Annotated in this window: 1039 protein-coding genes, 2 tRNA genes, 21 pseudogenes and 2 riboswitches (2 of these 1064 running past the window's edge); of the genes and pseudogenes, 904 read left to right on the top strand and 158 right to left on the bottom strand. The window is 47.7% G+C overall.

Going from position 1 to position 922,746, the window contains the following annotated elements; genetic code table 11:
* From B9T62_RS18795 to B9T62_RS18620, 36 genes are all read left to right on the top strand, one after another.
* Positions 1-139, top strand: the end of a protein-coding gene (locus tag B9T62_RS18795) for an HNH endonuclease signature motif containing protein (RefSeq protein WP_087916677.1). It extends 557 nt beyond the left edge of the window; 139 of the gene's 696 nt are visible here — the last part of the coding sequence; its start codon lies beyond the left edge, outside the window; the stop codon is at positions 137-139.
* Positions 140-463, top strand: a complete 324-nt coding sequence (locus B9T62_RS18790; protein ID WP_087916676.1) for a hypothetical protein — start codon at positions 140-142, stop codon at positions 461-463.
* Positions 464-703: a hypothetical protein gene (locus B9T62_RS18785; protein ID WP_087916675.1), complete on the top strand. Its 240-nt coding sequence runs from the start codon at positions 464-466 to the stop codon at positions 701-703. It abuts the gene before it with no gap.
* 39 nt (positions 704-742) lie between these two features.
* Positions 743-928, top strand: coding sequence for a hypothetical protein (locus tag B9T62_RS18780; RefSeq protein ID WP_087916674.1), 186 nt, complete (start codon positions 743-745; stop codon positions 926-928).
* Positions 929-1,165 (top strand): hypothetical protein, encoded by a 237-nt coding sequence (locus B9T62_RS18775; protein ID WP_157793905.1) that lies wholly within the window; start codon positions 929-931, stop codon positions 1,163-1,165. It abuts the gene before it with no gap.
* A 41-nt stretch (positions 1,166-1,206) separates the two neighbouring features.
* On the top strand, positions 1,207-1,500 hold the full coding sequence (locus B9T62_RS18770) for a hypothetical protein (protein ID WP_087916672.1): 294 nt from the start codon (positions 1,207-1,209) through the stop codon (positions 1,498-1,500).
* Between the two features lies 1 nt (position 1,501).
* Positions 1,502-1,870, top strand: coding sequence for a hypothetical protein (locus B9T62_RS18765; protein ID WP_087916671.1), 369 nt, complete (start codon positions 1,502-1,504; stop codon positions 1,868-1,870).
* A 19-nt stretch (positions 1,871-1,889) separates the two neighbouring features.
* On the top strand, positions 1,890-2,360 hold the full coding sequence (locus B9T62_RS18760) for a hypothetical protein (protein WP_087916670.1): 471 nt from the start codon (positions 1,890-1,892) through the stop codon (positions 2,358-2,360).
* A 37-nt stretch (positions 2,361-2,397) separates the two neighbouring features.
* Entirely contained in the window at positions 2,398-3,105 is a 708-nt protein-coding gene (locus B9T62_RS18755) for a Gabija anti-defense Gad2 family protein (RefSeq protein ID WP_245864495.1), read from the top strand.
* Positions 3,106-3,120: 15 nt separating this feature from the next.
* Positions 3,121-3,246, top strand: coding sequence for a hypothetical protein (locus tag B9T62_RS41305; protein ID WP_281257744.1), 126 nt, complete (start codon positions 3,121-3,123; stop codon positions 3,244-3,246).
* A 32-nt stretch (positions 3,247-3,278) separates the two neighbouring features.
* Positions 3,279-3,824 (top strand): 3'-5' exoribonuclease domain-containing protein, encoded by a 546-nt coding sequence (locus B9T62_RS18750; RefSeq protein ID WP_087916669.1) that lies wholly within the window; start codon positions 3,279-3,281, stop codon positions 3,822-3,824.
* Positions 3,825-4,063: 239 nt separating this feature from the next.
* Complete coding sequence (locus tag B9T62_RS39245) at positions 4,064-4,336, top strand: hypothetical protein (protein ID WP_157793904.1); 273 nt, start codon at positions 4,064-4,066, stop codon at positions 4,334-4,336.
* Positions 4,337-4,610: 274 nt separating this feature from the next.
* A complete protein-coding gene (locus B9T62_RS18740) occupies positions 4,611-4,997 on the top strand; it encodes a hypothetical protein (protein WP_087916667.1) in 387 nt (128 codons plus the stop codon).
* Positions 4,998-5,027: 30 nt separating this feature from the next.
* Positions 5,028-5,783 carry a hypothetical protein gene (locus B9T62_RS18735; RefSeq protein WP_087916666.1) on the top strand — a complete coding sequence of 252 codons (756 nt, stop codon included), beginning with the start codon at positions 5,028-5,030 and terminating at the stop codon, positions 5,781-5,783.
* A 96-nt stretch (positions 5,784-5,879) separates the two neighbouring features.
* Positions 5,880-6,155, top strand: coding sequence for a hypothetical protein (locus B9T62_RS18730; protein WP_087916665.1), 276 nt, complete (start codon positions 5,880-5,882; stop codon positions 6,153-6,155).
* A gap of 27 nt (positions 6,156-6,182) precedes the next feature.
* On the top strand, positions 6,183-6,395 hold the full coding sequence (locus B9T62_RS18725) for a hypothetical protein (protein WP_087916664.1): 213 nt from the start codon (positions 6,183-6,185) through the stop codon (positions 6,393-6,395).
* Positions 6,396-6,436: 41 nt separating this feature from the next.
* The gene (locus tag B9T62_RS18720) at positions 6,437-6,700 is read left to right on the top strand and encodes a hypothetical protein (RefSeq protein ID WP_087916663.1); all 264 of its coding nucleotides are present in this window, start codon (positions 6,437-6,439) and stop codon (positions 6,698-6,700) included.
* A 16-nt stretch (positions 6,701-6,716) separates the two neighbouring features.
* Positions 6,717-6,902: a hypothetical protein gene (locus tag B9T62_RS18715; RefSeq protein ID WP_087916662.1), complete on the top strand. Its 186-nt coding sequence runs from the start codon at positions 6,717-6,719 to the stop codon at positions 6,900-6,902.
* Positions 6,903-6,924: 22 nt separating this feature from the next.
* Positions 6,925-7,617 carry a metallophosphoesterase family protein gene (locus B9T62_RS18710; protein WP_087916661.1) on the top strand — a complete coding sequence of 231 codons (693 nt, stop codon included), beginning with the start codon at positions 6,925-6,927 and terminating at the stop codon, positions 7,615-7,617.
* Between the two features lie 28 nt (positions 7,618-7,645).
* On the top strand, positions 7,646-7,819 hold the full coding sequence (locus B9T62_RS18705) for an AbrB/MazE/SpoVT family DNA-binding domain-containing protein (protein WP_157793903.1): 174 nt from the start codon (positions 7,646-7,648) through the stop codon (positions 7,817-7,819).
* Positions 7,812-8,261, top strand: coding sequence for a macro domain-containing protein (locus B9T62_RS18700; RefSeq protein WP_087916659.1), 450 nt, complete (start codon positions 7,812-7,814; stop codon positions 8,259-8,261). The genes B9T62_RS18705 and B9T62_RS18700 overlap by 8 nt, the downstream gene beginning before the upstream one ends.
* Before the next feature lie 217 nt (positions 8,262-8,478).
* Positions 8,479-8,754 carry a hypothetical protein gene (locus B9T62_RS18695; protein WP_087916658.1) on the top strand — a complete coding sequence of 92 codons (276 nt, stop codon included), beginning with the start codon at positions 8,479-8,481 and terminating at the stop codon, positions 8,752-8,754.
* Between the two features lie 181 nt (positions 8,755-8,935).
* Positions 8,936-9,124: a hypothetical protein gene (locus tag B9T62_RS18690; RefSeq protein WP_087916657.1), complete on the top strand. Its 189-nt coding sequence runs from the start codon at positions 8,936-8,938 to the stop codon at positions 9,122-9,124.
* Positions 9,124-9,399, top strand: coding sequence for a hypothetical protein (locus B9T62_RS18685; RefSeq protein ID WP_087916656.1), 276 nt, complete (start codon positions 9,124-9,126; stop codon positions 9,397-9,399). Before B9T62_RS18690 ends, B9T62_RS18685 begins: the two co-directional genes overlap by 1 nt.
* A gap of 32 nt (positions 9,400-9,431) precedes the next feature.
* Positions 9,432-9,794 carry a hypothetical protein gene (locus B9T62_RS18680; RefSeq protein ID WP_087916655.1) on the top strand — a complete coding sequence of 121 codons (363 nt, stop codon included), beginning with the start codon at positions 9,432-9,434 and terminating at the stop codon, positions 9,792-9,794.
* A gap of 78 nt (positions 9,795-9,872) precedes the next feature.
* The gene (locus B9T62_RS18675) at positions 9,873-10,067 is read left to right on the top strand and encodes a hypothetical protein (protein WP_087916654.1); all 195 of its coding nucleotides are present in this window, start codon (positions 9,873-9,875) and stop codon (positions 10,065-10,067) included.
* A gap of 75 nt (positions 10,068-10,142) precedes the next feature.
* Positions 10,143-10,334 carry a hypothetical protein gene (locus B9T62_RS18670; protein WP_157793901.1) on the top strand — a complete coding sequence of 64 codons (192 nt, stop codon included), beginning with the start codon at positions 10,143-10,145 and terminating at the stop codon, positions 10,332-10,334.
* Positions 10,328-10,759 carry a hypothetical protein gene (locus B9T62_RS18665; RefSeq protein WP_087916652.1) on the top strand — a complete coding sequence of 144 codons (432 nt, stop codon included), beginning with the start codon at positions 10,328-10,330 and terminating at the stop codon, positions 10,757-10,759. Before B9T62_RS18670 ends, B9T62_RS18665 begins: the two co-directional genes overlap by 7 nt.
* Positions 10,760-10,797: 38 nt before the next feature.
* A complete protein-coding gene (locus tag B9T62_RS18660; RefSeq protein ID WP_157793900.1) occupies positions 10,798-11,031 on the top strand; it encodes a hypothetical protein in 234 nt (77 codons plus the stop codon).
* A 12-nt stretch (positions 11,032-11,043) separates the two neighbouring features.
* Positions 11,044-11,268 carry a hypothetical protein gene (locus B9T62_RS18655; protein WP_087916650.1) on the top strand — a complete coding sequence of 75 codons (225 nt, stop codon included), beginning with the start codon at positions 11,044-11,046 and terminating at the stop codon, positions 11,266-11,268.
* Positions 11,265-11,534, top strand: a complete 270-nt coding sequence (locus tag B9T62_RS18650) for a hypothetical protein (RefSeq protein ID WP_087916649.1) — start codon at positions 11,265-11,267, stop codon at positions 11,532-11,534. The genes B9T62_RS18655 and B9T62_RS18650 overlap by 4 nt, the downstream gene beginning before the upstream one ends.
* A 2-nt stretch (positions 11,535-11,536) precedes the next feature.
* Positions 11,537-11,905 (top strand): hypothetical protein, encoded by a 369-nt coding sequence (locus B9T62_RS18645; RefSeq protein WP_087916648.1) that lies wholly within the window; start codon positions 11,537-11,539, stop codon positions 11,903-11,905.
* Between the two features lie 44 nt (positions 11,906-11,949).
* Positions 11,950-12,309 carry a hypothetical protein gene (locus B9T62_RS18640; protein WP_087916647.1) on the top strand — a complete coding sequence of 120 codons (360 nt, stop codon included), beginning with the start codon at positions 11,950-11,952 and terminating at the stop codon, positions 12,307-12,309.
* 34 nt (positions 12,310-12,343) lie between these two features.
* Complete coding sequence (locus B9T62_RS18635) at positions 12,344-12,598, top strand: hypothetical protein (RefSeq protein WP_087916646.1); 255 nt, start codon at positions 12,344-12,346, stop codon at positions 12,596-12,598.
* A gap of 37 nt (positions 12,599-12,635) precedes the next feature.
* Positions 12,636-12,902 carry a hypothetical protein gene (locus tag B9T62_RS18630; protein ID WP_087916645.1) on the top strand — a complete coding sequence of 89 codons (267 nt, stop codon included), beginning with the start codon at positions 12,636-12,638 and terminating at the stop codon, positions 12,900-12,902.
* Between the two features lie 234 nt (positions 12,903-13,136).
* Complete coding sequence (locus B9T62_RS18620) at positions 13,137-13,322, top strand: hypothetical protein (RefSeq protein ID WP_087916643.1); 186 nt, start codon at positions 13,137-13,139, stop codon at positions 13,320-13,322.
* Positions 13,323-13,406: 84 nt separating this feature from the next.
* Here B9T62_RS18620 and B9T62_RS18615 read toward each other — a convergent pair whose 3' ends face one another.
* Positions 13,407-14,165 (bottom strand): hypothetical protein, encoded by a 759-nt coding sequence (locus B9T62_RS18615; RefSeq protein WP_157793898.1) that lies wholly within the window; start codon positions 14,163-14,165, stop codon positions 13,407-13,409.
* Positions 14,166-14,321: 156 nt separating this feature from the next.
* Here B9T62_RS18615 and B9T62_RS18610 point away from each other — a divergent pair, with 156 nt between their 5' ends.
* From B9T62_RS18610 to B9T62_RS18525, 20 genes are all read left to right on the top strand, one after another.
* A complete protein-coding gene (locus B9T62_RS18610; protein ID WP_087916641.1) occupies positions 14,322-14,624 on the top strand; it encodes a hypothetical protein in 303 nt (100 codons plus the stop codon).
* A 117-nt stretch (positions 14,625-14,741) separates the two neighbouring features.
* Positions 14,742-15,119: a YhjD family protein gene (locus B9T62_RS18605; protein WP_087916640.1), complete on the top strand. Its 378-nt coding sequence runs from the start codon at positions 14,742-14,744 to the stop codon at positions 15,117-15,119.
* A 102-nt stretch (positions 15,120-15,221) separates the two neighbouring features.
* Positions 15,222-15,659, top strand: coding sequence for a hypothetical protein (locus B9T62_RS18600; RefSeq protein WP_157793897.1), 438 nt, complete (start codon positions 15,222-15,224; stop codon positions 15,657-15,659).
* Between the two features lie 52 nt (positions 15,660-15,711).
* Positions 15,712-16,368 (top strand): hypothetical protein, encoded by a 657-nt coding sequence (locus B9T62_RS18595; protein ID WP_087916638.1) that lies wholly within the window; start codon positions 15,712-15,714, stop codon positions 16,366-16,368.
* A 23-nt stretch (positions 16,369-16,391) separates the two neighbouring features.
* Positions 16,392-16,649: a hypothetical protein gene (locus B9T62_RS18590; protein WP_087916637.1), complete on the top strand. Its 258-nt coding sequence runs from the start codon at positions 16,392-16,394 to the stop codon at positions 16,647-16,649.
* Positions 16,650-16,679: 30 nt separating this feature from the next.
* A complete protein-coding gene (locus B9T62_RS18585) occupies positions 16,680-17,498 on the top strand; it encodes a hypothetical protein (RefSeq protein WP_087916636.1) in 819 nt (272 codons plus the stop codon).
* Between the two features lie 34 nt (positions 17,499-17,532).
* The gene (locus B9T62_RS18580) at positions 17,533-18,093 is read left to right on the top strand and encodes a hypothetical protein (protein ID WP_087916635.1); all 561 of its coding nucleotides are present in this window, start codon (positions 17,533-17,535) and stop codon (positions 18,091-18,093) included.
* Positions 18,094-18,111: 18 nt separating this feature from the next.
* Positions 18,112-18,435 carry a hypothetical protein gene (locus tag B9T62_RS18575; protein ID WP_087916634.1) on the top strand — a complete coding sequence of 108 codons (324 nt, stop codon included), beginning with the start codon at positions 18,112-18,114 and terminating at the stop codon, positions 18,433-18,435.
* Positions 18,436-18,474: 39 nt separating this feature from the next.
* Positions 18,475-18,636, top strand: coding sequence for a hypothetical protein (locus B9T62_RS39240; RefSeq protein ID WP_157793895.1), 162 nt, complete (start codon positions 18,475-18,477; stop codon positions 18,634-18,636).
* A gap of 36 nt (positions 18,637-18,672) precedes the next feature.
* Positions 18,673-18,894: a hypothetical protein gene (locus B9T62_RS18570; protein WP_087916633.1), complete on the top strand. Its 222-nt coding sequence runs from the start codon at positions 18,673-18,675 to the stop codon at positions 18,892-18,894.
* A 38-nt stretch (positions 18,895-18,932) separates the two neighbouring features.
* Entirely contained in the window at positions 18,933-19,103 is a 171-nt protein-coding gene (locus tag B9T62_RS39235) for a hypothetical protein (protein ID WP_157793894.1), read from the top strand.
* Positions 19,100-19,330 carry a hypothetical protein gene (locus B9T62_RS18565; protein WP_087916632.1) on the top strand — a complete coding sequence of 77 codons (231 nt, stop codon included), beginning with the start codon at positions 19,100-19,102 and terminating at the stop codon, positions 19,328-19,330. The genes B9T62_RS39235 and B9T62_RS18565 overlap by 4 nt, the downstream gene beginning before the upstream one ends.
* A gap of 32 nt (positions 19,331-19,362) precedes the next feature.
* Positions 19,363-19,593, top strand: coding sequence for a hypothetical protein (locus B9T62_RS18560; protein ID WP_087916631.1), 231 nt, complete (start codon positions 19,363-19,365; stop codon positions 19,591-19,593).
* 19 nt (positions 19,594-19,612) lie between these two features.
* Positions 19,613-19,768, top strand: coding sequence for a hypothetical protein (locus B9T62_RS39230; RefSeq protein WP_157793893.1), 156 nt, complete (start codon positions 19,613-19,615; stop codon positions 19,766-19,768).
* A 52-nt stretch (positions 19,769-19,820) separates the two neighbouring features.
* The gene (locus tag B9T62_RS18555; RefSeq protein ID WP_087916630.1) at positions 19,821-20,051 is read left to right on the top strand and encodes a hypothetical protein; all 231 of its coding nucleotides are present in this window, start codon (positions 19,821-19,823) and stop codon (positions 20,049-20,051) included.
* Positions 20,052-20,082: 31 nt separating this feature from the next.
* Entirely contained in the window at positions 20,083-20,364 is a 282-nt protein-coding gene (locus tag B9T62_RS18550; RefSeq protein ID WP_087916629.1) for a hypothetical protein, read from the top strand.
* 55 nt (positions 20,365-20,419) lie between these two features.
* Positions 20,420-20,761: a hypothetical protein gene (locus tag B9T62_RS18545; RefSeq protein WP_087916628.1), complete on the top strand. Its 342-nt coding sequence runs from the start codon at positions 20,420-20,422 to the stop codon at positions 20,759-20,761.
* 46 nt (positions 20,762-20,807) lie between these two features.
* Positions 20,808-20,987 carry a hypothetical protein gene (locus B9T62_RS18540; RefSeq protein ID WP_087916627.1) on the top strand — a complete coding sequence of 60 codons (180 nt, stop codon included), beginning with the start codon at positions 20,808-20,810 and terminating at the stop codon, positions 20,985-20,987.
* Positions 20,988-21,719: a DNA polymerase beta superfamily protein gene (locus B9T62_RS18535; RefSeq protein WP_087916626.1), complete on the top strand. Its 732-nt coding sequence runs from the start codon at positions 20,988-20,990 to the stop codon at positions 21,717-21,719.
* 353 nt (positions 21,720-22,072) lie between these two features.
* The gene (locus tag B9T62_RS18525) at positions 22,073-22,303 is read left to right on the top strand and encodes a hypothetical protein (protein ID WP_087916624.1); all 231 of its coding nucleotides are present in this window, start codon (positions 22,073-22,075) and stop codon (positions 22,301-22,303) included.
* A 135-nt stretch (positions 22,304-22,438) separates the two neighbouring features.
* On the opposite strand, the gene B9T62_RS18520 is transcribed toward B9T62_RS18525, so the two are convergent.
* Entirely contained in the window at positions 22,439-22,726 is a 288-nt protein-coding gene (locus B9T62_RS18520) for a hypothetical protein (protein WP_087916623.1), read from the bottom strand.
* Positions 22,727-22,960: 234 nt separating this feature from the next.
* Here B9T62_RS18520 and B9T62_RS18515 point away from each other — a divergent pair, with 234 nt between their 5' ends.
* The 83 genes and pseudogenes from B9T62_RS18515 (at position 22,961) to B9T62_RS18145 (ending at position 73,117) form a co-directional block, all read left to right on the top strand.
* The gene (locus B9T62_RS18515) at positions 22,961-23,152 is read left to right on the top strand and encodes a hypothetical protein (protein WP_087916622.1); all 192 of its coding nucleotides are present in this window, start codon (positions 22,961-22,963) and stop codon (positions 23,150-23,152) included.
* Positions 23,153-23,310: 158 nt separating this feature from the next.
* Positions 23,311-23,529 carry a hypothetical protein gene (locus tag B9T62_RS18510; RefSeq protein ID WP_087916621.1) on the top strand — a complete coding sequence of 73 codons (219 nt, stop codon included), beginning with the start codon at positions 23,311-23,313 and terminating at the stop codon, positions 23,527-23,529.
* A gap of 10 nt (positions 23,530-23,539) precedes the next feature.
* A complete protein-coding gene (locus B9T62_RS18505; RefSeq protein ID WP_087916620.1) occupies positions 23,540-23,815 on the top strand; it encodes a hypothetical protein in 276 nt (91 codons plus the stop codon).
* 75 nt (positions 23,816-23,890) lie between these two features.
* Entirely contained in the window at positions 23,891-24,742 is an 852-nt protein-coding gene (locus B9T62_RS18500) for a Gabija anti-defense Gad2 family protein (protein ID WP_087916619.1), read from the top strand.
* Between the two features lie 43 nt (positions 24,743-24,785).
* A complete protein-coding gene (locus B9T62_RS18495) occupies positions 24,786-25,415 on the top strand; it encodes a hypothetical protein (protein WP_087916618.1) in 630 nt (209 codons plus the stop codon).
* Positions 25,393-25,611, top strand: a complete 219-nt coding sequence (locus tag B9T62_RS18490; RefSeq protein ID WP_087916617.1) for a hypothetical protein — start codon at positions 25,393-25,395, stop codon at positions 25,609-25,611. The genes B9T62_RS18495 and B9T62_RS18490 overlap by 23 nt, the downstream gene beginning before the upstream one ends.
* A gap of 12 nt (positions 25,612-25,623) precedes the next feature.
* Positions 25,624-25,884, top strand: coding sequence for a hypothetical protein (locus B9T62_RS18485; protein WP_087916616.1), 261 nt, complete (start codon positions 25,624-25,626; stop codon positions 25,882-25,884).
* A gap of 68 nt (positions 25,885-25,952) precedes the next feature.
* Positions 25,953-26,588 (top strand): hypothetical protein, encoded by a 636-nt coding sequence (locus B9T62_RS18480; protein ID WP_087916615.1) that lies wholly within the window; start codon positions 25,953-25,955, stop codon positions 26,586-26,588.
* A 41-nt stretch (positions 26,589-26,629) separates the two neighbouring features.
* Positions 26,630-26,824: a hypothetical protein gene (locus B9T62_RS18475; RefSeq protein ID WP_087916614.1), complete on the top strand. Its 195-nt coding sequence runs from the start codon at positions 26,630-26,632 to the stop codon at positions 26,822-26,824.
* Between the two features lie 215 nt (positions 26,825-27,039).
* Complete coding sequence (locus B9T62_RS18470; protein WP_087916613.1) at positions 27,040-27,450, top strand: hypothetical protein; 411 nt, start codon at positions 27,040-27,042, stop codon at positions 27,448-27,450.
* Positions 27,451-27,533: 83 nt separating this feature from the next.
* Positions 27,534-27,758, top strand: coding sequence for a hypothetical protein (locus B9T62_RS18465; protein ID WP_157793892.1), 225 nt, complete (start codon positions 27,534-27,536; stop codon positions 27,756-27,758).
* Between the two features lie 32 nt (positions 27,759-27,790).
* On the top strand, positions 27,791-28,360 hold the full coding sequence (locus B9T62_RS18460) for a hypothetical protein (protein WP_087916611.1): 570 nt from the start codon (positions 27,791-27,793) through the stop codon (positions 28,358-28,360).
* A 304-nt stretch (positions 28,361-28,664) separates the two neighbouring features.
* Positions 28,665-29,876 (top strand): replication protein, encoded by a 1,212-nt coding sequence (locus B9T62_RS18455; RefSeq protein WP_245864494.1) that lies wholly within the window; start codon positions 28,665-28,667, stop codon positions 29,874-29,876.
* A 35-nt stretch (positions 29,877-29,911) separates the two neighbouring features.
* Entirely contained in the window at positions 29,912-30,988 is a 1,077-nt protein-coding gene (locus tag B9T62_RS18450; RefSeq protein WP_087916609.1) for a DNA primase, read from the top strand.
* Between the two features lie 12 nt (positions 30,989-31,000).
* On the top strand, positions 31,001-31,189 hold the full coding sequence (locus B9T62_RS18445; protein WP_087916608.1) for a hypothetical protein: 189 nt from the start codon (positions 31,001-31,003) through the stop codon (positions 31,187-31,189).
* A 67-nt stretch (positions 31,190-31,256) separates the two neighbouring features.
* Positions 31,257-31,676 carry a hypothetical protein gene (locus B9T62_RS18440; protein ID WP_087916607.1) on the top strand — a complete coding sequence of 140 codons (420 nt, stop codon included), beginning with the start codon at positions 31,257-31,259 and terminating at the stop codon, positions 31,674-31,676.
* 3 nt (positions 31,677-31,679) lie between these two features.
* On the top strand, positions 31,680-32,006 hold the full coding sequence (locus B9T62_RS18435) for a hypothetical protein (RefSeq protein ID WP_087916606.1): 327 nt from the start codon (positions 31,680-31,682) through the stop codon (positions 32,004-32,006).
* Between the two features lie 127 nt (positions 32,007-32,133).
* Entirely contained in the window at positions 32,134-32,400 is a 267-nt protein-coding gene (locus tag B9T62_RS18430; protein WP_087916605.1) for a hypothetical protein, read from the top strand.
* A gap of 105 nt (positions 32,401-32,505) precedes the next feature.
* Positions 32,506-32,685, top strand: a complete 180-nt coding sequence (locus B9T62_RS18425) for a hypothetical protein (protein ID WP_087916604.1) — start codon at positions 32,506-32,508, stop codon at positions 32,683-32,685.
* Between the two features lie 51 nt (positions 32,686-32,736).
* Positions 32,737-32,883, top strand: a complete 147-nt coding sequence (locus B9T62_RS39225; RefSeq protein ID WP_157793891.1) for a hypothetical protein — start codon at positions 32,737-32,739, stop codon at positions 32,881-32,883.
* Between the two features lie 238 nt (positions 32,884-33,121).
* A complete protein-coding gene (locus B9T62_RS18420; RefSeq protein WP_087916603.1) occupies positions 33,122-33,496 on the top strand; it encodes a hypothetical protein in 375 nt (124 codons plus the stop codon).
* A gap of 40 nt (positions 33,497-33,536) precedes the next feature.
* Entirely contained in the window at positions 33,537-34,082 is a 546-nt protein-coding gene (locus B9T62_RS18415; protein WP_087916602.1) for a hypothetical protein, read from the top strand.
* A gap of 62 nt (positions 34,083-34,144) precedes the next feature.
* Complete coding sequence (locus B9T62_RS18410; RefSeq protein WP_087916601.1) at positions 34,145-34,471, top strand: nucleoside triphosphate pyrophosphohydrolase family protein; 327 nt, start codon at positions 34,145-34,147, stop codon at positions 34,469-34,471.
* A gap of 32 nt (positions 34,472-34,503) precedes the next feature.
* Positions 34,504-34,806, top strand: a complete 303-nt coding sequence (locus B9T62_RS18405) for a hypothetical protein (protein WP_087916600.1) — start codon at positions 34,504-34,506, stop codon at positions 34,804-34,806.
* A gap of 28 nt (positions 34,807-34,834) precedes the next feature.
* Positions 34,835-35,116 carry a hypothetical protein gene (locus tag B9T62_RS18400; protein ID WP_087916599.1) on the top strand — a complete coding sequence of 94 codons (282 nt, stop codon included), beginning with the start codon at positions 34,835-34,837 and terminating at the stop codon, positions 35,114-35,116.
* A 45-nt stretch (positions 35,117-35,161) separates the two neighbouring features.
* On the top strand, positions 35,162-35,365 hold the full coding sequence (locus B9T62_RS18395; RefSeq protein WP_087916598.1) for a hypothetical protein: 204 nt from the start codon (positions 35,162-35,164) through the stop codon (positions 35,363-35,365).
* Positions 35,365-35,586 (top strand): hypothetical protein, encoded by a 222-nt coding sequence (locus B9T62_RS18390; RefSeq protein ID WP_087916597.1) that lies wholly within the window; start codon positions 35,365-35,367, stop codon positions 35,584-35,586. Before B9T62_RS18395 ends, B9T62_RS18390 begins: the two co-directional genes overlap by 1 nt.
* Positions 35,587-35,809: 223 nt before the next feature.
* Positions 35,810-35,989: a hypothetical protein gene (locus B9T62_RS18385; protein ID WP_087916596.1), complete on the top strand. Its 180-nt coding sequence runs from the start codon at positions 35,810-35,812 to the stop codon at positions 35,987-35,989.
* 201 nt (positions 35,990-36,190) lie between these two features.
* Positions 36,191-36,418: a hypothetical protein gene (locus B9T62_RS39220; protein WP_157793890.1), complete on the top strand. Its 228-nt coding sequence runs from the start codon at positions 36,191-36,193 to the stop codon at positions 36,416-36,418.
* Positions 36,419-36,434: 16 nt separating this feature from the next.
* Positions 36,435-36,770, top strand: a pseudogene (locus B9T62_RS41300) (DHH family phosphoesterase); the annotation flags it as partial.
* Positions 36,771-36,782: 12 nt separating this feature from the next.
* On the top strand, positions 36,783-37,838 hold the full coding sequence (locus tag B9T62_RS41295; RefSeq protein ID WP_342746194.1) for a DHHA1 domain-containing protein: 1,056 nt from the start codon (positions 36,783-36,785) through the stop codon (positions 37,836-37,838).
* A gap of 75 nt (positions 37,839-37,913) precedes the next feature.
* Positions 37,914-38,141, top strand: coding sequence for a hypothetical protein (locus tag B9T62_RS18375; RefSeq protein WP_087916594.1), 228 nt, complete (start codon positions 37,914-37,916; stop codon positions 38,139-38,141).
* A gap of 268 nt (positions 38,142-38,409) precedes the next feature.
* Positions 38,410-38,571 (top strand): hypothetical protein, encoded by a 162-nt coding sequence (locus B9T62_RS39215; protein WP_157793889.1) that lies wholly within the window; start codon positions 38,410-38,412, stop codon positions 38,569-38,571.
* An 86-nt stretch (positions 38,572-38,657) separates the two neighbouring features.
* Positions 38,658-39,074 carry a hypothetical protein gene (locus B9T62_RS18370; RefSeq protein ID WP_087916593.1) on the top strand — a complete coding sequence of 139 codons (417 nt, stop codon included), beginning with the start codon at positions 38,658-38,660 and terminating at the stop codon, positions 39,072-39,074.
* A gap of 39 nt (positions 39,075-39,113) precedes the next feature.
* Complete coding sequence (locus B9T62_RS18365) at positions 39,114-39,452, top strand: hypothetical protein (RefSeq protein ID WP_087916592.1); 339 nt, start codon at positions 39,114-39,116, stop codon at positions 39,450-39,452.
* Between the two features lie 35 nt (positions 39,453-39,487).
* Positions 39,488-39,649, top strand: a complete 162-nt coding sequence (locus B9T62_RS39210; protein WP_157793888.1) for a hypothetical protein — start codon at positions 39,488-39,490, stop codon at positions 39,647-39,649.
* 53 nt (positions 39,650-39,702) lie between these two features.
* Entirely contained in the window at positions 39,703-39,861 is a 159-nt protein-coding gene (locus B9T62_RS39205) for a hypothetical protein (protein ID WP_157793887.1), read from the top strand.
* A gap of 256 nt (positions 39,862-40,117) precedes the next feature.
* A complete protein-coding gene (locus B9T62_RS39200; protein WP_157793886.1) occupies positions 40,118-40,291 on the top strand; it encodes a hypothetical protein in 174 nt (57 codons plus the stop codon).
* Positions 40,291-40,473: a hypothetical protein gene (locus B9T62_RS40020; protein WP_087916590.1), complete on the top strand. Its 183-nt coding sequence runs from the start codon at positions 40,291-40,293 to the stop codon at positions 40,471-40,473. Before B9T62_RS39200 ends, B9T62_RS40020 begins: the two co-directional genes overlap by 1 nt.
* A gap of 97 nt (positions 40,474-40,570) precedes the next feature.
* A complete protein-coding gene (locus tag B9T62_RS39190; protein WP_157793884.1) occupies positions 40,571-40,744 on the top strand; it encodes a hypothetical protein in 174 nt (57 codons plus the stop codon).
* Between the two features lie 311 nt (positions 40,745-41,055).
* The gene (locus B9T62_RS18350) at positions 41,056-41,382 is read left to right on the top strand and encodes a hypothetical protein (protein ID WP_087916589.1); all 327 of its coding nucleotides are present in this window, start codon (positions 41,056-41,058) and stop codon (positions 41,380-41,382) included.
* A complete protein-coding gene (locus B9T62_RS18345; protein WP_087916588.1) occupies positions 41,337-41,723 on the top strand; it encodes a hypothetical protein in 387 nt (128 codons plus the stop codon). The genes B9T62_RS18350 and B9T62_RS18345 overlap by 46 nt, the downstream gene beginning before the upstream one ends.
* Positions 41,710-42,117: a hypothetical protein gene (locus tag B9T62_RS18340; protein WP_087916587.1), complete on the top strand. Its 408-nt coding sequence runs from the start codon at positions 41,710-41,712 to the stop codon at positions 42,115-42,117. Before B9T62_RS18345 ends, B9T62_RS18340 begins: the two co-directional genes overlap by 14 nt.
* Before the next feature lie 26 nt (positions 42,118-42,143).
* Positions 42,144-42,578, top strand: coding sequence for a hypothetical protein (locus B9T62_RS18335; RefSeq protein ID WP_087916586.1), 435 nt, complete (start codon positions 42,144-42,146; stop codon positions 42,576-42,578).
* The gene (locus tag B9T62_RS18330; protein WP_087916585.1) at positions 42,575-43,705 is read left to right on the top strand and encodes a hypothetical protein; all 1,131 of its coding nucleotides are present in this window, start codon (positions 42,575-42,577) and stop codon (positions 43,703-43,705) included. The genes B9T62_RS18335 and B9T62_RS18330 overlap by 4 nt, the downstream gene beginning before the upstream one ends.
* Positions 43,705-44,115, top strand: a complete 411-nt coding sequence (locus B9T62_RS18325; RefSeq protein WP_087916584.1) for a hypothetical protein — start codon at positions 43,705-43,707, stop codon at positions 44,113-44,115. Before B9T62_RS18330 ends, B9T62_RS18325 begins: the two co-directional genes overlap by 1 nt.
* Positions 44,116-44,196: 81 nt before the next feature.
* The gene (locus B9T62_RS39185; protein WP_157793882.1) at positions 44,197-44,373 is read left to right on the top strand and encodes a hypothetical protein; all 177 of its coding nucleotides are present in this window, start codon (positions 44,197-44,199) and stop codon (positions 44,371-44,373) included.
* Between the two features lie 57 nt (positions 44,374-44,430).
* A complete protein-coding gene (locus B9T62_RS18320) occupies positions 44,431-44,757 on the top strand; it encodes a hypothetical protein (RefSeq protein WP_087916583.1) in 327 nt (108 codons plus the stop codon).
* Between the two features lie 252 nt (positions 44,758-45,009).
* Complete coding sequence (locus B9T62_RS18315) at positions 45,010-45,225, top strand: hypothetical protein (protein ID WP_087916582.1); 216 nt, start codon at positions 45,010-45,012, stop codon at positions 45,223-45,225.
* Positions 45,222-45,452, top strand: a complete 231-nt coding sequence (locus B9T62_RS18310; RefSeq protein WP_087916581.1) for a hypothetical protein — start codon at positions 45,222-45,224, stop codon at positions 45,450-45,452. Before B9T62_RS18315 ends, B9T62_RS18310 begins: the two co-directional genes overlap by 4 nt.
* Positions 45,453-45,499: 47 nt before the next feature.
* A complete protein-coding gene (locus B9T62_RS18305; RefSeq protein WP_087916580.1) occupies positions 45,500-45,976 on the top strand; it encodes a hypothetical protein in 477 nt (158 codons plus the stop codon).
* 42 nt (positions 45,977-46,018) lie between these two features.
* Positions 46,019-46,378: an Acb2/Tad1 domain-containing protein gene (locus B9T62_RS18300; RefSeq protein WP_245864493.1), complete on the top strand. Its 360-nt coding sequence runs from the start codon at positions 46,019-46,021 to the stop codon at positions 46,376-46,378.
* A 3-nt stretch (positions 46,379-46,381) separates the two neighbouring features.
* Positions 46,382-48,616 carry an anaerobic ribonucleoside triphosphate reductase gene (locus B9T62_RS18295; protein WP_342746179.1) on the top strand — a complete coding sequence of 745 codons (2,235 nt, stop codon included), beginning with the start codon at positions 46,382-46,384 and terminating at the stop codon, positions 48,614-48,616.
* Positions 48,613-49,122: an anaerobic ribonucleoside-triphosphate reductase activating protein gene (gene nrdG / locus B9T62_RS18290; RefSeq protein WP_087916579.1), complete on the top strand. Its 510-nt coding sequence runs from the start codon at positions 48,613-48,615 to the stop codon at positions 49,120-49,122. Before B9T62_RS18295 ends, nrdG begins: the two co-directional genes overlap by 4 nt.
* 5 nt (positions 49,123-49,127) lie before the next feature.
* Complete coding sequence (nrdI, locus tag B9T62_RS18285; protein WP_087916578.1) at positions 49,128-49,490, top strand: class Ib ribonucleoside-diphosphate reductase assembly flavoprotein NrdI; 363 nt, start codon at positions 49,128-49,130, stop codon at positions 49,488-49,490.
* Positions 49,480-51,579: a class 1b ribonucleoside-diphosphate reductase subunit alpha gene (gene nrdE / locus B9T62_RS18280; protein ID WP_425436695.1), complete on the top strand. Its 2,100-nt coding sequence runs from the start codon at positions 49,480-49,482 to the stop codon at positions 51,577-51,579. The genes nrdI and nrdE overlap by 11 nt, the downstream gene beginning before the upstream one ends.
* A 19-nt stretch (positions 51,580-51,598) precedes the next feature.
* Positions 51,599-52,576, top strand: a complete 978-nt coding sequence (gene nrdF, locus B9T62_RS18275; protein ID WP_281257743.1) for a class 1b ribonucleoside-diphosphate reductase subunit beta — start codon at positions 51,599-51,601, stop codon at positions 52,574-52,576.
* 37 nt (positions 52,577-52,613) lie between these two features.
* Positions 52,614-53,159: a pyrophosphohydrolase domain-containing protein gene (locus B9T62_RS18270; protein ID WP_211296477.1), complete on the top strand. Its 546-nt coding sequence runs from the start codon at positions 52,614-52,616 to the stop codon at positions 53,157-53,159.
* Between the two features lie 66 nt (positions 53,160-53,225).
* On the top strand, positions 53,226-53,942 hold the full coding sequence (thyX, locus tag B9T62_RS18265; RefSeq protein ID WP_087916575.1) for an FAD-dependent thymidylate synthase: 717 nt from the start codon (positions 53,226-53,228) through the stop codon (positions 53,940-53,942).
* 393 nt (positions 53,943-54,335) lie between these two features.
* Positions 54,336-54,887 carry a spore protease YyaC gene (yyaC, locus tag B9T62_RS18260; RefSeq protein WP_087916574.1) on the top strand — a complete coding sequence of 184 codons (552 nt, stop codon included), beginning with the start codon at positions 54,336-54,338 and terminating at the stop codon, positions 54,885-54,887.
* Between the two features lie 170 nt (positions 54,888-55,057).
* On the top strand, positions 55,058-55,339 hold the full coding sequence (locus B9T62_RS18255; RefSeq protein WP_087916573.1) for a hypothetical protein: 282 nt from the start codon (positions 55,058-55,060) through the stop codon (positions 55,337-55,339).
* Between the two features lie 45 nt (positions 55,340-55,384).
* A complete protein-coding gene (locus B9T62_RS18250) occupies positions 55,385-56,230 on the top strand; it encodes a hypothetical protein (protein WP_087916572.1) in 846 nt (281 codons plus the stop codon).
* 42 nt (positions 56,231-56,272) lie between these two features.
* On the top strand, positions 56,273-56,467 hold the full coding sequence (locus B9T62_RS18245) for a hypothetical protein (RefSeq protein ID WP_157793881.1): 195 nt from the start codon (positions 56,273-56,275) through the stop codon (positions 56,465-56,467).
* A complete protein-coding gene (locus B9T62_RS18240) occupies positions 56,464-56,847 on the top strand; it encodes a hypothetical protein (protein WP_087916570.1) in 384 nt (127 codons plus the stop codon). The genes B9T62_RS18245 and B9T62_RS18240 overlap by 4 nt, the downstream gene beginning before the upstream one ends.
* Positions 56,848-56,893: 46 nt before the next feature.
* Complete coding sequence (locus B9T62_RS18235; protein ID WP_087916569.1) at positions 56,894-57,193, top strand: hypothetical protein; 300 nt, start codon at positions 56,894-56,896, stop codon at positions 57,191-57,193.
* Between the two features lie 40 nt (positions 57,194-57,233).
* The gene (locus B9T62_RS18230; RefSeq protein WP_087916568.1) at positions 57,234-57,422 is read left to right on the top strand and encodes a hypothetical protein; all 189 of its coding nucleotides are present in this window, start codon (positions 57,234-57,236) and stop codon (positions 57,420-57,422) included.
* 179 nt (positions 57,423-57,601) lie between these two features.
* Positions 57,602-59,434, top strand: coding sequence for a hypothetical protein (locus tag B9T62_RS18225; protein ID WP_087916567.1), 1,833 nt, complete (start codon positions 57,602-57,604; stop codon positions 59,432-59,434).
* Between the two features lie 304 nt (positions 59,435-59,738).
* Positions 59,739-60,254, top strand: a complete 516-nt coding sequence (locus B9T62_RS18215) for a hypothetical protein (RefSeq protein WP_087916565.1) — start codon at positions 59,739-59,741, stop codon at positions 60,252-60,254.
* A 50-nt stretch (positions 60,255-60,304) separates the two neighbouring features.
* Positions 60,305-60,904, top strand: coding sequence for a GIY-YIG nuclease family protein (locus tag B9T62_RS18210; protein ID WP_087916564.1), 600 nt, complete (start codon positions 60,305-60,307; stop codon positions 60,902-60,904).
* A 119-nt stretch (positions 60,905-61,023) separates the two neighbouring features.
* The gene (locus B9T62_RS18205; protein WP_087916563.1) at positions 61,024-61,203 is read left to right on the top strand and encodes a hypothetical protein; all 180 of its coding nucleotides are present in this window, start codon (positions 61,024-61,026) and stop codon (positions 61,201-61,203) included.
* 28 nt (positions 61,204-61,231) lie between these two features.
* The gene (locus tag B9T62_RS18200) at positions 61,232-61,618 is read left to right on the top strand and encodes a hypothetical protein (protein ID WP_211296476.1); all 387 of its coding nucleotides are present in this window, start codon (positions 61,232-61,234) and stop codon (positions 61,616-61,618) included.
* A 177-nt stretch (positions 61,619-61,795) separates the two neighbouring features.
* Complete coding sequence (locus B9T62_RS18195; protein ID WP_087916562.1) at positions 61,796-62,740, top strand: ParM/StbA family protein; 945 nt, start codon at positions 61,796-61,798, stop codon at positions 62,738-62,740.
* Positions 62,731-62,988: a hypothetical protein gene (locus tag B9T62_RS18190; RefSeq protein ID WP_087916561.1), complete on the top strand. Its 258-nt coding sequence runs from the start codon at positions 62,731-62,733 to the stop codon at positions 62,986-62,988. Before B9T62_RS18195 ends, B9T62_RS18190 begins: the two co-directional genes overlap by 10 nt.
* Positions 62,989-63,244: 256 nt before the next feature.
* Positions 63,245-64,465 (top strand): PHP domain-containing protein, encoded by a 1,221-nt coding sequence (locus tag B9T62_RS18185; RefSeq protein ID WP_087916560.1) that lies wholly within the window; start codon positions 63,245-63,247, stop codon positions 64,463-64,465.
* 69 nt (positions 64,466-64,534) lie between these two features.
* Positions 64,535-65,479, top strand: a complete 945-nt coding sequence (locus B9T62_RS18180; RefSeq protein WP_087916559.1) for a GIY-YIG nuclease family protein — start codon at positions 64,535-64,537, stop codon at positions 65,477-65,479.
* A gap of 272 nt (positions 65,480-65,751) precedes the next feature.
* Positions 65,752-67,779, top strand: a complete 2,028-nt coding sequence (locus B9T62_RS18175; protein ID WP_087916558.1) for a DNA polymerase III subunit alpha — start codon at positions 65,752-65,754, stop codon at positions 67,777-67,779.
* Positions 67,780-68,171: 392 nt separating this feature from the next.
* Complete coding sequence (locus B9T62_RS39175) at positions 68,172-68,321, top strand: hypothetical protein (protein WP_157793878.1); 150 nt, start codon at positions 68,172-68,174, stop codon at positions 68,319-68,321.
* Positions 68,312-68,878: a Holliday junction resolvase RecU gene (locus B9T62_RS18170; RefSeq protein ID WP_087916557.1), complete on the top strand. Its 567-nt coding sequence runs from the start codon at positions 68,312-68,314 to the stop codon at positions 68,876-68,878. The genes B9T62_RS39175 and B9T62_RS18170 overlap by 10 nt, the downstream gene beginning before the upstream one ends.
* A gap of 378 nt (positions 68,879-69,256) precedes the next feature.
* Positions 69,257-69,871, top strand: a complete 615-nt coding sequence (locus B9T62_RS18165; protein ID WP_342746178.1) for an acyl-CoA-like ligand-binding transcription factor — start codon at positions 69,257-69,259, stop codon at positions 69,869-69,871.
* A 185-nt stretch (positions 69,872-70,056) separates the two neighbouring features.
* Positions 70,057-70,509 carry a MarR family winged helix-turn-helix transcriptional regulator gene (locus B9T62_RS18160; protein ID WP_087916556.1) on the top strand — a complete coding sequence of 151 codons (453 nt, stop codon included), beginning with the start codon at positions 70,057-70,059 and terminating at the stop codon, positions 70,507-70,509.
* Positions 70,510-70,547: 38 nt separating this feature from the next.
* Positions 70,548-71,930, top strand: a complete 1,383-nt coding sequence (locus B9T62_RS18155; protein WP_087916555.1) for an MFS transporter — start codon at positions 70,548-70,550, stop codon at positions 71,928-71,930.
* 191 nt (positions 71,931-72,121) lie between these two features.
* Positions 72,122-72,757, top strand: a complete 636-nt coding sequence (locus B9T62_RS18150; protein WP_087916554.1) for an SdpI family protein — start codon at positions 72,122-72,124, stop codon at positions 72,755-72,757.
* A 51-nt stretch (positions 72,758-72,808) separates the two neighbouring features.
* Positions 72,809-73,117 carry a DUF3889 domain-containing protein gene (locus tag B9T62_RS18145; RefSeq protein ID WP_087916553.1) on the top strand — a complete coding sequence of 103 codons (309 nt, stop codon included), beginning with the start codon at positions 72,809-72,811 and terminating at the stop codon, positions 73,115-73,117.
* 542 nt (positions 73,118-73,659) lie between these two features.
* Here B9T62_RS18145 and B9T62_RS18140 read toward each other — a convergent pair.
* From B9T62_RS18140 to B9T62_RS18130, 3 genes are read right to left on the bottom strand one after another with little or no spacing between them, the layout of a single operon-like run.
* Positions 73,660-74,394 carry an ABC transporter permease gene (locus B9T62_RS18140; protein ID WP_157793877.1) on the bottom strand — a complete coding sequence of 245 codons (735 nt, stop codon included), beginning with the start codon at positions 74,392-74,394 and terminating at the stop codon, positions 73,660-73,662.
* A gap of 32 nt (positions 74,395-74,426) precedes the next feature.
* Complete coding sequence (locus tag B9T62_RS18135) at positions 74,427-75,191, bottom strand: ABC transporter permease (RefSeq protein ID WP_087916551.1); 765 nt, start codon at positions 75,189-75,191, stop codon at positions 74,427-74,429.
* On the bottom strand, positions 75,188-76,102 hold the full coding sequence (locus B9T62_RS18130; protein WP_087916550.1) for an ABC transporter ATP-binding protein: 915 nt from the start codon (positions 76,100-76,102) through the stop codon (positions 75,188-75,190). Before B9T62_RS18130 ends, B9T62_RS18135 begins: the two co-directional genes overlap by 4 nt.
* Before the next feature lie 139 nt (positions 76,103-76,241).
* Here B9T62_RS18130 and B9T62_RS18125 point away from each other — a divergent pair, with 139 nt between their 5' ends.
* From B9T62_RS18125 to B9T62_RS18080, 11 genes are all read left to right on the top strand, one after another.
* Positions 76,242-76,979, top strand: a complete 738-nt coding sequence (locus tag B9T62_RS18125; protein WP_087916549.1) for a response regulator transcription factor — start codon at positions 76,242-76,244, stop codon at positions 76,977-76,979.
* A complete protein-coding gene (locus B9T62_RS18120; protein WP_087916548.1) occupies positions 76,976-78,418 on the top strand; it encodes a sensor histidine kinase in 1,443 nt (480 codons plus the stop codon). Before B9T62_RS18125 ends, B9T62_RS18120 begins: the two co-directional genes overlap by 4 nt.
* An 86-nt stretch (positions 78,419-78,504) precedes the next feature.
* Positions 78,505-78,813 carry a DUF3889 domain-containing protein gene (locus B9T62_RS18115; RefSeq protein ID WP_087916547.1) on the top strand — a complete coding sequence of 103 codons (309 nt, stop codon included), beginning with the start codon at positions 78,505-78,507 and terminating at the stop codon, positions 78,811-78,813.
* Between the two features lie 436 nt (positions 78,814-79,249).
* Positions 79,250-80,077: a GNAT family N-acetyltransferase gene (locus B9T62_RS18110; protein WP_087916546.1), complete on the top strand. Its 828-nt coding sequence runs from the start codon at positions 79,250-79,252 to the stop codon at positions 80,075-80,077.
* 48 nt (positions 80,078-80,125) lie between these two features.
* The gene (locus B9T62_RS39170) at positions 80,126-80,290 is read left to right on the top strand and encodes a hypothetical protein (RefSeq protein WP_157793876.1); all 165 of its coding nucleotides are present in this window, start codon (positions 80,126-80,128) and stop codon (positions 80,288-80,290) included.
* Positions 80,291-80,352: 62 nt separating this feature from the next.
* Positions 80,353-80,763 (top strand): YvaD family protein, encoded by a 411-nt coding sequence (locus B9T62_RS18105; RefSeq protein ID WP_087916545.1) that lies wholly within the window; start codon positions 80,353-80,355, stop codon positions 80,761-80,763.
* Positions 80,764-81,057: 294 nt separating this feature from the next.
* Complete coding sequence (locus tag B9T62_RS18100) at positions 81,058-82,647, top strand: methyl-accepting chemotaxis protein (protein WP_087916544.1); 1,590 nt, start codon at positions 81,058-81,060, stop codon at positions 82,645-82,647.
* A 24-nt stretch (positions 82,648-82,671) separates the two neighbouring features.
* On the top strand, positions 82,672-83,097 hold the full coding sequence (locus B9T62_RS18095) for a chemotaxis protein CheW (protein ID WP_087916543.1): 426 nt from the start codon (positions 82,672-82,674) through the stop codon (positions 83,095-83,097).
* A 17-nt stretch (positions 83,098-83,114) separates the two neighbouring features.
* Complete coding sequence (locus B9T62_RS18090) at positions 83,115-85,124, top strand: chemotaxis protein CheA (RefSeq protein ID WP_087916542.1); 2,010 nt, start codon at positions 83,115-83,117, stop codon at positions 85,122-85,124.
* Between the two features lie 241 nt (positions 85,125-85,365).
* Positions 85,366-86,142 carry an RNA ligase family protein gene (locus B9T62_RS18085; RefSeq protein ID WP_087916541.1) on the top strand — a complete coding sequence of 259 codons (777 nt, stop codon included), beginning with the start codon at positions 85,366-85,368 and terminating at the stop codon, positions 86,140-86,142.
* Between the two features lie 216 nt (positions 86,143-86,358).
* On the top strand, positions 86,359-87,156 hold the full coding sequence (locus tag B9T62_RS18080) for a hypothetical protein (RefSeq protein ID WP_087920321.1): 798 nt from the start codon (positions 86,359-86,361) through the stop codon (positions 87,154-87,156).
* 149 nt (positions 87,157-87,305) lie between these two features.
* On the opposite strand, the gene B9T62_RS18075 is transcribed toward B9T62_RS18080, so the two are convergent.
* Positions 87,306-87,641 carry a hypothetical protein gene (locus B9T62_RS18075; protein ID WP_087916540.1) on the bottom strand — a complete coding sequence of 112 codons (336 nt, stop codon included), beginning with the start codon at positions 87,639-87,641 and terminating at the stop codon, positions 87,306-87,308.
* Positions 87,642-88,031: 390 nt separating this feature from the next.
* Here B9T62_RS18075 and B9T62_RS18065 point away from each other — a divergent pair, with 390 nt between their 5' ends.
* A complete protein-coding gene (locus tag B9T62_RS18065) occupies positions 88,032-91,388 on the top strand; it encodes a X2-like carbohydrate binding domain-containing protein (protein WP_087916538.1) in 3,357 nt (1,118 codons plus the stop codon).
* 83 nt (positions 91,389-91,471) lie between these two features.
* On the opposite strand, the gene B9T62_RS18060 is transcribed toward B9T62_RS18065, so the two are convergent.
* Positions 91,472-91,795 (bottom strand): hypothetical protein, encoded by a 324-nt coding sequence (locus tag B9T62_RS18060; RefSeq protein WP_087916537.1) that lies wholly within the window; start codon positions 91,793-91,795, stop codon positions 91,472-91,474.
* Positions 91,796-91,987: 192 nt separating this feature from the next.
* Here B9T62_RS18060 and B9T62_RS18055 point away from each other — a divergent pair, with 192 nt between their 5' ends.
* From B9T62_RS18055 to B9T62_RS18015, 9 genes are all read left to right on the top strand, one after another.
* Entirely contained in the window at positions 91,988-92,977 is a 990-nt protein-coding gene (locus tag B9T62_RS18055) for a copper amine oxidase N-terminal domain-containing protein (protein WP_087916536.1), read from the top strand.
* A 94-nt stretch (positions 92,978-93,071) separates the two neighbouring features.
* Positions 93,072-93,263: a hypothetical protein gene (locus B9T62_RS18050; RefSeq protein ID WP_087916535.1), complete on the top strand. Its 192-nt coding sequence runs from the start codon at positions 93,072-93,074 to the stop codon at positions 93,261-93,263.
* 595 nt (positions 93,264-93,858) lie between these two features.
* Positions 93,859-94,359 (top strand): GGDEF domain-containing protein, encoded by a 501-nt coding sequence (locus B9T62_RS18045; protein WP_087916534.1) that lies wholly within the window; start codon positions 93,859-93,861, stop codon positions 94,357-94,359.
* A 178-nt stretch (positions 94,360-94,537) separates the two neighbouring features.
* The gene (locus B9T62_RS18040; protein WP_087916533.1) at positions 94,538-95,446 is read left to right on the top strand and encodes an ABC transporter ATP-binding protein; all 909 of its coding nucleotides are present in this window, start codon (positions 94,538-94,540) and stop codon (positions 95,444-95,446) included.
* On the top strand, positions 95,436-96,254 hold the full coding sequence (locus B9T62_RS18035) for an ABC transporter permease subunit (RefSeq protein WP_087916532.1): 819 nt from the start codon (positions 95,436-95,438) through the stop codon (positions 96,252-96,254). The genes B9T62_RS18040 and B9T62_RS18035 overlap by 11 nt, the downstream gene beginning before the upstream one ends.
* Before the next feature lie 571 nt (positions 96,255-96,825).
* Positions 96,826-97,011, top strand: coding sequence for a hypothetical protein (locus B9T62_RS18030; RefSeq protein ID WP_087916531.1), 186 nt, complete (start codon positions 96,826-96,828; stop codon positions 97,009-97,011).
* Complete coding sequence (locus B9T62_RS18025; RefSeq protein WP_087916530.1) at positions 96,981-97,400, top strand: GNAT family N-acetyltransferase; 420 nt, start codon at positions 96,981-96,983, stop codon at positions 97,398-97,400. The genes B9T62_RS18030 and B9T62_RS18025 overlap by 31 nt, the downstream gene beginning before the upstream one ends.
* A 741-nt stretch (positions 97,401-98,141) precedes the next feature.
* Positions 98,142-98,432, top strand: a complete 291-nt coding sequence (locus tag B9T62_RS18020) for a hypothetical protein (RefSeq protein ID WP_087916529.1) — start codon at positions 98,142-98,144, stop codon at positions 98,430-98,432.
* 281 nt (positions 98,433-98,713) lie between these two features.
* On the top strand, positions 98,714-98,956 hold the full coding sequence (locus tag B9T62_RS18015) for a hypothetical protein (RefSeq protein ID WP_087916528.1): 243 nt from the start codon (positions 98,714-98,716) through the stop codon (positions 98,954-98,956).
* Between the two features lie 217 nt (positions 98,957-99,173).
* Here B9T62_RS18015 and B9T62_RS18010 read toward each other — a convergent pair whose 3' ends face one another.
* Both B9T62_RS18010 and B9T62_RS18000 read right to left on the bottom strand, forming a co-directional pair.
* Positions 99,174-100,142 (bottom strand): serine hydrolase domain-containing protein, encoded by a 969-nt coding sequence (locus B9T62_RS18010; RefSeq protein ID WP_087916527.1) that lies wholly within the window; start codon positions 100,140-100,142, stop codon positions 99,174-99,176.
* 835 nt (positions 100,143-100,977) lie between these two features.
* Positions 100,978-101,670, bottom strand: a complete 693-nt coding sequence (locus tag B9T62_RS18000) for an N-acetylmannosamine-6-phosphate 2-epimerase (protein ID WP_087916525.1) — start codon at positions 101,668-101,670, stop codon at positions 100,978-100,980.
* Between the two features lie 215 nt (positions 101,671-101,885).
* On the opposite strand from B9T62_RS18000, the gene B9T62_RS17995 reads away from it, so the two are divergent.
* The 7 genes from B9T62_RS17995 to B9T62_RS17965 all read left to right on the top strand — a co-directional run bounded on the left by B9T62_RS17995 (position 101,886) and on the right by B9T62_RS17965 (position 110,262).
* The gene (locus tag B9T62_RS17995) at positions 101,886-103,235 is read left to right on the top strand and encodes an FAD-dependent oxidoreductase (RefSeq protein ID WP_245864491.1); all 1,350 of its coding nucleotides are present in this window, start codon (positions 101,886-101,888) and stop codon (positions 103,233-103,235) included.
* Positions 103,236-103,268: 33 nt separating this feature from the next.
* The gene (locus B9T62_RS17990; RefSeq protein WP_211296475.1) at positions 103,269-104,567 is read left to right on the top strand and encodes a TRAP transporter large permease subunit; all 1,299 of its coding nucleotides are present in this window, start codon (positions 103,269-103,271) and stop codon (positions 104,565-104,567) included.
* A gap of 48 nt (positions 104,568-104,615) precedes the next feature.
* Positions 104,616-106,760 carry a hydantoinase/oxoprolinase family protein gene (locus tag B9T62_RS17985; protein ID WP_245864490.1) on the top strand — a complete coding sequence of 715 codons (2,145 nt, stop codon included), beginning with the start codon at positions 104,616-104,618 and terminating at the stop codon, positions 106,758-106,760.
* A gap of 32 nt (positions 106,761-106,792) precedes the next feature.
* Positions 106,793-107,479, top strand: a complete 687-nt coding sequence (locus tag B9T62_RS17980) for a hypothetical protein (protein ID WP_087916522.1) — start codon at positions 106,793-106,795, stop codon at positions 107,477-107,479.
* An 87-nt stretch (positions 107,480-107,566) separates the two neighbouring features.
* Positions 107,567-108,424: a MurR/RpiR family transcriptional regulator gene (locus tag B9T62_RS17975; RefSeq protein WP_087916521.1), complete on the top strand. Its 858-nt coding sequence runs from the start codon at positions 107,567-107,569 to the stop codon at positions 108,422-108,424.
* A gap of 363 nt (positions 108,425-108,787) precedes the next feature.
* Positions 108,788-109,354: a polymer-forming cytoskeletal protein gene (locus B9T62_RS17970; protein WP_087916520.1), complete on the top strand. Its 567-nt coding sequence runs from the start codon at positions 108,788-108,790 to the stop codon at positions 109,352-109,354.
* 155 nt (positions 109,355-109,509) lie between these two features.
* Positions 109,510-110,262 carry a hypothetical protein gene (locus B9T62_RS17965; RefSeq protein ID WP_342746177.1) on the top strand — a complete coding sequence of 251 codons (753 nt, stop codon included), beginning with the start codon at positions 109,510-109,512 and terminating at the stop codon, positions 110,260-110,262.
* Here the strand turns inward: B9T62_RS17965 and B9T62_RS39165 are convergent.
* Positions 110,212-110,484 (bottom strand): hypothetical protein, encoded by a 273-nt coding sequence (locus B9T62_RS39165; protein ID WP_157793875.1) that lies wholly within the window; start codon positions 110,482-110,484, stop codon positions 110,212-110,214. The genes B9T62_RS17965 and B9T62_RS39165 overlap by 51 nt on opposite strands.
* Before the next feature lie 156 nt (positions 110,485-110,640).
* Here B9T62_RS39165 and B9T62_RS17960 point away from each other — a divergent pair, with 156 nt between their 5' ends.
* The 6 genes from B9T62_RS17960 (at position 110,641) to B9T62_RS17935 (ending at position 118,169) form a co-directional block, all read left to right on the top strand.
* Positions 110,641-111,315 carry an HAD family hydrolase gene (locus tag B9T62_RS17960; protein WP_087916519.1) on the top strand — a complete coding sequence of 225 codons (675 nt, stop codon included), beginning with the start codon at positions 110,641-110,643 and terminating at the stop codon, positions 111,313-111,315.
* A gap of 63 nt (positions 111,316-111,378) precedes the next feature.
* Positions 111,379-112,584: a mannitol-1-phosphate 5-dehydrogenase gene (locus B9T62_RS17955; RefSeq protein WP_087916518.1), complete on the top strand. Its 1,206-nt coding sequence runs from the start codon at positions 111,379-111,381 to the stop codon at positions 112,582-112,584.
* A gap of 534 nt (positions 112,585-113,118) precedes the next feature.
* Positions 113,119-113,748: a TetR/AcrR family transcriptional regulator gene (locus B9T62_RS17950; protein WP_087920318.1), complete on the top strand. Its 630-nt coding sequence runs from the start codon at positions 113,119-113,121 to the stop codon at positions 113,746-113,748.
* Positions 113,745-115,019, top strand: coding sequence for an MFS transporter (locus B9T62_RS17945; protein ID WP_087916517.1), 1,275 nt, complete (start codon positions 113,745-113,747; stop codon positions 115,017-115,019). The genes B9T62_RS17950 and B9T62_RS17945 overlap by 4 nt, the downstream gene beginning before the upstream one ends.
* Positions 115,020-115,051: 32 nt before the next feature.
* Positions 115,052-117,391, top strand: coding sequence for an ABC transporter permease (locus B9T62_RS17940; RefSeq protein ID WP_245864489.1), 2,340 nt, complete (start codon positions 115,052-115,054; stop codon positions 117,389-117,391).
* Positions 117,392-117,404: 13 nt separating this feature from the next.
* Positions 117,405-118,169 (top strand): ABC transporter ATP-binding protein, encoded by a 765-nt coding sequence (locus B9T62_RS17935; RefSeq protein ID WP_087916516.1) that lies wholly within the window; start codon positions 117,405-117,407, stop codon positions 118,167-118,169.
* Positions 118,170-118,268: 99 nt separating this feature from the next.
* Here the strand turns inward: B9T62_RS17935 and B9T62_RS17930 are convergent, their stop codons facing one another.
* Both B9T62_RS17930 and B9T62_RS40745 read right to left on the bottom strand, forming a co-directional pair.
* The gene (locus tag B9T62_RS17930; RefSeq protein WP_169834404.1) at positions 118,269-118,607 is read right to left on the bottom strand and encodes an aminoglycoside phosphotransferase/kinase family protein; all 339 of its coding nucleotides are present in this window, start codon (positions 118,605-118,607) and stop codon (positions 118,269-118,271) included.
* A gap of 2 nt (positions 118,608-118,609) precedes the next feature.
* A complete protein-coding gene (locus tag B9T62_RS40745; RefSeq protein WP_087916514.1) occupies positions 118,610-118,825 on the bottom strand; it encodes an aminoglycoside phosphotransferase/kinase family protein in 216 nt (71 codons plus the stop codon).
* 423 nt (positions 118,826-119,248) lie between these two features.
* Between B9T62_RS40745 and B9T62_RS17920 the strand changes: the two genes are divergently transcribed.
* On the top strand, positions 119,249-120,109 hold the full coding sequence (locus tag B9T62_RS17920) for a phosphotransferase family protein (protein ID WP_087916513.1): 861 nt from the start codon (positions 119,249-119,251) through the stop codon (positions 120,107-120,109).
* The gene (locus B9T62_RS17915; protein WP_087916512.1) at positions 120,076-120,456 is read left to right on the top strand and encodes a hypothetical protein; all 381 of its coding nucleotides are present in this window, start codon (positions 120,076-120,078) and stop codon (positions 120,454-120,456) included. Before B9T62_RS17920 ends, B9T62_RS17915 begins: the two co-directional genes overlap by 34 nt.
* A gap of 242 nt (positions 120,457-120,698) precedes the next feature.
* Here B9T62_RS17915 and B9T62_RS17910 read toward each other — a convergent pair whose 3' ends face one another.
* Complete coding sequence (locus B9T62_RS17910; protein WP_087916511.1) at positions 120,699-121,307, bottom strand: methyltransferase family protein; 609 nt, start codon at positions 121,305-121,307, stop codon at positions 120,699-120,701.
* 211 nt (positions 121,308-121,518) lie between these two features.
* Here B9T62_RS17910 and B9T62_RS17905 point away from each other — a divergent pair, with 211 nt between their 5' ends.
* The 4 genes from B9T62_RS17905 to B9T62_RS17890 all read left to right on the top strand — a co-directional run bounded on the left by B9T62_RS17905 (position 121,519) and on the right by B9T62_RS17890 (position 123,284).
* Positions 121,519-121,953, top strand: coding sequence for a hypothetical protein (locus B9T62_RS17905; RefSeq protein ID WP_087916510.1), 435 nt, complete (start codon positions 121,519-121,521; stop codon positions 121,951-121,953).
* 148 nt (positions 121,954-122,101) lie between these two features.
* Positions 122,102-122,422, top strand: a complete 321-nt coding sequence (locus B9T62_RS17900) for a hypothetical protein (RefSeq protein ID WP_087916509.1) — start codon at positions 122,102-122,104, stop codon at positions 122,420-122,422.
* Positions 122,423-122,436: 14 nt separating this feature from the next.
* Entirely contained in the window at positions 122,437-122,826 is a 390-nt protein-coding gene (locus B9T62_RS17895) for an iron chaperone (protein ID WP_087916508.1), read from the top strand.
* 38 nt (positions 122,827-122,864) lie between these two features.
* On the top strand, positions 122,865-123,284 hold the full coding sequence (locus tag B9T62_RS17890; RefSeq protein ID WP_087916507.1) for a hypothetical protein: 420 nt from the start codon (positions 122,865-122,867) through the stop codon (positions 123,282-123,284).
* 541 nt (positions 123,285-123,825) lie between these two features.
* Here B9T62_RS17890 and B9T62_RS17880 read toward each other — a convergent pair.
* Positions 123,826-124,047, bottom strand: coding sequence for a hypothetical protein (locus B9T62_RS17880; protein WP_087916506.1), 222 nt, complete (start codon positions 124,045-124,047; stop codon positions 123,826-123,828).
* Positions 124,048-124,196: 149 nt separating this feature from the next.
* Between B9T62_RS17880 and B9T62_RS17875 the strand changes: the two genes are divergently transcribed.
* The 6 genes from B9T62_RS17875 to B9T62_RS17855 all read left to right on the top strand — a co-directional run bounded on the left by B9T62_RS17875 (position 124,197) and on the right by B9T62_RS17855 (position 128,266).
* Positions 124,197-124,418, top strand: coding sequence for a hypothetical protein (locus B9T62_RS17875; protein WP_087916505.1), 222 nt, complete (start codon positions 124,197-124,199; stop codon positions 124,416-124,418).
* Between the two features lie 57 nt (positions 124,419-124,475).
* Positions 124,476-124,841, top strand: a complete 366-nt coding sequence (locus tag B9T62_RS17870) for a hypothetical protein (protein ID WP_087916504.1) — start codon at positions 124,476-124,478, stop codon at positions 124,839-124,841.
* A gap of 11 nt (positions 124,842-124,852) precedes the next feature.
* On the top strand, positions 124,853-125,023 hold the full coding sequence (locus tag B9T62_RS40015; RefSeq protein WP_169834403.1) for a hypothetical protein: 171 nt from the start codon (positions 124,853-124,855) through the stop codon (positions 125,021-125,023).
* Between the two features lie 902 nt (positions 125,024-125,925).
* A complete protein-coding gene (locus B9T62_RS17865) occupies positions 125,926-127,107 on the top strand; it encodes a pectin acetylesterase-family hydrolase (RefSeq protein ID WP_087916503.1) in 1,182 nt (393 codons plus the stop codon).
* Positions 127,108-127,109: 2 nt separating this feature from the next.
* Positions 127,110-127,733 (top strand): TetR/AcrR family transcriptional regulator, encoded by a 624-nt coding sequence (locus tag B9T62_RS17860; RefSeq protein ID WP_087916502.1) that lies wholly within the window; start codon positions 127,110-127,112, stop codon positions 127,731-127,733.
* Positions 127,727-128,266, top strand: coding sequence for a hypothetical protein (locus B9T62_RS17855; protein WP_087916501.1), 540 nt, complete (start codon positions 127,727-127,729; stop codon positions 128,264-128,266). Before B9T62_RS17860 ends, B9T62_RS17855 begins: the two co-directional genes overlap by 7 nt.
* Before the next feature lie 440 nt (positions 128,267-128,706).
* Here the strand turns inward: B9T62_RS17855 and B9T62_RS17850 are convergent, their stop codons facing one another.
* Both B9T62_RS17850 and B9T62_RS17845 read right to left on the bottom strand, forming a co-directional pair.
* The gene (locus B9T62_RS17850; RefSeq protein ID WP_087916500.1) at positions 128,707-129,972 is read right to left on the bottom strand and encodes an MFS transporter; all 1,266 of its coding nucleotides are present in this window, start codon (positions 129,970-129,972) and stop codon (positions 128,707-128,709) included.
* A gap of 50 nt (positions 129,973-130,022) precedes the next feature.
* On the bottom strand, positions 130,023-130,937 hold the full coding sequence (locus B9T62_RS17845) for a LacI family DNA-binding transcriptional regulator (protein ID WP_087916499.1): 915 nt from the start codon (positions 130,935-130,937) through the stop codon (positions 130,023-130,025).
* Positions 130,938-131,388: 451 nt separating this feature from the next.
* Here B9T62_RS17845 and B9T62_RS17835 point away from each other — a divergent pair, with 451 nt between their 5' ends.
* From B9T62_RS17835 to B9T62_RS17820, 4 genes are all read left to right on the top strand, one after another.
* The gene (locus B9T62_RS17835; RefSeq protein ID WP_087916497.1) at positions 131,389-131,757 is read left to right on the top strand and encodes an SMI1/KNR4 family protein; all 369 of its coding nucleotides are present in this window, start codon (positions 131,389-131,391) and stop codon (positions 131,755-131,757) included.
* Positions 131,754-132,686 carry a helix-turn-helix transcriptional regulator gene (locus B9T62_RS17830; protein WP_087916496.1) on the top strand — a complete coding sequence of 311 codons (933 nt, stop codon included), beginning with the start codon at positions 131,754-131,756 and terminating at the stop codon, positions 132,684-132,686. The genes B9T62_RS17835 and B9T62_RS17830 overlap by 4 nt, the downstream gene beginning before the upstream one ends.
* Positions 132,687-132,751: 65 nt before the next feature.
* Entirely contained in the window at positions 132,752-133,294 is a 543-nt protein-coding gene (locus tag B9T62_RS17825; RefSeq protein ID WP_087916495.1) for a GNAT family N-acetyltransferase, read from the top strand.
* Positions 133,295-133,342: 48 nt separating this feature from the next.
* Entirely contained in the window at positions 133,343-133,981 is a 639-nt protein-coding gene (locus tag B9T62_RS17820) for a DJ-1/PfpI family protein (RefSeq protein WP_087916494.1), read from the top strand.
* A 123-nt stretch (positions 133,982-134,104) separates the two neighbouring features.
* Here the strand turns inward: B9T62_RS17820 and B9T62_RS17815 are convergent, their stop codons facing one another.
* Positions 134,105-134,653, bottom strand: coding sequence for a pyridoxamine 5'-phosphate oxidase family protein (locus B9T62_RS17815; protein ID WP_087916493.1), 549 nt, complete (start codon positions 134,651-134,653; stop codon positions 134,105-134,107).
* A 217-nt stretch (positions 134,654-134,870) separates the two neighbouring features.
* Between B9T62_RS17815 and pdxR the strand changes: the two genes are divergently transcribed.
* Positions 134,871-136,301, top strand: coding sequence for a MocR-like pyridoxine biosynthesis transcription factor PdxR (gene pdxR / locus B9T62_RS17810; RefSeq protein WP_087916492.1), 1,431 nt, complete (start codon positions 134,871-134,873; stop codon positions 136,299-136,301).
* Between the two features lie 102 nt (positions 136,302-136,403).
* Positions 136,404-137,501, top strand: coding sequence for a glycosyltransferase family 4 protein (locus tag B9T62_RS17805; RefSeq protein ID WP_087916491.1), 1,098 nt, complete (start codon positions 136,404-136,406; stop codon positions 137,499-137,501).
* A 94-nt stretch (positions 137,502-137,595) separates the two neighbouring features.
* Here B9T62_RS17805 and B9T62_RS17800 read toward each other — a convergent pair whose 3' ends face one another.
* Together B9T62_RS17800 and B9T62_RS17795 are read right to left on the bottom strand one after the other, a co-directional pair.
* Positions 137,596-138,468 carry a M23 family metallopeptidase gene (locus B9T62_RS17800; RefSeq protein WP_245864488.1) on the bottom strand — a complete coding sequence of 291 codons (873 nt, stop codon included), beginning with the start codon at positions 138,466-138,468 and terminating at the stop codon, positions 137,596-137,598.
* Between the two features lie 207 nt (positions 138,469-138,675).
* Positions 138,676-139,008, bottom strand: coding sequence for a stalk domain-containing protein (locus tag B9T62_RS17795; protein ID WP_157793874.1), 333 nt, complete (start codon positions 139,006-139,008; stop codon positions 138,676-138,678).
* Positions 139,009-139,325: 317 nt separating this feature from the next.
* Here B9T62_RS17795 and hcp point away from each other — a divergent pair, with 317 nt between their 5' ends.
* The 18 genes from hcp (at position 139,326) to B9T62_RS17700 (ending at position 156,370) form a co-directional block, all read left to right on the top strand.
* Positions 139,326-140,618: a hydroxylamine reductase gene (gene hcp / locus B9T62_RS17790; RefSeq protein ID WP_087916489.1), complete on the top strand. Its 1,293-nt coding sequence runs from the start codon at positions 139,326-139,328 to the stop codon at positions 140,616-140,618.
* 619 nt (positions 140,619-141,237) lie between these two features.
* On the top strand, positions 141,238-142,008 hold the full coding sequence (locus tag B9T62_RS17780) for a flavodoxin family protein (protein ID WP_087916488.1): 771 nt from the start codon (positions 141,238-141,240) through the stop codon (positions 142,006-142,008).
* A 209-nt stretch (positions 142,009-142,217) separates the two neighbouring features.
* Positions 142,218-142,841 carry a TetR/AcrR family transcriptional regulator gene (locus tag B9T62_RS17775; RefSeq protein ID WP_087916487.1) on the top strand — a complete coding sequence of 208 codons (624 nt, stop codon included), beginning with the start codon at positions 142,218-142,220 and terminating at the stop codon, positions 142,839-142,841.
* A 17-nt stretch (positions 142,842-142,858) separates the two neighbouring features.
* Positions 142,859-143,584: an ABC transporter ATP-binding protein gene (locus B9T62_RS17770; RefSeq protein WP_087916486.1), complete on the top strand. Its 726-nt coding sequence runs from the start codon at positions 142,859-142,861 to the stop codon at positions 143,582-143,584.
* Positions 143,577-144,290, top strand: a complete 714-nt coding sequence (locus B9T62_RS17765; RefSeq protein WP_087916485.1) for an ABC transporter permease — start codon at positions 143,577-143,579, stop codon at positions 144,288-144,290. The genes B9T62_RS17770 and B9T62_RS17765 overlap by 8 nt, the downstream gene beginning before the upstream one ends.
* 4 nt (positions 144,291-144,294) lie before the next feature.
* A complete protein-coding gene (locus B9T62_RS17760; protein ID WP_087916484.1) occupies positions 144,295-145,026 on the top strand; it encodes an ABC transporter permease in 732 nt (243 codons plus the stop codon).
* A 204-nt stretch (positions 145,027-145,230) separates the two neighbouring features.
* Positions 145,231-145,764 carry a DinB family protein gene (locus B9T62_RS17755; RefSeq protein ID WP_087916483.1) on the top strand — a complete coding sequence of 178 codons (534 nt, stop codon included), beginning with the start codon at positions 145,231-145,233 and terminating at the stop codon, positions 145,762-145,764.
* 51 nt (positions 145,765-145,815) lie between these two features.
* The gene (locus tag B9T62_RS17750; protein ID WP_087916482.1) at positions 145,816-146,496 is read left to right on the top strand and encodes a response regulator transcription factor; all 681 of its coding nucleotides are present in this window, start codon (positions 145,816-145,818) and stop codon (positions 146,494-146,496) included.
* Between the two features lie 96 nt (positions 146,497-146,592).
* Complete coding sequence (locus B9T62_RS17745) at positions 146,593-147,516, top strand: ABC transporter ATP-binding protein (RefSeq protein WP_087916481.1); 924 nt, start codon at positions 146,593-146,595, stop codon at positions 147,514-147,516.
* Positions 147,509-148,306: an ABC transporter permease gene (locus B9T62_RS17740; RefSeq protein WP_087916480.1), complete on the top strand. Its 798-nt coding sequence runs from the start codon at positions 147,509-147,511 to the stop codon at positions 148,304-148,306. The genes B9T62_RS17745 and B9T62_RS17740 overlap by 8 nt, the downstream gene beginning before the upstream one ends.
* Before the next feature lie 231 nt (positions 148,307-148,537).
* Positions 148,538-149,260, top strand: coding sequence for a GntR family transcriptional regulator (locus tag B9T62_RS17735; RefSeq protein ID WP_245864487.1), 723 nt, complete (start codon positions 148,538-148,540; stop codon positions 149,258-149,260).
* Between the two features lie 162 nt (positions 149,261-149,422).
* Positions 149,423-150,247 (top strand): ABC transporter permease, encoded by an 825-nt coding sequence (locus tag B9T62_RS17730; protein WP_087916479.1) that lies wholly within the window; start codon positions 149,423-149,425, stop codon positions 150,245-150,247.
* A gap of 12 nt (positions 150,248-150,259) precedes the next feature.
* Complete coding sequence (locus B9T62_RS17725; RefSeq protein WP_087916478.1) at positions 150,260-151,297, top strand: ABC transporter ATP-binding protein; 1,038 nt, start codon at positions 150,260-150,262, stop codon at positions 151,295-151,297.
* Positions 151,298-151,316: 19 nt separating this feature from the next.
* The gene (locus B9T62_RS17720) at positions 151,317-152,492 is read left to right on the top strand and encodes an extracellular solute-binding protein (protein WP_087916477.1); all 1,176 of its coding nucleotides are present in this window, start codon (positions 151,317-151,319) and stop codon (positions 152,490-152,492) included.
* Positions 152,493-152,494: 2 nt separating this feature from the next.
* Positions 152,495-153,388 (top strand): ABC transporter permease, encoded by an 894-nt coding sequence (locus tag B9T62_RS17715; RefSeq protein WP_425436694.1) that lies wholly within the window; start codon positions 152,495-152,497, stop codon positions 153,386-153,388.
* A gap of 39 nt (positions 153,389-153,427) precedes the next feature.
* The gene (locus B9T62_RS17710) at positions 153,428-154,795 is read left to right on the top strand and encodes a hypothetical protein (protein WP_087916476.1); all 1,368 of its coding nucleotides are present in this window, start codon (positions 153,428-153,430) and stop codon (positions 154,793-154,795) included.
* Positions 154,788-155,264 (top strand): hypothetical protein, encoded by a 477-nt coding sequence (locus B9T62_RS17705; protein WP_087916475.1) that lies wholly within the window; start codon positions 154,788-154,790, stop codon positions 155,262-155,264. Before B9T62_RS17710 ends, B9T62_RS17705 begins: the two co-directional genes overlap by 8 nt.
* Entirely contained in the window at positions 155,261-156,370 is a 1,110-nt protein-coding gene (locus B9T62_RS17700; protein WP_087916474.1) for a CehA/McbA family metallohydrolase, read from the top strand. Before B9T62_RS17705 ends, B9T62_RS17700 begins: the two co-directional genes overlap by 4 nt.
* A 106-nt stretch (positions 156,371-156,476) precedes the next feature.
* Here B9T62_RS17700 and B9T62_RS17695 read toward each other — a convergent pair whose 3' ends face one another.
* Positions 156,477-156,605, bottom strand: a complete 129-nt coding sequence (locus tag B9T62_RS17695; RefSeq protein ID WP_087916473.1) for a DUF4023 domain-containing protein — start codon at positions 156,603-156,605, stop codon at positions 156,477-156,479.
* A 247-nt stretch (positions 156,606-156,852) separates the two neighbouring features.
* Here B9T62_RS17695 and B9T62_RS17690 point away from each other — a divergent pair, with 247 nt between their 5' ends.
* The 14 genes from B9T62_RS17690 to mraY all read left to right on the top strand — a co-directional run bounded on the left by B9T62_RS17690 (position 156,853) and on the right by mraY (position 168,748).
* Positions 156,853-157,773, top strand: a complete 921-nt coding sequence (locus B9T62_RS17690) for a sensor histidine kinase (protein WP_245864485.1) — start codon at positions 156,853-156,855, stop codon at positions 157,771-157,773.
* Between the two features lie 5 nt (positions 157,774-157,778).
* Positions 157,779-158,264, top strand: a complete 486-nt coding sequence (locus B9T62_RS17685; protein ID WP_087916472.1) for a GNAT family N-acetyltransferase — start codon at positions 157,779-157,781, stop codon at positions 158,262-158,264.
* Entirely contained in the window at positions 158,236-158,436 is a 201-nt protein-coding gene (locus tag B9T62_RS41820) for a DUF952 domain-containing protein (RefSeq protein WP_087916471.1), read from the top strand. The genes B9T62_RS17685 and B9T62_RS41820 overlap by 29 nt, the downstream gene beginning before the upstream one ends.
* Positions 158,437-158,710: 274 nt before the next feature.
* A complete protein-coding gene (locus B9T62_RS17675; protein ID WP_245864484.1) occupies positions 158,711-159,391 on the top strand; it encodes a GntR family transcriptional regulator in 681 nt (226 codons plus the stop codon).
* Positions 159,392-159,398: 7 nt separating this feature from the next.
* Positions 159,399-160,613: a trans-sulfuration enzyme family protein gene (locus B9T62_RS17670; RefSeq protein WP_087916470.1), complete on the top strand. Its 1,215-nt coding sequence runs from the start codon at positions 159,399-159,401 to the stop codon at positions 160,611-160,613.
* On the top strand, positions 160,591-161,763 hold the full coding sequence (locus B9T62_RS17665) for an amidohydrolase (RefSeq protein WP_087916469.1): 1,173 nt from the start codon (positions 160,591-160,593) through the stop codon (positions 161,761-161,763). Before B9T62_RS17670 ends, B9T62_RS17665 begins: the two co-directional genes overlap by 23 nt.
* Positions 161,760-162,803, top strand: coding sequence for a methionine ABC transporter ATP-binding protein (locus B9T62_RS17660; protein ID WP_087916468.1), 1,044 nt, complete (start codon positions 161,760-161,762; stop codon positions 162,801-162,803). Before B9T62_RS17665 ends, B9T62_RS17660 begins: the two co-directional genes overlap by 4 nt.
* A complete protein-coding gene (locus B9T62_RS17655) occupies positions 162,778-163,437 on the top strand; it encodes a methionine ABC transporter permease (protein WP_087916467.1) in 660 nt (219 codons plus the stop codon). Before B9T62_RS17660 ends, B9T62_RS17655 begins: the two co-directional genes overlap by 26 nt.
* Positions 163,438-163,464: 27 nt before the next feature.
* Positions 163,465-164,493, top strand: coding sequence for a uroporphyrinogen decarboxylase family protein (locus B9T62_RS17650; RefSeq protein WP_087916466.1), 1,029 nt, complete (start codon positions 163,465-163,467; stop codon positions 164,491-164,493).
* A 3-nt stretch (positions 164,494-164,496) separates the two neighbouring features.
* On the top strand, positions 164,497-165,327 hold the full coding sequence (locus tag B9T62_RS17645) for a MetQ/NlpA family ABC transporter substrate-binding protein (protein WP_087916465.1): 831 nt from the start codon (positions 164,497-164,499) through the stop codon (positions 165,325-165,327).
* Positions 165,328-165,335: 8 nt separating this feature from the next.
* Positions 165,336-166,151, top strand: coding sequence for a pyrroline-5-carboxylate reductase (gene proC / locus B9T62_RS17640; RefSeq protein WP_425436661.1), 816 nt, complete (start codon positions 165,336-165,338; stop codon positions 166,149-166,151).
* A 2-nt stretch (positions 166,152-166,153) separates the two neighbouring features.
* On the top strand, positions 166,154-166,918 hold the full coding sequence (locus tag B9T62_RS17635; protein ID WP_087916463.1) for a VOC family protein: 765 nt from the start codon (positions 166,154-166,156) through the stop codon (positions 166,916-166,918).
* 678 nt (positions 166,919-167,596) lie between these two features.
* Positions 167,597-167,713, top strand: a complete 117-nt coding sequence (locus B9T62_RS17630; protein WP_425436693.1) for a lipid II flippase family protein — start codon at positions 167,597-167,599, stop codon at positions 167,711-167,713.
* Positions 167,714-167,794: 81 nt separating this feature from the next.
* The gene (mraY, locus tag B9T62_RS17625) at positions 167,795-168,748 is read left to right on the top strand and encodes a phospho-N-acetylmuramoyl-pentapeptide-transferase (RefSeq protein WP_087916462.1); all 954 of its coding nucleotides are present in this window, start codon (positions 167,795-167,797) and stop codon (positions 168,746-168,748) included.
* Between the two features lie 298 nt (positions 168,749-169,046).
* Here mraY and B9T62_RS17620 read toward each other — a convergent pair whose 3' ends face one another.
* Positions 169,047-169,712, bottom strand: coding sequence for a helix-turn-helix transcriptional regulator (locus B9T62_RS17620; protein ID WP_087916461.1), 666 nt, complete (start codon positions 169,710-169,712; stop codon positions 169,047-169,049).
* Positions 169,713-169,879: 167 nt separating this feature from the next.
* Between B9T62_RS17620 and B9T62_RS17615 the strand changes: the two genes are divergently transcribed.
* The 3 genes from B9T62_RS17615 to B9T62_RS41290 are packed head-to-tail and all read left to right on the top strand — an operon-like array spanning position 169,880 to position 171,551.
* The gene (locus B9T62_RS17615) at positions 169,880-171,241 is read left to right on the top strand and encodes an MFS transporter (protein ID WP_087916460.1); all 1,362 of its coding nucleotides are present in this window, start codon (positions 169,880-169,882) and stop codon (positions 171,239-171,241) included.
* A gap of 4 nt (positions 171,242-171,245) precedes the next feature.
* The gene (locus tag B9T62_RS41815) at positions 171,246-171,377 is read left to right on the top strand and encodes a winged helix-turn-helix transcriptional regulator (RefSeq protein WP_087916459.1); all 132 of its coding nucleotides are present in this window, start codon (positions 171,246-171,248) and stop codon (positions 171,375-171,377) included.
* A 45-nt stretch (positions 171,378-171,422) separates the two neighbouring features.
* Positions 171,423-171,551, top strand: a complete 129-nt coding sequence (locus B9T62_RS41290; protein WP_281257740.1) for a hypothetical protein — start codon at positions 171,423-171,425, stop codon at positions 171,549-171,551.
* A 231-nt stretch (positions 171,552-171,782) separates the two neighbouring features.
* On the opposite strand, the gene B9T62_RS17600 is transcribed toward B9T62_RS41290, so the two are convergent.
* The 5 genes and pseudogenes from B9T62_RS17600 to gap form a co-directional block, all read right to left on the bottom strand.
* Positions 171,783-172,025: a helix-turn-helix domain-containing protein gene (locus tag B9T62_RS17600; protein WP_211296473.1), complete on the bottom strand. Its 243-nt coding sequence runs from the start codon at positions 172,023-172,025 to the stop codon at positions 171,783-171,785.
* Positions 172,026-172,596: 571 nt separating this feature from the next.
* A complete protein-coding gene (locus B9T62_RS17595) occupies positions 172,597-172,794 on the bottom strand; it encodes a helix-turn-helix domain-containing protein (RefSeq protein ID WP_087916458.1) in 198 nt (65 codons plus the stop codon).
* 31 nt (positions 172,795-172,825) lie between these two features.
* Positions 172,826-173,050 carry a hypothetical protein gene (locus B9T62_RS17590; protein WP_087916457.1) on the bottom strand — a complete coding sequence of 75 codons (225 nt, stop codon included), beginning with the start codon at positions 173,048-173,050 and terminating at the stop codon, positions 172,826-172,828.
* A gap of 601 nt (positions 173,051-173,651) precedes the next feature.
* Positions 173,652-173,890: pseudogene (locus tag B9T62_RS17585) on the bottom strand (NifU family protein).
* Between the two features lie 220 nt (positions 173,891-174,110).
* Complete coding sequence (gap, locus tag B9T62_RS17580) at positions 174,111-175,121, bottom strand: type I glyceraldehyde-3-phosphate dehydrogenase (RefSeq protein WP_087916456.1); 1,011 nt, start codon at positions 175,119-175,121, stop codon at positions 174,111-174,113.
* Positions 175,122-175,351: 230 nt separating this feature from the next.
* Here gap and B9T62_RS17575 point away from each other — a divergent pair, with 230 nt between their 5' ends.
* Both B9T62_RS17575 and B9T62_RS39155 read left to right on the top strand, forming a co-directional pair.
* Positions 175,352-175,951, top strand: coding sequence for a TetR/AcrR family transcriptional regulator (locus B9T62_RS17575; RefSeq protein WP_014278020.1), 600 nt, complete (start codon positions 175,352-175,354; stop codon positions 175,949-175,951).
* Positions 175,952-176,215: 264 nt separating this feature from the next.
* On the top strand, positions 176,216-176,365 hold the full coding sequence (locus tag B9T62_RS39155; protein WP_157793872.1) for a hypothetical protein: 150 nt from the start codon (positions 176,216-176,218) through the stop codon (positions 176,363-176,365).
* Between the two features lie 441 nt (positions 176,366-176,806).
* Here the strand turns inward: B9T62_RS39155 and rarD are convergent, their stop codons facing one another.
* Positions 176,807-177,709, bottom strand: coding sequence for an EamA family transporter RarD (rarD, locus tag B9T62_RS17570; protein WP_087920310.1), 903 nt, complete (start codon positions 177,707-177,709; stop codon positions 176,807-176,809).
* Between the two features lie 794 nt (positions 177,710-178,503).
* Between rarD and B9T62_RS17560 the strand changes: the two are divergent.
* Positions 178,504-178,839: pseudogene (locus B9T62_RS17560) on the top strand (MFS transporter); the annotation flags it as partial.
* Positions 178,840-179,604: 765 nt separating this feature from the next.
* Here the strand turns inward: B9T62_RS17560 and B9T62_RS17545 are convergent.
* From B9T62_RS17545 to B9T62_RS17535, 3 genes are all read right to left on the bottom strand, one after another.
* Positions 179,605-179,889 (bottom strand): DinB family protein, encoded by a 285-nt coding sequence (locus tag B9T62_RS17545; protein WP_087916454.1) that lies wholly within the window; start codon positions 179,887-179,889, stop codon positions 179,605-179,607.
* A 146-nt stretch (positions 179,890-180,035) separates the two neighbouring features.
* On the bottom strand, positions 180,036-181,286 hold the full coding sequence (locus B9T62_RS17540; protein ID WP_169834402.1) for an ABC transporter permease: 1,251 nt from the start codon (positions 181,284-181,286) through the stop codon (positions 180,036-180,038).
* Positions 181,287-181,810: 524 nt separating this feature from the next.
* The gene (locus B9T62_RS17535) at positions 181,811-182,680 is read right to left on the bottom strand and encodes a hypothetical protein (protein ID WP_087916452.1); all 870 of its coding nucleotides are present in this window, start codon (positions 182,678-182,680) and stop codon (positions 181,811-181,813) included.
* A gap of 165 nt (positions 182,681-182,845) precedes the next feature.
* On the opposite strand from B9T62_RS17535, the gene B9T62_RS17530 reads away from it, so the two are divergent.
* The 6 genes from B9T62_RS17530 to B9T62_RS17500 all read left to right on the top strand — a co-directional run bounded on the left by B9T62_RS17530 (position 182,846) and on the right by B9T62_RS17500 (position 188,606).
* Positions 182,846-183,193: a hypothetical protein gene (locus tag B9T62_RS17530; protein ID WP_087916451.1), complete on the top strand. Its 348-nt coding sequence runs from the start codon at positions 182,846-182,848 to the stop codon at positions 183,191-183,193.
* Positions 183,194-183,216: 23 nt separating this feature from the next.
* Positions 183,217-183,777: a DNA topology modulation protein gene (locus tag B9T62_RS17525; protein WP_087916450.1), complete on the top strand. Its 561-nt coding sequence runs from the start codon at positions 183,217-183,219 to the stop codon at positions 183,775-183,777.
* Positions 183,749-184,471: an MOSC domain-containing protein gene (locus B9T62_RS17520; RefSeq protein ID WP_087916449.1), complete on the top strand. Its 723-nt coding sequence runs from the start codon at positions 183,749-183,751 to the stop codon at positions 184,469-184,471. The genes B9T62_RS17525 and B9T62_RS17520 overlap by 29 nt, the downstream gene beginning before the upstream one ends.
* A gap of 76 nt (positions 184,472-184,547) precedes the next feature.
* A complete protein-coding gene (locus tag B9T62_RS17515) occupies positions 184,548-185,054 on the top strand; it encodes an SRPBCC family protein (RefSeq protein ID WP_087916448.1) in 507 nt (168 codons plus the stop codon).
* Between the two features lie 484 nt (positions 185,055-185,538).
* A complete protein-coding gene (locus B9T62_RS17510) occupies positions 185,539-186,888 on the top strand; it encodes a serine hydrolase domain-containing protein (RefSeq protein ID WP_245864483.1) in 1,350 nt (449 codons plus the stop codon).
* Between the two features lie 746 nt (positions 186,889-187,634).
* Positions 187,635-188,606 (top strand): alpha/beta hydrolase, encoded by a 972-nt coding sequence (locus B9T62_RS17500; protein ID WP_087916446.1) that lies wholly within the window; start codon positions 187,635-187,637, stop codon positions 188,604-188,606.
* A gap of 70 nt (positions 188,607-188,676) precedes the next feature.
* Here B9T62_RS17500 and B9T62_RS17495 read toward each other — a convergent pair whose 3' ends face one another.
* The 6 genes from B9T62_RS17495 to B9T62_RS17470 all read right to left on the bottom strand — a co-directional run bounded on the left by B9T62_RS17495 (position 188,677) and on the right by B9T62_RS17470 (position 195,349).
* Positions 188,677-189,654, bottom strand: a complete 978-nt coding sequence (locus tag B9T62_RS17495) for an alpha/beta hydrolase (protein WP_087916445.1) — start codon at positions 189,652-189,654, stop codon at positions 188,677-188,679.
* Positions 189,655-189,836: 182 nt separating this feature from the next.
* A complete protein-coding gene (locus B9T62_RS17490) occupies positions 189,837-191,204 on the bottom strand; it encodes a sensor histidine kinase (RefSeq protein WP_087916444.1) in 1,368 nt (455 codons plus the stop codon).
* Positions 191,201-191,875, bottom strand: coding sequence for a response regulator transcription factor (locus B9T62_RS17485; protein WP_087916443.1), 675 nt, complete (start codon positions 191,873-191,875; stop codon positions 191,201-191,203). The genes B9T62_RS17490 and B9T62_RS17485 overlap by 4 nt, the downstream gene beginning before the upstream one ends.
* A gap of 85 nt (positions 191,876-191,960) precedes the next feature.
* Positions 191,961-192,602 carry an ABC transporter ATP-binding protein gene (locus B9T62_RS17480; protein WP_087916442.1) on the bottom strand — a complete coding sequence of 214 codons (642 nt, stop codon included), beginning with the start codon at positions 192,600-192,602 and terminating at the stop codon, positions 191,961-191,963.
* Positions 192,599-194,248 carry an ABC transporter permease gene (locus B9T62_RS17475; protein WP_087916441.1) on the bottom strand — a complete coding sequence of 550 codons (1,650 nt, stop codon included), beginning with the start codon at positions 194,246-194,248 and terminating at the stop codon, positions 192,599-192,601. Before B9T62_RS17475 ends, B9T62_RS17480 begins: the two co-directional genes overlap by 4 nt.
* A gap of 3 nt (positions 194,249-194,251) precedes the next feature.
* Positions 194,252-195,349 carry a Fe(3+) ABC transporter substrate-binding protein gene (locus B9T62_RS17470; protein WP_087916440.1) on the bottom strand — a complete coding sequence of 366 codons (1,098 nt, stop codon included), beginning with the start codon at positions 195,347-195,349 and terminating at the stop codon, positions 194,252-194,254.
* 257 nt (positions 195,350-195,606) lie between these two features.
* Here B9T62_RS17470 and B9T62_RS17465 point away from each other — a divergent pair, with 257 nt between their 5' ends.
* Together B9T62_RS17465 and B9T62_RS17460 are read left to right on the top strand one after the other, a co-directional pair.
* Positions 195,607-198,777 carry a GNAT family N-acetyltransferase gene (locus tag B9T62_RS17465; RefSeq protein ID WP_087916439.1) on the top strand — a complete coding sequence of 1,057 codons (3,171 nt, stop codon included), beginning with the start codon at positions 195,607-195,609 and terminating at the stop codon, positions 198,775-198,777.
* The gene (locus B9T62_RS17460) at positions 198,764-199,648 is read left to right on the top strand and encodes an amidohydrolase family protein (protein WP_087916438.1); all 885 of its coding nucleotides are present in this window, start codon (positions 198,764-198,766) and stop codon (positions 199,646-199,648) included. Before B9T62_RS17465 ends, B9T62_RS17460 begins: the two co-directional genes overlap by 14 nt.
* A gap of 247 nt (positions 199,649-199,895) precedes the next feature.
* Here B9T62_RS17460 and B9T62_RS17455 read toward each other — a convergent pair whose 3' ends face one another.
* Positions 199,896-200,336 carry a DUF6376 family protein gene (locus B9T62_RS17455; protein ID WP_087916437.1) on the bottom strand — a complete coding sequence of 147 codons (441 nt, stop codon included), beginning with the start codon at positions 200,334-200,336 and terminating at the stop codon, positions 199,896-199,898.
* Between the two features lie 114 nt (positions 200,337-200,450).
* Here B9T62_RS17455 and B9T62_RS17450 point away from each other — a divergent pair, with 114 nt between their 5' ends.
* Both B9T62_RS17450 and B9T62_RS17445 read left to right on the top strand, forming a co-directional pair.
* Positions 200,451-201,332, top strand: coding sequence for a helix-turn-helix transcriptional regulator (locus tag B9T62_RS17450; protein WP_087916436.1), 882 nt, complete (start codon positions 200,451-200,453; stop codon positions 201,330-201,332).
* Positions 201,333-201,478: 146 nt separating this feature from the next.
* The gene (locus B9T62_RS17445) at positions 201,479-202,759 is read left to right on the top strand and encodes a glycoside hydrolase family 27 protein (protein ID WP_087916435.1); all 1,281 of its coding nucleotides are present in this window, start codon (positions 201,479-201,481) and stop codon (positions 202,757-202,759) included.
* A 118-nt stretch (positions 202,760-202,877) separates the two neighbouring features.
* On the opposite strand, the gene B9T62_RS17440 is transcribed toward B9T62_RS17445, so the two are convergent.
* Positions 202,878-203,768, bottom strand: coding sequence for a helix-turn-helix transcriptional regulator (locus B9T62_RS17440; RefSeq protein ID WP_087916434.1), 891 nt, complete (start codon positions 203,766-203,768; stop codon positions 202,878-202,880).
* 184 nt (positions 203,769-203,952) lie between these two features.
* Between B9T62_RS17440 and B9T62_RS17435 the strand changes: the two genes are divergently transcribed.
* The 11 genes from B9T62_RS17435 (at position 203,953) to B9T62_RS17385 (ending at position 222,448) form a co-directional block, all read left to right on the top strand.
* Positions 203,953-205,305, top strand: a complete 1,353-nt coding sequence (locus B9T62_RS17435; RefSeq protein ID WP_087916433.1) for an ABC transporter substrate-binding protein — start codon at positions 203,953-203,955, stop codon at positions 205,303-205,305.
* Positions 205,306-205,441: 136 nt separating this feature from the next.
* The gene (locus tag B9T62_RS17430) at positions 205,442-206,365 is read left to right on the top strand and encodes a carbohydrate ABC transporter permease (protein WP_087916432.1); all 924 of its coding nucleotides are present in this window, start codon (positions 205,442-205,444) and stop codon (positions 206,363-206,365) included.
* A gap of 4 nt (positions 206,366-206,369) precedes the next feature.
* Positions 206,370-207,227 (top strand): carbohydrate ABC transporter permease, encoded by an 858-nt coding sequence (locus B9T62_RS17425; RefSeq protein ID WP_087916431.1) that lies wholly within the window; start codon positions 206,370-206,372, stop codon positions 207,225-207,227.
* A gap of 51 nt (positions 207,228-207,278) precedes the next feature.
* Positions 207,279-209,240, top strand: a complete 1,962-nt coding sequence (locus B9T62_RS17420; protein WP_087916430.1) for a glycoside hydrolase family 127 protein — start codon at positions 207,279-207,281, stop codon at positions 209,238-209,240.
* Positions 209,241-209,908: 668 nt separating this feature from the next.
* The gene (locus B9T62_RS17415; protein WP_087916429.1) at positions 209,909-211,333 is read left to right on the top strand and encodes an ABC transporter substrate-binding protein; all 1,425 of its coding nucleotides are present in this window, start codon (positions 209,909-209,911) and stop codon (positions 211,331-211,333) included.
* A 36-nt stretch (positions 211,334-211,369) separates the two neighbouring features.
* A complete protein-coding gene (locus B9T62_RS17410) occupies positions 211,370-212,323 on the top strand; it encodes a carbohydrate ABC transporter permease (protein WP_087916428.1) in 954 nt (317 codons plus the stop codon).
* Complete coding sequence (locus B9T62_RS17405) at positions 212,320-213,153, top strand: carbohydrate ABC transporter permease (protein WP_169834401.1); 834 nt, start codon at positions 212,320-212,322, stop codon at positions 213,151-213,153. The genes B9T62_RS17410 and B9T62_RS17405 overlap by 4 nt, the downstream gene beginning before the upstream one ends.
* 18 nt (positions 213,154-213,171) lie before the next feature.
* On the top strand, positions 213,172-214,710 hold the full coding sequence (locus B9T62_RS17400; RefSeq protein WP_087916427.1) for a response regulator transcription factor: 1,539 nt from the start codon (positions 213,172-213,174) through the stop codon (positions 214,708-214,710).
* A 45-nt stretch (positions 214,711-214,755) separates the two neighbouring features.
* Entirely contained in the window at positions 214,756-216,615 is a 1,860-nt protein-coding gene (locus B9T62_RS17395) for a sensor histidine kinase (protein WP_087916426.1), read from the top strand.
* Between the two features lie 285 nt (positions 216,616-216,900).
* Complete coding sequence (locus B9T62_RS17390) at positions 216,901-220,461, top strand: DUF5695 domain-containing protein (protein ID WP_087916425.1); 3,561 nt, start codon at positions 216,901-216,903, stop codon at positions 220,459-220,461.
* A gap of 73 nt (positions 220,462-220,534) precedes the next feature.
* On the top strand, positions 220,535-222,448 hold the full coding sequence (locus B9T62_RS17385) for a putative Ig domain-containing protein (protein ID WP_087916424.1): 1,914 nt from the start codon (positions 220,535-220,537) through the stop codon (positions 222,446-222,448).
* A gap of 210 nt (positions 222,449-222,658) precedes the next feature.
* Here the strand turns inward: B9T62_RS17385 and B9T62_RS17380 are convergent, their stop codons facing one another.
* Complete coding sequence (locus B9T62_RS17380; protein ID WP_087916423.1) at positions 222,659-223,075, bottom strand: pyridoxamine 5'-phosphate oxidase family protein; 417 nt, start codon at positions 223,073-223,075, stop codon at positions 222,659-222,661.
* 100 nt (positions 223,076-223,175) lie between these two features.
* Positions 223,176-223,504, bottom strand: a pseudogene (locus B9T62_RS17375) (winged helix-turn-helix transcriptional regulator).
* 319 nt (positions 223,505-223,823) lie between these two features.
* Between B9T62_RS17375 and B9T62_RS17370 the strand changes: the two are divergent.
* Together B9T62_RS17370 and B9T62_RS17365 are read left to right on the top strand one after the other, a co-directional pair.
* Positions 223,824-224,183, top strand: a complete 360-nt coding sequence (locus B9T62_RS17370) for a BlaI/MecI/CopY family transcriptional regulator (RefSeq protein ID WP_087916422.1) — start codon at positions 223,824-223,826, stop codon at positions 224,181-224,183.
* Positions 224,184-224,209: 26 nt separating this feature from the next.
* Complete coding sequence (locus tag B9T62_RS17365; RefSeq protein ID WP_157793871.1) at positions 224,210-225,604, top strand: M56 family metallopeptidase; 1,395 nt, start codon at positions 224,210-224,212, stop codon at positions 225,602-225,604.
* An 82-nt stretch (positions 225,605-225,686) separates the two neighbouring features.
* Here B9T62_RS17365 and B9T62_RS17360 read toward each other — a convergent pair whose 3' ends face one another.
* A complete protein-coding gene (locus B9T62_RS17360) occupies positions 225,687-227,552 on the bottom strand; it encodes an LTA synthase family protein (protein WP_087916420.1) in 1,866 nt (621 codons plus the stop codon).
* A gap of 394 nt (positions 227,553-227,946) precedes the next feature.
* On the opposite strand from B9T62_RS17360, the gene B9T62_RS17355 reads away from it, so the two are divergent.
* Positions 227,947-228,192: a hypothetical protein gene (locus B9T62_RS17355; RefSeq protein ID WP_087916419.1), complete on the top strand. Its 246-nt coding sequence runs from the start codon at positions 227,947-227,949 to the stop codon at positions 228,190-228,192.
* 162 nt (positions 228,193-228,354) lie between these two features.
* Here the strand turns inward: B9T62_RS17355 and B9T62_RS17350 are convergent, their stop codons facing one another.
* Together B9T62_RS17350 and B9T62_RS17345 are read right to left on the bottom strand one after the other, a co-directional pair.
* Positions 228,355-229,329 carry a hypothetical protein gene (locus B9T62_RS17350; RefSeq protein WP_087916418.1) on the bottom strand — a complete coding sequence of 325 codons (975 nt, stop codon included), beginning with the start codon at positions 229,327-229,329 and terminating at the stop codon, positions 228,355-228,357.
* Complete coding sequence (locus B9T62_RS17345) at positions 229,307-230,236, bottom strand: AraC family transcriptional regulator (protein ID WP_087916417.1); 930 nt, start codon at positions 230,234-230,236, stop codon at positions 229,307-229,309. The genes B9T62_RS17350 and B9T62_RS17345 overlap by 23 nt, the downstream gene beginning before the upstream one ends.
* A gap of 168 nt (positions 230,237-230,404) precedes the next feature.
* On the opposite strand from B9T62_RS17345, the gene B9T62_RS17340 reads away from it, so the two are divergent.
* The 5 genes from B9T62_RS17340 to B9T62_RS17320 are packed head-to-tail and all read left to right on the top strand — an operon-like array spanning position 230,405 to position 235,313.
* Positions 230,405-230,644, top strand: coding sequence for an acyl carrier protein (locus B9T62_RS17340; protein WP_087916416.1), 240 nt, complete (start codon positions 230,405-230,407; stop codon positions 230,642-230,644).
* Positions 230,644-231,978, top strand: a complete 1,335-nt coding sequence (locus B9T62_RS17335) for an ATP-grasp domain-containing protein (RefSeq protein ID WP_087916415.1) — start codon at positions 230,644-230,646, stop codon at positions 231,976-231,978. The genes B9T62_RS17340 and B9T62_RS17335 overlap by 1 nt, the downstream gene beginning before the upstream one ends.
* Positions 231,979-231,991: 13 nt before the next feature.
* Complete coding sequence (locus tag B9T62_RS17330; protein ID WP_087916414.1) at positions 231,992-233,110, top strand: UDP-glucuronosyltransferase; 1,119 nt, start codon at positions 231,992-231,994, stop codon at positions 233,108-233,110.
* A complete protein-coding gene (locus B9T62_RS17325; RefSeq protein ID WP_087916413.1) occupies positions 233,110-234,303 on the top strand; it encodes a radical SAM/SPASM domain-containing protein in 1,194 nt (397 codons plus the stop codon). Before B9T62_RS17330 ends, B9T62_RS17325 begins: the two co-directional genes overlap by 1 nt.
* Positions 234,255-235,313 (top strand): Gfo/Idh/MocA family protein, encoded by a 1,059-nt coding sequence (locus tag B9T62_RS17320; RefSeq protein ID WP_342746176.1) that lies wholly within the window; start codon positions 234,255-234,257, stop codon positions 235,311-235,313. Before B9T62_RS17325 ends, B9T62_RS17320 begins: the two co-directional genes overlap by 49 nt.
* Before the next feature lie 205 nt (positions 235,314-235,518).
* On the opposite strand, the gene B9T62_RS17315 is transcribed toward B9T62_RS17320, so the two are convergent.
* On the bottom strand, positions 235,519-236,271 hold the full coding sequence (locus B9T62_RS17315) for a hypothetical protein (RefSeq protein ID WP_169834400.1): 753 nt from the start codon (positions 236,269-236,271) through the stop codon (positions 235,519-235,521).
* Between the two features lie 348 nt (positions 236,272-236,619).
* Here B9T62_RS17315 and B9T62_RS17310 point away from each other — a divergent pair, with 348 nt between their 5' ends.
* The 9 genes and pseudogenes from B9T62_RS17310 (at position 236,620) to B9T62_RS41810 (ending at position 248,236) form a co-directional block, all read left to right on the top strand.
* On the top strand, positions 236,620-237,216 hold the full coding sequence (locus B9T62_RS17310; RefSeq protein ID WP_157793868.1) for a methyltransferase domain-containing protein: 597 nt from the start codon (positions 236,620-236,622) through the stop codon (positions 237,214-237,216).
* Positions 237,217-237,359: 143 nt separating this feature from the next.
* Complete coding sequence (locus tag B9T62_RS17305; RefSeq protein ID WP_087916409.1) at positions 237,360-238,916, top strand: ABC-F family ATP-binding cassette domain-containing protein; 1,557 nt, start codon at positions 237,360-237,362, stop codon at positions 238,914-238,916.
* Positions 238,917-239,954: 1,038 nt separating this feature from the next.
* Positions 239,955-242,270, top strand: coding sequence for an AraC family transcriptional regulator (locus B9T62_RS17300; RefSeq protein WP_087916408.1), 2,316 nt, complete (start codon positions 239,955-239,957; stop codon positions 242,268-242,270).
* Complete coding sequence (locus B9T62_RS17295) at positions 242,267-243,745, top strand: extracellular solute-binding protein (RefSeq protein ID WP_087916407.1); 1,479 nt, start codon at positions 242,267-242,269, stop codon at positions 243,743-243,745. The genes B9T62_RS17300 and B9T62_RS17295 overlap by 4 nt, the downstream gene beginning before the upstream one ends.
* 244 nt (positions 243,746-243,989) lie before the next feature.
* Positions 243,990-244,943, top strand: coding sequence for an ABC transporter permease (locus B9T62_RS17290; RefSeq protein WP_245864619.1), 954 nt, complete (start codon positions 243,990-243,992; stop codon positions 244,941-244,943).
* A 37-nt stretch (positions 244,944-244,980) separates the two neighbouring features.
* Entirely contained in the window at positions 244,981-245,853 is an 873-nt protein-coding gene (locus B9T62_RS17285; RefSeq protein ID WP_087916405.1) for a carbohydrate ABC transporter permease, read from the top strand.
* Between the two features lie 110 nt (positions 245,854-245,963).
* Positions 245,964-247,487: an extracellular solute-binding protein gene (locus B9T62_RS17280; RefSeq protein ID WP_087916404.1), complete on the top strand. Its 1,524-nt coding sequence runs from the start codon at positions 245,964-245,966 to the stop codon at positions 247,485-247,487.
* Between the two features lie 249 nt (positions 247,488-247,736).
* Positions 247,737-248,038 (top strand): annotated as a pseudogene (tnpA, locus tag B9T62_RS17275) (IS200/IS605 family transposase); the annotation flags it as partial.
* 78 nt (positions 248,039-248,116) lie between these two features.
* Positions 248,117-248,236, top strand: a complete 120-nt coding sequence (locus B9T62_RS41810) for an S-layer homology domain-containing protein (RefSeq protein WP_245864617.1) — start codon at positions 248,117-248,119, stop codon at positions 248,234-248,236.
* Positions 248,237-248,537: 301 nt separating this feature from the next.
* On the opposite strand, the gene B9T62_RS17270 is transcribed toward B9T62_RS41810, so the two are convergent.
* On the bottom strand, positions 248,538-248,756 hold the full coding sequence (locus B9T62_RS17270; RefSeq protein WP_087916403.1) for a helix-turn-helix domain-containing protein: 219 nt from the start codon (positions 248,754-248,756) through the stop codon (positions 248,538-248,540).
* A gap of 110 nt (positions 248,757-248,866) precedes the next feature.
* Here B9T62_RS17270 and B9T62_RS17265 point away from each other — a divergent pair, with 110 nt between their 5' ends.
* The 5 genes from B9T62_RS17265 (at position 248,867) to B9T62_RS17245 (ending at position 254,112) form a co-directional block, all read left to right on the top strand.
* Entirely contained in the window at positions 248,867-249,139 is a 273-nt protein-coding gene (locus B9T62_RS17265) for a DUF6809 family protein (RefSeq protein ID WP_087916402.1), read from the top strand.
* 174 nt (positions 249,140-249,313) lie between these two features.
* The gene (locus B9T62_RS17260) at positions 249,314-250,939 is read left to right on the top strand and encodes an RNA polymerase sigma factor (protein ID WP_087916401.1); all 1,626 of its coding nucleotides are present in this window, start codon (positions 249,314-249,316) and stop codon (positions 250,937-250,939) included.
* Between the two features lie 415 nt (positions 250,940-251,354).
* The gene (locus tag B9T62_RS17255) at positions 251,355-252,572 is read left to right on the top strand and encodes a glycoside hydrolase family 5 protein (RefSeq protein WP_087916400.1); all 1,218 of its coding nucleotides are present in this window, start codon (positions 251,355-251,357) and stop codon (positions 252,570-252,572) included.
* Positions 252,573-252,869: 297 nt separating this feature from the next.
* Positions 252,870-253,253, top strand: coding sequence for a hypothetical protein (locus tag B9T62_RS17250; RefSeq protein ID WP_087920307.1), 384 nt, complete (start codon positions 252,870-252,872; stop codon positions 253,251-253,253).
* Complete coding sequence (locus B9T62_RS17245; protein WP_087916399.1) at positions 253,246-254,112, top strand: DUF4240 domain-containing protein; 867 nt, start codon at positions 253,246-253,248, stop codon at positions 254,110-254,112. The genes B9T62_RS17250 and B9T62_RS17245 overlap by 8 nt, the downstream gene beginning before the upstream one ends.
* 266 nt (positions 254,113-254,378) lie before the next feature.
* Here B9T62_RS17245 and B9T62_RS17240 read toward each other — a convergent pair whose 3' ends face one another.
* Positions 254,379-254,603, bottom strand: coding sequence for a helix-turn-helix domain-containing protein (locus tag B9T62_RS17240; RefSeq protein WP_245864482.1), 225 nt, complete (start codon positions 254,601-254,603; stop codon positions 254,379-254,381).
* 676 nt (positions 254,604-255,279) lie between these two features.
* On the opposite strand from B9T62_RS17240, the gene B9T62_RS17235 reads away from it, so the two are divergent.
* The 30 genes and pseudogenes from B9T62_RS17235 to B9T62_RS17085 all read left to right on the top strand — a co-directional run bounded on the left by B9T62_RS17235 (position 255,280) and on the right by B9T62_RS17085 (position 289,181).
* Positions 255,280-255,657 carry a GntR family transcriptional regulator gene (locus B9T62_RS17235; RefSeq protein ID WP_087916397.1) on the top strand — a complete coding sequence of 126 codons (378 nt, stop codon included), beginning with the start codon at positions 255,280-255,282 and terminating at the stop codon, positions 255,655-255,657.
* Entirely contained in the window at positions 255,654-256,532 is an 879-nt protein-coding gene (locus tag B9T62_RS17230; protein ID WP_087916396.1) for an ATP-binding cassette domain-containing protein, read from the top strand. Before B9T62_RS17235 ends, B9T62_RS17230 begins: the two co-directional genes overlap by 4 nt.
* Positions 256,525-257,211, top strand: coding sequence for a hypothetical protein (locus B9T62_RS17225; RefSeq protein ID WP_087916395.1), 687 nt, complete (start codon positions 256,525-256,527; stop codon positions 257,209-257,211). The genes B9T62_RS17230 and B9T62_RS17225 overlap by 8 nt, the downstream gene beginning before the upstream one ends.
* 270 nt (positions 257,212-257,481) lie before the next feature.
* Positions 257,482-259,527 (top strand): serine hydrolase domain-containing protein, encoded by a 2,046-nt coding sequence (locus B9T62_RS17220; protein WP_087916394.1) that lies wholly within the window; start codon positions 257,482-257,484, stop codon positions 259,525-259,527.
* A gap of 745 nt (positions 259,528-260,272) precedes the next feature.
* Positions 260,273-260,647 (top strand): hypothetical protein, encoded by a 375-nt coding sequence (locus B9T62_RS41490; protein ID WP_087916392.1) that lies wholly within the window; start codon positions 260,273-260,275, stop codon positions 260,645-260,647.
* Between the two features lie 314 nt (positions 260,648-260,961).
* On the top strand, positions 260,962-262,344 hold the full coding sequence (locus tag B9T62_RS17205; RefSeq protein WP_157793867.1) for an MATE family efflux transporter: 1,383 nt from the start codon (positions 260,962-260,964) through the stop codon (positions 262,342-262,344).
* Between the two features lie 31 nt (positions 262,345-262,375).
* Positions 262,376-263,170: a DeoR/GlpR family DNA-binding transcription regulator gene (locus B9T62_RS17200; RefSeq protein ID WP_087916390.1), complete on the top strand. Its 795-nt coding sequence runs from the start codon at positions 262,376-262,378 to the stop codon at positions 263,168-263,170.
* A gap of 330 nt (positions 263,171-263,500) precedes the next feature.
* Positions 263,501-264,475: a CehA/McbA family metallohydrolase gene (locus B9T62_RS17195; protein ID WP_087916389.1), complete on the top strand. Its 975-nt coding sequence runs from the start codon at positions 263,501-263,503 to the stop codon at positions 264,473-264,475.
* Between the two features lie 2 nt (positions 264,476-264,477).
* Complete coding sequence (locus B9T62_RS17190; protein ID WP_087916388.1) at positions 264,478-265,452, top strand: CehA/McbA family metallohydrolase; 975 nt, start codon at positions 264,478-264,480, stop codon at positions 265,450-265,452.
* On the top strand, positions 265,449-266,558 hold the full coding sequence (phnW, locus tag B9T62_RS17185; protein WP_087916387.1) for a 2-aminoethylphosphonate--pyruvate transaminase: 1,110 nt from the start codon (positions 265,449-265,451) through the stop codon (positions 266,556-266,558). Before B9T62_RS17190 ends, phnW begins: the two co-directional genes overlap by 4 nt.
* Positions 266,548-267,375, top strand: coding sequence for a phosphonoacetaldehyde hydrolase (phnX, locus tag B9T62_RS17180; RefSeq protein WP_087916386.1), 828 nt, complete (start codon positions 266,548-266,550; stop codon positions 267,373-267,375). The genes phnW and phnX overlap by 11 nt, the downstream gene beginning before the upstream one ends.
* Entirely contained in the window at positions 267,348-268,706 is a 1,359-nt protein-coding gene (locus B9T62_RS17175; protein ID WP_087916385.1) for an aspartate aminotransferase family protein, read from the top strand. The genes phnX and B9T62_RS17175 overlap by 28 nt, the downstream gene beginning before the upstream one ends.
* Before the next feature lie 267 nt (positions 268,707-268,973).
* Positions 268,974-270,224, top strand: coding sequence for an extracellular solute-binding protein (locus B9T62_RS17170; protein ID WP_087916384.1), 1,251 nt, complete (start codon positions 268,974-268,976; stop codon positions 270,222-270,224).
* An 81-nt stretch (positions 270,225-270,305) separates the two neighbouring features.
* Positions 270,306-271,244: a carbohydrate ABC transporter permease gene (locus B9T62_RS17165; protein WP_087916383.1), complete on the top strand. Its 939-nt coding sequence runs from the start codon at positions 270,306-270,308 to the stop codon at positions 271,242-271,244.
* A 9-nt stretch (positions 271,245-271,253) separates the two neighbouring features.
* Complete coding sequence (locus B9T62_RS17160) at positions 271,254-272,084, top strand: carbohydrate ABC transporter permease (RefSeq protein ID WP_087916382.1); 831 nt, start codon at positions 271,254-271,256, stop codon at positions 272,082-272,084.
* Positions 272,081-273,196 carry an ABC transporter ATP-binding protein gene (locus B9T62_RS17155; RefSeq protein WP_087916381.1) on the top strand — a complete coding sequence of 372 codons (1,116 nt, stop codon included), beginning with the start codon at positions 272,081-272,083 and terminating at the stop codon, positions 273,194-273,196. Before B9T62_RS17160 ends, B9T62_RS17155 begins: the two co-directional genes overlap by 4 nt.
* A gap of 21 nt (positions 273,197-273,217) precedes the next feature.
* A complete protein-coding gene (locus B9T62_RS17150) occupies positions 273,218-274,024 on the top strand; it encodes a histidinol-phosphatase HisJ family protein (RefSeq protein WP_087916380.1) in 807 nt (268 codons plus the stop codon).
* Between the two features lie 190 nt (positions 274,025-274,214).
* The gene (locus tag B9T62_RS17145; protein ID WP_087916379.1) at positions 274,215-275,540 is read left to right on the top strand and encodes a sensor histidine kinase; all 1,326 of its coding nucleotides are present in this window, start codon (positions 274,215-274,217) and stop codon (positions 275,538-275,540) included.
* Positions 275,537-276,274 carry a response regulator transcription factor gene (locus tag B9T62_RS17140; protein WP_087916378.1) on the top strand — a complete coding sequence of 246 codons (738 nt, stop codon included), beginning with the start codon at positions 275,537-275,539 and terminating at the stop codon, positions 276,272-276,274. Before B9T62_RS17145 ends, B9T62_RS17140 begins: the two co-directional genes overlap by 4 nt.
* Positions 276,275-276,485: 211 nt before the next feature.
* Positions 276,486-277,400, top strand: a complete 915-nt coding sequence (locus tag B9T62_RS17135) for an ABC transporter ATP-binding protein (RefSeq protein ID WP_087916377.1) — start codon at positions 276,486-276,488, stop codon at positions 277,398-277,400.
* Position 277,401: 1 nt separating this feature from the next.
* A complete protein-coding gene (locus B9T62_RS17130) occupies positions 277,402-278,106 on the top strand; it encodes an ABC transporter permease (protein WP_087916376.1) in 705 nt (234 codons plus the stop codon).
* Between the two features lie 3 nt (positions 278,107-278,109).
* Complete coding sequence (locus tag B9T62_RS17125; protein WP_087916375.1) at positions 278,110-278,982, top strand: DUF4097 family beta strand repeat-containing protein; 873 nt, start codon at positions 278,110-278,112, stop codon at positions 278,980-278,982.
* A 177-nt stretch (positions 278,983-279,159) separates the two neighbouring features.
* Positions 279,160-279,936: a GNAT family N-acetyltransferase gene (locus tag B9T62_RS17120; RefSeq protein WP_087916374.1), complete on the top strand. Its 777-nt coding sequence runs from the start codon at positions 279,160-279,162 to the stop codon at positions 279,934-279,936.
* 93 nt (positions 279,937-280,029) lie between these two features.
* Positions 280,030-281,342 (top strand): annotated as a pseudogene (locus B9T62_RS17115) (IS4 family transposase).
* Between the two features lie 155 nt (positions 281,343-281,497).
* Entirely contained in the window at positions 281,498-282,904 is a 1,407-nt protein-coding gene (locus B9T62_RS17110; RefSeq protein ID WP_087916373.1) for a Wadjet anti-phage system protein JetA family protein, read from the top strand.
* A complete protein-coding gene (locus B9T62_RS17105; RefSeq protein ID WP_087916372.1) occupies positions 282,894-283,535 on the top strand; it encodes a DUF4194 domain-containing protein in 642 nt (213 codons plus the stop codon). Before B9T62_RS17110 ends, B9T62_RS17105 begins: the two co-directional genes overlap by 11 nt.
* Before the next feature lie 2 nt (positions 283,536-283,537).
* On the top strand, positions 283,538-284,113 hold the full coding sequence (locus B9T62_RS17100; protein ID WP_087916371.1) for an ATP-binding protein: 576 nt from the start codon (positions 283,538-283,540) through the stop codon (positions 284,111-284,113).
* A 92-nt stretch (positions 284,114-284,205) separates the two neighbouring features.
* Positions 284,206-286,938, top strand: a complete 2,733-nt coding sequence (locus tag B9T62_RS17095) for an SbcC/MukB-like Walker B domain-containing protein (protein WP_169834399.1) — start codon at positions 284,206-284,208, stop codon at positions 286,936-286,938.
* Positions 286,931-288,202, top strand: coding sequence for a Wadjet anti-phage system protein JetD domain-containing protein (locus B9T62_RS17090; RefSeq protein WP_087916369.1), 1,272 nt, complete (start codon positions 286,931-286,933; stop codon positions 288,200-288,202). Before B9T62_RS17095 ends, B9T62_RS17090 begins: the two co-directional genes overlap by 8 nt.
* 206 nt (positions 288,203-288,408) lie before the next feature.
* Positions 288,409-289,181, top strand: a protein-coding gene (locus tag B9T62_RS17085) for an IS5 family transposase (protein WP_211296472.1) whose coding sequence is annotated in 2 segments (ribosomal slippage) — positions 288,409-288,739 and positions 288,739-289,181 — 774 coding nt in all. Because the reading frame shifts where the segments join, the coding sequence is not laid out codon by codon here.
* A 744-nt stretch (positions 289,182-289,925) separates the two neighbouring features.
* Here the strand turns inward: B9T62_RS17085 and B9T62_RS17080 are convergent.
* Positions 289,926-291,143, bottom strand: coding sequence for an IS4 family transposase (locus B9T62_RS17080; RefSeq protein WP_087916368.1), 1,218 nt, complete (start codon positions 291,141-291,143; stop codon positions 289,926-289,928).
* A gap of 1,123 nt (positions 291,144-292,266) precedes the next feature.
* Between B9T62_RS17080 and B9T62_RS17075 the strand changes: the two genes are divergently transcribed.
* From B9T62_RS17075 to secA2, 9 genes and pseudogenes are all read left to right on the top strand, one after another.
* Positions 292,267-293,169 carry a macro domain-containing protein gene (locus B9T62_RS17075; RefSeq protein WP_087916367.1) on the top strand — a complete coding sequence of 301 codons (903 nt, stop codon included), beginning with the start codon at positions 292,267-292,269 and terminating at the stop codon, positions 293,167-293,169.
* On the top strand, positions 293,159-294,148 hold the full coding sequence (locus tag B9T62_RS17070) for a DUF4433 domain-containing protein (protein WP_087916366.1): 990 nt from the start codon (positions 293,159-293,161) through the stop codon (positions 294,146-294,148). Before B9T62_RS17075 ends, B9T62_RS17070 begins: the two co-directional genes overlap by 11 nt.
* Before the next feature lie 239 nt (positions 294,149-294,387).
* Positions 294,388-296,511, top strand: a pseudogene (locus tag B9T62_RS17060) (thioredoxin domain-containing protein).
* Positions 296,512-296,672: 161 nt separating this feature from the next.
* Positions 296,673-297,371, top strand: coding sequence for a response regulator transcription factor (locus tag B9T62_RS17055; protein WP_087916363.1), 699 nt, complete (start codon positions 296,673-296,675; stop codon positions 297,369-297,371).
* Positions 297,341-298,609 (top strand): sensor histidine kinase, encoded by a 1,269-nt coding sequence (locus tag B9T62_RS17050; protein WP_087916362.1) that lies wholly within the window; start codon positions 297,341-297,343, stop codon positions 298,607-298,609. Before B9T62_RS17055 ends, B9T62_RS17050 begins: the two co-directional genes overlap by 31 nt.
* A 63-nt stretch (positions 298,610-298,672) precedes the next feature.
* Positions 298,673-299,356 (top strand): ABC transporter ATP-binding protein, encoded by a 684-nt coding sequence (locus B9T62_RS17045; protein ID WP_087916361.1) that lies wholly within the window; start codon positions 298,673-298,675, stop codon positions 299,354-299,356.
* The gene (locus B9T62_RS17040) at positions 299,353-301,683 is read left to right on the top strand and encodes an ABC transporter permease (RefSeq protein WP_087916360.1); all 2,331 of its coding nucleotides are present in this window, start codon (positions 299,353-299,355) and stop codon (positions 301,681-301,683) included. The genes B9T62_RS17045 and B9T62_RS17040 overlap by 4 nt, the downstream gene beginning before the upstream one ends.
* A 156-nt stretch (positions 301,684-301,839) precedes the next feature.
* Positions 301,840-302,136, top strand: coding sequence for a hypothetical protein (locus B9T62_RS17035; RefSeq protein ID WP_087916359.1), 297 nt, complete (start codon positions 301,840-301,842; stop codon positions 302,134-302,136).
* A gap of 26 nt (positions 302,137-302,162) precedes the next feature.
* Positions 302,163-304,460 carry an accessory Sec system translocase SecA2 gene (secA2, locus tag B9T62_RS17030; RefSeq protein ID WP_245864481.1) on the top strand — a complete coding sequence of 766 codons (2,298 nt, stop codon included), beginning with the start codon at positions 302,163-302,165 and terminating at the stop codon, positions 304,458-304,460.
* A gap of 585 nt (positions 304,461-305,045) precedes the next feature.
* Here the strand turns inward: secA2 and B9T62_RS17025 are convergent.
* On the bottom strand, positions 305,046-305,264 hold the full coding sequence (locus B9T62_RS17025) for a hypothetical protein (RefSeq protein WP_087916357.1): 219 nt from the start codon (positions 305,262-305,264) through the stop codon (positions 305,046-305,048).
* Between the two features lie 248 nt (positions 305,265-305,512).
* On the opposite strand from B9T62_RS17025, the gene B9T62_RS17020 reads away from it, so the two are divergent.
* The 3 genes from B9T62_RS17020 to B9T62_RS17010 all read left to right on the top strand — a co-directional run bounded on the left by B9T62_RS17020 (position 305,513) and on the right by B9T62_RS17010 (position 307,221).
* Positions 305,513-306,352, top strand: coding sequence for a DegV family protein (locus tag B9T62_RS17020; protein WP_087916356.1), 840 nt, complete (start codon positions 305,513-305,515; stop codon positions 306,350-306,352).
* Positions 306,353-306,419: 67 nt separating this feature from the next.
* Positions 306,420-306,767 (top strand): Asp23/Gls24 family envelope stress response protein, encoded by a 348-nt coding sequence (locus tag B9T62_RS17015; protein WP_087916355.1) that lies wholly within the window; start codon positions 306,420-306,422, stop codon positions 306,765-306,767.
* A gap of 88 nt (positions 306,768-306,855) precedes the next feature.
* The gene (locus tag B9T62_RS17010; RefSeq protein WP_087916354.1) at positions 306,856-307,221 is read left to right on the top strand and encodes a hypothetical protein; all 366 of its coding nucleotides are present in this window, start codon (positions 306,856-306,858) and stop codon (positions 307,219-307,221) included.
* 108 nt (positions 307,222-307,329) lie between these two features.
* Here the strand turns inward: B9T62_RS17010 and B9T62_RS17005 are convergent, their stop codons facing one another.
* The 7 genes from B9T62_RS17005 to B9T62_RS16975 form a co-directional block, all read right to left on the bottom strand.
* A complete protein-coding gene (locus B9T62_RS17005) occupies positions 307,330-307,620 on the bottom strand; it encodes a YxcD family protein (protein WP_087916353.1) in 291 nt (96 codons plus the stop codon).
* On the bottom strand, positions 307,620-308,042 hold the full coding sequence (locus B9T62_RS17000; protein WP_087920306.1) for a hypothetical protein: 423 nt from the start codon (positions 308,040-308,042) through the stop codon (positions 307,620-307,622). The genes B9T62_RS17005 and B9T62_RS17000 overlap by 1 nt, the downstream gene beginning before the upstream one ends.
* A gap of 155 nt (positions 308,043-308,197) precedes the next feature.
* Positions 308,198-308,764: a beta-class carbonic anhydrase gene (locus tag B9T62_RS16995; RefSeq protein WP_087916352.1), complete on the bottom strand. Its 567-nt coding sequence runs from the start codon at positions 308,762-308,764 to the stop codon at positions 308,198-308,200.
* Positions 308,765-308,786: 22 nt separating this feature from the next.
* Entirely contained in the window at positions 308,787-309,161 is a 375-nt protein-coding gene (locus B9T62_RS16990) for an iron-sulfur cluster biosynthesis family protein (RefSeq protein ID WP_087916351.1), read from the bottom strand.
* 188 nt (positions 309,162-309,349) lie between these two features.
* Positions 309,350-310,564, bottom strand: coding sequence for a tyrosine-type recombinase/integrase (locus tag B9T62_RS16985; RefSeq protein ID WP_087916350.1), 1,215 nt, complete (start codon positions 310,562-310,564; stop codon positions 309,350-309,352).
* A 78-nt stretch (positions 310,565-310,642) separates the two neighbouring features.
* Positions 310,643-311,053, bottom strand: coding sequence for an ImmA/IrrE family metallo-endopeptidase (locus B9T62_RS16980; RefSeq protein WP_087916349.1), 411 nt, complete (start codon positions 311,051-311,053; stop codon positions 310,643-310,645).
* Positions 311,054-311,070: 17 nt separating this feature from the next.
* Positions 311,071-311,505 carry a helix-turn-helix domain-containing protein gene (locus tag B9T62_RS16975; protein WP_087916348.1) on the bottom strand — a complete coding sequence of 145 codons (435 nt, stop codon included), beginning with the start codon at positions 311,503-311,505 and terminating at the stop codon, positions 311,071-311,073.
* A 222-nt stretch (positions 311,506-311,727) separates the two neighbouring features.
* Between B9T62_RS16975 and B9T62_RS16970 the strand changes: the two genes are divergently transcribed.
* The 47 genes from B9T62_RS16970 to B9T62_RS16755 all read left to right on the top strand — a co-directional run bounded on the left by B9T62_RS16970 (position 311,728) and on the right by B9T62_RS16755 (position 343,418).
* Positions 311,728-311,949: a helix-turn-helix domain-containing protein gene (locus B9T62_RS16970; protein WP_087916347.1), complete on the top strand. Its 222-nt coding sequence runs from the start codon at positions 311,728-311,730 to the stop codon at positions 311,947-311,949.
* Complete coding sequence (locus tag B9T62_RS41805) at positions 311,946-312,146, top strand: helix-turn-helix domain-containing protein (protein WP_087916346.1); 201 nt, start codon at positions 311,946-311,948, stop codon at positions 312,144-312,146. Before B9T62_RS16970 ends, B9T62_RS41805 begins: the two co-directional genes overlap by 4 nt.
* Positions 312,143-312,415 (top strand): hypothetical protein, encoded by a 273-nt coding sequence (locus B9T62_RS16960; RefSeq protein ID WP_087916345.1) that lies wholly within the window; start codon positions 312,143-312,145, stop codon positions 312,413-312,415. Before B9T62_RS41805 ends, B9T62_RS16960 begins: the two co-directional genes overlap by 4 nt.
* The gene (locus B9T62_RS39150; RefSeq protein WP_157793866.1) at positions 312,412-312,576 is read left to right on the top strand and encodes a hypothetical protein; all 165 of its coding nucleotides are present in this window, start codon (positions 312,412-312,414) and stop codon (positions 312,574-312,576) included. Before B9T62_RS16960 ends, B9T62_RS39150 begins: the two co-directional genes overlap by 4 nt.
* Positions 312,573-313,109 (top strand): spore protease YyaC, encoded by a 537-nt coding sequence (yyaC, locus tag B9T62_RS16955; RefSeq protein WP_425436657.1) that lies wholly within the window; start codon positions 312,573-312,575, stop codon positions 313,107-313,109. Before B9T62_RS39150 ends, yyaC (B9T62_RS16955) begins: the two co-directional genes overlap by 4 nt.
* Before the next feature lie 9 nt (positions 313,110-313,118).
* Complete coding sequence (locus B9T62_RS16950) at positions 313,119-313,301, top strand: hypothetical protein (RefSeq protein ID WP_087916343.1); 183 nt, start codon at positions 313,119-313,121, stop codon at positions 313,299-313,301.
* A gap of 88 nt (positions 313,302-313,389) precedes the next feature.
* Positions 313,390-314,088, top strand: a complete 699-nt coding sequence (locus tag B9T62_RS16945) for a hypothetical protein (RefSeq protein WP_087916342.1) — start codon at positions 313,390-313,392, stop codon at positions 314,086-314,088.
* A gap of 15 nt (positions 314,089-314,103) precedes the next feature.
* The gene (locus B9T62_RS16940; protein ID WP_087916341.1) at positions 314,104-314,364 is read left to right on the top strand and encodes an AbrB/MazE/SpoVT family DNA-binding domain-containing protein; all 261 of its coding nucleotides are present in this window, start codon (positions 314,104-314,106) and stop codon (positions 314,362-314,364) included.
* A 3-nt stretch (positions 314,365-314,367) separates the two neighbouring features.
* Complete coding sequence (locus B9T62_RS16935) at positions 314,368-315,261, top strand: hypothetical protein (RefSeq protein WP_087916340.1); 894 nt, start codon at positions 314,368-314,370, stop codon at positions 315,259-315,261.
* A gap of 214 nt (positions 315,262-315,475) precedes the next feature.
* A complete protein-coding gene (locus tag B9T62_RS16930; RefSeq protein WP_245864480.1) occupies positions 315,476-315,847 on the top strand; it encodes a replication terminator protein in 372 nt (123 codons plus the stop codon).
* Between the two features lie 38 nt (positions 315,848-315,885).
* Entirely contained in the window at positions 315,886-316,596 is a 711-nt protein-coding gene (locus tag B9T62_RS16925; protein ID WP_087916339.1) for a hypothetical protein, read from the top strand.
* 59 nt (positions 316,597-316,655) lie between these two features.
* Entirely contained in the window at positions 316,656-317,990 is a 1,335-nt protein-coding gene (locus B9T62_RS16920) for an AAA family ATPase (RefSeq protein WP_211296470.1), read from the top strand.
* Between the two features lies 1 nt (position 317,991).
* A complete protein-coding gene (locus B9T62_RS16915) occupies positions 317,992-319,077 on the top strand; it encodes an ATP-binding protein (protein WP_087916337.1) in 1,086 nt (361 codons plus the stop codon).
* 26 nt (positions 319,078-319,103) lie between these two features.
* On the top strand, positions 319,104-319,673 hold the full coding sequence (locus B9T62_RS16910) for a hypothetical protein (RefSeq protein ID WP_087916336.1): 570 nt from the start codon (positions 319,104-319,106) through the stop codon (positions 319,671-319,673).
* 12 nt (positions 319,674-319,685) lie between these two features.
* Entirely contained in the window at positions 319,686-321,272 is a 1,587-nt protein-coding gene (locus B9T62_RS16905; protein WP_245864479.1) for a DEAD/DEAH box helicase, read from the top strand.
* Between the two features lie 4 nt (positions 321,273-321,276).
* Positions 321,277-321,549 (top strand): hypothetical protein, encoded by a 273-nt coding sequence (locus tag B9T62_RS16900; protein ID WP_087916335.1) that lies wholly within the window; start codon positions 321,277-321,279, stop codon positions 321,547-321,549.
* A gap of 3 nt (positions 321,550-321,552) precedes the next feature.
* Positions 321,553-321,756, top strand: a complete 204-nt coding sequence (locus B9T62_RS16895; RefSeq protein WP_087916334.1) for a hypothetical protein — start codon at positions 321,553-321,555, stop codon at positions 321,754-321,756.
* 9 nt (positions 321,757-321,765) lie between these two features.
* The gene (locus tag B9T62_RS16890) at positions 321,766-324,027 is read left to right on the top strand and encodes an AAA family ATPase (protein ID WP_245864478.1); all 2,262 of its coding nucleotides are present in this window, start codon (positions 321,766-321,768) and stop codon (positions 324,025-324,027) included.
* A gap of 223 nt (positions 324,028-324,250) precedes the next feature.
* Positions 324,251-324,667, top strand: coding sequence for a RusA family crossover junction endodeoxyribonuclease (locus tag B9T62_RS16885; RefSeq protein WP_245864477.1), 417 nt, complete (start codon positions 324,251-324,253; stop codon positions 324,665-324,667).
* Positions 324,668-324,670: 3 nt separating this feature from the next.
* On the top strand, positions 324,671-324,895 hold the full coding sequence (locus B9T62_RS16880) for a hypothetical protein (protein WP_087916332.1): 225 nt from the start codon (positions 324,671-324,673) through the stop codon (positions 324,893-324,895).
* A 3-nt stretch (positions 324,896-324,898) separates the two neighbouring features.
* On the top strand, positions 324,899-325,120 hold the full coding sequence (locus tag B9T62_RS40010) for a hypothetical protein (protein ID WP_169834397.1): 222 nt from the start codon (positions 324,899-324,901) through the stop codon (positions 325,118-325,120).
* Positions 325,069-325,353, top strand: coding sequence for a nucleoside triphosphate pyrophosphohydrolase family protein (locus tag B9T62_RS16875; RefSeq protein WP_087916331.1), 285 nt, complete (start codon positions 325,069-325,071; stop codon positions 325,351-325,353). Before B9T62_RS40010 ends, B9T62_RS16875 begins: the two co-directional genes overlap by 52 nt.
* Entirely contained in the window at positions 325,343-325,501 is a 159-nt protein-coding gene (locus tag B9T62_RS39145; protein WP_169834396.1) for a hypothetical protein, read from the top strand. Before B9T62_RS16875 ends, B9T62_RS39145 begins: the two co-directional genes overlap by 11 nt.
* A complete protein-coding gene (locus tag B9T62_RS16870) occupies positions 325,502-326,470 on the top strand; it encodes a helix-turn-helix domain-containing protein (RefSeq protein ID WP_087916330.1) in 969 nt (322 codons plus the stop codon).
* 21 nt (positions 326,471-326,491) lie between these two features.
* Complete coding sequence (locus B9T62_RS16865) at positions 326,492-327,094, top strand: DUF1492 domain-containing protein (protein ID WP_087916329.1); 603 nt, start codon at positions 326,492-326,494, stop codon at positions 327,092-327,094.
* A gap of 96 nt (positions 327,095-327,190) precedes the next feature.
* Positions 327,191-327,266 (top strand) — tRNA-Pro (locus B9T62_RS16860).
* A 61-nt stretch (positions 327,267-327,327) separates the two neighbouring features.
* On the top strand, positions 327,328-327,540 hold the full coding sequence (locus tag B9T62_RS40730; RefSeq protein WP_087916328.1) for a Thoeris anti-defense Tad2 family protein: 213 nt from the start codon (positions 327,328-327,330) through the stop codon (positions 327,538-327,540).
* Entirely contained in the window at positions 327,537-327,743 is a 207-nt protein-coding gene (locus B9T62_RS16850) for an Acb2/Tad1 domain-containing protein (protein ID WP_087916327.1), read from the top strand. Before B9T62_RS40730 ends, B9T62_RS16850 begins: the two co-directional genes overlap by 4 nt.
* Before the next feature lie 21 nt (positions 327,744-327,764).
* A complete protein-coding gene (locus B9T62_RS16845) occupies positions 327,765-328,511 on the top strand; it encodes a terminase small subunit (RefSeq protein WP_087916326.1) in 747 nt (248 codons plus the stop codon).
* Positions 328,504-329,898, top strand: coding sequence for a phage terminase large subunit (terL, locus tag B9T62_RS16840; protein WP_087916325.1), 1,395 nt, complete (start codon positions 328,504-328,506; stop codon positions 329,896-329,898). Before B9T62_RS16845 ends, terL begins: the two co-directional genes overlap by 8 nt.
* 4 nt (positions 329,899-329,902) lie before the next feature.
* Positions 329,903-331,387, top strand: coding sequence for a capsid protein (locus tag B9T62_RS16835; RefSeq protein ID WP_087916324.1), 1,485 nt, complete (start codon positions 329,903-329,905; stop codon positions 331,385-331,387).
* A complete protein-coding gene (locus B9T62_RS16830) occupies positions 331,384-332,514 on the top strand; it encodes a phage minor capsid protein (protein WP_087916323.1) in 1,131 nt (376 codons plus the stop codon). Before B9T62_RS16835 ends, B9T62_RS16830 begins: the two co-directional genes overlap by 4 nt.
* Before the next feature lie 103 nt (positions 332,515-332,617).
* Positions 332,618-333,211 (top strand): phage scaffolding protein, encoded by a 594-nt coding sequence (locus B9T62_RS16825; protein ID WP_087916322.1) that lies wholly within the window; start codon positions 332,618-332,620, stop codon positions 333,209-333,211.
* 12 nt (positions 333,212-333,223) lie between these two features.
* Positions 333,224-334,099 (top strand): capsid protein, encoded by an 876-nt coding sequence (locus B9T62_RS16820; RefSeq protein ID WP_087916321.1) that lies wholly within the window; start codon positions 333,224-333,226, stop codon positions 334,097-334,099.
* A gap of 12 nt (positions 334,100-334,111) precedes the next feature.
* Positions 334,112-334,345 (top strand): hypothetical protein, encoded by a 234-nt coding sequence (locus B9T62_RS16815; protein ID WP_087916320.1) that lies wholly within the window; start codon positions 334,112-334,114, stop codon positions 334,343-334,345.
* Positions 334,346-334,353: 8 nt separating this feature from the next.
* On the top strand, positions 334,354-334,719 hold the full coding sequence (locus tag B9T62_RS16810; RefSeq protein ID WP_087916319.1) for a head-tail connector protein: 366 nt from the start codon (positions 334,354-334,356) through the stop codon (positions 334,717-334,719).
* Complete coding sequence (locus B9T62_RS16805) at positions 334,719-335,045, top strand: hypothetical protein (protein WP_087916318.1); 327 nt, start codon at positions 334,719-334,721, stop codon at positions 335,043-335,045. The genes B9T62_RS16810 and B9T62_RS16805 overlap by 1 nt, the downstream gene beginning before the upstream one ends.
* Positions 335,046-335,438 (top strand): hypothetical protein, encoded by a 393-nt coding sequence (locus B9T62_RS16800; protein WP_087916317.1) that lies wholly within the window; start codon positions 335,046-335,048, stop codon positions 335,436-335,438.
* Positions 335,435-335,824, top strand: coding sequence for a minor capsid protein (locus B9T62_RS16795; protein WP_211296468.1), 390 nt, complete (start codon positions 335,435-335,437; stop codon positions 335,822-335,824). The genes B9T62_RS16800 and B9T62_RS16795 overlap by 4 nt, the downstream gene beginning before the upstream one ends.
* An 8-nt stretch (positions 335,825-335,832) precedes the next feature.
* Positions 335,833-336,285 (top strand): phage tail tube protein, encoded by a 453-nt coding sequence (locus tag B9T62_RS16790; RefSeq protein WP_087916316.1) that lies wholly within the window; start codon positions 335,833-335,835, stop codon positions 336,283-336,285.
* Between the two features lie 3 nt (positions 336,286-336,288).
* Positions 336,289-336,594 carry a hypothetical protein gene (locus tag B9T62_RS16785; protein WP_087916315.1) on the top strand — a complete coding sequence of 102 codons (306 nt, stop codon included), beginning with the start codon at positions 336,289-336,291 and terminating at the stop codon, positions 336,592-336,594.
* Positions 336,563-336,946 carry a Gp15 family bacteriophage protein gene (locus B9T62_RS16780; protein WP_211296467.1) on the top strand — a complete coding sequence of 128 codons (384 nt, stop codon included), beginning with the start codon at positions 336,563-336,565 and terminating at the stop codon, positions 336,944-336,946. The genes B9T62_RS16785 and B9T62_RS16780 overlap by 32 nt, the downstream gene beginning before the upstream one ends.
* A complete protein-coding gene (locus tag B9T62_RS16775; RefSeq protein WP_087916314.1) occupies positions 336,947-339,970 on the top strand; it encodes a phage tail family protein in 3,024 nt (1,007 codons plus the stop codon).
* A gap of 11 nt (positions 339,971-339,981) precedes the next feature.
* Positions 339,982-340,338, top strand: a complete 357-nt coding sequence (locus B9T62_RS16770; protein WP_087916313.1) for a DUF6711 family protein — start codon at positions 339,982-339,984, stop codon at positions 340,336-340,338.
* 4 nt (positions 340,339-340,342) lie between these two features.
* A complete protein-coding gene (locus B9T62_RS16765; RefSeq protein ID WP_087916312.1) occupies positions 340,343-342,577 on the top strand; it encodes a translocation/assembly module TamB domain-containing protein in 2,235 nt (744 codons plus the stop codon).
* A gap of 66 nt (positions 342,578-342,643) precedes the next feature.
* Positions 342,644-343,171 (top strand): hypothetical protein, encoded by a 528-nt coding sequence (locus B9T62_RS16760; RefSeq protein ID WP_087916311.1) that lies wholly within the window; start codon positions 342,644-342,646, stop codon positions 343,169-343,171.
* Between the two features lie 22 nt (positions 343,172-343,193).
* Positions 343,194-343,418 (top strand): hypothetical protein, encoded by a 225-nt coding sequence (locus tag B9T62_RS16755; RefSeq protein ID WP_087916310.1) that lies wholly within the window; start codon positions 343,194-343,196, stop codon positions 343,416-343,418.
* Between the two features lie 209 nt (positions 343,419-343,627).
* Here B9T62_RS16755 and B9T62_RS16750 read toward each other — a convergent pair whose 3' ends face one another.
* A complete protein-coding gene (locus B9T62_RS16750; protein WP_087916309.1) occupies positions 343,628-343,828 on the bottom strand; it encodes a hypothetical protein in 201 nt (66 codons plus the stop codon).
* Positions 343,829-343,927: 99 nt separating this feature from the next.
* On the opposite strand from B9T62_RS16750, the gene B9T62_RS16745 reads away from it, so the two are divergent.
* From B9T62_RS16745 to B9T62_RS16710, 9 genes are all read left to right on the top strand, one after another.
* Positions 343,928-344,155, top strand: a complete 228-nt coding sequence (locus B9T62_RS16745; RefSeq protein ID WP_087916308.1) for a hypothetical protein — start codon at positions 343,928-343,930, stop codon at positions 344,153-344,155.
* On the top strand, positions 344,109-344,882 hold the full coding sequence (locus B9T62_RS16740; protein ID WP_087916307.1) for a hypothetical protein: 774 nt from the start codon (positions 344,109-344,111) through the stop codon (positions 344,880-344,882). Before B9T62_RS16745 ends, B9T62_RS16740 begins: the two co-directional genes overlap by 47 nt.
* A gap of 14 nt (positions 344,883-344,896) precedes the next feature.
* Positions 344,897-345,763, top strand: a complete 867-nt coding sequence (locus tag B9T62_RS16735; RefSeq protein WP_087916306.1) for a hyaluronate lyase N-terminal domain-containing protein — start codon at positions 344,897-344,899, stop codon at positions 345,761-345,763.
* Between the two features lie 15 nt (positions 345,764-345,778).
* Positions 345,779-346,972: a hyaluronate lyase N-terminal domain-containing protein gene (locus B9T62_RS16730; RefSeq protein ID WP_087916305.1), complete on the top strand. Its 1,194-nt coding sequence runs from the start codon at positions 345,779-345,781 to the stop codon at positions 346,970-346,972.
* Between the two features lie 11 nt (positions 346,973-346,983).
* Positions 346,984-347,394 (top strand): hypothetical protein, encoded by a 411-nt coding sequence (locus B9T62_RS16725; RefSeq protein ID WP_087916304.1) that lies wholly within the window; start codon positions 346,984-346,986, stop codon positions 347,392-347,394.
* Complete coding sequence (locus tag B9T62_RS40270) at positions 347,394-347,498, top strand: CD1375 family protein (protein WP_211296466.1); 105 nt, start codon at positions 347,394-347,396, stop codon at positions 347,496-347,498. Before B9T62_RS16725 ends, B9T62_RS40270 begins: the two co-directional genes overlap by 1 nt.
* Positions 347,499-347,584: 86 nt before the next feature.
* Positions 347,585-347,863 (top strand): hypothetical protein, encoded by a 279-nt coding sequence (locus B9T62_RS16720; protein ID WP_087916303.1) that lies wholly within the window; start codon positions 347,585-347,587, stop codon positions 347,861-347,863.
* 15 nt (positions 347,864-347,878) lie between these two features.
* A complete protein-coding gene (locus B9T62_RS16715; protein ID WP_087920300.1) occupies positions 347,879-348,157 on the top strand; it encodes a phage holin family protein in 279 nt (92 codons plus the stop codon).
* Positions 348,158-348,206: 49 nt separating this feature from the next.
* Positions 348,207-348,809, top strand: coding sequence for an N-acetylmuramoyl-L-alanine amidase (locus B9T62_RS16710; RefSeq protein WP_245864476.1), 603 nt, complete (start codon positions 348,207-348,209; stop codon positions 348,807-348,809).
* Between the two features lie 62 nt (positions 348,810-348,871).
* Here B9T62_RS16710 and B9T62_RS16705 read toward each other — a convergent pair whose 3' ends face one another.
* The 3 genes from B9T62_RS16705 to B9T62_RS39140 all read right to left on the bottom strand — a co-directional run bounded on the left by B9T62_RS16705 (position 348,872) and on the right by B9T62_RS39140 (position 349,602).
* Positions 348,872-349,105 carry a hypothetical protein gene (locus B9T62_RS16705; protein ID WP_087916301.1) on the bottom strand — a complete coding sequence of 78 codons (234 nt, stop codon included), beginning with the start codon at positions 349,103-349,105 and terminating at the stop codon, positions 348,872-348,874.
* Positions 349,102-349,344, bottom strand: coding sequence for a DUF7667 family protein (locus tag B9T62_RS16700; RefSeq protein WP_087916300.1), 243 nt, complete (start codon positions 349,342-349,344; stop codon positions 349,102-349,104). The genes B9T62_RS16705 and B9T62_RS16700 overlap by 4 nt, the downstream gene beginning before the upstream one ends.
* A 99-nt stretch (positions 349,345-349,443) precedes the next feature.
* Complete coding sequence (locus B9T62_RS39140; protein WP_157793863.1) at positions 349,444-349,602, bottom strand: hypothetical protein; 159 nt, start codon at positions 349,600-349,602, stop codon at positions 349,444-349,446.
* A 363-nt stretch (positions 349,603-349,965) separates the two neighbouring features.
* Here B9T62_RS39140 and B9T62_RS16695 point away from each other — a divergent pair, with 363 nt between their 5' ends.
* The 15 genes from B9T62_RS16695 to B9T62_RS16625 all read left to right on the top strand — a co-directional run bounded on the left by B9T62_RS16695 (position 349,966) and on the right by B9T62_RS16625 (position 363,256).
* Complete coding sequence (locus tag B9T62_RS16695; RefSeq protein WP_087916299.1) at positions 349,966-350,187, top strand: helix-turn-helix domain-containing protein; 222 nt, start codon at positions 349,966-349,968, stop codon at positions 350,185-350,187.
* Between the two features lie 232 nt (positions 350,188-350,419).
* A complete protein-coding gene (locus B9T62_RS16690) occupies positions 350,420-351,937 on the top strand; it encodes a carboxypeptidase M32 (RefSeq protein WP_087916298.1) in 1,518 nt (505 codons plus the stop codon).
* 91 nt (positions 351,938-352,028) lie between these two features.
* Complete coding sequence (gene trhA, locus B9T62_RS16685) at positions 352,029-352,673, top strand: PAQR family membrane homeostasis protein TrhA (RefSeq protein WP_087916297.1); 645 nt, start codon at positions 352,029-352,031, stop codon at positions 352,671-352,673.
* A gap of 152 nt (positions 352,674-352,825) precedes the next feature.
* The gene (gene ylxM / locus B9T62_RS16680) at positions 352,826-353,182 is read left to right on the top strand and encodes a YlxM family DNA-binding protein (protein ID WP_087916296.1); all 357 of its coding nucleotides are present in this window, start codon (positions 352,826-352,828) and stop codon (positions 353,180-353,182) included.
* 21 nt (positions 353,183-353,203) lie between these two features.
* Complete coding sequence (gene ffh / locus B9T62_RS16675; RefSeq protein WP_087916295.1) at positions 353,204-354,592, top strand: signal recognition particle protein; 1,389 nt, start codon at positions 353,204-353,206, stop codon at positions 354,590-354,592.
* Positions 354,593-354,926: 334 nt separating this feature from the next.
* Complete coding sequence (rpsP, locus tag B9T62_RS16670) at positions 354,927-355,199, top strand: 30S ribosomal protein S16 (protein ID WP_087916294.1); 273 nt, start codon at positions 354,927-354,929, stop codon at positions 355,197-355,199.
* A 22-nt stretch (positions 355,200-355,221) separates the two neighbouring features.
* Positions 355,222-355,452, top strand: coding sequence for a KH domain-containing protein (locus B9T62_RS16665; protein ID WP_087916293.1), 231 nt, complete (start codon positions 355,222-355,224; stop codon positions 355,450-355,452).
* Positions 355,453-355,544: 92 nt separating this feature from the next.
* Positions 355,545-356,069, top strand: a complete 525-nt coding sequence (rimM, locus tag B9T62_RS16660) for a ribosome maturation factor RimM (protein ID WP_087920299.1) — start codon at positions 355,545-355,547, stop codon at positions 356,067-356,069.
* Positions 356,069-356,836, top strand: a complete 768-nt coding sequence (gene trmD / locus B9T62_RS16655; RefSeq protein WP_087920298.1) for a tRNA (guanosine(37)-N1)-methyltransferase TrmD — start codon at positions 356,069-356,071, stop codon at positions 356,834-356,836. Before rimM ends, trmD begins: the two co-directional genes overlap by 1 nt.
* Positions 356,837-357,738: 902 nt before the next feature.
* Positions 357,739-358,518 carry a CPBP family intramembrane glutamic endopeptidase gene (locus B9T62_RS16650; RefSeq protein ID WP_087916292.1) on the top strand — a complete coding sequence of 260 codons (780 nt, stop codon included), beginning with the start codon at positions 357,739-357,741 and terminating at the stop codon, positions 358,516-358,518.
* A gap of 31 nt (positions 358,519-358,549) precedes the next feature.
* The gene (locus tag B9T62_RS16645) at positions 358,550-359,710 is read left to right on the top strand and encodes a sensor histidine kinase (protein WP_169834395.1); all 1,161 of its coding nucleotides are present in this window, start codon (positions 358,550-358,552) and stop codon (positions 359,708-359,710) included.
* The gene (locus tag B9T62_RS16640) at positions 359,710-360,366 is read left to right on the top strand and encodes a response regulator transcription factor (protein ID WP_087916290.1); all 657 of its coding nucleotides are present in this window, start codon (positions 359,710-359,712) and stop codon (positions 360,364-360,366) included. Before B9T62_RS16645 ends, B9T62_RS16640 begins: the two co-directional genes overlap by 1 nt.
* A 364-nt stretch (positions 360,367-360,730) precedes the next feature.
* Positions 360,731-361,723: a YiiG family protein gene (locus B9T62_RS16635; protein ID WP_087916289.1), complete on the top strand. Its 993-nt coding sequence runs from the start codon at positions 360,731-360,733 to the stop codon at positions 361,721-361,723.
* A gap of 471 nt (positions 361,724-362,194) precedes the next feature.
* Positions 362,195-362,268 (top strand) — tRNA-Pro (locus tag B9T62_RS16630).
* 139 nt (positions 362,269-362,407) lie between these two features.
* On the top strand, positions 362,408-363,256 hold the full coding sequence (locus B9T62_RS16625; protein ID WP_087916288.1) for a P-loop NTPase family protein: 849 nt from the start codon (positions 362,408-362,410) through the stop codon (positions 363,254-363,256).
* A 104-nt stretch (positions 363,257-363,360) separates the two neighbouring features.
* Here B9T62_RS16625 and B9T62_RS39135 read toward each other — a convergent pair whose 3' ends face one another.
* The gene (locus B9T62_RS39135) at positions 363,361-363,537 is read right to left on the bottom strand and encodes a hypothetical protein (RefSeq protein ID WP_157793862.1); all 177 of its coding nucleotides are present in this window, start codon (positions 363,535-363,537) and stop codon (positions 363,361-363,363) included.
* A 215-nt stretch (positions 363,538-363,752) separates the two neighbouring features.
* On the opposite strand from B9T62_RS39135, the gene B9T62_RS16620 reads away from it, so the two are divergent.
* Positions 363,753-363,986, top strand: a complete 234-nt coding sequence (locus B9T62_RS16620) for a hypothetical protein (RefSeq protein WP_087920297.1) — start codon at positions 363,753-363,755, stop codon at positions 363,984-363,986.
* Between the two features lie 95 nt (positions 363,987-364,081).
* On the opposite strand, the gene B9T62_RS16615 is transcribed toward B9T62_RS16620, so the two are convergent.
* Positions 364,082-365,041, bottom strand: a complete 960-nt coding sequence (locus B9T62_RS16615) for a DUF4097 family beta strand repeat-containing protein (RefSeq protein ID WP_087916287.1) — start codon at positions 365,039-365,041, stop codon at positions 364,082-364,084.
* A 336-nt stretch (positions 365,042-365,377) separates the two neighbouring features.
* Here B9T62_RS16615 and B9T62_RS16610 point away from each other — a divergent pair, with 336 nt between their 5' ends.
* The 11 genes and pseudogenes from B9T62_RS16610 to B9T62_RS16560 all read left to right on the top strand — a co-directional run bounded on the left by B9T62_RS16610 (position 365,378) and on the right by B9T62_RS16560 (position 374,968).
* Positions 365,378-365,662 carry a hypothetical protein gene (locus B9T62_RS16610; protein WP_087916286.1) on the top strand — a complete coding sequence of 95 codons (285 nt, stop codon included), beginning with the start codon at positions 365,378-365,380 and terminating at the stop codon, positions 365,660-365,662.
* 146 nt (positions 365,663-365,808) lie between these two features.
* Positions 365,809-366,153 carry a 50S ribosomal protein L19 gene (rplS, locus tag B9T62_RS16605; RefSeq protein WP_087916285.1) on the top strand — a complete coding sequence of 115 codons (345 nt, stop codon included), beginning with the start codon at positions 365,809-365,811 and terminating at the stop codon, positions 366,151-366,153.
* Between the two features lie 228 nt (positions 366,154-366,381).
* A complete protein-coding gene (gene lepB, locus B9T62_RS16600; protein ID WP_087916284.1) occupies positions 366,382-367,002 on the top strand; it encodes a signal peptidase I in 621 nt (206 codons plus the stop codon).
* 38 nt (positions 367,003-367,040) lie between these two features.
* Positions 367,041-367,901, top strand: coding sequence for a ribosome biogenesis GTPase YlqF (ylqF, locus tag B9T62_RS16595; RefSeq protein WP_087916283.1), 861 nt, complete (start codon positions 367,041-367,043; stop codon positions 367,899-367,901).
* A 487-nt stretch (positions 367,902-368,388) separates the two neighbouring features.
* The gene (locus tag B9T62_RS16590) at positions 368,389-369,015 is read left to right on the top strand and encodes a ribonuclease HII (RefSeq protein WP_425436655.1); all 627 of its coding nucleotides are present in this window, start codon (positions 368,389-368,391) and stop codon (positions 369,013-369,015) included.
* A gap of 75 nt (positions 369,016-369,090) precedes the next feature.
* Entirely contained in the window at positions 369,091-371,292 is a 2,202-nt protein-coding gene (locus B9T62_RS16585) for a hypothetical protein (protein ID WP_087916281.1), read from the top strand.
* Positions 371,289-371,587: pseudogene (locus tag B9T62_RS16580) on the top strand (EscU/YscU/HrcU family type III secretion system export apparatus switch protein). The gene B9T62_RS16585 and the pseudogene B9T62_RS16580 overlap by 4 nt, the downstream one beginning before the upstream one ends.
* Positions 371,584-371,970, top strand: a complete 387-nt coding sequence (locus tag B9T62_RS16575) for a YraN family protein (RefSeq protein ID WP_087916280.1) — start codon at positions 371,584-371,586, stop codon at positions 371,968-371,970. The pseudogene B9T62_RS16580 and the gene B9T62_RS16575 overlap by 4 nt, the downstream one beginning before the upstream one ends.
* A gap of 123 nt (positions 371,971-372,093) precedes the next feature.
* The gene (locus tag B9T62_RS16570) at positions 372,094-372,507 is read left to right on the top strand and encodes a hypothetical protein (protein WP_087916279.1); all 414 of its coding nucleotides are present in this window, start codon (positions 372,094-372,096) and stop codon (positions 372,505-372,507) included.
* A 100-nt stretch (positions 372,508-372,607) separates the two neighbouring features.
* Positions 372,608-373,123 carry a metallophosphoesterase gene (locus tag B9T62_RS16565; protein ID WP_087916278.1) on the top strand — a complete coding sequence of 172 codons (516 nt, stop codon included), beginning with the start codon at positions 372,608-372,610 and terminating at the stop codon, positions 373,121-373,123.
* A gap of 147 nt (positions 373,124-373,270) precedes the next feature.
* Positions 373,271-374,968: a YifB family Mg chelatase-like AAA ATPase gene (locus tag B9T62_RS16560; protein WP_087916277.1), complete on the top strand. Its 1,698-nt coding sequence runs from the start codon at positions 373,271-373,273 to the stop codon at positions 374,966-374,968.
* Between the two features lie 1,151 nt (positions 374,969-376,119).
* On the opposite strand, the gene B9T62_RS16555 is transcribed toward B9T62_RS16560, so the two are convergent.
* Positions 376,120-376,548 carry an organic hydroperoxide resistance protein gene (locus B9T62_RS16555; RefSeq protein WP_087916276.1) on the bottom strand — a complete coding sequence of 143 codons (429 nt, stop codon included), beginning with the start codon at positions 376,546-376,548 and terminating at the stop codon, positions 376,120-376,122.
* Between the two features lie 148 nt (positions 376,549-376,696).
* Here B9T62_RS16555 and B9T62_RS16550 point away from each other — a divergent pair, with 148 nt between their 5' ends.
* From B9T62_RS16550 to B9T62_RS16165, 79 genes and pseudogenes are all read left to right on the top strand, one after another.
* On the top strand, positions 376,697-377,164 hold the full coding sequence (locus B9T62_RS16550) for a MarR family winged helix-turn-helix transcriptional regulator (protein ID WP_087916275.1): 468 nt from the start codon (positions 376,697-376,699) through the stop codon (positions 377,162-377,164).
* Between the two features lie 318 nt (positions 377,165-377,482).
* Positions 377,483-378,643 (top strand): ADP-forming succinate--CoA ligase subunit beta, encoded by a 1,161-nt coding sequence (sucC, locus tag B9T62_RS16545; RefSeq protein ID WP_087916274.1) that lies wholly within the window; start codon positions 377,483-377,485, stop codon positions 378,641-378,643.
* Between the two features lie 65 nt (positions 378,644-378,708).
* Complete coding sequence (gene sucD / locus B9T62_RS16540) at positions 378,709-379,638, top strand: succinate--CoA ligase subunit alpha (RefSeq protein ID WP_087916273.1); 930 nt, start codon at positions 378,709-378,711, stop codon at positions 379,636-379,638.
* A gap of 218 nt (positions 379,639-379,856) precedes the next feature.
* On the top strand, positions 379,857-380,975 hold the full coding sequence (gene dprA, locus B9T62_RS16535) for a DNA-processing protein DprA (protein WP_087916272.1): 1,119 nt from the start codon (positions 379,857-379,859) through the stop codon (positions 380,973-380,975).
* A 36-nt stretch (positions 380,976-381,011) separates the two neighbouring features.
* On the top strand, positions 381,012-383,111 hold the full coding sequence (gene topA, locus B9T62_RS16530; RefSeq protein WP_087916271.1) for a type I DNA topoisomerase: 2,100 nt from the start codon (positions 381,012-381,014) through the stop codon (positions 383,109-383,111).
* A 25-nt stretch (positions 383,112-383,136) separates the two neighbouring features.
* Positions 383,137-384,495 carry an FADH(2)-oxidizing methylenetetrahydrofolate--tRNA-(uracil(54)-C(5))-methyltransferase TrmFO gene (gene trmFO, locus B9T62_RS16525; protein WP_087916270.1) on the top strand — a complete coding sequence of 453 codons (1,359 nt, stop codon included), beginning with the start codon at positions 383,137-383,139 and terminating at the stop codon, positions 384,493-384,495.
* A 323-nt stretch (positions 384,496-384,818) separates the two neighbouring features.
* Positions 384,819-385,361: an ATP-dependent protease subunit HslV gene (hslV, locus tag B9T62_RS16520; RefSeq protein ID WP_087916269.1), complete on the top strand. Its 543-nt coding sequence runs from the start codon at positions 384,819-384,821 to the stop codon at positions 385,359-385,361.
* Between the two features lie 33 nt (positions 385,362-385,394).
* The gene (hslU, locus tag B9T62_RS16515; RefSeq protein WP_087916268.1) at positions 385,395-386,795 is read left to right on the top strand and encodes an ATP-dependent protease ATPase subunit HslU; all 1,401 of its coding nucleotides are present in this window, start codon (positions 385,395-385,397) and stop codon (positions 386,793-386,795) included.
* 355 nt (positions 386,796-387,150) lie between these two features.
* On the top strand, positions 387,151-387,558 hold the full coding sequence (flgB, locus tag B9T62_RS16510) for a flagellar basal body rod protein FlgB (RefSeq protein WP_087916267.1): 408 nt from the start codon (positions 387,151-387,153) through the stop codon (positions 387,556-387,558).
* A 5-nt stretch (positions 387,559-387,563) separates the two neighbouring features.
* Entirely contained in the window at positions 387,564-388,010 is a 447-nt protein-coding gene (gene flgC, locus B9T62_RS16505) for a flagellar basal body rod protein FlgC (protein ID WP_087916266.1), read from the top strand.
* Between the two features lie 28 nt (positions 388,011-388,038).
* Entirely contained in the window at positions 388,039-388,350 is a 312-nt protein-coding gene (gene fliE, locus B9T62_RS16500) for a flagellar hook-basal body complex protein FliE (protein WP_087916265.1), read from the top strand.
* 34 nt (positions 388,351-388,384) lie between these two features.
* Positions 388,385-389,971, top strand: a complete 1,587-nt coding sequence (fliF, locus tag B9T62_RS16495) for a flagellar basal-body MS-ring/collar protein FliF (RefSeq protein ID WP_087916264.1) — start codon at positions 388,385-388,387, stop codon at positions 389,969-389,971.
* A gap of 8 nt (positions 389,972-389,979) precedes the next feature.
* The gene (gene fliG / locus B9T62_RS16490; protein WP_087916263.1) at positions 389,980-390,996 is read left to right on the top strand and encodes a flagellar motor switch protein FliG; all 1,017 of its coding nucleotides are present in this window, start codon (positions 389,980-389,982) and stop codon (positions 390,994-390,996) included.
* Positions 390,989-391,837 (top strand): FliH/SctL family protein, encoded by an 849-nt coding sequence (locus B9T62_RS16485; protein ID WP_087916262.1) that lies wholly within the window; start codon positions 390,989-390,991, stop codon positions 391,835-391,837. The genes fliG and B9T62_RS16485 overlap by 8 nt, the downstream gene beginning before the upstream one ends.
* On the top strand, positions 391,830-393,143 hold the full coding sequence (gene fliI, locus B9T62_RS16480; protein ID WP_425436692.1) for a flagellar protein export ATPase FliI: 1,314 nt from the start codon (positions 391,830-391,832) through the stop codon (positions 393,141-393,143). The genes B9T62_RS16485 and fliI overlap by 8 nt, the downstream gene beginning before the upstream one ends.
* Positions 393,144-393,152: 9 nt before the next feature.
* Entirely contained in the window at positions 393,153-393,596 is a 444-nt protein-coding gene (gene fliJ / locus B9T62_RS16475) for a flagellar export protein FliJ (protein ID WP_087916260.1), read from the top strand.
* Positions 393,597-393,614: 18 nt separating this feature from the next.
* On the top strand, positions 393,615-394,553 hold the full coding sequence (locus B9T62_RS16470) for a MotE family protein (RefSeq protein WP_087916259.1): 939 nt from the start codon (positions 393,615-393,617) through the stop codon (positions 394,551-394,553).
* A 44-nt stretch (positions 394,554-394,597) separates the two neighbouring features.
* Entirely contained in the window at positions 394,598-396,109 is a 1,512-nt protein-coding gene (locus tag B9T62_RS16465; protein ID WP_157793861.1) for a flagellar hook-length control protein FliK, read from the top strand.
* 25 nt (positions 396,110-396,134) lie between these two features.
* Positions 396,135-396,620: a flagellar hook capping FlgD N-terminal domain-containing protein gene (locus B9T62_RS16460; protein ID WP_087920296.1), complete on the top strand. Its 486-nt coding sequence runs from the start codon at positions 396,135-396,137 to the stop codon at positions 396,618-396,620.
* The gene (locus B9T62_RS16455) at positions 396,617-397,003 is read left to right on the top strand and encodes a TIGR02530 family flagellar biosynthesis protein (protein ID WP_087916257.1); all 387 of its coding nucleotides are present in this window, start codon (positions 396,617-396,619) and stop codon (positions 397,001-397,003) included. Before B9T62_RS16460 ends, B9T62_RS16455 begins: the two co-directional genes overlap by 4 nt.
* A 116-nt stretch (positions 397,004-397,119) precedes the next feature.
* Positions 397,120-397,938 carry a flagellar basal body rod protein FlgG gene (gene flgG, locus B9T62_RS16450; protein ID WP_087916256.1) on the top strand — a complete coding sequence of 273 codons (819 nt, stop codon included), beginning with the start codon at positions 397,120-397,122 and terminating at the stop codon, positions 397,936-397,938.
* 76 nt (positions 397,939-398,014) lie between these two features.
* Entirely contained in the window at positions 398,015-398,239 is a 225-nt protein-coding gene (locus tag B9T62_RS16445) for a flagellar FlbD family protein (protein ID WP_087916255.1), read from the top strand.
* Complete coding sequence (locus B9T62_RS16440) at positions 398,236-398,703, top strand: flagellar basal body-associated FliL family protein (protein ID WP_087916254.1); 468 nt, start codon at positions 398,236-398,238, stop codon at positions 398,701-398,703. The genes B9T62_RS16445 and B9T62_RS16440 overlap by 4 nt, the downstream gene beginning before the upstream one ends.
* Before the next feature lie 39 nt (positions 398,704-398,742).
* Entirely contained in the window at positions 398,743-399,741 is a 999-nt protein-coding gene (fliM, locus tag B9T62_RS16435; RefSeq protein ID WP_087916253.1) for a flagellar motor switch protein FliM, read from the top strand.
* Entirely contained in the window at positions 399,731-401,044 is a 1,314-nt protein-coding gene (fliY, locus tag B9T62_RS16430) for a flagellar motor switch phosphatase FliY (protein WP_087916252.1), read from the top strand. Before fliM ends, fliY begins: the two co-directional genes overlap by 11 nt.
* Before the next feature lie 26 nt (positions 401,045-401,070).
* Positions 401,071-401,436 carry a response regulator gene (locus B9T62_RS16425; protein ID WP_019910416.1) on the top strand — a complete coding sequence of 122 codons (366 nt, stop codon included), beginning with the start codon at positions 401,071-401,073 and terminating at the stop codon, positions 401,434-401,436.
* Positions 401,437-401,445: 9 nt separating this feature from the next.
* Positions 401,446-401,979, top strand: a complete 534-nt coding sequence (locus B9T62_RS16420; RefSeq protein ID WP_087916251.1) for a flagellar biosynthetic protein FliO — start codon at positions 401,446-401,448, stop codon at positions 401,977-401,979.
* On the top strand, positions 401,976-402,740 hold the full coding sequence (fliP, locus tag B9T62_RS16415) for a flagellar type III secretion system pore protein FliP (RefSeq protein ID WP_087916250.1): 765 nt from the start codon (positions 401,976-401,978) through the stop codon (positions 402,738-402,740). Before B9T62_RS16420 ends, fliP begins: the two co-directional genes overlap by 4 nt.
* A gap of 20 nt (positions 402,741-402,760) precedes the next feature.
* Positions 402,761-403,030: a flagellar biosynthesis protein FliQ gene (gene fliQ / locus B9T62_RS16410; RefSeq protein WP_087916249.1), complete on the top strand. Its 270-nt coding sequence runs from the start codon at positions 402,761-402,763 to the stop codon at positions 403,028-403,030.
* Between the two features lie 9 nt (positions 403,031-403,039).
* Complete coding sequence (gene fliR / locus B9T62_RS16405) at positions 403,040-403,825, top strand: flagellar biosynthetic protein FliR (protein ID WP_087916248.1); 786 nt, start codon at positions 403,040-403,042, stop codon at positions 403,823-403,825.
* Positions 403,826-403,846: 21 nt separating this feature from the next.
* A complete protein-coding gene (gene flhB / locus B9T62_RS16400; RefSeq protein ID WP_087916247.1) occupies positions 403,847-404,941 on the top strand; it encodes a flagellar biosynthesis protein FlhB in 1,095 nt (364 codons plus the stop codon).
* 20 nt (positions 404,942-404,961) lie between these two features.
* The gene (gene flhA / locus B9T62_RS16395) at positions 404,962-406,995 is read left to right on the top strand and encodes a flagellar biosynthesis protein FlhA (protein WP_087916246.1); all 2,034 of its coding nucleotides are present in this window, start codon (positions 404,962-404,964) and stop codon (positions 406,993-406,995) included.
* Positions 406,992-408,383 (top strand): flagellar biosynthesis GTPase FlhF, encoded by a 1,392-nt coding sequence (flhF, locus tag B9T62_RS16390; RefSeq protein WP_087916245.1) that lies wholly within the window; start codon positions 406,992-406,994, stop codon positions 408,381-408,383. Before flhA ends, flhF begins: the two co-directional genes overlap by 4 nt.
* Entirely contained in the window at positions 408,380-409,261 is an 882-nt protein-coding gene (locus B9T62_RS16385) for a MinD/ParA family protein (protein WP_087916244.1), read from the top strand. The genes flhF and B9T62_RS16385 overlap by 4 nt, the downstream gene beginning before the upstream one ends.
* A 37-nt stretch (positions 409,262-409,298) precedes the next feature.
* On the top strand, positions 409,299-410,645 hold the full coding sequence (locus tag B9T62_RS16380) for a protein-glutamate methylesterase/protein-glutamine glutaminase (protein ID WP_087916243.1): 1,347 nt from the start codon (positions 409,299-409,301) through the stop codon (positions 410,643-410,645).
* A gap of 34 nt (positions 410,646-410,679) precedes the next feature.
* On the top strand, positions 410,680-412,752 hold the full coding sequence (locus B9T62_RS16375) for a chemotaxis protein CheA (protein WP_087916242.1): 2,073 nt from the start codon (positions 410,680-410,682) through the stop codon (positions 412,750-412,752).
* A gap of 27 nt (positions 412,753-412,779) precedes the next feature.
* The gene (locus B9T62_RS16370; RefSeq protein ID WP_087916241.1) at positions 412,780-413,241 is read left to right on the top strand and encodes a chemotaxis protein CheW; all 462 of its coding nucleotides are present in this window, start codon (positions 412,780-412,782) and stop codon (positions 413,239-413,241) included.
* A gap of 36 nt (positions 413,242-413,277) precedes the next feature.
* The gene (locus tag B9T62_RS16365; RefSeq protein WP_425436691.1) at positions 413,278-413,871 is read left to right on the top strand and encodes a chemotaxis protein CheC; all 594 of its coding nucleotides are present in this window, start codon (positions 413,278-413,280) and stop codon (positions 413,869-413,871) included.
* Complete coding sequence (locus tag B9T62_RS16360) at positions 413,864-414,361, top strand: chemotaxis protein CheD (protein ID WP_087916239.1); 498 nt, start codon at positions 413,864-413,866, stop codon at positions 414,359-414,361. Before B9T62_RS16365 ends, B9T62_RS16360 begins: the two co-directional genes overlap by 8 nt.
* A 2-nt stretch (positions 414,362-414,363) precedes the next feature.
* Complete coding sequence (locus tag B9T62_RS16355; RefSeq protein WP_245864475.1) at positions 414,364-414,780, top strand: hypothetical protein; 417 nt, start codon at positions 414,364-414,366, stop codon at positions 414,778-414,780.
* A gap of 101 nt (positions 414,781-414,881) precedes the next feature.
* Positions 414,882-415,670, top strand: coding sequence for a FliA/WhiG family RNA polymerase sigma factor (locus B9T62_RS16350; protein WP_087916237.1), 789 nt, complete (start codon positions 414,882-414,884; stop codon positions 415,668-415,670).
* 30 nt (positions 415,671-415,700) lie between these two features.
* Entirely contained in the window at positions 415,701-417,104 is a 1,404-nt protein-coding gene (locus tag B9T62_RS16345; RefSeq protein WP_087916236.1) for a flagellar assembly protein A, read from the top strand.
* Between the two features lie 51 nt (positions 417,105-417,155).
* A complete protein-coding gene (locus tag B9T62_RS16340) occupies positions 417,156-417,467 on the top strand; it encodes a hypothetical protein (RefSeq protein WP_087916235.1) in 312 nt (103 codons plus the stop codon).
* Positions 417,468-417,511: 44 nt separating this feature from the next.
* Positions 417,512-418,090, top strand: a complete 579-nt coding sequence (locus B9T62_RS16335; RefSeq protein ID WP_087916234.1) for a hypothetical protein — start codon at positions 417,512-417,514, stop codon at positions 418,088-418,090.
* Positions 418,087-418,719 (top strand): endolytic transglycosylase MltG, encoded by a 633-nt coding sequence (locus B9T62_RS16330; protein ID WP_087916233.1) that lies wholly within the window; start codon positions 418,087-418,089, stop codon positions 418,717-418,719. The genes B9T62_RS16335 and B9T62_RS16330 overlap by 4 nt, the downstream gene beginning before the upstream one ends.
* Before the next feature lie 162 nt (positions 418,720-418,881).
* The gene (gene rpsB / locus B9T62_RS16325; protein WP_087916232.1) at positions 418,882-419,583 is read left to right on the top strand and encodes a 30S ribosomal protein S2; all 702 of its coding nucleotides are present in this window, start codon (positions 418,882-418,884) and stop codon (positions 419,581-419,583) included.
* Positions 419,584-419,858: 275 nt separating this feature from the next.
* Entirely contained in the window at positions 419,859-420,509 is a 651-nt protein-coding gene (gene tsf, locus B9T62_RS16320) for a translation elongation factor Ts (protein WP_087916231.1), read from the top strand.
* A 111-nt stretch (positions 420,510-420,620) separates the two neighbouring features.
* Entirely contained in the window at positions 420,621-421,349 is a 729-nt protein-coding gene (gene pyrH / locus B9T62_RS16315; protein WP_087916230.1) for a UMP kinase, read from the top strand.
* Positions 421,349-421,903, top strand: a complete 555-nt coding sequence (frr, locus tag B9T62_RS16310) for a ribosome recycling factor (RefSeq protein ID WP_087916229.1) — start codon at positions 421,349-421,351, stop codon at positions 421,901-421,903. The genes pyrH and frr overlap by 1 nt, the downstream gene beginning before the upstream one ends.
* A gap of 79 nt (positions 421,904-421,982) precedes the next feature.
* Positions 421,983-422,750, top strand: coding sequence for an undecaprenyl pyrophosphate synthase (locus tag B9T62_RS16305; RefSeq protein ID WP_087916228.1), 768 nt, complete (start codon positions 421,983-421,985; stop codon positions 422,748-422,750).
* A gap of 20 nt (positions 422,751-422,770) precedes the next feature.
* A complete protein-coding gene (locus tag B9T62_RS16300; RefSeq protein WP_087916227.1) occupies positions 422,771-423,574 on the top strand; it encodes a phosphatidate cytidylyltransferase in 804 nt (267 codons plus the stop codon).
* A 21-nt stretch (positions 423,575-423,595) separates the two neighbouring features.
* A complete protein-coding gene (locus tag B9T62_RS16295; RefSeq protein WP_087916226.1) occupies positions 423,596-424,735 on the top strand; it encodes a 1-deoxy-D-xylulose-5-phosphate reductoisomerase in 1,140 nt (379 codons plus the stop codon).
* A 126-nt stretch (positions 424,736-424,861) separates the two neighbouring features.
* Positions 424,862-426,136, top strand: coding sequence for an RIP metalloprotease RseP (gene rseP, locus B9T62_RS16290; RefSeq protein ID WP_087916225.1), 1,275 nt, complete (start codon positions 424,862-424,864; stop codon positions 426,134-426,136).
* A gap of 90 nt (positions 426,137-426,226) precedes the next feature.
* Positions 426,227-427,675 (top strand): proline--tRNA ligase, encoded by a 1,449-nt coding sequence (gene proS, locus B9T62_RS16285; protein WP_087916224.1) that lies wholly within the window; start codon positions 426,227-426,229, stop codon positions 427,673-427,675.
* Positions 427,676-427,865: 190 nt separating this feature from the next.
* A complete protein-coding gene (locus B9T62_RS16280; RefSeq protein WP_087916223.1) occupies positions 427,866-432,188 on the top strand; it encodes a PolC-type DNA polymerase III in 4,323 nt (1,440 codons plus the stop codon).
* Between the two features lie 177 nt (positions 432,189-432,365).
* Positions 432,366-432,833 (top strand): ribosome maturation factor RimP, encoded by a 468-nt coding sequence (gene rimP, locus B9T62_RS16275; RefSeq protein ID WP_087916222.1) that lies wholly within the window; start codon positions 432,366-432,368, stop codon positions 432,831-432,833.
* A gap of 26 nt (positions 432,834-432,859) precedes the next feature.
* On the top strand, positions 432,860-433,957 hold the full coding sequence (gene nusA / locus B9T62_RS16270) for a transcription termination factor NusA (RefSeq protein ID WP_087916221.1): 1,098 nt from the start codon (positions 432,860-432,862) through the stop codon (positions 433,955-433,957).
* 27 nt (positions 433,958-433,984) lie between these two features.
* Positions 433,985-434,293: an RNase P modulator RnpM gene (gene rnpM, locus B9T62_RS16265; protein ID WP_087916220.1), complete on the top strand. Its 309-nt coding sequence runs from the start codon at positions 433,985-433,987 to the stop codon at positions 434,291-434,293.
* A pseudogene (locus B9T62_RS40005) lies at positions 434,286-434,604 on the top strand (YlxQ family RNA-binding protein); the annotation flags it as partial. The gene rnpM and the pseudogene B9T62_RS40005, both read left to right, overlap by 8 nt.
* A 57-nt stretch (positions 434,605-434,661) precedes the next feature.
* Entirely contained in the window at positions 434,662-437,364 is a 2,703-nt protein-coding gene (gene infB, locus B9T62_RS16260) for a translation initiation factor IF-2 (protein ID WP_425436690.1), read from the top strand.
* An 18-nt stretch (positions 437,365-437,382) separates the two neighbouring features.
* The gene (gene rbfA, locus B9T62_RS16255) at positions 437,383-437,736 is read left to right on the top strand and encodes a 30S ribosome-binding factor RbfA (RefSeq protein ID WP_087916219.1); all 354 of its coding nucleotides are present in this window, start codon (positions 437,383-437,385) and stop codon (positions 437,734-437,736) included.
* Positions 437,737-437,775: 39 nt separating this feature from the next.
* On the top strand, positions 437,776-438,753 hold the full coding sequence (locus tag B9T62_RS16250; protein ID WP_087916218.1) for a DHH family phosphoesterase: 978 nt from the start codon (positions 437,776-437,778) through the stop codon (positions 438,751-438,753).
* A complete protein-coding gene (gene truB, locus B9T62_RS16245; protein WP_087916217.1) occupies positions 438,750-439,664 on the top strand; it encodes a tRNA pseudouridine(55) synthase TruB in 915 nt (304 codons plus the stop codon). The genes B9T62_RS16250 and truB overlap by 4 nt, the downstream gene beginning before the upstream one ends.
* A gap of 43 nt (positions 439,665-439,707) precedes the next feature.
* Positions 439,708-440,655, top strand: a complete 948-nt coding sequence (locus B9T62_RS16240; RefSeq protein WP_087916216.1) for a bifunctional riboflavin kinase/FAD synthetase — start codon at positions 439,708-439,710, stop codon at positions 440,653-440,655.
* A gap of 150 nt (positions 440,656-440,805) precedes the next feature.
* Positions 440,806-441,075 carry a 30S ribosomal protein S15 gene (rpsO, locus tag B9T62_RS16235; RefSeq protein WP_036656390.1) on the top strand — a complete coding sequence of 90 codons (270 nt, stop codon included), beginning with the start codon at positions 440,806-440,808 and terminating at the stop codon, positions 441,073-441,075.
* Between the two features lie 228 nt (positions 441,076-441,303).
* Positions 441,304-443,403 (top strand): polyribonucleotide nucleotidyltransferase, encoded by a 2,100-nt coding sequence (gene pnp / locus B9T62_RS16230; RefSeq protein WP_087916215.1) that lies wholly within the window; start codon positions 441,304-441,306, stop codon positions 443,401-443,403.
* A gap of 298 nt (positions 443,404-443,701) precedes the next feature.
* On the top strand, positions 443,702-444,682 hold the full coding sequence (locus tag B9T62_RS16225; RefSeq protein WP_087916214.1) for a polysaccharide deacetylase family protein: 981 nt from the start codon (positions 443,702-443,704) through the stop codon (positions 444,680-444,682).
* 118 nt (positions 444,683-444,800) lie between these two features.
* Positions 444,801-446,027 (top strand): M16 family metallopeptidase, encoded by a 1,227-nt coding sequence (locus B9T62_RS16220; RefSeq protein WP_425436689.1) that lies wholly within the window; start codon positions 444,801-444,803, stop codon positions 446,025-446,027.
* Positions 446,005-446,451, top strand: a complete 447-nt coding sequence (gene dut, locus B9T62_RS16215; RefSeq protein ID WP_211296465.1) for a dUTP diphosphatase — start codon at positions 446,005-446,007, stop codon at positions 446,449-446,451. Before B9T62_RS16220 ends, dut begins: the two co-directional genes overlap by 23 nt.
* 192 nt (positions 446,452-446,643) lie before the next feature.
* A complete protein-coding gene (gene dpsA, locus B9T62_RS16210; protein WP_087916211.1) occupies positions 446,644-447,540 on the top strand; it encodes a dipicolinate synthase subunit DpsA in 897 nt (298 codons plus the stop codon).
* A gap of 2 nt (positions 447,541-447,542) precedes the next feature.
* Positions 447,543-448,139, top strand: a complete 597-nt coding sequence (locus tag B9T62_RS16205; protein ID WP_087916210.1) for a dipicolinate synthase subunit B — start codon at positions 447,543-447,545, stop codon at positions 448,137-448,139.
* A gap of 156 nt (positions 448,140-448,295) precedes the next feature.
* A complete protein-coding gene (gene dapG / locus B9T62_RS16200) occupies positions 448,296-449,516 on the top strand; it encodes an aspartate kinase (protein ID WP_087916209.1) in 1,221 nt (406 codons plus the stop codon).
* A 16-nt stretch (positions 449,517-449,532) separates the two neighbouring features.
* Positions 449,533-450,408 carry a 4-hydroxy-tetrahydrodipicolinate synthase gene (gene dapA / locus B9T62_RS16195; protein ID WP_087916208.1) on the top strand — a complete coding sequence of 292 codons (876 nt, stop codon included), beginning with the start codon at positions 449,533-449,535 and terminating at the stop codon, positions 450,406-450,408.
* Between the two features lie 1,157 nt (positions 450,409-451,565).
* Positions 451,566-453,248, top strand: a complete 1,683-nt coding sequence (locus tag B9T62_RS16190; protein ID WP_087916207.1) for a ribonuclease J — start codon at positions 451,566-451,568, stop codon at positions 453,246-453,248.
* 185 nt (positions 453,249-453,433) lie between these two features.
* On the top strand, positions 453,434-453,931 hold the full coding sequence (locus tag B9T62_RS16185) for an RNA polymerase sigma factor (protein WP_087916206.1): 498 nt from the start codon (positions 453,434-453,436) through the stop codon (positions 453,929-453,931).
* The gene (locus B9T62_RS16180) at positions 453,928-454,944 is read left to right on the top strand and encodes an anti sigma factor C-terminal domain-containing protein (RefSeq protein ID WP_087916205.1); all 1,017 of its coding nucleotides are present in this window, start codon (positions 453,928-453,930) and stop codon (positions 454,942-454,944) included. The genes B9T62_RS16185 and B9T62_RS16180 overlap by 4 nt, the downstream gene beginning before the upstream one ends.
* A gap of 123 nt (positions 454,945-455,067) precedes the next feature.
* Positions 455,068-455,844, top strand: a complete 777-nt coding sequence (locus B9T62_RS16175; protein WP_087916204.1) for a ClpP family protease — start codon at positions 455,068-455,070, stop codon at positions 455,842-455,844.
* Complete coding sequence (locus B9T62_RS16170) at positions 455,841-456,056, top strand: YlzJ-like family protein (protein ID WP_087916203.1); 216 nt, start codon at positions 455,841-455,843, stop codon at positions 456,054-456,056. The genes B9T62_RS16175 and B9T62_RS16170 overlap by 4 nt, the downstream gene beginning before the upstream one ends.
* A 77-nt stretch (positions 456,057-456,133) precedes the next feature.
* Positions 456,134-458,776: an FtsK/SpoIIIE family DNA translocase gene (locus B9T62_RS16165; RefSeq protein ID WP_087916202.1), complete on the top strand. Its 2,643-nt coding sequence runs from the start codon at positions 456,134-456,136 to the stop codon at positions 458,774-458,776.
* Positions 458,777-458,877: 101 nt separating this feature from the next.
* On the opposite strand, the gene B9T62_RS16160 is transcribed toward B9T62_RS16165, so the two are convergent.
* Entirely contained in the window at positions 458,878-460,845 is a 1,968-nt protein-coding gene (locus B9T62_RS16160) for an AraC family transcriptional regulator (RefSeq protein WP_087916201.1), read from the bottom strand.
* A gap of 169 nt (positions 460,846-461,014) precedes the next feature.
* Here B9T62_RS16160 and sleB point away from each other — a divergent pair, with 169 nt between their 5' ends.
* The 19 genes and pseudogenes from sleB to B9T62_RS16070 all read left to right on the top strand — a co-directional run bounded on the left by sleB (position 461,015) and on the right by B9T62_RS16070 (position 479,581).
* Positions 461,015-461,875 (top strand): spore cortex-lytic enzyme, encoded by an 861-nt coding sequence (gene sleB / locus B9T62_RS16155; protein WP_087916200.1) that lies wholly within the window; start codon positions 461,015-461,017, stop codon positions 461,873-461,875.
* A 170-nt stretch (positions 461,876-462,045) separates the two neighbouring features.
* Positions 462,046-463,287, top strand: a complete 1,242-nt coding sequence (gene yfmF, locus B9T62_RS16150) for an EF-P 5-aminopentanol modification-associated protein YfmF (RefSeq protein ID WP_425436688.1) — start codon at positions 462,046-462,048, stop codon at positions 463,285-463,287.
* A gap of 2 nt (positions 463,288-463,289) precedes the next feature.
* Positions 463,290-464,570 carry an EF-P 5-aminopentanol modification-associated protein YfmH gene (yfmH, locus tag B9T62_RS16145; protein WP_087916198.1) on the top strand — a complete coding sequence of 427 codons (1,281 nt, stop codon included), beginning with the start codon at positions 463,290-463,292 and terminating at the stop codon, positions 464,568-464,570.
* Positions 464,571-465,338: an elongation factor P 5-aminopentanone reductase gene (gene ymfI / locus B9T62_RS16140; protein ID WP_087916197.1), complete on the top strand. Its 768-nt coding sequence runs from the start codon at positions 464,571-464,573 to the stop codon at positions 465,336-465,338.
* A gap of 141 nt (positions 465,339-465,479) precedes the next feature.
* On the top strand, positions 465,480-465,740 hold the full coding sequence (locus tag B9T62_RS16135; protein WP_087916196.1) for a DUF3243 domain-containing protein: 261 nt from the start codon (positions 465,480-465,482) through the stop codon (positions 465,738-465,740).
* 214 nt (positions 465,741-465,954) lie between these two features.
* The gene (locus B9T62_RS16130; RefSeq protein WP_087916195.1) at positions 465,955-466,722 is read left to right on the top strand and encodes a DUF3388 domain-containing protein; all 768 of its coding nucleotides are present in this window, start codon (positions 465,955-465,957) and stop codon (positions 466,720-466,722) included.
* 27 nt (positions 466,723-466,749) lie between these two features.
* A complete protein-coding gene (locus tag B9T62_RS16125) occupies positions 466,750-467,712 on the top strand; it encodes a helix-turn-helix domain-containing protein (RefSeq protein ID WP_087916194.1) in 963 nt (320 codons plus the stop codon).
* An 84-nt stretch (positions 467,713-467,796) separates the two neighbouring features.
* Entirely contained in the window at positions 467,797-467,958 is a 162-nt protein-coding gene (locus B9T62_RS40000; RefSeq protein ID WP_169834394.1) for a hypothetical protein, read from the top strand.
* Between the two features lie 224 nt (positions 467,959-468,182).
* On the top strand, positions 468,183-468,674 hold the full coding sequence (locus B9T62_RS16120; RefSeq protein WP_087916193.1) for a YajQ family cyclic di-GMP-binding protein: 492 nt from the start codon (positions 468,183-468,185) through the stop codon (positions 468,672-468,674).
* Between the two features lie 110 nt (positions 468,675-468,784).
* Positions 468,785-469,372, top strand: a complete 588-nt coding sequence (gene pgsA / locus B9T62_RS16115) for a CDP-diacylglycerol--glycerol-3-phosphate 3-phosphatidyltransferase (protein ID WP_087916192.1) — start codon at positions 468,785-468,787, stop codon at positions 469,370-469,372.
* Positions 469,373-469,425: 53 nt separating this feature from the next.
* On the top strand, positions 469,426-470,712 hold the full coding sequence (locus tag B9T62_RS16110; protein WP_087916191.1) for a competence/damage-inducible protein A: 1,287 nt from the start codon (positions 469,426-469,428) through the stop codon (positions 470,710-470,712).
* A 323-nt stretch (positions 470,713-471,035) separates the two neighbouring features.
* Entirely contained in the window at positions 471,036-472,097 is a 1,062-nt protein-coding gene (gene recA, locus B9T62_RS16105; protein WP_087916190.1) for a recombinase RecA, read from the top strand.
* Between the two features lie 109 nt (positions 472,098-472,206).
* A complete protein-coding gene (locus B9T62_RS16100; protein WP_087916189.1) occupies positions 472,207-472,944 on the top strand; it encodes a regulatory protein RecX in 738 nt (245 codons plus the stop codon).
* A gap of 280 nt (positions 472,945-473,224) precedes the next feature.
* Entirely contained in the window at positions 473,225-474,766 is a 1,542-nt protein-coding gene (gene rny / locus B9T62_RS16095) for a ribonuclease Y (protein WP_087916188.1), read from the top strand.
* Between the two features lie 137 nt (positions 474,767-474,903).
* A complete protein-coding gene (locus tag B9T62_RS16090) occupies positions 474,904-475,698 on the top strand; it encodes a TIGR00282 family metallophosphoesterase (RefSeq protein WP_087916187.1) in 795 nt (264 codons plus the stop codon).
* A gap of 202 nt (positions 475,699-475,900) precedes the next feature.
* Positions 475,901-476,161 carry a stage V sporulation protein S gene (locus B9T62_RS16085; RefSeq protein WP_036656334.1) on the top strand — a complete coding sequence of 87 codons (261 nt, stop codon included), beginning with the start codon at positions 475,901-475,903 and terminating at the stop codon, positions 476,159-476,161.
* A gap of 88 nt (positions 476,162-476,249) precedes the next feature.
* Positions 476,250-477,214: pseudogene (locus B9T62_RS16080) on the top strand (dipeptidase).
* A 139-nt stretch (positions 477,215-477,353) separates the two neighbouring features.
* Entirely contained in the window at positions 477,354-477,926 is a 573-nt protein-coding gene (pduL, locus tag B9T62_RS16075) for a phosphate propanoyltransferase (RefSeq protein ID WP_087916186.1), read from the top strand.
* A gap of 221 nt (positions 477,927-478,147) precedes the next feature.
* Positions 478,148-479,581, top strand: coding sequence for a DEAD/DEAH box helicase (locus B9T62_RS16070; protein WP_087916185.1), 1,434 nt, complete (start codon positions 478,148-478,150; stop codon positions 479,579-479,581).
* A gap of 380 nt (positions 479,582-479,961) precedes the next feature.
* On the opposite strand, the gene dapA (B9T62_RS16065) is transcribed toward B9T62_RS16070, so the two are convergent.
* Complete coding sequence (gene dapA / locus B9T62_RS16065) at positions 479,962-480,861, bottom strand: 4-hydroxy-tetrahydrodipicolinate synthase (protein ID WP_087916184.1); 900 nt, start codon at positions 480,859-480,861, stop codon at positions 479,962-479,964.
* Between the two features lie 120 nt (positions 480,862-480,981).
* On the opposite strand from dapA (B9T62_RS16065), the gene B9T62_RS16060 reads away from it, so the two are divergent.
* From B9T62_RS16060 to B9T62_RS16045, 4 genes are all read left to right on the top strand, one after another.
* On the top strand, positions 480,982-481,896 hold the full coding sequence (locus B9T62_RS16060; RefSeq protein WP_087916183.1) for a LysR family transcriptional regulator: 915 nt from the start codon (positions 480,982-480,984) through the stop codon (positions 481,894-481,896).
* A gap of 120 nt (positions 481,897-482,016) precedes the next feature.
* On the top strand, positions 482,017-483,900 hold the full coding sequence (gene htpG / locus B9T62_RS16055) for a molecular chaperone HtpG (RefSeq protein WP_087916182.1): 1,884 nt from the start codon (positions 482,017-482,019) through the stop codon (positions 483,898-483,900).
* Positions 483,901-484,103: 203 nt separating this feature from the next.
* Positions 484,104-485,879: an ABC transporter ATP-binding protein gene (locus B9T62_RS16050; RefSeq protein ID WP_087916181.1), complete on the top strand. Its 1,776-nt coding sequence runs from the start codon at positions 484,104-484,106 to the stop codon at positions 485,877-485,879.
* Entirely contained in the window at positions 485,872-487,602 is a 1,731-nt protein-coding gene (locus B9T62_RS16045) for an ABC transporter ATP-binding protein (protein ID WP_087916180.1), read from the top strand. Before B9T62_RS16050 ends, B9T62_RS16045 begins: the two co-directional genes overlap by 8 nt.
* A 627-nt stretch (positions 487,603-488,229) precedes the next feature.
* Here B9T62_RS16045 and B9T62_RS16040 read toward each other — a convergent pair.
* From B9T62_RS16040 to B9T62_RS16020, 5 genes are all read right to left on the bottom strand, one after another.
* The gene (locus B9T62_RS16040; protein ID WP_087916179.1) at positions 488,230-489,258 is read right to left on the bottom strand and encodes a DUF4179 domain-containing protein; all 1,029 of its coding nucleotides are present in this window, start codon (positions 489,256-489,258) and stop codon (positions 488,230-488,232) included.
* Entirely contained in the window at positions 489,251-489,754 is a 504-nt protein-coding gene (locus tag B9T62_RS16035) for an RNA polymerase sigma factor (RefSeq protein ID WP_087916178.1), read from the bottom strand. The genes B9T62_RS16040 and B9T62_RS16035 overlap by 8 nt, the downstream gene beginning before the upstream one ends.
* Before the next feature lie 653 nt (positions 489,755-490,407).
* Positions 490,408-490,704, bottom strand: coding sequence for a hypothetical protein (locus B9T62_RS16030; protein WP_087916177.1), 297 nt, complete (start codon positions 490,702-490,704; stop codon positions 490,408-490,410).
* 334 nt (positions 490,705-491,038) lie between these two features.
* Positions 491,039-491,914 (bottom strand): glycoside hydrolase family 43 protein, encoded by an 876-nt coding sequence (locus tag B9T62_RS16025; protein WP_087916176.1) that lies wholly within the window; start codon positions 491,912-491,914, stop codon positions 491,039-491,041.
* A gap of 135 nt (positions 491,915-492,049) precedes the next feature.
* Positions 492,050-492,925 carry an AraC family transcriptional regulator gene (locus tag B9T62_RS16020; protein WP_087916175.1) on the bottom strand — a complete coding sequence of 292 codons (876 nt, stop codon included), beginning with the start codon at positions 492,923-492,925 and terminating at the stop codon, positions 492,050-492,052.
* Positions 492,926-493,111: 186 nt separating this feature from the next.
* Here B9T62_RS16020 and B9T62_RS16015 point away from each other — a divergent pair, with 186 nt between their 5' ends.
* Positions 493,112-495,184 carry a beta-galactosidase gene (locus B9T62_RS16015; protein WP_087916174.1) on the top strand — a complete coding sequence of 691 codons (2,073 nt, stop codon included), beginning with the start codon at positions 493,112-493,114 and terminating at the stop codon, positions 495,182-495,184.
* Positions 495,185-495,414: 230 nt separating this feature from the next.
* Here B9T62_RS16015 and kduD read toward each other — a convergent pair whose 3' ends face one another.
* The 3 genes from kduD to kduI all read right to left on the bottom strand — a co-directional run bounded on the left by kduD (position 495,415) and on the right by kduI (position 497,927).
* Complete coding sequence (gene kduD, locus B9T62_RS16010) at positions 495,415-496,170, bottom strand: 2-dehydro-3-deoxy-D-gluconate 5-dehydrogenase KduD (protein ID WP_087916173.1); 756 nt, start codon at positions 496,168-496,170, stop codon at positions 495,415-495,417.
* Positions 496,171-496,304: 134 nt separating this feature from the next.
* Positions 496,305-497,060, bottom strand: a complete 756-nt coding sequence (locus tag B9T62_RS16005) for a DeoR/GlpR family DNA-binding transcription regulator (RefSeq protein WP_087916172.1) — start codon at positions 497,058-497,060, stop codon at positions 496,305-496,307.
* Between the two features lie 33 nt (positions 497,061-497,093).
* Positions 497,094-497,927 (bottom strand): 5-dehydro-4-deoxy-D-glucuronate isomerase, encoded by an 834-nt coding sequence (gene kduI, locus B9T62_RS16000; protein WP_087916171.1) that lies wholly within the window; start codon positions 497,925-497,927, stop codon positions 497,094-497,096.
* Positions 497,928-498,179: 252 nt separating this feature from the next.
* On the opposite strand from kduI, the gene B9T62_RS15995 reads away from it, so the two are divergent.
* The 3 genes from B9T62_RS15995 (at position 498,180) to ybaK (ending at position 500,855) form a co-directional block, all read left to right on the top strand.
* Positions 498,180-499,847 (top strand): hypothetical protein, encoded by a 1,668-nt coding sequence (locus tag B9T62_RS15995; protein ID WP_087916170.1) that lies wholly within the window; start codon positions 498,180-498,182, stop codon positions 499,845-499,847.
* Positions 499,848-500,025: 178 nt separating this feature from the next.
* Entirely contained in the window at positions 500,026-500,277 is a 252-nt protein-coding gene (locus B9T62_RS15990) for a YolD-like family protein (protein WP_087916169.1), read from the top strand.
* Positions 500,278-500,378: 101 nt separating this feature from the next.
* Complete coding sequence (ybaK, locus tag B9T62_RS15985; RefSeq protein ID WP_087916168.1) at positions 500,379-500,855, top strand: Cys-tRNA(Pro) deacylase; 477 nt, start codon at positions 500,379-500,381, stop codon at positions 500,853-500,855.
* Positions 500,856-500,860: 5 nt separating this feature from the next.
* Here the strand turns inward: ybaK and B9T62_RS15980 are convergent, their stop codons facing one another.
* Entirely contained in the window at positions 500,861-501,613 is a 753-nt protein-coding gene (locus tag B9T62_RS15980; protein WP_087916167.1) for a YdcF family protein, read from the bottom strand.
* Positions 501,614-501,826: 213 nt separating this feature from the next.
* On the opposite strand from B9T62_RS15980, the gene B9T62_RS15975 reads away from it, so the two are divergent.
* The 6 genes from B9T62_RS15975 to B9T62_RS15950 all read left to right on the top strand — a co-directional run bounded on the left by B9T62_RS15975 (position 501,827) and on the right by B9T62_RS15950 (position 510,083).
* Positions 501,827-503,422 (top strand): response regulator, encoded by a 1,596-nt coding sequence (locus B9T62_RS15975; RefSeq protein ID WP_087916166.1) that lies wholly within the window; start codon positions 501,827-501,829, stop codon positions 503,420-503,422.
* Positions 503,423-503,465: 43 nt separating this feature from the next.
* The gene (locus tag B9T62_RS15970) at positions 503,466-505,217 is read left to right on the top strand and encodes a cache domain-containing sensor histidine kinase (RefSeq protein WP_087916165.1); all 1,752 of its coding nucleotides are present in this window, start codon (positions 503,466-503,468) and stop codon (positions 505,215-505,217) included.
* Positions 505,218-505,231: 14 nt separating this feature from the next.
* Positions 505,232-506,497, top strand: coding sequence for an ABC transporter substrate-binding protein (locus B9T62_RS15965; RefSeq protein WP_245864474.1), 1,266 nt, complete (start codon positions 505,232-505,234; stop codon positions 506,495-506,497).
* A 370-nt stretch (positions 506,498-506,867) separates the two neighbouring features.
* Positions 506,868-508,226 carry an ABC transporter substrate-binding protein gene (locus B9T62_RS15960; protein WP_087920294.1) on the top strand — a complete coding sequence of 453 codons (1,359 nt, stop codon included), beginning with the start codon at positions 506,868-506,870 and terminating at the stop codon, positions 508,224-508,226.
* An 80-nt stretch (positions 508,227-508,306) separates the two neighbouring features.
* A complete protein-coding gene (locus B9T62_RS15955) occupies positions 508,307-509,245 on the top strand; it encodes a carbohydrate ABC transporter permease (protein WP_087916164.1) in 939 nt (312 codons plus the stop codon).
* 1 nt (position 509,246) lies between these two features.
* On the top strand, positions 509,247-510,083 hold the full coding sequence (locus B9T62_RS15950; protein WP_211296464.1) for a carbohydrate ABC transporter permease: 837 nt from the start codon (positions 509,247-509,249) through the stop codon (positions 510,081-510,083).
* Between the two features lie 124 nt (positions 510,084-510,207).
* On the opposite strand, the gene B9T62_RS39130 is transcribed toward B9T62_RS15950, so the two are convergent.
* On the bottom strand, positions 510,208-511,131 hold the full coding sequence (locus tag B9T62_RS39130; RefSeq protein ID WP_169834393.1) for an AraC family transcriptional regulator: 924 nt from the start codon (positions 511,129-511,131) through the stop codon (positions 510,208-510,210).
* Positions 511,132-511,308: 177 nt separating this feature from the next.
* Between B9T62_RS39130 and B9T62_RS15935 the strand changes: the two genes are divergently transcribed.
* A complete protein-coding gene (locus B9T62_RS15935) occupies positions 511,309-513,417 on the top strand; it encodes a glycoside hydrolase family 52 protein (RefSeq protein ID WP_087916162.1) in 2,109 nt (702 codons plus the stop codon).
* A 95-nt stretch (positions 513,418-513,512) separates the two neighbouring features.
* On the opposite strand, the gene B9T62_RS15930 is transcribed toward B9T62_RS15935, so the two are convergent.
* On the bottom strand, positions 513,513-514,619 hold the full coding sequence (locus tag B9T62_RS15930; protein WP_211296463.1) for a glycoside hydrolase family 88 protein: 1,107 nt from the start codon (positions 514,617-514,619) through the stop codon (positions 513,513-513,515).
* Between the two features lie 329 nt (positions 514,620-514,948).
* Here B9T62_RS15930 and B9T62_RS15925 point away from each other — a divergent pair, with 329 nt between their 5' ends.
* The gene (locus B9T62_RS15925; protein WP_087916160.1) at positions 514,949-516,391 is read left to right on the top strand and encodes a glycosyl hydrolase family 28 protein; all 1,443 of its coding nucleotides are present in this window, start codon (positions 514,949-514,951) and stop codon (positions 516,389-516,391) included.
* Positions 516,392-516,428: 37 nt separating this feature from the next.
* Here B9T62_RS15925 and B9T62_RS15920 read toward each other — a convergent pair whose 3' ends face one another.
* Positions 516,429-517,283, bottom strand: coding sequence for an AraC family transcriptional regulator (locus B9T62_RS15920; RefSeq protein ID WP_169834392.1), 855 nt, complete (start codon positions 517,281-517,283; stop codon positions 516,429-516,431).
* A 126-nt stretch (positions 517,284-517,409) separates the two neighbouring features.
* Here B9T62_RS15920 and B9T62_RS15915 point away from each other — a divergent pair, with 126 nt between their 5' ends.
* Positions 517,410-518,954 (top strand): glycoside hydrolase family 43 protein, encoded by a 1,545-nt coding sequence (locus B9T62_RS15915; RefSeq protein WP_211296505.1) that lies wholly within the window; start codon positions 517,410-517,412, stop codon positions 518,952-518,954.
* A 444-nt stretch (positions 518,955-519,398) separates the two neighbouring features.
* Here the strand turns inward: B9T62_RS15915 and B9T62_RS15910 are convergent, their stop codons facing one another.
* On the bottom strand, positions 519,399-520,154 hold the full coding sequence (locus B9T62_RS15910) for a DeoR/GlpR family DNA-binding transcription regulator (protein WP_087916157.1): 756 nt from the start codon (positions 520,152-520,154) through the stop codon (positions 519,399-519,401).
* Between the two features lie 333 nt (positions 520,155-520,487).
* Here B9T62_RS15910 and B9T62_RS15905 point away from each other — a divergent pair, with 333 nt between their 5' ends.
* From B9T62_RS15905 to B9T62_RS15885, 5 genes are all read left to right on the top strand, one after another.
* Entirely contained in the window at positions 520,488-521,639 is a 1,152-nt protein-coding gene (locus tag B9T62_RS15905; protein WP_087916156.1) for an iron-containing alcohol dehydrogenase, read from the top strand.
* A gap of 24 nt (positions 521,640-521,663) precedes the next feature.
* A complete protein-coding gene (rhaB, locus tag B9T62_RS15900; protein ID WP_087916155.1) occupies positions 521,664-523,112 on the top strand; it encodes a rhamnulokinase in 1,449 nt (482 codons plus the stop codon).
* A 31-nt stretch (positions 523,113-523,143) separates the two neighbouring features.
* Positions 523,144-524,400, top strand: coding sequence for an L-rhamnose isomerase (gene rhaA, locus B9T62_RS15895; protein ID WP_087916154.1), 1,257 nt, complete (start codon positions 523,144-523,146; stop codon positions 524,398-524,400).
* Positions 524,401-524,461: 61 nt separating this feature from the next.
* A complete protein-coding gene (gene rhaD, locus B9T62_RS15890) occupies positions 524,462-525,310 on the top strand; it encodes a rhamnulose-1-phosphate aldolase (RefSeq protein ID WP_087916153.1) in 849 nt (282 codons plus the stop codon).
* A gap of 681 nt (positions 525,311-525,991) precedes the next feature.
* On the top strand, positions 525,992-527,086 hold the full coding sequence (locus B9T62_RS15885) for an NADH:flavin oxidoreductase (RefSeq protein ID WP_087916152.1): 1,095 nt from the start codon (positions 525,992-525,994) through the stop codon (positions 527,084-527,086).
* A gap of 295 nt (positions 527,087-527,381) precedes the next feature.
* Here the strand turns inward: B9T62_RS15885 and B9T62_RS15880 are convergent, their stop codons facing one another.
* Positions 527,382-528,971 (bottom strand): alpha/beta hydrolase, encoded by a 1,590-nt coding sequence (locus tag B9T62_RS15880; protein ID WP_087916151.1) that lies wholly within the window; start codon positions 528,969-528,971, stop codon positions 527,382-527,384.
* 419 nt (positions 528,972-529,390) lie between these two features.
* Here B9T62_RS15880 and B9T62_RS15875 point away from each other — a divergent pair, with 419 nt between their 5' ends.
* The 7 genes from B9T62_RS15875 (at position 529,391) to B9T62_RS15840 (ending at position 536,447) form a co-directional block, all read left to right on the top strand.
* On the top strand, positions 529,391-530,668 hold the full coding sequence (locus B9T62_RS15875) for an IS91 family transposase (protein ID WP_169834369.1): 1,278 nt from the start codon (positions 529,391-529,393) through the stop codon (positions 530,666-530,668).
* Positions 530,631-530,885 carry a hypothetical protein gene (locus tag B9T62_RS15870; RefSeq protein ID WP_087914532.1) on the top strand — a complete coding sequence of 85 codons (255 nt, stop codon included), beginning with the start codon at positions 530,631-530,633 and terminating at the stop codon, positions 530,883-530,885. Before B9T62_RS15875 ends, B9T62_RS15870 begins: the two co-directional genes overlap by 38 nt.
* A 491-nt stretch (positions 530,886-531,376) precedes the next feature.
* Positions 531,377-532,963: a tRNA (N6-isopentenyl adenosine(37)-C2)-methylthiotransferase MiaB gene (gene miaB, locus B9T62_RS15860; protein WP_087916149.1), complete on the top strand. Its 1,587-nt coding sequence runs from the start codon at positions 531,377-531,379 to the stop codon at positions 532,961-532,963.
* 61 nt (positions 532,964-533,024) lie between these two features.
* Positions 533,025-533,441 (top strand): YlbF/YmcA family competence regulator, encoded by a 417-nt coding sequence (locus B9T62_RS15855; RefSeq protein ID WP_245864609.1) that lies wholly within the window; start codon positions 533,025-533,027, stop codon positions 533,439-533,441.
* Positions 533,442-533,528: 87 nt separating this feature from the next.
* On the top strand, positions 533,529-534,299 hold the full coding sequence (locus B9T62_RS15850) for an NUDIX domain-containing protein (RefSeq protein WP_087916148.1): 771 nt from the start codon (positions 533,529-533,531) through the stop codon (positions 534,297-534,299).
* A gap of 64 nt (positions 534,300-534,363) precedes the next feature.
* Positions 534,364-534,903, top strand: coding sequence for a cysteine hydrolase family protein (locus tag B9T62_RS15845; RefSeq protein ID WP_087916147.1), 540 nt, complete (start codon positions 534,364-534,366; stop codon positions 534,901-534,903).
* Between the two features lie 92 nt (positions 534,904-534,995).
* Positions 534,996-536,447 (top strand): nicotinate phosphoribosyltransferase, encoded by a 1,452-nt coding sequence (locus B9T62_RS15840; RefSeq protein WP_281257737.1) that lies wholly within the window; start codon positions 534,996-534,998, stop codon positions 536,445-536,447.
* 589 nt (positions 536,448-537,036) lie between these two features.
* Here the strand turns inward: B9T62_RS15840 and B9T62_RS41280 are convergent.
* Positions 537,037-537,162 (bottom strand): hypothetical protein, encoded by a 126-nt coding sequence (locus tag B9T62_RS41280; RefSeq protein ID WP_281257736.1) that lies wholly within the window; start codon positions 537,160-537,162, stop codon positions 537,037-537,039.
* A 526-nt stretch (positions 537,163-537,688) separates the two neighbouring features.
* Here B9T62_RS41280 and B9T62_RS15835 point away from each other — a divergent pair.
* The 6 genes from B9T62_RS15835 (at position 537,689) to B9T62_RS15810 (ending at position 546,740) form a co-directional block, all read left to right on the top strand.
* Complete coding sequence (locus tag B9T62_RS15835; RefSeq protein ID WP_087920291.1) at positions 537,689-538,699, top strand: 2-oxoacid:acceptor oxidoreductase family protein; 1,011 nt, start codon at positions 537,689-537,691, stop codon at positions 538,697-538,699.
* Positions 538,700-538,725: 26 nt separating this feature from the next.
* A complete protein-coding gene (locus tag B9T62_RS15830) occupies positions 538,726-541,032 on the top strand; it encodes a thiamine pyrophosphate-dependent enzyme (RefSeq protein ID WP_087916145.1) in 2,307 nt (768 codons plus the stop codon).
* Between the two features lie 344 nt (positions 541,033-541,376).
* Entirely contained in the window at positions 541,377-543,083 is a 1,707-nt protein-coding gene (treC, locus tag B9T62_RS15825; RefSeq protein ID WP_087916144.1) for an alpha,alpha-phosphotrehalase, read from the top strand.
* Between the two features lie 30 nt (positions 543,084-543,113).
* Positions 543,114-545,138 carry a PTS system trehalose-specific EIIBC component gene (treP, locus tag B9T62_RS15820; protein ID WP_087916143.1) on the top strand — a complete coding sequence of 675 codons (2,025 nt, stop codon included), beginning with the start codon at positions 543,114-543,116 and terminating at the stop codon, positions 545,136-545,138.
* Positions 545,139-545,304: 166 nt separating this feature from the next.
* A complete protein-coding gene (gene treR, locus B9T62_RS15815; protein WP_087916142.1) occupies positions 545,305-546,030 on the top strand; it encodes a trehalose operon repressor in 726 nt (241 codons plus the stop codon).
* Positions 546,031-546,128: 98 nt separating this feature from the next.
* Positions 546,129-546,740 (top strand): DUF1349 domain-containing protein, encoded by a 612-nt coding sequence (locus tag B9T62_RS15810; protein WP_087916141.1) that lies wholly within the window; start codon positions 546,129-546,131, stop codon positions 546,738-546,740.
* Positions 546,741-547,264: 524 nt separating this feature from the next.
* On the opposite strand, the gene B9T62_RS15800 is transcribed toward B9T62_RS15810, so the two are convergent.
* The gene (locus B9T62_RS15800) at positions 547,265-547,777 is read right to left on the bottom strand and encodes a MogA/MoaB family molybdenum cofactor biosynthesis protein (RefSeq protein WP_245864605.1); all 513 of its coding nucleotides are present in this window, start codon (positions 547,775-547,777) and stop codon (positions 547,265-547,267) included.
* A 174-nt stretch (positions 547,778-547,951) separates the two neighbouring features.
* Between B9T62_RS15800 and B9T62_RS15795 the strand changes: the two genes are divergently transcribed.
* From B9T62_RS15795 to B9T62_RS15775, 5 genes are all read left to right on the top strand, one after another.
* A complete protein-coding gene (locus tag B9T62_RS15795; protein ID WP_087916138.1) occupies positions 547,952-548,977 on the top strand; it encodes a CobW family GTP-binding protein in 1,026 nt (341 codons plus the stop codon).
* A 93-nt stretch (positions 548,978-549,070) separates the two neighbouring features.
* Positions 549,071-549,418: a four-helix bundle copper-binding protein gene (locus B9T62_RS15790; protein WP_211296462.1), complete on the top strand. Its 348-nt coding sequence runs from the start codon at positions 549,071-549,073 to the stop codon at positions 549,416-549,418.
* Positions 549,419-549,594: 176 nt separating this feature from the next.
* Positions 549,595-550,548, top strand: coding sequence for an ATP-binding cassette domain-containing protein (locus tag B9T62_RS15785; protein WP_087916137.1), 954 nt, complete (start codon positions 549,595-549,597; stop codon positions 550,546-550,548).
* Positions 550,545-551,258, top strand: a complete 714-nt coding sequence (locus B9T62_RS15780) for a hypothetical protein (RefSeq protein WP_087916136.1) — start codon at positions 550,545-550,547, stop codon at positions 551,256-551,258. The genes B9T62_RS15785 and B9T62_RS15780 overlap by 4 nt, the downstream gene beginning before the upstream one ends.
* Positions 551,259-551,304: 46 nt before the next feature.
* Positions 551,305-551,769: a hypothetical protein gene (locus tag B9T62_RS15775; RefSeq protein WP_087916135.1), complete on the top strand. Its 465-nt coding sequence runs from the start codon at positions 551,305-551,307 to the stop codon at positions 551,767-551,769.
* A 661-nt stretch (positions 551,770-552,430) separates the two neighbouring features.
* Here the strand turns inward: B9T62_RS15775 and B9T62_RS15770 are convergent.
* A complete protein-coding gene (locus B9T62_RS15770) occupies positions 552,431-553,705 on the bottom strand; it encodes a DNA glycosylase AlkZ-like family protein (protein WP_087916134.1) in 1,275 nt (424 codons plus the stop codon).
* Positions 553,706-554,118: 413 nt separating this feature from the next.
* On the opposite strand from B9T62_RS15770, the gene B9T62_RS15765 reads away from it, so the two are divergent.
* Positions 554,119-554,508, top strand: coding sequence for a hypothetical protein (locus B9T62_RS15765; protein WP_087916133.1), 390 nt, complete (start codon positions 554,119-554,121; stop codon positions 554,506-554,508).
* A 54-nt stretch (positions 554,509-554,562) separates the two neighbouring features.
* Here B9T62_RS15765 and B9T62_RS15760 read toward each other — a convergent pair whose 3' ends face one another.
* Genes B9T62_RS15760 through B9T62_RS15750 form a run of 3 tightly spaced genes read right to left on the bottom strand, consistent with a single transcriptional unit; the run spans position 554,563 to position 558,637 of the window.
* The gene (locus tag B9T62_RS15760; RefSeq protein ID WP_087916132.1) at positions 554,563-556,629 is read right to left on the bottom strand and encodes an ABC transporter ATP-binding protein; all 2,067 of its coding nucleotides are present in this window, start codon (positions 556,627-556,629) and stop codon (positions 554,563-554,565) included.
* Between the two features lie 11 nt (positions 556,630-556,640).
* Positions 556,641-556,880, bottom strand: a complete 240-nt coding sequence (locus tag B9T62_RS15755) for a hypothetical protein (RefSeq protein ID WP_087916131.1) — start codon at positions 556,878-556,880, stop codon at positions 556,641-556,643.
* 11 nt (positions 556,881-556,891) lie between these two features.
* The gene (locus tag B9T62_RS15750; protein WP_087916130.1) at positions 556,892-558,637 is read right to left on the bottom strand and encodes an ABC transporter ATP-binding protein; all 1,746 of its coding nucleotides are present in this window, start codon (positions 558,635-558,637) and stop codon (positions 556,892-556,894) included.
* Between the two features lie 505 nt (positions 558,638-559,142).
* Here B9T62_RS15750 and B9T62_RS15745 point away from each other — a divergent pair.
* Entirely contained in the window at positions 559,143-559,463 is a 321-nt protein-coding gene (locus tag B9T62_RS15745) for a HesB/YadR/YfhF family protein (RefSeq protein ID WP_087916129.1), read from the top strand.
* A gap of 61 nt (positions 559,464-559,524) precedes the next feature.
* Here B9T62_RS15745 and B9T62_RS15740 read toward each other — a convergent pair whose 3' ends face one another.
* The gene (locus B9T62_RS15740; RefSeq protein ID WP_087916128.1) at positions 559,525-560,037 is read right to left on the bottom strand and encodes an ADP-heptose synthase; all 513 of its coding nucleotides are present in this window, start codon (positions 560,035-560,037) and stop codon (positions 559,525-559,527) included.
* Positions 560,038-560,162: 125 nt separating this feature from the next.
* Here B9T62_RS15740 and B9T62_RS15735 point away from each other — a divergent pair, with 125 nt between their 5' ends.
* The gene (locus B9T62_RS15735; RefSeq protein ID WP_087916127.1) at positions 560,163-561,911 is read left to right on the top strand and encodes an ABC transporter ATP-binding protein; all 1,749 of its coding nucleotides are present in this window, start codon (positions 560,163-560,165) and stop codon (positions 561,909-561,911) included.
* Between the two features lie 83 nt (positions 561,912-561,994).
* Here the strand turns inward: B9T62_RS15735 and B9T62_RS15730 are convergent, their stop codons facing one another.
* Both B9T62_RS15730 and B9T62_RS15725 read right to left on the bottom strand, forming a co-directional pair.
* The gene (locus tag B9T62_RS15730; protein ID WP_087916126.1) at positions 561,995-562,438 is read right to left on the bottom strand and encodes a DUF441 domain-containing protein; all 444 of its coding nucleotides are present in this window, start codon (positions 562,436-562,438) and stop codon (positions 561,995-561,997) included.
* A gap of 2 nt (positions 562,439-562,440) precedes the next feature.
* Entirely contained in the window at positions 562,441-563,442 is a 1,002-nt protein-coding gene (locus B9T62_RS15725; RefSeq protein WP_087916125.1) for a YpdA family putative bacillithiol disulfide reductase, read from the bottom strand.
* 240 nt (positions 563,443-563,682) lie between these two features.
* Between B9T62_RS15725 and B9T62_RS15720 the strand changes: the two genes are divergently transcribed.
* The 4 genes from B9T62_RS15720 (at position 563,683) to rsgA (ending at position 567,260) form a co-directional block, all read left to right on the top strand.
* Positions 563,683-564,279: a DUF2087 domain-containing protein gene (locus B9T62_RS15720; RefSeq protein WP_087916124.1), complete on the top strand. Its 597-nt coding sequence runs from the start codon at positions 563,683-563,685 to the stop codon at positions 564,277-564,279.
* 123 nt (positions 564,280-564,402) lie between these two features.
* Positions 564,403-564,858 (top strand): DUF3939 domain-containing protein, encoded by a 456-nt coding sequence (locus tag B9T62_RS15715; protein WP_087916123.1) that lies wholly within the window; start codon positions 564,403-564,405, stop codon positions 564,856-564,858.
* Positions 564,859-565,079: 221 nt separating this feature from the next.
* Positions 565,080-565,751 carry an HAD family hydrolase gene (locus B9T62_RS15710; protein WP_087916122.1) on the top strand — a complete coding sequence of 224 codons (672 nt, stop codon included), beginning with the start codon at positions 565,080-565,082 and terminating at the stop codon, positions 565,749-565,751.
* A 399-nt stretch (positions 565,752-566,150) separates the two neighbouring features.
* Entirely contained in the window at positions 566,151-567,260 is a 1,110-nt protein-coding gene (rsgA, locus tag B9T62_RS15705) for a ribosome small subunit-dependent GTPase A (RefSeq protein ID WP_087916121.1), read from the top strand.
* A gap of 117 nt (positions 567,261-567,377) precedes the next feature.
* Here rsgA and B9T62_RS15700 read toward each other — a convergent pair whose 3' ends face one another.
* Positions 567,378-568,004, bottom strand: a complete 627-nt coding sequence (locus tag B9T62_RS15700) for an FMN-dependent NADH-azoreductase (protein WP_087916120.1) — start codon at positions 568,002-568,004, stop codon at positions 567,378-567,380.
* A 328-nt stretch (positions 568,005-568,332) separates the two neighbouring features.
* Here B9T62_RS15700 and B9T62_RS39990 point away from each other — a divergent pair, with 328 nt between their 5' ends.
* On the top strand, positions 568,333-568,470 hold the full coding sequence (locus B9T62_RS39990) for a hypothetical protein (RefSeq protein WP_169834391.1): 138 nt from the start codon (positions 568,333-568,335) through the stop codon (positions 568,468-568,470).
* Positions 568,471-568,578: 108 nt separating this feature from the next.
* Here B9T62_RS39990 and B9T62_RS15695 read toward each other — a convergent pair whose 3' ends face one another.
* On the bottom strand, positions 568,579-568,818 hold the full coding sequence (locus tag B9T62_RS15695; RefSeq protein WP_087916119.1) for a hypothetical protein: 240 nt from the start codon (positions 568,816-568,818) through the stop codon (positions 568,579-568,581).
* Positions 568,819-568,957: 139 nt separating this feature from the next.
* Here B9T62_RS15695 and B9T62_RS15690 point away from each other — a divergent pair, with 139 nt between their 5' ends.
* Together B9T62_RS15690 and B9T62_RS15685 are read left to right on the top strand one after the other, a co-directional pair.
* Positions 568,958-569,656, top strand: a complete 699-nt coding sequence (locus tag B9T62_RS15690) for a hypothetical protein (RefSeq protein ID WP_157793857.1) — start codon at positions 568,958-568,960, stop codon at positions 569,654-569,656.
* Between the two features lie 207 nt (positions 569,657-569,863).
* Positions 569,864-570,292: pseudogene (locus B9T62_RS15685) on the top strand (ABC transporter substrate-binding protein); the annotation flags it as partial.
* 31 nt (positions 570,293-570,323) lie between these two features.
* Here B9T62_RS15685 and B9T62_RS15680 read toward each other — a convergent pair.
* Both B9T62_RS15680 and B9T62_RS15675 read right to left on the bottom strand, forming a co-directional pair.
* Positions 570,324-571,769, bottom strand: a complete 1,446-nt coding sequence (locus B9T62_RS15680; RefSeq protein ID WP_169834390.1) for a recombinase family protein — start codon at positions 571,767-571,769, stop codon at positions 570,324-570,326.
* On the bottom strand, positions 571,766-571,987 hold the full coding sequence (locus B9T62_RS15675; RefSeq protein ID WP_087916116.1) for a helix-turn-helix domain-containing protein: 222 nt from the start codon (positions 571,985-571,987) through the stop codon (positions 571,766-571,768). The genes B9T62_RS15680 and B9T62_RS15675 overlap by 4 nt, the downstream gene beginning before the upstream one ends.
* Before the next feature lie 172 nt (positions 571,988-572,159).
* Here B9T62_RS15675 and B9T62_RS15670 point away from each other — a divergent pair, with 172 nt between their 5' ends.
* The 44 genes from B9T62_RS15670 to B9T62_RS15450 all read left to right on the top strand — a co-directional run bounded on the left by B9T62_RS15670 (position 572,160) and on the right by B9T62_RS15450 (position 600,821).
* Positions 572,160-572,417: a hypothetical protein gene (locus B9T62_RS15670; RefSeq protein ID WP_087916115.1), complete on the top strand. Its 258-nt coding sequence runs from the start codon at positions 572,160-572,162 to the stop codon at positions 572,415-572,417.
* Between the two features lie 40 nt (positions 572,418-572,457).
* A complete protein-coding gene (locus B9T62_RS15665) occupies positions 572,458-572,727 on the top strand; it encodes a hypothetical protein (RefSeq protein WP_087916114.1) in 270 nt (89 codons plus the stop codon).
* Positions 572,728-572,771: 44 nt separating this feature from the next.
* A complete protein-coding gene (locus B9T62_RS15660) occupies positions 572,772-573,044 on the top strand; it encodes a hypothetical protein (RefSeq protein WP_087916113.1) in 273 nt (90 codons plus the stop codon).
* The gene (locus tag B9T62_RS15655; RefSeq protein ID WP_087916112.1) at positions 573,041-573,583 is read left to right on the top strand and encodes a hypothetical protein; all 543 of its coding nucleotides are present in this window, start codon (positions 573,041-573,043) and stop codon (positions 573,581-573,583) included. The genes B9T62_RS15660 and B9T62_RS15655 overlap by 4 nt, the downstream gene beginning before the upstream one ends.
* A 373-nt stretch (positions 573,584-573,956) precedes the next feature.
* A complete protein-coding gene (locus tag B9T62_RS15650; protein ID WP_087916111.1) occupies positions 573,957-574,289 on the top strand; it encodes a hypothetical protein in 333 nt (110 codons plus the stop codon).
* Between the two features lie 209 nt (positions 574,290-574,498).
* Positions 574,499-574,741 carry a hypothetical protein gene (locus B9T62_RS15640; RefSeq protein ID WP_087916109.1) on the top strand — a complete coding sequence of 81 codons (243 nt, stop codon included), beginning with the start codon at positions 574,499-574,501 and terminating at the stop codon, positions 574,739-574,741.
* 54 nt (positions 574,742-574,795) lie between these two features.
* Entirely contained in the window at positions 574,796-575,068 is a 273-nt protein-coding gene (locus tag B9T62_RS15635) for a hypothetical protein (protein ID WP_087916108.1), read from the top strand.
* Positions 575,069-575,472: 404 nt separating this feature from the next.
* Positions 575,473-575,703 (top strand): hypothetical protein, encoded by a 231-nt coding sequence (locus tag B9T62_RS15625; RefSeq protein ID WP_157685649.1) that lies wholly within the window; start codon positions 575,473-575,475, stop codon positions 575,701-575,703.
* Positions 575,704-575,705: 2 nt separating this feature from the next.
* Complete coding sequence (locus B9T62_RS15620) at positions 575,706-576,047, top strand: hypothetical protein (protein ID WP_087916105.1); 342 nt, start codon at positions 575,706-575,708, stop codon at positions 576,045-576,047.
* 33 nt (positions 576,048-576,080) lie between these two features.
* Complete coding sequence (locus B9T62_RS15615; RefSeq protein WP_087916104.1) at positions 576,081-576,497, top strand: hypothetical protein; 417 nt, start codon at positions 576,081-576,083, stop codon at positions 576,495-576,497.
* 83 nt (positions 576,498-576,580) lie between these two features.
* Entirely contained in the window at positions 576,581-576,913 is a 333-nt protein-coding gene (locus B9T62_RS15610; protein ID WP_087916103.1) for a hypothetical protein, read from the top strand.
* Positions 576,914-577,141: 228 nt separating this feature from the next.
* Positions 577,142-577,480, top strand: coding sequence for a hypothetical protein (locus B9T62_RS15600; protein WP_087916101.1), 339 nt, complete (start codon positions 577,142-577,144; stop codon positions 577,478-577,480).
* Positions 577,473-577,673: a hypothetical protein gene (locus B9T62_RS15595; RefSeq protein WP_087916100.1), complete on the top strand. Its 201-nt coding sequence runs from the start codon at positions 577,473-577,475 to the stop codon at positions 577,671-577,673. Before B9T62_RS15600 ends, B9T62_RS15595 begins: the two co-directional genes overlap by 8 nt.
* A 22-nt stretch (positions 577,674-577,695) precedes the next feature.
* Entirely contained in the window at positions 577,696-578,388 is a 693-nt protein-coding gene (locus tag B9T62_RS15590) for a hypothetical protein (protein ID WP_157685645.1), read from the top strand.
* Positions 578,363-578,728, top strand: a complete 366-nt coding sequence (locus B9T62_RS15585) for an HNH endonuclease (protein WP_425436651.1) — start codon at positions 578,363-578,365, stop codon at positions 578,726-578,728. The genes B9T62_RS15590 and B9T62_RS15585 overlap by 26 nt, the downstream gene beginning before the upstream one ends.
* Before the next feature lie 341 nt (positions 578,729-579,069).
* Complete coding sequence (locus B9T62_RS15580) at positions 579,070-579,444, top strand: P27 family phage terminase small subunit (protein WP_087916097.1); 375 nt, start codon at positions 579,070-579,072, stop codon at positions 579,442-579,444.
* The gene (locus tag B9T62_RS15575) at positions 579,422-581,128 is read left to right on the top strand and encodes a terminase large subunit (RefSeq protein WP_245864472.1); all 1,707 of its coding nucleotides are present in this window, start codon (positions 579,422-579,424) and stop codon (positions 581,126-581,128) included. Before B9T62_RS15580 ends, B9T62_RS15575 begins: the two co-directional genes overlap by 23 nt.
* A 9-nt stretch (positions 581,129-581,137) precedes the next feature.
* On the top strand, positions 581,138-582,355 hold the full coding sequence (locus B9T62_RS15570) for a phage portal protein (RefSeq protein WP_087916095.1): 1,218 nt from the start codon (positions 581,138-581,140) through the stop codon (positions 582,353-582,355).
* Positions 582,348-583,127 carry a head maturation protease, ClpP-related gene (locus B9T62_RS15565; RefSeq protein ID WP_087916094.1) on the top strand — a complete coding sequence of 260 codons (780 nt, stop codon included), beginning with the start codon at positions 582,348-582,350 and terminating at the stop codon, positions 583,125-583,127. Before B9T62_RS15570 ends, B9T62_RS15565 begins: the two co-directional genes overlap by 8 nt.
* Complete coding sequence (locus B9T62_RS15560; protein WP_087916093.1) at positions 583,120-584,259, top strand: phage major capsid protein; 1,140 nt, start codon at positions 583,120-583,122, stop codon at positions 584,257-584,259. Before B9T62_RS15565 ends, B9T62_RS15560 begins: the two co-directional genes overlap by 8 nt.
* A 53-nt stretch (positions 584,260-584,312) precedes the next feature.
* On the top strand, positions 584,313-584,537 hold the full coding sequence (locus tag B9T62_RS15555) for a hypothetical protein (protein WP_087916092.1): 225 nt from the start codon (positions 584,313-584,315) through the stop codon (positions 584,535-584,537).
* 18 nt (positions 584,538-584,555) lie between these two features.
* Positions 584,556-584,822, top strand: coding sequence for a head-tail connector protein (locus tag B9T62_RS15550; RefSeq protein WP_087916091.1), 267 nt, complete (start codon positions 584,556-584,558; stop codon positions 584,820-584,822).
* A gap of 5 nt (positions 584,823-584,827) precedes the next feature.
* Positions 584,828-585,085: a hypothetical protein gene (locus B9T62_RS15545; RefSeq protein ID WP_087916090.1), complete on the top strand. Its 258-nt coding sequence runs from the start codon at positions 584,828-584,830 to the stop codon at positions 585,083-585,085.
* Entirely contained in the window at positions 585,082-585,411 is a 330-nt protein-coding gene (locus B9T62_RS15540; RefSeq protein ID WP_087916089.1) for a phage head closure protein, read from the top strand. Before B9T62_RS15545 ends, B9T62_RS15540 begins: the two co-directional genes overlap by 4 nt.
* Entirely contained in the window at positions 585,411-585,836 is a 426-nt protein-coding gene (locus B9T62_RS15535) for an HK97-gp10 family putative phage morphogenesis protein (protein ID WP_087916088.1), read from the top strand. The genes B9T62_RS15540 and B9T62_RS15535 overlap by 1 nt, the downstream gene beginning before the upstream one ends.
* Positions 585,836-586,216, top strand: a complete 381-nt coding sequence (locus tag B9T62_RS15530; protein ID WP_087916087.1) for a DUF3168 domain-containing protein — start codon at positions 585,836-585,838, stop codon at positions 586,214-586,216. Before B9T62_RS15535 ends, B9T62_RS15530 begins: the two co-directional genes overlap by 1 nt.
* Before the next feature lie 2 nt (positions 586,217-586,218).
* Positions 586,219-586,365, top strand: coding sequence for a hypothetical protein (locus tag B9T62_RS39125; RefSeq protein ID WP_157685641.1), 147 nt, complete (start codon positions 586,219-586,221; stop codon positions 586,363-586,365).
* A gap of 17 nt (positions 586,366-586,382) precedes the next feature.
* The gene (locus B9T62_RS15525) at positions 586,383-587,165 is read left to right on the top strand and encodes a hypothetical protein (RefSeq protein WP_157685639.1); all 783 of its coding nucleotides are present in this window, start codon (positions 586,383-586,385) and stop codon (positions 587,163-587,165) included.
* Positions 587,166-587,171: 6 nt separating this feature from the next.
* Positions 587,172-587,519, top strand: coding sequence for a hypothetical protein (locus B9T62_RS15520; protein ID WP_087916085.1), 348 nt, complete (start codon positions 587,172-587,174; stop codon positions 587,517-587,519).
* A 23-nt stretch (positions 587,520-587,542) separates the two neighbouring features.
* Complete coding sequence (locus tag B9T62_RS15515; RefSeq protein ID WP_087916084.1) at positions 587,543-587,815, top strand: hypothetical protein; 273 nt, start codon at positions 587,543-587,545, stop codon at positions 587,813-587,815.
* Positions 587,812-592,296, top strand: a complete 4,485-nt coding sequence (locus B9T62_RS15510; RefSeq protein ID WP_087916083.1) for a phage tail tape measure protein — start codon at positions 587,812-587,814, stop codon at positions 592,294-592,296. The genes B9T62_RS15515 and B9T62_RS15510 overlap by 4 nt, the downstream gene beginning before the upstream one ends.
* Positions 592,293-592,886 (top strand): phage tail domain-containing protein, encoded by a 594-nt coding sequence (locus B9T62_RS15505; RefSeq protein ID WP_087916082.1) that lies wholly within the window; start codon positions 592,293-592,295, stop codon positions 592,884-592,886. Before B9T62_RS15510 ends, B9T62_RS15505 begins: the two co-directional genes overlap by 4 nt.
* A gap of 12 nt (positions 592,887-592,898) precedes the next feature.
* A complete protein-coding gene (locus tag B9T62_RS15500; RefSeq protein WP_087916081.1) occupies positions 592,899-593,294 on the top strand; it encodes a phage tail fiber protein in 396 nt (131 codons plus the stop codon).
* A 13-nt stretch (positions 593,295-593,307) separates the two neighbouring features.
* Positions 593,308-593,712, top strand: a complete 405-nt coding sequence (locus B9T62_RS15495) for a hypothetical protein (protein ID WP_087916080.1) — start codon at positions 593,308-593,310, stop codon at positions 593,710-593,712.
* A gap of 14 nt (positions 593,713-593,726) precedes the next feature.
* Complete coding sequence (locus B9T62_RS15490; protein ID WP_087916079.1) at positions 593,727-593,924, top strand: hypothetical protein; 198 nt, start codon at positions 593,727-593,729, stop codon at positions 593,922-593,924.
* Positions 593,911-594,762 (top strand): hyaluronate lyase N-terminal domain-containing protein, encoded by an 852-nt coding sequence (locus B9T62_RS39985; RefSeq protein WP_169834389.1) that lies wholly within the window; start codon positions 593,911-593,913, stop codon positions 594,760-594,762. Before B9T62_RS15490 ends, B9T62_RS39985 begins: the two co-directional genes overlap by 14 nt.
* A 15-nt stretch (positions 594,763-594,777) precedes the next feature.
* A complete protein-coding gene (locus B9T62_RS15480) occupies positions 594,778-595,971 on the top strand; it encodes a hyaluronate lyase N-terminal domain-containing protein (RefSeq protein WP_087914967.1) in 1,194 nt (397 codons plus the stop codon).
* Between the two features lie 11 nt (positions 595,972-595,982).
* Positions 595,983-596,351, top strand: coding sequence for a hypothetical protein (locus tag B9T62_RS15475; protein ID WP_087914968.1), 369 nt, complete (start codon positions 595,983-595,985; stop codon positions 596,349-596,351).
* Positions 596,352-596,400: 49 nt separating this feature from the next.
* Positions 596,401-596,532, top strand: a complete 132-nt coding sequence (locus B9T62_RS41275) for a hypothetical protein (RefSeq protein WP_281257734.1) — start codon at positions 596,401-596,403, stop codon at positions 596,530-596,532.
* Positions 596,533-596,660: 128 nt separating this feature from the next.
* Entirely contained in the window at positions 596,661-596,924 is a 264-nt protein-coding gene (locus B9T62_RS15470; protein WP_245864471.1) for a hemolysin XhlA family protein, read from the top strand.
* A complete protein-coding gene (locus B9T62_RS15465) occupies positions 596,924-597,841 on the top strand; it encodes a peptidoglycan recognition protein family protein (RefSeq protein ID WP_087916077.1) in 918 nt (305 codons plus the stop codon). Before B9T62_RS15470 ends, B9T62_RS15465 begins: the two co-directional genes overlap by 1 nt.
* Positions 597,842-597,854: 13 nt before the next feature.
* Positions 597,855-598,133 carry a holin gene (locus B9T62_RS15460; protein ID WP_087916076.1) on the top strand — a complete coding sequence of 93 codons (279 nt, stop codon included), beginning with the start codon at positions 597,855-597,857 and terminating at the stop codon, positions 598,131-598,133.
* 87 nt (positions 598,134-598,220) lie between these two features.
* On the top strand, positions 598,221-598,739 hold the full coding sequence (locus B9T62_RS15455; protein WP_087916075.1) for a phage distal tail protein: 519 nt from the start codon (positions 598,221-598,223) through the stop codon (positions 598,737-598,739).
* 9 nt (positions 598,740-598,748) lie between these two features.
* Positions 598,749-600,821 (top strand): phage tail spike protein, encoded by a 2,073-nt coding sequence (locus B9T62_RS15450; protein WP_087916074.1) that lies wholly within the window; start codon positions 598,749-598,751, stop codon positions 600,819-600,821.
* Here the strand turns inward: B9T62_RS15450 and B9T62_RS15445 are convergent.
* On the bottom strand, positions 600,818-601,357 hold the full coding sequence (locus tag B9T62_RS15445) for a stalk domain-containing protein (RefSeq protein WP_157685635.1): 540 nt from the start codon (positions 601,355-601,357) through the stop codon (positions 600,818-600,820). The two genes, B9T62_RS15450 and B9T62_RS15445, sit on opposite strands and share 4 nt — an antisense overlap.
* Before the next feature lie 284 nt (positions 601,358-601,641).
* Here B9T62_RS15445 and B9T62_RS15440 point away from each other — a divergent pair, with 284 nt between their 5' ends.
* Genes B9T62_RS15440 through B9T62_RS15420 form a run of 5 tightly spaced genes read left to right on the top strand, consistent with a single transcriptional unit; the run spans position 601,642 to position 603,598 of the window.
* Complete coding sequence (locus tag B9T62_RS15440) at positions 601,642-602,385, top strand: RES family NAD+ phosphorylase (RefSeq protein ID WP_087916072.1); 744 nt, start codon at positions 601,642-601,644, stop codon at positions 602,383-602,385.
* Positions 602,382-602,600: a hypothetical protein gene (locus B9T62_RS15435; RefSeq protein ID WP_087916071.1), complete on the top strand. Its 219-nt coding sequence runs from the start codon at positions 602,382-602,384 to the stop codon at positions 602,598-602,600. Before B9T62_RS15440 ends, B9T62_RS15435 begins: the two co-directional genes overlap by 4 nt.
* A 13-nt stretch (positions 602,601-602,613) precedes the next feature.
* Positions 602,614-602,832, top strand: a complete 219-nt coding sequence (locus B9T62_RS15430; RefSeq protein WP_087916070.1) for a hypothetical protein — start codon at positions 602,614-602,616, stop codon at positions 602,830-602,832.
* Positions 602,829-603,152, top strand: a complete 324-nt coding sequence (locus B9T62_RS15425) for a hypothetical protein (protein ID WP_087916069.1) — start codon at positions 602,829-602,831, stop codon at positions 603,150-603,152. Before B9T62_RS15430 ends, B9T62_RS15425 begins: the two co-directional genes overlap by 4 nt.
* 8 nt (positions 603,153-603,160) lie before the next feature.
* Positions 603,161-603,598 carry a hypothetical protein gene (locus B9T62_RS15420; RefSeq protein WP_087916068.1) on the top strand — a complete coding sequence of 146 codons (438 nt, stop codon included), beginning with the start codon at positions 603,161-603,163 and terminating at the stop codon, positions 603,596-603,598.
* A gap of 80 nt (positions 603,599-603,678) precedes the next feature.
* Here B9T62_RS15420 and B9T62_RS15415 read toward each other — a convergent pair whose 3' ends face one another.
* From B9T62_RS15415 to B9T62_RS15405, 3 genes are all read right to left on the bottom strand, one after another.
* Positions 603,679-604,542, bottom strand: a complete 864-nt coding sequence (locus tag B9T62_RS15415) for an ATP-dependent DNA ligase (protein ID WP_087916067.1) — start codon at positions 604,540-604,542, stop codon at positions 603,679-603,681.
* 260 nt (positions 604,543-604,802) lie between these two features.
* Positions 604,803-605,630: a hypothetical protein gene (locus tag B9T62_RS15410; RefSeq protein WP_087916066.1), complete on the bottom strand. Its 828-nt coding sequence runs from the start codon at positions 605,628-605,630 to the stop codon at positions 604,803-604,805.
* Between the two features lie 77 nt (positions 605,631-605,707).
* Positions 605,708-606,112: a hypothetical protein gene (locus B9T62_RS15405; protein ID WP_087916065.1), complete on the bottom strand. Its 405-nt coding sequence runs from the start codon at positions 606,110-606,112 to the stop codon at positions 605,708-605,710.
* Between the two features lie 162 nt (positions 606,113-606,274).
* Between B9T62_RS15405 and B9T62_RS15400 the strand changes: the two genes are divergently transcribed.
* On the top strand, positions 606,275-606,484 hold the full coding sequence (locus B9T62_RS15400) for a helix-turn-helix domain-containing protein (protein WP_087916064.1): 210 nt from the start codon (positions 606,275-606,277) through the stop codon (positions 606,482-606,484).
* A gap of 3 nt (positions 606,485-606,487) precedes the next feature.
* Positions 606,488-607,843, top strand: coding sequence for a DUF2325 domain-containing protein (locus tag B9T62_RS15395; protein WP_245864470.1), 1,356 nt, complete (start codon positions 606,488-606,490; stop codon positions 607,841-607,843).
* 75 nt (positions 607,844-607,918) lie between these two features.
* Here the strand turns inward: B9T62_RS15395 and B9T62_RS15390 are convergent, their stop codons facing one another.
* From B9T62_RS15390 to B9T62_RS15380, 3 genes are all read right to left on the bottom strand, one after another.
* Complete coding sequence (locus B9T62_RS15390) at positions 607,919-608,227, bottom strand: hypothetical protein (protein WP_087916063.1); 309 nt, start codon at positions 608,225-608,227, stop codon at positions 607,919-607,921.
* Positions 608,228-608,414: 187 nt separating this feature from the next.
* Positions 608,415-609,110 (bottom strand): hypothetical protein, encoded by a 696-nt coding sequence (locus B9T62_RS15385; protein WP_087916062.1) that lies wholly within the window; start codon positions 609,108-609,110, stop codon positions 608,415-608,417.
* Between the two features lie 151 nt (positions 609,111-609,261).
* Entirely contained in the window at positions 609,262-609,624 is a 363-nt protein-coding gene (locus tag B9T62_RS15380; protein WP_245864469.1) for a hypothetical protein, read from the bottom strand.
* Between the two features lie 201 nt (positions 609,625-609,825).
* On the opposite strand from B9T62_RS15380, the gene B9T62_RS15375 reads away from it, so the two are divergent.
* Genes B9T62_RS15375 through B9T62_RS15365 form a run of 3 tightly spaced genes read left to right on the top strand, consistent with a single transcriptional unit; the run spans position 609,826 to position 610,593 of the window.
* Complete coding sequence (locus B9T62_RS15375; protein WP_087916061.1) at positions 609,826-610,023, top strand: hypothetical protein; 198 nt, start codon at positions 609,826-609,828, stop codon at positions 610,021-610,023.
* Positions 610,020-610,274, top strand: a complete 255-nt coding sequence (locus B9T62_RS15370) for a LexA family protein (protein WP_087916060.1) — start codon at positions 610,020-610,022, stop codon at positions 610,272-610,274. Before B9T62_RS15375 ends, B9T62_RS15370 begins: the two co-directional genes overlap by 4 nt.
* Positions 610,240-610,593, top strand: a complete 354-nt coding sequence (locus B9T62_RS15365) for a YolD-like family protein (protein ID WP_087916059.1) — start codon at positions 610,240-610,242, stop codon at positions 610,591-610,593. Before B9T62_RS15370 ends, B9T62_RS15365 begins: the two co-directional genes overlap by 35 nt.
* 51 nt (positions 610,594-610,644) lie before the next feature.
* Here B9T62_RS15365 and B9T62_RS15360 read toward each other — a convergent pair whose 3' ends face one another.
* Positions 610,645-611,250, bottom strand: coding sequence for an Ltp family lipoprotein (locus B9T62_RS15360; protein WP_245864467.1), 606 nt, complete (start codon positions 611,248-611,250; stop codon positions 610,645-610,647).
* A 134-nt stretch (positions 611,251-611,384) separates the two neighbouring features.
* On the opposite strand from B9T62_RS15360, the gene B9T62_RS15355 reads away from it, so the two are divergent.
* Positions 611,385-611,699 (top strand): LytTR family DNA-binding domain-containing protein, encoded by a 315-nt coding sequence (locus tag B9T62_RS15355; protein ID WP_087916057.1) that lies wholly within the window; start codon positions 611,385-611,387, stop codon positions 611,697-611,699.
* A gap of 129 nt (positions 611,700-611,828) precedes the next feature.
* Here the strand turns inward: B9T62_RS15355 and B9T62_RS41800 are convergent, their stop codons facing one another.
* Positions 611,829-612,065 (bottom strand): helix-turn-helix transcriptional regulator, encoded by a 237-nt coding sequence (locus B9T62_RS41800; protein ID WP_087916056.1) that lies wholly within the window; start codon positions 612,063-612,065, stop codon positions 611,829-611,831.
* Positions 612,066-612,124: 59 nt separating this feature from the next.
* Between B9T62_RS41800 and B9T62_RS15345 the strand changes: the two genes are divergently transcribed.
* Positions 612,125-612,400 carry a LexA family protein gene (locus tag B9T62_RS15345; protein ID WP_087916055.1) on the top strand — a complete coding sequence of 92 codons (276 nt, stop codon included), beginning with the start codon at positions 612,125-612,127 and terminating at the stop codon, positions 612,398-612,400.
* 46 nt (positions 612,401-612,446) lie between these two features.
* On the opposite strand, the gene B9T62_RS15340 is transcribed toward B9T62_RS15345, so the two are convergent.
* Positions 612,447-613,094, bottom strand: coding sequence for a LexA family protein (locus tag B9T62_RS15340; RefSeq protein ID WP_087916054.1), 648 nt, complete (start codon positions 613,092-613,094; stop codon positions 612,447-612,449).
* A 167-nt stretch (positions 613,095-613,261) separates the two neighbouring features.
* On the opposite strand from B9T62_RS15340, the gene B9T62_RS15335 reads away from it, so the two are divergent.
* The 24 genes from B9T62_RS15335 to B9T62_RS15210 all read left to right on the top strand — a co-directional run bounded on the left by B9T62_RS15335 (position 613,262) and on the right by B9T62_RS15210 (position 628,502).
* A complete protein-coding gene (locus B9T62_RS15335) occupies positions 613,262-613,501 on the top strand; it encodes a helix-turn-helix transcriptional regulator (protein ID WP_087916053.1) in 240 nt (79 codons plus the stop codon).
* An 86-nt stretch (positions 613,502-613,587) separates the two neighbouring features.
* Positions 613,588-614,541, top strand: a complete 954-nt coding sequence (locus B9T62_RS15330; RefSeq protein WP_087916052.1) for a ParB N-terminal domain-containing protein — start codon at positions 613,588-613,590, stop codon at positions 614,539-614,541.
* Positions 614,534-614,977, top strand: a complete 444-nt coding sequence (locus B9T62_RS15325; protein WP_087916051.1) for a hypothetical protein — start codon at positions 614,534-614,536, stop codon at positions 614,975-614,977. The genes B9T62_RS15330 and B9T62_RS15325 overlap by 8 nt, the downstream gene beginning before the upstream one ends.
* Positions 614,974-615,594: a DUF7667 family protein gene (locus B9T62_RS15320; protein WP_087916050.1), complete on the top strand. Its 621-nt coding sequence runs from the start codon at positions 614,974-614,976 to the stop codon at positions 615,592-615,594. Before B9T62_RS15325 ends, B9T62_RS15320 begins: the two co-directional genes overlap by 4 nt.
* The gene (locus B9T62_RS15315) at positions 615,572-615,850 is read left to right on the top strand and encodes a helix-turn-helix domain-containing protein (protein WP_157685630.1); all 279 of its coding nucleotides are present in this window, start codon (positions 615,572-615,574) and stop codon (positions 615,848-615,850) included. Before B9T62_RS15320 ends, B9T62_RS15315 begins: the two co-directional genes overlap by 23 nt.
* A 282-nt stretch (positions 615,851-616,132) precedes the next feature.
* A complete protein-coding gene (locus B9T62_RS15305) occupies positions 616,133-616,324 on the top strand; it encodes a hypothetical protein (RefSeq protein WP_087916047.1) in 192 nt (63 codons plus the stop codon).
* 74 nt (positions 616,325-616,398) lie between these two features.
* Complete coding sequence (locus B9T62_RS15300; protein WP_087916046.1) at positions 616,399-616,683, top strand: hypothetical protein; 285 nt, start codon at positions 616,399-616,401, stop codon at positions 616,681-616,683.
* Positions 616,684-616,697: 14 nt separating this feature from the next.
* The gene (locus tag B9T62_RS15295; protein WP_087916045.1) at positions 616,698-616,910 is read left to right on the top strand and encodes a hypothetical protein; all 213 of its coding nucleotides are present in this window, start codon (positions 616,698-616,700) and stop codon (positions 616,908-616,910) included.
* A 21-nt stretch (positions 616,911-616,931) separates the two neighbouring features.
* Complete coding sequence (locus B9T62_RS15290) at positions 616,932-617,204, top strand: hypothetical protein (protein ID WP_087916044.1); 273 nt, start codon at positions 616,932-616,934, stop codon at positions 617,202-617,204.
* 14 nt (positions 617,205-617,218) lie between these two features.
* Positions 617,219-617,410, top strand: a complete 192-nt coding sequence (locus B9T62_RS15285; RefSeq protein WP_087916043.1) for a hypothetical protein — start codon at positions 617,219-617,221, stop codon at positions 617,408-617,410.
* A 56-nt stretch (positions 617,411-617,466) separates the two neighbouring features.
* Entirely contained in the window at positions 617,467-619,098 is a 1,632-nt protein-coding gene (locus B9T62_RS15280) for an AAA family ATPase (RefSeq protein WP_087916042.1), read from the top strand.
* A 3-nt stretch (positions 619,099-619,101) separates the two neighbouring features.
* Positions 619,102-619,890: a RecT family recombinase gene (locus B9T62_RS15275; RefSeq protein WP_087916041.1), complete on the top strand. Its 789-nt coding sequence runs from the start codon at positions 619,102-619,104 to the stop codon at positions 619,888-619,890.
* Positions 619,877-620,695: a PD-(D/E)XK nuclease-like domain-containing protein gene (locus B9T62_RS15270; protein WP_087916040.1), complete on the top strand. Its 819-nt coding sequence runs from the start codon at positions 619,877-619,879 to the stop codon at positions 620,693-620,695. The genes B9T62_RS15275 and B9T62_RS15270 overlap by 14 nt, the downstream gene beginning before the upstream one ends.
* Positions 620,695-621,033 carry an HNH endonuclease gene (locus B9T62_RS15265; RefSeq protein ID WP_087916039.1) on the top strand — a complete coding sequence of 113 codons (339 nt, stop codon included), beginning with the start codon at positions 620,695-620,697 and terminating at the stop codon, positions 621,031-621,033. Before B9T62_RS15270 ends, B9T62_RS15265 begins: the two co-directional genes overlap by 1 nt.
* A gap of 182 nt (positions 621,034-621,215) precedes the next feature.
* Positions 621,216-622,028 (top strand): hypothetical protein, encoded by an 813-nt coding sequence (locus tag B9T62_RS15255; RefSeq protein WP_087916037.1) that lies wholly within the window; start codon positions 621,216-621,218, stop codon positions 622,026-622,028.
* Positions 622,029-622,046: 18 nt separating this feature from the next.
* On the top strand, positions 622,047-622,961 hold the full coding sequence (locus B9T62_RS15250; protein WP_087916036.1) for a replication protein: 915 nt from the start codon (positions 622,047-622,049) through the stop codon (positions 622,959-622,961).
* On the top strand, positions 622,894-623,280 hold the full coding sequence (locus tag B9T62_RS15245) for a replicative helicase loader/inhibitor (protein WP_245864466.1): 387 nt from the start codon (positions 622,894-622,896) through the stop codon (positions 623,278-623,280). The genes B9T62_RS15250 and B9T62_RS15245 overlap by 68 nt, the downstream gene beginning before the upstream one ends.
* Positions 623,270-624,622 carry a replicative DNA helicase gene (locus B9T62_RS15240; protein WP_087916034.1) on the top strand — a complete coding sequence of 451 codons (1,353 nt, stop codon included), beginning with the start codon at positions 623,270-623,272 and terminating at the stop codon, positions 624,620-624,622. Before B9T62_RS15245 ends, B9T62_RS15240 begins: the two co-directional genes overlap by 11 nt.
* Positions 624,594-624,848 carry a hypothetical protein gene (locus B9T62_RS15235; RefSeq protein ID WP_087916033.1) on the top strand — a complete coding sequence of 85 codons (255 nt, stop codon included), beginning with the start codon at positions 624,594-624,596 and terminating at the stop codon, positions 624,846-624,848. The genes B9T62_RS15240 and B9T62_RS15235 overlap by 29 nt, the downstream gene beginning before the upstream one ends.
* 24 nt (positions 624,849-624,872) lie before the next feature.
* On the top strand, positions 624,873-625,241 hold the full coding sequence (locus tag B9T62_RS40725) for a hypothetical protein (RefSeq protein ID WP_245864465.1): 369 nt from the start codon (positions 624,873-624,875) through the stop codon (positions 625,239-625,241).
* Positions 625,238-625,927: a hypothetical protein gene (locus B9T62_RS15225; RefSeq protein ID WP_087916032.1), complete on the top strand. Its 690-nt coding sequence runs from the start codon at positions 625,238-625,240 to the stop codon at positions 625,925-625,927. Before B9T62_RS40725 ends, B9T62_RS15225 begins: the two co-directional genes overlap by 4 nt.
* A 12-nt stretch (positions 625,928-625,939) precedes the next feature.
* Positions 625,940-626,212, top strand: a complete 273-nt coding sequence (locus tag B9T62_RS15220; protein ID WP_087916031.1) for a hypothetical protein — start codon at positions 625,940-625,942, stop codon at positions 626,210-626,212.
* Entirely contained in the window at positions 626,212-626,592 is a 381-nt protein-coding gene (locus B9T62_RS15215) for a zinc-finger-containing protein (protein WP_087916030.1), read from the top strand. The genes B9T62_RS15220 and B9T62_RS15215 overlap by 1 nt, the downstream gene beginning before the upstream one ends.
* Positions 626,589-628,502 carry a DNA cytosine methyltransferase gene (locus B9T62_RS15210; RefSeq protein ID WP_087916029.1) on the top strand — a complete coding sequence of 638 codons (1,914 nt, stop codon included), beginning with the start codon at positions 626,589-626,591 and terminating at the stop codon, positions 628,500-628,502. Before B9T62_RS15215 ends, B9T62_RS15210 begins: the two co-directional genes overlap by 4 nt.
* On the opposite strand, the gene B9T62_RS39120 is transcribed toward B9T62_RS15210, so the two are convergent.
* A complete protein-coding gene (locus B9T62_RS39120) occupies positions 628,503-628,676 on the bottom strand; it encodes a hypothetical protein (RefSeq protein ID WP_157685628.1) in 174 nt (57 codons plus the stop codon).
* A gap of 159 nt (positions 628,677-628,835) precedes the next feature.
* Here B9T62_RS39120 and B9T62_RS15205 point away from each other — a divergent pair, with 159 nt between their 5' ends.
* The 19 genes and pseudogenes from B9T62_RS15205 (at position 628,836) to B9T62_RS15120 (ending at position 642,258) form a co-directional block, all read left to right on the top strand.
* Entirely contained in the window at positions 628,836-629,927 is a 1,092-nt protein-coding gene (locus B9T62_RS15205; protein WP_087916028.1) for a DNA-methyltransferase, read from the top strand.
* A gap of 267 nt (positions 629,928-630,194) precedes the next feature.
* Entirely contained in the window at positions 630,195-630,590 is a 396-nt protein-coding gene (locus B9T62_RS15195) for a hypothetical protein (RefSeq protein WP_245864464.1), read from the top strand.
* A gap of 32 nt (positions 630,591-630,622) precedes the next feature.
* Positions 630,623-631,081: a hypothetical protein gene (locus B9T62_RS15190; RefSeq protein ID WP_087916026.1), complete on the top strand. Its 459-nt coding sequence runs from the start codon at positions 630,623-630,625 to the stop codon at positions 631,079-631,081.
* 5 nt (positions 631,082-631,086) lie between these two features.
* The gene (locus B9T62_RS15185; RefSeq protein WP_087916025.1) at positions 631,087-631,536 is read left to right on the top strand and encodes a YopX family protein; all 450 of its coding nucleotides are present in this window, start codon (positions 631,087-631,089) and stop codon (positions 631,534-631,536) included.
* A complete protein-coding gene (locus tag B9T62_RS39115; RefSeq protein ID WP_157685627.1) occupies positions 631,533-631,706 on the top strand; it encodes a DUF3850 domain-containing protein in 174 nt (57 codons plus the stop codon). Before B9T62_RS15185 ends, B9T62_RS39115 begins: the two co-directional genes overlap by 4 nt.
* A gap of 97 nt (positions 631,707-631,803) precedes the next feature.
* On the top strand, positions 631,804-632,313 hold the full coding sequence (locus B9T62_RS15180) for a hypothetical protein (protein ID WP_087916024.1): 510 nt from the start codon (positions 631,804-631,806) through the stop codon (positions 632,311-632,313).
* A complete protein-coding gene (locus B9T62_RS15175; RefSeq protein ID WP_087916023.1) occupies positions 632,310-632,498 on the top strand; it encodes a hypothetical protein in 189 nt (62 codons plus the stop codon). The genes B9T62_RS15180 and B9T62_RS15175 overlap by 4 nt, the downstream gene beginning before the upstream one ends.
* Positions 632,495-632,887 carry a hypothetical protein gene (locus B9T62_RS15170; protein WP_087916022.1) on the top strand — a complete coding sequence of 131 codons (393 nt, stop codon included), beginning with the start codon at positions 632,495-632,497 and terminating at the stop codon, positions 632,885-632,887. Before B9T62_RS15175 ends, B9T62_RS15170 begins: the two co-directional genes overlap by 4 nt.
* Complete coding sequence (locus B9T62_RS39110) at positions 632,877-633,029, top strand: hypothetical protein (RefSeq protein WP_157685626.1); 153 nt, start codon at positions 632,877-632,879, stop codon at positions 633,027-633,029. The genes B9T62_RS15170 and B9T62_RS39110 overlap by 11 nt, the downstream gene beginning before the upstream one ends.
* A gap of 28 nt (positions 633,030-633,057) precedes the next feature.
* Positions 633,058-633,753, top strand: coding sequence for a putative metallopeptidase (locus tag B9T62_RS15165; protein ID WP_087916021.1), 696 nt, complete (start codon positions 633,058-633,060; stop codon positions 633,751-633,753).
* 57 nt (positions 633,754-633,810) lie between these two features.
* Positions 633,811-634,281: an ArpU family phage packaging/lysis transcriptional regulator gene (locus B9T62_RS15160; protein WP_087916020.1), complete on the top strand. Its 471-nt coding sequence runs from the start codon at positions 633,811-633,813 to the stop codon at positions 634,279-634,281.
* A gap of 6 nt (positions 634,282-634,287) precedes the next feature.
* Positions 634,288-634,542, top strand: a complete 255-nt coding sequence (locus B9T62_RS15155) for a hypothetical protein (RefSeq protein ID WP_087916019.1) — start codon at positions 634,288-634,290, stop codon at positions 634,540-634,542.
* A gap of 66 nt (positions 634,543-634,608) precedes the next feature.
* Positions 634,609-635,211 (top strand): annotated as a pseudogene (locus tag B9T62_RS15150) (ABC transporter substrate-binding protein); the annotation flags it as partial.
* Between the two features lie 54 nt (positions 635,212-635,265).
* Positions 635,266-636,042 (top strand): ABC transporter ATP-binding protein, encoded by a 777-nt coding sequence (locus B9T62_RS15145; protein WP_087916018.1) that lies wholly within the window; start codon positions 635,266-635,268, stop codon positions 636,040-636,042.
* Positions 636,042-636,878 (top strand): ABC transporter permease, encoded by an 837-nt coding sequence (locus tag B9T62_RS15140; RefSeq protein WP_245864463.1) that lies wholly within the window; start codon positions 636,042-636,044, stop codon positions 636,876-636,878. Before B9T62_RS15145 ends, B9T62_RS15140 begins: the two co-directional genes overlap by 1 nt.
* Positions 636,879-637,022: 144 nt before the next feature.
* Positions 637,023-638,003: an aromatic acid exporter family protein gene (locus B9T62_RS15135; RefSeq protein ID WP_087916016.1), complete on the top strand. Its 981-nt coding sequence runs from the start codon at positions 637,023-637,025 to the stop codon at positions 638,001-638,003.
* A gap of 147 nt (positions 638,004-638,150) precedes the next feature.
* Positions 638,151-639,206 carry an HD-GYP domain-containing protein gene (locus B9T62_RS15130; RefSeq protein WP_245864462.1) on the top strand — a complete coding sequence of 352 codons (1,056 nt, stop codon included), beginning with the start codon at positions 638,151-638,153 and terminating at the stop codon, positions 639,204-639,206.
* A gap of 799 nt (positions 639,207-640,005) precedes the next feature.
* Positions 640,006-640,563, top strand: a complete 558-nt coding sequence (locus B9T62_RS15125) for an outer spore coat protein CotE (protein ID WP_087916015.1) — start codon at positions 640,006-640,008, stop codon at positions 640,561-640,563.
* A gap of 204 nt (positions 640,564-640,767) precedes the next feature.
* On the top strand, positions 640,768-642,258 hold the full coding sequence (locus B9T62_RS15120; RefSeq protein ID WP_087916014.1) for a putative amidoligase domain-containing protein: 1,491 nt from the start codon (positions 640,768-640,770) through the stop codon (positions 642,256-642,258).
* Here B9T62_RS15120 and B9T62_RS15115 read toward each other — a convergent pair.
* Positions 642,185-643,153: a sensor histidine kinase gene (locus B9T62_RS15115; RefSeq protein ID WP_087916013.1), complete on the bottom strand. Its 969-nt coding sequence runs from the start codon at positions 643,151-643,153 to the stop codon at positions 642,185-642,187. The genes B9T62_RS15120 and B9T62_RS15115 overlap by 74 nt on opposite strands.
* 724 nt (positions 643,154-643,877) lie before the next feature.
* Here B9T62_RS15115 and mutS point away from each other — a divergent pair.
* The 4 genes from mutS (at position 643,878) to miaA (ending at position 651,052) form a co-directional block, all read left to right on the top strand.
* Positions 643,878-646,610, top strand: coding sequence for a DNA mismatch repair protein MutS (mutS, locus tag B9T62_RS15105; RefSeq protein ID WP_087916011.1), 2,733 nt, complete (start codon positions 643,878-643,880; stop codon positions 646,608-646,610).
* 653 nt (positions 646,611-647,263) lie between these two features.
* The gene (gene mutL / locus B9T62_RS15100) at positions 647,264-649,297 is read left to right on the top strand and encodes a DNA mismatch repair endonuclease MutL (RefSeq protein WP_087920285.1); all 2,034 of its coding nucleotides are present in this window, start codon (positions 647,264-647,266) and stop codon (positions 649,295-649,297) included.
* Positions 649,298-649,325: 28 nt separating this feature from the next.
* Complete coding sequence (locus B9T62_RS15095) at positions 649,326-650,099, top strand: class I SAM-dependent methyltransferase (protein WP_087916010.1); 774 nt, start codon at positions 649,326-649,328, stop codon at positions 650,097-650,099.
* The gene (gene miaA, locus B9T62_RS15090; protein ID WP_087916009.1) at positions 650,096-651,052 is read left to right on the top strand and encodes a tRNA (adenosine(37)-N6)-dimethylallyltransferase MiaA; all 957 of its coding nucleotides are present in this window, start codon (positions 650,096-650,098) and stop codon (positions 651,050-651,052) included. Before B9T62_RS15095 ends, miaA begins: the two co-directional genes overlap by 4 nt.
* Positions 651,053-651,108: 56 nt before the next feature.
* Here the strand turns inward: miaA and B9T62_RS15085 are convergent, their stop codons facing one another.
* From B9T62_RS15085 to B9T62_RS15070, 4 genes are all read right to left on the bottom strand, one after another.
* Positions 651,109-652,353, bottom strand: coding sequence for a tyrosine-type recombinase/integrase (locus tag B9T62_RS15085; RefSeq protein WP_087916008.1), 1,245 nt, complete (start codon positions 652,351-652,353; stop codon positions 651,109-651,111).
* An 82-nt stretch (positions 652,354-652,435) separates the two neighbouring features.
* A complete protein-coding gene (locus B9T62_RS15080; RefSeq protein WP_087916007.1) occupies positions 652,436-653,209 on the bottom strand; it encodes an ImmA/IrrE family metallo-endopeptidase in 774 nt (257 codons plus the stop codon).
* Positions 653,210-653,408: 199 nt separating this feature from the next.
* On the bottom strand, positions 653,409-653,699 hold the full coding sequence (locus B9T62_RS15075) for a hypothetical protein (protein WP_087916006.1): 291 nt from the start codon (positions 653,697-653,699) through the stop codon (positions 653,409-653,411).
* Positions 653,700-653,762: 63 nt separating this feature from the next.
* The gene (locus B9T62_RS15070; protein ID WP_087916005.1) at positions 653,763-654,155 is read right to left on the bottom strand and encodes a hypothetical protein; all 393 of its coding nucleotides are present in this window, start codon (positions 654,153-654,155) and stop codon (positions 653,763-653,765) included.
* A gap of 126 nt (positions 654,156-654,281) precedes the next feature.
* Here B9T62_RS15070 and B9T62_RS15065 point away from each other — a divergent pair, with 126 nt between their 5' ends.
* The 21 genes and pseudogenes from B9T62_RS15065 to B9T62_RS14970 all read left to right on the top strand — a co-directional run bounded on the left by B9T62_RS15065 (position 654,282) and on the right by B9T62_RS14970 (position 666,253).
* Positions 654,282-654,605, top strand: coding sequence for a hypothetical protein (locus B9T62_RS15065; protein ID WP_087916004.1), 324 nt, complete (start codon positions 654,282-654,284; stop codon positions 654,603-654,605).
* A 134-nt stretch (positions 654,606-654,739) separates the two neighbouring features.
* Positions 654,740-655,255 (top strand): transcriptional regulator, encoded by a 516-nt coding sequence (locus tag B9T62_RS15060; RefSeq protein WP_087916003.1) that lies wholly within the window; start codon positions 654,740-654,742, stop codon positions 655,253-655,255.
* A gap of 9 nt (positions 655,256-655,264) precedes the next feature.
* On the top strand, positions 655,265-655,543 hold the full coding sequence (locus tag B9T62_RS15055; protein WP_087916002.1) for a hypothetical protein: 279 nt from the start codon (positions 655,265-655,267) through the stop codon (positions 655,541-655,543).
* On the top strand, positions 655,540-655,857 hold the full coding sequence (locus B9T62_RS15050; protein WP_087916001.1) for a hypothetical protein: 318 nt from the start codon (positions 655,540-655,542) through the stop codon (positions 655,855-655,857). The genes B9T62_RS15055 and B9T62_RS15050 overlap by 4 nt, the downstream gene beginning before the upstream one ends.
* Positions 655,858-656,106: 249 nt before the next feature.
* Positions 656,107-656,343: a hypothetical protein gene (locus B9T62_RS15045; protein ID WP_087916000.1), complete on the top strand. Its 237-nt coding sequence runs from the start codon at positions 656,107-656,109 to the stop codon at positions 656,341-656,343.
* Positions 656,344-656,440: 97 nt separating this feature from the next.
* Positions 656,441-656,701 carry a hypothetical protein gene (locus B9T62_RS15040; RefSeq protein ID WP_087915999.1) on the top strand — a complete coding sequence of 87 codons (261 nt, stop codon included), beginning with the start codon at positions 656,441-656,443 and terminating at the stop codon, positions 656,699-656,701.
* Positions 656,698-658,686: an AAA family ATPase gene (locus tag B9T62_RS15035; RefSeq protein ID WP_169834388.1), complete on the top strand. Its 1,989-nt coding sequence runs from the start codon at positions 656,698-656,700 to the stop codon at positions 658,684-658,686. Before B9T62_RS15040 ends, B9T62_RS15035 begins: the two co-directional genes overlap by 4 nt.
* Positions 658,686-659,600 carry a recombinase RecT gene (locus tag B9T62_RS15030; RefSeq protein ID WP_245864461.1) on the top strand — a complete coding sequence of 305 codons (915 nt, stop codon included), beginning with the start codon at positions 658,686-658,688 and terminating at the stop codon, positions 659,598-659,600. Before B9T62_RS15035 ends, B9T62_RS15030 begins: the two co-directional genes overlap by 1 nt.
* Positions 659,601-659,748: 148 nt before the next feature.
* Positions 659,749-660,456: an MBL fold metallo-hydrolase gene (locus tag B9T62_RS15025; RefSeq protein WP_087915998.1), complete on the top strand. Its 708-nt coding sequence runs from the start codon at positions 659,749-659,751 to the stop codon at positions 660,454-660,456.
* A 187-nt stretch (positions 660,457-660,643) separates the two neighbouring features.
* Positions 660,644-660,940, top strand: a complete 297-nt coding sequence (locus B9T62_RS15015; RefSeq protein WP_087915997.1) for a hypothetical protein — start codon at positions 660,644-660,646, stop codon at positions 660,938-660,940.
* A 33-nt stretch (positions 660,941-660,973) separates the two neighbouring features.
* A complete protein-coding gene (locus B9T62_RS15010; RefSeq protein WP_087915996.1) occupies positions 660,974-661,876 on the top strand; it encodes a DnaD domain protein in 903 nt (300 codons plus the stop codon).
* The gene (locus B9T62_RS15005) at positions 661,836-662,174 is read left to right on the top strand and encodes a hypothetical protein (RefSeq protein WP_087915995.1); all 339 of its coding nucleotides are present in this window, start codon (positions 661,836-661,838) and stop codon (positions 662,172-662,174) included. Before B9T62_RS15010 ends, B9T62_RS15005 begins: the two co-directional genes overlap by 41 nt.
* A pseudogene (gene dnaB, locus B9T62_RS15000) lies at positions 662,149-663,554 on the top strand (replicative DNA helicase). Before B9T62_RS15005 ends, dnaB begins: the two are co-directional and overlap by 26 nt.
* A gap of 11 nt (positions 663,555-663,565) precedes the next feature.
* Positions 663,566-663,862 (top strand): hypothetical protein, encoded by a 297-nt coding sequence (locus tag B9T62_RS14995; protein WP_087915994.1) that lies wholly within the window; start codon positions 663,566-663,568, stop codon positions 663,860-663,862.
* Complete coding sequence (locus B9T62_RS39980; protein WP_169834387.1) at positions 663,801-663,968, top strand: DUF6906 family protein; 168 nt, start codon at positions 663,801-663,803, stop codon at positions 663,966-663,968. The genes B9T62_RS14995 and B9T62_RS39980 overlap by 62 nt, the downstream gene beginning before the upstream one ends.
* Positions 663,968-664,180: a hypothetical protein gene (locus B9T62_RS14990; RefSeq protein WP_087915993.1), complete on the top strand. Its 213-nt coding sequence runs from the start codon at positions 663,968-663,970 to the stop codon at positions 664,178-664,180. Before B9T62_RS39980 ends, B9T62_RS14990 begins: the two co-directional genes overlap by 1 nt.
* Positions 664,152-664,343, top strand: a complete 192-nt coding sequence (locus tag B9T62_RS39105) for a hypothetical protein (protein ID WP_157685624.1) — start codon at positions 664,152-664,154, stop codon at positions 664,341-664,343. The genes B9T62_RS14990 and B9T62_RS39105 overlap by 29 nt, the downstream gene beginning before the upstream one ends.
* Positions 664,300-664,721 (top strand): annotated as a pseudogene (locus B9T62_RS14985) (RusA family crossover junction endodeoxyribonuclease). Before B9T62_RS39105 ends, B9T62_RS14985 begins: the two are co-directional and overlap by 44 nt.
* 22 nt (positions 664,722-664,743) lie before the next feature.
* Entirely contained in the window at positions 664,744-665,583 is an 840-nt protein-coding gene (locus B9T62_RS14980; protein ID WP_087915992.1) for a putative sodium/potassium/calcium exchanger, read from the top strand.
* A gap of 34 nt (positions 665,584-665,617) precedes the next feature.
* The gene (locus B9T62_RS14975; RefSeq protein ID WP_087915991.1) at positions 665,618-665,812 is read left to right on the top strand and encodes an IDEAL domain-containing protein; all 195 of its coding nucleotides are present in this window, start codon (positions 665,618-665,620) and stop codon (positions 665,810-665,812) included.
* A complete protein-coding gene (locus B9T62_RS14970; RefSeq protein ID WP_087915990.1) occupies positions 665,813-666,253 on the top strand; it encodes a DUF5348 domain-containing protein in 441 nt (146 codons plus the stop codon).
* Positions 666,254-666,288: 35 nt separating this feature from the next.
* On the opposite strand, the gene B9T62_RS14965 is transcribed toward B9T62_RS14970, so the two are convergent.
* Positions 666,289-666,591, bottom strand: coding sequence for a hypothetical protein (locus B9T62_RS14965; RefSeq protein WP_087915989.1), 303 nt, complete (start codon positions 666,589-666,591; stop codon positions 666,289-666,291).
* Between the two features lie 68 nt (positions 666,592-666,659).
* Between B9T62_RS14965 and B9T62_RS14960 the strand changes: the two genes are divergently transcribed.
* The 56 genes and pseudogenes from B9T62_RS14960 to B9T62_RS14700 all read left to right on the top strand — a co-directional run bounded on the left by B9T62_RS14960 (position 666,660) and on the right by B9T62_RS14700 (position 708,772).
* Positions 666,660-666,926, top strand: coding sequence for a hypothetical protein (locus tag B9T62_RS14960; protein WP_087915988.1), 267 nt, complete (start codon positions 666,660-666,662; stop codon positions 666,924-666,926).
* Positions 666,927-666,928: 2 nt separating this feature from the next.
* Positions 666,929-667,159 carry a hypothetical protein gene (locus tag B9T62_RS14955; RefSeq protein WP_087915987.1) on the top strand — a complete coding sequence of 77 codons (231 nt, stop codon included), beginning with the start codon at positions 666,929-666,931 and terminating at the stop codon, positions 667,157-667,159.
* A gap of 3 nt (positions 667,160-667,162) precedes the next feature.
* Positions 667,163-667,636, top strand: coding sequence for an HNH endonuclease signature motif containing protein (locus B9T62_RS14950; RefSeq protein WP_245864460.1), 474 nt, complete (start codon positions 667,163-667,165; stop codon positions 667,634-667,636).
* Positions 667,637-667,645: 9 nt separating this feature from the next.
* Positions 667,646-667,771: a hypothetical protein gene (locus tag B9T62_RS41270; protein WP_281257733.1), complete on the top strand. Its 126-nt coding sequence runs from the start codon at positions 667,646-667,648 to the stop codon at positions 667,769-667,771.
* Between the two features lie 4 nt (positions 667,772-667,775).
* Entirely contained in the window at positions 667,776-668,216 is a 441-nt protein-coding gene (locus B9T62_RS14945; protein ID WP_087915986.1) for a hypothetical protein, read from the top strand.
* An 18-nt stretch (positions 668,217-668,234) separates the two neighbouring features.
* Positions 668,235-669,035, top strand: coding sequence for a DNA adenine methylase (locus tag B9T62_RS14940; RefSeq protein WP_087915985.1), 801 nt, complete (start codon positions 668,235-668,237; stop codon positions 669,033-669,035).
* A gap of 422 nt (positions 669,036-669,457) precedes the next feature.
* Complete coding sequence (locus B9T62_RS39100; RefSeq protein WP_157685623.1) at positions 669,458-669,622, top strand: hypothetical protein; 165 nt, start codon at positions 669,458-669,460, stop codon at positions 669,620-669,622.
* A 132-nt stretch (positions 669,623-669,754) separates the two neighbouring features.
* The gene (locus tag B9T62_RS14935) at positions 669,755-670,081 is read left to right on the top strand and encodes a LexA family protein (protein ID WP_157685622.1); all 327 of its coding nucleotides are present in this window, start codon (positions 669,755-669,757) and stop codon (positions 670,079-670,081) included.
* A gap of 86 nt (positions 670,082-670,167) precedes the next feature.
* Positions 670,168-670,644 carry an ArpU family phage packaging/lysis transcriptional regulator gene (locus B9T62_RS14930; RefSeq protein WP_087915983.1) on the top strand — a complete coding sequence of 159 codons (477 nt, stop codon included), beginning with the start codon at positions 670,168-670,170 and terminating at the stop codon, positions 670,642-670,644.
* A gap of 76 nt (positions 670,645-670,720) precedes the next feature.
* A complete protein-coding gene (locus B9T62_RS14925) occupies positions 670,721-671,689 on the top strand; it encodes a HipA domain-containing protein (protein ID WP_087915982.1) in 969 nt (322 codons plus the stop codon).
* Positions 671,676-672,428: an HIRAN domain-containing protein gene (locus B9T62_RS14920; RefSeq protein ID WP_087915981.1), complete on the top strand. Its 753-nt coding sequence runs from the start codon at positions 671,676-671,678 to the stop codon at positions 672,426-672,428. The genes B9T62_RS14925 and B9T62_RS14920 overlap by 14 nt, the downstream gene beginning before the upstream one ends.
* An 874-nt stretch (positions 672,429-673,302) precedes the next feature.
* Positions 673,303-674,598: pseudogene (locus tag B9T62_RS14915) on the top strand (IS110 family RNA-guided transposase).
* A gap of 402 nt (positions 674,599-675,000) precedes the next feature.
* A complete protein-coding gene (locus B9T62_RS14910; RefSeq protein WP_087915980.1) occupies positions 675,001-675,624 on the top strand; it encodes a hypothetical protein in 624 nt (207 codons plus the stop codon).
* A 283-nt stretch (positions 675,625-675,907) separates the two neighbouring features.
* Positions 675,908-676,306: a YmaF family protein gene (locus B9T62_RS14905; RefSeq protein WP_087915979.1), complete on the top strand. Its 399-nt coding sequence runs from the start codon at positions 675,908-675,910 to the stop codon at positions 676,304-676,306.
* A gap of 264 nt (positions 676,307-676,570) precedes the next feature.
* Positions 676,571-677,830: a site-specific DNA-methyltransferase gene (locus B9T62_RS14900; protein WP_087915978.1), complete on the top strand. Its 1,260-nt coding sequence runs from the start codon at positions 676,571-676,573 to the stop codon at positions 677,828-677,830.
* A 135-nt stretch (positions 677,831-677,965) separates the two neighbouring features.
* Complete coding sequence (locus B9T62_RS14895; RefSeq protein WP_087915977.1) at positions 677,966-678,175, top strand: hypothetical protein; 210 nt, start codon at positions 677,966-677,968, stop codon at positions 678,173-678,175.
* A gap of 284 nt (positions 678,176-678,459) precedes the next feature.
* Entirely contained in the window at positions 678,460-679,338 is an 879-nt protein-coding gene (terS, locus tag B9T62_RS14890; RefSeq protein ID WP_087915976.1) for a phage terminase small subunit, read from the top strand.
* Positions 679,325-680,641, top strand: a complete 1,317-nt coding sequence (locus B9T62_RS14885) for a PBSX family phage terminase large subunit (protein WP_087915975.1) — start codon at positions 679,325-679,327, stop codon at positions 680,639-680,641. Before terS ends, B9T62_RS14885 begins: the two co-directional genes overlap by 14 nt.
* 3 nt (positions 680,642-680,644) lie before the next feature.
* Positions 680,645-682,123, top strand: a complete 1,479-nt coding sequence (locus B9T62_RS14880; protein ID WP_087915974.1) for a phage portal protein — start codon at positions 680,645-680,647, stop codon at positions 682,121-682,123.
* The gene (locus B9T62_RS14875; protein ID WP_087915973.1) at positions 682,116-682,946 is read left to right on the top strand and encodes a phage minor head protein; all 831 of its coding nucleotides are present in this window, start codon (positions 682,116-682,118) and stop codon (positions 682,944-682,946) included. The genes B9T62_RS14880 and B9T62_RS14875 overlap by 8 nt, the downstream gene beginning before the upstream one ends.
* A gap of 180 nt (positions 682,947-683,126) precedes the next feature.
* Positions 683,127-683,915, top strand: a complete 789-nt coding sequence (locus B9T62_RS14870; RefSeq protein WP_157685621.1) for a class I SAM-dependent methyltransferase — start codon at positions 683,127-683,129, stop codon at positions 683,913-683,915.
* Positions 683,916-684,120: 205 nt separating this feature from the next.
* Positions 684,121-685,359, top strand: a complete 1,239-nt coding sequence (locus B9T62_RS14865) for an XkdF-like putative serine protease domain-containing protein (RefSeq protein WP_087915971.1) — start codon at positions 684,121-684,123, stop codon at positions 685,357-685,359.
* A gap of 21 nt (positions 685,360-685,380) precedes the next feature.
* On the top strand, positions 685,381-686,328 hold the full coding sequence (locus B9T62_RS14860; RefSeq protein ID WP_087915970.1) for a major capsid protein: 948 nt from the start codon (positions 685,381-685,383) through the stop codon (positions 686,326-686,328).
* Positions 686,328-686,633 (top strand): Rho termination factor N-terminal domain-containing protein, encoded by a 306-nt coding sequence (locus B9T62_RS14855; RefSeq protein WP_087915969.1) that lies wholly within the window; start codon positions 686,328-686,330, stop codon positions 686,631-686,633. Before B9T62_RS14860 ends, B9T62_RS14855 begins: the two co-directional genes overlap by 1 nt.
* On the top strand, positions 686,611-686,997 hold the full coding sequence (locus B9T62_RS14850) for a head-tail connector protein (RefSeq protein WP_087915968.1): 387 nt from the start codon (positions 686,611-686,613) through the stop codon (positions 686,995-686,997). The genes B9T62_RS14855 and B9T62_RS14850 overlap by 23 nt, the downstream gene beginning before the upstream one ends.
* On the top strand, positions 686,994-687,320 hold the full coding sequence (locus B9T62_RS14845) for a hypothetical protein (protein ID WP_087915967.1): 327 nt from the start codon (positions 686,994-686,996) through the stop codon (positions 687,318-687,320). The genes B9T62_RS14850 and B9T62_RS14845 overlap by 4 nt, the downstream gene beginning before the upstream one ends.
* Positions 687,307-687,831, top strand: a complete 525-nt coding sequence (locus tag B9T62_RS14840; protein ID WP_087915966.1) for an HK97 gp10 family phage protein — start codon at positions 687,307-687,309, stop codon at positions 687,829-687,831. The genes B9T62_RS14845 and B9T62_RS14840 overlap by 14 nt, the downstream gene beginning before the upstream one ends.
* Positions 687,828-688,295 carry a hypothetical protein gene (locus B9T62_RS14835; RefSeq protein ID WP_087915965.1) on the top strand — a complete coding sequence of 156 codons (468 nt, stop codon included), beginning with the start codon at positions 687,828-687,830 and terminating at the stop codon, positions 688,293-688,295. Before B9T62_RS14840 ends, B9T62_RS14835 begins: the two co-directional genes overlap by 4 nt.
* A gap of 3 nt (positions 688,296-688,298) precedes the next feature.
* Positions 688,299-688,559: a hypothetical protein gene (locus B9T62_RS14830; RefSeq protein WP_087915964.1), complete on the top strand. Its 261-nt coding sequence runs from the start codon at positions 688,299-688,301 to the stop codon at positions 688,557-688,559.
* A complete protein-coding gene (locus B9T62_RS14825) occupies positions 688,540-689,892 on the top strand; it encodes a phage tail sheath subtilisin-like domain-containing protein (RefSeq protein ID WP_087915963.1) in 1,353 nt (450 codons plus the stop codon). The genes B9T62_RS14830 and B9T62_RS14825 overlap by 20 nt, the downstream gene beginning before the upstream one ends.
* Before the next feature lie 3 nt (positions 689,893-689,895).
* Positions 689,896-690,339 carry a phage tail tube protein gene (locus tag B9T62_RS14820; protein WP_087915962.1) on the top strand — a complete coding sequence of 148 codons (444 nt, stop codon included), beginning with the start codon at positions 689,896-689,898 and terminating at the stop codon, positions 690,337-690,339.
* Between the two features lie 70 nt (positions 690,340-690,409).
* Positions 690,410-690,820: a hypothetical protein gene (locus B9T62_RS14815; protein WP_087915961.1), complete on the top strand. Its 411-nt coding sequence runs from the start codon at positions 690,410-690,412 to the stop codon at positions 690,818-690,820.
* 488 nt (positions 690,821-691,308) lie between these two features.
* Entirely contained in the window at positions 691,309-692,694 is a 1,386-nt protein-coding gene (locus tag B9T62_RS14810; protein ID WP_157685620.1) for a phage tail tape measure protein, read from the top strand.
* 177 nt (positions 692,695-692,871) lie between these two features.
* Positions 692,872-694,848: a lysozyme family protein gene (locus tag B9T62_RS14805; protein ID WP_169834295.1), complete on the top strand. Its 1,977-nt coding sequence runs from the start codon at positions 692,872-692,874 to the stop codon at positions 694,846-694,848.
* A 4-nt stretch (positions 694,849-694,852) separates the two neighbouring features.
* Positions 694,853-695,512, top strand: a complete 660-nt coding sequence (locus tag B9T62_RS14800) for a hypothetical protein (protein WP_087915958.1) — start codon at positions 694,853-694,855, stop codon at positions 695,510-695,512.
* A 1-nt stretch (position 695,513) separates the two neighbouring features.
* Positions 695,514-696,494 (top strand): XkdQ/YqbQ family protein, encoded by a 981-nt coding sequence (locus B9T62_RS14795; RefSeq protein WP_087915957.1) that lies wholly within the window; start codon positions 695,514-695,516, stop codon positions 696,492-696,494.
* Between the two features lie 2 nt (positions 696,495-696,496).
* Positions 696,497-696,838: a DUF2577 family protein gene (locus tag B9T62_RS14790; protein WP_087915956.1), complete on the top strand. Its 342-nt coding sequence runs from the start codon at positions 696,497-696,499 to the stop codon at positions 696,836-696,838.
* Positions 696,828-697,268, top strand: coding sequence for a DUF2634 domain-containing protein (locus tag B9T62_RS14785; RefSeq protein WP_245864459.1), 441 nt, complete (start codon positions 696,828-696,830; stop codon positions 697,266-697,268). The genes B9T62_RS14790 and B9T62_RS14785 overlap by 11 nt, the downstream gene beginning before the upstream one ends.
* On the top strand, positions 697,265-698,095 hold the full coding sequence (locus B9T62_RS14780; RefSeq protein ID WP_087915955.1) for a baseplate J/gp47 family protein: 831 nt from the start codon (positions 697,265-697,267) through the stop codon (positions 698,093-698,095). Before B9T62_RS14785 ends, B9T62_RS14780 begins: the two co-directional genes overlap by 4 nt.
* On the top strand, positions 698,092-698,634 hold the full coding sequence (locus B9T62_RS14775; protein ID WP_087915954.1) for a DUF2313 domain-containing protein: 543 nt from the start codon (positions 698,092-698,094) through the stop codon (positions 698,632-698,634). Before B9T62_RS14780 ends, B9T62_RS14775 begins: the two co-directional genes overlap by 4 nt.
* A 2-nt stretch (positions 698,635-698,636) precedes the next feature.
* The gene (locus tag B9T62_RS14770; protein WP_087915953.1) at positions 698,637-698,960 is read left to right on the top strand and encodes a hypothetical protein; all 324 of its coding nucleotides are present in this window, start codon (positions 698,637-698,639) and stop codon (positions 698,958-698,960) included.
* Positions 698,950-700,143, top strand: a complete 1,194-nt coding sequence (locus B9T62_RS14765; RefSeq protein ID WP_087915952.1) for a hypothetical protein — start codon at positions 698,950-698,952, stop codon at positions 700,141-700,143. The genes B9T62_RS14770 and B9T62_RS14765 overlap by 11 nt, the downstream gene beginning before the upstream one ends.
* Positions 700,144-700,157: 14 nt before the next feature.
* Positions 700,158-701,024, top strand: coding sequence for a hyaluronate lyase N-terminal domain-containing protein (locus B9T62_RS14760; protein WP_087915951.1), 867 nt, complete (start codon positions 700,158-700,160; stop codon positions 701,022-701,024).
* A 15-nt stretch (positions 701,025-701,039) separates the two neighbouring features.
* Positions 701,040-701,546 (top strand): hyaluronate lyase N-terminal domain-containing protein, encoded by a 507-nt coding sequence (locus B9T62_RS14755; RefSeq protein ID WP_087915950.1) that lies wholly within the window; start codon positions 701,040-701,042, stop codon positions 701,544-701,546.
* Between the two features lie 11 nt (positions 701,547-701,557).
* The gene (locus B9T62_RS14750) at positions 701,558-701,956 is read left to right on the top strand and encodes a hypothetical protein (RefSeq protein ID WP_087915949.1); all 399 of its coding nucleotides are present in this window, start codon (positions 701,558-701,560) and stop codon (positions 701,954-701,956) included.
* Positions 701,953-702,099 (top strand): CD1375 family protein, encoded by a 147-nt coding sequence (locus tag B9T62_RS39095; RefSeq protein WP_157685618.1) that lies wholly within the window; start codon positions 701,953-701,955, stop codon positions 702,097-702,099. Before B9T62_RS14750 ends, B9T62_RS39095 begins: the two co-directional genes overlap by 4 nt.
* Positions 702,100-702,190: 91 nt before the next feature.
* Entirely contained in the window at positions 702,191-703,216 is a 1,026-nt protein-coding gene (locus B9T62_RS14745) for an acyltransferase family protein (protein ID WP_087915948.1), read from the top strand.
* 149 nt (positions 703,217-703,365) lie between these two features.
* Positions 703,366-703,770: a hypothetical protein gene (locus B9T62_RS14740; RefSeq protein WP_087915947.1), complete on the top strand. Its 405-nt coding sequence runs from the start codon at positions 703,366-703,368 to the stop codon at positions 703,768-703,770.
* Between the two features lie 98 nt (positions 703,771-703,868).
* Entirely contained in the window at positions 703,869-704,114 is a 246-nt protein-coding gene (locus tag B9T62_RS14735) for a hemolysin XhlA family protein (RefSeq protein WP_087915946.1), read from the top strand.
* A 6-nt stretch (positions 704,115-704,120) separates the two neighbouring features.
* On the top strand, positions 704,121-704,387 hold the full coding sequence (locus tag B9T62_RS14730; protein ID WP_087915945.1) for a phage holin family protein: 267 nt from the start codon (positions 704,121-704,123) through the stop codon (positions 704,385-704,387).
* Positions 704,387-705,070, top strand: coding sequence for a M15 family metallopeptidase (locus B9T62_RS14725; RefSeq protein WP_087915944.1), 684 nt, complete (start codon positions 704,387-704,389; stop codon positions 705,068-705,070). Before B9T62_RS14730 ends, B9T62_RS14725 begins: the two co-directional genes overlap by 1 nt.
* 114 nt (positions 705,071-705,184) lie before the next feature.
* A pseudogene (locus B9T62_RS14720) lies at positions 705,185-705,428 on the top strand (phage holin family protein).
* 184 nt (positions 705,429-705,612) lie between these two features.
* A complete protein-coding gene (locus tag B9T62_RS14715) occupies positions 705,613-705,837 on the top strand; it encodes a hypothetical protein (RefSeq protein ID WP_087915943.1) in 225 nt (74 codons plus the stop codon).
* Between the two features lie 48 nt (positions 705,838-705,885).
* Positions 705,886-707,037: an AAA family ATPase gene (locus tag B9T62_RS14710; protein ID WP_087915942.1), complete on the top strand. Its 1,152-nt coding sequence runs from the start codon at positions 705,886-705,888 to the stop codon at positions 707,035-707,037.
* Complete coding sequence (locus tag B9T62_RS14705) at positions 707,009-707,806, top strand: HNH endonuclease (protein WP_245864458.1); 798 nt, start codon at positions 707,009-707,011, stop codon at positions 707,804-707,806. The genes B9T62_RS14710 and B9T62_RS14705 overlap by 29 nt, the downstream gene beginning before the upstream one ends.
* 261 nt (positions 707,807-708,067) lie before the next feature.
* Positions 708,068-708,772, top strand: a complete 705-nt coding sequence (locus tag B9T62_RS14700; protein ID WP_157685616.1) for a hypothetical protein — start codon at positions 708,068-708,070, stop codon at positions 708,770-708,772.
* A 374-nt stretch (positions 708,773-709,146) separates the two neighbouring features.
* Here the strand turns inward: B9T62_RS14700 and B9T62_RS39090 are convergent.
* Positions 709,147-709,321: pseudogene (locus tag B9T62_RS39090) on the bottom strand (glutamine amidotransferase); the annotation flags it as partial.
* Positions 709,322-709,507: 186 nt separating this feature from the next.
* Here B9T62_RS39090 and B9T62_RS14695 point away from each other — a divergent pair.
* Both B9T62_RS14695 and B9T62_RS14690 read left to right on the top strand, forming a co-directional pair.
* Positions 709,508-710,167, top strand: a complete 660-nt coding sequence (locus tag B9T62_RS14695; protein WP_087915940.1) for a TetR/AcrR family transcriptional regulator — start codon at positions 709,508-709,510, stop codon at positions 710,165-710,167.
* A gap of 112 nt (positions 710,168-710,279) precedes the next feature.
* Positions 710,280-711,425 carry an alpha/beta hydrolase gene (locus B9T62_RS14690; RefSeq protein WP_087915939.1) on the top strand — a complete coding sequence of 382 codons (1,146 nt, stop codon included), beginning with the start codon at positions 710,280-710,282 and terminating at the stop codon, positions 711,423-711,425.
* A 124-nt stretch (positions 711,426-711,549) separates the two neighbouring features.
* On the opposite strand, the gene B9T62_RS14685 is transcribed toward B9T62_RS14690, so the two are convergent.
* A complete protein-coding gene (locus tag B9T62_RS14685) occupies positions 711,550-712,824 on the bottom strand; it encodes a hypothetical protein (RefSeq protein ID WP_087915938.1) in 1,275 nt (424 codons plus the stop codon).
* 248 nt (positions 712,825-713,072) lie between these two features.
* Here B9T62_RS14685 and B9T62_RS39975 point away from each other — a divergent pair, with 248 nt between their 5' ends.
* A complete protein-coding gene (locus tag B9T62_RS39975; RefSeq protein ID WP_169834386.1) occupies positions 713,073-713,240 on the top strand; it encodes a hypothetical protein in 168 nt (55 codons plus the stop codon).
* Positions 713,241-713,255: 15 nt separating this feature from the next.
* On the opposite strand, the gene B9T62_RS14680 is transcribed toward B9T62_RS39975, so the two are convergent.
* Positions 713,256-713,477: a helix-turn-helix domain-containing protein gene (locus B9T62_RS14680; protein WP_087915937.1), complete on the bottom strand. Its 222-nt coding sequence runs from the start codon at positions 713,475-713,477 to the stop codon at positions 713,256-713,258.
* 133 nt (positions 713,478-713,610) lie between these two features.
* Here B9T62_RS14680 and B9T62_RS14675 point away from each other — a divergent pair, with 133 nt between their 5' ends.
* From B9T62_RS14675 to B9T62_RS41790, 14 genes are all read left to right on the top strand, one after another.
* Positions 713,611-713,853, top strand: a complete 243-nt coding sequence (locus B9T62_RS14675) for a DUF7667 family protein (protein WP_087915936.1) — start codon at positions 713,611-713,613, stop codon at positions 713,851-713,853.
* Positions 713,854-714,128: 275 nt separating this feature from the next.
* Positions 714,129-714,371, top strand: a complete 243-nt coding sequence (hfq, locus tag B9T62_RS14670; RefSeq protein ID WP_087915935.1) for an RNA chaperone Hfq — start codon at positions 714,129-714,131, stop codon at positions 714,369-714,371.
* A 138-nt stretch (positions 714,372-714,509) separates the two neighbouring features.
* Positions 714,510-717,122: a PBP1A family penicillin-binding protein gene (locus B9T62_RS14665; RefSeq protein WP_087915934.1), complete on the top strand. Its 2,613-nt coding sequence runs from the start codon at positions 714,510-714,512 to the stop codon at positions 717,120-717,122.
* A gap of 216 nt (positions 717,123-717,338) precedes the next feature.
* Entirely contained in the window at positions 717,339-717,893 is a 555-nt protein-coding gene (locus tag B9T62_RS14660; protein ID WP_087915933.1) for a ribonuclease FAU-1 family protein, read from the top strand.
* Positions 717,894-717,895: 2 nt separating this feature from the next.
* Positions 717,896-718,555 (top strand): YdcF family protein, encoded by a 660-nt coding sequence (locus B9T62_RS14655; RefSeq protein ID WP_087915932.1) that lies wholly within the window; start codon positions 717,896-717,898, stop codon positions 718,553-718,555.
* 95 nt (positions 718,556-718,650) lie between these two features.
* The gene (locus B9T62_RS14650; RefSeq protein ID WP_087915931.1) at positions 718,651-719,616 is read left to right on the top strand and encodes an AAA family ATPase; all 966 of its coding nucleotides are present in this window, start codon (positions 718,651-718,653) and stop codon (positions 719,614-719,616) included.
* A 48-nt stretch (positions 719,617-719,664) separates the two neighbouring features.
* The gene (gene hflX, locus B9T62_RS14645) at positions 719,665-720,954 is read left to right on the top strand and encodes a GTPase HflX (protein ID WP_087915930.1); all 1,290 of its coding nucleotides are present in this window, start codon (positions 719,665-719,667) and stop codon (positions 720,952-720,954) included.
* A gap of 125 nt (positions 720,955-721,079) precedes the next feature.
* Complete coding sequence (locus tag B9T62_RS14640; RefSeq protein WP_087915929.1) at positions 721,080-722,333, top strand: methionine gamma-lyase family protein; 1,254 nt, start codon at positions 721,080-721,082, stop codon at positions 722,331-722,333.
* Between the two features lie 587 nt (positions 722,334-722,920).
* A complete protein-coding gene (locus B9T62_RS14635; RefSeq protein WP_087915928.1) occupies positions 722,921-723,331 on the top strand; it encodes a MerR family transcriptional regulator in 411 nt (136 codons plus the stop codon).
* Positions 723,332-723,360: 29 nt separating this feature from the next.
* Positions 723,361-724,689, top strand: coding sequence for a type I glutamate--ammonia ligase (gene glnA, locus B9T62_RS14630; protein WP_087915927.1), 1,329 nt, complete (start codon positions 723,361-723,363; stop codon positions 724,687-724,689).
* A 104-nt stretch (positions 724,690-724,793) separates the two neighbouring features.
* Positions 724,794-726,077: an IS91 family transposase gene (locus B9T62_RS14625; RefSeq protein ID WP_169834340.1), complete on the top strand. Its 1,284-nt coding sequence runs from the start codon at positions 724,794-724,796 to the stop codon at positions 726,075-726,077.
* Complete coding sequence (locus tag B9T62_RS14620; RefSeq protein ID WP_087914887.1) at positions 726,040-726,294, top strand: hypothetical protein; 255 nt, start codon at positions 726,040-726,042, stop codon at positions 726,292-726,294. The genes B9T62_RS14625 and B9T62_RS14620 overlap by 38 nt, the downstream gene beginning before the upstream one ends.
* Before the next feature lie 60 nt (positions 726,295-726,354).
* Entirely contained in the window at positions 726,355-726,519 is a 165-nt protein-coding gene (locus tag B9T62_RS41795; RefSeq protein ID WP_425436650.1) for a hypothetical protein, read from the top strand.
* 37 nt (positions 726,520-726,556) lie between these two features.
* Positions 726,557-726,766, top strand: a complete 210-nt coding sequence (locus tag B9T62_RS41790) for an endonuclease (protein WP_425436649.1) — start codon at positions 726,557-726,559, stop codon at positions 726,764-726,766.
* 68 nt (positions 726,767-726,834) lie between these two features.
* Here the strand turns inward: B9T62_RS41790 and B9T62_RS14610 are convergent, their stop codons facing one another.
* Both B9T62_RS14610 and B9T62_RS14605 read right to left on the bottom strand, forming a co-directional pair.
* Positions 726,835-727,527 (bottom strand): YukJ family protein, encoded by a 693-nt coding sequence (locus tag B9T62_RS14610; RefSeq protein ID WP_087915926.1) that lies wholly within the window; start codon positions 727,525-727,527, stop codon positions 726,835-726,837.
* Positions 727,528-727,790: 263 nt separating this feature from the next.
* Positions 727,791-729,009: pseudogene (locus B9T62_RS14605) on the bottom strand (IS110 family RNA-guided transposase).
* A 472-nt stretch (positions 729,010-729,481) separates the two neighbouring features.
* On the opposite strand from B9T62_RS14605, the gene B9T62_RS14600 reads away from it, so the two are divergent.
* The 6 genes from B9T62_RS14600 (at position 729,482) to B9T62_RS14575 (ending at position 735,417) form a co-directional block, all read left to right on the top strand.
* Positions 729,482-729,751: a hypothetical protein gene (locus B9T62_RS14600; RefSeq protein ID WP_087915925.1), complete on the top strand. Its 270-nt coding sequence runs from the start codon at positions 729,482-729,484 to the stop codon at positions 729,749-729,751.
* A gap of 34 nt (positions 729,752-729,785) precedes the next feature.
* Complete coding sequence (locus B9T62_RS14595) at positions 729,786-730,187, top strand: GntR family transcriptional regulator (protein ID WP_087915924.1); 402 nt, start codon at positions 729,786-729,788, stop codon at positions 730,185-730,187.
* Entirely contained in the window at positions 730,184-731,260 is a 1,077-nt protein-coding gene (locus B9T62_RS14590; protein WP_087915923.1) for a DUF5808 domain-containing protein, read from the top strand. The genes B9T62_RS14595 and B9T62_RS14590 overlap by 4 nt, the downstream gene beginning before the upstream one ends.
* Positions 731,261-731,372: 112 nt before the next feature.
* Complete coding sequence (locus B9T62_RS14585; RefSeq protein WP_087920280.1) at positions 731,373-733,457, top strand: serine hydrolase domain-containing protein; 2,085 nt, start codon at positions 731,373-731,375, stop codon at positions 733,455-733,457.
* A 457-nt stretch (positions 733,458-733,914) separates the two neighbouring features.
* Complete coding sequence (locus B9T62_RS14580; protein ID WP_087915922.1) at positions 733,915-734,790, top strand: DMT family transporter; 876 nt, start codon at positions 733,915-733,917, stop codon at positions 734,788-734,790.
* 357 nt (positions 734,791-735,147) lie between these two features.
* Positions 735,148-735,417 carry a hypothetical protein gene (locus B9T62_RS14575; RefSeq protein ID WP_087915921.1) on the top strand — a complete coding sequence of 90 codons (270 nt, stop codon included), beginning with the start codon at positions 735,148-735,150 and terminating at the stop codon, positions 735,415-735,417.
* A gap of 244 nt (positions 735,418-735,661) precedes the next feature.
* On the opposite strand, the gene B9T62_RS14570 is transcribed toward B9T62_RS14575, so the two are convergent.
* Positions 735,662-736,477, bottom strand: coding sequence for a DUF2935 domain-containing protein (locus tag B9T62_RS14570; RefSeq protein WP_087915920.1), 816 nt, complete (start codon positions 736,475-736,477; stop codon positions 735,662-735,664).
* A 159-nt stretch (positions 736,478-736,636) separates the two neighbouring features.
* Here B9T62_RS14570 and B9T62_RS14565 point away from each other — a divergent pair, with 159 nt between their 5' ends.
* From B9T62_RS14565 to B9T62_RS14550, 4 genes are all read left to right on the top strand, one after another.
* Complete coding sequence (locus B9T62_RS14565; protein ID WP_087915919.1) at positions 736,637-736,858, top strand: hypothetical protein; 222 nt, start codon at positions 736,637-736,639, stop codon at positions 736,856-736,858.
* 145 nt (positions 736,859-737,003) lie between these two features.
* The gene (locus B9T62_RS14560) at positions 737,004-737,213 is read left to right on the top strand and encodes a hypothetical protein (protein ID WP_245864456.1); all 210 of its coding nucleotides are present in this window, start codon (positions 737,004-737,006) and stop codon (positions 737,211-737,213) included.
* Between the two features lie 133 nt (positions 737,214-737,346).
* A complete protein-coding gene (locus tag B9T62_RS14555) occupies positions 737,347-737,865 on the top strand; it encodes a stalk domain-containing protein (protein ID WP_087915918.1) in 519 nt (172 codons plus the stop codon).
* A 136-nt stretch (positions 737,866-738,001) separates the two neighbouring features.
* Entirely contained in the window at positions 738,002-738,559 is a 558-nt protein-coding gene (locus tag B9T62_RS14550) for a hypothetical protein (protein ID WP_087915917.1), read from the top strand.
* A 200-nt stretch (positions 738,560-738,759) separates the two neighbouring features.
* On the opposite strand, the gene B9T62_RS39085 is transcribed toward B9T62_RS14550, so the two are convergent.
* From B9T62_RS39085 to lexA, 3 genes are all read right to left on the bottom strand, one after another.
* Positions 738,760-738,915: a hypothetical protein gene (locus B9T62_RS39085; protein ID WP_157685615.1), complete on the bottom strand. Its 156-nt coding sequence runs from the start codon at positions 738,913-738,915 to the stop codon at positions 738,760-738,762.
* 153 nt (positions 738,916-739,068) lie between these two features.
* On the bottom strand, positions 739,069-739,407 hold the full coding sequence (locus tag B9T62_RS14545; RefSeq protein WP_087915916.1) for a L,D-transpeptidase: 339 nt from the start codon (positions 739,405-739,407) through the stop codon (positions 739,069-739,071).
* A gap of 202 nt (positions 739,408-739,609) precedes the next feature.
* Positions 739,610-740,236 (bottom strand): transcriptional repressor LexA, encoded by a 627-nt coding sequence (gene lexA, locus B9T62_RS14540; protein ID WP_087915915.1) that lies wholly within the window; start codon positions 740,234-740,236, stop codon positions 739,610-739,612.
* A 196-nt stretch (positions 740,237-740,432) separates the two neighbouring features.
* Here lexA and B9T62_RS14535 point away from each other — a divergent pair, with 196 nt between their 5' ends.
* The 7 genes from B9T62_RS14535 to B9T62_RS14505 all read left to right on the top strand — a co-directional run bounded on the left by B9T62_RS14535 (position 740,433) and on the right by B9T62_RS14505 (position 743,969).
* Positions 740,433-740,846, top strand: coding sequence for a LysM peptidoglycan-binding domain-containing protein (locus tag B9T62_RS14535; protein ID WP_087915914.1), 414 nt, complete (start codon positions 740,433-740,435; stop codon positions 740,844-740,846).
* Between the two features lie 111 nt (positions 740,847-740,957).
* Positions 740,958-741,167, top strand: coding sequence for a DUF896 domain-containing protein (locus tag B9T62_RS14530; protein WP_087915913.1), 210 nt, complete (start codon positions 740,958-740,960; stop codon positions 741,165-741,167).
* Positions 741,168-741,215: 48 nt separating this feature from the next.
* Positions 741,216-741,740, top strand: a complete 525-nt coding sequence (locus tag B9T62_RS14525) for a hypothetical protein (protein WP_087915912.1) — start codon at positions 741,216-741,218, stop codon at positions 741,738-741,740.
* A gap of 71 nt (positions 741,741-741,811) precedes the next feature.
* Positions 741,812-742,597, top strand: coding sequence for an HAD family hydrolase (locus B9T62_RS14520; protein ID WP_087915911.1), 786 nt, complete (start codon positions 741,812-741,814; stop codon positions 742,595-742,597).
* Positions 742,598-742,608: 11 nt separating this feature from the next.
* A complete protein-coding gene (locus tag B9T62_RS41785; RefSeq protein WP_157685614.1) occupies positions 742,609-742,842 on the top strand; it encodes a YjcQ family protein in 234 nt (77 codons plus the stop codon).
* 318 nt (positions 742,843-743,160) lie between these two features.
* On the top strand, positions 743,161-743,664 hold the full coding sequence (locus B9T62_RS14510; RefSeq protein ID WP_087915909.1) for a hypothetical protein: 504 nt from the start codon (positions 743,161-743,163) through the stop codon (positions 743,662-743,664).
* Between the two features lie 59 nt (positions 743,665-743,723).
* On the top strand, positions 743,724-743,969 hold the full coding sequence (locus B9T62_RS14505) for a hypothetical protein (RefSeq protein ID WP_087915908.1): 246 nt from the start codon (positions 743,724-743,726) through the stop codon (positions 743,967-743,969).
* Here the strand turns inward: B9T62_RS14505 and B9T62_RS14500 are convergent.
* The gene (locus B9T62_RS14500; protein WP_087915907.1) at positions 743,959-744,474 is read right to left on the bottom strand and encodes a stalk domain-containing protein; all 516 of its coding nucleotides are present in this window, start codon (positions 744,472-744,474) and stop codon (positions 743,959-743,961) included. The two genes, B9T62_RS14505 and B9T62_RS14500, sit on opposite strands and share 11 nt — an antisense overlap.
* A gap of 161 nt (positions 744,475-744,635) precedes the next feature.
* Positions 744,636-744,941 (bottom strand): hypothetical protein, encoded by a 306-nt coding sequence (locus tag B9T62_RS14495; RefSeq protein ID WP_087915906.1) that lies wholly within the window; start codon positions 744,939-744,941, stop codon positions 744,636-744,638.
* Between the two features lie 136 nt (positions 744,942-745,077).
* Here B9T62_RS14495 and B9T62_RS41780 point away from each other — a divergent pair, with 136 nt between their 5' ends.
* The 14 genes from B9T62_RS41780 (at position 745,078) to B9T62_RS14430 (ending at position 761,803) form a co-directional block, all read left to right on the top strand.
* Complete coding sequence (locus B9T62_RS41780) at positions 745,078-745,245, top strand: DUF7667 family protein (RefSeq protein WP_425436648.1); 168 nt, start codon at positions 745,078-745,080, stop codon at positions 745,243-745,245.
* A gap of 287 nt (positions 745,246-745,532) precedes the next feature.
* Positions 745,533-745,949 carry a FixH family protein gene (locus B9T62_RS14490; protein WP_157685613.1) on the top strand — a complete coding sequence of 139 codons (417 nt, stop codon included), beginning with the start codon at positions 745,533-745,535 and terminating at the stop codon, positions 745,947-745,949.
* A gap of 178 nt (positions 745,950-746,127) precedes the next feature.
* On the top strand, positions 746,128-749,505 hold the full coding sequence (gene metH / locus B9T62_RS14485) for a methionine synthase (protein ID WP_425436687.1): 3,378 nt from the start codon (positions 746,128-746,130) through the stop codon (positions 749,503-749,505).
* A 119-nt stretch (positions 749,506-749,624) separates the two neighbouring features.
* Entirely contained in the window at positions 749,625-750,563 is a 939-nt protein-coding gene (gene rnz, locus B9T62_RS14480; protein ID WP_087915903.1) for a ribonuclease Z, read from the top strand.
* Positions 750,564-750,855: 292 nt separating this feature from the next.
* Positions 750,856-751,644 (top strand): HAD-IIA family hydrolase, encoded by a 789-nt coding sequence (locus B9T62_RS14475; RefSeq protein ID WP_087915902.1) that lies wholly within the window; start codon positions 750,856-750,858, stop codon positions 751,642-751,644.
* Between the two features lie 43 nt (positions 751,645-751,687).
* Positions 751,688-752,503, top strand: a complete 816-nt coding sequence (locus B9T62_RS14470; RefSeq protein WP_087915901.1) for an Fpg/Nei family DNA glycosylase — start codon at positions 751,688-751,690, stop codon at positions 752,501-752,503.
* On the top strand, positions 752,493-753,338 hold the full coding sequence (locus B9T62_RS14465; protein WP_087915900.1) for a deoxyribonuclease IV: 846 nt from the start codon (positions 752,493-752,495) through the stop codon (positions 753,336-753,338). Before B9T62_RS14470 ends, B9T62_RS14465 begins: the two co-directional genes overlap by 11 nt.
* Before the next feature lies 1 nt (position 753,339).
* The gene (locus tag B9T62_RS14460) at positions 753,340-753,663 is read left to right on the top strand and encodes a thioredoxin family protein (protein WP_087915899.1); all 324 of its coding nucleotides are present in this window, start codon (positions 753,340-753,342) and stop codon (positions 753,661-753,663) included.
* Positions 753,664-754,446, top strand: coding sequence for an ABC transporter ATP-binding protein (locus tag B9T62_RS14455; RefSeq protein ID WP_087915898.1), 783 nt, complete (start codon positions 753,664-753,666; stop codon positions 754,444-754,446).
* Positions 754,447-754,493: 47 nt separating this feature from the next.
* A complete protein-coding gene (locus B9T62_RS14450) occupies positions 754,494-755,510 on the top strand; it encodes an SAM-dependent methyltransferase (protein WP_087920278.1) in 1,017 nt (338 codons plus the stop codon).
* A 544-nt stretch (positions 755,511-756,054) separates the two neighbouring features.
* A complete protein-coding gene (locus tag B9T62_RS14445; protein ID WP_087915897.1) occupies positions 756,055-757,560 on the top strand; it encodes a serine/threonine-protein kinase in 1,506 nt (501 codons plus the stop codon).
* Positions 757,561-757,823: 263 nt separating this feature from the next.
* A complete protein-coding gene (locus tag B9T62_RS14440; protein WP_087915896.1) occupies positions 757,824-759,377 on the top strand; it encodes an ABC-F family ATP-binding cassette domain-containing protein in 1,554 nt (517 codons plus the stop codon).
* A 206-nt stretch (positions 759,378-759,583) separates the two neighbouring features.
* A complete protein-coding gene (locus B9T62_RS14435) occupies positions 759,584-760,648 on the top strand; it encodes a ThiF family adenylyltransferase (RefSeq protein WP_087915895.1) in 1,065 nt (354 codons plus the stop codon).
* A gap of 372 nt (positions 760,649-761,020) precedes the next feature.
* Positions 761,021-761,803, top strand: coding sequence for a winged helix-turn-helix domain-containing protein (locus B9T62_RS14430; protein WP_087915894.1), 783 nt, complete (start codon positions 761,021-761,023; stop codon positions 761,801-761,803).
* Between the two features lie 11 nt (positions 761,804-761,814).
* On the opposite strand, the gene B9T62_RS14425 is transcribed toward B9T62_RS14430, so the two are convergent.
* Entirely contained in the window at positions 761,815-762,318 is a 504-nt protein-coding gene (locus B9T62_RS14425; protein ID WP_087915893.1) for a C40 family peptidase, read from the bottom strand.
* 407 nt (positions 762,319-762,725) lie between these two features.
* Positions 762,726-763,367: a thiamine diphosphokinase gene (locus tag B9T62_RS14420; protein WP_087915892.1), complete on the bottom strand. Its 642-nt coding sequence runs from the start codon at positions 763,365-763,367 to the stop codon at positions 762,726-762,728.
* Positions 763,368-763,652: 285 nt separating this feature from the next.
* On the opposite strand from B9T62_RS14420, the gene B9T62_RS14415 reads away from it, so the two are divergent.
* Complete coding sequence (locus tag B9T62_RS14415; protein ID WP_087920277.1) at positions 763,653-764,117, top strand: low molecular weight protein-tyrosine-phosphatase; 465 nt, start codon at positions 763,653-763,655, stop codon at positions 764,115-764,117.
* 130 nt (positions 764,118-764,247) lie between these two features.
* Here the strand turns inward: B9T62_RS14415 and B9T62_RS14410 are convergent, their stop codons facing one another.
* Positions 764,248-764,979, bottom strand: coding sequence for an alpha/beta hydrolase (locus B9T62_RS14410; RefSeq protein WP_087915891.1), 732 nt, complete (start codon positions 764,977-764,979; stop codon positions 764,248-764,250).
* Positions 764,980-765,246: 267 nt separating this feature from the next.
* On the opposite strand from B9T62_RS14410, the gene pdhA reads away from it, so the two are divergent.
* From pdhA to B9T62_RS14365, 9 genes are all read left to right on the top strand, one after another.
* Positions 765,247-766,314 (top strand): pyruvate dehydrogenase (acetyl-transferring) E1 component subunit alpha, encoded by a 1,068-nt coding sequence (pdhA, locus tag B9T62_RS14405; RefSeq protein WP_087915890.1) that lies wholly within the window; start codon positions 765,247-765,249, stop codon positions 766,312-766,314.
* Between the two features lie 15 nt (positions 766,315-766,329).
* Positions 766,330-767,307: an alpha-ketoacid dehydrogenase subunit beta gene (locus B9T62_RS14400; protein WP_087915889.1), complete on the top strand. Its 978-nt coding sequence runs from the start codon at positions 766,330-766,332 to the stop codon at positions 767,305-767,307.
* A gap of 96 nt (positions 767,308-767,403) precedes the next feature.
* Positions 767,404-768,735, top strand: coding sequence for a dihydrolipoamide acetyltransferase family protein (locus tag B9T62_RS14395; protein WP_087915888.1), 1,332 nt, complete (start codon positions 767,404-767,406; stop codon positions 768,733-768,735).
* 3 nt (positions 768,736-768,738) lie between these two features.
* Positions 768,739-770,151 carry a dihydrolipoyl dehydrogenase gene (gene lpdA / locus B9T62_RS14390; RefSeq protein ID WP_087915887.1) on the top strand — a complete coding sequence of 471 codons (1,413 nt, stop codon included), beginning with the start codon at positions 768,739-768,741 and terminating at the stop codon, positions 770,149-770,151.
* A gap of 122 nt (positions 770,152-770,273) precedes the next feature.
* Complete coding sequence (locus tag B9T62_RS14385; RefSeq protein ID WP_087915886.1) at positions 770,274-770,837, top strand: nucleoside/nucleotide kinase family protein; 564 nt, start codon at positions 770,274-770,276, stop codon at positions 770,835-770,837.
* Entirely contained in the window at positions 770,837-771,829 is a 993-nt protein-coding gene (locus B9T62_RS14380; RefSeq protein ID WP_087915885.1) for a S66 family peptidase, read from the top strand. Before B9T62_RS14385 ends, B9T62_RS14380 begins: the two co-directional genes overlap by 1 nt.
* A 112-nt stretch (positions 771,830-771,941) precedes the next feature.
* The gene (thyA, locus tag B9T62_RS14375; protein ID WP_087920276.1) at positions 771,942-772,736 is read left to right on the top strand and encodes a thymidylate synthase; all 795 of its coding nucleotides are present in this window, start codon (positions 771,942-771,944) and stop codon (positions 772,734-772,736) included.
* 42 nt (positions 772,737-772,778) lie between these two features.
* Positions 772,779-773,270 (top strand): dihydrofolate reductase, encoded by a 492-nt coding sequence (locus B9T62_RS14370; protein ID WP_087915884.1) that lies wholly within the window; start codon positions 772,779-772,781, stop codon positions 773,268-773,270.
* A gap of 225 nt (positions 773,271-773,495) precedes the next feature.
* Positions 773,496-774,983: a glutamate synthase subunit beta gene (locus B9T62_RS14365; protein ID WP_087915883.1), complete on the top strand. Its 1,488-nt coding sequence runs from the start codon at positions 773,496-773,498 to the stop codon at positions 774,981-774,983.
* A 72-nt stretch (positions 774,984-775,055) separates the two neighbouring features.
* Here B9T62_RS14365 and B9T62_RS14360 read toward each other — a convergent pair whose 3' ends face one another.
* Entirely contained in the window at positions 775,056-777,056 is a 2,001-nt protein-coding gene (locus tag B9T62_RS14360) for a methyl-accepting chemotaxis protein (RefSeq protein ID WP_087915882.1), read from the bottom strand.
* A 369-nt stretch (positions 777,057-777,425) separates the two neighbouring features.
* Between B9T62_RS14360 and B9T62_RS14355 the strand changes: the two genes are divergently transcribed.
* Entirely contained in the window at positions 777,426-779,711 is a 2,286-nt protein-coding gene (locus tag B9T62_RS14355) for a type IA DNA topoisomerase (RefSeq protein WP_087915881.1), read from the top strand.
* A 456-nt stretch (positions 779,712-780,167) separates the two neighbouring features.
* On the opposite strand, the gene B9T62_RS14350 is transcribed toward B9T62_RS14355, so the two are convergent.
* The 3 genes from B9T62_RS14350 to B9T62_RS14340 all read right to left on the bottom strand — a co-directional run bounded on the left by B9T62_RS14350 (position 780,168) and on the right by B9T62_RS14340 (position 782,692).
* Positions 780,168-780,887, bottom strand: coding sequence for a DsbA family protein (locus tag B9T62_RS14350; RefSeq protein WP_087915880.1), 720 nt, complete (start codon positions 780,885-780,887; stop codon positions 780,168-780,170).
* A gap of 99 nt (positions 780,888-780,986) precedes the next feature.
* The gene (locus tag B9T62_RS14345) at positions 780,987-781,739 is read right to left on the bottom strand and encodes an HAD family hydrolase (RefSeq protein WP_087915879.1); all 753 of its coding nucleotides are present in this window, start codon (positions 781,737-781,739) and stop codon (positions 780,987-780,989) included.
* Positions 781,740-781,774: 35 nt separating this feature from the next.
* Positions 781,775-782,692, bottom strand: a complete 918-nt coding sequence (locus B9T62_RS14340) for an ArsR/SmtB family transcription factor (protein WP_087915878.1) — start codon at positions 782,690-782,692, stop codon at positions 781,775-781,777.
* A gap of 136 nt (positions 782,693-782,828) precedes the next feature.
* Here B9T62_RS14340 and B9T62_RS40720 point away from each other — a divergent pair.
* The 6 genes and pseudogenes from B9T62_RS40720 to B9T62_RS14310 form a co-directional block, all read left to right on the top strand.
* A pseudogene (locus B9T62_RS40720) lies at positions 782,829-783,207 on the top strand (MFS transporter); the annotation flags it as partial.
* Positions 783,208-783,299: 92 nt separating this feature from the next.
* Positions 783,300-784,028, top strand: coding sequence for a phosphonate ABC transporter ATP-binding protein (locus tag B9T62_RS14330; RefSeq protein WP_087915877.1), 729 nt, complete (start codon positions 783,300-783,302; stop codon positions 784,026-784,028).
* A 42-nt stretch (positions 784,029-784,070) separates the two neighbouring features.
* The gene (locus tag B9T62_RS14325) at positions 784,071-785,345 is read left to right on the top strand and encodes a hypothetical protein (RefSeq protein ID WP_211296460.1); all 1,275 of its coding nucleotides are present in this window, start codon (positions 784,071-784,073) and stop codon (positions 785,343-785,345) included.
* Positions 785,338-786,036, top strand: coding sequence for a response regulator transcription factor (locus B9T62_RS14320; RefSeq protein WP_087915876.1), 699 nt, complete (start codon positions 785,338-785,340; stop codon positions 786,034-786,036). The genes B9T62_RS14325 and B9T62_RS14320 overlap by 8 nt, the downstream gene beginning before the upstream one ends.
* Positions 786,033-787,484 (top strand): sensor histidine kinase, encoded by a 1,452-nt coding sequence (locus tag B9T62_RS14315; protein WP_087915875.1) that lies wholly within the window; start codon positions 786,033-786,035, stop codon positions 787,482-787,484. Before B9T62_RS14320 ends, B9T62_RS14315 begins: the two co-directional genes overlap by 4 nt.
* A gap of 25 nt (positions 787,485-787,509) precedes the next feature.
* Positions 787,510-788,592: a GNAT family N-acetyltransferase gene (locus B9T62_RS14310; RefSeq protein WP_169834383.1), complete on the top strand. Its 1,083-nt coding sequence runs from the start codon at positions 787,510-787,512 to the stop codon at positions 788,590-788,592.
* Between the two features lie 109 nt (positions 788,593-788,701).
* On the opposite strand, the gene B9T62_RS14305 is transcribed toward B9T62_RS14310, so the two are convergent.
* On the bottom strand, positions 788,702-789,925 hold the full coding sequence (locus B9T62_RS14305; RefSeq protein WP_087915873.1) for a glucose-1-phosphate adenylyltransferase: 1,224 nt from the start codon (positions 789,923-789,925) through the stop codon (positions 788,702-788,704).
* A 304-nt stretch (positions 789,926-790,229) separates the two neighbouring features.
* Here B9T62_RS14305 and glgB point away from each other — a divergent pair, with 304 nt between their 5' ends.
* Positions 790,230-792,086, top strand: a complete 1,857-nt coding sequence (gene glgB / locus B9T62_RS14300) for a 1,4-alpha-glucan branching protein GlgB (RefSeq protein WP_245864598.1) — start codon at positions 790,230-790,232, stop codon at positions 792,084-792,086.
* Between the two features lie 2 nt (positions 792,087-792,088).
* Positions 792,089-793,513, top strand: coding sequence for a glycogen synthase GlgA (gene glgA / locus B9T62_RS14295; protein ID WP_087915871.1), 1,425 nt, complete (start codon positions 792,089-792,091; stop codon positions 793,511-793,513).
* A gap of 126 nt (positions 793,514-793,639) precedes the next feature.
* Here glgA and B9T62_RS14290 read toward each other — a convergent pair whose 3' ends face one another.
* Entirely contained in the window at positions 793,640-795,385 is a 1,746-nt protein-coding gene (locus tag B9T62_RS14290; RefSeq protein ID WP_087915870.1) for an alpha-glycosidase, read from the bottom strand.
* Positions 795,386-795,705: 320 nt separating this feature from the next.
* Here B9T62_RS14290 and B9T62_RS14285 point away from each other — a divergent pair, with 320 nt between their 5' ends.
* The 4 genes from B9T62_RS14285 to B9T62_RS14270 all read left to right on the top strand — a co-directional run bounded on the left by B9T62_RS14285 (position 795,706) and on the right by B9T62_RS14270 (position 799,676).
* Complete coding sequence (locus B9T62_RS14285) at positions 795,706-796,533, top strand: transporter substrate-binding domain-containing protein (RefSeq protein WP_087915869.1); 828 nt, start codon at positions 795,706-795,708, stop codon at positions 796,531-796,533.
* A gap of 124 nt (positions 796,534-796,657) precedes the next feature.
* Entirely contained in the window at positions 796,658-797,320 is a 663-nt protein-coding gene (locus B9T62_RS14280) for an amino acid ABC transporter permease (RefSeq protein ID WP_087915868.1), read from the top strand.
* Entirely contained in the window at positions 797,307-798,029 is a 723-nt protein-coding gene (locus B9T62_RS14275) for an amino acid ABC transporter ATP-binding protein (protein ID WP_169834518.1), read from the top strand. The genes B9T62_RS14280 and B9T62_RS14275 overlap by 14 nt, the downstream gene beginning before the upstream one ends.
* 117 nt (positions 798,030-798,146) lie before the next feature.
* Entirely contained in the window at positions 798,147-799,676 is a 1,530-nt protein-coding gene (locus tag B9T62_RS14270) for a Ppx/GppA phosphatase family protein (RefSeq protein WP_087915866.1), read from the top strand.
* Here B9T62_RS14270 and ppk1 read toward each other — a convergent pair.
* Positions 799,624-801,738, bottom strand: a complete 2,115-nt coding sequence (gene ppk1, locus B9T62_RS14265) for a polyphosphate kinase 1 (RefSeq protein WP_087915865.1) — start codon at positions 801,736-801,738, stop codon at positions 799,624-799,626. The two genes, B9T62_RS14270 and ppk1, sit on opposite strands and share 53 nt — an antisense overlap.
* A 288-nt stretch (positions 801,739-802,026) precedes the next feature.
* Between ppk1 and B9T62_RS14260 the strand changes: the two genes are divergently transcribed.
* On the top strand, positions 802,027-802,671 hold the full coding sequence (locus B9T62_RS14260) for a 3D domain-containing protein (RefSeq protein ID WP_087915864.1): 645 nt from the start codon (positions 802,027-802,029) through the stop codon (positions 802,669-802,671).
* A gap of 135 nt (positions 802,672-802,806) precedes the next feature.
* Here the strand turns inward: B9T62_RS14260 and B9T62_RS14255 are convergent, their stop codons facing one another.
* Both B9T62_RS14255 and B9T62_RS41485 read right to left on the bottom strand, forming a co-directional pair.
* On the bottom strand, positions 802,807-803,757 hold the full coding sequence (locus B9T62_RS14255) for a polysaccharide deacetylase family protein (RefSeq protein ID WP_087915863.1): 951 nt from the start codon (positions 803,755-803,757) through the stop codon (positions 802,807-802,809).
* Positions 803,758-804,089: 332 nt separating this feature from the next.
* The gene (locus B9T62_RS41485; RefSeq protein WP_342746173.1) at positions 804,090-804,413 is read right to left on the bottom strand and encodes a hypothetical protein; all 324 of its coding nucleotides are present in this window, start codon (positions 804,411-804,413) and stop codon (positions 804,090-804,092) included.
* On the opposite strand from B9T62_RS41485, the gene B9T62_RS14250 reads away from it, so the two are divergent.
* The 9 genes from B9T62_RS14250 (at position 804,390) to B9T62_RS14210 (ending at position 812,052) form a co-directional block, all read left to right on the top strand.
* Entirely contained in the window at positions 804,390-805,505 is a 1,116-nt protein-coding gene (locus B9T62_RS14250) for a transposase (protein ID WP_342746172.1), read from the top strand. The genes B9T62_RS41485 and B9T62_RS14250 overlap by 24 nt on opposite strands.
* Positions 805,506-805,580: 75 nt before the next feature.
* A complete protein-coding gene (locus tag B9T62_RS14245; protein WP_087915862.1) occupies positions 805,581-806,615 on the top strand; it encodes an NADH:flavin oxidoreductase/NADH oxidase in 1,035 nt (344 codons plus the stop codon).
* A 91-nt stretch (positions 806,616-806,706) separates the two neighbouring features.
* Positions 806,707-807,411, top strand: a complete 705-nt coding sequence (locus B9T62_RS14240; RefSeq protein WP_087915861.1) for a dihydroorotate dehydrogenase electron transfer subunit — start codon at positions 806,707-806,709, stop codon at positions 807,409-807,411.
* Positions 807,404-808,339, top strand: coding sequence for a dihydroorotate dehydrogenase (locus B9T62_RS14235; RefSeq protein ID WP_087915860.1), 936 nt, complete (start codon positions 807,404-807,406; stop codon positions 808,337-808,339). The genes B9T62_RS14240 and B9T62_RS14235 overlap by 8 nt, the downstream gene beginning before the upstream one ends.
* Before the next feature lie 56 nt (positions 808,340-808,395).
* Positions 808,396-808,734 (top strand): prenylated flavin chaperone LpdD, encoded by a 339-nt coding sequence (gene lpdD / locus B9T62_RS14230; RefSeq protein ID WP_245864455.1) that lies wholly within the window; start codon positions 808,396-808,398, stop codon positions 808,732-808,734.
* Between the two features lie 77 nt (positions 808,735-808,811).
* Positions 808,812-809,480: a PspA/IM30 family protein gene (locus tag B9T62_RS14225; protein ID WP_087915859.1), complete on the top strand. Its 669-nt coding sequence runs from the start codon at positions 808,812-808,814 to the stop codon at positions 809,478-809,480.
* Positions 809,481-809,608: 128 nt separating this feature from the next.
* The gene (locus B9T62_RS14220) at positions 809,609-810,013 is read left to right on the top strand and encodes a DUF350 domain-containing protein (RefSeq protein WP_087915858.1); all 405 of its coding nucleotides are present in this window, start codon (positions 809,609-809,611) and stop codon (positions 810,011-810,013) included.
* A gap of 48 nt (positions 810,014-810,061) precedes the next feature.
* The gene (locus B9T62_RS14215; protein WP_087915857.1) at positions 810,062-810,568 is read left to right on the top strand and encodes a DUF4178 domain-containing protein; all 507 of its coding nucleotides are present in this window, start codon (positions 810,062-810,064) and stop codon (positions 810,566-810,568) included.
* Positions 810,569-810,771: 203 nt separating this feature from the next.
* Positions 810,772-812,052, top strand: coding sequence for a molybdopterin molybdotransferase MoeA (locus B9T62_RS14210; RefSeq protein ID WP_087915856.1), 1,281 nt, complete (start codon positions 810,772-810,774; stop codon positions 812,050-812,052).
* Positions 812,053-812,776: 724 nt separating this feature from the next.
* Here the strand turns inward: B9T62_RS14210 and xerS are convergent.
* Positions 812,777-813,859 carry a tyrosine recombinase XerS gene (gene xerS, locus B9T62_RS14205; protein ID WP_087915855.1) on the bottom strand — a complete coding sequence of 361 codons (1,083 nt, stop codon included), beginning with the start codon at positions 813,857-813,859 and terminating at the stop codon, positions 812,777-812,779.
* A gap of 260 nt (positions 813,860-814,119) precedes the next feature.
* Between xerS and B9T62_RS14200 the strand changes: the two genes are divergently transcribed.
* The 3 genes from B9T62_RS14200 (at position 814,120) to B9T62_RS14190 (ending at position 817,126) form a co-directional block, all read left to right on the top strand.
* On the top strand, positions 814,120-814,752 hold the full coding sequence (locus tag B9T62_RS14200; RefSeq protein ID WP_087915854.1) for a spore coat protein: 633 nt from the start codon (positions 814,120-814,122) through the stop codon (positions 814,750-814,752).
* Between the two features lie 243 nt (positions 814,753-814,995).
* Positions 814,996-816,132, top strand: a complete 1,137-nt coding sequence (locus B9T62_RS14195; protein WP_087915853.1) for a TolB-like translocation protein — start codon at positions 814,996-814,998, stop codon at positions 816,130-816,132.
* Positions 816,133-816,739: 607 nt separating this feature from the next.
* The gene (locus tag B9T62_RS14190; RefSeq protein WP_087915852.1) at positions 816,740-817,126 is read left to right on the top strand and encodes a hypothetical protein; all 387 of its coding nucleotides are present in this window, start codon (positions 816,740-816,742) and stop codon (positions 817,124-817,126) included.
* A 141-nt stretch (positions 817,127-817,267) separates the two neighbouring features.
* Here the strand turns inward: B9T62_RS14190 and B9T62_RS14185 are convergent, their stop codons facing one another.
* Both B9T62_RS14185 and B9T62_RS14180 read right to left on the bottom strand, forming a co-directional pair.
* A complete protein-coding gene (locus B9T62_RS14185; protein ID WP_157685610.1) occupies positions 817,268-817,789 on the bottom strand; it encodes a helix-turn-helix domain-containing protein in 522 nt (173 codons plus the stop codon).
* A gap of 178 nt (positions 817,790-817,967) precedes the next feature.
* On the bottom strand, positions 817,968-818,555 hold the full coding sequence (locus B9T62_RS14180) for a helix-turn-helix domain-containing protein (RefSeq protein ID WP_087915850.1): 588 nt from the start codon (positions 818,553-818,555) through the stop codon (positions 817,968-817,970).
* Between the two features lie 577 nt (positions 818,556-819,132).
* On the opposite strand from B9T62_RS14180, the gene B9T62_RS14175 reads away from it, so the two are divergent.
* The gene (locus B9T62_RS14175; RefSeq protein WP_087915849.1) at positions 819,133-819,699 is read left to right on the top strand and encodes a hypothetical protein; all 567 of its coding nucleotides are present in this window, start codon (positions 819,133-819,135) and stop codon (positions 819,697-819,699) included.
* Positions 819,700-819,956: 257 nt separating this feature from the next.
* Positions 819,957-820,775 carry an SHOCT domain-containing protein gene (locus B9T62_RS14170; RefSeq protein WP_087915848.1) on the top strand — a complete coding sequence of 273 codons (819 nt, stop codon included), beginning with the start codon at positions 819,957-819,959 and terminating at the stop codon, positions 820,773-820,775.
* Positions 820,776-820,915: 140 nt separating this feature from the next.
* On the opposite strand, the gene B9T62_RS14165 is transcribed toward B9T62_RS14170, so the two are convergent.
* Complete coding sequence (locus B9T62_RS14165; RefSeq protein WP_087915847.1) at positions 820,916-821,152, bottom strand: helix-turn-helix domain-containing protein; 237 nt, start codon at positions 821,150-821,152, stop codon at positions 820,916-820,918.
* 1 nt (position 821,153) lies between these two features.
* Positions 821,154-821,390, bottom strand: a complete 237-nt coding sequence (locus B9T62_RS14160; RefSeq protein WP_087915846.1) for a helix-turn-helix transcriptional regulator — start codon at positions 821,388-821,390, stop codon at positions 821,154-821,156.
* A 145-nt stretch (positions 821,391-821,535) separates the two neighbouring features.
* On the opposite strand from B9T62_RS14160, the gene B9T62_RS14155 reads away from it, so the two are divergent.
* Positions 821,536-821,985, top strand: a complete 450-nt coding sequence (locus B9T62_RS14155; RefSeq protein WP_087915845.1) for a hypothetical protein — start codon at positions 821,536-821,538, stop codon at positions 821,983-821,985.
* Between the two features lie 370 nt (positions 821,986-822,355).
* Here the strand turns inward: B9T62_RS14155 and B9T62_RS39075 are convergent, their stop codons facing one another.
* Positions 822,356-822,508, bottom strand: coding sequence for a hypothetical protein (locus tag B9T62_RS39075; RefSeq protein WP_157685609.1), 153 nt, complete (start codon positions 822,506-822,508; stop codon positions 822,356-822,358).
* An 88-nt stretch (positions 822,509-822,596) separates the two neighbouring features.
* Positions 822,597-823,079: a hypothetical protein gene (locus B9T62_RS14150; protein WP_087915844.1), complete on the bottom strand. Its 483-nt coding sequence runs from the start codon at positions 823,077-823,079 to the stop codon at positions 822,597-822,599.
* 1,448 nt (positions 823,080-824,527) lie between these two features.
* Between B9T62_RS14150 and B9T62_RS14145 the strand changes: the two genes are divergently transcribed.
* Positions 824,528-824,845: a hypothetical protein gene (locus B9T62_RS14145; protein WP_087915843.1), complete on the top strand. Its 318-nt coding sequence runs from the start codon at positions 824,528-824,530 to the stop codon at positions 824,843-824,845.
* Positions 824,846-825,013: 168 nt separating this feature from the next.
* On the opposite strand, the gene B9T62_RS14140 is transcribed toward B9T62_RS14145, so the two are convergent.
* Complete coding sequence (locus tag B9T62_RS14140) at positions 825,014-826,063, bottom strand: tyrosine-type recombinase/integrase (RefSeq protein WP_087915842.1); 1,050 nt, start codon at positions 826,061-826,063, stop codon at positions 825,014-825,016.
* A gap of 407 nt (positions 826,064-826,470) precedes the next feature.
* Here B9T62_RS14140 and B9T62_RS14135 point away from each other — a divergent pair, with 407 nt between their 5' ends.
* From B9T62_RS14135 to B9T62_RS13990, 31 genes are all read left to right on the top strand, one after another.
* Complete coding sequence (locus B9T62_RS14135) at positions 826,471-827,481, top strand: hypothetical protein (protein WP_087915841.1); 1,011 nt, start codon at positions 826,471-826,473, stop codon at positions 827,479-827,481.
* A gap of 694 nt (positions 827,482-828,175) precedes the next feature.
* Complete coding sequence (locus B9T62_RS14130; protein WP_087915840.1) at positions 828,176-830,962, top strand: hypothetical protein; 2,787 nt, start codon at positions 828,176-828,178, stop codon at positions 830,960-830,962.
* Positions 830,963-831,745, top strand: a complete 783-nt coding sequence (locus tag B9T62_RS14125; protein WP_087915839.1) for a hypothetical protein — start codon at positions 830,963-830,965, stop codon at positions 831,743-831,745.
* Positions 831,746-832,240: 495 nt separating this feature from the next.
* On the top strand, positions 832,241-833,050 hold the full coding sequence (locus B9T62_RS14120) for a hypothetical protein (protein WP_087915838.1): 810 nt from the start codon (positions 832,241-832,243) through the stop codon (positions 833,048-833,050).
* Positions 833,047-834,750 (top strand): terminase large subunit domain-containing protein, encoded by a 1,704-nt coding sequence (locus B9T62_RS14115; protein WP_087915837.1) that lies wholly within the window; start codon positions 833,047-833,049, stop codon positions 834,748-834,750. Before B9T62_RS14120 ends, B9T62_RS14115 begins: the two co-directional genes overlap by 4 nt.
* 21 nt (positions 834,751-834,771) lie before the next feature.
* On the top strand, positions 834,772-836,301 hold the full coding sequence (locus B9T62_RS14110) for a phage portal family protein (RefSeq protein ID WP_087915836.1): 1,530 nt from the start codon (positions 834,772-834,774) through the stop codon (positions 836,299-836,301).
* The gene (locus B9T62_RS14105; RefSeq protein ID WP_087915835.1) at positions 836,301-837,308 is read left to right on the top strand and encodes a hypothetical protein; all 1,008 of its coding nucleotides are present in this window, start codon (positions 836,301-836,303) and stop codon (positions 837,306-837,308) included. Before B9T62_RS14110 ends, B9T62_RS14105 begins: the two co-directional genes overlap by 1 nt.
* Before the next feature lie 20 nt (positions 837,309-837,328).
* A complete protein-coding gene (locus B9T62_RS14100; protein ID WP_087915834.1) occupies positions 837,329-837,811 on the top strand; it encodes a hypothetical protein in 483 nt (160 codons plus the stop codon).
* A 29-nt stretch (positions 837,812-837,840) separates the two neighbouring features.
* Entirely contained in the window at positions 837,841-838,962 is a 1,122-nt protein-coding gene (locus tag B9T62_RS14095) for a hypothetical protein (RefSeq protein WP_087915833.1), read from the top strand.
* Positions 838,963-839,016: 54 nt separating this feature from the next.
* Positions 839,017-839,484, top strand: a complete 468-nt coding sequence (locus tag B9T62_RS14090; RefSeq protein WP_087915832.1) for a hypothetical protein — start codon at positions 839,017-839,019, stop codon at positions 839,482-839,484.
* Between the two features lie 14 nt (positions 839,485-839,498).
* Entirely contained in the window at positions 839,499-839,897 is a 399-nt protein-coding gene (locus B9T62_RS14085) for a hypothetical protein (RefSeq protein WP_087915831.1), read from the top strand.
* Positions 839,894-841,102, top strand: a complete 1,209-nt coding sequence (locus B9T62_RS14080; RefSeq protein ID WP_169834381.1) for an Ig-like domain-containing protein — start codon at positions 839,894-839,896, stop codon at positions 841,100-841,102. The genes B9T62_RS14085 and B9T62_RS14080 overlap by 4 nt, the downstream gene beginning before the upstream one ends.
* 13 nt (positions 841,103-841,115) lie before the next feature.
* On the top strand, positions 841,116-841,589 hold the full coding sequence (locus B9T62_RS14075; RefSeq protein ID WP_087915829.1) for a hypothetical protein: 474 nt from the start codon (positions 841,116-841,118) through the stop codon (positions 841,587-841,589).
* Entirely contained in the window at positions 841,589-842,311 is a 723-nt protein-coding gene (locus B9T62_RS14070) for a hypothetical protein (RefSeq protein WP_087915828.1), read from the top strand. The genes B9T62_RS14075 and B9T62_RS14070 overlap by 1 nt, the downstream gene beginning before the upstream one ends.
* Before the next feature lie 32 nt (positions 842,312-842,343).
* A complete protein-coding gene (locus B9T62_RS14065) occupies positions 842,344-843,129 on the top strand; it encodes a hypothetical protein (RefSeq protein WP_087915827.1) in 786 nt (261 codons plus the stop codon).
* A 228-nt stretch (positions 843,130-843,357) separates the two neighbouring features.
* Entirely contained in the window at positions 843,358-843,879 is a 522-nt protein-coding gene (locus B9T62_RS14060) for a hypothetical protein (RefSeq protein WP_087915826.1), read from the top strand.
* 17 nt (positions 843,880-843,896) lie between these two features.
* Complete coding sequence (locus B9T62_RS14055) at positions 843,897-844,184, top strand: hypothetical protein (RefSeq protein WP_087915825.1); 288 nt, start codon at positions 843,897-843,899, stop codon at positions 844,182-844,184.
* An 82-nt stretch (positions 844,185-844,266) separates the two neighbouring features.
* On the top strand, positions 844,267-851,145 hold the full coding sequence (locus B9T62_RS14050; protein WP_087915824.1) for a phage tail tape measure protein: 6,879 nt from the start codon (positions 844,267-844,269) through the stop codon (positions 851,143-851,145).
* A 342-nt stretch (positions 851,146-851,487) separates the two neighbouring features.
* Complete coding sequence (locus tag B9T62_RS41265) at positions 851,488-851,619, top strand: hypothetical protein (RefSeq protein ID WP_281257730.1); 132 nt, start codon at positions 851,488-851,490, stop codon at positions 851,617-851,619.
* Positions 851,620-851,813: 194 nt separating this feature from the next.
* Positions 851,814-852,056, top strand: coding sequence for a hypothetical protein (locus tag B9T62_RS14045; protein ID WP_087915823.1), 243 nt, complete (start codon positions 851,814-851,816; stop codon positions 852,054-852,056).
* Complete coding sequence (locus B9T62_RS14040; protein ID WP_087915822.1) at positions 852,057-853,559, top strand: hypothetical protein; 1,503 nt, start codon at positions 852,057-852,059, stop codon at positions 853,557-853,559.
* A 25-nt stretch (positions 853,560-853,584) separates the two neighbouring features.
* Positions 853,585-853,770 carry a hypothetical protein gene (locus B9T62_RS14035; RefSeq protein ID WP_087915821.1) on the top strand — a complete coding sequence of 62 codons (186 nt, stop codon included), beginning with the start codon at positions 853,585-853,587 and terminating at the stop codon, positions 853,768-853,770.
* A gap of 78 nt (positions 853,771-853,848) precedes the next feature.
* The gene (locus B9T62_RS14030) at positions 853,849-854,565 is read left to right on the top strand and encodes an ankyrin repeat domain-containing protein (protein ID WP_087915820.1); all 717 of its coding nucleotides are present in this window, start codon (positions 853,849-853,851) and stop codon (positions 854,563-854,565) included.
* A gap of 126 nt (positions 854,566-854,691) precedes the next feature.
* Positions 854,692-855,039, top strand: a complete 348-nt coding sequence (locus B9T62_RS14025) for an SHOCT domain-containing protein (protein WP_087915819.1) — start codon at positions 854,692-854,694, stop codon at positions 855,037-855,039.
* Between the two features lie 332 nt (positions 855,040-855,371).
* Entirely contained in the window at positions 855,372-855,758 is a 387-nt protein-coding gene (locus B9T62_RS14020) for a type II toxin-antitoxin system PemK/MazF family toxin (protein WP_157685607.1), read from the top strand.
* A gap of 24 nt (positions 855,759-855,782) precedes the next feature.
* Positions 855,783-856,106 (top strand): hypothetical protein, encoded by a 324-nt coding sequence (locus tag B9T62_RS14015; protein WP_087915817.1) that lies wholly within the window; start codon positions 855,783-855,785, stop codon positions 856,104-856,106.
* A gap of 74 nt (positions 856,107-856,180) precedes the next feature.
* Entirely contained in the window at positions 856,181-856,594 is a 414-nt protein-coding gene (locus B9T62_RS14010) for a YkyB family protein (RefSeq protein ID WP_087915816.1), read from the top strand.
* 553 nt (positions 856,595-857,147) lie between these two features.
* Positions 857,148-857,321 carry a hypothetical protein gene (locus B9T62_RS39065; protein WP_157685606.1) on the top strand — a complete coding sequence of 58 codons (174 nt, stop codon included), beginning with the start codon at positions 857,148-857,150 and terminating at the stop codon, positions 857,319-857,321.
* A 131-nt stretch (positions 857,322-857,452) separates the two neighbouring features.
* Positions 857,453-857,779, top strand: a complete 327-nt coding sequence (locus tag B9T62_RS14000) for a hypothetical protein (RefSeq protein ID WP_087915814.1) — start codon at positions 857,453-857,455, stop codon at positions 857,777-857,779.
* Between the two features lie 195 nt (positions 857,780-857,974).
* Complete coding sequence (locus B9T62_RS13995) at positions 857,975-858,436, top strand: hypothetical protein (RefSeq protein WP_087915813.1); 462 nt, start codon at positions 857,975-857,977, stop codon at positions 858,434-858,436.
* Between the two features lie 15 nt (positions 858,437-858,451).
* Positions 858,452-858,994, top strand: coding sequence for a hypothetical protein (locus tag B9T62_RS13990; protein WP_087915812.1), 543 nt, complete (start codon positions 858,452-858,454; stop codon positions 858,992-858,994).
* Positions 858,995-858,999: 5 nt separating this feature from the next.
* Here the strand turns inward: B9T62_RS13990 and B9T62_RS13985 are convergent, their stop codons facing one another.
* Entirely contained in the window at positions 859,000-859,710 is a 711-nt protein-coding gene (locus tag B9T62_RS13985; protein ID WP_087915811.1) for a SprT-like domain-containing protein, read from the bottom strand.
* Between the two features lie 151 nt (positions 859,711-859,861).
* On the opposite strand from B9T62_RS13985, the gene B9T62_RS13980 reads away from it, so the two are divergent.
* The 9 genes from B9T62_RS13980 to B9T62_RS13950 all read left to right on the top strand — a co-directional run bounded on the left by B9T62_RS13980 (position 859,862) and on the right by B9T62_RS13950 (position 863,364).
* Complete coding sequence (locus B9T62_RS13980; protein ID WP_157685605.1) at positions 859,862-860,383, top strand: enolase-like domain-containing protein; 522 nt, start codon at positions 859,862-859,864, stop codon at positions 860,381-860,383.
* Positions 860,370-860,894, top strand: a complete 525-nt coding sequence (locus tag B9T62_RS13975; RefSeq protein ID WP_087915809.1) for a hypothetical protein — start codon at positions 860,370-860,372, stop codon at positions 860,892-860,894. The genes B9T62_RS13980 and B9T62_RS13975 overlap by 14 nt, the downstream gene beginning before the upstream one ends.
* 70 nt (positions 860,895-860,964) lie before the next feature.
* Positions 860,965-861,141 (top strand): hypothetical protein, encoded by a 177-nt coding sequence (locus tag B9T62_RS39060; protein WP_157685603.1) that lies wholly within the window; start codon positions 860,965-860,967, stop codon positions 861,139-861,141.
* 29 nt (positions 861,142-861,170) lie between these two features.
* Complete coding sequence (locus B9T62_RS13970; protein WP_087915808.1) at positions 861,171-861,422, top strand: hypothetical protein; 252 nt, start codon at positions 861,171-861,173, stop codon at positions 861,420-861,422.
* 212 nt (positions 861,423-861,634) lie between these two features.
* The gene (locus B9T62_RS13965) at positions 861,635-861,856 is read left to right on the top strand and encodes a hypothetical protein (protein ID WP_087915807.1); all 222 of its coding nucleotides are present in this window, start codon (positions 861,635-861,637) and stop codon (positions 861,854-861,856) included.
* A gap of 89 nt (positions 861,857-861,945) precedes the next feature.
* The gene (locus B9T62_RS13960; protein WP_087915806.1) at positions 861,946-862,170 is read left to right on the top strand and encodes a hypothetical protein; all 225 of its coding nucleotides are present in this window, start codon (positions 861,946-861,948) and stop codon (positions 862,168-862,170) included.
* 65 nt (positions 862,171-862,235) lie between these two features.
* Positions 862,236-862,691, top strand: a complete 456-nt coding sequence (locus B9T62_RS13955) for a hypothetical protein (protein WP_087915805.1) — start codon at positions 862,236-862,238, stop codon at positions 862,689-862,691.
* Between the two features lie 32 nt (positions 862,692-862,723).
* Entirely contained in the window at positions 862,724-862,864 is a 141-nt protein-coding gene (locus B9T62_RS39055) for a hypothetical protein (protein ID WP_157685602.1), read from the top strand.
* 197 nt (positions 862,865-863,061) lie between these two features.
* Positions 863,062-863,364 carry a P-loop NTPase family protein gene (locus tag B9T62_RS13950; protein ID WP_087915804.1) on the top strand — a complete coding sequence of 101 codons (303 nt, stop codon included), beginning with the start codon at positions 863,062-863,064 and terminating at the stop codon, positions 863,362-863,364.
* A gap of 115 nt (positions 863,365-863,479) precedes the next feature.
* On the opposite strand, the gene B9T62_RS13945 is transcribed toward B9T62_RS13950, so the two are convergent.
* Entirely contained in the window at positions 863,480-863,821 is a 342-nt protein-coding gene (locus B9T62_RS13945) for a hypothetical protein (RefSeq protein ID WP_087915803.1), read from the bottom strand.
* Positions 863,822-864,428: 607 nt separating this feature from the next.
* Between B9T62_RS13945 and B9T62_RS13940 the strand changes: the two genes are divergently transcribed.
* The 8 genes from B9T62_RS13940 (at position 864,429) to B9T62_RS13905 (ending at position 869,637) form a co-directional block, all read left to right on the top strand.
* Positions 864,429-864,890, top strand: coding sequence for a hypothetical protein (locus tag B9T62_RS13940; RefSeq protein ID WP_087915802.1), 462 nt, complete (start codon positions 864,429-864,431; stop codon positions 864,888-864,890).
* A 126-nt stretch (positions 864,891-865,016) separates the two neighbouring features.
* The gene (locus B9T62_RS13935) at positions 865,017-865,505 is read left to right on the top strand and encodes a hypothetical protein (protein ID WP_087915801.1); all 489 of its coding nucleotides are present in this window, start codon (positions 865,017-865,019) and stop codon (positions 865,503-865,505) included.
* Between the two features lie 107 nt (positions 865,506-865,612).
* Positions 865,613-866,008: a hypothetical protein gene (locus tag B9T62_RS13930; protein WP_087915800.1), complete on the top strand. Its 396-nt coding sequence runs from the start codon at positions 865,613-865,615 to the stop codon at positions 866,006-866,008.
* A gap of 40 nt (positions 866,009-866,048) precedes the next feature.
* On the top strand, positions 866,049-866,498 hold the full coding sequence (locus B9T62_RS13925; RefSeq protein ID WP_087915799.1) for a hypothetical protein: 450 nt from the start codon (positions 866,049-866,051) through the stop codon (positions 866,496-866,498).
* Entirely contained in the window at positions 866,498-866,689 is a 192-nt protein-coding gene (locus tag B9T62_RS13920) for a helix-turn-helix domain-containing protein (RefSeq protein ID WP_245864454.1), read from the top strand. The genes B9T62_RS13925 and B9T62_RS13920 overlap by 1 nt, the downstream gene beginning before the upstream one ends.
* Positions 866,690-866,819: 130 nt before the next feature.
* Positions 866,820-867,935, top strand: a complete 1,116-nt coding sequence (locus B9T62_RS13915) for a site-specific integrase (protein WP_087915798.1) — start codon at positions 866,820-866,822, stop codon at positions 867,933-867,935.
* A gap of 125 nt (positions 867,936-868,060) precedes the next feature.
* A complete protein-coding gene (locus B9T62_RS13910) occupies positions 868,061-868,561 on the top strand; it encodes a GNAT family N-acetyltransferase (protein ID WP_342746171.1) in 501 nt (166 codons plus the stop codon).
* A gap of 56 nt (positions 868,562-868,617) precedes the next feature.
* Positions 868,618-869,637, top strand: coding sequence for a hypothetical protein (locus B9T62_RS13905; RefSeq protein WP_169834380.1), 1,020 nt, complete (start codon positions 868,618-868,620; stop codon positions 869,635-869,637).
* 445 nt (positions 869,638-870,082) lie between these two features.
* On the opposite strand, the gene B9T62_RS13900 is transcribed toward B9T62_RS13905, so the two are convergent.
* Complete coding sequence (locus B9T62_RS13900; protein ID WP_087915795.1) at positions 870,083-871,033, bottom strand: Gfo/Idh/MocA family protein; 951 nt, start codon at positions 871,031-871,033, stop codon at positions 870,083-870,085.
* A gap of 109 nt (positions 871,034-871,142) precedes the next feature.
* On the opposite strand from B9T62_RS13900, the gene B9T62_RS13895 reads away from it, so the two are divergent.
* Positions 871,143-872,099 carry a helix-turn-helix transcriptional regulator gene (locus B9T62_RS13895; RefSeq protein ID WP_087915794.1) on the top strand — a complete coding sequence of 319 codons (957 nt, stop codon included), beginning with the start codon at positions 871,143-871,145 and terminating at the stop codon, positions 872,097-872,099.
* 616 nt (positions 872,100-872,715) lie between these two features.
* Here the strand turns inward: B9T62_RS13895 and B9T62_RS13890 are convergent.
* Positions 872,716-873,936 carry an MDR family MFS transporter gene (locus B9T62_RS13890; protein WP_087915793.1) on the bottom strand — a complete coding sequence of 407 codons (1,221 nt, stop codon included), beginning with the start codon at positions 873,934-873,936 and terminating at the stop codon, positions 872,716-872,718.
* Between the two features lie 146 nt (positions 873,937-874,082).
* On the opposite strand from B9T62_RS13890, the gene B9T62_RS13885 reads away from it, so the two are divergent.
* The 4 genes from B9T62_RS13885 (at position 874,083) to B9T62_RS13870 (ending at position 878,392) form a co-directional block, all read left to right on the top strand.
* On the top strand, positions 874,083-875,876 hold the full coding sequence (locus B9T62_RS13885) for an ABC transporter substrate-binding protein (RefSeq protein ID WP_087915792.1): 1,794 nt from the start codon (positions 874,083-874,085) through the stop codon (positions 875,874-875,876).
* Positions 875,877-875,974: 98 nt separating this feature from the next.
* The gene (locus B9T62_RS13880; RefSeq protein ID WP_087915791.1) at positions 875,975-876,304 is read left to right on the top strand and encodes a PadR family transcriptional regulator; all 330 of its coding nucleotides are present in this window, start codon (positions 875,975-875,977) and stop codon (positions 876,302-876,304) included.
* Position 876,305: 1 nt separating this feature from the next.
* Entirely contained in the window at positions 876,306-877,031 is a 726-nt protein-coding gene (locus B9T62_RS13875) for a DUF1129 domain-containing protein (RefSeq protein WP_087915790.1), read from the top strand.
* Positions 877,032-877,036: 5 nt separating this feature from the next.
* Positions 877,037-878,392 carry a hypothetical protein gene (locus B9T62_RS13870; protein ID WP_087915789.1) on the top strand — a complete coding sequence of 452 codons (1,356 nt, stop codon included), beginning with the start codon at positions 877,037-877,039 and terminating at the stop codon, positions 878,390-878,392.
* Positions 878,393-878,627: 235 nt separating this feature from the next.
* Here the strand turns inward: B9T62_RS13870 and B9T62_RS39965 are convergent, their stop codons facing one another.
* The gene (locus B9T62_RS39965) at positions 878,628-878,798 is read right to left on the bottom strand and encodes a hypothetical protein (RefSeq protein ID WP_169834379.1); all 171 of its coding nucleotides are present in this window, start codon (positions 878,796-878,798) and stop codon (positions 878,628-878,630) included.
* Positions 878,799-878,985: 187 nt separating this feature from the next.
* On the opposite strand from B9T62_RS39965, the gene B9T62_RS13865 reads away from it, so the two are divergent.
* Positions 878,986-879,903: a pectinesterase family protein gene (locus tag B9T62_RS13865; protein WP_087915788.1), complete on the top strand. Its 918-nt coding sequence runs from the start codon at positions 878,986-878,988 to the stop codon at positions 879,901-879,903.
* Here B9T62_RS13865 and B9T62_RS13860 read toward each other — a convergent pair.
* Entirely contained in the window at positions 879,900-880,595 is a 696-nt protein-coding gene (locus B9T62_RS13860; RefSeq protein WP_087915787.1) for an MBL fold metallo-hydrolase, read from the bottom strand. The genes B9T62_RS13865 and B9T62_RS13860 overlap by 4 nt on opposite strands.
* Positions 880,596-880,785: 190 nt before the next feature.
* Positions 880,786-881,235 (bottom strand): Hsp20/alpha crystallin family protein, encoded by a 450-nt coding sequence (locus tag B9T62_RS13855; protein WP_087915786.1) that lies wholly within the window; start codon positions 881,233-881,235, stop codon positions 880,786-880,788.
* Between the two features lie 83 nt (positions 881,236-881,318).
* Between B9T62_RS13855 and B9T62_RS13850 the strand changes: the two genes are divergently transcribed.
* From B9T62_RS13850 to B9T62_RS13830, 5 genes are read left to right on the top strand one after another with little or no spacing between them, the layout of a single operon-like run.
* Entirely contained in the window at positions 881,319-881,567 is a 249-nt protein-coding gene (locus tag B9T62_RS13850) for a spore germination protein (protein ID WP_245864453.1), read from the top strand.
* A gap of 21 nt (positions 881,568-881,588) precedes the next feature.
* A complete protein-coding gene (locus B9T62_RS13845; protein ID WP_087915785.1) occupies positions 881,589-881,813 on the top strand; it encodes a spore germination protein GerPB in 225 nt (74 codons plus the stop codon).
* Between the two features lie 42 nt (positions 881,814-881,855).
* The gene (gerPC, locus tag B9T62_RS13840; protein WP_087915784.1) at positions 881,856-882,437 is read left to right on the top strand and encodes a spore germination protein GerPC; all 582 of its coding nucleotides are present in this window, start codon (positions 881,856-881,858) and stop codon (positions 882,435-882,437) included.
* A gap of 35 nt (positions 882,438-882,472) precedes the next feature.
* Positions 882,473-882,679 carry a hypothetical protein gene (locus tag B9T62_RS40265; RefSeq protein WP_087915783.1) on the top strand — a complete coding sequence of 69 codons (207 nt, stop codon included), beginning with the start codon at positions 882,473-882,475 and terminating at the stop codon, positions 882,677-882,679.
* A gap of 3 nt (positions 882,680-882,682) precedes the next feature.
* Complete coding sequence (locus B9T62_RS13830; RefSeq protein ID WP_087915782.1) at positions 882,683-883,087, top strand: hypothetical protein; 405 nt, start codon at positions 882,683-882,685, stop codon at positions 883,085-883,087.
* On the opposite strand, the gene B9T62_RS13825 is transcribed toward B9T62_RS13830, so the two are convergent.
* A complete protein-coding gene (locus tag B9T62_RS13825; protein WP_087915781.1) occupies positions 883,084-884,424 on the bottom strand; it encodes an outer membrane protein assembly factor BamB family protein in 1,341 nt (446 codons plus the stop codon). The genes B9T62_RS13830 and B9T62_RS13825 overlap by 4 nt on opposite strands.
* A 209-nt stretch (positions 884,425-884,633) precedes the next feature.
* Positions 884,634-885,827, bottom strand: coding sequence for an MFS transporter (locus B9T62_RS13820; protein ID WP_087915780.1), 1,194 nt, complete (start codon positions 885,825-885,827; stop codon positions 884,634-884,636).
* A gap of 150 nt (positions 885,828-885,977) precedes the next feature.
* Here B9T62_RS13820 and B9T62_RS13815 point away from each other — a divergent pair, with 150 nt between their 5' ends.
* Entirely contained in the window at positions 885,978-886,556 is a 579-nt protein-coding gene (locus B9T62_RS13815) for a TetR/AcrR family transcriptional regulator (RefSeq protein WP_087915779.1), read from the top strand.
* Between the two features lie 352 nt (positions 886,557-886,908).
* Here B9T62_RS13815 and B9T62_RS13810 read toward each other — a convergent pair whose 3' ends face one another.
* On the bottom strand, positions 886,909-887,859 hold the full coding sequence (locus B9T62_RS13810) for an alpha/beta hydrolase (protein ID WP_087915778.1): 951 nt from the start codon (positions 887,857-887,859) through the stop codon (positions 886,909-886,911).
* Between the two features lie 170 nt (positions 887,860-888,029).
* On the opposite strand from B9T62_RS13810, the gene B9T62_RS13805 reads away from it, so the two are divergent.
* The gene (locus B9T62_RS13805) at positions 888,030-889,349 is read left to right on the top strand and encodes a PQQ-binding-like beta-propeller repeat protein (RefSeq protein WP_157685601.1); all 1,320 of its coding nucleotides are present in this window, start codon (positions 888,030-888,032) and stop codon (positions 889,347-889,349) included.
* 228 nt (positions 889,350-889,577) lie between these two features.
* Here the strand turns inward: B9T62_RS13805 and B9T62_RS13800 are convergent.
* A pseudogene (locus tag B9T62_RS13800) lies at positions 889,578-890,873 on the bottom strand (APC family permease).
* A 125-nt stretch (positions 890,874-890,998) separates the two neighbouring features.
* On the opposite strand from B9T62_RS13800, the gene B9T62_RS13795 reads away from it, so the two are divergent.
* Both B9T62_RS13795 and B9T62_RS13790 read left to right on the top strand, forming a co-directional pair.
* Positions 890,999-891,919, top strand: a complete 921-nt coding sequence (locus B9T62_RS13795) for a LysR family transcriptional regulator (protein WP_087915775.1) — start codon at positions 890,999-891,001, stop codon at positions 891,917-891,919.
* A 125-nt stretch (positions 891,920-892,044) separates the two neighbouring features.
* Positions 892,045-892,905, top strand: coding sequence for a tyrosine-type recombinase/integrase (locus tag B9T62_RS13790; RefSeq protein WP_245864596.1), 861 nt, complete (start codon positions 892,045-892,047; stop codon positions 892,903-892,905).
* Between the two features lie 258 nt (positions 892,906-893,163).
* Here the strand turns inward: B9T62_RS13790 and B9T62_RS13785 are convergent, their stop codons facing one another.
* Positions 893,164-894,090, bottom strand: a complete 927-nt coding sequence (locus tag B9T62_RS13785) for an L-lactate dehydrogenase (protein WP_087915773.1) — start codon at positions 894,088-894,090, stop codon at positions 893,164-893,166.
* 150 nt (positions 894,091-894,240) lie between these two features.
* Between B9T62_RS13785 and B9T62_RS13780 the strand changes: the two genes are divergently transcribed.
* From B9T62_RS13780 to B9T62_RS39960, 4 genes are all read left to right on the top strand, one after another.
* Positions 894,241-894,867, top strand: a complete 627-nt coding sequence (locus B9T62_RS13780; RefSeq protein WP_087915772.1) for a LysE family translocator — start codon at positions 894,241-894,243, stop codon at positions 894,865-894,867.
* A 37-nt stretch (positions 894,868-894,904) separates the two neighbouring features.
* Positions 894,905-896,287, top strand: coding sequence for a branched-chain amino acid transporter BcaP (gene bcaP, locus B9T62_RS13775; RefSeq protein ID WP_087915771.1), 1,383 nt, complete (start codon positions 894,905-894,907; stop codon positions 896,285-896,287).
* Between the two features lie 26 nt (positions 896,288-896,313).
* Positions 896,314-897,606, top strand: coding sequence for a WD40/YVTN/BNR-like repeat-containing protein (locus B9T62_RS13770; RefSeq protein ID WP_087915770.1), 1,293 nt, complete (start codon positions 896,314-896,316; stop codon positions 897,604-897,606).
* A 280-nt stretch (positions 897,607-897,886) separates the two neighbouring features.
* Positions 897,887-898,063, top strand: a complete 177-nt coding sequence (locus tag B9T62_RS39960; RefSeq protein WP_169834378.1) for a hypothetical protein — start codon at positions 897,887-897,889, stop codon at positions 898,061-898,063.
* A gap of 178 nt (positions 898,064-898,241) precedes the next feature.
* Here the strand turns inward: B9T62_RS39960 and B9T62_RS13765 are convergent, their stop codons facing one another.
* From B9T62_RS13765 to B9T62_RS13755, 3 genes are read right to left on the bottom strand one after another with little or no spacing between them, the layout of a single operon-like run.
* Entirely contained in the window at positions 898,242-898,739 is a 498-nt protein-coding gene (locus B9T62_RS13765) for a hypothetical protein (protein WP_087915769.1), read from the bottom strand.
* 51 nt (positions 898,740-898,790) lie between these two features.
* A complete protein-coding gene (locus B9T62_RS13760) occupies positions 898,791-899,111 on the bottom strand; it encodes an ATP-binding cassette domain-containing protein (protein ID WP_087915768.1) in 321 nt (106 codons plus the stop codon).
* Positions 899,108-899,485 (bottom strand): GntR family transcriptional regulator, encoded by a 378-nt coding sequence (locus B9T62_RS13755; protein WP_087915767.1) that lies wholly within the window; start codon positions 899,483-899,485, stop codon positions 899,108-899,110. The genes B9T62_RS13760 and B9T62_RS13755 overlap by 4 nt, the downstream gene beginning before the upstream one ends.
* A 231-nt stretch (positions 899,486-899,716) precedes the next feature.
* Here B9T62_RS13755 and B9T62_RS13750 point away from each other — a divergent pair, with 231 nt between their 5' ends.
* The 15 genes and pseudogenes from B9T62_RS13750 (at position 899,717) to murB (ending at position 913,131) form a co-directional block, all read left to right on the top strand.
* Positions 899,717-900,112, top strand: a complete 396-nt coding sequence (locus tag B9T62_RS13750) for a DUF2500 domain-containing protein (protein WP_087915766.1) — start codon at positions 899,717-899,719, stop codon at positions 900,110-900,112.
* Positions 900,113-900,271: 159 nt separating this feature from the next.
* Positions 900,272-900,352: pseudogene (locus B9T62_RS40715) on the top strand (3-ketoacyl-ACP reductase); the annotation flags it as partial.
* Between the two features lie 133 nt (positions 900,353-900,485).
* Complete coding sequence (locus B9T62_RS13745) at positions 900,486-900,908, top strand: cell wall hydrolase (RefSeq protein WP_087915765.1); 423 nt, start codon at positions 900,486-900,488, stop codon at positions 900,906-900,908.
* A gap of 130 nt (positions 900,909-901,038) precedes the next feature.
* Positions 901,039-901,545 carry a spore coat protein GerQ gene (gerQ, locus tag B9T62_RS13740; RefSeq protein ID WP_087915764.1) on the top strand — a complete coding sequence of 169 codons (507 nt, stop codon included), beginning with the start codon at positions 901,039-901,041 and terminating at the stop codon, positions 901,543-901,545.
* A 147-nt stretch (positions 901,546-901,692) separates the two neighbouring features.
* The gene (locus B9T62_RS13735; protein WP_087915763.1) at positions 901,693-901,914 is read left to right on the top strand and encodes a hypothetical protein; all 222 of its coding nucleotides are present in this window, start codon (positions 901,693-901,695) and stop codon (positions 901,912-901,914) included.
* A gap of 299 nt (positions 901,915-902,213) precedes the next feature.
* Positions 902,214-903,530: a hemolysin family protein gene (locus tag B9T62_RS13730; protein ID WP_087915762.1), complete on the top strand. Its 1,317-nt coding sequence runs from the start codon at positions 902,214-902,216 to the stop codon at positions 903,528-903,530.
* 210 nt (positions 903,531-903,740) lie between these two features.
* The gene (locus B9T62_RS13725; RefSeq protein ID WP_087915761.1) at positions 903,741-904,472 is read left to right on the top strand and encodes a DsbA family protein; all 732 of its coding nucleotides are present in this window, start codon (positions 903,741-903,743) and stop codon (positions 904,470-904,472) included.
* Positions 904,469-904,936 carry a disulfide oxidoreductase gene (locus B9T62_RS13720; RefSeq protein ID WP_087915760.1) on the top strand — a complete coding sequence of 156 codons (468 nt, stop codon included), beginning with the start codon at positions 904,469-904,471 and terminating at the stop codon, positions 904,934-904,936. The genes B9T62_RS13725 and B9T62_RS13720 overlap by 4 nt, the downstream gene beginning before the upstream one ends.
* A 203-nt stretch (positions 904,937-905,139) precedes the next feature.
* A riboswitch (cyclic di-AMP (ydaO/yuaA leader) is annotated at positions 905,140-905,297 on the top strand.
* 125 nt (positions 905,298-905,422) lie between these two features.
* Entirely contained in the window at positions 905,423-907,240 is a 1,818-nt protein-coding gene (locus tag B9T62_RS13715) for an APC family permease (protein ID WP_087915759.1), read from the top strand.
* 330 nt (positions 907,241-907,570) lie between these two features.
* Positions 907,571-908,596: an iron-hydroxamate ABC transporter substrate-binding protein gene (locus B9T62_RS13710; protein WP_087915758.1), complete on the top strand. Its 1,026-nt coding sequence runs from the start codon at positions 907,571-907,573 to the stop codon at positions 908,594-908,596.
* 179 nt (positions 908,597-908,775) lie between these two features.
* The gene (locus tag B9T62_RS13705; protein WP_425436686.1) at positions 908,776-909,837 is read left to right on the top strand and encodes a FecCD family ABC transporter permease; all 1,062 of its coding nucleotides are present in this window, start codon (positions 908,776-908,778) and stop codon (positions 909,835-909,837) included.
* Positions 909,834-910,868 carry a FecCD family ABC transporter permease gene (locus B9T62_RS13700; protein ID WP_087915757.1) on the top strand — a complete coding sequence of 345 codons (1,035 nt, stop codon included), beginning with the start codon at positions 909,834-909,836 and terminating at the stop codon, positions 910,866-910,868. Before B9T62_RS13705 ends, B9T62_RS13700 begins: the two co-directional genes overlap by 4 nt.
* A gap of 77 nt (positions 910,869-910,945) precedes the next feature.
* Positions 910,946-911,752 carry an ABC transporter ATP-binding protein gene (locus B9T62_RS13695; RefSeq protein ID WP_087915756.1) on the top strand — a complete coding sequence of 269 codons (807 nt, stop codon included), beginning with the start codon at positions 910,946-910,948 and terminating at the stop codon, positions 911,750-911,752.
* 88 nt (positions 911,753-911,840) lie between these two features.
* Entirely contained in the window at positions 911,841-912,074 is a 234-nt protein-coding gene (locus B9T62_RS13690) for a (2Fe-2S)-binding protein (protein ID WP_087915755.1), read from the top strand.
* Between the two features lie 145 nt (positions 912,075-912,219).
* On the top strand, positions 912,220-913,131 hold the full coding sequence (gene murB, locus B9T62_RS13685) for a UDP-N-acetylmuramate dehydrogenase (RefSeq protein WP_087915754.1): 912 nt from the start codon (positions 912,220-912,222) through the stop codon (positions 913,129-913,131).
* Positions 913,132-913,827: 696 nt separating this feature from the next.
* Here murB and B9T62_RS40260 read toward each other — a convergent pair.
* The 3 genes from B9T62_RS40260 to ymzB form a co-directional block, all read right to left on the bottom strand.
* Positions 913,828-914,256 carry a transposase gene (locus tag B9T62_RS40260; RefSeq protein ID WP_211296459.1) on the bottom strand — a complete coding sequence of 143 codons (429 nt, stop codon included), beginning with the start codon at positions 914,254-914,256 and terminating at the stop codon, positions 913,828-913,830.
* Positions 914,253-914,969 carry an IS110 family RNA-guided transposase gene (locus B9T62_RS40255; protein WP_211296458.1) on the bottom strand — a complete coding sequence of 239 codons (717 nt, stop codon included), beginning with the start codon at positions 914,967-914,969 and terminating at the stop codon, positions 914,253-914,255. Before B9T62_RS40255 ends, B9T62_RS40260 begins: the two co-directional genes overlap by 4 nt.
* A gap of 507 nt (positions 914,970-915,476) precedes the next feature.
* A complete protein-coding gene (gene ymzB / locus B9T62_RS13675; protein WP_087915753.1) occupies positions 915,477-915,821 on the bottom strand; it encodes a protein YmzB in 345 nt (114 codons plus the stop codon).
* A 140-nt stretch (positions 915,822-915,961) separates the two neighbouring features.
* On the opposite strand from ymzB, the gene B9T62_RS13670 reads away from it, so the two are divergent.
* From B9T62_RS13670 to queE, 5 genes are all read left to right on the top strand, one after another.
* A complete protein-coding gene (locus B9T62_RS13670; RefSeq protein WP_087915752.1) occupies positions 915,962-916,699 on the top strand; it encodes a ZIP family metal transporter in 738 nt (245 codons plus the stop codon).
* A gap of 78 nt (positions 916,700-916,777) precedes the next feature.
* A riboswitch (PreQ1 riboswitch) is annotated at positions 916,778-916,821 on the top strand.
* Between the two features lie 135 nt (positions 916,822-916,956).
* Positions 916,957-917,460 carry a preQ(1) synthase gene (queF, locus tag B9T62_RS13665; protein WP_087915751.1) on the top strand — a complete coding sequence of 168 codons (504 nt, stop codon included), beginning with the start codon at positions 916,957-916,959 and terminating at the stop codon, positions 917,458-917,460.
* 30 nt (positions 917,461-917,490) lie between these two features.
* Entirely contained in the window at positions 917,491-918,156 is a 666-nt protein-coding gene (gene queC, locus B9T62_RS13660) for a 7-cyano-7-deazaguanine synthase QueC (RefSeq protein WP_087915750.1), read from the top strand.
* Positions 918,149-918,631 (top strand): 6-pyruvoyl trahydropterin synthase family protein, encoded by a 483-nt coding sequence (locus B9T62_RS13655; RefSeq protein ID WP_087915749.1) that lies wholly within the window; start codon positions 918,149-918,151, stop codon positions 918,629-918,631. Before queC ends, B9T62_RS13655 begins: the two co-directional genes overlap by 8 nt.
* Positions 918,624-919,346: a 7-carboxy-7-deazaguanine synthase QueE gene (queE, locus tag B9T62_RS13650; protein ID WP_087915748.1), complete on the top strand. Its 723-nt coding sequence runs from the start codon at positions 918,624-918,626 to the stop codon at positions 919,344-919,346. Before B9T62_RS13655 ends, queE begins: the two co-directional genes overlap by 8 nt.
* 486 nt (positions 919,347-919,832) lie before the next feature.
* On the opposite strand, the gene B9T62_RS39955 is transcribed toward queE, so the two are convergent.
* Entirely contained in the window at positions 919,833-920,036 is a 204-nt protein-coding gene (locus tag B9T62_RS39955) for a hypothetical protein (RefSeq protein WP_087915747.1), read from the bottom strand.
* Positions 920,037-920,475: 439 nt separating this feature from the next.
* On the opposite strand from B9T62_RS39955, the gene B9T62_RS13640 reads away from it, so the two are divergent.
* The 4 genes in view from B9T62_RS13640 to B9T62_RS13625 are tightly spaced (at most 45 nt apart) and all read left to right on the top strand, a layout consistent with a single transcriptional unit that may run on beyond the window.
* Positions 920,476-921,012 carry an RNA polymerase sigma factor gene (locus B9T62_RS13640; RefSeq protein ID WP_245864452.1) on the top strand — a complete coding sequence of 179 codons (537 nt, stop codon included), beginning with the start codon at positions 920,476-920,478 and terminating at the stop codon, positions 921,010-921,012.
* On the top strand, positions 921,009-922,121 hold the full coding sequence (locus B9T62_RS13635; RefSeq protein ID WP_087915746.1) for a hypothetical protein: 1,113 nt from the start codon (positions 921,009-921,011) through the stop codon (positions 922,119-922,121). Before B9T62_RS13640 ends, B9T62_RS13635 begins: the two co-directional genes overlap by 4 nt.
* Before the next feature lie 23 nt (positions 922,122-922,144).
* On the top strand, positions 922,145-922,462 hold the full coding sequence (locus B9T62_RS13630; RefSeq protein ID WP_087915745.1) for a hypothetical protein: 318 nt from the start codon (positions 922,145-922,147) through the stop codon (positions 922,460-922,462).
* Positions 922,463-922,507: 45 nt separating this feature from the next.
* Positions 922,508-922,746: the 5' end (the start) of a VanW family protein gene (locus B9T62_RS13625; RefSeq protein WP_087915744.1), read on the top strand. The gene runs 580 nt beyond the window's last position; only the first 239 of its 819 coding nucleotides appear in the window; the start codon lies at positions 922,508-922,510; the stop codon falls past the right edge of the window.

Here is a 922,746-nt window from a genome sequence, read left to right as displayed (position 1 = left end):
TGAGAAAAATATCAGCGACTATACTGAATGGTACAACGAAAATAATTGCTATTATGATGTAAATAGATATCAGCGGATAACAAAGTGGCTAGAGACAGATTTCAAAAAATACATCAGCGAGAAGAGAAAGGATTTATAAATGAAATATTTTAAATGTGAAGTAGTGACAACCAATACATATATAGTTGAAATAGACGAAGATATTATTAATGAAGAGTGGATGGATAATTTCAGTGACTGCTTTTTTGACTGTAAAACAATTGAGGGCCACGCAGAAAATCTAGCCATTCAACGAGCAGGGCTTGTAAGTAGAAATGATACATTTATTGAAGGCTATGGAAAGGTACGAGTTAAATCTAGAGGATTCGACTCTAAGGAGTGGGAGAAGGTTACGAACGGTATAACAATTAAAGTTGTGAATGAAGATGAAGAAATTGAAGCTGAAGTAAAGGAGATTAAATAGTTGATAAAACATATTCTAAATCATTTGTTCGTTTATTTGTTAGCTGTTCCGTTCCTGGTGTTTGCTATTTTCTTTCCAGATACGTCAATTGAAATGACTGGAGGATTTGCTTATGCATATATGTACTGCACCTCTTGTGTTGGTTTCGCATTAGTATGGATTGGATTATTCGGGGGTGAGATTTCTTATTCCTCAAAAGGACTAAAAGGATGGATTAAGGAATGGAGAAAAAATGAATAGGCAGAATAGAATTGATAATTCATCAGGGAAGGAGACAATATGCAATATGTTACTTTAGTATATTACCAAACAGACACAACTCACAGCGAAGTTAAAGGTGTCTTCACCCTAGAAAAACTCGCACAACAATATATTGAAAAGGAATTGGAAAAGTTTGGTGAGGACAAAGAAATGATGAGAGAGTATTTTTTTAGTGAGCTTAGACAAGTTGATTATTATATTTGAGTGTATGAAATCATCATTTTACAAGAAGAAGGTGAAGCATTGCTTGGATTTAAATTTGTTGAAAATATACATATGGTTGATAAGAAACAGGCAAAAACGCATAAATCGAAACGCATAAACAAAAAATGGATGAAACGGTATGGATATATTCATATTCCTAAAAAGGACGTTTTTATAATGGGTGACATGGTAGTTGGACATCCACAAACTATAAGAATGCTAAAAGATTTGAATTAAAACTATTACGAAAAAAATATATATGAAAGTGGGAAATAACAATGGCATTAGCAGAAGAGCGTGAAACGGTGATTAGAATTTCGGATGCAGATGATCAGTGGGATATCTACTCTGCCTCAAGCAAGGTTATGAATAAGATGTCTAAGGCTGGCTTCGAGCCTTATAAGACAGATTCTGAAGGGAATTCATACTATAAAGTTGGATATGAACAAGTGTCCTTCCGTAAGAAAAGTGACAGTAAACGTGTTATGAGCGATGAACGCAGAGCTGCATTGGCTGCCAACTTAGCTAAAGGTCGAGCAAATAAGAAAAAGAAAAATCAAGAGGAGGTATAATATGAAATCTGAAACTAAAGTTAGAACTGAATCACAACGACTAAAGATTCTCAATCTGCTTCGGTCTGCCGGGAATAGTGGTGTAACCAATGTGGATTTGGTCAAGGTTGCTCTGCGATACAGTGCCAGAATCCAGGAGATGTATGTTGCTGGTTACGAAATCAATGTTGAAGAATTGGCTGGCGGTTTGACGAAGTATATATTGGTAAGTGAGCCTGAAACAAAGAAAAGCAAGCCCGATAAGGCATTGAATGTTTTGATTGATGAGATAAAAAATAAATATAATGGAATTGTGAGTGTTGAACAGTTGATTGAAGAATTGGATAATAACAATTTTACGGTGAGACGGAATATTGGGACATTCTGCTAGACAAAGGGGAGGAGATTAATTGAAGAAAATAACTTCGGTTGAGTTTGGATTAGAAAATTGTGAAGTATTGATCATTGAGGGCAAACACATAGGCAATTTTCAAGTAAGAGATTTGAAAAATCATATTACAAAACATTATCAAAGTATTACGCATATGACTACTTGTGATCTATTTTCAATTGCGATTAGCAAACACGCTAATAAAGATTATTTTGCGTTTGATATCGAAGAATATAAACACAACGCCTTCGAACGACTATCGAACGGAGATATTTGTTCAGTGAATTTGATTTATGACGATGAAACAAAAGATGAATTCTATGTAGACTGGGTAGGGGATTCTGAATATGTTAATGAAGCACAAGACTCTTATCTCAGTAAGTTGGGCGATTTATACATAGTTGTTTCAAAAGATCAAACAGTTAAATCTCAATTTGAACATTGGGGAATTAATGAAGAAAAAGGTTTTAGTCATATGATGTTTGAATGAAAGGAGAATTTGATTAAGAAATTGAGAGGAGAACAGAGTGAAACTAATTAAACAACTGCTGTTGAAGATAGGAATTTTAAAAAATACATATAAGACATCAGAGCAAATACATAATGAAAAGATCAATAAGATCAACAATGAACTTCTGTATGTTAAAGATAATCTCATTAAACTATTACCTGAAGAATTGCAAAAAGAATTCTTTGATAAATCGTACATATCTGGAGGCTGCATTTACAGTCTCTATCATGGCAAGGAACCAAAGGATTATGATTTTTTTGTGGAGTCAAACTATTTAGTTGAAAGACTTAGAGATTATTTTCTTAAACAGGCAACTTATACAGGTGAAGTGCGAAGCGGTGGATTGTACAATGGCATCAATATGACTATTACTCAAAATGCAATTACTTTGGGCAAATACCAGATCATTACTCAATGGGTTGGCAAGCCTGAGGAAGTGATTAATCAATTTGATTTTTTACACAATATGACCTATTGGAGAGATGGCAAAGTCGTCTGTCTGAGTGATTGGAAGTTTGTTAGTGGAAGTAAGATTTACTACAACAAAGGCAGAGCCAGAGATATTGTAGGAACCATTGTAAGACTTCCTCGATTCGTGGAGAGAGGAATGACAGTGAGCAATAAAGAGATCAGTAAGATGCTTCTGAGGCTTAATGATGTTGGATTTAGTGAGCGAGAGATTGAGATTCTGGAGAATAATCAATTAGAACATTTTGGATCATAGGAAGGAGATATAAACATGCAAGAATTTATCAATAGTATTGATTGGAACAGTTTCTTTGTAGGTGTTGCTGCCACTCTTTTGCTTGGTGGCGGTGGAGCTTTCTTATTTGCTTTGATCTTTGGCGATGGTGACATAATCTAATCAAAACGTGATTTCATAAAAAGGAGAGTATTATGAAAGTGTTTTTTGACACTGAGTTCACCGGATTACACCAGAATACTACACTAATCAGCATCGGATTGATTACAGAGGATGGAAAAACGTTTTATGCGGAATTTACAGATTATGATCAAAATCAAGCGAAGGGTGACACATGGCTATTAGAAAACGTCATTGATAATCTTCTGATGAATGATAAAGCATATGCTATTGAAGTCCATGACCGTGAACACTTGCAATACAAAGGAGACACATTCTTCATACAGACAAAGCTTCATCACTGGTTAGACTCACTTGTTGGTTCTACTCAGAAGGTGGAAATGTGGTCCGATTGTTTATCCTATGATTGGGTTCTGTTTAACCAATTATGGGGACATGCATTTAGAATACCATCAAAGGTGTATTACATTCCCTTTGACATCTGTACATTGATGAAGATTAAAGGTATTGATCCAGATATAAATCGTGAAATGTTTGCAGGAATGAATGGTGTAAAACATAATGCATTACATGACGCAAAAGTAATCAAAGCTTGTTATGAAAGGTTAATCAAATTGTAATTTGATAAAAAAGAGGTGAAAGTTCTGAGTTGTGAACATAAATTTATTCATTTAGATACTAAAAAAACAAGACAATCAAACGGCTGGACTGATTACTTTAAAAGAGTCGATACATATTTCTGTGAAAAATGTTTAGAAGAAAAAGTAAAGATAAAAGAGGCAAGTGAACGATATGCTCCAGATTGGTACTAATAGTATGGTGAAATATAACTTTTAAAAGGATATGAGAGGTGTAGTTAATGGTATCAGGAGAACTATTTAAGAAATATCACAACCAGCCAGAACCAATTAGATTGATGTGTAATTGTGGATGGAAGGGAAACAAACCAAGGGTTGTGAAGTTTAAAAAGACTAATCCAAAGAGATGTTGCCCTAATTGTGGCAACGGTGTTTATCCAACTGCCGATATAATTTTCTGGAGAACTGCTAATGGATATGCTTCCAGTGCAATGCTAGACGATTTGGCGGCAGGAAGGCACGGACGTAGAAAGGTGGAGAATGATGAAGTGTAACAATACACACTGTCTGTGGAATGCGTTTGAGTCGTGTTGCCATGAAAGCCAAGAAGGTCATGAGGCAGCAGCTCCAAATGAATTGGATTGTCCGTCATCTCTACGGAAAGACTTCCAGGAGTCCATGTATCAGATGATGGATGAGATTGATGAAATGATGAACAAGAGGAAATTTAGGGAGTTGGTTGATATACATAAATATGTGAGAGATCAAAGGAATTAGATAAATGATAGGTTTCACGGTAATAACAATACATATTAAGGGAGAAAAACGATGGAAAAGTACTTACAAGAAGATTATGACGTATACGAGTCGAAATATCTAACTGATAAAAGTGAAATTGTAGAATATTTCGAAGATTGCGGGCGCGAATTCTTCAATTGTGGTCAAGGATACTACGAGGACGAAGTGAGTTTGATTTGTAAGATCGGAGACAAGTTCTATGATGTTGAAATTCAAGCAGAAATAGGAAGTGCCAAACAAGATATCGGAGACAGACTATATTGGGTCGATGGGATTAATACTGTTGAATACAATGAAATCAACAAACCATTGCCAAAAGATAGAACGATTTATACATATGAATTGGAATTAACAAATGATCAAAGAACAATTCTAGAGGACTTCATGCAAGAAAATAATATTAAGTTTAATAAGTAAAAATACATATATTAAGGGAGAAATTTAATAATGACAGCATACAATTATCAGAATGAAGCAGAAGAGTTAATTGAGGATCAGGACGAAACGGTACATTACATGCAAGATGAATCATGGAGTGTGAAAGATTTATCTGGAGCTGTATGGGCCGATGGAATGATTCACGAAAAAGAAGTTAAAATTTCCAGTATTGAGGCCATTGCAGATAATAATATTGCTGCTTTGGAAGCTAAGATTGAAAAGTTGAAAGTGTGGAAAGAAAACTCAACAAGAAATGATGTTAATGGAATTACATTTTTTAAAACACATCTTCATTTGTGGCATGAAAAATTGGTTCGATCTGAAAAAGAAGAAAATAAAGAATTGGTTGCAAAAGGTAAGAAAGAAAAGAAACTTAGCCAGACCATTAAATTACCATACCGAAATCTTACTTGTCGTACTCAGCAGCCCGAGATTACCAAAGATGAGGAACAATTAGTTCAATGGGTGAATACTAACTACTCTGAAGACATTCCTGTTTCAGATCTTGAAGACCTTATAGATAATATTAAAGCGAGTGATAAGTCTGGAATCAAACTATCTGATTTATTTACTTTATACGGTGAATACGAGTCAAAATTCATCAAGCGAGACATTAAGGTTGCCTGGGGAGAACTTAAAAAGAATCTGTTCATTTCGGAAGATAAAAATGGTAAAGTGGTTTATAAAGATGATCAAGAAAGAGAAGTTACTGCAATTCAATTGAGCAAACAGGGAGAGAAATACGATTGGAAAATCACAGAGTAATCTTATAAAGTAAACATATACATATTAATTTATGGGTGGTATAATGACTGTAGTGGTTATATACCACCTATGAGTTTATAGAGGGGGATAATACGCATGGATAAAGCAGAAAAAGAAATGAGTAGAGAATATTGGAGTAAGCGAATTTATGATGAAATACTAGCAGAGAATAATACACATGAGACGTTTGGCTTTGATTATAAAAAGATTGACATTGGAAACGACAAAATGGTAATTGATGTTCAGTTATCGATTACATTTAATGAAGAAAACAGAAAAGACAATATTAAAAACACTTTACAAAAAATTCAGAAGACATTGGAGATTCTACTTAGAACGGATAAAGATAATCATTGTGATAACTTGAAATAGTTCTTTCATTTAGAAGGGAGATATGCAATGGAGATTTGGCACGTTCATGAATATGATGAGTGGAGTAAAGCAGAAAAAAGTCATGGACATTACATGGAAGAAAGAACTGCGAAAACGGTGTTCGATAAAGCAATGGCAGATTTAAAAAAAGATGAAGTGTTTTTAGACTCAGAATCTGAACAAAACTTTGAATTACTCTGTGGACTGTATATGAGCAGAATTGAAGTGCATGAAGGCTAGAACATAAAAGGTCTATTTTATGATGCGAAAGGAGAATTTATATGGCAGACTGTTCATGTGAATGGTGCGACAAATCAGAAGTATGCAAGTACAGTTACCAAGAACTTGATTGTATACCAACAAAGCAGATTGAATTATCAACCAAAATTACTCGCTGTGAAGTGGATGGATATTTGAAATTAGTTGAAGAACTGAAGAAGAAAGATGAAGATATATTTCATGAGTTGATTTGGGGATATCAAAATATAATAAATGATTATCCAACAGAAGATGAACTTATCTATGCAAGAGAAATAACAATCTAAGAGGAGTGATGATAAGTTGAGAAAGATATCTGAGACACAATACAAGAAAATCATTGACATGTTTGATAAGCAGGTAGATAAAGAGATAAGTGCTATGACAACCGTATTATCATCATGGGGAAGGAATTCTGAAATTGCAAAGTTGACCATTGATGCAACGTCAAAGAAAGACGAGTTTATGAAGTTATTCGACAAAGTTTAATGGTGAAGGGGAGACCTAAAGTATGATCTACATAACAGGAGACATTCACGGTTCAGTAAGTGTAGGTAGTCGATTTAACACAAAGAACTTCCCTCAAGGCAAGACTCTAACCAAACAGGATTATATCATTATTGTTGGTGACTTTGGCTTGCTATGGGCTGATGACGCTGAAGATCGTTTCTGGCTGAAGTGGCTCACAAATAAACCTTGGACTACGCTTTTTATTGATGGGAATCATGAGAATTTTAATCTCCTGGAATCTTATCCTGTATCAGAATGGAATGGTGGTAACGTCCATCATATTACGCCGAGTATAATCCATTTAATGCGAGGTCAAGTATTCGAAATCGAAGGAAAGAAATTCTTCACATTTGGTGGGTCTGCTTCACATGACAAAGAGTATCGCAAGGTTGATGTATCTTGGTGGGAACGTGAAATGCCTAGCTCTGAGGAATATCAAGAAGGTATTAGAAACTTGGATAAGAATCATTGGGTTGTCGATTATGTCTTGACTCACACATGTTCTCATGATGCTCTGACGTGGATTATACAGCGATACAACACCAACGTTGAACTTGACCAGATGCATAAATACTTTAACGTGATTAAGTCCAAATTGGAATATGAAAAATGGTTCTTTGGACATTTTCATCATGATGATGAACTGCCAGATAATCAAAGGTTGTTGTACAACGATAAGATCAAAATTCTGTAAAAGGCACGTTTCATGAGGAGGGATAATTGTGATAAGTAGCAAAGCAGTAAGAAGATTAGATGATTTAGGTAGAGTCGTGATACCAAAAGAATTAAGAAAACTTCTGGATGTTGGTGGGGGAGACGTACTTGATATTTGGTATGACTATGAAGAAGATGTGGTGAAAATAAGAAAACATAGGGTGGATGAATTGGATGATTAAGATTATAGAAGGCAATCTGCTTGATGCAACTGAAGACATTATAGGCCACCAAGTAAATTGTAAGGGCATGATGGGATCAGGTTTGGCTCTCCAAATCAAGAATAGATATCCTCATGTATTTGCTGGATATGGTCTTAGGTGTCTAGAAGGTAAATATGCTACAGGCTTACTTGGTGAGTGTCAAATCATATCCTGTGACATGAAGAGTGTTGCTAATCTTTTTGGACAACATGGATTCGGAAGAGATAAACAACATACGAATTTATTAGCATTAGAGGTTGCACTATACAAGTTAAGGGATTATTCAAAATCGAAAAAACTTACAGTAGCGCTACCTTTTAAAATGGGTTCAGATCGTGGTGGGGCTGATTGGAACGAAGTTTATAAGATGATTGATGAAGTATTTGAGGATTATGAAGTCACATTGTATAAATTTAATTAGAGGTGATCAGAATACAGTTAACAAATCAACAGTGTCAAAAGTTGCCTAAAAGATTGAGAAAGTGCTGCAAGTTAAGTTATAAAAAAGAGCAGCAGCTAATTTACTTGATGTTTAAGACTAAAAATAATCGTATGAGAAATAAGATAGATCGAAGACTTTGTGAGCATTGGGCCATTAATTACGATAATGTAAGAACAGACAAGAGGGGGAAGTGGGATTGAATTATGATTATGGAAAAATTCAGGTGAGTTATCCTGAAGTTTTACATCCATCACACTTAAAGTATCCGAATGACTATAAATATAGGGTTCATTTCACAGAAAAAGATTTTGGTGCAAAATACATAAATGTATTAATTGAGGCCGGAGATTTTGTGTGTATGAGTGAAGGATCATATGGGGAGCCTCCCGTGTATGATGTTGATATCAAAGAGATGATCATTGTGAATCCAGTAATGAGGTGTTGGGGAAGAGGGTTGAAATGGGCTACATAGTGACTTGTAATTGTTATGATTTAGAAACGGATATTTAAGATTGGCGACATGTTCGTTTATACAAAAGAGTTACACATTTGAGTTGCCCAAAATGCAATGTTACACATGGTGCAATTATAATGCACGGTGACAGTTCTATGTTTTATCGAGTAGGGTTGTTCAGGAAGGATGGGTTAAACAAATGATTACATATCGGGAAATGAAAGAAGACAAACGCTATTTCGCACAAGAGAAGTATGGTCGCTATTGCAATCATGCACGATCACAAGGATTTGATCCAGTTACATACACAGAGTTTAAAAGTGCTGGAGAGTATTTTGGTACTGGAACTAAGAAGCTGACTAACGTTATTCATGGAGGTGTGAAATAATGAAACAACCTAATCCATATGAATTAGAGAAGATCATTTTAATGATGAAGATGAGAACTCTCAATGGAGATGGGTCCTATCTTAACAAATTTACTATCCGAAGCAGGACTACTATCGAGGATGTTGAGAATGCTGCAAATAGACTGAGTAATATTAATAAAGATATTCAAAAATGGGACGCGATACATAAGGTTAAGGAATTAAAGGAATACTATAACATTGCGGATGATGAAACTAAAAATATAATCAAGTTAGAGTTGATTGGATTACTTTAATGAATTTAGAAAAGAAAGGAGAGGAATGAAGAGTGAAGATTATTAATGTAGGTAATTATGATAGAGAGTCTGTTGACGACAAGTTGGTTTGTGAGAACGTGAACGAATATTATGGAGAGGCTATCGTTGATTTTTTGAATGAACGATTCTCAGGAGATCACAGTTCGGATTTATATAAAATGGTGGGTGACGGTCATGGGTTGTATGTGTGGGAACCATGGCAGGAGGATACTATGAATTCACCATATGAAAGAGCTGAAAAAATTTTAAATAATATAACTGAAGATGAATTAACAGAATTATTTGAAGAGGCAGGTTTTAAAATCACTGACGGGGAAGGACGAATTATTGATGGTAATGGAATGGATGTTAAAGATGGCCTATTGGTACGATGAAATGCGTGTTTCATCGGGTTCCCTGGTAAGTAAAACCGACAATATGGTAGAAAACAGGAGAATGAGAGAGGTGTTTAAATGACAAAAATGAAGTTTGAAATTAGAGTGTTTGAATATGAGTCATTCGAAGATTATTTAGTCCATGCTGCAACGATGAATGAACTGGGATGGAAGTTCCAAAATCAAAGCAATAGCCATAAAGAAGTTACTTGGACAAGAGATGGAGATTATAAAGAAAAACAGGATGAGAATTTATGCAATGTTTACACCTGATCAGGTTCATGTGGTTAACGAATGAGTAAGATGAGTTAAAAGGAAGAATAATAAAGAATGAGAGAGGTGCCGAGAATGGAAATAGAAGTGCTGAAAAATCAGGAGTGGTATAAGATAGAACCTGAAAATATTAAGAAAGACGATGTTTTTAGATATGGAGGACAAGATTACATTTATAAAGCCGATGAAGATGCTTATGTTAATAGAATGGGTACTGTCAACTTTGGGTTTAGTGTTGTTTCGGAAGAAGAGGTTGAAAAATGGTAAATGGTAAAATAATTATAAGTGGAATCATTGAGAAAGACCACCATGGTATTAGCATCAATGGAACAAATTTGGGTGAATACATAGCAAACCAACTAACTGATATTGAATTCCCAGACTATGAAGGTGATTATCACCGAAAAGAAATTGGTGGTGATGGGATTTTCAAACACTTTTCATCACCTCTAGTCTTTATTCAAATTTACCTAAATGAAAAAGAATTTACGCTTAATGAGGCAATTAACTTTCAGATTTTAAGTTCAATGGGAGAGTTAGATGTTCAGGTAGATTGGATTGGATATTCAGAATTGACGATATCCTATCTTAGTACAGAGAACCTGACTATTGGAGGACATAATATTGAAAACATGTTAGCTCAGTACATCGGGAAATTTGTACTCATTTCTGTAGAAGTTAAAGAGTGCTAATGCAACAGCAAATTCATGAGAGAGAGGATGAAAGGTTAATGATAACTGTAGAGAAGTATAAATTATTTTTAGATAAACTAAATCAATTGTCAGAGGAAACTGGTGTTTATATTGAAGTATACGATGACTGTTATTATAATCCAAAGCTAACGATTGAACCGGAAATTTATCAGACTGACAAAAAGCATCCATTTGCTTATATGGAGTATGATCTAGAAAAGAAAGTCTACATTGCCAAAATGGATAATCCATATGACGGAGAAGTAATCTAAGGAGAGATGAATTTGTTTAGCAATGAGATTATCGTAAAAGGAAACTTTGTATCTGGAACAATTAAGAAAAACGAAGGTAACAAAGATTCGTCAAATCATTCATACATATTACATAGTGGATTGAATTTTGGTGGTCGTGGAGGAACAGCTAGGACTGCCGACAAATTGAGAGAGATTTCTAAAGAGATGTTGGACGTGGCTGCTGAAATTGATAAACATAATGGAGGAGAGCAATGATAGAATTAGGAAAATGGGGAATTAAAAATGTAAGAATTATCGATAAGTGCAATTCCGTCATTGAATTATACATACCAGGAGTAAACCAACAGGACAGAGTAGATATTAAATTGACCCTTATTGATGCGATGCGTGGAATAAGTATCGAAGACAAGACGAAGAAAGAGTTACAGAAATGGAGAGCAAAGTGCCAGAAAGAAAACGAAAGATTAGATTGGGGTATTCAAGCAACTAAAAAATTGATCAAATCATATGGAGAGGAGTGAGAATGATTGAAGAATTAATAGCCTGGGCGAACGATTATAAGAAACGTGCAAGAGAGGTGGTCGATATTTTAAACTATCATCAAATCATGTCTGAAGATGCATTTAGGAGCGAAGGAAGAATCCAAGCAATGGACGATATGTTAAGCTTTATTGAAGAAGGTAAAACCAAGGAAATATGTTATTATTGCACTGAAAAACCCCTGATAGATAGAAAGTGCCTAATGAGTAGCGGTAAGGGAGACTATTCAGTATTTATAAATAGTTGCAATTACCTGGAGGACAGTGAAATTGGAGATTGGAATGCTAAGTTCTCATTACATGGTGTTAAGATAAATTACTGTCCTATGTGCGGAAGAGTGCTAAATGAATAAGTTTGAATGAAGTACATACTTTACGGAGAAATGAGGAAGATTTTATGGGAGATACATATTCATTGGCGGTTCCATCAGATAAAAAAACGTATTATTTGGGCACTATATCATCTGCAATACGTTGTTTGCCGTTGCTGTTGGAAGATAAATGTATAGACAAAGAAGTGATACTCTTTTATGATGGTGGATTTAGGTCGGACAAATATGATGGAGCAGATGAGTTTGGTCCCGCAGGAACCGCAGGATTTTTCGGAGAGATGTATGATTCCTATCCAATCTCAAAAGGTGAGTGGGTTGAAAAAAATATGTTAGACGGGGATGAATTCTTCAATTTAATGCATCAATGCACTTCTGTTACTTCCCTTATTTATTTGGGTGAAAAGAAATTTGAAATGAACGTATAAATTACATTTTTTAAAGAGAAAGGATGAGTTAAAAGTGGAAACAGTCTGGAGATTTATAGGTGAAAACGCAAAGGCAAAACTTGAGCCATTTGAAGAAGTTTATCGCTTAATACATACAGGGACAGGGAGAAAAGGTGAACCAGTTTATGATATGTATCTTGAAGAATATGAGCAATATGAAGACCTTGAAAAATTGGCAAATTCACTAAACTTGGACTTGAGAATACGAATTGGTGCAGAGTGGTTAGCGTGTCTTTATACTGACAAATTTGGCTTTTCTATTTCTTAATAAAATGAACATTTGATCGAGAAAAGGAGATTTGAAATTGAATAGATATATACTTTTTGGTTTTGACGCATATTATCCATCGGGCGGATTAAATGATATCGTCACTGCGTTTAATACAATTGAAGACGTAAAGAGAGTTGTGAATGATTGTGATTATCAATATTATCAAATTTTAGACATGAAAAATGGAGCACAATATAGTTCTTATAATGATGATGAAAATGAAGAATGTGATGAAATAAAGAATCAGACCTTGAATGAATTGAACCGTTGGATTGAAAAAGTAATATATAATTTTGAGTAGAGAGAAAGGAAGGAAGTTATTTGCTGCACAACTATTTACAAATAGCCATGGGCTTGCTATTTTCAATGTTAATTCTGTTCTACCATATCAAGTGGCTATATAAATTAAATAAGATGACTATCTCTCTGAAGCAATACTATTTGGGTTCATTGGTCATCTTCTTAATAATCGCGGTAATGAATAGACACTCTTTAATTTAAATGCTAATAGAATTAATGGATAAGGAGAATTAAGATGAAGGTTTACACTGATAGTATTTGTTTAAATTGCAAACATTTCGAACATGAGTGCAATGTGGATATTGGAGATGGCGATTATATCTGTATAGAATTTTGCAATTCAAGCAATATCGAAGTTAGAAGAGATTTTGATAATACAAATGAAATTAAAGAGTGTAAAGATTTTATAACAGAAGACTAAAAGTAATCGGATGAAATTGGGCTTTTAATAATCCATAAGAAAGAAAAGAGGCGAGTAATTCCTATTCTTTCATATGGATTTGGTTTAATTACCCAAAGATCCGCCCAACATTTCTTCTAATTCTGCCTGAATTTCTTCTTGTGTCATTTCATCAACAGGTTTATACTCGCCATCAAAATTATAATCTTCCGGTTCATCACTAATCCCATTCTCAGGAACAAATTGTCCATCGCTATCATAATCTTCTGGATTTGTTGAAGGGGCCTTTGAATCACTTTGAAGTTCTTCTTTTGTATACACAGAACTTGTTGAGCCAACAGTAATATTTTTAGTGACTGATACAGTATTTCCCCATACAGCATCTGACTTAACAGTGGCCCCTTTGAGGTTTGAACCGTTATCACCAATTAATTCTTTAACATTGGGTGGTTGAACATTTGCTGTTGGAGAGGTTGCTTCCAAAGTGTATTCTCCAGACTCTAGACCATTACCATTGTTAGAAAATGAACCGCTTATAAATGATCCATCTTTAACACTAACGTTATCTTGCGCAGAATAAAAACTCGAATCACTCTTTAGACTGAGCATTAATTCCATTCCATCTGGAAGATTGGTCGCACCATTAAACGTTACAGTGTTGTCTGCTCCAACATCTTCACTAATACTTAATTCAACATCAATTGAAGAGTTTTTTGAAGCGCGCACAGAATTTTCGTTTGAGAAAGATTCACTACTACTATCGTTGTCCATTATCACTTCATTTGTTGCTTGTTTTGTGTTGGAGCATCCTATCAATAAAGCAAACATTAAAAAAGATGTCGCAATTAGTTTATTTTTTCCCATTACCAAATTCCCCCATATATTTAATGTAGTTATTTTATCACTTATTAAAAAAATAGTATATAAAATGAATAATAATTGAAATATGCCCAACTCTAGAAACTGATTCTCAAACGACATAAAAGTATCGCTTTACGATCAATATAAAGGAGAATGTAGATGAAAAAGATCAGCAAAAGCAAGAGACAAAGTAAAGATAATAAGTATGAGTTTCCAGTGAAGACTGATTTTGTTTTTCGCATACATATGAAGACAACGGAACGCGAGACAAAAATTATCACATGTTTTGAATTGCCCAGCGGAGAGCAGCACGTTAGAAACTATGGCAACATTCCCGCCCACATCCTCTTGGTGCCATATTTAGGGCAAGAGTTTGAAATGTATCTAGACGGAGAGCTAGAGGGGATAATGCTGCTCACAAAGGCAACTAGAAGCATGTTTGAATACGAAAAAAGTGGATAACATTTCTAATGAACTAAGAGTCGATTTCTGATAAATAAGGATCGATTCTTTTCGCCTTTACCTGTGGGGTTGAATGTTATATAATGTGAGAACGAATGTTCTTATGAGGTGAAGTTAATGCAACAACATCCGACCGGAGATGAGCTTGAATTTATTAAACAGTATTTAGAGATACCATTCTTGCTGGATATATTGGAGGACAATATAACCAAGATGAAAGGTGCAGAGTTTAGATTGGGTGACATCTTTTTGTTTCACTTGGTTAAATTGCAGGATAAATTAACGTTGGAACTAGCAGAAATTAGAAAACAAATGAGAAATAAGGGAATGAAGGTAATTGATACGAAAAGAACGAAAGTAGAGATCAGAACTAAATATTTGTGCAGAGGATATACAGGAAGCATGGTGCTACTGCTGGATAGGGTGAAAGCAGATTTGAGTATGAAGCTATGCGAGTTGTTGAGTATAGATATTAATGAGATGAGAAGTCTATGAGGCAAAGATAATGATTGCTTTTATAAAGTAAATATAGTAATATAATAAGTGAAGAGAAGATGATTCGGCAGCAGGAAAATACATAGTAATTGTGGAATAGTTATGATAAAAAGAATAGATTCTATTGAAGAAATTGGAGGGGCAAAACAACCAATGAAACTAATTGAAAACTGGGAACAAATTAATAAAAATATCTATTCATTAGAGGTGTATAAAAGATTAGACACTCACAGAAAAGAATACAATGATTATATTGTACAGGGGATTTGTTTTGTAGTAACTCTCGATAATAATGGTGATCATATTTTTTCTCCAAGTCGATTTATTGGATATGAGAAAAATTCTTTTGTCAGACATAAAGACAATGAGAATAAACATGGACGCGAAACAAACGATATAATCAATAAGACATTAGGAAAAGAACCAGTGGAAAACGAACGACTATTACAGATATACAAAGAATTTTGCGAGCGAAATGAAATTGAATACAGAGAAAAAGGTGCATTTGGATCTACTCGTAAGTTTTGGGTTTATAACTGAATGAATTAAATAAAATAAAACAACAATTTTCATAGGGAAAGAAGTTGAATATATGACAGTTGTGATTGGTTACATTGGTAGGGACTTTTCTATTCTAGTTACCGACACCAGAATGTTTGTGAATGGACGGAAAGAAAATGGAGTAATGGATGATTATCAAAAATTAAGGAATCTACCGTACCCCTTGGGATGGTTAACTGGAGCAGGATTTACACGTATTCTGAATAACTTCGAAGTTATTATTAACAATAATCCTGCAATAATCGGAATCAGTAATTTTGAAGACATTGCCAAGGATCTATACTCTGAAACTTCAGTTCAAAATCCGGAATTCTTAGAGTTTATTAATTCAAGTAATATATATACGTCCTTTTTTTATAGAGATCTAGGCTCTGGAAAACTCAAACCTACTGTTTTGTACATAACAAAAGACAGAACTATTAACGTTAAAGAATTTATGTATTTCATAGATTATCCCTATGATTTCAGAGACGAAATGATCACAGAGTTAGTAGAAAAATACAAACTTAACGATATTCATACAGACACCGTAGAAACAGCATTGAATAATATATTTCATATTTTTGATGAGATATCAGGGAATTCAGATGGTGTGAGTAAAATTTGTGATGTGGGGATACACATTGATACATCTACAGAATTAGTAAAAAAACAAATTAGAAGCAATATAAATGAGCTGTTGAAATAATACTTTCATAAGGAGATGTTTGTGTGGAATGGAAGGATTTAAGCATTGAGGCAAAATCGGTTGTAGAACGTTGTTGGTCAATTCATCATAATCGTCCACTGACTTTTGATTTTGTTATTGGTACTGAGTTTAAAGCCGGTGGTGTTTCGATTATTCCAACTGAGGATACTTATAACGAGGTTCTTAAATACCAGAAAGAGAATCCCCAATTTGATGTCCATCGTATTGACGAAAGGGTAGTTGTAAAAGGAAATTGTGAGTATGGAAGCTGGCTAAAATAAAACAATTCTTTTATGAAAAGAGGAAAGATCGTGAGTAGTTCCTTTGACTGGTATGGAACAGGAATAAGTGCATTAATCAGTTTGGGATTGAGTTTAGTGACTTTTTCTCTAGGGGTTCGATCCGGGAAAGAAAGAACTGAGAGACTAAAGTTGAGAGAGAAATATAGAGAGTTATTTGCTCATTTCAATAAGTTCAAAGAAGGAATTGAAAATTATAAACCGATTAACTGGGATAAGTTCTATGATTCGAAGACTCGGGAGTCAAAGCCGTACTGTCGAGAACTCGTAAAGAACGGTGAAAGTTTAGAGTTATCAAGATCTCTATTTTCAAAAGTCGTAGACTTGGAAGAAAGAACATTAAGATTCGGATGGAAGTTTACTAAATTGTCAGAAAGCGCTGGCGATATTGTAATTGATGTATTGGAGAGGAGGGGAGTTGCTCTTAAAAAAGAACAATACAGAACCATAGTAGATTTTGAAGAGAACAATAATGAAAGAGCCTCATACTATGAATTAAATCCAGTATTGTTAATGTCGGAAGAAAAACGTAACGAATGGAACCAAACGCTAGAAACGAGTGAAGCGGGTATCAACTTTACGTATTTGTATGAATCTAAAATCAAGTATTCAATTTATTTAAAAAAGAGCGACTTAATTAGGATTGGCTTACCTGATCTAATAAATCAAATCGGAGAACGAATTTATAATGAAAATTTAGAACTAATTGAAGAGCAGAAGACACTAATTGCAGAATTGAAGTCCGTGCTTAAGAAAGTATCTAAATTAGCAAAGGAGCCGCACTCTTTTTGGGGAACGATAGGAAACACATTTAGAGATTTTTTTAGATGAAGTGAGTCTTTTACACAGAAAGGAGTGAAATTGTTTGCTGAGTGGATGGCTAGTTGTTGAAGAAAAACGTCCGAAAAATTCAGAAAGACAGTTACTTGTTGTAGCTAATAATGAAGATGAGGCGCGCGCTGTTTCGGAATTTGATCTGGATAAAATAGCCCATGTTATAAAATGGGATGGCAGAAGAAAGTTTTGGTATGGCGAAGGAGATTTTTCAATTGGGGAGTATCTTTCAAGATTCAATAATAAGCCACATATTATAGATTCTGATATGTATTGCGATGTTGATCACTTATTGAGATCAAAGAAGAACAAGAAAACAAGTATTACTCTTGATGAAGCAATCAAGGAAATAAAAGGAATCATATATGATACAGACGAAGGCGCCAAGGTTCCTAACGAAATTAAAGATGCAATTAGAAAAGCAGCAGAATATCGAGCAAAAGCCTCAGCATATGAGGTCATAATTGAAAGATGGTTTGATGCTATAGGCGTTAGTGAGAACGAAGGATTTAGAGATACTTACATAGATTGCATTCAACAAAGTTATAATCCGGAAGAAGCAATTAGACATTTCGAAAATATGATCGATTAAGGAGAGACAACGAACATTATGTTGGATACTAAACATCTGGAGTATCAAAATTGCACAATTAAAAGTGTAACGCAAGATAAATTCCCCGATGATATTATAATTATGGTTGGCCTTGAAGATGGTAACAAAGAAAAGGTTAAGATTATGAGCAAGGGCATGTATATCGATCAGTTGAAAGAAATGAAGGCCGGAGAAAGAGAAAGATGTGTTTGGGCCTATGGCAATTCTGATATAGATTTATATAAAAGAGACGATGGTTATCTATTATATCACAGTCCACACGAAGGACTGTATATTAAATATTGGCTTGCAGAAGGTGAATTTGAAAATATGTTCGTTTAATTCTAAGATGAAATTAGCCTTTCATAGGGTGGTGGAAAGATGGCTGGTAAACAAATTTATTTTACTGAGAAAGAGTTGGAAATGATTAGACACGCTTTTGCAAGTGAGAACTACAGTTTTGAGGGTGACTACTCGGACGAAGAAATAGAAGAAAACTATCTTTTAGCTGTGAGCATACGCAATAAGGCAAGGAGATATTAATAAAACCAATCTTTCACTTAGAAAGGATGACGAGAAATGAAAGTGATTTTAGAGATTCCAAAGTACGGAGATGGAGATTTGGTAGCGTTTGAGAATAAACCTTTTGTACACAAAGAACAAGCAATTGGTGTTGTGAAAGAGGTTAGAGAGGTTGGCGATAAATTAGAGCTGACAATACTGGTGTGGGATAAGTTCTTGAGTGTTATACCAAGTTTTATTGATAACAAGTTTGACTCGGTATCACTGGATTTTAAGTAAAAACGAATCTTTGATCAAAAAATCAGGAGGTGAAATTGATGGGCAAGATAACTTGGAAGAAGGGTATTGATCAGATAATCAATCAAGGTGCTACAAGGGTTTATAAAGAAGAATTGCTTAATTCTATTAGCAAAGAACTAAATAATAGGAAAGTAATTCACAAAGTCTTTAGAGCTTCTACAGAAGAATGGATAGTTACAATCGGATGAAATGTGAAGTTTATCAAAAAAATGGAGATGAATGGGAAATGGACAAAATTACTGGAGAGGTTATTTACATAGAAGAAACTGATGAGTGGGAGTTCCAAATTAACGATGGATCATATAGTCAAGAAATGTTTCTTGAAGAAGTAGACAGAATATTAACATCTAAGGGATTTGGACATTTGAAAGATGGGGATAAAATCACCTTGTCGGTTGAGAGAATGACTAAATAAAAGTGGCATTTCATAAGGGGAGAAAATTAGAGATGAGCATTGAAGAGAAGCTTAAAGAACTATTAAAAGAATCTGGGGATATTGAAATTACTGAAATCAACCTACAAGAAGAGTGTGTATATGTACTTTTGCCTTATGAAACGAGCGCAATACTAATTGATCTTGAAGGAGACACAGATGAAGTTATCATTGAATCATTCAAAGAAAATGTTAATCATCGGTTGGATGACATGGTGAATCATTTGAATGATTGCAAATTTTAATAAAAGATGAGGTGACAGAATGAACGAACAAGAGTTGACCGAATATTTAAAGAACAATCTCTCAATTGAAATAGAAGAAGATTACATATCTTATAGCGGGTCTGGTATTAGAGTGAATTTGCTCTTGAATGGCGAAAGGATTTCTACGGACTATGTCGTTACCAAACAAGATTAGATTAATCTTGGTAAAACAAATATTTCATAATGAAATGGAGAGAGAGTAGAAAATGAATATCGAAAAGCAACTAAAGGAACTGTGCAAGGAAGTTGGAGATTTACAAATTACTGAAGTGAGTTTAGAAGAAAAGGCCGTATCTATGCTTTTCCCATATGAAACCTCTGAAATTACAATCGATCTTGAGGGTGATACCGATGAAGAAATTATTGAATCGTTCAAAGAGAATGTAAATCATCGTTTAGACGATATGGTAAATCATTTGAATGATTGTAAGTTTTGATGAGTGTTTCAATGAAAGGAGAGTAGGTATATTGAACTTTAAAAATATGATAGCAGACATTGGCAATGATGAAATTGAAACGGCAGCGGAGCTTGATTTTATAATGTGGAATGATCAATTGCAGGAGTATCCACAGGCTCTGTACGATATGTTAATCCTAGATGCAGTAGACTTACCCAATGAAGAGAAACTGAAGAGAAAAGCAATTTTAGACGCAGCATATGTCGCTCTTCAATCAACCATGGAAGAGATTACAAGGGAATTGCAAAGCAAGTATCCGAATGAGTCAAAGCGACGATTGGGGCATGGTTAACAGTTATTAAAAATGATGAATCAATACATTTTATAGCGAATAGGAGATAGAAAACATGGATATCAAAAACACTTTTAAGGTTGCTCAAGAAATTGCCGCACTCTCTACTAAATACGAAAATGAAGACATCGGTAACAATGAACAGGCAGAGATTCAGAATAAGAAATTTATAGACGATTTAGATATGCTGCACAGTAAACTCTTGCAATTAAGTATGTATGCCACAGATAAACTACTCAATCAAACAGCGGTTAACACTAATGCCTATGAGCAACTGTCCTCATATTCTAACTTGAGTGTTTATTACATCTATGAAAACGAAGGACTTGCTCTTGTTGAAGATACGGGGATGGGCTTACATCTTGTTCCTTTGGACATTTTAAGGTTTGAAGAATAGTTTCTTGATCAATTTTTCCTTTTACGTAGAAATGGAGCGATGTGAAATGATTGACAAAGATTATTTTGCAGTTTACAAAAATAAAGTGAGAGACCGATATCGGTTTCTTAAATGCAATAGATCAATTTTAACAGCAGAACAGATTCGAAAAAGTATGGATAAGTTAGGTGAGTCTGTTTTATTGTCTGAAGAAATTATCAAAGAGAGAGAGGAGAGAAGATTTTAATTGAAGATACACAATAGAGAAGCAGTTTTTAAGGCTGTATCGGGCAGCAGAAATAGAAACTTAGATGATGAAAATTCAGACAGAGATGTAAAGTTCTTTGTGTTACCAACGTTTGATGATTTGTATTCAGGATCTCTTTATAAGAACTTTCAAACTTCAGATGCAGAAGATATTGAAATTCATGATGTGAGAAAATTAGAAAAATTGCTTACCAATTCAAATCTAACTTTTTTAGAATTGCTTTACTCAGTAGAGGTTGATACATTTGGCTATCTTGAGACTAAACAACTACTCGAAATCAGAGATAGAATTGCTACTATCAATCTCAGAAGCCTGTTCAATAGTTGTTATGGTATGTATAGAGGTCAAATGAAAGACCTTACGAATCCAAACTCTGAATTGCAGAGGAATTTGATTGCTAAATATGGATATAACACAAAGAAGGCTATGATGTCGCTTCACTTCTTATCATTCTTAATCAAATTTTATGTATCGGAATTTAAGGATTTTAAGGGTGCAATTACATATGAAGGGGCCAGCAGAGATCACATGTTTCGTATAAAACGTGGCGAGTGTTCTCTAGAGGAGTTTAGAGAAATTGCCGACTTTAATGAGAAGATCGCTTTAGACTTGGAGGGGAAGTATTATGAAGTTCCCTTTAATGAGGAAACAAACTATCAACTAAAAACAATCTTACATAAACTTGTTAAGAATCATTTGAAAACATTTTAGATCAAAGTTTACTTTCACAAAGAAATGGAAGTGTGAAATTTGAGAAAATCTAAAGCACCTATAACTCAATGTCCTCATTGCAATTCTAGCGAGGGATATTATATTAAAGAACAGGTGTCTGGAACAGTACACTACAGAACTAATTTTGATGGAAGCGAGGCTGATAACACCGAGGTGTATGATTATTTAAAGCATAGATCAGGGAAATTGGCATTTTGCATAAACTGCAACAAGAAGATATTTAAAGTTGAGGAATTAACATAGAGTTTTTATGTGAAAGGACAATGACTGATGAAAGCTTGATTTGATCAAGTGTAGTAAACACAAATTGAGAAAAGAAAGGTGGATAGGATATGCTTAATGGTAAAGTAACAGATTCAAAATATGCTTACCAAAGAATCGCATACGTAAAACCGGTTGAAAATCATTATGAAAACAAAGGTGAGCAACCATACATTAAATACGAATGTCCTGTATGCGAGCTGCTTAATAATAAACATCAGGTAGCTTTTGGGACTGATAATTGCCCTTTGTGTAATGTTAATTTGTTGTGGGAAGAGCCGATTAATGATACTGAGCAGTAGACGCATATAGCGCATTAGAAGGAAATGGCTGACACAAAAAAAACAGTACAACAACTATATAGCCCTACTTAAGCATCAGGTTCAATTGATGTTTATAAATTAATAATGCTTATAAAGGAGAAGTATAATTGTATTTTATGGAGCACGAATAATCCACATGATGAATAAAGGAAACAAAAAGTCTGCTAAACTGATTCCTATCCCCAAAAGAGCGACATATCTATTTTTTTTATTCATAAGACCCATTAATCCAAAAACAAATCCTATAGGACTAATATAAAAGAGAGAAACAATGCCGATACCTTCTCCAAACTGATCAGCTTTTATAGCATAGTAATCCAAAAGAAAAATTAAGGCTACAGAAACGCCAATTATAACAGAATAAATTGAATATGGTCGATTTACTCTTCTTTTTTTACTCATTTCATTATCGCCCTCCACACATTTATAAATAATACATATAATACATATAACACATTTATGTACTATATGTAAAATTGGACCAGATAAAGCGAATTTCCTTTTTGGCGTTCCATTAACGTCTACAATTTTTCCATCTAATGTTTTTTTCTTGATAGAAATGTTTCCGATAAGTAATGCACAGTGCGAAGATACTGAACAATAGACACAAATTACAAAGTAAGAGGAGGGTGTTAAATGAAAAGAGTAGCTATAAAAGTAACTTTAGAAAGAGAAATTTGGATTAGCAAAGAGGTTTGGGAAGAAAGTTTTGGAGAGCAATTGCCTTGTGATATTGAAGACTTGGAGATGTTAGAAGACGAATCTCTTAGGTCAAACACAGAATTGAAAGATGTGAAAGTTGTTGGCGAATTTGAATTAACCGATTGATGCACAGACCAAGATTCGATGAAAAATAAAGCACATGAAAGCCCGATTTCACGAAGAGAGGAGAATATTAACTGTGAAAAGAACCATACTTGTCCCAGTACAAAGTGACGGATCAATAGAACTTTTAGATATACTTCGCGCATTTACGTTTTATCAACTTGAAATATTTAATTACTCTATTAGAAAAAGATCCTCTGTTTGATAAGAAAGACGAAAATTCACAATTAATAGAGGATATTAGAGACATTATTGCTGATAAGAAGCTTGAAAGTCAAATTGATAAAGTGAAAACAATGACTCCAGAGTTTAAGGCTATGATTGTTGGAGTGTTGGAACAGATATTGGGGTACAGTTCTAACAGTAAAATGAAAAAGTAAGAGGTGAATAATGGGTGTCTGGGGAGAAATGTTATACCTTGTTAGCACAAAAACACTAAAGACAAAAGCGCTTGAACTCCGAGATGAGATTGCAATTAAGTCAAAACGGAAACTTGAAAAAGAACTAAAGGAAATTCTTGAAGAAATAGAATATCAAGAAGGAAGATTACAATATGCGAATAGGCCATATAGTTTTCCTTCAGCTAGATTGCCAGTACCAAACATGAAAAAGATTGAACATAATCTAAACTGTGATTGTGGATGCTGGTTAAAAATATTTATATAGTAAACATATATACTATAATTAAATAATGTGATATGATTGATTTGTAGGACAAATACATATTAGTGGAGGTTCATATTGAATATTAAAAGCATTAAAAGACGATTACAAGAAGCGCATCGAAACTTCATTGCATCCATTGATAATGAAGAAATATCTAAAATCATTAATACTAAAACATTTATTACTGGTGGAGCAATAGTATCATTGCTACAGGATGAAGAACCTAATGATTATGATTATTATTTTACAGATAAAGAATCGTGTTTGAAGGTAGCTGAATATTATGTTGGGCAATTTAACAAGGCAAACCGAAACGCTTTTGAAGTTGAAGTAAAAGAATCTGAAAACGGTAGGATTAGTATCTATGTCCCAAGCAGCGGTATGGCTAAGAATAAATACATAAAAGGGTTTAAGCCAGTGTTCTTATCTAGCAATGCAATCACATTATCAGATAATGTTCAATTAATTACAAGATTCTACGGTGAACCCGATAAGATTCATGAGAACTATGATTTTGTACATTGCACTTGTTATTACCAACCAAAAGAAAATGAGCTTGTTTTGCCACAGAAAGCGTTAGAGTCGCTAATCACAAAGGAATTGAAATATGTTGGTTCTAAATATCCTCTAGCTTCTATTATTCGTGCGAGAAAGTTTATCGAACGTGGATGGAAGATTAACGCTGGACAGTATCTCAAAATGATTCTACAGTGTGGAAAACTCGACCTGAGTGATGCTTCAGTATTAGAAGATCAGTTAACCGGAGTGGACTTAACTCTATTCAGAATGGTGATTGAAGCAATTAATCAGAAGAAAGAATCTGAGCCTAGCTTTGATTTTCCGATGGATTGGATTACCGATGTTATTGACAAAGTTTTTGATGAAGAAGATATGAGTGAATATATACATAGCGAAGAAGAAGAATGAAGTGAGTTTGTAAAAGTTCTGTTTTATCAAGAAAGGAGAAAATATGAAAAATATTGAAATTGAGCTAACAGATCCCCAAGAACAGTTTTTAAAACTGTTTGCTGAAAAGCAATATCCAGGGGCAAAGGATAATGTATGCACCAGTAATGCTATTCACGCAGTACAAACATATCGACCAGAATATATTCCATATCATCAAGATCAAGTTGAATATTATGATGGGTTACCTCTGAAATTTACAACGGATTATGACTATGAGCATTGGTATGATTCTGAAGAAGAATTGGTTCAAGAATGGTTTGAACGAAGAGAAGAGAATCCACCATTTGAAATCAAGCCCTATAGAGAGATGGAGTATGAGACATTTGAAGCAAATGATGATGAAATATTTGTTATGAACTATGATGATTATTTTAAAGTGTATGGTATTGAGTGGTATGCTGCTACATGGATTAAGGATGATTATGAACCAGTTGCATTCTTCTTTATTCTAGATGAAGCTAAGAGATACATAGAATATCAAAGACATAATCTAACTAAGCCAAGAACTTATACATATTCAAGTGGATATTCAAACTATGGAGATTTTAATCATTTTAGAGACTTGCTGTTGAGCATGGGGCAGAAATTGAATAAGGAGGAGAGTATCGTTGTACAAAGTAAAAGTGTCTAAGGAAATTGCAGATGCACTAGATAAAATGCCAATAGACAATTGGAATAAGCAATTCAACTTAATATCTCATTGCAAAGGATTTTCTGGTAATGGTATTTGCATGAGTACAAATTACAAAGACGAATTTAAGATCCTTAATGAATTGCAGCCATTGGACTTTGCTAGATGTCTGATTGTTGGTTATGAAGTTACGTAAAGGAGGGATTTAATGGACGTAGGTCATGGATGTTACATATCTGATAAGTGGATACCAATAGGATTACCAACAGGTATTTATGATGTTGAAGGGAATCACCTGGAGACATCTAATAAGGTGAGATTGAACGGTTGTGGATCTAAATACGCTTTTGTTGGCAAAAGTATGCAAGATAAATTTGGACTGTATTTTGGAAGTGAACACGGTTCAGTTCTATGGTATTTGGACGAAGAGACGATTCAGAAACATAAGGTAAGATTGTGTGAAGAATGAAACCGTTTAAAACCCTCATTTTATTTAGAAATATAAAATAAAAATACATATTATTGAAGGGGATTTATATGAAGATTGTTGGATTGAGAATTGAAAAGTATATTGGAGAGTCCGTATCGGGACATAATTGTGATTTTGAATATGTTGATACAGAATTTGAAAGACATGTATTATTTGGAATCCTAGAAGATAAAAGAAAAGTTAAAATCACTTTATGGGAAGAGCAAGGGGAATGTGGTTCTGGATGGTGCTCCGCTTCGTGGGGAAAGGTTGAAGTAGAAGAAATTGAAAAATTTGAAGGCTATACATACACAACTAAAGAGCAAATATACATCGATGACATTTTACCAGAGTCTTACAACAGTGAATATATCAATAATAAAGTTTTCGAGGTTTCGTATGATGGTGGAGATAGTTACTATCCGTGTGGCGACTATACCGTTAATATGGATTTATTTACTCAGACAATCAGACATAAAGAAAAGAGACCAGTTTGGGTGTTCAAGGGTAGTTCAAACAGAGGAAAAAGCTTCATTGCTTCGCATCTTGTGGGGTTGACAGTATATGAAACGGATAGCAACGCGAACATTCCTTTTATTACAGAAGATATTGTTGTCTTGGGAAATAAATACACTCACCAATTACAAGATATCGAGGCTAACATATTCGGAGATTATGAATTGCATGTTGTTGATTTTTATTAATACATAGGAATATAAAACGATACTAAAGGAGATGGGCGAAAATGGAAAAGATCGAAAAGGGATATCTCGGGTTTTCAGAAGGTATGTTTCAAGGTATGGGCAGAGACCATTCAAATATCGAGAAGTATAAAGAGGTTGACTGGGAAACAGTTAAAGATTATATCGAAAAAAATAAAGAAAATATTAAATCTGTCGTAGTTGGCCTTTGCAGAAGACTGGGCGTATACATCCGGTGAAGTATGGAACATGAAGAATGGATACATTAAACAGGATAATGTAGACGTTTGTTCTAGCAGCAGTTGGGCAACACCATCGATGGAAATTACATATTTAAATGATGAAGACGAGATGTTTGAATCTTGGAAATACGGAAGCAATTCTAGTAGTTATTTTGAGTTTTAACAATAGGTTCAATGTAAAAGTAAAAATACATAATAAGAGGAGAAATCAAATGAAAACATTCGAAGAAATTATCAATCAACAACCAATATTCCTACATGATTGGAGCAATATGGAAGAAGTGTTTGGTAGTTTTGAGTCATGGGAAACACAAGATCATGCACTAAGCAATCACAAAGAGGAAGCCGTACTATTTGCCTCGTATGGAAACGACAATTATTCTGGTGCTGCTTGGGTTCTATTCTTAAAAGATGGGAAACTATATGAAGTAAATGGGTCACATTGCTCTTGCTACGGATTAGAAGACCAATGGAGTCCAGAAGAGGTCATGTTGGAAGAACTGGAACATCGACTCGTAAATGGTGAATTTGGCGAAGATGATTATTCTGATAATAATTTTAAGAAGGAAGTATGCGAATTTCTAGGAGTTGAGTTCAAAAAGAACAAAGAAGAGTATTATTGAGGATTTTAAAAATACATAGTTAAAAACCCTTATAGAATAAGGCTTTTTTAGACCATATTTCCTCACGAAAGAGGTATTTCATCGTGTCGTCAAAATTGAAGTATAAATATAAAATTGGAGGAATTTTAATGGATTTAAATAGGATTTCAAAATTTATAAAAGAATTAGACAAACTGTCAGACGAACACGGTATCTATATTGATCTTAATTATGACAGCGTTGTTGGTCTCAGAGACGAGGATGGAAAAGTTGTTGCCGAACAATTTCAATATTTAAACGGCTTGGGTTATGAGTGCTTTGAAGTGTGATACATAATATCAAATCTTAAGGAGGTGAGAATTTGGCACTAGTAAAATGTCCTATTTGTAGTCAGCGTGAACACAAAGAAAATATGATCCAAGAAGACAAACGATATTACCATGTTGAATATTGTCACGAACGATGGAAACGTGACAAGGAAGCGACTCGAATCGAGAATCAACAATGGGATGATCTATACCAATACATAATCAAACTACACGATATCATAGTTTTACCAACGGGAAATATTACACGGTTGAAGGATTTAAGAGCTGGGTTCGAATTTAAGGATGGGCAGAGAGTTAGAAAGTGGAATACGGGGCCAACGTTTGAACTGATGTTGGAGGCTTATTTGCTGGCAGAAGATAGTATTCGATGGTGCATTGCCAACAAACTGGATGGTTCTAGAGATACGAGAGCAATCAATTATGGAGTTTCTATCATGATCGATAAGTTGAATGAGGCTTTTGCGAGAAAGAAGAGACGTGAGCAGCATACTGAACAGTTTGAGAGAACTAAAATTAGTAGTGAAGATAAGAATATATCCAATGAAATTTTAAAGAATAAACATAATAAGATAGATGAGATGGATATATCAAGTTTTCTATAGGGGGCATTAAATTATTAATTACATAGATGAATTTGTAGCACCATCAAAAATACACGAGTCTCTATTTATTGGCTATCTCTGGAGTACGCCGTCACTATATGAAAAATATAGGAATCATGAGATATCAGAGGATACATTCACTGAACCTATTTGGTGGTATTTCTACTTCATAGGGAATGAGATGTATGCGAATAGTATTAGAAAGTTTGATGATAAGACAGTATATTCGTTTTTAACTTCACGACCCAAAGAAGTAAATCGAAAGTCATATTTCGATTGTTACAATGAATATGGTGGTTATAATTTGATAGATGAGTTATTAGAAGAGTGCGAGAAAGACAAAGGTAATGATGATTACCATTTTTCAGAAATACAAAAGTATGAAAGTTTGAGAAAATTTCAAAGCGAAAGCTTAATTGATACAACAAACAAAGACTTAATTGGAAAATTAACAAGAATGACTCTGAAACAAATGCAATCATTTTTTCAGTTTAAGACTAGTTCAATATTTTCTCACATTAACTGCGGAGAAGTTGTTGAATATGACCTTGGAGATGACCTTGATATTGCAATAGACAAAATGAATCAAGGTGAAGCAATGGGGATTCCATTGCACGATTCGCCAAGACTGAGTAAGAAGATTAAGGGATGGCGCAAAGGCGAACTTATGTATCTTATTTTGAGTTCTGGAGTTGGAAAGTCATCTATAAGTATGGAAAAATTCGTGCTATCGCTCTACGAAAACGAACAAAAAGGAATGATGTTCGTAAATGAAGAGAATATCTGGAAAACAAGAAACCTTGTTTTGGCAACAGTTTCATCTAAAATTTTACATAAGCCGATTAATCGTGAGAAGTTGATTGAGGGAAGTTTTGAACAAAAAACACTTGATAAATTAGATGCAGCGAAAAAATGGATTCAAAAATTTCCGAAAAATCATATCAAGTTTTATGATTTAAAGAAGTATAGAGTCGAGGATGTTATTAGCCGCATTACAATGATGAAACCATTAAATTACAATTATGCCTTGCTTGATACTTTTAAACCTAGCGCCTCTGCTCAAGAATCCGCTAGGTGGGAATCATTTAGCAATGCGGCTCAAAATATTTTTGACTGCATTAAACCCGAAGCAAACAACGTGGGACTGCTTGCAACGGTTCAGTTGAAGATTGGTAAAGAGTATCGCTATCTTGATCTGAGTGCCATAGGGAAGTCCCTAGAGATTGCTGAGGTTGCATCCGTGATACTTATGGGAAGATTACTTTTTGCAGATGAGATGCCAGGGAAAAAAGAAGCTCTCGCTGCATATAACTGGGTCAAGAATGCTCTCAATGGGGTGTGGGAGAAAGAAAAATACGAATTAGATCCAGAAAAAACTTATATGATAATCTTCATCTCTAAGAATCGTTCTGGAGATCTATCAGAGCAAATTATTTATGAAGTGGACTACAGTATCAACAGTTTCAAAGAAGTCGCATACGCACAAATGGGCAAGAAATCTAATTCGATGTTTTAATACATAGCAGTAAATACTCCTATGGGGGAGCTTAAATGAGCAATAATGATTTAAAGTTGATCAAAGAGAAAATATTAACAGATGAAAAAGTTGGAGAATTACTTGAACTGATGGATTGTGAACATGTAGAGAAGAAAAATAATCGCTACGAGGCACAACTTCCCAATAAGTTTGAGTCTCCAAATAAAAGGTCTGTTCAGGTCTACCTAAATGAGAGCATGTCTAGCAGAATCAGAACGCTTGGAGAATCAGATATTGATATATATGGATTGGTCTCATACATAGTATTTGATAAATTTCTTGAAGAAGAAAGACGAAGCAATTTACCTAAGTCTAAGCGGTGGATATGTGAAAAACTGGGGTATACAGAGTTCTTAAATGAATCGTATACCCCATTGCCCACATCAGATCATCTTAAATGGCTTAGAGAGGTCAAAAAACAGAGAAAAAAGAAACGGAATCTTGACCACATAGAGAATCAAATATATGGCGATGATATTTTGAGTCAATTCATCATGGTTCCACATTTACTATACATTAACGAAGGTATTAATTATTTGACACAAATAGAATTCCAAGTTGGATACGATATTAAAAGTCAAAGAATCATTTATCCTATTCACAATAGTTACGGGGATATTGTGTCTATCAAAGGTAGAACAATTTTTGATGATTACGAGGAACGAGATATTTATAAGTTCCTCTATCTTATTAACTTTAACAAGATGGTTGAATTGTATAATTGGCATCGTGCTTTATTTTATATTATTGAGAATAAGGAGGTGCTGATATACGAAGGTGAAAAGAGTACATGGCTGAGTAGTCAATATGGTTTTCGGAATTGTGTAGCTATAAGTGGGGATGATTTAAGTGACTGGCAAGTTAGTATGATTAAAGGTCTTGGAATTGAGATCGATATAATTATAGCTTTAGATAAAGATAAATCAATTGAAGCTGTAAAAAAGCAGGGGGCTAAGTTTGGTAAGACCAGAAATGTATATGCTCTTTGGGATAGGGATGGAATGTTTAGCAATAAAGATAGTCCTACTGATTTAGGGGAAGTGGTGTTTAAGAGGCTATATAGCGAGTACAAATTCAAAATACATAATTAGTGAGGGTATGTAATGGAAAATAAGAGATATACCGAGGAGCAACTTGATGCATTTAACAATCTTTCATGGTGGGACTTATCACATCCCACTCTTAAGTTATTTTTTGACGACTGGAAATCCAGGAATGGACTCACAGATGAGATCTTGGACGAAATGATGGATGAATTATCAAAACGAGATCGAGAAAACGTTGATTTATAAGGGTTTTTTAGAACTAAAAACATTGTAAAATATAGGTTTTATCAAAACATTAAAAGGGAGTGAAATAATGATAATCATTAATGCTTATGGAGAACATGCATTTGGTGGCAGGACACAAGATACATATGTCATTTATCAAGTTGACAGCATTGAAGAATTACAAAAACACATTGATAATAAAGAAATTATTGTCTGTCATGAACCAACAAGATACCACAGATTCAATATTATCGAAGGGGAAAGTTTACAGAAGCGCCTTGTCAACTTAAGTGAATATATGAAGATAAAAGAAGTCGGACTAGATTTATTGAATCTGGCTGAAATAAAAATACTGGAATCTTTCGCCTGTAAGGGTTGCAGAAACAACAATGGAACATTGACTGCTACATTGCGTTGTAGATATGATCCAGGAAGCGATGACAGATGTCTAAATTATGATGAAGAGTTTTCTTTTAAGACGTTGTTCTCAAGAAAAAAGGAGGCATAGATTATGGAACCAGGAAAAGAGTTAGACGGAAAATTTGCCAATTTAATTAACTACATATCGCTCACAACTTGTCTTAATATAGATGGTTCATTTGGTCACATTCCACAATATTCATCAACTTGGGAAGGAATGAGACTTGTTGTGGATGAGATGATTAGTCGTGATTGGTGGCCTCGAATTGAGATGTCGGGTAGAGTCTGGTATTTGGCAAACTTCTGGAATTGTAAAAACAATAAGGAATCAAAAGTTGAAGTACAAGAGACAATGCCATTTGCTATAATTATGGCCGCAATTGATATTTTAGAGAAAGAAAAAACCTTGAATAAATAAGGGTTTTTTGACCAAGATATTATCATTAATAAATATCTCACAAACTAAATTTATAAAGTAAACATATAAATATTAGTTGCAAATTAATAACTAAGAGAATATAATAAGAACAGGACATGAGAAGGGAATGATCGTATTGTCTAAAGCATGTGCAATATCGAAAGAAGGAAAGAAACTTTCTGAAACGGAGGATATGGATGGTGCCACTCACATATTGATAGTGTCTAATCAATATAAGAAGCTAAGAGGATGTAATTTCAACGAAGGTGAACTATATGAGATTGGTCGAAGGTATGGAAACGATATTTTTTCGAACGGTGACATATACATTATGGATGAAGACGGTATTGAGTTTAGTGGATGGGGAGTTATCGACACAGCCTTTTACAAGTAAACATATAAATACATAAACAAAATTATAATAAGGACTGATAACGCGGAGTCAGTGAGAGTTGGCTCCGAAATACACATTAAGGGAGAATGGAAGAGGTGGCTGAATATGCAAATACCAATGGGAGACAATCGCAGAGTTGATTTTTATGGAAATGCAAAAGATGGTGTTTACGTTGAACTGGTAGACGATAATGGGATTACTTTTGTATCAAGAGAAATTGATGAAGACGAGCGTTTGCTTTTGATTGAAACTTTAACACGAGTAGACAATGGAAGGTCAGTTTAAATCTATAAGACTTAGTCAAATTAGAATTTCATAAGGAAGGGGGGGATTATTGTGAGTAAAGAAAAATTCATTGAAGAGCTTGATGAAGCGATTTGGAAAGAGATTATAAAACACACACAAACGAATGAAAAGTATAAGGTTCATACTGACTCAGATTACGAAAAAGGAACAATTAGAATTAAAGTCAGTTCAAAGTGAAATAAAAGTTTTATGGGGTTACAAGTAGACGTGTACTGCACATAGGAGTGAGGGTTGCTATTATGTTGAGACTTTACTACGAAAAACTAAAAACACAATGCTTGAAAATCAGACTTCTATATGAAAAAATCAAAACGTTTGTCAAAGAGTTTCAACTAAAAAGGCTTGTAAAAAAGTTAGAAAAATAAAAAAATGCGTAATGTAGAGATTCTAAATAACGTGAAAGGAGTTGATGAGCTTGATACATGAGAACATAACAAAAGAAATTCTGGATACTGTAAGTATCGGTAATCTCATTAGGGTTAACGATTGGAAGAAGCCGATGCGAGTAATGGGTGTATCGGATAACTACTTCGTGATGATCCGCAACAATTTTGGTAAACTGCGGTACTCAGTGTGTGAAAAGAAGCCTTGGGGTGGCATACGGTACAATCAAATGGTTGGAGGAAAGTTTCATTGCGGTGTAGACAACATGATTTTTGGATGGATTGGGTTTGACTACAAATTTGATGATCAAGAGCAGATTGATAAGTATCTCCAGGCATTTGAAACGGGAGAAATTGAGCTGTCTGTTAGGGGAACCATTCCTGTTTTAAGTTTGCAGATTAAATAGCAATTCGATCCATAACTAACTACTTGAGGAGGACAATATTTTGGAAAATCAATATTTGAAGATCGAATTTTCTTGGGAAAACACAATTGAGAGTGCTGTTCACAAATTATTAGAATATAAGGATAAAGGCATCTTAGCATGTGGTGAATTTAATGGAACCACCCTATATTCAGACACTGTTACGATGGACGGAGCATATAAAGAAATCATCGGTAAGACGAAAGATGAATTTGACGAATCGCAACGAAAATGGAGAGAGGATTCTGAGAAGAGAGAAGCTGAATTCAAAGAAAGTATCCCTTCTCTTATTGGAGAGTGGAAAGTAAGAGGTAGACAAGTGCTAGACCAAGATAAATGGGATTATTGGGATAAGATTGTCCCTGTTAGACTTAACGATCTATACCATGGCATGGAATTGGGATGCTGCTTGGACATTGTCAGAATTTTAAATGAAGATGGTAGCCTCGAAGATGCAAAAAAAGAAATTGAGCGCCAAGGTCACTCAGGTATGTCATTTGGATTGGTGAGGGTGATGGTTAAAGAGTTTTGCGATAGAGGCAATGAGTTTGCTAATTATGTTGGTTAGTAGAGAGTGTTGATGAAAGAATAGTTTCATGAGTTGAAAATACATATGAAAGAGTTGATGGAATGAATATTAATAATTTGGTGAGTGATGCTCATCAGAATGCTATTGATCATGGCTGGTGGGAAAATCCTAAGAGTTTTGGTGAACTAATTTCACTTATGCACAGTGAGCTTTCTGAAGCAATTGAGGATCATCGAAATGGTAAAGAATACGATAATGTATTTTATGTAGATGAAAAACCTTGTGGCATTCCCATCGAGTTTGCTGATGTAATTATTAGGATTTTTGATGCTTGTGGCTATTATAAGATTGATTTAGAATCAGCAATCGAGGAAAAAATGAAGTACAACCTAAGCAGACCGTATAAACATGGAAACAAAAAAATGTAAATATATATCCCAGAAGAAGGGTGAGTTCATTAATGAAAATTGAAGATAAGAACATTACAGGTTTTACAGTAAGATCAACAAATGAAAAAGTAATTATTGAGATGCCTATCAGCAATCTTGTAAGAGGTTTTAATGCAAGCCCAAATAATTGGAACGAAGCAAAAATTCGACGTGGTAAACGGAAAGAGTTTGCTAAGTGGTTAATTGAAAATCTGCTCGATGAGGCAGACACTGAATCAGGTGACAATTTTATCGTGACAATGCTTGACAGTGTATACGAGAGAGCATTTGAAGGTGCTGAAGATGAATTTGTTAAATACAATGACGAATACTAAAGCTCTAAACAAATGATGAGGTGAAATAATGAAGAAAGAAATTTTCTCAAGCTGCTGTGCAATTGGTGGTGGAACTGAAGAGGTTCATGTATTGAAATCAGAGTGTCCAGTTCAAAGAGAATATGGTAGCAGAGAAGTGGAATCGTTGTTTGGTAAAAACAAAGGAGAAAAGAGAGAGGAATGTACTTGTATCTATTCTAGTGAATTCCCTGGAGGAGTAAGAGCTTGCCAAAATTACAAGGGGATCAAAAAGGTTCAAAGAAATAAGAAGACAGAATGGAAAGTGTTCTGCGATGCCATCCAAGAATAGGCGATGAAAACATACTTTGATCAAATTTTAAGGGGGAAAAATGAAATGGCAAAAATCAATACAGATCAGAATTTCTTCAACAGGTTTAGAGCGTTTCAAATTGATATCCAACATCTATCATCCACCTTTCAGAATAGCGATATTGAAATTACTCCAGAAGGTATTCGTTCATGGAATCAGCAAGCCAAAAATCTTCAGAGCATTTTTGACGAAATAATCGATGAAGCCAATGAAAGAATGGGAAGCTAATGGATGAGTTAATGAAAAACTTCATCGACAATGATCTAAGTGGTAGTGCTAGAGAAGCACTAAATGCTGCAATAAGCGCAATTTATTTTGCTGATAATTCAGATTACAAAACCGCACTATATGAAGTCGTAGTAAGTTTGATGGAAGGATTGACACCGGAATACATAAACGATAAATATGTGAGTGAACTGGCTCATTATTTAAATCCTGATTGGACGTAGAGAGGAGATAAACATAAGATGTTTGAAAAATTATATTGTGCTAAGTGCGGAGATGATTTCCTTGTTAGACCGGGAGATGAAGAATGGTTTAAACACGCTTGTTCTCAATGTCTGGACGAAGAATCGCTTAGTCAATGCGAAGAGTGCGGAAGATGTGGAAGGTCGTCCAATATAGATAATTAAGTAAAACTTATCTTTGATCAAATCATGGAGGTGGTAAACAATGAGTGAAATTGATATTTGGTCTTCTGAGTCATTATTACAAAAGAGGATTAGAAAATATAAATTAATCTATTTTTTTAGTAGATCAAAAAAGATAAAAGAAAAAATTACTGACGCCATTAGTCAGATTGAGCGAATGAAAAACGCTGAATTTACAATAAGAGTGAAGTATAGGTACTAAGTAATTAAATATTTGATCTGGAGAGTGATAGATATGAACAGAAAGGTAAATATCAGAATCATCGACAAATTCACTGGACGCGAAAGCAAGAAGCTTACGTATAAATTCATGGCTGCAATGAACAACTACCACAATATTACAATGCCTGAAAAATTCAAAATAACAATTAGATAAAATTTGTATTAAGGAGTGATCGAACCATTGAAATGGAAGCAACGCAAACCTGTTACACCGTTTGATTCATATGATAATACATATTCTAAACTTGCAAAACTAAATGGAATCACTAATATTGATCAATTTCTGAATCCACTCTCTAATGTGATTTGTGATTCATATTTACTTAAAAATATTGATGCATTGGCAAGCCGAATCATTCTGGCTATTCGCAACCGTGAGCCTATTACGATTACTGGCGACCCCGATTAGTTAGGATTACGATGGAGTAACTTCGTTAGTGACTATGTATAAGTATTTATTGAATTTCACTGACGAAGTATATTATGTCTGTAATGAAAGATCTGAAGGTCATTCAATTGAGGGATTGATTGAGCAGATACCCAAACAAACTAAACTTTTGATTGCAGTAGACAGCTCATCAAATGATGTAGAGACTATGAAATTGCTAACATCTAAAGGGATTGACTGTTTAATTATTGATCACCACAGTGTCACTGTTGAAAATCCATATGCGATTTTGGTGAATCCGCAGCAAAATGGTTGCGAGTATCCCAATAAAAATGCTTGTGGTGGACTCTTGGTTTTTAAAGTTTGCCAAGTAATAGACGATTACATGGATACATACTATGCAAATAAACTCGATGACTTGCCAGGATTCTCACTAATGGCTGATATGATGTCGATGATGGAACTAGAAAACAGATATTATGCCAAGCTGTCTCTTAAAAGCCTACGTCATGCAGGACTTAGAACGTTATTTGAGGCTATGAATTTTGACCTCAATAATCTATCTGCAACTGATTTTCTGTACGGTGTAAGCCCTGCTGTAACGGCTGCTACAAGATTTGATAATATTAAGTTAGCAATTGACTTTTTGATGTGCGATACGGATAGTCCTGAGATTAAAGGACTAGCAAAAGAACTTGTCAAGGCAAATGAAAGACGCAAGGAAGTCCAGACAGAAGCGTTAAGAGCGTTGAAGCCATTTGTCGACGAGAATGATAAAGTCGTAATTGTATTTGATCCAACGCTTGGTAAAGGGATGAATGGATTAGTGGGACAGAAATTGTCCAAATCATTTAATAGGCCAGCAATCGTACTTGGCGAAGGTGACAATGAAGATACATACGCAGGAAGTTTTCGGGGACTAGAAGATTTCTCAATGTTAGATTTACTTGATAGCTGTGACAATGTATTTTACACTGGAGGCCATCCCGCAGCAGGAGGACTACAGATCTACAAAACAAATCTCGAATTATTGCGTCAAGAGCTGAATGAGAAGTTAGATAATTTTGAAGCAGACAATTCCATGTATTATGATTTAGAATTTGATGTTGACCAGATTGATGAAAAACTAATTAATTACCTGTCTGAGTTCTATCGTGTCACAGGAAATCATTTTAAAGAGGGCAAATTTCTCATTAAGGGATTATTCATCTCAGACAAGAAACTAATGGGCAAGTCCCTCAACACCGTTAAAATTGACTGTGATACTCTGCAACTTATGAAGTTTAAGACTGATTCAGAGTACTTCGACAGCGTTCCAGTATTCACTGAGATTGAAGCGATTGGAACACTGAATATGAATTATTGGAAGCAATATAAGCCAAAGTTTAAAATCACAAAGACAATGCAGTTATTTATTGAGGATTACAGAGAAAAGATTTAATATTTATAAAATAAACATATATACAAAATAAATAATATAAACTATAATAAAGAGACCAAGGGAGATCAAATACATATGACTAAATTCTACGGAATCGCAACAACTCAAAGTGGAACTAGTAAGGTAATCAAGGACTTTGTATCTACAGATCGACTCGGAGCCGAGAATGAAGCCAAAGTACATTGTAAAAAAGAAGGATTGATTTTCGGTTATATTCTACCTGACAAATCTATGGCAAAGGGAGGCAGCCCTCTCACCAAAAATAAAAAGCAACGAGATTTGAAAGCTGCTAAGAAACGGTGAAACTTATGAATACCTCACAAATTAAGTTTAGTAAGCACTCTTTACAACGCTGCATCGAAAGTGGAGTTAATTGGAGATCTCTCGCAAGAGAGGTTTCCGGTTTAAACTTTACGGGCAAGATTCGTTGGATGACAAAGTATGGAACATTGGTTTTAGAAAAGATTGCCAACGGAACAGTACTCGTAAAAACTTTTATTGCTAAATATAAGTACAAAGGAAAACAGTATCGCAAGGGCTGTTATACATATTAGGTTGAGTGGGTGGAAATATGAAAGACAAAACAATTTACGTTGGTCCAGAAGTTGGATCAGACAGAGATGTAGAATACATTAAAAGGTTGAGTGGTAAGGTTAATCACAAAAAGCCGAGTTTTGCTTCAAGTGATGAGATTGCCGATACTTTGAGGGAATTTGATTTGAGAAAGCATTGATTCTATTGGGCTTTAAGAGGTACATTCCATCGTAAAAGAACTGTTTCATCAGTAACTAAAAATACATATAAAAAAGGATGATTTATTTGAAAGATGGAAAGTATGGTGCTTGGCCTACAACGGAAGAAGAATTAATTAGTTATTTACATGAGCAAGAAAATCAAAGTCATGACTACAATACAATTGCTGAATCACTTGCCAATGTAACGGTTGCAATGTTCAATTATTTTGCTTCAAAGCAAGGTATGACTGGATTTCAATGCGGTTGGTCTGGGATGGAATTTATAAGAAAAACAAAAGGAATTGAAGGACCTTTTGGAATCGTTGATGGCAGCAAACTTCTTTATCCCCAGTATGATTTAATTAATCAGGTGCGTGAATGGATAGAAGATTGGAAACCTGAGGTGGGGAAAGTAGCGAAAGAGAAACTAGAAAATGATGATGGAATGACTAGTCCAAATGTGAGAAAACGATGGGAAGAACTTGCTGCATTAGCAAAATAAAAACCTGATAGAATACAAGTTTGATTTAGAAAGGAGGAATTGAATATTTACGATACAGTGGATTGCCCCTATTGTGGATACGAAAATGACATGTCTCATGCCTTAACTGATGGTTTATCAGACGACAATAAGTTGGATTGGGAATGTCAGAAATGTGACGAAGAGTTTGAAGTGACTGTTGAATTTGAACCTAGTTACAGTGCAGATAAGATTGTTTATCATGAATGCGATAAATGTGGAACAAAAACAAGAAATATATATAAAAGAGGCATGGTGTTTCCTTTTCCAGAATCACTAGAAGGAAAATCATTCTGTAAAAGTTGTTGGGCTGAAGCATATCTTAAAGAATGTGAGAAAGGGTCAAATATAAAGTTATAATCAGATTAATAATGTATAAGAAAGGAAAATATAAAATGAAAAATATTAGAGTGATTAAAAGAGAAGATTACAATTGGTACGAAGTTGGGGAACAATTCCTCGTAAGAGATGAAAATATATACTCATTTATAGGTATCCAAGTTTGGGCTGATGGTCCTGATGTCGTCCAGCATGGGCATTATGAATTTATAGATTAGTCGTGTGACTAATGAAATAATGCTTTTATCTCAAATAAAAGGAGGAATGAACAGTGATCAAAACCAAGAACATTAACAAGGAGCAAAAAGATATTTTGTATCGAGCTTATAATCAGATTGAAGGTGTGTATCAACAACTAAGCGTTGAATATAAAGAGGATGGATATATTGCTGAAGCGCTTGATTGTTTGCTAGAAGCAATCAAACAATAATATATAAAGGGTGTATGAAATGATCAACCTAAATCCAACATTGGAACAGATATATGAACAACTAGATAAGCTATATAAACAACGCAGAGACATTTCAGAAAAAATTGACATGCTTGAAGCCCAGAAAAATCTTAAGTTGTCTGACAAGTATAGAGGTAAATATGTTCTTGATAGGAAAAGAGATTGGAAAGATAGACCTGTGATAAGGTATTAATACTGATGAAAGATATATTTGATACTGAAAGGAATGGGCGGCATGAATGATTATGACTTATTGATTGATGAATTAGGCTCCAAAATCGAAACGAGAACAAGGTTACAACTTCAAATAAATCTATTGATGGCAAATGTTGCGGAATTAGATGATGACATTGAATTGTTGAGAACAAAAATTGATGAAATCGAAGAGTCGGGAGATGATGAGTATTAATGGCTGAAAGAATTGAAGGATACAATGATACAAAAGATTACACTGGATTTGTTTGTAGGCTTGCCTCAACGGAAAATGAGGTATTTCAGAAACTCAATAGGTGGGAGCACCCTTTCCTAACGGCTGGAAATTGCACCCTGAAGGCTTTGTCGTTAAAGAAGATCATCGGAATGAAATGTTGATTCAATTTTATGATGTTGAGACTGATACGGAGATGAATGAAACATTCTGGATTGATTTTGAAGATGCAGTTGAATATTGGGCTTAGGAGAATGATTGATGGGTATAGTTGATCAGATGAAAGAAATACTAAATCTGCTTGAAAAAGCAAGGTTTGATTTGAGCGAATGGATTGCTGTAGATTATCTTAAAAATGAGTATCCAGAATATATCGAAGAAACAACGAAACTGATTTCAGATATTGAGTCGATTCAACATGAGGTTGGTGCTTAGATGAACATAGATGTTATTGAGGCAATAAATTATTTAGAGTTTGCGTAAAAGAGAGATTTCATAGAGAAGGAAAGGAGTGGGGTAGTGTGCTATCAGGACAAAGAGGGACGACGATTCTTAAAGTAAATAATGGATCGGTAAGAATTTGTACAGATACAGTAACAGACTCGTTTAGCATTGGCATTAGAACAGATAAAGACATGGAATGGAAGAGTATTAGTAGAGAGTTGCATGATTTGCTAATTAAAGAGCTTGTAGATCAACGAGGAAGTCGGTAAAAGGCGTATTTTATAATAAGGAGGATCAAAGTTATGTACTCAAAACTAAGATTGAACTATATTGACACCGCACAAGAGTTATATGATCAATGGACTAAGCTGTCGCATAAAGAGAAAAACATTGAATATGCAAAATGGGTGGAGGGGGAGATAACAAATGGACATTATATTATTGAACTTGGTCAATATGGGGTACAAGATACGTACAAAATTCCAGACTATCTATTATTAAAGGGATCAGATGAATGTTGGAATGCCATTTTAAAAGATTGGGACAAGAGGAACAGAAAGCAAGACATAAATGGAGGTACTAAGTGTCTAACTATAAATATAAATGTCCAACCGAATATGGGTACATAAAATTCCAATTAACAAAGGAGCAGCATAATTCATTATTCAAATATCGTCAAATCAAGTGGAATGATAAATATGAATATTATTATAGTGATCAAGGGGTTATTCTTCACAGCTTCACAAATAATATTGCCATTGCTCTAACAACTATTCTTTTCCCAGTTCTAGTGTTGTTTGCAGGGCTTTCAAACTTTAAAAAGTGTACTAAAGAACTTAAGGAATTATATAACCAAAAAGAATATGGCTCATTTATTAGGAACAGTATTCATTTTGATAGCAATAAATATAATGAAATAATTAAGATCGTTAATATGAAGGAAGGGCGTATTAAAAATGAATCTATATAAAATTATGTTTGAGCATTTTGCTCCAAAAGACAGTAAAGCCGGAATAGTAACCTATCTGCAAGCTAAATCAGATGAAGAAGTGTATGAATGGCTAAAATCTGATCCAGTAGCTGGAAATGAAGGTAAGATAATTACATCATATAAATACAAAGAAGAAGACGATGAAATATATGATGTTTACGATAAAGAATACAATTGCATTGGACAAGAAAATTTTAAAGAAAGAATGATTCGACTTCGAGGAGATATGTTTGATGAAGATGCTGAAGTAGAAGGTGCATATTATGGTGTTACTCTGTATGGATGGGAATGTGTAAGAGAAAACATACCAAATATGTTGTTGGATATTATGAGGCTAAGTGGTGTGGCTATTGAAGAAATCAATAGAAGTTAGGAATAAATAATTGGGAGGGCTTATAATTGAATCACACTGAGTATAACAAAGTAGTCAAGATTGGAGAAGAAGTCTGGATATGCGATTATCGATTTAACGATATTGATAATCAACCAATCCGTCATGTTAAGCCCACCAAAGTTATGGTCGTAAGCAATGAAGAATTGCCAAGTAATAAAACTGTATATTATTCGGAATTTCACTTTAGGCCATTTGGGAAGAATGGCAAACCGTTAGCACAAGTGATTGCTCCATATGATAACACTGGATATCGATCACTAACTGGAACATCACTCAATATCTTCTACGATGAAAAAGAATGTGTAAAGCATTATAAGAAACAATGTAAAACAATAATTATAGATTTTGAATCTGCCAAAGAATCCAAAATGAAATATTATGACAAGAAGATTGCTGAGATTCAAAATGAAATGGAATCCTTAAAAGGAGTGCTAAATTGAAAACAAATATATTCATTCCAACTAAAATTAAAGTTGGATTTCAGAATCGCGATAATACATATACCAAGAAATTGGCTTACGTAATTTATGAAGATCACAAAGGAGTATTGAGAAAGAAAGCTTCCTGGGAAAGCTGGAGAGACAATAATATCGATCCGGTAGACTATGAGAATGAACCAACATCAGGCTTTGTGTTGAATAAGAAGGTTGGAGACTATGTGTCTGACTGGAATCATCGACAGGCATACGTGAGAGTATATGACCCAAGAGGATTTGAGTTTGAAATTACTATTGAGAATTTACTTTACATCCTAGAAAATGCTAACTCAATCAAAGGGAAGGGACTAGAAGGAGAATTTGTATATGCTTGGGAAGGGAAGGAGTTAGTGCTGATACCTGTAGAATCTCCAGACTATCAAGAAATAAGTTCATTCAATAAGATTCTGCACAACAAAGAGTATATTAAGTCAAAAGAATTGATTATTGGAGCTACATATAAAACAAAAGATAATCAAGAACTGGTGTACATGGGGAGGTTTGATTATTGGGATAGAAAGTGGATTCGAGGGGAACAGGGAGAAGAAAGTAGATACAAAGTGGTTAACAAAGGCAAACATTATATCTTTGCTAGTGAGACCACAAATTATCGTAAAAAACCGGACTTGTATGCTATTCAACTTAAATCATTAGGCGATAGAGTTATAGGCTGTTTGTCTGAGGAATGTACTGAACGATATGCTTATATGTTCGACTTACTTGAGCACAAATCATATTATTCTCCACAAGATGAGTCAAAAGATGAATTCGTCTATTACACGAAAGATAGATTCTGTGAAAAGATCAGGACTAAAATTGGAAATTATGCATGGCATTACAGCACAAGTATTTATATCGGAAATGATATAGATAGTGCTGCTGAAGTGATTGGTGATGCAAAAGATAATAATTCTTTTAACTTAAGAATTAGAAAAAAAGTAACTTCAAAATGGAATTACGGTGGATATTCTATGGAAAATGTGACTATATTCAGCGGATCGCTTGAAGATTTGTGGGAGCAATACAAACCTAGATACAGAGATCAATATCTTGTAAATGGAAAACTATTTCAGAGTGGAGATGAAGAATAATGGCAAACCCAAATGATCAAAAGATTCTTGAACTGAAGAAACAAATTGAAGTTAAGAAAGAGAAACTAAGTAAGTCTCAAAAGTTTACACCAATTACTAACTGCTCAATTGAAATTGATGGAGTACGACATAATATTCAAGTACTACAGAAAGAACAAATTCTTAACCTTCTTATTAAGTTAAACGCTTATGTACTGTCTGCTAAAGATTTAGGAGTGCTGGAATCATATAATGTTAGCGGCTATCATGTCCAGGATTGGATTACAGACTTGAAATTGAAATTTGAAATTCTGAATAGAAAAGACGAAGAACAGAAGCTAAAGGCAATGGAATCAAAACTTGATAAGTTACTCTCCGATGATAAAAAAGTTGAACTTGAACTCGATGAGATTGCGAACCTATTGAAATAAAAAACCTTGTTTTATAAGGGATTTCTAACACTGAAAAGCACACGAAAGTCAAATTTTATTAAGAGTATGAAGGAGACAATAATGAAAAAAAGCGAATTACGAACAAAGGCTGGCAAGATTTTTAAGGGAGTAGAATTAGAATTCTTTAATGACCTAATTGATACTATGTCGACAAATGAAGAAGTGAAGAAAACACTAGAAGATAGTGATGGAATCAAAAAAATGATGGAAAGACGTTTTAGAACTGGGAAAATGTGAAGTAAATAAAATGTATCTTTGATCAGAACATAAATAAAATAAAAAGGATGATTAATAATGGAAAATAAAAACCTGTCAGTTGATAGTATTGAAGATGCAAAAAAGAAAGTTTCAGATATCAAAGTTGTTGGAGATGGAGATACTTTCGCTCTACTTTGTAAGGCAAGTTCTGAATCTCAAGGCTGGATGAAATCAACAAAAGTGTGCAATTTGCCCAATGGTTGCTTGGTTCAAGTATCAACACAACAAGCAAACAGAGATGGTAGTTATTCTGTAGCTGAAGCATTAACTTTCGTTCCTGATGTGAATATGACCTCGGATAAAATTATGATGAATATTAAAGAAATTGTAACTGAAGAAAACGATTTTTTATTTCAGAATTAATGAGAACATTCCAGAAACTAGTTAATGATGAGTGGGTTCCAACTATGCTCTACAAGCTTCAGTACAATGATTACTTCAGAATGTTTGACAACATTACTCCGGTCTCAGACAATGGTAAATACATATTCCGTGCTACGAGTTGCCCATATTTTACTGATGATTATGAGCAGCAAAGAATCGATTGTGAAACTTGTTGACAGACTTATAAAGTAAACATATAATTAAAATATGAGTATAAAAGGTGGTGATTAATTGGAAATCCTGAAACATAAGAAAGATGGAAGATTTGGAACACTAGAATATTCAATGTTTGGTGGATCAGTACATTGGTATGACGAGAATAATGTTTTCTGTAAAAGTTTAGGGGATAGGAAAGAGAATATATTAAGTCGATGGGATATTATCGATGAGCTTCCCGAAGGATATGAAATTGGAGAATGGGGAGGTGTTAAAAAGATTAAACAATGACAAATAAAACATACATAAGTTTGGGAGATGCGCTGTATGATTGTTTCAAGAATGATATGGGAAGCGAGAATGAGGTGAATTTGCATGAGGATGCTTATGTGAAGAAGAAGTTAAAGGAATTCATCGGAGTGAAGGAATTTAAGAAAATGGATACTCTGGATGAGAAGTTTTGGAAGGAAGCTTGGAGAGAGTTTGATCAGAGAGTTTGGTATGATCGGCTTAAGTAAGAAATAAGTTTTATAAAGTGAAAATACATATTAAAAGGAGAAATAAAATGAATTATGGAACACGCGAAGTAATTGAACTGCTGGTATTTGACGAAAATGGAAATAAAGTTGCTCACTTAGATAGTCTTAAACAAAGTTATCTCAAGACATCTCAAGGATACTCTCCATATCTGTACATTAAAGATGCCTTATTGAATTATGATCTTCTCGAATTTTCTCATGCTGAAGTTAAAAATAATAGAAGCGACTATGAAAAAGAATTAAATAATGAGAAGGATTTTAAAGAAATATCCTATAATCCAAAACTAGTAAAGAAATGCAAACTCATTGCTAAAACACTTTATCGTACTGATGATACAAAGGAAGATAAGGAAGTGTACTTTAATATTCCAAATGCCAAAACAAACGGAGCGATTGACTTTACATCTTGTAATGAAGGCGAACCAAGTACATTTGATTCAGTATTCAGTATTCATTCCTATAATGAGAATGGCGATATTTTTAAGATTCGGATTGAGCAATAATATCGTAAAAATAATAATTTATCAACTAAAGGGAGAGATCAAATGATTAGGTGTGTTGAATTATATACAGGAAAGTATATCGGAGAAGTAGAAAAGTCTGAAATTAGCGGGAATATGGAATACATTTATGATGATTATACCTATATTTTTAAGCACATGATCATCGACGAGGTAGCATTTTTTGTGAAGAATCGTTTCAGACCGACAATTGAAAATAACTTTTCTTACCACTCTCCAAAAGAGGGTCAGCCAGAAAAATATCAGTCTATTAGAGATATGGCAAAAGAACTCGCCTATCTAATCGAAGAAATGGTTCCAAATGGTCGTGAAAAATCATTGGCTATGACGAACCTTGAGCAGAGCGTGTTCTGGGCTAATGCAGGAATTAGTAGAAGCGAATAGAGATTGAATAATAGACAGGGGATGGCAGATACGCAGGTTACTAAAAGAGATGGAATCCTTAGTGAATATAATCCAAATAAAATCACAGAAGCAATTGTTAAGGCAATGAGAATGACTGAGGTAGGAATTGATAAAGAACTAGCAGAGAAAATCACTTTGAAAGTTACCCAACAAGTAGAAAAGAGTAAAAATACATATTCAGTGGAACAGATTCAAGACCTAATCGAGAAAGACTTAATGATGAGTAGCAGAAAAGATGTTGCAAAAGAATACATAACATACCGCCAAAAAAGAACAGAAGAGCGCTTAAAACAAAGTGAATTGTTTAAGATCGGGGAAGGGATTATTTCTGGAGATAATGAGGAAGTCACTAAAGAAAACGCTAATCTAAATGGCGAATCATACAGTGGAAAAATGAATCGTTTTGGATCAGAGTATAGTAAGATGTATGCGAGAAACGTAATGCTTCCAAAACGATTAGTTAAGGCTATAGATGAAGGATATATTCATGTTCATGACCTAGATCATTATGCAGTTGGAACACATAACTGCATCTTCATTCCATTTGATAAATTATTGGCAGATGGATTCCAGGTTAGTGATAAAGGTTCTGTACGCACTCCAAACTCTATCATGACAGCTATGGCTCAGGTAGCTATTATCTTCCAGTGCCAACAAAACAGTCAGTATGGAGGCTGTGGAGCATCTAAATTCGATTGGGATTTGGCCCCATATGTAACAAAGTCATTCGTGAAGCACTTCAAGAAAGGTCAAATGTATTTCGGTGAAACATTTGTAACAGTGGACATTGAAGAGTTGAACGTTGATAATACTGATCTTCTGAAAGTTTTTCCTAAGTCTTATACATATGCATTAGAAGAAACAAGACTGGAAACGAAACAAGCAGCAGAGAGTATGATTCATAATCTAAATACAATGGCCTCACGTGCTGGCGGTCAAGTTCCTTTCACAAGTATTACATTTGGATTGTGTACTAGTACAGAAGGAAGAATGATATCTGAAGCTATTCTAAATGCATCTATGAATGGACTTGGGCATTCAGAAACAGCAATCTTCCCTCAGCTAATCTTTCAATGTAAACAAGGAGTAAATCAAAATTTAGGCGAACCAAACTATGATATTTTTATAAAGGCAATTGAATGCTCCAGTAAAAGACTTTTTCCAAACTTCGTAAATGTCGATGCGGACTTTAACCTTCAATATTATGATCCTACTAAACCAGATACTTCAATAGCAACGATGGGGTGCAGAACCCGAGTTATTTCAAATCGATTCGGTGAAGTATATCAATCTGGTCGTGGAAATATTTCGTTTAATTCAATTAATCTAACTAAACTTGGCATTGAAAACGGAGTAGTAAATGGAAGAACTGAAGTTGACGTTAATGGTTTCTGGAGCAAACTAGATGAGATTCTTGATATTACACTTGATGGATTACTTCATCGTTTTGATATTCAAGGTAATCAACCAGCAAAAGCAAGTGATTTTATGATGCAAAATGGATCATGGATTGACGGAGAAAAACTCCATCCAAATCAGAAAATTAAAGATTTGCTTCGCATGGGTTCGGTCAGCATTGGATTCGTTGGATTAGCAGAATGCTTGAAAGCGTTGTTTGGAAAACATCACGGAGAAGATCAAAATGTTTGGTATTTTGGTCAAGAACTAATCGGATATATTCGTGATTATTGTGATAAGAAGTCAGATGAATATGATATGAATGTAACTTGTTTTGCATCTCCAGCGGAATCATTAGCAGGAAAGTTTGTTAGAATGCTTCAGAAACAGTATGGAAAAATTGAAGGGGTAACAGATAGAGAATATCTTACCAACTCTTTTCATATTCCTGTATACTATGAAATTGCTGCTCATAAGAAGATTGATCTAGAGGCACCATTTCATAAACTAACAAATGCTGGTCACATTTCCTATGTAGAACTTGATGGTAATGCTAGAAATAATCTAGAAGCATTTAAAAATATTGTGCAATATGCTCTGAGTAAAAATATTGGATATTTTAGCATTAATCATCCAGTTGACAAGTGTATGTCTTGTTATTATGACGGAGTGATTAATAAAGAATGTCCTGCCTGTGGTGAAAACAGTGAAGAAAAAATATCTAAAATTCGTAGGGTGACAGGGTATTTGACAGGAAATGTAAATAATTTCAACTCAGCAAAACGGGCTGAGGAACGTGATAGGGTTCGTCACACTTGAATATCTCTGGATACATAAAGGAAAGTATTGTTGATGGTCAGGGGTTGAGAGCAGTCGTGTTTTTTAGCGGCTGCTATCACAACTGTTTTGGATGCCATTCACCTCAAACGCATGATAAGAATTATGGAGAAGAATTTACAGAAAGTAAGCAACAAGAAATTATCGAGGACATTAAGTCAAATCCACTACTATCTGGATTAACTCTTTCTGGAGGTGATTGTTTTTTCTCAGCAAAAGAAGTGATTAAATTTGTAATAAAGTTAAAAAATGAAATACCAGATATTAATATATGGGTATATACGGGGTTCACGATTGAACAATTGATGGGCAAGAAAGATAACAAATATAAATTATTGGAAATGTGCGATGTTTTGGTTGATGGGAAGTTTGAAATTGGACTGAGGGACACTACAATTAAATTTGCTGGAAGTCGGAATCAGAGAATATTGGACGTTAAAGAAAGTTTAGAATGTGGAAAGGCAATTCTTCTATCTTTAGATAAATAGAGGAGGTGGTTAAATTACTCACTGTTTATGATTCGTTGACAGGAAATGTCCAAAGGTTTGTTGACAAGTTAGACATGAAAAGTATCAAAATTACTCCTGATTTAATAGTCCACGAACCATTTGTATTAATTACATACACAACTGGATTTGGAGAAGTTCCAAAATCTGTTGATCGTTTTCTATCTCTAAATAACAAAAACATTAAAGGTGTAATCGGAAGTGGCAACATGAATTGGGGAAAATTCTTCTGCGGTGCAGCAGAAACAATTTCAAAACAATACGAAGTACCTCTGTTACATAAGTTTGAACTATCGGGAAATAAAAAAGACGTAGAAAAGATAAAACAGGAGGCATTAAATATTGTCTAACACAAATAAATATATCAATCTTAACAATGAGATTATGATTCAGCAAAATGGTCAGTATCAATTTAATAAAGACAAAGAAGCAGTAAAGAGTTATTTTATTGATTACATTAATCAAAACACAGTTTTCTTCCATAACCTCAAGGAGAAACTTAATTATCTGATTGAAAGCGAATATTACGAAGAAGAATTTTTGAGCAAGTATACATATGAACAGATTAAAAATATCTTTGAGATCGCATATTCTAAGAAATTTAGATTCTCATCTTTCATGAGTGCATTTAAATTCTACAATGACTATGCATTAAAGACTAATGACAAGAAGAAAATTCTTGAACGATATGAAGATAGGGTTTCAATTGTTGCACTTTATTTAGCAGATGGAGACTACATTAAAGCACAGAAATTAGTCAAAGCACTGATCAATCAAGAGATACAGCCGAGCACACCTTCATTTCTTAATGCTGGTCGTAAGCGTAGAGGAGAGTTGGTTAGTTGCTTCTTGATGGAGGTAAATGATTCACTCAATGACATCTCAAAAGCAGTTGATATGTCGATGCAACTTAGTAAGGTGGGTGGTGGTGTTTCGATCAATCTTTCTAAAATTAGAGCAAAAGGAGAGGCCATTAAAGGGATTGAGAATGCCACTAAGGGTGTAGTAGGGGTAATGAAACTACTGGATAACGCATTTCGCTATGCAGATCAGATGGGACAGAGACAAGGAAGTGGAGCGACATATTTAAATGTATTTCATGCTGATATTAACGACTTTCTTGACACCAAAAAAATAAGCGCCGATGAAGATGTTCGTGTGAAAACTTTATCCATTGGAGTAGTCATTCCAGACAAATTTATCGAACTAGCCAGAGAAGATAAGGATGCGTATATATTCTATCCATATACAGTTTATAAAGAATATGGTCAACATCTTGATGATATGGATCTGAACAAAATGTATGATAAATTAGCCGAAAATCCCAATGTAAGAAAAGATAAAGTTAATCCACGTAAACTGTTGGAGAAGATGGCTGCATTGAGATTTGAATCTGGATATCCATACATCATGTTTGAGGATAATGTAAATGCTGTTCATGCACTTAAAGAGATCGGCAAAGTTAAGTTTTCTAATTTATGCGTGGAAATTCTCCAACTGACAGATGTGTCTAGTTATCATGACTACAAAGAAGAGGATGAGCTTGGTCTTGATGTGTCTTGTAATCTGAGTTCAATCAATATTGTTAATGTAATGGAAAATAAGTCAATAGCAGAGACAGTTGGAATTGGTGTTGATGCATTAACTGTTGTTTCTGAGAAGACAGATATTAAGAATGCTCCAGCAGTTAGTAAAGCCAACAAATTAATGACTTCAATTGGTCTAGGCGCGATGAATCTTCATGGTTATTTGGCAAAAAATAAAGTCTCTTATGAAAGTGAACAGGGAAGAGATTTTGCAAATACATTCTTTATGATGGTCAATTACTACTCCATTAAGCGTTCGATGGAGATTGCTAAGGGGACGGGTAAGAAGTTTTATAGATTCGAAGACAGTGAGTATGCTTCGGGAAATTATTTTAATAAGTATTTGGAAAATGATTATTCTCCGAAGTTTGATAAGATCAAATCTCTATTTGAAGGCATGACTATTCCATCAGTTACAGACTGGGAACAACTTAAGATCCAAGTAATGAAGCACGGCCTACGTCATTCTTATCGTCTAGCTATTGCACCCACAGGAAGCATCTCATATGTTCAATCATCTACAGCCTCCGTAATGCCTATTATGGAACGTATTGAGGAACGTACTTATGGAAACTCCAAGACATACTATCCAATGCCTTATCTGTCTCCTGAGACTTGGTTTTTCTATAAAGAAGCTTATGATATGGATATGTTTAAAGTTGTAGATATGATTGCTACGATTCAGCAGCACGTTGACCAGGGCATTAGTTTCACACTATTTCTAAAAGATACTCATACAACTAGAGATTTAAATCGAATCGACCTATACGCCCACCACAAAGGAATTAAAACACTTTATTACATGCGAACAAAAGATACTACTAGAGATGATTGTTTATCTTGCTCAGTCTAATATAAAGGAGATTAATCTATTGAATAAGAAAATATATGATGCTGCTGATTGGTCTTCAGAAGAAGACTCATTTACACAGATGTTTTACAATCAAAATGTAAGACAGTTTTGGCTACCGGAAGAAATCAGCCTCAACTCTGACTTGTTGATTTGGAAGTCTTTGAACCTACAAGAAAAAGAAACATATAAAAAAGCCTTAGCAGGGCTAACATTACTTGATACTGAACAAGGGAACACTGGTATGCCATTAATCGCAGGACAAGTAGAAGGACATCAACGAAAAGCAGTTCTAAACTTTATGGCAATGATGGAGAATGCTGTTCATGCTAAATCATATTCAAATATCTTTATGACTCTTTCCCCAAGTGAAGAAATTAAAGATTTGTTCCAGTGGGTTAAGGATAACAAATACCTTCAGAGGAAGGCCAACATCATTGTAGATATTTATAACGATGTTAAATCTGAAGATGAAATTTCTCTCTACAAGGCAATGGTGGCATCTGTTTATCTCGAAAGTTTTTTATTTTACAGCGGGTTCTACTATCCATTACTCTGTTATGGTCAAGGAAGAATGATGCAAAGTGGAGAAATTATTAATCTGATAATTCGAGACGAGGCAATCCACGGAGTGTACATCGGATTACTCGCACAGGAAATCTACAATAAACAATCAGATGTAGTTAAGATTGAGTTGAATGATTTTTCTATCGAATTGCTAAAACAACTTTATAATAATGAGTTGGGATATACCGAGGATTTATATGATGGACTTGGATTGACCCACGATGTTAAAAAGTTCTTGAGATACAATGCGAATAAGGCATTACAAAACCTTGGCTTCGATAATTACTTTGATGAAGAAGAAGTTAATCAGATTGTAATTAATGGACTAGATACAAAAACAAAGTCTATGGACTTCTTCTCGTTAAAAGGAAATTCATATCAAAAAGCGGTTACAGAAGCACTGAAGGATGAGGATTTTTACTTCTCGAATTAATTAAAATAAACATAAAAAAGGGAGAAAAATAACAAATATGACAGACATGATAAAACAACCATTTCAAGCAGAAAAAACTCAATTCGAACAAGTCCGTGAGTTTCACCAAGCATTCAATTGTCCTGCCCCAGAAGTCCCAACTGAACTTTCTGATAAGCTTTCAATGAATCGAGCTTCATTTATTCTTGAGGAAGTAATCGAGCTGCTATACGCAACAGCGGGAGACAAGGAGCGTTTCGATAGATTCTTTGCAGAACTAATCCTCAATGCAGAGAAAACATATGATAAGCAACTCAAGAAACCATTCCCTGACAACAAACTAATTGGTCAAATTGATGCATTTACTGATATTTTATATTTCGCAAATGGCGGTTTTGTTGAGACAGGCATCATCCCGGATAAGATTTTTAATCTGGTGCATAAGGCCAATATGGGAAAAATATTTCCCGATGGGGAGCCACATTATAATGAAGTTGGTAAAGTTGTTAAGCCCGATAACTGGGAAAATGATCATGCTCCAGAACCAAAGATTCTAATTGAGGCAAACAATCAAATTGAGCTTGGAGCAAAGAGATTCGAGTAAGCATTATATCTGGCGGTGGATAATCCATCGCCTTTTTATCTAAACTAAATTTAAGGGAGTTAATAAATGATTATTAAACTTATCGCACATACTCAACTTTCAGAGTCATTTAAAGAGGAAATTAAATATAATATTGACTTTGAATATAATGAACGAGCGGCAATTGCTCTTAGCGCTATTCGATGTTGCTATAGCCCTAATAAACCGTCTGAAATTATTTCTCTAGAAGGTAAAAAATACTTTGGGAACAAAGCTACTGACGGTCAAGGTGGAACTGAAGCAGACCGTCTATTTCGCCATATAACTGGTTCAGGGCACACCAGTACGCTTGAGCATTTAACATATACATTTGCGTTAGAAGGAGTTAGCCGTGCTCTACTTGCTCAATTGACTCGTCATAGACATTTATCGTTTAGTGTCCAAAGTCAACGTTATGTTAGATTGGGCAGTAATGATAAAAGTGGAGGTTTTGAACACGTAGTACCACGATCTATTGATGACAATGCGGATGCATACAGAATCTACGAAGTGGCTCTGAATGATTTGCAGGGTGTTTACGATGAGTTGCGTGAATGTGGAGTGCCAGCAGAAGATGCTCGAATGGTTCTCCCTAACGCAGCCACAACAAACATCGTAATGACGGGTAATCTACGCACTCTTCTAGACTTTTATTCTAAACGTAAGCCGGGAAAAGGTGCTCAATATGAAATTACTCAACTAGCAGAAGGAATCAAATCAGCAATCCTTGAAGTTGATCCTTGGATAGAAAAATATTTCTCATAATTAATAAAGTAAACATATATACAAATAACATAATAAGTGTTACACTAAGTACAGGTTAAAGAAACAAAAAGCCTGTACTTTTATTTTATAGGAGGAGATAAATATTAAAAGTAAAAATAGTAAAGAAGAATCAATTGTTTCGACAAACAGCACCAATTCAGAACTAAGCCATGAAGCCAGAACAATACTATCTCAATGTTGGGTTGAAGATGAGCGAAGAGCAATCAGTTTCATAATTGATAGCAAACATGATTATATCACCAAGAATGGCGATAAATTTAAACCAACCGAAGATACATATGAAGAGCTGCTGAAGTATGAAGCAACAACGGACAGACCTTTTAAAATGTCTAGAGTGAATAATGATGTTTGTATAACAGGAGGGAAAATTAAATGAAGAAGAACAGAACCAGACTCAGAAGAGTGGAGTTAGGTAAAACAGGATTGTTTGAAGCGATTAGACACGTTATTGATAAAGATATTTATAATGAAGACATCGTGTTTGTCTGCATTGGAACGGACAGATCAACAGGAGATTCACTTGGACCAATGGTTGGAACAATGCTGGAGCAGTTAGGATTCGACAACGTGCTTGGTACAATACATAATCCAGTTCATGCAGTTAATCTGAAAGAAAAAGTTGATTCTATCCCTTTAGATAAAACCATAATCGCAATTGATGCTTGCCTGGGAAACTCATCCTCTGTTGGAGTAATCGAAGTATTTAAGGGCGGTATATCTCCTGGTGCTGGAGTCGGAAAGGATCTAGGCAGGGTGGGTGATTATAGTATTAGCGGAATTGTAAATGTTGGAGGATATATGGAATACTTTGTTCTACAAAATACAAGACTTAGTTTGGTCATGGATATGGCAAATCAAATTGCAAATGCGTTAGCTCAAATGTTTGGAGAAACAAATCTGATGGAGGTGGCTATTGCGCAATGAAAAAGATTATCGATAATTTAGTTGTTCGTATATTTGGTCCAGTCGATTTGATGTAATCAGAAGACACCATTATCAAATGGCATATAATCAAGGGAAGTTTGACCAAAATATAGAGTCTACCTTCAGTGAATACGACAAAGAAAAATTCATTCGAATGGAGGAATTGATCAATGAAGATTAAACAATTGGTTCGAGAACAATATCAGGAACTTTGTCCATATAGTGCTCATAAATGTGATACATATGATCAAATTGATTTCAAAATTAAACGTGCAGTTGAAACTGGAAGAGTAACTAATACATATCCTTACAGAATCGTTCAATATCATAATTTACAGTTTGTTGTTTCAGGAGATACGGTTGTCAATATGAGTAAAAATAGTGATTACGCTTATGTTTCTGAGGATCGCAAACAGTCATATGAACGGAAGTTTTATAAAATTGTAGTCTGAAAATACATAAAAACATAATTTGATGAACAAAAAGGAGAAAACTAAATGATACCGGAAGAATTCAAAAAGTACAAAGAATACACATTGGAAAGAAAATGGGATTTTAGCGACGTTGAACACTATGAATTAACAGTAAAACTGCTGGCTGCTTTAGAAGAGGCGGAGCAACAACTAACGAAACGCGAATGGATGCTTAAAGAGTCTCTAGACATTGGAACAAGGCTTGAAGGTAGATTGACAGAGGCAAAACAAGCCCTTGACCAGCCTAAACGCAGATTGCTTGATGCCTACCACAATGAGCGTGCCCATAATCAACATCTCCGTGAGATAAACGCACGGCTGAAACGAGAGGTGGAAGAGGCACAACAACAGCGAAACATTGCTGCGATCAATTATAAAAACTACTACAACGAGACGTTAGAACTAGCTCAACGATTGGCAGAGGCACAGCAGACCATAGCCCATTTACAGGACGAGGGATGTGAGTTTGAAAAAATGCACTTCGATCAGTACGAAAGGGCTATGAGGTTAGAAGAGTCTTTAATGTGGTATGCGAATTCTCTCAACTGGGAACAGGGCGAATATGAAGGTGGAATATTCTTCTCTCTGATGGATCGTGATATAGGAAAACGAGCTAGAGTAGCATTAGGAAATAAGGAAGGGAGCGACATGAGTCAGGTGGAAAACTTCGATATCACAGATATTGATGGATGTGAGTTTGTTTATAGTCGTATTGTTGGTAAGATGCTGATTTCGTGGGATCGTGATTTCGATGGATATGAGACAGGAAAGGTTCGTTGTATCTATGCGGATGGATCGGGTAGACCAGTAGCAGAAGAAGAAGCACAACAGAAGATTGATTGTGGCGAATGGATTGTGTATCGAAAGTAGAGTTAATCAAAGACAAGTTTTATTAAAACACTAAAGGAGAAAATGATGAGCAGATTTAAAGAAACTTTTGAGTATGAGACCATCGCAAACAATGGTAGTACTTATAAATATGTTGATGATGGAAATTGGGTAACGCTATTGGTGAATGGCAAGGAATGGGGAGCATCTGACGGAGATAGATTTATCAGAGTGTTACTTAGGGACATTAAGAAGCTGAAGGAGGAGAAAGAATCTTGAATTGTTCAACTTGCATTTACGCTAACAAAAGTGGTAATGACGATTATGTATTTTGCACATATTGGCAAAATAAGTGTAATGAGTCTAAACAAGACGCAGACGTGTTTGTGAAAAAAGAAATTTTCAAAAAGACGCTGGTATGTGATGTAGGTATTGGATGGGGCTATCCAAGCAAACATTATTCAGCAGAATCACATTGGAGTCATAAAGGAACTGCATCAGAAGGATTAATGTGGAACAATCAGATATGCATACATAAAGATGAGTCCTGTCAGTATCATCGAGAATTGGGAAGTAATGTAGCAGAGAGAAAGGTTAGTGATTATACGAAAATAAACGTTAATTACAATGCTTTTTCAGAAGAAGAGGAATGGTATTAATATTCTAATGAAAGTCTAGATTTATCAAAAGATGGGGGAGCGCATAATGACTAAGCGAAATAATAAAACGAGTGCAGATATCACTGATTGGAGCAATGCAATCAATAAAATTGCGGAAGAGCAACAAATAGAAAATGTTATGTTGTCACCATCAAAATCAGAGATGAAGTACCTTACTGGCTGTGCAAAGAACATTTATGACTATGCTCACCTAATGAACAACGTTTCAGAAATGGCTCATCAAAAATTAATCAGTTTTGAATTGGCACAGCAGATCATGAATGTTCAGAGTAAGAATATTAAAAAGGATGTAAAGTATCTACTAACTTATATTGAAGAAGAGTAAAATTCTTGATCAAATACCTGATTCATAAGGAGGAGAACATATGTCAAAAGTATGCAAGACACATCAAGATAACCCAGCATACATTTATGGACAATGTATTGGATGTGAAATTGAGTATTATCAGAAGAAACTAAAGGAGAAGGATGAAGAGATTGTTCGGTTAAATAATAACTTAAAGGAGATAAAACAAAACTATGAGAATAGCAAAATGAAAATGACTCGTTGGTAGAGGATGTTGATCTTCATGAAATAAGAATGAATGAGATCATTCTTAAAAAAAGCAATGAAGATTTAATAAGTATGTTGTCATATATGAGTGGATATGCAGGAAACAATGAGTTTTTTGATGAGATTTTCCGGTCGGCGGTAGATTATATAGACTAAAAATATTAATAAGAGGAGAACTAAATGACAAATCCAGTAGAAGTTAAGGTAAATGTAATCAATCAGTTAAAACTCTTGCGCCAAAGTACGTTCAAAGACAAACTTTCATTTCTAGATGAAGATATTCAAAATGCTCAACGTGCAAAAGCCACCGAGGTAAAGGTTAGTGTCGATTATTACAACGACAAAGTTACCATTGAAAATAACGGCAAGATTCTTCTTAATCCACAAGCACTATTCTCAATCGCTGAATCGGAATGGGATGAAGACATTCAAAAATCAGAATCACCTTTCGGAATGGGATTCTTTAGCAATATTACGGTGAGCGACTATATTGAAGTGTTTACAGGTAACAAGCATATCATCTTTAACGTTTCCGATATGATCCAGAATAATAAGACTGAGATTGAAGTAAATGATATTGGTGATACATACGATGGTTTTAAACTAATCTTAAATAACTTTGATTTTAGTCAAGTAAGTTCATCAAGCATTCGAGAACGAGTGGAGATGCTTGGTAAATATATTCATGAGTTGGATATTTATTGCGATGGTAAACTCCAAGAAAAGAAGGATTTAACCGAAGGTGATGGAAGTGTGTTTAATAGTAAAATAAACGATGAAACGCTTAAAGGTTGGATTGCTCTACATACCGGATTTTGTCAAGATTTGAATGTATTTTATAAGGGGCGTTTCGTAACTAAACTTGAAAATCTCTACTATGTAAAAGGCGACTTACACATCACAGATAAAACGCTTAATCTAACCTCTCCTGATCGCAAAGATATTATCAGAGATAATAAATATTATGATTTCTTGAAAAGTGTTAAAACATATATTCAAGAACTAGCAAATAACAGTTTCCTAACCGGAGAACAAAAATACATAGATAATCATATTGACTCAATTTCTTACTATGCAGACAAAGAAAAATTGAAGAATGAAATGACATTCTTGATTTTTAACACCGAAGATGAAAAGGACTCAAAATACCTGAGTGGTATTGCACTGGCTAAACGCGACAATGTAGAAATGAAAACAATCAACCAGTATGAAGTATTTCTTAACTCTAAGGCAGCAAAACAATCAGAGTCTAATTACGACGAAATTGAGATAGAATCAGATGTAAAAAGTAAAGCCCCACAAGCAGAAGGCGTTCGGTCTTGGAGAGGGGACGAAGGTAGCTCTGGTGGACGAAGCGAACCTGAAATTGATGGAGATAAACTAGAAGAGAAGAAGGGTAAACAAATTGATTTTGACTCCGAGCCAGTGTTTTGGTTAGGGTTTGATCAAGTAATTGAACAAGAGGACAAATTTAAGATTGCTGAATATTATAAACTAAAAATCATCGTATCGAGAAATAAGTTTGAAAGCAGTGTTCTTGAACTTTTAGGAAAAGAACAAAGCATTGTCCATATCTCACAACTTACTGAAAAAACTAAAATTAGAGCATCTTTATCAAACACAGAATTACAAAGCACCGAAGGAAGAGCCATGATGCTACTTGATATGATTAGTCGTATGGTTGGATTCAATAGAAATGTTTTTGCCATTGGTGATTTGATGGTTCTCAAAGAAACATCTGTAGAGGTATTAAACCATACTATTGAAGCAATTGAAGATAAATTCACTGCCATTCATGATGCTAAAAATAATAAGATTTATATCGATAGAACGGTTATTGACAAGACTAACTTGAGAAATGACTTGGATGATAATTTAGATATCGAGGATTACAAGTTCATTTTGTTTAATTTGAAAGAAATTGTTCGAGAACTGCACTTGATTAACTTTGAGAACAATAAAAAACCAGATGATCTATACGAACGGATTATTAATACACTGGCTATTGCTTGACCTCACCAAATCTATGTTTCGTAAACCAGTAGGGAAAGGAGATAAAAAAGAGTGTGAGAAGAACTAAATTTGATAAATTTTTTGATATTGGAGACTTGGTATTAATTTTATTGGTTACTGTAATAAGTGTTTCATGTTTTGTTCTGAGTGTAGTGAAACCCAATACCACAACTCCTTGGTTTTGGGGCGTTATGAGTGTAATCATGATAATTATCAGTGTTAAAAATATAAATAAGTACAAAAGAATGTAATATGTATGAGTGATGAAAGATGATTTCATACGAAAGAAGAGGAGAAGAGTAAAATGGAATATTGGAACACAATTAAGATTGTAGATATAGCGTCAGTAAGGGGAGTGGGAGGAAGGTTTAGCGATCAAGGCGATCACACCTATTTTACCGTTGCGATGAAAGATGGACAGCTACACACTTTTCACTATGCTAATAGAGACGCTTATGCATTTAGAAGAGAGCTTAAAGGCTTATATAATGAAGTTAATAAAATTGGTGAGTATTACTTGCTGGAGAATAATACATATATAGAAGTCAATGGAGAGTCAATTTTATATGGTTGTCGTGTTGAAAACAACTTGAATGATTACGAATACAAAACTTTACTGGAAATAGAGACGCTAAGAAGAGAAGGAAAGATAGTAGATGAAGGATGGAGACATCTATGTTACATCAGTCTGATTAAAATACAACACGGAAAAGTTGTAAGAGGGGTAATTGATGATGCTGCAATAGCACAGATAAAGTCTCTTGGATTAGATCTGAAGATTGAAAAAGGCAAATATATTAATGGAGAATTAAAGGTATAACTTTCGTTTTAAAAGGCTGCTTTTATAAAGAAAAATAGGAGGATTAATGATTGGATTTGAATTTCGATGTACCTAAATTCACTATGCTGAATAATTCAGCGATTTTCAGACATACTCTCCCTAAGAAAAGAGGGCTTTATTTCTTCTTTGATGACGAAATTAATTTAATATATATAGGCAAAACAAAAAACCTTTTCAAAAGAATTAATGATCACATTAATGGAAAGACACATACACATTTATTTAGTGGAGAGATAAAATACTACAGAACCTGCAATGTTGAATCTGATTTCTCGCTTGATTTATATGAATCACATTACATTAATAGTATGAAACCTAAATACAACAAACTAAAAGTGGATAAGATTTATCAAGAAAAATTAAATTATATCGAGTCTTTTGATATTAGCACTAAGGAGCAAAAACTTATAGAATATCAAAAGGATATTATCATTAAAACCGAATCATTTTGCGAAAAAGTTTTACGGTTATTGAATAATGAGAGAGAGCGGTTAATTACATTTACCTTTATTTTCACTGCTTTTACAGAAGCGAAATTAGATTGGTTCAATCCTAGTGAGGCATATATAAAATATGAATTAAACAAAAGAGGTATTGCTGTTACTAAAATCGGTTTGAAATTAAAGTAAATATAAAATTAAGAGAGGTGTGCTAGTGGATGTAGCTCATTCATTTATCGAATACGAAATATCCGAAGAATATTTAAGCCATGTCTTAAAAATAATTAACAAAAAAAGGAGTTTAGCAAATGAGACTTATTGACCAAATCGAAGATGTTGTTAGATTGTTGAATAATGCAAAAAATGACTTGGAGGAGTGGATTGATGTAATGGAAGAAGATGGATGGACTAGGTATGATAATTCAATGAAAGAAACCAGAGATTTGATTGGCGAAATTGAATCTGTGCTACACAATATTGGAGCATAAAGTAATAAATAAGAGGAGAATGCAGATTATGTTTAAAGAAGGACAGTGGATGTATAACAAATGTGAAGATGGTGCTTGGGGGACATCTGATTATTTAGATACTAAAGAAAAGGCAATCAAACTCGGCGTTGATTATTATGAAGGAGAATCATTTTGGGTAGGACAGATTGAACCTAATAATTGCGGAGTCGGAGTCAATGTTGATAATATCTTAGAGGACATCCATGAAAATGTAAGTTCTGAAATTGGTTCTGAAATTGCTGAAGATTATTTATGCGATGTGAAATCCGAACATTCAGAAATCTTGGAAGAGAGATTGAATGAGGTTTTAGTAAAATGGATGGAAGAATTCAGTTACACTCCTTCATTTTTCAAAATGACTAATGTTGAGAAGATAGAAACCATTGATTTATAAGGGTTTTATGACCACTAAAATGTCGTAAAATACAGATTTTATCAAGAGTGAATAATCAATAAAGTAAACATATACATATTAAATAATGCGTGGTATAATTCTCTTATGGGCTTAAGGCTACATGTATACCCATCTATACAAGATGAGCCAAATCTATACACATGGGAGGATTATACCTTGATCGATAATTGTGAAATTGATTTAGGATTTAGTTGGACTAAGGGTAGAAACGGTAAGAGATCGTATTTGCAGCCATCAATTATTGGAGAATCAAAACCGATGTTCGACATGAACATTAAAGCAGATGATTATGTCTTTGATGATGAGATGTTCGTAGGGAAATTGGCATTACGTCATAGCGACATCAAGTATTTTTCAATGAACAATAATAAGGCTGAAGCTAAAACAAGCGATATCATTCTTAAGACAGCAATTGGAGCTATCAGCAGATCGAATCCTATTAATTTATTAACCGGATTACCATTAAATTTTTATTTTAAACAGAAGAGCGAATTTGAAAATAAGATAATTAGTTTGAATGAAGTCGGTACATATAATATTCGTAAAGGTAAAAATAGTAACAATCAAATCAAACTTATCATAAACAGATGTAAAGTTGTTCCTCAAGGATATGGTATTGCTATGGATTATATATTAAATCAAGATGGAAGCATAGAAAAACATAGGGTAGCCAAATCAAAAATATTGGCTGTGGATTTGGGGTTTTATACTCTTGGATTACTTGGCTTAGACAAGATGGAGATTATGAAAGAATCGGCTGGCTTGCTATTGGGTGTAGAAAATGCATACAAGTTATTGCAGAGTTATTTACATGCTTCTATAGGAAAGTCTCCGGCAAAGTATGAAATGGATCAACACGTTGTATCCGGTGTATATGAAGGAATGGATATTAAACCACTGATAAACAAAGCATTCAAAGCGTTGGCACAGCAAATACAAAATGAAATTGAGAGTTTGAATATTCGATTTGATCATTATTTAATTGGCGGAGGTGCTGCACGGTTCATATACAACTATTTAAACCTACCCAATAAAATCCTTTTTGATCAATTGTCCCAGATTAGAGGATACGGAAAGATAGGTGCTCGTATATGGAAATAGTAGCGAGAGCAAGGTTGAGACCGGATAAAGATGAAGATTTAATAAAGGCGTTTGAACAATTACCCAAGCACAAGGATAGAAGTGATGTAGTTAGAGAGGCATTGAGATTGATGTTTTCTGGTGGAGACAGGATTAGGAGTAAAGGTGTAGTTGTTGATAGTGAAGTGTTTGAATTAAATACAGCCACTGAATCAATACCAGATGAAGTTTTAGACAACAGTATAGATGAGTTTTTATTGGGAATATGAGAACGGGGTAACGCCTGTTCTATACATAGATTAATAAATATAATGATGAATAGAGAGGGTGAATTTAATCAAAAATTTATACTTCTGGATTGTTGCTTCATTTTCAATTTTATTAGTTCTTCTCAGTCGTTCCGATTTGAGTATTGTGTTGATTTTATTAGCTATTTTGCAAATGCAATTAGCAAAGATCAATAACTAAAGATTTGATCAAATCAATATTTCGTAAAGATATATAAGAAAGGAGTCGTTAACTAACTTGTGCATCTACTGTAATTATCATAATCATCGAGACTACTCAAACATCTTCGTACCAGACAGTTCAGTTAAAATTGATGATTATGTAAAACGATCTAAAGAACTTGATCATAAGATATTATGTAGCATGGAACATGGATTTCAAGGTAGATATTTTGATACATATGATGTAGCCAAGAGAGAAAATCTTAAATTCATATTTGGAACTGAGGCATATTGGGTTAAGGATAGACTTGAGAAAGATAAAACGAACGGCCATATCTGTATATTTGCAAAATCGGAAAAGGGAAGACGTGACATTAACCGTATTCTCTCAGAGGCAAATGAGACAGGATACTATTACAGACCACGGATTGATTTAAACTTATTATCTACCGTTGACCCAAATGAAGTTTTCGTAACGTCTGCATGCATCGCTTTTTGGCAATATGAGGACATTGATAAAATTGTAAGTGACCTTCATTCATATTTTGGCAAAAACTTTATGATGGAAGTTCAAGCCCATCATACAGAACCTCAGAAGGAACTACATGGACGGATATTAGACTTGGCTGCTAAACACAATATTGAATTGATTGCTGGATGCGATAGTCATTTTATCTATCCAGAACAGGCAATAGATAGAGATAATGTGCTTGAGTCAAAGGGTATTATTTATGAAAATGAAGAAGGATGGTTCATGGACTATCCAGATGGAGAAACATTAAAAAGAAGATTTATGGAACAAGGTATCTTATCTGAAGAACAGATTGATAGGGCTATTAATAACACTTTATTGTTTATGGATTTTGATGATTATGACTCAAACATAATTAAAGTTTTTAGTAAAGATATTAAACTTCCCACACTTTATCCTGAACTAACTCAAGATGAGCGAGATTATAAGTACAAGATGCTTATTAATGACAGTTGGAGAGAGGCAAAGAAGCTAATCCTGCCAGAGAAACATGCATATTATGTAGACGAGATTAGAAAAGAAGGAACGGTAGTTGTTAACACTGGAATGTCCGATTATTTTCTAATTGATCATGAGATCATAAAGGAAGCAGTTAATATGGGTGGGATCATTACATCTACTGGTCGTGGATCTGGAGTATCCTTCTATACTAATACGCTTCTGGGCTTCTCTAAGGTGGATAGAATATCTGCTCCAGTACACTTATACCCTGAAAGATTTATGAGTGAGAGTCGTATTTTAGAGACGAAATCGCTACCCGATTGACGCGAATCAATTATGATCTTTGATAACCTAATATTCTTCGCCAAAAGATAGGAGTATCGATAAGCGTAATTGATAGTTGAAAATAATTATTTTGTTTATGAGTATTATATAGAAAATACTCAAGAAGTGTTTTATGTTGGTAAAGGAAAGGGAAATCGGGCAGTCACAGGTAAAAGGAATCAATTTTGTGAAGATATGAAGACTACCCATGATTGGAGTCATCGAATAATTTATGATAGTCTTTCTGAAAAAGATGCCTTCAGCAAAGAAAAAGAACTTATAAAATTTTATCGAGATAATTCGGATTTTAGAATTACGAATCAAACAGATGGAGGAGACGGTGTATCTGGATTACATCATTCCGAAGCAAGTAAAAATAATATAAGCGAAAAGTCAATAAATAGATGGAACGATGAATCATATCGTAGTCGTCAAACACAATACAGAAATGATCCTAATGGTGCTTATCAAAGCAAAGAGTTTCGGTTGAAATTATCAGAGAAGACCAGCGGTAAGAATAACGGAAATTTTAATAATAGATGGACAAAAGAACAAAAAAATCATCTGAGCATGTTAAGAAAACAAAATGAACTATCAAAGGGTAAGAACAATCCTAAAGCAAAAAAAGTCATGTGCATTGAAACTGGAGAAATATTTGATTACATAGGATTAGCCAAAGAAAAATATAGCGTAAAGCATGAGGCCAGTTTTACCGTAGCCATCGACTGCAAAACTAGAACATGTGCAGGTCTTCATTGGGTATCAATAAAATACGAAAATCTTGAATTTTTTAGTAATGAATCGAATAGAGAAAAATATTATATAGAATGCTTGATAGAAACACCAAATATGATTCCAATTATTAGATTAGAAGATGGCATTATTTATGAAACTAAAAAACAATTAAGAGATATCCTTTCTATTGGACAAAAAATGTTAAATAAGATACTAAAAACTGGCGAAGAATATATGGGTTATCATTATTCTATAATTGATAAAAATAGTCGCACATAGCAGTGATGTTATGTGAAAATCCTGAATATGCGGGAAGTTCCTGAGAGCCTTAATTACTAAATCATAAGAGAAATTTTATGATGGCAAGGGGTAATGCCCAAGGTATAGTAATAAGATTAAGGATTGGATAATCCGCAGACATAGCCCTTAAAAGGGAAGGTCTCAACGACTACCAAGGGACATCTCATATTTAAAGAGATGATGGTATAGTCTACTCCGTGAACATTTTTATATGTTCAAATAAAAATATCCCGAAAGGGACGGTATAAAGGTTGGATTTGAATCTAGGAAACCCAGAAGTATTCATTGCAGCTCAAGATAAAGTATTGGGTGAAGGTCATGCATTTCCCATGATTGCGTACGGAACATTTAAAATTAAGTCTGGATTTAAAATGTATGCAAAGTCTCAAAATCTACCGTTTGAAATTGCCAATGAAATATCAAAGCAACTCGATAAGTATGAGGGCGAATTGAAGTATGCAGAAGATGATGAAAAAGATTTAATTGATGTTTATGATTTTGTTGAAGAAAAATATCATCCACTCATCAAGGAGAGTGAAAAATACACTGGTATTATATCCGACAAAAAGCCTCATCCTTGTGCGCATTTATTATATCAAGGAAATATCAGAGAAGAGATAGGTCTTATTCGTATAAAGAGTGAATCAACTAAGAAAGAAGTCATTGCTGTTCTCATTGATGGAGAAATTGCAGAAAGAAATAAATTCCTAAAAAACGACTTGCTTAAAGTGGACGTTGTAAAGACGACTCATGATACATATAAAAGAATCGGGATTCCAATCCATACAGAAACAGAATTGCTTAATGTTATCAGAGACAATAATAAAGTATGGGATATTTATGCAAATGGCTTAACCGTAGGAGTTAATCAGGTTGAGAAATATTCTACTACTCAAAAAGTAAAGAAGTATCATCCTGTTAACATATCAGAATTAACAGCATTTATTGCGGCGATTCGTCCTTCATTTAAATCAATGTATCACACTTTTGAATCTAGAAAACCATTCTCATATGGAATCAGTAGTTTTGATGATCTTATACAAACAGAAGAAATGAAAAACTCTTTTGTACTATACCAAGAACAAACGATGGCTACTCTTGCCTATGCAGGATTCCCGTCAGATGAAACATATGGAATTATAAAAGCGATTAGTAAAAAGAAGCCAGCAGTTGTTAGACCTCTCAAGGATAGATTCATTAAAGGGTTTAGTGACAAAATTATGGAAAGAGAATCTGTGACGATAGAAGAAGCCTTAGAGATGAGTAGTAAAGTATGGAAAATTATAGAAGATTCGTCAGGATATGGATTTAATGCGTCGCATGCCTATAGCTATGCATTAGATTCAGTCTATTGTGCATATCTCAAAAGTCATTATCCGGTTTATTTTTATGAATCTTCTCTACGTCATTTTGCTGAAAAGAAGAATAAAGAAAAAGTTGGATTATTGAAAGATGAGATGCAAAAAGGATTTGGCATTATTGATGGTGGTGTAAAATTTGGAACCGATAATAGAAGTTTTGTTGCCGATGAGAAGAAGAATACAATTTATGCTGATTTATCAGGAATAAAATTCATGAGTACAAAAATAGCAAATGAACTATTTGAATCTAGTGAAAATACATATGACACATTTATCGAACTACTAATTCATCTTACAAAAAATACGTCTGTAAACACAAGACAAATAAAGATATTAATAAAATTAAATTATTTTGATATGTTCGGACATAGTGGACTACTGTTGAAGATTTATGATGAATTTATAAATGGCGAGTTTAAATATAAAACAACTTATGTAGAAAAAACACTAGCCATAAGAATTGAGAAGTTATTGGAAATTGAGCTTAAGTTAAGAAAGAATGATATTCCCGAACTCCTTCCACACGATGTCGTTATGACCCAAATAGAGCATATGGGATATGCAGATGTAAAATATCCAAAAATCGAATCTTCATGGTGTGTTGTTACAGATATTGATATCAAGTATAGTCCAAAACTTTCACTGTATAATGTTCAAAAAGGTAATACATATATTTTCAAAATGGATAAGAAAACGTTTAATTGCAAAGATAAGAAACTGAAAATAGAAAAGGGTAATTTAATAGAAATCACTGAACATAAGAAGAAGTTAAAATCTGTTCCTGATGGAAATGGACAGTTTATTGAAACAGATCAGATGGAGGTATGGATTACTGGTTACACAAAATATATTGATAGTAATAAAAATATAAAAGAAGAGGAGACCAACAACAATGACTCAAAATCAATCACTCAATAACATCAACAAAATGTCTAAGCCCAACATTGAAAAACTGCTAAAACGTCCGCTCACAGACGATTACTACGCCCAAGTGGTCACTGAAGTTTTATCTGATCTCTTAGAAACGAACAAATATGAATAAATATAATGATAATTCAAACAACTTAGACAGGTTTGAGTCAGATTTACACAAACACGCGTTCCCTGATCCACAAGAAAAGGAGGTGACTAATTATTCAACTTGTGCGGGATGTGGTGTGGACATAACACCCAATGAAGTGTCCGAAGGAGAAATCTTAGACATCTATGGAATGTGCGTACACGATGAAATATTTTGCATTAAAAAAGCTGTTCAAGCGAGAACAGTTACTTTGGATGACATTGTTAATGAGGAATAGGAGAGTGATTTAATGAATTTAGTGGGACACAATATGGCCCTAGTTGAAGAATTGAAAATATATATGATTAAAAAATTGAACGAATATAATAGTGGTGGATTTATTGTTGAGGGTAGATTTGATGAATTGCTACGGTTGAAGGTAATGTCTGAATGGTTGTGAAGAAAAAGGAAGGAAAGGTATTTGAAGATAACTTGCAAGAGTCAGTGAAGCAATGTGAGGAAAAGATATTTTTTAGTAGAATCAAGGACACCTTTATACCACCCGATTTAAGGCAACGCGTGAAGGTTACGAAGAACGATTACGACTGTATGATGTTTGCTAGATCTCACTTGTTTACGTTAGAACTTAAATCAACTAAAGAGAATAGATTTAGTTTCGATGAAAGTATCATTAAACAACATCAGATTGATAAATTGCTAGAAGCAAGTACATATGAAAATGTTATATCTGGATTTCTAATGAATTTTAGAGAGCCGATTAATCGAGTGTTTTTTATACATATTAATGATTTCGTTGATTATCAAAAGGTTGCTCAAAATCAAATTAAAGAACATAAATACAAAAGCAAAATCAACAGGAGTAGTATTCCCATCAGAATTTGTGAAGAGGTTGGAATTGAAATCAAAGGAATTATAAAGAAAGTTAATTACCACTATCATATGAAAGAATTTATAACGGAGGCTATTAATACATATACTAACAGAGGTGTAAGATGAATCAGACTATTAAAGAGTTATGGGAAGATTATAAGAGGGCAGTCAGAGATCATGGATACGGAACAGAGTCGAAAAAAATATTGATTAAAGTTTATAGTCTTGCTCCTAGAGAGTGAGACTTTTTTCTTATAAATTGGACTTATATAATATTGTTTGCTGGAGCAAGATGTACGGCAGTCTGGTCGACAAATTCGGTATCCACTGGCAATTTAATCTCGGAATGAACGAAATGTAGCAGGCTGCTCATTCCTTCGTAAAGAACTGGCGGTCCCGGTAATCCGGGGCCGCTTTTTGCTGGTGATGTATCTGTTTGACACAAAAGTTTAAATGGAATAAAGTATCAACAATACAGGGGGACTTTGTTAAGGAGTGAACAGAATGATGTCTACTGAGGGCAAACGTAACAGTGGATTAAGGGAACGCAAAAAAGCTAAAACGATGGCTAGTGTGCAGATGCATGCGCTGCGCCTATTTCGAGAGCAGGGCTACAGCGCAACAACTGTGGAGCAAATTGCCGAGGCGGCAGAAATATCACCCAGCACTTTCTTTCGCTATTTCTCCACCAAAGAGGATGTGATGATCAACGATAACTATGATCCGCTGCTGATCGCCGCTTTTGAGGACCAGCCTGCAGGGCTCAGCCCGATTCAAGCCGTGCGGGCAGCGATCAACGCAGGAATCTCGGAGATGTCAACCGATGAGCTGGATGTGATGCGGCAGCGGGATGAGCTGATTGGCCGGGTCCCGGAGCTGCGGGCGGCTAATCTGAAGAATATGATCCAGACGATTGAGCTAATGGCGGGCATGCTCGCCAAGCGGACCGGACGGAGCTCGGATGATTTGGAGATCCGCACTCTGGCAGGGGCGATTGTGGGGGTGAATACTTCGATTATGCTGTATTGTGCAGAGCATCGGGAGTTTGATTTTGCCGAAAGGATGGACAAGGCATTAAGCTTTCTGGAGGCAGGCTTGCCGCTTCAGAACATAGAATAACAGCTTCTGAAGCGTAACCTTTGCATAGGAACCTGCGTCTAAACTGGATTGGGTTTCAACTTCTAATCGCGGCTTGTGATAGAAAGAATGTGTGTACTAAGGCGGCAGTATTGAAAGTTCAAACTGCAGTCTATATTATTGGTTGGAATTCAAACTAAATTTATCTGAAGGGAGAGAAGCACCGGATGGAAGATCAGGATAAGGTTATCTATCTGCCTTGGGAACAGGAGGAGAGCATCCCTGTACTGATTAACCGTACTTCTGCCGCCATACGCAGAGATATAGAATATGTCCTCCGGCCTTACGGAGTGACCTCCCAGCAGTCCAAGACGCTGCATGTCCTGAAGGCCTCTCCTGGACTCACCAATATGGAGCTGGAGCGTCTGTTACATATTGATAAATCCAGCGTCACCAGCCTGATTAACGGGATGGTAAAGAGAGGATGGGTAGAGCGCCGGGAGCATCCGCAGGATGCCCGGATGAAGACCATTTCACTGACCGCTGCCGGTGAAGAGATGCAGCAGATTACCCACGTGAAGGTCCATGAAGCCAAACACCACTCGAAGCAGCTGCTTACACCGGAGGAGCAAGGCCAGCTGCTGGTGCTGCTGCGCAAGATACTGGACGCATATGAATAGTTCAACATTAATAACCGGAGAAAGGATGGATGTCACCCATGGACAACGGAACTGCTCGGCCTAGTGCCGAGAATGTAAACAAATTAATGATTGTATTGGCATTCACTCTTGTATTCTCTGTCATGAACGCTTCGGTCTTCAATGTCGTCATGCCGATTATCAGGAAGGAATTCGCCATTACTTCCTCACAGGTCAGCTGGCTGCTCAGCGGGTATATGATTGTGTATGCAGTGGGGTCTGTTACTTACGGCAAGCTGGCCGATAAATACCGCCTGAAGGACCTGCTGACATTCGGCATTATATTCTTCTCCATGGGGTCGGTTGTCGGATTTGTCGCCAGCGAATATTGGGGCATTATTCTTGGCCGGATTCTGCAGGCCAGTGGGGCGGCCGTCATCCCGGCCACGGCGATGATCGTGCCGGTCCGTTATTTCTCGCCGGAACGCAGAGGCCGTGCGCTCGGCATCACCGCTACCGGCATTTCGCTGGGAACTGCGCTGGCTCCGATTGTATCGGGCCTGATTACCGGCTTCGCTAGCTGGAGGTTCCTGTTCGTGCTGTCACTGGTTCCGCTGCTGGCGCTGCCGTTCTTCCGCAGATACCTTAACGATGACCGGGGTAGCGCCAAGCGGATTGACTTCCTGGGCGCGGCCTTGCTGGGCGGAACGGTGGCGCTGCTGCTGCTCTCCATCTCCCAGGGCAGGCTGCTGCTTGCCTTGGCAGGAGTAGTGCTGCTGGCGTTGTTTATCGTGCGGATTCTGACTGCCGCCGAGCCGTTTGTGCAGCCGCAACTGTTCAAGAACCGCAAATATTCGGCTGGGCTGGCGATTGCCTTCATGGCCTCGGCGCTCAGCTTCAGCCTGCCCTTTCTGACGCCGCAATATCTGACCGCGCTGAATGGACTTAAGCCGGCTGTAATCGGGCTGATCATGTTCCCGGCTGCCATCCTGTCCGCATTCCTGGGCCGCAAGGGCGGCTTGATTGCCGACCGCAAAGGGAACAGCTATCTTGTATTTACTGCAGCCTTGCTCAGCTTCATTTGTTTCGTAACGCTGTCGGTATTCGTCGGCGGTTCACCGTACCTGATCATGTTCCTGCTGATCTTTGGCAACGTGGGGGTGACCTTTATGGGCATCGCCATGTCCAATACAGTTTCGCGTACGATGGCTGTGGATCAGATCGGCGTGGGCATGGGTATGCTGTCACTGTTGAACTTCATCTCTGGGGCGATGGCCACCAGCCTGATCGGCAAGCAGCTGGATCGGGCTGGAGGGGCGTTTCACCTCAATCCGCTTGCCTGGTACAAGGAAGGGTATGTGTATAGCAATATTTTTGTGACGCTGACGGTGTTTACGGTTCTGCTTGCCGGAGTTTATTATCTTGCATTTGGGATGGAACCTTCCCGCCGTATCAAGGGTTAACGGGGAGAGTGTGTGACGGAGGCACTTTGTGCCTCCGCATTTTGATTGAGAATAGCGGTTTGTTCTCGAATTAGTCACAGCAGCTTCATTTACAATTAGTGGGAGGCGGCCTATAATTGAATTATATTTAGTCATTTAACTAAATAACTAAATTATATCGACCCACTCATACATATAGGAGCGTGACAACGTTGAAGGACAAACCGTTTTCGCTGATCTTAATTACACTTTCATTGCTGGCCGGTATCATTGCTTATCCTTTTCTGCCTGACATTCTGGCTATTCAGTGGCAGTCCGGCAACATCGTCTCCAATCAGGCGCCGAAATATATCGCGCTGGCGTTTAGCCCGCTGGCGATGGTTGTTCTCCATGTCACACGCAGCAGTGCCTGGAAGTTTGTTCAAGATGCCAACCGGATGGAGTCGAAACTGATTTTCTACATCGTTCAGGTGATTCTGCTCGGAGGACAGCTGGTAATTATCGGCTTCGGATTGGATTATGAGTTCAACCTGGTTGCCACAACGTCGGTAGTATTGGGTGTGCTGCTGATCGTTGCCGGAAATTTCCTGCACCGAGCTAAGAGAAGTTATGCTTACGGCATCAAGAACCGCTGGACCTTGTCCAGCAAACGGGTGTGGAACAAGACCCATCAGTTCAGCGCCTACATCTTTATTCTGGCCGGACTGCTGCTCATCATTATTCCGCTGCTGGGTCATATCAACAATTCAATGTACACCGGTGCCATTCCGGTGGTTGGTCTCGCGCTCTGTTATGGTGCTTCCTGCTACTACTATCACAAGTACAAGGAGCAGGGAATGAAGGAATAAATCTACCGCTACGGGGCAACTTAAGCTAAACTGCTGCGGATGGTGATGTGAATGAGAAAAATACTGCTTTCCATACTGATCCTGTTCTTCGCCGCCGGCGCTACCGTCCAGGCGGAGGTTCCCGATTATGCCAAATGGGGCCTGATCGCCGTAAAAGAAACGCAGAAGAAATACCAAGCAGAGATTACCGACTATAAGCATATCGGCAGGAAGAATCTCAGCCCGCACCGGGCCGAGGAGAAGTTCAAGCTGATCGTCAAGCCCAAGAACGGCAGGCTGTTTGGGGTCTATGTGGTGATCCGCTTTGATCCCACCACAGACAAGCTGCAGAGCATCCGTTTTTTGGAGACATCAAGATAGCATCAATGCTCATAAGACACAGGAAGCGATATCGCTTTCTGTGTTTTTTTTGAAGTGTGCCCACCAGCACGCAGATTCGAATGAATACTGGGACAAGAGAGTTGAAGCCGGAGTGGAATTCCTGCAAAAGTACATGTTTTCTCAGAGGGACCCAAGTAGATTGGCGCCATGGAAGTAGAAAAACATAGGTGGCTATGGTTGCCTAAGGGGAAAAAAACTACCGTTAAATCCGGGCTAATGATCGATAATTATGGCATATAGGGAAAAGTTACTACTAAATCGTATTATCGAGGGCATTTCGGAGCAGATAGGATGTCATTAGTGGTAGAAACCCCCTATCCTCTCACCAGATTGGCCAACATTTGTCCAATTAGCGGTAGAATTCCCTATAGATCCTCACTAGCCTTAAGCTGTATCCAGTTTCCTGGGCCATGGCGACCAGCCTGATCGGCAAGCAGCTGGACCGGACAGGAGGGAACATTTCATCTGAATCCGCTAGCTTGGTATAAGGAAGGGGATGTTAACAGCTGGGGACATCCACATCAGCCTACGGAATCTTTATGCTCGAAGCTCCGTACCCCTATAAGAACTGAAATCAGCAGAACGCCAATAACTATAGCATAGAACAGCGGGTAGGATTGAATCGGCGATTCATCCTCAGGGGACATGGCGAGTGCAGGAAGTGCCCATGGATAGTATTGGCCAGCCGTTGAATTGACAACAATGACTACCGGCAAGGTACAAGCGATATTGATAGCCAAGGGTAATCCAAAGCTTATAAACCGGACGGAAACGATCATCTGCATCGCACTAAGCGGCAGTGCTGCCAGCCAGCCCAGTATGATGAACCGTAACATTTGCTGTATCGGCAGGGTAGAGTGGAAGAGCATCGAGCCCACAGCAATATAAGCTGACAGGAGCATGACCTGCATCAGAGCGATCAGAACGGCAACGACCATCAGCTTGGTCAAATATACAGAGGACCGTGAAACCGGCAGTGCCAGCAATTGCTTCCATCCCCCGCTGATATGCTCACTCCGGCATACGATGGCACTCATTATACTCACCAGCACCGGAAAGATAATCGAGGCATAGAACAGTTGAACTTGAGTCCAGGCCTCCAGCCACTCGTTGCTATCCGGGCCTTTGATAAAAACCTCCTGATTTGCCAGGAAATTAGAAATTCCTATGAGTATTCCGGCCACCGGCCCGATGATTAGCAGAAAAGGCAGCCAGGAACGCCGTATCTTCATCCATTCCGTAATCCACAATTGCATGAACATCATTCATCTCCCTAATGATAACCTTCTTATTTGAATTCTTTATGGGAAAAATGTGTAACTGCTAAAATGAGGCCAGCCAGTCCTGCTAATACAGAACGGACGAGCAGGTCTCTGAAGTCTCTGTTAGGAAGGGGTCCATTGGAAACAGCATCCCAAATCACCGGAGAAGCATTGACTACATACGTCCAAGGCAGCCAACCTCCTGAACCGCCCATGCCAAGAAATAATCCTGCCATTGCTCCGACCGTACCTACTGAAAGGGCAACGGCCTGGTTGCTTACCGTCACGGATATCCATAATTGCAGAACCAGTATCGGAAATACAGCTAGATAAGGACCAAAGCTCTCCGCAGCAAGGAGACGCCAAGGAACAGCTTCCTCTATTCCAAGCAGCAAGCCTGATGCCAGCAACGCTCCGCCAAGGACAACGCCTGCCAGCACATGAGTTACAGCCAGCAGCGCGAACTTGACAAGCCACACGCTTGCTTTTGAGTATGGCATAGCCAGCGTCTGCTTCCAGGAGTGCTCACGATGCTCTAACCCGGCCATGATGGACGCGCTGACGGTTGCCCCCAGTGGAATGGCAAAGATCAGAATCCAATGGATACTGAATACATATTTAGCCCACAGACCTGGCACGGATTCAGAAATGGGGCTAACCCGAAATCCATTGCTCAGCAGACCGAAAGCGACAATGAAGAGAACAGCCAGCACCGGAACTGTCAGGACAACAGCTTGAGTGGCTGTCCGTTTTAGCTTTAAATATTCTGCTGACCATAAGCCGGAATTCATAAACTGCTCCCCTTTCCAGTAATTTCAAGAAAGATGTCCTCCAGTGATCGTTTCACCTCCTCCAGACGAAACACATGATGCCCTGCCTCGTGTAGGAGCCGATTAATTCCTGCTGCTGCCTCGTGATTCGTTTCCTCTGAATACAGGAACTCACCATCTACCCGGATATTACACCCCGACTGACGGAGGATAGCGGCGGCATAATCGGGTCGCTCTACTCCGATTCTCAAGTAGGGGCTGCTTCGCTTGCGTAAGGATTCAATAGCCCCTTGAAAAATGAGCTGTCCTTCCACAAGAATCCCTACTTCAGATGCCATCTGGTCGATCTCGTTCAGAAGATGGCTGGAGACGAGCACACTCATGCCATAACGCCGGGGAAGCTCTTTGATCAGCTCGCGGATCTCCTGTATTCCTGCCGGATCAAGACCATTGGTCGGTTCATCAAGAATCAGTAGTTTCGGTAGTCCAAGCAATGCTGTGGCGATCCCGAGACGTTGCTTCATGCCGAGTGAATATTCCCGTACAAAACGGTTCGATGCCTTGTCCAGGCGGACCGTACGCAAGGCATCCTCCACTGCGGAAGCAGGGACAGCTGTGATCCGGCGGACAATTTCCAGATTCTCACGTGCAGTTAAATGGCCGTAGAAAGAGGGCGATTCCACAAGGGAACCGATATTCTTCAAGATGGAGATACGGTGGCTTGCGAGCAATTTGCCGAAGATATAAATGTCACCGGATGTAGGACGGGTAAGCCCTAGCAGCATGCGGATGGTGGTCGTTTTTCCGGCTCCATTCGGTCCCAGGAAACCATAGATGCCTCCTTCCTTGACGAACAGATTTACTTGATCGACGGTTGTTTTGCCGCTGATGCGGCGCGTTAAATCTTGGGTCTGAATAACAGATTTTGTCATTTATCTGATCACCTCAACCCTATTGTACAGAGCGGTGTATAACTTGGCCTAAACCCAAGTTCAACGGCAGTTAAACTTTTTTGGCAGAACAGCAGCTATGGTATACTGGTCATAAATATTTCCAGACAGGAGGAACACGATGAATAATGCCCGGCTGCTTCTAATTGATGATGAAGAAGCGATTCTGAAGCTCCTGGAAGCAGCGCTGAACAAAGAAGGGCTTCATAATATTCACACAGCGACCACTGCAGCGGAAGGGCGCCGGTTGTGCCGGCAAGTGTCCCCCGATCTGATCGTAATTGATGTTATGCTGCCTGATGGAGACGGACTAGAGCTATGCCGCGATATTCGGCAACTTACAGCGGCCCCCATCTTCTTCTTGACCGCGCGTTCGGGAGATTTGGACAAGCTCTCAGGCTTCACGCTTGGTGCGGATGATTATATTACCAAACCGTTTATGACCCTGGAAGTGGTGGCACGGATTAAAGCGCATTTGCGCAGGCATTTCCGGGTAATGGAGGAGATCCAGGAAGAGCCGGTATATGATTTTGGCCATTTTCAGGTACAGAGTGATTCCGGCACACTTATCGTTGCGGGGATTCCGGTTGTCTGCCCGGCAAAAGAGTTCCATCTGCTGCTGTTTCTGTGCAGGAACACCAATCATATATTCAGCAAGAATCAATTATATGAACATGTCTGGGGAGAAGAAAGTATGGGAGACGACCATACAGTGATGGTACATATCCGGCGTTTACGAGAGAAAATTGAACCTGAGCCTGGCAGTCCACGTTATCTGGTGACCCATCGCGGGCTCGGATATAAACTAATACAGCCAGTCGGTCTTATTAATCAAGCAGGACGGACGCACGGTTTATGAAGCTCAAACAACGGTTGACATGGCAATTCCTGCTATGGCTGCTGCTGTTGATAGTCATGTGTCTGGCTCTGCTGCTGGGGGTGCAGCGCTTTCTGATCCTTAAGCTGGAACGTGGGGATTCATATGATGTGGTGCAAGCTATGAGTTCTATTGCCAAGAGAATTACGGCTGAAGGAGACGGGACGCTCAGGATCGACGGGGCAGACCTTAAGGAGCTCAATCAGCATGGCTATTGGCTGCAAGTCCTCAATGATAATGGGATGGAAGCCTTCTCTTATCAGCGGCCAGCCGATATGCCAGAACATTATGCCCCCGGAGAGCTTGTTCACTATCTATCCCCCGGCGCTCCGAGCGGCTATCTGCTGCAGACCTGGTTCAACCCACACTCTGAAGGCAGCAAATGGACCTGGATCGCTGGCAAAAAAGCCGGAGCCGGTGTGTACTTCTCTCTGATGGACGGGCGGCAGCTTGCATTATTTGGCTTCATTGTTGCTGGCGGGTTCGCAGCAATGCTGCTTAGTGCTTATTGGTTTGGCCGCAGGCTGGGCAGCCCGCTGCTGCATATGATGAACTGGATTCAGGCCTTGGCCGGAGGTGTGTATGCTGAACCCGCCGGACGTTCCGGCAGACCGGCCAGTTTGCGAGCGGACGGGAGTATTCATTCTTCCTTCCGTCTGTACCATGAGGTTACAGCTGCACTAAGCGTGTTAACGAGGACGCTTGACCGGAACCAAGCGGAGCTTATCCAGCTCCAGCGCAATCAGGAAGAGTGGATGGCTGCAGTCTCACATGATTTAATGACCCCTCTGGCGTCTATTCAAGGTTATTCGGAGTTGCTCGCTTCCAGTCGTTATGAATGGGAGCTGGGGGAGGTTCGTACATATGCACAGACCATTTTTGATAAATCAGAGTATCTGAAAGAGTTAATCGAGGACTTCAATCTGACGTTCCGGCTGAAGAGCGATGGATTGCCATTGAAGCGGCGAAGCTGTGATCTGGTGGAACTGGTAAGGCGGGCAGCGATTGATGCCGCCAATGATCCGCGTAATGAAGCCTACCTCATTTCTTTTGACACGGACCGTGGTTCGTATTACTGTGAATTGGACACTCGCTGGTTCAGACGGGCACTGGATAATCTGTTGGCGAATGCGCTCAAGCACAACCCTAAGGGGACTCATATTCATGTTGAAGTGCTGGGCCCGGTAATTATGATAAGAGATGATGGTGACGGGATGGACCCGGAGACCTTGTCCAGATTGTTTCAACGGTATTATCGCGGGACAGGCACGCAGGAGAAGACGGAAGGGACCGGTCTGGGCATGGTCATTGCCCATCAGCTGATTGTGGCGCACGGGGGCAGCATTGCAGTCTCCAGTGCGCTTGGAGAAGGTACGACCATTACAGTAGCACTGCATAAGCAGCTCTTCGATGAGACATAAGCGTCGATGGCCAGCCAGGCAGAATGAAGGAATAAATCTACCGCTACGGGGCAACTTAAGCTAAACTGCTGCGGATGGTGATGTGAATGAGAAAAATACTGCTTTCCATACTGATCCTGTTCTTCGCCGCCGGCGCTACCATCCAGGCGGAGGTTCCCGATTATGCCAAATGGGGCCTGATCGCCGTAAAAGAAACGCAGAAGAAATACCAAGCGGAGATTACCGACTATAAGCCATATCGGCAGGAAGAATCTCAGCCCGCCCCGGGCCGAGGAGAAGTTCAAGCTGATCGTCAAGCCCAAGAACGGCAGCTGTTTGGGGTCTATGTGGTGATCCGCTTTGATCCCACCACAGACAAGCAGCAGAGCATCCGTTTTTTGGAGACATCAAGATAGCATCAATGCTCATAAGACACAGGAAGCGATATCGCTTTCTGTGTTTTTTTTGAAGTGTGCCCACCAGCACGCAGATTCGAATGAATACTGGGACAAGAGAGTTGAAGCCGGAGTGGAATTCCTGCAAAAGTACATGTTTTTAGTGAGCAATTGTTCATGATAAGTGAATGCCTGTAAAAATACATCTTTTAGCGTAGATAATCTCCGTTTAGGTTGGCTAACGCTGAAATACCTGTATTTTTGCAGGCATTTCTTGTTATAGGTCTGAATTCTCGAAAATACCTGCACATTTGCAGGTTTACAGGCTTGCTTCCTAAAAAGGCGGCGAAATGTTTCATTTTGTCATTATTTCACTCTTTTTGTTCAAGGAATTATATGTAATAATTTCCTAGAGAGATAGAATTAATATATTCATACAAAAGGAGAGAAAGACAGTATGCTACTATTGGAACCACAGGATTATTACAAGGTGCTCCTGCCGTTAAGTCAGGTGAAGATCAACACCTTATTTGCCGAAGCCGTGCTGCGCCGTCCAATTTCCGGTAAAGTTTATGTAGACAGCCTGGAAGATCCCCGGACGTTTTATATTGCGCATCCATACGGAATGTCCCTGCTGTTCGGCCGCAGTGACAATGAAGCCTTCAACCGGCAGCTCCATTCCTATATTGCCAATCATACCGGAACCCGGCAAGCTCATGAGTGGCTGCAGGCTGACCCTGAGAGACAATGGACGGACCGGATTGAGATTATGATAACCGAGCATAACGGTACAGCTGCCGGTCAGCTCAAACCTGTGATCCGGCATGAACGAGTGAATTTCGACTTCAAGCCTGCAGCGTATCAAGCTGCCAGAGACAAGCATGCGGCAAGGTTCGGAGCGCGGAAGGATGAAATCGTACGAACGACGGAAGAACTGTATGCTGCTCAGCGCGGAAGTGTCACCCCGCAATTCTTCTGGAACAGTGGAGGTGAATTCGTGGCTGAAGGTATTGGGTATACGCTGCTCAGCGGCGCAGAGCCTGCTGCCACGGCTTTCTCGGCTTTTATCAATGAGCACCAGCTGGAGCTGGGAATCGAGACAGCCGAGGAACACCGCGGCCAAGGGTATGCCTTTGCAGTAAGCTCCGCACTGATCGATTATTGCCTGCAGCAGCAGCTGAAGCCGGTCTGGGCTTGCCGCCGCAGCAATGAAGGCTCCTACAATCTGGCCACCCGGCTTGGCTTCGAGCCTTCATTAATTATTCCTTATTATCAGCTTACTTAGTCCTAGGTCGATACATACGTTATATATCTAAGAGGAGACCCATAACCCATGTTAATCGAACTGATGCGATATGATTTCTATAAGGTGCAGCTCCTGGCAGACCTATGTCCGAATCTCGAAGTGAAAGCTATCGTGAGCGGCAATAACCCAGGGGCGGTCTACGTAGATGACGCAGCTGAACCAATGGCCGCATTGATCTGGGTAACTGTTTGATTATCGGATCGCCTGCTTTGAGATTTAGCTTATAGGGCGATGAAACGAAGAGGAGAACACTGATGAGCAAGAAACTGAGATTTTTGCTTTTGTTGACGGATATATCCTTTATAGTCTATTGGCTGGTTACCTATTTCCATCTGATTCCGCCTGAATATGCTTATCAGGATTATACGAACGAACTGCTCGTAGCATGGAACTGGTCGTTTTTTCCCCTGGATCTGCTGATTTCTCTGACTGGGCTATTAAGCTTGTACCACTACCGCAAGTCAAGTGCCCTATGGCGGCCGCTGGTGCTGATCTCCCTGGTGCTGACTTCGGTCTCGGGACTGCAAGCGATCTCTTTCTGGGTCTACAAGGGAGACTATGATCTTACCTGGTGGATTCCGAATCTATTCCTGCTAATCTACCCGATGTTCTTTATCCCTAGACTGGTGAGTAGATTGTCCAGCTACGGCAACAATGGCAGATAGGTCTGATGAAATTTAATAACATGCAGAATAAACCATAACTCCGGTTTGCCGCTTACGGTGAGCCGTTTTTTTGCATTTATAACAGCAGATTCTTACGTGTTTACGCATTATCAGTTCTTAAGACCTAATATTTTTTTAGTAAATACCATAATTTATTGAATTTTTAAAAATACCTATTCAGATTTTAAGGAATGATGTCGAAATAGATCGTATGATGTCCGGTGGCATGTGGGGGAGAGCTTTACAAAACATCGTCAACCGGATATTAAGAACGCATCCTCAGGGGGAGTTTCCATGAAATGGTACGCTAATATGAAAACAGCAACAAAGATTATCTCCGCATTTCTGCTAGTCTCTTTGATTCTGGTTGTCCTCGGGTTCTATTCGATCTCAACGCTGCGGAGCGCAAACGTCAATATGAAATCAATGTACAGCAACAACCTGATTTCTGTAAGAGAGCTTTCGGCCGTGCAGATTGGATATCAGAAGGTTAGAGTGCTTCTGCGCGATATGAGCAGCTCGACTGTGGATGCGGATATGGCACAGCTTAAAGAAGATATCCTGACTACTCGTCAGGCCATTGACGAGAATATTAATACCTACAGACCCCTGGCTGCAACGGCGGAGGAGCAGGAACTGCTGCGGACCTTTGATACCGAATATGCCAAATATTCCAATATGTTTGAGCAGGCCCTGATTCTGGCCCAGGATGACAATACCCAGGCGTTCTACAAGTTTCTGAACGAGCAAATGAACATTCAGGGCAATGAAGTCATCAAAAATATGAATGACCTTATCTCGGTAAATGTCCGGCTGGCCGAAGAAGCCAATACTCACTCGCAGGAAACCTACTCCAGCTCGCTGGCGATTACGATCGCCGTAATAGCAGGAGCCGTTCTGCTCAGCATTCTAATCGGGTATTTGATTGCCCGCTCGATCTCCAGACCGCTGCTGCAGATGCTGGGATTGGCTTCCGAAGTGGCCAATGGCAATCTGACACAACAAGCGAATATTTCGACTAAAGATGAAATCGGCCAGCTGGCCCAGGCGCTGAACCTGATGGTAGACAACCTGAAGGAGCTGATCAACGGCATTGTCAGCAGCTCTCAGAATGTTGCCGCCTCTTCGCAGCAGATCTCGGCCAGCACCCAGGAGATTGCCAGCACCAGCAGTAGCCAATCCTCGGCTGCTGCCAATATTTCCGAGCTGTTCAAGGAACTGTCACTGGCGATTAACTCTGTCGCCGAGAGTGCAGAAGAAGCCGCCGAGCTGTCCAATGACACGGTCAAAACCGCGCGTGAAGGCGGCCACGTGGTCGAAACCTCACTGCAGGGCATGCAGGCGGTCAATCAGAAGATGTCGCAGCTGGAAGATGATTCGCGCAAGATTGGCGACATCATCGAGGTTATTGACGACATCGCCGAGCAGACCAATCTGCTGGCGCTGAACGCGGCCATCGAAGCAGCCCGTGCCGGCGAGCAAGGCCGCGGCTTCGCGGTAGTGGCCGATGAGGTCCGCAAGCTGGCGGAGCGCAGCAGTGAGGCGACCAAGGAGATCACGGTGATTATCAAGGCGATGCAGGAAAATACGAAGCAAAGCGTGCGTGCGGTAGCTGAAAGTGTGGAGCAGTCAACAATGACAGGGCAAGCCTTCGACCAGATCATAGAGATGGTGAACAACTCCTCGCTGAAGGTGAACGAGATTGCCGCAGCCTGTGAAGAAGAAGCGGCTCAGGCAGCAGAGGTAATGTCTTCGGTAGAATCCATTTCGGCTTCTAGCGAAGAATCCGCCTCCGCTTCCGAAGAGACGGCAACGACCTGCCAGGCTCTGGCCCAGCTGTCTGAAGAGCTGGCCCAGTCCGCTTCTGCATTTAGAACCCATTAATCATAAGAGACTGAAGGTGAAGGTATGTCCTCCTTGCAGAAAGATCAATATATTGAACTTGCCGTAGGTGCCGAGACCTGCGCCATCCGGATTGAAGAAATTCATGAGATTATCAAAATGCTCAGCATTACCGACATCCCCTTCAGCAGAAATGAAGTGAAGGGTGTAATCAATCTGCGCGGCAAGGTAGTCAGCGTGGTGAGCCTGCGTAATCTGTTAGGCATGGCGGATGAGCCCTACACGAAGGCTACCCGGATTATTGTGGTCCGTTACCGCGAAGAATTCGTGGGGCTGATTGTAGACAAGGTGAATAAAGTGACAACGTATGAGGAGATCCACCCCCCGTCAGGCGGACAAGGCCGTGGCCGTGAAGGCGTGTTCCTCGGAATTGGGCAACGCGGAGACCAACTGGTCGGTATTCTGAAGCTAGAGGAAATTCTCGGCGGGTAGGAGGGGGACAATAACGTATGATGGACTTATCGGCCTACCGTGATATTTTTATCGAGGAGCTTAACGACCAGCTGGAGCGGATGGACCAGTCGCTGCTCAGCTTGGAACGCGCGCCTTCTCCTGAACTGATTCAGATTCTGTTCCGTGCGGCCCATACCATTAAAGGCTCGTCCTCGACAATGGCTTTCCGGGAGATGAGCGATCTCACCCATGAGCTGGAATACGCGCTGGAATGGGTGCGGGAGAAGAAACCGGAGATTACTTCGTCCCTGATCGATACCCTGTTTGGAGCGCTGGATGACATGAAGCTGTTGCGGGACCAGTATATCAGCGGGGAAGCTTACGCAGACTGCAGTGCTTCCGTAGCACAGATCAAGGCGACGATCGGCAAGCCATCCGGCAACGCTGAAGAGCCGCCGCCCGTGCCTGTGCTGGATACGCTGCAGGCGCTCCAGGCGGAGGAGGCTGCCGAGGCAGGCTATCAATTGATGACTATCCTTGTAGGCTTAAAGGATGACTGCCAGATGAAGGCGGCCAGGTACCACATTCTGCTGCAGCGGATAGAGGATCTCTGTGGAACAGTCATCTCAGCTTCATTAAGCGGAGCACTGACAGCGGGCGATGAAGATGAGCTGTACCAGAGCTTTACAGTGGTGGCCGCAACCCTGAAGGAGCTGCAGTGGATACAGGATCAGCTGGAAGGGGATTCGGATGTACAGACCTTGCAGATTCATCCGTTTGTGCCGGCGATGTCCAGGGGTTCTCAGCAGTCCGCTGCTGCGCTGGAGCTTTCACCAGGAGCTTCTACAGAAGCTGTGCCCCCAGCCCCGCCTTCTGAAGAACGGGCCAAAGGCAGCCAACCTACGGTGCGGGTCAGTGTGGAGCGCCTTGACCACCTGATGAATCTGGTGGGGGAGCTGCTGATTGACCAGACCTCACTGGCAGATCTGAATGCTTCCGGCTTGCGGAAGGACCCGATCAAGGCGATGCAGAGCATCAGCGGGGTATCCGACCATATGGGCCGGGTGATCAAGGAGCTGCAGGAAGGGGTCATGAAGACACGGATGCTGCCGATCGACCAGTTGTTCAGCCGTTTCCCGCGCCTGGTCCGAGACCTGTCGCAGAAGCTTGGCAAGGATCTTGAGCTGGTGGTACAAGGCGGGGAAACCGAGCTGGACCGGATGATTATCGAGGAACTGAGTGATCCGCTGATTCATCTGATCCGCAACAGTGCCGATCACGGGATCGAGAACCCGGAGGAGCGGGCCGCTTGCGGCAAGCCGGAGAAAGGGCGGATAACCCTAACCTCGTACCATGAGGAGAACCACGTGGTGATCCGTTTCGAGGATGACGGCCAAGGCATTCATGCCGACCGGATCCTGGCTTCAGCTCTGGGCAAAGGCATCATCACAGAGGAGCAGGCGCAGCGCATGACGCCGCAGGAAGCCGTACATTTGATCTTTGAGCCGGGGTTTTCGACCGCTTCTAGTGTAAGTGACGTCTCCGGACGCGGCGTGGGGATGGATATCGTCCGCAGCCAGATCGGGCGGCTGAACGGGATTATCGATATCGACACTGAACCCGGCGTTGGCACACGATTCACCATCCGCTTGCCGCTGACCCTGGCGATTATTAAGGGTCTGCTGGTTCGCGTGTCAGGCCGGGTACTGATTATTCCGATGTACAACGTGGCCGAGATTGTACGGATCGCTCCCGAGGATGTGCAGAATATCCAGGGAGAGCAGGCCATCTTCAACCATGGCAGAATTGTGCCGTTCACCTGGCTGCGCGACAAGCTGCATTACCCGCGGGTTGAGCGCAGCAGCAGAACCATTCCGCTGGTGATTGTCCGCTCCGTGGATCGGACGGCCGCTTTTGCGGTAGATGAAATCATCGGCAATCAGGAGGTAGTGATCAAGACACTTGGCAGTTACCTGGGCGCGATGAACCAGCTATCAGGGGCAACCATTCTCGGAAATGGGCGGGTCGCAGTCATTCTGGATGCGTCTTATCTGGTCGGACATTAAGCAAAAAGGCCTCTGAAAGCTGCCGGATGCTGGCGCAATTCCCGCCCAATCCTTCTCCTCACTAGCAACACCTCACAAGTTAAGCTCGATAAGGCCAAGTTTGGGCCGGAGCTTGGTGTGGGGTGTTTTTCGCGCGCAAAGACGGTTTGCTTATTACAACTCTGATGCTTGCAGACTGGTCCCTCAGCTGGAATCAGGGTCTGCCAGTATAGTATGATATTTACAAAGGGAGTGGAAGAGGATGGAATTCAAGAAGCTGAACTCATTGACGAAATATCCCAGTATTCTAACCTACCATCGGCTGGGGGAACGGGGCCGTTTAATGGAAGAGTTGGCGGAGTCGCAAGGATTCGCTGATGCTGCAGCGGTGTATCTATATGAGAAGGTGGATGGTGAGAACGCGCGGATGGTATTTTTTCGGAATGATGCCGGCGAAGTGGATTATGTGATCGGTTCCCGTGAGGAGCTGCTGTACGCCAAAGGCGACCGGATCGGCAACCCGTATGGATTCATCGCTGAATTTCTGAAGCCACTCGCCGAGCGGCTCTGCGATACGATTGCCACTGAGGGAGACTGGGCGTTAACCGTAATCTACCAGGAATCCTATGGCGGCAAAACCAAAGCGGCCAAGAACTATACCGCCACTAAAACTCAAGGATACGCTGTATTTGATATGTTCTCTCTGAATAAGCTTGAGTGGGAACAACTCATGGCCATGCCGCAGGAGCAAATCGCGGAGTGGCGCGAACAAGGCAATCAGCCTTTTGAGGCAGAGGAAGAGAAGCAGGCCACGCTCAAACGGCTTGAGCTGGAAGCCGCACCTTTGCTGGGTCAGCTTCCGGGCAATGAATTTCCGCTGACCCTGCATGAGGCATATGCTCTGCTGGAGTCTTATACCCAGACCCGTGCAGGCCTCGACGCTTCCGGCAGAGCAGAAGGTATAATTGCCCGCACCGCTGACCGTAAGCTCATCCGCAAGCTGCGGATTGAGGATTATGAGCGGACATTTAGAAAGTGAGAGGGGCTATGGAGAGCCAAGGTTTCGAACATGTTTAGGCTGATTCTGTGCGATATCCTGTCCTAGCCTGCAGACCGGTTTTGCTGAGTTCATTAGCCAGCACTGCCGTGACCTTGGATGGAAGCTGGTGAGAGCAGACGGATCACAGTCGTTGGAAGAGAACATTGAGCTAACTGTAGTAAATTTCAGATGATATCAGGAGAGAGGATAGTGGGAATGGACAAAAAAGCCCAAACCATACTGCAAAAAGCCTTCTGGACCGCAAGCGGATGGAAGGGGACTTTCGGACCTTTTTCCGGTGACGAATTCGACTATGCCAAGAGCAAAGGTCTGATGTTCGATCCCTTAACCATTACGCACGACGAGATTGTGGACAAGCTGCAGGTGCTGCACAGCCGCAGCATCACCAAGGAAAAAGTGGTGACGGCCTTTCTGCACAGTCTTTCGACCAGAAAGGTTCATCTGCGGAGCGCCTTGTCCAGCTGGGCCTTGACCTCGCAGCTGCCTGCGCATGCCTACGCGCAGCCTGCGGCAGAACAGCCGATGTACAGCAGCTGCGCCCCCTGTGATGGCAGACGGCTGATGTCCGATCAACAGTACATAAACGAGGACCTTAATGTGTTGAATTTCGAGCGGATCAGATGGGGCGGGATACGCCTGAACAACCTGCTCTATTGCTGGCTCGACCTGGAGCTGCTCAGCCGGGAAGGGGAGCTGGAGGTTACCCCGCAGGATCTGGAGATTCTGGAGCATATGGTTGAAGCCATCAAGCTATGCGGCAGCAAGGATGGGGCGCGGCAGCTGGAGAAACGCTGGAAAGATATATTCCCTTCCAATAAATACGAACGTGATGTGGTCATGGAAATTTGGGGATATGCCGGTCTGCTGGTACCGCAGGACGAGCCCCGTCAGGGACGCGGTGGTAATAGTGATTTCAACTCCGTAGCCAATTGGCGGGGGGAAGACGGTTATTCAGAGGAACGGCTGCAGTTTTTGTTCAAGTCTAATCAATAGAGTTGCTGGTCATTCCATAGTTTTCATGTTGCTCTGTACAGCTAGTGTACAGAGCAACATGAAAACTTTTTTTGTTAGAAACTATGATTTCTTGTTGTTGTGGAAAAGGTGGTCTTGCGCATTCCGCAGGAACAGCCGGCCCTTTGCCCTTAGGCTCTTGCGCATTCCGCAGGAACAGCCCGCCCTTGCCGTCGAGGTCTTGCGCATTCCGCAGGAACAGCCGGCCCTTTGCTCTTAGGCTCTTGCGCATTCCGTAGGAACAGCCGGCCCTTTGCCCTTAGGCTCTTGCGCATTCCGCAGGAACAGCCGTCTTTGCCGTTAAGGTCTTGCGCATTCCGCAGGAACAGCCCGCCCTTGCCGTCGAGGTCTTGCGCATTCCGTAGGAACAGCCCGCCTTTGACCTTAGCCCCGGCGCGCGCATCCCGGCAGGGATAGCGGGCCAGCCCGGCGACGTCCAAGCGGTCCCGTAGGGATAAGCGGTCCACCCGCCCAGCCTCCTAATCACCGTACCGCCAGACTCATTCGCCAAACTTGCCGGTGTCCAGAGGGTGCAACCCTTTGGGGCCCTCCCTTGGAAGGGAGGGTTTGGGAGGGATCGAACAGTTTTTGGTTTACTTTTATTGGAATTATTGTTATTCTGTAATAGGGATATATTTCCATAGTTTCATATTTTACCGGTTTACTGTAAGCGTATTCAAGGGGCTGAAGCATCCTGAGACTCCTTATGCTTTTTTATAGACGGCCTCACGAGTGCCAGTATTGCACCACATGGAGAAGAGGTGAGTTATGTAGTTTACTCATTACCTGAGCTGAGGTGAAGCCGCTAGAGGCCGGACTGGAAGTACACGAGAACCCAAATTGAAGGAGGTTTTCTAATGTTCAGGAAAGCGAAGAGTAAATGGTGTTTTATGCTGCTGGCAGCAGCCCTTATTGTGCCCTCATCGATGATCACTGCGCCCCATACCGCTGACGCGGCAGCCAGTGAAGCTTATCAGTGGAAAAGTGTGGTTACCGGCGGTGGGGGCGGCTTTGTGCCGGGGATTATTTTTAATGAGACGGAACCGGATCTGATCTATGCCCGTACGGATATCGGCGGTGCTTACCGCTGGAATCCCGCTGACAGCAGCTGGATTCCGCTGACAGATTCGGTCGGCTACGAGGACTGGAACAAGAACGGGGTGGATGCGCTCGCCACTGATCCCGTAGATCCGAACCGTGTATATATGGCTACCGGAACGTACACCAATGACTGGGACCCCCACAACGGACAGATTATGCGTTCTGCCGATAGAGGAGATACGTGGCAGGTGACTCCGCTTCCGTTCAAGGTGGGCGGAAATATGCCCGGCCGCTCCATGGGCGAACGTCTGGCGATTGATCCGAACCGCAATAATATTCTCTATTTTGGTGCCCGCAGCGGCAATGGGTTATGGAAGAGCAGTGACTATGGTGCCACGTGGGCCAAGGTAACCAGCTTTCCGAATCCCGGAACCTATGCTGAAGTACCTGGAGATTCATATCAGGGTGATATCCTGGGCTTATCCTGGATTACCTTCGATAAGTCAACCGGTACAGCGGGTCAGGCAACGCAGACGATTTATGCCGGTGTAGGAGACAAGAGTAATAATCTGTTCAAAAGCACCAACGGCGGGGCGACCTGGACGGCCATTCCCGGACAGCCAAGCGGGTACATCCCGCATCACGGGGTATTATCCGCGAACGGCAATCTGTACATCAGCTATATTGACGGCTCCGGTCCCTATAGAGGGGAGGAGGGTGAGGTCTGGAAGCTGAATACTTCTACCGGAGTATGGACGAATGTCAGTCCGATTCCGGTCTCCAGTCCGGACAACCATTTCGGCTACGGCGGTCTGGCCGTCGATGCGCAGCATCCCGATACGCTTGTAGTGGCCACGCTCAATGCCTGGTGGCCGGACGAGCAGCTCTTCCGCAGCACTGATGGCGGGGCGACCTGGAGCCGGATATGGGATTTCGATGGTTACCCTACACGCAAGCTGCGTTATACGCTGGATATCAGCGCTGCACCTTGGCTGGATTTTGAAGCCCAGCCTGTAGCTCCGGAGATGACACCGAAGCTCGGCTGGATGATCGGCGATTTGGAGATCGATCCCTTCAACTCTGACCGGATGATGTACGGCACAGGCGCCACGATCTATGGAACCAACAATCTTACAGACTGGGATACGGCCAGCGGCAAGGTGAATCTGTCGGTTATGGCCAAAGGGCTGGAAGAGACGGCTGTGCTCGATCTCATCAGTCCGCCTGCCGGTCCTCCGCTGATCAGTGCGCTCGCCGATGTCAGCGGCTTCCGGCATACCAATCTCGACGTACCTCCGGCCAAAATGCATAATAATCCGATCAGCTCTGCCAGCATGGACTATGCGGAGCTGGACCCAGGCTTTATTGTACGGGCGGGGTTTGTGGATAAAAACAACCCTACTGCCAAGTTCTTCAGCCTGTCGCATGACAGTGCGGCCAACTGGTATACCGCTAACGGCAGCCCGTCTACGGTTAATGGCGGCGGAACGGTAGCACTCGCAGCCGATGGCAGCTCGATAGTGTGGAGTCTGCCGGACTCGGGTGTCTATTATTCGAAGACAGGCGGCAATTCCTGGACGGCCAGCACGGGTCTGCCGCTGCAAGCGGAGGTGGCTTCCGACCGGGCGAACAAGAACAAATTCTATGGGTTCTCCGCAGGAACGTTCTATTTAAGTACCGATGGAGGCGCGACCTTTGCGGCTACCGCTGCGACAGGACTTCCGCTTAAGGGCTCGGTAAACTTCAAAGCGATGCCTGGCCGGGAAGGGGATATCTGGCTTGCCGGCGGCTCCGATGAGGCGGGTCAGCTGTACGGCATGTGGCATTCCACGGATTCTGGTGCCAGCTTCACCAAGCTGTCCAATGTGGAGCAGGCCAATGTTGTCGGCTTCGGCAAGGCGGCGCCCGGCAAGAGCTACATGGCTATCTATACTACGGCACGCATCGACGGTGTGCGCGGGGTGTTCCGCTCGAATGATGCCGGCGCAAGCTGGCTGCGGATCAACGATGACCAGCATCAATATGCGTCGATTAATTCAGCGATTACCGGTGATCCCAAGGTGTATGGGCGTGTCTATCTGGGCACCAACGGGCGCGGCATTATGTATGGTGACTCCCTGGGCACACCGCCAGAATCCAACGACTCCACGATCATCCCATCAAGTGCCAGCTTCGACAAAAAAACAGCCAACCAGGCAGATATAGCAGTGACGCTCACCTTAAACGGCAATACGCTGGCCGGGATCAAGAATGGTGCCGATACCCTGGTTGAAGGTACGGATTATACCGTATCCGGCTCCACCGTGACGCTGCTAAGCAGTTATCTGGCAGCAAGACCGGTAGGCACCACGAATCTGAGCTTCACCTTCAGTGCCGGTGCGGCGGCAAGCCTGGTGATTGGAATTGTCGACACGACCTCATCCGCCAACGACTCCACGATCACCCCATCAAGCGCCAGCTTCGACAAAAAAACAGTCAACCAGGCGGATATAGCAGTGACGCTCACCTTAAACGGCAATACGCTGGCCGGCATCAAGAATGGTGCCGATACCCTGGTTGAAGGTACGGATTATACCGTATCCGGCTCCACCGTGACGCTGCTAAGCAGTTATCTGGCAGCAAGACCGGTAGGTACCACGAATCTGAGCTTCACCTTCAGTGCCGGTGCGGCGGCAAGCCTGGTGATTGGGATTGTGGATACAACTGCCGCTGTGCCGGGAAGCATCAAGGTTCAGATGTACAATGGAGCGATAGCAGCGACAGCCAATACATTGAACCCGCGCATCAAGCTGACGAACACCGGCAGCACAGCAGTGAACCTGGCCGATGTCACCATTCGCTACTATTACACCATCAACGGCGAGAAGGCTCAAACCGTCTTTTTTGACTGGTCCACGGTGGGTAGTGCGAATGTTACGGGCACCTTCGTGAAGCTGGATACGCCCACATCAACGGCAGATACGTACGCCAGCATTGGCTTCACAAGTGCGGCAGGTAGCCTTGCGGCCGGTCAAAGTATTGAGATCCAGACCCGCATCGCCAAAACGGATTGGAGCAATTACACGCAAACGGATGATTATTCCTTCAACTCCACGGCCACCCAGTATACAGACCGTCCCGAAGCCCCTGCTTATGTATCTGGCAGTCTGCAATGGGGAGTGGAGCCTCAATAACGGTAGCGAGTGATTTCGTTATAAAATGCTTGTGTAAATCCCTGTAGCCTTGTTCATCAAGGCTGCGGGGATTTATTTGATATTTAGAAAATTATGGATAAGGTATGTATAAAGATAGGGTCTCGCGCATTCCGCAGGAACAGCCCGCTATTGACCTTAAGGTCTCGCGCATTCCGCAGGAACAGCCTGCTTTTGACCTTAAGGTCTCGCGCATTCCGCAGGAACAGCCTGCTTTTGACCTTAAGGTCTTGCGCATTCCGCAGGAACAGCCTGCCCTTGCGGTTAAGCACTTGCGCATTCCGCAGGAACAGCCCGCCCTTGACCTTACTCTCCGGCCTGCATCCCGTCAGGGATAGCAGGCCGTCCACTGCAGCGTTCAAGCGGTCCCGCAGGGATAAGCGGTCCACCCTCCCAGCCGCCTAAACACAGTACCGCCTTACTCATTCGCCAAATTTGCGGGAGTCCAGAGGGCAGAGCCCTCTGGGGCCCTCCCTTGGAAGGGAGGGTTTGGGAGGGATCGAATTTGCAACTTTTGGCAATAGTCTGCGTCATTATCTAAGCAAGCCATCATATTACCGCATAGAGGAGAGCTGTTTATTATGAATGCTAAACATCACATGATCGCTGGATTTACCGCCGCTGCTATCTTATCCTTCGGCTTCATCGGTGCCGGTAGCACCTCGGCTGCCCCGGCGGACATCCGGATCTCAATCAACAATCAGATGATCCAACCATCAGCCACCCCTTATATTAAGGGAGGAACAACGCTTGTTCCTCTGAATATGGTCACCAGTCTGCCGGGTACGGCTGTGGAATGGAACAATAAGACCAAGACTGTTACAGTGAAGAAAGGAACGATTACTGTGTTATTGCGTGCCGGCAGCAGCACGGCTTCGGTGCAGGCCACCGCTTCAAGTGCGGTCGTCTCTCTGACGCTGCCGGTCCAGGCTGAGCTGAAGCAGGGGCGGATCATGGTGCCGCTCCGTTTCATCGCCGCCGCTGCCGGTGCGGAGGTCCGCTGGAATGCTGCGGCGCGTACAGTTGAGGTAACATCTTCTGCCTTCCCGGCTTCCACGCCCACTCCTTCTAGTGGAGCGGGGAACGGCACAGCCGCGAGTCCTGCCGCCGGGTCTGCGCTGACCCAGGCGCGCAATGCAGCGCTCGCCTTGAAGACGAGCAGCCAACTGCCGGAGATTGCTTCCAAGGTGCCGAATGAAGGGATGAATGTTACCTACTATTTTCCGCAGAACCGATCAGATGCCTTCTTCATCAGTGCTTCCGACAAGCTGGAATATTATGTAGTCGAGAACCAGACAGCCAAGCTGACTTGGCAAGCCCGGCTGAAGCTGGGCGGCACCGCTGCTTCCACGGACAAGACGCTGCCTATGCTGCAGTATCCTGTGGATAAGCAGAATGGAAGCAAGCCTTCGCTGTCAGGCCCATTAGTCTATTTCAAACTGATGCCGCATATCGGGGAAGCCGCCTTCGGGCTGCTGCATCCGGATGGTACGACGGAGCAACTTGGACAGCAGGAAGTGAAGTTTGACGCAGTGGTTGTAGATGTGCCGGGCGAGGGGACACAGCGCTAATTATCGTTTCATCTATAGAATAGTTTCATAACGCTTCGATCAACCAGCAGCCCTTTGTGGGATGCTGGTTGTTGCATCGGTTGCTTAGGATGTAATGCTGCTTGTGGATGTAATGCTGCTTGTGGATGTAATGCTGCTTGTGGATGTAATGCTGCTTGTGGATGTAATGCTGCTTGTGGATGTAATGTTGCTTGTGGATGTAATGTTGCTTGTGGATGTAATGTTGCTTGTGGATGTAATGTTGCTTGTGGATGTAATGTTGCTTGATGGATGTAATGTTGCTTGATGGATGTAATATTACTTGTGGATATAATGCTGCTAATGGATGTACTGCTGCTTGTCCGGAAGTAACGGCTGTTTCTGAGCACAGTCTGTTCGTTAAAGTAACTGAGCTCTTCAGCTAACTGTATTTCGTACACTTATTTCAAGCAAAAGTGCGGGAAAAATGACTTTAGTTGTATTTGATACAGTTATTTTTGCTAAAAAGGCTGCTGAATGGGTAAATGGGAATTTTTAGTTGTATGAAATGCAGTTATATCCCATTTACCCGCCAAATTGGCAATTATAAATGTAAGAAATACAGTTAAACTTCTGCGACCGCCCGCCTATTAATCTGCGTTCAACCGCGTCAATACGAATAAACATCTCAGCTTCATTAACTTGTTACTTACACCAACCCATATCATCTACTTTCGAACGCTAAGCTCAGTTAAACCAAAAGAACGGATGTCTTCCTCATGCATTTATGTCAGAATGTTGAGTTCCTTGCCAAGAAGCAGCCCTGTAATCCGGGGCTGCTTCTATTTGTGCAGATGCACACGACGTCCAACATAGGGCAGCGAAGCCGTGTGCTCTTATTTCTGTTCCTTTAGTTCCGTTTTATTACCATCTTCCGAAATGAGGTAGCCGCTGCTGGCAGAGACGGCCAGGATCTGACATACATTATGATCGATATAGATCATTACAAGAAATACAATGATACGTATGGCCATTATGAAGGCGACCGCGTGCTGCAGCAGATTGGAGCATCAATCAAGTGGTTTGCCGCTGACAGCGGGGGTATGGTGTTTCGTTTGGGCGGAGAAGAATTCGGTATTATTCTGTCCGGTGTGGATGCGGAGGAAGCCTGCGCCTATGCCGAGCATATCCGCAGCAGTGTGGAGAAGCTGGGCATTGAGCATGCGGCCAGCCCGCCTTATGGCGTGGTGACCGTCTCGGTGGGCGTTGCTGCCGTCAAAGTAGAGGGGCTGCGCGAGGAGGATATATATAAGCTGGCCGACAATGCCCTTTACCAGTCCAAGGCTGCCGGCAGAAATCGGGTAACGTTACTGGAGAACCGGACAGGAGTGCTCGAACAGGAGCCGGGAAGTACAGAGTCCTAACCTCATATTGGATACCCCCCGTCCCCGTTAGCCTTAGCGATTAAGGCTAACGGGGGTTTTGGTGTATACAGAACTTTCGTCAGACCAATGAACGATTCGCCATGGCTAAGCGTATTACAGCTGTGAAGGATTCGGCCGTATCCTTAAGGACAGGATTCAGGAATGGGAGGGCTGCAACATGATTAAGGTAGAGCAGGTTAGCAAAAGCCTGGGCGGCAGGCGGATTGTAGAAGATGTCTCCTTGTGGATCAAGGACGGTGAGGTGGCCGGGCTGCTGGGTCCGAACGGAGCAGGCAAAACAACCATGATCCGGCTGATGAACGGCGTGATTACGCCCGACCACGGGAGTATTCATATCAACGGATATTCTGCCTCGAAGCACGGGAAGCAGATCCGCCAGCTTGCCGGTGTAATGACCGAAAGCGCGGGATTGTATCCCGATATGACGGCACGCGAGAATCTTGATTTTTTTGCTAGGCTGTATGGGGTGGAGATTCCGCGAGTGCGGATAGGGCAGCTGCTGGAGCAATTCCGGCTGGAGAGCTATGGGAATAAGCTGGTCGGTGAGTACAGTACAGGTATGAAGAAACGGCTGGCTATCGCCAAGGCGCTGCTGCATCAACCCAAGCTGCTCTATCTGGATGAGCCGACGAACGGACTGGACCCGGACGGCATCCGCGAGATGATGCTTTATTTACGGCAGCTCAACCGGCAGGAAGGTACGACGATTATCATCTGCTCCCATGTGCTGTATCAGCTGGAGGAAGTTTGCGGTTCTTTTCTGTTCCTGGACCAGGGGCGGATTGTGGAGAGCGGTACGCTTGGCGAACTGGAGCAGAGGTATGCGGGTGAAGTGGTACTGCGGGTTGAAACCGGCCTTGCTGCGTCCTCTTCCTTGCTTCCGGCCATGTATCAGCCAAGAGAGACGCGAGTTGGAGAGATCGAGTTCACCTTGCCCGGCAAAGAGGAGATTTCAGATCTGCTGCGGCTGCTGCTGCTGCATTCTTGGGTGCACCATGTTCAGATCGCCAACCGGAGCCTGGAATCGATCTATTTTGAAGTGAGGAGGCGGGTTCATGAACAATAAGCTGGTCTGGGCCATTGCCCTGAAGGACATGCGTTCCATTCGGAGAACAAGCAAGGTGTGGATCGGGCTGGTGGTGCTGCCGCTGATCCTGGGTGTGATTATTCCGGCGGCAGTGGTCAGCTTGGGCCGCTGGGGAGATATCTCTGCGCTGGGCGGCGATCAAATGACCATCCTGCTGGAACGGCTGCCGGCAGCAGATGCGACGGATTTACCCGATATTCAGCACCGTTTCGTGCATTACATGATCAACTTTATGTTTGTGCCGCTGTTTATCCTGATCCCTGTTACTAACGCGGTTATGATTGCCGTGAACAGCTTTGTTGGTGAAAAAGAACGCCGGACGCTAGAAAGCCTACTGTTCGCACCCGTAGAGATCAGGGAATTATTCGCCGGCAAGCTGCTGGCTTCCTTCATTCCGGCGTACGCCTCTGCCTTAGCCAGCTTCCTGCTGAGCGGTGTCATCATCAATGTGCTGGCTTATCCGATGTTCGGCGGGCTGATTTTTCCCAGCATGCGCTGGCTGATCATTATGCTGTGGGTCATTCCAATGTTTACGGTCAGTGCGATCCTGTTCAGTGTGCTCGTATCGGCCCGGTCCTCCAGTTTTCAGGAAGCGCAGCAGGTGGCGGGCATCATTGTGCTGCCGATTGTCGGATTGTTGATTGGCCAGTCTACCGGAGCGGTGATGCTGAATCCGCTGCTGCTGCTATTGATCGGTAGCGTGCTGCTCCTGCTTAATGGCCTTCTATTGATGTGGGTAGCCCGTCTCAATGAGCGGGACCTGCTGTTTGAGCGTCAGGTCCATTAGATTGTCAAATCCTGTGAGGCCTGCTATACTGGCAATAATTACGAAGAAAAGGTGGTGTCTGTTTGTCGATTGTTCTGTAAGGAGTGTATACAAGGAGCCGCAAAAAATCAGATAGCGAAGCTGTTCGTTATTTGTTATGGACTCGTTGTGCCTTATGGAAATCTTCAAGCAGAGCATTTTCTTCGGGTCAGCTCCAGGAGACCACTCAGAAGAGGCTTACGTTTACTGCATTCCTGAAGGCATAGTTGTCATACTATGTCTTTTTGGCGTTCCTGTGCAGCATGACTGCTTCCGTCAAGGCACACGGATAAATCAGCCCGGTACAGGGCGGGAAGAAGTGTGAACTTATGGATTATAACAAAAGCGCTCAATATGACTTTAACTATGTGCAGGAGCATATGATGGGGCCGAACTCGCAGGTGGTGCTTGAGGAGCTGACTGCAGGCCTCAGCTCCAGCTTGTGACAATGATTCTGCACGCGGGGACCGTCAGATGCTGCAGGCGGATGATGGAAGATATCTGAATCTGATCTCGATTATTGCCGAGAAGAAAGTTTAAGGGAGGATATTCAATGAAAATAGCAGATGAAATTCAATATAGATGGCTGGCGCTCAGCGATCTGGAGCCCGGTTTGCTGCGCGGCTTCACGCGTACCCAGCAGGTTAACGAGGTCTGGCGTACCCTTGACGGGGAACGGAAACTAGTGCTGCAGCCGTTCATTGACGATTGGGAAAGGCGGTCAAGGAAGAGATTGTAGCAGAGGACTTCCATAACTGTATCCGCAGTGGCGGCTGTGTTATTGCAGCTGAGCTGAACGGCAAGATTATCGCTTTTGCCGCGCTTCCGCGGGAGCTGTTCGGCAGTAAGAGTCTATATGCTGATCTGATGCAGCTTCATGTCTCCTCTGAGCACCGCAAGTACGGGCTGGGCAGGAAGCTGTTCGCCATGAGTGCTGCACAAGCTGCACGCTGGGGCGCAGATAAGCTATATATTTCCGCGCATTCCGCCAAAGAAACGCAGGCATTCTACCGTTCCGTGGGCTGCGTAGATGCCGTGGAGATCAACAAACATCATGTGGAGCTGGAGCCGTATGATGTTCAGCTGGAGTATGTCATCGCCAATAGTAAGATGAACAAAAGAAACTAACAAAAGTTGAATAGAAACGGAGGGGAATCTTGGAATTGTTGGAGCGATAGTGACCGCCTTCGTCTACGGATTTCAATCGCAAACAGCGGCCGGAAGTCCAACGATTCGTCTCAGTGACGACTACAACCTTTAGTGTGAATTTTAAGTTCATTTGTTACTACTTAGGTCTCAGCGAGGATTTAGAAAGTTACTTCGGAACGTTCAACGCAAATAGATGCGCAAGTGCAACTAATTTCAGCTGAAACCTCTATCAGGAGGCGTTTAAGTGCGATATTGCAACTAATCTTGAGCAGATCAAGTCTTCTACGCTCAAACGCTCGAATTAAGTGCCTTTTTGGTTACTACTTAGGACCCCTAGCCCTCTTCGCTCGTAACCCTCGCTTCGATTTCAGACGGTTGCGGACTCAGGAGCCTCTATTTGCTGTACATAGGCCGTTTTGCAGGATTAACGGACCCAGGAGCCTCTATATCACAGAAAACCCTCGCTTTTGAGCCTGTTTTGACGACTTAGGGGCTATACGGTCCGTAAGACGTCAAAAGATCGCAGATAGGAGGAAATAGGGGCTATACGGTCCGCTAGAATGCAGGTTACCTAGTTCAAGTGCTTGGAGTCTCGCGGGGGCCTAAGTAGCTGCCTTTTTGCAAGTAATTCAGTGGCTTCTATCTTCTCATCATACGGTGGTCTAAGCAGTAACGTTCATTGTAACTATGGCTGGTTAATGTGATTGTAGGGGGATGGTCATGATCAGGATGATCGAAGAAATCAGGGCTGGGGCGGTTGTTGAGGCCGAGGAACAGGAGGTAAGCACATTGGACGCTTGTCTTGAGGCGGTAGGCAGCCTGGATGGCAGCGCGCGGAGTCTCATCAGCTTCAGCCGAGACGGTCTGACCCTGTTGGTTGGCGGTGGCGGGGGAGGTTATGTGATTACTGTGGAAACAAGCCGTGAGATCAGGAATCTGCTGAATGGCGGAGAGTCCGGACAGGATGAGAGTGAGCTTACAGTAGGCGGGCAAGCATGCGAATATCCCTGAGAGTATGTTGTAGATCGGGAAACCGTTATAGCTGCTGTGGGTGAGCTGTATTTTCAGGCGTCGGCCGACCTGAGCTGGGAGATCATTTCCAAGTAACTAATAGTATAGTAGCAACCAGCAGTTGGATCAGTCCAGGTGGCAGCAGCAATTTCGGAGGTTACCCAGTAATAGAACGCATTTAAAAAATGTAACTTTAGGATTTAGCAGAAACCCTAAACACTAGGATTTTTGCCGACTTCAGCTCTTCATTCTTAAGTTCATCATCTAGGGGGTTATGCAGGATGATTGAGATCAGCCAGGTTCCGGTAATCATGGGACCGCCAGGCCGGAATTATCTGTATATAGAGGATCGGGCCGGGGTATTGTTTCAGGATATGTTCTACCGCCTCAGTAATGCGGTTGTAGCACCGACTGCCCAGAGTGGAAGGGGGGTGACGAGCGGTTCCAGATTGTCACTCTTGGGTCAGGCAGCTTCAATGGGATCTCCTATAAAGGTGATCTGGACGGCTGAAGGCAGGATCTGATGGCTAGGGCGGTGTTGCTCTCGCTGGCCACCGCAACGGTGGATCGGCAGACCGGGAGTCTGCAGATTGTGGGCGGAGCAGTGATTCTGCTACAGGATTGTGAGTTCAGACAGACTTGACCGGCTTTAACGTATCGCTAATGCAGGCAAAGTAACTTTACAAAAATGGCTGAGACTCCTGATTTACAGGGGCTTCAGCCTTTTTGCTATAGGATTCTCTAGTTTATCTTAGAGGAGTATCGATCCAGCAGTGCCGGAGCAACGCAGTCACGGAAGACATCCAGCGGGGGCTGCTGTTTCTGCTTCTGATCCTTGGTCAGCACCACAACGGTCTCTTGCGCAGGAAGCACATACACAAATTGCTCTCCATATCCACGGGCATAATAATATTCCAGTATCGGAGCAGATTCTGTGCTGCTGGAGTCAGGGTCCGGGAAGACATCGGTCCACCAATGCCAGGCATACCCGCCGCGGCGGGGAGGGTCGGCGTCAATCGCAGGCTGAACGGAACGGATTACCCGTTCCGGGGTGATTAACTGGCGGTCTCCCCATTTCCCCTGCTGCAGATAGAGCTGTCCGAACTTCAGCAGATCAGCCGGACGTAGGGACATGCCGAATCCCCCGGTAGCGATGCCCTGAGGGTCACTCTCCCAGCTGTAGGCTGTGATGCCAAGCGGACCGAATAAATATTGTTCGGCAAACGCCGTTACCGGCCTCTCTACCGCCTGCATTAGAATGGCGGATAATAGCTGCGAGACGCCGGAGTTATACTCCATCACCTGTCCCGGGGGATGAGCTAAGGGTTGTCCCAGCACAAACTCCACCCAGTTCGGCGATCTTGTCATCTTCGGGAAGGAGTTCTGCCCGCCGAACTCGGTCCAATTGAACCCGGCAGACATCGTAAGCAGATGCGACAGTGTCAGCTGCGCTTTGCGTGTATCCTTGTCTGCGGCAAGCTGTGGATAGAACCTGGACACAGCAGTCTCAGGCGGCGGCAGCAGGCCTTGGTCCATCGCGATGCAGATCAGGGCGGAGAGGATGCTTTTGGTGCAGGAGTTGATTCGGGCGATTTCGGTTTCGGCAGCTGGCTTCTGGTAATATTGGAGCAGTGGCTCTCCCCGGCGGTTGATCAGGCAGCTGCGCAGCTGGAGCGAGGGGAGGTCTGCTGCTAAAAGAGACAGATTCATTAAAGGTTCCTTTCTGGTGCTGTGATTCCACTAGTATAACCTTACCCAATCTGCTGATTCGGTGCACCTCTGGTTATGTACGTGCGAGTGTAACTCTAAGCTATATAAGATGAACTTGAGAATGGAGTAGTGGAGTTGCCAGAAAGCCTGATGCATAGGGCTTCCCGGCAACTCCGTATGTAACAATCTTAAGTTCACATTCTATAGTCTTCGATTAAAAAACCATACTGAAGGCTTGGGCAGCAGTAACTGCGGTTGGATTATGCGGTTGGATTAAGAATACCTGCAATACCTGCAACACCTGCAAAAGTGCAGGTATTCTTGATATTATGAGCGTCTGAGAGGAAATACCTGCAAAAGTGCAGGTATTAACGGATTTAACAGGATGGAAAGCGAGTTTTACCCTGAAAAGATGTATTATCGCAGGAATTTGTCGGGGAGTCCTTCAATTGGGGACAAAAAGATGTATAAACGCAGGAATATATTAAGTGTTCGGATGATGTCCGCGTGCAGACTGTGAAGCTGGATGTGACTGTGGGGATACTCGCAGCCTGTTGAGGATAGTGTAATGAGCGCACCAAAAGGCTGCTTCAACGTCGGGGATGACTGGAGCAGCCTTTTAATCTATTGGATGGTACTCGTGCTTTCGGCGGACGTGCGGTCCCAGCATGCGGCCAAGCTCTGCCGCTCAGGCCGAGCCGCCCAAGCCAAGCCGCCGGAGCCGCCCGAGTCAAGCCGTGCGGCCGAAGCAGCCGCCCAGGCCGAGCCGCCCAAGCTGCGCGGCCAAGCCTGCGGTGCAGGTCGCCGCCGCCGCCGCTAGAAGCGCTGCGCAGCTTCATCGGACAACGCTGCGGCGCATCTCCTGCACGAACTGCTCTGTGATCGTATGCGGCCTCGTAATGGTGGTGCCCACCACTACCGCATACGCCCCGGCCGCAAGCGCCGCTGCGGCCAGCTGCGGGGAGTGAATCCGGCCTTCGGCGATCACCGGAATCGAGACGGCAGCCGACAGCCTCGCCAGCAGGTCAAGGTCCGGCTCCTCACTCTGCCTGCTGTAGGGCGTATAGCCCGAGAGAGTAGTAGACAGCAGATCGAAGCCAAGCGCTTGCGCGGCCAGCCCCTCCTCCAGCGTGGAGATATCAGCCATCAGCAGGCGGCCCGGTCTGCTATGGATGGCTTGTACCACACCGGCCAGCGTTTCAGCCCGCGGCCGCGGCCGGGAGGTGGCATCGACGGCGACAATATCGGCGCCGGCAGCGAATAGCAGCTCGGCGTCCGCCAGACAGGGTGTGATGTATACGTCTGAATCCGGATAGTTTTTTTTCCAGATGCCGATGACGGGCAGCCCGCAGCCTTCCTTGATTGCTGCCACATCCTGGGGTGAATTGGCCCGAATGGCCGCAGCGCCGCCGTCTCTGGCCGCATTGGCCATAGCCGTCATCAGGTGGCTTCCGTAGAGCGCCTCCCCCGGGTACGCCTGGCAGGATACAATGAGTTGCCCTCTTAATTGTTCTATTACATGGGTCATCAAGACTGACTCCTCCTAAACAACATGAATTATGAAGCGTATACATAGCTATATTTAAAAGTATAGAATCGCAAACCTCACATGTAAAGAAAATTATTTTCTAAAAAACCGGATTTATTGAAAAAAATAAACATAATCATTTACAAGATGCCGGAATTCTGCTAGTTTAATACACAAGATACACCCAGATTGTCAGGACAAGGAGGAATAAGCAGGTGAAATCATTTGATGTAATTGTAATGGGCGGCGGTGTTTCCGGGACGATGGCAGCGGTAGCGGCCGCCAAATCGGGAGCGAAGACGCTGATTGTGGAGTCGCAAGGGTACCTGGGCGGTACGCTCACAGCCAACGGCGTGGGGCCGATGATGACCTTTCATGCCGGCGAGAAGCAGGCGGTTCAGGGACTGACCGACGAGCTGATTGAGCGGCTGAAGCGGATTGGCAAGTCGCCGGGGCATATTTTTGATACCGTCGGCTTCACGTATTCGGTCACTCCGTTTGATGCGGAAGCAATGAAGGTCGAGCTGGAATCGATGGTGCTGGAGAATGGCGGAGACATCCTATACCATACTATGCTGGCCGAAGTGAAGACTGAAGAAGATCGAATCACAGAAATTACGGTCTGTAACAAATCGGGATTAAGCAGTCTGTCCGCCAAGGTGTTTATCGATGCCACCGGCGATGCGGATCTGTCCGTTCGGGCAGGTGCTGCGTATACCAAAGGACGCGAGAGTGACGGAGCAGCGCAGCCCATGACGCTGAAGATGAAGATGATCAATGTGGACATTCCACGGGTAAAAGAGTACATCCACGCCCACCCTGAGGATTTCCCGCTGTATAATGGCGACACCTCGATCATTGAGCAGGCGCCCCGGCTGTCCACCGCCGGTTTTGTAAGCCTATTCAAAGAGGCGAAGGCCAAGGGGGAAATCTCCATCCCCCGTGAGGATATTCTGTTCTTTGAGACCAATACGCCCGGGGAAGTGATTATGAATACCACCCGGATTCTGGGCCATGACGGAACCGATGCGTGGAGCCTCAGCCGAGCCGAGACGATAGGACGCAAGCAATGCCGCGAACTGGAGCTGTTCGTGAAGAAATACATTCCCGGCTTCGAGGAAGCCCATGTGGAATTTACGGGCCCATCCATCGGGGTGCGCGGCTCCCGGCAGATCGTGGGTGTGTATACGCTTACGGCAGAGGATATTCTGGCCCAGAAGCCTTTTGACGATGTGATTGCCCATTCCGGTTATCCGATTGATATCCATAGTCCGGACGGAGAGGGGACGAAACATGAGAAGCTGGTATGGGGTGGAATGTACAGCATCCCATATCGCACGCTGATTACGCCGAATCTGAAGAATGTGATTGTGATCGGACGATGTCTGTCGGCCACCTTTGAAGCGCAGGCTGCGGTAAGAACGACACCAACTACGGGTGCGATCGGCCATGCCGGAGGTGTCGCTGCCGCCGAGGCGGCGCAGCAGGGCATCGATGTGCAGCATGTCGATATCACCAAGGTCCAGGCCATTCTGAAGCAGCAAGGCGCCTACCTGGAAGTTTAGCTGTTCAATTTAAATGACAAAGGGGACTTATACGTGAGTTCATTAATGTGGGTGCAGGCTATTGGGGTTTTGCTCGTTTTTCTGATTTTTGCGGCACTGATGATGACCCGGAAGCTGCCGACGATTCTGGCGCTGCCCAGCATGGCTATTCTGTTCGCACTGATTGCGGGGGTGCCATGGATCTCCTCCTCGCCGGACACCGCTACCTTAAGCGGCACGATCCTCGCCCAAGGTTCTATGCGGCTGTCAACGGCGATTGCCGGATTGATCTTCGGGGCCTGGTTCGGCCAGATTCTCAATAAAGTCGGGATCACCAAATCGATCATCCGCAAGGCCGCCGAGTTGGCCGGAGACAAGCCGGTGCTGATCGCCATTCTCTTTTTCATTACGGCTTCCATTATCTTCTCCGCAGCAAGCGGACTCGGGATGGTCATTCTCGTAGGTACGATTGTCATTCCAATTATGCTAACTGCCGGAATATCACAGTTTGTAGCATCGCTGGTGCTGCTCTGTTCAGTCGGCGTAGGTGTGTTGTTTAATGTCTCGAACTGGGCCGTCTATGTGGATGTGATGGGTCTGCCGGTATCGACAGTGGCCGATTACACGCTGATCGCAGCCGTTCCGCTGTTTATTATCAGCCTGCTGATGATTGTGTTCTACATCAAGCGTGACGGACGCGGGCGCAAGGCCTGGGCCATGCCTGCGGCAGCAAGCAGCGGCGGAGAAGGCAGGAAAGTGCCGGCCATCGCGCTGATCAGCCCGCTCGTTCCCGTCATTATGGTGTTTGCGTTCAAAATGGACATCGTGCCCGCCGTGATCATCGGTGCGCTTGCCACCCTGCTGCTGTCCTGGCCGAAACGGCCCATTCATATCCTCTCCAGCTCGCTGGTGGAAGGGATTCAGGATGTGGCTGGCGCATTGGCGCTGATGATCGGCATCGGGATGCTGGTCAATTCAGTTATGGCACCGCAGGTGACTGCCATTATCTCACCGCTGATTGAATCGGTGCTGCCAAACAGTCCGCTGATGTATATTCTCTTCTTCACCTTGCTGTCGCCGCTGGCCATTTACCGGGGACCGCTGAATGTATGGGGCCTTGGCAGCGGGATTGCCGCGTTGTTCGTCGGGGCGGGTATGACACCGGTCGCCGCCATGCTGGCGCTTCGTGTGGTCAGCAATGTGCAGTCGATCGCCGATCCGACCAATTCGCACAATGTCTGGGTAGCCGATTTCACCAAAAGTGATATCAACGAAATTCTGAAGAAAACCCTGCCTTGGCTGGTGGCGGCTGTGCTGATCTCGATGGTATGGGGAGCGTTTGTCGTCTTTTAACAGCAGCTGCAGTGTGAGCTTAAATAGAGAGACAGGAGGGAAACCATTATGGGTCAGAAGGTAAGAGTCGGCATCGATGTCGGCGGGACCTTTACAGATGCTGTTGTGCTGGACAATGAAACGTTTGAGATTATTGAGAAAATGAAAATACCAACCACCCATCATGATGAGGACGGTGTAGCCAAAGGGATTGTGCAGATTCTGCAGACGATCCTGGAGAGCAAGGGCATAGATCCTGAGGATGTGGCCTTCATCGCACATGGAACCACACAAGCCACGAATGCGCTTTTGGAGGGAGACGTCGCCCGGGTCGGCATTATCGGGATGGGGTCTGGAATGGATGGATTAGGTGCCCGCAGTGAATCGAATCCCGGCCATATTGAACTGGCTCCGGGCAAGCGGCTGCAGACGTATCATACGTATCTGGACTCCAAGAACCTTAAGGAAGAGCAGATTGAAGAAGCGCTCGATCTGCTGATCGGCCAAGGCGCAGAGGTTATTGTAGCTTCCGAGGCCTACAGTGTGGATGATCCGGCCAATGAACTGCGTGTGGTGGAAGCGGCGAACCGCCGCGGTGTGTTCGCTACAGGCGGACATGAAATTTCGCAGCTGTACGGCTTGCGGACCCGCACGCGGACCGCTGTTATTAACGCCAGCTTAATTCCTAAAATGATGGAAACGGCCAACATGACCGAGAAATCGGTCAAGAATGCCAACATTACCTCCCAACTGATGATTATGCGCTGCGACGGCGGGGTGATGAGCATTGACGAGGTGCGCAAGCGCCCGATTCTGACGATGCTGTCAGGGCTTGCCGCCGGGGTGGCCGGTGCGCTGATGTATGAGAAGATTTCGGACGGGATCTTTTTTGAAGTCGGCGGAACGAGTGTCGATATCTCCGTAATCAAAAACGGCAAGGTTATGATCCAGAACGCACAGGTCGGCGGGCACCGCACGTATCTACAATCGCTGGATGTACGGACGCTCGGCATAGCCGGCGGCAGTATGATCCGGGTACAGGGCAGTAAGATCGTGGATGTCGGCCCCCGCAGCGCCCATATTGCGGGCAAGGCCTATGAATGTTTCGCGGCGCCTGCGGACCTGGCAGGCCTGCAGTTGATATTCATCAGCCCAAGGGAAGGTGATTCGCCGGAATATGCAATTGCCCGGGCGGCGAACGGGGAGGAATATTCCTATACGCTGGCAGGCGCAGCCAATCTGCTGGGGTATGTGCCGGAGGGAGATTATGCCTTCGCCGGAGTAGAGAGCGCCCGGCTGGCCTGGGAGGCACTGGGCGCACATCTGGGCCTCTCGGCAGAAGCGGCTGCCCGCCAGGTGTTGGATTTGGCCATCGACAAAACGATGAAGACGGTTAACGAAATGATTGCCGATTATGAGCTTGACCGATCCTTCGTGACGCTGGTGGGCGGCGGGGGCAGCGGCGCGGTGCTGGTGCCAGCGATGGCGGAGAAGGAACAGATGAAATACCAGATTGCCCATAATGCGCCTTATGTCTCCACGATCGGGGTTGCCTTGGCGATGGTGAAGGAACAGCTGGAGCGGACGGTAATCAGCCCGACAGAGGCTGATATCAAGAAGATTCGCAGCGATATCCTGGATAAGATTGTACAGTCGGGGGCCAGTGAAGAGACGGTTGAAATTACGATTGAAATCGACAACCAGAAGAATATTCTGCGTGCGATTGCCACCGGCTCGACAGAGCTGCGCTCCAAGGACCTGGCGCAGGCGGCCTTGTCGGAAGAGGAGATGCGCAGTGTAGCCGCCCGTTCGGTTGACGTGTCTCCCGATTCGATGCAGCTTGCGGCGCAGACCGGCAGGTGGCAGCTGTTCGCCAGCGAGGAGATCCGCAAGTCCTTCTTCGGCCTGTTCAAGAAGAAACGGACCACCGTCAGCGTGGTTGACCGGGAAGGTGTGGTCAGATTCAAGCAAGCCAATGTCCATTACAGTTCGTTTGCCAGAAAGCAGCGGCATGACGCTTTTACTGCTTTTCTTGACGAGAATACGATCTACTCGGATGCCAACGCCACGATTCCGAAGGTATTTCTGTTCTTCCGTGAGAAGATGCTCGATTTGACCGGCATGCAGACCAAGGAACAGCTGATGTCGATTGTGGAGCTGGAGACCGAAATGCTGGACGAGGATGAAATGTGGCTGGCCGTGGCTTATCAGTAACTGTAGCACAGCAGAGGAAGGGGGAGTGGCAGGTGGCAGGGACAACGGTTAACAGCTTCAGAATCAGCGAGCTGGGACTCAGCGACGAGGTGCTGGCATTCGCCGAGCTGGAGAAGGACCCGCTATTTCACAAGATAGCACCCGGCAAATACAGCTATTATATTGCCCGGTCGCTGGAGATGGGCAGAGCAGCCGCTGTGCCTCTGCAAGGCCAGCCGGTTCGTTGTCTGCTGGAGCAGGCGGGCGTGGCCTTCGAGATTAAGCCAGCTTCAGGCTCAAGTGCGCTGCGTCTCGCCCTGCGCGCCCAGCTGGACTTCAGCGGACGCACGCCTTGGATCAACGTATACCAGGATTCCATGGAACAGCTGAGGGAGGCGGCTCTGGCTGGCGGCGGAGCTTACGGAGCCTTGTCGCTGGATGAAGTGATGGACATCCACCTGGCTCATGAATATTATCATCTGCTGGAGTACCGGGCGGATCAATTTACCAGTGATGTGCTGGAGCCAGTAGAGTGCATGCGGATCGGGCCCTTCCGCAGACAGGCGGCGATTCTGCAGGCGAGTGAAATTGCCGCTCATGCCTTCTGCAAAGAGCTGCTGAACCTGCCGTACTTGCCCAGCCTGCTGGACAACATCTATGTGTGGCAGACCAGCAAGCTGGAAAGGGTACAAATTCAGGAGATTGTGGGGCGCTGGAAAGCGATTGTAGGTGAGAGGTGACTGCATATGTTATAATGAGTAAATCGTTTACAGCGGCAGAACGTTTCCACCGGAAACGGTTCTGCCGCATATGCAGGAGGATAAATCATGGCTTCACAAGTACCCGCAGTTATCGCCAAAATCGTTTCCCTGAAACAGAAATTTACTTATGGCGAGAATCAAATCGCCAATTTCGTGATTCATAACGCTGAATTTATTACCCAGCATACCATTACAGGCATTGCCAACGAAATCGGTGTCTCGGAGACCAGCATCAACCGCTTCTGCAAAAAAATAGGCTTCAAGGGCTTCAATGATTTCAAAATTGCCGTTGCCCAGGACAGCTTCTACCGTGAAATGCAGACCCGCAAAAAAGAACGCCGCGAGATCAATACGATTGACGGGCTGGCCCTGGATTACAATGAGCTGGTAGTAAGCACTTCGGCTATGGTGGCAGAGGACGATCTGCGCAAGGTGACTGACATGCTCAAGGATGCGCGCCGGATCCATATCTTCGGCATCTTTGATTCCTTCCTGCCTGCAATGGCGCTGAAGAACCGTCTGTCGCTGATCGGGATCTATGCGGAAGCCATCAGTGACAGCCGGGCCATGCGGATTGCCGCTTCCCAGTGTACGGCGGAGGATACGGTCATAGTCTTCACCCGTTCCGGTTCGACGCCGGAGATTATCGATGCGGTATCTACCGCCCAGACGAACCAGGCCCGGACAGCGGCCATTACCTGCTATGATTCATCTCCGGTCACGGAGGCGGCAGGAATCAATATCATTGTGCCGGACAAGATGTCGGTCAGCAACAGTGCGATGATGTCCAATCATATTACATTCCTGTTCGTGGTGGATGCGGTGATGAGCCTGCTGATCTCTTCGGATAAGGCCTATCTTAAGAAGAAGCTGGACAGCGAAGGCATTATCTCCAGCCGCCCGCCCGTTAACGACTACTATTAATAAGGATGCAGGGCAGCCGGGGAACCGGCTGTTTTTTATTTCAATATAGGGTTACCACTGAAGGCCACACCCAGTAACCATCATTTACCTTTCAGACCTATTGCGGACTCAGACGTCCCTGAGTGATTACCTGAAGTTCGGGAGAGTGTGGGAAGAATTTTCTGGTTGTCAGAGATGTTTAATGATGGAAAATATTAAAATCAAAATATTAATATCGTAAATAGACACAAATTTGTGAAAGATATCACTTACTTTTAATTAATTTTTAATATATAATAAATTTATGTATAGATGGACTTAAGAATAAATGAAAATTACATTCTTAAGTTCACATTCTATAAAAAGTAATTAGGGGGATTCATTGTGAAACTATTTAGAAGTTTGCTAGTTGCAGGTGTGTCAGTTGCTTTACTATCAGGTTGCGGTGCGAATAACGAGAATAATGCGGCTCCAACAACAGCTCCTGCTGCAGAATCAGCTGCTACGGCTACACCGGCACCAGACGCGCTTAGTGCGGCTTCCATTGTAGACAAAGCAGAAGGATTCACAACAGCTGTCAGCGAAAAAGGAACCTGGATTGTTGCTATTCTTAATGATCTTACTGTAGATACTGATGTTGTAGTAGCTGGCGAGTTCCATGATAAAGGCGCGGCAGACGGCGACATTTACCGCAAGCTGGCTCTTTATACCCAGGATGCTGACCACAAGATTACAGCTTCGTTCACACTTACTGCACCTAAGGTAACTGTACAGAGCGAGAACTTCAAGGTTCAGGGCGGAACAATCAAAGGTGACGTATATGTAGAAGCAAACGGCTTCTCCTTGGACAAAACAGCAACTATTGATGGCAACCTGTACTTCAAATCCGAAGATCTGAAAGCTACAGCTGTGCTGGACGGTAAAGTTACCGGAGCAACAGAAATTAAATAATCAACTTTTACTAAGTTGTACCCAAAGGCAGCCCTTTTCTAAAGGGTTGCCTTTTTGCTGCATCTGGAGCAGAAGTGACAGCAGGACGCCGGCAGGGATGGCATCTCTTGTCCGGGAATGGTATGATTAGGGGGTGGAAAGAGAAGCTGAGAAGTATGAATGATTCCCCCCTGAAAGGTGAGACCGATATGAATATTCCGTTTGCGATTGCTCCGCTCCAGCAGCAGGAGTTCAGCAGTGAAGATGAGCTGATTGAGAAATGTAAGGTGTGGAACCTGTTGTCCAGCACAGCGACCAGACCCAAAACCTATACCTATAAAGGACATGGGGTGACCCTGCCTTGTGAGATTGTTGGCTACGTCGATGAGATGACCGTGGTGGTGCAGTTTGAGAACAAGCAGCAGCACTGCATTCATCCTTCTTATCTGAAGGAAATGCAGACGGCTAGCTTTGGGCAAAGAGGCAGCTTCGCAGCTGAAGCAGAGGAGAGCGGTTCAGCTGAATCGCAGGAAGCTACGGATGCGGCGGAGGTGCAGGCTTCCGAACAACCGGCTGCAGTCGTCGTAAAGCCGATCCCGAAGAAAGCGGCCAGAGCGCCTAAGAAGCCCGCCGTGGAGCTACCCGAAGAGAAGCTGCAGATGATAGCTAGAGTCAAAGAGCTGACGACAGTCCCGAATCATTTCTCCGATAACGACGATGAGGTGATTATTTATGAGGTGCTGTCGATAGAGGGCCATGAGCTGGCGATTGAAGAGGTATGGTCCAGCCACAGCGCCACGCTGAAGAAGCTGGAGCTGGGTGTGGGCGACAGTGTATCTTTTGAAGCCAAGGTTGTAGCCAAGAAGCTTAGCCAGCATTCAGCGAAATACAAGATCAACAACCCCTCCAAGATGAAGAAAATTAACTAGATAGGCTGTTTTTTTGCCTAAAAATGCCACTCCCAAAAATAATTTTAAAAAAGTTTTTAAGTAGCCATTTGCCGTTTCTGCTGACAGGCTGGCTGGTTTTCTTGTAATAAGGCTGTAATCCCTTGCGAGCCAAGGGGTTGCAGCTTGTTTGCTTTCGGGCTGAAAACGGTTCATTGCTGCTGCATGCAGCAGTTGATCGGGAGTATTTGTAACCGCAAACATTGGATGGAATATAATCTGCCACGCTTGACGGGGTTGAAGGCCATTTGTTATGGTTTTTATAGACAGATGCAAACAACGTTAGAAAAAGACGAATATTTTACTGGTTTTATGTCACATATTCTAACTAAAAACCAAACACGTAGGGGATGATTGATTGTGATCAAAGGAATCATTTTTGATTTTGACGGAACGATTATTGATACTGAAACGGCTTGGTACACTGCATTTAATGAAGCTTACGGAGCACATGGCGTAGATCTGACCTTGGAGCAATATTCGACCTGTATCGGCACGAGTCTGCACAGCTTCAATCCTTATGAATATCTAATGACTGACCTTAACCTGCCCATCGACAAACAGGAATTTAGAACAGCCGTGCAGTTGAGACACAGCAAGCTGATGGAGCTGGAGACGATGCGGTCTGGCATTCAGTATTATCTGGATTCGGCCCGGACGGCAGGACTAAAGATAGGTTTGGCTACAAGCTCATCGACGGAGTGGGTGGAGAAATACCTCGACCAGCTGGGCATTCGTGAATATTTTGATTGTATCCGCACCTCGGACCATGTGGTGAACGTTAAGCCGGACCCTGAATTATACATCCAAGCTTTGTCTTGTCTGGGCCTTAAGCCGGAAGAGGCAGTAGCTATAGAGGATTCACCCAACGGTTCCAAAGCGGCAGCAGCCGCAGGAATGCACTGTGTTGTAATTCCGAATGAAATCACCAGCTTCCTCGAATTCGATGCCCCGCATCTGAAGACGGATGATCTCAGCCACCTGGATTTCGAGCAGGTCCTTTCGCGTCGCTGCTTCGAGGAGGCCGTGGTTTAATTTCTATACTTAAATTCAAATATAAATACAAAATATTAGACCAAATATAAGGGGGAAACCACATTGAGAGCCGTACATTTTGGTGCTGGCAATATTGGCCGTGGATTCATTGGCCCGATGTTGTCACGCTCCGGTTATGAGGTATGTTTTGTAGGCAGAAATAAGAATAAAATGGCCCGTCTACAGGAACGGGGGCAATATAAGGTGACACTGGCCAATGAGAACCGAGACAGCTACATGGTCAAGAATATCACCGCCATCGATTTGAATAATGCAGAGCAGGTGGCCGAGGCCATTGCGGATGCGCAAATCGTAACGACAGCGGTGGGAATATCGGCCTTGAAGGACATTGCAGGTGCGATTGCCCAAGGGATTGAGCTGCGGCTCAGCCGGAATGCCGAGTCAGCCCCACTGCACATTATTGCCTGTGAGAATGGAATAGCGAGCGGCCAACAGTTAAAAAGATCAGTCTACCGCCACATGAGCGCCTCGCTGGTGGAAGAAGCGAACCGGAAGATCGCTTTTCCGAATGTGATGGTCGACCGGATCGTACCTGTGCAGAAGAACAAAGAGTCGTTCGAAATCCTCGTTGAACCCTTCAGTGAGTGGGTGATTCCCCGCGGGGGCATGATTGGCGAGTACCCGGAAATCAAGGGGGTGCATTACGTGGAGGCTCTGGAACCTTATCTGGAGCGTAAGCTGTTCACCTTAAATACCGGACATTGCAGCGCAGCCTATTTCGGCTACCTGGAAGGATACACTACGATTCAGGAGGCGATGTCAGACCCCGTCATAGAGTCGCATGTCCGCGGTGTTCTGGAAGAGACCGGAGCGCTGCTGGCTCACCGCCACGGCTTCGATTCCGAGGTTCACTCCCGCTATATCGAGAAAACCATCCAACGCTTCAACAACTCTAACTTTAGCGATAAAATCACACGCGTAGCCCGTTCCCCGCTTCGCAAGCTCGCTCCCAAAGACCGGCTTGTACAGCCTGCCCTGCAGGCCTGTGAGCTTGGCTTGGAGACGAATCATCTTGTCTCGGCGATAACATCCGCGCTGTTCTTCGATCACCCTGGTGATCCGGAAGCGTTAGACCTGCAGCGCGCGATTCGTGATACCGGACTGTCCGGCATAATAACCGCCATAATGGGTATCCCCATCGAACATCCGCTGCACCGCCGCATTATCATCGAGTACAACAACATTTGCATGAAATACCCTCCTATGGCAAGCACCGGTTTCGAAGCCATGGTTCGCACGATCGGTTAATTCAACTGAATATGGAGATTATGATCTTCCCAAACCAAACGGATGCTGACCTTAGAGGGCGGCATCCGTTTGTGCGTGGATAAGTGTTGAACGGACAACTATGCAATGGAGCTTCGACCTAAACATAAGGATGTCTTAGCTGGCTATGATTATAAATGCTAGAGGTAGGCTGATGCTGATCATGGTGGTGCTCCCTATCTTTTACAAGTAACTAGCGCTCTTACGCTAACTGTATTCTGTGCAGCTATTCCAGCTGAATTCAGGATAAAAACGACTTTAGCTGCATTCTGTACAGTTAATTTAGGCCCAAATGGCTCTACAGAGCCAAATGGGGAATTATAGCTGCACGAAATGCAGTTATTCGTCTTTTTACCGGATCAGCGGCTGATATAGTTGTACGAAATACACTTATCCTTCCGCGTGGGAGGGTTTACTAGCTATAATTTCACATCCGAGGGTTGACATCATCCAGGATTTCCCTATAATCATTAATAGACCGACGGTCAGTCTATAAAACGGAGGCACCAGATGATGATGAGGAGAATTTCCAAAGACCCGGAAGAACGCAGGAATGAAATTTTGGATGTGGCGGAGCGGCTTTTTTTCAGCAAGGGGTATGCCAAAACAACAGTCAATGATGTGCTGCAGGCCATTGGCATAGCCAAAGGTACGTTCTACTACTATTTCAAATCGAAGGAAGAAGTGATGGAGGCCGTAGTGATGCGCTACATTGGCGCAGGAGTGGCCGCGGCACGGGCGATTGCTGCAAGCCCAGAGCTTACGGTCCATCAGAAGCTGCTGCAGATCATTATGGCACAGAAGCCGGATACGGAAGGCAAACAGCAGTTGATTGAACAGTTCCACCAGCCGGACAACGCGCAGATTCATCAGAAAAGTCTATCGGAATCCATCCTGCAGCTGACCCCTGTCTTGACGGATGTGATCCGGCAGGGGATTGACGAAGGGCTGTTCCGCACGCCTTTTCCGCAAGAAACGGTTGAATTTCTGCTGATCGGCTCGCAATTTCTGCTGGACGAAGGGCTGTTCCAATGGACGCCGGAGGAGGTCGCGCGCAAGATTCAGGCTTTCATCCATATCATGGAGACGATGCTGGGGGCTGAGGCGGGTAGCTTCGCTTATGTGCTGCAGATGTTTGAGCCATGAGCTCTGCAGGCTTCGGAAGGTTCCTCTGCATCTGGGCCGGAGAATGGATATCCAGCATTGGCAGCGGACTGACAGCTTTTGCCCTGGGGGTATATGTGTTCCAACTGACGCAGACGGCTACAAGTGTCGCGCTGGTCACCTTGTGCGCCTTCGTGCCTTCCATCCTGTTAAGTCCGCTGGGCGGCGTATTCGCAGACCGCTACGACCGGCGGCTGATGATGATCGCGGGCGACCTGCTGTCGGTGCTGGGGTTGATGTTTATTCTCGTGCTGATGCTGCAGGGTGATCCGTCACTCTGGCAGATCTGTCTGGGAGTTACGGCTAGCTCGGTGTTTGTTTCTCTGCTGGAACCTGCGTACAAGGCCACGATTACCGATCTGCTGAGTCCCGAGCAATATGCCAGAGCCAGCGGACTGGTGCAGCTTGCAGGGGCTTCGAAATATCTGCTCTCGCCGGTGCTGGCCGGACTCTTGCTTCGTTTCATGGATATCAAAAGCATTCTGCTGATTGATATCTCCACCTTTCTGGTCACGGTGCTGACGGTGATGGCGGTCCGTAAACAGCTGCCTGCTGAGCGAAGCGCCATCACGAATCAGTCGTGGATCAAGGAGCTAATACAGGGCTGGGAGACGCTGGTATCGGCGCGCGGCGTACTGCTGCTGACAGTGCTGCTCTCGTTGGTTACTTTTTACATCGGATTTATTCAAACCCTATTTACCCCGCTGTTGCTGTCGTTCACAGATTCGCAAACGCTGGGCAACGTGATCTCTGTCAGCGCTTGCGGGATGCTGGCCGGGAGCCTGCTGATCGGGCTGTTCAGCTTGACCCGCCACTACGTTCGGTGGCTGGCCTTGGGGCTTGCGGCAGCCGGAATATTCATGACGCTCGTGGGAGTGACCCCTAATCTGTATGTGATCGCCGGCAGCGGATTTATGTTTTTTGCCGCACTGCCCTGGATCAATACCAGTGCCGACGTGCTGATCCGCAGCCATATCGCAAGCAGCTATCAGGGGCGTGTCTGGGGGCTGATCGGCATTATCTCGCAGCTGGGTTATGTGGCCGCTTATGGCTGCGCCGGAGTCTTGGCAGATCACGTGTTCAACCCGCTGCTCATCGAGGGCGGAAGGCTGGCTTCTACCGTAGGGCAGGTGATCGGTACAGGTGAAGGCAGGGGAATTGGACTGATGCTGGTTATCTCTGGTGTTCTGCTTGTACTGGCAGCCTGCATTCTCCCGGCGCTGAAATCGGTCCGCAGCCTGGAGCAGCATTAGACATTTGCAGTTGAGAACAGGAGGCTGGCCGTGTGCGCTGGAGAATAACGAGGCAAGAGTTCAGGCGAAACAGAACCATTCATTTCAGTTTATTTGTATTTATTATGCTGGCGGCCTTGCTGGCAGCCGGTGCTTCGAACATTATGATGGAGTTGTCCGGGGCTCTGAACAACCTGCTGGTGCAGTCGCGTGCGCCGCATTTCGTACAGATGCACGCCGGTCCGGTAGACGAAGCGGCCATAAAGAACTTCGCTGCGGGAAGCGGACTTGTTGATGAACAGCAGACAGTGGAGATGCTTACCGTAGACGGCTCAAATGTGGTGCTGGGCCAAGCGCAGGAGACAGAAGCGGGCAGTGTGATGGATATGGGCTTCGTCACCCAGAATCCACAATTCGATTATCTGCTGGGTCTGGACAATCGGATCATTCAGGTGGCGGAAGGAGAGGTGGCTGTTCCCCTCTATTATAAGCAGTGGAAGCAGCTGGAGATTGGCGATCAGGTGAATCTGAGCAGCGGGGATTTCAGCAAGACCTTGACTATCGCCGGTTACGTACGTGATGTGCAGATGAATCCCGCCATTGTCAGCTCCAAAAGGTTCGTGGTGCATCCCGCAGACTTCACAGCTCTGAAAGCGCATCTGGGCGAAATCGAATCGCTGATCGAATTCCGGCTGAAGGACCTCGGCAAGCTGAATGAATTCCGTAATAGCTATGAGTCCTCCGGCCTTCCGAATCAAGGGCCTTCGATTGACTACTCTTTATTTAAGACACTGAACGCTCTGACGGACGGACTGGTTGCCATGGTTATTATTCTGGTCAGTCTGCTGCTGGTGCTGATCTCACTCCTCTGTCTGAGGTTTACGATCCTGGCTACCCTGGAGGAGGATTACCGGGAGATTGGGGTAATGAAAGCAATCGGCCTCCCGGAGCGGGAGATCAGAGGGTTATACTTGTCCAAATACGGGCTGCTTGCAGGGTGTGCATCAGTCGCCGGGTTTACAGTATCCCTCGGACTAAACCGGCTGTTCACGGCCAACATCAGCCTCTACCTGGGGGCTGCGCCTGGCGGCTTGCTCCGGCAGCTGGTTCCGCTGCTGGCAGCGGGCGTGATTGGCGGAATGGTGGTGTTCTTTTGCCGGTTAATGCTCAGGAAATTTAAACGGATCAGTGCGGTGGAGGCGCTGCGAACCGGTGTGGCTCCAAGTGCGGGCGGCCGCAGGCACGGGTTTACGCTGAAGGAACGCGGGTATGGGAATGCGAATGTTTTTCTCGGAATAAAAGATATCTATAAACGTCTGCCCCAGTTCGGACTGTTGTTCTCTGTGGTCGTCATCTGTGTATTTATCGTGATCGTGCCGCTGAAATTGCTGTATACGCTTCAGGCCCCCGGCTTCATCTCCTACATGGGCGTCGGACCAAGCGATATCCGCATAGACCTGCAGCAGAGCAGTGATACGGCCGGACGATTCGAGCAGCTGCTTACCCGGCTCAAACAGGATCAGGAGGTGCAGCAATTCTCGCCGCTGGTCACGTCGAGGTTCAAAGTGCTTGGAAGTGACGGGGTATGGGAGAATATCAATGTGGAGACTGGGGATTTCTCGATTTTTCCGCTGTCCTATCTGGAGGGAGGGGCGCCGGGGAACCCGAATGAACTGGCTCTATCTGACCTGAATGCCAAGGAGCTGAGGGCGGGGATTGGGGAGTCGCTGCGCCTTGTCGTTGACGGCAAGGAAAGGGAACTGACAGTCAGCGGAATCTATCAGGATATAACGAACGGTGGCCGGACCGCTAAAGCCTGGCTCCCTTACAATGCCGACGCCGTGCTGTGGTATGTGGTTGCGCTGGATGTGAAGCCGGGAATCTCTGTGGAGGAGAAGGTAGAAGAGTATGGCAAACTATTTTATCCCGCCAAAATCACATCTCTAAACAGCTATCTTGCCCAGACTCTGGGTCAGACCATTGCTCAGCTGAAGCTGGTCACGTTCTTGGCAGTGGGGATCTCGCTTTCGATTCTGGCGCTCATGACCTCATTGTTCCTCCGCATGCTGCTGGCCAAGGATGCCTCACAGGTGACGGTGCTGAGAAGTATCGGCTTCGCGCTGAAGGATATCAGGCAGCAGTATCTGGTGAGAACGCTGCTTGTATCGGGGCTTGGCATGCTCATGGGAACGGTGATATCCGGACTACTCGGCCAGAGTCTTATGGAGCTGGCAGGCTCCATGCTGGGAGCATCACGGATTGAGCTGCTCACCGATCCGCTGATGGCATACCTGCTGCTGCCGCTGCTTTTCCTGCTGGTAGTCGCCATAGCTACATGGATAAGCTTGAGAGCGCTGAGTCAATCGGCAATTACGCAGCGGCTGGCCGCTTAAGGAGGATGACAGAATGTTTATCTTGGAGACCAAAAGGCTGGGCCAAGCCTATCAGGCAGGGACGGAACAGCGGCAATACGTTCTGAAGGATATCGACTTGCAGATTAGGAAGGGAGAATTCGTAGCGGTGATGGGGCCATCCGGCTCGGGCAAATCCACCCTGCTCTATGCCCTTAGCGGTATGGAGCAGGCGACGGAGGGGCAAGTGTGGTTTGGCGGCCGCGAGCTGAGCGGGTTGTCCGAGCAGGAGCTGGCGGGTCTGCGGCTGAGGCAGATGGGCTTTATTTTTCAGCAGATGTTTCTGCTGAAGAATCTGAATATCGAGGATAATATCCTGCTCCCCGCCTATTATGCGAAGCAGAGCAGCCGCAGGAAGATCCATAAACAAGCGGAGGAGTTAATGAAGCGCACCGGGATCGCCGCGCTTGCAGAGCGAGAGATTACCGAGGTATCGGGCGGACAGCTGCAGCGGGCGGCGATCTGCCGAGCGCTGATCAATCAGCCGGAGCTGCTGTTCGGCGACGAGCCGACAGGTGCGCTGAACTCCAGCTCAGCCGCTGAGATCATGGAGATCCTTGCGGATATCCATGCCTCAGGGACTACGCTGCTGCTGGTTACCCACGATGCGAAGGTGGCGGCCAGGGCAGAGCGTGTGCTTTATATGCTGGACGGCAGTATCGCTGCCGAGCATAGGCTGGGCCGCTGCGGCGAAAGTAGCGGTGAACGGAAAGCGCGTGAGGAGCAGCTGTCATTGTGGCTGAAGGAGCTGGGCTTCTAATTCTGATTCTGCTGGGCTGCTGCATGTGGACTTACGAATAGACGCAAGTCTGTATGCGGGCTGGTGAGCAGAGTAAGGGTATACGAGAGCCAGTGAGCTTCATGAAAGTGAGCATCCTAGGAATGACGATCCGTCAAGCACGGATTGCCGCATGTCCTGCAGATAGCTGAGCTGTCCGCTGCTTAATTGACTCGGGTCCGAGAACACACTGTGGTAAGCGTAGGAGAATAGATGCCTGTAATTAATGAAATCATCGATTTGAGCTATAAAAGTAATCTCGGGGTTGCCTCTGGCATACCCGTCTATGAAACTGCTGAAGAATTGCTGTATACCTGTTATCCTTTCCGGGCCTGGCTTCATCGTTTGGGCAGTATGGTAGATAGCGATCGCCAGATCGTAAGCAAACCAATGATATTCACAGTCCCCGAAATCCAGCACGGTCAACTGCCGGTTGCCGTATAGCAGGTTCCCTCCACTTTCTCAAAAGCAACTGCCAAATAGTCTCCATTCAGCTCCAGCCAATCGCTTGTCTCGGATAAACGCAACGGCTTCACTACGGAAACCTGGTACCCATGGAGGTAGCGCAGCCATTCAAATTCGGAAAGGATGGAATCTGTGGTGTCCCCAGACTGCTCGAGAAGCTTGACGATCATCACATGTTGTCCCTGCTGGATCTCAAAAACATTGCTGCTGTAGCCGCCAAGCAGCTCGACCGATTCCGGCGGGCAGCCGACTTCAGCGCATACCTGGTGAATCAGATCCGATGTGTTCAGTAGAATCCCGCCTGTCGTATAATTAGTATATTATATATAAGAATGAAGAGGTGGAGTTGCCAGATAGGCTAGTGAATAGGGCTACCCGGACAACTCCGAATATAACATTCTTAAGTTCACGTTCTATAAAGGATTTATTTCTATTAATAAAATAGAAACGGCTTCGCCGCCCTCTAAAAAGCGTATGCTTCCGAAGCAGCGATACTACGTATCGCTTTCAGGCATCTGTTTCTGCGAGAAATAGAAGGATAAATTAGGGTGTGAATTCTTATATTCTAAAATAAACAACCCTGGAGGAACACTGGCATGACTGCTGTACATGATATCCCAGCTACTATAAATGCTCTCTGTACGATGGGCATAATCGAAACCAATACTGATGCAGGCGACGAGCTGAGCGGAACTACAGATGGGGTGGTGTGCCTGCTCAAAGTAGAAGATGAACCCAAATATGTGTTGAAGTACGATGATCCCCGGAGTATTGCTGCTGTCCAATCCTTGCACAAGGCCTATCAGAACAGCCAACTACTGCCCAAGCTGTATTATACGGCGCCTGATCAGAGCTTCATGTTGTACGCTTACGTTCCGGGAACCACCCATACTAACCGTGGGCCCAAAAAAGACTGGCTGGCGCTGCTGGTAAAGGAGCTTCTGAATCATTATGCGATCGATCCGCATGCGGAGCATTGGGGTAGGGTGGAATTGCCGGCGCGCCATTGGCGTGATTTCAATGAAGAAAGTCTGCGTTATGCGCGGATGGATGTGAAAGGCATTCTGCCTGATGAGGATTATGAGGTAGTCCGGGCCATTATGGATCCTATTTCGCAAGCGGATGGGCGTTATTTATTACATGGGGATGCCGGCGTACATAACTTTGTTTATCGGGAGTCCACGCTTGCCGGGGTCATTGACCCATCGCCCATGTTCGGACCGGTGACCTATGATTTCACGTATGCGTTCTGTTCGTCCCCGGATGATCTGAATGTAGAGACCCTATTCGCTGCCTACGAGCTGCTGAGTTTCCAACCAATCACCAGAACACAGCTAATCTATGAGGTTCTGCTTCAGCTGTATTGCCGGATCGGGATCTGTTCGAGATTCCATCCGCATGAGTTAGAGGAGTATCTGCAGGCTTGGGCGTATTGGAAGGCGCAGGTAAGCCTCTGAATGTGGCGAACGCGGCCGCACGCGGGGAATCAGAGGCAAAAAGGCCTCTGAATGTGGCGAACGCGGCCGCGCGCGGTGAATCAGAGGCAAAAAGGCCTCTGAATGCGGCGAACGCGGCCGCACGCGGGGAATCAGAGGCAAAAAGGCCTCTGAATGTGGCGAACGCGGCCGCGCGCGGGGAATCAGAGGCAAAAAGGCCTCTGAATGTGGCGAACGCGGCCACGCGCGGTGAATCAGAGGCAAAAAGGCCTCTGAATGTGGCGAAAGCGGCCGCGCGCGGGGAATCAGAGGCAAAAAGGCCTCTGATCTACCCGGCCCAAGCCGGAATGTCCAGAAATAAGGGATAAATCCCTTATTTTTTAGGACATCAGCTGGTTTTAGCTGAAAATAGGGGATAAATCCCCTATTTTTAGTGAACCAGCCACATTCAGGAAAAAAGTAAGGGATATATCCCTTACTTTCTTTTTAGCAGCCGCATCAGGCTGAAAATAAGGGAATAATCCCTTATTTTATCCAATCAGCTTCTTTCCACCAACTGTCCTCCACCACCAACCGTCCTCCCCCCTCACAACGCCCCTATCCACGCCCCTCACCACCACAACAAATATCGGGGTGTACGCTCGCTGTACCTGATGTACTCTGCTCCGAACGCATTCCGCAGATGAACCTCCTCCTGCAGAATCAACAGATGGATGGCCGCCATATTCACAACACAGATTCCCAGGGTGAGCAGGTTCGGATAGGTTAGCAGCAGACCAAGAAACATTAGATCGAAGCCGACAAAAGCGGCGTTTCTGCTATACTTGTACACTCCCCGGGTGACTAGTGTGGTGGAGGAGGATTTGTCGATGCCGACCCGCCAGGAGGTGCGCATGGCAACCATCGCCTGGATAAATAGCAGACAGCCCACGAAGTTGACGCCAATTCCGGCTACATACAGAGGAGGGTAATCCAGGCTTGGAGCCAGATAAGGTGTGATCCAGGACTCGGCCACTGCGTATCCAAACCATGTGGCTCCCCATACCAACGTTGTGAATTGAACAAACCTCTCAGTGTGTTGTGTCTTCTGCAACTTCTGCCCGTTAGCCAGCACGTTGGCGTTAATATGATTTTTTGTATACATCATTACGAGTTTGGAGAGATACGCAATCAGAAAAATACAGAACAGTATTAGCGACAACACATTCTTCAGACTCATTTAACACCCACTCCTTCAAAAAACATATGAATAATAACTCATGTATTCATATGTATTGTAGTTTGGCAATCATCCCCATGTCAATTCATTTATATAGAACGTGAACTTAAGAATGAAGCAACGAGTTGGCAGAAAGCCAGGGGTATAAGACTTTCTGCCAACTCCTGATGAAACATTCTTAAGTTCATCTTATATAGTATGATTAAAGTGCATGCCAGTATCATCTTACATATGGGAGAAAAGCGAAACGCTCAGCGGCGCCAGAGCCAACGGCCTTTACCTGTATCAGGACAACACTCTGATCGTCACAGACACGAAGGATACTTTGGATACAGCCCCCTACAAGGACAGCGCAGTGGTGTCCAAATATACAACCAGCGGAGAGCTGCTGTGGGAGAATGACTATCCGGCTATAGAGCTGCAGCTCATGTTAGGCAATATGGTGGTGGATGCCGATGGTTTCATCGCGTTTACAGCTATCACTACTTCGCAGATAAGCGGTACTGCCAACTATCAGGAGAATGTCAAGCTAATCGGAGTGAATGCGGACAGTGAGACCAAGATCAACAAGAAGCTCGTTTCCTCTACGGATACCGTTCCGGTTAGTTATTCCACACCGATTTTGACTAAAGGTCATATTTACTAGTCCACCTCCAAAGGCTTCTACAGGAAGTACAGCGCAAGAGCGCAGAAAGCCGAAGTTCAATGATGCCGTATTTCTTAAATTTGACAAGCAGGGCAAGCAACTGTTCAGTACGAAATATCAGGGGGTTACACACTCAGCACCGGTATATGTGAACAATCACTTTTATGTAAACGGCGAGCCTTATGATCAGGACAACAACTTGTATATCTTCGATGCGAATGGTAAACTATCCACAAAAATCAGTTTGAACCGCGGTTATATCGGCAGTGATCTTCCGGCATTCATCAGCAAAGAGGGCTATATTGTGTTTGGGCAGCGGGTCTACAGGCCCAGCGGCAAGCTGATCTGGAGCTTCCTGCCACCCTCTTTGCCTGTCAGCTTGAAGCTCAGCAGCCAAGTGATCATCGGCAAGGATGGAACTCTGTATGTCTGGGGACAGAAGCTGTTCGCTTTTGGATCGCAAGGGTAAGAGAGGAGAATACAATGGAATCGAACAAAAAGGGTTACTCCAGCGTAGATGAATATATCTCAGCCTGTGCGCCCGAGGTACAGGAGGAGCTGCAAAGAATGCGGGCATGGATCAGAGCAGCCGCTCCCGAAGCAGAGGAGAAGATTAGCTACCAAATGCCTACTTTTGCGCAGAACGGCAATCTGGTGCATTTCGCCGCTTTTGCCAAGCATATCGGATTCTATCCGGCAGCAAGCGGGATTGAGAATTTCCAGGCAGAACTTGCTGGTTACAAAAGCTCCAAAGGAGCTGTGCAGTTCCCGCTGGGCCAGCCGTTGCCGGAAGCCCTGATCCGCCGGATCGTTGAGTTTCGGGTAGCCGAGAATAAGGAGCTGGGTGAGAAGAAGTTACAGTCGAAGAAATAATAAACGGAAGGAGTGAACCACCATGCAGCGTTTCGTGGATGAATATGCGTTTCGCTATTCTTTTCTATCACCAGAGTGAGCTTCCAACGTACAGATACTCTTCCCAAGGGGTATGCAAAGACTGTCAGCGCTGGTTCAATGTCAAGCTTACCGATCCCAAGGTGGTTACTCATAGCCATATTCATATGGCTTGTCCCCATTGCTCCGTCTCCAATCAGGTAAAGGTGGATCGTACGCCTGAATGTGTCTTCACTTGGGAGGAAATTCGGAACGGCCGAGATCCGGTATTTGGCCTGGAGCTATATTATCTGGAAACGGTCAGTGGTAAGCCGGTGTGGGCACTGAATCGGGAGCATCTGGATTACCTGATTTCCTATATAGCTGCCGATTTGCGGGAAGGGCCCCTATATGCCGAGAAGACGGCTTCTTATTCGGTGCCGAAAAATAAAGGGATATAGTGGAGAGGACGCCGTGTTCCTTGTAATGAGGTTACATTCTTCTCGTTTTGCCCCCAAAATCGAGCGCAGCACTTAATGACTTTGCAATTTCCTTATAGGATGCCTCCCCATTTTCAGCCAAAAAATAAGAAGCGGACGGAGGCATTTCAAGATAGGGTGAACTACTGAAATAAGAAATAGTAAGTTATACTATAGAACGTGAACTTAAGAATGTTACATACGGAGTTGCCAAGATGCCTTATGAATCAGGCTTTCTGACAACTCCACTACTCCATTCTTAAGTTCATCTTATCCTTAGAAAAGTCTCATTTTAACATTGTAAGTTGGTCGAAGTATCACGCAGCTCATTCAAATTCTGGACTAGGATCATCCTTGCAGTGAAATAGATCTGTAAATGTTTTTTTAATTATATCTTGATACGTTGTATTACGGAATATAATTGTGTATACTTTTTTATGAATTATAAAAATAAGCCATTAGAATTTACTCTTCATGCTCCAAATTAATTAGCATAAAAGAGAATAGTGCGTGATCTTTTTGCTTAAACATCAACTTTTTTTTCTTGTCGGGTTTGTATTTTTGAATCGCTTTGATGAAAGGCCTTTACCAAAACATTCATGGTTTTATCAAGCTGAGCCAGCCTCTTTTCCAATCCATCCATTTGTTTATTGAATTTGATAAGGATAGTTTGAAGAAGTATAAGTGACATGGCAATTGGAAAGCCAACATTGCCAATCAACTGAACAATGACTTGTAAGTCCATAGAAATAACCTCCTTTCATGTAGTAGAATATCTATATTTTACAATAATACGTAACGCAACGCTATATATTTTTTGTGACATAAAATATATGTTATCTAAACTTATTTGTTATGTTATAATAAATAAAAAAGGAAATAGAGGATTGGGATATGCCATTAAAAGAGAAGCCACCTAGACTTACCGTATACCTTCCAGATACCGAAAAAAAAGAACTGGAGAAAATGTCCAAAAATACAGGTTTCTCACAAACACAGCTTGTAGTCATGGCTACCCACAGTTTGTTAGCCAACTATAAAGCTAAGGGGAATATCATTTTTACAGAATTGATAGGTCTAAATTTAAATGAGAAATCGAGTCAAAACGAGTCATGAATATTGCGTAACGTAACAAATCACTATATAATACCAAAGATGATAAGGAGGATTTGTATGAAATATCCGATTAATTTGTTTGGCTATACAGTGGAATGTGAGATTAACATCGAAGGTGAAAAGTTCGAGGTTGATATTCCAGAAGAAGGTCAACGAGCTTTGAAGCAATATCTTGTTCGAGTGTTACCTAAGTATGGAAGAGAGTCATCTAGTGGATCTTCGTTACAATCTTTAGTGGAACTTGCCATAGATGCTGAAAAAACACTAGATGGTAAGATGGTAGAACCTAAGCTTAAATTGCCTTATGAATTTCAACCGGAAATTAAAGAAAAGCTGATTGAAGCTGCATCATTACAAGATATATCCGCTACACAGCTGCTGATACGAATCATAGAAAACAAATACCAAGAAGTTATTGGATAGGGGGATCTACATTGGCATACGGTAATAAGGTGAAATTTCATTATGATGTGCCGGCTTATATTAAAAAACAACTGGCAGAAGCAGCAAAAAAGCTTAATATAACAGCAACTGAATTGCTATCCCGAACGATAGAGGAAGAATATGAACGGGTTAAAAACAATAAGGATACACCTAAAAAATAATAGAAGACTTAGAAGCAAAATCTTCAAAAGCTTTTATTTGTTTTAAAGGGTATTCCGAACATACGTTCTATAAGGGTTTAAATTCCATAGTTGTATATATTTTAAGCGATAACTGACGAGAATGTTGCGGCTTTTTACTAGTATCAGAGGTTACAATTGTGAAACTTATTACATACTAATTTCACCAAGTTCATATACAATATATAACAATACGCAACGACACGCAATATAAAAAGACAACATGCTTTGTCACAGCATGTTGTCTTTTATTTGTTTTATGAGAATAGCTTAAGCCCAACAAGATGGATTTGCTGAAACCATGTTGTATACAGGTTCACTAGCTCCTCTGTTAATAGGTTGGTTGCTGCCTGCCTGCATGCTTACCCTTAATCTGTGAAGATGATCCAGAATCAAGCATAACCCCGGCACTCAAAAGATTTGGGTAAAGGATGATGCCGGGTTTGAACGATTAAAGAACGACGGGAACACCATTTCAGTGAAAAAACTATAAACTGGGAGCTACGACCCCTCTAAGGAAGAACGAATCATACTGAACGTAATCACTTGGATTGTAATCGGGGCTGAGCTGATCGTATCGGTGGCCGGGCTTATCAAAGACCGGGGACGAGGGGGTGAGTGACCAGTTAGAGGATTATCCAGGTGGCACCCAAATACAAATTTGTGTTCAAGTAAGAGAAGCCCGGGCAGCAATTGAGATCTTTACGGCGACTCGCTCATAACGCCCTTCAAGGTTAAAGCCCTTCGGCTGTAATTTGGTGGGGTCGTAGCCCCGTGTTATTTGCGTAGACCTTCCAGTTTATGAAGTGTGATTTGGCTTTGAGTTTGGTATACACATTGTGTAATGAGTTCACTTTGTGTAGAATGAATTCGAGGTGAGCGGTATGAAAAAAATAAGCAAATGGATTAAAGTGACCCTGCTTGGAACAGCGGTTGTCGTTATCTTAGGTTCGCTCGCGGTTTATGGACTGGTAAACAAACGGCCGACTCCGCCTTCGGTTGCAGCGGATAGCAGACCCTACCAATGGAATAAGGTAGAGCTTGGAGAGCAGGTCCGTTCCAGTGACGGGTCTAAGTATCATCTCCTAACCCGGACAGGAGAGAACCGCAACTGGATCATTTTCTTCTCCGGGGGCGGAGTCAGCTGGGATGCGCAGAGTGCCGCCCACCCGATCAAGATCATGAACTTCCTGACAGGTAAGGATGCAGGCAATTATTTCGCCAATATTCCCTTTTACTTACTGAATTTGCTAGGTGGAATGACCGATACGGAACACGCAGATAATCCGTTTAAAGAATGGAATGTGGTCTATATTCCGTATTCAACCGGAGATTTCCATATCGGCAGCCGCAAGGCTGAGTATACGAAGGAGGACGGCAGCCCTTTTACGATGAACTACAACGGCAGGAGTAATGTGGAGAGCAGCCTGGAGTGGATCTATGCTCATGTGGACAACCCGGAGAAGCTGCTGATTGCCGGTGAAAGTGCGGGTGGCTTCGGCTCATCCTTCTGGGCGGGAGCGATTGCCGAACATTATAAGGAGGCGCAGATTTATCAATATTCGGACAGCTCTTTTCTATACAGCGATAAGTGGCCGGATATTATAGACAAGGAATGGCAGGCGGATTTCGCTGAGAATTTCGGTTATCCGGCACAAGCCGATTTAATTGGAGCGGCCTTTCAGGGCAACCGCCGCAAGCTACCTGAGAATGCAGTCTTGCTTCAATCTTATTCCTTGTATGATGAAGTGCTGATCAGCTTCCAGAACCGGATTAACGGAGAGGATGGGCCGCTTGATCTACAGATGATCAACACATGGTCGCAGCAAATGCGGGAATCCGTAAGACAGCTGGACAGCTCGCTGCCTAATTATTATTACTATCTGACGGACGATGGCCGGAATCCGCAGACAGGCACGACCTCACATACATTTGCTACGCGGGATGTCTTCTATACAACCAAGCAGGATGGTATTCGATTGGTCGACTGGCTGGATGATATCGTGAACAAACAGAGCATGTATTCGGTAGGCCATGAATTTATAGAACAGACAGGAGAGGAGTAGTCTTGAAATTACGCGAGAAGCAGACCCTGATGACCAGGGGGATAATCAAACAAACGGCGCTCGGCTTATTCTGCGCTGGTGGGATTGAGCTTACCGATATGTCGCAAATAGCCGAGCAGGCGGGGGTGTCCCGCCGGACCTTGTATCATCACTTCAAAGATAAGGAAGAGCTGGCCGCAGAGATCTACCTGGAGAATCTGCAGAAAATGTTTGGGCAGCTGGTGCCGGACTTTGATTACCGCCAGCCGGTGTCCTCCATCCTCTCCATTCTGGACAAGTATTTGCTGCTGAAGCAGCAGTCGGAAGCGCTGTTGTATTACGACGCCATTTTTAACGTCTATTACAGCACACTTGCGAAGAATCCGGCTGACCTACCCGATTACGGGAGCATGATGGCGCAAGGCTACGAACGGCTGATGCGGCTTGAAGCAGATGGCATGTCTGCCGAAGAGCAGGCACAGTGGCGTGAGAAGCTGTTCATGTCAACGCATCTGTGGTTCAGCTACCTGCAGAAGTCCGTTGTTGCGGCGCATCAGCGGGGCGGGGAGGTCACCGAAGCGGATGTGGCTGAGGATCTGAGGTACAAGGAGTTTATCATAAAGGCTGTAGGGAAGGGAAGATGTTGAAAAAGAACATAATTGATCCTGTCTGGGCGCGGGTAGGCTTCACCTCTCCGCCTGCTGTGAATGCAGGCAGCAATATCGGGATAGTGATCATTGACACGATACGATCCCATCCTGCGATTAGACATTTAGGCTCAAGACTTAAATATATAGAGGTGGATTTTGATTTATCCGTCACCTGCCGTGATATTGCCTTGGAACAACCGGATGATACCCTAGGTGACTACGGTGAGCATGGGCTGATGGCAGTTCTGACCCTGAGCCATCAGCCTTTTGAAGCATATGGAGTCCAATATAACAGTTTAATTCCTGCAGCACAGTTTATTGTGCTTAACCATCAAGCCTTTCAGGAAGGAGAGGGTGAACGACTTCAGGTTGGAATGGATTATATACTGGAACGACATCCAGTGAACCCAGATTCTACTCCAGCTGCCGGGAAGTACTTGCTGCCACTAGCGGAACGATTGCCGGAGTGCTCTGGAGCATCCAGGCCAGCACGACCTGATTCAAGTAGCTTCGGTCTCGGCAGCAATTAAGTTCCGGCGAGGAATTGGAAATTGCCCTGGAACCTCCGGTGTAAATAGATGTGAAACTGGTTACTACTTAGGACTCCGTATGATAAGAACACTTCCGAATTAGTTGCGAAACTGCATCTATTTAGCCGTTTTTTTCTGTTTTGGAGGAAATAAATGCGAAAACGCACCTAATTTAGGATTTTGAGCGTAATAAGCTTGCTCTACTCGAATTTAGTTGCAGATATGCACTTATTATCCTAATAATGGGCGTTTCGGCTGAAATTAGTTGCAGTTTCGCATCTAATTACTCTGAAGGTTCCAGGGCAACACTCTAAATCCTGGCTGGAGCCTAAGCAGTAAGAAATGTGAGAACAAGGCTCTCTTCCTATAGCGGAAAAGAGGCTTGTTTGGTGAGGTATATGTTACTTGTCGCTGGACCTAAGTAGTAACATAGAATCCATTTAACGATACTCCCGGATCACCTTTAATTTAAAAGTGGCTATTAGTCCAAACAGCAGTAGCAACCCGCCTATGCAGCCCATCACGGGTCCGGGACTGATCAGGTCGGACAGGTAAGAGACAGCAGTAAGGCCAATGGGCGGCGCAACGCTCATGATGGACGCAAGCACACCGAAGACTCTGCCCTGCAAGGCTTCGGACACCTCCAGCCGCAGGATGATATGGATCAGCAGTGTGCTGAAGGAGAACATGAAGCCGATCAGCAGAATAAGCGGGATGGCGGCGGCTGCCGAGGTTACCCCTGACAAGAGAATGTAGAGCGGACCAAGAGCAAGCAGCCCTGCTGTAATCAGACGGCCCCGCTTCTTAAGTCTGGCCCCCCAGAGCATAATCGACCCCGAACCCAGCATGTAGCCGAGCGGAATGCAGGCCTCCATCAGACCGAACTGGAATGGACTTGCGTTCCAGACCTTGACGGCCATCACTTGGGTCAGCAGCAGGGAAGGCATAAAGAACAGCGTAAGGGAAGGAAGCATGACAATGACGGCGCGGGCAAACGGAAATTCCCAAATATAACGCACGCCCTCGGCCAGCTCACGGGTGAAGTTTCGTTCCTCCCTTGGTGCATCATCCAGACGGACCGGCAGCGGAAGGGTGCGAACGGCAAGCACAAGCAGAAAGGAGAGGATAAACGTCACGCCATCGAACAGAATGGCATCAGCTGCCCCGAACGCGGCCACGAAGATTCCGCCAGCCGAGAATCCGAGTGTACGGCAGAGGTTCTCGGACAGATTGAGCAGTCCGACGGCCTGCTGAACATGTTCTTTGCCGACCACGGTGACAATGGAAGCCTGGTAAGCCGGAGATTGGAACAGGGACGAAGCCGTCGTCAGACCTGTCAGCACCGCCACCAGTGCGAAGGGGGCAGAAGGCAGGCCTACCGTCAGAGCCAGCGCCAGCACCAGCCCGCAGCTGATCAGATCCGTGACCAGCATTATGCTTCTGCGGTTGAACCGGTCGGCTACCGTGCCTCCGACAGCGCCCAGCAGCGTGCTGAGCACCAAGTTGATGATCGTAAGCAGCGCAACCTTCGTGGCGCTTCCTGTCGTCTGCAGCACCCACAGATTCAGCGCGATGCTGTGAAAGGTATTGCCGAACAGCGAAATGGAGAAGGAGCCAAGCAGCAGCAGGAACCTGCGGTTTCTCCAGATGGAGGGGGGAAGCGGAAGGGGGGCAGGGTTTTTTGGGGCCGGAATCGGTTCAGACATTCTTACAAGCTCCTTTCGACTTAAGCGCTTAAGTTATACTACAAAAAAAATTAATTGATGAATATGCGATTATTCTCTTGGGTGCTGTAGTCAGGCTGGTGCAATAGCTTCTTCATGAGTTCAAAAGCGGCGGCAGCTTTATCACCTGCAAATACAAATCGTCTGGTTTGTTTGCGCAGAATCTCCGGACAATTGCAGGTGCAGAGGACGTTTAGCTGTTCGAATACTCCTGCCTTCTCAACAGAATTGCCGATCCATTCGTTGATCACGATGGCCTGTGTGAAGCGTTGACTCCTCTGCAGCACACTGTCCAGCTCGGCCTGGTCAGAGACCTGAAATACCGCCTCATCAGCCAGCGGCAGACTGTCGCGGATATAGCGGGTCAGGAGGATGTTATTGAAGTTCTCCATGATTAAACATACCTGCGAATACTCCTCAGGCAACAACTGCTGCAGCGCTGTACGGTAGTTATACAGCACCTGCTTGAACAGCAGATCTTCAATCATACTGTCGATCAGAATCAGCGGCGTGCCCTCTCCGAAGTTTCTGGAGATCGAATAGAAGGTCTCTTCGCGGGCATCGATCAGGAACACAGCCTCCAGCTTACGTTCCACAATAATATCAAGCGAAGGGTGCCCCGCATCCAGGGTATGCAGCACGGTATGGTAACCCGCCTGTGTAAGCCGCAGCTCCAAATCACGGATGAAGGAGAACTGTGCCTGTTGCTTCCAGTAGGGTAGAACTGCTGAAGCATGGAGCAGTATGCCAACCAGACCTGTCTTCTGTTTGGCGAGCGAACGGGCTGCCAGATTAGGAATGTATTGCAGTTCTTCGGCAATCTGCAGAATCTGCTGCCGCGTCTTCACCGGTATGGTTTGGTTGCCGACACGGTTCAGCACATAACTGACGGTTGCAACGGAGACTTGGGCGCGCTGGGCGATGTCCTTCATGGTTGTCTTTTTCAAGCGGCGGCCTCCTCCCTTGCCATGGGTATATTCCAAAGATTAACATTGATGACTCCAGCTAGTCAACGGTAAGATTGCCTGACAGAAAATGTTTCAAATAAGGGAGGAGTGCCGTATATTCTTTAATCAACGCTCAGGAGGCCATGACAATCTCTGATCATATATAATAATGACAGCATACCTTCCCGAAAGTTCCCCCGGACATTTATCGGAAAAGGAGAAGATAATGAACAAGAAACGCTATCTTAGAGTTAATCTGGTATTTGGGGGCAACAGACTGCTTAGTGTAGTGGCTGGCCCATATGGTCTGCAAGGCCAGAGGTATGGCACCTCAACCCGCCAGCTGATTGAGCAAGTCCTTTACGTTCCGATATACATAAGTAACTCGTCGCCGCTTATCAGCAGGATAAGCTGGTGGCGGCAACTAACTATATGCTGAGGAGGATGACGTATGTATCGTTCATTGCAAGAGAAATTGGAGCACACAGCAGTCCTGAAATGGCATCGTGGACACGGAGTGAAGGAAGAATGGATTACAGCAGCTGAACAAGAGCTGGGTTACTCGCTGCCGGAATCATACAAATGGTGGCTGCGGGAATATGGCAATGCGAGGCTCGACGGAGCGGAGATTCTTACCTTGGCTCCGCCCGAATTTCGTGAATATGCGGACAGCGATCTGCTCTATAACGATCGGCTGGACAGACAGAACAGCTGGTTCCCTGAAGGACGCTTGTCCCTATTAATGAATGGAATCACGGAAATATATGCGGATACATTTGCCGGATTTCTCGAGAAACTTATAGATGAGCGTGAACTGTGAGGATCGACCGGCTGCTGGGCATCACAGTGTATTTGTTGAACCGGGGCAGAGTCAGCGCAAGTGCGCTGGCTGAACGGTTTGAGGTATCGCGCCGGACGATCCAGCGCGACATGGAGACGCTGGATCAGGCAGGAATCCCCATTGTGGCTACGTTTGGCTCAAGCGGAGGATATGAGATTCTAGACAGCTTCCGCATGGAGAAGCAGCCCGCCAGCAGCAGTGATTATTCACTGATTGTGGCGGCTCTTCAGGGCTTGTTCACGGCCTATCCCCATCCAAGGCTGGATACTGTGTTGGACAAAATGATTGCTGCGGCAGGTATTCACGCCGCTAAGCCGCAGCTGGTGCTGGACTTCGGTGTGCTGCGGGAGGGAATCGATGTGCCGCAGCGGCTGTCTCTTCTGGAGCGGGCCGTAACCGAGCGGGAGCAGGTCGATTTCACATACTGCAATTCCGAAGGAAGAATAAGCCAGCGTACAGTAGAGCCAGTAACTCTGCTCTATAAATGGTATGCCTGGTATATATACGGATTCTGTCTGGAGAAGCAGGCTTACCGTTATTTCAAGCTGCTGCGGATGAGTGGACTACGGGCCACAGGAAGGACATTCACACACACACATGAGGAGGCGGGACTGCTGCTGGATCAGCAGGAGGCTAATGATTCCCGTACCTACATCGATTTCAGACTGTTCTGTAAAGCTGAGGTTAAGACGAAAGCCATGGAATATCTGAACGGAGTGATTGAGCAGGAAGATGAGAATGGCGATTTCATACTGGCAGTACATGTGCCTGAGTCAGAGCATCTCTGGTTCGGCACGCTGCTGGCGCTTGGCAACCGGATCAAGGTGCTGGAGCCGCCAAGTCTGAAGCGACGGTTATGTGAACAAGCCAGGGAAATTATGCAGGCCTATTGTAATGGCGACATATAGCTGTCACTATTCCCTCCGTACAATACAAGGGTAAGAGCTAAACATCCTGTACTGGAGGAATTAGAATGATCAAGTTAACGAGTCCTTACGAGCAATGTCCAAGTTATGAGACGGAGCGTCTGCTGCTCCGATTGGTAAAGGAAAGTGACGCGAAGGAACTGCTCGAGTGTTATGCAGATCCTGACGCTGCAGCGCTGTTCAACGCAGACAACTGTCCGCATAATTTCATCTGCCACACGGTAGAAGAGATGACGAACTACATTACCTATTGGCTGGAGGAATACGCGGGCCGGGGGTTTGTGCGCTTTAGTGTGATTGACAAGCAGACGCAGACTGCCGTTGGAACGGTAGAGATGTTCTCCCACGCGCAGCTGCAGAAGACAGGGGTCATGCGGATCGATCTGAAATCGGAGGCGGAGAAGGCAGAGCTGCTGACAGAACTGCTCAAACTGGCGAGCAGCCATTTCTTTACTGCCTTTGATGTGAAACATATCCTGACCAAGGCTGTGCCCAAGGCCACGGTAAGGATAGATGCGCTGCTACGTAGCGGCTATACCGCTGTTCAGGATAACGCTGTTCTTCCGTTTGCCGATTATTACATGAAATAGCGACATCCTGTTCAAGTGGTGGAATAGTAAATAAGCAAGGAGGAACTTATGAAATACGCTTATGTTTATGTACTGGATACGATGGCGGACTGGGAGCTAGGCTTTGTCATTGCGGAGCTCAACTCGGGTCAATATTTCAAAAGACGAGGGAGTCGACTTCCCGTCCGAACGGTCGGGGCTTCCACCCGTCCTATCATAACAAAGGGTGGAATGACGATCGTGCCGGACCTGACGGTAGACGAGATCGCGCTCGAAGCATCTGCGGTATTGCTCCTGCCGGGCGCAGACACCTGGAAAGACCCTGCGCATGGGCCAATCGTCGAAAAAACAAAACAATTGCTGGACGTTGGCGGCAATGTTGCGGCCATATGCGGAGCGACTATGGCGCTTGCGGATGCCGGGTTGTTGGATTATCGTCAGCATACGAGCAACAGTTTGGAGTATTTGACCTTATTTAGCCCCGCATACAAAGGCGCTGCCCGATATAAAGACGAGAAGATCGTGACCGAAGACAACCTGATCACAACCGGTTCGGCCGGCGCACTACTATTAGCGCGCGAGGTTATTGCGCTGCTGGACCTGTTTGCGGAAGAAACGTTAGAAGCGTGGTATAACTACTTCACTACAGGAAACCCCAAATATTTCCAAGTGATGATGGAGACGCTGCAAGATAGTAATTCAGTGTAACTAATAACCTTCAAGGGTGACTATGACGTTGGTCTGTAGTCACCCTGTTTCAAATTATAACGTTCGGTATTCTCCTAAGAAGAGCGGAACCAGCGTAGTGCGGGTCGTAACGGTATGTTGTCGTTAAATTTCTCGGTTGACATTCATACCCACTCTATACATTTTTTCTGCTTCAATAGGACTTTCTTTTGCCGTTATGTGGTTCGGAATTACCCGATAAACTTGAACCGGCCCACCGAATACAGCCGACCTATACTTTTCCACATGCTGCTTGGGCAAGGGGCGGTTATAATAGCCAGGTACATATTTATTGATCATTTCCTGAAGTACATGGGTGGCTTCATCCAAATCTGTGATCGGCTCCGCTTGTCCAAATATCATTACGCTCATATAAGCCGTATCCGTTTTGGCAGGTACCGGATCCGCAATGGTTCCGTATTCCTCACATACCGTAAAACATACCTCTGGATTTTCACTCATGACCTGATTACGTCTTCCATCTCCAGCCCCGTGAAAATAGAGCTTCCCCTTAGTCCATACATAATTAAGCGGTACAACATAAGGCAGGTTCCCATCAACCAACCCAAGATACCCAATTCTCGCTTGGTGAAGGAAACTTTCAATTTTCTCTTGATTCTGGCATTCCCTGATCTTGTAACGAACTGAATCCATTTCCTAATCTCTCCTTTCACTCATAAGATATTCATCCCACTCCAACTGTCTTAACTTCGCTACTCTTCTAGAGTGCAGCAACGACCAGCTTGCAAATACCAGCGTTATTCCGGTAGTATATCAGTGAATGGAGTGTGTTGAAATATCCAAACATCACAGTTATGAGCAATCCATAATTAATATGATAGGGTAGAGCTTCTATTTGGAGGTGTGCACGATGATGAAAGTAATTCGTAATGATAACAGACCAATCTGGCAGCAATTGCTTGATCAAGCGATTCATAATATTACAAGCGGAATCTGGCCCCCAGGAGAATTGCTGATTCCTTCCCGCGAACTTGCTCATCAGGTAGGTGTCTCTCGCTCAACTATACAGATCGTCTATGAGGAATTGCTAAGTCGAGGCTACACCGTTACATCTGGCCGAGGAGGAACGCGAGTTAGTAAATGGAATCAAGTCACTGAGTCAACGAAGGAAATCATAACAGATGGTCCCATCCCGCCCTCACTTCCCTTGTTGAACTCGGCGGTCGATCAATTACATGACTGGTTCAGAGGCAAAGAACATCGAGAAGTGGATATTGATTTTAGTCCCCATGAACCTTATTTAGATGGACAATTTCAAAAAAACTGGCGACAATCGCTTCTCCACGCATCCGCTGCAATGGATTTATCAAGCTGGGCTTACGGTAATCCCTATGGATTCACACCATTACGTGAACAAATTCAGCGTTATTTATCACTTGAACGAGGCATCCATATCCAAACCAATCAGATTCTGTTGACCTCAGGAGCTCAGCATAGCATTGACTTAATCGCACAATCGCTTTTATCTGATGGGGACACTGTCTCTGTAGAAGATCCCGGTTTTCCAGCTGCCTGGATGGCGATGAACTATCGGCGTATGAATGTGGCGCCCGTTCCCGTCGATGAGTATGGTCTTGTGGTTGAGCGTATTCACCCCCAATCCAAACTGATCTTTGTGACCCCTTCGCACCAGTGCGCGGTTGGGGTCGTTATGTCGGAGCCGCGTAGGCAACAATTGCTACATAAGGCCGCTCAAGAACAATTTTGGATCATTGAGGACGATTATGATAGTGAATTTCGATATCGTGGGGAGCCGCTGCCAACGCTGATTAGCCAGGAACCTAATAATACCTTGTACCTCATGAGTTTTTCTAAAATGATTGCTCCAGGCATTCGTATTTCGGCTATCGTTGGATCTGTAGAGGCAATTGCTCAACTAGCCAGGTTACAGGAGTTGACTTACCGTCATCTTCCGATTATGGATCAGCTAACCCTGACTCACTTCATCAAGAATGGACATTTTATGCGCCATATGAGAAGAGTCAGAAATGTGTACCGACGAAGACACGAAGTCATGAGAAAGGCTATTATGGCTAGTGGCTTAGGGGAGCGATTCACACTAAGTGGAGTAGAAACGGGATTACATATGTTACTTGAAGCTGAAGAGTCATACGACGAAGAAACCGTGACTAAGTTAGCTCTCCAACAGGGAATACGGGTGTACCCTCTTGGACCCTATTGTCTGGAAAGCAAACGCAAGGGATGGGTGTTGGGGTTTGCAAAAGTAGATGAAGCATCGATTGAGCAGGGGATTCATCGTCTTGCAGAGTTGATCTTATAGGATCATCTCTGCGAGCAATTTTCGCTGGAAATAAGGCACCAATCCCCTTCCTGCCGGCATATCTTAATTAAAGTTTCAAGCAGGAAAAGGAGTGATTAGCCGATGACCTCCTCCTATCGGGTCGTATGGAAAGGGCCTGTCCACAGGTCCTCGGGTCTTGGAATTGCCAGCAGAGAATATGTGAAGGCGTTAAGACGCCAGGGAGTTCCCACCTCTACAACCCCCGCAGCCTCCGGTGGGTCTGGTTCACGCAAGGTGCTGGTCTACCATCACGCGCCTCATACGCTTAACGTGAAGAAGGAACGTAAGCTGTACAACAGGATTGTGATTAATACGGTCTGGGAGACGACAAGAATTCCGCGGCGGTGGATCGCAAAGATCAACCAGGCGGATGCCGTCTGTGTGCCTTCTCGGCAGAACAAGCAGGCGTTGCGCAACAGCGGCATCCGCATTCCCATCTTCATTGTTCCGCATGGTGTCAATATTCGGGAGTACAGAGCCAAGAAGAAACGTGCTGCCAGCAGGCCAAAGGGGAAATTCACGTTCATCTCGGTATTCGGATTTCAGCACCGCAAGAATCCTGAAGCACTGCTAAGAGCGTATTGGGAGGAATTCTCCGCCAGTGATCATGTGGAGCTAATCATCAAAACCAATGGCTATGCAGCCTATGAGAATCAGCAGTGGATACACAATCGGATCAAAGCTTATAAAGCCAGACTCCATGTCCGCAAATCCACAGCACCCATTCGGCTCGTCTCAACCCATCTGAGCAAGGCTGCCCTCAAAGCCGTTTATGCGAAGGGGGACGCCTTTGTACTTCCTACCCGGGGGGAAGGGGTAGGCTTGCCCTTCATGGAGTCGATGGCCAGCGGCGTTCCTGTAATTACCACCGGCTGGGGTGGGCAGTTGGATTTTGTGACCGCCCATAATTCCTTCCTTGTCCGATACCGGCTGCAGCCGCCCGTGGCGAGCATGAATCGTCACTCTTCAATCGCGCGCCAATTCTGCCAGCTGTTCGCAGAGCCGGGCCAGCTGTGGGCAGAGCCGGACATCACCAGCTTGCGGAAGCAGATGAGATTAGCCTATGAGCATCCACAGCTCTGTGCAGCCAAAGGCGCTCAGGCCAGGAAGGATATACAGAAGCAGTCCTGGGGCCGCTCGGGTGCGCTTTTGAAGCAGGCGATTGAGAGAATATTATAGATGCCGGAAGCAGATTTCATTCTTGGATCAGACGTTAGAAAAGGCCGGAAAAGCTGCTGTATAAGCAGTCTTCACGGCCTTTTCTCTGTTCATTCTATGGTTGCGGTGTAATCAGATCGTCTTTTACAGGCATGGGGTCCCCATTCGTACCCTCGAAGTAGAGCGGCAGCCCCTCAGCTAGGATAGGCATCCGGGTCTGGGTGGGATCCTGGCGCTGATGGTGGATATGCAGATGAGGCTCGGAGGTTGAGCCGCTGTTGCCCACAAGCCCCAGCAAATCGCCTGCTTGTACCTTGTCTCCAACGGCTACGGTAACACTGTGCTGCTTCAGGTGGTTCAGCAGCAGGAAGGTTCCCATCTCGGCAACCTTCAGGTAGACATGATTGCCTTCCATAGACAGAACGTCCTCCGAGCCGGGCGTGATGTCAGCCTCTTCGTCATAGGCGGCAATGACCACGGCATCCAGCGGTGCGTATACCTCCTGATTCCAGATCCCATAATCCTTCGCACGGCTGCTCCCGGTGTTATAGGGTTCCATCACCAAATCGTAAGCCCAGCGTTCGGAGGACCACACCGCATGCGGTGCATTGTCTTCGACGGAATCTCCACCCCAGCCGACGACCGCAGCTGTATGCAGCGGCCACTTCACGGTAAGCCCTGGTTTGGTATTGGCAATGGCAGCAGGGTATGCCAGTGGAATAACATTGATCGTCAGCAGAAAATGGCAGATCAGCACGGCAGACAAGCCCAGATTCAGCAGTAGCCTGTTCAGGCGTGCTCGCTTCACCAGCTTCACGGTCAGCCAGATCAGATTCACCACAGCCCACACGGCTCCGGCAGCCGGCAGAATGAATTTCAGTGCCAGCCAGGCATACACGCCGGTCATACCATGAACCCACAGCGTGCCGGCCCAGCAGACTAACGTCAGCAGCAATAACAACATCGACAAATAATTAGACTTTTTCATGATAGGTGCAGCTTCAGCTCCTAGGAAATAATGGATGTTACTAGTGAGGTTTAATCCATTAGACGACACCCATAGGAGAATCACTGCAATCTGAGGCTTGTGCATGCAGCGCTCGCTTCAGCCGCAAGTTTAAAGGCTCATACAGGGGACTTTAATATAAGTACGGGTATGAAAGAGGAGGCTATCGGACTCGGCGCTTAATGCTAACTAGTGATACACATTCCCGCTTTTCTCCAATTCCTCAAGGAAGTCCTTGAACGAATCATCGGAAGGGGCAGAAACGTCTGAACTTGCAGCAGGTGCACTGACAATTTCGACTTGTTTCAGTCCGGCATTCCATTTGTAATTCACTCCGGTTAATTCGCCTATCTTAGCCAACGGGATATAAGTGCTGCCTTCATAATTAAGGATGGGGTTCTTGGCATCGGTATATTTCTTGCCGTTGACAACTACAGGATAAGCCACCTCGGTTAGCAGATAATGATCAGGCCCTTGCTGCAATTTTTTAATGGCATCTATTTCGGCATTTTCGGTTAACATTTTGTTGTTTTCCTCTGCTTCAAGCTCATCAATCAGGGATTGAATGGCATCCGAGGTCAAAGATATTCCAAAACAAGAGGTAATACTAAAGATAATCGGTTTAGTTTCATCTATTATGAATATGGAACGTGAACTGAAGAATGTTACACACGAAGTGGACAGAAAGCTCTATGCATCAGGATTTCTGGCCACTACACTATTCCATTCTTAAGTTCATCTTATATAGCGAGATAAATGTGTGTGCAATCACACCTCGAAGAGCATTGCTCTGTTAGGCTGAGAATAATTTTAGTTATTTAAGGTCTGGAGGAGAAAATATGTTTTGTTACCAATGTGAGCAGACGCCGAGCGGCGGATGTACGGTGGTTGGGGTATGCGGCAAGGATGAGACAGTGGCCAGCCTGCAGGATACGATGATTTTTGCGCTTAAAGGCATTGCTGCTTATGCAACCCACGCCCGTCAGCTGGGGTATACCGACCCCGAAGTGGACCGGATTACCCACGAAGCCTTGTATATGACCCTGACCAATTCCAATTTCAATGTGCAAGAGCATCTGGACATGGCGATGCAGGTGGGAAATGCGGCAGTGCGGATCATGGATCTGCTGGACCGTGCGCATACTGACCGTTTCGGAATTCCGCAGCCGGTTACGGTCAGCCAGAATGCGATTGAAGGCCAATGTATCGTAGTCACCGGACATAATCTGTATGCGCTGGAGGAGTTGCTGCGGCAGACGGAAGGCAAAGGCATTAACATCTACACCCATTCGGAGATGCTGCCAGCCCACGGGTATCCGGCACTGAAGAAGTATCCGCATCTGAAGGGCAATATCGGCAAGGCCTGGTATGATCAGCGCAGGCTGTTTGAACAGTTCCCTGGAGCGATCCTCGCGACTACGAACTGTGTGATGCCGATCAAGGGAACGTATGCCGACCGCTTTTTCTCTTATGAAGTAGCAGGGCTTGAAGGTGTCCGCAAAATCACCCATGACGATTTCTCCCCATTGATCGAGCGCGCGCTTTCACTGCCGGCGGCCGATGTCACCTCTGAGCAGGTGCTGACCACCGGTTACCATCATGAGACTGTGATCGGCCTGGCCCCGGAGATTATTCAGGCCATTAAGGATGGACATATCCGCAGGTTCTTCGTGATTGCAGGCTGTGACGCCCCTGGCAAAGCGGGCGAATATTACCGCGAGCTGGCCACGTCGCTGCCTAATGATACGGTCATTCTGACCACCTCCTGCGGGAAATTCCGCTTCAATGATGTAGACTATGGTACGGTTGGAGATACGGGAATTCCGCGTTATATTGACCTGGGCCAATGTAATAATTCCGGTTCTACGGTCAAAATTGCGCTTGCGCTCGCCGAAGCCTTCGACTGCAGCGTCAATGAACTGCCGATCAGTATCGTATTGTCATGGTTTGAGCAAAAAGCGGTCGCTATTCTGCTGGGCTTGTTCAGCCTGGGTATTCAGGATATCCGCATTGGTCCGAAGCCGCCGGAATTTATCTCAACCGGAGTGCTCGATGTGCTTGTCGAGCTATTCGGGCTGAAGCTGATTACCACCGCCGAAGCGGATATGAACGCTATGCTGGCGCTTTCCTAAAAGAAGACAGCTTAACTAAGAGACACTGGCCCCCGGCTAGTGTCTTTTTGCTGCGTAACACAGGATATGGCAGGAAAGGAAGAAGAATTAAATCCCCCAACCATAATAGGGTACAATCAACTTACTTTGGCTTTTACGAATGGAGGTTATTTTTAATTAATCTAGCCAACATCCGTTCAGCTGGTTTACGAGTATGCCGATGGACCTGATCCTGATGTATATGGCATTAACATTATCTGTGTATTCGGGGTGATTCCTGCGGGTGCATCTGGAGGATGGAAGTTCGTTCCAAATGGTCTATTATCCGAAAGGCAATGCTTTTACTGCAGGAGCATTCGGGACCGAAACCTTGAAAGAGCTTATCGTGACACAGAGACAGCAGATTAAAGCGGTAGCTGGATTATAGGCGTCTGGAGGGACCCGTTAAACTGGGGCATCAACTGTCGGATCACGGTGAAGGCGGTCTGTTAACAGATATCAGGCGGTCTGTTAACAGATATCCGGTTGTTATTTATCTTATCTATGCTACAATATGAATGAACGAAATATTATTCATTCATATTTGATTGATGACTGAACAATGAATCGTCAATCCAAGCTGAGTATGGAGGTTTCACTAATGACCAAAGTCACCGCGTTTATCGGAACACAGCAAAAGCAGGCCACCTACCGGGCCGTACGCGAAATGGAGCAGCAGCTGAAGACCTATGCTGATATCGAGTTCGAATATGTTTTCCTGAAGGATTACGAGCTGAAGCATTGCCGGGGCTGCAAACTGTGCTTTAATAAAGGGGAGCAATATTGCCCCTTGAAGGATGATCGTGATCTGCTACTGGAGAAGCTGAACGAAGCAGACGGGGTTATTTGGGCGACGCCTAATTATGCCTTTCATGTATCGGCTTCGATGAAGAACTTGCTGGATCGGCTGGCTTATATGTTCCACAGACCGCAGTTCTTCGACAAAGCCTTCACCTCTGTAGTGACCCAAGGCATCTATGGAGGAAACGCCATTGTGAAATATCTCGATAACATGGGCGTAAACTTCGGTTTCCAGGTCTCGAAAGGCTGTGTGCTGCAAACGCTGGAACCGGCAACCGCGGCGGCGAAGGCTAAGAACTCACGGGAAATCGAGCAATGCTCGAAGCGATTCTACAAGCAGCTGATGCGCTCTGCACCGAAGACGCCTTCCTTGTTCAGACTGATGATGTTCCGTATGTCACGCACCCACATCAAGTCTATGCTCAATGACAAATATCGGGATTACCCGTACTACCGGGAGCAAGGCTGGTTTGAGTCTGACTACTATTATCCCGTTCGTTTAGGAGTCGTTAAGAGAATGGCAGGCCGAATGTTTGATGGTATGGCAGCGCGGAGGGTGAAGCGGCGTTAATGAGCTGTTGAACTGCAAGTAAGCCTCTCTGCAGCGATCTGTGCTTAAGATTAGGAGAGTTGTCCTCGGGGGTGTCTCTACAGTCCATGAACAACGGCTGGAGGGGCACTTTTTTCGTGCTGTCTACAATACCCGTTGACAATCTAACAACTGTTAGATAGTATTGATCTAACGACTGTTAGACAAATGCTGAAAGGTGATTACATACGATGAACAACAACAAACAAGACACCAAAAACCGGATACTGGAGGTTTCGTTAGACCTCTTTTCCAGAAGAGGGTACAGCTCTGTATCGATCCGCGATATCTGCGGTGAAGTGGGAATCAAGGAAAGCACGGTGTATTACCACTTTAAGAACAAGCAGGATATCTTCGATGTGCTGTGCGAATCGTTTACAGCGGTAACTTATGCCATGCCGGAGGAATTTGCTGTTCAGATGGCCCAGGTGACAAGCGTGCAGGCTGAGGAATTCATCTTTGTCTGTCAATCCTTTCTGAACGATTATCTGATGGACCCCAAGGTGAACCGCTTTATCCGGATGTTAATTCTGGAGCAGGGCACCAATCCTGAAGCGGCGGCGCTGTACCACAGGGTATTATTCGATGAGGCGCTTGCGGGTCAGAAGCTGATTTTCGAGTGGCTGGTGGGGATTGGATTTCTGAAGGCGGGAGACCTTACGGGAATGGTAATGGATTATTATGCGCCGGTCGTGTATTTATTTCACCGTTACCTGGTGGCAGATGAACTGACTGAAGTCATTCGGGCGGAGGCCAATCAGAAGTTAATCGAGCATGTGCAGCACTTTCTGGCCCAGTATCGAGCGGTGGAGTAACTAAAGGGGGAGAACAGATGACGTATATTGTGCAGACCTCAGATTTATCCAAAAGCTTCAAAAAAGTGCCGGTAGTAGATAAAGTAAATCTGCAGGTGAAGCCAGGCGAAATTTACGGTTTCATCGGACCCAACGGGGCCGGCAAAACAACCACCATCCGCATGATCCTGAATCTAATTCAACCGCTCAGCGGTAGTGTGGAGCTGTTCGGTGAGAAAGTAACGGACCAGAGTATGGCCCGCCATCTGCGCAGAATTGGTGCGATTATTGAAACGCCGGGGTTCTATCTTAATCTTACCGGACAAGAGAACCTGGACATTCACCGGCTAATGATGGGTGTGGAGCATAAATCCAGCATAGACCGGGCGCTGAGCCTGGTGGGTTTATCTGATCACAGGCATAAAAAAACGCGCCAGTATTCACTCGGCATGAAGCAGCGGCTGGGTCTGGCCAGAGCCTTGCTGCATGACCCGCAGCTGCTGATCCTGGATGAGCCGACCAATGGACTTGATCCACATGGGGTGGTGGAGATCCGTGATCTATTAATCCGGCTGGCAGCGCAGGGCAAAACGGTGTTCGTATCATCGCATAATCTGGCTGAGGTCGAGAAGATGGTCAGCCGAATTGGCATTCTGCATCAAGGCAAGCTGCTGGAGGAGATCACCCGGGATGAATTGAAGCAGAAGAGTGCTTCGCTTGAGGATTATTTCATGCAACTGACAGGAGGTGCCGCTCATGTCTAGCTTGCTGCAGCTGGAGTTTATGAAGCTGAGAAGGACCTTTCTGGTTCTGCTGCTTCCCTTAGCGCTGTTCGTGCCCCTTGCGCTGGTACTGATTCAATACGGATTTCATCCGCAGCAGTCCTTCTCCGCAGTCATAACGAAGAATAGTGTGTTTATGCAGATGATTTCTTTTGCCAGTGTGGTCATCACGGGTTGTTACATCGTGGCCAGAGAATATCGGCAGCAGCTGATTTCCTATTTAGCGATCACCCCGAAGTCACTCACACGTATTCTGCTCAGCAAATACATTCTATTGTTTCTGGAAATCGCTGTTTTGCAAGGGCTTACTTTTGGCCTGCTGATTGTTATCCATTCGCTAGTTTCCGGGTTTGACCCGCAGCTGGCTGCTGATTATGTGACTGCTGGTGTGCTAAGTACTCTCTGCCTGATGGCGCTGACCCCAGCGGTTGTATGTGTTGCCTTGTGGAAGCGGAATGCTTCAGCTGCGGCGTTGCTGTTTCTTGTGGTGTTTATGCTGACGTACCCGTTTGCCTTCAAGGACTTTGGCGCTTTCCTGCCTCATCTGCTGCCGATTATCCTGGTCTCCAAACTCCTTGGGTATGAGCAATATGCACATCTCAGCTATGCGCGGGGAGGCCTGATTCTGCTGGCTGTCTTCGCTGGCTTCCTGTACCTGTCGATACATTTAATCAACTCGAAGGAGTGAGCGTATGCGGACGTTGCTTAAGGTTGAAATGCTGAAGCTCCGCTCGGCCAGGATATGGTGGATCATCGCCGCGGGCGCTGTACTGCCGGGAGTGATTACCTGCTTGTCATTCTGGGAAGAGAGCACTTTGGTCTGGCGGGAGTACCTCCATGTGGCGATGCTGATCTTCAATGTGCAGTCCTTGCTGACCTTCTCCGCCTTCGCGGCAGTGATGAGCGCCAGGGAATATGAGGAGAATACGATGGAAATGACGCTCTGTTATCCGTATCCGCGACATCATTTCCTGATTGCCAAGCTAATGATTATGGTTGTCGTAATCGCCGTTACCGTAGCTATATTCGCGTTGTTTACGATTGGCTTCGGACTGGGACTGGTCGCAGAGCCGCTGCCTTCCGCTATACTGTGGCTGTTTATCCGTGTGTTGCTTCAGCTCATCTTCATGCATGTACTGATTATTCCCGCGGCCTTCCTGGCAGCGATGTTGTCGCGAATGGCTCTGCCCAGTGTCATGCTTGGCATTGTGAGTATGTGCATCTGCATGATGCTGTACAACACCACATTTATTCAATTCATCCCGCCAGCTATCCCCTTCGTATTGTCGGACCATTTGCTGGGTATGGATGTGATGAGTCTCTTGCCTAATTACACGATTCATTGGAGCATCCTGGCGGCTTATTTCGTGCTGTTGTTATTTGCTGGTGTGCGGATGCCGCTGGCTTTGCAGGGAAAAGAGTAGGTACGGTGGGTGCGGAAGGTAATTGTGGATGTGCTGCACGAAAAGCCTATAAATAAGCCGAATAGAGGCTCCTGAGTCCGCAAGGTTCGCTAGATCGTCTACTAACTCTATCCTTGGATTTCCATAAATCGTATAATGAGTAACGATAGAGACTTTTTCATATAACCACAAATTCCAATCAATCAAGCAAGGAGGCACTTTAAAATGATAGACTTGAACCGCATTTATCTCATTTCTGATATGCCGGGGTATCCTGCACAAATCAGCCGTTTGTTGTCGATGATGAATTATGTGAGATGTACCACTATTGAAACCGTCCAGGATCTGACGATCGAGCAGCTCGATTACCTGATGGACCCGCAGTGCAATTCAATTGGAGCGCTTTTATCCCATTTTGCAGCTGTAGAGTATCTGTATCAGGCGTTTACCTTCGAGGGCAGGGACTTGACGGAGAAAGAGGATGAGCGCTGGGGACCTGCTCTGAATTTAGGCGATGAAGGGCGGATGCATATCAAGGGCAAGGATCTGAATTATTACATAGACCAAATGAACGAGGTAAGAGCTGTAACCCTGGAGCTGTTCAAAACGGTGGGTGATGACTGGCTGTCTATTGAAGAGCCGTTCTGGCATGACAAGCCGGCCAATCATTATTTCAAGTGGTTCCATGTCTTTGAGGATGAAATCAACCACAGAGGCCAGATTAGAATGATCGGCAAAAGAGCAAGAGCAAGCGTATAGCAGCAGAACAATCAACAGCAGAGTAATCAACAGTAAAGGACTGGGTCATAAGTGAACAGCATACTGATTATTGAAGATCATGAGGATGTCAACCTGATGCTGGCAGAAGCCTTGAGTGATGCCGGTTATGAAGTGAAATCGCTCTATAACGGCGCAGAGGGTGTAGAGGAGATCCGCGAAGGTACATATGATTTGGTGATTCTGGACATCATGCTTCCCTTTAAAAATGGTGATGAACTGCTCAAAGAGCTGCGGGAGTTCTCCAACGTCCCGGTGATTGTCATTTCCGCCAAAGGCCTGATCGGCACCAAAATTGAGCTGCTGAAGCTCGGTGCGGATGATTATATGACCAAGCCGTTTGACCTGGGTGAGGTGGCGGCGCGGGTAGAATCCAATCTGCGGCGCTTTGCTATCCAGCACAAGGAACAACACAACATCCGCTATAAAGATCTGCTGCTGAACGACAGCACCCAGAGCGTGACGGTGAACCAGGCCAGCCTGGAGCTGACGGCCAAGGAATACCGGATTCTGGAGCTGCTTATGAAGCATGACGGCAAAGTATTTACGAAATCCAACCTCTACGAATCCGTCTGGCAGGATGAATATGTAGGGGATGATAATGCGGTCAAGACCCATATCAGCAACCTGCGCAATAAGCTGAGACAAGCCAATCCGCAGGAGGATTATATCGAGACAGTATGGGGGCTGGGCTACAGGCTATCTTCCAAGTGATGCATGCGTTGCTGTGCGGATTTTCTTTTGTGCTGCGCTTAACCTTTTCTAAACCTTTCGCTTCTAAACTTCTACTTAGAGAGGATAGGTGGAATCATGAAAGAATATGTGCTGAGAACAGACCGGTTGAGCAAGAGCTACCGGGGCAGCTATGCGCTGCAGGAGGTATCTGTGGGGCTTGCGCCCGGCAGAATCTATGGATTAATCGGACAGAACGGTGCCGGCAAAACAACGCTGATGCGGCTGGCTGCAGGCCTGAGCTTCCCGACAAGCGGAAGCTTGGAGCTGTTCGGACACTCCGGCGAGAAAGCTCTGCAGGCTGAACGTAAAAGGTTGGGCTGTATGATCGAGAGTCCCAGTATTACACCGAGCATGACGGCAAGGGATAATCTGCGTCACCACCGGATTCTGCGGGGAATTCCCAATGTGGAGGTCGAAGAGGAACTGCTGGCATTTGTAGGTCTTTCGAATACAGGCCGCAAAAAAGCGCAGAATTTCTCGCAGGGCATGAAGCAGCGTCTGGGGATTGCCATTGCACTGCTTGGTCATCCTGAACTGCTCATTCTGGATGAGCCGATTAACGGTCTGGATCCCATCGGCGTGGTGGAGATCCGCAATCTGCTCAAGAGGTTGTGCGAGGAGCGGCAGATGACGATTCTGATCTCCAGCCACAATCTGCCAGAGCTGTATCAGACGGCGACGGATTATATCATCATTCACCAAGGCAAGGTCAAGCAGACACTTACGCTGGCAGAGCTGGAAGAACGCTGCAAGCACCATATTCTAATCAGCTGTGCTCATCCTGAACAATTGGTGACTGTCCTGGAGACGAAGCTGCAGACCACGAATTACAAGGTGATGCCGGATCAGACAGTCAGGCTCTATGATTATCTGAATGAGAAGGAGCGCGTAGCCGAAGTTCTATATGAGAATGGGATTGTCGTGACCCAGCTGGCAAGTGGGGGAGATACGCTTGAGGATTATTTCCTTGCAGTCATTGGAGGTGGCAGCCATGATTAATCTGATTCGCGCGGACTTGTTCAAATTACGCCGTACGCTGACCGTGAAGATTCTGCTCGGCATTGGGACTGCAAGTGCACTGACCATGGCCATAATTGCGTACTTGATCCCTCAGGGCAAACTGAGTGAGAGCATGACCGGTATCGGGTTTATGTTCTCGGATATCAACGTGATCAGTATTCTCGGCGCGGTGCTGGCAAGTGTGCTGATCTGCGGCGATCTGGAGCATAAAACGATTCATGATGCCATTGCCAGCGGACGAAACCGAAGCGGAATCATTATTGGCAAGGCTATCGTGCTGAGTGGTGTTCTGGCATTAATCCTGCTTCCGTATGCTCTTCTGACCGCCATTGCCCTGGTTGCTGGGTTAGAATTCAGTATGGGTTCAGTAGCTTTGGGTTTCCTGCATGTGTTGACTACAGAAACGGCTGCCGGATTTGCTGCAGCGGATACAGGGAAACTGCTTGCAGTTATGCTTACCTTGATGATTGTGTATATTGCCCAGCTTAGCATCACCATCCCTTTGGCTTTTATGCTGAAGAAGCCCGTGCTTATCATCGCCATTTATTACGGCTTCTCGATTCTCAGCGGGCAGCTATCGGGGATGGGAGACAGCTCGCAGCTGATGTATCGGATATATACTTGTACTCCGTTTGCGGCCAGCTATACCTTGGTTAACCTGGACACTGCTCCGGGATATCTTTTTCAGTCGATCCTGGTCAGTCTGGGATTTATGATTCTTATGATTGCCGCTGCTTATGGGGCGTTTAGAAGATCAGAATTGAAGTGAGGGGCTAAAGAAACCTGTTCCTCTCCGATTATGTGAAAAAAGTATTCGACCTGTACCCGAAGGTGATGGGGACCTATTCCAGTGTGCAGGGGGACGAGGAATTACGGGAAACGCTGAGCCAGCACCTCCGGGTGCAGCAGCCCTGAAAAATCAGTTGACACCAAACAAGTTACGATTCAAAATATATGTAAGTTGTCTAGAGGAGTATGCTGTGAGGAGTATGAAGAACAGATGAATATGATGTCAAAAACGGCAATCATTAAACTGCAGTTGAAGAAGTTGATCAGCGAAGGGACCTACAAGGTCGGAGAACGGCTGCCGTCGGAGCTGGAAATGTCCAAAAGCCTGGGCGTCAGCCGGGAAACGTTCCGTGATGCCGTCAAGCAAATGGAAACGGAGGGGCGTCTGCTGGTGAAGCACGGGGTAGGCACCTTTGTCATTCATCCGCTGCCTGCCATCCCCAGCAGCCTGGACCGATTGTCCAGCACCGGTGAGATGATTCGTTCGGCGGGGCTGGAGGAAGGCGAAAGCCGGATCTCACTGCGCAAGCTGGATGGTTCCCAAGAGATTGCGGCGCAGCTGGGAATTAAGGCAGGGGAGCAGGTTATGGTTTTGGAACGAATCCGTACAGCCAATGGCGAGCCGGTCGCGGTGACCGTGAACTATTTCCACCCGCAGCGGGTGGGAGACCTGTTTGAGCGGTATGATTTCTCCGGCTCGCTGCTCGAATTTCTGGAGCTGCATCTGTCGATCAGAATTGTGAAGGCGGACACCGGGATCTCAGTTCCGCTTCATAATGACCGTAATTGCCAGAAGCTGTTGGTGCATCCGACTACAACGGTGCTATTATTCAAGCAGCTGCATTATGACGAGGAGCATCGTGCCATTTTTTATTCGTTGGACTACATGCGCGACGATGTCTTCTCCTTCCAAATCCGTCGGACCCGCGATTGATTTGACGAAACGAATACGCCTTGAAGAACAAGCCTCACCCTTGTGGGGCTTTTTTTGTTGCAGCTTTTACAAACTTCTTGATCGCTTTTTAAAGAACTGCATTATTCTATTCCTAGGAGATGTCTATACATCTATAGTGAATAAGGAGGAAGAAGAACATTCATGGGGTGGTATGTAAGATCGCTTGGCAAACGGAAAATTATCGAGTTTGTTGTGCTGTTGGTATTCGTATTCTTTTTTCTGGGCCCGCTGCTTAATCTGGTACTGTTGGCTTTCTCGGGCAAATGGCAATATCCGGCCATGCTTCCTCAGGTATGGTCACTTGAATGGTGGTCCTTCGTAATGACCAAGGAGGAGGTGCTGTCCTCGATCTCACTTTCATTTGGAATTGCAACCATCGTTACAATGGCTTCCATTCTAATTTGTATTCCGGCGGCTTATGCCTTTGCCCGTATCCGCTTTCCGCTCAGCCGCTGGTTTTTGTTTTCTTTTCTGCTGACGAATGCTTTTCCGAAAATGGGCTTGTATGTCTCTATTGCGGTGCTGTTCTACCAGGTTGGGCTGATGAACACCTTACTTGGTATTGTACTTATTCACATCGTCAACACGCTGATGTTCATGACCTGGATTCCGGCAGCAGCTTTCAAAAGTGTGCATCAGGCTCAAGAGGAATCGGCACGGGATGCCGGAGCCGGACCGTTTCGCGTCTTCTGGCATATCACGCTGCCGATGGCATTGCCGGGAATTCTGGTCGCTTCCATCTTCACATTCCTGTCTTCACTGGATGAGGCGCAAGGAACATTTATGGTTGGAATTCCCGATTTCAAGACGATGCCGCTGGTGATGTATTCCATCGTAGAAGATTATCCCAGCACGGCTGGCGCTGTATTTTCGATTATTATGACGCTCCCGACGATTATTCTGCTGCTGGCCGCGAGAAGGTTCGTCAATGCCGATGTGATGTCGAGCGGATTTCAGATGAAGTGAGGAGTGAAGGCGATGGAACAAGACATTCAATTATCGATCAGCGGTTTGCAAAAAACGTACAAGACCGGCGACGGTGTGCGTGACATTAATCTGGATATCCGCAAAGGGGAGCTTATTACCCTGCTCGGCCCGTCCGGCTGCGGGAAAACCACGGTACTGCGCACGATCGGCGGCTTCCTGTCCCCGGATGCAGGTGAGGTGAAGATTGAGAATCAGAGCATCCTCCACCTGCCGCCGGAAAAGCGGCCGACCGCCATGGTGTTCCAGAGCTATAACCTGTGGCCGCATATGACAGTATATGACAACCTCGCCTTTGGGCTGAAGCTGAGGAAGACGGGCAAACAGCAGATTCGCGAAAAGGTGGAGTCGGCGCTGAAGCTGGTTCGGCTGCCGGGTATGGAGAATAAATATCCCTCCCAGCTGTCCGGGGGCCAGCAGCAGCGTGTCGCGGTTGCCCGGGCGTTGTTGCTGGAGCCGAAGGTGCTGCTGCTGGACGAGCCCTTCTCCGCGCTGGATGCCAAGCTGAGAATGGAGATGCGTGAGGAGCTGCGTGAAATTCAGGCGGCGGGTAATCTGACGATGGTTTTCGTCACGCATGATCAGGAGGAGGCGTTGTCTATCTCCGACCGTATCGTCGTAATGAACAGCGGCAGAATTGAACAGGTGGCTTCTCCGCAGGATATTTATGATCAGCCGAGTACCTTGTTCGTGGCCCAGTTTATCGGACGTATGAACTTTCTGAAGGGACAGGCTGCCGGAGACGGGATCCGGGTACATTCCTTCCGGTTCGGCAATGAGAAGGGGCTTGCTGGTGAAGTGACGGTTGCGGTCAGGCCGGAAGATATCGTCATGCATGACGGATTGGCAGAAGGAATGTCCGGAACAATCAAACAGGTCATGGTGCTGGGGCATTACGCCGAGGTATCCATCGAAACTCCGGCCGGAATGACCAAGGTGTTCCTGCCGCGTGAAGAAGCGCGCGGATTAACTTCCGGAGGAGCCGTCACCATCGGTATTACGCGGGCAACCGCTTATCCACAATCATCTTAATCCAAGGGGGATTTATGAAATGGCCAGAAAAAATTTAGGTTTGCTCCTGTTAATGCTTATGCTGGTGTTGTCTGCTTGTGGAAATAAGGCAGGAAACGGCAGCGCGGGCAGCAGCAATGCGGCGGCAGCGGGCGATAACTCGGGATCGACGAAGACGGCGGAGAAAACAGAGCTGAATTTTTATTTTACAGGTTCATTGAATGTGAAGGATATGTGGGAAAAGATTGTGCCGATGTTCGAAGCGCAGAACGATAACATTACCGTTAAGCTTACACATATTCCGTCGGGACAAGGTGGACAATCCACGATGGATCGGTTGCTCGCAGCCAAAAAAGCGGGTGAGTCCAAAGTAGATATCGACTTATTTGAAGCCTCCGGCAGCGATGTGCTGCTCGGCGAGAAAGAGGGTATCTTCGAAACTGTAGGAACTGACACGATCCCTAATATCAGCAAAATCGAACCAAGCTATATAACTGATCTGAACAATCTGGCCGTACCTTATCGTGCCTCCTCTGTCGTATTGGCCTACAACAGTGACACTGTGGCTAACCCTCCGCAGACCGCTGATGAATTGTACGAATGGATTCGCAGCAACCCCGGCCGCTTTGCCTATAACGACCCGGCGACTGGCGGCGCGGGCAATTCTTTTGTGGTAACCGCGCTGTACAATTTCCTGCCGGACGAAGCCATGCACAGCCAGGACCCGGCGATCATGGAGCAGTGGAAGCCAGGCTTTGACCTGTTGAAGGAGCTGCATCCATTCATGTACCAAAAGGGTGTGTATCCGAAGAAAAACCAGGGAACGCTCGATATCCTCGCTACTGGCGAAGTGGACATGGTTCCGGCTTGGTCGGATATGGCGCTGGAGCAGCTGAACAAAGGTCTGCTGCCAGAGAATATCAAATTGACACAAATTGAACCGGCTTTTACGGGAGGACCTGCAATGGTGGCCATCCCCGCAATGTCAGTGAAAAAGGAAGCAGCGCAGAAGTTCATTGATTATGTGTTATCCCAGGAGGCACAGGAAACGATAGTCAACGTGATGTTCGGATACCCGGGAATCAAATGGTCGGAAATGCCGGCTGAACTGCAAACGAAGTTCGAGAGCGTCGCGAAGGGATACCGTCAGTTCCAGGGTGGCGAGCTGGGCAATGAAATTACGCAACGCTGGCAAGCAGAAGTGGCCACGCAATGAATATGGACAAAGCCAGCTTGTTACAAATGAAGAGCCGTACGGGGCGACCCGGCATCAGCAGCCAAACGAAGGCTTCCATTACAGGCTTGATTATGGTCATTCCTTCATTTTTACTGCTGGTCTTTACCGTCATTATCCCGATTACGCTGGCGGTTAAGGAAAGCTTTCTTAATCCTGACGGAGCTTTCTCGCTGGCGAACTATACGTACCTCTTTACGGATAAAGCTATGAGAAGCAACATACTCTTCACCTTGAATCTGACGATTGTCAGCACGGTCCTTACGCTCATTGTCGGGTATTTGCTGGCCATCTATCTAAGGTTCAATCAGGGCTGGATTACGGACTGGATACGGAAATTGTATTATATCCCGATGTTTATCCCTGGGGTTATCGCGACTTACGGCATAATTAATATGTACGGAAACCATGGTTGGCTGGCGAGAATAGGGCTGGCGCTCGGCTCGGAGAGCTTCCCGCGTTTTATTTATGATTATAACGGACTTCTGTTAGCCAATCTGTGGTTTAATATTCCGTTTACGGCCATGCTGCTCAGCTCTGCGCTGGCGGGCATACCGAATTCTATCATTGAGAGTGCGCGTGATGTTGGCGCGGGGAAATTAAGCATTTTTGCCAGATTTATTGTTCCGATGACGTACAAGACGGTTCTGGTCGCAGCTACCTTCACTTTTATGGGGATTATCGGCGCCTTCACGGCCCCGTTCCTGATCGGACCCAATGCTCCGCAGGTGCTCGGCATCGCGATGCAGCAGTCCTTCTCCATCTATCATGATGTTGGAGTCGCGAGCGCCATGGCCGTGTTCATGTTCCTGCTCTGTTCAGGGATGGGCTACTTCTACATTCGCAGTATGGTTAAGGAAGAACCGGCCGGAAGGTGACCGGCTGGTTGAACAGTATGCTTGTGAGGGAGGCTTACAGTGGAGAAGACGCTAGGGAATACGATGGGACAGAGGATGGAAAAAACGATAATTGTAGACAGGCAGCTTGCCCATTCTGAACAGCTTGCTGGAGACAGCGATTGGTTCGATACGTTCCTTATGGGGGAGCCGGGTTATGTGGAGATCACGCTGCTGGCGTACTCCGAGAGTCATTGGAGACTGCCGGATAAGGAGTCGTCATTAATTACGCTTGAAGTAGATGGAACATATAATCAGACACTTGTGCTTTTTTATGGAGAGGAGCCGTTTCCTTATACACGGCTGCTTGGCTGGCTGGAGGCCGGGGAGCATCAGCTCAAGCTGGACTTCAGCAGCGATTCCTCACCGCTGGTCCGGCGTGCCTGGCTGAAGGAAGTGCAGATCACCGTAATTCCCAGGGAATCTCCGCTCGCTCTGATTTACCTTCACACACCGGTGCTGTATGGGCGCCATTTGCAGCATCCGTTCGAGAGCCGTTATACGGATACGCCGCTGCTGATGCTGTATCGGGTAGAGAACTCTCCAGCCGGAACGGTGCTGGAATATCATATGCTGTACAGCCATGAGGATGCCGGAACTCCGGCGCCGCTGCTGATGAGCAAGTGGGGACGGCTGACCGATATCGAGTGGACCTACCGCGTGACGCTTGATCAGGCTGGAGAGGTATTGAAGGCGGAATATCAGGCTCCGCATCATGAAACAAAGTCTTTTGCGGGTCGATATGCGCTCGGTGGGCATCCGGTACTGCAGGCGGCCACGGACAACGGAAATGTGACAGATGCTGCTACTTCGTCCTACCGTTTTCTGCTTCCCCCAGCCTATCACTGGCAGCCGGATCGTGAACCGCGCGAGCGTGCCATGGACGAACACCCCTTTACTTACCAGATGATGGCCTGGGAGCTGCAGAGACAGGAGCCGTGGGAGAATCCTTGTAATCCGGATACCATGAAGTTTACCGATCCGCGGCATTACCTGTACATCCAGACCTCAAGTCATGAGGCAGAGCATGGAGCGGACAGCCGGACCTCCATCGATCTCCGGGTCAAACGGTTTGGGGAGGAACGCTGGTATTCCAGTTGTTTCGATGATTTTCGTGTAGCGGGACACCGGGCTGCTTATGACGGTCCCTATAATTATTTTGCTACCAGCGTCAAAATGCCGGAAGGGTGCACTGTAGAGCAGCTGGAGGAGATCCGCGCAGTTCTTCTTCCCGGCGGAGCGGACAACGTTGCGGTCAAGGGGCTGAAGTTTTTTTACCTGGATGAGCAATATAGGCCCGGAGCTGCTGTCGAGACTGAGCCTACCCTCATACTGACGGGTCAAGAGCCTGCTGCAGTCCTCTGGAAAGCCGCTGGACCCTATGAATAAAACGCTGCTGGATATTAGCTCGCGGGTGACGCCTGCGAATAGGCATGTTCATCTCGTGCACCGGTTTGTGGTCCCGCAGAAGGTCGGGCAGCTGCTGATCACCTTTAACTATGCCCCAAAAACATTGGAAGACGAGACGAGAATCGATGAGCTGATCTTAAGCGCTGTGGACCGGTATTTGGAGCCGGAAGACCGCACAGCGGGGTATGCCGATCCGAATTACCGTGTGCTGCACAATCTGCTCACAGTCTCGCTGGATGATCCGGCAGGCTTTCGCGGGGCGGCCCATCGGGGGAATCCGGAGCAGACGATTCTCTTGTCGGAGACGGAAGCCACACCGGGATTTCTGGCCGGTCCGCTGGCTTCCGGACTCTGGGAGCTGACGATCAGTCTGCATGAGATTGTCACGGATATCTGCCAATTCAGCCTGCGGATTCAGGCAACTGCAGAAGGAGGGGACGGCTCATGACGCTCCGTTGGCTGGCCTGCGAGCTGCATACGCACACCATACACAGCGACGCAGCGCATACACTTGAGGAAATGGCAGGAGTGGCCCGTGAGCTGGAGCTTGACTGGATTGCCCTGACCGATCACAATACCGTCAGCGGCTGGGCCGGGAAGGAGAGGGTGGAGCGGGAGCAGGGCATCCGCATTCTCCCAGGCCTGGAATGGACCACCTTCTATGGACATATGCTGACTCTGGGCGCGAATGTGCTTCACAAGGCTGATTGGCGCTTGACCGGCCCGGACGATATCGATGAAGGGATATCTGGGATTCATCAATCCGGCGGTCTGGCAGGTATAGCCCACCCGTTCCGGATGGGCAGTCCGATCTGCACCGGCTGCTTCTGGGAGTTCGCGATCGGAAAGTGGAGAGCGCTCGACTACATCGAGGTGTGGAACGGGACCTCGCCCAACACGAAAGCTTTTAATGAGCGGGCTTACCGGTTCTGGACGGAGCTGCTTAATCTGGGTATCCGCCTTCCGGCGGTGAGCGGAAGAGACTGGCATCACTCGCAGGTGTCCAAGGAGACGACGATTGCGGTTACCTATCTGGGCATCGGCGGAGAGGGGGCGCTTGCTGGACAGAGCCAACATGCCGAGCATGCCGAGCTGTCCCCACATGTCCCGGCAGCAGATTGGGGTGAACAGCAGCTGCTGGAGGCGATCCGGCAGGGTTCGGCTTCGGTTACGCTGGGACCGCTTCTAACCCTGCAAGTCCGGGATAGCGGCTCGGCTGAAAGCAGCACAGCAGAAATCGGCCGGATCTATCAGACCGGCGAAGTTGTGGGCATGCAGTCCAACGGGAGCAGCCGATGGTCCGTCACTATCGAAGCCGACTTCGAGGTGCGGAAGCGGCAGTGGATGATAGCGGAGCAGGAGCTGCGGTTGCGTCTGGTCGGCAGCAAGGGAACCGTGGCTGAGTGGGGGATACCGGCGGCATCGGTTACCGTTGAAGCTTGTCCCGATCTGAGCGGGGAGCTCTGGCTGCGTGCGGAGCTGTACGGCTCGATGAACGGACAGACAGGCTTGCTCGCCTTCACGAATTGCATCTATGTGGAAGAGCAGGCCTGAACCATTTGAAGAATAATGCTGTCCAATAACAATAAGAGCAGCCCGCTATTATTATGAATAGGGGCTTGTTCTTTGTATATATGAAGAAAGTGTTGTTTACAGAGCGTTATTTGTTAGTTCCATGCTGCTTGGTGGGTAGCTTCTCATTGGGAGTTCCTTTGCCCTGATGTTGTTGGTTCTTCTTCGCTTTCTTTTGGGTTTCATGCAATTTTTCTACAAACTCATGGGTGTCCATTTGTGTACCCTCCTAAGGTTTATAATCTGTGTAGTTACTTTAACCATTTCTTTGTAAAATCATGTGTGTTATCCTTTACCGAATCATCACACATCTTTTGGGAATAAGAATGGATACTCTTTTTTTATGTGAACATCCTGCAGCTCCGCGAGCTTTCGGGGATCGGCAAGGGTGGCCTTATCTGGAAAGTAATGCTCGGCGGGGTCCTAAGTAGTAACGATATTATCCAAAAGGCTGGTGAGCGAAGTTGAACATTACGGTTGGCGTATTGGTAATTCTGGTTCTAATGCTGACAACGTACATTGCCTTGCTTCAGCAGCAGTTACGCCATATGAACCGGCAGATGGATAAGCGGCTGCAAGAACGGACACGGCAGCCCCTGACTCTGGAGTTAATCAATTCCGAGCTGAGCCGGCTGACCGCCAATATCAACAGATGTTTCCAGGCGGAGGAGAACCTCCGTCTGGAGGTCCTTAGGGAAGAGAAACGCTTCAAGGAGCTGATCGCCAACATCTCCCATGACCTGCGCACACCCTTGACGGCAATTAAGGGTTACCAGCAGCTAATGGAGCGCAGAGAGCTGACGGATGAGCAGCGGCAGAAGCTGCAGACAGCACAGAAGCATGCCGATACTCTGGGGACTCTGATTGATCATTTCTTCGAATATTCGTATCGTGTAAACGCGGAGCCGAAGCTGCGGCTGCAGCGGATCAATCTGACGAACCTTGTTATGGAGTGTCTTGCAGAAGACGTTGCGCTCTTGGAAGCCAACAAGCTGGCAGTACATATGGAAGATACATCCCCGGTATATGCTATGGTAGATCATGCACTGACGGTTCGTATCATTCAGAACCTGATCCGCAACGGTGCTACGCATGCTGCCGGAGATATTGAGGTGGAGGTAAGGGGAGCGGCAGAGCATGCCGTGATTCTCTTTAGCAATCCAGTGGCGAATGTCGCTGAACTTGAAACCGGGCGGCTGTTTGAGCGGTTCTATACAGGGAATCAGGCCCGGAACGGGAGTACCGGTCTGGGTCTCTCGATTGTTAAGCTGCTGGCTGAACAGCTGGACGGCAGCGCCAGCGCATCTTTACAGGACGGGAGACTGGAGATCAGGGTGGAACTTCCTGTAGCGTCACCTAGTTCAAACAAGGAGGTGGTCTTCTGAAAACTATGAAGATCAGACAACTTCAAGCCAATGAGCCATATCCGATGAAGCTCCTGCTGCTGGCAGATCCATCGCAAGAACTCGTGGAGAACTATGTCCGTCAAGGAGATTGTTATGTTGCAGAAGAGCATCATGAGATCATTGGTGTATATGTGCTGTTATGCCTGAAGCCTGAAACGGTTGAATTGGTTAATGTGGCAGTAGCGGAAGAGAAGCAGGGGAGAGGGCTGGGAAAGCGGCTAGTCCAGCACGCCCTGGAAGCCGCCAAGGCACTCGGTTATAGAACTATAGAAGTAGGCACAGGGAACTCAAGCATCGGACAATTGGCTCTGTACCAGAAATGCGGCTTTCGAATCACTGGGTTTGAGCCGGATTTCTTCGTCAGGAATTACGCCGAAGAAATTTATGAGAATGGAATCCGCTGCCGGGATATGATTCGATTGACACAAGAAATTTTAGGGAGTGAAGGGCTTAATTCTGCTCTGTATTGAGCAGTCCAGGGTGAACTCCGAGGTCAGATGGGAAGATTTATATCATGAAGGCAAAGCGTACCCTCCTATTTACGGTGTGTTAAATCTGGGCGCGGTGGTTGGAATTGTTGAGTTTGAGCCAAATGCGGACGGTTTATTTTCGTTGCCAGCTGCTCTGCAAGCGATGAACTGACATCAAATATATAGGTAAGTGTAAGATGTATGTAATTTTATATGACGTTCCCAGAGTATATTTTCATGATATACTCTTTTTTTTCTGAAAAATGTGTCATAATGTGATTGAAAATGACATTTTAGTATTTACAAGCTCGAAATATGTATGTAAAATAGGTCTAAATCAAAGAAAAGAAAGCTATGTTGTCGGATTTAAATAATTGTATACAATTATACAGTTAGGGTATGAGAGGCAGAATCCCGTTGGATTATCGATTAGGAGCTGATACAGTATGAACACTTCTATGATGCGCACCCGAAGGTTGTCCAAGGATAACACTTATTACGCCCTGAAACAGAAAATCATCGACAGTGAGCTGGAGCCGGATCAAGTGGTACATGAAGAGAATCTGGCAGCCTTGCTAGGAGTCAGCCGGACGCCATTAAGAGAGGCGATTCAGCGGCTGGAGAATGAGGAATTTCTTGTCCGTCAACCGAATGGCAGATTGAAGGTAGCTTCCGTAACCCTTAAAGAGGTCGAAGAAATCTTCCTGATCCGCAGTATGCTGGAAGGTTATATCGCCAAGAATGCGGCCAGACATGCCACCGAGCAGGATATTCATCAGCTGAAAGCGATGATTGAGAAGATCAAATATTCTTTTCAGCTGGGTGCCAGTCAGGATTTCGTATCGTATGGCTTCGAATTCCATGATTATTTGTCCCAGATCAGTCAACTGAAGACGTTCGAGAAGATCCTTAATCAGCTAAGAGATCATGCGCTTCGTTATTGCCGGTATGTCACGATGCACGGGAACTGGAACACACAGGCAGATGAGGAGCATAACTATATTCTGCAAATGATTGCCGACCGTAATGAAGAAGGCGCAGAGAGAGCGATGCAGGATCATATTCTAAGCAGCCTGACTACCGCAGTGGAGAGAATCAGAGGCATTCAAACAGCCAGAGAGGATTGAGGTTCAGATGAACACAGAGTGGAGAATCGATACCCGCATTATTCATGGGAATCAAGGTCCGGACCCGCAGACAGGAGCCATTTCACAGAGTATAATTCCCGCTGTCGCTTATGCCTTCCCGGATACTGAAACGGCAGCAGCTGTGGTATGCGGTGAAGCGGAAGGGGTGTATTACGGAAGATACGGCAACCCTACCTCCCGTACACTGGAACTGAAGATTGCCGCTCTGGAAGGCGGAGAGGATGCACTTGGTGTTTCCAGCGGGATGGCGGCGATTTCGATTGCTCTGCTAGGATTTCTCCAGCAGGGTGACCATGTACTGGTGACCAAGGATGTCTATGGTGGAACCTACAGCTTCCTGACTTCATTGGCGCCGCGGTTCGGGATTACGTTTGATTTTGTCGATTGTACGGATGTTCAGTGTCTCATTGAAGCCATCAAGCCCAATACCAAAGCTGTATATATAGAAACACCTTCGAATCCCAAATTAACCATTCTTGATATTGAAGCGATAACAGAAGCCTGCCAAGCCCGCCAGCTACCAGTGATCGTCGACAATACCTTTATGAGTCCTTGCCTGCAGAATCCGCTGGCGCTTGGGGCGGATGTGGTGGTGCATAGCGCAACCAAATACATTAATGGACATGGCGATGTGCTGGCCGGCTTCATCATCGGGAAGAAAGACATGATCCAGTTCATGCGCAAGAAACTGATGGGTGATCTCGGTCAGCAGCTGAATGCCTGGGATGCCTTCCTCATCCTGAGAGGCATGAAGACGATGGGTCTGCGGGTGGAACGACATTGCGCCAACGCGCAGAAAGTTGCTGAATTTCTGGAGTCTCATCCCAGTATCGAACAAGTCTTCTATCCGGGACTGGAGTCCCACCCGCAGTACCAGCTGGCGCAGCGGCAGATGAAGGGAATGGGCGGAATTGTTTCTTTTGAAGTGAAGGGTGGCCTGCAGCAGGGGAAGAAATTAATCAATTCCTTGCAGCTGGCGATGATCTCCTTCAGTCTGGGCGATCCGGAAACACTGGTCCAGCACCCCGCCTCCATGACTCATGCTTCGATTCCCCAGGAAGAGCGATTGAAGTTTGGCATTACGGACGGTTTGATTCGAATCTCGGTCGGGCTGGAGGATGCGGAGGATATTATCGCGGATTTCGCTCAGGCACTGTTGAATATAAGGGAGGATGCACATGTTGAATCAAACATCGGATGAACAGGAAGAGACGCTCAGCAGTCAATTAATCGCAGTCCGCAGAAATCTGCACCGGGAACCGGAATTGTCCTATGAAGAGTTCAAGACGACAGCGAAGCTGCGGAAGTGGCTGACAGATGCCAATATTTCCATCCTGGATATCCCTTTGGAAACCGGGCTGATTGCGGAAATCGGACAGGGCAGCGGCCCGGTCGTTGCGATCCGCTGTGATATCGATGCACTTCCGATTGAAGAACAGACTGGGCTGCCTTTCGCTTCAGAGATACCTGGCAAGATGCATGCCTGCGGACATGATTTCCACACCGCTGTCATTCTTGGTGCGGCTTATATATTGAAGGAACGTGAGCAAGAGCTGCCAGGCAAGGTGCGGGTATTGTTCCAGCCGGCAGAAGAGACTGGCCACGGTGCCGCAAGTGTAATCGCTTCGGGCGGGCTGGCAGGAGTGGAAGCCATCTTCGGCTTGCACAATTCGCCGGAATTGCCTACCGGAACCTTTGGCACCCGCAGCGGCGCGTTGACCGCAGGCGTAGACCGGTTTGAGATTACCGTCAAAGGGGTTGGTGCTCATGCCGCAATGCCGGAGAATGGGGTGGATACGATTGTTACAGCCTCCCAGATTGTAACTGCACTACAGACCGTGGTCAGCCGCCAGACCGGAGCTCAAGAGCCGGTTGTACTGAGTGTGACCCGCATTAATGGAGGTTTCACCTGGAATGTACTGCCGGAGCTAGTCGAGCTGGAAGGGACGGTACGTACTTATAATGAAGAGATCCGCAGCCGGATACCGCAGCAGATGACACAGATCATCAATGGCATTTCGGCCGCCGCCGGAGCGGAAGCCGAGCTTCACTGGTATCCTGGTCCCTCGGCAACGATCAACGATGCGAAGTGGGCCGACTTCACCAAGGAGGTTGCCGCGCAGACCGGATACGTGGTGCATGATATTCCGCCGCAGATGGGCGGGGAGGATTTCTCGTTGTATTTGCAGAGCATCCCCGGCGCTTTTGTGAACATTGGCTCAGGTCCGGCTTATGCCCTGCATCATCCGAAATTCGACGTTGATGAAGCCGCAATCCTGCCCGCGGCCCGCTATTTCGCCGTACTGGCAGAGCAGGCTCTGCAGAAACTGAGTAAAGAGGGATGTATATGATTGAACTAAAGAATATCTACAAAACATACACCCGCAAAGGCATCTCCATAGAGGCACTGAAGGGTATCAGCCTAAAGGTGGAGAAGGGCGATATCTTCGGGGTTATCGGATACAGCGGTGCGGGCAAGAGTACATTGATCCGGCTGGTTAACTATCTGGAGCGCCCTACGGAGGGTCAAGTCCTGGTAGAGGGCAAGGATCTGGGTGAGTACAACGTCAAGGAGCTGCGGGCTGCCAAGAAAAACATCGGCATGATCTTTCAGCATTTCAATCTGCTGGAATCCAAAAAGGTGTTCGACAATGTGGCGATTCCGCTTGTGCTGCTGAAGAAGGACAAGAACGAAATCCGTAAGCGTGTGCTGGAGCTGCTGGATTTCGTTGGTCTTAGCGACAAAGCGAACAGCTATCCGAGTGAATTGTCCGGTGGACAGAAGCAGCGGGTCGGAATTGCCAGAGCGCTGGCCTCGAACCCCTCCATTCTGCTCTGTGATGAAGCGACTTCGGCGCTGGACCCGCAGACGACCCGTTCCATTCTGCAGCTGCTGAAGAAGATCAACGCGGAATACAACATTACCGTGATGATCATCACCCATGAAATGTCGGTTATTCAGGAGATCTGCAACAAGGTGGCGGTGATGGAGGAAGGCAGAATCATCGAGCAGGGCAGTGTGCTGGAAGTCTTTGGGCATCCGCAGCATCTGACAACGCAGAATTTCGTGAAGACGGTGATTCAGAACAGCATTACAGACAGCGTGTATAAGTCACTGAAGCCAGAGCCGGGAAGCCGGGTGTACAAGCTTGAATATATGGGATCAAGTGCCTCGGAGCCGACACTGTATGAGATGATTCGCGCTTACGATGTGAAGGTGAATATTCTGTTTGCCAATACTACGGAAATTCAGGAGACAACCTTGGCGACAATCATTATTCAGCTAAAAGGTGAGTCGTCAGTAGTGGATCAGGCTTTGTCTTTCCTGAGAAACAATGGAGTTGGTGTGGAGGAGGTGGAGTCAAATGTTGTCAACTACAGTTACAACTGAGCAGTTTCTGAAGGCTATCATCGAAACGATCCAGATGGTCGGGATTTCCTTGTTTATGGGTTCCCTGATTGGGATTCCCTTCGGCATCCTGCTGGTAGTCACCCGTCCAGGCGGGGTATTGGAGAGCAAAACGCTGTACGCGGTCTTGAACCCGATTATCAACATTGTCCGTTCTCTGCCCTTCATTATTCTGCTTGTTGCAATTATTCCGTTCACTCGACTGATCGTGCATACTTCGATCGGGACAAGCGCAGCGATTGTGCCGCTGATCATCTATATTGCTCCTTATATCGGACGTCTGGTAGAGAACTCTCTGCTGGAGGTGAACCCGGGTATTCTGGAGGCAGCTGAAGCCATGGGGGCTACTCCGTTTCAGGTGATCTGGTATTTCCTGTTGCCAGAGGCAGTTGGATCGCTAATTCTGTCACTGACCACCGCGACCATTGGTTTGATCGGGGCGACGGCGATGGCGGGAACCGTTGGCGGCGGCGGCGTAGGGGATTTGGCCATTGTTTATGGCTACCAGCGGTTTGACACCGTTGTAGTGGTTGCAACTGTAGTTATCCTGGTTATTCTGGTGCAGGGAATTCAGTCTTTGGGAAATACACTGGCGAGAAGAATCCGCCGCTACTAGTTATTCATATACAGGAGGGATCGGCAAGTGAGTGAATGGACGAAGCAAGACCGGTTTAACGCCATTCTGTCCGGTGAGCGGGCAGACCGTGCCATTATCAGCGGCTGGCGTCATTTCATCGACAAGGAACAGAATGCAGAGGATTTAGCGAACACCACCATTGAGTTTACCCGCAAATATGATTGGGACTGGGTCAAAATCAACCCGAGAGCCACCTACCTGGCTGAAGCGTGGGGCAACGAATATGATTTCTCCGACTATAGGGCGGTTTTCCCGAGACAGCAGACGACGGCCATCCCGACGGCTGCAAGCCTGTGGGATCTGGAAGTGAAGAAGGCGGCTGAGTCCGCTCCATTGCTGGAGCATCTGGACGCGGTGCGCCGGATTCGCCAGGGTCTGCCGGATACTCCGTTGATCCAGACGGTCTTCTCTCCGTTAACCGTGCTGCTGTTTATTGTGGGACGTTCCGCTTATGTCACCCAAACCGTATTTGGCATCGAACATCCGGTTACCCTGGAGTCGCTGTTCCGGGAACACAGAGCTGCAGCCCATCATGCGCTGCATGCCATTTCCATGACTTTGGCCGATTATGTACAGGAGCTGGAGCAGGCGGGTTCGAATGGACTCTTTTACGCAGTGACAGGCACGGCTAATCCGGGCTTGTTTAATGAAGCGATGTTCGATGAGTTCTCCAGACCCTATGATTCCATTGTGCTGGAGGCTGCAAGTTATGGCAAAAACGTACTGCACACCTGCGGTACCTATGCCCAACCCGAGAAATTCAATGACTACCGGATCGACGGCATTAGCTGGGATACCCAGGCTGAAGGCAATCCAGGTCTGGCGGCGGCACTCTCAGCCACCAAGGTAGGCGGCGTGGATCACGCTTTGTTCGCCACCAATGACATCACGCAAATCAAGCAGCAGGCTGAAGAAGCTCTGAGCTTAATGAAGGATCAGCCGTTTATCCTCTCACCCAATTGTGCGATTCCGCTTAGTGTAACCGATGAGGCCTTGGCTGAGTTCAAACAAACTATTCATGAAAAGAGGTCGTAATCAATGAAGAAACTATGGCTGGTTCTTGTAGTAGCAAGTGTAGTGCTGCTGGCAGCGTGTGGTCAGAACAATAATTCAGGAGCATCCGGAGATAAGAAAGAGCTTGTGGTCGGCTTCGGGGTAGGCACCTATGAAGAGCAGTTCCGCCAGTCGATTATGCCGATTCTGGAGAAAGAAGGCTACAAGATCGAGATCAAAACCTTCTCGCAGAACATGCAGGTTAATCCGGCCATGAAGGAAGGCTCGATCGATGCAAGCATCTTCCAGAGTACAGCTTACATGAACGCAATCAACGATGAAATCGATGCAGATATGACGGGAATTGCTTACGTGCCGGGTGCGCCGCAGGGTCTGTACTCTGTGAATCACACCACGCTGGATGATGTGAAAGACGGCACCACCGTGGCGGTTCCGAATGATCCGGTCAACCAGGAGCGCGCACTGCGTATTCTAGAAGATCTGGGCTGGATTAAGATCAAGGATGGAGCGGGCGTAGCCGATTTCAACATCAACAGCATGGAGCCGGATAAGTATAATATTGATATCAAAATTCTGGACCCTGCACAGATTCTGGTTTCGCTGCAGGATGTGGATTATGGTGTGGTCAACGGCAATTACATTGCGAACTCGGACCGGAAGATTACCGACGCGCTCAAAATCGAAAATACGCCGATGGAGCACAGAATCATTGTGTCGGTGAACAAAAAAGATGAGAACACCCAGTGGGCCAAGGACCTGAAGGCAGCTTACGAGTCGCCGGAGTTCGAAGAATACATTAAGGGTATCGAGAAATACGACGGGTTCATTCTGCCTGAGGCTTGGGACAATAACTAACTGAGGATGTGGAGAGATTGACGAAGAAGCGGATTCACTTCATCGGCGGCGGACAAATGGCCGAGGCCATGATTCGTGCCTGCATCGCGAATAAGAGCGTTGCTGCAGAGCAGTTTACTGTGACGGATATCCACGAAGCGCGGCTCCAGTATCTTAACGAGACTTATGGCGTAATCACGGACAGCTCGCAAGGCAAGCTGCTTGCAGCAGCCGATTTGATTGTGATCGCCGTGCGGCCCCAGGATAATCTGGCTGCACTCGGTGAAGCGGTAAAGCAGTCCGCGCAGCCGGCAGCCGCCATTGTTTCTATTGTGGCCGGAGTAACGATTGAGAAGCTGGCCGGATTCTTCGGTGCCGAGCGCCCGATTATTAGGGTGATCCCTAATACACTTACCGATACGGGTTATGGTTATAGCGGCGTAGCCTTAAATGACCATGCGGCTGTGGATCAGGTGGATGACTTCCTGCATGGCTTCGGTAAGGTGCAGGTTCTGGAGGAGCGCTTGATCGATATTTTCACCGGATATGGCGTATGCGGCCCCAATTATATCTATTATTTCATTGAATCCCTTGCAGACGCTGGTGTACTGGCCGGACTCCCGCGGGAGCAAGCCTGGAATGTGGCGTTGGAGAACCTGGTTGGCTCAGTAGCGATGCTTCGCCAGACCGGATTGCATCCAAGACAGCTGCTGGACATCAACAATTCCCCCGGCGGCGTAGGCATTCATGGCTTATATGAGCTGAACAACAGCGATTTCGCGGCAGGCCTGCAGAGAAGTGTGCTGGCAGCCGTGAAGCGGACCACCGAGTTAGGAGCGAAATAACGATGGCAACCAAACAATGGGACCACCTCGTGCATTATGTGAATGACTTGGATCAAGCCGTGCAAGTGTTTGGAGAGCACGGCCTGGTAGCTTTTCGCGGAGGTTCTCATAAGGCCTGGGGTACCTTCAATACATTAAGTTATTTCGGCTTGACCTACATCGAGTTTCTGGGCATAGAGAATCTGGAGCTCGCAACGTCAACGGAGCATAACCGGGTAGTGAAGGATGCCGTAGACCTGCTGCCGGAGCGTGAGATCCTGAGCCGAGTGGTGATCCGCACGGACGATATCGAAGAGATGGCCGCTTCGCTGGGCGCGGCAGGTTTAAGCCTGTCCCCGATCATTGACGGCAACCGTCTGGATAACACCGGCAGGTTAATCGAGTGGCGCATGATGACCATCGATGGTGATTTCGAAGGTCTGGTCTACCCGTTCGTTATTCAATGGAAAGGCAGCGATGAAGAGCGGCTGGAGAGCATGACAAATAGTGGCATCATCCAGCCTCATCCTGCCGGATATGTCGAAATGACCAGAGCTGTCTTCCGTGTCTCCCACCCCGCTGCGGCTGCAGCCCATTGGGCAGAGCTGTTTGGACTCGAAGTGGTTTCCGCTGACGCTTCCAAGGTCACGCTTGAGATTGGCGGCAAGTTCTATGATTTCGTCCACGGGGACGAGAACCTCTTTAAGCAGGTCATTCTGCAGACTGATTCTGTCCAGCTGAAAGGTTCGACGATTGCGATCGGCGAAGGCGAGTATGTGTTTGTGTAAATAGCAGGAGTAAGAATAAGCCGGAGCATGTGAGGATCACGCGCTCCGGCTTGTTTATGTGTGCTTAGCCAAAATATAGTACCAGGATTGCTCAATGAGGATCGAAAATAGGAAATAAAAACAGAATAAGTTCTCTTTTTCAAAAGGGTTTTTACCTTTATCATTTTATTAGAGAGAAAAGTAAGAGGGGTGACAAGTGAGATCAAACTACATGTTACTGAGAAGATTCTTCGATAAGTAATTTGATGTCTTTTTTCCATGTGTTACTCGTCCGAGCCAGTCATACCACACCGCGCAACAAGGAGACTAAAAATAACAAATGAAGGCCGTCGCCAGTAACTAGCGCTTAACTTTCAGACGATTGCGGACTCAGGAGCCCCTATTTGCTGTAAACAGGCTATTTTGCAGGTCTAACGGACTCAGGAGCTCTTAATGAGGCGAAAACCTACTATTTAGGGTCTGTTTTTCCGATATAGCGGCTATGCGGTCCGTTACATTCCAAACCATCGCAGGAATGAGGAGATAGGAGCTATACGGTCCGCTAGGACGTGGGTTACCTGAAGTTCGGGTGGGGGGAGTGTTTGGGTTAAGGTAGGGCGATCCCATAAGATTCTCGAGTAACCTGCTTTATCCTCGCAGGGTTCTAAGTAGTAACTTGACGTTTATCTAAAATATTTTATCAGAAAATGCGGTACAGTAACTCTTACATATTCTCTTCGTTTAACAGGTGTGCGTTTAGGGAAATTGACGGTTGCCATGTCCTTATCGGGGATTATACTGTTCATTTCTAGATAATCTAATTGATCAGTTTGGGATTATTATTGGTGCTGTCGCAAATGATTGGAGGCATACCAAAAAAAGAGAGGAGTTCGTCATATGTACGGAATTATGGCTATTTCCGGCCTGTCTTTCCTTCTGGTGGCGGTATTTACGCCGCTGTTGATCTGGACGCTGCGCAGGCTGAGGCTAACGCAGCCGATTCGCGCCGAGCTTCCAGCGGATCATCAGGCCAAACAAGGTACACCGCTTATGGCAGGGCTGACCCTGCTTATCGGGATAGCGATTTCGCTGCAGTTTCATCTCGTGCCTCTAATGTTGCTCTTATGCGCTACGTTTCTGTTGTTCAGCTTGGTCGGATTTCTGGATGATTTCAAAAAGGCTTTCTGGCAAAACCCGTCCGGGATCTCCGGCCGCACGAAGCTGGTGCTTCAATTTATTTTTACTGGAACCATCTTGTATGTGTTGCTCCATTCGTTCGGCCTGACGAGCGATATTGCGTTATTTCAGGGGTACCACCTGCACTTGCCTGTATACGTGTATGTGGCAGTCATGCTGCTGTTTGTGGTCGGCTCCGCGAATGCCATCAATTTTACGGACGGTCTTGATGGGTTGCTGATCAATGTGGCCATTCCGACGTATTTTTTCTTTTTTTTGATTTCGGACAAACCTGAAGTGCAGACATTTTCACTCGTCATGATCGGCTGTCTGCTTGGGCTTTTCCTTTACAACATCTATCCGGCAAGAGCGTTTATGGGCGATACGGGGTCACTGGCAATTGGAGGCTCCCTATCCGTTTTGGCCGTCATTGAGAAGGTCGAGGTTTTGATTCCGATTCTGTTTTTCGTCTATTTGGCGGAGCAGCTGTCGGTCATTTTGCAGGTGTGGTACTACAAACGGACGAAGCTGCGGCTGTTCCGGATGGCCCCGATCCATTACCATTTCAGCCTGAAATACGGATGGAGCGAAAACAAAATCGTGATGATTTTCGGTTTCATTTCGTGGGCATCCGTACTGATCTGCTGGTTGATCTGGAAATATCTCATGCACTAAGCGCATAATTCTGCGGTGAAGCTCGCGAAGATCATGAGGAGTGCATTATTTCTATTTTGACTTGAACGGGCCTGTCTTTTTTCTTCCTGTTTTATCTTTCTGACTTTTTAGCGTTGACGAGAGAATCAGAAAGAACCTATAGCGGGCTAAGGCTCGCCATAGGTTCTTTCTGATGGTGCCGCTATTCGCTCAACCGACTGACAGCTCCAACGAAGTTGCGGAATTCTCCTGACGGGAAAGGAAAGAGTTCCAGTTAGTGATGGATCGGCACAATTACGCCGCCATGTGCCTGCCAGCATCAATGCGCTTGTTCGCCTTCCCTAACCCTATATACACAGTTTCTTCCCCCCGCCAAAATATACTCTACCCGTTCGATATGAACATTATCTCCCAGAATGGTTGCAAATAAATGTAACTCATTCTTACATAATCCGGTACAAGTAGCAGCAGCTTCACAGATCGGACAATGCTTCTCAATAAACAAGAGACTGCCATCGTCTTGATCCTTGATCTCAGCCATATAGCCTTCGTTTGTTCGAATATCGGCTAGTTTCTCCAGCTTCTCTCTTACGCCAGATGCGTCACCAAGGTGTTGGAGATATTGCTCTTGCATATTCTTATTCCGGACAGCCAGCAGCTTGTCCAGCCCCTCGTTTCCGAAAGCCTCTTTCATCGAATGGATCAGACTGACTGATAACTCAGAATATCCGCTTGGAAAAAACCGATTAGCCTCGGGAGTTAATCTCCATAGCTTTGTTGGTCGACCCATGGGACGGGCCTCTTCTTCGTAAGTAACTAACCCTTCTTCTTTCAGAGCATTTAAATGTTGACGAATAGCCATTCCAGATAGCGAAAATTTGGAGGATAGTGCCACAACATCCATTCCCCCTTGCTGCTTTAGCAGGTCAATGATCGCTCTCCGGGTACTAGTTGAGGCATCCTTATTCGTTTGATTTCGGCTCATGGTGAACCTCCTTTTTAAGCAACTGGCTCTACATCATTGTCTACATTTTAAACAAAAATGTTGACAAAGTCAAAGTTGAACTGTAGCTTAGACTTTATAAACAATAATGTTTACTAAGTATCCGGATATGGTGTATACATAAAAAAATTTCTTGGAGGTCACATTTCATGTCGTCTAATTCTCAAAGCATTTTCAGCCCACATTATTTTGCATTGTCCATAGGAATTATACTGTCGGTGATGGCAGTTGGATTCGAAGGCCTATCGGTAACGACTATTGCCCCTTCCATTGCTGGCGACTTGAACGGCCTTGACCTATTTGGTTGGATATTCAGTACTTATCTGCTTGCGCAGATTATCGGTACCTTGGTCGTCGGTCGAATCATTGATAGACAAGGACTTGCAGCACCATTCACTATCGCACTTCTTTTGTTTATCGTCGGGCTGATTGCTGCCGCAACAGCAGGGGATATGTATACCATGATAGGGTCACGGGCCATGCAGGGTTTAGGTGCCGGCGCTATAATGACTTGCGTGTACACTGCAATATCCTTAAGTTATCCCGATGAATTACGTGCCAAAATACTCGGAGCATTCGGTACTGCCTACGTTCTTCCGTCTATGCTCGGTCCATACGTTGCAGGTCTGATCGCAGATCAGTGGTCCTGGCGGTTTGTTTTCTGGGGAATCTTACCGGTCCTGATTGTTTCAGCACTGCTTAGTTTACCTGCGTTTAGGAAATTAAAAACAGAGGAGATACAAGAGGACAACGGGGCTGCATCTATATGGATGGCGTTACTATTAACGATAGGTACGGGGATTTTCTTAGTTGGTCTTAGCATGCTGCCGATAATTACAGGGTTTGTTTTAGTCATTATTGGTTTAGTGCTAATGGTGTATCCGCTGCGCAAACTGCTACCCAAGGGAACTCTTGCTTTCCGAAAAGGTATGCCAGCAATTCTGGCAACACGTGGGCTGTTCTTCGCTGCCTATACCAGCACACAGAATTTCTTGGTATTGGCTTTAATAGATGTGAAAGGTATTACTCCTTCACAGGCTGGATTAATTGTAGCGAGTGCTGCACTGAGTTGGTGCATCATTGCTTATCTGCAAGGACGTTGGGACTCAGCAGACCAGGGGCGTGGACGTCATACAAGAATTATCCTGGGTGTGCTACTGCTTGCCATTGGGATTGCCTTCGTATTTTGGATACCCGTTGTAACAGTTACCGTTGCGGTTATTGGTCAAATCATAGCTGGAATCGGAATCGGATTGGCGCATCCTATTAGCGGCGTTGTGGCATTTTCTCAAACAGGGGAAGGAGGGGTTGGCAAAACTTCGGCAAATCTACAATTTGCGGATTCTTTTACACCGGGTGTAGTTATCGGAATAGGCGGTTCGATTCTTGTTGTTTGTCAAGCTGCAGGGATGTCACTGCAATCAGGATTAATTGTAACGATGGGTTTTCATCTCTTGTTAATCGTAATGAGTTTATTGGCTAGCACTCGGATTACACCAGCTCCAAAATGATAATTTGGTTAAAAGAACTGTAAGTTTGACACGCCCCATACAAACCATTTATGAATTAACACCAAAAGGATCTGCTCTTGTTACATTCATACCCTGTTTAATGGACTGGGTTAGAATGCTGCAATTCAGCATATAAGGTTATGGCTAACTAAAAATGACGTTCCAAGGAGGAATTACTACGATGATACAGGTCAGTGAAGCAGCATCAGAAAAAATCGTCGAAATCTTATCAAGTGCTAATGCCCGGAATTCTTTCCTTAGAGTAGGCGTTGATGAGGGGGCTGCAGTGGTTTATCCTATACTCTTATAGTGGATGAGCAGAACACAGAAGGTGATATCTTATTAAATAAAGGTGAATTTAGTATATTAGTTGATACTAAAAAAATAAAAAAGGCCCTTTTTTTCTTGTAGGTGACCTGCTATCATACCCGATCCTCCTCATAGTTAGCAGCCCACATCTCTACCATTGACACTATAATTATATCATAGTAAAAATATTGGTTCAATGCGTTAAAGTGTTAAAGTTATCTGTTGGATGTAATTATTGTGACTGCATCAATGATTGGAGGTAGGTAATAACTTGAATTTTGGGTATCTTGTATGCTCGTCCGATTTTAAAATGAGGAACTCTATTTGCTTGTAAAAGTTTATAGACACTTTTGGGACTAATTCCGCCAAGCATTTCGCATAGTTGGGGAACATTCACAACATCAGGATATTGTTCAAACATGGATGCAAGAAGATACTTTGTGTCCGAAGGTAATGGCACAGATTGTTCTGGCATATAACAAAGTCTCCTTTTCAAAAGGATATGTAGTTGTGCAGTCGTGGGCTACGCACATAATAAGAAGACATCACAATGCACTCATCTCCATAGGGTAAAGGATAAATTATTTCAAGCTGCTGCTGGTAAGTCAGCATCATAGCTCCAACGTTATGATGAAGCTCCCCCTCATCCGAGCGAGCTGCCCCCAATACCGTGACGTTGGCCGGGCAGAAGTATCATAATCCCTTACTCTGGTTATGGCGATTCATCCCACCACAGGATGATTACAGCCGGAGAGGTGGTCGCTCAAGCCCTAATAGAGAGCTATCATGGCGCTTCCACTTCGTCGCTTCTGTTTTCACAGCAGAGAAAGGAACGTACTTGAAACAAGCAATATGAAGTTTTCAAGGAGCAAGAATCAATCAAGGTAGATATGATTATCTACTTGATCGCTTCCTGTAATATAAATGGGGACTTGAAACGAAAAAAGCAACTTGCTCCATGAAAATGTTCTCAATACACTAATACAAAATTAGCTAAAAACACGGGCAAGGCCATGTGAAGAAAATCCACATGGCCTTGCCCGTGATTATTTATAACGATTGAGATCAAAGCGACGAACTGCCAGGATAAAGGCAATTGTCAAATGTTGTTTGCAATCTGCATCAATGGTTCCATTTCGTTTAGCGTATTTATTTATAACAGGCTCATAACGGATAATCAATTTGGCTTCAGCTTCTTTGTCACCTTGTTGTGCTAAATGAAGCAGATTAGATACGCTATTCATATTTATCCTTAATACGAAATGAAAAATAGCTTTAATACGAAAGAAAAAAAGCAGCGATGCCGCCAATAGCCAGAAAAGGAGCCAGTGGCAATGCTGTTTGTTTAGCAACTTGAAAGCCGAAACGGAAACTGCTGGCAACAGCAATCAGCAGCACCAGCGTCAACCCGCCGATAATGCTTTGCAGTGTGCCATAGAGTGGACCTAGTATAACGCCGCAAGCAGCCATCAGCTTGTTGTGTGTGTTTTCAAACTGCACTTTTGTTGACAACTCCAGAGCATGATCCGGAAAATAAACCTGTAATGAAAAGGGATGAACAAGGAGTAGAGTGTAAAGGCTCAGTAGAGCGCAAGCCCATGCATGGGCTGTAGATAGAATAGAATAAGCGGGGACTGTTGTCCCCGCCCCCTATATTGAAAGTAAATTATCCGAGCAAAATGGCTTCGATCCGTTCCAGTTCTTCCGGCTAAGCTCCGGTACATTTAACGATACCGCATCCTCAACTTGACTAACTTAGCTAGCGCCGATCAATGCTGAGGTCACTCTACTGCCACGAAGCACCCCGGAGAGGGCCAATTAGGACATCTTCTGCTCGCGAGACCATGGAGCTGCCTTTCAAAGTTATGCTGCAGACCTAGCGATATGGCTGGCAGAGGCAGAGTGCTGCGGCCAATTTGAAGCGCGATCACTTCATGCACTTGGAAAAGCCAATCTTTTCAGAAGCACATACTTTCGTTGGATATAGAGCAATCTTCGTCATGAAGCAGTATGTTTTTCAAGTTAGTTTACGCTCTTATTGTAGCGAAAAGGCATCCAAACATATATCAGCAAGGAAGTAGTTTGTGTGGTCACCCTTTCTCTAGAAGACTTGAACGACTTCATGAATGCCATCCACTTCTTCAAAAATGGCACGTTCAATTCCAGCCTTCAATGTGATCGTTGCACTAGGACAGCCGTTGCACGCTCCCAAGAATTTTAGTTTAACCACTCCGTCCTTAACTTGAACCAATTCGGCATCTCCGCCATCGCGGTTTAAAAAGGACGCAGTCTTCTCAATACATCATCTACTTCTTCGAACAATTCCTCAGAATCTCCCACTTCATGACCCCTTTCATAAAGGCTGTGCTATCAGCTTCATCGTTCGCATTTTCTTTATTTCATCAATCATGTCTTGATAAAACTTAACTCTTCACCTGGCGTAACTTTCTAGAAATCGGAAGTGCCGATCTTGCTCCTGCTTATGCAGCTTTCCGTACAGTACATATAAACCCTGCTCTTTTGATGCTTGCAGCTAGGGTGAAGAAGAATTGCAATGATGTTACTTGGCGATTTTTGCGAAGTATTCTAATGTTCTAACCAGTTGCGCGGTGTAAGACATTTCATTATCGTACCAGGCTACAGTTTTCACCAGTTGCTGGTCGCCAACTGTTAGAACTTTTGTTTGAGTTGCATCAAAAAGAGACCCCAATGTCATTCCTCTAACATCGGAAGATACGATCTCGTCCTCAGTATATCCGTATGTTTCTGGATCTGATGCTTTTCTCATAACGGCATTAACTTCTTCAACCGTAACCTTCGTGTTCAAAACAGCTACGAGTTCTGTTACGGAGCCTGTTGCTACAGGTACACGCTGAGATGCACCATCAAGTTTACCCTTCAATTCAGGAAGAACGAGGCCAATGGCTTTAGCAGCACCAGTGGAGTAAGGAACAATGTTCTCTGCTGCAGCCCGTGCTGCGCGGAAGTTTCCTTTTGAATCTGGCGCATCAAGAGTATTCTGGTTGCCTGTATAGGCGTGAACGGTGGTCATCAACCCGGACTGAATTCCAAATTTATCGTTCAAAGCTTTAGCCATGGGAGCGAGACAGTTCGTTGTGCAAGAAGCACCGGAAATGACGGTTTCCGTTCCGTCCAGTGTTTCATGGTTTACGTTATATACGATGGTCTTCATGTCGCCTGTTGCCGGAGCGGAAATAACGACCTTCTTTGCTCCGCCTTTCAGGTGAAGCTCTGCCTTCTCTTTGGTGGTGAAGAAACCAGTACATTCGAGTACGATAGCTACGCCAAGCTCGCCCCAAGGGATTTCTTCAGGGTTGCGGTTAGCCAGCACTTTAATTTCTTGGCCGTTAACAGTAAGAGCTCCATCATGAACTTCAATGTCACCATGGAAAGTGCCTTGTGTAGTATCATATTTGAGCAGATGCGCCAGCATTTTTGCGTCAGTTAAATCGTTTATCGCTACAACTTCGATATTTTCCATTTCCTGAATACGACGGAAAGCGAGTCTTCCAATTCGCCCAAAACCATTAATGCCTACTTTTATTCTCATTGAATAGTCCTCCTGTTTCGTTCTAAATCCATTCCACATAAGTTTGTCCATAGAACTTAAAGGTAAACAATGGGCCGAAGCCAAACAAGTTTGCCTTTGGAATGGGTTTGTTTTATAATAAAAAATACCGATCGGTATCTTTTATTATATCAGAATTTAAAACTTTGGCAAGGTTTCGGCCGTAAATTTGATATAATGTTAGTTTAGAATAAGATCATTTGGAGGAAACTATGAAAAAAGGAGATCGAACAAGAGAGCACATTATTATGAAATCGGCAGCAATCTTTAATCAAAGAGGTTATGCTGGTACATCGTTAAACGATATTATTGCCGACACCGGGATTAAGAAGGGGGGCATCTACCGACATTTTACAAATAAAGATGAGATTGCGCTTGAAGCCTACAACTACGCTGCCAGTATAGTTATCAGCAAATTTGCTGAGGCGGTCGATCGGGAGCAGTCTGCGTCAGGGAGGTTACTTGCTTTTTTTCGTGTTTATGAAGATGTTGTTGGTAATCCACCATTTGTTGGCGGATGTCCTATGCAGAATACAGCAGTAGAAAGTGACGATACTCATACGGAGCTTCGAGATCGGGCAAGACAAGGGCTGCATAACCATTTGGATATGATAAAGAGTATAATTCTTAACGGGATAAATAGTGGGGAGTTTAAGGAGGATTTGAATGCGGATGCACTTGCTTCATTTGCCTTTTCCTTGCTCGAAGGAGGCATTTTACTCAGCAAGTTAGATGGGGATAATAAGCATATGCAAATGAATACAGCATGCTTTGCATTCTATTTACAGAATTGTTGTTTGAAAAATAGTTAATCAGTTGTGCTTGGAAGCGTAGAGAGAATAAGATGCTTATATAATCTCTCTCATCATTTTGGAGGTATATTATCGACATAAAAGTATTTGTTGCGACCAGGATGTTACCCCAGGTCCAGCAAATGAGGGTAGCGTTTTAAATCGGGCTTATATCCTGTTGTTTCGGAACGTTGTAGAGTTCTCCACGGTCGCCAAGAAGTCCGACATGTAGCTATACCCCTGTTTTTGCCCCTTATGGGGAGCCCAAGGTAGGAGGCCGTTTTTTTGATTGTAGAGTCTGATCATGAGAGTAGGCAAACGCTTGAAGAAATGGTGGAGTGGTCAACCTTGCATGCCCGCTACGCGTCATCCGCTGCTCCCCATCCTCGAAATCCCTTCCATTGCTGGAAGGAAGCTTCCGCCAAAAACAAATAACTTATATACGGTGAATTTCCGCGCAACATCGACGTAGTGCATCTCGCTTAGTAGGGAAGGATGGTTTCTTCCGAAATCAGTATATTGAAGAATGCTGGATATTGAAGTAGGTTTTTTCATGAGGCCGCCTCGTTTCGGGAGATTGCAGGGGTACAAACACTTTACCGAATGAGGCGGCTTTTTTACCTTTTTTGGTTAACTAACAGGCTTGGCCCAAAACATCCATCTTTCCGCGGCCCAGACATAGATGATATCGCTGCCCCATTTCTCCTCGAGCTTCGTCGCTTGGAACCCGCGGTTTAACACATTGTCTTGAACGGGCAGCTTATTATTAGAGAACCATACACTGTGTCATGGTTAATCTTCAGTTCTCGGGTGACATCTGTCATCGTTTGAACGCTTTCATTAATATGTTGTACTGTCTGACACCTGAAGGCCTCGTCATACATAGGTTTTATCATGGTGCACATTCACCTTCGTGACTTTTGTGCCACGAACTGATGCCACAGCGTATATAACAAGCGCTGTCCAAATGAGTGCAAAACCGACGAGAAGAGTAGAAGAAACCGATTCCTTGAACACAAATACGCTCAATAACAGCATGATTGTCGGCCCGATGTATTGTACGAATCCGAGTGTGGAAAACGCCATGCGGGCGGCTGCTCGTGCAAAGAAGAACAGCGGCAGTGCCGTTACTACGCCCGAAAGGAGTAGTTCGATGAACATGGACGGAGGCAGTGTCCATGCCATCGCCTTGCCCACGGAGGCCAAATAGACCCAGTAGCCGAGCGCAATGGGTAGAACTACAACTGTCTCCGACAACAAGCCTACAGAAGCGTTTAGCACAATCTTCTTTTTCGCAAGGCCGTATAAGCCAAACGACGCAGCCAGCGAGATTGCGACCCACGGAAATCTCCCATAGTCGATTGCGATGATGAGCACCGCCGCGCCAGCGACGGCAATCGCGAGCCACTGGCCACGATTCGGCTTCTCACGAAGGAAGACGATCGCTAGTAACACGTTCAGCAGCGGGTTTAAATAATAGCCGAGGCTTGTCTCAACGACATGGTTGTTGTTGACAGCCCAGATGAAGATGAGCCAATTAGCAGCGATCAATAGTCCGCTGGCGGTGAGCGATAGCAGGAGCGAACGGCTAGTCACAATCCGCTTCATATCACCCCAGCGGCGCTGGACGGTGACGAGAATACCCATGAAGACAAACGACCAGACAACCCGATGTGATAAAATCTCGCCTGCAGGCACATCATTAAACAACTTCCAATAAAGCGGGAGAACTCCCCACATGATATAGGCGATAATAGCGTTGATCAACCCATTATTCATAATCAATTTCCTTCTTCCTGCTCCGGTGTCTGTTTCTGCTGCTTCACTCATCTTACTTCAGCTCCCCTGGTTGTTGTGGATTATCCAATAGCTTTCTTTTTTGAATTTCATTTCTTGATCTTAGAACAAAGAGTAATTTCATCCTGATAAGGAGTTGCTGCATCCAATGTAACGGGACTATAGTCGAACTGTCGTATTTTAAGAAATGATGATTTATCATCATGCGCTTGATCGACCATGCAGTCTTGCTTCTCAAGATTTGATTTGAGAAGCATTTGAATGCGTCTATCCCGAGCAACAATGAGAATTTCAGTTCCGTATTTAAGAAATATATAATCACTTCCTTGTCCTTGCATGCACTACATATTCATTATGTGACAACTCTTTAATTCGGCGAAAAATAAGGTCAGATCAGCCCAAGGCCTTTAAAATCTACTTTTCAGTCATTCTCAAGTCCTCCTATAAGTTTTAGTTATTCCAAAAAGAATACCTCTCATGAAATCAAAATGGCTCGGCGCTATTTTATTCTAGAACAGCTTGTTGTACAATAAAAGATACCGATCGGTAGCTTTTATTGTATCATGATTCTAGTGAAAGGCAAGACCGGAATCGTATATTCGATTATTTCGTGACGGGATTAAGGTTGGGGAGTTTGGTGACCTATATCGAAGGAGTAGCAAAAAGAGCTTGTCGAATGGGGCTTATGAATAATGCAGGAATCACCCGAGTCTGGTGCTAAAGCTACTGGCTTTCGAGTGCTTTCTTTTTGAAAAAACGGATAGGTGGTTATTTATTTGGTTGCAGTGAATATAGAAAATAAACCAGAAAGTAAAAGCCCGACTTTGGCGCTATTAGCGCTGACAATAGGGGCATTTGCGATTGGAATGACTGAATTTATTATTATGGGGTTACTTCCTGAAGTGGCCAAAAGCTTGCAGGTGTCCATCCCCTCAGCAGGGTTACTCATTACCGGATATGCACTGGGTGTGGCTATAGGAGCTCCTATCATCACAGTCGCCACTCATCGAATGAAGCGAAAGCAGTTGCTTCTTTTTCTTATGATTCTGTTCATATCAGGTAATGCATTGGCTGCTCTTGCACCGAACTATGGAGTATTAATGGTAGCTCGATGATACGCATGATCGGGCGTGAGTTCACAGTCAACGATGCCGCTGCACGTCGAGAGTTGGGCTATGTCGGAAGAACTTTGCGCGACGCGGACTTGCAAAGCTATGAGGAACCATCTGCTCGACGATAGTGCTTTGGAGGGCGAACGCCGGCAATCGCCGGTTAGTCGTTCTCTGGACTTGTCCCCTTTTGGCGATATGGCAGACAGCAGAGAAAAGAACGTACTTGAAACAATTAATATGAAGTTCCTAAAGATCGAGGGGCAATCAAGGTAACATTAAGATCTGATGATTGCTTCCTGTTATATAAATGGGGAGGAAGAGAGAAAAGAGCAACTGCTTCCTCGAATATTTCTCTATAAATAATTTAGAATACAGTATGTGAATACAAGGACAAGCCATGTGAAGCAAACTCCACATGGCTTGTCCTTGTATTATTTGTAACGACTAAGATCAAAGCGACGAACTGCCAGGATAAAGGCAATTGTCAACTGTTGTTTGCAATCTTCATCCACTAATAGTATTAAATATATTGAAGGTCTTCAAATTGACTATGAAGAAGGCGGTATGATAGGCGGGTTCACCTTGAATAACCCTAATGCAAAAGCTTCATGTGGATGTGGAGCTAGTTTCAGAATGGCAAATTATCGTGGCGAAGTTAAAAAATGTGATTAAAATTTGGGAAGGGGAGTAGAAGAATTTGTCATTTGTGGTATCACTTTTGATACTATTGATAATTTCAAGTAACTGGTTACGTGTATGTATAAACTAATCAATTAAGGCAACGACATTCTCAATGCTACTGATATGCTGAATCGCTTCATTATTGTGGAAGTCGTGGTCTGGAAATGCAATTAGATTTGCCCCTTGAGCTATTGAAGGGACATGCTGTTCTAAGATGAATTTATCCCAATAGTATAGGTGTCCAACTATCTCCCTAATTGACCATTTCCCTTCCTTAATGGGGTCGAGTAATTTATGTTCATCAATCTCTTTTAACATCGATATTTCTTCAATTGTATTCCTAAAGTCTATAATTGCTTGTATGCCCATCTGAGTCTCCACCTGCCATATTAAATTTAGATTCTGAAGTTATTATACTAAAATTGATTGAATTTCCCAAGAACATACTCATAGAGTAGATAGGAAGATTGCCTATGGGACAACAAACCCTGTACATAATTTGATTCGTTCGTCCCTTAAACTACCTGATGATGTTTAAAGCTGTGATAGGTAAATGGAAGGAAAGCCAATGTGAAGGTGAGGGCTACTGCTCCTATAACCCAAGGTTCTGCGATTATACGATTAAATACATGGTAACTTTCATAGCGCGCGAAAACTGAATATCCATCTAACATTTTGCTAGGTAGCAAATTTAGAAGATTATTAAACAATCGACTGCTTTTACTATCCGGAATAAACAAAGGAGCCAGGAGGAGAACTACAGAGCAAAGGATCACTGAGAATGGTGACTTCATTCTGGCAGAAAAAAGGAGAGTAATAGACATGATCAGTAAACATGCAATATATCCAATTAGGACAGATGCGAGATAAGTCTGGAATATAGTTAATGGGTAGGGGGACTGAAATAAAATGATTTGTATGTTGGAACCCGACCCATATTGTCCATACACACTCAACATGATTACGGTGAGAAATAGGATGCTTCCGAAATACAAACCCGTCGAAAATAGAAAACTGGCTCTTAGCTTTGCACTGATCAGTTTGCTACGCCCGTACCGTGAAGAGAGGATAATTGAATCTGCCCCAGACTGGTACTCACCGGCAAAAACCCTGGATACGCTTAGACTAATGACAAAGGCGGTAACTAAAATAACGAGGTCAAGATCGCGCATTAAGTTCATCCAGCCGCTGGAATAATCAAATTTGAAAGGAACGTTAATTTTACCATTCATTGCTTTGAAGTAATCCTTCTCATCAGTAGAATAATTGCCGTATGAAAACTCCATGTTGAGATACTTATTGATCTTATCCATTCTTTTTTGGTAGAAAGCAGAAGCATCATGAGTAGAAAGTTTGTCCATAATATAGTAATCATATTTATCTGAAGAGGAGTAGGCTATACGAATTAAATTATTGATCTCAACGTCTTTCTGTTCATATTTCCCATAAGCCTTATTTGAAAGGGATATTCCCTCTTCTGTGGTCTTATTTAAATTTTCCGTTTTTTTTGTCGCTAAAAGGTGCCGATCTATAGCTGCTGCAATACTCTCAGTGTTTAATTCACCTGCAAGTCTATGTGCATTCTGTCTGGATAAGCTGATCGCAGACAGGCCGGAGATATCATTACCATCTTCGCCTACAACATTTTCTCCCGAAACGGACATGAATTCTAGAAAGACAGCGACAGCCAATATAATAATAATTCCCACTAAAGTGGATTTTCTTCTCAGTATTTTACGCAGTTCAAATCGAGTTAAAAGATTCAATAATCTCATTCCTTTCCTGTGGATAACTGACAGTCCTCCGTTCTCAATTTGTTTAACATGTTTTCATTGGAATTTAGGAAGAATGGATGTGGATATTTTGCGAACAAACTTTAAATGATTGGATATTTAATAAGCTCCGTTAACGACAAGTTCCTTTCTATCATAAGAGTCGGCTTGTATACGATAAAGCTCTGCCTAAACTCTACCTAGACCTATCAATTTAGCGTGAGTACCTTGTTCAACTAACTGTCCAGACTGCAGTACGAGGATATCATCCGCTACACGGGTATTAACGAATCGGTGAGTGACCATAAGCGAGAGTTTATTAAGTATTATTTATTCATGTGCGGATTCAGGCGGATATTATGCGAGAAGAGTCGCTGCTTTTGAGAAAAAAATCGACGCATGCATCCTGTTTGACGTCTTCACCGATGTATGGGAGGAGGGAATCCATTTGTTGGATTCCTTTTTGGGTTGTCAGGTAACTAAATATAAATGCACGAATTGCAGTTGCGTCCTGTGAGTTAATTCAAATATTCCCCAAAAAGCTGCTGAGCCTTGTCGCGGTCGACACCCAGGCTGCCGATCCAGCCGGCCCAAGGCATCTGCATATCGGAGCGGCCTTTGGTATTGTTCAGCTGCGGCTCGCCTTCCAATATATCCTCCATATAAGTCCAGTGGCCGGGATCAAGCGCCAGCACCCGGTTCGGCAGTACACCGACCATGGCAAGGGATTGTAGAATACCCCGGCGGATGCCGGCACCACTCTTAAGCAGCTTCTCTGTGGTGAGGCGTTTCTCGAATTGCCCCGGCGACTCGTCCTCGGCAGCCTCTTCAAGAAGCCGCAGCAGGCTCTTGAACTGCTGGATGTCCTCCGCTGTAGGGAGGATTCTCTGTTCCCCGGCCAGCTTGGCGAATTCACTCAGGTCAGCATAAGCGCCCACACTGCTGCTGCCATAAATATGGCCTTGATGAAGAGCGTATTGTATATAGGAGAGGTGCTCCCAGCCGTCTCTATGATGGGCACAATAGCGGCAGCAGATGAAATGTTTGGCCTGGTCATAGGGATGCTCCTGCATATGAATCATCATATGATAGCTCATAAGTGCAGAGATTCCCCGGGGGAAGCTGCCACCGACACCGGCGATGAAGGCTCCGGCAATGACAGGCCAGGACAGACGTTCATCTGCTTGCAAGTCTACCAGCTTCCGGTTCACTCCATCATGTGTCAGGTGTTCCATGGCATTCAGCTCCCAGCCATGCTGCTGCAGTAGTTCAGTTTCCTGAGGACTTAACGTGTCGGTGCGGTAGGTGCTGACCGCGCGCTCGGCATCATAGACGGAATTCGCATGAAGATACAGCTTTTTTAGAAGCTTCATCAGTTTTTTATCCATAGGGGGATTCCTCCTGGCTGCAATTTACGATACAATTTAGGTCTGAATGTTTAGAACAGGTTCTTTTTATAAATGTAGCTTGCAGATAGTGCTGTGTCAAAAAAAGCCTTATATTTGCCCATAGAAACGACGGAATCCAATAGAATCAGGAAAGAGGGTGTTCCTGTGGCTTGTGTTGCCCAGTTCGGCATAGTAGAGATATTCGAAGAGGATAAGGATTACTCTGACTATGAACCTGAGAAATATAACTGTGTTGCGATAGATGATGATTATCTGAACGAGTGGTGGGAGGAGCTGACGTTACTCCAAACGTATTCCCATAGTTACAGCAGACCCGAGTTTGCGCTGGCTAGATGGGGAGTTACCCTGATTCCGCCCGCTTCTCTAGCAGCTTTTTATGATATTGTAGCGAAGGATCATAGAGCAAGAACCTCACAGGAACTGCTTGATCTAATGACACTGTTAAGACAAGCTATTTCTGAAAATAAATACGTTATTCATTATGGAGTCTAGGCAGTTATGAAATAGGAGGAAATATGAAGCGAATACTGGTTATTGGATCAGGCGGAACAGGCAAATCCACGCTGTCCGGCAAGCTTGGTACTATAGTTGAGCTTCCGGTGGTCCATTTGGATAGCTATTTCTGGAAGGCTAATTGGGTCCCTACCCCCAATGAAGAGTGGGATCAGAGGATTGAACAATGGACTAACGAAGACCGCTGGATCATAGATGGTAACTATTCAAGGACGATGGATGCGCGAATCAAAAGGGCGGATGTTATTATATTCCTGGACCTGCCACGACTGCTATGTATGTACCGGATTATCAAACGGCGGGTGATATATCATAAGAAGAGCAGACCGGATATGAATGGTGAATGTGCAGAGAAATTAGATTGGGAATTTATAAAATGGGTCTGGAATTATAGAAAAAGAAGCAGAATGAACACCTTAAGGAAACTTGATCAGGCTAAAGATCATCAGCAAGTCATTATTTTAAGAACAAGAAAACAGGTCGCCGAATTCGTGCAAAGCCTTGTCAGCAGCCAGAGAATGGAGGAGTATGATCGTGCAAGAAACGGTGGGAACCATCCGTGAAATAAATCGCTATCCGGTCAAGTCATTTGCGGGTGAAGGATTGGAAGTCTGTGAGGTAGAAGCTTATGGAATGCTGGGTGACCGCTTCTGCGCTTTCTATGATGAGAGCAAAACAGGCTGGAAGCGTTATGTTACAGCCAGAAACATTCCCAATATGCTCTCTTATCAGGCGCAATTTAGAGATGGAGAGATCCGGGTCACCTCAGCAGACGGGCGGACATTCGGCTGGGACAAGGAGCTGCTGGCAGAAATTCAGAGTCAGACCTCAACGGATGTGTCCATGTCTGGAATCAAAGCAACCCACCCCGAGCATCCGCAGCTGTTATCCGTAGATGGAGCCAGTATTCTGTTGATTACCGATGCTAGCTTAGCCAAGCTGCAAGACATGTGGGGCAAATCTTTGGATCAGCGCCGGTTCCGCGGCAACTTTGTGGTGGCTCTGAACGACGAATCCCTGGATGAGGGGAATTGGATCGGGAAGCAGCTCTGTATCGGAGATGTGCAGCTCCGGGTGGACAGCTATTGTAACCGGTGCACTGTGATTACGATGGACCCTGACACACTTGAACGAGACCCTTCCTTGTTGAAAAAAGTAAATACCGAGTTTGGCCTGCACTTCGGTGTGTATGCTTCAGTTGTCACAACAGGGAAGATAAGCGTTGGGGACAAGGTGGAATTAGTGGAATCGGAATGAAAATTCCGCTTATTTGGAAGAATATGTGTACAATCAAAAGATGTATTAAAAAATTCAGCTTAGGAGGACATCCGGCATGTCAACGAAAGAGGAGAGCAATGAATTGGTAATTACCAGAGAGCTCGCGGCACCGCGCGATCTGGTGTTCAAGGTATGGTCTGAGGCTGAGCATCTGAAGAACTGGTGGGGGCCTACAGGCTTCAAGTTTAGCGTTGTGAAGCTGGATTTCCGTCCAAGGGGTGTATTCCACTACAGAATGCAAACCCCAGACGGTGACGAGACGATGTGGGGCAAGTTCGTCTATGTTGAGATGGAGCAGCCGGAGAAGATCGTATTCGTCAACTCCTTTGCCGATGCGGAGGGCAACACGATCCGCGCGCCGTTTAGCGCCGTTTTTCCGCTCGAAATACGCAACGAGGTTACGTTTACAGAAGCAAACGGTACAACAACGATGACTCTGCGCGGCGGGCCGATTCATGCTACAGATGAAGAGCAGCAATTCTACGTGGGCATGTTTGAATCCATGAAGCAAGGCTTCGGAGGAACGTTCGACCAGCTAGAAGCCTATTTGGCCAAAATATAACCGCTGCAGCGTCATCTTCCGCTGACGGTTCCCACATAACGAAATGTAGAAGGCAGCCCTGGGACCTATAAAGTCCTAGACTGCCTTTTTTGGTGCACATTTGTGCTGCGGATGATGGACGGCCACGGCATGTATGATATGCCAGGATAAAGTTGACATCAGGTTAATATTTCCATACGCTTGGTGAATGGAGCTCAGCACAACATCGCTGATATTTACAATCAGGTTGGAGGCCAAGAAATGGTACCAAAGAAAAATATATGGAAGAACAACGGATTAGCTTGACGGAGGAAGGTCTATGGAATGAACACTTCTCGGCGTTCTATGAGAATAGCCTGCAGCAGCTGGATAACGGAAATATCAGTAAGTATGATGTGTGAGGATGTGAGTTGAACAAGTGAATTACGACTGTGGTTATCCTGAGCATAAGGGGATTCCTTCCCGGGCATTACTCGAGTTTTTTCAGGGATTGGAGAAATCGAGCGTGGAACTTAACAGCTTCATTCTAATGCGGAACAACCAAAGGGTGGTTGAGTTCTATAGAGAACCTTTTGAGAAAGACGGGATACAAGCATTATACTCTTTAAGTAAGACGTTTACAGCTATCGCAACAGGTATTGCCATCGATGAGGGGGTGCTGGAACTGAGTGATCCGGTGGTTTCTTTGTTCCCAGAGCAATTACCTGAGGTCGTTTCCGAGCATCTATCCAAGATGACTGTCCATCACTTATTGTCAATGAATACAGGCCATCATATGAACACTTACCCTGATATTGTCAGCCAGCAGGATTGGGTTCGGGCCTTCTTATCCTTAGAGGTAGCGCATGAGCCAGGAACCTATTATCTGTATAACACTCACGCGACATATATGCTCTCGGCCATTATAGAGAAGGTTACAGGTCAGAATTTGGTTGATTATTTAATGCCGAGGTTATTCGAACCGCTTGACATAGAAAGACCTGTCTGGGAAAAATGTCCGTTGGGCATTACAGCCGGGGGAATGGGCCTCAATATATCCACAAGCTCGGTAGCCAAATTCGGCCAAATGCTGCTTCAGCAAGGAATGTACAATGGGAAACGAATCGTGTCTGCGACATTTATTCAGCAGGCGATCTCCAAACAAAGCGATAACAGCAGGGATGAAGGCCGGATTGACTTCGCCCAGGGGTATGGCTATCAGATCTTCCGTTGCCGGGAAGGGTGTTATATGGGGAATGGGGCATTTGGGCAACTGTGCCTGGTAGCGCCCCGCCAGAACCTCGTTATTGCTGCAACCGCAAGCTTCGCAAGTATGAAGAGGTTACAAGTGTTGCTGGATCATTTCTATGAAACGATATTCTACTCCGTGTCAAAAGAATGTAGTGATTTCGATTTAACAGATTACCATGAACTTGAGTCCAAGCTGTCTACCCTGAGCAGCCCGTTTGTAGAGATGAAATCAACGGCTAGACCTTTCTATGATAGGTTTGAGAAATCTTACCACATGGAGCCAAATAACATAGAGATAGAGCGAGTACAGTTAACCATAGATCCGGAAATCCTTCTGGAGATTCAGCAAGCAGGAACCCTTAGATCTATAACAGCACAGGTGGAAAGGGTGACAAGGTATAACACTTTTTTCAAAAAAGATTTGGAGCTGCATCTCCAGCCCGTATTCACTAATGCAAGTTGGATGGGTCCACAGACTCTAAAGATCATGTTGAAGTACATAGAAACTCCTTACGAAGAAGTCTATATCATCAACTTGGAGGAAGAATCGATAAGGTTAGAGTATTCGATTAATGTTTCGTTTACTGCGGATCATTATCTGGTTGAAGGCAGAGCGTTGATTTGAAACAGCTGGAAGGTGGCGAACCCAATGAATATTAAGGATACGATAGTTTTAGATTTGCGCAGCTGCAAATAAGTTAACCACTACACCCATTCCTCGCCATCCAATCTCCGGTTGAAATATGAGATGATCTGCTCCGCAATAACTGCGGGGTATTCGATGCCTTGTGTGGCACAAATCTCTGCTGTATCCTGCTGGAATAGAAGCATGCTTTGTTACTACTTAGGTTCCCTAGCCCTCTTCGCTCGTAACCCTCGCTTCGATTTCAGACGGTTGCGGACTCAGGAGCCTCTATTTGCTGTACATAGGCCGTTTTGCAGGATTAACGGACCCATGAGCCTCTATATCACAGAAAACCCTCGCTTTAGAGCCTGTTTTGACGACTTAGGGGCTATACGGTCCGTAAGACGTCAAAAGATCGCAGATAGGAGGAAATAGGGGCTATACGGTCCGCTAGAAGCAGGTTACCTAGTTCAAGGGCTTGGAGTCTCGCGGGGGCCTGAGTAGTAACCATGCTTTGCTTCATTGCCGTCTCCATCTCGTTGAGGTCAGCCCTTGTGAAATAGGTTAACAGATGCTGCTGTTTGTCGGCAGGCACACAATGTTTCACTTTGCTCTCCCACGCTCCCCAGTCCAGGGTATCATAGTGGCTTAACAATACGACAATGAATTAAGCTGGAATTAAGATACTGTTGTCGCTTAGTTAAGATTGATTATGTACAATATGAGGCATAGAAGGAGTGAGTGGAATGAAAAAATGGCGTAAAAGATTAAAAAGGACCCTTCTATTCGGGGGTCTGGCGATTGTACTTCTACTGGTTTCAAGCTTGGTAGTTGAACAGGTGAATACCCGTAAGGATCTGAAATCGTATACTCCCAGCGGCAAGCTGTACAATGTGAATGGGAAAAACATGCACCTATATACCGGCGGTCAAGGTGATGTGACGGTTGTGCTCGCTTCCGGGTGGGGCACGGCCAATCCGTATATTGATTTCTATCCGCTGTATGACAAGCTTGCTCCACATGTTAAATTCGCCGTGTACGACCGATTCGGCTATGGGTATAGCGATACGACAGACAAGAAGCGTGATGTCGACACCATATCCAGTGAAATACATCAATTGCTGCAGGAATCTGGCCAAAAGCCGCCTTACGTGTTAGTATCACATTCACTGGGTTCTTTGGAAACGATCCGGTTCGCACAGAAATACCCTGATGAGGTACAAGCCATGGTGATGCTGGATAGCGGAAGCCCGGAATTTTATTATGATGGGGTGGATGTTCCAGCCAGTGGAGGGTTTGGCAAACAGCTGCTGATACATACTGGAGTGCTGCGGATGCTACTCACCTCTGATAGTATTCTAGAGAACTCACGTGCAACTCGCAACGGCTTAAAGTTTGTTCCAGATGAGCTGAAGGCGATGGACATTAAGGCCACATTGCTTAAGCTCTCTAATGCTAATATCGATGACGAACTGGCTCAACACCAAGCTAATGCGAAGATTGTATTGGATCATAAACAGACTTTCACTTTCCCATTCACCGTGCTGACCTCCGATTACTTCGGAAAGAGTGAAGAGGACTGGACTCAATCCCAAGCAAAATTTCCATCCTGGTCCGTACAAGGCAAGCAGGTGATGATTAAGGACAGCGAGCATTATATTCATCAATTTCACCCTGATCTGGTGGCAGATGAGATTTTGGCTGCGGCGAAGCGTTAGGTTATGAGTGAACTGACAAAAAGGCCCGTGTGATTAGTCACACGGGCTTATTTTCCGTTTTATTTTGAGTTTATTTGATTTCTTCCATAAATCCCCTGAAGCCCTGAGCGATTTCTTTTGATAGAGTATGGTGTAAATAATGTTCTCCATCCATGGTTACCACTTTTCCGTGTACAGAATCTTTGACCTGCTCTTCATGCAGGGGTATCCATCCTTTAACGCCTGTGTTATTCGCTTGTATAAAGAAAATAACAGGAAGATTTTGAGGGAATGTTAAATGTTGAGCCCCTTTAAAATTAGAAGAAATATGTTTCATTTCATTTAAGGTAGTGGCATTATTCCCGTTTTTATTCGATATCATTCTCATTTGTTCTTTGGTTTGATCATCAAATGATAAGGAAGCATAGGGGTCTCCGCTTACTTTCTTGATCATTCTTAAGAGACCTGATTTTTTGAGGAAATCAAACGTTTTTAATGGGAATTTAACATCCATACCCGGTTGTGTTGGAACACTGCTATCGATTCCGACAAATGCACTCACTTCGTTAGGATATTTGTTCACATAATCCAGTCCATAAATGCCCGCAATGGAATGACCCATGAGCGTGTAACGATCAATATTAAGCTGCTGCAGAGCTTCATGAACTTCACTTACAATATTCTCCGTGCTTCGCTCCTTGTCGGTTTCATCACTTAATCCATAACCGAAAGGCTCAACCACGACAACTTTGTAAAATGGCGATAGCTCGTCCACTAGCAGCTTGAAATCAAGAGCTGGTGCCGCTGTGCCATAACCAGGTAAGAGCACGACGGTTTCTTCGCCTTTTCCTTGAATCATCACATTCATATTTTTCCCATCTACAGGGACTAACTGACCATAGGATTGAATTTTACCTTGCTCTGATTTGTTGCTGATCATATTAACGATAAAAACAATGGCTAGAAAAAGTACCATTAGTGCAGCTATAGCTCCTATGGATTTCAGTATAATGCGAAGCGGTTTACCCATTCTCTTTTTCATTACTTCTTCTTGTAGTTCCACATTCATCTTCTCCTGTCTCCATCTCTTTATTGGGCTACCTTAGGCGGGCCGTTACAGCAAAGCTTACACGACAAAGATGTACTCCCTGTGACGACAATATGAACGGAGTATGAACAAGCAAAAAAATGCTACGGAGTCATTAGGCGAGATAGCTTGCACATGAATCGTAGCATGAGGAATGAATCTAACTAATCTGTTGGCGTTGTGGTGGGCAAGGTGACAATAACGCTCGTTCCTCGACCCGGTTCGCTTTCCACTCGGATTTCACCTTGATGAAGCAATACGATCTGTTTAACAATGGCAAGTCCCATACCGCTGCCTTCAAATTTACGACTGTGGGAACGATCAGCCTTAAAGAACCGTTCGAATATACGCTTCTGATCCTCTAGGGAAATCCCAATGCCAGTGTCGGATATACGGACGGTCACGTTTCTGATGTCTTGTGTGATGCTGACATCAATAACGCCTCCATCCTTGGAGAATTTGATGCTATTGCCGAGTATATTGGTCCATACCTGATTTAACAGGTCATGGTCAGCCGTTAGGCTAACTGCTTTCAAATTGAGCTCGAAACGGATGTTGCGAGCTGACCATTGTGGCTGGATTGCCACGATGACCCGTCTGATCTGTTCATCAAGGCCGAACTTGACCAGCCGTAGCTGCTGTGACTGAGATTCAAGCAAACTTAGCTTGAGCAGGCTATCGCTCATCTTGGACATCCGAGCCGCTTCAGCGATGATAATATCGAGATAACGGTTTCGTTCGTTCTCTGCGATGTCTACTTGTTTGAGCGCTATAGCATAACCGGATATCGAGGTGAGCGGCGACTGGACTTCATGCGACACATTGGTTACGAATTCCCTGCGCATCTGCTCAAGCTGCTGTAGATCATACATCATCTGTTCGAAACTGCGGGCCAACGTACCCAGCTCACCCTTTTGTTTAATATTCAGCTTGACGTTGAAATCTCCGGCTGCAATACGTCGGGTCGCTTGTGTCAGCTGTTTAATCGGTCTGATCAGGAACATGGCGGCAACCAGAATCAATAAGCATCCTGCTATCAACGAATAGGCCAAGAAAGTATAAATCCACTTGACCAGAAAAGATGCGGAAGAGGGGGTGCTCTGTTCTACAAACATCGCTTTCATCCCCATTTCCGTCTTCATCGGCAGCCCTAAGAGGATAGGATTAAGACCATTCGTCCTGACTTGAAAAATTTGTCCATCCAGGACTTGCTTTACTTGTTCCTTCGTTATAGTGGAAGCAGGGTGTTCCCTAGGCTCTCCGTAAGGTTGAAACTGACCCGTTTGTTCGTAAATTCGAATGTAATAGGAATTGAGCTGCTTCATTTCACTGATGAACGAGTCCGCTTCACGTAACGGTAATGTCTCGTAGATCCGGACGATGTCCTGGCCGAAGTCAAGTAAGGTGATTTGCAAGTTTTCGTTCAATTTATCTTCATATCCCCAAGTGGCCACCAATAAAGCAATGAGTGTGCCCCCGATCACGGACACCAGATATGTCAGCACAACACGTATATATAAGGATCTGATCATTCGTACACCTCAAGCCGGTAGCCAAGCCCACGCACCGTCTCGATACGAAAATCGGGTGTAGCCGCGAACCGTTCGCGCAGGCGTTTAATATGTACGTCTATCGTTCGATCATCTCCAGCGTAATCAATCCCCCAAATTTGATCGATCAACTGCTCGCGCGTATAGACTTGTCCGGGTGTTCCAGCGAGCTTATACAGCAATTCGAACTCTTTGAGCGGCAACGTGAGCGACTCCGACCCTTTCATCACCTTATAGGTCTGCCGATCCAGGATGATGTTGCCGAACTGGATCGTCTGCGTGGAGCCAACCCGGTATCGCTTCAGTAGTGCTTTCACACGAGCTGTCAACTCCAACGGATCAAATGGTTTCGTCAAATAATCATCTGTCCCAAGCTCGAAACCCTTCACTTTCTCCCATGTTTCGCCTCTTGCAGTCAGCATAAGTAAAGGAAGATCAGGATTGGCTCTTCGCAGCTCCTTGCATAACGTCCAACCATCCATAATCGGCATCATAATATCGAGTACGACAAGATCGACACGCGTCGAGGCGTAGACGCTCAATGCTTCCTTGCCGTCGGCCGCTTCGGCTGTTTGAAATCCGTCATTGCGTAGAAACAAACAAACAAGTTCGCGAATGTTCGCATCGTCGTCAGCAACCAATATAGTAGGCATTCGTTTCCTCTTTTCCTGTTGTCCATCCTAACCATTATACTAAAAAGGTGCAACAAGGTGAAAGAGGGAGACATATTCAATGTGTTTAAGATTGTAAATGTATGGACCGGTCACTGATTGCTTCGACATCCTCCCAGTCATGCGTAACGAACAAGCAGGTCATTTCCGCTTTCTTTAGTATCGTCAGCAGCTCGGAACGGATCGAGTCTTTCAGCCCCGCATCAAGGTTGCTGAATGGTTCGTCCATCAGTAGAATTGCCGGCTTCTGCGCCAGTGCCCGGGCAAGGGCCACCCTCTGCTGCTGGCCGCCGCTGAGCTCATGGGGATAGCGTTCTTTATAATCGGTGAGATGCACAAGCTCCAGCATTTCCTCCAGATGTTTGGCTCGCTCTTTTCGCGGAAGCTGGTGAAGGGCAAACTCAATATTTTTACGGACACACATATGAGGAAACAGCGCGTAATCCTGGAACACCATACCTACTCCGCGGCGCTCCGGCTGGACAAAGGTGCTTTCATTGACTACAGGCAGTCCGTTAATCCGGATTTCTCCTCCTGCTGGAATTTCCAGGCCCGCGATCAGCCTCAACAGCGTGCTTTTTCCGTTACCACTGGCCCCGACGATGCCGACCGTTTCCCCTTTTTCAATGGAGCAGGAGAACTGATCAATAACCGGGGCGTTTCCCCGTCCGTAAGAAAACGAAAGATTGCTGATTTCTACTAGACTCATTTGTCCCACTTCCTGTCCAAGTGATGCATAATATAAACCGAGATGAAGCTGATGCAGATAATCAGCAGCGATGGGATGGATGCTTTGAAAATCTGTTCGTCGTTAGCATATCGGTAAGCTTTTGTAGCCAGAGTCTCGAAATTGAAAGGTCTTAATATTAAAGCAAGCGGCAGTTCCTTGCAGATTTCCACAAAGGTTAAGATGCAGCCGCTCATTACAGCCCCCTTGATTAACGGCAAATCAACGCTGAAAAATGTTCGCGTCAGGCCATGGCCCAGCATCCTCGATGCTTCCGTGAACTTCCGCCCTGTTTTCTCAAAGCCTACTTCCACGGCATTGTAACCAGTAGCCATAAAGCGGATCACATAACCCATCACCAGCATGGCCAGGGTCAAGCTGAGCACCAGTGGGGTTCCGTTTAAAGCAAACCGGTGATGAATGACAGCCCAGCCTTTATCCATCTGAAGGAACACGACCAACACACCGATGGCGATAATGGCTCCGGGCATGGAGTATCCGGCTGTTACAGCTCTGGAGAGAAACAATGAAGCAGCAGAACGCGAACGGTTCGCCGCCGCGACAATGAGTGCGAACACCATGATGATGAGGGTGGAAACCGCAGCTACGGATAAGGTCTGGTAGAAGAGGTAGATAAAGTCTGCGTTCCACACGGCATCGAAGGTCCAGACGGCCCATACAATCAGCTGCAGAAGAGGAAAGAGGAATGATGCACAAAAGACCAGCATACAGAAACCGGCTGCAGTCATTCCTTGCATTCCTGTAAGGCGTCTTGGCGTCAACGGCTTGGTTGTGCTCGTCGTTGAGCTGTAGGCCCGCCGTTTGCGAAGCAGCATTTCCACAAAGAACAGGCCTATCACAATAACCATCAGCCAGGCAGCAAGGCGCATGGCCGAATCGACATCATACATTCCGAACCAGGTCTGAAAAATCGCCGTAGACACCGTCTGGATTCCAAAGTAACTCGTAACCCCGTAATCGCTCAGCACCTCGAATATGACCAGGCTGACGCCGCCTACAATGGCCGGACGGGACAGCGGAATCGCGATCCGGATAAAGATGGACCAACCGTTTCTCCCAAGCAGCCGGGCATTTTCAATATAGGAAGCGCTCTGTCTTTCCAGGAAAGATTTAGTGATCAGATAGACATAGGGAAACAGAAACAAGGTGAACACAATGACCGCACCCCGCATGAAGGAGAACGTGATCAGTTCCTGATTGGGTACGATCCCCAATTGATTCCGCAGGGTGGTCTGAACCACACCGGTGTAGCTGAACATTGTGCTGTACGTAAAGGCCGCTATATAAGGAGGAACCGCCAAAGGCAGCACAAGTGCCCATCTGAAGAATCGTTTACCCGGAAAATCAAACACGGCTACCAACCAGGCTAGCGTCACCCCAAGTATTGCCGTCAGCACGGCAACAGTCAGTGTCAGTTGAATCGTTTGGCTGAAATAATCCTTGATCAGATACTTTCTGATTTGTACCCAGTTTTGGTTCGGCGCATCAAAAATCGAAAGGAATACGAAAAAAATAGGCAGCAAAATGACTGCTGCCCCCGCCAAGCTCACGATCCGCCACACGCTAAAACGTCTTTTCATTTGTAGCTTGACAGTGTTTAAGTTCATATATTATTTCCAGCCTGTTTTGTTCATGATTTCAATAGCTTTGGCATTGTAAACGCCCAGTTTGTTAAAGTCGATTTGCTGCGCTTTGAAGGTTCCCCACGATTTGAGCAGTTCAGGCAGTTCTGCCTCAGCATTTACCGGGAACTCGTAGTTCTCATTGGTAATCATGGTCTGAGCTTCGGCACCGGTCAGGAATTCGATCAGCTTCACAGCATTTTTCGTATTTTTGCTGTTCTTAATTAAGCCAACGCCGCTGATGTTTACATGAGTTCCTGTTGTGTCCTGGTTTGGGAAAAATATACCGATGCTTTGACCGACTTTCACTTCTTCGGGATCATCCGAATTCAGCATCAGGCCTACATAGTAAGTGTTCATAATTGCAAGATCACCTACGCCGGCGGCGATAGCCTTGGCCTGGTCACGATCGTTTCCTTCTGGAGTGCGAGCCAGGTTGGCGACCAGACCTTTAGACCATTCCTCAGCCTTCGCTTCACCGTTCAGTTCAATGAAGGAAGACAGCAAAGACTGGTTGTACAAGCTTGAAGAGGGTCTGACCAGCACTTTGCCTTTCCAAGCCGGGCTAGTCAGGTCCTCATAGGTGGACAACTGCTCCGGTTTTACGCGATCCTTGGAATAGACGATGACACGGGCGCGTGTGGAAAGACCTATCCATTGATTGTCAGGATCGCGGAGTTCCTTCGGCACGTTGTGGTCAATGATTTCGGAAGCTGCAGGCTGGAGTAAACCAGCCTGCTTGGCGTTGTTCAATACGCCTCCGTCAACGGTAAGGAACAAATCTGCCGGTGTGCTTTCTCCTTCACGCTTCAGACGTTCAATCAATTCCTCGGCCTTGCCGTCAATTACGTTTACTTTAATTCCGGTTTCCGTAGTGAATTTCTCATACAGAAGAGCGTCTACGTCATAACTGCGGGCGGAATATACATTCACTTCCTGCTCAGCAGCCTGTGCAGTCGCGGTCGGCTGGCTCTCTCCCGAATTCGTAGAGCTGGCATCTTTTGCATTGTTTGCGCCGCAGCCTGCCAGCAGGCCGACAGCCATGATCCCTGTAAGTAATGGAGCCAGAAACTTCCGATTCATCATCTCAAAATATCCCCCAAATAATTAATGATTATCATTCTCATTGAAGGCTATCATAACTTTAAATATTTTATCGTGTCAATACAATAATTTTGACATATTAAATTAAAGGTATTGCAAGCACCACCTTGGTTAAGGATAAAAAAAGTGCCTGATTCGTAGATTACTGAAACACATCCATAGTATAGTATGATAAGACTATGACTCTAGGCAATATTTGTAAGAGCTGCACTAATAGATGAAGATAAGGGGATAAGAGTATGACAACAAATACCTCAACTGAACAAATCCGTATTATTGAATATGATCCTTCTTATGCTGGAGCGCTCGCTGACATGTGGAATCGCAGCAACGAAAGTTGGGGTGGCGGCACCAACCAGAGAACAGAGGACAGCGTGCGCCGACAAATGGAGATCTCGTCTAGTCTTCATGCGTTTCTTGCTGTCGATGGCAAGGAGGTTGTCGGCTTCTGCAGCTTCGCCCACTACCAACATGACGAAGGGGCCTTGTATGTACCGCTGCTGAATGTGCGACCCGATTATCATGGCTGTAAGGTCGGCCGCAATCTGATATTGAACGCCGTCCGCAAGACAGTTGAAGCGGGTTGGCCGCGACTTGATCTGTTCACCTGGGCGGGCAACACCAAGGCTGTACCGATGTACAAGAAATGTGGGTTCTTCTGGGAGAGAAATGATGATTCTGTCCACCTGATGAACTTCATTCCAACGATATTACAAACCGAAGCGCTAGCCCCTTATTTCGAGGAGCTCGATTGGTATGCAGACAGCACTCGTGAACTCGTCATTGAGCCGGATGGCCGCCATGAGCGCGGCTTCGATTTCCTGGATTACACCTGGCATAAGGGAGAGCTTGCCTTGCGGGCGGAATTTGAGAAGACTGGTCGCGGGCTGACTGCTCTCGACACGCCGGAATATGCGATCTCCACAGAGATCGAGAACCATGATCTTGTGTTCGGTTCCGCCTATAGGGTTCGCTACCGTATTGAGAACCGCTCGGCAACCGAACTTTCGATAGAGATCAAGGGTCAGAACGATAAGAGTATCCGGTTTGCTCTGGATGCCGCGCGAACGATCGCTCCGGGAGAAACTGTAATTGTGGAGGGTGAATTCGAGTTAGACCCGATCCTGGAGGAGCAGAACAACAAGAAGACCCATCCCGTTGTCATGAGTACATGGGTCATCGGTGGCAAGAGGGCCGAGTTCCGTATGGGCATCGCTCCGAAATTCCCGGTTCAGATGAAGATGGTGCTGCCAACCAGAGAACTGCATCCGGGCATTCCGTCCGAGCTGTATCTGAATGTGGAGAACAATTTCGACTCGGAGGCGGAGTTCTCTTTGGACCTGCCGGAAGATGAATTTGTGGAATGGGCCGAACGTTCGGTACGCTTCACGGTTTCGGCTAAGGGCAAAGCATCAGTACCGATACCCTTCACCTTGCGGTCCTACGGACTCTACTCGCGCGAGATTGTAGTTACGGCTGTTTCGGCTGACAAGAAGGCAGTTTCCTTCACAAGCAAGCTGTCCGTTCTGATGAAGGGAACGCAAGGCCGTTATGGAGGGGAGAACGGGGATCAATGGGTCGCCGTGAATGGTGCAGTTTCCCTTCACCTTAACAGGCTGGATAATAACCTCTGGATCGAGTATCCAGGCTCCCACCACAGCTTCTGGTGGAACTATCCCAAGCTGGGTAAGCCGTTCGCAGAAGAATTCTCCAAGAAGCAGGCCACAGAAGTGAAGATCTATCCGGAAGGGGAGAGTCAGATTCTGGAAGCTCTCTACGAATCGGAGAACTACCCCGGCCTGCAGCTGAAGCTGGTGACCAAGCTGTTCGCAAGCGGTATCGCCGAATTTCATTACGAAATCTGCAACCTCAGCAGCAAAGAGCTGGAAGAGAACGTGTATCTGCTGACGAACTTCGGTTTCTTCGGCAACCGGCTCATCCTGCCGTACCAGGGCCGTTATGTCGATATGGGCGAGGCTTACTCCGGCGATCCGGATCATTGGGACAGCGCCCAGATCACTGAGAACTGGCTGTTCTGCAAGGAAGAGAACTTCGCTTGCGGGATCTGCTGGGACCCTTCCTTGAAGCTGCTTCGCTCGGAATATCCGCTCGGACTGGAGCATGATCTTGGCCGAATCGCTCCCGGAGCCGTAGTGAAGACGATGCCAACCGTATTTGCTCTGAACACCTTCGCCAAGTGGTCGGATTTCCGCTCCTTCGCCCGGAAATTGCCGACTCCGGTTGTTCCGGTGCTGGACAATCATCTCGAACTGGCGCTTGGCGGCGGCAATCCGTTCGTGGCGGGGTCGCTGAGCGCGGAGCTAATCGAACGAAAGATGGTTCCGCTCGCCGGGAGCCTCGAACTGTATGTGCAACATGGCGGGGAGCCGGAGCGGAAGGTCGCCGACATGGAGTTAGACCGAGAGCAGGACCTGCATTCCGCTCAGGTGGAGTTCTCTCCTGAGGAAGAGAATAGCCAGGGGGACGTCGAATCCGGTTGGAAGGTCCGTGCCGTCTATCGCGGTGAGGATCGGATTCAGGAGCGGTCGGCTCTGTGGTTCCCCAAGGCCGAAGCAAGCGTCACTTGTGAGATACAGGAAGGTGGGGCTGGTCCCGTGTATACGGTGAACAACGGAGTTCTCTCCATAGCCGCTGCCCCCGGATTCGGCAGTGTAGTGCATTCCCTGAAGTACCAGGGCGAAGAATGGCTGGACAGCTCGTATCCGGAACCGGTCCCCCGTTCCTGGTGGAATCCCTGGTATGGCGGACTCGGCGTAAGTATCCCTGGTATAAGTGGCTTCAGTCGGCAGCAGGAGCCGAGAGAAGCGGTTTGGGCGGAACGGAAGGATGAGCACGGCAACGTCTGGAAGGGAATCTGCATGACCACTCACATCAAGAAGCACGAAGCGAATCGAGGAATCACGATCAACCAGCATTACCTTATGCTGCCTGGTGTCCCTGTTCTCTGTGTACTGCATTCGGTGACCAACGGGAGTGGCGTGATGCTGTCGCATTTTTCACTAAACGATGACAATTTCTTTCGACCTTCGCCTGTCTTCTCTGAAGGAGTGGTGGAAATCCCAGGGGAAGGACAATTCCTTCTTGGGAAGCTGGAAGCCCAGCTTGACTCCAAGGGACTGTTACGAATCGGCGCGCTTTCCCGTAAGGACATGCTGCATGTGGTGAATAGTTATCCTAATCAGAGCTCATCGGCCTATGTAAACAACAAGGTATTTAGTCACGGTGTAGGGCACCAGCTCTCACTTCGGAATGGGGAAACCGTCTGGACACAGCCGACATTTCTGATCTTGGGACGAATCGCTGTGAACTCAGAGGATGTCCGAAGTTTTCTTAAGCTGACTTTTGCCAGTCCTGCTGAAGAGAAGGAGACCTTACATGCCGATCATTGATATTCATATCCATCTGTCAGATATCGAGAGCTTCCATCAAACAGCGACGGATCTGTCCAAAGTTGATTACACTGCCGCAGGCCTTAAGGCGGAGTTTGACAAGAACGACGTTATTCTTGGCATTGGAATGGGCGTCACGGAGCAGACCAAGGGTGCTTTTCCCGATTCCCATTCCCCCAATCCGATGGGCCTTGACCTGGAAGACAGTGTTCCGTCGTTCCTGATGGAATGCGTGGGCATCAATCCCAATCTGCTCACCGGGAAGCAAGCCCAGAAGGAGCTTGACCGGATCGAAGCGCGCTTGCAGGCTCCCGAGGTGGCGGGAATCAAACTGTATGCCGGGTACTACCATCATTACGTCCATGACACAATCTACACACCGGTCTATGAGCTGGCTGCCAAGTACAGCATGCCTGTGGTGATTCATACCGGCGATACCTACTCGATGAACGGCTTGCTCAAGTATTCGCATCCGCTCACCGTAGATGAATTGGCCTACCAGCAGCGCGGAGTGAACTTCATGATCTGTCATCTGGGTGATCCCTGGGTGATGGACGCAGCCGAAGTGGTGGCCAAGAACCCGAATGTATATGCCGACTTGTCCGGTCTCGTTGTTGGTGACCGGCCTCATTTTGAACGGTTCATGAATGAACCGCTGTTCATGGACCATTTCCGCCGGGCACTGGTGTATTCCGATCATTACGAGAAAATGCTGTTCGGAACCGACTGGCCGCTTGCGCCAATCGACCTGTATGCAGAATTCGTTCGCCGGCTGGTACCGGAGCAGCATCACGAGAAGGTGTTTTACCAGAATGCCATGGGGCTGTTTCCGCGCATCCAGCAGCGGATCGCGGAGCTTGGAGAGGAATAGTGAAATTCTTGGTTGCTACTTAGGTGCAGTGAGGAATGATAGGGAAATTCTACCGCTAGTTGGACGAAGGTTGGGTGTTCTGGTGAGCGCCACCTCTGTTGTACTACTCCGAAGGCGCAAACCCACTTGGGGATATGGCTGGGGTCCTAAGTAGTAACAATTCTTTCAGCTAAATTGGAATAATCATTAACAATCGCCCACAGGATGCTTGAGCTCCTGTGGGCGATTGTTGGTAATGCAAACAATGTTACTGCGGACTTAGCTGTGCAATCTGATTCAATAGTTCGTTCAGTTTGTTCAACGTATCCGGAATTCCGGTCGATTCAAAAGCCGCTTTACCTTGCTCCACATTAGTAAGGGCCTGATCGATGCCCTGCTGGAGTGTCTCGTTATATCCGACGATGGACTGGTGCAGATTCGCGGCATATTCCGGCACTTCCAAATTGGCGTAAGAAACGATTTGCTCCTTAAGTGCAGTTAACTTGGCCGTCAATTCTTCTCTGGTCTGCACGTCAGTCAACGCATTGCTGGCCAGGGTGTCCATCTCTTGCCCGAAATCCGTCAACGCCTGCATATACGACGCCGTATCGGTAGCAAAGCTGACGCTGTCTCCCACCTTCTCAGCAATCCCGCAGCCCGGTACGATCAGCAACACAAGCAGCAGCAGACTTAATCCATATCTCTTCATAGGCTTCACTCCTCTGGGATAGCGTAGTTGTTCCAAGTGTTGTAGTTCATACGTCTTAGAAAGAGAAAGGTTACGTATCATGCTATAATCGTTAAAAAAGAGAGGGGGGCGGCGATGAATTCCAAATTCGGTACATTTGGGTTCCGGTTCTCCGAAGATCAGGAACTTCCATTGTGCGGTTTATTCGCAGTCGGGCATGAGATGGTGGACACCCCTTCCTATATCTGGGACGGAAATTTGCGGAATGACGGGCCTTTGCTGTTGTTCCAATATACGGTGGCGGGTGAAGGAACTTTTGAACTCGGGAACCACAGGCATCAAATCGGACCGGAGCAGGCTTTTTTGGCTGAAATTCCTGGAAACCATAGATACTATTATTCCGCGGCTGCCAGTCAGCCCTGGGAGTTCTATTTCCTGTTATTCCGGCCCGCGTTAGTGCTCCAGCACTGGAAGCTCTTCATTAAAGAATGTGGCGAAACCCCGCAATTGTCCAGTAGAAGTCTGCCTATCCGTCTGCTGTATTTCATATTTGCCGAAGCCTTTGCTGGTCGGATCACCGACCCCTTGTTGTCCTCATCCTATGTCTATCAGTTTGTCACCGAGTTGTGCCGGTTCCCTACTTCCAATCTTCGCAACAGAGCGGAATGGCCAACAAACGTGAGGCAGGCTTCCGAATATATTGAGCAATATTATGCCAGCATGATCAGTATGGAGCAGCTGTCAGAGCAGGTGTCATTATCCAAATATCATCTGATTCGGCGATTTGCCGAGATTACGGGAATGACACCCAACAGCTATTTGAACCGTGTCAGAACAGAAAAAGCAATGGAGCTACTCCGCCATACCGACTCCAGCATACAGGCGATTGCCGGTCAGGTTGGTTATTCGAGCGGCAGCTACTTTATAAAAGCTTTTCGCAACCTTACCGGACTCACTCCCGGAGAATTCCGCAGTGGTCAGGATAACCTGCTGTACCAGCGTCTATTTTTCGACTAAGGAGCCAGTCCATCCCATAAATAAAACCCTAGGCGCAATTTTGTGCTATCCGTCGCTTTAAATCACTATAGATTCAAGTCATTATTCGGATTATCATTAAGTGAAGGTAAGCAACTTATTACTACTTAATGATAAGGAGAATGACAATGAGCCATAGAAATGTTGCGCCCTATCCACCACTCGGCTGGAACAGCTGGGATTGTTATGGAGCGGCGGTTACAGAAACGGAAATTCGGGGCAATGCCGATTATATGGCAGAGCACCTTAAAGCTTACGGGTGGGAATATGTAGTTGTCGATATTCAGTGGTACGAGCCTCAGGCCTACTCCTCCCAATACCGGCCGTTTGTGCCCTTGGAAATGGATGTCTTCTCCCGCTTGATCCCTGCGGTTAACAGATTCCCTTCAGCCGCTGGCGGCCAAGGTTTCGCACCGCTTGCCGAATACGTTCACAGTCTCGGCTTGAAGTTCGGTATCCATATCATGCGCGGCATTCCGCGTCAGGTTGTGCATAATAATACGCCGATCAAGGGCAGCGATAGCACAGCCCGGGATATCGCCCATACCAATTCCATTTGTCCGTGGAATACGGACATGTATGGGGTAGATGCCTCCAAGGATGGAGCGCAGGCCTATTACGATTCATTATTCGAGCTGTACGCAGAATGGGGTGTTGATTTCATCAAAGTTGATGATATCGCAGCCTCCAGGCTGTATGATACCCACCGGGACGAAATCCGCATGATCCGGGAAGCCATCGACCGCTGCGGGCGGCCTATGATATTAAGCCTTTCTCCGGGGCCTGCTCCGGTGGAATATGCTGATTTTTTCGAAGAGAATGCTAATATGTGGCGTGTTACTGATGATTTCTGGGATCTGTGGCCGCTGCTTCTGGATATGTTCGACCGCTGCTCCAAATGGGAGGGAAGACCGGGGCCAGGCTGCTGGCCGGATTGTGATATGCTCCCGCTTGGGCATATTGGTATCCATTCTGTAGACGGCGGAGGGACCGACCGGTATACCCGGTTTACACCCGATGAGCAACTCACCATGATGACATTGTGGTCTATTTTCCGCTCACCACTTATGTTTGGCGGAGAACTGAGGGATAACGATGAATGGACCTTATCGCTGCTGACCAACCGTGAAGTGCTACATATGCACCGCAACAGCTCCGGGGCGAGACAGATTAGCCGGGAGGACCAAAGCATCGTATGGAGCGCAGTGGGGGAAGAGGGCGTCCAGTATGCGGCCTTATTTAATGTTGGCGATGTTCCTTGTGAGTTATCTCTAGATTTAGAAGAGCTTGGAGTGGGTGAAGCGGCAGAAGCTTTGGAATTGTGGAGCCACCAGTCGGCAACGATACAGCATCGGAAGATCACGGCTCTGGTACCTGCACATGGAGTACAGCTCTACCGTCTGAAATAATCTACAACTTATGCTCACTTAAATTCATTCATTAACAGCAGAAACAGCAGAAGGATAGGCCAAGGATTGAGGCCTGTTCCTCTGCTGTTTCTTTGTTCTGCTGACGATTGCGGTATGTCTAGCGTTCCCGGATGAATTTGCTGCGGAAGCCTGATGGTGAGAGACCCTCCTTCTTGGAGAAACGGGAGGAATAATGGGAGACGTGATGAAATCCGACCTCCTCGGCGATGCGGGCCACAGACCAGGCAGTCTGCAGCAGCAGGCGTTTGGACTGCTCCAGACGGTAGTTCTGCAAATAAGCCATCGGCGTCATTCCATAGACCTTAAGCATGCTTTTGGCCAGATAATTCGGATGATAATTCAGCTCCTTTTGCAGGATGGAGTTGGTAATATCACGGGTATAATTGCAGCGGATAAACAACTCTACCCTCTCTGCAAGCTGAATGGCGGTTGCATCGGAAGGGAAGGCCAGATCGCGGTCGAGATGCTGCAGTAAGAGCTGAAAGGAGGCTTGGCGTTTCCAGTTGCGCAGGGACTGGGGTTCATGCTCCTGTTCAAAAAACAGCTCCAGCACTTCCTTTGCCTTGGCGGTAATCTTCATATGCTTAGGGATAAAAATGGAGCAAACATCGGCATGGTTCAGATAGGCCTTCTGCTTATGGCTTTCGATCAGCTGGGTCTGATTGTCCAGGCATTCATCCATATCCGTACATTCCTTCCAACTGCCAAACGTCTGGAAATGAATCCAGATGATCTTGGTATCCTCGGTGCAGGGAGCAGAGCCGTAATGATGCCCGTCGGGATGGAGAATCAGGATCTCTCCTTCCTGCAGATTCCAGTTTCTGCCGTCTTCACCGATAGGAAGGGTTCCTTTCAGCACGACGATCAGATCAAACACACCGATGCAGTTGCGGTTGATGTGGTAATCGCCGGCAGCATAGGTGGCGTGCCCACAGTCTACAAAATAGGGAATGGGCGGCGAAATGAAATGGAGAATGGGTGAGTTCATTTTAATTCCTCCAAGTAGGTTGAACTGATTAAAAATAAGGTTGGAATTCCGCGTTTTTTTCCATGATACAACATGTATTATTATAAATAAAGCGCTTACTAAAATGTTGATCAGGTGAAAAGCTTAAGACCGGCTTATCCCCTTAACAGGGCTGAGTATATATATCATTCAAGGAGGTAACTGAATGAAAAAAGCATTTTTGTGCACGACGGCTTTATTGTTGATTCTGGTCATGGGGCTCAGCGGGTGCGGTGGGAACGGGAATACAGAGACATCCCCGTCCAATCCGCCGGCATCAAACGGCGGTACTAAGGCTGAGGGTGGAGAAACAGAACCTGCCGGAGGCGAAGCACAAAAGGTGGTGTTCTGGACCTTCGTCGATGCCCATCAAAAGTTCTATGAGAGCATGGCGGCCAGCTGGAACGAAAGCCATCCGGACAAGGCGATTGAGCTTGAAGCGACTACCATTCCTTATGATGACATGCACACCAAGCTGCTGGTTGCCTTGCAGTCAGGCGTGGGAGCGCCGGATCTGGTCGATATTGAACAGAGCAAATTCCCGAATTTCATGAAGGGAACACCGCAGCTAGTATCGCTGAACGATATGCTGGAGCCGGAACTAGGCAATATCGTGAAGTCCAGAGTGGAGATCTACAGCAAGGACAACACGTATTACGGCATTGACTACCATGTAGGCGCAACCGTCATGTACTACAACAAGGAGATGCTTGATCAGGCGGGCATTAATCCGGATGACATCAAGACATGGGCTGACTTCGAAACGGCAGGCAAGCAGATGCTTGAGAAAACCGGCAAGCCGATGATTACATTTGAAGGCAACGGCAACTGGTCCTGGTGGCCGGCGATCAGCCAGCAGGGGTCCGACCAGGTGGATACTGATGGCAAGGTTACTGTAGATACGCCAGTCAACGTGAAGACGATGGAGTTCTTCCAGAAGCTGGTCAAAGAAGGTGTGGCGGCTGTCGCCCCTGGCGCAGGCCATGATACGGAGGAATACTTCGGGTATATGGATTCAGGAAGTGCGGCCTCCGTCTTTATGCCATTCTGGTTTATGAATCGCTTCACGGATCATATCCCCGATCTTAAGGGAAAGGTGATTATCCGGCCGATGCCAGCCTGGGAAGAAGGCGGCAACCGTTCAGCAGGTATGGGTGGAACCGCCACCTCCATAACGAACCAGGCAAAGAATCCGGAAGATATTAAGGAATTCCTGGCTTATGCCAAGTTATCCAAGGAAGGCAATCTGCAGATCTGGAAGCAGCTTGGGTTTGACCCGATCCGTACGGATGTGTGGAGTGATCCGGCGATGAAGGAATCCAATAAATTCACCGACTATTTCGGCACGGATATTTTTGACACCCTCATTAGCATTAAAGATGAAATTGCTCCGGTCCATATCCGAGAGAAATCGCCGGAAGTGTTCGATGCCATCCGGAACAAAGCGATACCGGAAATCTTCATTGACATGAAGGAACCGGCAAAGGTACTGAAAGATGTGCAAGCCAGCCTGAAATAATCAGGCGGCAGATTCAGAAAGGACGGCCGTGAAGGAGAGAGATTCTCCCTCACGGTCTCCGGTCTGCCAGGAATTTCGGCTGATTGTGGAGACGCAGCAATGCTGTTTCATATGAACTTAAGTGGAGGCATGGATTATGCAGATAGAAAGAGAGCTTAGGCATAACGCCAAAAGAGGGTACCGGCTGGGAAATTCGCAAAAAATAGCACCTTATGTATTTGTCCTGCCATTTCTCCTGTCCTTTGCCGTTTTCTTTGCCTATCCCCTGGTCAATGCCGGAGTGATGAGCTTTCAGGAAGTGCTGCCGGGGGAGGTTTCGTTTGTTGGACTAGATCATTACCGTGGCCTGTGGAATGAGGATTTTGGGGCGGCACTCTACAACAGCAGCCGTTATACCCTCTTGACGCTGTTCCTTCTGATTCCCGTCCCCATGGTGCTGGCCGTATTCCTGAATGCCAAGACAATGATGTTCAGCAATTTTTTCAGATCGGCTTTGTTCATCCCTGCGCTGACTTCGGTGGTGGTGGCAGGTGTGGTTTTTCGGCTGATCTTCGGCGAGTTGGACGGGGCATTAATGAATACCATCCTGCATCTGTTCGGCATTCCCAGCCAGCGCTGGCTGTACAGCTCAAGTCTTGGGATGTTCGCACTTCTGGTGCTGGCCGGCTGGCGCTGGATTGGGATCAATATTTTGTATTTCCTGTCCGCACTGCAGAGCATTCCCAGGGAGCTGTATGAGGCTGCCGAGATGGACGGGGCAGGCACGATGCGGAGATTTATGAGAATCACGGTTCCGCTGCTGAAGCCGATCACGATCTATGTCGTGACGATCACGATCTATGGCGGTTACGCCATGTTTACGGAGAGTTATATGTTGTGGGCAGGGAAACCTTCCCCGCAAAATATCGGGCTGACCATCGTTGGATACATCTACCAGCAGGGCTTCCAATATTTCAATCTCGGCTTCGGCTCAGCCATCGGCATTACTTTGCTCGGGATCACTCTGCTCGTAAGTGTGCTGCAATTGACGCTGAGCGGCATGTTCAAAAGGGAGGACTAAACGGATGCAGCCTAAACCGAAATTCAAGTTCACCCCTTCTTCCCTGTTGTTGCTGGTGATGTTTGTGATCCTTGCCGCGCTGATGCTCTTTCCATTGTATGCGCTGTTCATGGCTTCGCTTAAACCGGCCACCGAATTGTTCCGGTACGGCCTGAATGTGCGGGTGGATTTCGATATGATGAGCCTGAACAATTACAAGAGCATTTTCTCAGGAGAAGGGGCGGCCGGAAACTATTTTGGCTGGTACAAGAACAGTCTCGTCATTTCGGCGCTGTTCACGCTGCTGAGTCTGCTCTTCTCGTCTATGGTGGGATACGGTCTTGGGATGTACCGCTTCAAGGGGCGAAATCTGATCTTTACTCTGGTGCTTGTGGTGATGATGATTCCAGTAGAAATTATTCTGCTGCCACTCTATAAATTAATGATTTCTCTGAAGCTGATCAATACGATCTGGGGCGTGATTCTCCCGTTTATCGTCGCGCCGCTGCCCATCTTCTTCTTTCGTCAGTTTGCACTCGGCCTGCCGAGAGACTTCATGGATGCAGGCAGAATGGACGGGTGCTCGGAATACGGAATATTCTTCAAGATCATGGTGCCGCTAATGGCTCCTGCCTTCGGAGCGATTACCATTCTGCAAGCCATGAACAGCTGGAATAATTTCTTGTGGCCGCTGATTGTGCTCCGCACGACAGAGCAGTTTACCTTGCCCATTGGGCTGGCTTCGTTTGTCTCGCCGCTGGGGAACAATTATGAAGCGCTGATCGCCGGAGCTGTATTGGCTATTCTGCCGATTCTGCTCGTGTTTTTGTTCTTCCAGCGCTACTTTATGGAGGGCTTAACTGTTGGCGGAGTCAAAGGATAAGCTGTACCGGCAGGATGAGATCCTGCCATAGAGAAGAGAGGAGAGTTTCCTATGACAAAAACAGACAGTACAAGAGCTGGCCATATTCAAATCCGCGATCCTTTCTGGTCTGAATATATCCGTCTGGTGCGCGAGGTGATGGTTCCGTACCAGTGGAAAGCGATCAATGACCTCGTGGAAGGGGCAGAGCCGAGTCATGCGATCCGAAATTTCAAGATTGCCGCCGGACGGGAGGAAGGCGAGTTCTATGGGATGGTCTTTCAAGACAGCGATGTGGCCAAATGGCTGGAAGCGGTAGCTTATCTGCTCGAAACAAAAGGGGATCCAGAGCTGGAGGGCATCGCTGATGATGTGATTGATCTTGTCGTCCAGGCACAGCGGGAAGACGGCTACATGAACACCTATTTCATGCTTAAGGAGCCGGGCAAGGAATGGAGTGATCTTGCAGAATGCCATGAGCTATACTGCGCAGGTCATATGATTGAAGCGGCAACAGCCTATTACCGGGCTACGGGCAAAAGAAAGCTGCTGGATGCGGTCTGCCGGTTTGCGGATTATATAGACCTTGTATTCGGAACTGAACCCGGCAAATTACATGGATATGATGGGCATCAGGAAATCGAATTGGCACTGGTCAAGCTGTATCACGCGACTGGTAATGAGAAGTATCTAGAGCTGAGCAGATACTTCTTGGAGCAACGGGGCCAACAGCCGCATTTTTTTGAGCAGGAATGGGAGAAACGTGGACGTACACTGCATTTTCCACAGCTGTCTATGGTTCACGATCATGAATATAGTCAATCACATCTGCCGGTAAGAGAGCAGACTTCAGCGGAAGGGCATGCGGTCCGTCTGGTCTACATGTGCACAGCTATGGCTGATATCGCCGCCGAAACGAAGGATGCCGGAATGCTGGCCGCGTGCCGGAAGCTATGGGATAACATCGTAAACAAACGGATGTATATTACAGGCGGGATTGGGTCCATGGAGCAGGGAGAATCTTTCACGGCAGATTATGATTTGCCGGCAGATTTGGCCTATGCCGAGACCTGCGCCTCTGTCGGGCTGATCTTTTTTGCCCGCCGGATGCTGCAGCTTCACCGGAATAGCGAATACGCCGACGTGATGGAGCGGGCGCTCTACAACACCGTAATCAGCGGTATGTCCTTAGATGGAACTCGTTTCTTCTATGTCAATCCGCTGGAGGTCTATCCTGAGGTGCTCGGCAAGAACAAAAATTATAATCATGTCAAAGCGGAACGGCAAGGATGGTTCAGCTGTGCCTGCTGCCCGCCGAATGTCGCCCGTCTACTGGCCTCGCTTGGTGATTATATGTATTCGGCAGAGGCAGACACCCTCTACGCCGAGCTCTACATCGGTGGGCGTGTGGAAACTGTGGTGGCCGGCATGGGGGTAGTGATTGAGCAGCATTCCGATTATGTCTCGGAAGGCCGGGTGCGCTTTGAAGTTACACCGGAGCAATCTGCAGAATTCACGTTGGCGCTGCGTATGCCGGGATGGTGCGACACCGCCCGGCTTACCGTAGACGGCAAACACCGTCAGCTCTCTTCTGGGGATAGTGACGGTTATATCCGGCTGACGCGCATGTGGCAGCCGGGTGATACGGTGGAGTTGTGCTTTGACATGCCGGTCAAACGAATGAAGGGGCATCCGCTGATCCGCCAAACCTTCTCCAAGGTTGCGCTGCAGCGGGGACCCTTCGTGTACTGCCTGGAGGAGGCGGATAATAGTGCAAGACTGTATCAGCTGCGCTTGCCTGAGGAGAGCGAATTTATCCTGACAGAGGCGGAAGGTGTTCTTCATGGAATCCCAATGATTACAGTTTCCGGCAAACGGCTGAAGTCCGCTGCTGCTTGGGTCGAAGGATTGTACAGCAGTGATGCCGCACTTGCCAGTGAGCAAGCTGAACTTAAATTCATTCCTTACTTCGCTTGGGCCAACCGCGGGGTGGGAGAAATGTCGGTCTGGATTGAAGAAGAAGCTAAGAGATAAGTGCATATAACAACGAATATTCGAACTGCGGCTAAGGCGGAATGCTCCGAACCAAAAGACAAGTCTCCTGTGTGGATACTTGTCTTTTGGCAAATATAAGAAAGTAAAAGTCCCTTCCCCGTTCCCCCGATTCCCAGACCAACGCTTATAAACGAAGAGTCAGTATGCTCACCCGGAGAGGGAATTCCTGCAAATGTACAGGAATTTCCTCTCTAGTTCTCCTTGTTTGCTGAATTCCTGCAATAGTGCAGGTTTTCCGGCAGTTGAGTCTGTGAACCAGCGCTGGAGGGTCGAATTCCTGTACTTTTGCAGGCATTGGGTCCCCGAAGGCCGATTTACACGAAAATAACTGTAGAATTGCAGGCATTTTGGCAGTAGGTGATTAGATATGCCCGCTGAGCTTGAAGCTGGCGGTGCTGAGCTGCCCTGCGTTGCTCTGCCCTGCGTTGCCCTGCCCTGCCCCAGTGTCGTCCTTCCTTATTGAAGCTTCCAACGTTACACTATACCCGGCTTTACAGATCAGGAGTATGCCGGGTAAGAACTTCTGAAACGCTATATTAGATATAAAAATAATCCACCATTACAAAAATATTGTAATTTCAAATTGAAAGCGCATTCTCTATGATGAGAACAGAACCAAATCACACTATAGCAATGGGAGGGTTAATATGAACCGTAAAACAAAAGAACGGGGCAAGACGTTAAGGCTGCTGCTCGCAGCGGTGCTGCTGGTTGGTGTACTATCGGGCTGTTCTAACAATGGCGGCAGCACAGAGGGCAACACAGGGGGAAAAGTGGCTGACCAGGGAAGTGGCGGCAAATCGGCAGAGTCCGTTAAGCTGAAATTCACATTCTGGGGCAGCCCGCAGGAGAAAGCGGCGATTGAGAAGGCCACCCAGGCTTTTACGGTTAAATACCCTGATATTAAAGTGGAGGCTATTCATATTCCAGAAGCGGATTATGATGCCAAAATCACGGCAATGGTAGCCGGCAACGAAGCACCGGATCTTGGGTATATGCATGGTGAGCTGGCCGACCCGTGGCAAAAAGACGGCAAATTTGTAAATATGTTCGAGCTGCTGGATAAAGACGATGAACTGAAACGCAGCGATTTCCTGGACTATATCTGGTTCAAGTCCTCAGAGGATTTTGCTTACGGCATCAGCACGGCTGGTGAAACGTTTGGTTTGTTCTACAACAAGGATTTGTTTGATGCAGCAAGCGTGGATTATCCTCCGGCCAAGCCGGAATCCGCCTGGAGCTGGGATGAATTCATTAAGGTGGCCCAGAAGCTGACTCTTGACAAAAATGGAAAAAATGCCGCTGATCCCGGATTTGACCCGCAAAATATCAAACAGTTCGGTGTCTCCTTTGAGACCTGGCATGGACCCATACATGCGACAGTGATCAATAACGAAGGCGAATGGGTGACGAAAGACGGCAAGTTCGGATTCAGCCAACCGGAAGCGGCGGAAGCCATCCAGCGGCTGGCGGATTTGATTAATGTGTATCATGTGGCACCTTCACCGGTGCAAATGAAATCCATCCCCTCCCAAGCGGTTGCGTTGCAGTCGAAGCTGGCCGCCATGTCGATGCATGGCCAGTGGATTAATCTGGATCTCGGTGCAGCCAAGGTCAATTATGACATCGGTGTGCTGCCCAAAATGAAACGCAGCGTTCCCATGGGCATCAGCGGAGCCTCTGTCATCTATAAATCAAGCAAACATCAGGAAGAAGCCTGGCTGCTGACGAAATTCCTGGAGAATCCGGAAGGTGCCATTGATCTGTACAAAGGCGGATTGTGGATGCCTACGATGACCAAGTGGTATACCGATCCCGAACTTGTCGCACGTTGGGCCGAGAATAATCCGGCACACCCCTCCGGGTTCAAGGATGCGATGATGAACAATCTGCTGAACAACGGGGTCCCCAATGGCTCCTATTACATTAAGAACTTCTCCAAAGTCAATGCCATTACGTTCTCTGGCATGGATGAGGTGTGGCTCGGCCGCAAAACCGCGCTGGAGGCGATGAAGGAAATTGAAGCCAAGGTTCAACCGGAAATCAAAGGACGATACGATGTAACGCCTTGATAACGGCCAACTCTATTCGATTGGGAGACGACTGCCATGAATGTAACAACGGATCTGGCCAATAGCCGTGAAACCGTCAGGCGATCCGGCAGCAGACAACGTGCTGCCAAGGAACTGTGCTACGGGCTGCTGTTTGCTTCACCTGTGCTGGCGGGATATCTGCTGCTCGTGCTTGTTCCGATTGCGGCCAGCATTTATCTCAGCTTCACCAGCTATAGCGTGGGTACGGTGCCGGAATGGCTTGGCATCGCTAATTACAAGAATCTTTTTTCAGGCGCGGATCCGTTTTTCTATCCGGCTGTCCGAGCAACGTTTTATTATGTTTTTGTCAGCGTGCCGCTGGGGATCATCCTGTCTTTTTTTGCGGCATTACTGCTTAACCAGAAGATTGTCGGCAGATCTTTTTTCCGCGGAATATTCTATCTGCCTGTTATTATTCCGCTGGCGGCCTCTTCCATGGTCTGGATGTGGCTGCTGCAGCCGGACTTCGGGATTGTCAACTATCTGCTGGAGCTGCTTCATTTGCCCACTTCACAGTGGCTGGGAGATACAACCTCAGTAGTACCGACTTTGATTCTGTTCAGCTTCTGGACGCTCGGCAACACGATTGTTATCTTTCTGGCCGGGCTTCAGGGAATCCCGCGTCACTTATATGAAGCCATCGAGATAGACGGTGGGAGCGGGTTCCATAAGCTGATTTATATCACGATTCCTATGAGTTCCTCCATCATCTTTTTCAATACGGTGATTGCGTTTATCAACGGATTTCAGGTCTTTGTCCAGCCTTCGGTGATGACTCAGGGCGGGCCAAACAATCGAAGCCTGTTCTACGTGCTTTATCTCTTTAATGAAGGCTTCAAGTCCTCCCGAATGGGCAGCGCCAGTGCGATCGCCGTGCTGCTGTTCCTGGTGATCGCCCTGTTTACGGCCATGATCTTCTTTTTCTCCAAATCGCTGGTTTATTACGAAGGCAAGGGGGAGCAGAGGTGAGACGAAACTTATGGATAACCAAATCACTGGTTTACCTGCTGCTTGTGCTGGGCAGCCTGTTCTGCCTGTTTCCAATTGTATGGATGGTCCGCACTTCGCTGATTGATATCGGAGCACTGTATCAGATTCCGCCCAGGATTATTCCCGAAATTCTCCATTGGGATAATTTCCGAATGGCCTTGGATGCTTACCCGTTTGGGCGTTTCTTTGCGAACAGTCTGCTTATCACGACGTTGTCGATCCTAGGGGTGCTGCTCTCCAGCTCCCTGTGCGCTTACAGCTTCTCACGTATGGAGTGGAAGGGCCGGGACAAGATCTTCGGAATTATTCTGACCGGACTGATGATTCCCTTCTTTGTCGTGATGATTCCGCAATATGTATTCTGGAACGCGCTGGGTTTGACGGATACCTTCGTTCCGCTGGTAGCCCCTGCCTGGTTTGGCGGAGGCGTGTTCAATATCTTTCTGCTGCGGCAATTCTTCCTTGGCATCCCGCGTGAGCTGGATGAAGCGGCCAAGGTGGATGGAGCCGGACATCTTCGGATTTACGGGCAGATTATTGTGCCGCTTGCCAAACAGGCGATGATTGTAATTGGTTTGCTGACCTTTCTGGCGAGCTGGAATGATTATCTGGGTCCGCTTGCTTTTATTACTTCCGAGAGAAACTATACGTTAATGCAGGGGCTGACCCTGTTTCAAGGCTCTTATTCGGCCCAGTGGAATCTGATGATGGCTGCGACGGCGGTTATTGTGATTCCGTCCCTGCTGGTTTTTCTGATTGCCCAGCGCCATTTTATTGAAGGGATTGCGATGACGGGTATCAAAGGCTGAAGGTAAAGGGGGAGCATCATGTACGATATTTTGCTGGTGGATGATGAGCCGGGGCATCTGACCGGACTGTCCAATATGCTGCACCGGCTGCGTCCGGAATATGGAATCTGCACAGCGAGAAATGGCCGGGAGGCGCTTGATCAATGCAGCATTCACAGCTTCCAGATTATCATTTCTGATATTAGGATGCCATTGATGGATGGCCTGCACTTTCTGGAGCAGCTTCCCCCTTCGCAAACTCCGCGCCGGGTAATTTATCTGAGCGGATACAATCATTTCGAGTATGCGCAGCAAGCGATGAGTCTGGGATCGTTTGAATATATGCTGAAGCCGCTGGATACAGGCAAATTCATCTCGGTGCTGGAGAGAATGGAGAAAAGCCTGGAACAGGAGTTCAACGCGCTGCAGGAATATGAGCGGCTTGCAGTCAGGCTGGATGCCGCAGAGCCGGCATTTCAACACCGGCTCCTGAATGAGTGGATTGAAGGTACGCTTGCTGCAGCGGAAGATCACGAAGAATTAATCCGGATTCTCGGCTTCCGCGGCAGTGGCTGCCTGCTGGTTATCTGCACGAAAGAGGTCAGGACACCGGAATCTGTGATGGCGCTGCTGCAGCCTTATGGCCTGCGCACCGGATTTGCTTGCCGCCGGGAGCCGCACCTGCTGATTGTGGCAAGCCAATTGCCGCTGGATTCGGATTTGACTCAGGCGCTTGTTCGGCTGGAGATGAACGTGGGCATCAGCGATTATACAGACCCTTTAAATGGCAATGTAACTGAAGCTTACGACGAAGCCCGGATTGCTGCGATGTGCGGCTTCTATGCACAGGCAGGTGAATCCACAGTCTATTTGGCCAAGGAATGCCGGCTGGATATCAGCCGGGTGCTCATTTCCGACTCCAGGCTGGCGGGACTGCTGGGGGAGGCAGTCGCTGGCTGGGACGGCCACCATAGCTTGGAAGTCACTGTAGAGAAGGTGATCTGCCGCATGCTTGGAGAAGAGGCGCCGCCGCTGCCCGAAGTGCTGATAAGGGAAGTAACGCAGCTTCTGTTTCAAGTGATTTATGATCTGGAGATCTTGCGGGCGAATACGCAAGCAGCGCTGCTCCGGCGCGCTTCCGGTCTTAAGGACGGGATTGGCGGGTATCAGGAATTGATAGCCTCTTCCACAGATCTTCTGGAGGATATTGCCCGAACTGTGGCGGAAGCGAAGCGGGACCCCAAGGACAAGGTGATGACACAGTGCCTCACTTATATAGACAATCATTACATGGAAGACTTGTCGCAGGAAACAGTCGCCGCCAGGTTTCATTTCAACCCCAGTTATTTCTGCCAGTTATTTAAGAGCCGGGTGAACGTGACGTTCAATCAATATGTAACCGGACTCCGGCTGAACAAGGCCAAAGAACTGCTGACGCATTCGAATGCGAAGGTGTACCGGATCGCTGAACAGCTAGGGTATCATGATGTGAAGTATTTCAATCGGGTGTTCAAAAAAGAAACAGCGCTCACACCGGAGGAATATCGTTCCCTGATACGCAGCCTGACTGAAATTTAAACTAAATGACCGGCAGCCCGGGCTCGGGAACCGTTTGGAGGAAGCATGCTCAGAACCCGATTAAGACATGGAATGTTCGAGAATATGTGGAAAACCATGAAGTTAAGAACCAAGCTGATCCTCTGCTTTGTGCTGCTGATTTCCATCCCTTCCATCACTAACGCCATCATTCATTATAAGACCAGCTCAGACATTATTGTCAGCAACGCCGAAGACAGCATACTGGAGATCGTGAAAAAGAAAACCGAGATCAGCGATTTGCTGTTGAATACGATCGAGTCCAGAACCATCGACCTCATTTCAGATCCGGATTTGTTCCGTCTGTTTGATCGGGAGAAACCGCAGACTGACATGGAGCTGCTGCAAATGGACCGGCAGGCTTCCGCTATTCTGGACAAATATTTCAGAAACGAGCAGGATTTCTATACAGTCCAGCTTGTTACCAGTTACTACAGCTTCAGCGGGGGAGGCACAACTTACACCAGCACATCCCCGTTTGTTTCTGTAGCGCCGCGTGGTTTCGTGAATTCTTATATTTACGACAAGATTGCCGTGGCGGATGGTAGTCTGCAATGGTTCCCGACTTACGATTTGACCCGAATATTCGGACAGCCGGAATTGAGCGGAATGGACGCCAAATTCAGGATGGTATTCTCCACTGGACGTCTGCTCAACATTTCTCCCATTATTGACGGAGTGAGCCGCAGCTGGCCTGCGGAAGTGGAGCGGCCTGTCCTGCTGATTAATTTCAATGAAGAGTATTACCGGCAGAATATGGTGCAGACACCCACTATTCAAGGGTCATATTTCTACGTGGTGTCAAGCGAGGGGCAGATTGTAACTCATCCGGACAGTTCACGTCTTGGCATGACCGATGAGAACGGGTGGTACAAACAATTCAAGACTGTCTCCGGCACCTCACTGGTCCGGGAGGGAGAAGAAGATGTGCTGATTGGTTATGCTGCTTCCGGCATCACAGGGTGGGTAACTGTATACGTCGTGCCCTATCGTCAGCTGCTGCGTAATTTGCCCACGGTAAGCTATACCGACTTGTTCGTTACCCTGGTACTGATCATTCTTTCGATCGCCATCTCCTATTTTATTTCAGATCGACTGACCCAACCTATCAAAAAGATGATGGCGGCCATTCAGCAAACGGGAGCCGGGGATTTCACCACCCAAATTCAGGACCCGTCACAGTTGGAGTTTCGCATTCTGATCAAGAAATACAACCAGATGAACGAGAAGATAGCGGAATTAATTGAAGAGAACTATAAGAGCACACGGCGTGAGAAAGAAGCGGAGATGCTGGCGCTTAATCTTCAACTAAATCCCCATTTTCTCTATAACACACTGAATATCATCAATTGGATGGCTCTGGACCGGGAGGAAGCGGAGATCAGCCAGATGATTGTAAGCTTGTCTACCATGCTGCAGTATACGGTGAACAATGGGCAGGAGGATGTTCTGCTGGAGAAGGACCTGAACTGGTTGAAGAGTTACACACATATTATGGAGAAACGTTATGCCGGGATTTTTGAGGTGGAATACCAGTTGGGAGATTTGCCTTCATCGGCGGTTGTGCCCAAGCTTTTTCTTCAGCCTATTGTTGAGAACGCAATCATTCATAATATGCAGACGCTCGAAAAGGACGGTCGGATCATCATATCCGGCCAAAGATGCGGAGAAGAGCTGCATTTTGCCGTCTGTGACAATGGAAAAGGAATGACCAAGGAGCAGATCAATGACCTGATCATCCGGGATAGCGGGGGGATTGGGATCAGGAATGTCAAGAAGCGGCTGAATCTGATGTATGGAGAACAAGCAAAAATTCAGATTCAATCAGAAGTGGGTCGGGGAACGGTGGTAACTATAATGATTCCTTTAATAAGCAGGTTGAAATAATTAAAAATATAGTTGAAATTGTTTGTTTTTTTTCATAATTAAAGCTGTATGATTAGAAATAAAGAGACTATCAAAAAATGGTATTAAAGAAATAAAAAGTAAAACTATCACTGTGTACTATATTTAGCAATCCCTATCCGGTTGTCTCTTTTCAGGCGGCAGCAGGATATATAAATAGGGACAAGTCAAAGGAAAGGGGCGAGAATACACACATTGGCCAAAGAGTTTAAGAGAGTTAGAGAGAAGAAATCATACTGAATAATCGTTTCACAAGGAGGCTAATCCATGTCGCGAAATATTCAAGTTTTCTTCAAAAAAAGAACCCTATTAAGCACGGCGTTTATAGCCACTGCCTTAAGCTTCTTATGGTTTGCTCAGCCAGTGTCCGCCTACACCTTGTCAAACAGCACATTTAATATCAGTACCGGAACCCATGGTGATATTTCCAGTCTGAAACTGACCGGCGACAATTTCCCCACGAATTATGTCATGAACAGCAGCAATGCCCCTAACCAGAATACGAGCGATCATCAATGGCTGGGTGAATTAATGTTTACGTACCGCCTGAACAATGGGGCCTGGACTAAAGCCTGGACAAGCAAATCCGCCGATGCCCGCACCCAAAGCCAGTCCGGCAATACCGTCAATATAACCTACCAGAATTCCGCCAACAGTGAGGGCATCCGCAATTTCCGGGTAAATGAATCGTATTCTCTTGTAAGCGATTACTTGCATTGGAATATCCAGCTGACGAACACAAGCAATCAGACGCTGGAGATTGGCGACCTCGGGCTTCCGCTTCCGTTCAATGAATTCTGGACTGGCGGAAGTGATGAACAGATTTACGAAACGCGTGTGGTTACCCAATCCTTCATTGGGAATAACAGCTCTTATGTAACCGCCCAGAGGCCAAGCGGGATTGGGCCTTCCCTGCTGCTGATGCCGGATGCTTCGACTGGAGCCGGGTTCGAATATATGGACAACTGGCGTATTCAAGATCATCCCGGAAGCAAATGGGCGGGGGATCAGGGCGGTTGGGTGGAAGGACTGTCCGTCTATTACATTCACTCTAACGTAATCAAAAGCACGGGCAGAGGTTATCTCCCCAGCACCAGCCTGACGCTGGCACCGGGAGCAAGCAAGACGTATGCGTTCAAGTTCTTCAAGGCACCCACTGAACAATCCATTCAGGACAAGCTGTACGCTGAAGGATTGGTAGATGTGGCTGTCGTGCCGGGCATGATTGTTCCCACGGACCAGACGGCCAAATTCGACCTGCGCACCACCAAAACGATCACTTCTGTAACCGCGCAATATCCTGGTGAAACGACGCTTACCTCGCTTGGAAGCTCAGCCGGGAATCACAACCTCTATTCTCTAAGAATGAACCGCATGGGTCCGAATAACATCACCGTAAATTATGGCAACAACGAGAAGACCGTACTCCAGTTCTATGCGATTGAACCCGTAGCTGCCTCACTTCAGCGTCATGCCACATTTATGGTAGATAAACAGCAATGGAATGTACCCGGGGATATCCGTGACAAGGTGTTCGATGACTGGATGATGCAGAGCAACTCCAAACGCAATAATTTCGCCGGCTATTGGGGCTGGGGGGATGACTGGGGCTATACACATGGTCAGTTCCTGGCCGAAAAAAATGTGCAGAATCCGGTAGCTACAGAAGTCACGGCTGTTGACAAGTATCTGGAAACCGCGATTTGGGGCAATTTGATGGCTGACCATCATACCGATTATCTGGTCCCCGATTTCCTTATGGCCCCACCCAATACAACTCCGACCTACCGGGGCTATGCCTACCCGCATATTTACAACACGTATTTCAGCATGTACAAGATTTCCAAGCTCTATCCCGGTCTGGTAACCTACAGCCAGCCTAGCTCAACCTATCTGCTGCGGGCCTACAATATCATGAAGGCACTGTACGACGGACCGGTGGCTTATAACTGGAACACAGGCCTGATGGGCGAAGTGACCACGCCAGAGATTATCAAAGCCCTGCAAGATGAAGGCTTCACCACTCAGGCGAATGACATTATTGCCAAGATGAACACCAAATACAATAATTTCGCCAACACAACCTATCCTTACGGCTCGGAATACAACTATGACAACACCGGTGAGGAAGCCGTATACATGCTCGCCAAGATGAAAAACAATACAACCATCAAGAACAAAATCAACACCAAGACCCGGGCCGTCCGGGGAAAAATGCCAGTCTGGTATTATCACTCCGACCCGGTTACCATCAACGGGGAGCCTTGGTGGCAGTTCCAGTACACGGCTTCACTGGCCGGAACGGCAATGGATGATTGGGTGCGCAACCACTCCACGTCACCGGAATACGAGCAGCGTCTGACTTATGCTGCGAAGCTTGCGAACCTGAGCGCCATCAATTCGGGACAGATCAGCTCGGACCCTGCTGATATCGGCGCGGTGTCCTGGACCTACCAGGCTATGAAGGGCAATAATGGAGCTCTGGGTCTGGATAACGGTCCCCTGTTCAATGGCTGGAGAGGCATGTCTGGAGAAGCGGATTTAGGGTTGTTCGGAGCCATTAAACTGCTTAGCTCAGATGTGGCTGTAGACCCTATCTTCGGCGTATATGGATATGGCTGTGAAGTTACGGACAATGGCACCAGCTATGTGGTCACTCCTAAGGACGGTGTATTCCAGCGCCTGAACCTGATTACGGAGAAATGGGGCATGGAGCTGGGGCGTGACAGATACACCTCGGCAACGGTAGCCAAAGCGAAGAACAGTGCCAGCTTCACACTCACCAATGCTACACCGGGTACAGCTCATTCGACGAAGGTGACCTTCAGCGGAATGGCTCCCGGCACGTATAACGTAACTGTCAACAATGCGGCTTCTGGAAGCTTCACAGCGGTCAGTGGACAACCTGCAACGGCCAGTCTGAACATTGGCACAGCCGCGAGCTATGAAATCAAAGTACAGCAAGGCACGGTTATTCCCTCGCCCAGCATCATTGTGAAATATAACATGAATCAGTCTTCCGGAGTCACAGTGTCTGACTCTTCCGGCAGCAACAACCATGCAACGCTGACAGGGACCACTTCCTGGGGGAGCGGACGCTCCGGAGCCAACAATGCGCTGAATCTGAGCGGTACCAGTGCTTATGCTTCTCTTCCGTCCGGTGTAGTCAGCCAGCTTAACGATTTTACGGTTTCCGCCTGGGTGAAGATTACCGCCAACAGCGACTGGTCCCGGATCTTTGATTTTGGAACGGGAACGGACAGCTATATGTTCCTGGCCCCACAGAGCGGCGAAGGCGGGGGAATGAGGTTTGCCATTACGAGTGAGGGTAATGGCAGTGAACAGCAGCTTACATCATCCTCACCGCTGGCAACAGGACAATGGAAGCATGTGGCTGTGACACTTTCCGGCACGACTGGACGGCTCTATGTTGACGGGGTGCAAGTAGCGGTCAATACAGGGATGACCCTGAAGCCCTCCAGCCTGGGGTCTACCAGCCAGAATTATATCGGCAAATCCCAGTTCGATGATCCGAATCTGAATGGAGCCGTGGATGATTTCAACATCTACAGCCGTGCGCTCAGCGCTTCCGAGATTACCGCTCTGTTCGGAGGGACACAGCCGTCGGGTATTTCTTCAGAGGAAGACTCGTTGATTCAGCCTGAAGCCTCCGAGAAGCCGCTTGAAGAGCTGGAGGGTCAGCAGCCAACTGATAAGGATGAGCCGGTTGTTCCTGAAGATGAATCTGCTTCCGGCAGCGAAACTCCCGAGTCTGCTGAAACTCCAGAAGCTCCAGAAGCTCCAGAAGTACCTGTTGCCAATCCATAACTAGGGGAAGCTGCAGGAAATCAGTGCAAGTCAGTGCAAGTTCAGATCTGTTCAAGAAATGGAGGCAATCTGTATGCGAAGAGGAATCAGCTTGCTGTTGTGCTCCACCATGGTATTGGGTTTGACATTTGTGAATGGAGCGGCAGGAAGCAAGGTCAGCGCCGCTGCTGCCAACGAGCTGTCAGTGATAGATATATTCGAACGAGAGGTGAACGGATATGGGATTGATCTGGTAGACTGGCAGGGTTATCTGGCGAATCCCTATATCAAACTCACGGTTAAGCCCCCGGCGAACGCTGTATATCCCGTTACGGTAACCCTGCAGGCCGAAGGCTCTTCCCGGCTGATGATGGATTTGCCCAGTACCCTGTCCGCGGGTGGGGCGACCAAGACGCTGAAGTTCACCAACGCAGCCGAGTCCAAGAACTTTCTGCTCGAAATTGCTCCTGACCGGGTGGGAGCTGCAGGAAGTATAGAGAACTATACGCTTTCTATGCAAATCCGTGATAACAATGGCAGTACGAGAACCCAGACGATGCCGATCCGGGTCCTTGATCAGGACGATAATACAGACAGCTCGTTTCCGCTCGTGTTTGATTACCGTTATGACACCGTCAATCATTATTTTGACGATCCCGGAACCCGGGCTGCCGCAGAGCGGGCGATCAAGGATTATTTCTACTTTTTGGATATTTCGCCCTTTGATACGGTTCCCGCCGGAGACGAGGTCAATATTGTGCCAAACGATAATTTTAACGGCAACACAACGGTAAGTAACAATGCTCCTTTTAAGGGCGAGTGGATCTTCCTGCGGGGCATCAATGATCCTTACTCCACGGGCTGGTCCTCCAACAACGGCAAATATCACAAAATCAATGGAGTCAATGCGCCTGGGAATCTGCACCGTTCCTTGGGGACAGCCCTTGATTTCTACGCGAATGCGAACGTCTTTACTTCGATCAACGACGACGATTGGTATAAGACAGACCTCAGCCAGGTGACCGATGTCTACGGCCTGATCATGCATGAATTTGGCCACGGTTTCGCTTACAGCGACAGTTGGCCCGGAATGGTTGCATATTACAACAGCAACGGGACCAATGATCCGGAAGTGATAGCTTACCAGGGCCATGCCGTGAAACTGGATAACAGCTATCACATTCCCGGCGATCAGGCCAGCTGGGATCGGATCAGCGGGCAGAGCGGGGGCTGGAACCATCTTTTTCCTACCCGAAGATGGCTGCCGACCAAGCTCTCCCTGCTGATCGCGGAGAATGCAGGCTGGAAGCTGAATAAGAATCTGACTCCGTTCCTGGCGCCTTCGATTACGACGAGTACGATCCCGAACGGAACTCTAGGGCAGAGTTATACTGCACAGCTTGCGGCCAAGGGTGGGGTGCCGTTCTATGATTGGACGCTGGAGAGCGGAAGCCTGCCGCCCGGTCTTTCATTAAACCGCTTTACCGGGGTGATCAGCGGGACTGTGGCATCTGGGTTGCCACAGTCCACCTATAACTTTACGGTCAAGCTGAGAGACTATGATGAGGCGAGTGCGCCTGTTCTGAAGTCCTTCGTGCTCAATCTCGGAGGAGGTACGACTCCAGCTGCCTTATACGAAGCAGAAAGCGCGACAGTGAATAATGCCAACGTTAATGAAGCGGCTGGAGCTTCGGCTGGCAAATATGTAGGGCAGATTGATTATACGGACAGCTACGTTCAATTCGCTGTTCAGGCAGCGGGCGCAGGTCCTTATAACCTGGAGATCCGTTATGCCAACGGGACGGGAACGCTGTCGACCCAGAGCTTGAACATTAATAATGGCGCGGTGCAGACCCTCAGCTATCCGGCCACTGCGGGATGGGGACAATTCGGCACGGTGACAACCACAGTCCATTTGAACAACGGTGCCAATGCCATCCGCCTGTCCAAAGGAACAACAGGTTATGCTGAACTGGATTACATCCGCCTCACTCCGGTTTCACAGTAAAAGAAAGGCGGACTTTCAGGCTGAAGGAACTGTTTGCCACTGAAAACAGGTGATAGATTAAGGAAGGAGTTATATACAAACATCTCGTCAGTATTTACTGGCGGGATATTTGTGTTTGGATGGAGCTGAAAGAATACGAAAATTTAACTTTGTAGAGGTTTCCTAAGTCAGAACGTTTATTTAGTTGTTTGAGGCATGGGATGATGCTGGTTAAATGTCGAAATAGATTGAACTGAAGTTGCGATACAACCTGCCCGATTGGCTGGTGAATTGTAGCACGCAGTAATCTGGATCTGTTACCCCAAGCGGATAATACATCGTATCTCCCTTACGCCATATCATTTCTTTGGAGTGTGAATCTTCAAGGACTTCCATCGTTCCAGTCAGCATAACGCCCAAGAAATTAGTTTGGTCACAGAAATATAAGCAGGCCTTATTATTCTCTTTGAATTGCTTCACTCTCATGGAAGATGTATTAGTCGTAAAATATAAGCGATGCAGATTCTCCCGTTGGCGGGGAGCAAGCATTGCTTTTAAGTTCGGGAACCCATCACTGCTCACAGAGCCGACAAAGACGGTACTTTGACTATCTATAAGATTATTGACCATTTCATATACATTTTCCACTATTGACCACTCCTTCGTTTAAGTTACACAGGAGCAGTATACAAATTTTTGAAGCAATATAACAGTACCCACTTTTTTGTGAGTATGGTCTGCTGCCGAATTAGTTGATGAAATCATTGGCTCTAAGAAAATCTTCCATTCCGTTCTCCTGCATCAACTGGATACCCACACTCTGCATGATCACAATCGCTTCCATCAGTTTTTTGCCGCTTTCGGTCAAATAATACTCCACCTTTAAAGGGTAACCTTCATAAGTAGTCTTACCAATGATCTTGAAATCGGCAGCTCCTTCAAATGCTCAAGCAGCATCTTCTGAGTGATGCCTTCTATTTGATGTTCCAGCTCAGCAAGAGAAGCGTTATGTTTGTCCAGCTGCCATAGAATAATCGGTTTCCATTTCCCGCGTGTAATATCATGTGTCAGTTCCAATGGGCAGGTATATGAATCTCTTATTTTCAATATGATCTTCCTTCCATACAGTAATTTTAATTGGGTAGCGATAAGGATGATATTATTGATATTTTATCGTATTAGGGCGTGTGTATAAAATATAAAAATGACTGAATACGTGTTTGAATTGCGACTTTGCCCGACTCTAAGGAAATTACCTATCAGTTAGCTGTCAAATATTTTTTGAAATTCATGAAGGTGAGTGGCGGAATCAACAGGGAATTATTGACAACACATGACTACTGCAGTAGTATTAGCTCATGACTACTTCAGTAGTCAATGCGAGGGAGGCGGGTGGATGGAGATCAAATTGTTTGACTCCGAGTTAAGAGTGATGGAAATTTTATGGAGAGAAGGGATGCTGGCAGCAGGTGATCTGGCGGCGATTTTAAACCGGGAAACGGGCTGGAACAGGAACACGACCTACACGGTAATCAAAAAGCTGATCGGCAAAGGGGCAATTCGGCGAGCCGATCCGGGCTTTATATGCACAGCTCTTATTCCCAAAGAGCAGGTGCAGACGTATGAAACCAAGGAATTGATCAACAAAATGTTTGACGGCTCAGCGGAGATGTTTTTTTCGGCGTTCCTCAATGAGAAGAACCTAAGCAAAGATGACATCGACAAACTGAAAAAAATTGTGGAAAGCTTAAGCTGAGGCGGCGAAAAGTGGATATCCTCCGGATGAGTATTTCGGCGAGTGTGCTGATCGTTGTTGTTGTCCTGCTGCGGTCTGTGGCCGTCCATAAATTACCCAGGTTGTTATTCCTCGTTCTTTGGGGGATCGTGCTTGCCAGACTGTTGGTTCCAGTTTCTTTTCCCATCCTTCCGCAGTTATCCGCGCCGGCTGAAATCGTTGATTCCGCCCACAACTTGAATGCACATCCAGCGGCAGTATACCCGCTCTCAGATAAAACCGCTGTGCACACCGGGATACTGACAAATGATATTGAAGTTCCGGCAGATTCAGGCGGGTGGCTGGAGCTGGAGCCGAAGCTTCTGATAACCCTTTGGCTGGCTGGCGCTGTGCTGCTGCTTATGGCGTTATTGGTGATTTATTATAGAAGCAAAAGAGAGCTGCGGACAGCGTTGCCTTTGCAGGGGAGCCATCCCGTTATCGAAGCCTGGTTAACAAGGCATCCATTGCGGCGGACCCTCTCGATATTGACCTATGACCGGATTGATACACCGCTCACCTGCGGAGTATTGCACCCGAAGATTATTTTGCCCAAATCACTGGATACGGACAACGAGTCTGCGATGGATTATATTCTCACCCATGAATATATGCACATCAGACACTTTGATGCGGTGTGGAAATTGGCTGCGGCGGCCGCACTTTGCCTGCACTGGTTCAATCCGCTGGTTTGGCTGATGTATGTCTATCTGAACCGGGATATGGAAATGGTGTGCGATGCAAGAGTGATCAACAAAATCGGAGCCGAGCACAAGGCTGACTACGCGTTATGCCTCTTGGCAGTAGCAGAGCAGAAAGGGAGATTCACTCTCCTGTATAATGGGTTCAGCAAAAATGCGACCCGGGAAAGGATCATGTCAATCATGAAATTGAAAAAAATGACGGTATTGACGGCAGCCATTTCGCTCATTTTGGTGTTGGGAGCAGTGTCTGCATTTGCAGAGCAATCAAACGGAGAAGAAAGCAGCGTTTCCGCAGAAAGCTCTGTTGAAATGAACGCTGTGGAAAGCGATGTCAACGCGGGGCTTCATTCTGGGGCTTCGTCGGCCTCATCGGAACAAGGCGGAGCAGTGAGCGATTTTAATTATGATGCGCTTAAGGATTACATGGCCTATGGACTGACTTATGATAAAGCCAAAGACAGATTTCTGTACAATGGCAAGCATGTCCGGCTGTTCATGGATCAGGATTTTAAAAATGAAGGGAATTTCAACAAATTTTATTATGATGGGAACGGTGCGGCCGATTACAAAGTCGTCAGGGAGAAAGACAACAAGATAAGCATAATTGCAGAAGTGAATGAAAGTGAACTACAGGCTTTGGGCAAAACGTATGGATTTGCACTTAAAGACGGCGGGCTGCAATTCGAGGATATAGAATAAAGAAGTCTCTATCAGCTTGATTATACAGCCCCCTCACCTCATAGTTACGAAGTGGGGGGGCTGTGCCTATACATTGTCTGCCTTATTCATTGACTTCTCTATCCGGTAATTGTGACACATAACTGTCGGACAGGTGGAGGAGCTTCAGCGCACGATTGAATTCATCTTCTGTGGATTGAAGCGGTTTGTTGCCGTCACCGGATATTGTATAATGCTGGCCATCCTCGAACCCGCTGCCGGATAAGAACAGCTCTTCGTTATTAACGAATGATCCAGTCGGCAAATAATAACGTTGTGGCAGCAAATTGTAGGCTGTCTGATTCAATAAATCCTGCCCAAAATGAATATGGTTATCCAGAGAAACTCCTAATAAATTCGCTACAGTAGGTAGAATATCAACCTGTCCGCCTAATTGATTCTTTATGCTTGGAGACGTAATCCCCTCAGAGGCAATGATTAATGGAATATTGATCAGTTCGCGTTCCGTATATTCATGATCCAAAATTCCCTCCATCAAGGCTTTATCCTCATCTTTCAGCGAGAAAATAGGTAGTCCGCGATGATCGCCGTACAGTACGACTAAGCTGTCATCCCATACGCCGCTCTGCTTGAGTTCTTCGATAAACTGGCCAAGCGCGTAATCAGCGTAATTCTGGGCACGGATGTAATCACCAATGAACGTTCCCTCGAATCGTTCCGGTAGTAGCATTTGGTATTTGTTTTCCGGTATCGAGAACGGATTATGCGCTGACATGGAGATGACCTGTGAATAGAAAGGCTTACGGCTGTCATTCATTCGGGCCAGTTCAGCGGCTGTCTTCGAATACAGAACTTCATCGGACGCTCCATAAAATACAGTGTCGTCTTCGCCAAAAAAGGACTTGTCATAGTATTGGTTAAATCCCAGTGCCCTGTACAGCTCGCCACGGTTCCAGAAGTCAACTTCATTTGTATGGAAAGTGGCGGTGTCGTAACCTTGCCCCTGTAGCAGTTTGGGTAAGCTTGGAAGCTCTTTGGGAGCGTACATCTCCGTAGCCGGACCATTCGGCGGAACATAAAAAGAAGTGTTCACGATAAATTCGGCATCGGAGGTGTTGCCTTGCCCGACCTGCTGGAAAAAACGGGGGAAATAGGCACTGCTGTCCGCAAGCTTATTCATATTCGGTGTAATTTCATGTCCATCAATCGACAAATGAATTAAGAAGTTCTGAAAGGACTCGATTTGAATGATGATCAGATTCTTACCTTTGGCGGCTCCAAATAAAGCCGGTTCGGGCTGAGATTGAATACCTTTGGTTTGGTCAATGACGGATTGTGTAATTTCAGAGAACTCGATTTGCTCTTCCTCTTGATCCGCAAGCAGGGCGTAAGCTTCGTAATTCAGAATGCCCATTTGCTCGGCCTGGATGGTTTCATTCATACTGGCTTGGTTCGGGAAAATATTCATCATACATATTACCAACGATATACAGAACAAGGAAGCGACCAGCTTCCGGTTGCCAGGGCGTGACATGGATTTCTTCCAGGCCTGCGCTTTCTTCCGGTTGAGCATAACCAGGCTAATGATAATAATATCCAGAAAAAAAAGTATATATTGAGGGTGTATGACTGCAAAAATACTCTTTTTGACAGCTCCCACTTGCTTTGCCTGGCCAATCACCTGAGAAGTAGCAATAATGCCAAAGTGATTATGGTAGACGATCAAGGAGAAGAACAATAGGGTAATTAGTAGATTGACAAGCATGTAGATGGCAATCTTCCGTTTCGTGGCGAACCATTCAATCAGGCAGAAGATTAATAGCACAAAAGGAAGTTCTTTGAACAAGGTACTCCAGGTTGGCCCGTTATCGAACAAGTAATACCAGGCAAAATAGCTTTTCGCAAGCATAATAATAGAGAAAAACAGTATGGATCTTTTGCTGAGTGTGCGTGGAGCGTTTAACCGCATGGCTTATGCGCATCCTTTTCTTTTAATTAATTCCTTCTACTATATAAAAGGTTTCATAATCAACTATAACAGATTAACTGAAAACACTACAAAATGTCTATGTGATGTGACTGGAAAGTCATTTGGCTTTTGCTTTTAGCAATGAAAGTATAACAGATTAACCGTAAATACTACAAAAATGTCCATTCGACTGCTATTGCGATAAACAATTGCTCACTCAATTAGAAGCCGTTCCGTTAGGAGCGGCTTTGTGTTTCTACGTCCTGGGACCGAGACATAAATGGTTTCTTTGTTGTTGTTTCCAATTATCGAAGATAGATTGATAGATACACAGGGTTGCATTAACATAGGTATAGTAAAGGTTAAGAAAAGGAACATCTCAGGAGGAATATCGATGCCAAAAGAATATTCGCGTATGTATATTGAGAATGTAAAGCATGAGTTGTTAAACAGGCTCGGACTGAAGAAGGTGTATTACAAAGGACAAGCGGGTGATGATTTACTGTATGAGGCATTAGGCTTTGACCGGGGCACGGAGCATAAATTTTGCGTCAGAACCAGAACGGGAACGATTGATGAGTGGGTTGCAGGGAAATGGATGAAAGTCCGTGGCTTCACTATTAAAAGCAAAGAGCTGTAGAATCCAATTATTAAGCGTGCTGTGTATATTTATACCGGATTCCAGATAAGTAACTATATTATACAGCCTTCATGATAAAAATAAGGAGCAGACTTTACAACGTAACCTGCTCCTTATTTTACTATTTTTGAGATATCCATTACACATTTCTGCCTTAAAGGCTTAAACCTTATTCACCAATTGCACCAACTCAAGCAGCAGTTGTTCTTCCGAATGGATGATTTCAAGCATTTTCTTATGGATTTTGCCACGTTGTGCCGGTTTGCTCCCCCGACTCATCACCTTTATCATAAATTGATTCACTATATTCCACATCTCTCCGGCAATCCGGTAGCCCTCGGCAATCCGGGTAAGCTCAGGCACTTCTTGATCAGCGGAAATGGCATGCAGGAAGAGGCTGTACCTTATCCGGGTGATCGGAAGGGTGTTAGCTGCCAGCAGGAAATAGGTACTATATTCCACGGGATTCTCTGCGACTATTCCTGTCTGGAGATAGGCATCGGCATAGGCTCTGAGATGCTCCGCAACCTGGAGCGGCTGCACTTCATGATCTTGATTCAGCAGCGTATGCTCAAGGGCAAGGCGCCATTGACCAAGGGGACGCGACGGCTCACACTGGCTGAACTCTGCGAAGAAATGGCAAGCAGACTCCCATTCATCGAAATTCACCGCTTCCAGGGGTCTGCCGTAGTAGCCATCCATTAAATAAATCTTTCGGCTTAAACGATCGACTCCTACAGCCAGACAGGCGTGTGAAGTATGCAGCTTACGGTAGGCCAGACACCAGGGACAGCTATAAGAATCGAACCCCACCAGAACAGGCATGCCGCCAGCAAGCCGTTTCTCCAGCATATCCAGCAGAAAAGACTTGTCCATGGCCGGCTCTTCCCGGTTCACATATGTGAAATTTATCCCATGATAAGCCGCAAGATACTCCTTGCTGATTCGCGGAGTAGATACCCGGTCGATGATTGGCTGGTCTGGAGGCTGTTGTTCCTTGAAGGAGAACTGCCAGGCATTGCCGTACATGCACTTGCTGTCTGTGCCGAGCCATTCGGCCACTGATTGGATACAATCATCAATACAGCTGCGGAGCGTAGGGTAAGGAGTGCTTTTAACGGGCAGGATGTTCAGCATAACTTATCATCTCCCTGACAGTTGTGGAGTGGCTGTGCCCCCAATTGCGGTAATTCCCCGGCGTCATCCCGCTGTATTCGCGGAACAATCGGTAGAAGTATTTCATATCTCCAATCCCGACCTCAAGCGCAATCTTCTGAATGCCAAGGTCCGTAAACATCAGCAGGGCACAGCTGTATTTCATACGGATTTCCTGAAACACCTGGATATAGGACTTGCCGGTCTTCAGCTTGAACAGTCTTTGAAATTGGCGCGAGCTCATGGAAATATAGCGGCTGATCTCCTTCAACGAGATTCTCCGCTTGAAATTGCTGACCATATATAGAATTACATCATGCAGCGGATCATCTGCCTGCTGTAACTGGTCTGTGAAAGGAACTCCCGCACAAGGCTCCACAATCCTTAGAAGCTCCAATAATAAGGGATACAGCCGCAGTGGGTCTGCCGATGTGTTGTTATGTAGATCCTGCATGCGGCGGAACAAGACCGCCAGTTCCATTCCCTGCTCGCGGTATCCGAACCAGGACTTCTGTTCTTCCAGCAGCCGCAACCGGCGTTGCTGTTCTTCATTGAACGGTCCCGTGAAGTGCGCCAGCAATGCGGAGGGAAGTTTGAACACCTCGGGACTCAGCATACAGTTCAGGATTCGCAGTGGCTGTGTTCCACTCAGATCCAGGGGCTGAAACACATGGGACACCCCGGGCGGGATGACAAACAGATCGCCCTTCGCAACCCGTATTTTGTCCCCGTCAATAAGCTGGATGCCTTCTCCCTTAAGCACATAAGCAATCTCCATGAAATCATGCTGGTGGAGAACAGATGTGAGCGATTCTTCGGTCAGCAGTACTTGAACCGGTGAATTTGTGTCAAATAGATATTCCCCAGCAACTACCGGAAAAACTTCCATAGACGAACCTCCGTTTCAGCCAGAAATAGAAGAATAAGTAAGATCATAGCCTGGAATCCACCCTAGTATAACTGAATATTTTGGCGTATTCAACCATATATTAACAAGTTAAAATTTGGTATATTCTATTCAATCATTCCGAGTAAGCACACAGAAAGGGGTATACACATGAAGCAAAAAGTTATTGAAATCATAGCGGAAATCAAGGAGGACCCCGCGCTGTTGCAAACGCTGGACGGCACCTCCGATTTGACGATTGACGCTGCCCTGGATTCACTCCAGATTATTAATTTTATTCTAAGGATCGAAGATGAGTTTAATGTCGAAGTTGATTTCGATACCTTTGACCTGGAACATTTGAAATCGGTGGACAGTTTCACAGGTTATGTTGCCGGACTTGCCGGATAATGAAGACTACGGTGCATTGCGGCAGCTTTGAGTCGGAACGGTACTGGCGGGAGAAAGACCTCGCCGCGCTGCCTTCCATCCCCGATCTGAGCGGGATGTCCATTGTACAGGCTATGGATGAAATGCTGTTTGTATTCTGCGGCAGCGGCGATGTTCTGCTGACCCGTTACGGCATGAACAGAGCGCAGGTCGATTATTTGCATTCTCTCGGATACGCATTCACTACCAATTTCGATCCGATGACATTGAAAGAAGAAGGCGCTGCGCAGGAGAGCCTGAATGTATTTGAGCTACTGGACAGACTGGACCCGGAAGGCCCATCAGCCCGGCTGATTCCCGGGGGAGCGTCGCTTTCCCCTTTTGCCGTACTTCCCGGAACACACGATGCGCTAAGGCGCTACCGCCTTCTGCCAGAACTGCCAGACGAGCAGACGGTACGCAAAGTGAACACCAAATCCTACTCGATTGCGATGCGGGACCGTTTATCTCTGCCGAACGTAGGGTTAGTGGTTGACAGTGTCCATGAATTGCTGCATACCGGGCTGCTGCTGCTGGAGAAGGGCCCATTCCTGATCAAGGATGAGTATGGCGTTTCCGGCAAAGGAAACCAACTGGTAGATTCCGAGCGGACCCTGCGCAGAATTGCCGGGTATCTGGAATCCGGCAGGAATAAGGAGAAGCGAATCCGCTTTGTGCTGGAGCTGCTGCTGGACCGCGAAATGGATTTCTCCTGTCAATTTCACATTGAGCAAGCCGGTGCAATCTCCATTTTGTCTGTGCAACAACTGGTAAACAATGGATTTTCCTTCGGAGAATCACAGTCTCCCGACAAAGCGCTGCTGGATAGGCTGGAGCGGGAGAATTATTGTGAAATCATGCACAGTATAGGGAGAAATCTCTACGAGGATGGCTATTATGGCGACGTTTGTGTGGATTCGATGCTGCTTCGCGACGGGTCAATCGCACCTCTGGTAGAGATTAACGCCCGGAAATCGATGAGTCTGATCAAGCACAGCGTAGACCGGTATCTGAACCGGGAAGACATCCATACCGTTCTGATCCAGGTTCCGCTGGTTTCTATGGGGGAAGCCCGTTATGAAGTGCTGCTGCGGCATTTGGAGCAGGCGGATATTCTGTTCGGCGCGGGAAATGGGGAAGGCGTGATTCCTTTAACTTCGGGTACGCTTTATCCGCCGGGCAAGGAACGCCCCTCAGGCTCCAAAGGCAAGCTGTATGCGGCACTCGCTTACCGCGATGCTGCGCATAAGCAGGAGCTGTCGGTCAAGTTGGACGAGGTGCTGCAAAGCAGCGGATATACTAGTTTACGGAAATGAAAGGAAGCAGCTAATGAGGGATACAGTGACAATTCTATGTTCTGGCTTTGGGTTGGGCTTCTATGTTCCCGGTCTGCTGGTTGAACGGGCGCTGAAGGCTTTGGGAATCAAGGCGGAGGTGGAGGTCTTCGAAAGCTTAATGTCTGAGGATAAGAAGAAGACGACAGATGACAGCCGCAAAGCCTACAGGGAGAATTTTGCCGTGGCGCTGACTTCGCAAAAAATACCGTGGGACATCCGAAACAGCCTTGATCCCACCGGAGTCAAAGTGTTATTTGAACGTTGGCGCGGGGAAGGAAGACAGCATTTCATTACACTCTCCGGACACTGGGTTCATGTGCTGGATATGTACCGGGAGAAGGCTGCTTATGAAGTCATGGCCGATTTGCTCTACATTGATGCGGACCCTTCTCCTTCCTGGAAGAACCTCTGCAAGCTGAACCCCGGATATGCGCAGGGCTACTATGAAATGAATATGTATGACCGTGTGAAGCGGGAGGTGCTGTGCAGAATTGAAACGGGTATCGAGCCGCTGCCTGTGCCAGCAAGGAATGGCCGATTGGTTGTGCATGGCGGAGGTTGGGGAATCGGAACATTCCGTGAAAAATTCGCTGAGCTGGAGGCGGCGGGCTACTTGCTTGATATAGCCGCTTACAGCAATGAGGAGATTGGCGAGGAAATTCACGGAAGACACTACTATATGAATGATCCGCAGTGGCGGACATGGCTCCGTGACAGCGGCGGACAATACACTTTCCCTCCCTTTGCCAAGGTAAGCGCCAGTGGGGAGAACCGTTTCCCACCTTGTCAGCACTATCAAGAAGGCATGTATGGTGTCATCCGCCAGGCCTCGGCAGTCATCAGTAAGCCGGGTGGAGGTGCCTTGGTTGATTCACTGTCTTCTGGGACTCCGCTCGTGCTGCTGGACCCGTTCGGTCCCCATGAGAAAATCAACAGCGATCTCTGGGTCGAGCTTGGCTTCGGTATCCGTTATGACCAGTGGAAGCAGGCCGGCTTTGACCGTGAGCTGCTGCGGAGGTTATCTGAGAACATCCTGACATCCAGAGAGCGGTATCCTGATTATGCCAAGAGCTATGCAGAACGTCTGTATGCAGCAGAAAGGAGAAGCTAATGCAACCAAGCAGCAGAGTGGCGCTGGACGCCAAGTCCTTCGAAGCGCTGAAACGCACCATCAAGAATGTAGTCGTTCCTCATAGAGAGCGGAAGCTTGATCCAGGCTTCAAGACGGTGATGCCGGAAATTATGTCGCTCAAGCTGACCAACCGTTGTAATCTTCGTTGCAAGCATTGCTATCAGTGGAATGAATCCGGCTACCACCATGATATGGACAAGGCCGAGCAGAATCTCGACATGAGGCTGGACATGATCCGCGAATTGCTAGAGGAGACCGATGAAGCACAGTCCAGGTTGTATTTGTGGGGCGGAGAGCCGCTGTTTCACCGCGATACACAGCAAATTCTGGAGCTTCTCAAGGCGCACCCTAGAGATACAACAATTTGTACCAATGCCTATCTGATCACTAAATATGAAGAGGAGCTGTGTGCGATCTCGGACAATCTGGAACTGCTGATTCCGATTGAGGGTTTCGAGGAAGAACATGATTTCCTGCGGGGTAAAGGCTCTTTTCAAAAAGTGGTCGAGAATGTGGACCGGCTGCTCGCCCTGCGGGAGCAAGGCAAGTTCAGAGGCAGAATATCGGTGCATAATGTGATCAATGACAATATGATTGGCAGGCTGTACGAACTGGTGGAATTCTTCGAGCAAAAGGGTGTCGATCTGGTGCTGCTCTGCTTCCCCTGGTATATATCCACTGAGACCAGTCTGGAAATGGACCGGTTCTATGACGAGCACTTCCAGTGGCTTGCCGAGCTAAGCCCGGACCACCGCAGCAGTTGGCATGCCTTCAAGTATCATATCAAACCCGGCAATGTGGCCAGGCTGACGGAAGACCTGAAACGGATCAATGCCCACACCTGGAATAATACCCGCATCCGTTACCAGCCGGGACTGGACTTCGATGAGATTGAGGATTTCGTGGCCGGCAAGCCGATGGCGTCCCGCAGCACCTCGAAATGTCTGGCGCTCAGCACCCGGGTCGATATTGCCCCGAATGGCAGTGTCAGCGCCTGCAAGTTTTTTTCTGAACTGTCCATCGGCAATGTGAACGAGCAATCCCTGACGGATATTTGGAACTCCGAGCGTTATGACCGGCTGCGGCGGATTCTGGATGAAGGGTTGTCCCCGGCCTGTTCCAAATGCAATGTGCTGTATCTGAATACCTATTCGGCACTGACACATGTATGAGGACTGAAGGTGGGACACACACTTACAGGCTAGGAATTCTCGGTGCTTCGAATATTGTGAGGGCTGCCCTGCTGGAACCGGCTCGATATGTTGATGTAATTACCTTGTCCGCTATTGCCAACCGCACCCCAGAGAAGGCCGCGGAACTAGCCCACGCGTACAACATACCCCAAGTTGCAGGCAGTCTTGAGGAGTTGCTGGAAATGAAGGAGCTGGATGCGGTATATATCGCCCTCAGCAACGACCTTCATGCCGAGTGGGCTCTCAAGGCACTGGCGGCCGGCAAACATGTGCTGGTTGAGAAGCCGATTGCCTTGACTCCCGCAGAGGCGGAACAGTTGAGACAGGCTTCGGCACAGCCAGCAGCCCCGAAGCTTGTCGAAGGCCTGATGGTGGCCCATCATCCTTGGCAGCAGGCGCTCAGATCCATGATTGATTCAGGTCAATACGGCCAGCTGCGCAGCCTGAAGACCCGCATAACCATTCCTGCCAAGGACAAGCATTCCGGGAATTACCGCAGCGTCAAGCAGAAAGGCGGGGGTGCCTTTGCCGACCTGGGCTGCTACTGGCTACAGTTCCTGGAGAACGCAGTAGGGCTTCAGTATGTGCTATCCTCCGGCCAGTCGCAATTTGACGGTCCGGATGGCTGCGACTGGACCTTTCAGGCTGCGCTTAAGTATGACAGCGGGCTGGACGCGGAATGTCTGATCTCCTTTGAGCTGCCTTACCGCGCCTCGCATACCCTGTATTTTGATCAGACGGTGCTGACGGTACCCGATTTCTTACGGCCGCTCAAAGGGTTCTATCCCATGAAAATACGCCATGATCTGCCGGATGACCGCAGTACAGTTCACGATTTTGAGCCGATGAATTATTACGTGAACCAGCTTCAAGCTTTTGCTAAAATCATGGACGGGACCCGTGAAGCTGGACTTGAGCGTTCCTTGGAACGGGTGACTCTTCAAGCGCGAATTGTGGCTGTGGCCGAACAGGCCTGGAGCTATAAGTAAACAAGTAGAAACGGCTTCGCCGTCCTCTGCAAAGCGTATGCTTCCGAAGCAGCGATACTACGTATCGCTTTCAGGTATCCATTTCTGCGAGAAATATAAGACTGATTTATGGCGTAAAACATATAAATTCTTATATTTTAAAAAAACAGTCTGCATCCGGTGCCAGAACTGCTGGTCTAGGGATCAGGCTGTTTTTTTGTGCGGATTAACGGTCTGACAAGGGAGGCGGCTGATCCATCCAGTTGCGCTCATTGTTCTGTACATAAATCCCCAGCGCCTGCTCAAAGGAAAGCCCGGGGTTGTGGAAAGAGAGCATCATCGCAGCAAACCGCGTGCTTTTATTGGCACTCGGATTCAGCAGAAGCTCTGTAGCACGCTGTTTGAAATCCTCCGGTTTGTGAGGCGCGGTCTCGACCGTATCGAGCAAGGCCTTGTGGCTGGGGAAGAGCATGCGGTTATAGGCCAGGATCATCCGGCCGCTGTATAATACCAGATTGCTTACCGTATGCGCCATTAGATAGGCATCGTTATTCTTGGCGGCTTCCTTGGCGAAATAAAAAGCATACAAATGAATCTGCGCGCTGAAGTCCCGCAAATTGCGCTCACGGTTCTCCTCGGGATAAATGGCGATTCGGGCTACAAGATGCTCCAGTTCAGGTATTCTAGAGAAAAGCACTTGCGAACCGGTAAACGCATACCGTGTCGCCTCGTTACCCCGCTCAGCGGCCAGTTCCAGAAAGCGGAGATTAATCACCTTCACATCCACGTAACCGCCTTCATAAGTGCTGGCCTCCCGGTCCACATAAGACAGTCTGTTGTTACTTGCATACTCTTCGTAGGATTCATCGGTTACCAGCAGATGGACATCCACATCGGAAGTTTCCTTCGCCCGGTCCTGGGCAACAGACCCAGAGGTGATAACCGCCAGACATGAAGCGTCAACTTTCAGCTTGTTCACGAAATTCTCCATTGTCTGTCTATGGTGCTCTAACATCAGGTTCATTCCTCTCTATAGTGTCCTTGCTCTATTAAGAGTAACGATTACCTCGCTCAGCGGCTATGGTCAATGTAGACATCTATTAACCCCAACATCAGTATATGAGAAGTAACACCCAACAACTCTACGTAGGGTATTCCATCGATTACATTTACTTTACATAATGCAGTAGAGAAAATATCCGGCATTTCCCCGATTTCCCGCAGTGATTTATTGAGAAATTGAGCTATAATGAGTCATTGAGCTATGTGTAGAATAATGCAAAATGTTTCCAATGGTCCGGAAGAAGCTGAATGGGAGATGTTTATTATGGACGATACTAAACTTTTGGATTTTTACTTGAATATGTATAGCTCGGAGGCTGCGCCTTGGAATTTGTCTCCTCAATCGCTTTACATTCAGATGGAGATTAGAGATTGGTTTTCGAAAGAAATTAAACTTCCTAGTAAATCGTTGGTATGCAATATTGGTATTGGTGTAGGTGATTGGGACGAGTACTTAGGGTATTATCTCAATGGCAACGGGATAATCACAAGTATTGATATCGATGAGGACATTTGTACAACATTTCTGTATAGACAAAGCAGGGAAGGGCATCCAAACCCGTCAAAGGTTGTTTGTGAAGACTTTTTAAAGACAACCTTACCGGAGCATCACTTTGATTTGGTTACAATAATTGGTAGCACTTTAGGCGAAATTGGGGATTTTGACAAAACATTTGATAATATAGTAAAGATCTTGAAACCGAATGGGAAGTTATTTCATGCTGGCTTTAAGCATCATTATCCCCAATCACAATTTGAGAATTACATTATGAGAAATGGGGCAATGGTTGTGAAAAAAAAGGAAAAATTTGATCGTTTCCCAAGTGTGGAATTTTATACATATTTGGTGGAGAAGATCTAGTCTTAAGGTGACATTTGAATAGAATATCAATCAGACGGGGTTGTGGCAAGAAGTGTGATTTTTTTAAAACCCATCTGGAGTTGTGACGCTTTAGCCTTTATAATATGACGAGTATACAGTATAAAGGAAAAGGTGTTTAATTCATGAGCATATTAAATGTAGAACGGCTGAGTCACGGGTTTGGAGACCGCGCGATCTTTACCGATGTATCCTTCCGCCTGCTAAAGGGCGAACATATCGGTCTGATCGGCGCCAACGGTGAAGGTAAATCCACCTTCATGAATATCATTACGGGCAAGCTACAGCCGGACGAAGGTAAAGTCGAATGGGCGAAACGTATGCGCGCAGGCTATCTGGACCAGCATGCGGTACTGACGAAGGGACAATCGATTCGTGATGTTCTGCGTGGGGCATTTCAATATCTGTTCGATATGGAACAAGAGATGAACGACATGTACGGCAGAATGGGCGAGGTGTCCCCGGAGGAATTGGAGCAAATGCTGGAGGATGTCGGAACCATTCAGGACACGCTGACGAGCCAGGATTTCTATATGATCGACGCCAAAATCGACGAAACCGCCCGCGGGCTGGGACTTACGGACATCGGTTTGGATAAGGACGTCAATGATCTCAGCGGTGGTCAGCGGACCAAGGTGCTGCTGGCCAAACTGCTGCTGGAGAAACCGGACATTCTGCTGCTTGACGAACCTACGAACTATCTCGACGAGCAGCACATCGTATGGCTGAAGCGATATCTGCAGGATTACAAGAATGCCTTCATTCTGATTTCGCATGACATTCCGTTCCTGAACAGCGTCATTAACCTGATCTACCATATGGAGAATCAGTCGTTGACGCGTTATGTGGGGGATTACGAATATTTCCAGCAGGTGTATGAGGCGAAGAAGTCGCAGCTTGAATCTGCGTTTAAGCGCCAGCAGCAGGAAATCGCGGATCTGAAGGATTTCGTTGCGCGGAACAAGGCCAGCGTGGCTACGCGTAATATGGCGATGTCCCGCCAGAAGAAGCTGGACAAGATGGAGGTTATCGAACTCGCCAGGGATAAACCGAAACCGCAGTTCAACTTCAAGGACGCGCGCACTTCCGGCAAGCTGATCTTCGAAACCAAGGATCTTGTGATCGGCTACGATTCGCCATTATCCAGACCGCTGGACCTCCGCATGGAGCGGGGGCAAAAAATTGCACTCGTCGGTGCGAACGGGATCGGTAAGACGACGCTGCTGCGCAGCATTCTCGGCCAGATCCCAGCGATTGGCGGTTCGGTCAAGCTTGGAGACCTGCTGGAAATCGGCTATTTCGAGCAGGAAATGAAGGGATCGAACTACAACACCTGTATTGAAGAGATTTGGACAGAGTTCCCGTCCTATACGCAGTTTGAAATTCGGGCTGCGCTTGCCAAATGCGGTCTAACGACCAAGCATATCGAGAGCAAGATCACGGTCTTAAGCGGCGGCGAGAAAGCCAAAGTCCGCTTGTGCAAGCTGATTAACCGCGAGACGAATCTGCTTGTACTGGACGAGCCGACCAACCATCTCGACGTGGATGCGAAGGACGAGCTGCAGCGTGCACTCAAATCCTATAAAGGCAGCATCCTGCTGATTTCCCATGAACCTGAATTTTACCGTGATATCGTGACCGAAACGTGGAACTGTGAATCGTGGACGACCAAGGTATTCTAAACGGCAGACTATAGCGACAGGTCTGGACAATGCCCGTAGGACGGAAGCTTGAATCCAAGCGGCCCTCTTGCGGGCTATTCGTTGTCCTTCGGCATTCTTGTAGCATACATAGTTCGCTGGTTGATCCCCTCTAGAATCATCAGGTGTATCTAATGCAGGGACGGGGACCCTGCCAGCTCATTTTGGTAGAGAACGACCCGTGTGAACCGGAGCAATAGTCCAGTCCGTAATCTCCGGGCTGGGTCTAAAAGAAGACACTATAGAACGTGAACTTAAGAATGTTACTCCCCCACCCGAACTTCAGGTAACCTACGTCCTAACGGACCGTATAGCTCCTATTTCCTCATTTCTGCGCTGGTTTGGAAACTAACGGACCGCATAGCCTCTATATCGGAAAAACAGGCCTTACCTAGTGGGTTTCGGCTTGAATAGGGGCTCCTGAGTCCGTTAGAGCTGCAAAACAGCCTTTGTACAGCAAATAGGGGCTCCTGAGTCCGTTAATAGTCTGAAAGTTAATCGCTGGTTACCGGCGACGGCCTTCCTTTGTTATTCTTAGCCTCCTTGTCGCACCGTGTGGTATGACAGGCTCGGACGAGTAATACATGGAACACCAGGGGGCTCTAAGTAGTAACCATGTTAGTGGGTAATATCAACAATGGAAGACTTTCTGTAACAGTAAACTCAAGCTATAATTTGACTCAATCGCGGCCCAAAGGACAGATTATCAAATGATCAGTTTTCTGTCCGGAGATACTCCAAGCAAAAGAGAAACAGGCACAAGTGAGGGGGGGGGGTGATTGGTTACCTTGATCTTTTTATACATGGTAGCGTTTACAATTCCGGAGCTCCGGGTTCCGCGGAAAGGTAGATGAGTGTGAAATGCGGATTAAAGACAGCACAATGCCCAAGAAGTTATATAAAGTCTATTGTGCGAAACTCAGTTAGGACGGATGATATAGGTTCTCTGAAGATTATCATCTGCCTCTTCCGGGAATAATTCCGTTTGCATTAATCAATGGATATACAGGAGGAATAAGGTTGAGCAAATACTTGCTAAAATTGGTTTCATACAGTCTAGTGTTGGGGATTCTGCCTACCCTATTAATCGGTTTCGCTTCTTACTCTATTGCTTCGAGGGATATGGAGAAGAAGGTCAAGGAAGTGAATATGCAGTGGCTGGCTCAGACCCAAATGCGTGTGGAACAAATGCTGAAGTCAACTGAGAAATCAGCCACACAATTTGCCAACTCATCACTTGTAAAGGCATCCATGAACACCTCTTTATCTTCGTCCGATTTTGAATCTGTCCGGGAACTCACCCAAGAACTATACAATCTGCAATCGAGTGATGCGATTATTACGCAAGCTTATCTGGTTAATCTTGAACAGAATTGGGCACTCAACCTGAATGTCATGAAGCCGTTGAATCAATTTGAGAACCGGCAGGAATTTATGGACAATGCCAAACAACCGAAAAGCATTTTTTGGTATACAGGTTTGTCTGCTTCCAACGCGGATAATTTCTATGAACCTGTGGAAACGATTACACTGGTTCACAAGATTCCCATTCTTCCACAAACCGATAAACCACAAGGACTTCTTGTCGTAAATATCATTGCATCCGAAATTCATGAAGCGCTGGAATTATCCTCTAATACGTCGGATCGGAACTATATCCTAAACCGAACCGGGGCAGATATTCTAGGGTCCGATTCGAACAAAAAATGGTACGAAGAGATTAATCTGGCTGTGGTTAACCAATTGGAATCAGATCCAGAGCAGCAGCAGGGAATATTAAATACAAGGCTGGATGGGAAAGAAGTAGCCGTATTATATAGTGCCTCCAATTATAACAGCTGGACTTATATTTCCGTGGTAGCCGTCGGGGAACTGAAAAAGGAAACAAAGAAAATTGCCGGGTTAACGATGCTTGTTTGCCTAACCATCCTGTTGATCGTCGTTGCGGTAGCCATGTACGGAAGCCGACGGATGTATCGTCCCATTGGTAATTTGCTTAATGTAGCCCGAGAGCTTGATTCTTCAAATCTGGATCAACGGCTTCCGCGGAACAGAGATGATCTGGAGTTTATCAAATGCAGTATACAATCTCTTGCAGGATCTCGAGACCGGTTGGAGCAGCAAATAATAGGCCAAACGAGTCATTTAAAGGAGTTTTTTGTATTAAAATTATTTACGGGTCAAATCAGCGAGAACGATAATTTGTTCCGCTCTGATATATACGGCTTCCCCGCAGGCTGGAGGCGCCTGGGTGTCCTCGCGCTTCAGATCGATAATCTGCAAGAAACCCGATGCAGGGAGGAAGATCGGGAACTGTTGCTCTATGCGGTCAGTAATATTGCCCAGGAGGTCTTGCCGGCTTCGCTCCGTTTTCCTCCGATTACTCTGAGTCAATCCCAGGTAACTCTGATAGCTACGGAATTAGAAGATACGGAAGCTGTCAGGAACATACTATATGAGGCTGCAGAGTGCATAAAAACGAACGCGGAGAAGTATTTGCAGATCCAGGTCAGCATTGGAATCAGCAATCCCTTTCTTCAACTCACCGATACTGTTAAAGCGCTTGGAGAAAGCTTATATGCGCTTAAGGCGCGAATCAGTCTTGGCCCGGAAATTATCGTTCATTACGGCGATATCGAGAATCATTCACACGTCGATCATTACGAATATTCCCACCTAAAGATGCTGGAAAAGAGAGTTGTATACGCCATCAAAGAAATGCAGCCGAACAGCGCAACTGAGTTGCTAGGGCAGTATTTGGATACCTTACTATACAAGGATCGTGCTATATATGAGCATCAAACACTGCTCTTGCAATTAGCCTCCAGACTTCTGCGGATCGTCCAAGAGCAGGGCGTTTCGATCAAGCGGGTGCTGAAGGATGAAGGAGCCATAGAGAAAATATTCCATCTGCAGACACGCGAGGAGATCATTCATTGGTTTGAATCCAAATGGTTTGGCCCCATAATCGAGTTGCTATCTGAAAATGCCAAGATCCAATATGTAAAAATTGCAGACAGACTGGTGAACATGATTCAGGAGCAATATGATCAGGAGATTACGTTGGAATCATTCTCGAAAATTCTAAATTATCATCCGTTCTATTTAAGCCGCATCTTTAAACGGGAAATCGGTATACCGTTTAGTGATTATTTGACAGACTATCGAATGAAAATGGCCAAGGTGATGCTTGAAACAACAGATATGAAATTATCAGAGATCAGCGAGAAATTAAGATACAAGAATATTAGTTCTTTTATCCGGAGCTATAAGAAGACCTATCAGGTTACACCAGGCCGGTACCGGGAGAACATGATGAAAGGGGCCAGGGAATGAAGACTTATTCCGTTCTTCTGCTAAGTATCCTAATTGTATTTGGTACTCTTGCGGGTTGCGCTCCATTTGGCTGGAGCGACGAGAAGTCCTCAGCCAGTGCTCCATTCTATTTGCCCATTGGGGCGGCTTTAATCGGCGAGCTTCCTCCCAAGAATAATGTAGTGGAGCAAGCCATCGAAGCCTATACCCATACAGAACTGCAGTTTGAATGGATCCCGATGTCCGCTTATGATGATAAGCTAAGATTGATGATTGCCGCGGGAGAGCTCCCTAAACTGATCAAACTGGGGTATGCGCCGGTTTATATCGCTACGATAAAGGACGGCCAATTCTGGGAGCTGGGGCCGCTTCTCAAGGATTACCCCCATTTGTCGGCCCTCGATAATCAGTATTATAAGAATATTTCTGTTGAAGGGAGAATCTACGGTGTGCCGATCATCCGTGATTTCGGCCGCGCAACGATTCAATACCGCAAGGATTGGTTCGACCGTTTGGGGCTTGAAGTGCCGATTACGCTGGAGGACTGGTATCGTGTGGTGCGGGCTCTGACTTTGGAGGACCCGGATGGCAATGGAAAGCAGGATACCTACGGAATGGTTCTGGAGAAAAAGTATAATCAGGATGTAAGTTCTATATTGACTCGAATTTCAGTCTCCCAAGGCGGTCCGAACAAGTGGTTGGTGGAGAATGGACATTTTACGCCTGAGTTCATGACGAAGCCCTTCTTCGATACCATGAAGCTATTCAGACGACTATATAAGGAGAATCTTATCAATTCGGACTTTGTGGTAGTCGATACGAATGAAACTACCAAAATTTATGACTCAGGGCGTGCCGGGATACAAATTTCTGGAGGTAATGTCCAGACCTGGCTGGATAAGCTAACCAAGACTGTACCAGACGCTATCGTCGATGTAGCTCTCCTTACCGGTCCGGGCGGGATACGCTTGCCGGGTGAAGCGGGAAACGCCGGTTTTCTTGCAATTCCCAAGGATTCTGTGAAGACATTGGAGGAGGTCGAAAAAATACTGGATTTTCTTAACAAGCTCTTTGAGCCTCCTATGCAAACGGTTATTACCAAAGGAGTTGAAGGTAGGCATTGGGCCGATAGAGGCGATTACACCGAAGTCCTGAACCGAACCTTGGATCTTAAGGAGGTTAAGCCCTACAGAGATCTGCTACCCTTTCTGGCAGATGATCAGAGTTCCATTAAGCCCAGTCTTCAGCCTGAACTCTACCTAAAGAATCAGAAGATTGGACAAGTGAACAGAGCCTATATCGTAGAAAATCCGGCATTAACTTTGGAATCGGACACCTATAGAGAAAAAGGAAAGGAATTGGAGACCATAATCCTTGACGCAGAAACCAAATTTATCATGGGAATGATTGATGAAGAGGGTTGGAATGCCGAACTGGCGAAGTGGAAGCAGGCAGGTGGTGATCAGATGAGCCTTGAATATGAACGAAGCCTATAACAGGAGGCCAAATAACAAGCGGGTGAAGATCTGAGGATCTTCACCCGCTTGTTATTTTTGTTGGTTAAACTATCTAAAGTCTACAGCTAAGATATCCCATGTTTATTGCAGGTTGAAGAATGCCCAAAACACCCTGGGCAGTGATCAGGTTAGATCAGCCTTATAGTCTGTTATGGGAAAGTGAATTACTGTAGAAGCCAGAAACCAAGTGAAAACAGAGGAGGTTACGAAGATGAAGCAAGATATGGCTACTTCTACAGGATTACCCAACATACAAGCCCGTAAGGGCAAGCTTGCTACCCTGCTGCGTGATATCATCCGGGACAAGTGGTTGTATCTGATGCTGCTACCGGGTGTTATCTATTTTATTATCTTCAAATACGTGCCCATGTACGGGGTGACAATGGCTTTCATGGATTACAAACCCTACACCGGTTTTCTAGGTAGTCCATGGGTGGGATTCAAGCATTTCGAAAGATTTTTCTCGGAGCCGCAATTTGGTATGCTGTTCCGCAATACTGTTATCTTAGCCGTATACAACCTGGCTTTCTTCTTTCCCATGCCTATCATCCTGTCCCTCATGATGAATGAGGTGCGGCGTTCCAAGTTCAAGAATTTCGTACAAACGTTGATTTACATTCCCCACTTCGTTTCCTGGGTTGTGGTTGTAGGGATCTTCTATATGCTGCTGACGACGGAGAATGGAATTCTAAACGAGCTTCTGTACCAGATCACGGGCAAAAAAATTGCCTTCCTGCTGGAAGCGGAATGGTTCCGGACTATGATCATCTCCCAATCCATCTGGAAAGAAATCGGTTGGGGAACGGTGATCTTCATGGCTGCTTTGGCAGGCGTGGATCTGCAGCAATATGAAGCGGCGAGGATTGATGGTGCCAGTCGTTGGCGCCAGCTGTGGCATATCACGCTTCCTGCCATACGCAGCACCATTGTCATCCTGTTTATTCTGCGCTTGGGCAATTTCTTGGATTCCGGCTTCGAGCACATCTTCCTCATGCTTACTCCGACAAACCGTGAAGTGGGCGAAGTGTTCGACACCTACGTGTATACCAAAGGGATGACCCAGGCCCAATACAGCTACAGTGCAGCAGTTGGTCTCTTCAAATCAACAATCGGTTTGGTGTTGGTATTGGGTTCCAACTGGCTTGCCAAGAGGTTTGGAGAGGAAGGCATCTATTGATGCCCGCAATATAAGGAAGAAGGGAGGAGGATTAACTATGCCTCAAGATAAAAGCACCGGTAACCGGATTTTCGATTGCATTAACTACACCTTGTTGATGTTGATCGCACTGATTTGCGTATTGCCCTTTGTATATGTATTGGCGGTTTCATTCACAAGCCCTGCGGAAGTCGCCAAGGGTGGATTAATTCTGTGGCCGAAGGAATGGTCGCTTGCCTCATACCGGTATATTTTCTCGACAGATACGCTGTTCAGAAGCATGCTGGTATCCATCTACATCACGGTATTGGGAACCTTCATCAATTTGTTATTCACCTCGCTGATGGCTTATCCATTGGCCAGAACCCATTTGAGAGGCCGACAGGGGATTCTACTCGCTGTATTGTTCACGATGCTCTTCGGTGGAGGAATGATTCCCACCTATTTTGTTGTCAAAGCTATGCATCTGACGAATAGCTTGTGGTCCCTAATGATTCCGAATGCCATCAGCGCATTCAATCTGATTGTGCTCAAAAACTTCTTTCAACAGATTCCTGACGGTTTGGAGGATTCAGCACGGATTGACGGCTGCAACGATGTAGGTGTGTTGTTCAGAATTGTTCTCCCTCTTTCACTGCCGGCCATGGCTACTTTTGGATTGTTCTATGCGGTCGGGCATTGGAACCAGTTCTTTAACGCCATTCTTTATATAAACGATAGCCGGTTGTATCCGATTCAGGTTCTGCTCCGTCAGATTGTCATCTTATCCCAGAGCAGCATTGGTGACACTTCCATTGACAATACGGAAATCCAGCCACTTACGATCCGAATGGCAGTGATCGTATTTGCTACTGTCCCTATTTTACTGGTTTATCCGTTTCTTCAGAAGCATTTTGCCAAAGGGGTTATGCTGGGATCGGTCAAAGGCTGACCCTGATTATAGCTCTGCTACACGCTATGAACATCCATACGGGCCTATAAACATCAGTAGAGTGTATGGATCTACCATAGACTATATTATCAAACCGGAGGGGTAGAAAAATGAAGAAAAAAACGGCATTAATTATAAGCAGCGTAATGTTGGCCACCGTACTGTCAGCATGCGGCTCCAACAGCGAGCAGACCGCAAGTACTGCTAGCCCGGGTGCCAGCACCCAGGCAACAACAGAGGATAATACGCCTCTTGATCTTTCCATCGCCATCCATCAGGCCGGCGAAGTACCTGCCAAAGGAAATCCTATGGAGCAGGCCATTACGAAGTATACCAACACCAATTTGAGCTTTCAATGGATTCCGACTTCGGGCTATGACGAGAAGATTAACGTAATGATCGCCTCTGGAGAACTACCCAAGCTCATCAAAGTCAGCTATGTACCGACCATCATCAGTGCGATGCAGTCGGATGTATTCTGGGAGATCGGACCGTATCTCAAGGAATACAAGAACCTTGTAGCCCAGTCCCAGACCTACTATGACAACATTAAGGTGGATGGCAAGCTGTATGGAATACCTGTCTACCGGAACATCGGCCGTGCGGCCCTTCATTATCGCAAGGATTGGTTTGACCAAACCCAACTGACGGTGCCGAAAACGCTGGATGAATGGTATAACGTTCTTAAAGTTGTAGCCGACGAGGACCCGGATAAAAACGGGAAGAAGGACACTTACGGACTTATGTTGGATAAGAACTACAACCAGGGAGTAGCTTCGGCTCTGACGCGTATCAGCGTGTCCCAGGGGGGGCCGAATAAATGGAAAGTGGACAATGAAGGCAACTTCACTCCGGAATTTATGACGGATGAGTTTTTTAACACCATGAAGCTGTTCAAACGGCTGTATGATGAACAGTTGATCAATCAGGATTTTGCAGTAACCGATGCGCTTACCATTGATAAAGCTTATGAAGCAGGCCGTGTCGCTATGCGGATCTCCGGAGGCAACGCCCAATCCATGCAGACAAATCTCGTGAAGGTCATACCCACGGCAGTTATAGACGTTGCTTCTTTGGAAGGGCCAGCAGGAACCCGGGTCCCTGCTGAAAGTGGCAATGCCGGAATATTGGCTATTCCGAAGTCCTCGGTCAAAACCGAAGCGGAAGTGAAAAAAATTCTAACGTTCCTTGACAAGCTGCTGGACAAAGAGATGGTCAATCTGATCAATAAGGGTGTTGAAGGCAAACATTATAAAGTCGAAGGCGACTATACCCTTCCGCTTGATAAGGACGCGGATGCCAAAGAAGTGAAGCCTTACCGCGACACGCTGCTCCAACGCGGAGAGACTTACAACATGGATAAACGGATGAAGCAAACCGATCTGTTCGTGAAGAACAATAAAGTGGTTGCGGAGAATGATAAGTACGCAGTGGCCAATCCTGCTCTTACGCTGATCTCGGTTACATTCACTGAGCGCGGCAGCGAGCTGGAGCAAATAATCACAGACGCGGAAACCAAGTTTATCATGGGCAAAATCGATGAAGCCGGTTGGAGTGCGGAAGTCGAGAGGTGGAAAAACAACGGTGGGGAACAATTGATGGAAGAGTATAAAGCAGCCTATCTTAAAAAGTAAATAGTAATACCAGAAAAGGCTCAAAACCGTCTTATACATCTGAAAAGACAAGTAAGACGGTTTTTAATTGAAAATTTAATATTAAATCATTTTAGGGGAGACTTACAGAATTTTTTTGAGCGAGAAAGCCCACTCCTTTAGGTGTGGGATGATAGCGAGATTGGAACAGGCGTGTTCTAAGACACGTTAATTCCAACATTTTTTGGTTATCATGTTTCAGTTTTAAACATAAACTGATACAATTAATGTATGGATAATTATAGAAGAACCAACACAACCGTATCGCTAATCAATTATCACTTTGTTTTTTGTCCACAATATCGAAAGAAAATCTTTCTTAAATTTGATGTTGAAAGTAGATTTAAGATGTTTGTAATGATTTGAAAATAGAGATTATCGCAATCGAAACAGATCAAGATCACGCACATCTATTTTTGAATGCTTTGCCGACATTTAGTCCTGCTGATATTATGGCAAAAATTAAAGGAGTCACATCTAAACGACTGAGAGAGGAGTTTAAACATTTAGCTCATTTGCCTTCACTTTGGACACCGCAGGGAGCCGCGGATATCCAGAAATTCAGTGACAAATCGGATATAGCGTCATATGCAGTGGAAGGCGTTGCTTTCATGGTGAAGGAAGGTATTGTCAACGGAAACGGAGATACCCTCACCCCCAGAATAAATGCTACTAGAGCGGAAGCTGCCGTTATCATGTACAGAATCCAGCATTTTGCTGATTTCCCATAAACCCGAATTTTACCGCGATATCGTGACCGAAACGTGGAACTGCGAATCGTGGACGACGAAGGTGTTCTAAACGGCCTGGAATAGGGCTGGTTTGCACGGTGACCCGTAGGAAGGAAGCTTTGAGAGAAGTAGCCTTCTTGCGGGTTGTTTTTGCGGAAGTGTAGTCAGATTTGTTTATTTTGCTGCTGCGATAAGTATCAGTTATGGACTAACTGTCTGGCCGCAGCAAATAGGATTTTCGAGGAAATGACAAAAGCTCCTACAGCATAGTGCTGAAGGAGCTTTTGCGGCTTATGATACTCTAATTTTGGGGATAAGGATTTTTAAGATTTGTTCTGTTTAACAGATAGTCAGTACTTGTCTGGTGCAAATCAGCAAGTTTGATCAAAATGACTACGGGGATATTTACTTCTCCACGCTCATAATTACTATAGATTCGCTGACTACAACCGAGATATTCTGCAACCTGAGCTTGTGACATATCCTTATCTTCACGAAGGTTTTTAATCCTCTTATACATGGTAACCACCTCAATGTTCATCATACTTTAGCGATCAGACCGCTATTGATTTTTAGCGATATAATCGCTAAAATATAATTAGTATGATGAAATAGGAGGGGACTTAACCCATGGGCAGCCTTTTGGAGAAGCTTTTTTATGGAAATATTCGTCCCGACGAACGCATTCATCCCGTCAATCCAGAATACAAGTTACTGAACGAGAAGATTTCAAAGACAATTGAATCCTATCACAAGAAGCTTTCAGCGGAAGAGTATGATCAGTTAGAAAAGTTAATTGATTTATTAGGGCAAACGACTTCTATGTATTCGGCTGCCGCTTACACTGATGGCTTTCGGATGGGGGCTTTGATGATGATTGAGGTGTTGGGAGAAAGAATATAGATGGCCAGCAGACAGAAGGCACTGCAGGAAAGTTATGTTCGGTCGTTCATTGTCTGGTCATGAAACAGTTAGAGAAGTAGGTGCAGAGGAAGAAAATAAAAATCTGAAACCTCTCCAACAAAACCATTTCTGGCGGTACTTATATGGTGAGTACTCAAAAAGGCAGGTGAGAATATGGATTTTACTGAAACGCTAATTAAAGAATACGCAAAAAGGATATTTGGATTTGCATATTTGAAAACAAATGATTATCACAACGCCGAAGATTTATCGCAGGAAATTATCGTTGCGCTCTGTGATGGGACCATTGCGGATAAGAGTATAGAAAACATGGACGCATACATTTATCGAATTTGTTGTTATTCATGGTCGAAGTATTTGCGGAAGAGTAAGCCCGGGTGGGAAGCATTGAACAACGCAAGTGCTTTTGAATACATGGAAAGCGATGATAATATTGAAGAGGGCCTCATTCAAAAAGAGCTATCTGAGAAGCTACGACAGGAGATCATGTATCTCAGTAAAACGAAAAGAGACATTACAGTCATGTATTACTATGAGAACAAAAGCGGTAAAGAAATATCCAATATTCTCAGTATTCCTGCTTCAACCGTCAGGTGGCATTTAAGTCAAGCCAAAATGGATTTGAAGGAGCGAATTAAGATGACAACGGAAAATGGAATTTACAAACCTGTACGGCTTTGTACAGGGCGAAATGGGTGGGGAGAAAATGATGATCCATGTGGATTGCATTCGGATGTACTGATGCAAAATATTTGCTGGATTTGTCATGGCAAGGCACTAAGCTTGGAAGAAATCGCAAGAACTCTCGGTGTGGCGGCAGTTTATCTTGAAGATAAAATAGATAAGCTGCTTTATCTGGATTATTTGAAAATAGTGTACAAAAGCAAGTATCAGACAAATTTTTTTATTCCTGATGCTAGATATCAAATAACCGAAAGAAGATTTCACCTTGAAAACACATTGCCAATGGCAGAACAGTTCTATCAGATTACCGCGGTAGCGTTGAAGAGAATCAAATCAACTGTTTTTAATTTTACTGATTTTGATGATGATTTCTTGATGTGGCAATTTATGCCTATTGTGATATTACGAACGATTCAGAAAATAGACAGTGATATTATACAGGCTAAAGGTCTTCAGCACGCTTCTCCGAAGCGTAAAGACGGAAGCAAGCATTGGGCATGTGCAAGTGTTCGTATGAGCGATATTCTTGAAGACGCTCCCGATATTTCAGCGGAGCTTCGTGAATTTTGTTTGCAGGGAGGGGGTAACGGAATAAAACTGCCAGTTGCCGATAAAATGCATGCACTACAGTTTGATCTGGGATTCTTGGGAGGTCATCGCCATTTTGGTCCCACTGAACTCTCTCAACTAAAGCGAGTGCATGAGATTATCGTGAATGGTGAAGTCCCGAATAGCTATGACAAAGAAATCATCTCTAATCTCATAAGAAAAGGCTATGTTTCACATTCAGACAAATATCTTAAAATATTAATCCCATATCTTACTGAAACACAGATGCAAGCCGTTAATCGCATATTGCAAGCATGTTCGGATGAAATATTAAATAAAAAAGAAATAGAAAAAACATTCAATCAATACATTAGTACAATGAGTAAAGAAACACCAACATTTGTGGATGATAACGAACGTAACCATTTATTATCAGGATTTAGTCCATTTATTACTATTCTTTGGCTCTTACATAAAAATGGCTATTTAAGAAAACCTACGGCGGATGAAATTGAACGCATCTGCACTGTGGTTTGGGAAGCATAAAGAGTCCATCGCTGAATAAATCCCTTAATGCAGAACTATGGACATATCAAGGATAAGCCTCTCGGGTTCGGGACATTAGAAAATTGAAGATAACGAAAGAGGTGTGAAATGATAACAAAATTCATTAATATCGAAGGAATACATGGTTGTGGCAAATCAACAGAATAAACAAGGCTGTCTCCTAGAGGCAGTCTTATTTATTGTTCAACATGCTATTAAGAAAGTAAAACCATTATAGGTGTACTTGTTTTCCCATATATATGTTATTCTGGGAATAGCGAACGGTTATTTCCTTCGTTGAGAGGTTATGAGATGCGGAAGGGAGGGCATTCGGGTCTTCGTGTGGTCAACAACGTCCGGTTCAATGTAACCGTTTGAATTTTGCGCAATTACTATAATAAGCGGAGGTTCTGACATGGTAGGCAAAATGAAAAAATGCGGGGTTTACAGTGTAGCTCTTGTATTGCTGGCATCTGTTGTCTTTACCGGATGGAGCGCCCGGGCATCTGCGGCAACCCCTATTACATCGGATTTCAGATCATTGCAAGCTTCACAAATTGTTGGCGAAATGGGAGCCGGATGGAATTTGGGCAATCAGCTTGAAGCAACGTCAAATGGTACGCCAAGCGAGACAGCGTGGGGCAACCCCATGGTTACTCCGGAACTAATCAAAAAGGTGAAAGCGGCGGGTTTCAAAACGATTCGTATCCCGGTATCTTATTTAAATAACATTGGAAGCGCCTCCGATTATACGGTGAATGCTGCATGGCTGAATCGAGTGAAAACGGTCGTTGACTATGCCTACAATGAAGGCTTGTATGTCGTCATTAACATTCACGGGGATGGCTACAATTCTGTCCAAGGCGGGTGGCTTCTGGTGAATAGCGGCAACCAGACTGCCATTAAACAGAAGGTTCAGCGTGTATGGCAGCAGATTTCCAACAAGTTTGTCAACTATGACGAGCGGCTTATCTTTGAGTCGATGAACGAAGTTTTTGACGGCACTTATGGTAATCCGAATGCTGCTTACTATGCGAACCTTAATGCATACAATCAAATCTTCGTGGATACGGTCAGACAGACCAGCGGCAACAATAGTGCAAGATGGCTGCTGATTCCGGGTTGGAATACAAATATCGACTACACCGCTGGCAATTACGGCTTTGTTCTTCCAACCGATACGTATAGATCCTCTACAATTCCCGGTTCGGAAAAAAGAATCATGATCTCCGCACACTACTATTCCCCCTGGGATTTTGCGGGTGAGGAATCAGGAACGATTACACAATGGGGGGCCTCTGCAACGAATCCTGCCAAGAAATCGACCTGGGGGCAAGAGGATTATCTGAATTCGCAGTTCCAATCTATGTATAATAAGTTTGTTGCCCAAGGTTACCCTGTGGTGATCGGTGAATTCGGTTCGATTGACAAGACTGCCTATGATTCAAGCAATAACGTGTATCGTGCTGCTTATGCCAAAGCGGTAACGGCAATGGCCAAAAAATACAAAGCAGTGCCGATCTATTGGGACAACGGCTATAACGGCCAGCATGGCTTCGCTTTGTTTAACCGTACAAACAACGCCATAACCCAGCAAGGCATTATTAATGCAATTATGCAAGGCATGCAATAATCCGTCGAACGGCAGTTTTGTTCAAAACGGCACGGGCCTGTTCATGGGCAAGCGCCGTTTTTTGCATTGGGAAGCTTTGAAACCGTAGACTTTCCTACACATGCCGTGTTACAGTTGGGTGGATTTTACAACAATGCCGGGATTATTGAATGGGAGGCTGGTCATGGACTATATTCGTGATTATACGATGTACGCTGCGATCTTCGGGATGATCGCGTGTATTTAAGCATTCAGAACTGGACAGAACCAAAAAGGAAAAAGCTCTTTCAGTATAATATGGAAGTGAGGAACGAGATAATGTTCTTATTCATCTCATCAATAGTATTTTCAATCTTGATGGCTATTGTAATTCTTTTTCAAGCAGGACTAGCTGTAGGCATGCCGTGGGGAAAGTATGCGATGGGTGGGAAGTTTCCCGGGAAGTATCCAGCTCCAATGCGTGTAGCTTGCTTGATTCAGATTGTTGTGTTAACTTTCTTGGCGCTAATTGTGTTGAGCAAATCGGGGAATATACTTCCTGGTTGGTTTGAATTTGTTAATGTAGCTATTTGGTTTGTTGTTGCCTTTTCAGTGATTGCTACAATCTTGAATCTCATTACAAGAAGTGTTTGGGAGAGAAGAATATGGGCACCGGTATCTTTGTTGCTGCTTCTAACTAGTCTGATAGTAGCTATTGCGTAATAAGGAGCAAAAGGGAGGAGCTTTCATCCAGGTAATAAAGAACCCTGAATTTCTAGCAGAATATTTATCTGAAGATCATTTGCAAGAAGATGTATTTGCACCCCAATTGGAAGAGATGTTATCAGTTGCTTCCGACGCGTACACATATCAAAGAACCGGAATATTCGAGTATAACGATGATATAAACACTGAATTTTATAATGAGCTAGAAGCTCGAGGCTATAAATTTGAAGCAATAGATATTGAAAGCATATCATTTTTATTCATAAGGAAGGTGAAGAAAATTTTGAATGAGTCTCCTATATTCGAGATTAAGTACGAGTTATTTGAAGATGATGTGGAGGAATTAAAAACGATCGATGTACCTACTTTCGATAAAGAATGGCATCAGATCTACGGTCTATTTACCATAGTTATTGATGGTCAAGAGCTATTCCCTTATCCAACTCAAAATATGCCGTTATCAGCTAAGAAGACATATTCTGAACTGATACTTACCCATTTCAAACTACTCGTTGATGTGTATAATACTCTGAAATCATCCGATTATGTAGCATTAAAATATGTTGAAAATCCTTGGACGTGGTTAGAAATACAAGCCGATAATGATAACCTGGTATTAAATGAATTGAAATATGAGATAGTACCCTTAGAAAGTTTGATTTGTACCGACAAGTTTCTTCTAAAAGATGCACCATACGATTCATTTTCAAATGTTAAAATACATAAAAATGATTTTTTTAGTGAGATAAGAAACAAAATAATCAATTTTGTATTGGATATACAAGCAATTAACAGTGAAATTTTAGCTTCCGCTTATTTTTCTAGTGTTTTGAACTTTTATAATATCCATAAATAAAACTGCACAATCACTCGATGTTAAATATGAGTATCAACAGATATCAAATTCTGGTATTAACAATAATGTGGCAAAGAACAACAAATCCTCAGCCATCAAGATAGGTTTGTCATTCTCGGTATGAGGATGCTGAGTAGACGGAGGAGGCAGAAGGTTAGGCTTCTTTATTATTATTTTTGGATATTACCTATCAAAGTGACAAACTTTTTGGTTAACTGACAAACAAGCTCATGTGGTTCGTCACACGAGCTTGTTGTTGCTGCGTATTATTCTTTTTTGCCCGGATAGCGCTTAGGGTTGTCTGTCTGACCTAGAATATAGTCGATGCTTACTTTATGGAAACTGGCTAGAGTAATTAAAACGGCGCTCGGGACATCCAAATTTCCATTCTCATAGCGGGAATAAGTGGCTTGTGTGATATGTAAAAGCTCAGCCATTTGTTGTTGCGTCAGGTCTTTGTCTTCGCGTAAGTCGCGGATTCTTTTATACATGCTCATCACCCAAGCCAAGTTTACTTTATGCGAAAAATGCATATTGATATTTATGCGGTTTTCGCATAAAATTTATACGTGGAAAGGTTTTAGTCTGCGAAGGGAGGCCTAATGAATCATATTGGAGGATTTTTATTATGGAAAGTTGCGCCCGAATGAGTTAGTTAAGCCAAATGATCGGAATTCCAGAAGATTAATCTGAAAATCACTGAATCCTTACAAATGCTCAAAGAGCATCTATCCGAAGAAGATTTTGAACAAGTCGAGAAGCTGTGATGAATATAGATGCATCAATGACTTTAGAATATAAGTTTGATATAAAGATTGATGAATAGATTTGAGAGTATTTCGAAGAAGGTAATTATATCGCCTAACGGACATTATGAATAACCAAACGTTATATGAAATTACTGTTAAACAAAACGGAGAGTCCTAATAATAGGACTCTCCGTTTTGTTTATTTAATTGTTCCTCAACTAATTCTACGATGTATCGGGGCGGCATGTACGGGTCTGATCGATGAACATACAGCAAAGAATCGCCGAATTCCCTTCATCTAAGTAACAGGGCACTTCCTTTAGCAGGAGTGTCTTTTTTGTTTTTCATTAGGGGTTGACACTTCCTTGGAGCAGCATTATAGTGTGTTGCAATACCAACATACCGATAGGGTGATTGAATGAAAACAAATTTTGACTCAAGTCAGCCCATATTTCAACAAATTGCCGAAATGATTGAGGATGACATTCTGAATGGAACGTACCAGGAAGATGATCAGATTATCTCAATGGCGCAATTTGCAAGCACCTTTCAAATCAATCCGGCTACCGCTGTGAAAGGAATCGGGTTGCTTGTGAGCGAGGGAATTCTATACAAGAAAAGAGGGCTGGGTATGTATGTTGCCCAAGGTGCCAAGCAAACTATAATGGGCAAAAGACGAATCCGATTTTATGATGAGATGGTTTTGAAATTGCTCGAAGAGGGGGAAAAGCTGGGAATGACCAATGAGGATGTTATTGAGATGATTAAAGAACGGAAAGGGGCTGACCGAAAGTGAGTGTGATTCTTGAATGCTCGGGCCTGACCAAAAGCTATGGTAAAAACGAGGCTGTTCGCCATTTGAATATGACACTGGAGGAAAACACGATATACGGACTGTTGGGCCGCAATGGAGCCGGAAAAACCACGCTGCTTAACATGATAACTGGAGGCATTTTCCCTACCTCCGGTCTGATTGAAGTTTCGGGTTCGCATTTGGAGCGGGGCGAGCTGCCACCGGAGACCTGTTATATTAGGGAGAATAATCTGTACTGGAGAGGGGCCAGAGTTATTGAGATTCTGCAGTTTGCTTCGGCATTTCATCCCCATTGGGATTGGCCTTTTGCAAAAGACCTGCTAAACACCTTCAAGCTTAATCCCAGTAAGAAAATCCGTCAGCTGTCCAGAGGGATGGAGTCCCTTGTCGGTAATATTATTGGTCTCGCAAGCCGGGCTCGGTTAACCATTTATGACGAACCCATGCTTGGACTTGACGTATTGATCCGGGAGAAGTTTTATAGAATTCTAGTCGAGGATTATGCGAATTATCCACGAACGATTGTACTGTCGACCCATCTAATTGACGAGATAGCTAAAGTTGTTGAAAGTGTCTACATTATGGACGCTGGCACGATCTTGCTGCATGACGACGTGGACCATATCCGCGAATATTCCCATGTACTTACGGGCAGTTCTGAAGCCGTAAAACAATTTACTAGTGACAAACTAGTAATCTATAACGAAATCTACGGGAAAGGCACTCTTTCGGCACTTTATGGCGCACTTGGGGATAAAGACCGAGTACAGGCAAATAAGCTGAGCCTCACGATCGAAGGGCTTACGCTTCAGAAGTTTTTCTCGTATCTGGTCGAAGGAGGTCGGCGGATTGAATAAGTTAACTGTCATACTGAGAGCATCCTTTCTGCAACTCAAGCTGTATCTCTACGTTATTCTAGGCGTTGTTGCTGTAAGTGTTCTGGCAAACATAATCGTAAGCCTGTCCATAGGCCCCGGCGAGAACTCGCAGGTCTCCGCCGCGAATATTCTTACCGTGTTTTTGATTTTCGTCGGCAGTATTTTGCCAGCACAGCTTTTCAGAAGGGTTGTTAATTTAGGGGCAACCCGCAAGGATTATTACTACGGAATATTGTGGGTGTATATAGTTTGTGCTGCTTTTTTTGCGGTACTCAATACGGTATGGTTTGAGTTGGAAGTTTCTTTTATCCGCAGCTACGAAACTACATATAATATTCTTGAGATTTTCGGCTGGAGTCAATTCGGCATAGCCGGCATGCTGATTTACCAATTTGGAGCATACTTGCTTCTCTTGTCACTGTTAAGTCTTTTATTCTCGGGAATGCGCCATATCATAGGGTGGATCATCTGGGTGATTATCATTGCTGCCATTCCGATCTTTACATCGATTGCGCCACTCCGGCACAAATTAGCCAACGGATTAATGGTGTTGCTCTTCAATGATTCGCTACTGGCTGGTTTGGGGCTAACCTTCTTGATTTCTTGTGTACTTCTGGCTGGCGGATGGTGGTTTACGGCAAAACGCTCTATATTTTAAGGGGCTTGCCAGCTTCTTCATGTCTTGGGCGAATTCAGCGCGCTCAGGACATTTTTTATATAACATCATCCTATGCGCTCCCCTTGGTGGAGCCTTTTTTATTTGTCGAGATGCCATGAGTATGACCACCATGCTTATTGGCTTCAGGATTTTGGCATGGTTTTATGTGTGTTGACATTTTATTGGAGTGGTATTATAGTATGCTACAAGACTAACATACCGATATGGTTCAAGCGTCGGATGTTTGTACAACGAGGGGTGGGGAATTTCATGAAGAAAATATTTTCGGTCTTATTGGCCAGCAGCATAATGCTAACCTCTTCCATTGCATTTGCGAAGGAGCCGAACCGTCCGTTGCAAAAGAAGGCAGATGAAATTGCCAATACTTTGGTCACTCAATATGGTGAGACGAGCGTACAATATGCACTTATGGATAATGGAGAAATCATTTTATCAGGAAGTAAGGGTGTTTACGCTAAAGATAGCGACCGACCGATTACCAAAGATACCATGTATGGGATCGGTTCGGTTAGCAAAATGTATGCTGCCGCAGCCGTGATGATGTGGGTTGACCGTGGTAAACTGAATTTAGATGAGCCTTTTGTAACCTATGTTGCAGATTTTAAAATGGCTGATGAACGTTACAAGCAGATTACACCTCGAATGTTGTTAAATCACTCATCAGGTATTAATGGCACCAGCTACGGGAACACCTTTTTATTCGACGATGTCAACCCGGACTTACAGGAAGATGTACTTGCCAGTCTTCGAACCCAGACCTTGAAAGCCAATCCCGGTGAATTTTCCGTTTACACCAACGATGGCTTCACGCTGCTTGAAATTTTGGTAGCGCGATTAAGCGGCATGAGCTATTCCGAATTTATCGAAAAAAACATCAGTGAGCCTTTAGGTCTTCAACATACGAAAACGCCTATGGATGAGTTTGACCGGACAGCCCTTGCCAGAACCTATCTGCCGAACTTTGAGGGGGCGTTGCCAACGGACGCTATAAGCGCGGTTGGAACGGGAGGCATTTATTCAACAGCCGAAGATATGACCAAAATGGCAGAAGTATTAATGGGTAAAACAGATTTACTGTCCGAGAAGTCGGCAAAAGCCATGTTAAATGAAGAATACAAAAATGGGCTTTGGCCATCCGACGGCGATCAGAACTTTTTTGCTTATGGACTTGGCTGGGATAGCGTAAATTTGTATCCGTTTGGGGATTACAATATCCAAGCAGCGTTTAAAGGAGGAGACTCGGTTTTATATAAAGCCGCTATGATTGTACTTCCAGAATATAATATTTCTGTAGCGGTGGCCTCTTCAGGCGGCTCGTCTGTTTTTAACAGCATGCTGGGAACCGGGATTTTGAAGGAATACCTCAAAGAAAAAGGGATTATCAAAGAAATTAAGCCGGACAAGACATTCACTCCTCCTGTAAAAGTTCAAATGCCGGAAAGCTTGAACCAATACAATGGTGTCTATGCGGCTGCAGCGGATAGTCCTAAGGAGATTGAGATCAAAGATGGAGAAATCGATATGCCTGTATTATTGGGAGGGTACATTCCAGCACAGAAGTATGTGTATGTGGGGGACGACCACTTCAAGAGTGAAGACGGTACGGTTACATTAAGTTTTGAGCAGCAGAACAACGGAATTACCTATATCAAGGCCAGCGCTTATTTAAACTTTCCAGGGCTAGATCAAAGCAGCCTTACGTTTTATGATTCTCAAAAAGTAGAGCCGGTTCAGTTGAACAAGGCGGTGTCAGATGCATGGACAGAGCGAGTCGGCAAAGACTATTTGCTGCTTACGGAAAGACCAAGCTCAGAAGCACTGTTTGTTCCTTTGGTACCGAGTAAATTATTGATTGACGTAAAAAACGGGTATGTTGCCGGAAGTAAGATTCTTGATGAAAACAATGCCGTAAACGCAGTACAAATTCCCGTAGCCTCGGGCAGGGATACGACGGATTTGAAATTTTATAAAGAAAACAATGCAGAGTATCTCAAAATGTATAATATGACTTTTATTAATAAAGCCGATCTTCCGTCCATGTATGAAGGCAAGACATCCTCAACTACCATACAGGCCAATGGATTTGCCCGTTGGTATCAGATTAACGACAAGGCAGCCAACAAAACAATAACAGTTAATTTACCTACAAACACCAGTTTTGCAGTCTATGACGAAAATAATACATGTGTAAGCTTTTCAACCGTTAGCGGGAAGAACACAGCTAAGCTTCCGGTGAACGGATATGTTGGATTTTTTGGCAAGGCATCCGACGTATTTTTGATTACACTAAAGTAAGTGGATCTTAAAACTAATTGAGGATTAGTTTAGCTGCAGGTTACTACTTAGAGCCCCCTTGTGTTCCATGTGTTACTCGTCCGAGCCTGTCCTACCACACCGCGCGACAAGGAGGCTAAGCATAACAAATGAAGGCCGTCGCCAGTAACCAGCGTTTAACTTTCAGACTATTGCGGACTCAGGAGCCTCTATTTGCTGTAAAAAGGCTGTTTTGCAGCTCTAACGGACTCAGGAGCCCCTATTCAAGCCGAAACCCACTAGGTAAGGCCTGTTTTGCCGATATAGAGGCTATGCGGTCCGTTACATTCCAAACCAGCGCAGAAATGAGGAAATAGGAGCTATGCGGTCCGTTAGGACGTAGGTTACCTGAAGTTCGGGTGGGGGAGGGTTTGGATTACGGTAGTGCGATCCCCTAACCTTCACAAGTAAACCTTCTGAATCCTCGCAGGGTCCTAAGTAGTAACAACTGCAGCTTTTTTTGATTCGGGGAACTCTATCTTATTAGCTATTCGGTATTGTATAAGTCCACAGTGTAAAAGGTTTGCCGAGATTTTTGGAGGTGAAGCACAAGTCGTAAACGGAGTATGTGTAGCCACTAAGTGCCACGCGGGAGTTCCATGGTCATTGATTTTGGAGAATTACATGGAAAAACCGAAAAACAAACTTTTACACTGCTCTATTTGCCTCTTACCGTTCTTTAAGGTTGGCATATACTATATCATACCTCAGGAAAGGAGTGATATAGTTGGCAAATCGTGATGTACGTCTTACTCTTTGGTCTGGCACCTTTTTTTCTGTTCGCCGAATCCTCTTCAGACGTGGAGGAGTTGCGGTTCGTGATCTTGGAGCGTTTCGGTTTAACAACGTTCTCTCGAGCTTCCGACTTAGAAATGTTGTGCAGAGCTCTCAAGTAACGCTTGTACTGTTTTCGCGAATTAACTTTCAGGGTTCATTCCGTGTGTTCCGTGGAAGCCAAAACGTGGCGGACTTAGGTAATTTTAATTTTAATAATGTCACGTCTTCTTTCATTTTGGTAGGGCGCAACCTTACAAACTCTGAAATTTCCCGAATTCAAAGCACTGGTAGACCGCCTCAAGACATCCTAATAATCAGACAGTAATACCGCAAAAGGGTGCCACTTCACATAACAAAGCATTCACGCAGTGGTCAAGACCCCATGTAGTGGACATTGGAACAACCCTAGGCCATATACTGACGCCGATACTCTATCGGTGTCAGTTTTTTTTTTCGGCGTGCCCAGAGGCACGCATTATCTAGTTGGTGTCTAGTATATTGACTAATTAATAAACAATCTGTATGCTGAATTAGCAACATGAAAGCAATGAAAACAACATCAAAACTAAGTTTTTATTTTGGGATGAAACGGAAAACATGCAAGTGATCGTACAATCTGAATGTAAAGGAGGGATAGGATTGGGAAAGAGTACGATCGGGAACTCTGATTTTAATCGTGAAATGAAAGGATTAGTTATTCCTTCGGTGCTACAAATGCTTGTTGCTAATTCGTTCTCACTAGTTAATATGCTAATGGTGACCAATCTGGGAGATGGGGCGGTGGCTGTTACCGCTGCAGCGGGCAGAATCAGCTTTATTCTATCGATGATCCTTACCGCAGTCTACGGGATGACCTCATACATAACTCAGTACCATGGAAAACATCAGCTAACGCTTGTGCGAGCGACATTTGGGTTCATGTTGTTAACAGGCATCGGGATTAGTCTTTTGTCATTTGTGGTAGTGTCGATTTGGAAGGAGCCGATTCTTTCTCTATTTATTAAGGATGTTGAGCTGCTGCCGCTTGGCATTCAATATGTTTCAATTATGGTTTTTGTTTTTCTAATCAGTGCTGTTAGAGATGCTTATGCTCAGGCGCTGGGATCGCTCGGGAAGGTTAAAATAACGTTATATGTCGGTCTATGTGCGATGATGATTAATATCATTCTCGACTATGGGTTGATTTACGGGAGGCTGGGTTTACCCAACCTGGGTGTTGTAGGGGCGGCATGGGGAACGTTAATAGCAACAGGTACGAGTCTTCTGTTTTTGATTGTTTTCATTTATATCAAATCGTATTATTTAAATATTCGAATCCAAGAACTGTTCAGTTTACCTATGATACTGCGCAAGCAGGTGGTGAAAACAATAACCCCACTGGTGTTTCACGAAGGAATGTGGTCGATCGGGAATATGCTGTATGCCGTAGCTTTTGGGTCCTTAAGCATCGCTGCATTGACTACATTCCAGCTTGCGAATACGCTGCAAGGATATTTCATGATGGGTATTCATGGATTTGCCTATGCGGCCAAAGTCATGATTGGGCAAAAGCTTGGACAGGACAATCAGGAACAAGCGATGGATTATGCTCGCAGATATACTCGGATTTCGGTCATTGCTGGTATAATCGTAAGTGTGGTAATGATGATGGGTTCTCCGTTTGTGGCATTCATATTTCCAAACTTAAGCACCGAAGTACATGCTTCTTTAGGAAATATCCTCCTGCTGCAGGGGATGGTAATGACCGCACTTTTCTTGAATAATGTATGGATTGTCGGTATGTTTAGAGCAGGCGGAGATAATTTGTTCACAATGATTATGATTTTAATGACAACATGGGGTATTGCATTACCTGCGGTATTTGTGGGAACTTATGTATTCCGTTTGCCAATGGAGTGGGTTTATGCATTATTTTTATGTGAAGAGATGAGCAAGGCTTTCATAGGGTATAGACGTTATCGCTCTCAGAAATGGATGCGGAATTTGGTTGGGAATCACTCTGAGACGCCCACATCCGCGTGAACTTTATAGTGGAAGAATAGGAGGATTAGTAATGTCTCTTGCAAGTGAAGAAAGAAAACTAAGTATTATGAACTTGCTTAACGAATATGGGAAGGTCATTGCGGGTGACCTGGCTCGTATGTTCGACGTTACATCAGAAACGATTCGCAGAGATTTGGATGAGCTCGAGAAAGAAAATAAGCTCAAGAAGGTGTATGGCGGTGCGATCAAGCCGAAGGTAGAGGTAGAGCCAACCTTGTTCGAAAGAGCTTGCATTAACCAAGAAGCGAAGGAGAAAATCGGATATCTTGCGTTTACCCTAATTGACGACCATGACGTTATTTTTTTAGACGAAGGTACAACACCGCTACAGATTATCCCGTTTCTATCTCAGAAGCAGGAGGTTACTGTTCTAACGAGTTCAATCTCTGCCATGATGTCCTTGATTGAACTTAAGAAACGAGAGCAATTCGATGGCAAAATCATCATGCTTGGCGGGGTAGTAAGCGTAAAGCATCTTCGTGTAGCAGGTGCTTTTACAGAAGCAAGCATGTCGGATATTTTTGTGAATAAAGCATTTGTGACCGTGGATGCCTTATCGATGAAGCATGGATTCACAAGTTATGATTATGAAAAAGCAATGTTAACTCGCAAATGGATTCAGCAGTCGGAAATGTCCATCGTTCTGGCGGATTCATCAAAATGGAACAAACGATCGATGGCTAAGATATGCGACTTCGAGAGTGTCGATGTGGTTATTTCGGAACTGGAGCCTCCAGAAGAATGGAAGACCCAGTTGGAAGATTCCAATACAAAATGGATGATGCCGAGCGAATCGTATACTTAAGCCTTGATTCAGGCGTAAATCTAGTAGAGAAGGTACTCCTTCACTACTGGATTTTTTTTGAAATATAAGAATTTATATGTTGCACGCTATAATTTATCCTTCTATTTCTCGCAGAAACGGATGCCGCCTCTTGCAGTGGACGGCGAAGCCGTTTCTTCTTGTTGTTTTTTGTTGTGTTAAAATTGTAATCCCTATGTTAAATATTCGAAATCGCATTGTATTGCTTGTTTTTTCGCAGTAGAATAATTAAAACAACATGAATAAAAATGAAAACAAACAAAAACAATTTTTTTGTTCATGATTTTGCGATTCAAAAGAGGAGTGATGACAATGAAAGATGCAGTGTATGTAGACAAAAGCAAAAGAACGTACAAAGGGAATTTGCACTTACACACAACTTGGTCAGATGGATCTCAAGAAGCATCGGATGTTGTTGCTGCTTTTAAGGATAAAGGCTACGACTTTATCAGTATAACGGATCATGATGTATTTGTTCGTACAACGGAGTATGATTCTGATTCTTTCATCGTACTGCCAGGCATGGAAAGAGGTGGATTGAATCATGTGCCAGACACAGACCCTGGTTACCACTTTGGTGTACTAGGCGATCCGACAATCGAATCTGAGAAGGAACAGTTCCAGCATTTGCAATCATTCGAGGTCCCTATTCCTTGGGAAGGATCACATTCTCCACAGAAGCTTATTGATGAAATGAGAGCGCATGGCAATCTTGTCATTTTCAATCACCCGGAATGGCATTTGACACGGTTCGAGGATATGGTGCAGTATGATGGTTTTTTTGCAATCGAAATATATAATCACGCAACGGAGTGGACACCAAGTTCTTCTTATGGGGCGGCTTATTGGGATCACGCCCTTCAAAATGGCAAGCGTGTCTTTGGTATCGCTGCGGATGACTCGCACAATCATGACCCCAACAGCAAACTCGCCGAATATGGGGGAGGCTGGGTTTCTGTCCAAGCGGAGGAGCTTTCACAGCAAGGAATGATTACGGCATTAAAGAAGGGCCAATTTTATTCCAGCTCGGGACCGGAAATCTTGGATTATCGTGTGGTGGATGGGTTCGTAAACGTAGAGTGCTCGCCTTGCCAACATATTATGTTTAAAGCATTTCCACAACGCGGACCCTTCCTTGGGAAGTTCGAAACCGGTGAGCTGATGACCTCGGGAAGCATGATGATTCAGAAGGATATGCAATATATTCGTGTCGAGTGTGTGGATGAGAACGGTAGAGTAGCTTGGTCTAATCCGATCTTTGTGGGTGACTTGACGGAGGAAGAATAACCATGAGAGATGTTACTCTTTTGTGCACTGGGCGTCAAAAGTATAAAGGCAACATTCATGCACATTCTGTTCGCAGTGATGGGATGTATACGGTAGAACAAATGATTGCGGCCTATCGCTCGAAGAGCTATGACTTTATGTGCTTGAGCGACCATGAAATTTATTTTCATAGCGACGAGTATGATACGGAGACTTTTATTATGCTGGACGGCTATGAAATGGCTTGTAATATGGAACGGGATACAACGGGTCAGCAGTACCATCTACATGGACTTTTAGATCGCTCACGGAAGGTAGAGAAGCCTTTTCAGCATGATGAGGAACATGAGAAGCCGGATTATGAGAACCTGGATACTATTCAGCAATTGATCGATGAGATGAGAAGCAAAGGCAACCTGGTCATTATGAATCATCCGGAATGGTCAAAGAATCGAGAAGAGGATCTGCTTCAGCTTGAGGGTTATGCAGCGATTGAAATCTATAATCACCAATCCGAAATTCAGGAGGCGGTAGGTTACGGAGTATCCTACTGGGACTACGTGTTGAAGCGAGGCAAGCAGGTGAACGCCATTGCAGCAGACGACGCTCACGGCGGTCCAACGGATATGGCAGTGTCCGAATTTTATGGTGGCTGGATTGTTGTTGAGGCCGATCAGTTAGAGCAACAGGCGATTATCGAGGCTATAAAAGCAGGTCAGTATTATAGCTCCAATGGTCCGATGATCCATGAGCTTTGTATCAAGAACGACAGGCTCCAGGTCACCTGCTCTCCTGTGCGAAGTATTCGTTTTATTACTTTTCCTAACAATGGCTTGGCTGAAATGGATCCAACTGGAGAGAACATTACCGAAGCTGAATATCCAATTCAAAATAATGAGCAATATGTGCGTGTGGAATGTGTTGATGCATCGGGCAAAGTAGCGTGGAGCAATCCAATCTACCCGAAATCTGAGCGGAACTTATTGGAGGAGCTATGAGTAATCCGTATTTATTATTAACACCGGGTCCCTTATCCACAACCTCAACGGTCAAAGAGGCGATGCTAAAGGATTGGTGCACCTGGGATCATGACTATAAGACCATTGTTCAGCAGATTCGCCTGCAACTATTAGAGGTTGGTCGTGCATCAAAGGAGCACTATACAGCCCTGTTCATGCAAGGAAGTGGTACCTTCGGGATTGAATCGACAATTGGATCGGTCATTCCGAATGACGGGAAGCTGTTAATTTTGCGAAATGGTGCATATGGGAAGCGCATCGAAGAAATCGCAAAGGTACTTCAAATTTCGTATGTATCCCTTATCTTTGACACGAATACACAGGTTGATCCACAAGCAGTGGAGAGGACTCTGGTTGAAGATACTTCTATTACGCATGTTGCTATGGTTCATTGTGAGACGACCACAGGTATTCTGAACCCGCTTGAAGCGGTGATTGATGTGATTAAGCGGAATAATCGAATAGCAATAATAGATGCCATGAGTAGCTTCGGAGGCATTCCGATTGAAGTAGAACAGCTACAAATCGACTTTATCATCAGCAGCGCGAATAAATGCATTCAGGGTGTGCCAGGTTTCAGCTTTATACTTTGCCAAAGGAATGAGCTTAAGAAATGCAAAGGAAGAGCACGTTCATTATCGCTTGATTTGTATGACCAATGGGACACGATGGAGCAGGACGAGGGCAAGTGGCGCTTTACTTCGCCAACGCATGTGGTTTACGCATTTGCCCAAGCCCTAAAGGAACTGGCAGAAGAAGGCGGTGTGGAAGCCCGTCATGCGAGATATTGCAGGAATCAGCAAATGGTTGTGGAAGGGTTGGTTCAAGCTGGCTTTACGACTTACTTGGCTAGGGAGTTTCATTCCCCCATTATTACAACCTTCTTGTACCCAGTGCATTTCCCCTTTTCATTTGACCATTTTTATCACGATTTGAAATCGGCTGGTTATGTAATTTACCCTGGTAAATTAACTGATGCGAATGTATTTCGTATCGGGAATATAGGTGACGTGCATGCCGAGGATATGAAGAAATTAAGTGAACAAATATTACGTTATGTTGGAGAGATGAAGGATGAGAATTGAGGGTGTTATTTTAGATTGGGCGGGAACCACAGTTGATTATGGTTGTTTTGCACCGGTGCAGGTGTTTATGGATATTTTTGAGGAAATAGATATTCTGTTAACGATGGAAGAGGTACGGGTTCCAATGGGGCAACTGAAGTGGGATCACATTCAATCGTTGTTGCAAATGCCTAGAATAGAAGCCGCTTTTCAGGAGAAATTCAACCGTGGTTACACGGAGGCAGACATTGATGAGTTGCATGATCGATTCGAGCCCAAACTCCTGGCTATTCTCCCGCAGTACGGAAAGCCCATACCCTATGTTGTAGAGACCATACAGCAGTTGAAGCAGCAGGGCTTAAAAATCGGAGCCACTACAGGCTATACTTCCGCGATGCTTTCTATTGTGGAGAAGACTGCCAAGAAATATGGCTACGAACCTGATCATTGGGTAACTCCTGACCTGGTTATGGATAAAGGCAGACCATATCCGTACATGATATATGAAAATATGAAGCAGCTTGGTCTGCGTCATCATGCACAAGTGGTCAAGGTCGGAGATACAATATCTGATATTCAAGAGGCAAATAGTGCAGGCGTATGGGCGATTGGTATTGTGAAAGGCAGCTCGATGCTTGGTCTTACGGAAGCTGAGGTAGAGCAGTTGTCTCCAGAGGAAGAACGTCAGATAACTGCTCGTGTGCGTAAGAACTATATGGAAGCAGGAGCGCATGGCGTTATTGAAGATATATCCCAGTTACCTCGAATGATTGAGCAAATCAATGAACGGTTGATGAAAGGAGCTGCCTTATGCCCATCCGCATCAATAGTCGTATAGAAGGAGATATCAATGGAACGGATGAACGTCAAGCTTGGCAAGATGAGCATCTAAGTGAAGAGGCGCTTGCTGTTTTGGACCAGGACAGCAAGCTTTTTCTTCATCAGTCGATGTCCACGCCGTGTTTAAATGCCATTGTTAGTGCAGAGGGGATATACATTGAGGATGTGGATGGACGCAGAATAATGGATTTTCATGGAAATAGCGTGCATCAGGTGGGTTACAAAAATGAGTATGTAATGAATGCGATCATCAAACAGATGCAGCAACTGCCATTTCTGCCCCGCCGATATACGAGCCAGGTTGCGATTGATCTGGCACAGAAGCTGACCGAGCTTGCACCGGGAGATTTGAACAAGGTGCTTTTTGCACCTGGAGGTACAACGGCTATTGGAATAGCGCTAAAGCTTGCACGCAGAGCAACCGGTAAGCACAAAACCATTTCGACGTGGGATTCCTTTCATGGTGCAAGCCTGGATGCAATATCGGTGGGTGGTGAAGCTGTATTCAGGAGTGGGATGGGACCGATGATGACTGGAACAGAGCATATGATGCCTTATAACAGCTATCGTTCAATCTTTGGTGAAGGAGACACAGCTGCTGTCAGAAATCTGGACTACCTAACCTATATGTTGGAACGAGAAGGTGATGTGTGTGCTGTCATTCTTGAGCCTATTCGAAGCACGGACGTACAGATCCCTAGTGTTGCCTATATGCAACGGCTTCGTCAAATCTGCAACGATTATGGCGTCTTGCTTATATTGGATGAAATACCGACGGCGCTAGGCCGTACGGGCACAATGTTCGTTCATGAGCATTATGATATTGTTCCGGATATCGTCGTCATCGGCAAAGGGTTTGGCGGTGGGATTTTTCCGATGGCGGGTGTCATTGCCAGAGAACATTTAGATATTGCGGGCGATATTTCACTCGGGCATTATACACATGAAAAAAGTGCTGTAGGCTGTGCGGCTGCTTTGGCTACCATTGAATACATTGAAAATGAAAATCTGCTTGAGCATGCAGGGCGTATGGAGCTATGGCTAACCTCTCATCTTGAGGATCTGCAGAAGAAGTATGAGGTAATCGGCGATGTTCGGGTGATAGGGATGCTGGCGGCAATTGAACTTGTATCGGATCGTGTGACGAAAGAAAAAGAAGTGACAGGTGCAGAAAAGCTTCTCTATGAATGTCTATCCCGGGGGCTAAGTTTCAAGGTATCCAGCGGAAATGTTATCACACTTGTTCCTCCACTAATTACCAGTATTGCACAAATGGAAGAAGCGTTTGTTATTTTGGATCAAGCGCTAGAGTATGTGTTTAAAAGCTGAAATCAGTTTTTTTCAGGATGAAAACAACATGAATGCAAATGAAAATAAAATAAAGCAAATATTTTATGTGCAATTGACATGGGTTTTACAATTCTCCGTTATAGTTTAGTTATGCCAGTGATAACTGGAAAACGAGGAGGGTTTATTAGCATGAAGAGGTTTGCACTTGGATTAGTTAGTATACTTACAAGTATTACATTGTTAGCCGGATGTAGTACAAGCTCTAATTCTGGTTCAGTTACAGATACTCCTAGCAATGAGGGGAATATGAAAGAAGTAGTGCTCTCCGTTCGTGAGAATACATGGGGAGCGCGTAAGGACAATTTCATTGAAGCAGAGAAGCGTCTGAATGAGGAGCTGAAGGCGGATAAGGTACAAGTCAGAATAGACTGGTGGCCTGGCATTGGCGATGATGAGCTTATTCTGCAGGCACAAGCGAATAAAAAAGCGGATATATTTATTAATTCCAGCGTAGATATTGGGTGGCAGTTGAATGCCGGACTAATCCGTGATGTGGATTGGGTTGGAAATTCAGATGTGTTCAATAACATGCCCGCATCCTACGAAAATATTATGAAATACCAAGATCACTACTACGGCGTTATTCAGGATATGGATGCATCTCCAGTATTCGTCAGCCGGAAGGCGCTGGAAGGGTTAGGGTGGACAACCACACAGATTGATGAGCTGAAAACTCGCGTGGATGATGGCAGTTTCACTTTCAACGAGCTGGTTGATCTGGCAGATACGGCTGTTAAGCAAAAGCTGGTTAAGTCAGGATTTGGAGTAGAGGATACCCGGTTTGAAGGGTGGAATTATACATTCGGTAACTTCAATTACAATGCTGAACAAAACAAGATGGTTCTGTCGCCAAATACGCAGAAGGTTTATGAATTCTGGTATGACGCGATGCAGCGCGGTGTAGTTACAGAAGGAATTGCAGAGATTGATACGGAGAAGGCTGCGGCGATGTTCATTAAAGGTGATCTGTTCGCTGAATTTGCCCGCACTGAATTTTACCAATTAATGCGTACGCAGCTTGGCATGGATGAAGACTTGGCTGGCTATGAAAAATGGTTTAACGAGAATGCGATCTGGATTCCGATTCCGTCGGTGGAACAGGGAGGAAAACCAGTATCCTACAGTAATCCTGCCATGATCTTTGTGGGATCAGGTGTGGATGATGAGAAGATGCCTTATGTCCAAAGACTGATTGAACATATGTTGGATCCTGATCTTCAGATCAATCATACGCTTAAGAGCGGTAAGCTGCCCGTAACGGCGGCAGCGCAGGAAGACTCGCGCTTTCAAGAAATGAACTTCTACAAAGATCATGCGTATTTGATCGAATTTACCAAGACACGGCCGGCTCAGATGGATTATGCAGTCTATATGAAATCCTTCACGCTCGGTATCGATGCCATACTTACGAAAGGCAAAACGTCAGCTGAAGCCTATGAGCTGTTCAAAAAGGATGTGCAACAAAATGTACCAGCAGATAGCCTCATTGTAGAATAACAATGATACTGAGAAGGTGCTCTGTTCTGCAAGAGCACCTTCCGTATATTTTCTTAATAGGAAGCAGGTGCAGATTTCATTATGGAGATCCCCGTGACGGTAGCTAAGAAGGCGTACAAGAAGCCTTTTACCAAGAGAGTGTATCCTTATTTATTCATCATGCCTTTCGCTCTTCTGGTGCTTGTCTTTTTTATTCTTCCGGCTATCGCGACCATTATTATGTCCTTCACGGACTTGAATGCATCAATGAAAATCAACTTTGTTGGTTTCGAAAATTTCAAACGAATCTTTTCCGATTATAGCATGCCTCAAATTTTGTGGAACACCTTCGTATTTGCAGGGATTACACTTGCTTTCTCTTTGTTCTTCGGACTATTTATCTCGATCGCGACCCAGTATTTTTTAAAGGGGAGTTTCTCGGCCGTCATTTATCGTGTCCTTTGGTTAATTCCGAGCATCATTCCTGCTGTTGTCTATGTTACGTTCTGGAAATATCTATTTGACCCCACGGGTGAAGGGTGGCTCAATAAGATTGCACTATTCTTCCAGCCAGATGGTGACCCCATTTCGTGGTTCACAAAAATTGCTATGGCTGTCGTCATCATTGCTACCATTGTATCTACGACTTCCGGGGGAATGATTCTCCTATCTGCAGCCATTAGCTCCATCCCTGAAGATCTGTATAAGGCCGCCAAAGTGGATGGAGCCAGTGAAAAATCGGTTATCACCAAAATTATCCTGCCTTCATTAAAGTGGCCGTTAATGTATATCACGATATCTGACCTTATCGGTTTTGTGTCCTCCTACTTCTTTATCTTGCTATTAACCAATGGCGGACCGATGCGGGATACGACAACGTTATCTTTATATGCTTATCAGCAGGCCTTTAATCTAAAATATTATGGCTATGGCGCTGCTTTATCGCTTGTGGTCGTTCTGATCTCGCTTATTTTGACATTATGGCTGCTGAGGCTGTTTGATTTTGATGAAATGATCAAGCCATCGCGCATTGAAGATTAGGAGGCCAAGATGTCAACTATAACTGTAAAAAAGCTGCTCGTGCACACATACATGCTGCTTTTCGCCATGCCTATCGTCGGAATGATCATATGGTACTTTCTCTCAGCGACTTTGAATAGCACGACGGGCCAATTTTCGCTGGAAAACTTCAATTTTGTGAAGGAGCCTGTCGAGTATGCGGGGGTTAATCTACCAGCGATTTGGCCCATTGTTCTAAATACATTAGTCTATTCATCTCTTATTGTAGTGATTGAGATTATCATTGCTGTACCCGCCGCGTATGCATTCTCTAGACTCGATTTCAAAGGAAAGCTGGCTGCGATGAAGTTTCTATTCCTGATGCGCTCATTTCCAGCCATTACGCTCATCATTGCTACCTTCTTCATCCTGGTTCAGATGGATCTGGTGAATACGTACTTAGGCGTTATTCTCGTTGCGATATCAGGGTCCTTGCCGGGCAGAGTGTATATAATGAAAGGGTTCTTTGATGAGGTACCCTGGGATTTGGAGTGGGCGGCGATGGTTGATGGATGCACAAGATTCAAAGCCCTCATGAGAGTGTTGGTTCCTTATGTATTTCCGGGCATTGGGGCGATTGCAGTGTTCGCCTTTCTAGGCGCTTACGGTGAGTGGTTTCTATTCAAGCTGTTCATATTCGATGACAATATGCTGACGTTAGCTGGTTACCTGTCTCGTCTGGTTACGAAGGAAAATGTCATTATGAACTACGGATTGATTACCGCCATTGGTTTGTTCTACACGATTCCGTTGGTCGTGTTCTATATCTTTACTCAAAAAATATTCCTGAAGGTTAACTTGGGAGGAGCTAAGCAGGTATGATTTCTCTTGTGAATATCGTAAAAAACTATGGTGGTAAGCAAAACGAAAGCCGCGCAGTGGACGGATTGAATCTTGAAATTGCAAAAGGTGAATTCGTGGCGCTGCTAGGCCCTTCAGGCTGCGGGAAAACAACAACTCTGATGATGCTGGCCGGATTGCTTAAGCCCACATCCGGAGAAATATATTTCAAGGATAAACTTATGAATCATGTGGAGCCGAAGGATCGAAATATCGGGATGGTATTTCAGTCCTATGCGCTGTATCCTCATTTGACAGTAAGGGATAACATTGCGTTTCCGCTCCGTGAGCGAAAGATGTCTAAGAAGGAGGCACACGAACGTGCTCTGCACACGAGTGTGATTATGCAAATCGATCATCTGCTTGATCGCAAGCCGTCACAACTGTCAGGTGGCCAGCAACAGCGGGTGGCCATGGCACGTGCCTTATCCAAGGATCCGGAAATTTTGCTGCTGGATGAACCGATGTCTAATCTGGATGCGCGATTAAAATTGGATGTTCGAGATGAGATTCGTAAGATTCAACGTAAATTGGGCGTAACGACGATCATTGTAACGCATGACCAAGAGGAAGCTTTGGCTATCTCTGATCGAGTAGCCATTCTTAACGATGGTAAAATTCAGCAATATGCGCCTCCAAATGAGCTGTTCCAACATCCTGCTAACTTATTCGTTGCGAGCTTCTTGGGTAACCCGCCTATGAATTTGATTGACGGAACCGTGGAGCAGAGAGAGGATCGGCAGTGGGTGAAGACGAAACTGTTCGAATTAGAGATTCCCCAGTCGCGAAGGTTGGAGAAGCAGCATATAGGAAAAGCCGTCAAGCTGGGCATACGGCCTCATGATTTCTTCTTACCAGAGCATCCTAATGAAGCATCCATTATGCTGAGAATTGATCTTATTGAGCATTTGGGTAATGGGCAATTAGTTAAAATGACGGATCGGGATGGAGAGTCTGATATTATGATTCGACTATTAACCGATAATGAGAAGCAGTTAAAAGAACAAGAAATAGTCTCGATCGGCATACGGCCGGATAAATTCCATCTGTTCGATATGACAGACGAAGGGCGCAATCTTTTGCAGTTTCAATAGAAAGTGAGGGGGGATTGAACAATGGCAATACCCAATCTAATAATCGATCAGCATGTGCATTCCTCCTATTCGCCTGACTCCAGCTCAACTCTGGAGGAGCTTGTGCGATATGCACTTGCGCTGGGGAAACCGGCTGTCGTTACGACAGACCATTTAGAATATGATTGCAAATATTTCAAGCAGGATGTTCATATTGATTGGAATAGTTACGATAGAGAAGTCGTGGAACTGGCGAAGCGTTACCCTTTGGAGATTCGCAAAGGTATTGAAGTCGGCTTTCGAAGCGATTATAAAGACGCCATAAACAAATATTTGGCTCAGCACGAGTTTGACGTAATTTTACTTTCTGCTCACAATGATGGCAACCTAGACTTTTCGGAGAAGGCTTATCATGATCTTCCCATGCAGCAACGGCTTAGGCATTATTTTAAGCACGTAAGAGAGGCCGTTGACCAGATGGACAATTATGATATCGTGGCCCATTTGGATTATGTGACGAGATATACTACTTACCCGGTTGTTGAACAAGATTTGGTGGCATGCAAGCCTATTTTGTATGATATTTTGAAGCTCATTATCGAGAAGGGAAAGGTGCTTGAGCTGAATACAACCGGACTATATCGGCAAGGCTGGATTCATCCACACCCGTATATTCTCAACATGTATGTGAATTTAGGCGGCAGAGCGGTATCTATTGGCTCGGATGCCCATCAAGCGGGAGATGTGCAGCAAGGATTTGCTGAAGCGATAGAATTGCTCCAGAACGTAGGTATCCATGAGGTAGTACAATATAAGAGAAGAACGCCTTATATGGTGCCGATATCTTGAGCGTAGAATGGCATTAAAGGTTTGAAAAGCCCGCACTCGGCCGATCTGGTTCGATTGAGGGCTTTTGGCTTAGATGATCACTGTTGTTGTTAAAAAGAGTTTAATGATAGACTGAAAAGTGTCCTTAATCCGATTAGTGAATGAATGGGGAATGTTTATTCTTTTCACATGAAGACCGGTGGTGCAAAAAATGATTAATTTAATTATGAGTATTCAAATACTAAGCTTCTTTTTAATTTTTCAATCCATTTCACGCTATCACTTTACAATCAAAGAAATAACGGCTTGGCTAGCGATATTTTTAATGATTGGATTTGTCTCTACATATTTTATTGGAGTATGGGGCGCGATTACGCTATTTTTCTGTTTTGTGGGCATATCCTACTTTAAAAATCATAGAACGTTTACCGCTTTAGGTTTTTATTACGGAGCCTATGCCTTGGTAATGAACTCATTTATCGGTTATCTCGCAGCAGATCCGATTACAGGTTTGGTTGAATTTATCTTCAAACAATCATCAGCGAATATTGATTATCTTCCGTATCTATTTACAGCTATGGCACCGCCCATTATCAATGAAATCGGTCTTAGGTTAGTACGGCACTATGTTCCGCAGCTCAACAAAGAAATCCTGCAGGAATCCAGCAAAGTAATTCTTTTTCCAGTGATCGTGCTTTTAATCATCATTATCATCTCGGTATATCCGATTTTAACTATTGGAAATAAATCCGGTGAATTCAGCTCTTTTCATAGAACATTACTTGTAGGAATGTGGCTGTTATTTATCATCGCTTTGCTGTATATGCAATTTCAATACAGTCATATTCAAAAAAGAGAAATTGAAAAATCTAAAAGTGAGCAATTGGTGCAACTTAAGGATTATGCAACACAGCTTGAAAAAATATACGATGAATTCAGAGGTTTTCGTCATGACTATGCCAACATCCTGTTGACTTTGGAGGAAGGGATTTATCGGGAGGATTGGGAGCAAGTCAAACAAGTATTTGAACAAACGGTTAAGCCGACCGGGCAATTAATGCGTAAGAATGAGTACAGCTTTGTCAAGCTGCGAAACCTGCATATATCAGAGGTCAAAAGTATCCTGGCTGCCAAAATTATAATGGCCCAGCAAATGAAAATTGATGTTGCATTAGAAATTGAAGAGCCCATTCATTTGATTCAGATGGAATTGATTTCTTTTACCCGGATTTTCTCCATTCTTTTGGATAATGCGATTGAAGCAGCGGCTAAGACAGATGAAGCTAAGATTTGGATTGTGCTATTAGAAGACTCTGCCGTTCAACGAATCAAAATTCAAAATAGCAGTGGAGAGAAGGTCAGTTTACGACGACTGGGGGAGCGGGGATATTCGTCAAAAGGCAAGGGGCGTGGCGTGGGGCTATTTAACGTGCAACAAATGCTAAAAGAAAATAACTTCGCGTCACTAGAAACGGAGTCCCAATCCGCCTTATTTTCCCAAACGCTTATTTTAAGAAAGACTGGAGAACGGAAATGAACATATTCATATTAGAGGATAACCTTATCCAGCAGCAACGGTTGGAACGAATCATTAAAGAATTGTCGTTAAAGCATCAGATTCGTTACCGGAGTTTATTTTCAACCGCAAAACCGGATCATTTATTATCGCATATTGAAAATGTGGCCGATCATCAATTGTATTTTCTTGATTTGGAGATCAAACATGAGGAGCATAAAGGACTGACTGTCGCTCAGGAAATAAGAAAGAAAGATCCCTATGGCACGATTGTATTTGTGACCACGCATTCCGAGCTTGCGCCGATAACGTTTGAATATCGTGTGGCTGCTTTAGATTTTATTGAAAAAGAATTACAAGAAGAAGAATTTATTCGAAAAGTTGAAGATTGTCTATTGATTGCCAATTCGCTAAGGACCATTCCGGTGAGTCCCGATAACTTTTCTTTTGAGAATAAATACACCAGCTTTCAATTACCTTTTTCTGATATTCTTTATTTTGAAACTATGGAAATCGCACATAAAATCAGATTAATTACTAAGTCTAAGGTTCTTGATTTTTATGCTGAATTAAATGAAATTGCAGATTATGATGAACGCCTGTTCCGCTGTCATCGAGCGTTTGTAGTGAACTTAGCGAATATTAGATCCATTGATAAAAAGAACAAATTAATTATGTTTGATCATAATGAAAGTTGTCCGGTTTCAAGAAGACTGCAAAAGGAAACCATTGAAAAGATGAAAGCTTTAAAATGAAAAAAATATCTTACTTAAATATGAATTCTTAATATGAAGTGCTGGAAGCTATTTCTAAAATGGCTGCTGGCACTTCTTTTTCTTTAAAAAAAGTACCGTTTATGAAGGTTAAAGGACGGTTGGCGATCTTACCATCTTGAACTGAGTAGAAATGCCTTATGCTGGGAACGTAGCAGGAAGATTGAGCACACCACATAAGGAGCGAGAAACCATGGAAACAATGATCCAAATCAATCACTTGTCAAAAGCTTATAAAGGAAACAACATTGTTTCAAATGTAACCATGCATATTGAAAAAGGTGAAATTTACGGGTTCTTAGGACCGAATGGTGCGGGGAAAACAACAATCATGAAAATGATTCTAAATTTGGTGAAGCCAACATCAGGCGAGATTGTTGTGCTGAATCAACCGGTATTACAAACCTCTTTTCAATACTTGCAGCATATAGGCAGCATCATTGAATATCCTGTTTTTTATGACCGTGTAACAGCTGCTGACAACCTAAAGTATCATTGTGATTATACCCGATATGATGGTGAGGATCGTATTCAAGAAGTTTTGGAGACGGTTGGCTTAAAAGGCGTGGGAAACAAAAAAGTACATGAGTTTTCTCTTGGAATGAAACAGCGCCTGGGAATTGCCAGAGCCATTCTTACCAAGCCGGGAATTTTGATTCTTGATGAGCCGATTAACGGATTGGACCCTGTGGGGATTAAAGATATCCGTATGCTTTTATTGGAGCTAAAGAATGACTATGGTATGACAATTCTAATCTCCAGTCATATCGTTTCAGAGATTGAATCCATTGCGGATACGATCGGAATCATTAATAATGGACAATTAATAAAGGAAGTTAAGATGAGTGAAATCAAAAGAGAAAATGTTGAATATCTAGAAATAAAAGTGACTGATAGTAAGCAGGCTTCACTTGTGCTGGAGAGAAAATTGAACATTCATGACTATGAAGTGATGGATCTGGAAACCATCCGGGTCTATCAACAAGATGTATCTCAATCGGTCATAAATAAAGAGCTGGTGCTAAATGATATCGTTGTAAATCGCATCGAAACACAACAAAGCAACTTAGAAGAATATTTCCTGAATCTTATTAATGGAGGCAAATAACATGTTCAGATTAATGAAAATCGAATGGAAGAGAAATAATCTGGCGGGATACGGCATAAGAGCTGTGGTTTGTATGGTTATTATTTTTGGAATGGTAGCAGGAATGGCTTTAATGTCCAATGCTCAGGATGAACCAATGTTTTTAGATTTCACAGCCTTTATGTCACTGGCTAACATCTTTATTCGCATTACCTTTGTTGTTTTTTCAGGCATTATTATTTCCAGACTTGTGATTGATGAATATAAGAATAAAACCATTCAATTGTTATTTACTTATCCTCTGCAACGAAAAAAAGTGATTCAAGCAAAGCTAATGATTGTGATTGGCTTCTGTTTCTTCAGTGTAGTGATTTCCACCTTCATCATTGAAGTATTGACAGTGTTATTAAATCCGACAGTCCATTTCTTCGAAACAACTGCTACAAAGGAAGATGTGTTGGCTACCTTTCCAGCAATCCTTATTGCTTCAGTAATGACAGCTGGCTTAAGTCTTATTCCATTGTCTTTCGGGATGCGTAAAAAATCTACTGCCACAACAATTACTAGTTCAGTAATCTTAGGGATTCTGCTAAATTCTATGGTTTCTGATGGGAGCAGTTCTGTATCTATGTTTCAATTTATCGGCGTACCTATTGTTTTCTGCATGTTAGGTTTGGCCGTAGCTTATCTATCCTATCGTAAAATTGACAGAACGGATGTTGCATAAACCATGAAAACAAATAAGTGGATATGGATATCGATGGCGGTTGTCCTGGTGGTTATCCTTGTCATTGGCTTGCAAGATGGATCTCAAGATTTTGAGCTAACAGAAGACATCCCGGCGAAAGAAGTCCAGAGCATTGAGATTAATAATGATTCATGGGATCTTGTAGTGAGGGAATCAGCAGACAATCAAGTCCATGTAGACATTGAGGGGAATCAGACGGACAAGAAGAAAGCTCCTGTTGTAGTGACGCGTAAATCTAATAACTTAGTTATACAACAAGATAAGCAAATTGGCGGGGCCTTCTCAGCTTTTTCTTTTCATAAAGAGGGAACGATCAAAGTCTTAATTCCCAAAAATACAGTAGAACAAGTCAGAATGGTCAACAATGAAGGAGATATCAATATTAGAACGTTGGCAACCCATAATTTAATCGTTGAAAATAAAGCAGGCAGTGTGAATTTCAATCAAGTTGAAGCAGATTCGGGGGATTTAAATCTAATAGAAGGGGACCTGCATGTAAAGGATAGCTCATTTGATAGAATAGACGTAGCCGCCAGGGGGAATGACCTTTATTTTAAAAATGTAACCAGTTCTGTTATGAATCTTTATTCTAAAAGTGGCGAAATCGTTCTGAACGGGGTGGAGGAAAAAGGTGAAATGAGAGTGGAAACAAAAACTGGGGATATCCAAGTGAATTATCAAACAGCGCCATCCAGCTTGAAAGTAGCAGTGGAAAATGCTAAAGGTGATACAACGGTTCACTTGGCAAATCTCTCAACCACGGAGAAAACAGACGAGGATGTAGATGGAATCATTGGTACCGGTAAGAATTCCTTATATGTCAAAAGTTATTCAGGAAGCATTGGTGTTAAGTAGAATTGCTTGCAGCGATGAGGTCGGGGGGCCAAAAGATTAGCAAATGAATGATCCAAGGTTAATTTCTATAAATGTCTCTTGAGTATCCCGCTCCAGATTTAGTCTGTGTTATTCTGTGTTATAATGATTCCGGGATTTGTAGGAAATTGTTTGCATATTGAGAAACGGAGATTTGTTATGCCTATAAATAAGAAGATTATGGAATGCGAAATTGAATATACCAAATGCTTCTCTGAGTTTTTTGAAAATCAGAATATCGTTAGATTTCGTGATCATCAATTGAATGACATGTACTATCACAATTACACATACATAAAAGAATCAATCGACGAGCTTGATCTAAGCCGCATGATACAAGATGAAATTACATTGCGGTTAGCTGAAGAATGCAATTATTGCAATATTATTACAAATTTTGTGATCAACAGTTCTGTGCTGTCTACTCTTCGATATAAGCCGGAAATATCAAAAAACGGATACTATTCTTTTGATATTTCTCATTTCCCAAGACTCAATGCTGTATCTGATTGCATCATGAAGAAAGTTGACAATCAAGAAATGATATATAATCTTTTATTTAGTGACTTGCAGCATGATGAGGGAACTCTTGGAAAAGATTTTTGCATAAGAAGATGTTACAGACGTGGCGAAGTATATGTTTCTGATCAAGGTGTCAACTCTTATCTTTGCTACCATAACGGTGATATCGTAGGGAATTGCGATTTGTTTATTTATAATGGCGTTGCAAAAATCGAAGATTTTTCTGTTATCCCCAAATATCAACGTAAGGGATATGGTACAACGATATTGAAATCCTTAATTGCTATTGCAATACAAGAGAATTGCGAATCGATTTATCTGGTTACCGATGAAGACGATACTGCTAAAGAAATGTATCTAAAAATCGGATTCAATAAAATTGGGGAAAGAACCGATTTATTTTTTAAGCTTTAATAATCGTCGGAACTGCGGCTTTCAGTCGAGATCCTATTTATCTCTCCCTTACTCAAGGATTGCAAAAGGAAATTATAACTCAAGTACTCTCTCATGATACAAAATAACCGTATGTTTGCACAACTCCCTATAAGCTTGGAATATACTTTCCGTGATATGAAGTTCGGCACACATCTTCGAAAGGTAGGCATTACTAAAGGAGATAGCTTTTCTTGCCTTCACGGTGTTTCGTGTACTTTTTCTGCTGGTGTTTCAGCAAAAAAACTGGGTTCGTCTTCTTCAGGGTGCAGGAGCCGATGCTCCTTTTAGCAAGGATGTCATTTACCGATTTTTGAATCATCCATGCTACGCATGGAGAGCGTTCTTGCTCTCTTTGAGTGCAGCCGTTGTGACTCGGATCGATCCGCTCACTTCAAAAGCGGGTGCGTGCGTTTATTTTGGATGACTCCACCTACAGCCGTAACCGTAGCAAAGCGGTGGAACTGCTTGCTCGGGTGAAGGACCATACCACCGGTCGCTTTGTCCGTGGCTTCCGCATGCTGATGCTCGGCTGGTCGGACGGTCATTCCTTTGTTCCCGTTGACTTTGCTTTGCTGAGCTCCGCTCATTCGAAAAGTCGATATTGCGAGATGACGGCAACCTTGGATCGGCGAACCCATGGGTATAAGCGCCGGAAGGAAGCCCTTTTGGACCATGCACTCGATGCGGAGATACAGGCCGATTACGTCCTCATGGATACATGGTTTACCCGGGCGCCATTAATCGAAGAAATCCATCGTAAGGGTTTGTTCGTCATTGGTCTCGTGAAAGATTTGAAGCAGCGTTACCGCTATGCTGACGGCCTGGCAAGCCTCAGTCAGTTGCACAGCATCTGCCGTAAGACACAAAAACGAGGGGATATTTTAGGCAGTGTCTATGCCCAACTTCCCTGTGGTATTCCACTCAAAATCGTCTTCGTTGAAAATCGAAACCACCGTAGTGAATGGCTGGCCGTGCTTAGCACCGACGGTATGCTCAGTGATGAAGAAATCGTGCGCATTTACGGGATTCGCTGGAAAATTGAACAGTTTTTCAAAGTCACCAAGTCCTATTTACAGTTGGCCAAAGAATTCCAAGGCCGCTCTTACGACATGATGATTAGCCACACCACCATTGTGTTTTCCCGTTATTTGCTGCTGGAATGGGAATCACGCCAGGCCACCGATCCACGAAGTCTGGGTGAACTGTTCTTTTGGCTTTGTGATGAAGTCAAATTGTTGGATTTCTCTTCGGCTTTGCAGTTCCTGTGGTTGCTTTTTCAAAAATTGGTTTCGCGTTCGGTTTCCGTGCGGCAAGCTCGGTGTCAAGTGCAGGACTGGATTGCTACTTTACCTTTTTATATCAAGGCGTGTAAATCAATTATTTAATGAAACTTCTGCTGGTCTTTTAGCAGGAGTTTTTTGTTTGAAGTATAAGAACAATATTCGTCATATTCTTCCAACTCATAGTATAATATGACTATATTAAAGGACCTATTGCAACCAAATGAATTATTATTCCAAATGGATTGGCAGGTGGATACGTGAGCATTTTTGACACAATTCCCGAAAATTTTTTCTCTGTGCTGGCATCGGGAAACAAAGAAATATATGTTGATGCGCTCATGCTGCTGCATCAGATGTTCAAGTATGAACTTAATATTCGGGTAGACGATTATATCTCGTCTTTGATAGCCCAAATTGAGGATAAGTCCTTTATGCTCGAAGAAGATGACGAAGTAACCGAAGTCAGCTTAACACCTAATGTTAAGGCGCGTTTGATATTGAACCGCCTGGTTAAAACGGGATGGGTAGATAAGGAGTTTCTGGATGGCTCATTTATTGAAATTATTACTCCACGTGATTATGCCATTAAAGTAATGAAGCTCTTGAGTGAACTAAGTGATCAAACCCTGCACGAGTATAACTCCCTCGTATTCGCGACTTATTCTGGTCTCAAGCAAGCTAAAAATGAACATCAAGGGCAAATGTATGAGGCAGTATTGTCGGCAAAGACAAACACGGAGCAACTTACTTACGAGCTAAAAAGGCTTTATCATGGAATTCGCAGTTATTTGCGGCGAATACAGGAGCAGAGCGAAGTGAATGTGCTGCTAAAAAATCATTTTGAAGAATATAAAAGGATGTCCGACAGTATTTATCATCCGATCAAAACAATGGATTCTATTCATCGCTATATGGTACCCATTCAGGAGATCCTGACAGATATTCTTGCGGATGAAGAGCTCATGGATGGCATGCGATCAAGAGCCATGACGATACGAAAATATGAGAATGACGATGAGGCGGGGCAGGAGATCATATCTTCAATTGATTATGTTTTGGATGTATACCAGTCAATTGGAGGAATTGTGAATGAAATTGATAGAAAGCACAGCACATACACAAAAAGCTCTATTGAAAAAATCCAATACCTGATGACTGCAGACCAAAGTATCAAGGGAAAACTGGTTGAGCTGTTGAAAGCATACTCAAATTCCTCAGATACCAAGCGCAGTGTAATCGTTGAAATGCTTGAACAGCATATTCGAGTCAATCGACAAGAATTTATTGATGGAAAATCTCTCTATCACAAAAATGTACGCAGTAGGCGTGTCTATTCTGAACCGCTGGAAATCACAGATGATAATACGTTTTCTAATGCGGCTATGACCGGAATGCTACAACAAATCAAAATTGGATATCCCGTGGCAAGAATTCGGAAATATGTGAACAGTCTTTTTAAAGAAAATGAATCTTCTATTAGTAGTGAGACAATATCGATTAATAACGATGAGGACTTTATACTTCTGATACTGGCTATGGTTCGCGCTAATGAACGAGGCATGGATTACAAGGTGCAAATAAACAATGGTCGACTTGATAGAAATGGTTACATAATTCCTAATATGACGATCAGCAAAAGAGAGGTGAGGCACTATGTGGAATGAGCAGTATATAGGACTTACTACTTATGAGAAAGGCGAGTTCAAACGTTTGGCGAATTATCTATTATCTCATACATATATGGTGCGATATGAGTATCAGCCATCACAGCAAATGACTTTGCCAAACTACGACTATCAGATAGCTTCACGTCTATTTGGCATTTTGCATGATTATTTTGCGATCACTGGCTGGCGTCTTGAAAAAGATGATAATTACGGAATTATGTCCTTAATAAATATATTTGACCATAATCGCTTGAGAATCGATCGATTCACTACATTGTTTTTATATACATGCCGTCTCATATACGAAGAAGAGCGAGAACAAGCAAATAGCTTCCATACGGTTAAAACAGATACCCAAGCAGTTGTTGAAAAAATGCGAATGCTTGGACTTCTTGATAAGGGGAAAACAACGCAAAAAGAACGTATTGAGGCTCAAAGAACGCTTGCTCATCATAATATTATTCAAAAAATGGAATCCTCTGCATGGAACAATGAAGGTAATCAAATTCTCATTCTTCCATCTATCTTATCTATTATTTCCAATCAAGGGATCAACGATATGATAACAGAATTAGATGAGCTTCGTGTAGATGACGACACTAGCACAGCTGGAGAACAGGAGGATTAGAAATGAAGCGGATGACAAGACTCTTACTGATTCACTGGCACTACTTTGTCCATGAGGTTATTGAGTTAAATAAAGTGAATTTTCTGACCGGAAAAAATGCCTCAGGGAAGTCGACAGTTATGGATGCTCTGCAATTGTTACTGCTTGCCGATACTAGCGGTAGCTTCTTCAACAAGGCTGCCAGTGGACGAGGTAATCGAACCTTAAGTGGATATTTACGCGGTGAACTAGGTGACGATGAGGATTTTGGTTTTAAATATCTGCGCAATGGACGATTTACAAGCTATATTGCTTTAGAGTTCTTTGATGAGGAGAAAGGGAAATATTTTACCGCAGGGTGTTGTTTTGATACTTATTCGGAAAACGATTTGCAAAAGTTATTTTTTCGATTTGACGGAGCCATGCCGTCAAATGAGTTTGTTATTAATAGAAAGCCGATGGATATTGCAATTTTGAGGGCATATATCAAGGAACACTATTCTATAGGAAGTAGTTATACTACCGATGTAAACCGGGATTTCAGACAGGATTTATATGGGAAACTTGGGGCTTACGTGATCGCTTCGGTCAGTTATTGAGGAAAGCTGTTTCGTTTAATCCCGATGTCGACATACAAAAGTTTATCTCGGAATTTGTCTGCGATACCCAACAAACAGTTGATGTCAGTCGTATGCAGGAAAATATTAGAAGCTATAAAAGTCTGGAGCAAGAGGCTGATGTGCTTAAGGATCGAATCGCGTTGCTTGAGCGCATTGTTACGGATCATCAAACCTTTGAAACCCACAGGCAAAATGAAATTCTATATTCCTTTTTGGTTGACCGCGCACGAGTAGATATCAAATTGACTACTAGTGCAGGCGAAAAAGATAAAGCAACCGATTACTCCGCCCAGCTAACTATTTTGAACGATACCTTAGCAAAGGAAACAGAGCGACAGAGTAAACTGCAGGATGAGCGTAATATCATGCAAGCCAACCTGCTTAGTAACAAGGAAGCACTAATTTTAGAGAATCTTCAGTCGCAAATCTCTGAGAAGAAGCAACTAATAACTACGCTTCACGGGAATTTCAGTAGGACTTCTGCATTACTTTCAAAAAGCATTGCTTCATGGAGGATAAACATTAATGGATTTATTCAGAAAATTCAAGGGACTGATACTAGCTCTCTTGATCCGATATTGACGACTCGTGTTCATGACTTGATTGCTGACGGGCAACAGCTTTATGCCAAGCTTGAAACACTCGGATATACCGATGCAGCATCCATTTTAGCAGTTGGGGAGAGCGGGCTTATTTATTATGCAACCAGTGCGGATGCTATACGAATGCAGTGCAGTGCACTTCTTTCACGATTCTCTGAAGAGCAGCAGAAGGTTGCCGATAATCGTAAAGGATTGCTGACGGAGCAGGAGTCCCTTGAAAGTGGTGTCTACCGCTTTCCACAGGATGTACTTGATCTCAAAGAAGCTGTTATGGGGCGTTTGCATACTAAAACTGGTTCATCGGTTAAGGTGGTAGTAGTGGCGGAAGCAGCTGAACTCAGGGACAAACGCTGGCGTAATGTTATTGAAGGATATCTTAATACACAAAAATTCTATTTAATCGTTCCACCTGAGCACTTTGACATTGCTCTTCGTGTTTATGATGATATCAAGAGACAACGAAGCATCTATAATACTGGTATTGTGGATATTGAAAAACTTCAGAGAATAAATCCTATAGCAGAACCCGGAAGCCTAGCGGAAGAACTTGTAACTGATAATCCCAATGTGAGATTATTTTTAGATTTTACACTTGGTCGTGTGAAGAAATGTGACCGCGTCGGTGATTTGCGCCGGCATCGAACAGCAATTACAGACGATGGAATGTTATACCAGAATTTTGTTGTAAGAGCGATGAATCCAGATAGATGGGCGAAGCCCGCCATTGGCCAAGGTGCGATACGGCAACGGTTGGAAGATGTAAAAAGAGAGATTAAAGAGTTAACCGATATAATAGCTGTTTGTGCATCTGTAAAGAATGCCTTCCAATCGGGAAATACTTTAATGATACTAAGTGAATCGGACGCTACACAGACAGTTACGGCAGCGGAAAACGTTGGACAGATTCCAGCAATAGAACAAGAAGTCATTCTGCTGAACAAAAATGTAGAGTCTGTTGATAAAAGTGCTGTTGAAGCAATACGAGAGCGCATCGAATCATTAGATCAACAACTGAGGACTCTTTATAAGCAGATTGACGAACAAAAAAACGAATGCATTACCATCAAAGAACGATTGCGAGTATGTCTTGAGGAAACAATTCCAAGGATTTCCAAAGAGCTGGAAATGATGGGATTTGAGCTTTCTGAAAAATACGAAGCTGAATGGCTCCAGAACACAGGAAATACAAGATATCAACGTGAGATTTTGAGTAGAGGTAATGCCGTTGACATTGAACGAGCATTTCCGAGAGAACTTAGCCGCTCAATAAACTCTAAAACTTCTTCGTGGGATGGGGTGCGGAATTTACGCCGCCAATATAATGATAAGTATATTATGGGATATGACATTGAAGCCGTCAGTAATGGTACCTATGATAACGCATGGATTGAGCTTAGTGATATTAAACTTCCAGAATATTTGATTAGTATCGCAGATGCTCGAAGTAAAGCTTTTGAGCAGTTTCAGGAGGATTTTTTAAGCCGTCTGCAATACAATATAAAGGATGCAAGACGACAGATCGACGGATTAAACAGCGCATTAAGCGGTAGTTCCTTTGGCGAGGATACATATCGATTTCTGATTATTCCAAAACAGGAATATAAACGATATTATGATATGATCGTAGATCCAATGCTGCTGGAAGGCGGGTATAATCTTTTGTCTGATCAGTTTAATGCAAAATACAAGGATGAGATTGCAGAACTGTTTGCAATTATTACGAATGAAGGAACCGGATCAAAAGCACAGGAACGCGATGATTATGATAAACGAGTACAAGCTTTTACGGATTATCGCACTTACCTATCCTTCGATTTAGAGGTCATTAACCGCGAGGGAGAATCACAAAGACTCTCTAAAACACTTGGAAAAAAATCTGGTGGCGAAACTCAGACGCCATTTTATATTGCAGTATTAGCATCGTTTGCACAATTGTATCGCATTGGCCGGGACAAGACAGCTAATACATCTCGTATTATCCTGTTTGATGAAGCATTTTCCAAGATGGATGGCGAGCGCATTGTGCGAAGTGTTGAACTGTTACGTGAGTTTAACTTTCAAGTGGTACTTTCTGCGCCACCCGATAAAATTGGGGATATTGCTACTCTTGTAGATAGGAATCTATGCGTGTTACGTGTAGGAAAGCGGGCATGCGTGCGTAGTTTTGACCCTAGGAAGTTGGAGGAGCTTGATTATGAGTGAAGGATTTAAGCGCCAATTAGTTTCAGCTTTACTTGATAAATATGAGCGTAGCAGCTTTTTTTACAAGGAAAAACGTCCGACTCGTCGAATTATGCTGAAATTATATGATGGAGGGCAAACAGAGTTCCCACAGTATGATATAGAGCAATATGAAAAGCGCATTGTGATAAATTTTGCAGTACAGGCCTTGTATGAGGCGCAACTGGTATCATATCGGTGGATGAAGGGTGAAGAAAATCACATCATAGCAGAGGTATGGCTGAATTTTGAGAATATCTCCTCTGCGTACTCCTTGATTGGGCGGCAACCAAAAGGTGATGTGGTGGATGAGGTTTATTTAGAACTGTTGAAATCAATAGATAAAGTTCGTAGCGGATGGGCAAAACAGTTTCTGAGAGATACATATGACATCATTTCTAGAAAACGATCTATTGGAAACAGATTACCAGTTGATAGAAACGAGCGTAGTGATCTCCTTAGTGCAATATGTTTTATTGATCAAATGGGTGAGTTAGAAATGCTTGAGCGTGTATTTTCGCTTCAATGTTTCGGAGATTCAAAGAGATTCGAGAAGGCGATAAGAGCACGGCTGCTTGGCATATTGTCCAAATATCTAGATTATGAAGATGATAATACTGATGAGGAGCTTCTTAGACAAGTAGGTATTACGAAGTATCCAGAACAATTGGAGTTTTGTGGGCAAGTTACAATGTTATTTGATAGTGGTATAGTTGACTTTTCACAATTGATTTTTGGAGGCGTTGTAAATTCGAAAGATTTTCAACGCGGGCAGCTAAAAACATCTCCAACAATAAACCGTGTAATCTCAATAGAAAATCGGGCGAATTATATAGACTATATTCATAAGCAAAAAAATGAACATGAAATGGTTGTGTTCCATGGAGGGCAATTCAGCCCCACTAAGCGGAAATTTTTGCTTGCAGTAGCGGCTTCCATGTCCAGCACTAGTAAATGGTATCACTGGGGAGATATCGATTATGGCGGATTTACTATGCTGGCAAGATTAAGAAGGGAAATCAATTGTAATGTCATTCCGTACCGTATGGATAAATCCGAATTAATAAGATATTCCTCTTTAACGGCGTCAGTGGAGTCGAATTATATTGAAAAACTGTGCAACTTGAAGAGACACAGCGAGCTTGCCGACTGTTCCCCCTGCATTGACTATATGATTGAAAATCATGTCAAACTGGAACAGGAAGCTATGTTAACAGACTCGTTAAATAATTTGATATCTTTATAACTCAACTTATGACCAGGGAGTGGGAATAATGTTAAAGGCAATTTTGCTTCATCCTTATGATGATATTATGAGGAATTTAAAGTGGGCTTCAAAAAATATTATTAAAGATGAAAGATTAGGGCGTGTCTGAAAACTGATATTGAACAAATGACGTAGATGTATCATACTCTTACAAAGAGCCAGATACAGAGCGAGGGAAGCACATCATGCTGAGACGACACGAGATTAACGATCAAAACTGGGAGCGAATCAAAGACATCCTACCCCTAGAAAACACAGGAGAGGGACGTCCATCAAAACCGAATCGATTGATGCTAAATGGCATGCTCTGGAAGGTGAAAACAGGAGCGCCCTGGCGCGATTTACCCGCACGCTTCGGCTCGTGGAAGACGGTGTATTCACGCTTTCGTCTGTGGAGCCAGAGTGATGTCTTTCAAAAAATATTTGAGTCCCTCACCCGTGATGCTGACCTACAGGAAACTTCAATTGATAGTACATCCTGTAAAGTTCACCAACATGCGGCAGGGGCAAAAAAAGGGCAGAAAACGCCGAAATAAGCCAGCATATCGGGCTTTCGCGCGGTGGTCGTAACACCAAGATCCATGCAGCAGTGGATGCGTTGGGGAATCCCGTATGTTTGTATCTCACGCCCGGAAATGTTCATGATTGCACCGTAGCGATTGAAGTACTCTCTACGATTCCGTTATCGGGAAGTGTCGTGTTGGCGGATAAAGCCTATGGCACGAATGAAATTCGGACATGCATCGAATCTCAACAAGCAACCTATTGCATACCCCCAAAGAGCAATGTGAAAGACCCTTGGGCTTGTGATTATAACCATTATAAAGAACGTCATGTGGTCGTATGTTTCTTCAACAAGCTCAAACAATTCCGTGGCATCGCAACACGCTATGATAAACTCTCGCGCAACTTTTTAAGCTTCGTATTTCTAGCTTCTTCCATGATTTTGCTGAAATAGTTCCGCCAATCTGGGTTTTCAGACACGCCCTAGATTGAATGAGAAGTTCACGAATGAAGATCGTTTAAAGCAAATCAATTTATTGAGTGACCTATGGGACAAGCTATACAAAGAAGATGGAGAAATGTCAGTGGATGGTGCAAAGAAGATTAACACCGCATTACGTAAGGTTATAGACAAAATTGTATATACTAGAGATGGGAATGACATATCCATAGAAGTGAACTTCTTATAATTGTTAGTGGATAAAAAATGAAGACGTCCCAGTAATAAACCAAAGGAATTGGTTTGTTATGGAATTTATATAACTTGGAATAAATTACTATGCAAAAAGATAAATTCAGAAAACATTTTCTGGATTTATTTTTTTGCATTTTTATAATCTAAGGAAACCTAAGATGGCTTGCAAATTTTGTGTATAAAAATACTACCGATATATTTTCTGTCGTTGTGAGAATGTAAACATTCATCTGTATTAGAATTCAGAAGTATAGTGGAGATTAGAAGACTTATTGCATATTCACAGTAATTTTGCAAAGAACATCACACGAGGAGGCGTGGTAGGCTTATTTACGGTAAGTTACGTTTTGGGAGGGGCATATTTTGTACACTTTCCCTGGCCCCAGGCGAACGCGTCTGGGGTCTACTCAAAAAAAGCAAAAAAAAGCCACCTCCACTTAAGCCTACACACACCTCATTTTTTTGGATTGGTCTAGCTTCAGTTGTTCATCACTTGTAACTTACCTAAAATTGGATAGGCTTAGGCTTCAACACTTTCGGGTGAGTCGCTGGTCTGCCTCCCTTGTTCCTTCGCCCTTTGCTCGTTCGCTCTTTCGGTCGGTTTAGATGCTTCAGGAAATCCGCCAACGTTCCTTTTATATACAAGCGGAACACAGCTAGCACCCGGCCGATTCGCTGCTTCGGTGCATAACACAGACGGAGCTCTTCGCAGAGCACATACGCAATCAGGTAGAGGTAGATCAGGTTCCATACGGCTTCCGGGTTCCGGCTGCTATAGATTTTTTTCAGGTGTAAGTTGGATTTCATACATTTAAAAAAGAGTTCTACTTTCCAGCGGTAACGGTACAGCTGTGCGACTTCGAGAGCCGTGATATCCCAGCGATTGGTGAGAACACGAACCAGGTGAACCTTCTTTTTCTTGTCCGTATACTTGTACTCCACGAGCCGAAATACACCGGTTTTCCCCGTCTTCGGACACGTCAGCTCCACATCCGCATCCAGCACCAGTCCCGCTGCCTTCACCTTCCGCGTTTTAAGCACCTTCACTTTGCTATTTTGCTTGAGGCGAGCGACGAACAGAATGCCTGCCTGGAGCCATTGTAGATATTGAGTGTAGTGAATATACCCCCGGTCGAACAAATACGTAATCCCTGTTTGCCAAACCAATGCCGCTAGCACATCGGTGTCCATATCGGCCACCGTCGCGGTAGAAAGCACCGGAGCCATGGGAATCGCCGAGTGCTCGCCCGTCAGGTGCAAGCAGGTATGCATCTTGACGGCGTTTTTTCCAGTTTGCTGGTAGGCCCATTGGCCGCGAACCCGCCCCAGCGTCAGGCTGGTGGAATCGACTGCTGCGAGGGGGCCCAACTTTTTCAGTTTTTTAGGCAGGGGCGGTCCTTCCTGTTCCAACAGATGCTCCAGGCGAGAGAGGTGTAGCTCACGGAGCACCTCCGGGGGCAGTTCGCCGAGCTTGCGGTTCAAGGACGACTGGTGAATGGATTGAATTCCGGTGCATTCTTGCATCCACGTAGAACTCTCTACATGATCTGCAATTTCTTGAGTCCCTTTTCGTCCTCTAAATATGGCCTCTAAAAAGAGAAACACCGTGTTGCCCCAGTGAAGTTTTTTGGCATAACGGTCGCCGAGCAGCAAGGAAGCATTGCGATCTAACCATTGGGTGACTTGACATAACAACACCTTTTCAGCTACTTTATTAACCAAGAGATCTCCTTTCGTGGGTGTGTGTATACTTCTACGATAATGGAGTCTCTTTTTTTTGTAAATATTCCCTGACTACTTTGATGTCAGGTTCTTTGCAAAATTACTGGCATATTCAAAAGATATTAGCTTTAAACAGCTGATAATGAACGAATTCGGTCTATTGAATGAAGATATCGAGTCTGTTACATTTCTAGCATCATAAGTGAAGGGAGGAACCTGCATTGGATGTGACCTATATTCCGTCTTTTCTAGTGACGAACATGATCAGACAAATGAGATATTTAACGATGAAATAGACAAAACGAATTTTCTATTATCGGCTGAAGGAGAACCTGAATTAGAGGTAGATCGAACAACTAAGCTTGAAAATGGAAAGAGGTATGGGAAGCAAGAAAAGGAAACCTCCGAATAAATGTGATGTTTAATAATCAGCCATCTAAACAGGCTAAGGAAGAATTTAACAAGGCCTTTAATGAAATTTTATCTGATTCTGATTGAATATTTCAGTGCTGGAGAGCTACGGTGTTAACTTTTCAGAGCCACAAGATTGATAAAATAGAGCCAAAATGTTAGAAGGGAGAACCAATAGAACTGAAGTAAGCCTGTCAAGACTGTGAAGCGTCCATTTAAACCTTGATAGGCAATATTGGCACTCCAATTTCCCCGCCCAACAAAGCCTTTTGGGCTGCCACAAAGCGAGTGACGGGGGGCGGGGGAGTAATTCCCCGCGATCCCCTCAGAAGATGGAAGGGGTAAATAATATTCTTTAAGAATTTAGTAAGTTGAACCAATAGATTTTTGTAGTGGCTCAAGCATTAGCTCTATGGCTCTATCGCACCGAAATATTCATCTGATTAAGTGAGCATGAGGGTTAAGAAAGACACTTTTTGGTGAAATTCATATTCGAAGAAATGAGTTTGTGAAAACCAAATAATACCTGTATCGCTGAGAACTTTTAAGTGATTTTAACGTAGTGATGGTTTTTGCTCAAATTGGGGAAGCTATTCAAAGAAACGCTAATTAGATATAATAAATAAATATAATAATTTTATCAATGAACAAATAAGAACGTATGTTTGTTATAATGTTAATAAATGAAAAGTCTTAAGGAAGGTAGGTTTCTATGTTAACATATGTGAAATCAAATTTATTTGAAAGTCCTGCTCAAGTTATTGTTAATACTGTTAATACTGTAGGAGTAATGGGGAAAGGGTTGGCTAAAGCTTTTAAAGATATCTATCCAGAAATGTTCACACAATATCAAGCCTTGTGTGAAGGGAATCAGTTAAGCATAGGGAAATTATGGATTTATAAAACTCCTAATAAATGGGTTCTAAACTTTCCGACAAAACAACATTGGCGTTCACCTTCAAAGATTGAATATATAGAAGCAGGCTTAAAGAAGTTTGTAGAGACATACAGTGAAAAGGGGATAACATCTATTTCATTTCCACTACTTGGTTGTGGGAATGGTGGATTAGATTGGGAGGGTGAAGTCCAACCTCTTATGGAAAAATATCTTCGTCCACTCCCAATAGACATTTTTATTCACTTGAATGATACAAAATCTAAAGCTGAACATATTAATATTAATGAAACAAAGCAATGGCTCAGATCAGATCCTTCGCAACTAAGTTTTGCAGAAGTTTGGGAAGATATTCTCGAAACAATTCAATCTCCAGTTTTAGATAAGAATTATTCAGTAGAGCTTGTTCAAGACGAATATGAAGAACAACTGATTTTTTTATCTAATGGAAGACATGTTGTCATTACTAAAGGTCAACTTGCTGATCTCTGGAGATACTTAAGGGGAGTTGGCTTCTGTACATGGCAAGGACTTCCGAGTGGATTGTTCGATTATGGAAAGTTGATTTTTGATTTCCTATCCAAATTACCCTACATTGAAATAATTTCTTTATCACACCAATTTTCAAATGAAGATGATTTGAAGGATGGAATAAGATTGAAACCAGGAATCCAATCTAAAATGTCTACCGTTGCGGAGGACAGTAATCATGAAAAATAAAAATGATAGAGAAATTATTAAAGCTGTTTTAAGCAAAGTAAAAGCAGAATTAGATCCCGCTAGAAAATGGTGGACAAACACCCTATTCCATTTTACCGATGTACATAATGCTGTTCAAATACTAGAAGATAATTGTTTGTTGAGTAGAAATGAAGCGAAAAAAAGAGAGAAAATGACATCAGACAATGCAAGTCCTACAATTATTGACCAAACAAATGAAGTATGGAAAGACTACGTAAGATTTTACTTTCGTCCTAAAACTCCAACGCAATATCATAATGAAGGGTTTCGCCCCCAACATCAAAAGACGCTTAATGGTGCTCACTGTCCAGTACCGATTTTTTTTCTATTTGATTTAGAATCAATGTTGTTTATGAAAAATAGTTTTTTCTCACATGGTAGTTTAGCATCGCCGTATTATACCATCTACAATACTGCTGACAAGTTCGAAGAAATGCCGTTTGATTATATTTACCATGAGGGACAATTTAATAGGAATACTGAATGGTTCATTACTGGACATAGACAGGCAGAATTAGTTGTACCAAATAAATGTTCTTTAGAGTATTTGAAAAGAATTGTTTGTAGAAGTCCAGCAGAGAGAGACACATTAATTGATTTGCTTTCATATGAAACTTTTCAAAAGTATGCTGATAAGATAGTGGTTGATACAAGATTGAATTTATTTTACAGCGAATGGTTCTATATTGAAAAGGTTAATTTAATGGACAAATCGATTTCTTTGACTTTTAATGAAGGATTCAAAGTAAGGGGTACATTTAAAGTTTACCTTGATATAGAGAAACTCGATTCAGGCGATAAATCCTTCTGGGAAGATAAAGAGTTTGATCAGAAAAGCTCTCTTCGAATAAACTTAAGTACATTTGATAAACCCACTGACTATAGGGTGAAATTTTATATTGATGATCAATTGGCATTTAGTAGTGGACACTATACAATCGAAGACTTACCATTCTAAATCATTTATGAAAACTCGCGGAGCCTGAGACTTATTTAGGCTCTTTTTATTTTAATTTTGTTTGTACAAATCGATATTCTATATTGAATATACTAACAATCCATGGAGTATCCCAGTTAAAATTAAACATCGGATGATCATTGAAGTTACAAAATCTTTTCAAAGTACGCATTATTTGAATTCGAGATATTGGGGTATATTGAATATGTATAGATTAACCATGAAAGGGTGTTTCTAAAATGAAGGATTCAACTGTAAAGCATACACATACAAACCTCTTGATTAACGAGAAGAGCCCTTACTTATTGCAGCATGCTCATAACCCCGTGAATTGGTTCGCATGGGGAGAGGGAGCATTCTCGAAGGCAAAGCGGGAGGGTAAGCCTGTATTCTTGTCTGTAGGCTATTCGTAGTGGAATTTATCGACCTGTCATTGGTGTCACGTAATGGAGCGCGAATCCTTCGAAGATCATGAGGTAGCGCAGCTGCTGAACGAGAGTTATGTAGCAATCAAGGTCGACCGCGAGGAGCGGCCGGATATTGATGCGCTGTATATGTCGGTGTGTCAAGCGTTGACGGGATCGGGCGGGTGGCCGCTGACGGTGCTGCTGACGCCGGAGAAGAAGCCATTCTATGCGGGCACGTATTTCCCGAAGCGGCGGATGATGGGCCGGCTGGGGCTGATGGATATTCTGGAGCAGATCCGCACCAAATGGGAGCAGGATGGATCGGCGCTGGATAAGCTGGGCGACGATCTGCTCGCCGAGCTGCAGACGGCGGAGCGCAAGAACCGTGAGGGGGATGCTGCCTCAGGTGGAGGGGAAGCGCTGCTGCATGAGGCGTTCCAGCTGTATCAGCGCCAGTTCGATGAGCAATATGGCGGATTCGGCAATGCGCCGAAGTTTCCTTCGCCGCATAATTTATCTTACCTGCTGGCGTACAGTCAGACATATGATGCACCCGAGGCGCTGCAGATGGTAGAGACGACGCTGGAAGCGATGTTCCGCGGGGGCATGTATGACCATGTGGGTTATGGTTTCTCGCGGTATTCGACTGACCGGGAATGGCTGGTACCTCATTTCGAGAAAATGCTCTATGATAATGCACTGTTGGCTCAGGTCTATCTGGAAGCCTATCAGATTACGCAGAAGCCGCTGTATGCGGAAATTGCCGAAAGTGTATTCACGTATGTGCTACGGGACATGACTTCTGCGGAAGGTGGGTTCTACTCTGCGGAGGATGCGGATTCGGAAGGTGAGGAAGGCAAATTCTATACGTTCTCCCGGGAGGAGATCGAAGAGGCGCTGGGGCTGGAGGATATGCACTCCTACTGCAAGGTGTACGGGATCACGCCGGAGGGCAATTTCGAAGGCAAGAATATATCGAATCTGCTGCTGGGATTGCCGGACGAACAGGCAGAGCGGCTGGGCATGAATCCGCTAGGGCTGAAGACCCGGATGGAGGAGTGGCGGGAGAAGCTGTTCGCCTACCGGGAGCAGCGGATTCATCCGCTCAAAGATGACAAGGTGCTGACAGCCTGGAATGGCCTAATGATCGCGGCACTGGCCAAAGGCGCGAAGGTGCTGCAGAAGCCGGAATATGCGAAGGCGGCCACTGCCGCCGCCGAGTTCATCTGGAAGCAGCTGCGGCGTGAGGATGGGCGGTTGCTGGCGCGTTACCGTGACGGCCAAGCGGCTCTGCCGGGATATGTCGATGATTATGCTTTTATGATCTTCGGACTGACCGAGCTGTATGAAGCTACGGCTCAGGCCATGCATCTGGAACGTGCGCTGATCCTGAAGGATGGCTTGCTGGAGTTGTTCAGTGATCAGGAAGCCGGAGGCTTCTTCTTCACCGGAACGGATGGCGAGCAGCTGCCGCTGCGCACGAAGGAGTTCTACGACGGCGCGATGCCATCCGGCAATGCAGTAGCGGCGAAGGTGCTCTGGAAGCTGGCTTCCATCACCCAGGATGCCGGGCTGAAGGCGGTCGCTGAGCGAACGGCAGGAGTCATAGGCGCTGCAGCTTCCAGTTACCCGCCAGGGTATGCGATGTACTTGCAGGCGCTGCTGGTAATGCTGGGCGGTGGCAAGGAATGGGTGCTGTCCGGTAAAAAAGAGGATGCCAATCTTCACCACATGCTCGCTCAGGTTCAGCAGGCTTATCTGCCGGATGCCGTACTGCTGGTGAATTGGCAGGGCGAAGGCGAGCCGCTGGTGAAGCTGCTGCCGCATCTTGCCGATAAGCCGCCCATTGGAGGTCAAGCTACGGCTTATGTCTGCCGGGACTTTGCTTGCCGTGAGCCGATCACGAATATCGAGGCGGTACGGGAGCTGCTTGCTGCAGCGAACGCACCACAGTAATACTAGGCAATCCACAGTTTGTTTCATAACTGAAGCAGCTGCACCAGCGGCTGCTTTTTTGCGTGCGCCCAGCATGGGCGTTATCTAGTTATAACGGATTAAATGTAATACAATACCTGTACAGGTTGAGTATCTTGACATTGAAAGGAGAAACAAACCCAATGAGTCGTATCCTTTTAGTAGAAGACGATCTTATATTAAATGAAGGCTTGGAATATTCCATTCAAAAAAACGGTTATATTGTTGATGGTGTGAAAACAGTTCAAGAAGCCTTAGAGGTATACGAAGATCAAAAATATGAACTTCTCCTCCTGGATTTGATCCTACCAGACGGGACAGGTTTTGAAATCTGCAAAAGAGTACGTCAAACCTCAGCAGTCCCCATTATTTTCCTTACGGCATCCGACGAAGAAGTAAATGTGGTAAAAGGGTTGGATTTGGGTGCAGATGACTATGTGACAAAACCTTTTAGACTAAATGAATTGATCTCTCGGATCAAAGCGGTGCTTCGCAGAGCGAATTCTTTTCAAACGGAAATAGTTGAACTTAGCTCTAATGAAATAAAACTTGAACTTGTACATAATAGAGCATTCAAAGCTGGAAACCTGTTGGAGCTTACTTCAACTGAATTTAAATTGCTCTCATTATTGATGAACAATCCTAATCGGCTGCTTACAAGAGGGGTGCTATTAGATAAGATATGGGATAACAAGGGAAACTTCGTTGATAATAATACCCTTTCCGTCTACATTAGTAGACTGCGCAATAAGATTGAGGATGACCCTAACTTTCCGCAAAAGCTCCTTAATGTACGCGGTATAGGATATAAATGGAACGTAACTGGGAACCAACAAACATGAACATACTTTCAAATAAACAAATTCAATGTTTCTTAAAGAGAATGCTAACCCTATTGATTATGTTACTGCTTTTAGGACTAGTATTCTCACAAATAATGATTGAGGATTTCAAAACACAGATCTTAAAACATGATCATGAACTAGCTGGCGCACTTCTCGATAATGAGGTGAATCCAGCAGATATCACCGCTGCATTTATAGCCACAAAAACACAACAGGACATTTCTGCCGGTCAGGAACTTCTTTCTGAGACAGGATATAGCACATCCCCAAATAATCGGTCTCTGGAGGAAGTTCATCATCTTCTGATCAAGTATCGACTAATAATTTTCATATCTATTGCAGTCTTTGGCGCATTGTTACTAACTGCCTTTTTTCTTTATTTTAAATATCAACAAAAAGATATAGACAGATCTGTTTCTGTAATTAGCTCCTTTATGGACGGCAACACGAGTGTTCGAATGGAGAGTGAGGAAGAAGGGGGCCTTTCCAAGTTGTATGGTGCGATCAATACGATAGCTACTTCACTAAATGCCCATATTGATGACGAAAAAAGAACAAAAGAATTTTTGAAAGCGACACTCACCGATGTTTCCCATCAGCTTAAAACGCCGCTGGCATCCATGAAAATGTGTATCGAAATTATCCAGACAGAAGCGGAAAATGAGTTGCTAATAAAAAGATTCTCTACAAAAGCAGCGCTTGCCCTTGAACATATGGAAATTTTAATTCAAAGCTTGTTAAAAATCACAAAGCTTGATGCGGGAACGATTCCGCTTCATAAGACAAAGCAAAATGTCGCCATTCTTTTACATGAAATTGTTACCGACTTTGAAATCCGCATGGAACAGGAACATAAAACGATAACTTTAAGCGGTTCAGATATCTTTCTTTTATGCGACAAGGATTGGATGATAGAAGCCATAGGGAATGTTATAAAAAACGGATTAGATCATATGGAGGAATATGGACACATTAATATTAGCTGGACAAGAACCCCTATGCTCACAAAAATAGTTATACAAGACAATGGAAATGGGATTCATCCGGCCGATATTCACCATATCTTCAAGCGTTTTTACCGAAGCAGATTTTCAAAGGATACACAAGGGATTGGCCTAGGACTATCATTGGCAAAATCGATTGTGGAAGCACACAATGGCACTATAAGCGTCAATAGTACATCTGAGAAAGGAAGTACCTTTACATTCGAGTTCATTACACTTACAGATCTGTAAGTTTTGATTCACTTAAATGTAAGTCAGTACTGATATGATCGTCCCATGGAAGGCGGGATAACAATGGAGTTATTAAAAGTAGACCAACTATGTAAAACATACGGGAGAGGAGATACCCAAGTTGACGCCCTTAAAAATGTGTCTTTTTCTGTACCCAAAGGGGAGTTTGTTGCTGTAATAGGGGAATCTGGTTCAGGTAAAAGTACACTTTTTAATGTAATTGGCGCACTCGATAGTCCGACATCCGGCAAAGTAACCATTGACAATAAAGACATTTTCTCTATGCAAGAGGGCAAGCTAACCGTCTTTCGTCGCCGAAACATTGGATTTATATTCCAGGCATTTAATCTTATTCCTGAACTTAATGTAGAGCAAAATATGATCTACCCACTGCTCTTGGATCATGAAAAGCCGGATGAGCAATACCTGGAGGAAATTCTTAGTGTGTTGGGTTTGAAGGATAGAAAAAAACATCTGCCAAGACAGCTTTCAGGCGGTCAACAGCAGCGTGTCGCCATAGGCCGTGCCCTTATTACTCGACCGATGCTGATTCTTGCTGACGAACCCACCGGTAATCTGGACACTAAAAACAGCAATGAGGTGATATCTCTACTTAAAACTGCGTCGATTCGCTATAAACAGACCGTTCTTATGATAACTCATAACAAAAATATTGCAAGCGCATCCGACCGTGTCTTACAAGTGGCCGATGGTCTGTTAACTGATTTTGGAGCGCAGGAGTCATGAACAGTTACCTGGATTTAGCAGTTGAGTATAACCGAAACCACCGTAAGAAAAATCGTGTAATCATTGCATGTATCGCAGTTGCCGTCTGTTTGGTTACGGCGATCTTTGGTATGGCAGATATCGGGATTAAATTCCAAACCGAACAACTCAAGCGGGATTATGGCAGCTACCATATTTCTGTAAAAGATATTGACGCAAATGCTGCCAGCTTGATTAAAAATCATGTGGACGTGGCCTATTCCGGCTGGATAAAGTCTCCGCCTTCTGTGGAATTTGAAGGGAAGGAGTTCCGAGTGGTGGGCGGTGATCAGGAGGCCGCAGCGCTATTGGGACTCTCCGTTGTAGAAGGAGATTATCCTAACGGGTCTGCCGAAACGTTAGTAGACCGGCAAGCCTTGAATGAGTACGGATGGTCTATTGGTGAAAAAATCAATATAAACATGGGCGACGCGGGAGATAGGGAGTACCGTATCGTCGGCGTATACAACGAATTTTCCAGCCTGAAGTCCAAGGATAAGCATGCATTATTCCTTTCCTTCGAGGGGGTACAAGCGATTGGCCTTTCAGAACCAAGTGATTATTTAGTCATGTTTAAAGATAACGTTAAGATCACTAAAGCAACTTCAGAACTGCAGAGCATTCTTGGAATTAATGAAGAGCAAATCTCCAAAAACACTTATTTACTTGCCGTTATGGGTGAAGGCGGCAGCAGCTTTGCAACTAACTTATATGTAATTACTGTAATACTATTTACACTGGTTCTTGTTGCGGGATGTATTATGATTTCTAACAGTTTCAATATAAGTATTTTAGAGCGAACTAAATTTTTTGGCCTTATGCGCTGCCTTGGAGCTTCAAAAAAACAGATTAAGAAATATGTAAGGCGTGAAGGCTATTTGTTTTGCTTAAAGGCCATTCCACTGGGCTTGATCGCAGGTTCCGTAGTCGTTGAAGCTGCCATCATTTTACTTAGAGAGTTGAACCCAACGTTGCTCGGAGAATTAAGAGTTTTTCAAATTAGCATCAACGGCCTTGTTGCTGGCATTATAGTAGGATTTCTGACTGTGATTTTATCATCTCTTTCTCCGGCAAAAAAGGCATCCTCCGTCTCCCCTTTGGCAGCCGTAACCGGGAATTTGAAAGAAATAGACAAAAGTTCAGGAAGCAAATTAGGCTACTCAAAGCATATACCAGTCGAGCTGTCATTGGGTATACACCACGCATTTTCAGACAAAAAGTCCTTCCTGCTTATGATCGGCTCCTTCACTGTCAGCATCGTTTTGTTTCTTGGATTTAGTGTCTTTATTGACTTTAGTTACCTTGCAGCCAAGCCGATGAAACCAAGCAGTGCAGATATATCCATTTATGATCCCACTTTGAATGAGCGGGTGCCGCATGAACTTCTAGATAAAGCAGAAAAAATCGAAGGAGTTAAAAATGTTTTCAGCCGAAAGATCGCTACAATTCCTGCCTATACTTCGCAACAGCATCTGAGCGGAAATACATTTGTCACTTCCTATGATGATCTCCAATTTCAATGGACACAGAGCACTTTGCTCAATGGAGATATCGACATCAGAGCTTTAAGAGCCGGTGAAGAGATTCTTGTTGAAAGCGAATCTGATTTAAAAGTCGGAGAACACATGGTTTTTCAAACGGAGCTTGGCAGCTTTGAAACAGTCATAGGCGGTGTCCTATCCTCCATCCCATTTGAAACAAAAGAACAAATATTTAGCAAAGTAATTGTGTCCGATGAATTTTTCACAAAGATGACAGGTTTGAAAGATTATTCTATTTTAGATATTCAACTCTTGAACAATACTTCTGAGCTCACAGTCGAATCTATCCGTAAAGCTGTCCCTGAGACACTATCCTTTTTTGATCTGCGCCAGAGAAATCAGGAGGGTCAAAATGCATTTTACACCATGGCTATTTTCGCCTATGGATTTGTTGCAATCGTTGCCGTTATAACAATTCTTAGCATCATAAACAGCATGAATATTAGCGTAACCAGCAGAATCGGTTATTATGGCATGATGCGGGCCGTAGGAGCATCCGCTAAACAGTTAAGGCGAATGGTATTGGCGGAAGCTCTAACATATGTAGTTTGTGGCAGCCTCATAGGCAGCGTCCTGGGAATTATACTGCATCAAATGCTGTATGAAAAGCTGGTAACAAGTTATTTCCATACTCCTTGGCAGTGGCCTGGAAATATAGTGTATATCATTATGGTCGGGATTATTGCAATCACCATTATCTCTGTCATTACTCCATTAAGGAGAATTAACAAGTTGAAAATTGTTGAAGCCATAAATTTCTCTAATTAGATAGAAAAGATGCTTAGTGTGCTGCAAACCTATTATAATGAATCTAATTAATTCGACTATAATATATGATGAACTTAAGAATGAGGACAACTACGAATGTAACATTCTTAAGTTCACGTTCTATAGCTAGCTATGCTGTACGCAGGAGGTGAGAGCATGCTGGGAACTTGGCTGGGGCGGTTGTTCTGCTATATGTTCGGAATTTACCGGCATCTCTACCCGGATGTGCTGGCCGACCATGAAGCGTATGAATGTATCCTGTATATGATGAAGGATATTTGCTGCTATGGGCTGGTAGGAGTTACGGCGTGGCTGATTCGGCCGATCCGCATCTCCAATCATGCGGTGCAGGGCTACGCCATCTTATGTAAGCTGAGCAAATCGATACTCATTCGTCTGCAGACCTTTAAGGAGCCGGGACTTCTCTTCCATCGACCACAATTCAATGTCTGATTGTGCCCTGGAAGAAGGAGGTTCGGATGAGAATGAGCAGAGGACAACGTTACTTGGCGGGCAAGCTGAATACAGCGATGAACCAATTCAGGCTGAATCCGTATGCCAAAACGATACAAGCCGTCAAGGCCCAGCATGCTGAAGCCTGGAGCGAACAGGAGCTGAAGTCGCGTTCAGCGCGGCTTCGGCAGCAGGCGCAGGGCGGAGCAGCCCTCTCCGGTCTGCTGGTGGAGGCGGCTGCACTGGCCGCTGAAGCCGTGTGGCGGGTGCAGGGCATCCGTCTGCGGGATACGCAGCTGGCGGCAGGCATGGCGATGGCGGACGGCCAGATCGCGGAGATGCAGACCGGGGAAGGCAAAACACTGGCCGCAGTCCTTCCGCTCTACCTGCGGGCGCTTGCCGGCCGGGGAGCGCAGGTGTGGACCTTTAATGATTATCTGGCCCGGCGGGATGCGGCTGTTATGGGTCCTGTTTTTGACTATTTAGGACTGGTCACAGGCTGTATTCAGGAGGAGCAGAGCTGGGCGGAGAGACGGCAGGCGTATCTTGCCGATATCACCTATCTCACGGCCCATCAGGCCGGGTTCGATTACCTGAAGGATTCGCTGGTACTGGATATGGGAGAGCTGCTGCAGCGGCCATTTCACTTCGTGCTGGTAGATGAGGCGGATTCGATCCTGATCGATGAAGCGAGAATTCCGCTGGTGCTTGCGGGTGCAGCAGAGGTATCACGGTCCGGCTGTGCGGAGATGGCGCGGTTAGCCGCGAGCTTGCGGCTGAACCAGGATTACCGTCAGGACGAGCATGGGCGCAATGTCTATCTGACCGATGCCGGAATTGAGCAGGCGGAAGCCCGGCTCGGGTGCGCCAACCTGTATGACAGCGGCAATCAGGAGCAGCTGGCCCGGCTGCATCATGCGCTGCATGCCCAAGCCCTGCTGCACCGCGACCTGGATTACATTGTACGTGAAGGCCAAGTGCTGCTAATCGACGAATTCACCGGCCGGATTGCGGATAAGCGTCAGTGGCCGGACGGTCTGCAGGCTGCGGTGGAGGCGAAGGAAGGCTTGAACATTCAGGGCGGGGGGATGGTTCGCAGCAGTATTACACTGCAGCATCTGCTCAGCCTGTATCCGCACTTCTGCGGAATGACCGCTACTGCGCGTGCTTCGGCGGAGGAACTGCTGAATACCTACGGTCTACGGGTAGCAATTATTCCTCCGTACAAGCCATGTGTGAGAATAGATGAAGCCCATCTAGTCTTCATGCATAAGGAAGCCAAGCTAAATGCGGTCGTTAAGGAAATTGCCGCCCAGCACCGTACAGGCCGCCCGGTATTGGTGGGCACGGCGAGTGTGGAGGAATCTGAGCATGTTGCTGCGCGTCTGCAGAGCATGGACATCACCTGCCAGGTGCTGAACGCGCAGCAGGATGCCCGCGAAGCGGAGCTGATCTTAGGGGCAGGCAAGCTGGACGCGGTTACCGTGTCCACGAATATGGCCGGCCGGGGTGTGGATATTCTGCTGGGCGGCGGCGATCCTGCGAAACACCAGGCAGTCTGTGCGCTCGGCGGCCTGCTTGTGATCGGCACCAGCCTGCATGAGAGCAGCCGGGTCGATCAGCAGCTGAGAGGCCGCGCGGGACGGCAGGGTGATCCCGGCGCGTCGCGGTATATGATCAGCCTGGATGATGAGACGCTGCAGCGGTACGGAATCGGGGCAGAGCTGCCGGAAGCGTATCACGGGCTGCGGCAAGTGGAGCCGCTGGAGAGTGCGGCGATCCGCAGGTTGATCACCCATATTCAGCGTGTGGCCGAAGGGCAGAATGTTGAGATCAAGAAGACACTCAACAAATACTCCGACCTCATTGAGCAGCAGCGCAGAATCATGCTCAGCAAGCGGACAAGCGTGCTGAAGGGTACCGTGAAGACGGAACTGCTGTCCAGAGTGGACCAAGAACTCTATGGCCGGTTATGTAGCGTTTATGGGGAAGCAACCGTGCTGGCGGCGGAGCGGCAGCTGCTGCTGGCGAAGACGGACCATTGCTGGTCTGCGTATATGGACCATATGTTTGCGGTCCGGGAAGCGATCCATCTGGAGAGCGTGGGTAACAAGAATCCGCTGGATGTATACAATGAACAGGCGATAGAGGCTTTTGCGAAGCTGGAGGAGCAGGTTCAGCGTGCGGTGCTGGAGGCGTTCGCCGGGGTGAGTCTGGAACAACCCCACCTAAGCTTCAGCCCCGAAGCGCTTAGTGTGCCGTCAGCAACCTGGACTTATATGATCGACGACAGCTTTCTGGCCAGCCGGGTGAATTTGTTCTAGAGTTGCTACATTAATGAGACGCTGCTAATCAAACATATACTGAAGACATTTTTTACTAAAGGAACTATTACTCATCAAAAACAGCCATTGGCCCTTTAAGGGTCAATGGCTGTTTGATTGGACAGTCTGTTCACACTGACAGCATGTTGATTGGCCAAAACCCCTAGGTGGAAGCCTTACGCCTTAACAAACTGAACAGTTTATATTCTATAATTCGTCAATATACGTGCGTCGTTTGAGCTCTGAGCGCCAACTATAGGGAATTGTGACCACTAATTAGTCGAAGAGGCGTAGCACAACAATGTTATGGGGAGTTTTGACCGCTAATTTCGAGTTTCAGGCCATTTGGAGACCTGGATCTCGGATTTAGTGGTAATTTTTCCCTATAAATAGGTTGAGCTACCTCTTTAATCAGAAATAGCGGTAGAAATTCCCTATAACCAAGGCGGAAGCTGGGTCTGCAGCTGGGCAATAGGTTCATGTACGCTGCAGCCCGCGCATATCGCGTGCCTCACTGTTACAGTCCGCGCACATCTTATACGCCACTCTACAGTGAGCGCAAACCCTACGTCCGTCGCAGTCCGCTCAGTCCGTAGTCTTCTTTGTCTTCTGGATCACGCGCGACGGACGGACAACCCAGTTCTCGCGGTTCATCGGCTTGACGGTATCGATACGCGGATTGGAAGCTTCCACCTCCGGCTGGGTCGTTCCTTCAGCTGGGGTATTTTCGACGCTGGTTGGCTGTTTGCGGGATAGTCCTGCACCATTATGTTTCCCTTTGTTCCATACTCTGTTCTTGCTCATGCTTACACTCCATTTCTGTACACTAATGCCTTAACCATATCATAAAAGGGCAGCACATCCCAATCTAACTTTGAGCAGGAAGCCGCTCCTTTTTGGAGGCAGATGAATACTGGGCAGCGGTTTTTGCCGGAACCCGGGTCAGTAGGCATATCTAGCACAAATTCAGGATTTTGACAAGTTATAAAGTGTACTGGAGATTCATTGTGGTGATAGCTATAATAGTACGTAATTGAAAGGAGACTACCCTTATGGCTATCAAGATTATTACCGACAGCGGTTCAGATGTTCCCTTGGAGTATATTGAGAAATATGATATTTCGGTGGTCCATTTGCCTGTACATTTCCAGCATCAGCTGATGCCCAAAGAGACGGACACCTCAAGCTTCTACGCCATGATGCGAGAATCGAAAGAGCTGCCGACCACGGCCAGTCCCAGTCCCGTAGAGTTTCTGGATACCTTTAAGAAGGTGGAAGCAGGGACGGATATCCTGGTAATCTGCATGTCCTCGAACATCAGCAGCACTTACCAGACGGCTATGATTGCTATGGAAATGTATAAAGATGAAGGATACACCAATAATATTGAAGTTATAGATTCCAAAAGATTCTCCGGCGGTCTGTCCCTGATCGTTGCCCTGGCAGCCCAATGGTCGCTTACCTCCACAAGTCTGCTGGAGCTGAAGGAGAAGGTTCTCCGGCAGAGCCGGGAAGTGCAGGCTTATTTCACGCTCGACACGCTGGAGAATGTAATCAAGGGCGGAAGACTGAATCGCTTGTCCGGTGCGGTAGCTTCTGTACTGAACATCAAGCTGCTGCTCAAGATCAGTGAAGAAGGTACGGTGGAGGTAGTAGAGAAGACACGTGGCCTGCCGAAAGCACTGAACCGTCTGCTTGCCCATCTGGAGGAGAAGCAGCATGATTTCGAGAGAGCGGCTGTTGCCATTGTACATAGCAACTGTGAGAAGCTGGCCCTGGAGATCAAGGCGCGGATTCTGGAGAAGTACCCCTTCAAAGAGGTAGTGTTCTCCAGTATGGGTCCGGTGATGGGTACATACGCGGGTGAGGGCGGCATTGGCGTAGCTTTTTAGGCTGGAGTAGTAATAAGGATAGATTAGCCAGCCCTATGGTATGCGATATTCAGGAGGAGAGGATATTATGGATCAGGAATCTCTGAAAGGGCAGGTCAATATCTCGGATGATGTTGTAACGAGTATTGTCAGCCATGTCGTAATGGATACGCCGGGAATCTCAGGCATGTCGGGGAGCAGCATCTCTGGCGGCTGGGTCAAACGATTGGCCGGCAAGGCAGGCGCCAAAGGGTTGTCGGTTGAGGTATCAGCAGAGCAGGTCGCTATTCATCTCGGAATCATCGTAAACTATGGCTGTGCTATTCAGGAGGTCTGCCGCAATCTGCAGCTGAATGTCCGCAATGCCGTAGAGAATATGATGGGCTTGTCGCTGGTGGCTGTTCATGTCAAGGTTGAGCGGATTGCCTTTTCCTAAAAAGCTGTTGAAACCTGTGGTGTAGGCACCTACCCGTGGGCATCCGCATAGAATGGAGCAAATCCATTTATACGGAGGTCAGGAGTCCATGTCGACATATAACACCGGCCAGCAGCAGAATGTGATCTACCAAGCTGATCCTGCAGTGATCCGGCACCTGCACGGGGTCCGCGAATCACTTCATCATTCCTGCAAGCCCTACTTGAACCACAAAGTAAGAGTACAGACGCTGGAAGGCCAGGTTCATGAGGGTATGATTGCCGGGGTGGACAACAAGCACCTGTTCTTAACGGTGACGGTCACCGAAGAGATGCAGCGGGGGTATTATAATCCGTATTATAAGCCCTACCCAACCCCTTATCCCGGCGGTCCCTATCCTGGGTATCCTTACCCGGCCAGCAACGTCATTCTGCCGCTTGTATTGTTTGAACTGCTTGCGATTTCACTGATTTGAGGCAGCAGCGTTTCAATAAGCATGTGAATACCAAAAAGGATGCCTGTCCGCTGTTAGCGGGGCATCCTTTTGTCTGTTTAATCTGCGGGTGGAACGACTCCACTCAGCTTATGCTACAGTCACCACAGCTGTAATCTCCTCGTCCACTTCAAGCAACACATCCTCGCGGAAAGCGCGGATGCCATATTCGCTCAGCATGTAGCGGATGATGGCTTCAACCAGATTGGATTCCACCAGGTACTGGCTGCGGCCCTGAATCCAGACTTCGGCAGAATAACCGGTGTCTTCGTCCCAGCTTAGCTCTACCTGCACTTCGGTGACCTTGACCGCTTTGCGCTCCGCCATATGCAGACAGACCGCATTGATAATCTCGTCCATACTCAGTACAGTTGCAGCCATTAGTATCGTCCATTCCGTTCTTCCATCCGGCGTCGCTCCTGGCGGCGGCGGAAGAAGGACATGGCCAGTACAACTACCAGATAAATAGCCAGCAGGTTAACGGCCAAGCCGAGCAGATTGCCGAACATTCCCATGCCGGCGAACATACCGCCGAACATCAGACCAGCCAGACCACCGATCATCATGCCCTTCATCAGGCTGCCGCCGCTTAAGAATCCGCGTTTGGCCGTGGTGCCTGCCGCAGTGCCTTTGGTGCTATCACTTTGTTTCACGTTATTCCCGGTTGTTGATTTCTTTGGTGTTGTGGTGAACCCGCGTGTTCCGGATTTGAAGCCGCCTCCGCGCCGCGCATCGGCAAAGTCGGGAACGGTTACAGCGAAGAACAGGGTAAAAGCCATGACAATCATCAGTACGCGTTTCATTGGTTTCATGTAGATCAAGAACCCTCCTGTAAAGTTATGTGGTGTATGGAGGGTAATACGTTAACCCTATTAATTGGTTTCATTTATAATGATTAATTTTAAAATAAAACAAGCGCAGATCCAAGGATCTGCGCAAACAGCAGGTTGAGAGATTATCAGTCTTGCTTGTACCCGTCAGCGACCAGATCAAGCGCTCCGGTAGCTGGATCGATGATCATGCCGTGAACAGGCACATTGGGGGGAAGTAAGGGGTGGCGCTTAATCAGCTCCACAGAACGAATTACCCCTTCCTCCACATTGTCAAACCCGCGCAGCCACTTGGTCAGCTTGATCCCGGAATTCTCAAGGGTATCCAGCACCTGCTCAGAAACCCCGCGCTTCTTAATCGACTGAATCATAGCATCCGAATTAAGTGAGGCCATACCGCAATCATAGTGGCCCACTACAATCACCTCATCCGCCTCTAGGGCATAGAGGGCAACCATCACGCTGCGCATGACACTGCCGAAAGGCTGGGAGATTACCGCACCGGCATTTTTGATGATTTTGACATCACCATTCTTGAAGTTCATTGCCTTGGGCAGCAGTTCGACAAGTCGTGTGTCCATGCACGTAATAATGAGGATTTTTTTGTCAGGATAACGGCTGGTGAGATAGGCCTCATAATCCTTATGCTCTACAAAGTTCTGGTTGAATTTCATGATTTCGGATACTTGACTCATACCTGTTCGTTCCTCCTCTTGATCACAGCTTGGAAGTAGCACAATATGCCATTCCGCTGCCTGGCTTCAGTGAATCGGCTCCACGCAAATCTCTCAGCTGTATATTGTTCCCGTAAATTTGCGAATCACTGGCAAGCTTAAAGGAGGGTAAATGTTCATCCGCATCCAGCCGCAGCTTCTCTTCATAAAAGATTTCCTGCTGACTGCTAATAATGAAGGGAAGCTTGCCTGCTTCTAACGGCAGATCATAGCTCTCGGCTTCATTTACAATCAGCAGCACATTTATTCCATCGCAGCCGCAGCCTTCTGTATCATAAAAGAGCTTGAATATTCCCGGCTTCTCTCCAAGTAAATGCTGCAATTTCCTTTCTGCGAGTGGTGTAACTTGAATCATCATCGCCGTTCACGCTCCTTAATAGTAGTGAAGCCATTATAATTTGTGGCAACCGTCTTATAATTACTTCAAATTAAATGTGTATGGCTCTGAAGTTGATTATACTTATTATAATGAACAGGAGTCAATAACCTGTGATATTCAAAGGTTTTTCGAATGTGCTACCCGCACTTTACCCGCACTTGATTCATTTAATTGTTTATTGCCCATTCAAAATCATCAGCCATCTGCATTTGTCTATGCTTAGTCACGTGTAAATAAATAAGTTCAGTTACTTTAGAATTGCTTTTGTGTCCAATCCGAGCTTGTATTTCTGGAAGACTTACTTTCGAATTAGAAGCAAGGAGTGAAACATGAGTATGTCTGAAACTGTGAGCTGTAAGGTTAAGTGGAAGATTTCCAGCTTCTAGTACTCTTTGCATCATCCGAGCAATACTGTTGACGGAAATAGGGTATCCGGGGTATTCGCTCCAGAAGACAAAGTTATCTTTTGGATTAATGCCTTTTGCTGACAAACGTTCATTTTGCTGCCAAGCTTGTAGTTGGCTTAATGCTTTTTGAACGGTCTCTCCGTAACTTATTACGCGTTCACTTTGGACATTTTTCGTTGGAGAAAAGTGGTATTTTCGGACACTCGTTCCCTTAACTTGTTTGTTTATGTCTATAGTTCTTCGTTGTTGGTCGATGTCTTCCCATTGGAGTCCCGCCGCTTCTCTAATACGTAAACCTGTATAGGCTAGAACGATGAAAAGCGCCCAATAGTTTACGTGCATCATGAATCGTGATAACTGAAGGAAGGTTTTTAGTTCTTCTTTCTCAAGGTATTTCGGAAGGATAGCTCTTTTTTCGCCGGTTTTTCGTGCTTGTCTTTTGTCTTTGGGTATAAAAGTACCATCTGTGGGATTTACAGTTAATATACCTTTGACTATTGCATGAGCAAACATCATCCTTGCCGAAGACTTAATTAGGGCTATACTGGATCTGGCGAATCCTTCTGCTTTTAATTTATTCAGAAATTGTTGAAACGTATTTTGAGTTACATCGCGCATTTGGAACGCACCGAATACTTCATTTAATTTTCTTAGCCCATAATCGCGAAGCCTTACGGTTTCCTCTCCGACTCCCTGCTCAAGTTCATAGTCTTTAAGCCAGATTTTCCCCCAAATGCTGACGGTTATCTTTTCGGAGTAGAATAGTTCTTTTTTTATCTTCTGGGCTTTAATAAGAATACCGAAATCTTCGGCCTCGCCAAGTGTATCGAAACGGGGAGACTCCATCTCTTTGCTGCTTTTAACCTCTACGCCATCAACAATCTTTGTCACAGGGATACGATACCGATAGGAAAACTTACCATCTCTCGCGCGGATATTTGTCGGCAGCTCCTTTTCTGTTTTCTTTTTTGGCATCCTTTTTTCTCCTTTCACGAAACATGTGTTCTGTTTTTAGACATATTTAAACAGCCTTTCGACTGGAAAGCGTAAGGATTAGTAAAACTCATGAAATTGCTCAGGAATCCCGCAGCGTAGCAAAAATTGATGACTTGTTTCGCCTAATTCTGACTGAAGATCTCCGATCAATAAATGTAGAGCAAAATGATTCGCTTCCCGTTCGATCTTGTCTATTGAAAACAGTGTATTTCTTCGCAGAAATGGTGTGTTGACACCAGGATGTAGAAAGTGGTGGCCTAACTCATGCGCCACCGCAAAGGGACGGAGGAATCCTTGCAGACGAGAATTAATGTGAATGACTGGCATCCGCCGAATACAAGTGTAATACCCCCAAGTATTTTTTCCTAAATCCTCATACAGAACCGTTATTTCTCTCTCGGTTGCAATTCTTATTGGGCAATTGGTTCCATGGGTTTGGAAGAGTTCTATGGTTATATGTTTCCCCATGAGTCGACCCCCGGAAGTTAATTTCTGAATTTTTTTGGAGTGAATTTTTTCTTCGCCATTTCCCTAGACATCCTTAGGGTATTTTCAAGTGATATTCTTAACAGTTCCCGATCTTCTTCATCCATAGGCTCGCCCATGAATGCCAGAGCTGCGTTACTGTTGAGATCATTCATCATCCGTTCTAGTTCTTCTGCGACGTCACGCTCATCTTTTTTGGTGAGAGCATAATAGGGCTTAGCTTCAACTAAATCCTCACTTTTCTCGGAAACACCCATTAAATAATCAACAGTCACTCCAAAGTAGTCAGCTATCTTTTGGAGTTTTTCACGTTTAGGATTGTATTTTCCTTGTTTCCAGCTGGTGAAGGTCGCCGTAGTAATGCCCGTTTCTTTTGCTACCCGATACGCTGTAACCTTATGTTTTTTTAAAAGATCCTCGAATATTTCGTACATAGCTTTCCTCCAGAGTTTTTTTTCTCAAAAAATAAGTCAGGAAAACTAGCTATCCCTTGTTGACTGACTCAGAAAACTATGCTAATATACAGACATAGCTTAGATAACTGAGCTAAAAAGTAATTGGTAGCTTAGATTTCTTATTTAACTTAGTTGGCACTATGATTATATAAGAAAACTTAGCTAATAGTCAATACTTTTATTGGAAGGGAGATAGAACTTGTGTACGAGAAATTTCTCAGTCTTTTAGAACAGTCTGGAAAAACTCCTTATCAGATTTCTAAAGAAACAGGCATTTCTACTGCAACGCTGACCAATTGGAAGCAAGGTAATTACAAACCCAAAGCAGACAAACTGAAAATCTTGGCTGACTATTTTGGCGTGACCGTTGATTACTTCTTGCAGGAGGATAAGAAATTTGATGGGACGGCGGTGCAAAAATGACCGAACAATTAAGGCCCACCATTGACGTGCTCGACGCTGCGGCCTACCTGAGTGTTAGCAAGTATACCGTGATCAATCGGATTAAGCAGGGGGAGCTCAAGGCATATAAACAAGGGAATATTTGGAAGATTAAACGGGAATGGCTCTTGGAATACGAAGAAAGTCTAGTGTCTCAGCCGAAAGGAGCTAACCCATGAAAGCCCCTGTTAAGAAGAAACTAACCCATCCGATATCGCGCTTGGATGCTGATGATTCTCGGCTACTTAAAAAAGAGTTTCTACGCCTGATTCGGGTGAGGCTGTCAATCGTTCGCACTCTTTGCGAATCGGATCAAATGGCACTTGAGCTGGTACAGGCAGGAGCGACTCAAAAGGAAGAGGGGTTTGAATCCGATATCGAAGCTCTTATATGGAAGTTCGTTGTAATGAGATTAGAAGCCCGCTTGAAGAAAGGGGCTACCCAATGAACATTAACATTCGGGCCGACCTGGCTGATCAGATTTGGCGCCGGCTGGAGCTTCGCCGGAGACGCTGGCAGCTACTAAATGGACGATTGATCGTTGACGAGCCAGAGGCTGCTATCTGGTGGCTCGATCGGGAGATTGCAGAAATGGAGGCAGGCCAGTGAAGACTCGGAAAGAGATTGATGCCTTGAGCCGGAAGCTGGACGGATTGCTGCCGGTAGATTTATCGAATGTAGCTTTCCTGTGCATCGGCACGGATCGTTCGACGGGTGACTCGCTAGGGCCGTTGGTCGGAAGATACTTAAAACGCCGGGGCATCCCCCGTGTGTTCGGTACGCTGCAAGATCCATGCCACGCGCAGAACCTGCAGGAACATCTTGATTCACTGCAAGGGAAATTTGTTCTTGCCATCGACTCCTGTCTCGGCAGATCAACTAGTGTAGGTAGAATTGATATCGGCGAAGGACCGTTACAACCTGGTGCGGGAGTCGGTAAGGAGCTGTCTGAAGCTGGAGACGCCCATATCAAAGGAATCGTCAACGTTGGCGGCTTCATGGAATATTTCGTCTTGCAGAATACCCGTCTTGCTCTAGTGGATGATATGGCCACGGCAATCGGTAGGGCGATCTGCGGAGTGTTCCGTCGCCAGAGTCAGTCGGCAATGGCTGAGGCGGCTGTTGGACTTGAAGGGAGGTGAGGGGAGAGAATGAGCGAATCCATGACAAAACCGTTCAGTGAAGTGGTCGATTACTGCAGCCAATGCGGTGCGGAAATCAAATTCGGACAGATTGTTATCCGGTATGGACGGGAATTGCTCTGTGACACGAATTGTCTATGTGACTGGGTTGGAGCTGATGAAGTTTCTGTTCCAGAACCAGCTAAGCATTAAAATGACCCGACGGTTTAGGCCCGTCAGGTCATCGCATTAAAAATAATAGTTGAGGTCAGTGTACCACTGGCCAGAAGGAGAATCAAGTATGGGCTGCGATATTCATTTGTTTGTTGAGAAAAAGATAAATGGTAAGTGGCTGGCTGTCAAAGGTGTGAATGAGCCGGAAATTAAAGAAGCAGAAGAGTTTATCGAAAACATTAAGGCACGCGGAGAATCAGCGGATTATTGGGAGAAACGTATCGAGGAATTGCGCCAAGGAACTCAGGGTTACATTTGGGACGGTCGCCACTACCTCCTATTTGAAGCGTTGGCTGGGGTCCGTGCCAATCATGAGATAACACCTATTTCTGAGCCGAAAGGGTTGCCAGAAGACATTTCGGCTGAGGTCAAGGATTCAGCTGAAGGTTGGGGAGGAGATGGACATAGTCATTCCTATCTAACGGCAGCGGAGCTGAATGCCTATAAATGGGATCAAACCATTGCCCGTGAAGGGTTTGTGAATGTGCATCAATTCAAGGAGTTTCAGGAAAAAGGTTCCCCTTCCGGTTGGTGCGGTAGTGTCGGCGGTGGCGGTGTGCGACATGTAACCAATCATAAAATGAAGAAACAAATTGAAGATGATTTCCCCTTTGGTGACTCTTCTTCCTATTATACGCTGGTCCGCTGGGAAAAATCGCTCCGTGAAGCGTTAGGAAGCTTCTGCAGCTGGTCGCTTCCTGAATTGAATAAATTGGTTGAAGGTAATCCGGAAAATGTGCGAATCGTATTTTGGTTTGATAACTGAGGGGGAGAGATGAAGATGAAAGCTACTGGAATTGTTCGTCAATTGGATGGGTTGGGCCGTGTCGTTATCCCCAAAGAGCTGCGTCGTACTATGAATATTGCTGAAGGCGATGGACTTGAAATCTTCGTTAATGGTGATCAAATTGTATTGAAGAAATATAATCCCGGCTGCACGCTTTGTGGAAGCCTGGAAGACATTGAATACCTCTCTGGTAAACCGATCTGCCGTGCTTGTGTGGTCCGCATCGTCAAGCTTCAGGCAAGCGTGGAGGGGTAACCCATGAAAATTTGCTATCGGGAAATCAAGTTCCGTGCTGAGAGTCTTCGGCTGATCCAGGAGGTTAATGCCATCATCATTGAATACCAGCAAATGGGCTACTCTCTTACATTGCGCCAAGTGTATTACCAGCTTGTTTCTCGGGACATTATCCCGAACAACGAGCGAAGCTACAAGAATCTTGGAAGTCTCATATCTGATGGCCGTATGTCAGGTCTCATTGATTGGGACGCCATCGAGGACCGAACCCGGAACCTTCGGAAGAATAGCCATTGGAATTCTCCGGGATCAATCATTCACTCTGCTGCTCACTCCTTCGCCTATGACAAATGGGGGGATCAGGACAACTATGTGGAGGTATGGGTGGAAAAAGACGCCTTGGTCGGCATTGTCGGTCAGGTCTGTGAAGAAATGGACATCCCGTATTTCAGTTGCCGGGGTTATGTATCTCAATCGGAAATGTGGGCAGCTGCCCAACGCCTTGAGGACTTCGCTGGGCAGAAAAATATCCACATCATCCATTTAGGCGACCACGACCCAAGCGGTAGGGATATGAGCCGCGATATCTGCGATAGGTTAGAACTGTTTGGAGTAATGGTAGAGTTTGAGCGGATTGCCTTGAATTACAACCAAATTGAAGAGTACAGCCCACCGCCTAATCCAACAAAGCTGACCGATAGCCGAGCGACTGGCTATATCAAGGACTTTGGCCATGAGTGCTGGGAGCTGGATGCCCTGCGGCCGGATGTGATCGACGGACTGATTCGGGATGCCGTGACAGACCTATGCGACTTGGATCTGCTTCAAGCGGCACGGGATCGTGAAGAATCAGCCAAGGACACACTACGAGCTGTCGCCAGGGATTGGGCTACGATTGAAAGCAATTATGCTGATTAGACTATCCGATCACACCCGTTGTGAAGTCTGTGGTCACGTTGTAAATATCCGGTTCATCCGGAACTGGAACGCCAAACAGGTCTGCACTCATTGTATCGAAACTTTACTTGCCTGTCCGTAAATAGGCGCAGCTAAACGATTCCGCTGCGGCCGATTCGGACGCGGGCCAGTCGCAGCGTTCACATATAACTTACAACTTTGAGGAGGAGCACACATGAGTAAAAGCGTGAAAATCACATTAGATTCCTTGGCCGACGGTGGCATAGTCGAACGGTTCCAGCAGGAGCTGGACAAGGTTCTGGCGAACATTGGTGACCCGAACACAAGCGCCAAAGCTGCGCGGAAGGTAAATATATCACTCACAATCAAGCCTGATGAAAAGCGGGAGATTGCTGAAGTCTCCATTCAGGCCACGTCGAATCTGGCTCCGGCGAAAGAACTGATGACCACCATCCTTATGGACCGTGATAATGACGGAAAAGTGGTCGGTGCGGAACTGAAGTCAGGTATGCAAGGTCAGTCCTATATGGATAACGAGGGTGAAGTCCGCTCTGATACAGGTGAAAAAATCAAACGCATCTATTAAGCCCAAATCAAAAAACCAATCATAGGAGGAATTCATTCATGTTTAATCGCGATTCTCTGGAATTTTTGGCTCAATCCGGTAAGACCGAAGTCGTTAATGTCAATGGTCAGCAGTATGCTACACACCAGCTCTACAAGGTAGCTGAGCCTACGCCAGCACCGCTGGTTGTCCGCAACCTGTCCGGCCTGGTGGACTACCTGAAGTCCGAGTTTGACAAGCAAGCCCATCTGCTGGTCCATGTGGTCAGTCCGACTCAGGTTTCTGTCGTCTCTTCCTATAACAACGACTTTAACCGCCGGGAGATCATCAAGGCTGAGGCGTTGCTGCCGGAATATCGGTATGGCGCGTTTTACGATTCCGAGGATTTCATTATCAAGTTGCAGTCTGGCTTTGTGTCTAATGAGGACCGCACCAAGTTGCTGAAGGTAGTCGGAAACATCAAGGAAGAGAATGTCCGTCAAGTGGGCGATGATGGTGTGTCGCAGTCCGTGGTGGCTAAGACAGGCGTGGCCACGGTGGAGGACGTAAAGGTGCCTAATCCGGTGCTGCTGGCGCCATACCGGACGTTCATTGAAGTGAAGCAACCAGAAAGTGCTTTTGTCTTCCGTATGAAGGACGGCCCGTCAGCGGCATTGTTCGAGGCAGACGGCGGGGCTTGGCGTAATGCGGCCATCGAAGCGGTGGCTGCCTATCTCTCAGATGAACTGAACGAATTGATTACCGCTGAGCACGTTGTCGTGATTGCTTAACTTCATCTAACCAAATGGGCGGCCATGTGTCGCCCTTCATACACAAAGGAGGAGCGTTCGTGATCAAAATTAGTAAACTCGAAATCGAGAACGTAAAGCGCGTCAAGGCAGTGAAGATTGAACCGACAGCAAACGGATTGACTCTGGTCGGCGGCAAGAATAATCAAGGTAAAACCAGCGTGCTGGATGCCATTGCCTGGGCGCTCGGCGGCAACAAGTACCGTCCTTCAAAGGCAGCTCGAGAGGAATCAGCCATTCCTCCATACCTTCACCTGACGCTGTCGAATGGTCTGATCGTGGAGCGCAAGGGTAAGAACAGCGACCTAAAGGTCGTAGATCCAGACGGCCAGAAGGGTGGGCAGATGCTCCTAGATAGCTTCGTGGAAGAGTTGGCTATCAACCTTCCAAAGTTCATGAGCTCCACCAATAAGGAAAAGGCCAACATCCTACTGCAGATCATCGGCGTAGGCCAACAACTACATGAATTTGAAATAAAGGAGCAGGAGGTTTACAACCGGCGCCACACCATCGGCCAGATTGCCGATCAGAAGGCCAAATTTGCCAAGGAGCAGACTTACTTCCCTGACGCTCCGAAGGAACCTGTATCCGCGTCAGAAATGATTCAGCAGCAGCAGGGGATTCTTGCGAAGAATGGTGAGAACCAACGGAAGCGGCAGCAGCTGACGCAGATTCAAGCTGCATATGACCAGCAGGCGCGGGAGCTCGAACGTTTAGAAGCATTGCTCAACGAGGCACATATCAAACGAGCTCAATTTGCGGAGGATCTGGATATTGCTAAAAAGGACGCCCTGGACCTTCAGGATGAGTCAACCGAGGAGCTGCAGGCCAACATCCGGCAGATCGACGAGATCAATCGGAAGGTTCGGGCGAATCTGGACAAAGACAAGGCGGAGACGGATGCCAGCGACTACCGCGTGCAATATGACCAATTGACCACGGAGATCAACGGTATCCGCCAGAAGAAGACGGAGCTCCTGACGAACGCGAATCTACCGCTGCCAGGACTGTCCGTTGATGATGGCGAGCTCATTTATAACGGCCAGCGTTGGGACAATATGAGCGGATCAGACCAGCTCAAGGTGTCTACGGCCATTGTCCGCAAGCTGAAGCCGGATTGCGGGTTTATCCTGCTCGACAAGCTGGAGCAGATGGACCTGGAGACTTTGCAGGAGTTTGGCCAGTGGCTGGAGCAGGAGGGCTTGCAGGCCATCGCCACCCGAGTTAGCACCGGTGAGGAGTGTAGCATCATCATTGAAGACGGCTATGTCGCCGGACAGGAAGGCGTCACACTGCAGACGCAGCCGGGCGAGATCGATCCGGGGACGACATGGGAATTGCCGAAAACGAACACTTGGAAAGCGGGTGAATTTTAACATGCAGGTCATTACCGGAAAAGTCCAGAAGGCCAAGAAGGTTGTAATCTATGGGCCGGAAGGGGTCGGCAAGTCTTCCCTGGCTGCTCAATTCCCGCGTCCAATTTTCATTGATACCGAAGGCAGCACGACGGAAATGGATGTAGCGCGGCTTCCCCGGCCGTCCAGTTGGGAAATGCTCAAACAGCAGGTTCGATGGATATGGCAAAGCGGACAATATGGGTCACTCATCCTTGATACCATTGATTGGGCAGAGATGTTATGCGTGGATAGCGTCTGTTCCACACATGCAAAGAACGGCATTGAAGATTTCGGATACGGTAAGGGATACATTTTTGTTTCCGAGGAATTGGGCCGGATGTTGAACCTTCTCAGTGATGTAGTCGAAGCTGGTATCCATGTGGTGTTGATCGCCCATGCTCAAATCGTGAAATTCGAGCAGCCGGATGAAATGGGCGCCTATGACCGGTACCAGCTCAAGCTTGGGCAAAAGACCGGTTCCCGAACGGCTGCACTGGTCAAGGAATGGGCTGACATGGTGCTGTTCATCAATTACAAAACCTTCAGCGTCTCCACAGACAAGGAAGGTAAGAAGAACAAGGCTCAGGGCGGCGTACGCACCGTCTACGCTACACATCACCCGGCATGGGACGCCAAGAACCGTCACGGCCTGCCAGATGAATTTCCGTTGGACTATGGCTATATTGCCCATATCTTCAGTGGGCCAGCTCAGGCTCCCGCCGCACCGCCGGCAGCGAGTCCGCAGCAGGCCGCTCCACCAGCCAGTCCGCCGCCACAGTCACCGCCGCCTGCTGATCCACCGTCACCGCCGAATCCACCGCAGCAACCGAGCGGCGCGCCTCAGCAAGTGCTTGATCCAAACATTCATAAACCCTTACGTGATTTAATGTTGCAGTATCAAGTGCGTGAGGACGAGATTCAGATTGTGGTCAGTGAGAAGCAAATTTACCCCGTTGATACACCGGTTTCCAGATATGATCTTGCTTACGTCAACGGCGTACTTGTGGCTGCCTGGACACAAGTGTTTGAAGCTATTAAAAACAGAAGAGAGCAATTGCCATTCTAATTTATACATCATGGGAGGAAACTTATATGAATCAGAACACGGAACGTGAACTGGGTTGGGACGACGAGATCGTAAAAGACGGAACGGATTTTATCGTCCTGCCTGCAGGAGACTATAACTTCACCGTCACAAAATTTGAACGTGGGCGCTTTAATGGCTCCGAAAAAATGCCAGCCTGCAATCAGGCCAAGATTGAGCTGACTGTGCATTCAGATCAGGGGGATGTAGTGGTGTTCCATAACTTGTTCCTTCATACAAAGACGGAGGGGCTGTTGTCGAACTTCTTCGCTGGCATTGGCCAGAAACGGAAAGGTGAGAAGCTGAAAATGAACTGGCAGGCGGTTATCGGTTCCAAAGGTCGGCTGAAACTGGAGATCAACAATTTCAGAGGCCGTGATGGTGCAGACAAGACTAACAATCAAGTTAAGACCTTCTATGCTGCTGATGAACTGCCGGCAGGACAGCCGCCTCAACAATACCAACCGCCACAGCAGTATCAGCAGCCAGCACCTCCACAGCAACCGCCATATCAGCAGGCTCCATTTCCAGGATCACCACCTCCACAAGGCGGCGGGTTCACGCCTGGCCAGTTTTAGGAGGATGCGATTATGGCTATGGAACTTAGACCCTATCAACAGGAGTCCCGCGAGTCGATTCAGACGGAGTGGGGGAAGGGCGTCCGACGGACGCTCCTGGTCCTCCCTACAGGCTGCGGCAAGACCATTGTATTTAGCAAGGTGATCGAAGACCAGGTAAGGCTGGGCAAGCGTGTGCTTGTCCTGGCTCACCGGGGGGAGCTGCTGGATCAGGCGGCCGACAAGCTGGCCAAGTCAACCGGCTTAGGGTGTGCCACCGAAAAGGCAGAGCAAACATCTATAGGCAGCTGGTTCCGGGTGGTGGTCGGCAGCGTGCAAACCATGATGAGAGACAAGCGGCTGCAGAAGTTCGCCGCAGATCATTTCGACACCATTATCATCGATGAAGCTCACCATTGCCTTTCAGATAGCTACCAGCGGGTGCTGGACTATTTCAAAGAGGCATACGTGCTGGGTGTAACCGCAACTCCAGACCGTGGCGACATGCGCAACCTGGGTAGCTATTTTGAATCTTTGGCATATGAATACACGCTGCCCAAGGCGATTAAAGAGGGCTTTCTAAGCCCGATTAAGGCCATGACGATTCCCCTGAAACTGGACCTGACTTCCGTCGGGCAGCAGGCAGGCGACTTTAAAAGCAGTGAGCTGGGCACAGCACTGGACCCGTACCTGGATTCCATTGCTGCTGAAATGTGGCGGGTTGCCAAGGACCGGAAAATCGTCGTTTTCTTGCCGCTGGTGAAGACCAGCCAAAAGTTTACTTCTATACTAAACGCCGTCGGCTTCCGTGCTGCTGAAGTCAATGGAGATTCGCAGGACCGGGCAGAGATACTGGCCGATTATGATAGCGGCAAATACAACGTTCTATGTAATTCCATGTTGCTAACAGAAGGCTGGGACTGCCCGAGCGTAGATTGCATCGTCGTCTTGCGGCCGACCAAGGTCCGCAGTCTTTACAGTCAGATGGTTGGGCGAGGTACCCGGCTGTTTCCAGGCAAGGAGGATCTGCTGCTGCTTGATTTTTTGTGGCACACCGAACGGCATGAACTTTGCCATCCTGCACACCTGATTGCCGAAAACGAAGAAGTCGCCCAGGCCATGACCCAGCAGATCGAACAGGCAGGGATTGCGCTGGATCTGGAAGTGGTAGAGAAGCAGGCGACTGAAGATGTCATTTCGCAGCGTGAAGAGGCACTGGCCAAGATGCTGAATGAAATGAAACGCCGGAAGGCTAAACTGGTTGATCCGCTTCAATTTGAAATGAGCATTCAGGCTGAAGACCTATCCAGCTATGTACCAGCCTTTGGGTGGGAAATGGCTCCACCGAGTGAAGCGCAGATCAAGACACTTGAAAAGCTGGGAATTCTACCAGATCAGATCGACAATGCCGGCAAGGCGTCGAAGCTGCTGGAGAGGCTGGATAAACGGCGAGCTGAGAACCTGACCACACCAAAACAGATTCGGCAATTGGAAAATCGGGGCTTTGAACATGTGGGGTCATGGTCCTTTGAAGCAGCTCGGAAGCTGATTGATCGCATTGCCGGTAATGGCTGGCGAACGCCTGCCGACATCAACCCTAAAGAATATCGTGGGGAGTAGTCTTATGAAGCTGAATTGCAAGGATCAACACTATAAAGGGATTGCACTGACACTCCTTAAACGTAATTATGCCGGATATGCAGCGAAACGTTATCTGCTAAATCGTACGAGTCAAAATGTGTGGATTCCGAACAAACATTTAGAGCCTGACGGAACGATTAAGCCGGGCGAGGATTTGGATTATGTGTTCCGAAAGGCTCAGCGGCAATTGGAGCTTGCCGGGTATACCGGTTCTATACCGGGGATAAAGCGGCGTTCAGCAGAAGGGGGGATATAGCAGATGGACCCGTATTTGAAAAAACAAGAACGTATCCTAATGCAGAAGAAACAATACGCACATTTAGTTGGTACTCGATATACTCACAAAAGTACTGGGGAGGCTTATTTCGTAACAGGTATTTACCATGATACTGAATACGGAATAAGCGTGACTAACGGAGCTTGGTCTATAACGATTAGAGATTTCCTTAAAGATTATGAGTAGAAAAGGGTTGTGAAATCATTGGAGCATAAATTGGATTTGGTTGCCTTGCTTGGCCATGTGGATCCGTCTTATCTGGATTACCAATCCTGGGTCAATGTCGGCATGGCGCTGAAATATGAAGGTTACACGGCCAGCGATTGGGACGAGTGGAGCCGGCGGGACAGCGGACGCTACCATCCAGGTGAATGTTTCAAAAAGTGGACGACATTCGAAGGAACCGGTAATCCGGTGACCGGTGCGACCATTACGCAGTTGGCCAAGGATAACGGTTGGCTGCCGCGGTCTGCCCATGACCGGGAGCTGGACTGGGATGACGAGATTTCCGGTAGCTCCGGCGATTATGTGGTCGTGGATCGGAACTGGATTGAAGGTAAAGAGATCCACGAACCTGCTGAATGGAACCCTGTACAGCAGATAACAACGTATTTAAGTGCATTATTTGAGGCATCCGAAAACGTTGGCTATGTCACGGAAGCGTGGCAGAGCGAGGAAGGGAAGTGGCTTCCTACAAAAGGCGCGTCGGATCGGACGGCGGGGGAACTTATTGAATTACTGCATATGTGTGACGGTGACATTGGCGATGTGTTTGGGGATTACAAGCCGGAGGCGGGGGCCTGGATACGATTTAACCCGCTGGACGGCAAGGGAGTCAAGAATGAGAACGTGACTGAATTCCGGTATGCTCTGGTGGAATCGGACACGATGGACATCGAGAAACAGAACGCTGTCATGCGGGAGCTGGAGCTGCCGATTGCCGTCATGGTATACAGCGGCGGCAAGAGCCTCCACGCCATTGTGCGGGTCGAGGCGGCCAACTATGACGAGTACCGCAAGCGGGTGGATTACCTGTACGACATCTGCAAGCGGAACGGGCTGGCTATCGACAAGCAGAACCGAAATCCGTCCCGGCTGTCCCGCATGCCGGGTGTCGAGCGGAACGGCAAGAAGCAATTCATCGTGGACACGAACCTGGGCAAGGCGAGCTGGGCGGAGTGGCATGAATGGATTGAAGGGATCAACGATGATCTGCCAGACCCGGAGAACTTGACGGATACCTGGGATAACATGCCGAAGCTAGCCCCTCCTTTAATAGAAGGGTTACTGCGGCAGGGTCATAAAATGCTCATGGCGGGGCCATCGAAGGCGGGGAAGTCCTTTGCTCTGATTGAGCTGAGCATTGCCATAGCCGAGGGCATCAAGTGGTTGGCCTGGCAATGTACGAAGGGCAAGGTACTGTATGTCAATCTGGAGCTGGACCGGGCCAGCGCCTTGCATCGCTTCAAGGATGTGTACGCGGCGCTGGGGCTGTCCGGCCATAACATTAGCAACATTGACATTTGGAACCTACGTGGTAAGACAGTGCCTATGGATAAGCTGGCCCCTAAGCTGATCCGGAGGGCTCAGAAGAAGAACTATATCGCGGTCATTATCGATCCTATTTATAAGGTGTTAACCGGTGACGAGAACAGTGCCGACCAGATGGCCCACTTCACAAACCAGTTTGACAAGATCGCTACGGAGTTGGGAGCTGGTGTCATTTACTGCCACCATCACAGTAAAGGCTCCCAGGGCGGGAAAAAGTCGATGGACCGAGCATCCGGTAGCGGCGTGTTCGCCCGGGACCCAGACGCACTGATCGACCTAGTGGAGTTGGATCTGACAGAGGCTCTGCTGATGCAAGAGGAGAATAAGGCAGTCTGCAGCATGTACCAGCACCTCTTCCAGCAATACAATCCGTCGTACCTGCAGGAACATGTCTCCCAGGACGACCTGCTCAGCGCCAAGGCCATGGAGGACCATGCCAAGCGTGCCATTCCTGGGCAGCTAGCTATCGCTCAGGAGGGCGTCAAGCAGGCGGTGAAGAGCGTCAGGATCCGCTCAGCCTGGCGCGTAGAGGGTACGCTGCGTGAGTATCCGAAGTTTGATCCGGTCAATATGTGGTTCCAGTATCCGGTACACCGCGTCGATGACACAGGCAGCCTAAAGGACATCGATCCGGAAGGGGAGTCCTCTTCTCCGCCATGGCAGAAGGCGACCGGCAAAAGGAAAGAGAAGGCCAAAGAGGAGCGCCGAAGCAAGGCGGAAGAGTTCGAAGACGCGGTAAACAACTGCAATTTTGGGGAACCGCCTACCGTGATGGATGTCATGGCATGGTATGGGTCAACCGGAAAAGAGGTTGCTGAACGTACAGTCAGAGACTGGATAAAGAAGCATGGCTATGAAATTGATCGATCAATTGGATATCGCATAGTCAAGAAAAAAGAGGAATAACTTGCGGCAAGCACCATTAAATTATGGTCGCCGCCAACTTGCAAAGTTCTCTTAAATATGATTGCCGCAAGTTGCGGCGGGGATTGATACGTCATGATTGCCGCAGTCGGCGGCGGGGACCCTATATATAAATATATAAGGATAAGGGAAGGGGGTATAAAAATCCCCCTTCCCCCTCCCCTAAATTTATTTGAAAACCCGCCGCGAAATAGAAAGTTAAAAAATGGAAGTTGGTGTCACGATGACGACCGCATTTTTTATGCCGATGAAAAAAGTCCCGACGATCACGCACCAGCAGAAACAGGTTGCAGTGGTGAACGACAAACCAGTATTCTATGAGCCCGACGAGCTGAAGGCTGCCCGGGCGAAGCTGATGGCTCACTTGGGTCAACATGTGCCAGCGCGGAAATATACAGGGGCTCTTCGGCTGACGGTGAAATGGTGCTTCCCCATCACAGGCAAACGCCAGGACGGGGAGTACAAGACGACGAGACCGGACAACTCCAATATGCAAAAGCTGCTCGAAGACTGCATGGAGGATCTGGGGTTCTACAAAGACGATGCGCAGATTGCCAGTCTGATTGTGGAGAAGTTTTGGGCCAGCCTGCCGGGGATCTATATCAAGATCGAGGAGCTGTAGCCGATGGACTACGGGGCGTTCTTCGGGGATATACAGGCGTGGATCGGTCAGGCAAATCAAGCAGCTGCTCATTACGGCATGAGTCATCCTGACTTCTGGCAATGGGTGGCTAACTCTTCCGGGGCGATGTGCCAGAAATATCAGGACCATCCGCTGGTGATCAAGCAAATGATGATGCTGACAGAGTGGCTGGAAGAGATTTACGACAACCAGCAGAAAGGAGGTTGACCCATGATTTTGGTCTGCCTGGAGTGCGCTGCTGATATGACGGAGATCAAACCAAATGTGTATCGCTGTCCCTGCTGTGGCTGGATGGCGGAGCAATTAACCATAAGCGAAACTGACCTAACGGCAAAAGCAGCAGAAAATATTCCAAAATTATTCCTGAGAGGATGGTTTGTATGGATAACGCGTTTAAAAGTGTGGTTACTGAACGGCAGCGTCAAGACATAAAGTGGGGCGAACAGAATCACCGCCCTATGGAGTGGATGGGAATTTTGGGAGAGGAGTTTGGCGAATTGTGCCAGGCTGTCAACGAGACGCATTTCAATAACGGGCCTGAAGAACGGGTGAAGGGTGGTTATGCCAACATGCGTGCAGAGGCGGTGCAGGTGGCTGCTGTGGCTATCTCCTTTATCGAAGCTTTGGATCGGCGGTACAGTGCCGGTGATCCGGATGAGACCTGACCCCTTCTTCCAGGAGATCCCCTGGGAAATTATCACGGACGACAGTGGCGCGGTGATCGGCGAGGTCTTCTTGACTCTTCCAGATCCGCCGCCAAGGAAACAGCAGCGCAAATGGGGGACGACTTCATCAGCGGAAAGGGTGGAATAAGTGGCTAATACACCGATACCCAGCAAAGTAATTGAGTACAGTTCCACCGGCACCAGTGGGGTGCGTGAATACAAGCTGACGCCGGAAGAGCTAGAAGAGGTCCGGCAGAAGTATCCAGCCACGAAGCGGGATAAGACATTCAAAGCCCCGATCCAGATCAAGACCCAAACCAAGGAGGAGAAGGAAATGGCCAAGTTTAAGATGACCGCAGAGGAATATTTCGCCCAGCGAGCTGCCGGCAAGACGATTGCCCAGATTGCCAAGGAGCAGGGCGTGAGTGAGGCGACGATTTATAATCACATGGACAAGTGGGCGAAGGAGGGTAAGGGTGTTGAGTCACCCAAGGAAACCCAACTGCTTCGCGAAAAGGCGGTTTTGCCGCCTCAGCCGCCGGTGCCGCTGCCGGAAATGTACAAGAAGGCTCAGCAGGAGATTGAGCAGCTGAAGGCGGCGCTGACCGCTACCCAGCCGGTATCACATGACATGCTCAAAGAGTATAAGGCGACCGGGGAGCGGCTGGCCGTAGAAAATGCGGAGCTGAAGGATGAGGTGGAACACTGGAAAGACCAGGCGACCGAAGCGGTGGCCCTTGCCGGCAAAGCGGCTGAGGAGTCTATGACAAAGGTTGAATTGTCAGAAGCACGTGCAGACGGAGCAGTTGCTGCACGGGAAGCTGCTGAACTCGAACTGGATCAGACGTCCACAGCGCGGGATGAATATAAGCGCTTGTACGAGGAGCAATTCGCGTTTGCACAGGCATATTACAATCAGATTGAGGCGCTGAAGGCTGCAAATGGCCGTTTTGATGAGTTGCTGAGAGAACGGGACGATTCACTTGCTGAGCTGAAAGCCTGGTCGGTTTTGAAAGAGCCCCAGCCAGCCAGCGAGGTACATCTGCTTGACCGGAGCATTGCCGAGCTGAGCCGGGCTCGCTGGATCTTGGACCGGCTGTCTGCTTCGGGTGAATAATACAACAGGGGGTCAGACATCATGACAGAACAACAAGTGATTGACCAGCTGACCGGGTACCGGCAGAAGCAGGCGCGGATTCAAGCGCTAGGAACCTATACCGTGGGTAGCGGGATTCAGATCAGCCGGCTGAACGATGAGGATCAGCTGCAGCAGTTGCACCGGCGGCTGCGCGGCTTACCCAGCTACATGTACTTGGGCAAGCGTGATCTGCAGCTGGAGGCCACGGCGCACGCTTACCTGACTTTCTACCCGGCTGGTGTTCGGTCCCAACGTAATGCGATTCCAGACATCGGTGCCTACCAGGAGGATGATGAACTGCTACAGGAGCTGAGGGCCAAGATCGCTAAGGTGATTGATGCCCGTACCGGATGCAAGTATGACCTGGATGAGGTGCTGGAGCGACTCAGCGAGCTGCAGGACCTTCAGGCTGAGGTGCAGCGGGTGGATGATCTACTGTCGCTACTGGAGGAATACAAGCCGGACTATGCCAAATTGCTGCGGTTGAAGTATATTCAGGATATGGACGTTCCAGAAACCTGCAAGCGGTTGGCGGTCGTAGAGAAGACGTATTACCGCTGGAGAAAGAGGGCGATAGATGAGTTTTCAAAGTTGTCCAGTTGAATGTCCAGTCAGATGTCCTATTTTTCTAAAGAATCCATGATAAAATGATATTGTGCCATACTTGTAAGAGAGGGCTTCCCTCCCTCTCTTGACTGCACGGATGTGGAGAAGTTTGGCCGTTCTCGCCTGTCTTGGACACAGGAGCTCGCAGGTTCAAATCCTGCCATTCGTATTGATACTGAGCCGCTACCGGATCCCGGAGCGGTATTTTTTATGTCGAAAGGATGATAATCGTGGATTTTGGAAGTGCATTTGCACAGGTGAAAACAGGCAAGGGTATGAGGTTGCCTCAATGGCAGCCGGACGTTGTAATTCGGGCGCAGTATCCAGATGAGCACAGTAAAATGACGGCGCCATATCTGTACGTGGAAAGTCGTTTCGGTCGTGTACCCTGGAAGGAAACGAATATTGAGTTGTTCGCAGAGAACTGGGAGGTAGTCGAATGAGTAATCCGCAGATTGAGAACAACTTCAAGTATCACGCACCGAAGCCAGGACAACCTGAAATCTATGAGCAGATCCGCAACAAGGCCAAGGAATTGGCTGAACTGATCGATGACCTGACACCTAAGAGCCGGGAGCAGGCGCTGGCAATGACGAACCTGGAGCAATCGGTTATGTGGGCCAATGCGGCTGTAGCACGTAACTAAACCTGAAAGGAGCTGTTTGTGATGGCATTGACGGCCAAACAGAAGCTATTTGTTAAAGAATACCTGGTCGATCTCAATGCCACAGCAGCTTATAGACGAGCAGGGTATACAGCAAAGGGTAATGCGGCAGAAGTTAACGCCCATCGCTTGCTAAGTAATGCTAAGGTGCAGGAGGCCATTCAGGAGGCCAAGGAGAAGCGAGCAGCTAAGGTGGATATCACAGCCGAAATGGTGCTTCAGCGCTGGTGGGACATTGCTACTGCGGACCCGAATCAACTGATTCATACGCGCCGATTGGCTTGCCGGCATTGTCACGGCATCGATCATCAGTATCAATGGCTAGATGAGGCCGAATATGCACAAGCAATTAAGATGGCCCTTGATCACGCTGAGGCTGAAGCCAAGAAGCAGGACAGGCCAGTGGAGGCTGTGCTGCCGTCTGAGGATGGCGGTTACGGATATGATCGGCTCGCTGATCCGCACCCCAGCTGCCCGAAGTGTCGCGGCGAGGGTCGTCTGGACCTGCATATCGAGGATACCCGCAGGTTACAAGGCGGAGCTAAGCTGCTGTACGCTGGGGTGAAGGAGACTAAGGTAGGCGTCGAAATCCAGATGCACGACCAAATGAAGGCGCTGGAGAACGTGGCCCGGCATCTTGGCATGTTCAAGGATAAGCTGGATATTCAGCATAGCGGCAACGTTGATGTGAATAACCCGTTCAAGGGACTGACTACGGAAGAACTACGAAGGATTGCCCGCGATGGTTGATCTGGACGTGATTCGTCGTGGTGCCCGCGTGGAGCTGGCCCGCCGTGAGTTCTTCAGCTTCTGCCAGGCCATGGCCCCAGACTTTTACCGGGATGATCGGCAGTATCTGATGGACTTGTGTGGCGAGATGCAGGATTTTTACCAGTCGGATGACGATATCCTGATCGTCAATGAGCCTCCCCGGCACGGCAAGAGCCGTACCGCTTCCATGCTGGCCCAATGGGTGTTTGGGCAGAATCAAAAAGAGAAGGTCATGACGGGCAGCTACAACGAAACCCTATCCACCACGTTCTCTAAAGCCGTCCGTAACGGGATCAACACGGTTAAAGCGGACGAGAAGGTTATTGTGTATAGCGACATTTTCCCCCAGGTACGCATTCAGCGTGGGGACGGAGCCATGAACCTCTGGAGCCTGGAGGGAGGCTATAACAGCTATCTAGCCACGTCTCCTACGGGTACGGCAACCGGCTTCGGAGCCACCTTGCTGATAATTGATGACCTGATCAAGAATGCAGAGGAAGCCAGCAATGAGAACGTGCTGGAGAAGCATTGGGAGTGGTTCACTAATACAATGCTGTCGCGCTTGGAGGAAGGCGGCAAGATCATCATCATCATGACCCGCTGGGCATCCGGTGACCTCGCAGGGCGGGCGCTGGAGCATTTCCAAGCCGAGAAGAAGCGTGTCCGGCACCTGACTATGAAGGCGCTCCAGGACGACGGCACGATGTTATGTCCAGATGTTCTGTCCCGTGAGAGCTACGACATGAAGGTACGGGCCATGGGCGAGGATATCGCCAGCGCTAACTATCAGCAGATCCCGATTGACATCAAGGGTAAGCTGTACAGCAGCTTCAAGACATATGAGAAGCTGCCGACGGATGCCGCAGACGAGCCGCTATTCACGGGTATTTACGCTTACTGTGACACTGCGGACGATGGAGCAGATTATTTGTGCAATATCATCTGGGGTGTGTACCAAAAAGAGGCGTATGTCCTGGATGTTATATATACCAAGCAACCGATGGAGATCACGGAGCCGGCCACAGCGCAGGCTCTTTTTACGTTCAAGGCAAATAAGGCCCGTATTGAGTCTAACAACGGTGGTAAAGCCTTTGCGCGGAACATTAAGCGCATTCTAGAGACGGAGCTGAAGAGTAACCGAACGGATGTGAGCTGGTTCCACCAAAGTAAAAATAAGACGGCCAGAATCATCAGCAACGCGACCTGGATCATGCAGCACATCTATTTCCCGGTCAACTGGCGGGACCGCTGGCCAGAGTATTACAAGGCTATGACAAGCTATCAGCGGGAAGGTAAAAACGCCCATGATGATGCGCCGGATGCTACAACGGGCGTAGCCGAAACCATGTTCCTGTTAGGGGGTTAAGAGAGTGGGGTGGTTTAAGAATATGGTTATGAAAATGTTGAGGATCACACCGGCACCTGAAAGCCAGATCATCACGATTCAGGAGCCGTTTAGCTACCGCGCGAACGTGCTGCGGAATCGGCTGTGGTTTCGCGGAGATCCGTCCGAACTGGATCAATTCTATAAGCAGTCCATAACTGACAGTGTGGGGCGCTCACGCTTCTGGGCAGCGGTGCCGAGCTACGGCTTGGGCATCCGCAAGATCCACTCTGGACTGCCGGCCATGGTGGCAGATCGGCTCTCTGATATTGTCGTTGCGGATATGGACGCCATTACACTTAAGGCCGAGACTGAGACGGCAACGTGGGATGAGATCAGCGAGGACAACGACTTCCCGGAGCTGCTGGGCGGAGCCATTACGGAGGCGCTAACAGCTGGAGACGGGGCGTTTAAGGTTACGGTAGATCCGGAAGTGAGCGGGTATCCGCTGATTGAATTCTACAGTGGCGATCAGGTCGAGTATAAGCGGACCCGTGGCCGATTGCAGGAGGTCATATTTTACACGGACTATGTGTTCAACAGCAAGGATTACCGGCTGGTAGAGACGTTTGGCCGTAAATACATCCGGTACAAGCTTCTGGATGCCTATGGAAAGCAGGTGCCGCTGTCACTGGTGCCGGAAATCGCGGATCTGAAGGATGTCGAGTACGATGGTGATTTCCTGATGGCCGTGCCGCTCCAGGTGTTCAAATCCACCAAGTGGCCAGGACGAGGGAAGTCCATATTCGACAGCAAGGCTGATTCATTTGACGCGCTGGACGAGGTGATTAGTCAGTGGATGGACGCGATCCGCTCTGGACGGGTGCAGAAGTACATCCCGGAAGACATGATTCCGAAGAATCCAGAAACCGGGGAGCTGATGCGGCCTAACCCGTTTGATAATCAGTTTATCCGGATCAATAGCGCGTTTGCCGAGGATGCCAAGGGCCAGATCAATCTAGTGCAGCCCCAAATTCTCTATGAAGCGTTCGTGGCTTCCTATGCTTCTGCGGTGGATATGTGCTTACAGGGCATTATCAGCCCGTCCACCTTGGGCATTGATCTCAAAAAGACCGATAATGCCGAGGCGCAGCGGGAAAAGGAGAAGGCCACGTTGTACACTCGCGGTAAGATCGTGGAGCGGCTGAATGAAGTCATTCCGCAGCTGGTGCAGACCGTCATGAAGGTGTATGACACGATGCAGAGCCGCACAGCAGGCGAGTATGACGCCAGCGTGACCTTCGGGGAGTATGCTTCCCCTTCCTTTGACAGCGTTGTGGAAACAGTCGGCAAGGCCCGCACCTTCCAGGTCATGTCCATTGAGCGTGCCGTTGAAGAGTTATACGGCGATACTTGGACCAAGGAGGAAAAGGCTGAAGAAGTTGCCAGACTGAAGGCAGAGCAAGCCGGACCCACCTTTGAGGAACCCGAGGTGCGGGACAACGTTACTGAAGAAGTTGATCCTGAATGAGCAAGAAAGCCTATGACCTGCGCGGCATTTACTCACAGATGGAGGTTGACCTAGTTGCCAGTATGAAGCGGAACCTGAAACGTCATGAGAATGACGAGAAGAAGGAAGGCTTTGAATGGGACCAATGGCAGGAGAAGAAGCTGCAGGACCTGAAGCAGTACCGCGTGGAGGCGTCACGAATCGTCAGGAAGGCCGCTCCAGTGATCGAATCCACTGTCGACCAAGAGGTTAAAGGAGCGTTCCGACGCGGTGCAGATAAGGTCAGCGGCTTTTTTAGACGGCTGGTAAACAAGGTCCTTCCCGGCAGGCAGGATAAGCTGGATGTGGACGGCGTATCTGATGATAACTTCTTCAAGGCTAATGAACATCGGATCAATGCGCTGGCTTCTGCTGCCCAGGGGGAGTTGAGGGCAGCGAACCAGGCAATCCTGCGGCAGACCGATGATGTGTTCCGGCAGACCATATTCAAAAGTCAGGTGTACATGAATAGTGGAGCTGCTTCTCTTAACCAGGCGATCGACATGGCCACGAAGGATTTCCTGGAAAAAGGGCTGGATTGCATCACGTACAAGGATGGCCGCCGCGTCAATGTGGCCAGTTACTCTGAAATGGTATTGCGGACATCCTCCCAACGGGCAGTATTTGCCGGAGAGGGAGCCAAGCGGCAGGAGTTGGGTATCACAACCGTCATGGTATCCGCTCACAGCAATTGCTCAGACCTGTGCTTACCGTGGCAGGGCAAGGTGTACATTGATGATGTGTATAGCGGTGGCAAGGCATCAGACGGGCCATATCCGCTCCTGAGTACGGCCATGGATAACGGATTATTTCACCCCAACTGCCGGCACAACATGACCACTTACGTTAAAGGACAAAGCAGGCTGCCGGAGCCGGTAGACGACACCAAGGCACTTGCCAGTTACAAGCAAGAGCAGCGTCAACGGTACATGGAGCGCCAGGTGCGCAAGTACAAGCGCCGGGCAGCGGGAAGTCTGGATGAAGTCAATCAAGCCAAGGCCGAGGCCAAGGTTAAACAATGGCAGGGCGCACTCCGGGGCCACATCAAGGCTAATCCGGAGCTGAGGCGAGACTACAGCCGCGAGAAGATTAGAATACCACCAAGTTAGGCCACGGATGAGACTGCCGTGGTCTATTTGCTCATGGGCCGGAGCATATCGGTCCACTCCCATAGCTGGAGAGCAGCTATAAAAATCTATGGAGGTTGATGATATGGAATGGTTAAAAGAAGCGTTGAAGAAAGCCGGTTATGATGAGTCGAAGATAGATGCACTGGTTAGCGACATTAACAAGGAGCTGCCGAAGCATTTTGTTCCGAAGTCGCAGTATAACGAGCTTTCCGAAACCAAGAAGAAGCTGGAGAAGGATATCACAGACCGTGATACACAGCTCGAAACACTCAGCAAGGATGCAGGAGCTTCTGAGACGCTGAAGGCTGAGATTGCTCGACTTCAAGGAGAGAACCAGACGGCCAAGGAGCAATATGACTCCAGCCTGAAGGATATGACGCTGACCAACGCTATCAAATCTGCGCTCAACGGCAAGGTCCACAATGAGGCTATCGTTACCGGACTGATTAAGAAAGACAAGTTAGTGATCGGGGATGATGGCAATGTGGTGGGTCTGGATGAGCAGCTTAAGGGCTTGCAGACTTCGGATGCCTATCTGTTCAAGCCTGAAGACACTGGTGGCACTGGCGGCGCAGGTGGAGGCTTCCGTGTTGGCGGTGGCGGTAACGGACAGGGCCAAGGTCAGGCTGCAAACGATCAACTTGCCGCGATTTTCGGTGTTACAACACAAAAATAGGAGTGATTAATAATGCCTTACAATTACGTAGATTCATTTCAGACCGTTTTGCAACAAAAATACGCCCTTGAACTGACTTCATCCGCCCTCACGACTCAAAATGCAATTTGGGTTGGTGCGAAAACGATCAAGCTGCCGCGTATGGATGTAGCTGGTTACAAGGATCATAACCGGAATGGTGGCTGGAATCGACAAGCGATTGCAAACGATTTTGAGCTTAAGGTACTGCAGCATGACCGAAACGTCGAGTTCTATGTTGACACAATGGACGTTGATGAAACTAACCAAATCCTGTCTGCAGCGAATGTAACAAACGTATTTGAGACAGAGCAGGCGATCCCGGAACTGGACAAATACCGCTATAGCAAAATTTATGCAGAACATACCATATTTGGCGGTGTACCAAACACTACAACGTTAACTATTGCAAATGTACTGCAAGTGTATGACAAACTGATGGAGGACATGGACGAAGCGTCCGTGCCACAAGGCGGACGTATTTTGTATGCAACGCCTCCAGTTCATACTCTTCTTAAACAAGCTGAGGACATTAGACGGATTACATCGGTGCAATCCAACAACGGTAATGTAGATCGGGTTGTGCGTAGTCTTGATGATGTGAAGTTGGAAAAAGTTCCGAGTGATCGAATGAAAACGGTCTATGATTTCAGTGATGGCGCTATTCCAGGTGTGGGTGCAAAGCAGATTAATATGATCTTAGTACACCCGTCTGCTGTCCTCGCTCCGCTCAAGCACAATGCGATTTATCTGTGGGAACCAGGCTCGCATACAGGCGGTGACGGTTGGTTGTACCAAAATCGTAGCTATTCAGACTTGTTCTTGATCGATCGTAAAGTAAAAGGCGTACAAATCAGCGTACAAGCTTAAGGGGGCTAAACTATGTTATATGCAGTAAAAGGAAACAAGCAGCTTAAGATCGATGAGGCAGATAAATCCGCCTACCTCAAGCTTGGGTATGACATTGCGCAAGAGGAGGGTGGCGCCTTGACTACCATTGAGGTATCCCCATCAAAAACCGTAACGTACGCTGAGCATAGACAAGCTCTGGACAGAATTGCCGAGCTGGAAGCTCACCTTGCCGAAGTAAAAAAACCACCCAAAGCAGACAAGTAGGTGATCCTATGGCCTATGCAACGGTAGAGGAATATGAACGATACGGTGACGGTGTGATCACACCTGACGAGCTGGAGAAGGCGCTGGAACGGGCATCTGATCAAGTGGATGCCCTGACCTATAACCGCATCGTAGGACGCGGATTAGCGGGGCTGACGATGTTCCAGCAGCTCAACGTTACAAAAGCAACGTGCCAGCAGGCGGACTTCCACTTTCAGTATGGTGACTACTTGGCGTTCCCGCTCTCTGGCTACTCCGCAGGCAGCGTGTCGCTGTCATTCAAGGCGGTTGAGGGAGCAGGAGGCATCCAGACCACGGAGGCCGTGAGCAGCCTGCTGGCCGCTACAGGGCTGACGAGCAGGAGGTTATGCTGATGCGTGGCAAACTACCATTCCCGCACTGGATACTGAATACGCCGGTGCAAGTCTATCAAACCAAAACTAGCCGATATGGTGAGCCCGTTGAAGAGTTAATCTTTGACGGGCTTTGCTGTTACGACGAGAAGATGCGCCAGAAGCTGGACAAGGAGCGCCGTCTGGTGACGCTCTCCGGCAGAGTGATCATCCAGGGAGATATTAACCCCGGGAAGCTGATCGAGGGGCTTGTGCGGATCGGAGGGGCCGAACGGACGATATTCAGCGCGAGTCGGCCGCAGAATCCAGACGGCAGCGTCTTTTCCACGGAATTGGAGTTGATGTAGATGGTCAAGGTCAAGACAACCATGAACCCCAAGGCCATGAACCGGCTGCGGGTTGGTCCTGAAAAGGCGCTAATTCAGGTGGTCAACGGGGCTAAGGACAGTATACTGGCGGATATCGTGGCCGCTGAGGTAACGCCGAAGCAGACAGGTGAGCTGGAGCGCAGCGCCCAGGTGGATACCAGCAAGGTCAAGCGCGGCAAGGTGTCCATCACCTACGATACACCTTATGCCCGTAAGCTCTACTGGCACCCGGAATATACGTTCAGGCGTGATAAGAACCGGCATGCACAAGGTGAGTGGCTGAAGGCGTGGGCTGAAGGTAAAAAGAAGAACCGGGTTACCGAGGCGTTTAAAAAGCTCCTGAAGAAGCTGTCAGGGGGTTTTATCAAATGATGAGGCTAGCAGCGGTCATGGAGTGGCTGGAGCAGCGCGTGGAGTGCCCAGCATGGTACATCGGCAAGATTGACAGCAGCAAGACGCAATGTATCGGGCTGTACAATATCAACGCCGGTACGCCGGTGCTTGCCATTGGTGGGCTGGAGAATACCAGCTACGCGGTCAAGGCCGTGTCTATCCTGGTTCACTGGAGCAAAAATGCCGATACAGCGGAGCGCAAGGCCCAGGAGGTCTACGCTGCGCTGTTTGGGCAGTCTGGAGTCATTGGAGGCAAGCGGGTGATCGCGTTTAACATGCGAACGCCTGAGCCGGTAGATGTGGGTACAGATGATGCCGGGATATATGAGCACGTGATTGAGACAACTATTTATTACGAGAGGTAGGGAATCAAATGGCCGAAACAGGCGTTTTCCCGGTTCACAAAAATAAGTTCAAGGTAGGTACAAAGGGCAGAGCTTCCACCGCTACGGAAATGGTTGTCGTCAAGGACTTGGAGACTTTTGCCCCAAGTATCGACGGCAACACAGAAGAGTGGACACCGATGGACCAGGAAGGCTGGATTCGCCGGGCCGTCACTGGTAAGGGGCTTACGTTCTCCTTCAGTGGTAAGCGGCAGTATGGCGATCCCGGTAATGATTACATTGCGGGTTTGCTGCTGGGCACGGGGCAAGAGGTAGAGACAAAATTTGAGTGGGAAATGCCAAGTGGCGCCAAGCTCACGATGAATTGTGTCATTAACCTGACCACTCCAGCGGGTGGCGACTCTACGAACATCGACGGCTTGGAATTTGAATTGTTATCAGACGGTAAGCCAACATTTACAGCAGCACCGGGAGGAGCATAAACCATGTCAAAAGTAATCAATATCTCAGATAAATTCGCAATCGAGGAAAAAGGATCTATTAAGATCGGTGGCAAGGTCTACGAGGTGGATAAATCTGTTGAGGCTGTAATGCGATTTGAAGAAATTGCAGAGAATGGCAGCGTGAAGACGCTCCTTGCAGCCATTGAAGGATCTTTAGGTACAGAATCATTTGAGGAGATCGGCGTGAAGAAGATGGGTATCGCTAATATCAAGGTGCTTGTATCCGGTCTGATGGCCGTTATGCAAGATTTGACCTATGAAGAGGCCACCACCCGATTTCAACTGTAGCCCTTCCGGGGAAAATTGGTATGACCTGCGGGAAGATTGGCCGCTGATCGAGGCAAGCCTGGCGAAGCAATACGGTATCCGAATCCGGCAGCAGGGAGATATGCCGTGGTCAGAATTTTGTATCCTTGTTGCGGGACTCATGCCAGATACGCCGCTGGGGAGCATTGTCACGATCCGGAGCGAGAAGGATCAGAAGGTTATTAAGGGATATACCTCAGACCAGCGGCGTATTTACAACGACTGGCGTAAACGTCAAGCGGAGCAGAAGCTGCTGGACGAGGTGACATTAGACAAGGAAATGAAGGTTTTAGAGGCCGCGATGGCCCGTATGTTCGGAGGAGGTGGCGCATAAATGGCAGGAAGTAGTGCAGGCCGCATAGATTTAGACCTGGAGCTTAACTCCGGACCATTCCAGCGTCAGCTTGGCGGCATTGCGGGCATGGCAAACAATTTAGTAGGTAACGCGTTTAAGGGTCTCGGCGGTATTATCGCCGGGGCTTTTGCTGTTAAGGGGCTTGTAGACTTCGGCAGGACGGCCATCGGACTTGCATCTGATCTGCAGGAAGTACAGAACGTGGTGGACGTCACATTCGGGGCCATGGCTCAGGACATTAATAACTGGTCCACCGGGCTGATTGATGATTTTGGGTTATCCGAGCTGGCAGGGAAAAAGTATTCCTCCACCATGGGTGCAATGCTTAAATCATCCGGATTGGCGGGCGCTCAGATGGAAGGTATGTCCAAAAACCTGACTGAGCTGTCCGCAGATATGTCGTCCTTTCACAACCTGAGTAATGACATGGCCTATGAGAAGGTATTTAGCGGCATGACCGGGGAGACGGAGCCGCTGAAGGCACTCGGTATCAACATGAGTGTAGCCAACATGGAGGCTTACGCCCTGTCTCAGGGAATTGATAAAGCCTGGTTATCTATGACTCAAGCGGAACAGACCATGCTCCGGTATAACTACCTGATGCAGGTCACAGCGGACGCTCAAGGAGACTTTGCCCGGACATCAAACAGCTGGGCCAATCAGGTTAAAGTCATGGGTGAGCAGTGGCGTATCTTCCAAGGCACGATGGGCGCAGGCTTCATTAACATTCTGACACCAGTTTTACGTGGGCTGAATTGGCTAATCGCCAAGCTGCAGGTAGCGGCTGCTTATTTCAAGGCTTTTACCGAGCTGATTTTCGGGGATGCTGCGGGTGGCGGATCCTCCGGCGGCGCTGTGGTGCAGCCAATTGCCGATATGGGCGCAGCAGCAGGAGATACATCCGGTGCGTTGGGTGATATGGGCAAAGCATCCGACAAAGCCGGAAAGTCGGCCAAGAAAGCGGGCAAGGACGTCAAGGGCAGCCTGGCAGGTTTTGACCAGCTCAACACACTGGCCAAGTCAACAGCCGGCGCTATGGACGATGCTGCTGCTGGAGCTGGCGGTGCAGCTGCAGGACTCGGTGCTGGTTTAGGAGCGGGATTAGGTGGTGGTTTCGGGGATCTGGACCTGGGCACGCCGGACATTAGTGTGGACCCGATCAAGCAAAAGGTTAAAGACCTGATCGACGGGATCAAGTCCAGTTTCAGCGGCGCATGGTCCTACATTGCCGCAGGCTGGGCAAAGATGCGCCCGGCGCTTCAACCGTTCGTGGATATGATGGGTCCTATCGGTAAATCGGTACAGAGCATCGGGAATACCTTTATTGATCTAAAGGATAAAGTATTGATCCCAATGGCTAGTTACGTTTTGGGTAATTTTATCCCGCAGCTGGTCACAGGTTTTGTTACCGCCTTTGCTCCGGTCATTGCCAGTGCGATTACGCAAAGCTTCGCGCTTATGGACAAAACGTTCCGTAACGTAACCACCACGCTAACAGAGCTTTGGGGTACAGTTTGGCTTCCGAATTTGGAAAAGGTGAAAAACGCTTTTCTATTAGCTTTTCCTCAGATTGCAAATTCATTGCAGAGTTTACTGGATAACACGCTAATGCCTGCGTCTGATTTCATCCTGAATGAATTTGCAATCCCGATCAGCGCGGCTATTACGGAAACATTGGTCCCGATCTTTGCGGATACTCTTGTGTGGGCCGTTGGATTATTTGCAGACACGATGGAAAACTCAGTGAACCACATTAATGATCTGTGGACCAATACGCTCCAGCCCAATCTTGAAAAGCTGAGAGACGTCTTCCTGGATGCTATTCCGCAAATAGGCGACTCCATACAGAAACTGCTTGATGGGACTATCAAGCCATTCGTGGATTACGCTCTGAATGAGTTTATCATCCCGATTAGCTCGGCTATTACTGACACCCTGGTTCCAATCTTCACCGATACGCTTGTGTGGGCTTTCGAGGAAGCGGCAGAAACTTTCGAGTGGGCTGTCGATATGATGAACGATATCTATGAAACGGTATTGGAACCCGTGTTTGATCTGATCAAAGAAATCGTTCTTGACACGCTGCAGATCGTAAAGGACGCCTGGAACAAATACGGTAAAGAACTCCTGGATAAGCTTTCGGAGGCCATGGATAAAATACGGGCAACCTTTCAAAAGCTCTGGGATGATGTTCTGAAACCGATTATTGAGCCGTTCTTGAAAACTCTTAAAGAGATTTGGGAAGACACGATAAAAGGTATCATTGCAAAAATTGTCGATCTAGTAATGAAGTTGGTTTCTGCGGGACTAGATATCTACAACAAATTCATAAACCCCTTGATCAATTACATTATTGACGAGCTTGCTCCTGGATTCACCAAGGGGTTTAAAATAGTGCTTAGTATCGTAAAAAGTGTGATTACGTCCGTCGGAGATGTCATATCTGGTCTGCTGACGACATTGGGGGGGATAATTGATTTTGTCACCGGTGTGTTTACGGGTGATTGGGGAAAAGCGTGGGAAGGTGTCAAGTCCATATTCAAGGGCGTATTTGATAGCTTATGGGGTATCGTTAAATTCCCGCTCAATCTGATCATCGACGGGATTAACGAAGTGATCGGTGCCCTAAACAGTATCAGCGTCGATATCCCGGAAATTGACGTATTCGGGAAGAAGGTTGGCGGCGGCAGTATCGGTATCAACCTGAAAACGATCCCCCGCTTGGCCAAGGGCGGTCTGGCCTACGGGCCTACGCTGGCCATGGTCGGGGATAACCGGGGAGCTGCAGCGGATCCGGAAGTCGTCAGCCCCTTGTCCAAGCTGCAGGGCATGCTGGACGGCGGCAATCAAGAAACCAACGATCTGCTTAGACAGGTAATCAAACTGCTCAGCGGCGACAGAACAACCGTGTTAAAGGTTGGGGAAACGGAGTTCGGCCGTGTGTCCATTAATGCAATTAACCGCACCCAGCGGCAGGCAGGACAGACGCTGCTTGATGTATAAGGAGGTTCATCATGATCAAAATTAACGGCATGACCATAGCGGCCTCCCCGGCAACCTTTGTGCCGACCATCATTGACCTGGACGACGGGGAATCGTCCATCCGGACAGCCGATGGTAAGCTGCACCGGGACCGTATCCGGGTCATGCGGCAGTTGGACATGACCTTCGGTATATTGACCTGGGCAGAATTGTCGGCCCTCATGAAGTCCATGGCCGATACCTTTTTCAATGTGACGTACCCGGACCCTATGACCGGCGGCTATGAAACCAAACGGTTTTACGTGGGCAACCGAAATCCAGCGTTCGCCGTGGCAAAAGGATCTGAAATCTTGTGGTCAGGGCTAAAGATTACCCTGACGGAGCAGTGACGCCATGTATCCAATATCGCCGCTATATGCGGATTACTTACGGCGGCTGGATCGGGAGTTCATTGTTAAGGCCACGGTACACGGGGAGGAATATGACTCTTCGAAAATCGTAGACTTCACAATTGAAAATAGTTTGAGCCTCTCCAGCGGGTTTGAGATCGGCAATGCGATACCGTCAAAGCTGATCATCAAGCTACGCACCAATGAGACCATACCTGCAAATGCCCGTATCGTGCCGTACCTGTCGCTGACGACAGCAGGCCTGACCTGGCTGGAGGCTACTTACCCATGGTTGGACACGCATGTGCCGTGGACGGGCACAGGGACGGACTGGATGCCTCTCGGTGAGTTCTTCGTGGACGGTCGCGAGAAGGTCAACGATGTATGGACGTTCACCTGTTACGACAAACTGGTTTTTGCAGATGAGCTGTACGTTTCATCCCTGACTTATCCGGCCACCATGCAAGCCATCTGGAATGAGATCATGCAGCGGATGGGCTGGACGTCTGACAGCAGCGTGGTCATTAACCCATCCTATGTGATCCAGGTGGGACCGGCGGGCTTTACCTGCCGGCAGATGATGGCCTATATCGCATCGGCTAATAGTGCTAGCGTGTTTATCGGCAAGGATGGGGTAACCAAGTTCAAACGTTTCTTGGCAAACGCTGCTCCTGTATTTGAAATCGGTGCAGGCGACTACAGCCGGGTCAAGCAGACCAATCCGGTCAAGACCTTTACCCGGGTAGTGATCATCTACAATACAGACGATGGCCTGAGCTATGAGGCGGGTAGCGGAGACAATAACCGCACGCTGCAGCTGACGAATCCCTTTGCCACGCAGGCCATGGCTGACGGGCTGCTGGCGGCACTGAATGGCTTTGCCTATTTACCTGTAGTAATTGAGGGGATCGGCTACCCACAGCTGGAGCACGGCGACGTCATCGGCTTTGAACGCTATGAGGGCAGTAGCTGGCTAGAGACGGTAACCACTTGGAGCGGGACCGACATCCCGTGGAACGGCATCGTGGACTATCAGACGCTGATCATGCACCAGGTGTTTACGTTTGCCGGCGGCTTGCGTATGACCATTGAGGCCCCGTCACAGTCAGAGCAGCAGAGCGAGTTCCCGGCGCGGGGCACCCTGAAGACGGCTATCGATGCGCTAAACAAGTCGGCGTTGCGGGAGGGCAAGGACTATTTTGGCATGACGGTGACGCGGGAAGCAGGGCTGTATATTGAGCGGGAGGATCACAGTAGCGATGTGGTGCTCAACTCCGATAAGTTTGCCTTCAGAGCAGGAGGGCAAGATAAGATTTACTTTGACCCAGTTGCTGGCCGTTATAAATTTAACGGGACGCTGGAAGCCACAGACGGGATGTTCTCGGGCAACCTGTCAGCCGTTGGCGGGACATTTACTGGAGCGTTGGTGGCTGCAACCGGCACGTTCAAGGGCGCGCTTCAGGCGGCGACCGGCACATTCAGCGGCGACTTGTCCGCAGCAGGCGGCACCTTCAAGGGTGCTTTGCAAGCGGCCAGCGGCTCCTTTGCTGGTGAGTTGATTGCTGCTACAGGATCATTCTCGGGGGACCTCAATGCTGCAGGAGGCACATTCCGGGGGGCGCTCCAAGCAGCATCCGGTACATTCAGCGGCGATCTATCCGCAGCAGGGGGCACCTTTACGGGTAACCTCTCGGCAGCAGGCGGGACGTTTACCGGGGCACTGGTCGCTGCAAGTGGGTCATTCTCCGGAGCGATCACCGCCAGTTCCTTCAGCGGAGGGACGATCACTGGTGCCCTGATCCGGACTAGCCCCGACGGAGAGCGTATAGAGGTCACGCCAACCGGGCTTAGATCGTATGACTCCAGCGGCGTCAAGCGCGTGTCCATAGCTAATGATGGACGGGGGCATTACGGGGGCGTTGGATTCTGGGATGAGAGTGGCCAGGAGATTGCAGGTATGTATGCTAATGTAGGCTTTTCGTTTGTCTATGCAGATGGTCCGTTGCAAATCCTCTCCTTTTCCGATAGGACTAGGCTTTCTGGCGATATCGAGTTTACCAGCCCTGAACGGGTGTATGGTCTAAGGACGACAAGTATTGAAGGGCTGCAGGCCGAACTAAACAGTAAGGCCAACGCAAGCGAATCTGGGTATAATTTAGGCTTTGACCTCACTACACGAAACTTAAAACTTTTCGGCAGAACAGGCGCCCTACTAGCTCAGGTTAACATTCCTAAATAAGGTTGAAACTTTTATCGCTTTGTGACGATAATAGGAGTAGAAATCATTTCCAGAGGAGTGTTCACTTTGAAAAAATTCGTTTCGGGCGTCATTGTAGGGGCGTTACTGTTTGCTGGTACTTCTGTATTCGCGGATTCTGTTGGATTAATAGGGCAGAAAGTCCAAGGTCTATTTACTATCGAAAAAGCAGGGGTGAAGGTGTCGGACGCAGTTATTATAAACGGATCTGCTTACGCTCCTGTAAGGGCCGTGGCCGATGCAACCGGATCAGACTTAAAGGTGGAAGGGAAGAAAATTATTATGTTGGTAGAAGGTAAGGTACCTGCTGAAGTTGAAATAAGCCGACTAAACATTAGTGTGGATTTAAAAAAGCAGCAGATTAAAACCTACCAGGAATCCATTGCTGATATTCAGAGTAAGATAGCCAAAGAAGAAAAGAACATCGAAGCTTCCACATCCGAGAGTAACAAAGAGATTTTTCAGTTCAATGTAAATGAGTATACGAAGCAAATAACGTCCATGCAGACAAAACTTGATGCAGCCAATAGCGAAATCGCAGAGCTGCAAGCCCAGATTAACCAGCTTCAAAAATAACTAAAAAGGGGGGGGTGCTATCATGGAAATTAGTTTAGATTTGAACAAGAAATACAATGGGAACTTTTTGCTCTCAGATACTTTTTTATATGAACTGCCGTCTAACCTTGAACGCGTTGATCTTTTGGCCACTGATATAATTATGCTGTACACAGATCACCCGGGCGGTTATAAGATCGAGCAGAGGCTACTTGACGAAAACAACAATCTTTTGATTAAAGCTACCAGCACTGAGCCACAAAAATAACATACCCAACTCACGGAGTCTCGCCAAAGCTGGCGGGGCTTTTTGTGTTGAGGAAATGGAGGAGTTAAGCATGCTTATTAATGATGCCGCAGAATTAAAGGTTAACGAAACGGTGATTCAACTTTGCATTTACATTCAAGAGTCTATGAGAAGCAAAGAGACAGACCGAATAGAAAGTCTGCCCTCGCTTGTATCCTCTCTAGCTTCGCTTATTCAAAGCTAAAGTTCTTGTTGTTGGCTTCATGAACCGCTTTAGTGATTACTTTGAAATAATTACCTATTTCTTTAGCTCTTTTGGCATTCAGTTCACTGAGCTGTTCATGTGTATCGCAGTCCGCCTCGGGTAACTTTATTATTCCATTCTCAAGTGCGGAGACAACAATTTCCTTTGCTACTTCTAATGGATTCATTGAATGGTCCTCCTTTCTCATGAAGTGGGTCTAACAACCTACCATTTCGACAGATTGGGAGGTTTTTCCTCTTATTAAAAAATGAAGGAGGCTATACTCTTGGCGATTATCAAGCCTAAAGTATTCATTGAGCTTGACCCTCTGCAGCCGGTTGCGGAAATATGTGCAGTCATGATGGCGCTGATCCCCTACCATCCTGGGCAGGAGACTGACATCTTGATCGGAGTCGGCAAGGCAGTAGAGGACCGGCTGCAGGCGATCAGAAAGGAAGTGAGAGATCATGGCAAACCGGTTCGCGAATCTGATCGGAAGCCGGAAGATCAGTGAGGACTTCGAGAATATCAATATCGGCTTTGACCGCGTGCAGCAGGACATCGATGCAGACATATCCGCGCTGGCTTCTCACACAGGGAACGGGAACATCCATACCACAGCTGCCGAAAAGGCCAAGCTTGCGGGACTCACAGCGGGAGCTGGCGGCGCAGGATCGGCTACAGACAGCGTAATCGGTAACCGGACAGCCATTGACACCGCAACGCCTAGCTTAACCGGCACACTGACCGCACTGCTGTCTAGCCTGTTTACCTTGAGCAAAGGCATCACCGGTAAGCCTGGTGCGCTGACAGCCCCAGCTATCAACCTGGAAGCGACCAAGGCCCACGTGGACAATGTCAGCCTGCACACCACGGCGGCTGAAAAGTCCAAGCTGGCCGGTGTTGCGACAGGGGCTGAGGTTAATCAAAACGCCTTCGCCCAGGTTAACAACATTACAGCTGCAGCAAAGTCCGATACGCTCACGGTAACAGGCGGGACGGGGATCACTGTATCGACTAACCCAACCACTAAGACCATGACCGTAACGGCTACAGGGACGGCTACACCAGGTGCACACGGTAGCAGCCACAACAGTGACGGTTCAGATCCTATACCTGACTTGGTGTCGGTCAAAGCAAAGGTGGAGGCATTAGAGGATTTTTTGGCATATATGCCGATTGATGGCGGTGGATTTGACACCCCTCCAGGTGGTCCAGTCATTGACGGTGGAACGATATAAAGGAGGAATCATAGATGGCAGTCGTACCAACAACGATTAAACTAAAACGCGGGCTTGCTGCTAATGCGGCAGCGGCAGTCCTTGAAGCTGGGGAGCCGATGGTCACGCTGGATACCGGTAAGATGTGGGTGGGAGATGGAGCAGGCGGGAAGATCCTAATTAACCCGGATCAGGCTGCGGCAGAAACGGCGGTCAAACTGGAAACGGCCCGGACCATTGCATTAGGTGGGGATGCAACAGGATCTACCACTTTTGACGGGTCCGCCAACCGCACCATCACTGTTGTGCTTGCAAACAGCGGGGCGACGGCTGGTCAATTTACTAAACTGACCATTGACGCCAAGGGTCGAGTTACAAGCGCGACAAACATCACAGCAGCGGATATCCCAACCTTGACTCTATCCAAAATATCGGATGCAGGGACCGCAGCCAGCAAGGATACGGGCACGGCAGTAGGCAACATCCCGATTTTGGGGGCTGGAGGCAAACTACCGGATAGCGTACTACCTGCACTGGCTATCTCAGATACCTTTGTCGTTGCCACCCAAACGGCCATGCTGGCGTTGACGGCTGAGGTCGGAGACATTGCAATTCGGACGGACCTAAACAAGACCTATATCCTACGAGTGGCAGGAGCCGCAACGCTGGCTAACTGGCAGGAGATCCTCGCGCCTACCGGGGCTGTATCATCGGTGGCTGGCCGGACCGGAGCCGTGACGCTGACCGCAACAGATGTGGGCTTGGCTAGCGTGGGCAACTATGGAGTAGCTACTCAGGCTGAGGCAGAGGCTGGATCGAGTGCGGTTAAGTACATGACGCCGCAGCGGACAGCTCAGGCAATAGACGCTCAGATGGCAGTTATTGACGGCGGTACATTTTAAGGAGGGCTGTACATTATGGCTAATAAGATACAAGTACGGCGCGGGACTAAGGCGCAGCTGGCGGCATTGGGCGGTCTGGCTGTCGGTGAGCCGGGCTATTGCACGGATACCAAGGATTTATATGTCGGTAATGCTTCCGGGCCAGACACACTATTTCCGGCAGCAGAGAACATCCTATATAACAAAAACCAGCAGGCGTTAATTAACGGAGGGTTTGAGATATGGCAGCGGGGAACTTCGGTGCTGCCTGGAGGGGACGGATCAAATGCATATGGATACGGTCCTGATCGGTGGTGGAGCCAGATATATGCAGGATCTGTTACGGGGAATACAAGCAGCTGGGTACGCCAGGATTTTGCCGCCGGACAGACGGTCGTACCGGGCAACCCCAAGCATTTCGCACGCTTCAATATCCTGACTTTATCTGCTCTACAGACACAATCGCTAATCCGATTCCACCAGGCAATTGAAGATGTACGTAACTTTGCCGGGCAGAAAGTCACCTTTACTATTTGGGTGAAAGCCAATGCTGCCAGAGCCGTGGGAGTTTTGGCTATTCAAAATTTCGGATCGGGGGGATCGGCAGAAGTCCATACTGCAGCGGAGGTGCCAACTGTCAATCTGACGACAGCATGGCAAAAAGTCACGGTTAGTATATCTGTGCCTAGCATTGCTGGTAAAACGGTGGGTGATGGGAGTTATTTGGCCTTGTCGCTTGTTATACACAAGGCTGGGAATACCATCATATCCGCGCCGAGTGGAGTGGTAGGCAGTTGGTCAACGGGGTATGTGGATATTGCGCAAGCACAAGTCAATATCGGCGCTGTTGCTTTGCCTTATCAGCCGCGAAGCCTGGCCGATGAGTTGGCTTTATGTCAACGATACTATGAAAAAAGTTATTATCTTGAGGATGCACCGGGTACGGCGACTGAAAATGGATCGCTATATGGTGTATCCGAAGACGGTACGGTAGGTGGCCCTCACTTTGGGTATACATCGTTTAAGACACGCAAGCGTGTAACACCGACAGTGACGGCTTATGGTAAAGGGGGCGGCGTTGGTATGGTGAGTGATGGTACTGCTGACCGTACTATATCATCTGGTGTCGCATGCATCGGAGACGAAGCGGGAATCCGGCATAATTACACTCTGAATGGATCTACAACTAATCGACGATTTTTCCACTTTGCCGCAGATGCTGAACTATAAGGGGGGACGACATGTATAAACACTATATCCGCGTAGACACTGAGGGCAACGTGATCCGCGCTTTTTCTGATGCGTTCGAGCAGCCGGAGCCAGGCGATCTGCTGGTCACCGAAGATGGAGGCAGACACTTTAACCTGGACCTCTGGTATAACGGCGTAATTCCACGCTGGCACGTTGAGGGTGACGATCTGGTCGAGCGTACAGATGTGGAGCTGGCGGCACTGTGGGAGCAGTACCAAGCGGACCACGCGCCGCAACTGACAGAGGTAGAGACTTTACAGCTTGCCCTCGCAGACACCTATGAGCAACTGCTGACAGCGCAGGGAGATGCCACAAGCGCACAGGTAGCTCTTGCTGATCTGTATGAGCTGACGCTGACTTTGCAGGCTGATATGGTCGCCTTGAAAGGAGGTGTGAGCTGATGCCAGCCATTTATGCAAGCTTGATCCGCAAGGGACTTAAGACGTTGGTGCAAGTGCCGTCCGTGATTCGCGAGGATGTGGCCGCGCTGTTAGCTGATAAATAGAGATTACTGGATGCGCCCATTGAGGCGTTTTTATTTTGCTCTTGGGGGAGATACCTGGGGCTATTTATGTTAAGGGGGGAACGGGAGTGGAGATTACAACAATCACAGCAATAGTAGCAGCAGTAAGCGGAGTTGTACTCGGGTGGATAACTCGTACATCTGCCTTCAAAAAGGATGTTGCCCAGGAGGCTGGCAGCGGCGCGGCGCTTAGGACAGACGTTGAGTACATCAAACGCGGTGTAGATGATATCCGGGCCGATGTCAGGCAGCAGGGGCAGCGGACTGACGCGCTGGCTGAGCGTGTAACGCGCGTCGAAGAGTCGGCTAAACAAGCCCACAAACGCATCGACAAAATTGAAGAATAGAAGGGAATGATTTTTGTGGAATGGAATGCAATCGCGAATTTTATCAAACCGGAATTATTGATTGTGGTGGCCGTATGCTGGGTGATCGGCTACATCCTTAAGCAGACACCACGGGTGCCAGACTGGACGATTATTTACCTTGTGACGTTGGGAGCCGTCGTCCTAGTGTCGCTCACCTTGGGCTTTAATGCAGAGAGCGTCCTACAGGGTATCCTTTGCGGCGCGGTGGCTGTGTATGGTAATCAGTTGGTTAAGCAAGCTAGAAAGAGCGGTGACGACAATGATTTATCGTAAGGATCACATACCGCGCACGACAGCCTGTAAACGCCGCCCTGGCTTTGCAATGTCTGCGACCACCATCACTATCCATAACACGGGAAACCCGTCCAGCAGCGCAGCAGGGGAACGCACATGGCTCACTAATCCATCCAACAACCGGCAGGCGTCCTATCATATCGTCGTTGACAGCAAGGAGACGGTTGAGTGTCTGCCGCTGACCGAAAACGCCTGGCACTCTGGAGACGGCAGCGGCAGCAAGTCGGGTAACCGGACAAGTATAGGCATTGAGATTTGCGAGAGCGGTAACTATTCGCAGACGCTGGATAATGCAGTGGATCTGGTTGCCTCCATGCTCAAAGAGCGAGGATGGGGCGTGGATCGTCTGCGGAGGCATTTTGATTGGTCTGGCAAGATCTGCCCACGCCTGATGTATGACGGGGGGAAGTGGACGGGCTGGACGGCGTTTAAGGCCATGGTGGCCGCCAAATTAAAGGAGGACGACGATGTGAAGGGTGAAGAGGTAACGGTAAAGGTCAACGGCAAGAAAGTAGCCGACGGCGTGATCGATGCCGGGGTTACGTACACGCCAGCCCGCGCCGTGGCGGAAGCTTTGGGTGCTACGGTGAAATATGACGCCGTGAGTAAGACGGTAAACATCACAAAGTAAATTCCCAAGCGTTTACGAATTTAAGCCCTGCCGACCATTACGGTTAGCAGGGCTTTTTTTGTTTATATCTCAAACTCTTCCCAGCCTGGGGGCAGCGGTTCTTCAGGCGCTTCTTCTAGCGCTTCCGGCTCGATTACCGTCAGCAGCGCCTCCCCGATATCCAGCAGCACCCCACACTGGTCAAGAGGTTCAAACGTACCCACGGCCAGCACGCTACCGGTGCGGCCACCGTATCCGCTGGGATGCTTCGCTGCGATCCGTACGCGCATGCCTGGCTTAATATCTGTTAGTTTCATAAGGTGGGTGCCCTCCCAGTCAGCCGTAGGGCTTCTTCGCGTATCCGCAGTTCAGTGAGCCATGCGGTGTCGTTCGTGGTCGCTGCCGTGTTGGAGAGCTGCCGTAGCTTCAAGGTGTCCCAGCAGTACCGGGCATTGATCTGCAGACATTGCAGCAGCTCGGGGCCGTGCTCCATGGTGAGTTTGCCCGCTTTGTGCAGATGGTACAGCTCAGCCAGTCGATGGTGTACGGGCAGCATTAGCGCCGCCCTCTGGCTTTAAGCATCGCGGCCACAGAGACGATCAGCGCGGCAACGATAATGATCCAGGTGATTGTGTTCAGCATGTGGATTCCTCCTCTATTTGATTTCAATCATCAGACTCAGCGTTTTTCGGCCTTCTTCTTTAGCCTCACGGATAAGACCCGAAACGATAGCTTGAACGTCCTTCATGCTATAGGCGTCATTAGTTACCCAGTGTCCTTTATGCTCCGTAACGACATATTTTGCTTTATCCATAACTCTATGCCTCCCGCGTATGCCCGCCGGCAGATTGTATCGTCCAAACCGTTTATGTTATGATTGGGTGGAGAGCAGGAGGTGCTACTCCTACTCTCCGGGAACCTATTTACGTTTGCCGTGGCGGCTTCGTTTTTTGGTTCCTTTCTTTTTGTCCTTTAGCAGCAATGTTGCTGTGATAAGCTGGATGATTGCTGTTAGGAGCGTTACCCAATCTTTCATGTGACTTGTTCACCTCCATTCTGCATCTGACACTTAATTCGTGTCATCCACATCTATAATATATCATGACTCTAATTTAGTGTCAATACCTTATTGACACATTTTTCGTGTCAATGTATGCTTGTCCTGTGAGGTGATTCTATGGGACAAGTTCATTCCCAGCTAAAACCAATGGTAGACGCCAGCGGGAAGTCAATCCGGCAAGTGGCCAAAGATATTGAGTACAGGTTTGAAACGGTGCGGCAGCTCTACAATGATGAGTCGCGACATTTCCCTCGTGATTTGATTACTAAGCTCTGCGAATATTTTCAATGCGGAGTGGGGGACTTATTGGTATACGACAAAGAGCCGTCACAGGAGTGATCCTGGACGGCTATTTTTTTTAATTTTTACGTTACCCGCACTTTACCCTCGCGAGTGGTTGTAGATTGATCTTTTTTCATGTAGGTGAAGGTAGGTAGCTATTTCGAAAAACATATATTCTATGCAGCTTTGACTCGTATTAACTATTTTCCTGTAGGTGCTGTTGATTATACTTATTTAAAAAAGTATCATCAAGAGGAGTGGGAAAATATAGAAAGCAGGTGTCTCTGGAATGGAAGAATCTATTAAGTTAGAGTGGGAGAAATTCAGCAAGTATTTATTGAAAATGAGCGGGTATCTTGAAGCGATCAGTCTGCTTCACTGGGATCTGCGTACCGGTGCTCCGCGCAAAGGTGTGGAAGTGCGTTCAGGAACACTCGGTATGCTCAGCGGAGAACTGTTCCGTCTGGAAACCTCTGAGGAAATGGGAGCGTTCACCGAGCTGTTCAGCCGTCCTGAAGTGATGGAGCAGCTAAGCAGCGTGCAGAACAAGATCGTCAAGGATTGCCGCAAGGAGTATGAGCGCAGCAAGAGTATTCCCGCTGAACGGTATGAAGAATACTCGAAGCTGTCTGCCCACGCCCAGACCATCTGGGAAGAAGCGAAGGAGAATAATGATTTCGCCAGCTTCGAGCCTTTTCTAAGCCAAATCGTTGCTTTCAAACAAGAGTTTATTGATTACTGGGGTGTCAAAAATACCCGTTATGACACATTGCTCGATATGTATGAGCCTGATTTGACTGTGACCGAGGTGGATGCCATCTTCTCCCGGCTGCGCAACCGTCTGGTGCCGCTAGTAGAGGCGATTTCGGCTTCGCCGAACAAGCCGGACACCAGCTTTTTGCAGCAGATCTTTGACAAGGAGCAGCAGCAGAAATTCAGCCTCTTCATTCTGGGGCAGATGGGTTACGACTTCGAAGCGGGCCGTCTTGATGAGAGTGTGCATCCGTTTGCCACCGGCTTAAGTCCGGGAGATGTGCGTATTACTACCCACTATCTACAGGATAATTTGCCCAGTGCGGTATTCAGCTCCCTTCATGAAGGCGGACATGCGCTATATGAGCAGAACGTCAGCCCTGACCTTGTAGGCACTGTGCTTGCCGGAGGCACATCCATGGGTATCCATGAATCCCAATCCAGACTGTGGGAGAATATGATCGGGCGCAGCCTGCCTTTCTGGGAACGTTATTATGGTGATCTGCAGCAGCATTTCCCGGAACAGCTGGCCAATGTGGAGCTGGTGGATTTCTACCGTGCCATTAACAGTGTAGGGAATTCATTCATCCGTACCGAATCCGACGAGTTGACTTATAATCTGCACATTATTGTCCGTTATGAAATCGAGAAGCTTATTTTCAATGAAGGGCTTAGCGTTCAGGAGCTGCCAGAAGTGTGGAATGCCAAATATCAGCAGTACCTTGGAATTACGCCTCCGTCAGATCAGCTGGGTGTGCTGCAGGATGTACATTGGTCGGGTGGAGACTTTGGTTATTTTGCCTCATACTCCCTGGGGAATATGTATGCCGCACAGATGATGCACACGCTGCGCAAAGAGATGCCTGAGCTGGATGAATTAATCGCTGCCGGCAATCTGCTGCCGATCAAGGAGTGGCTGACAGAGAAAATTCACCGTCATGGCCGCGCCCTTACCCCTGCGGAGATCATTCTGGAGGTAACTGGAGAGCCACTGAACCCCGATTATCTGGCCGATTACCTGGAAGCCAAATACACCGAGCTCTATAAACTGTAAGCAGGGATAAGGCGGAATATGCCTGCAGTAGTGGAATGCCTCCCGTGAAACGGATATAATAGAAGAAAACCGCAAACGGAAGGATTTGGGTATGGCTAATACACATACGTACAGCCGCAAGGAAGAGGTGGCTAACGCAATCACGCATGGCTTAGGTGCCGTTCTAAGCGTGGCTGCGCTGGTGCTGCTTATTGTTTATGCCAGTCTGAATGGGACGGCTTGGCATGTAGTCAGCTTCACCATCTATGGCACAACCATGCTGCTGCTGTATTTGAACTCGACACTTGTGCATAGTCTCAGGGAAGGCAAGGCGAAGGATTTCTTCGAATTCCTTGACCATTCCTCGATTTATTTGTTTATCGCCGGGACGTACACCCCGTTTATGCTGGTGGCGATCCGCGGTACGCTGGGCTGGACGCTGTTCGGTATAGCCTGGGGTGTGGCGGTGTTCGGGATATTCTTCAAGGCGTTCTTCGTCAAAAAATTCCTGTTCATGTCCACCATCTTCTACATCGCCATGGGCTGGATGATCGTGATTGCCTGGAATCCGCTGGCTGCAGTCATTCCGGCTACCGGGATGATGCTGCTGATGGCAGGCGGGCTGCTGTACACATTGGGAACCGTATTTTATGTGTGGCGGGGATTCCCTTTCCATCATGCCGTATGGCATATGTTCGTTCTCGGAGGAACGGTAATTCACTTCTTCGTAGTGCTGATTTATCTGCTGCCACTGTAACAGTTTACCCCAAAGCGGAGCATCTATAATGGGTGCTGCGGCAAAGAATAAGATGACAAGTAAAAAAGCTTGACATCTTTCTTTGTTTTCGGTATCATAAGGGACGTTGTGAAGGTGTAAAGTGTTTGTCCTTGACGAAGGGAGTGCCCTTAATGAGTCAGGAGAATAGGCTCGAGAAGACGAACCGAATTAACTTATTGTTTGCCTTTTATGAACGGCTGCTTACGGATAAGCAGCAAACGTTCCTTAAATATTATTTTCATGATGATTTCTCCCTGGGAGAGATTGCCGCTGAATTTGAAATCAGCCGTCAGGCCGTGTATGAGCATATTAAGCGGGCTGAGCAGGTGCTTGAGAATTATGAAGATAAACTTGGCCTGCTGGTCAAGCATGAGAGCCGCAACAAGTATCTAGAAGAACTGCGCAGACTGCCGGATGATGGGATGCTGCCTGAGCAATATAAACTGCGGTTCGCGGATATCGTGGATCGTTTGCAGAGGTTGGAGTAGCATGAAGGGAGAAAGCTGCATATGGCGTTTGAAGGTTTAACCGGAAGATTGCAGAATGTGTTCAGCAAGCTGCGCGGCAAGGGCAAGGTTTCCGAAGATGATGTAAATGAAGCAATGCGTGAAGTGCGGCTGGCGCTGCTCGAAGCGGACGTTAACTTTAAGGTCGTCAAGGATTTCGTATCCAAGGTGAAAGAGAAATCGGTCGGCAAGGAAGTAATGGACAGCTTTACTCCCGGCATGGTTATTATCGACATCGTAAACAAGGAATTAACTGATCTGATGGGCGGGAGCCAGGCGAAGCTGGCGAAGTCGAACAAGCCGCCGACAGTCATTATGATGGTAGGTCTGCAAGGGGCGGGTAAGACAACCACCTCCGGCAAGCTGGCCAAGCTGCTGCAGAAGGGCAACAGCCGTCCGCTACTGGTAGCGGCTGATATATACCGCCCGGCTGCGATCAAGCAGCTCCAGGTGCTCGGTGAGCAGATTAAGGCTCCGGTGTTCTCCTTGGGAGATCAGACGAGCCCGGTAGAGATTGCCAAGCAAGCCGTGCAGCATGCCAAGGACAACAGTCTGGATTATGTTATTATCGATACCGCAGGCCGCCTGCATATTGATGAAGAACTGATGGAAGAGCTGAAGCAGATCCACAGTTCCGTCAACCCTGACGAGGTGCTGCTGGTTGTCGATGCGATGACCGGTCAGGATGCCGTCAACGTAGCCGACAGCTTCAACAAGCAGCTGGAGCTTACCGGCGTCGTGCTGACGAAGCTGGATGGCGACAGCCGCGGTGGTGCCGCGTTGTCGGTTAAGGCGGTTACCGGCTGCCCGATCAAGTTCGCCGCTCTGGGCGAGAAGATCGATGCGCTGGAGCCGTTCCATCCGGAGCGGATGGCTTCCCGTATCCTTGGTATGGGTGATATGCTGTCGTTGATCGAGAAGGCCCAGGCCAATATTGACACCGACAAAGCCAAGGAAATGGAACGTAAGATGCGCAATGCCGAATTTACGTTCGATGATTTCCTGGAACAGATGGATCAGGTCAAGAAGCTGGGTCCGATCGATCAGATTCTGGATATGCTGCCTGGCATGAACAAAGCCAAGGGCATGAAGGACCTGAAGGTCGATGACAAGCAGATGGGCCGCGTAGAGGCGATTGTGCATTCCATGACCAAGACGGAGAAACGTCAGCCTGAGATCATGAATCATAACCGCCGCAAGCGGATTGCTGCCGGCAGCGGCACCTCGGTTGCCGAGGTCAACCGCCTGATCAAGCAATTCGACGAGATGCGCAAGATGATGAAGCAGTTCTCCGGAATGATGGGCGGAGGCGCCGGTGGTAAGGGCGCGAAGAACGCCATGAAGCAGCTCAAGGGTCTTGGCGGCAAGGGCATGAAGTTCCCCTTCCGTTAAGGTGTTTTGATCTAAAGGTTCGTTTCGATCTGACATTGTACAACATCAGAAGATCCAAGGGGTCTTGACCTTAATCTTTTGACCTTAATCTCTTAGTCTTAGTTTTCACTCTTGTGTTTGCAGGGTTTCAACCCGTATCTATATACCGCAACAGTTAAGCGTGTCCCGTCAGGGACGTAAAGCGATCATGCTCCCAACTTCCCAAGCGCCATCCACCAGAACTCCCACGCCAATTGCACTTAGCGGGAGTCCAGAGGGTGCAGCCCTTTGGGGCCCTCCCTTGGCTAAGGGAGGGTTTGGGAGGGATCGAAACTATTTTAAGGAGGTGAATTTCGTGGCAGTACGTATTCGTCTGAAAAGAATGGGTGCACATAAAGCGCCTTTCTATCGTCTAGTGGTTTCCGATTCCCGGTCCCCTCGTGACGGTCGTTTCATCGAGGAAATCGGTTATTATAATCCGATCGAACAACCGGCAGTAGTAAAGATCGATGAAGAAAAAGCTCTTAAATGGCTTCAAACAGGTGCGCAAGCATCGGATACCGTCCGCAACTTGCTTTCCAAAGCTGGCGTGATGAAGAAGTTCCATGAGTCAAAGCTTCAGAAATAATGACTGAATGCGAGGGTCCTCTATGGAAGAATTAGTTGGAGTTATTGCTAAGGCTTTAGTGGATCATCCAGAGGATGTGGCTGTGCGAATCGTGGAGAAGGAACACCTGGTAGTCTATGAACTGTCCGTACATCCTGATGATGTAGGGAAGGTTATAGGCAAACAGGGACGAATTGCCAAAGCGTTGCGTACAGTGGTCACATCGGCAGCAGTCAAGAGCGATAAACGCGTGACAGTAGATATTTTATCTTAAATGAAACGCACAAGGAGGGGCTAGGGATGTATATCCTGGCTCTTTTTTGTTCAAATATAAGAAAAGAAACCCATCCCAAAGGAGCGAAGCAGATGGCAGAAGAATTAACCGTAGGCCGCTTGGTGAATACGCATGGCATACGTGGTGAGATTAAGGTATTGTCCCATACCGATTTCCCGGACGTCCGGTTTGCTGCAGGCAAAAAGTTGATCGTAATCCCGGCAGACGGCAGCCCGAGATTTGAGGTTACCGTGGAATCGTCGCGTGAGCATAAAGGCACCTTTATCGTCAAGCTGAACGGCTATACCAACATTAACGAAGTGGAGAAATACAAAGGCAGCATGCTGAAAGTACCTGGAGATGATCTGGTCGAGCTGCCGGAGAATGAATATTATTTCCATGAGATTGTGGGCTGTGAGGTCTACACCGATGAAGCGGGAAGCGAGCCGCTCGGAACGATCACTGAAATTCTGCAGCCGGGTGCAAACGATGTGTGGGTGGTAAAGCCTTCCAAAGGCCAGGATATTCTGATCCCGGTGATCAATGACGTAGTGCTGGATGTGGATATTCCCGCGAAGCGGATTACCGTTCATATTATGGAAGGGCTGCTTCCATGATCCGGATTGATGTGCTGACCCTTTTTCCGGAAATGTGTGAAGGGGTGTTCAGCACCAGTATTCTCGGCAAAGCCCGTGAGAAGAATATCGTCTCACTGAATACCGTTAATTTCCGCGACTTCTCGGGGAACAAACATAACAGCGTGGATGACACGCCTTACGGCGGGGGAGGGGGGATGGTGCTGAAGCCTGATCCGATCTTCGCTGCAGTGGAGCATGTGCTTGCAGGAGCCTCCGGCAGCCCTGAGGTGAAGCCCAGGATTATACTGATGTGTCCGCAAGGGCAGACATATACGCAGTCGATAGCCGAGGAGCTGGCCCGGGAAGAGCATCTGATCTTTATCTGTGGCCATTATGAAGGCTACGACGAGCGGATCAGGGAACACCTGGTCACGGACGAGCTGTCGATTGGTGATTACGTGTTGACTGGCGGTGAGCTGCCGGCGCTTACGGTGATTGATTCAATCGTCCGATTGCAGCCCGGCGCGCTGGGCAACGAGACGTCCGCTGTTTCAGATTCCTTCAGTACGGGACTGCTGGAGTATCCGCATTATACCCGCCCTGCGGAGTTCCGTGGCTGGAAGGTGCCCGATATCCTGGTGAGCGGACATCATGCCAACATTGAGGTGTGGCGCAGAGAACAGGCGCTGCAGCGTACGCTGCAGCGCAGGCCGGATCTGCTCGATACGGCAGAGCTAACCCCCAAAGATAGAAAAGTGCTGGAACGTCTGAAGCGCGAGACACAACCTGAACAAAATTTAACTTAAATAGTCATATCCGGGACCTTCTTGACGTACCTTACGTTGAGGAGGTTTTTTTGTGCGGAAATACCTAAAACAAATTTCTGTAAAATAGGCATTTAGGTGCGTTGAAGTTCTGGGAAAAGGGTAATAAGAAGAGGTGCCGCACTATTAAACAGCGCAGCATAAGATGCAGCAAGCGTAACTATCGAAAGGAATGAACTTAAGGTGAACACGAAGACGCAGGAAGAATATAAGCCAAACGTGGATGTTGTCCATACAGAAGCGGAGCCGCTCCGCACGGTCAGCGATATTATCGATTTCTACACGAATCGTAAATCGTAGACCTGAATCTTATAAATAAAAGGTAACCCATATAAGTCTGAGCGATCTTGATCAACAAAGAGGATAGCCGCGGAAGTCCGCGGCTATCCTCTTTGTTGATTTCAGCTGTATTAGACGCACGATGCGTCATTGAGCTAACGGGCAGGTTTGCGTAGCGGGTACCATTTCATTTTTCCATAACTGACTAAGGTGGAACCTAAATATAGTGGACCTAAATGACAAGTGGTAATTATTCTTTCATCACTTGTTGTTCATTGATTACTTTTCTAGCCAATAGAAAAGTTTAAACTGCATGCCGACAAATCGTTTAGCGTATTGAACAATCTTGTTGGCTGAAATGGTCAACTTCAATCTAACCACTGTGTATATGTGGTAGTTATGACACAAAGGGATTTGAAACGATTGAGAAGAAAATCGCACAATAAGCACATCATTAAGACCCTCTTTCCTTCGGCACGATGCTTTTTGTTTCACTAACATTTTCAGATGTTATCCAGGTTTATGACGATCGTCACTTATCACATGACGGTCTTTTTTAATATATTTACTACGGGAAATATATTTGTCAAGAAGGAGTGGGAAGGTTGAATAACGAAACAGTAATCAAGCAGTATAGTGTTGGCAAAATATTGGGTTTATGGGCTTTAGTCACGTTGCCGATGTTCTTTATTCGATTCGGACTGATGCCGTTTCTGGTGCCAATCGTCAGTTTTCATCCGCTTATTCTCTTTTGGATGCTCATGATTGTCGGTATGATCTGGCAGTTTGTACTATCTGTCATTCTCTTGAAAAGAGAACTGGGTAATTTAAGCTGGGGGAAGCTGAAAAAAAGACTGTGGCTGAATCATCCGGTTCATCCGAAAAGGTTTAAAGTCTACAAAGTCGCTTATTCATTCACGATTCCGATCATTCTATACGCTTTTTTCTTTCAAAACTCAGGTTTGTTCCAGTTTGTAGGAGAAGCGCTCAACCGGCTTTTCCCGTTTATGGCTCCTCCGGAGTATACAAAGATACAAAATCTGATGGCTCCTGAATTTGTCGGTGCCTGGTATCTGCTCGGTATTGCGCTTGTTAGTTGTTTGTTTAATTATTTACTGGGAGAAGAGTTGTTCTTCCGTGGCGTTCTGCTGCCGCAGATGAAGGGAGCCTTTGGAAGATGGGATTGGGCCATGAACGGCGTTTTGTTCGCTTTTTACCACCTGCATAAAATAACGGATATTCCTATGATTCTCATCGGATCGATTTTTTTCGGCTTTTTAAATGTCAGATATCGCAGCTTTTGGCCATCCGTCATCATTCATGGGGTGGAAGCCATACCAGTGCTTCTAGGCGTTATTGCAGCCATTCTAGGAATCGTGCTGTGAAGTGAGCGATTTCTAAAGGATGTGTGGTTTCATGAATATTTCAACAGTTCATACACTAAGCAATACGAAAGTATCGAGATTATTTTTCTATGGACTGGCATGCTCTTACGTGGTCCTGCTATTGCTTTACTTTGTTTTATCTCAATATAAAGGCTTTATGGTTGTTACGTTCCTGATCGGGCTCTATTTCTTAAGACACTCGAAACGAGTGTTAAATCATCCCGAGTATCATCCCATTGTAGCCGTATCCCCGATTGTCGAAATCGTTCTCCTCTTTCTTCTATTCCTGGGAAGCGGAACAGAAATCGAGAGTATCGTATTTGTTCTCTTTATTGCGGATCTTCTCTTGCACTACAAGTCGTGGTATGCTTTTCCGTTTGCCTATGGTGGATATTTAGCCTACATTTTTTTGTGGTCACCAGGCGGAGAAGATTTATGGCGGAATATGTTCCATATTTTGAGCTATTCGTTTTTGGTAATACCAATTTGGAGCACCAAGCTGCTGCTCAATCAAAGGGATATGAACCTTCGATTAAACGAATCTTTGATCCAGGAAGCTAGAACGAGAGAAGAGATGGCGGCATTAAAAGAGAGAACGCGGATTGCGGAAGAAGTTCATGATACGGTGGGACACACGTTAACTACAGCGATCGTCGCCCTTGAGGGAGCCCAACTGCTCTTCGATAGAAAACCGGAGGAATCTCTTCGGAAGATCCTCATCGCACGCGAGCAGCTGAAGCAAGGACTCGGCAATATCCGTCAGGTTGTCAAAACATTAAAAGCAAAGGAAGGGACTATTGGCGACTTGGGGCTTAAGGAAGGAATACAGAAGATCATGACCGATACTGAGAAGCAGACGGGCGTTCAATTTATTTTGCATTATGAGGAAGTCACCCATCTAATCTCTCTTCAGAAGTATGTCATGATCAACTTCATAAAGGAATCGATTACCAATGCGCTAAAACATGGCAAAGCAAGTGCAATTGAGATCTCTGTCCTTGAGCAGCAAGATACGATTCATATTATGGTAAAGGACAATGGAATCGGCAGCGATTCATTCATATATGGGTTTGGTCTGAAATCGATGGAAGAAAGAATTGAGGCCATCGGAGGTCAATTGAGTGTGCAAAGTGAGCCTATGAAGGGATTTGCACTCCATGTCCGGATGCCTGTTGCAAGGGGGGACGGTTAATGGATAGCGATCGCAAAATCAGCGTCATGCTTGTGGATGATCATAAAATTATGCTTGAAGGTCTGGAAACTTTGCTTTCGATAAGATCGGAGATAGAGATCGTTGGGACGGCTCAAACCGGCGAAGAAGCGCTTGAACGGCTTCACTCGGTTGTTCCGGATGTCATCCTGATGGACATCCGCATGCCGGGTATGGGAGGCGTAAAGGCAACCGAAGCCATTAAGGAGCTCCACCCACATGTGATCATACTCATCTTAACGACCTTCGACGATGATGAGTATATCATAGAGGCTTTATGCAACGGAGCTTCCGGTTATTTGCTTAAAGACATCGATGGAGAGAAGCTTGTTCAATCCATCGATGAAGCGCTTTCCGGAAATTTGCTGCTTACTGGTAAAGTGGCAAAAAAGCTTGCTCTCAATATCCACAATAAGAACAGCGGGTTTGAAAAAGCAGGTAAGGAACTTGAGCTAACGCAAAGAGAACTTGACCTTGCAAGGCTGCTTATAGAGGGATACAACTCAAAGGAAATTGCCGAAAAATTATTTTTGACTCAGGGAACGGTAAAGAACTATTTAAGTGACATTTATACCAAGATCGGTACCAATGACCGGGCTAAAGCAGTCTTGTTATTAAAAAGATATTTATTAACATGAGAACAGTGATACACCGCATGCAATCCGGGGAACGAAGTTACCGCGCGATTTGTTCAGCTATATCTTGTAACAAATTGAACCACTTGTCAGATTTCGTCCTATTGAAAGTTGCATATTATGCGGCTTTTTTTGATTTTATGGGTTTTGTCGCCTTATCATACTCATGTTAAGAATTTTGCTACTCAAGACTCAAGACCTATTCACCAAATAATTCTAAAATTGAATAGATGTGTTTCACAATCAACATTGATATGCGGCGAAGAGGGAATTTAATCGACCAGAAGAGACCAGTTGTTCTCTCTCCTATTCAGACATCTTACAAAAGAAAAGCACGTTAAATTACTCAGTCGGAGGAATCACTATTTTGAGAAAGCTATCATTCGTTATTGCCATTATCATGTTAGGTGCAATGTTATCCGCTTGTTCTGCTATTACATCCACCGTGGATCAAGCGCCTGCAGGCGTTACGTCCGGCGAGAGCAAAGAAATCGATAAATACAATGCGTATGTGATGCTGAATAACTTGATGACAGGCAGAATCAATGAGGTTCTGGTTCATTATTTCGAGAAGTTCGGAGTTGATACACAGCCTGTAATCGAGAAGAACTTCAGCTTCATCATGCTCGGCGTTGCTGAAACTGAGCGGGAAGTTGTTGATAAAGCGAACGGCTATACCGCAAGCCAACCTGCTTTTGCGAACGCAGACCCCGTAGTGATCAAGCTGACACCGGTCATCAAAGATCTGTTGTCCGTCCTGGACGATATGAAAGCCTACTATGATACAAGAGGCTACGTGGATGATGATTTCGCAAAAGGAAAACAGCTGCATACCAAGCTGGTAAGTGCCAATCTCGCTTATGAGACTGTTGCCAAACAATACTTCACGGCTTTGCAAAAATTGGGTAACGAGCAGCGTCTGGCTGAACTGCAAAAACTCAAGGATTCAGACCAGCAGATCAGGTATAATGCCTTGAAGTTCATGATAGATGCCGAGGCTACGGCCATTGAAATGGATGAGCAGGGAATCACCGCCGACAATGTGCTGCAGCTTGATATGACGAAGTTTAAAGCCAAATACGACATCATGACCGCAGATCTGAGTGCGCTCATGACCATCTCAAAAGACAAGAAACGAATTCAAAAAGAAGGGATTAACAGCTTCAGTATCGAGAGCTATGTTGATTCAGCCACTGAGGCAAAAGCGGCCGCTTCGAAAATCATTGAACGCATCAATAAGAAGGAACCTGTATCTGATTCTGACCTGAACGTCCAGTTCCTGAACACTACGGATGGTACACCTGAGAATTTCAATTATCAGCTAAGCAAGGCAGTCGAACGATATAATGAAATGAATTAAGTGTGTCTAACGATTGGGGCTGCGAAATCAAATACGGAGTTCCGGTAACGAACAAGCCTTATCCGCGAATGGAACGCGGATAAGGCTGTAGCAACGATTCTAGGGAAAGAAAAGTAATGGTGGAGAGGCGAAGAATATTTGATTGAAGAATTACGCTAACAATAAACCAGCGGTAGTCTAGGACTAATTTTCTCAGCCATAATTAAGAACATGAAAAAGACCGTCCGAAGACGGTCTTCTCTACCCGAGGCGCAAATTAAAAACTTGATCCGTATCCCGCGCCACCAAGGCTAACAATCAGCCATTAGTTCGGGTAAAAAATTCATAGAAATAAAATGAGATAAAACATCTTAAATGATTACGTTTACAAATTGCCTTATTTTCTACTTGAACCGGAGACGATTCTGCGGTATATATAAATATAGAGTGTTACCCAGCTGATTTCCTTATGGGAGCAGCATACATATCTGTCGGGGTATAGCGCAGCCTGGTAGCGCGCACCCTTGGGGTGGGTGAGGTCGCAGGTTCAAATCCTGTTACTCCGATTTTCTTTACGTATCAAGGTTTGAGCCGCTTTTAAGGGCGGTAGGCTGCGACAGAAAAATAATGGACAAAAAGTAGACCATTTACCTTCAGGGGCGGTCTACTTTTTTTCTAATGATCAAGCATGGAGGGATGTACAGAATGAGACCTAAAGTCATACTTGTGGAAGGACTGCCCGGATTCGGCAAATCGACGACAGCTCAACTGGTCTACGAGATTCTGGTGGAACACAAAGTGGAGGCCCATCTGTTTGTGGAAGGAAATCTGGAGCATCCTGCGGATTACGATGGCGTGGCTTGCTTCGAAGAAGCTGAATACGAGCAATTTCTGCACAGCTATGCTAAATACAACGAGTTAATCAGTAATTTTACTAGGACATATGAAGGCCATTATTTGCTCGAGTACCGCAAAATGAGCAATGAACAGAATACCGAGCTCCCCTGGGAATTGCTTGACATAGCCTCCCGCAAGGATATGTATGAGCTGCCGCTGGCAGACAACAGACAATGGATTATAGCGAAATGGCGCCAGTTTGCGCAGCAGGCATCTCGTGAAAACGTGACTTATATTTTTGAATGTGCGTTTATTCAGAACCCGGTGACTGTGGGGATGATTAAATACGATGCCCCCGAGCAAGAGGTAGCAAGTTATGTTGCAGAATTGGCAATGCAGGTAGAGGAGCTGAATCCGTTATTAATTTATGTCCAGCAGCAGCATCTGGAGCAAGCGTTCCGTAAAGTTGTTCAAGAAAGGCCGAAAGAATGGTCTGAGGGGTTCATGGAGTATTACACGACTCAAGGTTTCGGAAAAAATCGCGGGTACAGCGGTTTGGAGGGGACTTTGCAGGTACTGAAGCATCGTCTGGAACTGGAGCAAAGGATCTACGAGAGCTTGGACCTGGCCAAGATTAAGGTGGACAACTCTGCTTATGACAGAAAACATTATAAGGATGTGTTGACCGGTCTGCTATCAGCATATCTTCATAAGTAATAAGTTACTCTGCCTAAGTGAACCTACAGCAAAACGCCCCCAGGTGGAATCCGGTACCGGGGAGCGGTTGGATAAGCAATTTATTTCGTTAGACACGGCTGCATTCAATGTTTGCGGGTCAGCTTAATGGCGCCGGTAACCAGCGCATAGAGCGCGGTGACAGTGAGAATGGTGACAGCCCAAGGGTAATTACGCACCGTATAAGTCAGCGAAGATAAAATAATAAACAAAGTTATGCGCAAAATGCCTTTATTAATAAATCTTTTACCCGTTGCACTCATAATCTCAGCCTCCCTGTTTAGCTTTACACTATAAATTATGACATTTTTATGAACAAAAATCTATACAATTATATATAACCGTGTTGCGAAGGAATCATGCATCCTGCAAAAAAAGTATTTAATCCTTTCATATCACAGGCGGGTGTCACTTAGCCGTTACCGGCATATCCCACTCCTCATAAAATACAGCATTACGAAGGAGGAGGAGGGTTATGGTGGAAGCTTATTACAATTGCTTGAGCTGCAAGAACAAAAAGGTACGGATACTGACCATCCATGGACAGCAATATGAAGGTGTAGTCATGGATGTGGACCGCAACAACGTCTATCTGAGAACAGAGCAGAGAGGTACAGTGAATACGTCGGGGTATTATCCTTACGGCAATCCTTATGCCAATCAGATTCTGACCTTAAGCTTGTTCACCCTGTTGGCCATTGCTTTAATTTAGACTCAGTAGAGCTGCCTCATTAGCAAAAAAAAGGGTGCTCCAACAGCCGTTAATCCGGCTCTGGAGCACCCTTTGTGCAAATATAAGACTGGAAATCACTCAACAGTGATTGAACCAATGTCTGTAGATAGATCAATCAGCGGTCCGCCTCCGTTAATCTGGCTGTTGCCTTTCTTGGCGCCAGTGATTTTTCCAATATCACTGTTGGCCGACAGGTCATATTTCAGACTGGACTCAAGCATAGCGTTAATCCGGCCAACATCACTTTCGGCCTTGAGACTGCTGCTTGCATCCATGGCTGTGATATCCAGATCAATACTGCCTGTATCGGACTTCACAGTAGATTTGCCCATAATCTGAGCGGAATTGAGAGTGATGCTACCTACGTTGCTGACGATTGTATAAGTGCCATCCAGATCGCTAAGCTCAATATTGCCCACATCATTTGTGATTTTGAACGTGTTCATGCTTTCCGGAATTTGAATGTCATAGCTGATCTTGAATTCGGAGTAGCCGTATTTTTTTTGCGCCCAGTGCCATAAATCCTGATTGGGTTTGTCTTTGGAGCGGGTGGATACCTCCAGTGTATTGCCCTCTGTTTCCAGTGAGATCACAGCATTCTCAAGAATATCCTCAATGTTCGCTTCATGTGATGAGCTGTTATGCATTAGCAGGCTGGCATTTACAGAAATGGTATCACCTTGGGTACTGCTGACCGCGATAGTTCCAACGGCATTATTCATTTCTAGCACCGAAGCGTCGCCGATCTTCTGGGAAGCCGATAGCTCTTGGCTAATACCTTCCTCTGACATGACTTTAACTACCTTATCCGTCACTTTGCCGGCAGCTGTTTCTACACCTTTATTTACAAGATCGGCTACCTCGGCAATCTCCTGATTTACCGCTTCTTTTAAGGTTTGTTTACCGTCTTCGGAAGCAGCGTATTCGCTGTTCTCCGCAGTGTTGGTTTTGCCGGGCAGCTCCGTGCAGCCGGCTAGCATGATCATGGACATGACTGTAGCAGCTGCTAGCAGTGGGGTGAGTTTTTTGTTCATATGGAATAGACCCTCCTAATTATTTCTGTATGGGTAATTCAATGTTGCTTCATGTTTGCTGTTTATGTATAAATAAATTATATACGGTGGGAAAAAATTGAAAAAGAGGCTGGGGACGGGTTCGCTACCTGGACCTAAGGCCAGTTCCTACTCCGGCGCCACTACATTTCGATTTCCGGTTGTGCTAAAATAAAGGTAGCATAAGCAGTGCTGCACACATCCAGCTGCAGGCTGCCAGTCCATGTACGGAAGAGTAAGTAGAGACACGCCTTTGAACTGAATATTGGGCGGTCTATCTATTGTAATAAGGCAATTTAGAGGAGTGGAGGAAGCCGAATGCTGTATGCAGCATTGATCGTGTTGGGGGTACTGGTTATTTTTTATGTGATGACCCGCACCCGTAGAGTGGATGAGCCCGGCAGCAGCAAAGCACGCACAAACAATGTGATCTCAATGGAGAGTCACCGCAAGGCCAAGCAAATTTCTGAGATACAGCCCTGCTCCTCCTGCAAAAAAAAGAACGGCAAACTAATTTTTTATGCCCAGGATAATGGGACGGTAGTTGGTTTATGCAAGGATTGCCAGACCAAAGCCAAGAAGCGGGATATGCTCCCGCTCTGATCCGCAAAAAAAGTTGTATAAGCCCGTTAGTTATGGTATTATTATTTCTGTTGTGTGGAATACGGTGGTCCTCTGCGGATAATGATGGAGAGCATGGTTCTCTCCGGAAGAGGCAAGAACACCTGTACGGAAGGAGGAAGTCCCTAATGAATATCCTACAAGAAATTACACAAGAGCAGCTTCGCAAAGATATCCCGAGTTTTCGCCCGGGTGACACTTTGAAAGTGCATGTAAAAGTTATCGAGGGAACTCGTGAGCGTATCCAGTTGTTCGAAGGCGTTGTAATCAAACGTCGCGGCGGTGGAATCGGTGAGACTTTTACGGTTCGTAAAATCTCTTACGGTGTTGGTGTGGAAAGAACTTTCCCAATCAACTCGCCTAAACTTGAGAAGATTGAAGTGACTCGCCGCGGTAAAGTCCGTCGTGCTAAACTTTATTACCTTCGTGAACTGCGCGGTAAAGCAGCAAGAATTAAAGAAATCCGCCGCTAGAATTGTGGCAAAGGGAAGGGGCTTGAGTTCAAGCCCCTTTCGTTTTATCATTAGACACCTTCTGGTAAGGTGTTTCCCAAAAACAGAACACAATGCAACATACATATATATAGCACTGGGGAACGGCTTCTCCGAAAAGGCCTCCTGAAGGAGTATCTGAGGAGGGTTTTTGGCAGGAGTTTTTTTGTATGTTTTGGTACAAGTACCCTAAAGATAGGACGGTGGATTATGCAGCAGGATTTGCCGCAGGGAACCGGTGAGACTGTAGAGTCAAGCGGGAAGAACCCTCGTAAGCAGAAGAATGAAGTGCTGGAATGGATCAAGGCTATAGCCATTGCATTAGTACTGGTTGTGCTGATCCGCTGGCTGTTGTTTAAACCTTTTATCGTAGATGGATCTTCCATGAAACCAAATTTTCATACAGGTGAGCGGGTCATTGTGAACGAAATCCTGTATGACATCAGATCGCCGCAGCGTGGCGAGGTCGTGGTATTCCATGTGCCATCAGAGGGCCGGGATTTCATCAAGCGGGTAATCGGCGTTGCCGGGGATACCGTGAAGGTGGAAGGTGATGTCGTAACTGTAAATGGGCAGACTGTAGACGAGACCTATATACAGGATGAACTTGATGCTGCGCGCAGCAACGGTACATTATACAACAACAAGAATTTCCCCAATGAAGATTTCACCGACGGCACAGTGCCGGAGGGTCACGTCTTTGTAATGGGAGATAACCGTTCAGACAGTACAGACAGCCGGATGATCGGCTATGTGCCGCTGGATGATATTGTCGGCCGTGCGGATCTGATCTTCTGGCCGGTGAAGGATATTTCTTTTATTAATCACTAACAATAACAAGCAGAACGAAGTCAAAGGAGGTGACGGCAATGGCCATTCAATGGTTTCCTGGTCATATGACGAAGGCAAGGCGGCAGATCGAGGCCAAGCTTAAGCTGATAGATGTTGTAATTGAATTGCTCGATGCCCGTCTTCCGCTTTCCAGCCGCAATCCGATGATTGACGATATTTTGCGGGACAAGCCAAGGCTGATATTGCTGAATAAAGCGGATCTGGCCGATCCGGAGGCTACACGGAAGTGGTTGGCTTATTTCAAGGCAGAGGGTCATCTTGCCCATCCTGCGGATGCATCGACGGGTACCGGAGTGAAGGAAATTCCCGAGCAGGTCAAGATGCTGCTGAAGGAGAAGATTGACCGCCAAATTGCCAGAGGCATGAATCCGCGTGCGATGCGCGCACTCATCGTCGGAATTCCGAACGTTGGCAAGTCTACACTGATTAACAAGATGGCCGGCAGGCATATTGCGGCTGTAGGCGACCGCCCGGGTGTAACCAAAGGCCAGCAATGGATCAAAACCGGCGGCAACCTTGAGCTTCTGGACACACCAGGGATTCTCTGGCCGAGGTTTGAGGACCAAGAGGTGGGCTACCGGCTGGCGGTAACCGGAGCCATCAAGGAAGAAATCCTGAACATTGAAGAAATTGCCTTCTATGCTGTGAAATATCTGGTCAAGGATTACGGCTCCAGATTCCAGGAGCGCTTCGGGATTGAGAAGCTGCCTGAGGATCTGGAGAATCCCGACGAGATCGTAGCGGTGATGGAAGCGGTAGGTCGTAAACGCGGCTGCCTGATCAGCGGCGGCCGGGTCGATCTGGAGAAGGCCTCCCGTGTACTGCTGCATGAGCTGCGCGCCGGCAAGCTGGGCCGTTTTACACTGGAAACGCCATAAACAGTAGCAGAGCGGAAGCCATATAGAGCTGCTGGAGCCGTCCCGAGGGTTGGGGCGGCTTTTTTTGTGCTGGCTGAATGGAACTGGTGCGGCGGCTAGCTGTATTTCGTGCAGCTATTTCGGGCAGAACACCGGCACAAATGAATTTAAGTGTATTTGGTGCAGCTATTATTAGCTGAAATGAGGCTATATGCTGAAGTGGGTGATTTTAAATGTATGAAATACAGTTATATGCCGAGGAAGCGTCAAATCTGCGAATTTAAATGTACGTAATACACTTATATCCTTAAGCCTACTTTGGTTAGCCGCTGTTCATAGCTGCCTGATGTTAACTGAGTGTCTTGCATTAAGATATAGCTAATTCTTGTTAGCTTGCGGAACTTTTTTCACAGAAATAGTATAAGTATTAAGACGGATGCCGTGGCAAGCCGAGCTATGGTGCTGGCATGTACAGGATTGTGGATAAATCATAATGGTGGTGGAAGAATTGAGTACAGTGGATATGTTGTTGTATGAAAAAGAGTGTTGGGAGCAAGCTTACTGCCGTATAGCAGGTGTAGATGAGGTCGGCAGAGGCTGCCTGTTCGGAGATGTGATTGCAGCAGCGGTAATTCTGCCCGAAGGGCTTATTATTGAAGGCGTGGATGATTCCAAGAAGCTTAGCGCCAAGAAGCGGGATGCCTTATATGAGCTCATTCTGGAGCAGGCGCTCGCTGTGGGCATCGGGCAGGTGGATTCGAATGTGATCGACGATATTAATATCAAACAGGCATCACGGCTGGCAATGAAGATTGCTATAGAAGGACTCTCTGATCAGCCGGACTATATTCTGGTGGATGCCGAGAAAGTGGATATTCCGCTGCCGCAGCGGGCGATTATTAAAGGTGATGCCAACAGCCAGTCCATTGCTGCGGCTTCTATCGTGGCTAAAGTGACGCGCGACCGCTTATGCGAAGGGGCATGGGAGGAATTATACCCGGACTACGGGATTGCCATACATAAAGGCTACGCAACCAAGCTGCACCGCGAGCAGATAACCTCTCTGGGTCCCACTCCGATGCACCGGCGCAGCTTCTTGGGAAGGATTCTGGCCGAACAGCAGACGCTCTTTTAGGGGCGGAATGCTTATAAAAGCGGTAGGAATACCGATATAGTAGGAAGAGACAACATGGAGGGAGGCGGTAGGGTTATGAATATCGGTTCAATGATTCGCGGGCTGCTTGGCGAAAGCAAGCCAGGAGAAGCTAAGTCTGTAGAGTTGAAGGAAGGCCAGATCGTGCGCGGTGTGGTACTGAGTGTTTCAGAAACCGGCAAGGAAGCGGTAGTTCAGATTCAGGGCACATCTGTACGGGCGGAATTGGAAACGCCTTTGCAGCCGGGTCAAACCCTGAATCTGCAGGTAGCACCGCCAGGAGAAAGCGGATTGCCTGTCTTGAAGCCGGTCTCCCTCGGCGAAGCGGCCATGCTCTCTCCCCAGAGTATGGGAGAGGCGCTGGAAAAGCTGGGTCTGGCGAATTCCAAGGCCGGGCGTGAGATCGTGCAAGCCATGCAGTCAGCGGGTGTGGCACTGACCCCGGAAACGGCAGCGAAGCTGGATGCGGTGATGAATGCCAAGCCGCCCGGAGTTCCGGCAGCGCAATGGCTGGAAGCAGCCGTTATCTCCGTGAAGAGAGGTCTGCCTGTAACTGCGGAAAGTGTGAAGGGGCTGCAGCAGGCGGTGTTTGGCCCACAGCTGCATCAGCTGCTGAGTACGCTGGAGGAGCAGCTGACACTGTGGACAGCACAGATGGAGGAGTCCCCTGGACCTGCTGCCAATAGTGGTGCTGGAGGCAAACCTGCAGCATCGACAGCCGTTGCAGAAGGTGTGGCAGGTGCGATCTCAACGGGTAATGTGTCCGGTGAGGAAGGCGATACTGCGGCAGTACGCAGCGGACAAGCAACGGCAGCCACACCTTCGTCTGCCGACGCAGGCGAAGATGCGGCTGCAGCGAAAGGCCTTGCTGCTGCAAGAGCCGGAGAAGCAGCTAATCCTGAGGGTGTAAGAGCGGGAAGCTTGGGAGCTCAGACAGCTGATGACACTGTGGGAGCAAAGGCAACTGGTGTGCCAGGCGAAGCTACGTTAGCTGGCAGAGATGCTGAAGCCGGGGCAAGAACTGGGGCAGGAGCAAATGCAAGTGCTGCGTTAGCCAGCGGGGATGCTGAAGCCGGATCGAGAGCAGCGCCAGCAGGTGGCAATGCTCAGGCAGGAGGAAGTGCTGAAGAAGGCGGCGAAGCTGAAGCCGGGTCGAGAGCTGCCTTGGCACGTGGAAACGCTGAGGCAGGGGCAAGAGCTGCAGTAGGCGGAGCTGCTGAAGCCGGATCGAGAGCTGCCTTGGCAGGTGGAAACGCTGAGGCAGGGGCAAGAGCAGCAGTAGGCGGAGCTGCTGAAGCCGGATCGAGAGCTGGTTTGGCAGGTAGAAACGCAGAGGCGGGAGCAAAAGTTGTGGCAGGCGGAGCTGCTGAAGCCGGATCGAGAGCTGGTTTAGCGGGTGGAAACGCTGAAGTTGCTGCAAGTACAGCGGCCGGCAGAGCTGCCGCCGCACCTGGCGGAGCTGCCCTGCTGGCGAAGCTGCAGGGCGTACTGCACGAGCTGCGCGCTACGCTGCCGCAGCTAGCCCCCACCCCTGCGGCTAGCTCGCCGCAGGAACCCGCCCCGGCTGCTGCGGTGCAGCAGCCGGCAGGCGCGCCATCACCCACGGCAGAGACGTGGGTGGGGCGCGTGCTGAAGCTGCTCGGTGCGGAGCACGAGCAGCTGGCGGTGCGCGGCGCAGGCAACGCCGCGGCGCAGGGCGTGCCTGCCGCCGGGGAGGCGGAGGGCACGCTGAAGGGCGTGCTGCTGCAGGTGATAGGCAGCAGCGAGGTGCCGCCCGCGGTGAAGGAAGCCGCGGGCCAGCTGGTGCAGCAGCTGACAGGCCAGCAGCTGCTGCTGAATACAGACCGGACGGCACCGTTTGCCCAGGTGACCCTGTTCCTGCCGCTGAATGGGCCGGACGGGCGTGAGACCGCCTCGGTGCATATCCAGTCCAGACGGGGGCGCAAAGGTGAGCTGGACGCGGCCAACTGCCGCCTGTGGTTTGATCTGGACATGAAGCAGCTTGGCCAGACACTGGTCGATGTGCAGGTGGTAGACCGGATGGTCAACCTGAAGCTGCACAACAATGAACCCTGGGTGCTGGAGCTGCTGGAGCAGCGGCGCGAGGAGATCAAGAGCGCCGTGGAGTCGATTGGCTACCAGCTGTCCGGACTGCGGACCGAACCGCTGCCTGAGCTGTCAGCTGCGGCTGGAGCAGTTCAGGCCAAGCTGGCGGATTATGTTCCTGATTCTTACCAAGGAGTGGATTTCCGCATATGAATGAATCGGAAGAGCAGATTCCGCAGAGCCTTAAAAAAGCAGTAGCGCTAAAGTACACCCCCGGCAGCGATGCGCCGGTAGTGGTAGCCAAGGGGCGAGGCGAGATTGCGGACAATATCCTCCAGAAGGCCAGGGAGAACGGAGTTGCCGTCCAGGAGGATGCTGCACTGGTTGAGGTGCTGTCCAAGCTGGACCTTGACCAGCAGATCCCCCGGAGCTGTACCAGCTGGTGGCGGAAATTCTCAGCTTTGTGTATCAGAGCGACCGCAAGGCCGGGGAGCGAAGTCTGACATGAGAGAACCTGTCCCGCCGCAGAGATATAACCGCAAGCAGAAAGGAGCGGCTGCCGAAGCGGCAGCGGTTCTTTATCTGACTTCTTTGGGTTATGTCATTCTGGATCAGAACTGGCGCTGCCGCAGCGGAGAACTGGACATCGTGGCGCAGCATGAAGACCGGCTAGTAATTATTGAGGTGCGCAGCCGGGGTGGCAGCCTGCTTCAGGGTACACCCGCCGAATCGGTAGACAGCCGCAAAATCCGGCAGGTTCGACGCACAGCGCAGCTCTATATCCTCAGTAAGGGACAGGAGGCGCGCGAGGTCGTGTTTGATGTGATCACAGTGCTGCTGAATGATGATTTAAGCATAACCTCGCTGGGCCATATCCGTGAGGCTTTTTGAAGACGGCCTTTGCACAAAAAAGAAGCTGTTTACATAAGAACATCTACTGTGGGTCATTCCTTTAAAGAAATGGGTAAACATAAGTGTGAGTTTTTGCATGTCATCTTGAGGAGGGCTGCCCGAATGAAGAAGGAACCTTTTGAGATTCAGGTAAACTTTACCTGTCAAAATTGCCAGCAGAAGATCGAAGTGGAATTCGGGGGAGAGCCCTTATCAGTCGTCTGCTGCGCCCAATGCCATACAACCTTCACTGTAATGAGGCCGGCTATCGCCGAGGAGATATTGATTGATTGGGAGAACGAAGCGTTGTACCAGAAAATCCGTGCAGAGAAGACGCTTAGCAGCAACAGCAGTCTCCTGGCGCTTGTGATTAGAGTGATTGAACTGCTGACTTGGCGGGACAAAGGCAATGGACAAGTTGAGGCGATTAAAGAAATGCGCAGCTGGCTGATTGAGAATGAAGAGACTCCGCCGATTGCGGAGCTGATCCAGAGCGACGTGAACCAGCGTTCCCCGAAGCGGGATTGGAACAGGTAATGGTTTGGAAGGCGGTTCTGAGTATCCTTGTTGTCAAAGGAAATTCAGAACCCTTTTCATAGGGAGAAGATCAAAGAACAGAAATGAGGGGGTGTTGGCAATGCCTAACGTTTTTTTTAGCTCAGATCATCATTTCGGACATAAGCATATTATTGATTTCGAATCCCGTCCGTTTGGTAGTGTGGAGCAGATGAATGAGATGATGATTGAGAGCTGGAATGCAGTGGTCCGGGCAGAGGATACACTGTTTCACCTGGGAGATTTCTCTTTTCTGGGCAAGGAAGCGACACGTAACATCCTCTCCCGGCTGAACGGTTACAAAATCTTGATTCTGGGCAATCACGACCGTGGGCGAAGCCGCAACTGGTGGCTGGATGCCGGCTTCAACGAGGTCAGTGAGCATCCGCTGATTTATAAAGAGTTCTTTTTTCTGTCACATGAGCCGATGTATATGAACAAGCATATGCCTTATGTGAATGTACACGGTCATATCCATGGTCAGAAATATGAGGGCAATCATCATTTTAATATTTGTGTGGAACACTGGAACTACACGCCTCTAACGTTTGAGCAGATCAGGGATACGGTGGTCGCCAGTGAAGAAGGCTCCGATTAAAGCAATTAGCTGTTGATTAGAGTATGACATGCTTTGTATAATAAACATAACCATTAAATAATAAATGTGGAAAATGAGGAAGCACCCTTTTTCTTGAAGAATGACACCCTGCACAGGGTGATTTCTGGAAAATGAGGTGTTTTTGTTATGTATGGAAAAATGCACAGTGCCTGCTTGTACGGGATTGAAGGTGTGATGATCGGCGTTGAAATTGATTTATCCAATGGTTTGCCCCAGTCAAATATCATTGGACTGCCTGACTCTGCGATCCGTGAGGCGGTAGAACGAGTCCGTGCGGCTATCAAAAATTGCGGCTACCGCTACCCCCAGCAGCGGATCACCATTAATCTGGCTCCTGCCGATCTGCGTAAGGAGGGTTCGGCTTTTGATCTGGCGATTGCCTTGGGTATTCTGACCACCAGCGGCCAACTGGAGATGCCTGCGGCCGGCGAGCTGCTGCTGATCGGTGAGCTTGCCTTGGACGGCAGCCTGCGGCCGGTCACCGGAGTGTTGCCGATGGTTGCGGCTGCGCGGAAGGCCGGATTGCGCGCGGTAATGCTGCCGCGTGAGAACGCTGCAGAAGCGGCACTGATCCAGGGGATGACCGTATATGTGCTGAATCATCTGCGTGAGCTGCCAGAGCCGGACAATATGGCCGGGACGGGATATAGAATCCTTGAGCTGCTGCATAGTTCACCTGGATCTACACTTGCTCCAGCTTCAACCGGCTTGCCTTTTCCGGTAACGGTCACAACCGGTGAAGCCACAAGGAAGGAGCGCCCGATAGTAAGAATTCGTTCGCTTGGGCATCTGCAGTACTGTCCTGTCTCTGGTCCTATGGATCTGCCTCCGGCTGGTGATAGCGGAATGCTCACGGAAGATTACAGTGATGTGCTGGGCCAGCAGCATGTTAAACGGGCGCTGACGATTGCCGCTGCCGGAATGCATAACATCATCCTGATCGGCCCCCCTGGCACCGGGAAGACGATGCTGATCAAGCGTCTGCCGGGCATTCTCCCCCAGCTCTCCGACAGTGAGGCGCTGGAGGTGACCCAGATCTTCAGCGCAGCCGGGAAGCTGAAGGATGCCCACAGGGGTCTGCTGCGCAACCGTCCTTTCCGTTCCCCGCACCATACCATCTCGGAGGCGGGGCTAATCGGAGGCGGCAGCATTCCGAAGCCGGGCGAGGTCAGTCTGGCCCACAAGGGTGTGCTGTTTCTGGACGAGCTTCCGGAATTCTCGCGTCATGTGCTGGAGGTGCTCCGCCAGCCGCTGGAGGACCGGTCCGTGACGATCAGCCGGGCCAGGGCGGCGTTCACCTTCCCAGCGCAATTTCTGCTTGCCGGGTCTATGAATCCGTGCAGCTGCGGATTCTTGGGGAGCGGCAATCCGCAGCAGCGTTGTAGCTGCAGCCCATCCCGAATCGCCCAGTACCGGGCGAAGATCTCGGGGCCACTGCTGGACCGGATCGACCTGCAGGTCGATGTGCCGCGTCCCCGGGAGTGGGATCAGCCGGGACGGGCGCTGTCTTCTGCAGAGATGCGTGGCGAGGTGCTGGCTGCTCAGGGGATCCAGGCCGAACGCTACCGAGCACTGCCCATCTCCTGGAACAGCGAACTTGCCGGGGCTGCGCTGCGCCGGTATGCGGCGCTGGACAGCGAAAGCACGGAGATGCTGCATTATGTCCTCGACAATCTGGGCCTGAGCATGCGCGCGCATGACCGGATCATTAAGCTGTCGCGTACGATTGCCGATCTGGACGGAGCACCAGAGATTACAGTGTCGCATCTGGCGGAAGCGGTGCAGTACCGCAACCTGGACCGACAGGTGATCAGCGAGGAGTGAACCAGCTGACTGAACATTGAAGCTTCAGCACAGCAGGCTTCCGTATGATAAGAACACCAAAAACTCAACCGCAGAAGAGATTCATACGTCCAATCTCTCCATTCGCCGAATTAGTTGCGAAACAGGTTACTACTTAGGATTCAAGCAGGATTTAGTGTTGCCCTGGAACCTTCGGAGTAATTAGATGCGAAACTGCAACTAATTTCAGCTAAAACGCCCATTATCAGGATAATAAGTGCATATCTGCAACTAAATTCGAGTAAAGCAAGCTTATTACGCTCAAAATCCTAAATTAGGTGCGTTTTCGCACTTATTTCCTCCAACACAGAAAAAAACGGCTAAATAGATGCAGTTTCGCAACTAATTCTTTGGACTGGACATATGAGACTATCATGGAACTGAATCTGAAGTGTTCTTATCATACGGAGTCTAAGTAGTAACCGAAACTGCATCTAATTTGGCCAATAAAGCCTAACAGGTTCGATTTGCTCGAGATTAGTTGCAGATATGGTTACTACTTAGGACCCGGGTTTTTCCCATATAGATTTGAGCGTTCTAAGTCCAAACATGTAGGTGGCAATGGGGAAATCTACCGTTAACTCCCAGCTATAGAACGTGAACTTAAGAATGTGACATACGGAGTTTCCAGGAAGTGCTATGCATCAGTCTTTCTGGCAACTCCACTACTCCATTCTTAAGTTCATCTTATATAGTATTTGGTTTTCATGACATATAGGGAAAAGTTACCACTAAATTGTCTTTCGAGGGCAATATGAAGCGGATAGCACGTAATTAGCGGTAGAAACTCCCTATAACTCCATCGAATCCCCATTCTGAGACCAACTAGCGGTAGATTTTCCCCTATAATTTTTCGTTAGGCCTAACTAGTAACCAGATATGCACTTATTCGCCTGCTGATGGGAGTTGTAATGAATTTAGATGCAGTTTCGCACTTAATTGCTTCAGTAGGTTCCAGGCACATTCATAATCCTCGCCGTAACTTAAGTAATAATCAGGAATGCACTCACACGGCTTGGGACCCAGATAGTAAATCGCTTTCGCATCTATTTCCTCCGATCCCAACAAGTCAAAAAGGATGCCGTCCCTGGAGGGAAGCATCCTTCTGTTTATGTTAAAAAGGGCGAGGCGCTTTATAGCACATTCAGCTCAACGGCGATGTTGCCGCGAGTTGCACGGGAGTAAGGGCAGGCGCCGTGCGCGGCTTCCACCAGCGAAGCGGCGGTTTCACGGTCAACACCTTTCACCAGTACGTCCAGCTTCACGGCGATGCCGAAGCCGCCGTCTTCAACTTTGCCGAAACTGACGGTTGCAGTAACCTCGCTGCCTTCAATTTTTACTTTACCCATCCGGGCAACCATGTTCAGCGCGCTGTCGAAGCAAGCCGAATATCCGGCTGCGAACAGCTGCTCGGGATTGGTTCCTTCACCGCCGGCGCCGCCCATTTCACGCGGAGTACTGATCGTCAGGTCCAGCTTGGGGCTGGAGGATTCGATATAGCCGTTTCTGCCGCCTACGGCCTTCACTGTAGTTTCATACATTTTATGCTGTATGGTCATCATAATAAAATCGCTCCCGTTCGCTTCATGATATATTGTACACAACTTAATATAACACAATTAAAATTATAGTCAAATTATTTTTCGCTATTAATATGAAATAAGGAGTGTATTGTGCTAAAATAAAGCTATAAAGGCAGGTGAAGATAGAATGAACAAGCAAACCACTGCACCGGAGCTGCTGATTGAGAATCAGCTCTGCTTTACGATCTACGCCTGTTCACGCGAGATTACGAAATTGTACCAGCCCAATCTGGACAAGATTGGCTTAACTTATTCACAGTATCTTGTGATGCTTGTCTTGTGGGAGCGGCAGCAATGCACCGTTAAAGAGATCGGCGAAGCCTTGTATCTGGATTCAGGAACACTGACTCCGCTGCTGAAGCGTCTGCAGGCCGCAGGTTTGATTATCAGAGAGCGTTCACTTCAGGATGAGCGGAAGGTGCTGATCTCGCTGACCGAACAGGGTTGGGCTCTACAGAGTGAAGCGCTGTGTATTCCAAGCAAAATGGTAGAGGGAACGACGATGTCAGGGGGGGAATTAACCGATCTGCTGGCACAGTTTAAGAACCTGCTTGAACGAGTCCATGAAGCGAATAAAGCGACTTCCAAAAAGTGAATTCGATAGAAGTCAATCGATCAATCGCGTTCCGGCATGAAATCAAGCGAAAATATATGTATATATTATGAAAGTTTTTAAGGAAAGCGTTTTAAAAACATGTTACACTATTCTGGGTTTCCTTTTAAAGCATATGCTAAAAATGGAAAACAGGCTGATTCAGCCTGACAAACTCGGGGTAGTGTAATTTGTGCTTCCCGTGATCCAGCCTGAAGTTGAAGTACAGAATTCCAAAGTGAAGATTGAGGCTATCGAAGCGTATGCGGTTGAAGTGAATCTGAGGAAGAACAGCTCAAGAAACTTTAGGAGGCTTCCGGTATGAATATCCACGAGTATCAGGGAAAAGAAGTACTTAAGAAGTACGGCGTAGCCGTGCCGAATGGCAAAGTTGCTTATACAGTGGAGGAAGCGGTAGAAGCTGCTGAGGCGCTGGGAACACCGGTGGTAGTGGTGAAGGCCCAGATTCATGCGGGCGGCCGCGGCAAAGCCGGAGGGGTCAAGGTGGCCAAAGGCATCGATGAGGTCAGAGCCTATGCAACAGACATTCTGGGCAAGACGCTGATTACTCATCAGACCGGACCGGAGGGCAAGGTCGTGAAACGGCTCCTCATCGAAGAGGGCTGTCAGATTGTGAAGGAGTATTACATCGGGCTGGTGGTGGACCGTAGCTCAGGCCGCGTGGTGATGATGGCTTCGGAAGAAGGCGGCACGGAGATCGAGGAAGTGGCTGCTACGAATCCGGAGAAGATTTTTAAAGAAATCGTTGATCCGGCCGTAGGTCTTCAGACCTTCCAGGCACGCAAGCTGGCTTATAGTATCGGGATTCCGAATGAGCTGGTGGGCAAAACAGTCAAGTTCATGCAAGCGCTCTATTCGGCTTTTGTCGATAAGGACTGCTCGATTGCCGAGATCAATCCGCTGGTCGTTACGGCTGACGGCAATGTGATGGCGCTGGATGCCAAGCTGAACTTTGATTCCAATGCCCTGTTCCGCCACAAGGATATCGTGGAGCTGCGCGACTTGGACGAAGAGGATGAGAAGGAGATTGAAGCCTCGAAATATGATCTCAGCTACATTGCGCTTGATGGCAATATCGGCTGTATGGTGAACGGGGCCGGTCTGGCGATGGCAACGATGGATATTATTAAATATTACGGCGGCGAACCGGCCAACTTCCTGGATGTAGGGGGCGGTGCGACTACCGAGAAGGTTACGGAAGCATTCAAAATTATTTTGTCGGATGCCAAGGTGAATGGTATCTTTGTGAATATATTCGGCGGTATTATGCGTTGTGATGTGATTGCCAGCGGAGTTGTGGAAGCGGCGGGACAACTGGGCCTGACCAAACCGCTTGTTGTACGTCTGGAGGGTACCAATGTGGAGCTGGGCAAGCAGATTCTGGCTGGTTCCGGCCTGAATATTGTGGCTGCAGACTCGATGGCGGACGGCGCGCGCAAAATAGTGGCTCTGGTAAAGTAAGAACGAACTCCGGTAGACGTTGCTGTACCAATTATGACAATTTATGTAGGGATGTGAGCTGAAGGATGAGCATTCTTGTAGATAAACATACCAAAGTTATTACGCAGGGAATTACCGGCTCGACCGGCTTGTTTCATACCAAGGGTGCGCTGGATTATGGTACGCAGATGGTCGGGGGTGTGACTCCGGGCAAAGGTGGAACCAGTGTTAACATCACGCTGGAGAATGGGAGCGAGGTCAGCCTGCCTGTATTTGATACGGTAGTTGCCGCCAAGGCGGCAACCGGCGCTACGGCCAGTGTGATTTATGTGCCACCGGCGTTTGCCGCCGACTCCATTATGGAGGCTGTGGATGCGGGACTGGACCTGGTGATCTGTATTACCGAGGGCATCCCGGTACTGGATATGGTTAAAGTCTCGCGTTATATGGAGGGGAAGTCCACGGTCCTCATTGGTCCGAACTGTCCGGGAGTCATCACACCGGGTGAATGCAAAATCGGCATTATGCCGGGTTATATTCATATGCCTGGATATGTGGGCGTAATTTCGCGCAGCGGCACCTTGACGTATGAGGCAGTACATCAGCTGAGCGCACGTGGTATTGGTCAATCCTCAGCCGTAGGCATTGGCGGAGACCCGGTCAAGGGCTCGGAATTTATTGATATTCTGAAGCTGTTTAACGATGACCCGGGCACCAAGGCCGTGATTATGATCGGTGAAATCGGGGGAACGGCGGAGGAAGAAGCCGCGGAGTGGATTCGTGAACATATGACCAAGCCGGTTGTTGGCTTTATTGGCGGCGCCACTGCGCCTCCGGGCAAACGGATGGGCCATGCGGGGGCGATTATCTCCGGCGGCAAAGGGACGGCGAGTGAGAAGATTGCCGTGCTCGAAGCCTGTGGGATCAAGGTAGCGCCAACGCCTGCCGATATGGGCTCCACCCTGGTGAGCGTGCTTGAGGAACGCGGCATTCTGAATGCCTGCACCACACATTAATTCCTGAAGGATTAGCCCCAGCCAGACCGTGTTTTTTCGTGTATAATCAGTTATAAAGGTAAGCAACCTTTTGTTCCCCTCAGCTGTGTATTCAAACCCCGGATTGGGTTTGAATACACACTACTTAGGGATAAAAGGTTGCTTTTTTGCGTTTTCGCGCAAGGTTTACACCCATAAACAGGAAGGCTGGCCCTTCCGCCGGAGGAGTGTGCAAGGTTATGGAAACTCGCGATTTGCTGTTTGGGCTGCAAGAGATTCAAGGGATTGGCTGGAAAAGTATCGACAAGATTCGCCGGGCGGGATTTTTGACAGAAAAAGCATTTTCCTGCTGCAAGCAGGACTGGGAGAAGATCGGCTTGGGCGATAAAATGTCGACGCTGCTGGCAGAGACCTTCACCAGGGACTGGATCAGTGCGCGGCACTTTCTAATGAAGGAAAGCGGTATAGCGATGATCACTGTACTGGACCCGGATTATCCTTCATTACTGCAGGAAACTGCGCAGCCGCCTTGGGTGCTCTATTATCGTGGGAGTCTGGAACTGCTCTCTAGGCCGACCATCGCTATGGTAGGAACACGTATTCCGACTGCTTACGGTCGCAAGGTAGGCGGGATGCTGGCTGAGGCGCTCTCTGCTGCAGGGCTGACGGTTGTCAGCGGACTGGCCCGGGGGATTGACAGTATCTGTCATGAAGCCGCGCTAGGCGGACGTGGGGGCACTATTGCTGTGGTGGCCACCGGCCTCGATAAGGTCTACCCGCCGGAGAACCGTGAGCTGGAGCGTCAGATCGCCGCCACCGGATTGGTGCTTAGCGAATACGCAATCGGAACGCCGAGCCATCCCGGTTTGTTCCCGCAGCGCAACCGGATTATTGCCGGTCTTGCGCTGGGTACTGTAGTGGTTGAGGCAGACAGCCGCAGCGGTTCATTGATTACAGCAGACAGCGCGATGGAGGCGGGAAGAGATGTATTTGCCGTACCCGGTCCGATTACTTCGCCCAAGAGCAGAGGTGCTCTGGAGCTGATTAAGCAAGGGGCCAAGCTCGTTACCGGCAGCGAGGATATCCTCGAGGAATATCGCTCTTTTCTGCAGCAAACCTCTGCCGGACAAGGCCTTGGGGATGCCAAACCATTGGGTTCCGAAGACATGCTTACTGAAAAGAAATTGACAAGAGAGGAGTCCCGCCTATACCATATACTGCATCAAGGCCCGTTTTCACTGGATGAGCTTCTGGAGCGGACTCGGTGGGATTTTGGACATTTGCATTCAGTTCTGTTATCTTTAATCATAAAAAAAGCGGTGTCACAATTACCAGGAGCAATTTATAAGGTAATTTAATATAGTAGTTCGAGTGTCAACGAGGAGGACGAATCTATGGCGGATGTATTAGTGATTGTCGAATCACCGGCAAAAGCGAAGACCATCGGCAAATATTTAGGCAGCAAATATATTGTGAAAGCATCAATGGGGCATATCCGGGATCTGCCCAAGAGCCAAATTGGCGTTGAAGTAGAGAACAACTTTAATCCCAAGTATATTACGATCCGGGGCAAAGGCTCCATTCTTAAGGAACTGAAGGATGCCCGCAAAAAAGTGAAAAAAGTCTATCTCGCAGCTGACCCGGACCGTGAGGGTGAAGCCATTGCCTGGCATCTGGCGCATGCGCTGGATCTGGACCACACCGAGGAGTGCCGGGTGGTTTTTAATGAGATTACCAAGCAGGCCGTGAAGGATGCGTTCAAGACGCCGCGCAAGATTAACATGGATCTGGTCAACGCGCAGCAGGCCCGGCGGATTCTCGACCGGCTTGTCGGCTACAAGATCAGCCCCCTATTATGGAAGAAAGTCAAAAAAGGCTTGTCCGCCGGTCGGGTGCAGTCGGTTGCGGTGAAGATTATTATGGACCGCGAGAACGAAATTTCCGCATTTGTACCTACCGAATACTGGAGTATTACCGCTAAGCTGGGTATTCGTGATTCGGTTTTTGAAGCTAAATTTCATAAGCTGAACGGCGAGAAGAAGGAGCTGGGACAGGAAAGTGATGTCCAGGAGGTTCTGGAAGCGATCAAGAATGCAGCTTTTACGGTCACCGAGGTAAAAGAGAAGGAGAGACAACGCCATCCTTCGGCCCCGTTTACAACAAGCTCGTTGCAGCAGGAAGCTGCCCGCAAGCTGGGTTTCCGCGCAGCCAAGACGATGTCCGTCGCTCAGCAGCTCTATGAAGGTGTGGAGCTGGGCAAAGAAGGAACGGTCGGTCTGATCACTTATATGCGTACTGACTCCACGCGTCTCTCGACTACAGCTCAGGATGAAGCCAAGGAACTGATTGCCGCCAAATACGGTGAGACCTTCATTCCCGAGTCCCCCCGCCAGTATTCCAAGAAGGCTGCAGGTGCTCAAGAGGCACATGAGGCTATCCGTCCTACCTCTGCTATGCGTGAGCCGGAGATGGTGAAGGAATACCTTAGCCGCGACCAGTTCCGCCTGTACAAGCTTGTCTGGGAACGGTTTGTTTCCAGCCAGATGGCTTCAGCGCTGCTGGATACGCTTTCGGTTGATATCGCGGCGGGGAAGGCCACCTTCAGAGCAGTGGGTTCCAAGGTATCCTTCCCCGGTTTCATGAAGGTCTATGTGGAGGGCAATGATGACGGCACAACAGATGAAGACAAATATTTGCCGCCGCTGAAGGCGGGAGATGATCTCAATAAACAGGGAATTGATCCGAAGCAGCACTTTACACAGCCGCCGCCAAGATACACGGAGGCAAGGTTGGTCAAGACGCTTGAGGAGCTGGGCATAGGACGTCCAAGTACGTATGCACCAACGCTGGAAACGATTCAGAAGCGTGGTTACGTAGCCATCGAGGAGAAGAAGTTTATGCCGACAGAGCTCGGAGAGCTGATCATCGAGCAGATGGAGGAATTTTTCCCAGAAATTCTGGACGTGGAATTTACCGCCCATATGGAAGGGGATCTCGACCATGTGGAGGAGGGCTCTGATGATTGGGTGAGAGTGCTTGCCGAATTCTACGAGTCGTTCGAGAAACGTCTGATCTTCGCTGAAGAGGAAATGAAGGAAATTGAGATTGAAGATGAGGTTTCCGACGAGAATTGTGAGAAGTGCGGCAAGCCGATGGTTTACAAGCTCGGCCGGTTCGGCAAGTTCCTGGCTTGCTCAGGGTTCCCGGATTGTCGCAATACCAAGCCGATAGTGAAGGATATCGGGGTCAGCTGCCCGAAATGTCATGAGGGCAAGGTAGTCGAGCGGCGCAGCAAGAAAGGCCGTGTCTTCTATGGCTGTGACCAGTATCCGGGCTGTGATTTCGTATCCTGGGACAGACCGTCTCTCAAGCCGTGTCCGGTCTGCGGTACCTGGATGGTGGAGAAACGCAACAAGCAGGGCGTGAAGCTGCAATGCACAGCATGTGATCATACGGAGGCTGTTCTCGACAACGATGAAGAGCTGGCAGAATAATGGTCTTACAGGAGGAACTAGAACATTGACTGAAATAGCTAAAGTTACAGTGATTGGCGCCGGTCTTGCCGGGAGCGAAGCTGCCTGGCAGCTTGCTTCCCGCGGGGTGCCGGTGAGATTATACGAGATGAGACCGGTGGTAAAGACACCCGCGCACCATACTGACCAATTCGCCGAGCTGGTGTGCAGCAATTCACTGCGCGCCAATGGACTGGGCAATGCGGTAGGGGTGCTGAAGGAAGAGATGCGGCGGCTGGATTCTCTGGTGCTGGGTGCGGCTGACCGCCATGCGGTGCCTGCGGGCGGTGCACTGGCGGTAGACCGTGACGGCTTCTCCGGCGAGATTACAGAGAAACTGCATAATCATCCGCTGGTTGAGGTTATAAATGAAGAATTGGCGCATATACCGGAGGAAGGGATTGTTGTGATTGCAACAGGACCTTTGACTTCGCCGGCGTTATCGGCCGAGATCAAGGGATTGCTGGGAGAAGAATATTTCTACTTCTATGATGCAGCTGCACCGATTGTAGAGAAGGACTCCATCGATATGAGCAGAGTCTATCTGGCTTCCCGCTATGATAAAGGAGAAGCCGCCTATCTCAACTGCCCGATGACGGAGGGAGAATTTGAACTTTTTTATGCTGCCCTGATTTCCGCCGAAACCGCAGCGCTCAAAGATTTCGAGAAAGAGATTTATTTCGAGGGTTGCATGCCGATCGAGATTATGATGAAGCGCGGCAAGCAGACGGCATTGTTCGGGCCCATGAAGCCTGTAGGGCTGGTGAACCCCCATACCGGCAAATTGCCTTACGCGGTTGTGCAGCTGCGTCAGGATAATGCTGCGGGCACGCTCTACAATCTGGTGGGCTTCCAGACTCACTTGAAGTGGGGAGAGCAGAAGCGTGTGTTCTCGCTGATTCCGGGTCTGGAGAATGCAGAATATGTGCGTTATGGCGTTATGCACCGTAATACTTTTATTAATTCTCCCAAGCTGCTGCATCCGACCTATCAGCTGAAGGATCAGAAGCGGCTTTATTTTGCCGGACAGATGACTGGGGTGGAAGGGTATGTGGAGTCGGCGGCTTCCGGCCTGATCGCCGGAATTAATGCTGCCCTGGCTGCTCTGGGACAGGAAGGTCTGGTGTTCCCCGAGGATACGGTACTGGGCAGCATGCCTGCATATATCACCTCCGCTGACCCTGAGCATTTCCAGCCGATGAACGCTAACTTCGGCCTGCTGCCGAAGCCGGAACAGAGAATGCGCAGCAAGAAGGATAAGAATGAATGGCTGGCTTACCGCGCGCTGGACAGCCTTGCGGCATTTGCAGCCGCCAAGGGGCTGGCTTATAAAGCCCCGGAACCGGTTGAAGAAGAACTTTCGTAGAAGAGGCTTACGGAGTGTATTCGTAAAGAAGTAACGCTCACAAAACTAAGCGTATGCTTACGAAGCGAGTTTTGTTCGAAGTGTATTCAAGAGAAGTAACGCTCACAAAACTAAGCGTATGCTTACGAAGCGAGTTTTGTTCGAAGTGTATTCAAGAGAAGTAACGCTCACAAAACTTGGAGTATGCTTACGAAGCGAGTTTTGTACGAAGAATATTCGAGTGGTGTCATGCTCACAAAACTAAGCGTATGCTTACGAAGCGAGTTTTGTACGAAGTGTATTCAAGAGAAGTAACGCTCACAAAACTTTGAGGAGGTCGCAAAATGTTACCCAGCTTTCATGCTACAACCATTTGTGCAGTGAGACATAACGGCCAGTCCGCCATCGCTGGAGATGGCCAGGTTACCTTCGGAGAAAGCGTGATTATGAAGACGACCGCCAAGAAGGTGCGCCGTCTGTACAGAGGGCAGGTTATTGCCGGGTTTGCCGGGTCGGTAGCCGATGCCATTACGTTATTCGAGAAATTCGAAGGCAAGCTGGAAGAACACCATGGCAATCTGCAGCGGGCAGCGGTTGAGCTGGCCAAGGACTGGCGGCAGGACCGCATCCTGCGCAAGCTGGAGGCGCTGATGATCGTGATGGACAAAGAGGGCATGCTGCTGATCTCCGGCAACGGCGAGATTATTGAGCCTGATGATGATGTGCTGGCCATTGGCTCTGGCGGCAATTTCGCGCTCGCTTCGGGGCGGGCCCTGAAACGCCATGCCCCGCAGCTTGCTGCGGCGGATATCGCCAGAGAAGCCCTGCAGATTGCTTCCGAGATTTGTGTATATACGAATTCGAATATTATTGTAGAACATCTGTAAGGCCAGAGGAGTCAGGAAAGGGAGGAATTCACGATGTTGAATCAATCGCTTACACCCCGTCAAATTGTAGCTGAGCTGGATAAATATATCGTCGGCCAGAAGCTGGCTAAGAAGTCGGTAGCCGTGGCTTTGCGCAATCGTTACCGCCGCAGTCTGCTGGCCGAGGAGCTGCGTGATGAAGTCGTTCCCAAGAATATTCTCATGATTGGACCTACCGGTGTCGGCAAGACCGAGATTGCCCGGCGGCTGGCGAAGCTAGTTAATGCACCGTTTATTAAAGTGGAAGCCACCAAGTTCACGGAGGTTGGTTATGTAGGCCGTGATGTGGAATCCATGGTGCGTGATCTGGTCGAAACCTCAATCCGGATGGTGAAGCTGGAACGGACCGAGAAGGTTAAGGACCGGGCAGAGGAGCTGGCGAACGAGCGGATCGTTTCGATTCTCGTCCCCTCCTCCTCCAAGAATAAATCGCAGCGCAATCCGTTTGAAATGATCTTTGGCGGCAACGGTGCCGGAGCCGAGGAGACCAAAGAGGAGACCGAAGACGGCAGCCTGAGTGAACGCCGCCGTGGCGTCCGATTTAAGCTGCTGGCCGGACAGCTGGAAGAGGACATCATCGAAATTGATGTGGAGGACAGCTCTCCAACCATGCTGGATATGTTTGCCGGTCAGGGCAATGACCAGATGGGCATGAATATGCAGGAGATGTTCGGTAGTCTGCTGCCGAAGCGCACCAAGAAACGCAAGCTGCCGATCCGCGAAGCGCGCAAGGTGCTAACCCAGGATGAAGCCACCAAGCTGATTGATATGGATGATGTGATCCAGGAGTCTGTTTCGCGCGCGGAACAGACTGGGATCATTTTCATTGACGAAATCGATAAAGTGGCCAGCCAGGGAAAAGGCTCCGGGCCCGATGTTTCACGTGAAGGGGTTCAGCGGGATATTCTGCCGATCGTCGAGGGCTCCACAGTGATGACCAAATACGGGCCTGTGAAGACCGATTACGTGCTATTTATGGCAGCGGGTGCCTTTCATATTGCCAAACCTTCGGACCTTATACCGGAGCTTCAAGGGCGTTTTCCAATCCGTGTAGAGCTGAGCAGTCTTACTCTGGAGGATTTCGTCTCGATTCTGACTGAACCGGAGAACGCGCTGACCAAGCAATACGTCAATCTGCTGAAGACAGAGAACATCGATGTGCAGTTCCAGAAGGAAGCCATCTACGAGATTGCCAAAATCGCCGCCTCGGTTAATCAGAATATGGAGAATATTGGCGCACGGCGTCTGCACACCATTTTGGAGAAGCTGCTCGAGGATTTGTCTTTCGAGGCTCCTGAGCTGACTTTGGATACCATGGTGATCACTCCGGAGTATGTTCGTGAGAAATTAGCCAGCATCGCACAGGATCGTGACCTCAGTCAGTATATTCTATAGTCCGACAAAACTTGAATAGTTCTAAATTAGGTATATAGAATTAGGGATTTACAAGAAGGTGTCCGATTTAAGTTGAAAAGAGTTAATATATGAGAAATAAAAGCATTATATGGCATAAAAAAGGAATATAATAGAAAAAGCATGCTTTAAGCCCTCTCTTTTCTGAAAAGATAGGGCTTATTTCTTATTGTAATAATATACAAATTCTAAGAGAATCAATGTATGCGAGAAGCAATCAAAACGACAACATTCGACTAAAATAATAAAAATTTTAGCTTTATTTGTCGAAACAAGCAGGAACTGAGAAGAAGTTGTGGAATTCTTTCCATTATGATAGTTTTTAAGGAGGGTTTAAATGGGTTTGTTAAACGGTGTCAGTTTTCAGCGATTACAGGGCGGCATTGATGCAGCCAATGATCGACATGTTGTGCTGGCCAATAATGTGGCTAACCAGGATATACCGAATTTCAAGCGCTCTGATGTTTCATTCGAGAGCATCCTGCAGCAGCAGGAGGGCGGACTGAAACCCACGCTGAATGCCAAAGTGACAGACAACCGCCATTTTCAGTTCGGAACCAATACTTTAGTACCAGCCGCAGTTGTCAGCACAGATGAAACTACCTCTATGAACAACAATGGCAATAATGTGGATATAGAGCGGGAAATGTCGCTTGCGGCAGAGAATCAGCTTCGGTACAATTCTTATGTAGGGCAGCTGAACAATCAGATTAGCATGCTGCGCACTGTAATTGAGGGGAGATAGAGAAGATGAACTTTGGCAGTAGTTTAGGAATTAGCGCTTCAGCCTTAACCGCCCAGCGGCTGCGCATGGATGTGATTTCATCCAATATTGCGAATGCGGAGACAACACGTGCATCTGTGGTGGATGGCAAGGCCGTTCCTTACAAGCGTAAGCTTGTGGTTATGGAAACGGCAGACCAGAGCAGCTTCTCCAATATCTTGAACTCCCAAATGAACGGAACCCAGGCTGGAGTCAAGGTGAGCTCCATTATAAATGATACCTCGCCGCTTAAACCGGTATACAACCCGGGACATCCTGACGCGGATGAGAGTGGATATGTATATATGCCCAATGTTGATATGGTCAAAGAGATGGTGGACATGATGTCGGCTTCACGTTCATATGACGCCAACGTCACGATGCTTAATGCTTCTAAGGCCATGGTAATGAAGGCGCTTGAGATTGGCCGTTAATGGAAACTACGCTTAAGGGGGGAAAAGAATGATACAGAATATATCTATAGGCACCGGTGCGATTCAACAGCTTACCATGAAGACGGCGGCGGCCGAAGCTTCACCCACTCCGGCCGGCTCCATGCAGAGCTTCGGCTCATATCTGGAGAATGCGCTAAATCAGGTGGCTGACCAGGAAACGCAAGCCAAAGAGATGAACAACAGATTTGTGCTTGGAGAAGTGAATGTGGATGAAGCGCTGATTTCTTCCCAGCAAGCCTTGCTCAGCCTGCAGCTGACCACACAGGTCCGCAACAAAATGATTGAAGCCTATCAGGAAATTATGAGAACGCAGATTTAAATAATCCTAGCTTAGTTTCGGATGGGGTGACACTGTGAATGAAAGATTGGCCCAGTACAGAGAGAAAATAACACTGTATTGGAACAGATTCAGCGGTAAACAGAAGATTTTATTCTTCTCCACACTGTTTATCATCATTTTAATAATCGTAGTTTTGACCATGCAATTATCCAAGACAGAATATGAAGTGGCTTTTAAGGACCTGGACAGTACGGATTCAGCAGGGGTTATGACCTTTCTGGATTCAGCCGGCATCCCTTATCGTCTAAGCCCTGACGGGCAGAGCATTTCGGTGCCGAGTACAGACGCTGCACGGATTAAAGTGAATATCGGTTCGCAAGGAATTGTGCAGGGTGGATCTATCGGTTTTAAGGTCTTTGATGAAAGCTCGTCCATGATAGGGACGACTGACAGTGAATTTAATGTGAAGTACAACAACGCCATCAACGGTGAAGTTGAGCAGCTGATGCGGCGCATGCAAGGAATTAAGGACGCCAAGGTGCTCGTCAATCTGCCCAAAGAAACAGTATTTGCTTCCCAGGCGGATCAGGAGCAGGCTTCTGCTTCCGTAGTGTTATCCTTTGATCCGGGGTTCAGACCAAGCCAGGACAATATCGATGGCTACTTCAACCTTGTTAAGACTGCGGTACCCAACCTGCCGGTTGAGAATATTACCATAGCGAACAACGAGGTCGAACTGATGCCAACCGCCAAAGGCGGGCAAGCCGGCGTATCCAGCCAGGTTGAAGAGAACTTCGCCCTTCAGAAGAAATTTGAAGAAGAAGTGAAGAAGAATGTGAAACAATTTCTCAGCACGCTTACAGGTCCCGATAAAGTTGATGTTCTGGTGTTCTCCAAGCTGAACTTTGACAAGGAGAATCGCCAAGAGAATATTGTTGCGCCGGTGGATGCTGAGAATATGAAGGGTATTGAAATCAGTTCGCAAATTATCAGCAAAACGTATTCAGGCCAGGCTAACACGGACGGTGGGGTTGCGGGTACAGGCTCTGAGGATGTCGCGGGCTATCCGGCAGGAACGGATTCTGGTACATCTACCTCTGAAGAATCATCGGAGACGAGGAACTTTGAGGTTAGTAGAATCACTAAGGATATTATTGCAAGCCCTTATTCTGTTAAAGATTTAACCATAAATGTTGCAGTTGAACCACCTAACGGAGCAACAACTTTGGATGATACAACAAATGATGCTATAGAGGACATCCTGGTTAATATTGTCCGCGCCTCATTAGCTGATTCTGGAACTGATTATACAGACGCTGATTTATTGAAAAAAGTTTCGGTGTACTCACAACAATTTGGCGGCGGAGCTGCCGAAGACGCGGCTGGCGGACTGGCAACCTGGATGATCTGGGCGATTGGAGCAGTTGCCCTCCTGCTGGGCGCAGGCGGCGGATACTTATTCTACCGCAGCCGTAAACAGCCGGTGGAAGAGGAAGAAGAGGACATTCCGCTTCAGGTTCCTACAGAGTTCCCTTCTATAAATATGGAGAGCGTGACGAACGAAAGCCAGGTTCGCAAGCAGCTTGAGAGCCTGGCTAAGAAGAAACCGGACGAATTCGTAAATCTGCTGCGCACCTGGCTTGCAGATGAACAGAGGTGAAATAATTAATGGCAAAAGCTAGCCAGCAGATGCTCAGCGGCCGCCAAAAGGCTGCGATTCTGCTAATTACACTCGGGCCGGAGGTTTCGGCACAAATCTTTAAACATCTAAGGGATGAGGAAATCGAACAGCTGACTCTGGAAATCGCCAACGTCCGCAAGGTGGACAGCGGTGAGAAAGAGTCGATCATGGCTGAGTTTCATCAGATTTGCCTCGCCCAAGAATATATTTCACAAGGCGGTATCAATTACGCCAAGGAAATTCTGGAGAAAGCGTTGGGATCGACCAAGGCGATGGAGGTTATCAACCGTTTGACCGCCACGCTGCAGGTTAGGCCTTTCGATTTTGCCCGTAAGGCTGATCCCAATCAGATTCTGAACTTTATCCAGAATGAGAATGTTCAGACGATAGCGCTGGTGTTGTCTTATCTGCAATTTGAACAGGCGGCAGCGATTCTGTCGTCCTTGCCGCAGGAGAAGCAAGCTGAAGTTGCGCGCAGAATTGCCGTGATGGACAGCACTTCTCCCGAAGTTATCACCCAGATTGAGCGGGTGCTGGAACAAAAGCTGTCGGCAACTGTTACTCAGGACTATACGAATGCCGGAGGCATCGAGTCGATTGTACAGATTCTGAATGGCGTAGACCGGGGAACAGAGCGGATCATTCTGGATTCCCTGGAGATTCAGGACCCGGAGCTTGCCGAAGAGATCAAGAAGCGGATGTTTGTGTTCGAGGATATCGTCAATGTCGACAACCGTGCAATCCAGCGGATTATCCGCGACATCGACAACGCCGATTTGCAGCTGGCGCTCAAGGTGGCGAGCGAAGAGGTGCGGGATGTTATTTTCCGCAACATGTCCAAACGGATGGCGGAAACCTTCCGCGAGGAAATGGAGTACATGGGACCGGTTCGGCTGCGTGATGTGGAAGAAGCCCAGACCCGCATAGTCGGAACGATCCGCAGACTGGAAGAATCCGGTGAGATCATCATCGCCCGTGGTGGAGGAGATGACATAATTGTCTAAGCTGATCAAACACTCCCAATATGTTCCTGTAGATGTGCTGAAGAGACTGGAACAGGCCAGGCATCATGCCGGCCTTACCGAGGAGCCTGCCGCTGAAGAGAACCGGGAAGAAGCTCATTATGAGGACCCGGCCCGGGAAGCGGCAGAGCAGGCTCGCAAGCAGATGCTTAAGGATGCGCAGGAATTCGCCGAAAGCCAGGTACGAAACGCTTCCCTTGAAGCGGAGAACATTGTGGAGTCGGCGAAGACAGAGGCCGAGGAGTGGTGGAGTCAGCGTCGCGAGCAGGATGAGCAGTTTACCTCGGCAGTGAAAGCGGAAGCTTATCAGCAAGGCTATCAGGAAGGCATGGCAGAGGCTGATCGGGAAATGAGATTGAAGCTGGCTGATATGATGGAAGAAGCGAGCAGTGTGCTGCAGGAAGCTTACAAGGCAAGGGATATGATCATTCAGGAGGCTGAGCCGTTTCTGGTGGAGCTGAGCTGTGATATTGCCGAGAAGATTGTGGACAAGCAGTTGACGGTGGAACCGCTGTTCACGATAGAACTGATCCGCAAGAATCTGGCCCGCAAGCGTGAGCAGGGAATGATTTCGTTATGTGTCTCTCCGGCCCAGTTTGCTTTTGTCAATGCGGCCAGGGAGGAATTGTCACTGGCGGTTGACTCGCAGGCTGAGCTGCAGATTCTCCCTGATTCTACAGTGAAGGACAAGGGGTGTGTAATCCGCTCCTCCTTCGGCAGTATTGATGCACGTATCGATACCCAGCTGGCCGAGATCAAAAAAGAGCTTGTCCGGATCGCCCTGGACAGTGATGAGAGCAGAAATGGGGAAGAGGATGCTTGACAGCCGGCGTTATAAAGAGCAGTTGAGCAACTTCGATCCGGTACGCATCAACGGAAAGGTTACACAGGTTATCGGTCTGATGGTTGAATCGGAAGGGCCGGATGCCAGCATAGGGGATGTATGTTATATCTACCCTACCAAGGGCAATAAGCCGTTGCAGGCCGAGGTAGTAGGCTTCCGGGACAATAAGGTTCTGCTGATGCCGCTCGGTGAGCTGCAGGCGATTGGACCGGGTTGTGATGTGGTGGGAACCGGCAAACCGCTGAGTGTTCAGGTAGGTTCAGAACTGCTGGGCAAAATACTAGATGGTCTGGGACAGCCGCTGGACGGCTCTCTGATCCCGGCCCGGATGCCGCATAGCTCGACCTTTAATATTCCCTCCAACCCGCTTAACCGTCCGAGAGTGCTGGAACCGATCAGCATTGGCGTAAGAGCGATTGACGGACTGCTTACCATAGGCAAAGGGCAGCGGGTTGGGATCTTCGCCGGCTCAGGGGTTGGCAAAAGCACCTTGATGGGCATGATTGCCCGCAATACATCGGCTGATGTCAATGTGATAGCGCTGATTGGCGAGCGTGGTCGTGAGGTGCTGGATTTCATCGAACGTGATCTGGGACCTGAAGGCTTGCAGCGTTCAGTAGTCATTGTAGCTACCTCTGACCAGCCGGCCTTGATCCGAATCAAGGGCGCCTTGATTGCTACCACGATCGCGGAATATTTCCGTGACCGTGGCCTCAATGTGATGCTGATGATGGACTCAGTTACCCGCTATGCGATGGCACAGCGTGAGGTAGGACTGGCGGTTGGCGAACCGCCGGCGATGAGAGGGTATACGCCTTCCGTATTCGCCAGCTTGCCCAAACTGCTGGAACGGGCAGGGACCGGTCCAACCGGTTCGATTACAGCCTTTTACACTGTGCTGGTGGATGGGGATGACATGAACGAGCCTATTGCGGATGCTGTGCGCGGTATCCTCGACGGTCATATCGTGCTCAACCGCAACATAGCCAACAAAGGCCATTTCCCGGCGATTGATGTGCTCTCCAGCATCAGTCGTGTGATGAAGGATATTGCTCCTAAAGAGCAGATTGCGGCCGCCGAGAACATCAAACGGCTGATGGCCGTGTACAAGGATTCAGAAGACCTGATTAATATCGGAGCGTATCAGAGAGGCTCCAATGCCCAGATCGACGAGTCGATCCATTATATCGACAGCATTTGGGATTTCACGAAGCAAAAGGTAGATGAGAAAGTAACGCTGGCTGAAGTGCAAGAATCCCTAATTTCTCAATTCTCAAGGAGCTGATCTGGCAGTATGAGGTTTCATTATACTTTCCAAAAGGTTGTCGATTTGAAGGGCAATGAAAAGACGCAGGCAGAATGGATGCTTTCAGGTGCCCTTGTCGAATTGCAAGCTCAGGAAAGAAGCCTTGAAGAATTAACTTCGCAGCGGCAGATGACCATGGAAGCTTTGCAGGCGGCAGCCGAGCATAGAACGCCGCTCTCCAAAATCCGTGAAATGCAGGAATATGTGGATTTTCTGGATATATGTATTGCCCGCAAGCATATGGACATCAGCCGTGCTCAACAAGAGGTGCAGATCAAGCAGGACCAGCTCAGCACTAAGGTGCTGGACGAGAAAGTATGGCTGAAGGCGAAGGACAAGGCGCAAACCTTGTTCCAGCAAAATATGATTTTACGGGAACAAAACGAACTGGATGAGATGGCTACCGTCCGCTTCGCGATGAAATCCCTCTAACCCGGGAGGTTTCCGCTTGTGGCTAAAAATGATATGGAAATAGAGAATGAAGAGTCAGCAGGCAAATTTGAACGATTCCTGTTCTTGATGATACCGATTATCTTTTTGCTTGTTATGCTTGGAGTGCTGCTCACGCTGTTCAATATGGATATCCGCAACAATGTGCTTGAGGTAGCTAATAAGATCCCGTTCATAGAAAAATGGGTGCCTGATCCCCCTGCGGACCCGTCGGCAGCTCCGGACGAAGATTCAGATCCATCCGAAGCGCAGCAGGAAAGCTCGGATAAGACAATCAAGCAGCTGAAAGAGCAAATTGAAGAAGAAAAGGCTGCCGTGGCCAAGGCCAATGAAGTTAATGTCGCACAGGCTGAGCAGGTAGAAAATCTCAAGAAAGATATTGCGGAGCTGAAGGAAGAGGCCGAAGCCGTGGCCGCTACGGAGGAAACGGAAGATCCTTATGAGAAACAGGTGTCCGACCTGGCCAAGCTCTACGGCGGTATGAAGGCGTCCAAGGCAGCACCGATTATGGAGAATCTGACCACGGAAGAGATGGTTCAAATCTTCAGCGCCATGAACAATGCCAGTAAAACAGCCATTCTGGAGAAGATGGATCCTAAAAAAGCTGCGGAAGTATCGGTTAAGCTAAAGGAAACCGTCTCTTCGACCGATATGGCTATTGCAGCCCTTCAATCCCGATTGAAGCAAGAGGCTACCGCGGCTGCTCCTGCGGCAACGACCAGCCTTGACAAGGAGAAACTCAGCCAGACATTTGCAGCGATGCCTGCCACTGAAGCAGCTTCTCTGCTGACAGAAATGTACAAGCTGAGTTCAGACAAGGTAATTTCGATTCTAACAGGCGTCAGCGATAGTGTCCGCTCTTCCATTCTGGCGGAAATGACCAAAAAAAATGCTGTGCAGACAGCTAAGATTGCGAACCGGCTGGTCAGCAGCAAGTAGAGTAACGAGCAATGAGATTGCATTTGAAGGGAGGTGAAAAAAATATGAGTTTAGTCGTTCAATCGTTTACGGGCGGCACGGTTCTGCCTTCGGGTTCTGCTTCTCCTGTAACCGCAGGTACAGTAGCGACAGCAGCTGGCGCTCTGGCGGCCGCAAACGGAACAACTGCTTCCACATTGCCTTTTGCCCAGACGTTGACCCAAACCATGGGTGGCGCAGCAGCAGCTGTTGCCACAGTGCCGCTGACTGCTGATCTTGTATCCTTACTGCAGGGTCTTCTACATACCGTGCAGAACACAGGTGAAGAAACAGCTGACAAGGCAACTGCCGACAGTTCAGTGCTGGACGAGCTTACCGTGAAGCTGGAGCAGCTGGATGAAGCCATCAGCAGTGATCCGGCGATTCTGGCCGCCTTGCAGAGCTGGCTGCTACAGGTGACGAGCTTGTTATCCTCAGGCAGCACTCCTACGGAGACTGAGAGTTCCGGTGCCGCGCCAACCTTGTCACCACTGGCAGAGAATCCGGAAACGTTGCGTTTCGCTGTTCAGGACGAGCTGCACAGTCTGGCAACCCTGATCCAGACAGCTGGACAGGAAGGGAAGACCGATGTAGTTGAACAGGGCATTCGGTTGTTGAATCAGTTCTCCATCTTGCTGGAGCAGAGTCTTCCGGCAGAAGCCACTATCAAGACATCGCAGCCTCAGATGGCGGCTAGTCCGGCCGTAATGGCCGAGCAGTCATTGATGGTGCCTGCCAAACCGAAAGATCAGGCCGCACCTGTCCACACGACCAGATTTGCCCAAGTGCCTGTAGTTACTAATGCAACTGCAGCAGCTCCGGTAGATGCGGCGGTAGTGAGCACCAGTGCTGAAACAGAACTTCAGGTCAGTACAGCTGCCAAAGCAGGAATGGCTTTGGAAGGTCTGAAGGTCACTGAAACCAGCCTAGAAGCGGTGCCAGAGGCTACAACAGGAGCACAGGAACATGAAGTTGTTACTGCAGGCCAGTTATCGCTGCGGGGTGGAATAACGGCTCCCATGAAGGCAGAGGCTCCACAGGTTCCCGTTCAGCAATTCGCTCAGGAGATGACCGGGTTTATAACAGGCAAGCTTGAAATCGTCCGCCAAGGCGGGTTGGCTGAAGCAACGATCTCTTTGTTTCCGGAGAATCTCGGCCAAGTCGATGTGAAGATCACCATGCAGAATGGACATCTGATTGCCCAATTTGTCACCGAGCATGCAGCTGCGAAGGATATGCTGGATCAGCAGATGAATCAGCTGAGGGCAGCACTGGTGTCTCAGGGTCTGCAGGTCGAGAAGCTTGAGGTAACCCAGAACAACACGCCGCTGCAATCACAGTCCGGTCAAGATGGACGCCAGGCGGGAGCAGGTGCTGGCCAACAGCAGTCGCAATCCGATCGACGCTCCAAAGAGCGGGGTGAAGAGGCAGGAGATGCTGTGCTGGCTGCAGAGCTGAATGGCGAATGGAGAGATTGGGTATCCGGTGCCGGTCAGGAGCATGGCAATGATGGAGGAACCTTCTCCGCCAAAGCTTAAGTGTTTAGAAAGCGAGGTGAATAACATGGCAGAAACGAATGCAGTCAATAATTCCAGTTCAGCGAACACAGCGAATTCAATCAAGAAGACGGTAGGCGGCTCAGTAATGGGCAAGGATCAGTTTCTGAAGATCCTGATTACCCAATTGCAGCATCAGGACCCCATGCAGCCTATGGAGGACAAGGAGTTCATCGCTCAGATGGCGCAGTTTACTTCTCTGGAACAGCTGATGAATATCTCTACCCAGCTGACGGCTATGAACCAGTCGCTTGGTAACGTATCCGGTCTTATCGGCAAGGAGATTACCTGGAATGACGCCAAAACAAAGTTGCCCGTTACAGGAACAGTCGAATCGATTGTAGTCTCCAGCGGTATTCAATATGCAGTTGTGGGTGCAGCACGAATCGCAATCACTGATATTACCGAAATTCAAAATGCAACCCCCAAGAATGAAGCTGATTTAATTCCAGCAACTTCAGGAGAAGGCGGGGAGAGCGGAGGAACCACATGAGCGACAGGCTTACTATAGGCCAGATGTACCCGGCTCCTGTTCATTCTTCGGCACTACAGCGCACGCCGCTGTCCAAGTCGCAGGCTGCGGCTCCCGAAGCAACCTTTGAAAGTGTTCTGCAGAAGAATCTGCTTAAGTTCAGCAATCATGCTGCGAAACGTCTGGAACAAAGAGGAATTGAGCTTGGAAGCTCCCAACTGGCTGAGATTTCGTCCGCTGTGGACAAAGCGGCAGCCAAAGGCAGCAAGGAATCCTTAATTCTAATGAAAGACATGGCTCTGATCGTTAGTGTGCAGAACCGCACCGTGGTCACAGCGATGGATGGAAGCTCCATGAAAGACAATGTGTTCACACAAATTGACAGTGCCGTTATCATCTCATAATCCGGCTGGTCCTAACGGAAAGCCGCGGTGACCGCCGACCGACTGACGCGGTCCCACACTTCACCTTATCTTATTCATGAGCCCTTGCAGGCTCTATACCCGGGAGGACAATAATAATGATCAGATCTATGTACTCAGGTGTTTCAGGAATGCGCGGGTTCCAGACCAAGCTTGACGTTATCGGCAATAACATTGCCAATGTCAACACCATCGGCTTCAAATCAGGACGCGTAATGTTCAAGGATATTATGAGCCAGACGGTATCCGGTGTTTCCGCACCAGGCGAAGACGGCCAGGGCGGAGTTAACGCCAAGCAGATCGGTCTCGGCGTAAGTATCTCGTCTATCGATACACTGCATCTAAACGGAAGTGCGATGACTACCAATGTGCCAACCGACTTGCGTATCGACGGTGATGGTTTCTTCCTGGTCAATCTCGGAGACGATCAGGAGGTGCCTTTCCTGACACGTGCCGGGAATTTCACTGTGGATGCCAACGGCAGCCTGTTGACGGTTGATGGCATGCGTGTTCTAGATACCGGAAATGCTCCGATTGTTCTGGATCCGGAAGCTACGGCCTACTCTATCTCCAAAGACGGGTTCATTATTCAGACCATGCCAGATGGAACTACAACAGCCGATTTACAGATTGGGATTGCCAAAATCAGCAATCCGCAAGGTTTGGAGAAAATCGGCGGGAATCTGTACCGGATGACTTTGAATGCCAATCCGGAGGGTACTTTTGAAACGGTTGTGGCCAACAGTGCTGAAGCAGGCACCGGAGCCATCATCGCCGGCGAACTGGAAATGTCCAATGTCGATCTGACCGGTGAATTCACCGAGATGATCGTGGCGCAGCGCGGCTTCCAGGCCAACTCCCGGATTATCACCACTTCGGATGAAGTGCTGCAGGAAGTTGTTAACCTGAAGCGTTAATCTAAATTTCACTGAATAAACTGATCAAGTCGTGGGGGAGACATCCTCCCCCCCATTTTTTGTTAGGAGGCCTGTAATGATCTCGGTAACCCGTTTAAATGGTACACCTATGTGGCTAAACGCACTGCTAGTAGAAATGGTAGAAGAAAGTCCGGACACGTATATTACGCTCGTAACCGGAAAAAGGCTGATTGTACTGGAAAAAGCCGATGAGGTCATTCTTAAGATCCGGGACTACAACAGGGACATAGGCAACCATGCTGCGACCATCAAAATTCAATCAATGGAGGAGCTAACATGAAGAAGATGCTGCCGTGGCTCATTACGATTATCCTTGCCATTTCTCTAATAGCAGTAGCCGGAATTTTATTGATGGGCAAATTTTTTCCGGGTGACGCCGACCCCGTAAATGCTGCCGTGCAGAATGTGGAGGCTAATCACCTGAGCGCCGATCAGATTGTCGAGCTTACAGCCGAAATTACTGACATCAAAACTAATCTTGCCGATCCCGATTATATCGTTCAAATAAATTTTGCGTTCCAGCTGAATTCCGTGGAATCTAAAGAAGCCTTTGAGAAAATAAAGGATATCAAAATCAAGCCGATTATTATCAAAACACTCGCCGATTCAACCCCGGAAGAGCTTGACGGTGCCAAGGGGAAAGATCAGCTTAGCAGCAAGCTGGTGAATCTGATCAACAAAACCTTGACCGAGGGCCAGCTGACCCTGATTGATGTAACCTATTTTATTAAGACTGGGATTTAGCTTGCCGGTGTGTATATTCTTTGCCAGGGGGGTGATTGAATGGTTGATGTACTATCACAAAACGAAATTGATGCATTGCTTGCTGCACTTTCATCCGGTGAAATGGATGCCGACGAACTAAAGAAAGAAGAAACACAGAAAAAGATCCGCTCTTACGACTTCAAACGGGCCGTGCGTTTCTCGAAAGACCATATCCGCAGTCTCACGCGGATTCATGACAACTTTGCCCGCTATCTTACTACGTACTTTTCGGCCCAATTGCGAACCTTTGTGCAGATCAATGTCGTTCAGGTAGAGCAGCTCCCTTATGATGAGTTTATCCGCTCCATTCCTAAAATGACGATACTGAATATTTTTGAAGCTGAGCCGCTGGAAGGCCGAATGGTGATGGAGGTTCATCCGAATATTGCTTTCGCCATGCTGGATCGGCTGCTGGGAGGGTTCGGAATTGCACCGTCGAAGATTACTTCCCTGACTGAAATTGAAACGACCATCATGGAACGGATATTCAGCAGGTGCTTCGAGAGCCTTCAGGAGGCCTGGAAGACGATTCTGGACATCCATCCGCGGATGGAGGCGCTGGAGACCAATCCGCAATTTATGCAGATTGTATCTCCCAATGAAACGATCGCCTTGATCTCCTTAAGCACCAAGATAGGGGATACGACAGGAATGATTAATCTGTGCATACCCCATGTCGTGCTTGAGCCGATTATGTCCAGATTGTCCGTCCATCAGTGGTTTGTATCCGAGAAAAAAACACGCGACGAAGGCGAGCTTGCGGCCATCAAAGCCAGGGTACATAAGGCCCAGCTTCCTATAGTGGCTGAGCTGGGTGAATCAAGGTTGTCCATTTCCGAGTTCCTGGGACTCAGCATCGGAGACGTAATCTCCCTGAACAAAAATGTGGATTCCGGGCTGTCCATCAAAGTGGGGAACAAGCTTAAATTTATCGGAAGTCCAGGGATGGTTAAGGAACGTGTAGCGGTGCAGATCGACGAGATTGTCAGTGAAGGAGTTGAAGAATTTGACGAGTAAGGATTATTTATCGCAAGAGGAAATTGACGCCCTCCTCAGACAATCGGCTGAAGGGACGATGGCAGTCCCTGAGAAGACGGTCGACGATTATCTGACCCCTTTTGAACAGGATGCATTGGGCGAAATTGGCAATATTACGTTCGGAAGCGCAGCAACAGCACTCTCAACACTGCTGGGCAAAAAAGTGGATATCACTACCCCACAGGTCTCCATCATCACACGCGGAGAGTTCGAAGAAGCATTCCCAAGGCCCCATGTCGCTGTTCATGTGCAATATGTGGACGGATTCCAGGGCATCAATTCCCTGGTGATCAAGATCAGGGATGCCCAGGTGATAGCCGATCTGATGCTCGGCGGTGAAGGTGACCCGAAGGATGAGGAACTAAACGAAATTCACATCAGTGCGGTGCAGGAAGCCATGAATCAGATGATGGGCTCCTCTGCCACCTCGATGTCAACCATATTCAACCGGTTTGTCAATATCTCCCCTCCGGGGATCGATATATTGAATATGTCCAGTGGAGAAGGCGTAGGCAGCCTGCCGGATGATGAGACGCTGATCCGGATTTCCTTCCGGCTGAAGATCGGCGATCTGATAGATTCTACCATTATGCAGCTGCTGCCGGTGCAATTCGCCAAGGATATGGTGACGATGCTGATTGGGGATGTCAGCATCGCTGATCAGGAAGCGGCTGTCTCTTCTACAGACACAGCAACCAAGCCTGCGGCTGCACCTGCTCCCGCCGCACCGCCGGTGCAGCAAGCACCTCCGGCTCAGCCTGAAGCTGGCATGCCGCCGCAGTATCCACCGCAAGGGATGCCTCCCTATCCGGGAATGCCGGAAGGTGGCTATTATTATCCACCGGCAGGAGTGCCCGCCTATGGTATGCCAGGCATGCCACCTTATGGAATGCCGCCGCAGATGCCTTATGGACAGCCGCAGCCGCCGCAATCCATGCCGAATCCCGCGCCAAACCGCAATGTAAATGTGCAACCGGTGCAATTCGCCACCCTGGGCGGTGGAGCTTTTGCAAACATTGATGAAAATAATTTAAATTTATTGATGGACATACCACTGAGAGTAACCGTAGAATTAGGAAGGACCCAGAAGCAGATCAAAGATATTTTAGAAATGTCCCAAGGCTCGATTATCGAATTGGACAAGCTGGCGGGTGAGCCGGTAGACATTTTAGTTAACAACAAGCTCATTGCCAAGGGGGAAGTCGTAGTTATCGACGAAAACTTCGGAGTTCGCGTTACGGATATCGTCAGCCAGTGGGACCGAATTCAAAAACTACAATAAGCATACTTAGGGAGGATTTTGTAAAAATGGCTAATCGAATTCTAATCGTGGACGATGCAGCATTTATGAGAATGATGATCCGTGACATTTTGTCAAAAAACGGATTTGAAGTAGTGGGTGAAGCCCAGGACGGTTCTCAGGCTATAGAGAAATTTAAGGAGTTGCGTCCGGACCTGATTACGATGGATATCACCATGCCTGAAATGGACGGTATTGCCGCCCTTAAAGAAATCAAAAAGGTGGATGCCAACGCCAAAGTCATCATGTGTTCCGCCATGGGCCAGCAGGCTATGGTTATCGATGCCATTCAAGCGGGTGCCAAAGACTTTATCGTGAAGCCTTTCCAGGCTGACCGTGTAATTGAAGCCATCAACAAAACACTGGGTGTGTAAACAAACTTCATGCTCTTCAATTCGCAGCCACAGCCGCTCGGAACAGGTAATACCCTGCTGAATCTGTTTAACGTTATTCTTGTTCTGGCGGTAATTATTGTTCTTATTGTACTGCTGATCCGTTTTCTGGGACGCCGCAACCAGACCTTTATGAGCGGGCGTTCCATACGGACGCTTGGCGCGGTGGGTCTTGGACCCAACAAGTCGATGCAGGTGATCGAAATCGGCAACAGCCTCTATCTGATCGGAGTGGGCGAGAATATTACCCTCCTGGACAAAATTACGGACCAGGCTGAGGTAGATCAGATTATCACCTCTTTTGAGGAGCAATCCTCAGGGCAGAAGAACCCTCTCCTGCCGCTTATTTCCAAGATTAAGAATAAGCTGCGGGGGGAGGTGCCCTCGCAGGAAATCGACCTTAGCGAGAACCCGTCCTTCTATGAGACGCTGCAATCCAAGCTTGCCAATGCGCCAGAGCGCAAAGAGAAGCTCGAGGAGCTGCTTCGGGATGAGGACCCTGAGGGAGAGTCGAGGAAGTTATGAGAAAAAAGCTGATTCTTGCGTTTCTGCTGGTGCTGATGTCCAGTATTGTCTGGATGCATCCGATCCATGCTGATCCTATACCAAACATCAATATTCAGGTTGGCAATGAAGACGCGGCCAGCGGCGGTACCAGTTCGATCTCCATTCTGCTTCTGGTAACGGTTCTGAGCATTGCTCCGGCGTTTCTGGTTCTAATGACCAGCTTCACCCGGATTGTGATTGTGCTTGGATTCGTTCGAACCTCGCTAGGTACGCAGCAAATGCCTCCGAACCAGGTGCTGGTGGGGCTGGCGCTGTTCCTGACCTTGTTCATCATGTCACCGACGCTTGCGACTGTGAATGAAACGGCACTGCAGCCATACATCAAGGGAACAATTACCCAGAGTGAGGCGCTGGACAAGGCAGCTGCGCCCATGAAGGAATTTATGTTCAAACAGACCAACACCAAAGATTTGCTGCTGTTTATGAATTATACGGGTTATACCGGGTCTGCAAGACCGGATACTTATAATGATATTCCGCTGACGGTTATGGTGCCGGCTTTTGCGATTGGAGAAATGAAAAAAGCATTTATTATGGGTTTTCTTATTTTCATTCCGTTTCTGATCATTGATATTGTAGTGGCAAGCACACTGATGGCTATGGGGATGATGATGTTGCCTCCGGTCATGATTTCGTTGCCCTTCAAAATTATGCTCTTCGTACTGGTGGACGGCTGGTACCTGGTTATAAAATCACTGCTAATGAGCTTTAACACCTGACGATAGAGGAGGCATGAGGAATGAGTACGGAGTTTATTATTGGTCTGGCAGGCCAAGCCGTATATTTAGTGCTGGAGACGAGCGCTCCCATGCTGATTCTTGGTCTGGTGGTAGGGCTGATCATCAGTATTTTTCAAGCGACAACGCAGATTCAGGAGCAGACCCTGGCGTTTGTTCCCAAAATCGTAGCCGTATTGCTGGCCTTGTTGTTGTTCGGTCCGTGGATTATGACGAAGCTGGTCGACTTCACCAGTCAAATTTTGGGCAATCTTTATATGTACATCGGTTAGATTATGGAAATGGAGACATGGTTGCAAAGTTTCCCCGTCTTTCTGCTGATTTTTTGTCGAATTTCCGCTTTTTTTGTTGTAGTGCCTGTCTTTTCTTCTCAAGGGGTGCCGGCAACCTTCAAGATCGGAATATCGTTTTTTGTCGCAATGGTTGTGTATAGCGCCAGCGGGACAGGCCTTACGGTGCCACAGGATCTGAGTTATATTCTGTTGGTCGCAAGAGAGGTGCTTATTGGGCTGCTGCTCGGTTTTATCGGTTATCTCATGTTTATGGCCATTCAGACCGCCGGGTCGTTTATTGATATTCAGATCGGATTCGGGATTGCCAACGTGATTGATCCGATGACCGGAGCCTCCTCGCCGATTCTTGGCAACTTCAAGTATATAATCGCTTTGCTGATGTTTCTCAGTATTAACGGCCATCACCATCTATTAAACGCAATTGTCTATAGTTATAACTGGATTCCTATGAATAATGATGTATTCCTGAATATGATAGATGGAAGTCTGTCAGAGTTCCTTGTCCGGAGCTTTGCCCAGTCTTTTATCCTGGCTTTTCAGATGTCTGCTCCTCTGGTTACCGCCTTATTCCTCACAGACGTGGGGCTGGCGTTTCTGGCAAGAACGGCACCGCAATACAATGTATTTGTTATCGGGGTTCCGTTGAAGATCATTGTAGGTCTGGGCTTGCTGCTGATAGTGATGCCGGGAATGGCCGTGCTGTTTCAGAATCTGTTCGACATCATGTTCGAATCCATGCAGAATCTGCTGAACCTGATGGGCAAAAGCCCCTAAGGGCTGTAAGGAGAGAGAGTTATGCCTAAGAGGAAACGTTACCGACTGGATCTTCAACTCTTCTCGGGTGAAAAGACGGAGAAAGCCACGCCAAAGAAACGGGAGGACGCGCGCAAAAAAGGCCAGGTGGCCAAAAGCGCAGAGTTGTCCGGTGCAGTGGTCCTATTATCGGCCATGCTAAGCCTGTCCATGTTTGGCGGTTATATGAAGGAACGCTTCATGACACTTTATACCGATGTATTTCGCAACCGCATGATGCTGGAGATTACGCCTGAGAATGTGCTGCAGCTGTTTAATCAGTATGGCCTGCAGATTCTTATGCTGCTTGCTCCGCTGCTAGGCATCACATTCATCATGGCACTGGTATCGAGTATGGCTCAAGTGGGCTTTATGACTACGGGCGAAGGGATCACACCCAAATTCGACAAGATCAATCCGATTAAAGGCTTCAAGAATATTTTCTCCATGCGTTCGTTTGTAGAGTTCCTGAAATCAATTTTTAAGCTGGTTCTGATTTCTTATTTGGTCTATAGCACGCTTTGGGGAGAGAAGAACAGTTTTGTTTCCCTGTCGCACGTCAGTGCGGAGGGGATTTTTAATTTCGCTGCCCGGTTGACCATGAGTCTTGGAATCAAGATTGGAGCGGCTTTGCTGATTATGGCTTTGCTGGATTATATGTACCAGAAGTACGAGCATGAGAAGAACCTCAAGATGTCTAAGCAGGACATCAAGGATGAGTATAAGAAGATGGAAGGCGACCCGCTGATTAAAGGCAAAATCCGCGAGCGTCAACGCAGGATGGCGATGCAGCGTATGATGCAGGAGGTTCCGAAGGCGGATGTGATTATCACCAACCCGACACATTTCGCGGTTGCGCTGAAATATGACGGCAGCCAGATGGAAGCCCCGCAGATTATAGCGAAAGGTCAGGATTATGTGGCACTGCGCATCCGTGAGCTGGCCAAAGAGAATGGCATTGTAACTATGGAAAATAAGCCGCTGGCACGGGCATTGTTTCAGAGGGCCGAGATTGGGGACGTTGTACCCGCGGACCTGTTTCAGGCTGTTGCCGAAGTGCTGGCCTATGTATATAAGCTTAAAGGCAAGAAGAGATAGGGCGGGGGAGGTATAGGACATTGAAAGTGAAAGATCTAACAGTACTGCTTGGCATCATCGGTATCGTGCTTATGATGATTCTGCCAATCCCGGTATGGCTTTTGGACGTTCTGTTGATTATTAATATATCTATTGCACTGATGATTATACTGGTAGCGATGAATACCAAGGAAGCACTGGAATTCTCGATATTCCCTTCCCTGCTGCTGATTACGACCCTGTTCCGTCTTGCGCTGAACATCTCAACCACCAAACTGATTCTCAAAGATGGAGAAGCCGGTGAAGTGGTGGCCACCTTCGGCAGCTGGATTGCAGGCGGACAGATCGCCATTGGATTCATCGTCTTTCTGATTCTGGTAGTTGTGCAGTTTATAGTAATCACCAAAGGGTCTGAACGTGTCGCTGAGGTAGGTGCAAGATTTACACTGGATGCGATGCCCGGCAAGCAGATGAGTATTGACGCTGATTTGAATGCAGGACTGATCAATGAAACACAGGCACGTGAGCGCCGGCTTAAGATTGAGCGCGAAGCGGACTTCTACGGCTCCATGGACGGAGCCAGCAAATTCGTCAAGGGTGATGCGATTGCCAGTATTATTATCCTCTTGATCAACTTGATCGGCGGATTTATTATCGGGATGACGATTCATGGTATGCCATTTGCCGAGGCGTTGTCGACTTACTCCGTATTGACAATCGGGGATGGACTGGTCAGCCAGATACCCGCCTTGCTGATTTCCACTGCCGCCGGTTTGATCGTTACCCGGGCTTCTTCTGATGGTAATCTTGCCGAGGATTTGACCAAACAGCTGATGTCCTATCCGAAACTGCTGTATATCGTAGCTGCAACCATTGCTTTCCTGGGATTGTTTACCCCGATTCATCTCACCACTACGCTTCCACTGGCCGCCCTGCTGGGGTTTGCCGCTTACCGGATGGGAGAAAATATTAACCGCAAACAGATTGCTGAGGAACAACTGGTGGAGGAGAAACAGATTGAAGAGGTGCGCAGTCCGGAAAGTGTAATTAATCTGCTCTCTGTTGATCCGATCGAATTTGAATTTGGTTATGGGCTGATTCCGCTGGCCGATACCGGACAAGGCGGCGATCTGCTCGACAGAATTATCATGATTCGACGGCAATGTGCCCTTGAGATGGGACTTGTAGTGCCTGTTATTCGCATTCGCGACAATATTCAACTAAAACCGAATGAATATGTCATCAAAATTAAAGGAAATAACGTCGGCGGCGGTGAATTATTACTTAATCACTATCTGGCCATGAGTCCCGGTTATGATGATGAATCCATTCATGGCATAGAGACGGTGGAGCCGTCCTTTGGACTTCCCGCGCTCTGGATTGATGAATCTGTCAAGGAACGCGCCGAGTTATCCGGTTATACGGTGGTTGATCCGCCTTCCGTGGTGGCAACACATCTGACGGAACTGATCAAACGCCATGGGCATGAACTGATTGGACGTCAGGAAACCAAGATGCTGGTCGACAACCTGCGCGAGAATTACTCCGTTCTTGTCGACGAGCTAATTCCTTCGGTGCTGGCGATCGGGGATGTCCAGAAGGTGCTCGCGAAGCTGCTGAGGGAGAAGATATCCATCCGCGATCTGGTAACGATCTTCGAAACGCTGGCCGATTACGGCAGCTATACCAAAGATCCCGACATCCTGACCGAATATGTCCGCCAGTCGTTGTCCCGTCAGATTACACAGCAGTTCTCCCAGGCGGGAGAGACGCTGCGGGTCATAACCGTTGGGCCGAATCTGGAGAAAAAAATCTCGGAAAGTGTTCAACAGTCCGAGCAGGGGACTTATCTTGCGCTTGACCCGGTATCCACACAGACCGTATATCAGCGGCTTACCGAGCAGATCAACCGCCTGATTCAATCCGGGCAGCAGCCGATTGTGCTGACTTCTCCGACGATCCGCATGTATCTGCGGCAGGTCATTGAACGTACGATGCAGGATATTCCGGTACTGTCCTACAGTGAGCTGGAACCAAATATTGAAATTCAAAGCGTTGGAGTGGTGAACTTATGAGAGTGAAGCGTTACGTGGTCGATACGATGCCTGACGCGATGCATTCCATCCGCAGCGAGCTGGGAAGCGATGCCGTTATTCTCAGTACCAAAGAAATCCGGACCGGCGGGTTCATGGGCATGTTTAAAAAGCGAAAGATCGAAGTTGTCGCTGCTGTAGAAACCGAACCCAAACAAGTTATGCCTGAGAAGGCGGCTGTGCCTGTGCAGAGTATACCCCGCAGCGCCGCACCGCAGGCCTATCGTCAAGCGGCCGCTGCTGCAACAGCCGAGAAGCCGGAAGCAGCCAGACCGGCTGAAGCTGGCCGTACCTATGCGGAGGTGGCAGCAGCCAGAGCCGAAGACCATAGGCAGCAAGGGGCGGTAGCTGTCCTTGCGGAGCCCGCAGCTGATGGGCAATCCGAGAGTTCACGTGAGCGGAAACCGAAGCTGAATCAGGAAACTATGGCTTCGATGTCAGCGCTTTACGAATCGCTGGGACTTGACCAGCCGCCGGCAGCAGCTCCGGAGCAGGAGAACGATGTACTCCGCGAGATCCGGGATATGAAGCACTGGATGGAACGGATTGCAAGGCAGGCCTCCGGGGCCAGGGAGCTTCCCGAAAGGTTGGAGCTTCTTAAGGAGCGGTTATTGGAACAGGAAACCGACACCGTGCTGGTTGAGGAATGGATTGGCAACGTGTTTGATGCATGGGATGAGGAAGGCCGCATCTGGCCGGCAGAACGGTTTGAGACGGTGCTGGCGGAGCAGCTGGAGAAATTCTTGTCCGGCCGGGTAGCTCATGGCATCGCGCCCGATACGCGGATTGTATATATTGCCGGCCCCACAGGAGTAGGCAAGACTACAACTATCGCCAAGCTTGCTGCCGAACAGCTCTTTAAGCAAGGCCGCAAGGTCGGGATGATCACCTCGGACACCTACCGGATATCCGCAGTGGAGCAGCTGCGTACCTACGCCGCTATACTCAACATTCCGCTGGAGGTTGTCCAGTCACCCGGAGATCTCCAGCGGGCGCTGTTCCGGCTGGAGAGCTGTGACCTGGTGCTGATGGATACCGCCGGACGAAATTACCGCAATGAGCTGCTGGTCGCGGAGCTGCAGAGCCTGCTGGCCAAAGAGCTGCGGAGTGAAACCTTCCTGGTGCTCAGTATGACCTCCAAGAGCCGCGACATGAAGCTGATTGCCGAGCATTTCGGAAGATACCAGCTCGACAAGGTGATTTTCACCAAGCTTGATGAGACAGGCAGCTACGGGCCGCTGTTCAATGTGTTAAATGATTTCCCGCTTACCTTATCCTACATGACCAATGGACAGAATGTTCCCGATGACTTGCTGGCAGCTTCAGGGCAGCAGTTGACCGGCATGCTGCTGGGGACGGGTGGCGAGTGATGGACCAGGCACAATCCTTGAGACAGCTTGTATCCAGCAAGGACCTGAAGCCTGCAGCAGGCGGTGAGGCCACCGCGCGGATTATTACGGTATGCAGCGGGAAGGGCGGTGTAGGCAAGTCAAACTTCACGCTTAACTTCGCCCTGGCGCTCAAGGCAATGGGCAAGCGAGTGCTGCTGTTCGATGCCGATATCGGAATGGCCAACATCGATGTGTTGATGGGGGTGACCGCGAAATACAATCTGTATCATCTGCTCAAGAGGGAGGCCGATATTGGCCAGATTATCCAGCTTGGTCCGAACTCGCTGCAATATATAGCAGGAGGCTCAGGGATGGATGAGCTGTTCTCGCTCACGGATAGCGATCTGGAATACTTCACGGATCAGATTGCGCTTATGGCCGACAAGATGGATTATATTCTCTTTGACACAGGAGCGGGCTTGTCCAAGGAAACGATGAAGTTCATCACATCAGCGGATGATTGTCTGGTAGTTACAACGCCTGAGCCAACAGCCATCACCGATGCTTATGCACTGATGAAGGTTGTGCACAACTCCTATCCCGAAACTGCCTTCAGGCTGATTGTCAACCAAGCGGGCGATGAACGCGAGGCCACAATGACCAGCGACAAAATCCGCATGGCAGCCCGGCGTTTCCTGCAGCTGGAGGTCTCATTTCTGGGATATATCAGCTCCGATCCGCATGTGGTCCAGGCCGTCAAACGGCAAACTCCTTTCTCGCTGCTCTTCCCGAACAGCTCCGCCGCCAAGGATGTGCAGCGGCTGGCCGTTCGGTATATAAACAGCGGGGATGCTCAAGCGGCGAAGCCACAGGGCATCAAAGGATTCATCAACAAGTGGCTAAGACGGAATAAATAATGGAGCAAAAGATTCGGGAAACAGAGGTGGAAATGATATGAAGCCATATAAAGTTTTAGTTGTTGATGATTCTGCATTTATGCGCAAGATCATTTCCGATTTAATAGAACAGGATCAGAATTTTCAGGTGACGGCCACCGCCGCGAATGGCCGCGAGGCACTGGACAAAGTAAATCGGTTGTCCCCCGATCTGGTAACCATGGACGTGGAGATGCCGGAAATGAATGGGCTTGAAGCACTCAAGATCCTGATGGCCGAGCATCCGCTGCCGGTAATTATGGTGTCTGGCATCAATGAAGAAGGCATGAAAGAAACGATCCTGGCGCTGGAGTGGGGGGCATTCGACTTCATTCGCAAGCCTTCAATCTCAAGCTCACAGGATATTACGGCAGTTGGAGAGTCACTCCGGGAGCAGATGAATGAAGCTATGCTGGCCCGCCAGCAGCGGGAAGCAAGAGCCTCCGCGCTCAAGGCGCCGCCGGTGCAGGAGACAGCCCATCCGCCTGCTGCACAGGCAAAGGGCAGTGCTTCTTCTCCCGGTACCAGTAGAAGCGGGCCCGGAATGTCCCCGGCTGCCTCAGGGCTGCCTGCACGCGGCAAGCCGGAATTGCGGCAGTTGCCAGAACGCAAGGTGCTGCCGGAAGGCAAGACAACCCAGCAGCCGGAAGTTGCCCGCAAGCCGCTGAAGCCAGCAGCCGAGCCGGTCAAGCCCCGGGCCTCCAAGGAGACCCGGAAGGCAGCGGCTCAGCCGCCGGCAGCACCGTCGCAGCCGCAGGCACCAGCCGCAGCCAGCCGCCGAGCCGGCGGTCTGAGCAAGCTGGTTGCCGTTGGCTGCTCAACAGGCGGACCGCGGGCGCTTAAGGCGCTGCTGGAGAATATTCCGGCGGATTTCCCGGCGCCGGTAGTCATTGTGCAGCATATGCCGCCCAATTTCACCAAATCGCTGGCCCAGCGCCTGAATACGTTCAGCCCGCTGGAAGTGGCGGAAGCCGAGCAGGGCATGATCCTGCGGCAAGGCGCCGCCTATATAGCGCCGGGAGGCTTCCATATTGAGGTAGTCCCAGCCACGGGCGGACAATATGCCCTTGCGCTGACTAAAGAAGAGGCACGCAACGGCCACCGTCCGTCGGTGGACGTGCTGTTCGAATCGCTGATTCCACTCACTGCTCTGGAGCGCCACGCCGTCATCATGACGGGAATGGGCAGTGATGGAGCGAGGATGATGAAGGCTCTATACGACTCGGGCGTAACTTCCACTTTTGCCGAGAGTGAAGAGACCTGTGTCGTCTACGGCATGCCGCGTTCCGCAGTGGAGCTGCAGTGTGTCAAATATATCCTGCCGTTGCAAGAAATTGCTCCAAGGCTGGTGCAAGCCGTTAAATAACGGAAAAGCGAACTCGAAGGGGAGGTGCTCGTTAGTGGACATGAACCAATATTTATCCATGTTTATTGATGAGTCAAATGATCATCTGCAGTCACTGAATGAAAGTATGATGGGACTGGAAGCAAATCCTGAGGATCTGAGCATCGTACAGGTAATCTTTCGCTCCGCCCATACACTTAAGGGTATGGCAGCTACAATGGGCTTTGAGGATTTGGCATCACTTACGCATCAGATGGAGAACGTGCTCGATCTGGTCCGCAACAACAAGCTGAAGATGCAGGATTTCATTTTTGACACGCTGTTCAAAAGCTTGGATGCGCTGGAGTCCATGGTAGAGAATATTACCGCTGGCGGGGAAGGCAAGGCTGACGTATCAGAGATTGTAGCCTCGCTCCAGGCGATTGTTCGCGGTGAAGTTCCTAGTGCCAGCGGAGCAGCTCCAGCGGCAAGCGCTGCTGCCCCTGCAACCGAAACCTCCATGGCGCTGGATGAATTCCAGTTCTCCGTACTGGAGCAGTCCATCCAGGAAGGCCACCAGGTCATGTATGTTGACGTTTCGATTCGTAAGGATTGTCAACTCAAAGCAGTGCGCGCATATATGGTGTTTGATTTGCTGGAGCGTTCCGGTGAAGTGGTCAAATCCTTTCCTTCGGTTCAGGACATAGAGCAGGAGAAATTTGATTATGGCTTCTCGCTCTATTACATAACCCAGAAGGCGGCGCCGGAGATTCAGGCGATGATTCTCAATCTTTCAGAGATTGAGAATGTGACGGCGGTAGCGCTTGACCAGGAATCCCTGCGCCAGCTTGGACAGGATACGGCCGCAGCCGAGACGGCAGCTACAGCAGCACCGGCCGAGTCTGCACCGGCAACTGCTGCTCCTGCGGCAACAGCGAACGTTTCGGCTGCCCGTGAGGAGGGCGCCAGAACTGCGCCGGTCAAAACCGGCGGAGCGCCTTCACGGACCATCCGGGTGGATATTGAACGTCTGGATGTGCTGATGAACCTGTTCAGCGAGCTGTTGATCGACCGGGTGCGGCTGGAACAGCTGGCTTCGGAGGTTCAGAACGGCGATCTGACTGAAACGGTTGAGCACATGGGCCGTGTCAGCGGTGACCTGCAGAATATTGTCATGAAGCTGCGCATGGTTCCTGTGGATACCGTATTTAACCGGTTTCCCCGCATGGTGCGCGATTTGGCCAAGTCTCTGGACAAGAAGGTGGACCTGATCGTTACCGGCGCGGAAACCGAGCTTGACCGCACCGTTATTGATGAGATTGGCGATCCGCTGGTGCATTTGCTGCGCAACGCAGTGGACCATGGGATTGAATCGATTGCCGACCGGGTCGCTGCCGGCAAGTCGGAGACCGGTACCGTACACCTGCGGGCGTTCCACAGCGGCAATCATGTGTTCATTGAGATTGAAGAGGACGGCACAGGCATTTATCCGCAGAAGGTGTTGAAATCGGCAATCAAAAAAGGCATCCTAACCGAGGAACAGGCCGCAGGCATGTCTGATGATGAAGCCTACCAAATGCTGTTTGCTCCGGGCTTCAGCACTGCCGAGGTTATCTCCGATGTATCGGGACGCGGTGTCGGGCTGGATGTGGTCAAATCGAAGATCTCTTCGCTCGGCGGCAACGTCACGATCTATTCCACCCCGGGCAAAGGCACCAACTTCTCGGTACAGCTTCCACTCACCCTGTCGATCATTGCCGCTATGCTGATCCGGCTTGGCTCCGAGAAATACGCGATTCCGCTGTCTTCGATTGTCGAGACCGGAATTGTGCAGCAGTCCAAGATTCGTACCATTCACGGCAACCGGATGGTGGAGTTCCGCAACACCCATATCCCGCTGGTTTCCCTCAGCAAGCTGTTCTCTGTGGCTGACTTTGATGAAAGCACCGAAGAGGAAACAGAGATTGTGGTGGTCCGCAAGGGCGAGCGTCTGGTTGCAATGGCTGTTCAGGATTTCATTGGACAGAATGAGATTGTTATTAAGAATTTGGGCAAATATTTGCCTGAGATCCAGGGGATTTCGGGGGCTACCATTCTCGGAGACGGGCAGGTTGCACTCATCATTGATCCGAACGCTTTCATTAAATAACTAGGATAGAACAAGGAGGTTCATTCCATGGCTGAAGAGATTAAAGTGATCGTGTTTAAATTAGGCACAGAGGAATACGGAATCGAAGTGGAAAAGGTGCAGACGATCGAGCGCATGATGCCGATTACCCGTGTTCCCAAGACCTACGCTTTCATAAAAGGTGTAATCAACTTACGCGGTGTCGTTATTCCGGTAATTGATCTGCGCGGCCGCTTTGGCATCGAAGAGGCCGAGTATACCGACCAGACCCGCATCATTATTGTCTCGGTTAACGAGATCGAAGCCGGATTTATCGTGGACTCGGCGAATGATGTAATTGATCTGGACAGAGATTCCATCGACACACCTCCGGATGTGGTAGGCGGCATCCGAGCGAAGTATCTGGACGGGGTGGCCAAAATCGGAGATGACCGTCTGCTGATCATGCTCAACTTGTCCGAGGTGCTCAATAAGAGCGAAATCGTGCAGTTGGAAAGTTTAGAGGGCTAACCCGTGGAGCTGTTCAAGCATTTTAAGGATTTTAAAATGGATGTGCTGAAGGAGATCGGCAATATTGGAGCCGGCAACGCTGCCACCGCGTTGTCCCAGCTCTTGAATAAGCCTATCGACATGGCCGTTCCCAAGGTACAGCTACTGAACTTCGAGGAAATTACAGATAAGGTCGGCGGTGCGGAGGAACTGGTGTATGCAGTGTTTCTGCGCGTCGAAGGCGATGCTCCAGGCAATCTTTTCTTTATCCTTTCACCTGAAGCGGCCAAGAACCTGCTGAGCCGAATTGCCGGAATCGATGTAGGAGTTTCCGAAGAGCTTAGTGAGATGGAGTTGTCCGCACTCAGCGAAATCGGCAATATTCTGGCCGGCTCCTATCTGTCTTCCCTGGCGGATTTCACCTCCTTGACGATGTACCCTACGGTCCCGGCGCTGGCTATGGATATGGCAGGGGCGATTTTGGGATATGGACTGCTGCAATTTGGCCAGATGGGGGATGACGCCCTGTTGATTGATACCACCTTCCTGGAGGGAAACAACGAAATAGAAGGGCAATTTTTCCTCATTCCCGATCCGGAATCATTCCCGAAGATATTCAAATCGCTGGGAGTTCCTTTCGATAATGATTGAAGAACAAAGCATTATTAAAGTGGGAATGGCAGATCTGAATGTAGGAAGCCAGGTGAGCCTGATCCGTACCACTGGGCTTGGCTCCTGTGTAGGGTTGACGTTATTCGATCCGGGCAAGAAGCTGGCGGGTATGGCGCATGTTATGCTGCCCTCCTCTGATATTGCCCGTGAAGGACAACTGAATATCGCAAAATTTGCCGATACTGCTGTGCCTGAGCTTTTGAACAGATTGCTTGCGCTTGGCGCGATTCGCAGCCGGATCGTGGCCAAGATGGCAGGGGGATCACAAATGTTTGCTTTTGCCGGAGGAAGCGACACCATGAGGATCGGGCCTCGGAATGTGGAATCCTGCAAGCTTGCCCTGGAGATGTTAAGAATTCCTCTGATTGCTGAAGACACCGGCGGCAACTACGGCCGTACGATTGAAATCGCCTGTAGCACAGGAGTCTTGTTTATCCGCAGTGTGCAAAAAGGCTCAAAGGAATTATAATTATGATAGGTAACCTGCTGATCAATGTGTTGTCCGGATGTATCGGCTTCTTATTCACTTTTTTTGTGACATATAGCAACAATTTACTGATGACTAGCTTGACACGTGGTGTTTTTGCCTTTATCGTGTGGTTTCTGCTTGCATTTCTGCTAAGATGGGTATTGGGTTCTATCCTCCAACCATCCGCACCGCCCGAGGAAGCCGGTTTGGACCAAGACTCCGCAGCGGATGCGCTTGGCGGCCAGCTGGATGTCAGGGCACCTGATGAAGACGAGGAACTGCTAAACCTGCTTAAGCAAAAGCCGGGACCGGAAGAACCGGCAGCAGAGGATTTCAAGCCACTGCAGCCTCCCAAGCTGGTATCCATGAAAGATCCTGAAGAATTGGCCAAGGCCGTTCGTCACCTGAAAGAAGAATAAGCGAGTGCTGAGGCGAAAAGCCGGTTATCCTACCCCCAAGGTAGGGGAGCTCTTCGCCGTAAGACGTATCGCTGACAAAACTTTGGGAAGGGTGAAAGCTATTGAACGAGCGTAAAGCTTCTCAACCGGAAACAGACAGGTTATGGGAACAGTGGAAAGAGCAAGGTGATCCCGAAGCCAAAAAGAAGCTGATTGAAAGTTATCTCCATATTGTAGATTATGTATCAAGCCGTCTGGCTGTAGGTTTGCCCAAAAATGTATCGAAGGATGATCTGGCCAGCAACGGCATTATGGGTCTGATCGACGCCATGGAGAAATTTGATTACAAGCGGGGACTGCAATTTCAGACCTACGCTTCCTGGCGGGTGCGCGGTGCGATTCTGGATTCCTTGCGCCAGAGTGACTGGGTACCCCGATCGGTGCGTGAGAAGGCCAAGAAGATCGAAGATGCCTACCAGCAGCTGGAACAGAAATATCTGCGTTCTGTCAGCGACGAGGAAATGAGTAAATATTTGAATATCAGCGAACCGGAGTTTCAAAATATGCTGCAAGATGTGGCGGTAATGTCACTATGCTCATTGGAAGACCCCATCCGAGAAGAAGAATCCGAAACCCGGATGTCCATACTGGTGGACGATAAAGCCAAGAATCCGGACCGCAAAGTCAATGAGTTCTATTTACGCGATATGCTGACCAAAGGCATTGAGAAACTAACGGTGAAAGAACGGACCGTAGTGTCCCTTTTATATTATGAGGATTTATCTTTAAGCGAAATTGCGGAGGTCATGTCGTTGTCGCCTTCACGCATCTCGCAGCTTCATTCCAAGGCCATTTTGCGGCTGAGGGGAACATTGGAGAAAAACCGTGATCTCCTTATGCAAAACGATTAACCGGGCGGCGGTGACTAAGGGGGGCATAACATGATCGGTCATTATGCTTTGAATCAATACATGAAAGTTTCTTTTTCGGAGGACAAGGAGATCGCTTACCTTCAGTTCTCCAAGAAAGAAGAGGGATTCGCCTGTACGGCTGAAGACCTGGAGAGCTTCCTGCGCAGTCATAACATTGTTCTTGGTATCCAGAATGATATGGTGCGGCGTATCTGCAGCAATCCTGAGGAATATTTTGCGAGCAGAGTACCTATTGCAATTGGAGAGCCTGCGGTGAACGGCACAGATGGACGAATGGTTTTTGCCATGGATTTGGGCGAAGACCGCAAGCCGCTGGAGAAGGCGGATGGTAAAGTTGATTATAAGGACCTGGTACGGCTCCACAATGTAATCAGAGGACAGCTGATTGCCCAGATTATTCCTCCCCAGCCCGGCAAGCCGGGTAAGACGGTAACCGGTGAACCGCTGGCCTTCAAGCCAGGTAAAGAAGCCCGTTTCAAAATCGGCAAAAATGTATTGATCGACAACGAGGAAACCTCCATGTATGCGGCAATCGACGGTCTGGTTACGCTTACCGAGAAGGGGAAGATCAACGTCTTTCCGGTTTATGAAGTGAACGGAGATGTGGACTACAGCACGGGCAATATCGATTTTGTGGGCACGGTTGTCATCCGCGGCAATGTGCTTACCGGATTCACGGTCAAATCTGCCGGAGATATCCGTGTAGTCGGCGGTGTGGAAGGTGCAGAGCTGATTTCCGGCGGGTCGATCGAGATTACGGGCGGAATCATCGGATATAATAAAGGGCTGGTCCGTGCTGCCCAGAATGTGAAGGTGTCATTCATTCAGGACGGCAATGTGACTTCCGGCGAAGATGTCGTTGTATCCCAGAGCATCATGCATTCGAACATCCGTGCAGGCAGAGATGTCATATGTAACGGAGCCAAAGGTCTGATTGTCGGCGGAACCATCCAGGCAGGCGAACGGGTCATAGCCCGCACCATTGGCAACTCCATGTCCACGACTACAGTAATCGAAGTCGGTGTGGTACCGGAGCTGAGAAATGAGATCAATGACCTGCGCCAGCAGCTGCGTCAGCTGCTGGACAATGAGGACAAGACCTCCAAGGCGCTGTACCTGCTTAATCAGCTGGCGAACAATGGACAGCTCTCGCCTGATAAGGTTGCGCTGCGCGTGAAGCTTAATGCTACCAAGCAGTCGCATATGCGCGAAGAGAAGCGGATCAAGGAACGTGTGCTGGAAATTGAAAGAATGCTTGAGGACACGGGCAGAGCCAGAGTAGAAGTGATAAAGACGATTTACGGCGGCTCCAAAATAGTAATTGGCCGTTATACCAGGTTTGTCAAGGACCCGACAGAACGCGTCCGATTTATCTACAGCGAAGGCGACATATCTTTGGTGCCATACAATTAATAAGGCGGGCAGCGCTAGCAGCCGGCCATTACTTGTGAGAAGAGGGATATTATGAGCCTGAAACCGGTAGAGCTGCAGATTGCCTTGCCCCGCACTACAGAGGCCGGCAAGGTGCAGAATGAAATCCAGCAGCGGCCGCTTATTGACCAGCAGCAGCTGGCCGGTCAGAATGTGAAGACGAGCCAGGAGCAGGCACAGCGCAGCTCCGGTGTGGATGAATCTGCTGAAGGCGCTCTGCGTGAGGATGGCGGTCGCGGCAATCACCAGGGAGGACATTCTTCCGGGGAGAGGCGGCAGCAGCAGGAGAATATTGCTCCTGCCGAGCACCCCTACAAAGGCAAACGTATTGACCTTAGCCTGTAGGACATGCCTCTGCTGGCTAATTGACAGTAAAGGAGACAAGGAACTTGCAACCATGGGTATATATTGTGCTGGTCGGCGCAGCGGCTATTCTGTATGCGCTGACTCTTCCGGCACGTGCCAAGGAAGGGAAGGCGCAAATACAGAATCTGAAAGAGACAGAAGCTGCGCTTGAGCTGTACATGGCTGACATAGAGCGTGAGAATGATGAGCTTGTGCAGCTGGTTGGCAGCATCAAGCAGCAGACCCAGTCCAATCAGAACGGGATGCAGGAGCAGATCAATGAGCTGAAGAAACAGCTGGCAGAGCTGCAGACCGGTTCGGTTCAGCTGGCCTCCCGCGTTTCCGCTGAGGAGAAAGGGCTCGGCGAGCTTGCCGCAGCGTTCGAACGAATAATCGCAAATGCAGCAACGTCCTCTGTAGTCACCAAGCCTGCAGAAGCAATGAAGGAGGAGCCGCCTGCTGCTCCCGCCAAACCTGTCAGTTCCATCAAACTGCGTTATCCACGGCTGTTTGAACTGCATGAGCAGGGCAAATCGATAGATTCGATTGCCAAGACGGCTGGTCTGCAGCGGGGTGAAGTCCAGCTGATTCTGCAACTGGCCAAACAGGAGGAGACGGGATGATGAAGAACCGTTCGTTTCTGTTTGGGCTTGGAACAGGGCTGATATTGGGTGCGCTGCTGCTCCAGCTGATGATTTCAGGAGGAGCTGCTCCGTTGTCCAGGGAGCAGCTTGCTCAGGAGGCTGCCAAGCTTGGACTGACCGTCAGCGAAGCAGGTGCTTCGCCTTCACCTTCGCCGGAGGACAGCGTAGCGACTCCTCAGCCTGTCGATGCAGCGGCTGAGGCTTCTCCACCCCCTGCCGCGCCGTCAGCACCGGCTGAGGCCGCCTCTCCTTCCCCGGCGGCGTCCCCGGGCACTGCGGCCGATCCGCAGGCGGCCTCTACACCTGTGGCGCCCTCAGCGGCTGCTGCTGCAGAGGCTAAGCCGCCTGCTGTAAGCCCTGCGCCTTCTGCTGCTGCTCCAGCAACACCTGCGGCAAGCGGGGTCATCTCCGTCCGCATCCCGAGCGGAGCCAACCTCAGCAAAACCGCTAATCTGCTGAGCGCCGCCGGTGTGGTTAAGGATAGGGAACAGTTCCTTGCCGCCGCCAATAAGCGGAAGATAAATAAGGTGATCCAGTACGGCACTTACAGCTTCAAAGAGGATGAAAGCTTTGATTCTATCATTGATCAGCTGATTACGGTGAAGTAGGCATTGCATCCCATGAATGAATATGATATAGTAATTGACGGTGTTATAACACACGCCGGTTGATTTCTCGCAAGGGGTGCTTTCTTCTGAAGAAAGTCTTGCAGGAAGATGACGCATGGCGGAGGAGACACACAATAAACCAAAATTAGGAGGTGTGTGAAGATGGCAGTAATCTCCATGAAACAGCTTCTAGAAGCTGGGGTACACTTCGGTCACCAGACTCGTCGTTGGAACCCAAAGATGGATCGTTATATCTTCACTGAAAGAAACGGAATTTACATTATTGACCTGCAGAAAACGGTCAAGAAGGTAGAAGAAGCTTACAACTTTGTAAAAAGCGTCGCTGGCGACAACGGCACAATCCTATTCGTAGGAACAAAGAAACAGGCTCAGGATTCCGTGAAAGAAGAAGCTGAACGTTCGGGAATGTTCTTCATTAACCAACGTTGGCTCGGGGGTACTCTTACCAACTTCTCCACTATTCAGAAGCGTATTGATCGCCTGAAGAAACTGGAAGCTTGGGAAGAAGACGGTACCTTTGCAGTATTGCCTAAGAAAGAAGTTATCCTTCTCCGCAAAGAGAAAGATCGTCTTGAGAAATTCCTGGGCGGCATCAAGAACATGAAAGGTCTGCCAAGCGCGCTGTTCATCATTGACCCGCGTAAAGAGCGCATCGCTGTTGCGGAAGCTCGCAAATTGGGTATTCCTATCGTGGCTATCGTTGATACCAACTGTGATCCAGACGAAATCGACTATGTGATTCCGGGCAACGACGACGCTATCCGCGCCGTGAAATTGTTGACTGGCAAGATGGCTGACGCTGTTGTAGAAGCCCACCAGGGCGAAGACACAACTACAGCTTAAGCATAGTATTTCATTGAACTAAACAAGAACTTAAATCAAAAGGGTGGTTGGCAGGTGGATAACCTCTCACTGCCCTTTTTTTAAAGTATAAGAGGTTATAAGTTTTACCTCATAATTTATCCTTCTACTTCTTGCAGAAACGGATACCTGAAAGCGATACGTAGTATCGCTGCTTCGGAAGCATACGATTTATAGAGGGCGACGAAGCCGCTTCTACTTGGGATAATAGAGCTTGAAGCTTGAATAACAACGATAACTATTTGGAGGGAATAACAATGGCAGTAGACGCAAAAGCAGTTAAAGAACTTCGTGAAAGAACAGGCGCCGGAATGCTTGATTGTAAAAAGGCGCTGGAAGAAGCAAACAACGACATCACCAAAGCCGCTGAATTGCTTCGTGAAAAAGGTTTGTCCGCCGCTGCAAACAAAGCAGGACGTGTAGCAACCGAAGGCGTTGTAGAATCGTATATCCACGCTGGCGGCCGTATTGGCGTGCTTGTGGAAATCAACTGCGAAACTGACTTCGTAGCTCTGACAGACCAGTTCAAGGCATTTGCACGCGATATTGCAATGCACATTGCTGCAGCTAACCCACGTTATATTACCCGTGAAGAAGTGCCGCAGGAAGAAGTAGAGAAAGAAAAAGAAATCCTCAAAGCTCAGGCGCTGAACGAAGGCAAACCTGAGAAAATTGTTGAAAAAATGGTTGAAGGCCGCATCAGCAAATTCTATGAAGAATATTGCCTGCTTGAGCAGTCCTTCATTAAAGACCCTGACAAAACCATCTCCCAGCTGCTGAATGAAAAAATCAGCACGATCGGCGAGAACATCTCCATTCGTCGTTTTGCCCGCTACGAGCTGGGCGAAGGCCTGGAAAAGAAAGTCGACAACTTTGTTGAAGAAGTAATGGCACAAGTTAACCAATAAACACCGGCACAGCACCATACATTACCGTTCGAACTGAACTAAACATAGGCGAGCATCAGAAGAGCGGAACACGTAGTGTTCCGTCTTTTGTAAGAAAGTGAGGGTATACAATTGGAACAGCCGGTATTTAAGAGAGTCGTCCTTAAGGTTAGCGGAGAGTCGCTGGCGGGACAAAATGGATATGGGATTGACGCCGATATGATTATCTCCATCGCGGAGCAGATCAAGGAGGTTGTCGAGCTGGGAGTCCAGGTTGCCATCGTCTGCGGAGGAGGCAATATCTGGCGCGGAATTGCCGGCAGTGCAAGCGGTATCGACCGGGCCACAGCCGACTATATGGGCATGCTGGCCACGGTGATGAACTCACTGGCCCTTCAGGATGCGCTGGAGCAGATCGATGTGCCTACACGGGTGCAGACTTCAATTTCCATGCAGCAGATCGCAGAGCCTTACATCCGTCGCCGGGCCATCCGTCATCTGGAGAAGGGCCGGGTCGTGATTTTTGCCGCAGGAACAGGCAATCCGTTCTTCTCGACAGATACTACCGCAGCGCTGCGGGCCGCCGAGATCGAAGCCGAAGTTATTCTGATGGCTAAGAACAAAGTAGACGGCGTCTACTCCGCTGATCCGTTCAAGGACAGCACCGCCGAGAAATACGAACAGCTCACTTACATGGACGTGCTGAACAAGAATCTCGGCGTAATGGATTCCACCGCCTCCTCATTGTGCATGGATAACAATATACCGCTCATTGTGTTTGCCATTACGCAGCAAGGCAATATCAAACGCGTCGTTCTCGGTGAGAAGATCGGGACGATTGTTAAAGGGAGTGTAGATTAATGCCTCAATCCATCAAAAAAAGTGCAGAAGAGCGAATGGAGAAAGCGATTCTGTCGCTGAGACGCGATCTGGCCACCTTGCGTGCAGGCCGCGCCTCTGCTTCACTCTTGGACCGCATTCAGGTAGAATATTACGGTTCGCCTACTCCGATTAACCAGCTGGCCAATGTCAGCACGCCGGATAGCCGGACCTTGTTGATCCAGCCTTGGGACAAAACCTCGTTATCCGAAATTGAACGGGCGATTATGAAATCCGATCTAGGCCTAACGCCGGCCAATGACGGAACCATTATCCGCTTGTCCATTCCGGCACTGACTGAGGAGCGCCGGAATGATCTGGTGAAGCTAACCAAGAAATTCGGTGAAGAAGGAAAGATTGCGATCCGCAACATCCGCCGCGATGCCAATGATGATATCAAGAAATTGGAGAAAAACGGCATTTCGGAGGATGAATCCCACGGACATCAAGAAGACATCCAGAAGACAACAGATAAGTTTATTGCTGAAGTCGACAAAGTGCTCTTGTCCAAGGAAAAGGAAATAATGGAAGTTTGAGATATCCAAGAGACTAGAGGCCCCTCCGTTACTGGTGGGGTTTGTCTCTTTCTGAGAAGAGAGCATGGAGGAAACGGAAATGATCAAACGGGTTCAAGCATGGCTGAGCCGTAAAGACAGGCAGCAGCCAGTCGAGATTTCACCGGACAATATTCCCCGGCATGTGGCTGTAATCATGGATGGCAACGGACGCTGGGCCAAACGTCGCGGCTTGCCGCGGATCGTTGGTCACCGGAACGGAATGAAGGCGGTTAAGCGGGCAACCATCGCAGCAGACGAGCTGGGTGTAGAGTTCCTGACCATGTACGCATTCTCGACAGAGAACTGGAAACGGCCGAAGGATGAGGTTGAATTCCTGATGCGTCTGCCGGAGGAGTTTCTGGCCATTGAGCTTGATGAGCTGATAGAAAAAAACGTGCGCGTCCGCGTAATGGGAGATACCGAAGGCTTGCCTTCCTATACCCGCAAAGCGATGGAAGAGGCGGTAGCCCGGACTTCCGGCAATAGTGGACTAATCCTGAATTTTGCGCTTAATTACGGCGGCCGCAAGGAGATTGAGGATTGCATGCGCGGGTTTGGGCGAGACATACAGGCCGGTCTGCTAACGCCGGAAGATATTACAGCCGAGCTGATTGACCAGCGGCTGCTCTCCGGTGGATTGCCTGACCCGGATCTGCTGATCCGTACCAGCGGCGAAATGCGGCTCAGCAACTTTATGTTATGGCAGCTGGCTTACAGCGAGCTGTGGTTTACCGATGTATATTGGCCGGAATTCAGCAAAGAGCATCTGCACCAGGCCGTGGCAGAATATCAGCGCCGGACACGCCGTTATGGCGGGCTGAAGTAGCTTGACAGGAGATGGGACCTTTGAAGCAGCGATTGATTACCGGTATAACCGCCGGTGCCATTTTTTTGGGTTTATGCTTGTTGGGAGGCTGGCCGTACCAGCTGTTGCTAGCTGCCATGGCTCTTGTAGGATATTATGAGTTCGTCAAAATGACTGGTACGTCTGTAGCCGGCGCAACAGCTATTATAGGCTATATCAGTGTGCTTTGTTTTATGATTCCGTGGAAGCTGCTTGAAATTTCTATCCTTTTCAGCTGGGAGCAGGGGATCTGGCTGCTGCTGCTGCTGTTCCTGCTGCTGACCGTATTCACCAGAAACAAAATGGATATCAAAATAACAGCGATGCTGTTTACCGGAATTGTGTACATAGGAATGGGATTCTCCTATATGGGCATTACCCGTTCCTCGGGAGACGGTCATGGGCTGGTTTGGACATTCCTGCTGCTATTCTGCATCTGGGGCAGTGATGCCGGTGCATATTTTGTCGGCAGAAGTCTGGGCAAGCATAAGCTGTGGCCTGCAATCAGCCCAAACAAAACCGTAGAAGGCGCAGTCGGCGGTGTACTGATCTCTGTACTCATTTCGATCATTTTTGCTTTTTGTTTTCCTGATCTGCTGACGTTTGGACGGGCACTGCTCATTGGGCTGTCTTGCGCCGTACTAGGCCAGCTTGGAGATCTTGTACAATCTGCCTATAAGCGGGTGTACGGTATTAAGGATTCCGGTACCCTGTTGCCGGGTCATGGCGGTATTCTGGACCGCTGCGACAGCTGGATTATCGTATTTCCGTTCGTACATATCGTAATGCTGATGCCTTACTATTAACGAAAGGGAGAAGGGATTACCTTGAGAAAAATTTCGATTCTAGGCAGTACCGGCTCCGTTGGTACCCAGACGCTGGATGTGATCGCCATGCATCCGGATGCTTTTGAAGTGGACGGGCTTGCGGCAGGCAGCAACATTTCATTGCTGCTGGAGCAGGTCCGCCGTTTCCAGCCGCGCCGAGTTTCCGTATCCACTCCTGAGCTTGCCGAGGTGATCCGCGGTGAGCTTCCTTCCGGGACCAAGCTGTACAGCGGCAGTGAAGGACTGGTGGAGGTGGCTGCCGGCGGTGATGCGGACTTGGTGGTAACGGCCGTTATGGGCAGCGTGGGGCTTCAGTCCACGATTGCCGCCATCGAGGCGGGCAAGCATATCGGACTGGCCAACAAAGAAACACTGGTCACCGCAGGCCATCTGGTTACAGCACTTGCAGCGCGCAAAGGCGTTAAGCTGCTGCCGATTGACAGTGAGCATTCCGCTATTTTTCAGTGTCTGAACGGGGAGAATGTAGGTGACGTTGCCGCGATTACCCTAACGGCTTCGGGAGGTTCGTTCCGGGACTATACCCGGGAACAGCTGGAGCACGTGACGGTGGAAGATGCGCTTCGCCATCCTAACTGGAGTATGGGGTCCAAGATCACCATAGATTCGGCGACGATGGTGAATAAGGGGCTTGAGGTGATAGAAGCCCACTTCCTGTTCGGTCTGCCCTATGACCAGATAGAGGTAGTGCTGCATCCCGAGAGTATAATCCATTCTTACGTGGAGTTCTGCGACAGCAGCATCATTGCCCAGCTTGGGAATCCCGACATGCGCGTCCCGATTCAGTATGCGCTGACGTATCCACAGCGCTGGAAGTCTCCAGCTCAGCGTCTGTCGCTGGCAGAGGTGGGCCGCCTGACGTTCCGCGAGATGGATTATGAGCGTTTCCCTGCCCTGAAGCTGGCAATGGACTGTGGACGTGCCGGAGGGACAGCCACAACCGCCTTTAACGCGGCCAATGAAGTGGCTGTAGCCCGTTTCCTGCGGCATGAGATCCCCTTCCTGCGGATTGAGCAGATCATTGCCGGAGTGCTTGAGCAGCATGTCAACACATCGGACCCTGATCTTGAGCAGATTGAGTTCTGCGACTCCGCTGCCCGCCAGATCGCAGCCAAGCTGTAAGCCCTGGAGAAATCTGTTTTCCCTAAAAATAGGTCGTGGCGATTGATTCTCTTGTGCCTGATCGGAGAATAATGATAAATTAAGAGGACATACTTCGGTCTTACACCTAAAGGGGGATTGTAACGCATGGAAATGGTTCAGGTCGTTTTTTTGACGGTGCTGATGTTTTTTGTCCTTGTGACCGTTCACGAATGGGGACATTATTATTTTGCCAAACGCGCCGGTATTCTGGTCAGAGAGTTTGCGATTGGTTTCGGTCCGAAACTGTTTTCCTATAAACGCAATGAAACCCAGTTCACGCTTCGTCTGCTGCCTTTTGGCGGATATGCCCGCATGGCCGGTGAAGATCCCGAGATTGTTGAGATTGGAGCCGGACAGATGATTGCCGTAAGGCTCGGCCAGGACAACAAGGTCAAGAATATATATCTGGATGCTCTCGATACGCGCAAGAATGTGATCCGCGGCGAGGCCGAATATACAGATCTTGAGAATGAGCTGAAGATCCGGCTGGATGTGGATGGCGATGTTACAACCTACGATGTTCATCCGCAAGCGATGATGATCAAGGGAACACAGCAGACGCAGATTGCACCCAAAGACCGCCAATTTGGCAGCAAAACCGTCGGACAGCGCGCTTTGGCGATTGTAGCCGGGCCTGTAATGAATTTCCTGCTTGCCTTCATTCTGTTCGCTGTCTATATTCAGATGGTGGGGGTGCCGGTTGAGAACCCGACCTATGTGCAGATTGGCGAAGTTTCCAAGGGGATGCCTGCAGAAGAAGCCGGATTGAAGGAGGGGGATATCATCGATACGGTGAACGGTGTCAAGATTGGTGCCGACTACCAGAAGATGATTGATCTGACTGCTGCTTCGGAAGGCAAGGAAATGAAGTGGACCCTGATCCGCGAGGATCAGCCGATTAACGTAACCTTGGTTCCCCGCAGCATGCCTGATCAGGAAGGTGGCAAAATCGGGATCTCTCCCCAGCTGCCCAGCCGGAATGCCGGGTTTGGTGAAACCATCAAATTCTCAGGTGTAGAGATGGTCAACACTACCGAAGCGATCTTCCTTGGTTTCAAGCAGCTGATTAATAAATTCAACATGAACGATATCGGCGGACCGGTGCGCACGTTTGAAATTACCGGCAAGATTGCCCAGCAGGGCATTGAATACCTCACCCGATGGGCGGCGATTCTGAGCCTGTATCTGGGAATCTTTAATCTGCTGCCGATTCCGGCTCTGGATGGTAGCCGTCTGGCCTTCCTCGGGGTGGAGGCACTGCGCGGCAAACCGGTGGACCCGGGCCACGAGGGTATGGTCCATTTTGTCGGATTCGCCATGCTGTTTCTGCTGATGATTGCTGTTACCTATAATGATATTTTACGGCTGATCAGCGGATAAATCATTGCTCAGAATCTATTTACACAGAAGCACAGGCCCTCCTTGCAGAAGCGGGGTCCTGCTGTTTCTATTCAGGAGGAATTCCTTTACATGGCAAAAGATAAACAATTCGTAACCGAAATTACGCCGCAGGCGGAAGATTTCTCACGCTGGTACATTGATGTGATCAAAAAAGCGGACCTGATGGACTATTCTCCGGTACGCGGCTGTATCGTTTTCAAGCCGGACGGCTATGAAATCTGGGAGCATATCCAGGAGGAAATGAACCGTCGTCTGAAAGCGACCGGGCACCGCAATGCCTATTTCCCGCTGTTTATCCCGGAGAGCTTCTTCCAGAAGGAGAAGGATCATATTGAAGGCTTCAACCCTGAGCTGCCTTGGGTAACTGAAGCCGGCGGGGACAAGCTGGAGGAGCGCCTGGCGGTCCGTCCAACCTCGGAAACCATGTTCGGACATATGTATTCGAAATGGATTCAGTCTTACCGTGACCTGCCGGTGCTGATCAACCAGTGGGCCAATGTAGTGCGCTGGGAGAAGCGTACGCTGCCGTTCATCCGCACCACAGAGTTCCTGTGGCAGGAGGGGCATACCGCCCATGAGAACGAAGAGGAAGCCCGTGCAGAGACGATGGCGATGCTGGACAACTACCGTGATTTCGTAGAGACCTATCTGGCAATTCCGGTAATTACCGGCCAGAAGACCCCTTCGGAGCGGTTCGCCGGAGCGGTGGATACCTATTCCATTGAAGCCATGATGAAGGACGGGCGTGCGGTGCAGGCGGCTACCTCGCATTATTTGGGTACCAAATTTGCCGTTGCCTTTGACATCAACTATCTGAACCGTGACAATGTGCTCGAATATGCGCATACAACCTCATGGGGCACAACCACCCGCCTGATCGGCTCGCTGATCATGGTGCATGGGGATGACCGTGGTCTGGTCCTGCCGCCTAAGGTAGCGCCTACCCAGGTGATCATGATTCCGATTGGACCTCCGAAGACCCGTGAAGCGGTAATTGGACGGACCGATGAGCTGTTCCAGGAGCTGAAGGTTGCTGGTGTGCGCGTGGGTGTCGACGACCGTGCCGATGTGACTCCAGGCTGGAAGTTTAATGAATACGAAATGCGCGGTGTGCCAATCCGTCTGGAGCTGGGCCCGCGTGATATGGAGAACGGAGTCTGCGTGCTGGTCTCCCGCGTCAGCGGCGAGAAGAAGATTGTACAGCAGGACAACCTGGTAGAAGAAATCAAGACCTTGCTTGCGCAGGTGCATCAGGAGATGTTCGAGCGTGCGCTGAAATTCCGGGAGGATCACTTCTATTCCGTAGATACGCTGGAAGAGATGAATGCCTCGATGGAGCAGAAACGCGGTTTCGCCCTGGCCGGCTGGTGCGGCTCGGACGCATGTGAAGCACAGGTGAAGGAAGAGACTGGCGCTACCAGTCGCAACATTCCGTTTAACCCGGCAGAAACCAAGCAGGTCTGCATCTGCTGCGGCGAACCTGCCCAGCATACGGTGGTATTTGCCAAGGCTTATTAATAGCGGAGTAACCATTGATAGTCGTTTAGGAGTATAATATAGCTTCTGGCAGAGGAGTCGGCGGGCATAAACACCCAAGTGCTTTTTGTGGCCGGGAGCTTTTTATCATCTTTGCGGCAGAGCTGACTAGTTATATCTTTATTTTCATAGAGTTGCTTCCGGCAAGGTTCTAGTAAGGTGGGGGGAAAGCATGGAACAGAACACGGAGAGAAGAAAAAGGTTCGAGCTCTTGATGAAGCAAGGGGAAATACCGCCTGCGCTGATAGATCCCTACTTTTTGGATGGCAGGATTGAACGGGTGGAGATCAGTCGGGGCAACCGGGACTGGCAGATTGTAATCTTCAAGGAGACGCTTGTTCCGGCTCAGGTGTACCGCACCTTTTGCCTCAGAATGCGGGAGAAGCTGCAGCATATTGCCAAAGTAAGCTTCCTGTTTCAATATGATGAGCAGGTGGATAGAGCGGACTTGGTGGCCGAATACTGGGCATTGTTTCTGGAGTGGGTGCACCGCGAGATTCCTTCGGTCAACGGGTGGCTGACCCGCTCCGTTCAGGAGCTGAAGGACGGCACGCTGCTGCTGACGATGAGTGATTCCACTTCCCTTACGCTGGCGCGCAAAAAAGGCATCGACGGGGCGATAATCCGCTTTTATGAGAAATATTTCGGGCTTGTGCTTAAAGTTAAGGTGCAAATGGCGGAGCATGAGACTCCGGTTAACGTATACGAAGAGCTGCAGCAAAAGGTTCAGCAGGAGGAACGTGAGCTGGTTGAGCTGATGACCGCTTCTGAGCCGGAGAGCTCGGAAGAGGAAGGCGATCCGAATGAAGTGGTGCGTCTGCAGGTGGGTTATGAGATCAAGGAACCGCCGGTTCCAATTGTCGATATTCAGGACGAAGAGAAGAAGATTACGATTCAGGGCACGATTTTTGGCCTGGACCGCAAGGAGCTGCGCAACGGCAGTACCTTGTTCACCTACAGTCTGACCGATTTCAGTGATTCGCTGCAGATGAAGATGTTCGCCAAGACTAAGGAAGACCTGAAGATCATGAGTCAGCTGGCCAACGGCAAATGGGTTAGAGCTCGCGGCAAGGTGGAATACGACCGGTTTATGCAGATTCCGGAGCTGGTGATGATCCCTTCGGATCTCTCTGAGGTAAAAGCGCCTGTTGCCCGCAAGGACAACGCTCCGCAGAAACGGGTGGAGTTCCACCTGCATACCACGATGAGCACGATGGACGCGGTGGCTACAATCGACGCGTATATCAAGACGGCCGCCAGATGGGGCCATCAGGCGATTGCGGTCACGGACCACGGCGGGGTGCAGTCTTTCCCGGATGCCAACCATTCGGCGCATAAGAACAAGATCAAGATGCTCTATGGCGTAGAAGCCAATGTGGTCAATGACTCGGTGAATATTGTGGAGAATGCCCAGCCGCTGGACCTGAAGACAGCTACCTATGTCGTGTTCGATATCGAGACCACCGGTCTGTCGATTACCCGCAACAATATTACGGAGCTGGCGGCGATCAAAATGTCCGAGGGCAAGGAACTCGGCCGTTACTCGACTTTTGTTAACCCGCATGAGAAGATTCCTTACCATATCCAGCAACTCACCAATATCACCGATGAAATGGTCAGGGATGCTCCTGATCTGGAGCCGGTGCTGCATGGCTTCGTTGATTTCGTGGGCGACAGCATTCTGGTGGCGCATAATGCCAGATTCGATATGGGTTTCATTCAGGCCTCGCTGCTCAAGCTGGGATTGCCCACGCTGCAGAACCCTTCGCTGGATACGCTGGAGCTGGCACGGCTGCTATTCCCGAAGATGAAGAACCACAGGCTGAATACCCTGGCCGACAAGTACAAAGTGCTGCTGGAGAGTCATCACCGTGCGATTGACGATACCGTGGCGCTAGGGGGGATTCTGACCGGCCTGCTGGCTGACGCCGAGAAGCTGAAGAACATGACCCGGCTGGAGCGGCTGAACGATTATGTAGGGAATGATCTGTCCACTGCCCGCCCGTTCCACTGCTGTATCTATGCGCTGAATCAGACCGGCAAGAAGAATCTGTACAAGCTGATTTCTCTCTCGCATACTCAATATTTCAAACGAGTGCCTTGTATTCCGAAGTCCAAGCTGGAGGAGCTGCGGGACGGTTTGCTGATTATATCGGGTTGTGAGCGGGGCGAGTTTTTTGAAGCCGTGCTGAACAAAACCGTGGAGGAAGCTACAGAAGTGGCTCAGTTCTACGATGTGCTGGAGATCCAGCCGCTGACGATGTATATGCATCTGGTGGACAAGGGATTTGTGGCGAGTCCGGACGAGCTGCGCGCTTCGCTGCGCAAGGTCTGCGAGATTGGCGAGCAGCTGAACAAGCCGGTCATTGCCACCGGCAACGTGCACTATCTGGAGCCGCGCGACAAGCTGTTCCGGGACATCACGATCAATGGCATTACCGGGTTCAGCCCGCTGAAGGACCAGCGCAAGCCGGATGCCCATTTCCGCACTACCGAGGAGATGCTGGAGGAATTCGAATTCCTTGGCAGCGAGAAGTCCTTTGAGGTAGTCGTTAAGAACACCGTTGAGCTGGCTGAGCGCTTCGAGGAGCTGGAGCTGTTCCCGGAGAAGCTGTACACGCCCATTATCGACGGTGCCGACGAGGAGATCCGCGAGACCTGCTACAACACAGCGAAGTCGATTTATGGCGAGGAGCTGCCTGAGGTGGTTATAGCGCGTCTGGAAAAAGAACTCGCGCCGATTATCAAATACGGCTTCTCGGCCAACTATCTGATCTCGGAGCGCTTGGTTAAAAAATCCAATCAGGACGGTTATCTCGTAGGTTCCCGTGGTTCCGTAGGCTCCTCGGTGGTCGCGACCTTCCTCGGCATCTCCGAAGTTAACCCGCTGCCGGCGCATTATATCTGCCGCAACGCAGAATGCCGGCACAGTGAATGGTTCCTGGACGGCAGTGTGCCCAGCGGCTTCGACCTGCCTGACAAAACCTGCCCCGACTGCGGAGGCAAGCTGACCGGTGAAGGGCAGGATATTCCGTTCGAGACGTTCCTCGGGTTCAAGGGCGACAAGGTTCCCGATATTGACCTTAACTTCTCGGGGGCGTATCAGCCGAATGCCCATAACTACACGAAGGTGCTGTTTGGACCGGACAATGTGTTCAGGGCGGGTACGATTGGTACGGTAGCTGAGAAGACCGCATTTGGATTCGCGAAGAAATATGAGGAGCATCACCAGAAGCGCTGGCGCGGAGCGGAGGTTGGGCGTCTCGCGGCAGGCTGCACAGGCGTCAAGCGCAGCACCGGCCAGCATCCCGGCGGGATTGTTGTCTTACCTGATTATATGGAGATTGAAGATATTACACCTGTGCAGTACCCGGCGGATGATGTCACATCCGAGTGGAAGACGACACACTTTGACTATCACGCCTTCGACGCCAACCTGCTGAAGCTTGATATCCTCGGTCACGATGATCCGACCATGATGCGGATGCTGCAGGATCTGACCGGGGTCGATCCGACGTCTATTCCAATGAACGATCCCAAGGTGATGAGCATGTTCAACTCCACGGATTCGCTGGGTGTAAGACCGGAGCAGATCCGTACACCGGTAGCCACCTACGGCGTGCCGGAGATGGGCACCAGGTTCGTGCGCCAGATGCTTGTGGAAGCACAGCCCTCCACCTTCGCCGATCTGCTGCAGATTTCGGGGCTGTCCCACGGCACCGGCGTGTGGCTGGGGAATGCGCAGGATCTGATCAAGAACAACACCTGCAACATCAAGACCGTAATTGGCTGCCGCGATGACATCATGCTCTTCCTGATTTATAAGGCAGGCATGGACGCAGGGCTGGCCTTTAAGATTACGGAAAGTGTGCGTAAAGGGAAGGGTCTGCCTCCCGAGTGGATCGATGAAATGAAGAAATGCAAGGTGCCGCAGTGGTACATTGATTCTTGCCTTAAGATCCAATACATGTTTCCAAAAGCGCATGCGGCCGCTTATGTCATTTCCGCCGTCCGTACTGCCTACTTCAAGCTGTATTATCCGATCGAATATTATGCGACCTACTTTACGGTAAGGGCAGCTGATTTCGATATTGATCTCTGCTGCAAGGGCTATGAAGCCATCGGCCGCCAGATCGTTGAGATTGAGCAGAAGGGCTTCCAGGCGCTGCCGAAGGAGAAGGCGATGCTGCCGATTCTCGAAATGGCACTGGAAATGACTGCGCGCGGCTTCGCCTTCAAGAATATTGACCTCTACCGCTCCGAAGCCGATACCTTTATTGTGGACGGCAAGAGCCTGATTCCTCCGTTCTCCGCGCTGGCGGGAATCGGGGAGAATGCGGCCTATAATATCGCCGCCGCCAAGGACGCCGGAGAGTTCCTTTCGATTGAGGATTTCCAGCAGAAATCCAAGGCCAGCAAGACTATTGTGGAGCTTCTGACCGGAATGGGCTGCTTCCGCGGCTTGCCCGAGAGCAACCAGCTTTCCCTGTTCTGATCGCCTGCTTACGGCCTGTTTCAATAGGCAGTCAAGGGCTGGCACTTGTCAGTGCCTACGCACTATGGTATAATTTTTTTGGTAATAATGAGATAAGTCCGTTGTGTAAAGAGTGGGGAAACCCACTCTTTATCTTTGGTATATAGCAAAAGACAAGTTCGTGGAGGTTATTTTCTTTTGAGCACACCCAAATCCAAAATTAAAGAAACAGTAGAGCAGATGCTGGGGCCCTATCTGGGCGACCATGGTTTCGAACTGGTGGACGTCGAATACGTAAAGGAAGGCTCCAATTGGTTTCTGCGCATATTCGTAGATAAGGAAGGCGGCATCGATATTGATGACTGCGGAAGCATCAGCGAATATTTCAGTCAATTGCTGGACGACAACGATCCTATACCCGAGGCCTATTTCCTTGAGGTCTCCTCGCCGGGAGCGGAACGTCCGCTGAAGAAAGCTGCAGATGTGGCGAAGGCGGTAGGCAAGGATGTATACGTGACTGTTTATGAGCCGATCCAGGGAATGAAGGAATTCGAAGGCCGTTTGCTCTCGTTCGAGAATGAGGAGCTGCTCATCTCCGCGGGCAAGAAACAACATGTGGTACCGTATGCCAGAGTCGCCAGTGCGAGATTGGCCATTATTTTTTAATGTACTGAAAGGGGGACCGGAATTTCATGAGTATGGAGTTTATTGATGCTATGAATGAACTGGAAAGGGAGAAAGGCATCAGCAAGGATGTGCTGTTTGAAGCCATTGAAGCTGCGCTGATCTCCAGCTATAAACGCAATTTCAATGCTGCACAGAACGTGCGGGTAGACATGAACCGCAACACCGGTGTTATCAAGGTTTATGCCCGCAAGCTCATCGTGGAAGAGGTTCTTGATATCCGGACCGAGATCTCGCTTCCTTCCGCCAGGGAGATCAACCCGCATTTTCAGCTGGAGGATATCGCCGAGCTTGAAGTGACGCCGCGTGATTTCGGGCGTATTGCCGCCCAGACGGCGAAGCAGGTCGTTACCCAGCGCATTCGCGAGGCTGAGCGCGGACTTATCTATAACGCGTTTATCGACAAGGAAGATGATATCGTTACAGGGCTTGTACAGCGTCAGGATATGCGGAACATTTACATCGACCTTGGCAAAATCGAAGCGGTTCTGCCGCTGAGCGAGCTGATGCCGGGTGAGAAGTTCAAGCAGAGCGAGCGCATCAAGGCTTATATCACCAAGGTGGAGAATACGACCAAAGGGCCGCAGATCATGTTGTCCCGCAGTCATCCCGGTCTGCTGAAGCGTCTGTTCGAGCTTGAGGTTCCCGAGATCTTCGACGGGGTCGTTGAGATCCGCTCCGTAGCCCGCGAAGCCGGCTTCCGCTCCAAGATTGCTGTGTACTCACGCAATCCTGAAGTAGACCCGGTCGGCTCGTGTGTGGGTCCGAGAGGCACGCGTGTTCAGACCATTGTTACCGAGCTGCGCGGCGAGAAGATTGACATTGTCCGTTATTCCGAGCTTGTGCAGGAATATGTGGCCAATGCACTCAGCCCGTCGAAGGTGCTTGAGGTTCAGGTGTTTGAAGCCGAGAAGATGGCCCGGGTCATTGTTCCTGATTACCAGCTGTCGCTGGCCATTGGGATCAAGGGACAGAATGCGCGCCTCGCCGCCAAACTTACCGGCTGGAAGATCGACATCAAGAGCGAAACCCAGGCGGAGCAGGAATACGGCAGACCGCGCACTTCCATTGATGAAATGCATCAGGATTCCGTCTCTATTGACTAATTATCCTGTTAAGGCGGGAGGTTTAAGATGAAGCAACGTAAGGTGCCGCTGCGCAAATGCGTCGCCAGTCAGGAGATGATGCCCAAGAAGGAGCTGATCCGTGTGGTCAGAACCCCCGAGGGTGAAGTGCTTATCGACCTGACAGGCAAGAAGTCCGGGCGCGGCGCATATATCTGCGGCAAGCTGGAGTATTTCAAGCTGGCACAAAAGACCAAAGCATTTGACAGAGCACTTAAATGTCAGGTGAGTCCTGAAATCTATGCCCAGCTGGCCCGGGACTTTGTTTCCGTGGAGGAACAGTTTTTGGCAGCGAAGGATAGTGAGGACAATGAGTAAGGCACTTTCTTATTTAGGGCTTGCGATGAGAGCAGGCAAGATTGTCACCGGCGATGAGGCTGTACTTAAGGCAGTGCGGTCTTCAGAGGCGAAGCTGGTCGTTCTGGCAGGTGACGCTTCAGATAATACCCAAAAAAAGTTCCGTGATAAATGCGGAACCTACGATATTCCACTAGTAATCGCATTTCACCGGGACAGCCTCGGTGCAAGTATTGGTAAGGATCAGCGCGTTGTGCTGGCCGTTACGGATAAAGGATTCGCGGAAATGATCTCCAGAGTGCTTGGAGATACTGTCGGAGGTGGAGTTATTGACTAAAGAAGATAATAAAGATAAACTACGCGTTTATGAGTACGCGAAGTCATTGAACATGAGCAGTAAAGAGATCATTACAATTCTGAAGCGTCTGGATGTGCCTGTGAACAATCATATGAGTGTCATGGAGAATGGTTCCGTGAACAAAGTAGAGCAGTTCTTCAAGGATGTCAAATCAAACGCTGCAGCGAAGCGGGATACGGGCACCAGCAGCCGTCCGGCAGCAGCCGGCGCGGTAACCGCCGAACCCGCAAGCGCTCAGAATGCCAACAAAAATCAACCGGAAAAGCAGGTAGGTATGAACAGTAACCAAAACAACAACCAATCGACGACGTCCCCAAGGCCCCAAAGCGGACAAGATTCCCGCTCAGCACAATCAGGTACTACGCAAAATTCGCGTCCGCAGCAAAGCGGAGCGCCAAGAACAAGCTCGACATCTTCACCACGCCCACAAGGCAGCAGCACCGGTGGCAACCGTCCACAAGGCAGCAGTACTGGCGGCAACCGTCCGCAAGGCAGCAGCACCGGCGGCACTCGTCCGCAAGGCAGCAGCACTGGCGGCACACGTCCACAAGGCAGCAGCACCGGCGGCACTCGTCCACAGGGCAGCAGCACTACAGGCGCACGTCCACAGGGCAGCAGCACTGGCGGTACTCGTCCACAGGGCAGCAGCACAGCAGGCGCACGTCCACAGGGCAGCAGCACTGGCGGTACTCGTCCACAGGGCAGCGGCACAGCAGGCGCACGTCCGCAGGGCAGCAGTCCCGGCAGCCGTCCGCAAGGACAAGGCGGAGCACCACGTACAGGTCAAGGCGGCACTGGCGGAGATTTCTCCCGTGGCGGCGACAAGGGTGGACCGAAGAAGAACACTACTGGCGGCGGGGGCAGACCCGGCACGGGCCAACGACGTTTTGACGATGGCAAAGGCGGTAATTACCGTGGACGCGGCGGCAAAAACGGCCGTGGCAAAAACCAGCAGATGGAACGCCGCGAGAAGATTGACAACACACCGAAGAAGATTATCGTGCGCGGCAGCATGACCGTTGGTGAAACGGCAAAACTGCTGCACAAGGATGCTTCGGAAGTGATCAAGAAGTTGATCTCCATGGGCGTAATGGCCACGATCAACCAGGAACTGGATATCGACACCATCCTGCTGCTTGCCGGCGAGTTCGGCGTAGAAGTAGAAGTGAAGATTCCGGTCGACGAAGACAGCTTCGAAACCGTGGAAGAAAATGATACGGATGAAGAGCTTCAGAGTCGTCCTCCGGTTGTTACCATCATGGGTCACGTCGATCATGGTAAAACAACATTGCTTGATGCCATTCGCTCCACCAATGTAAGCGGCGGCGAAGCCGGCGGAATTACGCAGCACATCGGTGCTTACCAGGTAGAGATCAACCATAAGAAAATCACTTTCCTGGATACCCCGGGTCACGAAGCGTTTACCGCTATGCGTGCTCGCGGAGCACAGGTTACGGATATGACCATTATTGTCGTAGCTGCCGATGACGGTGTAATGCCACAGACAGTGGAAGCGATCAACCATGCCAAAGCTGCTGGACTGCCAATTATCGTAGCTGTCAACAAGATTGACAAGGAAGGCGCTGATCCTGATAAGGTGAAGCAGGAGCTTACTGGTTACGAACTGGTTCCCGAAGAGTGGGGTGGCGACACCATTTTCGTTAATCTGTCCGCCAAACAGCGCATAAACCTCGAAGAATTGCTGGAGATGATTCTGCTGGTTGCCGAAGTGAACGAATATAAAGCGAACCCGGACAAACGGGCACGCGGAACGGTTATTGAAGCCGAGCTTGATAAGAGCCGCGGCCCGGTTGCCCGGATTCTCGTACAGCACGGTACACTGAAAGTGGGCGATGCCTTTGTAGCGGGTAACTGCTTCGGACGTGTCCGCGCCATGGTGAACGACAAGGGACGCCGTCTCAAGGAAGCGGGACCTTCAACACCAGTTGAAATTACCGGCCTGACTGAGGTGCCGCAGGCAGGCGATCCGTTTATGGCTTTTGAAGACGAGCGTAAAGCCCGTGCCATTGCCGATAGACGTTCGACCACCCAGCGTGTATCCGAGCTGAACACGAACACCCGTGTAACACTGGATGATCTGTTCAAGCATATCAAGGATGGCGAGATTAAAGACCTGAATGTAATCATCAAAGGTGACGTTCAAGGTTCTATCGAGGCGCTGAAAGGTTCCTTGGCCAAAATTGAAGTCGAAGGCGTACGCGTGAAGATTCTTCACAGCGGTGCCGGTGCCATTACGGAGTCCGATATTGCCTTGGCAGCAGCGTCTAACGCGATTGTTATCGGCTTTAACGTTCGTCCGGATGCACAGACCAAAGCAGCGGCTGATCAGGAGAAGGTTGATGTTCGCCTGCACAACGTTATTTACAACGTAATTGAAGAAATCGAAAGTGCGATGAAGGGCATGCTTGATCCGATCTTCAAAGAAAGCATTATCGGCCATGCTGAAGTGCGCAACGTCTTCACAATCAGCAAGGTGGGTACTATTGCAGGATGTATGGTTACTTCCGGCAAAATCACCCGCAATGCTGAAATGCGCTTGATCCGTGGCGGTATCGTTGTATTTGAAGGCAAGATTGATACCCTGAAACGTTTCAAGGATGATGCCAAGGAAGTCGCACAGGGGTATGAGTGCGGGATTACTTTGGAACGCTATAACGATGTCAAAGAAGGCGACATTATCGAAGCGTTCATCATGGAAACGGTAGAGCGCTAAGCAAAGAGGTGAATACAGATGTCCAAAATTAGAGCGGGACGCGTAGGCGAGCAGATCAAGAAAGAGCTGAGCCTGCTGATCCAAAGCGAACTGAAGGACCCCCGGATCGGGTTTGTTACCATAACCGGCGTAGACGTGACCAACGATCTTTCGCAGGCCAAGGTATACCTGAGTGTCTTGGGGGATGAAGAGCAGAAGAGCGGATCGCTTAAAGCGATAGAGAAAGCCAACGGCTTCCTTCGCTCGGAGTTGGGCAAGGCCATCCGCCTTCGCCATACCCCGGAACTGATCTTCAAGCTTGATGAATCGGTCGCGTACGGCAGCCATATTGAGAAGCTGCTCGGCGACCTGGGCAAGAGCGAAAAGAGATAAGCTGCAGGGCAGTGAATCTCGTTATAAAGGAGACGGCGAATGCAGAGCTATGAACAAAGTCTCCAGCAGACCCGTGACTTTCTGCTGGAACACGACGATTATCTTGTAGTGTCGCATGTTCAGCCGGACGGAGATGCAGTCAGCTCCACCCTTGCGGTGGGCTGGCTTCTCTCATGTCTGGGCAAAAAATATTGTATGCTGAATGAAGGACCGATTCCGAAACGGATGGAGTATCTGTGGCATGCCGATCAGATTCTGAATATGACGTTGGCCGGACCGGACCGTGAATTCAAGCATGTCATTTGTGTGGATTGTGCCGATTTTCAGCGTGTAGGATTGACGCACCGCTATTTTGCTGCCGATGCGCTGATCGCCAATATTGACCATCATCCGACCAATAACGGTTATGGCGCGGTTAATCTGATCAAGCCGGATGCCGCTGCAACCGCAGAGATATTATTTGATCTGCTCCAGCTGTTTGCTCTGGAGTGGAACACCGATATTGCCACAGCAATTTATACCGGACTGCTTACCGATACCGGCGGGTTTCGTTATACGAATACCTCCCCTAAAGTAATGGCAGCTGTGTCCGAGCTGCTGAAGCTTGGCGTAAACGGGCCGGAGCTAGCTGAAACCTTGCTGGAAGAGATGACGCTGGCACAGGTCAAGGTGCTGAACCGGGCACTGAGTACCCTGCAGCTCTCTCCTGAAGGGGATGTCGCCTGGGTCCATGTTACTCCTGAGGATATGATTGCCTGCGGAGCTTCCAATGAAGACCTTGAAGGCATTGTGAATTATCCCCGTAATATTCAAGGGGTTGAGGTAGGCATTCTGTTCAAGGTAATCCATCCGGGCGCAGTGAAGGTCAGCCTGCGTTCGGCTGGCAAGGTGGATGTTGCTGCCTTGGCCCAGACCTTCGGGGGCGGCGGACATACACGCGCTGCCGGAGCCAAGATTGAAGCTGCTCTGGAAGAAGTGATTCCGCAGGTGCTGGAGGAGGTCAGACGTTATTTATGAGTGAGCTAACAGGAGTTCTGGCTGTCTACAAGCCGGCAGGGTTCACTTCACATGATGTTGTGGCCAAAGCCAGACGCATTCTTGGCATGAAGCGGATCGGCCACACCGGGACGCTGGACCCGCAGGTGACCGGTGTGCTGCCGTTATGCTTGGGTAAAGCCACCCGAGTGGTAGAATATATTCAGGAGCTGCCCAAGGAATATGTGGCAACCCTGAGACTGGGTATGTCAAGCGATACTGAGGATATGACCGGTACAATTACCGAAGCTTTGGAAGAGGTGCAGGTTAGCCGTGAAGAGGTGCAGGCTGTACTGAATTCCTTCCAGGGAGTGATCTCCCAGGTCCCACCGATGTATTCCGCAGTCAAGGTTGACGGCAAACGCCTGTATGAACTGGCCCGCGAGGGCAAGACGGTCGAACGCAAAAGCCGCGAGGTGGAGATTTACGAGATTGAAATGACGGACATGGTCTGGGAAGGACCTTACCCTGAGATATCGTTCCGTGTGTTATGCTCCAAAGGCACCTATATTCGTACGCTTTGTGTCGACATCGGCCGTGCCCTGGGGCTGCCGGGTGTGATGGTGAAGCTTGAGCGGACGATGTCGGCCGGTATTTCGGCCAGCCATTGCCTGACGCTGGAGCAGATTGCCGAGCATATGACAGCAGGAACACTGGAGGCTCAGCTGATTCCCGCCGATGAAGCCATTGCGCATCTGCCGAAGCATACTGTTAGTGAGGAGAAGAAGAAGGCGGCCCTGCAGGGCCAGCGTCTTTCCTTGCGTTATGTAGCGCCGGAAGTGAAGCAATCGGGACATTTCAGGCTATATGATCTCCAGGACGTATTTCTGGGAATCTATGAGCTGGATGAATCAGGTGCGATTGCTCCGGTCAAGGTTTTTTCCGGGGCCTGATGAATGATTAATTTTATCAAGTGAATTGTAGGTGAGAAACTGCGTGAGAACTGTAACGTTAACCTATCCGATGCCGCCCGAAACCGCAGCGCAGTGGGCGCAGCCGCAGGTGGCTGCCCTCGGGCAGTTCGACGGGCTGCACCGTGGACATGCCAGTGTGATTCACTCGGCAGTAGCTTTGGCACGCAAGGAAGAAGTGCCGGCTGCAGTCATCACCTTTCATCCCCATCCCAAGGATGTTATGGGCAAAGGGGACTATGAAGGTTATTTGACTCCCCAGCCTGACAAGCAGGAGCTGCTATTCGATATGGGTGTCGATATTTTGTACATTATAGAATTCAATGAGCAGCTGTCCCGTGTCAGCCCGCAGAACTTCGTAGCCGGAATGCTGCTGCCGCTGCAGATTAGCACGGCGGTAGTGGGCTTCGATTTCCGCTTCGGCTACCGTGGAGAAGGGGACACCGACACCTTGCGTGAGCTGGGGCAAGGTGTGATGAAGGTAGAGACGGCTCCACCGTTCCTGCTGGATGGCGTCAAGGTCAGCAGCTCCGGTATCCGCAAAAGCCTGCAGCAAGGAAATATCACGCTGGCCAATTCCTGGTTCGGACGTAATTATCACCTGCGCGGGACGGTTTCGCACGGCGAGAAGCGCGGCCGGACGATTGGATTTCCGACGGCTAACCTTAGACTGGACGACCCTTTTGTGGTTCCGGCCAAAGGCGTTTATGCCGTGAAGGCTTTTTATAAGGATCAGGCACTCTGCGGCGTTATGAATGTGGGTGTGAAACCTACCTTTCATGAGGGTGTGATTGCACCCAGCTTTGAGGTTCACCTGTTTGATTTCGAAGGGGACCTGTATGATCAGGAGCTTAAGGTGGAGCTTGTAGCTTATATTCGGCCGGAGCGTAAATTCGATTCCATTGGGGCGCTGATTGCCCAGATTGGCGCGGATGCTGAAACGGCCAAAGGCTTGCTGGAAACTAATTCATAAGCTAGGCCGGACAAGCCGTTTACTTTTGGCTATGAAGGTGCTATACTGATTAACGTTGCTGGATTGACAGCATATTAACCTTAGCTTGGTTGCTCGTTCTCACCGACGGTTACGAGGCTAATGGCGATTATAATGAAGGAGGTGAACAGGATGGCATTGACTCAAGAACGTAAACACCAATTGATCGACGAGCACAAAACTCACGAATCCGATACTGGATCCCCTGAGGTGCAAGTTGCTATCCTAACGGAGAACATCGTTAATTTGACTGACCACCTGCGTACGCACAAGAAGGATCATCATTCCCGTCGCGGACTGCTGAAGATGGTTGGACAACGTCGTAAACTTTTGGCTTATCTGAAGAACAAGGATATTAGACGTTACAGCGCCCTGATCGAAAGACTGGGATTGCGTCGTTAATATCTCATAAGATTACCCTTAAAGCAGCCTGGTTGTTCACCGTATGTCCTTCTCGGAGCGACAAGCGGGACAGCCGGGTTGCTTTTTGAAAATTGGGGCATAACTTTACAAGTACAGATGATTATATTATTCGCTAAACGGCTGCTTTTCCTCATCCAAGAGGCCAAGCCGTTTTTGCTTGTTGTATACAGATCGGGTTGACTATCTATCATACCAAGGAGGGGTTTTATGGAACAACGTGTGGAAATGCAGCTCGGCGGAAGACGCCTGGTGCTGGAAACCGGCCGTTTGGCCAAGCAGGCCAATGCAGCTGTTATGGTGCGTTATGGAGATACTGCAGTATTGTGTACGGTTACAGCCTCGAAAGAGCCGAAGGACCTGGACTTTTTCCCGCTGACTGTCAATTATGAAGAGAGATTGTATTCGGTGGGCAAAATCCCCGGCGGATTCATTAAACGTGAAGGCAGACCCAGTGAGAAGGCGATTCTGTCCAGCCGCTTGACTGACCGTCCAATTCGTCCTTTGTTCCCGGAAGGTTTCCGTAATGATGTACAGGTGTTGAATATGGTAATGAGTGTGGATCAAGACTGCGCACCTGAAATTGCCGCGATGATCGGTACCTCCGCTGCACTGAGCATTTCGGATGTTCCTTTCAACGGACCGATCGGCGGAGTTGAAGTAGGCCTGATCAATGGCGAGTTTATCATCAACCCTGATATTGCCCAGCAGGCTGTCAGCGAAATTCATGTCGTAGTTGCCGGAACGAAAGACGCCATTATGATGGTGGAAGCGGAAGCCAATGAAGTGACGGAAGAAGTTATGCTCGAAGCCATTATGTTCGGACATGATGAGGTCCGCAAGATTGTTGCTACCATTGAAGAACTGGTGAAGCTTGCCGGCAAGGAGAAGATGGCAGTCAAGTTGCATGCTGTTGATGCTGAGGTGAACCAGGAGGTTCGCGGCTATGCTTCGACCCGTCTGATCGACGCAGTGAAAATTGCCGAGAAACATGCCCGTCAGGAAGCCATTGACCTTGTGAATGATGAGGCGGTTGCGTATTTCGCAGAGAAATACATAGAAGCCCCTGAACTGCTTAAGGATGTCAAGGAAGTCCTGCATGATATCGTGAAGGAAGAAGTCAGACGTCTGATCACCCACGATAAGATTCGTCCGGATGGCCGCAAGCTTGATGAGATTCGTCCGATTGAATGTGACACTAACCTGCTGCCGCGCACGCACGGCTCCGGTCTGTTCACACGCGGACAAACACAGATCCTCAGCGTATGTACGCTAGGCGCTCTTGGAGATGTTCAGATTCTGGACGGTATTGATCTGGCTGAAACCAAACGTTTCATGCACCATTACAACTTCCCTCCATTCAGCGTAGGGGAAGCGCGTCCGTTAAGAGCACCGGGACGTCGCGAGATCGGCCACGGAGCACTCGGAGAACGCGCATTGTCCAAAGTCATTCCTAGCGAAACTGAATTCCCGTACACGATCCGCCTCGTATCCGAAGCCATCGAATCCAACGGTTCGACCTCGCAGGCCAGCATCTGCGCCAGTATCCTGGCCATGATGGATGCGGGTGTGCCAATCAAAGCGCCGGTTGCCGGTGTGGCGATGGGTCTGATCAAGGACGGCGAGCATGTATCGATCCTGACCGATATCCAGGGGATGGAAGATCACCTCGGCGATATGGACTTTAAGGTAGCAGGTACAGCGGCAGGGGTTACTGCGATCCAGATGGATATCAAGATCAACGGTATTGACCGTGAGATTCTGCAGGAAGCGCTGCAGCAGGCCAAGGAAGGACGGATGTTCATTCTGGGTAAAATGCTGGAAGTGATCTCCGAGCCTAGACCGAACCTGTCCAAATATGCTCCCAAAATCATCATCATCAATATCAATCCGGATAAAATCCGTGATGTTATTGGTGCTGGTGGTAAAATTATCAATAAAATCATCGAAGAAACCGGCGTAAAGATCGACATCGAGCAGGACGGCCGTGTGTTCATCGGTTCTTCCAACGAAGAAATGATCCAAAAAGCCCGTTCGATTATCGAAGGCATTGTGCGTGAGGTGCAGGTCGGCGAAATTTACGTGGGTACCGTGCGGCGGATTGAGAAGTTTGGCGCATTTGTCGAGCTGATTCCCGGCAAAGACGGATTGGTGCACATCTCCCAGCTGTCCACTGAACGTGTAGCCAAGGTTGAGGATGTTGTGGCAATCGGCGATACCATCACCGTCAAGGTTACTGAAATCGACCAGCAGGGTCGTGTCAACCTGTCCCGCAAGGCGGTATTAACTTCCGAAACAGCGAAGGCTTAAGAACCCGGTTCCGGTCTGCTAAAGGGCATGTTCAAGAGAGACAGAAGCGATTATCGTTCTGGCTCTTTTTTTTAAAAATATAAGAATTTATATGTTTCACGCTATAAATTATCCTTCTATTTCTCGCAGAAACGGACGCCGCCTCATATACAAAGGACGGCGAAGCCGTTTCTACTTGTTTCCCCATTCGGCGCTAGAGATGAATAATTAGTCGAGGCAACGCATAGGCTTGGACGAGGCGTCCTTGCTGTGGGCAAGGGCGGCAACCTAAGACCGTATGTTGCGGAGGGGAACGATTATGAGAACGGAAAAAGCGGCTTGGGCGCTCGCGGTTATCGCCATCGTCATAGGAGCATACAGCAGCGGACCGCTGAAGGATGTGCTGGCGCCGATGAAAGAGCAACAGGCGCTTGCCGTGTGGGCAAAGAACCCCGGGCAGGCCCGTGAAGAGCTGCGAGGGACCATCGAGCAGGCTGCTGCCAGACTGAATGCGCCGCCGGTGGATGCTGTGGTTGACCGGGTCTGGAAGGCCATTCCGGGTTACAACGGGCTGGAGATTGATGTGGAAGCCACCTACCGCAAGGCTATGCTGATGCCCGGCAGTCCGCTGCAATATATTTACCGCCAGCATCCGCCTGCCGTATCGCTGAAGGATCTGGGGGCGCAGCCGGTGTACCGGGGTAATCCGGCGAAGCCGATGGTGTCGCTGATGATAAATGTCGCCTGGGGGAATGAGTATATTATTCCCATGCTGGACATTCTCGACGAGGAGCAGGTGAAGGTTACTTTTTTCCTCGATGGAAGCTGGCTGAACAAGAATGCCGAGCTCGCTGGTGAGATGCTGCGGCGCGGACATGAAATGGAGAACCATGCCTATACCCATCCGAACATGAGTAATCTGAGCACCGCCAGAGCAACCGCTGAGATTGCCCGAACCCAGCAGTTGCTGAAGCAGAGTCTGGGTGTAACGAACAAATGGTTCGCGCCCCCTTCTGGTGACTTCAACCAAAAAACTGTAGAGATTGCCCACAGCTTGGGACTGGGAACGGTGCTCTGGACCCTCGACACGGTCGACTGGCGAAACCCTTCGCCGGAATCAGTCGTTGCCAAGATCACCACGCAAGCTGAACCGGGCACATTAATTCTAATGCATCCAACTTCCTCTTCCTCCAGGGCGCTGAAGGGGATGATCCACGGAATCAAGAGCAAGGGACTGCAGCTGGGAACAGTCAGCCAGACGTTGTCGGCGGAGCGCGTGATGCCTTCGGGAGTTGAGTGAGCTGGCGCTTTCTGTTAGTATAAAACTCATGCGTGTTACATTTTTGAATTGATACGGCTATGCTAGGGGGACTTGAAACTTGAGAAAAATAGAATTATCGAACGGCTTGCGTGTCGTCATGGAGGAGATTCCAACGGGAAGATCCGTATCCTTCGGCATTTGGGTGAAAACAGGCTCCCGCAATGAACGGCCGGAGAACAACGGAATTTCCCATTTTGTGGAACATATGCTATTCAAAGGAACGGACCGCTTCAGTGCCAAGGATATTGCTGAGCAGTTTGATGCCATAGGCGGGAACGTCAATGCGTTCACCTCCAAGGAATATACGTGTTATTATGCCAAAGTGCTGGATGAGCATCTTCCGATTGCCGTCGATGTGCTGGCAGATATGTTCTTCCGTTCGCGGATGGAAGCTGCAGAGCTGGAGAAAGAGAAAAATGTGATTCTGGAAGAAATCTCAATGTGCGAGGATACGCCGGATGATCTGGTGCATGATCTGATGTGCGCTGCAGCTTACGGCGATCACCCGTTGGCTTATACGATCCTTGGCCTCAAGGAACGCCTGCATGAGATGACCCCAGATGATCTGCGCAATTATATGAAAGCTCAATATACGATTGAGAATACGGTCATCAGTGTGGCCGGCAATATTAGTGAAGGTCTGGTCGAGCTGCTGGAGAAGCATTTTGGATCGTTCGCCAACCATGGCACATCCGCTGCGCTTACAGCGCCGGAATATCATGGAGAATTACTGTTTCATCGCAAAAAAACCGAGCAGAACCATATCTGCCTGTCCCTGCCCGGCATTCGTACCGGCGACCCGCTGCAATATGCAATGGTGCTGCTGAACAATGCCGTTGGCGGAGGCATGAGCTCGCGGATGTTCCAAGAGATCCGCGAGAAGCGGGGTCTGGCGTATTCCGTCTTCTCCTACCACAGCTCGCAGGCCGACAGCGGCCTGTTCACGGTCTACGCCGGAACGGCTCCCAAGCAGACCAAAGAGGTCATGGAGCTGACCAAGGAGATGCTGCATGATCTGGTCGCGAAGGGACTCAGCGAAGATGAGCTTCGCAAGGGCAAGGAGCAGCTTAAGGGAAGTCTGATCCTCAGTCTGGAGAGCACCAGCAGCCGGATGAACCGGATCGGCAAGAATGAGCTGATGCTTGGCCGTCACAGCTCGCAAGGCGAGATGATTTCCCGGATTCAGCAGGTCACCATGGATGATCTGAATCAGGTGCTTGATATCATGTTTGCCGAGCCGCTGTCCGTTGCGATGGTAGGCTCAAACGATAAAGCGATTGCCAATGTCAGGAGAGATGATCTTGTCTTATTACGTTCAAATTAACAAACTTGCCGGAACAGAAGATGTGCAGCTGCCCCGCAAAATGTCAGAGCAGGCCTCCGGGTATGATCTCTATGCCGCCGTGGAGAGCGACGTTGTGCTGTCTCCGGGAGCGCGGGCGCTGATTCCTACCGGAATCTCGCTGGCGATGCCGGATGGGCTGGAGGCGCAGATCCGTCCGCGCAGCGGGCTGGCGTTGAAGCATGGCATTACCTGCCTCAACACACCCGGAACGATTGATGCGGATTACCGTGGAGAGATCAAGGTGCTGCTGATCAATCTGGGGGAGGAGCCGTTTGCGATTGCCCGTAATGAGCGGATTGCGCAGATGGTCTTCCAGGCCGTGCCTGCCGTCACGCTGGTTGAGGTGGAGCAGCTGTCCGACACCGAGCGCGGTGCCGGAGGTTTTGGACATACCGGCAAATAAAAGGCTTAACCACAAAAAACCGCTTGGCCCTATAAGGGCCAAGCGGTTTTTTGCTTGAAATAGAAGATAGGACTGGCCTCACCTGATCGACGGAGAAGCCCATTCTTCTTGCCGCTTTAGTTCACCCATTCCGAACCGCCCGCATAAGATGCTCTATAGTCGAGAGTGTATGTTGAAAGGAGCGTCAACCCTATGCTTACTGGCATCAGGATCGTGTTCCTGGGCGGGGACGCGAGACAGCTTGAAGTGATTCGAAAATGTGTGGAACTGGATGCTGCGGTAAGCGCTGCCGGGTTCGACAAGTGGGAGGCCCCCAGCCCAGGGGTGATCCTGGAACCTTTAACGGTGGGACTGCTCGGCCATGCAGATATTCTGGTATTGCCTACGGTAGGCTGCGACGACAGCGGGAACATCAACGCGCTATTGTCTACGGACCGTCTTGAAATGAAGGAGGAGCATTTCGCCGCATTGCCGCCATCCTGCAAGGTGTATACAGGCATGGCCAAAAGCTATTTGCGCCAGCAGTGCGCCAAACATTCCTTGCAGCTTATAGAGCTGCTGAACCGTGATGATGTAGCTATCTATAATTCCATTCCGACGGCGGAAGGGGCGCTGGTGATGGCGATTCAGAACACAGACTTTACCATTCACGGCTCCACTTCCATGGTGCTCGGCCTGGGACGTACCGGATTCACAATGGCCAGAAGCCTTCAGGGATTGGGAGCGCGGGTGAAGGTGGGCGTGAGAAGACAGGAGCATTATGCCCGTGCCAAGGAGATGGGCTGGGAGCCGTTCATGACGTCGGAACTGCTGTTGCAGGTGCCGCAGACCGACCTGATCTTCAATACCATACCTAATATGATTATCACTGCACAGGTGCTCTCCCGGATCGACCCGCACTGTGTAATTATCGATCTGGCCTCCGCACCGGGCGGTTGCGATTTCCGTTATGCAGAGAAACGCGGGATCAAGGCGATGCTTGCTCCGGGCCTGCCCGGAATTGTTGCCCCTAAGAGTGCCGGAATTATTATGGCAAATGCGCTGGTGCAGTCGATCGCAGACGAGGCTATAATCAAGGGGGATGAATAAATATGGATTGGCATGGAAAAACAGTAGGTTATGCAATAACCGGCTCGCATTGCACCTTGGCCGAAGTGATGCCGCAGATTCAGCGCTTCATGGATGGCGGTGCGAACGTGGTGCCGATCGTTTCCGCCTCGGTGATGGGAACGGACACCCGCTTTGGTACCTCGGAAAATTGGCTAAAACAGTTGAAAGATATAACAGGTAATGATATCATTTCTACAATTGTTGACGCAGAGCCGCTTGGTCCATCCAAGCTGCTGGACGTACTGACGATTGCGCCGTGCACGGGCAATACCACCAGCAAATTGGCCAACGCCATGACCGACAGTCCGGTGCTGATGGCAGCCAAATCCCAGATGCGCAACGGACGCCCGCTGGTGCTGGCCATTTCCACGAATGACGGCCTCGGGCTTAACGCCGCCAACATTGCGAAGCTTCTGGTAGCCAAACATATTTATTTTGTGCCGTTTGGCCAAGACAACCCGCAGGGCAAACCCAATTCACTGGTCGCGCGGATGGATCTGATTCCCGAAGCCTGCTACGCTGCGCTTCAGGGCAACCAGCTGCAGCCGATGATTGTGGAGCGGTTTCATTCCGCTTAGGGCATCCTTTATAGATTTATTGAATTTCCGGCAGAAACGGATGCCGCCTCAAGGGGCCTGGCAGCCGTTTCTGCTTGCTTGGTGATTCCGGGCTGTGCAGAGTGGGATGTCTGCACTTGTTTTTATGTCTGCTTTGAGAATATTGGAGGAATTATAATGGGTATTTTGGTGCAAAAATTCGGCGGAACCTCACTGTCCACACCGGGGTCTAGAGAACATGTGATCCGCCACGTCAAACGCGAGCTTGCCAGCGGGTTCAGCCTGGTCATTGTAGTTTCGGCCATGGGCCGCCGGGGTGAAGCCTATGCTACCGATACACTGCTGGATTGGGCAGTGCAGAACGGCAACGCGCTGCCTGACCGGGAGAAGGATCTATTGATGTGCTGCGGAGAGATTATTTCCGCTACGACCTTATGCGGACTGCTGGAGAGTGAAGGCATTTCCTCTACCGTGCTGACAGGCGCACAGGCTGGATTTCTGACAGACAGCAACTATGGCAATGCCAGAATTCTCGATGTGCGTCCTGAGCGGGTTCACCGCGAGCTGCGCGAGGGCAAGGTTGTTATCGTCACTGGCTTCCAGGGACAGACCGAAGCCGGTGATTTGACGACCCTGGGCAGAGGGGGCAGCGACACCTCCGCTACGGCGCTTGGGGCCGCTCTGCGCGCGGATATGGTTGACATCTATACCGATGTTAACGGTATCCTTACGGCAGACCCGCGCATAGTTGAAGATGCGAAGCCGCTGACTTATGTCAGCTATACCGAAATCTGCAATATGGCCTATCAGGGGGCCAAGGTTATCCACCCGCGCGCAGTGGAGATTGCGATGCAGGCACAGATTCCTGTGCGTGTACGTTCAACCTTTTCCGAGAGCGAAGGGACCCTTGTTACCAATCCGGAAGGCTTCAGCGATGTGCAGGCAGGCATCATCGATCGTTTCGTCACCGGGATTGCTTATGTGAGCAATATTACGCAAATCTCTGTGGAGTGCCCGGACGGCAACGGAACCGGTGTGCAGCTGCAGATCTTCAAAACGATGGCCGACAACGGCATCAGCGTTGATTTCATCAATGTGACGCCTACGGAAGCGATCTATACCGTGTTTGACGACCGGTCGGAGAAGGCCATTGCCGCACTCCAGGAGCTGGGTCTGCGTCCCCGGAGCTTGTCCGGCTGTGCCAAGGTTTCCGTTATTGGCGGTGGTATCAATGGAGTTCCCGGCATTATGGCCCGGATTGTAGAGGCGCTCAGCTCGCAGAATATCCAGATTCTGCAGTCTGCCGACTCCAACACAACGATCTGGGTTCTGGTCAAGAAAGAAGATATGGTGCAGTCGCTGCGCTCCCTGCATGCCAAATTTGAATTACACCGCTAACTAGGAGGAATTCAAAATGGATTTCGGAAGATTAATAACAGCCATGGTTACCCCGTTTGACGGCGAGGGAGAGATCAACTGGAACGCTGCAGCACAGCTTGTGGATTATTTAATTGAAGAGCAGAAGTCCGAGGCGCTGGTCGTCTGCGGTACTACCGGAGAATCACCAACGTTAAGCGATGAGGAGAAGCTGCAGCTGTTTGCGTTCGTGCGGAAGCAGGCGGCCGGACGCTGTAAGGTCATAGCAGGCACCGGCAGCAACAATACGCGCCATTCGATTCACCTCACACAGGAAGCGGAGAGGATCGGCGTGGACGGTGTGCTGCTGGTCGTTCCTTACTACAACAAACCGAACCAGGAGGGACTGTTCCAGCATTTCGCAGCCATTGCCGCCGCAACGAAGCTTCCGGTTATTCTCTATAATGTTCCCGGCCGCACCAGTGTAAGCATGAGCGTGACAACTACACTGCGTCTCGCTGAAATCCCTAACATTGTGGCTACCAAGGAGTGTGCTTCTGTTGACCAGATCACACTGATCTGTGCGGCGTGTCCGCAGGATTTCCGTGTATACACCGGGGATGACTCGGCTGGGCTTGCCGCACTGGCGGTGGGAGGACACGGGATTATCAGCGTGGCCAGCCATGTGGTAGGCGCGCAAATGTCGGAGATGATCGCAAGCTTTACCGCAGGAGACATCAAGCGTGCCGGAGCCTTGCATCGGCAGCTGTTCCCTGTGTTCAAGGGACTGTTTGAATGTCCCCAGCCACTGCCTAACCCCTCGGCTGTCAAATATGCGCTGAACCTGCGCGGGCTGAATGTCGGCTCGGTCAGACTGCCGCTCGTCTCGCCTACGGAGGAAGAGGCGGCTTTTATTGCCGCACTTTTCAAGTAACCTGGATTGCTCAGCACAGTTTGAGTTACAAGTTAGGAGCGGACTTCATAAGATAGGAGCGGCCAAGGTTTGGTTGTTTGATCACCACCATAGTCCAGCCGCCGCCAATTTAAGTGCGAATACGCATCTAATTCAGCGATTTTTCCCATTTCGGAGCAAATAAGTGCAAATACGCATCTAATTTCCGATTTGGAGCGTTCAACAAGCAATTTTTTCGAAAATAGTTGCAGATTCGCACTTATTTGCCCAATAACACCCATTACAGCTGAAATTAAATGCATTTTTGCATCTAATTTCTTTGGAAGCTCTAGTGCAACATTTCAGAGGTTCTATAGGGAGTTTCCACCACTATTATTTCCTTTATTTCCTTCAATGGCGCAAACTGCGTTGGGAGCAGGCAAGGGTCTCTAAGTAAAAGAATGGCACAACCGGATGATCTTCGTGATCACCGGTTTTTTTGTGCGCATTCCGCAGGAACAGCCCGCTTTTGACCTTAGGGTCTTTGCGCATTCCGCAGGAACAGCCCGCTTTTGATCTTAACTCCCGGCCGTGCATCCCGTCAGGGATCGCAGGCCAGCCCAGCGACGTTCAAGCGGTCCCCCAGGGATAAGCGCTCCTCGCTCCCACCTACCTAATCACAGTACCGCCAGACTCATTCGCCAAACTTGCAGGAGTCCAGAGGGTGCAACCCTTTGGGGCCCTCCCTTGGAAGGGAGGGTTTGGGAGGGATCGATCCACGTTTTACGGAAAGAATATCGTTATCAGGCAGAGTGACTTGTCTTTTGCCAAAAAAATCATGTATAATGTCCTTAAGTGACTGGGTGCGGTTAAAATTAAATATGCGGTAATCTTCCGTCAATGTATTTACATTGTGAGACAGGATAGGTCCCTGGATGAGTCTGTGGAATTGTTGATTCTCTTCGCGCGCGGGGCGCGGCGGTGAATTTTGACGGGTGTTTATCCGCTTCAATAACAATATTACTGCCCGGAATCGGGAGATTTGTCATTGAATATTTTACAGACTTTCGGAATTTCCTAGTTGATTAGTGGAAGATAACAGCTGTTTGAAGAATGTGTTCAGCGCCGCTGAAATTATCGAAGTTCAATGTTTACCAATAAAAGTATGACATCCAACATCATAGGAGGGTTAGATTCATTTGTCCAAAAAAAATAATAACAACAACGATAAACTGACGATTTTCGCATTGGGCGGGGTCGGGGAAATCGGGAAAAACATGTATGTCATTCAATATGGAGCTGACATTGTAGTCGTAGACTCGGGACTGAAGTTCCCAGAAGAGGATATGCTCGGTATTGATATTGTTATTCCTGATATTTCTTATTTGACGGAGAACCGTGACAAGGTAAGAGGAATTGTGCTTACCCACGGGCACGAGGATCACATCGGGGGACTCCCTTATGTGCTGAAGAATCTGAACGTTCCCATATACGGAACCAGACTGACTTTAGGCCTTGTAGAGAATAAATTGAAGGAAGCCAACCTGCTGGGCGATACCACGCGGATTCTGATTCATGAAGATTCCGAAATTGAGCTTGGCAACCTGACAGCCACCTTCTTTAGAACTAATCACAGCATTCCCGATTCTGTCGGCGTGTGCATTGAGACACCAGAAGGCAATGTAGTGCACACAGGTGACTTCAAATTCGACCACACCCCAGTCAACGGTCAATTTGCGAACCTGCACCGCATGGCTGAAATCGGCCAAAAAGGTGTACTTGCCCTGCTGTCAGACAGTACCAACGCCGAGAAACCGGGCTTCACTCCATCCGAGAAGAATGTCGGCATTGTGCTTGAAGACATTTTCCGCAAGGCGGAGCAGCGTGTGGTTGTAGCTACCTTTGCTTCCAACGTGCACCGTATCCAGCAGGTCGTCAATGCTGCCGAATCAACCGGCCGCAAGATTACCGTTATTGGCCGCAGTATGGTCAACGTGGTATCGATCGCTTCCGAGCTAGGATATCTGAATGTGCCGGATGGTATGCTTATTGAAACTGAAGAAATGAACCGGATGGCGGGCAACCGTGTAGTGGTTCTGTGCACAGGCAGCCAGGGCGAGCCAATGTCCGCTCTGACACGTATGGCACGCTCCAGTCACCGCAAGGTGGATATTCTGCCGGGCGATACCGTTATTATTGCGGCAACGCCGGTACCAGGCAACGAGAAATATGTCGGCCGTACCATTGATGAGCTGTTCCGTCTTGGCGCCAATGTAATTTACAGCGGCTCCAACTCCGGGGTTCACGTATCTGGACACGGCAGCCAGGAAGAGCTCAAGCTGATGCTCAACCTGATGAAACCGAAGTTCTTCCTGCCGATTCACGGTGAATACCGTATGCAGCGCAGACACGCCATCCTCGCAGAATCTGTCGGCGTAGAACCAGGCAACATCTTCATCACTGAAATCGGTGAGGTTATCGAAATTTCAGGCGGAGCCGCCCGCAGAGCCGGTAAGGTAACGGCAGGCAACGTCTTGATCGATGGACTGGGTGTAGGCGATGTCGGCAATATTGTGTTGCGTGACCGTAAGCTGCTCTCCCAGGACGGAATTCTGGTCGTGGTTGTTACACTGAGCAAGCAGAATGGTGCGATTGTCTCCGGACCGGACATCATCTCCCGCGGATTTGTCTATGTTCGTGAATCCGAAGGACTGCTCGACGAGGCGAACCGGATTGTATCCAGCACTCTGCAGCGCCTGATGAGCGAGAAAGTCAACGAATGGGCATCACTGAAGACCAGCGTGAAGGATTCGCTCGGCCGGTTCCTATATGAACAGACCCGCCGCAGACCGATGATCCTGCCAATTATTATGGAAGTCTGAGTAGACCCGTCTACTTCACTATAAGCTTAATAAGCATAACCCCTTTTCCCCGGAAATATTGGACGGTTTCCACGGGAGAAGGGGTTTTTGCGTTTTCTTGCGTTGAATAGAATGCACAGAAATATTTGCGGAAGCGGGGACAACATTTAAACGATCCAATCGTTATATAGCCAAGGAGGTGGAGCATGAGGCCATTCAACAAGGAGCAGCAGCTTCAATCCAAAATGGCAGAGATTCGGCGATACTTAATCCGTTTAGGCGCTGGCACCGCTGATGCGGAGGATATCGTGCAGGACACATTGTACAAGGCGTTGTTATACCTTGAGGGAATCGATGAACGCAAGTTTAGCGCATGGCTCTATAAGGTGGCGATTAATGCTTACTATGATATGTGTCGCAAGCATAAACGGTTTCAGTATATGGATGAAGCGGCTGAACAAGCTGCTTCGGAGTCTGAGCAGCCGGATTCACTGCTGCTTCGGCAGGAACAGAAAGAATTGATTGAGCGAGTTCTCGGCAAGCTGAAGCCGGCGAGCAGGCAGCTGATCCTGCTCAAATATGAGATGGAGCTGTCCTATAAGGAAATTTCGTCACTGTTGGGCATCAGTGAAGGAACGGTAAAAGCATCGTTATATCGTGCCAGACAGCAATTTCAACAAATCTACGGAGGTGAGGAGCAATGACCGCTCCATGGGAAGAGAAAGAAGATCAGCAACTGGCACAGACCTTAAAAAAGGCTAAACGGAGAAGCATGTTCCGTAGTATCAGCATTTCATTTATCGTAAGTATTGTTACACTAATCGTTGTTTTTTTCGGCGCTGCACAGCTTGTTGAACGGCAATCAAGGGAGGCTCATTTCAGTGAACAGCTGTATATGTCAATCAGCAGTCCCAATGAGTATGAATCTGGCTTCAAGGATAACCGTGGATTTCTGTCGGGCGTGTTGGAGATCAATACCTATAAGATAATCGAGAACGTACCCATTCCCTGGCAGGAGAAATGGTTTAATTACAATGAATGGTGGTTTCCCTTCGCTACAGGCGCCTATGGTGGAATAAGCAACTTGACGGTTAAGGGATCGGGTTATCAAGAAAACGAAGAGCTTGAATATCACCGCCAGTATAACCCCTATAACGGCCAGAAGGAGATGGCTTATTACGTCCCGGATGTCGATTACAATGGCAAAATCCTCAACGATCTGCCTGCAATCACACAGATGGGTAACGAAAAATTGGCAGAGCTGGCTTTGTCGTTCAACAAGGACTATTCCTTCGACGAGGTGAAGAACATGCTCCCTGCAGGCATTAAGCCGGTATGGTATTGGGTCGATACGTATGATGACCCGAAGGGATTTGATTCTGAGCCTCACAAGGATGGCGTTGGCAAACTGATTTATCCACGACCCCTGTCCTCTTCCTTTGGCGTTTACGGTTTTAGAATCCGACCGGATACGGATCAGGTGGAACCGAAAGATTTTATCGGTGCTATTCAGTATGGACTCGAACGGAAAGACAATTATTACAGTGAATATAAAAGGATATCAAAATACCTCAGTCCAGATAACTCCGAACCGAAGGCTGAAAACATACGGATCTTGGGTGTCGTTGTCACGGGAACACCTGCTTCGCTGAGCAGTCTGAATGGGCAAACCTATATTCGGGGAGCAGCCCTGGGTGCTGTCGTAGACAAATATTAAGCAAATGTTAAGGAATAGCAAATAACTGTATAAGAGACTCCCCCTGATTGTCATACTAACGAAAAGCCAAGTTAAGCGGCAGCACAGGTATCAGGCTGCAAGCAAAAAGGGGGAGTCGTGAATATGGAGTACAACAGAAGCAATAGTGAGAGTGCCAATGAGGAGCTGAATCCCGCCGAGAAGCCGGGTGTCAATGAAATGATGGCCCCAACTGCGATCAACGCACTGAAGGAACTGGGACAGACGGTGGTTCCAAGCGGGGAGCCGGATATTTTCTGTCTGACGATTATCGGCCAGATTGAAGGGCATATTGTGATGCCGCCCCATAACAAAACAACAAAATATGAGCATATTATTCCGCAGCTGGTGGCTGCAGAGCAGAATAAAGGCATCAAAGGGCTGCTGATCATCCTGAATACGGTTGGAGGCGATGTGGAGGCAGGGCTGGCGATTGCCGAAATGATCGCTTCCTTATCCAAACCAACCGTGACGGTGGTCATTGGAGGCGGACACAGCATCGGGGTGCCGATTGCCGTAGCTTCCAGCTACTCCATCATTGCCGAAAGCGCCACAATGACGATTCATCCCATCCGCATGAACGGACTTATTATCGGGGTGCCCCAGACGTTTGAGTATATGGAGAAAATGCAGGAGCGTGTCGTCAAATTTGTCACCTCCCACTCACGGATTACCGAGGGGCAATTCAAGAGCCTGATGTTCCAGACCGGCGAGCTGAACCGTGACATCGGCACTGCGGTCGGCGGGCTGGATGCGGTCAAATACGGGCTGATGGATGAGGTGGGCGGAATTGGCGCCGCGCTTAAGCGGCTGAACGACATGATCGCCGGTCAGGATGTAATGATGCCTGTAGTGGGCGTGGCAGGAGGGCTGACACAATGATCTTTTATACAGTAATGCCGATGGAAGAAATTTGGGAAGGGGCTATTCATACCAGTGCTCCGACTATGGAGGTCAGCGTAGCAGGGGTGGTGATGGAGGTAGAGCCGCTGGAGCAGGGCAGGGGCCGGATCGTGCGGCTGCTGCAGTGTCCGCTGGACAGCTACCTCAATCCTGCCCTCTCTCCGGGGGCGGTGGTCTCTTTGCTGAAATGATACATCTTTTTACAAAACAGAACATAGGTACGCCACGCCATTATATGGTATAATGTTGTTCCGGGGGTGGCTCTACTGTGGCTAAACGAAGAAAAAAGAAGAAAAAAGCGCTGCTAGGCAGCGTTTTAAAATATGAAATCTACGGCATTATGCTGATTACAATTTCAGTTATTGCCTTATCCGGCGAAGCGGCAGTTGGACGTTCTCTCTCCAGCATGGCAGGTTATTTATTGGGGAGATTCTATTTTGTGCTGCCGCTGGCCGGTATTATCTACGGTTTGATGGTGATGATTCACCGCAAATGGCCTTCAGCATGGACCAGCCGTCATACAGGCGGACTGTTGCTGGTATGCTCACTCTGTCTGATGAGCACGATCTCTGCCATGGAGCAGAAGCTGGGACCGCTGTCCCTGCTGCATCCGAGCAATGTAATGGCTCAAATACATAATGATTTATCCGGTGCGCTGAAGCCGGGTGCCGACGGCAGCACGGTGTATATGCTGGGCAAGGACATCAGCGGCGGGTATATCGGAGCACTGGAATATTCAGCTCTGCTGTTTCTCTTCGGCAGTCTTGGAGCCAAGCTGCTGATGATTGTCATGCTGGCGATCAGCTTCATGCTGGTAACGAACCTCTCCTACGTGGAGCTGTTCACCCTGCTGCGGGTCCGTGGCGTCAAGCTTGTGGAGGGAATCCGCAAGAAAGCGGCTAACCGGCCGAAGGCCGTTCCGGTTGCAGCCAAGCCATCCAGAAGCCGTGCTGCGGCGCCTCCGGTGCTGCCCGATGATGACGAGGACTATGTGGAGGAAGACCCGTTGCTTCCTGATCGCAGCCAGCCGACTATTATTCAGCGGCTCACCGGCTGGTTCAAAGGCTCAACACCGGAACGGGCAGGTGCAGCGGAAGACATGGACGAGGATGACGATTTCGGACTGGCCGACGGTCCGCTGATTTCTGGCCTCTCCTCCATTCCAACTTCTTCAGCGCCCTACGCCGGAATGGAGGAGGCTGATGAAGCTGAGCTTGAGCCGGTGACACCGATTATCCGCGATTTCTTTGAGCATATCCGCTCAGAAGGCCTGAACGAAGAGGACCGCGAGGAGTGGAGTGAATTCTCACCGGCGGCGCGCAGCGGCAGCATGCCTGCTGCCCAGCCATCAGCGGGTCAGGTTCAAGCTGATCCTAATCAGGCTCCTGCAGCTGACGGGGAAGAGGGGGTGGCTCCGCTTGAGCTGGCCGGGCTGCTTGATGAGCTGGGCGAAGGCCAGGTAGTCGTGCCGCCGCCACCGCCTCCGAAGCCCTATAAGCTGCCGTCATTCCGGCTGCTGGCCAAGCCCAATAACGGCTCTAAGGCGGGGGACCAGAATGATTATATGCAGACGGCCCGCAAGCTTGAAGCCACACTGGAGAGCTTCGGTGTCCGGGCCAAGGTGCTGGAGGTAGTCCGCGGTCCGGCAGTGACAAGATATGAGATTCAGCCGGATATCGGCGTTAAGGTCAGCCGGATTGTCAACCTTACGGATGACATCGCGCTGGCGCTGGCAGCCAAGGATATCCGTATGGAGGCGCCGATTCCCGGCAAATCGGCAATCGGTATCGAGGTGCCGAACTCCGAGGTCTCGGTGGTGACCATGCGTGAGGTGATGGAGACCCAGATTTTCCAGGAGGCCGAATCCAAACTGACCATCGCCTTTGGACGCGATATTTCGGGCCAGACGATTATCGGCAACCTGGCCAAGATGCCCCATCTATTGGTGGCAGGTGCCACAGGTTCAGGCAAGTCTGTATGTATCAACGGTATCATCACCAGTATTCTCTATAAAGCGAAACCGAACGAAGTCAAGTTTCTGATGGTCGACCCCAAGATGGTCGAGCTGAACATCTATAACGGAATTCCGCATCTGCTGGCACCGGTGGTTACCGATCCGAAGCGGGCCAGTCTGGCGCTCAAGAAGATTGTTGTAGAGATGGAGAAGAGATATGACCTGTTCTCCAAATCGGGAACGCGCAATCTTGAAGGCTACAACAACCTGATGAAGGATAATCCGGCTGCAGTGCTGCCTTACATCGTTGTAGTGGTGGACGAGCTTGCCGATCTGATGATGGTTGCTGCGAGCGATGTGGAGGATGCAATCTGCCGGCTGGCCCAGATGGCCCGTGCTGCAGGCATCCATCTGATTATTGCAACACAGCGTCCATCCGTCGACGTTATCACAGGACTGATCAAAGCGAATATCCCTTCGCGGATTGCCTTTGGGGTATCCTCCAATGTGGATTCCCGCACCATTCTGGATATGCCGGGTGCGGAGAAGCTGCTGGGTCGCGGAGATATGCTCTTCCTGCCCATGGGAGCTTCCAAGCCAGTACGTGTACAGGGCGCTTTCATGAGTGATCAGGAAGTGGAGACCATTGTACAATATGTCAGCAGCCAGGGCGAGGCCACTTATGATGAGTCCATTGTTCCTGAAGTAGACGATACCGTAGAGGAAGACCAGGAGCCCCAGGATGCATTGTATGAGCAAGCGGTGCAGATCATCCTGGAAGCGAAGCAGGCCTCCGTATCCTTGCTTCAGCGGCGCATGAGAGTGGGCTACACACGTGCGGCACGCTTAATCGACTCTATGGAAGCCCGGGGGGTTATCGGGCCTTACGAGGGCAGCAAGCCCCGTGAAGTGCTGGTCTCGCTGGAGCAGTACCAGATTGGCCGGATCAGTTCTTAAATATACGAGCTGGAATATTATGGATAACAACAAACAAAAAGGTCGCAGTAATGACGGGTTATCCCCTCATTCTGCGACCTTTTTTAAATATATGCTTGGAATTACTCCACTGTAGCCAGCAGCTCCTTCACGATATAGTCCAGCTGCGCATCCATTGAGAAGATATCACTGTAGTATGCCAGTCCGAAGTCAATCTCAATCAGATGTCCTTGTTGGACTGCTGGCAGGCTGTTCCATAACGGATCACTCGTTAGATCAGCCATGCCATCATAGGAGGAGCGGAAGATATAGTCGCCGCTGTAATCGGCCAGCACTTCGAATGAAACCGACTCACCATCCGCTCCGGTCGAGATGTCAATCTTGTCCTGGACAATCTTCGGTGCCTTCATCCCCAGATATTCATAAATGACCTGTGAGCCGCGTCCGAACTGCTTGCTGGATACCACGGCCATACTGCGGTCTTTGCCGCCTTCCATGATCGACACGGTTTTGTCCAGAATGCCTGCGGCTTGGAGCTTCTGCTTGGCATCCTCCACTTTTGTATTGAAGTTGTCAAACAGGGTCTGTGCCTGATCCTCTTTACCAACAACCTGGCCGATGAAGGATACCCGTTCTTCCGCTGTCATTTTCTCATAAGGAACAAGTACAGTAGGGGCGATCAGATGCAGAGCTTCATACGTTTCTTCGGAAGGCACGATGATCAGATCCGGGTCCAGCGCGAGTATGGCTTCCGGACTGGCTTCAAACCAGCTGCCAAGCTTCTGCACATCCTTCAGTTCATTCTCAAAGGCGGCACCTTCGGATACGTCGGATACACCAATCGGTTTAATGCCCAGCGCCAGCACATCGCCGAGCAGATAGAGTACAACTACACGCTGCGGCTGTGCAGGCACGACAATGTCTCCTTTAACAGTGGCAATTGTGCGTGTCTCTGCTTCAGACGTAACTACATCAGCTGAGTTGGCCGGAGCAGAGGGCGCCGGAGACGTTGCAGCTGCAGGCGTTGGAGTGGAATTAGCGGAATTGGCAGCCCCTGGAGCGCAGGCGCTCAATAGCAAGGTGCAGCAGAGCATCAGGATCAGAAGCAAGGACGGCTTAGTGTTTCTATACATCGGTAATTCTCCTTTTTGGTTATATTGATAATGATTATCATAGTCAATATAACGGAGAAGAGAACGATCCACAATGTCACTTTGGGTCACGGGAAATGGCATATCCGGCCAGTGGCTGTGGCGGGCCTGCTGTTTCTTATAACGAATCGGAGACAGTCCGTAATATTTCTTAAACGTCCGCCCGAAGGAATAGGCATCCGGATACCCTAATCTCTGGGCAATATCCTCCAGTCCGGCATCGGTGTTCAGCAGCAACTGATGCGCCTTCTCCATGCGGATTCTTATCAGATATTGGGCAGGGCTGGTCTGCAGCCGGGATTTGTACAGTCTAGACAACGTTCTGGGGCTGCTTGAGACAGCATCCGCGAGCTGCTGCAGCGTGAAATTGCGGTGATAATGCTGCTGCATGTAAGTGAGTGCTTGCTCCAGCAAATCCGGTTGGTCCTTCTGAGTGGTGCTCTGCTTCTGAAGCTGATGTAGCAGCTCATAACCCCACTGGTAGAAGAGACCTTTAACCTGCAGCCTCCGAAGCGGTGTCTGCAGCTGCCAACTGTTCAGCATAGCTTCGGCGTGAACATACAGACTGACCGGATTCTCCGGTCTGAAGCCGTATGGCATTTGCAGCGGATTGTCCCGCTCCATCGCAGCCAGCAGCTCCTTGCGGGCAGACAGGGTGAGTCTGGCTCTGTAAAGAATTAAATAATACTCCAGCACTTCTTGCCCCGGCATAAATTCCAGTACATCACCCTTGCCCCCGTGAATAATCCAGGAAGCGCTGAAGACATGCAAGGTATGATCCAGCATTACCTTGGCTTGGCCCCGTGTGGCATACAGGTAGGCGCTGGCCGGAAGACGGTAGGGAACTGCAGGTTCACCCGGAACCAAGGTAATCAGTCGTATATCTATAACTTCCACGGAAGCCTGATTCCATAACAAGATGTGCTTTTTCATATCCATATCCAGATCAACTCCTGCGCTTTTCTGTTGTCATTATAGATGATAATCGTTCTCAGTGGCAATCCATAAGCGTTCTCTCTGCACTGCCATGCATAGGAAGAGCTGACAGTCGTCATAATAACTTTAGCCATCCATGTTGAACTTACCAGAGAAAGGTAGAGCGAATCTTATGAAAAAAACAAAGCTGTGGATTATTGCCGCACTAACCCTTGCCTTGGCGGCTGCGCCGTTCTCAGGCAGACTACTTGTGAACAACCATGCCGCAAGCCGGGAGCAAAGTCTATCCGTGCCTGACACTTCGGAGAATAATCTTGCCGAAGAGGAAGCGATGCCTGTTTTTGGCACAACTACGTTTAAGTTGGGAGCGTCGGGCAAGGATGTGTATGAACTACAGGGCCGTTTGAAATTTCTTGGCTTCTATTCCGGAGCTATAGACAGTCAGTTTGGCAGCAAAACGCTGAATTCCGTGAAATGGTTTCAGTGGAAATTTGGCATGAAGGCCGATGGAGTCGTCGGCGCCAAAACCAAGCTGAAGCTGTACAACGCATCCAAGTCCTGGAAACCTACAGAACCTGCCACCGGAGCCGGCAACAAAACGGCCGCCAAATCAGGCAACACCGGAGCCGGCGCCAAATCCAATACTGCCCAGCTGTCCTCCGGCAATTCGATGGGCTTGTCGGAGAATGATCTGAAGATTATGGCGAATGCGGTCTATGGCGAATCACGCGGCGAGCCGTTTGAAGGGCAGGTCGCTGTAGCTGCCGTTATTCTGAACCGTGTGAAGTCGCCAAGCTTCCCAAACACACCATCCGGCGTAATCTTCCAACCCGGAGCTTTCACTGCCGTGGCTGACGGGCAGATTTATCTGGAGCCGAATCAGCAGGCCCGTAAGGCCGTGCAGCAGGCCTTGAACGGCTGGGACCCTTCCGGGGGCTGCCTCTATTATTTCAATCCCAAAACGGCCACTTCGAAATGGATCTGGGGCCGTCCGCAGGTGAAGACGATCGGTGAGCACATTTTCTGTATGTAAGCTGAAATGATGGGTAAGAGCAACCGGTAATGGACCTCCGGTTGCTTCCTTACTTTGGAATGGTTTAGAATGGATAATACTTCATAAAGTAATTGTAGAGCATCTATCCACGCCGTAAAGGAGTTTTGGACTTGACTAATAATGGTTTCCAGCATGGCAGCGCCGCAGGGATGCGGATTCACGTGTTGCCGACAAAGGCGTTCAAGACTTTCGCCATTTCACTGTATGCCGGTGTTCCGCTTGAAGAGCATACCGTCACTCCGACTGCACTGATTCCCTTTGTGCTTCGCAGAGGCACAGCCTCTTATCCGGAGACTACCCAGTTCAGGGAACAGCTCGAGGAGCTGTACGGAGCCGGCTTCGGTTTTGATGTCTACAAAAGAGGCGATTACCAGATCGTCCAGTTCCGCATGGACACGATCAACGACTCCTTTGTGCAGAGCAAGGAGAGCCTGCTGGGCGAATCCTTCGCTTTTCTGGGAGAAGTGCTAACCAAGCCGCTGCTGGAAAGCGGGAAATTCCGCACTTCTTATGTGGCCACCGAACGGGAAACCGTCCGCAAGAAGCTGGAGGCAATCGTTAACGACAAGATCCGTTATGCCGCTGAACGCTGCATTGAGGAAATGTGCCATAGCGAGCCATACCGTCTGCATCCGCTAGGGCAGCGGGCTGATCTGGACGCAATCACTCCAGACAATCTTTACGAATCTTACCAATCGTGGCTGGATGGCGCCATCCTTGATCTGTACGTGGTTGGCGATACTACGCCTGAAGAGGTGGAGAAGCTGGTGGAACGCCATTTCGGCCGCGCACCTTCGCCGGTTGCAGCTTATTCTTCCAAGTTTAAGCCTGCAGCAGTCAGCGAAGTGCGGACGGTGGAAGAACGGCTGGATGTGAACCAGGGCAAGCTGAATATGGGTCTGCGCACTTCAATTACCTATAAAGATGACAATTATGCCTCTGCGCTGATGTATAACGGCATCCTGGGTGGCTACCCCCATTCCAAGCTGTTCGTCAATGTGCGCGAGAAGGAGAGCCTTGCTTATTATGCATCCTCCCGATATGACGGGCACAAGGGCATTGGAACGATCCAGTCCGGTATTGAGACCCAGAACTACGGCAAAGCCGTTGATATTATCCGCAAGCAGCTGGAAGAGCTGAAAGCGGGCAATATCAGTGACCTGGAGTTGAGCCAGACCCAGGCGATGATCCGCAACCTGCTTTCTGAAATCCAGGATTCCGCCTTTGAGCTGATTTCTTTTGATTTCAACCGCCAGCTGTCCGGCAAAGACAGATCGGCTATGGAACTGCTTGCTCAAGTGGAGCAGACCGGTGCGGCTGAGGTCAAGGCTGCAGCGGAAACGTTCCAGCTTGATACGATTTATTTCCTGACAGGGCAGAAGGAGGAATAGCCGTGGAACAGAAACATTACGAGAGACTGCAGGAAACGCTCTATCACGAGGTTATGGACAATGGTCTTCAGGTTTATGTGCTGCCAAAGCCGGCCTTCCAAAAAACCTATGCCACCTTTGCTACGAAATACGGTTCCGTGGATAATCATTTTCATGTCGCCGGAGGCGAAGAAACAACCGTTCCCGACGGGATTGCCCATTTCCTGGAGCATAAAATGTTTGAGGAGCCGGAAGGCGACATCTTCGCTACCTTTGCGTCGAACGGCGCATCGGCCAATGCATTTACCAGCTTTGACCAGACAGTCTATCTGTTCTCGGCTACCGAGAATATTGAGGCCAATCTGAACACGCTGGTGGATTTCGTGCAGCATCCTTATTTCACGGACGAGAATGTGGAGAAGGAGAAAGGCATTATCGGCCAGGAAATCAATATGTATGCAGATAATCCCGACTGGCGGGTGTATTTCGGGCTGATTGAAGCGATGTACGCCAAACATCCGGTAAGGATTGATATTGCCGGCACGGTCGAATCGATTGGCACCATTACGAAGGAAACACTTTATACCTGCTACAACTCCTTTTATCATCCCAGCAATATGCTGCTGTTCGTGGTCGGCGGGGTAGAGCCGGAGAAGGTATTCTCGCTGATCCGGAATAATCAGCAGGCCAAGAACTATGAGGCGCAAGGGGAGATCAAACGGATCTTTGAGCAGGAGCCTGGTCCGGTGGCCACAGAACGGCTGGAGAGCAAGCTGGCGGTATCGATGCCTAAATGTCTGTTCGGATTTAAGGAAAAAACGGAAGGTTTGACCGGTAAGGCTGCCGTCCGCCGTGATCTTACGACCAAACTGATGCTGGATCTGCTGCTGGGCAGCAGCACCGCGCTGTACCAGAAGCTGTATGATGAGGAATTGATCTCGGACAGCTTCGGGCATGAATTCAACAGCTCACCGCAATATGCTTTCTCAGCCATCGGTGGCGATACGAAGGACCCGGATCTGCTGCTGAAGCGGATCAAGGAAGAAGTGGAGCCGATGCTGAAATCCGGCTTCGCCGAGAAGGACTTTGAGCGCGCCCGCAAGAAGAAAATCGGCGGCTTCCTGCGCATGCTGAACTCCCCGGAGAGCATTGCCCATGAATTCACCAGATACCAGTTCCGCGGCGGAGATCTGTTTGAGGTACTGCCGCTGTATGAATCGATTACACTGGCTGAAGTCAACGAACGCCTGCGGGCGCATGTGGACTGGGATCAGCTGGCCGTTTCGCTTGTGGTGAGCCCCTAAATGAACTTACCGGGAGAGAATGGCAAGCCCATAGGAGAAATGACGGTACTGGTTACCGGAGGCAGCGGGGGAATCGGCGGAGCCATCGCCGAACGCTTTGCTTCTGTTGGCATGAATATTGTGATTCATTATATGCACTCGCATGAAGCCGCCAACGATGTGGCAAGGCGGTGTATGGCGCTGGGCGCAAAGGTGATGACGGTGGCTGCGGATATGAAAGACCGCAGCCAGCTTTTGCGTATGGCCGAGAAGCTGGAAAGCAGCGGCATGCTGCCGGATATCCTGGTCAACAATGCCGGCATCTCCCATTACGGGATGCTTGCCGACGTTACGGAAGAAACCTGGGATGAGCTGATGGCGGTGAATCTGAAAGGGACTTTTATGTGCAGCCAGATCTTTATGCAGCATATGGTATCCCAGCGGTACGGACGTATCATCAACGTTTCGTCGGTATGGGGCATCTCCGGCGCGTCCTGCGAGGTGGCTTATTCCGCAAGCAAGGGTGGGATCAACGCCTTCACCAAGGCACTGGCCAAGGAGCTGGCTCCATCGGGGGTGACGGTGAACGCCGTTGCGCCGGGAGCGGTCAATACGGCCATGCTGTCGAATCTGGAGGCCGATGAGATGCGGATGCTGGAGGAGGAGATTCCTGCCGGGCGCCTGGCTACGCCCCATGAAATCTCTTCGCTTATTTATTTTCTGGCACTGCCTGAATCAGGGTATATCACCGGTCAGGTGATCAGTCCGAATGGCGGATGGATTACCTGAGTCTACGGGGAAGCTGGAGAAATGCTCCAGCATAAGAAATACGGAGCCGTGACATATTAATAGTGTTGCTATTAAATCTCACGTAAGGCGGCGGATATCTGTAACCGGGTATCTGACCGTAAACATGAAGGAGGATTTAAGATGTCAACGGACTCCGTAATTAAGAATTTTGATACCTGGAAAAGCTTTCTCGGGAAACGGGTCATTCAGGCTGAAAAAATGGGGATGAATGATGAAACCATCTCCAAGCTGGCTTTTGAAATCGGGGAATTCCTCGATAAAAAGGTCGATCCGGCAAACACCTCGAACCGGGCTATCAAAGAGCTGTGGGATGTTGGTAATGATGCCGAAAAGCATACTATTGCCACTCTCATGGTCAAGCTTGCGAAAGAAAACGCATAGGCTTCACGGAACAAGCTCCCCTCGCGGGAGCTTTTCTGCAATTATTACAGCCGTGTCCTTGTTTTTCATTTTTATTTTATATATCATTAAACGTGACCCGTGTCTTTGGACCGTTCTGCCTATCAGCAGCGGAGGCCTTTTATCAGGATTGGCTGAGCCGCTTCTACTTCGCATGTGGCAAAACGCAGGGAAAAGGAATCTATGAGGTGTAGAAGTGGAGTATAAACAATGGTACATGGAATACAAGATACACAAAAACAGACCCGGTCTGTTAGGTGATATCGCTTCCATGCTGGGGATGCTTGAAGTCAACATCCTCACAATCAATGGCGTTGAAGGCAAAACCCGCGGAATGCTGCTCGAAACCAATGATGACGACAAAATCATGCTGATGGGCGAAATGCTCAAAAAGGTGGATAATATAACCGTCACCGCGCTGCGCACCCCAAAGCTTGTAGACAAGCTTGCTGTGCGTCACGGACGGTACATTGACCGGGATTCGGATGACCGGAAGACCTTCCGCTTTACCCGCGACGAGCTAGGACTGCTGGTTGATTTTCTTGGTGAATTGTTCAAAAGGGAAGGCAATCAGGTAATCGGACTGCGCGGGATGCCGCGTGTGGGCAAGACGGAATCGATCATCGCAGGCAGCGTCTGCGCCATGAAGCGGTGGACCTTCGTATCTTCCACCCTGCTCCGCCAGACGGTTCGCAGCCAGCTGGCCGATGATGAGCTGAATCCGAACAATGTATTTATCATTGACGGTATTGTAAGCACGATTCGTTCCAATGAGAAGCATTATAATCTGCTGCAGAATGTGATGAGCATGCCAAGCACCAAGGTGATCGAGCACCCGGATATTTTTGTGCGGGAGTCACAGTACAGCTTCGATGATTTCAATATCATTATTGAACTGCGCAGCAATCCGAATGAAGAAATTCTGTATGAGACCTTTACTACAAACTATAGCGATGATCTATAGAGCCACTATGAAAGAGGAGGTGATGGTATGTCGGAACTGGGCCGGCAATTGAAGGAGGCACGCCTGCAAAAAGGGATGAGTCTTGACGATGTCCAGGAAGTAACAAAAATTCGCAAAAAATATTTAGAAGCCATCGAAGCGGGGGATTACAAGGTGCTGCCGGGAAGTTTTTATGTCCGGGCCTTTATCAAAACCTACGCGGAGGCGGTGGGCGTTAATCCCGATGAACTACTGGAAGAGCACGGGAATGTGCCTGCGCCTCCGGTGGATACCACCATGGAAACCGTCATTCAGAAGCGCAGTCGCAGGCCGGAAACGGAACGTAACAATAAATGGCTGCCTACGCTGCTGATGTGGACCTTCCCGATATTGATTGTTGCGGTGATCTACATGTATGCTTCGAGCTTAAATAAGCCAGACCCTGAAACAGCGCCTCCGTCAAGCATGACGGACGAGCAGCAGGACCCGGCTAAGGTGCAGCCGTCTCCCACGGCGGCTGGGGGCGGTGTAACAGCGCCATCGGCATCGCCGGGAAGTGAAGGGGGCGAGGCGACTCCGGGAGCCACCGTAGCGCCTACAGCTTCTCCTGAAGTATCTCCTACCCCTTCGCCAGAGAGCGGTGCGGTTACTGTCACTGAAGACCGGAAGTCAGGCAAGACGACTATTTTCAAGGTAGCGGCACCGACCGGGAGTCAAGTAGAGGTTAAGATTGAAGCTACCGGCAAGAGTTGGCTTGAAGTGTACAACGGGGAGAACTCCAAGGGTGAGAAGCTGTACTTCGACAACACGGAAGCCGGCTATAGCGGTACCTTTGTCCTGGGCAGCGAGAACATGTACATCAAATCCGGTTATGCGCCAGCTACGGCAATTACAGTCAACGGCCAGCCTGTTACCGACGGCAAAACCTCGTCGCGTATTCTGCTGGAACTGGACAACAGCGGGGCAGAAACCGGCAGTAACACTGGAAGTGATGAAGCGGCAGGCGAATAAGAGGGAACCTGTATAGACTTTGGCATTATGGAGAACCTAAAACTGATTTAACAGTTCTTACGCCAAAGTGAGGTGTTTTCTCTTATGACCGTCAGTTGGATCGTAACAGGACTGGGCGTGATCGTCAGTCTTCTCGGATATTATTTGATGCCGAACGCCTGGGGTTATGGAATTCTTGGCTTTGGACTGGCACATATTGTGCTGGGGTTGCTGGACATGTTCCGGTCCCCTGCCCGCAGCAGATAGAATCCGCTGAATGAACGTCTCCCGGAAGCTGGTTCGGGGGACGTATTTTTGCCCTTAGAGACTTGAGGGATATTGCTCCCGCAGTTGGAGCCGGTTCACGGAAAGCTCCACCTGGTGGGGCTGTTTTGTGTGCCGGAGGATGAAGTGCTTATACATAATTAGACTTGCGAGTCCCTTTCTCATATAATGGTAGCAGAATAAATGTATGCAAAGGACGTGGAGTAATGAGTTCGGAAAGTTCGTTTGATATTGTATCCAAGATGGATATGCAGGAATTAACCAACGCCATCAACCAGACGGAGAAGGAAATCGACAACCGCTTTGATTTCAAGAACAGCAAAAGCAGTCTGAAGCTGGAGAAGGATGCCCTCATCATCGCTTCGGAGGATGAATATAAGCTGAATGCGGTGATTGATATTCTGCAGACCAAGATGGTGAAGCGGGGCATTACCCTGAAGAACCTCGATTTCGGCAAAATAGAGCCGGCTTCCATGGGAAGCGTACGTCAACGCCTCGGGCTTAAACAGGGGATTGACCAGGACAACGCCAAAAAGATCAACATTCTGATCCGTGACTCCAAGCTGAAGGTGAAGAGCCAGATCCAGGGTGACCAGATCCGCGTAACCGGCAAGAACCGCGATGATCTGCAGCAGATTATCCAACTGCTGCGCAAGGCGGATTTGCCGCTGGATTTGCAGTTTAATAACTTAAAGTAACGGCGGAGCCGTTCTGATGCCCCGCATAGCTGATCAGCTGCTTGCGGGGTGATTTTTCCTAAATGTAGGATTGTAAAAGAGAAATGAAAGATTCAAGGGGAGGAACTTCAGTGAATTTGCCCAACCGTATCACACTTGCCCGCATTTGTCTTATCCCGATAATGATGTTTTTTCTGCTGGTTAATTTCAGTTTCTACCCTGAACCTATACACTGGGGCTCGTTCCAGCTATCCTTCAACCACCTGATTGCGGCAGTAATCTTCCTGCTTGCCGCCAGTACGGACGGAATAGATGGCTATATTGCCAGGAAATATAATATGGTCACCAATCTGGGCAAGCTGCTGGACCCGCTCGCGGACAAGCTGCTGGTTTCGGCCGTGCTGATCTCGCTTGTCGAACTGGGCAGATGTGATTCACTGCTTGCTGTGATTATTATCAGCCGGGAGTTTGCTGTAACCGGACTGCGCCAGGTAGCGCTGCTGGAAGGCAAGGTCGTCGCCGCGAGTAAATGGGGCAAGATTAAGACTGTTGTCCAGATTGTAGCGATCTCGCTGCTGCTCCTGAATAACTTCCCGTTCCAATTTATCAGCATTCCGGTGGATGATATTGCAATCTGGGCGGCAGCCCTGATTACGATTTACTCCGGAGTGGATTATTTCGTAAAGAACAAACACTTGCTGCAGTTGCATAATTCTTAGAACTACTGACACTCTCAACTACCCACAGACCCTATAGGAGGCATGAGCCAGCTATGAAAGCAGAAATCATCGCAGTTGGTACGGAGCTTTTGCTTGGCCAAATCGTAAACAGCAACGCGCAGTTCCTGTCCGTGGAGCTTGCTGCCCTTGGAATCGATGTGTATTTCCAGACTGTGGTCGGCGATAACAGCAGCCGTCTGCAGGAGGCTATAGAGATTGCCCGCAGCCGTGCGGATGTGATTCTGTTCACGGGAGGCATCGGGCCTACGGAAGACGATCTTACCAAAGAAGCGCTGGCTGCTTCACTCCGCCGCTCGCTGCATATCGACCAGCTGGCCATGGACCATGTCCAGCGTTTCTTCGATGAGCGCAAGGTATTTATGACCGAGAACAATCGTAAGCAGGCAATTATCATTGAAGGCACTACACCGCTGGCCAATGAAATCGGACTTGCGGTCGGGCTTGCTTTTGCTGAAAAGGATAAATATTATATCGTTCTGCCCGGACCGCCGCGCGAGATGAAGCCCATGTTCACCGACAAGGCCAAGCCATGGCTGCAGCAGCATGCGCTGACGAATGAAATGCCGATCTACTCCAAAATGCTGAAGTTCGCCGGGATCGGCGAATCGCTGCTGGAGGACAAGCTGATTGACCTCATCCACAGCCAGACGGACCCTACCATAGCTCCTTATGCCAAGGAAGGTGAGGTTACCGTCCGCATCTCAACCAAAGCGCCTTCCGAGCGTGAGGCGATGGAGAAGCTCACCGTGCTTGAGGAGCAGATCAAGGCAATTCTGCCTGAACATATGTATGCCAACATCGATGTGCCGCTGGAGCAGCTGATTGTGGACTGGATGGCGGATGCGGGGCTGACGCTCAGTGCAGCGGAGAGTTGCACCGGAGGCCTGCTGATGCAGAGTATCACCAATGTGCCGGGCAGCGCATCGATGTTCAAGGGCGGCATCGTCTGCTATTCCAATGAGATGAAGATGAAGCTGCTGAATGTTCCAAGCGCATTTCTGGAAGGCGTGGATGCACCCGGAGCGGTAAGCCGTCAAGTAGCCGAAGTGCTAGCCGAGCAGGTGAGAATGACGGCTGATACGGATTTTGGATTGTCGGTGACAGGCGTTGCCGGTCCGGGGTATTCCGAGCGCAAGCCGGTAGGTCTGGTGTTCGTCGCTATTGCAGAGCGGGGCAAGGCAACCGAGGTATTCGAGCTGAATCTTAAGGGAACCCGTGAGAATATCCGCCTGCGCTCCGTGAAGGCACTGCTGTACCGTCTATGGCGGAGACTTGAGGAGCGCAGGGTAGCTACACCGCTTGAAGGCTCGGACTTGTAATGGCAGCTGTGCCCAGTATATAATTAGATCATACGGAAGAACCGTGGCACTGAGTTATCTTTGCTGCGGTTTTTTGTATAATTATAAGCATTCTCAACAATAATCCGTTACAAAACGCAGGTCAGAGGTGTCTTGGGACACGGATCAAGAATTCCGGTGAAGCGCAGAAATCGAGCTGGCTTCTATATCCGGAAGGAGGCTTACAATAAAAGGGATAAAACGCCCCGGGAACAAAAAAAACGAATGTATGTTCGAAAAAAAGCTTGGCAAGACCCCGGTAACACGTTATTATATTACTATAAACAGTGAAGGAAGTGGTCTGATTGTCAGATCGTCGTGCAGCGTTGGATATGGCGCTTCGTCAAATAGAGAAACAATTTGGTAAAGGTTCGATTATGAAATTGGGAGAATCCACGCATATGCAGGTGGAGGTTGTGCCCAGCGGAGCTTTGGCCCTTGATATCGCACTTGGAATAGGCGGATTCCCTAAAGGCCGGATTATCGAAATATACGGGCCAGAATCGTCGGGTAAGACAACGGTTGCGCTTCATGCTATTGCAGAAGTTCAGAAGCTAGGCGGACAAGCTGCATTCATCGATGCCGAGCATGCGCTTGATCCGAAGTATGCCAAGAACCTTGGTGTAAATATTGATGAGCTGCTCCTGTCCCAGCCGGACACCGGCGAGCAGGCGCTTGAAATCGCTGAAGCGCTGGTACGCAGCGGCGCGGTAGACATTATTGTCGTTGACTCCGTAGCGGCTTTGGTTCCGAAAGCAGAAATCGAAGGAGACATGGGCGATTCCCACATGGGTCTGCAGGCGCGTCTAATGTCGCAGGCGCTGCGCAAGTTGTCTGGAGCAATCAGCAAATCCAACACCATTGCCATCTTTATCAACCAGCTGCGTGAGAAGATCGGCGTAATGTTCGGCAACCCCGAAACAACACCGGGCGGACGCGCATTAAAGTTCTACTCTTCGGTACGGCTGGATGTGCGCCGCGTAGAGAGCATCAAGATGGGTAACGATGTGGTGGGCAACCGTACCAAGATCAAGGTTGTGAAGAATAAGGTGGCTCCTCCGTTCAAGCAGGCTGATGTCGATATTATGTACGGCGAAGGAATTTCCAAGGAAGGCAGTCTTGTGGACATGGGTACAGACATGGACATCGTCATCAAGAGCGGGGCATGGTACTCTTATGAGGGTGAACGTCTGGGCCAGGGACGTGAGAATGCGAAGCAGTTCCTGAAGGAGCATCAGGATATTGCGCTTATTATCGAGAACAAGATCCGTGAAGCAAGCAATCTCAGCACGGTTGTCGCAGCTCCTAAGGAAGCAGATCTTGCTGCCGAAGAAGAAGAAGAGAAGCTGTTGCTTGAAATTGAATAACTAGCCATTCCAATAATTCAGTTGAACAGTATGAACGCCCTGTGAATGATTTCAGCAGGGTGTTTTTTTCTTAAAATATATCTTTTGTATGCAATGAGGTGAGCTCACTATGGTTATACAGCTGGATATGGAGTTCGAGGAACATGAAGATGACCAGGTGCTTGGTGATTTTCCGGAAGATACACTACTTGAGATTACCAAGGTGGAACGTAAGAAGAAATCAGATCGCCGGTATGTGATTCATTTTGGAGTTTACAATATGACTGTTCATGAAGATGTCATGATTAAATATCGGATGATTACAGGGAGCAGCTTCGTCAAAGCCGATCTGGAGGAAATCGTTGTCGCCGACGAACGCCAGCGGGCTTATGTGGAAGGTCTGCGTTACCTGGAACGCAAGCCGCGGACAGCTATGGAAATCACGCGTCGTTTACGGGAGAAAGAAATAGGAGAGACTATTATAGGCGAAGTGGTCCAGCGATTGCAGCAGGAGCGACTGGTAGATGATCCGCTGTATGCCAAGCAATGGGCCGAGCAGCGGATCACCAATCAGCGTAAAGGCAAGATGTGGATCAGGCAGGAGCTGCGGGAGAAAGGCATAGATAAATCGCTGATCTCGGAAGCGCTGGAGAACATCAGCCCGGAGCAGGAGCTGGAGAGCGCACTGCAGACGGGGCGCAAGAAATGGAATCTGATTCGCGGAGAGGTTCAGGACAAGCGTAGAAAGACCGGTGCTTTCTTAATGCGCCGCGGTTTCTCGGGCGAAATGGTACGGCAGGTGCTGAATATGCTGCTTCAGGAAGAGAAATACGAAGGTGAAATAGAGGAAACTTATGACACCGATTGATTGTCTTGACTTTAATCTGTATTTCATCTCTATTGACAATGTCTTTTTATAAATAATAAAATATAACATGAATCGCCATAAAATCAGGCTCCTTTTTCCTTCCCAAAAGAGGAGACTTTTATTACGGTTCACGTACAACTCATATGAAATGTAATCGCCGGATAAGGCGGGCAGTGTGCTTAAGCACCATGTGCAGGATGTGCAGTAGGGCAAAACGAAATTTCAACTGCACAAATTCCCAGGATAAACCTGGAGGAAGAATCAACGAGGAGGTGAACAGATGGAGTATTTGATCTGGGTCCTTATCATTCTCGTTGTAGCTGCATTATTCTTTTGGTTGGGTTATTCTATTCGTAAATCCATTGCAGAAGCTAAGATTTCAAGTGCTGAGAAGGAAGCCGTAGTCATCGTGGACAACGCGAAGAAAGAGGCGGAGGCGCTCAAGAAGGAAACGGTGCTGGAAGCTAAGGACGAAGTCCATAGAATCCGTGCCGAAGCTGAAAAGGATACTCGTGAACGTCGGAATGAAATCCAACGGCAAGAGAGACGTTTGCTGCAAAAGGAAGAATCGCTGGATAAAAAAATGGAATCGCTCGAAAGAAAAGAAGAACAAGTAGCTAACAAAGAGAAACGAATTGATGAGACCCAACAGCAAATTGATGTTATTTACAAAAAACAAGTCACTGAGCTGGAGCGTATCTCCAACCTCAGCATTGACGATGCAAGAAGCATTATTCTCAGCAATGTAGAGCAAGAAGTTCGCCATGAAACGGCTCAGATGATCAAAGAAATTGAGCAGCAGGCGAAAGAGGAAGCGGATAAGAAGGCCCGCGAAATCATCACCCTTGCCATTCAGCGCTGTGCTGCCGATCATGTGGCTGAAACCACAGTATCAGTAGTTACTTTGCCGAATGAAGAGATGAAGGGACGGATTATCGGCCGCGAAGGCCGCAATATCCGTGCACTGGAAACTCTTACTGGGATTGACCTGATCATCGATGATACGCCGGAAGCGGTTATTCTATCCGGATTCGATCCGATCCGCCGCGAAGTGGCCCGTACGGCACTTGAGAAGCTGGTGGCCGACGGCCGTATCCATCCGGCGCGTATTGAAGAGATGGTGGAGAAATCCCGCAAGGAAGTGGACGAACGGATTCGCGAATACGGTGAGCAGGCTACCTTCGAGGTAGGCGTTCACGGCTTGCATCCGGACCTGATCAAGATTCTGGGACGTCTGAAATTCCGTACGAGCTACGGTCAGAACGTATTGAAGCACTCCATGGAGGTTGCTTATCTGACTGGACTGATGGCCGGTGAGCTTGGGGAAGACATCGTGCTTGCGAAACGTGCCGGTCTGCTGCATGATATCGGCAAAGCGCTGGATCATGAAGTGGAAGGCTCTCACGTCGAAATCGGCGTAGAATTGGCTAAGAAATACAAGGAACATCCGGTTGTAATTAACAGTATCGCTTCTCACCATGGAGACTGCGAAGCAACTTCTGTCATTGCCATGCTGGTTGGTGCCGCAGATGCATTGTCAGCTGCACGTCCTGGTGCCCGCCGCGAAACACTGGAAACGTACATCAAACGTCTGGAGAAGCTTGAGGAAATCTCCGAATCGTTCGAAGGCGTGGAGAAATGTTATGCCATTCAGGCAGGCCGTGAGGTCCGCGTAATGGTGCAGCCCGAGAAGATTGATGATGCGGAAGCTTTCCGTCTGGCCCGCGATATTACGAAGAAAATTGAGAGTGAACTGGATTATCCGGGACACATCAAGGTCACCGTTATTCGCGAGACCCGGGCAGTGGAATACGCTAAATAAGCAAACAAGCATAATTGCTGCAAGAAATATAAGACTAAAGCATAAGGTGAAACTTATACTTTCTTATATCGAAAGTAAATCGGCCCCTACGCGGGGCCTTTTTTCTTTGATAGAGAGCACATTAGGAGGAGATTAAGATTAAAGTTTTATTTATTGGAGATATCTGCGGCAACACGGGCCGAAAGGCGTTGCGTGAAATGCTGCCTTCACTGAAAACCAAATATCAGCCACATATCATCATTGTCAACGGCGAGAACGCTGCCGCGGGTCGGGGGATTACCAAAGCTATTGCCAATGAGTTCTTCAACTGGGGCGTTCACGGGATTACAATGGGCAATCATACGTGGGATAACAAGGATGTTTTCGAGTTCATCGACGATGAGCCGCGGCTGATCCGTCCGGCCAACTTCCCGCCGGGAACACCGGGCAGGGGGTATACCGTGGTTAAAGGCGGCGGCAAGGAGCTGGCCATTGTGAACCTGCAGGGCCGCACTTTTTTGCCGGCGATTGACTGCCCGTTCCGGACGGGTGAAGCCATTGTCGAGGAACTGCGCAGAGAGCATAACTGTATTCTGGTGGATTTCCATGCGGAAGCGACTTCCGAGAAAATCGCCATGGGTTATTTCATGGATGGCCTGGCCTCGATCGTAGTAGGGACGCATACCCATGTGCAGAGCAACGATGATGTTATTCTGCCCGGAGGGACCGCGTATTTGACGGATGCCGGCATGGTTGGTTCAAGTGAAGGAATACTGGGTATGGAGAAAGATGCAGTAATCTACAAGTTTACAACCCAGCTTCCTGCGAGATTCGTAGTCGATGAGGGCAAATGGCAGCTGCACGGATTGTTCGCGGAATTGGATGAAGCCACCGGCAGAGCTACACGGCTGGAGAAGATCAGACTTCGCGAAGATGAATGGGTGATGAGCTGACGATAAGCTGACCTAATTTCGGTATCTCGGGGAATTTCGTGGAAACTGGGTAAATTGTGATATTTTTAATATCGGAAAACCGTAACTTTTGTACCAATTTCGCTGAAATGGTTCGCAAAAAGAAGGAATTATTTCTTCGCTCGCGAATAACATCTACAGTAGTGGAAGAACACCAACATTTTTCCCAGGGGAGGTACTTACTATGGATGTATTAAAAGTATCAGCAAAATCCAATCCAAATTCCGTCGCCGGCGCTTTGGCGGGTGTTCTTCGTGAACGCGGAACAGCTGAACTACAGGCTATTGGAGCTGGAGCACTGAATCAAGCAGTCAAAGCCGTTGCCATTGCCCGGGGATTTGTAGCGCCTAGTGGTGTAGATCTGATCTGCATTCCTGCTTTCACAGACATTGTTATTGATGGCGAGGACCGAACCGCAATTAAGCTTATCGTAGAGCCCAGATAATAGATTAATAGTATGGTTGGATTAAACCTGTCTGCAATAGTGGATGGGTTTTTTGCTATATTGCGATAGGAAAGGCAGGTCCTTGATGATGAGAGCCGACAAGCTGCAAGTTGCGGATTTCCATTGTGATGTACTGAGTAAGCTGCAGGTGTTCCCGGAATTGGATTTCGGCAGTGATCCCCGCCTAGATGCCAGTGGCGATCGGTTGGCCGCAGGGGGGTGAGTCTGCAATGTTTCGCTATCTATCTGTCTGCTGGTTATGGCCGGCCTGCCTTTGAGCGGGTGCTGGGGCAGATCGAGTTATTCAGAGATAAGGTAACAGGCTCAGGAGGACTGCAGTGGCTGCGCTGGCGGGATGAAGTGCATAAATGTGAAACAGGACCCGGAAGCTGGGGAATGCTCTCTCTGGAGGGCGTAGACGGCCTGGAGGGCAACCTGTTCTATGCCCAGCTGTGTTATGAGCTTGGAGTGCGATTTCTGGGGGTGACCTGGAATTACGCCAACTGGGCGGCTGACGGGGTGCTGGAGGTGCGCAATGGCGGATTTACGCAAAAAGGACGGCAGCTGGTGGAATGGTGCAACAAAAGCGGGATGCTGCTGGACGTGTCCCATCTGTCAGAAGCAGGCTTCTGGGAGCTGACGGAGCTGAGCGCACACCCGTTTATTGCATCACACTCCAATGCGGCCGCCATCTGCGGCCATCCGCGCAATCTGCAGGATGCGCAGATTGAAGCGCTGATCCGCAAGGGCGGGCGAATCGGACTGACCTTTTTCCCTTGGTTTGTAAGGGAGGACGGTAAGGCCAAAATGGAGGATCTGCTGAAGCATATTGAGCATATCTGTGCACTGGGCGGCGACAAGCAGCTGATGTTTGGATCAGATTTTGACGGCATTGACTCCTGGGTAGAGGGACTGGAGCACCCTGGCCACTATCCGCAGTTCGCCGAGCTGCTGCTGCGCCATTATCCGGAGGAATCGGTCAGAGGCTGGCTATATGGCAATGCCTGCTCGTTCCTGGCGGCCCATTTGCCGCAAAGACCTGCCCAAACGTGACAATTTCGTTCCGAAATGAGAATTTGTCGAAAAAAGGATGCCCAAAGTGAGGGGGATCCTTTTTATTTTGGGGTAAGAAGAGGTATAATGTTCAATGGCTTGTACAGATACTAGAGAAAATACAAGGAGTGACTTTACAATGAGCAAGACTGTACCCGTAGGTGTGTCGGCCCGACATATTCACCTAACGCAGGAGCATGTGGAAGCGTTGTTTGGCGCAGGTTATCAATTGACTGAGTTCAAACCGCTCTCCCAACCCGGACAATTCGCCGCCAATGAGCAGGTAGCGGTTATCGGCAGCAAAGGCAAATTCGACAAGGTCAGAATTCTTGGACCTGCACGACCGGCCTCCCAGCTGGAAATTTCCCGCACAGATTCGTTCGCGCTTGGCGTGAAGGCACCTGTTCGCGAATCCGGCAATATTGAAGGTACACCAGGCATTACCCTTAAAGGACCAGTCGGTGAAGTTGAACTGGAAACGGGTGTAATCATCGCAGCTCGCCACATCCACTTCCACACCTCCGAAGCTGAAGCCTGGGGCATTGCCGACAAGCAATTGCTTAAGGTTCGCCTGGGCGGAGACCGTGGTCTTGTTCTGGAGAATGTGCTTGCCCGCGTATCCGACAGCTTCAAGCTTGATATGCACATTGATACGGATGAAGCAAACGCTGCAGCAGCCAACAATGGCGACACAGCTGAAATTTTAGACTAGACTTATCTTAGAAGAAGAGCGGGGAGAAATCCCTTGCTCTTTTTTGCTGCAAAGAATTTATATGTTTCACGCCATAAGTTACCTTCTATTTCTCGCAGAGACGGCGAAGCCGTTTCTGCTTGCCCTATCTATTTAGCTTCAGATATGTTATCCTTATGTGTTGTTTGATAAAATGACGTTCGAGGATTCACAATATATGTATTAGAAATTAAGGAGACCCCATGACATTTAACGAATTGAATCTTATACCCCCTATTCTAAAAGCTCTCGCCAAAGAGAACTATACTTCGCCCACGCCGATTCAGGAGCAGTCGATTCCGGCTGTGCTGGCAGGCAAGGATCTGCTGGGCTGTGCCCAGACAGGTACAGGCAAAACGGCTGCATTCTCTTTACCAATCATTCAGCTGCTGAGCCAGCAGTCCCATAAACCGGGCACGATGCGCCGCATCCGCTCGCTGATCCTGACGCCAACGAGAGAACTTGCGCTGCAGATTGCCGACAACATTCAAGCTTACAGCCAGTTCACTACAATGCGCTGTACAGCCATCGTAGGCGGTGTGTCCCAGAAATCACAGGAACGTGCGCTGAGCCAAGGGCCGGATATTCTGATTGCCACACCGGGCCGTCTGATTGACCTGATTAACCAGAAACGTGTAGATCTGCAGTTTGTGCAAATTCTCGTCCTGGATGAAGCAGACCGCATGCTGGATATGGGCTTCATCAATGACGTGAAGAAGATTATTGCCAAGATGCCAGCCAAGAAACAGACGTTATTCTTCTCGGCAACCATGCCTCCGGAGATCAATAAGCTGGTCAAAACACTGCTGGTAGATCCGGTGAAGGTCGAAATTACACCTGTATCTTCCACCGTGGACCGGATTGAGCAATATATCTATCTGATGGAGGATGGCAACAAGCAGAACCAGCTGAACAAGCTGCTGCAGGATCCATCGATTGTTTCAGCGCTTGTATTTACCCGCACCAAACGCGGCGCGGACCGTGTGACCCGTGATCTGACCAAGGTGAACGTATCAGCCCAGGCGATCCATGGCAACAAATCGCAGAATGACCGCCAGAACGCACTGCGTAATTTCAAGAGTGGAGCAACCCGTGTGCTTGTGGCAACCGATATTGCGGCACGCGGGATCGATATCGATGAGCTGTCCCATGTGATTAACTTCAACCTGCCGAACATCCCGGAAACCTACGTGCACCGGATTGGACGGACAGGCAGAGCGGGCTTAAGTGGAACGGCAATCTCCTTCTGTGAGACAGAGGAACTGCCATTCCTGAAGGATATCGAGAAGCTGATCGGCAAGAGCATTCCCGAGATCAAGGACCATGCTTATCCGATGAAAAACAAACCACAGGCTGCCAAATCACAGCCTTCCAAGCAGGCTGCCGGTCGATCCGGCTCCGGCAGACCGGCAGCAGCCGCTAGCAAGCCGTCTGCGGGCAGACCGTCCTCCGCGAAGCCAACAGCAGGTGGAAGACCTTCCGCAGCCACAGGCGCGAGATCAGCCGGTACAGCGTCGGCATCTGCCAGACCTTCCGGCGCGAAGCAGACCGATTTCAGACCGGCTGCAGCCAAGGCCAACCCATCGTCGAAGCCGAAGAAACAATGGTTCTCCCAAGACAGAAAAGTCAGTAAATAATTGTATGTAACAGCCGCCGGGATGGGATCCTGGCGGTTTTTTGCTGCGTATATTTCCTGAATGCAGAAATGCTGGAGGCCAAGCCTGCCTGAGTATCGAGCGCACCCCGGCCTAACAGTTAAGTGCAAACCAGCAACTAATTTCGTCTCATTTCAGACTTTCAACTAGTTTTAGTGCAAAAGTGCATCTAATTCTGCCAAATTGAGCAGTTAACGCTCCGGTGTGGGAATTTAGTTGCGCTTTGGCACTTATTTCCTCAAAAACTCACATTTGTGCGGATTTAAGTGCTGATTTGCACTCTATACACAAAAAAAGGTTATCCCGGAGAGTCTAACTCCGCAGATAACCTTCTCAATAAAATTAGTATGCAATTCTCGCAATCAGGAAGTCAGCCTGACCGCATCCGGCTGTTGCAGATGAACCTGCAGCTCCTCGGCCAGTGCGCTTGTGATGGAGGTCAGGGGCAGCCGCAGTGTATCCGAGGCGATCTCGCCCTGCTCCTGGAGCAGCCATTTGATCGGAGCCGGATTGGATTCCTTGAACAGCAGGGTCATCAAGGAGCGCAGCTGTTCAAAGGCGGCTTCAGCCAGCTCCTGCTGACCAGCGGCGAAATAATGGTAGATCTGCAGGAAATCGGCGGTCTGCACATTGGCGGAAGCCAGCATGCCGCCGGCAGCACCACAGCCGAGCATCTCCAGGAAATGCAGATCATCGCCGCATAATACCGGCTTGGAGCGCAGACGGGCCAGCTCGGTTACCAGGTTCGGACTGCCGGAGCAGTCCTTCAGGCCAACGACATGCTCCATCTCGAGGATGGTCCGCGCCGTATCCAGGGTCATGCCTACGCCGGAACGGCCCGGAATGTCATAGGCAATGATCGGCAGGCCTACCTCTGCCGCCTTGCGGAAGTGGGCAATGATGCCTTCCTGCGAGGGGCGGCTGTAATAAGGCACAACGACCAGCGCGGCATCAGCGCCAAGATTGGCGGCCAGCTCTGTCCGCTTCACGGTGGAGCGTGTATCATTCGTGCCGGTACCCACGACCAGCGGAATCGTTGTGGATTTCAATAACTCACGGGATACGCCGACCAGAAGCTGCAGTTCATCCAGAGATACGGTTGGGGATTCTCCAGTAGTCCCATTGACGACCAGACCTTGAATGCTGTTGTTGACTATGTTCTTCACATAACGCTGATACGAATCCAGATCAACTTCACCGGCAGTGCTGAACGGGGTTACTACAGGTACGTACACTCCATAAATCTGCTGTTCTGTTAACATAAATTATCGGCCTCCAAAAGATTTAGTTCTTCTAATCATACTCTAACATGGATTATTTCATCGGCGTTAGCTATAATAAGTGATAGGTATCATCAATAATGTTGATGTTAGGGTGAGGTCATGGATTTAACCTATTTAAGAACCTTTCGTGAAGTGGCGAAGCGGCAGAGCTTCACACGGGCTGCCGAGGAGCTGGGTTATGCCCAGTCCAGTGTCACCATGCAGATTCAGAAGATCGAGAAGGAATATGGGGTTCCGCTGATCGAGCGGCATGGCAGACAGCTGCGGCTTACCCCGCCGGGGGAAGAGCTGCTGAAGCTGTTTGTGGAGATACTGGATCTGTATGACCGGTCCAAGGAAACCATTGCCCAGCAGATCGGGGGAACACTGACGATTGGCACCATTGATTCGCTCGCTGCCTTCTATCTGCCGCCGTTCCTGCAGCAGCTCCGTACGAAGTTTCCGGGGCTGAACATTCATCTGCAGACCGAACAAGAAGCGAATCTGTTGTCCAAAATCAAAGACGGCGAGGTCGATATTGGCTTGATGCTGGACCGGGGCACGGCGGATTCACAGCTGGAGCGTACCACCATCCGCGAGGAGCCGCTGGTGCTTGTCGCACCAAGCAGCCATAGTCTGGCGCTTCAGCCGAATGTCACGCTGCCGGATCTCAACAATTGCGAGTTCATCGTCTCCGAGGAGAGCTGCATCTACCGCAGCCTGTTCGAGAATCTGCTCAAGACACATGGCATCAATTTCCGGATCGGCTTCGAGCTGTCCAATCTGGAGGCGATCAAGCGCTGTGTGATGAACGGGCTGGGCATTGCGCTTTTGCCAAGGATTGTGGCGGAAGAGGAGATCCGGCGCGGCTCGCTGACGGCCTTGCCTTTTGTGCACCCGGAGATTTATCTGGATCTGCAACTGCTGCTTCATCCCAAGAAGTGGAAGTCACAGCCCTTGCAATTTCTGATTCAGATGCTGCTGGCGGATGCCCAGGCAGAGGCTGCGGCCTTGAAACCGGCTATTTCTGAGTAAGATATTGACAACAAAAAACAGATCGTGTTATATAAAAGAAGGATTAGCACTCATGATAGCGGAGTGCTAACACTTCGATGCTGGACAAACTGTTTATTCTGAAAGGAGATTTACGTATTCATGGCTAAAAAAGAGTTCAAAGCGGAATCCAAACGATTGCTTGAAATGATGATTAACTCCATCTACACCCAGCGGGAAATTTTCCTGCGCGAACTGATCTCCAATGCAAGTGACGCCATTGACAAAATCTATTACAAAGCCCTCTCCGATGAAGGCCTGGTGTTCAATAAAGAGGATTATTACATTAAAGTAACCGCCGATAAGGCGACCAGAACGCTGACGATTGAGGATTCCGGAATCGGGATGACCCAGGAGGAGCTGGAGAACAATCTGGGTATTATCGCCAAGAGTGGCTCGCTAGCTTTTAAGAAAGAGAACGAAGCCCAGGACGGACACAACATTATCGGCCAGTTTGGGGTAGGCTTCTATTCCTCGTTTATGGTGGCGGATGATGTGACGGTGGTGAGCAAGGCGCTGGGCAGCGCAGAAGCTTTTAAATGGGAATCGAAGGGTGCGGACGGGTATACGATTGAGCCTTACGAGAAGGACACCGTAGGTACCATCGTTACGCTGAAGATCAAAGAGAACACCGAAGACGACCAATACGACGAGTATCTGGAAGAATACCGCCTGAAGTCGATCATCAAGAAATACTCCGACTTTATCCGCTTCCCGATCAAGATGGACGTCAAGGAGCAGAAGCCCAAGGAAGGCGCCGAAGGCGAATTCGAAGAAATTGTCCAGGAGCAGACGGTCAACAGCATGGTGCCGATCTGGCGTAAGAACAAAAACGAGCTGACCGCTGAAGATTACGACAACTTCTATGCAGAGAAACGTTACGGCTTCGACAAGCCGCTTAAGCATATCCACATCAGCGCCGACGGTGCCGTGGTTTACAACGCGATTCTGTTTATCCCGGAGAACACCCCTTTTGACTACTACACCAAAGAGTATGAAAAAGGGCTGGAGCTGTACTCAAACGGCGTGCTGATTATGAACAAATGCGGCGATCTGCTGCCGGACTACTTTAGCTTCGTCAAAGGAATGGTCGATTCCGAGGATCTGTCGCTGAACATCTCCCGTGAGATGCTGCAGCATGACCGCCAGCTGACGCTGATCGCGAAGAATATCAAGAACAAGGTCAAGGGCCAGCTGCAGAGCCTCTTGAAGGACGAGAGAGACAAATATGAACTGTTCTACAAGTCTTTTGGCAGACAGCTGAAATTCGGGGTCTACAACGATTACGGCATGCACAAGGATACGCTGCAGGACCTGCTGATGTTCCACACCTCCAAGGAGAAGAAGCTGGTTACGCTGGACGAATATGTATCGGGAATGCCTGAAGACCAGAAGTTCATCTATTACGCTTCCGGTGAGTCGATCGAACGGATTGAGAAGCTGCCGCAGACGGAAATGGTTTCCGATAAGGGATTTGAGATTCTCTATTTCACCGACGATATTGATGAATTTGCGATCAAGATGATCCAGTCCTATAAGGAAAAAGAATTCAAATCGGTCTCCAGCGGCGACCTCGGAATCGAAGCGGATGCGGCGGACAAGCCAACGGAAGCGGAAGAGAATGAGAACAAGGAGCTTTTTGAAGCGATGAAGGGCATCCTGTCCGGCAAGGTCAAGAATGTCAAAGCCTCCAAGCGGCTGAAGACGCATCCGGTCTGCCTGTCCACAGAAGGCGAGCTGACGATTGAAATGGAGAAAATCCTGAAGTCGATGCCTAACGGCGGCCAGGAAGTGGAAGCGGACAAGGTGCTGGAAATCAACATTCATCATGAGGTGTTCCAGTCGCTGAAGGCTGCGTCCGATAAGGATCAAGAGAAGCTTGCCCTGTACACGCATCTGCTCTACAATCAGGCGCTCCTGATCGAAGGTTTGCAGGTCAATGATCCGGTGCAGTTCACCAACGATATCTGCAAAATTATGGTCTAAACGGTGTCCGTTACGGATATCGTATCCATGCAAATTCCCTCCCGGGCAGCCGGGGGGATTTGTTTTTATGACTATATTGAAGCCTGTCCCGCAGGACGGTGTATGAAGCGGTGTATGAATATGAAAGCAGATATGGCATAATCATAATTGATGCTTACATAATTCAGGTTCTACAATACTATTAATATTGGGTGTGAATTGTTGTGTTCAAAATTGCAGTATATCTAAAACCTTACCGGAAAGAGGCAATCATCGGACCTATCTTCAAGCTGCTCGAGGCGATCCTTGAGCTGCTGCTGCCGACGATTGTCGCCCTCATTATCAATAACGGCATCGGCAACCAGGACAGCGGATATGTGTACAGGATGGGAGGGCTGATGGTGTTAATGTCAGTGCTTGGCTTCGGCTGCTCCATGATCTGCCAGTATTACGCTGCGCGCGCTTCTCAGGGCTTCGGCACGAACCTGCGCAATAAGCTGTTCCGGCATATTACCGGCCTGTCCTATGCGGAGCTGGATACCTTTGGTGCGTCCTCGCTGATCAACCGGATCACAAGCGATGTCAACCAGCTGCAACTGGCGGTGGCGATGCTGATCCGGCTGGTAATCCGTGCGCCGTTCATCTGTATTGGAGCAATCATCATGTCGATGCTGCTCGATTTCCGGCTGTCACTGATTCTGCTGGCGGCTACACCGGTGTTTGGCATCATCCTGTATCTGATCATTACACGCACCTCGCCGCTCTACCGCAAATACCAGCAGAAGCTGGACAGGCTTGCGCTGGTGCTGAGCGAGAATCTGTCAGGGATCCGCGTGATCCGTGCGTTTGCCAAAAGCCGCCAGGAGCAGCAGCGCTTTCGCGCCGCTTCCGAGGATCTGACGGCGACGGCGATCCGGGTCGGCCGGATAGCGGCCTGGCTGGGGCCACTGACTACGCTGGTGGTCAATGCGGCTATTATTGCCATCCTGTGGGTCGGGGGCATCCATATCGATGGCGGTCGTCTCTCACAGGGCGAGATCATTGCTTTCATCAACTATGTCACCCAGATCCTGCTGGCGCTGATCGTTGTCTCCAACCTGGTGATCATCTTCACCAAAGCTTCCTCGTCCGCGAGCCGCGTAAATGAGGTGCTGGCAGTCACGGCTTCGATTTCAGATTCAGCTGCAGCGCGGATTCCGCAGGCTGGTGCGGCTTCAGAGCAGATCCAGGCAGCAGCCGCAGCAAACAGTGTTCCGGCGATCCGCTTTGAGCATGTGTCGTTCGGATACAACAAGACCGGTGAATATGCGCTGAAGGATGTGTCGGCGGTCATTCAACGCGGGGAAACCGTGGGACTGATCGGCAGTACAGGCTCAGGCAAATCAACCTTCGTCAACCTGATTCCCCGTTTCTATGATGTATTGGAGGGTGAAGTTCAGGTTGGCGGACAGAATGTCAAGGATTACAAGCTTAGGCAGCTGCGGGAGCAGATCGGGATGGTGCCGCAAAAAGCGATGCTGTTCACCGGCACGATTGCCGACAATATCCGCTGGGGCAAGGAGGGCGCTGCCGCAGAGGAAATCGCAGCAGCGCTGCGCATCGCCCAGGCGGAAGAATTCGTCAGCAAACTCCCTGACGGCCTGAACACCCAGGTATCGCGCGGCGGACTGAATCTGTCCGGCGGGCAGAAGCAGCGGCTGACCATCGCCCGAGCAGTTGTGGGCCAGCCGCCGATCCTGATCCTGGACGACTCGTCCAGCGCGCTGGATTTCGCCACCGATGCGGCCCTGCGGCGCTCGCTGAAGGAGAGCAGCAGCGAGATTACGCTGCTGGTTGTATCCCAGCGGGTCAGCACGGTCCGGCAGGCGGACCGGATCATTGTCTTTGAGGAAGGGCGGATTGCCGGGACGGGCACGCATGAGCAACTGATGGACAGCTGTGCGGAGTACAGGGAAATCTGCCTGTCCCAGCTGTCTAGTAGGGAGGCAGCAAATGAATAACAAACAGACCTGGAACAGACTATTGGTATATATGAGGCAATACCGGGGGATTTCGCTGGCCGCCGCCATCTTCGCGGTACTCAGCGTGGTGGCCAGTCTGGTCGGGCCGCTGCTGATCGGCCGGGCGGTCGATTTCATGACCGGACCGGGCGAGGTTGACTTCCCGGCTGTACTGCGGCTGCTGGGTATACTGGCAGCGGTCTATTTCATCGGCAGCTTCTTTGGCTGGCTGTTGACCTATTACACCAACCGTTTAGCTTACCGTACGATCTATGATATGCGCAGTGAGCTGTTCGACAAGCTGAATGTGCTGCCGCTTAAATTTCATGACAACCACCCGCAGGGGGACAGCATCAGCCGGTTTGTCAATGATATGGATGCCGTCTCGGACGGGCTGCTGCAGGGCTTCTCGACACTGCTGACCGGTGTGATCACCATTGCGGGAGCCGTGGCGCTGATGCTCTATATCAGCCCGGTCATGACGGTTGTAGTGCTGCTGTCAGCGCCCGCTTCCTTCTACGTAGCCAAATATATTACCCAGCGCTCCCAGCAGCTGTTCCGGGAGCAGGCGCGGATTCTAGGCGGTCTGAACGGCTATGTCGAGGAGATGGTGGTAGGACAGAAGGTGGTTACAGCCTATGGATTTGAGGAACGGGCTTTCGCAGATTTTGAGCGGCAGAATAACGAGCTGTATCAGACGGGCATGAAATCCCAGTTCATCGGTTCGTTGTCTAATCCGTCGACCCGGCTGGTGAACAATATTACCTTCTCTGTAATCGCGATGATCGGCAGTGTGCTGGTTATAATGAACCATCTTAGTGTCGGTGATCTGTCCAGCTTCCTGATCTTCTCCACCCTGTTCGCCAAGCCGTTCAATGAAATAACCGGTGTGGTAACCCAGCTTCAATCGGCGACAGCCTCTGCACAGCGGATCTTCACGACGCTGGACCTGGAGCCGGAACGTCCGGAAGCGCCGGGGGCACCGGAGATGGGTAACGGTGCGGGCACCATTACGTTCAACCGGATCAGCTTCGCGTATTCACGGGACCGGCCGTTGATTAAGGACTTCAGCCTGGAGGTCAAGCCAGGTACCCGCGTAGCCATCGTCGGTCAGACAGGAGCAGGCAAAACAACACTGGTTAACCTCCTGATGCGCTTCTATGAAGTAGACAGCGGCACCATCGCGATCGATGGTGTGAACATCAACACCCTGACGCGGGACAGCCTGCGGCGGAATTTCGGGATGGTGCTGCAGGAGACCTGGCTGTTCGGCGGCACCATCAAGGAGAACATCGCTTACGGCCGCGCGCAGGCTACAGACGAAGAGGTCGTGGCCGCTGCCAAGGCGGCTAATGCGCACAGCTTCATCAAGCGCCTGCCGGAAGGCTACGATACGAAGATCAGCGCCTCGGGAGACAACCTCTCCCAAGGGCAGAAGCAGCTGCTGACGATAGCCCGTGTCATGCTGGCTGATCCGCCGATGCTGATTCTGGATGAAGCGACCAGCAGTATTGATACGCTGACCGAGGTGCGGATTCAGAAGGCTTTTCTGGCGATGATGGCCGGGCGCACCAGCTTCGTGATTGCTCACCGCCTGTCGACGATTCGTGAAGCGGATGTGATTCTGTTCATGAAGGACGGTGATATTGTGGAAAGTGGCACGCATGAGCAACTGCTGGCAACAGGCGGTTATTATGCGGGGCTGTATAACAGCCAGTTCTAGTTGGAGCGTAGACTTTTAGGCGTTTAGTTGCTGAGAAGACAAGTGAAGTGCCGACCTATTCCGATTCGAAGCAATCTGGAGCTTTTTTAAGTACAAAATGGGTTTCTGTTTTGGCCGCGGTATGCTGATAACATCAGAAAACACCGCTCGGTGGTGGCTTCAAAGGTTCTGACTCATGAATTAGTTGCGAATACGCATCTAATTAGCAGTTTTTTATCATTTTTGAGTAAATAGTTGCAAAAAGGCACTTAATTCTGACGTTTGAGCGTAAGAGGACTCATTTATTCGAAATTAGTTGCAGAATCGCACTTAATCGCCTGTTGGATGATGATTCGGCAGGAATTAGTTGCACTTTCGCAGTTAATTGCCCTAAAGTCTCGAACCATGCTCAAAAGCAATCGTTACGCAATATATGAAATTGAGAATGAGGAAGTGAAACGGACGAATAAAGTCCTAGACTGACGCTGTTTTTTTAACTATCGTTCCCCATTAAGTTTCCCGTTAATAAATCGGAACCATCTTTGTCACAACTCCAAATAGCCCCCTCACGCCTAGCCAAGCTAGACATAAGGGGGAGCATTTGAAGCTTACTTTAACTAGCTAGATTATTAGTAATGTAGTGGAGATTCAGTCTTTTATAAGAAATGCTTTGTCAAAGAATACGATAGACGCGATTTCCTTATCATTTATAACATTTTCAAACGTTTTAATTGTAAGCAGTTGGTTACTTAATAAATCGCTTCGCGCTAATCCGGTAAAAATACTGGTCGTTTCTGAGGTGCCATCTTTATATTTTATCGTGATAGGGAAGTTATCCAAATATTCGTTTTCACCAATTTCCTTTAATCCGCTGGCGGCATTGTTAATCTCCTTCAATGATCCGCTATCAATCATCAAAGTAATTGAAATTGGCGAGACGGAGATCGTTTTTAATATTGCCTTATAACCAAACAGCGTCATGTTTTGATCAATCTGATAAAGGGTCGAGTACTTCTTGAAATCTAGCTTAAAAGCGGTTTCCCAAGAACCCGGAATGACGGTTTCAAAAATGCCGGGAAGCGGATCTGCAGCTTGTAAATCATAGAGTTTCAAATCAATGGTTTGACCCGCTAAGGAACTGTCGGTCATTATATTCATGACCAAGCTAATTTTATTGTCATTAGGATTCCCATCGTCGAGCACCTCAAATCCTGTACTATGAAAGCTTTGATTTGTCGTAATCATAGTATCAAAACGGTATCGCGCCGCATTTAGAACAGTGGCTTCTGGAGCAGTAAAGTCCATTAAAATATAGGTTAGATTGCTGTCGCCGATCACTTGCTTAATGGTAAGTGATCCATACTCATTTTCCACTTTTTTGTTCACTACATAAGCGCCATTGGACAAATATGCCGTCTGCTCGTTATTTGCCGGTTTAAGAAATTTTATAAATGCTTCATCTAATCCCATATATGCCGCTGCAAAAGCCGTTGTCGTTAAACAAACCATCAGCACGGCAGCCAGTAGGGCATATCTTACAGGTTTCACAGGAGTAAATCTTCTTTGCCTTTTATGTTCAACCTGGCTTGGCATTAAAATGTTATGAAACGTTTTTTCTTTTTGTTCGGTTCTTGGCGTAAGAGCTTCAAAAATCTGATTAATATTTTTGTTACTCAATATAATTCCCTCCCAAATCCATCTTGAGGCGTTTGCGGCCTCTGAATAGTTGCGTTTGGATCGTGCTTTCTTTGTGTCCTAACATCTCTGCTATTTCTTTTACCGTGTACTCCTCGAAATAGTATAGATATAAAACTGTTTTGTATTTTTCGGGAAGTGAAAGCAGTTTTGCTAGCACCTTGCCGGATGGTTCATTACCATTCCAAGAAACAACTTCCGGCAAAGTGTCTAAAGCCACACGACGGGTTGTCCACCAATTTTTAAGAACGTCTTTACAGTGATTTCGGGTAGTTACCATCAGCCATGCTTTTTCATGCTCGTGGTCATTGAAAGCCATGGGGGATTTAATTAGTTTTAGAAATACAGATTGAACAGCGTCTTCAACATCAACGGGATTCTTCAAGTATATAAAGCAAAGTCTATAAACTAGATCTGCACGCCGTTGATAGAGTTCGGCCAATTCTTTATCCGTACGCAATAAAGAATTGTATTCCATTTTTTCGCCTCCTACATTCAACACGATTGATGATTCCAAAATATCTCATTACCCGGTTTTATTTTTTTTCATGATATAAAAATTGTGATCACCTGGACGATCTCCTGGTGGTTTTTAATTCCCAAGACAAAGGACCCGCCAAGGCGGATCCTTCTGCTGATTTATGGAGCTATCGTTCTTCGTTAGTTTAATGATGAATCAAATTCTTGACGCCAATACCAAATGATGTTAACTTTTTTGGTGATGAGAGGTGAAGAATCATGAAAGTTCACGAATGTCCTATTTGTAATATCAACAGTAGGGATTGTATCATCGTCCTCCAGAATGCGTTGCACCCTACAGAAGAGAGACTAAAGTGCATTATCTGTTCCTGGAGCGGAAAGTGGTCGGACATGAAAGTGCAGGATATCCAAACAAACTTCGAACCAAGTAGCCCAGCCATCAAACCGATTACCGACTATGGTGTTCTTCATTCAGATCAAATTAGACTTACATATACAGGAGGTTGTTGCCCTCATTGTGGGGGGGATGATCCTTTATGCTGGTGCCATACATTTTAGGACAGGCATTACTATTTAAGCATCCTGCGCGTTAGCTCAACGAGGCTTGCGTTGTATGCCGGCAGCCTCGTCCTGGTTATCCTTAAGCTATACTTACTCCTGGTTAGCCAACTTATCCTGCCTTCCGAACGATACCTTTGAAGAGAGGGTGTTGGACTGCAAACTATCAGATGCACCATATATATCTGGGACGTGGTGTTTGTTCAGTACCAATCCCCGAACAATATCAAGCAGAGGAAATAGTGTTTGCAGTTTCATTTCTGACAATTCCTCTGGCGTCAAACCGATACTCACACCATATAGTTTCTGAAACGCAATCTTAATCATAATAGTTTCTTCCATAGATAATTTTTTTAGCAATAAGTTTAGCCGATATTCCTCAATGCGCAAGAGTTCCACCTCCCTGTAATAACAATAAAGTTACGCTAGCCTGCCCATTAACTTAATAACGCTCCGTCAGTATAGAACTTTATTTTCTCAGTGTAACTCTTTATTTTCCTAGTCTACAACTTTATACGGCTTGCCTGTGATTCCTGTACTGAAAGACTTGGTGGAATTTGTTGGATGGTTACGTAGCCCTTTTGAAAGTACCCATTTGGTGTCGTATAAACAACTAATGGGACACGATTGTGGAAGCAGAAGCAGCGGACCTCTTAAGTAAGAGGTTCGCTGCTTCTGCTTCTTGCCGTTTATTAAGCTGGTTCAATGTCTCGCAGCGCAAGCGTTACTCCGCAGCAACAACCCTTAGCGTACCGTCCACCTCAACTACCTCCAGCAGCAGCGGACGTTCCTGAGGGTTGATGTTGGGCGAATGGATCGCCAGCAGCAGCTTGTCCTGGAAATCGCGGAACAGCATACCGTGGCCGCCGTCCTCGCCATATAGCGGAGTTGCGTCCTGGGTCCACGGACCGGTGATGTCACCGGAGGCGGAACGCGCCAGGCCCATGGCATAACCCTTGACGCCGCTGCTGGACCATAACATCAGCAACTCGCCATTCGCGCAAGCGTAGAGGAATGGACCGTCAGTGACATATTGGCCTTCCTTGCCGCCTACCGACCAGGGGGCCTGGGAAGCACGGAACAGCAGTATAGGCTCAGCTACAGCTGCGCTCAAATCGTTTGCAAGCTGCACCGCATACATCTCGCCGTCGGTCACTTCGATCCATTCCCGGCAGAAGACCATCCAGGGCTTGTTCTGCTGATCCACGTAGAGCGTGCCGTCGAGACATTCCCAGCCCGTAGGTGTTACCGGCTGGGCACTGTTCGGCACATAAGGACCCTCCGGCTGATCTGCAACCAGAATCTGTGTTGCACGCGGAATACCGTCGGCCTTAAATGAGGCGAACATGTAGTACTTGCCATTGTAGCGGTGAACCTCTGGTGCCCAGAAGTGATGGTCAGCCCAGAAATCGGCCGCTGGAGTAAACGCGCTCAAAGGTCCCGACCACAGCTGCAGATCCTCGCTGACATACACATCGAAGCCCTGAGGACTGCCGCTCCAGGCGGTTGCTCCGGCTGTACCGAACATATAATAGCGGTTCTTCTCGGGAACAGGCAGGATGTAAGGATCGCGGAAATTAATTTCGGATAGAGTAATCATAAACTGCCTCCTAGGAATTGGTTCTAATCTAAGGAACGGATATCATCTCTGAGAGAGGACGGTACAGTCGTTTCTTCTTGCAATCTCTACGTATCATAAATCAGCCTGACTTGAATGGGAAGGGAAGAGAAGAGCTTAAAGCTGCTTCGCTTGCGACCCATGCAGGCGTTTAAGCATAACACCCGGCGTACAGCCATAAGTGCTGCGGAAGACGCGGATGAAGTAATTGGTCTCCATTCCCAGCTGCAGTGCGATATCCTGAACGGAGACTTGGTCATTCTCGGTAATCATCTGCAACGCTCGCTGCAGGCGCAGATTCTGCAGGTACTTATGCGGTGTGACGCCGTATTCCTGCAGGAACAGCCGCTGAAAATGCTGTACCGAATAACCGACCGCTCCGGCAAGATTGGAGATCAGCAGCGGCTCGGTGAAATGCTCGTTGATCAGGCGGACTGCCTTCTGCAGGGCTTCATTGCGCACGGCCTGAAACTCCAGCCGTCCGGGACCGGCTGGAGGCGCTTCCGGACGGCGAAGCAACAGGAGCAAGCGGTACAGGGCTACGGACAGCTCCAGCATGATATGGTCGTCCTGACGGGCGGAGGCCTGCTGGTGGACGGTGTGCCAGATACTGCCTATCGACTCCCAGCATAGCTCGAAGTCCAGCGGGCGGAAAGGTACGGAGGGCAGCGTTCCCCCGCCCTGGAGGAAGCCGTCGGCGGCAGCGCCATAAAACCCGATAAAAGCGATATGCCACGGTTCATGGGACAGCGGATAATATTCGTGGCCACGATCCCCGGGAAAGGCAAACGCCATGCCTGGCAGCAGCTCCGTTTCCGTGCCGTTCTCCATATCCCGGAACAGCCCGCTGCCGCTGCGGATCATAAAGACCTGGTGCACCGGGAAGCCACCCGGACGCACGTGATGATACTGAATATGACGCCCGACAGAATAAGGGAAGACAGGAAACACTTCTGGGGCGCGGGGGTTCTCGATCAGGGAGAAAGGGAGCATAACTACACCTCATGTTCAATTTGTGCTAGTAAGTAGAGCGTATATTCCTAACGCTATATATTATTTATTGTATATTATAAATAGTATAAAGCATAGTTCATCATTTATGCAGGGCATACTGAAGATGTTCATCAGAGATTAGTCCCATTCATAGATGAGCTTATAATGAAAGGATGAATCCTACCTATGAGTACAAAACTTCCGGCAATCAGTAGCAAAGTGCCAGTGATGTTGCACGGAGCCGATTATAACCCCGAGCAATGGCTGAAATATCCACATATTTTTGAAGAAGATCTGCGTCTTATGAAGCTGGCAGGCTGCAATGTGATGTCTGTTGGCATTTTCTCCTGGGTATCGCTGGAGCGTGAGGAAGGCGTATTCACTTTTGAATGGCTGGACCATGTGCTAGATTCTTTTGCTAAGAACGGCATCTACGCTTTCCTGGCTACCCCAAGCGGAGCCCGTCCGGCCTGGATGTCGGACAAGTATCCTGAAGTCCTGCGTGTGGAACGCAACCGTGTCCGCAACCTGCATGGGGTACGCCACAATCACTGCTTCACTTCTCCGGTCTACCGGGACAAAACAGCGATCATCAACACCAAGCTCGCTGAGCGCTACGCTCATCATCCCGCAGTAATCGGCTGGCATATCTCCAATGAGTTCGGTGGCGAATGCCACTGCGACTATTGCCAGAATGCCTTCAGAGACTGGCTCAAAGTCAAATACAACAATGATCTGGAAGAACTGAACCATGCCTGGTGGGCCACTTTCTGGAGCCACACCTACACCTCGTGGGATCAGGTGGAATCCCCAGCCCCGCACGGCGAGAACCAGCTGCATGGCCTGAATCTGGATTGGCGGCGGTTTGTCAGCGACCAGACGATCAACTTCTGCCAGCATGAGATGGACGCCGTGCGCAGCTTCAATCCCGAGCTGCCTATCACCACAAATATGCATATGATTGACGCCATTGATTACCGCAAGCTGGCCAAGATTCTCGACGTAGTCTCCTGGGACGCTTACCCGGATTGGCATTATACCACAGATGACGACGATGCCCGTCTGGCCGCCTGGACAGCGATGCACCACGATATGTACCGCACGCTGAAGCAGAAGCCGTTCCTGTTGATGGAGAGCACACCGTCCCTGACGAACTGGCAGATTGTCAGCAAGTTGAAACGACCGGGCATGCACAAGCTGTCCTCGCTTCAGGCCGTGGCACATGGCTCGGATTCGGTGCAATATTTCCAGTGGCGCAAAAGCCGCGGCTCGAGCGAGAAATTCCACGGTGCGGTCCTCGACCATAGCGGACATGCGGAAACCCGTGTCTTCCGTGACGTGGCCGAAGTGGGCCGGACATTGGCTGGCATGGACGAGGTGGTAGGTACGACGACCCCGGTACAGACAGCGATTATCTACGACTGGGACAACCGCTGGGCGGTGAAGGATGCACAGGGCATCCGCAATTCCGGGCTTCATTTTGAAGAAACAGTTCTGCAGCATTACCGCGCACTCTGGGAGCAGGGTATTCCGGTGGATATTATTGGCATCGATGATGATCTGTCCGCCTACAAGCTGGTCATTGCTCCCATGCTCTATCTGATCAGCGAAGCCAACGGCAAACGGATCGAGCGATTCGTAGAGCAGGGCGGTACCTTCCTGGCGACCTATTGGTCTGGTGTTGTCGGCGAAACGGATCTCTGCCATCTGGGAGGATTCCCCGGGCCGCTGCGCAGAACACTCGGCATCTGGGCAGAAGAGACGGAAGGACTACACAGCCGTGATCTGAACGGCTTGGTTATGCAGCCGGGCAATATGCTGAAGCTGAGCGGCGATTATGACGCCCATGAGATTGCTGAGCTGATCCACCTGGAAGGCGCGGAGGCTCTTGGCCATTACCGCAGTGATTTCTATGCTGGACAACCGGCGCTGACCGTGAACCGTTTGGGTGAAGGACGTGCGTACCACCTGGCTACACGTGTCAAAGACAACGCCTTCTATACCGAGCTGTATGCGGCGATTGCCGATAAGGCTGATATTAGACGCACCCTGGATAGCGAGCTGCCGATTGGCGTAACCGCAGCGCTGCGCTCGGATGGAGAACAGGATTATGTGTTCGTACAGAACTTCAGCGGCAGCCCGCAGACCGTGGAGCTGGACGGCAGAGAATATACGGACCTGGAGTCAGGCGCCGCTGCAGGTAAGATGCTGGAGCTGCCGGTGAACGGCCTGGCTATGCTGAGAAGAAAATCACTTTAATAGATCCACTGGCGGCAGTAATCTCCCGCTGTAATCAACCGGCACTCACAGGAGTTATCCTGGGCTGCCGGTTTTTTGCATTTCTGCAGGGTGATGAATTATACTGTTGGGCAATAAATCAGGGAAATACGCAGGAGTATGGAAGAAGACGCAGGAATAAGGATAAATACAAAAAGGGAGGCTGTCCATTGTGGACAGTCTCCCTTAATTCTAAGCAAAATAACAAGCAATTATCTAGCCAACCATCCGCCGTCTACATTCAGAATGTGTCCGTTCAGGTAGTCGGAAGCTGCGGAAGCCAGGAATACGGCTGGCCCCTTAAGATCTTCAGGAGTTCCCCAACGAGCTGCTGGAATACGGTCCAGAATGGAGTCGGAACGGCTCTGGTCGGCACGGATTGGTGCAGTGTTCTCAGTAGCCATGTATCCAGGTGCAATGGCGTTGATGTTCAGACCGGAACCTGCCCATTCATTGGCGAAGGCTTTGGTCAAACCGGCAACGGCGTGTTTACTTGCAGTGTAGCCTGGAACGTTGATTCCGCCCTGGTAGGAGAGCATGGAGCAGATGTTGATGATTTTGCCGTTTCCTCTTTCCAGGAAGTGGCGGCCGGCGATTTGGGACAACAGGAAGACGGTGTTCTGGTTCAGGTTGATTACGTCGAACCAGTCTTTTTCGCTGTGGTCTTTGGCTGGAGTACGGCGGATCATGCCTGCGCAGTTCACAAGGATATCTACTTTTCCAGTGAATTCAAGGGCTTTGTCGAACATAGCCTGCAGCTGAGTGTGATCACTCAGGTCGGACTCCAGGCTCAGTGCTTTTACGCCAAAAGCTTCGGCAGCCTTTACGGTTTCTTCACTGCTGTTAAGGGAAGCGGAGATTACATCTGCGCCTGCTTCAGCGAATGCCAAAGCGATACCTTGTCCAAGACCTTGGGCTGCGCCCGTTACGATTGCAGTTTTACCTGCCAAGCTGAATAATGTTGACATATTTGATTACCCCTTTATTGTTGATGTTATTAGGTTTAAAATATAAAAATGTATATGTTGCACACTATAAGTTATCCTTCTATTTCTCGCAGAAACGGTTACCGTCCCTAAAGGGACGGTGAAGCCGTTTCTACTTAGCCACATTCAATGTTCACGCCGATACCGCGAAACTGCTCTACAATCTCAGCAGACAGCCCTTTGTCCGTCAGCACCACGTCAACTTCCTGGAGGGAAGCGAAGGTGCGCAGCGCCGTTTGGCCAAATTTGTGGTGGTCGACAACCGCATAAACTAGGCTTGCCGTAGAGACAAGCGCTTGCTTGTATTCAATGAAATCTCCGGTATAAATGGAGAGGCCTTGCTCGATGTTGACAGCCGTAGCCGACAAAAAAGCTTTTTGTATATTCAGAGTCTTCACATACGCTACCGCCTCGGGACCGGCCAGCATGTTGCGAACGCGGTAGCCGCCGGGGACGACCAGACGGATATGATCCTTCGGGACCAGCTCGCTGATGATATAAACATCATTGGTTATAACCGTAAGCGGCATGTTGGCCAGCCTGCGGGCAATCTCCAGCGTGGTGCTGCCGCCGTCCAGAGCCACGATATCATCAGGCACAATATGCGACAGTGCGCGCAGGGCAATCTCCGTTTTCTCTTCGGAATATTTGTCCAGCGGGTCCTTGGAGGGAAGTATGCCGAATTGGTCGCTCTGCGCCAGCACGGCACCGCCGTGTACACGCTGTATCAACCCTTGCTCCTCCAGCTTGCTTAAATCCTCGCGGATGGTTTTGCCGGTGACCTGAAGCTTCTCGCTCAGCTCATGTACAGTAACATCCTTTTGGTTCAGCAAAACTGCCATAATCATCTCATGCCGTCGTATCGGGTTCATCCGCCTGCCTCAGCTTTCCGTAGTGTTTTCCCTCTATTGTAATTCTTTCATGGATACGGGGTCCATATCATCATATCTTTTGTTGTCGCCAGCCATACTCCAGATGAAAGTATAGTTATGAGTTCCAACGCCGCTGTGGATCGACCAGCTTGGGGAAATTACGGCTTGCTCGTTGTGCATTACGATGTGACGGGTTTCTGTAGGCTGACCCATCAGATGGAACACAATTGCATCGTCTGGAAGATCAAAGTAGAAATAAGCTTCCATGCGGCGCGGGTGGGTATGGGATGGCATTGTATTCCACATGCTGCCTGGTTTCAGCTGGGTCATACCCATGACGAGCTGTGCGCTCTGCACGCCATTGGCGTGGATGAAACGGTGAATTGTACGCTCATTGGAGTTCTCGCTGCCGCCCATTGCACCGGATTCGGAAGTTTCCAGGGTTGCTTTGGCAGTAGGGTAAGCCTGGTGTGCAGGTGCGGAATTCAGGTAGAACTTCGCTGGAGCTGCAGCATCGGCGCTCTTGAATACTACATCTTTGGAGCCTTGGCTCACATACAGGCATTCTTTATTGTCCAGTTCAAATTCCGTTCCATCGACCACAACTGAACCTTTGCCGCCGACATTGATTACGCCCAGCTCGCGGCGTTCCAGGAAATAGCTGACTCCCAGCTCTTTCAGGTCGGTTGTCAATACAACCTCTCCGTTTACCGGATTAGCTCCGCCGACAATCATCCGATCCTCGTGCGTCAATACAAGCTTCAATTCATCCGGAGCAAAAATCACTGGGATATGGAATTCCTTGCGCAGGCGTTCAGTGTCAAACTGCTTAACCTCATTGGGGTGGGATGCGAAACGTCTTTCCATTGACTATTCAATCTCCTTCGTAAACTATATTTACGTTCGTATATGTACAATTTAATTCATTTAGGTTCATTTAGCAAGAGATAATCTTTTTTAGTACGTTTATTTTAGTTTATTTATGTTGTGAAAAGATTGCCAGATGAACCGAAAGCGTGCACAATAGACCTAAAAAGCAACGCCGGAGCATCCTGCGGCAGTGTGCTGCAAGCTTTCTAATTATTAATTATATGAAGAGGTATGGAGGGAACAAACGTGATGGAAGATTTAACGGACGAACGAGATTTTTATAAGGAAAGACAGCTGGAGATTATGCAAAAAGTGGCTCTGGAAGCTGAGCGGAGACCGCTGCTTGACAGCGGCCTGTGGTTCCATGATGACGTGCGTAACAACTTCTATTATGCCTCTTACCTGTTTGCTGCAGCGGTGGACGAAGAACTGGCTCTGCCGTTTGACAGGGCAGCCGCCAAAGAGAAAGCGGAGGCGGTGCTTAAGGAAACGCTGCTGCTGCAGAACCGCCAGCCGGGAACCAAACTGTACGGGCATTGGCCCCTGGGACTGAACCCGCTGCCGCGGGAAGCGGAGCCGCATGAGCTGCCGGTAGAGATCATGGGGAGCCTGCTTGCCTATTTCTGCAAGCGTTATAATTCCTTATTTAACGCAGGGCTGCGGGTGGCGATGAATACGGCAATGGGGCATATCTACCGCAGCGATTTCTTCCGCAAGCCTCTGACCACCTTCGGGCATCATGAAGCTAAATATACGGCAGCGAAGTTGATCTTCGGGCAGATGTTCGAGGATGCTGAGCTGCGGGAAGACGGTAAGCAGAGCCTGGAGGAGACGTTGAAGCAGATCAAACAGAGCGGAATGCCGGAGTATGGCAGCCTGCCGTGGTTCTGGCATTGGGTGCAGGCGTTCACCTGTGCCTGGGAGCTGGAGACGGATACCGAGGTGAAATCCGAACTCGCCGCCATGCTGGATCATTTATGGGAGGAACGGGCCGACGTCTATCTGAAAGGGGCCTGGGTTGGTCCTCATTCCAGAGGCTGGCCGCATGATGTGCCTGCGGACGGCAACCCGCTGCACGATTATGTACAGTTTGGCGACTTCCCGCTGCCGCCAGCCATCCCGCGCACGGAATATGCCGGCTTCCTGTTCTACGAAGCGCCAGCACAGGTCCGCGCCCTCGCGCTTGACCGCAAAGTGCCGACAGAGGTGACCAAGGTTACTCAGAAGATCGTTCCCGGCACCGCTGCTGCCCTGCCGCTGCTGCACACCTATGCCTATATTACTGAGGAATTTGCAGCAGGCGGGATGTGGGAGCGTGTGGAGGAATTCGACAACGAACAGCTGCGCTGGGCGTATTCGCTGCCGCTGACTGGCCAGGAGGGCGCGAACCAGCTGTTTTTCTTCCATCCCGGTGAAGGCTGGCGGCCTGGCGATCTGCGTCACCAGAGTCCTTACTCGGAGGTGCTCTTCCACCGTAGTGCTGTGCTGGCGTTGTATCCGGTGCCGCAGGGGGATGAAGATACGATTATCGGTGTATTGCCTTCCGGAACGTGGCTGCAGCAGGATAGAGCGATTTATGGCCTTGCCGGCCAGGCGTATTTTGCCATCTTCTTATCCCATGACTATGGGCTGAAGGCCCGGGAAGGGTATACGGAAGTAACCGCAGCAGGCATGCCCGGCGGGGTCGTGGTGGAAGCGCTCGGCGTGAAGGAAGCTATGCTACAGGGAATTTCCGGGCTGGAGTCATTCGCAGAGATGATGAGCGCCAAGGCGCCGCGCTTTGAGACGGTGGGTACACTTCAAGTGGCGTATAACAGCATCGATGGGGCCTCGCTGCAGCTGATTGCTTCGGCTGGGGATGAGCCGCAGGCGTTGCTGGACGGGACGCCAATCACGCTTGAACATTATACGGTATAATTGGAGTCATCTGAGGGTTCCTCGCCTTGCCTGGGCGGGGGACTTTTTTACAATTTTAGCGCCAATGCTACACAGATGTTTCCTGATGGATGCCAGGGCAGGACAGGTCATGCTATAATAAATAAGAGCATTCATACGTAACATTTATGAATTTGCAATGACTTATTGGAGGAATAGCGTGGCAAAAGCAAAGGTGGCCAAACGGCCGACAAGAGATGAATTTGTCCTTGAGGAGCTGGGCAACCAGCTGGTGGAGGCCAAGCAGGAAGGCTCGGAAATTCTGCTGACCGTGTGGGGCAAAGAAGATGAGGTGCGTGGCCTGATTGTCGAGATGGATTCGCGGACCGGCAGAGTGCATGTAGCCCGTAATGAAGAGATTACCAAGGTTCCTTTTATGGATATTATGCAAGTCAATTATCCCAGAGATTAATTGGAGCGGTACAAGAGGGAGGTCCAGCAAGCCGCTAATGGCATGGGCCTCTTTTTAAATTCAACATGCAGGCAAGCCTGATCAAGAAAGGAAGAATGAAGATGCAGGTGACCAAAACCAATGCACTGCGTATTCTGGATGCGCAAGGTATAACATATGCGGTTCACAGCTATGACAACGAGGAGGGAATGATTCATGGCACGGCTGTAGCGGACAAAATCGGATTGCCGCCGGAGACGGTATTCAAAACGCTGGTTGCACATAGCGGCAACCGGCTGTATGTCTTCGTCATTCCCGTCGGCGAGGAGCTGGACCTCAAAAAGGCCGCGCGGGCGGCCGGTGAGAAAAAGATCGAAATGCTGCCGGTCAAGGATCTGCAGAAATGGACCGGTTATATCCGTGGAGGCTGCTCCCCGGTAGGGATGAAGAAGCTGTATCCGACCTACATAAACAGCAGTGCTGAGGTGCTGGAGAAGATTGCGGTCAGTGCAGGCCGAATTGGCCTGCAAATGGAGTTGTCCCCGCAGCTGCTGGCCGGTGTGGTGGCCGCTGAATTTACCGATCTGATCCAATTGTAGCGTTTCTAGGGCTTCAGCTTGACGGCCAGCAGTCCCAAATATTCCTTAAGCGCTACCCCGGTAGTCGAGACCGCTCCGGCAAACGGGGTGAATTTGTTGGCATAGAGCGACATGGGGCGGCTGGCCTGATAGTCGGTCGGGTACGCCAGCGCCGTCAGCCCGGCCCGCTTGAACAGCGCCATGCTGCGTGGCATATGGAAGCCGGAAGTAACTAGTATGGGACGGGCGAAGCCGTGCTCTGCCATGAGTCCAGCGGTGTTGGAGGCATTCTGTGCCGTATTGAGCGAACGGTTCTCGGCCAGAACATCTTCCTCCGGGATGCCGAGGCCTATCAGCTGCCGCCGGGCAATATCGGCCTCATTGCCGCTGTCGGCATACACCTGGCCGCCGGAGAACAGAATCGGCAGGCCGGTCTGCCGATACAACCGCGCGGCAGTCAGCAGCCGATTGGCTGCAGAACCGCCCAGATTGCCCTCTCCGTCCAGATCGGGGGTGCCGGAGGTGGCTCCCCCGCCCAGTACAACAATAACGTCACCTTCTACGGCAGCAGGCTGTGTATATTGCCGTTCCAGACTGCTGATCAGCGTGTCGCTGACCAATGGAGTCATCGACAGATAGAGCAGCAGCGTTACAGCAAGCAGAACTTGCGCCGGGCGGCGGTTGTGTTTCCACAGCCAGACCACCATCCCCAGCAGCAGCACAACAAAGATTCCAGGCGGAAGCACAAAGCTGTAAATGAATTTAATGAGATAAATCAAGCAGGTCACCAACTTTTCAGGGATCTATTTCTGGTTGTATTGTACCATGAGTGTGCTTGCTGATCCCACCTTCATAAGGAAGCCGGTCAGCAAGAATCTTAAAAAACTGCTCTCCTATCTTAAAAAACTTCACTCGCCCAATGGGGCTGCCATGTTACAGTTAAGCTGGATGAATCTCTTCTATCGTGGTGACATACATTCGGAGGTGAGGTAATGAACAGAACCATCCGGGTACTGCTCGCGGATGATGAACCGGTCATCCTGCGCGGGCTCAAGAAGCTCATCTCCTGGGATAGCCTGGGACTTGATATTGTGGGGGAAGCGTGCGACGGTTATGAACTGAAGGCCATGATCGACAGCTGTAATCCCGACCTTGTCATCAGCGACATCAGCATGCCGGGTTTCTCCGGTATAGATATTATCCGTGATATTCATGACTCCGGGCGAGCCATCAAGGTTGTCTTTATCAGCGCTTATCAGGAATTTGCATATGCCCGGCAGGCACTGCAGTACGGGGCACTGGATTATCTGGTCAAGCCGGTGAACACCGGTCAGCTGGAGCAGGTGGTATCCCGCGCCGTTGCGGTGATCCGCCAGGAATCAGAAGAAGAACGCAATAAGGAAATGCTCAAATCCTATGAGCGGAAGAGCCTGTCCATGACGGCCCAGGAACAGCTGGAGCAGTTGACCGACGGCAACAAGGCCGCCGCCACCGCGCTGGCCCTGATGGGCAATACAGCCATTTCCCGATATGCCAGCGTGTGTGTAATACAAACGGATGAATACAGCGACCAGCCCTCTCGCTGGGAGGAACGTGAACGCAAGCTGGTGGAATTCGCCTTGTCGAACATCATCAAGGAAACGGTGGATGGAATCGGCAATGGCTATGTTTTCCGCAAAGGAGAACGCTTCGCGGTTCTGCTCCAGCATGAGCATGTCAATGAACCCCTGCAATGGATGGAGGATCTGCACCAGAAAATTAACAGCTATCTGAAGCTGCAGGTATCGATTGGCATCGGCCAGCCCATGAGTGGAATGGAAGAGGCGGCTGAGTCCTACCGCTCCGCTTTGAAGGCGCTCAAATCCAGATATTTTGCCGGCTTAAACCGGGTTATTCCCTATGCAGCCGAAGAGATGGTGCCTGTGCCGTTGTCCAGACTTGCATTCATTCAAGCAGGTTTATCGGAAGCGCTTAAATTACTGGACAGGGAGCGGCTTGGGCATTTGACCGGAGAGCTGCTGGAAACGGTGCGTCTTCTGTCGGGAGGCAGCCGGAATCAGGCGGTCTCCCATGTGTACAATGCCATCATCCAGCTGGAGCAGGATTTGGCCGATTTCGGCTCGGATGCCGGACTGCTGAATCCACCGGACAAGCCGCTGCTGGAGAAGCTTACGGATGCTCCGACTTTCGCTGCGCTGCAGCAGGTGTTTGAAGCCGTGCTATATAACATGTTTAATCAACTAACCTGCAGAATCTCAGGCAAAGAAGTGCCGCAGCTGCTGCAGGTGAGAAGCTATGTGGAGGCGCATTTTGCCGAGAATATCACGCTGGAATCGATGGCCGCGCTGGTTTACATGAATCCCTATTATTTCAGCAGCTTCTTCAAGAAGCATACCGGGCAGAATTTCAAGAATTACGTTACAGAGGTAAGAATGGATCATGCGCTCAAGCTGCTGCTGCAGAATGATCTGATGATCTACGAAATTGCCGACCGGGTAGGTTACAACAACGCACGGCATTTCAGCGATATGTTCAAGAAGCAGTTCGGCAAGCTGCCGCAGGAATACAAACAGTCCTTTAAGAATTAAACAGCCAGAGGATGTTATAAAGAGAAAGTAAAGGAGATGGCACATGCGGATCCGGGGGCGGAGAACGAAGAGTATTTTTGTGAAATTTTCCGTATCCTTTCTGCTGGTCGGACTGATTCCGCTCCTGGCGCTCAGTTTTTTTTCCGTGAAGACTTTCTCCGGTTATGTGGAGCGTTATACGACCAGCAATTTGCAGCAGATGGTGCTCTATATGAGCTATAATCTGAATTCAGCGTTCAATCAGTACAATGAAGTGTCCAAGTTGATGTATACGGGGCGTTATGAGGGTTTCATTGAGAGCTATTCGCAGAATCAGACGCAGAATGTGAATGTGCTGGAGCAGATCAACAGTATTCCGATTGATTCCTTCCTGAAAACTGTATTGTTCAGCGATCCGTATATCTCGGGTGTGCAGTTTATCCGCAGCTCGGACGGCAAAATATATTATCAGGAGCGGGGCAACCGGTCGCTGAACAGTGAAACGGTCCCGGATGAGGAGTGGCTGGCCAAGATGGCAGAGGACCCATCAAAAGTAGCTATCTTTCCTGCGCACATGGACAGTTATTTCTATGGATCTGGACGCCAGGTGTTTACGATTGGCAGAAGCCTGATTGATACCTCCGGGCGGGTGACCAAGGAGCCCAAGGTGGTAGGGACCCTTTTTCTGGATATTGATACTTCCTTGTTTCAGCAGTTTTTCCGGGAACTGAGCCTGGGTGAAAAGGATGAGCTGTATCTGCTGGACGGGGAGGGCAGGACTTACTTCAGCAATCAACCGGCCTCCGCCGGCCTCCTCACACCGAAGCTCCGGGAGAATGATGAAATGATTGTGCTCAGCGAGAAAGTCCCTTTTCTGAACGGGCAGGTCATTGCGAAGGTTCATCGCGGTAGCTTGTTTGAACAGCTGCTGTCTGCGCGGGCTACGGTATATCTTGCGATCATGATCTGTGCTTTGGTGATGATTGTGATGGGGGCATGGTTCTCACGGCGTCTTGCCGCTCCGATCCGGGAGCTGATTAAGCAGATGGCCGTTGTGGAGTCAGGGAAGCTGGATATCCAGCTTACGGTGAACAGCAACGATGAGATGGGCAGGCTGGCCCACGGGTTCAACCGGATGGTAGAGCGTCTTCGGATCTATATTGATGAAGCTTATGTGGCCCAGATCAAGCAGAAGCAAACCGAACTGAGCGCGCTGAAGAGCCAGATCCGCCCCCACTATTTGTATAATACGCTTGAAGTGATCCGGATGAACGCCGTGGACAAGGAAGCGGGGGAAGTAGCGGATATGATTCTCGCCTTGTCCAATGAGCTGAAGTATGTCATCGATTACGGCGAAGAACGAGTAAGCATTGCCAGCGAGCTTGCGCATCTGCAGAATTATTTCTATATTATTTCCGTCCGCTATGAGAACCGGTTCGAGCTGAAGCTGGATATTGCCCCGAATATTAATATGGAATGGCCGATTCTGAAGCTGTCGCTGCAGCCGATTGTAGAGAATGCCGTCCAGCATGGTCTTCGCCAACAAGGGAAAGGTACGGTAGGCATTACAATCGAACGAAGAGATCAGGTGCTGGCGGTCACCATCTATGATGATGGCATCGGGATGAATAGGGACAATCTCGCCCGTATCAACAGTATCCTGGACAATGCCGAAGCGCCCAGCAAGAATGTGGGGCTGAAAAATGTGCACGAGCGGATCCGCTCCAGCTTCGGGGAGGAATTCGGCCTGTCCGTCAGCAGCAGAGAGTATATCGGAACCTCTATCACGCTGACCTTTCCGGTTATCAACGAATAAGGAGGTGAATTGGAATGCCCAATTTAGCAAGGGCGAAGCTGCCGGTACTGCTGCTTGCAGCCGCTGTCACCCTGTCAAGCTGCGGAGGCAAAAATGATTCGGGCGGTACAGAGAATCGTGCGGGCTCTCAGGCTGAGAGTTCGGACACCGCGGCCGGAGCGCAGGAAGTGAGCTTCACCATAGCCTACGCGGCGGGTGATCCGGCTACCAAGCAGGCTATTGGGGTCACGATCCAGGCCTACATGGAAGCCCATCCGAATGTGCACATCCAGGATATCAGCGAGAATAGTTCTGCAGCGTATCTGGATTGGCTGAAGATTAAGGATGCGGTAGGGGAGTTCCCCGATCTGATGGAGATGCGTGATACGGAGGCTTTTGCGGATGCGGACAAAATCGCCCCGCTCCCGGAGGATTTGGTGGAGATGTTCGATCAGCCGCCGCAGGTGGACGGGAAGGTATGGAACGCGCCGTTGTTCTGGAATGCGCCTCAGGGAATTATATACAGCAAAAAAGCATATGCGGATGCCGGAATCATGGCGCTGCCCAGAACCTATGACGAGTTTCTAGAGATCCAGAAGAAGCTGAAGGCCAGCGGAATTACTCCGCTTATTGTGGGCGGCAAGGATATATTTCATATGGGGTTCTGGGTTAACAAATTTCTGATTGATGAACTGTATGCTGCAGATCCGGACTGGAATGCCAAGCGCACTGCGCAGGAAGTCAGCTTCAGCGATGAGCCTGCGGTTCAGGCGATGACGGATTTCAAATACCTGTTCGATAATTATGTTGATCCCGGCTGGTTAAGCACAGGTGACAACCAGACAGCATCGTTCCTTGTAACCGGCAAGGGAGCGCAGCTGTTCTCCGGTTCCTGGATGTTCTCTCAGATCTCAGAAGCCGATCCCGGCTTTGCATTCGGATTCTATGCGATTCCGGATCGCGAAGGGAAGGTGAATGTGGTGGGCCTCCCGTCCCCAGCCGGCTGGTCCTTGTCTGCCGAGGCCGCCCGGGATACCGTCAAGACACAGGCGATTAAAGATTTCATTACCTTCTTTTTCTCGCCGGAGCCCTATGCCGCATTCCTGTCCAGTATCCATGGCATTCCTTCAACCAAGCAGAAGTTCACTTCTGAGGGCGGGGAGCAAATGCAGGTGGTGCTGGACCTGATGGCTGATCCTGATGTTGCCAAATCACTGATGATCAACAATTGGTGGGGGATAATCGGATACCGCAGCAGTTCCGCAACTGGTATTACAAGCTGCTGCAGGAAATGGTTGTGAAGGACGGCAATGTATTGGAATATATGAAACGGGCCGATACTGAATACGACAGGCAGGTAGAGGACAATCTGCAGTAACCAAGCAGCAGGTTCATGGAATCCCTCGGGAGCACTTCAGACTCCGCCTTGGGTGAACCATGGGCTCTATATCGCACAGTACAGCAACGGAGGTCCCCTGACCTCCGTTTTTTTTATTTTCATTCCTGTTAAAATTCCTCTTAAATTTACCACACACCGCTCTTAAAAAAGTTCATTCTAACCCTGAAGGCGGGGTGCTATTCTTGAAACACAAGGAAACGCTTACTAGCGATGATGCGCACATCGGGTTTACGGTTTCCAAGCTGTACACAAAAGGGGAGGCTACTAAAGATATGACGAAGAATACAATCACGAAATTGTCCATAATGCTGCTGACCGCAACAACTGTGCTAACCGCTTGCGGCGGAAATAACAATAACAATGCCAGCGGAGGCAATACGGCTACTAAGCCTGCATCGGAAACACCGGCAGCAAATGCCGACGCCGCCGCCAAGAAAGAGATAAGCTTCACGATCGGCTATGCATCCGGTGATCCGGCGACCAAAAAAGCCATTGCCGACACTGTGAAAAAATATACCGACGCAAATCCGAATGTTACGATCAAGGATCTCAGTGAAACCTCATCTGCCGCCTATCTCGACTGGCTGAAAACCAAGGATGCGGTGGGTGAATTCCCGGATCTGGTGGAGATGCGCGATACCGAGGTATTCGCCGATGCAGGCAAGATTGTCGAGCTTCCGGCAGATCTTCTGGACCTGTTCGAATCTCCGCCGCAGGTGGACGGGAAGGTATGGAACGCTCCGCTCCAGGTCAACTCGCCCCAAGGTATTATTTACAGCAAAAAAGCTTACGCGGATGCAGGTATTGCCGAGCTTCCCAAAACCTATGACGAGTTCATTGCCATTCAGGAAAAATTGAAAACTGCAGGTATTACACCGCTTGTTGTAGGCGGTAAGGATATTTTCCATATGGGCTTCTGGGTCAACAAATTCCTGATCGACGATGTCTTCTCCAAAGATCCGGACTGGAACTCCAAACGCACGGCCCAAACCGTGAGCTTCACAGATCCCAATGTGGTTCAGGGCATGACCGATTTCAAACAGCTGTTCAAAAACTATGTAGACAAGGGCTGGCTGAGTACCGCCGACAACCAGACGGCTTCCATTCTGGTCTCGGGCAAAGCCGCCCAGCTGTATTCAGGCACTTGGATGTTCACACAAATTGCTGAAGCCGATCCAAACTTTGAATTTGGCTTCTACGCTATCCCTGACCGGGAAGGCAAATTAAACGTGATTGGTCTTCCTTCACCGGCCGGCTGGTCCCTCTCCACCGAAGCAGCCCAGGATGCCGACAAAACGGAAGCCATCAAATCGTTTATCCGCTTCTTCTTTGAACCGGAACAATATTCGGCTTACCTGGCAACAATCAATGCCATTCCAACCACTAAAGAAAAAGTAACCTACGACACAAGCGAGCAGATGCAGGTGGCGCTTGACCTTGTTGCCGATGCCAATGTTACCAAGTCCCTGGCCATCAACAACTGGTGGGGCGACAATCTGATTCCTCCGCAATTCCGCAACTGGTACTACAAATTGCTGCAGGACATGGTGATGAAGGACGGAGACGTAACAGATTATATGAAACAGGCGGATACAGAATACGACAACCAGGTCAAAGCCAATTCACTGTAAGATATAGCGCCGGAAGAGGAACCTCCGCTTCGGTGGAGGTTCTCTTATATAAAGCAGGCGCCCGGGAGGGGAGAGCAACTATGGCTACATCTATCGTTAACGCGGACAAGTCATTCATAGCCAGAGAGAAGCCGAAAAAGAAAAAGAAAAAATGGCAGTCCTACGCATTGCTGTTCATACTTCCATCATTTCTGCTCTACACCTTGTTCGTCATCGTTCCTACGGTGGGAAGCGTCTACTTAAGCTTCACGTCATGGGACGGAATCAGCAGTGACATCCGTTATATCGGGTTCGCCAACTTCGTGGAGATCTGGAACAGTCCACGGGTGCATAATGCGCTTAAGAATACCATGGTTATGACGATTTCCCTTGTACTGCTGGAGAATATTGCAGCCATCGCTATGGCGATGATGGTCGATAAGGTGCGGTGGTTCCGCAATTTGTTCAGAAGTATATTCTATTTCCCGACCCTGCTAAGCGGGATCGTAATGGGCTTTGTCTGGGCCATGATTCTGAATTACAACTTCGGTGTGTTTAATCAGATTCTGAGCGCTATCGGTTTAGGAGACTATATCGTGGATTGGCTGGGCAATCCGAAATATGCCATGCTGTCGATTGTTCTGTCTACGGTCTGGAAAGGCGCGGGTTATTACATGATCATTTATCTGGCCGGACTGCAGGGTATCCCGCAGGAGCTTAACGAGGCGGCCAGCATTGACGGCGCAGGCGGCTGGCAGCAGTTCAGGCATATCACCTTCCCGCTGTTGGCAGGCTCGATGACGGTGTGCCTGGTGCTCTCCATGATCAGTGCGCTGAAGATATTTGACCAGATTGCCGTAATGACAGACGGCGGCCCCGGGTTTGAGACCGAGACATTAACTTATATCATTTATAAAGTTGGCTTCGGCGAGCTAAGGCAAGGGTTCGGCACCGCGCTTGCTATGGTCCTGTTCCTGATTATTCTGCTCATTACAGTGATCCAGGTTAAGGTTCTTCAGAAGAGGGAGGTGCAGCTCTAAGATGACCTTGCAGACCAAACGAAGAATCACAGAAATCCTATTGTTCGTCATTACACTTCTGGTTGCGGTAATCTTCTTTTTTCCGATTTTCTTCAATCTGATGTCGGCCTTCAAGAGCAATGCTGAGATCATGCGTGACGCGATTGCTCTTCCCACAAGCCTGTATCTGGACAGCTTCAAATATCTGCTCACCGAAACGGAATTTCCGAGAGCCATTCTTAACAGCCTGATTCTGACCGTTGTGGCGATTGTGGCACAGGTGCTGATTATTCCGATGGCAGGGTATGCTATTGAGCGCAGGAATGCCCGCTGGACCCGCTTTATCTTCGTATATTTTCTCGCGGGGATGATGATTCCCTTCCAGGCATATATGATACCTCTCTTCAAGGAGCTTCGGGTGCTGGGTTTATACGGCGGTCTTGCCGGACCGATCCTGATTTATGTTGCCGGAGCTGTAGGCTTCGGATGCCTGCTCTATACCAGCTTCGTTAAAGGCATTCCGCGGGAGATCGAAGAAGCGGCGGAGATTGACGGATGCTCGCGTTACGGAATTTTCTGGAGAATTGTATTTCCGCTGCTGGGACCGGTTACGGCAAGTATGGTGGTACTGAATGGTCTGGGAATCTGGAATGACTTCCTGATGCCGATGCTGGTGCTGCCTTCAGGCCAGGCCAAGACGATGGTGGTGGAGATTTACCGTTATATCGGGGAATTCTCCTCGCGGTGGGATATGATTTTTGCCGGAACAGCCCTGTCGGTTGTGCCTGTGCTGATTGTGTTCATCTTCCTGCAAAAGTATTTCGTCAAAGGAATTGCCTCTGGGGCAACCAAGGGGTAAACACATAGAAAACCGGAGATGTCCCGAAGCGAGGTTCGTTCGCTGACGGGCATCTTTTAAGGTTAAGCTGTATGGCGCTGAAGCAGGCACTGAAATAATGAACGGGTTACCGTCCCTGCGAATCTTAAGTGGATTTGCCGGGTTCCTTAGTAAGCTGGCGGTAGCCCATCGGAGGCAGTCCGGTCCAGCGTTTGAACTGCTTGCTGAAATGGGAAATATCGCGGTAGCCCAGCCGGTGGGCAATATAATCGACAGACAGGCTGTTGTCCATCAGCAGCAGCTTGGCCTGGCGGATAATCAAGCTGGAGAGATATTGCCGCGGCGACATGCCATAAATCTGCCGAAACACCCGGTTGCAGTGCGTAGGGCTGTAGCCCAGACTTGCCGCAATAGCCTCAATCCCCCCGCCTCGTTCACCCGTAACTGCAGCTGTGCTCACCGAGGCCTGCAGCAGTCCTTCCACCGCGCTGGCCAGCGCGACTGTATTCTCAGTAATGCCAAGCTGTGCGCTGTCGGAATAAGGCATCTCCGCGAGCACCCAGCCGCTCAGCGCAGTCAGCAGCTGCAGGGAAGCATGAAGGGTAACCATGCGGTTCCTGTGCGAGTCCAGCGAATCGCTGAGAATCGTCGAGCTGATAATGACATCCAGCGCCTCGCGGATCGCCCGCAGCTCAGGGGCATCGCCGCTGAGGCTGATCGAATCCGCAGCCAGCAAGGCGCGTCGCAGCAGTAAATCGTCAATATCGAAATGCAGGCAATAATAAGTCATTTCAGCCGCTGTTCCGGAACCGAGGCTGGCATGCTTCACACCCGGGCGGATGAACAGGATATCGCCGCTTCTCTGCACAAAGGTCTCGCCCCCGACCACCATCTGCTGCTGTCCTTGCAGAACAATATTAATCTCAAACATCGGATGCGTATGGCCGGGATATTGCCAGGCCAGATTGACTTTGCGCCAATGCGCGGCAAAGATATGAAAGGCCACTTGAATGTCAGGTGACATCCGGCCGTCAAGGGAATTGGAGATGCCGGGTTCAATCGGATTCACGGTCCAGCCTCTTTCGCTAGTAGAATTTGGCTCTATTATAGCATAAGCTTGTGCGGATGGTTGATTTGCCCAAATAAAAGCAGGGTTTAACCCTGTCGCCATCGGCCAAAAGCCGATACCATTTGGGTAGAGCCCTGAGATCAATCGGGCACTATTATGCAAGAAGGAGTGTTCTACATGCAGCAAAACCGCTTTTTTAATGCCCATCACTCACCTATCGGTGCGTTCGCCAGCTTCACGCTGGGTTTCAAGGGAGCCTCTGGAGGATTTGATCTGGAGCAGGGCAAACCGCCCAGACAAAACATATTCATCGGTCTGGAACGAAAGGACGGCAGCGGTTACGATACGCTTCCGTTCCACGAATCTGCCGAAGAGGATGAGAGCAAACGTTATGATATCGAGAACCCCGACCCTAACCCGGACAAGCCGAAGCTGCTGTTTCCGTTCGCTGACGCGGAGATCACCCGTGAGCTGCGCCTGTCTACAGACAGCTGGTCGGCAGGTGATCTGACCTTCCGCATTCTGTCGCCGGTGCGTCCGGTGCCAGACCCCGAGTCGGCTTCCGAGGCTGAGCTGAAGGATGTGCTGCTGCCGGCTGTGCTGGTGGAGATCGAGATCGATAATCGGGACTCTGCTGCGGCTCGGCGGGCCTTCTTCGGATTCCAGGGTAATGATCCGTACAGTGCCATGCGAAGAATCGACGGCTCCCGAACCCTGACCGGTGTTGGCCAAGGCCGGTTTCTGGCAATTGCCTCCCAGCAGGGAACGGTGAAATCGGCGCTGCATTTCTCCATGGAGAATATTCTCATGGCAGAGCTTGAAGAGAACTGGTCCTTTGGTCTGGGGCGGGTGGGAGCACTGATCATGGATGTGGCAGCTGGAGTGCGGCAGACCTACCGCTTCGCGGTTGCTTTTCACCGCAGTGGATATGTCACTTCCGGAATGGACGCATCCTACTACTATACCCGTTATTACAGCAACGTCGAAAGTGTTGCCGAATATGCCTTGTCCCGGTTCGCGGACTTGAAGCAGGCAGCCGAGCAAGCAGACTCAGGACTGGCGGAAGCAAAGCTCTCGGAAGACCAGTCTTTTATGCTGGCTCATGCCATCCGCAGCTACTACGGCTCTACCCAGCTGCTGGAGCACAGCGGCAAGCCGTTCTGGATTGTTAATGAAGGTGAATACCGGATGATGAATACGTTTGACCTTACGGTAGACCAGCTGTTCTATGAGCTGCGCTATAATCCGTGGACCGTGCGCAATGAGCTGGATATGTTTGTAGAGAGATACAGCTATGAGGACAAGGTACGTTTTCCGGGTGAGACGGAGGAGTATCCCGGAGGGATCAGCTTCACGCATGATATGGGCGTAGCCAATGCGATCTCCCGGCCGGGGTATTCGGCTTATGAGATGTATGGACTGGACGGCTGCTTCTCCCATATGACCCATGAACAGCTGGTCAACTGGGTGTTGAGTGCGGCGGTCTACGTCGAGCATACCGGTGACCGGGCCTGGATGGAGGGCAACCTGCCCATTCTGGAGCGTTGTCTGGACAGCATGCTGAGTCGTGACCATCCCGATCCGGAGCAGCGCAACGGGGTGATGGGTCTGGATAGCACGCGCGCGATGGGCGGTGCAGAGATTACGACCTACGACAGTCTGGATGTATCACTGGGACAGTCCCGCAACAATATTTATCTGGCCGGCAAATGCTGGGCCGCCTATCTGGCGATGGAGCGGATCTTCACAGCCCACGGTAAACCGGAGCCTGCCAGAGTGGCCGGAGAACAGGCGGTTAAATGCGCGGCGACGATAGAAGCCAGTGTGACGGAAGGTGGCTATATCCCTGCCGTGATCGGTGAAGGCAATGATTCGAAGATTATCCCTGCGATAGAAGGGCTGGTATTCCCTTATTACACCGGCTGCCAGGAGGCGCTGGACCGAAATGGGCGTTTCGGCAGCTATATCCGGGTGCTGGAGCGTCATCTGGAGGTAGTGCTGCAGCCTGGGATTTGTCTGTTTGAGGATGGCGGCTGGAAAATCTCCTCTACCAGCAACAACAGCTGGCTAAGCAAGGTGTATCTCTGCCAGTTCATCGCCCGGACCATTCTGGGGCTGGAATGGGGCGAGCAGGGACGCCAGGCGGACGCTGCCCATGCCGCCTGGCTGACCCATCCCGAGCTGTCGATCTGGAGCTGGAGCGACCAGATCATCTCAGGTCTGATTACCGGCAGCAAATATTATCCTCGTGGGGTCACGGCTATTCTGTGGCTGGATGAGCAATAATTCATCATAATGTGAATAAAAAAGATGCCTGCAGGCCGATTGATGGCCTAGGCATCTTTTTTTGGGAATTATAAGGCCCATGCGGCTGAAGGGCGCTAGAAGATCCGGTGCTTCCAGCCGTTAAGCTTGGCTATGGCTTCCACATAGTAATAATCGCCGTAGATTAACGACACATCAATGAAAGAAGTGCCGCTGCCTGTGCCATGCAGCAGGATGGCTTCGTGCTCCGGCTGATCCCAGGTGGCGTAGTTCTCGGTCAGCGAACGCAGAATACGTTCGGCGGCATGGGCATACAGTGATCGCTCGGCCGCAGGCACAACATCAGCTAATTCAAGCAGACCGGAGGCAGCGATCGCGGCAGCCGAACTGTCGCGGAACAACCGCTCATCATCTCCCAGGCGGAAATCCCAATAAGGCACATGATCCTCCGGCAGGGCGGCGATGAAATAATGGGCAATCCGTTTGGCGGTGTTCAGGAACCGCTCGTCGCTGGTATGGCGGTAAGTATTCGTGAAGCCGTACAGGCCCCAAGATGTGCCACGGCTCCAGGAAGAGTCAGGAGCCCGTCCCTGGCCGCCGAAGCACTCCAGGTATGCTCCTGTTTCGGCATCAAAAGATAGAATATGTTTGGTCGAACCATCCTCACGGATACCGTGCTGCATGGTAGTTTCAGCATGGCTGATGGCAATATGCTTATACCTGGGGTCTCCGGTAACCTTGCTGGCCCAGAAGAGGAGCGAGATGTTCAGCATGCAGTCGATGATCACCCAGCCATATTTGTCCTCGTTCCAGGCACGGATAAACCTGCCTGCCGGGTTGTAACGGGCAGCCAGGAAGTTGGCGGCTTCGATACCTCTGCGCAGACCCTCCTCATCCCCGGTGAGGGTGTGTTTGATTACCGCAGTCGGCAGGAACTGGAACCCTACGTCGTGGTGCAGCTCTAACGTGGGTTTAATAAACCACTGTTCCAGTGTGCCATCCCAATGCCAGGCAGCTTCCTTGTAGATTTCTTTGCCGGTCATGTCATGCATGATCCAGAGCAGACCCGGCCAGAAGCCTGTAGTCCACCAGTCGGAGGCAATATCGTCAAATTTGCCGTCCTCCCCGGCGAAATGCGGACATTTATCACCGATCTGAGCGATCATCCGCTCGGCTTTGCTGTCCAGCCTGTTCATGATTTCCTGCCAATAGGGTTGACTCATGGGTTGAACCTCCTGTGTAATTGCTGATTTCATGTTATCTTCCAGAACTCTGCTGGAATCTCTTAGAGTATATCGATTAAGCGTATGCAGAAGTTGTAATAGAATATTAGAAAATATTCTGATTTTGTCATGTTTCCATTGCAGATAGGCCAAACAGCATCTTAAACTCCAGTGCATGTCCATAAGCCAGCAGTCTTCGGACAAAATACAAACATTTTCTCATATTTATTTATAACTATGGAAGCCGGCTGCAGCTTATTATAGGGACCGGGAGCTTATAAAATGAAAACAGAGCAGATTGAAGCAGAAGCAACAGGGAGGATACAAGCATGAGTATAGTACAGGTAGATGTAGCCCCGAAGGATATTCCGGCAAGGGAAGATTTCCTGGTGCGTGTACGCCCGACCGGCGGGGAGTGGCAGGAGATATTTGTGTATGAGGTCAAGGTGGATATGCATAAGGTGCGGCCGGCATCGCTGGCTTTTTTTGATCTGGAAGGGACTGCAGAGGTTGAAATTACTTGTCTCTACACAGCGGTGTCCAGCATCAGCATTGCGCCTGCATCCCGCGGGATCACTTGTATGCCGGAAGGGAACACACTCAGATTCACATTGGATGGGCCACAAAAGCTGTCGGTTGAAATTAACGGGGAGCGCTTCCGCAATCTGCATTTGTTCGCCAATCCGCTGGAGCTGCTGCCGCCGCTGCCGGAGGAATCGCATGTGCTGCTGCTGAAGCCGGGCATACACCGCACGCAGGATATTCTGCGTCTGCTGGATACAGCCGATGCAGCCAGCGGCGAGAAGCCGTCGGTGCTCTATTTTGCTCCGGGTACCCATTATATAGAAGAAACAGTGTTGCCTGTTCCATCGGGAACTACCGTATATCTGGCGGGTGGTTCAGCGCTGGTGGGTTCGCTGGTGTGCGATCATGTTGAGGATGTGGTTATACGTGGGCGCGGGATCATCTACCTGGCTGATTTCCACCGTTATTCGGCTTTCCGGGGCGTGCGTATTGTGTTCTCCAGCAAAGTGGCCGTGGAAGGCATTACGGTGATTGATCCGCCGCATTACAGTATCTTTATCGGCCAGTCTTCAGACGTCAGCATCAGTAATTTCAAAGCCTTCAGTACCCGCGGCTGGTCGGACGGCATTGATATCATGTCCAGCACGGATATTGCGGTCCGCGATGTGTTTATGCGTAATTCGGATGACTGCATCGCCATTTATGGTTCACGCTGGGACTACTATGGAGACAGCCGCAATATCAGTGTGCGCGATTCCATTCTCTGGGCAGATGTGGCTCATCCGCTGATGATTGGAATACACGGCGACCATCATCGGAACGGGGATCTCATTGAGAATCTTGTGTTCGAGAATATCGATATTCTGGAGCACCATGAGCCGCAGGAGAATTATTGGGGGGCGTTAGCGATTAATGCCGGCGACCGCAATACGGTGCGCAATGTGCTCTACAGCAACATCCGGGTGGAGCATATTGAGCAGGGACAGCTGTTTGATGTGCGTGTCGTGCAGAACAAGGATTACAACCCGGAGCCGGGAACCGGCATTGAGAACATCACCTTCCGCGATATTGTGTTCAGCGGTGGGATGGTCCAGCCCTCCCGGATCTACGGCTTCGATGAGCAGCGGACTGTCGACGGCGTAACCTTCATGAATCTGGTGATTAACGGAGAGCGGGTGGACTCTGCCGAGACTGAACAGGTTCTGACCAACGGGTTCGCACGGAATATCGTGTTTGCCACAGAATAAGCTGCCATTGTATTCTGGTTCATCCGCCTGGGCATCCTCAGTTGCTTTTGCGGTATTTAAGCGGTGTTGTGCCCAGTACTTTTTTGAACAGCTGGTTGAAATAAGAGGCATTGGGAAAACCAACCGCGATTCCAATCTGCTCCACACTCAGATCGGTAGTGCTGAGCAGCCGGCAAGCCTGCTTGATTCGCCGTGCGGTAAGATAGTCGACCAGGCGGCTGCCAGTCTCCTGATGGAAGATCCGTGAGACATAGGACTTGGAGAGATGAGTTTCCTCTGCCAGCTGGTCGAGCTTCACTTCCTCATGATAATGGTCTTCGATCCAGTGCATGATGGTTTCAGAGTAGCGCAGCGGACGAAGTTCGCTGCGCTGCAGCAGATTCCGGTGCCCATCGCCTATGCAGCTCAGCAGCTGAAGCAGAAGGAGGGTAATGCTCTCGGTATCCTCCTCCGGGCTCCGGCTGCTCTGCTGATAGGTATCCAGTACCCACTCCATTACCGCCGCTTGGTCCTGCAGGTCGAACGCACCGAGTGTATCCTTACCCTGCCACAGCGAGGAGAACATCGTTTTGCTTCTGGCAAAGCCGGTGAGCAGCTTCTCCGCCACATGGGGATCAATATAGAAGATGGAACGCTTAAACGGCCGGTCCGGGGAAACCTCGGAATAAATCCGGTGCAGCTGATAGGGCTGGAAGAAAAACAGCATGCCCCGTCGAATATCATACATCTGTTGATTCACGACCACGTTTCCAGTACCTGCATGGATTAACATAATCTCACAGCATTGATGCCAGTGATAATAACCTTTGTAATGGTCGTCGGTATACAGCTTGGGATTGAAAACCAAGGTATGTGGCCCTTCAAAAATAACGGGTTCAAACAGCTGTTTCATAGCGCCTCCATCATGACAAAAAATAAACATTTTGTGGTACTGTCCATTATACCTGTATTCCAAATGAAGGCGATATAAAAAATTGGGGAATTCGCTGGAAATAACAGGACAAAGCAAAATAAACTCATTATCCTATTTCAGGAGGTCCTCAGCCATGACTATTATATTGCTACTTCGACCTTTGAATGGTTTCCCGGCGTGGAAATTCACCACTCCAGAGATCTGGTGAACTGGAGAACGCTTACCCGTGTGCTGACGACTGAAGCGCAGGTGAGTCTCCGCGGCAACGGAAGCTCAGGCTCGATCTGGGCACCGGCGTTGTCCTACCACGACGGACTCTATTATCTGCTCTACACCGATGTGAAGTCGCGCCAGAGTGTATACAAAGACCTGCATAATTATCTTATTACCTCTGAGAATCTGCTGGGACCCTGGAGCCAGCCGGTACGGTTAAACGGCAGCGGATTCGACCCATTCCTGTTCCATGACGAGGACGGCCGCAAATGGCTGCTGAACATGCGCTGGGATTTCCGCAAGCAGCACAGCAGCTTCTCAGGGATTGTAATGCAGGAATATGACCCTCACACCGGCAAGCTGACCGGGCCGATCCATGAGCTCTACCACGGTACACCGACAGGCGTAACGGAAGGCCCGCAGCTGTACAGACGCGGCGGTTATTATTATCTGCTGGTCGCTGAAGGCGGAACAGGTGTCAATCATATGGTGACACTGGCCCGCAGCCGTACTCTGACCGGTCCCTATGAGACTGACCCGGATTTCCCGATCATGACCACAGCACATGATCTGACTTATCCTTTCCAGCAGGCAGGACATGGCTCACTGGTCGAAACGCAGAGCGGCGAGTGGTATATGGCACATTTGTGCACGCGTCCCATCCCCGGAACGGCGACCCTGAACCCACTCGGGCGGGAGACGGCGATCCAGCGCTGCGAATGGACGGAGGACGGCTGGCTGCGTCTCGCACACGGCGGGAAGCTGCCTGCGCTTGAAGTGGAGGGCCCGGACCTGCCGCTGCATCCGTTTCCTGCTGTGCCCGGGCGGGACGAATTCGACCGTGACCAGTTGGGGGCGCCTTACCAGAGCCTGCGGGTGCCGATTGAACCGGACTGGGCCAGTCTCAGCGAACGTCCAGGCTATCTGCGGCTGAGAGGACGGGAGTCCTTGGCCTCTAATTTCGACCAAAGCTTGGTTGGTCGGCCGATTCAGCATTTTGCCTGCGAGATCTCGACCTGTCTGGAGTTTGCGCCTGAGCACTTTATGCAGATGGCGGGACTTGCGCTCTACTATGATGACAAGGACTATTATTATTTACGTGTTACAGCGGATGAGCTGCGCGGCCCCTGCCTGGGCGTCGTGATGTGCAGGGGCGGCCAATACGATGAGCTTACCTCCATGCAGATTTCGGTCAGAACCTGGGAGAGGTATTATTTGAAGGCTGCAATCCAGGGCCGTGAACTGGTGTTCTCGGCTTCCCCGGACGGCATCACCTGGACGGCGGTCTGTACGCCGCTCGATTTCGGAACCTTATCCGATGAATACGGCGGCAAGCTTGGCTTCACCGGCTCATATGCCTGCTTGTGCGCCCAGGATCTGGACCAGCAGGCGCTGCCGGCTTATTTCGCCTATTTTGAATATAAAGCACTCAGTTGACAGGAAGTTAATATGCTACAGCATGATCAGATCCAGGATGGTATCCATGGGGAGTAATATAAGGAAAAACACCCAAATGAGAGGCAATAATGCCTTTGCGATGTGCGAGCCCAAAGGCTACAAGTAAGCAAAAATAAGACCCCCCTTATTTACCCCTCCCAAAAGTCCACATTAGTTCGTTGAACCATCCAATGGCACGTTGCCGAGCGATCTTATGATCTACAAGGTGGCGGAGAGGGGCGTATACCACAATGTGCCGGCAGCTGAAGAAGCTATTCATGAAATACGTAGGCAAGCTGCCGGGTATTATTGAAGCGTATCATCCCGGCGAGGCCCTGCTGAACGTAAGCAACCTTCCCTCACATCTGTGAACGCAAACAGACAGTCTTGCTCATCTAGCGCAAGCAAACAAGCCCGCGCATATGCACGCGGGCTTGTTCGTCGTTAATACAGCACTTCAATATGCTGCTCCTTCAGCGCTTTCAGCCAGGCGTCCGAAGGCTTGCGGTCGGTAATCAGGCAGTCAACCCGCGCCAGCTCGACCAGCTTCGTGAAGGCTATTTTGCCAAATTTGGTGTGGTCGGCCAGCAGCACGACTTTCTCGGCCTGGCGCAGCATGTATTTCTTCAGTTCGCATTCGGGTTCGTTGGAATCAGTAATGCCCTGGTCCAGATCAATCCCCTTGCAGCTGATCACTGCTGTATCCACGTTGTAGCGCTGGATCGTATCATGGGCAATCGGGCCAACGAGAGAGAGAGAGCGGTAACGAAGGGAACCGCCCGATGAAATGATGTTCATGCCTGAATTAGCGAACTCATGCAGAATATTGACCGAATTCGTGATAATGGTCAGGTTATTTTTGTTACCCAGCAGCTTCAGGAATTCAAAGGCCGTCGAGCTGGGGTCAACCATTAGCGTATCGCCGTCCTTGATCAGGCCCAGCGCCTTCAGCGCAATATTGCGCTTGATGTCCGTGTTGATGGCATTGCGGGTGACAAAAGGCAGATCCTCATTCGTATGGCGGTTCAGCATCGCACCCCCGTAGGTGCGGCTAAGAATACCGTCTTTCTCCAGCTTCTCCAGATCCCTGCGGATCGTTTCTTCCGTTACCTCGAACATCCGGCTTAAATCGGCCACGAGCACTCTTTTGTCCTGATGAACCAAATCTATAATTCTCTTACGTCTTTCCGCAGCCAGCATCACAATCACCTTCCGGAGTTATCTATATTCAACAACTATAATTGATCTTATTATATTCTGCACAAAACAGACAGTAAACAAATAAAAACAACATTATTATTATTTTATTTGTTGACAACAAAGATTTGCGAAGCTACGATGAGAAGGTGAAGATTCTCTGAAAGCGCATAGCATTCGGAGCACGCCAGAGCCGGCCCGCTGAGATCCTCGGAGGCCAGCCTGAGGAGCTGCAGCCGGAGCCATTTTCTCTTCCGGAACTGCAGGAGAACGTTAGAAAGAGCAGGAAACTAGAGTTTTGCTGAAGAACAAATTATCGGGAGGCTGGTCAATCAAATGAGTACACATGTCTTTTATGTTCCGTCCATCAATATTATGGGCAAAGGCTGTCTGCAGGAAATCGGTCCTTATATTCAGGAGCTGAATCTGAAGAAGGCGCTGGTGGTAACTGATAAATTTCTGATGAAGAGCGGCATCGCCGGCAAACTGCTGGCTGTGCTGGATGCAGCGGGCATTGAGTATGTTGTCTATGATGAAGTGAAGCCCAACCCCACTTGCAAGAATGTGCATGACGGGGCGGATTTCCTGAGAGCCAATCAGTGTGACTACCTGATCTCCATCGGCGGCGGCTCGCCGCAGGATACCGCGAAGGGGATTGGCATCATCGCCACCAATGGCGGCCATATCAAGGAGTATGAAGGCGTTCATAAATCGAAGAATAAAGCGCTGCCGATTGTAGCGGTCAACACAACCGCCGGTACATCTGCAGAAGTAACGATTAACTATGTAATTACCGATGAAGAACGTAAAGTGAAGATGGTTATGGTTGACAAGAATAGTCTCGCTACCATTTCCGTCAATGATCCGCAGCTGATGGTGGATAAGCCGGCTGATCTTACAGCAGCTACCGGGATGGATGCCCTGACCCATGCGATCGAAGCACTGGTGACTCCGGGAGCCTATCCGGTTACGGATGCCACTGCACTGGCTGCCGTAGAGCTGATCTTCGCGAACCTTGCCCGTACAGTCAAGAACGGCCATGACATCGAAGCGCGTGAGCAGATGGTCTATGCCATTTTCCTCGGCGGATTGGCCTTCAACAATGCCGGACTGGGTTATGTGCATGCTATGGCGCATCAGCTGGGCGGGGTATATGATTTGCCACATGGCGTCTGCAACGCAATGCTGCTGCCATTTGTGGAAGAAGAGAATGCCAAGCATGTGCCCGAGAAGTTCAGAGCTATCGCCAAAGCCATCGGCTTGCAGGTGGAAGGCAAGAGCGACAAGGAATGCGCAGATTTCGTGATTGAGTCGATCAAGGCCTTGTCCAAGGAAGTGGGCATTCCGGCGAAGCTGTCCGAGCTGGGTGTGGATGAAGTCGATCTGGACCTGTTGTCCGAGAACGCGATGAAGGATGCCTGCGCACCGGGGAACCCTTTTATTCCGACCAAAGAAGAGGTTATTGCCCTGTTCAAAAAAATACTCTAGCTATCATTCATAAGGAGGTTCCCTGTGAACTATCATATTGCCGTCGATATTGGCGCCTCCAGCGGGCGGCTGGTGCTCGGAACGGTCCGGGACGGGGTTCTCTCCCTGGAGGAGCTTCACCGCTTCAGCAACGGATTTACAGAACGGGAGAATTCCTGCTTCTGGGATATTGATTATTTGTTCGACCAGGTGATAGACGGACTCTCCAAGGCCAAGGCCCGCGGAATTGAGCAGTGTACGCTGGGCATCGATACCTGGGCAGTGGATTATGTGCTTCTGGATGCGGACGGAAACCGCATCCAGGAGGTCTACGCCTACCGTGACCGCCGCACCGATCAGATGATGGAGCAGGTCGCAGAGCGGATTTCACCCGCTGAGGTCTATGCCAAAACAGGCATTCAGCGCTTAAGCTTCAACACTTTATATCAGCTGTATGCCCATGCACCGGAAGAAATTTCACAAGCGGATCAGATCCTGCTTGTGCCTGATTACCTCTATTACCGACTAACCGGCCGTAAGATCAATGAAGTCACGAATGCTTCGACCACCCAGCTGCTGAACCTGGATACGCGTGATTATGACTCTGATCTGCTGTCTTTACTTCATATCCGCAGGGAGCAATTCGCCCGATTGACCGAGCCTGGTGAAGAGCTTGGCACGTTGTCCGCTGCGCTAATGACTGGGCATGACCTGCCTGTATGCCGGGTCATCTGCGCGGCCACTCATGACACGGCTTCCGCCGTGCTGGGAGCACCACTGGAAGCAGGGCGTACGTCAGCTTACATCAGCAGCGGCACCTGGTCGCTGCTGGGAGTGGAGCGGGAGCAGCCGCTCAACAACAGGCAGGCCATGGAAGCTAACTACACCAATGAGTGGGGCGCTTATGGAACCTACCGCTTCCTGAAGAACATTATGGGCCTGTGGCTGATTCAGGAGGTGCGCAGACTGGACGGCAACCGTTACAGCTTCGCGGAGCTGGCGCAGCAGGCCGGGGAAACCGAAGGCTTCCGCAGCCTGATTCCCTGCAACGCCCCGCGGTTCCTCAACCCACCGAATATGATTGAGGAAATCCGCAATGCCTGTGCAGAGAGCGGACAGCCGGTGCCGCAAACGACGGGTGAGCTGGCACGCTGCATTTTTGACAGCCTGGCCTTGACCTATCTGACCTATCTGGAGGAGCTGGAACAGCTGACAGGAGAACCCGTCGAGCTGCTGCAGATCGTCGGCGGCGGCGCAAATAACAGTCTGCTCTGTCAGTTGACTGCGAATGTGATCGGCAGGGAAGTGACGGCCGGACCCACGGAATCAACGGCGCTGGGCAATCTGGCTGTGCAGATGATCAGCGAAGGCAGCCTGGCCGACATTAAGGAAGCCAGAGCCTTGGTTGGCAGGTCCTTTGAGATTAAGCATTACTTTCCAGAGACAGTTCCTGAATTGGAGCGGATTGTAACCCGCTGGAAAGCACTTCAATAGAAACTACAATACAACTTTAGGAGGCTGCAGCATGGACCAGAGCATTATCAACAGTTACAACGAAGCCAAGAAATTATACGCCGGGCACGGGATCAACGTGGAGGAAGTGCTGGAGAAGCTGGCACAGATCAAGATTTCACTGCATTGCTGGCAGGGCGACGATGTTCAAGGATTTCTTTTTAAGGACAAAACCCTAAGCGGCGGTATTGCCGTAACCGGGAGCTATCCCGGCCGTGCCGGTACGCCGGATGAGCTGCGCCAGGATCTGGAGAAGGCTCTGTCGCTGATCCCCGGCAAACACAAGGTCAACCTGCATGCCATTTATGCTGACACCGAGGAAACAGTCGATCTGGATGAGCTGGAGCCCCGTCATTTTGATAACTGGGTCAGCTGGGCCAAAGAGCAAGGGCTTGGCCTTGATTTCAATCCAACCTGCTTCTCACATCCCAAAGCGGCAGACGGCTTCACGCTCAGTCATGCGGACGAGGAAATCCGCAGCTTCTGGATTGCCCACTGCAAAGCTTCACGCAGAATTGCCGAGCATTTCGGCCGTGAGCTGGGCCAGACATGTGTAACCAACTTCTGGGTGCCGGACGGCTACAAGGATACGCCGGTTGACCGTCTGGCGCCACGGGTGCGGCTGCAGGAATCGCTGGATGAGATTTTTAGCGAACCGATCGACAAGCAATACAACATCGATGCGGTCGAGAGCAAATTGTTTGGCATCGGGTCCGAGAGTTATGTGGTTGGATCACATGAATTCTATATGGGATATGCCCTCACACGCGGCAAGGCCTTGTGCCTGGATGCCGGCCATTTCCATCCGCTTGAATTCATCTCCAATAAGCTGTCCTCCATTCTGATGTTCAGTGAGCAGCTGCTGCTGCATGTCAGCCGTCCGGTCCGCTGGGATAGCGACCATGTAGTAACGATGGATGATGAACTTCTGGAAATCGCCCGCGAGCTGGTGCGTGGTGACCTGCTGGGCCGTACGAATATCGGCCTCGATTTCTTCGATGGCAGCATCAATCATATTGCAGCCTGGGTCATCGGCACACGCAATACCATCAAGGCGCTGCTGCGCGCGATGCTGGAGCCGGTAGCCACGCTGAAGCAGCTGGAACTGGACGGAGATTATACCTCCCGCCTGGCGCTCGTGGAAGAGTTCAAGTCGTATCCGTTCGGGGCAGTTTGGGATTACTACTGTGCTACTCAAGGCACTCCGGTGCGTGAGCAATGGCTGGCTGATGTGAAGACTTACGAGCAGGAAGTGCTTGCAGCAAGATAGAAAGGGCAGAGGTTCTGAAGAGCCCTGCACTAGACTTGGAAACTAAAGGAGAGACAACATAATGAGCACATCCGTTATCGAATCGACAGGTTATATTGCCGGAACAGAAGCTCCGTTTATCCAGGAAATGTCGGAAATTACCCGCCACATGTGGGAGCTGGGCTGGGATGAACTGAACGGCGGGAATGTCAGCTATCTGCTGGATGAAGAAGAAGTAGCGAAATACATTAACATTCGCGAGCCTCTGCGGACAATTGCGCTCACGTTTCCGGTGAAGGAACTGGCCGGCAAATATTTTATCGTCACCGGTTCGGGCAAATATTTTCGCAATGTAATCAAAGACCCGGAAGCGAACCTCGGTATACTGCGGGTAAGTGCAGAAGGGCAGAGCGTGGAAGTGCTCTGGGGCCTGCGCAATGGTGCGGTGCCAACCAGTGAGCTGGCTTCCCATTTCATGAGCCATATCGAACGGCTGAAGGTAGATCCGAAGCACCGGATCGTGCTGCACACCCACGCTACCAACGTAATTGCGATGACCTTTACCCATGAGCTGGATGAGCTGAAATTCACCAAAACCCTCTGGGAAATGTGCACCGAATGTCTGGTGGTATTTCCTGACGGCGTCAGCGTCATTCCTTGGATGGTTCCCGGCAGCAGCGAGATTGGCCGCGAAACCGCCACTAAGATGAAGGATTACCGCGTAGTCATCTGGCCGCAGCATGGGATCTTTGTAACAGGCACAACGATGGATTCGACGTTCGGGCTGGTAGAAACCATTGAGAAGGCTGCGATTGTCTATAACCTGATCGGCGGCAGAGAGATCAAGCAGAAGATCACCGACCGCCAGCTGGCCGACTTGGCCGCCGCCTTTGGCGTTACACCGCGAGCGGGAATTCTAGAGCTGGAATAGATCAGATCATAAGTTGTTCATACGGTTACTACTTAGGTCCTGCTGAGGATGTAGAATGCTACACTAGAGCATTCAGAGAAAATTAAATGCGAAAGTGCATCTAATTTCAGCTGGAATTCCAGATATCGGTCAAATAAGTGCGAATCTGCAACTATTTTTGAGGAAAATGATTGTTTAACGCTCAGAATTCGAAATTAGATGCGTTTTCGCACTTATTTGCTCTAAAACGGAAAAAAACGTCTAATTAGATGCAGATTCGTAACTAATTCGGTGGATTGGACTGATGTGGCAATCAGACGCTTAGTCTTTGATACTCCTAACCTACGGGGTCCTAAGCAGTAACTTCATACTAAGCATTATTATATTAATCCGGGTATTCGCAGATTAGTTTGCGAATACCCGGATTTCTGTTATTGTATAGGGAATTATGAATTATTTGCGAATTCCGCAGGAACAGCCCGCCCTTAGCCTAGGCCCGCATCCCGTCAGGGATCGCGGGCCAAACCCTGCGTCGTCCAAGCGGTCCCGCAGGGATAAGTGATCCCCTCTCCCAGCTACCTAATCACAGTACAGCCAGACTCCTTCGCCAAGCTTGCGGGAGTCCAGAGGGCAGAGCCCTTTGGGGCCCTCCCTTGGAAGGGAGGGTTTGGGAGGGATCGATTAATTTTAACGGAGGTTGACATGAACACAAAAAGCTTATTCAAACCTTTTCAGGCAGGCAATCTGAGTCTAGCCAATCGGGTGGTTATGGCCCCGATGACCCGCGCGTTCTCCCCGAATGCCGTACCCGGCCGTGATGTGGCCGAATATTACCGCCGTCGAGCTGAAGGTGGCGTAGGGCTGATTATTACCGAAGGAACGGCGATCAATCACCCGTCCGCAGTCAGCCATCCGGCCATCCCCAACTTCTACGGTGAAGAAGCCCTGAAGGGCTGGAGCCATGTCGTGGAAGAGGTTCATGCGGCAGGCGGCAAGATCATGCCACAGCTGTGGCATGTAGGCATGGCTCGCTCGATCGGGGATGAGCCTAATGCCGAAGTCCTTCCGATTGGTCCGTCCGGTCTCAATCTCAAAGGCGAGCAGGTCACTGAGCCGATGACCGAGGCGGAAATTGACGGCATTATTGCCGCGTATGCCCAAGCTGCCGCCGATGCGAAGCGGATCGGCTTCGACGGGATTGAACTGCACGGTGCGCACGGTTATCTGATCGACCAGTTCTTCTGGGAGAAGACCAACAAGCGCACCGACCGTTACGGCGGTGATATGGAAGCACGCACCACCTTTGCTGTAGAGGTGATTGATGCCTGCCGCCGTGCGGTAGGTTCGGATTTCCCGATTGTGCTGCGCTTCTCCCAGTGGAAAGCGGGGGATTACAGTGACAAGCTGGCCAATACACCAGAGGAGCTGGCCCGTTTCCTGGCACCGCTCAGTAATGCAGGGGTCGATATTTTCCACTGCTCGACCCGCCGCTTCTGGCTGCCTGAATTCGAAGGCTCCAGCCTGAATCTGGCGGGCTGGACGAAGCAGATCACCGGCAAACCGACGATTACTGTGGGTTCCGTTGGCCTAAACAGTGATTTCGTGACCGGGGATGTAGCCGACAATGATGAGAACAACATCTCCGGCCTGCTGCAGCGTCTGGAGCAGGGAGAGTTTGATCTGGTGGCTGTAGGCCGAGCGCTGATCAGTGATCCGGCCTGGCCGGCTAAGCTGCAGAGCGGCAGAACAGATGACATCCTTCCCTTTACCCGTGAGTCGACCCAAACCTTAGCTTAAGAAAGTGTTTAAACTTGAATAAAGGGCAGACCTCCCGCCGAATGGCGCGGAGGTCTGCCCTTTATTGAAATATAAGGATTTATATGTTCCGCCCTATAAATCATCCTTCTATTTCTCGCTGAAACGCCCCGTCCTATAAAAGGACGGCGTAGCCGTTTCCACTTGAAATATAAGAAATTATATGTTCCACACTATAATTCATCCTTCTATTTTTCGCAGAAACGGATGCCGCCTCTTGCAGAGGACGGCGAAGCCGTTTCTTCTTACTAAGTGAAGCATGAAGTCAAGCTGCAGGTTATTCAGTTGTATACGTTGACCGGGGTTCGGCAACCTCATGGGCTGCACGTGCTCTCCATTTCTGAGCCTCCGTGCCGTTGCCGCATTGTTCATACAAGCGGGCGATCTGCTCGTACGTTTGATGCTCCTCTGGATTAAGCAGGATCACATGTTTGAGGTAGGCTATGGCCTCCAGCGGTTTATGCTGGGCTAGCAGATGTGCGGCCATTTTGTGAGCGATGTCAATCAGCTGGATTTCGGTACGGATGCGCAGCGTCATATTCCAATCCCGGTCCAGATTGCGGAAGGAATTGCCGTCCACATTCTGGAACAGCTCCTGAATGATATTTTCCTTATAACTAAGCTCCTGCTGGACAGAGGCCCATTTGATCGTCTCCAGCAGATCTGTCAGATCACAGTCCACGGCGCTGGAGAGCGAGATTTGTTTCTTGTCGATATGCAGCACCCGGGTCTGATCGTTCTGCAGCAGCTGCTTCAAATGGGCCAGACACACTCGGAGCAGGCCTCTGGCTTTGGTTATGTCCATATCGGGCCACAGGTCGGCGCAGAGCCGGTCTCTGTCCACGCTGGGATTCAGCAGCAGATAGGTCAGCAGCTCCTTGGCGTTTCGTCTGCCCCAGCCGCCCAGTATCGGATCACCGTCCAACTGGACCTGAAACTGGTTAATCAGCTTAATGCTTAGACGGGTTGCGGCAGGCTGTACAGCTGGCGCAGCGTTATTGTCGACCAGATTCAGGAAGTCGGAATGCAGATTCTGGAGCAGCGGGTCGATGCTTGTTTTTTTCGCCGGACGGTTCTCGAAGAAGCGCTTGATCTGGTTATACGTCTCCTCCGGCTGATCATAGAACACCATATTCGATGAGTTGTAGATGATCATATACCGGCAGCCTGGACTGGAGGAGGCGATCAGGCCGGACAGGTAAGGGGGATAGATCGGGTCCTGCTCACCGGTAAGCATCAGCGTCGGCACTGTATTTTTTTTGAACATTTCAAAGATTTCGCTGTGGGCGTTCAGGAAAAACTCCAGCACCTCGAAATAGACCTCCATCGTTACCTTGGCGAAGGCTTCATACAGCTTGTTGATTTCCGGCGTGTCCCTTGCCAGCAGCGTCACATTGGGAATGACATGATCCGCCAGCGCGTACATCGAATTCCCGATCAGCGCTTTGCGGTAGGAGGTATATTTGGAGGCCGTGTCCATCGAGATGAATAGCGGCAGCGACAGCAGGGCATTGGACTGTACTCTGCCGGGATTAGCGGCGGTATAATATAAGGCGATAATACTGCCCGCTCCATGGGCAACTATATGGAAGGAATTGATCTGGAAATAATCCAGAATATAGTTCAGATCATCCACCATTACAGTGTCGGCAAGCGTTTCTTCTCCACGGTCGCTTGACCCGTGCCCCCTGAAATCATAACGAAGAACATGATAATCCCTGGTGATATAAGGAACAATCAAATCCCAGCCCCGCAGGTCAAATCCGATTCCGTGAACCAGCACGATCGTTTCGGTGTGTTCGGTTGGGGTATGGGCAGACTCATACTCGTAGTATAGCTGCACCTTGTCTTTTAGAATATAAGGCATCCTTGCACCCCTTTATACTTTATATAGAACGTGAACTTAAGAATGTTACTGCATTCTTAAGATCATCTTAATGGAGTTAATTATATCGTAAAAATAGGTTTTTTTATCACAAAATGCGGAATTTTGACGAAATGTGTAACGAAAGTGTAGCGGACCTTTGCTAGAATTGCTCTAAAGTATCATTTCAGAGGAGATGAACCCCTAAGATGAAGGTATTTCACTGCATTATTGTCAAAGAAGAGCAATACCGCATGTTCTATGTGAAGATGGTTATTCCCGGCAAGAAGCCGCAGAAATAAAGCAGCCTGAAGTCAGGTGTAATCCAAACCTCCCTTGTGGGAGGTTTTTTGATTGTATAGGAAATTATAGAGTGTAAAAAAATGTGGATAACTCCGATGAAAAAAGGAGGAGGGATGGACGTGAAGAATCAGGAAACGTGGAAGAAACGAGGAGTCATCCGGCAGATTTTAAAAGATCACTTTCATGGATTCATGGAAATGCACGGACATCATCTGCCCAAGGAACTCCACAGTAGCATGATAGAAACCGTGAATAAAGCGATACGCTGTGGTACACGGGATATGGGCTATGCCAGATATGAGTGCAAGGGATGCACGGAGGGAACGCCGGAACCCGTGTTTATTTGCTTCACCTGTAAAAGCCGTTTTTGTCATGGATGTGGGAAGAAATATACGGATGAATGGGCGGAAAAGCAGCAAGAACGAATACTAGATGTACCTCATCGCCACCTCGTATTTACAGTGCCTGAAGAACTACGCAAGGTATTCTTTCAAGACCGGCGGAAGTTAAATGAACTGAGTAACCAAGTGGCCAAGGTCATTCAATATTATTACCGGCGGAAAAATAAGAGCAAGAAATACGAAGTCGGTGTGATTACCGTGATTCATACCTTTGGCCGTGATTTAAAGTTTAATCCGCATATCCATGCGCTAATTACGGAAGGCGCGCTAGACCGGAACAAGGAGTGGAAGAAGGCGGAGTATATCTCGTATGAGTACTTGCGGAAATCGTGGCAGAAACTGCTACTGGATTTAATGATGAAATGGTATCCGGAGGAAGAACGTGTAAAGAGACTGGTGAATGAGTTATACCAGCGCTATTCGCAGGGGTTTTATGTGAATGCGGAGCAGCGGATGAAAAATGCCCGAGGAGCAGCGAAATACATTGGGCGCTATTTGGCGCGTCCGGCGATCGCGGAGTACCGGGTAGTAAGCTACAACTACCACAAGGTGCACTACTGGTATGAGGATCACCGAACGGGCAAACGGGTGGATGTGGTATCGCCGGTAATGAAATTCATTTACGATCTGGTGCAGCACATTCCGCCCAAGCATTTTCGGATGGTGGGGCGCTATGGTCTATACAGCCGGGGGAAAAACAAAGAGTCACAAAAGGTAATTAATCTGTGGCGGTACATGGTGCACAAACAAATCGAGATGACTTTTCCAGCGGAGGAAAGGAAGAAGAAAAGCTACCGCCAGCGGATGCTGGAGAGCTATGGGCGAGACCCGATGCTTTGTCCCTGCTGCAAGCACCGGATGTTGCTTGTGGTGATTTGGCATGCGGAATATGGGAGAATTTATTATTATGACGAGCAGCGAGAATATGAAAACCAAAAGAAATGGGGGATACGAAGTCATGGGAAAAGAACAGGGCCAAAAGTCCGGACAGGATAAAGAACAAGAACTGGACCTATGGAATCCATGGGAGGAAGAAGAGGAGCCAGAGGTATGGATCGATTATATCTGCGTGAAATGTGGGATGATGGACCCTGTACCTGAATTTATAGTAGCCGAGTGTTCGTATGAACTGGAAGGCGGAGAATCCCCAGAGTTTTTCTGTCCTGTTTGTAATGGAACCTTGGTGAGAAAAGAAGAGCCAGCGGATAAATAACCGCTGGCTAGAAAGTTATTCACCCGCCAGGGTGATTTTGTTCTGTTGTGGATAAGGTCTCGCGCATTCCGAAGGAACAGCCGGCCTTTGCCCTTAAGGTTTTGCGCATTCCGAAGGAACAGCCCGCCTTTGCCCTTAGGATCTTGCGAATTCCGCAGGAACAGCCCGCCTTTGATCTTAGGGTTTTGCGAATTCCGAAGGAACAGCCCGCCTTTGACTTTAGCCAGGCTCGCATCCCGTCAGGGATAGCGGGCCAGACCAAGCGGGCGTCCAAGCGGTCCCGCAGGGATAAGCGCTCCCCCCCTCCCAGCCGCCTAATCACCGTACAGCCAGACTCATTCGCCAAACTTGCGGGTGTCCAGAGGGTGCAACCCTTTGGGGCCCTCCCTTGGAAGGGAGGGTTTGGGAGGGATCGATGTTTTATGGTATAATTTTTACTTAGCGAAGATAAATAAGGGTTTAAGATGCTTTCATATAAGGATGTGGAATCAATGATGAAAGAGAACAGTTCTCCGAACTTAAAATTCGGCCCGGGCGGTTCCAAGGATTACTCCCAGTATTTCAATTTCAGCGATGCCAAGGTGATCAGTGAAGAGGAAGGCAAAACCACCTACCGGATCAAAGGCCGCAACATTCAGATCAATAGCCAGCCCGACTATAAAGAAGGCAAACGGCGCGGCAAAGAGGACATCGAGGTGCATTATGGCTTCGAGATTCCGGAAGAAATGCGTGATTTCGGTAAAGATAAATTGTACCACATTACCACCTATGGCTGTCAGATGAATGAGCATGATACCGAAACGATGAAAGGCCTGCTGGAGCAGATGGGCTACCACAGTACAGAGGACCGTAATGAGGCGGACCTCATCCTGCTGAATACCTGCGCGATCCGTGAGAATGCGGAAGACAAGGTGTTCGGAGAGCTGGGTCATCTGAAGACGCTGAAGCTCGAGAAGCCCGGATTGATGCTCGGTGTCTGTGGCTGCATGTCGCAGGAGGAGGGTGTCGTCAACCGGATTATGATGAAGCACAGCTTCGTTGATATGATTTTTGGCACTCACAATATTCACCGTTTGCCCCAGCTCATTCAAGAGGCGGTATTCAGCAAGGAGCTGGTTGTAGAGGTCTGGTCCAAGGAAGGCGACATTATTGAGAACCTGCCGAAGAAACGTGAAGGCATGCGCGCCTGGGTCAACATTATGTACGGCTGTGATAAATTCTGCACTTATTGTATCGTACCGTTCACCCGGGGCAAGGAGCGCAGCCGTCGTCCGGAGGACGTGATTGCCGAGGTGCGCGAACTGGCCCGCCAGGGATTTAAGGAAATCACACTGCTGGGTCAGAATGTGAACGCCTATGGCAAGGATTTCAGCGATCTGGAGTACACCTTCGGCGATCTGATGGATGATATGCGGCGGATTGATATTCCACGCATCCGCTTCATGACCTCGCATCCGCGCGATTTCGACGACAGGCTGATCGAGGTGCTGGCCAAAGGCGGGAACCTGAGCGAGCATATCCATCTGCCGGTTCAATCGGGCAGCACGGCGGTTCTGAAGAAAATGAGCCGTAAATATACCCGCGAAGCTTATCTGGAGCTGGTGAGCAAGATCAAGGCCAGCATTCCGAACGCGGTGCTCACCTCCGACATCATCGTTGGATTCCCCGGCGAAACCGAAGAGCAGTTCGAGGAGACGTTGTCCCTGGTGCGTGAAGTCGGTTATGATATGGCCTATACGTTCATCTACTCTCCGCGCGAAGGTACGCCTGCCGCAGGGATGGAGGATAATGTGCCGATGGCTGTGAAGAGCGAACGCTTGCAGCGCTTGAATGACCTGATCAAGGAACTCAGCCGCAAGAACAATGATTCCATGCTGGGCCAGATGGTTGAAGTGCTGGTTGAAGGCGAGAGCAAGAACAATGCCCATATGTTGTCCGGCCGTTCCAGCGCCAATAAGCTGGTGCATTTTGAAGGACCGCAGGAATGGATCGGCAGCTTCAGGAAGGTACGGATTACCGATACCAAAACATGGTACATTAAAGGGGATTGTGTGGCAGAAGCCGCAGCAGTCCATTAATTCTATAGAAATGGGGCGAAGGCCGGTGAATGAGGAGCAACAACGTGTGAATGCCTACGGGATGAAGACTTTTGATACCCGTGATCTGATCGTGCGTGAGGATATTATGGGCAAAGCGAAGGAGCTTGCTTCCTTGATCTCCACCAGCGAGGAAGTGCGCCATTATCAGCAGGCAGAAATGAAGATTAACAATCATGAGCGGGTTCAGGGGCTGATCGCAACGATCAAAAAGAAGCAGAAGGAGATCGTCGCCTTCGAGAGCTTCAAGAACAAAACCATGGTCGCGAAGATTGAGCAGGAGATTGCAGAGCTGCAGGATGAGATTGACTCCATTCCGGTGGTGAACGAATTCCAGCAGAGCCAGACGGATATTAACTATCTGCTGCAGCTGGTGATTTCCGTCATCCGCGATACTGTATCTGACAAAATCAATGTAGAGGCCGGCACAGAAGCCCCTCCGTCCACCTGCGGTGATTAACCCTGAAGTTGCTGGGGCGGATGACAATCCGTCCCTTTTTATAAATGGATAGTAGAACTTAAAGCTGCGGCAAAGGATGGATCAACATTGAGCGAGAACGGAGAACAAACCTATAACGCCAAAAAATACCGCACACCGGACGGAGTCCCGGCCGATATTGTGATGTTTACCTTAACCAAACGTGAGCGCAAGACCGTCACCAAGACGCTGCCGCTGCGTGAACTGAAGGTGATGCTGGTACGGCGCAAAAAATGGCCTTATGCCGGAATGTGGGCGCTGCCCGGCGGATTTTGCCAGGAGGATGAGTCTATTTATGATGCGGCTACACGCGAACTGAAGGAAGAAACGGGTGTCGATGGCGGACATTTGGAGTACCTGGGCGTCTACAGTACCCCCGGACGTGATCCGCGCGGCTGGATTATCAGTCATGCCTTCTTCGCGTTGGTGGAGGAATGGATGCTGGAACAGCGCCAGGCCTCGGATGATGCGGGCGAGGTGGGGCTGTTCACCCTTCAGGAAGCGCTGGAAGAGCTGGAGCTGGCTTTTGACCATCATAATATCATAACGGACGCCTACCTGCGGATTCAGCAGCAGATGCTGCAGACCACGATTGCCCGGCAGTTTCTGCCGCAGCATTTCACGCTCAGTGAGCTGTACCAGGTGATCCAGACGGTAGTGCCGGAATTCAAAGAGCCTAATTTTATCCGCAAAATCACTTCAACTCGCAGCCGTCAGGGTATTTTAAAGGAAGTAAGGGACGAGGCAGGCAATCCGCTCAGCTCCAACCAATATTCCCAGCGCCCCGCGCAGCTGTACACCTTCACGGAACATGAGCCGTTATTGTCCATCTATACTTAAGTGTCTTAAATCACATGCTTCTAATATACAGGTTATGAACGCAGTAATTTGAGGAGGTAACCCTATGAGAGCGCTGATCGTAATTGACTTTACCAATGATTTCGTGGATGGAAGCCTGCCGGTTGGACAGCCGGGCATTGATATTGCCCCCCGGGTCAGCGAACTGACCACATCGTTTGTGGAGAATGGCGATTTCGTGGTGATGGCCGTGGATCTGCATGAGGAGAATGACCCCTACCATCCGGAAACCAAGCTGTTCCCGTCACATAATCTGCGCGGCAGCGCAGGCCGGGAGCTGTATGGCAGCCTGAAGCAGGTATATGAGGCCAACCGCGAGCGGATCTATTGGATGGACAAAACCCGCTACAGCTCTTTTTGCGGCACTGATCTGGCATTGAAGCTGCGTGAGCGCGGCATTACTGAGCTGCACCTGATTGGAGTCTGCACGGATATTTGTGTGCTTCATACAGCGGTAGACGCCTATAATCTGGGATTTGCCATCACTGTGCATGAGGATGCCGTCGCCAGCTTCAATCCTGCTGGTCATGAATGGGCACTCGGTCACTTCCGCGGCAGCCTTGGGGCAACGGTTCTGAAAGCTTAAGGGTCCGTTTAACAGCGGACAGAATTAACTAGAGCATGCAGCAGGGGAAACATCCCGCAGATTCAGCAGCGAAGACATTAGGAGATGAGGACTTGAGAAGAGAGCTTGCGCTACATACTGACAAATATCAGATCAATATGATGTACGCCCACTGGGTCAACGGGACCCATAAACGTAAGGCTGTATTTGAGGCTTATTTCCGCAAGCTGCCGTTCGGGAACGGGTATGCTGTGTTTGCGGGACTGGAACGGATTGTCGGTTATATCGGCGGACTGCGCTTCACGGAGGAGGATATCCGCTATCTCTCTGAGCAGGAGGAGAATTACGCCCCCGCTTTTCTGGAAGAGCTGCTGCAGTTCCATTTCCAGGGGACTATTCATGCGATGAAGGAGGGGGCTTTGGTCTTCCCGGATGAACCGCTGATTCGGGTGGAAGGCACCATTATGGAGGCGCAGCTGGTCGAGACGGCGATTCTGAACTTTATGAACTACCAGACCCTGATTGCCACCAAGGCTTCCCGGATCAAGCAGGTGGCTTCCGGGGATATCCTGCTGGAATTCGGCACACGCCGCGCGCAGGAGGCGGATGCTGCCGTATGGGGCGCCCGCGCCGCTTATGTAGGCGGCTTCGATGCTACCTCTAACATGCTGGCTGGCAAGCTGTTCGGTATTCCAACGAAGGGCACGCATGCCCATTCCTGGGTGCAGAGTTTCGCAAGTGAACTGGAAGCGTTCGATGCCTATGCCAAGGTTATGCCGGACGGCGTGACGCTGCTGGTTGATACGTTCGACACCTTGCGCAGCGGTGTGCCTAACGCGATCATCACCGCCAAGAAGCTGGAGGCCCAGGGCAAACGGATGCAGGGCATCCGGCTGGACAGCGGTGACTTGGCGTATCTGTCGATCCAGGCCCGCAAGATGCTGGATGAGGCCGGTCTGCAATATGTGAAGATTGTGGCCTCGAACGATCTGGACGAGAACACAATCATGGATATGAAGCTGCAGGGGGCGGCGATTGATACTTGGGGTGTGGGCACCCAGCTGATCACAGCCTCCGACCAGCCGTCGCTTGGCGGAGTCTACAAGCTGGTGGAGATCGAATCAGCCAGCGGAGAGATGACCCCGACCATCAAGATCTCTTCGAACCCTGAGAAGGTATCCACTCCGGGCAAAAAAGAAGTCTACCGCATTATCGGCGACAAAGGGCGGGCACTGGCGGACTATATCAGTTATCCTGAAGACGATGCCCCGCGCAGCGGCGCACGGCTGAAGCTGTTCAACCCGCTGCATCCCTATATGAAGAAGCATGTAGACCGCTACGAGGCGCTGCCGATGCTGGAGCCAATCTACGTTAATGGCTTCCAGGTGTACAAATTGCCGGATCTGAATGAGATTCGTCGCTACCACCGCGAGCAGCTTGACCTGTTCTGGCCCGAGTACCTGCGCAAGCTGAATCCCGAGGTCTACCGCGTGAACCTCAGCCAGCAGGTCTGGAGCCGCAAGCAGCAGCTGATTGCAGAGCATATGCAGAGTGATCAGGAGTAGGATCGGCTGAGCGCAACTGACATCTGAGCGGATTCTAATGTCGGGATGTTAGGGGCGATATGCAAACAGGCACGAAATTACCTTATAGGAAAAAACGTTACTACTTAGGTTCCAGTGAGGATTTAGAATGTTGCCCTTGGACATTTGGAGCAAATAAATGCGAAACTGCAACTAAATTCAGCTAAACTCCTATCAGGAGGCGAATAAGTGCAAATCTGCAACTAATCTCGAATAAATCTAGTCTGGAACGCTCAAATGCCCAAATTAGATGCCTTTTTGCATCTATTTCTTCCAAAACGGAAATAATCGGCTAATTAGATGCATATTCGCAACTAAATCGGCGGGATGGGATTAGAAAACTATCAGAGATAGTGCTGAGTCTTTGATGCTCTTATCACACGGAGACCTAAGTAGTAACAATAATACCGTTAATTCTGCTGTCACTGCTCGCTGGGAGCGAAATGGCAGAGCATTGATCGACATTGCGCATACGCAGCAGCGTTAAAAGCAGGCAACCCGGGTCTTTACCCGGGTTGCCTGCTTTTTGGCGTTTAGGAGGTCTGTCTCGTTGACTCCGCTTGCTCAAAATTCAGAATATCTGTGCAATCAAGCGGACGATGGTGCCTGGTATGGCTACAAACCAGTCAAGAGCAGACCAGGCTGTTTTTTGGGTAAAGTCCCTGGAGGTCACTTTGGTAAATCTGCGCTTATCCATCCTAACACTTCCTCATCAGATCTAATGTGTCTCACGCTCTGCGTTTTATTATAGCAGATTATGGAATATGGAGAAAGTTCGTGTGCTTACCTTAATGAATGCGAATAACCGGTTGAGATTGAACTGAAACAGGGAGCAGATCCGTCCTGCAGCGTGGCATTTCCTTTGAGCCATAAGCTTGCTGCTTTTTTGTGTGACTTATATCATGTTTAATGTGACAAATTTAACATCTTAATTTTTAATTTTATTGCTAAATTAAGGGTGACAGATCGTTCCGTTTGAACTTGGGCCAAGCAGTATTCACAGTTCGTACACAATTTCGCGCTTTGATGGCAGGATAGCTTCTATTGAAGTTACGTCGCCCTGTCGTGTATAAAGAATTCCATTGCATTCTATAAATAAATGTGATTCCCAAAGTGCGGAAGATGCAAGATTTGTCACTTCGCGGCTTGCAAAATCAAGTTACAATCGTTGAAAAAGTCAAAAGGATGTTATTCTAGTTGACATTTTGAAAGGGGCTATGTCGGTGGTACAGTTACCAAAAGTAAACGAGCTCGGATTCTTCGAGATTCGTCTGGAATCAATAGGGGGCCTTGGGGCGAACCTGGCCGGGAAAATGCTGGCCGAAGCGGGTGTGGTCGGTGCCGGAATGAACGGAGTGAGCTTCTCGTCCTATGGTTCGGAGAAAAAAGGGTCTGCGGTCAAAGCGCATATCCGTTTTTGTGATCTCCATACGCCTATCCGTGATACTTCTCCCGTGGAACGTCCGCATGTCGTCGGTGTTTTTCACGAGGCCTTGGCCAAGACCGTTAATGTAACCAGCGGAATTTATGATCACAGCATCGTGCTGGTCAATTCAGTCAAATCACCGGAGCAATTGAAATCCTCGATGAAAATGATTGCCGGCACCGTAGCGGTAGTGGATGCAACCAGCATTGCGCTGGACGAGAAGAACCGGGTAAATATGGCCATGCTGGGGGCCTTGTTCCGGATGTGTGATTTCCTTGATCCGGAAATTATGAAAGGTGTCATCGAGAAGTCGCTGGGCAAAAAATATCCGCAGGCTGTGCAATCGGCCTTGACGACGTTTGAGCGCGGATTCAGTGAAGTGAAGTTTATGCATTTCCCGCTCCCGCAGGGTGCTTCCATGCCGCAATTTGTCCGCTCCGATATTTCGGCTCTGGGGTATGAGACGCAGCCGATCGGCGGAACCATTATTAATCCGGGCAGCAGCTTCCTGAAGGATCTCAGTATCTCCCGTTCCGGCATGCTGCCGCAATTCAAAGCGGAGGACTGCATCCATTGTGCGCAGTGCGATACCGTATGTCCCGACCTGTGTTTCGTCTGGGACGAACAGCCTGACAAGAAGGGCCGTCCACAGATGTTCCTGCAGGGAATCGATTATCAATATTGCAAGGGCTGCCTGAAATGCGTTGAAGCTTGTCCTACAACGGCCCTGTCCGGTGAACGCGAAGAAGAAGGTTATGCGGAGAGCCATACAGTGCGCCACGTATTTGATCTGGTTACCCAAGCTTAATTAACGGAAGAAAGGCGGAAGCAATAATGGCAATTGATTATGAGAAGGAAGTAGGCTCTGCCAAGGTAGAGCAGAAATTCCTATACGAATCCGGCAATGAGATGGCGGCCTATGCTGCGCATCAGATTAATTATCATGTCATGGGGTATTTTCCAATCTCCCCGTCAACGGAGGTCGCCCAGTTTCTCGATACGATGAAAGCGAACGGCCAGCATGATATTATGCTGGTTCCATCGGACGGCGAGCACAGCTCCGCCGGGATCTGTTACGGTGCTTCTACAGCGGGAGGCCGCGTATTCAACGCGACAAGCGCCCAGGGATACATGTTTATGCTGGAGCAGCTGCCGGTACAGGCCGGAACACGGATGCCGATGGTTATGAATCTGGTCTGCCGCTCGATCTCCGGACCGCTTAACATTCACGGCGATCATTCCGATTTATATTTTGCACTCAATACTGGCTGGCCGATTCTGATGTGCCGTGATCCGCAGTCGGTGTACGACATGAACTTGATGGCGCTGAAGCTGGCTGAGCATGCCAAGGTGCGCCTGCCTGTTATGGTTGCCTCCGACGGTTACTTCACCTCCCATCAGAAACGCCGCGTGCAGGCATTCGCCCACCGTGAGGATGTGCATAAGTTCGTTGGACCTCAGCCGCCAATGGGCTTCACCGATACGCTTGACCGCAATAATCCGGTCACCGTCGGACCTTATATGAATGAGCCTGATTATATCAACAACCGCTATCAGCAATCGGTAGCGATGTATAACGCAGGCGATGTGTTTGAAGAGATCGCCAAAGAATTCGGTGAGTTGACTGGACGGCATTATCCAATGATCGAGTCTTACCGGATGGAGGATGCCGATGTGGCAGTGTTCCTGATGAACTCCGCTTCGGAGATTATCAAGGATGTGGTCGATCAGCTGCGTCTGCAGGGCGTGAAAGCCGGTTCGATCTCCCCGAATATGATCCGTCCGTTCCCGCAGAAGCAGATTGCCGAGGCACTGAAGAATATCAAAGCCATTACTGTAGGCGACCGTGCAGACTCCGTAGGTGGACATGGCGGTAATATGGTGAATGAGATCAAAGCGGCTCTGTTCACTCATGGCAACACTACCACTAAGGTAATCAGTCGGATTTATGGACTGGGCGGCAAGGATTTCTATGCTGAAGACGGACATCATTTCTTCCAGTTGGCCATGGACGCTGTCACAGCTGACCGTGTAGAAGTGCCATTTGATTATTATGGCCACAATCCGGGTACGCCGGACAAAGCGCCGCAGCGGCTGCTGAAGCCGATGGATTTCGAGTCTCTGAAGACGGGGCTGATCACAGTCAAGCAGGATGAAGCGACAGGCAAGCTCAGTGTGCGGATTCCGCCACTGCGCAGCTTAACCAAGAAACCGAAACGGCTGTCCCCAGGTCACGGAGCATGTCCGGGCTGCGGTATTTTCTCCGGGCTGGAAACCTTCTTCAAAGGCATCGAAGGTGACATTGTTGCCCTGTACCATACAGGCTGTGCCATGGTTACCACAACCGGATATCCGTATTCCTCGCATAAGTCGACCTTTATTCATAACCTGTTCCAGAATGGCGCAGCTACCCTGTCCGGGGTGGTTGAGATGTTCTGGGAGCGCAAGCGCCGCGGCGAGCTGGATGGCATGGGCCTCAAGGAGGACTTTACCTTTGTTATGGTCACCGGCGACGGCGGGATGGATATCGGCATGGGTCCTGCGATTGGCGCAGCGTTGCGCGGACACAAGATGATTATTGTTGAATACGACAATGAAGGGTATATGAATACAGGAGCGCAGCAGTCTTATTCAACACCGTTGGGCCACCGCACTTCTACCTCAAGCATTGGCAAGACGCAGCAGGGTAAGGTTACCCAACACAAGGATACTGCACAGATTATGGCTGCCACGAACATTCCTTACGTGTTCACCGGCTCCGAGGCCTTCCCGCAGGATCTGGTCAAAAAAGCTGCCAAAGCTCAATGGTATGCGCAGAATGAAGGTCTGGTCTATGGTAAGATCCTGATCGCCTGTCCGCTCAACTGGATGTCCGATGACAAAGAAGGCACCAACATTGTCTCCCTGGCCGTGGAATCCTGCTTCTTCCCGCTGTATGAAGTGGAGCATGGCACAACCAATATCACCTACAACCCGGAAGACAAGGGTAAACGAGTGGAATTGTCGGCCTGGCTGAAGACGATGGGCAAGACACGCCATTTGCTGAAGCCGGAGAACGAACCTGCCTTGCGCAGCTTTGAAGATGAGGTACAGCGCCGCTGGAACCGCCTTAAGGCCAAACACGAGCACCCGGATTTATAAGCTTCATAGCATAGAACAGCAGCCTGGCAGATTCTTCTGCCGGGTTTTTTGCCCATATATAATAATTAAATTTGGTTCACGCCATAGAACAGGTAATCAGCGAGACAAATTTGGAATAAATATTAAACGGGGTGTTACTAAAGTGCGCAGTTAGTTTAAGTATGAGCATGAGCCGTTATGCGTGGAGGCATAAAATAGCCGGAAATCGTCTTTCTTTGTTTGACAACCTGTATATACAGGTGTACAATCCAAGCTGTATATACAGGATTAGATTTTAAAAAATAATTGAGATTATTTCCTAAAACACAACGATGAATCTACACAACTTCTAAGGAGGACATCATATGAACCATTCAACCGGGCAGGATTGGTGGCGTAAATCGACCGTTTATCAGGTGTATCCCAAAAGCTTCAAAGATACTACAGGCAGCGGAACCGGAGACATCCGGGGACTAACCGGCAAGCTGGATTATTTGCAGGAGTTGGGCATAGACATTGTTTGGCTGCAGCCGGTATACGTATCCCCGCAAAATGATAACGGTTACGATGTTGCGGATTACCGCAGGATCAGTGAGGATTTCGGCAGCATGGAGGATTTTGACCAGTTGGCGGCAGGCCTGAAGAAGCGCGGTATGTCGCTGATGACGGACATCGTAGTCAACCATTCTTCCACAGAGCACCCATGGTTCCAGGAAGCAAAATTGTCGAGGGACAGCCGTTACCGGGATTATTACATATGGCGTGATCCTGGTCCTGATGGCGGGCTGCCCAACAATTGGCAGTCGAAATTTGGCGGACCCGCCTGGCAGTGGGAGGAAGCCACCGGACAATATTTTCTGACACTTTTCGATAAGACACAGGCTGATCTGAATTGGGAGAATTCCAAGGTGCGGCAGGAGGTTGCCGATCTGATGAGCTTTTGGGCAGAAAAAGGAGTAAGCGGCTTCAGGATGGATGTGATTAACCTGATCTCCAAAGATCAGGAGTTCCTGAATGATGATGGCAGCAAGCCACCAGGCGACGGGCGTAAATTCTACACGGATGGTCCGCGTGTCCATGAATACATCAAAGAGTTATACAAGCGGGTCTTTGGTCCGCATAACGTAGTAACCGTAGGGGAGATGTCGTCCACCACGCTTGAGCACTGCATCCGCTACTCCAATCCGCATGAGCAGGAGTTCTCGATGACCTTTAACTTCCATCATCTGAAGGTGGATTACCCGGGAGGGAATAAATGGGAGCTGATGCCATATGATTTCGAAGCGCTGAAACGCCTGCTGTCGGAGTGGCAGACCGGGATGCAGCAGGGAGGCGGCTGGAACGCACTCTTCTGGAATAATCACGATCAGCCGCGGGCCTTGTCCCGGTTCGCAGACGATGGAAAGTATCGGATCGAAAGCGCCAAAATGCTGGCTACGACCCTGCATGGACTCCAGGGCACCCCTTATGTGTACCAGGGAGAAGAGATCGGGATGCCGAATCCACAATGGAAGGACATCAGTGAGTTCAGGGATATCGAGTCCACCAACATGTACCGGATTCTGCAGGAGCAGGGCAAAAGCGCAGAAGAAGCCCTTACCATCCTGCGGGAAAGATCCCGCGACAACTCGCGGACCCCGATGCTGTGGGATGACAGCAGAAACGCCGGCTTCACCAGCGGCACCCCATGGCTAAAGATTGACGAACGCTACAAGGAGATTAATGTAGCCTCGCAGCTGCCGAACCCGGATTCCATACTGAACCACTACAAGCAGGTGATCGCGCTGCGCAAGCAGGAGCAGGTCATTACCGATGGACGCTATAAACGGCTGGATGAGCAGCATCCGCAGATTTTTGCCTATGAACGGGATAATGGCCAGGATACGCTGGTGGTGGTCTCCAATTTCAGCGGGCAAGAGGCGGAATTCACCTTCCCGGACGATCTGTGGACGCAGGCAGGAGCTTACGAAGCGGAGCTGCTCTCCAGCAATACGGCACAGGCTCCGGCTTGGGAGAAACAGATGCAACTGTCTCCTTATGCCTCCTATATGTGGATTATTCGCAATACGTAAGTAATATAAATACTTCTAAGGAGTGAGATTATGGCGAACCAGCGTGAAAATGTGGAACGGATTATCCAGGCCATCGGGGGCAAGGACAATATTGAAGTCGCGACCCACTGTGTCACCCGGCTCAGATTTGCCCTGAATGATGAAGGTCTTGTCGATAAGGAGGCTCTGGAGCGCAATGATCTGGTCAAAGGCCATTTCTCTACGCAGGGCCAGTTCCAGGTCATTATCGGACCGGGGTTGGTAGACAAGGTATATGACGAGATGATGGAGATTACAGGCGGCAGCCGGGCCAGTAAGGACGATGTGAAGACGGCGGCAAGCAAACGCCAGAATCCGCTGCAGCAGGGGATCAAGACGCTAGCCGACATCTTTATCCCGATTCTGCCTGCGATCGTGATGGCCGGTCTGCTGCTGGGGATCAATAACATCCTGACCGGACCCGGTATTTTCTTCGACGGCAAATCGCTGGTTGATGTGTACCCGCAGTGGAAGGATGTCGCATCCATCATCAACACGATTGCCAGTACAGCGTTTACTTTCCTGCCTGCCCTGATCGGCTGGTCGGCGGTCAAACGGTTTGGCGGCAGTCCGCTGCTTGGGATCGTGATGGGTCTGATTCTGGTTCATCCCGACTTGCTGAGTGCATACGGCTATGCTGATGCCAAGCTGGAAGGTACAGTACCCGTGTGGAACCTGTTCGGCTGGGAGGTCAACAAGATTGGCTACCAGGGTCAGGTGCTGCCGGTACTGGTATCCGCCTATTTCCTGGCGAAGCTGGAGGGCTGGCTTAACCGCAAGGTTCCCGATTCGTTTAAGCTGCTGATTGTGGCTCCTGTAGCCTTGCTGATTACCGGATTCCTGGCTTTTACCGTTATCGGTCCCATTACCTTCGTGATCGCGAATGCGATTACTTCCGGTCTGGTCAGCATCTTCGACCTCTTCCCGGCGCTGGGCGGCCTGATCTATGGCGGATTCTATGCTCTGCTGGTTATCACTGGTATGCATCATACCTTCCTGGCAGTTGATATTCAACTGATCGGTTCTGAAGGCGGAACCTTCCTGTGGCCTATGCTGGCCCTGTCGAATATCGCCCAAGGGGCGGCGGCACTTGGTATGCTGCTGGTAGCCAAGAAAGAGAAGACGAAAGGGCTGGCGGTCACCTCCTCCATCTCCGCATTCCTGGGCGTAACCGAGCCTGCGATCTTCGGGGTGAATATACGCTTTAAATATCCATTTATCTTCGGGATGATCGGTTCGGCGCTGGCCGGCGTGCTGCTGGCGATGAACAACGTGCTGGCTTCATCCATCGGTGTTGGCGGTATCCCCGGGTTTCTGTCGATTTTCCCGAATCAGTGGGGCATATTCTTTGTCGGCATGGCGATTGTGCTGATTGTTCCATTCACAGCGACTGTATTATACGGTAAGCTGCGCGGACGTGGTGATGAAGAAGCTGACGAGACAGATGCAGGTACTTCACAAGCCAAGCAGGTCTCCACTTCGGCTTCAATGTCTGCCGCTGCTCCTGCCACTGCTTCCGTACAAAATATACCGTCCTCTGCAGTTAAATCTGATGCCCCATCCACAGCAGTTCATGTGCTGGAGATTCATTCTCCGGTGAAAGGCAGAATTGTACCGCTGGAGCAGGTGCCTGACCCGGCTTTTGCCGAGCGGCAGATGGGCAGCGGTGTTGCTGTCGAACCGGTAGAAGGCAAAGTGCTGGCACCCTTCGACGCCACAGTCGGCCATGTAATCAAGAGCAAACATGCGGTCATTCTGGAGCATGCCTCAGGGGTGCAGCTGCTGGTCCATGTCGGTATTAATACGGTATCACTCAAGGGAGAGGGCTTCACCGCCCACGTCAAGACTGGTGATCAGGTGAAGGCGGGCCAACTGCTGCTTGAATTCGATCAGGAGGCTATCGCCGCTGCCGGTTACCCGCTCATTACTCCGCTGATTATCCCCGATGGCCAGGAGGTTATTGAACGGGTGGAGGAGCTGATCCCTAACGGGGATACCGGGCAGCCTGTAGTATTAAAGGTCTATCTTAAAGGCTAGCAGAAATGACAATAAGAAACGGACTCGCCGCCCTCTGAAAAAGCGTATGCTTCCGAAGCAGCGATACTACGTATCGCTTTCAGGCATCCGCTTCTGCGAGAAATAGAAGCATCATTTATTGCGTGACATATAAATGCTAATATTTTAAAATGAATCTGGTGATTACATGAATAAGAACATTTATCTGCACATCTATAATGACTATACGGAGCGGATTCTCTCGGGAACCATCGCTGCAGGCAAGAAGATACCTTCCGAAAGTGAGTTGGCCGAGGCTTATGATACCTCCCGGGAGACCGTCCGCAAAGCGCTGCATTTATTGTCCCAGAACGGATATATCCACAAAATCAAGGGCAAGGGATCATTTGTACTCGACATAGAGCGGATGAACTTTCCGGTGACGGGACTCATCAGCTTCAAGGAGGTATCCGAGCGGCTTGGACGCGCGACAAGAACGATCCTGTATGAGAACGGCCAGGTTAACAGTACAGCTGAGATCGCCCGCTATCTGCAGATTCAGCCCGGCGAGCCGGTGTGGAAGGTAGTGCGTGCCCGCGAAATTGAAGGGGAGAAGATTATCCTCGATAAGGACTATTTTGTGACCAGCGTGGTTGATTCCTTGCCGACTCAGGCTGCCAGCAGCTCGATTTATCAATATCTGGAAGAGGACCAGAAGCTTACGATCAGCTATGCCAAGAAAGAAATTTCCGTAGAGGAAGTGACAGCCGAGGATGAGCTGCTGCTCGATCTGCACGATTACCGGCATATTGTCGTGGTGCGCAATTATGTCCATCTGGTCGATACGAAGCTGTTTCAGTATACGGAGTCACGGCATCGCCTGGACAAATTCCAGTTCGTGGATTTCGCCCGCCGGGTCAAGAAGGAAATGTAACAGGCATGAATGGCTATGCCAAGACAGGGACCACCGCCCTCTAGGGCGGTGGTTTTGGTATGACTGATCAATTAAACTTCGGAAAGGATGGATATCAGATGAGTACGGAAAGAGTGGATTGGAGCAAGGGGAAATGGAGCCATGAGCCGGTGTCTTCCACTGTGGAGGCCGATAGCAAGCTAAGGGTTGAAGCTGTGGAGAGCAGTGATTATTGGCAAAAAACGATGTATGGCTTCCAGCATGACAATGGCCATTCGCTGCTGGCTGCCTGGGAGGATGACAAGGCAGTTGAAGTCAGCTTCTCCTTGGATGGGTTCACCGAATTGTACGATCAGGCGGGACTGATGCTCTGGCTAGATGATACCCATTGGATCAAAGCAGGAGTGGAATTGAATGACGGGGTTCCTCATATCGGGGCCGTGGTAACCCATGAATACTCCGACTGGTCTCTCTCCCCTGTACCGGAATGGACCGGGGAAGAAGTAACCCTCCGCGCCTCACAGATGAACGACGCGGTGATCCTGAGAGCCAGAACCCGGAACCATCCCTGGCGGACGATCCGCGTAGCTCGCTTCCCTTATGAAACCGGTAAGCAGGCTGGCCCGTTCCTGTGTGCGCCTACCAGGTCCGGCTTCAAGGTCACCTTCACACGCTGGGTCTGCACCTCGCCTGATCAGGATATCCATGTAGACCCGCCGCTGGAAGAATAGCCTGCTAGACGTTATCAATTTAAACTAATAACACAGCCAAAGACGGAAGCTCTGGTGCGCTGGGCACGATTCGGAGGCTTCCGCCTAAGAGGATTAGCAATATAGAGGGTAAGAGAGGTGCCGTAATTATCTGCCGCGGCGGTTTCTGAGATTGGACACGCCACACATTTCATCTCTTACGGTGTAATTGTAGCAGTGCTTGGGAATAGGCACACAGTGATGTCGTCTAACGATTTCCACGTTATGAATGACCTCCACCACTTGGGGATGGTAATAATCTTCATAAACCACGGATGTGGGATCGACAACAGTTTGGGTTGGACATTTAGGATATTCCGGCATTTCATTCAGCTCCTTCTGTGTAGATTTACCGTATTATACGCACAGATTGAGAGCTTGACTGGCCGATTGTCCATGTCTGGTAAAAAATAAGGCTCTCCCGCAATGGGAGAGCCTGGACTATAGCTTGGCAGGTGGTTTACCTGTGATCGGAATGGTGTTGGGCGGGGACCCGTACACTTTGATCAGCGCTTGTAGATCTCGCGCATGCAGTGGCGCAACTCGGGAAGGATCAGCCGCTCCATCGCCAGCTTGACGGCTCCCGTGGAGCCCGGCATGGAGAATACCACCGTGCTGCCGATGGTGCCGGCAATCGCCCGGCTAAGCATGGCGGCAGAGCCGATATCTTCCGTGAAGCTCAGCAGGCGGAAGATCTCACCAAAGCCGGGCAGGGACTTGTCCAGCAGGGAGGCCACGGCTTCATACGTGGTATCCCTTGGGGAGATGCCCGTTCCTCCGGTAAGCAGGATCGCTTCGACTGCAGGATCGACCGAGCTTTTGTAGACCAGCTCACGAATATCCTCATAATCATCCTGCACAATCGTACGGCCGTTGATCCGGTAACCGTCTGCCTCCAGCAAGGACTGGATTAAGTCGCCGCCGGTATCGGTTTCAGGTGTGCGCGTATCGGAGACCGTAATAATATAACAGGATACACTTTGCGGCGCCTCGCGGCGGTGGTCATCAACAGATGAGATAGCGACCAGCTCCTTTGCAGCGTTTAACCCTATGATAGGGGATGAGTATGGCAAAAACAAGCACATTCCCTTCGATCCCGGACCTAAGTCAGGTCCTGCACAGGCCTTGCGTTAACAGGTCCAGATGTAGTACACTCGCTACCATAACCGTAATTTGTATTGGAGCGATGAGGGATGGAACAGGTTACACCTGTATATATATTGTCCGGTTTTCTGGGCAGCGGCAAGACAACGCTGCTCCAGCGGCTGCTGGAGCACTGGAAAGCCTTGGGTGAGCGTCCGGCGGTAGTGATGAATGAGCTGGGCGAGGTGAACCTGGACGGTTTGCTTGTGGAACAAAGTGTGCCGATGGCCGAACTGTTGGGCGGTTGCATCTGCTGCTCGATCCGGGGCGATCTTAGCACGGAGCTGGCCACACTTATGAAGAAGGAATCGCCGGATGTGGTCATTATTGAGGCAACCGGAGCTGCCAATCCGCTGGAGATTGTGGATGGAGTGACCGAAACCTCGCTGTATCAGAAGGTGGAGCTGAAAGGCCTGATTACCGTTGTGGATGCGGCACATCTGCTGGAACTGTACCGGGCGCAGCAGGGGCAGACGTACCGGCTGATGCAGGAGCAGATCCGCTGTGCGTCAGTGCTGGTTATGAACAAAACAGACCGGATCACTGAAGCGGAAGCGCTGGAGATATCCGCCGTGCTGCGCAAATGGAATGCTTATGCGCCAATCATGCCTGCAGTCCGCTGCGAGCTGCCTGTCGCTGAGCTGCTGAGCCAGGCAGGTGGAGTGATTACAGAGCCTCGTCCCGCTGAAGCGAAGGCCGGTTTGGCAGCTGGAGAAGCGGAACCTGTAGGTTCTCCCGAGACGTCCGCCCATCCTACTCATGATCATGTAATGGCCTATACGCATTATTTCAAGCATGCGGTAGACAGTCATGAATTTGAGCAGTTTGTGAAGGAGCTGCCCCGCGATGTATACAGAGCCAAGGGCATCGTCTCCTTCAGCGATACTTCCAGCCGTTTTCTCTTTCAGTATGCATACCGGGAATCGGATTTCATGAAGATTACCCCGCAAGGTGAAGTGCCTGATGTCGCCGTGTTTATCGGGGAGCATTTCTCCTCGGGCGAGCTTCGCCACAGGCTCCTGCAGCTGGAAATGTCAGCTATCCCGCGTCCGGTGAAGGTGAGAAGAGGCCTGTGATGCTACAGGCATTGTAAGTGCTGATGATTCGTTCTTTTTCTTGCAGGTTAATAAATAGGCATACCCTATACCCATCGCAGGAGGTTGAAGATAATGACGCGAATTCAATATCAGGAGTGCATTGATGCTTGTATTCAAACCATGAACGCCTGTAACTATAGCTATGTTTCAAGTCTGAAGGAATATGATTTGGCTTCCCTCAGGGAGAGTATCCGGCTGGATCGTGAATGTGCTGACATTTGCTCCTTCGCCATTCAGGCTATGACCCGTCAGAGTCCTTTTATCGCTGATATTCTACGCTTATGTGCCGATATCTGTGAAGCCTGTGCCAATGAGAGCAGCAAACATCTACATATCCATTGCAAGGACTGCATTGAATATTGCCGCAACTGTGCAGCACTTTGCCGCTCGCTCAGCGAAGCTGCTGTCGTATATGCCTAAGAGGCTGATTCATTGTTAAAGCTTCATCATATAAACAGACTGTTGCTGATCTCTTGAGCCCAGTCTGTTTTTTGTTTGTGTGTTGTTGAAGGAAACCTGCCATGATCCGGCGAATTGATTAACATTAGGAATTGCTCAGTGCTCAGACTATTACGGATGGTGGAGGTTAAGATTTCGTGGAAGTGCAAGCAGGAATTCTTCAGGCTACTCATGGATCATCAGTGATGGAGCTTGTTCAGGTTACAAAAATCTACTCCGGTGTAGCTGTCCTGGAGGAGATCTCGCTGAAAGTGAAACCAGGAACCGCAACTGCTGTGCTGGGACATAACGGTTCAGGCAAAAGCACACTGCTGTCTGTAATGGCCGGTCTCGTCCAGCCTACATCGGGGCAGTTAATGCGAACGATGCCCGGACTATCCATTGGTTATGCTCCTGAAGCCTTCCCGGCTGTCCGGTTTACCCCGGAGCAATATTTGCGCAGCATGGGCAGAATCAGGGGGATGACGCCTGCTGCTGTTGAAATCACCATGGAGAAGCTGCTGCGCGACCTGGACCTGAAGCCGTTTAGTAATCAGCCGATGCCGTGTTTCTCCAAAGGCATGCTGCAAAAAGTTAATCTGATGCAAAGTCTGCTGACCCGTCCGGGCCTGCTGCTGCTGGATGAGCCGTTGTCAGGGCTGGATGCTGCTTCAATGGAAGCTTGTACAGAACTATTGCTGCAGCTTAAGCAAGAGGGGACGGCGATGATGTTCTCGGCACATGAGCCGCTGCTTGTCGAAGCGCTGGCGGATAATGTACATCTGCTGCAGGCCGGCAGGACGGTTGAGGTCATGGAGGCCAAGGCCTATCTTGGACTGGCTGCTTCGGTATCCATTCTTTGCACGGGTCTAACCGCCGAAGCCCATCAGCAAGTACAGAAACTACCCGGATTCATCGCTATGAAGCCTGTTGTGCTCCAACCGGGAGAAAAGGAGATGAATCTGACCTTCCTGGGAGCTGTCTGCGACGATACGTTAAGATATCTATTGGGGGCAGGCGCCTCGATCCAATCCGTGCAGCGGCATGGCAGCGCAGGAGGAACTTTGGTTCAGCAGGCTGAACGTAACATGACAGGAGACGGTGGACGATGAGAGCACTGGCCGGATATTTACTGCGCAGCTACACGGTATCCCAGCGTTATTTCGGGCCTTTTGCCGGGCTGGTCATTGCTGTGATGATTCTGTATTCCTATAAGCCTAATCCGGTCATGAACAGCTATGCGGCTACAGCGGTTATTCTGTTCATTGCAAGTGCCTGGATGGGGCTGAGCTTCCTGAACCATGAACATCCGGTACATAAGCAAATTACGGCTGTCCATGCCGGTGGCGCATTTCGTTATACGATCGCCGGGATGGCGGCATTGATCTTCCTGACCGGAATAATGAGCGTGCTTACGGTAATCTACCCGCTGCTGGCCGGAAGATTCGCCGAGGCTCCCGGAGTGTACAGGCTGCTGAGTGCGCTGGCCGGACATTTCCTGCTCGGTATGCTGGGGATCTCGATCTCCCTTTATTTGCAGGCCTCCTGGGTTCGCAAGACCAGCCATGCCTCCGGGCTGCTGCTCATCATCCTGATCCTGGCGGTTGCCGGAACCCAGATCAGCAAGCTGCTGGAAGGCCCGTTCCAGGCGCTGTCGCTGCTGCTGCCCCCGGCGGCTCCCGTGATGGATGCCATGATGAATACCGACACCTTACCGCTGTCACGGCTGCTGCTATCATACGGGCATGTGCTGTTCTACAGTCTGCTGCTGGCAGGATTCTATCTGTATCGCTCCAGCCGCAAAGACATGAACAAGAACTAAGCAGCAAGATGCCCTTATATACTTCAATACACAAGCGGGAGGAAAGATGAAGGATACACAAGTACCGGACAGTGAACAGTCCAAAGAACTTTTCGCTTATTTCGGATTGGCCGTTTATTATTGCCAGGCGCTTGAGCAGCAGCTCACGAACCTTCTGCTGCTGACGAAGCTGTCCCAGGGGCAAACTCCGACGGATGCAGAGTTGTCGGAGCTCTACCAGCGCAAGCTGAGCAATTCATTAGGCCAACTCATCAAAGAAATCCAGCATCATTTTCCATTCTCGGAGAAAGAGACCATTCAGCTGCAGGAGGTGTGGAAAGAGCGCAATCACATTGTGCATGATTATTTCAAGGAGCGTATTCAGGAAACCTTCACTGCTGCAGGCAGAGCGCGAATGATCCGCGAGCTGAAGCGTTTCAAGAACAAGGCTTCCCGGCTTGAGGCTAAGCTTCAGAGCTATTGCACCGAGTTATACATGAAGCTGGGAATAGAAGAAGAGGATCAGCCATGAATGTCAACTAGAGGAGCAACAGTTATAGGCTCAGAACAGGGCAAACATACAGACCCCCGTACCCAGTACGGGGTCTGTTGTGCGTATGGCAGCAAGCTGATGTGTCAACAGAAGGGACAGAAACCTGCTATCGGAATCGCTATGCTGTTTTAGTTTATTTTAACGAGGGACCACTGCTGATTGGCACTGCTGCTACTGGCGGCTTTGAGCCCGTTCGAGCCGGTTACAATCGTATTACTTCAGCTGGTCAGGCATCGAGAACTCAGCTTTGTGGTCGCTTCATCAGCTCGAACCATTGAATTAGTTGCAAAAGTGCATCTAAATTGCTGTTTTTTTCGTTTTTGGAGGGAATAAGTGTAAAAAGGCATCTAATTTAGCATGTTGAGCCTCAGAGGAGTGGTTTACTCGAAATTAGTTGCATATTCGCACTTAATCGCCCTCGGATGGCTAATCTGGCTGAAATTAGTTGCGCTTTCGCATCTATTTACTCCCAATACTCCGATATGTTCAACGGCAACTTTCTAAATCCTCGCTGGAACTAAGTAAGTCTCCTTATTGTTGCTAGCTTTCTAAGTCTGACACAGCAATCGTGGTCCGATAGCCCCCGCCAAGCCGGAAACAAGCTGGCCAGGCGCGAGTGCAGGCTGCAGCCCTTGACAAGTTATAGGCTTGGATTGCTGACCCTGATTCCGCCTGTATGATCCTCCAGCGGCTCCAGACCGCAGGCCGCGGCAAGTCCGGGTGCAAACTGCACCGTGGCGGAGCCGGTGCATAGAGCCAGGGAGACCAGGGCGGCTCTCAGCGCCGGAATCATCGGGGCGGTTAAAGCTATATCCGCTTCCCACCACCAATTCAGAATATTCAGCACACCGGCAGATTTGTCCATTACAGGCTCGAATCTGGCGATAAAGCGGTCCTCATACAGCAGTGGAAGCACATAATAGCCGTATTCCCGTTCTGCTGCGGGCTTGTATACCTCCCAGCGGTAATGAAAGCCGAACAGCTGCCGGATCAATTCCCTGTCCCAGAGTAGATTGTCCAGCGGTGCCAGAGCTGCAGCGAAAGGTACTGTACCTGCTTGTTCCTTCACCGGATATTCTTCCTGCAAAATTTCCTCCAGCAATGGAGCATCCATAGTTCGTATGTATAGCGGCAGCTTGAGTCCGTCGACCCGCACTTCACGAAGCAGGTCTCTGTGCAGCAGACGCAACACGGCTGCCGTCCGTTCCTTGCTTTTCAAGCCGCCGATGCCCAGCCATCCGTCGCCGGACCTGTTCCACTGCAGGCCGATGCTGCCGATCCGCCGCAGCACATACCAGTCGTGATATTGCTCGTCTTCCGGATTAGGGTCCGGAGCATGCACCAGCTGCTCGGGCAGCAGGTGCGCCGTGAAGTCATAGTAACGGCGGGTATGTATACGGTGATGGACAGCCAGCTCACCCCAGAAGTACATGCTCTCCAATGCGGCCCGAGCCAGCCGAGCTGGCGCCCAGGCCCAGGCGATTTTGTCTTCCCCTTCCAGCTCCAGCGAGGAGAGGGGACCGCGCTCGATCAGTGCTTGCCTGACGCGTCCTACGGCATCCATCAGCTCGGTGTTATCCTGATAATGGTTCACGAACAGGTTTCTTCTTCTCTGCAGATGGGCCCAGTCCTCTGTGCAGTAAATGGACATATTCTTGTCCCAGCCATCAATCAGCAGCCGGTCCTTATACAGCAGTTCTGTGGCTTGCTCAGGTGTGAAGCCGGGAACCCGGGCCTGCAGGACAAGCTCATGATTATGTCCGGCTATCCGCAAGGGATCATATTGAATACAGCCCACATGGCGCACATAGTCGTAGATGCTCTGCTTGCCTGCAGGGAGAGCGCCGGAGGTTAAGCGCTGATGGCGCAGCAGGAACCGCCGGGCCTCTTGCGGGGTCAATGTATAGGTTAACAACACCACTCACTCCGTCTCATTGGTTTATTTTTCAAAATATAAGAAAGTATATGTTGCACCTTATCCTTTATCCTTCTATTTCCCGCAGAAACGGTTGCCTGAAAGCGATACGTAGTATCGCTGCTTCGGAAGCATAGGCTTTGCGGAGGACGTCGAAGCCGTTTCAACTAATTATATCGAACTGGTGTTCTATGATCAACTAAAATATCAATCCCTCCCAAACCCTCCCTTCCAAGGGAGGGCCCCAAAGGGTTGCACCCTCTGGACACCCGCAAGTTTGGCGAATGAGTCTGGCGGTACGATGATTAGGCGGCTTTAGTGGTAGGATCGCTTATCCCTACGGGACCGCTTGGACGTCGCATGGGCGGGCGCGCTATCCCTGACGGGATGCGCGCCGTGCTAAAGTCAAGGGCGTGCTGTTCCTGCGGAATGCGCGAGAGCTTAAGGTCAAAGGCGTGCTGTTCCTGCGGAATGCGCAAGAGCTTAAGGTCAAAGGCGTGCTGTTCCTGCGGAATGCGCAAGACCTTAAAGGCAAAAGCGTGCTGTTCCTGCGGAATGCGCAAGAGCTTAAGGTCAAAGGCGTGCTGTTCTTGCGGAATGCGCAAGAGCTTAAGGTCAAAGGCGTGCTGTTCTTGCGGAATGCGCAAGACCTTAAAGGCAAAAGCGTGCTGTTCCTACGGAATGCGCGAGAGCTTAAGGTCAAAGGCGCGCTGTTCCTGCGGAATGCGCAAGACCTTAAAGACGAAATCGTGCTGTTCCTGCGGAATGCGCAAGACATAATTTCCTATACAAAAAAACCTTAGCCGCCTAAAAGGCGGCCAAGGTTTGGCTTTACTCAGCATGAGGAAGACAAAGGATTATAAGCTAGGGGCGGAAGCAGGGCTGGCCAGCATTGAGCTGTTCTGTCCTTCTTCCGCAGAAGCTCCCACCTGCAGCTGATACATACGGAAGTATCTGCCACCCAGCGTCATCAGCTCCTGGTGGCTGCCGCGTTCCACAATCTCGCCGCGGTGCAGCACCAGAATCTGGTCTGCGCTGCGGATGGTGGAGAGGCGGTGGGCGATGATGAAGGTGGTGCGCCCTTTTTTGAGCACCTCCAGCGCTTCCTGAATGACGCTCTCCGTCTCCGTATCAATGCTGGCGGTGGCCTCATCCAGGATCAGAATCGCAGGATCGAAGGCCAGCGCACGGGCAAAAGAGATCAGCTGACGCTGCCCGGCCGAAAGTGTGCTGCCTTTCTCCACCACCGGCTCATCAAAGCCCTGTGGCAGATGGGACAGCAGTTTATCGGCACCTACCTCGCGCAGGGCCCGCTCCGCCCGTTCGCGGGTAATGCGTTCATCCCCGAGCGTGACGTTGGAGAGGATGGTACCTGTGAACAGGTATGGATCCTGCAGTACGATGCCCATGTGATTGCGCAGCCACTGCTTGGGAATGTCGGTGACCTTCTGGCCGTCAATCGTGATTGAGCCGCGCTGCGGATCATAGAAACGGAACAGCAGGTTAATGATCGAGCTTTTGCCGGAGCCGGTATGACCTACAAGCGCCACAGTTTCTCCCGAATGGGCTTGGAAGTTGATATCGTTTAGCACGAAGTCTTTTTTGTAAGCAAAGGAAACGTCGTTGAATTCCACCATTCCCTTGTAGCGAGGCATCGAGTCGTCAGTTACCGGTTCTCCCGGTTCGTCCATCAGCGTAAATACGCGTCCGGCGGAGACCATTGAGGAATCCAGATTGGCCAGCTGGTTGACCATCCCTGTAATCGGCTGGAACAGCCGCGACAGCACATCGACAAAAGCATACAGCACACCAAGTGACACAAACGTCGTACCGTCGAGACTGCCGAGGCCGAAATACCACAGTACCATTACAAACGACAGACTGCGCAGGGAATTGACCAGGTTGTGAGAGGTAAAAGCGTTCAGATTGAGCATTTTGTTCTGATATTTCAGGTAATCATCATTCAACTGCTCGAATTCGGCCAGACTCTGCTTCTGGCGGCGGAAGATGCGGATAATCGACATCCCCTGAATCGACTCATTGATAATCGCATTAATCTCACTGAGCCGGGAGCGGATGATCGTATTATATTTGGTGGCGATCTTACGGTACAGCACAATCCACAGTATGAGAATCGGAACAATGAACAGGCTGATCAGGCCGAGCCGGACGTTAAGCAGAAACAAGGCAATATATACGCCGATCAGGTTGATAATTCCTGTGCTGAAATTGGACAATACTGCGATGAACAGATCCTTGATCGCTTCCGTATCATTGGTGACCCGGGAGACGACCTTGCCCGCAGGCAAATTGTCAAAAAAGTGCACCGGCAGCCGCTGGATATGTGCATACACATCGGTGCGCAGCTTGCGGATGACCTGGTTGGCTGAGGATTGCAGCCAGTAGGTTTTGCCGAATTCGGCTAGAATCGAAATGACCAGGAAGATGGCGTACAGGCCTACCAGCTCGTAAATTCCGGGCAGCTCCGGCTTGTAAAAAGTAAACAGTTCTTCGGCAGACAGTTTGACGGCAGGGTAGACGAGTGTCTCCCCCCCGCGCTGAATGCTCAGCTGGCCGTTGCTGAAGTTCCGTTCACCGTCAGGCTGAGTAACAGCCTCATTGATGAAATAGAAGCTGCGGCCCTCCTGCAGCACCCGTACTTCCTGTCCTTTGGTTTCGCCCGCTTCAAAGCGGTCACCCCGTTTATAGTAGGTGCCGTTATACAAGACAGCCTGCTCAGGAGAAGAAGTTACATGGTATGGCCGCTCAATGGCCAGCATATGGTTGTCGATCATGTTTTTGGCGATAAAAGGGCCGGCCAGCTCAGCCGCCACGCCAATAGAAAGCAGCAGTAGGGCTGCGAGAAAAGTCTTTTTGGCTGTTAGTGCATAATGCAGCAGGCGTTTGCCTGTACTCTGTGTCACGCTGACACCTCCTAAAAGTTTTGCGGAGCAAAGCCCCACAGCAGTATCTTCATAGCAAAACTCGCTTCGGAAGCATACGCTAAGTTTTGCGGAGCAAAGCCCCACAGCAGTATCTTCATAGCAAAACTCGCTTCGGAAGCATACGCTAAGTTTTGCGGAGCAAAGCCCCACAGCAGTATCTTCATAGCAAAACTCGCTTCGGAAGCATACGCTAAGTTTTGCGGAGCAAAGCCCCGCAGCAGTATCTTCATAGTAAACCGCTTTATTCCGTCAGTTTATTCTCCACCTGCTGGCGCTCATACTGCTCGCGATACCAGCCGCCTTGATTAAGCAGCTCTTGATGTGTGCCGCGTTCGGTGATTAGACCGTTATCCAGCACAATAATCAGGTCGGCATGCTCCACCGCCGAGAGGCGGTGCGTGGAGATTAAGGTTGTTTTGCCAGCGCGCTCCTGGCGGATATTCTCGATGATCTGTGCTTCCGTACGTGCGTCAACGGCAGAGAGGGCATCGTCCAGAATCAGGATATCCGGATTCGAGATGAAGGCTCTGGAGAGCGAGACACGCTGCTTCTGTCCGCCGGACAACGAGACGCCGCGTTCACCGACCAGGGTGTCCAGTCCGTCGGACAAGGTCACCAGATCGCTGCGGAAAGCCGCTGCCGAGATCGCTTCAAGAATCGTATCATCGTCAGCGTTGTCGAGGCCGAACTGGATGTTCTGGCGTACAGTTTTGGAGAAAAGAATCTGTTCCTGCGGCACATAACCCATCCAGCTGTGCAGACGGTCCAGGGCAATCTGCTCAATCGGCACACCCGAGAACAGGATATCTCCCGACCCGGTCGGGTATTCATGCAGCAGCTGCTTCAGCAATGTCGATTTACCGCTGCCGGTACGGCCGACGATCCCAAGCGTCTGACCCTGGGAGAGGGACAGGCTTACTCCCGACAGATTATCGATCGTCGAGGTTGGATAACGGAACGTTACATTCTTAAATTCGATGTCTGCCGGGTCCTTAATCTGAACCGGACTAACTGCATCCTGGACATCCGGACGGGTATTCACCGTCTCATCAATCCGCTCCAGGGAAGCGTTGCCGCGCTGCATAATATTGATCAGCTCGCCGATGGCGAACATCGGCCATACAATCATACCGAGATACATATTGAACGACACCAGGTCACCCAGCGTGATTTGATTGCGGAACACAAGGTAGATCCCGTAAGTCAAACCGATAATATAACTCATCCCAACGAATAAACGGATGGTCGGCTCGAAGAAGGCGTCTACCCGGGCTACGGCCATATTTTTGCGGTACACATCTTCGGTAATGTCACTGAAACGTTTCTCATCCAGGCGTTCCTGGACATAGGCGCGGATGACCCGCACCCCGGAGACCGACTCCAGCACCTGGTCATTCATATCGCCGAAGGCATCCTGGGCCAGACTGTAGCGGTCATGAATGGCTCTGCCGTAGAAAATCATGGCCACAGCAATCATCGGCAGCGGCAGCACCGCCGCCAGTGTAAGCTTCCAGCTGACCAGGAAACCCATCGCCAGCAGAACTACCGAGAGGTAGACGGTAGAGTCAACCAGCGTCAGCATCCCGAAGCCGACCGTTGCCGATACGGCGCGGATATCATTGGTGGCACGGGCCATCAGATCACCGGTGCGGTTGCGTTCAAAAAAGGAAGGGGTCATGACCATCAAATGATTCATGAACCGTGAGCGCAGCAGCCGCTCCACCAGATTGGAGCCGCCGAACAGCTTGTGCATCCATATGTAGGAGAGCCAGTAAATAATGAGCAGGAGCAGCACAATAAGTCCGATGTACCTTACCAGAGACGTTCCCGTGATGGAGCCGCGCACAATATCATCAATCGCATTGCCCAGCAGACGCGGGGGGAGAAGCTCAAGTACACCTACTACAATCAATAAAACAAGTCCAATCATGTAGCGTTTTTTCTCGCGGCGGAAGAACCAGCCGAGATTGCGGAGAACGGAGAACAAGTAAATCCCTTCTTTCGGTTTGTAGTCATTGTCGGCTTAAGATGTGATAGAACGTGAAGCAGAAACCAGTCTATCCGCAAACACACAGAAAAGGCATATCATCCGAAAACGGACGATATGCCTGTAGTTTACAGCTTATCATGCGCACGATGCTAGGGCAGCACCAGGCATGGGAGAGACTTTCGTGTTCTGAAGGGTGACGGTATTTACATCACCGCAACGAATTCAGGAAGGTTCCACCACTCGGGCTGCTTCGGTATTTGGTTGTGTGCAACTGCCGGCAATGGTAAAGTAAAGGTTCTTTGATGGATTAAACACCTAGCTCACCCCTTTCAAATAATTTGGTAATAACTTCAAGACGATTCGTTATGTTCAGAGTTTATCACTCTGCTCAAGAAATTGTCAAACCTTAATTTTAGGGGGAATTCAGTTATGCGGCTTAGCCCATTTGGAATCAAGCCATAATTTCAGTATGATAAAAGCAGAAAAAGGAGTTGAAACAAAGATGACTATGGAGATTAGCCAACCAGCGGCAGCCTGGTTCAAAAGAGAGCTTGGCCTGGATAACGGAGAGTACATCCGTCTATTTCCCAGATACAGCTCCGGAGGCGGGCTTCACCCCGGATTCTCGCTCGGCATTATGGTTGAGAAGCCGGGCGGGCCGGCGGTCGAGGTGAGGCAGGAGGGAATCGTATTCTACATGGAGGAACAGGACTTGTGGTACATGGAGGGCTACAGCCTGCTGATCAACTATTCTGAAGCTGAGGATGACATAGCGTACATTTACACAGAAATACCAGCAGCTGAGAGTACCTCCGGATTATAGCAGCTTAGGTTTGCTTGAACGCACAAAAGCCCTCGCCGCAAGGCAGGGCTTTTGTGAAATATCAGATTGGATTGCGGGATTTCTCTTCCATGGCATATTCGAAATCATCTACATCATATACCTGGACAGGCACGCTGCCTTCAAAGATACGCCGGATCAGCTCGGATTGGTCTGTCAGGATCGGCACCTTCTCGCGCTGCGAGATCAGCAGCATCTCCGTCTCGATCCGGTCAAAGGTTTCGCCGTAGGGAGCTGTATCAATGCTGTTGATAATTTTGATCTGGACCTGGCTGCCGAGCAGAATGCCTGAGCTCTTAGCCCACGGTACAGCCAGGCAGCGGTCAATCTTCTTGGCGTTGAGCGGCTCCTCGAAATAGGAGATCAGCTCGCGGATCTTGGGCCGGATGTATTTATCTTCCTCGGGGTCGTTCATGACGGGTTCGGCACTGTCTGCCACCTCATATAATTCCATCACGCTGATATAGGGAATTATATATTCTACAGGATTGCCTGGCGCAAGCAACTCGCCATAGATCACCATCATGATCGCTTCCGTCACAAATTGTCTGGACATCGTTATCCTCCTGAAGTTCGGGTACTGCGATCGTACGTATGGACTTAAAATTATAAAAACATTGTAGAGAGCAAAAGTCAACCATCCAAGCTCAACTCGTAAATAAGAAGGGACGTAACCCGCTAGTGAAACTTTGGAAATCTTATTATCCTTTTGTACGCCCGTATATGAAATGGATTGTGCTGACGCTGATGATCGGCATGATCAAATTCAGCATCCCGCTGACCCTGCCGCTGATTCTCAAATATGTGGTCGATGACCTGCTGATGAACAATGCCATGACCCCGCAGGAGCGGGTCTCACAGCTGATGCTGATTCTGGGCGGTGCATTAATCCTGTTCGTGGTGGTGCGGGGACCGGTGGAATATTACCGCCAGTATTTCGCTCAGCTGATTACGAGCAAGGTATTGTTCGACATGCGCAACAAGCTGTACAGCCATCTGCAGCGGCTCTCGCTGCGGTATTACCAGAATACCAAGGTGGGCGAGGCCATCTCCAGATTCATTAATGATGTCGAGCAGACCAAGAACCTGGTGGAGGTCGGCATGATGAATGTCTGGCTGGACATGTTCACGCTGGTGTTCGCGCTTGGGTTTATGTTCTATTTGAATCCGTTGCTGTCGCTCGTTTCCATCGCGATTCTTCCATTCTATGGCATTGCCGTTAGCATGCTCTACAAGCGGCTGAAGCTGCTGACCAAGGACCGTTCCCAGGCGCTTGCCGGGATTCAGGGGTATCTGCATGAACGGATTCAGGGAATCGCCGTTATTCGCAGCTTTACGATGGAGAAAGTGGACCAGAAGCAGTTTGAGCAGATTAACGGCCACTTCCTGCAAAAAGCAATGGCCCAGACCCGCTGGAATGCCATCACCTTTGCGATTATCAACACGCTGACGGATATTGCCCCGCTGCTGGTGATTGGTTATGGCGGCTACCAGGTTATCAACGGGCACCTCACGCTGGGAACCTTTGTGGCGTTCTTCGGATATCTGGACCGGATGTATGCACCGCTGCGGCGGCTGATCAACTCCTCTACCGTTCTGACCCAGGCCTCGGCTTCGCTGGAGCGTGTGCTGGAACTGCTGGAGGAGCCTTACGATATTGTGGACGAGCCTGGCGCGAAGCCGCTGATTGATCCATCGGGAGCGATTGATTTCCGTAAAGTCTGGTTCAAGTACAACGAGGAGAATGACTGGGTGCTGAAAAATATAGAGCTGAGCATTAACCCGGGCCAGACAGTGGCTTTTGTCGGCATGAGCGGCGGCGGAAAGTCCTCGCTAATCAGTCTGATCCCGCGGTTCTATGATATTACCGAGGGCAGTCTGCAGGTGGACGGGCAGGATATCCGCGGGCTGACGCAGGAGAGTCTGCGCAGAACGGTCGGCATGGTGCTGCAGGACAATTTCCTCTTCAGCGGCTCGGTGCGGGATAATATTCTGTTCGGCAATCCCCAGGCAGAGGAAGCGGAGATTATGGCGGCAGCCGAGGCAGCCAATGCCCATGATTTCATTATGCAGCTGCCGGAGGGCTACGATACCGAGGTCGGTGAGCGCGGAGTGAAGCTGTCCGGCGGACAGAAACAGCGTGTAGCGATTGCCAGAGTGTTCCTGAAGGACCCCAAGGTGCTCATCCTGGATGAGGCAACCTCGGCGCTCGATCTGGAATCGGAGCATCTGATCCAGCAAGCGCTCCAGTCACTGTCCTCGCAGCGTACAACGCTGATTGTGGCCCACCGCCTGTCGACAATCACCCATGCGGACCAGATTGTGGTAATGGAGAACGGTGAGATCAGTGAGCGCGGTACCCATGAGCAGCTGATGGCGCTGGACGGAAGTTACGCCAGACTGTTTAATGTGCAGCATTTGGATAGTTAAAGTGCAGAGGGAGTTACCGGCCTCATAACACAAAACAGCCCCAAGCCCATATCCACGGGTTTGGGGCTGTTTCTATGTGCGAGCTACATCCGTCCGATCACGAGGGACAGAATGCCGGCGGCAATCAACGGACCAACCGGGACACCCTTGAAGAAGGCTACTCCAATAATCGTACCGATCAGCAGGCCGGCGACCACAGTAGGCTGGCTGCCCATCAGTACAACCCCGCGTCCGCCCAAGTAGGCGACCAGAATGCCTATACCGATGGCGGCCAGAGATTTCCAGTGGAGAAAGGATTGGCCGATCATTTGCAGCGAGATTCTGCCCGAGGCCAGCGGGGTCATCACCCCGATCGTCAGAATGATTATGCCGATGGTCAGCCCGTATTTCTCCAGCCAGGGAAAAGTCTGCTGCAGACCCAGCACCCGCAGCAGCAGCAATACTAGCATGGCAATGGTAATCGTATTGTTGCTGCTGATAATACCGAGTGCGGCGAGTGCCAGCAGGATCAGCGAGGTCATATCCATCCTTAGTGCTTCAACTCCTTGTCTGCCAGGCGTCTGGCGTGAATATGGTTAGCAATCAAGTGGCCGTGCCCGCGTCCGGTCTCGATGAACACCTCGTTGGCGTTGCGCCCGGAGGCGATTACACCGGCGACATAGATCCCCGGCACCGTGGTCTCCATGGTGGCAGTATTGAAGACCGGCTTGTCAAGGCTGTCGTCCATCTCGGCGCCTACCGAAGCCAGCAGGGTGCGGCTGGGCCGGAAACCCGTCAAGGCCAGCACAAAGTCATTATCGAGCAATCCGGTCTCACCGTTCTGGCGGGTAAGCAGCACGGAACCGGCTGTGATTTCAGTGACACGGGACTGCAGATGCAGCGTGATCTTCTCTTTGGCGACCATGCTCTCAAAGATAGGGCGTACCCAGGGCTTGATGTTCTCCGAGATGCTCTCTCCGCGGTATACCATATCCACGGTAGCACCAACCCTTACCAGCTCCAGTGCGGCATCAACCGCAGAGTTGCTGCCGCCGATTACTGCAACCTTCATCCCGGAATAAGGATGGGCTTCCCCGAAATAATGGGACACCTTGGGCAGCTCTTCGCCAGGGATGCCAATCCAGTTGGGCTGGTCGAAGTACCCGGTGGCAATGACGATATTGGCGGCCTCGCGCTTCTGCTGCTCTCCGCGCAGATTGACCGTATGCACGGCATAAACACCGCCTTCAATTGGTTCCACTGACAGCACCTCCTCATAGGAGGCAATCTCCAGCTCATGCTGCTGCGCGGCGCGGCGGTAGTATACGAGCGCTTCATGGCGGAAGGGCTTGTCGTTAGGGGAAGTGAATGGGACTCCGCCAATTTCTAGCAGCTCAGTGGTGCTGAAGAATTGCATATTGGTCGGGTACAGATAGATGGAATGGACAATAAAGTTCTTCTCGATAATCAGGGTCGACAGCCCCTGGCGGCGGCATTCCATGGCCGCGGATAGTCCGCAGGGGCCGGCTCCGATAATGATGACGTCTTTCATGCAGTAGGTTCCTCCCGAGTAAATCTGTCTTTTCTTTATAACTCCATAACTCCTAATAATACCTACCCCAAATCCTACCCCAATTTCGGATTTTTTTCCATCAAGGGACTTAAATAACTGCTGCTGCAGATTGCCAGATTACCTTTGACTAGTGTATAATTAGATATATATCTAATCAAATGTTGTGATTTTAAATATGCCATATCACTCAGCAATTCATTACTTTAGGAGTGTATCTTTATGCAGCTGGATAAAATAGTGAATTATCACAAGGCTCTGGCAGACCCTACCCGCTTGCGGATGCTGCTGTTGTTGTCTACAGAAGAGCTTAACGGGCAGGCGCTCGCCGAGAAGCTGAATCTGTCCCAGCCTACCGTAACCCATCATGCGACCAAGCTGCGGGAAGCGGCGATGATTAAGGAAAGACGTGACAAGAACACCGTCTATTTCAAGCTGAACCCGGAGTGTATCCAGCAATTCTCGGATGCCTCGCTGCAGTTTATCTTTGCGAAAGGAGGCCAGAGCATGGAGGAGCAATCGCCTGAGAACAGTCTCAGAGATTCGGTTTTGCGTAATTTTTTCGCCAAAGACGGCCATCTGAAACAGATTCCTGCCCAGCACAAGAAGAAGCTGATCGCACTGCAATTTCTCGTGGAGAAGCTGGAGCCGGGGGTAGTCTATACCGAGAAAGAGATTAATGAATTCATCAAGCCGTACCATGAGGACTTTGCCACCATCCGCCGTGAATTTATTATGCACCAGTTTATGTACCGCGAGAATGACAAATACGAACTGAATCCGCCGGAGATGTGGACTCATTGGGAAAATGTCAAATAATAAACTTTTAAATAATAACGTTCTGTGACGATGTGGTACTGCACTGATTAAAACTCCGGGAAACGAATAAACTGGAATTGTAAGCGTTACTTTTGTGAGATATGCCGAAAGGAGACTTTCACTATGATCTTCAAACGCGCCAAAAAAAATTCGCTAACTGATCCCGTAACGGTCACTTTACTGCAAATAAAGCAAGCTGTACGACAATTCGAAGCAGATATGCCCGCTCCGATCAATCGTACCGCACTGATGAAGGAAGACCAGAGTATAGATCTGACCCGCCTGAAGCGCTACCTGGGCGGTGTGCCGCAGCAGAAATTCTATATGTCCCGTGAAACGTATGAGATTTTTGAGGAAGCAGACAAGCTTGTTCCGTATTATCTGGACATGGTTCAGTCGGCGGTGGACAACTATATCAGCGATACAGGCAAGCTTCCGCTGCTTGAAGATGCCTGGCTGCCTGAGGTTCATTACCGTCTGCTGGCGACAGAGAGCTATCTGAAGGAAACGCCGCCATTTCCGCTGTATATTACCGACGAGGAAATGATGCTGACGCACCGGGCCGAGCATTTTGAATAAAGCGGACAGCTGGATAAGCATCACCTGAAGACCATATCAGGAAAGAGGGAGGCGACTCCTTTTTCCAAATAGAAGAAAGTATAACGCAGAGCCGGTTGCCGTCCCTAAAAGGACGGCAACCGGTTCTTTTTGGGAATGGTCTTTTCTTCGGTTATAGAGACATAGTACAATGAGTTCCTGATGAAGTTTCGAAATTGGACAGAATAAAGGGGAAACGTTGTATGCATGAAATTAAAGCACTGCTGTTTGATCTGGACAATACCTTGCTGGACCGTGACCATACGTTCCGCAGCTTCTGCACTAAGTTTGTGCAGGATTTCCTGGGACATTTGCAGCCGGATGCTGCAGAGGCGGTCATTCAGGACATCATCGTAAGGGATGCGGACGGCTACCGTGACAAGGACGGTTTTTTTGCCGAGCTTAGTGAGGTGCTGCCCTGGAAGGAGACCGTCTCGGCCGCTCAGATCCGTGAATACTATGACTCGACCTATGCCAACCACGGTGCGCTTATGCAGCATGCTGCAGAGATCCTCGACTATTGCCGTGAGCGGGGATACGAGCTGGGACTGGTAACCAACGGCAGAACGGAAATTCAATATGCCAAAATAGATGCCTTCAGCCTTCGCGGCTACTTCAAGGCTATCGTAGTTTCCGGGGAAGCGGGCATCAGCAAGCCGGAGCCGGAAATCTACCGGCTTGCGCTTGCGCGGCTGGGCAGCAGCGCGGAGGAAACCCTGTTCATCGGTGACCATCCGGTCAATGATATCTGGGGAGCAGGGCGCGCCGGGATGTCTGGGGTGTGGCTGCGCCGCAACCATTCATGGGGCGAGGAGCTGGACAGCCAGCCCTGGAAGACGATTGACCATTTGCAGGAGCTTAAGAAAATTCTCTAAGCGGGGAAATGGAGGTTGACAGTATCCTCCAGTTCAGTTTATGATAGCAGCATCTTAATTCGGAAGGAGACGATGTGATATGACAGTCTATATGGCAAGAATTGTAACTGTTGTAGATACGTGTCTTCCGGAGACAGCGGCTGCCTTGTAAGTAAGCTTGCAGCCTAGTAATCAGTGCGATGATTTCTATCAGAGCCGCCGGGAACCGTATGGATTCCGGCGGCTTATTTGCGTACGCAGGCATGGACTTATCAGGAGGGGATTTCACTTCCTGTCAGCCTTATTTGTGCTAAGCGTTTGCCGCCGGAGGGGAAGGATTCCGGCGGCTTTTTGCTGTCTTCCGGAATTGGTTATGGTGAAATGGAGTACCCATCAGAGCTTAAATACAGGAGGAAATGAATGTTAATAGTTGAACAATACGGCTGGAATGAAAGCTGGAGCATGACATGGAAAGAATGGACGAACTCATCGAAGAATGGGCCGGAACCGTCGCTGGTCCCTGCCCGAATTATTGGTGACTTCGGCAGCAAATATAAAATTATGACCGCACAGGGTGAACTATGGGCAGAGCTGGCCGGCAAGCTGCGGGGGACGTTGGAGGATTCCGGGCAATATCCGGCGATCGGCGACTGGGTAGCAGTGGCCATTCTGGATGGAGACAGCCGTGCCGTCATTCATGGCGTGCTGCCCCGGCACAGTCTGATCTCGCGCAAGGCGGCAGGCTCAGTACCCCAGGAGCAGATTATTGCCGCGAATGTGGATACCTTGTTCCTGGTCAGCGCGCTAAATGCCGACTTCAATGTGCGGCGGATGGAACGTTATTTGATTATGGCCTGGAACAGCGGAGCACGCCCGGTCATTCTGCTGACCAAAGCCGACTTGTGCCCGGATGCGGAGGAGCATATTCTGGAGATGGAGCGCGCCGCTCCGGGTGTGGCCATCCATGCGGTCAGCGCCTTTCAGGACCAGGGCCGCGAGCAGCTGCTGCCCTATATTGGCGCCGGGCAGACGGTAGCGTTGACCGGCTCCTCGGGCTGCGGCAAGTCAACGCTGGTCAACTGGCTCAGTAGCCGGGAAGTGCAGCTCACCCAGGATGTGCGGGAGGGGGACAGCCGGGGACGGCACACGACCACCCATCGCGAGCTGTTCATCCTGCCGGATGGCGGCATTATCATCGACACGCCGGGAATGCGCGAGCTGCAGCTGTGGGAAGATGGCGGCGGGCTGGAGCGGGCCTTCGGCGAGATCAGCGCGCTTGCGGCCGAATGCCGCTACAGCGACTGCCGGCATGAACGGGAGGAAGGCTGCGCCGTGCTGGCGGCGGTTGCGGATGGAACGCTGCCCGAGCAGCGCCTGCTGAGTTACCGCAAGACCCAGCGCGAACTGCGCTTCCAGTCCGGTAAGGAGCAGAAGCAGAAGCAGAAGCGCAAGGGCAGCACGGCAGCAGCCAAAGGCAGTGCAGCGAAGCCGAGAGACCGCAGCTGGCGCAGGCAGGTCGAGGAGTTCTAGGCTGGCGTAGAGTAGAGCACTAACGCCAATTGGCTGTTGTCACTTATCCCTCACACCAAAACAGCCCCTCCATACCCGTTAGGGGTGGAGGGGCTGTTTAAATATATAAAGGCTGGTTTAGAAGGATGCTGCAGTAGCTTTGGCTAATTCCAGGCCGCTCTCAATAATCTGCGGAGCCTGTGCTGGCAGCTGATTGTGCCCTTCGATAATAACCTGCTGAATATCGGTAATGCCCCAGAAAGTCAGCAGACCCTGGATCAGGTTAACGGCCATTTCGGCACCGGCTGCCGGGCCTTCGGAGTATACGCCGCCGCGTGCGTTAAGGATAACAACCTTTTTGCCGCCGAGCAGACCGATTGGGCCTTCAGCTGTATACTTGAATGTTGAACCTGCTTGGCTCAAGTAGTCAATGTAAGTATGCAGTACGGCAGGGACAGTCATGTTCCACAGCGGGAAAGCAAACACGACTTTTTCAGCCTCGATAAACTGTGTCAGGTATTTGCTTACCAGTTCAGCACCTGCTGATTCTTCCGCAGTAGCTTCGAAACCCTGAGCTCTTTTGTACATGCCTGTAATCAATGTATTATCATAATAAGGAAGGTTCTCTGCGAACAAGTCCAGTTCAGTGATCGTATCGTCCGGGTGGGTCAGCTTATAGCTTTCCAGGAATTCATGATACAGCTTCACGCTTACGGACTGGTCAAGAGGACGGTTATTTGCTTTAATAAAGAGGACATTAGACATTATGATTTCTCCTTAGATATATAATATTTATTAACTATAAATAACATAGCACTTAATTTAATGTTTGTAAACTTACTCGAAAAAAATATTTTTTTTCGACATCAATTCACTAGCTTTTGCGAAAGCTACCAGATGTTTGTCCCCCGTACAGGTTTGCGGCCTGCAATGTCAATATGTAGAAATAGTGCCTGCCCGGCACCGGCTTGCGTACAAAATGGCAAGAGTTTGAGAAACTCTCACCTAGGTTAAATAGGGATTACAAGGGAGTGGGAATAATTTCCTGAGCCTCTGCAGTGGAATTCCAAATGACCAATAAGGAGCGATTGACATGTCCATTGACCGTTTTATTATCAAGAAATTGGACAACTGTCACGAGGAGAAAACGCGGCTGAACTTAGTGAAGTTGTTTAAGCTTCGGGTCCAGAAGGCTGAGAACAACGAAAAGAACAGCTACAAGTCAAGCTGAACAGGCCACAGAGGCGTATCGAATTTTATCGCAGCAAGTAGATAGAAGCAAGCATGCTTTCCTGAATGGAGGGTGTGTTTTTTTTGGGGGAAAAAAACTACCCCTCTATTAATAGAGGGATAGCGCTAATGAATCATTTTCACTATAACTGTGCAATATAGCTTCAGAGCCTTTAATTTCGATACTGATCAGAGAATTAAGACATTTCTGAATCGCGCTTTTACCTTTTTGAATCTTAAGCTCAAGCGTGCTGTTTAGCAATCGAAGCACTTTTTGGGTAGGCTGTTTATTTTCTGTTGTAAAATACACAGGTACCATTTTGTTCTGAAATGTTATGACCATTCTCATTATTGAAATCACCTCGCTACAAGTATTTCATGATATTGATCATACCCCTCATTTCTTAATTTTACCTTAAAATTAGCTTATGATAACATAAAGATTAATAGTTTTTGTTTGATAGTGATCTTTAAGGCCTTAAATATTTTTGATTAAGGTGATTTGGGAAGGATACGATGTGGTGGAGGACAAGGAATGTCTGCATTTGGCCCATTTTTTGTTCCCGGGCCGTGCCCTGCATAAGGATGAGAAGAAAATGTTGCTGAGCGCAATAGCCGCGAGGCAGCTATGCCGTATAGAATTCGTTGATGCCGGGGATGTGCAGGATCTATGCCTGCAAGTCTATGAGGATAGAACGCTGGTCACCTGCATGAACACTTCGGGCTGCCCCAGCTATACATTGGACAAGTCTGAGGAGGTTGTGCGGGCATTTGCCTATTTGTTTAATTGCTCGCCTCTTGCAGAGGAAGAAATGTTATCGTCTCCTTCGCTGCTGATGAGCAGAAGTGTCTATGAGAAGCTGAGACATCATTCCGGCAGCTGCGCTCTGCCTCAACTGGCAGCAAGCCTGAGTGCAGCCACCGGCGATCAGGAGCAGTCTTTTAGTCTGGCGAGGGTTATGAAGCACTGCAGCGAGACAGGGGAGCTGCGGCTCTGTTCCCGTACCCCCGGCGGCTGGGAGATGCAATACGCTTCTTACATAGGTCATCACTCTAACGGTTGGCTGTTGCGGATGAGCTGCAAGGCTTCCGAGGACTGGATGATCGCCGTACCGATCTCCAGAGGGCAGCTCTTCGCAGCGCTGGAGGAATGGATCGTACATGCCGTAGTTCCTTCGTCAGAGTAAGCCAGCCGAGCAGAGCCGGCCAGCTCTTCTGAATATGCTTGTATGCTGCTGCTTAGAATCCCGTACACCCCCAGATCACTTCCGGTCTGGGGGTTTTTCACCGCCCTTTGTGCAAGCGTTTTCTCAGATGCTTCTTAACCTTTTAGTAGATAGCGGCATATGCTTAAGCAAGGGCAAGGACCCGGTAAGAAAGGAGAATGATGAGAAATGAAATTCAGGAAAAAGCTGTTGCTGCCGCTGATGGTTTTTGCTTTATGTTGTTCTATGCTTGCCGGCTGCGGCGGGGATTCTGCGGGGGTGAAGGTGAAGATCGGCGAGGTGACCCGCTCTGTCTTTTATGCGCCCGAGTATGTTGCGCTTTCGCAAGGTTTCTTTAAGGATGAGGGCCTGGATGTGGAGCTGCAGACGATTCCCGGCGGTGACAAAACAATGACCGCACTGCTCTCGGGGGCAATTGATGTGGCACTTGTGGGTTCTGAAACCTCTATATATGTCTACCAGCAGGGCGCAGATGATCCGGTCATTAATTTCGCCCAGCTGACACAGCGAGACGGAACTTTTCTCTTCGCACGGGAGCCCAAGGATTCATTCAGCTGGGATGAGGTGAAGGGATCAACCTTCCTTGGCCAGCCAAAGGTAACTTTAGAAGTACCTTATATAATGCGGGTTACAGACGAACTTCTATGTGAATCGAAGACGCATTTGTAACTTCCACTGTTTTGACAAGCTGGCGGATAGCGTTTTTCTGTTCACCTCGATTACGTGATGATAGTTCATTTTTTAGTGAACCAACACGTCTAATAAAGTCCTTTTCCAATGCATCCCTTGTCCCTGCTTCAGCATATTTAAGTTGTTCTTCAATTACAAGTCGCTCACTTTGAATTCGATCCCGTGCTCTTCTAAAATCATCTTTATTAATTTCGCTGTCTTCGAATAATTCAATTTGCCTTTGCATTTTATTGTCCAGTCTTTTAAGAGCATTCTTTAAATGCGAGATGCTAATCACGTCCGAATCTTCAGTCGAAACTATTTCTTCGCTTTTTACGCTGAATTTATCTGATTCGTTTATGTGGTCAAGAACAGTGTTTTCTAGGAGATCTCTATCAATAAAGTGATGGAAACACTCTGCTCGTTTCATGTAACTTGAGCAGACGTAATGAAAGTATTCTCTTCCGCTTGGCTTTTTTTTGTAACGTCCGAACATAGGACGCCCACAGTGTGTGCATTTGACTATGCCTGTAAGTAACCATCGTTCATTATCCGCTTGCTTTCCGCTTGTTCTCCTAGCTTCGATTGCAATCTGTAGGCGTTTGAAAGTATCAATATCAATAATGGGCTCATGATGTTCTTCAATCACAATCCATTCCTCTTTAGGGCGTATAAGACTCTTCCCGCGAAGTGTATATCCGCGATTGTAGACAAACATACCCGCTATGGTTTCTCTTTTCATTAGCTTGCCCACCGAGAGTTGGGTGAAGGACTTACCATCCTTGGTCTTCACGCCCATATCATTCAGCCTTCTCATAACCTTGTGAGCACCTTCACCTTGAAGCATCCATTCCACCATTTTACGTACGATCTCTGCTTCTTCCTCGTTTATTATATACTTTGAGTCATTCACATTATATCCGAAGCATGGACGGGAGACTGCTTTGTCTGTATTGGTAACAATGGACATCATGTTTTCTCGTACACGTTCCCGATTTCTTCCGCGTTCGAATTCCGCGAAAGCTCCAAGTATTTGCAAAACCATTCGGCCTGCAGCAGTTGATGTATCAAAACGTTCCCCTGCAGAAGCAAATCCACACTGTATCTCGTCCAGTTCATCCACTAATGTTAGAAGGTCCTTGAGGTTTCTGCAGAGGCGATCAATCTTTGTAATGACTACCATGCTCAGTTCCTTATTTCGGGCCAGCTTTAACATTCTGGTAAGTGCCGGTCTTTTCATACTGCCAGCTGAATATCCATCGTCTATAAAGGTTTCGATCTCTCCTTCAAGTTCCATGGCATGACAATATGCACGAAGTCGTTCTTCTTGCTCGTTAAGAGAATTTCCCTTTATAGCCTGCTCATCGGTACTTACACGGATATAAAGCGCGATACGCTTGCTCATAACTTGTAATCGACCTCCTGCCTGAACTCCACGATCTCGCTTAAACTCTCGCATTCTAGTGCCTTGCATAGCTTATCCAGTGTTTCCAGGTCTACGCGCTTGGCCCGACCATGATAGAGATCAGCAATCGTATTGCGTGCCAATCCCGTCATTTCAATGACATCGGAGATTTTAAGACGCTTTCGTCCCATAACCTCGCTTAATTTGTTCTCAATCATAAAATCACTCTCCTAATGCTTATTATCATAATGATACCGATTAAAATAATCAAGAAGATAATCATTATAGTTGACTATGTAATTATTATGCTATATATTATGGATATGAAGATGATCAAAAACGTCAACATAGTGATTATTTAGCTGGCGGGCATACGCGGGAGGGATAAGGATGAATCAATTACAGGCAAGCGAGCATTTTATCAGAAATACTTTAGACGTCGAGGTAGACGGACTGAGACACAGAAATAGATACATCGTAAGGGCTATGTTTGATGTGATACAGGCAGACGGGTTCGCAAAATTAGAACAAAAAGTCATTGAAGACGTCACCCTAACTTGGGACGAAATCGAGAAAGAAGGTGGAGTGTCTGAGGTGAAAAAACAATTTAAGGAACGTTATGACCTTCAAAAAGGTTGGGGCGGATAACGGGGCTACGGCCCCACCACTATACGAGGAGGTTTTGAAGATGAATTACAAGACAGAAATCTATTTCCAAGCTAACAAAGGCGAGCCGCACAGGCTTGTCACGCCAGACGAGTTGCGGCAAGAAATCGGCGAGTTTTTAGCGGATCGGCAAATTGCAATTGCAAACGAAAGGATCGCAAATACAGAGAGCCGTGTAGATGAGAGCCTTCCAGAACTAACAGCCTTTTTCCGGGGAGACAGAGCGAAAGCTCTCGCTTTGGCAAATTACACCCCGCGAGGGAACGTATGGATTGAAGTTTCCGAATGTTAATGAATAATGTTAGGGGCTACGGCCCCTCTAAAGGAGGCATGAACGTGGACCTGTCTCAGCACATGAAAGAAACAGCGAACATAATTGATGGCTACATATCGGGGCGCTTGGTTATTAATCTGGATGAGTTTACTGTTGGCTTGCAGAGAGAAAACAACAGTATCGCGCTTCTAAATGAGCAGCATCAAATCGAAGTAATGCAATGGGGAAATTATGTGCCCAAACGATTTCAGCAACTCTTGGATGCACGAACGCTGGAAGGCTGGCCGGGGTATGCCGGGCTGGATGCGAGAGTGAAGGGGGAATGGGATAAATGAGTATGAATGTACATTTGGCGAAAAAAGGTCACAAAGTCCGTTTTGCTAATCGCGGGGGATGGGATGGCGAATGGGAGCGAGCTGCAGCGGTTTTAAAAGAGAAAGAGATTTATATTATTAATCAGGTCGATATTTACCAGTCATCGACAGTTGTTTACTTGAAAGGCTTCGGAGATCGCGGGTTTAATAGTGTGTTTTTCGAGTTGGTAGGAGTTCCTGACTACTGGGAAATTGAAGATCTCACAAACGATGCCTTTGCGGAATTCGTGAAAGAAAAAATTGAGGGCAGCCTTCGGTGGTACACCTTAGAACAGTTCTTCATTACAGTGGACGACGCGGACGCTGAGGATGATAGGAACGAATGGACGATTATAGTGGACGCAAAGTTTAGTCATGCGTTATTAACTTTCTACTTCAGCAAAGGATCAGGCAAGTGGAACTATGATATTCTCGGTGACGATGTTGTTCGGAGGTATGAAACTATATCAAAAGGATTGCGTCCAGAACCACCAGGTGTCTACTTATACGACACTGACTAAATTATTCCATAACAAAACAGTGAAAATAAAATGAGAAATTATTGTTCGAAAAATGCGAAAGAGTTGTGAACCATTACCTATTTTACGTGATATATTAGTAGCATAGGAAATCAAGAGAACAGCACCCGACACACATCATTGCCTGTTTGCCTGGTCACGCCAGAGCAAGGGCAGCACATGCGGGCAGGCTGTTCTTTTTGTTTTCCTGGATGTGGTGGCGGAATAGGTAGACGCAACGTAGTGGTGTAGCTAATAGCTCTCGGTAAAAGGGTGCTGAAGCTCCAGCAACATCGGGCATAAACGAGATACCGCGAAATTTACCATGCAAGGTGCAAATCCTTGCCCACATTAACTATAGTGAGGATGGTCATATATGGACATGAAACTTTATGAAGAATACCCCAGAGTGGCTGCATCTGCTGAAGCGCTAGGATTTAAATATGAAGATGTGAAGGTCATGATCCAAGCCATAGAAGAAGATCAAATCTGTGTAGACTCTTTAGGATCAAGGAGTATGTATGAGATCGGACTAAAACAACTGATAGTAAGAATGGACACTGATCGGGATAACTTCCCGCAAGCTGTTGTTAACTTATTCAACGAGGGATCAGAAACTATTCGCGAGAAAATAGGCGTGAGAACTATACCTGTACTCCTTGCGCTTTTCTTCAAATTTCAATTGTATGACGGATACGAATTTCCATAATAAAGGAGTGTTGTTCATGTGGGTCAAACAGGATAAGGGCAAGAGTAAGCGTCCAGTCAAAGGACAGTGCACCATCTGCAATGCTCCAGAGCCTACCAAGCACACGATACTCAAAGCTTCATTCTGCCAAACGTGCTGGGATTTGATGATTGCCGGTAACGAGGATGAATTGAGCAAACGGACTGTTTGGGATTAGGGAGGCGGGAACGATGAATCAAAATACTATCGACATACGCGATCTGCAAGCCCGCAAGGCTGGCGAAGACACTCCTAGGATGATCATAGAGGAACTGAACGAATCGCTGCAAGCAGGAGAGATCGAGCATGTCGCCTACATCTTCACCAGCACCCAAGGCGAGGCTATGACATGCTACAGTGCGATGAATAAGCTGCAGCTTGTCGGCCTTCTGGAGTTTTGGAAACAGCAGCTCCTGGCTGATCTGGTGGAATGACCTTGCAGGATTTATCTTCCATACACCGAATTATGGTGGTGGGAGGTGAACGCGATGAGAGTTATCTTTGTTTTGAAAAATGAAAACGGCGAAACTGTGACGGGACTTGGGTCAGAGAGAGATCTTGACCAATCGGAAGTAACCGCGCTTTTTGCGGCGGGAAGCGTCAGAATTTCAGTTGAAACCGGAAATGGTTCGAGATCATCAAGGCTGGTGAAAGTAGTCGGCAGTCAGTTGGATGTGTTTGATTCTAAGCCTTATCTGAACATTGCTGTAGAGGAATTAGAAGAATCTTCTGCAAAAACGGCATCGGCATTCTACTGGTAGACCAAGTTCCAAAGATACCAAATAAATAACTGTTACATAAGGCCATCCACAATCCGGGTGGCTTTCTATCCGCCGGAGGTGATTCCAATAGAAGTTGTAGACCAAGCATTAAGTTTCATTGAAGATTATAAAAAAGCATACAACGGAGATGAGCCTTATCACATAATGGTCAACGGTAAGACATATCACCGACTAGCTTCATCTGAGGCGGCGCCTTCTGTTTTTGAGATCAAGGCCGACTCTAGCAAGACATTTATAGGACTTGGGTTCGGTATAGAGCCAAAGCAAGAGGTTGATATAGTTATTACCGGGTTTGCTGGGGAGATCCGGCACAACTTAATATGATTGAGCAAGCCACTCTAATCGCAGGGTGGCTTTTTCTATGCCCAGAAAGGGTGATTCATTTGAATCTCTACCAAGTCGTAAATGGTTACATGGGTAACGGTCCGCACTTCGTAACGGTTATTGCCAAAGATGAAGCAGCTGCCGAAGCAGCCGCATCAGAGGCGTTCAAGAAACATGCCTTCTATAGAGGTTCGTACCAGTATCCAGAAGATTACTGGACCGACCTTGAAGTGAATTTCTTGTCTGATGCTTCGGTTCCGTTTGTAAGTGAAGTAGATGAGGGGGAGTGAATATGAAAATCCATAAAGACGGAACACTCGAAGGCACGCCGGAGGAACTGGTAGCCTATGCCAAGCTTCAAGCTCTGCAGCCATTCAAAGTTGTCGAGCCTATCCTACCGTTCACAGGGCAGCCTTACAGGCCGCCGAATACAATCATCAGTACAACAGGCGTGGACGCGGGGAAATACCCAGGAAGTGACCACGGGCCGTACACACTGGACAGAACAAAGCGTCCATACGATCCAAAGCAGGTGGTATATGCCTACAATGGCGATCCAAATACCGATGAACGAAACGCATTTGCGGCAAGGTTTGATTTAGCAGTCTCCGAAAATACGAGGGTTATATCGTAAATAAGTTAATAAATCATCGAAAGGATGAAATCGATGGATTTCCGAATGAACTTCAATCAGAGCGTCAAAGTCAAACTGACTGAATTCGGCGAGCAGATATTGAGGAATCGACATGAAAAGTTGAACCTGCATTATCTCGAACGAGGGGTTAAGGATATCGGACCTTATGTATCGAGGGCGGATACTAAAGGATACACTAGTTTTCAAATATGGGGGCTAATGAACAAGTTCGGACCTCACATCGCATTGGGAAAGCCGGAGCCGTTTAAAGGAGAAATGATCTTCCGGGATGGAGAACCTGAGAGAGAAGAAAATCCTAATTATCAAGTAGGAGATCGCGTGCTTACTGAAGCCGAGATCATCGAAGTTGATGAAGGCATAGGCGACGTTAAGGTCAAGGTCGGCACTAAAGAAATGTGGCTCAAGGAGTCGCAGGTGGTTCGCAAATAACAGCCCATAATCTAAACCCCAAAAGCCCATGAGGTGACGGCGAAGTAAGGTACATGGGAAATTGCAGTGAAAGGGTGAAATCAATGGAAAAGCCATTGCGAATCATTGACGAATATCACGACCACCCAAGACCGGGGTATATGGTTCCGGCGCGGAGCCTGGAGCAAGGAGGCTACTTCATTCAGGTACCGCCAATCCAGCAAAGTGATGAAGAAACTTCAATTGAGTATAGATGGACGAAGCAAGACATTTACGCTTATTTCGGTGTGCCAGCAGAAATACTCAAGACTGTCAAAGCCAATGAGTGCAAGTATGAAGAGTTGTACAGGGAATGGATCAAGAATAATGGGGCTCTTATCATCGGCATTGACCTGGCGACCAAGCCTGATCAGACGGTATTCAGAAAGGGTGAGTAATATGCGTAGACCTATTGATGGTTTTGATTATGAAGAACGAGCGGAGCAGCAAAGAGTCAGAAGGAACACGATGTTCACTAGCATGAAGATGGATTATCTGGATAGGTTGAGTGCGCTTCTTGATTCAGGCGGGTTACCCTCAGACAGCAGAGCAACTGTGATTCATAGAGTGCATAGAGTGTGCGACAGCATTGAATCAGACCTTAATCGATTAGAGGGGGGATCACATTGAGCACGGCACAGGCCAGTAAGGCCATACCAGCCATATGTAACGAAGGATGCGGCGAACAGTTCGAGGTCAAGGGTTTCCAGAAAGAAAGGCTACCAGGAGCCGTTGAGAAGACGTTCTTCACTTGCCCGCATTGCCAGCGCGAGTATGTAGCATTCTATACGGATACAGAAGTGAGGCAACTCCAAGACAAGATCCGGCGCATACAGAGCCAACTCCAGAACCCGCGGGCTGACCAAGCTGCCACGCTTAAGAAGATCAAGAAGACGCAGGCCAGCATCAAAGCGGGCATGGACCGGGTGAGGGTAGCAGTTGAAGGAGGAAACCAACATGTATAAGAAGACGGTTCACAGCAAAGAGGAACTGCTTAGGGTTACAGATGCGCTGGATATGTTGAGGAAAGATTATACAGTGGTGAAAGAAACGGGTTCGGATAAGGCGATTAAACGTGACGAGTGCGGCATACTGTTTGAGCCGAAACACGATGTATGGCATGTGACAGAGGTAGCACCACAAAATGTTGGACAGTGATAGACAAGAAGGGGTGAAACACATGGATTTTGAGGTGAGCAGTGACCAATACGTTAAGGTAAAGCTTACTCCATATGGGGAGCAGCTGATGCGAGAACAGCGTGGTGGGGCACCATGGGTCTGCGATTACAGCAAAGATGAGGATGGATACACCACCTTTAGGTTATGGGAGTTAATGGCAAGGTTCGGCCCATTCATCTATAACCCTAAAGATAAAATCTTTGATGGCGGAATAGTCCTCTATGATAGAGGACCAATTATGCCGCACGGAGAACGGGAGAATGGAATAACCCATGTTCATACCTTTCCTACACAAGGACTGTCACACGGCCGTTGCTTCGATAATGCCCGGCATGAAGAGGCAGGAAGTGGGAGCTTCAAAAAGGCTGTCCATAGCAGGGAAGAGTTGAACAGGGTTACTGAGGCATTAGACAATTTAGGCAAGTTCTATACAGTTCACAAGCGAGACGAGGGCAGGCCACCCGGAAGGTACACCACAGCAACCCCTGATGGTAGTCGAGCTGTCGTTTGGTATGTGACTGAGGTAGAGCCTCAGAGTGGAGCGTCAAGTACTATAGGTGGCATCAAGGCCAAGGCATATATGAACACATTAGGTGTAGAGGCAGCTCTTGAAGAAGTACGCCAGCTGCTAACACGTCGGCTCTCTGACTTCGTAACTATAGAGGTTGGTGAAGGCAGTGACGAGCAGGCGTGACCAGAACCGTTACTATGACCGCTATAAGCGAGACAAGGGATCAAGAGCGTTCTACAGGTCTACAGCATGGGAGACAGCAAGAGTACAAGCACTCATCAGAGACAACTATCTATGTCAGCACTGCATAAAGCGTAAGAAATTAACTCCTGCTGATATGGTCCATCACATTAAACCCCTGAGTGATTACCCTGATCTTGCTTTAGTACTAGAGAATCTATTAAGCCTCTGTAACGGCTGTCACAACAAAGAGCACGGAGGGCCTGGAGAGAGGGGAGAGGCGACACCAGTAGCCCGGAGGGCGAGGTTTATAGTATCTAAGGGTAACAGCGAGGTCTTCTGATGGTGTAGTCTACTTCAAAGGGAGATATAAACGGATACGTGCTCACACAGCTCATTGTAGGCCGTTTTAAAGACGTTTCGCTGGCTGCTCGCTTAAACACCTGTATATACGTTGTAACGCCTGTAATCGGCTTGTAGGTGGTTATGAGAGTTCTCGTAATTTTGTTAAAATGTGTTAATTAAATGTTATTTATTGGATTTATAATGTAAATTAGTGGTAATTAAAAAACTGGAACTATATGGATGCCCCCTGCCCTCAAGGTTGGGTTCTATACCAAAGGGGACCGAGCTGCCAGTTTCGTTTTCGGCGCATGACCATTTCATATAAGAGGGGGGGGTGTCATGGAACACAAGCCAAAAAAGGAAATCAAGGACCGATCAGCCAAGAAGTTATTCGATATCGTGATACGAGAATTGGAGATTGACGACAATCTATCTGATCGCACTATCATGATTACGGATAATTTAGCCTTGCTGGAGCAGCTGAAGCAGCAACATTTGGTGGATATAAAGGATCGCGGTGTGGTCGAGCTCTTTATAAACGGATCGCAACAACTCTACCGGCAGAACAAATCAGTGGACTCGGTAATCAAAATTATTGAGCATCAGAGGAAACTGCAGGCTGAGCTTAAGCTGACCCCCGCCTCGGACAGAAAGGTCTCCGGTGTAGTTGCTCCGGAAGGTGGGGATAAAGGTGACGACTTCTCTAGCTACTGATCTACCCAAGCTGCAGACCACACAATATGCAACCGCAGTCGTCGCACATCTTATCATCACATCGAAAAAGGTCTATCAGGCCTGTCAGCGGCATTTAAACGATCTAAAGAGGCAAGGCACACCGGGCTTCCCGTTTATTTTTGACGAGGAAAAAGGCTATCGGCCTGTTGGTTATATCGAAAAATTCTGTAAGCCTTCCATGGGTGACTTTGATCGGCTTGAGTTGCAACCCTGGCAGCACTTCATAATCGGCTCACTCTATGGGTGGGTGCATAAAGACACTGGGTTCCGCCGCTTTCGGGAGGGGCTTATTTTTGTTGCCCGTAAAAATGGTAAAACAGCAAAGGTGTCTGGATTGTCGCTCTATGGAGCTTCAAAGGATGGAGAAAATGGGGCGAGGGTCTACCAACTAGCCAACTCCAAAGAGCAAGCCCGGGATATGTTTGATGAGTGTAAGGCGATGATCAAGGCGTCCCCATTGCTGCGGAAGCACTTTGACGAAACGCTGCATGAGATCCGTTTCCGGCGTACGATGTCGAAGATATTGCCGTTGGCAACCGACAGCAAGAAACTCGACGGCAAGAACTGCAGCATGGGGGTTTTCGACGAGATCCACGAGTACAAGACATACAAGCTGATTAACGTCATCAAGAACTCAACCGGCGCTCGGTCACAGCCAATGATTCTATACATCACAACAGCTGGTTATCAGTTGGACGGTCCGTTGATGGATTACTACGACAAAGCAGCGGATGTGCTGGAAGGTGTCATACAGGCAGAGCATGCTTTTTACTTTATGGCTGAGTTGGACCCGGGAGACGACATTGAAAACCCGGACAATTGGATCAAGGCTAATCCAAACCTCGGCGTCACAATTAAAATGGAGGATATGCTCAAGGAGTGGGAGGACCGCAAGCACATTCCAGCTGAACGGAATGACTTTATCACCAAGCGGTTGAATATTTTCGTTAAGGCTGATGCTGAGTCCTTCCTCTCCTTTGAGGTGCTGAAGCGCAACAACAAGAATCTGGATGCGAAGCAGTTCGAGGGCAAAGGCTGCATTGGTGGCTTTGACCTTTCCGACAGTGAAGACTTTACCAGTGCCTGTTTAGAGTTTCCGATTCTGGAGACGGGAGAGGTATTCGCGATATCCCACACATGGATTCCCGCCGAGAAAGTGAAACAAGGAAACGAAGATTTGCCGTACAAAGAGTACGAAGAAATGGGTCTTTTGACCATAATTCCGGGCGAATACGTCAAAAAAGAGTACATATTCGACTGGTTTGTGGAACAATCCGAGAAATATGGGATTGAAAAGATCATGTATGACCCGGCCAAAGCGTTCGGGCTTGTCGAGTCTTTGAAGGGCTATGGATTTAACTGCGAGGTTGTCCGGCAAGGTCATATGACGCTAGGCCCGGCCATGGACGATCTGAAGGAACTCTTCATCGACGGTAAGGTCATCTACAACAATAACCGGCTGTTTCGCTGGTATATCAACAACGTCAAACTTGTCGAAGACAGAAACCGGAACAAAATACCAACAAAACAAGGTCGCTACCGTAAAATTGACGGGTTTGCGGCCTTTTTGAATGCCCATGTAGAGGTCATGAAGCAACTCGCAGTGGCTCCGCCAACCGGAGATGTGTCATTCGTTTCAATCAAGGAACTGCTAAGGGGGTGATGACAAGAAATGAAATTATGGCAACGAACAAAAGTGGCTTGGAATGTGGTCCGCAACAAAGCTCCTGCGGGCACAGAAAATTTCACCAGCTGGTTCAGGAACGGACTTTCCATCTTCAGAGGTATGGCTGGGGGAGAGCTCGCTTCGAACGAAACGATATTCGCGGCTGTCTCTCGGCTTTCAAACTCATTGGCTGTGCTTCCGATCAAACTCTATAAGGAATACAGCCCTGTTTATGAAGGATTGAATGACTTAATAGCGAACGCTCCGAACCGGAATATGACCTCATTCGGATTTATTAGGCTGCTGGAGACCCATCGGAATGTATATGGAAATGGTTATGCGATGAAAGAGTATAACCGATTCTATGAAGTCGAAGCGCTGATTGTGCTTGATCCGACAAAGGTTGAGCCTGTTGTTGAGCAAGACACTGACGAGCTGTGGTACATGGTCCGAGGAGACAAAGGGACCTATTACGTCCATAACATGGATATGGTGCATATCAACCATGTGCAGACCTCTCAGAATGGCTATAAAGGGATCAGCCCTATTGATGTCCTGCGGGGAACAATCGACTTCGACGCTGCTGTGAGAAAGTTCACGTTAGATCAATTGGATTCGTCGATAAAAGCCTCTTTTATTTTGAAGCTGGCCGCGCATGTTGGGGCAGATAAGAAAAAAGAGATTTGGGAGAACTTTGCGAAATTCTACCAAGAAAATGGCGGGGTCATCATTCAAGAGCCAGGGGTGGAAATCAAGGAGATCAATCGTAACTTCATCGACTCCAAGGTGTTTGAGGTTGAAAAGATTACGCGGTCCCGGGTCGCCACAGTATTCAACATGCCGGTGACTATGGTCGGGGAGACAGACGGCGCAAGTTACAGCAGTATGGAGCAAATGAGCCTTGAATTTGTGACTTATACGCTGCTACCAATTATCCGGCAGTACGAACAGGAATTTAACCGGAAGCTGCTCACACCACAGCAGCGCCAGCAGGGACTGTACTTCAAGTTCACTGTCGGCGCTCTTTTGCGTGGGGATATGGCAACCAGAGGTGATTTCTACTTCAAAATGATCCGGTCAGGGGTGTTCAAACCCAATGAGGTTCGAGCTTGGGAAGAGCTGCCGCCCGAATCTGGCGGAGACAAGCTGCACATCAGTGGTGACCTGTACCCAATAGATACACCAGTCGAACAACGGAAGGGGGTGAGTACAAAAAATGAGTAAAGCCCAACAAAATAAAGCCCCAAATAAGTTTTGGGAGATGAAGATGTCTGCGAGCGATCCAAGTTCAGCAGACATCTTCATTTATGGAGAAATTACGAAGTATGCGTGGGAGGAATATGGAGAAGTCTCATCCACATCATTTAAAAACGAATTGAACGAATTGGCTGATGGGGTTGAGGTCATTCATCTCTACATCAACAGTCCTGGCGGGTCAGTGTTTGAAGGGCTAGCCATTCTCAATATGTTGCAGCGCCATAAAGCGAGAGTGATATCTCACGTGGATGCATTAGCGGCTTCAATAGCCGCGGTTATTGCGATGGCTGGAGACGAAATTTGGATGCCTAAAAACAGCATGCTGATGGTTCACCACCCTTGGATGTTAGCCGTTGGCAATGCTACAGAGTTACGAAAGGCCGCTGACGATTTGGAACGCATCGGGCAATCCGCTGCTCAAAGTTTTTTACAAAAAGGGGGGGATAAACTTGATGAAGCGACTTTGAATGATCTACTTGATGCCGAGACTTGGCTTTCTGCAGACGAGGCCTTTGCATACGGATTGTGTGATGTCGTTGAAGAAGCTAATCAAATGGCTGCGTCAATTAGCGAAGAGTTATTCGCAAAGTATCGCAACGTTCCTGCAGCTATCTCCAAGCGGACGGTCGCTCCCTCGAACAAAGGTTATACCGAAGCTGAACGTATTGAAATGGCCCGAAATGCTCAATTAGAATTACAAAATTTGCAATCATACCTGGGAGGTATCATTAATGGCTAAAACACTGTTCGATGTAAAAAATGATTTGTTGACTATCGGCACGGCATACGCTGCTGCAAAGCAAGCGAAGTTGGTGGAGGCATCTAAGCCAGAAGCGAGCATCGAAGATATCAAGGCGCTGGAAACTAAGGAGAATAACCTGAAAGAACGCTTTGACATCCTGCAAAGAGAACATGATGAAATGCAAGCGGCTCAAACAGCGTCCTTAGCAGCTAAGGCTCCGGCACTTGGAGCAAACCTTTCTGACCCTAAGGCCAAAATTACAGCTGCTAAAGCTGGTTTGATCCGTGCGGTTGTAGGTGGAAAGACTGTTTCTCCAGAAATTAAAGCTGCTCTCGGTGACAACAACTCGACTGGCGGAGAAAAAATCTTGCCTACCACAATGACCACAGAGTTGCTGCACGAGCCGTTTGTCAAGAACCCACTGCGCGATGTTTCGACAGTGACAAGCGTAACGAATCTTGAGATTCCTAAAATCACTTTCACTCTGGATGATGATGATTTCATTCTCGACACTGAAACTGCTAAAGAGTTGAAGGCCGAGGGAGATGTGGTGACGTTTGGTCGTTTCAAGTTCAAAATTTATGTGCCCGTGTCCGAGACCATCCTCGCTGCAACGGATACCAATCTGGTCCAAACGGTAGACCAAGCACTTGAGAGTGGTTTGGCTGCTAAAGAAAAGAAGGTTGCGTTTGCTGCAACTCCGAAGGTAGGAGAAGAGCACATGTCTTTCTATTCGACGCAGAACAACATCACGGTAGTCACCGGAGCGGACTTGTATAAAGCAATTAAAAATGCTATTGCTGCCTTGCACGAGGATTATCGAGATAATGCAAAGATTGTTATGCGTTATGCAGATTATCTCGACATCATTGAGGTTCTGGCGAATGGCAATGCAACGCTGTACAGCGCACAACCTGAGCAGGTGCTTGGAAAACCAGTTGTATTCAGCGACTCGGCCGTGAACCCAATTGTCGGAGACTTCCGGTATTCACACTTCAATTATGACCCACAAGTGCTGTATGACCGCGACAAGGACGTTAAGACAGGTGTTGAACTGTTCGTCCTGACGGCTTGGCTCGACCATAAGATCAAGCTGAAGTCCGCCTTCCGTATCGCAAAAAAGCTCTAACTCCTTCGCCGGCAACATTGAATCCAACAGGCCAGGAGGGTGAACATAACGGTGTGAATCATACCGAGTTCGAGCTGTTGGATGGTGCGGGAGCGAGAATTTCCCTCGCGCTGGGGGCGGTCACCTACATCAAGAAAAACGGTGCAGAACTGACCCCAGACGATCAAGAAACGCTGTGGTTTAGCGATAACAACCCAGCAGGACAGTACACTATTGAGGTCAAGACCATTGACGGCACGGTGTACTCCGCCGTACTGGATTGGGTGCCGACGATATAGGGCGGAGAGGAGCCGGACATGCTCGATTTACCGCTGGATGAACTAAAAGGATATCTGAGAATAGACGGGAGCGAGGAGGATACAACCCTCGCTCTTTTTGTTGCCGCAGCCGAGGAATACTTGCTTGTAGCGGGAGTGCCAGAGGATCAAAGTGGATCGGCCAGGTACAAACTGGCCGTGATGCTTTACTGTGCTATTAACTATGAGCACCGAGATCCTGCCGAGAAGCTTGAGAAATTCAATTTTTCACTGGAAAGCCTGATTTTACAACTGAAAACGGGGTGATTGATATGGAATATCCCGTGTTAAAGAAATTCCGGGATAAGGGATCTGGAAAGGTTCACGAAATTGGTTCGGCGTATGAGGCTGGAGAGGAACGTGCTGGATACCTCCAGAAACTCGGATACATCGGCCAAGATGTGCCAGCAGAGACTCCGGAGGAATGGCCGAAGCATGCTGGCGGCGGGATCTTTGAGCTTCCCAACGGAGAAAAGGTCCGAGGGAAGGCGAAAGCTATCGAATTGATGGGGATCAGTGAAGAATCATGACCGTGCTTGTTAACCGTCTCAATAAGCGGTCCGTAGTCTTTCGACCTCCTGGTCCTGATGATCTGGATGAATGGGGACAGCCTACGGACGATTGGGTGGAAGTGGTAAAGCTGTGGGCTGCAATAGAGCCACTTCGAGGACAAGACCGAGCTGCAGCCGCACAAGTCACCGCCGATGTGACTACGCGCATCCGTATACGGTACCGCGAAGGGATTGATAGGACAATGGTTGTACGTTACAAAGGCGTTGAATTCGAGATTCTATATATCATCAATCCGAAGTATGAGAATAAAGAACTGCAGCTGATGTGCAAGGAGCGTCAATAATGGTCCGGCGCACATCAAGGTCAAACATCCGTGTGGATGGTGCAGAGGAAGTTATCCGGCAGCTGAAGCGAGCAAACGCTGAGATCACCAAGGAGATTCGGGACCTGATCTCTCAGGCTGCTGAAATTGTATTCCGCGAAGCTGATTCCCGGGCACCTATCGGGGCTACGGGGAACACTCGTTTTTCTTTGGAAATCAACATTGGCACATCAAAAAAAGGTGCGTTTTATGCAAATGTAACGGTAGGGGCACGCAAAGGAGATTTATCTGCGTCTGCCCCTTTTTACGTTACCTTCTACGAATACGGCAGTAGCCACCAGCCGCCGAGACCGTTCATGCGGCCATCTATGGATAAGAGCCGGGCCAAGGTCCGAAAGCTGCTCATAGAGGGCGTAAAGGCAGTGGTTGAGAGAGTGGGTGCCTGATGGCAATCGAAACAAAACTACGTGATTACCTGCTGACCATTCCAGAGATTCAGGGCGTTGTAGGCAATCGGATTCATCCAGGCTGGCTGCCGGAGAAGCCAACATACCCAGCCATTGCGTATCTGGAGATTTCAGGGGTAGCTCACCATAACCTTCCCGTTGCCTATCCGAGATTTCAGTTCTCGGTGTTTTCTACTCGTTACGGCGAGGCCAAGACGGTAGCCGAGGCGGTGCGTGACGCTCTCCAACGCTACAAGGGTAATATGGGCGGCGTTAGGGTGCTGCAAGGCGTCTGGGAGGGCAGCAGGGACATGTACGAGAGCGACACAAAGCTCTATCACATAGCAACGGATTTCAAAATTATCTATCGGGAGGAATAAACGTGCTGAGTATTTATGGTGTGCTCGAAAGAAACGAACACGGCGAGCTGGTAATTGACGGAGTGTCGGTTATTGAGTTGATCGAGAAATACGCAGGCCAAGATGTAGCGATTTCTGTTTCTAAAATCGAAAAATCTGAGGAGGAATAACAATTATGGGACGCAATATGACAACAGTCCAAGCGGGAAATACTATCCGGTTTGGCTCCGCGAAATTCGAGGTTGGTCCAGACATTAATAGCTTTATTGACCTCGGGGCGATGAACAGCATTGTTTTCGAGGAAACTTGGGACGAGATGACTGTAACCAGTGACAACGCCGGGGTAATCAAGACAGGGATTAACAATCACGCGGCTGGTATTGAGGGCGACCTGATGGAAATCAACCTCGCTACTCTGGCAACGATTCGCGGTGGAATTGACAAGATCGAAACCATTGCCGGAACACCGAAAACTGTAACCAATGAGCCAGTGACACTATCCAATCAAGTTCAAAAACGTCTCCTGCATAAAAATGGAGCCGGAACGGTTGTTACTGCAGTGACAGTTAAAAAAGGCGCAACAACATTGGCAGCGGGTACGGATTACACCCTCGCCGTTGACAGCGCAGGGTTCACAGTCATTTCCAGGGTGGAGGGCGGCGGAATCACTTCTGGAGACGCCGTAATGGTCAACTACACTTATACCCCTCTGTCGGCTCAACGTTTCCTTTCTGGCGGTTTGGGGACCTTCCAGCCCCGTGTTGCACGTATCACAAACTATGATGACGCGGGCAAGGAATTCCGTATCACAATCTACAAGGCGACTCCAGAGAGCGGCCTGAACATCACGTTCCCGGAAGCGGACGCCGAGGACCCAGCAATCACACCAATCCGCATGAACGGCACCATGGATTCCAGCCGGGCCGTCGGAGAACAACTTTTCGAAATTTATGATGAACAGGGGGTTTAATTAAAAATGTCAAAAAAACAAGTGATTCTTGACCTGGATCAAATCATCCCAGAGGAGCGGGTTGTCATCCTTGCTGGGAAACGAATTGATGTATCCCGCATCCCGTCCCGGGTAACTCTGGATATCGCCAAAAACTCCGACAAGCTGCAGTCAGGAAGTCAAGACACCTTCCCGTTGCTGCTTGATCAGGTGGCGAGCATCCTGCGGCCATCCTTCCCAGAGGTTACAGCGGACTGGATTGTTGATAACACCGACCTTAATCAACTGCTGAAACTCATTGAATTTGTACTGGAGCCGGTCAAGGATAGAGCTGGTGCCGATTCCGAAAAAAACGAGGTAAGCCCCAGCCTATAGAGTTGGGGCGTATTTTTGCGCGAATGGGCGCAATGTACTCCTGGGCAACGCCTGATTACATGCTGGATCACATGTCCTTCCCGCAGATCATGATGTATTACGACTACGGGATGGAACATGAAGAGAATAAATCGAACATCTTGGTCGGCCGCATTGGGGTCGGCCTTTTTGGTGCGAAAGAACAGCCCAAGAAGGAACGGCGAGTCCGAGGCGATGGTAATCAAACCCCGGATAAGGCGGCATTTCGGAAGCAATACGGTGACCGCATCAAGCGGCCGGAAGGAGGGGGATCATGAGTTTACTCGGTAACCTTGTCATAAACATCTTGGGCAATAATACTGGCCTTGATGACGCCATGAAGCAGGCGCAGAAGTCAGTCGATAAATTCGGAAAAGGCATGGCTGATGTAGGTAAGTCAATGACCGCGCTGGTTACAGTCCCCCTCGTTGCGGTTGGTGCGGCATCGCTCAAAGTCGCCTCTGATTTTGAATCTGCTTTTGCTGGTGTACGAAAAACAGTGGACGCCACAGAAGCCGAATTCTCCGAGTTAAGGCAAGGCATTCGTGATATGGCTAAAGATATGCCTCAATCAGCATCGGAGATTGCAAGAGTAGGGGAAGCGGCTGGTCAGTTGGGCATCAAGACTAGCGCGATCCTCGGCTTTACAAAAACTATGGTCGATTTAGGCATAGCAACAAATATGAGTAGCGACGAAGCAGCGAGTGCTCTAGCGCGGCTGGCAAATATCACTCAAATGCCGCAAGACCAGTTTGATAGGCTTGGATCATCCATTGTCGCTCTCGGTAACAATTTCGCCACGACTGAATCTGAGATTACGGACATGGCGCTGAGACTTGCCGGGGCTGGCTCACAGGTGGGGATGTCTGAGGCAGATATCTTAGGCTTGGCCGCGGCGCTTTCTTCCGTTGGCATCGAGGCGGAAATGGGTGGGTCAGCAATATCGCGCGTTATGGTTCGCATGCAGGTTGCAGCCACAAGCATGGATAAGATGGACGCTCTGACCCAAGCGACAGGGATGTCTTTAAGGGAGCTGCAACTGCTTGCAGATAACAACAGCAAGGATTTTAAGGCACTAGCTGATGCGTTAGGGCTGACACAAACTCAAATGGGAAACATCGTAGATGGCGGTGTGGATCTTCAGAACTTTGGAAAGATCGCAGGAATGACTTCAGAGCAGTTCGGAAAAGCATTCAAGGATGATGCTGTGGGAGCGCTCGGCGCTTTCATTAATGGTTTGGGTGGAGCTGAGAGCGCTGGAACATCAGCGATTAATATGCTCGAGGAAATGGGCATTTCGGAAATCCGTTTGAGAGACAGTTTGCTGCGGGCTGGTAATGCGAGTGAGTTATTTGCTGGAGCGGTAGACTTATCAAATCAGGCATGGGAAGAAAATTCTGCTCTTACAAAAGAAGCAGAAGAACGATACAAGACGTTCGAAAGCCAAATGCAGATACTCAAAAACAAACTGGCGGATATCGCAATCACTCTGGGCGACGTGCTCATGCCTATTGTGCTCCAAGCCGTAGATTCGATAGAGCCTTTTATCGACAAGATAACAGAACTGGCAGAGAAGTTTTCGACGCTTAGTCCTGCATCACAGCAGATGATTGTGACTGTAGCGGCTATTGCGGCAGCGGTTGGGCCTTTGCTTGTGATATTAGGTCAAGTTGTCAGCTCTATATCTGGACTCATCCCCTTGTTTTCAGCCCTCACAGGCCCAGTCGGACTGATTATAGTAGGGGTAGCCGCATTGGTGGCGGGGCTGGTCTATCTTTACAAAACCAGCGACACCGTGCGGGACACGATGAACAGCGCTTGGGAGTCTATTAAGTCCGTAGCGCTCTCGGCGTGGGGGGCAATCTCGGCATTTGTTATGGGCCAGATCGATAAGATCAAAAAGTTTTGGGATACCAACGGAACCCAGATCCTGCAGGCCGTAACTAACGCTTTTAACGGCATCAAGAAAGTGATTGAATTCATCATGCCTGCCATCAAGTTCATCATCGACATGGCTTGGACGGCCATCAAAAATGTGATAAGTGGCGCTTTGGATATGATCATGGGTCTAATCAAGATATTTACCGGCCTGTTCACGGGCGACTGGTCCAAAATGTGGGAAGGCATTAAGCAACTACTTGGCGGGGCTATTGATTTTGTGATGGGCCTCATGACCTTGAACTTCTTGGGTGGCCTGAAGACACTCTTTACTAACCTTCTGAAATCTGGAGTGTCCATTATGAAAAACATGGGCACTGGAATCGTCAATGCATTCAAAAGTCTGCAAGGTTCTGCAACCTCTCTGATATCCAAGATGGTCAGTGGCGTGGTTAATTTCTTCAAAAACATGTTCACCGAGGGGATCGGGATATTCACGCGACTCCGTACTCTCGGGGCTTCGATTTGGCAGTCTCTTTCTCAGTCGGTTGTAACAGTTGCTAAGGGAATTTGGACGGGAGTAAAGAATAACTTCCAAAGCATGCTCACTAGCATAAAAAACATTTTTAGCACTATTCAAGGTGTGATCGAAGGCATTTGGGGCAAGGTGATGGCATTCTTCAAGGGGATAGACCTGAAGAAGATCGGCAAGAACATCATGGAAGGTCTGGTCAATGGTATCGGTAGTATGGCATCTGCAGCCGTCGAAAAGGCTAAGGATGTAGCGGAGAGCATCGGGAATACAATTAAAAATTTCTTTGGGATTCACTCCCCTTCCCGGCTCACAACTGGATATGGAGAAAATATTGGGCAGGGTCTTGTTGTTGGGATTAATAACTCCAAAAGCAAGGCTAAAGCGGCTATCGAGCAGTTAACCGGCGAGGCAGGAGCTGCTGCGGAAAAATCTGCTGGCAAGGCTGCCGAAAAGACTCGGAAGGCTACTGAAAAAGTGCAGAAGGCTGCCGCATCTGCAGCAGAAAAAGCGCAAAGAGAAGCCGCATCTGCTGCAAAAAAAGCTGCAACAGCTGCGAATAAAGCATTCAATGATGCGCTCGGGACTGCGCAGTACAAATACAAAATGGGCGCTGTCGATGAAGTGGGATATATAGCCTCCTTGGAAAAGGTGAAGCAGGCCTATGCCCGCACCGGGGAGCAAGTCCAGAAGATAAACCTAGCCATCAAGAAGGCCAATGATCAGGTGGCGAAGGATGCGGCGGCAGCTGCCAAAAAGCAATTCGAGGATTCAAAGACATTTATCGAAGCACGGAAGCAGGCGAATGAAATATCCCAGCAGCAGGAGCTGGGAGCCTGGGAGAAATTGCAGACCAAATATAAGGTCGGCACTACCGAGCGTATCGCTATCGATAAGCAGGTCAATAAAATTCGGGCTGAGCTTGCAAAAGAAGCAGCGGCCCAAGCAAAGGCGCTGTACGACGAACAGGTCAAATCTATTGAAACGCTCAGCACGGCTGCTGTGAACGCCCTGAAGGCCCGTTACACGGCAGAAGAGAAGATCGCTACAGATGCCTTGCAAAAGCGTATTGACCAGCACAAAGTAGCGTCAGAGGCCATCATTGCAGGGTATGACGCTGAGTACCAAGCAATGGTCAAAACACTTGATGCTCAGACTCAGGCACAACTTCTGGGGTTGCAAGGACAGATAGACAGTATTGAGGGACTGACCAAGGCGGAGGATATCGCGGCAGAAGAGGCGGCTTACCAAAAGAAGTTGGCTGACAAGCAAAAAGAACTGACAGATGCCGATACCGCCGAAGCCCGCGAAAAGATTCAGGCCGAGCTGGACGACATGCTTGCAGAGCGGCAGCGAAAGTATTTGCTGGAGCAAAGACAAACGCAAATCGACACGCTGAAGACTGAAATGAACAACATCAAAAGCCAATCAGAGCAAAAGGCCGAAGTGCTCCGTTTAGACTATGAAAACAAAAAATCAATAGAGGAAAAAAGCGCTCAGGCAACTGCAGACAGCCTCACTACTCAGATGGAATCTACCAAGACCCACTATGCAAGCCTCAACACAGAAGAGGCTCTGCAAGCTGAGGCGCGGCGTCTGATGCTCGATGGCAACAACAAAGAGTTGATTGACCTGCTGGCAGAGTACAACCCCAAATGGCAAGACGCTGGACAGTCCTTCGGTGAGAGCTTGCTGAGCGGACTTAACAGCACCAAGAACAGCATCAAGTCAGCGGTAGATGATATCCTCTCAATGGTCGGCAAAACGGCCAAGGCGGCAACGACAACTCCTAATATGTCAAACGAGATTGCCTATCTCAACAGCCTGTTGGCTTCCGGGACAGCCGCGCAAAAGAAATGGGCTGAGGCTCAGGCGAAAAGTTACGGGCTGAACATTGTCAACGGCGTTATCCAGGGAATGAAGTCGGGAACAAGCGCCATCACGAATGCGGCTGCTGCCACAGCGCAAGCGGCCACCAATGGAATCAAAGACACCCTGAAGATCAAGTCACCAAGCCGCGTCATGATCGCTCTGGGCGAGTTTATTGGCAAAGGTCTGGCCTTGGGAATGGAACGGCAGATGTCGGCCGTGGAAGGCGCTGCGCAGGATATGGCAGACGCCGCTGCGATAGACCTCAGCTCGCCAAGCCTGAGCGCAATCGACAGCCGGATTCAGCCGCTGGAGAATGACAGCAGGACTTCTACCGGATCGGCTGCTGGGCTGCTGGGTGACGGGGAACTGGTCTTGCACAATAACATCTATCTCGATGGCAAGCAGATTGAGACCAATGTATCCCGTCGGCAAATGAGCTCAGTCACTCGGGCAGCAAGGGGGTTGGGTTTAACATGACAAGCAGTATTTCGCTCGGAGGCATCCGGGATGTTGATTTAGGCTTTCGGGTGTTGGAAGAGAGTAAAGAACCATTACTCCCCGGCACCCGTGATATCGGCGTTACAATACCCGGCAAGCACGGGCAATACGATTTTGGCGCGGACCTAACGGAACGCGTCTTTTCTTTTTCTTGTGCCTTTGTTGCGGACGGTACAAATTATGATACTCCTAGCGCAGCAGGCTTACAGCAGCGGGTGCGCTCTCTGGCCAGACACCTAACGGACTCTTACGGCAGGCCCCGAACAGTACAGTTAGTTCGCTATTACGAGCCGGATAAATTCTACCTGGTTAGATATGCGGGATCTGCTTCGCTGGAACGGTTGATCTATAACAGCATTGGTATGTTTGAACTGGAGCTGGTGGCTTTTGACCCGTTCGCTTATTCGGTGAAGGAACATATCACGGAGCAAGTCATTACTGTTTCACCGACAACGTTGTTAATTCAATCAGCAGGGAATATTCGTTCAGAGGCCGTGATCATACTGACAAACACGGGCCCAAACACATTGTCGAATTTCAGGATTTCGAACGAGTACAAACTCGAATAGGAGGCGAACGCATTGAATGTATCCGATTATTTAGCAAAGGTATACCTTAACTTGGCTTTTCGCAATACTCCGTTTACACCGCCCGCGGCACTTTTTGTCGCTCTCTACACCAGTAACCCCACAAAGGTAGACACGGGGCTGGAAGTGTCGGGTGGCGCTTATGTTCGGCGGGCAGTCACGTTTGCGGCTCCTGCGGCAGTAAGCGGTATTCAGACTATTAAAAACACGGCAGAGATTGCATACCCACTGGCTACAGCAAACTGGGGCCAGATCACTCACATTGGCATAAGGGATGCAGCCACAGGGGGGAATCTCCTTTACTTTGGGGAATTAACAGATTCTCGGTCAATCCTGACGGGTGATATTTTTAAATTTGTGGTCGGTGAACTCCAGCTGACACAAAGATAAGGAGGCGAGCCTAATGGCACAACAACCGATGTATCCGGCAATTGCCAACTCGCCCGGCACGGAGTTGTCAGCGGCACTCACAGCAGCGACGACTACGGTAGCCGTGACAGATGCAAGCAAGTTGCCGCCTGCTCCTAACGTGTTGACAATCGGCACAGACGAGAGTTCGGAGACCGTACTCTATACAGGTAAGACGGGCAACAACCTAACGGGCTGTACACGCGGGTTTGACGGGACGGGCGCAAAAGTTTGGGTTAGTGGGTCTAAGGTTGCCCGGTACTTTACCGCCTACGATCACAATACCGTCAGAGCCAACATCCTTGATCTGATTGATTTTTTGGCATACATGCCGATTAACGGCGGCACATTTGACGGTAATGATCCGACAGGGCCCGTTATTGACGGCGGCACATATTAAAGGAGGAGATACTATTGAAAATTAGTATTCCAAAGGAATCTAAAGGATTGGCAGTTGGCGAGGTGTGTCTTGATATTGAGAGAGACAAAGTGTATATCGGGACAGCGGAAGGTCCGAAAGAAATCAATCCAAATACATTAAGTGCTGATGTAGTTGTGGAGATAGAGGCCTTGAAAAATAGTAGAGGTGGTATGAACGATGCCGATTATTAAGATCAAGCGCGGGTTATCCGCCAATATTCCGGGCCTAACATTAGAGGCTGGAGAGTTAGCGCTCGCGACAGATACGGGAAAGGTTTGGGTAGGCACAGGCAGCGGGAAAGTCATGGTAAATCCAGACGCTGCAGCAGCGGAAACAGCAGCAAAACTTGCTACAGCACGCACCATATCGCTTACCGGAGACGCCTCCGGGTCTGTATCCTTCGATGGATCGGCTAATGCGCCAATTGCCGTTGTGCTTGCTAACACAGGCGTTGCGGCAGGAACATATACAAAGGCAACGGTAGATGCTAAAGGCCGCGTAACCGCCGCCTCTCAGATGACCGCAGCAGATGTTCCTAACCTGACACTCGCCAAAATTACGGACGCAGGGACAGTGGCAAGCAAGGATACAGGCACGGCTGCGGGAAATGTGCCTATCCTTGGTGTTGGAGGCAAACTACCGGATAGCGTCCTGCCCGCACTGGCTATTTCAGACACCTTTGTAGTTGCCACCCAAGCGGCCATGCTGGCGTTGACAGCTGAGGTCGGAGACATTGCAATCAGGACGGACCTAAACAAGACCTATATCCTACGGGTGGCAGGTGCCTCGACACTGGCTAACTGGCAGGAGATCCTCGCACCTACTGGGGCTGTATCCTCCGTGGCTGGCCGGACTGGAGCCGTGACGCTGACCGCAACAGATGTGGGCCTGGGTAGCGTGGGCAACTATGGAGTTGCTACGCAAGCCGAGGCAGAGGCCGGAACGAGCGCGGTTAAGTATATGACGCCGCAACGGACGGCTCAGGCTATAGACGCTCAGATAGCAGTCATTGACGGCGGTACATTTTAAGGAGGGCTGTACATTATGGCTAATAAGATACAAGTACGGCGCGGGACTAAGGCGCAATTGGCCGCATTGGGCGGTCTGAGCGTTGCGGAGCCGGGGTATTGCACGGATTCCAAAGACCTGTATATCGGTAATGTTTCAGGCGGGGATACGCTGTTTTTGGCGGCTGAGAATGTTCCGTATAACAAAAACCAGCAGGCGTTAATAAACGGTGGGGTTGACATATGGCAGCGGGGAACTTCGGTGCTGCCTGGAGGGGACGGATCAAATGCATATGGATACGGTCCTGATCGGTGGTGGAGCCAGATATATGCAGGATCTGTTACGGGGAATACAAGCAGCTGGGTACGCCAGGATTTCGCCGCCGGACAGACGGTTGTACCGGGCAACCCCAAGCATTTCGCACGCTTCAATATCCTGACTTTATCTGCTCTACAGACACAATCGCTAATCCGATTCCACCAGGCAATTGAAGATGTACGTAACTTTGCCGGGCAGAAAGTCACCTTTACTATTTGGATGAAAGCCAATGCTGCCCGTTCCGTGGGAGTTGTGGCTATTCAAAATTTCGGATCGGGGGGATCGGCAGAAGTCAATACTGCTGCTAATGTACCGACCGTTAATCTGACGACATCCTGGCAAAAAGTCACGGTCAGTATCAACGTACCTAGCATATCCGGCAAAACGGTCGGCGTTGGAAGTTATCTCGCCGTTTCGCTTATTATATACAAGGCTGGGAATACGATCGTATCAGCGCCGAGCGGAGCGGTAGGTAGTTGGGCAACTGGTTATGTAGACATTGCTCAGGCGCAAGTAAATGTGGGTGAAGTTGCTCTGCCTTTTCAGGCGCGAAGCCTGGCCGATGAGTTGGCTTTATGTCAACGATACTATGAAAAAAGTTATTATCTTGAGGATGCACCGGGTACGGCGACTGAAAACGGATCGCTATATGGTGTATCCGAAGACGGTACGGTAGGTGGCCCTCACTTTGGGTATACATCGTTTAAGACACGCAAGCGTGTAACACCGACAGTGACGGCTTATGGTAAAGGGGGCGGCGTTGGTATGGTGAGTGATGGTACTGCTGACCGTACTATATCATCTGGTGTCGCATGCATCGGAGACGAAGCGGGAATCCGGCATAATTACACTCTGAATGGATCTACAACTAATCGACGATTTTTCCACTTTGCCGCAGATGCTGAACTATAAGGGGGGACGACATGTATAAACACTATATCCGCGTGGACACAGACGACAACGTGATCCGCGCTTTTTCTGATGCCTTCGAGCAGCCGCAACCCGGCGATCTGCTAGTCACAGAGAACGGCGGCAGACACTTTAACCTGGACCTCTGGTATAACGGCGTTATCCCGCGCTGGTACGTTGAGGGTGACGATATGGTCGAGCGCACAGATGTGGAGTTGGCAACAATGTGGGAGCAGTACCAAACGGCCCACCCGCCTCAGCTGACAGAGGTTCAACAACTGCAGAAGGAAAATGAATTGCTGAAGGCGCAACTGGCTGCACAATCTGAGCGATCTGATTTTATCGAGGACGTTCTACAGGAAATGATCATCAAGGCTCAATGATGCTCGGTTGTTGGTATGGTGGCTGTTACATCTGGGAGGAGGTGATAACATGATTGCATTGTTTTTGGCACAGAGAGTCATATTGGGTAAACTCGCTTTTAGTGCAGTGCCTACAGAGGCTCTTAAGACTCAGGTTAAAGTGATCCTGACGGACAGCGGACTGGAATTTCTGGCTGTATAAGAAGAATAGAGATAACCGCAGCGCCCATTGAGGCGTTTTTATTTTGCCCTTGGGGGAGATCCCCAGGGGCTGTTTTTATAGGGAGATTGCAGAGAGGGGGAGTGACGATGCCAGGAGGAGGCGGTACCGTGGCAACAGAGGATAAATTGGTTGAAATACAGATACAACTGGCGCGTATCGAAAAGACGCTCGAAGCTGTGCCTGCTTTGACGACTGCGATTGAAACAACTCGGGATTTGGCCCGAGAGGCTATGCAGTCCACTAAATCAGCGCACCACCGGCTGGATCGGATTGAGGACGGGCAACGTTGGCTTTGGCGCACAATCGGGGGAGCTATCATTACCGTTATAGTGGGTGCCATTGTAGTGGCTATTAGATTAGGAGGTAAGTAATGATCAAGGATAAGTATAAGATCGAGCGGCGTTATATCGACAAGCGCCAAAACGTTCGACCCGGCACCCGGTTAGTATCGGGGACTCCGGGCTTTTTAGTTGCCCACGATACCGGCAACCCTGGAGCAACAGCGGATAATCACTTCAATTATTTTCAGACTCTCGTTAACCGATCTGCCTCCGCGCAGACATTTGTTGATGACAAGAAGATTCTGGAGATCATCCCGACCGGAACCGGCAGCGACCTAGCCGAGAAAGCTTGGCATGTACTATACAACGTGACCACGGATAACAAGCTCTACGGCGACGATGCCAACGACATCGCGCTGGGTGTGGAGTTGTGTTATGGCGGCAAGATCGCTTTTGCCGAGGCATATAAGCGCTTTGTGTGGTATCTGGCCTATTGCTGCGACAAGTGGAGACTTAACCCGCTGACTCACATCCCGAGCCATAAACAGCTGGACCCGGCGCGAAAGCGGGATATTGATCAGGCGCTGAAGACTGCTGGCAAGACGCTGAAGGATCTGCTATATGATGTCGTGGCGGAGATTGCAGAGCAACCGGTAGTTATCTCGCCACCCACCGCCGTGCAACTGCCAGCCAATGTCGCACAGGCACTCATTGATGATTATGTATCTCCAGCATGGTTCGCAGCCCGGCAGGCTGGTGACTCGGTAGGCACGCTGCATCTGCACAACCTTGCAAATAACCTGCGGCTGGCTGCCCGGATACCGTTGCAGCCGGGATCAACAGCGCCGTTCACGCAGCTGCATAAGAGTAACGTCCAGGAGCTTGTGTTCCGGTGGCTCTCTCCGGGCTGGATGGCCGCCAAGGTTAAGGGCGACAAGACGGCTATGGCTTATTACAATAACACGGCAAATCACCTGCGGCGAGCTGCGGGCATGCCGACTGAATAGGAGAGATAACTAAATGGATAATCAAAACTTAACGGATGTGTTGGCCTTCGCTTCGGTGCTGGCCGTTTTTGTGTTGGCAGGAGTGCAACTTGTTAAGAGCGCAGTTAATGTGCCTAAAAACATCCTGCCTCTTATCGGTCTGGTAATTGGCCTCTTAGTAGGCGCTGCGGCATCACCGTTTACGGAGCTGGGCCTGGTGCTGCGGCTATGGGCCGGGGGTCTGGCGGGGTTATCTGCGACCGGGCTGTTTGAATTGGCTTTTAATAAGCGGGACGGCAGCACCAAGGAATAATTTTCGGAATAATATCTGTTCATTTTGCTCTTGCTGCCCCTGTACTCGCAGGGGCTTATTTCATTTTTTAGGATAGGAGACCTGTCCATGTTTAATCGAGGATCATTTAACCGGATAGCGTTCAACCGGGAGTTTTCACTGTTTGTCTTTGGTAGTGCCGTCCTGCGCGGGGAAGGCACTTTGACCGCAGGTTCCAACATCATAGCAACCGGATCAGCGCTGCTACAGGGCGATGGTGGACTGAAAGCAACATTTGTACGTGAGATCAGATTCACCGCCAAGATGGATGGTGAGGGCGGCTTAACGGCTACGTTTGTCCGTGAGCGTCTGCAGCAAGCCATCTTGCACGGCATCGGAACACTCAAGGCCAACGGTAGCCGGTACCATCTGGATGAGATAGTGTTCACCGGGTCCTTTGCTCCAGGAGACCGCATCGTGATCGACAGCAAGAATCTGACCTTTACCAAAAACGGAGCCAACGCGCTGCACATGATGCAGGGCGATTTTTTTGATCTGAATCTCGGCAGCAACAACATCGTCTACACAGATCCGGCTACTGGCCGCAACGTTTTGGTTCGAATTACGCACCGGGATAAATTTATATAGGAGGTTCTTATGGCTAAACCACCAATCACAATATATGATGCTCAAATGCGGCGCGTAGCGCTGCTGGAGAATGCTTATAATATCGAATACAGCATGCCGCTCAATTCGCTGTGGACGGCATCCTTCAGCCTCCCGGGCAATGATCCAAAGAATGCCGAGTGTAGGGAGTTTTACTTTGTGGAGTTGTATGACGGGTATGAACGGATAGAACTATTCCGCATTGTACCTAACACCACGAACCGGAATCAGAGCGGCCCTATCATCAAATACGAATGCGAGCACGTACTTGCCACGCTGCTGAATGACGTTCTGTTTCAGTCGCATACGGTCGGCAATCTGGGAGTATACACCGCCCAGGTGCTGCAATATATCCTATCCAAACAGGTTGTTCCGCGCTGGGAGCTGGGAACGGTCGGCTTCGGGCGGCAGTTTGAATACAATTGGGAGAACGATACGCTACTGGGGGCGCTGTTCTCGGTGCCGAAGCCGTTCGACGCTGATTATCAATGGACCTGGGACACAACATCCTATCCGTGGACGCTGAACCTTGTGCCGCCAGATGAAGAGGTGACCGCCTACATCCGGTACGGTGTCAACATGACCGAGATCGAGAAGGTAGTAGACCCGACAAACCTCTGCACCCGGTTATATGGGCTCGGCTTCGGGGAAGGCGTCAACCAACTCACATTCGCGGACATCAACGGCGGACTTCCGTACATCGAGGATGCAGCAGCACAAGCTCAGTACGGTATCCTGTCATCCATCTTTGTTGACCGCCGCTTTGAGCATGCAGATACATTGCTGGCGCGTTGCCAGACACTATATAGCGAGCTAAAGGTGCCACGAGTCTCCTATAGCGTCGGAGCCTCTGAAATCCACCGTCTGACGGGCCAGCAGATATATAAGTTCAAGACGGGCGCTCGAATCCGTGTGAGAGACGACGAAATGGGTGAGGACTTTATCGCGCGGGTGGTCAACAAAGGCAAGGGCGATATGATAGGTTCGCCGGGAGACGCACAGCTGGAGATTGCCAACCGGACGGAGGACATCGCGGGTAGCATAGCCGATTTGCAGAACCGGCAGCATATCAATGATTCATACGCACAGGGGGCAACCAATCTGGATACTCGGGACTTCGCGGATAATGCTGACCCCACGCATCCGGCCATACTCAAATTCTATGTACCCGAGGAGACGGCTCGGATTAATAAGGTCATGCTATCGTTTCAGGCGGAGGCGTTCAGGGCTTATAGCAAGGCTATAGAGTCGGCGCCAGCAGCGACTTCAGGTTCCAGTTCAAAAAACACCAGCGGACCCAGCAGCAGGGAGACAGCAGGCCCGAGCACAAGGGATACAGCTGGCCCAAGTAGCAGGCAGACAGCGGGACCGAGTACGCGTGATACAGCAGGACCAAGTACGCGGGACACAGCGGGACCGAGTACGAGAGATACAACGGCAGATGGCGGGGGGGTAATCAACACAAGAACTGGTGCGTATAAACTGGCACCTGGTTTTGCACCAGACCCATCGACGTATGATGGTGGTCATAACCACGGGGTTGCAAACGGAACTCAGTTATTAATAACTGGAGGAGGATACGTAACCTATGTATCGCATCCAGGCCATACTCATTCCCCTGCTATGCATGATCATCTAATAGATTTACCAGACCACGTACACGATATGGATCATACTCATGATATGGACCATACCCACAATATGGAGCACACACACGACATGGACCATACCCACAATATGGAACACACGCACAATATGGAGCACAGCCACAACATGGAACACACACACCAAATCCCTGCTCATACGCATGGGATAGAGTATGGTATTTATGCGGGCCCTACGCCCACGGCTCTAACGATTGAAGTGGATGGGAATGTCGTCCCATTTACCGGAACAAGTGCTGAGGACATTGATATCATTCCATATTTGAGTAAGGATGATAGTGGCAAGGTAAATCGGGGAATGTATCACTCCATAAAAATAACGCCCAATAATCTCGGGCGTGTGGTTGCGACTGTAGTCAGCCAATTATTCGTGATGAGCCGTGGAGGCGGTAATTATTAAATAGATATACCCAAAAAAGATACTGCTTCTTTCGACAGGTATATTGCCCCATCTTTAACCGCAGCTTTATGCAATCCATCAACACTGTTATAAATACCATCTACTAAAGTGCCTGGCATCGAGTAAACAATGATGTTGTCATTTTTTTTGTAAGTCACATCTCTAATTTTTCCGGATTCAGCCGAAACGTCTACATCATAGTCTGCCACCAAAACCTTGGTTGAAATAAATTCATTTAAATTGATTTCGTCAGTAATTCCCACAGAAACTTCATCTCCTTTCGTCTTCAAATCAATGGATTTTTTCGTGTTGTCATACTCCAGTCCGTAGCCGGTCATTTCGGCCACCTCACGGACTGGCAAGTATGTCGTGCCTCTATAGACAAGCGGGTCATTCTTCAGCGTTTGCTTCTGGCCATCCACAGAAAGTGTGAATTTAGCGAATACAGCCTGGACGGTTTGAGTTGTCGCAGCTGCTGCCATTCCCGCTGATCCGATCAGCATGCCAGCGACTAGCCCTATGATTGCTTTTTTCAAAAACCTCAGCTCCTTTAATGTCATATTACTATATTACGGTAAATGATGGGAGAGGTTTTATATCTTCGTCACCACAATATAGTAATTTACAGTTTGCCCCAGAGTGAGGTAGAATAGACGCAACGGAAGCACCGTACCCTGCCAGCACTGGCGGGGTATTTCTTTACGTTCAGGCAAATTTTCCTTACCAGTGATATAGAGTACATATACATAATGTTCCACTCCCACTATACTTACTTCATATTTATTTTTAATAGGCTTCCAATTTTGAAAGGTGGAGTTAAATGAGTATGATTCTTTATAAGGGTAAGCAGTATGGAGGTCAAATTGGCGAAGAATCTTTAGGGGCATCAATTCTCATTTCCAATAACAAATATGCACAAGATGAGTATGACAAATTTGCGGATGGGTTTAAACTGACTAATAAGTTGGAGATTAACTCTCAAGAGAACATCTTTAATTTTATAAGAAGTATTGGGGTCGAGAAGATTTATCCTGATGAAATTTTTTATAGAGGTAGAAAAGGAAGGCTTTTTAGGAAGCTAGCAGAGGTTAAGGCGCCACCTCATAGAAAGGCTGGAGTAGGGAGGTTAAATCCAAAAGGGGTCTCTTTTCTTTATGCGGCAGATTCAATTTCTACAGCTCTTTTGGAACTGAACGCTTCCATTTTTGCTCCAGTTACAATAGTTGAGTGCAGACCAAAAAGAATGCTTAAGTTATTGAACTTAGTTCATGGGGAAAATGAGGACGCAAAAATTAATAGCTTTAGAAAAATAATTGATTTGAACTTTTCAAGGCCCGTTTCTTCAGAACGATCTTTGGTTGAATATATGCCGACTCAAGCTATCGCTCAATACATACGTGATTATATGAAATTAGATGGGGTAAAGTATACCTGTTCAAAAAATTCGAATCAGTTTAATATCGTTATTTTTAATGGGGACTTGCTCAACTATAAGCTTGATAAATCAATACATCGCCTTGAAGATCAAAAAAAAGGTCGATCTATTGGAATGAAAAACAGATGAGCACTACATACAAAGTCCTAGAGAGTGATACAGACTTCCTGATGGCAGCCCTGACTCAATCTAAGGTGTCGGTATGGTACCGGGAAGAACCAGACCCTGAAGGTCACCTGATGGATGACGGAGGGATCGTGGAGGGATATACTCCAGACTCCATCAAGATAGCCGGTCCCCATTTTGTACGGGAACGGTTTGAATTTAGAGCATACATAAAATAACTGGAGGACGGATATGAGATTAGGAGCAGACTTGAAATCGGAGATTGCGGCGGCGGAAGAGAAGCCGACAAAAATCAAGATGAATCCATACACCTTAGAGGACATCCGGCAAGATAAAGGATGCCAAAGTGACCTAATAGATTGGTTCCCGAACGGGGGGATTACAATGTTCATGATTCCAATTGAAATTGAGAAAAACGTGAAAAAATGGGAGTTTAAATTTGAATTATGAGCAATATACGGGAAATGAGCGAACAGGATTTTATCTCATTGTTAAAAACGGTATATGAAGAATCGATATTACGTTACGGAAGTCTGCAGAAAGCGATGGTGATCGCTGACTTAGCAAAAAGTCCGAATCAAGTTTATTCAAATGAGCAAATCTATGAACAACTGAGAAAAGTAGAATTGGAAAATGGCTTTGTAAATCAGGCTATATACAATATGTCGAAATCAAAACCAACTAGTTATGCGATTGTTTCGAGATTCGGCACATTTGAGAATGCTTGTAATATAGCAAAGGTGAAATTTATTCCTAACCCCCGAAAATAGGAAAGGAAATGAAGAAGAAAGGAAGGGAGTATACAGATGGGAATATTTCTGAAGCATTGCTTGCAGCGTCCGAAATGTATGATGGCTCACTTTCTGTTGAACAGTACAAAGAGAGTAAACTTAAACCATCATACATGACCATTTTAAAAAGATACCATTCATTTCAAGCAGCATGTCTCGCGGCGGGCGTTGAGTATAGACGGCCTAACGGGAGAGAAATGGACATCGATCAAATCGCAAATGCCCTGCGTAAACACTTCTTATCTGCCGGGAAATTGCTAACAACGACCGAGTATAAAAAGGCAGAGTTATCACCTCACGTAACTACTATCTACAAACTCGGAATATCCTGGAGCGAAGCTGTAGAATTGGCTGGGTTTGATTATAATAAGAGCAAAGAATTCGGAATACTTGTGCGGAAATTATCAGGTGATACAAGTGATTGATGATGTACGGAGAACATATGTGTCGATCCTCAACGAATAAGCCCCGTCAACCTTAAATGGGTCGGCGGGGCTTTTTTTGATTATATGATAAACTCCGTAAACACTGGGCTCCGCAGCATGCCGGATTTGGTCCAGTTCCTCATTCGCACCTTTGCCCGCAGCCTGGGCTCCAGGTGCACAAACTCCTTATCCTCGCCTTTCACAAGCTGCTGGACCACACCGTGAAATGCCTTCTTATGGTGTGGTGAAGCTCCAAACTCAATGATCCCAGCAGGGCGAAGCCTGCCGGACGTACCGGATGGTACAGCAGCCAACCATCCAAATTCCTGCTTACGATAGCCTGTGATAAACACATCAGCATAGGTCCAGTTGATTACCTTCTGCCAGGCAACGGAGCGGCGGCCAGTTTCATAAATGCTGTTCTTACGTTTGCCGACAACACCCTCCATTCCACGATCCTCGATTTGTTTAAATAGCGCCTCCCCAGCGCCGTCCACGTGCGGCACCACTCCAAAACTACTGGATGGCAGCGACAAGCCTGCTAGGATCTCCTTGCGGCGCAGGAGTGGCAACCCGCGCATGTCCTGGCCTTTATACATCAAGATATCAAATATGGCGTAATAGGCTGGCAAGGAGGCTGTGAGCTGCTGAATCTTATCATCCCGGCGCGTCTGGAACCGGCTCATTACAGATTCAAAATCTGATACACCGGTGGACGGGTCGACACAGGCGACTTCGCCGTCCAGGATAATGTCGTCGGCAAAGGGAAGCTGCAGTTCCGGGTACTGCAGGGTGCACTCGTTATTGTGGCGGGTATAGAGTCGGACTCCGCCGGATTGTTGGGAATAGATTAGTCGGTGGCCATCAACCTTGGGCTCATATATATAATCACTGTGACTAAATGGCCTGGGGGCCGTTTGCAGCAGCATAGGGGATATAAACATAATTTCACCTCTCAATAATTATAATCTTTTGAGTGGTGACGTGTGATAGGTAAGTCCTGGGTATAAAAAGAACCGTCAATCTTAATTAATTGCGAATGATCCTTTTTATTTACATATCATCCCAAAGATGATAGTATGGTCTTGCGCGGATCGGAAGCACTGGACGCGCATTCGCTCCTCTTGCAGGAGTGTGGATTGCAACAGATACACACACCAAAGCCCACCGCTTAGCATTATGCTGGCGGTGGGCTTTTTATTGCCTAAAATCTGTCTGAAGCATACGTCTCAATTAAATACTGTATTCGCTTGAGACTACGCCCGCGCTCTGACTCAGCGCTAGAACTCGAAGGATAGGAAGACTCTTTTAAGATCATCTCGTGAAAATCCTTTACTGAAGCAGATATTTTTTTATCTGTTTCCCTGTGAAACTCGTCCTTACCATAGAGGACAGATCCGTCCGGCTGAACAATATGGTGCCATTTAGTATATCCGACAGTCACGCAGAAACCGTGACCATAAACATATTTATCGATTAATTCGTTTCTACCCTCTAACATCACCCGATAAGAGTGATGTTGTGTTAAACCTGCCTCCTTATACAAGCTCAACATTGCATTGTACTTGTCAATAGTTGGATAATTACTACCTTGTTTAAAAAAATCCCTCAACCCCTCAACTCTTTTAGGGTAAAGTATTAAATTTTTAGCGATTTTGCTCCTACTATAATCATCTTGAACAACTCTTAGGCTTTCGACTCGAAAACTATCCGGAACAAAGAATGTATATCTTGAGTTATTTGAATTGTGAAAACTATCCAATTCGATGTATGGCTGACTTGGTCTGCACCCGTAATATATGGTGCTTAAACCGTGATTCCTTGAGTATCCTGACATTTCGGCGTAATACACCAAAACGCCACTTATAGTCACAACGCTCATATCACGGCCATCAATTCCGTCTACAGTTGCTGGTTTGCTTTGCAGTCCAGAAACTCCATTAGATGGAATTTCTGTTCCGCAAGGATGATCGATGGCCAAGTCGTTTGCGCTATATCCTAATGGTACTCGAATAATTGTTTCAGTTGTCATGAGTAGTTCTCCTTCATACCCGACACCTTAGTGTGTCTGCGGCGTGTATATAGAGGGGCTGTAGCGGCCCTTGTCGATTAGAAGATTTGTGCAATAACAATAGCATCCTTGATTACAACCTCGCCTGGGTCGGCGTCTGAATGGGTGCGAGTGGTGTTGCCAGCGATTACGTAACAGTAGAGAGGCTCGAAATGTAATGAGCAATCCTTTTCGGGGTCTTGCCACCGCTCGATCCGGTACGTGGAGTCAACGCTCATGTCCCACGCGGATGTGCCGTCCAGTTCGAACATGTCCTCGTAATCCTCGGAGCCGAACTCAGGAAAATCACGCTCATCGTCGCGGTCGGCATTGTGTTTGCTGTACTCGCAAACCTCGCCGATCTCGCGTTCCTTGTCTTCGAAGCGAAGGCCAATCGCAACATACTTGTCTTCGTTTGCAGCGTAGATACCTTTAACCATTTCGTACATTTGAGTGATGTTCATTTTAATTCCTCCATTTTCGTTTTGACGGATATTATTCCGTCTTCTTGTTTATTATATTACACCTTCACGGAAGTTAAGTCAATAGGTTTGCGAAAATAATTCCGTGATGTTGAAACTATATCTAGTTACGTGTATAGTTTTAGCTGTGGAGGTGGAAAGTAAATGATAACGTATGAACCGCTGCGTATAATGCTAGTAAAGCGCACAATTAAAAAGATGGATTTTATAGCAAAGGTCGGCATATCCCCAACCACGGCGTCAAAGCTGTGGAAAGACGGTTATGTGTCCTTGGAGGTGCTGGACCGAATATGCGAGGTATACGATTTAGAGTTGTCTGAGGTAGTACGACGCAAAAAACAGGAGGATCAGTAACTCATGGACTTTATGGACAAACCTGTACACGTTAAGGTCTACTCAGTAGGTCGCTGCACCAAATGCAACCATTATGCCGAGGTCATGATCCATGATTACGGGCGTATGCTGTATCGTAAGCTGGAGGATGCAATGGATGATACTAACCACCAAGTAAGACCTATCCAATGCACTAAATGCAGCACGGCGTATCCTCCAGAGCGTTTTATTTACCGCGATCAAGACTCTCGCAAGGATATATTGCAGGTTAACATCGACTACGGCGGGGCGATTGATCCAGAGATAGGGGAGTTAATGCAGGAGGGCCATAAGCGCCGCTATGAGATTTATCAGGACCAGGAGCGTGCCTTTTGGGGAGCCTATGTGGAGTATGCGCTGGAAGACTGGCGCGCTGCTGTCGGGGAGCTGCTTCGTTCTGAAATTGAGACTGGCGCAGCAGCCATCGGACTTACAGCAAGCTGGAAAACAGAGCAGCAAGCTCGGCGGGAGGTGGCTGCAAAGGTTGTAACTGAAGCCGAGCGTTCGTCCTTTTGGCGTGCGGCGAACGTGTATTTTATCCAGGAAGAAATCTTATATATTGGGGCTATGGGGTGGACACCGGACCTCTACGCCAAAATGTATGGAGCTGCGCGGACGCGCTTTGCCATTATGTATTTCCCCATCGCTCCAGCACTGGAGGATCAACGGACAAAATATATCGGCCAGTTGTTCCGGCGTGAGAAGGGGGATAATGCCTTCTTACTACGGTGGATCGGTCAACTCACAGAGGATATTCAAAAAAAATCCGTACAGTCCACAGCCCTTATGCGAGAGTCCGAGAAGCAAAAGCATGAGTTAGCCGGGTTGCGGGATAAGCTAGGGGCAGCCAATGAGAGGATCAGGGGGTTAGAGCAGCAGAACCAGCCGTCCGAAGCAAGGAGCCAAGAAGACCAGCGGCGCATCCGGGAATTGAAAAGCTTTATCGGAGAGTTGATGGGCGAGCTGCGACAACTCCGGCCAGATGAGAAGCCGGCGGATGCCGGAGAGCCGCCGGAGCTGAGAGAAGCAATTGAGCTAGGTGACACTGTAGATGATCTCTCCAAGCTGGCAGGCAAGACTCTAGCCATCATTGGCGGTAACCGGCGGAGGAGTTCAGGCGATTACCCTTGCCGCATACTCACCCATAACGCTGACAAGCTAGACCCTGACTTTTATGCCAGCCTTGACCAAGCTGACGTTATCGCCGTGCTTACTAGATTTATCTCTCACGCGGCTATGTGGGAGGCTAAGGCATACGCGATTGATCAAGGGAAGTATATATTTTATCCTCAGGAGACAAATGTAAATAGGATTGTGTCCGAGGCAGCGCGGATCATTTAGCATAAAATAACACCCCGCCAACCAATCAAGGTTAACGGGGTGTTTGTGTTATCCGGACTGTTAATGCTGCGACGGTTAATCGCCCCAATCTTTAAGCCTCCAACCCCTCCACTGATAGCTTTTGTTTTTGGGCCTTTTTCCAAGCGCAGTCTGTTTCATCTTCGCAAACCCGTCAAATGCCTGTATGACGGTCCCATCTAGCAGATCGGCGTGTTCCCGCAGCCACAGCATTAGATTGCGGCAGCGGTGCTCTGTGCCATCTGGAGAGAGGATTACCCAGTCTTTAGCGTTGACATGCGTCTCAAACCGTCCGGTCAGCGGATTGCTGGGCTGGGCAGCGTGAGCCTTTTCTAATGCAGCCGAGTTAACACCGTCTGCGGCCAAACGCCGCCTGTGCTCTTTGGAACACGTCGTGCTACAGGTGACTGCTAAGCTGCTGGGCGGGGCTTGAAATGACTTATGGCAAATTACACAGGGTTTGAAATTAGACTTATGCACTGCATAGCAGGCCATGGAGCAACAGTTCTTGTTACGGCCCAACGGGTTGTTGCAGATGGGGCATAACCTATGATTAGCTTTCATCTACATTCCTCCGTCTGTCCTCATATCTTTCTTTGTAATAAATCTGACATTGGCGACAATGATCCGGTTTTTTTCCTCTTCCATTTGGTTTTGGTTCTTCCCATGGCTTCCGGCATTGAGGGCAACGCCCTAAACGCACAAGCTCTGCACGAAGTTTTTGCTTTCTTGCCCGGTCACGATATTTTCTGGAATTAGCAAATCCTTCATCCAAGGGGATTAGCTTTCCCGCCTCTCGGGATTTATCGAAACTGAATCCAGCCTTTTCCACTGATTGTCTCCATGTCAGACCCCGGTTAGATAAGGCCGCGAGTGGTGGTTTTTGTTTCATCTTGGAGTAATCCAATGCCAACGGGATATACCCGATGGTTAGAAGAGAATGGCGTAAAAACTCCAACAATTCCTCTATAGAAATCGTTTTGAAATTCACATACCGTTTACTTGCATAGTTTGTTTTTTTCTTAGGGACTTTAAGGCCAGCTGCCTTCCATACGGCCTTAACAGATCCGAACCGCTTAATAGCGGTTGATAGATTAGGCAATTGGCGTGAATCCTTATACTGATCAGATGTTAAACAATCTTCGTGCAAGCGATACTGGTGACGAATCGCGTCCAGTATTTGTTGATTGGTATATTTAAGCTTCCTGGGTTTCCTCGTCTTATTCACAGCCAGCGATCCTTTAACCAAAGGGGCCGCCCCTCGACCACTGCATCCGGGCGCAGGAATGACCCGCGATATTTCGGATTCAGCGCTCGCTTTGCCGCAATATCTACATTGCGGCGCGACTTCTCCAGGTGGTTAGCCACCCAGGGAACATCTACGTATTCGAGGAGCGGTGTTACTTTCCCTCTGAACCCTCGAATCCTTCGTCCAGAGCCTTGTTCACGGCTGCCGCCATGTCTTCTAAGTCAACATCAGCAGAGGCGTGCACAACCTCGTCAACGGCTTCTGGATCGTGTTTGACCTTCAAATCAGCAATGCGTTCTTCGAGCAACTTGTTATCGGTAATGACTTTGTCCCACCAGTCGAAGGTATCTTGATCGGTACTGTATGTACCGGTTTCATCGTCGTAAACGAACTTCCCATCGGCCAAAGCATCATAGTTTCCAACGAAGTCTACAACAGAATCTACTCCAGTATTATCATTGAACATGCTCAGAGTTGCAGTTTTGTCAGTGCCGTTAATTTTTACGTTCATCATATGAATTCATCCTCTCGCCCTCATCCGGTATATCCGGCTTATTGGTGATCCGTGTGTCCCTTGCTGTAATTTAATAATGGCACAAAAGATACTCATTGAGAAGCGAACAAAATAAGAGCATGAAGAATTATTTTCCATTGCTTAAAAATCCCTTTCACGCATATAATACAAACAAACGTTCTTATTTTGGAGGGAATCAACATGCAAATGCAGATTGGTCAAACCATTGAAATTGTATATCAAGCAAAGAGCGGAGAGATCACCCAGCGTAAGATCGAGGTAAACGGTATCCGTAACGGTCGCATCCGGGCCACATGTATAACTACAGGCGCACCGCGCTTGTTCCTGGCGGCGAATATACTCGCTTGGCAGTTAATTAAGAAGGGAGCAATCGCGTGAAGCCAATTACAGATAAAGAAAAAGAAGTCCTGGAGGCGTTGATCATGATCGTTGCCAGGGACCATTACCCGCCGACCTTGCGTGAACTCGCGAAAGAGGTAGGACTAAGCTCGACTGCAGTCATACATGGGCTATTGGAACGACTGGAGTACAAAGGATATATACAGCGGGGTCACAACAAGCCAAGGGCCTTACGAGTGATTAAGGGAGTTGTAGATGATATTGAAACCACCACAGCGCAGGAAGCTTGAAGGAAATGGACTGTGGGAGAGCAGCCGGATGATTATACCAGAGCACAAGCTGCGCATAATCAGCGAGGAGCGGAATCAGGTCCGCCGCGTAAAGCCGGAGCTGGACGAGTTTAGACTGGCTGAGATTGAGAGGGGGCTGAGGCTGTCGCTTAACGAGAGGGTGCCGGTTACAATTACGATGTATGACCCGTTTGAGGAGCCGCAGTACAAAGGCATTGTGTTGTCCGTAGACCGGCAGCTGAGACAGATCAAGCTGCGCTGGTCCGAGGACGACTGGGATTGGATTAAGATAGAGGATATTCTTGCGGTTTCATATTAAAAAAATCCCTTCTGGCCTTTGTGGCTGGTAGGGATTTTTTTGTTACTTATCTTATTCTAAATTATCTATCGCATATTGCGCTTCTTCCGCAGTGAATTTTTCCCCGTATTCTGAAATCAATTGATCGTAAACAGCCGAATCTGACATACTCATATCTTCTGCATATGATTGTGCCTTTTTTAATGCATTTTCTTTCCAATCAAATACAATGTTATCGATGGCATATTGAGCGGCTTCTGGTGGAAAATTCTCTCCATATTCAGAAGTCAACTGATCGTAAATGCCTGTCTTTGACATATTCATAGCTTCTGCATACATTTCCGCTTTTTTTAATGCTGATTTATGTTCTCTAGGGACACTATCCTCTTTTGCCTTAGCTTCAGCTGCAGCTTTATCTTTAGCTTCTGCTTCTTCCTTAGCCTTTTTATCTGCTTCCGCTTTTTTCTTTGTTTCTTCTTCAATTGCCTTTAGTTCCTCAGCAGTTGGAGTTGCAGTGGGAGCGTCGGTCTTTTCAGCAATTGCAGCTTGAGCTTGCTTGGTTGCAACTGGTTCGACAGAAGCAGTTGATTCTGTGTCATCACCCATATTACCAATAGCAGCGATAACAATGATTAATACAATCCAAAACCACCATTTCTTATAAATCGGCTTTTTCAATCTTCTTCCCCCTAAAAATGATAATAATTTACAAAGCAAGTCTACCAGAGATAGGAAAATTTTACTACGAATTTTTACAATGTTTGTATGATTGTCTTTAATATGCGGAAAGATATACCTGAGGTGATAATCATATGGACATCCCAGTGATCCATTTAAAGACCGGCAATGCCGATGTAATTAACTCTAAAGAGGTGCTGTTTATCCACGCCGCAGAAAGATTGACGCTGATCCATACAAAGGATCAGGTCTATAGGCCTGCTGTTACACTTAAGGATTTTGCTGAAGTTCTGCTGTCAGAAGGATTCGAATCTTTAGAGAAATCTAACTTGACCAATATCAATCTGGTACAGTATTATGACAAAATTTCGAACGAAGCATATTTCGACAAAACCAAAGAAGGAAAGAGTGTGAGGGTTTCGAGGAGAAATCGAAGTAAAATGGATTGATCATTACCGTTCATACAGTTTGAACGGTAAAATAATATGCGACAGAGAGCGACAGTATTATTTGGCAAAAAGAGATATAATTCTACTAGGTAGTCAAGTTATAGCTTGACACTCTGCTCGGGGGAGGGCTTAATGCCCTTTCCTACTACTGGTCTCACGAAGTGTATAAAGTTCATTTACAGAACAACCTAAAACGTCTGCAGCATTAATTGCAAATTCAAGAGACATTGTGGCGTTGTCTTTTTTAGTAATAAGTTGGCCTACATATTGTCTCGAACATTTCAAGCGTTTTGCAAATTCAGCTTGGGACATATCGACTTGTTCTAACAATTCCAGTAGTAGGCATTCCCCGAGCAGGAACGCCATATTTTCTCCTTCCTTAAGCTTTTATAATGAATTATATCATCATGGGGGTGCGTTATGGTATGAATGAATTCTATTACCGAGTTGGCGATGATAGTATGACTGGTGATCGCCTTTACCCTGGGGACTATGTCCTTGTGCAAGAAGCGGACACTTACCAGATTCGTGATATTTGTGCTATCGCAAGAGTCTCTGATATCTCTCAACTCGATTTCAGAAGAGTTGAGCGGAAGGGTGGGGTATACAAATTAGTACCTTCTAATCCGGCCTTTTCCGAAGAAGATAGAGAGGCTGTTTTTATCGTCGGTAGAGTTGCACACACCTACATAAACATGTAGAATCTGCCCGCCCAGAAGTTGAGGCGGGCAGCTTTATTATTGATGCTCAGAAATTAATAACAACTTTCTTTAGTTTTCCGATGATGCGAATGTTCGAATTATCACCCGTAAAAATAATTGGTGGGTAGTTAGGATTAGTAGATTGCAGAATCAAAGTGTTATTCTGCACGTATACTTTTTTCAAGACCGCCTCATCATCAATTAGTACAGCCGCAATTTCACCGTCTTCGACCTCTTCCTGCTTACGGATCAGCAACAGATCCCCTTCAAAAATACGTGCGCCATTCATGCTATCGCCCTTCGCTCTCAGATAGAAATATTCTCCACCGTTGATCCACGAACGTGGAGTTGTCTCATATCCTTCAATGGATTCATATGCTAATTGACCATTGCCGCAAGAAATCTTTCCTACCACAGGCAAGCTTATGTATTCAGAGTCTTGAATTTCATTTCCTGTATATGTATAAGCACCTTCTGTTAGTTGGTTTACTGTAACATCGAGTGCCGTTGCAAGATCTTTAAGTCTATCCATGTCGAATTTATGTTCTCCATTTTCATACCGTTGAACAGTTTTCTTTGTGATTCCAACTTTTTCAGCCAATATCTGAAGACTGTAATTTCTAATGTCACGGTACTTTTTTATGTTTCTTCCCACTACACTATAAAATAATTTTCTATCCTCAGAACCAGTCATTTAAAAATCTCCTTCATCTAATGTTTGAATATAGTATAACCTTAAAAAGACACTTTATACAAGAAAAATATAATTACGTGTCTTTTAGGGGTTGACGATGCCTAATCCAGGTGCTAATCTATGGGTGTCTCCGGGAGACACGACACCGAGAACAGGGAGGTGAGCGAATGCTAAAGATTAGTGTTAAAGCAGCTAGAGTTAATTCAGGGATGCAAGCAAAAGAAGCCGCTAAGGAACTGGGTCTTTCTATTACAACTTATTCTAGAAAAGAAAACGGTCATGTTCGGTTCTATGTGGATGAGGTTGTGAAGCTGAGTCAACTCTTTCAAGTTCCAATTGAAAATTTTCATGAGGCGGGGTGTCTCCCAGAGACACGAATTGAACAAGGCACTCCGCTAGAAAAATAAATATGCCTCGAAATCCGTAGTAACATCGCAACGCATGTATAGCTTAATCACTTTACGATTAGTACCAGAAAGGATGGTGAACACACTTGCTGACACCAATTAAAAGCATCAACATCGGCACCCGCATCCGTGAAGACATGGGCGACATCGCAGGGCTGGCAGAGAGTATCAACGCTCGTGGCTTGCTGCATCCCATCATTATAGATGAGGCGGGTAACCTGATCGCCGGACACCGGCGCCTGGAGGCCCACAAGCTGCTGAAGCGGGATGAAGTCGAGACCCGCACCATGGGCGACCTTACCGAAAAGGAGAAGCGGCTGATAGAGCTGGAGGAGAACACAAAGCGCAAAGCGCTGACTGAGTTTGAGGCTTCAAAGAACCTAGTTGAATTGGCTGATGCCGCGAAGGAAGTTCTTAAGGAAGACATTTCATTGCCCGGTAATGAAAAGTCAATGGGAAGACCGCACAAGCCTGATTCGGAGGAAAAGGTGGCAGAACTCATAGGAGTTCCACAACCAACCCTCAGTCAAGCGCGAAGCCATGTTGCAGCCGTCGAGAAGTTTCCAGCGCTGGCGGCGCTTGGCAAGAAGGAGGCTATCAGAACAGCGAAGGAGCCGGATAAAGCCGAGCAGTATCAGAAAGCAGTCGAAGAGTTCCCCGCACTGAAAGAGGCTAAAGTTCCGGTTGACTTGGCTATCAGTGGAGCTGAAAAGTTGAGGAGCGTACCGCCAGAGGTTGCAAAATCCACTTTGGATAAGCTAGTTGACGATGATCGGAAATACGAAGAAAAACAGCGGTTGATTGATGCACAGTATCGCGATGTAAGTATCATCCACGGTTTGCTAACTTCGGCAGTTAAGATGCGCGGCGTAGCGACTGACGAGCGCATTCAGAACTGGATTGATACACGCCGGGATCGGGCAGAGATTGAGTTAAGCATCGGTCAACTGCAAGGTGGAATTAATGAACTGGAAAAGCTCAAATCCAAAATGCAAGAGACTCTTAAGGGACCGCGAAGGGTGGTGAGTGGTCGTGAGTAAATTTAATCTGAATAAAGATGAACGGCTTGAACTAATCAAACGGTTTATGAGCGGACCGTTCACATTGGATGAAATGGTGGACTTCATAAAGAAGCTGATTGAACTTGATATTGCGAAAATCACTGAGCAAGCATGGAAAGATAAAGCGCGGCAAATAATTGGCAGTTTCCGAGATGGAGAAGGTCTACGGCAGATTGCCTCATACGACGCTTCAGCGGATAACGAGACTCGCCGAATGGTGTATCAAGTCATCAATAGCTGCATGGATCCTTTAATCCTTAACAAGCAAATGCAGGGAATGGTTAAACGGCGTGACGGCTCGGATAAACTCATACAGAAAGTTCAGGAGCGATTGAATCAGGTGGCGGATCAGGCAGACTTGTTCAACTTCTCTGACTTCGACTTTGACGGCAGTAGGGAGGAAGAAGCCGAATGATCACCATTCACCCAACACACCGCCGGTTAGCAGAACTGTACCTGCAGTACATGGCCGGAACGCTTAAGGATATACAGGCCGCAGAGTTGCTTCACTTTCTGAAGCTGAACGCCGATTTGGTCCGGGACATAGACGGTTTGAAGGAAGCAGCGTATGCAGCACAGTGCGCCGGGAACATGGACCTGGTTCAGCACTTCTGCGAATTAATAGACGAAATGGAGGCAGCACTTTATGAAACGTGTTGTACGGAAGATATCGGAGCAGCAATTGAAGGAGTACATGTTGCTTTACAAGCAATTGGCGAACAGCGCTCGCAAGTCTGGTCATATCAAGATGGCTATCAAGTGGGAGCACATGTACAACAGCAGCCGGGAGCAACTTACCCGGGATTGGGATATGGCGGTGAAGCAGTTGGCGGTTTGCGGATAAACCAACAGGTTGAACCACAAGATCTGGAGTTTGAACCCTATGCCCATAAACTTCGGCTAATGCTTGACCGTCAGGCCATCATTAACGGCAGGGTGGTAGTGGATGAACCGGAAGCTGCTGTCGGGTGGCTGGATAAGGAAATTGCTGAAATGGAGGGAGACGAACATGAGCACTCAGCCATTCGGTGAATATCTGCGGCAGCTCAGGAATGCAAAGGGTATGACTCTCCAAGACGTGAAAGATGCTTCGGGTGTTTCGCACCCATACCTCTCGCAACTTGAAAACGGCAAAAAGTGTGTTGTTTCCCCTGATGTGGTTCGAAAGCTTGCGGCGGCATTCGGCGTTACCCACCTCGGACTCATGATCAAAGCCGGACACGTTACAGAAGATGAAGTCCTAACCTTCCGGCGCGAACATGGCATTAATGACGGTGGCGAGTCATGACAATCATTATCCGTAGCACAGTCAAATGCCCTTACCCTAATTGCGGGCATACAGGCGATGTCATAACTAATCTGCATTGTCGCACAGCTCACGACATGGAGCGCAAGGAACTGTTCGGGCGATACGGTAAGCCTACTGGTGTCGGATATGATACCACGGCCGCCAAAAAGAACCTGGAGGGCCATGTGACAGGCCAGCGTTTGAACATTGGATATCCTAGCGATTCCGCGAACGCAAAGGATAGGAGAGCCACCAGAAAGCGTGAAGGGAGGTGAACAAAAAATGAATCCAAGTATCGGACGTATCGTCCACTTGAATAGTTACCACGGACCGGCGGCAGCGTTGGTAGTGGGTGTGAGAGGTGCGCAGGAAACCGACCTGCAAGTATTCTACGCAGACGGTCAAATTATATTTCTGCAGAACGTGGAACAGGGCAATCAGCCCGGCCAATGGAACTGGCCTCCGCGCGTGTAAAATCGCATAGCCTATTATTTTTTTGCCAAAATCGGGGTTTTGAGCCCTAAAACAGCAGAAAGCGAGGCAAAACGATGGATAAAATTACGCTGCAACATTATGTAGATCGGGCTAATAAAGGTCTTGCTATTGTTGCGAAAATTGATCTTTTGAAAAAGGACCTTAAAAACATACAGTTCGCTGATTCAATCAAGTTTCAAGACATGTACGGAAATCTCCAATCTCTGATTGCGAAAAATCGCAGTAACGGGAAAACGGATGAAACATTTCCTGCAATTGTAAACGGGATTATCCAAGCAGCACAGAAATTAATCGAGCAAGAAATCCAACTGCTTGAGGAAGAACTAGCTGCTCTATAAAGGGGGTACTCATCTTGGAACCACATGAAAGAATGGAATTTGAATTGGCTAATGATTCGTTGATGAAGGCTTTACCGGCACTGCTCGGTGCTTATGTAACGGTGGCGAAGGCGCACAAAGCTTACTTCGATGAACTGGTTAAAGCGGGATTCTCAGAGCCACAGGCGCTCCACATCGTTTCTATTCAAGGCGTTACAGGCGGCCTCAATGGCGGCAACTACAAATAAACCATATCGGAGGAATCATTCATGATAACAAAATTCCGTATCACCAACAAACGCAATGCCTTTATTGCAGCAGTACAGTCCCAACGCGCTCAAGACTTCGCTATCGCCAAATCCCGCCGCCAATTCAAACACGAAGCATCAGACAAGACGCCTTATGTTCCCGGCCAACTCGGCCTCTCGGTGGTCGCCACAGCCATCCAAAAGGAATACGGCGGCATCCTTAACCGTACTGGCCGCAAGCTGCTGGCGAAGGCTACACGGAAGGCGCGGCCGAGATTCTACAACTATCAATAGAAGGGAGGCCTAGCATGATCCAGACCTGCAGTTGCGGCAACATCGCTGATTATGCGGTGTATGACGATGCTCGACCCTTATGCCTGCTCTGCATGCTTAAGGCTGTAGAGGTGCCGCTAGGAGTTAAGGTCCGCACGCTGGACCCTTGGGAAAAGGAACTGCCGGACACGAAAAACGCCCCCGGGTGCAACCAGGGACGTTCATAAATCGCTTTTTCAAAAATTCACGTTCACTTTAACACAAATATTAGGAGGCTGTAAAGATGCTTCATATCAAGCGGATTGAAATCAAGGATTGGTTGGGGATCAAAGAGCTGGTTGTTTCCCCCGGCAAGATTAATAAAGTAGACGGCGACTCCGGTGCAGGAAAGACAAGTCTGATTGAGGCACTGGAAAAGGCGCTGACCAATAACAGCCGGCGAACCGAGGTCATTAGCCATGGGCGGAAAGAGGCAGAGTTGTTCGTCGAGCTGACGGACGGTCTGCAGATCACCCGTAAAGTGCGATCTGAAAAGGCTGACTATTTCAGAGTTAAGCACGACAGCAAGGCTGTGAACAGCACGGAAGGCTTCATTCGCAAACTGATCAATGGAGAGATCTTCCGCCCTATCGAATTTATGCAAAAGGATGCCAAGGAGCAGACGGAAATCATCCTGAACATGCTGCAGATTGATTGGACGATCGAGAGCATTAAGGCTTGGTTCGGAGAGATGCCAGAGGCAGATTACCAGTTGCATATCCTGCAGATTTTGAAGCAGATCGAATCGGCCTATTTCGAGGAGCGCTCAAGCATTAACCGCGAAGTCAACCTGCTGCGGGCAAACATTGAAGGGATCAAGCGCGACCTGCCACCGAACTATGACGGAGAAGAGTGGCGCGGGGTTGATCTGCAGCAGCTGTACCGCAGGCTGTCCGAGGCTCAGGAGTCCAACAAGAAGCTGGAAGAGGCCAAGTCTTTGATCGATGGGCTGACACTGCGTATCGACGACATCAAGCGGCGCTCTGCCAATAAGACAGAAGAAAAGAACCTAGATTACCGGAGACAGCGCGACGCGCTGACAGACGGAATCAAGCGGCTGGAGGATCGTGTGGAGCAGGATCAGAAGATTATTGACGATGGCGACCGCCGGATAACTGAGTCTTCCCTGCAACTGGACAACGAACTGGAGCAAGCTATCGAACGGCTGAAGCTGCAGTACCAACAGAAGAAGATTAATGTCCGGGAAGATGTCCAGCGCGAGGTAGAACTGAACAAGGGATATGTCAGTGAGCACCGTCAACTGATTGCGGAAAAGACCTTATCGCTGAATAATATCGCCGAGCATGAGCGCAAGGATATGGAGAAGATCGCAGATCATGAGGCCAATCTGATCGCGGCTGAGAAAGCGAAGTCCGGCGATGCAGAGCAGGTGATCGCAGACGTTGAATGGATAGAACCTGAGCCGTTGCAGGCTGCTGCTCACAAAGCAGCTGAGATGAAAGAGTACCTTCGGGAATGGGAACGGATGAACGACATCATCCGGGAGAAGTTGTCTCCGAAAGAAGCGCGGGCTGCTGATCTGACAGCCAAGATCGAGAAGGCCCGCGAGCTGCCGAAAGAACTGCTTAAGACCGCCGCTCTGCCGGTGGATGGGTTAACGGTAGACGACAAGGGGCGTATTCGTATTGACGGAACACTGCTGGACGGATTGAGTGAAGGGGAGTCCTTCGAATTCGCCTTTAAGCTTGCCAAGGCTCAAGCCGGAGAGTTGAAAGTAATCTGCTTGGACGGATGGCAGAACCTTGGCAGCAAGCAGCAGGCTATCCTGGAGGCCGCACAGCACGATGATTACCAATACTTCCTGCTCTCTACCGTAGAGGGCAAAGACCTGAATATCGAAACCGTGGAGGGATAAGGAATGTCAAACACTCAATTAGCGACGATTCACAACAACCTGGAAAGACTGATCGATTCTAAAAGAGACGCTATGCCTTCCAGTTTTAATAAAACCCGGTTCTTGCAAAACTGCATGACCGTGTTGCAAGACACTTATGGAATTGAAAAGGCTGATCCGGTCAGCATTGCACGGACCATGCTGAAAGGTGCATTCCTCGGTTTGGACTTCTTTAATAAAGAATGCTACGCAATCATTTATGGCGGCAAAGTCGAATTCATGACGGACTATAAGGGCGAGGTCAAGCTTGCTAAGAAATACAGCATAAAACGAATTAAAGACATATATGCCAAGGTAGTGCGGGCAGGTGATGAGTTTGAAGAAACCATTGAGGGCGGCAATCAGAGCATCAACTTTAAACCCTTGCCCTTCAACGATGGCGAGGTATTAGGGGCATTTGCCGTAGTGGTGTATGAAGATGGCTCAATGAACTACGACACCATGAGCGTCAAGGAAATCGAGAGTATTAAGGAAAACTTCTCTAAAAAATCTAAAGATACGGGGCAGTTTTCTAAAGCCTGGGTCGTGACAACCAGCGAAATGTACAGGAAAACAGTTTTGCGCCGGCTCTGCAAAAATATTGAACTGGACTTCGACACCATTGAAGCTAAACAAGCTTTCGAAGACGGTGGGGATTTTGAATTCAATAAAGATAAAAAGCCAGCTCAGGAAAGCCCGCTGAATCCTAAATCAACTGTGATCGACGGGGAGTTTACAGCGGTCGGGGAGGGCGCAGCCGATGGAACTGAATAAATCAAATTACTTCAGCCTCGAAGCCAATCGCCACTATATGAGCGTCAGCCAGTTCAAGGGCTTCCTGCCCTCCTACGGGGGGTGTGAGGCTCAGGCCATGGCAAAAATCAGCGGTGAATATGTACAGCCTTCAATCACAGCTTTTATGGAAGGCCACTATGTCCACGCATGGAACGAGGGTACTCTGCCTGAATTCAAGGCAGACAATCCTGAGCTTTACAGCAGCAGGGGGCCAACCTCTGGGCAACTGAAATCCAATTTCCAGCACTGCAACAAAATGATTGAGGTGCTGGAAGGCGATCCGCTGGTCATGAAGGCATTGTCTGGACAGAAGGAAGTCATCATGACGGTGGAAATGTTCGGCATCCCTTGGAAGGTCATGCTGGATAGTTACCAGCCAGAGGCCAAGATATTCGCCGATCTGAAGGCTTTGAAAGAGATGGACGGCAAGTTTTGGAACCGCGAGGCTCAGGCTTACGAGAACTTCCTGGACCACTACGGATACATCATTCAGATGGCGGTGTATGCCGAGGTGGAGCGCCGGGTATCCGGCCGCAAAGAGGAAGACTGGCTGCTGCCCCATATGGTTGTAGTGACCAAGCAGGACCCGCCAGATCATGAAATCATATATTTTGACTTCGATGATATCGCTGCACATTTGCGTATCGTAGGCAATCATATTGAGCGGGTCAAAGCAGTCAAGTCCGGGACGGTGGAGCCAAACCGTTGCGAAAAGTGCGATTACTGCAGGCAGACAAAGAAAATAACCCGGATCAAACATCACAAAGAACTGGCGTTGTACTAATGAGCGCCTTCGGCTTCCACCCCGCGCCGAAGCCAAGCTTCAGCCGTGGGAAAGAGAAGCGCGGCGTTCGAGGAAAATTCAGCAAGGAGACCATCGTTGACATATTCCAGCGGGATGGTTACCGGTGCGTCCACTGCGGGGCTGACAAAGACTTGGAGGAAATCCCACATCATGTAGTGTTCAAGTCACAAGGCGGCCCCGGTACAGTGGATAACGGCGCTACAGTCTGCCGGACCTGTCACAAGTGGGCACACAATTGTGTGGCAGGCCGGATCTGGTTTGAGCAGTTCATCATCCGCCTGTACGGAAAATTAAATGGAGCTGAGCCCCATGGGTGAGACGGCACAAATTGAAATACACCTACGATTGCTGGACTGTCAGGTCTGCGGAAGCGAGATCAACCCAGATCGTGAGGAGTATATTGGCCGCACGCGGGTATGTCCTCGCTGCTATGACGGGCTGACAGAGGGTGTGGATCGGAAGGCGCGGAAACGAAAATACAAGAAATGAGGCGAATAAAATGCCAATCGAAATCAAGGTTTTGAACAGAAGAAGTTCGGGAGAGGCTCCGGCAGGAAATTATAAAGCTCGTTATCTGAATGAAAAAGGATTAGGGATTATGCAGGCTTCTAACCCTTGCCGTAGTGCACAGATCATTGAAGGCGTCCACTCGGGCCAAGTTGTTCCTTATGACAGTTATGTGATTGTGGGGGAGTTGCCCCCGCAGGCAGAAGTGCTGCGGCAGAACACCAAGATTATCGAAGCCCTCGCTGAAGCTGGACGGCAGATAAAAGAGCATGCCCGCAAGATTGGGGGTCTGCAAGAAGAAAATGAAAAACTGCGGAACCCCGAATATGCTGTCGACTATGCACCGCTGATCAACGCTTACAAGGGACGCATATGGCAACTGGAGACAGAGATTAAATCTGAGCGCACTGGCAAAAAAGTCGAATTGCCGAGGGAAGTGGCGAGTGCACTCGAATGGTTGAAGGGAGCTGGTTATTCTCCAGCGGGAATATTTGTTCATCAACAAAGGCCAGAAGAGGCTGAGGATTGCCACGAGGAACTTCGCGTCATTAAGAAATACGTTGATTGGGTAGTCAAAGACAGAAGCCATGCTGACACCTTGCTCCTTTCTCTGATCAACGGATACACCGTAACCCCTGAGCCAGAAAAGGATGCTTCATCAGAACTTCGGTCTGAGATAACAGGAATTATTAAGAAGTGGATGGGCACATCTCCTCCATCAGATGGTAAAAGTGATTCCGAGCGTTTGACCGATCAGATTTTTGAACACTTCCAGCAGCACGGAGATGACAACCTTCCCTTTTAAAGCAAAGCAGGTGAAGTAATGGCAAAGCCCCAAAAGGAGAACGGGTTTGCGCCTATTGCAAATGAAATTTTAGATGAGATATGTCAGTACACCTTCAATGGCGCGCAACTACGAATTGTACTGAAGATATGGCGTCTCACCTACGGATACAGCCGAAAGGATCATGAATTTTCGATCACCTTTCTGCAACAGACAACGGGCATATCAGGGAGGACGGTCAGAAAAGAGATCGCCCACCTGGTAAAGTCCCGGGTGCTAATTGTTACAAAGCGAGAGACAAAAACTACTGCCCGGCGACTTTCCTTTAATAAAAATTATGACGAATGGACTATAGCGAAAAGCGGTGATCTCATGGAAGAACAAATCGACCTGTTTACTAGTGATGAGGGGAGCGATACTTCCCCTCATGATGATGAAGGGGGAGGGGAGCAACACTTCCCCTCTGAGGGGAGCAATACTTCCCCTCAAACACCATCTAGGAGGGGAGCAATACTTCCCCCATATAAAGAAAAAGATCTTTTAAAGAAAATCTTTAAAGAAAACATAGCGTTGTTTGATAAATTCTATGAAATCTACCCTAGAAGAATAGCGACAGTGAAGGCAAAGACATCATGGGAAAAGTTGTGTAAGGAGAAGGGGTTCGACCCCGCTTTAGTCATCAAGAATACAGAGAACTTCGCTGAGACCTGCAAGCTGCTAAAGACGGATAAAAAGCTTATCCCATACCCAGCCACTTATTTAAACCAAAAACGTTATGTGGACTATGGAGTGGTAGATCCGGAAGGCATGCTGCAGGTTGCCGTTCCAGAATCCAAGAAAACAGGCAGCGTGTTGGACCGTGCATTACAGAGGGAGGTGGAGGGCATTGGATCGAGTCGGCGTGACGTTACTCCTCAAGTACCTGTCGGCAGCTTACCGGAGCTTCAGGATTGATGAGGACGAGGTGGAGGGCGTTATAAGGGTTTGGGCTGATATCCTTCAGGACATTCCAACAGAGACGGCCATGGCAGCCACAAGGAGGCTCTGCCGGACGAAGACAGACTTTGCTCCTTCACCCGGCGAAATTTACCAAGCTTGTACAGATAGCGGTACTGAGTTGACCGTCTACCAAATCCAGAAGCAAGAGCAGCAGGCGAGAGTGCTGGAGCTTCAGGAGTACCACGAGACGGAGGAAGTCGGACCTGCACCGGACTTCGTACAGAAAAGAATTGACGCCATTTTCAGATCGAAGGTGAAGCCGGATGAATCTTGATGCTGAACGGGCGGTGCTCGGCTCCCTACTTAAAGATCACTCTTTAATAGATGATTGTTTTCTCGCTCCCGTTGATTTCACTGAGGAGGAAGAAAACAACCGGCTGCTGTTTAAGGTCCTGCAATTCGCCAAGGAGCACTCAGACGGTGCCCCGAACCCATTTGACCCTGTAGTGCTTGCATCCAGATGGGGAGGCAGACTGCAGCAGATCGGCGGGCTAAATAGGCTTATGACGCTGCGGGATGCCGTACCGAGCACAGATAGCTTCAACTTCTACCAGCGGGCGGTGCGCACGGAGCGCGTGCAACAGGAACTAGCGGAGTTAGGGGTGCAGATCGCCAAGGTGGGCGGCGGTGATCTGGGCGAGTTAAAGGCCAAGATGGAGCAGTTAGAGGAACTACAACAGGGAGACGGTAATAGTGGCCCTGTCCACATGGCTACGCTACTGGAAGGGCATGAGAAGGTTATTGCCAAGCGAGCCAACAGCGGGGGGATCACCGGGGCTAAGGCGGCAAGCGAAGAGTTCACCAAATTGAGTAAAGGGCATCAAATTGGTGATTTGGAGATACTGGCAGGCCGCCCTTCAATGGGCAAAACACTTTACATGGTAAACGACGTGAAAGCCGTAACAGAATCCGGATGGGGAGATGCTGTCTTTTCGTTGGAAATGAACGGGCTGGAGATTGTAGAACAACTGGCATCGTGTATTGGCGGGATTAAGAAAGACCGTATTGCTTCGGGGCAAATGTCCGATAACGATTGGCTCCGGTATGGCGATTCCTTGGAGATTATTGCAGGGAGGCACTTATATATCGACGATCTACCAGGGGCGACTGTGGAGTATATCCGTCGTCAGGTGAAGTTACTGAAAAAGAAAAATCCCGGCTTACGTTGGGTGATCCATATCGATTTCTTGCAGTTTATCCAAACGGAAAAGAATTTCGACAGCACAAAAGAACGAATTGGGTACATCACGAAGTACCTGAAGCGTATGGGTAGGGAGTTGCAGGTCTGTGTGGTTTGCCTGTCGGCGGTAGGGCGTAACTGTGAGCAACGGCCTGATAAACGCCCGCTGATGTCGGACCTGCGGGACTCCGGAGATATTGAGTCTGACGCGGATATCGTGACTTTTATCTACCGTGACGATTACTACTACCCAGAAAGCCCTAAAAAAGGATTCGCAGAGATCATTGTCGCCAAAGGCCGGAAGATTGGAACAGGTACATTTGATATGGCTTTCCTGCCGGGGATCAGTCGGTTCACAAATCTAACAGATGATGATAAATATAAACTCGCTGAGAAGGTGAAGGAACATGAGCAGCAAAAAACGCATCGAAGATGAAGCAGGCTATCAGACTGCACTCGATTATTTGACTGAACATGGTCCTATCCTGGATGATCCGCTGCCAGATCCGAAGCACGACATTGAGAAAATTAAGAGAATATACGCTGTGACAGAGCAGCGCATCCATGAGTACAAGCGTGGGCAGATGGTGTTGAGTGATCCGGGACGCCGCAAAACATACGAAGCCGCAGGCGTTGAGGTTCAGGAATTTAAAAAGTCCTGAAGAGTGAAAGGAGGTTTCCTAGACGTGGAAATGCTCGAATACAAAACCGAATCAGAATTAAAAGCAATTGTAAATGATTGCGAGTTGGATTTTGATATACGAATCAACGCCGAAAAAGAAATTCTCCGGTGGACGATGTACCGCACGTCGCCCCAAGAAAGCAGCATTACTCCTCGGGACGAGTGGAAAAGGGAGATTAAGCGGAGAGCCAAGCAAACGGGGCTGTACATTGCTTGCGAGGAACTTAACTTCTTCTGGTCCAAAGGAGAGTTGGATTATTTCGAATTTCTTTGGAAACAAGGGGTCAGTATTGGAGAGATCGCCAAAGACCTTGAACGGAATTATGCAGAAGTTGCGCTACTGGTGATTGATAGGGGCGTGGTGCTGCAATGAGATTCGTAGGTATCGACCCCGCCACAACAACCGGCTTTGTCGCACTGGACGAAGAAGGGAATGTCCTTGTTGAGATCGCAGTGACTGGCGAAGGTAAGGCTCCGAAAGGTGGGATCACCACCGGAAAGCTGGTGTCCCTGGAAAACAAGTTTTATACCCTTCTGAAGCCAGAAGACAAAATAGCGATAGAGCAGCCGGCATATGGAACTCAGACAGCTGTAACTGCGGGGATGATTCACGGTGGACTCAGAACCATGATTTATCGCAAAGGGTTGCTTGAATATATTGACGTGAACCCAGCACGGACAAAAAAATATGTCGCTGTAGAAAGCTGGACAGGTCAAAAGGGGAGCATGCGGAGGCTGGATTCCGAGGAACAAAAAGAGGCTGTTAAGGCAGCTGCCCTAGAGCATTTCGGATATACCCATCCGGTCCATGACGTGATCGACGCTTATATCATCGCTCGGATATCGCTGGCCGTGTACAAGGTCCGTAATGGTGGCAGTTTGGAATTATACACATCTTATCAACAGGAAGTCATACGAGACATTATCAGTCCACCCCCTAAAGTAAAGAAGCCTAGGAAGAAGAACGACAAATCAAAAACTAAAACGAACAAACGCCCAGGGAAGCCTGCGGCGGCGGGCAGTCACACCCATTCGACAGAACAATCGTTCTTATTTTGAGGAGGAACAGACATGAAAGTGCAAATTGAAGGCAATTTTTATATCGAATCGGATGATCGGGAATTCACCCTGAAAGAGTACACAGGCAAGATCAGCAAACCTGCAGAGGGCAAAACGGAAGGTGTTCCGTTGTTCAAAACTCACGGTTACTTCTCAGATGTTCAGGGGGCTGCGCATAAATTTTTGAAGCTGAAGATCGGTTCCAGCGAAGCTAAAAACCTGTTGCAGTTGATTGCGGATGTTGAATCTATCAGGGAAATGATCAGAAAGCAGATTGATTTTTAATGATCAAGATATGCAGGTACTGCGGCGGGAAGGTCATTTGCATCAGCACGAAAGCATTTTATGGCCGGGATTACGGCGCGCATGTTTATAAATGCACCGGCTGTGATGCGTATGTCGGTACTCACAAGGGCACTAAAAACCCGCTTGGCACCCTGGCTAACAAGGAGCTGCGCGAGCTGCGCAAGAAGGCGCATGAGGTGTTTGACCCCTGCTGGAAGGATAAGCACATGCAGCGCAAGAGCGCGTATCGGCGGCTGAAAGAGTTTATGGGCACTGCGCGGGAAGACACTCATATTGCGATGTTTGACGAGGACCAGTGTCGCAGGGTGATCGCTGGATTCAAGAGGTTTGTCTTAACAGGGGAAGGTGGAAGCACATGAGAGAGATCATAGTCGATAACTTCGCCGGGGGCGGTGGGGCCAGCACCGGTATAGAGTTGGCAACCGGCCGCAGCGTGGATGTAGCCATTAACCACGATCCGGCAGCTATTGCCATGCACCGCGCCAATCACCCGGAGACGGACCACCACTGCGAGAGCGTATGGGACGTTGACCCACGGGAGATAACAGCGGGGCGTCCGGTGGGACTGGTCTGGCTCAGCCCGGACTGCAAGCATTTTTCCAAGGCCAAGGGTGGCAAGCCCGTTGAAAAGGGCATACGCGGGCTTGCCTGGGTCGCAGTCCGTTGGGCGGCAACGGTCCGGCCTCGCGTAATCATGCTTGAAAACGTGGAGGAGTTTAAGACCTGGGGGCCAATCATTCCAATGCGTGACCGTGCAACTGGACGGCTGCTGAAGAAGATTCCTGCAAAAGTAGAAGGGGAAGACGAACAGGTAGGACCGGCAGCAGTTGGCGAGATTGTCCCAATGGATCGGCGGATATACATGCCTGACCCGAAGCGAAAAGGGCACACGTTCAATCATTTCGTGGAATCCCTGCGCGGTCATGGGTATGAGGTCGAATGGCGGGAGCTGCGGGCCTGTGACTACGGAGCCCCTACGATCCGCAAACGGCTGTTTCTGGTGGCGCGTTGTGATGGTCGTCCGATAGTTTGGCCTGAACCGACACACGGCGCACCGGACAGCCCGGAAGTGCTGGCGAGCAAGCGTAAGCCATGGCGTACGGCAGCGGAGATTATTGACTGGTCCATTCCGTGCCTGAGCATCTTCGAGCGAAAGAAGGCACTTGCCGAGAACACAGAGCGCCGGATTGCCCGTGGCTTACAGAAGTTCATCCTTAATAACCCGGCTCCCTTTATTGCTCCATACGTGATCAAGGTCAATCATCACGGCGAACAGTTCCGGGGTCAGGCGATTGACGAGCCATTGCAGACTGTGACAGCAAAAAACGGCTGGGGAGTGGTTACCCCGTACATCGCCCGTATCGGACAGACTGGCTTTGGCGGTGACCGGCTGCAGTATGAGTTGGTAGATCCACTGACCACCATCACAACCAAAGCAGAGCATTGTCTGGTCAGCCCTACGCTGATTGAGATTGGGTACGGAGAGGGGCCGGGACAAAGCCCGCGTGCTCCCGGACTACAAAAGCCTCTGGGTACCGTAGTCTCTGGTGGACGCAAGCATGCACTGGTTGCGGCATTCCTCGCTAAGCACTACGGCGGCGGATACACAGGCAGCGGCAATGACCTCAATGATCCGCTATCCACTGTGACCACGGTTGATCATAACGCAGTGGTGACGGCGCACATCGCCCGACATTTTGGGGAGTCGGTCGGCAGCTCCATGGATGATCCAGTCGGCACGGTAACCGCCGGGGGTGGCGGGCATAGCGCACTGGTCACCTCTCATCTGGTTAAGCTGCGGGGAACCTGCAAGGACGGTCAGCCCGTCACAGAGCCGATGCCGACGATTACTGCCGGCGGGCTGCATGTCGGAGAGGTCAGAGCGTTCCTGCTCAAATACTACGGCAACGCCGATAACGGCCAGACGCTTGAAGGACCGCTGCACACCGTTACCACCAAGGACCGGTTCGGGCTGGTCACGGCGGAGGGCGTTGACTACCAAATAGTCGATATCGGTATGAGGATGCTGGAGCCTCATGAGTTGTTCGCGGCGCAGGGTTTTCCGAGCAACTACATCATTGATGTGGATGCGGACGGCCAGAAGTATTCCAAGAGTGCTCAGGTTGCCCGCTGCGGCAACGCCGTACCGCCACCGTTCGCGGCTGCTCTGGTCCGGTCCAACCTGCCGGAAATGTGCGTGGGCTCCGGCCGGGCGCTGTCACTGGAGAGATACAAGCCTGCTGCTGGGCAGATGGAATTTAGTCTTTAATTAACCTATCGAATTTAAAATAAATTCTATTAACCAAGTAACTAATTCTTCAATGGATGTATCGGTAATTTTCCTCAATAAGAAATGTAAAGCCTTCATTAACTTAGGGTGTTCATTGTTCCAATCTCTCACTTTTAAAACAGACCAACTAAAAATCATTTTTACTTTTTTCATTATTCAATCACTCCTAATATTCTCTTTCACAATAGAAAGTCAATTAGGCGAGATTAATTTCCAATCTTGGCAGACATTCAAAATACTCACATCCAAATCGAATGCCCCTTCACTGTCAATAGTGATTGCGAGAAGGGGAATTGGGAAAGGGGAAACCCATTGATCCTACAAGGAGACAACATGCAGATCATGCCGACACTGGACGCCGAGAGCTCCCACACTTGCGTTACCAGTCCTCCTTACTGGGGGTTGAGAGATTACGGCATTCCGCCGACAGCCTGGCCGGAAGTCACTTATACGCCGATGCCCGGTCTACCGCCGGTGACTGTGCCAGCATGGACCGGATGTCTAGGGTTGGAGCCAACACCTGAAATGTTTGTTGCTCATAGTGTAGTGGTGTTTCGGGAAGTTTGGCGGTTACTCCGGAAGGATGGAACGCTCTGGTTGAATTACGGGGATAGTTACGCAACTGGAACAAAAGCGGATAGGAAACAATCATCTAACCCGGGAGTAGGAGCGAATCGTCCAGAAGCACAAAATAGCGTTCCTAGAATAGGTACACCGAAGGGTTTGAAAACCAAAGACCTCATCGGCATTCCATGGCGTGTAGCCTTTGCGCTGCAAGCAGATGGCTGGTATCTCCGGATGGACAATATTTGGAGTAAGTCCAATCCCATGCCTGAGAGCGTGACGGATAGACCAACAAAGGCCCATGAATACTTCTTCCTGCTCGCCAAATCAGAACGATACTATTTTGATCACGAAGCGATCAAGGAGAAACAGACTGAAACGAGCGTTACAAGATTATCGCAAAATATTGAGGTTCAAAGCGGGAGCAAACGCGCGAACGGCGGCACCAGAACAGAGAGACCAATGAAAGCTTTGGGCGGGGCGTACAGTTTCAAGCGAAAGGTGAACGAAGGAGATGTTCCAGGTCAGCCAAAGCAGCACCGCGAGGATCGAGAGGACATTGAGTATTCCGGATCCCGTAATAAGCGTTCGGTATGGACAATGGCCACGGCGCAATTCAAAGAGGCCCACTTTGCCACATTCCCAGAAAAGCTGATCGAACCTTGTATCCTGGCAGGAGCACCGCCGGGCGGACATGTGCTTGATCCCTTCGGAGGATCGGGAACTACACGCAAGGTAGCCCTGGAGAACAACCGGGAATGCACCATTATAGAAATAGGTCCGCAGTATGTAGAGATAGCGCAGCGGCGGACAGCCATCATACAGCAGCAGTTATTTTAAGGGGCTGTAATAGCCCCAGGGAGGAGAGCGAAGATGAACGTTAAGACGGTCACTATATTGCTAATCGCATTCACTGGGACGAATATTTATCTTCTTGTATTGGCTATTCTGACAGGCGACTTAAGGCGGACGTTATTTTGCGGTTTAATGTTGATAATATTTTTCTTCGAGTTTAAATATTTGCGGCCTATAAACGAAGAGTTGAAATCGATATACACCGAGTTGAAGGATAAGTACAAAAAATAGGCCCATAAGGAGAGATAAACGATGCGGAAGATAATCACGCTTTGCGGCTCCACTAAATTTAAGAAGGAATTCGAGGAAGTAAACGCCCGGCTTACGCTGGAAGGGAATATCGTTATCAGTGTCGGGGTGTTCGGGCATGCAGATGGCGTACCTTTGACGGAACAGCAGAAGATTCGATTAGACAATATTCATCTTCAAAAAATTGATATGGCGGACGAAATCTTTGTCATAAACGTGGGCGGTTATATCGGGGAAAGCACCAGTTATGAAATGCGTTACGCCTCGAAGAAGCGCAAGCCGATCAACTTTTATGACCTTGCAGCTGAGAAAGAATCCTTCCGTAAACAGGCTGTGGAATGGAACAACGAAAATTCGACCTGGGAGCAATGCGATAGAACTTGGGATTCAGAGGGTTAACCACCCTCTCCCCTATAAAGGAGCTGATAAGCATGGATGAGTCCACAAAACGAATGGTTGAGAAAATGAAGCAGGGTATGGTGCCGATTGATGCAAAGGACATTAACGGGCGCCCCTTACATCTTAACGAAGCCCTTTACTGCGAAGGATACTGCAGCTTAATCATATGGAGCATGTTTAACGAGGATTATGTTGCTATGAACGAAGAAGGCGGCTGGTTGAACCGTGAGGATATGCCAAACGGGGAGTACGTTATTTTCAACGGCGAGGACGATTGGAACGATGTCCAGACCACAATCAGCAAATTGGATGAAAAGGCTGCGGAATCAGTAACCCGTATGATGGTTTCGCATTACAACATGGATGCATTGTTAAACGAGGCCGTGAGGGCGCTCAGGGACATCGCTGAATTTACAGAGGATCAGAAGACCTCTAAAATGGCACATCAGCATATTGAAAAGATCCGCGGTCTTATCAAAGGGGAGGCATAACCAGTATGGGCAGGCAACCAAAATACCGCGCTTGGTATAAGCCGCTGGGCGTGATGATCGAGCCGGAGAATCTGGTAATGATCAATTTTGACACCAAGGTACTGGGCGTTTACATGGAGATGGATGGCAAAGGTTACCATGTGCTGCGTATGTCTGATTTTGAGTTGATTCTGTATACCGGCGTCTATGATGAACCGTTCAACGAAGACGAGGTTGAAATTTCTGACGGGGATATTATTCGCTTTGAATGTGAAGATATTGGACCTGTTACATGCGAAGTCAAATTTCAAATATGTGAGTTTCTCTTAATTTCAAATAGCTTCCCAGATGGATTTATGAGATTGGGCGAGGTTGCGGAATTTGATCGTGAGCATTCTTGGATTCCATTTTCACAGAGACTCGGCAACATCTATGACAACCCGGAACTGCTCGGGGGAGAGGCGGAGAAGGTATGAAACAACACATTATAAAATGTTGGCCGGAGCATTTCGCAGCGTTGACTCACCCTGACCCCAATCATCGCAAGATGGCTGAACTGAGGCTGAACGATCGTGATTATCAAGTTGGAGACTGGCTGGTAATCACGGAATATGACCCTGAAAAAAACAGGGAACAGGAAATATAGATATCCGATTGATCACCCATGTGTTGAGTGGTGGTCCGTGGCTTGCTGAGGGATATGCAATGTTGTCGCTACTCCCGGGAGAGGAGACGAATAATTTATGAGCATGACACCAGAACAGATAGAAGAGATAGGCATGACGATGGCGCTGCTGGAGGCTGACTTGCTCCACACCAAAAAGGCGTTAGAAGAGGCACAACAACAACTTACCGGAAAAACCGAAGAGTTGGCAGAGGAACAACAACAACTTAAGGAAATGACGATTAACGCAAGCGGATGGAAAGAGCAATATATCGCAGAGTGGGCAAAAAGATCAAAGATTGAACGGGATCTCGCAGAGGCACAACAGACCATAGCCCGGCAACGGGAGGCAATGGGGAGAGCTCTAACCAACCTTGCTGATGCCCTGAACTTCCCGTTTTCTGAATCTAACGAGGATACCCGGTGTGTTAAACGCATGATCGACACTTCAATTACCCAAATCAGTTCGGCCCTGGCAAATAAGGACATCGAAGAAAAGAAGTCTCCTTATCCCACCTTACTGGATACCACGGCTGTATTAAATGCACTGCTTGCTCGGCAGGCAGAGGAAGGGAGCGACAAGGCATGAAATTGACTGCAGAACAACAAGAATCATTCTACCGGAAGAGACAGATAGAACGGCTGAACTTTGTAGAATTGGCAGCCAAACTGAACTGTACTCGGGTGCAGATGGTCAGTGCTCAAATGGGAAATAACTTGCCTGACGAAGTGTATGAGGCTGTCACGGACTGGATTGGTGAGGGTAAGTCATGACACAGGTACAGACAATGACCAACCCGGAGCTGAACCGGGCGCTGGCGGTATTGATGGGCTGGAAGGCTGGGGGAGATCCAAACAAGAAACGTGACTTTGTTTGGTGGATTGATGAAAATCGCTTCCGTATGCCGGAGAAATGGGACCCCTGTACCGACCCTGCTGCCTCTCTGGAGGTAGAAAAGGCAGCGATAGCCAAAGACAAAACTGCTTATATAAAGAACCTAATGTACGTGTGCTGGAGAGGCGACTACTTAGACTATTACAACCTGAATGATGATGAATGGGTTCTGCTATCTGCAATTAGCGATTTACTCACCGCCAGCCCCAGAGAGAGGGCAGAGGCGGCATATATCACGCTACTGGGGGCAAGAGCCCATGTGGATTAAGATCATCCTCGCAGTTGTCATCATCATTTCGTTTATTGGATCTGTCGCTGAAATGGACAGGGACAAGGAAGGCAGCATGCACATGGCCGGCATCTGCATCGCAGGGATTCTCGCGCTGGCTGCAATCGTCATTTTCTCATAAAACCCAAATTCGAGAGGAGCAATTATAAATGGCTAAAGCAGAAAAGTTTCACAGAGAAGGTACCAAGGAGACCTATGACCTGCTGGAGGACATGATCCAAAAGCATCACCATTATTTTGAGGACACCAATTTTCTGATTCTGATGAAGCACGGCGGCTGGAAGTCCAAGGGCAAGGTGCTGTTCGGCAAAATTAAGGTGCTGGGCGATGATCTCCGAAGCACATGGGACAAGGACGCTATCCTATACCTCAACGCCGAAATGTGGGGCAAGATGAGCGAGCCGCAGCAGCGCTACGTGCTGGATCACGCGCTCTTTGCTCTCGATACCAAGGCAGACAAGGACGGCAACACCCTGGAGGATACTGATGGCCGCCCGCTGCTGAAGACAGTGCCGCCAGACATCGAAGCCTTTGTGGAGGTAATCAAACGGCATGGCACCACCACACAGGACGTCAAGCGCTTGGCTCTCGCAATCAAAGAGGTCAACCCCGATCAAATGACGATTGAGGATGTTGTCGGCGGCAAGCAGCAAGGCGGTGAACAGCCGAAGCCGCCAGGGAACGGCGTGCAGGTCAAGCAGCACCCTGACGGCACAGTAGATGTTGAAGACGAGAACCAGCTCACTATTGAGGAGATTGCAGCAGCAGAGGCCGCAGCTGCCGAGCAGGAGGAAGGCGAGAACGGACCGTCAATGCCTGAAGGTGACGACGATCTGCCGTTTTAAAATGGCTATGCTCCCCGGCTTCGGCCGGGGGAATCTTTTACAGCGAGGTGATAGCAGGTGCAACAAAGCTTCCTGCCTGAAATAGATAGAGAGCGTACGCAGGCTGCCGTTGAGGCTGCGCTATACAAATACCGGGAAAGTAAGTTCTTGACGTTTGATGATCGGGAAGCAACCACTACAGCGGCATGGTCAGATTCGCCGAAGGGATTCACCGGAGTTACTTCGGACCAAACATCGAACATTGCTATTCATAACGTAGATGGCAAGGCAGCCCGCCGTGACTACTGCGAGCGCATAGAGCGCATTGTCCGCAGGCTTCCGCGGATGGAAAAGTTTCTGATTGAGGAAAGGTATATGACTAACGAGCATGATTACATCACTCATGAGAAAGTGTATTCTTTCTGCTTCAAGCCCCCGATCAGCGCCGGCACATATAAGAAGATACGCTGGAAGGCATTTTACAAACTCGCTTTGGATCTGAATTTGATTGTGGAAAAGGAACCCGAGCCCAGAAATGAGGAGAAATGACGAAACATGACCATGCTTAACCAAATATCAGTAAAGGCGGACATTCCGTTAAGCATAGCCTTTAATAGGAAGGTGGTGCCCGTGAATAAGAAAAAAGAGGAAAAGAAATTGACCGTAACGATGAGTTTTGTGGATGAGGATGGCAATGTCGTTTTCAATAGCATGGAAGAAGCATTTACTAAATTAAGTCAGCCCGAGAGAAACAAGCTTCATGCTAGAATGAAGTGGGCGACCACTGGAAAAAAACATAAGGCATTATAGATAAAGGACCACCAATAATCGGTGGTCCTCTTTTTGTTGTCAGGTATTTCTAACAATACTTTTCCCCAGCGCAAGGGCGGCATGCCGCAAATGGCAGGAGCCTTCACGCTTTTTAACAAAGGCATTGATCCCGGGAAGGATATTACGCTGATCCAAAATATTGATTTTGCCAATATCGCCGGCGCTTTCGCATCGGGTACAGGGGATTACGTGCAGCTGTTCGAGCCGCAGGCCTCCATCTTTGAGCGCGAGAAACGCGGAGCGGTGGTAGCTTCGTTTGGTGTCGAGAGCGGTTATCTGCCTTATACGGTGTTTATGTCCAAGAACAGTTATATCGAGAAGAATGGCGATACGGTGCAAAAATTCACCAATGCAGTCCAACGGGCCCAGCTCTGGGTGAAGGAGCACAGTGCGGAGGAAATCGCTGATGCTGTAATGACGTATTTTGATAAAACGGACCGGGATATCGTCGTTTCGGCGATTAACCGTTACAAAGAGCAGGATACGTATGCCATAAATCCGGTTGTCGACGACGCCGAATGGAACAATCTGCTGGATGTAATGGACAATGCTGGTGAACTGAAGGAACGTGTGCCTGCGGAGAAAATTGTCAACAACAGCTTCGCTGAAGCTGCCGAGAAGAGCATCAAGAGCAGCAGCCAGAAATAAGCACACAACATCGGCGCAGCCAACGTTCGTCTCCAAATCCGAAGGAGGGCAACTATGCTTCCAGTAGTGCAAATAAAGGGAGTAACCCATGCCTATCTTGGTGACCACGAAGCTTCACTGGCGCTGGAGGACCTGGACCTCACGGTAGAACAGGGTGAATTCGTCAGCGTGGTGGGACCAAGCGGCTGCGGCAAAACAACCTTGCTGTCGATCATCTCCGGGCTGCTAAGGCCTACAACGGGTGAGGTAGCGGTCAACGGAGTACCTGTGACCGGCCCATCGCCGCGTGTTGGATATATGCTGCAGCAGGACTACTTGTTCCCCTGGCGCAGCATTATGGACAACGCAGTGCTGGGTCTGGAGCTTACGGGAAGCCTGGACACAGCCGGCAGAGCCAAAACGCTGCAGCTGCTGGCCGATATGGGGCTTGCGGGCAAAGAGAATGCCTATCCGTCGCAGCTGTCGGGAGGTATGAGACAGCGGGTGGCGCTGGTGCGTACACTGGCTGCCGATCCGGAGCTGCTGCTGCTGGATGAGCCGTTCTCTGCGCTCGACTATCAGATCAAGCTGCAGCTGGAGGATCTTGTCTCCGAGACGCTGCGCAGCAGGGGTACCACCGCGGTGCTGGTCACCCATGATCTGTCCGAGGCGATAGCGGTCAGCAGCCGCGTGATTCTGCTGCAGCGCAATCCGGGCAAGATCCGCCGGATCTTCAATGTCCCGGAGGAGATCCGCTTGGCACCGCCGCTGTACGCGCGGGACCAGCCGGGATTTGGCTTGCTTTTTCATCAGATATGGCAGGAAATGGAGCTGGCGGGGAGGGAAAGTTAGTGAAGCACGAAGAGCAGGCCGGGAACGCTGCTTCCCGTTCATTATGGCTTCAGCAGCTGCACGGGTCCTATAAGAAACAGAAGCGTCTCCGCCATAGCCAGGTGCTGGCTGTCCGTACTGTGTTGCTGCTGCTGTTTTTTGCGGGCTGGGAGGCGGGGGCCAGGCTGGGCTGGATCGATGAGCTGCTGTTCAGCTATCCCACGAAGGTCTTCCGCCAGATCTGGACGGATATGGTCAGCGGCAGTCTGTGGCCTCATTTGGGCATAACGGTAGGCGAGACGGCCGCCGGATTTGTGCTAGGTACTCTGCTGGGCACTTTGCTGGCGGTTGTTATCTGGTGGTCGCCGTTTCTATCGGCGGTGCTGGACCCGTTTATGGTGGTGTTCAACAGTATGCCGAAGGTGGCGCTGGGGCCGATTTTTATTGTCATGTTCGGGGCCGGCTTCACAGCCATTGTAGTCACAACCTTATCGATTACAGTGATTATCACAACGCTGGTCGTGTACAACAGCTTCTGCAGCGTAGATTCCAATCTGGTCAAGGTGGTGCGTTCCTTCGGGGGAACCCGGGTTCAGGAGTTCTTCAAGGTCATTCTGCCGGCCTCGTTCCCTACGGTAGTCTCCACTCTGAAGGTCAATGTGGGCATGTCCTGGGTTGGGGTAATCGTGGGTGAGTTCCTGGTAGCCAAATCCGGGCTCGGTTATTTAATCATCTATGGCTTTCAGGTGTTCAATTTCACGCTGGTGATGTCCAGTCTGCTTATTATTGCAGTCGTAGCCACGGTGATGTATCAGCTGGTGGTCTACGTGGAGAAGCTGTTATTGTCGAGACGGTGATATTCGTGTCATATTGTGTCTAATCCTAAAATCTTGTACCATGAATATATCTGTTGGAAGTTCGAAGCTGATCCGCAAGTAGGAGTTCTGGTTATATTTTCAGCCCATGCTTTCGAATTGCAATATGACCAAGGAGAGGTATTCATGGGATTTCGGGTTATCAAGACAGCGGCTGCCACACTGCTGTCGATTGTGCTGGCGGCCGCAGTGGGCATTCCCAATGCCCAAAGTGCGGGTCTGCTGGCCATTCTGGGGGTGGAAACTACCCGCAAACGAAGTCTCCGAACGATAACGGCGCGTTTTTTGGCCTCGCTCGTGGGACTTTTTTTTGGCTGCATCCTCTTCTGGCTGCTCGGTTTTCATTATTGGGTGTTAGGCCTGTATGTGCTGCTGGGCTTCCCGATGATTGTGAAGTCAGGGTATAAGGAAGGGATTGTAACCAGCTCGGTTATTGTGTTCCGTGTGTTTGGACAAGCCGAGCTATCGCTGCATGTGCTGCTGCAGCAGGTGGAGCTGCTGGCGATAGGCTTGGGTTCTGCCGGACTGGTCAACCTGATCTACATGCCTCAGACCCATGGGGTCATGTACGGCATCCGTAAGGAGGTAGACGGCTTCTTCTCCATTATCTTCACCCAGATGGCCCGTTCGCTGCGCGATCCGTCTTATGTCTGGGACGGCAAGGAGCTGATCGGTGCAGGCAAGGCAGTAGAGCGGGGGCTTACCGCGGCATCGCGTGAGATGGAGAATCATGTGATCCATCCGGACGAGGCATGGAATATTTATTTCTATATGCGCAAGGAGCAGCTGGAATCGATTCAGAATATGCTGCAGCTGTTGTCTCAGGTGTATAAACAGCTGCCGCACGGGGACATGGTTGCGGAGCTGTTCGACCAATTGAGCAGCGATGTATGTGCCGAGGAATATACCGGACGCACGGAAGCGCTGCTCCAGGAGCTGGAGCAGGAGTTTCAGGAGATGGAGCTGCCGGGCACGCGTGAGGAATTCGAGATGCGTTCAGCCATCCTGCAGGTCTGTCGCGAACTGGTGCTGTATCTGAAGATTGCCAAGCAATACAAAATGCCGGTCGGACACAAAGTGGACTTGTTATCCGGACAGCATGGTTAAGCAGCTAATTAGTGTGAAATGACGTCAGGTATTCATAATTCAGGCTAAAATAACGATAAAATAGGTATGTGGGCAAAAGATGTGAAAACATGTCACATCCTGCTACAAAAAATAACAGCAAGGGTACCAATACAGCAGGAAATTCGGTTGCGCGAATTTTCCGCTCTGGCAGGTGAGAGTATGGACAAAAGCATGGAATCATTTATCGGAAAACAGCTTATAGCCAACCTCTTTAATGACAAAGGAGTATTTGTTCTGCCCGCACTTACTTTATTGACTGCCGATAACATTCGATTAATTCGCCAGCACAACATTATTCTGGTGGAGCGGGATGTATTGCATCTGGACAATGCGGCCTTCTATCAGCTGGCTATCGATGATTGCACGGCAGCGATGGAGAATATTTTTGATCAGATACGGTACAGTAAGCATAAGCGGGTTCCGATGTTCGAGCTGCGCAGTGATGTGCTGCCCTTTATTCAACAGATTAGCGAGAAAAACGATTTCTACGGAATGTTGTCTGCGCTTCAGTCCAAGGATGATTATACATACCGTCATAATGTCGCCGTGGGCATCATTTCGACCTTGCTGGGCAAATGGCTCAAGCTGAAGCCGGAAGAGCTTAGTATGCTGACGACAGCCGCCACGCTTCACGACATCGGCAAGCTGATGATCCCGGCCGAGATTCTGACCAAACCTGGGCCGCTGACCGATGAAGAATTCCAGCTAATGAAGAAACACACCACTTTTGGCTATGAGATAGTTCGGGATACAGTAGGTACCAATCATAATCAGGCCCTGGTGGCGTTGCAGCATCACGAACGGATGGACGGCAGCGGTTATCCCTTTGGTGTGCTGGGCAACCGGATTACGGATTTCAGCAAAATCGTGGCCGTGGCCGATATTTTTCATGCCATGACTTCGGACCGTTTCTACCGCAGCGCATCACCACTCTACGAGGTTCTTCTACAGATGGAGGAGAATGTGTACGGCAAGCTTGACCCTTACATTTGCAGGGTGTTTATTAATAAACTAATGCAGTCGATGATAGGGAACGATGTGGAGCTGACGGATGGGCAGGTTGGAACGATCATTATGATCCTCTCGCATGATCCGCTGCGCCCGCTGGTGAACATCGGGGAGGAGTTTATTGATCTGAGCAGACACCGGTCGCTTGGAATCGTGAAGGTTCTGCCGAAATAGCGGCGGCGTGAGGGTTATTACTGGTTGGGTTTGCGGCCCGTTAAGTTCTAGCCTGGATTCAGTAGGTGGCTCTGGAGCGTTGGGAGCGAATAGGTGCGAAACGGGTTACTATTTAGATCGAGGTAGGGATATAGAATGTTGCTCTTCTGGAGCGTGTGGAGTAAATAGATGCGAAACTGCAACTAATTTCAGTGTAATCGTGAGCCAACAGGTGATTAAGTGCGAAAATGCAACTAATCTCGAGTAAATCAGGCCTGTAATGCTCAGACGCCGAAATTAGATGCCTTTTTGGTTACTACTTAGGACCCTGCGACACTCCAAGCCCATGAACTAGGTAACCTGCATTTTAGCGGACCGTATAGCCCCTAAGTCGTCAAAACAGGCTCAAAAGCGAGGGTTTTCTGTGATATAGAGGCTCCTGGGTCCGTTAATCCTGCAAAACGGCCTATGTACAGCAAATAGAGGCTCCTGAGTCCGCAACCGTCTGAAATCGAAGCGAGGGTTACGAGCGAAGAGGGCTAGGGGACCTAAGTAGTACCCAATATCGCAACTAAATCAGTGGATCGAACTTAAATGACCCCTACCAACCTGATTCTGTGATGTTCTCATCTTCCTGAGACTTATGTATGAACCCGAATTGTACTCGCATCCGGCGGAAAAGCCCAATAAAATGTAGTATGGAACCTGATTTAAGGCCTGTGGAGGGCTTACTCAAATTTATTTCTACTCTAACAATCAACAAATGCCCAGAACCTGCATACACTTGATAGTGAATGATTGTATGGAGGAGGTTCAAATGATGTCATTAAGCCATAAACGTCAAACAAGGGAGATCATTACGAAGGCAATTTGCGGCAAAGGTCGTAAGTTCTCTACCGCAACCCATACCGTGACTCCGCCACATCATCCGACAAGTATTCTGGGGGCATGGATTATCAACCACCAATACGAAGCGGTTGCTGCCGGAAACGGAATCGAAGTGATTGGCACCTACGACGTAAACATCTGGTATTCTTACGACAAGAACAAACAGACTGAGGTTGCCAAGGAAACAGTCTCCTATGTGGAGCTGATTCCGCTGTCGTATCTGGACCCGAGACACCGGGCTTCCACGGTTGAGGTCGCTGCGGAGGCAACGCAGGAGCCCAATTGTGTGGAAGCGGGCGTATCTCCGGGCGGCGGCAGTGTGACGCTGCGGGTGGAACGCGAATTCGAAGCGGAGCTGGTGGCCGAAACCAAGGTCCGCGTCTACGTCAGTGACCAAAGCGATGATCTGGAAGACAAGGATTACGATTTCGAAGGGGAAAGCTTCGATTACGATGATCTCGACCCAGACACGCTGGATGATGAGCTGTAAGGAGGGCTGCCGCCGCCGCTAATTGAATACTGAGTAATGGGTGCTCATGATCCATTATATGTAGCGAGGGCGGCGGTGTAGAGGGCGAATGCCCTCCTTTTTTTTGAAATTCAAGATTTTTTTTTAGAATGTAAATGACACTACCAGCAGCGGCTTCCGGTTTACGGCGGTCGTTTGTTTGCTCTCTTGGGGGACTGTAGAGATATGCAGATCAATGAAGGGCTTAAAGTGTATGATTCTCTTACATTGCAGCAGAGGGAAGCACGGCTGCGGCGGAGCGGAGTGGAAGCTGTGCTGGTCTCCGGGGAACGGGGGAAGCAGCCGGGCTGGATCGAACCGAAGCATTCGATGGTACAGCGGGAAACACAGGCCAGTGTTGCAAATGACCGCCGGAATCCTCTCCCTCCAGCCTCAACCCACTTTAGACAAAGCTACAGGATTATTGTGTTTAATCTCACGGTTCTGGAGATTCTTCCCTTGGGTGCAGGATCTGCAATGAAGGTAGCGGCCGGTTCAGCAGGCGGGACAGGCCGGGAAGCAGATGGTGCCGGGGGGAGACAACGGAGCGGAGGTTCACAGGAGGCTGAGGGCGGACCTAGCCAAGAAGAGGCTGAAACAGACAGGAACGCGGATACGGGAGAATATGGTGCGGCTTATGAAGACGCTGCAGCGGCTCCAGATTATTGGAGCCAAGCCGGTGAACGGCGGGGCATCTTGAAGCTGCTGCAGAGTGTTGCCATCCGTGCGCTGTATGGCCTTGGGCTGGACAGCGGAGAAGTGGTGCTGGCCGCGCTGGGCGACCGCAGGTATGCTGTGGAGCGAATCGAGCCGCTGCGCAGCGCGCGGGTCGGGCCCTACCGCTCAGCCGCCGCTTCGCTTGCGCGGTCTGTAGCCCTGGAGCAGCCGGGACGTCCCGGGCTGCTGATGGGCATGGACCCGGAGTTCCTGCTGCTCCGGGAGTCCACCGGCCGCGTCGTGCCTGCGTCGCGGTACCTGCCCACGGACGGCGTCGCGGGCTGCGACGCCGGACCCTCGGGAACGCGCGGCGTGTTCCCGGTCGCCGAGCTGCGCCCCCAGCCGCGCCGGGAACCGCGCGCGCTGCTGGCGCAGCTGATGTCCGCCGCGCGCACGGCGGACCGGCTCATTGCCGACCGCTCGCTGCGCTGGCGGGCGGGAGGCATGCCGTTGCGGGGCTGGGCCCTCGGCGGCCACCTGCACTTCAGCGGCGTGACGCTGAGCGCGCCGCTGCTGCGGGCGCTCGACAACTATCTCGCGCTGCCGCTGCTGCTCCTGGAGGACGCCCGGGCAGGAGCCCGGCGTCCACGCTATGGCGTGCTCGGCGATTTCCGGCATCAGCCGCATGGCGGCTTCGAGTACCGGACCTTGCCGAGCTTCCTGGTATCCCCGGTCATCGCCAAAGGCGCGGTCCATCTGGCTCACCTGATCGTGAGCCATTATGAGGACCTGCCGCTGCGCCCGCTCGACCGGGAAGACCTGCATGCCGCCTATTACAGCGGCGACAAAGCCCTGCTCCGCGCCGCGTTCCCGCCGCTGGCGAAGCAGCTGCGGCATTTAAGCGGCTACCCGTGCGCCGCCCCCTGCATAGAGCCGTTGTTCCGCTTCATCGCCGAGGAACGGACCTGGGACGAGTCGCGCGACATCCGCGCGCTCTGGTGCGGAGGGGAGAAGGGCTGACAACATGCAGAGTCGATATCGAGCCGGAACAGACTGAGAACAGAGGTATCCAGCGCCCGGCTGCAGGAAACCCGGGGCCAGTGTCTGAGATGTGAACCACAGTCATTGCCTCATCTTCCATGTGGCGGCGGTTTACAGTAAGTTTAATCTGTACCTCGCTAGCTCTGGAGATGGCGTATTTGATTGAATTTTCGATAAACGTCTGCAGCACCAGCGGTGGAATCCTCATGTCCCCGGCAAGCCCTTCCTGCTCAATATGATAGATAAAAACATCACGGTAGCGGCTTTTCTGAATATCGAGATAAATCCGGACATGCTCAATTTCATCTGCAAGCAGGACAAAGTCCTCGCTGCCTTGAAAAATATATCGGAAATATTTGGAGGTCGCCATCGCCATCTGCTCGATTTCCTCGTACATTTGAATCTGGGCCATGCTGTAGATACTGGTCAGGCAGTTCAGGAAGAAGTGGGGTTTGATCTGCTGCTTCATGAAGTCCAGCTGGATGCTCTGTTTCTCCAGTTCCTGTTCGTACATGGCGATTTTGAAGGTGCGTATTTGCCGGGCCAAATCCTTGAACTGTGCGTTCGCCTGCTCCAACTCGATAATCTTGCTGCTCTTGAAGTTGGCCAGCTGCCCTTCCTCATTGATATGTGCCAGGTTCTCCGAGAAGTTCTGGATCGGGCCGAGCACCCTGCGGTTCAAGAACAGCATCATGACGCATAGGGTGGAGGTTTCCATGAAGAACAACAGCATGATGAGCAGCTGAGCGATCATGATTTTCTCAAACGCTCCGAACTTGATCACCATCTTGGCGCTGAACGTGGTGCCTGAGAACTCGCTGCTGATGGTTGTGCGGGACTGGACCCGGTTCAGGAGACCCGTTTCTTTCTGCAATGGCTTGCCGCGCTGTTCGAGACCGGGCTGGAGATCGCGATCCCGTTCTGATCCACTAGCGAGGCATAGCCGTTCGCTCCCAGATTAATCTGGCGGAGCGGGGTAATCAGATTGTCGGCAGAGATCAGCCCGACCAGATAGAGGTTGTGGAACGGAACAATATTGATATATAATATTTTCCATTCACGAGAATCGGTGTCCAGCGGGAATAGAACTTTTCATACACCCTCTGTGTCATCAATACAGGAGAGGATCTGCTGCCTCAGCTCCCGGTAATCTCTGTAGTCCACGCTGATTGGCGCACAATTCAGAAAAAAAGACTGGTTCTTTATATAAAAGAAGAAGTTATATTCCTGCCCGTAATTCTTCTGCAGCTCCGTAAAACGTTTGTGCAGGTTCTCGTTCGACCTTAAGAATTCCTTGCTGTTCTTGTCGTGAACCACTGGTGCGTTACCGAGATGACCCTGGAATGGGGGGAGTCACAAGTCTTTACTCTCCTCCCTGCGCAAGGAAATCGGTTAACCCTTAGAGAGTGGGTATGAAATTCGCAAGTGCCTTGAGACACCGCAATAATAGCTCGCGAAGTGCAAGCACAGCTTGTTACTGGTGGGCTTTTTTGATGCGCGCGGACATCCTCGGATTAGGAGTAAGCTGGCAGGGTGACGCTGCGGGGCAACTTTCTGCTATAATAGAGGACAGCATTCAATAGGCATGGAGGTTGACCATGGCAGAGTATACGCCGATGATACAGCAATATTTACAGGTAAAAGAAGGGGCAAAGGATGCCTTTCTCTTTTTTAGACTGGGAGATTTCTATGAAATGTTTTTTGATGATGCCATTCTGGCTTCCAAGGAACTGGAGATTACCTTAACCGCCCGCGGAGGCGGCGGGGATGGGAAGATTCCGATGTGCGGAGTACCTTATCACGCGGCCGAAGGCTACATCCAGCGGCTGATCGAGAAGGGGTATAAAGTCGCAATCTGTGAGCAATTGGAGGACCCGGCCACTACGAAGGGCATGGTGCGCAGAGACATTGTGCGTGTCGTAACCCCGGGTACGGTGATGGAAGGTAAGATTATCAGCGACAAAAGCAACAATTACCTCGTCTGTGTGACCGAAAGTGACGGGATGATGGCGCTCTCGGCCTGCGATTTGACGACAGGTGAGCTGTATGTCACCTCCGTGCTCTCAGGCGCAGAGTGGCTGCGCGACGAGATTGGCATCTATGAGCCGGCCGAGGTGATCGGCGATGCCCTGCTGCTGGACCAGCTGCGCAGCGAAAGCTCGCTGCTGGCGAAGCCGGTCGTGTACACACCTTGGGAGAAACGCGATGAGGAGCTGGCCCGCCGCCAGTTCGGCGAAGCGGCCTGGGTACGGCTGGAGAAGGAGCGGGGTCGCAATCTATCGCTGCTGATCTCTTATTTGAGCGAAACCCAGCGCCGTTCGCTGGCCCAGCTCAGCCAGATATCGCCCTATGAGCCAGGTCATTATATGATCCTTGATCCCTTCACCCGGCGCAACCTGGAGCTGACCGAAACCGTGCGTGAACGCTCCAAAAAAGGTTCGCTGCTCTGGCTGCTGGACCGCACCGAAACCTCGATGGGCGCGCGCCTCCTGCGGCGCAGAATCGATAAGCCGCTGCTGCAGCGGGCGCCGATTGAGCGGCGGCTGGAGGCCGTTGACTATCTGTACAACCAGTTTATCATGCGCGAGGACCTGCGCCTCTCACTGAAGGAAATATATGATCTGGAGCGGCTGGTGGGACGGATTGCTTTTGGCAGTGCCAACGGGCGGGACATGAACGCGCTGAAGCTGTCGCTGGCGCAGATTCCTGCGCTGAAGCAGCTATGCATGACTTCCGGCTCAGCTACGCTGCGCGAGATTGGCGAGGCCATGGACGAATGTGCCGAGCTGCGCGAGGATATCGGGCAGGCGATTGTCGACGAGGCCCCGGTATCCGTGCGTGATGGCGGAATCATCCGTGCCGGTTATCATGAGCGCCTGGATGAGCTGCGGGAAGCAAGTACGAACGGCAAACGCTGGATCGCTGAGCTGGAGGCCAAGGAGCGGCTGGCTACAGGCATCAAATCGCTGAAGATCGGCTATAACAAAATCTTCGGCTATTATATAGAAATTACCCGTTCGAATCTGGCTGCACTGCCGGAAGGCCGGTATGAACGCAAGCAGACACTGGCGAATGCGGAGCGTTTCGTCACCCCTGAGCTGAAGGAGAAGGAAGCGCTCATTCTGGAAGCGCAGGACAAGATGACAGACCTGGAATACAGCCTGTTCATCGCGCTCCGCGACCGGATCAGCAGCCAGATTCCACGGCTGCAGAATCTGGCTGAGCAGGTAGCCGAGATTGATGTCTATCAGTGTCTGGCTGCTGTAAGCGCCGAACACCGTTTCGTGAAGCCTAAGCTGTCGGATGGTTACGATCTGCGGATTGAAGGCGGACGCCATCCGGTGGTGGAGGCTGTGCTGAAGGAATCGGCGTTCATTGCCAACGGCAGCACACTCGCCAAGGAAGATGGCAATATTCTGCTGATTACCGGACCCAATATGGCTGGCAAAAGCACCTACATGCGCCAGGTGGCCTTAATCTGCATCCTGGCCCAGATCGGCTGCTTCGTGCCTGCCGCCAGCGCCGAGGTGCCGCTGATTGACCGGATCTTCACGCGGATCGGAGCGGCCGATGACCTGATCGGCGGCCAGAGCACCTTCATGGTGGAAATGGCCGACATTCAGGTCATGACCGAGAAGGCGACCGCCCGCAGCTTGATTATCATCGATGAGCTGGGGCGGGGAACGTCGACCAGCGAGGGAATGGCGATAGCCCAGGCCGTGATCGAATATGTCCATGATACGATTGCCTGCAAAGCGCTGGTATCGACCCATTTCCATGAATTGGCCCATCTGCAGGAGAGCCTGCTTGGTCTGCGCAACTATTCCATGGCTGTGCAGGAGAGCGGCGACAAGGTCAACTTCCTGCGCAAGCTGGTTCCTGGCGCTGCCGACAGCAGCTACGGGATCTACTGTGCCCGGCTGGCCGGATTGCCGGAAGGGATCATAGACCGGGCTTACGGCCTGCTGCAGAGCATCGAACAGGCGGCTCCGCCGGGGGCTGCCGTTGTTGCTGGCGGAGAGGTACAAGCAGGCAATGTAGCTCCAGCTCCAGCTGCTGCTGCGCAAGCGGAGTCAGCTTATAAGGAAGCTGCTGTTTCGCTGGAACCCAACTTGCTCGAAGAGAGCAGTGAGGTGGTCCAGCTGTCCATTTTTGGCGAGGAGCCACCGCGCCGTGGACGCAAGGCTGCAGCTGCGGCACCGGCAGCAGAGGATAACCCGCTGCTGAAGGCTTTTATCGCTTCTGTACGCGATGCTGATCTGATGAACATGACGCCGCTGCAGCAGATGGGACTGCTGAATGATTTGAAGATGAAGGCCAGAGAGCTTTAGGCAAGTAACTATTGCTAAAGAGTTATAGGTTGCTGTTAGGCCCCGTCGAGGATTCGAAATTTCGTGTTGAACGTTTGCGTTTGCAGTAAATAAAGGCGAAACTGGTTACTACTTAGGTCCCGAGAGGTCATAGAAGGTTACAGTGGAACGTTCGGAGCAAATAGATGCGAAACTGCAACTAATTTCAGCCGGATCATGAGCCGGCGGGCGAATAAGTGCAAATCTGCAACTAATTTCGAGTAAATCACTCCTGGAACGCTCAAAAGTCTAAAATAGATGCGTATTCGCACTTATTTCCTCCAAAACGGAAAAAATCGGTTAAATAGATGCAGTTTCGCAACTAATTGTTCGGCTCCCTAAAGATGGAACAAAATCTGCGTAAATCTTTTTATAAGGAGTCCTAAGTAGTATCCATTTTTGCAACTAAATCTGTTCGGCCCCTAATTATGGAGCTGAGACTCTGTTGTTCTTACCATACGGAGTCCTAAGCAGTATCCGAATTCGCTACTAACTCAATCAAGTGTTCTATCTTAGGGAACCGCCACGGAGCGAAGACGTCAATGTCTGCACCATACCGAGTCCTAACTAGTAATGCTATGAGAACTGACTCTGGCAAGAGGTTTTATATAGTCTAAATAGCGAGGTGAATAATGATGGCAAAAATCCATGTGCTGGACGAGCATATTGCCAACCAGATTGCTGCCGGAGAAGTGGTCGAACGGCCGGCTTCGGTTGTGAAGGAGCTTGTGGAGAATGCGATTGACGCGGGCAGCACCCGGATTGAGGTGTCTGTCGAGGAAGGCGGTCTGCAGAGTATTCGGGTGAAGGACAACGGCTCCGGCATCGAGCCGGAGGACTGTGAGACAGCCTTCTACCGCCATGCAACTAGCAAAATCGCCAACGGGCGCGACCTGTTCCAGATTACTAGCCTTGGCTTTCGTGGGGAGGCACTGCCCAGTATTGCCGCCGTTTCCAAGGTGTCGATGCTTACGGCTACCGCCGATGACGGCAAGGGGCGTCTGATTGATATTGAAGGCGGCAAGCTGCTGCGCAATGAGGATTCCCCTGCCGGGCGGGGCAGCGATCTGGCGGTGAAGGAATTATTCTACAACACTCCGGCAAGGCTGAAGTATATGAAAAGCATTCAAACCGAGCTGGGGCATATCTCCGATGCAATGTACCGGATGGCGCTCGCCCATCCCGACATCTCCTTCACGCTGCATCACAACAGCAACCAGCTGCTGCACACGCTTGGCAATGGAGACCTGCTGCAGGTGATTGCCGCCGTCTATGGCACCTCTGCGGCCAAAGCGATGCTGCCGGTGGCAGCCGAAGACCCAGACTACCGGATCTCGGGCTATATCAGCCGTCCGGAGTGGACGCGCTCGAACCGCAACGCCATCACGACGATTGTCGGCGGACGCTATATCCGCAGCAACGGTCTGAACGCAGCGATTCTGCGGGCTTATCATACGCTGCTGCCGATCAACCGTTTCCCTTTGCTGGTGCTTGATCTGGACATGCATCCGTCTCTTGTGGACGTCAACGTGCATCCGGCCAAGCTGGAGGTCCGCTTCAGCAAGGAAATCGAGCTGTACGCGTTCGTCGAGGACCAGCTGCGCAAAGTGCTGCTGGGTCAGAGCCTGATTCCGCGTCCTGTCAAGGAGACACTAGGCCCTAAAGGCAGCAGCTCCTTCATCCAGGAGCAGTTTGCCTTCTCCAAGGGCAGTCCGCCGCTGCCCGGCAAGGAGCAAGCCGCTGCCGATCCGGCCGCGGTGCAGTCCCTTGGTGTGCAGCAGGGACCGCTGCCTGCCGGCGGTTTCACGGGGAGCGGCGACAACACCGCTGCCCGCCCCGCCGGAACACCGCTGCCCGGCGCATATCCTGCCGCCGGGGAGACCCGCGCTGCCGCAGGCGCCGGCGGAACCCGCGAGGCCGCGGGTTCCTATAGCAGCTATGGCAGCAAATCTAACGCTGCCCCGCAAGGCTCGGGCAGCGCCGGGAACGGCCGTTACACGCCGCCGGCCGCTTCGTTCCCGCGTGCGCAGTTGCCTTCCGCTGAAGCGGTCTGGGCGCCTGCCGCAGACGGGGACACGGGCCTGCCGCCCTTTCCCGAGCTGAATTATATCGGCCAGCATCACGGCACCTATATTGTTGCCCAGAATGACGGTGCGCTGTATCTGATTGATCAGCATGCGGCTCATGAACGGGTGAATTATGAGTTTTATTATGAGAAATTCGGGCGTCCCGAGGAGGCTTCCCAGGAGCTGCTGCTGCCGATTACGCTGGAGTTCACGCCTTCGGAGAGCCGTCAGCTGAGTGAGCGTCTGCACTGGTTCCAGCAAGCCGGGGTGTATCTGGAGCATTTCGGCGGTCAGACCTTTCTGGTCCGTTCCTTGCCTTACTGGTTCCCGGATGGGGACGAGAAGGCGGTGATTGAGGAAATGGCCGAGTGGGTATTGAGCGAGCGTCATATCGATTTGGCCAAGCTGCGCGAGAAGTCCTCCATTCTCTGCTCCTGCAAGGCTTCGATCAAAGCGAACCAGAAGCTGACCGAGCATGAAGTGGAGTCGCTGCTCGTAAGACTCGCAGCCTGCCGCCAGCCTTACACCTGCCCTCACGGGCGTCCCATCGTCATATCTTTTTCGGCCTACGACTTGGAGAAGCTGTTCAAGCGGGTCATGTAACCTTGCACATAGCAGGACAGGAGGCACCATGATAATTACGACGGGCAACCGCCCGATCCCGGAGATAGAAGCGCGTGCGCAGCAACTGGCAGAACGTACTGGCTGCCGCTATGTCGCCCGGGGCGACACGTCATTGAACAAACTGATGGAACGCTGCGGCGGCGAGGAGACGCTGGTCGTGCTTCAGGAAGCCGTCCGGCTGCTGCAGCCGGGTGCGGCTCCGATGGAATTCCATCCCAGCATGGGTTTTGTCCGCGCCAAACGGGTGCTGCGCGGAGACACCGATCCGATGCTGGAAGCCGCAGGCATGCTCCCCGGAGACAGCGTGCTTGACTGCACCGCGGGTCTCGGAACGGATTCGCTGCTGTTTGCGGTATACGGCGGTGAAGAGTCCCATGTCACTGCACTGGAAAGCTCGCTGCCGCTGTATGTGCTGCTGCTGGAAGGCATGAGCCATTATATATCCGGACAGGAGAAGGTGAACACCGCCCTGCGCAGGATTGAAGTGGTGCACAGCTCTCACCTGGATTATTTACGGGCACAGCCGGATCAGAGTGTGGACATTGTTTATTTTGATCCGATGTTCCGTGTGCCTCTGAACGCCTCTGCCGCGATTTCTCCGCTGCGCCATTTCGCCAACGGAGACGCCTTGTCCCCGGACAGTGTGGCTGAAGCACTGAGAGTGGCGCGCAAATGTGTGCTGCTGAAGGAGAAGGCGCTCAGCAGCGAATTCGCCCGGCTGGGCTTTCATGAGCTGCTGCGCAGCAATTCCAAAACTTCGTACGGGGTGATCACCAAATGACAACATCAGCCAGAGCCAGAGTGCTTGTGCTGCTAGGGCCAACCGCTGTCGGCAAAACCAGGCTGAGCCTGGAGCTTGCTGCCGCATGCGGAGCGGAAATCATCTCCGGCGATTCGATGCAGGTCTATCGTGGCATGAACATTGGCACGGCCAAAATCACACCGGCAGAGATGAACGGAATCCCCCATCACCTAATTGATATCCATGATCCGGAAGACGCCTACTCCGCTGCTGAATTTCAAGAGCAGGGAACCCGGCTGATCGAAGAGATCACCGGCAGGGGCAAGCTTCCTTTTATTGTAGGCGGTACCGGACTTTACATTGAATCCCTCTGCTACGGTTTCCAGTTCTCGGAGGCGGTCGCGGATGAGGCGTTCCGTAAGGAGCAGGATGCTTATGCAGAGGAGCATGGCGCTTTGGCGCTGCATGCCCGCCTGGAGGCTGTGGACCCGGTTAGCGCCGCCCGGCTGCACCCGAACGACCGCCGCCGGATCATCCGGGCGCTGGAAATTTATCACCAGACCCATACGACCCTCTCGGAGTCTCATGCCGGCCAGACCAAGGAGTCGCCTTATGACTTATGCCTGATCGGTTTGACAATGGACCGGAAAATACTATATAAACGTATTGAAGACCGAATCGACCAGATGATGGCGGAAGGTCTACTTGCCGAGGTGAAAGGACTGCTGGATCGTGGCTACAGCAGAACTTTGGTGTCCATGCAGGGGTTGGGCTACAAGGAGCTTGCTGCTCACCTCGCAGGAGAACTGACGCTTGCGGAGGCTGTGATTCTGCTGAAACGTGATACCCGCCGATTCGCGAAGCGGCAGCTGTCATGGTTTCGCCATATGAAGGAAATTGAATGGATCGACGTCGAGGGGGAAGAAAACTTTTCTGAGAATTTTGCAAAAATCCGTGGTATAATAGCAAAAACCTTCGAAAAACCTTTATAAACACTGACACTATTGGGTTTATCGAAGGTCGTAAAATAGATAAAATCACGCAAAAATCACAACTCTTGCAAAAGATGTGGATTGAGGATGCTTCCGAAGTGGATGGACGCTTTTTCGGAAGCATCTTTTTGCATTTTTCTGGTGATATGTGTGTAGATCTTTAGAGTGGTTTTTTCATCATCATGACCAACGCGCTGCATAATAGTCGCGAGATCAATCCCGGCTTCGGTTAACATACTAATATGAGTGTGCCTAAAAATGTGGGGCGTAGCCTTCTTCGTGATATTCGTTATTTTGATTATTCGCGCCATTCGATTGATAAGGGTTGTTTGGCTAAACGGGCGACCGTTGTCACGAGCAAATATAAAACCGCCATCGTAATAGTCATCATGGTATCTCTGGTAACCGCTATGCCTGGTTGCAGCTACCTCCTTGAATGCTTGAATCATCTCGATAATCACATCATCCAACGTAAAAGAGCGGACGGACCCATCTGTTTTAGGCGGTTTGACTTTAGCCTTATACATATTGTTTTTTGGTGTGTATAGAGTCTTTGTAACTCGAATGCGCTTGTTTTTTACATCGATGTCAGTGTACTTTAAGGCGCAAGCCTCTCCTGGCCTCAACCCACTATAGACGAGTAAAAAGAATACTTCTTTATCCCCGTATTTACCGTGCTTAACCACCGTATCCAGAAACTCATTAATCTCCTCATGCTCTAGGTATAATTCTTCGACAGATTCGTTCTCAATTTCTTCAACTGTTTTTTGTCGTTTGGGGATTTTAGCTTTTTCAGTTGGATTAACTGCACATAGATTATTTATAATAGCCCATTCAAATATCATCTTCGTTACTGAATGAAAACTCTTAATGGAAGACTTAGACAATCCTTTTTCGAATAACTTGTTAAGAATTTGCTGGTATTGAGTATGAGTAATCTTGTCTAATTTGCCTTTTGCAATATGCTTTAAGATAGACTGTATGGTAACTTCCCGCTGATCAACAGTACTTTCAGCAACTCCAGTCAATGCATAGTCTGCAAGCCATCCATACGCCGCTTCCTCAAAGGTTGTCTGCTTCGCCTTCTTTACATCCAGCCCTTTGGTCATAAGATCAACCACAGCCTGTGCAGCTGCAGTGGCCTCTTTCTGAGTATCACGAACTCTCGGTACCTGCTGACGTTTGCCTGTTATTGGATCAGGCGGTCCTTCCAGAACAACTTTCCATTTATACCCCTGTTTATTATTGGCGGGTATTTTCTTTGGAGTGGGGACAGATGATCGCTTTTTTGGATTGTCCAAGGGGTCGCTCCTTGTTGAATTATTTGAGGTGAAGACAACACATGTAATATTTTATGCTCTAGTTTCTATGAATTAGTAAATATTAAAAATTAATAGCATCGTCAACCGCCTCCATAGGCAGAATCAGCCGCGTCACGCTCTGACCGTGACGCCAGGCAACACGGGACAAGTTAATCGTCACATACCCTCTTTGATCTGGAGGGATGGAAAGATCTCCAGGCAGTACAGTAGCATCATGTCTGGAGCGATAGAAGGACGAATTATGAATCTTATAGTTTCGATCCACATTGAGAAGCAAAGGCTCGTCCCAATTAAATCCCTGGCGTTGCTCAATTACCAAGGCATGCGGGCGGGAGAAGTCATCCATACCGTATAACGAATGAATCCGGGGCTGCTGAAGGTAGTCGAGGCCTGAAGCGGGGGATTCGTTAATCGTTGCTTCGCGGTTGAGTGGAGTCGCGGTGGCATATGTAAAGGTCGACATGAATTTTGAAACGGTTATTCGATCTTCAATTTGCTTGAGGCGCAGCTTAGCAAAATCCGGATAGGTTTGGAATTCACTGACCAGTAAGCTAATCACTTCCCTTCTGTTCACTGGTAGCTGTTTCTGTTCAAACATATAGAACGGGATCATTGCATATAGTGCGAATCGGTTCGCATCATTCTCCTGTGCTTCGCGGAACAGCTCAGGCATCCACCACTGATCGCCGGAGTGACGGATGACATGACAAAGCTCGTGAAAAAATACTTTTCGCTGTTCTACGTAGTCATCGCGCCTGTCGAGAAAGATAACCTTATCCTCATTCTCGCTGAATGGACTATTTTCGTAATAAACTACATCTACTCCGAAGATCATCGCAATCTTATCTATATCAAGATCAATAGGTGCAAAGACACCATTAGCCTGGTATTGTTCCTCGATTCATTGCTCCAGAGGAGTTTTAAAGTAGTTGGAAAAATTAATGTGATTACCCCCCATTTTGCGTACGTATGTTCTATTTTTTGAGTGAAAAGAAAAGCCATTGCTGGCTTGAGTGATTCTTAGGGTTTTCTCATTATCTATTTTTGAAGATTTCCATGTCAGCTTCAAGCTTAAGCTGGCGGCGATTCAGGATGTCGATGCTGTGCTCGTGTGTATTTAAATCAGCAGAGGCTTTTCGCTCAAAACTCTTCTGAGTGGAGTCGATTTTTTTAGCCACCTCAAGGGTTTCAAGAACGGCTTGCTTAATTAGAGGGATGTCAGTGGTGTTAGTTTTGACAACCTTCGTATCCGACTCTAAAGTGCTTATCCGCGAGTTCATTTGTTTAAGTTCTTCTAGGATTTGGGTCAGGATTTGATCACTCATGCGGAATGTCTCCTTAATTTTACAATTACTATAGAATTGAAATATCACGTACCGTAACAATTATTATTTTGAATCACTTGCGCCAAACGAAATCCCAACGGAAGGTAGTGCCAAAACGTAATATTTAATCCCGTTTACAATTGTTGAGTTATCTATTTTTGATAGATCTACTTCCTTGTCGTAAAAGCCTAACTTTCCAATAACTTCATCACCAAATTCAACAGAAACATTAGATTGTGTTGAAGATATCATCAAAGAAGCTACGGTAAGTATGTCCTCTGCTGTTTTTGTCGTTCCATCATTTCCTCCTATGATGCTTATCTCTCTTAATGCACCTGTGTTCTTATTAACACTTCCTGTGAGAATAAGAGTGTCCGTAAAATAGTATTGAAAAGAATCATTTCCAGGCCCTTGATCCGTATCTAACTGAGTTATTCTTAATTGTGTTTTCACCATCAGAGCCTTTTCATTAAATGCTTTTACGAATTCTTCAGGAGAAATATGGATAGAACTATTTAGTTGTTCTTTTGCTGTTTCTTCAGACGAAGCATCTATTTGAGTTTCAAATAGGAAGTGATCTAAATGGGCATCGTCGTGATGGACAGTGACGATCTGGAGCGATTGCTCGATAAAGTAGTCTCCCGAGCAATCGAAGCATATGCAGTTCAGGTTCCGATTGCATTACCGCCTGTGCTTACGAGAACTCAGTTTATGAATCTCTTAGACATTAGCAGTCCTACCGCAACAGCATTGTTCAAGCGTCCAGACTTCCCAGTTAATCGTGAGTTTGGCAATCCGCGAATACCAACGGGATTGTTGCTACAGTGGATTGATGAACACACGGATTGGGTGAGCAAAAATGCCGGTGACAATTTCAAAAGTAAACGCAGGCATGCTACTGGGTAGTGGGTAGAGGAAACCCGCCGAGCTGTACCGGCAACGGCGGGTGGGGAAACGGTAGGGGAATTGCTTAAGAACATCATACATCATGCCTCTGTCCGATAGCATCCCACAAAACGGACAAAGGAGTGTTAAATCAGTTGGCAATCGGACAATTTGGGCCAGCATTGGAAGAAGCTTTAAAACGTACTGGAGATACCCGGGAAAAGGCAGGCAAGGCAATCCACGCAGACGCTTCCTTGGTGGGGAAAATTGCGAAGGGCAGCCGAAAAGCGACTAATCCAGTTATGCAAGCAGCTGCGGAACACTACGATGATGGGCAGCTCTTTCTGGCAGCGGCGGCGGAAGTGACAGGCGGTGCTTTTGTTCCTTGGCTCGATGCCGCTGACCTTCATCGTTCTACCACCACGCTTAAGACTCTTGAAGAGATTGAAGAGGTGGAAGAGGCGTTGCAACGGGCGCCCATTACGAAGAGGCCGGATCAACTCAGTCCTTCGGATCGCGAAAGCATTAAAACGGCGATCATGGAGCAGATCGAGGCTGTGACAGCACTGGTACATAACATCACGGCGCTGTGTAGGGCGTATGGGTTCTCGTTCAGCGGTATGTTCAAGGCTCATAGGGAAGAAATGCGCGAAAAAAAATACATGAAATGAGGAGAGCCAATGTTAGAAGAGACTCCAGCGGAGCGCTTGATGCGCCAATTTTGGGAACATCATCATTTGGAGCAGCTCAAACGCTTTAAGGGTTTACTGGACAAACAGGGATTAACCTGTGATTTGTTAACAGCAGAAATTGCGGAATTAGAGGATCTGTTATGTGTAACTGAACAAAAAAATGACCGCCGGCTAGGGCAGTCACGTGGTTTGAAATCTCGGCTAGAGAATCTCTTGGTGTCCATTTTAACCCCGAAGCGTGAAAAGCGCAAGGAGGGGGCGGCATGATTAACAAGACTGCTATTGCTGCTCTCATTGGCCGACCATTCTCACAAGACGAAGCATCGGCCCTCGAATGGGTTGACGGCTGGGAAAACAGCACTCAACGCGCCATTGAGATGTTGGTTAAATCAGCCTATGAAAATGGGATGAAGCAACGGAACGCCGTTCCTACTGAGTTCAAAATGACGGACCAGCAGATCACAGAGTTCGGCCAGTCGCTGGCTGAGCGGTATGCGCAGGTTCTGGAAGAGGCCACCATTGCTGGCCGCATATATCACAGAAGGCGCTTCATGATGGGGGTGTTCCGATGGAAGCCGTGACTGAATTGCGTCACAAAAGCGAGACGGCACATGCTGTCTTCAAAAACTTGGAAGTCAGGGATTGATTTGCTTCCGGCTGAAGTGGAAAAGACATTCTCCGATCAATTTGAACTTATTCATCAGAAAAAAATATAACGACAAGAGCTTCGGCCCCTGTCTTGGAATATCGGAGCTTAGAAATAACCTTTCCTCCCTCCGGTATTCCAAGATGCGGCTGACGCATCAATTACATATGAAAGGAGGCGGCTTATGCAAGTCATTCAATCTATTACTGTAGCTTCGCTACCGGCATTTATTTTCACAGTGGGTGGAGAACACAACGACAAAGCAATCATTGAGATTAAGCAAGTTGGCGAGGAATACCCCAATCATGTGCATTCGGAGTTTTGGGTTCTTGATGAAGATGGTCAATTGATCGTCAGTATTGAGAACGCTCCGGTAATCGTGGAGTATCGTCAGATCGCTGTGCATGACAACGAAAAATAGCCCGAGGCAACGGGCTATCCCTGATCTTTGAAAATTAAATTAAACTTGCCCCCATTTTAACAGGTGGGGGCGCACTACACAAGAGGGAGTGAATGGAATGTCAACTGCCTTTTCTGCTGACATCAGTGGTCAGCGCATCGAGGTTGAAATTGAACCTTCTACTAATTATGCCCCACCGGTGCTTTCAATCCGGCAGCAATCAGGTACATTTCAGCTGCATGCTGATCCTGATCAACTCGCTGAAGTCGAATATGCCATCCGGACATATCTGGAGGGCATTCGTTATCCAGAGACGCCTGATCAGCAGATGATCTTGCATGCCGAATGTCATACAGCTATTGAGGAGGGGATCGCTTGAATCGTATCGAGCTGGAGCGCATGGCGCTCCGTAATTTCAAAGGAATTAAGGAGTTTGTCCTCACCATCAACGGCGGTCATGCCGCTGTCTATGGTGATAATGCTACCGGAAAGACAACTATTTTTGACGGTTTTACTTGGTTGTTCTTCGGCAAGGATAGCCAAAACAAGGCTGATTTCGAGATTAAGGGACTGGACGGAATTGGAAAGGTCCTCCAACACAAGCTGGAGCATGAGGTTGAGGGCGTGTTCCTGATCAACGGGCGCCGCCGCACTTTTCGCAGAGTGTATGCCGAGAAGTGGACCAAGAAGCGCGGTTCCGCGACGGACGCGTTCGAAGGGCATGAGACGAGTTACTTCATTGATGGTGTTCCTGTGAAAAAGGGAGAGTACACCACCGAAGTGGATTCCCTCATTAAAGAGGATCTGTTCAAGCTTCTGACCAGCCAGGCTTACTTCAATGAACAACTTAAGAAGGAAGAGCGTCGTAAGACGCTGCTGGAGGTATGCGGCGACCTGTCAGATGCAGAAGTGATCTACGGTAACAAGAAGCTGGAGCTTCTGCCGGCAATCTTGGGTGGCAGGGAATTGGATGCCCATAAAAAGGTTGTTGCAGCGCGCTGTGCTGTAATCAACAAGGAAATTAAAGAGCTTCCGGTTCGGATTAGCGAGGTGCAACGGCAGATGCCGGATGTGGCCGAGCTGGACGAGGAATCGTTGAAAGAGGACATCGGCACCCTTCGCGGCCGGATTGAGGCGCGAGAAGCTGAATTGTCCCGCATCCTGTCCGGTGGTGAGATAGCGGTCAAGGAAAAACGGCTCCGCGAGATTGAAAGTGAGCTGCTTGACATTAAGGGTCGGCTGCAATCGGATGTGTTAGGCAAAGTGTCCATCAAGCGCGATGAAGTCAACCGGATGCATGTTGAGGTTGACAAGTATCGCCGGACAATTGAGGACAAGAAGCAGCGCATTGTACAAAATGAGCGAATGGCTGAGTCGCGGAGACGGGATGCAGACGAGCTGCGGAAAGAGTTTGCTGAACTGAAGAACCTCACCTTCGAACATCTTGAAGGTCATGATGTTAACTGCCCAGTTTGCGGACAGTCGCTGCCGGAGGAACAAGTCCAAGCTACTCATGATAAAGCCGAGGCTGATTTTAACCGCAAACTGGCTGAGCGTAAGGAGCGGATCAACGCTTCCGGCAAGGTAGCGGTCGCAGAAGCTCAGAAATTTGAGGATGAAATCTCCCGGCTGCAGGGGGAAATCACCAGCTTAAAAGATGCACTGGGCCTATTGGAGACGGAAGTCACTGCTGCGGATGCTGAGCTGACGGATCTTCGTGCAGGCGTCAAGGACCCTGCTGCTGATCCGGAATATGCGGCTAAGCAAGGAGAGACTACGGCAGTGCAGCAACAAATCGAGCAGCTGCGGTATTCCGCGCAAACAGCAGCCGGAACGGTTCGGGAAGAAATCCGCCGGCTGCGGGATGAGGTTGCAGAGATGGAGCAGGACCGCGCCAAGTTTGACGGTGTTCGTAAGGCTGAGGCCCGAGTGTCTGAACTGGAGAAGCAGGAGCGGGAGCTGGCAGCAGAATATGAGCGCCTGCAGCATGAATTGTATCTTTGCGAAGAGTTCACCAAGACCAAGGTCAGCATGCTGGATGCCAAGATCAACAGTAAATTCAAGCTTGCCCGGTTCCGCCTCTTCGAAGAACAGATCAATGGTGGGCTGAAAGAGGTCTGCGACACGCTATATAAGGGCGTTCCGTATGACGGCGGACTGAACAACGCCGCCCGGATCAATGTCGGCTTGGACATCATCAATACGCTGGGCAATCATTACGGATTCTCGGCCCCAATATTCGTGGACAACGCTGAGGCGGTCACCAGGCTGATCGGAACGGATGCACAAGTGATCCAGCTGGTTGTAAGCGAAGCAGATAAGCGGCTGCGTGTTGAAACGGCAGCTATACAGGAGGCGATTTAATGGATACCGCAGATCAAACCAAGCAACAGACAGTTCCGACAGAGATTGCCAAGAAGGAGCCTACTCAATCAGAACGCTTCATGACCAAGGTCATTTCCGAATTTGGTTCCAGCGTGGGTGAAGTGGCACTTACCAACTTCCAGAAGCGCCTGGCTCAGAATTACTTCATCGCTCTGGATGCCGTTCTTAAGACCACTGAGGAAAAGCGGCTGAAGAAGTCGGATAAATTTCGCGATCCTGTACCGGCTGTTTGGCAGCATGTCAACATGGAGAAATTAGCTCGTGATGTGGTGGCTATGGCAAGGGTTGGATTTGACCCTTCTCAGCCTAATCACATTAACCCCATCCCTTATAAAAATAAGAATAGTGGCAAATACGACATCACCTTTATTGAAGGGTACCGAGGGATTGAGCTTAAGGCTACGAAATACGGGCTGGACGTTCCAGATCATGTAACGGTAGAACTTGTGTATTCGACAGACAAGTTCAGACCGGTCAAGAAGGATTCAAAGAACCAATATGAAGGCTATGAATTCGAGATTGTCAACGCCTTTGACCGCGGGAATATCATCGGTGGCTTCTATTATCACAGTTTTTCTCAGGCTCCCGAGAAGAACAAGCTCGTGATTATGACAAAAAAGGATATCGAAAAGAGAAAGCCGGATCATGCTTCTGCCGAATTTTGGGGCGGCGAAAAGGACAAATGGGAAAACAACAAAAAGGTTGGCACGGAAACAATTGAAGGCTGGTATGACAAGATGGCCTGGAAGACCATTTATCGTGCAGCTTTTGGAGATATCACCATCGACTCCCAGAAGATTGATGACGATTATCTGCGCCTGAAGCAAATGGAAAGTGATTTTGCTGAGGCAGAGGTTGATGAGGAGATCCGGGCAAATGTAATGGGCCTGTGATTGACATTACTCCGACAGATCCTCCAGAGAACCCGCCTGCAGCTGCAGTAAATCAATCAGCAAAGAAGTCTGAGGGATCGCCGCCGGCTGATGATGCTAATGAGTTTGCTGGTGATGTGCCTCCTATTGAACAAGAAATGCAGTTCTGATGATCGACATCCAATGTCTCGGCTCCAGCAGCGCCGGTAACGCCTATCGCATCTCTGATGGGCATACCGAGCTTCTGCTGGAAGCCGGTTTTCCTTATAAATCAATTCAGCGGGCGCTTCAGTTTAAAATGTCGGATATTGCAGGATGCTTGATCACCCATGAGCATCTGGACCATAGCAAGGCTGCTCCTGACATCATGCGAGCAGGGATCAACATTTATACCAGCGCAGGCACAGCAACTGCTAGAGGGCTGTCAGGTCATCGCCTGAAGGTCATCAAGGCGCTGGAGCAGTTTACGATTGGTACTTGGACGATCTTGCCGTTTGGTATCCAGCACGATGTAGAGGAGCCGCTGGGTTTCCTGCTGGCTAATCAAGACGGGGATAAGTTGGTCTTCTTGACGGACACCTACTACTGCCGTCACCGCTTCCGGGATCTGACTCACATCATGGTGGAGTGCAATTACTCACTGGATATCGTCAATGAGCGTGTTGCTGCCGGACATCTGCATCCCGCCCAAAAGAAGCGGCTGCTGCGTTCTCACTTCGGATTGGAGCACGTTAAGGATTTTCTGAAAGCCAATGATACCCGCAGCGTGGAGGAGATCTGGCTACTGCACTTGTCAGATGGTAACAGCGACGCAGAACGCTTCAAACGGGAGATACAGGAGACCACCGGTGCTCTGGTGGTCGTGGCAGATCGTTGAATGGCCCCATGGGTGAACGAATATGGCGAAGCATGATCAGTGAACGGGTGTGGGCGCTTAAGCGGGCGGATGAGGAAGCTTTTAAACAGGCAGTTCGGGAGCACTTTGCTCTCGGACGTCCGGGCTTCCGAGTTCTTCGGGCAGCGTACCCCTATATTTATATTCAAGATGAACGGAGGCATGATCGATGAGTAACACGACAAAAACAAGCGGTGTTGAAAAGATCAACATGCAAACGGGAGAAATCACAGATTTTATGCTGGATAGGTTGAAGGCTGCAACGGATCAAGGCGAAGAGGCAGTCATGCACTTTCTGGCCGCTTCCGCTTATGTCGCCGGCTTTTGTATTGCGCTGTCTGCCTCCAAACCGGAGGCCGTCGGGCCGCTGATGGCGCGGAGTATCGATGCGCTAACGAGCGGTATGCAGTCAGGACTACAGTTTACCGGTATGCCGATCGAATTCGTCAAGATTGTGCGTGACTAACTTTAAATAGGCTGCTGCGGGAGGGGGGGACACATGTCCGAGACAGCCAGAGAACCATCCCTTTCCGGACTTCTTAATCAGTTTGAAGCTATCGGAGGCCCGGAGGAGTTCGGTCCGGAAGGGTTCGCCATTGCTGTTGCTTTGTGGCGGAAATCCAGCAAATTAGGCTGGATGCAGACCTTTCAAATGACCAACACAGAGCTTCAGGTACAGACGGGAATTGCGACCCGTAAGACCCTGAATCTCTATCGATCCAAACTGGTAGAAGCCGGAATAATTGCATATGAACCACCTCCCCGGGGGTCTTCAAGAGGAACCTATACCATTCATTTTCAGCTTGTTGGATCACCGAAACCTGTAACCTCAGGTAACAGGTCGGAGGAAGTAGGGCAGGAAGTTGTAACCGTAGGGAACCACTTTGGGAACAACTTTTCTGAAGTTGACCCTAAAGCTGTAACCTCAGGGAACCACTTTCGGACCACTGTATTAAAAGATCTTTCTTCTTCTGCTTCTTCTGCATCTGCAGCAGCAGCGGAGCCGGAATCATATGAATCATTTTACTCAGCACATAAGCGAGTCTTTGGTTTTGAATGCAATCCATTTCAAGCGAGCAAGCTGGGGGTTTACATTGACCAGGACGGTTTAGACGAGAGGGTCGTTATTCGAGCCATTGAAAGAGCAGCTTTGGCGGCTACTGGTTATCGCTTTAATCTTATTACTAAAATTTTGGACGACTACTTTTATTCGGGGGTTAAGACCCTTGAAGCAGCAGTCGCTTGGGACGCTAACTTTGATGCTAAAAAGCAAACAGGGAACACAAGGGCATCGCCCTCGCAGAGCAAACAACGAGAAGAAATAGATGCGCTTCAGCGCTTCATCGAGGAGGATGAACGTCGTGAACAAGCGGGAAGTAGCGAAGCTATACCAAGACATTGAAAAGCGGTATGCCAACTTTGACGCGAGTCTGGAGGCTGTCCAGGAGGATTTAAATCTGCTGAAGGACATTCCTTTTGACGTTGCAAAATCAAATTTCCGGCAGCACATCATGACCAGTGATTTTCCACCAAAGATTTCACAGATACGAGGCCGGCTTGGAGAACAGATCGAACGGGATCGGATGCGCCAACAGACGGCAGAATTATTTGCAGTGATGGACGACGCTCATTCAGCTGCTGTACCTCCGCCGTCGGGCTTGAAGGAGCGATTATATGCAAGACTCGGCATTCAGCGTTGAGATGCCGTACAGCCCGGAGGCGGAAGCGTCCGTCTTAGGAGCGGTGCTCATCGATGCAACAGGTGAAGCACTAGATGCGGTGATGGAATTGTCTGCAGATTTTTTTTACAACCCCCAACATCGATATGTGTTCGAAGCATTGGTGCAGCTTGGAGAGGATGGCACTCCGATTGATTTAGTCACTCTAACAACCAGGCTGCAGGACAACGGGCAGCTTGAAGCAGCAGGTGGAGTTAGCTATTTGGCCAAGATGGCTCATAGCGTACCCACAGCGGCCAATATTGACTATTACATCGGCATCCTGAAGGAGAAGTTCACACTGCGGGAAGCAACCCGTTCAGCAAGGGAACAACTCCGCATGATCACTGAAAGCGGGGATGCTGCCCAAGTTGTTACAGCGATGCTAGTAGCAGCGGCGAAGCTTTCAGACCAGGCAGCGCCGAAGCGGGAGTTCAAGCGTGTCCGAGATGTGGCCATTGAGGTTTATGAGGACATGGAGTACCGTGCTGTTAACAAGACGGATGGTGGTGTAACCGGTCTTTCTTCAGGATTTGCTGACTTGGACCGGTTGACCTCTGGATTTCAACGGAGTGACCTGATCATAGTCGCGGCGCGGCCTTCCGTAGGGAAGACAGCATTTGCTTTGAACATTGCCCAGAATGTGGCGGTAAAGTCAAATGAGACGGTAGCCATATTCAGTCTTGAAATGTCGGCACCGCAGTTAGTGCAGCGTATGATCTGTGCCGAGGCGAACCTGGATGCCAATCATTTGCGGACGGCCGATTTTGTAGAGGACGACTGGACGAAAGGTGCCGACGCGATTGGGAGATTGGGAGATAGTAATATCCTGATTGACGATTCGCCAACATTGACGGTCAATGAGATCCGGAACAAATGCCGCCGCCTGAAGAAGCAAGAAGGGCTTGGGCTGATCGTGATCGATTACCTGCAGCTGATCTCAGGAGCGGGCAAACGGAATGAAAACCGTCAGCAAGAAGTATCTGAGATCTCTCGCACACTGAAGCAGATCGCCCGGGAGTTGGATGTGCCGGTAATCGCCCTGTCTCAACTCAGCCGTGGCGTTGAGCAGCGTCAGGACAAACGTCCGATGCTAAGTGATCTACGGGAGTCGGGTTCCATCGAGCGAGATGCGGACATTGTTGCTTTCCTGTATCGGGATGATTATTACGACAAGGAAAGCGAAAAGAAGAACATCATCGAGATTATTATCGCCAAGCAGCGGAATGGCCCACTCGGAACAGCCGAGCTGGTCTTCCTGACGAGTTTAATAAATTTGCGAACTACGAGCATGCTCATGCGAACCAGTCACCACCGCCTGCGGGGAACGTGAAAAATATGGACAAGCGCAAATGGGCATGAAGGAGGTCAACATGGAAGAGCGGTTTTACGGATACTGCTTCCCGGAGCCGAGAGACTGGCATACACCTTCGGTGACACTGAACACCCCGGAGGAAGTCTATCGCTATACGCAGCTTCAAAGTAGGACAGGGCTGTTCCGCGAGGTGCGGGTGACCGATGGCGGTGATTCTATCGTTGTACAGATGATTGACGGTCAGTATGTGTGGCCAGAAGAGTGGAAGCAGCTGAATAAGGGGGATGGAGCAGATGAAGCAGGGAAAACGGCCGACGCGCCGGCAGAAGGAAACGATCCGGGCCAGTCGGCTTAATCCGGATAATTGGTTGATTGAGCGGGAGACGCCTACGGAGCTGGTATTGATCGCAAGGGTCAGTGTCGGCAAGACAAAAACTCGGACCATCCGCAAGGACGCCTGATGGGCGGGCGGAATTACTGGCATGTGTATAACTGGCTGCGCCAGTATTATCTCGCTACAGGTGCAGCAGCGGAGCGCATGGATCTCCTGGCAGAGTTCGCGGAGCAGGAGTCCGGGGAGATCGACGAAGGAATTGCAGAGTTTGAGCTTGCGATCGGCAAGCGGAAAAAGGGGGCGGTACCGGATGGCAAAGAGCACACGCAAGCCGATTGATCCGTTCTTCCAGCAGCGGAATTATTTCGCGGTGAAGGATGAAACAGGGGCGATGGCCGGCATGGTATATGTGCTGGATACGGCAATGATGCCTCCAAGACAGAGGGGAGCAAGGCACAATGATTCAATTCACCGTTTACGGAAATCCCGTCGCCCAAGGTAGACCGCGGGCGACTACGATTGGCGGTAAGGCGCGAATGTACGATCCTGAGAAATCACGGGACTACAAGGATTATGTCCGGTTGGCCGCTCAGCAGTATGCGCCAACCACGCTCCTGGAAGGCCCGCTGGGTATCGCAGTGACTGCTTACCGCCCAATGCCTAAATACCTCAGCAAGAACCCTGTAAAAGCAGCAGCAGCTGAGCGAGGCGACATTTTTCCTGTGTCCAAGCCGGATGCAGATAATTACCTGAAGAGGGAATTACGGATGCGCTGAATGGTGTGATGTGGAAGGACGACAGCCAGGTTGTGGATGCATTTGTTAAGAAGAGGTACAGTAACCGGCCACGGATCGAGATCAAAATCAAGCAACTTCAATAAAAATCGAAGGGGAGAAATCTATATGATAAAAGACTATGCAAAATTTAGCGCGACTATTGCCAAAGGAATTAAGGTTGGGGATGCGGATGTTGAAGTGAAATTACTTGTGCCGCTGAAGGTTATGCAAGAAAATTTCTTGTTCCTCAGCAGTAATCAAGGGGAGAAAATCAATGTATTCCTGGGCGATCCGCAGGCGGCCTTCGATTTTGACGAAGAGGATGGGGATATTTATCGGGAAGTGACGGGCCGCCGTGTCACCACTGATGCTTCTGGTGTCGTCACGAGCATTGAGGAGCGGGAGGGGAATGACCCCGACCAAGTTGTATTGTTTGACCAGGACGGCGAAGGCAGTAGCACAGCTGAAGAGGGCTCAGAGGGAGAGAATAACACTGATCCTGAACACGCAGAAGATCAGTCGGAAGGACAGCAGGAAGGGGTAGAGACTGACCCCGATCGTGGAGAAGGAGATCAGGACGAGAGCCTGGAGCCGGAATGGCTGACTGGCGAGGGAGACGGCAGCGGAGCTGAAGGAGAAGAAGACGAGGCTGCTTCCGGAGAGAATGTCGGTGAGGAGAACCAGGGGCAGGAAGATGAAGCCGAAGGTGCTGGCACTCCAGAAGACGTAAGCAAGGATGCGCTGGAGGCCTTCATTCTGACTAACCGTCCGATTTATGATGACATTGAGATCGATGGCACGCCCATTCTGTTCCCCGAGCTGCTGCAGGAACGTCTGGAGCTGAAGAAGACCTGGAAGGAAATCGCGCAGGAGAAAGAAGTGAGTCCGGCTGTATTGTCGGCCAAGTGGGGCGCCTACAAGAAGCGGGTTGAGAGAAAAATGAAGGGCGGCGGGGGAGCAGCGTGAGCTGCTTCTTCTCTTTCAAAGGAGGAACCTGCAGATGCATACGGGCTTGAAAAGCATCAGTAAAAAACATTATGAGACGTTGCTGGGCATTCATGCTGAAGTCGTGCTGGAGGCGGCCATTGAGGGACGGCTACGGAAGTTGATCGACCAGGCGCTGGACCGGCGAGATGAGGTTATGTTTCGGAAATATGTGGCCGAGCTAACCGACATGAAGAAAGGATTGGTGTGAATGAAGAGCCAAATACAGGTGGAGCTGGAGAAGCTGCTGCCACAGATCAAACGGGTCACGAATATGATCAAGGATGCTGAGGAAGACTGGCCAGCTCATTTTGACCGGACCAATCCGGATGATTTGTATCTCCGGATAATGTTCTATCAGATCCAAGGCAAACTGGACGATGTCCGTCGAGCAATACGGAGTATGGTAGCTCCGGTGCTAAAAGAAGGAGTTCTGTTCAAACGTCAGAATGGTCGATATGAGCTACAGGACGGTACTTACTTCACCAGTGGTGAATCCATAGAGTATCTGCTGGAGGAGCCTGGAGAAGATTCCAGGTGGGTGAGCTCACGCATTGAGCATAACGGAGAGGACTACTACCTGTTTGGAAGGATGGAGCTTCCCCTGCAGGGGCTGCGGGTTCGAATTAAAGACATTCCATTATGGGACTGACGGCAAAGAGAACGGATGGAGTATGTTCCATCCGTTCAATCTTCAGTAAGTTTTAACTCGATGAGTTGCCTACAATGAGGACACTTTTTTTCTAGTGTAAATGTCTTTTTATCGTTAATAGTAAGCAAAGAAATCAACTGTATGAACAAGCCTGGTAGTGATAAAGCAGCCAGTATAAGCGTAAGTCGATTCATTACCGCTGCATTAGTAATTACTTTGTCATCAAAGAAGGCTAAGAAAATCATGAGAGAGATCATAAAAATCACACCAACTATTGCAAATATAAATATTATTGCTGACATGTTTCTCACCAATCGTTTTACTTTTTTGAACGTCATTATATCACCTCGATTCTATTACGCATTAATAGGGAAACTGATTCAATTATTTGGAAGGAGCATAGCAGATGAATGAACAAGAGCGCCGGCGCGAATTTCAAAAGGTCAAGTCAATGAGTAACAGCAAGTTCTGGTCCTGGATGAATTTCATCCATTCCCGAGCCTACGCCAAGGCCCAGCAGCACTATGAGGAAGCTATGGGTATTGTCCTGCAACCGAAGCAGGCCGCGGCAGTTGTTTCTAAGGCCAAGGAGATCCGGGAGACCTGGGACGGGATGGCCACAATTACAATGGATGAAACGGAAGGTGCAGAACTCAAATCGGTGGGGGGATGAATATGCGGAATACCTTAGGTGATCTAAATAATCATTTGTTTGCTCAATTAGAGCGGCTGAGTGATGAGGAACTGACCGGCGAAAAGTTGACGGATGAGATCAGCAGGGCGAAGGCTGTGACAAGTGTTGCTTCCCAAATCATATCAAATGGCTCCCTTGTTCTGGAGGCCAGAAGGCTTGCTGATGACAAAATGAACGCAGATACGACTATTCCGAAGATGCTGGAGGGATGACTAATGTTCCGATTTACTCCAGAACAAAAAGAATTTGTCCGTACCCATATACATGGCAGCTATATCATGGAACTGACCGCATTGTTCAATGCGAATTTCAAAGTTGAGCTAAAGCCTTCGCAATTGCGAGCCTATATTAAAAATAACGGCTTGAAGAGCGGCATCGATGCCAGGATTAAACCGGGTAACGTTCCACCCAATAAAGGGAAGAAGAAGTTATGGGCCGGCGGTGAAGCCACTCAATTTCAAAAGGGTCACAAGCCGCACAATTATGTTCCTGTAGGCTCCGAGAGGGTTAACGGGGATGATTATGTCGACATCAAGATTGCCGACCCGAATAAGTGGCGCGGGAAGCACCTTATCGTTTGGGAGCAGCACTGTGGCCAATCTGTTCCGAAGGGACATGCAGTCATCTTTGGGGATGGGAACAGGCGCAACTTCGATCCGGATAACTTGATCCTGGTTACCCGCGGGTAGCTGGCCATCATGAACAAAAGAGGGCTTATTCAAAAAGATGCGGAGTTGACCAAAACCGCCGTTATTATGGCAGATATCATTCATCAAATTGGCCAACGGAAGCGCGGCAAGCGGAAACACCCGAAAGGAGAATAATGCGATGGGGCAAGATGCCGAACGTATTGAAATGCACCTGAATGCGGGCCGGATCACCAAACACCAGGCAAATATACTGAATGCTTACTTTCAGACAGGTAACCTGCAGCAGACTGTGAAGGTAGTTGGTTCTTCTTATAACTCAATTGCTTCCACTCTAACCAATTTGAAATTAGCCGGAATTTTGGAGAAAGCGAGTAGAAGATCTCCATACAAGATCCGTGACGGTAGTGCACAGGCAGCTGTCATGGAAAAGATGGCCATTAATAAGTTATCCCTGCAGGGAGATATCCAGATCAGCGATTTTGAGCGGGAGTGGATGCTGAAGAACTACCGACGCAGTTATCAGGGGAAGCGTGGAGCTGCTGCGGCAGCTCTTGGCTGTGACCGGTGGCGGGTGTGCCAGCTGGCCATAGCGCTGAAGCTGGATCAGAAGAATGCGTGATTTTAGGAGTGAGTGGTTATGAAGGTTCCGCGCATACTGCACTACCCCGGCAGCAAGTGGAGCATGGCAGACTGGATTATCAGCCACATGCCGCAGCACACAACATACCTGGAGCCGTATTTCGGCAGTGGAGCAGTGCTGTTTAATAAAGAGCCCTCTACGCTTGAAACGGTTAACGACCTGGACGGCGAAGTATCGAACTTGTTCGGAATTATCCGTGATAAGCCGGACGATCTGGCCAGACTCATCCACTGGACGCCATACGCTCGGGCTGAATATTACAAGGGATATGAAACGGAAGGGACCGACCTCGAGCGGGCGCGGCGCTTCTTGGTTCGGTGTTGGATGGCACGGGGGGGCAAAACAAGTGATAGAACAGGCTGGCGGCACATCATTGATTTGAATGCACCTCATCCTTCGAAGGATTGGCAACTCCTTCCGGAAAAGATCATGACCGTGACTGACCGGCTGCGAGGAGTGCAGATAGAGTGTCAGCCAGCAACTAAGTTGATGCTGCGATACAAACGGCCGGAAGTCCTTATATATGCCGACCCGCCGTATATCCGATCAACCCGGAATAACCGGATGTATAAATGTGAAATGAAGGACGCAGATCATGAAGAGCTGCTGACTGTACTGCTGGATCATCCGGGGCCAGTCCTACTGAGCGGGTATGCTCATCCGATGTATGACGATGGGCTGAAGCACTGGCACCGCGAAACAAAGCAGGTTAAGGCTGAAGCGGGACGTTCCCGCACGGAAACACTTTGGATCAATCCGGCTGCAGCAAGCAAAATCGGCCAGCTTGACTTATTTTAAGGGGCTGTCATAGCCCCAGGGAAGAGGTTCGAAGATGAACGCCAGGACATCAACTCCAATTGAACCAACCAAATCTATACCCGGCAATAAAAAACAAGATGATCCAGCCCCACAGCATCAACAGGCGAAATGGACGAGGGATAACTAAATACTCGGAATACAATTTGTTTAGTATCTTCAAAGTAATACCCCCTTTGTATTCATAATAGTACATGAGAGGGTTAACCACCCTCCCCCCTAAACATTGAACTTACTTTTTCTTACGCTGTGTGTTCACGATGGTGAGCGATGAAGCTGCAACTAAGATTATAAAGATCGCTATCCATGTAGTAGTAGTCAAGTTACCACCTCCATACACCAAATACTACCATCTTAAGATTTTGTAACATGTGCTTTATTTCATAAGAGGAGGCATAACCGGTATGAGCGAAGAAAAGCGCAAACCATGCACACGATGCGGATTTGATGATGAATTCATAACAGATTATCTGGAAAACGGAACAGAGATCGGTAAAGAGCATGTATTTTGCGGGAACTGCGGCACTCCTGCTAAGGAAGGGGAGAAGACAGATGCACAGCGCAGATAAGTGTATGGAATGCGGAACACCCCGAATACTGCTGCAGCGGTCATATGTGCGGATGTATGGGTCTACCCATTGAACCGCCGTTATGCGGGAACTGCTGGGATAAGCTCTTTGCAAGAATGGAGGAACAGAGCCGTGATAACCAAGCCATTAACAAAACGCCAGGCTGAGACACTGGAACTTATAAAAGGCTTCATCGATCAGAAAGGATACGCGCCTTCAGTTTCTGAGGTGGTCGATCTTCTGAAAATAAAGTCACGTTCAACTGCGCATTCCCTAGTCAAGCAATTAGTGAATAAAGGGTACCTGGTGAAGACTGATAATGAGGTCCGGACGCTGCGGGTTGTAGGGCAGAAGGATAGTGACTCTCTCGAGTCAAACGAGGTATTGCGTGCTGAAAATGCTAGGCTGCGGCAGGAGAATATGGAGCTGCGGAAAAAGCTGGCTGGCTGTGAAAATTAATATGCAAAGACCCCCATTACCTTGGCCGGGACGGGGGTCCAATCTCTTACCTTCATTCGAATTATACCACGAGTGAGGGGATTATCATGGGGAAAAGCGACAAATTAGCAATCCAACTGGCTTTTGACATCCTCCCGATCGACGAAACAGAGACCCGTCGCCGGGTGGAGGAATATCTGGAGACGGTTCGTGTGTATCGGCAGATCGGCTTTGTGCGGCGGCAAGCGGCACTCACGGCCAGTCCGGAACCACGGTACCATGGATCGACTAATGCGATCAGCCGGACGACGGAGAATATAGCGATATGGAATACGGATAGGGAGGCAGAGCTAAATAGGCAGTCTAAGCTGCTGGATCTGGCTATGGGGCGGCTTAAGAAGGCTGAACGAGAGATTATACAGCTTCGTTACTTAGAACATGAAGATGAGTATGATTCGATACTTTGTGGGGAGCTGGGGATGAGTGAGCGGAAGTATCGGCGGGTGAAGTCAAGAGCGATTTATATATTGGCGTGCGCACTAGGTCTGGAGGTACTAATAGATAGTATTACCATGATAAAATAAGCTGTTCGTGGCTATATCTATAAATAGATGTTTTGTTATAATTGGTAGGATAATTAACAAGTTAGGAGTTTATTCAATGAGTCCTATTATTGATATTTCAGATTGGAAATATGAAAAAAAATTAAACGCATCGGGATCAAAAGAAAAACGATGGTATAGAAACCCACAAAATGATCGCCTTTATTTATTTAAACTCCCAATATCATTAACGAGTGACTCATGGATAAACATTAAAGAATCGAGTGGTGAGATGAGGTCGGAAAAAATCGCCTCCGAAATAGGAAGTATATTAGGACTTAACACTCACAATGTGGAAATAGCCTCATTAAAGGTAGATACAGAAATTATTGATGATTATGATCTCAAAGTTGAAAAAATTAGAGATGATAAAATTTATGGTGCATTATGTTGTTCATTTTTAGAAGATAACGAAAGTTTGATTGAAGGTGCTGATATGATTATGGATTTTGATCACACCTATGATAGAAAGAAATTAAGAGGTGAGTATGAAATCTATTCTTACGATCTTTTAATGAATGTCTTTTCAAAATACGGATTTTTAGATGATCTTAAAAAAATGATTATTTTTGATACTTTGATAGGCAATACTGATCGTCATCAGGATAATTTCGGAATCATAAGAAATGAAGTGGATAAACGAATCCGATTTGCTCCATTCTATGATAACTCTTCAAGCTTAGGAAGAGAGTTGACGGAAAGTAGAATTCTATTATTAGCCAAAGATACTCAGGCCTTTAATGCATATATACATGGAAAAAAAGCAAGTTCATTGATTCGATGGGGGAATCTTGAAAAAAATGAGAAACTCAATGCGTTTGTGTTTTTTAAAAAAGTAATGGAGATATCACCTGAGTTGATAAAATATCATAAGATGCTTTATCAACTTACTGACAGTAAAATAGATAAATTGATATTTGAAATTCCTTCAGTTATGACTGAGGTACAACAACTATTTGTTTCTAAAGTTTTAAAAATACGACGTGATATTTTATTGAAGGAGTTCTTAAAATATGAATCAAATTAATAAGTTGTTGATTAACTGGAAAGGACCGAAAACAAAAAGTAATTATGCTGTTGGGCAACTTTTAAAAGTTGAAGGGAGATATATCTTTCAATATAACAAGAAAGTTGTAAATGAAGCAGCAAGTGAGGGGTTTTCACTCTTTGTAGGCTTTAGCGACATTGATGTAGCCTATGAAAGTGACAAATTATTCTCAATTTTTGAGAGAAGAATTCCTGATGAAAATAGAAGTGATTTCAAAAGGTTTTTGGAAGCATTTAAAGATGAATTGACAGATGATCTACAATGGGATTATCTGAGATATATGAAGGGCAACCTAGCAACAGATTCGATTTCGTTCATTACGCCTGTCATCTTTGAAAAGGAAACTGGGTTACTTTATTTAGTGTGTGAGATTGCGGGATGGTCTATCACCAAAAATAACTTAATTGACTACGAAGTTGATAAAGAGATCGAAATGGTTATTGATAATAATAATCCCAAAGACAAAGAAGCAATTGAATTATTTTATCATGACAAAGATACTCGAATGACCATTGGGTATGTTCCAAAACCTTTTAATGAATTGTTTTATAGATTTATAAAAAATGGGCTTCCAATTGTTACAAAAATTTTTTATAAGAAGCATAAAGACAATCGTCCACTAATCATTATTAGATCCAATTCAAAAATGACTGCTGATATAATTAGACAAGAAAAAGATCTTCAATATATGGTCTTTATCTGCGAGCGTAGTATGTGACTATTGATTGACCGCATTTTGGCCGACTTTTGACCGCACAATGGCCGTTCATTAGCGTTTGAACATGTTATATTTGTACTGTGGAAATCAGGCGAGAGTGAAACGCACGGCTGCTGTGATGCAGCACAGCCGGGGCGTACCTCCTCTCGCATTTTCTATTTGGAATAGTGATCCACAATGAGTCCTAGTATTAATCCAAGAGGAACAACAATTGCTATCCGGATCAATGCTTTTTTAAAAGTTTCTCGAAACATATGGCTTCCTCAGATTTTTTTTTACAGTATAATCCACTTTGTGGCATCTGAGTATGAAAGAGTTAGAGATTTTGAGGATTTTAGAGTCAGCATACCAAGAGAGGGCGAAAATCGTCTCTGGAGCCTTTGACTCTCATTTCATTGGGTTAGTAAAATGGTCTTGTTCTCCTCTGTAACAAAGTTCGTAAAGATTTTAAGCAAAGAGCGTAGCGCATTTGCTGCGGATGCGGAGCGGACGCAATTCTTTAAAAGCGTTTGAATTTTTCTTTAATCGTCATTTTATCACGTAAAAACGTACATATCACAGTCGAAGTCGCTCATTATTGGGCGGCTTTTTTATATTGGGGGAATTATTTTGAAGAAGAAGCAGAGGTTAAAAGACCCGCCCCGTCAGCCAGCTAAGTGCAAGGGCTGTATATGGGGCAGATGGGAAGGAACTGCACAGTTTTGTGGCAGAGTAAAATGTAAGAAGGGAAAATCTTCCTAGATGTCGAATATTGATGTAAAAAGGGAGCCATTCCTGTAATGAATTAAATTGAGGTTTGAAAGAAAAAAGCGCCAACTGTATACTGGGAAACGTTCCGTCCAAAGAACAAATTCCAGCGCAGGAGGCACTCAACATGAAGTATAAACAATCGAAGAAACAGAATCAACGGATTACACGAATTTCTGACAAGACCCTTGTCGTAGGCGCAGACATTGCTAAAGAAACCCACGTGGCCCGTGCCATCGACTTTCGGGGGATTGAACTGGGAAAGGACTGTGTGTTCTCTAATACCCGTACCGGGCTGGAACAACTGGTTCAGTGGATGAAGGAGCTTCAGCAGGAGTATGCCAAGAGTGACGTCCTCTTTGGCATTGAGCCTACCGGACACTACTGGTTTAATCTGGCCGAATACTTGGGACAGCAAGGGATTCCTTTGGTCATCGTCAATCCGCATCATGTACACAAAAGTAAATAACTGGAAGACAACTCACCGACGAAAAACGACTATAAGGATGCAAAAGTCATTGCCGATTTAGTGCGTAACGGGAAGTACAGCGAACCGAAACTGCCGACGAACCTCTATGCAGATCTGCGGATTCTCATGAATCTTCGCGAGAAAATCATGGTGAACCTCGGGCAGGTACAAAGACGAATGCAGAACTGGCAGGATCGCTTTTTTCCGGAGTATACAGAGGTCTTTAAAGACTGGGAGGGGAAAGCCTCTCTTATTACGCTAAGCGAGTTTCCAACGCCAGCAGAGATCGTAGCGCTCGGTACAGAGGCCATTGTGAAGCGATGGAAGAAAGACGTGAAGCGCGCCGTAGGGACGAAACGAGCAGAGCAACTGGTCGAAACTGCAAGAAGATCCATCGGGCTTACCGAAGGGCTTCCTGCAGCCAAAATAGAGATTAAAACGCTTCTGGAGCAGTACGAAATGTTTGCCAGACAACTCGAAGAGATTCTGCTCGAGGTGGAACGTCTACTTGCACAAATTCCGGGAACGAAGGAGATGCTCACTGTGCCGGGTGTGGCCGTAGTCACCTTGGCGGGGTTCCTTGCAGAAGTGGGGGACCTAAGCGGTTACGAGCATGGACAGCAGATTATTCGGCTAGCCGGACTGAATCTCAAAGAAAACAGTTCAGGAAAGAAAAAAGGCAAGTCCAGCATTACCAAACGTGGACGCGCAAGGCTAAGAGCCCTGCTGTTCCGGGCGGTCATGCCCATGGTGGCAAAAAATACCGAGTTTAAGGCACTGCACCAGTACTTTACGACAAGAAGTCAAAATCCATTGAAGAAAAAGCAGTCCCTGGTGGCGTTATGCGGAAAACTCATCCGTGTGCTGCATACGCTCGGAACCAAGCGAATTTCGTACGATGCAAACGACGTGTTAGGACCGGTACGTCAGGCCCAGCTACAAATGGCAGCTTAAAAAAACCAAACTCATTTTGCTCATTAAAGTAGGAATCACCAAAGACAAAAGAAGCACGGAGCAGCCGCAGGAATCAATTCCATAAGGGCAACGACCCTGTAAAGGAGCAAGAAACGGCGTCCACCTCTTGAGAGGCAGAACGAAGGAATGTAAGGGCAACGACCCCGCGTGACATGGGAGGGTAAGCCGTCAAGAGTTAGGTGTGGATATCCAAAGTGCGATTACAGAATGTATCTTTGGGTTGGGGATAACTCCCCCACTCTCTATTCCTGCCACCGGCTCTTCCAGAAAATAATGTCATCCTTACATGACTATTCCAACTCTCAATCTGTCAATGAATGAAAACCTGAGAACGAGTGAGCAAACAAGAGAAAATATTAATTTATAGTGGGAGGGTTATATATGTCGATTAATAAAACCGTAGAAAAACATCTTCGATACCTTTCATTACGAAAAGATGCTTTTGAAAAAACGAAACACTTTTTTCATAGTTTATGTGATGCCTACAATACTCAACTGTTGCTTCTAAGTAATGAATTTCCGGAGTCTATTGTAAAGCCGGATATCAACAAAGTTAAATCATCGTATAACTTCAAGATTAATGGTAACAGTTACAATTTGGGTCTTCTTGATGGGGCAGTAATGATTAAGGAACCTGAAGATATTTCTGAAGATTATAAAAATACAGAGCCAGTAGAAGCAATTGTGTCTGATAAACATATAAGCCGCTATATTTCGGGATGCATCGTCCTGACGATGCAAATTGAAAGCCGACATGCAACAGTGTTACGGATTTTTGTAAATGGTAATAACGAAATAGCTTTTGAATATGCAATGGGCTGGAAAAAGAATTTATCTTTTTCAGAAATCCCAACAAAAGCAGAGGTGATTGACGAACTATTCGTCCAACCAATCCACTCAAGCCTAATGGAGATTAGAGAAACATGGTCTCCTTTGGGAGATATAAAGATTTTCGATGATTTGAATTCTTTAAATCCAAACAATAATACGATTGGATTCTTATAGCACCTTCGGGTGCTTTTTTTATGCTCAAAAACAGCCTTCTGTGAGCCGTTCTCAAGAGTTCTATGCAAGAACGTATGTTTGTGCGGCGAAGGGTGGAAAAGAGCAGGGCGGGCTGATTCTGTTGGTCTGTGTCAGAATCTGTGCCTGCCCAAAGATGAGAAACCAACTCAACTCAAATAGCCTTATTTCACAAATTCAATGATATTTTCGTACGAGATAAAATTGAACATTTACATCACCTCTTTCATAGTATGTAGCAGTTGATAAAGAGAGGTGGTTACTGATGGAAATACCAATAACAGGTTTTGTTATGCATTCCGATGATTCCGATTCCAAACATTCGCACAAACTTTTTATTAATTCGTGGGATGGAAGACCAGTTAATGTTCATGTTCATCCTTTTAAAGGGAATACCTCGGTTGATGTTGGGCATTACCACCATTACGCTGGAGTAACAGAACCAGCTCCAAGCGGTGTTCCGCATGTTCATAATTATTATGCAGAAACATCATTTAACGATCAACATACGCACTTAATTAGGGGAAATACAGGACCAGCAATTCCCTTGACAGGTGGTGGGCATTACCATCACTTTGAAGGGTTTACAACAATAAACGGTAGAATTCCTCACGCCCATAGGTACAGTGGAAATACTGGAGATGAGAAAGAGTACCGATATTAATCAATTTGAAAAACTCATCCCCATACAAATATACCTTTAACTAATACCAATTGTCCTTTTCGTACTTTGGGGTTGTAATGCTTAAGGACTCAGCCACAGGTGAAGATTCGACTCTTATGAATACATCGAACAATTTAAATTCTATTGTACAATGACGAGCTGCTACTGGCTCGTCTTTTCTTGTTGGGAGGGGCTGACGCTTAGATGACAACCTGAATGGGAGCATTAATTTAGAAGGCACTAAAAAATAAGGAGGTCATTTATGTGGAAATCAGAATCATAGCAATCGAGCAGCTCAATGCAGCAGCCTATAACCCCCGCGTAGACCTTCAGCCCGGAGATCCCGAGTACGAGAAGCTCCGGCGCAGCCTAGACGAATTCGGCTATGTTGACCCAATCGTGTGGAACGAACAGACCGGCAACATGGTCGGTGGCCACCAGCGTTATAAGGTACTGGTGAATGAGCAGGGCTGCACGGAGCTGGTCGTATCTGTGGTTAACCTGGACCCGGAGCGGGAGCGGCTGCTTAATCTGGCTCTGAACAAGGTGTCTGGCCGATGGGACGACGAAGCGCTGGCGCAGCTGCTTGGTGAGCTGCAGGAGGGCGGGGCGGATCTGGCTTTGTCCGGATTTGAGCCAGACGAGATCGGGGAACTGCTTGCAGAGTTTGTAGATATTCCGGATATTGAGATTAATCAGTCAGTGGTTGAAGATGGCTTTGACATCCAGCGCACTCTGGACGAGATCAAAGAGCCGGAGACGCGCCGTGGTGATGTGTGGCAGCTTGGCCGGCATATCCTAATGTGTGGTGACACTACGAATGTGGAGGATGTTTCCCGGCTTATGGAAGGGGTAAAGGCGGATCTAGTTGTGACGGACCCTCCATATAATGTAGCGGTACAAAGTGACTCGGCCCGCCTAGCTGAATCGGGTACCAGTTCCATAATGAACGACGATATGCCCGCAGATGAGTTTGCGGGCTTTTTGAATGCTGTTTTCCAGAACTATGTGACAGTAATGCAGCCTACAGCGGCCATATATATTTTCCATCCGGCGTTCTATCAGAGGGATTTCGAGAATGCGATGAATGCTGCAGGTATAGTACGTAGAACTCAGTGTATTTGGGTCAAAAATTCTGCGAGTTTCGGATGGTCGCAATATAGATTTCAACATGAGCCAGTATTTTATGCTCATATCAAAGGGAAGTCGCCTACCTGGTATGGAGATCGGACTCAGACTACTATTTGGGATGTCTCTCGTGGGGATGTTTCGAAGTATGTTCACCCGACACAGAAACCATTGGAATTGCTGGCCATTCCGATCTTGAACAGCAGCCAGCGACAGGATATTGTGGTCGATCTATTCGGCGGCAGCGGCTCCACCATGATGACCTGTGATCAGCTTGATCGCTCTTGCAGGACAATGGAGCTTGATCCGGTGTTTTGTGATGTGATCAAAATGCGGTACCAGGCGGCGACCGGCACAGAGCCGCTGCTGCTTCATCGTGCTGAACCCGTTGCATAATTAAAAGGAGGACGCGCAAACGTCCTCCCAATCATCCAGGGTATCCCCCGGCTGAGACAGCGGCGCGCCACGCGTGGCATTTCAGAGAATCCGCTGTCTCGTTTCCAAATATACACGGAAGCCGAGGGGAACGCAATGGGAACAAAAGATGAACTTTTATTGCAACATGAGCTCGAAGTCATGGCCGGTATCCTCGAAAGCAAGGCGCAGTATCGCAAAATTGTTAAGGCTGGCATAGCCAAGTGGGTCAAAGACTTTCAGGACGGCCTCATTGAGATCAAGACTGTGGATGATCTGAAGAAGCTGATTGAGATAGATATTGAGTTGCAGAAGGAAGAGTTATGAACTCGAAAGATGAACATCAAAAAGGGACCATTAACGGTCCCTTTTTGATGTGATGATGAGTTGAAATTATATATTTATTCCTTAAACACCTTGGGGCAAGTGCTCCCCCTTGGTGTGGGTCAGTTGCTCAATAACTGATCCACATGAAAACAATCTCTACTCCCATGAATTTCACGGAAAAGTAAATGTTTTTCATGTGCCACTCTCCTATTTAATTTTAACAACGATAAATTATATGCAAGCCTTTCAAAAAGATTACTAAGTCGGGGGTGGTGACATGTAGCATGGCCAGAGAACGCAGTCCCGAGCGGGACAAGGCAAAACAGATGTGGCTGGAGCGCAGCGGGGAGATGAAGCTTAAAGACATCGCCGCTGCTCTTTCTATAGGTGAGAGCAAGGTGCGAAAATGGAAGTCGCTGGACCATTGGCAGGACGATCTCAAAGGGAACGTTCCACTTGAATCCAAAGGGAGCGCTCCACATAATCGGGGTGCTCCCAAAGGGAACGTTAACGCTATAGGAAATCGCGGGGGTGCTCCACCCGGCAATCAAAACGCTAAAGGTAACAGCGGCGGTGCCGGTGGGCCGCCTGGCAATAAGAAGGCAGTCACCACCGGAGAGCATGAAACGATCTGGATGGACACTCTCACTGAAGCCGAGCAACTGCTCATTGAACAGGTGGACACTGATCCTGTCATTCAGGCGAATGAGTCTCTTTACCTTCTGACGATACGGGAACGTCGTATGATGCAGCGGATCAGGGCACTCATGGACGGGCTGTCCGAAAAAGAGCGCAGCGTACTGTCTGAGCTTAAGGCGATTAAGGATGCAATGACAGTACATGATGAGAAAACGGGTATCACCAAAACAGTTCCGATCATTAAGACAGAGATGGTCGAATCCCGGATCGAAGAGAAAGAGTTTAGGAAATTGGACGACATCGTGAAGCTGGAAGAAGCTCTTACTCGAATCCAGGACAAGAAGATTCGGGCTATAGAGCTCAAGAACCGGCTGACCGATGAAGAGAAGCAGATTCGCATCGAGACGATGCAGTATGAGCTTCAGATGCTCCGAGGTGGCGGCAGGGAAGATGTTGAGGACGATGGCTTCATGGATGCGCTGAAAGGCATGGCTGCAGGAGTGTGGAACAATGACGAAGCTTAAACTCAAGCCACCGGCCTTCAAATGGGCACCATTCTCGGACAAGCAGCTGAAGGTTATGACCTGGTGGATGCCGGAAAGCCCGCACCATGATAAGGACGCCATTATCTGTGATGGTTCGGTCCGGGCCGGCAAGACGGTCTGTATGTCTTTCTCCTATATTGCCTGGGCGATGGACACCTTCCGAGGCGAGCAGTTCGGCATGTCGGGTAAAACCATCGGCGCGCTCCGACGCAACGTGGTCGGGCCGCTTAAGCGAATGTTGGCCAGCCGGGGGTACCACGTTCATGACAATCGATCTGAAAATGTACTGACCGTTACCCGGGGGCTTAACAGCAACCGGTTTTTCTTGTTTGGTGGTCGAGATGAGAGCTCGCAGGACCTGATCGCCGGGATCACGCTGGCCGGTATGTTTTTCGATGAGGTTGCCTTGATGCCGAAGTCCTTCGTTGACCAGGCGACTGCCCGATGTTCCGTAGATGGTGCCAAGCTCTGGTTCAACTGCAACCCGGCAGGGCCGTATCACTGGTTCAAAAAGGAATGGCTGGGCCAGCTGCAGAAGAAGCACGCGCTGCACCTGCACTTCACGATGGAGGACAACCTGTCTCTCTCCGAACGAGTGCGGGAGCGGTACCGGCGTATGTACAGTGGGATCTTCTTTCAGCGGTACATCCTGGGGCTGTGGGTCATGGCCGAGGGAGTAATCTTCTCCAAGTTCAATGATGCGGTCCATAAGAAGGCGCGGGGCTGGTTCCCGGCCAAGTTTGACCGTAAGTTCATTTGTATCGACTACGGGGCAAACAACCCGACGGCATTTCTGAAATACGGGGTCCGAGGGAACGTCTATTACGAGCTGGATGAGTATTATCACAACATCCGGCATGCGGGTGAGAAAACGAATGGCGAATATGCCGATGATCTGGAAGCTTTTCTTGATGGCGATGAGTATGCAATCTTCATCGACCCGTCAGCAAAGGCTTTTATTATTGAGTTACAGAAACGGGGTATTGTAAACATCCGGGCCGCCGTGAATACGGTGCTGGATGGGATTCAAACGGTATCCAACCGGTTCCAGAATAATGAATTATATATTTGCGCTGACAACACCAATTCCCTCCAGGAGTTGGTGTCTTACGTTTGGGATGAAAAAGCCGCTGAACGTGGCGAGGACAAGCCCATTAAGCAAAACGACCATACCTGTGACGCACGCCGGTACGGTATCCATACGGATTACCTGCTGCAGCGTGTGAAGCAGCGCAAAAAGGAAAGAGAGGAGCGATCTGATCATGATGTGGGGTGGATGTAAGCCATGAGCGGTGAGGCACAGTGGTTCCAGATATCAAAAGCAGAGGACCGGCATATCCCTTCCAGCGCGCAGTTGCCAGATAGCTTTGAAAACCTCTACGATCATCACGGGCTGCTTCCGTTTCCGCCAGGCAACGACCCTGCTTCCTGCAAACTGCTGGTCAAGAATAGTAGTATCATTCCGCAGTGTATTGAAGCCTATCGTCGTAACATCTCTGGTTATGGGATTGCTTTAGAATATATTCCTGGCGAGAGTGACCAAACGGCCTTGGATGAATGGAACAGAGCGGACAAGTTTCTGGAGACCTGTAACTTGGAAGATACGCCGGAGGAAATCATTAGCTCTCTGATCGATGATCTGGAGAGCAGTGGCATGGCTAACGTGGAAGTGGCTTGGCCAACAGGCAGCGAGTTTCCAACGCTCTACCGCATGAATCCGAAGTTTGTTCGCTGCACACGGGAAACCGATAAGGCGACCATCAAGCGTAAACGGCGGATTCGTTCCACGAAGCAGATCGAAGAGTTCTCTCAGGACATCTATGCTAGGCGCTTTGCAATGAAGCGAGGGCAGTCTGTGGTGTGGTTCCGGTTATTCGGGACCGAGGGTGAAGGGAATCAGATTATTCCGCTAAAGCTGGGGAATGACGGCCCATATGGGGAGCCGCGTTGGTTTGGGAATGCGCCGGGGGTGGTCGGCAGCCGGGAGGCAGAGGAGCTGAACGTTTCCTACTTCTCTAATGGCCGCATGCTGTCCATGCTGCTGACGGTGACCAATGGCCGGCTGACCAAGCAATCCATGGAGCTGCTACGAAATGTTAAGGGGGCGCAGTCGCAGGGTGGCATTCTCTACCTGGAAGCGATCGGGGAGGAGACCGGCGGGCCGCTGGATGAGAAAGTCGAGAAGGTGGCCATCAAGCTGGACAAGCTGAATGATCTACTGCAGCAGGATGCGCTCTTTCTCGATTATGGCAAAGAGAAGAAGGCCGATATCCTCTCTGCGTTCCGGCTGCCGCCCATTCTGGTGGGCCAGAGCTCCGATTATAACCGAGCAACGGCGCAGGCGGCGCTACAGTTTGCTGAAGAGCAGGTGTTTGAGCCTTACCGAAAATGGATTATGGACGAAATCTTTAACAAGCGTCTGTTTCCAGCCATGGGGATATTCCGGGTGCGGGCGACCCTGCGGGGGCCGCGCATCATCGATCCGGAGAACCGCAAGGCGCTGCTGGACTTTATCGCTGATCGTGGCATTATGCTGGTGCGGGATCTGATCCCGATTGCCGAGGAAGTGCTGGATACCACGATTGATGAGTCCAAGTACACCGAGGAATATCTGGACACTCCGATCGCGCAACTGGTCAACAGCCAACCTGCATTAACCGTGCCTGAGCCTGACACTGATGCCGACGACCTGCAGGAGCGGGTGGCCACCATTGCCAAGCGTCTGCTGCGGCGGAGTCATGAGGAGGCTACTGGTCATGTGTGAGGAATGCTGGGAGCTTATTGCAAAGGCTGACGACACTGAGTTTTTGGACAGCCTGGAGCTAACACACGCTGAACGTAAAGTGTTGGAAGAACTGTACAAGCAGGGCGAGGACAGAATTATTGAGATTCTGGATCTACAGGGCAAGGCGCTACACGATGCTATTCTGGAACTCAGTGATGAGCTGCTGATTGAAATTGGCGAGTTGGGCAAGGTGCTGGTATTGGTGCAAACCGGAGAGCTGTTCACCGTCCAATTCGAGCAGGCGGTGTATGATGCTTTTCAGCCGCTTTATCATCTGGCTGGCGAAACGGAACTGGTCGCGCTCGATCCCGACAAAGTGTGGTCTGTTGAAAACAAGGCCGCTTCCCGATTTGCCAAGAAGCTGAAAAAGCTTGTTCCGGACATGAACGGGACCAGCAAAGATGTAATGACTCGCGCCTTCCAGAAGGCGATTAAGGAAGGTAAGACACCTTCAGAACGGGCGCTGCTTGTACGAGAGATCAGTGCTGCCGCTGCCAAGGGTGACGCTGGCCCTTTTGACATGGAGCGGTCCATTACCGTTTCGCGGACGATGAGCACAGCAGCGGCCAATGGAGGAAAGGTGGAGGGCTGGAAGCAGTCTGAGGTTGTCACCGGTAAGAAGTGGCGCTCTTCAAAGGGCGACCGAACCCGGAAGACACACAGAAAGGCTGACGGGCAGGTGCAGCCGCTGGATAAGCCCTTTGTTGTTGGGAAGAGCAAGCTGATGTTTCCTGGCGATCCCACTGGACGGAAGGAGGAGATTATTCGCTGCCGTTGTACGATGCAGTCTGTGATGGATTAAAGAAAGTTGAGAGGTATTATTTTGTATGAAGAATAATAGAAGACTGAGTAAATATATAAATAGACCGATGATGATCATTAAGCTCCCTTGGGCAGAATAGCCACAAAAATGTTGACAATTAATACACTAATGGTATCATATACCATCTAGTGTCGACATATGAACTTGGGAGGTATGTGTGTGCAACAGGAACTGGCAATTGCGAACAAGGTCGCGTGGGAAACCAAAGCGTACCAAGCTTGGGTTCAAAGGTATGGAACACCAGATGAACTTGCGGTAGAACTTCAGCGAGAACACAAGCATCATCTGCGTTATTGGTTAAAGTATATTGGTGATCTATCGGGTAAACGAATTATTAATCTCCTTGGATCGCACGGTCGAAAAGCAATTTCGTTAGCATTGTTAGGTGCTGATGTTACCGTGGTGGACATATCAGAAGAAAATCGGTTGTATGCGATGCAGACTGCCTCTGCCGCGGGTGTGAAACTCAACTATATCTGTTCTGACGTTTTAAATATCCCGAACGAAGAGATACTAGGCGAATTTGACATCGTATTGATGGAGTTTGGAGTTATGCATTATTTTACAGACCTTAGTTCAATTTTCTCTGTGGTTCATCGCAGGCTAGGAAAAAATGGTCGGTTTATCTTGACTGACTTCCATCCTTTCGCCCGTGCATGGATGAACACATACAACTTAAAACAGCCAACTGGTAATTATTTTGACGATAGTATAAAAGAAGAAGAAGTTGCTTTTGCTAAGCTACTACCTGAAGAGGAACGCTCTGGATTGGGTAAGACTTTAGTACGAAGTTGGACAATTGGTGAGATTTTAACTGCAATTGGAACCATGGGGTTATATATACGGACATTTGAAGAAATACCAAGTCAGACAGATCCGAGGTTTCCAGAGTTCTACACTCTAATTGCCGATAAGATTGATACTGAATTAACTTCACTACATCCCTGACTATGGAAGACCCTCAATGTTAAACGGGAACGATAGTTAAAAAAAGCGGTAGTCTAGGACAATTTTTGTCCATGATTGCCGCTGTTTCTATTATTAGGCACAGTCTATTATTTATTTTACGATGTTTGACGCCATGACAATTCAAAATCCACAATGAGTCATCAATAATAACTGCTTTTTTATTGAAAGGAGGTGAGAACAGAAAATGAGTTATAAACTGAAAGATGCCAAAATCACGCACATCTCCCTGGTAGACAAAGGAGCCAACGGCGTACCGTTTGCCATCATCAAGGCTCAAAAAGCTAACAAAGCCGGCGCCATCCAGAAGCAGGTCCAGATCGCCAAGATTGATGATGACAAGCGGATCGTTAAAGGCGTGGTGTACCAGCCGGATGTGGCGGAATCACATGACGATCAAATGGATGAAGTCGAGATCGAGAAAGCAGCTCATCTCTTTATGGAGAAACAGCACACCTACAACATCGATAAGCAGCACGATCTCGAAGCTGACAAGGGCTTTGTCATTGAGTCTTACATCGCTCCTTGCGACATGACGCTCGGTGACCAGCAGATTGTCAAGGGCTCCTGGGTGGCAGCTGTGAAAGTGACGGACGACGACACTTGGGAGGCCATCAAGAAAGGCGAGATAACCGGCTTCTCCATGTGGGGTGTAGGCAAGCGGGAAGAGATCGAAGAGGAAGAGGAGGTATCCAAGGGAATCTTGAGCCGAATAGCCAAAGCGCTGGGCCTGATCGAGAAAGGTGCTGTCGCTGACAAATACCATAAGAACCGGAAGAACCGAGAATTTTGGGCGGCGCAGGATGCCCTCAACTCGGTTCTTTTTAATTGGGACACTTGGCAGAGTGGCATGGAGACAGATCCGGAGACCATCCGGGAGGCGCTGCAGGACTTTGTTGATATTGCCGAGGATGTGCTGACCAAGGAAGACATCGTGAAAGCAATCGGCACGCCACCGGAGCAGATTGCGAAGGCCGGCAAGAAGATTTCCGCCGGGAACCTGAAACATGTGGACGATGCTATTGCCGCGCTGACAGAACTGAAAAACAAAACGGCTCCTGTAGAACAAGAGCCCGAGGGGGAAGACGATTTGAAAGCTGAAGATATTGCCAAGGCTGTTACGGCCGCAATGGCTCCGATCGCTAAGCAGGTGGAAGGCCTGACGGCAGAGATTGCGGAGCTGAAGAAAGAGGAAGGTGTCGAAGGTGACCAGCCTGCAGGTGGTGCTGCTCCGGCTGCGACCGCAGAAGAGACTGCAATTACTGATGCCATTGCGAAAGCCTTGGCACCGCTGAGCGAGCAGATGCAGACGCTGGCAACAGATGTGCAGTTGGTGAAAAACAGCCGCGGTGCATCTGCCCAAGGAGACGAGCAAGAAGAAATCAGCAAATCAGAAGGCGCCGTAAGTTTCGGACGCTTTCTGTAAATTGAAGGGGGAATGCAGATCATGAGAACCAATGGCAACATCGCAAGAACCAGTATTCAGAAATCTACCATTGTGACCACAATGGATCAAAATGCCCTGACTTATGAGGAAGTGGAGGCCTTCACGGATATGGCGTATGAAGCCAACGGATTCCTTAAAGGTATCCGTCATGAGAACCGGAAGAGCTCGAAAGGGACCATCGACAAAGTCGGTGTGCGGGGCCGGAACATGCGCGGTAAAAAAGAGAATATCATGGCAACCAACACGCCAGGGCTGACCTTTCCGCAGATTCCGTATTCGGTAGAACCAGTGGTGCTGCCTTTCGACATCACTGAGGAGTTTATCCGTCAGACACAGCGGGTTCGTGGCCAAAACGCTGAGGAAATCATCATGCGCAACATGGCCAACAACTACGGCGAGAATATGCAGGACATTGCCTTCAATGGGGATACGAATACACCCGATACAGACCCGGATTATGAGTTCCTGACGATCAATGACGGCTGGCTGAAGCTAGCCAGAACAACAGGGCATTATCTGGATTGGAGCACACTTTCGGCGAAAGAGAAAACTGGGGTTTTGTTTGAGGTAGAGCGGGCGATCCCGACCCGGTACAGAGCCGGCGGCGTGTTTAAATATTTCATGCATCCTAACACCTTCAGCGAACGTCTTCAGATGTTGGCCGAGAAAGACACAAGCGCATCGATTCAGCTGCAGATCTTGGGCGGTGTGAAGAAGATCAATGCTTATGATGTCGAAGAGGTCTGGAGTATGCCGGAAGGCGCGATCCTCTTTACGTATCAGCCGAACTTTGCCATGGTCCACACCTACGATATGCAGATCCGTAAAACGACTGAAGGTAAGGAGGCAATCTGGACGGATAAGCGCTTCTATGCGATTCATTCCGACTTTGATGCCATCTTTGAAGAACCGCAGGCTCTGGCTTATGTGGAAGGGGTGGAATTCTAATGCCATACGTAACCTACCGAGGCAAGAACGCCTCTTTGCGGCTTTATAGTATTCGGTTCGAGCCAGCTAAACTGGTGCTTGTGGAAGATTCGGTTGTGTTGGAAAAACTGCGTGATCATCCTGATTTTGAGGTGAAAGTGGAGAAGCTCATCCCTCTGGAAGACTTATCGGTCGTGCAACTGAAGGATAAAGCCAAGGCTGCAGGCATCGAGGGATTTGCTGACCTTAAGAAGCCGGAACTGATCGCCGCTTTGAAGGCGCTGGAAGGCGGCGGTGTGCCGTATGCTGACAACGACACTCCTTAAGAACCGCAGCCGTGTCAGCGCCGTGCAGGAGGCGACAGCGGAGCATCTGGATCAATATATTGACGATGCTCTGACGCGCATCAAGCTGTATCTGCCTGTCCCCTTCCCGGCGGTGGCGGACAAGCAGCTTATGCTTGCCTGGGTGAAACTGGCGGAGTCGCTGGCCCTGCAGGACAGCGAGGAATACCTGGCTTCGGTTGCCCGTGGGTATTCAGCGGAGAGTGATGGTGCCTGGACATACACCCGGCAGGCAGTTGAAGGGAAGACCACAGGCAATGCTGATGTGGACTCTATCCTCTTCCTGTGGGTCAAGAAGCAGCAGTCCGGGCCGGATGATGGGAACATCACGGCCTATTTGTTATGAATCACCGCGTGAATACCCCGCTGGCGGTGTACCGGGTCGGCCGCCAGAATGATGCGGATGATTTGTTCAGCGATCGGAAGGCCGGAAAGGTTGCAGATCTGAAGTGTTTTGTTGTTAAGACGCAGACTGATGCCAAGGCAGAATCCACTCCCGTCATATACATCATCAAGAAGACAATTGGTGTTCCGAAGACAGCAGATGTTCGAATTAGTGACGAAGTGTTGCTGTTCGGACGTAGGTATCTGGTGATTGACTCCAACCCGCGCCGTTACTGGCGTGAATTATTGGTGACTTGCGAGGTGAAGGGTAGTGATCATTCATGATTTCGACGGCCTAGCCAAGAAGTTCAAGCGGCTGAGTGACGAGGGCGTCAATCAGATTCTCCGAAACATTGCTGAGGCCGTGGGTGAGACGCTGCTGAACCTGGTCATTGATGAAATCGGTAAGCAGGACCTCATCGACACCGGCTTAATGTGGAATTCCTTTACCCGCGGCGAAAGCGGCAATGTGTGGGAATGGGATGTAGACCGGAACGCCATCTCACTGGAGGTCGGCTCTAGCTTGGGAACGAGCAGCAGTGATCCCGGTAAGGCCGGCTATCCACGTATGATCAATGACGGCTACACCATTCATAAAGCTCACTTTGTACCAGGCTATTGGGCAACAAACGGAACGTTTGTGCATGATCCTAGCGCAAAGACGGGATTTATGGCCAGACCCAGAACGTTTATCGGGCGCCATTATTTTGATATTGCAGTCAAAGAGTTGGAGGGCGGCATGAATGCTTTAATCACAAAACGCCTGGAGAAAGAGTTGGGGAGGATGCTTTCATGATGGATGTGGGATTGAAAGCCTGGGCTGAGATTGTGCAGCAGGTCTATCCGGATCTTCCAATTCTCCGGGATCGCTCCCGCTGGCTGGCGGGGCAGTTTGATCGCCCCAGCGTGTTCATCGAGACGGATCTGGTGTCCGATAAGGCTCATACGCCGAGGGCTGACCGGATCATTGAGGATGTGGGCCTGGTTTTCCACTACGATATGCAACGGGTCGACGATCAGGATCAGGGAGAGCCGGTTCCGTTTGACCTGTCTCCGTTCTTCCTTTATCTCCGACAGCAGCGGTTTTGTGTGGCGTCACAGCGTTTTGGTATCATGCTGGTCATTGAGGCGCCGCGAACGAGGCCGCTGAAGGACCGGACGGAAGTCACCTTCCGATATTCGTACCTGTTGCATGTTCCTAAGCCAGCCGTGGAGAAGATCAACACTTTTTATACTCAATTTAATGGAAAGGAGCTGTGATAAATGGCAGAGGATTTAAACAAACGGAATAAACAGGAATGGATTGAGAGCGCAGCGGTCATGAAGGCAGAGCCTTTTGAGATTGCTGGCGCTCTTTTTGATTGCCCATCCAATGCGCTGCTCTCACAGGGAGAGGTGGTACAGCCGTTGGATGCTTACTTACGTCCAGCACAGGCTGAAACGCCTGTAGTTGTCAAAGCACAGGCACAGGCACAGGTAAAGAAAACGAAGGAGGAAACGATCAATGTCGATACAAAGGAATAGACCAGGCGCTTATGTGGAGCTGCAGGCGATCGCTAAATCGCGTGTCCAGTCCGTCTCCGGGCGTGTGCTTATTCCATGTCAGGCTGAATGGGGCGCTCCCAATAAAGCCGTTGATATGGCGGACCGGTCGGAACGCTTGAAGGAAACGGGTTTGCAAGTGGATGAACTGGAGCTGGCTGCAGAGAGCGGTGCGACCGTAATTGGGTACCGGGTAACCAATGGCAACGAGAAGGCGGCAGCTGTTGCTGTCGAGGACAGCTATACAATTGAAGCCCGTTACCCAGGAACGCGTGGAAATGATTTTGAGTATATGGTGCGTGCTGCTTTGGTGGATGCGGCCAAGAAAGAAATCGTCATCCGGGACAGCAAAGGTATCTATGACACAGAGACGTTTTTGGTGACTGATAAGGCCGAAGCGGTTGAGACATTGAAAAAGTCCAATATGGTCCGACTTAAAGATACCGGGGCTACGGCGCTGGCCGATGTAGCCTATACCAAGTTGATCGGCGGAACCACCGGTACCGCAGCCATTACGGCAGCAAACTGGAGCAGCGTGTTTAACCGGATTGACGGTCTGATGTTTGATGTCGTGTATCTGCCTTCCCCTGACGCTGCGGTGCAGGCCGCTGCAAAGCAATGGCTGCTGGACCGCCGGAACAAGGCTCGCAAGCTGGCACAACTGGTTATCGCTGGTGCTGCAGCATCGGATAGCGATATTGAGGCTCACAATGCGCGCAGCCGTGCAGCAAATGCCCGCTTTATCATAAATTGCTCCTTAGCCGGTGAGCACACCAACGGCAAAATCTATACGTCCCTGCAATGGGCGGCTTGGGTGGCGGGGTTGGCAGCTGGCACACCGGCGAATAAGTCCTTTACTGGTGTAAAGGTGCCAATGACCGAGGCAAAGGTGGATTGGAGCCATAGTGAGGTTCTTAAAGGGCTGTCCGAAGGAACACTTATGGCAACACGTGATGGATATGACTACATTATTGAGTCGGCTGTCAACACATTGACCACGCTGGGAGCCGGTGAGCGGGAGGACTTCGGGAAAATCCGAGTGTCTATGACGATTGATCAGGTCCTCAACGACATTTACGCTGCTGGCAAGAAGAACAAGGCTAAGCTGGATAATGATCCAGAAGGCCGCGGCTTGTTTATCGCGGCAGTGGTGGGATACCTTAAAATCCGCGCCGAACAAAAGGCGATTGGTTCCGAGTTCACCTTTACCGAACATCCGACAAAGACCAGTGACATGGATTATGCTTACTTTTCTTTGTCAGCCAAACCACTGGACGCGATTGAAATCTTTAATATTGATTGGGAGGTGGCGTAATAAATGGAACGCGAACTGATTGGTCGTAACCTCTCCGTCCAGGATGATCTTGGCGATCCGCTTATGACGGTGAAGGAAGTCGAAGTGATGCTGAAGCCAGAGACGCTGGATATTATCCGGGCACGGAAAATGTCTAAGACGAAGCAGATCGTTGGTTATGAAATCACCGTGAAGCTGGTCATGTCTAAGTTGGAATCCCGACTCCGGTATCGGCTGCTGGATGATTTCAAAGCCGGGAAAACGATGTTCCTTGACCGAATCACTGGATCCCTTGAGGACCGGCAGACGGGTAACGTTGAGCGCGTGATGATCTCCGGTATTCATATTCACGATGAGATGGATATCCTGGTTGCCAAAATCGACGAAAACAACGGTATTGACATTACCCTTTCTGGGACCGCTAACGATTTTGACTTTATTGAAAAATTCCCGGATTACATGGTTTAAAGGATGGGCGACCGTCCCTTTTCTTCATCTAAAACAAAAACAAAATTTAAAATATGCGGAGGTTTAAACAATGAGCGACAAATTACAGAAATACTTGGCCAAAGGTAAAGAGGGCCGTAAAGACGACACGATTACAATCCCGGTAGATGGCGAAGAGTGGTCTGTCCGCCGCTTGACCACTATTGAGGTCCGCCGCTCTTACGAGCTTGCCTATGATGACAATGGCAATCCTAAAGAGTCCTACAATGAGATTGATGTCATGATCGTCAAGGCTACGGAGCATGAATTTGATTGGAACAATGCGGAGCTGCTGAAAGCATTCAAATGCATCAGCAAATTTGAGCTTCCACCGCGCTTGTTTGACAACCCCGCTGATTATTCGGAGCTCAGCAAGGCCGTGAACAAGTTTCAGGAGACAAAAGACGAGCTGCTGAAACAAGCAAAAAACTTATTAAGCAAGACGGAGAAGCAAGCTGGGTAGCCTCCTTCTGGATTAACCAGAAGCGGCTGCCGGCAGAACTGCTGCCGTATGAGGTAGACAAGCAGCGGCAGTATTTTTTCTGTCTTGCCGCGGGAATGATCGCGGAAGAAGAAGCCAAGCGCCTGGCCAACAAAAAATAGGCGGGATGGAGGTGAATAACAATAGCAACTACATCAAAAGTAACGGTTCCGTTTGAAGCGCGGGATCTGATTTCCGGCGCTGTCCGGAATATGCGTACTGCCTTGCGCGGAGCTACTAATGATCTTTTAGACTTCCGCCGCGCCTCCGGACAGATGGGTGATAACTTAATATCTGATCTCAGACGTTCTCGGAGCGCGGCGGATGATTTGGGTAGTCGTATCGGTGGTGCTGCAGATGAAACACGCAGGCAAGGCCGGGTGAATGTTGACGACATCTTCCGGCATGCTCGTAGCGGGGCGGATGATTTGAGGCGTTCAGCTTCCCGAGCGGATGCGGAGATTAGGGGCATGAGCGATTCCCGCGTGCATATACGTGCACAGGATGAAGTCAGCCCGGTTCTGGACGGTATAGCTTCTAAAATCACGACCATAGCTGCTACAGCTGGGGCTATAGTATTGGGCGGTGGGCTTAAGGATGCAATGTTTGGTGGTGTGATGGATTACTACGCGGAGGCATCCCGGAGCGCAGCCTTTCTTCCTGCCGATGTTCGGGCGCAGAGCCTACAGACAGTTGATAACATGTATGAGCAAGGAATTATTTCAGACAGGTCGTCAGGGGCTCGTCAATTAGCGGATGCAGCACCGTTGGTTTCGGACAAATCTCAGATGGATAATTTTATGGGAGCATCTGCAAAGATGCAGTATATCCGTCCGGATTCGGGAGCTGAAGAAATAAACAGGGCACTTGCGCAGTCTGCCAATACATTCAAGGAAAGTTACAGCTCAGTAGCAGATAGCATGATGTATGCATATAAAGAGGTCGGTGACCGACAACAGGATTTGTATGATACTTTTTGGGAATACAGTGGCTACTTCAAAAATACTGGCGCGAACTCTGGGCAGATGGCTAATTTCTTAACTCAAAGTGTGAAGGAAGGAAGCTTCAACTTTGACAAACCAGCCGATTTTATCAAGGAAGCCTTCGGGGTAAAAGATCTGGATTCTGGGGACATGGAGAAATATTTTGCGCTCCGTGGTGCTGGTAAGGATGAAGCGGCGCGGCAAGCTACTACGTTTACCGGCGATATTAACTCTGGGAGTGAGCAGCGGGCAGCGGGAGCTTTGATGGCACTCGTAGCTGATTTAGCGAGCCAAAGTCAGTCTGATTTGAAGGCATCTTTGGTTTCTCTAGGTTCTGCAGCAGCCGAAGATAATGGTAGTGCCATAATGAAGACATACCAAGTTCCATTCCAACCTGCACCTACAGGAATTGCGGGGACGACAGATGCCATGGTCAAGGCTCAGCAGGATGCAAACCCGATGCAGGACATCATTCAAACACGCGCACAGATTGATCAACAGATGCAGGAACTGGGTGCAAACCTGTCAACCGCTGTTCTTCCCGCGTTACAGCAATTTAATGATTTGTTGACTGAAAACAAAGATGAGATACAGGCATTTGGCTCTAATGTCGTAGGTTTCGTAAATGGAATAACGAGTATTTATAAAGATCATTTCTCAGCAATAAACACGGGATTGCTACTTATTGGAGGCAGCATTGCTGCAATTAAAGTTGTGAAATTTGGGAAAGGTCTTATAGATGATACGACTGCAGGAGCAAGACGAGTCAAGGGATGGCTTAGTTGGGGAAATTCAGGTACTCCCCCTACTTCTAATCCAACCGAAGAGGTCGGGGGGCCAACAAGACGCCGCTTCACGCTCACCGATACCTGACGTGATTCCTGATGTGCCAGGCGGCAGAGGACTAAAAAGCCTATTCAAGGGTGGGATGCTGGTATTTTAGGAACTGTGGCTGGGGTTGGCTTAAGCGGATATGACTTATACCAAGCTTCTAAGGAAGATGGTTTAAGGGCAGGCATATCCTCGACTGGCGGTTCCATGGTAGGCGGTATGGCCGGAGGTGTAGTCGGGGGAATCGTTGGCTCCGTCGCGGGTCCACTTGGAACTGCAGTCGGGGCAGCAGCGGGCGGTTGGGTTGGCGATAAATTGGGTTCCTTAGCTGATTCCAGCGGGCTTACAAAGTCAGTGATGGATGGTGTGGTATCTGCAGGTGTAGGGATCAAATCTGCTGCTGCTTCGATTGGAGGTTGGTTCGGCTTCGGGAAGGAGAAGAAGCAAGAGAAAGCAGCCTTTGTTCCTCCTCCGGAAGCTAAAGTTACGTTTGGCAATCTCACGCCAGAGCGTGAAAAACAGCTGCAAGAGACGTTTAACATATTCCGGGCGAACGTGGCTAAAGATGGGTTGAAGACAGCCCTCATGAGCGCCGTGAACGAGAGTGGCGTTAAAGAAACGGTCGATAAGATCAAGAATACCTTTGTCGGTGCGTGGAAAAGCACGGAATCGGATAAGGCTAAGCAAAATGTTCAGGCGGTGGGATCGGCTGCCCAAAAGACATCAGGACAAGCCCAACAGTTGGGTGTGACAACGAAGACAAGCACATCAGGTATTGTTCAAGGAGCGGGAGCAGCGGGTGCCAGCATGCTCGGTGTAGGGGCGGCTGTAAAGACGGCCACCGACGAGACCAAGCAGCATTTACTGTCCATCCAGACCGTTACGAGCCAGGCTGAGAGTTGGGGCAGCAGCTTTGTTGGACGGATTGCTGCCGGCATGCGAAGCAAATACCCTGCAGTAGCGGCTGTCGTATCAGATATTGGCAAAGCGTTCAAAGATCTGATTGTATCAGGAGGGCAGGGCAGTAAATCCGGCAGTAACACCCCTCAAACCTCCCCCAGCAGAGCAGCATACGCTAATGGCGGCGTTATTGATCGTCCGCATCTTGGGCTAGTCGGTGAGGCGGGGCCAGAAGCTATTATTCCGTTGTCTACCGGGCGACGCAAGCGCGGGGTTGAGCTGTGGGAGCGTGCGGGGCAAATGCTTGGTGTCCGCGCTTATGCCAACGGCGGCATCGTAGGGGCTCAACAGCTCAGGGTTAAAGGTTTGCAGGCGAAGAGCTTTATTGATGATAATAACGACAGTATTGGATATGGTGCCGGCTATGCAGAGGGCATCCACGGTTCCTTGGAACAAACCAAACGGCAAGGGGTCAAGCGTTACAACAAAGCCATGAAGAAAGCCACCAGTTTGACGGATGTCTATAAAATTCGTGCGACAGGGCATAAGCTGCGTAACCAAGCAGCCAAAATGCGTAAATTTGCAAAAGGTAGCAAGTTACTCGGCAAGGTTGTTCGCCCAATTGGCTATGCCATGGATGCCTGGGACATTCTTTTTGCTGGCAAAGGTAGGCGGGGACGTCAAACAGCCAAGGTTCTTGGTGGGATTGGTGGTGGTGCTTTAGGGGGTGCTGCGACAGGGGCCGCGCTGGGGACCTTTCTCATGCCGGGTATTGGCACCGCTGTTGGTGGTGCAGTCGGTGGTTTATTAGGATCGATAGGTGGGGAGAAATTAGCCACGAAAATCTATGATGGTATTTCGGGATTCTTCGGCCGCAGAAAGAAGCGGAAAAAGAAGAAATATGCGTTTGGAGGTTTAATTAGTGATCCGCATCTCGGCCTGGTCGGCGAAGACGGTCCGGAAATGATCATTCCTTTGTCTGCTGGGAAGCGGGGGCGCGGGCTTGATTTGTGGGAACAAGCTGGGGGTTTACTTGGTGCCCGTCCGTATGCAAACGGCGGTGCAGTAGGAATGAAGTCGTCTTCCAACATTCCTGTGGCAAAGACACTGGCTCAAGCGCCGGCTGCCATACGGGACATCATCATTGAAAACATCAATATCGACTTTGGGGAGATGGCGAAAGGCATTACAAATTTCGCGGAATTCGCGAAAATGTTGGCCAGCCCCCAAGGCCGGGCGTTGTTCCGCAAGATTTTTGGCGAAGAGTTGTACAAAGCTCTAGAAAGCGGAGGTTGAAAGCATGCTAACCATGATCCGCGACAAAAACCGCTTTACCTTCCCGATCACGCCGCCGGAGATCCAAATCACCAGCAGCAATGAGGTCGAAACCTTCACCGTTATTACAGGGGAAGAGAAGACCAGTAAGAGACTCACTTCGAAGCTGAAGCGGGTCTCTTTTTCTGTGATCTTCCCGCGTGCATGGCAGGAGCTGTGGGAAACAGGTAAAGAGACGATCACCTACAAATCTCCTGAGCAAGCGTGGAAGCTGATGGAGGAATGGAAGGCGAAGCCGGTTGTCATTAATTTTGAATCGCTGTTTTCGCAGACCATGTGGTTTGAGAGCATGGAAGCGACCTATAAAGAGGGCCGGGCCAACTTGCACATCACGTTTAATTTTGTGGAGTTTGACCCTGTGAAGATTGTTTCCTACTCCAACACCAAACAGTTGCTGAAGCCAGGCGTAATCATTACAAAGTCGTCTAAGGGTCGTCCAAACACCAGCGATAAAAAGGACAAGAAAAATGACAAGAAGAAGAGCGATAAGGAGAAAAAAGCAGAAGATAAAAAGAAGAAAGCTGAGAAGAAGGCGGCTGCCGATAATGCCAAAGGGAGTTTTGATTACGTGGGGCAGAAGGCGCGTATAGCCGCCAAGAATGACAGCGTAAAGGGGAAAAAGTAAGATGGATAACTTTGCGATCATTTACGGTAAAGACAGCAACCGGCACCTATTGACGGACGCGGCTGTTGAACTGTCATGGTCCTCAGCGCGGGATGAGATCGCCCGCAGCGCGACCGTCCGTCTGAGAAACGCCAGCGATTTTAAGGTGGCCGGCATGCTGATGTGCTTTTCGCAGCAGGTGAAGGGAGTGGGCGTGCTTCACCACAAAAACCAGTTCTTCCATGGTCCTATCATTAAGTATGAACAAAATGAGTTCACCGATGAATGGGAGGTTGAAGCTCGGGAGATCAGCTGGTATTTGGCGAAAAACAAAGGTGTTCGTCCGTATCTCAAAGGTGAGAGCGGTGCAGAACTGCAGCGCTACATCAAGACCACCGGTATTGATTTTCGCTGCCCTAAACTGGGGTTTAACATCGATGAACGTTACGGAACGATGTTCCATTCCGAAGTTATTTTGGATGTGCTGCAAAAGGCATATGAGCGGAGCGGCTACCGCTATCATGTAGATGTGGTCCGGACAGATACGAGCTTTTATCTGCAGGTGGTCCGGGAGGGGACAAATACGCTTGTTCCCGTGTTTATCCCGGAGCAGATGGAGGCAAGCACCGCCGGTTACAGCATAGAAGATACTTATACGGTCGTGACCGTTCAAAAATATAAGGATGATAAGCTTTCATCCTCCGTCACCAAGACGGCAGCCGGTGCAGTGAAGGCCATGGGCCGCATGGAAGAGATACTGGAAGCGGAAGAGGATGAGGACCCGGCGACCGTTGCGACGCAGCGTCTAAAGTCTTTATCGGTGGCCAAGCAAATTAAGAAAATTACTGTCAAACATGAAGACCATACATTGTCCGGCCTGCGGGCTGGGTGGATGGTGTTGATCAAGACGGATCATACGTCCAAATGGATTGTAGAGTCTGCGGAATCCAGCTTTAAAAACGGAATGTATACGGTCAAGCTTGAGCTCGAAAGGAGGCAGTAACCGTGCTGAATGATGCGCTGAAGATGATGAGGGAAAAAACCGCTGGGCACATCGATGCCCGGGATACCGAACGGGCCACGCTGATGAGTTGGCCAGCTGATCCGAAGATTCAGGTCGATGAGGACCCGGAGCCGTATCCGGCGGATAAGCTTGTTTTTGCTGAGTATCTGCAGGAGAGACGCATCGATGCAAAATTTGAAGTATCGCAACCGGAGTCTTCCGTCCTGAGCGGTATCCTAACGATTCCCAGCCCCCTGAAGGCTGGGGACCGGCTCATTGTATCCCGTATGACTGGCCAGCGGTATTATGTGCTGGGAAAGGATGTGAGCGGCGGTGGCGGATAATAGTTTGTTTCCTGACCTGGACATTTCTGATATCGGAGAAGTCGAGCTGACGGAATCGGTTCTATCGGCTACGAAATGGACCTATGTGATCGATTACCGTAACCGGCGCGCCGTCCTTACTGAGGATGGGCATCCGAAGAAGACCAGCACCTATGAGGAATACCTGATACAAACAGCGCTGAAAATCCTGAATACCGAGCGTTTTAGGTATGTGCTGTACGGCGAGGAGGTCGGCGTTGAACGCTCCGAATGGTCTGCCTGGGAGGATGTGGAGATCAAACGGGACATGGAAGAGGCTTTGACCTCCCATATGGAGATTGTGCGGGCTGAGGTGCGGTCCATGGAGCGAGAAGGACAGGAGATGCAACTTAGCATATTGATAACCGGCCTGGCAGGCCAGGCTGAGCTGGAGGAGACGATCAGTGTATGACGATTAAGTTAAGTGATCTGCCGGCGCTTCCTTACATGCCCATACTGGAGGAAGCGCCGGAGGAAATCTATCAGCGCTGGGTAAATAGGGCCATAGCCTTGGCGCTTGAACGAGGTCTTCCGCCGCCGCCGACAGGGGAAGGGGAATACTTTTATGACCTCTGGTATCCGCTTGCGCTGGAGCTTGCTGAGCAGCAATCGCTATGGACGTATGGATTTGTCCAAGGTTTTCCGATTTGGGCGGATTCTGAGTATCTGGACGGTCATGGCTGGGCGGCGGGCTTGATCCGTAAGGAAGGCGAGAGTGACGATACATTCCGCCTCAGGATGCTCGAACGAGCGGCTACCGAAATTGGCAGCGGGCGGCGGAAGGATTACGAAACCTGGGCGATGGAGATGGCTGGTGTTGGTGGAGCGATCGCACGCGAAAAAGAGCGGCATGATAATTCCGTCGATCTTTACTTGACGAACCTGGACGGCCAGCCCATTACAGAGGAATTTGCTGAGACGGTCAAAGCCTGGATGTGGGAGGAGCGGCGGATCGCTGGGCATGACTTGTTGGTGCACCCCGCGCCGGTATTTAATGTGCGATTAGAAACGCGCTTGCTTACGTCCAACGGTACGGATCTGGAAGTACTGGCGGAAACTATTCGACAGCGCGTCTTGGATTACGCGAGTGGCCGCTCCAAACTTATTTACAATTATGTGGCCGCGCTGCTGTTGCTGCCTGGTGTAGATGATTACGAGAGCCTGACTCTCAATGGCGATATGGAGGATATTGTTCTTCCGCTGTCGTCTGTTCTGAGAGTGGAAGTGGTTCTAATATGATCCCGCTGAGATACCGCGAGATGCTGCCGCCTTATTGGTATGAGATTGATATGGCTGACCGGCATTTCTCGGTTATGAAGCAAGAAATGGATAGCCGGCTGCAGACCATCGATGATTTGAGCAATCAGTTTATCTTGCAGCGCTCAACGTGGGCGCTCTGGATATGGGAGTGGGTCTACTTCCGAAAGACCCAAGAGGGGAGCGACGATGAACGCAGGGAGGCGATCCGCCGGAAGCGCTGGGGAGATCGGCCGTTTAAGCTGCCGCTACTGCGGGACTTAGGGAATCAGCATGGGAAGCTGCTGAATGTTTCAGAGGACTTTTTGGCCAAAGAGATCCATTATGAATTTTCCCTTACTCAACCGTTTAATATGGCTGGGCTGCAGGCGGACTTTGAATATGTGCGCCCGGTGCATATCCGCCGGGCGGTGTTTAGTTCAGTCGTACCCACGCAGACCATTATAGTTAAAGGCATAGGGTATTCCCACGGGGTTGATTTTCCGATATGTGGCTTTGAAATTCCCTTCGGAGGTGGTTGAGATTGGCCGAGGTAATTAAACCGCTTCTGCTGGATAAACTGGTCAGTGATTTGAGTGGCCATATTGCAGGAGCTCGGGTAAATATTAGCGGGGAGCAAGTGGTATACCCGATTCATAATACAATCGTTTCCGGTCTCTCTGTCCGGAAATATATTTATATTACCGAGACGCAGGCCGTAGGCAAGCAGCTTTTAGGAGCAGCCTTGCTGGATGTTGAGGGCAACATACTGGCAGATCAGCCCCTTACCGTGACTAAAAACGATAAGGGGTTTTTGATTACTTTTGAATTTGTATTGAAATTGGAGGTGAGCGCCGGTGGTGTATAACAAGCAGGTTTGGAAGGACGAGATTCCGGACATGACCAAGCCGATTAAAGATGCTTCAGGCAAGCAGAAGGCTGATCCACAGACGGGGCGTCCTCTCTTTGAACTTGTCCAGGAGGGCACGCGGATTACTTCAGCACGACTTAATCATGTTGAGGAAGGCATTGCGGCTGCTCATGAGCAGGCAGATCAGAACGCAGTGGATATTGATTCTCATGAAAAAGATGCAGTTAGACATATCACAGCTGCTGAGAGAACAGATTGGAAGGCGAAGGAGACCCCTGCAGGTGCGCAAGCTAAAGCGGATGCTGCTTTGTCATCGGCCAAAACCTATGCAGATACCGCTCTTCTGGCCAAGGCAGACAAGTCATCCACTTACAGCAAAACGGAGACGGACCAGCGCATTAAGTCCGTTGTCGGAGCTGCGCCGGATGCTCTGGACACGCTGAAGGAAATCGGAGACGCACTAAATAATGACCCAAACTTTGCGGCGACGGTAACCAATCAGCTTTCTGGCAAAGTGGACAAGGTAGCCAGCAAGCAGCTGTCTACTGAGAATTATTCTACTGCGGAGAAAGCTAAGCTGGCCGGAATCACTGCCGGAGCTGGCGGTGCGGGATCGGCCACGGACGCTGTAATCGGTAACCGGACGGCTACGGACACTGCAACGCCTAGCTTAACTGGCACACTGACCGCGCTGCTGTCCAGCCTGTTCACGCTTATCAAAGGGGTCACAGGCAAGTCCAGCGTATTGACCGCACCGGCAATCACGCTGGAGACTACCAAGGCGCATGTGGATAATGGCAATCTGCACACCACTGCCGGCGAAAAGACAAAGCTGGCAGGGATTGCAGCGGGAGCAGAGGTCAACCAAAACGCTTTTGCCACCGTCAATAACATCCCAGCTGTGGCAAAGTCCGATACCCTCACGGTTACGGGCGGAACGGGGATCACGGTAACAACTAACCCAACCACCAGGACCATGTTCGTAACGGCCACAGGGACAGCGACACCAGGTGCTCACGGCTCCAGCCATAATATTGATGGGTCTGACCCGATTCCGGACTTGGTGTCGGTCAAAGCAAAGGTGGAGGCGTTAGAGGATTTTTTGGCATATATGCCGATTGATGGCGGTGGATTTGACACCCCTCCAGGTGGTCCAGTCATTGACGGTGGAATGATATAAAGGAGGAATCATAGATGGTAGTCGTACCAACAACGATTAAACTAAAACGCGGGCTTGCTGCTAATGCGGCAGCGGCAGTCCTTGAAGCTGGGGAGCCGATGGTCACGCTGGATACCGGTAAGATGTGGGTAGGGGATGGATCAGGCGGGAAGATCCTGATTAACCCAGATCAGGCTGCGGCAGAAACGGCGGTCAAACTGGAAACGGCCCGGACCATTGCATTAGGTGGGGATGCAACAGGATCTACCACTTTTGACGGGTCCGCCAACCGCACTATCACTGTTGTGCTTGCAAACAGCGGGGCGACGGCTGGCCAATTTACCAAACTGACCATTGACGCCAAGGGCCGGGTGACAAGCGCGACAAACATCACAGCAGCGGATATCCCAACCTTGACTCTATCCAAAATATCGGATGCAGGGACCGCAGCCAGCAAGGACACGGGTACCGCAGCAGGTAACATCCCGATCTTGGGCGTTGGCGGCAAGTTGGATACAAGTGTCCTGCCCGCGCTGGCGATATCGGATACCTTTGTTGTGGCGACTCAGGCAGCCATGCTGGCGTTGACGGCTGAGGTCGGAGACATTGCAATTCGGACGGACCTAAACAAGACCTATATCCTACGGGTGGCAGGTGCCTCAACGCTGGCTAACTGGCAGGAGATCCTCGCACCAACAGGGACGGTATCCTCCGTGGCTGGCCGGACTGGAGCCGTGACGCTGACGGCAACAGATGTGGGCTTGGGTAGCGTAGGCAACTATGGGGTTGCTACGCAAGCAGAGGCCGAGACAGGGACGAGTGCGGTTAAGTACATGACCCCGCAGCGGACAGCCCAGGCTATAGACGCTCAGATGGCAGTTATTGACGGCGGTACATTTTAAGGAGGGCTGTACATTATGGCTAATAAGATACAAGTACGGCGCGGGACTAAGGCGCAGCTTACTGCAAAGGGGGCACTGGCAATTGGAGAACCAGGCTACTGTACAGATACTGGTGAGCTTTATATCGGCAACGGGTCCGGTGCAAACACCAAAGTATCGGTATCGGAAGCGGAGCGCACAGCGTGGAACGCCAAACTTACAGCAGCATCAAAAACTTGGATAGCTCCTACTCTATTGAACAACTGGACTAACTACGGTGGGACGGAAGATACTGCGGGTTACACAAAAGATAGTGATGGATTTGTGCATATAAAGGGCACGGTGAAATTGGGCTATGCTGCTGCGGTCGTATATACTCTGCCGCCTGGATATCGGCCTGCAAAGACGTTAAGGTTCCCACTGGTAGCAGCCGAGAAATTTGGGGCGATGACTATTGATCCAAGTGGTGGAGTTTTTTTTAATAATGATATCGACGGAACGTATGTATCTATGCAAATTCCGCCATTTCTGGCTGAACAATAAGGAGGGTGACCATGCAGGCGATAAAGAGAGTAGACACTAACGGAAAATATATGGGTGATGTCCCTGGAGTGGAACAGGAAGAGAATAGTGTGGTTGAGGTAGTGGAAAACGGAGATTTAATCGGCTACAACATCTCCGTCCCCTTTTCCCAAGGGTTTAAGGCATATGTAAGTAAAACGAATGCTTTTAGATTTAATTTGGAAGCTTGGTCCGAACCAAGTGACAATCCTTCAGGTTTTTGGTTAGAAGGATTGACTGCCGAAGAGATTGCTGAATTGACAAAGCCTGGCGAGTTGACCGAACTGGAACAGTTGCATTTACGGCTATCTGCAGCTGAATCTGCGAACTTGGACACCATGGATGCCTTGTTTGATGTATACTTGATTATTTCTGGAGGTGGGGCGAAATGAATCCGTTAGAAGGGCGTATGGTGTTGGTAGCTGTCCAGTTGATTCAGGCTGGCCGACGCACGTTGGCAGAGGTGCCGGAATCCCTCCGAAAGAAAGTGGAGAAGCACCTATCAGAACAGGGCAGTGAAATTATAGTATCTTAGTGATATGAATAGTATGAATATACTAGTAATAATAAAAAATATATGATAAAACTAGACTAAAACATAAGTGATATACGTGAGGAACATTAATATGGAAAATACCAAGCACCATGTACAAAGAAAAGGCTGGATTGATTTTATAAAAGGAATAAGTATTATTGGAGTAATAATACTTCATACGCAAGCATTAAATTTGGGAGAAAACACTAAATTAATTGCATTTTATTGTGTTCATTTATTTGTGCTTATTGGTGGGATAAATTTATATAATTCAATGGAAAGGAGAAATATAACTTCATTTGATTATAAATTTGTATTAGGCAATTTAAAAAAAATATTAATACAATATTTAATTGCTAGTATTGTGTGTATAATGTACTATAAACATTTTATTGATATAAAAAGCTTTATCAAAACTTTGATTTATTTTACTGCTAGTCCACAGTTATATTTTTTAGTTTTCTATTGTCAATTGATAGCTCTATCTCCAATTATTTACTTAGCCATTAAAAAGTTTGTAAGTAGAAATGTAATCCTAAGCCTTATTTTTATTGTGATCCTACTTATTATAGCCATAATATTAACTCATTATACATTTGTGTTCGAAACAGTTGGTGGAGGAGAAAAGTTTTTATTTGGTGGTTCTTATATTTTGACATTTGGCCTTGGAATGCTTTTTTCTTCATTTAAAATAGAAATAAAAAGTAAAGGGAAAAATTTTATTCTATTAATGATATTGTTTGTGTGCACAACAGGATATGTATACTTTATACTGAATTACCCGTTATTTCATAAAGTTTCAAGTGAGCTTTTCTTCACAGAACAAGATATTTTAAGAATAAGTTATGCTATAATTCTTTTTTTATTTTTATTTGTACTATATAATTATTTTAATAATTATGTTTCGAAAAAATTTATGATGATTTTCAAACCTATAGAATTATTCGGAAAATATTCAATGAGTATTTTTCTATATCATTGGATAATAAATGATTTTTTCAATAAAATGTTTATCCAAAATCATAGGGTTGTATTATTAATATTATTAGCAGAGCTATGTTTACCAATAATATTAAAAGTTATATATGATAGAATAAGGTTAAGATTAATTTCTTAGCTTTTTTCTTTTCTATACAATCGATGCTTTTCAATAAGTAATAGAGGCAGATAGCTTATAATAAAATGGCGCCCATAGAGGCGTTTTTATTTTGCTCACTTGTAGAATGATGACTTCAGAATGTCGTATAATATGTTTTGGGTGATGTTATGAAGATTGAGTATTCAGAAGCAGATCTGTTAAATTTAACAGATGATTTTCTAGCAGAATTTAAAACAAGCTTCATGGTATCCAATAGAAAAGAATCATTAGGTAACATCCGGATGGATAATGTTTTTTTGAATTCACTAAAAACGGAGACGGGTATTTATTATTTCCTTCAAGATGACAAAGTGAAATATGTGGGTCGTGCGCTTCCAAGTGTAGGTTTACGGAGTAGAATAATAAACCAAATAACTGCATTTGGTGATTTAAAATGGGATGCCGTTATTCACGATAGTAACGTGGTAATTGGTGTGATAATTATCAAAAAAGAATACTGGTACTTCATTTCTGCATTAGAGCACTATCTCATAGAAAAATTAGGAAATCCGGAATTCAATAAGCGTTGTTAAATAAAAAAAATGAAACGTAAAGACACGCTCCAATAAAGCGTGTCTTTATTTTGCCCTCGGATCCCCGGGGGCTATTTATGTTGAGGGGGAACAACAACATGCCTGATCCGCAGCTAGAAACAGTGCAGAGGCTTACGAGGCTAGAAACAAAGATAGATAGTATCGAGGATAAGCTGGATGCCATGCTTGATGCAAAGGAAACAGCAAACAAGGCGTTAGACTCCACGAAGTCAGCGCACCTAAGAATTGACCGGCTGGATAAGCTGGTGAACTGGGTGGGAACGACAATTATCGGTGCTGTACTCTTGGCAATTATTAGTTTGGTAATAAAATCGAAAGGATGATTTGTTATGGAATGGAATGCAATCGCGAATTTTATCGAACCGGAATTATTGATTGTGGTGGCCGTATGCTGGGTGATCGGCTACATCCTTAAGCAGACACCACGGGTGCCAGACTGGACGATTATTTACCTTGTGACGTTGGGAGCCGTCGTCCTAGTGTCGCTCACCTTGGGCTTTAATGCAGAGAGCGTCCTACAGGGTATCCTTTGCGGCGCGGTGGCCGTGTATGGTAATCAGTTGGTCAAGCAGGCCCGGAAGGGTGGCGGCGAGTAATGGCACTGACACTGGAGCAAGTAAAAGCTAAATCAGCCAAGCGCATGCTTGGGCTGCATCCGGTGGTGCTGGCTGCTGCTACTGCGCTGATTGAGCGCTGTTATGTCCGGGGTGTGCCTATCGTCATTACCCAAGGCCTGCGCACCATTGCAGAGCAGGACGCCTTGTATGCGCAGGGACGCACCAAGCCAGGCAGTGTCGTCACCAACGCAAAGGGTGGCACCAGTTACCACAACTACGGCCTCGCGATTGATTTCGCGCTGCTGCTACCAGACGGGAAACAAGTCTCATGGGATATTAATCGGGACGGAGACAAAGATGGGGTAAAAGACTGGACGGAAGTTGTCCAAGAAGCTAAGGCACTCGGATTTGAGTGGGGCGGTGATTTTGTATCCATCAAGGATGCGCCACATTTTCAAATCCCGTTTGGCCTTAAAATATCCCAGCTGCGAGCGGGCCAGCGGCCAACTGAAACGGCCATGGCTAAAGCGCAGGCTAAAATCGATAAGTACATGGAGGCTGATGAAGCAATGACAGCACAGGAGAAGAAAGACTTTGAAGCAATGCAGATGCTCATTAAGGCACAGGCAGAAGTGACACTTGCTTTGTCCAACCGGATCACGGAGCTGGAGACAGCGGCCAAGCTGCCGGAAATCCCTAAGTGGGCGCTGCCCGGCCTGTGAGGCTGCCAAGGCTGCGGGGCTTTTGGATACCACGGCAAACGGCAGTTATGACTTTTATCGGATGATTACGATCTTGGATAGAGCAGGCCTATTTAAAAAGGGGGATAAGTAACAATGGATAACCAAAATTTAATAGACGTCTTGGCCTACGCATCCGTGTTGGCCGTTTTTGTGTTGGCCGTGGTGCAGATGGTCAAAAACTCAGTCAACGTACCCCGTAACCTGCTACCGCTGATTGGTCTGGTAATCGGCTTGTTGGTGGGTGCTGCGGCTATGGGCCGGGGGTCTAGCGGGGCTGTCGGCAACGGGGCTGTTTGAGCTGGCGTTTAGTCGGCGTGATGGCAGCACTAAAGAGTAAATTCCCAAGCGCTTGGGATTATGCCCACTGGCTTCGGCTGGGGCATCCATAAAACATCCCTAAAACCACTACAATGTAGTCTTTGCATAGATTCATTAAATTTAGAATGTAATTAAGACCTTTGCTTTTAGCAAGGGTCTAGTTTTTTTATGTTTGAATAAATTTATTTTGAGGTGATAATTCCATGAGCATTCTTTCTGAAGTGCTAATATCTGGATCAGTTCCAAATAAGATTGTCATAAACAAGGAAGACGGAATCCCATATGTTATTTTCGCAGTGCATCATCAAGGGGAAGTTATAATGATGGGCCCTCTTTTGGGAAGAGAAAATAAAGACTGGTTTAATTCGTGTTGGCTTATTAGTAAAAATGACCTTTTAGAAAGATATTATTTACCGTATACTGAATAAGTAAATATTTAACTGCCGTTTTGAATATGATTTCAAGGAGTTGCAGAAATGAAAATCCAAAATATTTTGATAAAAGATATTGGTGGTATAAAAGAATTAAATCTGGAATTCAATTCAGGACTGAACTTAATTTGTGGGATGAATGGGGTAGGCAAAACAACAGTTTTAGAATGCATAATTAATACCTTCTCGACATATCTTTCGGGTTCATTAAAGAGAAGCTCTAGAGCTGAAAGCGGAAGTTGGCAAATATCAATAGATGGTACTACCTCCACCTACTCTCTGCAGAAATTTTCACCTTTTGAGGATGATTATAATCACTCATCTCTTTCAATTAAAAGTAAAAGTATTGTATATGTAAAGGAACAAAGGAGCATTCCTTATCGGCGAACAAATATCGTACCTGATGAAGTAAGAGATGACAACACATATGCTAGTTATATTGTTGGTGGTGTACAATCAGAGACTATTAAAACATGGTTTATTAACCGTGCTGCATTCATTAGTCAAGGAAGATTCACAGAAGCGGAAGTACATAACTTTGAAATTGCTAAGAGTTTTTTTTCATTGTTGGATTCTGATGTGGAATATTCTCATATTGCTCATGACACCATTGATATTATTATTAAAACAACCAGAGGAGAAGTATATCTTGAGTATTTATCATCAGGATTTAAATCTTGTGTTTATATAGTCTTAGGTATAATTAAAGAAATAGAGTTTAACTTTAAAAATCCGAATGTTAAAGTAGACGAATTTGAAGGTGTCATTTTAATTGATGAAGCCGACGCGCATTTGCACCCTTATTGGCAAGGTGTGTTTATAACTGTTTTGAAAAAAGTTTTCAAAAATGCACAAATCATTCTAACAACTCATAGTCCACATATGATTCAAGAAGCAAATTCGGAGGAATTAATACCTCTAGGTATAGGCTCTGATGGAGAAGTGTGTTTAATGAATGTTATTCAAAATGAGTATGGCTTTAAAGGGTGGACTATTGAGGAGATACTTGAGGATGTAATGGGTTTGAAAGAGACCCAGTCAAATGACTATTTAATAATTAAAGATCAATTTGAAAAGGCTTTGGATAATGTGGACATTTATGCTGCAAAAAAGAGTTATGAAATTTTAAAAAAAATGTTGCACCCAAGAAGTCCAATGAGAAAAGTATATGAACTTCAATTGGGTTCATTGGGGTGATAAAATGATAAAAGTAGAGAGATCAGAAGCTCCAGCCAAATTGACAGCTGAAAAGGTTAAGGAATTAACTGAGGAATACAAAAAAACAGAAAAAAATGTTTGGAATCAAGATTACATCAAAAAAGCTTTATTAGATATGAGCAATAATAAGTGCATATTTTGTGAATGTCGTTTAGGAGAAGAAAGTAAATACATAGAAGTTGAGCATTTTCACCCGAAATCAAAATATCCCGAAGAGGTCGTAGAATGGGAAAATCTACTTCCAATTTGTAAAAGGTGTAATGGCTTGAAAAGAGACCATGATACTAAGTTAGAACCTATCATTAATCCAACTTTAATTGATCCTCGAAAGCATCTTACAATAAAAAAATTCCGCTTTTTCAGTAAAGATGATTTAGGGAAAAAAACTATAAGTGTCTTATGTTTAAATGATTCAGATCGTCTTTTCTTGCCTCGCGTAAAAATTGGTGATGCAATTTCTAGTATATTAGATAGTCTTGGAAAATGGGTTGATAAAATAAAATTTGATCATTCTGTTGAAGATCAAAACGAATTAATTAGCAAAATGTATAATCTATTAAAATCATGTCAACCTAATGCTGAATACAGCACTATTTGTTCTTATGCCCTATTCGAAGATGATAATTATTATGAGATTAAGAATTTTATGCAACAAGTTAAAATATGGGATGAAGACCTTAGTAGGTTAGAGACAAATTGTTTGAATTATTCTCTTATAGAATACGGACATCTTAAATCAACTGTTTAATAGGCTCCGAATAATACCCCATCATTGCTGGTGGGGTATTTCTTCACGCTCAGGAAAATTTTCCTTATCGTCACATACATAATGTGGAATATGGTTTATATATTAAAATCATACGGAAGTACCGTACCCCCAGAATAGGTGGGGTATTTCTTTGCAGTCAGGCAAATTTTCCTTACCAGTGATATAGAGTACATATACATAATGTTCCAAATGAATTACTATTTACTTAGTATTTATGAGTTATTTTATTGGGGTGTGTACATGAGGAATAAATTACTGAAGTATTATAAAGAAAAAGTGAGCGTTGAAGCGTTGGTCAATTCGCACATTAAAAGGGTGTATCGTTTTTTAAACATCTCTTTTTGGTTATTCGCCCTGTCTTTAGCATCTCTGCTGATTACTTATCCAATTTATAGTTTAGGTCTGTTAGTACCATTTGCTATTTCATTATTTATTATAGTTATTTCAATAATTTCTCTAATAGTTGCTCTTAATATGTATTTGAGGAGAGCGAGAGCAGTTATTAGGGTTGACTTACAGCTTCCCTTGAAGCAAAAAACGGGGCGTTGGCGCACTGAGGATTTTAATGAGCACCAGAGGAAAATGATATCTGATTACATAATAGAAAATAAATTAGATAAAAAATGGAAAATAGAAAAATTAATTGCATCCTTAACTAAGGATAAAGAGTCTTTAATAGTTCCGCCTCTAATTGCCCCGACAGTTTTTATCTCTTTGATGATACCGATAATAAATCAGTTGTTGTCTTTTTTGTTGGAAAACTATAAAGCGAATTCAGTTGATATTTTCGTCTATGCATTTCTCTTTACTATATCCATAACTGCCATTGCGAATTCTTATAAAAAACATATGTGGAATATTAAAGAAGATTTATTTAAGAACTATTACCATCGCAGGGACTTAATTGATATTCTTGAAGATGTCTTGCTTTCTTTAGAGGAGTGATTACTTGAGCACTACATACAAAGTCCTGGAGAGCGATACAGACTTCCTGACGGCGGCACTAACCCAATTCCATGGTATCTCTGGTATCGTGAAGAACCGGACCCTGTAGGGCACCTGATGGACTATGGAGGGATCGTGGAAGGGTATACTCCAGAGTCAATCAAGATAGCCGGTGCCCATTTTGTTCGGGGACGGTTTGAGTTTAGAGCGTACATAAAATAACCCGCCGGCTAAGCCTGGCAGGTTTTGTTCGTTAACTTTTTCTATTAGGGGTAGCGTCAGGAAAATGCGGATTTACAACGATAAGGAAATTCCAAATTAAAAAGCCCAACTTCTCTGCAAATCAAAATAGAGAAATTGAGCTTTTCAGTTACTTTATTTATTGAATTCATTAACTGGAAGAAGTATTCAGGTTTATGAGTCTTATTTAGGTTATACCATGAATGTAATGTATCTGGTGTAAATACATCTATTTTTTTTCAGTACTTCCATCGCAAATTCCAGAGGAGCTACTCCTGATGCAGTAACTAAATTCGCATCAGATACCGCAGATTTACTGGACATATTATATAAAAAAACAAAACAACTCCATTAACTTATCTCTTAGGAAGGATAATGTTCTATGCAATGGTTTTAATCTTTTATATTGATATTAATATTTCAATACTACTTGACATGTGAATAAATCATCGGTATGTTGTGAATGAATTCACACTTCACATTAAGGAGTAATCTATGCCAAAAAATACTTTCTTTCGTTTAGATGAAGCAAGGCGCGAGGAAATATCTAATAGCGCTATGCATCTTTTTGTTGATAATCTTTACGAGGATATAACTATGAAGATGGTTTTGGATAGTTTGTCCATGCACCCCGGAACATTTTATCGGTATTTTGAAGACAAAGATGACCTTTATTGTCTCTTAATACGTAATGTGACCCAGAAAAGAGCTGCGTATTTTAATAACAGTAATGAAGATTCCCTTTTCCGGTTTTTCCTTACTGGCTTATTTGGTAACGTTAATGGCATTGTGACCGAGCCACTGAATGAGTTGGAAATCAAACTCACTGAAACATTTTTATACATTCCTGAGAACATTTTGCTTAAAATATATCTGAATGTGCTAAAGGGCGAGTCATTCCCCTTGATCAAGGACATTTTACGCCGAATGAGGGTTGATGGATATCTCCGACCTGATATTGACGACGACCTGATTTCTTTTATGTTTGAGTCAATGCAGTTTAATTTAGTCATGTTTTTTAGGGAATTCGATATTAAGGACTCTAAGCTGCAACATAAGATTAGCAAGTACTTTGCTGACTTTATGGGTCATGGGCTGCTTGAAGATCATAAATATTCTGAAATTGTTAGCGATATCAAGAAAGCCAAGGAGTAGATATGATTCACTGAAGATAGGATGTAATAGTTTCACAGTTTTGAAAAGCGCTCATAGCGCAATGTATGTATTTCACATTCGCCACTTTTATTAATTAAGGGGGAACAAGAAAATGAAAACTTATGACGCATTTCCAGAACCAATTGGCGGCTATACTGTCGGTCGAACCCAGATGGATTTTGAGTACACGGCATCAGATCACTCAAAAAGAGAACTGACGGCGTTTGTGTACTATCCGTCCGACAGTAGCGAAGGGAAGACTACATCAACGTACATGTTTCCTGAAGTCTACGAAATGTTTAATGAGCAGCCACTTATCACTGCGTATCTTAAAGGGAAGGATGTTTTCTCTATAGATATCAAGACCCAGTGTTACGACGACCTTGCTCTCTCCGGGAAGGAAAAGCGCTATCCGGTGTTATTCTATGTTTGCGGCGGGGGCGGTTCTCCAGAATGGGGTACAGTGATCTGTACAGACTTGGCAAGCATGGGATATGTTGTGGTAAGCATCGGCCATCAGAATAGCACGATGTATAAGCGTAAAGATGGGCGCCTGTTTAATGTATCAAAGGATTTTTCGGATGTCATTATGGCGTTTTCTGAAGATCCGGAGATGCTGGCGTTGGCTGGTAAGATGGAGATGCGGCCTGACGATGAAACTGCCATTGAGATGTGCCATAACGTGCTTACACTGCCGATACTTGCCAAGTTAACAGAGTATAGTGAATTACAGGCAGAAGATGTAAGGTATGTAGCCGATTATCTTTACAAACTGGACTCTGGAGAGTTGAATTCCATCTTTAAGGGCAGATTGTTGCTTGACATCGGCATGGGCATAGTCGGACATTCTTATGGAGGGCCTACGACGGCGATTGTTTGCCGGGACGACGACCGGTTCGCCTGCGGGATTGGCTTGGATAGCGGTGCGTTCGGCCTTCTCGACAGCGACCTTAAGAAACCCTTCTTGCTACTGTTTTGTGAACCTAACTATAACATGAATGCGATAATTGGCGCTAACAATAGCATGGAAACCTATTATTTCTCTGTTGATCGTGTTGCGCATTTAGATTACTGCGACATCGTGTTTACCAGTGTTAATGAGGAACTCAGAGGCGAACGGGATGCTATGGAGATGCGAAATCTTGTTACAGACTATACGAAGAACTTTTTTGATCATTACTTACTGCAGAAGGCTGCAAGTGTGGAAAGTCTGGCATACGATGGCGTGGACTTGATCAAGAAGACCAGCAACAAGTGACATAACCGAGAGGTTGCTGATAAACGCATATCAAAGAGCTAGCCGTACAGACACAAAGCCGATAACCCTATTACGCGGTTATCGGCTCTCTCATATTTCAGGCATTGTTTTCTATTTGAAGTATCTATTTCAGTCTTAGCTTGACATCATCCCACCCCTTTGCTAATGCTTCTTCTGGAGTTAAAGGTGAATCAATAACTGGATGATCAGTTTCATCTTCGTCATCCTCATCGTATTCTTCATTCGGAGGTGCTGTGGGGTTAGGATCTTCTCCACCTATAACTGGGGGAGTAGTTGGTTGTTCGCTGGGTACAGCAGATGGTGTAGGTTCAATAGATGGTGTAGGTTGTACAGATGGTGAAGGTTCTAGCGTTGGCTGAGGGCTAGTCTCCGGGTCAGCATCTTCAACAGTCACACCAGTAAAATCTTCAATTGGAGAGGTATTAGGTACAAACACCTTTGAAGGGTCGGGGGTTGTCACTATGCCAGGATTAGAAATAATTATTTCTAATGGATTCTGTCCTGAATCGGGATCAGGATCAGGAACCCAAATATCAAAATCTTCTTGTGGTAAAGTTGTAGGTTCATAAACTATACCGTTATTTTTTGGAATTATATCGTAAGCAAGTATATTTTCTGCTTGACCAATCGGCGCTTCTACCTTTAAGCGCAGCTTACCTTTGAATGGAGTATCCGAATATCCAAAGCTATTCCATTCATATTTTACGTCTTGTCCATAATTTACATATTGAGTTTTTGAAGCATAATCACCAAACTCAGTAAATCTAAAAGTTCCTACCCACGAGAAATCCGTCGGTATCTCCATGCTTCTCCAAGTATCTGTAGTAGCATCATAAAAATTTATTCTGTGTTTATTTGCTTTTTTAGTTTGATCTGTTGAAGTTGGTGGCCATCCCGTATATACATTCAGAGGTTCAGCATAGAAATTTTCCGTTGAAGCCCATCGTCCTTGAGAATCCAATACATTTGCTGGGTAATTTATAACATACTTCTCAAGAGAAGAGTTCTTTATTTCGGAATAAAGTCCAGTCATTCCCTCAACAATAAGCGCCCCAGCTGCTGCGGAAATTGTATATTTGATAAAGCCGGCTTTACCAGCTACACGAGTAGCTGTTGTACCTGTAGCCTTAAGGTCATTGATACCATTAAGATATACGACATTTCCTCTTGTAGTGTACTCAAATCCTTTTGCAAACTTCGAAGCTGTTGCTGCATCAGGAAACTTCATACCTCCTTTTTCGGCGACCGCAGTCAATACAGCCTCAGCAGCTTTACTCATCGGCACAACATTAGTCGCTGCTGCACGTACACCCATAGGTGAAATTGATAAAAAGGCAATACTACAAACAAGCATGAGCATAAGTATTTTACGTGCCAAATTGTTCATCTCCTAATTAATATGTTTGCATACACATTAAAAATACAGAAAACTAATAGGTCTGTCTAAACATAAATGCCTAATTGTGTAATTGTTTGAGTGTATTCACATTTCTGCTATAAATAATAATTCATTGCTTAAGCACAAAGACCCGTTAACCCTAAGTGGTCGGCGGGGCTTATTTTTAAAAAGTATGACGGAACGTATGTGGGCTTAAGCGAATTCGATCAATCCCTAGTGTTGTACCTATGTATTTCTTAATGGCCCTCAAAGTCCCGCTATTCAATCCGTCCCAGGACATCAAGATTAGAGGTGTAGTGCTGGCGGTAGACCGGCAGCTCAGGCGTATCAAGTTCCAGATGGAGTATGATTACGATTGGATTAAAATTGATGATGTAATTCAAGTGACTACATAATAAGGCCCCGCCGGATTATTCTGGCGGGGCATCTTTGTCTTCTATGTACTCAATGAGTTCTCCGGTGCTGACCTTGAGGTGCTTACACAGCTTGTTTAGCGTCTCCACATCCAAACGCTTCGATGTGTCATGATATAAACCAGACACCGTATTAATCGCAAGGCCCGTCTCTGCCGCAAATCCTCGGATAGTCTTCTGCTGCCGATCCATAATCTCTTTAACATGGCTGATGATCACGGACAAGCCTCCTTTTCCAAAAGTATACAGCAGCAAAATAAATGTATCAACTAGCTCATGCGCGTATCAACTTCCTGATATGGTCTGCATATGATGTATTAGGATGCTAATACAAGAGCAGGAGTGATGATCTATGTTGCCCGTACACTTACGCCTGGCGGAGATATTCCACATTAATATGGCCGGACCTCTAACACTAGAGGAGGCCAAGGAACTACAGCACTGCCTGCGGGAGAACGCCAGATATTGTTGGGACTGCCTGATGATCGATAACCAATCCAGGCTGGCGAATGCGATACAGGATCATGAGTGGCAGTTGGAGCTGCAGCGTAAGCTGGAGGTATTAAGATTGACCGGAAGGGTTCCGAAGATTTAATATGTAATGGAGAGAACTATAAATATAACCATTTTAACTAAAGGGGATTGGGAGAGAAAAATAACTAAAAAATCACGGTTTATCTTTTATTAGTTTTCAGATGGTTTTATAAATGAGCTAATTTAATCCATGGGTCAAAGTTTTCCATACCATATTTCACCCTGTTTTATTGCATTGCTGTGCTTGTAGAATCCGTGGTATAATAGCAGGAAAGTTTCTCTCAGGTCTTGAATATACTTCTGAACAATCTAATTGAACCATTGGGGGTACGTCATATGAACAAGTCCATTAACATCCAAGATACGTTCTTGAACCAACTGCGCAAAGAGAATATCCCTGCTACAGTATATTTGACCAACGGCTTTCAGATCCGGGGGATTATTAAAGCGTTTGACAATTTCACCATCGTCATTGACAGTGACGGACGCCAGCAGATGGTGTACAAGCATGCGATTTCCACCTTCACTCCGCAGCGCAGTGTATCACTGATGCAGGATAACGGCGGAAGCGAAGAATAACCTTTTTCAGCACGCAAGTGAAACCTTTTTACTTATAAAGCGTTTGAATAGTGTATGAGAGAGCAACCTGAGAAGGTTGTTCTTTTCATTCGTGAACCGATTATATGATCTTGTTCCGAAAGGGAGTCAGGAGGCAATATGGCCAGAGACGAAATGTCACGGACGAACCGCAACAGAGACAGAGAGACGTCCACCACTAAACCGAAACCAACTAGCAAAAAGAAAAAGAAATTTCTATCCAAGAAGCGGGTATTATGGACTTTGTTTTTTTCCACGGCACTGGCGATTTTCTGTGCGCTGGGCGGCTATCTGTTTATTATGCTGAACGGTGAGAAGCTGCTGCTTGAGAACGGAGACAAGCTGACGATTAACCCGACTACGAAGGTGTATGACCGCAATGCCAATCTGATCGGCGAGCTGTCGCTGGAGAAAAGCGATCCGGTGGACCGTGCCGATATCCCCGATCTACTGGTAAATGCTTTTATTGCCACGGAGGACAAACGTTTCAGGGAACACAGCGGCGTGGATTTATGGGCCATTGGCCGTGCAGCCGTGAAGGATATTGCCGCCCGCAGTATGGTGGAAGGCGGAAGCACGATCACCCAGCAGCTGGCGAAGAATATCTTCCTTACCCGTGACAAAACGTTCTTCCGCAAAGCGACCGAGGTTTCCATTGCCGTAGCGCTGGAGAATGATCGTACAAAAGACGATATCATTACGATGTATTTGAACCGGATTAACTTCGGCGGCACGATTTATGGCATCAAGGCCGCGTCGATCCGTTATTTTGGCGAAAGTGATCTGAATAAACTGGATCTATGGGAAATGGCTACGCTGGCGGCGATGCCAAAGGGACCTTCCCGCTATAATCCGCTGCGCAACCCGGAGCTGTCCAAGGAACGCCGCGCCATTGTGCTTCAACTGATGGCGGAGCAGGGTTATATCACCCAGCAGGAACGCGAAGAAGCCGCAGTGGTAGATTACAACTACAAGCCACCGGAGAGCAAGCAGCGCTACCAGGCTTTTATCGACTATGCGATCGATGAAGCGGAAGCCAAATTCGGCTTGTCCGAGGAAGATCTGAATATTGGCGGCTATAAGATTTATACCACGATGGATAAGCATGCCCAGCAGACGGTGGAGGATGCTTTTGCCGACAGTGACAATTTCGAGAAAAGCGTCGATGATGAGCTGGTGCAAGGCTCGATGACGATCATCAACCAGGAGAATGGCAGCATCGTCGCCCTGATGGGCGGACGAAACTATGAGAAGAAGGGCTATAGCCGTGTGGACGGCAGCCGCCGTTCTCCGGGTTCTGCGTTCAAGCCGATTGTGTCCTATGCTCCAGCACTGGAGACTGGCAATTTCTCGATGAACTCTACCCTGAGCAATGAGAAGCAATGCTTCGGCAAATATTGTCCGAACAATCTGCATGGCTATTCTTCCTCGATCAGCATGAGCGACGCCATTCAGAAATCGGAGAATATTCCGGCGGTCTGGCTGCTGAACGAAATTGGTGTCAACACCGGATTCCAGTTCGCCAAGAAGCTGGGTATCGGTCTGGCCGATGAAGACAAGAATCTGTCGCTGGCCCTGGGCGGGATGAGCAAAGGTACCAATACTCTTGAGATGGCCCAGGCCTATAGCTCATTTGCCAACGGAGGCGAAATGCGCGAGGCGTATGCGATTAAATCGATCGCCGATAAAGACGACGAGACGGTGTACAAGGCCAATACCAAGCCTGAACGAGTAATGTCTGAGGACACCGCGTATCAGATGACGGAAATGATGCAGAAGGTTGTGCAGGACGGTACAGGTAAAAAAGCCAAAATCAACCGTCCGGTAGCCGGTAAAACCGGCACCACCCAAAGCGGATACTCCGGAAACAGTGCGAACCGCGATGTTTGGTTTGTAGGCTATACGCCTGAATGGACAGCAGCGGTCTGGATGGGCTACGACAAGCCAAGCCGCGAGCATCTGCTGAAGAACAGCAGCCCACTGGCTGCGGCGTTCTGGGGCAAGGTTATTGAGGAGGCGCTCAGAGACGTGCCGGCCAAGTCCTTCCCGCAGCTGGAGAACACATCTACGCCTGAACCTGAACCCTCTGCAACGACCGAACCGGTGGAGGCAGTTGGAGGGTTGTCCGTGCAGTATGATGAAGCTACCCTGACCGTCAATCTGAGCTGGCAGGCTGTGCCTGCGGCGGATGCGGAATACCGCATCTTCCGCCGGGAGTCCGCTGAAGCGGATTACAGTCAGCTGATGACAACCAATTTAACTACTGCAGGCGATATCAGCGCCATGCCGGGAATGAGCTATGAATATTATGTCATCGCCTATTATCCTGAGCAGGCTGTAGAGAGCGGGCCTTCGGACACGGTATCCGTGGTTATTCCGGATGAGCTTGGTACGCCAGAGCCAGAGCCTACGATAGATCCGAATCTACCTACACCGAACCCAGATGAGGGTGGCGGAACGGACAATCCCGGCAATAATGGAGGGAATAACGGCGGCAACAGCAATAATGGCGGCCAGAATGGCAATAATGGCAATTCCGGAAATCCGGGCACACCACCGGAGAACCCGGGTACGCCGGGAGGGCCGAATTCAGGAGGTCCGGAGCAGCCGGCCGCAACGCCGCCTCCGGCAACCGCAGTGCCTGAAGCCACCATTGCTCCGGTGGACCCGGGTGCTGTTCCTACCCCGGATGCAGCAGCGGCCCTGCCGAGTGAAGAGCCGATTATTCAGTAATACTTTAAGTTTCTTGCACCAGCAAGTATCATATGGAACGGATGTCTTCCACTAAGGAGGGCATCCGTTTTCTTTTATTCGCAGAAATGGATGCCGTCTCCTACAGAGGAGGGCCTAGATGTTTCTCCTTGCAGAGCAGGCCATTTGATACGATGCTTTGAGTGTGCCAGATAAATGTGTTAAGCTGAAGTCACCATACTTGAGAGGGTTATTCTTATGAAACGTAAATTCGGAGACCGGGCCAACTGGCGCCGGATTACGCGCCGCCATTTTGCCTGCCGCTATGTGGAGAGCCGGGAATTCAGCGGATATATTACGCTTTATACCATTTACGGGCTTAAGGAACCACTATGGAAGAGTTATGGCAGGCATACATATCGCATTGCGGACAAAGGTTATTCGTGGTTGCAGTATTTTCCCAAAGACAGTCATTATATTGTGACTGCCATGTTCGATGAACGGCAAAATATTATCCAGTGGTATATTGATACCTGCAAGGTGCAGGGGGTTACGGATCAGGGAGTGCCTTGGTTTGACGACTTATACCTAGACGTGGTTGTGTTGTGGAACGGAGAGGTTTTTCTGCTTGATGAGGATGAGCTTGAGGAAGCGCTGGAACGGCAAGACATCACCGAGAGCGATTACAGACTGGCCTGGAATACTGCCAAGAATCTGCTGGGCAGCATAGATGCTCATGCTTTTCCTTTCTTCTCCCTCTCCCTGAAGCATCGAGCCGAATTGTTTCATCATGGAGAATTCAGGAGGAAATAACAATGGAATGGTTTGTATACGGACGGGGAGGCTCCTCCCCGATTCGAATCGTGTCCAAGAAACGCCGCTTTTGGTCCAAACGCACTTTGTTTACCGGGCTGGTGATCCTGCTGCTGGCTGGCCTGCTCTGGTGCGCCTATGCATTTGTAATGATCAACCGCGCGGAAACCAGCAACCCACTGCAGAAAGCCGACACAGGTATAATCCTGGGTATGTCAATGTGGGGGGATGAACCGAGCCCCGGGTTGAAGGAGAGATTGGATTATGGCCTCAAGCTGTATAAGGAAGGCAAATTTGCCAGCTTTATTGTAAGCGGAGGATTGGATCAGCCGGATTTGAAATACACCGAAGGTGAGGGAATGCGTAATTACCTGGTCGCTCAGGGTGTGCCGGAATCCTCTATTTATGTGGAGAACAAGGCTACCAGTACATACGAGAATCTGCGGTTCAGCAAAGATATTATGAACCGTGAAAGTTTTCAATCAGCCTTGATTATTACACACACCTACCATGGACGGCGCTCGCTGGAGATTGCCGAAGAGCTGGGCTACCTGCGGCCACAGCTGGGTCTGACTGAATCTACGGTCATGTCGATGGCCAAACACAAGTCACGCGAGGTGCTGGCCTACACCAAATGGAAGCTGCAGCAGCTGTTTCTGTGATTTGTCCCTAAAGTTGCTGAATCTGCTAATAACCCCCCGGATACTGGAATAGACTTGATTAGAGAAGTCAGCCCTGGATAATGAGGTGGGAACCTATGAATGGACGCGTAGCGGCGGCAAGCGGGCGGGACGATAGCAGACCGTCCAGACAGATTAATGTAGTTCTGCGCAGTCAGGAGCCTGTTGCTGCTGCTCCTGCGGCAGCGGACAGCCGAGAAGCGCTGCCCAAAAGCACTAGCCACACCGGCTTATTTCAAGAGCTTAGTCAGGAACTGGACGGACTGGTGGGCCTCGATAATATTAAAGAGCTGGTATTTGAAATTTATGCCCTGCTGCAGATCACCCAGATGAGGACCGAGGCGGGACTTGCCAGTGGAGGCCAGGCCTATCATATGGTCTTCAAGGGCAATCCGGGTACCGGAAAAACGACGGTGGCGCGGATAATCGCCAAGCTTTTTCAGCGGATGGGCGTGCTGACCAAAGGCCACTTAATTGAAGTGGAAAGAGCTGATCTGGTAGGTGAATACATCGGGCATACGGCACAGAAGACGCGTGATTTGGTTAAGAAGGCATTTGGCGGCATTCTTTTTATTGATGAGGCTTATAGTCTTGCCCGCGGCGGAGAGAAGGATTTCGGCAAGGAAGCGATTGATACGCTGGTGAAATCGATGGAGGATCATCGCAGCCAATTTGTGCTGATTCTGGCCGGGTATTCCGGGGAGATTGATTATTTTCTGATGAGTAATCCCGGTCTGCCCTCCCGTTTCCCGATCCAGGTTGAATTTCCCGACTATACGATTGACCAGCTGCTGCAGATTGCCGAGATCATGGCGAAGGAACGCGACTATATTCTGATGCCGCAGGCCATACTCAAACTGAAGCAGCATCTGGTGGCTGAGAAGTCGGAGAGTCTGCATGCCTTCAGCAATGCGCGGTATGTCCGCAATGGCATAGAGAAGGCCGTGCGCGCGCAGGCGGTGCGGCTGCTGAATCAATATGAGAGTGTAAGTCCAGGCAAGCAGGAGCTAATGACGCTGCGGACAGAGGATTTTAAATTATAACGAATGAAACGGCAGAACATATGAATCGATAAGGAGCACGGCAAAACGATGGCAATCACAACACATGAGACAGAGACGGATATTCAGGACCGGGCGATCCTGGTCAGTCTGGTAACCGACAAAATCAAACGCACCGGCATTGATCCCGAGCTGTCGCTGCAGGAGCTGGTTCAGCTGGCGGAGACGGCTGGTGTTGAAGTGCTCGACGTTCTGCGCCAGAACAAGGAAACCCCTGATTCCAAATGGTTTATCGGCAAAGGCAAGGTTGAGGAGCTGCGGATGGCCGCAGACGGCTTGGGGGCCAACACGGCGATCTTCGATCAGGAGCTGTCCGGAGCCCAGGTACGCAACCTGGAGGAAGCACTGGATCTCAAAATCATTGATAGAACCCAGCTTATTCTGGATATCTTCGCCGGACGCGCCAAGACACGCGAGGGCATCATTCAGGTAGAGCTGGCTCAGCTGTCCTATCTGCTGCCGCGCCTCTCCGGGCATGGCAAGAATCTGTCCCGGCTGGGCGGCGGCATTGGCACGCGGGGACCGGGGGAGAGCAAGCTGGAAACCGACCGCCGCCATATCCGTGACCGGATTACCGAGCTGAAACGTCAACTGGATGAGGTGATCAAGACCCGTGAGCTTCACCGGGAGCGCCGCCGCAAGAGCGGAGCTGTACAGGTTGCGCTTGTTGGCTATACCAATGCCGGCAAATCGACCCTGCTGAAGCAGCTTACGGATGCGGACGTCTACATCGAGAACCAGCTGTTCGCGACACTTGATCCTACGTCCCGTGTGCTGCAGCTGATCGGCGGCAAGGAGGTTGTGCTGACCGATACGGTAGGTTTTATCCAGAACCTGCCGCATGATCTGGTTGCTTCCTTCCGGGCGACCCTGGAGGAAGTAAATGAAGCGAATCTGGTGCTGCATGTGGTGGATGCTTCATCGCCGATGCGGCAGGAGCAGATGGATGTAGTGCAAGCCATTCTTCAGGAACTGGGTGCAGCGGGCAAGCCGCAAATTGTGCTGTTTAACAAAATCGATCTCTGTGCTCCCGAGCAGCTGGATATGCTGCCGTCGGGCAACGGGTTCCTGAAGATCAGCGCCTTCAATGAAGAGGATCTGGTTCGCCTCAATGAGCTGATCAGCGATGAACTGGCTGGAGATACTCTGGTGTTCCGCATTCCCGGTGACCGGGGGGATATTTCCTCACTGCTGTATAGAGTAGGGGAAGTGCTTGAAACCAACTTCGATGAGAACGATGTGCTCTACGAGGTGCGGGTTAACAAAGAGGATTATGCCAAGTGGAGTTATATGCTTGCAGAGTTTGTGGACCCGTCTTGAGGCTTGAAGCAAGGAGAATATAAATTGGAAATAGGATGAGAAACGGACACCGCCTCTATCAGAGGACGGTGAAGCCGTTTCTACTTGTAATAATGGCAAGTATATGTAAGGAGCGAATTTGAATAATGGCAGCATTTGCAGAGGATATTATACAGGCGGCGCAGGCCGCAGAGCTTGAAATTGAAGGTGCATTCAAAACGCTGGAACAGGTCGTTGACCATAATCAGTGGAAGGTGATCGAGGCGTTTCAGCGGCATCAGGTAAGCGATTTTCATTTTGCCGGCTCGACGGGCTACGGCTATAACGACCGGGGCCGCGAGGTGCTGGATCTGGTCTATGCCGATATCTTTGGCGCGGAGGCAGCGCTTGTCCGTCCTCATTTTGCTTCAGGGACGCATACGATCTCGACAGCGCTGTTTGGTGTGCTGCGTCCGGGAGATGAGCTGCTCTACATCACGGGGCGCCCTTATGACACGCTGCACAAGGTGATCGGCAAGCCGGGCGACCGGACCGGATCGCTGGCCGATTTCGGAATTACGTACGCCGAGGTCGCGCTGACAGCGGATGGAGCGGTCGATTGGGATGAAGTTCAGCTTGCCGTTAATGACAAGACCAAGGTTATCGGTATTCAGCGTTCACGCGGGTATGACTGGCGTTCCTCCTTTACTGTTGCAGAGATTGGCCAGATGGTGGAGAGAATCAAGGCACTGATGCCTGGTGTCATTGTGTTTGTGGATAACTGCTATGGTGAATTCACCGAGAAGCTGGAGCCTACACAGGTCGGGGCAGATCTGATCGCCGGCTCGCTGATCAAGAACCCCGGCGGCGGCATAGCGGAGACCGGCGGCTACATCTGCGGACGGAGGGAGCTGGTGGAGCAGGCTGCTTATCGCCTGACTGCGCCGGGAATCGGCGGCGAGGTAGGCGCAATGCTGGGGACCACCCGCGGGCTCTATCAAGGGCTGTTCATGGCTCCCCATACGGTAGGACAAGCTCTCAAAGGCAGCATCTTTGCGGCAGCTGTCTTCGCACGCTGCGGATTTACAACCAAACCCGCCTGGAATGAAACACGCACCGATTTGATCCAGGCTGTCCAGTTTGACGGACCGGAGCATCTGATTGCCTTCGTCCAGGGAATTCAGCGGGCAGCGGCTGTAGACAGCCATGTCGTACCTGAGCCCTGGGATATGCCGGGTTATGAGCATCCTGTCATTATGGCGGCAGGTACATTTATTCAGGGCGGCAGCTTGGAGTTATCTGCGGATGCACCCATCCGTGCGCCTTATATTGGTTATATGCAAGGCGGCCTAACCTACTCCCATGTTAAATATGGGGTGCTGATGGCCCTGCAGAATATGCTGGACCGTAAATTATTGTAAAATTATAGTTACTGCTTAGTCCTCGATATGATGGGAACATTGAAGCCTTAGCTCGTTTGTGGCTGCTATGTTCGCTTGTTTGATTTAGTTGCGAAACTGCAACTAATTGGCGGATTTACTCCGTTTTGGAGGAAATAGATGCAAATAGGCATCTAATTTAGGGTATTGAGCGTTAAGGGACTTATTTCCTTGAGATTAGTTGCAGAATTGCACTTATACGTCTGTTGACTGGAGTTTCAGCTGGAATTAATTGCACTTTCGCATCTATTGCTCCGTTCCTGGCAATCTACTAAATCCTTGGTGGGACCTAATAGTTTCGAAGTGTAGGGGTTATTTTTAATCCGCTGACGCATAGAGAAGAGCTGTCCCGCCGATATTATAAGTATCCATATCATAGAGCGTTTTTTGATTGTGTATTGTACAGCATGCTATACTGCGTAAAGTCTGAAGCTTATAGCTCACACTCACTTCACCCTTCCTCTCTGTAAAAAAGAAATGTTGTGAGAATATCTTACACACCATTGACATGCCATATCAGGGAATGTACAATGAGATGAGAAAAAGATCATTGGAAGGTTGGATGAGTCATGGGTGATGAAATCCGCAGAAATATGGCATTATTCCCAATCGGGATTGTTATGAAGCTAACCGATCTATCTGCAAGACAGATCCGTTATTATGAGCAGCACAGCTTGATCGTACCGGCGCGTACGTCGGGGAACCAGCGTTTATTCTCGTTTAATGATGTAGAGCGTCTATTGGAGATCAAGGCTCTGATAGAGAAGGGCGTCAACATTGCTGGCATTAAGCAGGTAATGAATCCTGTCACCAGGGAATCCGATGAAGCGACAGTGATTACCCCTGACACTGAGGTTAGGCGTCGGGAGTTGTCCGAATCCCAGCTTCACCGGTTGCTGAAACAGGAGCTGGTTTCCGGTAAAAGGCCGGGACAGGTATCTCTCATTCAAGGTGAGTTATCCCGGTTTTTTAATAAATAATATAAAGAGCTTGAAAGGGAGAGGGTATCGTGAGTTTTAGCAAAGAGGATATTCTGAATATCGCCAAGGAAGAAAATGTCCGTTTCATTCGTTTGCAATTCACCGACCTGCTCGGTACAATCAAAAACGTTGAAATCCCGGTAAGCCAGCTTGAGAAAGCACTCGACAATAAAATGATGTTTGATGGATCTTCCATCGAAGGTTATGTGCGGATTGAAGAATCTGACATGTACCTGTATCCGGACCTGAGCACATGGGTTGTTTTCCCTTGGGTGACGGACAGCCGGGTTGCACGTTTAATTTGTGATGTGTACATGCCGGATGGAACGCCGTTTGCTGGAGACCCCCGCGGTATTCTCAAACGCTGCTTGAAGGAAGCCGAAGAAATGGGCTTTACCGCAATGAACGTAGGACCTGAACCGGAATTCTTCCTGTTCAGAACCGATGAGAAGGGTAACCCGACTACTGAATTGAATGACCAGGGTGGTTATTTTGATTTGGCGCCGATGGATCTTGGGGAGAACTGCCGCCGCGAGATCGTACTGACTTTGGAAGAAATGGGCTTTGAAGTCGAAGCCTCCCACCATGAGGTAGCTTCCGGCCAGCATGAGATTGACTTTAAATATGCCGATGCCATCAAAGCTGCCGACCAGATCCAGACCTTCAAGCTCGTTGTGAAGACGGTAGCCCGTCAACACGGCCTGCATGCAACCTTTATGCCCAAGCCTCTGTTCGGAATGAACGGTTCCGGTATGCATGCCCACCAATCGCTATTTAACGGCAGCGAGAACATGTTCTACGATGAGAGCGACAAGCTTGGCCTCAGCAAAACTGCCCGTTATTACATGGCCGGCATTCTGAAGCATGCACGTGCTTTTGCCGCCATTACGAACCCTACTGTGAACTCTTACAAACGTCTGGTTCCAGGTTATGAAGCGCCTTGTTACGTGGCTTGGTCTGCGAGCAACCGCAGCCCGATGATCCGCATACCAGCTTCCAGAGGCCTCAGCACACGTGTGGAAGTCCGCAACCCGGACCCTGCAGCTAACCCGTACCTTGCACTCGCTGTAATGTTGAAGGCAGGACTGGACGGCATCAAGCGCAAGCTGGATCTGCCTGCTCCAATCGACCGCAACATCTACATCATGTCCGAGGAAGAGCGGATTGAAGAAGGCATTCCAAGCCTGCCGGCTGACCTGAAGGAAGCCTTGAGCGAAATGATCCGCAGCCATGTGATCACTGAAGCCCTCGGCGAACATGCGCTGGCCCATTTCTACGAGCTCAAAGAGATCGAGTGGGACATCTACCGGACCCAGGTTCACGAGTGGGAAAGAGCACAATACATGACTCTTTATTAGAAGATCGAACCCTTGGCGCTGTAGGCGCTGGGGGTTTTTTTATTGTATAGGAAATTATAGAGTGTAAAAAAATGTGGATAACTCCGATGAAAAAAGGAGGAGGGATGGACGTGAAGAATCAGGAGAGGTGGAAGAAACGAGGAGTCATCCGGCAGATTTTAAAAGATCACTTTCATGGATTCATGGAAATGCACGGACATCATCTGCCCAAGGAACTCCACAGTAGCATGATAGAAACCGTGAATAAAGCGATACGCTGTGGTACACGGGATATGGGCTATGCCAGATATGAGTGCAAGGGATGCACGGAGGGAACGCCGGAACCCGTGTTTATTTGCTTCACCTGTAAAAGCCGTTTTTGTCATGGATGTGGGAAGAAATATACGGATGAATGGGCGGAAAAGCAGCAAGAACGAATACTAGATGTACCTCATCGCCACCTCGTATTTACAGTGCCTGAAGAACTACGCAAGGTATTCTTTCAAGACCGGCGGAAGTTAAATGAACTGAGTAACCAAGTGGCCAAGGTCATTCAATATTATTACCGGCGGAAAAATAAGAGCAAGAAATACGAAGTCGGTGTGATTACCGTGATTCATACCTTTGGCCGTGATTTAAAGTTTAATCCGCATATCCATGCGCTAATTACGGAAGGCGCGCTAGACCGGAACAAGGAGTGGAAGAAGGCGGAGTATATCTCGTATGAGTACTTGCGGAAATCGTGGCAGAAACTGCTACTGGATTTAATGATGAAATGGTATCCGGAGGAAGAACGTATAAAGAGACTGGTGAATGAGTTATACCAGCGCTATTCGCAGGGGTTTTATGTGAATGCGGAGCAGCGGATGAAAAATGCCCGAGGAGCAGCGAAATACATTGGGCGCTATTTGGCGCGTCCGGCGATCGCGGAGTACCGGGTAGTAAGCTACAACTACCACAAGGTGCACTACTGGTATGAGGATCACCGAACGGGCAAACGGGTGGATGTGGTATCGCCGGTAATGAAATTCATTTACGATCTGGTGCAGCACATTCCGCCCAAGCATTTTCGGATGGTGGGGCGCTATGGTCTATACAGCCGGGGGAAAAACAAAGAGTCACAAAAGGTAATTAATCTGTGGCGGTACATGGTGCACAAACAAATCGAGATGACTTTTCCAGCGGAGGAAAGGAAGAAGAAAAGCTACCGCCAGCGGATGCTGGAGAGCTATGGGCGAGACCCGATGCTTTGTCCCTGCTGCAAGCACCGGATGTTGCTTGTGGTGATTTGGCATGCGGAATATGGGAGAATTTATTATTATGACGAGCAGCGAGAATATGAAAACCAAAAGAAATGGGGGATACGAAGTCATGGGAAAAGAACAGGGCCAAAAGTCCGGACAGGATAAAGAACAAGAACTGGACCTATGGAATCCATGGGAGGAAGAAGAGGAGTCAGAGGTATGGATCGATTATATCTGCGTGAAATGTGGGATGATGGACCCTGTACCTGAATTTATAGTAGCCGAGTGTTCGTATGAACTGGAAGGCGGAGAATCCCCAGAGTTTTTCTGTCCTGTTTGTAATGGAACCTTGGTGAGAAAAGAAGAGCCAGCGGATAAATAACCGCTGGCTAGAAAGTTATTCACCCGCCAGGGTGATTTTGTTCTTTGTGGAATCTTATACATGCAAATCAACTTTACAGGACAGGGAGTGACTTTAGGTAATGAACATCGGAATGATCCGAACGGCCAACCAGTAGGAACTACACATAATGAAGCGCCAGACACATTTTATGATGAAGATTCATGGGAACCAAGAGATGCAGTCAAAGTGATGTTGCAAGAATGATTTTATATATGGATGTAAATATGAGGGTGAGGAAGGAGTGAAGGATCTACAGGCTGTTGATAAAGTTACAAATACAAGATTAAAGAAACCGGAACATGGAAAACTATCGACATTTTTAGAGTGGAATGAATTGGATCCTGTCGATATGTTTGAAAAGAGACGCAATGAAGTAATATATCAAAAATACCAACATAATCGTAACCCATTTATTGACCATCCAGAATGGGTTGATTTGATTTGGAATTGAATAAAAATCAATGAAAAAACGAGTTGTCTGGTACTATTTCTATTGACAACTCGTTTTTTTATTTTTTATTAACGGCCAGTGGATACGGCTAGTTTGGTCTGAGTGTGATCGCAAACTTCGGTAGGATGACCCTTATCATCCGTACACCATGATTGAGATAAGAAAGCTAAGAATATTGCCACCCACTTATCCTTGAATTGGATCAAAATTCCACCATCTTGCCATGGGCCGTTGTCAACTTTCCACCGACCCTCATTTCCTTGATTCATATGAACATTGTGGACGCCGCGACCTGGTTCAAAATCAAATATTTTATCGGGTCTGTTTTTTTCTGGTCCCCATTCAGATCCATAAACATAGATGGTGGCTTCTTCTTTAATAGCTCTTCCTATATAATTTTGAAGTTTATCGTTTAAGTCGTTGTCGGGACCTGATATATCGTGAGGAAGAGGAACCATTTTAGAGGGGTCAAACAAGTCCCCACGAATATAATCCAGGGCAATGTCCCTGTTGTTTTTATTGATGTGGGTAAAACCGTTGCTCATTGTAGGTAGAATTGTTATAGAGGATGCATCATATTGTTCGTCAACTAAATATAGTACTTCGGATTCATTCGAGCTTGACATAACATTGACGGCTATTCTATACTCAGTGTTTTCTTCACCAATCATTCTAATTTGATAATGAGGAGTGGATCTGTCACGTTCTCCCTTCCCATCAACTGCAACTCCTTTTAAAACACCATAACCTTTGATTGTCATATTGTTACCTCCTGATTTTTTATTTTGAACATCTTGTAGTGTTTCTTTGTTTGTGAAATTTATGTTGGCAAATTTATCAGAAACCAACCTTGTTCACTATTTTAGATGGGATATATTTCTAAGATAGATTCACGATGCGTCGTTAAGCTCCCATGAAAATTAAATCTGCAGTTACTGTAAAGAGGCAAAGTAAATAAGACGCAGTCCATTCATTTTTTTGAATGTCACAGCATCCGAAATAAGGATATGGGTATCTTAATGAATTAAGAGACTTCTGTAATAGTTACAGAATAACCTAATTTTCCTAGTCGTCGAACTGCGTATTTCACAATAGATTGTTGCTTCTGTTTGTCAAAGTAATCTTCGCCTAGGTCCACATACATTTCTTCACGTGTCAACAAATAGTAGGCTATTCTCAACATAGCATGTGCGACAGAGATTGCTGCCCTTTTTCTTCCCTTTTCTTGCTGCCGTTCGTCTGTACATGGCACCAAGATAGTTCTTTGAGGCTGCTACAGAATGGGCTGCTTCAACTAAGGCGGACTTCAAATATTTGTTTCCATTTTTAGCTTTAGCAGATTTTCTCTTTCCTGCACTTTCGTTATGCCCAGGCACAAGTCCAGCCCATGAGCATAAATGTGCAGCACTGGGAAACTGCTTCTTAATATTGGTCCCAATTTCGGCTAAGATTTGTTCTGCCATTCGAGTAGCTATTCCAGGAATTGAATCTAAACGTTCGACATCGTCATGAAATGGAACAACCCTCGTAGCGACTTCCTGATCTAGCAACGTGATTTGTTCACTTAAAAAATCAATGTGAGTCAAAATAGTCTTAATCATCAAGCGTTGGTGAGGGTTTACATAGCCGTGTAGAGCAAGTTCAAGTTCATCCTTCTTTCGTTTCATGGTGCGTCTAGCGAAGTTCGCTAGTTTCTCAGGATCATCCTCACCATCAGCAATAGCATGGAGCATATCGCGAGAAGAGACACCCATAATATCAGAGACAATAGAGCTGAGCTTAATGTTGGCTCCTTCTAACCCTTTTTGAATTCGATTATGTTGTCTAGCTCGTTCTTCGATAATGCTGCGACGATAACGAACAAGTTCTCGAAGCTCACGTTGATTTCGATCTGGAATGAAACTTGCTTTAAGTAGCCCATGACGAAGAAGCTTTGCAATCCATTCGGAGTCCTTGACATCTGTTTTACGTCCAGGCAAAGCTTTCATATGCTGGGCATTCACCACTAAGAATTCAATTCCTTCAGCTTCAAGTAAATTGACAATAGGCTTCCAAAATACACCCGTACTTTCCATAGCAACGTGAGTGCACTCCTGCTGTTTAATCCAGTCAATTAATGGTAAAAGAAACACAGTTTTAGTCGGAAATGTTTGAATCTCCTTTCCATTAGACGTTAGAATACATGCGGTAATGTTATCCTTATGAATATCCATACCACATGCCCGTTCAACTACGATTTCCACTTTGAAGTATCCTCTCTACGGCTAAATTAGGTAAGAGGCTGGTGCAACAATCAGAGTAGGATTAATCTCCCATGAGTGCTTCCCGATAGGCGTGATCGTTGGAGTCAGACTAACGGATGGGCTCGTAGGCACCATAGCTTATCGACCTTCCTCTCCCAGCCATAGTAGCAGTATTAACAGATACAAATATTTTCATCATCTGTGGTGCGGCGCTTGCGCTGCATGTATGGCTAACGGGCAGGATAGTTGAATAAGGATACCACGGCAGCTGACCAGAAAATCAGCTGCCGTTTTCATTTAGCTAAGGGCAGGATTGTTTAGTACTATAGCCTACGCATATGACACTTTAGTTCAAACCTTTAAGAACATTAATAACCATACTAGACAATATGGAATTATTTTCAACTTGATCTTGAATAGTATTATTATCTGTGTTATACATGTAATATAACAAACAAAGAAGGAGGTTGGTTTGATATGGAACGGTTTCGACATGTCAAAATCGCACATGGTTAATGATACCCTGCGCCATTGCCGGAGCGCTGCTGATGCCCTAATCGCTCAAAGTGCTTCCGAAGGCCGAGAATCCGGCGATGGCGCTGTTCACGTGGCAGCTCGCAAAGCTGATCCGCGCCAAAAGTGCTCCGATTCCCTCGTTGTATACATGACGGCAAACGTGCTTGTCGCCTATATGGCGGCCGACTTGCTTTTGCTCTGCATCATCGGCCCCCTTTCTATCTGATGACGCGCAGCTGCTACCATAAGGAGGGATATTTTTGTTCATAGAGCTCGATCTGCAATCGGAAACTCCGATTTACACACAACTGGTTGACCAAATCGTCGAAGGGATCGCCTCCGGTGCCTTGCGGCCTGGCGATCGGCTTCCGTCGATCCGAAGCTTGGCGGAGGACTTGGGGATCAATCTCCATACCGTTAACAAAGCCTACAATTTGCTCAAGCAGGAGGGCTTACTTCAAGTACACCGAAAAAAGGGCGTTATCGTTCAGCCCGACGGGATGCCCGGCGTGACGGAGGCGTTCGAGGAGAAGCTCCGGCGGCAGTTGCGGTCTCTTGCGGCGGCAGCTGCGGTACGAGGCATGGCGGAAGAGGTATTCGCGCAGGAGAGCAGATCGGTGTACCGAGAGATGATTACGAATCGCGGAGGGGAACAACGTTGACACAAGAACCGATGATTATGATATCCAGCAGTTATTTGATGATTGCTCTGATGCTCAGTTTACAGGTCTATATCGGCTTGCGGACCGTGCTGTTCGGCATCGTGCTGCCTGCGGAGGCCCTGCAGGACCCTGCCGTCCGTGCCATTCGCCGGAATTACGCTTTGCTTACCAGCGGTTTTGCGGTCGTCATCGGAGGAGTTTGCTTTTTATGGATGCGTCATCAGCCTGCGCGGAGTCTCCTAATTTGGACGACAGCCATCTTGCTTTCAATCATTGCGTCAGGCTTCGCTATTTGGATCAGCCGGATGTCCGCGCAACGCTTGAAGGCGGCCAGAGGCTGGGAGATTGTCGTGCAGACGAAGCGCGCAGCAAGCCTTGTGGCCGGACGGATGCATAGCCCGGTGCTAAGCACTTGGTGGTATTCGGCAAATGCCGCCGTGATGGCGCTATGCATCTTCTTTGCTATTGCGAAGTGGGATACGATTCCGCAATTGTTGATTCTCGGAAATTTTGACTTTAACAAATCCGTGTGGACCGTGTTCATACTGAACATCGTGCAAGCACTGAATATCACTGTTTTCGTCTGCTATAATCTGATGATCGGCCGTGCGAGGACATCGCTGGATCCCCAGGACCAGGAAGGTTCACTGCAAAAACAGTTGAAGCACAAGAAAATCCATTCGATTCTGACTTGGGGCGCTTCGCTCCTCATGGTTGTATTCGCAGGGGTGGCGCAAGCCATAGCGTTGTACGGTTGGAAGGGAAAGCTGCTCTTCCTCTCCGGCATGTCGCTCTGGGTAGCACTCTTCTTGGCACTGATCGGCGTCATGCTTTACCTGCGAATCAAAGGTATTGATCAGCTAAGGGATGTTCCGTCGATGGAGGAAAGGCACTGGAAGTGGCTCGGCAGCATTTACGTGAACCCTGAAGACCCGGCGTGGATCGTTCCGAACATTCATGGTTTCGGCTGGACGATCAATATGGCCAATCCGCGTGGTAAGATTATAGTCGCCGCGACGGTAGCCATTCCGGTGATTGAAATTATCTTATTTCTGCCTATTTTGAATAAATAATTCAATATCCGGAAGGGGAGTTCAAATGATGAAAAGTCGATGGATAATGCTAGCTGTGCTATGTCTGCTTCTGCTGTTAACCGCCTGCGACGACAACACACCAGTGGCTGAGATGCAGAACACAGCAGAGGCACTGAATACATCTGAGGTGATCGAGTCAAGTGCTGCTCCGATAACCGTGTCAACGGCGGAAGTGGACTCGCCTTCTAACGAAGCTGGGCTCACCTACGAATTAACCATGAAAGCTGCAAATGAGAAAGCCGATCTCCTCACGAAAGCTTACGATACGAACAGCGTGCAATACGCCCTTATCGATCATGGCAACATCGTCGTATCCGGCCAATCCGGCAAGAATGATGAGCAGGGACTGAAACCGCTCACGAAAGACACGATGTATGGGATCGGCTCGACGAGTAAAATGTTTACCACGGTTGCCGTTATGCAGTTGGTCGATCAAGGGGAAATCGATCTCGATACGCCGGTCGTCCAGTATATCCCCGAGTTTACGATGACGGATGAACGTTACAAACAGATTACGCCGCGCATGCTGCTCAATCATTCTTCCGGGCTGAAGGGATCCTCGCCTACGAACGCCGGTTTATTTGAAGATAACGATACTTATGCCCACGACACACTGCTGAAGCAACTGTCCGGTCAGACCTTGAAAGCGGACCCGGGGGCTTATTCGGTTTACTGCAATGACGGATTTACGCTGGCCGAGATTCTGGTCGAGCAGGTCAGCGGCATGGACTTTACCTCTTATATCCATCGATATATTACAGAACCTCTGGGTATGGTCAATACGAAGACGCCACTCGATTCTCCGGACACAGCGAAGTTGGCGGGACTCTATTATCCTACATATACAGGACAACTCCCCAACGAGACGATGAACATGATCGGAACGGGAGGCATTTATTCCACGGCGGAAGATTTGGCTCGATTCTCGCAAGTTTTCATGGGGGAAGCGGAAGAAGTCTTGTCCGGTAAATCGGCTGCGGCCATGGCGCAAGACGAGTACAAGACGCCTTTGTGGCCTGACGATGCGGACAACTCATTCGACTACGGTCTCGGCTGGGACAGCGTCTATCTGTATCCCTTCAGCGAATACGGGATGAAGGCGCTGACCAAAGGCGGGGACACGATTCTTTATCACGCGTCGCTCGTTGTGCTTCCCGAACAGGACATGGCGGCAGCTGTTGTCACTTCCGGCGGGAGCAGCACGTACGATCAGCTTCTGGCGAACGAAATCCTGCTTCAGGCGCTAAAAGAGAAAGGGACAATTGCCGAATTCAAGCCTGAGAAGTCTTACGGCGTGCCGGTAAAGGCTGATATGCCAGAATCCCTGCTGGAGTATTCGGGAATCTATGGTGCGACCGGTTCAGCGACAAAAATAGATATTACCGAAGGTGGCGTCATGTCCATCACTTCGGAGCAATCGCCCGATAATCCAGCCGAGATCTACGAGTATTCGGCAGACGGGACGTTCCGGAGTGCGGATGGGAATACGATGATCAGCTTCGTGACGGAGGAGAACGGCCGTACCTACGAATGGCTTCGTCGATACGCTTCGGTCCCGGGTCTTGGGCAGGTGGCTATATCAATGTACAGCGCCGAGAAGCTCCAGCCCCAAGTTCTTCCGGCAGAGACCAAGGAAGCATGGATTCAGCGCGACGGGAAGAAGTATTATCTGCTGACTGAGAAGTATACGTCGATTTCTTATTTGACAAAGGTAACCACCAACTTGAATGTGTCGAAACAATTGCCGGGGTACGTGTTGGATAAGCGAATAACCGGCCCGAATACGGCCGTCTCCGAATTGCAAATTCCGGGATCGAACGGGCGGGATCTCTCAGGTCTTACGTTCTTTACACAAGACGGGGTTGAGTACTTGAATCATGGTGGAATCATCTTAGTGAACGAGGACGCCGTGAAGCCTTTTAACTTCGCTAAGAAGTCAATCGTTACGATTCCGCCCAGCGGATACGCCAGGTGGTATACGATAAGCGACAAAGACGGGGGCAAGATCGTTAAGGTGAGCATGTCCCCGAACGCTTCCTTCGCTGTTTATGATGCCAAGGGAACATGCATCTACTTCAGTGTCATCGGAGGCAAGGATCAGGTCGAACTGCCTGCAGGAGGATCCATAGTTTTCGCCGGAGATGCCGGCACGAAGTTCGAGATTTCCGCTCAGTAACTTCGCAATAGGCATTTCATAACTGGCCAAGATATAGTCCTGCGTATAAGAAAGAAGATTCCTCAAGAAAAGTTGGATGAACTAAAAACATCCATAAAAAGTGCCTTGATTCATTCCAATAGGTGAACATTCAACTAACTGGAAACGATAGTTCAATAAAACAGCGGCAGTCTAGGACTTTATCTTCTCGTCCATGGCTGCCGCTGTTTCTTTTATACTCAGAATAGTGATTTCCTCTTAAGCCTTTATAACACAGGCTTCATATTCTTTGCTATAATGAAATACAAATAATTGTTGTTAGAAAAAGAACTGGACTAGGGGTGAACATAATGTTTTGGACTCCATTATTTGAAAACGATGTACCAGTAGCACACTTCTGCTCTTAGTGGAGTGAATGTGACTACATCTCTCCGTTAGGGGCATTTTCGACCTAATTAAAAAACGGAGGGTATAAAAAATGAAAAACACCTTATTAGGTTCTTTATATTTAACTTTAGCTTCCATTATCTGGGGTGGTATGTACGTTGTTGTTAAAATTGTAGTATCGGTCATACCTCCACTAGAACTTGTGTGGATGCGATATTTAGTGGCAATTGTTGCACTTCTCGTTATCGGCTTCATAACACGGCAAAACTGGCGAATTGAGAAACGTTATTTCTTATTAATTGTAGCTATTGGAGTCATTGGTAATGCCATTTCAATTGTTGCTCAGGAAACGGGTACAATGTTATCCACAGCACAAATGGGAGCCATTATAACTTCTTCAACACCAGCATTTATGGTTATTTTTGCTCGCATTATCCTTAAAGAACAGTTGACGTTAAAAAAGGGAATCTCTGTTTTTTTAGCGACAATTGGAGTACTTCTCATGGTTGGAATTGGTGATGTGAATATGTCCAGTACTCTTGGAGGTATTGCACTACTTATTGCAGCATTAACATGGGCACTCATGTCTGTACTTGTAAAGCGTTTGCCAAGTGATTATCCACAAATTGTGGTAACCACCTATTCCATATTAGTAGCCCTAATCGTGTTGACTCCTTTTGTTTTGCCACGGTTACACGATATTAATATCTCTCAACTGACTCACCCGACCATTTGGGGAGGACTTTTATATTTGGGTATTGTTTCAACAGCAGGTGGATTTCTACTTTGGAATCGTGGATTACAAATGCTTAATGCTTCAAGTGGAGGAATATTTTTCTTTTTTCAACCCCTGGTTGGAACATTACTTGGATGGCTTATTCTAGGAGAGAATATAGGTTTAACGTTTTGGATCGGCTCTATCCTAATTCTCACAGGTGTTCTATTCGTTATCAACGAGAAAAAATAGTATTTAGAAACCCCCTTCAAATGTATCTGAAGGGGGTTTGCTTGTCTAACAACACTAATTTTAGATGGCAATGATGAAAGCGACTTGTTAAAGAATAATATTTCACAATACTGTTGCAAGGGAGTGCACATTAGAACAATTCAGTGATATAGAGTTCATTTACATAATGTTCCAAATGAAATATAATGATCCTATCGAGATCGTAATTACCTGCATTCCTTATAGTCTGGACTGGTTTGGCGCTTTTCGCCACAATTAAACCATATTATTGCCTTATGTGTATAGTTTGAAGTGAGCTTTGTTATCCATATTTCGTAGGTGTGATTGTTTGAGCATTACATAGAGGGGAGAGGTGAAATGAAGAAAAAATATATAGCTGTCCTCATGGTTTTATTTGTATTTTTACTCTTGATTCCAGGTTACATTGAGGCAAGAAACGGAATGGATAGCGGAACAAAAGATAGGTTGATAGAAAAATATGGACTTGATAAGTCTACAACTTCAAACTGGAACGTAGTAGATGTTGGAATAAGTAACCCCGTTCAGTTATTTATAATTATTAGTAAGGTGATCGTTAATCCTAGTGTTTTTGCAGTCCAAGAGGTTATATATAGTTTGATGGATTAGGGAGAAAGGGATATGTTCAAGAGATATAAAGTATCTGGTTCGTTCGAGTCTTTTTGAGTTTAGAGCATACATAAAATAACCCCATCTGGCTTCGTGCCTGACGGGGTTATTGTCCTTTCAGGGGTGACGTGTTATTAACAGCACAAAAGGCCATGATGTATGTAAAAAAATTATGAACTCCAACGAGACCAGATGAACTTGGTTGAACAATTTCTAGTTCCCAACCCGTGGAACCGAGATAGTGTTAATGGTGGATCATAGAGTTATTTCCTTTCCCAGTTAAAGAGTTTTCGAACATATCAATAATCTCCAAAAATCTCTCTGCTTCGCGGAAAACATGATCTGCAAGCAGCGGATGTATGATGCTTTTAATTCTACATTGATCGATTAAATCCCGAGCAGTTTTTTTGAAATCCCTTAGTGATTTTACCGATACCCTATTTTGATCGAGAAACTGGTTTAAGATTGGACCGGTTTGCGATTGAGGTCTCATCGATTCGATATCTCTAGCCTGAAATAATAATTGATCAAAATCTTGACTGAATTCTCGGGCCTGCTCAACAAGTTTCCGTTCTGAAGGATCTAACAGATGACCTATGAATTTGGCATGGTCGGCCATAATCCTTAAGAAAAATACATTTTCATCAATAATCGCATCATATAAAGGCTCTAATTTGCCTTGGTTTAACTCTTCCAATCGATTCCTGAAATAGTTAGCTTCTCTACTTACATGATCCACTAAAAGTGGGAAATTCGTTTGTCCAGGGAGCTTACAAGATAGAATCAAACCAAGTACTTTTCTTTTAAACGCCCAAATGTGACATACTGCTGTATGGACCTCCTGATTAAATTGTTGAATCGTTACAGGGTCTACATCAAGGGAGAAAGAATGAACCCGCCGTTCAATGTCTTCGAAAATCCGATAAAAGTGATTGGCTTCTTTAATCAGGACAGTATCTTCCGCTCGGAAACCCAATCCTAAAAAAAGGGAGTGTTCTTTCATAATTCTTGACCAAAAGCTGGTCTCTTCCAGAGACCGAGCAACAAATCCGTCAGACATAATACCCCTCCTCCTCATCTTTATAGACCATATGCTGGTTAAGCTTGGATTGATACCTTACTTTTTTAGTTGAAGCTACCCAGGTTCAGATATTAACTCTAGCAAATTCTCACATCATATGACACAATGAAAGAAAATAACTAAGGAGCTGTGATTAGGATGGAGAACTCAAATGCGACGTTAACGCTGGATCTGCTGGATGTACATAATATCCGGGTTAATGTGGAAGACAACAGTATGACTTATGTGGAAGCGGTGGAGCAAGAGGCACGTTTACAAGGGGTTGAAGTCAGCGGAGCGCAAGAAGTAGTGTTGCCTGAGAAACATGTCTACCTGAAGGACAGTATTGTTTCTGCATTGAAGGAAATTAAAGAGCTGTAACCAAAAGCCCTGCTGCTGAGAGGCTTTTTTTGTTGTCTGGTGTGACAATATCGTTTTACACCTATATAGCTTTCTTCTATAATTAACAGATTGTTCCAAACGGGGACGATCTATTTTTTTCGTTTTGAAGAGGGGAGAGCTTATTTTGCAGAATGGTATCTTTATGTTCAATTTGTTTCATCCTTTGTTATTGGTGCTCTGGCTGGTTTCGGTAGGGGTGACGATTTATATTATCGTGCTGGTGATCAAGCTTGCACGCAGAGGCATTGTAGCGCTCGACCTCTACATTTATGCCAAAAACCGTGAAATCCGCACCCGCTTCGAATCCGCTGATTCCGACGACTTAAATTTATAGCAAGCAGGAGCATTTGTCCGTAAGTGGGGGCTATTCTGCTCTGGCAGCCTGTCCTGCATATCCTTTCATTTCCTAAATAGTGCTGTGAAGTGCTAAAATAAAGGTAATGTACTATGCGGGGAGAGAAGAATCAATGAAAAAAATCGTAGCAGGATTTGTCGCCGCAGTGCTGCTGTTGATCAGTGCTGAGGCCCTGGGTTCATCTGTATCACTAATCGGAAAAAAGATCCAGGCTGAATTTATTGTAACTATATACGGGAAAAAGCTGGCCGATCCGGCCATTGTGATTGACGGGAAAAGTTACGCTCCTGTGCGTGCGATCGGTGAACTGGCCGGATTCGATGTAACGGTTGCCGACAAAACGATAAATTTTGAAGAGCGAAGCAAACCTTCGGGTTCAACGTCTGACCGGCCAGATCCGGCTATTATCGATCCGATGCAGATAGTGACGCCTAATCCGGCAATTGCAGCAGCCAAGATCCGCATCAATGCGATTGACGCCAAAATCAATGCAGTCGTAAACAATATTTTGACCACGCGTTCTATGTTAAAGCTGGAGCCTTACAGTACACCGCTGAAGAATAAATTAAGGCAATATCAGGGCGAATATGACAAGCTGCTGCAGCAAAAGCAAAATGAACTGCAAAAATAAACCCTAAAAGCCTCATGTTTCTTCGCTGCAATAATGTAGAAGCCTCATATAACAGGAAATAACTGAGGATTAGTTTCTCTTTATTCCCTGGATCGCGCCCATTATGATTAGCGTAACGTTAATCAGGGGTGATGATATGCCGGAAGTACAGAAGATTCATTATAATAAAGCTCTAATCTTGCTGGTGATCCTGCTTCTGACGGATTTGTTGTTGTATGTGCTGCGTATGCAGGAAATTTATCCTGTTCCGTATGTGGCACCGCCAATGTTCTATATTGTAGCCTTCAATCTGTTTGTTGTTATTGGGATAATGTTGCTGCTGCGGAAACGGGCTGCGGTGTTCTATTCCATTCCAGTACTCCTGATTGTTCTCGCAGGCTCGTATCTAGTGTTTAGCTTTATAGGCAATCAGTATGTTTTTTTGCCTTCCCCGGAACGGTCGGAAAGTATAGTTGTGAAGTACCACAGGTTCGTGATGATTGACACCTCGTATGTCTTTGAATTTTATCAGAAGGACTGCAGCGGACTGTGGATGAGCAAGCTTGTCGGCCAGCAGTATACCTATACGCTACCGATTCATGACAACCCGCTGACTCCTGAAGAGGTACTGGGACTGCAGAAGGGCAGGTGGACCAGCGAGAAGGAGCTTGTTTTCGATACCGTAACGGACAAATTGACTATTAAATTGAAGTAGAACTGGGCAAAGCACTGGAGCTGGATTTTGATCCGGAGTGGTATGGCAAACAAGATTAAGGAAGGGATGTACCCTGTTAACGAGAGAACATATAGAAAAATAATAAATAAATCCGGTCCGTTGTTCCCCATTATGGTGTGGGTTCATTCCTGGGAAGTTATTCTAAAGCGTCTTGTGAGGCAATCACTGTTTTTAGGGTGTTACGCCGGGATCACGCAAGGCAATAGCGATTCTGCGGCCACAATCAGCTTATTGACATCAGTAACAGGATACATATATACCAGCTTTAAGCCCGCTGCAGCCAGCAGCATGAGAATACCGGCCCCCGCAAATACCCATACAAGCACCATTAACATGAGTGTCCACCTCCTGCTTCTTACCCTAACATATGTTTGTCTACCAGAAACGATGAGTTTTATTGCATATTGAGAAATAACACCTCCGTGAATCGTGAGCTACGATCTGCGGAGGTGTTTACTGTTGCGCTGACCTTATGGATGGTTGATTATCTACTGTCGAATGGTAACCCTGGTGCCAATCGGCACTAGAGCCTGCAGGGCAAGCACATCGGCGTTAAACATCCGAATACAGCCGTGCGACACCTCTTTGCCGATAGAAGAAGGGTCATTGGTGCCATGAATCCCATAGTGAGGTTTGGACAGGCCCATCCAGAAGGCGCCAAAAGGTCCCCCAGGGTTACGCTGCTTGTTGATAATGGTGTAATCCCCGACAGGGGATTGGGTTAACATCTTGCCGATGCCGATGGGGAACCCTCTGACGACGATATCGTCATCCAGCAGGTATAACATGCGTTGTGAAAGATCCACGATAATGCGGTAGTTGGGCATAAGGAAGGATGCTCCTTTTTAATACAGAATATGTAGGCGGCAGGGCGGACGTTAATCATTATGCCAAAAACAAGCAATGCGAACATTTGTTCTGAATGGTGATTCATAAAGGATAATAAAAAAACTGCCCCGCGAAGATGCGGAGCAGCCTGGAATATAAAGGAAGAGGGAATAACTTGGTACCGTGATCATAGTGCGGAGATTAATGAATGTCGCGGAACAATCCAATGACGCGGCCAAGAATGGTAACCCGGTTCAGTCGCAAAGGCTCGTAGGCCGGATTCTCCGGCTGCAGGCGGATATGATCGCGTTCCTTATAAAAGGTCTTAACAGTTGCTTCATCTTCTTCAGTCATGGCAACGACGATATCGCCATTGTCAGCGGTCTGCTGCTGGCGGACGATTACATAATCGCCGTTCATAATGCCGGCGTCCACCATGCTGTCGCCCAGAACGGACAACATAAACACTTTATTGTCACCAACATAATGAGTAGGAAGCGGGAAGTAGTCCTCAATATTCTCTGTAGCTGTGATAGGTACTCCGGCAGTGACCTTGCCTACAACAGGAACGCGCGTTACCGTATGTGCGAATTGATGTGCATTCTCGGAATCATCCTGGCCCAGCAGCTCAATAGCGCGGGGTTTGGTTGGGTCCCGGCGGATCAGACCTTTCTTCTCCAGTCGGTCCAGGTGACCGTGTACGGTGGAACTGGAGGCAAGGCCAACCGCTTCGCCGATTTCTCTGACGGAAGGCGGATAACCCTTGCTGCGGACTTCGTTACGTATGAATTCCAGGATCGCCAGCTGACGACTCGAAATCTTTGACATCGGAATCAACCCCATATAGTAATGTTTGGGAAAAGTATAACATAGAACTTCCGTTCGTACAAACATAAGTTCTAACCTGTTCTCATAATCTATTTAAATAAAGGGAACAATTGTTCGAAAAAAACTATTGAACAAAACACATGTTCGTGTTATATTATTTTCGAAAGTAAGAACAAGTGTTTGGAGGATGATTATTATGTTGAAATACAGTACCTATGTCAGCATCTATGATAAAAGTAATGAAACTAACGCTAAAACAACTGCACACACTGCTGGTGGCAGCAGTAAGACTGCTAATTTCGCGGCAATCTGGAATCAAGCCTTCTCAGGACTGTTCACACAGGACAAGCTGTTTAAATTTGCACTGGTATTTGTACTTATCATTTCGGGTTTCACCGTAGTTGGCAATGTATTTGCTGGATCGGTAGCCTCATTGAGACAAGAGAAAATGATCGTCGTTGAACGGGGTGATACGCTTTGGAACATTGCACTGGAGAATAAACCGGCCGGTATGAAGACGGCTGTATATATAGAAGGAATAAGAATGCATAATGGTATTCAAGGCAGTGAGATCCAAGCTGGAGAAGTTATAGCTTTACCTGTTTACTGACCTCAGTATAACCGTATATCCATCCATCGAGAGCTTGCAAGGGAGTAGACCTTGACAAGCTCTTTTTCTCATGGCACAGTTAGAATGAAATTATTTAGGAGGGGAACCACATTGAATATAGATGAACTGGTCGCGCGAATCAACGAATTGGCACGCAAGCATAAGAACGGCGGCCTAAACGAAGAGGAAGTGGCCGAACGCGCCAAGCTCCGCGAGATTTATCTTGGCAATATCCGCAATAACTTCCGCAACCAGCTGGAGACGATAGAGATTGTGGATAAGGATGAGGATGGACAAGGCGGCAAGGATCTGTTGCATTAATCCTTGTTCCTTTTCACAGATATTATAGAATGACTAGGGGGAACTTACATGGCCCGTTCTTGGGAAAGAATGGTTCAACGCAACACACAGCAGATCAACAAGCAGAGAAAGAAGCAAGGCAAGGATTCCATTTATGCCACCACATCCAGCTCGGTCAAGAAAAGTGATATTTTCAAAGGCCGTAACATTGTATTCCCGTTCGTACTCGTATTGCTGGGAATCATGTTCTGGGTAGTCGGCTCGATTGATCAGAACAAAGGAAGCGGCATATTGGCCAATTGGCTGGGGGTTGTGCTGTATTTCCTGCTGGCAGCCCTGATGTATTTCCGCCGTCCTTATTTGAAGGTTGACAAGACCAAGCTGTCCACTATCAAATTCAGCCGTGAGCGTTCGTGGGCTGCTGCCGATATCGAGATGATTACGCTCTCCCGCAGCGCCGTTTCCATTAAGTATAAGAACAAACGCAGCCGCTGGGTATTCTCCAGATTCTTTAACCGATACGATACGGTTGCGATCGGGGAACGTCTTGAGGCTTTTGCGAAGCACAACAACGTTGCAGTAGAACACGAATAATAATTAGTCCAGCTGGGAGGTGTCTTCAAACGAGGTTTGAAGACACGCTCTTAGGGAGAGGGAGAACTGCAATGCCAATTTCGGCCGTACTATTTGACCTTGATGATACACTGCTCTGGGATGACCGGAGTATTGATGAGGCCTTCCGCACTACCTGTGAGGCTGCGGGAATTGCCCTGGACCCCCTGGAGCTGGAGACAGCAGTCCGCCGGGAAGCCAGAAGTCTGTATGAGTCCTATGAGACCTTTCCGTTCACTCAGATGATCGGAATTAATCCATTTGAAGCCTTATGGGGAAATTTCACAGCCGGTGAGCAGCCAGAGTTCCGAATGATGGAGCAGCTGGCCCCGGTCTACCGCAAGGAATCGTGGCGGCGCGGACTGGAAGCCATGGGTGTTAAGGATGAGGTGCTGGCAGCCGAGTTAGCCGAACGTTTTGCGGCTGAACGACGCAGCCGTCCGTATATCTATGAAGAAACTCTTCATGTGCTTGAACAGCTTCAGGGCAAAGTGAAGCTGTTGCTGCTGACCAACGGTTGTCCTGCGCTGCAGCAGGAGAAGCTGGATGGTGTGCCTGAACTGGTGCCTTTTTTTGACCATATTGTCATTTCAGGCAGTTTCGGCAAAGGCAAGCCGGATAAGGAGATCTTCCTCCACGCGCTTGGACTGCTGGAGATCGATCCAGAGCAAGGGGTTATGGTTGGGGACAAGCTGACTACTGATATCCGCGGCGGTCTGGCAGCCGGTTTGACAACCGTCTGGATTAACAGAAACTCCAAGGAAGCGAATCCGGACATTCAGCCGGACTACGAAATTCAGCATTTGAATGAGCTGCTTCCGCTCGTTGATTCCCTATAATTACTGTTCTATTGGTTGAGGCTGTCCCAAAAGCTGAGGACTTGGGTTTAACACGGGAAGAATTTGTACAGGTTGCGAAAATTATTAAGCAAGAAGGGTACATCGATAATGTTGGAATAGCAGCAACGATTGTATTTCTAAATAATTGCAACGTTACGATGAAGGGACATGAGTTCCTTGAATCAAACAGCACTTGGGCGAAGGCATATCAGGGTTTAAAAGAAATTCGTGACTGGCTAAAATAGCACCTTCGGGTGCTTTTTTTATGTCCGAAAACGACCTTCTGTGAGCCGTTCTCAGGCCTCGAATGCAGGAACACGTGTTTGTGTGGTGATGCGCGGAAAAGAGCACGAGGGGCTCATTCTCTTCGTCTCTTGCTGAGTTTCTGTCTAACCAAAGATGAAAAACCAACTCAACTCAAATGGATAAATTAATATAATGATAAATTATATATAATTAATATAAAGTAATTATTATGAAAATATTGTAACTTTTATATCAGAGGAACAATATACTATTAATTTTTCAGGAAAAAAAACCATATTTATAGGAGAAATTACTTTATGAACAAGAAAAAAATGTTGACAGCTATTCTTGCAACAGCCATGTTGACACTCACTTCCGTTGCAGTTGCATCTGAAGTGGTCAATGAAACTCCTTCTCAACAATCTTCAGTATCCACAATAACAAATGATGCTGTACAAGATTTAGTACACATTAGAACAAAAAACATTGATGAAACAATTTTTTATCCAATGGATGCAATTTTTATTAAAGATGTTACTCATACGGGTGCCACGGCCTTTAATAGTTCGTTTACAACAGGAAAAGGAAATGGTGATCAACTTAACATTTGGGTTAGAAATAATGCATCGTCCCCAGTTTACGTAAATATTAAGCGTGATGGGTCAGAATTTTACAACTATAAGTTGAATGGTGGAGCGCAACAAACCTTTAATTTCGTTCAGGATATTCCGGCAGGTGGAATTACTGGTAATTGGGAAGTATATGTTTACAACAGTGACGGAGCAAGGTATAACCTCAATATTAACGCAAGACAGTTCTAATGCTATTTAAATGCTTAAAGCACCTATAAGTGGGTGCTTTTTTATTTGGAGGTATCAGAATGGACATCAGAATCGTACAGATTGAGCAGCTAAATGTAGCTGCTTATAACCCCATGGTGTCTTTTACTGCGACAAGCGGAGCAGACATTGATATCATACCTTATCGGAGCAAAGACGATAGTGGAAGGGTTAACCGGGGGCAGTTCCACGAAATAAAAATAACGCCCAACAATCTCGGGCGCGTTGTTGCGACTGTAGTCAGCCAATTATTCGTTCAAAGCCGGGGGAAGGCAATTATTGAATAAGTCCGGCAGACAACAGACTGTCTAAATTGATCTGTGTACCGGATTCACTAAAGTTCAATTCTATGTTTCCAGATTCAGTCTTGGCAGTGTATAGCCCCTTTTTTTGCACAGGCAATGGGATTTCTAAAGATTTTGATTCTGTCTTTAAGACCATTGTGTCGGTCAAGTTTCCTGTTATTGTGACGTTCAGGTTTTTGAGTTCATCGAGAGAAATCCAGTTTTCGGGAATCTTCGCAGTGGCAGTTCCTTTCGATTTGAGATCAATTGATTTTTTCGTGTTATCATACTCCAGTCCGTAGCCGGTCATTTCGGCCACCTCACGGACTGGCAAGTATGTCGTGCCTTTATAGACAAGCGGGTCATTCTTCAGCGTTTGCTTCTGGCCATCCACAGAAAGTGTGAATTTAGCGAATACAGCCTGGACGGTTTGAGTTGTCGCAGCAGCTGCCATTCCCGCCGATCCGATCAGCATGCCAGCCACTAGCCCTATGATTGCTTTTTTCAAAACCTCAGCTCCTTTAATGTCATATTACTATATAAAGGTAAATGATGGGAGAGGTTTTATATCTTCGTCACCACAATATAGTAATGTACAGTTTGCCCCAGAGTGAGGTAGAATAGGCGCAACGGAAGCACCGTACCCTGCCAGCACTGGCGGGTTATTTTTTAGATGTCAATCCATTCTACATGCTCAGCTTGTATAGTGAGCTTAATAATATCATCGCCGTCTAATATAAACTCTACCTGCTCATCATCAGTTGTGGGAATAAACTTCATTTCAAGAATATCATTGTTATCAAATATTAAAGTAATAGGTGATAACTCATAGTGAGAAATTCCTGTGAATTTTAGGGTCTTAGTAATAATTTCTGAGTCTGTACGTTCATTATAGGAAGGTTGCCGCCATTGAATTAAGTCAATGGTAAGTAACAACTCTTTTGTGCTGTCATCATAAGTAATTGATTCAACCATGCTATCGTGGAGATCAATACCTCCGAAATAAAGGTTTTGTTTGGCTGATTACATGTTTTCAGGCCCTAATAAAAGTACAAAATAACTTTTGGGTGTGTCTAAACAAAAATACCTATATATGCAATAAAATGATAATATGGCCGGACCGCTTACTATAGAAGAGGCAAAGGAACCGCAGTATTGTCTCCGGGAAAATACACGATACTGCTGGGATTGCCTGATGATCGATAACCAGTCCAGGTTGTCGAGTCAGACTCATGACCATGAGTGGCAGCTGGAGCTGAGCGGAAACTGGAGGTATTGAGATTGACCGGAAGGGTGCCGAAGATTTAGCTTTATTATAGAAGGAACGTGAATTACATCTGTTTTTTGTTACGAGATTTTAGATAATGAAATCACAAAAAAATTACTACTTTACTTTACAACCCGTTACAACAGTTTGTAAAAATAACTTGGATGTATCCATGAGCAGATAACAACGGCACAAGATTTACACTGATTTATGCCGGGTCACACGTTAAACATATGTGTATAATAGAAGCAGATTGTCTTGAACTTGTGAGGTATACCACTGAACCGGGGGGATTCCAGATGATATTCCGCAGAGCAATAGGTTCTTTACTGGCAACAGCAGGGGTGCTTGTATCTATGGGCTGTTCAAATGGTGGCCATGAGATGTCGCATGACGCTCTAGATCTGTCCATGGAGCCCATCCAGGTTGAACTGGACTGGAGTCCGCAGCAGGTGTCAATTAACGAGAAGATAGTTCTGGAAGCTTCCGTCACGCAAGGCGGCGAACCGGTGAATGATGCCAAAGAGGTTGTGTTCGAAATTGTCGGCAGTACGGATAAGGAGCAAAAGCTGGAATGGAAGGGTGAGCAGTCGGGCGAGGGAGTGTATACAGCGGAGGGCATTTTAGAGCAAGAAGGTACGTACACGGTTACTTCCCATGTAAGCGCCCGCACTCAGCATTCCATGCCCAGCAAACCATTAACCGTTCTTCCTTGAGACAAGGAGGAATGGATGCAGCAATGAATACGTATAATGCGGGGTGGAAAGGAAGGCTTTTCGGATTCCCTTAATTCTGCTAAACTTACTCTAACGTTTTACTAGGGGGATTCTAAACTTGGCTAAATATACACTGGCAGAAAGCTTGCAGCAACGCATATTGATTCTGGATGGCGCAATGGGCACGATGATCCAGCAGGTTCCCCTTACAGGTGAAGACTTCGGTGGGGAAGATCTGGATGGCTGTAACGAGATGCTGGTCCTTACTCGGCCAGAAGTCATCCAAACGATTCATGAGCAGTACCTGGAAGCAGGTGCAGATCTCATCGAAACCAATACATTTGGCGCTACCTCTGTGGTGCTGGCAGAATACGATATCCCGCAGAAGGCACGTGAGATTAATCTGGTTGCGGCCAAGCTTGCACGCAATGCGGCAGATAAATATGATACACCGGAACGTCCGCGTTATGTGGTAGGAGCCATGGGCCCTACAACCAAGACGCTGTCCGTAACGGGAGGCGTAACCTTCCAGGAACTGGTGGACAGCTATGAGGAGCAGGCGGTTGCCTTGATTGAAGGCAAGGTGGATGCTCTGCTGCTGGAGACGTCTCAGGATACGCTGAACGTCAAAGCGGGCAGCATCGGAATCCGCAATGCGTTTGAGCAGACGGGGATTACGCTGCCGGTGATGATCTCGGGAACCATTGAGCCAATGGGAACTACACTTGCCGGGCAGAATATTGAAGCCTTCTACATTTCGCTTGAGCATCTGAATCCAATCTCGATAGGGCTGAACTGTGCGACCGGTCCGGAGTTCATGCGTGATCACATCCGTTCTCTGGCAGAGATCTCCTCGAGCGCAGTCAGCTGTTACCCAAATGCGGGTCTGCCGGATGAGAACGGGAATTATCATGAATCCCCGGACTCGCTGGCCCGCAAGATCGCGGCCTTTGCCGAGAAGGGCTGGCTGAATATTGCCGGCGGCTGTTGCGGAACCACACCGGAGCATATCCGGGCGATGGCTGCGGCGCTTGCGGTCTTTCCGCCCCGTCCCTTGGAAGGCCACCATCCGCCGGCATTGTCCGGGATTGAACCGGTATATGTTGAGAATGACAACCGCCCTTATATGGTCGGCGAACGGACGAATGTGCTCGGTTCCCGGAAATTCAAGCGGCTGATTGTTGAAGGCAAATACGAGGAGGCCTCGGAAATTGCCCGTGCACAGGTCAAGAGTGGAGCACAGGTAATTGACGTCTGTGTGCAGGACCCGGACCGTGAAGAGTCTATAGACATTAAGCTTTTTCTGGAATTGGTCGTCAAGAAGGTTAAGGTTCCGCTGATGATTGATACGACCGATCCCGAGGTAATTGATCTGGCACTGCAGTATTGCCAGGGCAAGGCGATCATTAACTCCATTAATCTTGAAGATGGTGAAGAAAAATTCGAGCTGGTCACACCATTGATTCATAAATACGGAGCAGCGATTGTGGTAGGTACGATTGATGAGACTGGACAGGCTATTCTGGCTGAAGACAAGCTGGCCGTTGCCAAACGCTCCTATGAGCTGCTGGTCCATAAATATGGCCTGGCCCCGCAAGACCTGATCTTCGATACACTCGTATTCCCGGTAGGAACCGGAGATGAGCAGTATATTGGTTCAGCGAAGGAGACGATTGAAGGTATCCGCCTCATTAAAGAGGCGCTGCCAGGTGTCCACACCATTCTAGGCATCAGCAACGTATCGTTCGGGCTGCCAGAGGCAGGGCGTGAAGTGCTTAACTCTGTCTTTTTATATGAATGCACCAAGGCCGGTCTGGATTATGCGATTGTGAACACCGAGAAGGTGGAACGTTATGCCTCCATTCCTGCAGAGGAGCGTCAGCTGGCCGAGCAGCTAATCTATAATACGAATGATGAGACACTGGCAACCTTTGTAGCGGCGTTCCGCGGCAAAAAGGTCGACAAAAAAGAGAAGATCTCCAACCTGTCACTTGAGGAGCGTCTCGCCTCCTACGTTGTGGAAGGAACCAAAGAAGGGTTGATCCCCGATTTGGATGAAGCCTTGAAAAAATCAGGGGCGCTGGATATTATCAACGGACCGCTGATGGCCGGGATGTCCGAGGTTGGGCGGCTGTTCAACAACAATGAGCTGATTGTCGCTGAAGTGCTGCAAAGCGCTGAAGTCATGAAGGCTTCGGTTTCGCATCTGGAGCAGTTTATGCAGAAGGATGAGACCGCGGTAAAGGGCAAGATTATGCTGGCTACAGTCAAAGGCGATGTACATGATATCGGTAAGAATCTGGTCGAGATCATTCTGTCCAACAATGGTTACCAGATCATCAATTTGGGTATAAAAGTACCACCGCAAACGATTATCGAAGCCTTCCGCAAGGAGAAAGCGGACGCGATTGGATTATCCGGTCTATTGGTTAAATCTGCCCAGCAGATGGTATTGACTGCCCAGGATCTGCGTACCGCCGGCATAGATGTGCCGATCATGGTCGGTGGTGCCGCTCTGACCCGCAAGTTCACCAAAACAAGGATTCGCCCTGAATATGACGGGCTTGTGCTCTATGCCAAGGATGCGATGGATGGGCTGGCTATTGCCAACCGACTGATGAATCCAAGTGAGCGGGCGCTCATTGAAGATGAGGTCCGTGATGAAGTGGATGCGGTAGCAGCTGCACCGGTGAAGACCGAGCTGCCGGCATTGACCCGGGCGGTTAACTCGACCATCTCCAAGGATGCGCCGGTATTCATTCCGCCTGATCTGGATCGGCATGTGCTGCGCAGCTATCCGCTTGGCCATATTATTCCTTATGTGAATATGCAGATGCTGCTGGGCCATCATCTAGGGCTGAAAGGCTCCGTGGAAACGTTGTTGTCAGCGGGAGATAAGCGGACTGTAGAGCTGAAGGAGACGGTTGACGGCATCCTGCATGAGGCCATTCTGAACGGTACAATCACCCCTCATGCGATGTATCGCTTCTTCCCGGCGCAGTCGCGCGGGAATGACATTCTGATCTATGATCCGCAGGACACGAGCCGTGTTCTGCATACCTTCACCTTTCCGCGACAGGCTGTAGAGCCGCATTTGTGCCTGGCAGACTTCCTGAAGCCGGTAGACAGCGGGATTATGGATTACGTCGGTTTCCTGGTGGTTACGGCAGGCCACGGGGTCCGTGAGCAGTCAACGGTACTGAAGGACAACGGAGACTATCTGCGTTCGCATGCCTTGCAGGCTGTGGCGCTGGAGGTTGCTGAAGGGCTGGCAGAACGGGTCCATCACATGATGCGGGATACATGGGGTTTCCCTGATCCGGCTGATATGACGATGAAGCAGCGGCATGGTGCCCGCTATCAGGGAATCCGCGTGTCCTTTGGTTACCCGGCTTGTCCCGATCTGGAGGATCAGGGTCCGCTGTTCCAGCTGCTGTCACCGGAGGATATCGGAGTGCAGCTTACCGAAGGGTTCATGATGGAGCCGGAGGCTTCGGTATCGGCTATGGTATTTGCCCATCCGGAGGCGCAATATTTCAATGTGGAGAAGCAATAACACAGCAAGAGCAAGAACGGCAGCTGTCCTGTGAGGGGCAGCTTGCCGGCTCTGCCAGGCGGAACCTCCCGTGACGGGGGGTTTTTTGCTTGAATGATTGAGAAGAGAGGAGGATGAATATGGAAGTGTATTTCCTGGGTACTAATGCAGGTATTCCGACACTGCAGCGCAATGTAACCTCTGTGGTGCTTCGCCTGCTGGAGGAGCGCCGCAGCTTCTGGATGTTTGACTGTGGAGAGGGGACCCAGCATCAGGTGCTGCGTTCTCCGCTGCGGCTGGGGAAGCTGGAGAAGATTTTTATTACTCATCTGCATGGTGATCATCTGTTTGGTCTGCCAGGCTTGCTGTCCAGTCGTGGGTACCAGGGGGGGACTGCCCCGCTTACGGTTTATGGGCCGCCGGGGCTGAAGGCTTATCTGGAGGTTTCGCTAGCTGTGAGTCAATCCCGGATTCCCTATAAGCTGGAGGTTGTGGAGCATGCCGGCGGGCTGATCTTCGAGGATGACTGCTTCAAGGTGGAGGCAGGGCTGCTGGAGCACCGGATTGACAGCTATGGCTACCGTGTTACCGAGAAGGACAGCCCCGGCAGTCTTAATACAGAGCTGATCCGCAGCTATGGCTTGAAGCCGGGACCTTTATACGGCAAATTGAAGAAAGGCGAGGATGTTACGACGGAAGAGGGCGTGACCATCATCGCCGCCGACGTCATCAGTGAACCGAAACGGGGACGGGTGGTGACGCTGCTGGGTGACACCAGACCTTGTGCAGGTTCACTGCCGCTGGCGCGGGAAGCCGATCTTGTCATTCATGAAGCTACCTTCGGCCATGACCTCGCCGAGATGGCCTACCAATATCATCACAGCACGGCCCGTCAGGCGGCGGAGCTTGCGAAGGAAGCCGGTGCCTTGCAGCTGCTGCTGACACATTTCAGCTCCCGCTACAGCTCTGGCGAAGAGCTGGAGCCGCTGCGGGAAGAAGCTGCGGCCATCTTCCCGCAGACTCTGCTGGCAGCGGAGTTCTGTACCTTTCCGGTGGTTAGAAGGCGCTCCGGGCATTGATTATTTTCCGGGAAAGCGCAGGAAATGACAGCTGACTGCCAAAAAAAGCCGCGCCGGACGGCAGTTCGATTCTGTTCGACGAAGAATGTAAAATTTAAAGAATTATCAGTCTGTTCCAGCTGCGAACCGCTAAAGATAATGCCGAAACAGAGCGTAACAAAAGCTGGATTTCAGGAAATCAGAATTAAGATGCAGAGCAACACAAGCAGCTTGATATAGCCATTCAACCAGTTAATGATTTATCTGATTAAATATATAATGAGCGTGATTTTGCCAGGAAAGAGGGATTTGCATGCACAATATTCAAGGACTATTAATTGATCTGGACGGCACCCTCTACCACGGGGGGAAGATGATTACGGGAGCGGATGAGCTGATCCGGCGCTTGCGCCAGGCCGCGGTTCCCTTTCTGTTCGTAACCAACAATTCTTCGCGGACGCCGGCAAATGTGGCAGCCCATCTGCGTGGAATGGGGATTGCTGCGCAAGCGGACGAGGTCTGCACCTCCTCCCTGGCAGCAGCCAGATACATTGCTGGCGAATTACCCGGGGCTAGAGTGGCGATACTTGGAGAAGACGGTCTGCATCAGGCTTGTGCAGCGGCAGGCCTGCAAATCGTAGCCGAGTCGCCGCAGTATGTGGTTCAGGGCATCGACCGTTCTTTTACATACGATTCGTTGGCTCAGGCATCGCGCTGGATTCTGGGCGGAGCCAAGTTTGTGCTGACTAATCCTGATCTGATGCTGCCTTCCGACGATGGTTTCATGCCCGGCGCGGGAACATTGGGTGCTGCTATAGAAGCGGCAACCGGAGTGGCTCCGGTAGTCATTGGCAAGCCGGAATCCCATCTGATCACCTATGCGTCCTCGCTGCTGGGGATTCTGCCGGAGCATGCTGTTGTCATTGGCGACAACATGCGGACAGACATCGCCGCTGGAGCAGGGGCAGGCTGCCGGACCGTGCTTGTGCTGACGGGACTCACGAACCGGGATAATTACGAGAGGTATCAGCAGGTTTCAGGTGTTGTTCCGGACGAAATATGTAACGATTTAACTGAACTTATGACAACGCTCGGTGTATAATAGCTAAGGTCTTACTACTTCCAACTTAGAAGGGACGATCGAAATGCCGGAATTGCCGGAAATGGAGAATTACCGCAAGCTGCTAAGTCAGCATTTGATAAATGTACCGATTACAGGCGTAACCGTAAACCGCGAGAAGACGATTAACCTGGAGGCCGAAGCCTTCCGGGAAGCTATAATGGGAGCAAGAATTGTGTTCGTGGAACGGCGGGCGAAGCATATTCTGTTTCATCTGCATGACGGGCGCAGATTGCTGCTGCATCTCATGCTCGGCGGTCTGCTGTACTATGGCCCGGAAGCGGAGCGGCCGGATCGAACGACACAGGTTGAGCTGGCTTTTGGAGACCAGATTCTCTATTTCATGGGCCTGCGGCTGGGGTATCTGCATTTGCTTACGGTTAAGGAGAGCGAAGCTGCAATGGGCAAGCTGGGACCGGAGCTGCTGGACCGGAGAATGAATGAACAGCGGTTCGCAGCCATGCTGAAGGGACGGCGCGGCGCACTCAAGAGTCTGCTGGTCAACCAGCATGTAATGGCTGGAATCGGCAACTGCTATGCGGATGAGATTGCTTACGAAGCGAGGCTGCTGCCGTCGGTGCTGGTCCAGAATCTGACCGAGGAATCCATCAAACGTCTGTATGCCAGCCTAGTTAAGGTGCTGAATGAAGCTACTGAAATCGGCGGGTATATGGAGATGCCATTTATGGCCGGAGACACCGTCACCGGTTCCTATAACGACCAGTGCAAAGTATATGACCGTGAAGGCGAGCCTTGTCTGCGCGGTGGGGGAACAATTGTCAAAATTGAACTGTCCGGACGAAAGGTATTCTATTGCCCGGACTGCCAGCATGAGCAATAGCCCCAGTATCGGGGCGCATGTCAGCATCCGCGGCGGTTACGGGAGAGCGGCGCGGTTCGCCTGGGAGAGCGGAGCGGCATGCTTTCAATATTTCCCGAAGAACCCGCGCAGTCTGAAGCTGAAGCCGCTGGATGAGCGGGATGCACTGGACTGTGCAGCTTTTTGTGAGGCCAAGGGACTGGTTTCGATTGCCCATACTCCCTATCCCACCAATATGGCTGTCGGTGCAGAGCAGCGGAAGGTGATGGTGGCCTCGTTGCGCAATGACCTGGAGATTGCCGAGGCTTGCGGTTCGCTGGGGATCGTGGTGCATTTCGGGCCATTTGGCGGAATTGATCCGTTACAGGGGTATCAAAATATTATACAATGTATGAATGAAACACTCTTCTCCTGGGAAGGGAAGGCCAAGCTGCTGATAGAGAATCAGGCTGGCAACCACGGCTCCGAAGGCATCACGCTGGAGGAGTTGGTCAAGGTGCGCGAGCTTAGCCGTTCACCCGAGTCTATCGGGTTCTGCTTCGACACCTGTCATGCGTATGCGGCTGGAACCTGGGACCCGCAGCGGACCGAAGAGCTGCTTGAGCGGGGTGAGCGGCTGGGGTACTGGCAGCAGCTGACTGCCATTCATCTGAACGACTCTCAGTACCCGTTCGCTTCGCGTCGGGACAGGCATGCTCCTGTAGGCCGGGGACATATTGGCGCTGAAGGGCTTGCCGGCCTGCTCATGTCGGAACAGGTGCGGGGAATCCCCGCCGTTATGGAAACGGAGAAAGGCGCAGACGGCAGCCACCGGATGGATATTGCGACGGTGCTGTCCTGGTATGGGAGGGAATGACATGAAGGAAATGAATGAAGCGCAGCTGCTGGAAGCCTGTGATACGGCGGGCAGTCCGCTGGCTGTCTTCTTCTATACGCCGCTCTGCGGAACCTGTGGGGCCGCCCGGCGCATGCTGGAGGTGGCTGAGCATCTGCTGCCCCCGGAGGTGGTCGTGGCCGCAGGCAATGTGAACCAGCTGCCGGGTCTGGTTGCACGTTACCGGATCTCCAGTGTACCTGCCCTGCTGGTGGTATCCGCTGACCGCGGGGCAGAGCCGGACATCTATTATTCAATGGTTTCAGTAGAGCGGATGCTGGAATACATAAGGAGTGTGACCTCATAAATGATATCTTTACAGCATTTAACCCTGCGCAGGGAAGAAAGTTTAATTCTGGATGATGTCTCGCTGGACATCCGGGATGGTGAGAATTGGGTTATACTGGGCCGCAACGGCTCGGGCAAAACTACGCTGCTGGAAATGATGACTGGATACCTGTTTCCAAGCAGCGGCTCGGTTGAGGTACTGGGATATAAATACGGCCAATGCGATTTGCGCGAGGTGCGCAAGGAGATTGGATACATCGGCCCCTCGCTGATGGAGAAGCTGTCACTCAGTGATCCGGTCTGGGAAGTGGTGGCTACTGGAGCCTATGCTTATCTGCGTTTCTATCAGACCATTCCGCAGGAGGTGCAGGATCAGGCTATCGCCATGCTGGAGGATATGAATCTGGGAGCGCTGGCATATCATCCTTTTGGCACACTGTCCCAGGGGGAACGCAAGAAAGCCATGCTTGCCCGCTGTCTGATGGCGGAACCCAAGTTATTGATTATGGACGAGCCCTGCGCCGGACTTGATCTCTATGAACGCGAGAAAATGCTGGCGGAGATTGATAAGCTTGGCCGCCGGAACATTTCAGTCGTGTATGTCACCCATCATGTAGAGGAAATCGTGCCCTTGTTCACGCATGTAGCCTTGATCCGTGACGGGAAGCTGGCCGGCTCCGGTCAGAAGGAAGAGGTATTGACGAAGGAAATGCTCATGGCGGCCTATGATATCCCTGTAGAGGTAGAATGGGAAGATGGACGTCCGTGGATTAAAATAAGATCTGGAGGCACAACGATTTGAGTGAGTTAGAGCAAGCGGCCGGTGAGCAGGAAGCTGCCCCGGTAGAAATGGAAGCTTCAAGATATATCTGTACCGCGAACCACGGCTTTGCCGCTTATGCCCAGGAAGAGCTGTTTCGCTTGTTCGGAGCGGTCAAGAGCACCCAGCTTCTCCCGGGTGAAGTGTTTATAGCGACGCTGCAGGCTTCCCCCGAAGAAGTTGCCGCCAGACTGGCGCAGCAGCTGCCTGTGTTCCTGCGCCATATCCAGCCCATCCAGTTCGAGGATGCCGGGGATAGCCTTGCGCTTGAGCGTCTGGCTGCTTACTTGAACGGCCGGGAAGAACTGGCAGGACAGAAGGTGGCCATGCATCTGCGCAAGAGTGTGGACTACTTCTGGACAGAAAGCCCGGGACAGCTGCGCGAATGGATTCAGGAACAGCTCCAGGGTCTGAATGCAGAATTTACGGTACAGGACCCGGCTTGGGTGGTATCTATTTACGCTGACGGGGCGGCAATCTATGCCGGTGTGTCCCGGCCGGAGGACAACCTGTCCAGCTGGAACGGAGGCGCGATCCGCTTCCGTAAGGACGACGGGCAAATCTCGCGGGCTAAATTCAAGCTGATGGAAGCAGAGAAGGAATTTGAGATTCCGTTCTCTTCCTTCCGGCATGCGGTGGATATCGGCGCTTCACCGGGCGGCTGGACTTCGTTCCTGCTGGAACGCGGACTACAGGTTACTGCAGTGGACCCGGCGTTGATGCATGAATCGCTGCGCAAGGCGCCCGGCCTGAAAATTCTGCGCCGCAATGCCAACGAGGTGAAATTCAAGGAGAATGAATTTGATCTGCTGGTCTGTGATATGAGCTGGAGTCCGAAGCTGATGGCGAAGCTGGTTACAGGGCTGCTGTACAGTCTCGCGCCAGGCGGTACGGCTGTCGTTACAGTGAAGCTGATGCACAAGAAGCCGCTGGCGATGATCAAAGAGATTATTGCGATGTTTGAAGGCGAGCGGATGCAGATCCAGCGGGCGAAGCAGTTGTTCCATAACCGTGATGAAATCACACTTTATATGATAAAATATTAACAATCATACGTTACAAAAGGGAAAGCATCCCGTTATGTTACAATCTTCCACTCGCAGCAGGGGAGATTGAGACATCACGGATGCTTTTTTTTTGATGTACAGGAAATTATGATTTACTTGCGCATTCCGAAGGAACAGCCTGCTCTTGACCTTAAAGTTCTTGCGCATTCCGAAGGAACAGCCCGCTCTTGCTCTTAGGGTCTTGCGCATTCCGAAGGAACAGCCTGCTCTTGACCTTAAAGTTCTTGCGCATTCCGAAGGAACAGCCTGCTTTTGCTCTTAGGGTCTTGCGCATTCCGAAGGAACAGCCCGCTTTTGACTTTTGCTCCGGCTCGCATCCCGTCAGGGATAGCGGGCCGAGCCCTGCGACGTCCAAGCGGTCCCGTAGGGATAAGCGCTCTTACCTCACAGCCGCCTAATCACAGTACCGCCAGACTCATTCGCCAAATTTGCAGGTGTCCAGAGGGTGCAACCCTTTAGGGCCCTCCCTTGGAAGGGAGGGTTTGGGAGGGATCGATTTTTATTATAAGGAGGAGATGATGCAATGAATTATCAATCCAAGCTTAAGGCAGGACAAGTGCTAGGGGAACGGTATTTAATAAAGCGGCTAATCGGGTCGGGCGGCATGAGCTGTGTTTATCTGGCCGAAGATCTTCGGCTACCCGGCAAACGCTGGGCCGTTAAGGAGAATGCAGGTATAGGTCCTGAATATGATGATATGGCCAAGGAGGCTGAGCTGCTGGTTAAGCTCTCCCATGCCCGACTGCCGCGGGTGGTGGATTATTGCCTGCCTGATGCGGACGGTTATTGCTATTTGATTATGGATTATATTGATGGCGTGACACTCACACAATATATGCAGCAGCATCCGGGCCCGCTGCCTGGCCGGCTAATTCTAGATCTGGCCAGGCAGTTGCTGGAGGTGCTGCTATATCTGCATGCTCAGCAGCCCCCAATCGTGTACCGTGACCTTAAACCTGCGAATGTGATGCTGAGCGAGTCCCTAAGCCTTACGCTGATTGATTTCGGGATTGCCCGCAGTTATGCGCAAGGCAGCTTAAGGGAGACGGTGAACCTGGGAACAGCCGGGTTCGCGGCACCGGAGCAATATGAGGCGGGACCTTGTCTGCCAGCGGTGGACCAGTATGGTCTCGGGGCAGTGCTGCTCTACATGGCAACGGGCGGACATGAAACACGCTGGCGGTCCGGAATGGAAGCAAGGCTGCGGCCAGTGGTGGACCATGGTTTAATTCCGGTCATCCGGCGGCTGCTTCGCGTCCATCCGGATGACCGGTACCCTGATGCGGCGGCAGTTTTGGAAGCTGTGGAGCAGGTTCGCAGCCATTCCGATCCACATGGAGCTAGGCAGAAGATGCGGATACAGCCGCCGCACCGATCGGGTCAGCAGCCCCCGACTGTGGCGGCAGTGTTGGGAGCTGCGCCCGGTCTTGGTGCGACTCACACTTCGCTCGCGCTCAGTGTCTATTTGTCCGGGCTTGGCCCCACGGCTTGGGTGGATATGAACCTGGAGTCGCCGGTACATGAGCGTTTGCAGCAGATGTTTGGGGAGGAAACGGAGCTGCTGAGTCCAGCTGGGAGTGAGGGTGCTGCCTTCTCCTGGCAGAATATCCATTTCTGGCGCCCTGGCGCAGAGGGTTCGCTTACCGGCGTGCATGAGGCTGGCTATACTTACGTAGTGCTGGATCTGGGAACAGGCGAGGGCAGCGGTGGCCTGCAGCTGTTTGCAGCCAGCGAGCTTCCATTGCTGGTGGCCTCCGGCGCAGACTGGCGGCTGGAAGAGACGCTGCGTTGGCTGCGGCGTTGCGGTCTTGCACCCCAGCCCAAATGGAATATAGGGCTACCGCTTGCCGGCCCCCTCGCCCAGAAGCTGCTGCAGGAGCATATTGGCCTGGGCAGGGTGCTGGAGCTGCCGTTTCAGCGCGACCCCTTCCAGCGGAAGGGTAAGCTTGCCGGAGCATTGCGCAGTGTGGTGAGCGGGGCATCGGAGATGAATGCTGAAGCTGTAGGGCGTGGTTTTTTCAAAATATAAGAAAGTATAAGTTTCACTGGATACTTTATCCTTCTATTTTTCGCAGAACAGATGCCGTCTCTTTCAGAGGATGGCGAAGCCGTTTCTTCTTAAGAAAAAGCGATGAATTAGACATTTTTGTTTGCATTTCAGCCGGATTGGGTGAATTTCCTGTTTGGGTCTAAGGCCTGGATGTGCTAAAATAAGTCGGTATATGTGTATGGGAACAGTATTTAGGAATTACGCATTATTTTAAAATAGAGACAGGAGCTTGCAGAGACTTTATGAGTTTACTTACTGTAGAAGACGTTTCCCATAATTTCGGGGACCGGTTGTTGTTTAAGGGTGTATCGTTCCGGCTGCTGGCCGGCGAGCATGTAGGGATTGTAGGTGCAAACGGGGTCGGCAAATCGACCTTGATGAATATTTTAACCGGCAAGGTGCTGAAGGACAGCGGCAAAGTGGAGTGGACGCCAAGAGTGCGTTACGGCTATCTGGATCAGCATACCAAGCTGACTCCGGGCAAAACCGTGCGCGATGTGCTGAAGGATGCTTTTTTGCCGCTGCTGGAGCTCGAAGAAGAAATGTTGGGCATTACTGAGAAGATGGGCGATGCTTCCCCTGAAGAGCTGGAGCTGCTGCTCGAGCAGATGGGTGAAATTCAGGAACAGCTTGATATCGGCGACTTCTATCTGATTGATGTGAAGGTGGAGGATATGGGCAACGGGCTAGGTCTGTCTGCCATCGGTCTGGATCGTGACGTAGCTTCCTTAAGCGGTGGACAGCGGACCAAGGTTCTGCTGGCGAAGCTGCTGCTGGAGAAACCGAATGTATTGCTGCTGGATGAGCCTACCAACTATCTCGATGTAGAGCATATCGACTGGCTGACCAACTATCTGAAACAATATCCGTATGCGTTCATGCTGATCTCCCATGATGTGGAATTCATGAACAAAGTGGTGAACATTGTTTACCATCTGGAGTTCTCCAAGCTGACACGTTATACAGGGAATTATGAGAAATTCCTCGACATGGCTGACATGAACAAGAACCAGCATATTGATGCCTATGAGAAACAACAGGAATTTATCAAAAAGCAAGAGGATTTCATCCAGCGCAACAAAGCGCGTGCTTCAACCTCAGGCCGGGCAAAGAGCCGTGAGAAGCAGCTGGATCGCCTGGAGCGGATTGACCGTCCGGAGGAAGCGATGAAACCGACCTTCCAGTTCAAGGAGAGCCGGGCCAGTGGCAAGACGGTATTCGAGGGTATTGATTTCGAGATTGGCTATGATCGTCCGCTGTTGCCGAAGCTGAACATGATTATTGAACGTGGCGAGAAGATTGCCATCGTTGGCTGCAATGGGGTCGGCAAATCGACCTTGCTGAAGACGATCCTGGGTGTTCTGCCCGCCTATAGCGGCAAAACCTATCTGGGCGACTTCCTAAACTCTGCTTACTTCCAGCAGGAAATGAAGGGTGCCAACATTACACCGATTGACGATGTATGGAATGAGTTCTCCAGTCTAACCCAGAATGAAGTGCGCGGACATCTGGCGCGCTGCGGGCTGAAGAATGAGCATATTACCCGTCCGCTCAGCATGCTGAGCGGGGGCGAGCAGGCTAAGGTGCGTCTGTGTAAGCTGATGATGCGCGAGAGCAACTGGGTTCTATTCGATGAGCCTACCAACCATCTGGATGTCACCGCAAAAGCAGAGCTGCAACGGGCGTTGAAGGAATACAAAGGCACGATCCTGCTGGTCTCCCATGAACCTGAATTCTACGAAGGCTGGGTCACCAAAATTTGGGATGTTGAGCAGTGGTCAGGACAAACGGTCTAACAAAATCCGGGGAAGAGCGGCTGAGGCTGCTGTTCCCCAGTTTTTGAACATAGAAGAATTTATAGGTTTCACACCATAATTTATCCTCGTATTTCTCGCAGAAACGGATGCCTGAAAGCGATACGTAGGATCGCTGCTTCGGAAGCATACGCTTTGCAGAGGACGGCAAAGCCGTTTCTTCTTAACATTTAGGGGGCTGCCAATTGATGATTCCAACTAATGGACAGACAGAGACTGCGGCGGATAGCCGTGAAGGACGTTATTCAAGACAAGTACGCTTCACTCCTTTTGGTACGGAAGGGCAGCAGGGACTCGCAGACGCTACGGTGCTTATCGTTGGCGCTGGAGCGCTGGGCACAGGCATGGCCGAGACGCTGGCCCGCTGCGGCGTGGGGCGGATTATTATTGCCGACCGCGATTATGTGGAATGGAGCAACCTCCAGCGTCAGCAGCTGTACACGGAAGAGGATGCACGGCAGCGGATGCCGAAGGCTGAAGCGGCAGTGGCGAGATTACGGCTGATCAACTCGGAGATAAGAATAGAAGCACATGTAATGGATGTCCGTGCGGAGGAGCTGGAAAGCCTGCTGCCAGGTGTTCAGCTCATTATGGATGGGACCGATAATTTCGATACCCGGCTGATCATCAACGATATCGCTCTGAAATACGGAATCCCATGGATCTACGGTGCTTGTGTTGGAAGTTATGGGATAACCTATACCTTCCTTCCCGGCGAGACGCCATGTCTGAATTGCCTGCTCGGCGCGGTTCCGCTCGGCGGGGATACCTGTGACACGGCAGGCATTCTGCCGCAGGCGGTGCAGCTGGTCACGGCGAATGCGACCTCCGAGGCGCTGAAGCTGCTGGGCGGTCGCAAGGAAGCCCTCAGGGGCAAGCTGCTGAGCTTCGATGTATGGCGCAATGAGCATCAGGAGATCGGAGTGATGGCGGCTAAGAAGCCGCAGTGTCCTTCCTGCGGCAGCGATCCGGTCTATCCTTATCTTACGGCGGCGAATACGCAGCGTACCGATGTGCTCTGCGGCAGGGACACTGTGCAGATCCGTCCCGCCCAGCGCCAGCAGCTAGATCTGCAGGAGACGGCCAAACGGCTGGCTGGCCTTGGAACTATGCAGGTGGACAGCAATCCTTATCTGGTGTCCTTCCGCGACGGCCCCTACCGGCTGGTGGTGTTTGCCGACGGCAGGGCACTTGTGCACGGGACCAGCGATATTGCGGCAGCGCGCAGTGTGTATCACCGGTATTTTGGCTGACGATAGTTTATTTCTCGTAGAAACGGTTGCCGTCCCTATAAGGACGGCAACCGTTTCTATTTGTGTTCCCGAGCACAGCTTGCGTCCGAACGGACTCTATAGCCCCTAATTGACGAATTTCACACCAAAAAGGCACTCTTGCGGACACCATAGCCCTCCTATTACTAATCATTTCGTACAAATAGTAAGGCTTTGGAGCAAATAAGAGCAATAGAGTCCGCAAGCAAGGCAAAAAGGCTGATAATGCTTAAATAGCGGCTGCTCAGTCCATTGCACTTGCATCAAGCGAAAGCTGGTCCGGTTGCCCAGCCCTGCGAATGGTATGGGCTCGCTGCGGGAACGCTAACAGCATACTTATGGTGCAGAGCGAAGATGCTGACGATAGAGGGGATGTATGTGAAGGAGAGCATCGTATGGTTCCGTCCGCTGCAGATGCTGAAGCATCCCGGAACGGAAGAGGAGCGGAAGGAGCGCGACAGGGAACATAAGCTGCTGGAAGCTGCGATTAGACAGCTGGGGCTGCCTATAGAAATAAGCGAAGATCTCGAGGATCTTCGCTTATCGGTAAGCAAGGCGGAGCCGCTGCTGGTGCTGCTGGAGCTGCTGGAGCTGGACGCACCCGCTGAATGGCCGGGGTGGGCGGTGATCTCTGATATTAGAGAGGAAGGCATACCGTTCCCGGTGATGGTGATTGGCGGGGATGCTTCCGGCAGCGGTGCCGCCGCAGCGTTGGCCGCCGGGGGGAATGAATATATGTCAAGGCCGATACATACCGGTGAGTTCAGTGCGAGGGTACTGAATCTGATTGAGCTGACGGGAAGGCGTCGCGGCCTGAAGTCTTTGCTCCGAATGGATGGTCTGGTGCTTGATCCCGCCCGCCGTCAGGCAAGCCGGGATGGACATGAACTGAAGCTGACCCCCAAGGAATTCGATCTGCTCTATTATCTTGCCGATCACCGGGAAAATATCTGTCCCCGAGACGAGATACTGAAGCATGTCTGGGGATATCATTTCCATGCGGATACCAATGTGGTTGATGTATACATCCGTCATATCCGCCTAAAGGTGGATAAGGGGTATCGGCAAAAGCTGATTCATACTGTGCGGGGGGCCGGCTATGTAATGAAAGCGCTGGAAGACAGCGCTACTAGTTGAGGGCTTATCCTTTACAGAACGCGGCGGGCCTTAAGATAGGTTCTTTTCCAGTTGCCAGCATTCAGATTGGATAGGGTCACTCCTGGTGAACCGTAGGTGTGCAGAATTTTGCCATTGCCTGCATATACGGCCACATGTGTTACATTCTTACCGTTAGCTCTGCTTCCGCTGGAGAAGAATACCAGGTCGCCTACACGAAGATTTGCTTTGGAGACGGCTTTTCCTACTTTGGATTGCGCCACAGAGGTGCGCGGAAGATTGACGCCATATTTGCTGAAGATATATTTAGTGAAAGAAGAGCAGTCAAAGTTTCTGGTAGTGTTGGTAGAAGCACCGAATTGATAACGGACGCCCATATATTTTTTGCCTAGGGATATGATGTTCTGTCCTTTGGATGTTGCGCTCGCCGCTGCAGCAGGAGCTGTGCCGATACCCGTTGCCGCCAGTGAAGTAAGTCCAATCGTTGTGCACATTGTTACGACAATCGCCTGTTTCAACCATTTCTGTTTATTCATGTTGTAATACCTCCAAGGTTTGTCAGTCTGTCTTGCCTGTTTCGTAGTATAGCAGGTTATCTATGACCTAAATCTTGGATAGGATGGATCAAAACCAGACGGGGCAAGGGATGTAAGCGTTATATTAAAATACCATTAAAAGTTACAAAAAATTAATAATTCCAGAGAAAAAACAAATATAAAAAGCCGGAAACCCTTGTGTAGACAAGGAATTTCCGGCTTTTCACTTTTGAATCAAAAGTTACAACGATGTTTCTTAAAAATATAAGGATTTATATGTTTTACGTTATAAATCATCCTTATATTTCTCGCTGAAACGGATGCCTGAAAGCGATACGTAGTATCGCTGCTTCGGAAGCATACGCTTTGCAGAGGACGGTGAGCCGTTTCCCTTGATGGCTGAAATATTAATCCTTGCTCTGGATAATCAATAGATGGCCGCTTCGGATGGACACTGTCCCGGAGGGGGCAATCAGCTTGTTGCTGATACCCAGCGAGTGGCCCAGCTTCAGCGTCGCATCAGTCAGAGGATACTGGAAGCCGTGAAGTGTAATCCCCGTAACCTCAGGGGTGAGCGGGAGCAGGGACACGTATGTATAACCTCGTTCGGTAATATCGGCACGGGAAGAAATCAGGGTAACATAATTATGTGTGTTCATGGCCGAGCAGGCCACGCCTTGCTCCAGCGCCCGTGTCATCATTTGAATACCGGCCAGCGTGTGATCCAGTCGGGTGCCAGTTACACCCAGCAGCAGGATGGACTGCGGCTGTTGCTCCAGCGCAAGCTCCAGCGCCATTTCGCTGTCAATCAGGTCCTTATCTATCGCGTCGCAGGTAATCACCCGCTTGCTGCCTGCTTCTATAACTTCGAAGGCTTCGCTGGAAACCGAATCGAAGTCTCCGACAGAAATATCAGGCGAATACCCATGAGAAACAAGGAACATCGCACCTCGATCAGCACCGATTATATAATCTTCTTCATCTAATACAGCAAGATAATCCACGGACAGTTCGCCGCCGGCAACTATTACGACCCGTTTGGGAGGCATAAGCTCTGCTCCTTTTCTTTGATGCCTAAGTAGTGTTGATTTGTAATAAAAGAAAGTAGTGGTTTCACTTGATTCACAGAAACAGATACCGTCTCTTTCAAAGGACGGCAAAGCTGTTTCTTCTTGTCCAAGTATAATGCAGATTGAAAAGTTGTACAATTGGACTAGACAACGCTAAAATAAGAGGAGCAGGAAACGCCTCTCCTAACGAAAGCTGTCAGGTTTGCTGTTCATCTGCGACTCATCATGAAGGCTTATATACCAAACTGCAGGGAGGTGATACCGATCGTAAAGGTGCTGTTTGTATGCCTTGGCAACATTTGCCGCTCGCCTATGGGCGAAGCTGTGCTGCGCCATAAGATTAAGGAACGCGGATTGTCCGGTGCTATCGAGGTGGATTCGGCGGGGACCGGTGACTGGCATATCGGCAAAGCTCCGCATGAAGGAACCCGGGGTATTCTGGACGAGCGGGGGATCAGCTATGAGAATATGACGGCCCGGCTCGTGAGCAGTGAGGATTTCAAGAAATTCGATTATATCGTTTGCATGGATCATTCTAATGGAATCAATGTGCGCAAGCTGCCTGGCGGGGATGAAGCGAAGCTGCTGTTCTTTATGGACCTGCTTCCTGAGGAGGAGCTGCGTGAAGTGCCGGACCCATATTACACCGGTAATTTCGAACAGGTCTATGCCTTGATGGATGCCGGCTGTGAGCGATTGTTGGATAAAATAACGGCAGAGAAACTATAGTCTGATGACTGAGAGTTTCTCTGCCGGAGCCTGCTTAGCGTAGGCTGCGGTGACATCCTGTAAGCGCACACAGGGGCTAACTTACATACTGTTCTTAAGATGTTCACTTTTAATAACTATCAAACGGAGTTTAAGTGTTTAAGAAGTAGAGTAGTGATTCCGGAAGCTCCTTCTGCCAGAATCCCCAGAGGTGCCGGCCATCTTTCTCGCGATAGGACACAGTGGCCCCCCGTGACTCCAGTAGTGCTCGGGTATCCCGGTTCATCTGGACGAAATCATACACGCCTGTATCCGTCTCGTAATTGGTTTCCTGCAGACCTACGACCATATTGATCGAGAGCCAGGACAGGTCTTCTTCTTGGGCGAGCAGCTCCTGTGATTCAGGATAATAAGCACCGGAGAGGCTGATAATACGGTTAAACAAAGCCGGATACTCCAGGGCCAGGTGGAGACAGACGCTTCCGCCCAGCGAATCCCCGGCGATTACCCGCTCGTCAGGGGTGCGCTTGACTGGATAATTGTGCTCAATGAAGGGAATAATCTCTTCGGCAAAGCATGCAAGGTACTGCTTGAAGCGGCTGCCGAACGGTGCATACTCCTGAGTTCTTACGGCAACGTTTACTTCAACGCCTACAATAATGAAGGGGTCCACATCTTCCTCAAGAATAAGCTGTCCCGCAAGGGTGGCAATTCTCCCGAAGTTGAAGAATTCCTCGCCATCCTGGCAGTAGACCACGGGATAACTGAGAACTTCATTATAGCCGGGTGGCAGATAGATGCGCAGCTTGCGCTCTTCCTGCAGGTGTTCGCTCCACAGGGTTTGTTTTACAATTGTACGTTTCAGAAAAACAGGCTCGCTCATAGGAGGTTTATCACCTTTCTTGTCGGATTTTTTGCAAATGGCTTGCAGTTGCGTTAGAATAATTCGAGCAATTAATGTGTCATATGTCACTTACTCGTCGAGAAATTGTGAATCTGTTATATGATTTTGTTCAGCCTGTTATACATACAAAATTTATGGAAACATAAATTTTATGCGTATTCCTTTGACGAAATCAACAAAACAGGTGTATAATAATTCTATAACAGAGGCAGCTGATATTCAAATTTTTTTATTGAGGTGAAGATAATGAGCAAAGTTCCTTATGAAGTGTATACAGAGGACGTGGAGACTCTTTCCGTGCTTTCGCCGGATGGAGAAGTTATCAACAAAGATCTGCTCCCCGATCTGACTGACGATCAATTGAAAGAAATTATGTACCGTATGGTATTTACTCGTACTTGGGATGACCGTGCTGTGAATCTGGGCCGTCAGGGCCGTCTCGGCTTTTACGCACCAGTATCCGGACAGGAAGCTACAATGGTAGGCAGCGAGTATGCGCTGGAGAAGTCAGATTTCATCTGCCCAGGCTACCGTGACATTCCGCAGCTGGTATGGCATGGACTTCCATTATATCAGGCTTTCCTGTATTCCCGTGGACACCAACACGGTGGTGAAATTCCTGCTGACGTTAATGTACTGATGCCGCAGATTATTATCGGCGCACAGATTCTGCATGCTACGGGGATTGCCATGGGCTTCAAGCTGAAGAAAGAGAAGAGCGTAGCGATTGCCTACACAGGCGACGGCGGTTCTTCGGAAGGCGACTTCTATGAAGGCCTTAACTTTGCCGGATCGTTCAAGCTGCCGGTTATCTTCTTTGTCCAAAATAACGGCTATGCAATCACTACACCATTTGCGAAACAGACTGCTGCCAAATCCATCGCTCACAAAGCGGTTGCTGTCGGCATTCCCGGCATCAAGGTAGACGGCATGGATATCTTCGCTGTTATCCGTGCGGTACAGGACGCTGCCAAGCGTGCCCGCGACGGCGAAGGCGCTACTCTGATCGAAGCTGTAACTTACCGTTTCCGTCCGCATTCCCTTTCCGACGATGCCAGCAAATATCGTTCGAAGGAAGAAGAAGGACAATGGAATGAGAAGGACCCGATTGCCCGTCTTGCCAAGTATTTGGAGAAGAAAGGCCTCTGGACCGATGAAGATACACAGCGCGTAAGAGACGAAGCTAAAGCAACTGTAAATGAGCAGATCAAGAAAGCGGAGCAAACTGCCAAGATGACCATTCCTGGTCTGATCGACAGCATGTTCGAAACGACTCCGCAGCACCTGGAAGAGCAAAAAGCCGATTTTGAATAAGGGGGATAACAGGCAATGGCACAAATGAATATGAAAGAAGCGATCCGTGACGCAATGCGCGTTGAACTGAATCGTGATCCTAACGTTCTTATCTTCGGAGAGGATGTTGGTAATGTAGGCGGCGTATTCCGCGTAACGGAAGGGCTGCAGAAAGAATTCGGCGAAGACCGTGTATTCGATACTCCACTGGCTGAGTCCGCTATCGGCGGTCTGGCAGTAGGATTGGGTGTACAAGGATTCCGTCCAATCGCAGAAATCCAGTTCGTTGGCTTCATCTTCGAAGCGCTGGACCAAATCGTTATTCAGGCAGCACGTCTCCGCTGGCGCTCCGGCGGTAAATATAATGCACCGATTGTCTTCCGCACCCCGTTCGGCGGCGGCGTTAAGGCAGCTGAGCTGCACACTGACTCTCTGGAAGGCCTGATTGCACAGAGCCCCGGGATCAAGGTTGTCATTCCATCCAATCCTTACGATGCCAAAGGTCTTTTGATTGCTGCTATCCGCGATAATGACCCGGTATTCTTCATGGAGCACTTGAATCTGTACCATGCTTTCCGCGCTGAAGTGCCTGAAGGTGAATACACTGTTGAGCTTGGCAAAGCAAACGTTGTGCGTGAAGGTTCCGATGTTACGATCGTAACTTACGGCATGATGGTGCATACTTCCACCAAAGCAGCTGAACAGCTGGAGAAGGAAGGCATCAACGTTGAAGTTATTGACCTGCGTACAGTAAGCCCAATCGACATCGACACCATCATGGCGTCCGTGAAAAAAACCAACCGTGTAATCGTGGTTCAGGAAGCGCAGAAGAGTGCCGGCGTTGCCGCTGAAGTGATCGCTCAGATCAATGAAAAAGGCATTCTTCACCTGGAAGCTCCAGTGCTCCGCATTGCTGGTCCTGACACCGTGTTCCCGTTCGCACAGATCGAAGACACCTGGATGCCTAACCCTGCACGTATTATTGCAGGCGTGAAGAAAGTTCTGGAATTTTAAATAGATCGATCCCCAAGCTAGTGCTTCCGAAGACGTATGATTGTAGCTGCGTTCTGCGGGAGCACATGCTAACTACACATATAGGAGGTTTTTACGTTGGCTAAATTTGAGTACCGGTTCCCGGAACTGGGCGAAGGCTTGCATGAAGGTGAAATTATCAAAATGCATATTAAAGCCGGAGATAAAGTTACAGACGACGATATCGTGATGGAGGTTCAGAACGATAAAGCCGTAGTAGAGGTACCTTGTCCGGTTAACGGCACCGTGCTGGAAGTATTCACGAAAGATGGACAGGTATGCCGTGTTGGCGAGGTTGTAGCCATCATTGATGCCGAAGGCGATGTTCCTGAACAAGAAGCACCAGCCGGTGACCATGGCTCCCAGGAAGCAGACGCTGCCAAAGGTAGCGCAGACACAACTTCTTCTCCTGCAGCTACCAGCCCTGCCGATGCCAAAGAAGGCGGAGCAGCACCTAGTGCAGATGCTGTCCCAGCACCTGACCGTGATGTTCTGGCTACGCCTGGCGTGCGCAAGTTCGCCCGTGATAACAGTGTAGACATTTCCAAAGTGACCGGATCCGGCAAGAACGGCAAGATCACCCAGGAAGATGTGGAAGCATTCCTGAACGGTGGCGGTTCCGCAGCACCGGCTGCTCCTGCAGCAGAAGCTCCTAAATCGGAAGCCAAGGCAGCAGCACCGGCAGCAGCTTCTTCCGGCAATGTAAGCATGGAAGAAGAACGCGTACCATTTAAGGGTATCCGCAAAGCGATCTCCAATGCGATGGTTAAGTCGGCTTACACCGCACCACACGTAACCATTATGGACGAAGTGGACGTTACCGAGCTGGTAGCTTTCCGTGCCCGTATGAAGCCTGTAGCCGAGAAAAAAGGCGTGAAAGTAACATACCTGCCGTTTATTGTTAAGGCTCTGGTTGCGGCTTCCCGTCAATTCCCTGCGCTTAATGCGATGATTGACGAAGAGTCCAATGAGATTGTTTACAAGAAATACTACAACATCGGTATCGCAACAGATACAGCCAACGGCTTGATCGTTCCTGTAATCAAGGATGCCGACCGCAAGAGCATCTGGATGATTGCCAGCAGCATTAGCGATCTGGCTCTGCGTGGACGCGACGGCAAACTGGCTCCGAACGAAATGAAAGGCAGCACAATCTCGATCAGCAACATCGGCTCTGCCGGCGGTATGTTCTTCACTCCGATTATCAACTTCCCTGAAGTTGCAATCCTGGGAACTGGCCGTATTACTGAGAAACCTGTTGTCAAGAACGGCGAAATCGTGGCTGCACCAGTAATGGCGCTATCCCTGAGTTTCGACCACCGTATTATTGATGGCGCAACAGCGCAGAACTTCATGAACTACATCAAAACGCTGCTTGCTAATCCTGACATGTTAGTAATGGAGGTGTAATTAATGGTAGTGGGAGATGCTTCACTCGATATTGATTTATTGGTAATTGGTGCAGGCCCTGGCGGTTATGTGGCAGCCATTCGTGCAGCACAGCTGGGCCAGAAGGTTCTGATCGTGGACAAATCGGAGCTCGGCGGTGTATGTTTGAACCGCGGATGTATCCCGTCCAAAGCGCTGATTGCTGCAGCGCATCAGTTCGAATCCGCTAAGCATGGTGAAGTTTTCGGTGTTACAGCTGAGAACGTTAAAGTGGATTTTGCCAAAACTCAAGAGTTCAAAAACGGCGTAGTCAAGAAAATGACCAGCGGCGTAACTAGCCTGATGAAGGGCAACAAAATTGAAGTATTCAGCGGTGAGTGTATGTTCATCAGTGACACGGAAGCGCGTGTATTCAACGACCATGAATCTCCGCGTTACCGTTTCAAGCACTGCATCATCGCAACGGGTTCCCGTCCAATTGAACTCAAGCCTTTCCCATTCGGCGGCCGTATCCTTTCCTCGACCGAAGCGCTTGACTTGCCGGAAATTCCGAAGAGCATGATCGTAATCGGCGGTGGATACATCGGCGCCGAGCTGGGTCAAATGTACTCCAAATTTGGCACTAAAGTAACGATCATCGAAGGCCTGGATACTGTTCTGCCTGGCTTTGACAAGGACATGACTCGTCTGGTAGCCAAGAACATGGCGAAGACTGGCATCGAGATTGTTACCAATGCCAAAGCTGAAAGTGCTGTACAGAACGACAAGGAAGTTACCGTGAAATATTCTGTGGGCGGCGAGTCCAAAGAAGTCACTGCGGAATACCTGCTTGTTACGGTTGGCCGTCGTCCGAATACGGATGGCGAACTGGGTCTGGACCTGATCGGTCTGGAACTCGACGAACGCGGACTGGTTAAAGTTGACCACCAAGGACGCACCAGCATTCCTAACATTTTCGCCATCGGCGATATTGTTCCTGGACTGGCACTGGCTCACAAAGCTTCTTACGAAGGCAAGATTGCTGCTGAGGCGATTGCCGGACACAAATCCGTAGTTGACTACAAAGTCATCCCGGCTGTCGTGTTCACCGATCCTGAGTGTTCCAGCGTAGGTCTGACTGAGAAAGAAGCTAAGGAAAAAGGCTACACCGTGAAGAGCGGCAAGTTCCCGTTCGCCGGCAACGGCCGTGCGGTTTCCTTGAACAGCCCGGAAGGCTTCATCAAGATTGTGGCTAACAGTGAGAACAACCTTGTGCTCGGCGCGCAAATCGTCGGTATTGAAGCTTCCAACCTGATCGCTGAGCTGGGTCTGGCTATTGAAATGGGCGCTACGCTCGAAGATATCGCTCTGACCATCCACGCGCATCCAACCCTTGGCGAAATCGTCATGGAAGCGGCTGAGCTGGTAGAAGGCCACCCGATCCACATTATGAAATAAGAATGAAATACTACTCTGCTTGATAAGAGCAGGGTTAGGATTGCCCCGGCAGCCAGATATGTGGCCACCGGGGCAATTTTTGATATACTGTGAAGATAATTCGGAGTGAAGGAGCAGCAGGCATGAAGCATCTAAACAAACCACAGGTCATTGCCATTGCGGCCGTATCAGGTGGTGGAAAGACAACAGTAGTCAACGCGCTTAGAGACAAGCTGAACGATACGAAGGTGCTGTATTTTGACGATTATGAGTTTGAAGATGCCCCGCAGGATATCTGCCAATGGGTGGAAGACGGCGCGGACTATAATCTGTGGAATTTGGGGCCGTTGATTCGTGATTTACAGTCACTGCTCTCACATAGCCAAGAACCACTGGAATACATACTGCTTGACTACCCGTTTGCCTACCGCCATCAAGAGCGGGCGAAGTTTATCGATCATGCGATTTATATCGATACTCCGCTGGATATCGCACAGGGCAGAAGACTCCTGAGAGACTTTGCGGCTGGGGAGGTCGCCGAGGACATACGGAATGATCTGAAATTCTATCTGGAGCGTGGACGGCAAGCGTACCTGGAGATGATCACCACCATTAAGCCGGATTCCGATTATGTTGTGGATGGAACTTTGCCGGTTCCTGCCATTACCGAGCTGCTGGTAAGCCGGATTCTGCAAGGAGGAGAATGATGAGAGCGGACAAATTACAGATGGGGGATGAAATTCGAGTCATAGCACCTTCACGCAGTCTGGGCATTCTAAGCGAAGAGCTGTGCCAGATAGCGAAGCAACGTCTGGAAGCGCTCGGTTTTCAGGTTTCTTTTTCTAAGCATGCGCTGGATCGGGATGAATTTGATTCGTCTTCTGTGGAAGCCCGGGCCCAGGACTTGCATCAGGCGTTTGCAGACCCGAGTGTAAAAGCAATTCTAACCACTATCGGCGGCTATAACAGCAACCAGCTGCTGAAATACATTGATTATTCTCTGGTGGCTGCGAATCCTAAACGGCTCTGCGGATACTCTGATATAACGGCTTTGAGCAATGCCATTTATGCCCGCACCGAGTTGATTACTTATTCGGGTCCTCATTTCTCAACGTTTGGCATGCTTCGGGGGAATGAATATACGCTGGAGTATTTCAATAAGCTGATGATCGGCAATGAGAAGGTAAAGGTTGAGCCGTCGCCTTATTGGAGTGATGATATGTGGTTTGTCGATCAGGAGAACCGGAATTTCATACCTAACCCCGGGCCTTATGCCATTCATGACGGCGAAGCTGAGGGACGGATTATCGGTGGAAATCTCGGTACACTGAATTTGCTTCAGGGCACAGAGTTTATGCCTAGTCTGAAGGAGAGCATTCTTTTCTTGGAGGATGACTATGAATCTTCTCCAGCCACGTTTGACCGGGATCTGCAGTCCCTGCTGCATCTGCCTGATTTCGAACAGGTGAGAGGTATCGTTATTGGCAGGTTTCAGCGGCAATCACAGATGACCAAGGAACTGCTGCATGCGATCATCGCATCCAAAAAAGAGTTGAACGATATCCCTGTGATAGCCGATGTTGACTTCGGGCATACCTCTCCGCAAATAACCTATCCGGTCGGTGGAACGGCGTTCGTGAGTGCTTATAATGGAGCCGTAGATCTCACTCTGTCGGACGATATATACACCAACCAATAGATGTTCCCGAGCATACGAAGCAAAAAAATCAATTTCTACAGTTTGGCAAGTTACAAGGTTGGTTAGGTCATGGTAAACTGATAGAAGACATATAAGATAGAGGGTGCTGATTGTGCGTAAATATTTAGAACTGCTTCAGGATGTATTGGATGAAGGGACGGCCAAAAGCGACCGTACGGGCACGGGTACATTATCCGTCTTCGGCCGCCAGCTGCGCTTTAATCTGGCTGAAGGGTTCCCGCTGGTTACTACGAAACGCATCCATCTTAAATCGGTGGTGCACGAGCTGCTATGGTTCCTTAAAGGAGAGACGAACACGGCCTATCTGAAGGAGAAGGGTGTCTCCATCTGGGACGAATGGGCGGATGAGAATGGAGAGCTGGGGCCGGTCTATGGCTCGCAGTGGCGGAACTGGAAGAGCGCAGACGGACGCCACATCGACCAGATCTCGGCGGTTATTGAGTCCATCAAGCAGAACCCGGATTCACGGCGTCATATCGTCAGTGCCTGGAATGTGGGCGAGATTGACCAGATGAAGCTGCCACCTTGCCATTTCGTCTTTCAATTCTATGTAGCGGACGGGAAGCTGTCCTGCATGCTGACCATGCGTTCGGTAGACACCTTCCTCGGCTTGCCTTTCAATATCGCCAGCTATGCGCTGCTGACTCATATGGTTGCCCAGCAGACCGGACTTGAAGTTGGAGACTTCATCTGGTCGGGCGGGGATGTGCACATCTACACGAATCACCTGGAGCAGGTAAACACACAGCTGCAGCGTGAACCGTATCCGTTGCCGAAGCTGGTCATCCGCAACAAGCCGGACAGTATTTTTGACTATACCTTTGAAGACTTTGAATTTGCCGATTATGTCTATCACCCTGCAATTAAAGCTCCGGTAGCCATCTAATCAGGCAGAGCCACCCTGAATTCAGAAGAGGAGGTTACGAATATGAGCATCAGCCTGATATGGGCGATGGGGAAGAATCAGGTTATCGGCAAGGATAATCAGCTGCCCTGGCATTTGCCGCTGGATTTTGCTTATTTCAAAGCACAGACGTTAGGCAAAAAAATCCTGATGGGCCGAAAAACCTGGGATTCACTTGGCGGAAAGGCCTTGAAAGGCAGAACTAGCTTTGTCATGACCCGGGATTCCGATTTCGCTCCGGAAGGGGCGACTGTCATCCATACACTTGAGGAAGCTGTGGCTGAAGGCAGAAAAGACGGAGAACTGATGGTCATCGGCGGTGCAGAGATTTACGGAATGCTGCTGCCTTATGCCGACAAGCTGATGGTAACCATTATTGAGGAGCAATTTGAGGGAGATTCGTTCTTCCCTGAAGTAGACTGGAGTCTCTGGGAAGAAGTGTCCAATATTGAAGGGATTCGGGATGAGAAGAACCCGCATCAGTACCGTTTCTTAATTTATGAACGCAGGAATTAAGATAAAACGTTTTCTCTGACACAACATGTGAAATAGTACAAAGAATCAGCATATTAATCCATTACAGTGCAAAAGTGTTGAATGCTACTATAATTAAAATTAGAAATGATAAGATTGTATAGAATGTACAGGTACCGCATGATGCGGCTTTTGCCATAATAATGACGCAGAGGGTTACAATGTACTATACATCTACAGAAGAGAACGGATGGGGGATACGTAAATATGTCTACACCAACAGGTTTTATGGAGTATAAACGCCAGCTCCCGGGTGACCGTGATCCTGAGCAGCGCGTCAAAGATTGGGAAGAGTTTCATCATCATCTATCAGAGGAAGAGCTTCGCACACAAGGTGCCCGTTGTATGGATTGCGGTACTCCATACTGCCATACCGGAATCGACATGGCGGGCGGAACCTCAGGTTGTCCTGTGCATAATCTGATTCCCGAGTGGAACAACCTGGTGTACCGGGGTCTCTGGAAGGAAGCGCTGGAGCGCCTGCACAAGACGAATAACTTCCCTGAATTCACCGGCAGCATCTGTCCTGCGCCTTGTGAAGGTTCCTGTACTGTAGGATTGATTGGTCAGCCGGTCACCATCAAGACGATTGAGCTGGCAATTATCGATAAAGGGTTTGAGGAAGGCTGGGTTATACCATCTCCGCCGGAGAAACGTACAGGCAGAACCGTAGCCATCGTGGGTTCGGGTCCCGCAGGACTGGCAGCGGCAGCACAGCTGAACAAAGCCGGCCATACAGTGACTGTATACGAGCGCAGCGACCGGATCGGCGGATTGCTTACCTACGGCATTCCTACCATGAAGCTGGACAAGAGAGTCGTTCAGCGGCGGGTGGACCTGCTCGCTGCCGAAGGCGTTAACTTCGTGGTGAATACCGAAATCGGCAAGGATATACCGGCTCAGCAGCTCGTTGATGAATATGATGCCGTGGTATTATGCGGAGGAGCTACCAAGGCCCGTCAATTCAATGTCGAAGGCAACCACCTTAAAGGTGTTATGTATGCGATGGATTACCTGAACGGTACGATCAAGAGCTACCTGAACTCCAACCTGGAGGATGGCAACTATGTCTCTGCTGCCGGTAAGGATGTTATCGTATTGGGTGGCGGGGATACGGGCTCTGACTGCGTAGCGACTTCACTGCGTCATGGCTGCAACAGCATTACCCAATTCGGTACCCATGACAAGGCACCGCTGGAGCGTGATCCGCTGGCGAACCCATGGCCGCAATTCCCGAATGTATATACGCTGGATTACGCGCAGCAGGAAGCCAAGGCACTGTTTGGCGATGATCCACGTGAATTCTCAATCATGACCACCAAGTTTGTCGGTGATGATGAAGGCAACCTGAAGGAGCTTCACACCGTGCAGATCCGCCGGATGGTGGATGAGACTGGCCGCAAGATTTACCAGCCTGTACCGGGAACAGAAGCTGTCTATCCGGCTCAGCTTGCTCTGATCGCAATTGGATTTGATGGACCGGAGCAGGATATTGTGCAGGAGTTGAAGCTGGACACAGACCGGCGCACGAATGTGAAGGCGCGCTACGGCAAGTTCAACACCAATGTGGACAAAGTCTTTGCGGCAGGCGATATGCGTCGTGGCCAGAGCCTTGTGGTCTGGGCAATTAATGAAGGACGCGAAGCTGCGCGTGAAGTAGACAAATACCTGATGGGTTCTACGGTGCTTGTATAAGTGGTCAAGCAACCTTAAAAGCCGCCTCCCCCGTTTGCACGGGGGAGGCGGCTTTTTGCATGAAACACAGCTCTAATCTTCAAGATTAAAGTGTTCAATCTTCTGCTGCAGTTCACCGGCCATGGCGGACAGCTCGTTGGATGAGCTGGTGATCTCCTGCATGGAGGCCAGCTGTTCCTCCGTCGCGGCAGTGACACTCTGGAAGGCATCTGAAGTAGTGCGGGAGATGTCGGCTATCTCCTGGACGGAGGCGGCGATCTCTTCGGCTCCTGCAGACATCTGCTCGGTGATGGCCGAGATATCGTGAATCTGCCCGCTAATCTTGGAGGTGGACTGTTTAATGCTGCTGAAAGCTTCCTTGGCTTCTGTCGTCACCTGGATTCCCAGCTCTACATCGGCAGATACGCGGTGGTGGATCGCATCATAGGTCTGGTTGATCAGCTCGGTCATCTGCTCAATCGTCTCCTGGATGCTGCCTGCCGTGGATTTGGACTGGTCAGCCAGCTTCCTTACCTCTGTGGCTACCACAGCGAACCCTCTGCCATGTTCACCGGCGCGGGCAGCCTCGATTCCGGCATTCAGCGAGAGCAGATTGGTCTGAACGGCGATATTGGAAATCGCGGAGCTCATCTCCGAAACCTGTGCATTGAGGCCGTTCAACTGTCCGATCAGCCCGGAGGAATAGAGGGTTGATTCCCGGATGGCATCCATCTGACGGCTGACCTGCTCTACCTTGAGGTTGCCTGTCTGCACATCTTGAATGGTATCCCCCGAGGAGTCTACGATGGAAGCGGCAGCTTCGGCTATCTTTTGGATGCCGGAAGACATCTCCTCCATCGCCCGCGAGGTTTCTGCCATAGCTGCAGTCTGAGTCTCCGCTCCGGTGAGTGAATCCTGCACCAGCTCGGTGACGTATTCTACAGCCCGTGAATTCTCTTCGGTGGTCGCGGACAGCTCCTGGCTGGAGGCCGATAGTTGGCCCGAGGTTTCCGAAATACCAACCACTATGCCGCGCAGCGAACTGACCATCAGATTGTAATTCTCGGCCAGCTGGCCGATCTCATCCTTGCGTTTGATCTGAATCTGCTCGTTTAGATGGCCTTCGCTGACCCGGCGCGCAGAACGGTTGAGCACAAGGATCGGCTTCGTAATGGTGCGGACCGCCAGATACATCAGAACCAGAGCCGCCACCAACGCGATGCCGAGCACCGTCAGGCCTGTGTACAGGATAGGCAGGGATGCATCCGAGAATTCCTCAGTGGCGAGTACGCCCACGATAATGAAACCAGTCGCTTCATCGGTAGTGTAGAAGCCCCGCATCTGGCCTCCGGTATCCGGATTGACATAAGCGATTTCACCATTCCCATTCTCCAGCAGCTTTATGACTTCAGGGGCTATATCCTCACCCGCTTTTTTGGTCGGATGTGAGACGAATTTATGATTGCGGTCGGCTATATAAATATAGCCGTCCTTGCCCAGCTTGATCTGCTTAACTACGTCTCCCAGGTGAGCCAGATTAATACTGGCTGTCAGTGCGCCCTGGCCGTCAGTCAGTGTCTTGGAGACATAAAGATTATAATTGCCGGTTGTAGCCGAAGCGAAGGGGTCAATAATTGTGATTTCGCCCGGATTATTCATGGAAGCCTTGTACCAGTCGCGGGTTCGTGGATCATACTCCTGAGCACCCGGGTCGGGTGCTTTCATCCAGTCTCCGTTATTATTTCCCACAGTAAGGATCTCCAGTTCAGGGTGTTCCTTGACGAACAGTTCAATCAACGTCCGTATTTCTGCGGGCTTGCCGCTGACTTCCGGTGAAGAGATCTGCTGGCTGAGCTGTGAAATATTGCGTTCAGTCGAACCTACCATCTCCTGAATCGTGGTGTTCAGCAGACCCACGCTCGACCGTGTGGTTTCCTGCATCTTAAGCTCCAGCTCCTGCTTGGAACTGGCGTAAGAGAAGTAGCTCACACTGAGAATGGGCAGGATAAGCATGATGGAGAAGATCATCATCATTCTTCTCTGCAGGGAACGGGACAATAGTGCTTGTGTAATGCGCTCAAATAAGTTCTTCATGGTCAGGCTCCCCCTAAAATTGGTTCAAATGGTTCTAATCCTCTTCACGTTTTTTTATGTGTAATTTTGGTCCTACCTAACGTGAAGGGTTATACTCATACTTCGGCAGATTGACCTCAACATTTCATATGTTTGCCCGCAATTATGATGTATTTTATATATATATTTTTTTTCCTGAATCAAAAAGATATAGTACTCCCCTGAAATGGAAATGTTTGCGGTTGAAGGGGTTCTCTCTCAACGGAGCGGGTCTTTATTTCATCTCTCAAATCAGCCAGCGTTAAAAATCGGTCGGTTAATGTTATAATAAACTTCTGTGGAATGTGAACTTGATGGAATAAAGAACGAAAAGGTAAGGAGCGATTATTGTTGAAGATACTTATTATTGCGGAGAAACCGGACATGGGGCGCAATATCGCAGCCGCAATAGAACCGAAGGCCAAGAACCACCGTTCCTACCTGGAAGGGGAACAGTATATTATCACCTGGGCCATCGGCCACCTGATCGGTCTGGCGGAGCCGGAAGCCTATGATGCCAAATATAAGAAATGGAATATCAATGATCTGCCGATTATCCCCGAGCAATTCAAGCTGGTGCCCAATGCGCGGACTCTCGATCAGCTGAAGGTGATAGGAGAGCTGGCCAAACGTTGTGATCAGCTGGTCAACTCCTGTGATGCGGGGCGGGAAGGACAGCATATTTTCTCGCTGATCCAGCGTCATCTGAAGCTTGCGCAGCCTGTGAAGCGGCTGTGGATTTCCGATCTGACCCCGGAGACGATCCGCAAGGGGTTTCAGGAGCTGAAGGACGGGGCGGAATATGAGAACCTGACCAAAGCGGCCAAAGCGCGCAGCGAAGCCGACTGGCTGATTGGAATGAACGGTTCCAGAGCTTTTACAACCAAACATAATGTGCTGCTGTCGGTGGGCAGAGTTCAGACGCCGGTGCTTGCATTGATTTATGACCGTCAGAAGACGATAGAGAGCTTCTCATCGCTGAAGTTTTTTGAGGTAGAGGGACATTTCACGCAAGGGGAAGTAGCCTATAAAGGCATGTGGCAGGGAGACAAGCTGACCGATGGGGCCAGAGCAGAAGCACTTGCCGCCAAGGTGAAGGGCAAACCGGGTGTGATCGCATCCTACGAGGTCAAGGAGACCAAGGAATATCCGAACAAGCTGTATGATCTAACGCTGCTGCAGCGGGAGGCGAACGGCAAATATGCTTTTTCAGCTAAAAAAACACTCGATTTGGCCCAGGCGCTCTATGAAAAACATAAGGTGATCTCCTATCCCCGGACCAACTCGAATTATGTGACGGAGCAGAACATTCCGGAGATGCACAAAACCTTATCCGCGCTGCAGGGTACCTCCTATGACGAATGGGTGAAAGGGGCAAACCGCAGTCTGGTGCATAAAGGCAACAAGTTTATCTGCAATCCGTCCAAGGTTGAGGATCACCATGCCATTCTGCCAACCAACCGCAAGGCCTCGGGCCTTAGCGCAGATGAAGCCAAGCTGTATGATCTGATCGTGCGCCGCTTTCTGTCCCAGTTCTATCCTGCAGCCGAATATAAGGTCCATACGGTCATTACTGAAGTGGAGCAGGAGAAGTTCAAGACGACGGTGAAGGAGCTGCTTAGCCTGGGCTGGAAGGTGATCTATGCCGACCAGAAGAAGGACAAGGCCAAGCCGGCCAAGGGCAAAGGCAAGGATGATGAAGAAGAGGAAGAGGTGGAGGTGAACGAGCCTTTTTCGATTCAAGCTTCGGAAGCGGTGGTCTGCAATGATGCGGTGGTTAAAGAGAAGGATACCCAGCCGCCCAAGCATTATACGGAGGGAACGCTGCTCAAAGCGATGGAGAGCGCAGGCAAGCAGATTGAGGATGAAGAGCTGCGGGACGCGATGAAGGATTCGGGTCTGGGCACTCCGGCCACCCGTGCGGCAACCATTGAACGGCTGAAGAATGTCGGATACGTCGAAATGCAGGGTAAAAAAATCGCCCTGACCCAAAAGGGCCGGATGGTCATTGAGCTGATCCGCGGAGCGGGGATCGAGCTGCTGACCTCGCCGGAGATGACCGGCCAGTGGGAGCGGCGGCTTAATCAAATCTCCAGAGGCTCTGCCTCCGATGACCAATTCATGGAGAACGTGAAGAAGTTCGCCTCCATGATCGTAGACAAAGTGCGGGTGCAGTCCCGCGCCGCGAAGACAGCCTTTGAAGGGGAGACGCCTTCTACGAAGGCGGGAGCGAAGGGACGCGGCAGCAGCGGAGCAGCCAGTGGGGCGGCGGCCAAGCCGGCCGCAAGGAAACGAGCGGAGCCTGGGGCACAAGCCGCCAAGGCGCCGGCCCGTACAGTCGGCTCTGCGGAAGCGACGGACAGCGGCCCGAAGATTATCGGGGCCTGTCCCAGCCCGGGCTGCGGTGGGATGATCTTCATGGGCCGCAAAGGCTACGGCTGCTCCCATTATAAGGAAGGCTGCAAGTTTGTGATCTGGAAAGAGACGCATGGGCGCAGCCTCACGGATTCTCAGGTCAAAGCGCTGCTGGAGAAAGGCAAAACCGGCAAGCTGAAGCTTGCGGCTGCAGACGGTTCTCCTATAGAAGGCAAGCTGGTGCTTGGCAATGCCAGCACGGGACAGCTGAACGTGGAGTGAACTCAATCCATCCATATTGGACTTATTGATATATAAATTTCATCAGCAAAAGAGGGTGACCTCCAGCCATGTGCTGGCCAGGGGTCACCCTCTTTTGGATTCTTTTTGATGATAGAGAAGATTCAGGACCATGGTGATTACCTAAGTTCGAACCATTAATTTAGTTGCGATTCTGCATCTAATTGGTGGATTTTCAGCGTTTTGGAGGAAATAAGTGCGATAACGCATCTAATATCATCTTTTGAGCGTTAAAGGGCTGATTTACCCAAAATTAGTTGCACAATCGCACTTATTCGTCCGCTGGTGGGAGGTTCAGCCAAATTTAGTTGCACTTTCGCATCTATTTGCTCCGAACGTTCCGCGGCAACCTACTAAATGCTTGCTATATAAGTTGAACTTTAGATTATCATATGGGGTCTGGTCCTGCTAAGAATCTAACAATAACGACTATTTGGGCTACTTCCCGGCCTTGGCCAGCTGTGACTCAATCGCAGCCGTTAAGGTCTCGTATTTGGAGTCCTTCAGCAGTACTCCGTCTACCATAAACTTGGGAGTGCCATTGACGCCATAGGAGCCGGCGATCTTGAAATCTTCTTTCACGTCCAGCATATAAGTCTGGTTCTCCAGATCCTGCTTGAAGCGCTGGTAATCGATGCCATCCATATTGGATTTCACGAACTTCAGGATGAATTTCTGGGTAGCCCAGATCTCGCTCTCATCGCCCTGATTGGCATACAGCTTGTGCAAGTACTCCCAGAACTTCTCGTTGCTCTGCTGATAAATAGCCTCACCGGCACTGGCTGCCAGATAGGAATCCCGGTCCAGAAATGCAAAGTTCATGAAGAAAAATTCTACCTTACCCGTGTCTACATAATCCTTAATGAAGCTGTCGAGATATTTGTCCGTCCATTTCCTGCAGGCAGGACATTTGAAATCGGCGAATTCGATGACCTTGATCTTGGCATCAGGACTGCCCAGATGTGGCTGCTTCTCGTATTTCAGTCCATCGACTACGATCGTGCCTTTGACATCCGTATAATTCGGCAGATCCTCCAGGTCATTGTTGTTCCCTGTAATTAGATAAAGGGCTGCGGCCAGCAGGATTACTCCGGCTACAGCCAACAGCATTGGGATGGTGTAGCTGGGGGCCTGCTTGCGCCCGTTTCTATTATTCATGGCTTACCTCCGGCACAGGATGGAATCATACTGCAATAGATTATCAGACCTGTCCGTACTTGCCTATGCCATTTCTAACACCTTGCGTGGTACTGAACCTCAGCCGTGATGGGTGAGCCGGGCAGCAGAACGGATAACCGGAGGCACCTCATTAATGGAGGAGATGGTCAGTACTGACTGCTGCATTTCACGCTGCAGCTCAATCAGGTTGTAGAGCCATTCATTCTGCTGCTTCAGATAGATGCTGTTGATTCCGGCGGTGAGGGCTGGCAGCACATCTGTCCGCAGGGAGTTGCCAATCATCCAGGTAACCTTGCGGTCGAACTGATGGCTGCTCAGGATGTTCTCCAGTGCCTCTACATTCTTGTGCTGGCGGATATAGATCCGGTCGTCGAAATAGGCGTCCAGCTTCATCTGCTGGATCTTGCGCTGCTGAATTGTATCGTCGCCGCCGGTATACAAATACAGATGGTGGCCGTCCTGTTTCAGGGAATCCAGCGTTTCGACCATGCCGGGATAAGCTTCGATCTCCTGGTCGTAGACACTCATTCCAAGCTTCATCAGCTGCTGCTCATGATACGGGTCTGGCTTGCGTCCGTATTTGGCGCAGAAGAAGCGGTAGGTTGCAATCAGTGATTTGGGGAAATTGTCACTGGCCAGACCGCTGGTGCTGACCGTCTCCACGTCGATCTCAACCTGCTTGTTGCGCAGCTCCTGTGTGGTAGGGCCTTCGACGCTGAACCAGTCGCTCATGAATTCGAAATATTGCCCCAGAATGAGATCGAAATATTTGTTGCAGTGGACAAGGGTATCATCCAGATCAAAAATGACTTGTTGTGTAATAAATTTCATGCTGCTCACTCCTTGTATCTTCAGCTGTATCTTAATTATAAACGAATATAGGACTCCAGGAACATCTGAAGCTCGGAAGCCCCGTCCGGGCGGATACTGAACCGCTCGTCGCTGTCTCCGCGCAGATGAATCCGCAGCAGTCCGGCCACCCGCAGCATTAGCAAATGGTGCATCAGCATCTCGCTGGACTGGCCCAGATCCGACTGCATCTCCCACAGCGTCTTGGGCTCGCGTGCCACATAACGGAGCAGCCTCAGCCGGGTAGGGTCGGAGAGGGCTTTGGTCATCCGCAGCAGGACCGTAGGCGGCTCAGCCTCATCTTCCATCGGGACATCCACCGGATACTGCACAATCATTAATGTCTTGTAGAAGCAGTAAGTGTTAATGGGGCGGTTATGGTATGTAGGCAGCAGCACAATCGTCCGCAGATCGGGGATGTCCTCAATGACCACGCCGCCGGAGGCATATTCGATCAGCGCCATCGGCGCCATTTTGCTTTCGAGCATCTTTTTCTCGGAAGCATCTTCAATCAGCAGGGGCAAAATCTTGTGCTCCACCCGGCGGAAGTAATGTTCATGCCACAGACGCAGCAGCGGGATATACCCCAGCTTGATGCGGGTGCAGTCCTCCATCGTGAAGCCAGGAATAAACGGCGTAACGGAATGCATGCATTCCTCCAGCGAGACAGCTTCCATCACCTCCAGGAACTGCAGCACCTTGGCAGCAGGACCCCGGGTGTAAGCCAGCGCATACAGCACATCGTAATCATCTAGGGGCCACTGGGCAGCCTGCATCAGCGAAGCCACCACATGGGGCGGAATCCGGCTCTCGACCTCCTGAACCCAATCGGGTCCCATATCGAGATTGATGATCCATTTTCTTGTCACATATAACATAAAACTGTCCAGCAGCTCGTAAACCGGCGAGACATCGATTTTTAATTCATAGTCCATGAAGCAGGCACCCCCAATAAATCCGTCATTTCTATATATTATCTCTTGTTTTGAAGAAGGTTGTCCACTATAATGTTCTCTGTTTGCCTTTTCGCATGAGATTGTATAACTACTGTATTATATAGGAGGACTCATCTTCCGCCGCAGTTATGCTCTCGCATGGTATGCCTTGATTCCTGCGCTTTTATACGGCTATATGGAAGCCAGCCTGAACAGCAGCTTCCCGGTGTCTGGTCTGCGCATCGGCTACAGCACCGACCAGATTGCCGCCTTGCTGCCATTTACCGGTATTGGCGGGCTGCTGCTCCAGCTTCCGCTCGGCCTTGCCAGCGATCGGTTCGGCCGCCAATGTAGTAGCTTCCTTCCATTTCAGTCTCGGCAATATCCTGGGTCCGGGAATCGGCGGGCTGGTGCTGCAATGGGGCAAGGGAGGGTTTGTATTCGGGCTGATGGGGGGCCTTTACCTTCTCTTTGGCCTGCTTGGCTTATTATTCTCGCAACGGAAAGACATTTGAGTTAAGATAAGAACGAGTGCTCGCATGGAATTTGATCTCGCTTTCAGAGTACACTATAAGAAGTAGAGATGAAGACAGGAGAGACTGAACTTATGATTACAGTTGAACATTTAGCCAAAGCCGTTGGCGAGGATAAAATCCCGGTGCTGCGTGACGTGGGCTTTCAATTGGAAGCAGGCGAGCTGGTCGGTCTGCTAGGAGGCAGCGGCAGCGGCAAGTCGACCTTACTGCGCTGTCTGGCGCTGCGGGAGAAGTGGGACAGAGGTAATTTCAGAGTGGATGGCACCGATATCCACGGCAATTTCCTGGGAGGCAAGCGTAAGATCCGCCGTGAGTGGGCGTATCTGGAGCAGAATGCGGAGCTGAATCCCAACCGTACTGCACTTAAGAATGTACTGATCGGCCAGTCCTCGCAGACCCCGCTCTGGCGGATGATTACAGGAATGGTGCGCTCGGATGATTATATGGGCGCAATGGACGAGCTGGATGCGCTCGGACTGCTGGACAAGGCCAAGCTGAAGACAAGCCAGCTGAGCGGCGGCGAACGCCAGCGTGTGGCGATTGCCCGGGCATTGGTCCATGGCGCCAAGGTGATCCTGGCCGATGAGCCGGTGACGGGTCTGGACCCGAAGTCAGCGGAGAAGGTGATGGAGACCCTGCGCAAGTTATGCAAGGAAACGGGGCTTATCATAGTGACCGTACTGCCGATTGAGCTGGCAGAGCGGTATGCCACCCGGCTCTGGGTGCTTGAAGACGGCAGAATCAAACATGATGTTAAAGGGCGCAGACTCACGTCCCAGGAGCGTGCGAACCTGTATTAATATGATTATTAAGGCACACAGAAATGAGTGATGGAGTTGAAGTTGCCAGGACTTACGCGTGTCGTGATCCTATCACTGACGTTATCCCTGTTGCCCGGTTGCACCTTCATCAGCGACCCGGCCTCCAAGATGAAGGCGCCCAGGCTGTCCGCTGACAAAGCCACATTGATGGCTGCGATAGAATCGCTGAAGCCTACCGGTTCCTCCCTGATCCGTCCATCCAATGACGATGACAGCTCGATTTTTACCGAGGATCTCAATAAGGACGGAATCATGGAAACGTTGGTCTTCTATGAAACTCCGGGGGAAGCCGTGCAGATTCACGGTATGATTCTGGAGAAGCAGGGCGATACCTGGGTACGGAAGCTGATTTTTGACGGGGTTGGCACGCTGCTGGAGTCGGTCGATCTGAAGGATGTGACCGGGGACGGGAAGCTGGATATCATTACAGGTTATTCTCGTGGCGAGGAAAAAGGCGTGGTGGTCTACAGCTATTCGAGCGGTTCGCTTGAGGAATTGCAGGCATGGCCTTATTCCAAATATATCATCGGTGATTTGAATGAGGATGGAATCCAGGATGTTACGGTTGTCTATTTCAAACGTAATGAATTCGCCACCTTAACCACTTACCAGTATGATGATGGCTTTAAGTTGCTGGATAAGCTGGAGCTGGACCCGTATTTTAAGAATTATTACAATATTGTCGCAGGTAAAGTAGCCGAGGATCAAGAAGGTATTGTGCTGGACGCTGCTGTGGACTCCCAATCCGCCTACACCAACATGGTAATCATGGAGAACAACAAGCTGAAGGTGGTCATACCCGGCGATTCACGAACCTATAAAGACCGCTTGATCGACAGCGAGGATATCGACAAGGACGGAATTATCGAAATCGGGCTGCTGGAACCGCCTAAGGGTTGGGAGTATTTCGATCCCGAAGACATCCCGTATTTCAATTCCTATTATAAGTGGGACGGCAAGGCCGGATTAACCTTTGTGTCCCAGCAATATCGTGATCCACTGGACCGCTTTAAAATTCAATTTGACCCTGAGTGGCATGGCAGAGTTACCGTGGATACGAAGTCGGTCATGGACAAGTCGCTGAAATTTGTGATGTCCGATACAGGCGAGACGGTGGCGGAGTTAAGCTTCTTCTCACCGCTGGAATGGGACCGGGCCAAGAACAACGGCTGGGAGCTGCTGGGCAGTGATGCGAACAAGATTATTGGCTACCGTGGTGAACTACAGCAGAGTACAAACAGGGCGGACAGCAACAAAATTGCCTCCCCCATTGAAAGGAAGGGAATCGATGAGTAAAGTTCTGATCCTGGAGGATGAGGAATCCATCCGCAGTTTTATCGTAATCAACCTGAAACGAAACGGGTTTGAGGTAGTAGAGGCGGCGGAAGGCAATGAAGCGCTGCACAAGCTGACCACCATTCCGGATATTGATATTGCCCTGCTTGACGTAATGGTGCCTGGCATTGACGGGTTTGAGGTCTGCAGACGTATCCGGGAAACCAATGAACGGCTGGGGATTATTTTCCTGACCGCCAAAGTACAGGAGCAGGATAAGGTATATGCCTTATCAGTCGGGGCAGATGATCACGTCAGCAAGCCGTTCAGCCCAACCGAGCTGATCGCCCGTATTCAGTCGCTGCTGCGCCGGGTCAATGTTCACCGTGAGCAGTCAGCCAAGGTCTCCTTTCATTCAGGCCCCTTTACGCTGGACCTGATCGCCAAGCAATTCAAGCGTAACGGCGATGCGATTGAGCTGACGCCTACTGAATTCTCGCTGATCCAGTTCTTCCTGGAGAAGGAGAACACCCCGCTTAGCCGTGATCTGCTGCTTGATCATGTCTGGGGCAAGGAGTATATGGGTGATCCCAAGATTGTGGATGTGAACATCCGGCGCCTGCGCCAGAAGATCGAAAATAATCCGTCAGAGCCTGAATATCTGCAGACCGTATGGGGGCACGGCTATAAATGGAAAGGCCAAGGCCAATGATTAAGAAGGGGATGCGCAGACAAATTGTACTGCACTACATTCTTGTAGTCTTTATGGCGCTTCTCCTGGTAGAAGTCATTTTTCTGCTGGCCATCCGAACGTATTATTATGACAGTGTGTACCAGAAGATCAACTCGTACATTACGGCGGCGGATGAATACTATCAGACCTATCTGGTCCCCGGCGGTGCGGAGTCGTCCTCTCAGATGCAGGGACTGCTGAAGCATTTCAAAATGGACCTCACTGAGTTAGAGATTCTATCGCTCAAAGGGGATGTGATTACCAGTACGACCGGATTCCAGCCGGACCGTACAATCACGACCAGCGATGTCCCGGAAGCGCTGGGCGGCGACTTTGGCCGCTGGGTAGGACGGCAGGCGGGCACCAACGAAAGTGTGATGGCCGTCTCCAAGGTTCTCACCATTCATGGGCGTGACACCTATGTGCTGCGTTATATGACTTCCGTTGAACGCATAAACAGCGATCTGTTTAATATTACACTCGTATCCGCCGCTATTGGGGCAGCGGTAATGGCGATTGTCGTGTTATTCAGCTTCGGACTGGCGAATTCTATTGTCAAGCCGCTCAATAACATTACGGCAGTCTCTGCGCAGATGGCTAAAGGGCGCTTTAATATGCGCATCAAAGGCGACTATAAGTATGAGATTGGTGACCTGGCTTCCACGCTCAATTACATGGCACAGGAAATTGTCCGCAGCAACCAGATTAAGGATGACTTCATCTCCTCGATCTCCCATGAGCTGCGTACTCCGCTGACCAGCATCAAGGGCTGGAGCGAGACCTTGGTCTCGGGCGGTTATGATCCCGAGGAGACGAAGCTTGGCATGAGCATCATCTCCAAGGAAAGCGATCGTTTGATTGGTCTGGTAGAGGAGATTCTTGATTTCTCCAAGCTGCAGCAGAATGAGATGAAGCTGAATATTGGCGTTGTGAACGTTAAGGTGCTGCTGCAGGAGACGATTCTTAATGTGTGGGCGAAGGCGGAGAAGAAGCGCATCCGGCTGCTGCTGGAATGCGATGAGCAGCTGCATGTCAAAGGGGATGCCAACCGGCTGAAGCAGGTCTTCCTTAACCTGGTGGATAATGCGATCAAATTCTCGCATGAGGATTCCAGCATTGTCTTGTCCGCCCTGCCGCACAACAGCCACGAGGCTGCAATTGCGGTAAGGGACAGCGGAATTGGAATCAGCGAGAGCCATCTGGAGAGAGTACGGGACCGTTTCTTCCAGGTAGATGCATTAAACGGAGGCACCGGCCTCGGCCTGGCCATCTCCCAGCAGCTTGTGGAGCTGCATAACGGCAAGCTGATGCTGGACAGCGAGTTGGGCAGCGGCACCCAGGTAACGGTGATCTTGCCCGTCACCGACCGGCTTCCGGATGCAGAGCCTGCGCCCGAGCTGCAGCCCGATCCAGATGCAGAAATATAGAGACCTCAAGGGAGGAAAGATAGAAATGGATGATAACCAATCTACAGCAGGCGCCGCCTCTCCTATAGAAGGTATCCAGATTATCCGCGCCGACCAGGAGCATGCGGTTGATGTGCTCAGGCTGCTGAAAGGGGCGGCGCAGTGGATGTTGAGCTGCGGGATCAAGCAGTGGAACCCGGAACAGTTTACGGAACAGGCTATTGCCGGATATTTTGTGGACAGACAGGTGTATCTTGCTGTGGACGGCACAGAGGCTGTAGGTATGTTTACACTCCAGTTCAGTGATCTGCAGTACTGGGGAGATTTGAATGATGAGTCGTATGCCTATCTTCATAGACTCGCCGTTGATGTAACCCGGCGCGGGCAGGGGCTGGGGGAAGCCATGCTTCAGTTCGCTGTACGCCAGGCCAGAGTGCTGGGCTGCAAAGCCCTGCGCTTCGACACTGTAGCGCATAACATCAAGCTTAACCGTTACTACCAGGGCCTCGGCTTTCATTATAAGGGTACACGCGATATGGGAGCAGGCCGGCTTGTTAACCTGTACGAGCATTTCGAGCAAGCGCGAGGCCATGCCAAGGTGCTGCTACGATATATATCGCCAGCTGATTTCGAGCAGTTGAAGCGCTGGAGCCCCTCGGCCGAGTATCTGAAGCAGTGGGCCGGTCCGTCCTTCCGCTACCCTCTGGATGAGGAACAGCTGAAGCATTACATCGAAGGAAGCAACCATTCGGCTGAATCGGAATCCCTGATCTACAGTGCGGTCCACTCCGCCACCGGCCAGGTAATCGGGCATATCAGCCTGTCGGCTATTGACCGGGAGAACCACTCAGCACGAATCAGCAGGGTGATGGTAGATCCTGAATTTCAGGGGCGCGGCGCAGGCACGGCGATGGTGAAGGAAGTGCTGCGGATCAGCTTCGACGCGCTCAGGCTGCACCGGATATCACTGGGCGTGTTTGAGTATAATACCGCTGCCCTGAAGATTTATGAGGCGTGCGGCTTCCGCCGCGAAGGCAACAAACGTGAGTCCGCTCTGTTTAACGGACAATATGTAGATTGTATTGAGCTTAGTCTGCTGGATAGGGAATGGCGGGGCGACGCCACCTGATTTCACTGATCTTGGCTAACATCTAAAGGGGCTGCCGAACCTGTCTATGCAGACAAGTTCGGCAGCCCCTTTAGATTTGATACCCACTTCCGTAGATGAGTTACTTATTTTATGAAGGCAGGCTTTCAGCACGCAGGCGGCCCGTCTTCTCATACACCTCTTTCAGCATGCGGGTAGGCTGGGTACGTACGACCGGCTTAGCCGCAACCGTCTCATGGGGTCCCACTACGATAATATTATCGGCACTGCCTTTAATCACCGCACCGTCCTTAATCACCGCACCTTCGCCAATAATCGCATGTTCGATCAGCACCCCGCGTCCTACACGTACACCCGGCATGATAATACTTCGCTTAATCTGGCTCTGCTTGCCGATCTCCACGCCTCCGAAGATTACGGAACGCTGCAGGCTTCCCTCCAGCAGAGAGAAATCATCTACAAGGGAGTCCACTGCCGGAATCTGCACACGTGGCTTGTGAACAGACAGCATAGGCCGGCGCGCCCGGCTGAACATTGGCCAGCTGACATTGTCCAGCTGCCAGCCATTGTCAGCCTGAAGCAGGTCCATATGGGCTTCCCAGAGGCTGTCAACTGTACCCACATCTCTCCAGTACCCATCGAAACGGTAGGCAAAAAGGGCATCGTTCAGCTCCAGCATGTTCGGAATAACGTCCTTGCCGAAATCATGGCTGGAATTCTCTTCAGCCGCATCACGCAGCAGATGTTCTCTCAGATAGTCCCAACGGAACATATAGATACCCATGGAGGCCAGGTTGCTGGTAGGGTTCTGCGGTTTCTCGGCGAATTCGGATATTTTCAGATCCTCATCCACACTCAGCACACCAAATCGGCTGGCTTCATTCCACGGAACCTCGATCACCGAGATAGTTGCTTGAGCGCCTTTGCTTACATGATGCTCCAGCATCTTGCGGTAATCCATGTGATAGATGTGGTCACCCGAAAGGATCAGCACATTCTCAGGATTACGGCTGTTGATAAATTCAATGTTCTTATAAATAGCATCGGCTGTTCCCGAGTAGCTTTCTCTGCCTTCAATACCGGATGGAAGCAAGGTAACGCCCTGATCCTCTGTAGTATGCAATCCCCAAGGCTCGCCTTCACCAATATGCTGATGCAGGGATTCTGCTTCATATTGTGTTAATACGCCTACTGTGTCAATTTCCGAATTGACACAATTGCTGAGGGGGAAATCAATGATTCTATACTGTCCACCGAAAGGGACTGCAGGTTTTGCCATTTTGGAAGTGAGGGGAGCCAATCTCCGTCCTTCCCCTCCTGCCAATAACATGGCGATGCAATCTTTTTTACTCATTTGTTATCCCTCCCATTTTTTTGTCAATGCTTGTAATATAAACTGCCGCTGGCCTCTTGAAACGACATAAGGGAATTATATTGTGCTGTATCAAGGAAAATTACATGAATATTATTTGTTCTCAGTAAATCATTTCTTTTCAGAGCAAATCATTTTCAAAAGCGCCTGTTTCGGGTAATGTAATAGGTGATTCCTAAATGAAAAAGGTGGTGATGAATTGGCTGAAACATCAAACACGGAAACCCTCCCGTCATCTGCAGATATCTACTTGTTCCATGAAGGAACCAATTACCGCAGCTATACCATGCTGGGCGCGCACATAGCCGGCCTAGAAGGGATTTCCGGTGTAAGGTTTACCGTGTGGGCTCCTAATGCGGCATATGTAGGTCTGGCTGGTGATCATAACGGCTGGGACGGAATGTTGAACGCGGACTCGTTATATAGGATACCCGATTCAGGATTTTGGAGTCGTTTTTTCCCTGGGATTCGCCCGGGAACTTTTTACAAATACAGGATTGTCGGCCCAGGCGGTGAGAGCTTTCTAAAAGCCGATCCATATGCCTTCAAGGCCGAACTTCGTCCGGCCACGGCATCCGTAGTTGCCGCACTTGACGGATACGGCTGGGGAGATGCCGCCTGGCGGCGCAGAAGCAAAGCTCCCTATGCCCAGCCTATGAACATTTATGAAATGCATTTTGGAACCTGGCGCCAGAAGGAAGACGGCGAATACTACTCGTATCAGGAGATGAGCGGACAGCTGATTCCTTACCTGCTGGAGTTAGGATATACTCATGTGGAGTTTATGCCGCTGGCAGAACATCCCTATGATCTGTCCTGGGGTTATCAGGGAACCGGCTATTTTGCCGCAACCAGCCGATATGGTGAACCTCAGGAACTGATGTATCTGATTGATCAGCTGCATCAGGCGGGAATCGGCGTGCTGCTGGACTGGGTGCCGGCGCATTTTGCCAAGGATGCCCACGGCCTGCGGATGTTTGATGGCACACCACTGTATGAATATGGTGATCCTCTGCTGGCCGAGAAGCAGGGCTGGGGCACGTTGTCCTTTGATTTCAGCAAGCCGGAGGTCATCTCGTTTCTGATCTCCAATGCGTTGTTCTGGTTTGATCTGTACCATATCGACGGAATGCGTGTAGATGCGGTTACCAGTATGCTGCGGATGGATTTCGAACGGGAAGGCCAGCCGGGAAGCCCGCTGAATATTCATGGCGGACATGAGAATCTGGAAGCGATCCAGTTTATTCAGCGGCTCAACAAGACGATTTTTGAATATTATCCCAAAGCTTTAATGATGGCAGAGGAATCCAGCGCCTGGCCTGGTGTAACTGCACCTGTGCATGAAGGAGGACTGGGCTTTAATTACAAATGGAATATGGGCTGGATGAATGATACCCTGGGTTACATAGAACATGATTTCGGGGCACGCCCCTTTCATCATAATCTGCTGACGTTCCCGATCTGTTATGCTTACGCCGAGAATTACACCCTGCCGCTGTCGCATGACGAGGTGGTGCATGGCAAGAAATCGCTACTGGACAAGATGCCCGGCTCCTATGAGCAGAAATTTGCCGGACTGCGGCAACTGCTGGGCTATCAGATGACCCATCCCGGCAAAAAGCTGCTGTTCATGGGCGGAGAGTTCGGGCAATTTATCGAATGGAAGGATCAGGAGCAGTTGGATTGGCTGCTGCTGAATTATGAAAGCCACCGGCAAATGCTAGCCTACACTGCAGCACTTAACAAGCTTTATACCGTTGAGAAAGCGCTCTGGGAGCTGGATCATGAGTTGGATGGCTACCAGTGGATTGATGCGGACGACAGTGAGCAAAGTGTGGTTTCCTACATCCGCAGAGGCAAGAAGCCGGTGGATACGCTGTTCGTGATTATTAACTTTCAGCCGGTGGCGCGCCGGAATTACCGGATTGGTGTGCCGCGCGCCGGCACCTATGAAGAGATTTTCAGCTCCGACACCGCTCTATTTGGGGGTTCGGGGCAGCATAATGCGCCGCAGAAGAGCAGCAAGCTGGAATGGCACAAGCAGCTGAACAGCCTGGAGCTGACTATTCCGCCGCTTGGCTTCCTACTACTGAAGAAGGTTGCTGCGGTCCGCAGGAAATCCATATCGAAGGGGGAAGTTTGAAGATGAAGGTTCTTTTTGCCGCAGCCGAAGGTCATCCATTTATCAAAACGGGAGGGCTGGCCGATGTCATCGGCGCTTTGCCCAAAGCCTTGAAATCCGCAGGGGTCGATGTAAGGGTGATTATGCCCAAGTTCAAGGGGATTCCCGACAAATTCACTGCCAAGCTGGAGCATATTACTGCGGTGGACGTACCCATCGGCTGGCGCAACCAGTATTGCGGGATCGAACGTCTGGTCTATGACGGCATTCCGGTATATTTTGTCGACAATGAGTATTATTTCGGCCGCGACGGTGTTTATGGCTATATGGATGACGGGGAACGGTTTGCCTTCTTCAACAGAGCGGTGCTTGAATGCCTGGAAGCGATCGATTTCCAGCCGGATGTGCTGCATTGCCATGATTGGCACGCTGCCGTAATTCCGATGCTGCTGCAGGGACATTACCGCCATAATCCGTTCTACAGCAACATCCGTACCGTATTTACGATTCACAATCTGCTGTATCAGGGTGTGTTTCCGTATGAGGTGCTGGGTGAATTGCTTGGCTTGGACAACAGTTATTTCGAGGGCGTCGAATACTATGGCAATATCAACTTTATGAAGGCGGGTATTGTGTACAGCGACCATGTAACCACGGTAAGCCCTACCTATGCGGAAGAGATTCGTACCCCGTATTTCGGTTATGGGCTGGAAGGACTGCTGAATTCGCGGGCTGACAAGCTGAGCGGAATAGTTAACGGCATTGACACGAAAAGCTACAATCCATCGACGGACCAACAGATCTTCACCCGCTACCGCAACAATCTGGCCAAAAAAGCCGAGAACAAGCTGGGGCTCCAGCAGGAGCTTGGCCTGCCTGTAGCGCCGTACATTCCAATGGTGGCGATGGTAACACGGCTGGTGGACTCCAAAGGGCTTGACCTGATTACACGGGTTCTGGACGAACTGCTCTATTATGACGATATTCAGTTTGTGCTATTGGGAACAGGAGATGAGGTCTACGAGCGCTGGTTCCGTGAGGCGGCCTGGCGTTATCCGACCAAGCTGTCTTCGCAGATTCTGTTCAATGATGCGCTCTCCCGCAAAATCTATGCTGCCAGCGACCTATTCCTGATGCCGTCCAAGTTCGAGCCGTGCGGTATCAGCCAACTGCTGGCGCTGCGTTATGGCAGCATTCCGGTGGTCCGTGAGACAGGCGGTCTCAACGATACGGTGCAGGCTTACAACGAGGAGACCGGTGCAGGCAACGGGTTCACCTTTAAGGATTACAATGCCCATGACATGATGTTTACCCTCCGCCGGGCGATATCGTTCTACGGCAAGCCGGAGCACTGGAAAAAAGTGACCAAAAATGCCTTCTCCGGTGATTACAGCTGGAATGTGTCAGCCCAGCAGTATATTGATATTTATACAGAAATTACGCAATAAGCTCGCCTTGTTGCGGTGGAATAGCTAACAATAAGGGTGCCCCAGTGCCATGTAGATGGCTGCTGGGGCACCCTTTGCGGTGAGCAGGTTCTAGGTTAGGTTGGTGAGGCTCCGCTGCTTCTGATATCACTGCAGATTGCGGCATAGGATCCGGTAATCATAAGGCTCCAGCGGGATGTGCATCATGCCGTTCTCGGGAACCACATCTTCTCCGGTGAGCGCATCCCGCCAATCATCGGTTTCCATCGGATGGCTCAGGGTACGGACATCGTTGGTGTTATTCATCCAGATCGTGAAGTGGAGCAGGTCGTCATTACGTTCATAGACGATGCAGGCATCGCCTTCACAGGCCTGCAGGACGCGGAAGCGCCCTTCGCGCAATGCCTTATGCTCCTTGCGCAGAGCGATCATGGTGCGGTAGAAGTCATACAGCTCCAGATCCTGCTTCGCTTTGTCCCATTCCATACATTTGCGGCAGTCCGGATCTTCATTGCCTGTTAGTCCGATCTCATCGCCATAATAGATGCAAGGGGTGCCCATAAACGTAAACAGGAATACCACGGCCAGCTTCAGCCGCCGCTTGTCTTCTCCTACACAGGTAAGCAGACGGGGGGGGTCATGGCTTCCCAGCAGATTGAAGACGACCTCATTGGTCTGCTGCGGGTAGCGCATCAGAAGCGCACCGATGCGGTGCTCGAAGGTGGTGCCGTCCATCCCGCCATTGAAGAATTCAAGCACCGTTCCGGAGAACGGATAATTCATCACTGAATCGAACTGGTCGCCGAGCAGCCAGGTTAAGGAATCACTCCATACTTCACCGACGATATACGCATCGGGATTGGCATTTTTGACTACTTCGCGGAAATCGCGCCAGAAATGATGGTCCACTTCATTCGCCACATCAAGCCGCCAGCCGTCAACCTTGATCTCCTTAATCCAATACTCGGCAACCTCCAGCAGGTAGTTCTTGACCTCAGGGTTGGCGGTATTGAACTTGGGCATATCCCCGTAGAAACCAAAGGTATCGTAAGTGGGTATGCCGTCAATCACCTGTACGGGATAGGAATTGATGTGAAACCAGTCCTTATATACGGAGTATTCGCCTTTCTCCAGCACATCCTGAAAGGGCGGGAATTTATCGCTGCAATGATTGAAGACGGCGTCGAGCATCACACGGATTCCCTTCTGGTGACACTGCTCTACCAGCTGCTTCAGCAGGAGGTTGTCTCCGAAGTGCGGATCGACTTTTTTGTAATCTACGATGTCGTATTTGTGATTGGAAGGGGAGAGGAACAGCGGTGTGAAGTAGATTGCATTGATGCCGAAATCCTGAAGATCCTCCAGATGATCCAGAACTCCCTGCAGATCGCCGCCGAAGAAATTGTTCAGCTGCGGGGTACCGCCCCAGGCTTCCGTCCCTTCAGGGTCATTGCTCGGATCACCATTGGCGAACCGTTCCACCATAATCTGATAGAATACGGCATCCTTAGCCCACTCCGGCACCTTGAACAGGTCATTTCCGTGTATGTAGGGGAACTCGTAATAATGACCCGCCGGAGGCGGACATTCGGAGCGGATGCCGTTGTCGAGCATATAGATAATCTCTGAGCCCGCACTGATGCGGAACACATAGCACAAACGTTTGTACTTCGGCCGGACGGCAGCTTCCCAGTAGTCGAACATCTCATCGGTTGCCGTTTTGTCCATCATAATTTCGTAATAGGTGTGATCCCAGTCGTATTTGTCTCCGGTTAGGGCGACCACACAGTCCACATCGTCACGTTTGGTGCGCACACGCAGATGTATCGTTTCCGCATCGTAGGCATAGGCCCATTTATCACGGGGAACATGGTACAAGGCTTCAAGTAGCATGCAAGCACCTCCTATTTAAAATAATGTGCGAAACAAATCCGGAAGACTGCCGGTTTAGCTAGTTAATACCCTCAGCCACAGCCGCATGAACCACAGCATGCATGAGCAACTGCTGACAGGAGATACTAATCAGTATATACTCCTTTTTACAATATGTGCAAAAGCGGAGCCGGAGTTACCTGACGTTTCTGCTGGACAGTCTCTTGAAATAACATCGGCTGTCACAAAAAATGCCTTTGCATATTCATGCGTTGTGATTTATAATAAGTCGGTCAACAAGAGATGGTAGATCACTTATAAGAGAATAGGGAGAGATACAGATGAATAAATGGGGTAAACTATCATTAGGATTGCTGCTGGCAGCAGGTTTGCTGTCCGGCTGTGGACAGAATAAAGCGGCCAATAACAATGCATCCAGCGGGGATGCCACGGCCACGGATGCACCGGTAGCCGAAGCGAAGACACTTACCATGGGTACAAGCGCGGATTTCCCTCCGTATGAATTTCATAAGGTTGTCGACGGCAAGGATACGATCGTTGGTTTTGATATCGATATTGCCAAGGCTATCGCGGCCGATATGGGCGCAGAGCTGGTGATCAAGGACCTGCCTTTCGAATCCTTGCTGAACGAGCTGTCCAGCGGACGGGTGGATATGGTAATCTCAGGACTCAGCCCGACGGAAGAACGCAGAGAGAAAGTCGATCTTTCCGAAATCTATTACAAAGCCACTCAGGCAGTAGTTGTGCGTGAAGCCGACAAAGACAAATTCGCTACTATGGACGCGCTGAAAGGCACCAAGATCGGTGTGCAGAGCGGTTCCATTCAAGAAGACATCGCTAAAGGCATCGAAGGCGCACAGCTGACCTCCCTCGGCAAAATCTCCGAGATTGTCCTGCAGCTGCAGTCCAACCGTGTAGATGCGGCGATTATTGAAGGGCCGGTTGCCAAATCTTTTGTCAAGAATGTCAAAGGGCTGGTTATCACCGATGCGGCCCCTGAGGTTGAAGATGACGGTTATGTTGTCGGGATCAAGAAAGGCAACAGCGAATTGCTGGAGCAGGTCAACACTACGCTGGCCCGTCTGGCCTCCGAAGGCAAGATTGATGAGTATGTAACAGCGGCAAGCGAGCTTGCGGACAAGGAATAATCAAAAGTGAGATAAGAGCCGGAATACAGGTTTCTGTCAGACATGCATGAAAGCTTTTATTATACAGAAAATGGCGGGCAATCGCTGTTTTCTATTTTTTTGGATAGGGGGCTGAATAGCACATATGGACTTGTTTGAGATGATTTATGACTACCGGAACTTCTTCCTCACCGGTGTGCAGTATACACTGCTGCTTGCGATCATTGGTGTAATCTGCGGCTTTGTGCTGGGGATTGCCGTAGCGCTGCTGCGGATGAACCGATTTGTTGTACTGCGGTTTATCGGGACTGCCTGGGTTGAATTTCTACGGGGCACGCCGATGCTGGTGCAGCTGTTTCTGATTCATTACGGGCTGGCGTCCGCAGGCATCGTGGAATTCTCGGCCATAGAATCTGGAGCGATTACTCTGACCATCAACAGCTCGGCCTACCTGGCCGAAATCTTCCGTGCGGGGATTCAGGGTGTGGACCGCGGGCAGAGTGAAGCTGCACGTTCACTTGGCATGCGGCAGGGCATGACAATGATCCATATCATATTGCCGCAAGCGCTCAAGAGCGTATTGCCGGCGATCGGCAACGAGTTTATTACCATCATTAAGGAATCTTCCATTATTTCCTTTATCGGGGTTACGGATCTGATGTTCCAGGCCCGCACGGTATCGACCATTTCCTATGATGGAATGACACCACTGATCATTGTCGCCTTGATGTATTTTGTGCTTACATTTACGTTGTCCAAGTTGCTTGGCATAGTGGAGAGGAGGCTGAATGCCAGTGATCGCGGTTAAGAATCTGTATAAGCAATTTGGCAAGCTGGAAATTCTGAAGGGGATCGATCTGGATGTCCACAAAGGTGAGGTTGTCGTGATCATCGGCCCCAGCGGCTCCGGCAAAAGCACCTTCCTGCGTTGTCTGAACCTGCTGGAGCAGCCGACAAGCGGGGAGATCTCCTTCGAAGGAAAGTCCATTACGGACCGCAAGCATGATATCAATGTGACTCGGGAGAAAATGGGCATGGTCTTCCAGCAGTTTAACCTGTTTCCGCATAAGACCGTGCTGAAGAACATCATGCTGGCGCCGCTCAAGGTGAAGAAGCAGCCAGCTGCCGAAGCAGAGAAGGTAGCCATGGAGCTGCTGCGCACGGTCGGGCTGGAAGACAAACGTGACAGCTACCCTGGCCAGCTGTCCGGCGGACAGAAGCAGCGGATTGCCATTGCCCGCGCTTTGGCGATGCAGCCGCATGTGATGCTGTTCGACGAGCCTACCTCGGCGCTTGACCCGGAAATGGTCGGCGAGGTGCTTGAGGTTATGAAGAAGCTGGCTGAAGCCGGCATGACGATGGTGATCGTCACGCATGAGATGGGCTTCGCCCGTGAGGTAGGCGACCGCATCCTGTTCATGGATGGCGGCGTGATTGTGGAGCAGGGCACACCGAAGCAGGTGTTCGGTGAACCGAAGCATGAGCGGACACGCGATTTCCTGAGCAAGGTGCTCTGAGAAATGGCAGCAGCAGCCCCGGGAGAATTCCCGTGGGCTGTTCTGCTTTTAAACTGGACCGAATTGGGTGATATAGTATAATAGGTAATTAACTGATTAGAGAAGGAGTACATACAGATGAGAGACGACCTGTGCCGTATAGGCATTATAGATATTGGCTCCAACTCCATCCGCCTGGTCATATATGACACGACTGCGGACGGCGGCTACAAGATTATTAAGGAATGTAAATACTCGGCGCGGCTGAGTGAGAGGATTACCAAGGAAGGCAGGCTGGAGCAGAAGGATATGGAATCCGTGATTCCCGTCCTGCTCCAGTTCAAGGACATCTGCAAAGATTTTGAGGTGGAGAGAATCCGCGCCGGGGCAACCGCAGCTATCCGCAATGCCGCCAATTCGCAGGAGATCATCAGTTATCTGTCCGAAGCCTCCACCATTCCGATTGAAGTCATCAGCGGCCACCAGGAGGCGTACTTTGGCTTCCTAGGCGTCATTAATGCCTTTGATGTGCAGGACGGGTTCGTGATTGATATCGGCGGCGGCAGTACAGAGGTGACTTTGTTTCGGGGACGGCGTTACGAGCAGAGCATTTCGTTTCCGTTCGGTGCGGTCAACACCAACCTGATGTTCGGCCAAGGCGGCAACTGGAACGGAGAGCAGGTGCGCAAGCTGCGGACCTATGTGCAAGGCAGGCTGGTGGAACAAGATTGGCTGGGTACGGGCGCAGGGCTGCCGCTCTACGGACTGGGGGGCACCTTGCGCTCTATGGGCAAGCTCGATCAGAAATCACGCGAATACTCGCTGCCGAATTCACACGGCTACACGATGTCCGGTGAGACGGTAGAGCATTTCATGGAGCTGCTGCCCTCGATGTCGTATGACAAAAGAAAGGATCTGGACGGACTCTCCAAAAGCCGTGCGGATATCATCGTATCCGGCCTGATCATCTTCCATACGGTCTATCAGTATATCGGAGCCAGCCAAGCGGTAATCAGCGGCGAAGGGTTGCGCGAAGGGATGCTCCATGATCTGCTTAAACCGCAGCAGCCGGTGCGGGAGAGTGCGCTGGAGTACAGCCTGAACACCATTATCCGCTTTGATATCCGCACCTCCAAGCGGCACCTGGATCATATATACGGTCTGGCCCATAGCCTGTTCGGTGAGCTGAAGCAGGAAGGGAATAAGGCGGAGCAGGACATGCTGGTCTATGTGGCGATCATGCTGCACCGCACCGGCTCCAATATTAACTATTACCAGTCCAAGCGCCATACCTTATATTGGCTGATGAATTCTCCGATTCGCGGTCTCACGCACCGGCAGCTGATCCTCTGTGCTTTAATCGCCTCCTACAGCACAAAAAGCCGGAAGCAGAAGTTGTCCCATTCTCACAAGGACATCTTACTGGCTTCCGACGAAGAGCTGATTCATAAGCTGGGGGCACTCGTCCAGCTGAGCATCGCGCTGGACAGCACCGAGATCGGAATGGTAACCGGCCTCCGTGCCAATCTGCACGGTAATACACTTTCTATTGACCTTCTGGGCTTGCCGGCCCTGTTAATCGGCCTGGAGGATGTGGAGGACGCCCTGAAATCGTTCAGGACGGCTTGGGCTTTGAAGGTGAAGCTGAACTTCCCTTCCAGCGCGTAACATCCATAGCAATGAACTGGCTCCGGTATGGAGCCTTTTTGTCGTCTGCACGTTCGTAATATCCGTTAGGCTGCAGGAAGCTGGACTTCACATTATCCTGCAGGGAAATCTCCAGAATCTTGACGATCTGTTTGCGGATCAGCTTGTCGTGAACCGGGCACATCAGCTCAATCCGGCGGGTCAGGTTGCGAGTCATCCAGTCGGCGCTGGAGAGGTAGACCTCCGGATTGCCGCCATTCTCGAAATAATAAATCCGCGAGTGTTCCAGGAAGCGGTCCACGATGCTGCGGACGGTGATCCGCTCGCTGAGGCCGGTGATGCCCGGGCGCAGGCAGCAGACTCCGCGTACGATCAGATCGATCGATACACCGGCCTGTGCTGCGCTGTACAGGTCATCAATGACCTGCTGGTTGGACAGCGAGTTCATCTTGGCAATGATCCGCGCAGGTCTGCCGGCCTGTGCATGCTCGGCTTCCCGCTGCATCAGCGCCTGAAGTGACTGGCTCATATCGGTAGGCGCTACTATGAAGGAGTTCCAGTCATAATCGGCAGAGTAGCCTGTCATCTGGTTGAACAGCTCCGAAGCATCGAGGCCGATCTCCTTATGGGCGGTGAACAGGCTGATATCGGTATAAGCCTTAGCGGTACTGTCATTGTAATTGCCGGTGCCCACATGGACGTAGCGGCGCAGCTCGGTGCCTTCCTGGCGGACAATCAGCGTAATCTTGGCATGGGTCTTCAGTCCGACCAGACCGTAGACCACGTGGCAGCCGGACTGCTCCAGCTTGCGCGCCCAGGCAATGTTGCGCTCCTCATCGAACCTGGCCTTCAGCTCGACCACAACCGTAACCTGCTTGCCGGATTCGGCTGCATTGGCCAGAGCGGCGATCAGCGGCGAATTGCCGGATACCCGGTAGAGCGTCATCTTGATCGCCATCACATGCTCATCCTCGGAAGCCTGAATAATGAAATCGGTCATGGCGTCAAAAGATTCATAAGGATGGTAGACCAGCACATCGCGTTCCCGCAGCACTTCGAAGAAATCCTCGGTCTCGTCGAATTCAGCCGGATAGACCGGGACAATCGGCGGGTAATGCAGGTAGCTGAAGCCTTTGAGGCTTCCGGCAAAGTTGCGTAGGAAACCGAGGTCCAGCGGGCCTTCAATTTCGAACACGAAATCCTCGATTTCGAATTCCGCCTGCAACTGTTCGAGCGCATAGGGGTGGATGCCTTTCTGCACCTCCAGCCTTGCGGGAACTCCGCGGCGGCGTTTGCGCAACTCCTTCTCAATCTCCTCCAGCAGGTCCTCCGCGCCTTCTTCATCGATCGTCAGATCTGAATTGCGCGTCAGGCGGAACTCGCTGACCGCAACCGGGTCATAGCCGCTGAATAACGTCTGGATATGCTGGCGGATCACATCTTCAATGAACACAAACTGGCGTTTCTTGCTGTTGGAACGGTGGGGCAGGGGAATACATCTCGGAAGATTGGACGGGATTTGCAGAATAGCGAAATAAGGCTCTTCTTCCTCGCTGCCCTTGCGGGAGAGCACGACCGCCAGATAGATAAACTGACTGTGCACCAGCGGGAAGGGACGGCTCTGGTCAACGGCCATCGGTGTAAGAACGGGATAAATAATATCACGATAATATTGTTCAGCCGCCAGCTCCTGGGCTTGGGTGAGATCCTCATAGTCCACAAACACAATGCCTTCCTTGTGCATGCTTCTTGAGATGGCCTGGAACGCACGGTACTGGTCGGTAATAATCTTCGAGACGCGTTTGACGAGGCGTTTGTGAAGCCCTGAGGGCGTATAGCCCGTGAAATCCTTTTTGGTATATCCGGCCCGGATCTGATCCTGTATGCCGGCTACACGCACACTTATGAATTCATCCAGATTACTGGAGACAATAGCCAGAAACTTGGCCCGTTCCATTAGGGGATTATCGGGGTCCTGTGCCTCCTGCAGCACGCGGCGGTTGAATTCGATCCAGCTTAAATCACGATTAAGGTAAGCAGTGGCTGGGCTGCTATGAATGATTTTGTTCTCTTCTGCGTTCATGGACCCTCCAAAGTATACATCATTTCTATTATTCTACATCGTATTCTACCATTCTACTATCTGGCACAGGGGGAAATGTTAAATCTGTGTAAAATTTGATGGAACATATTTAAAATAGCTTTAATTTAGCCAAAAATTGCAGAGTGGTAACAATTTCATGTCCACAGGTTACAAATTTGTGATATATTAAGCATTGTCGGATTACATATGGATTTTATTCCCGGCAAACTTCATTCCAGATTGTACATAAGTACAGTTCAGAAGCATTACAAAATCAAGGAGGCAACAATGAAGAACAGACTCAGAACGATGAAAGCGATATTCGCAACTCTGGGAATTACAGCATTGCTGCATACCGTTCCAGCTCATGCAGACACCATTCATGTTATAGCGAAAGGCAATACATTCTATTCCCTTTCCAAGCAATATGGTGTAGATTTGACCAAATTGGTTAGTTCCAATCCGCAAATTGCTGCCCTTAATATGTACCCTGGGCTTGAAGTAACGATTCCGGGAGTGGAACAGGCGAAGAAGAACACGGTAGCTACTCTTAGTGTAGCGCCGGAGTCCAGCACTGTGGAAGCCTGGGGCAAATCCTTTAATTACGACAAGACCATTCAAGTAAAAGCCTCGGCTTATTCCTCCGCAGCGAGTGAGAACGGCAAGTGGGGAGCTGTCGATTACTTCGGCAACCCGCTGAAGTTAGGCACCATCGCCGTAGATCCCAGTATAATCCCGCTGGGCACTAAGGTTCTGGTCACGGGACATTCCCATCCCGGATTGCCTAAGCAAGCCTTCCTGGCTACCGCTACCGATAAAGGCAGTGCCATCAAGGGCAACCGGATTGATATCTTTATACCGGGCAGCCAGAGCTTTGTAGCCGACTTTGGATACCAGTATGTACAGCTGTATGTTGTGAATCAGGCTGACTGACAAGAGCTTCATTTAATCTATACTCAAATATAAACGCTGAAACAGCAGCAGAAACGGTTACCGTCCCTAAGAGGACGGTAACCGTTTCTGCTTAAAATATAAGAATTTATATGTTCCACGCCATAAATTATCCTTCTATTTCTCGCAGAAACGGATGCCTGAAAGCGATACGTAGGATCGCTGCTTCGGAAGCATATGCTTTGCAGAGGACGGCAAAGCCGTTTTTACTTGTTTGTTCTTGGAGACCTGGAGCAGCTGCGGCACCGTAACGAAGGTATACCCCCGTTTGCGGAGAATATTGATCACCTCGGGCAAGGCTTGTATCGTTCCGTTCAGATTGCTGCCCCGGCCTCCGCCGCCATGCTGGAGGATGATCGAACCTTTGCCTGCTTTGGAGAGAATATTGTTCCTTACCTGAGTCTTGGACAGACCCTTCCAGTCCAAGGAATCTACATTCCAGTTCACAAGCTTGTAGCCGCCGAATTTGGCCCATCGCAACTGCTGCTCGCTGATCTCGCCGTAAGGCGGGCGGATAAGCCGGGGCTTGTAGCCGGCCAATGCCTGCAGAATATTCTCCGTATGGACGATTTGCATGCGGAAATCATTCACACTGAGCTTCACGAACTGCGGATGAGTGTAGGAATGGTTGCCAATGGCATGCCCTTCCCTGATCATACGCCTTACCAGCTCCGGATGTTTCTCGGCTCGGCTGCCAACTACAAAAAAAGTGGCTTTTACCCGGTATTTCTTCAGCACATCCAGCAGCTGCGGTGTAAACCGCGGATCAGGCACATCATCAAAGGTTAAAGCAATCGAATGGCTGCGTGGACCTCGGGTCTTGATCGTTTCGGGATACTTGCGCAGCAGTTGGCTTAAGGTGAGCCCTTTTCTATACTTAGCACTCCTGCTTGCGGGCACGGAAGGCTCTTCGCCGGTATCTAAGCTGGTGGAACTTCCGGCTGCTTGTTCGGACGGCGAAGTTCCATGCTTCAGCGCTGCCGAAGCCGGCATTGATGCCGGAACCGGGAACAGCAGCAGAATGCTAAGCAGAATAAGCAGCTTGCGGCTTCTTCGTTGTTCAGACATCCCCCGTACCTCCTAATTCATCATTCGTTTATCATAGAAATCCTATTATAATCTTGTTATCCCCATCCCTTGATTAATTTATGCTGGATCAGCGGTTCGTTTAGCCAGAGATTTAAGGGAGCGGTAAATGAGTGTATACTGAGTTACTGGTCAGTCAAAAGTTCTTGTCGAAAAATCGTAACATAGCAAAATAACCCAATCCGGCGATGGTCTGGTATCCTTAAGGTTCCTACACCAGAAAGGAGATCCAATCGCTGAATGGGTTACAACAAAAAGTGTATCTCATTTTCGAGCGATTGACCAGACCTATGCTGAAAACATTGAATGAACTTTTACTCCCTTTCCGTTCTTGCTTTTCCAGACAGGCCACGTTCGGGTGGTTTGTCGTGATTGTCGTCGGCTTTATGCTGCGCTCCGATCATCTCGGCGTCACTTCCGTCATTCGGGATCTCTCCCTGAATGGCCGCTGTTATGAGACGCTCCTTCACTTCTTCCGTTCTTCGGCCTGGTCTTTGCCTTCCCTGCAGCAGATGTGGCTTCAAGTCGTTCGCCGATCTGCGCCTCTGCTGGTGATTCAGAATCGTGTCGTCCTCGTCGGTGACGGGATGAAACAAGCCAAGGAAGGTCGCCGGATGCCGGGAGTCAAGAAACTTCATCAGGAATCCGAGAACGTCTCCAAAGGCGAGTATATTTTCGGCCATCTGTTTGGGGCCATCGGCATTCTAGCCGGCGATTCCCGGAAATGGTTCTGTTTGCCCTTGTTCATGAATCTGCAAGACGGTATCCAAACCATCCTCGGCTGGAAGAAAACGGACCATGATCCGCAGACGCCTTCCCATGTCGTTCAGATGATTGAACAAGGATTTGAGGCCGCGAAGGGCTTCGGCCAAGCGCTGCTGCTCCTGGATCGCTACTTTTTGTCCGTTCCTGCCTTGCAGCGGCTAGAGGCGTGCCATTCGGGCTCCGAAGCCCGGATGCATCTGGTGACCAAAGCCAAGTCTAACGTGGTGGCTTACGAACGCCCTCCTGCTAAGAAACCCGGACGCGGCCGACCGCCCAAAAAAGGCAAGGCGATCAAACTGAAGGAACTCTTTTCAACGCGTGCAGCTGATTTTCAAACGGCCACCGTCCTCCTTTACGATAAAGAGCAGGACGTTCAATTTCTTTGCCTAGATCTGCTTTGGGGCCAGGGATGGTATCAAGAATTACGTTTTGTGCTGGTCGTCCTTGAGGGCCGCTGCTCGATTCTGGTCAGTACGGATCTTACCCTGGCTGCCACCGATATCATTCGTTTGTACGGCTATCGCTTCAAGATCGAGTGTACGTTCCGGGAAATGAAGCAGGTGATTGGTGCCTTTGGCTACCGCTTCTGGAGCAAGTCCATGCCCAAGCTGAATCGCTTTCTGAAGAAAGAGGAAGCCCATCCGCTCGAAGCGGTAAAGGGCGAACAGCATCGGTGCCGGATTGAACAAACGGTTCAAGCGATCGAAGGTTTTGTGATGTGCCAGTGTATTGCGATGGGATTGTTGCAATTGATCGCCTTGCGCTTTTCAGATCGGACGCCAGGTTTGTTCTTTCGCTATCTGCGAACGCCGTCTCTGGCTGTAGTGTCTGAGGCTACCGTTGCCGCCTATTTACGTAAGTCTATTTTTCGCCTGTTTGTTCAGAATCCTCACTTATCCATAACGAAAATAATTAAATCCAAGCAAGTTCCGTCCAATGTTGACGAGGATTCGCTGGCTTCTTAGTGATGTAGAACTTTTCACTGTCCAGTGAGTTATATAGATGAATAAATAATGAGACGTAAGAAAGGAAGTTAACCCATGACGGATTTATTTACCCCTTATGAACTGAAAGGCCTAACCCTCAAGAACCGGATCGTAATGCCTCCGATGTGCCAATACGCCGTTGACCAAGAGGATGGCATCCCTAACAACTGGCATTTCGTGCATTATGTCAGCAGAGCCGTCGGCGGTACCGGCTTCATCATCGTGGAGATGACCGGGATTCATCCCGACGGCAGAATTACGAGCCGGGACACCGGACTATGGGATGACAGCCAGATTGCCGCCTACCGCAAAATAACTGAAAGCGTTCATGAGAACGGAGCCAAAATTGCCATCCAGCTGGGACATGCCGGACGCAAGGCAGTTGATGCACAGCCTCCGGTCGCACCTTCAGCCATCCCGTTTGACGCCCGCTCGCAAACACCGCAGGCGCTCTCGGCCGAAGCGGTTGAGGCTCTGATTGCGGACTTCCGCGAAGCCGCACGCCGTGCGGTGGAAGCCGGATTTGACTCGGTGGAGCTTCATGGCGCGCATGGATACCTGATCCACCAGTTTCACTCTCGGCTTACCAATACCAGGGAGGACGAATATGGACGTGATCCTGCCTTGTTTGGCGTCAGGGTAACGGAGGCGGTCCGCGAGGTACTGCCTGCTGAAATGCCCCTGCTGATGCGCATCTCCGCCAAGGAATATATTGAAGGCGGCTATGATGAAGCTTATGCGCTGGATATTTGCCGCAGATACAAGGAGGCGGGTGTGGATATGTTCCATGTCTCCTCCGGGGGAGAAGGGCCCATCGGTTCCAATGGCGGACCGCATGCCGGACCGGCCTACCAGGTGCAGCTTGCCGAATATATCCGCAGCGGTCTGCAGATACCTGTTATTGCCGTCGGCCGATTGGAATCATATGAAGACGCCCAGTCCATCGTGGCCGGAGAGCAGGCTGAGCTGGTCGCGGTTGGGCGCGGCATGCTAAGCGATCCCTATTGGGCTCTGCACGCCGAAGAAGCGCTTGGAGGCGTGGCTGTAGTGCCTAAGCCTTATGAACGCGGGGTATGGCAGCGTAAATAGCATGTGATATGATAAGTGTGAAGTTTGTCACAGATTTTAAGTTCCTTCTAAGGCATGGTTAATAAGATTAAATTTGAAGGAGCTTGATAACGTGGCGACGGTTATAAGTAACGAACGGCTGGCAGACGGAGTATACCACCTCAGAATTGAGGGCAACTACGGCGGTGAAATGGGTCAATTCTACATGCTGCGGGCATGGGGAGCCTATCCGCTGCTGTCCAGACCGCTGAGCATACATCAAGTAAACGATAATGGCATTGAATTTCTCTATCATGTAGTGGGTGAAGGGACGGAAATTCTGGCGAAACTGGGATCAGGCGATACCCTTACGCTGGAGGGTCCCTTCGGAACCGGCTTTCCACAGGTGGAAGGCCGCATTGCGCTGGTAGGCGGGGGAATTGGCATTGCACCACTCTATCACTGTGCAAGCGAACTCCCGGGCTGTGATATCTACCTCGGCTTCAGCCGGGAAGCGTTCCGCACCGAGGCCTTCCGGCAGCTGGGAGCGGAGCTGACCGTCGATGTCGGCGGACTGATTCTGGACAGCGTCGATTTCGCGCAATATGATCATGTATTCGTCTGCGGTCCGCATCCAATGCTGAAGGCCGCGCAGTTGAAGGCGATTGCCGCCGAAACAGCCGGCAGCACCGCCCAGGTCTATCTGTCGTTGGAGAACCGGATGGCCTGCGGAATCGGCGCCTGTCTGGTCTGCAGTGTCTCCTGTCATGACGGTCAGCGCAAGGCTTGCACGGATGGTCCTGTCTTTTTGTCGCAGGAGGTGATCTTCCATGGTTAATCTGAGCACTCAGATTGCAGGAGTACACTTCAAGAATCCCATCGTGATGGCGTCCGGTACCTTCGGCTTCGGGCGGGAATACGGGAAGCTGTATGACCTTAACCTGCTGGGCGGGATATCCGGCAAAGGCCTGACGCTACATCCGAAGGCTGGTAATCCAGGCACACGTGTCTATGAGACGGCTTCGGGCATGCTGAACAGTGTGGGCCTGGAGAATCCGGGTGTTCCGGCTTTCCTGGAGAAGGAATGTCCGCACTGGGAGCAGCTGGATACGGCCCGGCTTGTGAATCTCGGCGGCGGAACGCTTGAAGATTATGTGATTGGCGCAGAGCTGATCCAGCAGGATGCCGACGACCGGATAAGCCGTGGACAGGCATCGGCTGTTGACATGATTGAACTGAACATTTCCTGTCCCAATGTGAAGGAAGGCGGAATTGCTTTTGGCGTGAAGACCGTTGCCGCCCAGGAAGTGGTTCGCGCGGTAAGGCAAGCGACGAAGCTGCCGCTTGCCGTGAAGCTGTCGCCGAACGCGGAGGACATCGCCGTGATGGCCCAGATGTGTCAGGAGGAGGGCGCGGATGCGGTCTCGCTGATCAACACGATCTCCGGGATGAAGATCGATGTGCGCCGCCGCAGCAGTGTATTCAATAATCTGTATGCCGGATTGTCGGGACCTGCGATCAAGCCGGTGGCCTTGCGGATGGTACATCAGGTCTCACAGCGCGTGACAATTCCCGTAATTGGCATGGGCGGCATTACCTGCGCCACGGATATCATCGAATTTATTATGGCCGGTGCTGCGGTAATCCAGGTGGGAACCTATAACTTCATGAATCTGCGCGCCGGCAGCACACTGGTGGAGGAATTGGAACAATTTATGCTGCAGGAGAACATCGCTTCCCTGGATGAAATTCGTGGCATTATTTAAATGAAGTAATGACTTGCCTGTCAAAGGTTAATATAATGGGAAGGAGGGTATAAATTATGGATGCTCTAAGCATGAGCCCTGATGATATTGAACTGACGGCGACCCCCATCGGCCGGGACCTGCTGATTCTGATTACCGGGGGAGTCCGCCATATCGGTGCTGCCAGCACTGCTTATCTGGAGGGAGATACGCCCAAGGTACACACATCGGCGGTTCCTCACCATAAGGAGCATACCCTCAGTGAATCCATTGCCCTGCAGGCGGCGCAAGTGCTGCAAAGAACAGTGACGGTGGTGATGGGCATTCACTACGACAATCTGACCCCTCAGGGCATTCAAGAGGTAGTAAGACTGGTGAAGCTGAAGGTGGAGCAATACTTATTGCAACAAAAGTGAAACGGTTATGGAAGCCTTGCGTAGAAGATGTTAACAAATAAGCTTTTCACACTACTTATCCTTGGAGGGATTTAACCATGTCTATCTTTAAAAGACTGCGTGACCTTACGATGTCCAATGTGAATGCCATTATCGACAAAGCGGAAGACCCGATTAAAATGACTGACCAATACATCCGCGACATGACCGAGGATCTGGAGGACGCCGAGAAAGCGGTAGCCGCCCAGATCGCGATTGAGAAGAAATTCAAGCAGCTGTATGAGGAGCAGGAAGCTCTGGTCACCAAACGCAACCAGCAGGCACACGCCGCAGCCCAGGCCGGCAACGCCGATTTGGCCCGCCGCGCCTTGGAAGAGAAGAAGACAGCGGAAGGCAAGCTGGCAGAATACAAAACCAGCTTCGATCAGAATAAGGCTTCGGCAGACAATCTTCGCGGCAAGCTGGAGGAAATGCGCAAGCAGCTGACTCAGATGAAGAGCAAACGCGAGACATTGGTAGCGCGCTACAATGCAGCCAAGGCTCAGACCGAAATCAACAAGGCAATGAGCGGATTCAGCTCAGATTCGGCTTCGGCAGGACTGAAGCGGATGGAGGACAAGATGCTGCAGGCGGAAGCGCAGGCTGAAGCCAGCAATGAGATGAGCTCCGGCAGCAAATCGCTGGATGACGAATTCGAGAAGCTGAACAAGGATCAAGGTGTGGACGACGAGCTTGCCGCTCTGATGAAGCAATACGACAAACAATAAATAACATATGATCAAGGTGCACGCCGGAATTGCGGCGGGTACTACACAGGGCGAAGGGGAGACAGTGTCACGTTTCCCCTTCGTTTTGCCGTTTGGTTATCCCAAACTGAACAAGCGGGGGCTGCAGAATGGATATTCTAAACCTCTTGACCATGGCCGTGTGGACGGTATGCGGGGTGGTGCTGCTGTTTGTGCTAATGTATGTGGATTCATTATTTACTAAATATAATGATCTGGAAGAATTAAGAGCAGGCAATATGGCAGTGACTACCCGCTTTGTGCTGAAGCTGCTTGCCCAGTCCTATATTCTATCCACTGCCATATCGGCATCCAGACAACTGGGTGAGGCGCTCATTGTCACTGTGGTTTCGTTCCTGCTGCTGCTGGTTATGGAGAGGGTTGTCCGCCTGCTGCTGTCCCGCTGGGGCAAGCTGGAGCTGGATCACGGAACACAGCTGGGCAAGGTGGGATATGGGCTGCTGTCGGGGATGCTCCATGTTGCCGGAGCATTAATTATTTCAGCCATGATATAGAAATTGAAATTAACGCAAGTGATGCCCTGTCTTAGGAGGAACGATAAGATGAGTATATGGAAACGTATTGGCAACCTATTCTCCAAGCCGGCACCTGTGGAGGTGCCCAAAAGCATGCTGCAGCTGTCTCCCGGAGACATCTGTGAAGTGTCTTTGGTAACTTATGAGGTAACGGGTCGTACCCGTACCGACGGACGCAATGCGGTGGTGCTTACGCTGCGCGACGGAAGCCAGATCGCCTATCTGCATATCGAGCAGCGCGAGCAGCTGCAATATGCCCTGTATAAGCCGATTGACGGTCGGCTGGATGACCCGGCTGAGGTACCGTCCACGATTGAGCTGGATGGCCATACCTTTTATCTGGAAGAGGAATATGAAGGTTATGTCGCAGTGGCAGGCCAGACAGCCTTCATGAATGGCGGAGAGCAGCATGTATGGCAATTCCAGTCCGATGAATCCCGGCTGCTGCGGGTGGAATGGCAGAACGGCCGGTTCATGCTGTATGAAGGGGAACGGGTAATTTCAGGTGACGTTAAGGTGATCCGGGCAAGCTAGGTTAAGGAATAATAGTTAGGTTTAACGCAGCAGTGATCCTCCAGATTGGAGGGTTGCTGCTTTTTTTGATCCATAGAGTTTGCTTACGGACCGTATTTGCTCATAGGTGTTATAGCGCCAGCTTGCAGAAAAACACGCCATTCATGTTAGAATAATACCTGTTGAAAGACAAGAACAGCAGCTAAGAAGCGGAGGCATGAACCATGAGCGACGAGAAGGAGTGGCAAGAGACTAAATTTCAGCGCAAAGCGCTTCAGGTTACAGATGCCCAGGCCCGATTAATGGCCCAGGCCAAGCGCCTGGAACCCCAGTCAGTACCGCTGATGGAGAGCTGCGGGCGATATTTGGCTGAGGACATTAACGCGCCGCATCCTTTTCCGGCATTTAACCGGTCAGCGATGGATGGTTATGCGTTGATTGCAGCAGACACTGCCGAATGCAGCGGCGGGAGCGTAGTATGGCTGGAGGTAATAGACAATATTCCATGCGGAGCCGTGCCTTCACAGGTGATAGGCAGCGGACAGGCTGCCCGGATTATGACGGGGGCGCAGGTCCCGGAAGGCGCAGACACTGTCATTATGCTGGAGGTCACCGAAACCCGTCAGACAGATGGCCTGACTTATGTAGGTATCCGCAAGCCTCAGAAGTCAGGCAATAGTATTACACCGCTTGGTCTGGAGCTGAGACAGGGCGATGATCTGCTTCCTAAAGGACGGCTGATCTCCGCCGGAGAAATTGCCGTACTTGCGGCTTTTGGAGTCCATAGCGTTCAAGTGTATAGACGTCCGAAAGTGGCGATTGTTGCCACTGGAACTGAGCTGCTGGAGGTGCACGAACCACTGCAGCCCGGCAAAATCCGCAACAGCAATTCCCCAATGCTGGAAGTGCTCGTCCGGGAAGCCGGCGGCGAGCCGGTGATGCTTGATGCAATCGTCGACGATCTGGAGCTGGCCCGCAGCCGGGTGCAGATGGCGCTGGACGCCTATGATCTGGTAATTACAACAGGCGGAGTCTCGGTTGGAGATTATGATATTATGGGCGATCTGGTACGGGAGCATAGCGTAGAGATGCTGTTCAACAAGGTTAGTATGCGTCCGGGCAGTGTAACTACAGCCGCCTTGCGCGGCGGCAAGCTGCTGCTGGCTCTGTCTGGCAATCCGGGTGCTTGTTTTGTTGGCTTTCAGCTGTTTGGCGGACCGGTGGTTAAAGAGATGCAGGGAGCGGAGCAACCGTATTTGCCGCAATGGACGGCCAGGCTGGGCAGCGATTATAACAAGGTGAACAATTACACCCGGTTCGTGCGGGCGAAGCTTGTAATCAAGGACGGCAGCGTGTGGGCATTCCCGGCCGATATTGATGAATCCTCAGTAACCGTAACGATCAAAGACAGCGATTGTCTGATCGTGGTGCCGCCGGAGGAGAAGGGGCTTGCAGCGGGAGCGAGGATTCAGGTAATCAAGCTCCCGGGTGAAATTCGCGGCTGATGACCAGGGAGCACAGTCAGACAGCCTATTGAGCGGACGGAGCATAGTTGAGGCGCAGCAGAACATCGCAACAGCGATCACGTTATTTGCTGTGGCAATGATCTTATTATCTAAAAAATCAACATATGAAAAATTCACAAAAGTGAATTAGTTGCGAATACGGTTACTACTTAGGTCCTGCTGAGGATGTAGAATGCTACAATAGAGCATTGTGAGAAAATTAAATGCGAAAGTGCATCTAATTTGAGCTGGAATTCCAGATATCGGTCAAATAAGTGCGAATCTGCAACTATTTTTGAGGAAAATGATTGTTTAACGCTCAGAATTCGAAATTAGATGCGTTTTCGCACTTATTTGCTCTAAAACGGAAAAAAACGTCTAATTAGATGCAGATTCGCAACTAATTCGGTGGATTGAACTGATGTGGCAATCAGACGCTTAGTCTTTGATGCTCCTATCCTACGCGGTCCTAAGCAGTAACCGAATACGCATCTAATTTGTTTTTTTGAGCTTAATAGGCTTGATTTACTCGAAATTAGTTACAGAATCGCACGTAATCACCCGATATTTGATGATCCAGCAACATTTTTTAGTTGCACTTTAGCATTTATTTACTCTGAAAGTTCCGAACCGCATTTTAAATCTCGCTGAACCTCCGCACTAAGTACTTTCGCAGCTACATGTGTTCAGCGCACTAATCTAAGTAAACTATAAAGTCCTGTTATCAGCTTTCCGCACGCCGCTCAATGGCCTCAGACATTGTTTTGTCGGTCAGATGGGCGTAGATCTCTGTGGTTTCTGTAGAGGCATGGCCCAGCTGCTCTTTGGTCTTGTAGATATCATTCTGCAGGTAATAATCGGTAGCGAAGGAATGCCGCAGCTTGTGAACGGTCAGAAAAGGTTTGCCAAAACGTTTGGCGTATTTCATGATCATCTCCTGAATCGCCCGCTTGGTCATTCGTTTGCCTTCCTGCTGCCCATTGGGCAGGGCGATAAAGAGCGCTTTTTCCCGTTTGGGCGTATTATAACGCGATTGGCGAAACACAAGGTACTGGGACAGGTCGTCCTTGGCCTGCTCCCGGAAGTAGACCGGGGTTTTGAATGTCTCATCGTTGTTGCCTTTGCGGGTGACATAGAGCAGCTTGTTGTTCACATCCAGATCATCCACATTGAGATTCACAACCTCGGATACACGCAGACCGGAGTTGAGGATCAGACTGGCGATGCAGGCATCTCGCTCACGGTTCAGCAGATGAGCATAATGGGCCTGCTTATTGGCGGCAACATCGATCCCATAGCCCTCATAGATGTAGCCCACGAACTCCAGCAGCTCTTCGTCCTCAAGAATTTTACCCTTCAGCTTGGCTGCGGTATCCTTGGGTTTATGGGCCCGTTTAACCTCCACTTTGGCCATAATATTGCGCTTCAGCAGCGGATAAAAGTTCTCGTCTTCGGCAATCTGGCTCAAATAGTGGAAGAGGGAGCGCAGAGCCGACAGCTTGCGGGATACGGTGACACGGGTGTTAGTCTGCACGGCGCGCGTGGTCAAATGCAGCCTGTAGCCGACGATACTGTCCATGTGCAGCGTTTCCAGCTCCAGCAGCGTTATTGCGGTGTTGTCCGTGGCAACGGACAGTCCTTCTCCGCGCAGCCAGCCGAAAAAGGATTCGTAATCCCGAATATACTCCAGCAAGGTGGAGGGGGAGAGGTCAGGGCGCTTGTAATCGATAAATTGCTGCACAAACCAGGGCATCTGGGGCAGTTTCAGATCCAGATGTTTACGGTCGTTGGTCTTTTGGATGCTCATGGAGGTTCACCTTTTTCATTATTTGCTGTTCCTTCTTTGTCCTATCTTACCATGTTTTATGCCCCATCACCCAACAGCGGGGTCTTGGATGCCCGCTTTGCTCCAGAAGAGACTAAGTTATATGATGTGACAAGCGGTTCGATATCTATCCGGTATTTCAATACATTAATAGTTAATTACATGAAATAGTGTATAAAGGGACTCGAAACTAGTCATATTAGGGTAGTTACCTTATCCCCGAATTTAAAGGAGGCATTCCCATGCAGCAGCAATCGCAATTCGGTATTCAGCAACGAAACGGGCAGCAGTTGAATCATGGCGGACACGAGCTTTTTGACGCACATGAGGTGTTAACCTGCCAGATTAATGTGTTGGACCAATTTATGATTTCTCGGCAGTATGTAAAGGATCAGGAGCTGTTGAATATTCTTGACCGCCAGTACGAGTTTATGCTGTCCCATTACAATCTGACCTGTGAAAGCTTCGCTACAGGACAAAAGCCTAGCCAGGAAACTTCAACCTATCTGATTCCGAATATGACCCAGCCAGTCTACGGAATCAAGCCGTCGCCGCCCAAAAAACCGAATCAGTCGCTGGCTGATGTAAAGGATGCGGGAATCAGCGGTCATATGCTCGGGCTGATCAAGACACATGCCTCGCTGCTGACGATGGCTTCCGTTGAAATGACCAACCCGGTTCTGCGCCGCGTGCTTGCTTCCCAGGTCCAGAATTTTATCGAGATGGCTTATGAAATCTTTCTTTACCAGAACAAGCATGCGTATTATCAAGTTCCGCAGCTTGCCTCTGCAGATGCCCTGCAAATGCTGAATGCGTACGTTCCGTCAACGGGAACTCCGCAAATGCCAGGGACGGGCGCACCTGCCATTCACTAATAAGAGCACAAAAAGAACCCGGTTTCGTCTGATCACAGACATGCCGGGTTTTTTGATATTATAAAATGTATAAGTTTTCGGATACATAAGCTTACAAAATAAATAATATGTTAACTGAATTTAAACACAACAACATCCGCCTTGATACAACGATTACTTCTTATGTTAAAAAAACATTATATGAAAAATTCACAATAGAGAACCCAAAATCTGCATTTACCGCCAACGAAAATAAACCACATATTGTCTCATCTAGTCACACAAATTCAGGACAAACGGAACCCCTACCCGACTCCGTCAGCGGATGGAGCTTATATTGCTTACGTCAAAACGCAGGGTTCGCCGGCACTGGAGGATTTATGGATCGCTGACGCCGATTTTTCCACCCGGCAGAAAATTACCCATAACAAGCTGGACCAGGCTTGGGACAGCAAGACGGGTAAGATGCTGGAAGGCCGGCTCCAGCCGCAATATATATTCGAAGAGCCTGTATGGAGCAGTGACGGCAGCCGTTTGTTTGCCTACAAAATCACCCGCACCAACGAGGTCTCCAAACACCTGATGCAGTTTGAAGTCAGTAAACAGACAGCAACGGCCGAGGAAATTGTCGGACAATCGATTAAGGCCCTGATCTATCGGGACGAGAGCTATGCGCACAGCTTTTTCAGCTATGATCCCGGATATTTGAAAGGAACGAGTCCGCGACAGGTCGGCTACCGCATGGTTGGCAGCAAGGTGGTGGAGGAGGGAAAAACTATCGTGGACGCGGAGACGTATCTGTCTTATTTTGATCCGTATTATCGGGTGGAAACTACCCGCTACTGGTTAAGCGAAGGGGAATCCGGTTACCGGATTGACAACATGGAGTCGTTACAGAACCGGGAAGTCATGGCCACGCTGGCAGGGGATGTTGTGTCTGTGCTGGATGATGAGAAGTCGCCACCTATCTTCACTTTTGCAGCCATTCCGGCAGTCTCTGGCTGGAGCAACGAAAAAATATACAGCATGGCTTATCAGGAACACACGCGAACCTTATTCTTTACGTTAAGTCGTACGGCCGGTACAGAGCGGACCCTGTTCCTGATGAAATATGATGGGGATACCCAGGTTTTTTCACAAATTTCCAAACTTGAGGGTGCAGCCGATACGTCGCTTTTGATTGTCGACAACAAAGGGAAGTATGCAGCGGCCGAGGCAATGGTGAACGGTAAAGAGGATGTAATCGTAATTGGGCTGAAGGAAAGGGATCAAAGGTTGCTTAGCGGGCAAATTACCGGCGAACCGGTGGAAGAGGTACACACCCGGTTCTGGAACCAAGAAACACTGACGTATTATGCCCATATGAGTGGCAGAGATGTTTATTTGAATTTGACCCTATAGGGAAAATGAAATAAACGAAAAAGCCTGTCCAGACCGCGTATTGTTCAAAAAGAGCGCTTCCCTGCCACCTTCCTTGCTCAGAGTAACGCAAAGTTATATGATGTGTGGTAACGGCAATATAGGGTACTTTTGGTCTTTTGAAAATGCTATGTAAATACTAAGAAAGCTTACTGTTACTGGGTTTTAGCTGATTTCTCAATTACTTTCTTTTACTGAATAATGACTAGAAAAGTGCTCTTTTGACTGCTTTTTGTGACCTATTTGTGATTTCTAAACCGAGCCAAAAGCATGTGACTATGCTGTTTTATTTTATCATTTTTCTAATCAATACTATGGTATAATTTACCTGAATAATCCTATATAATAGAAAGGTGATAACCAATACATGAGATTCAGAAAATCAGATTACCCTTTAATCGCTCTAGGAGTCGCTGTACTGGCTGCAACGTTTTATGGATTCGCATATAATGATGGAAACTTTAGATTCCTCTCTGACCCAGCAGTAAGCGCTGTAGAGGGATTATACAACATTATTACATCACTAAAACCGTCTATTGGTAACTGGTAAGTAAGAGAATGTGTTTTATTAATTAAAAGGGGATATATTATGAGGCGACAAATTACATGTTATGAGGGTGGAATAGTTACAGTTTGGAATGTTAAAGAGGTAGAAGGAATTGGCCCAATGCAGCCATTTGAAACTACTGTTAATGTTATGAATGTGGGAGAAGGTAATGCACTAATATTCTTTTTTAGCATTGAGGTAGAAGGGGAAGTAAAACCAAGAGAATTTTCGGTCAACTTTAGTAAAGTTAATCATGAAAAATCTTTAGCAGCAATAGCGAATGGAGCTACAATTAACTTTAGCTCTTTAGATGTACCTAGACAAGAGGATATGATTTTTGCAGAACTCCAACTATATATGATTAAGGGTGGAGTAGGTTGTTTGTTACCAAATGAAACTATTCAAGATGCGATAAAGATGTTTACATAAAAGTGAGAAAGCGACCTTAAGATTTGGGGTCGCTTTTATTTTTCTCTTTTACCAATGTTTCAAGTTTCTTTACAACATCTAGTATTTATTCTTCTTCATTTTGTGAATCGCTTTTAATACTAAATCTTTTCGCAGTTATATTTAATGTTCATCTGGGATCGGAAATACAGCATTTTGAATTTCCTCAATTGCTGCAAGTTCCTCAAATACATTCGAAGCTGTCATTGGTATTTGCTCAAGTGCATAAGTTAGGAGCCTGTCTTTGACTTGATCTCTACGCAATTTCCAACCCTTTATATAATCCAGAGAGCTTTTCTCCTTTAAATCTAAATCAACCTTTACATTCTCATTGGATAGATCGTGTGAATGCAGACGTACCTCAGCTAAGTCGTACTGAGCAAAGACAACATTTGAGAATGCTTGTTTATATAGCATTAATAAATTGTAACCGTGTTTATCAAAATCGGTTACGCCAATTAAAAAGTCAACACTTTCACCAAGTATTTCGGGTAATTTGGACAGTGTTTCTAAATTAGGTTCTCTTTGACCATTTTCGATTTTCCCGTATCCTTGTGGAGACATTCCAATCTTCTCCGCCATATCTTTCTGGCTAATATATTTTCTTTCTCTTGCCCATTTCAACCTCGCAGAAAAAATATCCAAAATGGTTCCTCCTACTATTGACATGCATCCAATATGGATATAAAATGAAAAAGAAATAAACGTTATGGACTTTTTTGACTGAATTAATACCCGTAAAGGATATTAAAATAATATCACATACGGGTATTGGGAGCAAATTGTATTTAACTAGAGATTCAATGACAACGGTATTCACCTCTTAATTAATGTCAGTTCCGTATCTCATGAGGAGTTCTATAAATTCTCTTCCCTTTTCGGTCAAATTTAATGAAATATCTGATGGACCATTTGTTATCTCAGCTAAGTGATGCTCGCTAAGATGATATCTTATATTGAATAAAGATTTTTCTTTAGGAGTGAGATCTTTTATCGGTAGCCAAAAAACAAGACTTCTGAGAAGGTCATCTGCGAATATGTACATCAACTTTAGCACACTAACAGTCGTCTTATCATAACCAGGAATTGAAGTGAAAATTGTAGTGTTAACAAGAATTGTTCTTAGTGAATCGAAGTATTCTTTTGTGATAATACCATTGAAGTCAGGATTGAACATCGAATCATTTTCATATTCTATGATGTCCTGAATCTGAAAGGCGTAGTTAAGCCTTTTATTTGAGGCCAGATCGTTCATTGCTGTAAGCAGTTTTTCGAGGGTTTCAAGTTCAATACGCTTAGTAGTTCCCTTAACAAGATCATTAATGGTATTAGGGCGTATATCAGCCATTATAGCCAGTTTATTCATTGATACATCAAGCTTTTTTATAGAAGATTCTAAATTAAATTTCATATTGCATTTATCTCCTTGCTCAAAGTCATTCTTTAGTACTTATATTAACATTTGCGATTGATTACTGCAATGTACTCAACTTAAAAAGATTTAAATTTTTAGGTTGACATATACTTTCAGTAGTTGTACCATAACTTTAGGAGTTGTGAAATAACAATAACAGATCTTGTAGGTAATTCAAAAGTAATTTTGAGAAAAATAAGAGAAGGACAGTAAAGTGTTTGACAAAATAATATAAAGGGTGCTATAATGCGTAACCCCCATAAAGGAGTGAATAAATTTAGAAACAAATTAATTTATAGAATGTTGGGCGAAAGTTGATTGAAATGTTACATTAGAGAATGAAGAAGCAAGAAATCTTATTCATAAAAGGATTCACCTAACAACGATAATTGCATACATCTAAGAATATTCAACACAATAACTCTTAATTCGACATTATTACCAGTATAAATCGACATTTCGTCAATTTAGTGAAAAATTGAAGTAAGTACCAATTTGGAAAAATATACGTGTCATTGCTAGGGACAATTTACTATATTAATAGAGCCAAATGGCCTACAAAGGAGACACACACATGATCGATTTAGTCAAAACAAATTCACCCGTCCTGCAATTTATCTCTAATTTTGTTCCTGATAATGATTTCTCTTCATTCTCTCCCGAATTGCCTGAAATCACCTTGTATTACGCTGCTGTCGCTACAGACAGGCTCTCTGGCAAAGGTAACGTAATTTATGATGAATACATATTCCAGACTGAACAAGAGGCCACAGATTCAGGTTTAGAGTATGGAATTGCTACATGGGCAGATATTAACATGTTTTCCGATTGCGGTTACACTTATTCAGATGTAATTGTCTGTACTCCTCAAGGCAGATTTGTGTTTCATGAAATTTATATGAACGAAGAGGAAAGAGAGTGGGACACTCCATCTAAATGTGTATATCGCGCTCATGGCGCTCCAGCAGTGTTTAGCGAACGAGTAGAGGAATACTTGGATTTGAACTACAATGACGGAGCAAGGCTGCTTAACTTGTCCTGTGATAACCGTAATGGACAAGCAGTATATACTGCAACGTTGTCGAGTGTTACAGATGGTACTTTTAGTATCAATAATCTAGGAGAGTTTCTACATCATTAATTCGTCTAACAACTTGAATGATCACTTTATTAAACCGCCTGACGAGTGCTGGATGAAAACTACTTGAAACATTACCGCTGTGATAGCGTGGGTGTCGCGGATATCCGCATAACATGCAGCAAACTAGGACTTCATTTAATATAGATGATTTGATGTGTACTTTGATAAGTATCTCATACCATATATTGTTTTTCATTATATACCTATTTTGTGGATAATGATAAAATGATGGAAAAACATGGTATGGGGGAATAGTAATGCGTCTTATTGGTTGTTTGTTTATGTTCATATTATTTATTGTGGTTATTTCAGCTTTTGGATCTTCTGTCGGAGCAGGAATAACGACAATAATAATAATTGGTCTGCTGGGTGGAGTGTTGTATTATATCGCTGATAGGGTCGAAAAGAAGGGCTTAAGAGCAGGGGAAGATAAAAGGGAACATCTTGATCATGTATTAGAAAGATTACACTCATTTAATCCAAGTCAAAAAATTTATACACCTGATAATGAAATGATATTTTCTTATGATGAAAATAGGAAACAAATCAATTTTACAAATAGTAGATATAATACAGTCTATGAATTTAAAGATATTATTCAATCTGAAATCATATTAAATGAAGTCTCAGTAAGCAAGACAGATAGAGGAAGCCAACTAGGTGGAGCTTTAATAGGAGGGGTATTATTAGGAGGGGTTGGAGCTGCGATAGGTGGCTTATCAGGTGATATAAAAATTGAAGGAAAAGTGAAAAAGATTCAATTAAAGATAACTGTGAATGACATTCAAAATCCAAATTACTATGTACTCTTTTTTGACAGTATGACGGAAATAGATAAAAATGATCCTGTTGTTAAGGAGGCCGTTGAACAAATAACAAAATGGAATAGTGTTATAAATATTTTTATAAAACGATACAACGAAGAAAAAGTATTAGAGAATCATATATTAGATCAGCCTTCAAGTCATAATAGTTCAATAGCTGATGAACTTTTAAAACTTTCCAATCTGCTGAAGGAAGAGATTATAACAAAAGAGGAATTCGATAAAGAAAAGTCAAAACTGCTGAATAATTAAAATTAATGCCATCTCGCCTATTATGCATTTAAGCTGAGGAGCGATTGAAGTAGTTTCAGAAATCATATTGTTATTTTAGTTTGATGTTATTAAATAAGGGTGTAGTTTCAACCGACACCATCAATTTAGAAGAGGACCCTTCAATTATCGGGGTCCTCTTTATTTGTTTCTTCTATCGTAAACAGATCTTCAATTTTGAGATTCAGCGATTCGGCAATTGAATATAGATTCGATATGTCATAATGCCCCTTGTCTGGTCCATCAAACCTAGATATATAAGGCTGTGGTATTTCAGCTTTGATTGCTATGTGCAATTGCTTTATGCCACGTTCTTTTAATATTTTTGATAACTTTGGTGTAAGTTTATATTTTGCCATATTAAACCCCTTTAGAATCCTCTTTGGTGTCTGTAACTTCTTCAACAATAAACAATTCATCAACCATCACACCTAAAGCTTTAGCAACGCCGAATAGTAAAACTGTTCTATGTTGTTTGCTATTATCGAACGAATTTATTGTTTTTTGCGAAAAACCAAACTTTTCTGCGAATGAGGCTTGACTGGTGTAGCCCTTTTCTTTAAGTAGTTCATTTAATCGCGGAGTGACCTTTAACATAATAAATTATCCCCCTGTATCAATCTAATCTCATTATAAAACAAAATAGATAAAGTATCAAGAAACTAGTTGCAAGTGACTAGTGACTATGGTATTATTAAATCAAGAAGTAAGGAACACAACAAACCAAAGGGAGACGATAACAATGAAAAAAACTAATCAAGTAATCATGGCTGAGGTTTTGGAAGCAGTAAAAACAAAGTTCAATGTGAAGGCTAGAGCAAACACCGAAACATTTAGAAAAGAAGTAACGGTTAACATCACAATATTAGACATTCCTAGTTCCGTAGAAAAGATTATCTATCGGTGGGCAAATGAACAGGGTTTCGGCTTATACATACATATACGTGCAGATGTGACTTCGACCTATCAAGCCAGAATTAATACTGTATGTGCTGCTGCAAATGCTCAATGGAGAATGGAAAGTGACATGTTATACCTTATAGGTGTTGGTTGTAAACAAGTGATCTGTTATAACGGAGTGGATCAAGATCAAGCATCTGAAGCGCTTTGGTTAGAAGATCAAACAGGAATCAAGGCCGAAATTGAAGCGGTGTTTGTAAGTAAAGTGGTGGAAGAATTGCAATATGCTTAATTATAAAATATAAACCCTCCACTGTATATGTGGAGGAAATGAGAATAGAAGGGAAGAGACTAGAAATGAAAATAATCAAATTAATCAAACGTGACGGTTCAGTATTGTTAAAAACTACTGGTGATAATATGAAGGTTATCGAATTGTGTACTTGCTGTAAAACAGATACGATTTCATATTTCGGTAAAACGGTAGAAATACGGGTGTCTATATGATAAATATAGTTAATAAACATAATGTTACGATGTTTGTGTGCTGCATTGTGTGGTTGTGGGTTGTGGTTCGCTGGGTAGTATAAATAAACATAGTGCGAATGAATAAAAGGGCTAATCATCAATTTGATTAAGCCCTTTTTTGCTGTCGAATAGTATCATAGTTTCTTTAATTCATAAAACAAATCAATATGGGCTTTTGCTTCCTCTAAAGTATCATGTCCTTTTTCTGGTTCGTAGTCTTCAATAGTGGGATCATAAATAAACCACTTTTCATTTTCATTTTTTATTATAAATTTCCTATAATTCATTTTAATGCCTCGCTTTGTTACATCTTGTAACAGTCACTAATTGTGATAGACCAGCTAATTCTAATGTTCTCATGATAACTATTGTTTGTTAGTGAGTTTCTAGTTGGGTGGAGTAAGTTGAACTTACATCATTTGACTGATTCAAAGCATAGACAATTTGATTAAGTAAGTATTTGATTTTAAAGGTTGTCTTTTCGTCAACCGAATTATGTTTCTCTTGCGTCTCATAATGATGTAATGTAACAGGAATAATAATATCGGTAATGATACATATAATTGTGCTAATGGCGTTTGTGGAATCGTCTGAGACATCCATAAATGTGCTATCTGTCTTAATCCATTGATTAGTTTTGAACGTGTTTAATAAGTCGCTAACAGGCTTGCATAGGCTCTGAGCTAGGTGAGTAGATGGATATAGGATGGTAGGTATAATTGCTTCTATGGTTGTTATACTGTCTATGATGCCCTCGATTGGGACAGCCTCATCTATTAATGGATCATGTCTTGTTACATGGATAGGATCATGGGTAACTGATTGTAGGTCATTCATTAACTGGGTGATTGTCTTCATGTTTACACATCCCTTTAATAGGCTAACGGTATTGTGTCACTGTTGTACATAGCATACAACAACAACTATAGGCATATACATCATAATTCACATGGCTGCAAACTATGGTCAACTGGTTAGCGTTTGAGCTGTCTTAGACTGGCTATGATGAGACATCCACTAGCCAGTGATATTAACACTACTGCCCATGTATAGTTGCGTACTGGATAGACTACGGCGAGTAAGAGGACAGACAGGATTAGATTAATTGTTGCGTTGCCAAATAGTTTCATGAATTATACTCCTTTCCCGTTGCATATAGTCAACGATTATGTTATATAATATGGATAGGGATGTAAGAGGAACCCTAGTGGATTCCCCTTACAAAGTTGCTTGCTTAACGCTTATGACGCTTACTTCTTGGTGGGAGTGGAGCGTCATTTGTGCGTTCGGCGGTGTCATTTCGCCTATCCTTTTCTTTAGTGTAACGGAAAACTCTTACAGCTACGACAAGGTTTAAGGCTGGTATGACGTAAGGCGCTAATAGTGCTATGTATTCAAGCATTGGCTTTCACCGCCTTTCCTGCTTGTCTACCTTACCTCTTTATTATAACATAGATAGTTCTAACATTATATATGTTTACGATATAAATTGTGAACGAAATGTGAATATAATAGATATGAGTGGTGAATGAATGGAGAAAGATGCGTAAATGCGTTATTTATAGGTTATAAGATACGTTTAAAAGTAAATATAATAGAATAAGGACATAATGATGACGTAATAAAGTAAAATATAGTATATAATGACTAATATAAGTCATAAACTTCGCGCTATTGTTAATGTAGGATCGAATCGAATTTTTATGACCTCATGTGAGATTCTATATGATGAAAAATTTAAAAAATAATATATTATTCGCAATTTATAAATTATATATTACAAAGAATCACACTATTATTGTTTTGTCAATATACCTAAATGCTATACAAGTATAGTTATGTAGCAGTTAGAAAATAAAATATAGGTGGTGGGGGGTACTTTAAATCATAAATACTGTAAAAAATGGAATATAATCCTGCATCACTTCCACTCCGCGACTATCTCTCATTATTCAAATCCTCTGCGATTTACCACCTTTTTTATCCTGTTTTGTATCGTAACTTGTATCGTAGAAACCCTGTTATATCAACGTTTTCACCTCAAATTTATGATCAATTTCACTCTATTTTTACTATAATTCACCTATTTCCAACTCAAAACACACAATAAACCCTTATTCCATGCACATTTTAACGATACAACTATATATATTTATTTCCAAACAACAAAAAATCCCTTTGTTTATAAGGGATTAGTTCCATTCTATATCATATTTACGATACAATTATTTATATATTTATCGCTAGATAATTCTCACGGCTGAACTAGCAGTCAGCGCGGAGTTGGTAATGTAAATGCCTTGAAGATGGCTAAGTGTGCTGTTGAATTGGAAAGGATATATAGAATTGAACATGGTGGAGACAGAGGAAATCAATACGAAAAAAAAGAGGCAAGTTCTAATTATTCAAACTTGGCAAAAACACAAGAGGATATTGCCAATGATTTAGGCATATCAGTTTCGCAGCTTCACAATTACAAAAAACTCTTGACACTGATACCAGAATTACAAGATATGGTTGAAGATAAAAAGGTGAAGTCTACTGTGGCCTACAACATTTTCTGTAAACTAAAAATAGAAGAACAGCAAGACTATTTGATCGCTTGGGTGAGACTGGATTTGTGAAGTTTGGGTTGAACCTCACAAATGTTTGTTCTTTATATATGCGATGAGGCTCATGGACATTTTTGTCCACATTGACTTTCTAACTTAAAAGTTAATAAGTATTTCGTTACAAAACGAATAAGTATTCCCCTTCATAGGGGGAAACTAGGTTTAACCGAGTTTAAAAATTTAAAAGTCGTGATTCACGACATTAGATTCTTCAATCATACCTTCAGCATGTTTCTTTAAACTCAATAACGTTCCGATATCCAGATCACTAACTAAATGTATCAATTGTTCCTTAGTTAATTCTTCAAAAATAGAGAAATCAACTTTTTCGTCTATTCTTAAACTAATACTATTGCTTAAATCCTTATTCTTATGACGGTAACTTTTTTCAGTTACAACAATAGAAGAGTGGTTATAATGTTGTTTTGCTTCTTCCAATGTACCAAACATAGATGCTACGTTCCTAAAACTGTGAAACACCACGTTCCGTTCTTTAGATATCTGAAGTTTATCCTTTAAATAGTTCATCATGTCTTGGATTGTTCTAGTACTCAAATGGAATATCTTATTATCTGAGTATCTTTGGTAATAATTTTGTTCTTTTATCTTAAGCAACTCTTCATATAAAGCATTAGAGATGGACATCTCATGTTTCTTTCCACCTTTGCCAATCGTGGTGACAACATAGTAATTGCCTGAGCTATGTCTAATTATATCATCCCATGTTAATGCAAGTAGGCTGGCTTTTCTGAAACTTATTGTGTAAGCAAGTCTAATCAACGAGGATTTCTCTTGTCCCTTAACTGTATTCATAATAACATGAGCCATTTCCTCAGCTTCATGAATATATAAAGCTCCACAAGACTCTGTATCATCAGGTAGGGGTTTAATTCTTGTTACGGCAGCGTTAACGTCATATTCATTCATCTCAAAAAAACTATATAAACTTTGAATGGCAGCGACATTATTATTGATTGATGTATTTGTATATTCTGCTTCATGCTTTTGTAGTAAAGCTTTGTATTTTAAGATATCTGCATTTCGAATATGTATGTCTGATGCTGTTAATTCACTCAATTCTTTGTTTGCATGAAACATAAAAAAATGCTCAATACTTCTAATGTAATTATTTTGTGTATTTTTACTATTGAACTGTCCAATAAAGGTTTGAATATCCTCCCATACTGAACCAACTTGTAAACCAACTAAGTTATTAGTTACTGCTTCCATCTTCAAACACTCCTTTCAAGGTGATTTTATTGTAACATTCAAAGTTTTAAAAGTAAAGATATGAATATAAATTAAAAATGGATGGAATTTCTCTTCTGAACCAGATTGTGTTGGTGAATATTGGGCAATGTTGAATCACTATTTCAATTTGAACGCCTATATATAGAAGAAACACACTTCATGAGCAAGTAATTATGCCAATTGATGCTTTAAGTAAGCCATATATGGGTCAAAAATGAAACACGGAAAAAGTTTATTAGATAAACATATAAATAAAACTTTACAAAAACTATTCCGTATTGTATATTAAGAGTACCAAGTGAATTAATTTCTTGGAGAATACTAATAAAGAAGAGGAAGGAGAAAATCACAGATTCATGCTTTAGCAAATAAATAGGAGGAGTTCTTTGAAAATAGAAAATTTACACGTTGGATTAACAGGGAAGAGTTATAGGCACATGTGTGAAATCTTAGAAGAAAAGGTTATGAAGGGAAAATCCAGACAATTACAGATTAAAAGATGGGCTTGTTATTTTGAACATGAAAATAACGGTCAAAAGTGGACAGTTACAAAAGTACACGATGATCCTAAAGAATTAGCAAAAGGAGGGAATTTCACTCCTTACATAGGTGAAATAAATAAACTGATTGTTCAGTTGTTGTTATGCTCAGATGAGAAACGTGTAATATTGCCCAAAAACAGGCTGTTAAAGTTGCTGAATATGATAAATGGAAATTATAAAGAATGTGAAAAAAGTGTGGGGAGTCTAAGTGAATACTTAAACGTACCGAGAATGGACATATATGATTTTTATAACTCTGCTAATAACGTTCTCGCAGGTAATATTGAGTCATCGCTAAGAGATTTAAAGAATAAAAAGGCAGTATTTCACCAAACAGTGATGATGGTTGTAGTTGGTAAGGTCGCACACGAAGCAACTACCGAAGAAATGGATATCATTTACCCGATTCAGGCCAGAGTATTGAAGGAAATGAAATTCGATAGCATGGTCGATGTGTATAAGTCTGGAAGAATAAAAGCCTACACAGACAGGACAAATAAATTATTGAAAAGCGAAGCAGGGATATCATACGTATATGAAGCTTACAATATTTATTTAAACAAAGAAGTATTGCAAGAGGAATTACATAGAATATGTGAAGATAAAGTAAAGGAAATCGAGGAATGGTTGAATCAGTCGGTCAAGGATAGATTGGTGAGCTTATCTGAAAAAAGGAGAGATAGAGAAATAGAAAATATTGATCATTGGTTTGGTGTTGCAAATTATAAAAAAGGATACAGAGTGAATGAGAATTACATAAGTAATCAAATCAAGCTGGTAGATGTCTTGATAGATAGCAAACATAGATTAATAGTTGACGATATCAAAAAAATCAATGATAGAAGTGGTGAATAGGGAAGTGCATATAAAAGGTGTCACCCAAATCTCCTAATTACTATATATTCTATTATAGGTTTTTGGGTGACACCTTTTCACAATCATCCAATTAATACAAATAAACATATACAAAAAAAGTTGGACGTTTGTGATTCATATATTTAAAGATATATATTTATAAATAATCTCAAACGTCCAACTTTTATAATCATCCAATTAATACATGTGCAAGAATTCATTAATGAGCCGTGAGGGTGAATTGCCGTAGGCAAGAGGGTGGTGCGGCAGGTCTAGTGTACCGACAGTAATGCTTGCATTGCTGGAGATACAGTAGAGTTGGTATTAGCACCCTGCACTTGACCTGAAGTATGAGTAACATCTAAATGCAAAGGTCAAGTGCAAGAGAACCGTCATAAAACTTGCAAAAGGCGCAAGTAGTATTCCGTAGTCGGTTCCCGCCTTCATTAAGGTTCAAATTCTTACTTCAAGGAAAAGGCCAAGAACTAAAGACAAAAGCGCTTGAACATGAGTGATTTGTATTGTTCGATTAGATATGTATCTTGATATCAATTCTAAGCCTCAATTCATTACAATACTCTTTATAATTTTGGTGTCACTATATGAAGTAGGGGAATTGTTAGGGGGTGTTTTTAATATCATTATTTAATTGATAAATATAATAAAAATATAAATTAAAACGGAGGATATATTATTGGCAAAACAATTAAATAATAAAAGCTATATTTTCAAAATTAGTTCAACTCGTTTGCGTAAAAGTAAATGGAATTTATCTATGACTACTAAAGAGGCTAGAGAGAATAAAGAATTAGTGGGTTTGCTAGACAGTTCCACGCTAAGATATTTGCGTCTGATTTCTAATAATCTAGCCGAAGAAAAAAGAATTGCTGCAATTAAGAAGTTGAAAATAGACATCAAGAAGCTAGGAAGAAAAAAAACAACTCAAGGAAATAGAGAAACTATCTCCGCAAAAAATAACGAACTGAGAGAGCTAATGTTTATGGAACATTATGTATGTGTGGTTATAGACAGAAATTCTGACTTCGATAGAATGAATACTGAGAAAGGGTTTTATATTAATAATAGAAAATATAAAAGATTCTTAGCCACTCCCGGAGGTGCAAAGAATAGCACCGTTATCTATGTTAGTGAAGATGTATATCCACAATTGGTGGAGAGAACCGATAACGGGCGAAATAAGGAGAAGGAGATCGTTCCAGCCAAACTAGAAGCATACAAAGCTTTAACCTGTAGTGTAAGCACCCCTGTAACAAACCCAAAGAGGATATTAGTTGTAGATGATGTAAATACGGATTTCTTTGCAAATGTTGTTGAGGTTGACGATACAAAAGATGGAGAACCAGAAGCACAAAGAAAAAAGAACTACCCAATACATATGAACGCAAGTGATGGATATGGTTTAATTTCTCCTAGCTTAAGCAGAGATTGGACAAGATGTTTGGGGGAGGAGGAAAATGGTGGAGGATTTTGTGTAAGAAATTCATTCTGCAAAGGAATGCTTTTCGTTTTTGATTTCCATAAATTCGCATCTGAGATTGCAAATAAAAATTATATAGTTACGGACGTTTGGAATGAAGAGGTTGATATTCGTAAAGTTGATGTTATTTTAACTACATCAATGCTTAAGTTATGGAAATCCTATAAAAACATAAAAGACTATACAGACAATTGTGAGAAATATGGTTACAGCTTTAGCGTAACAAAAATTATTCCCGAAGTCTTAGAAAACGAAGCCAATACAAATTATCAATTCTTACAGTCTCTTGAGTTGAGTGATGAAGACATTAGTGATTTAGTTGAACCCACTGTTACAGAAATAAAGGAGGTTTTAGGGGGAGACTATAGAAAATCTATACTTTTTTTAAACGGTTTCAAAATGAAAGAGGATGAGTTTCAATATAATAATAATGATATAACGAAAGCATTAAAAGTTGATAAGAGAGTTATAAATGATCCTTTTATTCGTAAACATATACACAAGATGTTGATGAAGAGAATAAGGGAAGCGAAGACAGGGGTGTTGAAGGTCGGAGGTAATTTTAGCGTTTTATCAGGCGATCCATTTTTATTGTGTTCGTCAATATTCAAATTAAAGAATCAGACAGGACTTCTGGGGAGTAATGAATTTTATTCGAACTACTGGAATGAAAGAGGAGTAGAAAAGGTAGCTTGTTTTAGAGCGCCAATGACATGTCACAATAACATTAAACTATTAAATTTAAAAAATAGCGACAACATGTCTTATTGGTATAAACATATGAAATGTGTAACCATTTTAAATGGGTGGGATACCACTACACACGCTCTAAACGGTGCCGATTTCGATGGGGATGCTGTTCTAACAACTGATAACAAAGTGCTTATTAAGTCAATTCAAGGATTAGATGCAATAGTGTGTTTACAGAAATCAGCAGATGCAATAATTCCAACAGAGGAAGACTTAATACGGGCTAATAAGAACAGTTTTGGAGATGAAATTGGGTCTGTTACCAATAGGATTACCAACATGTTTGAAGTTCGAGCTAATTATGAAAAAGGAAGTGAAGAATATGAGGCAATAGAGTATCGAATCGAATGTGGACAGAATTGTCAACAAAATACAATTGATAAGACTAAAGGTATTGAAAGTAAGCCAATGCCGAAGGAATGGTATGATTATAATCATGTAAAACCACCTATGGACAAAGAAAAGAAATATATCGCTGAAACAAATGAACAACGCAAGAAGAGAGAGTTTAATCTTGCGATTCTAGCCAATAAGAAACCGTATTTCTTCATTTACAATGATGATCCTGAGACTAAAAAGGCATATCTTAAATACATAAAGGACTGTAACGATAATTGTTTACAGAAGTTTGGTTTAGAAATCTCTGAATTGAAACATGGACGAACAGAGGGAGAAACTAACTTCTTAAACTCATATTATAAAAAGATGCCAGTTTCTGTCTCGAATTCTGTTATGAATCGTATCTGCCGTAAAATTGAAGACAGCTTTAAAGATATTTCAGAGAATATAAATGATATTGAATTTGATCATACAATTCTAATCACTGATATGAAATATTCTAAAGCCAGATATAAGGAAATAGAAGATTTGTATAAAAAGCATAACTTAGAAATGCAACAATACTCTCAAAAGAGCAGTAGAACCAAGGAGGATAAAGAAGATAAAAAGAGTAACCGTGAGGATTTCGTGAGTAGGTTCAAAGATGAGGCTGAAGCAATTGTTAGTAATTCTGAAGAATTGACTAATATAATTGTAGAAATTTGCTATAACGAATCAAAGAGAGACAAGAGCAAACAGTTTGCTTGGGACATATGCGGTGAACAGATGATTTTGAATTTGTTGGATAAAAATAATAATAAAATAAGTTATCCTGTTAAAGATGAATGTGGAGATTTTGAAATGGGTGGCTTTAGATTCAAAATGCTAGAAGAATATGTAGAGGTGGATAGATAAATGAAAATAATTCTTAATGAAAGAAAGTATATTGAAGATGCATTAAAGAGTAGTGATGTGAATAAAAATAATTCAAAGAACCTTGCCCTATTAATAAAGTACTACTATCTTCAAGGGAAAGATAAAGGGGAAGTCAGACAGTCTGTAGAGCAGTATATGATAAAGCACTATCCAAAGTACAATCCTATTTTATGGGATAGCCACATTACTAAACTTGTTGATGCTGGTAAAAGAGTAAAGAAAAGAAAAAATGGAGATACTATTAAAAAAGAATTGGTAGAGATCGATGAAATTTGTATCACTAAAGCTGAAATTAATAAAATTAAAGCTCTTCGTAAATTACCACTGAAGAAACTTGCATTCGGATTGTTAGTGTACTCTAAGATACATAACCAATTAGGTAAAAATAATACATATTGGGTTAATAGTGAACTGAAAGACATCCTTTCTGATTGTAAGATTGCAGCAGATAGAAAGAAGCAAAGATTAATGATTCACGAATTAATCAACTTAGGATATCTCACGTCTTCAAATAGAGTAAATGAAACTAAAACAAAAGTGAATTTCGCTAATGAGGATAGTGATGTTGTTCTGGTTGTAAGGGATTTTGATTATTTCATCTATGACTATTTAAAACTCTTGGGTCAAAGAGTGAAAATATGCAAAACAAATACATGTGATCAAAGGTTTATTGCAAAAGAGAATGGATCTTTATACTGTAATAAATGCAAAAACAGAAGAAATAAAGATTATATTGATAAAAATAGTGATAAAAACAAATAAATTGTAAATGTGAAAGTGCCTCAAACCCTTGCCCAGCAAGGGATACAGCGTTTTTGTATAGTTTTACTATAGTGGTATAGGGATAGGGAGTATTACTCTCCCTTTTGCTCCCTGCCTATACCACTATTTATTTAATTTTTACGCCTTGATATTGACGAGTCGTGATGATTCCACGGAATACCTAAAGCCATTGCTTAAAGGTATTTGTCCTTAATTGGGGCATGTCAAGGATGTTGTGGGGGTGCATTGCACCCTCCATTTATATTATTTTAGTTCAAGAGTATGCCCATGCTCTTTTTCTATATTGCAATTTCAGTTTTAATGATTATTATGTGATTGCTACTTCAGTAAAATGAATTAATAATCACATATAAATCCCCTAACTTGAACCCAATTGTGGTTTTTCTGCGATTGGGTTACTTTTTTATGCTTATATTTTTGATAGGGGAAATCTGAGTATAAAAAAGGAAAGATAAAAACAGAGGTGAAAATGAAATGGCGGTTCAAAAACAAAAAGCAACTCATAATTGCTTTTCTTGTGATAGGGATCTAAGAATAAATCAAACAAATTTCTATAGTCACAATAATAGCAATTATATAATGAATAAAGATATTAAGATATTTCCCATGTGTAAAGAATGTATTGAATCATTTTTAAATGCAGAACCAGAGAAGTTAAAAGACAGAGCTATCGATTTACTTAGATTAATCAACAGACCATTTATTGAAAAACAATGGATTCTCGCAGATGAAAAATGGGGCAAATATATTACGTACATTAGCTCTTTGAACAATGGAAAAAAAACATTTGATGAAAGTGTATTTGAACAGAAATATATTGTACAAACACCCATTAATAGCGTAGCCATATCTGAAGAAATTAAATTATTTTGGCATGGGTACGAAGACAACGATATAAGAGAACTTGAAATGCACTATAATAATTTGACCGAAGGTTATGAATGTGAAAGTTTAATTCAAGAGCTATTATTAAAACAAATAGCAGTAACCCAATTCAAACTTAATAGAACAACAAATACAAAAGAGTATACAGATTTAGTAAACACCATTAGTAAGCTTATGACAGATGCAAATGTTAAGCCCACGCAAAAGAATAACCTCAATCAATCGGATGCAATTTTCGGTATGTGGATCAAGAAAATAGAAGAAGAAGAACCAATTCCTGAACCGTTAGATAAATTTAAAGATTTAGACAAAATAAAAAAATACCTCGACAAATATTTCATTAAGCACTTCTCTAAGTTATTTGGTATGGCATCGAATAAAGATAGTGATATCACATGAGAAAAAATAACAAAGCAAATAAAGGTGATATTACCAAAGAGAAAGTGAAGTTATGGGCTTCATTCTACAGAGAAAATCCACATAGATTTGCAGGTGATTATTTAGGAATAAATTTAAAATTATTTCAGTTAATCATACTATACATGATGAATTATTCTACTTACTTTATGTATCTTGCAGCCAGAGGACAGGGAAAAAGCTGGATCATAGCGTGTTACGCTTGTATTCGATGCATCTTATTTCCCGGCACATCTGTTTTAATCGCTTCTGGTACTAGAGGGCAAGCAGGACTAATAATTAAAGAAAAAATTGTCAAACTACAGAATGACAGTCCTAATCTGAAGAGAGAAATAAAACACATTAATACAGGTAAGGATGAAACAAAGGTTTATTTCTATAATGGATCTACCATTGAAGCAGTAACTTCAAACGATAACTCTAGAGGCTATCGCGCAAACATATTAATTTTGGAAGAATTTCGAATGATCAAAAAGGACATCTTGAATACTGTATTGAGAAAATTCAACGCCAATCCAAGACAGCCTAAATATTTAGATAAACCAGAATACAAACATCTACAAGAGGAAAATAAAGAGATATACATAAGTTCTGCGTGGTATAAGAATCACTGGTCGTGGGATAGAGCAGTGTCTTTTAAAAATGCAATGTTACAGGGTAGAAATTACTTTGTTTGTGGCTTGCCTTATCAATTATCCGTTGAAGAAGGCTTATACCTTCAGTCAAAAGTCGATGAAGAGATGAAAGAAGACGATTTCGATGCTATTAAGTGGAAGATGGAAATGGAATGTCTATTTTTCGGTGAATCAGAGAAAGCGTATTTCAAAATTAATGACTTCGAAAACTGTAGAACAGGTAAAGTCAAACCCTTTTATCCATTGTCTAACATAGATTTTGTAAGTGGTGTTAAGAGTACATATAAAAAGTTAGAACATGAAATAAGAATAGTTGGTGTCGACGTTGCAATGATGGGCGGAGAAATGAATGATAACACTATTTTCTCCTGTTACCGTCTAATTCCTAAAGACAATATGTATGAAAGACAAGTAGTCTACATAGAGTCCATGAACGGACAACACTCAGAGATACAAGCTATAAGATTGAAACAATTATACTCTGATTTTAGTGCGGATTATGTTGTCATGGATACACACGGTAATGGTCTATCTTTATATGACGATTGTGCTAGAAGTTTGTACGATGAAGTAAGAGACGTTGAATATCCAGCATGGTGCGCTATGAATAATGAAGAAATGAAAAATAGAGCATTGGATAAAAACGCAATTCCTCTAATCTATTCCATCAAAGGTAATGCACAACTAAACCATGAAATTGCACTAAGTTTCAGGAACTCACTTCAAAAGAAGAAAATCCTATTTCTGGAGAACGAAATAGTTGGGAAAGAATATTTAATTGAGAAATATGACTATGATAAAAAATCGGTAGAAGACCAGGTTAGATTATTGTATCCATATTATCAAACTACGGCATTAATAAACGAATCTGTAAGCTTAGAATATGATATAAGAAACGGTTATGTAAAAGTATACGAGGTTGGAGCAAATAGAAAAGATAGATATTCTAGTGCGGCATATACAAACTTTTATGCCGATGAATTGGAAAGAGAAAAATTTTCTACGGACTCAGATGAAGAGTATGATTATCATTTCTTCCACAATTAAAGAAAGGAGTGAAGAATACTAGTGACAGAAAATGAAGAGAGTTATGAACATAACTCTTATAAATCAATTGAATGGATAGATACAGGTAGAAGACAATATAGAGCAACCGCAGATACAGTAAAAATGTGGATGCGTGATCATATTATTTTTAACAAGGAAATACGCGACCTATCTGATACGTTATACAATTCAAAAGGGCTATATAGTCGTGTAATTGATTATATTGTTGCATTGCCAACACTGGATAAAGTTGTATACGGTTCGAATGTTCAGAGCAAAAGATATGCTACTAACAAGGAAAAGTACAAAAATTCTCTTTCTAAAATGAAAGATGATACTCTTACTAGAGACATTATTAGAAAACTTTCTAAATCAGGAACATATTTTGGATACTTTATATCGGAAGAATTGAAAAGTTTAAAAGGTTCTTTCTCTGATTATGAAATAGATGCGATTGCAGAATTAAACAATAATAAAATCAATTGCGGAGTAATAAGTCTTCCAATTGATTATTGTAAGATTGTTGGGACAGAGAATTCTAGCTACGTTGTTGCCTTCGATATGCAATACTTTGACCAATTTAGAACAAACGGACTTTCACAGAGATTGATGAGATATCCCAAAGAAATCAGAGAAGGCTATAAGAAATATAATTCCTCTAAAAGTGAAAAATGGTTGGTGTTAGATAATAACAAAACAGTTGTTCTAAAGGCTAGAGCTGATATAGATGAACGTTGGGGTAGACCGTTAGGTTTAGGGGCTTTTCTTGATATTCTGTTTGATCAAGACTATACAGAGGTTAAAAGAGACACTATCCAAAGAGCGAATGGACAAGTTATTTACCAAACGTTCCCTGAAGGAAGTAAAGAAAACAAATCGGTTCTTTCAAGCACACAACAACAAAAGCAGCACAACGATGTTAGAGACGCTATTTTTAATCGTAAAAATAATTCAGGAATCAATTTCTTCTCGATAGCAGCAGGAACGACACTCAATGAGCTGAAAATTGATTTAAGCATTCTTGATAAAATCAAAGATGATGAACTTATCAAGAAAATAGCTACAGATTTAGGATTTGCGAGTTCTCTTCTGAACGGGGAAGAATCAAACTATTCTAGTCAAAAAAACAACTTAGATTTGATTTCAGCAGAAATATTTTCTTGGATTGCGCAAATAGAAAATGAATATAACAAGGTCATTAATGAAAATGTTATAAAAGATGATAAGTGTGAAATAAAACTTAGTTATTTACAAACAACTCACCTCAATAGAGAGGGAATCAAAAATAATGCCAAAGATTTGTATACACTAGGCAAAGGCCCTTTAGAGTTATGGATTGCTGCTTCTGGATTTAATCCTGATGCTTGCTTTGCATTAATGGAAGAGGAATTAATAAAAGGTTATGATCAGAAATTCCCCGTACATCAAACCTCATTTACACAATCTACGAATGACAATAAACCAACCGAAGATAATCCTACAAATGAAAATACGATTAAAACAAAATCGAATGATGCAAATAATAATCCTTCCCCAAAAGGAGGTGAATAATGAAGAACTCGATTCTTGAATTAAATCAAAAAAACGAAGTTACAGGACGCACTTATCTTCGCTGGGTTGTCCATGAAATTCACGAGAACAACCAAAGTTATAATGAGAACGGAATTAGTTGGAAAGAACAGTATGTTTTAGATAACATAAATTCTGCAAAAGGAATGCCAATTTGTGTTCAATTCATTGATTGGGATAAATCAGAACCATTTGGACATGGCATGACTAGTGTTGAAAATGATGGGCCGAAATTTCAAGATAGTGCTGTTGTAGGTACTGCTGAAAATGCCTCTATTGAGACCATTGAGGTAAATGGCAGAACAATTAGAGCATTGGTAGCTGAAGGGTATATTTATGAGCAAAGATTTCCTAATTTCGTAACTTGGCTCAAATCCAAAATGTATGACAATGATTTCCCTCAAACATCCATTGAGATTTGTGGAAAGAAAAATTCAGGCAATGACGTAATTATCTATGAGTCTGGATGTATCGAGAAGGGCAGAGTACCGATGATTTATGATTATACTGGTGATGCAATCCTTGGAATAAAGCCAAGTGATGAAAGTGCTGTTTTACTAGAACTTAATCATTTACATAATAAAAATATAAAGGAGGAAAATAAGTTGGACGAAGAAATTCAAAAACAAATTACAGAGTTGAATCAACAGCTCGAAGCAGCAAAAACAACTATTGAAGGACTTACTAAGTACAAGAAAGCTAATGAGGATAAGACTCTTATTGCTGAACTGAATAGTAAGCTTGTTACATATACAGAAGATGAAAAAGCTACCGTAAAAGAAAAGGTTGCTGCTTTTACTTCTGAGCCATCCGCAGAAGGAATTCAGACTATTGTTAGTGAAATCAATTCGTTTATTGTTCAAAAAGTTCTTGAGAAAAGAACCAATAAGGAAGAACAAGAGCAATTGGAATTGAATAGTGCTAAGAGTGTTTATGGTGATATGTTCGAAAATAATAAAACTAAGCAAGATTATACTGATATTTATTAATTAATTGGAGGAATAAAATAATGTTTAAATTCGGCACAATCGGTGCATACAAACAGGTGCGCCATAACCCACGTAATAAAGCTGTAATCGATACCTATAACGGGTATGTGGTAATTCCTGATGATACTACGGGTCTTGCTCCTACTGCTGCCACACCTACTATCGCAAAAAGCAAAGACGTTCATGTTGTTTGGAATATCATCGATAAGCCTGAGATTCGTAATTCCAGCGATTTCTATATTGCAGTAGGCGAACCAGTACGAGCCTTTAAATTGACTGACCTAGTAGATCTTCCTGTTGAACTTTCTCATGATGTTGTTAAAGATGACTTTGCTACTGTTGCAATTGGTGCTTTCTTGGTTCCTTGCGATGATACCACTGACCCAACAGCAAAAGGTAAGTGGAAGGTATCTACGGCAACAGACTATGGTGTGAAGATCAAGGTACTTGAGAAAACAACCTTTGGCGACAAAGGATTTTACGGAAAAGTAGTAGTACAATAATACATACTAATTAAGGAGAAATACATATAATGACAAGAGCATTTGAGTTTAATTCTATGAACAATATTAAAAATACTGGTGACTTCAATATTCCGAATCTTAAACAAACATCACCTTTTGTTGAGATTTTTAGCGCAATTACAAGAGGTAAAGATATGAGCCGTTTTGACGGTAAAAAAGTCGATCAAGTTTATGCCCGACTAAAAGAACTTGGTGAACAAGCGAACAATGGTTTTCCCAATGCGAAAGCAGAGATTAATACAATCGTTCGATATGATCTTGAACCCAAATTGAATGAACTGGTACAACTCGCAAGCTTTATGGGAACATATAAGAACATTGGATACAATGAACAGCCAATGATGAGAACGTATAAACATACTTCTATTCGTAGTAATTTCCAGGCATCACAAGGTGATGTATCGTTTGGAGCTACTGAATGGAGAGAATATCCAATCAGTACACAAACAATCAGTTCCGGTTTTGCGGTTAATTATCGTGAAATCGCAAGCGGTAATCTCGACAAGGTAGCTGAAGGTATGAAGCAAGTTGAGATTGATATGATGAATAAATCTGTTTATTACATTATCCTTAAACTTTACAATGCTATCAAGGATGCTAAGGGAGTTAAATACTTTGCAGAGAATTCTGGTATTAATAAGACTGCTTTGGATGATATTCTTAAAAAGGTGCGTCGATTCGGTAAACCATCCATTATGGGAGATTTCTCTGTAGTTTCTCAACTCAATGATTTTGCAGGTTTCAAGTCAGACCCAACCGATGCTAAAAACACTTTCCTTTCTGAGGCAGTTATGAATGAAATTCGTCAAACTGGACTGCTCTCTACGTATAAAGGTAGCCCAATTGTGGAATTGGCGAATAGTTATAACCTGAACTCTCTTAATGATGCAGGAGATAACTTTAAGACTTACCTTCCAGAAGGATTGTTGTTTGTTGTGCCACAAGGCAGCGTATCTCCTTTGCAAATCTTTAAAAAGGGCGGAGTCACTTCAATGACTGGTAATGATATCGTTACTGGTACTGAATTGACACGCTTTGATATGGAACTTGGTGTTGGTGTTGCAGAGGGCAGAGAATATGAAATTGCGTTGCTCTCTGATACTAATTTTGAACTGCCAGAAGTAAAATAAATATAATAAATGGGAGTGTCTTTTTGACGCTCCCTGATATAAATGGAGGATTCTATGTCATTGGATGAAACGAAAAAGGTAAAGGTAAGAAATCTTTGCACATGGGATTTGTATGTTGCTCGGATTGAGAGTAATGGAGACTTTAGGATTGCTGCTAAAAAATCTGTAAGTATTCCAGTTGCTGAGATTATTGCTCAAGTAAACGAAGGAAATAGAATCTTTGCTGGTGATGATGAAAAAGGTACAAATGCTAGAGTATATATTGAAGATGAAGAAGTAAGAGCACATCTTGGTTTTGATTCTGAAGATACAAAAGAAAAGCAAGAGGTTCTTACAGAGGATGAAATTGTCCGTATCATCAATTTGAAAACATTCTCTAGTTTTAAAGAGAACGTTGAGAAGAAAGTTCTTCATCAATTCCAAAAAGCATTACTGATGGAAGTAGCGATTAAGAATAAATTGAATGATCTTGCCAAAGTACAATTCATTGAAGAATATACTGAATTGAAATTCGAGAAATAATAGGGGGAGAATAAATGTCTACTCCTTATGAAAAAGTTCAGAAATCGTTCTACGCAAAATTCCAATCGCCCGTTATTCTTCCTGATGGATTAATTAAAGAATTTTTCGAAACTGCTTTAAGTGAATTTGAATTAGAACTCTATGAACTACAATGGAGTGATGAATCGAATGAGTTTGAAACAGACTTAAAAAAAATTGAAATAAATTTGTTGGGTAGATGTATGTATACTGCTTACCTTGAACGTGAGATTGATAGAATTATTAAACTCACAAATATTGTAGGTAAAGACATATCCCTAACAGGTATGGGAGATGCAAAAAGGTTTTCTCTTCAAGCTCTAGCAAACGAAGAAGAGAAAATATCCAAACTGAAATATATGCTCAAAACAAACAGTTTTTATGATGAGGGGTGAAGATACTGTCTGAACCTTGGTATTTAATGAACCAAACATATTACTCTGGTTTTGAAAAAGAACAGTTTGATAATTATGCATTGAGGGGATTTAATGAATTGTTGGGTGTTTCTCCTGAAGCTTACACTGTAATTATTGGTGATCAGGAAAAGAGAGTCATTATACAACAAACCTCTAAAGACAATGTTCTGCAAATTCTGTCTGAATTAAATGGCTATAAAGCAGGAGATGTTATCAGGCACAGTCAGGACAGCTATATAGTTATGCTGAAGCCTCAATATAATCAAATGTATCAAAAAAGTAAGATTGAAATGTGTAACATTAATCTTAAGTGGGTTGATAGTGAAGGTAGTATTCAGTCTTTTCCCTCTGTATTTTATTATAATAAGTCAAGTTCGGGAATTGATGAAGGAAGTATTATTAACTTGCCCAATGGACACAGACAAGCGGTTGTTCAGAAAAATGGGCACACTATCAAGTTGAAGCGGGATAAGAGGTTTATTATTGGTGGAGAAGCCTTTAAGGTTGTTGATGTTGATTATGTAAGTGATGAGGGACTTGTTAACCTAAGTCTTCAATCATCGGCAGACTTGAATTCCGCAAAGGACAATTTAGAACTTGAAATTGCAGATTATTATGATCATATTGCAGATTATAAAATTAATATTACTAATGGTTCTTTCGCGACTATTAATACAGAGCAGACACTACAACTAAACGTCAATGTAACGAATAGAAACATCCTCGTAACATCCCCCGTTATAGAGTACTCATTAAGTAATACAAATGTGGCAAGTATTGATTCTACTGGATTCCTAAAGCCTATTGCAACAGGGTCAGTATTTGTTACAGCCACATATAACAATGTGTCTACACAAATTGAAATTAGTGTTACCGAGTCTACTGCATACTCTTATACCTGTGAAATCATTGGAGTAGACGACATTAAAAAAGGTAGAACGCAGACTTATACTGCTAAATTCTATCGCAATGGTGTCGAGTATCCAGATGAAAGTAAGTTTTCACTGACTGATGATGATGGAATCTCTATTACAAATCTCGCAACCATTGGAGCGCAAGACAGTGTGAACAATAGTTGTTCGGTTATAGCGGCTCAGACATTGGGATATGTTAGATTGCATCTATCTAACGCAAATGGACTAGCTACAACAAACAAAAGAATCAGAATTAAACCGCTGTATTAGTGGAGTTGATTAAATGACGTTTTTATCTGAAATTACTGATTATAAAAATACTATTATGAATAGGGTGTTAGAGGATCAGGAACTATGTAAGGCAATATTCTATACCGACCAAGGCTTTCTTGAGCAGGAGAATATCGAAGATACTTCTGATTTGATTCATAAAAATATATTCCCTCACAGGTTTATTCCTAACATTAGTGAAGATGCAAAGACATACATAACTTTATCCATGACTAACTACAGGCTTGTTAAGAGTAGCTATAAGAGTGGTTTGATAGCTATTTACATGTTTACTCATCGTGATTTGTTTAAGACGGATTATGGTTATTCTCGCATGGATTTTATTCTGACAAAGATTGAAGAGTTGATGAATAACAAAAGAGGTCTGGGAATTGGGAAATTAGAATTTGCTGGACTAAACGAATACGTTGTTAATGAGAAGTTTCAGGGATATGTGTTGTCTTATCAACCAATGGATTTCAACTAATGACTCCAATAAGTAGACTTGATGCATTCTTGGGCAACTCTTGTGAGTGGAACAATATAGACTTTTGCTCTCCTACTATTAGAGAGATTTCAAGTATTGGTGAGAGTGTATATTACTCACATTTAATACTGGCTTCTTTCGATAAAGAAAGAATCTTACTGGATCTATTCAATTTTGATAAAGATAAATATGAAACCATGAAAAATGAAGATGATTTTGATGTCTTGGTGTCTCATCCAACCATAGTTCAATATATTTGTGATTCTCTATCATTTTTCATTAATAAGCCAGTTAATTTTGACACTCATACCTTCTGCTTTATTGTAGACAATCAACCTCTCTGTAATAAAGATAATTATATGGAGTTAAGCTCAGTTATTAAAATGTTGAATGGGTCAGATAGCGAGAAGAAAAAGGAAACGAAATTTTCAAGCTCAAAAGCAAAAGAATTACTTGAGAAAAGAAATGCAATGTTGAAAAAGATAAATAAAAATTCTGATGATAATTTAGATTTGAAGGATGTTTTATCTATCTTGTGCGTAGCTGAAGGTAACGGAATAAATGTTTTCAATGTCAAGGAATTGACGATTTATCAAGTCTATGAACACTTGGAACGAATGAGCCTTAAAGATAGTTTTAACAGGATTCTTCCTGTATGGGCTAATGGGCATCTTGGAGAAAAAGGCCAGATGCCTGAATGGATCAAGAAAACAAAATTATAAAATGGTTATACATAATAGGAGGAATTTATTACATGTTAGATTTGGGTCGTTATGGTTCACGAGAAATTATGAATTTGCAGGTACTTGATTATATTACTGCTACACCGCTGATGTACTTTGATTATGCCAACACTGCGTCCGATGAATCGGCTGGCGATAGAACTTTTGCAACGGGAGGTTCCGGTGGTACACGGCGAATTAAGTTCGATGGAGCTAAGACTAGAGTATTGACTGTCGAAACTCAAATCTTTACACTCCAGCACTTGGCTATTCTTGCTGGTAATCCTATCACAAGCGGTGCTAAGAATATTTATAAAACGGAAGTCGTGAAGGTTTCCACAGGAAAAACAATTTCACTCAAACGAAAGCCACTAGGAGTTGCGTTTGTTTCGGTACTTCCATATAAAAATGGTATCGCTATTGGAAAACCACAAGAAGTACAGACTGTAACAGATAATCTTATTACACTTGCGGCCACATCAACTGTAGCTATCGGTGATGAAGTGGAAGTATATTATCAGTTTGAAGCAACAAGTGCACACACTGTTACATATACCACAAAGGGATTCCCTGGATATGTTACTTTGATTGGCGATACATTCTATGCCGATGAAGTTGGAAGTAATGGTGGTACTACAAATCTTGTTGCTGTTCAAAAGAAGTACTTTAAAGCAAGCATGCAACCTAACTACACTGTTACACACAATGCCACAGGAGACGCGGCAACACTCACAATGGTATTCGATATTTTTGGTGTGAAAGTTGATGGTGAAGAAGTAATGGTTGAAGAAACCATTTATGAAGACGAATTGGTTTAATACATAAAAATAAACATAGCGCAATGTTCTAAAAGGGTATTGCGCTATCCATGAAAGAAGTATTGATTAAACGTTAGTAGAAATGCGACTTAATGCAGTCGCAATTTGATTAGCCTTGAAGTTGCCATGAGATGGTGGCTTCTTTTTGATGGTCGGAAATTATCTGGTTTGTTAAGAAGCCTCGATTTGATGAATAAAAAATAATGAATTAAAGGGAGATTATAAAAAATGAGCAAAACACTAACACTTGGAGCAATTAAAAAGGAAAATGCTAAATACCGTGAAACAAAACGTATTCAACTAGACAGTAAGAATCACTTGGATGTGAATATAAAGTTTGATCCAGATACAAAAGCATTGGCTAAAGCGGAGTTCATTCAATTGTTCTTTGATAAACTCATTGAAATTACAAAGGAATCAAATGTAGAAGGAGAGTTTGACCAACAACTTCATGAAGAAAAGTGTGAAGAATACCTTTCTACTGATATTTCGATTGGAATTCAAACGGCTTTAATGATTAAACATTTTAGCACTCTGTCCGTTGAAGCAAAAACTTATGATGACTACGTTGATTTAATGAGCCAATTAGGAAAGTACGAATATACGGAAGATATCCTAAATGGTTTTGACAAAGAAGAAACAAATAAATTACTTGAAGAGTTTGCCGTTGAAATTGATGCTACAAATAATAAAATTCTAGAAGAAGTTGAAAAGGAAAAATTAAAGCAGCAATCTCAGGTTTCAGAATAATACATAGAGGTGGATCAATGAATATTTTTGAAAATGAAAGATGTCTCTTTGAAGAGGGACAGTTTCTGGGATTCGTTCGTTCGCATCTAGGTGTGAGTGTCGATGATTTATCTGTTGAAATGAACATAGATAAAAATATTATTGATTGCTTTGAAGACGGAGACATGTATTATCTAGAAGATTTTAATACCTTACATAGCAAATACATAAATACACTGGACAAAATAACATCAAGCAAAGGTAAGTCATTAAAAAATGAACTTTCTAACTTTGTTGATTTTGAATCTTATTCGATTTTTCTATAAGTCCAAAATTTAATAATACACACTATAGCGGACTCTTGCAGTCTGCTATTTTTTTTACAAAACAAGAAAGCGGTGAATATATTTGTCACAAAATTTAAAAATATTGATTAGTGCTTCCTTGGATACTAAGAAAAGTATTCGTGAGGTTAATAGTCAGATTTCAAAGATTCTACAACCTCAAATTAAAGATATTAAAGCAAACGTTAAAGTAAACATAGATAGTAAAGCGCTAAATGGATTGAAGTCTGTAGTGGATGGGTTTGGGAAAGTAAGGGAAGCACTTAAAGAAAATAATAGAGTAATCTCACAGCATGAAAAGATTGTTACAAATGAAACTGGAGTAATTAACAAGTGGACTCAGCAACAACTAAAGAGTGGCGAAGTAATTACCAAGACCCAAGAGATTATTAATAAAAAAACTCAGGGGATTAAAAATCATACTGCCGCTATTAGAATTGACCAGTCTGTTCTTGATGGCTATGGAAAAAAATTAAAGGCAACTATACAACTCAACTCAGAATTAAGAAGAGTAGCTTCTTCTGAAGTTTATGGTACGAAAAACTTTAATACAACTGTAAATAAAAATAGTGATGGGAATGTCACTGGTGGTAAGAGAACCGAAAACTATGATCGAGAAGCAAAGGATTTGGCTCTACAGAATAAGAAAAAAGAAGCATTAGCTCATCAACTTAAACTATACCAACAAGTAGCACAGATTAAGTTTGATAATCTCAAAAATATGTCTATGCCAACAACGAGTAGGACGGCGTTAGAGAAATGGTTGTCTGATGTTAAGGCATTAACCACTGCAACCCCTAAGTTGAGTCAAGAATTAAAACAGATGGATGTAAATTTGAGAAGAATTTCTTCTGAAGCAAAAAACAGTTCATCTGGCATGAATACATTCGGGAATACAATATCCAAAACACTTGGCAAGATTACAATGTGGGTTGGCGGCATGTCCTTGTTCTATGCTCCATTTAGAGGGTTAAAGGAAGCAGTATCGCTAATCTACAAAGTTGATGAACAAATGACGCAATTGAAGCGTGTAATGGATAGCTTTACAGACTTTGAAGGAATGCTTGCTAGGCAATCGGATTTAGCAAAAAAACTTGGTCGTTCAATGACTGATGTTGGAGAGTCAATGATTGAGTTTGCTAGAATGGGCAACAATGAAAGTCAAACTATGGATTTGACCAAGGTTGCTGTATTAGCTCAGAACATTTCTGAATTAACACCAACTGAAGCAGTTAATGCCATAACCAGTGCAATGATCAGTTTCAATATTGAGGCAGATAGAAGTATAACAATCGTCGATAAATTAAATCAGATTGACAACAATTATAGTGTTACAACTCAACAATTGGCAATTGGCATGCAAAAGGCTGGAGCTACAGCTAAACAATTCGGTGTTGAAATGGATACATTGCTTGGTTACGAAACAGCGATTATGAGCGCCACAAGAGAATCAGGTTCAGTTGTGGGGAATTCTCTCCGCACCATTTTTAGTCGCATCACAACTATGGATAAGGCAGAAGATACTCTAAAGAGTGTTGGCGTATCTATTCGTGGACTGTCTGGCGATGTCAAACCAGTACAAGACATTTTAACAGATTTGCAATCGAAATGGTCAACCTTGAGTAATGAGCAACAACAAAATATTGGTGTGACGTTGGCTGGTCGAAATCAGTTGAACAAATTTCTCGCCCTTTTGAGCAACTGGAACACAGGACTTGAAGCAACAGAAGAGGCATTACATAGTCAAGGATCTGCCGTAAGTGAAAATGCTAAATATATGCAGTCTCTAGAATCTAGAACCAATATTATGAAAGCTTCTTGGCAAGAATTGGCTTTAACAATGGGCAGTGCTGTAATTACAGATTCACTTGTAGGATTAATTAAAGTTGGTACAGGATTCGCAAATGCATTTACTTGGATTGTTGATAAAGTTGGATTATTGCCTGTTGTACTAGGAAGTGTTGGATTTGCAGCGTATGGAATGAGCGCAGCATTTAAAGCAGCATCTACAAGCATAGTTATCAGTGTTATCAATGCTAGCCGTGCCATTGCTGGTCTTCCTGCAATTACTACACTTGCAAGTGCTGGTATTAAGGGGCTTACAATATCTATTGCTGGACTTAAGGCAGGATTAAGAGGGCTTCTTGCGGCATCTGGTGTAGGGCTTGTATTAACTGCTATTGGTTTTGCTGCTGAATGGGCAATTAATAAATTTAGTGGAGCCAAAGAGGAAATTCAGGATACCACAGAAGCCTTGACCACATTAAGTGACCAGATTGCCATTGCCGACAGACTGAAGGAATTATCAACTGAATATGAGACATTGGCAAAAAAAGTAATACTAACGGCAGAAGAAAAGATCAAACTGTCTAGAATTGAAAGCGAATTACAAAGCAAGTACGAACTATCTTTAACTTCTCTTGGCGCAGAAGGAGAAGGTTATAAAGAGAATCAGGGTTTAATTGAGACTAAAATTAATCTATTAGAAGAGGAAATTAGACTCAAGAGAGAAAGTGCGTCTCTAGAATTTAGAAGTGAAGAGTCTTCTGTCCGTTCTGATATTGAGAAACAGAAGAAGGATATGGAAACGGCAGTAAAAGCTGCTAAAGAAGTACAAGATAAATATCAAGAATTTTTAAATAACAGAGATAGTAAAAAGGCAATGTCCAATCAAGAAGGATATTGGAGTGACATGTTTTCACCTCAACAAAGCCTTGACCCCAACAAGTCAGGTGACGTTTTAGCACTTAACAAACTTGGTGAATATTTGGCAGATGCATTAAAAGAAGCCAATAAGAAAATGTCTTCTGCAACAGATGAATATAAGAAGAATATCAACAAAGCATCTGAGGGTATTAAGGGTGAATTCAGAAACTTTGTTGATGGTATGGAGAAGTCTGGAGAAAAGATTGAACCAGCAACAAGGGCTATATTTGATGCATTAGCACAACTAGATGCGGAGAATGGTCTTAAGCTTGATACAAAACAACTTCAAGAATTTTTTACTTTGCTAAACACTCCCAATGTTAAAAGTATTGATGATGTAAATAAGGTATTTGAAAAGAAATTACCAAAGAGTATCAGCGGTGTTGGGGAACAACTTAAAACACTTCGTGATGTTTTCATGAAAATTCAATTTGGTACTGCCGGAGACGAAATGTCAGACGGTTTGGGCAACATGGGAGACGAATCAGAAGACACAGAAAAGAAGGTATTGTCTTTATCTGAAGCTTTAACAAATCTCAATAATGAATTCAATGCTCAAAATGTCGAAGAATTTGCCAAATCAATTGAAGCAACTAAAGATGAAATCAAAACATTAAATACTGCTCAAAGCGAAATGCAAGAAAATGGGCATTTGTCTATTGATACTATTAGTAAGATGAATTCACGTTATGATGATTTTAAAGGGTATGTTAATAGCAGTAAGGAATCTCTTCTTGATTTTATTGCAGCAAAAAAAGAAGAAGCAAAAGCGATTCCAAAGGCTGAGAATGAAATTACTCAAGATCTGCTGACCAATACAGGATTAAGACTACAAGCAATGAAAGATCAGTATCAGGCAAATCTCAAGTTGCTTGAACTAAAAGTATCGAATGGCGATCTTAACGCCGAGAAGATTCTTATAAGAGAGTATCAAGCTATTCAAGAAGTTACGAAATGGCTTGAAGAAGCTTCTGCAAAGTACGGAATCACTAAAGCGGCTGCTGCTGATCTGAATGAAGTTGCAAATGAATCCAAGAAAGAAAATGATAAGTTAACTGACTCATACACTGATACTGTTGAAATTCTTACAGAGCTTCAGAAAAAGCTTGAAGTTGTTAAGAAAGCTCAAGAAGATTTAATCAGTAGTCGCTCTAGAATGAGCGAGGGAGAACAGAAGTACCGTGACTCCCTTAAAGAAGAGAATCGTTTGATTCAGGAACAGATCAAACTGAATAAACAAGGGATTGAACATCCTGAGAGATTAGTTTCAACTAAGGTTATAACCACAGTTAAAACATCTAGTGGGGACGAAACCACCTCTACCCCAACTCCATCTTCTAGTTCAGGAACAGGGTCTACTTCAACAAATACGCAATACTCTGAATTAATTAATAAATATGCTGGTATTCATGATCTTGACCCCAATCTTATAGCCGCCATTATAAAGACAGAAAGTAGTTTCAACACCAATTCTACTTCCAGTGCTGGTGCGGCAGGGTTAATGCAATTAATGCCGGGAACAGCAAAGGGTTTAGGAGTTAAAAATAGTTATGATCCTGAACAAAATATTGCTGGAGGAACCAAACATTTTGCTAGGCTAGTTAAGAAATATAATGGCGATATTGAACTCGCACTGTACGCTTACAACGCTGGGGAAGGAAATGTAGACAAGTGGATTAAAAATGGAAAGATCAACAATATTCCCTTTAAGGAAACAAAAGCTTATGCTCCTAAAGTATTAAAGGCATATGGTGGTTTTTCCGGTAAATCAATTGAAAGCAATATTCCTAAATTATCAACTACACCGTCAACAACTGGTGTGTCAACATCTAAGGTTGGTGGAACAACCACTAAGACGGACGCGCCAACTGACAAAGATATGGCTGATGCAGTAGAAGAAAAGGTTACAGAAAACAAAGCGCTACTTGATAAAAAATATGAGAATGATCTTAAAATTCTTGCGTCTATTAAATATAAATACGAACGCTTAGTTGCGGCAGCTCAATTACAAATTGAAGCATCTAAAAAGGTTCAGGAAACGCTTGATCCCGATTCCTTAGAGTGGCGACAAGAAAATGTCAAGCAAGTTAACATCGACACTCAAATTCAAACATTAAAGAAACAAGAGCGCTCGAATCTTCAGTCAACAATGAAGGAATTGAAAGTTAATTCGGATGAATATAATGATATTCGCAGACAACTGGAGACGGATGTTTCAGATATCCAAACAGAGAAGAATCAGAAATTCATCGAGAACTTTGACAGTGAAATCAATGCATCGAAACAGCGTATCTCTGACTTGGATAACTTGATTGAGCAATCTAAAAACAGAATGTCGAATTCTATTGAGGGTTCTCCTGAATATAACAAAGAACTTAATACTCAGATTGAATTAACAAAGAAACAGAAGACGGAAAGCGAGTCTCTGAAAAAAACTTTAGACAGATTGATTAATAGTCAAAATGTTGATGCTGTCAGTAAAAAGAATTTTAAGACTATTTTAGATGAGCTAAATCTTACGGATTATACGTCTGGTATTAAAGAGCTTAACGCCTCACTAATTGAATCTAAGGCAACTCCTCTTACAGACACATTAGATGATTTGAATTACCAATATGACTTATCAGAAGCTAAGATTAAAGGTCTCAAAGAGGGAACCAAGGAGTACAACGAAGAAACGAAGAATCAGATTCGAATTATAAATGATCAAGTTAAGGCAACAAAGAATCTGATTGCTTACTATGAGACACAATCTAAAAATCAAGAACTTTCTGCAACAGACAGAGAGGGTTACAGTAAGCAAGTCAAGGAATTGACTCTTAGCATGAATAAGTATTCCGATTCTCTTAAATCCTTGAGAGAAGATTATGCAGATAAGGTTATTGAAAAGTATAAAAAGATGTTGCAAGAGCAACAGAAATTGCAAAATGCCGCATATGATAAAGAAAAAGAAACAGAAGACGCCAGACATGAAGCTAGAATGGATAATCTCGATGAAGAGATGTCTGCTTTTGAGGCTGTTATTAATGCTCAGTCTAAAAGTTTAGATCGAGAAGTTGCTGGAGAGGATTACACTGAGCAATTAACAAAACTACAAAAAGAAAAGGCAGAATTGGATGCTAAGTTTAGCAGCAAGCTTTTGGACGATTCCCTTGAAGCCAAAGCGCAACGTGCCGACCTACAAAAAGAGATTGATTCCAAAGCAGAAGAAATCACTAAACTCCAACGTGACAGAGAAATTACTATTCGTAAGGATGGTTTATCTGACCAGTTAGAGGATCGTAAGAACGCTGTTGATAAAGAGAAAAAGCTTGAAGATGATAAAAATAAACTAGTTCTCAAAGGTATCGAAGAAGCCAAGAAAAAGAATGACGAATACTATGATGGGCTTTTGAATGACGAACAGTATTTCTTTGACATGAAACAAAATCTCATGAGTGATGATACCGTTAAAATTCAAAATGAACTTAGTATTGTTCAGGCTGCATATGATGCATTCTTTAAAGAATTAGAAGCTAAATCAGGTACTTATGGAGCTAAGATTGCAGAGAACTTAAAGTATTCTATCAAACTCGATAAGGACTATGCGAAAAACTTACCCACTTCTGATGGTTCAGGAAATTCTTCTGGTCTTCCTGGTGTTGAAGAACCTAAAAATACAACACCCGTAGAATCAAAGAACCAAAGGGATTCTTCTTGGAATGAATACCTCTCCAATAAGCAGAAAGCAGAGCAATTGCTAACTGAAATGAGAACTCTGATTAAGGATTCTTCTGATTATAAGAATAAACAAGCTGAAGTAAAGAGACTAAATACCATTAATGAAGCTTATCGTAAACAGTATGGCTTTCAAGATGGCAGCTATGATTACCTTTATAATCTAACTAAATATCATTCTGGTGGAGAGGTTGGAGTAGAAGGAACCAGTACAAAGGGGTGGTGGAATAGCCTTAAAGATTTTGAAGTTCCAGCAATCTTGAAGAAAGGTGAAGTTGTTATTGATCGACCACAAGATTTCTTTGGGATGATTGCTAATAATGTGTTGAGTAATTTAAAGAATAATCTATCGCAGGTTTCTTCTGTAATGTCGAATAAAAAATCAGATGCAGCCCCTGTTGTAAATCATTATAAATTCGATCTTAATATCGATAATATTACGGGAGACAAAAAGGGAGCTAAGATCGTTACCGATAGTATTGAAGAATTATGGAATAAAAAAACAAAACAAGGATGGTAAAAACATTGGGGCTGGTTATTTGAACAGCCCTCTTTAATATGGAGGGTTTCATGCTATGAGATATGGAGTAAGGAAGTACTGGTGATGGAAATAATCAGACACAAATAAATGTGTTTAACCGCATAATGCGGTTGAGCAAAAAACGCAATCGGATCTAGCCACAACAATGGGTATAAGTGTTGATCAAATATAGAGATACAAGAATCTACTAACACTTATTGTTGCAAGATATGGTCGAAGCGGATGCTTTAAAAGCAACTTTATAAAGTGAACATATATAAAAGTGTTGACATGTATAATATGTGTGGTAATATTATCTTATCAGCAAGAGCAAACAACATAATGAGAAATGAGAAAACTAAGAAAAAAGCTTGTAGTAGCAAGCAATTGAAGGGAGAATGGGCACAAATATCGGCAGCAAGAATTAATAAAGTAAATATAGTTATAATTAATGAAGGTGGTGAGTGGAAATGAGGAATCTACCTGATATTACAGAAGAAATGGGTGAATATGAGTTCTTTACACCTGATTATGAGGTGGATGCGTATAGCGAGTTTGTTGCTGAGTTGGAGTTGAGGGGGTATTAGGAGCGGGAAATAGGTGGGTAAGATGTAGAGAATAGTTTATAAACTAAAAATAAATATATAAAAAAGAAACGAGTGTAGAGAATGAAAATTGCAACCTTATTTAAATTTAAAGATTCATCAGTAGTAGAGTTTAAAGGTCTAGAGGAATTATTGAAGGCTGTACCAGCGCATAGTATCCCAGCTGTGCTATCTAGATTTGTAAAAGGATATCAGAAAGACGATTATATTGTATTCCAAGATACTCAGAAAAGAGATTGTATCTACAAACTAAAAGATATTGCTTCTGTTGAGTTCATAATTGATCCAATTAGAGGAGATGAATAAATGAGCCAATGTGTAGCAAAGCTTTATCGAGATTTTATCGAAATTTCTGCTGACTCTCGTGGTTGTGCTTATAAAAACGGTCAATACTTAGCTATGGACGATGAAGCGAAAAAAATAGAACAAGTCGGTAATAAGGTGATTTTCCAATCAGGAAGCCAATGGGTTGTATCGGGCATCGTCAATCATTTTAAATCTCTTGAGACAGAAAAACAAACTATTGATAATCTGCGGACTATTGCAATAGATGAAGAGGAAAGATTTAAGAAAGAGTATCCAAAACAATATGAAACCTATAACGAAAAAAATAGATTAATTGAATTGTTGATTGCCACCTTTGAAGATGGGAAGGGTATTATTTACAATATTTCTTCAACAGAAAACTTTAAAATTGTACCGATAAAAGGAAGAATACATGAGCAAACAATATGTTTGGGGCCATTTACGGATTACATTAACTCTCATTTTAACCTAAGTAATTACCTAACGGTTCACCTTGCCTATGAAAGTGTAGCCTGTGAACAAGTGGGAGGTTGGCATGAATACTATAAATTAACAAAAGATAAAATTGAGTATCAAAAAGAAAAAATTAAAGATACCAAAATAATTAACTATTATGATGAAAAGCTTCATGGACATCTTAATGCAACTGATGGGATAAAAATTACAAGTCATGGAGAACCAGTATTCTATGTAGATACATATGGTACACTCCGCGCAAATGATTTAGTCGGGAAACGACTTAAGATTACAACTGATCCATTTGGCGATTCAAGTGAGGATGTATTATTGTTGGACGCTGATGAAAGAAAACTATATCTTAACCGCTGGGACATTGTAGGTGCTGGTGCTGTAGATGCTAAACTAATTAGTGCAAATATGGTTAGTGCTGAACTAGGTTATATCTCAGATATTATAGCCAAGTCTGTCTCTACCATGACTAGAGCTGCAATTGCTGGATGGAGTAACTTCATTGAAATCAAGGATAAAACGGTTCAGTGGGTTACGGGAAGGGTTACACAAGGTGAACACATTAGCGTAAACGGGAAGCCGATGTATTGGGTAGAATCGTCAGAGACTGGATTAATGACGAATGATGTAACACCATGGCCTGTATATAAATATGTAGCTGATAAAGATAATAAAAAGGTTAAAATGGAAATGGGATTTGATGGAGAAGGAGACGGGGCTAATCCATATATTGATTTAGGAATTGGTGATGGTTCAACTCCAAGAAGTGGAAAAGGTAGAATTGCTAAACAAAACGGTGGTATGAAGATAGAGTATGATAGTAGTAATTATGGGTTTGAGAGAAGTGTTGATTTACGTGATGAAGGGATCGTAGTCAATTCAGAAAAGGGCTATGTTAATATCTCAGCCAAAGATATTAATGCTATCGCAACAGGTGGAGGAGGCAAATTCGGTAACGATAAAGCCTACATCGAAATGACTCCAGAGGGAAAAATGATTTTTCATGCGATTGATTTTGATTTTATTAATAACTAAAACTTATAAAAAAGGATGATAATGATTGAATCGAGTTACTGTTAAAGGGCCAGCAAAGGCCAGAATTACAATGGATGAAAATGGGGATATGACAGTTGTATTTGATGGGGATGTTAATATTGAAATTGCATCCAAAGAAAATAATGAATTGAAGGAGTTTTTCAAAACTTCTAGCGCTCCAGTATATATCAATGGTAAGAGAGTAAACTAATTCCACAACTAGTCCGATATATATGGTATATACTGTAATCAGATATATGCCATATATAATTTCGGGAGGTACATAAAAATGAAAAAGGCATCAACTTTTCTGCTTGGCGCGGTTGTAGGCATTACTTTAACAGCAGGAACGACAATCGGGGCAGCAAATTACCTGAAAGCAACACCTAAAAAAGTAAGCATAGTGGTAGGTAGCAACCAGAACTCAGTAGAGGCAATGAATGTCCAGAATAAACTTTATGTTCCTGTACGTGATGCCGGAGATTCATTCGGATATTCTGTTAGCGGAGTCACTTCAACTACAGTAACATTTGCTGAAGGTAAAACAGCGACTACCAATTCGGTAGGTACTGGAACAACAGATAAGAATACTACTACACCTAGCAAAACAGAAGGGGAATATGTAGAAGGATTGCATGACAAGTATGGTACGAATGGAAAGTTAGATGCTGAGAAAGTGAAGGCAGCAATAGCAGCAGGAGAAATCTCAGTTAACGCACAGGACAAGGGGACGGGCAATTCATTGCTCCACTATGTGGTACTGGAGAACAACTTTGCTGTGTATTCGGTTATCAAGGTGAATGCTTTGAACGTCAATCTTCAAAATGGGGAGCTGCAAACACCGCTGATTCTGAGTGTTATTCACGAGAATGGTTTTTATGAAGGTGAATTAACCAATTATTATAAATCAGATGCAACTATCAAAGATAATTCAGGAAAACAAGCAATAGATTATAGTAAACCAAATTCGTCAACTTATATTAATTTGAAATTCTATATGATGTAATTCACCACTAACGCAATGTCTACCATCAAAGCCAGTACAATCTGTATTGGCCTTTTTTAGCTATGTCATTTTTCTCTTCCATCTTTCATGGTATAATTTCCCTATCTTGTTGTAGGGGGCTTTTAAGTGAATGAAAAATACAAGTATTTTCTTTATGGTGTCTTATCGGCAATGCTATGTTTATTTTTCACTTTAATACTGGGTAAGGAAAGCTGGATTCCATTGGTGACTATACCATTCACCATTTATTATTTCTCAAAATACTTTAAAAAAGAACGCAAAGATAAAAAAGACAGAGAAAAACTATTGGAAAAACAAGATTCGCATGTTTACGCTCATAAAATGGCTAAAGAACTAAGTATTTTAGAATCATTGTTTAGAAACAATATTATTACTCAAGAAGAGTTCGACACTAAGAAAACTGAACTCCAATTAAAATATGGAGACCAGATAAACGAATATTTATCAGTTTAAATTCCCTATTTCATTCGTTACTCATCTCTTCCAATAAATGTTTCTTCTCTTCTGTGGTCGTATTTGTTTGAATTCATTTCGTAAAAATTTCAGATGAAGAAATTAGTTAAAAAATAGCCCTGATATATTCCTAAATGGAGATATGTCAGGGCTATTTTTTAACTAGAATACAAATAAATGTCGCTAATAAAATGAATTTGCAACATTTGAGATAAACATATATTTAAATTGTATTATGACTTGTATAAAACTATGCAATTGTGTATACTATAAACATAGAAGATAAATATATAGATATGACATTGATAAACAAAAAATGGAGCGTGGTACATATGAGTCTTGTTATGGAAAGAGGGGCGGTTGCCAATAAGGTTGTTTATAAAGATGAAATATGGTTGGCAGATTTAGGGGAAAATGGAGGATCTATTCAAAGTGGTGTGAGACCAGTACTTGTAATTAGTAATAATATCGGAAACAAGTTTTCCCCAAATGTTACGGTAGTCCCTATAACTAGCAGTACTATAAAGAGGAAATTACCAACTCATGTTAAAATAGTTGCCGAGGAAGTTGGGTTTGTTAGAGATAGTATAGCTATGTTTGAATCAAAAGTTACCATAGATAAAAATACTGGGTTAATTCATAAGATTATGGATATACCTTCTTCTTATTATGGGGAATTGGATAAAGCTTCAGCAGAAGCAGAGAAAAGACTAATATAACATATTAAAAAAGGGGGAAACACAATGATTGAATGGGATGATTCGTGGGATATGACGGAAGAACAGATCGAAGAGGGTATAAGAATCTCAGAACTTAAACGATCTGTAAATGTAATGCCTGACATGGGCTTACCCGAATCATTAATTTTTAGTGCCTATGAACATGAAGAAGGTAAATCGGAACTATCTGAGGTTCACTTGTGGTATATGCAATTTGCATATGAATACCATCATTTAAACCATTCTGATCTGGTTAAGATGCTATTGATGAAAGAGATGCGTAAACTTGAAGAAGATAGAATAGTTTTAATTAAGAAATATGGAAACAAATTACGCTTATTAAAATAAACATATAAAAAGTGTTGACTTATAATGTTGGCTGTTGTATATTTAAACGTGAGAGGAGGTGACAAGGAGGAAGGATGAACAACACAGATTTGGAAGAGGCGCTATATGTAATAAACAAAGCGGCAAAAAGATTAAAACATATTAGGTATAAAACTGGTTACAGTAAGAGTAAATGCAGAACAGATAAGCTGTTTAGGAAACAAGAGTCATTATATGATTTAAAGAAACAAATTATCAACAAAGCTTTGCTAGATGGGATAGCCAATAAAACAGGGATACATAAGCTGAAAAAGAGTAACGGCGAAGACATTAACTTTATGTTTGTGCGGTTTACTAATAGAACTTTCCATATCCCTGTTGAACCAAATGAATGCAGCGCTATGGTAGATTTGGGGGAAATGGTGTATCGTCCATACGGATCAATTGATCGTACAAACAATATTTCCACCATGAAAGCTAAAAATATTTTGAGTAGATACTTGTTTTAAAAGTAAATATATATAATATCAAAGCAAATGAATGATAACAAAAACAAAGAGAATGAATTAAATTTCCTTTGGAGTGAAGAAAGAAGGTTCTCAAAGTCCTTATTGATTGTATTGACAACAAAGTATCTCTAATTCCTAAAGACGGAAAATTGTTGGCTTCTCATGCAGACAATAATCCAGTTGACGTTTATTTTCATAAATTAGCCAATGAGTATGTCCTAGAATGGTTAAAAGAAATCAAAAACGAAAAAATTATATTTATAATAAGGAGCGCGCATAGCAATGTTTCTATACCATATCACATTCTTTTTAAGGGAGAATGTATATAAGCAAGAATTAATCAAAAACGATAACAGATTTAGGAATGATGAATATCAAGAAATGTTGGTTAAAGCCCATGAAAACGTTAAGAACGTTTGCGATCCAGAAATCAAAAGAGGAGCAATACTTTATTATTTAAATTACAACTATGGTTTTGAGTTACACTATTAATTCTGAACTGAAAACCATGCGAATAAGTATTCATGTAAAATTAGATTTAGGAGGAATTAAGATGAACCAATTTAATGGTCGAGCGATTATGAATGAGCAATATAAGAAAGAAATAGAGTTAGTTTTGAAAGCCAAGGTATTAAAGATCAACAAAGAGACCCCGGCAGAATTTATGCCATTTACAAAAGGAGCCAGAGTATTCTTTGATCTTGATCATTTGAGAAGAAGTATCTGATATGTGGGTTGTAACCACTAGAGATACTTGAATTTCTTAAAGAGAATCATGGATTTAGTCAATTAATAAAATAAATATATATTAATTAATATTAATAAAAATAATGATCCACAAAAGGGAGAAACATAAAAATGAAAAATTATCAAATTATGAACGCTGAGCCGATGGATTTGCTCGATGAGTTGCTTAAAGAAGAAAGCCGACACAACAAAGTATTTGCACAACATGATCTCATGATGCAGTTTATTTTAGACCATGAGGAGGAATTTCTTGAGCATCTAAATGATACTGTTGAAGTTCTAAATGAATGTGAATACTTCAATATTTTACCTTATGCAGAAAAAATGCGTGATGAATTCGCCAACTTAGCAGAAGATCGAAAAGAATTTAATAGTATGCTTGCTGATGTTATGGAGAAAACAAAACTACCGAAAGAAGGACACAATCTATGGAAGTAAATCTGTGTTGTGACTGTTTGGCAATTAATGAGCATGGAATTAATACTTGTCCTAAATGCGGTGGTGACTCGTGTTGGTGTGAGGGTTGTCAGAAGACAGCAAACTTATTACTCAAAGGAGTAAGAGACTACAAAAAGCTAGACCTTAAATCACCAATAGAACAGTGGAATTCTGTAACGGGCATCCGTAGTAACAATGTTTAAATTAAAGATTGGAACAAATCAATTCTCTTCTGATATATTTCAGTATTTGAATACAAAATACATAGAAGAATTGGAACAGGCGGCATTTGATAGAAGGCTTATATACACTGGTGGAACGAAGAGAACAGGAAAGACTACGGCATTAATCCAATTTGGTAAGAAGCATGGATATAACGTGATTGTTCAAGATTTTTCACCAGTAAAAAAGTTACGTGAGGAATTTGATTATAAAAAAATATACATGAGAAAATTCTATAATCGCCCCGTCTCAGAAATAGCGGTTATAGATGAAAATGTCAGTTTTACACATGATATTGATTTTCCCCATCCCATTATCACTGGATTTATTGATCACACTAGTTTTTCTGATAAAGGTAGACCTGATTGGTGGTCTGTTGGAGATGCAAGCTCAGGTTTAAAGAGCGCACATTTTAATAGCGCTAAAAACGATTAAAAGGAGAAATGTAATATGTTTGATTGGATGGAAACAGAAAAGGATCACAAGGAGAAAGTAGTGGAAATGAAAAAATTAGGCATCAATCTCTCTCTTCTAGGCTATGAAACGAATGACGAAGAAGAAAGTAGTTCTTTCCCATCATGGAGTACAGAAATGATTAAAATGACATACAGATTGATGAAAAGAATTAATAAATTTGCCGAAGAAAAAGGCATCTCTTATGAAGTGAAAACTGGACTTTCAGGAATTGATAATCGACTGGTAGTTATTCCAACGAGTGAAGATCCAGGAATCTATATTTCTTTAATTATTTCATGGGGATTTGGAGATGCTGAACTTTCAGTAGTTGACCCATTACCAGAAGATCGATTTGTTACAAAAAATTATATTGAATACAGTAATGATTTGTCTGAAATTGATGAAGATGGTTGGAATGAAGACTTAGAGAATAACAAATTAAAATATTACTCTCAATGCATAGATAAAGAGAATGATATTTTTGGAGACATTGCTATATGCTTAGAAAAAATGTCTCTAAAGAAAACGATAAAATAAGGGTTTCATAAAGAATTTTTTGTATCAATAAAGTTTGTAAGATATTCCTGTAATGATACTAATTCATTAGATTTTTTCAGTTGTCTAATCATAGAGTCGGCTCTGGCTTCAAAAATATATGAAGCCTGACAACACTCACTGCCCGCAGTAATTTGACCCAGATGGAATGGTAAGTTTGATTCACTCAATAAAAAAAAGTGAAAGGTACTACTTAATACATTGGTTTCTTTTATAATTTGTCTACACTTCTTACAGCGAAGAATAAAATACTGTTTACTTGGCTGTGGAATAGAATTAATTTTGAGTTTTATATCTAACTGAGTAAGACATGCGTAAGGAGAAGGGTTGCATCCAACTTTAAGGGCAATTTGTTCCCAACGGCTATCATGTTTACAATCATCATTATGATGAAGTGTTGCAATCAGATGGGAAAGTTCATGCTTTACAACATCTTCTATCTGTGAAGTAGTGAAACTTTTTCCATCAAGAAGTTTTCTGTCGAATCCGAGCTGATATATTTGATAAATAGAATCTACTTTTACTATTTCGCAGAAACCAATTGGTTTCATATCATAAAAATTTATTGGAGGTATCGTCAAAATATTGCTTTCTTTGGCGAGACTCTCAACCAATAAAATAAAATCTTTTTCACTATAAATCCGGTAGTTATCTTTTGAGAAAACATCTTTATCATATTCTATTGAAACATAGTGCATTTTTTATCCCCCTAATGAGTAAATAGAACTATTGAATAATATTACCATGATATTAGGAAACAAAAAAAGAATCAATAAATATTCTGATTATTTACAGTCTATTAATAAAACAAGCATTTGATAAAAAAATAGAAACACATAGAAGGGACTATTGAATAAAATGAAAATGAAGAAAAGATTCGGCATATTGAAATACTCTACTCTAACACTTGGATTAATCAATTCTTACATGGCAGGAGCTAGCTTTACCAATACTTTAATTTTAAATAAGCAAGCTTCATTATTCGGAACACTCATTATCGCATTTTATACTGTCTGTGCAGTGTATTTCATGAGAAGCTATATCAAATTTGCAATGGCGACAAGCGATTATAAAATTATTGAATCCAATAACATGGTGCTTGATTCAATGAAAACAGTAAATACAGTTGCAGAAAGATATAAAGATTCATATCTGGATGCACATCAAGCATGGACTCATAATCAAGATATGGCAAACATTCTTATTGATATTATAACCATAAATGGAATGGAAGAGAAAATCATTGAATTGGTTAAACAAGAAATGGAGCTAGAGCGCGAAGATGATTTTGCTTGTCATGCCGAAGAAGCCTATAAGGAATTAATTAATGAATTGCAAACACGATGGGACTTTATGAATGATAAGGTTTAATCCATTCTACATCAACAAAGAGCTATTTCATACGGTCAATAATGTGGATGATTTAGATAATCTATATCAAAAAAATAATGATTATTTGGATTCAATACATAGATACATCCGTTCTCCTGCTGAATTTGTGAAAGATATTTACTCTTGCGAAGTGAAGTATGAACAACTGATTATACAGTTCTTAGGGCAATATTATGAACCTGATGAAGTTGTTCTAATGCTGAGCGATATTACGTTCTTCACATTAACACCTATACAAAAATACATATCAAGATTCAGGGTTCCAAAAGATGGAGACTATTCAGCAGTTATTGAAGAATGTATGTTTGAGAATGACATAGGTGTATCGTGTAAGAGGTACTATGTGAGTCTGTATTCAATCAATGGGCAAAGCAAGTCTTGTTGTATGAACAACGAGCACGGAGATGATTTTAATCGTTGTGTGGCCTTGATTCGGCGTAACATTGGTTCACGTATGGAATACAGTATCAAGTGGTTGAAGGCTGATTAAACGTGTTGCCGAGTAACATGATATACAATCACCACTTTGAAAGGAGGTGAGATATCTGGAAGTTGTACAAATGTTAATGCTTGTTTTCTATAACGAAAAGAATGAAGTCGTTGGTAATTTTGGTTCATTCGACAAACATCCCAAGATTGAAAAAATTCAGAGTATTATTGATAGTTTGGAAGAGGAAGCAGTGAGGGAAGCTGCCTATTGTAAGGTTGAGGAAAGATTTTATTTGGTTAATAAGTAAAAATACATACTAAAAGGATGGATGATAAATTGAATAAACCAACAGTTGAAAATATTAGTCTTATGTACATTGATCGTGCTAAAAAGTATTTCCTTGTTATGACTGTGGACACAGGACTTGATTTAGAACATGTACTAATTGAAGAAGGAGACAGTGAATTGAAATTTCAACTTAGAAAACGTGGGGAGCATATTGCAAATCAAGTCGGAGTAGATTTCTTCAATGAAGTAAAAGAGGATATCACTATTTCGGGGAGGGGGGGGTATCTCCTGAACAGATAAAGAGTTTGAAGGATGGACAGAGGATTGTAACTGATAAATGTGTTATCTATAAGAGTCCAATGCCTGACCAATACTATTTTACATATGTTGATGGATGTCCTTCGCCTTGTGACACAGGAGAGGAAATTGCAGAAGAAGTAAACACATTGAATGGATTTATTTAATTCTAGATGCACTTAATAATTATTATAATCAAAAGGAGAATATAAGTGATGAAAAAGTATTCAAAACAACAAGGTGTTGATTTCTATGCCGCCTATGAAAATGAGGGTAAATATATTGTTGGCATTTTTAACGAAGATTCAGATACTCCATATCATATGTTTGAGCCGATCTTTAAAAACTTGGAAATTGCTGATATTGCAGCTCAAGCATTCCAAACCGCTTACAAGCTGGGTTTAACAGAAGGCAGAGACAATGCTCTTAGGAATTGATTTCATGAAAGGTAAGTTTCATCAGGTAGAGAGTTGTACGGAGTGTACAATTAATAAAATAAAAATACAAATAAAAGGATGAATTATCAATGAAGAATTTTACACTAAGAACAGTAGATAATCAAAACAACACCCTAAAGGAATGTGAATTGGTGATTGGAGAAAATGATATTCTGATTCAAACTCTTCCAAAAAATATTTCTACCCAATCTGCTATGAGAATGCACAGTGATCTTGTGAATGGTATTGAATCTGGAAGTCCAGTTATCAGTATCTTTCATGGAGTCAGTCTTCAAGTTTTGAAAGCTGAGTAAGTCTCTCCGTCAAACTGACGGAGTGTTATAAAAATCATAATACATAAATAAAGGATGATAAATTAATGGGCACAACAATTGTATTAGAAGCAAGTAACAATGGTTATTATGGAATGGCATTTAGTGGATTTAAACTGATTGATTGTATTATCGTACCATTTGATTATACTGCAGATGATTTTGTAGCAGTTGTTAAATCTAAACCGTACTACTCTAACTCAGAGGTATTTTATAATAACTTTGGTAGAGGTGCATGTTTTGAGCATCAGTTTGAATATGGTGAATCTTGTAATCTAAAAAAGGAAGAATTAGTAGATATTCTGCAAGTTGCGAAAAAAGACTTAGTATTACTAGCACTCTATACAGAAGATAAAAAATTTGCAAGGGAGATCATTAAGTTAAGAAACGAACTTGATAATCTTATTGTTGAAAAAGTGAATGGTAGAGTTAAACAAGAAAACGCGGAAATTGATAAAATGAGAGCAAACTGTTATCTAATGTTTTATAAAAATTGCGTATGAAATAAAAATAATTATTAAAGGATGATACTTAAATGAAAACTGAGTTTGAGAAAACAATAAACAATCAAAAAAATCTTGCTGAACAACTTGGAAAAGCCATTGCAAAAGTCGGAGAGGCAGTTATTGAATATGAAAAATCAATTCAAGAACAAACAAGAGGAGTGGAAATCTAATTGGCAGCACCTATTCCGATAAAGTACATAAGCTTGGTCAGTATATGATGGAATCTGGCGTTGCTGAAGAGGCAAAGGAATTTGGAATTAATGAAGATGATATGAAATCTTTTTTAGAAAATATTTAGGGTAACATGTAGTGTTAAACGACTTGTTTAGCACTACGATTTAAAATACATATAAAAGGATGATATTAAATGAGTAATGATATTTTGAATAAACTAAAAGAAATTGATGAGACATTCTCAGATACAACTCTAGAACTAGCTAAATCGCTTATCAAAGTAGGCGAAATGGAGTTAGAAAGAGATACATTTGAAGACTGTTTGGAAAGAACAGACCGCCTATTGACTAATATCATCGAAGCAGCCAAAAAGTTTTGTATTATCAATGAAATGCATGACTATCTCCTAGATAAGGTTGATAAACCAATTGAACAAAATGGACTTGAACGCGATACATTTCAATATTTTGTTGATCTGATGATTATTTCTGAGTGACTACTAAATCGGTAGATGCTTAAATAGGACGTTGTTAACGACCTGAAAGGCTCCTAAGTTAAACTTAGTAGGTTAGATTGAGGCCGTAGAAAGGTATCCACGACCTCATAGTTAGCTATCTAATCCGAAAATAGGGTTGATTCATTGGCGGAATTGGTTGTGGAGGCTTAACTACGAGCTTAGGCTGATTCCATGCACCATCAATCAGTCTTGTCGCCTTGACAGGAATATTTCTAGTGGCATATGCATTAATCTGACTCACGAATAGACTATCACCCGTTCGTATGTACGAACTCAAATGGTCTCTCACTCTTTCAGGTGTAAGTGGTGTACTTACAATCCAAACAGAATACTGAACATGTTCAACTTTTCCTAGGTAGCTAATGCCTTGAATTACTTTTTGGTAATCTGCTTCATTACCATCCTTTAGATCGTAACAAATTTGGATAGCGTTCATCGTGAAGCCCCCTTAATATATGGTTTATTAGCAAACTAAGTTGATGAGTGCTAATAAGTAAATAATACCACCTGCGCCTCAAAAGGACAAGTGAAAATCGGATATATAGTATAATTATATTTAGGTAAGCACTACATATAGTTAAATGGGCGTTTTCATAAGTATTCTCTCAATTGCCTTTCTTGATGTGAATTATCGTCAAATTGACGAATGTTGATAACTCATTTCTAAATTGGAAATGTGTTTTGTCGGGTACACAATGTACCTATCAAAATTTTGTGACTGACATTATGTCAGTAGCAAACATATTCGCGAATGTCATGATGACCGTCACAAATGGGCATATGATGAGAATTTGGAGATGCGTTGCTCCAAACCTGATACAAACAGTACTTGGGTCAGATTGTTTCGGTTTTGGGATTTCGTCAAATCTAAAATCTGCATATTGTCATCAACGAAGACCATTCAATTTTTTGGGAGTCGGATGATATTCGCTATTGATTGCGCAACGAACGCAAAATTACGCTGGTTAAACCTAATGAAAGACTAATTTTATAAAGTAAACATACACGAAAAAAATAAAATAGAGTAGAAGGAGATATTAAATATGCATAAGAAAATTGGTTACTGTGCGAAGTGTGTTAGAGAGAGCCAAGGTATCAGCAATGAAGAATTACATGAGGAAATGAATAAAGTCATTCCAGTAGAGATTAATACAATCCTGAATTTTGAAAATGGTATTTTTCAAGCAGGGACATATGGCGATCATGATATCGACTTTGAAGATTTCACAGGACTTTATTATAAAACAATGTTCAGTATTAATAATAAAGCAGCAAAAGAAATCTTTGATCATGTGCGGGTTTGGAAGGATAGAGAAGAGACGCTGAGAACATTTATTATGGCAGAGAATCAGTTTAAGAAATTAAAACGGTTTGTCAATACTGTTAAAAAAGCATCAAAGGAACATGGGGAAGAAGAAATGTATGAACAGATGATTGATTTTGAAGAATACTTTCAGGATATGGTTGTAAGGGATATGGAGATTAATAAGTACGCTTGGGCTTAATGAGGTAAGTTGAACTTTTAGTGTCACATTGTGGCCTATTGTAGCTTGATGTGACACTAACTAATTTCTTGTTTTACTATTACCGCACATCAATATAAAATAAACATATAAAAAGGAGAAATATAAATGAAGAATAGCAGAGTATCTGTTTCACCAGAAGTATTGGCACGATTTAATAAACAAAATCCAGAGATAATGGATGCCATAGAGATAGAAAATGGAGTTATGTATCTATATTCTGCAATATTGGACGAACTATACATTCCATATATCTATTCTGATGATATGACCGTTGCTCGTCCGAAGGAAGTGCTGAGAATAATTACAGAGAATTCAATTGAGTTGAAAAATCATTTTGATCTTTTTAAAAGAATCTTAACAGAAATGAATGAATATTTTTATTTTCAAGATGTAGCACCGGATAATAAATATGCCGAATTACAAACGCCATCGATAGTAATTGAGTTCTCGGTTAAAAATTGTGAACAAGATACTGATGCAGATTTTATTATCAATAATACTCAAGATTTTAATTACGACTATTTTCAGTTGAAAAAAGCAGGTCTCAAAGCACAAAAGAAGATAGTGGAAATAACAGAAGAAGATGAAATTTAATCGTTCAAAAGATGTCTTATAAAGTTGAAATACTAATAAAATACAACTTTTCCATCTGGGTACTCGTTGGAACACACTCTTAAATCAAAAAAGACAGGAGTAATTAAATGAAAGATAAAATTAAATTTTCAATGAATCTACATGGCGCACTTTACATTGACATCAAATCTAAGGCAAAGGAATTTTTGAATAAAGGGATAGAGAAAGGAGAGTTTGTCAGCGTTGATGAATTTAATTGCAGATATTTGTTCGAATTGATTTTGATTGAGGTGGCGAAAAAACGTAAACTTACTGTGATTATTGGAAAAGACTCTGAAAGAATTGCGCAACTTCAAACTAAACATAAGTATGCACACATATATAATCCTGTTGAATTTGCGAAGTCTAGTCCTAATAGACCTAACGAAATTATTGTATCTGATAACATATCAATTGAAAATCTGCGCGGTTTAGAAAATGATGTTATTGTTGGTGGATTCTATAATTCAAAACGCAATAAGTAATTTTATAAAGTAAATATAATGATAAAGGAATGATAGAATAATGAAATTCGAGGTTGAACCATATACAACCGTTACTGTTTCAATTGGAAATGAAGACGATGTAATTACAATGCTACACGAAATAATTAAGTTTCCAGTTCCTCCAACAGTTTACTGCCAACTAGAACTCTTTTATGATGCGATTGTACATAAGTGGAGATATTTACTTTACAGCAATTTTGAAACAAAAAAAGATTTATGCAGGGGAATTCTTTCTGATGATCAGTTCAATCTTATATTTAGCGAAATTCAATTATATAGAGACATTACGACAAGGGAAGAAAGAGAGTGTGAGTTGATTCTAGATAGGCTCACAGACATTATACAAGACGATTACACAATGATTATCAAGACAGAGAGTGCAGTACATGAATTGGTTCAGGAAGGGCTTATACGGGCTAAGACAGCGGATAGCGTGATTGCTTCGTTGGGTAGTAGGAATGAATATTGATGGAGGTAAAAAACATAGAAAAACCAGTAGAAAAAGTCATGATTGGTATTAAAGATATTATGAAGAAAATGGGAATAGGTCGGGATAATGCATATGTCATTATTAAAAGAAAAGAATTTCACGCCATCAAAGTTGGTCGAAGATACCTTGTACATGAAGAAGTATTTGATAAGTGGTTGAGAGGCGAATAAAATAGTGTAGAAAATAATTAATGTAATTAATAATACATATAGTTAATGTTATTGAGGAGTCGAAAAATGTGATATAATGGATATAGTCACATGCTTTTGGCTCCATTTCTTTTGAATGGAGTGGTTAGTAATGGCAGTACCAAAATTTAATGAAAAAACAAAAACTTGGCGTTTTGTGTTTGATTATTATGATGAAACCGGAGAAAGAAAACAAATAAGAAGAAAGGGTTTTAAAACTAAAAGAGAAGCAGACGATAAGATGCTTGAGTTACGAAATGAAGTTAATAGCGGTCAGTATTCAGCGCCGAAAACATTGACTGTAGCCAATTTTATTGAGGACTGGCTAAAATCTGATAGGATTTTGCAGGTGAACGAGACAACATATTATAGTAACTGTTTGTCTTTTAAGAATCACATTAAGCCTAAAATTGGAAATGTTAGGCTTCAAAATTTGACTCCTATGCAATGCCAGAAGTTTGTAACGGGTTTGCACGAAGAGGGATATGCTAGAAATACAATTGATAGAATTGTAGCTGTAGTTAAAAGAGCTTTAGATAAAGCAAAACTCTATAAGATTATAAAAGAAAATCCCATGAGAAATGTGACGCTACCCAAGTTTGTTAAGCTAGAAATGAAGATATGGACAATTGAACAAACGAAGCACTTTCTCAGAGTAGCTAAGGATTGTAGATTCTATTGTGCTTATGCTTTAGCCCTATATTGCGGTCTTCGGATGGGCGAAATATCTGCTCTAAGATGGCAGGACATTGACATTGATAAAAAGGAAATCACAATTAATCAGACACTTGTGAATTTTGGGAAAACAATAAAGAATGGGGCTAAGACAGCTTCAGGGGTTAGAAAAGTATCAATGCCCAACATCCTAATTGAAATTTTAAAGAAGCAGCAAATTAAATATGAAGAAACAAAAGATCGCCTTGGTGACAGATTTATCGATATGGATATAGTAATATTCAATATTAAAAATGGAAAGACTGTCTTTCCAGGCAACCTATCGTGCGCCTACAGGAAGGATTTAGAGAAGGCCCAGTTGCCACATATTCGTTTCCACGACCTTCGTCACACACATGCAACGATTTTGATTATGGAGAATGTGAATGTTAAGATCATTTCAGAGCGAATGGGGCATTCCAAGGTCGGAATAACGTTGGATACTTACAGTCATGTGATCCCTTCAATGCAACAAGAAGTTGCTGATACCTTAGACAGAGTAATGTGTCTTTAGCAAAAAATGTGACCTATTTGTGATTTGTGACTGAGCAAAAGCTGAAAACCCTTGCTACATAAGGTTAATTTGCTCGAAGTATGATGTGTGGTAAACGTTGAATTACAGAGGTGAAGCATATGAAGATGGCTATGGAATTGGTTCCCAAGGAACGCAAGCAGATGATCAGCAATCTGATGCAGTTCTATTTTTATGATTTTACCCGCTATCTGGAGCTGGATGTGGATGCCGACGGCGCATTTCTGCCGTATCCCGGTCTGGAGGCTTACTGGAGCAGCGGCAACAATAAATTTGCTTATACCTTCACAGTGGACAACCATATCGCCGGCTTTGCCCTGATCGAACGGCTGCTGCGCAGCACGGAGGGCGAGTTCTATATGACGGAATTTTTTGTTATGCAGAAATACCGCCGCAGCGGGGTAGGGACCTGGGCCGCCCACAAGCTGTTTGATCTCCATCCCGGCGACTGGAAGGTCTCGCAGATCCGGGCGAACACACCGGCCCGCAATTTCTGGCATCGAGTGATTGGAAGCTATACCAACGGGGCTTATCAGGAACGCTTCAACCCGAATCAAGGCAATCCCAGCCAATACTTCAGCACATTAAGTATTAAGGGGATTAATTAACTCGAATCTGCAACTTTCAAATATTTCCTGCGTCTAGTAATTCGAGGTGAAATGACATGATTACCCATCGAAAAATAATGATAATCAGCACTATAGCTATTCTGACTGTTATCAGCAGCGGGTGCGGCTCAGCTAAGGACAACGCTTCTGTTCTGACAACGGCTCAGGTGTCTCCTTCTCCGGTGGTAACCGCAAGTCCCGCCCCTTCAGTTGCGCCAACCGCATCGCCAACTCCAGCACCGGCTGAGCCTGCGGCGAAATCAGTTTCCTTGTTCCAGAGTGAAGTTCCCGTATATGACGGGATGGGAATCAGCTATGTCGTAAATGATGAACAACTGGATACGGAGTTTAAAGTACACCAGACTCTGCCGTTGGCCGTCTTCATGCCGGTCACCATGGAACGTTTCGAGCGTGAGCAGGGAACGGCTTGGGGGACGGCAGATAAGCAGAACTATCTTATTCTCTATGCAGCAAGTGACAAGTCCGCCGATCAGCCCACTGAACTCGGCAGTAATCCAGTCTTAGCGAAATACAAAGAATATATCGGAAGTTACAGCGTGGCTGGACGGACCGTAGAACTGTTCGCATTCAAGGCGCAAGGCAAAGACTATACCGCTGAAATCAGCACAACACCAGACCAGCAGGAGACGCTGTTTCCGGTCTTTCGGGATATGCTGAGTTACGTGCAGTATATGGAGAAGCTCCCTCCGCTGAAGGCAGGCATCACGGCCAAGACGCCTGATGTGGGCAACAGCAGCGAGAATAAGCAAATCCTGCAGGAGCTGATGAAATGTCTAGGGGCGATTGTAGCCAAGGACAAGCAGCAATTTAATGAGACGATGTATTCCGATAGGGTTGCGGAGGGTCTGGCCTATCATATCGACAATAATGCGATCTACAGATTTACTCGAATCACTTTCAATGAATCTGTTGATTCAGCTACGAATAAGAAGCGGGTTTCATTTAATGTGGAGTTTGAGCGGATGACGGAAGAAGGGTATTTTTCAGAGCAGTCCTTAGGAATTCCACTTCTGAAAAACAAGCAAGGAGTCTGGAAAATCGCCGATATGGATTAACCGGAAGAGGTGGTGGAGAGACGTGGCAACGTTTATTTTCCCCCTCGTTATTAGGCTATAGCGGAGACCGGGACGATGCCTTGTATGCGGTGCAGACGGGGCTGACCGGTACTGATCACGGCGCTTCTGCAGATTGCCGGCTTGTTGGTTAACATAATTAATATTATGTAAACAATCAATTAGATAAACTCCAAAATTAAAAAGCGCAAAAAAACACCTCAAGCTTATGGAGCTTGAAGTGTTTTTTTGCGCTTTTTCAAAAGACTATAAACAATATTTCAATATATGAATAATTCAGAATAGTAAATCTAAACCCTGTCTGCAACAACGCAACTACCTAGCAGCCACCCAAATACTCAATAAATCACTGTTTCTAGATGCGAAACCAGGTTAAAAGGAGGTGCCAGATCCCGCAGTCCATGTCAACCTGCCGTTCCGATAGAGATTAGCCCACTACCTGCGGCGCGAGCATATGCTTAAGCTGGACTGCCAGATCCAGAGCCTGAACAGCGGAATCCAGAGACAACGGGGAGGGGGTACCTTCGTGCAAGGATTGCAGCGCATGGCCGATACTCAGTTCATATGGATTTTTGCGTACCAGTGCAATTTCCTGTTTGCCGTCCGCGCCATAGACATAAAGGGCCGTATCTACGTTGCCCGAAGCGTCTTCACTCTCATGAAACACCAGCTTCACCTGTTCGAAGTAAGCCTCATAGCCCACCGTAAACGGATAAGCAGCAGGCATTAGCGAGGATACTGTAATTTCAGCCGAAAGCTGCTCTTTTACAAAAAGGGACCTGACCAGTGCCTGTTCTTCTTTGCCTCCACCCGTTCCCCAAGCAGTAACTTGGATACCGGATCCCAGCAACGCTGTAAGCAGATCCAGCTCGTGAATCATCAGCTTCAGAGTAATGGAGTCAAGACCCAGATCACCCCACATCGGGGAGGTCTCTCTGCGCAGGCTGAAAGACAGCAGCTTCCCGTAGGTTCCTGCCTGAACAGCCTCATATAAGTAGCTGTATGCGGGATCAAATTTGATGAATTGATTCACCAGAACTCTGCGGCCGGATTGTGTTTCCACCTTTAGCATCGTAACGGCATCCTCCATGCTTAGACACACCGGTGTCTCACAGAAGACATGTTTGCCGTTCTGCAGCGCGGCGACCGCATACCGCTCATGCAGGGCCGAAGGAAGGCAGATATCTATGATCTCAACCTCGTCATCAAGCAGAATATCATCGGCGTTGGTGGTGATCTCGACCCCCAGTTCCTGCTGCAGCTTGCTCAGCTTGGCTTCATTTCTGCCAAACACAATAATTCTGGCTTGCGGGTACAGCTCTTTGATAAGACTTGCATGGTAGGCTCCAAATCCAGTTCCAAGTATGCCGATGTTCATTGCCAACAACCCCTTCAATAAGTTATAACTAATGATAACCTTTCATTGTTGACAACAGTCTGGCAAGAATTATCGAGAGTGTAATCAAAATTGTACAGGAGGAGAAGTTATGCGTCTGCACCGTCTAATGGGTATTGTGTTATTGCTGGAGGCCAGAGGACAGCTGAAGGCAAGCGAGCTGGCGGCCGCGCTGGAAACCTCAGTGCGTTCGATCTACCGGGATGTGGATGTGCTGGCGGAATCGGGGATTCCCATCGTGTCTACTCCAGGGCCGGGTGGCGGCATCTCACTGATGCAGGGGTACACCAGCAATCTGAAGCAGCTGAATGGGGATGAAGTAGTCCATCTGTATTTGACGGGAATGGGAATCTACTCCGGCGGAGACGCTGAGCCTCGGATCAAGCTGAAGAATGCGCTGCTGAAGCTGGAGCAGACACTGCCGGACTCCTACCGGGGAGACATTGAAACGGCCAGAACCCGCTTTTATTTCGACGACGCTCCCTGGTGGACCGAGCTTGCTCCTGTACCTTGCCTGGAAACGATCCGATCCGCGGTCTGGCAGACGCTGCAGCTGCGCATTCAATATACTAAAGTAAACGGGGAGACCACTTCACGTACGCTGCAGCCTTATGGTCTGGTTGTGAAGCAGGGGGAGTGGTATCTGGTCGCTTGTTGCCTGGAAGCCGGGGGTGTGCGGACCTTTAAATGCGAGCGCATTAGGGCTGCTTCAATCATGGAAGAAAGCTTTGAATATCCTGCAGATTTCATCCTGGAGCAGCACTGGAGACTGGCGGAGAATGCTTTTAAGGAACAACGCAGGCAGGAGGAACTGTATCCGGTGATGATCTTGATCAAGCAATCGGATCGGGAGCTGACTCGCAGCCTGGAGATTCTGGAGTCCGTAGAGGAAGAGGGATACGTAAGGTTACAAGTGAATATGTACAGCCGGGAGCGAGCGATGCTGATCATCTGTACACTGCTGGGTACCAGCGAAATTATCGGACCGCCGGAGATGAGAGCGTATGCCAGGGAACAGCTGATACAGCAGCTGCGGCGTTATAATTAGATTACATATTATATATTATGTTAACTAATTGAGGGTGATTGTTATTTCCGACAGTTTCATATGTCCAATCCACCGAATTAGTTGCGAAAATAGTTAATACTTAGGTCCCGGCGAGGATGTAGCGTCTTGCCCAAGAAGCTTCAAAGTAATTAGATGCGAAACTGCAACTAAATTCCACCGAAATGTCTGTCAGGAAGCCAATAAGTGCGATAATGGTTACTGCTTAGGTCCACTGAGGATGTGAATGCTGCACTAGATCCTTTCAAAGAAATTAGATGCGAAAACGCACTTAATTTCAACGTAAACGGCTGTTAGAAGGTAAATAAGTGCGAATATGCAACTAATTGCGAGTGAATTGCTTGTTCAGCGCTCAGAATCGGAAATTAAGTGCATTATGGCACTTATTTGCTTCAAAACGGGAAAAATCGGTGAATTAGATGCAGATTCGCAACTAATTCAGTGATTGGACTGATGTGGCGATCAAAATTTGATGCTCCTTTCCTATGGGGTCCTAAGTAGTAACCGAAAATGCATCTAGTTACTTCAAAGGTTCCAGGGCACTACTCTAATCTTGACTGGAACCTAAGTAGTAAACCGTGTCTAAGTATCTAAGCTATCAGAGCTGCTCCGCACGTTCTTTTGCCGTCAGCCGCTTGTGAGCGGCCAGCAGGAACGGAAGCCCCAGCGCCGTAGTCAGAGCCAGTGGTACAAACACCGCCGGACCGTTTCCCGCCCCGAACTGATCCAGCAGCAGGCCGCCAAATACAGGCGCAATCACGTTGCCCAGATTATTGAAGCCAATGGTTCCGAAGTAGGTACCCTTCCACTCCGGCTTGGCAATCCGGTCAATCAGCATGTCCATCATCGTAAATAGCAGAACCTCACCAACCGTAAACAGCACCACGCTGAACATCATCAGGGCGATCCCGCCAGCGATGCCAAAGAGCAGCAGGCTTAACGCAACACAAACATTGCCAAGCAGCAGCGGAACGACCGGCGGGAACTTGCTGGCCGTGCGCACAATCGGATACTGCACCACCAGCACGGTAACAGCGTTCAGCGAGAGCATGTAGGAAAATAGCTGGCTGCCATTGCTGAAATGTGTATTCATCGCCAGGTATTGAGCCAATGTGGAGCTGAAATGTCCATACCCCAGCACACAGAAGATCGTTCCGATCAGCACCGGAAGGAATACGCGGTCCCGGCTGGTTACAGCCAGAGCTGCCCGCAGACTTGGTGCCTCCGCTGTAGACGGAGCCGGCATGCTGGCCCGGTGAACCGAAAATTGCATAAACAGCACCAGTCCGTACGCAATGTAGACGATACCGGCAATCATAAAGGGAAAGGTGGACTTGGCCGATCCCAGCTGCAGCCCAATAATAGGTCCGAACACTACGCCAAGGTTCACGGCGGCATAGCGCAGATTGTAGACCAGCAGCTTGTTCTCGGCAGGGGTGATATCCGACAGCAACGCCCGTGAGGTAGGCTCAAACACTGACCGGCATAACCCGTTGAGCATATTGACCAGGAAGAATACCCATAGCTCCTTGGCACCGGCGAAGCCGAAGAAGACGCCGGCCCAGCCGAAGACAGAGACGAGCATGACGATTCTGCGGCCGATTCTGTCGGAGATGTATCCGCCGTAGAAGCTGACCAGGACGCCGGCCAGCGAGCTGACGGCAACAGTAATTCCGGTTTCGGTCGGTGAAGCGCCGAGGACCTGAGTGAGATAGATGGATAGAAACGGGATGCTCATGGAAGTAACAAGACGTCCGAACATGGTGCCAACAATAATAGTCCAGGCTAAAGGGTGAATATGCTGCAAATGTTTTTTCATACTGTAATGGCTCCTAATCCGTTGTTATGTAGGGGCAAGCTGCATTCCCAAGCGTATGTTCTGTATGTATAATAATAAAGATAAAAGGGGGAAATAAAAGTGTAAAGTTGTTCACCGGCATTTCACCTTTAAAGGAGCTGGATGGGATGGATTACGATACCACGAATTATTTGAGTTTAGCTACAGGTGTCAACACACCATTTAGGCTTCAGCAGCCTATACCGGTTACGATAGATTTATTGTCTTCCGTTCTGTGCTGCACCCCGCGAAACGTCAAGTTTATCCTGCGCAAGCTGGAAGAGCAGGGTTTCATCACCTGGCAGCCGGGTCGGGGCAGAGGGCACAAGTCCCGCCTCTTGTTCATGCGAAGTATCGAGGAGGTGGTGGAGGGGGCTTTTGAACAGCTGCTGCGTAAAGGTAAAATCAAACAAGGCATTGAGCTGATCGCCAATTGTGCAGTGGATGAAGGCTTCAGGGCACGGCTAATGGCCTTGCTGAACAAACAAATGGGCTTCGTCAGTGAAGCCGAATCACCTTCAGGCCTGGATGTGCTGCGGATCACGCTCAACCGCCAGATGGATAAGCTGGACCCGGCTCATGTATTCACAGCTTTTGATGCGTATATCATCGCCCAGATTACAAGTACCCTGGTCTATTATGACGGGCACAAAGGCAGGTTTCGTCCCGGGCTGGCCCATATGTGGGAGCACAACGAGGCTTATACCAGCTACACCTTTTATCTGCGCAAGGGGGTGCGGTTTCATCATGGCCGGACCCTGACCTCCCGGGACGTCAAGGCAACATTCCAACGTCTTCAAGAGCTGGGCAGTACCGCTGCTGTCCACTATAAGGATATCGCCCACGTCGAGCTGGGAGGTGATTACCGTATCACGTTCGAGCTGTCCAGACCTAACCGGTTTTTGCTGCATTTGTTCAGCTGTGTGCATATGTCGATTGTTCCGGCAGAAGGCGATTTCGCCAAGGACAGCATCGGGACGGGGCCTTACCGTCTGCTGGCTCTCAATGAAGATGTGCTGGTGCTGGAGGCCAATGACCATTATTATGGGATTCGCCCGCTGCTGGACCGTGTAGAGATTTGGTATTTGCCGGAAGCAGCCTCCAGTGTGCGGGAGTATCGGCTGAAAGAGTCTGAGCCGGAAGTGCTGTCTGCGCCTGAGGATGACTACACCATTGATTACACAGCTATGGGCTGCCGTTATCTGTTGTTCAATTTTAGCAGGCAGGGCGTGCAGCAGCAACTGAGTTTCCGGCAAGCGATCCGCACTCTGTATGATCCACAGGCTATGATTAGGGAGCTGGGAGGGCGGCGGGTTCGGCCCGCTAGCAGCTTTTTGCCATGGAAGAGCGCGGCTGAAACCTGGATGGAGACGGATACAGAGCATGCATTGGAATCGGCACGTCAGCTGCTGAAGGAAAGCGGATATCAGGGGGAGACCCTCACGCTGGCTCACAATGCCAAACATGTGGAAACCGAAGAGGCGGAATGGCTGAAAGCACGCGCTGCACAGGTGGGCCTGAGGATGGAGCTGTATCCGCAGACTGATTATGATAAAGAGGATCTGCGCCTGCATGCCGATCTGGTGATCACAGAGGAACTGCTTGAGGATGATTGGCAATGGGGGATGATCCATTTTTTCAAGAATGGGTCTAATAGCTTGTATCACTTACTGTTGGACAAACAACGCTTGCTGCTGGAAGAGGAGCTGGAGAGCTTCTATGAGCTGAACTATGAAGAACGCACGAAGCTGCTGATTCAGGTAGAAGAGCGGATGCGTGAGCAATGCTGGCTGCTTCATGGCTGTCATATTAACAAAACAGCACAGCTCGGCCCCAATTTATCTGGTCTGCACACCAGTTCGTTCGGATTCATGGACATCTCCAAGCTGTGGATTAAAACTTCTCCCATGCAAGAGGCTTGATTATTCGGCAATAAGCTGTATAATAGGAACCAGCTACTTTGTAATGCAAGGTAGCTGGTTTTTTCTCCACTATATTGTAATGCAAGGTAGATGATGAGATGTCAGAGCGCAGTCAATTGTTAAAAGGTATTCTGGAAGGCTGTATCCTGTCCGTTATCAGTAAGCAGGCCACGTACGGGTATGAGCTGTCGATGAAGCTGCAGGAATTCGGGTTGTTCGGGATCAGTGAAGGATCGATCTATCCCATTCTGCTGCGTCTGCAGAAGGAGCAGCTGATTGAGGGTGAAATGAGGGCATCGGAGAGTGGACCGAAGCGGAAATATTATACCTTAACTGCAGCAGGGCAGGCCGCACTTGCAGAATTCAAGGACCAGTGGGAACGCATCAAAGGTCCCGTAGACCGGATCACAGGAAAGGAAGAGGGATGAGATGACTAGGACAACAGATTTAGTGAATTTGAACAATAAAAGAAGGGAACAACTTCATCCGGAGAATCTGAACTATTATGAAGAGATGCTTGTATATCTGCGGCTGGGTACAGCCCGTTCTGAACGGCAGACAGAGGAGCTGCTGCTGGAGCTGCTGGAGCATCTCTTGCAGGCGCAGAAGGAGGGACGCACAGCGCAGGAAGTATTCGGAGAGAACCCGAAGTCTTATTGCGATGAATTGATTGTTGAAATACCGGCGAAGCCCCGGAAACAGCAGCTTAGATTCGCCGCCCGGATGATTCTAATCTTCCTGTCCTCAAGCAGCATTGCAGCAGGGATTGCCGGTTATGGCTTGTTCCAATGGTTCGGCCTCGGAACCGGACAGACCGACTTCTATCTAGGCTCCGCACTGGCCATTGTGCTGGTTGATCTCTTGCTGCTCTGGGTGGTGGTAACTTCCATACTACGTTGGATGAGGGGCTCGGCATTCGAAAGCGGAGGTGGAGGTGGAGGTGGAGGCGGAAAGAACAGCTGGAATATACGCGGCTATCTGAAAGTCATGGTAATGATCGTGCTGTCTATGACATCGGCTGTTCTGTTAATGAAATATATGCCTGCTTTTGGCAAGCTGGTGAGTATTCCCACCTTGTCGCTTGCGGGAGTGGGTATCCTTCTCTACCTGATCTCGCTGGTGCTGAAGAGAGCAGAGAAACTTGCGGAGGCTTAAAGCATATGAAACTAATAACCATACAGGAAGCTGTTGAAATCGCAACTGACAAGCTGGACATTCCGGCTACTCATCAGCTGATCCATAGCGGAATTTATCGTAGTACAGCCCCGGATCAATGGCCAGCCTATCAGATTGAGCTGGAATGGAATGTTGAAGGTGCTCCGCCTATAGATGCAAATGAGCTTGTTAGCCCAACCGTGCGGCGGGCAGAACTGGACGCGATAAGCGGCAGGATTGTCGCCTATTACCGGCATGATCACCGTGGGTACCGAGAAATGGAACGCGAAGAACTGGATGAAGCGGAGTACGAAGCCGTTTATCCGGCAATTCCTGACTGGCTCGCCAAGCTGGAGTTGCCCATTCAGCCTGCCGAGCTGAAGCTGGTCCGGAAACATACGTATGGTGGAGAGCTGCTGGAGTTCAGCTTCCGGCGGGAGTATGCAGGTATCCCGGTAAATGGATCGCAATCTCTAAACCTTGTGATGAACCGCCGCCGGGAGCTGATTCATCTGTTCTGGCAATGGAAGGAGTGCTCCTTCGCACCCAGCACTGCCAGGCTTCCTGAAGAACAGCTGCTGGAGCAGTTGGAGAGTGGGCAGCTGTCGCTCACCTATCACCACTTGCTCTCCCCGGAGCATCCGGTCTACATCTGCCGGGAGGATACCTTCGATGCGGCAACCGGCCAGCTGCTCCATACGGATCAGGCAGAGAGGGTGGAGATAATAGACCTGCAAGAGGTTAGGCAGCGGAATCTGCCAAGGCTCGAGGTAGAGCGGAAGCCGATTTTTGCCGCAGACCATTATGATGTGCTGCGGTTGGCCGACGGAATGACAGAGGTGGATTTGTCAGCGCCACATCCGTTTCGTGCAGAACTGACACAGCTGGAGAAGGAGAGGGCCAAGAGAATCGCCGCAGCTTATGTAAGTCAGCTGCCGGAGCAGAAGGACTGCTGTTATGCTTTTGTCAGCCGGGAGGGGCAGAAGGTTGTGTCCGGTATGCAGGGAGATCAGATTATGGTCGAGGTGCAACGGCTGATTCATCAGATCCCGCTAAGCGGCGGGGGGATCAAGCTGGTGTTAGACCATAACACATGGAAAGTAAACAATGTAATGGATAAGAGCGAGTGGTTGGGCTATTTGCTGGAGGAGAAGCAGTCTCCCCTCGGCAGCTTGCAGAAACCAGTGATTGCAAGAGAACAAGCGTGGGAGCAGTTGGAGGGCAGATTGAAGCTTAAGCTTCATTACATGATGGAGGACGACAATGGTCCGCATCATGCGCGAGAAGCCAGACTGGTCTATACCCTCGACTGTGACTGGTTATGTAACGCGGTAACTGGAGAGATCCGGATTCCGGAATAATATGAAAGAATGTGACAGCAAGGCCTCCGGTGGGGACTGCTGCTAGGCGGATAACCTGACACCACAAGTGGAAACGGCTTCTCCGTCCTTTTAGTAAGGACGGAGAGTTTCAGCGAGAAATAGAAGGATAATTTATAGCTTGGAACATATAAATTCTTATATTTGGACATAACACAGTAAAAAGAGGAGTTTTCGCTTCTGCGGAAGGCTCCTCTTTTTTTGCTGTGCGTTCCGATTAGGCTGAAACCGTTTTGCCTGCACATTTTTTGCAGACATCCAGCTTGCCGCCATTGGCATCCTTGCCGGTGTAGAGCAGCTTGATCCGCGTGCTGCTGCAGATGGGGCAGGTTCCCCTGGCACGTGAGGGCATCCGCCAGAGTGCCTTGCCGCGTTTGTTCTTCGACATGCTTCATTCCACCTTTGGCTGACTTTATTCTTTGCCAGTGTATGCGGAATCTGGGCGGATGGTGCTTCCCGGCCCATTTCTATAGTTATTGTGGTCAGATGATTATATACGGAATACCTGCCAGGCTTTACGCTTAGAGAAGGCTTTGACTAATAGGTATAATCAATAAAGTGAAGGATGTGAAGAAATGCTGGTTGGACATGAAGAATATTGTGACTACCACACGATTCAGGAGGCGGTGGACGCGCTGGAGCGTCAGCCGGATAATCGGACGGATACGCTGTATATTCTATCAGGGGTGTATGAGGAGTTGGTCAGGATCTATCGCTCTAAGCTGGTGATTCGGGGCATAGGACATGTGGAGATTACCATGAACCGATTCGCAAGGGGACTGGATGAGAACGGGGAAGAATGGGGCACCTTCGCTACCCCTACCTTATTTCTCGGCGGCAGTGAATTGCTGGTGGAGAATATAACGGTATCCAATACATCCGGCCAAGGCCCGAAGGTGGGTCAAGCGTTGGCCGTCTATGCCCATTGTGATCAGACCGTGTTCCGCAACTGTACCTTCAGGGGGCATCAGGATACGCTGTTCACCGGACCGCTGCCGCCGGCTACCAAGGAAGGGCTGCCGTTTGCCGGCATACCGCTGCGCGAGAAACATGAGGTCTGCCGCCAATTGTATCAGTATTGCTATATTGAAGGAACCGTCGATTTCATCTTCGGCGGCGCCGAAGCCAGATTCGAGCATTGTGAAATCCACAGTCTGCTGCACCACTCCGGGGGGCCGGGATTCATTACGGCAGCTTCCACACCGGAAGGGCAGGAGCAGGGCTATGTATTTAAGGATTGTTATTTAAGCGCAGAAGCAGGAGTGCGGAATGTGTATCTGGGCCGCCCATGGCGGGCGTACGCCAGAACTGATTTTGTCGATTGCCTGCTGGGTCCCCATATTCATCCGTCAGGGTGGGATCACTGGGACAACCCGGAGAATAAGCGGACGGTGTGTTACCGCGAGTATGGCAGCCGCGGCGCAGTGGATGCAGGCAAGCACCGAGTCGACTGGGCTGCTTATAAAGAAACTACTGCAGATGCTCCATATTAGAATTGCAGGCTAAATCCCTTGAAGGTGTGTATCCCCGTTCCGTGGCGGACCAGATCCCGCTCTCTTAGCTGGCTCACCGCAAGTGTGACCTCCTGCAAAATATCGGGGGCAAGCCCAAGTGTATTATGAGATCCGAAGATTCTGGAAACTCCGGCAATCCGCGTTATTCTGTCCAGTGATTGAACCAGAGCTGCAGGGTCGGTAGAAGGATAGAAGGCATACACGGGTGTTTCATCATATAACAGATCGCCTGTGAACAGATAACCGCTCGGCTGATCGAATACACAGATATGTCCCGGCGAATGTCCGGGGGTATGATAAATCGTTAGTGTTCTGGCTCCAAGATCAAGCTGCTGCCCATCATTCAACAGCCCTGTGGGTTTCCCTTGATAAGGAGTGTAAGAGTCAGGGTTGAAGCTGGCGGGCGGGGTCAGGGTCAGATCCCTGCCGATATCCCGTCTTATTTGTTCAATCGATAAACCTGTAATGCCGTGAACTAGCCAAGCCTCATCTTGGGGGTGAACCAGGATAGTATCGAATTCTCCGTGGCTGCCAATATGATCGGTGTGGGCATGAGTCGTAATGATGGTGATCGGCAGAAAAGAATGCACTTTCTCCCAATGTCCATATTCACTGATGGCATAGGTGTGAGAATCAATCGCCTGAACCGTAAACCACGCATCTTGCAGCATGCAGAAACGCCTCCTAAATGAAATGGGTGTACTCATCCCATTATCCATGAATGTTGCGGATAAAAACACTAAAAATAGCATCAGAAAAACAGCGTATAACATAAATTATACGCTGTTTTGATTGTAAGCGACTTTTTGGTCCCCAATAGGGCAAGAGGTCAGGCCGTTTCGTGCGAAAATATGGAATATATTATAGGAAACGTACGGGAATATCCTTATAGCGTCCGGCGGATAGTTTTGGCATTTTCAGCTGAAGCGTACCTTGCTTAAAGGTCGCCCGGCTCTGGTTGGGATTAACTGGGACAGGCAGCGTGATCACTTCACTCCGGTCATTGGCAAGGCCGCCGATCTTCAGCTGAGTCCGGTACAACTGCAGCCACAGGTTCTCGGGATGGATCGAGCTGGGAATACGGATCTTAGTAATCAGGAAGCTGTGGGTATCCACATGCTCGAACTTCAGTTTGGTTTTGCTGGTGGGGGACAGAGAAGGGGTGGCTTCCCGGATAACCTTATCCACATAGCTGTCGATGGCATCCGGGTCCAGCTTCCATTGCTCCTCCAGTGCCTTAAGTGATATCTGATTGGCGAAAAAAGGATCATTACGCAGCCAGTCGAGCGGATTTCCTTTGCCTGAACTCATGGAGTGAATCCCTCCTCGGGTTTTGTATTCATCATATGGGCGCGGGCGAGGTTTAGTGACAAATGGGCGGAGCTCTACATAGAATGGGTTATCATTCTGAAAAGGGGAGTGGAATGGTGGTATCCATCATCGGCAATATCAAGATCAACAGCGTGGGCCCCAGCTCCACTGTCCTGGTAGGAAATACGGCTTCCGTGATCCTGAGCAGCAATTCCAAAATTCATGCCGGGGCCAACTCCTTCTCCGTCGGCGACTCCATTGGCACCAATATTACCAACAACCAGGCAAGCAGCACAAACACGTTGGATTCAGATGTAGTAGATCAGGTGTAGCTGCCTTAAGGATGTGATGGAATGGGTTTGACGGTATACCAGAGCATTTCTGTACATTATTTGAATATTGGCTCCGTTTCCAATTCCTCGGTGCTGCAGATCGGTACAGCCGGCAAAATCAATGCCATCTCCCGTGCGTCCCCTCTTCAGGAAGCGGTCTCGCCCAAAGCACAGGCTGAACCGCCTGCGGAGCTGCCGGTTGTTCCACTTCCTGCTGCGGCTAAGCTGTCTCCAGGCCCGAATTAGCCGCCCGCACGGTGCATACAATGAACTATAGGAGGGGGTTGTATGCACCCGTATGATATTCAGCAATTCTTCTATGCGCTGAGGGCGCAGACGGAGAAGCTGCAGCAAGTGGAGCTGCTGCTAAGAGAAATGCGTCAGGACATTGACAGCTTGAAGCAGAATTCCGCTGTGAGCAGCGGACCTGTCAATTATCATTTTGAACAGCTCAAAATTGAGAAGCTGGAGGGTACCCTGAATATTGGCATGACGCCGGGAGATGGTAATCCGCTGGAGCATGCGACCGTTAATGGACAGCCTGTCTACCAGCAGGAGGACCCAAATGAGCGCCTGGTTCAACAGATACAACCCCGGGTGATCAGCTATTTGCAGCAAGAAGTCCCGCAACAATTCTCCCGTCTTGGTACAGAGCAGGCTGTAGCGGCGACTCCGCAGCATATCCAGCTGGTGATTCAGGATCTGGAGCGGCAGATGGCACCAAGGATTCGGGAATATCTGGGCCAGCTTCCGCCAGTAGAGGAACGGGACCAAGATGAAGGAGCCGTTGTGGAGTCTATTATTAGGCAGATCCAGGCGGATATTGATTCTGCAGTGATGCGTCATATGGAGCTGCTGCGTCACAGATAGATATCGTTGATGGGTGGAAGCAGGGGGAGGGAACAATGTTGAAGTTGCTGGTGGTTAACAAAGAGCTGAATATCGGTGCGGTTAAGGTTATTTCCATTTCAGGCTCTTCTGTATTTCTGGTGGGTGATACCCAAACCATTGATTGTTCGTCTGTTCATAACAGTGGGGTGAATATTGTTGCCGATTCGACAAGTGGGAAACCTGCAGATGCCGGATCGGCAAACTCCATCAAAGAGGGGTAAAACATGCGGAATCTGGCGGTCAGTAGCGTGTTTATCGGTGACTTATCCTACGGCTCCCTATTTATCTGCGGCACATCGGCTGAACTCCGGTCCAACTATACCGGAATAAAGGTAAGCGGACCGGATGGCATACAGCAACAACAGGCAGACGACGTGGATGAGTCTGGACCTAATAGTAGAACTACCTCCGCTGAACCGTTCGCAACAGCTGTTACATCACGGGCAGACCATGCAGCACTTGCGGAAGAGGTAGAGCTGTCGATCGCTTCGGCGGAATCTTGGATCAGGCTGGAAGCAATTAGAATCCTTTCTGTTTCAGACGCGGCCGTGTTTCAGCTTGGGGACGGCAGCCGGATTAAGTTAAGCAGTGTGACATCGACCTCGGGATACCGGCAAACTGCTGATTAACTCCTCAGATCTGCCGGAAGCTCGAACGCAAACAGACCTTGATCCGTCTGCAGTAGAACGGTTTCTTGTTCAACCCAGATCTCCCCGTATTCTGACGCGCCCGTGTTCAAGGCGCCGAGAAATGAGCCATTTGCTGCATGGGTGATCACGAAGCTGCCATCCTCATAGCCGGCGAATAGGCCTTGGCCAATAACAGTAAGCTTGATCACCTGGCTATGATTTGGTGTTGTTACGGATACGGTGCTGTCGTCTGCTATGTTAACGGCTGTAAGCTGCGTGCCTTTCTGGAAAAAAGCCTTCCCTTGCACCGGGCCCGCCACCCAGGAGCCAAACGTTTCATAGCTTTTGGACGGGACTCCGCTGCTTGGCGCAAGCTTTATCCGTTTCAGCTCGTATACCGAATCCTCCACATGACTGTCCGTACTGTAGATGTAACCCCCTTGAAAAGAAGTATACACATGGTTAAGCCCGTTAATATCTTGCAGCGGCTCGTAATCAGTGGGTTTGCTGATTGTGCCTGTTGCGATGTTGAGGGTAACCAGGGTCAGCAGTGGACCTGGAACGGGGGTATTATCAGTTGCCGGAGTGACGAATTCGGGCTGCTGCCGCAACATGAGCTTCCCATTTGCGGCTGAAACCAGCGAATAACGGCCTTCAATCCTCCATGATACTTTACCTGTAGCAGGGTCCAGTCCAAAAAATTGGTTACGGATATTGTCTACAGTGCTGGAAACGAGCAACTTTCCGTTTTTCAGACCAATATAGTCGCTGACATACATGGGTAGTGATTTGTTGTGCCAGATTTCAGTACCGGTGACTGCGTTGTGGGCTGAGATTCCGCCGCTTTCATTGATTACATAGATCGTATTCTTCTCCAAATAGGCATGTGCACCGATCTCAATCGGCGCTTGAGCGACCTTCACCTTCCAGATCAGCTTGCCGCTCCAAGCATCCAGTTTAACCAGATTACCATCAGAGGTGATGCAAATGACGGAGTTGGCCGTAACGATTTCCGGATGTGTGCCCTTCGGATATGTCCATTTGACATGGCCTGAAGTGATCTCGGCGGCCTGAAGGTTACCGTGTTCCGAATAATAGACAAGCTCGCCAGTGGCAGGGGTAACAGCATCGTACAGCCCGGTTCCATCAGTCTTAGCCTGCCATTTCAGCTTCAACGGCTTGGCGGGGGACTGCTGTACCGAGGGGGAAGATGTGGGAGTAATGGTTGCCTGCGGGGCGGCCGCGGTTTGGTTATCCTGGAGGGAATAAACCGTTGTCCCGGCTATGACTAGGGAAGCGGCTAGCAAGGTGGTCAGCAGTGTTCTGGAACGTGTCATTCATTTCATCTCCTTGAAGGTCTTATACTCATTAGACCTATGTAGCGGAGATAAAGTTTCATTTGGTTGGAATAAAATTCTAATTAACGAAGAGATAATATTTAATTTAAATATAGTTAACATAACAATTAATATGTTAACTATATATCTTCTAGTAACCAGGCATCCGTTTCTCGCAGAAACGGATGCCGCCTCTTTCAGAGGACGGCTTAAGCCGTTTCTTTTTGTGTAAGGAAATACAGGAAAGCCAGCACAGGGAGCAACAGTCCAATTAATGTAGTTAAGCTCCAGCCGCCCTGGGCATACGACCAGCCTCCCAGGGAAGAGCCAACCGCTCCGCCGATGAAGAAGATGGACATAAACAGTCCGTTCAACCGGCCTCTGGCCTCATTGCCCAGTGTATAGATTGCCCGTTGTCCAAGCACCAGGTTGCCCGACACCGCCATATCCAGCATAATTGCGGTCAGTACAAGCAGACCGAGGGCTGTGGATGAATGGCTCTGGAAGAGGTAAGCCAGCAGGAAGGAGGCGGCGGCGATGATCATCGCCAGCCCTGTCAGAAGATTGGTCCAGCCCTTATCGGCCAGTCTTCCGGCGATCGGTGCTGCTATGGCTCCGCCCACTCCAGCCAGAGCAAACCAGGCAATGCCTTGCTGGGACAAGCCGTAATGATCGGCTAGCCGCAGCGGGACGGTCGTCCAGAACAGACTGAAGGAACCGAATAAGCTGGCTTGATAGAGGGCGCGGCGGCGCAGAACCGGTGTGCTTTTCAGCAGAGTTCCCAAGGAGGCGACAAGCTGGCCATAGTTCATTTCAGGAGTGGGCCGGCGTTTCGGCAGCGTGCGGGACAGCAGAAGTGTAAGTGCAGCAATGACAATGGCCGACAGGATGAAGATGGACTGCCAGCCCCAGAGGCTGGCCACGAAGCTTGCGACCGGACGGGCGAACATAATGCCCAGCAACAGCCCGCTCATTACGTTCCCCACCACACGGCCGCGCTGTTCTTCAGAAGCGAGGTAGGTAGCATATGGAACCAGAACCTGAGCGGCTACGGACCCCAGTCCGATGAATAAGGAAGCGGTCAGGAACAAGGCGGCATGGGGGGCGAAGGCTGCCGCAAGCAGTGCGGCGACCGAGGCGATCAGTGAAACCACAGTCAGCCGCCGGTTCTCGACAATATCGCTGAGCGGAACGATGAACAGCAGGCCGAGAACATACCCAAGCTGGGTGATGGTGACAATGAATCCGGCAGCAGAGGATGACAGCCCAGTAGCGGCGCTGATCGGACCTACCAGGGTTTGCGCATAATACAGATTGGCAACGATAAGACCGCAGGCGGCTGCGAGCAGAAAAGTAAGCCCCTGTGAAATTTGCTTTTGCTCTTTAGCCTGATTGGTGTGCATGATAATTCCTCCTTTAGCAATTAGTGAACGTTGTGTTCAGTATTTGATCCTCATATAATATACTGAACGTATCGTTTTGTAAATAGTCATTTTCATTTTTTTGTTAATTTAGTATAATGTACGTATCGTTTTCTAAGGGAGGTCATATAGATGAACGTAAAAAAAGGACGGCCGCGAAATCTGGAGTCCCAGCAATCCATCCTCAAAGCATCCTATGAGCTGTTGTTTGAAGAGGGGTTCGGAGCAGTTACCGTGGAAAAAATTGCCGAACGGGCCGGAGTCAGCAAAGCCACCATTTATAAATGGTGGCCCAACAAGGCAGCTGTGGTCATGGACGGGTTCCTCTCGGATGTCGCGGAACGGCTGCCATTGCCCGATACAGGTTCTGTGTTTCAGGACATCGTGAACCATGCCACGGTGCTGGTCCGTTATCTAACCAGCCGCGAAGGCAAGGTGCTGGCGGAATTAGCCGGGGAAGCCCAATTCGACCCTGGATTAGCCGAAGCTTACCGGAGCCGCTATTTCCAGCCGCGCCGCCGGGAAGCGGGCCAACTGCTGCAGCGGGGAATGGACAGAGGCGAGCTGCCGGCCAAGCTTGATATCGGCCTGAGTATTGATCTGATTTATGGGCCGATTTTCTACAGATTGTTATTGACGGGGGAACAGCTGGACGATGCTTATGTGCAGAGTCTGGTTCAGGCTGCGTTCGAAGGCTTTCGTTCGAAGTAAGCCGAGTGAGTTCGTATTCCACCAGCGCAAGGCGGCATATAGCACAAAGGGGTGTCCTAGCAGCCAGATGGCTAGCGGACACCCCTTTGTTTAAATATAAGAATTTATTGTTTCATGCCATCAATTATCCTTCTATTTCTTGCAGAAACGGATGCCTTAAAGCGATACGTAGTATCGCTGCTTCGGAAGCATACGCTTTGCAGAGGACAGCGAAGCCGTTTCTACTTGAAATATAAGAATTTATATGTTTCACACGATAACTTGTCCTTCTATTTCTCGCAGAAACGGTACCGTCCTTATAAAAGGACGGCGAAGCCGTTTCTACTTGCTTATGCGGATTACTTAGAGCCTTCTATTGCTTCAGCCATGAGGTGGCGAGCAGGAGGGCGCCTTTTTTGGCGTTGGTGTCGGCTAAAGTGTTCAGCATCACGAAATCGTGGATGATGCCCTGGAATCGCACCGCCGTAACAGTTACACCGGCTTCGCGCAGCTTGGCTGCGTATGCTTCACCTTCATCCCGCAAGACGTCGGCTTCACCTGTGATGACCAGGGCTTCAGGCAGACCCTTCAGCTGATCCAGGCTGGCGCGCAGCGGAGAGGCTGTAATCTGCGCCCGTTCCTCCGGGTCGGTTGTGTATTGATCCCAGAACCATTGCATCCCATCCCGCTGCAGAAAATATCCTTCGGCGAAATGCTCATACGATTCTGTATCGAAGGAAGCATCCGTCACCGGATAGAACAGCAGCTGCTTGGCAATCTTCGGCCCGCTGCGTTCCTTGGCCATCAGGGTAATGGCTGCCGCCATGTTGCCGCCGACACTGTCTCCGCCGACCGTCAGTTTGCTGTGATCAAGGCCATGCTTGCCGCCCTCTGCGGCGATCCAGGTCAGGACGGCATAAATCTCTTCAATTGCCGTTGGGTACTTGGCTTCCGGGGAGAGACTGTAATTCGGGAAGACTACAGCTGCTTCAGCGCCTACAGCCAGCTCACGGATCAGGCGGTCATGGGTATGGGCATTGCCAAACACCCAACCCGCCCCATGAATATAGAGAATAACAGGCAGGGAGGTGGAGGAGGAATTCGGCGGACGCACAATCCGAATGGATACCTCGCCTTTTGGCCCTCCCGGTACAGTAAGATCCTCCAGCTCGATTTCAGGTTTAGCTATATCTCCAGACTGCACCTGATCCACGGTTTCGCGTCCCTTCTCAGGTCCGAGGTCGGGCAGGAAGGGCGGTTTGGAGTTATCATCGGCGAATTTTTGTGCTGCTGGCTCCAGAATAACTTTAGTAGGTTTAGTCATATCGAATCGTCTCCTTTGTGTTATCATGATCCATTCGCTTCACTTCAATCCATAACCCGAATCGGACAAGCTGAAACGAAGCGGACCTCATATCCGACTCTACACAACGAAACTTTATCGGATGATTGGCGTCCAACTAGATAGATTCTATGAAAGGAAGTTTTTTACACATGACTATCCAACGTTTCCGCAGTGCAGCCCTCGCCGGGCTTGCCGTATTGCTGCTGTCTGTTCCAGTAGAAGCTGCAGGCATCAATCCTCACACTTCCTATATCGCCAACAACTGGGAGTCCTCTGTAAACACACCCGTTGTGAAACCACTGTGGAGTCTGGCGGTGGATAATCCCGTCATTAACGACTATCGCAATGATCCGGTCTTGGCGGTGATTGGCGGCAGCAAGGTATTTACACTGCAGAAGGGACAGCTGTTTGCGGTCAACAGTACTACAGGCACTACCTCCTGGAAAGCGGGAGCGCAGCTGGTTGGACCGCTGTTCTATGACCAGGACCGCGTCTATGCAAGCTCCACCAGCGGCGCGATCTATGCCTTTAATGCTTCAAGCGGGAAACGGGTCTGGACTTCCTCCGTTAAATTGAAGAATATTCAGCAGCTTCAGCTCAGCGGCAACCAGCTGTATGCCTATGCCGAAGGCAATCTGCATGCGTTCGGGGTTAAGGATGGCATTCGCAAGTGGACCGATGACTATGAGTACACAGTGAACGGGAATCTGTTATTTGCCGGTGATGTGATCCTTGCAGAAGGGGAGGAATCGGGCGCTTACACTTATAGTGTGCTGCATGCCTTTGACCGTAAGACCGGAAAAAGACTGTGGCATCAGATGAACTACGGTCTGCCGATTGCGGTGCAAGGGAATACCGTTGTCATCCAGAAGACGGCTACCTTGCTGGAAATGCAGCCGCTGACCACGCTGGATACGCTGGATCTGAAGACAGGCAAAGTTCTGAAGACTGTTAAATATAATCCGGAGAACATAGACCTGACCAAAGAAGATGTCCTAAGCAGCGGCGGAAGAGCGTGGATCAGCAATGACCGGATTTACATTAACAGCGGAGACAAGGTATACGGATATGACCTGACTGCGGACCCGGCAAAAGTTACACGGGACTCTTTTTTCGCTCAAGGTTCGGTCAACAAAGCGCAATTTGCGGCCGGGCCTGCTGATGACAGGCTGATTTTCTCTGACGGAGGTTCAGGGCTGTATGGAGTGAAGCTGGCGGATAAATCAACGATTAATTATTCCGGCCTGACCAATCCGATCGCCCGCTTCGATTTGATCGGCCATGGCATGTATGTAGCTCAGACGGATGGCAAGCTGGTAGCGATTCATCTGGTTACCGCCAAGCCGGTGCTGCAGCTGCAGACCGGGGCACGAGTATTTGGACAAACACTGTCCGTTAACGGCATGATCATCGTACAGGCTCAGGGTAAGCTGATTGCCTTCAAGGAGCCTGCGATGCTGAAGAAATAAGACTTTCACCGATTTAATTGCGAAAATACATCTAATTTCTCTGAAAGCTCCAGGGCAACACGCTAAATCCTTCCTGGGGCCTAAGAAGCTCCCACGATGCTTAGTCTTCTATGTTTATATCGAGAATTAAGTAGTAACTCACTGCTTAACAAAGAACCGCAGACAGGCTCGAATGATCGGGCCTGTCTGCGGTTCTTTGCTCTGCTCTTTTAGCCGAATGCAGCACTTCTAATGCAGGTCCATCCGCTGCAGCTCGGTTGTGCCGCGTTTGTTTCTGCTGCGGACGTAGACCGCGATTACGAATATCAGCGTAATCAGCAGCGGATAACCAATCGCCTAGCCGGTGAAAGGGAACACGGCCAGGGTGGCCACGAAGGAAATCCAGCTGATCGTTACGCCGAGCCTGCTATCCTTCAGCAGGCGGATTCCCGCTGCACAACCTGCGATATACGTCAGGATGAAGGTAGCGTTCGGGAACTGGATCAGTGTAGTCAGCGACATCAGTCTGCTGCCGTATAAGAACAAGACAGCGGAGAAGCAGATCACCAGGAATCCGATCCCGCCAACCGGTGTTTTGAACCGCGTGGAGATCGTGCCCATCCAGGCAGGCGCATAACCCTGGCGGGACAAGGCGTATGCCACCCTGGAGGCGGCTCCTGCATAAGCGATAATTGTTGCGGTGCAGATGAACAGACCTGTTACACCGGCGATGAATCCGCCCCACACGCCCAGCGGTTGGCTGATGATCCAGACCAGGGAAGCGCCGGAGCTGCTCTGGAGATAGCTCTGTGTGCCGACCGTTGCCAGTGCGGACAGGAAATACAGAACGCCTACGATGATAGCGGCAATGGTCACGCCTGTGACGGCGGCACGCTGCGGGTCCTTGAACTCCTCGGAGAGGTGAGACACGGCCTCCCAGCCGATGAAGCACCAGAACAGGATGGCCGCCGACTGGCCAATGCTCATCCAGCCATGGGGCATGAACGGAGTGAAGTGGCGCACCTCCATCAGCGGCAGGGCCGTGGCGAAGGAGAAGATCAGCACTGCCACAATAGCAAGCACGACGGCAATCTGGATTTTGCCTGCCAGCTGCATGCCGACCAGATTGGTGAGCAGACCCACTGCGAGCATGATAGCTGCCATCGTTATTCGCGCAGACTCGCCCCAGCCCACGGCCGCCGACATGTAGCCTGCACCTGTGAGTGCCGCGACCGGTCCGCCGATGGGTACAGACAGGAGGAAGAACCAGCCGACCAAAGCGCCTGCTTTGGGCCCGAAAGCCAGCGTAACGAAATGGGAGACTCCGCCGGCGTTCGGGAACCGGGCAGAGAGCAGACCCATGGACAAGGCCATAGGCAGAATCAGCAGCGTCATGAAACCCCAGGCCAGCAAGGAGGCCGGTCCTGCCATTTCCGCCGCCAGGCCAGGCACGATCAGTACACCTGAACCCAGAACAGCTCCGATATAGAGCGCAACCGCCTGTGGCATGCCAATATTTTTTTGTAATCCGGAAGATTCACTCATGTTGATATCCTGCTTTCCTTGTCATTTGTTATAGAGTAGCAGATAATAGACCTATTGGAAAAACGGAATTATCGAATGATATCCATTCAAAATACCGATGGTTCATCCGTCGTGAGGAGGCAGCTATGGAATCCCGCCATTTATTTACCTTTTTGGTCGTTGTGGAGATGGGCAGCTTCACCCGGGCCGCACAGAAGCTCGATTACGCCCAGTCCAGCATTACCGCCCAGATCCAGGCGCTTGAAGCGGAGCTGGGCCAGCCGCTGTTTGACCGGATCAGCAAAAAAATCACGCTTACCGACGCCGGACGCCGCCTGCTGCCCTATGCTCAGGAGATCGCCAAGATGTTCTCACTGGCCGAGGATGCGCTGCGCTCTGATAATGAATTATCCGGTACGCTGCGGATGGGTGCACCGGAATCACTCGCTGCTTTTCGCTTGCCGGGGATCATTAAGCAATTTCGAAGCTTGTACCCGCAGGTGCAGATTATTCTGAAGCCGGGCGCCTGCTGGGAGCTGACCGAATTCGTCCGTTCCGGGGAACTGGATCTCGCCTTTCTGCTGCAGCCGGAGACCGAGTATAAGGAGATGCATGTAGAGACGCTGGTGCACGAGAAGATGGCCCTGGTGGCGCCGCTTCACCATCCGCTGCTAGCGCTGGCTGAGGTTGAACCGCTTCATCTAAAGGGCGAAACCATCCTGCATACCGAATCCGGCTGCACCTACCGGACCCTGTTCGAGCGTCATCTCAACAGTCATGGCGTATTTCCAGATCCCAAGCTGGAATTCTGGAGTATTGAGGCGATCAAGCAATGTGTGATGGCGGGTCTCGGAATCTCATTCCTGCCGCTGGTAACCGTCAGCAGTGAGCTGGCTGAAGGCAAGCTGGCGAAACTGAACTGGAATGATGAATCGCAGCGTGTCGCCACCCAACTGGTATACCATCACAAGAAGTGGAAGTCTCCGGCACTCCGTGAATTTCTGTTGACCGTGGAGAGTCATGCGGCGGCATGGCGGGGGGAGACCGCAGCAGTACAGGGAAGTTAATATTGCCCTGATGTACAGCACGGAAATTATGGTACAATTGGTTGTCGTAAATTTAGGGAGGAGGCAGAGCTGTGGAGGACTGGAATGAGGATTATGAGGAAGCGCTGGATGCTTTTGTAATCTGGATGAAAGATGCCGGCTACACGTATTATACGCAGAAGTCATATTTGGCCGATGTGCGGCAGTTTCTGGATAGTCTGAACGGCAAAGAGCTGGGTGCGGTTAAGAAGCTGCATGTGGTATCCTTTCTGACCTCTGTCCGCGAACGTGGAGTAAGCGACGCCACCCGTAACCGCAAGCATGCTTCGGTGAACTGCTTCTTCAAGGCGTTGGCAGAGCTGGAGCTGTATACCGTCAATCCGGCAGCAGGAATCAAGAAATCCAAAACCGAAAAAAACCGCGAGCCGGTCTATCTGGATGAAAGTGATCTGCAGCGGTTTCTGTCTGCTGTAGACGGTAAATACAAGGACCGCAATCTGGCGCTGTTTATTCTTATGTCTTATATGGGGCTGCGGGTAGGGGAAGTCCACACGCTGAATCTCGGTGATTATAATGTAGAAAGACGGACACTCCGGGTGTTCGGCAAGGGCCGCAAATGGCGTAACGTGCCTGTACCGGAGGATATTACCCCTTTTCTGGACCGGGCGGTAGAAGAACGTCTAACTCCCTGGCGCGGGAAGGAAGAAGCCTTGTTTATCTCGCAAAAAGGGCGCAGGCTCTCCATTCGGGGGATTCAGCAGATCGCTACTGATACCTTCGCCCGCTTCCAGCAGGAGCTGCCGGAAGCCCAGCGACGCGCTTATTCCAGCCATAAGCTGCGGCACTCCTTCGCCACGATGCTGCTGCGCAAAGGGGCCGATCTGCGCACCGTTCAGGAGCTGCTGGGGCACTCCTCCATTCAAACCACAACCGTGTATACACATATTACCAGCCGTGAGAAGGAAGAAGCGATGTCCAGACTGCAAATTCGGATGCCGCAGCTATGAGTGTGCTTTTTGAGGATGACAAGTTCGTTATGAGTTGCTAACATGAAAAGGGGTCGCGGTCATGAAGTTTAAAGTACGCTGGATGATGAAGAATACGAAGAGAGTGAAATCAAGAAATTCCTTGATACCGGCTGCTGGACAAGAAATGGACGGCGGATGATGAGGGCGGCTGGGAGGAGTAGGCAGGCCGGGGATAACTGGTTGTAGAATATAAATAATACCGCCAAACCAAGGTTTGGCGGCAGCTGATGTTGTTATTTATAACTCAAGCTTGGCGATTTCCGATTTCAGCTTCTCCGCTGATTTCTGGAATAAAGCTTGTTCATCCTCGCTGAGCGGAAGATCGAGCACTTCACGCACCCCGGAACGGTCAACGATAGACGGAGCACCCAGGAACACATCGGAAACACCATTATAATTGTTCAGCAATGTGGATACGTTAAGCACGGCGCCTTCATTATGCAGAATAGAGACGACGATCCGGTCCAGTGCCAGCGCAATCGCGTATGAAGTTGAGCCTTTGGCGTCAATAATCTCATATGCGGCATTTTTGGTGTCTTCGAAGATATCCTTCTTCTCCGCTTCATCGAAGCCTAAGTCAATCCCGGCCACGTTGGCAAGACTCCACACCGGCAGCTCGGAATCACCATGCTCCCCAATGATTTGCCCATGAATACTGCGCGGGTCTATTTCTTTATGCAGGCCGATCAAGTATCTGAAGCGGGCACTGTCCAGAACAGTCCCTGAACCGATTACACGTCTGCGGTCGAAGCCGCTGATCTTCAGTGTTGCATAAGCCAGGATATCAACCGGGTTCGTGGCTATCAGCAGGATAGCGTGTTGGTTGTATTTCGTGATTTGTTTGATGATGTCCTTGAAGATGGAGATATTCTTGCGCAGAAGATCGATCCGGGTCTCGCCTGGTTTCTGAGATGCGCCGGCGGTTACGATAATGATATCCGCTTCCCGGCAATCTTCATAAGTTCCAGCCCATAACTTCACACCGCCTACAAAAGGCATGCCGTGGTTCATATCCAGCGCTTCACCGAGCGCCTTCTGGTGATTCACGTCAATTAAGACCAGCTCTTGCATGCGTCTGCGCAGCAAAAGCGTATAGGCAGTTGTGGTGCCGACTGCACCGGTGCCGATTACTACGACACGATTGGGCTTGAATGGGGGGGCCATTAGTACATCTCCTCCAGATTTCGAATTTTTTGTGTCCAATCCTATCCATCATAAGCTTTACCCATATTGTTTTCAAGCTTGAGGCTTTTAATCCATTACCCCATTAAGGGGTAGGCTAATAATGGAATTTGCGGAAGGAGAGAGCGATTGATGTTAAGCATGTCCACACTTATGTTGTTTACAGGGGCAGCGGTGCTGCTGATTCTGATTCCCGGGCCGGATCTGATCTTTGCCGTTACCCAAGGCATCACGAACGGGCGGAAGGCGGGCATCTACACTGCTGCAGGTCTCGCGCTGGGCAATACCGTACATACGATAGCCGCTGCTCTGGGCCTCTCGATTCTGGTGAAGACCTCTCCCGTACTGTTCACTGTCTTTAAGATAGCAGGGGCAGTGTATCTGTTCACCCTTGCCTATAAGTCATTGAAGCACCGTAAATCGGCGCTTAAGCTGACTCCTGGCGAGAGAACGAACGAAGGCGCGCTGCTGCGGCGCGGGCTGATTATGAACATTCTCAATCCGAAGGTCGCGATCTTCTTTCTGACCTTTCTGCCGCAGTTTGTGAATTATGAATATGGATATGTGCCAATCCAAATGCTGCTATTGGGAGCGATATTTATTGCTTTAACAGCACTTATTTTTGGCTTATTCGCCTATTTTGCCGGTGTACTCAGTGGCAGACTTCTGGAGAAGCCCCGGTTCCAGGAAGGGGCGAACCTTGCGGCGGGAATTATTTTTACGGGACTTGGAGTCGGCCTGTTGACCACCTCACCCTGACCATTAGACAATATAACCTCGACAGGAGCGTTTATGGATGGATTTATTTCGTAAAAAACAACTCAGCTCAACTGCAGCTGCTACCGGCAGCACGCTGAACAAGACGCTGGGTGCCCTGGATTTAACGATGCTTGGAGTAGGGGCGATCATCGGTACAGGGATCTTTGTCATGACCGGCGTTGCGGCTGCCGAGCATGCTGGTCCGGCACTCGTAATATCTTTTATTATCGCCGGATTCGCCTGCGTGCTATCAGCGCTGTGTTATTCTGAATTTGCTTCAACCCTTCCCGTTTCAGGCAGTGCCTACGCCTATAGTTATGTGGCCTTTGGCGAATTGCTGGCCTGGGTGCTCGGCTGGGATCTGGTGCTTGAATATGGAGTGGCTGCGGCTGCGGTCTCCAGCGGCTGGTCGGGATATTTCCAGGGTCTACTGGAAGGGCTGGGCATTCATTTGCCGACTGCGTTGTCAGGGGCGTATAATGCGGACAAAGGCACGATCATCAATCTGCCGGCTGTAGTCATTATTGTGCTGATTTCCTACCTGCTTACCAGAGGGATCAAGGAAACCGCCCGCTTCAATTCCATTATGGTTGTGATCAAGCTCTCTGTGGTTGTATTGTTTATCGTTACAGGTGTATTCTATGTGAAACCGGATAACTGGACGCCGTTTATGCCATTTGGCTTCAATGGCATTGTGAATGGAGCGGCTACCGTATTTTTTGCCTACATAGGCTTTGATGCGATTTCAACGGCTGCTGAAGAGGTCAAACGTCCGCAGCGGGATCTGCCGATTGGAATTATCTCTTCATTAGCTGTCTGTACAGTGCTCTACATTGTGGTATCTCTGGTGTTAACGGGGATCGTGCCTTTTCAGAACCTGAATGTGAGTGATCCGGTTTCGTTTGCGCTGCGTTATGTAGACCAGAATATGATTGCCGGTCTCATTTCGGTCGGAGCGATTGCCGGAATGACCACGGTACTGCTCGTGTTGCTGTTTGGTCAGACCCGCCTGCTGTTCGCCATCTCGCGTGATGGTCTGCTGCCACAGGCCTTGTCGAAGATTAATGCCAAGACCCAGACACCTGTGCGCAGCACCTGGATGGTCGGCGGCATTATTGCCGTGTTTACCGGCTTCATACCGCTCGACCGGCTGGCTAATCTGACCAGCATCGGAACGCTGTTTGCTTTTCTGGTCGTATCGCTTGGGGTTATTGCCTTACGCCGTACGCATCCAACATTGAAGCGGGGCTTCACTGTCCCTTGGGTGCCGTTGATCCCGCTGCTCAGCGCAGCCACTTGCGGTTATCTAATGTACTACTTGGGAAGAGAAACCTGGATCGGGTTCTTTATCTGGATGGCTATTGGCCTCCTGATCTACTTCCTGTACGGTTACCGCAGTAGTAATCTTAATAAGAAATAATCCGGAATCCGAAGGGAGCGCGAGTGTTGCCAGCAAAGACATCTGTCCTGAAGATTATGTTCATAGGTTGTATGGTGATTCTATCCGCCGTAATGCTTTCGGCTTGCTCTGCGCCTCCGCAGGAGCCTTCTCCCCCGCCGCAGTTGACAGAAGCGCCTGAGGAGGAAGGTCAGACGATTACGCTCATTACGCCGGATGCGCAGAATCTGGACAACCTGGATAGCACCAAATATCAGATCCAGACCAGGCTTACCGAATTCCACCTCCTCAGCGAGACGGAGGGGCTGGCCTGGGGCGTTACGAAGAATGAACTGCGTCTCTACGTTACAGGAGACAACGGCAGGACCTGGGCCAATATTTCCCCTGCCCCTACCGTCCAGTTTCTGGCGAATCCGGTGTACGGCAAAGAGATTTTTTTTACGGATAAGTATAACGGCTGGATTGTCAGAAGTGCCTATGGGAAGACAGAGGCCATTGTTCTGCGTACGCAGGATGGAGGAGAGACCTGGAAGGTCTCCAGCCTGGGTGATAGCAATGCGATATCGTCGATCTACTTCAGCTCCAGCACCGATGGTTGGATTATGACCACATGGGATGCGACCTCCAATAAGGAGAGCAAGGCCCTTTATGCTACACATGACGGCGGAGCGACCTGGACTGCCGTGATGCAGAATGAGATCTATAATCCGAACAATCCGAATCAGGCGATTCCGATGGCTGGAGTGATTACCGGGATGCTGTTCAAGGATGTCTCCAACGGGTTTGTAACCTTGCAGACCGGCGCTCTGCCTAAGCAGTACCGGACGAAGGACGGGGGGAACACCTGGCGCTCCGGTGCAACCTTTCTGGTGAACAACCGGCTGGACGCCTGTGACCGGGTGATCACCGGGGAGCCGGTATTCTTCAGCGGCAGCAGCAAGAATGGCTGGATGGAGGTCGGCTGCCAGATGGATAAGGACAGCCGCATCACATACCATGGCTACTTCACCGCCAACAGTGGAGAGACTTGGAAGTTTGCTCCATTCGGCTTCAAGAGCCGTACTGGCGTGAACCGGCATCTCCCGCCTACGTTTCTGGACTTGATGCAAGGCTGGGTGCTTGACGGGAATCTGCTCTATGAGACGCTGGATCAGGGGAGAACCTGGAATGAGCTTCCGGTAAGCACTGTGCTGCAGACGAAACTTCAGGAATACCCAGAGGTCGTCAAGCTGCAGTTCTTCTCGGCAGAAGTCGGCTGGCTGCTGATCGAGAAAAGAGAGGACCGGCGTTCCATTCTGCTGCAGACCACTAATGGTGGAGTCAGCTGGCGGGTCATCTGATAGAGTTCCAGTGAAGGCTGCCCTTGGGCAGCCTTTTATTTATTGGGAAGGAGAGGCTTGAGCTGATAAGTCCGCAAGGCTAATAAGCCGGAAATCGGTAAAATAAGGGCTCTTCGGTCCGCAGTGTTCAGCGATCTAATATTGCTGAAAATCTTATTTAAAATTTTCTTTATAAATGTGAAAAAAATCACATGACAAACCGAAAATCATGTGATATATTTAACACATAGAACAAGTACATTATTTCACAAACTTTTATCCCGAAGAGGAGAGATTAATAATGAACACTTTCGAAACGGATTATATGACAAGAAACCTGCTGCAATTATGCTATAACTGTGCTGACGCTCACCTGTGTGAAACGGAAGAACAATGCAGAGCCTGCTGGGCTGAAAGTGGTATGATGCCTGAAGAAACCAACGAAACCAAGCAATTTCTCGACCTCGTTCATGCTTAGTTTGTCCGTATATAGCAACACATAAAGACCACATTCCTCTCCAAGAGAAGATGTGGTCTTTCTATTTCTCGCAGAAACGGATACCTGAAAGGGATACGTAGTATCGCTGCTTCGGAAGCATACGCTTTATTGAGGACGGTGAAGCCGTTTCTTCTTGTGCTTTCATACTATCCACCTGTTACTTTACTTTAATGCGAACCCGGCGGGTAACCTGCTTAATCCTCCAGAAGGCAGCAGCCGTTAGGCATGCGGTGACCAATAAATAGACGTAAGGAGGCACATTCACCAGCTTGCCTGAATGAAGCAACTCTACCGGAACGGTGACGAAGAAGAGCAGCACCAGGGCGAACGCCAGATCCAGCAGTCCAAGCGCTGCATCATACCGGTAGAATCCCGCACCAATTAACCAGCCGCCGGTATAATACACCAGTATGGTAAACATGGTTGCCAGCAGACTTCCCAGCCAGGAGCTGGTATCCGGCCAAATCGCAGGCGGCTCCACGGAATGAAACAACTGCTCTACCAGCGTAATTAGTCCGGCAGAGAGGGGCAGCATGATGATCGAAATGGCCAGAGCAGAGAGTAAACCTCCGCTGAAATAATGCTTGCGGGTCACCCCAAGCTTCACATAATTTGTAAGAAAGCCTGATACAGAAATATATCCGATAATCAGCATATAGATTCTTAATGGACGGAATACAAGCTCAGGAAACTATCATGCGCGGACTTATCGAGACCATCGATTAAACACAGAACGACATATATTGTCAGCATGAAAAATAGATACACGGCGGTTTGTTTTATGCACAAAGGCTACCTGCGACATCCACACGGGATGCTCAAAAGGCTCTTCGCCGTCAAAAGTAACCTTGCCAGCATCAGGCTCAATATAGGATGCCAGCAAAGATAGCAGAGTGGTTTTGCCTGCGCCGTTCCGGCCAATCAGGCCATAGATTTTGCCTGCCTCAATCATGAGGCTAAGGTCATGAAGTACGGTCTGCTGACGATACCGCACGGATACTTGCTCCAGCTTAATATCGAAGCTCATTCGGGGTCACTTCCTTTATATTGCTCTATCAGCATAATCATTTCTTGGGTTGAGATACCCAGCTTTCCGGCCTCTTCCAGCATCGGCTGAACATATTCGCTGGCAAACAGCTGTTTGCGCTGCTCCAGCAGCAGTTCCTTCGCGTGTTCGGCTACAAACATTCCGACCCCTCTTTTCTTGTAAATAATCTCAGCATCCAGCAGCAGATTGATTCCCTTGGACACGGTAAGATGGTTGATCTTATAGAAGCTTACCAGCTGGGTTGTGGATGGAATCTGGTCGTGCTCCTTCAATTGGCCATTCACAATCTGGTCCTCTATACGTTCCTTGATCTGCATAAAAATAGGCTTTTTGTCATCGAATGAGGAATTCACCGGTTAATCACCACCTGACCCACTCCTTTTGTTATATGGTTATATAGTTATGTATATAACCATGCAGGATGAACTACGGTTTGGCAATCGATAATTATTCCTTTTTTTCGTACAACTTATGATGCTGACCTGAAGAAATGGGGCATATACATGTACAGAAGCACCGGCATGCCAAGAAGAATAGATTGATAATGTATAGGCTGAATACCGGGGAATAAGGAGGAATCCGTCATGGGAATGGGCCCGGATCTTTCATGGATGTTTGATTTTGCCGGGACGGTGCTGCCGATTTTTTTCATTGTGATGCTGGGGATCGCTGCAATTACTGCAGGCAAAGGCTTGCTCCGGTGGAGCCGGAACAACAGCTCTCCCGTCAAGTCGGTCTCTGCCCGCATCGTCAGCAAGCGCAGTGAACTGCGGCAGCAATCACAGGATGAGTCCGGGGCAAGCCGCGCAAGCACGGCCTATTATCTGACCTATGAGCTGGAGGGAGGCCTGCGGATGGAATTCAAGGTAGAGGGCAGTGAATACGGTATGAGTGCGGAAGGCGACAACGGTGTATTAAACTATCAGGGAACCCGTTATCACGGTTTCGAACGCCACATCCGTTACTCCACTGCCGAATAAATAAATACAGCTGACAGTTCCCCTTGTTTCCGTTTCGTGAAACAAGGGGATATTTTATATAGATAAGATCTTGGACAGGAGGGTGAATAAGAATGAGATACAAACAGAAGACGGTCGTCGTTACCGGAGCCGGACAAGGCATAGGCAGGGCGGTGGCCTGACCCGGACAATGATTTCGTCACCGGTGTGCAGCTGGTTGTTGACGGAGGCATGACACGTAAGATGATATACGAGCCTTAAGGTGAACGATCGAGTGAAAGAGACCTGCTGATTTTATCTGGGCGGCTGTCACCTCTTGGGCGGATGCACATACAATACAGCATGCAGTTGAGAAGAGATTGCTTCAAGCAAGCAGTCACAAGGAGGCGACAGTGTGGCCGTCATTAAGGCGAATTCGGAAGAAGTGAAGGTGCTTGCGCGGCTGATGCGGGCGGAAGCGGAAGAGGATGGAGAGTCCGGCATGCTCATGGTCGGCAATGTAGGGGTGAACCGGATTCTGGGCAACTGCCTGGATTTCAAAAACATCCGCAACATGAATGATATGGTCTTCCAGAGTCCGGGTGGATTCGAAGCTACGCAGAAAGGCTACTTCTATCAGGGAGCCCGGGATAAGGATATCCGTCTCGCCCGACGGGTCATTGCGGGCGAGCGGACCTGGCCGGCATCCAATGCGCTGTGGTTCTTCCGGCCTGTGGGTGGTTGTCCGGCAACCTGGTACAACCAGCAGAACACCGGCCGTTTCAAAGCCCACTGCTTCTTCACGCCAACTGCGGGCGATTGTCCAGCCGTCTACTAGCGAGGGATCGTTTCAGAGAAGGCAAGGGCCGCTGCCGAGTAGCCGCCCTTGCCGCGGCAAATCTTAAGCTCTGTCAGCAGCAGACTTTAGCGGAGCGAAGCTCCGCGCAACTATTAGGAGGTCTTTATCGATGATTACTCAACCTTACCGCCCCGTTACTTACACCATCGGCAGTGTTTCTTCCGGCATGTACGAGAACCAGGGAATGAAAGGCATGCAGGGGATGCCGGCTATCCAGCCCATGCAGGGAATGCAGGGAATGCCTGCTATGACTGGGATGCAGGGAATGCCGCCCCAGGTGAGCAGCGGAAGTCCGATGACACCGACGGGAGCCGTGATTCCTACGACTACGCCTGTTTTTGAGCAGTCGTATATCGAGAACATTTTCCGGCTCAACCTTGGAAAGGTAGGCACATTCTATTACACTTATGAGAACAACAAGGATTGGAACGCGAAGGTTTATAAAGGAGTGCTGGAGGCCGCCGGTCGTGACCATATCATTATCAGTGATCCTGTAACCGGACAACGCACGGTCCTGCTTATGATCTATTTCGACTATGCTACCTTTGATGAACCGCTGCTCTATCAATACCCCGGCGTGATCGGCAATCCCGTCACTGCCCGCAACTACCGCTAAGGCGGCCTTGCCCGGCTGACATAAGAGCAATTCGCAGACACATAGCACTAGACCTCCGCAGATGATGGCGGGGGTTTTTGCTTTTTTCTATTCATTAGACAACCTGATTGAAGCATATGGGTTACATAACAGGGATGGAGGTGGATCATGAAAGGAAGGCGTCAACACAATCAGGAATTTAGAGTCTATGTGATCACCACAGGAGATATCTTGCGGTTTATTGTGCTGGATATCGTAATTGGAACCATGACCTACTCCATAAGCATGAAATTATTTCATAACGTTATCCTGGCAAGCGCAGGCGGGTGGGCAGGCACAGAAGGTCTGAAACGACTAACTGCCGCATCTTGGCTGAGATTCCATAAATAAATATACATAAACCTGCCCGCAGCCAGAGAACTGGAAGCGCCAGGATTGACGGGGAGGGTCTTTAAGATTTAACATATATGTAATGTAAATCATTTTTTTATACTTGTTCGCATCTGTTTTTATATGCTAAGTAATACTATAATAAAGTAAATATTCATACTCGTACTCTGGTTAGGAGCTGAAGGCATTGGGAAATTGATACGGAAAGGACTCACAGCCGCTTGGCCCAGTGAAATTCTGAACAAACGAAGGAGGTGGGCCTATCCGCCCGATGTGGAAACGGTGGATAGGAGTATACATTGAGTGACCCTTTACCCGGTATATTACACGTTTCTTTAATTATTGTGTTAGTGCTGTTGAATGGCTTTTTTGTTTCGGTAGAGTATGCGATGGTGAAAGTACGCAGCGGTCGTATTGATTCCCTGATTGAGGAAGGCAGTAAACGTGCATTGGCAGCAAGACATATCGTGCATAACCTGGATGCTTATTTATCGGCTTGCCAGCTTGGCATTACGCTGGCTTCCCTTGCACTTGGCTGGCTGGGGGAACCGGCGATAGCCACACTGATCGGACCTGCACTGGTCAGCTTGGGATTTGGCCCGACTGCAGTTTATGTAGTTTCTCTGATCATCGCCTTTATGTTCATTACGGTGCTGCACATTGTGCTTGGCGAACTCGCGCCGAAGACCATTGCTGTGAATAAGGCGGAAGCCGTGCTTCTGCTAACTTCAGCGCCCATGAATATATTCTACAGACTGATGTATCCCTGTATCTGGTTCGTTAACGGGCTGGCCCGCGGGCTGCTGCGGATCTTCCGTCTGGCCCCGGCTTCAGAGCTGGCAACGGCGCATACCGAAGAAGAGATCCGCATCCTGATGCAGGAGAGCAACAAAAGCGGATTAATTGACAACATCGAGATGACGCTGGTCGATAATATCTTTGAATTTGTAGATACGATGGCGCGGGAGATTATGATTCCCCGTACCGAAATGATCTGCCTGAATAATCATTTATCTGCAGAGGAGAATCTGGAGGTTGCCTTTGAGGGCATGCGGACGCGTTATCCGGTCTGCAATGGGGATAAGGACCACATCCTTGGGTTCATTCATATCAAGGATCTGATCCGCGACAGCGCGCCCAATTACCAGAAGCTGATCCGGCCGATCCTCACAGTCCCTGAATCGATTCAGATCAGTGCGCTGCTGAAGGTGATGCAGCGGGCGAAGACACAGATCGCCATTCTGATCGATGAATATGGCGGAACGTCCGGCATGGTCACGCTGGAGGATATTATGGAGGAGATTGTCGGTGAAATCCAGGATGAGTTCGACGAAGAACGTCCCGGTGTCGAGAAATTGGCCGATGAAGCTTACTCTGTCGACGGGCTGATGCTGATTGAGGAGATCAACAGTCTCCTTGGCCTGAATCTGGACACGGATGACTATGATACTCTTGGCGGGTGGTTGTACTCCAAGCTGGAGGTTAACCCTCCGCATCCGGGTCAAACCGCAGAATATGACGGGCAGCTGTTCGTAGTCGAAGAGGTGGACAACAAACGCATCTCCCGGATCAAGGTGCTGAGAGCGCAGATTATGGCGGAAGAGGCCGGAGCCTAACTGAACTTCTTTCTAGCAATTAGTGGTAACCGAAGCGTGGTGTTGTCTATGGACACCGCGCTTTTTGCTGTGAATAAGGGGCGGTGCCTTGTCACAGCATGGTTTGCCAGTTTGATTCTTTAATTATATAATTCTAAAATGTACAGAATTCTTATAATTCTTATATATGATTAAATTTCTCCGTCCGCTAAGGACAGAAAGGAACCATCCTTGAGCAAAACAAAAAAACCACAAGTCCAGGCTCCTCAAAAGAGCAAACAGGAGATCCGCCGAGCCCAGCAGGAGCAGGCTAAGCAAAAAACGAGGCTGCTCATTATCGGTTCAGTGGCCGTTGTAGTCATACTCTTTGTAGCCCTCTTCATGCTTACCTCTAGGGACAAGGTAACCAGCTTCAATTATGATGAGATGCCGCGGCTCGGCAGTGCGGATGCGCCGGTCAAGATTGTCGAGTTCGGCGATTACAAATGTCCGGCCTGTTCCCAATTTGCCGGTCTGATTAAACCTCAGCTTGTCCAGGATTATATTGATCAAGGCAAGGCATCCTTCCATTTCGTGAACATGGCCTTCATTGCTACCGATTCGACAACAGCCTCCTTGGCAGCCTTGTCTGTCTATCATCAGGACAACGAAGCCTTCTGGAAGTATTATGACGCCCTCTATGCCAATCAGGGAGCAGAGGATGTGGAGTGGGCTACTGCGGATTATCTGGTTGAGCTTGCCAAGCAGCTGGATCTGGGAATTGATCTGGAGCTGCTGCGCAAAGACATTGATGAGCATACCTACGTGGATGAACTGGACAGAGATATTGAGCTGGCCAAAGACAAAAAAGTTTCCTCTACCCCAACATTATTTATCAACGGAGTGAAGAGCGATAAGGCGTTTGATGCAGCCGCGCTGTCAGCCCAGATTGATGCCGCCCTGGAGAAGGCGGGAACGAAGTGAAGAGCTTCAGTTCCTTCTGCCGCCGCAATGCGCTCTATCTGGCCTGGTTCGTCTCGCTGGTTGCTGTAGCCGGCAGCCTGTACCTCAGTGAGGTGCTGAAATACGAGCCCTGCAAGCTGTGCTGGTTCCAGCGGATCTTTATGTATCCGCAATTGTTTCTGCTGGGCATCGCTACATACCGGGGGGACAAGCGGATTATCCCTTACGTGCTGCCGCTGAGTATTATTGGCGGCAGTATCTCACTGTATCATTATGCAGAGCAGAAAATCCCTGCCCTCAGTGAGGTGCTTCCCTGCACCATCGGTGTTCCCTGCAACCAGGATTATCTGAATCTGTGGGGATTTGTAACCATTCCGCTGCTGGCCCTGATCGCCTTCACTCTGATCACGATTTTGCTGTTGATGGGACGCAAGAGCGATCACGTGGAAACGGATGATAATTCTGAACAATTGATGAATGATTAAGCGAATATTTTTAGTTAAAATTGCAGTCGTTTCCCTAGAAAAACACGGGCCGAAGGGCTAATGAAAGATAATGAAAGAGAATGAAAGAGAGTAACCTACAGGATGATCTATTTGCTCCTTTTGGTACTTTTTTCATTCTTTTTTCATTTATTTCTCCGCTTTACGGAAGGCGGGTTGTAGACTAATATTAGACCTTGTGAGAAGTTGAATATGCGCTGAATTTTCCGCAAGGGAAAACGGGGGAACCACACTTGGCCACAAGGGCCAAAGGGGTGAATCGCAAAGGTCTAGAGGACCGGACCGTAGGGCTACCACAGCCCGAATCCGCCAGCTAACCTCGTAAGCAAAGGTGGGATAATGACCATGCCGTAAGCATGCGGATCATTTCCGTAGGCTTATTTTTGTGCCTGAATTTATGAAATCCACCAATGAAAAGTGCGCGCGGTAACACCGTTTCAACTCACCAAGAGAGGAACTGTTTCTACAATGGTAAGCAAGGTAAAGCGACTATTGATCGGGCGTCCGATGAAGTCGAACGAACTCGATCATGAAAAGTTATCCAAGGTTAAAGCTCTGGCTGTTCTGTCCTCAGACGCACTCTCGTCAGTGGCGTATGGTACGGAACAAATTCTGATTGTGCTGGTAGCGGCAGGCTTCACAGCTATCTGGTACTCGTTGCCCATTGCTATAGCCGTATTGGGCCTGCTGGCTATCCTGATCTTCTCCTACCGGCAGACGATCTTCGCCTATCCGCAGGGCGGGGGCGCCTACATTGTCGCCAAAAACAATCTGGGGATTCCCACAGGCCTGCTGGCCGGAGGCTCGCTATTGGTGGACTATATTCTGACGGTTGCGGTAAGTGCTTCGGCGGGGACGGATGCGATCACCTCGGCTTTTCCAAGCCTGCATAACCATACGGTGCTGATCGCAGTGACGGTTATCCTGCTGCTGACGATCATGAACCTGCGCGGTGTTACCGAATCGGCCTCTTTCATTGCTATTCCTGTATATTTGTTTGTTGTGTCCATCTTTGTATTGATTATCTCCGGTGTGTTTAAATATTTGACCGGTGGTGCCCATGCCGACGTGCCCGAGATTGGGGCTGCGGTGTCCAACGTCAGTCTGTTCCTGCTCTTGAAGGCGTTCAGCTCCGGCTGTTCGGCGCTTACGGGTGTGGAGGCGATGTCCAATGCGATCCCCAACTTCAAAGCACCTGCGGAGAAAAATGCCGCCAAAACGCTGATGATTATGGGAGCCATTCTGGGGCTGATGTTCACCGGGATCACCTTGCTGGCTTACTGGTACGGTATCATGCCGAATGAGAAGTCTACCGTGATCTCACAGATTACCGAATCCACCTTCGGGCGTGGTGCTTTGTATTTCTTCATTCAAGCGATTACTGCGGTAATCCTGTTCCTGGCGGCCAATACAGCCTACTCGGCGTTTCCGCTGCTGGCCTTTATGTTTGCGAAGGATAAATATATGCCGCATGCCTTCATGGTGCGCGGGGACCGGCTGGGCTTCTCTAACGGGATTATTTTCCTCGGTGTGTTGTCTGCGCTGCTGGTGGCCGCTTTTCACGGAAATACTGAAGGGCTGATTCCCTTGTACGCGGTTGGAGTGTTCATTCCCTTCACATTGTCACAGCTGGGGATGATGGTCCATTGGTACAAAAAGAAGCCGAAAGGCTGGCAGCAAAAATTCGTCGTGAACACAATCGGCATGCTGACGACCTTGACGATTACACTTATCTTTATTATCACCAAGTTCTCCAGTGTCTGGGTGGCCTTCATCTTCCTGCCCGCTGTCATGTTCGTGTTCTACCGCATCCACAGCCACTATATGAATACGGCAGATGAGCTGCGGATCTGTCCAGCTACCGATAAGCCGATGATTAAGGGCAGTACGGTAGTAGTTCCTGTTGCGGGTGTGACCCGTGCGGTGCTTCATTCCATCAGTTACGCCAAATCGCTGACGGAGAATGTAGTTGCAGTCTATGTAGGCTTTGATGAGGAAGAGATCTGCAAAATGGAGCAGAAGTGGGAGGAGTGGAACCCCGGCGTCCGGCTGATTGTGCTTCGTTCACGGTACCGCAGTATTCTGCGCCCGCTGGTGAAGTTCATCGACACCGTGGAATGGAAGACAGCGACCACCGACCACATTACGATTCTGATCCCGCAGTTTATCACCAAACACTGGTGGCAGGCAGTGCTGCATAATCAGACCAGCTTGTTTATCCGCTCCTATCTGATGAACCAGAAGGACATTGTGGTCGCAACCGTGCCTTATCATTTACACAAGTAGAAACGGCTACGCCGTCCTTTTGAAGGACGGGGCGTTTCAGCGAGAAATAGAAGGACAATTTATAGCGTGAAACATATAAATTCTTATATTTCAAATAAATCGTTCCTGATTGGCGTTAAGGCGGTCTCCTGAAGTAGGGAGCACCGCCTTTTTCTCTTCTTATGAAGGGAAATATGCAGCCATAGATGAAAGATGAAATTTTGTTTTATGCAAATTTATTAATTTTTATGTTGACATAGATAATGAGAATCAATATCATTTAAGAAAGTGAAGCGGAGGACAACCAACCTTTGACTGACCATGGATGTAAATAAATAGGAGGGGTACTTAATGTTTTTGATTAATAAAAAGGGATCGGCCAGCACTAAGGTAGCGATTACAGCGCTGTTGACAGCCATGCTGTTCTTATCCGCTTGCGGGAATAACAACGCCGGGAATGCAGCTAATGCGGGGGCTACAACGGCTCCAACGGCCGCAGCAGCGACAGAAGCTCCAGCAGCTACGGAAGCTCCAGCCGCTGAGCCTCGGACAGTAACTGATGCGATGGGGCATGAAGTGACCATCCCGGCTAACCCGCAGCGGGTGTTGGGCTCTTATCTGGAGGATTATCTGGTAACGCTTGACGTGACCCCGGTCGCACAATGGTCCATTACTAAGGGTGTTCAGGATTATTTATCCACAGAGCTTAAGGATATTCCTGCTATCAGCTACGATCTTCCGCTGGAGGCAGTTACCAGCTTCACTCCGGATTTCATTCTGATCCAATCGGAAGCCCAGGTGCAGAACGGCCTCTATGATCAATTAAGCAAGATTGCCCCTACCTATGTGCTTGGAGATGAGCTGAACAATGACTGGCGTAAGCAACTGCTTAAGATTGGCGAGCTGCTGAACAAGACAGCCGAGGCTGAGCAAGCGCTCAAGACATACGACGAGAAGGCTGCCGATGCCAAGGAGAAGCTACAAGCCTCCATTGGCGATGACTCTGTAGCCGTATTATGGCTGGCATCGAAGAGCTTCTTCATTGTAGATGCCACACGCAGCAGCGGGGCTGTCCTCTACAACGACCTTGGCGTGACTATGCCTAATCTGGTGACAGATATTCCGGAAGAGACCAGAACGAACTGGAACGCGATATCGCTGGAGAAGCTGTCTGAACTGACAGCGGACCATATCATTCTGGTGAACAGCGACAAGACCGAAGGTGCCGAGATCACGAACAGTGACATCTGGAAGGCGATCCCTGCCGTCAAGGCCGGCCATGTGCATGAGTTCAGCTCGAAGACCAGCTGGCTCTACAGTGGAGCCAATGCAGGCTCTAAGATCATTGATGATACGCTGGCCAGCTTGGTGAAATAAGAACACTGTAATGTGTGCAGGTCCAGTATCCCTGGTGGATATGAAGACCTGCACCTTTTTTTAGCGGATTATTCCCTGAACCGGATTGTACATCAAGAGATTATTTGCGATAATGAGAATGATACTTGTTATCATCTGAAGAATCTAAGGATTGGTTGCTTATGAATAAGGAGACGAACATGGTCCCAGCACCGGATTACACAGACACCACAACACAACCTGCAATGGACAAACCCTTGCAGGCACGCCCGGCAGCGGCCCTCACTATTCTCATTCTGGGGCTTGCTGCCATAGCATTTGGCCTGGCGGCTTCCGTCTCGGTGGGAGCTGCCGATATTAAGCTGGCTACCGTATGGGAAGCGGTATTCCACTTCAATCCCGAGGCGATGCAGCACCAGGTGATCCGGACTTTAAGAATTCCGCGCGCGCTGGCCGGAGCATTGGTTGGTGCCTGCTTTGCTGTAGCGGGGGCGATCATGCAAGGCATGACCCGCAACCCGCTCGCAGACTCCGGCCTGCTCGGACTAAACGCCGGGGCAGGGGTAGCCTTGGCCTTGGTGTTTGCCTTTGCTCCCGGACTGCCGTTTACGTATCTTATGCTGTATTGCTTCCTGGGGGCCGCAGTCGCGTCGTTAATTGTATTCGGCATCGGGTCCATGTCCTATAATGGGCTGACGCCGCTGCGGCTCACGCTCGCCGGAGCGGCTGTAAGTTCCTTGCTGCTGGCGCTCAGCCAGGGCGTAGCGATCTTGTTTCATCTCTCACAGGACATCGCCTTCTGGCTGGCCGGAGGTATTGGCGGCGCCAATTGGACACAGCTGAAGATCATGGGTCCTGTTGTGGGAGCAGCCTTGCTGGCCGCTCTGATGTTGTCCCGTTCCATTACCCTGCTCAGTCTGGGCAGAGATGTGGCCGCAGGCTTGGGGCAGCGCACAAGGCTGGTACAGCTTGGCGGTATGATTGTGGTCACTGTTCTTGCCGGAACTGCTGTAGCAGCGGTAGGGCCGGTTGCTTTTGTCGGACTGATTATTCCGCATATCACTCGTTATCTGGTAGGGGTGGATTACCGCTGGATCATTCCTTGCTCCGCCGTACTGGGCAGTCTGCTGATCATTCTCGCCGATATTGGCGCAAGAATGATTAATGCCCCTTATGAGACACCGCTCGGCGCTTTGATCGCGATCATTGGCGTTCCTTTCTTCATTTATCTTGCTAGCAAGAGAAGGGGAGGAATATCATGAACGTTGTCACCATGGCTGCGGTGGAGAAGCGCCGCCGCAAACGGGGAGCAGCGATTCTGTCGCTGCTGGGCCTGCTGATAGTCATCATGTTCATTGTCAGTATGAACACGGGCTATATGCGGCTGTCCCCGCTGGAGGTGCTGCGCACCTTAACCGGTGCAGGCACAGCTCAGCAGCAGCTGATCCTGTTTGATTTCCGGCTGCCCCGGATCGTCATATCGCTGCTTGTTGGTGCCGGGTTTGCCGTTTCCGGCTGTATCCTGCAGAGCCTGTCGCGTAATGCGCTGGCAGAGTCCTCTACCCTGGGCATCAATGCCGGTGCCGGGTTCGCCGTACTGATCTTTATCTCTTTCTTCCCGGCCACTACGTCGGCTCCAGTGTTCGTTCTGCCGCTGCTGGCGCTGGCCGGGGCTGCTCTGACGGCAGCCCTGATCTATGTTCTGGCCTTCCGCAGGGCGGACGGCCTGTCGCCCACCCGGCTGATCCTGATCGGGATTGCGGTTACGGCGGGAATCTATGCCTGGCAGCTGGTGCTGTCCCTGAGGCTGGACCCGCGAAATTATCAATTTGTGGCGACCTGGATCGCCGGCAAGATCTGGGGCGGAGACTGGAAGTTTGTGCTGGCTCTGCTGCCCTGGCTCTTGGTCCTGCTGCCGTTCGCCATGTTCAAGTCCAGGGTGCTGAATGTGCTGAACCTGGGCGATTCTACTGCCGCGGGGCTGGGCATGCGGCTGGAGAAGGAACGGATCCTCCTGCTGGCGGCGGCAGTTGCCCTCGCCGGGTCCTGTGTAGCCGTCAGCGGCGGCATTGGTTTCGTCGGCTTGATCTCGCCGCATCTGGCCCGCAGGCTGGTAGGCCCGCGCCATCAGGTGCTGCTGCCGGCCACCGCATTGACCGGCGCCTTGCTGATGATCACGGCCGACACCATCGGCCGCTGGATTCTGCAGCCTGCCGAGATTCCCACAGGCATCGTCGTTGCCGTAATTGGCGCCCCTTACTTTTTATATCTGCTGGCCCGGTCGAAAGCTTAGCCTGCAGTGAATACATCTGATCATTTGCGAATTCACGTTCAATCAAGCAATCTATACTAACTATAGGAGTGAGATATATGTCAGAGCGGTTAAATACGAAAGAGTTGAGCATAGGGTATGCGGAGGCTACCATTGTTGAAGGTCTGAACCTGACGCTGCCAACAGGCAAAATCACGGCTCTTGTTGGGGCCAACGGCTCCGGCAAATCAACCATTCTGAAGACGATGGCCCGCATTATGAAACCAAAGAGCGGCAGTGTGATGCTTGACGGCAAATCCATCCATAACCTGTCCACCAAGGAGGTAGCCCGTCAACTGGCTATTCTGCCGCAGAATCCTACTGCTCCTGACGGTTTAACCGTGTCGGAGCTGGTCAGCTATGGAAGGTACCCGCATCAGAAGGGCTTCGGAACCATGAGTCCTGAGGACCGCAGCATCATCGCATCAGCGATTACGGTTACGGGGATGGAAGAATTCCACGACCGGCCGATTGACCGGCTCTCCGGCGGACAGCGGCAGCGGGCCTGGATCGCGATGGCGCTGGCCCAGCAGACAGACATTCTGTTTCTGGATGAACCTACCACCTTCCTGGATATGGCCCATCAGCTGGAGGTTCTGCAGCTGCTGCAGAAGCTGAACATGGAAGAGGGGCGAACTATCGTTATGGTAGTACATGATTTGAATCACGCTTCACGTTATGCGCAGCATATGGTGGCGATCAAATCGGGAACAGTGATCAGTGAGGGCAGCCCTGTGGAGGTAATGACTCCGGCCGTACTCCGCAAAGTATTTGGCATTGAGTGTGATATTGTGCCAGATCCGCGTACTGGCGTTCCTCTCTGTCTGCCCTATGAGCTTGCTGCTTATAAGGCAGCAGGAATGTAGGATCGCCGGATGACTGAGGCGCAGATTAAGGAACTACAGGATAAGTTTGATATTCTGTCTGCTCCGCCAGAGGGTGCACTCTATTCCTATGAGGCCGCTGAGGGCCTTTGGTCTGGCGAAGAACCCCTTCAACGTTGTCATCCGCCGGATTGAGGCGATTGATGATCCTGCGAAGAAGGTAATGATGCGCAATCGATGCTGCTTGTATTATCGGATCGAAGGCGGCCAATATTGCTACAACTGTCCAAGACTCAAGGAAGCAGAACGGGCTGAACGCCGGACGGAATATCGCAAGCAGGCCGCAGCTTCAGACAGCCATTAAAATAGGCATAACGCAAGGTTCCCGTCATTGACAAGGGAGCCTGTTCGTTGTTAAAGTTGTGGGTGCCTACTGTTTCTGTGCTACAGCAAGATGTAACCATGGAATCAAGGACTGCCATTATTACATGGTTAAAGGAGTATGAAAGATGACAATTGCCAGAATACAAGCGGACCTGCAGCAGCTGATGACCGCAGGAACTGTGAGAAGTTATGAACTAATGAAAGATCATGTATTTACCAAAATGGGCGGAAAAGCCGATATTCTGGCCGCTCCGGCAACATACGAAGAGCTTCAAAGTGTTGTTACATATGCGGCAGAGCATGCCATCAAGCTGACGGTACTCGGCAACGGCTCCAATCTGATTATCCGCGACGGGGGCATCCGGGGCATTGTGCTGCAAACGGCAGGACTGAATGAAATGGGAGCCCGCGGGGAGCTGCTCTATGCCCAGTGCGGAGCCAAGATCATCGATGTCTCGCGGTACGCGCTGGAGCAGAAGTTGGCCGGCCTGGAGTTCGCCTGCGGCATTCCCGGCACAGTCGGCGGAGCGCTCTACATGAACGCCGGAGCCTACGGCGGCGAAGTGAAGGATGTGCTGCAAAGCGCGCTTGCCGTTGACAAGTCGGGAAGACTGGTCACTCTGCAGGGTGATGAGCTAGAGTGGGGCTACCGCAAGAGCGTATTTGCGAGCGGCGATTATATTGTGCTTGAGGCCCGGTTCGCCTTGGCTGCCGGAGAAGCGGAGCAGATCAAAAAAGCGATGGATGAGCTGACCTGCCTGCGCGAATCCAAGCAGCCGCTGGAATACCCGTCCTGCGGAAGTGTCTTCAAGCGTCCGCCGGGGCGGTTCGCCGGGCAACTGATTCAAGAGAGTGGTCTGCAAGGCACACGGATCGGTGGAGCGGAGGTCTCCCGCAAGCATGCCGGCTTCATTGTCAATGCCGACAATGCAACCGCCGGAGATTATATCGGTCTGATCCAGCATGTCAGAGAGACAGTCAAAGCCAAGTTTGATGTGGAGCTGGAAACGGAAGTGGAGATTATCGGCGAGGATTAGCTGTTAGTACCAGCGAGGATAACCAAGCCCGATAACCGTTACTACTTAGGAGCCTGCGAGGATAAAGAAGGTTACTCGATCGAGAAGGTTATGGGATCGCGCTACCTTAACCCAAACACTCCCTCCACCCGAACTTCTGGTAACCAACGTCCTAACGGACCGTATAGCTCCTGTTATGAACGAAACCTGTCAAGTCACCCGCCTGCATGGTGAACCAGGGCGGATTTAAATAAAGGCTCTTGTTTGGTTGGTTTTACGAGTCCAACAAGAGCCTGTCAAGTGTTCTTCTTTACAGGCGGCTCTATCTTTACCATACTTTCCAGTCGTCCGGCAAGCTTGCTTGCTGGACACGCCTACGGCGTGTATCCGGGGTGCAGGGGGAGAATCTCCCTGCACTTCCCCTAGGGGGACGGAAGGGGCGATCATTTCTTAGCTCAGAGACAAAAGCTATTCGCTGGTTGGCAATCTGTTATCCGTGGGTTCACACACATTCTACATCCGACTGAAGAGCTTTACCGCTAACTATTGACGAGCATACGACCCCTCTTGCTCAGATCGCGCTCAAGGAGCTCTCGCGGGTTTTCTCTTCCCTTGCTGATTTTGCCTCTGAGGTAAAAGATGATCGCTCCCCGATCACCCCCTTTCCTGTATTGGATATCTCCTGAATGGTGCAAGCAGCCTTCTTGGGAGGTTGCCTTATCCTGCTTCTTGGATCTCTACGGACTGCCGCTGCACTTCCTGGGCGATGGCCCACACAAAACCTGCCAATTCCCGGGCCACAGCCACCGCAATACATCCCTTGGTCTTGCCTCTCCACAACAGCGCGTTATATTTCTTGTGCAGCCGGGTCTGCGCGCTCCAGGCCAAGCTTTGTACTTCTGCAGGCAACCCCGTCAGTCGTTCTCTTAACTTTCTGCGGACACCGGGCGTATGCCGATAATGCCAGGCGGCTTCCACCAATACCCTTCGCAGATGGGCATTGCCCGCCTTCGTAATCCGGCCTTGTCTGCGCGTATCGCCCGAGGAATTTTCACTGGTGACGAGTCCGCAGTAACTCATGAAGTCTGCTGCGCTTGCAAATCGGGAAATGCTGATGATCTCTGTGCTTAGTGTCACCGCCGTCACGAGAGCCACTCCACGCAAGGCCTGAACGCCTGGATAAGCGGACGCTGGGAATGACTTCCTTTTTCTGCCTGTTGTTCGATTTCTTGTTCGTATCTCAAGATTCGTTCTTTCGTTTCCCAGATGGATTGCCGATACTCCTGGAAGGTCACGCGTTGACATTCGTTTGAGAACCGCAACGTATCCAACCATTCTTCATGGGCAAAGGTGCCGGTTTTTGATTTTTTCGGATTGCTAATTTGATACCGCAACAAAAATTTCCCAAGTCGCTGCATATGACGCGTCAGATCTTCTTTGGCATCTTCCCGGGCTCGAACAAGATCTCGCAGCGCTTCATCTTCAGGGGTTGGCGTGTACACCGCGGTCAGTTCACCTGCGCGAAAGAGCTGCGCGAGTCGTTTGGCATCCCGTTTGTCGGTCTTGATGCGATCTCCGGGACGCTTGGGAATGAGAGAAGGGGCGACCACCGTGCAGGCAATACCCATCTCTAGTAACCAGCGATACAAGACATACCCGGTAGGACCTGCCTCATAGCAGACATTCAATTGAACTTCTCCGTTCTGTTGCAAGTGTTTCATGAGCTTGCTGACCGCATTTTTTGTATGTTCCAGCATTCCCCAATACCGAGCTTCCCCTCGTTCGCCTTCGTCAGCAAGGGCGACTGCGATTTTGGACTTGGATACGTCTAGACCTACATACTTTGTGGTTATACTCATAGTAAACCGACTCCTTTTTTTGTTTAATAGCTCTGCATTGGATACTGAGATCTATTTGCTTTCAGTTTTTCCAAATGTAACCTACGAATAAACAAACTTGGGATGTCGGTTTCGTTCATTATAACTATATCCGCATTCCTGCGATGGTTTGGAGTCTAGCGGACCGCATAGCCTCTATATTGGAAAAACAGGCCATAAATATTGGGTTTTGGCCAGAGGGAGGGCTCTTGAGTCCGTCGGACCTGCAAAACAGCCTTTTTAGAGCAAATAGAGGCTCCTGAGTCCGTTAGTAGTCTGAAAGTTAAGTGCAGGTTACTGGCGACGGCCTTCATTTGTTATTCTTTAGCCTCCTTGTCGCGCAGTGTGGTATGACAGGCTCGGACGTGTAACACATGGATAAAAGGGGACCCTAAGTAGTAACGGATAACCAAGGTACAGAGAAAGGCCGCAGCCTGTTCCGCTGGGGCCTTTCCCTGTCTAGCAGACGATCCAGGTGTGCATCGGAGCTTACCCGGACTGTTCGACAGAAAGCACATATTTCGCTCTTTCGGTTGTCAGCTTCACGGTGTTGAGCTGAAGGCTCTCGATCAGCAGACCGCTGACGGCAAGCTCATAATTGGTCTGCGGCAGAGGAACTTGTTCTCCGTCGGCGTTCAAGGTGCTGCCTGAGCCTTGGAGGATTAAAGCGTTATCCAGGTACTCATCGAGTACGTCGGCAGCTTCCCGGTAGTCTATTCCTTTGAGATGGAAATAGACCTTGTCCAGATCCTCCAGCTCCTGTTTCTCAATAATGATTGTTGCGTTCAGGTGTGACTGCAGCCAATCCCTGATATGCTGTTCTGCTTGTTCCATCTGAAACCCCATCCTTAAGTAGATTATTATACTTGTTAAGTTACCCTTTTCTTGGCAAATGAATCCCTGCCCAAGGCAAATTCTTATTGTTGTTTGTAACGCCTGATTTAAGTTTAAGCTTAGCTATAGAGGTGAGGAGCATGTGGAATGCAGTCCTGTGGGGAGCCATTTCGGGTTCAGCCGTTCTGATTGGGGCAGCGCTGGCCTTATTTCTGGCGATACCGAAGAAGCTAATCGGGTTTATCATGGCTTTTGGTACAGGAGTATTGATTGGGGCGGCAGCCTATGAGCTGCTGGATGACTCGGCCAATAATGGCGGGCTGACTCCTACGATTATCGGTTTTATGGCTGGGGCGGGAGTCTTTACCCTCTTTGACTGGTACATCTCCCGCAAGGGTGGAGCTGGTCGCAAACGCTCCTCGCGCTCCGGCACCACAGGTACGTCAGGAGGGAGCGGGCTTGCTATTTTTGCCGGAACCGTGCTGGATGCGATCCCGGAGTCGATTATGATCGGGGCCAGCCTGATCTCCGGGCAAGGTGTCAGCCTACTGCTTGTGATTGCGATCTTCATCAGCAACATCCCCGAGGGATTGTCCAGCACAGCCGGGCTGAAGCAGGATGGCTACCCTAAGGGACGCATTATGCTGCTATGGCTGGGCGTGCTGGTCATCTCGACGCTGGCTTCGGCGGGAGGGTATGTTTTCCTGGATCACGCTTCGGGATTTACAACGGCGCTGATCGCTTCTTTTGCCGGCGGGGGAATTATCTCGATGGTTTCCTCCAGCATGATGCCGGAGGCTTATGAGGAAGGCGGGCCCTTAATCGGGCTGATGGCCGCGCTTGGCATGCTCTGCTCGCTGATCCTGGATCATCTGTAAGACTTGTCAGGCAGCCTGATCCCATGGTATAGTTCAATACGCACTTATAAGTTTCAGAGAAGAAGTCTGCGCCCATGCGCAGGAGAGGTTCGCAAACTCCCTCTATAAAAAACTAAGATAGCTTCACCTCGCAATGTCTGCTGTCCCGCTAATGGGCCTATGCAGGGGTTGTTCTTAGTTGAGCCACGTTTACGAAATCTCGTTCTTCTTTCCAGTTCCGGCGCCTAGAGCCGGGGAAAAGAGAGGGGTTTTTTGTCATGTCAACCGAAGGAAGAACAGCGGAGGAAATGCCGCAGGTTACACTGCTGGGCAATCAGGGGACGCAGTATAAGTTCAGCTACGATCCCGGCATTCTCGAAGTCTTCGATAACAAACATCCGGGACGCGATTATTTTGTCAAATTCAATTGTCCCGAGTTCACCAGCCTCTGTCCCGTTACCGGGCAGCCGGATTTCGCCACGCTCTATATTTCGTATATTCCCGAGCAGCGAATGGTGGAGTCCAAATCCTTGAAATTATATCTGTTCAGCTTCCGCAATCATGGAGATTTCCATGAGGATTGTGTCAACATTATTATGAATGATCTGATTGCACTTATGGACCCGCGTTATATTGAGGTGTGGGGCAAGTTCACTCCGCGCGGCGGCATTTCTATCGATCCTTACTGCAACTGGGGGCGTCCGGGCACGAAATATGAAGCAATGGCCGAGCACCGGCTGCTGAATCACGATCTGTATCCGGAGAAAATAGACAACCGCTGATCCCTGGATTGGCAGAAGGAGAGACTGAATATGAATAAAAAAGCACTCGTTGTCTTCAGCGGCGGGCAGGACAGCACAACTTGTCTCGTCTGGGCACTTAAACAGTTCGAAGAAGTTCAGGTAGTTACCTTCAATTACAATCAGCGGCATAGCGCTGAAATCGAAGTTGCCACGGCCATTGCACATAAATTTAACGTTAAGCAGCATATTCTTGATCTGGGGCTGCTGAATCAGCTGGCCCCCAATGCGCTGACACGTGACGATATCGAGATCACACCGGGTGAAGGGCAACAGCCGCCAAACACGTTTGTGGATGGACGGAATCTGCTGTTTCTGTCTTTTGCCGCTATTCTCGCCAAGCAGCTTAGGTTTGCCCATCTGGTCACCGGGGTCTGTCAGACCGATTTCAGCGGATATCCCGATTGCCGCGATGTGTTCGTGAAGTCGCTGAATGTTACGCTTAACCTGTCGATGGATGTTGAGTTCGTGATCCATACCCCATTGATGTGGCTGGATAAGAAGGAAACGTGGAAGATGGCCGATGAGCTGGGGGTTTTCGATTATATCCGCGAGCACACACTGACCTGCTACAACGGAATTACGGGCAGTGGCTGCGGCACCTGTCCAGCCTGTCTGCTGCGCCAGCGGGGACTTGAGCAATATGAGGCAGAGAGAGGATCGGCTTCCCATGCATAATGAGGTCACGGTATGCAAAATCTTCACCTTCGATTCCGCCCATCAGCTGATTGGCCACCAGGGGAAATGCAGCAATCTGCATGGTCATACCTATAAGCTTGAGGTGGTGCTGAAGGGCATTCCTTCCAGCGAAGAGGGCACCTCGGGAGAAGGTTTCGTAATTGATTTCAGTGAGATCAAAAGCAAGGTGAAGGCGATTGTCATTGACCGTCTGGACCATGCGTTTCTGGCGATGGGCAATGAGCCTGTCCTGGAGACGCTGACGCTTACCGGCTCCAAGGTGGCACAGCTGTCGTTCAGAACTACGGCAGAGAACATGTCCTGCTATATCGCCCATACCCTGAAACAGGCCGGCCTGCCGCTCTATTCGGTTAAGTTGTGGGAAACACCGACCTCATGGGCAGAGGTGCTGGCCGCGGATATCCCGCTGGAAGGTCCGTCCTACCGGATGTTCGGAGGCTGCGACTGTGAGTAAACTTCCGGTAATTGAAATATTTGGCCCGACCATCCAGGGCGAAGGTGCTGTGATCGGAGTCAAAACGATGTTCGTCCGCACCTATGGCTGCGACTACCGCTGCAGCTGGTGCGACTCTGCCTTTACCTGGGACGGATCAGCCAAGGATAAGATGCGCCTGCTGGAACCGGAGCAGGTTGTGGCTGAGCTGCTGGAGCTGGGCGGCGATAACTTCAGCTCAGTGACGATCTCGGGCGGCAATCCGGCTCTGATTGGCGAAGGGGTCGGTCAACTGATTGAGCTGCTGCATCAGCGGGAAATCGGTGTGGCGATCGAGACGCAGGGCAGCCGATGGCAGGATTGGTTCCTGCAGGTGGATGCGCTGACGATCAGCCCCAAGCCGCCTAGCTCGGGCATGGCTACCAACTGGGAGATGCTGGACAGCATTCTGCACAAGCTGAAGTCATCGGAGTCTGCCGCCCATAATCTGAAGGTAGTTGTGTTCGATGAGCAGGACTACGCGTATGCCAAAGCGGTGCATCAGAGGTATCCCGGTGTAGAGCTGTTCCTGCAGCCGGGCAATACGGATGTTACCGAAGAGGGCGATATCTCCACCCGGCTGTTGGGCAGGTTGGAATGGCTGTTCCAGCAGGTTATCGCCGACCCGGAAATGAACCAGGTGCGTGTGCTGCCTCAGCTGCATGCCCTGATCTGGCATAACAAGCGAGGGAAATAAGAGAGGACGGGTTTCTGCTTAGGCAGGGATCTGTTTTTTTGTGTAGAGGAAATATAGTTTTTTTCTTTTTGTGTTACTACTTGGAACTCCGTGTGATCAGAACACCTAATACTCTACACCTCATACTCCGCTCCGTGATCGTGTTCATCTGTCGAGTCCACCGATTTAGTTGCAGAAGTGGTTACTGCTCAGGCCTCCGTAGGATATAAGCAGCTAAGACTTAGCTGCTGGATCGCCACATCAGCCCAGCCGCCGATTTAAGTGCGAAAACGCATCTAATTCACCGATTTTTTCCGTTTTGGAGCAAATAAGTGCGATAATGCATCTAATTTCGGATTCTGAGCGCTATAGAAGCAATTTACTCGAAAATAGTTGCAGATTCGCACTTATTTGCCTGATTACAGGAGTTTCAGTTGAAAATAGTTGCAGATACGCATCTAATTTCTCTGAAAGTGGGTGTGCTGCACTCGAAATCCCCAGTGGGACCTAAGTAGCTACCTTTTTGCTGTTAAGATCTTGCGCATTCCGCAGGGACAGCCAGCCTTTGCCGTTAAGATCTTGCGCATTCCGCAGGAACAGCCCGTCTTTGCTGTTAAGATCTTGCGCATTCCGCAGGAACAGCCAGCCTTTGCCGTTAAGATCTTGCGCATTCCGCAGGAACAGCCCGCCTTTGCTGTTAAGATCTTGCACATTCCGCAGGAACAGCCCGCCTTTGCTGTTACGATCTTGCGCATTCCGCAGGAACAGCCAGCCTTTGCCGTTACGATCTTGCGCATTCCGCAGGAACAGCCCGCCTTTGCCGTTAAGGTCTTGCGCATTCCGCAGGAACAGCCCGCCTTTGACCTTAACCCCCGGCCGAGCATCCCGTCAGGGATAGCCGGCCAACATCAGCGGCGTCCAAGCGGTCCCGCAGGGATAAGCGCTCTCCCCTCCCAGCCGCCTAATCACCGTACCGCCAAGCTTATTCGCCAAACTTGCAGGTGTCCAGAGGGTGCAACCCTTTGGGGCCCTCCCTTGGAAGGGAGGGTTTGGGTGGGATCGATGTTTGAGAGATCGATGTGTTTTTTTCAACATGCGGGAACCTTTTGCACCCTCACAGGGTCTAATTAGCAAAGAGGTGAAGATAAGCGTGGACACAGATCAACCGCTCCGCATGATGCAGAATCCGGCAGGAGCGCTGCGGATATTAATGGAGACTTACGGCAGTGATGTCTGGAATTATGCCTATGTGCTGTGTGGAAGCCGGGAGGAGGCGGATGATATCAGCCAGGAGGTGTTTCTGAAGGCCTATCAGAAAAGCGGGGATTTTCGCGGTGAAGCTTCGGTGAAGACGTGGCTGCTGACGATTACGCGGAACATGACCTATAGCTGGAGGCGCAAGCTTATGCGCCGCGCAAGTTTGCAGCCGCAGGTTCGAGACACGGCTCTTATATATCCATCGGCGGAAGCCGAGGCCATGGAACGGCATTACAGCGATAGCATCTGGGCAATTATTATGAAGCTTCCGGCACCGTACCGGGAAACGCTGGTGCTGGATATCAAATACGGGCTGCCCGTTCAAGACATAGCAGCTCTGCTGCATGTGGCCCCCGGCACGGTGAAATCACGCCTGTCACGGGCAAGGGACAAGGTTAGAGCACAGCTTCAGAAGGAGGAGCAGCAATGAAAAAGAACCGTAACAATGACAACGGCTCAGCCGGAGAAACAACAGAGTCCCTTGCGGAGCAGTATGACCGTGCTGAGAATGGGTTTGTTTCCGAAGGAAAGAGCTCAGCCAGAGGAACAACGGAGTCCCGCCCGGAGTGGTATGAGAGAGCGGAGGACGGGCCTTTTCCCGAAGGAGAAGGATTCACACTGGAGCTGATGACCAAGGTGGAAATGGCCGCAGCGGACACGGGCAAGCGAAAAAAAGCAGGGCTGCTGCGTTATCCGGCTGTGGCCTTCGGCGGAGCCGCTGTCTTGTTGATCGCGGGAGCGGTCAGCTGGAATATGGGCTGGCTTGGGAGCCCGCAAGAAACCGCCGCAGTGTCTCTTCCGGGCGTTATAGCTGCTTCTCCCGGACCATCATCTGCTCAGAAGCCGCTTATTGAACCGGCCGTATTCAAATTTGGAGTGGTTGACTATCATATTCCGCTGCTGCAAGAGAGTGACCGTGCCTTCGTTCATGCCGCTGAGACTACCGAAGGCATCGTGTGGTCGCCCGCTCCCGAACGAATCGAGAACAATCTGGATGACCGTGCGACTACGCCATATCAGCTGTTTCTGAGCAAGCAGAGACTTCCGGAGATGTCGATTACCTTCACGGAATTATCGGAAGACGCATCCAAGCTACTCTACACACTGCCGCTCACTTCTTATATTCCCTCGGCAGACCGTGAGGCCTATATGGACCTGGGCGGGATGAATGGCCTGGGACCCTATGTAATCTATGCTACGTCTGCCAGAATCCCCGGAGCAGCGCAGCCCAGCGAAGAGAAGCTGTGGGTGCTGGATACCCGCTCAGCCACAGCAGGGGCAGACTCCGTGCCGAAGGAGCTGATCTCGTTTCATTCATCAGGCGGCCGATTATTCAGTTACGGCTGGAACTCAGAGCGCCGCGAGCTGGTCTATATTTACTCGCAGCCGAACGGGGATGGAGAATATGATAATGAGGCTGCCGTGTATCATCTGGATACGGGGAAAACCGAGGCGCTGGACCAATTCTCCAAAACCAGTGAGGCGATTTCTTATACAATTAATGGAGAAGTCAGGGCAACGGACCGGTTAATCTGGTAAACTTATCCTATAGGGGTGATGGAATGTCTGTGCTCAGAAAGAAAGCTTATCATGTGGCAGCCCTTCTGCTGTTCGCAGGTTTCCTGCTTCAGCCGCAAGTCGTCGAACAGACCAGTTATGCTGTAATCTATCAATTTGGCGTACTGTTTCCAGTGATCAGTCTAAGGCTGGGGATGAGGGCTGACGGTCCCATGAATATCGTAAATGTCGCCGCGCAGGCGGACAATTTCGAGCTGGGTCTGCTCTCGCTGATTGCAGCTTATCTGCTGTGCTTCGGTCTGGTATATGTTGCCGTCAGAATCTATGGGGCACTGCGGCGGAAGCTGAATCTCTATAACTGACCACTGACCACTGATCACACTTAGAGAGCGAGGTGTAGGATAACTATGAATACAGTCAGAGTATCATTGAAGCCCATTCGGCGCTCTAAATTGAGGCTGTTTGCGGGCAAACGTTATTTTATCTGCAAAAGATACTGGCAATGGCTGACCCGCCCCGGCAGACAAGCCAGAACACGCAGTCAGGAGAATCTGCCTCATTCGGCGATGGCGCATGCCACCCCACTGCTGCGCAGTCTGCGTAATGTAGATATGCAGATGCAGATTAACAAGATCACTAATCTCAG

Origin of the sequence: Paenibacillus donghaensis (assembly GCF_002192415.1) — a bacterium.
GTDB lineage: Bacteria > Bacillota > Bacilli > Paenibacillales > Paenibacillaceae > Paenibacillus_AQ > Paenibacillus_AQ donghaensis.
Note: the sequence above shows the minus strand (reverse complement) of the source record. Positions and strands in the feature narration are given on the sequence as shown.

Coding starts and splice junctions, on each gene's coding strand:
- B9T62_RS18605 (WP_087916640.1), top strand. CDS start 14,742: ATGCAACAACATCCGACCGGAGATGAGCTTGAATTTATTAAACAGTAT.
- rsgA (WP_087916121.1), top strand. CDS start 566,151: ATGTTAATAGTTGAACAATACGGCTGGAATGAAAGCTGGAGCATGACA.
- B9T62_RS18675 (WP_087916654.1), top strand. CDS start 9,873: ATGACAAAAATGAAGTTTGAAATTAGAGTGTTTGAATATGAGTCATTC.
- B9T62_RS14970 (WP_087915990.1), top strand. CDS start 665,813: ATGAAGAGCCAAATACAGGTGGAGCTGGAGAAGCTGCTGCCACAGATC.
- B9T62_RS17670 (WP_087916470.1), top strand. CDS start 159,399: ATGAACACAGAGTGGAGAATCGATACCCGCATTATTCATGGGAATCAA.
- B9T62_RS16220 (WP_425436689.1), top strand. CDS start 444,801: ATGGAGGAGATTCCAACGGGAAGATCCGTATCCTTCGGCATTTGGGTG.
- pduL (WP_087916186.1), top strand. CDS start 477,354: ATGAGCAAGACTGTACCCGTAGGTGTGTCGGCCCGACATATTCACCTA.
- B9T62_RS18565 (WP_087916632.1), top strand. CDS start 19,100: ATGAAATGTGAAGTTTATCAAAAAAATGGAGATGAATGGGAAATGGAC.
- B9T62_RS15075 (WP_087916006.1), bottom strand. CDS start 653,699: ATGAGTGATCAAATCCTGACCCAAATCCTAGAAGAACTTAAACAAATG.
- B9T62_RS15270 (WP_087916040.1), top strand. CDS start 619,877: ATGGAACTGAATAAATCAAATTACTTCAGCCTCGAAGCCAATCGCCAC.
- B9T62_RS39145 (WP_169834396.1), top strand. CDS start 325,343: ATGAGACCTGACCCCTTCTTCCAGGAGATCCCCTGGGAAATTATCACG.
- B9T62_RS18050 (WP_087916535.1), top strand. CDS start 93,072: ATGCTGCTTGTGGATGTAATGCTGCTTGTGGATGTAATGCTGCTTGTG.
- B9T62_RS39960 (WP_169834378.1), top strand. CDS start 897,887: ATGAACACTTTCGAAACGGATTATATGACAAGAAACCTGCTGCAATTA.
- B9T62_RS15415 (WP_087916067.1), bottom strand. CDS start 604,542: ATGTTTATATCCCCTATGCTGCTGCAAACGGCCCCCAGGCCATTTAGT.
- B9T62_RS15620 (WP_087916105.1), top strand. CDS start 575,706: ATGAAAATCCATAAAGACGGAACACTCGAAGGCACGCCGGAGGAACTG.
- B9T62_RS15515 (WP_087916084.1), top strand. CDS start 587,543: ATGGGCGCAATGTACTCCTGGGCAACGCCTGATTACATGCTGGATCAC.
- fliR (WP_087916248.1), top strand. CDS start 403,040: ATGGAGACATGGTTGCAAAGTTTCCCCGTCTTTCTGCTGATTTTTTGT.
- B9T62_RS17310 (WP_157793868.1), top strand. CDS start 236,620: ATGGACGATACTAAACTTTTGGATTTTTACTTGAATATGTATAGCTCG.
- B9T62_RS15845 (WP_087916147.1), top strand. CDS start 534,364: ATGAGAGCGCTGATCGTAATTGACTTTACCAATGATTTCGTGGATGGA.
- B9T62_RS16725 (WP_087916304.1), top strand. CDS start 346,984: ATGTATAAACACTATATCCGCGTAGACACTGAGGGCAACGTGATCCGC.
- B9T62_RS17735 (WP_245864487.1), top strand. CDS start 148,538: ATGAATATGATGTCAAAAACGGCAATCATTAAACTGCAGTTGAAGAAG.
- B9T62_RS14725 (WP_087915944.1), top strand. CDS start 704,387: ATGGCACTGACACTGGAGCAAGTAAAAGCTAAATCAGCCAAGCGCATG.
- ybaK (WP_087916168.1), top strand. CDS start 500,379: ATGCAGGTGACCAAAACCAATGCACTGCGTATTCTGGATGCGCAAGGT.
- B9T62_RS14090 (WP_087915832.1), top strand. CDS start 839,017: ATGTCATTGGATGAAACGAAAAAGGTAAAGGTAAGAAATCTTTGCACA.
- B9T62_RS15830 (WP_087916145.1), top strand. CDS start 538,726: ATGGCAATTGATTATGAGAAGGAAGTAGGCTCTGCCAAGGTAGAGCAG.
- B9T62_RS17755 (WP_087916483.1), top strand. CDS start 145,231: ATGATAGACTTGAACCGCATTTATCTCATTTCTGATATGCCGGGGTAT.
- B9T62_RS17495 (WP_087916445.1), bottom strand. CDS start 189,654: ATGAATGTGGAACTACAAGAAGAAGTAATGAAAAAGAGAATGGGTAAA.
- B9T62_RS13905 (WP_169834380.1), top strand. CDS start 868,618: ATGATTACCCATCGAAAAATAATGATAATCAGCACTATAGCTATTCTG.
- B9T62_RS14145 (WP_087915843.1), top strand. CDS start 824,528: ATGGCTAAGTGTGCTGTTGAATTGGAAAGGATATATAGAATTGAACAT.
- B9T62_RS14490 (WP_157685613.1), top strand. CDS start 745,533: ATGATATTCCGCAGAGCAATAGGTTCTTTACTGGCAACAGCAGGGGTG.
- B9T62_RS15450 (WP_087916074.1), top strand. CDS start 598,749: ATGGCTAAACCACCAATCACAATATATGATGCTCAAATGCGGCGCGTA.
- B9T62_RS17350 (WP_087916418.1), bottom strand. CDS start 229,329: ATGCTGAACATCCTGCCCGTTAAAAGCACTCCTTACCCTACGCTCCGC.
- secA2 (WP_245864481.1), top strand. CDS start 302,163: ATGAGAATGAGCAGAGGACAACGTTACTTGGCGGGCAAGCTGAATACA.
- B9T62_RS17240 (WP_245864482.1), bottom strand. CDS start 254,603: ATGTATAAAAGAATCCGCGACTTACGCGAAGACAAAGACCTGACGCAA.
- B9T62_RS18570 (WP_087916633.1), top strand. CDS start 18,673: ATGAAAGTGATTTTAGAGATTCCAAAGTACGGAGATGGAGATTTGGTA.
- B9T62_RS16615 (WP_087916287.1), bottom strand. CDS start 365,041: ATGAACAAAAAACTCACCCCACTGCTAGCAGCTGCTACAGTCATGTCC.
- B9T62_RS18305 (WP_087916580.1), top strand. CDS start 45,500: ATGAATTATGGAACACGCGAAGTAATTGAACTGCTGGTATTTGACGAA.
- B9T62_RS15935 (WP_087916162.1), top strand. CDS start 511,309: ATGCAGCAAAACCGCTTTTTTAATGCCCATCACTCACCTATCGGTGCG.
- kduD (WP_087916173.1), bottom strand. CDS start 496,170: ATGTCAACATTATTCAGCTTGGCAGGTAAAACTGCAATCGTAACGGGC.
- B9T62_RS14165 (WP_087915847.1), bottom strand. CDS start 821,152: ATGGCAAAATATAAACTTACACCAAAGTTATCAAAAATATTAAAAGAA.
- treC (WP_087916144.1), top strand. CDS start 541,377: ATGAACCATTCAACCGGGCAGGATTGGTGGCGTAAATCGACCGTTTAT.
- B9T62_RS16640 (WP_087916290.1), top strand. CDS start 359,710: ATGGATAGCGATCGCAAAATCAGCGTCATGCTTGTGGATGATCATAAA.
- B9T62_RS14175 (WP_087915849.1), top strand. CDS start 819,133: ATGATCGATTTAGTCAAAACAAATTCACCCGTCCTGCAATTTATCTCT.
- B9T62_RS14830 (WP_087915964.1), top strand. CDS start 688,299: ATGGCAGAGGATTTAAACAAACGGAATAAACAGGAATGGATTGAGAGC.
- B9T62_RS18340 (WP_087916587.1), top strand. CDS start 41,710: ATGAATCTATATAAAATTATGTTTGAGCATTTTGCTCCAAAAGACAGT.
- B9T62_RS17945 (WP_087916517.1), top strand. CDS start 113,745: ATGAGCTCTGCAGGCTTCGGAAGGTTCCTCTGCATCTGGGCCGGAGAA.
- B9T62_RS16625 (WP_087916288.1), top strand. CDS start 362,408: ATGAGACCTAAAGTCATACTTGTGGAAGGACTGCCCGGATTCGGCAAA.
- B9T62_RS18245 (WP_157793881.1), top strand. CDS start 56,273: ATGATGAGCAGATTTAAAGAAACTTTTGAGTATGAGACCATCGCAAAC.
- B9T62_RS17015 (WP_087916355.1), top strand. CDS start 306,420: ATGGATCAGGAATCTCTGAAAGGGCAGGTCAATATCTCGGATGATGTT.
- B9T62_RS17325 (WP_087916413.1), top strand. CDS start 233,110: ATGCAACCAAGCAGCAGAGTGGCGCTGGACGCCAAGTCCTTCGAAGCG.
- B9T62_RS15215 (WP_087916030.1), top strand. CDS start 626,212: ATGATCAAGATATGCAGGTACTGCGGCGGGAAGGTCATTTGCATCAGC.
- B9T62_RS15710 (WP_087916122.1), top strand. CDS start 565,080: ATGCATGAAATTAAAGCACTGCTGTTTGATCTGGACAATACCTTGCTG.
- B9T62_RS14085 (WP_087915831.1), top strand. CDS start 839,499: ATGTCTACTCCTTATGAAAAAGTTCAGAAATCGTTCTACGCAAAATTC.
- B9T62_RS14070 (WP_087915828.1), top strand. CDS start 841,589: ATGACTCCAATAAGTAGACTTGATGCATTCTTGGGCAACTCTTGTGAG.
- flhF (WP_087916245.1), top strand. CDS start 406,992: ATGAGAGTGAAGCGTTACGTGGTCGATACGATGCCTGACGCGATGCAT.
- B9T62_RS18475 (WP_087916614.1), top strand. CDS start 26,630: ATGGAAAAGATCGAAAAGGGATATCTCGGGTTTTCAGAAGGTATGTTT.
- B9T62_RS13950 (WP_087915804.1), top strand. CDS start 863,062: ATGAGTAATGATATTTTGAATAAACTAAAAGAAATTGATGAGACATTC.
- B9T62_RS40020 (WP_087916590.1), top strand. CDS start 40,291: ATGGCTGAAAGAATTGAAGGATACAATGATACAAAAGATTACACTGGA.
- B9T62_RS15190 (WP_087916026.1), top strand. CDS start 630,623: ATGGATGAGTCCACAAAACGAATGGTTGAGAAAATGAAGCAGGGTATG.
- B9T62_RS13810 (WP_087915778.1), bottom strand. CDS start 887,859: ATGACTAAACCTACTAAAGTTATTCTGGAGCCAGCAGCACAAAAATTC.
- B9T62_RS18040 (WP_087916533.1), top strand. CDS start 94,538: ATGATTAAGGTAGAGCAGGTTAGCAAAAGCCTGGGCGGCAGGCGGATT.
- B9T62_RS15300 (WP_087916046.1), top strand. CDS start 616,399: ATGGATAAAATTACGCTGCAACATTATGTAGATCGGGCTAATAAAGGT.
- B9T62_RS18155 (WP_087916555.1), top strand. CDS start 70,548: ATGGACAACGGAACTGCTCGGCCTAGTGCCGAGAATGTAAACAAATTA.
- B9T62_RS18065 (WP_087916538.1), top strand. CDS start 88,032: ATGTTCAGGAAAGCGAAGAGTAAATGGTGTTTTATGCTGCTGGCAGCA.
- B9T62_RS13865 (WP_087915788.1), top strand. CDS start 878,986: ATGCTGGTTGGACATGAAGAATATTGTGACTACCACACGATTCAGGAG.
- B9T62_RS15565 (WP_087916094.1), top strand. CDS start 582,348: ATGAGTAAAGCCCAACAAAATAAAGCCCCAAATAAGTTTTGGGAGATG.
- B9T62_RS14555 (WP_087915918.1), top strand. CDS start 737,347: ATGAAAAAAATCGTAGCAGGATTTGTCGCCGCAGTGCTGCTGTTGATC.
- B9T62_RS13765 (WP_087915769.1), bottom strand. CDS start 898,739: ATGCTGATTATCGGATATATTTCTGTATCAGGCTTTCTTACAAATTAT.
- B9T62_RS16925 (WP_087916339.1), top strand. CDS start 315,886: ATGTTTAATCGCGATTCTCTGGAATTTTTGGCTCAATCCGGTAAGACC.
- B9T62_RS14905 (WP_087915979.1), top strand. CDS start 675,908: ATGGAAATACCAATAACAGGTTTTGTTATGCATTCCGATGATTCCGAT.
- B9T62_RS14320 (WP_087915876.1), top strand. CDS start 785,338: ATGAGTAAAGTTCTGATCCTGGAGGATGAGGAATCCATCCGCAGTTTT.
- B9T62_RS13975 (WP_087915809.1), top strand. CDS start 860,370: ATGATAAGGTTTAATCCATTCTACATCAACAAAGAGCTATTTCATACG.
- B9T62_RS15185 (WP_087916025.1), top strand. CDS start 631,087: ATGGGCAGGCAACCAAAATACCGCGCTTGGTATAAGCCGCTGGGCGTG.
- B9T62_RS18270 (WP_211296477.1), top strand. CDS start 52,614: ATGACAGACATGATAAAACAACCATTTCAAGCAGAAAAAACTCAATTC.
- B9T62_RS15780 (WP_087916136.1), top strand. CDS start 550,545: ATGAGAGCACTGGCCGGATATTTACTGCGCAGCTACACGGTATCCCAG.
- rbfA (WP_087916219.1), top strand. CDS start 437,383: ATGTCCAAAATTAGAGCGGGACGCGTAGGCGAGCAGATCAAGAAAGAG.
- B9T62_RS15495 (WP_087916080.1), top strand. CDS start 593,308: ATGGCACAACAACCGATGTATCCGGCAATTGCCAACTCGCCCGGCACG.
- thyX (WP_087916575.1), top strand. CDS start 53,226: ATGATTATTAAACTTATCGCACATACTCAACTTTCAGAGTCATTTAAA.
- rhaD (WP_087916153.1), top strand. CDS start 524,462: ATGAGCACATCCGTTATCGAATCGACAGGTTATATTGCCGGAACAGAA.
- B9T62_RS18255 (WP_087916573.1), top strand. CDS start 55,058: ATGAAGATTAAACAATTGGTTCGAGAACAATATCAGGAACTTTGTCCA.
- B9T62_RS39075 (WP_157685609.1), bottom strand. CDS start 822,508: ATGAATTATAGGAAATTTATAATAAAAAATGAAAATGAAAAGTGGTTT.
- mutS (WP_087916011.1), top strand. CDS start 643,878: ATGGCAGAGTATACGCCGATGATACAGCAATATTTACAGGTAAAAGAA.
- B9T62_RS16810 (WP_087916319.1), top strand. CDS start 334,354: ATGGCCTATGCAACGGTAGAGGAATATGAACGATACGGTGACGGTGTG.
- B9T62_RS17665 (WP_087916469.1), top strand. CDS start 160,591: ATGTTGAATCAAACATCGGATGAACAGGAAGAGACGCTCAGCAGTCAA.
- B9T62_RS39175 (WP_157793878.1), top strand. CDS start 68,172: ATGAATTTAGTGGGACACAATATGGCCCTAGTTGAAGAATTGAAAATA.
- B9T62_RS17485 (WP_087916443.1), bottom strand. CDS start 191,875: ATGCCTACTATATTGGTTGCTGACGACGATGCGAACATTCGCGAACTT.
- B9T62_RS16850 (WP_087916327.1), top strand. CDS start 327,537: ATGAGTAATCCGCAGATTGAGAACAACTTCAAGTATCACGCACCGAAG.
- B9T62_RS17075 (WP_087916367.1), top strand. CDS start 292,267: ATGTTAACATATGTGAAATCAAATTTATTTGAAAGTCCTGCTCAAGTT.
- B9T62_RS14810 (WP_157685620.1), top strand. CDS start 691,309: ATGAGCGATTCCCGCGTGCATATACGTGCACAGGATGAAGTCAGCCCG.
- B9T62_RS14150 (WP_087915844.1), bottom strand. CDS start 823,079: ATGAAGACAATCACCCAGTTAATGAATGACCTACAATCAGTTACCCAT.
- B9T62_RS18205 (WP_087916563.1), top strand. CDS start 61,024: ATGAGACTTATTGACCAAATCGAAGATGTTGTTAGATTGTTGAATAAT.
- B9T62_RS13805 (WP_157685601.1), top strand. CDS start 888,030: ATGACTATCCAACGTTTCCGCAGTGCAGCCCTCGCCGGGCTTGCCGTA.
- B9T62_RS16330 (WP_087916233.1), top strand. CDS start 418,087: ATGATGAAGAACCGTTCGTTTCTGTTTGGGCTTGGAACAGGGCTGATA.
- B9T62_RS17920 (WP_087916513.1), top strand. CDS start 119,249: ATGACTGCTGTACATGATATCCCAGCTACTATAAATGCTCTCTGTACG.
- B9T62_RS17645 (WP_087916465.1), top strand. CDS start 164,497: ATGAAGAAACTATGGCTGGTTCTTGTAGTAGCAAGTGTAGTGCTGCTG.
- B9T62_RS17000 (WP_087920306.1), bottom strand. CDS start 308,042: ATGAAACGCGTACTGATGATTGTCATGGCTTTTACCCTGTTCTTCGCT.
- rimM (WP_087920299.1), top strand. CDS start 355,545: ATGGCAGAAGAATTAACCGTAGGCCGCTTGGTGAATACGCATGGCATA.
- B9T62_RS15580 (WP_087916097.1), top strand. CDS start 579,070: ATGGAACACAAGCCAAAAAAGGAAATCAAGGACCGATCAGCCAAGAAG.
- B9T62_RS15590 (WP_157685645.1), top strand. CDS start 577,696: ATGGATTTTGAGGTGAGCAGTGACCAATACGTTAAGGTAAAGCTTACT.
- B9T62_RS16865 (WP_087916329.1), top strand. CDS start 326,492: ATGACAGAACAACAAGTGATTGACCAGCTGACCGGGTACCGGCAGAAG.
- B9T62_RS14665 (WP_087915934.1), top strand. CDS start 714,510: ATGGCCAGAGACGAAATGTCACGGACGAACCGCAACAGAGACAGAGAG.
- B9T62_RS17435 (WP_087916433.1), top strand. CDS start 203,953: ATGAAAAAAGCATTTTTGTGCACGACGGCTTTATTGTTGATTCTGGTC.
- B9T62_RS13965 (WP_087915807.1), top strand. CDS start 861,635: ATGAAAAAGTATTCAAAACAACAAGGTGTTGATTTCTATGCCGCCTAT.
- B9T62_RS17010 (WP_087916354.1), top strand. CDS start 306,856: ATGTCGACATATAACACCGGCCAGCAGCAGAATGTGATCTACCAAGCT.
- fliP (WP_087916250.1), top strand. CDS start 401,976: ATGAGAAAAAAGCTGATTCTTGCGTTTCTGCTGGTGCTGATGTCCAGT.
- B9T62_RS41290 (WP_281257740.1), top strand. CDS start 171,423: ATGATACAGGTCAGTGAAGCAGCATCAGAAAAAATCGTCGAAATCTTA.
- B9T62_RS18030 (WP_087916531.1), top strand. CDS start 96,826: ATGAAAATAGCAGATGAAATTCAATATAGATGGCTGGCGCTCAGCGAT.
- B9T62_RS13990 (WP_087915812.1), top strand. CDS start 858,452: ATGTTTGATTGGATGGAAACAGAAAAGGATCACAAGGAGAAAGTAGTG.
- B9T62_RS16555 (WP_087916276.1), bottom strand. CDS start 376,548: ATGATGACCATACAGCATAAAATGTATGAAACTACAGTGAAGGCCGTA.
- B9T62_RS17615 (WP_087916460.1), top strand. CDS start 169,880: ATGTCGTCTAATTCTCAAAGCATTTTCAGCCCACATTATTTTGCATTG.
- B9T62_RS18300 (WP_245864493.1), top strand. CDS start 46,019: ATGATTAGGTGTGTTGAATTATATACAGGAAAGTATATCGGAGAAGTA.
- B9T62_RS17050 (WP_087916362.1), top strand. CDS start 297,341: ATGGAACGTAACTGGGAACCAACAAACATGAACATACTTTCAAATAAA.
- B9T62_RS14445 (WP_087915897.1), top strand. CDS start 756,055: ATGAATTATCAATCCAAGCTTAAGGCAGGACAAGTGCTAGGGGAACGG.
- B9T62_RS40010 (WP_169834397.1), top strand. CDS start 324,899: ATGATTTTGGTCTGCCTGGAGTGCGCTGCTGATATGACGGAGATCAAA.
- B9T62_RS15655 (WP_087916112.1), top strand. CDS start 573,041: ATGAGTATGAATGTACATTTGGCGAAAAAAGGTCACAAAGTCCGTTTT.
- B9T62_RS16120 (WP_087916193.1), top strand. CDS start 468,183: ATGAGTTCGGAAAGTTCGTTTGATATTGTATCCAAGATGGATATGCAG.
- B9T62_RS14735 (WP_087915946.1), top strand. CDS start 703,869: ATGCCTGATCCGCAGCTAGAAACAGTGCAGAGGCTTACGAGGCTAGAA.
- B9T62_RS18620 (WP_087916643.1), top strand. CDS start 13,137: ATGAAGGTTTACACTGATAGTATTTGTTTAAATTGCAAACATTTCGAA.
- B9T62_RS17835 (WP_087916497.1), top strand. CDS start 131,389: ATGTATCGTTCATTGCAAGAGAAATTGGAGCACACAGCAGTCCTGAAA.
- B9T62_RS17425 (WP_087916431.1), top strand. CDS start 206,370: ATGCAGCCTAAACCGAAATTCAAGTTCACCCCTTCTTCCCTGTTGTTG.
- B9T62_RS15440 (WP_087916072.1), top strand. CDS start 601,642: ATGAGTATGATTCTTTATAAGGGTAAGCAGTATGGAGGTCAAATTGGC.
- B9T62_RS13960 (WP_087915806.1), top strand. CDS start 861,946: ATGAAGAATTTTACACTAAGAACAGTAGATAATCAAAACAACACCCTA.
- B9T62_RS15255 (WP_087916037.1), top strand. CDS start 621,216: ATGCCAATCGAAATCAAGGTTTTGAACAGAAGAAGTTCGGGAGAGGCT.
- B9T62_RS14700 (WP_157685616.1), top strand. CDS start 708,068: ATGAGGAATAAATTACTGAAGTATTATAAAGAAAAAGTGAGCGTTGAA.
- B9T62_RS16170 (WP_087916203.1), top strand. CDS start 455,841: ATGATCTTTTATACAGTAATGCCGATGGAAGAAATTTGGGAAGGGGCT.
- B9T62_RS41295 (WP_342746194.1), top strand. CDS start 36,783: ATGGATACATACTATGCAAATAAACTCGATGACTTGCCAGGATTCTCA.
- B9T62_RS18525 (WP_087916624.1), top strand. CDS start 22,073: ATGCTTAATGGTAAAGTAACAGATTCAAAATATGCTTACCAAAGAATC.
- B9T62_RS16280 (WP_087916223.1), top strand. CDS start 427,866: ATGGAACAGAACACGGAGAGAAGAAAAAGGTTCGAGCTCTTGATGAAG.
- dapG (WP_087916209.1), top strand. CDS start 448,296: ATGGGTATTTTGGTGCAAAAATTCGGCGGAACCTCACTGTCCACACCG.
- B9T62_RS15675 (WP_087916116.1), bottom strand. CDS start 571,987: ATGATTGAGAACAAATTAAGCGAGGTTATGGGACGAAAGCGTCTTAAA.
- B9T62_RS39120 (WP_157685628.1), bottom strand. CDS start 628,676: ATGAAAAAAGTAAAAATGATTTTTAGTTGGTCTGTTTTAAAAGTGAGA.
- B9T62_RS15425 (WP_087916069.1), top strand. CDS start 602,829: ATGAGCAATATACGGGAAATGAGCGAACAGGATTTTATCTCATTGTTA.
- B9T62_RS15315 (WP_157685630.1), top strand. CDS start 615,572: ATGAGCACTCAGCCATTCGGTGAATATCTGCGGCAGCTCAGGAATGCA.
- B9T62_RS18765 (WP_087916671.1), top strand. CDS start 1,502: ATGAAATCTGAAACTAAAGTTAGAACTGAATCACAACGACTAAAGATT.
- dapA (WP_087916184.1), bottom strand. CDS start 480,861: ATGTTAACAGAACAGCAGATTTATGGAGTGTACGTACCTGTAGTAACC.
- B9T62_RS16645 (WP_169834395.1), top strand. CDS start 358,550: ATGAATATTTCAACAGTTCATACACTAAGCAATACGAAAGTATCGAGA.
- B9T62_RS15550 (WP_087916091.1), top strand. CDS start 584,556: ATGCTCGATTTACCGCTGGATGAACTAAAAGGATATCTGAGAATAGAC.
- flgG (WP_087916256.1), top strand. CDS start 397,120: ATGATCAGATCTATGTACTCAGGTGTTTCAGGAATGCGCGGGTTCCAG.
- B9T62_RS14620 (WP_087914887.1), top strand. CDS start 726,040: ATGGGAAAAGAACAGGGCCAAAAGTCCGGACAGGATAAAGAACAAGAA.
- B9T62_RS15560 (WP_087916093.1), top strand. CDS start 583,120: ATGGCTAAAACACTGTTCGATGTAAAAAATGATTTGTTGACTATCGGC.
- infB (WP_425436690.1), top strand. CDS start 434,662: ATGAGCAGTAAAGAGATCATTACAATTCTGAAGCGTCTGGATGTGCCT.
- B9T62_RS17500 (WP_087916446.1), top strand. CDS start 187,635: ATGAAAAAATGGCGTAAAAGATTAAAAAGGACCCTTCTATTCGGGGGT.
- B9T62_RS16035 (WP_087916178.1), bottom strand. CDS start 489,754: ATGGAATACAATTCTTTATTGCGTACGGATAAAGAATTGGCCGAACTC.
- B9T62_RS17270 (WP_087916403.1), bottom strand. CDS start 248,756: ATGTATAAGAGGATTAAAAACCTTCGTGAAGATAAGGATATGTCACAA.
- B9T62_RS18450 (WP_087916609.1), top strand. CDS start 29,912: ATGAGCAATAATGATTTAAAGTTGATCAAAGAGAAAATATTAACAGAT.
- htpG (WP_087916182.1), top strand. CDS start 482,017: ATGGCTAAAAAAGAGTTCAAAGCGGAATCCAAACGATTGCTTGAAATG.
- B9T62_RS13795 (WP_087915775.1), top strand. CDS start 890,999: ATGGAATCCCGCCATTTATTTACCTTTTTGGTCGTTGTGGAGATGGGC.
- B9T62_RS17120 (WP_087916374.1), top strand. CDS start 279,160: ATGCCTATAAATAAGAAGATTATGGAATGCGAAATTGAATATACCAAA.
- mraY (WP_087916462.1), top strand. CDS start 167,795: ATGTACGGAATTATGGCTATTTCCGGCCTGTCTTTCCTTCTGGTGGCG.
- hcp (WP_087916489.1), top strand. CDS start 139,326: ATGTTTTGTTACCAATGTGAGCAGACGCCGAGCGGCGGATGTACGGTG.
- B9T62_RS16690 (WP_087916298.1), top strand. CDS start 350,420: ATGGAAGAATCTATTAAGTTAGAGTGGGAGAAATTCAGCAAGTATTTA.
- B9T62_RS14380 (WP_087915885.1), top strand. CDS start 770,837: ATGAGAGCGGACAAATTACAGATGGGGGATGAAATTCGAGTCATAGCA.
- B9T62_RS15435 (WP_087916071.1), top strand. CDS start 602,382: ATGAGCACTACATACAAAGTCCTAGAGAGTGATACAGACTTCCTGATG.
- B9T62_RS40270 (WP_211296466.1), top strand. CDS start 347,394: ATGCCAGCCATTTATGCAAGCTTGATCCGCAAGGGACTTAAGACGTTG.
- B9T62_RS15405 (WP_087916065.1), bottom strand. CDS start 606,112: ATGAACATCACTCAAATGTACGAAATGGTTAAAGGTATCTACGCTGCA.
- B9T62_RS18170 (WP_087916557.1), top strand. CDS start 68,312: ATGGTTGTGAAGAAAAAGGAAGGAAAGGTATTTGAAGATAACTTGCAA.
- B9T62_RS41810 (WP_245864617.1), top strand. CDS start 248,117: ATGGTGAAGGAAGGTATTGTCAACGGAAACGGAGATACCCTCACCCCC.
- B9T62_RS14880 (WP_087915974.1), top strand. CDS start 680,645: ATGAGCGGTGAGGCACAGTGGTTCCAGATATCAAAAGCAGAGGACCGG.
- B9T62_RS16880 (WP_087916332.1), top strand. CDS start 324,671: ATGGACTACGGGGCGTTCTTCGGGGATATACAGGCGTGGATCGGTCAG.
- B9T62_RS18720 (WP_087916663.1), top strand. CDS start 6,437: ATGGCAGACTGTTCATGTGAATGGTGCGACAAATCAGAAGTATGCAAG.
- B9T62_RS17290 (WP_245864619.1), top strand. CDS start 243,990: ATGGCTACTTCTACAGGATTACCCAACATACAAGCCCGTAAGGGCAAG.
- B9T62_RS17035 (WP_087916359.1), top strand. CDS start 301,840: ATGCTGGGAACTTGGCTGGGGCGGTTGTTCTGCTATATGTTCGGAATT.
- B9T62_RS18445 (WP_087916608.1), top strand. CDS start 31,001: ATGGAAAATAAGAGATATACCGAGGAGCAACTTGATGCATTTAACAAT.
- B9T62_RS16440 (WP_087916254.1), top strand. CDS start 398,236: ATGAAGAAGATGCTGCCGTGGCTCATTACGATTATCCTTGCCATTTCT.
- B9T62_RS14650 (WP_087915931.1), top strand. CDS start 718,651: ATGAATGGACGCGTAGCGGCGGCAAGCGGGCGGGACGATAGCAGACCG.
- B9T62_RS16730 (WP_087916305.1), top strand. CDS start 345,779: ATGGCTAATAAGATACAAGTACGGCGCGGGACTAAGGCGCAGCTGGCG.
- B9T62_RS17455 (WP_087916437.1), bottom strand. CDS start 200,336: ATGAAGAGATATGGATTAAGTCTGCTGCTGCTTGTGTTGCTGATCGTA.
- B9T62_RS17875 (WP_087916505.1), top strand. CDS start 124,197: ATGCCATTAAAAGAGAAGCCACCTAGACTTACCGTATACCTTCCAGAT.
- B9T62_RS15740 (WP_087916128.1), bottom strand. CDS start 560,037: ATGTCCAGACAATTTGTGACGGAAGCGATCATGATGGTGATCTATGGC.
- B9T62_RS16825 (WP_087916322.1), top strand. CDS start 332,618: ATGGAATGGTTAAAAGAAGCGTTGAAGAAAGCCGGTTATGATGAGTCG.
- B9T62_RS39245 (WP_157793904.1), top strand. CDS start 4,064: ATGGTATCAGGAGAACTATTTAAGAAATATCACAACCAGCCAGAACCA.
- B9T62_RS15250 (WP_087916036.1), top strand. CDS start 622,047: ATGGCAAAGCCCCAAAAGGAGAACGGGTTTGCGCCTATTGCAAATGAA.
- B9T62_RS13895 (WP_087915794.1), top strand. CDS start 871,143: ATGCGTCTGCACCGTCTAATGGGTATTGTGTTATTGCTGGAGGCCAGA.
- B9T62_RS17175 (WP_087916385.1), top strand. CDS start 267,348: ATGCCCATCCGCATCAATAGTCGTATAGAAGGAGATATCAATGGAACG.
- B9T62_RS14370 (WP_087915884.1), top strand. CDS start 772,779: ATGAGCATCAGCCTGATATGGGCGATGGGGAAGAATCAGGTTATCGGC.
- B9T62_RS17360 (WP_087916420.1), bottom strand. CDS start 227,552: ATGCGGTTAAACGCTCCACGCACACTCAGCAAAAGATCCATACTGTTT.
- B9T62_RS14315 (WP_087915875.1), top strand. CDS start 786,033: ATGATTAAGAAGGGGATGCGCAGACAAATTGTACTGCACTACATTCTT.
- B9T62_RS17260 (WP_087916401.1), top strand. CDS start 249,314: ATGGATTTTACTGAAACGCTAATTAAAGAATACGCAAAAAGGATATTT.
- B9T62_RS14570 (WP_087915920.1), bottom strand. CDS start 736,477: ATGTCTGACGGATTTGTTGCTCGGTCTCTGGAAGAGACCAGCTTTTGG.
- B9T62_RS17595 (WP_087916458.1), bottom strand. CDS start 172,794: ATGAATAGCGTATCTAATCTGCTTCATTTAGCACAACAAGGTGACAAA.
- flhB (WP_087916247.1), top strand. CDS start 403,847: ATGCCTAAGAGGAAACGTTACCGACTGGATCTTCAACTCTTCTCGGGT.
- B9T62_RS17765 (WP_087916485.1), top strand. CDS start 143,577: ATGTCTAGCTTGCTGCAGCTGGAGTTTATGAAGCTGAGAAGGACCTTT.
- B9T62_RS18135 (WP_087916551.1), bottom strand. CDS start 75,191: ATGAATTCCGGCTTATGGTCAGCAGAATATTTAAAGCTAAAACGGACA.
- fliG (WP_087916263.1), top strand. CDS start 389,980: ATGGCAAAAGCTAGCCAGCAGATGCTCAGCGGCCGCCAAAAGGCTGCG.
- B9T62_RS18700 (WP_087916659.1), top strand. CDS start 7,812: ATGATTAAGATTATAGAAGGCAATCTGCTTGATGCAACTGAAGACATT.
- B9T62_RS14940 (WP_087915985.1), top strand. CDS start 668,235: ATGAAGGTTCCGCGCATACTGCACTACCCCGGCAGCAAGTGGAGCATG.
- B9T62_RS13825 (WP_087915781.1), bottom strand. CDS start 884,424: ATGACACGTTCCAGAACACTGCTGACCACCTTGCTAGCCGCTTCCCTA.
- B9T62_RS16550 (WP_087916275.1), top strand. CDS start 376,697: ATGAACAAGCAAACCACTGCACCGGAGCTGCTGATTGAGAATCAGCTC.
- B9T62_RS15335 (WP_087916053.1), top strand. CDS start 613,262: ATGCTAAAGATTAGTGTTAAAGCAGCTAGAGTTAATTCAGGGATGCAA.
- B9T62_RS15960 (WP_087920294.1), top strand. CDS start 506,868: ATGACGAAGAATACAATCACGAAATTGTCCATAATGCTGCTGACCGCA.
- B9T62_RS17305 (WP_087916409.1), top strand. CDS start 237,360: ATGAGCATATTAAATGTAGAACGGCTGAGTCACGGGTTTGGAGACCGC.
- B9T62_RS17545 (WP_087916454.1), bottom strand. CDS start 179,889: ATGGGCATACAAGCAATTATAGACTTTAGGAATACAATTGAAGAAATA.
- B9T62_RS16355 (WP_245864475.1), top strand. CDS start 414,364: ATGATAGGTAACCTGCTGATCAATGTGTTGTCCGGATGTATCGGCTTC.
- B9T62_RS14635 (WP_087915928.1), top strand. CDS start 722,921: ATGGGTGATGAAATCCGCAGAAATATGGCATTATTCCCAATCGGGATT.
- B9T62_RS15810 (WP_087916141.1), top strand. CDS start 546,129: ATGAGTACGGAAAGAGTGGATTGGAGCAAGGGGAAATGGAGCCATGAG.
- B9T62_RS15505 (WP_087916082.1), top strand. CDS start 592,293: ATGACAAGCAGTATTTCGCTCGGAGGCATCCGGGATGTTGATTTAGGC.
- B9T62_RS18085 (WP_087916541.1), top strand. CDS start 85,366: ATGGAATTCAAGAAGCTGAACTCATTGACGAAATATCCCAGTATTCTA.
- B9T62_RS39065 (WP_157685606.1), top strand. CDS start 857,148: ATGAACCAATTTAATGGTCGAGCGATTATGAATGAGCAATATAAGAAA.
- B9T62_RS16700 (WP_087916300.1), bottom strand. CDS start 349,344: ATGCTGCCCGTACACCATCGACTGGCTGAGCTGTACCATCTGCACAAA.
- B9T62_RS17850 (WP_087916500.1), bottom strand. CDS start 129,972: ATGTCTGAACCGATTCCGGCCCCAAAAAACCCTGCCCCCCTTCCGCTT.
- rnpM (WP_087916220.1), top strand. CDS start 433,985: ATGAAGCAACGTAAGGTGCCGCTGCGCAAATGCGTCGCCAGTCAGGAG.
- B9T62_RS17445 (WP_087916435.1), top strand. CDS start 201,479: ATGAGCCATAGAAATGTTGCGCCCTATCCACCACTCGGCTGGAACAGC.
- B9T62_RS14305 (WP_087915873.1), bottom strand. CDS start 789,925: ATGAGTAAAAAAGATTGCATCGCCATGTTATTGGCAGGAGGGGAAGGA.
- lexA (WP_087915915.1), bottom strand. CDS start 740,236: ATGTCAAAGATTTCGAGTCGTCAGCTGGCGATCCTGGAATTCATACGT.
- B9T62_RS15965 (WP_245864474.1), top strand. CDS start 505,232: ATGCCCAATTTAGCAAGGGCGAAGCTGCCGGTACTGCTGCTTGCAGCC.
- nusA (WP_087916221.1), top strand. CDS start 432,860: ATGAGTATGGAGTTTATTGATGCTATGAATGAACTGGAAAGGGAGAAA.
- B9T62_RS14030 (WP_087915820.1), top strand. CDS start 853,849: ATGAAAAAGGCATCAACTTTTCTGCTTGGCGCGGTTGTAGGCATTACT.
- B9T62_RS17465 (WP_087916439.1), top strand. CDS start 195,607: ATGACAACAAATACCTCAACTGAACAAATCCGTATTATTGAATATGAT.
- B9T62_RS14075 (WP_087915829.1), top strand. CDS start 841,116: ATGACGTTTTTATCTGAAATTACTGATTATAAAAATACTATTATGAAT.
- fliQ (WP_087916249.1), top strand. CDS start 402,761: ATGAGTACGGAGTTTATTATTGGTCTGGCAGGCCAAGCCGTATATTTA.
- B9T62_RS18750 (WP_087916669.1), top strand. CDS start 3,279: ATGAAAGTGTTTTTTGACACTGAGTTCACCGGATTACACCAGAATACT.
- B9T62_RS18020 (WP_087916529.1), top strand. CDS start 98,142: ATGATCAGGATGATCGAAGAAATCAGGGCTGGGGCGGTTGTTGAGGCC.
- B9T62_RS18725 (WP_087916664.1), top strand. CDS start 6,183: ATGGAGATTTGGCACGTTCATGAATATGATGAGTGGAGTAAAGCAGAA.
- B9T62_RS14280 (WP_087915868.1), top strand. CDS start 796,658: ATGGACTTGTTTGAGATGATTTATGACTACCGGAACTTCTTCCTCACC.
- B9T62_RS15535 (WP_087916088.1), top strand. CDS start 585,411: ATGGTCCGGCGCACATCAAGGTCAAACATCCGTGTGGATGGTGCAGAG.
- B9T62_RS14115 (WP_087915837.1), top strand. CDS start 833,047: ATGAGAAAAAATAACAAAGCAAATAAAGGTGATATTACCAAAGAGAAA.
- B9T62_RS17895 (WP_087916508.1), top strand. CDS start 122,437: ATGGAATCGAACAAAAAGGGTTACTCCAGCGTAGATGAATATATCTCA.
- B9T62_RS14155 (WP_087915845.1), top strand. CDS start 821,536: ATGAAAAAAACTAATCAAGTAATCATGGCTGAGGTTTTGGAAGCAGTA.
- B9T62_RS16755 (WP_087916310.1), top strand. CDS start 343,194: ATGGAAATTAGTTTAGATTTGAACAAGAAATACAATGGGAACTTTTTG.
- B9T62_RS14510 (WP_087915909.1), top strand. CDS start 743,161: ATGAACAAGAAAAAAATGTTGACAGCTATTCTTGCAACAGCCATGTTG.
- B9T62_RS15795 (WP_087916138.1), top strand. CDS start 547,952: ATGGAACAGGTTACACCTGTATATATATTGTCCGGTTTTCTGGGCAGC.
- B9T62_RS14260 (WP_087915864.1), top strand. CDS start 802,027: ATGAAGAACAGACTCAGAACGATGAAAGCGATATTCGCAACTCTGGGA.
- B9T62_RS16380 (WP_087916243.1), top strand. CDS start 409,299: ATGAAGCCATATAAAGTTTTAGTTGTTGATGATTCTGCATTTATGCGC.
- B9T62_RS18145 (WP_087916553.1), top strand. CDS start 72,809: ATGAGAAAAATACTGCTTTCCATACTGATCCTGTTCTTCGCCGCCGGC.
- B9T62_RS17935 (WP_087916516.1), top strand. CDS start 117,405: ATGTTTATCTTGGAGACCAAAAGGCTGGGCCAAGCCTATCAGGCAGGG.
- B9T62_RS14040 (WP_087915822.1), top strand. CDS start 852,057: ATGAGCCAATGTGTAGCAAAGCTTTATCGAGATTTTATCGAAATTTCT.
- flgB (WP_087916267.1), top strand. CDS start 387,151: ATGGGTTTGTTAAACGGTGTCAGTTTTCAGCGATTACAGGGCGGCATT.
- B9T62_RS14950 (WP_245864460.1), top strand. CDS start 667,163: ATGTTCCGATTTACTCCAGAACAAAAAGAATTTGTCCGTACCCATATA.
- B9T62_RS15050 (WP_087916001.1), top strand. CDS start 655,540: ATGATTAACAAGACTGCTATTGCTGCTCTCATTGGCCGACCATTCTCA.
- B9T62_RS14520 (WP_087915911.1), top strand. CDS start 741,812: ATGCCAATTTCGGCCGTACTATTTGACCTTGATGATACACTGCTCTGG.
- B9T62_RS15720 (WP_087916124.1), top strand. CDS start 563,683: ATGCAGCTGGATAAAATAGTGAATTATCACAAGGCTCTGGCAGACCCT.
- B9T62_RS18385 (WP_087916596.1), top strand. CDS start 35,810: ATGAGTGAAATTGATATTTGGTCTTCTGAGTCATTATTACAAAAGAGG.
- B9T62_RS39055 (WP_157685602.1), top strand. CDS start 862,724: ATGAAAACTGAGTTTGAGAAAACAATAAACAATCAAAAAAATCTTGCT.
- B9T62_RS18125 (WP_087916549.1), top strand. CDS start 76,242: ATGAATAATGCCCGGCTGCTTCTAATTGATGATGAAGAAGCGATTCTG.
- B9T62_RS18425 (WP_087916604.1), top strand. CDS start 32,506: ATGCAAATACCAATGGGAGACAATCGCAGAGTTGATTTTTATGGAAAT.
- B9T62_RS18310 (WP_087916581.1), top strand. CDS start 45,222: ATGACAAATAAAACATACATAAGTTTGGGAGATGCGCTGTATGATTGT.
- lpdA (WP_087915887.1), top strand. CDS start 768,739: ATGGTAGTGGGAGATGCTTCACTCGATATTGATTTATTGGTAATTGGT.
- B9T62_RS17780 (WP_087916488.1), top strand. CDS start 141,238: ATGACCAAAGTCACCGCGTTTATCGGAACACAGCAAAAGCAGGCCACC.
- B9T62_RS17695 (WP_087916473.1), bottom strand. CDS start 156,605: ATGGACACCCATGAGTTTGTAGAAAAATTGCATGAAACCCAAAAGAAA.
- B9T62_RS15125 (WP_087916015.1), top strand. CDS start 640,006: ATGTCATTAAGCCATAAACGTCAAACAAGGGAGATCATTACGAAGGCA.
- B9T62_RS18520 (WP_087916623.1), bottom strand. CDS start 22,726: ATGAGTAAAAAAAGAAGAGTAAATCGACCATATTCAATTTATTCTGTT.
- B9T62_RS13750 (WP_087915766.1), top strand. CDS start 899,717: ATGGGAATGGGCCCGGATCTTTCATGGATGTTTGATTTTGCCGGGACG.
- B9T62_RS17045 (WP_087916361.1), top strand. CDS start 298,673: ATGGAGTTATTAAAAGTAGACCAACTATGTAAAACATACGGGAGAGGA.
- B9T62_RS16915 (WP_087916337.1), top strand. CDS start 317,992: ATGCAGGTCATTACCGGAAAAGTCCAGAAGGCCAAGAAGGTTGTAATC.
- metH (WP_425436687.1), top strand. CDS start 746,128: ATGGGCACGATGATCCAGCAGGTTCCCCTTACAGGTGAAGACTTCGGT.
- B9T62_RS14640 (WP_087915929.1), top strand. CDS start 721,080: ATGGCAGCATTTGCAGAGGATATTATACAGGCGGCGCAGGCCGCAGAG.
- B9T62_RS14350 (WP_087915880.1), bottom strand. CDS start 780,887: ATGAATAATAGAAACGGGCGCAAGCAGGCCCCCAGCTACACCATCCCA.
- B9T62_RS14805 (WP_169834295.1), top strand. CDS start 692,872: ATGGCCGGAGGTGTAGTCGGGGGAATCGTTGGCTCCGTCGCGGGTCCA.
- B9T62_RS17330 (WP_087916414.1), top strand. CDS start 231,992: ATGAGGGATACAGTGACAATTCTATGTTCTGGCTTTGGGTTGGGCTTC.
- B9T62_RS15595 (WP_087916100.1), top strand. CDS start 577,473: ATGTATAAGAAGACGGTTCACAGCAAAGAGGAACTGCTTAGGGTTACA.
- B9T62_RS18160 (WP_087916556.1), top strand. CDS start 70,057: ATGGAAGATCAGGATAAGGTTATCTATCTGCCTTGGGAACAGGAGGAG.
- B9T62_RS15265 (WP_087916039.1), top strand. CDS start 620,695: ATGAGCGCCTTCGGCTTCCACCCCGCGCCGAAGCCAAGCTTCAGCCGT.
- gap (WP_087916456.1), bottom strand. CDS start 175,121: ATGAGAATAAAAGTAGGCATTAATGGTTTTGGGCGAATTGGAAGACTC.
- B9T62_RS17705 (WP_087916475.1), top strand. CDS start 154,788: ATGAATAAAACGCTGCTGGATATTAGCTCGCGGGTGACGCCTGCGAAT.
- B9T62_RS14225 (WP_087915859.1), top strand. CDS start 808,812: ATGTCTATCTTTAAAAGACTGCGTGACCTTACGATGTCCAATGTGAAT.
- B9T62_RS14385 (WP_087915886.1), top strand. CDS start 770,274: ATGAAGCATCTAAACAAACCACAGGTCATTGCCATTGCGGCCGTATCA.
- B9T62_RS15670 (WP_087916115.1), top strand. CDS start 572,160: ATGAATCAATTACAGGCAAGCGAGCATTTTATCAGAAATACTTTAGAC.
- B9T62_RS41275 (WP_281257734.1), top strand. CDS start 596,401: ATGATTGCATTGTTTTTGGCACAGAGAGTCATATTGGGTAAACTCGCT.
- B9T62_RS16110 (WP_087916191.1), top strand. CDS start 469,426: ATGAAAGCAGAAATCATCGCAGTTGGTACGGAGCTTTTGCTTGGCCAA.
- B9T62_RS16180 (WP_087916205.1), top strand. CDS start 453,928: ATGACCGCTCCATGGGAAGAGAAAGAAGATCAGCAACTGGCACAGACC.
- B9T62_RS13655 (WP_087915749.1), top strand. CDS start 918,149: ATGCATAATGAGGTCACGGTATGCAAAATCTTCACCTTCGATTCCGCC.
- B9T62_RS15745 (WP_087916129.1), top strand. CDS start 559,143: ATGACTATGGAGATTAGCCAACCAGCGGCAGCCTGGTTCAAAAGAGAG.
- sucC (WP_087916274.1), top strand. CDS start 377,483: ATGAATATCCACGAGTATCAGGGAAAAGAAGTACTTAAGAAGTACGGC.
- B9T62_RS15970 (WP_087916165.1), top strand. CDS start 503,466: ATGCGGATCCGGGGGCGGAGAACGAAGAGTATTTTTGTGAAATTTTCC.
- ffh (WP_087916295.1), top strand. CDS start 353,204: ATGGCGTTTGAAGGTTTAACCGGAAGATTGCAGAATGTGTTCAGCAAG.
- B9T62_RS16935 (WP_087916340.1), top strand. CDS start 314,368: ATGAAAATTTGCTATCGGGAAATCAAGTTCCGTGCTGAGAGTCTTCGG.
- B9T62_RS16015 (WP_087916174.1), top strand. CDS start 493,112: ATGAGTACAAAACTTCCGGCAATCAGTAGCAAAGTGCCAGTGATGTTG.
- B9T62_RS15520 (WP_087916085.1), top strand. CDS start 587,172: ATGTCAAAAAAACAAGTGATTCTTGACCTGGATCAAATCATCCCAGAG.
- B9T62_RS17105 (WP_087916372.1), top strand. CDS start 282,894: ATGTGGAATGAGCAGTATATAGGACTTACTACTTATGAGAAAGGCGAG.
- miaA (WP_087916009.1), top strand. CDS start 650,096: ATGACAACATCAGCCAGAGCCAGAGTGCTTGTGCTGCTAGGGCCAACC.
- B9T62_RS16445 (WP_087916255.1), top strand. CDS start 398,015: ATGATCTCGGTAACCCGTTTAAATGGTACACCTATGTGGCTAAACGCA.
- B9T62_RS16765 (WP_087916312.1), top strand. CDS start 340,343: ATGTATCCAATATCGCCGCTATATGCGGATTACTTACGGCGGCTGGAT.
- B9T62_RS39980 (WP_169834387.1), top strand. CDS start 663,801: ATGAAGCAGGGAAAACGGCCGACGCGCCGGCAGAAGGAAACGATCCGG.
- B9T62_RS14845 (WP_087915967.1), top strand. CDS start 686,994: ATGAATCACCGCGTGAATACCCCGCTGGCGGTGTACCGGGTCGGCCGC.
- B9T62_RS14470 (WP_087915901.1), top strand. CDS start 751,688: ATGCCGGAATTGCCGGAAATGGAGAATTACCGCAAGCTGCTAAGTCAG.
- B9T62_RS17685 (WP_087916472.1), top strand. CDS start 157,779: ATGAAGATCAGACAACTTCAAGCCAATGAGCCATATCCGATGAAGCTC.
- B9T62_RS15275 (WP_087916041.1), top strand. CDS start 619,102: ATGTCAAACACTCAATTAGCGACGATTCACAACAACCTGGAAAGACTG.
- B9T62_RS39215 (WP_157793889.1), top strand. CDS start 38,410: ATGAAAGACAAAACAATTTACGTTGGTCCAGAAGTTGGATCAGACAGA.
- B9T62_RS15525 (WP_157685639.1), top strand. CDS start 586,383: ATGACAACAGTCCAAGCGGGAAATACTATCCGGTTTGGCTCCGCGAAA.
- B9T62_RS16665 (WP_087916293.1), top strand. CDS start 355,222: ATGGAAGAATTAGTTGGAGTTATTGCTAAGGCTTTAGTGGATCATCCA.
- B9T62_RS15995 (WP_087916170.1), top strand. CDS start 498,180: ATGGAAGATTTAACGGACGAACGAGATTTTTATAAGGAAAGACAGCTG.
- B9T62_RS16775 (WP_087916314.1), top strand. CDS start 336,947: ATGGCAGGAAGTAGTGCAGGCCGCATAGATTTAGACCTGGAGCTTAAC.
- B9T62_RS14450 (WP_087920278.1), top strand. CDS start 754,494: ATGGAAGCTTCAAGATATATCTGTACCGCGAACCACGGCTTTGCCGCT.
- B9T62_RS14190 (WP_087915852.1), top strand. CDS start 816,740: ATGAGGCGACAAATTACATGTTATGAGGGTGGAATAGTTACAGTTTGG.
- B9T62_RS39105 (WP_157685624.1), top strand. CDS start 664,152: ATGGCAAAGAGCACACGCAAGCCGATTGATCCGTTCTTCCAGCAGCGG.
- B9T62_RS14795 (WP_087915957.1), top strand. CDS start 695,514: ATGGATAACTTTGCGATCATTTACGGTAAAGACAGCAACCGGCACCTA.
- B9T62_RS15725 (WP_087916125.1), bottom strand. CDS start 563,442: ATGAAAGACGTCATCATTATCGGAGCCGGCCCCTGCGGACTATCCGCG.
- B9T62_RS17975 (WP_087916521.1), top strand. CDS start 107,567: ATGGCTTCACAAGTACCCGCAGTTATCGCCAAAATCGTTTCCCTGAAA.
- B9T62_RS15070 (WP_087916005.1), bottom strand. CDS start 654,155: ATGGTGAAAACACAATTAAGAATAACTCAGTTAGATACGGATCAAGGG.
- B9T62_RS18035 (WP_087916532.1), top strand. CDS start 95,436: ATGAACAATAAGCTGGTCTGGGCCATTGCCCTGAAGGACATGCGTTCC.
- B9T62_RS14835 (WP_087915965.1), top strand. CDS start 687,828: ATGATGGATGTGGGATTGAAAGCCTGGGCTGAGATTGTGCAGCAGGTC.
- B9T62_RS14690 (WP_087915939.1), top strand. CDS start 710,280: ATGAAAACTTATGACGCATTTCCAGAACCAATTGGCGGCTATACTGTC.
- B9T62_RS16780 (WP_211296467.1), top strand. CDS start 336,563: ATGAAGAGGCCACCACCCGATTTCAACTGTAGCCCTTCCGGGGAAAAT.
- B9T62_RS13945 (WP_087915803.1), bottom strand. CDS start 863,821: ATGAACGCTATCCAAATTTGTTACGATCTAAAGGATGGTAATGAAGCA.
- B9T62_RS18560 (WP_087916631.1), top strand. CDS start 19,363: ATGAGCATTGAAGAGAAGCTTAAAGAACTATTAAAAGAATCTGGGGAT.
- B9T62_RS14105 (WP_087915835.1), top strand. CDS start 836,301: ATGAAGAACTCGATTCTTGAATTAAATCAAAAAAACGAAGTTACAGGA.
- B9T62_RS17470 (WP_087916440.1), bottom strand. CDS start 195,349: ATGATGAATCGGAAGTTTCTGGCTCCATTACTTACAGGGATCATGGCT.
- B9T62_RS15910 (WP_087916157.1), bottom strand. CDS start 520,154: ATGCTGGCTGCGGAAAGACGTAAGAGAATTATAGATTTGGTTCATCAG.
- B9T62_RS14465 (WP_087915900.1), top strand. CDS start 752,493: ATGAGCAATAGCCCCAGTATCGGGGCGCATGTCAGCATCCGCGGCGGT.
- B9T62_RS16465 (WP_157793861.1), top strand. CDS start 394,598: ATGAGTTTAGTCGTTCAATCGTTTACGGGCGGCACGGTTCTGCCTTCG.
- B9T62_RS41270 (WP_281257733.1), top strand. CDS start 667,646: ATGAACAAAAGAGGGCTTATTCAAAAAGATGCGGAGTTGACCAAAACC.
- B9T62_RS18615 (WP_157793898.1), bottom strand. CDS start 14,165: ATGGGAAAAAATAAACTAATTGCGACATCTTTTTTAATGTTTGCTTTA.
- B9T62_RS17340 (WP_087916416.1), top strand. CDS start 230,405: ATGAAGCAAAAAGTTATTGAAATCATAGCGGAAATCAAGGAGGACCCC.
- B9T62_RS14745 (WP_087915948.1), top strand. CDS start 702,191: ATGGAAAATACCAAGCACCATGTACAAAGAAAAGGCTGGATTGATTTT.
- B9T62_RS14925 (WP_087915982.1), top strand. CDS start 670,721: ATGAGTCCTATTATTGATATTTCAGATTGGAAATATGAAAAAAAATTA.
- B9T62_RS14505 (WP_087915908.1), top strand. CDS start 743,724: ATGGACATCAGAATCGTACAGATTGAGCAGCTAAATGTAGCTGCTTAT.
- B9T62_RS14330 (WP_087915877.1), top strand. CDS start 783,300: ATGATTACAGTTGAACATTTAGCCAAAGCCGTTGGCGAGGATAAAATC.
- B9T62_RS18400 (WP_087916599.1), top strand. CDS start 34,835: ATGAAGAAAGAAATTTTCTCAAGCTGCTGTGCAATTGGTGGTGGAACT.
- B9T62_RS17355 (WP_087916419.1), top strand. CDS start 227,947: ATGCCAAAAGAATATTCGCGTATGTATATTGAGAATGTAAAGCATGAG.
- B9T62_RS17870 (WP_087916504.1), top strand. CDS start 124,476: ATGAAATATCCGATTAATTTGTTTGGCTATACAGTGGAATGTGAGATT.
- B9T62_RS15155 (WP_087916019.1), top strand. CDS start 634,288: ATGACCATGCTTAACCAAATATCAGTAAAGGCGGACATTCCGTTAAGC.
- B9T62_RS39985 (WP_169834389.1), top strand. CDS start 593,911: ATGCCGATTATTAAGATCAAGCGCGGGTTATCCGCCAATATTCCGGGC.
- B9T62_RS14625 (WP_169834340.1), top strand. CDS start 724,794: ATGGACGTGAAGAATCAGGAGAGGTGGAAGAAACGAGGAGTCATCCGG.
- B9T62_RS16085 (WP_036656334.1), top strand. CDS start 475,901: ATGGATGTATTAAAAGTATCAGCAAAATCCAATCCAAATTCCGTCGCC.
- B9T62_RS15465 (WP_087916077.1), top strand. CDS start 596,924: ATGATCAAGGATAAGTATAAGATCGAGCGGCGTTATATCGACAAGCGC.
- topA (WP_087916271.1), top strand. CDS start 381,012: ATGGCGGATGTATTAGTGATTGTCGAATCACCGGCAAAAGCGAAGACC.
- B9T62_RS18120 (WP_087916548.1), top strand. CDS start 76,976: ATGAAGCTCAAACAACGGTTGACATGGCAATTCCTGCTATGGCTGCTG.
- B9T62_RS13915 (WP_087915798.1), top strand. CDS start 866,820: ATGGCAGTACCAAAATTTAATGAAAAAACAAAAACTTGGCGTTTTGTG.
- B9T62_RS18670 (WP_157793901.1), top strand. CDS start 10,143: ATGGAAATAGAAGTGCTGAAAAATCAGGAGTGGTATAAGATAGAACCT.
- B9T62_RS18665 (WP_087916652.1), top strand. CDS start 10,328: ATGGTAAATGGTAAAATAATTATAAGTGGAATCATTGAGAAAGACCAC.
- B9T62_RS15375 (WP_087916061.1), top strand. CDS start 609,826: ATGCAAATGCAGATTGGTCAAACCATTGAAATTGTATATCAAGCAAAG.
- B9T62_RS16740 (WP_087916307.1), top strand. CDS start 344,109: ATGGCAAACCGGTTCGCGAATCTGATCGGAAGCCGGAAGATCAGTGAG.
- B9T62_RS14750 (WP_087915949.1), top strand. CDS start 701,558: ATGCAGGCGATAAAGAGAGTAGACACTAACGGAAAATATATGGGTGAT.
- B9T62_RS17145 (WP_087916379.1), top strand. CDS start 274,215: ATGATTAATTTAATTATGAGTATTCAAATACTAAGCTTCTTTTTAATT.
- B9T62_RS39965 (WP_169834379.1), bottom strand. CDS start 878,798: ATGTCGAAGAACAAACGCGGCAAGGCACTCTGGCGGATGCCCTCACGT.
- B9T62_RS13690 (WP_087915755.1), top strand. CDS start 911,841: ATGAGGCCGCTGAGGGCCTTTGGTCTGGCGAAGAACCCCTTCAACGTT.
- B9T62_RS14575 (WP_087915921.1), top strand. CDS start 735,148: ATGAAGAAAAAATATATAGCTGTCCTCATGGTTTTATTTGTATTTTTA.
- B9T62_RS15010 (WP_087915996.1), top strand. CDS start 660,974: ATGTCCGAGACAGCCAGAGAACCATCCCTTTCCGGACTTCTTAATCAG.
- B9T62_RS16940 (WP_087916341.1), top strand. CDS start 314,104: ATGAAAGCTACTGGAATTGTTCGTCAATTGGATGGGTTGGGCCGTGTC.
- B9T62_RS15640 (WP_087916109.1), top strand. CDS start 574,499: ATGAATCAAAATACTATCGACATACGCGATCTGCAAGCCCGCAAGGCT.
- B9T62_RS14365 (WP_087915883.1), top strand. CDS start 773,496: ATGTCTACACCAACAGGTTTTATGGAGTATAAACGCCAGCTCCCGGGT.
- B9T62_RS16340 (WP_087916235.1), top strand. CDS start 417,156: ATGAGCCTGAAACCGGTAGAGCTGCAGATTGCCTTGCCCCGCACTACA.
- B9T62_RS16025 (WP_087916176.1), bottom strand. CDS start 491,914: ATGATTACTCTATCCGAAATTAATTTCCGCGATCCTTACATCCTGCCT.
- B9T62_RS14200 (WP_087915854.1), top strand. CDS start 814,120: ATGCAGCAGCAATCGCAATTCGGTATTCAGCAACGAAACGGGCAGCAG.
- B9T62_RS14695 (WP_087915940.1), top strand. CDS start 709,508: ATGCCAAAAAATACTTTCTTTCGTTTAGATGAAGCAAGGCGCGAGGAA.
- B9T62_RS17280 (WP_087916404.1), top strand. CDS start 245,964: ATGAAGAAAAAAACGGCATTAATTATAAGCAGCGTAATGTTGGCCACC.
- B9T62_RS18505 (WP_087916620.1), top strand. CDS start 23,540: ATGGGTGTCTGGGGAGAAATGTTATACCTTGTTAGCACAAAAACACTA.
- B9T62_RS17880 (WP_087916506.1), bottom strand. CDS start 124,047: ATGGACTTACAAGTCATTGTTCAGTTGATTGGCAATGTTGGCTTTCCA.
- gerPC (WP_087915784.1), top strand. CDS start 881,856: ATGCACCCGTATGATATTCAGCAATTCTTCTATGCGCTGAGGGCGCAG.
- B9T62_RS39185 (WP_157793882.1), top strand. CDS start 44,197: ATGAAAAAAAGCGAATTACGAACAAAGGCTGGCAAGATTTTTAAGGGA.
- treR (WP_087916142.1), top strand. CDS start 545,305: ATGAATAAGAACATTTATCTGCACATCTATAATGACTATACGGAGCGG.
- B9T62_RS15170 (WP_087916022.1), top strand. CDS start 632,495: ATGACACAGGTACAGACAATGACCAACCCGGAGCTGAACCGGGCGCTG.
- B9T62_RS16895 (WP_087916334.1), top strand. CDS start 321,553: ATGGACCCGTATTTGAAAAAACAAGAACGTATCCTAATGCAGAAGAAA.
- B9T62_RS14675 (WP_087915936.1), top strand. CDS start 713,611: ATGTTGCCCGTACACTTACGCCTGGCGGAGATATTCCACATTAATATG.
- B9T62_RS13790 (WP_245864596.1), top strand. CDS start 892,045: ATGAAAGATGCCGGCTACACGTATTATACGCAGAAGTCATATTTGGCC.
- B9T62_RS14980 (WP_087915992.1), top strand. CDS start 664,744: ATGATAAAAGACTATGCAAAATTTAGCGCGACTATTGCCAAAGGAATT.
- B9T62_RS14910 (WP_087915980.1), top strand. CDS start 675,001: ATGTCGATTAATAAAACCGTAGAAAAACATCTTCGATACCTTTCATTA.
- B9T62_RS18100 (WP_087916544.1), top strand. CDS start 81,058: ATGAAATGGTACGCTAATATGAAAACAGCAACAAAGATTATCTCCGCA.
- B9T62_RS18375 (WP_087916594.1), top strand. CDS start 37,914: ATGACTAAATTCTACGGAATCGCAACAACTCAAAGTGGAACTAGTAAG.
- B9T62_RS13920 (WP_245864454.1), top strand. CDS start 866,498: ATGGAGGTAAAAAACATAGAAAAACCAGTAGAAAAAGTCATGATTGGT.
- B9T62_RS14895 (WP_087915977.1), top strand. CDS start 677,966: ATGGGAACAAAAGATGAACTTTTATTGCAACATGAGCTCGAAGTCATG.
- B9T62_RS17400 (WP_087916427.1), top strand. CDS start 213,172: ATGTACGATATTTTGCTGGTGGATGATGAGCCGGGGCATCTGACCGGA.
- B9T62_RS16185 (WP_087916206.1), top strand. CDS start 453,434: ATGAGGCCATTCAACAAGGAGCAGCAGCTTCAATCCAAAATGGCAGAG.
- B9T62_RS16560 (WP_087916277.1), top strand. CDS start 373,271: ATGTATGGAAAAATGCACAGTGCCTGCTTGTACGGGATTGAAGGTGTG.
- B9T62_RS17195 (WP_087916389.1), top strand. CDS start 263,501: ATGAAAGATGCAGTGTATGTAGACAAAAGCAAAAGAACGTACAAAGGG.
- gerQ (WP_087915764.1), top strand. CDS start 901,039: ATGATTACTCAACCTTACCGCCCCGTTACTTACACCATCGGCAGTGTT.
- B9T62_RS16770 (WP_087916313.1), top strand. CDS start 339,982: ATGATCAAAATTAACGGCATGACCATAGCGGCCTCCCCGGCAACCTTT.
- B9T62_RS15610 (WP_087916103.1), top strand. CDS start 576,581: ATGGAAAAGCCATTGCGAATCATTGACGAATATCACGACCACCCAAGA.
- B9T62_RS17600 (WP_211296473.1), bottom strand. CDS start 172,025: ATGCCAGAACAATCTGTGCCATTACCTTCGGACACAAAGTATCTTCTT.
- queF (WP_087915751.1), top strand. CDS start 916,957: ATGTCAACCGAAGGAAGAACAGCGGAGGAAATGCCGCAGGTTACACTG.
- B9T62_RS17675 (WP_245864484.1), top strand. CDS start 158,711: ATGAACACTTCTATGATGCGCACCCGAAGGTTGTCCAAGGATAACACT.
- B9T62_RS17490 (WP_087916444.1), bottom strand. CDS start 191,204: ATGATCAGATCCTTATATATACGTGTTGTGCTGACATATCTGGTGTCC.
- B9T62_RS16705 (WP_087916301.1), bottom strand. CDS start 349,105: ATGAAACTAACAGATATTAAGCCAGGCATGCGCGTACGGATCGCAGCG.
- B9T62_RS18165 (WP_342746178.1), top strand. CDS start 69,257: ATGATGTCTACTGAGGGCAAACGTAACAGTGGATTAAGGGAACGCAAA.
- B9T62_RS18405 (WP_087916600.1), top strand. CDS start 34,504: ATGAAAATTGAAGATAAGAACATTACAGGTTTTACAGTAAGATCAACA.
- B9T62_RS39100 (WP_157685623.1), top strand. CDS start 669,458: ATGAGCGAAGAAAAGCGCAAACCATGCACACGATGCGGATTTGATGAT.
- B9T62_RS15210 (WP_087916029.1), top strand. CDS start 626,589: ATGAGAGAGATCATAGTCGATAACTTCGCCGGGGGCGGTGGGGCCAGC.
- B9T62_RS17760 (WP_087916484.1), top strand. CDS start 144,295: ATGCGGACGTTGCTTAAGGTTGAAATGCTGAAGCTCCGCTCGGCCAGG.
- B9T62_RS16695 (WP_087916299.1), top strand. CDS start 349,966: ATGGGACAAGTTCATTCCCAGCTAAAACCAATGGTAGACGCCAGCGGG.
- B9T62_RS13705 (WP_425436686.1), top strand. CDS start 908,776: ATGGTCCCAGCACCGGATTACACAGACACCACAACACAACCTGCAATG.
- B9T62_RS18770 (WP_087916672.1), top strand. CDS start 1,207: ATGGCATTAGCAGAAGAGCGTGAAACGGTGATTAGAATTTCGGATGCA.
- B9T62_RS15460 (WP_087916076.1), top strand. CDS start 597,855: ATGGATAATCAAAACTTAACGGATGTGTTGGCCTTCGCTTCGGTGCTG.
- B9T62_RS16735 (WP_087916306.1), top strand. CDS start 344,897: ATGGCAGTCGTACCAACAACGATTAAACTAAAACGCGGGCTTGCTGCT.
- B9T62_RS14975 (WP_087915991.1), top strand. CDS start 665,618: ATGCATACGGGCTTGAAAAGCATCAGTAAAAAACATTATGAGACGTTG.
- B9T62_RS14430 (WP_087915894.1), top strand. CDS start 761,021: ATGCTGACGATAGAGGGGATGTATGTGAAGGAGAGCATCGTATGGTTC.
- B9T62_RS18095 (WP_087916543.1), top strand. CDS start 82,672: ATGTCCTCCTTGCAGAAAGATCAATATATTGAACTTGCCGTAGGTGCC.
- B9T62_RS41280 (WP_281257736.1), bottom strand. CDS start 537,162: ATGGATAAGCGCAGATTTACCAAAGTGACCTCCAGGGACTTTACCCAA.
- B9T62_RS17170 (WP_087916384.1), top strand. CDS start 268,974: ATGAAAGAAGTAGTGCTCTCCGTTCGTGAGAATACATGGGGAGCGCGT.
- B9T62_RS18410 (WP_087916601.1), top strand. CDS start 34,145: ATGAATATTAATAATTTGGTGAGTGATGCTCATCAGAATGCTATTGAT.
- B9T62_RS16910 (WP_087916336.1), top strand. CDS start 319,104: ATGAATCAGAACACGGAACGTGAACTGGGTTGGGACGACGAGATCGTA.
- B9T62_RS14270 (WP_087915866.1), top strand. CDS start 798,147: ATGAGAGACGACCTGTGCCGTATAGGCATTATAGATATTGGCTCCAAC.
- B9T62_RS14580 (WP_087915922.1), top strand. CDS start 733,915: ATGAAAAACACCTTATTAGGTTCTTTATATTTAACTTTAGCTTCCATT.
- B9T62_RS17770 (WP_087916486.1), top strand. CDS start 142,859: ATGACGTATATTGTGCAGACCTCAGATTTATCCAAAAGCTTCAAAAAA.
- B9T62_RS15455 (WP_087916075.1), top strand. CDS start 598,221: ATGTTTAATCGAGGATCATTTAACCGGATAGCGTTCAACCGGGAGTTT.
- B9T62_RS15280 (WP_087916042.1), top strand. CDS start 617,467: ATGCTTCATATCAAGCGGATTGAAATCAAGGATTGGTTGGGGATCAAA.
- B9T62_RS16305 (WP_087916228.1), top strand. CDS start 421,983: ATGATCAAACGGGTTCAAGCATGGCTGAGCCGTAAAGACAGGCAGCAG.
- B9T62_RS15510 (WP_087916083.1), top strand. CDS start 587,812: ATGAGTTTACTCGGTAACCTTGTCATAAACATCTTGGGCAATAATACT.
- B9T62_RS15120 (WP_087916014.1), top strand. CDS start 640,768: ATGCAGATCAATGAAGGGCTTAAAGTGTATGATTCTCTTACATTGCAG.
- B9T62_RS15545 (WP_087916090.1), top strand. CDS start 584,828: ATGGAATATCCCGTGTTAAAGAAATTCCGGGATAAGGGATCTGGAAAG.
- B9T62_RS18710 (WP_087916661.1), top strand. CDS start 6,925: ATGATCTACATAACAGGAGACATTCACGGTTCAGTAAGTGTAGGTAGT.
- B9T62_RS15240 (WP_087916034.1), top strand. CDS start 623,270: ATGAATCTTGATGCTGAACGGGCGGTGCTCGGCTCCCTACTTAAAGAT.
- B9T62_RS13880 (WP_087915791.1), top strand. CDS start 875,975: ATGTCAGAGCGCAGTCAATTGTTAAAAGGTATTCTGGAAGGCTGTATC.
- B9T62_RS18395 (WP_087916598.1), top strand. CDS start 35,162: ATGGCAAAAATCAATACAGATCAGAATTTCTTCAACAGGTTTAGAGCG.
- pnp (WP_087916215.1), top strand. CDS start 441,304: ATGGAACAACGTGTGGAAATGCAGCTCGGCGGAAGACGCCTGGTGCTG.
- B9T62_RS17635 (WP_087916463.1), top strand. CDS start 166,154: ATGGCAACCAAACAATGGGACCACCTCGTGCATTATGTGAATGACTTG.
- hflX (WP_087915930.1), top strand. CDS start 719,665: ATGGCAATCACAACACATGAGACAGAGACGGATATTCAGGACCGGGCG.
- dprA (WP_087916272.1), top strand. CDS start 379,857: ATGGAAACTCGCGATTTGCTGTTTGGGCTGCAAGAGATTCAAGGGATT.
- B9T62_RS15955 (WP_087916164.1), top strand. CDS start 508,307: ATGGCTACATCTATCGTTAACGCGGACAAGTCATTCATAGCCAGAGAG.
- B9T62_RS14495 (WP_087915906.1), bottom strand. CDS start 744,941: ATGGTTGAATCAATTACTTATGATGACAGCACAAAAGAGTTGTTACTT.
- B9T62_RS15530 (WP_087916087.1), top strand. CDS start 585,836: ATGGCAATCGAAACAAAACTACGTGATTACCTGCTGACCATTCCAGAG.
- B9T62_RS14015 (WP_087915817.1), top strand. CDS start 855,783: ATGATTGAATGGGATGATTCGTGGGATATGACGGAAGAACAGATCGAA.
- B9T62_RS17805 (WP_087916491.1), top strand. CDS start 136,404: ATGACCTCCTCCTATCGGGTCGTATGGAAAGGGCCTGTCCACAGGTCC.
- B9T62_RS14710 (WP_087915942.1), top strand. CDS start 705,886: ATGAAAATCCAAAATATTTTGATAAAAGATATTGGTGGTATAAAAGAA.
- rpsO (WP_036656390.1), top strand. CDS start 440,806: ATGGCATTGACTCAAGAACGTAAACACCAATTGATCGACGAGCACAAA.
- pdhA (WP_087915890.1), top strand. CDS start 765,247: ATGAGCAAAGTTCCTTATGAAGTGTATACAGAGGACGTGGAGACTCTT.
- B9T62_RS15285 (WP_087916043.1), top strand. CDS start 617,219: ATGATCCAGACCTGCAGTTGCGGCAACATCGCTGATTATGCGGTGTAT.
- B9T62_RS39110 (WP_157685626.1), top strand. CDS start 632,877: ATGTGGATTAAGATCATCCTCGCAGTTGTCATCATCATTTCGTTTATT.
- B9T62_RS16365 (WP_425436691.1), top strand. CDS start 413,278: ATGGATGTGCTGAAGGAGATCGGCAATATTGGAGCCGGCAACGCTGCC.
- B9T62_RS17370 (WP_087916422.1), top strand. CDS start 223,824: ATGGAGATCAAATTGTTTGACTCCGAGTTAAGAGTGATGGAAATTTTA.
- B9T62_RS15175 (WP_087916023.1), top strand. CDS start 632,310: ATGAAATTGACTGCAGAACAACAAGAATCATTCTACCGGAAGAGACAG.
- B9T62_RS18740 (WP_087916667.1), top strand. CDS start 4,611: ATGGAAAAGTACTTACAAGAAGATTATGACGTATACGAGTCGAAATAT.
- B9T62_RS14235 (WP_087915860.1), top strand. CDS start 807,404: ATGGTTAATCTGAGCACTCAGATTGCAGGAGTACACTTCAAGAATCCC.
- B9T62_RS13845 (WP_087915785.1), top strand. CDS start 881,589: ATGGGTTTGACGGTATACCAGAGCATTTCTGTACATTATTTGAATATT.
- B9T62_RS16135 (WP_087916196.1), top strand. CDS start 465,480: ATGTCAACGGACTCCGTAATTAAGAATTTTGATACCTGGAAAAGCTTT.
- B9T62_RS15430 (WP_087916070.1), top strand. CDS start 602,614: ATGAGATTAGGAGCAGACTTGAAATCGGAGATTGCGGCGGCGGAAGAG.
- B9T62_RS17140 (WP_087916378.1), top strand. CDS start 275,537: ATGAACATATTCATATTAGAGGATAACCTTATCCAGCAGCAACGGTTG.
- queC (WP_087915750.1), top strand. CDS start 917,491: ATGAATAAAAAAGCACTCGTTGTCTTCAGCGGCGGGCAGGACAGCACA.
- B9T62_RS15635 (WP_087916108.1), top strand. CDS start 574,796: ATGAGAGTTATCTTTGTTTTGAAAAATGAAAACGGCGAAACTGTGACG.
- B9T62_RS14160 (WP_087915846.1), bottom strand. CDS start 821,390: ATGTTAAAGGTCACTCCGCGATTAAATGAACTACTTAAAGAAAAGGGC.
- B9T62_RS18600 (WP_157793897.1), top strand. CDS start 15,222: ATGATAAAAAGAATAGATTCTATTGAAGAAATTGGAGGGGCAAAACAA.
- phnX (WP_087916386.1), top strand. CDS start 266,548: ATGAGAATTGAGGGTGTTATTTTAGATTGGGCGGGAACCACAGTTGAT.
- B9T62_RS41485 (WP_342746173.1), bottom strand. CDS start 804,413: ATGAAGTTTCTTGACTCCCGGCATCCGGCGACCTTCCTTGGCTTGTTT.
- B9T62_RS13815 (WP_087915779.1), top strand. CDS start 885,978: ATGAACGTAAAAAAAGGACGGCCGCGAAATCTGGAGTCCCAGCAATCC.
- B9T62_RS15015 (WP_087915997.1), top strand. CDS start 660,644: ATGAGTAACACGACAAAAACAAGCGGTGTTGAAAAGATCAACATGCAA.
- B9T62_RS17475 (WP_087916441.1), bottom strand. CDS start 194,248: ATGAACTTAAACACTGTCAAGCTACAAATGAAAAGACGTTTTAGCGTG.
- B9T62_RS16960 (WP_087916345.1), top strand. CDS start 312,143: ATGAAAGCCCCTGTTAAGAAGAAACTAACCCATCCGATATCGCGCTTG.
- B9T62_RS16020 (WP_087916175.1), bottom strand. CDS start 492,925: ATGCTCCCTTTCTCCCTGATCGAGAACCCCCGCGCCCCAGAAGTGTTT.
- B9T62_RS17250 (WP_087920307.1), top strand. CDS start 252,870: ATGTTCTTATTCATCTCATCAATAGTATTTTCAATCTTGATGGCTATT.
- B9T62_RS13785 (WP_087915773.1), bottom strand. CDS start 894,090: ATGGCCCCCCCATTCAAGCCCAATCGTGTCGTAGTAATCGGCACCGGT.
- B9T62_RS14920 (WP_087915981.1), top strand. CDS start 671,676: ATGAATCAAATTAATAAGTTGTTGATTAACTGGAAAGGACCGAAAACA.
- B9T62_RS17825 (WP_087916495.1), top strand. CDS start 132,752: ATGATCAAGTTAACGAGTCCTTACGAGCAATGTCCAAGTTATGAGACG.
- B9T62_RS18225 (WP_087916567.1), top strand. CDS start 57,602: ATGACAAATCCAGTAGAAGTTAAGGTAAATGTAATCAATCAGTTAAAA.
- B9T62_RS17715 (WP_425436694.1), top strand. CDS start 152,495: ATGGACAAAGCCAGCTTGTTACAAATGAAGAGCCGTACGGGGCGACCC.
- B9T62_RS14815 (WP_087915961.1), top strand. CDS start 690,410: ATGAGCGACAAATTACAGAAATACTTGGCCAAAGGTAAAGAGGGCCGT.
- B9T62_RS39210 (WP_157793888.1), top strand. CDS start 39,488: ATGAAAAATATTAGAGTGATTAAAAGAGAAGATTACAATTGGTACGAA.
- B9T62_RS18015 (WP_087916528.1), top strand. CDS start 98,714: ATGATTGAGATCAGCCAGGTTCCGGTAATCATGGGACCGCCAGGCCGG.
- B9T62_RS15570 (WP_087916095.1), top strand. CDS start 581,138: ATGAAATTATGGCAACGAACAAAAGTGGCTTGGAATGTGGTCCGCAAC.
- B9T62_RS17135 (WP_087916377.1), top strand. CDS start 276,486: ATGGAAACAATGATCCAAATCAATCACTTGTCAAAAGCTTATAAAGGA.
- terS (WP_087915976.1), top strand. CDS start 678,460: ATGGCCAGAGAACGCAGTCCCGAGCGGGACAAGGCAAAACAGATGTGG.
- fliE (WP_087916265.1), top strand. CDS start 388,039: ATGATACAGAATATATCTATAGGCACCGGTGCGATTCAACAGCTTACC.
- B9T62_RS15400 (WP_087916064.1), top strand. CDS start 606,275: ATGATAACGTATGAACCGCTGCGTATAATGCTAGTAAAGCGCACAATT.
- rhaA (WP_087916154.1), top strand. CDS start 523,144: ATGGACCAGAGCATTATCAACAGTTACAACGAAGCCAAGAAATTATAC.
- B9T62_RS13635 (WP_087915746.1), top strand. CDS start 921,009: ATGAAAAAGAACCGTAACAATGACAACGGCTCAGCCGGAGAAACAACA.
- B9T62_RS13955 (WP_087915805.1), top strand. CDS start 862,236: ATGGGCACAACAATTGTATTAGAAGCAAGTAACAATGGTTATTATGGA.
- glgA (WP_087915871.1), top strand. CDS start 792,089: ATGAAGGTTCTTTTTGCCGCAGCCGAAGGTCATCCATTTATCAAAACG.
- B9T62_RS15220 (WP_087916031.1), top strand. CDS start 625,940: ATGAAAGTGCAAATTGAAGGCAATTTTTATATCGAATCGGATGATCGG.
- B9T62_RS17335 (WP_087916415.1), top strand. CDS start 230,644: ATGAAGACTACGGTGCATTGCGGCAGCTTTGAGTCGGAACGGTACTGG.
- B9T62_RS17040 (WP_087916360.1), top strand. CDS start 299,353: ATGAACAGTTACCTGGATTTAGCAGTTGAGTATAACCGAAACCACCGT.
- B9T62_RS15870 (WP_087914532.1), top strand. CDS start 530,631: ATGGGAAAAGAACAGGGCCAAAAGTCCGGACAGGATAAAGAACAAGAA.
- dpsA (WP_087916211.1), top strand. CDS start 446,644: ATGCTTACTGGCATCAGGATCGTGTTCCTGGGCGGGGACGCGAGACAG.
- B9T62_RS17385 (WP_087916424.1), top strand. CDS start 220,535: ATGCGAAGAGGAATCAGCTTGCTGTTGTGCTCCACCATGGTATTGGGT.
- B9T62_RS15320 (WP_087916050.1), top strand. CDS start 614,974: ATGATCACCATTCACCCAACACACCGCCGGTTAGCAGAACTGTACCTG.
- B9T62_RS14245 (WP_087915862.1), top strand. CDS start 805,581: ATGACGGATTTATTTACCCCTTATGAACTGAAAGGCCTAACCCTCAAG.
- B9T62_RS15715 (WP_087916123.1), top strand. CDS start 564,403: ATGATCTTCAAACGCGCCAAAAAAAATTCGCTAACTGATCCCGTAACG.
- B9T62_RS15695 (WP_087916119.1), bottom strand. CDS start 568,818: ATGAGAATGGTCATAACATTTCAGAACAAAATGGTACCTGTGTATTTT.
- B9T62_RS17700 (WP_087916474.1), top strand. CDS start 155,261: ATGACGCTCCGTTGGCTGGCCTGCGAGCTGCATACGCACACCATACAC.
- B9T62_RS39200 (WP_157793886.1), top strand. CDS start 40,118: ATGAATGATTATGACTTATTGATTGATGAATTAGGCTCCAAAATCGAA.
- B9T62_RS13715 (WP_087915759.1), top strand. CDS start 905,423: ATGGTAAGCAAGGTAAAGCGACTATTGATCGGGCGTCCGATGAAGTCG.
- B9T62_RS17095 (WP_169834399.1), top strand. CDS start 284,206: ATGCAGGAAAATATTAGAAGCTATAAAAGTCTGGAGCAAGAGGCTGAT.
- B9T62_RS14455 (WP_087915898.1), top strand. CDS start 753,664: ATGATATCTTTACAGCATTTAACCCTGCGCAGGGAAGAAAGTTTAATT.
- B9T62_RS15395 (WP_245864470.1), top strand. CDS start 606,488: ATGGACTTTATGGACAAACCTGTACACGTTAAGGTCTACTCAGTAGGT.
- ppk1 (WP_087915865.1), bottom strand. CDS start 801,738: ATGAACGCAGAAGAGAACAAAATCATTCATAGCAGCCCAGCCACTGCT.
- B9T62_RS14955 (WP_087915987.1), top strand. CDS start 666,929: ATGCGGAATACCTTAGGTGATCTAAATAATCATTTGTTTGCTCAATTA.
- B9T62_RS17155 (WP_087916381.1), top strand. CDS start 272,081: ATGATTTCTCTTGTGAATATCGTAAAAAACTATGGTGGTAAGCAAAAC.
- B9T62_RS39170 (WP_157793876.1), top strand. CDS start 80,126: ATGTTAATCGAACTGATGCGATATGATTTCTATAAGGTGCAGCTCCTG.
- rplS (WP_087916285.1), top strand. CDS start 365,809: ATGAATATCCTACAAGAAATTACACAAGAGCAGCTTCGCAAAGATATC.
- B9T62_RS14965 (WP_087915989.1), bottom strand. CDS start 666,591: ATGACGTTCAAAAAAGTAAAACGATTGGTGAGAAACATGTCAGCAATA.
- B9T62_RS15650 (WP_087916111.1), top strand. CDS start 573,957: ATGGACATGAAACTTTATGAAGAATACCCCAGAGTGGCTGCATCTGCT.
- B9T62_RS15775 (WP_087916135.1), top strand. CDS start 551,305: ATGAAGGATACACAAGTACCGGACAGTGAACAGTCCAAAGAACTTTTC.
- B9T62_RS14545 (WP_087915916.1), bottom strand. CDS start 739,407: ATGCCCAACTACCGCATTATCGTGGATCTTTCACAACGCATGTTATAC.
- B9T62_RS40255 (WP_211296458.1), bottom strand. CDS start 914,969: ATGAGTATAACCACAAAGTATGTAGGTCTAGACGTATCCAAGTCCAAA.
- rpsB (WP_087916232.1), top strand. CDS start 418,882: ATGGCAGTAATCTCCATGAAACAGCTTCTAGAAGCTGGGGTACACTTC.
- B9T62_RS14660 (WP_087915933.1), top strand. CDS start 717,339: ATGAAACGTAAATTCGGAGACCGGGCCAACTGGCGCCGGATTACGCGC.
- B9T62_RS15930 (WP_211296463.1), bottom strand. CDS start 514,619: ATGAGTCAACCCTATTGGCAGGAAATCATGAACAGGCTGGACAGCAAA.
- B9T62_RS39235 (WP_157793894.1), top strand. CDS start 18,933: ATGGGCAAGATAACTTGGAAGAAGGGTATTGATCAGATAATCAATCAA.
- B9T62_RS16985 (WP_087916350.1), bottom strand. CDS start 310,564: ATGCCAAAAAAGAAAACAGAAAAGGAGCTGCCGACAAATATCCGCGCG.
- B9T62_RS16990 (WP_087916351.1), bottom strand. CDS start 309,161: ATGATGATTCAAGTTACACCACTCGCAGAAAGGAAATTGCAGCATTTA.
- B9T62_RS13875 (WP_087915790.1), top strand. CDS start 876,306: ATGACTAGGACAACAGATTTAGTGAATTTGAACAATAAAAGAAGGGAA.
- B9T62_RS39150 (WP_157793866.1), top strand. CDS start 312,412: ATGAACATTAACATTCGGGCCGACCTGGCTGATCAGATTTGGCGCCGG.
- B9T62_RS17460 (WP_087916438.1), top strand. CDS start 198,764: ATGCCGATCATTGATATTCATATCCATCTGTCAGATATCGAGAGCTTC.
- B9T62_RS18610 (WP_087916641.1), top strand. CDS start 14,322: ATGAAAAAGATCAGCAAAAGCAAGAGACAAAGTAAAGATAATAAGTAT.
- B9T62_RS40000 (WP_169834394.1), top strand. CDS start 467,797: ATGACCGTCAGTTGGATCGTAACAGGACTGGGCGTGATCGTCAGTCTT.
- B9T62_RS15345 (WP_087916055.1), top strand. CDS start 612,125: ATGAATGAATTCTATTACCGAGTTGGCGATGATAGTATGACTGGTGAT.
- B9T62_RS15065 (WP_087916004.1), top strand. CDS start 654,282: ATGGGCATCGTCGTGATGGACAGTGACGATCTGGAGCGATTGCTCGAT.
- B9T62_RS17430 (WP_087916432.1), top strand. CDS start 205,442: ATGCAGATAGAAAGAGAGCTTAGGCATAACGCCAAAAGAGGGTACCGG.
- B9T62_RS17160 (WP_087916382.1), top strand. CDS start 271,254: ATGTCAACTATAACTGTAAAAAAGCTGCTCGTGCACACATACATGCTG.
- B9T62_RS14960 (WP_087915988.1), top strand. CDS start 666,660: ATGAATGAACAAGAGCGCCGGCGCGAATTTCAAAAGGTCAAGTCAATG.
- B9T62_RS40265 (WP_087915783.1), top strand. CDS start 882,473: ATGTTGAAGTTGCTGGTGGTTAACAAAGAGCTGAATATCGGTGCGGTT.
- B9T62_RS15680 (WP_169834390.1), bottom strand. CDS start 571,769: ATGAGCAAGCGTATCGCGCTTTATATCCGTGTAAGTACCGATGAGCAG.
- B9T62_RS13910 (WP_342746171.1), top strand. CDS start 868,061: ATGGCTATGGAATTGGTTCCCAAGGAACGCAAGCAGATGATCAGCAAT.
- B9T62_RS15905 (WP_087916156.1), top strand. CDS start 520,488: ATGAGTACACATGTCTTTTATGTTCCGTCCATCAATATTATGGGCAAA.
- B9T62_RS16795 (WP_211296468.1), top strand. CDS start 335,435: ATGATGAGGCTAGCAGCGGTCATGGAGTGGCTGGAGCAGCGCGTGGAG.
- B9T62_RS13670 (WP_087915752.1), top strand. CDS start 915,962: ATGTGGAATGCAGTCCTGTGGGGAGCCATTTCGGGTTCAGCCGTTCTG.
- B9T62_RS15080 (WP_087916007.1), bottom strand. CDS start 653,209: ATGATCTTCGGAGTAGATGTAGTTTATTACGAAAATAGTCCATTCAGC.
- B9T62_RS17660 (WP_087916468.1), top strand. CDS start 161,760: ATGATTGAACTAAAGAATATCTACAAAACATACACCCGCAAAGGCATC.
- B9T62_RS18200 (WP_211296476.1), top strand. CDS start 61,232: ATGTTTAAAGAAGGACAGTGGATGTATAACAAATGTGAAGATGGTGCT.
- B9T62_RS15030 (WP_245864461.1), top strand. CDS start 658,686: ATGGATACCGCAGATCAAACCAAGCAACAGACAGTTCCGACAGAGATT.
- B9T62_RS14990 (WP_087915993.1), top strand. CDS start 663,968: ATGGGCGGGCGGAATTACTGGCATGTGTATAACTGGCTGCGCCAGTAT.
- B9T62_RS15755 (WP_087916131.1), bottom strand. CDS start 556,880: ATGAAGATACTGCTGCGGGGCTTTGCTCCGCAAAACTTAGCGTATGCT.
- B9T62_RS18250 (WP_087916572.1), top strand. CDS start 55,385: ATGATACCGGAAGAATTCAAAAAGTACAAAGAATACACATTGGAAAGA.
- B9T62_RS17820 (WP_087916494.1), top strand. CDS start 133,343: ATGAAATACGCTTATGTTTATGTACTGGATACGATGGCGGACTGGGAG.
- B9T62_RS16905 (WP_245864479.1), top strand. CDS start 319,686: ATGGCTATGGAACTTAGACCCTATCAACAGGAGTCCCGCGAGTCGATT.
- B9T62_RS39135 (WP_157793862.1), bottom strand. CDS start 363,537: ATGAGTGCAACGGGTAAAAGATTTATTAATAAAGGCATTTTGCGCATA.
- hfq (WP_087915935.1), top strand. CDS start 714,129: ATGAACAAGTCCATTAACATCCAAGATACGTTCTTGAACCAACTGCGC.
- B9T62_RS17575 (WP_014278020.1), top strand. CDS start 175,352: ATGAAAAAAGGAGATCGAACAAGAGAGCACATTATTATGAAATCGGCA.
- B9T62_RS18690 (WP_087916657.1), top strand. CDS start 8,936: ATGATTACATATCGGGAAATGAAAGAAGACAAACGCTATTTCGCACAA.
- B9T62_RS17390 (WP_087916425.1), top strand. CDS start 216,901: ATGTCGCGAAATATTCAAGTTTTCTTCAAAAAAAGAACCCTATTAAGC.
- B9T62_RS14475 (WP_087915902.1), top strand. CDS start 750,856: ATGCACAATATTCAAGGACTATTAATTGATCTGGACGGCACCCTCTAC.
- rnz (WP_087915903.1), top strand. CDS start 749,625: ATGGAAGTGTATTTCCTGGGTACTAATGCAGGTATTCCGACACTGCAG.
- B9T62_RS15790 (WP_211296462.1), top strand. CDS start 549,071: ATGACGCGAATTCAATATCAGGAGTGCATTGATGCTTGTATTCAAACC.
- B9T62_RS41800 (WP_087916056.1), bottom strand. CDS start 612,065: ATGGCGTTCCTGCTCGGGGAATGCCTACTACTGGAATTGTTAGAACAA.
- B9T62_RS39230 (WP_157793893.1), top strand. CDS start 19,613: ATGAACGAACAAGAGTTGACCGAATATTTAAAGAACAATCTCTCAATT.
- B9T62_RS39115 (WP_157685627.1), top strand. CDS start 631,533: ATGAAACAACACATTATAAAATGTTGGCCGGAGCATTTCGCAGCGTTG.
- B9T62_RS39140 (WP_157793863.1), bottom strand. CDS start 349,602: ATGGATAAAGCAAAATATGTCGTTACGGAGCATAAAGGACACTGGGTA.
- B9T62_RS14120 (WP_087915838.1), top strand. CDS start 832,241: ATGGCGGTTCAAAAACAAAAAGCAACTCATAATTGCTTTTCTTGTGAT.
- B9T62_RS14250 (WP_342746172.1), top strand. CDS start 804,390: ATGCCGGGAGTCAAGAAACTTCATCAGGAATCCGAGAACGTCTCCAAA.
- B9T62_RS17345 (WP_087916417.1), bottom strand. CDS start 230,236: ATGGAAGTTTTTCCGGTAGTTGCTGGGGAATATCTATTTGACACAAAT.
- B9T62_RS15340 (WP_087916054.1), bottom strand. CDS start 613,094: ATGACTGGTTCTGAGGATAGAAAATTATTTTATAGTGTAGTGGGAAGA.
- ylqF (WP_087916283.1), top strand. CDS start 367,041: ATGGCCATTCAATGGTTTCCTGGTCATATGACGAAGGCAAGGCGGCAG.
- B9T62_RS16950 (WP_087916343.1), top strand. CDS start 313,119: ATGAGCGAATCCATGACAAAACCGTTCAGTGAAGTGGTCGATTACTGC.
- B9T62_RS18325 (WP_087916584.1), top strand. CDS start 43,705: ATGGCAAACCCAAATGATCAAAAGATTCTTGAACTGAAGAAACAAATT.
- B9T62_RS18140 (WP_157793877.1), bottom strand. CDS start 74,394: ATGCAATTGTGGATTACGGAATGGATGAAGATACGGCGTTCCTGGCTG.
- B9T62_RS14345 (WP_087915879.1), bottom strand. CDS start 781,739: ATGAAATTTATTACACAACAAGTCATTTTTGATCTGGATGATACCCTT.
- B9T62_RS15475 (WP_087914968.1), top strand. CDS start 595,983: ATGTATAAACACTATATCCGCGTGGACACAGACGACAACGTGATCCGC.
- B9T62_RS17025 (WP_087916357.1), bottom strand. CDS start 305,264: ATGAGCAAGAACAGAGTATGGAACAAAGGGAAACATAATGGTGCAGGA.
- proS (WP_087916224.1), top strand. CDS start 426,227: ATGGCAAAAGATAAACAATTCGTAACCGAAATTACGCCGCAGGCGGAA.
- B9T62_RS41795 (WP_425436650.1), top strand. CDS start 726,355: ATGCAAATCAACTTTACAGGACAGGGAGTGACTTTAGGTAATGAACAT.
- B9T62_RS17950 (WP_087920318.1), top strand. CDS start 113,119: ATGAGGAGAATTTCCAAAGACCCGGAAGAACGCAGGAATGAAATTTTG.
- B9T62_RS17070 (WP_087916366.1), top strand. CDS start 293,159: ATGAAAAATAAAAATGATAGAGAAATTATTAAAGCTGTTTTAAGCAAA.
- B9T62_RS17150 (WP_087916380.1), top strand. CDS start 273,218: ATGGCAATACCCAATCTAATAATCGATCAGCATGTGCATTCCTCCTAT.
- B9T62_RS17725 (WP_087916478.1), top strand. CDS start 150,260: ATGGAACAAGACATTCAATTATCGATCAGCGGTTTGCAAAAAACGTAC.
- B9T62_RS16570 (WP_087916279.1), top strand. CDS start 372,094: ATGAAGAAGGAACCTTTTGAGATTCAGGTAAACTTTACCTGTCAAAAT.
- B9T62_RS13940 (WP_087915802.1), top strand. CDS start 864,429: ATGCATAAGAAAATTGGTTACTGTGCGAAGTGTGTTAGAGAGAGCCAA.
- B9T62_RS13735 (WP_087915763.1), top strand. CDS start 901,693: ATGAAAGGAAGGCGTCAACACAATCAGGAATTTAGAGTCTATGTGATC.
- B9T62_RS18730 (WP_087916665.1), top strand. CDS start 5,880: ATGGATAAAGCAGAAAAAGAAATGAGTAGAGAATATTGGAGTAAGCGA.
- B9T62_RS17090 (WP_087916369.1), top strand. CDS start 286,931: ATGAGTGAAGGATTTAAGCGCCAATTAGTTTCAGCTTTACTTGATAAA.
- B9T62_RS14420 (WP_087915892.1), bottom strand. CDS start 763,367: ATGCCTCCCAAACGGGTCGTAATAGTTGCCGGCGGCGAACTGTCCGTG.
- tsf (WP_087916231.1), top strand. CDS start 419,859: ATGGCAGTAGACGCAAAAGCAGTTAAAGAACTTCGTGAAAGAACAGGC.
- B9T62_RS14360 (WP_087915882.1), bottom strand. CDS start 777,056: ATGAAGAACTTATTTGAGCGCATTACACAAGCACTATTGTCCCGTTCC.
- B9T62_RS17745 (WP_087916481.1), top strand. CDS start 146,593: ATGAAAGAATATGTGCTGAGAACAGACCGGTTGAGCAAGAGCTACCGG.
- lepB (WP_087916284.1), top strand. CDS start 366,382: ATGCAGCAGGATTTGCCGCAGGGAACCGGTGAGACTGTAGAGTCAAGC.
- B9T62_RS16805 (WP_087916318.1), top strand. CDS start 334,719: ATGCGTGGCAAACTACCATTCCCGCACTGGATACTGAATACGCCGGTG.
- B9T62_RS14820 (WP_087915962.1), top strand. CDS start 689,896: ATGGAACGCGAACTGATTGGTCGTAACCTCTCCGTCCAGGATGATCTT.
- B9T62_RS17795 (WP_157793874.1), bottom strand. CDS start 139,008: ATGTTAACCGAAAATGCCGAAATAGATGCCATTAAAAAATTGCAGCAA.
- B9T62_RS17890 (WP_087916507.1), top strand. CDS start 122,865: ATGAATATGCGTTTCGCTATTCTTTTCTATCACCAGAGTGAGCTTCCA.
- B9T62_RS13935 (WP_087915801.1), top strand. CDS start 865,017: ATGAAGAATAGCAGAGTATCTGTTTCACCAGAAGTATTGGCACGATTT.
- B9T62_RS16930 (WP_245864480.1), top strand. CDS start 315,476: ATGAGTAAAAGCGTGAAAATCACATTAGATTCCTTGGCCGACGGTGGC.
- B9T62_RS16045 (WP_087916180.1), top strand. CDS start 485,872: ATGAATAACAAACAGACCTGGAACAGACTATTGGTATATATGAGGCAA.
- B9T62_RS14730 (WP_087915945.1), top strand. CDS start 704,121: ATGGAATGGAATGCAATCGCGAATTTTATCGAACCGGAATTATTGATT.
- B9T62_RS16845 (WP_087916326.1), top strand. CDS start 327,765: ATGGCATTGACGGCCAAACAGAAGCTATTTGTTAAAGAATACCTGGTC.
- B9T62_RS14550 (WP_087915917.1), top strand. CDS start 738,002: ATGCCGGAAGTACAGAAGATTCATTATAATAAAGCTCTAATCTTGCTG.
- B9T62_RS39095 (WP_157685618.1), top strand. CDS start 701,953: ATGAATCCGTTAGAAGGGCGTATGGTGTTGGTAGCTGTCCAGTTGATT.
- B9T62_RS17320 (WP_342746176.1), top strand. CDS start 234,255: ATGCAATGTGCTGTATCTGAATACCTATTCGGCACTGACACATGTATG.
- B9T62_RS39165 (WP_157793875.1), bottom strand. CDS start 110,484: ATGTTTGCGGTTACAAATACTCCCGATCAACTGCTGCATGCAGCAGCA.
- B9T62_RS16005 (WP_087916172.1), bottom strand. CDS start 497,060: ATGAACCCGATACGACGGCATGAGATGATTATGGCAGTTTTGCTGAAC.
- B9T62_RS17720 (WP_087916477.1), top strand. CDS start 151,317: ATGGCCAGAAAAAATTTAGGTTTGCTCCTGTTAATGCTTATGCTGGTG.
- B9T62_RS17255 (WP_087916400.1), top strand. CDS start 251,355: ATGGTAGGCAAAATGAAAAAATGCGGGGTTTACAGTGTAGCTCTTGTA.
- B9T62_RS39190 (WP_157793884.1), top strand. CDS start 40,571: ATGGGTATAGTTGATCAGATGAAAGAAATACTAAATCTGCTTGAAAAA.
- B9T62_RS15855 (WP_245864609.1), top strand. CDS start 533,025: ATGAAGACTTTTGATACCCGTGATCTGATCGTGCGTGAGGATATTATG.
- frr (WP_087916229.1), top strand. CDS start 421,349: ATGCCTCAATCCATCAAAAAAAGTGCAGAAGAGCGAATGGAGAAAGCG.
- B9T62_RS17655 (WP_087916467.1), top strand. CDS start 162,778: ATGTTGTCAACTACAGTTACAACTGAGCAGTTTCTGAAGGCTATCATC.
- B9T62_RS15145 (WP_087916018.1), top strand. CDS start 635,266: ATGCTTCCAGTAGTGCAAATAAAGGGAGTAACCCATGCCTATCTTGGT.
- B9T62_RS16060 (WP_087916183.1), top strand. CDS start 480,982: ATGGATTTAACCTATTTAAGAACCTTTCGTGAAGTGGCGAAGCGGCAG.
- B9T62_RS14140 (WP_087915842.1), bottom strand. CDS start 826,063: ATGGAAGCAGTAACTAATAACTTAGTTGGTTTACAAGTTGGTTCAGTA.
- B9T62_RS15290 (WP_087916044.1), top strand. CDS start 616,932: ATGATAACAAAATTCCGTATCACCAACAAACGCAATGCCTTTATTGCA.
- B9T62_RS14775 (WP_087915954.1), top strand. CDS start 698,092: ATGATCCCGCTGAGATACCGCGAGATGCTGCCGCCTTATTGGTATGAG.
- B9T62_RS17285 (WP_087916405.1), top strand. CDS start 244,981: ATGCCTCAAGATAAAAGCACCGGTAACCGGATTTTCGATTGCATTAAC.
- B9T62_RS16425 (WP_019910416.1), top strand. CDS start 401,071: ATGGCTAATCGAATTCTAATCGTGGACGATGCAGCATTTATGAGAATG.
- rseP (WP_087916225.1), top strand. CDS start 424,862: ATGGAAATGGTTCAGGTCGTTTTTTTGACGGTGCTGATGTTTTTTGTC.
- B9T62_RS16575 (WP_087916280.1), top strand. CDS start 371,584: ATGAGAGAACCTGTCCCGCCGCAGAGATATAACCGCAAGCAGAAAGGA.
- B9T62_RS14885 (WP_087915975.1), top strand. CDS start 679,325: ATGACGAAGCTTAAACTCAAGCCACCGGCCTTCAAATGGGCACCATTC.
- B9T62_RS16975 (WP_087916348.1), bottom strand. CDS start 311,505: ATGTACGAAATATTCGAGGATCTTTTAAAAAAACATAAGGTTACAGCG.
- glgB (WP_245864598.1), top strand. CDS start 790,230: ATGCTGGGCGCGCACATAGCCGGCCTAGAAGGGATTTCCGGTGTAAGG.
- B9T62_RS15305 (WP_087916047.1), top strand. CDS start 616,133: ATGAATCCAAGTATCGGACGTATCGTCCACTTGAATAGTTACCACGGA.
- B9T62_RS16100 (WP_087916189.1), top strand. CDS start 472,207: ATGGTTATACAGCTGGATATGGAGTTCGAGGAACATGAAGATGACCAG.
- xerS (WP_087915855.1), bottom strand. CDS start 813,859: ATGAGCATCCAAAAGACCAACGACCGTAAACATCTGGATCTGAAACTG.
- B9T62_RS14655 (WP_087915932.1), top strand. CDS start 717,896: ATGGAATGGTTTGTATACGGACGGGGAGGCTCCTCCCCGATTCGAATC.
- miaB (WP_087916149.1), top strand. CDS start 531,377: ATGATGAAAGAGAACAGTTCTCCGAACTTAAAATTCGGCCCGGGCGGT.
- B9T62_RS16820 (WP_087916321.1), top strand. CDS start 333,224: ATGCCTTACAATTACGTAGATTCATTTCAGACCGTTTTGCAACAAAAA.
- fliJ (WP_087916260.1), top strand. CDS start 393,153: ATGAGGTTTCATTATACTTTCCAAAAGGTTGTCGATTTGAAGGGCAAT.
- B9T62_RS14100 (WP_087915834.1), top strand. CDS start 837,329: ATGTTTAAATTCGGCACAATCGGTGCATACAAACAGGTGCGCCATAAC.
- B9T62_RS18090 (WP_087916542.1), top strand. CDS start 83,115: ATGATGGACTTATCGGCCTACCGTGATATTTTTATCGAGGAGCTTAAC.
- B9T62_RS14860 (WP_087915970.1), top strand. CDS start 685,381: ATGAGAACCAATGGCAACATCGCAAGAACCAGTATTCAGAAATCTACC.
- ylxM (WP_087916296.1), top strand. CDS start 352,826: ATGAGTCAGGAGAATAGGCTCGAGAAGACGAACCGAATTAACTTATTG.
- B9T62_RS17740 (WP_087916480.1), top strand. CDS start 147,509: ATGATTAATCTGATTCGCGCGGACTTGTTCAAATTACGCCGTACGCTG.
- B9T62_RS16815 (WP_087916320.1), top strand. CDS start 334,112: ATGTTATATGCAGTAAAAGGAAACAAGCAGCTTAAGATCGATGAGGCA.
- B9T62_RS18390 (WP_087916597.1), top strand. CDS start 35,365: ATGGATGAGTTAATGAAAAACTTCATCGACAATGATCTAAGTGGTAGT.
- hslV (WP_087916269.1), top strand. CDS start 384,819: ATGTTACCCAGCTTTCATGCTACAACCATTTGTGCAGTGAGACATAAC.
- B9T62_RS17265 (WP_087916402.1), top strand. CDS start 248,867: ATGGGCAGCCTTTTGGAGAAGCTTTTTTATGGAAATATTCGTCCCGAC.
- B9T62_RS15380 (WP_245864469.1), bottom strand. CDS start 609,624: ATGATGAACGTAAAAATTAACGGCACTGACAAAACTGCAACTCTGAGC.
- B9T62_RS14865 (WP_087915971.1), top strand. CDS start 684,121: ATGAGTTATAAACTGAAAGATGCCAAAATCACGCACATCTCCCTGGTA.
- B9T62_RS14285 (WP_087915869.1), top strand. CDS start 795,706: ATGAATAAATGGGGTAAACTATCATTAGGATTGCTGCTGGCAGCAGGT.
- B9T62_RS18190 (WP_087916561.1), top strand. CDS start 62,731: ATGGAAATAGTAGCGAGAGCAAGGTTGAGACCGGATAAAGATGAAGAT.
- B9T62_RS17005 (WP_087916353.1), bottom strand. CDS start 307,620: ATGGCTGCAACTGTACTGAGTATGGACGAGATTATCAATGCGGTCTGT.
- B9T62_RS16225 (WP_087916214.1), top strand. CDS start 443,702: ATGAGAACGGAAAAAGCGGCTTGGGCGCTCGCGGTTATCGCCATCGTC.
- B9T62_RS13985 (WP_087915811.1), bottom strand. CDS start 859,710: ATGCACTATGTTTCAATAGAATATGATAAAGATGTTTTCTCAAAAGAT.
- B9T62_RS16175 (WP_087916204.1), top strand. CDS start 455,068: ATGGAGTACAACAGAAGCAATAGTGAGAGTGCCAATGAGGAGCTGAAT.
- B9T62_RS14020 (WP_157685607.1), top strand. CDS start 855,372: ATGAGTCTTGTTATGGAAAGAGGGGCGGTTGCCAATAAGGTTGTTTAT.
- ymfI (WP_087916197.1), top strand. CDS start 464,571: ATGAACTTACCGGGAGAGAATGGCAAGCCCATAGGAGAAATGACGGTA.
- B9T62_RS18435 (WP_087916606.1), top strand. CDS start 31,680: ATGGAACCAGGAAAAGAGTTAGACGGAAAATTTGCCAATTTAATTAAC.
- B9T62_RS14715 (WP_087915943.1), top strand. CDS start 705,613: ATGAGCATTCTTTCTGAAGTGCTAATATCTGGATCAGTTCCAAATAAG.
- B9T62_RS17190 (WP_087916388.1), top strand. CDS start 264,478: ATGAGAGATGTTACTCTTTTGTGCACTGGGCGTCAAAAGTATAAAGGC.
- phnW (WP_087916387.1), top strand. CDS start 265,449: ATGAGTAATCCGTATTTATTATTAACACCGGGTCCCTTATCCACAACC.
- B9T62_RS14400 (WP_087915889.1), top strand. CDS start 766,330: ATGGCACAAATGAATATGAAAGAAGCGATCCGTGACGCAATGCGCGTT.
- B9T62_RS18430 (WP_087916605.1), top strand. CDS start 32,134: ATGATCGTATTGTCTAAAGCATGTGCAATATCGAAAGAAGGAAAGAAA.
- B9T62_RS15615 (WP_087916104.1), top strand. CDS start 576,081: ATGGATTTCCGAATGAACTTCAATCAGAGCGTCAAAGTCAAACTGACT.
- B9T62_RS14610 (WP_087915926.1), bottom strand. CDS start 727,527: ATGACAATCAAAGGTTATGGTGTTTTAAAAGGAGTTGCAGTTGATGGG.
- B9T62_RS17985 (WP_245864490.1), top strand. CDS start 104,616: ATGGGTCAGAAGGTAAGAGTCGGCATCGATGTCGGCGGGACCTTTACA.
- flgC (WP_087916266.1), top strand. CDS start 387,564: ATGAACTTTGGCAGTAGTTTAGGAATTAGCGCTTCAGCCTTAACCGCC.
- B9T62_RS18645 (WP_087916648.1), top strand. CDS start 11,537: ATGATTGAAGAATTAATAGCCTGGGCGAACGATTATAAGAAACGTGCA.
- B9T62_RS15195 (WP_245864464.1), top strand. CDS start 630,195: ATGCGGAAGATAATCACGCTTTGCGGCTCCACTAAATTTAAGAAGGAA.
- fliM (WP_087916253.1), top strand. CDS start 398,743: ATGGTTGATGTACTATCACAAAACGAAATTGATGCATTGCTTGCTGCA.
- B9T62_RS16070 (WP_087916185.1), top strand. CDS start 478,148: ATGACATTTAACGAATTGAATCTTATACCCCCTATTCTAAAAGCTCTC.
- B9T62_RS13900 (WP_087915795.1), bottom strand. CDS start 871,033: ATGAACATCGGCATACTTGGAACTGGATTTGGAGCCTACCATGCAAGT.
- B9T62_RS14440 (WP_087915896.1), top strand. CDS start 757,824: ATGAGTTTACTTACTGTAGAAGACGTTTCCCATAATTTCGGGGACCGG.
- B9T62_RS18660 (WP_157793900.1), top strand. CDS start 10,798: ATGATAACTGTAGAGAAGTATAAATTATTTTTAGATAAACTAAATCAA.
- B9T62_RS16460 (WP_087920296.1), top strand. CDS start 396,135: ATGGCAGAAACGAATGCAGTCAATAATTCCAGTTCAGCGAACACAGCG.
- B9T62_RS17165 (WP_087916383.1), top strand. CDS start 270,306: ATGGAGATCCCCGTGACGGTAGCTAAGAAGGCGTACAAGAAGCCTTTT.
- B9T62_RS18790 (WP_087916676.1), top strand. CDS start 140: ATGAAATATTTTAAATGTGAAGTAGTGACAACCAATACATATATAGTT.
- B9T62_RS14740 (WP_087915947.1), top strand. CDS start 703,366: ATGAAGATTGAGTATTCAGAAGCAGATCTGTTAAATTTAACAGATGAT.
- B9T62_RS15045 (WP_087916000.1), top strand. CDS start 656,107: ATGCAAGTCATTCAATCTATTACTGTAGCTTCGCTACCGGCATTTATT.
- B9T62_RS15095 (WP_087916010.1), top strand. CDS start 649,326: ATGATAATTACGACGGGCAACCGCCCGATCCCGGAGATAGAAGCGCGT.
- B9T62_RS15225 (WP_087916032.1), top strand. CDS start 625,238: ATGAGATTCGTAGGTATCGACCCCGCCACAACAACCGGCTTTGTCGCA.
- B9T62_RS16750 (WP_087916309.1), bottom strand. CDS start 343,828: ATGAATCCATTAGAAGTAGCAAAGGAAATTGTTGTCTCCGCACTTGAG.
- B9T62_RS14995 (WP_087915994.1), top strand. CDS start 663,566: ATGGAAGAGCGGTTTTACGGATACTGCTTCCCGGAGCCGAGAGACTGG.
- B9T62_RS18440 (WP_087916607.1), top strand. CDS start 31,257: ATGATAATCATTAATGCTTATGGAGAACATGCATTTGGTGGCAGGACA.
- B9T62_RS14780 (WP_087915955.1), top strand. CDS start 697,265: ATGACGATTAAGTTAAGTGATCTGCCGGCGCTTCCTTACATGCCCATA.
- B9T62_RS14565 (WP_087915919.1), top strand. CDS start 736,637: ATGGAGAACTCAAATGCGACGTTAACGCTGGATCTGCTGGATGTACAT.
- B9T62_RS17125 (WP_087916375.1), top strand. CDS start 278,110: ATGAAAACAAATAAGTGGATATGGATATCGATGGCGGTTGTCCTGGTG.
- B9T62_RS18230 (WP_087916568.1), top strand. CDS start 57,234: ATGTCAAAAGTATGCAAGACACATCAAGATAACCCAGCATACATTTAT.
- B9T62_RS18055 (WP_087916536.1), top strand. CDS start 91,988: ATGAATGCTAAACATCACATGATCGCTGGATTTACCGCCGCTGCTATC.
- B9T62_RS17535 (WP_087916452.1), bottom strand. CDS start 182,680: ATGGATAAAAAACTGATGAAGCTTCTAAAAAAGCTGTATCTTCATGCG.
- B9T62_RS14055 (WP_087915825.1), top strand. CDS start 843,897: ATGAATATTTTTGAAAATGAAAGATGTCTCTTTGAAGAGGGACAGTTT.
- B9T62_RS14425 (WP_087915893.1), bottom strand. CDS start 762,318: ATGAATAAACAGAAATGGTTGAAACAGGCGATTGTCGTAACAATGTGC.
- B9T62_RS16790 (WP_087916316.1), top strand. CDS start 335,833: ATGGCCGAAACAGGCGTTTTCCCGGTTCACAAAAATAAGTTCAAGGTA.
- B9T62_RS14760 (WP_087915951.1), top strand. CDS start 700,158: ATGGTAGTCGTACCAACAACGATTAAACTAAAACGCGGGCTTGCTGCT.
- B9T62_RS15235 (WP_087916033.1), top strand. CDS start 624,594: ATGAGCAGCAAAAAACGCATCGAAGATGAAGCAGGCTATCAGACTGCA.
- yfmF (WP_425436688.1), top strand. CDS start 462,046: ATGCGGATTCACGTGTTGCCGACAAAGGCGTTCAAGACTTTCGCCATT.
- B9T62_RS16710 (WP_245864476.1), top strand. CDS start 348,207: ATGTCTGCGACCACCATCACTATCCATAACACGGGAAACCCGTCCAGC.
- B9T62_RS16980 (WP_087916349.1), bottom strand. CDS start 311,053: ATGGGGAAACATATAACCATAGAACTCTTCCAAACCCATGGAACCAAT.
- B9T62_RS14210 (WP_087915856.1), top strand. CDS start 810,772: ATGAGCGACGAGAAGGAGTGGCAAGAGACTAAATTTCAGCGCAAAGCG.
- B9T62_RS16160 (WP_087916201.1), bottom strand. CDS start 460,845: ATGGATATGAAAAAGCACATCTTGTTATGGAATCAGGCTTCCGTGGAA.
- B9T62_RS13930 (WP_087915800.1), top strand. CDS start 865,613: ATGAAAGATAAAATTAAATTTTCAATGAATCTACATGGCGCACTTTAC.
- B9T62_RS15025 (WP_087915998.1), top strand. CDS start 659,749: ATGATCGACATCCAATGTCTCGGCTCCAGCAGCGCCGGTAACGCCTAT.
- B9T62_RS16610 (WP_087916286.1), top strand. CDS start 365,378: ATGCTGTATGCAGCATTGATCGTGTTGGGGGTACTGGTTATTTTTTAT.
- B9T62_RS13860 (WP_087915787.1), bottom strand. CDS start 880,595: ATGCTGCAAGATGCGTGGTTTACGGTTCAGGCGATTGATTCTCACACC.
- B9T62_RS15880 (WP_087916151.1), bottom strand. CDS start 528,971: ATGCCTTATATTCTAAAAGACAAGGTGCAGCTATACTACGAGTATGAG.
- B9T62_RS16370 (WP_087916241.1), top strand. CDS start 412,780: ATGGCTGAAGAGATTAAAGTGATCGTGTTTAAATTAGGCACAGAGGAA.
- B9T62_RS18235 (WP_087916569.1), top strand. CDS start 56,894: ATGACTAAGCGAAATAATAAAACGAGTGCAGATATCACTGATTGGAGC.
- B9T62_RS15540 (WP_087916089.1), top strand. CDS start 585,082: ATGACCGTGCTTGTTAACCGTCTCAATAAGCGGTCCGTAGTCTTTCGA.
- rarD (WP_087920310.1), bottom strand. CDS start 177,709: ATGAATAATGGGTTGATCAACGCTATTATCGCCTATATCATGTGGGGA.
- B9T62_RS14535 (WP_087915914.1), top strand. CDS start 740,433: ATGTTGAAATACAGTACCTATGTCAGCATCTATGATAAAAGTAATGAA.
- B9T62_RS14095 (WP_087915833.1), top strand. CDS start 837,841: ATGACAAGAGCATTTGAGTTTAATTCTATGAACAATATTAAAAATACT.
- B9T62_RS15420 (WP_087916068.1), top strand. CDS start 603,161: ATGAAGAAGAAAGGAAGGGAGTATACAGATGGGAATATTTCTGAAGCA.
- B9T62_RS18685 (WP_087916656.1), top strand. CDS start 9,124: ATGAAACAACCTAATCCATATGAATTAGAGAAGATCATTTTAATGATG.
- B9T62_RS39060 (WP_157685603.1), top strand. CDS start 860,965: ATGTTAATGCTTGTTTTCTATAACGAAAAGAATGAAGTCGTTGGTAAT.
- B9T62_RS13700 (WP_087915757.1), top strand. CDS start 909,834: ATGAACGTTGTCACCATGGCTGCGGTGGAGAAGCGCCGCCGCAAACGG.
- B9T62_RS14215 (WP_087915857.1), top strand. CDS start 810,062: ATGAGTATATGGAAACGTATTGGCAACCTATTCTCCAAGCCGGCACCT.
- B9T62_RS18080 (WP_087920321.1), top strand. CDS start 86,359: ATGGACAAAAAAGCCCAAACCATACTGCAAAAAGCCTTCTGGACCGCA.
- B9T62_RS13820 (WP_087915780.1), bottom strand. CDS start 885,827: ATGCACACCAATCAGGCTAAAGAGCAAAAGCAAATTTCACAGGGGCTT.
- truB (WP_087916217.1), top strand. CDS start 438,750: ATGAGTGAGCTAACAGGAGTTCTGGCTGTCTACAAGCCGGCAGGGTTC.
- lpdD (WP_245864455.1), top strand. CDS start 808,396: ATGGATGCTCTAAGCATGAGCCCTGATGATATTGAACTGACGGCGACC.
- B9T62_RS14255 (WP_087915863.1), bottom strand. CDS start 803,757: ATGTCTGAACAACGAAGAAGCCGCAAGCTGCTTATTCTGCTTAGCATT.
- B9T62_RS18555 (WP_087916630.1), top strand. CDS start 19,821: ATGAATATCGAAAAGCAACTAAAGGAACTGTGCAAGGAAGTTGGAGAT.
- B9T62_RS15885 (WP_087916152.1), top strand. CDS start 525,992: ATGAACACAAAAAGCTTATTCAAACCTTTTCAGGCAGGCAATCTGAGT.
- B9T62_RS18515 (WP_087916622.1), top strand. CDS start 22,961: ATGAAAAGAGTAGCTATAAAAGTAACTTTAGAAAGAGAAATTTGGATT.
- B9T62_RS14705 (WP_245864458.1), top strand. CDS start 707,009: ATGAACTTCAATTGGGTTCATTGGGGTGATAAAATGATAAAAGTAGAG.
- B9T62_RS13630 (WP_087915745.1), top strand. CDS start 922,145: ATGTCTGTGCTCAGAAAGAAAGCTTATCATGTGGCAGCCCTTCTGCTG.
- B9T62_RS14825 (WP_087915963.1), top strand. CDS start 688,540: ATGTCGATACAAAGGAATAGACCAGGCGCTTATGTGGAGCTGCAGGCG.
- B9T62_RS16875 (WP_087916331.1), top strand. CDS start 325,069: ATGGATAACGCGTTTAAAAGTGTGGTTACTGAACGGCAGCGTCAAGAC.
- B9T62_RS16420 (WP_087916251.1), top strand. CDS start 401,446: ATGCTCTTCAATTCGCAGCCACAGCCGCTCGGAACAGGTAATACCCTG.
- B9T62_RS17515 (WP_087916448.1), top strand. CDS start 184,548: ATGTCAACGAAAGAGGAGAGCAATGAATTGGTAATTACCAGAGAGCTC.
- B9T62_RS18320 (WP_087916583.1), top strand. CDS start 44,431: ATGGAAAATAAAAACCTGTCAGTTGATAGTATTGAAGATGCAAAAAAG.
- B9T62_RS14045 (WP_087915823.1), top strand. CDS start 851,814: ATGAAAATTGCAACCTTATTTAAATTTAAAGATTCATCAGTAGTAGAG.
- B9T62_RS16250 (WP_087916218.1), top strand. CDS start 437,776: ATGCAGAGCTATGAACAAAGTCTCCAGCAGACCCGTGACTTTCTGCTG.
- rny (WP_087916188.1), top strand. CDS start 473,225: ATGGAGTATTTGATCTGGGTCCTTATCATTCTCGTTGTAGCTGCATTA.
- B9T62_RS17965 (WP_342746177.1), top strand. CDS start 109,510: ATGAATGATTCCCCCCTGAAAGGTGAGACCGATATGAATATTCCGTTT.
- B9T62_RS15165 (WP_087916021.1), top strand. CDS start 633,058: ATGGCTAAAGCAGAAAAGTTTCACAGAGAAGGTACCAAGGAGACCTAT.
- B9T62_RS16345 (WP_087916236.1), top strand. CDS start 415,701: ATGATCGGTCATTATGCTTTGAATCAATACATGAAAGTTTCTTTTTCG.
- B9T62_RS16585 (WP_087916281.1), top strand. CDS start 369,091: ATGAATATCGGTTCAATGATTCGCGGGCTGCTTGGCGAAAGCAAGCCA.
- B9T62_RS18010 (WP_087916527.1), bottom strand. CDS start 100,142: ATGAATCTGTCTCTTTTAGCAGCAGACCTCCCCTCGCTCCAGCTGCGC.
- B9T62_RS15665 (WP_087916114.1), top strand. CDS start 572,458: ATGAATTACAAGACAGAAATCTATTTCCAAGCTAACAAAGGCGAGCCG.
- B9T62_RS14855 (WP_087915969.1), top strand. CDS start 686,328: ATGCCATACGTAACCTACCGAGGCAAGAACGCCTCTTTGCGGCTTTAT.
- B9T62_RS18105 (WP_087916545.1), top strand. CDS start 80,353: ATGAGCAAGAAACTGAGATTTTTGCTTTTGTTGACGGATATATCCTTT.
- pdxR (WP_087916492.1), top strand. CDS start 134,871: ATGATGAAAGTAATTCGTAATGATAACAGACCAATCTGGCAGCAATTG.
- B9T62_RS17450 (WP_087916436.1), top strand. CDS start 200,451: ATGAATTCCAAATTCGGTACATTTGGGTTCCGGTTCTCCGAAGATCAG.
- B9T62_RS13830 (WP_087915782.1), top strand. CDS start 882,683: ATGCGGAATCTGGCGGTCAGTAGCGTGTTTATCGGTGACTTATCCTAC.
- B9T62_RS18575 (WP_087916634.1), top strand. CDS start 18,112: ATGTTGGATACTAAACATCTGGAGTATCAAAATTGCACAATTAAAAGT.
- B9T62_RS39975 (WP_169834386.1), top strand. CDS start 713,073: ATGTATTTCTTAATGGCCCTCAAAGTCCCGCTATTCAATCCGTCCCAG.
- B9T62_RS14800 (WP_087915958.1), top strand. CDS start 694,853: ATGCTAACCATGATCCGCGACAAAAACCGCTTTACCTTCCCGATCACG.
- B9T62_RS17525 (WP_087916450.1), top strand. CDS start 183,217: ATGAAGCGAATACTGGTTATTGGATCAGGCGGAACAGGCAAATCCACG.
- B9T62_RS14180 (WP_087915850.1), bottom strand. CDS start 818,555: ATGAAATTTAATTTAGAATCTTCTATAAAAAAGCTTGATGTATCAATG.
- B9T62_RS13780 (WP_087915772.1), top strand. CDS start 894,241: ATGTTAAGCATGTCCACACTTATGTTGTTTACAGGGGCAGCGGTGCTG.
- B9T62_RS13760 (WP_087915768.1), bottom strand. CDS start 899,111: ATGAGCTTCGATATTAAGCTGGAGCAAGTATCCGTGCGGTATCGTCAG.
- bcaP (WP_087915771.1), top strand. CDS start 894,905: ATGGATTTATTTCGTAAAAAACAACTCAGCTCAACTGCAGCTGCTACC.
- B9T62_RS14010 (WP_087915816.1), top strand. CDS start 856,181: ATGAACAACACAGATTTGGAAGAGGCGCTATATGTAATAAACAAAGCG.
- B9T62_RS14065 (WP_087915827.1), top strand. CDS start 842,344: ATGTTAGATTTGGGTCGTTATGGTTCACGAGAAATTATGAATTTGCAG.
- B9T62_RS18545 (WP_087916628.1), top strand. CDS start 20,420: ATGGATATCAAAAACACTTTTAAGGTTGCTCAAGAAATTGCCGCACTC.
- B9T62_RS14945 (WP_087915986.1), top strand. CDS start 667,776: ATGGGGCAAGATGCCGAACGTATTGAAATGCACCTGAATGCGGGCCGG.
- ymzB (WP_087915753.1), bottom strand. CDS start 915,821: ATGGAACAAGCAGAACAGCATATCAGGGATTGGCTGCAGTCACACCTG.
- B9T62_RS17480 (WP_087916442.1), bottom strand. CDS start 192,602: ATGAGTCTAGTAGAAATCAGCAATCTTTCGTTTTCTTACGGACGGGGA.
- B9T62_RS15365 (WP_087916059.1), top strand. CDS start 610,240: ATGATATTGAAACCACCACAGCGCAGGAAGCTTGAAGGAAATGGACTG.
- B9T62_RS17130 (WP_087916376.1), top strand. CDS start 277,402: ATGTTCAGATTAATGAAAATCGAATGGAAGAGAAATAATCTGGCGGGA.
- B9T62_RS13850 (WP_245864453.1), top strand. CDS start 881,319: ATGGGTTATCATTCTGAAAAGGGGAGTGGAATGGTGGTATCCATCATC.
- B9T62_RS18115 (WP_087916547.1), top strand. CDS start 78,505: ATGAGAAAAATACTGCTTTCCATACTGATCCTGTTCTTCGCCGCCGGC.
- B9T62_RS15355 (WP_087916057.1), top strand. CDS start 611,385: ATGGACATCCCAGTGATCCATTTAAAGACCGGCAATGCCGATGTAATT.
- B9T62_RS14755 (WP_087915950.1), top strand. CDS start 701,040: ATGGCTAATAAGATACAAGTACGGCGCGGGACTAAGGCGCAGCTTACT.
- B9T62_RS17100 (WP_087916371.1), top strand. CDS start 283,538: ATGAAGCGGATGACAAGACTCTTACTGATTCACTGGCACTACTTTGTC.
- B9T62_RS15975 (WP_087916166.1), top strand. CDS start 501,827: ATGAACAGAACCATCCGGGTACTGCTCGCGGATGATGAACCGGTCATC.
- B9T62_RS17730 (WP_087916479.1), top strand. CDS start 149,423: ATGGGGTGGTATGTAAGATCGCTTGGCAAACGGAAAATTATCGAGTTT.
- B9T62_RS15950 (WP_211296464.1), top strand. CDS start 509,247: ATGACCTTGCAGACCAAACGAAGAATCACAGAAATCCTATTGTTCGTC.
- B9T62_RS14000 (WP_087915814.1), top strand. CDS start 857,453: ATGAAAAATTATCAAATTATGAACGCTGAGCCGATGGATTTGCTCGAT.
- B9T62_RS17775 (WP_087916487.1), top strand. CDS start 142,218: ATGAACAACAACAAACAAGACACCAAAAACCGGATACTGGAGGTTTCG.
- B9T62_RS17295 (WP_087916407.1), top strand. CDS start 242,267: ATGAAGACTTATTCCGTTCTTCTGCTAAGTATCCTAATTGTATTTGGT.
- B9T62_RS14930 (WP_087915983.1), top strand. CDS start 670,168: ATGGGGAAAAGCGACAAATTAGCAATCCAACTGGCTTTTGACATCCTC.
- kduI (WP_087916171.1), bottom strand. CDS start 497,927: ATGGAAAGACGTTTCGCATCCCACCCCAATGAGGTTAAGCAGTTTGAC.
- treP (WP_087916143.1), top strand. CDS start 543,114: ATGGCGAACCAGCGTGAAAATGTGGAACGGATTATCCAGGCCATCGGG.
- B9T62_RS17420 (WP_087916430.1), top strand. CDS start 207,279: ATGACAAAAACAGACAGTACAAGAGCTGGCCATATTCAAATCCGCGAT.
- trhA (WP_087916297.1), top strand. CDS start 352,029: ATGGCTAATACACATACGTACAGCCGCAAGGAAGAGGTGGCTAACGCA.
- B9T62_RS18495 (WP_087916618.1), top strand. CDS start 24,786: ATGAAAAATATTGAAATTGAGCTAACAGATCCCCAAGAACAGTTTTTA.
- B9T62_RS15180 (WP_087916024.1), top strand. CDS start 631,804: ATGAGCATGACACCAGAACAGATAGAAGAGATAGGCATGACGATGGCG.
- B9T62_RS16830 (WP_087916323.1), top strand. CDS start 331,384: ATGAGCAAGAAAGCCTATGACCTGCGCGGCATTTACTCACAGATGGAG.
- B9T62_RS13855 (WP_087915786.1), bottom strand. CDS start 881,235: ATGAGTTCAGGCAAAGGAAATCCGCTCGACTGGCTGCGTAATGATCCT.
- B9T62_RS14435 (WP_087915895.1), top strand. CDS start 759,584: ATGATTCCAACTAATGGACAGACAGAGACTGCGGCGGATAGCCGTGAA.
- B9T62_RS16800 (WP_087916317.1), top strand. CDS start 335,046: ATGGTCAAGGTCAAGACAACCATGAACCCCAAGGCCATGAACCGGCTG.
- B9T62_RS13890 (WP_087915793.1), bottom strand. CDS start 873,936: ATGAAAAAACATTTGCAGCATATTCACCCTTTAGCCTGGACTATTATT.
- B9T62_RS41805 (WP_087916346.1), top strand. CDS start 311,946: ATGACCGAACAATTAAGGCCCACCATTGACGTGCTCGACGCTGCGGCC.
- fliI (WP_425436692.1), top strand. CDS start 391,830: ATGCTTGACAGCCGGCGTTATAAAGAGCAGTTGAGCAACTTCGATCCG.
- B9T62_RS17800 (WP_245864488.1), bottom strand. CDS start 138,468: ATGAAAAAGTCTAATTATTTGTCGATGTTGTTATTGCTGCTGACGTTA.
- B9T62_RS14525 (WP_087915912.1), top strand. CDS start 741,216: ATGGCCCGTTCTTGGGAAAGAATGGTTCAACGCAACACACAGCAGATC.
- B9T62_RS16995 (WP_087916352.1), bottom strand. CDS start 308,764: ATGAGTCAAGTATCCGAAATCATGAAATTCAACCAGAACTTTGTAGAG.
- B9T62_RS14170 (WP_087915848.1), top strand. CDS start 819,957: ATGCGTCTTATTGGTTGTTTGTTTATGTTCATATTATTTATTGTGGTT.
- B9T62_RS17910 (WP_087916511.1), bottom strand. CDS start 121,307: ATGAGTCTGAAGAATGTGTTGTCGCTAATACTGTTCTGTATTTTTCTG.
- B9T62_RS15730 (WP_087916126.1), bottom strand. CDS start 562,438: ATGGATATGACCTCGCTGATCCTGCTGGCACTCGCCGCACTCGGTATT.
- mutL (WP_087920285.1), top strand. CDS start 647,264: ATGGCAAAAATCCATGTGCTGGACGAGCATATTGCCAACCAGATTGCT.
- B9T62_RS18130 (WP_087916550.1), bottom strand. CDS start 76,102: ATGACAAAATCTGTTATTCAGACCCAAGATTTAACGCGCCGCATCAGC.
- B9T62_RS39990 (WP_169834391.1), top strand. CDS start 568,333: ATGTCCATTGACCGTTTTATTATCAAGAAATTGGACAACTGTCACGAG.
- sucD (WP_087916273.1), top strand. CDS start 378,709: ATGAGCATTCTTGTAGATAAACATACCAAAGTTATTACGCAGGGAATT.
- B9T62_RS14310 (WP_169834383.1), top strand. CDS start 787,510: ATGGATGATAACCAATCTACAGCAGGCGCCGCCTCTCCTATAGAAGGT.
- B9T62_RS15055 (WP_087916002.1), top strand. CDS start 655,265: ATGTTAGAAGAGACTCCAGCGGAGCGCTTGATGCGCCAATTTTGGGAA.
- B9T62_RS14060 (WP_087915826.1), top strand. CDS start 843,358: ATGAGCAAAACACTAACACTTGGAGCAATTAAAAAGGAAAATGCTAAA.
- B9T62_RS14850 (WP_087915968.1), top strand. CDS start 686,611: ATGCTGACAACGACACTCCTTAAGAACCGCAGCCGTGTCAGCGCCGTG.
- B9T62_RS17200 (WP_087916390.1), top strand. CDS start 262,376: ATGTCTCTTGCAAGTGAAGAAAGAAAACTAAGTATTATGAACTTGCTT.
- B9T62_RS17855 (WP_087916501.1), top strand. CDS start 127,727: ATGTTGAAAAAGAACATAATTGATCCTGTCTGGGCGCGGGTAGGCTTC.
- hslU (WP_087916268.1), top strand. CDS start 385,395: ATGTTGAATCAATCGCTTACACCCCGTCAAATTGTAGCTGAGCTGGAT.
- B9T62_RS16360 (WP_087916239.1), top strand. CDS start 413,864: ATGATTGAAGAACAAAGCATTATTAAAGTGGGAATGGCAGATCTGAAT.
- B9T62_RS14290 (WP_087915870.1), bottom strand. CDS start 795,385: ATGCTACTTGAAGCCTTGTACCATGTTCCCCGTGATAAATGGGCCTAT.
- B9T62_RS16885 (WP_245864477.1), top strand. CDS start 324,251: ATGGAAGTTGGTGTCACGATGACGACCGCATTTTTTATGCCGATGAAA.
- B9T62_RS17220 (WP_087916394.1), top strand. CDS start 257,482: ATGAAGAAAATATTTTCGGTCTTATTGGCCAGCAGCATAATGCTAACC.
- B9T62_RS39085 (WP_157685615.1), bottom strand. CDS start 738,915: ATGTTAATGGTGCTTGTATGGGTATTTGCGGGGGCCGGTATTCTCATG.
- B9T62_RS17395 (WP_087916426.1), top strand. CDS start 214,756: ATGCTCAGAACCCGATTAAGACATGGAATGTTCGAGAATATGTGGAAA.
- B9T62_RS17055 (WP_087916363.1), top strand. CDS start 296,673: ATGAGTCGTATCCTTTTAGTAGAAGACGATCTTATATTAAATGAAGGC.
- B9T62_RS14410 (WP_087915891.1), bottom strand. CDS start 764,979: ATGAGCGAGCCTGTTTTTCTGAAACGTACAATTGTAAAACAAACCCTG.
- B9T62_RS41265 (WP_281257730.1), top strand. CDS start 851,488: ATGAGAAATGAGAAAACTAAGAAAAAAGCTTGTAGTAGCAAGCAATTG.
- B9T62_RS14460 (WP_087915899.1), top strand. CDS start 753,340: ATGAAGGAAATGAATGAAGCGCAGCTGCTGGAAGCCTGTGATACGGCG.
- B9T62_RS41780 (WP_425436648.1), top strand. CDS start 745,078: ATGGCCGGACCGCTTACTATAGAAGAGGCAAAGGAACCGCAGTATTGT.
- B9T62_RS13925 (WP_087915799.1), top strand. CDS start 866,049: ATGAAATTCGAGGTTGAACCATATACAACCGTTACTGTTTCAATTGGA.
- B9T62_RS16125 (WP_087916194.1), top strand. CDS start 466,750: ATGTCGGAACTGGGCCGGCAATTGAAGGAGGCACGCCTGCAAAAAGGG.
- B9T62_RS17020 (WP_087916356.1), top strand. CDS start 305,513: ATGGCTATCAAGATTATTACCGACAGCGGTTCAGATGTTCCCTTGGAG.
- B9T62_RS15480 (WP_087914967.1), top strand. CDS start 594,778: ATGGCTAATAAGATACAAGTACGGCGCGGGACTAAGGCGCAATTGGCC.
- B9T62_RS17620 (WP_087916461.1), bottom strand. CDS start 169,712: ATGAGCCGAAATCAAACGAATAAGGATGCCTCAACTAGTACCCGGAGA.
- B9T62_RS18000 (WP_087916525.1), bottom strand. CDS start 101,670: ATGACCCATGTAATAGAACAATTAAGAGGGCAACTCATTGTATCCTGC.
- B9T62_RS13870 (WP_087915789.1), top strand. CDS start 877,037: ATGAAACTAATAACCATACAGGAAGCTGTTGAAATCGCAACTGACAAG.
- B9T62_RS13885 (WP_087915792.1), top strand. CDS start 874,083: ATGGATTACGATACCACGAATTATTTGAGTTTAGCTACAGGTGTCAAC.
- B9T62_RS17440 (WP_087916434.1), bottom strand. CDS start 203,768: ATGAACTCACCCATTCTCCATTTCATTTCGCCGCCCATTCCCTATTTT.
- B9T62_RS18470 (WP_087916613.1), top strand. CDS start 27,040: ATGAAAACATTCGAAGAAATTATCAATCAACAACCAATATTCCTACAT.
- B9T62_RS17235 (WP_087916397.1), top strand. CDS start 255,280: ATGAAAACAAATTTTGACTCAAGTCAGCCCATATTTCAACAAATTGCC.
- B9T62_RS18650 (WP_087916649.1), top strand. CDS start 11,265: ATGATAGAATTAGGAAAATGGGGAATTAAAAATGTAAGAATTATCGAT.
- B9T62_RS16455 (WP_087916257.1), top strand. CDS start 396,617: ATGAGCGACAGGCTTACTATAGGCCAGATGTACCCGGCTCCTGTTCAT.
- B9T62_RS18480 (WP_087916615.1), top strand. CDS start 25,953: ATGAAGATTGTTGGATTGAGAATTGAAAAGTATATTGGAGAGTCCGTA.
- B9T62_RS41305 (WP_281257744.1), top strand. CDS start 3,121: ATGCAAGAATTTATCAATAGTATTGATTGGAACAGTTTCTTTGTAGGT.
- terL (WP_087916325.1), top strand. CDS start 328,504: ATGGTTGATCTGGACGTGATTCGTCGTGGTGCCCGCGTGGAGCTGGCC.
- B9T62_RS15925 (WP_087916160.1), top strand. CDS start 514,949: ATGAGTATAGTACAGGTAGATGTAGCCCCGAAGGATATTCCGGCAAGG.
- B9T62_RS15920 (WP_169834392.1), bottom strand. CDS start 517,283: ATGAAACAGCTGTTTGAACCCGTTATTTTTGAAGGGCCACATACCTTG.
- yyaC (WP_087916574.1), top strand. CDS start 54,336: ATGAAGAAGAACAGAACCAGACTCAGAAGAGTGGAGTTAGGTAAAACA.
- B9T62_RS14220 (WP_087915858.1), top strand. CDS start 809,609: ATGGATATTCTAAACCTCTTGACCATGGCCGTGTGGACGGTATGCGGG.
- B9T62_RS18735 (WP_087916666.1), top strand. CDS start 5,028: ATGACAGCATACAATTATCAGAATGAAGCAGAAGAGTTAATTGAGGAT.
- B9T62_RS13695 (WP_087915756.1), top strand. CDS start 910,946: ATGTCAGAGCGGTTAAATACGAAAGAGTTGAGCATAGGGTATGCGGAG.
- B9T62_RS14125 (WP_087915839.1), top strand. CDS start 830,963: ATGAAAATAATTCTTAATGAAAGAAAGTATATTGAAGATGCATTAAAG.
- B9T62_RS39240 (WP_157793895.1), top strand. CDS start 18,475: ATGGCTGGTAAACAAATTTATTTTACTGAGAAAGAGTTGGAAATGATT.
- B9T62_RS16945 (WP_087916342.1), top strand. CDS start 313,390: ATGGGCTGCGATATTCATTTGTTTGTTGAGAAAAAGATAAATGGTAAG.
- sleB (WP_087916200.1), top strand. CDS start 461,015: ATGAAAAAAACAAAGCTGTGGATTATTGCCGCACTAACCCTTGCCTTG.
- B9T62_RS17365 (WP_157793871.1), top strand. CDS start 224,210: ATGAGTATTTCGGCGAGTGTGCTGATCGTTGTTGTTGTCCTGCTGCGG.
- B9T62_RS17905 (WP_087916510.1), top strand. CDS start 121,519: ATGCCAGTATCATCTTACATATGGGAGAAAAGCGAAACGCTCAGCGGC.
- B9T62_RS18780 (WP_087916674.1), top strand. CDS start 743: ATGCAATATGTTACTTTAGTATATTACCAAACAGACACAACTCACAGC.
- B9T62_RS15410 (WP_087916066.1), bottom strand. CDS start 605,630: ATGACAACTGAAACAATTATTCGAGTACCATTAGGATATAGCGCAAAC.
- B9T62_RS16565 (WP_087916278.1), top strand. CDS start 372,608: ATGCCTAACGTTTTTTTTAGCTCAGATCATCATTTCGGACATAAGCAT.
- B9T62_RS15135 (WP_087916016.1), top strand. CDS start 637,023: ATGGGATTTCGGGTTATCAAGACAGCGGCTGCCACACTGCTGTCGATT.
- B9T62_RS17410 (WP_087916428.1), top strand. CDS start 211,370: ATGAATGTAACAACGGATCTGGCCAATAGCCGTGAAACCGTCAGGCGA.
- B9T62_RS14340 (WP_087915878.1), bottom strand. CDS start 782,692: ATGGACTATGAATTAAAAATCGATGTCTCGCCGGTTTACGAGCTGCTG.
- B9T62_RS17815 (WP_087916493.1), bottom strand. CDS start 134,653: ATGGATTCAGTTCGTTACAAGATCAGGGAATGCCAGAATCAAGAGAAA.
- B9T62_RS18110 (WP_087916546.1), top strand. CDS start 79,250: ATGCTACTATTGGAACCACAGGATTATTACAAGGTGCTCCTGCCGTTA.
- B9T62_RS15700 (WP_087916120.1), bottom strand. CDS start 568,004: ATGTCTAATGTCCTCTTTATTAAAGCAAATAACCGTCCTCTTGACCAG.
- murB (WP_087915754.1), top strand. CDS start 912,220: ATGACAATTGCCAGAATACAAGCGGACCTGCAGCAGCTGATGACCGCA.
- B9T62_RS17415 (WP_087916429.1), top strand. CDS start 209,909: ATGAACCGTAAAACAAAAGAACGGGGCAAGACGTTAAGGCTGCTGCTC.
- B9T62_RS18350 (WP_087916589.1), top strand. CDS start 41,056: ATGTACTCAAAACTAAGATTGAACTATATTGACACCGCACAAGAGTTA.
- B9T62_RS17865 (WP_087916503.1), top strand. CDS start 125,926: ATGAAAAAAATAAGCAAATGGATTAAAGTGACCCTGCTTGGAACAGCG.
- B9T62_RS18485 (WP_087916616.1), top strand. CDS start 25,624: ATGGACGTAGGTCATGGATGTTACATATCTGATAAGTGGATACCAATA.
- B9T62_RS16900 (WP_087916335.1), top strand. CDS start 321,277: ATGAAGCTGAATTGCAAGGATCAACACTATAAAGGGATTGCACTGACA.
- B9T62_RS13710 (WP_087915758.1), top strand. CDS start 907,571: ATGTTTTTGATTAATAAAAAGGGATCGGCCAGCACTAAGGTAGCGATT.
- dapA (WP_087916208.1), top strand. CDS start 449,533: ATGGATTTCGGAAGATTAATAACAGCCATGGTTACCCCGTTTGACGGC.
- B9T62_RS18215 (WP_087916565.1), top strand. CDS start 59,739: ATGGAATATTGGAACACAATTAAGATTGTAGATATAGCGTCAGTAAGG.
- B9T62_RS16205 (WP_087916210.1), top strand. CDS start 447,543: ATGGATTGGCATGGAAAAACAGTAGGTTATGCAATAACCGGCTCGCAT.
- B9T62_RS18640 (WP_087916647.1), top strand. CDS start 11,950: ATGGGAGATACATATTCATTGGCGGTTCCATCAGATAAAAAAACGTAT.
- B9T62_RS18595 (WP_087916638.1), top strand. CDS start 15,712: ATGACAGTTGTGATTGGTTACATTGGTAGGGACTTTTCTATTCTAGTT.
- B9T62_RS14875 (WP_087915973.1), top strand. CDS start 682,116: ATGTGTGAGGAATGCTGGGAGCTTATTGCAAAGGCTGACGACACTGAG.
- B9T62_RS16785 (WP_087916315.1), top strand. CDS start 336,289: ATGTCAAAAGTAATCAATATCTCAGATAAATTCGCAATCGAGGAAAAA.
- B9T62_RS13995 (WP_087915813.1), top strand. CDS start 857,975: ATGTTTAAATTAAAGATTGGAACAAATCAATTCTCTTCTGATATATTT.
- B9T62_RS18540 (WP_087916627.1), top strand. CDS start 20,808: ATGATTGACAAAGATTATTTTGCAGTTTACAAAAATAAAGTGAGAGAC.
- B9T62_RS15040 (WP_087915999.1), top strand. CDS start 656,441: ATGTCAACTGCCTTTTCTGCTGACATCAGTGGTCAGCGCATCGAGGTT.
- B9T62_RS14585 (WP_087920280.1), top strand. CDS start 731,373: ATGCAGAACACAGCAGAGGCACTGAATACATCTGAGGTGATCGAGTCA.